The sequence below is a fragment of the Nitrosospira multiformis ATCC 25196 genome (assembly GCF_000196355.1).
GTDB lineage: Bacteria > Pseudomonadota > Gammaproteobacteria > Burkholderiales > Nitrosomonadaceae > Nitrosospira > Nitrosospira multiformis.
Genome location: NC_007614.1, coordinates 2,074,598 through 2,997,343, shown reverse-complemented (window position 1 = coordinate 2,997,343; position 922,746 = coordinate 2,074,598). Strand labels below are relative to the sequence as shown.

Genomic DNA, 922,746 nt, shown 5'->3' with positions numbered 1-922,746 from the left:
GCCATGGTGGACAAGGTGGACGATCTCCGGATCGGCATCAAGACTTCCGCCATCACGTTCGGACGTTTCGACGTCGTCGGTGTGGTGTTGTGCCATATGGCTTTCCTCGCGGGCATGGTTGCCATCGGCCTGCTGCAGAATCTCGGTGTCATTTATTACATTGGCCTGGCCACAGCGCTGGGACTCATCCTGTATCAATACCGCCTGATCCACGACCGCGACCGCGCGCGCTGCTTCAAGGCTTTTCTCCACAACAACTGGGTGGGTGCGACGATATTTGCCGGTATCGTGCTGGATTACTTGGTAAGAGCGGCTTCTTAAGGTTTCCGGACGTAAAGGGCGTAAATGAAGTACAAGGACCTGCGCGATTTTCTTGCGCAACTCGAAAGACAGGGCGAGCTGAAACGCGTGGCAGTCGAGATCGATCCTCATCTGGAAATGACGGAAATCTGCGACCGCCTGCTGAAAGCGGGCGGTCCTGCCGTCCTGTTCGAAAAATCCAGGGGGCATGACATTCCCGTGCTGGGAAACCTGTTCGGCACGCCGAAGCGCGTGGCGATGGGCATGGGGCAGGATTCGGTCGAGGCGCTGCGCGAGGTGGGCAAGCTCCTTGCCTATCTGAAAGAACCCGATCCTCCCAAAGGCTTGAAAGACGCGTGGGAGAAATTGCCCGTGCTGAAACAGGTGCTCAACATGGCGCCAAAGGAGCTCTCAAGGGCATCCTGCCAGGAAATCGTCTGGGAAGGCAAGGATGTGGACCTCGGCAAACTGCCGATCCAGACGTGCTGGCCGGGCGACGCGGGCCCGTTGATCACATGGGGACTGACCGTTACCAAAGGTCCCCACAAGACCCGGCAGAATCTCGGCATTTACCGCCAGCAGGTGATCGCCCCCAATAAAGTCATCATGCGCTGGCTGGCTCACCGAGGCGGCGCCCTCGATTTTCGCGACTTCACTCTTGCCAATCCGGGACAGCCCTATCCCATTGCAGTAGCCCTGGGGGCGGACCCGGCAACCATACTCGGTGCTGTCACTCCGGTGCCGGATAGTTTGAGCGAGTACCAGTTCGCCGGACTGCTGCGAGGCGCGAAAACCGAAATCGTCAAATGCCTGACGCACGATTTGCAGGTTCCCGCCAGCGCCGAAATCGTGCTGGAAGGATACATCCATCCCGATGAGACAGCGGTGGAAGGCCCCTTCGGCGACCACACCGGCTATTACAACGAGCAGGAAACCTTCCCGGTATTTACCATCGAGCGCATCACCATGCGCCGCGATCCGATCTACCATTCCACCTACACTGGCAAGCCGCCGGATGAGCCCGCCATACTGGGTGTAGCGCTGAACGAAGTATTCGTGCCCCTGCTGCAAAAGCAGTTCACCGAAATCGTCGATTTCTACCTGCCGCCGGAAGGCTGTTCCTACCGCATGGCCGTGGTGAGCATGAAGAAGCAATATGCTGGCCACGCCAAGCGCATCATGTTCGGCGTGTGGAGCTTCCTGCGGCAATTCATGTACACCAAATTCATTATCGTCACCGATGATGACGTCAACATCCGTGACTGGAAGGAAGTCATCTGGGCCATCACCACGCGAGTCGATCCTGCGCGCGATACATTGATCGTGGAAAACACGCCTATCGATTATCTCGACTTCGCAAGCCCCGTTTCAGGGCTGGGTGGAAAAATGGGGCTGGATGCTACCAACAAATGGCCAGGGGAAACCAGCCGGGAATGGGGCAAGCCGATTACGATGGATGAGGTGGTGAAGGCAAGGGTGGATGGGATGTGGACGGATTTGGACTTGTGAAGCTCCCTGTAAAGCAATAGCACTTCCTTATGAGTGAGAATCCGATCGATGCTTTTATCCCCGAGGACATCCGGGATCTTTACGAAATTCATAATTACCGTAACGCGGCGCAGGTCTTGGCAACCGGTTGTCCCAACGAATTTCAGGAGATCATCGAGGCACTCCGCGTATTTCGCCTGACGCTGGCGGATATCCGTAAACCTGGGGGCAACGAATCCGATATTCCCAAACGGATCTCTGGGCTTCTAAGAGCAAAAGGCTGGATGGAAACGCGCATCAAGGGAGACTTGCTGATTACCAAAGTATCCGGAACAATTGACAAAAACTTGGGGGAGAAAGATCTCGAGGGCATGGAAGAAAACGAGTCGGATACGCTGGAAAAGATTGAGGAGCTCAAGAACAAGGGCCAGGTTGAGCGCATTGTCCGGGAGAATTTTCTTGATGGGCATAAGGTGGACTACGTCAAGAAACGTGTTGCATTTGACCTGGAGTGGAACAGCAAGGACCAGACGTTTGACCGGGATCTTTATGCCTTCCGCGCTTTTCATGAATGTGACCTGATCGACGCCGCTATTCTCCTCACGAGAAGCGCCTCACTCAATGCCGTTTTCGAAAAGCTGGGCCCTGAGCTAAACAGCGATGGTACGCCCAAGACCAGCAAGAACGGCAAGCCGAAGCTTATTAAAACAAAATATGGAGCGAGCACAACATGGATGGGCAAGCTGTTGTACCGCCTGAATGCTGGCAGACATGGAGGCTGTCCAGTATTAGCGCTAGGTATTACACCAAATCTCATTACGGATTGGGCAGAATATGAATCAAAAAACACCTAACCCAGCCGCAGAGTTGCTGGAACATCTTGCTGACAAGCGTTTCAGCACGATCCTCGCCGATCCCCCCTGGCAGTTCCAGAACCGCACCGGCAAGATGGCGCCGGAGCACAAACGGCTGAATCGTTACGACACTATGGAGCTTGATGAAATCCTGAGCTTACCCGTGCGTGCGCTCGCCGAAGATACCGCACATCTTTACCTGTGGGTGCCGAATGCTCTTCTACCGGAAGGGCTAAAGGTCATGGAAGCCTGGGGTTTCAAATACAAGAGCAATCTAGTCTGGCACAAGATCCGCAAGGATGGCGGACCAGACGGCCGCGGCGTTGGTTTCTACTTTCGCAATGTTACCGAACTCGTGCTATTCGGAGTGCGGGGTAAGAGTGCTCGTACTTTGGCGCCGGGACGTCGCCAGGTTAATTTTCTGGCTACCCAGAAACGTGAACATTCGCGCAAGCCAGACGAGATGTATGAAATTATCGAGTCCTGTAGTCCTGGTCCTTACCTGGAATTGTTTGCTCGTGGCACACGACCGAATTGGCTGGCGTGGGGTAATGAAGCGGATAACGACTACTACCCGAAATGGCGAACTTACGGAAATCATTCACAAGCCGAATTGATTTTCTTTGAGCAAGCCAGGCAGCGATACCTGAACCGGAAGTGATTTTCGCTCGCTAGTTGAATCTGAGCAGAATTATCGGCTTTTTACCGAGCCGAATGCTCCGCCTGGAGTTCTGCTGCCAGAGTTGACTAATCCAGAATAAACATCTGTACAACAAATATGAATCGCGCCCCCAACCTTCAAGACCTGAGTTTAATTAGGTTCAGGACCTATTAATTTCATGATTCACGAATAGGATCAAATGTGATTCACTTATGGCGGAGGTGCTGCCATGAGAGATTTGTTTTACCTGTCGGAAACACAGTTCAACCGTATAAAACCTTATTTTCCCTTGTCCCACGGAGTTCCCCGTGTTGATGATCTGCGGGTGATCAGCGGGATCATCTACGTCATTCGGAATGGCCTGCAATGGAAGGATGCCCCCAGGGAATACGGGCCGCACAAGACACTGTATAACCGTTTCGTGCGCTGGAGCCGACTGGGCGTGTTCAACCGCATCTTTGTGGAACTGACCGGTAAAGAGGAAACGCCCGAGAGGCTGATGATCGACGCCACGCATCTGAAGGCCCACCGCACGGCAGCCAGCCTGCTAAAAAAGGGGATGTTCCCCGCCGTATCGGTCGCACAAAGGGCGGCCTGAACTCGAAGCTTCATGTGGTCTGCGACGGTCAGGGCAAGCCTGTGGCCATGCTCCTGTCCGAAGGGCAGATGAGCGATTACAAGGGAGCACGTGTGCTGCTGCCGTCATTGCCCAAAGCCAAAACCCTGATTGCAGACCGCGGCTATGACGCTGCCTGGTTCCGGGCAGCGTTGCGTGCCAAAGGCATGACGCCCTGCATACCGACAAAAAGGAATCGCAAAATCCAGATCAAATACGACAAGACCCTCTACAGGCAAAGGCACAGGATCGAGAACATGTTCGCTCGGCTCAAGGACTGGCGCAGGATCGCCATGCGTTACGACCGCTGTGCCCATACCTTCTTCTCTGCCATCTGTATCGCCGCAACTGTCATCTTCTATCTCAATTAATGAGTCCTGAGCCTAGAAACCAAATCAAAAAAGTGGGAGAAGACAAGCTGGATTTTTCCCACAAATTTATGATTTTTAGCCTAATGCAGATCCTTGACGTTACCGAAGATGATGCTATCGATGCAATTACGGATACCTCATTTTTGTCGGCAATGAAGGGAAGTACCGGTCATGATCGTGGCATAGATGCTGTTTTTATCGATGAAGACAATGGTCCAACAGTCCATTTATTTAACTTCAAATATACTGACAAACTTGAAAAGCTTAATTCTAACTTTCCTTCCGATGAAACCGACAAAGTCGTTTCTTTTCTAGCTAAAGTTTTGAGCAAAGAAAACGCCCTTAAGCAAGAGATAAATCAAGCCCTTTTCGCTAAAATTGAGGATATATGGTCTCTATTTGACTCGACTTCGCCGACTTTTGTAATCCATCTCTGCACAAACCAGTTTAAGGGCCTAACAGACGAAGAGGGGCGTCGCTTCAGTTCTGATCTTTCAAGATTCTCTGATGTTTCTCATCATCAGGTTCTCGGACATCACATTATTGAGCGAATTACGAAACGCGGGAAGAGGCATTTGTCCGCTAAAACAAAATTAATAGACAAAAGTTACTTCGAAAAATCCGATGGAGATGTGAGGGCCTTAATTGCCAATATCGACGCTCGAGATGTTATTAGGATCGTTTTAGATGATGAAGTAACACGCCAAAGGGCCGACTGGGAGACATTAGACTTCGGTTCGTATGACATATTGGAGGACGCGTTTGATGAAAATGTGCGCGTTTATCTTAAAAAATCATCGAAGATAAACAAGGCGATCAAAGAGACTGCCACTTCGGAAGAAGGATTTCGATTTTTTTACTATAACAATGGCATCACAGTTACTTGTTCAGAATTTAAATATCCGAAAGCCGTTCGCAGCCCCATTCTCGAACTGAAGGATTTTCAGATAGTGAACGGATGCCAGACAATTCACGCGTTGCATGAAGCACTAAAGGAAAATCCAGAATGCCTAAACGAGACAGATTTACTCGTTCGGATTTACGAAACCAAGAATGAACAATTAATTGGAAGTATTTCCGAGTTTACAAATAGTCAAAATCCGGTCGCAAGCAGAGACCTTCGGTCAAATGATTTTACTCAGAGAAAGTACGAAGCAGACCTTAAAAATACTTTTAAATTCTTTTATGAAAGAAAAAAAGGTATGTTTTCGGATCTCCCGAAACAACAGGTAATAGATGCAGAGAAAGCAGCCCAAGCAATAATGGCTTTCATACTCGGAAAACCGGCTGAAGCTAAAGACGAAAAGAGGCGTATTTTTAGCGATAAATATGATGAAATATTTTCAGACCATCTGACAGCAGAACACTTGCTCGTGTCTTATTTGATTTACAAAGATATCGAGAGTAAGAAACTAGCGGTCCGCCGGGAAATCAACGATCAACCAGATCAATATATGGACAGGGTATTTGTTTTGCATGCTACCTATTTTATTTTATATGCCATCGGAAGCATTGCGGAACGAATGAAAATTGACATTACTTACGGCAATATCGACAAATTAAAAGCCTTATACGGAGAGGCGTTAGACGTAGTTAGTAAAGCAGCAGAACAAGAAAAGAAGGAAGAAGGTGTCAAATATCAGCACAGGATGTTTTTTAAAAGTGGAAAAGCAAAGTCAAAAGTCGATTATTTTCTCTCTGCGAGAGAATTACAAATGGATGACCAAGACCTAGCATCGCTTCTAGTGTAGTGCGCCATTCTGTTTGTACTTAAGCGGCGATTGGATTTGCTGATGAAAACGGTAATATCGAGAATACAACCGATGGGTGGCACTCAACTCAACTTCATTCGATATTGATACATTCCTGCCAGATAACTCTGACCCACGTTTCTCACGTGTTCGCGATGCAAATCTTTCTACAAATTCCAGGGCAGTGTTCGACTGCCACGGTATATACCGATAGATTCGCTGTAGCACTTGCCTCTGTCCCAGAACCTCCCAGTGCACTGTTAATGTTGGTGGGTCTTGGGTACCTGGCTTTCCTGAAAAGGTATTCAAGTCGGCAAAAGCGTGTTACATGACCACAGTAAAGGAATAATCGACAAATCGAGGTTATCATGGGACTGCTACAGCACATGGATTGTTACGATGAACAACGAAAAAACCTACAAAGGCAGTTGTTTTTGTGGCGCGGTTCAGTTTACCGTCAGCGGCAAGCCGGAAGCGATGGGTTATTGTCACTGCGAATCGTGTCGCCACTGGTCGGCTTCGCCTGTCAACGCCTTCATCTTATGGAAACCGGAAGCGGTGCAGGTCATATCAGGGGAGGAAAACATCGGCACCTACAACAAAACGCCGCGCAGCTATCGCAAATGGTGCAAAACCTGTGGCGGTCATCTCTTCACCGAGCATCCGGACATGGGACTTACGGATGTATACGCAGCAGCCATTCCTGATTTTCCATATCGACCCGGCATTCATGTCAACTATCAGGAAACGGTATTGCGCATCAAGGACGGATTGCCCAAGATGAAGGATCTCCCAAAGGAAATGGGTGGCTCCGGTATCAGCGTAGAGGAATAGCATACAAAGCTTCTGGCTTCATCTCGGCCAAGCTGCTCAAATAGAACACAGTTTCCCTTCCCTCAGTCGCCGCGTTCGCTATTACAGCACTGGCGGCATCATCCCCCGATGGAATATCCATGCAACACCGTAAGCAATCGGGGCGATGATCCCGAACAGGGCAATCGCATAAAGCAGCGCCAGCCTGCCCATTCCCTTGAGCTTGCTGAAATCGGTAATGGTGCCGATGCTGAGGAAGGTCAGCATGAACATCATGGTGCGCATGGAGCCTTCCACTGGTTCCGCGGCTTTGTGCAAGGTCCTGGCAATTTCCGGCCCGCTTGAGGCAAGTGTGATATAGGAAAACCAGACGATCAGATAGCCCAGTACGAATTTGGGAAAGCGGTGCCAGATCTCCGAGAGCCCGATTCTGGATTGCCCCGGCTTGCGCTCCACCTTGTATACCCATACCAGTGCCAGCAGAAATGCCCAGACGCCGATGAACACGTCGATCCAGATTTTGGTGGTCAGTGAGGCCATCAGGATCCAGCCTTCTTTCCACACTATGCCATTAGCCTGGGCATTCGCCCGCATCAGTTCATCGAGTATCGCCCCGGCGGCTGCATCGGCGCCATCGGTTTTTACCGTCAGCCCCAAGGCAGACCCGTTGACGATAGGCTGGCCGGGAGCTACGGCAGCATAAAACCCTGGGAGGATGATGAGCTCGAACATGGCGAAGATCACCACCAGTATCGAGACGACGACTGGAATGACGGGGCGGGCACGGATCGCGCCGGCGGTGGCGATCGCGGCCGAGACGCCGCAGATGGAAATACCGGAAGAGAGTACGGCCGAAGCCTCGCGCGACAGCTTGAACCCTCTGCGGGCGAGCGCATAGACGATTGGCCAGAACAGCATGTAGGCAACAAAGGTGGCCGCGATGCCCGTCAGGACCAGTTCACGAATGAAGCTCGCCGCCTCCATGGACATGACGCCGATCTTGATGCCGAGAAACACGATGGCAGTCTTGATGAACCATTCCGGTTTCGCGGCTTCACTCAGAAACGCAGCTGTTCCCTTGAAGAAATTTCCGATAATCAGCCCGATCACGAGGGCGAGCAGGTAGGAGAAGCCGCCGCCAAGGGACAATCCCCAGGACAGGTCATGCTTGGCGAACTCGTGCACCGGCACCTTGAAATGGGCTTCCTGCCCGATGATCCAGGCAATCCAGGTCAGCACAAAAAGCACGGTCCATGCGGCAAAGAATCGCTTTACATCGAGCTTCATCGCCCATGCGGCAATGCAGGTCAGCGTGGTGAATACCAGATAGGTGACCAGCAACGACATGGCGGGATGCAGCGCCACCTTGCCGCTGGGTTTCAATGCCGTTTCAATCGAGAATTTTCCCCAAACCCAGGTGCTGGTTTTTGCCATCCAGCCAGTGAGATCCCATCCCCAGAGGGAACTCACGCTTGCAAGAAACATGATCAGCCCCAGCCACACAGCCCACCAATCCTCGGTGCTTGCCATGCCCGAATACCATTTTCTGTTCATTTCGCTTATCCCCCTTGTTTGCCCTTGTTATTGCACTTTTTGCACGGGTGATTTCAGATCCAACCGGATGTAGCGATTGAAATAGTGGTAGGCATATTGCCGAATCCAGGTTGGAATGCAGGTGTAGTCAAAAGCCATGAAGACCATGACCTGATTATTCTGCTGGAATAATTGCCGATCCAGCAGGCATCTCGTCACGTCTTCGTCCAGTTCGAGCAAAGTCTTTCCGCACGCCTCAAAGCTGGAGTGGTGCGCTATCCATCGATGACCGTCGTGTGTCAACCGAACTTCGAGATCGGCTTGCATCCGTCTTATTTGGGTAGCAGGAACAAGTCGACCAGTACACCCAGGATGACAAGTCCGGCGATACCGATCCCTATGCTCCACAAACACAGTTGGGTTTCCCAGCTTTCCCAGGGTTCGGGTTCGCCGAGAATGGATTCGCTGGATAAAAGCGTACCGACATTTTCAAGAGACTGTTCTTCATTCCTTATATGATCCATTGCCATTCCTCAAATAAAAATGGGTCGCCGCTGATCGATGCGAATGAGATAGCGGTAGCAGCGTGCTGAGTTATTGCAACTCATTGACGTTGTCTTCGTGCGCTCCTGGGAGGTTGCCATCGGACTATAGTTTTTCTGAAAATTTCTTACAAGTTGTTTGCCAATGATTTTATGTCATAAGTTGGGGGCGAGCTAGAACTGCCTTGAAGGTCAGGAGCCGAACCGGTAAGCGGAAGCACTTTGTCTTACCCGGTCTGAGGTTTGCTACTAGCGACCGAGAAGTAGTGCAGATTCTGTTGGCACAGGCAAGCACAGGAGCAGGAGCATGACCAAGAGAATGAGGCGAGATCTCTCAGGGAGAGGGGAGTTCAGGTACCCAAGTTGTCTGCAAGCAAGGGATGAGCGATAGCAGTTTTGTTGTCCATCATCTGGCGTTTTCCACCGTCCTTGCAGCCTGCCTGGGGCAACTTCCCCCGGCATGCGCTGCTGGACACTAGAGAGTGAAGCGGCGAAAGCCTTTATGGGAGGCTGAAACCCTCTGGATCAGATTTTCAAAGCATGGACTTGCCCTGCTCAAGTATCTTCTCGCATACTTTTTTCACTGCGGAAGCCTTCATGCCCGCCATGCTCAAATCCACGTTCTGACCCGCACTGCCGCTCACGATACCCTGCGCACCGTTGATATAGTCGGGATTATTTTGGGCTGGTTGATCTCCGCCGCCGGTAATCTTTCCCATCAACTGATCCCTGACCGAAGAAGCGTTGTCGCCACTCAGATAATTGTTTTTCATGCAGTACTCAATAATTCCTGCGGCATTACCCGTGCTCCCGGACGTTATCGATGACAGTCCCAATGACGAGGCTGCGCCCCCGAGACCGCTTCCGGTGATATCTTTCAACTGATCGAAACCCTGAGCTGCAAGGGCGCCCGAAAATATGGCGAAGCCGATGCCGCAACTCAATAACAAAGGATGACGTCTGAAAATATTCATGAGGCTTCCCTCCCGGATTATTTGAACAGATACCCAACTACAATGTAGCACATGATTTATAGCAAATCCTGGCAACATGTTCTTGCAGATATTTCCATCCTTGATGCTCGCAAGCTTCACAAGATTCAGGCCTAATGAAAATCCCTGCTTTCCACCACAAGGCTGCCCAGCAGGTGGCTATGATCCACCAGCCGTTTGGCGATAAGGTGTTTGACGCCGCTTTCGGATTGCCATACGCCGTATACTGTCAGAAGCTTCGAGTTCAAGGTTTCGCGGCGGTACTTCAGGATGACCTGGTTCCACAGCACGACGTTCGTTATCCCGGTTTCGTCTTCGAGCGTGACGAACATGACGCCGCTGGCGGTGCCGGGGCGTTGTCGGCAGGTCACGATGCCGGTGGTGCGGACCAACCGCCCGGTAGGGTAATCAGATAACTCCATTGCCGAGCGCAGGTTCATGCTTGCCAGCGTCGGGCGCAGCAGTGCCAGGGGGTGTCTGCGCAGGGTAAGTCTGGTACTGGCGTAATCGGCGATGATTTCCTCTCCCTCCGGCGCGGCCGGAATGACTGGCAACGTTTCCTTCGCCGGAGCATGCCGCATCAGGTCCCGCTGTGTGATATGCGATGCAACTGACCACAACGTCTGGCGCCGATGTCCCGACAAGGTTCGCAAGGCATCTGCACGGGCAAGCGCATGAACTTCAGCGGTATTCAAGGAAGCGCGGTTTGCCAGGTCGTCGGGGTTTTCAAAAGATGCGATTTCTCTTGCTTCAACAATGCGGGTGGCGGCTTCCAGTCCCATCCCTTTCACCCTGTTCAGGCCCAGCCGGACAATCGGCTGAAGCGCTTTATCCTCCTGTTCCTCAAGGATGCACTCCCAATTGCTGATGGTGACGTCCACCGGCTTGATTTGAACCCCGTGCCGCCCGGCATCCTGAATCAGTTGCGAGGCGCTATAGAAACCCATAGGCAGGCTGTTCAGCAGGGCGCAAAGGAAAGCGGCAGGCTCGTGGCATTTGAGCCAGGCGGAGACATATACCAGCAATGCAAAGCTTGCGGCGTGGGATTCCGGAAACCCGTATTCGCCAAAGCCCTCGATCTGCCGGAAGATACGCTCGGCGAATTCCCGTGTGTAGCCTCGGTTTGTCATCCCATCGATCAGCTTCTCATGGAAGGCACCCAAGCCTCCTTTTCTCTTCCAGGCAGCCATGGAGCGCCTCAACTGGTCTGCTTCCCCTGAAGTGAAGCCGGCGGCGAGCATGGCCACCTGCATTACCTGTTCCTGGAAGATTGGGACGCCATAGGTTCGCGCTAGGGCGGTTTCCACTCCTTCTGGATAATCGGGCTTTTCCTTATCCTGCCTGCGGCGCAGATAAGGATGCACCATGTCGCCCTGAATCGGGCCGGGCCGGACGATCGCGACTTCTACTACCAGATCGTAGAAAGTCCGTGGCCTCAAACGCGGCAGCATGGACATTTGCGCACGGGATTCGATCTGAAAGACGCCGATCGTGTCCGCCTTGCAGATCATGTCGTAAGTCTTTTCGTCTTCCGGGGGTATATCCTGCATCTGGAAGGGCACACCGCGCCGGCTCGAAATCAGATCAAGCGCGCGGTGTATTGCCGATAGCATTCCGAGCGCAAGCACGTCGACTTTCATCAACCCCACCTCCGCCAGGTCGTCCTTATCCCATTGGATGATGCGGCGATTCGGCATGGCGGCATTTTCGATGGGGACAATGCGGCAGAGTTTGTCCCGGGTCAGCACAAACCCGCCCACGTGCTGGGACAAATGGCGCGGATAGCCATACAGGAGAGTGGTCAGCAGAATCAGTTGGCGGATTACCGGACTGCCGGGATCGAAGCCGTTCTCGCCCAGGCGCTTATTGATATCCGAGCTTTTATCCCATCGGGCAAGGGAGGTGGATAGGCGTCTGATACGTTCGATATCGAGTCCCAGCGCTTTACCCACATCCTGAACTGCCGAGCGGGTGCGATAGGTGATGACAGTTGCAGCAATGGCGGCCCGATCACGGCCGTATCTCCGGTAGATGTACTGAATGACTTCCCCGCGACGCTGGTGCTCGAAATCGACGTCGATGTCGGGAGGTTCGTTGCGTTCCCTGGAAATAAAGCGTTCGAACAGCAGATTGCTACGCTCCGGATCGATCTCGGTAATACCCAGGCAATAGCAGACTGCGGAATTCGCTGCCGATCCGCGTCCCTGGCACAAAATCCCTTGTGACCGGGCGAAGCTTACGATATCGAATACTGTCAGGAAATAAGGTTCATACTTGAGATCAGCAATCAGCTTCAATTCATGCTCGATCTGTTTCCTAACCTTGATTGAGGCACCTTTGGGAAAACGCCACCTCATGCCGTTTTCGACCATGCGCCGCAGATAGTCGGTATAAGTCTCGTCAGTTCCCGTTAATTCATCAGGATATTCATAGCGCAGCTCATCTAATGAAAAGGTACAGCGCGCGGCAATGGAAAGGGTTTCCTGCAGGAGTTCCGGCGGATAGAGTTGCGCCAGCTCCAATCGGGTGCGCAGATGCTGTTCTGCATTAGGCTGCAACGCATAACCGCATGCCGCTAGCGGTTGGCTCAGCCGAATTGCGGTCATCGTATCCTGCAAGGGCTTGTGGGCACGATCGTGCATATGCACATCGCCTGCCGCCACCAGCGGCATGCCAATGGTTTCCGCCGCGTGGCGTATTCTTTCGAACCACACCTCTTCCCCGGCATGAAGCAGCCGTTCGACAGAGATCCAGCCGCGGCCGGGAAACAGCGACCGCACCCAGCGCATATCCTCGACCCAGGAACCGTCTGCTTGATTCCGGCGAGGAATCAGCAGGATCAGGCAATCGGGCAAGCGGGCAAGATGAGGTGCATCCGTACAGCTTTCAAAGTCCGCGCGAGTGATGCGATAAGTCCCTTTCGCGCTACGCTGCCTTGCCAGCGTGATCAGTTCGCACAGATTGCCATAGCCTTCCCGGTTCATGGCGAGACCCACCAGCCGCAGCCCATCCTCCAGCACGAATTCGCTGCCGATCAGAAGATGCAATCCCGTTTTTTTGGCTTCCGCATGCGCTCTCACCACTCCCGCCATAGAGCACTCATCCGTGATAGCGAGGGCGCTGTAACCCAAGGTGGCGGCACGTTCCACCAGCTCTTCCGGCATGGAAGCGCCTTTGAGGAAGTTGAAGGTGGAACAGCAATGAAGTTCAGCGTAATCCGGAGCAGAAGAGGGCATGGAAGCTATCCAAACAATCCTTGCAAATACCAGTTTCCGTCTTTGTTTCCCTTATCTTTTTCTACCGGATTGTGTTCGCGGTAAATCCATAACAATTGGCCCTGGTCGTTCTCCGCAATGAAGTAATCCCGCGCGATGGCGTCATCATTCCACCAGCCGGCCTCGATTCGCTCCGGCCCTGCAAGCAGTTTCAGTGGCGACTCATACACCGGCCGGCCACGTTGCACCTTCAGTTCCAGCGGGATTTCCATCAGCCAGGCTGGACGGGGCGATTCCGGCGGAATGATTTGCGAGTTTCTCCCTCGCTTCGAAAAGCGATTCAAGGCACCCCTCCCTGAGAGTTCCAACCTTTGGCTGTATTCAGGGCGATGATCGGAAACCACCTTTAAACCGGTGATGGCTTCCGGTCCCAGGCGGGAAGAAAATTTCTCGATGAAGCGATTGAGTGAAGTAGTCTCGGATTGCATGGTGGGAAACAATTCCAGATTGCCGTCTGCTCCCGCCGCTATTTCATCTGCCGTCAGTTCCAGTTCACATACTGGGGCCACTATTTTTGTACGTTCCAGATGCTCGCGCAGCAACAGCATTAAATGCGCCGGATCGCTGCTTTGCTCGGAAAGGTGTATGTTTATGGATGTAAATTTGTGGGGTTGCCGCAGGGAATATTCGTGATGCAGCACGAATGAAAAGGCGGATACCGCCGCATGACGCAAAGCCAGCCAGCCGCACATCTGCTCGACCATTCGTTGCGCAGGAACCAGCAGCAATCCGGCATTTTCAATCAGCCCCATCATTTTCATTTTTTGCTGGAAATCTTCCGGCGCCTCGAACCACTTTTGTGGATCGGGCGCGTCACCGTAGGCGCGATCGAGCTCTGCCGGCAGGTTCTGACCAAAGCGACGCGCTACTCCGCTGCGAGGCAATCGCTGCAAATCGGCCAGTGTTTTACAGCCGATCCCGCGAATGACTTCAAGATGAGGCTGAGCCGATTCCAGAAAACCGACAGGCAAGGCGTCGAGCAATATCCGGAACTCCTCACCCTTCCCATTGATGACAGTGCCCGACGAGGCGGAACGGGCCAGCAGCCATGCTCCCGTTGCGGTGGGCGCAATCCCTGCGCTGAGCTGCAAACCTTGCGCAGTCACTACCCGATTGAGCGACTGGCAGAGCTTTTTCAGGCCGCCAAACAATTTCAGGCTTCCGGAGACCTCGGCAATCAGGCCGCTGTTCTGGATCGCTATATTGGGTGTAAAGCGTAATGCGGCATACACGGCTTGCTGCAGGGCTTTTCCTTCTTCATGCGAGTCCTGTTCCATGATCACCAGATCCGGGAAAACAGCCAAAGCACTGGCGAGAGGCTGACCCTCCATTACTCCCCGCGCCTGCGCCGGCTTATTGGCTTGTTGAATACAGATCTGGTTCCCTTTGCGGACAGTTACTCCGATTGCGGGAATGAGCGCTTCCGGAAACCGGCGTTCAACCCAGTCAAGCGATAAAGCGGGAAAGTAAAGGGCAATCCACAGCATGGATTCAACTTCAACAGTAAGAGGGGATGAGAGCGGGTTTCAATTCAGCGGAGCGGGAAAAGACGGCGGCTTGAGGCAGGGGGATGCGAATAGGCAGGACGAATGGAGCGCCCCGGCGTTTCAACAGATACAAGGAAAGCGCGTGGGAATGCCCTCGCACGGGACTGAGCAGTATCCTCAGCGGGGCTGCGGAGGGTTCGAATCGTGCTCTCGCCGGTCTGAAGAGAAAAACGAGGCTTGCCGCACTCCGGGAAAGAATTTGCAGCTTTCGCATTGCCTGCTGACTTGCTTCCGGTAGCCAACCGATAATGGTCCCAAAGGCGGCACTCCTGATGCCCTGTTCAAGGGCCCATAATCGCTCGGCAGGCTTGTAAACTCTTACCATCACGATATGGCGTCCATCGATTCCCAGATGCTCCCAGGCATGCATATAGGGAATATAAGGGGGCGCAACCAGCAGAATGTTTCTTTCGCTTCGGGTCATCTCCTCCAGGGCGTAGCTCAACAGCCTTATTTCCCCCAGCCCCTCTGTCGGTAACAGCAGTTCCGTCAGGTTGCGGGTAGACCAGCCCCCTCCGGGCAACTCCTTATCCAGTCCCTGAAAACCGCTGGAAATGACCGGATCCGCGGCGGCACCCCATGCATCCCCTCGCCATATCCTGTTCCTGAAGCGGGCTTCGATTTGCGAAAGCGATAAGGGCACCGGGGACCCTGGAGATGGAGAAACGGGCATGGAAAGGTGCGCCCCATTGATTCAGCGGTCCAAACCAGAGCGATGGAGGCGGGGTCCTGGAACCTGGATTTTCCGGAACAGGCCTACATAAAATCCGTAGATTTCCAGTTTCTGCTGAGGCCGGATAGGCGGATATTCCTTGCCTCGTGCTTCATTGCGTGCTTCCAGGTAGTAGCCCTCCTTATCCCTGGCGAGGACCTTGAGCGTGAATTCGCTATCCACAATCGCCAGTACCACTTCGCCAGGCGACGCCGAACTGCTGCGTTCAATGATCACGATGTCGCCCTCAAGTATTCCCAGATCAATCATGGAATCGCCTTTGACCGGAAACAGAATGGTCTGAGAAGGTTTTTCGATCAGGTAATCGTCTATGCGCAACAGTTCAGGCTGAACATCGGCAGTCTGCTGGGGTCTTCCTGCCCGAACCCCGGGCCCCACCGTCCGTTCGAAAAAGCGGAATCCGGGGCGAAGACGGCTGCCGGGTGCATTTTCAAGAAAATTTTCTTCTTTTAAACGCTGAACGATCTGATGCGTCCAGGAGCGCGCTTTCACATTCCATAGCGTGGATAACTGTGTGGTGGAGGGAATGATTTTTTCCCTGGCATAGTAATCCTGAAGCCTGCCAAGGTAAGAGGAAATGTCGAGCGGTTGCATGACCAAGGGTAAAACTGAGAACAGTTGCTCTTATTATAGAGAACAAATGTTCTTTATTCAAGCCGATTCATACTCGTACGCTTTCCAGCGGTAGCGTTCGGGAATATTGATGCAGGCCAGCCAGTTTTCAAAAAAAAACCAACCCGCTGAAGCGGGTTGGTTTGGGCCATACAAAAAAACGGGAAGTTACTTTTTACGTTTACGCATCCAGGCAAGAGAGGCCATCCCCAGGCCCAGCAATGCAAGTGTCGCCGGTTCCGGGACTGTCCCAGGGTCCTCCTGCGGGGGAGTGTTGGCTTCGCTGCCAACGTATTTCAGAGCCCCCGATCCTCCCGGCCCGGCGCCTACCTGCTGGATATGCACCATTGCAAGCGAAGCGGGTTTATCGCCCCCGCCACTCGCGTTAACCAGAACAGCAAAATCGCTAACCAGAACAGTTGACACACCGTCTGCCGCACTGACCGTCCACGTGCTGTATTCGCCATCGGTAAACCGGAGTGCGAGGTTGCTGCCGCTCGTGGGATAGTCCAGATCCAGGTAAAAATCGTAACCTGCATCTTTCCCTGGGGGGTTTATTCCGAAATCAGCGGCGCCCACCAGTTGCGTGCCGCCAAAATTCCAAAACGAATCACTATCAAGTGCAGGTGAGCCATCGTAGGAGAACAACAGGCCGGAAATAAACGCGTCATCCCCGATTGCACCGAGATTGCTCACGAAGTTCTCGAATTTGAAATCCACGCTGTTCCCGTTCTGGGTAAGTGTCAGCGTGGCAACGGTGACATCGCTGCCAGCGGGATTGCCGGTGAGATACGTATTGATGTCGATGACGAGTGCGGAAGCCGCTAACGGTATTGTCATCAGTGCAGCACCCGTCAGCGCCCCTGCGATAAGTTTATTCATGTTTCCCTCTTGTATTGATTGATATTTTTTACGTCAAACCACAGGAAGTGTGGTTGTGCCAATAAAAAGCATGAAACGTGCCAGGGCTTAAAGGATTGATTGGAAGAGGGAAAAACGATTTGCTTTCATTTCATGTAAGTATCATCGACAGGCCCGAATCGGGAGCGACCAGGGGCCCGGTACGCGCAGTAATGCATGACAGCGCGGGACAGTTGTTTTATGGCACTGGGAGCATGGCAACGAGGACAGGGCAATTTTTCACGCGCATCCTATCCCGTCTCTGGCATGTGGGGAAGTGAACAGTTGCTTCTTTAACTCAACAGGTAACTTAGAAAGGGGTCCAGGGGGGGCACTTACATAATCGGGGGCATAATGAATACTAAGTTGCCCCTATCAGGGGCCAGGGTGCTGCTCGTAGATGACGAGGAAGATACGCTGACTATTAGCAGGCTCCTGCCCTGTCTGACATAAGCCATGCCAGCCGCCCATTACTTGGGGGTGCACATCGCCTGTCACGGATTCTGCGCAGCACTGGCCAGCCCTGGCGATCGAGCCATCGGGATTGCAGATGGAGACACGAGTCGCCTGTTTGTGCCGCTTTACGGGCGGTTTACTGCAACCGCTGATCAGAGGTCCAAATGGCTTCTTGATCAGTAGACCAGAGGCCTGGGCAAATAAGTAAATTAGCTCGCCTAGTGGATGTCAATCAGGAATTTCATCTTGCACCTGCAGCGCTTAACATACCGTCATTTTCCTGCTATCGCCATATTGGCGGCACTCGGCATCGTAGCCGTCCTGTTTGTCGGGGGACGCCAATCTATAGCGGTCGGCTTGATACCCTCGCCCTGGGATAAACTGGTCCATGCAGGTGTTTTTGCCTTGCTTGCTTGCACGATCGGTTGGGCGAGCAACCTGCGTGGATGGCACAAACTCGCCATTGCATTTTTTAGCGCCCTGCTCGTTGGCGCGCTCGATGAATTGCATCAGATGTATCTCCCGGGTCGCGAGGCAGGGGTGGACGACTTCATTGCCGACATTATTGGGAGTATTTTCGGTACCGCATTTTTGGGAATGAGAGGCTCGCGTCCCTTGCATACCCCATCCAGATACAGGGGAGTTTCGAGTTTCACGCTGATGAGGAGCCGGGATCAGGGAAATGGGGATCGATCCCGCTCCTGCCGTCATACACCTCATAGCATACTCGCGCCTGTGAAGCGGTACTGCCGGGGAAATGCTGCGCGTGATCCAGACGTTGCCATCGATCGTGGCGCCAAGCCCAAATGGTGATACGGGCCCAGTATGGGGGCGCCCGCATAAATAACAACATCGTCCTCCACTAGGGGGATGACGCAACTTGCCTTTTAACAGTACGCCCTGCCCATCCACCGGAAAACGTTTCGCCCCCGGGTGACAGCCTGATACAAACGCACGTGCCGGCCAATGATGGCGGTTTCACCGATGACCATCCGGTGGTGTGATCTATGAGAAAATGGCGGCCAATTGGGTTCGGGGTGAATCTCGCTACCGGTGACGGAATGAGGGATTTCCGAAATCATACGCGCTATGAGAGAGGTACCCGGGCAATGTAGTTCATGAGCGAGCCGAGGCGCAACGTGGTTATGCCGGGATAGCAGACAAGTACTTCGTCGATGCTCGGGGCGGCAGGCTCCTCCTCGAAAGCCGCCTGAATGTCGCTATCCAGCAACTCGCGAATGTGGGCAATTGGCGAGTGAAGCTATGCACAATTGTTGCCGCGTGTTCCATTTCTACCTCCCCAGAGGCTTCCCGTTCCGAAGCAACTCCCAACTCCCGTTTCACTTGCGCCAGCAACTTCCGCAGGGTGACATCCAGCACGTGGCCGATGTAATAATCAATTCCCTCATCATCGAGTTGGGGCACCCACGGTTGGGGAACAATGTCGGGCATAATCCTTCCACAATCCCAGCAAGCGCCTTGCGCGACGGAAGCTTGCGGACGGATCACGGCCGTTGCCGATATTCGAAGGAGGCGATACGCTGCGTCCGCAGCTTCGCGACAGTATTTTCAATACTGCCGTACGTATCCCTCCTGGACGGCGGGGTGCCGTGAGGTGAACGAGCCAACTCATCTGCGCCATGTTGTGTCGGTTGCGTAAAACGCCCGGCCTCTCGAATCCATCTTGTCCGGAACTCCAACGGATTTTTCAGTGGGTCTAGCCTGACTGTATCTTATCGGTTCACCCTGAGTGTCCTTGCTGCGTTAAAAAATGTTACGTCCGCTACACATGCGATGCCGTCACCAGGGCGTCGACATCTGCAAACTTGCGTACATCGCCAGTGCTGCAATGCTAGGCTTCCTACCGGAAAGACAAGGGGTCAAGGCGCTTATCCAATGAATATTCTTCCTCTTGATGAGCTATCGCTATGGTCGGTTATTGAGGACGAGTCTCACAATTGTAAAAAAAGAGGATTAATGTCTCATGCTGCAAATATCTCTAACAGGTGGGGGATTAAGAAAATGGAAATACTTTACGATGCGGGCGAGTACCCAAGTCCAGTTTTGAGAATGATCCGGGAAACGGGAGACATCGGGATAGCCATTGCCAATTGGTGGAAACTGGGGTGGCCGGAGAGGGTCGCGAAGCTGCTGGCTCGGAGAATTTATGAGGCTGAGTTTCGGCATCAGTTCTCGCAAGTACAGAATATCCTGGCGAGAACGGAGGACATGGCTCACTTTTCTCCCGTTCAGGTAGTGGTGATGTCCGGCTTCAGATTAGAGCCGCCGAAACTGTAGGGATATCTCGCCTTCCTTTGACCCGAGAGGGCCGCGGGCATAGGCAGCAGAGCCGAATAGAGGCTTCACAGTCGGCCAAAAAAGATTTCTCCAGGATGAGGAGATACCGGGGCGTCGTTTTTGTCCAGCGGTAAGTGGGATCGGGAGCGAGATTTGACTCGCACCTCGTGAAGCCGGTGGATAGGGGAGCTGTTATGGAAGTGTTGAAAGAATATCAATCAATCGTGTTGAGGTGTCAGAAGCAGTCCATGCCTCCCGTTATCCTTGATTATCGCGGTTGACGTCCTGCATGCAGCAGCTGGCTGCAAATTCTGCCGGGTCAGGTGCTTTGAACTGCTTTAAGCTCTTATGTGGCCGTGCGAACAGAACAGGCTAAGAAAGTATTAATAAAATTTTGACCGATAGCAACTCTGTCTCCATTGGATGAATAATCTAAACCCGTCCCTTTCCGGCCATAAGATATTAGTCGTAGACTATGAGAGGGAGATATTGATTGTCACCAAGCTAATGCTCGAGTTACACGGCGCCGAAGTAATTACCTCTCTTACTGCTGCCGAATCGGGACGCAGGATAGTATAATTTTTCCTGTGACGAAGCAGGGTTATCGCGCCCAGTACCCCGTTTCTTCTCGCTTTCAGTTACCTGAATGTATTCGAGAATAGCATGGCATGGAAGTGGGGAAGCACTTGAAGTCAGCCGGGTTCCGCCGGCGGAAGTATCATCGGCTCGGGGAGCACGGATGCCCTCTACTGTACCAAAATGGAAAGCCCTTGAAAACACTTCATGCGAGCGCTGGCTGCGATGCTGTTTTCCCTTATTACTTGCGAAATCACAGGAAAGTTAATTACAGGGAAGTTAATATGATTCGCGCGGTTTTTATCTGCCCGTCAATCAGACTTTTTTAGCTACCCTTGCTTGTTTTTAGTAATAGTTTTGTCACGTAATACACTTACACTGGGTTGTGGAAGTCCATGAGCAGATATCAAAATCAGAATACTGAAATGAGGGAGTCAAGCGCGCTGCGCTGGGGTAAAACGACTGGCGGATTCACGTTACTTGAATTGCTCGTCGTGATGGTCATCATCGGCTTGCTGGCGGGTTATGTGGCGCCCAAGTATTTTTCCCAGGTAGGAAAATCCGAGGTGAAAGTGGCTCAGGCCCAGATCGATTCCCTGGAAAAAGCACTGGACCAGTATCGGCTGGATACCGGACACTACCCGACTCCCGAGCAGGGCCTTGCGGCATTGACGATACGTCCATCCAGCGAGCCGAAATGGCAGGGGCCTTATCTGAAAAAAACATCGCCGCCGGATCCCTGGGGACGGGCATACGTTTATAGATATCCCGGTGAACATGGGGAGTACGACCTGTTTTCCTACGGCAAGGACGGTCAACCCGGGGGTACAGGTGAAGCAGCCGACATTACGAACTGGTAGGCTGCAATGCGTTATGAGGTAAAAGCTGTGCTCGCCGGACGAGGCGCAGTACTTCTGGAACTCGAAGCCGATAGCGAGGAGGATGCCCGTCTCCAGATCGCCGCGCAGGGGGGAATGGTCCTGCATGTCAGGCGCAGATTTACAGGCTGGATGCCCAAGCCGAAATCGCGCTTTCCGCTGGCGCATTTCAGTCAGGAGTTGCTTTCCCTGCTGGTCGCCGGGCTCAGTCTGGTGGAAAGTATCGAGACACTGGCTGACAAAGAGCAGGATAATGGCACGCGCAAGATTATTGAAGGGCTTCTTGCGCGGCTCTACGAAGGCGTAACCCTTTCACGGGCACTCGAATCTTTTCCCCAGGCTTTCCCACCGCTCTATATCGCTACTGCGCGCGCGAGCGAACGTACGGGTGATCTGCCCGAAGCGTTGACGCGTTTCATCGCTTATCAGACGCAGATGGATCTGGTTCGAAAGAAGCTGATCGGTGCATCCATCTACCCCGTTCTCCTCCTGATAATCGGATTGCTGGTTGCTATCTTCCTGCTGATTTTTGTAGTACCGAAATTCAGCGCCATTTACGAAGATACCGGAGCGGACCTGCCCTTTCTTTCCGTGCTACTGATTCGATGGGGGCATTTCGTGCATGAGCAAGGGGGGCAGCTGGCAGTTCTTGTGGCGGCGGTCTCCAGCATCATCCTGTACGGGGTCACACGTCCTTCTTTCAAGATGCATGCGGCACAGCAGTTATGGCGCATTCCGGCCATCGGGGAACGCATGCGCGTTTACCAGCTTGCGCGTTTTTACCGGACACTGGGCATGTTGTTGCGCGGGGGCATTCCGATTGCAAAAGCCCTGGAAATGGTTACCGGCCTGCTTCAGCCGCACTTTCGGCCAAAGGTCGAGGCAGCGGCGGTTCTTATCCGTGAAGGAAAACCCATTTCCAGCGCGATGGAAGCGCAAGGGTTGACCACCGCAGTGGGAAACCGGATGCTGAGAGTCGGCGAGAGAACCGGCCTCATGGGTGAAATGATGGAGCGGATCGGCAACTTTCATGATGAAGAAATTGCGCGGTGGGTCGAATGGCTGACGAAGCTGATCGAACCGGTGTTGATGGCCGTGATCGGCGCAGTCATCGGCGGGATCATCATCCTCATGTATATGCCCATCTTTCAGCTGGCGGGAAGCGTGGGTTGAGCCTATTGCCGTCCCCCGGTTACCCGTGAAGATGCGTTGCTTCTGCTGAGGAGAAAGCATCCTTAAGTCATGGGATTTCCCTGTTTTGCTGCGCAATCGAGATGAGGGCGGCACTGTGCTGCAGGTGCGGACAGGTCAGATTGCTCAAACGGCGGCTACAAAGATTGCTCCCGGTCTTCCATGAATCGTTAAGCCTGGGGTCGTGCGTGGTGCTGGTGCTGTTGGGTCGCCTGCAGAGCAGAATTTGCAGGACGGATTCCGGTTTTTCTTTCGTTGATCCATTGCCGAATCGTTCGATAAGGGCGATGGGATATACATTATGAATGCACCTTCCGTACTCATCAGCGAGCGCAGGGAGAATCCCGAGCAAACGGGGCACCCATCTCTTGCGCTTCAGGAAGAATATTCCCGGAATGAGCTTCCGGTAGACGCGCGGGCATCACAGCCGCCGTCTCAGATATTGCTGCTGGATGCGCAGCGGTTGGGCGTGGCGCGCAGCGAGGCCGCCAACCGGGGTGTTCCGGTGGTCAGCATCCTGGAGGAAACACTGGGATGCGCGCCGGAGCAGTTGATCGCAGAACTCGGGCGGCTGCTCAGGATGCCGGTATTGACGATGGAGAAGTTACGGGCATCAACTCCGGCGTTTGAAATATTGCCTTTCAGTGAAGCCACTAAAAAGGAGTGCGTATTGCTTCGCCAGCAGGGGAAGCACATCCTTGCCGTCAGCAATCCCTTTTCCTCCAGCTTGAGGGCCTGGGCGGAAGAATATATCGATGTTCCCGCGATATGGCACCTGGTTCATCCCGCCGATCTGACAGCCTTTTTCAGCCAGCAGGAGCAGACCATGCGCGCCATGGACAGCGTGCTGCCTGCGGCAGAGCGGGGCGCCAGGCAGCCGGGCGAGGAAGACCTCTCGCTGAAGACAATCAACGAAGGCACCAGCCAGGTAGTCCGTTTGGTGCATTCGACGCTGTATGATGCCCATAAGTCGCACGCGAGCGATATTCACCTGGAAGTCGTTCCCGGAGCCCTGTCGATCAAATATCGTATTGACGGTGTACTGACCATGATTGGAGTGGTGCAGGGGGCGGATCTGGCGGAACAGGTCATTTCCCGTATCAAGGTAATGTCCGATCTGGATATAGCTGAGCGGCGAGTTCCCCAGGATGGCCGTTTCAAGATTTCCATTCAGGGGCGGGAGATCGACTTTCGTGTTTCGATCATGCCCAGTGCTTTCGGAGAAGATGCGGTACTGCGCATTCTCGACCGCCAGGCGCTGGCTGATCATGTCAAGGGCTTGACCCTCGATCATCTTGGATTCGATCGGGTCGCCATATCCACCCTGCGACGCTTGAGCTCGGAGCCCTATGGAATGCTGCTGGTGACAGGCCCCACCGGCAGCGGGAAGACTACCACGCTTTATGCGGCGATTTCGGAAGTCAACCAGGGTCACGATAAGATCATTACCATCGAAGACCCGATCGAGTATCAATTGCCTGGCGTATTGCAGATACCTGTCAACGAGAAAAAAGGATTGACTTTCGTGCGCGGCCTTCGCTCCATCCTGCGCCACGACCCCGACAAGATCATGGTAGGCGAAATCCGCGATCCGGAAACGGCGCAGATTGCCATTCAGGCTGCTTTGACCGGCCATCTCGTATTCACCACCGTACATGCCAATAGCGTTTTTGATGTCATTGGCCGTTTTACCCACATGGGAGTGGATCCCTACAGTTTCGTTTCTGCCTTGAATGGGGTTGCCGCGCAAAGGCTGGTGCGCCTGCTTTGCGTGCATTGCGCAGTGGAAGAACAGCCCGACGAGCAGCTGATTGCGGAATCCGGAATCGATCCTGAGCAGATCGCCGCGTTCAGATTCCGCAGCGGCAAAGGATGCGGCCATTGCCGGGGAAGCGGCTATCGGGGGCGAAACGCAATCGCGGAAATCCTGGTGCTGAACGATGAAATCCGCGAACTCATCGTAGCGAAAGAACCCGTACGCCGTATAAAGGAAGCCGCGCGGCGGGGAGGCACCCTGTTCCTGCGGGATGCTGCTTTGGCCATGGTCAGGAGCGGGCAGACGAGTCTACAGGAGGCAAACCGTGTCACTATTGCGGCGTAACCGAATCAGCGCTTTTTTGTCTCCGCACCGGGTCGAGCTCGTCCGCCTGCAGCGCCACGTAAAACCAGGTCAGGCCGAGAGACAGGTGGCAGCATGTGAACGCGCTGGCGAGGGAATCGCCTGGGGAGCGGCGCTTGCCCAGTTGAAACGGATGCTTCCGGCCGGAACCGGCGCCGAGATCCATGTTCTTCTATCCAATCACTTTGTCCGCTACGCCGTGATACCGCCCCAATCAGGGATCGAGACTCCGGCGGAGTTGCAGGCTTATGCAGCTTTCCAGATGCGGGAAATATACGGGGAGCGAACCGGCGAATGGGAACTCACCATAAGTTCCTGGGATCCGGCAACCGGGGCCGTTTGTGCAGCGGTAGAGCGCGGTTTTTTGCAAGGACTGGAAGAACTCGCTGGCAGTCAGCGGATGAAGCTCAAATACGTGGAGCCTTATTTCACGAGCGTATTCGACCACTGGCACGACCGTTTCGGCAAGGGGCGCGCGTGGTTCGCGCTGATCGAAACCGGGCGGCTTTGTCTGGCGCTGCTGGAAAGGGGCGCATGGCTGCGCATCCTGAATCAGAGAATACTGGATGATGTGGAAGAGGAGCTTCTTGTCGCGCTCGAGCGTGAAGCGCTGCTTTTTTCCGCGCCTGCCGGAACCTCGGAACAGGTGTGTCTTTTCGCGCCGGAGCATCCCGGCTTGGCCTTGCCGGAAGGTAGCGGCTGGCAAATTGTTCCACTGGAGGATAAAACGCGCCCTGCTCCCGGCCCATTACCCTTTCAATCACATGACCGAGACCGCAACACCTGATGCGTAGGTTGAAGCTGAGATTCCCCCCCGAGGGAGAGGCGCGGAGTGCGGGTTACTTCCTCGTCTTGCTGGGCGCTGTCGCCCTGGCAGGAGTATTGCATCAGTTCAGATCGGCCATGGACGAGGTGGCTTATTGGGATCTGCGCATCGCCAGCATGGATCGGCGAGCGCAACGCAAGATTGCGCCCCGCGTCTGGTCGGCACAGGGCGGGGGTGAAATAAAAAAAGAGCTAAAAAAAGCCAATGCGGTGATGAGCGAGATCGATTTGCCATGGGAGTCACTTTTTGATTCAGTCGAGCATGCGGCGAGCCAGGAGGTGGCCTTGCTGTCGTTTCAACCGGATGTTTTTGGCCGCACGGTCCGTATCGGCGGGGAAGCAAAGAATATATCGGCCATGCTTGATTTTGTCAGTGAACTGGAGCGGCAATCCGCTGTCAAGGATGCTTATCTGCTCAAGTATGAAATCAAACGGGATGATCCCCAGCGGCCGGTGGTTTTTTTCCTGACGGCGTCATGGACTTGAATTCCCTTAAAACGGTATGGCTGCGGGTGCGCTGGCAAATGGAGCGGCTTGGTCCTGCGGGAAAAATCGGTTTCGGGCTGCTTGTATTCTCCGCCGTATTTTTTCTGGTAGCCGTGTTGCCGCGGCAGGAGGAATCGAAAGCACTCAGGGCTGAAGCCGAGGTGCTGGAAGCAAGGATAAGAATGGAGCCTTCCGCCGAGAGCGGAAGCCACCGCCGAAGGCTGCGTGGCGATCAGGCATTGCCGGCGTTCTACGCATTTTTTCCGAAGCTGGATTCATCCCCGTTGTGGATTGGAGAACTGGTACGGATTGCAGGAGAACGGGGCGTGGAAATCAGCGGCACTGAATATCGCATGATACGAGAGAAGGATCTGAAACTGGCGCGCTACGAAATGATGGTGCCGGTCCGCGGAAATTATTCCCAATTGCGGGGTTTCATTGCCGATGCCTTGCACGCGGTACCGGCAATGGCGCTGGTTGACGTTGCCATCCGGCGCGAGGGGGTACACGCGGAGCTGCTGGAAGCGAATATCAAATTCAATCTCTATCTGAGCGAAGGCAAGCATTGAAACCGACAGAGAAGGCGCGCAGGTTATGGCTGGCTGGAGCGCTGCTGGCCACGCTTCTCGTGGCCCAATGGGTGAGCGGAGAAGAAGGCGAAGCAGGTCCGGAAACGCTTCCAGATTCTGCTGAAGCACCCCATTTCCAAAAGGAAGCGCCTGCAGGCAGGAACGCCCCCGAAAATGAAGCCGCTGAGCTGGATCTCGGGCGGTTGGAGCGCAGAAAATTCAGTGCCCAGGCAGGTGACATTTTCGGACAGAGATCATGGGTTCCGCCTCCTCGTCCGGAGCCGCCAAGGCGGCCCTCTCCGCCACCGATGCAATTCAGGTATCTGGGCAAGGTTGTCGAAGGGAATGAAACACGCGTGTTTCTCGCCCTGGGAGAACGCAATTATATCGTCAGACCTGGTGAGAGCATCAATAACCAGTATCGATTGGATGAGGTGAGCGATCGCGGCATCACGTTCACCTATCTTCCTCTTAACGCCAGGCAGATGCTTGCTACTGCGGGAACGGCAAACATTCCATGAAAACTGGCAAACACGTTCTGCTTGCCCTGGTTCTTGCCGGAATTGCAGGATGCGCGACAAACAATGCGTTCGTGGAGGGCAAGCGGCTCATAGCCGAGGGCAAGCTCGACACTGGGCTTGCCAGTCTCGAACAGGCGGCGCGCGAAAATCCGGATAATCTTGAAATTCGCGCGGTGCTCGCGCGCCAGCGCGAAGCGATAGCCGCGCGTTTCGTATTCGAGGCGGAAGCCGCAAGGTCGACAGGTGATCTGGAAGCGGCTGAACGGAGTTTTCGCCGGGCGCTTGAAATAAATCCACGTCATGAACGCGCACTCGCCGGGTTGGAGGCGATCAATATGGATCGCCGCCATACAGCGGCAATAAAACGAGCGGAAGAATTGCTGGAGCGGGGGGAGTATGCAGCTGCTTCAAGCGAGGTCCGCTCCGTGCTGCAGGAAAATCCGATGCAGCGGGATGCACGCAGGCTCATTCAGCGCATCACCGAAATGGAAGTGCAAGCCGCGCAAGCGGGCCCTATCCTGAAAACCGCGTTTAAAAAACCTATCACGCTCGAGTTTCGAGATACGGGCCTGAAATCGGTATTCGAAATCCTGGCGCGCACCGGCGGCATCAACGTGGTCTTTGACAAGGACGTCAAGCAGGACAGCAAGACGACGATTTTCGTGCGCGAGACCAATATCGAGGATGTATTCAAGCTCCTTCTGGTGACGAACCAGCTCGCACACAAGGTCCTCAACGAAAATTCGGTGCTGATCTATCCGAATACTCCGGCCAAGCAGAAGGAATACCAGGAATTGATGGTGCGCAGTTTCTTTGTCACGAATACCGATGTGAAGCAGATGGTCGCGATGGTCAAGGGGTTGATCAAAACCAAGGACATGCACGTCGACGAAAAGCTGAACCTGTTCGTCATGAAAGACACGCCGGAGGCGATCCGGCTGGCCGAGCGGCTGGTTACGCTGAATGATCTGGCCGATCCCGAAGTCATGCTGGAAGTGGAGGTGCTGGAAATCGGGCGCAACAAACTGCTCAACCTCGGATTGCAGTATCCTGAGAAGATCAATGTAAATTATCTTACCGCAGCCAGTGCTGCCGGCGCGGCTCCTTTTCCGCCCTTTCAGATCAGCCGTGCAGGGGTTAACGGCAATGGTTCCAATCTCGACAACCTGATTGGATTCGTTGCCAATCCCGCCCTGATCGTCAACCTCAAGCAGCAGGACGGGCTGATCAATGTGCTTGCCAATCCGCGCATTCGCGTCAAGAACCGGGAGAAAGCGAAGGTCCTGATCGGCGACAAGGTTCCAGTCGTCACGACGACCGCAGCCGCCAACGTGGGTGTGGCATCATCGGTCAGCTACCTCGATGTGGGACTCAAGCTGGACGTCGAATCCACCATCTCGCTGCAGGATGAGGTTTCCATGAAGGTCAGCCTGGAAGTGAGCAATATCGTCAAGGAAGTGCCGGTAACGGGAGGGGGCCTTGCCTATCAGGTAGGGACGCGCACGGCAGCGACCACGCTGGCGTTGAAGGATGGCGAAACCCAGGTTCTGGCAGGATTGATCAGCGATGACGAGCGCACCACGCTTTCCAAGGTTCCCGGGCTGGCAGAGTTGCCGTGGATCGGAAAGCTTTTCATCAATAAGAACGTTGTCCGAAACAAGACTGAAATCGCGCTGCTGATTACGCCGCGTATCGTGCGCAATATTGCCCGTCCGGCGAAAGCGGTCAGCGAAGTGCCCTTCGGTACGGAGAATGCGATAGCGGTTTCGCCGCTGATGATCGGCAAAGTGGCGCCGCGGGCGCTGGCGATGGCTTCTTCCTCTCCAACCTCCGATGCTAACGCCAGCCGGCAGTGGCCATCCGCGCCTTCCAGGGAGGAAACCCGTCCGCCGGCGCCGCCCGAGGGGGCACCGGTTGCGACACTGGCTGCGCCGGAACAGGTGTCCGCAGGACAGGAATTTGTGGTGAGCGTGACCCTCGCCGGTGCAGATGCACTCCCGCCCGCGGAACTGGATCTGAATTATGACCCTGTGGCGCTTGAACCGGTGGACGAGGGTGATAAATCCGGAACACGCGTATTGAAACTGAGCAAGGGGGGCGGCGCCGCGGATGTGCGATTCAGGATTTTGGCGCAAAAGCCTGTCACGACTCAGATCAGTATCGGGAATATCAGTTTCAAGGACGAAAGCGGGCCGCTTCCCGTTCCGGTGCCTTTGCCACCGGCTGTCAATGTGGATATTCGTTGAGATGGCATGAAGCGTATTTTTGCTGCGTCGGTGGCGGTAGTAAAAAAAACAGGCGGACAGGGATTTACCCTGGTGGAACTGACCGTCGTCGTAGCCATCACAGCAGTGCTCGCTTCTGCCGCGATACCGTTATATGAACTCACGGTAAAGCGTGAAAAAGAACAGGAACTGCGGGTGGGATTACGCCAGATCCGCGAAGCGCTGGACGCATACAAGGGCGCGGTGAACGAAGGGAGGATTGTTCGGCAAGCCGATGAATCGGAGTATCCGCGCAAGCTGGAAGATCTGGTGAATGGCGTGCCGGATATCAAGCATCCCACCAAGCGTAAAATATATTTCCTGCGGCGACTGCCGAGAGACCCGATGTCGGATGACCCTGCATTGCCTGCTGCGGACACCTGGGGCAAGCGTTCCTATGAGAGCTCACCGGATAACCCGCAGGAGGGGAATGATGTTTTCGATGTATATTCCCGTTCACCGCGGATCGGCTTGAACGGCATTGCCTACGATAAATGGTGATCAGGATGTGCGAAACTGAATCCGGATTTACTTCCGGGAGTATGCAACATGGCTCGTACCCCTCCGGCTTTACCCTGGTCGAGTTGCTGGTTGTCATGGCCATCATTGCCGTTCTTCTTACCATTGCCGCCCCGCGGTACTTCAACTCCGTGGAAAGATCGAAGGAAGCAGTATTGCGCCAGGACCTGAATGTCATGCGGGATGCCATCGACAAGTTTTACGGCGATACCGGGAGTTATCCCCGCGATCTGGCAGAACTGGTCGAGAAGCGGTACTTGCGCGCCATTCCGGTTGATCCCTTGACCGAAAGTTCCGAAACCTGGGTCACCCTCCCTCCCCCTGATTCAGCCGAAGGTCTCTACGATGTGCGCAGCGGCGCGGAGGAAGAGTCAAAGGATGGAACCTCTTACGCGGCCTGGTAGCGGTGTGATTGGGCGGCAAGAAATACCGCGCCATATAGGTGTAGGAGGCGTGGGAGACGTAGGAGGCGCAGGACAAAAGGGTTTTACCTATATCTGGATCCTGTTTGTGGTGGCGCTGACCAGCGTTGCGTTGGCAGGCGTCGTGCAGGTATGGCGTACCGAGGTACGGCGGGAAAAAGAAAAAGAACTGATGTTTGTCGGAGAACAGTTCAGGCAGGCGATCGGCTCTTATTACGAAAATTCACCCGGCATGCCGAAGCGTTATCCCGATTCATTGGAAAAATTGCTCCTGGATAAGCGTTTTTCCACCATCAAACGGCATCTCCGGAAAATATTTTTCGACCCCATGACTGCCTCAAGCGAGTGGGGTCTGGTCACACAGCCGAATGCCGGAATAATCGGCGTGTACAGCCTTTCAAAAGAGCCTCCGCTCAAGCGCGCCAATTTTCCGGAACGCTATGCGGATTTTGCGGAAGCGAAGGATTATCGCGACTGGAAGTTCGTCTACTTCCCCGGAGACTCCGCCAGTCTGCCCCAAGCGCAAGCTGTGCCGGCCGATTCGCCCGCTACTCCACCACAATCTTCCTCTGAATGGCGACCAGGAGATCTTCGGCTGCAGCCGGAAGCTTCCGGTTCCCAGCCAAAAGCGGAATCGGAAAACGGTATCCCGCCACCATCCTCGCCTTTCTCGCTCTCCCCCAGCCCTTCCGATCAAGAGGATGGGAGGTCCTCGCAACCCGATTCATCCCCACAATCCGGCTCCTTCCCGCAGAGCGTTCAATATTAGAACTTCAGAAGTTCGGAACTGGAAGTTTCCGGGGAGCCCGTCTCCATCTGTCTCTTCACAGTTGCATATTTCATGGAACCAGGGGAAGGCATCCCTGCATTTCCTCCTGTTGTCTGCGTGGTCCTTTCTACCTATATCGGATTCATGAATCTGACATCTGATCTTAATGATTCAGTCATATCCTGCCACGAAAATACGCACTCGCGCAAATCGAATAATATCGGGAAGACCGTTGCAGTCCGAGAACGATATGAATAATCAGGGCATAAGGAATGATGGGGGGAGAGTTTACGCTGACGGAGCGGGAGGCGGAATACCTGTTCCGGATTATCGATTCATCAATCAATATATTTCGGCGTCATCAGTTTTTCTTGTGGGCGCAGGGGGAACTGCAGGGCCTTCTGCCGCATGGCATGCTCATATGCCTGTTCGATGAAGGCAATGGGCAGGCTGTGAATATCGAAAGATTCAGTCGCACAGATATGGACGAAATCCGGTTTTCAGAACTTTGCCGTCCCGATGGGGGAATTGTATTTCGCGCCATGTCCGCATGGAGCGCGGGCAAAAACCAGCCGCTTCTGGTTTGTCCAAATAATTCGCATACGCCCACCTACAAGCGTTTTTCTAACGACCTCAAGCGTGAAAATCTCCAGCGTATCGCGGCGCACGGAATGTTCGACACCAATGGCCGAACCACCTGCTTCTTTACCTTTACCCAGATTTCCGCCGCATTGAGCGAGCGTCATGCTTATTTCCTCGAGCTGCTGATGCCGCACATGCATATGGCGCTGGTACGTATGCTGTTTCATGAACGCCATCATAAGCAGGGTGCCGTGGGGGAAAGAAGCAGAAAACTCATCACGGACCGCGAGACGGAAATTTTGCGCCATGTTCAGGCGGGAAAGAGCAATCATGAAATAGCCCAGTTACTTTACATCAGTCCGCTTACTGTCAAAAACCACATTCAGAAAATCCTGAAAAAGCTGGATGTCAATAATCGGGCTCACGCCGTGGCCAAGGCGATGGCGTTGAAGATCACGCTTTGAGTTTCCGGGGCAGATCCCCTCGACCCTGAGGCCGCGCCTTGGATTCTTCCCTCTATCCGCAGTGACTCCTACGAGGCGTCCTTGTACCCATGAAAAGCGTACGCGCCGCGAAGGGCGAATTTCCGCCCTGCAGACCAAAAGAATAGGCAGAAAGTACCACGAAAATACCGATTGTGTTTCACAGACGGTTCACGGCTGTCACATATAGTGACCCACGTCCGGTAACAGGTACAGTCGTTATAGCCGGTCAGGAACAAAGCCAAACCCGTTGCGAAGCGGGGACGGAAAGCTGCGGGTCTCCAAGCAAGCGGAGGTAGCCGGGTTGCTCCAGGACGGTTGATCAGATGAAGCCAGGCTTCAAGGATCAGTCAGCCGGATTTTTTTGGTGCAACCATTAATTACCTACGGAGTATCTCGCATGAAAATAAATTTCAGACTCAAGGCATTCGCTGTTGCTGCCATCGCGACTCTTTCCGGTCCGGCGCTTGCCGCCATGGATGGGGCGATGAGTGGAAACGGTGAGCTTCTGCTCAATATGCGTTATTACGGTGGCAGTTCCGCCACTTCCGGTGATGACGATATCTCTGGACTGTTCGATCTCGGCTTCAAAATGAACGATATGGTCGCTGCGAACGGACAGGCGGGCTTCAGCAAAAGCTGGGACCTGACGAGTGGGGCCTATGGCGCTTCATGGAATCAGCTGATGAATTTCGTCGGTCCTGCCAACGCACATCTTATCCGGTTCAATGTCATCGCGCTGGATACCACCGATCTGAATGATGCCGGTGGCCCGCGTTACCTGACGACGGCAAATGTGGACACATATCCCAAGCTGGGGAACACCAACCTCAAAGGCTTTGTGAATATGGATAAGTATATTGAAGCCAACAACAGCCGCGGTACGCACGCGACTGATGATAACGGCGCCAGCGTTGCCATGCCGACGGACCCTTCGAATACTTTCTTTGGCGCAATTAACGGGTTTGGCCAAGGTGATACCTGGTTGCAGAAGACGACCGCCGATACCACCCAGCCGTTGGGTACGGAACAGAATTTCTGGTTTCTCACCACGTCTTCCACTTCCGCCCTTGCCCAGGCCACCAAGACTCCTTTCGGAGTCGATCTGAATCACGATGGCAACATTGGCGAAGGCGAGTTCAGCAAATTCAAGTTGACCGAGAATGGTGTTCTTACCTTCACGAACCCATCCGTCTCTCCTATTCCCGAAGCGGATACCTGGGCCATGCTGCTGGCGGGGCTGAGCATGCTGGGCATGATCGTCCGCCGCCGCGCAGGCGTCTGAGATCCGCAATGAGCTGCTTACCCCCGGCCAGGGAGGCCGGGAAAGGCAGGCTTCAGCCTGAAATATCAATCTGAAAATAAAGGATACAAAGATGAAAATGAAGCTGAGCAAAATTGCACTGGCTATAGCGGCACTCGGCACGGCCCCGGCGGCTTTCGCCCTGACCCCCGCTCAGGTCGCTGCCGGCCCCACCACCTACGTCTGGCTATCAGGTGCATCCGCACCCACCAACGCCGTATTTCGCAGCGTCATGTCGCTGTGCAACGGCCTAGCGGGGAATGGCGGCGCCAATGACGCCCATATGTACCTGGAAAGCAGCGGTACCGAACCCGGCAAGAGCAGCGGTGACCGGGTCGCCTATGCCTGCACCATGAGCTCCGCCGCCGGTGCACTGGCTGGCAAGAAAGTAGTGGTCTATCACACGGTTGAGGGTGGCTCTTTCAACGCCTACGCGCCTCATCTCAGCATGGCGGGTGAGCCGAATCCCAACGGGTATCTGCCCGGCAACCTCAAGCGCATCAATGACGTCGCTTTGCTCGGCGGCGGAGGTAAGTGCGCGGCAGGCGCGGCTGGGTCGACCAATGTCACCCTGAATGGTGTGTCCTACCCCATTGCCCGCTACAACAACTGCAGCGATACCGTTACCAAGACCTTTACCGCTTCGCTGAAGGGCGATGCTGCCGGACGTCCGGGCCAAAGCTATCCCGATGGCGGTTTTTCGGATACGGAATACCTGATCAACAAGCAGAATCTGGATATTGCATTGAACCTGAGCTCCCTTGGCGAGGAAGTGGCGACCAATGTCGGCCAAGCCTTTGGCGTAGCCGTGAGCTACCCGCTCTATCTCCAGTTGCAGAAGAACGACGTTGCCGCCGGCATCCTGGCCGCGACCTGCGATGACGGTTCGCCCACCGCCCCCAATCTCACGCCTGCCTGCCAGCCCAGCTTGCCGGCACAACGTTACACCGCAATTGCAAACAGGGATTCTGTGGGTGGTGTGGATGGCAGCCTGTTCGGCGGTCCGGCCGGGTCGATCGTCAACCTGGTGCGCCGCGTGCCCACCTCCGGCACCCAGTCTGCCTCCAACATGCGCTTCCTCAGCAAGCCCTGTTCAACCGGGCTATCGCAAGGCGCGCTGGAGCCCGCACGCGCCACCGACAGCACGGCAACCGCCATTGTGAGCGAGCAGTCCAGCACCGGGGGCGTGAAGAGCGCCTTGAATACCGCCACCGGCGCGAGCCAGTTCGCCCTGGGCGTGGTATCCATGGAAAACACGCCAGCACCGACCGCCACGACCGACCGGTGGGCATTCGTCAAGCTGGATCGTGTGTCTCCCAATACCGATGCCCAGCAGCGTGCCGAGGCGATGGAGGGTTCCTATAACTTCTGGTACGAGCTGGCGGCATTCACTGCCGGTGGCTCCATCAGTCCCGCCAGCTCAAGTGCTGCAGCCTTGATCACCGCGGTTGCTGCCACCCTGGGTGAAAGCGACCTGAAGGGTATCTTCGCCACGCCAGTGGCCGGTTCCAGCGGCCCTACCTCGAAAGGCGCACGTCTCGGCAATTCCTGCCAGCCTGCGGTCCAGTAGGCATTGCGCTAACGGACGGTGCAATGCCGTCCATATATGCTGCTCGGGACAGCTCCTTCGGTGCTGTCCCATTCGCACGTACAGGAACTGGTTCGGCTTGGTTTGATGTTGCAACTACTAAATAAGATGCTGCGGGTGGGAGGACTGCTTGGCCTCGCGGGCTGGATCCACTTGTCTCACGCGCAGGAAGCCCGTTTCGATGTATTCGAATATCGGCTGGAAGGTGCCACATTGCTGCCCGTCACAGTGGTGGAGCAGGCGGTTTATCCCCATCTCGGTGAAAGCAAGAGCCTGGAGGACGTGGAGCGGGCACGCGATGCACTTGAGCGCGCCTATCATGAGGCGGGCTATCTGACCGTACTCGTGAGCATTCCTCAGCAGAAAGTCGATGAGGCGGTGGTCAGGCTGCAGGTGACCGAAGCCCCGGTAAAGCGTCTGCGCGTGGTGGAATCCCGCTATTTCAGTCCGGCGGATATCAAGGCGGCAATACCGGAACTGGCAGAAGGCAAAGTGCCTAACTTTCCCGAAATGCAGAAGCAGCTGGAAAGCCTGAACCGTTCAGCCGATCGCAGGATTACCCCGGTTTTAAGGGCAGGAAAGACACCCGGCACGGTCGAGGTGGATCTGAAAGTGAAGGATCAGTTGCCCCTTCATGGAAGCGTGGAGCTGAACAGCCGTCAGATTCCCAATACGACCTTGACCCGGCTGAGCGCGAACCTGAGCTGGGACAATCTGTGGCACCGCCAGCACAGCCTGGGCGTGACAGGATTGGTTGCCCCCGAAAACCCGGATGAGAGCAAGGTCATTTCCGCCAATTACACTCTGCCGGTACCGTTCGGCGGTTTTCTCGCCTTATATAGCGTCTATTCCGCTTCGAACGTGGCTTCACTGGGCACGCTCAATGTGCTCGGCAATGGCCTGATCGTGGGAGGGCGCTACATTCTGCCGCTGCCCGGAAGCGAAAAATTCTTCCACACAGCAACGCTGGGACTGGATTACAAGGATTTTACCCAAACGGTAAACCTCATCGATGGCGGCAATTTCAATACGCCAATCTCCTACCTTCCTTTCACTGTAGGCTGGGATGGAAGCTGGCTGGGAGAAGGAAGAACGACCAAGCTGGGATTGTCGGTGAATTTCCACGTGCGCGGACTGGTTGGGGATGAAGAGGAATTCGCGAATAAGCGCTTTAAAGGCAGCGCTAATTACCTCTATCTGCGCGGCAATCTTTCACATACCGAAACATGGAGCCAGGGTTGGGGCGTGGCCGGCCGGGGCAGTTGGCAGATTGCAGCACAGCCGCTTATCGCGAATGAGCAGTCGATCGTGGGCGGCGTCAATACCGTGCGCGGCTATCTGGAAGTCGCTGCCCTGGGCGACGACAGCGTTACGGGAGGGCTCGAGGTCTTTACGCCCAATTACGCCACATACCTGCTCCAGGGACTGGACGAATTCCGTCTTCTGGCCTTTATTGATGCAGGAATCGTGCGAGTGCAGCAGCCCTTGCCCGGGCAGAAAGACCGCTTTGATCTTGCAGGTACCGGGATGGGTTTTCGTCTCAAGGGTTGGAAGGGCTTCTCGGCCGACGTGGCCTGGGCCGTGGCACTCGAAGAAGTTGGAAGAACAAAGGCGGGAGACAAGCGCGTGCACTTTCTTTTTCGGCACGCGTGGTGATCATGCCTGCTGTCGTAACGATCCGCATAACCGTATAGCGAATGATTTTTCTGAAGCAAGGTTGAGGAATAACCTATTGCCGCCATGCTCGGCAGTATGAGTGCTCCCTCCTGTCTCCTCGAGGAATTGGAAAGATGAATCGGAATATCTACCGGCTTATTTTCAACAAGGCTCTGGGCATGTTGATTCCCGTTGCGGAAACCACACCGTGCCAGAGTGGCAAGGCTAAAAGCGGTACAGTTCTGCTCATGACCGGGCTGCTGGCGACAGCCGCACACGCGGAACTGCCCGTGCCCTGCGCAGGAGGAAGCTGTGGCGGGACCGTTCCTGATTTCGTCACCGCCGGCCAGGCGAATTATCACGTTCATGGCCCCGATGCGGTGGTCAACCAGGTGGGCGATAAAGCCATCCTCAATTGGGAAAGCTTCAATGTCAGTCCTGGTCATTCAGTTCAGTTCCAGCAGGTGGAAAGCCTTGCTACACAGAACCTGGTGCAGGGCGCGAATTTCACGACACTGAACCGCGTCTGGGACAACGATCCGAGCGTGATTGCAGGCATCCTGAGCCAGGCCGTCGGACAGAATGCAAATGTCATTCTGGTCAATACCAATGGTATTGCCTTCATGGGTTCCTCTCAAGTAAATCTCAACAGCTTTACCGCCAGCAGTTTGGATATCCACGACAACTTCATTCTCAATGCTTTTCTCACTACCGAGAAGACGGTTCCACAATTCGAAGGTTCAGGGGGGTTCATCAAGGTTTTCGAGGGTGCGCGGATCACGGCTGGCAGTCAGGGGCGGGTCATGTTGATCGCGCCGACAGTGATCAATAAAGGTACCGTGGAAGCGCCCGATGGACAAGTGATCGCAGCTGCGGGCACCAAGGTGTTCTTGCGTTCCGCCTCGGCCGAGCCAGTGGATGCCAATGTGCGCGGGCTTCTGGTCGAAGTCGACAGTCCGGCGGGATTGAGTGATTTCGAGACTCCCCACACGAACATCAGAGACGGCAAGCTCGATGGCCAGGCAGTTGCGCTGAAGGATACGGCACTGGACAAGCTCGGCCATGTGACCAATCTGGGTGAGCTGAGCACGCCGCGCGGCAATATCACCATGGTGGGTTATGCCGTCAATCAGGAAGGGATCGCCCGGGCCACCACCTCGGTGATCGCCAATGGCTCCGTATATCTGCTGGCGAAAGATTCCGCCACGGCTCAGGACAGTTCGATGCGTGGCGGCCGGGTAACCCTCGGCGCCGGGAGCCTGACGGAGGTATTACCGGATGTATCCGATCGAACGGGTGTGCTGGATGGATTGACGGGCACTGGGCTGGTGCTGCCCTCTCAGGTGAGAGTGCTGGGACAGGACGTGCGCATGGAAAGGGGGGCTGTGATCAACGCGCCAGCAGGCAAAGTGGATTTTTTCGCGCTGGATAACCCAAGTTTGCTTTTTCAGCCCGGCGATCCGTTCAGGCAGGCATTCGATGCTCCTGCTTCCAATACTGCCCGCATTCACATTGACAACGGTGCCCTTATCAATGTCGCCGGACTGGAAAATGTAAAAGTTTCCACGGCACGAAACGCGGTGGAAGTGGAATTGCGGGGAGATGAACTGAAAGATTCTCCCGTCAACCGGGACGGGCCGCTGCGCAGCCAGAAAGTTTATGTGGACATCAACCGCGCACTGGCCAACGCCGACTCCGGCGCTCCCACGCTGATCGCGAAAGACAGCCTGCAAGCTTACCAGGCGCGTCTCGAGCGTACGGTGGCGGAAAGATCCACGGAGGGCGGCGTGGTGCGCGTGAACTCGCAGGGAGAAGCCATCATTGCTCCCGGCGCGGTGATCGATATATCCGGTGGTAGCTTGAGCTACACGCCTTCCAGCGTGAAAACGACCTTGCTCATGTCCCGGGGAGTATTGACCGACATTGCGAATGCCCGGGCCGATGTGCGTTATGACGGCATCGCCACCCGCTACGTGCAGGATTTCGGACGCTGGAACGTGAAAGAAGTAATCGACCTCGGTCAGACCTTCAACTATGACCCCGGTTATACCGAAGGCAAGGATGCCGGCGCTCTGGAAGTCATGGGCCTGCGCGCGGTGGTCATGCAGGGGGCCGTGCAGGGGCGCACGGTCGTGGGAGAGGTACAGCGCGACAAGGGCATCATGCCGGAGGGGGCGCGCTTGACTCTTGGCAGTAATCCGGTAGCGAACAATATCAACGGTCTCGATTACAAGCATAACCAGCAGATCGAGCTGAGCAGCGAGGGACCCTTGCTGCCGGGAAGTTTCAAATTCGGCGACACGCTGTCATCCGATCTCGTCAATAAACTGCGCCTCAACCCCGCGCTGCTAGGCAGGGACAAGGTCGCCAACCTGGAAATTTTCAGTAATCAGGCAGCGGAAGTGCGTGAGGCTTTGCGGGTGCCGCAAGGCGGCAGCGTGCATATCACGGGGCAGGGAGTGAAGGTCGAAGCGGACATCGCCGCCCCAGCCGGCTCAATTATGCTTCATGCAAACAGAAACGATCTTCCAGGACGTTCATCCGGTCCGCTGAATCTCGTTGTAACCGAAGGAGTCACACTATCCGCGCGCGGTGCGTGGGTAAATGAATTGCGTGGAGTGCCTGCAGGCTCCGACGAAGTGGGTCTGGTAAACGGCGGCAGGATAGCTCTCTCGGCTATTGACGATCTTGCTCTCGGGAAAAATACGCTGCTGGATGTCACTGGCGGCGGCAGGCTCAAGGTGGATAGTCGAGGCAGCGTGATTGCCGGCAACGGGGGTGACATCAGTCTGTCCGGCAATGCCGTTTCCGGTCTGGCTGATAATGTGCGCGGTTACGGGGTTGGCAAAGGCGGCACTTTCTCGGTTGCGAGCAATAGAATCCAGATTGGCGGCATGCCGGATGGTACGGCCGGTACGGTCAATCTCGATCCCGGGTTTTTCGAGCGGGGCGGGTTTGGCGATATCAATCTGACAGGGAATGAGAGCGTCGCGTTATCCGAGGGTGTGAAGATCAAACCCGCCGTCCTCAGCCTCGAATTGCAACCTGACTACAGCCTGAGACCAAGCGGCAGCAGAATGGAAGATTTTACGCGCCCAGTCAAACTCGATGATCTCGTGCGCGAGCCGGTCAGCTTGAGCCTTACGGCAGAAAATCCCGACGAGCGAGGCGCAGCCGATGTGGCAATCGGAGTGGGCGCGCATATCGAGGCGGATCCCGGAGCAAAAATCACGCTGGCAGCAGCGCGTTCGATGAACATACAAGGGCGTATCACCGCGCCCGGTGGCAGCATCACGGCAACGCTCGATCATAGCCACAGCTTCAACTTCAATGCAAGCAACAGTCTCTGGCTGGGCAAGCAGGCGTTACTCGATGTATCCGGCAAGGCTCTTACGTACCTCGACAGTCAGCGCCTCACCCAGGGCGAGGTGCTGAACGGCGGGTCAGTGACGCTGAACGCGCAGTTCGGACATATCGTGGCCGAGCCCGGGTCTCATATCAATCTGGCGGGGGCTGCGCCCGTCCACCTGGATATCCAGAACCAGGCCGGGGGCCTGGGGCAATGGGTAGGCAGCGATGCAGGAAGACTGAGCGTCATTGCGCGTGAAGGCATGCTGCTCGAGGGCAGCATTACGGCGCAGCCGGGTGGCGCGTCAAATCGTGCGGGGGCACTTGATGTCGTTCTGGGACTTCTGGATGTGGACGATGCCCAGAATAAAGGTTTTCCGCTCGGAGAGCGCGTATTGAGTCTGGGGCCGACAGGAACGTCGCAGACGGCAGGCCTCGCTCCCGGATCCATTATTCCGGCTGGACTTAACGGGAAAGCCACGATAGGCGCCGTGGCACTCGAAGCAGCAGGGTTTGACCGTATCGCCCTGAAAAGCCGGGATGCCATCCGGCTGGAAGATGACCTGAGTCTCGGCGCCAATCGCCTGTTGCCGTTGAAAGAAATGGTGCTGGACACACCACGCATTGAAATGGCAGGAGGCGAAGCTGCACTGAAAGCAGAAGCCTTGCGGCTTGGCAATTTCGATGCCAATCGCGTGGATGTGGCCAATACGCCGATTGCCGGCACCGGTGGGTTCAAGGCGGAGGCCCAGTTGCTGGAACTGGCGGGCAACCTGACGCTCAGCGGAATGTCACGTGCGGAATTCACCGGTGCTCAGGAGATAAGGTTTTCGGGTATAAGCAGTGGCGGCTCGCCGCGTCCGGCAGGCACGCTTTCAAGTGCAGCAGACCTGGCTTTCAGTGGCGCCGTCATCGCCCCCTCAACTTATAGCCAGATCAGTATCCTGGCGCCGGATCGAACGGTGGCATTCGGCAGCAATGCAACGCACCCGATACAGCCCCTTTCCGCGCTCGGCAGCCTGACGGTAACAGCCGCAAATATCGTACAGGGAGGCAATATATGGGCCCCGTTCGGCCAGTTGACCTTCAGCGCGACCGATACGCTTACATTCAAGGATGGCAGCCTGACTTCGGTTGCTGCCGGATCCGGCACCCTCACCCCGTTTGGCGTGCTCGCGAATGGCCGAAGCTGGCTTTATAAGCCGGAGGCCTTCGAGATTCCGCAGCTTGCGTTACCAGAAAAATCAGTTCGGGTGCAGGCAGCGAATATCGATATGCGGGCAGGAGCGGTAGTCGATCTGGCAGGTGGAGGAGCCTTGCAGGCTTACGAGTTCAGCGTGGGGCCCGGGGGATCGCGTGATATTCTCGGGGATGACGGCATCTATGCCATTCTGCCCGGCTATACGAGCGGATTTGCGCCGGGCGACAGACAGGAGAATACCGGTTTCGACCGCGGGATGGGAGATGCGGTTTATCTCTCCGGTGTATCGGGGCTGCCGGCAGGAGTTTACACACTGCTTCCAGCGCACTATGCCTTGCTGCCGGGGGCCTATGCCATAAGACTCGACACCGGCGTGCATAATCTGCTGCCGGGGCAAGCGTACAGCAAGCAGGATGGGACACAGGTCGTGCCGGGCTACGTCACCGACAGCCGGGCTCGCGATTGGGCGGGAACCCCGCGTGATGCAGTCTGGAGTGGTTTTGAAATACTCAGCCGCGAACAGGTCATGCAACGATCGGAAATCACGCTTACGCGCGCCTCGGATTTTTTTACGACCAGTAACAGTCGGCCTCAGGATGCCGGCCTCCTTTCCATGAATACTACCGGCAATCTCAAGCTGGATGCCGTTTTCAAACTGGCTGCAGGCACTGGAGGGCGAGGCGCCGCAGTAGACATCAGTGCTCCCCGAATTGCAATCACCAGCGATACGTCTTCGGGACCAGGCGGAGTCGATCCGCTGGCTACACGAATTTCCGCGAGTGCGCTCAATGCTCTGGGTGCATCAAGTCTGCTCATCGGCGGCACACGCAGCCGCGGCGACACCGCAAGCGATGGCACTACGCTGCTCGTGGGCGCTGAAGAGGTAACACTGGCCAATGACGTCAATCACGCGCTGAAGGGGGATGAAGTCATTCTGGCGGCAAAGGATTCACTTATCCTGAAATCGGGCAGTGTCATCGAGACTCAAGGCGGTGAGGCCGCCAGCGGGGACGGTGGCTACAATACAGCCGGTAACGGAGCGCTGGTACGATCAGCCTCCACTTTTGCACCATTTTCTCGCAGCGGCGGACCTGATCGGAGTCAGGGAACGCTGATCGGTGAAGCAGGCAGTGTTATCCGATCTGGAAATTCAATCACGCTCGATGCCACCAGGCAGAACACTTTCGCAGGTACGCCCGTTTTTGCTGACCGTCAGAATAATCCGATCGCCGGAAACCTGACGATCGGCGCCGCGCGTGTCAACTTCGGCAATGCTCCCTCAGGTTCCGAAGGCCTGACTCTCAGCCAGAGTGAACTTGATGGCCTGAACAACCTTAATTCGCTGACGCTGACGAGTTATTCCACTTTTGATCTTTATGGCGACGTGAGCGTGGGTGGCGTGAACGCCGAGGGCAAGCCTACGCAGCAGGCCTTGAATCTGCTGGGCGCGGGATTGGCCGGGCTGAATAACAGCGGTAAAACCGCTACCCTGCGCGCGACCAATATACTCATCGCCAATCCTGCGGCTGCAGCGTTTACGATGGGCGGAACATCCGGCAATGGGTCGCTGGCAATACAGGCCAACACCTTGATACTGGGTGAAGGCGCCAAATCTGTCGAAGGATTCTCCCAGGTCGCTATCAGAGCGAATGAAATGGTTGGACGCGGTTCCGGCAGGGCCGATATTGCCGCCGTTGATACAAGACTGGATGTGGCAAGAATCCGTGGCGAGCAAGGCGCCAGCCAGACTCTGGCTGCAGCGGGCAAACTCGATGCTTTCAGAAAGGAAGCAGATCGTGCGCTCGCGGACGAAAATACGCTGGGAGCGAAGTGGATGCTCTCGGGCACCGAGGTGATGTTCGATACGGAGGCTGATCTGCCTTCGGGACAGCTTAAACTCGCAGCAACTACGGGCAATCTTGAACTGGGTGCAAATGCAGTGGCGAATGCGGCGGGTCGCTTGGTGGCGTTCTTCGATGTAGAGCGCGCCTCGCCCGGCGGCGTCGTTGAACTGGCAAGTGAAGAGGGCAACGTGGTGGTGCAGCCTGGGGCGCAGGTGAACGTTTCTGCCGCATCCGGTGGAGACGCAGGCAAGGTGATCGTGCGCGCAGGCAATGGCACCGCGGCGATTGCTGCAGGCAGCCTGCAGGGCTCCGCTATGGCAGATACAAGTGGCAAAAGAGGCAATGGTGCGGGTTTTGATCTGGATGTGGCAGCGCTGGCGGATTTCTCCACGCTTAACACGGCTCTCAATCAGGGGGTATTCGACGGAGCGAGAACATTCCGTGTTCGTACGGGCGATGTCAGCCTCTCCGCATCCGATACGGTTAGGGCAAGAGAAGTCCAGATTGCCGTGGACGATGGCAAGCTCGACCTGGCTGGGCATATCGACGTATCGGGTAATGATGCGGGCCGCATCAATCTTTATGCAAGGAATGACGTCAACGTGCTGGCGGGCACGAAGCTCGACGCCTATTCCACCGGCAATGGAAAAAACGGCGGTGAAGTCGGTATCGGCACCGCCGAAGGCGGGTTGAACCTGGCTGAGGGCAGCATGATCGACGTGCATGGCCACAATAGCGGGCATGGTGGAGAGGGTGGCAGAATCCTCCTGCGCGCGCCCCGTCTGGGGAGTGGCGCGGGTAACGAAGTCGCCGTGGACAATATAAACAGCAGTATCAACGGCGCTAAATCGGTAGTAATCGAGGCAGTCAAAATCTATGATGGCATCGATGCGCTTACCGCCAGCGATGAGAGTGGAGAAAGCGGCGGCAGCGGTCCCACATTGAGCCTGGCTACTGTCAACGCCGACAATACCAGCTTTGCGTCCCATGCCGGAACAATTATGGCGCGTCTGGGCAAAACGGGCGAGAGCAGCTTTCATTTGCGTCCCGGCGTAGAGATACGTTCGACAGGCGATCTCACGCTTGCCAATGACTGGAATCTTGGAACCAGCCGCGCTGAGGGCGAACCCGGCATGCTCACCTTGCGGGCAGGGGGGGATCTTAAGCTGAACAGCAATCTCTCCGATGGTTTCAACGCAGCGACACCATTCAGCAGCGGAACCACCCCTGCCACGCTGCTGGTCGGAGATTCCTGGAGTTACCGGCTGGTTGGGGGGGCGGATACCGGCGCAGCCGATCCCATGGCAGTCAAGGCCGAGGGAGGTGATGTTACCCTGGCGGCGGGCAAGCTTGTGCGCACGGGCACGGGGGATATCTGCATTGCGGCGGGAGGGGATATCAAACTCGCCGACGGCAAATCGGTCATCTATACGAGCGGACGCACAGCCGATCCGGCTGATGACTTTGTCACGCCTGCAAATGCTCAGTTCAGCCAGGATGGCGGTAATGTCAGCCTGGTAGCCTTGGGTAATATAGTCGGGACACCCTCGGCGCAGCTCTACTCCAATTGGTTGTTCCGGCAGGGCCGGTTGAATGATTCAACCGGCGCATATACGCTCCAGCCTGCCTGGTGGGTGCGTTTCGACCAGTTCCAGCAAGGCGTTGGCGCCCTGGGAGGCGGTAACGTCACGCTGACTGCCGGTGGCAATATCGAGAATGTTTCGGCCAGTGCGCCCACGCAGGCGCGTATGACAGCCATGAGCCCGGATGCAGCCAAATTATTCAAGACCGGTGGCGGCGATGTGCAAGTGGAGGCCGGAGCGAACTTACTGGGTGGACAGTATTATGCAGACCGGGGGGCTCTGGAGCTGAAGGCCGACGGCAAGGTGGACAGCGGACAGAACGTGAATGGCAGTCCGCTCTACACCATCGTGGCTGTGGGTGACGCGCAGGCGAGGGTTCAGGCACGGGAGGATGTCAACATCCAGACCGTATTGAATCCGCACCTGGTGGTCCAGTCATCCGGCAACAGTACGGCATTCAACATCAGAAATGTAACCAGCCCGACCTGGAGCCTGTTTTCCACCTATAGCCCGCGCAGCGGCGCGAGCCTGCAGAGCCTGTATGGCAACGTGGCGCTCCAGAACGGCGGAGGAGCAGGCGCAAATATACAGAGTGCATATAGGGCGCCGCTCAACTTCAACATCAGTTCGGGAAGCTACAAACCGGCTCTGCTTTCCCTCCTGCCACCCAGCCTTTCCATTACCGCGTTTCGCAGCAATATCGCGCTGGGCGCCGTGGATGACTTCGTCCTGAGTCCGGCCGCCGATGGTCAGCTCACGTTGCTGGCTGCAAATTCAATCAGCATTCCGACTGTCGTATCCATGAGTGACAGGGACCCCGCGCTGATTCCCGGCGCAATCCGCCCAGGCAGGGAATCCAGCCAGTTTCCGAATACGGCGGTGAGCGCTGCTGACCTCGATCTTGTTCATGCTGCTGTTCCCGTTCACACGGGTGATACCCAACCAGCGCGCGTTTACGCGGTAGCCGGGGATGTCAAGGGCAATCCTTTCGAACTTTCCCTGGACCTGTCCAAGGCATTCTGGCTGCGCGCCGGGCAGGACGTGCGCGATGTTGGCATTCTGGCGCAGCATGCCAACCCTTCGGACGTCAGCCGTGTGACAGCGGGCCGGGATATCGCTTTTACCGCAGGTAACGACCGCGCCGGCCTGGCAAAAATCTGGGTCGGGGGTCTGGGGCGGCTGGAGGTGGCAGCCGGACGCAATATTGATCTTGCCACCTCCGCGGGGATCGTCAGCCGGGGAGACCTCGACAATGCTGAATTACCGGCAGGAGGGGTCGATATTGATGTTGCGGCAGGAGTGGGTGCGAAGGGAATCGATTACACCGGTACCATCGACCGCTTGATCGCCGATCTGGAAAAAACGGACGGGAGTCCGGACGATATCCTTCTGTGGCAGGCGCGCTGGCTGGTAGGCAACAACGAGCTGGATGGCGCCGGTGCGCTCCAGGCAGTCAGGGATGTGCGCGCTCTGGATGCGGATACCCAGCGCATCCTGGTGCGCGAGATGGTCTATTCCGCACTGCGTACCACCGGCCGCGACTTCAATAATCCGAATAGCGCCTATGCTGGAAACTATGAGCGCGGCTATGCGGCGCTGGAGCGGGTGTTTCCCGGTGTGCGCGAGAAAAATGAGGATGGAAGCTTCAAGAATTATCAGGGAGAAATCAACCTGTTTGCCAGCCGCATCAAGACCGAGCGCGGGGGAAATATCGAGTTCATGGTTCCGGGTGGAGGAGTGGTCGTCGGCCTCGGCAATACGCCGGAAGTACTGGTCAATACGGGCAATGATGTCCTGGGCATGCTGACGGTGGCAAAAGGCAATGTGCGCGGATTTGCCCGCGACCACATTCTCGTCAATCAGTCACGCATCCTGACGGTAGGAGGTGGCGATGTCCTGCTGTGGTCGAGTGAAGGGGATATCGATGCCGGCAAGGGCAAGAAGACGGCGACTGCCGTGCCGCCGCCGGTCATCAAGGTGGATGCCCAGGGTAACGTAACCCAGGAACTGCAAGGCGCCGCTTCCGGTAGCGGAATTGGCGCGCTCTCAAGCGGAGGAGTCAAGGCAGGCGACATCGATCTGATCGCCCCCAGGGGGACGGTGAACGCGGGGGATGCCGGCATTCGCGCCAATAACCTCAATATTGCAGCACAGGTCGTGCTGGGCGCGGATAATATCGCTGTGGCGGGCACCTCCACCGGCACGCCGGTAGCCGATGCGAGCGCAGTCACAGCCACTACCTCCGGCGCTACCCAGCAGGGGGACGACGTTTCCAAGGCCACGGCTGCCGTGTCGCAAAATCTGTCGGAAGCGGCACGGACATCCGATGAGATGAGGAAACTCAAGCCCACCTTTATCTCGACCGAGGTGATCGGGCATGGGGAATGATGGATTGCTCTCGACGGCTTGTCTGATCCGAACATGGGAAGATTAGCAGTTATTGCCCGATACCCGGCAGAAATTGTCTTTTATTCTTTCAGCATGAGCTTGCAACTGTAATTGCTCGGGGCCTATAAAGAATCCAGGATCGCCTCAATAGGCTGCGCAAAAGCGCATTTTGAATATCCTGGCTTTAGGGTAACCGGGGAGCCGATGATGGAAGAAGATTTCATGGCCACTACTGATCGCGTGCCTTGGCATCCGAGGATCTTTACGCTATCGACCAACTGGCGCAGAAAACAAGGCATCCTGCGGAAAAGGTAAAAAGAATTTATGCTGGTGTGATCTCAAGCCTGCGTTCGGAGGCTCGAATCCAGAGCTTCCTCACCTTGCTGGCAAGCAAGAAAGTGCGTGACATATTGCGCAAGGTCGGGAAACCCCCGGCGTGAAATTACTTCTGCGGACGAGTCGTGTAGTTGTGTTTTTGGAGCGAAGCCGAGGGCTGGATGATGGATATGAAGAGAGCCAGAGCGCCCGGCGCCCTGGCCTCGCAGGGTTAAACCCGCCTGTTGTTGTCTGGAACATACTCTGACGGCCGGGGACGGCCGGGGGGAGGAGTATATTCCGGAGGCACGCGGTCTTCCGGCGGAATGCGGTCTTCCGTGCGATAAGGAGTGCGCGGCACTGCCGCACCCGCCACGTCCTTTATGCCCTCCACGACGCTGACAAGAATGTCACGCACGCTCGTGACAGCGGTCGTGCCGATTTCGGCTATTCCCTGGGCTGCCGCGTTTACCGTTGTCCTTGTGACATCGACGGCTTCCGTACCAACCGCGCCCGTCGCCCGCAATGTATTGGAGATCGTATTGCGGACCAGATTGACGACGTCCGATTCAATTTCATCGATGCCTCTTAAGCTGCCGCCAATGCCGGTCTTTACGGTATTGCCTATGTCTTCCGCTGCACGGCCAGCATCAGAACGATAAGGAGGCGTCGTATCGACATACCTATCCTCTCCGCGGACATACCTTTCAGAGGGGCGATAGGTTTCATCTCTGGGCGGCGTGCCCGCCTCGGTATATCTTTCTTCCTCCTTCGTGCTGTGCGGGGGTTCTTCATCTCTGGGTATTTCCATATGCGTCCGCTTTTTTTCATCGGGGCGCGGTTTATCCCCAGGGTGCTTATCTGATTTCGACGTATTCATTTCAAATTCCTCCTAGGCAGGGTTACAAATTGCATGCATGACGATCATAAATGCTTCCTTCTGCTTCTCCCGTTCTGCTGCTTTTTATGCTTGCCCGCAAGTCTCTTGCCTGGACTCTCGCTACCTCTTGTCTCTCCCCAGTCCCGCAACAGATTTTTATTTGGCGAGCGTTTCGGAAACGCTATTCATCATTTCCGAATCTGGGGGGACTTGATCCTTCCTTGCGCATCGGGGGTCTCCGTTCCCGAACCCGCCGCCGCGCTTCCCTCCCCGCCGGTTTCCATCTCTGCTCTGACCTCGGCCATCAGGTCATCCACTGTTTCGCCCAACTCCGCGAATGATTCCCGCCCCTTTTCGTAAAGACGGATGCTGCCCTTGATGGTTGCTTTGGTAAGCGACCGGGAGGCATCGGTCAGGAGCGGACGCAGCACCGGCGCGAGCAGGCTGGCGCCAACGCCAGCAATCAAGCCGACGATCAGGTTGCTCTTGAAATTTTCCGAGGCCATGCTCTCTCCTGTTTCACAGTTCATAGTTATTTCTAGACAGGTTTTGCATTTTTACAAGTCCTGTCATAACACCTTAATATTCGAAACACCTGCTCCCGAAGTAGCGGTCGAGATGAATGACATCCCATCTTTGCATGTTCTACTTGCTCGGAGCCTGCTTTGGTCAAATGCTTCAGACCCGAAACGTTCTTTCCGGGAAAGGAGATTTCCCAGGAATCAGGGATAGAGCGTGGAAATTTGTTGATAAGGAAAGAATCCGGAATAGATTCTGATGAACCGGAGCGCGCCGGATTCTTGTTGCTGGCAGGGTAGTGCAGGTCCAGGTAAAAATCGTAACCTGCATCTTTTCCAGGCGGATTTATTCCTGTTTTCCCAATAGCACAATGCTTGGACTAAGGCTTATATTTTGATGATGCCCAGTCCCGGTGGAGTAGACCTTTGCCCTAACGTGAAAAGTGGCGCGGTCTTCGCGCCACGAGTATTGACTCTGAATGTCTTGAAAGTCGTCCAGAAACTCCACCGGATTAACGGAGATCCGGGCAGCCGGGGATCAGGTGGCAGTGCGCATTTCGCGGAGCCTGCGGCGGGGAAGTTTGCGAGTCTCGTCGTGATAAGCTGCAAAGACAGTGTCCATGTCTAATTCAGACCTGGATTTTCCGGTAGAACGAAGCTTTTTGTTAATACCTTTTTCCAGCCAGTGATCAAACTCATCCTGGGTGTAACCGTACAGATCGATGTATCTTCGTTTCTTCATGTTTAATATTTCTCTCAAGATGGAAACATGTCAACCAAGGAGGATGGGTGATTTCAGAAAAGTAATCTTCGATAAAGCCTGGGGATCGCTCGTACGTCGAGACGCATTTTGACAATCCTTAGATAAAAGATATGTTCGGTACCGCACCTTCGCCAAGCGGGCAAGCAAACGTTTTTTCCTGGACGAAGGCGGCGGCGATCAGCTTACCAGCCCGCTCCGCGAAGCCGCAGATGCGGCTGGGTGCGGAGGTGCGGCGGAAGCATCCGGAGCAGACTTGCGTGTCCTTCTTCATGAGTTGTTCGGATAAGCGCCCAGGTTCTGCAGGGAAAGGCTTCTCATGAAGGCAAATCAAAGATTCTTGAGCTGCTGCCCCAGCCAACGTTACGTCAGGTGCCAATCACGCCGCCATCATCTTTAGTGATGACCACCACGGCGGAGCGGGGCTTGGATGGGGAACCGCCCGCCGTAGTGGGGCCATTTTGACCGCTGTCGGGCCAGGTCGAGTTCTGGGTAAAATGCGTTTCCCAATCCTCCCCCGGGTGCTGGATGCCGACGAACAGGGCCTTGCCGTCCGGAGAACTTGTAACTCCGGTGACCTCGCAGTACTTCGGCGCAGTGAGGAATCTGCGCGTCTCGCCCGTGGAAGGATTCGCGCACAGCATGACATTTCCCCCGATATTGGCCCAGTCGCCAGTGGCATCACCTGCCTGATCGGTCTGTATCCACAGGCGGCCATCCTGATCGAACCAGAGGCCATCGGGGGCGCCGTAATCGTCGCCGTTAATATTGCCGCGATGATGCGGCTGCGGGTCCAGCTTGTCACCGCATTCAACGAAAATGTCCCATTCGAAATCCAGGGCGTCGGCCTTGCCCATGTTTTCGCGCCACCGGATGATGTGACCGTAACGGTTGTCCAGCCTGGGATTCGCGGCATCGACGGGAGGACGCGCACTGCCGGCAGGGGTACTTCCGTCGATGCTGTTGCCGGACGGCGGATTGCTTCCACGGCGGTTGTTGTTGGTAAGCGTCATATAGACTTCACGCGAGGCGGGGTGCGCTGCTATCCATTCCGGACGATCCATCATCGTGGCGCCTGCGCGATCCGCTGCTTGGCGCGCCTTGATCAATACTTCGGCTTGATCGGCAAAGCCATTTGCCGGCGTCAGTCCATTCTGGTTCCAGACCAGTGGCAGCCACTTCCCGCCGCCATCCGCATTGAACCTTGCCACGAAAAGCGTGCCGGAATCCAGCAGATCGCGGTTGGCCGCGCGGTTGCGGGGGTTATATTTATTGGCGCAGACAAACTTGTAAAGGTACTCGTTGCGCTCATCATCACCCATATATATGACGACCGTATTATCTGGGTCCACGACGCAACTGGCATTTTCGTGCTTGAAACGTCCCAGCGCAGTGCGCTTCACCGGCGTGCTCTTTGGATCCCATGGATCGATTTCCACTACCCAGCCGAAGCGATGCGACTCATTCGGATTAAGGTCGGCACGGAAACGCGCATCCATTTCGTGCCAGCGGTAACCGAACCCGCCCTTGCCGATACCATAGCGCGCTTGCCCGTTTAGAATCCGGCGCTTCTGTTCCGGATCGTTTGCGCCTGCCACATCTCCGGTCTCATTGGAGAAATAGCCGTTCCAGTTTTCCTCGCAGGTGAGATAAGTGCCCCAAGGGGTATGGCCGTTGGAGCAGTTGTTGAGTGTGCCGAGAACATTCATGCCGCCGGGGTCGGCGGCCGTTTTCATCAGATCATGCCCGGCGGCGGGTCCGCTCAGCTTGCAGAGGGAGTTGCCGGTAATGCGGCGGTTGAAGGCGGAAGTACGCTGGACCTCCCACATGCCGTTCTTTTTCCACACCTCGACCACGCTGATGCCATGCGCGGCCTGCTGTGCGCGCACCATATCGAGAGTGATGGGGGTGGTCGCATAGCTGGATGCGGGAGTGATGTTATTGACCAGAGGAGGATCGACGTACTCATGGTTCGTCACCAGCAGACCGCGGATATTGGCGACGCCGGGTGATCCGGACGATCCCATGGGAGGGAAGGGAAACAGATGCATCCCGTCCACATGGGCGCCGAAGGCGTGCAACTGTACCGTCTCGGTCATTGCGCTCCCCGGATTCCAGTGCGGCGCCTGGGTAAGAGAGTCTCCCCAGGCGACCAGTACGCGCGCGGTATAGCCGGCGGGAACGGTAACGGCGTCATCCCCGGGTGAGAGATATAGGTTGGCAGGCACTGAATCGAAACCGATGCCGTTCACAGGCGCCGGCGCTGCGTAAGCAAACTGCATCAGGCCATCGAGCAGGGAGCCGCCGAATGCCATAGCCGTAAGGCCTAGCGAACGTTGGAGGAAGGCGCGGCGGGAAAGCCTGCCGGCTTCGATCAGATCATGCAGGGATGCATTGCCGGATTCGTTGCTGCTGGTGCGATCGGGATTGTTCTTTCTATCAGCGTGGAGGGTGCTGCTCATCATGTCTCCTTGGTTCAGTATGGGGTTGTAACAGGTGGTTTTGTTTAGAGGTATGTATATGCAGGCTGCCGGGACGCGCTGCGCGGAGCGAATCTATTTTCATGAGTTCGTGCTACAGGATTTGCATGAGCACACCAGCCAGGAGTGGGCCGAACGGATCAGAGCGCCTTCGCTGCGGGCGACTGTGGAAGCCGGCCAGGGAAACCGCATGTCGTCCAAGGGAGAGAGGCGTGGTATGAAGGAGACAATGGTTATTCGGCACTTGCGGGAGAACTCCGCCCGCGAAAAACAGGATGGCAAAGCAGAAGTTCGGGCCGAACGGCCGCGTACCGGCCCGTCCGCCTGTTCTCGATTGCGATGGTTCAGGGCACGTAGATTCTGTTTTTTCTGCTTGCATGATCCTTGAGGTCTCCCGGATCGGCAGGTGTGTGATAAAAGGTATGAGGGAGGTCCGGGGCAAGGGCCTGCTATTTCAGCTTCATGCAATTAGCGTAATAGCTTACGGTGGCCGGCCAATCGCTGAAGATACCGAGGACGCCCACTTCCCTGTTCAAAACATCCAGCACTTTCATCACATCGCCTTCGCGCCTTATCGCCGAATCGAAAGTCTGGTAATAAAAGCCGTTATCGCCGTCAGCTAGTATTCCGGAGCGCTCCAGCGTCCAGGTGATGAGGCCTAGTCCTGCGGCCCTGGCCTGCAGGGCGTAGCTGGACGGGATGATATTGCCGCCCCCATCGACATCCAGCAGCGCGAATATGGGAGGGGCGACAATATTGATGCCCTCGGCTTTGTAAGCGGTCAACTGACTGGCATTGGGAAGATCAGCGACCGTATTGGCGTCGTCGAGATAAACCGCCTGCCTCCCGAACTCGGGCTCCCTGGCGATCCAGTAACGGATATCGCGGATATCGAAGGACTGCGGAAAGACATCGCGAGGTTTGACATCGGCAGCCTTGTACTCGTCGATCATCTGTTGAGCATAATGTTCCTGCGTGTAGTCGCCGACTCCGTCGCCATCGCTGTCATAAGGCATTGCCACCTCCGCGCTCTTGAGTTCGGGTGTCATTTTTGCCCCCAGCTTGCTGAAGAGTTCGATACTCTCCCGGTGGCTGAGCAGGGTTCCACTGGTAGGGCCGGCATACAAGTCAGTGCGCCATGCAGGTGTGCCGCCCACGTATTCCGCCACATTCCTCGCCCCGGGGTTGAAGGCGTCCATCTTGCCTTTCAGGCTCTTGAATTCATCCAGAGTGATGTCGCTCGTGCAGCAACGGGCGGAAGCCTCCTGGATCAGGTTTCCCGAAGCATCGAACTGGGCGGGTGTAAAAGGGCGCGTGCATTTTTCGGCAAGCGGTGTTTCCAGAATATTCGTGGTGGTGTGCAAATCACACTGAGAATGGCGGCATACCAGTTCCTTGTCCCGGGTGAATGTTACGTCGCACTCGAGAATGCCGGCCCCCATGCGGGCGGCCGCCCGGTAGGACTCCGCCGTGTGCTCGGGAAACTGCAGTGGCGCGCCGCGATGACCGATGGAGAAGTATGTTTTCCTGAAGGGGCCGGCACCGCAACGTGCGAGCTTGCTCTTGAGTTCACCGCCCTCCATGTCCTCCACAAGGAAAAAAGGACGAGGGCCGAGTTGAACATTGCCGCTGGAATTGTCAGGAGAAGCATCATGGAAGGAAGTTCCTTCCATGCCGTCGTTTCTTCCGCTGGCCAGGGCGGGCGCAATAACCAGTAAGACAAGGAAGAAAAATAAGATTATCAGTACGGGATGGAAGGATGTTTGGCGGATCATGTTGTCATTTCTCCTTTGTTCCAGGGTGGATTCAGCCGCGAGGTGAGTTGCGCAAACGTTAGCCGACTTCTTTTTCATTTTGATGAGAGATTTGTTAAACCTGGATCATGACCTCTCATTCTTTTTCCACAGATTAGTCCCAGGGCAGTCGCATGATCCGTTCGGATCATGATTCATTACCAATGGCTGTAATCAGAGGCAGGGATAATGCCCCCGTGTTTATTGGGGTTAATTTGCATGCGTTTCCTGCCGTTTCTGCTCGCTTTTGTATTGTCGACGTGGTCTTTTTCCAGTCATGCGTGGTGGAATGAGGACTGGACAAGCCGCAAAAAAATAACGCTGGCCGCCCCATCAGGCGAGGTAGCGGATGTGCCCGTATTAATCCGCCTGCATACAGGCAACTTCGATTTTTTCTCGGCAAGCGATAATGGCGGTGATGTGCGGCTGGTCGCAGGAGATGACAAGACCGAACTCAAGTTCCATTTTGAAAAATGGGATGTCGCAAACGAGCTGGCGCTCATCTGGGTGAAAGTACCCAGACTCTCGGCCCAAACCGAAATTTTCCTTTACTACGGTAATGAAAATGCGACATCGGCAGCCGACCCCAAAGGGACGTACGATGCCGGCAGTGCGATCTATCATTTTGCCGAACCCCAGGGAAACCCTCAGGATAGCGGCTCCAACAATCTGCATGCACAGTCCCCTGCGCAACATGTGGCAGCCTCATTTTCGAATGGCGGCGCAGGATTCGATGGCACCCAAAGCGTGATTCTCCCCACGATACAGGCGTCAGGGGGTTACAGCTTCAGCATATGGGTCAAGCCCGCCTCCCTTAGCGGCACCATTTATCAGTCCGATAACGTGAGCGTCTCCCTTGATGGCGGTCTGATCCGGGCACAGGCAGGCGGAGCGGGCGTGATTTCCGACAAACCTCTCAGCGCGGGACAGTGGCATCACATCGGTTTCACGATTTCGGATGCACTGCGTATATATATAGCCGGCAAGGCGGCTGGCGAAGCGCGGAATGCGGTATTGCCTGCGGGCAGCGTGACGCTGGGAGGGAAATTCAAGGGCGAGATGGACGAAGCGCAGGTGTCGGGGCTGGTGCGGGGGGCCGAATGGATTGCGGTTCAGGCTGCTCTGGGGCCGGACGGCAAGCTGGTTGTGATGGGTGAAGAAGAGACCATCGAAGGCGGCTCCGAGGCCTCGCACATGGGCATCATCCTGAAATCGCTGACCGTGGATGGATGGGTTGCGATTGGTCTCCTGACGGTGATGCTGCTGATTGCGATATGGGTAATGTACAGCAAGGCGGTCTACATCAATCGCGTGGATAAGTCCAACAACCGCTTCATGGACAAATTCCGCGAGCTGTCAACCGATCTGGCCATGATAGACAAAGCCCAGGGGTTGGGAAAAGACTTCGAGCATTCCTCTCTTTATCGAATCTATCACATTGGCGCGGTTGAACTGGCGCATCGTTTCCAGGATACGGATGCCGCGCATACCGACAAGTCTTTGACACCCCAATCACTCGATGCCATCCGTGCAAGCCTGGATGCCGGGCTGGTGGAAGAAATCCAGCGTATGAACAGATTCATGGTGCTGCTGACCATTGCCATTTCCGGCGGCCCTTTCATTGGCCTCTTGGGAACCGTGATGGGGGTAATGATCACCTTTGCGGCCATTGCCGCCGCCGGGGACGTCAATGTCAACGCCATTGCGCCTGGCATCGCCGCCGCCCTTGCGGCAACCGTCGCAGGCATGGGTGTGGCGATTCCATCCCTCTTTGGCTACAACTATCTCGCCTCGCGCATCAAGGCCATAGTATCCAGGATGCATATTTTCGTGGACGAGTTCATCACCAAGCTTGCCGAAAACTACAGCCGCTGACGGATTGACATGAAAGTTCAGGAAGAAAACGAGCTTTACGACGAAATCAATGTCGTTCCCATGCTGGATCTCGCCTATGTCTTGCTGGTGATTTTCATCATCATGACAACAGCATCTGTCCAGGGGATAAAGGTCAATCTGCCCAAGGCCAGTAATTCTCCCAGTCTGGCCAAGCCGCAAACCAAGGCGATCACGATCAACGAGAGCGGACAGATTTTTCTGGATGCCTACCCGGTAACACTGGATGAATTGAAAACCCGTTTGAGCCAGTTGAAAGCAGCCAATCCGGAGCTGCCGGTCGTAGTCAAGGGGGATACAGTGGTGCAGTACGGCAAGGTGATGGAAGTCCTCGAATTACTCGGGCAACTGGATATAACGCAACTGGGCCTCGTCACCCAGCGCCTGGTGAAGTAATGGCATGACGGCTGATGGAGGCGTCTAGCCCGGATTCGCCCAATTGGCCTGGCTGGGCACGATGGGGAGTTGTTGTACTTTGCCTGGCGGGGGCGATCATGCTGGGATTATGGCTGAAGGGGCTTCTGGGAAGCGATGAGCCGCCCCCGAAGCGTTCGCTACAGCAAATCACGTTGATCAAGCCTCCGCCTCCTCCCCCTCCGCCCCCGGAGCAGAAGCCGCCCGAACCTGTAGTAAAGGAAGAAGTGAAGCTGCCGGATCCTGCCCCCGAACCCATGGAGAAAGCGGATGAGCCGCCTCCCGGCCCGGATCTGGGGGTCGATGCCGAAGGGACGGGGGATGGCGATGGATTCGGCCTTGTCGGGAAAAAAGGCGGCGCCGATCTAATAGGTGGCGCCAGGGGGAATCCTTGGGCCTGGTATGACGCAATAGTAAACGAGGCGGTGAATTCCGCCTTTCAGGATGCGCTATCGCGGGAACAGGGGCTCAAGGACAAGACGTACCGGGTAGTAGTGAAAGTGTGGATCGATGCCGGTGGGAAAGTGGCACGGGTTGCGCTGGTCGACAAGACCGGCAACCCGCGGGTTGATGAATTGCTGGAAGATGTACTGCAGAGCTTGAAGGCGTTGCGCGAAGGTCCGCCGGCAGACATGCCGCAGCCGTTAAAAATACGCGTGACCTCGCGCGCCTGATGTCCGGAGAACGAAATGAGAATCCCTGCGATGCTCGCAGGCGCGGTCATGGCCTTGGCGGCCATGGGCAGCGTCGACGCAAAAACTGAAGAGCACGAAAAGATAGAAGTCCTGTATGAGACTACCCTGAACCTGATTCATCTCCTGGTGGAGCAGGGCGTCATCAAGCAGGAGGTTGCTGATGAAATGATCAGGAAGGCGGAGCAGAAAGCGAAAGCCTCCCAGCAGCAAGCACGGGAACAGGGTGGGCAGCCCCCCGCCGGGGAGCCGAAAAAGGGCGAGGTACGGGTGACTTACGTTCCCGAGCACATCAAGAAAGAGATTCGTGATCAGTTGCGCGAGGAAGTGGTGGGCCAGGCCAAGCAGGAACGCTGGGGCAATGTAAATGCCACTCCTGAATGGCTGGATCGCTTTACCCTGGAAGGGGATATAAGGTTGCGCGAGCAGGCGGATTTCTTCGGTGACCGCAATGCGCCGGCAGCCAATTTCCAGGCGATCGGTCAGCAAATCGACAACACGACCAAAGACAGTCATCACCGCGAGCGCATCCGCATGCGTCTCGGGATTAATGCCAATGTCACGCGGGGAGTAGATCTGGGGCTTCGCTTGACCACCGGTAATGTCAACGGGCCGGCCGTCACGGGGGACTTGATGGGCGGATCCCCCACCTCTACCTTGCAGACGCTGGGCACTTACAACAGTAAATTCAGTTTCGTGCTGGATCAGGCTTATCTCAAGCTTTCCCCCTGGGACTGGCTGACTGTCAGCGGAGGGCGTTTTCCCAATCCTTTCTTCGTGGGCACGGTTGGCAACATATATACCGGCACAATCGGGAAAGCGCCCCACACCATCCCCACCGCTGGCGTGGTGCATACGGACCTGCTGTGGGACGCGGACGTGAACTTCGAGGGACTCGCGGTCAATCTTCATCCCTGGAAGAAGCAGGAGCGAACGATCAAGCCGTTTCTCAATGCGGGCATATTTCCATTGCAAAAAATAAATCAAAGCGAGACGGTCAAAGCCAAGGATAAGTGGTTTTATGGCGCCCAGGCCGGAATAGAGTGGGTTCCGGAAGGTGCCGACACCAAAATCCGGCTGGGGGCAGCTTATTATGATTTTGAAAATATCAGTGGTGTTCGCAATCCCAACTTCGGCGATACCCTTTTCAACCAGACTGCCCCGTTATTCCGCCAAAAAGGCAACAGTCTTTTCAACATCGACAACGATGGCGACCCGACCACGAACTTATGGGCCCTGGCTTCTGATTACAAGATCGCAAACGCGACCCTGGTGGCCGACTACTCCAGATTCAAGCCTATCCATGTAATCGGAACGCTGGATTATGCGCGCAATGTGGGGTATGACCAGGACAGGATTCTTGCCCGCACCGGCCAGGATATCAAGCCGGAAATCAATGCATACCAGGCTCGCCTCACGGTGGGTTATCCGGTCATTTCCGAGCGGCATCAGTGGCAGGTTCTCGGGTTTTACCGCCGGTCGGAGCGGGATTCGATGCTGGACGCCTTTACCGATTCCAATTACCTGCTGGGCGGCACCAATCACAAGGGCTACACCATTCAGGGTTTGTATGGCGTAGCCCATAATACCTGGGTGGGACTTCGCTATATGTCATACGACAATATCAGCGGATTGCCGCTGTCGATCGATTCCGTCAATCTGGATCTGAACGCCAGATTCTGAAGAAAAGAATATCATGAGCCGCCGGAAAAAAAAGCTTCTGCCGCTCCTGGTCCGGGGGATGATCGTTGCTCTGTTGGCAGCCTCCTGGCCCTCCGCCGGCACAGCGGGCACCGCCGCCGACAGGAATGCCAAGAAAGAGCGACAGATGCTGCGGCGCATGCAACAGCAGCTGAACGAAATGCAGCAGCAGAAATCGGCACTCGATCAGGAGAAAACGGCGCTGGAAGAAACGCTGAAGAATGCCGGCAGGGAAACGGAGTCTCATAAAAAGTCTGCGGCCAGTGCCGCAGCCAAGGCGTCTCGCCTCCAAAAGGATATTGAAGCGGCAAGCCGGGAAAAAGCGGAATTGAGCGCCCAACTCAAGGAAGCGCAGAAACAGAACCAGGAACTCGATCTCCAGCGCAAACAGCTGGAACAGGATCTGAAGATCACGGCAGCGGCGCTGGCAAAGGAGGGAGAACACAGAAACCTGTGTGAAACGAATAACGGGGAGCTCTATCGCATCGGGCGCGAGCTGGTGGATTGGTATACCAGCAAGGGGCCTCTGAACGCGATCCTGGAGGCCGAACCGTTCACCGGGATGAAGAGCGTCGAAATGGAAAATCTGCTCGAAGGTTATCGCGAAAAGCTTGAAACCCGGCATCTGGAACCTTCCACCAGCCGCGAAATCCACGGGCATCTGCTACCATAGGGAAGCGAGCGGATGAGTCTTATGTTTCCCGATGTTCCGGGGTATCCGTCTGCCAGTCCAGTTTGACTGGTAACTATTGCATCAAGGGAAGCACTATCGTTTGTTTATGGCTTCAGGATGTATATCCCCTTGACCCTTTTCAGGAGAAATCATGACGTCAGCAGCAGGCAGGCAGAATTCAAGAAAACAGAATTCAAGAAAACCTGGCCGGACAGCAAAGGAAGCGGCAATATCACAAAATGACCCCCTGGCTTCCGCCCCGACGGAGACGCCAGCGGAAGTTGTCAGACCTCGCAGGCCGAGGGCATCGGACAAGAGCGGTGAGTACAGCCCGAAAGAAGACAAACCGCGGAAGCGCGTAGCGGAGGCAAGATCAGGGAAGGAAATGGACGCGAACGCAGGGGAGTTTTCCAATACCCCCACGCCGAAGAAAAATAAACGGATACGCGACAGTTATTCTATCCCTGAGAACGAGCACAAGCAGATTTCCGTGCTTAAGAAACGGTGTCTGGATCAGGGACGGCGGGCGAAGAAGAGCCAGATTTTGCGGGCTGGCATCCTCGTGCTGGCGCAAATGGACGACACCGAACTTCTCGCTGTCATGGAACGGATCGGGTGACCGCGTAGGGATTTTTCATCAGCGATCCAGCGATCCTCATCGCTGACCGCATCGCTCCTGACAGCACAGAATTTCTTTCCGTTTCTTTTCGCCTCTTTTCGTCTCCGGACGTTCGGCTCTTTGCTTGAAGGAGCCGGCGTATCAAACCTTTCCGTTGGTCTTGCCCGTCGGATTTGGAGAAGAGATAATACCGGTCTCTTTGCTATCCTGGTTGCATCCTTCAGGGGTAGACTTCATCGGGTGGATTTCTTACTATGCTGTTGATGATCGATAATTACGATTCCTTTACTTATAACCTGGTCCAGTATTTTGGTGAACTGGGCGAGGAAGTGAAAGTGTTTCGCAATGATGAAATCACCCCTCAAGAAGTTGCACAGTTAAAGCCTGAGCGCATCGTGATCTCCCCAGGCCCGTGCACGCCGAGCAAGGCTGGAATCTCCATATCCCTGATCGAGCGCTACAATGAGCAGATCCCCCTGCTGGGTGTCTGTCTCGGTCATCAGAGCATAGGGCAGGCCTTCGGCGGAAAAATAATTCATTCGGCACGACCGATGCACGGCAAGACCTCGCTTATCTTTCATGATGGGGCGGGAGTGTTTCGTGGTTTGCCCAACCCGTTCACCGCAATCCGTTACCACTCTCTTGTCATTGAACGGGAAACTCTGCCCGACTGCCTGGAAATGACCGCCTGGACCGAAGATGGAGAAATCATGGGTGTGCGTCACAAGACCCTGCCCATCGAAGGTGTGCAGTTTCATCCGGAATCCATCCTGACCGAGCATGGGCACACATTGCTCGGGAATTTTCTGAACAGTGAAAACTGAGGGAAGTGGCATGAATCCCAGCCAAAGGGTTGAAAGGATTGATGGGGCGGCATCATTCAGTAGCAGGCCACTGTGAGTCCGCAGGAAGCATTGACGCGCCTCATCGAGCACCGTGAAATCTTTCATGATGAAATGCTGTCGCTCATGCGACAGATCATGCGCGGAGAACTCTCCCCCACGCTGATTTCAGCGATTATTACCGGGTTGCGTGTAAAGAAGGAAACCGTGGGCGAGATCGCTGCTGCGGCACAGGTAATGCGCGAATTTGCCGCCCCCGTGCAAGTGGAGGATGACCGCCTCGTCGATACATGTGGAACAGGAGGGGATAGTGCCCATACTTTCAACATTTCCACCACCGCTGCGTTCGTCGCTGCGGCTGCCGGCGCACGCGTGGCGAAACATGGCGGACGCTCTGTTTCCAGCAAATCGGGAAGTGCCGATGTGCTCGAAGCACTGGGTGTCAATCTCGACCAGACACCCGCGCAAATAGCGGAGAACATAAGGGAAATCGGGCTCGGTTTCATGTTCGCGCCCAATTTCCACAGCGCCATGAAACATGCCGCCTCGGTACGGCGGGAACTGGGGGTGCGCACCCTGTTTAATATCCTCGGGCCGCTGACCAATCCCGCCGGAGCAAAAAATCAACTGCTGGGCGTGTTCCATCCCGATCTCGTGGGCATCGTCACACGCGTTTTGCATCGCCTGGGCAGCCGTCATGTCATGGTGGTTCATGGCTGCACCGGCAACCAAGGCGGACTGGATGAGATTACGATTGCTGGCGAGACGCTGGTGGGTGAACTCAGGCACGGCCAGATCCTCGAATATACCATCAGGCCGGAAGATTTCGGCATGAAAGCGGCTCGCATTGAAACCATACAAGCGCATGACACCGCTCAGTCTGCGGAGATGCTGAGAGCGATATTGAATAATCAGCCGGGGCCGCCGCGGGATATCGTATTGCTGAATGCGGGCGCCACGATTTATGTGGCAGGTATCGCAGAGTCGCTCGCGCAAGGTGTAAAAAAAGCGCATGCCGCCATAGAAAGCGGCGCCGCGAGGAAAAAATTGCAGGAGCTGGTGGAATTCTCGAACCGGCAGAACCGCGGTGAGGTTTCTCTTGTTTGATCATGGCTAATATTCTTCAGGAGATTGTGGCGACAAAGCGACAGGAGATTGCGGCATTGAAAGCGCAGGGTTCTCTCGCCGTGCTTCGCCGCCAGGCGGAAGCGTTACCGCCGCCAAGGGATTTCATTGGGGCGCTTCGCAAGAAGCTCGCCCTGGGATTACCGGCCGTCATTGCGGAAATAAAGAAGGCCAGTCCCAGCAAGGGCGTGTTGCGTGAGCAGTTCGACCCTGCCGCCATCGCCGTGAGCTATGGCCAGCATGGCGCGGCCTGTCTGTCGGTTCTGACGGACCAGCAGTATTTCGGTGGCAGCGCGGAATATCTGAAGCAGGCCAGAAGCGCCTGCGACCTGCCGGTCCTGCGCAAGGATTTCATGCTGGACGAATATCAGGTCGCCGAGGCAAGGCTCATGGGTGCGGATTGCATCCTCATCATTGTCGCCGCCTTCCGCGATCCTTTCATTTCGGCCGGGAGCCACCGGCAGCAGGAAGAAGCGGTAGTGGAAATGCGCAAGCTGGAGTCGTTGGCTCATGCGCTCGGGATGGCCGTTCTGGTGGAGGTTCATGATGGGGCGGAACTCGAGCTGGCGCTGGAGTTGGCGTCTCCCCTGATCGGCATCAATAACCGCAACCTGCATACGTTTGAAACCCGCCTGGATACGACCCTGCATCTGCTAGACCGCATTCCCCCAGACCGTATGGCCATCACCGAAAGCGGGGTACTCACACCTGACGATGTTGCGCTGATGCGCGGGCACGGGGTAGGCATCTTCCTCGTGGGCGAAGCCTTCATGCGGGCTCCCGATCCCGGGACCGAGCTGGCGAGGTTGTTCGGGTAATTCATCAATCCGTCCGGGTTGCATTCAACTCAAAGGCTTCCGAAGGTTCCCCTGCTTTGTTGCAAAAAAGCAACACATATCCCTGCCCACCTCCTAAACTCTCTTTATTTCCTTGCTAGGCTTTGTTACGTTAGGCACAATCTCTCAACCCTCTCATTTTCGGGAGGTCCAGGCAGCGGGAATAAACTCCCACCGAAATAGGGTCGGTGCGAGGCCCCACCGTTTCAACTTTAAAGGAGATTTTCCACATGAAAAAGAAACTGATTGCGCTGGCCGTCGCCGGTGCACTCGCGGCCCCGGTGGTTGCATCCGCTCAGGGGACAAACGTTACGCTTTTTGGTCGGGCACAAGCTGAATACAGTCTCGTTGATTTCGCTGGTCAGCCCAGCCAGGGAGCGCTCCAGGACAATTCCCGCTCTTCCCGCTGGGGTCTGCAGGTTACAGAAGATCTGGGCAATGGCCTGAAAGCAAATGCCCGTCTCGAATTCGGGCTTAACACCGGCTCCGGTTCCGCCACCACGCCTCGCGAGCAGTGGGTCGGCCTCTCCCACAGCCACTGGGGCGATATCAGGTTCGGTCGTCTCCAGTCCCCCTTCAAGGATTTTGCCGGGGGCATGACAATCGATCCGTTCGCCTACACGACCCTGCAAGCGAATGGCGCCGGCGGTACCATGTCCGGTGCGGCGAATGGCATGGGTTCCGGTGCGAATACTTTCGTCAACAGCGCCATTCGTTATGACTCCGCAAGCATCGAAGGGTTCACCTTCTCGGGTATCCTGATGCCGGGCGATGCCAATTCTCTCAATCCTCTTCAGGACGGCAGCCTCCTTTCCGGCTTCCTTCCTGGCGGCCTGGGCAGCAATGGCAATACCGGCGGGCGCAACGGTGAATTCGATGGACAGGCGGCAGCCAAGTACCATGCTGATTTCATGGGCATGGGCCTCGATATCTTCGGCGGCTATTCGCGGGATAATGCCAATGGCATCCAGAAAAGCATCGGCCTCAGAACAGAAGAAATATGGCGCGTGGGCGCTTCATGGGCCTGGGAAAATTTCAAGCTGAGCGGGCAGTATGAAGATGTCAACAACGCGCTCGGGGCGGCCACATGTAGCACTGCCGCTTCCCTGACCGCGAATCCGCTCGATTCCGGACTGGTTTCCGGCCAGTGCAACTCCGCCATGAACTGGGGGGGAGACGGCAATCTCTGGTTTGCCAGCGCCCAATACAGATTGGGCAGCACCACGCTGGTGGCGCAGGGCGGTATGACCAAGGCCCATGCTGGTGGCGTGAATGCCGCGGGCTCACGCAAGGCCGACAGCTTTACCGTGGGTGCGATTCACAACCTGAGCAAGCGCACCAGTCTGTTCGGCGGCTATCAGCACGTGTACGTAACCGACAACAATCCGGCAGGGTCAGGGGTTAATGATCTGGCGCCCGCTCCCGGCGCAACGGTGGGCTACACGGCACCCAACTATGTGGCTCCCGGCAGCAACCGGAGTACCTTCACTATCGGTCTTCGCCACAATTTCTGATTGTTGTTCAACAGCAAGAAAGGGGCGCCTCGGCGCCCCTTTTTTTCCGTCTTCGATTAAATGTCAATTGCATTGAACCGCGACTCCGGACGAACCCGTTTGGCCCCCGCTGGGCAGCCTTGTCGGGCCAGATCATGTTCTCTGCGCGGTTTAACCCTGGATGAGTTGTGAGTTTAGTTTGGAAAATATACGTGTTAACATGCTTACAGGACAAAACGTTACAGCAATCCTGGCAAGAAGAATGACAAGTAACTGTCGGATCGAAAGTGCAGGTGGTTTTCGCAGGGCTTATCGCCTGATTGCCCTATTCTAAGGGCGAACCCAGCTTATTTTTTCCGGGGTTTCGCAAAAACGAACCAGCATTGAAGTGTCCCGGTGCAACTTCAGACAACTTCAGCACCTGCATAACAACAGGAAGAAATCAGGTGACCCCAACCTGACATTAATAAAGTTTACGGAAGTTTTTTGGAGGATTTATACATGGGAGTTCCTTTACGTCAACAGATAGCTGTCGGCACTTATCTGCTCAAGCAAAAGTTGGGAGGAGTAAAAAAATATCCTATGGTCTTGATGCTGGAGCCCCTGTTCCGGTGCAATCTGGCCTGTGCCGGCTGCGGCAAGATCGATTATCCCGACCACATTCTGGACAAGCGGATGTCGTATGAGGAATGCATGCAGGCGGTCGATGAGTGTGGAGCCCCCATGGTTTCCATCCCCGGTGGGGAGCCACTGATACATAAGGAAATGCCGGAGATTGTCAGAGGCATCATTGCGCGCAGGAAATATGTTTATCTGTGTACCAATGCGCTTTTGTTAAAGAAGAAGATTGACGACTATACCCCTTCGCCTTATTTGACCTTTTCCATTCATCTGGATGGTCTGAAGGAAAGGCATGACGCCTCTGTCTGTCAGGACGGAGTGTTCGATCGTGCGGTTGAGGCTATAAAACTGGCGGTTGCCAAGGGATTCAGGGTTACCGTCAATTGCACCTTGTTCCAGGGCGAAACACCGGAAGATGTTGCGGAGTTCCTCGACTATGCGATGGAGCTGGGAGTGGAGGGTGCGACGATCGCGCCCGGGTTCAGTTATGAGCGCGCTCCCAGGCAGGATATCTTCATTAAGGGGAAGGATACCAAGAATCTCTTCAGGGGCATTTTCAAGATAGGCAAGACCCGTAAATGGAAGCTCAATCACTCGTCGCTTTATCTCGATTTTCTCGCGGGTAACCAGAACTATCAGTGCACGCCCTGGGGTAATCCGACGCGCAACATTTTCGGTTGGCAAAAGCCCTGCTATCTGCTTCCGGATGAAGGGTATGCATCCAGTTTCCAGGAGCTGCTGGATGATACTCCCTGGGATAAATATGGCAACAGCAGCAACCCGAAGTGTGCCCAATGCATGGCGCATTGCGGCTATGAAGCCACAGCCGTGGAAGATATGCTGCAGCATCCGCTGAAAGCCCTGCTCACCTCCATCAGGGGACCAAAAACAACCGGACCGATGGTGGCGGAGCCCACGCCGAAATGGGCGCGAGAGGAACTGCAAACCCCGGCCACGCTTGCGGGAATTCCGGTCAAGGTAGAGCGATAGCATTGGCCGTTGCCGAAACAGCGACACTGCGTGTAGCCGGCAGCCCTAAAAATCGATGCATGCTGGTTTGCCCGAGACAACTTTACCGGAGGGGGTCCGATGAATGGCAGGACCTGGCGTCCTGCCGGGTGCGCAGGCGTGAGCGGCAAAAGGCTAAAGGGGTGGGGGATGTAATCGTGGAAGCGTCACGCGGGGGGTATCTGATTTCCGGGGTATAGAAACTATCGGCCACTCGATGCAAAACCCAGCTGGCCGAATATCGCAAGGAATATTGCCGGATGAGATGCCTCATCAAGTCATGTGCATGGACAAACTGCTATAAGATTATCAACATGAAGATCCTGAGTGCACTGAAGTCACTGCTGCAACTTCAAATAATTGTCCTGATGCTTCTGGCGGCGTCTCCCTCCTGGAGCGAAACCCAGGAGTCGGGAACGCCGGAACAAGTCGTCAAACAGTTGCAGGAAGCACTCATCAAGGCGATGCGCGAGGGCGCAAAGCTCGGCTATGAGGGACGCTATGAATTGCTGGCTCCTGTCATCAATCAGACGCATGATCTTGATTTTATCGCGCGCACGTCGCTGGGAGCGAACTGGACCCAATTGAGCGCTGAGCAGCAGCGTACCTTTACAGATACTTTTCGCAAGCTGAGCATAGCTACTTACGCAAGTCAGTTCAAGGAATATGACGGCGAGCGGTTTGAGTCTCTCGAGCGTCAATCCATGCCCCGGGAGCAGGTAATGATACGTAGCAAGTTGATTCAATCCGGCGGCGAGCCAGTACGCTTTGACTACATGCTGCGGCAAGGAAAGGATGGGTGGCGTATCGTGAATATTCTGGCCGACGGTGTCAGCGATCTGGCACTGAAACGGGTCGAGTACAGGGCCATTCTTCAGCGCGACGGTTTCCCAAAGCTCCTCGACATGCTCCAGCAGAAGATCGAGCAGGCAGGAAAAGACTGAACACTGCTCTCACGACAATCTTGAAACAACTTTTCCCACCAGCCCTTGTCGCGCCGGACTTCGAGCCCGTGCCCGCTTCACCCGGAATAAAATCGGTGACATCCAGAGAACCGCATGGGCAAAAGGGGCGGGGCTTGTAATAAGAGGCAGAAACCTTCCGGCCAAACCTTGATCGTCATTTCCGTGAAAGCGGAAATCCACCGGATTTATAATATTATTTCGTTGAAAAAACCGGATAACCGCTTTCGCGGGTATGACGGCAGCTTGATGGACCCAAGGAAAAGCCCGACTTCAGGTTTCCCTTTTTGCATTCTGTTTCGCCAACGACCGGGATTCTTTTTTACCTCGTTCGCTGCTAACCCCCGAAACCATCCTCTAAGCACGGATCGATTCCCCGACATTGCTTCCCCAGCATGACCACAACAGACAACGGCTCGGAAAGCCGCATCTACCGTATTTTTGCAGCTTGGGCCACTGTTTGCTATCGTCATAGCGCCTGGGTTCTTTTCACAGCACTGCTGATTTCCGCAGGATGCAGCATCTACGTCTCGCGCAATCTCGGCATGAATACCGACACAACCGACATGCTCTCCAGGGATCTGCCGTTTCGTGTCAACATCACCCACTACAACAAGACATTTCCGCAGGATGTCGACACGCTTCTGGTAGTGCTGGAAGCGCCGACGCCTGAGCAGGTCCATCAGGCCACCGAACGCCTTGCCGCGCAGCTGAAAAAAGACACTCTCAATTTCGAGGATATCTATCCCCCGACAGCAGGCGACTTCTTCACGCGCAATGGCCTGCTCTATGAAAGCGTTGCGGAACTGCAGCACATAACCGACCGTGTGGCTGCCGCGCAGCCGTTGATGGCCCATATTGCCGGAAATCCTACGCTCGCGGCTTTCGCCGATGTGCTGACGGGCGCGATAGAGGAATTGCAGAAGGGCCGCGACATGGAACTCAGTCCGGTGCTGGGGGCAGTGAGTGACACGATGAAAGCAAGACTGGAAGGAGCGCCGCGTGCGTTGTCGTGGCAAGCCCTCTTCAGCGGCGAATCGCAAAAAAGCAAATACCAGGAATTGATCATAGCCAAGCCGAAGCTCAATTATGATCAGATGTTTCCCGGGGAGCAGGCCATCAACGCGCTATTCGCCGCGGCGGGCGATGCAGGAATTACGGAGGATGGAGCAGTCCGCCTGCGTATTACCGGGGAAGTGGCGTTATCGCATGACGAACTGAGCAGTTCGCTGCTCGGCATGCAATACGCAGGAATCATCACCTTCATCCTGGTTGTCGTGGTTCTTTATTTTGCGATGCGAGCGCCCGGACTGATCATCAACGTACTGGTGTGTCTCGCCATGGGCCTGATTCTTACGGCGGCATTTGCCACCGCCGCAGTAGGTCATGTCAACCTGATCTCCATTGCGTTTGCCGTGCTGTACATCGGTCTGGGGGCCGACTTCGCCATTCACTTTCTGCTGCGTTATCGCGAAGTTCTGGAAAGCGGCAACTCGTCTACCGAGGCGCTGCATGTTTCAGGCGGGGATGCAGGCGCGGCGCTTACTGCCTGTACAATCACAAACGCGATCGGTTTCTACGCGTTCATTCCTACAGATTACAGCGGCGTGGCGGAATTGGGCATCATCTCCGGCACAGGCATGATTATCAGTCTTCTGGTAACTCTTACGGTTGCGCCTGCCCTGCTGCGTTACCTCCCGAAACGACAGCAAGCCAAGGCAAGTGCCCCCCCGAAAGCGTCGGTTGGCAGAGTGCTGGAATTATCCCTGAAGTGGCACAGACTCACCTACGCCGCCACGCTTGCCGCGTCGATTGGCGCGCTTCTTCTGCTGCCTCAGGTGCGGTTCGACTACAATCTCCTGAATTTGCAGGATCAGAAGGGAAAAGCGATACAGGCCTTTCGTGAACTCCTTGCGCAGCCCGATCTCTCGCCGTGGCATTCCGTGGCGCTGGCAGAAGACAAGAAGGAACTGGCCCGTCTGACGCAGGCATTGAGCAAGCTTCCCGAAGTGGAGAAGGTAGTCAGTCTCCCCGACTTCGTGCCGGCCAATCAGGAAGAAAAGCTGCAACTCATCGAGGAAATGGCGTTGACCGTGGGACCGATCGCGGAGGTGGGACAGGATCGCCGCGTGGAGAGTTCCCTCCGGCAACAGCGCGAGGCGCTCGACGCACTGACCGTCGCACTGGACAATTTTATTGCCGCACGCCCGGAGCATGCGGCAGTTCCGGCCGCACGCAAGCTCAGGTCATCCCTGAGCTCCCTGTTTGAACAGCTTGATACAGCCAGTCCTGCCGGCCAGGTCGCCTTGTTGCGGTCCCTGGAGGGAGATCTGCTGGTTACGTTGCCTGCGGCGCTGGAGAGCCTGCGTACGGCGACGGAAGCCAACCTGTTTGGCGAGCAGGATCTGCCGCCATCGTTGAGCAACCGCTGGCAGGCCCAGTCAGGCGAATATCGCTTGGCAATTTATCCATCAGAAGACCTGAACGACAACAATGCATTGCGGCGCTTCGTGCGAAGCGTGCAGAAAGTGGCGCCCGAAGTGACGGGAGCGCCAGTGGTGACCCTTGAAGCGGGCGAGGCGGTAGTGCACGCCTTCATGCAGGCGTTTTTGCTTGCGCTCGTTGGAATTATCGTTGCCCTGCTGGTGTTGTTGCGCAGTGTAAAGTACATGCTGCTGGTCCTGCTCCCGCTGTTGCTGTCCAGCCTGTTTACCGCTGCGTTCACAGTCCTGCTGGATGTTCCGTTCAATTTTGCCAATATCATTGCTCTCCCGCTTTTGCTTGGCCTGGGGATCGATAGCAGCCTGCATATGGTGCATCGCAGTCTGAATAATGAACTGGTAAGCGAGATCCTGATCCATACCAGCACTGCGCGGGCGATTTTTTACAGCGCCCTGACCGCGCTGGTGGATTTCGCAAGTCTGATGTTCTCGTCTCACAGAGGCACTGCGAGTATGGGAATAATGCTTACCGTGGGGCTGGCTTTTACGCTTATCTGTACACTGGTGATACTGCCTGCATTGCTGCGCGCGCCGGCCGCAGGGGCAAAGGCTCGATTTGTGCGTTAGTCCGGCAATAATTGTATACTTCGCACCTGTGGCGGTTTGTGGACATCCCCTTCCATGCGGATTCTGATTCTGAGGGACAGATTAACAGGGACATAGCCTTCCCTTTACGGATGGTGGCAAATATGCGAACTTCCTTCCTGTTGTTGGCATGCATATCACTGTTTACCGGTTGCGCGGCGCTGCATAAGAACGATGCGAGTATCGATACGATCGATCCGAATGAAAGAGCCAATCGACAGTTTTACAATTTTACCGACAAGGTGGATCGCGCCGTTCTGGCGCCGGTTGCGGATGCTTATATAAAGCATGTGCCCGACCCCCTGCAGCGTTCGATTGGCAATTTCTACGACAACCTTGCATATCCCAATGTTATTCTTAATGCTTTCCTGCAAGGTAAAGTACGGCAGGGATTCCAGGACACCCTTCGCTTTGCGGTCAATTCGACCATCGGCCTGGGCGGGCTCTTCGACATGGCAGGGCCCATGGGGTTGCCACAGCATGATGAAGATTTCGGGCAGACCCTCGGCGTCTGGGGCGTTGATACCGGCTCCTACCTTTTTGTCCCTCTGATCGGCCCCAGCAGCTATCGGGATGCGCCCGGCATTCCTGTGAGCGTTTTCAGCAACCTTTTGTTTTATGCGGGTACTGTTGCCAGCAGCGCGGTGGTAGCTCCAATCACGGTTTTAAGTATCATCGACAGGCGGGCGCGATTGTCCGGCCCCATGCGTATTCGGGACCAGGCCGCTCTGGACCCCTATCTTTTCGTTCGCGAAGGTTTTTTACAGCAGCGCAAGCACTTGATCTATGATGGCGACCCGCCGCCCGAAAGCCTGGACGAATTCGCAGATGAGGATTCCGTACAGAACGAGGCCGCGGCCGAGCCATTGCGATGAGATTTTAATCAAATCTCAACTGCTGCTTTCACTTGTCCAGCGGGCGCTGCATCTGCCATAAACATCCTTGCATGAATCTCGACGATGTACCGATTTCGAGGCAGAATCGAGTAAAATCATGCTTTTAATAGTTTTTATGGCTGCACTCACACCCCTGCGATATGGTCTTCCCTGAAACTTTAAAGAGGCGCTAGGTAAAAATACATGAAAAAATTCGGAGGTATGGCGAGAACTTCATTGCAAGCTCAATCCCCGGGCTCAAACAATACTCCCTCAATGGACGAAAAAATGCTGAAAGCGGGACTGGAAGCGGCACGCGGTGCGCTGCTGGCTCAGCAGAGGGAGGATGGCCACTGGTGCTTTCCATTGGAGGCCGATTGCACGATTCCCGCCGAGTATATACTGATGATGCACTTCATGGATGAAGTGGACCTGGATCTGGAGGTCAGGATTGCCCGTTTTATTCGTGAAAAACAGGATGTAGCGCACGGAGGCTGGCCGCTCTACTACGGCGGTGAATTCGATCTGAGTTGTTCGGTCAAGGCCTATTATGCTCTGAAAATTGTGGGGGACTCCCCGGACGCGCCCCACATGGTGCGTGCGCGTGCAGCAATTCTGAAACATGGCGGCGCAGCGAGAGCAAATGTATTTACACGCCTGCTGCTTGCCATGTATGACCAGCTTCCCTGGCGAGGCGTGCCATTTGTGCCGGTGGAAATCATACTGTTCCCCAAGTGGTTTCCATTCCATACCAGCAAGGTCGCATACTGGTCGCGGACCGTAATGGTTCCGCTATCTATCCTGTGCAGCCTGAAGGCGCGCGCGGCGAATCCGCGCAAAGTCGCCATTCGTGAATTGTTTACGGTACCTCCGGGGGAGGAGCGGAATTATTTTCCGGTACGTACTGCGCTCAATCGCGTGTTTCTGCTGATCGAGCGCACTCTCTCCCTGCTCGAACCCTTCATACCCCAAGGGGTGCGCAGATTGGCGCTGCGGCGGGCGGAAAGCTGGATCGTGGAAAGGCTGAACGGCGACTCAGGCCTGGGGGCGATCTTTCCTGCCATGGTGAATGCCGGCGAAGCTCTGGCATTGCTTGGATACCCATATGATCATCCCGCGCGGGAGCAATGCCGCAAGGCGCTGCGCCTGCTGCTGGTGGAGGAAGGCGAGCGTACCTGGTGCCAGCCCTGTGTTTCCCCAGTATGGGATACCGTCCTGACCTGTCTCGCCTTTCAGGAGGATACGGAGGTCGATCAGAAGCCCATCCGGAAAGCGCTCGACTGGCTGGTTCCCTGTCAGGTGCTCGATGCGCCGGCGGACTGGCAAGAAGATCATCCCGGATTACCGGGCGGGGGCTGGGCTTTTCAGTATGCAAATCCCCACTATCCCGATCTCGACGACACGGCTGCGGTGGCGTGGGCACTGTACCAGGCCGACCCTAAGGCTTATCAGGAAAGCATCAGCCGGGCCGCCGACTGGCTGGCGGGGATGCAGTCCAGCAATGGGGGGTTTGCGGCTTTCGACAGCGACAATACGTATTACTATCTCAACGAGATCCCGTTTGCCGATCATGGGGCGCTCCTTGATCCTCCCACCAGTGATGTTTCCGCCCGCTGTGCAGGTTTTCTCGCCTTGTACGGCCAGTCCAGGCATAAACAGGCGCTGGAACGGAGTCTGGCATACCTCTTCAATGAACAGGAGGCCAGTGGCGCCTGGTTCGGCCGCTGGGGCAGCAATTACATCTATGGAACGTGGTCTGTGCTGGAGGCCTTCCGTCTGGCCGGGATAGATGCCGGTCATCCTGCCATCCGACGCGCGGTGCACTGGCTCAAATCCGTGCAGCGGGAGGATGGCGGATGGGGAGAAAGTAACGACAGCTATCTTTCCCCCCAGCAGGCAGGCCAGTTTCATACCAGTACTTCTTTTCATACCGCATGGGCACTGCTTGCACTGATGGGAGCCGGCGAATGGCGAAGTCATGAGGTTCACCGGGGAATTGCCTACCTCTTGCGGGAACAGGACAGCGACGGGCTCTGGCATGAGCCCTGGTTTACCGCTCCCGGCTTCCCGCGGGTTTTCTACCTCAAGTACTACGGGTATACGAAATATTTCCCGGTATGGGCATTGACCCGATTTCATGCATTGAACCGGAAGTTCCCCGGGTGACGGCGGTCGGCATCATTGTCGCCATGCGGATGGAGGCGGGTTGCATAACGCCATTGCGCCTCTCCTTCAATCAAAGGACAGATCTCGGGAATGGCGCTGCCGTCTGGCTGTGTGGAGTGGGGGCAGAGGCGGCCGGTGCAGCCGCAACCGGACTGAAGAATGCAGGAGCTGCTGCACTGATGAGTTTCGGCTTTGCGGGCGCATTGCATGCAGGCCTGAACTCGGGAGCGTTGGTGCTGCCAGAGTCGATCCATACGGGCGGTTGTCTCCTGCCGGTTGATTTGAATTGGCGCGCCCGTCTGCTGGGATGCCTGCCCGATCAGCTGAATGTGGCAGGTGGAATCCTGGCTGCCAGCAGCAAGGTGCTTACCTCCACTTCTGCAAAACGCGAGCTGGCCGAAGCCACCGGCGCGAACGCAGTAGATATGGAAAGCGGCGCAGTCGCCGAAGTTGCCACGAATGCCGGATTGCCATTCATGGTAGTACGCGCTATTTCAGATCCCCTCGACTTCTCACCCCCGCGTGTTCTGCTTGAGGCAGTACGACCGGACGGAAGTCCTCACCTGAGACGCTTGCTGGGGCTGTTGCTGAAGCGCGCGCTGACTCTCGGCACGCTCCTGCGGCTGGCATCGGACGCGCGAGCCGCGCGCTCTACCCTGTCGACCGTAGTACGATACGCCGATGCGGAAATGCGCGCCGTTCATTCACCCGCGCCCTCGCTTGGTGGATATGTCGCCAGGCGGCAAGCCATCGGCTCTGATCGTTCTTGAGGTGGGTGATCAGCGTATGAACTTCCCGCAGTGGATGTGTAACGCCTGCCGGCGCACTGGAAGTCCAATAATGTCTTGAGAATTCACCCTGTTAAAGAGTAAAATGTCGCCCTTTCGCATCAGGCGTAATGGAGAGTAGCATGGCAGTCACAACCGATCAAAAAGCACAGGTGGTGCGCGATTATCAACGGGCCGCAGGAGACACGGGTTCTCCCGAAGTGCAGGTAGCGTTACTGACCGCGCGTATCAACGATCTGGCCGATCATTTCAAAACGCATGTCAAGGATCATCACTCCCGCCGCGGTTTGCTGCGGATGGTAAGCCGTCGGCGCAAGCTGCTCGATTATTTGAAGCAGAACAGTGTGGAGAGCTACCGGACGCTGATAGAACGGCTTGGCCTGCGCAAGTAAAAGTAAATCCCCGATTGAGATAGCAGCGGAATAACCTCTTGCTTCCTTGAACATCGGAATGGCTTCCGCTTGTATCGGTTGCGCGACCGCGGCTATGGTGCTTGGAGCGCAACCGGAATGATTTAATCAAAAAGGGCAGTTAATTGAAAATCAAGAAAAGCGTTACGTACGGGTCTCATCAACTAACATTCGAAACCGGAGAAATAGCAAGACAAGCCCATGCCGCCATTATGGTCAGCATGGGCGATACCGTCGTCCTGGTTACCGTGGTAGGTGCAAAAAGCGCCAAGCAGGGGCAGGATTTCTTTCCCCTGACGGTGGACTATCAGGAAAGGAGCTACGCGGCTGGCCGGATACCCGGTAGTTTTTTCAAACGTGAAGGCCGTCCCTCCGAAAAGGAAATTCTTACCTCCCGTCTGATCGATCGCCCGATCCGTCCCCTTTTTCCTGAAAATTTCTACAACGAAGTGCAGGTGGTAGCCACCGTCCTGTCTTCCGATAACGAAGTAGATGCCGATATTCCCGCCATGCTGGGCGCATCTGCCGCGCTGGTGCTCTCGGGCATTCCGTTCAATGGGCCTATCGGCGCCGCGCGGATTGGCTACATCAATGGCGAATATGTATTGAATCCCGATACCAGCGCGCTGAAGCAGACACAGCTGAATCTGGTCGTGGCCGGCACGCGGCAGGCTGTGCTGATGGTGGAATCCGATGCGATGGAGCTGTCGGAGGATGTCATGCTGGGGGCCATCGTTTATGGTCATCAGCAAATGCAGGTTGCCATCGATGCGATCAATGAACTGGCGGATGAGGCGGGTGTGACCGCATGGGATTGGGAGCCGCCTGCAAGAGACCCTGCGCTGGCCGTTAAAATTGCCGAACTGGCGGAGAATGATTTGCGTGCCGCTTTCCGCCAGAAGCAGAAGCAGGTCAGGTCCGAGACCATAGACAACATCTGGACAAGAGTCTTTACCGAACTCGGCGTCGAGGACGGGGAGGGTCCTGACGCCCAGGCGGTGAAGGAGGCCTGTTTTGCGCTGGAATCGAGAATCGTGCGCTCGCAGATTCTGGACGGCGAACCGCGCATCGATGGACGCGATACCCGCACCGTCCGGCCAATAACGATCCGGACCGGGCTCCTGCCGCGGACCCACGGTTCAGCATTATTTACCCGCGGGGAAACTCAGGCGCTGGTAGTTGCAACGCTGGGAACCGGTCGCGATGAGCAGAAAATCGATGCTCTCCAGGGAGATTACTCCGAGCGTTTCATGCTTCACTACAACATGCCTCCCTATGCGACGGGAGAGACGGGACGAGTTGGAACCCCCAAGCGTCGTGAAATCGGCCACGGACGGCTGGCAAAGCGAGCCCTGGTTGCAGTTCTGCCTTCTCCGGAAGAGTTTGGTTATTCGCTTCGCGTGGTTTCTGAAATTACCGAGTCCAATGGCTCCAGTTCCATGGCGTCCGTTTGCGGCGGCTGCCTGGCATTGATGGATGCCGGTGTACCCCTGAAGGGGCACGTGGCGGGTATTGCCATGGGGCTCATCAAGGAAGGCAACCGGTTTGCCGTGCTCACCGATATTCTGGGCGACGAAGATCACCTGGGCGACATGGATTTCAAGGTGGCGGGTACCGAAAATGGCATTACCGCCCTGCAGATGGATATCAAGATTCAAGGGATCACCAAGGAGATCCTGCATGCTGCCCTGGTACAGGCAAGGGAAGGACGTATGCATATTCTCGCCATCATGAGGCAGGTGTTGCCGGCCCGGCGCGAGGATATCTCGGAACATGCCCCCCGTATCATCAAGATCAGAATCAATCCCGAGAAAATACGTGACGTCATAGGGAAAGGGGGCGCAGTGATCCGTGCGCTTACCGAAGAGACAGGCACCACCATTGATATTACGGACGATGGCACTGTCATGATTGCATGTGTCAACGCGGAGGGCGGTGAGCTGGCGAAAAAACGTATCGAGGACATCACGGCTGAAGTTGAAGTGGGACGGGTATATGACGGAACGGTACTGAAGCTTCTGGATTTTGGCGCCATCGTCAGCGTTCTGCCCGGCAAGGACGGCCTGTTGCATATCTCGCAAATCGCCAATGAGCGCGTCAACAATGTCGGCGATCACCTCAAGGAAGGGCAGGTAGTTCGGGTGAAGGTCCTGGAAGCTGATGACAAGGGAAGGTTGCGTCTCAGCATGAAAGCGGTTGCCACCGACGTGGCGGACAACGCCGCCACCTGATGGCGGAACAGAGAGAAGTATTTTCCACAAAGAGCAGTGCCGCCATTTTTTTCTGTGCGGTTCCTCGCCCTCTTATCCCGGCCTTTTCTCCTGTATCTTCCGGTTTTTTTGAAGCGAGCCCAGTTAGCTGCTTAGCTGTCTCCCCGGAATAAAAGACTCCTCTCGATAGGGCTTTTATTCCGGGACGGCAATGAAGAACTTCGTTATCTGTAGAACTGGTGAAAAGCAGGCAGGTGTTTATTTCGCGACTTGCTTTTCCCTTATTTCATCCAAGGTCTTGCAGTCGATGCAGAGTGTAGCGGTGGGACGGGCTTCAAGGCGCTTTAAACCGATTTCCACCCCGCAGCTTTCGCAATAGCCGTAATCTCCAGTATCTATTTTTGCAATCGTTTCCTCTATCTTTTTGATCAGCTTACGTTCGCGGTCACGATTTCTTAATTCAAGAGCCATATCCGACTCCTGGCTGGCGCGGTCGTTAGGATCAGCAAATATGGTGGCTTCATCCTGCATAGTGTGAACCGTGCGATCGATATCCTGTCCCAATTCAAACTTGATGCCTTCCAGAATATTGCGGAAATGCATAAGCTGCTTGGCACTCATGTAACTTTCTCCCTTCGAGGGTATGTAGGGAGTGGCTTGTTTATACATTTCTTGCGGCATAGTCAGTATTTCCTTTCCATTGCTGGGTGACGTGTAACAATGCAACTGCTATTAAAAACAACCCATTATACAGATAACTCATCTCCGGTTCAGTTGATGCGCTCCGAGAGCAAGACGGTTGGCAGAAGCCTCAAGGTTCTGGCCAGGAATGGAAATCCCACAATTTAGCTTAGGAATGAGGTTCTCATCCTCCTGTGCATGACAAAACCGCAGCCTCTTCACATTCAACTCCCTGTGGACATATAGGGGGCATATGGGGCACACGAATTCTTGCAGAATTTTTAGTCCTTGAATACCCCCGCAAGAAATAAATACATTATTTTGCTGCAAGTCTCTCCGGGGGAGTTCTTTGTTCCCGATGCGCGGCAGGATCAGAGGAATCGGCTCCCGTTCCTGCCAAACTGTGACATAATATTTTTTCCAGATTCAAGGAGAACCAACTGTGCAAGACAAAAAATCCAAGATTTCCATCGTCATAGGGTCGGTCCTTGCTACCGGCCTCGGCGCCTCTCCCATTGTTTTCGCGGGCGACAGTGAGGCGGACAGCAAGGCAAGCAATCCTTTCGTCATGGAGTCGTTAAACGAGCGTTATATAGTGGCTTATGCCGACCGGGTGGACCCCAGTAAATATGGGGCAGGCGCAAAAGCGGCGGAAGGAAATTGCGGCATGTCGCTGGCGGACAAGAACAAAGACAATAAAGTGACCAAGGAAGAATTTATCAAGCATCACGAAGGCATCTTCGACAAGATTGACGCGAACAAGGATGGAGCCGTCGATCCGGCGGAAGCGGACAGCTTTGCAAAAAGCAAGTCCGGTGGCGGAACGGCAGCGCCCCATGGGCAGATGAAGAAATAACTGGACATGCAACAGTTCCCACGCCTCGCCCGCGTGGGGCTGGGCTTCCGGCGGGAGCTCATTCCTGCGCTGAAAAGCGGTGTCCCCGCCACCATCGATTTTTTCGAGATCGCCCCCGAGAACTGGATCGACCTTGGAGGGGGGGCGGCACGGGATCTGCTTTTTTTTACCGAGCGCTATCCTTTTGTCTGTCATGGCCTTTCCCTTTCAATCGGTGGTCCTGCTCCCCTGGATGAAATTCTGCTGCAAAAGATTCGCCAGTTCCTCGATCAGCACCGGGTACTTCTTTATACGGAACATCTTTCCTACTGCTCCGATGACGGTCACCTGTACGATCTGCTTCCGATCCCTTTTACGGAGGAAGCGGTAAAATATGTCGCTGAACGCGTTCGCCGTACCCAGGATATTCTCGAGCGGCGTATCGCATTGGAAAATGCATCGTTTTATGTTGCTTCGCCTATCAGCGATATGAGTGAATTGGACTTTATCCGGGCTGTTTTGCTGGAGGCGGATTGCGATCTTCATCTCGATGTCAATAACGTCTACGTCAACAGCATTAACCACGACTATGATCCCGTGGACTTCATCCGGGCGTTGCCTTCCGATCGCATCGTGTATATGCACATGGCCGGGCATCATAAGGAGGCGGAGAATCTTATCATCGATACTCACGGAGCCGATGTAATCGATCCGGTATGGTCGCTGCTGGATCAAACCTACGGAATGCACGGGGTTGCGCCGACTTTGCTCGAGCGTGACTTCAATATTCCTCCGCTCGAGCAGTTGATGCGGGAAGTGCTACATATCGCGCTGATCCAGGCACAGCATGCGGATTCAGGCGATGCCTCAGCCACCTGAATTTCAGCGCTTCCAGTACGCCTTCACTGCGCACCTTCGCGATCCCCGGGCAAAGCCTGTTCCATCTGGACTCGATGCGCGGCGGATGGGCATATACAGCAGACTGGTTTACGAGAATCTCGACAGTTTTCTTCTCAGATGCTTTCCGGTGACTCGAGATGTGCTGGGGCCGCGGCGATGGTCAAGGCTGGTGCGCGCTTTTCTCATTGCGCATCGTAGCCGTTCTCCCCTTTTCCATCAGATAGCCGGTGAGTTTATAGAATTTCTAGGGAGTAAAGGCGTCATCCCTGAAAACTATCCGGGATTCCTCCTGGAGCTGGCGCACTACGAATGGGTGGAACTGGCATTGTCCACCTCAACGGACATGCCCGATTGGAAGACGATCGATAGCGCCGGTAATCTGCTCGAGGGGCGGCCTCTTTTGAATCCGGTGCTTGCCAATCTTTGCTATCATTGGCCAGTTCATCATATCCGCCCACGCGCCCGCATCACTCCGGCAACAACTTACTTGCTGCTGTTTCGTGACGCGGATGATGAGATTCAATTTTCAGAAATCAACGCCTTTACCGCGCGTCTGATAGATCTGCTTGCGCTGGAAGAGCATACCGGGCATGCCGCTCTTGAAATCATCACGGCCGAAAGCAGGCATCCGTCCCCCGAAGTCGTGATGCAGGGCGGCGAGAAGATCATGATTGATCTTCAGGCTCGGGGCGCATTGCTGGGTATTGCCAGAGAGTAAGTGCTTTTCGTTCGACTCACACGAGACAGGCAGAATGTCCGCCTGATTTTTATCCTATTTGTGTAAGTTGCCGTGAAAACCGATTCAGCGGATCTCAGAAAACTCTCCCATCTTGTCCTGAACAGTTACAACGAAAGAGCCGAAGCGTTCTGGGAGGCTACCAAAGACCACGATGTCAGCCAAAATATTGCTGCATTGCTGCGCCACATCGAAAGTCCTCCACCCTTCAAGATACTGGATCTGGGTTGCGGCCCCGGACGCGACCTGAAATCTTTTACCGATCTCGGTCATGTGGCGATCGGGCTGGAAGGTGCAACGCGGCTTGCCGAAATGGCGGCTAACCATAGCGGCTGCGAGATATGGCAGCAGGACTTTCTCCGGCTCGATCTGCCTGAGGAACACTTTGATGGCATATTTGCGAATGCCTCCCTGTTTCATGTTCCGAGTGTTGAACTTCCGCGCGTGCTAAAAGAACTGTGGGCAACGCTGAAACCGGGTGGAGTGCTGTTCAGCTCCAACCCCCGCGGGAATAACGAGGAGGGCTGGAACCAGGGGCGTTATTGCGTCTATCACGATATCGATGGCTGGAGGCGCTATATGTCCGGCGCGGGTTTCGTCGAGCTTGCTCATTACTATCGCCCCACAGGCCTTCCACGCGAGCAGCAACCCTGGCTGGCCAGTGTATGGCGCAAGCCTGCAACAGAACGCGGGTAAGTCCGCAAGGCCCATTTTCCCCCAAGCACCGCAATTGAAGAAAGATGTCGTCGTAATAGGCGCTGGCGCAGCCGGCATGATGTGCGCAATGGAAGCGGGAAAGCGTGGACGAAGTGTGTTGCTGGTGGATCATGCCAGCAAACTGGCGGAAAAAATCCGTATCTCGGGAGGGGGGCGGTGTAATTTCACGAATCGCCACACTGTTCCGGAAAATTTTCTGTCGCAGAATCCGCATTTCTGCCGATCCGCACTTGCACGTTTCACTCCTCGCCACTTCATAGAGCTGGTGGAAAAGCACCGCATCCGTTATCACGAAAAAAAGCTGGGACAGCTATTTTGCGATGAGGCCTCGCAGCAAATCATCGACATGCTGCGCAGTGAATGCGAGGCAGCCGGAGTCATCTTTCAAATGCCCTGCGAGGTAAGCCGCATAGACCGGGACTCCGGCAATACTGGATTCGTATTGGAAACCAGCTGTAGCAAAGTGATGGCAGACGCGCTGGTAATCGCGACCGGAGGTCTTTCCATTCCGCAAATCGGCGCCAGTCCTTTTGGCTATCGCATCGCAGAACAGTTCGGCATAAACGTTACGGCGCTACGTCCCGCCCTGGTACCGCTGACTTTTGCGCCGGAACAGTTATCCGCTTTTTCAGGGCTCACGGGAATTGCGCTCGATACAATAGTGAGCTGTAACGGCGCGCATTTTAGAGAAAATCTGCTGATCACGCATCGGGGTCTGAGCGGGCCTGCAATCCTCCAGATTTCCTCATACTGGCGGCCGGGAGATCCGATCCATATCAACCTGTTACCTGAACTGGATGCAGACGATTGGTTGCGCGATCGCAGACACAGCGGGGTCCTGCTATCCAATCTGTTAGCGCAGCATCTGCCCCGGCGGTTTGCAGAGGCCTGGCTGGGTGCAATGATGGGTGGGCTCCCGGAAACACCTGTAAACCAGTATGGCAACAAGAGCTTGAGGCAACTGGCTCCTCAATTGCATGCCTGGCAGGTTATTCCGAGCGGCACCGCCGGCTATAAAAAGGCGGAAGTAACCCTTGGAGGCATCGATACTGCCGAGCTTTCTTCCAAAACGATGGAATCGAAAAAAGTACCCGGCCTTTATTTCGTGGGAGAAGTCGTCGATGTCACGGGCCAACTGGGGGGCTTCAATTTCCAGTGGGCCTGGTCATCGGGTTATGCGGCAGGGCAATCAGTGTAACCGCAGCTTTATCGGTAGTGCGTATCTGTATCGTGCCGAGATAGTCTTCTTCTTATGGGGATGAAGATTGTCTGAAGATGGAAGCCTTCAGCGACTTCTTAAGGAATCTCTGAACAGGTTCCCGGAGGCGCGACGCACTTTGCAGGATGGGATGCGCGAAAGGCGACGACGCGAATGGTGATCCCCTTCGCTAGGAGCCTGACAAAGCAGACCGCCTGCAAAGTCCCGTCCCATAAGGGTTGCTACAAAATTGGGCGCTCACTTCTTTGAACTTCTTAGTATTGTAGTTTGGATTACGACCTTCGAACTGTGCCTTGTGATCATCCCAATTTTAACAGCAACGCGCTCTGCGGAGACTTGTTCCGAGATTCCTTAAAGCACGTAGCGGGCGAGATCCTCGCTTTGCGCCAGGTCGCCGAGCCGTTTATCCACATAGGCGGCATCAATGACAACCGCATCTCCATGGTGTTTCTCCGCATCGAACGAAACATCCTCCAGCAGTTTTTCCATGGCGGTATAAAGACGCCGTGCTCCAATATTCTCTGTTTTTTCGTTGACTGCAAAGGCGATCTCCGCCAGACGCTTGACCGCATCAGGGGTAAATTCCAGCCTCACCCCTTCGGTTTCCAGCAGCGCTTCATATTGACGTTTCAAACAGGCATCGGTATTGGTGAGGATTTGTACAAAATCGCCAGCGCTGAGACTGGTGAGTTCGACCCGGATTGGAAAACGGCCCTGCAACTCGGGAATCAGATCGGAAGGCTTGGCGAGGTGAAAGGCTCCGCTGGCGATAAACAGAATATGATCTGTCTTGATCATGCCATATTTGGTGGAAATCGTGGTACCTTCGACCAGAGGCAGCAGGTCCCGTTGAACGCCCTGGCGCGATACGTCTGCCCCCGAAGTCTCGGAACGGCTCGTGATCTTGTCGATTTCATCCAGAAACACGATGCCGTTCTGCTCGACATTCTGCACCGCGCGCAGTTTCAATTCCTCATCATTAACCAGCTTCGAGGCTTCCTCATCAATAAGGAGCTTCATCGCTTCGCGGATTTTAAGCTTTCGCATCCTTTTTCTTTCCGCACCCAGATTCTGGAACATGCCTTGAATCTGCGTTGTCAGCTCTTCCATTCCGGGGGGGGCAAAGATTTCCATGTGGGTATGCGGGGTTGCCAACTCGATTTCGATCTCCTTATCGTTGAGCTCTCCCTCGCGCAGCTTCTTTCGAAATTTCTGGCGGGTAGCACTTTCCGCTTCGATGGAGTCCATCTGCAGCCCCGTTTCCCTGGCCACAGGCAATAGCACATCGAGAATGCGCTCCTCGGCATGGTCTTCCGCGCGCGCCCGCATCTTTTGCGTTTCACGCTCCCGGGATTGCTTGACCGCCGCTTCCACAAGATCACGGATGATCGAATCCACATCACGCCCAACATACCCTACTTCGGTAAATTTGGTTGCCTCCACCTTGATGAACGGCGCATCCGCAAGTTTCGCGAGCCGGCGCGCTATTTCCGTCTTGCCGACACCCGTGGGACCGATCATCAAAATATTCTTGGGTGTGATCTCCTGGCGCAGTGGATCCTGTACCTGCTGCCGGCGCCAGCGATTCCTGAGCGCGATGGCAACCGAACGTTTGGCGGCATCCTGACCTATGATGTGCTTGTCAAGCTCGTGGACGATTTCACGGGGAGTCAGTTGAGACATGATCAGGTCAGCGATAAAGGCAAGGGGTGAGAGAAATCAAAGCAATAGTACAAACGATACAAGGCATAAGGTTATACCGGAATAGAGGTGCCAGTCCTATATTTCCGGATTCATTTTCTTCGGCTGCTATTCCAGAACCTCGATTACGTGGTTCTGATTGGTGTAGATACACAGATCCCCGGCTATGGTAAGCGCCTTCTTGACGATTTCCGGCGGTGTAAGGTCGGTATTTTCCAGAAGCGCGCGTGCCGCTGAATGCGCGTAGGAACCGCCGCTGCCGATTGCCGCCAGCCCGAACTCTGGCTCTATTACATCTCCCGCCCCGGTAATAATGAGGGTGGCAGCCGGATCGGCGACGACGAGCATGGCTTCGAGTCTGCGCAGAATCCGGTCGGTGCGCCAGTCTTTTGCCAATTCCACCGCCGAGCGCATGAGGTGGCCCTGATGTTTTTCCAGCTTGCCTTCAAAACGTTCGAACAAAGTAAAGGCATCCGCCGTTCCTCCGGCAAATCCGGCCAGGATTCTGTCATGATACAGCCGCCGGACCTTGCGCGCGCTGGCTTTGGCTACCACCGCTCCCAGCGTCACTTGGCCATCGCCGCCCAGCGCGACGTGGTTCCCGCGCCGGGCGGAAAGTATGGTTGTGCCGTGGTATTCTGCCATGTCTAGCCCGGTAATTGGAGAGCGAAGATTATAACGCCGATTCGCGCGAAGCATGCAAACAGTGTTTGTACCAATCCGTAGTCCGGTTCATCTTTGCGACTCAAGACTCTTTCTTCTTTCGTGCGCGGGGGTGGGTCGCATCATAGACCTTCGATAGATGCTGGAAGTCGAGATGGGTATATACCTGCGTGGTGCTGATGCTGGCATGCCCCAGCATCTCCTGCACCGCTCTCAGGTTGCCGCTGGATTGCAGTACATGTGATGCAAATGAATGCCGCAGCACGTGCGGGTGGATGCGTCCGCTGATTCCTTGCTTTACTGCCTGGATTTTCAGACGCTGATCGATCGACCGGCGACTGATATTCCTCCCGTGGCGGGACAGGAATAGACCTGTTTCCCCTGGCTTGGCGAGCGTGGCGCGTTGTTTTATCCATTCCCTCACTACTTGCATGGCTTTGCTTCCTACCGGCACATCCCGCGTTTTATTCCCTTTGCCGGTAACGCGCACGATCCCCTCCGCCAGACTTAAATCCTCCGGCTTCAGGTTCGCGAGTTCCGCCAGCCGCAATCCCGAAGAATAGCAGAGTTCGAACATGGCTTTATCGCGTAAGGCAACCAGATCGGGAGTATCAAACTCCAGCAGCTTCAAGGCCTCATCAGGGGACAGGGTGCGAGGCAGGCTCCTGGGGGACTTCGGCGCCCGCACCCCGGCGCAGGGGTTACACGCGTAACCATGATGTCGCGCCAGGTAATTGTAGAGCCCTCGCCATGCAGACAGCATTCTCGCCAGGCTCCTGCCGGAAAATCCGTTTGCATGCAACTGAGCAAGAAAACGCCGGATATGATGGATTTGCAAATGCTCCAGCGCGATTCCCCGCGAGAGATTCATCAGTACATCGAGATCGCGGCCATAACTTTCGCAGGTAAGCGGCGACAGTCGCCGCGTGACGGAAAGATAAGCGAGATAGGCGGAGGCAAGTTCGGCCTGCCCCTTTTCGGGCATCTTGCCGGGATCGCTCAGACCGGTTAGGGATTCCGGGTGTTGCTCCTTTCCCATTCTCAGGCCGTGCGAAAACGTTTCAATGACGCACTGGCAAGTTCACCGAGTCGCCCAAGGTAAACTGTTCCCATCTCCGGATAGAACCTCTGCGATTCTTCACTGCCCATTACCAGTAATCCGATGGTTTGATCTCCATGCAATGCTGTCATCGCAAATGAACGCAGATGCTCGGCCTGTTCACCGAACCAGCTTCTGATCTCATCCGGAACATGGGGTCCGCAATAAGGGTGCAGCAAATTTTCCGCCATCGCGTGAACCTCGCTGCTGACGGGTAGAAATTCCGGTGGCAGGGGCCCGTCAATACCGATATTCCAGATGCGAAGCACGCTGTGAGGCACCAAGAAGCTTTCACGCAGCGCAAAAGTGAGTCCATCCAGAAGATCGGGCAAACGTCTGAAGGCGAGGAGCGAGACTGCCAATTTGTGCATTTTTTCCGCGATGGCGTCATTCTCCTTGCCGAACAGGATCAGTTCCTCCAGTTTATCCTGCAAAATCTGGTTTTTTTCCCGCAACGCCAGGATTTGACGCTCACTTAAGGAAATCGCCCTCCCGTCATGGGGATTGGGCACCTGAATATCTGCCAGCATGCTCGCATGGGCTTCAAAGAACTCGGGATTCGCACGCAGATACTCTGCTATCTCTTCGAAACTTGATTTCATATCTTTTCTGTTTTTAAAACTGCAACTCGATTTCTCCATCAAAAACGGCGACGGCAGGACCGGTCATCCACACCGGCTGATTTTCCCCTTCCCATCGTATGAACAGGTCTCCAGTGGAAAAGCTCACCCTGACGGGCGATTCGAGCAGCCCTCGCTGAATTCCCGCAACCGCCGCCGCACAGGCACCGGTGCCGCAAGCCAGGGTTTCACCCGCGCCCCGCTCGTAGACTCTCAGCCGGATATGATGAGGATCGACGACTTGCATATATCCGGCATTTACTCGCTGAGGAAAACGAGAATGCTTTTCGATAACTGGCCCCTCCGTCAAAACCGGCGCGTTATCCAGATCCGATACTACCTGGACCGCGTGGGGATTGCCCATCGATACACTGCTGATTTCCACCTGCCTGTCATCCAGGGAGAGGGAGTAAGTAGGCGCTCGCTGTTCGGCGATAAAAGGAATTTCGACGGGATCGAATTTCGGCACACCCATGTTGACCGTTACTTCCCCGTCCGCTTCAAGCTCCGGAATAACCACCCCGCTTAGCGTTTCAATCCTTACCTGCTGCTTGTCCGTCATACCATGATCATGGACGTAGCGAACGAAGCAGCGCGCCCCATTGCCGCATTGTTCCACTTCTCCTCCGTCGGCATTAAAAATGCGATAACGGAAATCAGCATCCCCTTCCGCCTTTTCGATCAGCAGAATCTGGTCGCAGCCTACTCCCAGGTGGCGGTCGGCAAGGCGCCGCAATTGTTCGGGTGAGAGGGAAATCTGCTGATTCACGGCATCAATGACAATGAAATCGTTGCCGAGGCCATGCATTTTGGTGAACTTGAGCTTCATTCATCAAGCGTTGCAAGAATAAGAATCACAGCACGAGGTATGGAAACATCGGCATGTCAAGCCGTATTGTATTATCCGTCTTCTTAATAAGCGTAGAATTTGGTATTCTACAGACCTTTTACGATTAAGCGGGCTGGACAAAATGAGCGAATATCTTTTTACCTCCGAATCCGTGTCTGAAGGTCATCCCGATAAGGTGGCCGATCAAATTTCCGATTCCATCCTCGACGCCATCCTGGCTCAGGATCCCAATGCACGGGTAGCTTGCGAAACGTTATGCAGTACCGGTCTGATCGTCATGTCGGGCGAAATCACCACTCAGGCCAATGTGGACTACATGCAGGTCGCGCGCGCCGCGGTCAAGCGCATCGGTTACAACAGTTCCGATATCGGCTTTGACTATAATACCTGTGCAGTGCTGACTGCTTTCAATAAGCAATCCCCTGATATCGCGCGCGGGGTCAACCGCACCAAGGAAGAGGAAATGGATCAGGGGGCGGGTGACCAGGGTCTCATGTTCGGCTACGCCTGCGATGAGACGCCGCAATTGATGCCCATGCCGATCTACTATGCCCACCGGTTGATGGAGCGCCAGGCGGAACTGCGGAAAGACGGACGCCTCCCGTGGCTGCGTCCGGATGCAAAATCGCAGGTTTCAGTACGTTACCTGGACGGCAAGCCGCAGCGAATCGAGACCGTTGTCATTTCCACACAACATCACCCGGACATCAGTCACACCGATTTGAGCGAGGCCATTATTGAGGAAGTCATCAAACCCGTGCTTCCGAAAAAAATGCTGAGTGGCGAAACGCGGTATCTGATCAACCCCACAGGACGTTTCGTAGTGGGCGGCCCCATGGGAGATTGCGGACTGACCGGACGGAAGATTATCGTCGACAGCTATGGAGGTACCGCGCACCATGGCGGGGGCGCCTTCTCCGGCAAGGATCCGTCCAAAGTAGATCGTTCCGCTGCTTATGCCGGACGATATGTGGCAAAGAATCTTGTTGCGGCCGGTATCGCCAGTAGATGCGAGGTACAGATGGCTTATGCGATCGGAGTTGCCCGCCCCGTTTCGCTGATGGTGGACACTTTTGGAACCGGAAAAATTCCGGACGATAAAATCGTCAAACTGATTGAGCGGCACTTCGATCTGCGTCCGCGCGGCATCATCCACGGCCTTGATCTGCTGCGTCCCATCTACGAGAAGACAGCTGCCTATGGCCATTTTGGCCGGGACGAACCGGAATTCAGCTGGGAATCGACGGATAAGGCTGCACAGTTGCGCGAGGAAGCGGGAATTGAACCCGCGGAAACCGAACCGCTCAGTCTTCAGGCTTAAGATCACATCACCCACCCTTCCAGACCGAGGAGCGCTGCAACGGGCATTGTCCCGCGAGGCTCGGCAAGGAAGGATCGCTACAACGGCGCTCGTTCATTTTCAGGAGAAAATATTATGAACGCTGTGCTCAGTCCTGCTTCCGCGGGTTTCACCGACTATAAAGTTGCCGATATGTCCCTGGCGGAATGGGGGCGCAAGGAAATTGCCATTGCCGAGACGGAGATGCCGGGTCTGATGGCGCTACGGGAAGAGCATGCCGGTGCCAAGCCTCTTGCAGGGGCACGCATTGCCGGTTCCCTCCACATGACCATTCAGACCGCGGTACTGATCGAAACGCTCACCAAGCTAGGAGCTCAAGTACGATGGGCTTCGTGCAACATTTTCTCGACCCAGGACCATGCCGCCGCGGCCATTGCTGCAGAAGGCATTCCCGTATTTGCCCATAAGGGCGAATCTCTGGATGAATATTGGGAATATACCCACCGTATCTTTGAATGGCGAGGGGATACCCCGGAGGGGAATGACAGTCCCAATATGATTCTGGATGATGGCGGCGACGCCACCTTGCTCATTCTCCTCGGCAGCAGGGCGGAAGAAGATCCGTCTGTCATCGCCAGTCCTGCCAACGAAGAAGAGCAGGCCTTGTTTGCTGCCATTCGCAAGCGCTTGAGCGTCAGCCCGAACTGGTACTCCACCCGGCGCGCCAGTATCAGGGGGGTGACGGAGGAAACAACTACCGGCGTCCATCGTCTGTATGAAATGCAAAAGAAAGGCGAGTTGCCGTTTCCGGCATTCAACGTGAATGATTCCGTCACCAAATCCAAATTCGACAATCTATACGGTTGCCGCGAGTCTCTGGTTGACGGGATCAAGCGGGCGACCGATGTCATGATTGCCGGAAAGATCGCCATAGTGTGTGGTTACGGGGATGTCGGCAAAGGCTGCGCTCAATCCCTGCGCGGCCTTGGAGCCACCGTATGGATAACGGAAATTGATCCCATTTGCGCACTGCAAGCGGCAATGGAAGGTTATCGTGTCGTTACCCTAGATGAAGCCTGCGATCAGGCCGACATTTTCGTGACTGCCACCGGTAATCTGCGAGTCATCACCCATGATCACATGGTGCGAATGAAAGACCAGGCAATCGTCTGTAATATTGGCCACTTCGATTCCGAAATCGATATTGCTTCGGTTCAGAAGTACCAATGGGAGAATATCAAGCCGCAGGTCGATCACGTCATTTTTCCTACCGGCCGCCGTATCATTGTGCTGGCAAAGGGACGACTGGTGAATCTTGGCTGTGCAACAGGACACCCTTCCTTTGTCATGTCGACTTCATTCACCAATCAGGTTCTGGCACAAATTGAGCTTTGGCAGAATGGCGCCAGCTACCAGAAAAACGTCTACGTGCTGCCCAAGCATCTGGATGAAAAAGTAGCGCGATTACATCTCAAAAAGCTTGGCGCCAAACTTACGCGACTGACGGAGGAACAGGCGAGCTACCTGAATCTGGACATTGACGGGCCGTATAAGCCGACAATGTACCGTTATTGATTTTTTTCAGGTCTGGATTAGCGCGGTGAAGGAAAGAGGGGATTAGAACACCATCTTTTTACCCTCTCCGCGCTTTTCCGCTTTGCCATGGAATCTCAAAAAAAATTTGTTCCCACATTCAGCTTCGAGTTTTTTCCGCCGCAGACTGCGGAAGGAATAGAGAAGCTGCGCGCTACGCGCAGTCAACTTGCGCAACTTAAGCCGAAATTCTTCTCGGTAACCTTCGGCGCGGGAGGATCGACACGCGATCGTACCCTGGAGACTGTGCTCGAGATTCAGGCAGAGGGCCTCATCGCTGCTCCCCATCTTTCCTGTATTGGCGCAACCCGCGAAAACATCCGCGCCATGCTGGAACAGTACCGCAGCAGCGGCATTCGCCATCTGATTGCGCTACGGGGGGACCTGCCTTCGGGAATGGCGCAAGGAGGAGAGTTCCGCTATGCCAACGAACTGGTAGCCTTTATTCGCCGCGAGTACGGCAACGCCTTCCATATCGATGTGGCGTCCTATCCCGAGTACCATCCACAAGCCAGAACTGCTCAGGAAGACTTGAGGAATTTCAAGCGTAAAATCGAAGCCGGAGCGGACTCGGCCATTACCCAGTATTTTTACAACGCGGATGCCTATTTTGACTTCGTCGATTCATGTGAGGCGATGGGCATCAATATTCCGGTGGTTCCCGGCATCATGCCAATCAATAGATTTTCCCAGCTTGCCCGATTCTCGGATACCTGCGGGGCGGAAATACCGCGCTGGATCAGGAAGCGGCTGGAAGGTTATGGAGATGACACTGCTTCCATACGCGCCTTCGGCCTGGATGTCGTTACCGATCTGTGCGCTCGACTACTGAATGCCGGTGCACCCGGATTGCATTTCTATACGTTGAACTCGGCAGGACTAACGACAACTGTTTGGCAAAGATTGGGGCTGTAGTTCACCCCATTTTCAGATCGAATGCTCACGAGAAGCGGGTGAGCGGGCAACGAAGACCGGGCGGCCAGCACGGTGATGGGGGAGCGAAGACGGCGAACAAATGGGAACTGATCCGGAAATGGGATAAATTGGGTAGGAGCACTGATGAAAACCTGGCGCGGGCCTCTCCATCCGGGAGGAACCCGCGCTTCTCTTCACTTATCCTGCAATCACGCTGCCTTGGCGGTCTTTTTACTTTCCACCGGCAACGGATGAGCGGCGTAGGCCTGATGTGCTGCTGCTTCCGCTGTGCCCTGTTCGATTTTCATACCCATATCGGATAATACCGCTTCCAAAGCACCCAGGCACAGCATGACATTTTCCATCCGGCTTGAGTAACCCATGAGGCCGAAACGCCAGATCTTGCCCGCAAAATCCCCGAGGCCCGCGCCGATTTCGAGACTGTAGTCAACGAGCAATCTGCGGCGCACCTCTTTCTCATCGATTCCCTGCGGCACGTGGACCGAATTAAGCTGCGGCAGGCGAGAGTTCTCCTCCACGAGATACTCCATCCCGAGTGTTTCAAATCCAGCCTTGAGTGCTTCATGGTTACGCTGATGACGGGCCCAGGAATGCTCCAATCCTTCCTCATACAACATCAGCAGTGATTCGTGCAAGGCATAGAGCGCATTGGTAGGAGCGGTATGGTGGTAAGTACGCGTGCTTCCCCAGTAGCCGAACAGAAGGTTCAGGTCCATGAACCAGCTTTGCACCTTGGTTTTGCGGCTTTTGACGAGATCAACCACTCGTTCCGAGAAACTGATGGGCGACAGGCCGGGGGGACATGACAGGCATTTCTGGCTGCCGGAGTAGATGGCATCGATCTTCCACTCGTCCACCTTTAGCGGAGAGCCGCCGAGGGAGGTGACCGTGTCGACGATAGTGAGGCAGTTATGGCGATGGGCGATTTCGCAAAGCGTTCTGGCATCCGACAGAGCCCCGGTGGAAGTCTCCGCGTGAACGAAAGCGACAATCTTTGCGTCGGGATTCTGCTTCAGGGCATCTTCCACCTTTTGCGGATCGACCGGGGCGCCCCACTTGTCTTCCACCACCACGGCGGTGCCTCCGCAACGCTGAACGTTCTCGATCATGCGTCCCCCAAATACCCCATTGCGGCACACGATTACCTTGTCGCCAGGGTTCACCATATTGACGAAGCACATTTCCATGCCTACCGAGCCCGGGCCTGAAACCGGGAAGGTCAGGAGATTGGAAGTCTGAAAGGCATACCGCAGCAAGCTTTTCAATTCTTCCATCATGTCCGTGAATACCGGGTCGAGATGACCCAGCGTGGGACGAGCCATTGCCGCGAGAACCCGGGGATGCGTGTCGGAAGGTCCCGGACCCATCAGGACGCGCTGGGGTGGATAGAAGGTGCCAATGTTTTTAGTTGGGCCAAAATGTCTTGTCATGGTTGTTCCTGAGTTTGATGATGATCTGTGGATTATGCGTGGGAAGAATCCGATTTTATCAAGGGAGCAGGGGTTTGGCTATCCGCGAATTCTTCCTGTAGGAGCGCGCTCCCCAGACCGCCAGAGCCTCCCCAAAGGAAGGCAGCGGTAGGCAAGGGCGGATATCTATTATTCAGCCGGTAGAATCGAATCTGACAAACTCTATTTTTTTTTGGATTCGTTGGCAGCCAGTTCCCGCAATTCCCGGAGACGTGCTTCCACGCTCGACATCTGGTAGAAGTCGCCCTCATCTGTTTTAAGCGCGATCTGCAACTGCTCGATTGCTGCAGGGTAATTACCCTGGCGGGAATACACTTCGGCCAGCGCCTGATGTTGCAACAGAGCGTTTCCCAGGGCTTCATGGCTTTGCGCCTGCAATCTATAGAGGCGCACGTCATTCGGGTCGAACTGTAATTGCCGGTTGATGAAGTCGAGCGCATCCTGCGCACTGACTTTGCTCAGAAGCGCCTCGATGTAATCGTAGATTAACGCGCGGTGCTGCGGGAATATCGCTAGCGCGGCTTGATAGATATCCAAGGCTTCGGCGGTCTGCCCGGCGGCGAGTTTGACACGGGCCGCCAGGGTTTCCACCATGGGACTGGAGGGGGGCATGCTGCGCTGAATCCGAATGGAAGCTCCGAGTCGATGATTCTGGAGGGTCCCTGCGCCCTCGGGCTGCAGGCTGTCATACAGGCGCAGCAGTTCCTTGTCTGCGCGTTGGTACTCTCTGCTCCGCAGCAGGGCTGTTACGAGTCCATACCGTTCCACCGTCTCATTGGTGTATCGTTTTTCACGCAGAATCGATTCGAAATAGTTAACGGCATCGGCGGGTTTCTCTATGGAGGCCCGTAATTTGGCCCTCACCAACTGGAAATCCAGACTGTCCGGTACCTGTCGGTAGGGCAAGCTCTGCGTGCGGCCTTCGATATCAGCGATGCGTTCGAATGTAACGGGATGAGTGCGCAGATATGAAGGGGCGCCGTTTTCAAGAAAGCGGGTTGCTCTCTGCATGCGCTCGAAAAAATCGGCCATACCCCGTGGATCAAGTCCCGCCCCGGTCAATATACCGAGGCCGATTCTATCCGCCTCTTTTTCATGCTCTCGGGTGAAGTTCAATTGTTTCTGAATCTGCCCTGCCTGCGAGGCCACGAGAATAGCCTGCCCCGCCTGGGGATTGGCGCGAGAAGCCAGGATAGCTACCGCCATCGAGGCGAGGGAAGTCAGCATGCTGTACTTTTGCCCGGCGATCATGCGCGCGAGATGCTTCTGCGTGACATGCGCGATTTCGTGTGCCATCACTCCTGCCAATTCGGATTCCGACTGCGCCGCGAGAATCAGGCCGCTATTGAATCCCATGAAACCTCCCGGTAATGCAAATGCATTGAGAGCCGGGTCCTGGAGGGCAAAAAACTCGAACTCCTGTTCGGGGCGCGCCTCAGTGGAACCTGAAATCAGACGACTGCCGAGACGGGTGAGGTAGGCGTCAATTTCCGCGTCGTTCAGGTAGCTGGGGTCCGAACGGATCTCGGACATTATTTTCAGCCCAAGCTCCCGCTCTTCTCTTGGAGATATGGTTGCTTGAGATACATCGCCCAGGTCCGGCAGGCCTTCGGCATGGGCATTCGCCGTGAATAGTGCCGGCAAAAAAAGCAATATGTGGCGCAATTTCATGGTCGATAAGATACCGCTTCCCGCGTGAAGTTCCACGTGACAAGGGCGAGGTATACCGGAAGGCAATGGAAGGAGCGGGATTAGGCGGGCAGGAATCAGGGAGAGTGCAAGGGTGGATTCAATCCTCTGGATGAATGGAACGGGCTTATTCTGGTTCAGTCATGTGTGGCCACCGATTTCCCCCTTACTGAATGAATATGGCCGTTTATCATCCCGGTTCGCTGACCATCGGGCCACTCTCGATCCTCAAGCGAACCATCATGAGCAGAGATTGGTCTAGACGGCGGTCTCGTCCGTTTCGCCCGTGCGTATTCTTACGACCTGTTCGATATCGGTGACAAAAATCTTGCCATCTCCGATTTTGCCGGTGCGCGCGCTACTGATAATGGTTTCGATAACGCTGTCCACCTGTTTCGCGAGCACTACGATTTCGATCTTTATTTTGGGCAGAAAATCCACCACGTATTCCGCACCTCGGTATAGCTCGGTATGGCCTTTTTGCCTTCCAAATCCCTTCACTTCGGTGACTGTCAGTCCGCTTATCCCGATTTCATTGAGCGCTTCGCATACCTCGTCCAGTTTGAAAGGTTTGATGATAGCCTCGATTTTTTTCATGAAGCATTCCTTTTACTCATCATGTTGATCACAAAGCCATAAGAGGCCTTTTCCTCGCGGCTTCCGGTATTCGCAGCATACCGCCATTTTAATCCGCTGACATGGCTTTTGCGCACTTCTTCCAGATCGCTCCTAAAACTGGTCCTGATACCGCGCTGTTATAGGATAACGCCAGTCCTTGCCGAATGCGCGGGAGGTCACGCGAATGCCGGGTGGAGACTGCCGCCGCTTGTATTCATTCTGCCGGATCAGTTGCACGACGCGGCGCGCATCCCTTTCGTCGTAGCCCATGCGCAGAATTTCCTCAAGCGACATATCATGTTCCACATATTCTTCCAGAATAGCATCCAGAACTGCATACGGCGGAAGACTATCCTGGTCAGTCTGATCGGGACGCAATTCCGCTGAAGGGGCGCGACTGAGAACACGGTCCGGAATAACTTTTCCTACCCCGTTACGGTACTGGCATAACTTGTACACCATGGTTTTGGTGACATCTTTCAAGACGGCAAAGCCCCCTGCCGTATCCCCATATAGAGTGGAGTAGCCTACGGCTGTTTCGGATTTATTGCCCGTGATGAGGACGATGGCGCCGGATTTATTGGATAACGCCATCAGCAAAGTTCCGCGTATCCGGGCTTGCAGATTTTCCTCGGTAAGATCCGGGACGTCAGAAGGGGGCAACGCGGCAAATTCTTTGGCAAGCGTATCCTTGAATTCTCCAAATACCGGTTCAATTGGGAATTCGGTATAGCGCACCCCCAATGTTTGCGCCATAGTGCGGGCATCCAGCAAGCTCATGTCGGCAGTGAACCGTGAGGGCATCATCACTGCTTTTACTTTGTCTGCACCCAGGGCATCCGCCGCAATCGTCATGGTGAGCGCCGAATCCACGCCCCCTGATAGCCCCAGCAATACGCCAGGAATGCGGTTTTTTCCTATATAGTCCTTTACTCCGAGACAGAGCGCTTTATAAACGTTCGCTTCCAGACTTTCAAGCGGTGCGATTTCTGTCGTTACGGGCGCAGCCCCCTCCAATTCGACCATGCCGAGTGCTTCCACGAGCGCATCGAACTGATGAGTCACGTCGCCTCTGGCGTTCATGGCGAAAGATGCACCATCGAATATTAGTTCATCCTGGCCTCCAATAAGATTGGCATATACGATCGACAGCCCCGTTTCATCGATACGCTTCCGAGCCAGATCGTAGCGCAACGCCTGTTTGTTCATGTGATAAGGGGAAGCATTCAGCACCAGCAGCACCTCCGCCCCGCCTTCTTTTGCACGTGTGGCGGAACCTTCCTGCCAGATGTCCTGACAAATGTTGATAGCGAATCTGATTCCATCCAGTTCGAACACGCAGGGTCGGAAGCCCGGTTCGAAGTAACGTCGTTCATCGAATACGCTATCGTTAGGCAAAAGATTTTTCAGATACGTAGCGATGATTTTACCGTTGCGTATTACCGATGCAGCGTTGTACAGTTTATCCGCGGCAAGATGAGGATGTCCGACTACAACGGTGATATCGCCTGTCTTGCCAGCCAACTCTGTAAGCGCATTCTGGCATGCATGCCGGAATCCGTGGCGCAATAACAGGTCTTCGGGGGGGTATCCGGACAAGGCGAGTTCGGGGGTTACGACCAGTCTGGCTCCCGCATTTTTTGCCTGATTGGCGTAATCGAGGATCTTTCGGGTATTGCCTCCGAGGTCGCCGACTGTACAATTGATCTGAGCAATGGCGAGCTTCATCTGGACGGTCAATTGGGCTGGTCTGTTTTTATGCTTACATGATACCAGAACGAACTCCGGGGACGAGTCCCAGGCGGAAAAAGCGCTGGAATTGCCAAATTGGAAATAAAAGTAACGGAGTCTCCCGAGCATATATCTGCTCCTGCATGGAACGCGCTGGCAGGTGACGACCCGTTCCTGCGGCATGAATTTTTTTCCGCGCTGCACGAAGCTGGATGCGCCTCGAAAAGAACGGGATGGTTGCCCCGGTTCGTTACTCTCTGGGAGGGAGGCATTTTGCAGGGTGCGATGCCGTTGTATCTCAAAAACCATTCCTATGGAGAGTATGTGTTCGACTGGGCGTGGGCAAATGCTTATGAACGTGCCGGTCATGACTACTACCCCAAGCTCCTGAGTGCCATACCATTCAGTCCTGTCACTGGAAAGCGGCTGCTTGCCCAAACTTCCGAACAGCGCGCATTGCTCGTTTCAACCGCTCTTGCGATAGTGCGAAAGGGAAATGCCGGAGCAGGCATGTCGTCGTTACATTGCCTGTTTCCCCTGGAGCATGAGGCGCGGGAAATGGAGAGGGCGGGGATGATGTTGCGATGCGGCGTCCAGTTTCACTGGAAGAACCGGCCGGGAAGAGGTTATGAGAATTTCGAGGATTTTCTGGGAGGAATGAGTTACAGCAAACGCAAGAAGATCCGGCAGGAACGGCGCAAGGTACAGGACCTGGGTATCCACTTCGAATGGCTCTCAGGAAATGATATGGACGAGGACCGCTGGAACTTCTTTATCGATTGCTACAACAATACATACCGCGAGCACCACTCCAGGCCCTACCTGAATCTGGAATTCTTCCTCCGGCTCGGCAAAAGCATGCCGGAAAACATTCTGTTGATTCTGGCGCTGCAGAACAAGAAGCCGATCGGCGTTGCTTTCAATATCCATAACTCGCACACATTGTACGGACGTTACTGGGGCGCGCGGGAATTCGTGCCGGGGCTGCATTTCGAAACCTGCTATTATCAAGCCATCCAATACTGCATCGCAAATGGTCTCTCTTTGTTTGAGGGCGGTGCCCAGGGCGAACATAAACTTGCCCGTGGATTTCTGCCGGTGAGAACCTGGTCGGCCCATTGGCTGGTTCATTCTGAATTTGCTGCTGCAATAGAAGGCTACCTAGAGCGGGAAACGCGGGACATCGATCGCTACATCCACGCACTGGAGGAGAGCGCCCCATTCAGAAAAGATGCGAGGGAATCGGAGTAAGATGCGAGATGTGAAAGGAAGCAGGTAAGACGGATAAGCTCATCTCTGGATTACATGCATATGCGGTTTAGCCAAAGAATTTTCCTTTTAAAATAACGTTTTCCTAACGGGTTATCTAAAATCAGCGCTGATGAAATACTGCAGTAACTGTGGCATGCCTGTGCAATTGCGTATCCCTGAAGGCGATACGCTGCCGCGTCATGTTTGTTCCACTTGCAGCATTATTCATTACGAGAACCCGAAGATTGTGGTGGGTTGTATCCCGGAATGGGAGGATAAGATATTGCTCTGTCGGCGCGCCATCGAACCGCGCCACGGCTTATGGACGTTGCCCGCCGGTTTCATGGAAAATGCCGAGTCGCTGGCTCAGGGAGCCGAACGTGAGACCTGGGAAGAGGCAAATGCGCGGGTGGAAATGGGCGAACTCTATTCGATTTATAGCTTGCCGCATATCAACCAGGTGCACGTGTTGTTTCGGGCGCGACTCCTGGATCTTGATTTCAAACCGGGAATCGAGAGCCTCGACGTCAAACTTTTTCAGGAGTCGGAAATTCCCTGGGACACACTTGCGTTCCGCGTTATACACGAACCGCTGAACCGTTATTTCGAGGAACGGCGTCGCGGCCAGCTCGGATTTCATTTGGGAACCATAGAAGACGTTTGCAAATGATCTGCCGCTTTTGAAGTTGTCGTTTTATTTTCCTTTATTCCAGTCATTCAGCTTTAACATCCTGGCAGAATAACCCGCACTCGCGGAACGCCGCATTATCTGACCTGCATTCCGGACAATCAAATGCTGGTGAGCCAGAAGCACAAAACGGTGCGGGCAGCAGCGGGAGAGACTGCGAGAAACCCCGGAAAGAAAAGGCGGAGGCTAATTCGCTAATCGAGGGAAACCATTCTCGAACGCGAGAGGGGAGGGTTGTCAGCGAAGTAATGTTTGATACCCGCAAGTATTGCGGAGGCCAGCTTGTCCTGATAACCGTGGTCTCTCAGTTTCCTTTCCTCATCCGGATTGCTGATGAATGCCGTCTCGACCAGGATCGATGGAATGTCGGGAGACTTGAGGACGGCAAAGCCTGCCTGCTCGACTTCGGCCTTGTGCAGATGATTGATATTGCCTATCTTGGAGAGGACTGCCTTGCCGAGTTTGAGGCTGTCGTTGATCGTTGCCGTCTGGGACAAATCCAGCAAAGTCCGCTTGAGAAAAGGGTCCGGGATATCGAGGTTGACGCCCCCGACAAGGTCCGCCTCGTTTTCTTTTCTTGCCAGCCATCCCGCAGCCGCCGAAGTGGCGCCCCGTTCTGAAAGGGCAAACACCGAGGAGCCGCGGGCATGGGGCTTGTTGAAGGCGTCCGCGTGCACCGATACGAACAGATCCGCATTCAGCTGACGTGCTTTTACCAGCCGCTGCGACAGTGAAATATAATAATCTCCGTCACGGGTGAGAGCCGCGCGCATATTCGGCTCCCTATCTATCTTTTCCTTCAGCTTCCTGGCGATGGCCAGAGTGATGTTCTTCTCCCTGGTACCGCGCCGGCTTATCGCGCCCGGGTCCTCCCCACCATGTCCGGGATCAATGGCGACAGTGATGAGACGAATCATTTCCGGCCTGTTTTTTCTTGCCGCTTCATTGCTCCGGACAGTCTCGATTTCAGTCCTTGAACTGACATGAGTCCCATTGTGGGGTTCATCCCGCAGCATGTATCCTGCTTTGTCCTTGTTATTCAGAAAGGCCATGAGCGGATCGGGTGGAATAGCAGGGTAGATGTCCAGAACAAGTCGATGTCCGTACGTTCCAACGGGTTGAATGACAAATGCCTGGGGTTCGACTTCGGTTTTCAGGTCAAGCACCAGCCGCAGTATGTCTGGTTTGAAATGACCGAAACGCACGGCGTGAATGTGCGGATCTGCAGGATCTATCCTGTCTGCCAGCCTTTTCAGCTCCGGTGTCAGTGAGACATCCTCAAGGTCAACGACGACGCGGTCCGGATCTTTTACCGTAGTGAGGGTGTAGCGAATGGCGGAAGCGGATTCAAGCGTAAGACGGGTGTATTCCTCGGATGGCCAGATACGGGCGGAACTGATGCGTATCTTTTCTTGAGCACAGACAGAGCTGGCGGATGACGATAACAGGAGTGCCGTGATCGAGAGGCATGCGCCAGCTGCCAGGCGGTTCCGGATGGAGGAGAAACGGGTTGAGCGCAAGGATTGTGAGACTGAAGGAACAGACTGTGAGCGCTCCCTCTTCAACCCAGCATATTGTTCCTCGATGAGATTTGCCATCGTTTCACGCACAGTTTGCCGGCCTCCGTATCCGCCTGAATTTCAACATCACGCCCTTCTGCGACCTTGAATATAAATTTCAAATCGGCTGGGGGCAATAGTCCGTTCGCCTTTTCCGGCCATTCCACGAGACAGATCGAGTCTGCGTTGAAATAATCCCGGAAGCCTGCTTCTTCCCATTCGTGGGGATTATTGAAACGATAGAAATCAAAATGATACAAGTATAACCTAGAAATTTTATAAAGTTCAATCAAATTATAGGTGGGACTTTTCACTTTTCCCTGATAACCCAGCCCGCGTAATATGCCGCGCGTAAATGTGGTTTTGCCTGCTCCCAGTTCGCCCTGCAGGAATACAACAAGGCCTGGGCGCAACGCCGGAGCCATTGCAGTTCCAAGTGCCAGGGTAGCGGTTTCATCAGCGAGATGGCAGGTCTGGTGAAGAGCTATCAAGGTGATGAAGGGCGGCAGACCCGGTATGATGTGAATATGCGCAAAGACGATCCCTCCACCGAACTATCTCCGGAACCTTTGAAAGATCTTTCTGACTCTACTGTCGATCTTCCGCAACTTGCCAGGTCCATCAAGGAATGGGGGGAGAAGCTCGGTTTTCAGAAGGTTTCCATTGTCGATGCAGGCGCGGACATGAGGCGGGCGGAGACAGGCCTGTTCGAATGGCTGGACCAGGGTTGTCACGGGGAGATGGATTATATGGCAAGACACGGCACCCGGCGTACTCGTCCTGCCGAACTCGTTCCCGGGACGCTGCGGGTGATCTCTGTGCGCATGAATTATATGCCGATCGCACGGGACAGCTGGCAGGTGATCCAGGACGGGACCCGTGCGTTCATCTCGCGCTATGCTCTGGGTCGGGATTACCACAAGGTGCTGCGCGGGCGCTTGCAAAAACTTGCGGAAAAAATCGAAGCGGAAACAGGATGCCTGAATTACCGTGTATTCAGCGACAGCGCGCCGGTAATGGAAGTTGAATGGGCGCAAAAATCGGGCCTGGGCTGGCGCGGAAAGCATACGCTGCTGCTTTCCCGTGACGCGGGATCCCTGTTCTTTCTGGGCGAGTTGTTTACGGATCTGCCACTGCCCGTGGACCAACCCGCAGCCAATTACTGCGGGAGTTGCACGAGGTGCATCGACATCTGCCCGACCCGAGCGATCATAGCGCCCTATCGGCTGGATGCGCGACGTTGTATTTCTTATCTTACTATTGAACATAAAGGCAGTATTCCCGAACCATTACGGCCTTTGATCGGTAATCGGGTATATGGCTGCGATGATTGTCAGCTCGTCTGCCCCTGGAACAAATTTGCGGTAATTACCAATGAAGATGATTTTTCCGTGCGGAACGGCCTGGATAGCGCGTCTCTGATCGAACTGTTCGGATGGAGCAGTGAGGAGTTCGAGGCACGGCTTGCCGGAAGTCCGATTCGGCGAATCGGACATGAGCAATGGCTGCGCAACCTGGCCGTCGGCTTGGGGAATGCGCCGTTCTCCCAATCTGTCGTTCAGGCGCTGCGAGCGCGACTCGATGATGCTTCCCCTCTGATACGCGAACACGTACGCTGGGCGTTGCATCAGCAGGAGCGTCCTTTATCGTTTTTTATCGAAGATGCGGCGATCCCGAAAAAATAATTTGAGTTTTGTACGGAATTTAACATACTGTGCCATAAGGGTGTACTAAAGTCCAATTCGCTCCCGCTCCTCAAGTTGATAGGATGCGAGGCATGTTCCAGCGTATGGATGAACCGGAGGGACGTTGCACGGCCGAGTCGGGAGGCTTGGATTGTCGGCCATTGAGGTTGCAGGCATTCTTCCAGGTGGCGTTGCTGAAATGCGGTACGGTACACAGTTATATTGCTGTTTGCGGGCACATGAATACTGTCTTGACAGGTGTATTGACTTATAGCATCTTTATTTTACATTAAAGGTCAATAACCCTCTTCGACTCAGGCATTTTCTAATCAACAAAAAAGGAAATTCGGTGAACCCCCTTCGTATCCGTACCGCAACATGGTTCTCTTGTTTTGCTGTTGTACTTCCCCTTCTTTCCCTTGGGGGTTGCAAAACCTACCCCTCCTTGAATCCAGATGAAAAACCCGTTGCACACGATTACCTGATCGGCCCGGGAGATAATGTCGATATCATTGTCTGGCGCAATCCCGAAGTTTCCATGGCGGTGCCCGTTCGGCCTGATGGCAAGATTACCACCCCTCTGGTAGAGGATCTGTCGGCAAGTGGAAAGACCTCGACGCAGCTTGCGCGAGATATCGAGGAGGCATTGTCGAAGTACATCCAGCAACCGGTCGTGACGGTTGTGGTGACAGAATTTGTAGGTCCATATTCCGAGCAGATCCGGGTGATAGGGGAAGCAGCCGAACCTCAGGCATTGCCTTATCGGGAGGAGATGACGCTGATGGACGTCCTGATTGCGGTAGGTGGTATGACTGATTTTGCCGCGGGTAATCGCGCTAGGATAGTACGTAACGTGGATGGGAAACAACATCAGTTCAGCGTGCGGTTGGACGACCTGATCCGGGATGGGGATGTGACGGCCAACGTACCCATGAAGCAGGGAGATGTACTTGTCATACCGGAAAGTTATTTCTGATCGAGCGAATTCCACTGCGGCGGCTTAATCTTCCTGTAATGGCATTTCGATAAGGTTTTCATTGCCCGGTAAGTTGAAATGAAGAAGAAGAAAATCATTCTAGGAATAGGGATAGAAACAGCGGCTTGTTCCATTCCGGTTTCTATTCCTCCAGCGGTTACAATGAGACAAGACATTCATCCTATTCGATAAGCGCAATATATTATTTTTCAGCTCAATGAAGCAGCAGGTACTAATGCCAGGGATAATGAAAATCCTGGCCGAAAACTATTCCAAGACAACGGGAGTGTGTTTATTCTCCCCATCATTGACCGCATCTCTGAGGACCGTTTGACAATATGGAGGAGCTGACAACCCAACTGCTGGTTTACCTGAAAGGGATATGGAAATATCGTTGGGCTGCTGTGGCGGCAGCCTGGGTCGTCGCGGTGATCGGCTGGGTCATCGTTTATAAACTCCCTGATGATTACCAGGCGTCCGCCAGGATTTATGTCGATACGCAAAATGTGTTGAAGCCGTTGTTGCAGGGCATGACGGTTTCCCCAGATACGCAGCAACAGATTTCGATCATGAGCCGTACCCTGATCAGCCGTCCCAATGTGGAGAGAGTCATTCGCATGGTGGATCTGGATATCAAGGCAAAAGACACCAAGGATCAGGAAAGGCTCGTGAAGGAGCTCATGGATAAAATCAAACTGGGGACCACGGGACGGGATAACCTCTTCACTATTTCCTATAACAACCAGAATCCAAGGCTCGCCAAAGAGATTGTCCAATCTTTATTGACCCTTTTTGTTGAAGGGGGACTTGGGAACAAGAGCCAGGATTCTTCATCGGCCATACGCTTCATTGATGAGCAAATCAAATCCTATGAGGAGAAGCTGATCGCAGGGGAAAATAATCTCAAGGCATTCAAACAGAAAAACATCGGAATAATGCCGCAACAAGGCAATGATTACTATTCACAGTTGTCGCAGGCGATGGACGATCTCAATAAAACCAAGCTGGAACTGCGCGAGGCCCAGCAGGCGAGAGATGCGATCAAACGCCAGATCACCGGTGATGAACCTGTTCTCCTCGTGGATCAGGGTGAAAGCGGATCGGCTTCATCGATAGTCAATGTGGAACTTGATTCTCGAATCCAGGCTTTGAACAAGAATCTCGACGCACTCAGGCTAAACTACACGGAGTTGCACCCGGATATCATTGCAGCGAAACGGCTCATTGCCCAGCTTGAGGAACGCAAGATCGAAGAGGCCAAACTGACCAGGAACGGCTCGGATCCGGGCAAAAACTATAGTCCGATGTTGCAGCAACTCAATGTGGCACTGGCGGATGCGGAAGCTGACGTGGCATCCATGAATGCCCGGGTGGAAGAATATAGCGCTCGTTACGAGCGCCTCAAGTCCTTGAGCAATGCAGTGCCGCAGGTTGAAGCTGAACTGGCCCAGCTCAACCGGGATTATCAGGTAAACAAGGCAAACTACGAAAAACTTCTCGAGCGGCGCGAATCAGCCAAAATATCGGGAGATCTGGGTTCCACCACAGACCTGGTTTCGTTCCGTGTCATTGATCCCCCGACAGTTTCTGACAGGCCCGTTGGCCCGGACCGGGGAAAATTCTTCTCCATCATTTTCCTGGGTTCTTTGCTGGCGGGGATCGGTATAGCCTTCGTTATCAGCCAGGTTAGGCCTACCTTCCACAGCCAGACCAGTCTGCGGGAAATTTCGGGTAAGCCGATACTGGGGTCAATTCCGATGATCTGGACAGATAAGGAAAAGGTAAAGCGCAGAAAGCGCCTCTATGCATTCGGATTATCCTTGCTGTCCTTGTTAGGCCTGTATGGCATCCTTATGCTGAAGATAGCGTGATTCATACTCTGAAAGATCATCGAGTCGATGCTGGAAATTTGATGACGGAAACCTGTTCCGGCGCATGGTCTACATCTCTCTGATCGTTGCCTTGAAATCTGTTTTGATGAAGTTTGTATTGCTTCAGCCCAATTTTTTTCATTAATACTTCAGGCCGGCGACTGAATCAATTCAGAGTTCAGCAGTGTGGCAGAATCATTTAATTAATATCTCTTTAACCACCATTCCTGTCACAATTCCCCGTTAGGTGCAGTAATTCTATAAAACCGGACGCAGGGGACCTCGGAACAGAACGGGAGAGCACGTGAGCATAATTGAAAAGGCTGTAGGCAAATTGGAAAAAGGGGTACTGTCGAGCGCACAAGTACCTCCATCGGTTTCGGTAAATCCTGATCAGAAGCTCGATAGCGATATACCCGAGGCAAAAGGGGGCGAAAAAAAAGTCCCGCCAAATACGGCTCTCACATCCAATCGGGTGAACCTTGATCTGGTCAAGATGCGCCAGTACGGTATCGTCACCCCCGATCAGGGGAGAACGCAAATAGCGGAGCAGTTTCGCGTGATCAAGCGACCGTTACTGACCAATGCCTTCAATAAAGGCCCGGGCATGATCAAGAACGGCAATCTCATCATGGTTACCAGCGCGCTCGCCGGCGAAGGAAAGAGTTTTTGTACTGTCAACCTTGCAATGAGTATCGCGATGGAGATGGATCGCACGGTTTTACTGGTTGATGCGGATGTTGCGCGGCCCTCGATCCCAAAAATCCTGGGTGTAGGAACAGAAAGGGGTTTGCTGGATCTTCTTGTAGAGGAAGATCTGCGCCTGCCGGATGTACTAATCAAGACTGATGTCGAGAAACTCACGCTCCTTACCGCAGGAAGGCGGCATTCACACTCCACCGAACTTCTTGCTAGCCGGAATATGGGAGAATTGTTGAAGGAACTTGCAGAACGTTATGCTGACCGTGTCGTTATTTTTGATTCTCCCCCCTTGTTGCTGACAAGCGAGGCACGGGTACTGGCAAGCCAGATGGGGCAGATTGTTCTGGTGGTTGAGGCGGAAACGACGTCGCAGCAGGCCGTCAAGGAAACGCTGCGGTAAATTGAGTCGTGTGACGTGGTAAACCTGATCTACAACAAGACCAAGACATTTTCTGGCGGAGAATATTACGGCTACTATTACCATGAGAGCGCCTGAGAACAAGTGTCGGCATGACATCTTGTCTTCTCCAGCTTGCGCTGTAGCCGGAATCATTCTATTGCTTTTGTCTTATTCTCCTTGCTCCAGAGCGGAGGAGTGGAAAATTCTTCCGCGGCTGAGTTTGATAGAGACGTATTCCGACAATTTGAGGCTAAGTTCGGGAGGATCTGGGAGGGGAGATTTCGTTACTCAAATCAATCCGGGTATTTTGCTGAACGGCACTGGCCGGCGCTTCAACCTAACCGCCGACTATACGATGAATAACCTCATCTATGCGCAGAACTCCGACCTGACGAGAATAAGACAGCAACTAAGCGCGAAGGGAACTGCCGAGCTGATGGAAGATTTTTTTTTCGTGGATGGAACCGCCATCATTGCTCAGCAGAACATCTCGTTGCTTGGACCCCAAGCGCTAAATAATGTGAATGTCACAGGCAACAGGGCCGATGTTAGGACATTTAATGTCAGTCCCTATATCCGCCACCGTTTCAAGGATTTTGCTTCAGCCGAATTACGCTATGGCCATAACATAGTAACCTCAAACGCAAACTTGCTTCAGAATAGCCAGGCCGACAACTTTTCTGCGCTTGTGAATAGCGGCACCGATTTCGGGAAGCTGCATTGGGGTTTGAGCTACAGTCACAGTAGGATTCATTTCGACAGGACGGATCGAACCGTCGAATTGGAGCGCTCCGTTGGCAATTTGCGCTACATGTTTACACCCCGGTTCGGTTTGACCGGAATGGGAGGTTATGAGAGGAACAGCTTTCTGTCGATCAGGGGAAACCCTTCGAGTCCGACATGGACAGCAGGTTTCGTATGGACGCCGAACGAAAGGACAAACATCGTAGCGAATGCCGGGCAAAGGTTTTATGGCGCTACTTATTTTGCGCAAGCCATACATCGTACCCGCTTGACTATTTGGAATTTTAACTACATCGAGGAAATTACGACGTTCAATCAGCAGTCGCAGCTCGGCAGCGCAGGCAGTGCATTTGGCGTCGCGAATTCCCTGAATCAGTTGCTTGGGGCACAGTTTCCCAATTTCTCTCCCGAGATCATTCAACAAAATGTCGGCCTCTTGCTAGGTCCCAATTTCTCCGGTTCTTTTCTTGTTCCCAGTAATTTTTTTACAAACCGGCTCTTTCTACAGAAGCGACTGGAGGCTTCTGTTGCCCTCAATGGTGTCAGGAATACTCTGGTATTGAGAGGATTCAATATGTCACGCAAAGCCTACTCACCTGAAGATGTGGATCTCGACCTCCTCGGCGCGGCAAATGCGGCGCTTCTCAACCATACAATACAAACGGGCGGCAATGCGCTGTGGAGTTACCGGGTTTCGCAGTTCACAACGGCCAATCTCACCTTTGGGTACACGCGCTTCACTTTTCCCAATTCGGAAAGGAAAGATGATGTCAGGCTTATCAGTACCAGTCTGACCCGGCAATTCCCGCAGATATTGCCTAACTTGAGCGCCACCATTCAATACCGGCGCAATGAGAGAGATTCCAATCAAGGGGGAGATTACCGTGAGAACGCCGCAATAGCCTTTGTGAACATGACTTTTTAGCAGAACAGAAGAAGTGTATACATCATTTTATGGGTTCAAGGCCAAGCCATTTCAACTGAGCCCGGATCCCAGTTTCTTTTTCGGCAGCAAAGGACATAACCGTGCAATGGCCTACCTTGAATATGGGCTGGCGCAAGCGGAGGGATTCATTGTCGTTACGGGAGAAGTGGGCGCGGGGAAAACCACGTTGGTCCGTAATCTGTTTCGACAACTGGAGCCGGAAAAGATCGTTGCTGCTCAAATCGTCAATACCAGTCTGGATTCTGATGACACATTGAGGATGGTCGCGGCGGCGTTTGGGTTACCCCTGGCACAGGGGAATCCGGGGAAGACACCTGTGCTCGTCGCACTCGAAAAATTCTTCCGACAATGCGAGCAACAGGGTAAGCGCGCGCTTTTAGTGGTGGACGAGGCGCAAAATCTCTCCCCCCAAACTGTGGAAGAACTGAGGATGCTTTCCAATTTTCAGGGAGATAACAAGTCTTTGCTGCAAACATTTCTTCTCGGGCAGCCGGAGTTCAGGAAAACCCTCCTTGGTAATGATATGCAGCAGTTGCGGCAAAGAATCACTGCAACCTATCACCTCGGTCCCATGGATCGGGCGGAAACGAAATCCTATATTGAGCACAGATTAAAGACTGTGGGCTGGGGGGGGAATCCCGGATTTGATGAGGAGGCTTTTGACGCCATACATCAGTATACAGGAGGTATTCCGAGAAGGATCAATGCGTTGTGCGATCGCCTCCTGCTGATGGGCTATCTCGAAAAGCTGCAGCATTTCGGAGTATCTGAAGTGAACGAGGTCATCCGGGATATCCAGCAGGAGTTTGACGCGGTTGAAGTCGAGGCTGGACTATTGTCGGGAGATAAAACTTCCCCCTTGAAGGAAGAGCAGTTCGCTATCGGCCTGGAGGAGATGAGCAACCGGATTGCGAAGCTGGAGGAAACCGTTGTTTCCCTGATGGGTCTGCTCAAGCAGATACTCTCTCTGGCTGACGTGAACAAGCGGCTCCGCTAGAAGTACGTCTGCCATGCGCAGTCCAACAAGGTCGGTCAAGAAATACCGATGAGCATGAGGGCGAGATTACGAGGAAGCCGCGTCCGGCGCAGGTATTGCTATTCGAGTTATACGAGATTTTTAAAATGAGTCCTGACCCTATTCGAAATGCAATGACGATCGACGTCGAGGATTATTTCCAGGTTTCCGCCTTTGCGGCTCATATTCCGAGAGACTCATGGAACTCCATCTCCTGCCGTGTAGAAAATAATATCGATCGGATTCTTTCATTGCTGGACGAGAGGGAGGTAAAAGCAACCTTCTTTACTTTGGGGTGGATTGCAGAGCGTTATCCCGCAATGGTGAGGCGGCTGGTTGCAGAGGGCCATGAGCTGGCAAGTCACGGGTGGGGCCATCATCGGGTTTGGGAACTGGATGCTGACGAATTCAGGGAGGACATTGTTCGCAGCAAGGCGCTCCTAGAAGATATTTCCGGGCAACCCGTACTCGGGTATCGGGCGCCGAGTTTCTCCATAGGACACCAGAATGAATGGGCGCTGGATCTGCTCGGGGATGCGGGCTACCGTTATAGTTCCAGTATCTACCCAATCCGGCATGATCACTATGGAGTTCCCGATGCTCCGCGGTTCGCTTATTACCCCCGCAACAACACCCTGCTGGAAGTCCCGATTACAACGGTACGACTGTTCCAGAGAAATTTCCCTGCAGGTGGTGGGGGTTATTTCCGGTTATGGCCCTATCCTGTCTCCCGCTGGTTTCTGCAGAGGCTGAATCATTTCGAGGAGCGTCCTGCAATCTTCTATTTCCACCCATGGGAAATAGATCACCAGCAACCGCGCCAGAAGGGGATCAGCATGAAAACACGTTTTCGCCATTATCACAACCTCCATCGAATGGAAAACCGACTCCGGGCGTTGGTTCGCGACTTCAGGTGGGATCGGATGGATAGAATTTTTCTGGAAGGTGCATGAGTCCACTGGCGTATTCGGTTGCAAATGTGAATTTGGAGTCTTCGCATCCAACTGGCGCGTTGTCGGTAAACCTGCTTTCCGGGAGGGATGTTAGGCGATGGGATGATTTCGTATCGTGCTGCCGGGAAGCGACCTTCTTTCATCGGGCAGGTTGGCAAACCGTCATTGAACGTGCCTTTGGTCATAAAACCTGGTTCCTTTACGCGGAATGCGAAGGGGAAATTCAGGGGGTGCTTCCCCTGGCGGAGATCAATAGCCGTTTGTTTGGTCATTCACTGAGTTCCCTGCCTTTCTGCGTGTATGGAGGAATTGCTGCGGATTCGCAAACTGTCCGGGATGCACTGGACAGATCCGCCCAAAAGCTGGCCCAAGAGTTGCAAGTAGACTATCTCGAATACAGGAATCTGAAACCCCATCACGCCGACTGGCACGGAAAGGACCTTTATGTCACCTTTCGCAAGGAGATAGCGTCCGAGATCGAACAAAACATGAGCGCCATTCCACGCAAGCAACGGGCAATGGTGCGAAAAGGTATCAAGGCAGGACTGGAAAGTGTCGTTGATCAGGATATAGAACGTTTTTTTTCAGCTTATTCTGCCAGCGTGCATCGCCTTGGCACCCCGGTTTTTTCGAGGAAGTATTTCCGCCTGCTCAAAGAAGTGTTTGCGGAAGATTGCGAGCTGATGATAATCGTGAAGGATAACCGCACCATCTCCGCCGTGATGAGCTTTTATTTTCGGGACGAAGTCTTGCCCTACTATGGAGGTGGGACCGGGGAAGCGCGCGAGGTAGCGGGAAATGATTTCATGTATTGGGAACTGATGCGGCGGGCATGCGAAAAGGGGTGCAAGGTTTTTGATTTCGGACGCAGCAAACGCGGGTCGGGTTCTTTCGATTTCAAGAAGAACTGGGGATTTGAACCGCAGCCTTTGCACTATGAGTACCAACTCCATCAGGCAAAGGAAGTGCCGGACCATAATCCCCTCAATCCCAGGTATCAGATCTTCATCAAGGCTTGGCAAAAGCTGCCGCTGGGTCTGGCAAACCTCGTCGGTCCGCACATCGTAAGAAATCTGGGCTAGATTCATGCGCGAATTGCTTTATCTGGTCCATCGAATTCCTTATCCCCCGAATAAGGGGGACAAGATCCGGTCCTATCATCTGCTGGAACATCTGGCACAACACCACCGCGTCCATCTTGGCACCTTTATCGACGACGAGGGGGACTGGAAATATATCGAGAAGGTAAGAAGCCTCTGCGGGGAAACCTGTTTCATCAACCTCCATCCAGGGATGGCCAGGGGGCGCAGCCTTTCGGGATTGCTTTGCGGGAAGCCCCTTACCCTTCCCTACTACTGGAACCCGCGCCTGCAAGCATGGGTAAATCATGTACTTGGCACAAGACCTGTTGAGAATATCCTGATCTTTTCCTCAGGAATGGCGCAATATGTAAGTCGGGTGCAGCATATCCGCCGGATTATCGATTTTGTCGACATTGATTCGGACAAGTGGATGCAATATTCGACATCAGCAGGCTGGCCGATGAACTGGATATACCGAAGAGAATCGAGATTGCTGCTGGGCTATGAAAAGGAGATCGCGCGCGCATTCGACAGCGCCACTTTCGTCTCCGAGACAGAAGCCGACCTGTTTCACAGATTGCTACCCGAAGCTGCTGCAAAAGTGACTCACTTCAATAACGGCGTCGATGCCAATTATTTTTCACCGCAAAATAGCTATCCCAATCCGTATCCGGAGGGGAAGCGCATTCTTGTGTTCACTGGCGCGATGGATTATCGGGCCAATGTTGACGCAGTTGCCTGGTTTGCAAGGGCTGTTTTTCCGGCGATCCGCGCGAAGCTACCGGAAGTCGAATTCTATATTGTCGGAGCACGCCCATCCGATACCGTAGCAGCTCTCTCGGCATTTCCGGGCATCAGGGTAACGGGGTTCGTGTCCGACATCCGGCCCTATCTGGCGCATGCCTCGCTGGTGGTTGCGCCGCTACGCATTGCGCGTGGAATACAGAACAAAGTCCTGGAGGCAATGGCCATGGAGAAAATCGTCATAGCTTCTCCGTCGGCTGCGGAAGGCATTCGCGCGCGAAGGGAGGAGGAACTGGTGGTTGCCCTTGATGAACAGGACTTCGCCCATCGGGTTATCTCCTTTCTCCAGAACGGCGAGCATCCTGGAATCTGTCGAGCTGCAAGAGTGCGCGTGCTGGAAGATTACAGCTGGAAAAATGGTTTGGGACGTATCGACAGACTCCTGTCACAACCCCAGGCAGTTTAGGCAGAATTCCTTGTACTACCATTGGCGGAGACAATTTCGAGTGGAGCGAGGCATATGAATGCAGGAGTCCGCCAGGGCATCGCCCCGGACCCCTCACTGGCACTGGAGCATGAGGGGTTGAAAGCAGGCGCTCTGCTTGCGCTCGGGGTCATTGCGGGAATTCTCCTTGCTTATCATGAGACAACCTGGTCCATGATTTCCACCTGGGCCAGATCGGATACGTTTGCTCATGGCTTTCTGATCTTTCCGTTCAGCGGCTATCTGATCTGGGGAGAGCGCAAGCATCTCGCCACTCTTTTTGCGCGTCCCAATCCCAAAGTTCTGTTCGTGCTTGCGATTCTCGGTTTCAGCTGGCTTCTGGGAACCTTGGCAAGTGTGCAGGTATTTGCGCAATTCATGGTGATAGCGATGATTTCCGCCGCCGTCTGGGCAATCCTGGGAAATCAGATAGCATGGGCACTGGCCTTTCCATTAGCCTACCTCCTGCTCGCCGTACCTTTTGGCGATGCATTCATACCGCCGCTGATAAACTTTACCGCGGACTTTACCGTGACAGCACTTCAGCTGACCGGAATTCCTGTCTATCGCGAAGGCAATTTTTTTACCATTCCCAGCGGCAATTGGTCGGTGGTTGAAGCCTGCAGCGGGCTGCGCTACCTGATTGCATCCTTTACGCTCGGAACCCTTTATGCATACCTGACCTATCGGAGCCTCAGCCGTCGGCTGATATTTATTGCCCTGTCTCTGATCGTGCCGATCCTTGCCAACGGTATCCGCGCCTATCTGATTGTAATGACCGGCCACCTGAGCGATATGCAGCTCGCGGTGGGCATCGACCACCTGATTTACGGATGGGTATTCTTTGGCTTTGTAATGCTGGTGCTATTCTGGATCGGATCCTTCTGGCGCGAAGATGAGAACAGGTTTGAGGCCGGCTTTACAGCGCAGAGCTCGACAGGAAATAACCGCGCTCCTGGAGGTGATTCCACCTTGATAAGGACAATTTTCACTGCTGTCGCGGCTTTAAGCATAGCCGTCATCTGGCCGATATACGCGGAGTGGCTGGAAAGGAAGATTTCCTACGGTACGGAAGAAGTGGAAATCCATATCTTAGATACATCCGGCAAGTGGCAAGGTAGCCCGGAACCCCTTTCCGATTGGAAACCCATATACACGGGTTCGACTGCTCAGTTTCTGAGAAATTACCGGAATAACGGACAGTCGGTAGATCTTTACATCAGTTATTACCGCGACCAGAAGCAGGGTGCTGAATTGATCAATTCCGAAAATGTGCTTGTAGCGGGAAAGGGATCAAAATGGCATGAGGCTGGCGAAGATATGCGCAGAATCCTCCTGGGTTCGCAGGAAGAAATCGTCAAACAGAACCGGTTGCACTCCTCTTCGGCATCGCTGCTTGTGTGGCGATGGTATTGGATAGGAGGTGAGGAGACCGCAAATCCGTATTGGGCAAAGTTCCTGCTGGCCAGGAATAAGCTCCTGGGAAGAGGCGACGATGCGGCTGAGCTCATTGTGGCAACACGATACGAGGACAGCCTCGATGAAGCAGCTTCAGTGCTTCAGGATTTTATTATGGATAGGGCGCCTGCAATAACGGGCGCACTTCGAAATGCAGCCAACCGTTAGTGACAGGCTGCGGTTGAGTCCCGCGGAACACGTCAAGCAGCCGCCTCTCATTGCTCATGTGATTTATCATCTGGGGGTGGGGGGACTGGAAAATGGCGTAGTCAATCTCATCAATCATATTCCACCCGATCGCTACCGGCATGCCATAGTTTGCCTGAAGGGGTATTCGGACTTCAGGAGCAGGATTGTCAGCGAAGACGTGGAGGTTATCGCGTTGAACAAGCGCGATGGACATGATTTCAAGCTATATATCGATCTTTTCAGAGCGCTCAGGCGCTTGAAGCCCGACATCGTGCATACCCGTAATCTGGCTGCCATGGAAGGTCAGGTGATTGCAGCTCTTGCGGGGGCGCGGGCAAGAGTCCATGGCGAGCATGGGCGGGATATGTTCGACCTGCATGGTAAAAACCGTAAATATAATTTATTGAGAAAAGCGATTCGTCCGTTTATAAACCATTTCATCACCGTCAGCAGGGATCTCGAAAGCTGGCTTGTCGATACGGTACGGGCAGCGCCGCATCGCATCAATCAAATCTACAATGGCGTAGACAGCCGACGCTTTTATCCGCGTAAAAGCACATCCTTGAAGAACAATAGGGTTCAGGGAGCGATTCCGGGATTTTTCAGGGAAGATGCCTTTGTCATTGGCAGTGTCGGCCGCATGGCAGATGTGAAGAATTACCTCGGCCTGATAGAAGCATTTTTACTTTTGCTGAAGGAAATGCCTGCGGCTCACGAAAGACTTCGGTTATTGATTGTCGGGGCGGGGAGTACCCGGCAGCGCTGCATTGAAAAGGTGCGTGAAGCGGGAATCGAAGGACTTGTCTGGTTTCCCGGTGAACGGGACGACATTCCTGAACTCATGCGCAGCATGGATCTGTTTGTGCTTCCTTCGCTTGGAGAGGGCATTTCCAACACCATTCTCGAGGCTATGTCTACCGGCTTGCCCGTCGTCGCCACCCGGGTGGGAGGAAATGCGGAACTGGTTGAGGAAGGCATGACAGGAATGCTGGTTCCGCCGGGATCGGCAACTGCGCTGGCAGGAGCCATACAGGAGTATTACAGAAATCCGGAGCTGTTGATAGAACACGGCCGCGCTGCCCGAAAGCAGGTCGAGGCAAGGTTCAGTATGGAAGCCATGATGTCCGGATATCTTGAAGTCTATGACCGAGTGTTACGTAGGGTATAACGGGCGGAAGGAAAAATAACATGTGCGGAATTGTGGGCCTGTTCGATACTCGCGGCAAAAGATCAATCGACCGGCAATTGCTTCTGGGAATAAATCAGGTTCAGGTACACCGCGGTCCGGATGAAGGAGAAGTTTACACCGAGCCAGGACTGGGTTTCGGTCATCGTCGTCTCTCGATTATGGATGTTTCCAGTGGACAGCAACCGCTTTTCAATGAAGATGGTAGTGTGGTGGTGGTTTTCAATGGCGAGATCTATAACTTCGAGACGCTTGCCAAAGAACTTTCCAGCCGGGGTCACACCTTCCGGACACATTGTGATACCGAAGTCATTGTTCATGCCTGGGAAGAGTGGGGTGAACGCTGTGTAAACCGCTTCCGCGGCATGTTCGCATTCGCCTTGTGGGATCGCAACCAGGAGGTCCTGTTTCTCGCGCGAGACCGGCTGGGCATCAAGCCACTCTACTACAGCCTGCTGGATGATGGGACTTTCGTTTTTGCATCAGAGCTCAAGGGAATCCTTGCCCATCCCGGTTTTATCCGGGATATGGACGTTCATGCCATAGAAGATTATTTTGCTTATGGATATGTGCCGGAGCCAAAAACCATCTTCAAGCAGGCATATAAGCTTCCCCCGGCGCATACTCTGAAGCTCAGCCGGGGACGAACCGTACTTCAACCTCAATCCTACTGGGATGTTCCGTTTACGGCGCATTCTCCCCTGAGCCTGGAGGAAGCCCGGAAAGAGTTGATTGCCCGACTGCGTGAGTCGGTGAAGGTACATTTGATGACCGAAGTGCCCTTGGGCGCTTTTCTGTCCGGAGGCGTGGATTCGAGCGCGGTGGTGGCAATGATGGCGGGCCTCATGAACGAACCCGTCAATACCTGCTCCATTTCTTTTGGGGATCCTGCTTTCAACGAATCTCAATATGCGCAAAAGGTGGCGGACCGCTATCATACGCATCATCAGGTAGGCCAGGTTGACCAGGACGATTTCGACCTCATAGACCAGTTGGCTTCACTGTACGACGAGCCCTTCGCGGATAGTTCGGCCATGCCTACCTACCGGGTTTGTCAACTGGCCAGGAAACGGGTCACTGTTGTCTTATCAGGGGATGGGGGGGACGAAAACCTTGGGGGCTATCGTCGTTACCGATGGCACCTCTATGAAGAGAGAATGCGATCCATTTTGCCGTTGGGACTTCGCAAACCCTTGTTCGGCCTGCTCGGGAATCTGTATCCCAAGGCGGATTGGGCGCCGAAAGTATTGCGTGCGAAATCTACCCTTGAAGCTCTCGCGAGAGATTCTGTGGAAGGCTATTTTCACAGTGTTTCGATCATGAAAGACGGCATGAGGCGCCGGTTGTTCAGCGAGTCCTTCAGGCGTGAGCTTCAGGGGTATGGGGCAGTAGAGATCCTGCGCAGGCATGCGGATAAATGTCCGGTGACAGATCCTCTTTCTCGTGTTCAATATCTGGATATGAAAACATACCTGGTGGGTGATATTCTTACCAAGGTAGACCGCGCAAGCATGGCGCATTCCCTGGAAGTACGCGTGCCTCTCCTGGATCACGAGCTGGTCGAATGGATATCGGGGCTTCCCGCATCCATCAAACTGCGCGGGCATGAAGGCAAATATGTATTCAAGAAAGCCCTGGAACCCTACCTGTCAGACGACATTCTTTATCGCGACAAGATGGGATTCTCGGTTCCGCTCGCAAGCTGGTTTCGCGGCCCCCTGCGTCAGCGGATAAATGATGCACTGCTGGGACCCGTTCTGGTGGATACGGGATTCTTCAATGGCGCATTTCTGAGGGAAATGCTGGACCAACACCAATCGGGGCGGCGCGACTATAGCGCTTCCCTGTGGTCGTTGTTGATGTTTGAATCGTTTTTGCGCCACGTGCTTAATGCCGAGCAAGTGCACGCTTCCGGGGAAGGGCTGAGGCTGGTTCATTTTGCGTGAGCAGATTGTGGCGGAATCGAGATTCGTCGGCAGATCGGGGCGGAGGGCGAAATCCTGGGGCCCAAGCGTTCCAGGTCTTTTCACCCGCCGGCTCATCCTGATCCGGTAGTCGATAGCCGTTAAATTCCGCGAGTGGTCCGATGCTGGATGTATTCCTTACTGTTGATGTCGAGGTATGGTGCAATGGCTGGGAGGACCTCGACGCCAAATTCCCGGCAGCGTTCCGGAGATATATCTATGGTCCTACCCGTAAAGGAGATTATGGCCTGCCGTACCAGTTGCGCCAGTTGCGGGACTATGGATTGACCGGAGTATTTTTTGTTGAACCCCTGTTCTCGACGCGGTTTGGCCCTGATCCGCTGGTGGAAATTCTCGGCCTCATTCGGGAAGAAGGTCATGAAATACAGCTTCATCTCCATACCGAATGGGTAGACGAATCAAACCAGCCATTGCTCGACAATGTGAGCCGCAAAAGACAGTATCTGCGCTATTTTTCACTGGAAGAACAAACAATCCTGATACAGACAGGAGTGCTGTTGATCGAATCAGCGGGAGCGCCGCGCGTAAATGCATTTCGTGCGGGAGGTTTTGGCTTCAACCGGGATACGTTGCGCGCCCTGAATGTAAACCAGATCGCTTTCGATAGCAGTTACAACGCGAGCATGCTCGGACAGGATAGCGGTGTCAGTCCTGAAATGCCCTTGGTGGAGCCCGTCGAATGCGAAGGTGTGTACGAATATCCGATGACGGTCTTCGACGGGGGCGTGGGCGGATTGCGGCATGCCCAGTTGACTGCATGTTCTTATCAGGAGATGGAGGGTCTTCTCTGGCAGTCGCTGGAGTCCGGACGTAAAGCTTTTGTTATCCTGTCGCACAATTTCGAATTGCTCAACCCGTCGATGGATCGTCCGGACGAAATTGTAATAGAGCGTTTTCATAAACTCTGTTCTTTCCTTGATCGGCATCGGGATTGTTTTCGCGTACGGGGTTTTCATGGCCTGATGCCTGTGTCTGTTCCCCTGCAACCCGCTCCACTCACCTCACCGGTCTGGAAAACGGGATTCAGGATCCTCGAGCAGGGTTTGCTCAGGAGGCTTCGTTGAATCAGGCATGGCATTGTCAACAGGTGCCGATAAAGATACAACTGGGTGACAAGACCTTGCTAGCCCCCAGGTTGTGGTTACAGGTGCGGGAAGCGGGACTTGACGATGAAACACCCCCCGTGGCCGAGCCAATGGCGCCCGCTGATCCCCTCCATGAAGGAAGCCAGGGCTTCCTGCTCAGATCGCTGCGCATCGCCGGACCACAGCCCGTGCTACGGAGGCAGGGCGCTTATCTGTGTTATGTGCCCGCGCAGTATCCCCGCTATTACATTGATATGCAGCAGTCGTTTGCGGAATACAAGAGCAAGTTTTCCTCCAAGACACGCTCGACTATCAGTCGCAAAATACGGAAGTACACAGAGCATTGCGGTGGCAGTATCTCTTGGAGAGTCTACAAGTCTCCTGGCGAAATGGCCGAATTCTTTCGGCTGGCCCGCACTGTGTCCAGTACAACTTACCAGGAAAGATTGCTCGACGCGGGGCTGCCTGATTCCGCAGAATTCTGCGAGCAGATGGAGCGGCTGGCTCAACAGGGTCGCGTTCGCGCGTTCCTTCTTTTCCATCGAGATAGGCCCGTCTCATATCTTTACTGTCCGATATCAAATGGAATCGTCCTCTACGCATATCTCGGATACCATCCGGACTATATGAATTTTTCAGTAGGCACGATTCTGCAATGGCTGGCTTTGGAGTACCTGTTCGACGAAAAAATTTTCCGCTTGTTTGATTTCACCGAGGGCCAATCAGAGCATAAAAAACTGTTTGCCACTGACAGTGTTCAGTGCGCCAACGTTTTTTTTGTTCTAGCTAATATGCGCAATATATGTCTGCTCCAGTCGCAAAGGGCAGTTGATCATTTCAGTAAATTCACGGGTGACAAATTGGAACAGCTAGGTGTCAAGGCGTCCCTGAAACGGCTGATGCGATCAGGAAGGTAGTTTTACAGGGGACGGAAATGTGCTCTTTATATGCTTCGACGCTTAATGATCTCATAACTGCCGACGCTCATTGGCGCAGCATGCAAATGCGGGTGGTATGCATGTTCTCCGGAAAAATAAGTGAGATACCATCCAATTCCGCCGTTCTATTGAATTTAAAGTTCACGCTATAAATCGACGTTGTTCAGATCATGATAAAAAATGCTGTAAAAAAAATTATAGACATGGAGTGGTTCGCGCGCATGATGGAGGTGCTGGATCACCGGTCCGATAATCGTATGACTGAGCTTGGAATGTTGAGCCAGGCTTTTGAGTTCATCAAGATCAATGAAGTCTGCGGAGATTACCTCGAATTCGGATTATGGAGAGGAAAAACCTTTGGCTATGCGCACAGGATGAAGCATCGCTATCGCAGGCAGGATATGAAATTATGGGGGTTTGACTCCTTTCAGGGATTACCTGATACCGGAGCCCATCCAGATAACATCTGGTACAAAGGACAGTTTGCCTGCAGTCGCCCCGAATTCGAGTCGATTCTGAAATCGCGAGGCATTCGTTCTTGCGAGTACGAGCTGGTCGAAGGTTTTTACAGAGAGAGTCTGAATGACGCAACGCGCCGGCGGCTCGCGGGACGCAAAGCGGCGATCGTCTATATCGATTGCGACCTCTATGATTCCACGGTCGAGGTACTCGATTTTATCCAGCCGTACCTTGTAAATGGCTCCATCGTCTGCTTTGACGATTTCTATAACTACAAGGCTGATCCGGAGCAGGGCGAGCAGAAAGCCCTTTCAGATTTTTTGCGGAAGGAGAGCGGCATATGCTTCATTCCTTATATGGCATACGCGCCCTTGGGAAAGTCATTCATTTGCCGCCGGACATGATTTCGCATTCTCAGCGACGTAACGGATGATTGGGGTAAATCGGCGTCATGTTCGAGTTCGATAAATACGAAAAGCAGTTGCACGAGGATCGCGAGCTGGCTCCTCGATCGTCTTACGAAGCGGTTCGCGATATCGAGCAAATGTCCTTGCTCATGTGGGGTGAGCACTGCGTGGAATGTGCAGCCCCGAGCTGCTTTGCAAGTTGCGATCTATATCAGAGCCGGCCCGATACGCGATGCCGTCGCCTGACGTATGGGATGTATCGCAATCCCCGTTTTCCATCGGCGCGGGGCTACGGCGCAGAGGTTTCATTCAAGAAATGGGGCAAGATCGAGGCCCGGGGTAATACACTGCTACTGCCCTCCGGCGTGGCCCTGTGGACCGAACGCATGGTCGATTTATCCGCACCGCTGATTAATATTGTCGGGGCCTTCGTCCAGCGCGTTACGCGGGACAGCCGCTGGTCATATCTGGAGCATACGCTCCTCGAACGGCTCGGGCGCTGGCTGCATCGAAGGAATGATTCCAATTCCAGACAGCAGCCGAATCTTTTCCTGCTGGAAGTATACAATCCGATGAATGTTCCCGTTCGCATGCAGCTGGGCATGTCAGTCGCCAGCCCAGGGGGCAAATTTTCCTCGGCTCAGCTTCCACTCCCATTCCGGGCATCGGTCACATTGCCTCCCGGTTATTCCCGTCACGAGTTCCAGCGGGAACAATTCTCGAGGATCACGGAATGCGGCCTTCCGTTTGACATCGCCATTATCCCGGATGGGGAGGGTACTGCACGCCTGGTATTTCTGACTGCCGATTTCGTAGTTCGAGCCGAGGCCGCAAGGATAGACATTTCCAGTCAGCCGAAAATCAAGTGCGTGGTGTGGGACCTCGACAATACCTTATGGGACGGGATATTGCTCGAGAATGAAGGGGTTGGTTTGCGGCCAAAGGTACTCGAGTTGCTGCGCTTCTTCGACGAACGGGGAATCCTGCTCAGTATCGCAAGCAAGAACGATGAATCCAGCGCCTGGCGCCGGCTGGAAGAATTGGGTATGGCGGATTATTTTCTATATCCTCAGATCAACTGGCTTCCCAAGAGCGAAAATATCAAGGCAATAGCGGAGCAACTCAATATAGGACTCGATACCTTTGCTTTCATCGACGACAATCCATTCGAACTGGAAGAAGTATCACGGGCCTTGAAGGGGGTCACCTGCGTGAATGCAGAGAAGATCGCCGATCTTTTCTCGAATCCGCGCTATCAGGGGTCCACCAATGAGGATGCGAGAAAACGCAGCCAGTTTTATCGCGAAGAATTCGTGCGCAGGAAAAGTGCGACCCAGTTTGGGTCAGATTATCTCGGATTCCTGGCAGCATGCGAAATAAAGCTCTTTGTCGATCTTTATACGGATGATGATCTGGAACGTGTGTCCGAACTTGTCCAGCGCACGAACCAATTGAATTTCTCAGGGCGCAAGTACCAGAGGAGCGAGATTCTGCCTATTCTGGCGAATCAGGAAGTAGAGAAATACGTGCTGCGTTGTTCGGATAACTACGGTTCTTATGGTGCTGTTGGATTCTGTATTGTTCGAATCGAAGAGAAGGAGATACGCATTGAAGATTTCATGCTCTCCTGCCGGGTGCAGGGGAGATTCATTGAGCAGGCTTTCTTCAATTATCTGGTGAACAGACCGCGTGAGCAAAAGCCCCAGAGTTTGTGGGTTAATTTCAGACCCACAGGGCGCAATATTCCGGCCCAGCAGGTGCTTGAAAGCCTGAATTTCGTCTCGTGCTCACCTGATAACGGACTGAGGGTTGATCTCAACACCCAGTCGTTCAAGTGCGACTTTATTTCGGTGAGTTCCGCAGCGGTCATGAGAGATCAGATTTGATGATCCTTGGTGTTCAGTGACAATCCCTGCTCGATTCGAGTGAACTGGACGCGCCGAATATAAATGCGGCGACGATATCATGGGTTGTTCCGCATCATGGCAGAGTGCTGCCTTGTCTGAACAAAAGGCGCCTCGGCGATCAATCCCGCGATCAGTAACAGGTAAAACAGGAAACTGAGGCGGGGTTCGTCTGACCAGCTGTTCAAGACGCCAACGGCGAGGAAGGCCGTGAACGATGCGCATAGTACCAGGCTCAGCGGATCATCTCTCCAGGCGCGCGGCAACCATCGTACGATTGCATAGCCAATGAGCGCAAGGAAACAGAGCAGTCCGAACCAGCCCTGTTCAAAGAAAACGCTCAGGTAAAGATTTTCCACGTGCCATGGCCAGTAGTTATCTGTCGAAAAAAACCAGTGATGCATGCCATCCGAAAAATCGCCATTACGTACCAGATTTTTTCCGGAGATATCCAGCAGCCTTACGTTGTCCACATCCACTACCGTGCCAGGTTCACCATTGTAGAGGGATAATATTACGGGCCTTGGGAGTCGGCTTCCCGGTGGTCCGAAATTCTTGGCATGAATTTGCACCTCCAAATGAAACCAGTTCCTATCGGGTGCATTAATTCGTAGCGGCGGGTTCGCGCAAGTATAAGAATAAAGCATTGCTTTTTCGCAGACCACCGGAATCAGGATGGGATTTCCAGTCTTCGTGCGCAAATCCATTGCAAGCGTATACGATTGTTCTGCCACAACTGCCACGGTTTGCTCAAAATAGAGAGGATCGCCACTACCGAGTCGTAACAGGCTGTTCCCGTTTTCGTTGACGAACCCATAAGTGGCCGGGCGGGAGGGTGCGTTTGAGTTCCAGAAATAGGCTGCTGGAAACGAGCCCAGGCCCATGCCAAAAAGCGACGCATTTTGCCTCTGAATAATGCTCACGACATCATCCCAATGGGCAGCGCGCACGTCCATGTCCCGCTCGGCTATTGCCCAGCGTGTCTGGCTATACTGCCCACTGAAGATGGGCCATGTAATGACTGTCGCAACGCCGGCAATCAGAATCACTGCAACCATGTTGGAAAAGCGGTGCGAATTCCCGCGGGCTGCAAGCTTCAAGAAGCCGAGCAGCAGAACCAGGCTCCCCAAGGCAAAAGCCGCCTGGCCACCCCGGGAGAACGTCACCATCACACTATATCCTCCCAAGCCATACAGACCCACCGCCAATAACGTAACCCAGGCACGGCGTTGCTCCCATGCAAGAAGTGCCACGAATGGCAATGTGGCGGTCAGAAAGGCTTCGATATAAGCTCCACCGACATGCATGCCCGGGAAAGGTCCGGTGATGCGGTAGTCGTCCTCAAAATTGAAAAGTCCCGGAAATGTAGCGCGTTCCCATAATACATAAGCCACCGTTCCTGCCAGTCCCAATGTCATTCCCAGAGCGAGACGGTTCGTGGCGCGCAGCGGCTCTTCCCATTGAAGTGCAAGCAGAGGCATAAAAGCCAGAACAAATAGCAAACCTTTGCCCGCCCGTAACGCATTATAAGAACTGATGTAGCTCGAGAAGGCGTTATGGTCGAGTATCGCCAGTGGGAATAAGCCGATGACGAAGCTGATCGCTGCGGATAGTACAAAAAGGAAGAACAGCAGGCGCCCGAATCTCCTCAACGAACGTTGCGGAGGCAATCTGGAGCCGAGCCTTAGATATCCTACCCCCAGGGTGACCAGGAGCACTGTATCAAACTCGGTCCAGAACAATCGGCCGGTCCAATGCGTTAGATCAAGTAGCGGTAACAAGGCGGGCACGCAGACGAGCCATAGACCGGGCTGCCGCCAGAGCAATGTTGCATATATGATAAGAGATAAAAAAACCCACCCTGTGCTGAGCGGAGTCGTCACCACAGCCCAGGTCGCGAAAACGATAGCAAGGACACCGGCGGCCACTGTCCAGCGAGGACGTTCCTTCGAGAGAAGCTGCTCAGCCCGAGGGATTTCCGCAAACTTCTCCAGAATCGGGGTCAAATAATGGCGGGACGCAATTTCCTCAGGCTTGAATCGCGCAGATGATGCCGGCGTGTCAGTCTGAGGGATAGAGAGTGCATGGAGCACCCGATAGGCTCCCATCGCTGCCGCCACCGCTATCAGGATATTGGTCGGGTCTGGATGCTTCGCCGTAATGAAGAGCTTACCGGCTTCAATAATACATGCAACTATTCCTGCAACCAGTCCAGCAACGACTGTTCTCCGTTGACGGTCTTGTTGCCACTCGCTCCGGAAACTGCTCCAGTGCCAGAGCCATAAGCCTGCCCCGATAGGTAGATAGAGCGCAGCTTGAAATAACAGGCTTGCAAGCGCGACTGTTTCAGTACTGAAATAGTGATAGTAAAACGGTGCGAAGTGTATGTCTCCAAGCTTCTCCAAACCCTCGGATACTCCCAGTCGATCGCCCGAAAACCAGCCGTTCAACCACGCAAGCGCCCCCAGGTAGGGGAGGATACACAGGGCCAGTACAGGGTTGATGTACCGGCGCAGCGCGGGCCAATCCACCCCCGTGGCAACCGGTATCAGTCCGGCTCCAAGCGCCAGGCCTGCTGCACGTGAGATGACTGAAGCTCCCTGACTGATGCCGGACGCAATCGTCAATTGCAGGCTTTCGATCAAAACTCCCAGTATTGCGCCCGTAATTGTTGCGGAAAGAAGTAGGGAAGGCAGGGGGGGTTGCCTGGGCTGTCGAAAGATCAGCGCGGCCAGCGGCGCGACCAGAAGTGCCTCCGGGATGAGTCGTAAAAAGCACTTTTCACCGCAGTTCGGCGCAAATACCCACCCGGCGGCACCGGAGGCCAATTTGTCCCGCCACTCGTCGAAGGACAGTAGAAAATCATAAGGAAATAAGCTGAGTACTGCATACAACAGGGCGTACGCGACCAGTATGCCCTCTCGTGCCTGTGTTCCTCCATTGCCAATGGTTTGGGGCAGACGCGTCAGGTGTTTCCCAATAACAGGCCAGAGCGCAATCCCTAATATCGAGCCGGCAATCTCCGCAAAAATATCGTTCAGCGAGACGGTGCGAGGAGCAAAGAATTGCTGGATAAATTCCACGCCTAGCGCAACTGTCAATGAAAGCAGCAGCGACAACAGCATGCCGGTCGACATCAACCGGGGTTGCCGATTTTCTCCCACCAGCCAACCGCAGAGCAGCAGCCCGAAAGGGATATATAAAAGCAGGTTGGCTACCAGGTCTGCACGGCTGGCTACTCCCAGTTTCAACAGCGGGATATGCTGGAAATTCGACCATGCGGCGGAAAGCGAGAGGCCATTCCAGTGGAATGGAAGCAAGCTTCCATATACGATAATCGCCAGATAGATCAGGACAGGGCCAACAAGCGATGACGTGTTGAGCTGATATTGCGCTGTCGAGTTCGTGGCGTTAGTCAATGATGTGGCTCAGAGAGAGGTATTTTTGTTCGACGTGTTCGATGCTGTAGGGCTAAAGTCTACCTCTGCATAAGTTTTTTGGCACTGTAAAATTCAGGCTTTATTTCCAGCTTCGGCATCCAGCGTTCCGGCTTATTTTTTATATTAGCGTAAGCACCAAAACGAACATCTTCCACCGCGCCGTCGAAATCTTTTTCCGAGTCCGGGTATAGACGTAACCGACCGGAATCAATGGAAGGAAAGCGCCATTTGCCGGGTAGCAGGGCAAGATTCATTTGTCCCAGGGGCGCGAATGGCTTGATAAGAGATTCGCTCGCAGCCTGATATCTGCCAACAAGATTTCGCCTGGTCGGGTAGCCCGCTAAAGGTATCCGGGCAAAAATGGCATTACCTTCCATCCAGTGCTGATCAGTTAAGTCTTCTTTTCCAGTCGACAAAGTGATACCGGTATGTCGCGCAATCACTGTATTGTAAAACACGCTGATTACGCGAGGAGTACCATTGTGAGGCTGGATGCGCACTGCATCGCCAGAGTGATTTACAAACACGTTATTGTACAAAGCAATGTTTCCCTCGCCTTGGAACAATGATTCGTGCGGATTCTGATAAAAGAAATTGCCATAGATGAGATAAAGATCATTTGATCCCGGGCCGGTAAGAGGCCAGTGGCCGACCAGTACATTCGGTCGGGTCCACTCTCTCGCTCCCCCATTTACCTTGCTGAAAACATTATGGCGAATAATCGTTGTGCCAGGTTCGTGCGGCATTCCCGGCAGCGCGGGACGAGGTGCCTGATGCTTGATCTGCAAGTTGTAGCCTATCGTGTCAACGATCAGATTGTGCTCGATCAAACCGGCCACAAACGGCGCGCGGCCGTCCGAGTTGCCGAGATAGAGCCCAGTGCCTGCGCCTTCGATGATATTTTTGCGTATTATCCAGTTCCAGGCGGGACATTTGGTGGAGATGGCCACGGTCTGCTGGTTGTTGCCATGACCGCGCACGCGTAACCCCTCAAGGGTAATGTGATGTGCCCAGTCGGCATGTCCCTCGCATTTTACCCCGTCCACCGGTAAGTTGTTGCCCTCGATGTCCAGATCACGAAGGACGATGTAACCGGAATTGAGGATGCTGATGGTGTTGTGACCCGGTCGCGCCCGGAAGGCTGGGGGATTTTTTTCACTGGCTCCGCTAATCGTGATGGGTGCATCCGGGGTTCCATGAAGATGGTGGACTGGCAATCCCTCCTTATAATCTCCTGGCGCGAGTTGCAGGTGGTCGCCCGGCTTGAGTTCCTTCAGTAGTCCTCGATAATTGGAGGGCGTTCCCTTATGCGTTGGCGCTGCGGAAGCGGGCGAGCATCCAGAAATGATATAGGCGAGCATGCCCGCAAGCAGTAAAAAAAGGACGCGTCCTGGTTTCATCGTTACCTGTTACAACTGTCCTGCCACCAATGCACTGCAAAGGCAATGCCATGCATGCGGATCTCGACGCACGCGATTGCAAATGCTTGCCTTTTCAGTTATAGTAAATGCAACTCTGTTGCAAACTACACCACAAATGCATTTTTTGATTGATCTTCAGAAAAAAGCCGAAGAGATGATCCGTCACCGCGGGGAGCGTATCACTCCCGGACGGATTCATATCCTTGCCATGCTACTGTCGGAGCGGCGAGCTGTCACGCATCACGAAATTGAAGAGCGATTGAAGGGCGAACATCGGTTTGATCGGGTTACGCTCTATCGGGTGCTGGAGTGGCTGAATGAGAAAGGCTTTGTGCATCGGGTGGTGAGTGCGGATAGAGTCTGGCGTTTTCGTGCCAACCTTCACGAACATTCGCAGCAACATGCCCACTTTGAATGCTTGCGTTGCACAAAGGTGGTTTGTCTCAATGAGGTCGAGACTACGCACGAATTTGTCCTGCCGGCGGGTTATCGTTCCCGGGAAGTTGAGTTGACTGTTAAAGGCTTGTGTGCCGAATGTGTCTGATTGATGAATCGTTGCTGATGCAGTAAAGACACCGGAATGAATAGCGGTTGGTCGATAATGTTGCGTAAGCAATCATTTCTGGTTCTGCTGGCGCTCGCGCTGGCATGGGTGCCCGTCCTTCAGGCGGCGCATGCGCTGACTCACGTCGGGGAAACCACCGCAGGCGACATCGTTTCCGAGGTGGAAACGATGGAGGACGCTGCAGTCAAAGATGTAATCCCTCCTGTGGCTGACGAGGCGGAGGGTGAAGCCGACAACGACCGGCTTTGTCTCGACTGCCTTGCGCTGACAGGTTTCAGCGTTATTTTCTCTATCCTTGTAATTGTATTTTCGAGTCAGACAAGGCGGCAGGCGCGTCTTTATCGAAAATCACAGCCTCTTTTCTTCAATTCTTATACCTCCTACTCCACGCGCGGCCCTCCCGTGCAAGCTTGGCGCGCATAGGCCATGCACGGCCACTGAGCGTTATTTAGCGAGGAGATTCTGATCGAGATCGTCAGGTGTTTACGGTCGATCGGACAGATATTCCGTAATCCAGTAAATCGAAATTTATCCAGGGTGACCGGCATCCGACCATATCTGCCGCCCCCTTGCGGCAGTAAAGTTGTGTCGCTTCGATTACCCGTTTTCCTGCCGGATTTATGCAATCAACATGAGTTGTACAAATTGTGATTTTGCGTGCGGACCTGTTCTCCGTGCGCATGAAGGGTCGAGTTCATACGCTGCATTGGCGATGGCAACGCTGCTCGCGCTCAATGCATCCTCCGTCCAGGCTCAAAAAGCGGAAAAAATTGAGCTACTCAATCCCGTAGTTGTCACCGCAACCCCTTTTGAGGACCGCACTGAGCTGGATATAGCCCAGCCCGTCTCCGTATTGAAGGGAGATGATTTGCGGAGGAAACGCGAAGCCAGCCTGGGGGATACCCTTTCCCATGAACTGGGCGTGACATCAAGTTTTTTCGGACCGGGCGCCGGTCGTCCCATTATTCGCGGTCTCGATGGGCCACGCGTCAGGGTGTTGGAGAACGGCATCGGTACGCTCGATATCTCTTCAATCAGTCCAGACCATGCCGTTACTGCCGAATCTCTCAATGCGTCGCAAATCGAAATCCTCCGGGGTCCATCAACTCTTCTCTACGGCAGCGGCGCGTCGGGTGGCGTGGTCAACGTCGTGAACGGCCGTATTCCAAAACAACTGTTCAAGTCGATAAAAGGCAATATCGAAGCGCGTGGGAATACCGCGACCGAGGAGCGTGCCGGCGCCTTCAATGCAAGCGGAAGTATCGGGCAAGCATCCTGGAGCGTCGGGGGGTTCAAGCGCAAAACCGACGATTACCATATCCCGGGACGGGCGAATGAGAGTGATCCCGGCAGCCGGAAAGGAATTGTCGGGAACAGCGCCATCAATTCCGGCGGCTTGTCCGGGGGGGGCTCGTATGTCGGGGAAAGAGGTTTTGTAGGCGGCTCGATCTCCCGAATGGACAACGAATATGGCATTCCCGGACCGGAAGGTTCGAAGATCGATCTCAAGCAGACGCGCTATGATCTGGCGGGTGAACTGGACAAACCCATGGCCGGTCTCGAGAAGCTCAAGGTGCGCATGGGTTACAACGATTACAAGCACAACGAGATCGAAAGCACGGGTGAAGTTGCGACCCGTTTCAAGAACCAGGGACTGGAGAGCCGCGCCGAACTCACGCATGCTACTGTGGCAAACTGGAACGGCGTATTCGGTGTGCAGTTTCGTAACCGACATTTTTCCGCCTTGGGCGAAGAGACCGTGGTACCCGTCACCAATTCCCATTCGGTAGGTGTGTTCCTGGTGGAAGAACGCAATTGGAATCGATGGCGCCTGGAACTGGGCGGTCGCGGCGAGTACGCCGCCCAGAATCCCAAAGACGGTCATCCCTCACGTTCCTTTGGTCTCTACAATGTCTCCGCCGGGATTTTATGGAAATTCCTGGATGGCTACGGATTGTCATTGACTGGCATTCGCGGTCAGCGCGCGCCCTCGACAGAGGAACTGTATATCCATGGCGCACACCGTGGAACCGCCACCTTCCAGAGCGGAAATAATGGATTGAGAAGCGAGACCACAAACAATCTCGATCTGGCACTGCGCAAGACCAGTGGTATGGTGACGTGGAAGATCAATATATTCCATAACTGGATCGACAATTATATTTTCGTCCAAAGTGCGGACACGAATGGAGACGGTGTGGCCGATCGCGTGAATCAGGAAGGGATGCTGGAGCCCACGGGTGAGTTTCTGGTACAGAACTTTGCACAAGGCGGAGCCAGATTTTACGGTGCCGAAGCAGAAACCGTTCTCACGTTGAAGCCGGACGAAATCGACCTGCGCCTGTTCGCGGATTACGTAAGGGGAAAACTTGATAACGGAGGGAATGTGCCGCGCATCACGCCGTTACGCTTCGGCCTGGAATTCAATCACAGAACCGGCCCCTGGACGTCGAATATAAGTGCCACTCGGGTGATGCGCCAGAACGATCTGGCGGAACTGGAGACAAGCACGCCCGGGTATACGATGGTGAACATGGAGGTAAGTTACCGCATCAAGAAGACGCGCTCCAACGGCATTCGAATCTTCCTCCAGGGCAGAAACCTGCTCGATGAAGAAATGCGTGTTCATACCTCTTTCCTGAAGAATTTCGCACCGCTACCGGGCAGGGCGCTCGTCGCTGGGCTGAGAGGGGAGTTTTAGCAGGCAGAGCAGTTTCGGAGGAGGTCAGATCCGGCGCAGGACGGTGCGACGTCATGCAGGGGAGCGCGCGTGGGGTCTTTGACCGCAATGCTCAAGCTCTCCTGTTAACCCTGAGCAGAATGTGGCAAACTTCGCAGTTACGTCCTAATCAGGCTATATCGATCCGTGTCCTCGTACGAACTCTTCATCGGTTTGCGTTACACCCGCGCCAAGCGCCGCAATCACTTCATCTCGTTCATTTCCCTCATTTCCTTGCTCGGTATTACGCTTGGGATGACAGCGCTCATTACCGTTATGTCGGTTATGAACGGATTTCAGAAGGAAGTCCGCTCGCGCATCCTCGGTGTCGCGTCCCATATCCAGGTGAGCGGCGTGGAGGGTACGCTGACGGATTGGCGAAAAGTTGCCGAAGAAGCGCGCAGGCATCCCGAGGTGGAGGCCGCTGCACCCTACATCAGCGCACAGGGGATGGTGTCGTTCGATCAGGCCGTGAGCGGTGTGGCCGTGCGAGGCATCCTGCCTGGCATGGAGGATCACGTGGCAGATCTCGGACGGATGATGATAGACGGCAGACTGGAAAATCTGGCGCCGGGAGAGTTCGGTATAGTCATCGGCCGCGAGCTGGCACGCTCGCTGGGGGTTTTTACGGGTGACAGGATCGTATTGATCTCGCCACAGGGACAGGTGACGCCTGCAGGGATCATTCCGCGCCTCAAGCAGTTCACGATTATCGGGATATTCGAAGCGGGCCATTTCGAATACGACTCCGGGCTCGTGCTCATCCATCTGGCAGATGCACAAAAGCTGTATCGCATGGAAAACCAGGTATCAGGCGTGCGCCTCAAGTTGCATGATCTTTTCAAGGCGCCGCAAGTCGCGCGTGAGCTCGTGCCGCTGATTTCCAGCGATGTCTATATCAGCGACTGGACTCGCCAACACGCCAATTATTTTCGGGCCATACAGATCGAGAAACGCATGCTGTCTCTCATTCTTGCACTGATCATCGCAGTGGCGGCGTTCAATATTGTCTCCACATTGGTGATGGCCGTGACGGACAAGCAATCGGATATTGCGATATTGCGCACCCTGGGTGCGAGTCCGCGCAGCATCATGAAAATCTTTATCGTGCAGGGAACCTGGATCGGGGTGGTCGGTACCGCATTGGGGGTCATCGGCGGCGTGTTGCTTGCCTACAATGTGGAGGCGGTCATTGCGATGATAGAGCGGTTGTTCAGCGTGCAGTTCCTGTCCAGCGAAGTCTACGTCATCAGCGAAATTCCCTCCGACCTCCAGTTCGATGACGTGATTGCCGTCGCCATCGTTTCCTTCGTGTTGACACTGCTGGCAACACTCTACCCGAGCTATCGCGCTTCAAAGATCAATCCGGCCGAGGCGCTGCGGTATGAGTGACAATATCATTTCCTGCCGCAACCTGCGGAAGAGCTATTATCAAGGCCAGATCGAGGTGCCGGTCCTGATGGGAATAGACCTGAAGGTGGGAAAGGGAGATACCGTCGCCATCGTCGGCGCGTCCGGCTCGGGAAAGAGCACGCTACTGCACCTGCTCGGAGGTCTCGATGTTCCTACCGGCGGGGAAATTCGCATCCTGAGCCATGAAATTGCTGGCATGGGTGAAGCAGAGAGATGCGAGTTGCGTAACAGGTCACTCGGTTTCGTTTATCAGTTCCATCATCTGCTGCCCGAGTTTACCGCGTTGGAAAACGTGGCCATGCCGCTTCTGATCCGTCGTATGGCCAAGGCCAAGGCCTACGAAAGCGCCCGCGAAGTCCTGCAGCAGGTGGGTCTGGGACATCGGCTGACGCACACTCCTGGCGAGCTTTCGGGAGGCGAGCGGCAGCGGGCTGCCGTGGCGCGTGCATTGGTGACCCGTCCAGCCTGCGTGCTTGCGGACGAACCTACGGGCAATCTCGACCGGCGCACCGCGGGAGAAGTGTTCGATCTGATGCTCGAGCTCAATCATGATGCTGGCGCGAGCCTTGTCATTGTCACACATGATCCCGATCTCGCCAGAAAGGCCGGCCGAACCCTGCATCTGGAGGATGGCCTCCTGACCGTGTGAGGCCAGGCACCGGGGTTGGGTTGATTGCTCCTGTCCGGCAGCTTCCAGGAGGGTCCACAGCTCTATCAGGCTTCATTCCGGTATCGGTCGATAGCGGTAAAGACTTGTTCTATCCGCTATCTCCATCCATTTCATCCATATTCTGCTCATTCTTTTGTCTGCGTCGCTTTGCGCGCTTGCGCCATTCATAAATCGCGAACAAACGCCACCCCGCGCGCACCGCAAAATAGCCTGTTGAAGAAAGTAATAAAGCCAGCAGAAACATTCCGACCAGCAAAGGCTTGCCGAGTGATACCACCCACTCGATCAGGGCAGGCCCCCACTCGCCGATACTTTTATCCATTAGATGCAATCCCACTTCGGGCATGCCGTTCGACGTGCCTCCCGTTACAAAAGTGCCGATTTCGTAGGCAGCCACATAGATCGGCAGGATGGTAAAGGGATTGGAATAAAGCGTCGTTATGACTGCTACGGGAAGGTTGACCTTGAAGGCAACGGCGAATAACGCGGCAAAAAAGAATTGCACGGGATTGCTGCCGGGGATGAGCCCGGTGAACAATCCGACGGCAAAGCCGCCAGCGACCGACCTCCGATGCAGATGCCAGAGATTGTGGTGTTGCAGTCGCTCGCCGAAAAGGGCAACAAACCGGTTGCGCCGGATGGTTTCGTGGGAAGGCAGGTATTTTTTGAAAAATTTTCGAAACACAGGGGTGGCATGAAATATATACAGGGACAGGAGCTAGGGAACTCCAATAAATCCTCCAGTTTACCCAGCGACAGGGTCCTTGATACAAACATACACCACTTGCTCAGCTGAAGCTATGGGCATATGAAATTCTGCGTGCAATGAAAAAGGCATTTGTGGACGCGCCTCTGTCAGCCGCCTTGTCTGTTTTCTCTGGCTTCTCCGACGATTTTTATCCCGGCTACCATGGCCGCCGGTATGCTCTGCTGATGGCAGGAAATCGCTGATGCGACTTTGTATTCTGGCATTTGTTGCCGGGGTGGTGCTGCTGCAACAGCAGCCAGTGCTGCCAGCGCTTGCAGGTGCGTGGGCTCTCTTCCCCGGCATGGCGTGTGGAATTCTGCTGCTTTCCTGCCGTGCCCCTGTTTTTGCTCGGATCGGCAAAATGCTTTGGGTTTGCCTTTTCCTGGGAGCAGGTTTTTACTGGGCGACTGCTTTTGCGCAATGGCGCTTGAACGATGCGCTCCTGCCCGAGTGGGAAGGGAGAGATATCCAGGTAATTGGCGTGGTTGCGGAGTTGCCGCAAACCGGCAGGACCAGTGTGCGCTTTACTTTCGATGTTGAGCAGGTGTTGACGGAAGGTGCAATCGTGCCTGCCCGTCTTTCTCTTTCCTGGTATAAGGAGCGCGGAAGCGGCTTTATGCCAGGACCTTCAACACCTCCCCTCAATGCCGGGGAACGCTGGCGGCTTACTGCACGGCTCAAGCGCCCCCATGGAACCGCCAATCCGCATGCTTCCGATTTCGAGCAGTGGGCGCTGGAGCGCAACATTGGGGCCACAGGCTATGTGCGCAAGGATGACGAAAATATACGCCTGGAGAAAGTGGTGGGACGTCCCGCTTATCAGGTCGAGCGTCTGCGCCAGGATATCCGCGATAATTTCCTTGCCGCGCTGCCCTATCAGGCTTATGCCGGTACCCTCGTTGCGCTGGCGGTGGGGGATCAACGGGCGATTCCACACGAGCAGTGGCAGGTATTCACGCGGACGGGGATAAACCATCTCGTCAGCATATCCGGCCTTCATATCACCATGCTGTCGGGGCTTGTGTTTACGATGGCATACTGGCTATGGCGCAGAAGCTATCATTTGACGCTGCGGTTGCCAGCCAGGAAAGCCGCAGTCATAGCCGGGCTGGTGGCCGCGCTCGGTTATACGCTGCTGGCCGGTTTTGCGATTCCGGCACAACGCACGCTCTATATGCTCACCGCGGTCGCCGTTACCCTATGGCTTGATCGTTCCATTGCCATGACCACAGTCCTGGCCTGGGCATTGCTTGCAGTGGTGGCTCTCGATCCATGGGCAGTGCTTTCACCCGGCTTCTGGTTATCCTTTGGCGCCATCGCGGTCATCATGCTGGTATCTGTCGGCCGCGTTGGCAGGCCGCATTGGCTGAGTAGTTGGACAACGGTGCAGTGGGCCATAACCCTGGGCCTGATACCTCTTTTATTGGCGATGTTTCAGCAAATATCGCTGGTTTCCCCAATCGCCAATGCGGTGGCGATTCCACTGGTGAGTCTTGTCGTGGTGCCGCTGGCCCTGCTCGCAACCCTGCCGCCCCTCGATTTTCTGTTGGTACCGGCACATGCAGCGCTGGATGGTTGCATGACCGTAATGGAATGGCTGAGCAATGCGCCTCAGGCCGTCTGGAGCCAGCAGGCGCCGCCTTTCTGGGCAGTAGCCGTGGGGACGGCGGGCATTTTCTGGACGCTGTTGCCTGGGAAATGGGGTTGGCAGCTCGGCCTTGGTACCGGTTTCCCTGCTCGTTGGCTTGGTCTCGTCGCGTTGCTGCCGCTGTTTCTGCTGCCTCTCCCAAAACCGGAGCAGGGAGAGTTGTGGCTGACCGTGCTGGATGTTGGGCAGGGACTGGCGGTCCTGGCGCGTACGGAAAATCACACGCTGCTCTACGATACGGGCCCTGCCTTTACGTCCGAAGCCGATAGCGGCAGCCGCACCATCGTTCCATTTCTCCGCGGGGAAGGGATAAGGCATCTCGATGCAATGATCGTCACACACGCCGATTCGGATCATAGCGGCGGAGGGTTGTCCGTGCTGCAAGCAGTACCCGTCGAATGGCTCGTCTCGTCGTTGGGCGAGGATCATCCCATACAACAGGCTGCTCTCAACAAGCGCCGGTGCAAGGCGGGGCAGTCGTGGGAATGGGATGGCGTTCGCTTCGACATGCTTCATCCCCTGGAAGAGAGCTACAATGATCTTCGCCTCAAGAGTAACGCCTTGAGTTGCGTGTTGAAAATTACCACATGGCACGGAAGCGTGCTTCTGCCGGGGGATATCGAGAAAAAATCCGAATATCAATTGCTCAAGCGTTATGGGGAGGCGCTTTCCTCAACGGTATTGATCGCTCCTCATCATGGCAGCAAAACTTCTTCCACCGAGGAGTTCGTGCGGAAGGTGAATCCGCGGTGGGTAGTATTTACCGTAGGTTATCGCAACCGTTTTGGCCATCCAAAAGAGGAAGTTGCGGAGCGGTATCGAGCGGTGGGAAGCAGATTGTTGCGCAGCGATATCGATGGTGCCATATTGCTGCGCTTTGGCGGTAACGACCTTGCCGTGGAGCGGTGGCGCGTTCGGCGGATGCGTTATTGGCACGATTCAGCAACGCTTTAACCGGAAATAAAGCAATTATGAAAGGACATGAGTAACATGGGGGCTCAATTGAAAAAGGCCGTTCCAATACTCACTACACCCGTTCCATGAGCGCTCCCTCCCTCATTTCCGGAAAAGGGGACGGACCTTTCCGGCTCCATTCCCCGGGTTCGATCTTCTCCCCGACAGAAATCGATCTGCTCCGGGAGGCACAGGTTTTTTGTGAACCCCTGTATATGGATAAAAGCCTGCCTAACGGTGAATTGCTCTCTTCGCATGTAGATGGACTCGCGGCGATTCTCGCGGGACTGCGCGTGGACAGCGATACACTGGCAGCAGGAGTGCTTCATGCAGTTCCGGAGTATCTGGAGGGGTATGAAGAAGAATTGGCAACCGCTTTTGGTCCAATAGTCGCTCATCTCGTGGAAGGTGTGAGGCGCGTCGGCCGAATCCAGGTGCTGCGATCTGCAAACAGCACAGACAATATCGGGAATGGCAGTGCTCAGATTGAAGCATTGAGGAAGATGCTGCTCGCAATGGCGGAAGACATCCGCGTGGTGATCATCGCCCTGGCCGACCGGTTGCAGACGATGCGCTACGTTGCTGCCCGCAACGTTGCCGGAAGATGGGAGGCCGCTGAGGTCACTTTGAATATTTTCGCGCCTCTCGCCAATCGCCTGGGGTTATGGCAAGTGAAGTGGGAACTGGAGGATCTATCGTTTCGGATCACCGAGCCCGAACGTTATAAAAAAATCGCCACGTTGCTGGAGGAGACTCGCCGCAGCAGGGAACAATATATCGCGTTGGTGGTTGACAGGTTACAAAACGAACTGGGTCACGCGGGGATCAAGGCTCAAATTACAGGACGCCCCAAGCACATTTACAGCATTTACAGAAAAATGAAACGCAAGGGTGTGGATTTCAAGGAAATCCAGGATACCCGGGCCGTTCGCATTCTCGTGGACGAAGTCAAGGATTGCTACGCGGCATTGGGATTGGTGCACAACCTCTGGATGCCGATTCCCAAGGAGTTCGACGACTATATTGCCAAGCCGAAAGGCAATGACTACCGGTCGTTGCATACTGCAGTAATCGGTCCGGAAGACAAAGTGGTCGAAGTACAGATCCGGACCCATGAGATGCACCGTCATTCAGAGATGGGTGTCGCCGCGCATTGGCGCTACAAGGAAGGTGCAAAGCGGGACGCGCGGTATGAGGAAAAGATCGCCTGGTTAAGGCAGATACTGGAGTGGAAGAATGATGTCGAGGATGCGGGAGAACTGGCTGAGCATTTCAAGGTGGCACTGTTCGAAGATTCGGTCTATGTACTGACGCCGCAAGGAAAGGTGATCGCGCTGCCCAAGGGAGCCACTCCCGTGGATTTTGCATACCATGTGCATAGCGACCTGGGGCACCGTTGCCGCGGTGCCAAGGTGGATGGCGTCATGGTGCCCCTCGATTACCCGCTGCAAAATGCGCAAAGAGTGGAGATCATTTCGACCAAGCAGGGGGGACCCAGCCGCGACTGGCTCAACCCTGCATTGGGTTATATCAGGAGCCAGCGCGCCCGGGCGAAAGTGAGGCAATGGTTCAGCAGTGAAATGCGTACTGTTTCCCTCACCCAAGCCCGGGCTTTGGTGGAAAAGGAACTGCAGCGCCATGGCATGACTGCGATGAGCCTGGATAAGCTGGCAGTGGAGTTCAAATTTGCCAGACTTGATTCCTTTCTTGCAGCCGTTGCAAGGGGTGATATCAATGCGCGCCAGCTATCGGCATTCTTGAGCGGGGAGACAGAATCGGGTCTACCCGGCCCCGAAACGCCAGTCATCAAAAAGCAGACTCTCACTTCGAAACCGCAGGGAGACATACTCGTCGTCGGGGTCGACAAGTTGCTCACCGTACTGGCAAAGTGCTGCAAGCCTGTACCCCCTGATCCCATCATTGGTTTTGTCACCCGTGGGCGGGGAATCACCATCCACAGGGCGAATTGCGCCAATGTGGCCCGGTTGTCAGGAGAAGGCAGGGCGCGCCTCGTCAGTACCCAATGGGATTTATCCAAAAATGCCAGTTACGCCGTAGAGGTGGAGATTCGGGCGCAGGATCGTCAAGGATTGCTGAGCGATATTTCGGGTGTTCTGTCGCGCGAAAAAATTGATGTAGTCGCTACCCGCGCCCATAGCGGCGACCTGAATGCGACCATGCAGTTCGTGATCAAGATTGGCAATGTCGATCAATTGCAGCGTGTTCTCGGGCTGATAGCCGGCGTCCCCGGCGTCATATCGGCCACGCGCAGATAAACGTAATTCAAGTTCCGGCAATGTCCTGTCAGCCCTCCGATACTCCGCACAGCAATTGATCGCAACCCGACCAATGGCAGCAGGTGCGTTCGCAACTCCCCCAGCAGATGGAGTCAAGCGGCCAGGGAAGGCAGGTGCGATCATCACGTACAGTGCAACCCTCTCCCGGTGGAGTGCACGGCCGCGGGGAGCAAGCTGTGCCATCAGGGCGACAGCAACGCTGCGACCACCCGCTGGATGGGTTGCACTCGCGATTTCCGTACCCCGGCGGCTGTGAGAGGCAGCCATATTTCATCCGGCAGAGCCGGATGCATTGAGCATGCTCTCTGCCCGTAAGGCTCTCGCAACCCTGCTGGCATTCATCGATACAGTCAAGATCGCAGGCTTGCAGTCTTACAGCATCTATTTTATGCGGGCGCCTGATCCCGGGACCCGTTGTTGTCCGATAATTCGCTCTTGTCCTGTAAACCGAACGTTCGGCGGTAAAGCCTGGTATCTTTGGTGCGCTCATCATTCCTCCAGGCAGGTATGGACGCGGGACAGAGAATAGGTTTATAGACGGCCACGCAACAAAAGCAAGTATGTATAAAAGTTGTTGCGGAGGCGTTACCGACCCGAATGCCGACTTCTCCCTTCTCCCACCGGCCGTTGTAACCGGCACATTTATCTTTTCCTACAGTCGAGACCGGAAATTTCCATACTTCCCTACCTTTTATAATCCCTCATTCTCTTCCTTGACTTTGGCTTTTTTTTTAACTACAGTGGGTAAAAGTGGGTAGAAGTGGGAGATGATTTTCTGCGGTTTTCCTCCGTAGAGTAAATAAGGGGAGCAATGTTTCGCGGTGGGACACCTGTCAGTCTGGATAACAAGGGTAGACTCGCCGTGCCTGCAAGATACCGGGAGACGCTCATATCCCTTTGCGCCGGTCATTTGATTGTCACTGCCGACCCATCCAAGTGTTTGTTGATTTATCCTCAGCCCGTATGGGAGCCCATAGAGCAAAAGCTCAACAGTCTTTCCAGCTTTAATCCCCAAACCCGCAGCTTGCAGCGACTTCTCGTTGGCAATGCCTGCGATGTGGAGATGGATGGCGTCGGTCGCATTCTTGTGCCCCCCTCTCTGCGGGCATTTGCAGGTTTGAACAAAGAGGTGGTTCTGGTGGGACAAGGTGCGAAATTCGAGCTATGGGACAGCGAGAAATGGAATTTGCAGATGGAGAGCGCGCTCGCGTTCAGAGACGGCATTCCCCAGGAACTCGAAGGTTTTTCACTGTAATTTGTGGCTGAGGCAGGAAAGCACACTACTGTTCTGCTACAGGAGGCGGTGGAAGCGCTGGCACTCAAGCCGGATGGGATATATGTGGATGGAACATTTGGGCGGGGCGGGCACAGCCGGCTGATACTGGAGCGCCTCGGAAAGAACGGAAGATTGATCGCGTTCGATAGGGATCCGGTCGCTTGTGCGGTTGGACGGAGTTTTGGAGACGAACGCTTCTGCATGGTTCACAGCAGTTATTCCAGGTTGCAGGAGGTGCTGCGGCAGTTGAACATCGGCCAGATCGACGGAGTATTACTGGATCTGGGCGTGTCGTCACCCCAACTCGAGGAAGCCACACGCGGTTTCAGTTTCAGCATGGAGGGACCGCTCGATATGCGCATGGATACAACAGAAGGGCAGACAGCAGCTCAGTGGTTGGCTTCGGCGTCGGAAGTCCAGTTGGAAGAGGTGATAAAAGAATATGGCGAAGAGCGGTTTGCTAAGCAGATTGCAAGAGCGATTGTCAAGGCTAGAGCGCGACAGCCTCTCGTCACTACCAGTCAACTTGCCGCGATCGTGGCAGCGGCCATACCCGCGCGCGCGCGTGAGCCAAAACAGAATCCGGCGACGCGTACCTTTCAGGCCATCCGGATTTACCTCAATCAGGAGCTTGAGAGGCTGTCGCTTGCCTTACCGCAGTGTGTCGAGATGCTGAAGACGGGTGGCCGGTTGGTCGTCATCAGTTTTCACTCGCTGGAAGATAGAATAGTGAAGCGTTTCATACGTGAAGGAGCGAATACCGACAAACTGCCTAAGCACTTGCCGCTGCGCGCCGACGAGGTACGACGTTTCAGCAGGGCAAGTCTGCAGATGGTTGGGAAGGCGGTACGCCCCGGCGTGGCGGAGGTCGAATGCAATCCTCGCGCGCGCAGCGCAGTGATGCGCGTGGCGGAGCGGATAAACACCACTTAGCCGAATTCCGTTGCGCGTTTTTGGTTGATGAGAGGTTGGTGTGATCAGAATAAATATTTTGTTGACCTTAATTCTCATCGCTTGCGCGCTGAGTGTTGTGACTTCACAGCACAAGGCGCGCAAGCTGTTTGTGGAACTGGAAAAGGAGCAGCAACTGGCGGGGCAGCTGGCGGAGGAATGGGGGCAGTTGCAGCTTGAGCAAAGCACCTGGGCAACGCATGCCCGTATTGAAAAAATTGCCACGGGGCAGCTGCAGATGCGCTTGCCGGACCCCAAGCGTATCCAGACCATACCCTTGAGTCAGCCCCTGGGGGAACCTGTCGATTCGACCGACTCCAAGGAAGCATCGAAATCATGAAAGCCAATCAAAAGCCGCCTGTTATCCTGCCCGCCCAGCGCTCACGCCTCCTGGTGGGTTTATTGTTGCTTGGATTCGCCGGGCTGGGGGGACGCGCTGCTTATCTGCAGGGAATGAACAACGGGTTTTTGCAGCAGAAGGGCGAATCGCGTTATGGCCGAGTGCTCGAGATGAACGCAAACAGGGGAATGATCACCGATCGGTACGGCAAGCCCCTGGCAATAAGCACTCCCGTGGAATCCGTATGGCTGAGTCCTCAGGATGTGGTTGCCACCCCCGAGCAGTTAAGCAGGCTCGCGGATCTGATCGATATGGATGCGGACGAGCTTCACAAGCGCCTGGGCGGACTGGCAGGAGCCTCCCAAGGTTCCCGGGCGGCGTCCCGACGCGATTTCGTATACCTGAAGCGGCATCTGTCCCCAGCCGTGGCAGCCGGCGTCGTTCAACTGAAAATCCCCGGCATATTTCTCAAGCGCGAGTATCGGCGCTACTACCCTGCGGGAGACCTGACTTCGCACGTCCTCGGGTTCACCGATCTGGACGACAGGGGGCAGGAGGGTATCGAGCTGGCCTGGCAGGATGAGCTTGCTGGCAAGCCGGGAAGCCGCCGAGTCATCAAGGATCGCAAAGGCCATATCATCGAGGACGTCGAAAGCATCCGGGCACCGAAGCCGGGCCAGAACATGGCGCTGTCGATAGATAGCAAAATACAGTACCTCGCCTACCGTGAATTGAAGCAGGCGGTGGAAACCCACAAGGCCAAGGCCGGCGGCCTGGTGGCACTCGATGTGAAGACAGGCGAAGTCCTGGCTCTGGTGAATCTCCCGACCTACAACCCGAACAACCGGTCCAACAGGAATAGTGCGCAGTCGCGTAACAGGGCCGTCACCGATATGTTCGAGCCGGGTTCCACGCTCAAGCCGTTCACCGTAGCGGCAGCGCTGGAAGCAGGGAGAATCACCCCGGACACTGTATTTCAAACCGCGCCGGGCTCATTCACCATAGGTAAGGCGACCATACGCGATGCGCACAGGACAGAGGCCTTGACCGTCACGCAGGTGATCCAGAAATCCAGCAACGTCGGTTCAGCGAAGATCGCGCTGTCGCTTCCACCACAAACACTGTGGGAAATGCTGAATGGAGCAGGATTCGGAGAGCTGCCGGGCTCCGGTTTCCCGGGCGAGGTGAGCGGCAAGCTGCGGCCTTATAAAACCTGGCGTCCCATCGAGCAGGCGACCATGTCGTATGGTCACGGTATTGCAGTGAGCCTGATGCAGCTCGCTCGCGCTTATATGATTTTTGCCGCGGAAGGTGAAATAAAACCGGTATCGCTGCTGAAGCTCGACTCGGCTCCCGTCAGCAAGCGCGCGATTTCACGCGATACAGCGCTGGCCGTGAGCCGCATGCTCGAGATGGTGGCGCAGCCAGGGGGTACCGCTCCACAGGCGCAGGTCAGCGGATATCGGGTGGCGGGGAAGACTGGTACCGCGCACAAGCTGGAAGGCAGAGGCTATGCAAAAAACCGCTATCTTTCGACCTTTGTCGGTTATGCGCCCGTTTCGAATCCAAGATATGTCATTGCAGTGATGCTGGACGAGCCATCAGCCGGACAATATTACGGAGGTACGGTGGCCGCGCCGGTTTTCAGCCGGGTGATGCACGGCATCCTGCATATGCAGAACGTGCCACACGATGCGCCGGGGGGCAATATGACCTCCCTGACAGCTGCCCCGCCCAAGGACAACAAGGGTGATGTATGAGTTCCAGGTCGGACAGGAAGATATCGGAATGTCCCGGCCGCCCGGGAGCCGGTTTTGATTTCCATGCGCTTGACCGGCTCGGTGTCAGGATGGAGCATCTTGCGGTTGACAGCCGCACCGTGAAACCGGGGGATACTTTTCTGGCCTATCGCGGAGAAAAAACGGATGGACGTAAATTCATTCCGCACGCGATAGAGCGGGGTGCCCGCGCAGTAGTGTGGGAACGCGATGGCTTTGCATGGGACCCGGAATGGAAAACACCTAACCTGCCAGTCCCGGATTTGAAATCCGAGGCGGGATTCATCGCAGACTATTTGTATGATCATCCCTCACAAAAGCTATGGCTGATCGGAGTGACGGGAACGAATGGCAAAACATCCTGCAGCCACTGGATTGTCCAGGCGATGGCGGCACTCGATCGTAAAGCCGCAGTCATCGGCACGCTGGGCGCCGGTTTTCCCGGAGAAATGGAATTTTCTGCAAATACCACCCCCGATTCAGTGTTATTGCAAGCTAAAATAGCTAATTTTTTGCGGCGGGGCGCGGAATGCGTGGCAATGGAAGTCTCGTCGCATGGGATTGTGCAAGGACGGATAAACGGAGCAACGTTTGCAGTTGCCATGCTCACCAATCTTTCGCGCGATCACCTCGATTATCACGGTACCATGGAAGTGTATGCAGCTGCCAAAGCGCGGCTGTTTCACTGGAGGGGGCTCAAGTATGCCGTGCTGAACCTCGACGACGTATTTGGCATGCAGCTTTTGCACGATCTGGAAGGAACTGGAACCGGCATGATCGGCTATGGGTTTACCGATCCGGTAAGCGCGCACCCCAATCCTGGCTCCTTCAGGAGGGTATGGGGTCGCAATCTCAGGGCAAGCATGGCGGGGCTGGAATTCGACATTGAATTTGAAGGGGAATGTCTGAAATTCAAAGCGGAAGTGCTGGGCAGCTTCAACGCTTCCAACTTGTTAGGAGTGCTCGCTACCCTGCTTGCAAGCGGTATCGCTTTCCCGGAAGCGGTCCGAGCCTTGCAGAAAGTCCAGCCTGTAGCAGGTCGCATGCAGCAGATAGGTGGGGAAGGAGATGAACCCCTCATCGTTGTGGATTACGCTCATACTCCGGACGCGCTGGAAAAGGTATTGACCACGCTGCGGGAAGCGGTGGACGCCGGTTTCCCTGGCGGGAAGCCGGAGACGGGATCAGGAAGGCTCGTCTGCGTATTCGGTTGCGGGGGCGAGCGCGATCAAGGCAAGCGTCCATTGATGGGGGAAGTGGCGACCCGATTGGCTGATGAAGCCATCATCACCAGTGACAATCCACGAAGCGAGGATCCGGATTCCATTATTCGTGGCATCGCCGTTGGAGCTGCCGCCAATCATCGCATCGAGAAGGATCGGGCAGCTGCGATTCATCGCGCCATACGGGGCACGCATAAGGGTGATGTCGTATTGATCGCGGGTAAGGGGCACGAAACCTGGCAGGAGGCAGGTGGTAAAAAGTTTCCTTTCAGCGATGCAGAGGTGGCGAGAAAAGCATTGATCACGGAGAAAGCGCAGGCGCAGATATGATGAGTTTGCAGGAGGCGGCCCAGGTTCTGTCCGCAACCTTGGCGGGGGGGCGCCATGATCGGATGGTTGCGGGCAAGATCGATTTCACGGGGGTGAGCACGGATAGCCGCGCACTTGCACGAGGGGAGCTGTTTGTTGCTTTGGTCGGTCCCAACTTCGATGGTCATGATTTTATCGTCCAGGCACGGGACAGGGGCGCTATGGGGGCCCTGGTGCAGCAGGACAGGCTGACCGGGGATCAGGAATACGGGATTCCGCTGATACGGGTGCAGAATACACGGCTGGCATTAGGGCAACTGGCGGCATACTGGCGCGCGCGCTTCACCATACCCCTAGTTGCAGTAACGGGAAGTAATGGCAAGACGACTGTAAAGGAGATGATTGCCTCCATTTTAAGGCGCGCCGCGGAGCAGGCGCCGGAGGAGATGCGAACGGATGCTCCGGATGCAGTGCTGGCAACCCAGGGCAATCTCAACAACGATATAGGGATGCCCCTCACACTTTTGCGATTACGTGAGCGGCATCACTATGCGGTCATAGAGATGGGCATGAACCATCCAGGCGAAATCTCATACCTTTCCCGCCTTGCAAAGCCTTCGGTAGCGCTCATCACCAATGCCGGCGATGCGCACATTCAGGGACTTGGGTCAGTTGAAGCAGTCGCTCGCGCAAAGGGCGAGATCTTTGAAGGACTCGACCAGCAGGGAATAGCGGTTATCAATGCAGATGATCCACACAATAGACTGTGGCGTGAACTTGCGGGTAACAGGCAAATAATCGATTTTGGTCTGAAGAGTAAGGCAAAAGTAAGTGCAGACTACAAACTGACTTTTTCCGGCGCGCAAATAACACTGATTTTACCTCAAGGGGTCGAGGAGACGACTCTGCAGGTACCGGGCGAACATAACGTGCGAAATGCGCTGGCTGCCGCGGCCGTGGCCGTAGCCGTCGGTGTGTCCTTGAAGACGATCGCATCGGGATTGAGCACATTTGGCGGAGTGAAAGGAAGAATGCAAAGGAAATGCGGTGTGCGCGGCGCGACGTTGATCGATGATTGTTACAACGCCAACCCCGATTCGGTACGGGCGGCCCTGGCGGTGCTTGCAAGGGCGGAAGGTAAAAAAGTCCTGGTGCTGGGGGACATGGGAGAACTGGGCGACAAAGGAAGAGAGTTTCATGAACAGATCGGTGACGAAGCGAGAATTGCGGGGATAGACGAACTCATGGCTTTGGGAGATTTGAGTGCATACGCGGCGGAAAAGTTCGGCATCGGAGCTCGCCATTTCAGAAAAATGGAGGATCTGCTGGCAAATATAGAAACGTTGCCAGGCCCGGATGTCACCCTACTGATCAAAGGGTCGCGTTTCATGCAGATGGAGCGAGTCGTAAAGCGTCTGGAAGCCGGGTTATGAGTTTACAGGCCGCGAATCCAGTTATCGACGTCATAGTCCTCTTCGGTGAGTCTGGTAAATCCCGGGGCATTTCACACGGATGGCTGCCATGCTGCTAGAGCTTGCTCAATGGTTTGCCGGAGACATCCGCCTGCTCAACGTGTTCAGTTACATTACATTGCGTACGGTTCTGGCTGCGCTCACCGCGCTGATAATCTCGTTTATCGTGGGTCCGGCGATGATACGGAAGCTCACCGCCTACAAAATCGGCCAGGCGGTTCGCGACGACGGACCCCAGACACATCTGGTCAAGGCGGGCACACCCACCATGGGTGGAGCGCTGATACTCGTCTCTATCGCCATTACCACCTTGCTCTGGGCGGATCTCAGCAATCGCTACGTGTGGATTGTCCTGATCACAACCCTCGGTTTCGGCATGATCGGTTGGGTGGATGATTACCGCAAGGTGGTATATCGCAATCCGAAAGGACTTTCCGCCCGGGCGAAACTTTTCTGGCAATCGGCCATTGCGATCCTGGTGGCGCTCTACCTGGTGCTGACGGCCGAACTGCCCGCGCAGACAACCCTGATAGTTCCCTTCTTCAAACAGGTGGCCGTCCCGCTTGGCGTGACAGGATTCGTGGCGCTCACCTATTTCGTCATCGTCGGTACCAGCAATGCGGTAAACCTGACCGACGGGTTGGATGGTCTCGCTATCATGCCTACCGTGATGATCAGCAGCGCTCTGGCGATTTTTTCCTATGTGGCCGGCCATGCGGTATTCGCAAAATATCTCGGTATGCCTCATATCCCCCAGGCCGGTGAACTCGCGGTTTTCTGCGGTGCTCTGGCGGGGGCGGGACTTGCTTTCCTGTGGTTTAACGCTTATCCGGCGGAAGTCTTCATGGGAGATGTCGGAGCGCTTGCCTTGGGTGCGGCACTTGGAATCGTGACAGTGATAGTGCGACAGGAAATCGTTATGCTCATCATGGGAGGCGTGTTTGTAGTGGAAACCCTGTCGGTCATGCTGCAGGTGGCTTCATTCAAGCTGATCGGCAAGCGCATTTTTCGTATGGCGCCGTTACATCATCATTACGAATTGAAAGGCTGGAAGGAAAACCAGGTAGTGGTCCGGTTCTGGATCATTACCATGATGCTAGTGCTGTTCGGTTTGTCTTCCCTGAAGCTGAGATAAAGTTGAAATCATGAACCTGCAAGGCAGAACTGTTCTGGTACTGGGCCTCGGAGAGACCGGCCTTTCCATGGCAAAATGGTTGTTTCGGCGCGGAGCGCTGGTGCGAGCAGCTGATACCCGGAACGAGCCACCGGCCATGAGGGCGTTTAACAGCCTGCTGCCGCAGGCGGAGGTTTTTACAGGTTCCCTGGCCGGCAGAGCCTTTTACGGCGTGGATTTAATCGCAATCAGTCCCGGTCTGCCCCTGTCGGAGCCTCTTGTGCAGCAGGCGCTGAAAGAAGGCATCCCGGTGGTCGGGGATATGGAGCTTTTTGCCTGCGCAGTCGGAGGCACGGGGGGGGGCATGCCAAAACTCGTCGGGATTACCGGCTCCAATGGCAAGACCACGGTGACCGCCATGACAGGGGCAATGTTAAAAAAAGCGGGGTGGGACGTCGAAGTAGCGGGAAATATCGGTCCTGCGGTACTGGATGCACTGATGCGCCGGGAGGATACTGGAAAAATGCCCCAGGCGTGGGTGCTGGAGCTTTCCAGCTTCCAGCTGGAAACCACGAAGAGTCTGGGACTGGATGCAGCCGCAGTGCTGAATGTAAGCGAAGATCATCTTGACCGCTACGCAGGCATGCAGGAATACGCTGCTGCTAAGGCCCGGATATTTCTTGGTGACAGCGAGGGTGTGCAAATCCTGAATGGCGATGATCCTGTCGTCCGGCAAATGACGTTAGCGGGTAGACCTCACGTCACTTTCAGTCTTGCTACGCCACAAAGCGCCGACGATTTCGGCTTGCTTCGCGAAGGCGGAGACACCTGGCTGATGCAGGGAGACACGCGTCTCATGGACGCGCGTGAACTCGCCATTACTGGCCGGCACAATTGCGCAAATGCACTGGCGGCACTGGCGCTATGCCGCGCCCTGGCCGTCCCGTTCGAGCCTTTGTTACAGGCGCTCCGCGAATTCAGGGGCTTGCCCCATCGAGTTGAAAAAGTGGCGGCTTTCAGTGGTATTACCTTCTACGACGATTCAAAAGGTACTAATGTGGGTGCAACGGTGGCTGCTTTGAAAGGTCTGGGGCAACCCGTGGTTTTGATTGCCGGCGGAGATGGGAAGGCGCAGAATTTTTCACCCCTGGCTGCCCCGATAGGCGAGCATGGGCGCGCGGTTGTTCTCATCGGGCGGGATGCAGAAAAAATCGCAGTGGCGATAAATGAGTGCGGAGTGCCTCTGCATCGTGCTCAAACGATGGAAGAGGCCGTGCGGAAAAGTTTTCAGCTGGCGCGGGAGGGCGATGCAGTCCTGATGTCGCCCGCGTGCGCAAGCTTCGATATGTTCGACAACTATGTGCATCGGGCGGAGGCGTTCGTTGCGGCGGTAAGAAGCATGCAGGCCGCACGTGCAGGCGGTAATTCAGCTGGGGTTGCAGGACGACATTGATCAGATGATTTATCAGTACGGTACCGGAAAGCAGAAAGTTCTGCCTGCGGATTTCGACCAGGCCCTGATCTGGACAGCAATACTCCTGCTGAGCCTTGGGCTGGTGATGGTTTATTCCGCCTCGATTTCGATTGCCGAGGGCGAGGGCAGCGGTTACCCGACCTATTTTCTCATCCGGCACGCCGCCTATGTCGCGGCAGGTTTGCTGGTGGCCGTTGTTGCGTTCCAGGTCCCCATGGAGTCGTGGCAGAAATATTCCTTCCAACTGTTTCTGCTGGGGGGATGCCTGCTGGCCCTGGTGCTGGTTCCCGGCGTGGGCCGCGAAATCAATGGTAGCCGCCGCTGGATATCCTTGCTGGTGGTGAATCTTCAACCGTCGGAATTCATGAAATTGTTCATGGTCATCTACGTGGCCAATTACACGGTGCGCAAATCCGCCTTTCTGGGAAGTTTCCGCAAGGGTTTTCTTCCCATGCTGATCATCACGCTCATCGTAGGGGCTCTCCTGCTGCTCGAGCCGGATTTTGGCGCCTTCGTTGTCATTACCACTGTCATGATGGCCATATTGTTTCTGGGAGGAATGGACCTGAAACTATTCGCCGGGCTGATTGGTTTCCTGATTGCTGGCCTTCTTGCCCTGGTCTGGAACGCCCCTTATCGCATGCAGCGTTTCTTCGGGTTTCTGGATCCATGGGATGACCCCTACGGAAAAGGATACCAGTTGAGCCATGCGCTGATTGCATTCGGACGGGGTGAATGGCTGGGTGTGGGCCTGGGCGGAAGTGTTGAAAAGCTTTTCTATCTGCCGGAGGCGCATACCGACTTTCTTCTGGCTGTGATTGCAGAGGAACTCGGTTTCGTCGGTGTCCTGATCGTGCTGGCGTTGTTTGCCTGGATAATAGCGCGCGCATTCATCATTGGCCGCCAGTCGGCAGTCAGGGGACGTTATTTTCCCGCACTCGTGGCGCAGGGTATCGGTGTATGGCTGGGAGTGCAGACATTCATCAACGTGGGCGTGAATATGGGAGTCCTCCCGCCGAAGGGACTCACGCTGCCGTTGATGAGTTTCGGTGGCAGCAGCATCGTTGCAAGCTGTCTCTCGCTGGCGGTGCTGCTGCGCGCGGATTGGGAAAACCGGCAGTTGGCGAGAGGTTATCGGATATGAAAAATTCAGGAATGGCGTCTTGAGCCATACGATTCTCATTATGGCGGGGGGAACCGGCGGGCATGTATTTCCCGGTCTTGCCGTGGCGGAGTATTTGAAGGCGGCCGGGTGGCGTATAGTCTGGCTTGGAACAGAAGGGGGAATGGAAACAACGCTGGCGCGGCAGCAGGGGCATGCCCTGGAGACGATTCGTTTCTCCGGATTGCGGGGGAAAAACGTTCGCACCTGGTTGTTGCTGCCCGCGCGTCTGTTGCTGGCATTCTGGCAAAGTGCAAGAGTAATACGGAAGGTTCGGCCGGACGTGGTGTTGGGTATGGGCGGGTATCCCGCCTTTCCGGGGGGAATGATGGCCTCGCTGCTTGCGCGGCCGTTGCTGATACACGAACAAAACTCCATTCCGGGACTTGCCAACAGAATCCTCTCGAGACTCGCCGACAGGGTATTGCTGGGATTTCCCGACGCGATCAAAAGTGAAAAAAAAGCGGTGTTTTGCGGTAATCCCGTACGTGACGAAATCACCAGGCTCGCGCCGCCTGCACAGAGGTATGCGGGTCGCAGCGGAAGCATCAAGCTGCTGGTGGTAGGGGGAAGTCTGGGCGCTCAGGCCCTGAATACCATCGTACCCCGGGCATTGAAGCGGATACCTGAAGGAATGCGCCCGCAGGTGACGCATCAGGCGGGGGCCCGGCATCTGGAGGCGCTGAAGCAGAATTATTCCGAAGCGGGAGTGGAGGGTGAACTGGTTACGTTTATCGACAATATGGCATCCCGCTATGGAGAGAGTGATCTCGTGATCTGCCGCGCGGGCGCACTTACCGTCTCGGAGTTGGCCGCAGCGGGTGTAGCCAGCATTCTGGTGCCTTTTCCCTATGCCGTGGACGATCATCAGAGCACGAACGCAAAATTTTTGAGCGGGAAAGGGGCTGCGATATTGCTACCCCAGAGCCAACTGACTCCGGAAGGACTGGCAGAGCTGCTGGTGGGTATGAGCAGGGGCCAACTTATGGAAATGGCATGCCGGGCGAGAGAACTGGCGCAACCCGACGCTACCCGGTGCGTGGCCGAGACGTGCATGCAAATGGTTGCAGTTTAAGGTGGTCATGTTGCCTTTGTCTTACAGCAACTGCACGTACTTTATGTGTAAACAATGAAAGTATGAAACACAAAGTTAAGCATATTCATTTTGTGGGCATAGGCGGCTCCGGCATGAGCGGAATCGCCGAAGTAATGCTCAATCTGGGATACAAGATCAGCGGCTCGGATATACATGATAGTGTGACCACCCGGCGCCTGAAAAAACTGGGCGCGACGGTTTACATCGGTCACGCCCGCACTCATGTGGAATCGGCGGATGCAGTCGTCACCTCGACCGCGATTCTGCCCGATAATCCGGAGGTTCTCGCGGCACGGGAGAGTAAAGTGCCGGTGGTTCCACGCGCTATCATGCTGGCCGAGCTCCTGAGGTTGCGGCAGGGGATTGCCATCGCGGGTACGCATGGCAAAACCACCACTACCAGCCTGATCACCAGTGTTCTCGCGGAAGCGGGCATGGATCCCACATTCGTTATCGGGGGTCGGCTTGAGGCTGCCGGTTCTCACGCGAAGCTGGGTCGTGGCGAGTTCATCGTGGTGGAGGCGGATGAATCCGACGCTTCATTCCTTCACCTGCAGCCCGTCCTGGCGGTGGTCACCAATATCGATGCCGACCACATGGATACCTACGAGCATGATTTCGGCAAGCTCAAGCAGGCGTTCGTGGATTTTGTACAGCATCTGCCCTTCTACGGTATGGCGGTGCTTTGCGTGGATGATGCCCACGTACTTGAGATCATGCCGGCTATTACCAAGCCTGTGACCACGTACGGGTTATCGGAAACGGCGCAGGTGCGCGCCGCGGATATTCGTCACAGTGAAGGTCAGATGCATTTTACCGCCCTGATAGGGGTTAACGGCAAAACTCGAAAACTCAAAATCGTGCTGAATCTGCCCGGCTTGCATAATGTGCAAAATGCGCTGGCAGCAATAGCCGTGTGCAATGAGGTTGGACTGCCGGACGTTTCCATTGTCCGCGCTCTGGCGGATTTCAAGGGGGTTGACCGGAGATTCCAGCGTTACGGCGAAATTCCCCTCACTGATCCCGAAACCGGTAGAAACGGAAGTTTTACCTTGATCGATGACTACGGCCACCATCCCGTGGAGATGGCAGCCACAATCGCCGCAGCGCGCGGCGCATTTCCGGGACGCCGCCTGGTACTGGCGTTTCAGCCGCACCGTTATACGCGTACGCGCGACCTGTTCGAAGATTTCGTCAAAGTTCTATCCACTGCCGATGTACTGCTCCTGACGGAAGTTTATTCCGCTGGCGAAGCGCCTATAATTGCCGCAGACAGTAAATCGCTCGCGCGGTCGCTGCGCGTGCTCGGCAAGGTGGAACCCATCTTTGTCGAGCGGGTGGACGAACTGGAGGAGGCGATTCACAGTATCGCCAGGGATAAGGATGTGGTGCTGGTAATGGGAGCAGGATCGGTGGGAGGAGTGGCCCCCACCCTTTCCCGGGATTCGCAGGTTGAAGCGCGTCTGCTCGTCAGCCCGAAAGAAAACAGGGAACCCGCAGTGCTTTTGTTACAGGGTTCCTGAATGGATATGTCGGAAATCAACTTCTCTCTTGATTATGCCGGCGTTCGCGGCGAACTGCGCCATGATCAGCCGATGAAGAACTATACTTCCTGGCGTGCGGGCGGGAGTGCAGAGCGCATCTATCTGCCGGGGGATTTGCCTGATCTCGCGGCGTTTCTGCGCGGCCTGCCCTGGAATGAACCGGTATATGTGATGGGACTCGGCAGCAATCTTCTGGTACGCGATGGCGGGGTGCGGGGCAGCGTCGTTGTACTGCACGCACGCCTGAATGGTTTACAGCTGGAATCCGACATGGGCCAGATGCTGATCTATGCCGGTGCAGGTGTAGCATGTGCCAAAGTTGCCCGGTTTGCTGCGCTGCAGGGACTGGGGGGCGCGGAATTCCTGGCAGGTATTCCCGGGACCGTGGGCGGCGCATTGGCAATGAATGCCGGATGCTATGGAACCGAAACCTGGGACATCGTCTCGAGTGTGCAAACCATAGACCGCTTGGGGATATTGCGCCGACGGCCGCCTGGGAATTACGAAATTGGCTATCGGCACGTGGCATTGAAGGCAGAGAAGAGCAGTGGGAGCCAAAAGATGGGCGCCAGAGAAAATGCCCCTGACGATTCTCTGACGGACGAATGGTTTTCGGGCGCATGGTTCGCGCTGCCGCGGGACCATGCAGCGGCAGTTCGGCAGAAGATCAAGGAGTTGCTTGCCCGCCGTATCCATACTCAGCCTTTAAACCTGCCGAATGCGGGGTCCGTGTTCCGCAATCCGGAGAATGACAAAGCGGCGCGACTCATCGAGTCGTGCGGACTTAAGGAGTTTCGTATCGGCGGCGCCATGGTTTCGCCGCGCCACGCAAATTTCATTGTGAACACCGGGGGTGCTACCGCTTCCGACATAGAAGCGGTGATTGCTGCGGTCCGTGAAACCGTAAAAAAGCAGACCGGCGTCGAACTGAAACAGGAGGTGCGCATTATCGGGACCCCCGCCAGACCCGAGTTGCATGTCTCCCGGACTGCTTACAGAAAGGATGGTGGATATGGCGGGTAGTCATGACTTCGGGAAGGTCGCGGTTCTCCTCGGAGGACGATCAGCGGAGCGCGAGATTTCCCTTGAAAGCGGTAAAGCCGTACTCGATGCTCTGCGCAGCTCCGGGGTGGACGCTCATCCATTCGACCCCTCCGAACAGCACATGGACGCGCTTTTGCAGCAAGGGTATACGCGCGCTCATATCGCCCTCCATGGCCGTTATGGTGAGGACGGAACAGTCCAGGGCGCGCTGGAACTGCTGGGGATTCCCTATACCGGGAGCGGCGTGCTGGCCAGCGCCTTGGCGATGGACAAATGGCGTACCAAATTGCTCTGGCAGTCCGCGGGCATCAACACGCCGCGCCATATCCTGCTCGATGAGCAGAGCGATTTTGATGCAGTGGCAAAAGAGTTGGGCCTGCCGCTGATTGTAAAACCTTCGCGAGAGGGTTCCACCATTGGTCTGAGCAAGGTCAGGGAAGCAGGGGAAGTCGCTGCCGCATGGCATCTTGCTGCCCGCCATGATGCCATGGTGCTGGCGGAGCAGTTTATCGAAGGAACCGAACTCACGGCTTCTATTCTCGGAGATGTAGCGTTACCGCTGGTGCGAATTCAGGTCGAGGGTGATCTGTACGACTACCAAGCCAAATACCTGTCGGACAAGACGCAGTATTTCTGCCCGAGCGGCGTGTCCGAGGAGCAGGAGTGCCTCATTCGGAAACAGGCATTGCAGGCGCACAGACTGTTGGGCTGCGAAGGTTGGGGAAGGGTGGATTTGATACTGGATAAATCGGGCACTCCCTATTTTCTCGAAGCGAACACCTCCCCTGGGATGACCACCCATAGTCTCGTTCCCATGGCGGCAAAAGCGGCAGGAATATCCTTCGAGGAGCTGGTGCTGAAGATACTGGGACTGGCCCATGTGGGATAACCATCAGGCATTGAACCAGGTGGCGGACTGGCTGTTTACGCTGGCGGGACTGACAACGATCTACCTTATGGTCCAGTGGACGATCCATCTGCCGCTGCTGCCCCTGAAGGAAGTCCATATCAGGAGCAACAGCGGCAGCGGCGAGCTGAGGCACGTGACGCGAGAACAGGTTTCTGACGTGGTTCATCGCGAAGTGGGAGGAAATTTTTTAACCATTGATCTTGAGGCTGCGCGGCACACGTTCGAAAAACTGGCCTGGGTAAGGGTAGCAAGTGTTCGGCGAATCTGGCCGAATGGGCTGGACGTGGTGGTCGAGGAGCATGTGCCGCTGGCACACTGGGGGGACAGTGCTCTGGTCAATAGGCAGGGAGAGATATTCAATGCTACCTCCGATGAGCCAATGCCGATATTTGAAGGACCAAGAGAGAGTGTTCGTGAAATGGTGCATCAGCATGCGGTTTTTACCAAATTGCTACAGCCGTTGAAGCAGGACGTCGAGCAGGTGGAACTTTCACCCCGGCGGGCATGGCGGGTTCGTCTCGGGAACGGAACGATACTGGAGCTCGGGCGAGAGCACTTGGAGAAGCGGTTGGAGCGCTATGTACAGACGCACGATCTGGTCGTGGCGCGATTGAATCAACGTTTGAGTTATGTAGATTTACGTTATGTCAGTGGTTTCGCAGCGCGTGGAACGCGATAGCAGTGAAGCTCCCCAGGAACAGACAGGCAGGATTTCCGGGAATCCCGTGAAACGGGAGGAAGCAGGGATTGCAAGGCAAATGAATAGAGGCAGTGAAGGTAAAAATCTGGTTGTCGGCATTGATATCGGCACTTCGAAGATTGTGACCGTTGTCGCTGAAATGAAGCCCGAGGGCGGATATACCGTGATCGGCATGGGAAGCCATCCGTCACGGGGTCTGAAGAAAGGGGTGGTCGTCAATATCGATGCAACCGTGAACGCGATTCAACGCGCGCTGGAGGAGGCGGAGTTGATGGCGGACTGCAAGATCCGCGAGGTTTATACCGGTATTGCAGGGAGTCACATCAAGAGTTTCAATTCGCACGGGATGGTGCCTATCAAGAACAAGGAGGTATCCCGGCAGGATGTGGAGCGGGTGATGGAGACGGCAAAGGCCGTGAATATACTGAACGACCAGCAGGTGCTCCATGTGCTCAACCAGGAATTCATCATAGACGAGCAAGAGGATGTTCTGGAACCGATTGGCATGAGCGGCGTACGCCTCGAAGTCAAGGTTCATATCGTTACGGGTTCGGTATCGGCTGTTCAGAACATCCTGAAGTGCGTGCGCCGCTGCGGGTTGGAAGTGCGCGACCTGGTGTTGCAGCCTCTTGCTTCCGCAATGGCCGTTCTATCCGAAGATGAAAAAGACCTGGGAGTTTGCCTCCTGGATATCGGCGGAGGTACGACCGATATCGCGATATTTACCCGGGGTGCCATTCGCCACACCGCAGTGATTCCGATCGCCGGCGATCAGATTACCAACGATATTGCGTTGGCGCTGCGCACCTCTCCCAGTGATGCCGAAGACATCAAGTGCCGCTACGGATGCGCGTTGCGCAGCATGGCCGATCCGCACGAAATGGTGGAAGTGGCGGGGGTGGGCAACCGGAGTGTCCGGCATCTGTCGAGACAGACATTGGCCGAAGTCATCGAGCCGCGCGTGGAGGAGCTATACTCGCTCGTGCAGGCCGAGCTGCGGCGCAGCGGTTTCGAAGAATTGCTGTCATCAGGGATCGTGATCACGGGCGGCAGCAGTTCTCTGGAAGGAATGGTGGAGCTCGGTGAAGAGATATTTCACATGCCGGTGCGACTGGGATTGCCCAAATACCACGGTAGTCTCGAGGAAGTGGTGGTCACACCCAGATGCTCCACTGGAATAGGCCTGATCCTCGCAGGAGTGGACCAACTGCAACAGCACGAGCAAACCAGGCTGGAGGGCAATTCATTCTCGCGAATCCTGGACAGGATGAAAAGCTGGTTTCAGGTCAATTTCTGAGTGGGCGGCTGCGTGCCGCCATGGAGAGTTTGAAAGCAACACTTTGCCCCTGGCGAGTGCGAGAGTGAATTGCATACCGACAGGGTTCGACGAGTAACGTTTATTGTTTGAACATAAAAGGGAGGTACGTGATGTTCGAAATCATGGATACACAAACACAGGAAGCTGTTATCAAGGTCATCGGCGTGGGTGGGTGCGGGGGTAATGCCGTAGATCATATGATGGAAAACGGTGTGCAAGGCGTCGACTTCATTTGCGCCAATACCGATTCACAGGCGCTGAAGCGCAATCAGGCGCGTACCCTCGTGCAGTTGGGATCGACGATCACCAAGGGATTGGGGGCCGGCGCCGATCCAGAGATTGGACGGCATGCCGCACTCGAGGACCGCGACCGCATTGCCGAGCTGATTGAAGGGGCGGACATGCTGTTCATTACCGCAGGCATGGGCGGCGGAACGGGAACAGGCGCTGCGCCGGTAGTGGCTCAGGTTGCAAGGGAAATGGGAATTCTGACCGTCGCCGTAGTCACGAAACCTTTTGTATTCGAAGGCAGGCGCGTGAGAGCGGCCCAAGCGGGACTGGAAGCGCTTGCGCAATACGTTGACTCCCTGATCGTGATTCCCAATGACAAGCTTATGGCAGTGCTGGGAGAAGAAGTCAGCATGCTGGATGCATTCAAGGCGGCCAACAATGTATTGTATAGCGCCGTCGCCGGTATTGCCGAAGTGATCAATTGTCCGGGACTTGTCAATGTCGATTTCGCCGATGTGAAAACGGTGATGTCCGAAATGGGCATGGCCATGATGGGTTCAGCGATTGCCTGTGGTCCCGATCGCGCTCGGGCCGCAGCCGAGCAGGCAGTTGCAAGTCCCTTGCTGGAGGATATCAATCTTGCCGGTGCGCGTGGGGTACTGGTAAATATCACTGCCAACGCCGCAATGAAGATGCGCGAAGTACATGATGTAATGAACACGATCAAGGATTTCACCGCCGAGGACGCTACCGTGATCGTCGGAACCGTCATTGACGACGACATGCATGATGATCTGCGTGTAACCGTGGTGGCGACCGGTCTGGGCGGAGTCGGCCTGGGAGGCGCCACGCGCGTTCCGCCCAAGCCCTTGAGCGTTGTCCACCCGCGGGCCGCCATGGATAATATCGACCCCATGAACTGGAAAGACTCGGAAGGTCCTGCTTCGATCCGAACCAACAGGCAGCGGGATGCAGCCGTCGAAGCGATGAGGCAGTCAGGGGTGGATATACTGGATATTCCAGCATTCCTGAGAAAACAGGCCGATTGAGCAACGGCTACCGGTTACACCCGGTCTGGAGCGGGATTCTCCAGCAGCATTGGCTGCACTGAATATTTTTGCCTTTTGATCTGCCTGGACGCACGTTCAGAAGCGCAGATGGACAGAACAGATTGTAATCATCGGGAGTTTTTCTTGCAGGTCGTCTCGGCAAACTGAGCGACCCGCTATTTCCTGGGATGGATATTTTCCTTCGCCTGGGTAGCGTTCAGCCCAGCGCTCGTTCATGGGCGGCAATTTGCTCATTTCAACGTGATCGCGGAATATCCCTCCTTCTGTCCTTGTTCTCTTCCGATTTTGCTCCCCTTTGGTTGGCTCGCGGTTTTTTTCGGATTCCAGGGATAGAACAAGGCCTTGCCTTTTCTTTCAGAGCCTCCGTCCCTGTTTTTCCAGAAGCGACTCCAACGCGGTTTTCAATGGCGAATCTTCCAGACCCGCAGCCAGGACATTGAGGCTCCTGATGCCCCCTTTATCTATTTGGCGTTTTTTGTCGGGGAAATCATTTCCTCGAATGTCGCTGTAATTTGCTTGCACAGCAATCCGAATTGCAGTAACCTCGTACCCGGCTGCCTGAAGCTTTAATAATAATGATGGCAGCATGTGCCTGAGTTTTGCAGCAATCGCACCGTTATCCGCGCAAATTGTCAGGCTTCCTTCAGAGAAGCCACCTAAAGCGCAGTGCTTGCCCAGGTTAAGGGGCATAATTTTCTTAAATGCCCGTTGCATCTCGGTTAACTTTTCCACGTGATTGAATAACCGCTGATGCTCGGGCGTCAGCCTCAGGGTCCCAAGGTAGAAATCGATCTTGCGGGCAGTCATGGCTGAATCACGATTAGGGGAGAAGATGAATATTATTCTAATTTCCAATAATTCGGCAAAAGCAAAAACCCTGACTCTAACCGCTAAACATCTTACGCTCGTGGTTTTAGGGTTCCTTTTTGCTTCCATGCTGATGGCGATGGTACTCAACTATATATCCCTGCGCTATGCAGACAAGATCGACAGTCCTACATTGCGATCACTAGTTTTAAGTGCACAGCAGGAGGAGCAACAGAAAACGCAGTCCTATCTGCGGGACAGCCTCAATGCCATGGCGATCAAGATGGGCCAGATGCAGGCCCAGCTGCTGCGACTCGATTCCGTTGGCGTGCGACTGGCAGAGCTGGCCGGCATGAAGCCGCAGGAATACCTGTTCAACCAGAATCCCGGGCAGGGAGGAACCTTGTCTACACAGCAATTACAGGATATCTCATTTACCGAATTCAACAGCCAGATACAGGAGCTGGCACGGACGCTGGATGATCGCACCGACAAGCTCGATGCCCTGGATTCATTGCTGATGCAGGACAGGCTCAGGAAGAAGTTTCTTCCATCGGCAATGCCGGTAGAGGGAAAGGCATACTCCTCCGGTTTCGGCCTGCGTATCGATCCTTTTTCCGGAAAGCGTCATTTTCATGAAGGTATCGATTTCATCATGCCTGCCGGATCGCCCATTCTCTCAGCGGCGGGGGGCGTGGTAGTGTATTCCGATTATCATCCTGAGTATGGTAATATGATTGATGTTGACCACGGCAATGACTTTGTCAGCCGCTATGCTCATGCCTCCAAGCGCTTGGTGAAGGTGGGCCAAGTGGTGGTTCGTGGACAGAAGATTGCGGAAGTGGGCAGCACAGGCCGCTCTACCGGTCCGCATCTTCACTTTGAAGTCAGGCATAGGGGCTCGCCCCAAAATCCGTCACGGTTCCTGAAGATGCCGGGTTGAGCCGGGATAAATACTTTGCAGTGGGGGGTGAGGCCGAAAAAACCTCACCCCCTATTTTTTTGACGATCGCTTAATAGAAATAGAATTTTCATGCTCAACAATCTGCTCAAAAAAGTGTTCGGGAGCCGTAACGACAGGCTCATCAAGCAGTATTCACAGAACGTGACGGCGATCAATGCGCTGGAAGCGAAGATCGGGGCGCTGAGCGATGCGGAATTGCGTGGAAAGACCGAAGAGTTCAGGCAGCGCATCGGGGAAGGAGCCGATCTGGATATGCTGCTGCCCGAGGCATTTGCAGTCGTGCGAGAAGCAGGCAAGCGCGTGCTCGGAATGCGTCATTTCGATGTGCAGTTGATCGGCGGCATGGTGCTTCACGACGGCAAGATTGCCGAAATGCGGACAGGTGAAGGCAAGACCCTGATGGCCACCTTGCCTGCTTATCTCAATGCGCTGGCGGGCAAGGGTGTGCACCTCGTCACCGTGAACGATTACCTGGCAAAGCGCGATGCTGAATGGATGGGCCGCATCTATCGATTCCTGGGGATCAGCGTAGGCGTGATTCTGTCCCAGATGGATCATGGCGACAAGCAGGCGGCCTATGCAGCCGATATAACTTATGGCACCAACAACGAATACGGATTCGATTACCTGCGCGATAACATGGTGACTCATCCGCTCGAGCGGGTGCAGCGTGTGCTCAATTTTGCCATTGTCGACGAGGTCGACTCCATCCTGATCGACGAGGCACGTACTCCTTTGATCATTTCGGGGCAAGCGGAAGGCAACACGGACGTTTATGTGCGCATGAACGCGCTGATTCCAAAACTGGTCCGGCAGGAAAATGAGGACAGTCCCGGGGATTTTAGCGTGGATGAGAAAGCCCAGCAGGTATTGTTGAGCGAGGCGGGGTTCGAGCATGCGGAAAAACTGCTGGTCCAGAGCGGACTGCTTCCTTCCGGAACAAGCCTGTATGATCCCGCCAATATCAATCTCGTTCACCACCTTTACGCCGGTCTGCGCGCGCACGCCTTGTTTCATCGGGACCAGCACTACGTAATTCAGAATGGCGAAGTCGTTATCGTCGATGAGTTTACCGGACGGCTCATGGCAGGCCGGCGCTGGTCCGAAGGCTTGCATCAGGCAGTGGAGGCAAAGGAAGGCGTTACCATCCAGAAGGAGAATCAGACGCTCGCCTCGATCACTTTCCAGAATTATTTCCGGATGTACGAGAAACTGGCGGGCATGACCGGCACCGCCGATACCGAAGCTTACGAATTCCAGCAGATTTACGGACTGGAAACCGTGATTATTCCGACCCACCGTCCCATGATACGTGTCGATCGGATGGACCAGGTATTCCGCACGATGGACGAAAAGTACCAGGCGATTATCGCGGACATCAAGGACTGTCAGGAGAGAGGGCAACCTGTTCTGGTGGGTACCACCTCGATTGAAAACAACGAACTGCTTTCCTCCCTGTTGACTCGCGAGAAATTGCCGCATCAGGTGCTGAACGCGAAGCAGCACGCACGGGAGGCGGAAATCGTTGCCCAGGCGGGGCGCCCGAAAATGATCACCATTGCTACGAACATGGCCGGCCGGGGCACGGACATCGTGCTGGGCGGCAATCCCGAACCTGAATTCGAGCGCATTCGCTCCGATGAAAGCCTGAGCGAATCAGAGAAAACAGAACGGATTGCGGAACTGCAACAGCAGTGGCAGACCCTTCATGATGAAGTGCTGGAAAAAGGAGGGTTGCATATCATCGGTACCGAACGCCATGAATCGCGTCGCGTAGATAATCAGTTGCGTGGCCGATCCGGCCGCCAGGGAGACCCCGGTTCCAGCCGGTTTTATCTATCGCTGGAGGACGCGTTGTTGCGCATTTTTGCCTCCGACCGGGTAGCGAGCATCATGCAGCGGCTCAACATGCCTCAGGGAGAAGCCATTGAACACCCTTGGGTGACGCGCGCAATCGAGAACGCGCAACGCAAGGTGGAAGCGCGCAACTTCGACATACGCAAGCAACTGCTGGAGTACGATGATGTTGCCAATGACCAGCGCAAAGTCATCTATCAGCAGCGCAATGAACTGCTTGAGTCGGAAGATATAACCGAAACGACAACCGCGATGCGGGCAGACATGCTGCGCAATCTCATCGCACTCCATGTGCCGCCGCAAAGTGTCGAGGAGGAATGGGACATTTCCGGGCTGGAGAAGGCGCTGGCCGCCGAGTATCACCTGACCCTGCCTTTGCGGGAATGGCTGGAAAAGGAACCGGATTTACATGAGGATAGCCTTCATCAGCGCATCATAGAGGCGGCGAATGCGCTCTACTCCGGCAAAGTGGAGCAAGTGGGAGCGCCTATCATGCATCAGTACGAGCGTGCGGTCATGCTGCAAAGCCTTGACATGCACTGGCGCGAGCATCTCGCCTCACTGGATCACCTGCGCCAGGGAATTCATCTGCGTGGATATGCGCAGAAAAATCCCAAGCAGGAATATAAGCGCGAAGCTTTTGAACTCTTCACGTCCATGCTCGAAGAAATCAAGGCGGAAGTCAGCAAGACGCTCATGGCAGTCCAGATCAGAAGTGAGCAACAGGTGGAAGCCGTGGCGGAAACCCACCACGCCCCAGTCAATGTGCAGTACCATCACGCTGCTTTTGAAGAAGCGCTGGGTGAAGAAAAAAGTCCCGAGAGTATTGGAGAAGATATCGAAGGCCGCGAGCATCCGCAGAAACATCAGCCGTTCGTCCGCCAGGGAGAAAAGATCGGGCGTAATGATCCATGTCCCTGTGGCTCAGGAAAGAAATATAAACAGTGTCATGGCAAGCTGAATTAATCTCTCCCGTTTATCTGCGCAGCTCAGTCTATTTTGATATGCAATACGGCACGGCGCAAAGAACATTCCAGTTCCGGTAACGGCTATGCGCCCCGACATAAAGCCGAGAGGGAGCGATACTGGTACCGGTCCCCCACTTAACAGGATAACCGAAAGAAAAGGGACTGACAGAAACGAGGGCCGGCAGGATAGCAGGATGTAATCGGACTGCCTTAAATGAACTTGCTCGTTGTTTTGCCGCCGAGGGGGCCCGGCGGCGGAATGCAGAGGTTGCTTCCTGAAACAGTTTCAATACCCAATTTTAATGGGTGGTTCAATACGTCGATGCCGATCAGCTTGCCCGCTTCTGGAAATACTCGTCGTAGCGGAAAATATAATCTTTGTCTTTCAAAGGCAGGTGGCACCCGCGGCAGGTATTGAGATCATCGGACGCTTTAGTTTTACCGTCCGCCATATACATTGAATATACCCAGTCTCCATTCCTGAGTTCTGGCGGTACGCTTTCACCCCACCCGGCTCCTTTCGCCATGACGCCGATCTTCTGCAATTCCCCTTTGACGAGCTTGCCGTCCGGTCCCTTGAGCGGCGTTCCGTCAGCCGCCTCGCCTGCCTTATAGATTTCCATCACCGTAATGGTTCCATTAGGGAAAGCCTCTCCCATCTTGGTCTCGTAACCGGTGGGATTGATATAGATTTCACGGACTTGCTTATTGTCCGGACGCTGTACTTCGGATAGAAATTTGGGCCAGCTTTTATAGTTATCCGGCAGCGGCAGTTCACCGTCACTGTATTTCTGGGCCTGCTCCTCCACTTTCGGGGCGGGCGGCTTTTGCGCACAACCCCCCAATGCTATTGTCAGCATCATTGCCGTAATGACTTCCCGTGTCACACCTTTCATCTGATTTTCTCCTATAGTCGATGCTGCTGAGTTACTTATGGTTTTTCACATTCCTGGATTCAAATAATCGAATTGCGGGAATCTTCTCGCGATTGCAGGTTGTAACCGGTATAGGGGAAAGCATGAGCCTCGTATTCTGGATTCCCAAATTCAGTTGCAGGATGAAGTTGATTTAAGCTTCATTACCTTTTTTCTCGGCGGGTTATGCAGGTGCTGGAGCCATGCCGTTATGCCGCAGAAGCGCATTTATTTCTGGCCCGCGTCCCCGGAACGCAATAAAAGATTCCAGTGTCGGCCGGCTTCCCCCTACCGCGAGGATTTCTTTCCAGAAGCGTAGTCCGGTTTCGGAATCGACTACGGTACCCGCAGGGTTTTCCTCGAACATGCTGTATGCATCCGCAGACAACACTTCCGCCCATTTGTAACTGTAATATCCGGCGGCATAGCCTCCGCCGAAGATATGCGAGAAACTGTTGGGAAAGCGGTTGAAGGCGGGAGGAATGATGACGGCAACCTGCTCGCGGACTTCATCGAGCAGTTGCTGCGCGGTTTTCTGGCCATACGGATCGAAATCGAAATGCAAATGCATGTCGAACAGTGCAAACTCGAGCTGCCTGAGCATCTGCAGGCCGCTCTGGAAATTCTTCCCCGCCAGCATCTTGTCGAACAGTTCACGCGGCATGGATGCATCCGTATCCACATGTCTTGCCATCCTGCTGATTACCTCCCATTCCCAGCAGAAGTTTTCCATGAACTGGCTGGGCAACTCAACCGCATCCCATTCTACGCCATGGATGCCGGATACGCCGAGATCGTCCACCTGGGTTAACAGGTGATGGAGGCCATGTCCGAATTCATGAAACAGAGTAATGACTTCATCATGAGTGAACAGGGCAGGGCGAACTTTCTCTCCATGAGGGACAGGTCCGGAAAAGTTACAGTTGAGGTATGCGACGGGCGCTTGCACCGCGTATTCCCGGTTGTCCGCACCTCCAACATAGCGGCGTCGGCTGATCGCATCATCCATCCACCCTCCTCCCCGTTTGCCGGGTCGGGCGTAGAGATCGAGATAGAACCGGCCGAGAAGCTTGCCCTCACTGTCGCCTATATTGAACAGCTTGGCATCCGCATGCCAGAGTTGAACCGTGGTTGCTTCCACCGGAGTGATGTTGATGCCGTAAAGATTCTCTACCAGACCAAACATACCCGGCAGCACGCTCGTTTCCGGGAAATACTGCTTTACTTCCTGTTCTGAGAAGGCATAACGCTCCAGGCGCAGCTTTTCGCTGACGTACGCCAGATCCCACGCTTCGAGGGTATCCAGTTGCAGCTTCTCGGCCGCAAACTGGCTCAACTCCTTCAGGTCGCGTTCGGCATACGGCCTGGCCTTGTCGGCGAGTTCGCCAAGAAAGTCCAGCACCTGGACCGGAGTCGAAGCCATCTTCGTCGCCAGTGATACTTCGGCATAGCATTCGAATCCAAGTAGCTGCGATTCTTCCTTGCGCAGTTCAAGTATTCGGGCAATGAGGGGGGTATTATCCAGATTGCCTGTATCCCCGGATGGAAGGGCGGCTGCGTTCAGTTCGCTGGCACGGGTTGAATAAGCGCGGTACATTTTTTCACGCAGCTTCCTGTTGTCCGCGTATTGCATAAGAGGCAGATACGAAGGCGCGTGCAAGGTGAACTTCCAGCCACTTGCATTATCTCTTGCCGCAACTTCTCTCGCTGTTTGCAATACGTCATCGGGAATACCGGAAAGCTCACCGGCGTCCTCCACGTGCAATACAAACGCGTTGGTGGCGTCCAGAAGATTGTCGTTGAAGCGTGAGCCCAGCGCTGACAGCTCTTCCTGAATCTGGAGGAAACGCGCTTTCTTCTCGGCGGGCAGTTCTGCCCCGCCCAGCCGGAAGTCCCGCAACTCATTCTCGATGACCTTTTTCCGCGCAGAACTCAATCCTTCGAATTCCCTGCTGCCGCGCAATTCCTTGAATTTTTCGAATAGCACCTGATCCTGGGCCAGTTCCGCATAATACTGCGTGACAAGAGGCAGGTTGGCATTATAAGCCTCCCGCAGTTCCGGCGTGTTTACCACCGCATTCAAATGGGATACCTGTCCCCATGCACGGGAGAGCCGCTCGTTGGCATCCGCCATGGGCTGAACGAAGTTGTCCCAGGTCGGCACATCCGTATCCTCCCGTACGCGTCCAATGAGGGCGCGATTGTCACCCAGCAATTGACTTACAGCCGGTGTGATATGTTCGGGACGAATCTCGGCAAAGCGCGGCAATCCGGAAAAATCGAGCAAAGGGTTCATTGATGGAAATTCAGTCAGTTTGAAAGAAGAGAACTCGAAAATGCATGCCGTGTTGCGACCCTAGTCCACGTAAACAACGTTTCCGTTGATCAGCGTATATTTTACCTTGCCTTGCAGTTCCCAGCCCAGGAATGGCGTGTTCTTGCCCTGGCTTTTGAGTGTCGGCGCTTCAATCGTCCAGTAATGATCAGGGTCGAAAATGCACAGATCGGCATTGCCCCCGGGCGTGAGATGGCCGGCTTCCACCCCAAGGATGCGGGCAGGTTCCCTCGTGATCTTCGATAGTGCGACTACCAGGGGCAGCTTCGTTTCCGCCGCCCATTTCAGTGTAAGCGGCAGGAGTAATTCGAGGCCGGTTGCGCCGGCCTCGGCCTCGGCAAAGGGCAGCAGCTTTGCATCCTCGTCCACGGGAGCGTGGTCGGAGCATATGGCATCTATAGTGCCATCCAGCAGTCCTGCGCGCAAGGCGTCGCGGTCTCCCAGACTTCTCAACGGTGGCACCAGATGACAATTGGAATCGAAGAAACCGATATCCATTTCAGACAGGTGGACGTGATTGGCCGCAACGTCGCAGGTAATAGATAATCCCTGCTTGCGGGCGGCGCGTGTCATGGTCACACCTTCCGCGCTGGAGATACGGCACAAGTGCACCCGGGCGCCCGTTTCTTTTGCCATCAGGATGATGTGGGACAGGGCGACAGTTTCGGCGCACACGGGAATGGGGGCCAACCCAAGGCGCGTTGCCACTTCCCCATCGTGGGCAACTCCGCCGTCAGCGAGATTTACATCCTGGGGACGCAGCCACAGGCAAAACCCGAAGGTGGAGGCATACTGCATTGCCTGCATGAGCACCCGGTTGTTGGGAAGCGGCCTGTCCGACTGGCCGAATGCAACGCATCCCGCGCTGTGCAGCTCAGCCATCTCCGTCAGCCATTCCCCTCTCAATCCACGGGTAAGCGCTCCAATGGGATACACACGCGTCTGATTGCGGCTCCTTGCGCGATACTTCAGCATTTCCACCAGCCCGGGTTCGTCCAGCACAGGATCGGTATCGGGGGGACATGCCAGGCTTGTAACACCCCCCGCCACCGCGGCTCCCATTTCCGATTCAAGCGTCGCCTTGTATTCCAGGCCGGGTTCCCGTAGCCGGGCCGACAGATCCACAAGCCCGGGACACACGATCAATCCCTGCGCGTTTATTTCCCGGCGTGCCTCAAAGCCTGGCGGGACGGCTCCGAGAGAGGCGATTTTGCCTGACTGGATGTAAATGTCCGTTACGCGATCGAAGCTGTTTTTCGGGTCGATGACGCGACCATTGCGGATGGCGATGTTCATGACTTTCAGCTTCCGGCCAGAATGGACATTACCGCCATGCGCACTGCGATGCCGAATGTTACCTGGGGCAAAATTACAGATTGCTTCCCATCGGCTACGACCGAATCGATCTCAACCCCACGGTTCATGGGTCCGGGATGCAGAACGATTGCATCCGGCTTCGCCAGCGCCAGTTTTTCGGGAGTGAGCCCGTAATATTTGAAATATTCTTCGGTGCTCGGAAGGCGCGCGCTGAGCATGCGTTCGTTTTGCAGACGAAGCATCATGAGCACATCGACGTCCTTCAGTCCTTTCGCCATATCATGGTAAACATGCACGCCCAGACGTTCGACCTTGGCGGGCAGCAATGTCTTGGGTGCGATGACACGTACTTCCGGTACCCCGAGCGTCGTCAACGCATGGATCTGCGAGCGGGCCACCCGGGAATGAAGGATGTCGCCCACTATGGCGACGCGCAGGTTATGAAAGTCGCGCTTGCAGCGACGAATGGTAAACATGTCGAGCAGGGCCTGCGTGGGATGCGCGTGCCGGCCATCCCCTGCATTGATGACGTGAATGTCAGAGCGGACATGCTGCGCAATGAGATGTGCAGCGCCGCTCTGAGCATGCCTCACCACGAACATATCGGCATGCATGGCGGAAAGATTGTTCACTGTGTCCAGCAGTGTCTCTCCTTTGGATTGGGACGAGGCTGCAATGTTGAGATTGATGACATCGGCAGACAACCGTTTTGCGGCAATTTCAAATGTCGTGCGTGTCCGCGTACTAGGTTCGAAGAACAGGTTGAATATGGATTTTCCGCGCAACAGCGGCACTTTCTTGACGTCACGTTCCGTGACCCCGACGAACGGTTCGGCAGTATCGAGAATATTCAGGAGAATCGAGGCGGGCAGTCCCTCGGTAGTCAAGAGATGCTGCAGTTGACCGCTTTTGTTCAGCTGGGGATTATTACTCATTGCCCGGGCGCTTGTCGTACAGGCTCAGGCCCAGCTTTCCATCTGCTTTCTTTTCCAGCGCGAGCATTTTTGCAGGGGGTACATCCAGCGCTGCACCAATGTACTGTGCAGCAATGGGAAGCTCTCTTCCGCCCCTGTCTATCAGGGCAGCCAGGCGAATGCTGGCCGGCCGCCCGTAATCGAATAATTCGTTGATGGCAGCGCGGATCGTTCGTCCCGTATAAAGCACATCATCGACGAGAATGATGTGGCTTCCTTCCACTTTGAACGGGATATCCGAAGGTCTGATCTGAGGATGCAGACCAATCTGTCCAAAGTCGTCGCGATAGAAGGAGACATCCAGCGCTCCCAGGGGAAGCGCCAGTTGCAGAGCCCTGTGCAGCCTTTCCGCAAGCCATACTCCGCCGGTATGAATTCCTACGACTGCGGTATCAGCGGAAATGCCTTGCCGTATCCGGGCAGTCAGCACAGCCAGCAGGTCTTCCGCTTCAGGTAGTTGCATTTCGTTGGTCAAAATAAGATTGCAATATCAGCTGAGCCGCGATCTGATCCAGCACCTGTTTCTGCCTCCTGCCCCTGACACTCGCTTCGTCCAGTGCTGAACTGGCGCTGATCGAAGTATAACGCTCATCCTCCAGGACAGTGCGAATACCAAACCGGGCCTGAAGACGATGCGCGAAGCGGCGACTTCGACGGGTAAGCTCGTGCTCTGTACCATCCGCATGAACCGGCAGTCCAACCACCAGTAAAACTGGTTTCCATTCATCCATTAGCCGAGCGATGCTTTTCAAGCATTCCTCCTTATTCTTGTTGGATAGGGTAACAAGAGGATGGGCCAATCCCAATTCCAGGTTCCCGATCGCGACCCCGATTCGTTTTTCGCCGAAATCGAAGGCCAATGCCGTGCCGGCGTGTGGCTGACTCGCTTTTTCAGCCTCCTCCATATCGGTATTGCCAATCCGTCAGCTCTGCCTGTAATGGACTGAGTATTGCTCCCTCGTCGAATGAGCGATACCTTCAGGCATGACCCACTTCATCCGACAGGCTCGAAAAGTCCACTCCAAGCAATCGCATCGCGGCCGTCAAACGTTCTTCTGCCGGTAACTCAAAAATGATGGCCGGGGAGGCAGGCACCGTCAGCCAGGCGTTTCGCGATAATTCGTGCTCTATCTGGCCCGGTGCCCATCCGGAATAGCCTAGCGCGACCAGGAGTTGCCGGGGACTCTCGCCGTTTGCTATCGCCCGTAAAATGTCGAGGGAGGTGGTAAGTCCTACATCGTCATTCACTGCCATAGTCGATTGCCATTCACCCACGGGTTGATGGAGGACGAAGCCACGGTCGAGTTGTATCGGACCGCCGAACATGATTGGAAATCTTCGTGTCAATTGATCATCGGAAGAAATATCAAGCTGATCCAGCAGGTCTTTCAAAGTGAGATCGATCGGCCGGTTCACCACCAGGCCCAATGCCCCTTGGTCACTATGCTCGCAGATATAGGTCAGCGTCTTCGCAAAGAAGGGATCTGTCATGGCGGGCATGGCAATAAGGAAATGATGGGTCAGGTCGACACTTTGCATGAGGTGAATGATTATGCGGTTATCATCTCGTGAGGTTATATTCCGGAGTGGGCTGGCGGCTGCTTGTCCGTTTCATGTTCACCCATAAAAGGACTGTCCGGCCCCGAACCTTCAAGGTCAAGTCTCCGGAAAGTTTACTATTATTGTAGAACGAATACGTTTCAGCGGTGAAGCTGTAAAGAACCTTTTCTCACTACCGTAAATGTCCATCAATCCTGGCGCGGCAGTTGCTGCGGGAATCATCGCTGGTGTCGTTGCCACCGGTGCTCAGCTTGTTCTCTGGTGGGTATTCACTGACGCACTCCCCTCCATTTTTTACCGGGATGCCCGGCTGACTGCGGCAATGCTGATGGGGTCCTCTGTCCTCCCGCCACCTGCCACATTCGAGTGGAAAGTCATGATCGTCGCAACCTTTATTCATTTCATGCTCTCCATTGCCTATGGCCTGATTCTGGCGCCCCTCATTTCCCGGCCTGGCATGTTGGTTTCCATGCTGGCAGGCGTTATCTTCGGGTTGATCATCTATGTAACGAATATGTACGGAATGACCCTCATTTTTCCCTGGTTCTCGGTAGCACGGGACTGGATCACCTTGGCTACCCATATCGTATTCGGAATCTCGCTGGCCGTTCCTTACAAATTATTGTCCAGACCTCAGTCCGCATGACGCAAAAGGTTTGAGACAAGCTGGTGAAAAGTTTTTTTCGGATCTGATTCCCTGCCCGGGTTCGTTTCCGCAGCAATACATTTGTCATCGGTAATCTCATTGCGGCAGAACTCCTGGTAATTATCCCAATCCCTGTTATACGCCGGGATATCCTGCTGCCGCACATTCGACCTGAAGTCCTCGATAATTTCATGCATCACCGGGAGGCGTGCCCGCAGATAAGTATCGATACTTCTCGGCCAGTTGGTAGGTTCGGGATACAGACCCGAGAGGGTGGATAAAATGGCCGAGCGGAATTCTTCAGCGGCCTCTGTCCGCCGTTTACGGGTGAAAATCTCATAAATACCGGCCACTACGATTCCCGCTCCCAGCAAAACCAGGGGCCGCATGGGTACGTGAGAAAAGTATGCAGATATTTGATCGCTAAATTCGTTCATGTATTTTTCCGGTTATCTTGTTGCTATAGAAACGTGCCAAAACGTGGGTGTATCACTTTTTTCTTTTTCTTGCAGGTTCCGGAGTGAGCTTGGCCGGTTATGCCAGTGCTCAGAGAAGTGGGAGTGTAGTGAGCCCGAAAAGTATGGCTCTGCCCTAAAATGGAGCACGACTATTCGACGATTATATGCATTGGAAAGTTGGGGTCAATGCTCCATGACATGATTTTCCAGCAGCAGCTTTGACTGCTCTTCACGATAACCGCCAATCGGGCTGAATGTCAAAAGTGTAGGCCCCGCGATCCCTAATTCGAAAAGACTAACGGGGGTGAATCTGACAGGAAAGCAATGCTCAGCTTCTGGCGATCGAAGCATCCTTACCGCGCCCTCACAGCGTAATTGCAGGAGGTAAACCGGGACTGTAAATGGGAGCGAATCGACCTTACAGGAATTATTGAACCAGGTTTGTAACCCCTGATGAGTGCCGAAGCGCCCACAGTGGTCGAGGCGGACGAAGTGGACCGCAAATCCTCTTTTTCGCGCTTCCTCCTATTTGCAGGATGACGGCCGGTGCTGGGGCAGGACATTACCCGGGACAAGGTCGGGAATCCCGGAGACAGGATCGGTATTATCATTGCAGAACCATTCCTTGCCGTTTGCTGTCGCCAGAACCAGTGTTCTGCCGGATCCCTCCGTCACCAGGGCCGGACTCACCCCGGTATTCCTGAATTTTGCTATTACCTCAAAACCTTTTTCGCGGGATTCCGGCGTGAGGCTCGCGACATACTTGCCGGTCCGTGCGGGCACCAGATTGTCGAACTCTTCGGAGGTAGGCCATCTTCCCTTATCCGAATAAAACGCGGCAACAGGAGATTTAACGCGGCCGAGAAGATCGAGCGCTTCGGTTACCTGGGCGCGGGCCTGGGAGTCCTCATAGAGCCGAAATGCAGGTGGAATAGCGATCGTCGCCAGGATGCCAATGAGGGCAACTACCATCATTGACTCGATCAAGGTTAGGCCCTTCTGATCCTGCTTCATGCTAAAAAACTCCTTCTTGGTTAAACGCATCACTATTCCCTGATATCCGCCATCCTATTTGATCAGGAGCACCGGTATTGTCGAAAGCTGTATGACCTTGCTGGCAACCGAACCCAGCAATATTCCTTTCACCGTTCCAAGTCCACGCGGGCCAAGCACGATCTGATCGAAATTCATTTCTTCCGCATAACGCAGAATGATGTTGGGCGGATGTCCTGAAGAGACATGGAACCGGTAGCCGATCCCGGCCTGATCGAGCAATGCTCGCGCCGATGACAGTTCTTTCGTACCTTCTTCCTGGTAATACAGATCTATGCTCTTCTTGTCTATGAACATCGGCACGTTGCCGCGCAAGGGGAATTGCACGTTCAGCAAATGTATTTCGGGTGCTTCCCTGTATGAAGGAACCAGTTTGATGAACTTTCCGACTGCGTTGTCCGATGCCGCTGAACCATCTACCGGCAACAGGAGTTTCAGCATGTTTTCTCCCTCATAACAGTTAATTTGCGCCTACGAACGCGGTTTATCGTTTATATCGTCCATCAGGTCGACGATCGCGGCTCTTCTTGCCCCGGCCTTGTCGGCAAGCCATTTCCCGATGGTCACGATCAGCAGAGCGCCTGCCGCGGGTGCAACCCAGTGCAGAAAGGCCGCGTTGTTATTTACCCATTCCCTGCTGACCGCGTCGGTAATGCTCATGTGTCCCGCGATCCAGCCAAGCAGGCCCGCACCGATGAAGATAGTGACGGGAAATTTTTCCATGAGTCTCATTACCAGCTTGCTGCCCCAAACGATGATGGGCACACTCACCACCAGGCCAAAGACCACCAGGATGACACTGTCCCGGGCGGCGCCGGCAATGGCAATCACATTATCCAGGCTCATCATGGCATCGGCGACAATGATGGTTTTAATCGCGCCCAGCAAGGTTGCGCTTGCGCTGATCTCATGTCCGTTCCCTTCCGGTTCGGGTTGAAGCAACTTGATGCCGATCCATAATAGCAGCAGAGCCGCCACGATTTTCAGGAATGGAATTGCCATCAAGGTGAAGGCGAAGTAGATCAGCACGACCCGCAGCGCAATGGCGCCGAACACTCCCCAGAAAATGCCGAGATTTCGCTGCTTTTCGGGAAGCCGCCGGCATGCAAGCGCGATAACCACCGCGTTATCGCCTCCCAGAACGATATCAATGGTAATAATCTGGAGTACGGCTATCCAGAATTGCGGACTGGCAAGGTCCATAAGAAGTCTCTGAAAAATAGGGAATCGGGTGAGGCGACCAGGCTGTTCAGCCTATCCCCGGAACTGGATTGCGGATTATACCAGCGTCGGATAAATCTGCTTGCGTCGGCCCATTGATTGGCGCTGCATTGAGAAACCGCAAGAGTTCGGCTTTGCGCGGCAGCGTATCCTGATAGCCGAGATCGATGAGTGCGCGGCAGAAGGGTTCTTCAAACAGAACATAGCTCAGGAGAGACGAGCCGTCGCGTCTCATTGCCCCGATGGCCCGGTAAAAAAGCCGGATAGTATGCGGCAGGGTTGCAGCGTGCTGCTGCGCGATTTCAGTGAATTCAACGCTGGGGGAAATGACCATATGTTGAATCTGGCGCAGCGGCATGTCGTGATTTCTCATTTTTTCTTCGGGAATCATGCGTAGGGTCCGATTGATGCGCTGCAACCGTTCCAAGTCGACATAAAGGTTATCGAGAAAAATACTGCTCATGATATGACCGCCGATCTGCGCGAGCGTGGGATAGGTGTCTACCTTGACACGCTCGGGCTGTGTTTCCTCTATCTTGCGCACGCCAATCACCAGCACACGGTCTGCCCCGAGATGCAGCGCGGGACTCAACGGCGCAAGCTGGCGCATTGAACCGTCTCCGAAGTACTCGCGGTTCAGCCGCACGGCTGGAAAAAGAAGCGGAATGGCGGAAGAGGCCAGCAGATGCTCAATTTCGATAGGAACGGCGACACCGATGCGGCGTTCCCGCTTCCACGACCGTATGCTGTCCGCACCCTGATAGAACGTCACCGATTGTCCGCTGGTATAGCCCCAGGCGGTAATGCCGAGAGCATGCAAGGCGCCGGTATCGATACTCTTCTGAATGCTTTGAAGCGGCAGGCTGTTTTCCAGCAGTTGCGCAAGTGGCGAGTTGTCGAGCAGGGAGGTCGCGCCCTGGTTTTTCACGCTTCCAAACAGGAGAGATGCGAGCCAGCGTATTGCATTTGCGTATACGCCTAGAGGGTCTGTCCGGTAGGCCTGGTTGACGTGCGCGTTTTCCCATACCCCCGACAGGCGTCGCACACCCTCCTGAAAGTTCCGGGCCGAGATGGCGAGAACCGCGGCATTGAATGCGCCGGCGGATGTACCGCAAATTACGGGAAAGGGGGTGCGCGTTCTCTTGGGCAGCATCGCCGCGATAGCCTGCAGAACACCCACCTGATAGGCGGCACGGGCCCCTCCTCCAGTCAGGACGAGGCCCACTTTCGGTACCCGTGAGGATGACGGGAGCAAGCTCATTCACCCTGGCGGCAGAAGCCGCAGGAGCAGCAACATTTATTCAACCCAAGCATCATTGCGGGTGAATCATGTCTTCCGGTCTTACCCAATCCTGAAATTGATCGACGGTAATATAGCCGGTTGCAACGGCTGCCTGTTCCAGTGTAGTGCCTTCGCGATGCGCTTTCTTCGCGATTTCAGACGCCTTGTCGTAGCCGATGTGGGGCGCGAGTGCAGTCACCAGCATCAGCGATTTGCGCAGCAATTCATCTATGCGATCGATGTTTGCGGTGATTCCGATCGCGCAATGCTCGTTGAAGCTTATCATACCATCCGCGAGCAGGCGCACGCTTTGCAGGAAATTGTGAATGATAAGCGGTTTCATGACGTTGAGCTCAAAATTCCCCATTGCGCCACCCATATTGATGGCGACATCATTGCCCATTACCTGGCAGCACAGCATGGTAAGCGCCTCTGACTGTGTCGGATTGACTTTGCCGGGCATGATGGAACTGCCCGGCTCGTTTTCAGGAATTTTCAGTTCGCCGATTCCGCAGCGCGGGCCCGACGCAAGCCAGCGGATATCATTGGCGATCTTCATGAGCGAGGCTGCCAGGGTCTTGAGCGCACCGTGCGCATGGACGAGCGCATCGTTGGCAGCGAGGGCTTCAAACTTGTTGGGAGCTGTCACAAAAGGCAGGCCCGTCAATCTTGCCAATTCCGCTGCGATCCGCACCGCAAACTCAGGGTGGGCATTCAATCCGGTACCCACCGCCGTCCCTCCCAGAGCCAGTTCATATACATGCGGAAGCGCGGCGTCGACATGCCCCAACCCGTGGTCCAGTTGGGAAACATACCCCGAGAATTCCTGCCCCAAGGTGAGGGGAGTAGCATCCTGCAAATGGGTGCGGCCGATTTTGACAATGCCTGAAAATGCCTCCGCTTTGGCGGCCAGCGTATGCCGCAACGCGGCAATGCCAGGCTTCAACTGATGATTGAGGGAGCAGGCGGCCGCCACATGCATGGCAGAGGGAAACACGTCATTGGATGACTGCCCCTTGTTTACATCGTCGTTGGGATGGATCCTGCAATCCCCTCCTCTTCCGCCTCCCAGCAGTTCAGAAGCGCGATTTGCCAGCACTTCGTTCATATTCATGTTGGTCTGGGTGCCCGAGCCGGTCTGCCACACGACCAGCGGAAACTCTGCATCATGATCGCCTGCGATCACCTCATCCGCAGCCTGGATGATGGCGGTAGCGCGCCCGTCATCCAGAACCCCCAGATCACGGTTTATGGCAGCTGCCGCCCGCTTCACGAGTGCCAGCGCGTGAAGCAGCGCAGGCGGCATGCGTTCGCCTGAAATTCTGAAATTCTGCAAGGAGCGCTGGGTCTGCGCGCCCCACAGCGCGTGCGCGGGCACCTGTATTGAGCCCATGGTATCCCGTTCATCACGGTAATTCATATCAGCCTTGGATCAAGGAAAGACAGGCGGCCATATAAGAAATATCCAAGAAGAGATACCCGGGCACGCACATTCGCCGGTGAAGGCAGGAAATAAAAGCAGCCGGAAGGGGAGACTGCGGAAAGACCGCATGCTTGCCCTGCACGCACGGAAATCCGGGTGCAGAGATTGAAAACCGACCTGGAGAAGATTTATTCGTACTTATTCTGAAGAAGAGCACGTCCAATCGCCGGAACATGGTGCGATGAAACGTGCCGGATCAGGGGGATACTGATCAGTTTTCGAGCCGGAAGGATTCTTCGCCGGGTTGGCCGGTTTCAGGATCGATCCAGTCGGATATGCCGAGCTCGTCCTCGGCCTGCTCCAGAGTCTCCCCCGGTTCATAGTCCGAGTCGGCGTTGTACTCCATATCCTGGATGGCTTCAAGTAAGGTGGGGAAGGGACCGAATACCCTGTCACCCTCTTTTTCGTCATGCCAATAAAAACCATCGGGTCGTTCAACAACGCGCGTGGTGTCGTAGTCGCGGGACCCTTGTGGAATTGTACGAGCCATTACCACCTCCATCAGGTAGAGATTCGAATGAAGGCCAATGTTAACCTCGTCCTTAAAATTTTACCAGCGTAAATGATTATAATCGACGCAGGGAAAATGTATTGATGGCAGAGCCCGCGGAATCGAGGCGGGCTGCCAGACGATGCAAAAATCCGAAATGCGAAGAGTTGCTTAAAGCGGGGAGTGAGGCAGGCAGACCCTTCGTGACGCGCCTGCTGTCCCTCATTATTATTCTAGTATTCTAGTTGTTTAGTCCCAGTTCAGCACACCGCCAGTCTGATACTCGGTAACGCGTGTTTCAAAAAAGTTCTTTTCCTTTTTCAGATCGATCATTTCAGACATCCAGGGGAAGGGGTTGCTCGCTCCCGGATAGAGAATATCCAGACCTATCTGCTGGCAGCGGCGGTTGGCGATATAGCGCAGGTATTCCTTGAACATGGGCGCGTTCAATCCCAGAACGCCTCGCGGCATGGTGTCCTCGGCATAACGGTATTCCAGTTCCACCGCTTTTTGCATCAGCGCACTGATTTCGCTGCGAAATTCTTTCGTCCACAAATGCGGGTTTTCCATTTTGATCTGATTCACGACATCGATGCCGAAATTGCAGTGCATGGATTCATCCCGCAGAATGTATTGATACTGCTCGGCCGAGCCCGTCATCTTGTTCTGCCTTCCGAGCGCCAGGATCTGTATGAAACCTACATAAAAGAACAGGCCTTCCATGATGCAGGCGAATACGATCAGGCTTTTAAGCAACTTCTGATCCGCTTCGAGCGTGCCCGTCCTGAATGATGGATCAGTGAGCGTATCGATAAAGGGAATCAGGAATTCATCCTTCTCGCGGATGGATCTCACTTCGTGATAGGCGTTGAAAATCTCGCCTTCGTCCAGCCCCAGCGATTCGACGATGTACTGATAGGCATGCGTATGAATCGCCTCTTCAAAGGCTTGCCGTAACAGGTACTGGCGGCATTCCGGATTGGTGACGTGCCGGTAAGTGCCGAGCACGATGTTGTTGGCCGCGAGCGAATCCGCGGTAACGAAGAAGCCCAGGTTGCGCTTGACTATCCGCCGCTCATCCTCGGTCAGTCCGTTCGGATCTTTCCAGAGAGCGATATCGCGGCTCATGTTGATTTCCTGAGGCATCCAATGGTTGGCGCAGGCCGCCAGATACTTCTCCCACGCCCATTTGTACTTGAAAGGCACCAGTTGGTTGACATCCGCCTTGCAATTGATGATGCGCTTGTCTTCCACCGACACGCGCCGATGGATGTCCTCTGCGGAATAGTCCTTTTCTCCCATGCCATTCCCTCCATGCGACCCAGTCACATCGCTCACGCCACCTTCTGCCTCCGTCCCGTTCGTGCCGTCAAGGCGGCTCGCTGCTTCAGGGCCCGCGCGGGTTCCGTCAAGCAATCCCGGCTCGCCGTTTCTCCGCGGCGCCGATGGCATGATTTCATCCTCGAATATCAACATATCTTTCTCCTAACATTACATTTTAATTGTTATTGGCATGATTCACATTCCGGATCATCGACGGAACAGAACGATACGTCTGTCGCCGGCACTGCCGCCGCACCCATGGCTGGCAGACTTCCTTCTGCGGGCACCGCATTCAAAGAGCCAGCCTGGACTGTAGATTTTTCTGCTGACGTTGCTCCGAGCGAGCGCAGATAATAGGTCGTCTTCAAGCCACGCACCCAGGCCAGTTTGTAGGTTTCATCCAGCTTTTTGCCGGAGACGCTCGCAATATAGATATTCAGGGACTGGGACTGATCTATCCATTTCTGCCGGCGCGCTGCCGCCTCGATCAACCACTGGGGTTCCACCTCGAAGGCAGTGGCATAAAGCTTGCGAAGTTCGGTCGGTACGCGGTCTATCTTGCCCAGGGCGCCATCGAAATACTTGATATCAGAAATCATGACCTCGTCCCATAGCCCAAGCTTTTTCAGGTCGCTTACCAAGTACTGGTTGGCAATGGTGAATTCTCCCGACAAATTGGATTTGACGTAAAGATTCTTGAAGGTTGGCTCGATGCTGGCTGAAACGCCGACAATGTTCGAAATGGTCGCGGTGGGCGCTATTGCGAGGCAGTTGGAGTTACGCATGCCATGGTTTCTGATGCGTTCGCGCAGCGCTTCCCAGTCCAGCGTCGATGATCTGTCCGCCTCGATGTATCCGCCGCGTTCTTCCTGCAGCAGGTCGAGCGTATCCTGGGGCAGAATGCCGCGGTCCCACAGACTGCCGCGATAGGAAGCATAACGTCCCCGCTCTTCGGCCAGTTCGGTCGAGGCCCAGTAGGCATGGTAGGCCATCGCTTCCATGGTACGGTCCGCAAATTCCACTGCTTCGTCCGAAGCGTAGGGAATGCGCATCCTGTGCAGGCAATCCTGGAAACCCATGATACCCAGCCCGACCGGCCGGTGCCTGAGATTGGAGTTGCGCGCCTTGGCCACGGCATAGAAATTGATATCGATCACATTGTCGAGCATGCGCATGGCGAGGCTGACAGTACGCTTGAGCTTGTCGGCATCCAGCTTCCCGCCATCATCGATGTGGGCTGCCAGATTGATCGAACCAAGGTTGCATACCGCGATTTCCTGATCATTGGTATTCAGCGTTATCTCGGTGCAGAGATTGGAACTGTGCACCACCCCTATATGGTTTTGCGGCGAGCGGATATTGCAGGCATCCTTGAAGGTGATCCATGGGTGCCCGGTTTCAAACAGCATGCTCAGCATTTTGCGCCATAACTGCACCGCGGGTATCGTCTTGTACAGGTCGAGTTCGCCGCGCGCGACTTTATCCTCGTAGGCGAGATAAGCCTGCTCAAATGCCTTGCCATACTTTTCGTGCAGATCGGGCACGTCGGAAGGCGAAAAGAGCGTCCATTCGCCCCCTTCCATTACCCGTTTCATGAACAGGTCGGGAACCCATGTGGCCGTGTTCATGTCATGCGTGCGCCGGCGATCGTCCCCGGTATTCTTGCGCAGTTCCAGAAACTCCTCGATATCCAAATGCCAGGATTCGAGGTAGGCACAAACGGCGCCTTTGCGTTTGCCGCCCTGGTTTACCGCCACGGCCGTGTCGGATACTACCTTGAGAAAGGGGACTACGCCCTGGGACTTGCCGTTGGTGCCCTTGATATGCGATCCCATCGCCCGCACACGCGTCCAATCATTACCCAGTCCTCCGGCATACTTGGCAAGCAGCGCGTTTTCCTTGATTCCCTCGTAAATCCCATCCAGGTCGTCCGGCACTGTCGTGAGATAGCATGAAGACAGCTGCGAGCGGCGTGTGCCGGAATTAAACAGGGTGGGTGTGGAACTCATGAAATCAAAGTTGGACAGCACATGGTAGAACTCTATCGCCCGTGCTTCACGATCGATTTCGTTCAATGCAAGCCCCATCGCCACCCGCATGAAAAATGCCTGCGGCAACTCGATGCGGCGCTCCTGTATATGCAGAAAATAACGGTCATACAAGGTTTGCAAACCGAGATAGCCAAATTTGAGATCGCGCTCCGCATGGAGGGCTTGTGCCAGCCTGGGCAAGTCAAACTGCGCCAGCCGCTCATCCAGCAGTTCGGCTTCGATTCCGCGCTTTATGAAGGCCGGGAAATATTCCATATAGCGCCCGGCCATTTCCCTTTGTACGATTTCCTCGCCCAGCACCTCGAAGCGGAGCGAGTGCAGCAGCAGTCGCGCCGTGACGTAGCTGTAGGCCGGCTCTTTTTCCAGCAACGCCCGTGCTGACAGGATTACCGATTTCCTTACTTCCTCCATCGGCACTCCATCATATAAATCCTTGAGCGTGGCTTTAAGTATCAGCGCAGGATCGACCCCCTCACCCAGACCTTCGCAGCAGGAGCCGATCAGCGCCAACAGTCTCGCGGTATCGAGCGGAACCCTGCGCCCGTCCTCGAGCACGTTCAGGACGCTGCCGGCCGCCTCCGCTGCACCCGCTTCCTTTTGCTGCGCCCGCTTGCGCGCGCGATCCTCGCGGTACAGCACATAGGCCCGCGCCACATCATGCTCGCCCGAGCGCATCAATGCCAGTTCCACCTGATCCTGGATATCCTCGATATGAAAGGTTCCACCCGAGGGCTGGCGGCGCATCAAGGCGTTCACCACATCTTCGGTCAGGCGCGCCACCACTTCGCGTACCCTGGCCGAAGCAGCCCCCTGGCTGCCCTCGACTGCGAGAAACGCTTTCGTCATGGCAATGGAGATTTTGTTCGGTTCGAATCCGGCCACTGAGCCATTGCGGCGAATGATCTTGTATTGGGAATAGCGCGGATCGTGGCCGGAAGGGTTCGAAGAAAACTCGTAGCCTGCCATTGCCGGCCGGGGTGTTTGATCTGTGGAAAGCTGCATGACTGGATGCTCCTCATTTGTAAGGGAAATGTACCGAATCCCTGGGCAAAGCCTGATATTTTAGGTGTTGTGGAAATGCTGTGGAAAACCTGTGGACTACTATATATAGTAGTGCATGAGAGTGTGTTCAACTATCTCTAGTGTCCAAGGCGCAATAGTCCTATATTTTCCGACAGGTGTCAAAAGGTATTTTTGGAGTTTTTGAGGCTGTCATTTTCAGGACTTTGGCGCCTATATGCGGAAGATGATGTTCACGGAAACTGAGGCAATCCGGGGTAAAAAGCCGGGCATGACGGCGAGAGGTGTAGAGGTGATTTCCCTGGAGGAGGACTGGAAGAGAAGCGCCAGAGACTTTCCGGTGATGCTGTTTTTGCCAAAAACCCCATCCCTGTGAAAGCGGATGGGGTGTACCACGCTGTTACGATCTGGACTTGAAGGCTGGTTCTTTAGACAACGTTATCCAGGATTACCCGGCTTTGCCTGTTCCACTGCACGTCCATGAGGTTGGAGAACCGTGCGATCACCTGGACGGCAATGCCGCCGGAGAACAGGGCTGCCCAGGCCAGCACCACGAAGCCCCAGTGCAGCGGTGCGCTGAAGAGTTCCTCCATGAACCAGAAGGCGTGCCCCCACTCATTGAGGCCCACGTTCGGAAGGCTCATCAGCGGACCTGCGATGGCCATCAGCAGCGGAAACGAAGTTCCCTTGTTGTAGAGCGGCAAGCGCGTACTTGCATACAGGAAAGTCGACACGCCCATGATGATGTACATCGGGAACGCCCCATAGAACAGCGGTATATGGCTGGGTGTAAAGCTCGTGTCACGGATGATCACCTGATGCCAGGAAGCATCCTGTTCGGTGAAGAAGCTCGATCCCCAGTAGACGGCGAACATGTACACACCAAGCCACATGAGGAAATAGAAGTACCGCTTGATTTCCTTTTTCACCGCAAGGCTTGCGAGTTGCTCCTGGGTATCGCGCGTCTTCCATATCCAGCCCCAGACGATCAGGGCGAGGGTTGGCCAGAGCATCATCTGGAAACGCCACAGCCCCATCCAGATTTGCTCGAACTCCGGCTCCATGGAGTCCATCCCGTGGGAATAGGCATAGGTGCGTTGAAACCAGACCCAGAAAACCGCCATTCCCAGTATCGGCAGCAGACCCAGCTTGTAGAACCTGGAGTCATACCATTCCGACATGTCGTACGCTGCACTGCTCGCACTGCTCTCCCTCTTATGACCAACTGCAATGGTCTCAGGTGTAATTGCAGACATCGCTAACTCCTTTTGCAAATAATCAAGAACCCCAATGGGGTATCCAAATTAAGAACAAAAACTACCAGCTCAAGGATTCAGTCAAATTTGGCTGGTAGAAAAAGATAATCAGATTGAATACGAACCTTGTCCGATTATCTTGCGATAAGTCTCCAATGTCATATCCTCCTATTTAAATGAATTAGTCATACCTGTTTTTTTACAGGTACTTGTTAGAGTATCATTCATAAAATAAAGTTCATTCTAAATGATATATAAATATACAAGGATGATTCTTATGCATTTTTGTATATGCATGGCATAAATCTGCCAAGGAATCGGGGAAAGTGAAGGAGGCCAATCCGGCTTGCGCCGAGTTGGCATGGACGAAGATTCGGAAAACAAGAGGCCTTGCTCAAGAAGTGGCCGAAAGGCTTACCTGAAGGGTATAAGCCGAGTCAGAAAAAGAGCTGGTGATGCCATGAAAAAGCGGATTTCATTAGAAACTGCGCCTTGAGGCACGTTTGTCACTCTAAGGGTTTCCCTTAGTATAAAACCAGAGTTTCCCCAATATACGCAGCGTGTTGACTGAGATAGGATAAGCTCACTTTCATCCTGTTTGGGTTCATTACTATCATGAAGACAAGATCAGGAAATATCTTCGCAGTGTTATCGATAGCAGTCCTGCTGAGTTCGACGAACTCGTTGACGATTGCAGCTGAGCCCATTGACACCCCTGAGATTCGTGCAGCTATCCAGAAAGCCACGACTCCGGGCGATCATGAGGCTGTAGCGAAATATTATGAAAATGCCGCTATGCAAATGCAGGCAAAAGTGAAGGAAGAAAAGGAGTTGCTGGAGCAATATAAGAATAAAAGCTATCTTTATGGCAGGCAGGCTCAGGACCTGCAATCGCATACTGCAGCATTAATACGTCGTCACGAGCAGACCGTCGCAGCCGACATGAAAGAAGCCGCTTTGCATCGTCAAATGGCATCGAAACTTGATGAAAACCATGCCGCATCCGACCGCCAAAGCCCGGCAATGTGAACTACAACCAAGGATACAGGATAAGGCTGGTTTTCAGTAACTCACCCTGAATGTCAGGCTATCCTCTGCTCGAGTCTTGCGGTGATCGTAAATCCGGGTCGTGGAAAATATTGGCATGCCAGCCCCTCCTGGCCCGGGATGTACGCGCTGTTATCCAGAGCATTGGTTGGGGCTGTTGCGCGTTGAATCTCATATTTCCCTGAAATCACTCGCCCCACCTGTTACCAAAGCCTCTTCTGCACAAAGTATCAAATTATTGATGTCTTGTATTTCCAAAGGCGTGCATGCATTCTGGATGGCAGTGGCCTGCTGAGTCCAACAGGGGATGCCCCCCACCCCAGCAAAGATAGCGCAGCGATAGTTTTTGTTGTTTCATAAATAGAGGTTCGTCCGGTTTACGGCAGCGAACCCTGCCACCTGGTTTAGCCCAACTGCTTTCTGCTGCCGGTCCTGTCCGTCCTTACCTTTATTGCTCAAAGAGAATTTCCCGTTCGAGTCCAATTCGGGTGGGCAGAGGGGAGGCTCATGTTCCTCGACACGCCGCTTGAAGTCCTCGGGGTCTTTCGCCCAGCCGCATGGCGCCGTGCGCTAGCGGATTGCCGAGTGTCAAGAAATCGCTGAGGTTTTGGCATGCTCAATAGCAGTCGCCTTGCAGTCGGGTATCTCTCTTTTAGCCATTTCGCGCTGATCCCGGCGCGAATCTCCTTATTATGACGCTGCCCAGCGAAATTTAGAATATCGTATCCGATCATGCTCCCGAGGCTATGGGCAATGATAATGATCCGGTCGTAGCGTTTCGTTGCCACGATGCGATGTTCAGGCTCTTCTAGCGAATTTTCTGGCGCGCCTCGATATTTCGGGGACTCGGACTCAGATAAATGGCGGCATCATCAACATAACTTTGCACGACTGTCGAAAGGGGCGTGCCAAAGAGGATAAGATAAAACCATTTCGGGAACACGGAAGGATTCAGGGATAATACGTTCTGGATTATTACGGAAGCGGGTCACGGCGTGATGGCATTCCTTTTGCCGAAGCTCATTAATGCCGAGCCAGTGCTTGATAACACTGATACCACCGGCTTTTCTTTTCCGTTTTATTAAGCATTCCTAGGAGAACCATGATGGAAACCATCGAAACCGGTCTTGTCCGCATTCCGATAAAAAAACTTGTCATCTCCCCCCTGAATGTTCGCAAGAAGCAGGGAACCGGCATCGAAGAATTGGCCGCTCTGATCGCTTCGCAGGGATTGATCCACAACCTGGTCGTTACCGTGCAGCAGAAAAAGGGCAGGAAAAGCGGCAAGTATGAAGTGATTGCCGGCGGCCGCAGGCTGGCCGCCTTGAACCTGCTGGTAGCCGATAGGCGCCTGTCGAAAGACCATGAGGTGGATTGCCGGGTGGTCGAGCACAAAGAGGCGCTGGAAATAAGCCTGTCCGAGAACAGTGGGCGGGAGCACATGCATCCTGCCGATCTCGTTATGGCCTATCGCAGCCTGATAGATGCGGGATTTGCGCTGGATGAGATTGCCCCGCGCTTTGGCGTCTCTCCGCTGACCGTCAGGCGTTACCTCAAGCTGACCAAGGTCTCCCCCAGGATTTTCGCGCTGTATGCCGAAGACAGGATGAGCTTCGAGCAGATAACAGCCTTGGCGCTCACCGACGACCACGAATTGCAGGAGCGGCTCTGGGACAACACGCCGGAATACCAGCGCAACGGCGCAACCTTCCGGCGGCTCATCACCGAAACCGAGATCAACATAAGGACGAGCCCGCTTGCCAGATTCGTCGGAGTAGAGGAATACGAGGCCGCAGGAGGCGTGATACGTCGTGATCTTTTCGGGGAGGAGGACGACGGTTATATGCAGGATGCTGAATTGCTCGAGTCGCTTGCCCTGGAGAAACTCAATCAGGCGGTCGAGCCGCTGAAGGAGAAAGGATATGCGTGGGTACAGGTTCGCACCACCTTCGACTATTCAGACAGGGCCGAATTCTCGCAGATGCGGATAGTCAGACGCGAGCCGACTTCGGCGGAGCAGGCCAGGATGGATGCGCTGGAAGCGGAACTGGAAGCCATCGAGGCCGGATATGATGGATCCGATGAGGAGCGGGGCAGCACAGGAGAACTCTACAAATCAATAGAGAAAAAGAAAAAAGCGGAGCGCATTCGGGACGAACTGACGAAGCTTGCCGAATCGCTGGAGGAAATTTATCCGGACGATCTTGCAATTGCAGGAGCCATTGCCACCGTCGACCACGAAGGCAAGCTCCGTATCGAGCGGGGCCTCATCCGCAAGGAGGACATGAGGAAGCAACCGAAGGAATCAAAGGAATCAAAAGAACCAAGGGAATCGAGGGAACAAAATGAACCGGGAGAGTCAGGGGAGCGGGAAGCGGCAGCGATTGAAGGAGCCGGTGGCGAGAAGCCGGTCCATTCGGAGAAGCTGACCCGCATGCTGACCGTGCATCGCACGGCCGCCGTGCAGGCAGCCATGACGAACCGGCCGGAAGTTGCGCTCGCCGCCCTCGTGCACCGGATGGCGGTACAGATTTTCTCAAATGATTCCGCGTCAAATCCTGTCCTGCAGATCAGCATCGAGGAAACCCGTGTCAAGCCGGATGCGGAGGGTATTGAGCAGAGCAAGGCAGCGACCGCACTTGCAAAAAAGCGCCGGCAATGGCAGAAGCGTATCGATGCGGCAGGGCGGGGCGGCATGACCCTGTTTGGGTGGCTACTGGAGCAGTCGCAGCAAGACCTTCTGGATCTGCTGGCTTTCTGCACGGCGGTTTCGGTCAATACGGTGTCGGAACGGGAAAGCACACCGCCACAGGATGTAACTGCACTCATGACCGCCTTGAATCTGGACATGGCCGACTGGTGGGAAGCGACAGGGGAGAGCTATTTGTCCCACGTCAGCAAAGACCGGCTCCTTGCGATTGTGGCGCAAGCGGTTTCGCCCGAACATGCACGGAGCATGAATGGACTCAAGAAAGGCGACCTGGTGCGGCAGGCGGAGCAGGTACTATCCGGCATAAAGTGGTTGCCGGATCATTTCAAAGTCACTAAAACCCGCACGGGCAAACAAAGTGACGCGTAGATTGCCTTTTGCCGGTTATTTGTGATGCGCCTGTGCATCCAGGGCTTTCCTGATGGTTTTTGCCAGATCGGCTGCATTGCCTTTGCCCCAGTAGTGCATGAATAAGTGATGGGGCTGCTCATGCGTCATGTGTTGATGAATTGCTACAATATTTATGTCGCCTTCTCGCATTGTTCTCAAGACAGTCTGCATTTCATCGGGGAGCATGACGAAATCCCCATCCACCACTGCCTCGCTATCGCTGCCCGCAAAGGCCGCCCATGTGTTTATACCCATTTCTTTTCCCACTGATACCCCATGAATGGTGGCGGGGCGGCCGATGACAACTTTAAACATGCCATCTTTCGAAGTTCCTTTCATGTCCAGGATTTGTTCCAGAGGCTGAGGGGAAATCTTGTTCTCCTGCGGGATTGTCTTGGGAAACCGTGAAGAGGGAACAGGCTGGACAGCGCGGATTTCAGCGACCTTGTCATAAATCTTCTTTACCCCGGCCGAAAGTTCAGCAGCGCTTCCCCTGCCACCGATGTGCATGAAATACACCTTGGGTTCATCAAAGAAAAAATGATTGTGCAAGCCAGTTACTTCCAGCCCCGCCTCGAAAGCCGCGCTTATCGCAGGATTGACCTCATCCTCGAACAGCACGGTATCGCCCATCATTACGACCTGGTCATCCTGTGCAGGAGCAAAGCCAGCCCATGAGCCCAAGCCCATGAAAGGCGGCATTGGCCATTTATCTACCTGTATCTTTACGTCAGTGCGTGGCTTGGACACTTTGAAAACGTTTTCCTCCTTGGAGTACGTTCCCTTGAGCCCTGTCAACCGCTCGATCTCGGCCGTATTCAGGATGGCTCGGGTGTCCGCGGCGTGAGTGATTGCGACGACGAGCGTCAATGAAGCAGCAATAAGACAATGCCTAAGAAGCCCTGGATAAGACATCGTGATTCCTCCTCCTTGAATGGGTGGCTTGTGAAGTCCGCTGAAAGATAGCTCTGTTAATTATTCCTCTTGGACTCCAGTTGGAAAAGGCGGGACAGTTCATCAGAAGTACCTCAACACCTCAGTTCTCCTGGAAATCGGCTTGAACCGGATTGGGGAATTTTTCTGCCCTTGATCTCCGGAAGGAATCGGTTGTGATTTCCTCCCGTGTTGATTCTGCCAGTCAAGACCATTGGAGCCTTGCACAATGCTTTCAAGGTGTCTTGATGCGTATATGTCGCCAGGCGAGGGTACTGCCTGGATATACCTGTATCCCGATGAAGCCTGGGGCCCCACCACGCTCTCCATCGGTATTGGCAAATGAGGTGGTCTGCTGTCGTACGCCGGTCTGGATATTGGTTAGAAAAACCGTATAGTTATTGCCATGTACCTCGATCTCGTATTCGAACCAGACACCCGGAACAAGCGCGGGCCCGGGGGTGTAATTCTGTACGGCAGGCTCGTTGAAGTTCAGGTGCCAGACGCGATCGCCGGCTTGAATCTTGTATATGGCACCCGTCCGGTTTTTGAACAGGCCATCAGGCTCAGGCTTGATTCCATGGAAATCCTTACCCGAGTCGCCGCGCGCGTTGTCATCGATCTGAACCTCAAAGCCCGCTACGACTGGCCTCCAGGCCGCATTGCCTGCATCGAAGAACGGTTCATTCGGGATACGGGTTTTGAGCGCATCCGCAAGTTCAAGTGTCGGACGCGGGAAGCGAATGAAGACGCTACTGTTATGGTTCGCGGTGTCGAAGATACGGAACTGGAGGCGCAATGTAAAATCGCTGAAGACTTCCTTGGCGTAATAAAAAAGCCTCAGTCCGCCCCTCCCGTAACTTACCATTTCACCATTCAAATGAAGCATGCCTCCACCTCCCGGGCCGGCAAGGTACCATTCCTTGAAGGTTTTATCCGTACCCTCGAACAATGGGCGAAAACCGGCTTCGGACTGCGGGCTGATGACCGCCTCCGAGCTGGGCAGCACGCTGCTGTTGTTAATTTATTCCCGGCCCTTGAGGATGTTTCCTTCTTTACGAGACTGAATGGGATAACTGCTGACTTTGAATTTTGTTTATTCTTTTAACCTTAGTCTATAAGCTGCGCATGTCAAGAAAGGACGTGCCAGACGAGTTGCATGACAAATGGCCGGGAGGATAACCAGAGAAGATATCTCCGCGAAATGCGGGATCGGGCGGCGTCAGCGGGGTAGGGCGGACGGGGTTGGCGGGGAGAGCTTGGGCAGCTGGAGCGGCTCCCTCGCCATTTCCAGCGCGTGGCGGATTTGCGCGGGATTGTGAGTGCGCAGACCTTCCGCAAGGGCGCGGGACGCATCCCTCCGGCGTTCGGCGTAGTCTCGCAGCATTTCTACCGTAGCGGCAGAAGGCAATGCGGGATCAGGGGGAAGTTCCGAAAGCTGCTCGAAGCTTTCTTCATAGGGATTACCCACCGCAGTATCGATTTGCCCCGCCAGTTCGTCAAAGGAGATTCCTCCTCGCCTGGCCTCATCGAGTATATGCTGCCAAGCCTGGGTGATCGCCCGGTCATCGCGCAGAAAATTGCCGATTTCCTTGCGCGCCAATACTTCCTCGCTCCACTTATAGGCGGGAGGGGGAATCCGAACGATCAGCATGAAGACGGCCAGTGCAAGAATGCTTATAGCGGAAAGGCGGCTGCTGAATACATGAGAAGGCTTTTCGTTCATCCTTGGGTTTGCAAATACTATTCCGCCGAGCAGACCGGTCACGAAACCGCCGATATGAGCAGCGTTATCGATACCGGTAATTGCGAGGCCCAGCCCAAGGCTGACAATTGCAAAAGCCGTGGCGCCCCAGAAAAACCATCGGAACTCGTGGGGATGCAGCCTGCCGCGCTCGCGCCAGAGAAATACCAGCAGGGCGCCATATAGGCCGAAAATGGCGCCCGAAGCGCCGCCGGAAATGGCCAAGCCTTTATGGGCAACCAGCGAGAGCAGATTGCCGGCAAGACCGCTGGCAAAGTAGAGGGCGGTAAAGCGCGCGTGCCCGTACATGCGCTCAACCAGTTGGCCTGCATCCCAGAGCGCCCAGAGGTTCAAGGTGAGATGGACCAGGCCAAAATGAAGGAACATGGCGGTCCCGAGGCGCCACCACTCCCCATCCTGGGTAGCGGGACCGAAGTTGGCGCCCCAGGCGAGTTGTACGCCATTGGATGAGTGCCACAAGCCTGCTCCGCTGGCAAGCATGGCTACAAAGATCAGCAGGTTGGTCGACACCAGCAGCTTCGTTACCGGAACTCGAGGAACCTGCCGGTGAAGAAGATCATGGAGTGAAAGCATGGAAGGTAGACCTGTTCTTCTCGAATCATTATGATGCATAAGGATGAAACGTATGGATGCAATAAGGAATAATAATCCCTCTCTGATCCCCTTTTCGGGACATTGGTTTCCTGGGATGCTTTTCCGCCTGCCGGTGCCGCGGATAGTGCGCCTGACCCAGAGAGATGCAGCGCGCCGCCGGTAGCAAATCCAGCTTTCTTCTGACAATGCGGATTGCGCTCCTTGTCGTCACTTCACTTGTCATGCTGTTATTGCTTCCATCGGCAGGCAAGGCCGAAACGCACGTCCAGTTGCCGCAAACCAGCCTTACCCCTGGCGACGTCGCCGTCATCATCAATGACAGCGACCCTCTTTCAGTGCAGATTGGACAGTACTACCGCGAGGCACGCGGCATTCCGGCGTCCAATATGATCCATTTACAGTTTCCTCCCGGTCGAGCTGCACTGTCGCGGGAGGAGTTTCAGGAACTGAAAGCCGAGATAGACCAGAAGGTGCCGGCGCACGTCCAGGCCTACGCAGTGGCCTGGACTCTTCCCTACCGGGTGGATTGCATGTCGCTGACTTCCGCGCTGGCTTTCGGGTTCGACGAAAAGTATTGTTCCTTTAATTGCGGCGCAACTGCCGCCAGTCCCTATTTCAATTCGCCGAGTCATCATCCTGCCAGTGACCACCAGTTGAGGCCGGCGATGATGTTGGCGGGGCTCGATTTCGAACAGGTCAAATCGCTGATCGATCGTGGCGTGGCGGCTGATCACACTTTCCCCGCGGGACACGCCTATCTTGTCATTACTTCTGACAAGGCGCGAAGCGTGCGCGCGAATTATTTCGAAATGACGGCGCAGCAACTGAACGGTGTTTTTCCCATCGAGATTCTTGAAACGGATGCTATTACCGACCGGCACGACGTTCTATTTTACTTCACGGGACTGGTCCGGGTACCGCAGCTCGACACGCTGGATTTTTTGCCGGGTGCATTGGCGGATCATTTGACCTCGGCGGGAGGGCAGCTTACAGGCTCAAGCCAGATGAGCAGCCTGCAATGGCTTGAAGCGGGAGCCACGGCCAGTTACGGCACAGTGGTGGAACCTTGCAGCCATATGCAGAAATTTCCTTTTCCCGCTATTGCCATGTTTCATTACGCGCTTGGTGCAAGCGCCCTCGAAGCCTACTGGAAGAGCGTGGCATGGCCGGGAGAAGGCGTCTTCATAGGAGAGCCGCTCGCACGGCCATTTGCGCCGGAGTTACGGGAAATCCGCACCGGGCAGTTCGAATTACGCATTTTCTCGCCACGCGAAACACGGCTTCGAATCGAGCAGTCCCGTTCAGCCGCCGGACCGTTCAAGCCGTCGCCCAGGCAGTTCCCGATCCGGCGTGGGATGAATCGACTACGCTTCAATTTTAATCAAACAGAAGGCTACCTGCGGTTGAGATGGTAAATGTTGTCCGAAGAGCGGATGGCTGGGTTTGCAGCTATGCTGAACAAGCAGATCACTGAATAAACCGTGGAGAAGAATATGCCGCTCAATAATTATGGTGTTCTGAAAGGCAGGGCAATAGGTCGCCGTTTAGGTTCGGGATCATCCCCCCACTATCAGATTCATATTGTCGAGGAGGCCGGGACCCACTACCGCATTGCGATCAACGTGCGATCGCAGTTGGCTCCCTCCGAGCTGATGTATTACATCAAGCCTTATTTTGTCCATCCGCTCACCTCGACGGTAGAGGCGCTCCCCAGCGGCTTTAGGTTCAGGACCTATTAATTTCATGATTCACGAATAGGATCAAATGTGATTCACTTATGGCGGAGGTGCTGCCATGAGAGATTTGTTTTACCTGTCGGAAACACAGTTCAACCGTATAAAACCTTATTTTCCCTTGTCCCACGGAGTTCCCCGTGTTGATGATCTGCGGGTGATCAGCGGGATCATCTACGTCATTCGGAATGGCCTGCAATGGAAGGATGCCCCCAGGGAATACGGGCCGCACAAGACACTGTATAACCGTTTCGTGCGCTGGAGCCGACTGGGCGTGTTCAACCGCATCTTTGTGGAACTGACCGGTAAAGAGGAAACGCCCGAGAGGCTGATGATCGACGCCACGCATCTGAAGGCCCACCGCACGGCAGCCAGCCTGCTAAAAAAGGGGATGTTCCCCGCCGTATCGGTCGCACAAAGGGCGGCCTGAACTCGAAGCTTCATGTGGTCTGCGACGGTCAGGGCAAGCCTGTGGCCATGCTCCTGTCCGAAGGGCAGATGAGCGATTACAAGGGAGCACGTGTGCTGCTGCCGTCATTGCCCAAAGCCAAAACCCTGATTGCAGACCGCGGCTATGACGCTGCCTGGTTCCGGGCAGCGTTGCGTGCCAAAGGCATGACGCCCTGCATACCGACAAAAAGGAATCGCAAAATCCAGATCAAATACGACAAGACCCTCTACAGGCAAAGGCACAGGATCGAGAACATGTTCGCTCGGCTCAAGGACTGGCGCAGGATCGCCATGCGTTACGACCGCTGTGCCCATACCTTCTTCTCTGCCATCTGTATCGCCGCAACTGTCATCTTCTATCTCAATTAATGAGTCCTGAGCCTAGCCGGCTTGCATCCCACCCCGGCTCGGGCGCGCTTGATCTGATCCGCGGCAACCTCCTGCAACCCGGGATGATGACGCCGCTTCCACACGATCTTCCCGGCCCCGATAATGACCTGAACGAGAAGCTCGACCAGATCGTGCAGCGCGCGATGGCAGACGAAGAGGCCTTGGTTTACGCCTTTGGTGAAAGGTGGGGACCGGAGAGCAACAAGGCGGATAAGTACTTCGGTTTTCTACCCGGTAACGGCATACACGATATTCACATGAACCAGGGAAATGTCGGAAGCTTTATCAAGGATGATGGAGTGTGGCAGGATGGCGGCGTGCTGTTCCATTTTCCTCTTCAGCAGCAGTGGACAGCCGTTTTCTTGAAATTTCAGTCGCAAAGCTGGCATACCGACGACCGGACCGGCCGTACGTGGGCCGAAGGTGAAGAGGGGGAACCGAGGAATCCGGATCCGGTCGTGCCGCAGCCAACCCAAGCTCTCCCGGATGGCCTGGTGCGCATTGTTTCGGCAATGGTTAATTCGATCGAATCTCCCGAAAAGGAGTGGGTCAATATATTGAACGCAAGTGATCGCGCCATTTCCCTCGCGGGCTGGCAACTGGCTGACAAGCACAAAGCAAAAATGCCGTTGAGCGGGGCCATAGAGCCGGGTGCGATGCTCCGGATCGATATTCAACCTCCGGTCGCCCTGTCCAACAAGGGAGGCATCATCACTTTGCTGAACCAGGACGGTCTGAAGGTGCATGGCGTGTCCTATACCAGGCAGCAGGCAAATCAGCCGGGGTGGACGATCGTTTTTTAGCAAGGCGCGATTTATCCATTTGATCACGACAAACTGGCGCGTAACTTGGCCGGAGCCCGTTATAATAGCGGCTGTGTAACAGCCGAGAAGGTTGTCGTGATTCCCCCTGTTCAGCCTGACTTCAAATCCCACTTTACCGATATCCTGCGCAATGCCCTGAATGAGAGGGGATTGGCGGACCTGAATCTGGATATAGAATTTGCCCGGCCGCGGCAGTCAAGTCACGGCGATTATTCCTGCAACCTGGCGATGCAACTGGCCAAGCCATTGCGTCAAAAGCCGCGCGACATTGCGCAATCTCTTGCCACCGCATTCTCCGCATCCCCTTATCTGGAAAAAGTGGAAATTGCAGGCGCGGGTTTTATCAACCTGTTTCTCACCACCTCGGCCAAGCAGCAGTTTTCGCGATATGTGCTGGAGAGCGGTGAGAAGTTCGGTCACAGCAGCATGGGGGCAGGGGAAAAAATCCAGGTTGAATTCGTTTCAGCCAATCCCACGGGCCCGTTGCATGTGGGACACGGCAGAGGCGCGGCATTTGGCGCAAGCCTTGCCAACGTGCTCGCCGCCGCAGGCTATTCGGTGACGCGCGAGTATTACATTAACGACGCCGGCCGCCAGATGGATATTCTGGCGCTTTCCACTTGGCTGCGCTACCTGGAACTGAACGGCGTCGCCTCAGCTTTTCCGCCCAATGCCTATCAGGGGGAGTATGTGCGCGACATGGCAAGGCTGATTCATAAAGCCCATGCCGGACGCTATGTGCATGAGCCGGAACTGCTGTTTGATCGCGTTGCCGGAGCGGAAGCGGACACGGAGGCTGCCCTTGATGGATTGATTGCCAACGCGAAAAAGCTGCTGGGGCAGGATTATGCCTACATCCATAACTTCGTTCTGAATGAGCAATTGGGGGATTGCCGCAACGATCTGATGGAATTCGGCGTCACCTTCGACATCTGGTTTTCCGAGCAATCCTTATTCGACAGCGGAGGGGTGGCCCAGGCTGTTCACCTGCTCGAAGAAGGCAATTACCTGTATCAGCAGGATGGCGCCAAATGGTTCCGCTCCAGTCATTTCGGTGACGAAAAGGATAGGGTGGTGCAGCGCGAAAACGGGCAGTTCACCTATTTTGCCTCTGATATTGCCTATCACCTCAACAAATTCTCACGCGGATTCGACCGCGTGATCGATATCTGGGGCGCGGACCATCACGGCTACATTTCCCGGGTGAAAGGCGCCATGCAGGCATTGGCGCTCGATCCCGAGAAACTTGAAATTGCTCTGGTGCAGTTTGCCGTGCTTTACCGTGATGGCAAGAAGGTGCCGATGTCCACCCGGGCGGGAGAATTTGTCACCTTGCGGGAGTTGCGTCAGGAAGTGGGAACCGATGCGGCGCGCTTTTTTTACGTATTACGCAAGAGCGATCAGCATCTCGATTTCGACCTGGACTTGGCAAAGTCGCAAAGCACCGATAACCCGGTGTATTACGTGCAATATGCGCATGCAAGGGTTTGCAGCGTGCTGGAACAGTGGGGGGAAGACCCAGGCATGCTGGTTACAGCCGACACTTCTGCATTAACCGGCGCTGCGGAACTCTCCCTGTTGCAGAAGCTGATCGACTATCCCGAAACGGTCGAAGCCGCAGCGAGGGAATTCTCTCCCCACCTGATTGCCTTTTACTTGAAGGAACTGGCAGGGGAGTTCCACAGTTACTATAATTCTACTCGTTTCCTGGTGCCGGAGATGACGGTCCGCCTTGCAAGATTGGCGCTTGTGGCGGCGGTCAGACAGGTATTGAATAACGGTCTTAAACTATTGGGCGTGAGCGCGCCAGCTAAAATGTGATGACGCATCCTTACTTGAATCGAGATTACAAAACGCCTCTCTACTCGGGAAAGAAAACAGGCACCCTCTTTTTCGGGATGTTTATCGGCTATGTCCTGGGTCTTCTCACCGCCATGGGCACCTGGATGTACATGAGCCAGGCGCCCAGTCCCTTTATCTCTCAGGATAAGGTGGCCGAGGCTTCTGCAAACGGGAATGCTGCGGATAAGCCTGAAAAAGAAGAGGAAGCGGCTGGCATTGAAGACAAAACCGCGAAAGCGTCCGATAGCAAACCGCGCTTTGAATTTTATAATATTCTTCCCTCCACAGAGGAACCCGTCACGGAGCAGCAGCTGAAACAGGCTGCAAAGCAGCCGCCGACTTCTCAGGATAAGTACTTTCTTCAAGCGGGAGCATTCCAGAATCCGAATGACGCCGAAAATATGAAAGCGAAGCTGGCGATGCTGGGAGTGGAAGCGGCGGTCCAGACTGCCGAAGTTCCGCAAAAAGGGCTATGGCACCGCGTACGCGTGGGACCTTTTTCCAATGTCGATGACATGAACCGGATTCGTGCATCGCTTCAGCAGAATGGCGTTCAGACCAGCCCCATCAGGGTGCATGAGGGAGCGTAGGGGAACATAAGGGAGCACAGCGGCAAGACGTGGACCGGTAAACGATCCACCAATTTCGGGGCATCCAACTGAAGGAGAAAAATATGAATTTACTGCGGCTGCTTACGGCATTCCTGTTGCTGGCCGGTATAGGTTTTCCGTCAATTTCCCCTGCTCGCGCGGATATCGTCGAAGGAAAGGATTACACGGTCCTGCCCCGTCCTTTTCCCGCTGAAGGGGGAAAGAATATAGAAGTCATGGAATTTTTCTGGTACGGCTGCCCGCACTGCTACGAGTTGCATCCCCGCATCAAGGCCTGGCTCAAGCACAAGCCCGCGGATGTCAGCTTCCGCTATGTTCCCGCAGTTTTTCGTCCCACCTGGGCGCCGGCTGCAAAAACATTTTATGCACTGGAAGCGCTCGGAGAAAAAGATCGGCTGCATGACAAGGTCTACGATGCCATTCACAGAGACGGGATAGACCTGGGCAAGGAGGACGTGCTGTTCGACTGGATTGCAAAACAGGGAATAGACCGTCAGAAATTTATAGATGTCTACAATTCGTTCTCGGTACAGAATCAACTATCCAGATCCGTGCATTTCTCGAAGGATTATGGTCTTACCGGCGTGCCTGCGATAGCGGTGGATGGCAGATATCTCACGAGTGGCAGAATGGGCAGTACGCCGGACGATACCATTCGGACAATGGAAGAGTTGATACAGAAAGTGCGCAAGGAACGGACTGGAAAATAGCTTCTTCCGTTGACCCTGAAAGTCATCATCAGTGGCGCCTCCACCGGCCTCGGGAGGGCGTTGGCGCGCCGTTATGCCGACAGCGGCGCAACGCTTGGCCTGATTGCTCGCCGGGTGGATTTGCTGGAGAGCCTCGTGGCGGAGAGGGCGGAAGCGAAGGTATCTCTCTACGTCGCGGATGTGCGTGATGCTGCTGCCCTGCGGACTGCGGCAGAAGATTTTATCGTCCGCCATGGTTGTCCCGATATCGTCATCGCCAACGCGGGCATCAGTCACGGCACCCTTACCGAATGTGCCGAAGACAAGGAGGTTTTTGAGGATATTCTCACCACGAATGTTATCGGTATGGTGAACCTCTTCCAGCCCTTTGTTTCAGTCATGCGCACAGTCGGACAGGGTAGTCTGGTAGGAATTGCAAGTGTCGCCGGCTATCGCGGCCTGCCCGGCAGCGGCGCCTATTCGGCTTCCAAGGCAGCTGCAATCAGCTACCTGGAGAGCCTCCGGGTGGAATTGCACGGAAGCGGCCTATCCGTCATAACCATTTGCCCCGGCTATGTCGTAACGCCCATGACAGTCGATAATCCCTTCCCCATGCCCTTCATCCTGACCGCTGAAGCCGCCGCCCGGAAGATCGTCGGCATTATCGAGCGCAAGAAATCGTTTGCCGTAATACCTTGGCAAATGGCAATTGTCGCCCGGGTCTTGCGGTTGCTTCCCAATTTCCTGTACGACCGGCTATTCGCCAATGCACCGCATAAGCCTCGCATAAGCTATAAAGACCACAAAGAAAATTAGTAGATTCCCGATTGATTTGCGCGGGGGAAACCCCATTTAACCGATTAAGTGATTGACCGGTGTAGTCAGTCCGTCGAACCGGGTTTATATAACGTAGAGGCACAGCAATGACAGAAAAAGCGATTTTTGGAGCAGGCTGCTTTTGGGGCGTGGAGGCCGCTTTTCGTGCTGTCAAAGGCGTAAAGGAGGTTACCAGCGGCTACTCCGGCGGCCATATGAAAAATCCTTCCTATCGCGACGTATGCACTGATAAAACCGGCCACGCCGAGGTAGTGCAGGTGGAATACGATCCGTCGCAGGTCAGCTATGATGAGTTGCTCGACGTCTTCTGGAACTGCCATAATCCCACTACGCTCAACCGGCAGGGACCGGACGTGGGTAAACAGTACCGCTCTGCCATATTCTTTTACACCCCTGAACAGGAGAGTGCGGCGCGCGCGTCGAAGGAAAAACTGGAGCAAAGCGGCCGCTGGCGCGCCCCGGTCGTGACTGAAATTACACCCGCCTCAGATTTTTATCCTGCTGAGGAATATCATCAGCGCTACCTCGAAAAGCGCGGTATCTCCGGACACTGCCATATGTAAGCGCTGACTAGCCATCAGAAAGCCTCTGCCGGCTTTGCCAAGGCGCAAATTCTAGTCCTCAGGCCGTCGAAGGGGAAAGCGGCATTCAGGCGAGGCTTCCAAGACGGTTTCTGATTTCAGCGATACGGGTTTCGCTTACCCGAGTGTTAATGGCGACGGGCAGGCGGCTGGGATCGGAAACGTTTCTTGCCATCTCTTTGGCGATCGCTCCCGCATCCACGCTTCTTGCCGCCTGAAACGCTTCGCGGAGTCGATCCGCCTGCGGGTAAGGCCGTGTTGCGTAGCCCGGCCGTCCATGAAAATCACACGCGCAGGCTTGCAGAAATTCTTCGAAGCGCTCGGGTTTGCGATAGGCATCCACTCCCTGAAGCAGATTGGCGATGGTGACAGGTCGCAGTTCGGCCGCGCGGTGCACGTCTCCGTGATAGCGGGCCACCAGCAATGCCAGGTTCCGCATTTCGTTGGGAGGGTTGATACGTTCGCATAAGCCCTGCACCAGTCTGACGCTGCGCGCTTCGTGTCCAATATGGCGCGGCCATTCTTCCGGAGGAGTCGTCCCTTTACCGAGATCGTGGGTGAGCGCGGCAAACCGGACCTGCAGGGAATAATTCCTCGAAGCGGCATAATCGATCACCATCATCACGTGTACCCCGGTATCGATTTCGGGGTGATGCTGCGGAGGTTGCGGCACGCCGAACAAGGCATCCACTTCAGGCATGATACGGGTGAGGGCACCACAGTCGCGCAGCGCGTAAAACATGCGTGAAGGGTGGCGCTCCATCAAACCGCGTGCAATCTCCTGCCATACCCGCTCCGACACCAGGGCGTCCACCTCCCCGTTATGGACCATTTCGTTCATCAGCGCTAGTGTTTCGGGCGCGATATGGAAACCGAAACGTGCGGCAAAGCGAGCGGTACGCAGGACACGCACCGGGTCTTCAGTGAATGCCGGGCCGATATGGCGGAGCACGCCGGCTTCCAGATCAGCGATCCCGCCGAAAGGGTCGATGATGTTGCCGTACTCATCCTTGGCGATTGCGTTTATCGTCAGATCACGGCGCGCCAGGTCCTCCTGTAGCGTAACTTCGGGGGAAGCATAAACCTCAAACCCTTTGTAGCCGCGCGAAACCTTGCGCTCCGTGCGGGCCAGGGCGTATTGTTCCTGGCTTTGAGGGTGAAGAAAAACGGGAAAATCTTTTCCTACCGGGCGGAAGCCCAGATGTACCATTTCTTCCGGCGAGACGCCGACAACCACATAATCGTGATCCGTTACGGGCAGCCCCAGTATCTCGTCACGCACGGAGCCGCCCACCAGGTAGGTTTTCATTCCGGAATTATCTGTATGAATCTATCTCAACGCCCGGACCAATGCCGCAGATAGTTGTAACGTTCACGGGGCAACTGATGTTTCAGATATATCGGTGCTGCTTCTTCAAGTGCCGTAGGAGGGATTCCCCAGACTTCCAGTAGTGCCTCGGGACTATCGCAGTCGCACACGCTGTCGATCTTCATCGAATAGTAATTATCGACGCTCATCAGTTTGCCTGGCAGTATCTCCATCACTGCTGCTTCGAGGTGGGAAAGGGCATCTCCCAGCCCGATGATGGCAGGGTCATGTCCCGTCACATGTGCCGCATACTCCACCAGTTCGCGCAGGCTGTAGCACTTCGGTCCGCACAGGTCGTAGCTTCGTCCGAAAGTACGCGGCTCATCCAGGCTGAGCGCAAACGCCTGCACGACATCCATGACGAAGATCGGCTGGAATTTCGCATGAGGTGAGGCCAGCGGTAAAACCGGCAGACGTCCCAGTCTGGCAAAAAGATTGATCGAGGAGTCGCCCGGACCAAATATAACTGACGGCCTGAAAACGGTTGCATCCATCCCGGATGTCCTTACGATCTGTTCTCCCTCTCCCTTCGAGCGCAAATACTCGCTCGGTTGACCGGGCCCGGCCTTCAGAGCGCTCATATGCAGTATCCGGGTAATGCCATTGCGTTTACAGGCTGCGATGATCTTTTGCGGAAGCTCCACATGGACAGCATGAAAGTCACCCTGCAACACGCCTACCAGGTTGATCACGGCATCGATGCCGAGGAGCAGCCGGTCGAGGTCCCTATCGTCGTAGATGTCGGCCTCGATCAGGTCGGTAGTGGGTATCTCCAGCAACTCCTTTGCACGCTCGTAGTTTCGTGTGGGAATACGCAGGTAGATTTCCCGGTTGGTCAGGAGATTTGCGAGATGTTTCCCGACAAAGCCACTGCCGCCGAAAATGCAGATATTCTTGAATGTCATGTCAGACCCCTCACTCCGACACTTTTTCACTCCCGAATCGGGACGAGACAATACCCAGGCGCTGCTTCAGCGCCTTGACCTGATGCCCGAAGTTGCGGGCGTAATACATGGAGTTGCTCATCACCTTTTTGACATAATCGCGCGTTTCATTGAAGGGGATCGTTTCCGCATAAATCGCGCCCTCCAGCGGCTTCTCATCACGCCACTGCCACACGCGGCTCGGACCGGCGTTGTATGCGGCCGAAGCCAGCGACTGGTTGTCGAACAGGGACAGCACGTGTTTCATATAATAGGTGCCCAGCGTCAGGTTGGTATTTACCTCCGTCACCCGGCTTGGGCGATACTTTCTCAGTCCCATCTGTTTGGAGGCCCACTTTGCCGTACCGGGCATCAGTTGCATCAGACCCATAGCGCCGGCGCTGGACTTGGCATCGCTGACGAAGCGGCTCTCCTGGCGAATGAGGCCGTAGACCCATGCTTCGTCGAGTTCCTGCTGCTTCAGGATGTCGCGCATCGCATCTCTATGCGGTGCAAGGAACCTCAGGTGGAAATCGTGGCGCTGCACGGTTCTGTCGGCGGTATTGATGGCGCGGTCGTAGTGCCCATGACGGCGGGCGACTTCCGCTGCCGCCAGCAGCTCATGGTCATCAAATTTTCGCACGGCCCAAATCCATTCCTGGGCCGCCTCCGAACGCAAATCCAGGTTGTAGAAGGCCAGCGCGCGCGCGATTCCAGGCGTCCGCTCCATTGCGGAAATTTCTTTTGCCGTCGGCTTGAAGGATTCCGCAGGAGCGCCGATGGTAACGCCCAACTCCTCTTCGGCCAATTGCCCGTAAAAATGATGCTCGCTGCTCAACGGCGCAAGAATGGCGTTTGCTTCCTTTAATTTTCCTTTAGCTTTCAACGCCCGCGCTTTCCAGTAACGCCAGACCCCCTCTTTCTGTTCCGCCGCCGACATGGTTTCGATTGTATCCAGGACGAGATTCCAGTCCCCGGCACGCAAGGCGGTGCGGGTTTTCCAACCAAGCTGGGCATCGGTGAGGGGAACAGACTTGTGCGTATTGGCGGCTTCTCCAAACCACTGCAACGCGCGCGGGTCCAGCCGCCGGGCCCCCTGGTCCGCAAGTTGCACCAGAAAATACGCCTGGTCTGGCGCACCGAAGCGGTCGCGTATCCGCGGCCAATAAGCATGCGCCTGATCGAGCCCGCTGCGGAGCAAGCGCACCATGGCGAAAAGTGCGATTTCCCGATCGGAGCGGGTTTTGATCTCACGCCGATGCCTTTCCAGATAGCGGAGAGGATTTTCTGTGGCGGCATTCAGGTTGCGTTCGTTCAGACGCTGATTTTTGGGCAGGTATTCATTGATGCGTTTTGCCGCGCTGACATTGCCGGACTCGAGCGCAAGACGCAGCCGTGCCCAGATATCGTCGTCTGTCAGCGTCCCGGCGGTAATCAGTACATCGAATATCTGATTACAGCTGTGCGGCATCTCACGCGCGTTGAACCATAACGGAAATGCCTCCTTATAGACGGTGGGATCACCTCCCGCCAGGCGCTGTTGAAGAGAGTAACAGACCAGTTCGACATCCTTGTTGACCATGCGCGGATAGTTTTCTGCGAAAAGATCCCATCGCTCGGTCCAGCCCAGGACCTTCAGCCATTCTCCCAGCAGGCGGTCGCTGAGAGGGCTATCGTGATATTTCTCGATAAACTGCTTGACAGTGTCCGGACTCAGCTTCGGATTCCAGAGTTGCGGTCGCAGTTGATAATAAGCTCCATAAGGTTCAAGCACGTGCCCTCGCAGCCGCTGCGCATACATATTCACGCGCGCAGTGTTGCCCGCCTGATATGCGTGCTTCAGGGCCAGGAAGTCCTGGTTTCTTGCGGCTGCATACGTTGCAGTGGAGGTTGTTGCCAAAAACAGCCCGATCAACAGTTTCTTCATAACCTGCTATACATTAGTAATCGAGGGAAAAAATTGAAGAGCGTATCTGCTCCAGGTTCACTTGAAAGCCGTTTTTCTTTACTTCCTTTTACCAGCTTCCGCCCCCATTCGGGTTCTGCTTCAAGAATAGCACATCATGCCATACATCAGTTTGAATCCGGCGACCAATGAGACACTGAAAACCTATATGAGCTGGGATCGCCGCCACTTGGCCGAAGCCCTGGAGCAAACATATCATGCCCAGCCCGCCTGGGCACGACTGGGTTTTCCCCGACGCGCGGAGCTTATGCACAGAGCCGCCAGCCTCTTGCATGAACGGGCGGCTGAATATGCCATTCTTATAGCTGCGGAAATGGGCAAGCCTGTGCGCGAAGGTCGCGCGGAGGTGGAAAAGTGCGCGCTTGCCTGCGATTATTATGCCGTGCACGCCGAGCATTTCATGCAGGTCGAGAGGGTTCAGACCGGGGCCTGCAAAAGTTACGTGTCCTATGAGCCTCTTGGAGTCGTCCTGGGGGTGATGCCCTGGAATTTCCCTTTTTTCCAGGTGATCCGCTTCGCCGCTCCCACACTCATGGCGGGAAATGGCTGCGTGCTGAAACATGCGTCGAATGTTCCGCAGTGCGCTTTGGCGCTCGAACGGCTGTTCCAGGATGCTGGTTTTCCTCCGCACCTTTTCAGCACGCTCATGATAGAGCCGTCTGAGGTGGGGGAGGCTATCGCCAGCCAGCATGTCCATGCTGTGACACTCACGGGCTCGGAGCGGGCCGGCCGGGAAATAGCTTCCCACGCGGGACAGCATTTGAAGAAGTGTGTGATGGAACTCGGCGGGTCGGATGCGTTTATCGTTCTGAAAGATGCGGACCTGGAACTCGCCGCCACCTTTGCGGTTAGGTCGCGCTTTCAGAATTGCGGACAGTCATGCATTGCCGCAAAGCGCATTATTCCTGTGGCCGACATTGCCGATGAGTTTGGTTCGTTGTTCATAAAGAAAACAAAAGAATTGAAAATGGGCGATCCTCTGGACGAGGCGACGCAGATCGGCCCGATGGCAAGGCTCGATCTGCGCGAAAACCTGCATCAGCAAGTGACCGATTCGATTGCACAGGGCGCGCATGCGGTTCTCGGGTGTGAACCGGGGGAGGGGGCATTCTATCCCCCGTCCATTCTGGATGACGTAACACCCGGGATGAGAGCCTATCATGAGGAATTATTCGGGCCGGTTGCGGCGGTGATACGCGCGGCGGACGAGGAGGACGCCATTCGCATTGCCAACGATACCCGCTTCGGGCTCGGCTCCAGCATCTGGAGCCGCGATGCCGACCATGCCGAGGAACTGGCCCATCGAATTCAGGCGGGTTGCAGCTTTATCAATGGCATGGTCCGGTCAGATCCACGCCTTCCCTTCGGAGGAACCAAGGATTCCGGATTCGGCAGGGAACTGTCCTATCATGGCATCCGGGAATTCGTTAATGTAAAAACGGTATGGGTGCGATAACTCCCCAAAAAACCCGTTGCAGCGCGGGCTCATCCTGTTTTCTCTTCCCCCCTCCTTGAAACAGGAAGGGGTGGAACCGGGACCGGAGACTGCTGGATCAGGCTCTAGATTACACCCTGGCCTATCATCGCATCCGCCACCTTTACGAAACCTGCGACATTCGCTCCGTTGACGTAGCTGATAGTGCCGTCTTCCCGCCGCCCGTGCTCGGTGCAGGAGCGGTGGATAGCCTGCATGATCTGGAGCAATCGCGCGTCCACTTCTTCCCGCTGCCAGGAAAGACGCATGGCGTTCTGGCTCATTTCCAGACCGGAAGTGGCTACGCCGCCGGCATTGCTGGCCTTGCCCGGCGCAAAAAGAACCCCGCTGCGCTCGAATTGCTTTACCGCCTCGGCGGTGGAAGGCATGTTGGCGCCTTCTGCCACGCATACCACGCCGTTCCTGATAAGCAGGGCAGCATCCTCTTCATTCAGCTCGTTCTGCGTGGCGCAGGGCAGCGCGACTTCTACGGGAACATGCCACGGTCTTTTACCGGGAATAAAATTGGCTTTCACACGCTCTGCGTAGGCATTGATACGGCCATACTGCTTATTTTTCACATCCATCAGTTCAGCGAGCTTTTCGGGAGTAAAACCTTCTTCATCGACTACAGTGCCGTCTGAATCGGAAACCGTTATCACTTTGGCACCCAAGGCCATCGCTTTCTCCACCGCATATTGCGCCACGTTTCCCGAACCTGAAACCGCAACACGCATGCCTTCCAGCGAGCGTCCGGATTGCTTGAGCATCTCCTCGGCAAAGTAGACAGTACCGTAGCCGGTAGCTTCCGGACGAATGAGGGATCCACCGAAACTCAACCCCTTCCCGGTGAAGACGCAGTCAGCACGATTGGAAAGTTTTTTCATCATCCCTGCCATGAAACCTACTTCCCGCCCCCCCACGCCGATATCGCCTGCCGGCACATCGACATCCGAGCCGATATGACGGAACAGCTCAGTCATATAAGCCTGACAGAAGCGCATGATCTCCCCCGGACTACGGTCCCTGGGGTTGAAATCGGCGCCACCCTTGCCACCCCCCATGGGAAGTGTCGTAAGCGCGTTCTTGAACGTTTGCTCGAACGCCAGGAATTTGAGGATGGAAAGGTTTACCGAGGGATGAAAGCGGGTGCCACCCTTATATGGGCCAATGGAAGAGCTGTGCTGTATGCGGTAGCCCCGGTTGACTTTCACCTCTCCTCGATCATCCACCCAGGACACACGAAAAACGATTATTCGCTCCGGCTCCACGAGACGGTCGAGAATGCCGTGTTCCGCATAACGAGGGTTTTTCGTGATAAAGGGCCAGAGGCTCTCCATGACTTCCGTCACTGCCTGGAGATATTCGGGCTGTCCCGGATTATGCTCCGCCACGTACGCGCAGAATTCCTCGAAACTGCGATATTTCATTGGTTATTCCCCTTATGTCCTCTTGTGCTAAACCATTTTCCCAAGACAGGTATTCTGCCAAATAACTTGCGGAATCGCACTGAATTTATGTTCGGAATTGCGCGATGGAAAGCTGGATGCGCGGGACGTGTGGAAGAGGTGAAACATCGAAGCATCGAGCGTCTTGTTTTCCGGCAACAGGCTTTCAAAAATCATTTCAATGAGATGTCTACAGGAAAGCGAATGGGCAAGTCAAAGCGTGCCGGACCAGAGATGTTCTTGTTCTTCGTTATCATATTCCTGTTCTCCTCTCGTCCGTCTTTCAACTGTCAGCCCGGGATGCTGAAGTCTTTACTCTTTATTATTGTCTTCATTCTCATCCTTCTTTCGGGGTCTTGTCGTCCACCAGACGACGAGAATCAGTAGCGACAGCGCTACGCCGGCTTCAAGCAGTAATATCCACATAGGATCAACCATGATGTATATTAAGGGGAAGCCTCTGATGCCGCCACGAGCGGGATTGCTCGTTCAGAGATTTCCAAGATGAAACTTTAACCCAAAACTTCATGAAAGACCAATTACGCACACTTACTGTTGTCGCGCTACTGTTGCTCGGCGCCTGCAATATCATTCCTACTCCCCGTGTCACGGAGAAACCGGCCGAACCTCAGCCCAAGCCGGTGCTCAAACCCGCCGGCTGGGATACAGTAGAGGGGTGGAGGGATGACGAGATTGTGCCGGCACTGGATGCGTTCCTTCAGAGCTGCACCGTTTTGAAAAAAAAGGCGCTATGGCAGGAAGCCTGCATTCAGGCCGATTCCGTGAGAGGACAAGATAGCGATACGGTGCGCCAGTTTTTTGAAAGCTATTTTGTTCCCTATCAGGTATTGAATCCTGATGGTACCGAGAACGGCCTCATCACCGGTTATTACGAGCCTCTGCTCAAGGGGAGCCGCACACCTTCCGCCCGTTACCGCTATCCGCTTTACACAACCCCTGAAGAATTGCTGATAGTGGATTTGAGTTCCGTCTACCCCCAGCTCAAAAACATGCGGTTGCGGGGACGACTCGAAGGGCGCAAGGTGGTCCCCTTCTACAGCCGGGCTGAAATATCCAGCAATCCCCCAGCACTACAGGGAAAAGAACTGCTCTGGGTGGATGACGAGGTAGATCTGTTTTTTCTGCAGATTCAGGGGTCCGGGCGGGTGGAGCTTGAAAATGGCGAGATCGTGAGGGTGGGGTACGCGGATCAAAACGGCCACCCTTACAGATCCATCGGGAAACTGCTGGTGGATCGCGGCGAATTACCCCTGGAAAGGGCCTCTATGCAGGGAATCAAGGCTTGGGGGCAGAAGAATCCCCGAAAGCTGCCGAATATTTTGCATCAGAATTCAAGCTTCGTCTTTTTCCGCGAACTGCCGGATACGATATCGGGGCCGCTCGGCTCCATGGGGGTGCCTCTTACGGCTGGAAGAAGCCTTGCGGTGGATCCGCGGGTGATCCCGCAGGGCGCCCCGGTCTTTCTTTCCACTACCTGGCCAAATACCGACGAGCAGCTTCAACGGTTGATGGTGGCCCAGGACACCGGCGGAGCAATCAAAGGGAATGTGCGGGCAGATTTTTTCTGGGGATTTGGCCCCGACGCAGCAGAAAAGGCAGGGAAGATGAGGCAGACGGGGAGGATGTGGGTACTCATGCCAGTGGAATATATGCCCCAAGACTTTCCACCCGCCGCGCGAATACTGGGAAGCTCCAAATAAACCCGCGAATAGGAGGATGCAGGCGCTTCCCAGCGCCTGTCACCGAGTTATCTATTTCGCAGGAGCCGCGTTTAATTTCTTTTCTATCGTCTCCGCAGGAATCAATCCGGGCGTTACCGAGCCATTGGCAAAAATCAGGGTAGGGGTACCGCTTATATCGTTTTCTTTCCCTGCCTTGAGAATCACATCTATGGGCGTGGCGCAATCCTTGCTGGCGGGCATGATATTCCTGAGCATGAAATCTTCCCAGGCCTTGAGCCTGTCCTCCGAGCACCATATCGCCGTTGCGGTCGGGGTCGAACCGTTCAGCACTGGATAAAGCAGGGTATATATCGTTACATCCGTTACGTTAACCAGTTCCTTTTCCAGACGTTTGCAAAAAGGGCAGTTCGGATCGGAGAAAACGACAAGTTTGCGTTTCCCATTCCCCTTGACCGCCTTGATCGCATGCTGCAGGGGAAGAGAGCCTACATCTATGCGCCGAGCCTCCTTGATTTGTTGCAAGCGTTCGGAAGTCAGGCTTTCCTTCGTTTTCGGATCAATTACATGACCGAAAAAAAGGTACGAAGCCTTGTCGTCCGTATAGAACAATTCGCCTCCCACCACCACTTCGTATAGACCGAGATAGGGGGTTTTTTTTATGCTTTCGACCTTCTCTCCGGGAAAATTTGCCTGAAGCGCTTTTTTCAGGGATGCCTCGTCAGCGGAAGCGCTGGAAAGAAAGCATAGCAATAGAGAAGGCAAAGCGAGGGAAACGAGTTTTGAACGCATGGTCTTTACTCCGTTTTGGGATGGGATGCAGCCGGACGGCCCCGTAGTTGTGTAGGTGGTGTTCTGATGGGATGGAAAGGAAAAAGAATCAGCCGGGCTCAACTTAATGCCTGCTGCATCAAGCGGTCTTTTATCAGAGGCAACCGGTTGGTGATTTCCAGACCCAGATTGCGCAGGCGAATGAGCGTCGGGTGAGTGTGGTTGAACAGCTTCTGCAAGCCGTCGGTAACCAGCTCCATGGCCAGGATGTCTTCCTTGCGGGCGCGCTCATAGCGGCGCAGCAACAGGTAATCCCCGCAATCCGATTGCAGGCCGCGCGAGCGGATGACAGAGGCGAGTTCCTGCGCGTCGCGTAAACCGAGATTCACGCCCTGTCCCGCAAGAGGATGGATGCCATGCGCTGCGTCGCCGATGAGCGCAAGATGCGGCTGCGCCAGCTTTTTCACATGTACAAAATTCAGGGGAAAAGCGGCAGGGCGCGTAACGAGCCGCATCTCGCCCAGGGAATGTTGCGAGGCCCGGACGACGCGCTCGCATAGTTCCTTTTCAGGTAGCGCGAGCATCGTTTGCGCGAGTTCTTCCCTTGCAGACCATACCATGGACACCAGCCTCCCGGGCATCGGCAGCAGCGCCAGCACGCCATCGCGCCGAAACCACTGGTGGGCGACGTTATTATGAGGGCGCGTTGCCTCGAAGTTTGCCACCAAGCCCATTTGCTGGTAGGAATGCCGCGATACTTCAATACCTGCCTGTTCGCGTACCCAGGAATTCCCTCCGTCCGCCCCAACGATCAACCCCGCCTGCACGACAGTTCCATCATCGAGATGCAGCTCGGCGTTAGACTCGGCCCGGAGCATCATGGAACATTGCGCGGGACAAAAAACCTTGATCGAATTTCCCGGGCATTTGAGCTCTCTCCAGGCGGCATGCTGGAGCTGGCGGTTCTCCACTATGAAAGCCAGTTCGGGGACACCGATATTGTAGGCGCTGAAATCCAGCCGCGCGGCGTTGTCGTCACCGAAGACTGACATATTGTAAACAGGAGTCACACGCTCCTGATCGAGAGCGTCCCACACTCCCAGGTTTTGCAGGAATGCAGCGCTGCCCGGACTGATGGCGTAGACTCTGCTGTCCCAGCTCTCATCGGCGGGAAGTGGCGGTACGGGGCGGAATTCAACCAGCGCTATTTCCAGGCCGCTATCCTTGAGGGCAAGCGCCAGGCTTGCCCCAACCAATCCGCCCCCCACGATAACGACATCGAATTTCATGGAACCATTATACAGCCGCTTTCCCTTGCGCGGGGGTGCATGGATAAGGCGGAACGTCCGTTTTCCGCCTCGTTGGATTTATGAACAACAGCTACGCTTCCCCTGTTTTTATAATTGAATCAATCAATTGGATGGATTGGTGACGCCATTTCGAATCTTGACAGGAATGTGGCGCGAAGGCATAATGCCAGACCTTCCATATAACACGTGGCGAATTAGCTCAGTGGTTAGAGCAGCGGAATCATAATCCGTTGGTCCCCAGTTCGAATCTGGGATTCGCTACCACCCTGAATGGGTTGGTATTCTCGCCAGTCCATTTTTTGTTTGTATCTCCCCTCCTGCTTGTTCCATTCCGCAAACCGAGCGGACATCTGCGAATCAGTGCTCGCAGCGTCCCCCGGCATGCCTGCTATATTGAATTTGTATCCTGGTTTCACCCGAAACCGGATGCCATTATTTCAACCCAGGTTCAGGAGAAGCGTCATGCCATACGATACATTGAAAGATCTTCCGGACAACGTTACCAATGTCCTGCCAAAGCATGCGCAGGAAATATACAGAGCCGCTTTCAATAGCGCGTGGGATGAGTATAAGGACCCGGATGAGCGCAGGGGCCATGCTTCACGCGAAGAAACGGCGCACAGGGTAGCCTGGGCGGCCGTAAAAAAGGAATATGAGAAAGAGGGCGACGAATGGCGCAAGAAGAAATCCTAAATCCTGGGGCAGTGATTCTCTAATATAAAGCGGTGGCATACTCACCAACAGCGACTCAAACTGATACGGTTTTTCCGGGAACACGGTTTATTCAGTCATAGTTTGCCCATTTCAGTCCGTCTCTGAACAGGGACGAATTCGCATTCGCCCCTGCCAGGAAAACGCCTTTTCCGCGATCACTTCAAATCATTGTTTTACACAGAGGCCACTGCAATCCGCTCCGCCACGTGCCGGATCGCAATTGTCTGAAGGATCATCCACACACTTTTTGCCCTCGGGGCAGGGGAAGCCAGCTATGCCACCGCACATCTGCTTCGGTTCCTTCTCCCCATACGCCGAGCTTCCTTTCGGCGGATAATCGACCCGCTTGCCTGTTCCCCGCTTCCCGGATTCCGCTGCGCCTATGCTCACTGTCTCACGAACCTTGTGGGGTGCAACCGCATCCACGTCGATGGATTCGACTTCTCCATCAGTATGGCGAGCGGTATAAACGCCTACAACATCCAGAGGCACCGGGCTTTTCACGACCAGGAATCCTTCAAGAAAGGCGAAATCCACGCAGACGCCATCGATCGGGCAAAAGTAATTGGCGATATCAAAGCAATTCACCCCTACCGCCCCGTCCGGCTGAATGACCGCCTCCTTGAAAGGTGTTACATCAAACGGTCCCGGCTCGGAGCCAAACTGTGCGGCAAGCGCCACCTTGGCGGCAATGCTGATTTTCTTGTCGCTCGGGTTATGAATGTTGACCGTGGTGCGATAAGTGCCGCGCGCCAATGTTCCGTCCTGATGTGGCAGCAGCAATGAACACGCCACCTTCGCCGCATACTGATACTCCGTCTTGATTGTCTTGGAAGGCTTCATTGGTTCTGCCTGTGAAACGGGAATAACAAGCAGACCGCACAGTCCCATCAATGCGGACAGAAACCCCATCATTCGCAACTGTTTCATGACCACCTCCTTATTTTTGGAATTCGCACAAAGCCCGCATGCCTTCGAATATGAAAGTCATGAGCGGGCATGAAGCGTTTCTGGGCCGTCATTACTCCAGTGACAGGAGGGCATTCGGATTTCCAGATTTATTCATAGCAGTATTTGCTTTACAGTCAAGCTTGCTTCAAAAATCGGGCAGAAGCCTCGCTTTGCAGATTAATGCGGACTTTTGCCGTTTGACGTGGGGGTCAATTTTTTGAGGAGCGCCTTACACGATTTTTGCACCGACTCAAGCATGGTGTAGAGGTCAAGAAGATTGATGACGATATATTTGCCGCAATCCGGACAGGAAAGTCTCGGTTCGTACTTCAGCCGCAAGATTGTCTCTTCGTATTTGACGGAGCAGTAAGAACAAGTGATTGTGATTAACTCTGAATCCATATCGGGGGACATCGCACCTCCAGTTATCAGATCATGAACGTAGCCTCTTCCCATCATTGGCAATCCCTGTGAGCAACCTCGAAAAGTCCTCTGCGCGCTTGTGCTTGGAAGTATGAGCACTTCGGGCGGGTAATCTTTTTTGAGCCGTACCCATGAATATTCCGCAGTTTTCTTTTTTTTACTCCGACTGTAAAAATGCCATTGTGTGATCTATCGCACCGACGCGATGGGGTGCGCATATCAACCTTGTTTCAATCGAACGAATCGGATGGGATGGGCAGTGAGAAAGTTAATCTGGCAAAGTCATTGCATTGAGCAACAATAGAACCGTGACTGTCCACTTAGCGCTGGATTTCCAACTCCGGCTCGCCCAAGTGACGGCAGCGGTTCTTGAGCAGCCAATAACAATAATATGGCAAGTTAAAACACTTTTCATGTAGCAGGAGACGTTCTGTCTAAGGAACCCGATCATGAATTTGTTTGGTAGTTTGAAAAAAACAATATCGCTGTTCATTTTGGGGCTGACCGTTATTTTTGCTCTTTTGTTTTATAAAGAGGATCAGTTAAAAGAATTATTAACACAGAAGCCGGACTATCTTTCAGTACAGTATTTAAGGCTTCTGTTAAATATAAACCCTGATGATAGAAGCTTGCGCATCGAGCTCGCACGGCACTATATGAACCTCGGCCAACTGGATGAAGCTCGTATTGTGTTGGAGCCGTTGCTAAAAGAACCGGCAGAGTTAGGTGTCAGGCTATTGGTATTGGAAATTGGCTTCAAGGATTATTTATCCACAGCGGAAAACGATCCAGGTCGGAAAGCAAAATTAGCCAGCCTGCGGAACAGTATTGTTGAGATCAGTAAGGAGCGGCTTCCAGTTACTTTGTTGCCTAAAGTTATTAAACTTAGCCTGGAACTTGAGCAACCTGCTGTCGTTGCAGGCCTGTATTATCGCTGGTCAGCCGTGGTCCGTGATTCTTCTGAACGCCTGGAGAAATTAAAAGAATCGGCGAGGTGGTATATCGCATCAGAAATGCCCCGCAAGGCGGCGGAAATATATAACAAATGCCATGAGATGTCGAAGGACGCATCCCAGGCCCGGCAGTTTGCAATTCTAACCCTTCAAGCATTGCGGGAGACGGGCGATAGTAAGCTCGCTCTCGAATATTTCCGTAACTATCAGCAGAAATTTCCACAAGATCCTGAACTGGTAGATGAGGTTATCAGTATTAATCTGGCTGACAACGAGCCGAGGCGTGCATATGAAATGGGCATACTGCGGCTAGCGCTGGAGGCTAACGATCCTGTGCAAATTAAAAAGCAGCTCGATCGTGCTCTTGCGGTTGGGGAAATCCGGCCGGCTTTGGTTTTAGCTCAGCGGGTGGTTGAGATTGTTCCAGCCGATGAAAGCGCTCATGAAAGGGTGGGACGTATTGCAGAATGGGCTTTGATGCCAGAGATCGCATTGAAGGAATGGTTATGGCTGGCAAGAAATAGGAAAGATGATGCGGCCATCATGAATGCGGTTCGGCTTTCGGTAGGGCTAAAAGCTTACGATGCTGCTTTGGAACTGCTGACACAGTTATCAAACACACGGAAATTAACAAGCGAGGAAATGAACACCTTGTTATCTGCCTACAAGGAGGCGGGAAGCTTAGCTGATCACGTCAATTTTCTGAAATCCTATTTAAAGCGGTATCCTGAGGATTCACAGGGATGGGAAGCGTTGGCTAAAACACAGGAAAGTGCAGAACAATTAACTGATGCCGTGACGACGTGGCAACTTATCGGGGCACGTTTCAATCGCATGCCAGAGGCGGTGGCTCATCAAGCCAGATTAACGCGGAAAAACGGCAAACCCGAGAAGGCTCTTTCTATACTGTTATCAAATAAAAATAATGTGACCTCAAATGAGACGTATTTCTGGGAGATTTTAGGGGAGCTTTCGTGGGACCTGAAACGATTGGAGCATGGGGTGACGGCTTATGGCATTCTGTGGAAATCAGAAAATGCCAATGCGCTTGTTGCGGAACGGTTGATTCAGTTGATGCGAGATATGGGCAGGGCAGAAGAATCCATCGCGATCGGTGAAGAAGCTTATGATCGTCTCAAACAGCCTCGTTGGTTGCTGCTTGCTATGGATGTTGCTAATCAGGCAGGTTTGTCAGATGAACTAAGGCGGCTTTTTAAAGTGGCAATGAGTAAGGAGTCGCAGTTTCTGGACTCAGAGATGTACTGGCTCCTGCGCGCGGAGTTGAATACCCGGGAGAGCAAACCTGAAATAGCTTTAAAGCAGTATCAGCAAGCTTTAAAAGTCAGTCCGGCATCGACTACCGCAAAGGAAGGAATTTTATGGAATCTCATTGGCCGAGGTGATAAGCGGTTACTCCGGTCCTATATTAAAACCTGGCAAGCCGATGCCTCAAAAAACCGGTCTTTATGGGGCGTTTATGGAACCGCATTGGTCAAGGTTGGCCAGAACCAGGAAGCTCTGCCCTGGTTTGAGCGCAAGGCGCGGATCAATCCTGATGATTATCTCTGGCTGCTCAGCTATGCTGATGTCATGAACAGGGCTGGGTATAGGGATGGAGCGTGGCGTCTGCGTAAATACGTCCTGTTTAACTTAAGATCACGTCTCAAGGAAATTGGTAATGCGGTTTCAGCCAGGAAGATTAAGGAGTGGTTACGTCCGGAATATCTGGCTTTGATGCGCGACATGGAAGGCGTGAATGCTGATGTATCTATATTAAAAAAATTTCTGGCCAAAGGATACGACAATGCTGGAGTTCAAGAATTGCTGGTCGCTGCATACCTATCTCAGGAGAATTATCCGGCTGCTCGTTACTGGTTATTGCAAGAGCATGTTGCAAGACAGGAAACACCAGCGTGGCAGCGCCTTGCTTTAGCTCTGGGGGAAAATGATCTCGCTGCTGCCGAGCATATTCTTGAAAGCGAAAATGACAGGCTTTCGAACTTCAACAGAATGGAGACGCTCAGGCGTCTGGAGAGAAACGAGGAGGCGTTGTCATTTACCTATAAACTTCTTGATTCACATAAAGGAGACCCTGCACTGCAATCTTACCTCTTCAGTGTCAGGGATGATCTGATAGTAAAATCAAGCAAGCAAGTAACAGGAGGCGTTGACTTCAAGACGCTTGGACGTATAAATTTTATCGAAAGCCGAGCGCGTTTTAATATGCCTGGTTCAGGTGGGGTGCTGGCAGCGGAAGTAAGGCACACCTATCTGGATTCTTCAAATCCGGAGATTGTTCTGCCTGCACATAATGAAGTAGACATAATGGCGGAATTTAAGCATCCTCTGGGGCAAGGGGCATACCAGGTGAATGTCGGTGGCAACTTGAGAGAAGTGGATTCCATTGCTTACGGGGCAGTCAGGGTTAACCAGGATGTAACAAGCAGATTAAAAACCAGCTTGCGTATAGGAGTGAATGAACTAAGCCACGAAACAGGGGCGTTACGAGCGCTAGGGAAAAAAGATATGCTTTTACTGGGGGTGACTACTCAATTAACACCGCAAACATTCCTCCATGTAGATATCGATGGTCATCGCTATTCCACCAGGGAAGGAAATAACCTGGGTAAAGGCTATAAGGTGCAAACGATTCTGGGCCACTCTTTGCTTAGAGGCATTCAGGATTGGCAAATCAGACTTCAGGGATCATTGGAAAGAAACGACCTTACACAGACGACTCCTTCTGACTTAACTGGGGTATTGAGCCCTTCCTTGCCGGGTGTGGAGACGCTGATCCCACGGAGATTTGCTCTCATGGGCATGGGGACGAGTTTTCGCTATGGGCCGTTTGATCAGGGAGTGCTGCGACGCCCCTTCGTTCTTGGGGATGCGTGGACAGGATGGGTGTGGCCTGCTAATGATCTAGGGTATAACGCGCGTGTATTGATGGGGATATCGTTAATGGGATCGGATATTCTTAGCGCCAGCGTTTTTTATAGCAATGTCCAAGGCGGCAGGACTAATCAGGCTTATGCGGGGGCCGGCCTCCAATACTCCATTCGCTTCTGAATCCCCGGGGAAGCTGGGATAGATGAATAATTGCCCCCGCTTTTGGCGGGGACAATTCGGAACCTCCGAAACTGGGCGAAAACGACGCTCAACCAGTCAAACTGGAGCGTACTGCCCGGAGTGATTGCCGCTCACGAGCACCCGATTGTTCTGGCTCCTCTCGGGAAGCGCCAGAAGATTGATCTCCCATAGGTTAATAAAAACCCCCGCTTCACCGGGGGCACTCCACGTTCTCATTTAGCGGAGCTGTGATTGTGCTTCACAGAAGCACTATCATTTGGCAGAAAGCGATCCAGCGGCCCAACCCTCGAAATAAGTTGTGATTCGCCCTCGAAATAAGCAGCTGCGGCAAGAAGCGCCTGGGTGTCGCCGCCTTGACGTGCAACTAACTCGGCGGTCTCTCTGTATTGCTGTGCCAGGGATGCGGCCTGCTCGGAGTAATGCGGTTCTCGCGCCTTTAACTTATAGTCATTCCTCTTCAGTATCTCAATTCTAGTCGCTTTATTGATCTGGTTAAGTGCCTTTCCAATTTTCCCTATAGCCTCGTCTGGAACTGCATGTGCTGACCCTGTAGTTCCCAAGCCAATCGAAACGATAATGGCAAAAATCAGCAAGGTAAGGACAGTTCTAACCGAATGTATATAGTTCACCATTTTGAAAATCCTCTTAATTTAATCTTTACCGAAAAAATTTCTCGGAGTAGTGGATACTCATTGAGTAAGTCCCCGATTGACCCCATACGATGCGGGCGTTGTGGTTATGTTAATGCGACGGATAAACTGACCGCCGTATAGTTCCCCGCCGGAGATACCCGTGACAAAAAGAAGGGGTACGGCTACGTTTGCTGACAGGGTGACCTGATTGGTCGCGCGATTCCACACTGCTTGAATCGCCGCAGCTTTGGCTTTGAGACCTTCTTCAGTATTGTCCCCAATAAGATAAAAGGGATAATTTCTGACCGGTAGCTTGAAAAGCCGCTCGTACTGGGCGAAAACGGCGCTCAACCAGTCAAACTGGAGCGTACTGCCGCTTGCATCGTATTTGGCCACGTTCGTCTGATGGAAAAAATGAGGCCATTTGTTGAACATCAGCATGTGGCGTGATGCAGTATCTGCCTCTGCCAGTAGAATTTCCGCGTAATTACGGGGAGTGCAGATGGCTCCCGGTATTTCGCATGGATTCTGCCCGGCCTTTACAAACCTATCATGAAATATATAGTTGTACTCATCCACCAGCAGAGCTGGGTTCGTTACATTATAGAAAACGCTGGTGGGCCAGCGCGGCAGCATGACCCGGTCCGTATTGCTGCCATCGTCGTACTGAGTGATATATTGCTCGAGGTTCTGGCCCTTTTGCGATGAGTCCGAGGCAAGATAGTCCACGCCCAGGTCAGCGACGGCTTGGAGGAATAGTGGATTGGCGCCACCCTCGTCAAATGCCACGTCATCCGATTGAACGTCGAACATCTCCGGATGCAAGGCAGGATCCGCAGTGCATTTGCGGTCTTTCAAGCCGGAGTGATTGCCGCTCACGAGCACCCGATTGTTCTGGCTCCTCTCGGGAAGCGTCAGAAGATCCCAGACCTTCCGGTTCTTGGTAATTTCCGCCTTGATTGCCGCGATGGTAGTAAAGGTTTCATAATCACAGGGAGCATTAGCCGGAACCGGCGCCTTATCCATGTCGGCATGTGTAAAGGTGTGGTTGATGAAGCGGAATTGTGCTTTATTAGCCACCACTGCCGCTACCAGGTCTTCCGTCAGATTTGGAGCCAATGTCATTGCTTCCGGATCTACCACTGCCCCGGAACCGTTGAAGGCAAAATCCAGCTTGAAGGCCCCGGCTGTCGGATGAGCGGCACGAAAGGCGTTCTGCTGGCTCACTGCATTGGCAATATCGCCGCTGTTTAACCTATAGGTATTGGTAGGATGATCATTCTTGAGTTCGGAATCCCACAGGCTGTTGCTCAGAAACAAATCGTCCACGTGGGCTGCCATATGGACATAGCGCTTCCCAACGAAGACCCCTTGCGTCGCCCAGTTGACGAACTCATAGGCCAGAACTTTTGAGTGGATGAGAAATGAAGCATTCGTAATGGTCGAGATCATGACTTCGCGTGCGGGTGTAGCCTGGTTCGGCATCATGTACCGCACGACCGATACCAGCGCTTCGCCATTCTGGGTTTTGAGGAGGGGCTCAACAGTGGCTACGGTCCCATCCCGCATAGCGGTACCATCATTTCGAGGATTGGCGGCGAAGGCAAAGTCCGTAATTGGAAGTGGATTAGCCTGGTTCACATACTCAAAAATTTCCTTGCTGGCTGTGGTGGGCACGCTCCACGTACCCTCGTAGTTGTTTCCACTGGATGAATAGACAAGCCCGTAATCCAGGTAGATGCCAGAAGGAGGTCCCGGGTCCGAATAAGTAGCCGGCCACCCCGATAGCACTGCCTCGCGGACCCCGAAGTTTTTCTGGTAGTCATGAAGGATATCCCATTCGGAAGGCGTGAAGGCTGGGACCAAGTCAGAGTCGGTCAAGATAATGCCATTGTAACTACCTATGCACCCGGCATCCTGAGCTTTGCAGACGGCTCCGGTTGAAGAAGAGGCGAGCATTGCTGCCGTTAAATCCTGCGTGTTGGCATTGAATACATCGTATTGCACGCCCATTTCGTCAAGGACGGGCTTGATATAAGCAAATACAGGGTCTGTCGTTATATCGCCTGTCGTAATGAGCAATATCCTCAATTTGACAGCATTATCGGCAAATGCCGGCGATGCCCCAATTAAAGCCAGCCCCATTATCACCGAGACAAGTAACGAGCGTTTCAGACTCAAGTTCTCTTTCATGAATGAAATCTCCTTTTCGTAAACGAAGACAAAAAAATGGGGGATTCCCTAGTCCAGCATAGACCGGGGTATACAAAATCGCTGGGATATTGGGATAAGGTAAAAAAATTTTTTTAAATGGCTAAAACGGCAAAAAAGATGGCTTAATTGGCTTAAAGGGCTATATGACACGCGTTCACCCACTTTTTCCATCGAGCGCCTGAATCTCGTTGCTAATTGCTTACTTCCTCCTTCAGCTTCCGGAGTAGTTCTCACCCGAAAACGAATCTCATCGGTGCGGAAGGGATAACGTAAAATCCGTAGAATCGCCAAGGAGGGGGATAGTGCAACGACAGCGAACCGCGAGCTAGTCACAGTAGTGAAAGACAGCGGCACGATTTCTCTCGGTATAAGAACCGCATGCGTTTGCAAGGCGCTGTCAACGAGATATTTCCATCAGGAATGGACCTCGGATCTGGAGGCGGCGTTTATGGCTCCGGCTTCGAACTCCGAGTCACCTTACCGTTACTCCCGGACCAAATTATTAACTCTATTTGGCTTTATAAATTCCAATAGCTTCATAAATTCCAATTGAGGAAAACAATACAATGTCGGAAACCGCAACAAATACAATTTCTAATATTTCTTTGATCAAGTCCCTCAGACAAGTAAAAAGCGTAATTAAGCTGCTTGTTGGCATTACTCTTCTAAGTGCGAATATTTCTTTGATCAAGTCCCTCAGACAAGTAAAAAGCGTAATTAAGCTGCTTGTTGGCATTACTCTTCTAAGTGCGAATGTGAGCTTCGCCGAGTTCATTTTTCCATCTAGCTTATTAAATAAAAGAGGTTCATCGACGCCCCAGCCCCTGGAAGTTCTCGCTGTAAAAGATCAGCAGAGCTCGGACGATAATTCGGACAGCTATATAGAATTTGCTACCGATCAACTGGGATATGTGGGAATTTTTCGGTTCAATCTGCCAGCTAAACCTGATAAAACGATTCAGCAATTAATATTCCATGCAAATTACCGTGGGCGAGAAAAGTCTCTTCAAAAGTGGGAATTTCAATTACTTAATGTTAAAACTGGCAAGTGGGCCCATATTGCAGACAATGGCAATGTAAAAGATGGATTCTGGAGTGATATCCTCACAACGATAATAGAACCATCCCAATTTATTAACAGCCGGAATCAGATAACGTTACGCTACGTGACAAGGAATGGAGGAAACAATAGCCAACTTGATTTCATTGGGTTGGAAGTAAAAAGTGCGGTATCCGATCCATCTACAGATACCCTAGGGTCAAGCAATGATGCAGCTAGCAGCCAGCCGCCCACCGTTGTAAACGATGGAAACCGCTGGCAACCTGCCCCTGGATCAAAGTGGCAAATTCAGTACACTGGTACGATTAATACATCGCTCGGTGTCGACGTTTATAATCTCGATTTGTTTGATACAAGTGCAGCGGTTATCTCGGCACTGAGATCAACAGGCAAGCGAGTTATTTGTTATTTTAGTGCGGGGAGCCATGAAAACTGGCGTCCTGATGCTGCCTCATTTCCAATCGTGGTTCTCGGCCGGAATCTTGACGGCTGGGCAGGTGAGAAATGGCTGGACATAAGAAAATTGGATATTCTCATTCCCATCATGCGGGCGCGGATGGAACAGGCCGCGCAGAAAGGCTGCGATGGCGTCGATCCAGACAACGTTGACGGCTACAGCAACAATACGGGATTTGTCCTCAGCTACAACGATCAGTTGACTTATAACGTAGCCCTTGCTGAAGCGGCACATGAACTTGGGCTTGCTATAGGTTTGAAAAATAATCTCGACCAAATCAAGGATCTTGTGAATTATTTCGACTTTGCCGTGAATGAAGAATGCTTCCAGTACAGCGAATGCGATACACTCAAACCATTTGTTGATGCCGGAAAAGCTGTATTCGGTATCGAATACAATCTCGCGAATTCAAGCTTTTGCCCGCAAGCAAATACATTGAATTTCGATTTTCTAAAGAAAAACCTGTCTCTGGATGCCTGGAGGGAATCCTGCAGATAGTCACACCAACGTAGCTGCCGCCCCTCGAAAAGGACAGCAGCTCCCACCTTCATCACATCGGTTTAGAAGCAGGTGGGTTTCCGGAACGCCGTCTGTGGTTGCCAGCGGCGTTTGATTTCATTCCATCCCACCTACCTGGCTTGAGCGGCAACCCCTTCGCATGCGGATATTCCCGCCCGGAACTCGCGCCGAACCAGCCCTGCCTCGCGTCTCGCGCCCTTCCCCGAACAGGCCGCCAATCGCGAAATGCGGGGCGCATCTTGTTCCTGCTCCCCTCAGTTCCGATTCAATCTACCTATCCCCCTACATCAGTGCATCCTCAGGTTCGATCGAGCCGGTCCACTAATTCCTAATGCGGAAGCAAGGTTTAACGTTCGTATGATTTGTAGTTCAGGACCTTAACGGCAGCTCCACCTTTGCTTTCTTCAATTCCCACAGCAGAAAGCGAGGACGGCCATCATTCAATTGATGGTACTAAAGGATATTCAAGATACAGAAAATCACGCTCCAATCCCGCCCGTTATTCGTAAACATGCGGGAATAGCTATACACCTTTCTGGTGGGAGCGTGCATTGCTGTAGGAAATAAGATTTCGCTATGTGAAATAGCGCACATAGCGAGCTCCAGAAGTCTTTGTAATATGGATCTACTCAAAGCGGTACCCATTGTCAGGGCTGGAAAACTGGCGGTAACCCGTTCCGGAACGGTTGAGAGAGCAGGCGCTCTCTCTAATAGGCTAGACAAGTTAGCGGTCGCAATACGTCGCTTTGCATCGCTTGTATAGGACCAAATCTATAAGAAAGTGACCATTAATTAATTAGAAAAAGAGGTCTCGTTTATGTTTATCAGTAACAAAAAAATCATGGGCTTTGTTAATACAAAACTTAGATTTTTCGTTTTTATTATTTTGTTCAATTCTTTGACTGCCTGTTCAGTAATTGACATACAGAAAGGTCCCTCACTTTCTCCTTCCGAGCGTTGGATGATTTTGCCTTTTCAAAATTATTCACAGACTCCGCGGGTAGGCGAGCAAGTGGAAGAAATGCTGGCCACATTCCTCAGAATCAGAGGGATTACAAATATAGAAATGTACCAACAGTCGGATGCAGACAAGAGGGGGTGGCTTGAATTCGATGACCGGACACGCCAGGAAAAAGCATTGGTGTCCGCTATTAAGGATGATGTTTCTTATGTGGTTGCCGGAAGCGTTGATGAATGGCAATACAAACTGGGGGTTGGCAGCGAGCCGGTTGTGGGCCTGACGATACGGGTTATAGAGATTCCTTCTGGCAAAGTCGTTTGGTCTGCAAGTGGAGCGCGATCAGGTTGGAGTACAGGATCGCTCAGTGGCACCGCACAAAAATTGCTTAGAGAGTTGACTTCAAGGATCGAAATCACGGGAACGTGATTTCCATGACGAATGGAAAAGTCGATGATGCCGGGTAACGTTTTACAAAACAAATGGCTGGAATCAATCGCGGTCTCATTGTCGCTCCCAATAATTGGTTATGCTGTTGATCCGTCTGATCCTTTTTTCGTCGACTATCGGTTTCCCTGGCTGATTCTTGCTCCTTTGTTGATTGGTCTTCAATACGGGTTCGCATGCGGAATTGCTTCCGCGGCATTGCTCATAAGTGTCATTTCCATTGGGTTCTTTCTAAGATTGCCGCAAGTTCCTTTTTTTCCTAAGGAAATGGTTACGGGGTTGTTGCTGCTCACTGTGATTACGGCTGAGTTTCGTGAATCATGGGTCCGTAAGATACGGCTTTTAGAACATCAATACAATTATCTCAAGGTAAGGATGGACAAGTTTGCCCGCTCATACCATTTGATTAAAGGCTCTCATTATCAATTGGAACAGCATTTGGCAAGCCAGGCCAAAAGCTTGCGTTTATCCTTACTTGATCTGAAGAAGAAAATTTTGTCTCTGGAAGAAAATAGGGGCGAGCCACTAGCCGGTATTTCGGAGGATATTCTTAAAATTCTTGCCAGCTATGCCAATGTTCAGACAGCGGGGATTTATGCAGTAGACGAACAACGAAACATCAATGTTAACCCTGTTGCGCGTTTAGGACAGCCTCGCACGTTATCGAGCTCAGATTCTGTAATAAGAGAAGCGCTCAGTACTGGCCATGTTGCAAGTATTGAAGTGGAAAGAAACGATTCAGCGCCTGCCACTGGAGCCCTTGTGGCCATCCCGTTAGTGGACGTATATCAGAAAATCTGGGGGATGGTCGTTGTGAGTGAAATGCCGTTGTTTGCATTTCAGGAAGCTACTATGGATTTTCTCGCCGTTTTGGGAGGAAAAATAGGGGATCTTATCAAACGGCGAGCGGAATCTTATTCTCAGGACAATGATGGTAGAAAAGCGTTTGAAGCGCGGCTGCGCCGAATTCTCGGGGAACTGAAATACTTAAAGACAACTGCTGTCGCAATTGCCGTCACTATCAACACTGAAGAACTGCAGAGGGAATTTCTCGTTAAGTTTCAGAGCGAATTACGGGGCGTAGATGAAATTCTTATTGCCAAAGATAGAGATGACCGCTCCCTGTTTTTAATATTATTACCTTCTACGGACGTAACTGGCGCTAATGAATTCTTAAATCGGATTGAGCTGTCAAGGCCATCAGCGGACGCGATTTGTGAGGGCCCCGATAGAACAGCCTTCAGCTTTCGCGATGACAATATCAGAGTTTGTATGTGGATTTTACACAACAAAACCTCGTCGGAAGAGGTTTTACTGGAGATAGAGCGGTTTTGTAAGAACGAATTTATTTACAAAGAATTCAGGGAGTCAGAATGCCTATATTCATAATTCTGTCTAAGTTAATTCTACTCGGTATGGCCGTAGGGCTTGAAATATATGGTCTTCAACTGTTTTTCAGTCCCTCCATAGCCGAGCAGAATCTGATCACAGCCTTGTTTTGTCATTTTATTGCAAGCGCTGTTGCCGCCTATATTTTTCCCACGGTTGTTGTTCCTGGCCAAGCAGACACTTCGCTCAGAGCAACTCTTTTTTTCTTCGTGATAGTTTTTTATTTGCCTGTCCTCGGATTGATAGGACTGATTCTGGCTCTATCATTTGTAGGTTTTTCGTCCAAAAAACCAAAAAGCGCAAATTTGTGTATAAACATAAACAAGATTCGGGATCTTCCTTCTGACGCTGGCGTGACAGGGGGTCAGCCCGTCAACTCCCATAGCCTGTACGATCTATACAGATCCAGAAATCCTGAAATACGGCTGCAAGCTGTGTACGCAACATTGAAACTTAAGGATAGGGACGCAATACCATTGTTGCGTTTAGCGCTGGCCGACTCGATTGACGATATCAGATTGCTTGCTTATGCCTTATTAGATCGTAAAGAGTACAGATTGAGCAAGCACATCGAGAAATCCAAGCAGGATCTTGAAAATATAGAAAACCCCAGAAAGAAAAAACAATTGTGCCGGCAGATTGCAAACGACTATTGGGAATTGGCGCATCTCGGACTGGTCCAAGGTGAAGCTAAAAACCATGTTCTCCGAATGGCCTACAAATACATTGAAATGGGTCTCGGATACTCTCCCCAGGATTCCGGGCTCATTTTCCAGTATGCTCAAATTTTGCTGAAGTTGGGAAAATACCAGCAGGCCCTGGAACAATTTAAAAAGGCCGAGATTTTCGGAATTGAGTGTGTCGGCTTACTGACCTATTACGCAGAGATAGCCTTTTATACCCGCCATTATCATGAAGTGAAACAATTAATGACGGGGATAGAACTTCCCGCAGCTTATCCCCTTTTGACTACCGCAGCACGGTTCTGGCAGAAAGAGGGTTGATGCAGAAGCAACAGAAAGATGCTGATATCACGCTCTTGCTGGAAGGCACCTATCCTTTTATCAGGGGTGGGGTTTCGGGCTGGGTGCACCAGATTATCGCAGAGTTGCCGCAGTACACATTTTCTTTAGTTTTTCTGGGATCCAGGAAGAGTGATTATGGCGAACTGAAATATGTTCTGCCCGATAATGTCGTTCATCTGGAATGCCACTATCTGTGGGAGCGTCTTTCTTTATCTAAAGCCAAGGGCTGCAAAGGTAATAATGACTACATTCTGCGTTCAGGAAAGCTCCATGAGTGGTTCCGGAATCCATGCTCGGGTTTCGATGAGGTTGTCCTAAAGAACCTTTTGGTTTCTTTGGGGCAGCCGTCCGGCTTCACTGCAGAGGAGTTTTTCCATAGTGATGCGTCCTGGCAGCACATTTGTGAGTATTACGACAAATATAACGCAGGGAATTCATTCATTCATTACCTGTGGGCAATCAAAGCGACTCACGCTCCACTGTTTATGCTTGCCTCGGTGGCTAATCAGTTTTCTGTTGAGACGAAAGCATTTCATACCGTTTCGACCGGCTTTGCAGGTTTTCTTGGCATATTACTGCATTACAGAACGGGGCGGCCGCTTATTTTGACGGAGCATGGCATCTATACGAAGGAAAGAAAGGTGGACTTGCAGTCCCTTTTCATTAAAGAACATCGTGATTCGTTAAGCGATGCTCTTTATATGGGAATGCAATATCAGGAATTATTATGGATAAGATATTTTGAATCACTTGGGCGCCTTATTTATCAAGCCTCAAATCCGATCATTAGCCTTTATGAAAATAATAGGAGGCGCCAAATTGCCGATGGTGCGGATGGTGACCGCACTCAGGTTATCCCTAACGGAATGGAAATGCAGCGTTTTCTTCCTATACGTGCGGAACGGCCAGAAAAGATTCCACTCGTGGTCGGATTGCTTGGAAGGATAGTGCCGATAAAGGATATTAAAACCTTTATTAGAGCCATGAGTACGGTTGTGCTTCAACTTCCTGAAGCTCAAGGCTGGCTGATCGGACCTGAAGAGGAAGATCAGGAATATGTGGCGGAATGCAGAAGTCTGATTCAGGAGCTGGGACTGGAAGGAAAAGTACGTTTTCTGGGGTTCCAGCAAATCAGCAACGTGCTCCCTCGTCTAGGGTTGCTTGTACTGACGTCGATCAGCGAAGCCTTTCCTTTGGTGCTGCTCGAAGCTTTTGGCAGCGGTTTGCCGGTCGTGACGACCGATGTGGGTGCGTGTCGGGAAATCATCGAGGGGGCCAGCGACGAGGACCGTGCTTTGGGATGCGCAGGTATTGTAACGCCCATCGCGGATCCGGAAGCCACCGCTGCTGCTGTGATTACATTGCTGACAGACGGGGAACGTTGGCATGCAGCACAGAAAGCGGGTATTCAGCGATTTGAAAAATATTATACGCAATCCAGAATGCTCGACAGCTATAAGAAGATTTATGACCAAGCGATAGCACAATAAGTTATCCCAGCTGTGTAAGGTCGTGACCGGGCCCCTTTGTTTGTTTTTCCCTCCCTTTTTTAAACTTGAGGTCCGGTTAATTCCGACAAATGTTGCGCTCCTACCAATTTCCCAAACCAGTTTTCGGCGCTTCGGCAGGCATGAAGATGATAGCAAGTGGGCTATGCAGCATGTGCCCTCTGGAGTTTTTGCAATTCCTGACACCAAAAGTCTCCGAGTTCTGGGCGGGCTCCGATAATGGCTGGTATTGGGTTTAGACTACGTGAACTGACAGGCACTGATACTCTATCAGGGCTTACGCTCGCTTATGGTTTTGCGGGGATTATAGGTTCTGGCCCATGGGTATTGTCGATTGTTGGCATCCTCTTAATCGGCATCATCAACACGGAAAACTCAACCGCTCCTTATTATGTTGAGCAGTTTCAGATATCCATAACTTATTTGATGGCGATTTCTTTGATTCTGACCAGTCCCTTGCAACTGATGATCACACGCTTTATTGCTGACAAGTTGTATGAAAAACAGGACGAAAAGGTTTTACCGAACCTAACAGGGGCCATTTTTATTGTAGTGATTGTCAGCGGAACGATTGCGGCTCTATCCCTGATTTACCTGTTTAGCGGATCGGTGCTATATCGTTTATTGATGCTGGCCGGGCTGGTTATCCTTTCTACCATTTGGATTGTAGTGATCGTTTTATCGGGGCTGAAGGCTTACCGTGCAGTTTTGTTAGCCTTTCTGGTAGGTTATGGCGTAACAGTATTGGCTTCTATGGAAATGAAGGCATTTGGGCTGGAAGGACTGCTTTCCGGTTTTGTTTTGGGGCATGCCATTTTATTGTTTATGCTCCTGGTTGTGGTTTTTCGCTCGTATTCAAGGGATAAGTTGATGGCCTTTGATTTTTTACAGCGAAGTCAGATATTCCCGAGCCTAGCGATTACCGGCTTTCTTTATAACCTCGCTATTTGGGTTGACAAATTTATTTTCTGGTTTAATCCTCAAACCGGCGTTGCGGTCATTTCGCCCCTCCGGGGCTCGCAAATTTATGACCTTCCAATATTTCTTGCATATTTATCGATCATACCGGGAATGGCGGTATTTTTGCTGCGCATGGAGACTGATTTTGTAGAACAGTACACAAAGTTTTATGCAGCTATTAATGGCGGCGCTCCCTTAAAGCCTATCTTACAAATCTATGAAGAAATGGTCCTGACAATTCAGAGAGGATTTATTGAAATCTTTAAGGTACAAGGAATGACCATCATTATATTGCTGGCAGTAGGGGAAAAATTGCTTGAATGGGTAGGAATATCGCCTTTCTATAGCATGCTGTTAAATATTGACCTTGTTGCGGTGGGTGTTCAAGTATTATTGCTGGCTGTTCTAAACATATTATTTTATTTCGATTATCGTAAAGATGCCTTGTATCTCTGTTTGCTATGTGTCACCTCGAACATTGTATTCACCCTTTTGAGTCAATACCTTGGGCCCGCATTTTATGGCTACGGTTTTGCCTTGTCGGTTGTAACAACGACCCTGGTGGGGATGATCATCGTTTCAAAAAGACTTAATGGGCTGGTTTACGAAACATTCATGCTGCGTTAAATCAACTATGCTTACGTATATAAATAATCACTGACAGACCCCGGGAATGAGTGATTTTCATCGACGTTCCATCGATTGATGAAAGGCAGTCCGATATTTGAGATCCGGAGACGAAAGGGTGATCGTATTTATATTTATTGGGATAGCGATGTAATGGCGGTAAGCAGAAACGGTGTTAACCATAATTATGAATTGAAGACAAGTTCGCTCATGCTCTGGTAATTTGGCGAGTCGGCAGAGGTATGTTTGATTAACTGTCACTGGCCGTAGCCGAATATGAGATGGGGATTCTGGAAATGGGTTTCAGGAAATGCCCATGACGGTCATCAATGGGATAACGCCAATGATGAAGTACCAGTCGACTTTCGGGAATCATTATGCTTTTTTAAGGCTCATCTCTAGCATGCTTTTATCCTCTATCTGCTTGCCCGCATACGCGAGTACCGCGATTTTCTACGGCCGACCTGCCCCGGTGGATCTACTTTCACATTTTACGCAGGTCATAGTAGAACCCGAGAACATGGATAATGTGGATTATCTTTTTGACAAGGGAACTAAGGTATTTGCCTACGTCAGCGTCGGAGAAGTCCATGCGACACGAAGCTGGTATTCAGAGATCCCGCAAAGCTGGTTTATTGGCAGTAATAAAGAATGGGGAAGCAGTATCCTCGACCTGACTCAGCAAGGATGGCATGACTATCTTCTTGACAAGTATTTGTCCCGGTTATGGGAACAAGGTTATCGTGGATTTTTTTTGGATGGACTGGAGACATACCAGAGGGTTGCGGTTGAACCTGCTGCCCGGTTAAACCAGGAAAAAGCATTATCCAATCTGATTAAAAGTATACATGAGCGTTTCCCGGGAGTTGAACTTATACTTAACCGGGGTTTCGATATCTTGCCGCATGTAGGCCAGTATGCGGTTGCATTAGCCGCCGAATCGCTATTCCAACGCTGGGATCCGATCGATTTGGAATATACGGAAGTTGCTGAGCCGGATCGTAACTGGCTCTTACAGAAGTTATGGCAGGCACGAGATCGGTATGAACTGCAAATAATCGTTATTGATTACGTTGATCCAAAGCAGAAGGATTTAGCGCGAGCTACCGCAAAAAAAATATCTGATCTGGGCTTTACGCCCTGGGTGGCAAACCCCGCATTGGATATTTTCGGCATTGGCAAGGTGGAGATATTCCCTAGACGCATCTTGGCGCTCTATGACGGGCACGAATATCCGGAAGGGCTGCAGCAGACGGATATCCATAAATTGCTAGCCATGCCACTGGAACATCTGGGTTATACACTCGATTATCTGGACGTGAATGCTGGATTACCCGGCAATTTATTGACAGGGCAATATGCCGGAATCGTGAGCTGGTTCAACAACGATGCTTTATTGCACCCGGCGGTTTATAGAGACTGGCTGTTGCGGCAGATGGAGGCTGGGGTAAAAGTTGTTATTCTCGGAAATTTAGGTTTTAAAGCTGATAATGCTTTTTTAAAGCATCTAGGGGTGGAACTAAGTCAGTCGGAATCCCTGGAGGGCTCACTTATGGTCAGGGGGAGCGATAAAATTATTGGTTATGAGGCGAAACCTCAACCAGTGACACGGGGGTTCACTGCCTGGCAAGTATTGGAAGATGGTGTTCAAAAGCATCTAAGTTTTACAGGTCAATCGGAAGAGCCGGTGGTTGCAGTATTTTCCGGGAATTGGGGCGGGACCGCCTTGCATCCTTATGTGATAGAAGCTGGTTACCAGGGGCTGAAACGATGGATCATCAATCCATTTGAGTTTTTAAGCACTGCTCTTGATGTAAAAGGAATACCCGTACCCGATGTCACGACCGAGAATGGCCGGCGTTTATTGCTGGTACAGATTGATGGTGATGGGGCTGGGAATAAAGCAGAAATACCTGGAACGCCGTTGGCGATAAAAGTCATCCAGGATCAATTCTTGCAAAAATATAACCTGCCTTCTACGGTTTCCATAATTGAAGGAGAAACGGCGAACCGCGGCTCCTCAGACAAGGTAACTGAGGCCGAGAAAATAGCACAAGATATTTTCAAGTTGAACCATGTTGAAATAGCAAGTCATTCCTATAGTCATCCTTCCGCATGGTTTCCAAAGAACACTATTGATGCTGATGGAGATGAGTATCAGCTTTCTGTCGATGGATATGGATTTGACTTGCATCGGGAAATCGCCGGATCCGTGGAATATATTAATAACACCTTGGCGCCTGAGAACAAGCGGGCGCGTGTTTTCTTATGGACCGGGGACGGGCTGGCAAGCAGAGAGGCTCTAGCTTTAGCGCGTTCACTTGGGTTGGAGAACATGAATGGCGGCGGCGCGACGATTTCCAATGATGAAAAAACCGTGACACGTGTGCCCCCCCTGGGTTATGTAATGGATGACCAGCTCCAGTTATATGCCCCCATGGCGAGCGAGCATGTTTATACAAACAGATGGCAAGGTCCCTTTCACGCATTTAGTCGCGTCGTCGAAACCATGCAACTCACTGACCGCCCCCTTCGTTTGAAACCATTGCATATTCATTATCACTTTTATTCAGGAAGTAAAACGGATTCCATCAATGCGCTGAAATCCGTGTATGAGTGGACTGTTAAACAGGAACATCGACCTGTCTGGGTCAGCGAGTACGGTCAGAAGGTAAATGAATTCCGCAATCTTACAATGTCTCGCCGTGTCGATGGTGCCTGGGATATTAGAGGGCTGAATACACTACGCACGTTACGTCTGCCAGTGTCGACAGGGTGGCCCGATTTGGAAAGATCGGAGGGGATTGTAGGGGTCCGTGATGCGAGTCAAGGGCGATATGTGCATCTTTTGCCTAATCATGGTCAAGTGCTGCTGTATATGACACCCGAGCTTCCCTTATCTCCTTATTTATCCCACAGCAACGGGGAGATTGACGAATGGCAGAAAATGTCAGGGGGCGTTAATTTTCGAATGCGTGCGCATACGCCATTAGAAATGACGGTCGCATCTGAAGGAGAGTGCCATATCAATTGGTCCGGTGGCACTCTGGAAGGGCAGCGCGAGGGTCAAGGCTGGAAATTTGTTTTTCCAGTGGCCGATTCCGGGGATGCGACCCTCGTGTGTTCTTGATTGACAAAAAGTTTTATTGTCTGTGCGGCTGCGTAAGCAGAGTTTGCGGTCGTACTGACCTCGTCCCTCAGGATTTAGCAAAATCGTTAGTAGAATTTCGGTGTGTGGCGTTCGCCTCGAAATCAGCACCGATCAGAAGTATAGGAATTCGAACTCCTTCAACTGGCGTGGCAACCTCACCCTCCTTTAGGGCAAAAGAATCTCCTGCTCGGTAAATTTGCTCTTCTCTTCTTTGCGTCATGACTCAAATGCAGCCACTGCCATCTCGATTGCTTCTTCAACTCGATTCCGGGGATTGGACTTCCTCCGGTTAGCGTCAATAAGGACATCAATACCTGGCAGATTAAGCCTGAACTGCTACAGATTTTTTCAGGTCGATCAGCTATCTTCGCTTGGAGCACTTGATAGTGAGATTATTCCCCCTTATACCCCTATTTTTTATCGTGTCGCCCTCCAACGCCACGGGAATTTCGTCCGACCCTAACGCTACAGGTATCGTATCCTCCCCCAACGTCAAGGGGATCTCGTCCAATCCCGGCGCCCAGGGGATTTCATCCGACCCTAACGCCACAGGAACCTCGTCTGACCCGAATGCGAAGGGGATCTCGTCCAATCCCAATGCCACAGGAATCGTGTCCTACCCTAACGCGCCAAGGACTATATTCCACGACGTCTCGGGGCTCTTGAACGAAAAAATCGAGTGGTCCGATGTTCCGGCAGAGGTGCAAAAAACGATAACTGAAAATGGAGGTAGCGGAAATATCGAAGAGATCAAGAAAAAAACCGAAGCGGTCGGTGGCGGATTGAAATCGATTTATGCAGCCGAAGTAAGAAAAACCGATGGTTCGAAGATTGAGATAAAGGTTGATGAAGACGGCAACCTTATTGAAAGCGACAGAGATTAACCACTCCCCCGGCTATTGCAATCTTTAATTCCTGCCCGGCTACGAATGAAATCCCACCCCAACTCCTGTAATTCTACTGTTCCAGCACCTTGCACAGAAACATCATGCGAGTACGCATGCAATAATGCGAGGGCAGTCACAGTTAGTTTCTCAAGAGCTTGATCCGTCAAAAAATCTGACCAGGGGAAGCCGCGGACTATCTGTGGCGGCATTTTCGGATAACGAGCAGATATGGCTCTTTCCCGTGAGTTGGTTTGTAGGGCTTCCCAGAAGGTTTTCCGACAGCAGTGCGAGTAAATGGCCCATTAGGGTATCTAGGCTGGCGGTATATTGAAGTACCGCCAAAAATACCGATGAGATTAACGGTATGTCGAGATACCTATGATTTCGTGAGAGGACTAGCCAAAAAGCAAAATAAAGGGCTTAAGAGAGAAGGTAATAGGTTGAGAGGTAAACTAGTGGTGCCGGGAGGGGGAATCGAACCCCCATGACCTCGCGGTCGCGGGATTTTGAGTCCCGTGCGTCTACCAATTCCGCCATCCCGGCAAAGCTTTTCCTGTTCTTTACAGGAGGGGCATTATCACTGAAAACCCCATTTGCGGCAACCCGTAGCGCGATTCCTGCTGCCGTATAATACGTCCAATGAAAATTCAGGATTTCGACTTCGACCTTCCTCCTGAACTCATTGCGCAGTTTCCGGCCGAGAAGCGGGGCAATAGCCGCATGCTGCATCTCGACGCCACAAGCGGCGCACTGCAGGACAGGATGTTTGCCGACCTTCCATCGTATTTGCGTCCCGGCGACGTGATTGTCTTTAACGATACCCGCGTCATCAAAGCGCGCCTGTATGGCGTGAGAGATACCGGCGGCAGGGTCGAGGTCCTGGTGGAGCGTGTGCTGGACAGCCATTGCGCGCTGGCTGCTATTCGCGCCAGTCATTCACCGAAACCGGGATCGAAGCTTTTCCTTGCTGGTGCGATAGAGGTCACCGTCCTGTCCCGTGAGCACGGTTTTTATATCCTGCAATTCGAGCACGAGAGTGGGGTCATGGAGTTGCTGGAACGTTACGGCAATCTGCCTTTGCCTCCCTATATATCGCGCCCCGTGGAAAAATCCGACGAGCTGCGGTATCAGACCGTTTATGCGGCTCGACCGGGTGCAGTGGCGGCTCCAACGGCGGGACTGCATTTCGATGAGCACATGCTGGGGTTGTTGCGCAAAATGGGTGTGGTGATGGCGCATGTGACGCTGCATGTGGGCTCCGGCACTTTCCAGCCGGTGCGGGTGGAAAATATTGCCGATCACAGGATGCACAGCGAAGTTTTTTATGTCTCTGCGGAAACCGTGGAATGCATTAGGCATGCGAAAGCCGAGGGCGGCCGGGTACTGGCAGTGGGCACCACCTCGCTCAGGGCACTGGAGGCCGCGGCAGCATTCGCGGGCGAGCGGGCGGAAGCGGATAATGGGGATGGCGTTCGGATAAAATGCGGAGCCGGCGAGACCGATATTTTCATTACGCCGGGTTATCAGTTCCGGGTAGTGGATTGCCTGCTGACCAACTTTCATTTGCCCCGCTCGACCTTGTTAATGCTCGTGTCCGCATTCGGTGGCGTCGAAAATATCCGGTGTGCGTATCGGCATGCGATCAAAGAACGCTATCGCTTTTTCAGTTTTGGCGATGCGATGCTGATCGGAAGGGCAGAGGGGATATAGATTAAAGCCTGGAATAACACTCCGCGGACAGAATCGTTTGCCTTCAGTCATAGCGCTATCTTCTAAAAAACTGCTTGGTCTTCTTTCTATAAAACTGCCATATTCAGTAGCTTGACCCATGAAATTTCAATTGCATCGAACTGATGGCCTGGCCCGTCGCGGTACCTTGTCGCTCACGCACGGCGTTGTGGAAACGCCCGCTTTCATGCCGGTGGGTACCTATGGCGCGGTGAAAACAATGTCACCGGCAGATTTGCAAGTCATCAACGCACATATCGTGCTTGGCAACACCTTCCACTTGTGGCTGCGCCCCGGTCTCCAGGTCATTGAAGCGCATGGTGGATTGCACCGGTTCATGGGGTGGGACGGGCCCATACTGACCGATTCCGGTGGGTTCCAGGTATTCAGCCTCGGCGTTTTGAGAAAAATCACGGAGCAGGGGGTGAAGTTCAAGTCTCCCGTCAACGGTGACACGTGCTTTCTTACGCCCGAGGAATCAATGCGCATCCAGTATGTGCTCAATTCTGACATCGTCATGATATTCGATGAGTGTACGCCTTATCCTGCGGATGAGCGGGCGGTGGGGGAATCCATGGAGTTGAGCCTGCGCTGGGCGGAGCGGTCAAGGCAGGCGCATGATGAAGGTGGAAACCGCAATGGGCTGTTCGGTATCGTGCAGGGAGGGATGTACGAAAAACTGCGCGATGAATCCCTGGCAGGGTTGCTGGACATCGGTTTCGATGGCTATGCAATCGGGGGACTGTCAGTGGGAGAGCCGAAGGCCGACATGCGGCGTATCCTGAGACATACCGCTCCAGGGCTGCCAGCAGGGAAGCCCCGATACCTCATGGGGGTAGGTACTCCAGCTGATATCGTGGATGCGGTGGCGCAGGGTATGGACATGTTCGATTGCGTGCTGCCGACGCGCAATGCGCGCAATGGATGGCTGTATACGCGAACCGGAGTCATCAAGCTGCGCAACAGTCAGTATCGCCTCGATACCCGTCCGGCGGATGAACAATGTACCTGCTATACTTGCCGGCATTTCAGCCGCGCTTATCTGCATCATTTGCAGCGAACCGGCGAAATTCTGGGTGCGCGCCTCAATACACTGCATAACCTGTATTATTATCAGCAGTTGATGGGCGAAATCCGCACTGCAATCGAAAACGGGCAGTTCCAGGAATATGCGCAAGCATTTCAAGCACAAACGGCATCGTGATAAAATCACGTTCTTTTTATCCCATTACCGGAGAATGTCATGTTGATTAGTGCAGCCTACGCTCAGGCCACCGCACCTGCCGCACCGCCCGGAGCCGATTTCATGAGTCTGCTCCCGCTGATCGCCATATTCGTCGTGTTTTACCTGTTGCTGATTCGTCCGTAGACGAAGCGTGTCAAGGAACAGAAGCTGATGATCGAGGCGTTGCAAAAAGGGGATGAAGTGGCGACTGCGGCGGGCGTGCTGGGTCGGGTAGCCAGGATCAGTGGAAATTACATCGTCTTGCAGGTTGCCGAGAATGTGCAGATTGTCATACAGAAATCCTCTGTTCAAACCCTGCTCCCCAAGGGAACATTGAATACCATCGAAAAAGAATAATTGAAACTATTGTAAACGCCGTATGGCGCGGTCGCTGCACTCTCCTCCTCCTCTGGCTACTCCGAAAACATGAACCGCTATCCTGCCTGGAAATACCTCTTTATCGCGGTTTCGATACTGCTTGGTCTGCTCTATACCCTCCCGAATTTCTATGGAGAGTCGCCGGCGGTGCAGATTTCGCCCCTGAGGAATGCGGCCAAGGCTGATACCGGGTTGTTGAATCGCGTCGAAGAGGCACTTAAAAAAGCCGATCTCCCTACTACCGGCATGTTTCTGGAGGGGGGCAGCATCAAGGTACGCTTTGCCGATACCGATACGCAGATCAGGGCAAGGGACGCACTGCAGTCGCTGCTGGGCAATGGCTACATGGTGGCACTGAATCTCCTGCCCAATTCTCCCCAGTGGCTGACCAGTATAGGCGCACTGCCGATGTATCTCGGGCTCGATCTCCGCGGTGGCGTCCATTTTCTGCTGGAAGTGGATATGAAAGGCGCCCTCTCCAAAGCCCTTGACCGCTTCAGTTCCGATATCCGCGGCAGCTTGCGGGAGAAAAAAATTCCCTATGCAGGCCTCGACAAGCGCGGCTCGCTGATCATCGTCAAATTCCGCAATGCAGAATCGCGCGCGCAGGCAGAGGCGGAAATCAAAAAGAACTATCCTGACCTGGATTTACGGGAAGAGAATGTCAGCACCGAGTTCCATCTGGCGGCCACGTTGAGGCCGGAGGCACAGAAGCGCATTCAGGACGCCGCCGTACAGCAGAACATCACGACCCTGCGCAATCGTGTCAACGAGCTCGGTGTGGCTGAGCCTATCATTCAGCAGGCCGGAGCAGACCGGGTGGTAGTGCAACTGCCCGGTGTGCAGGATACCGCCAAAGCCAAGGATATTCTGGGGCGCACCGCGACACTCGAAGTCCGCATGGTTGACGAGGAACACGACCTCAGCGCGGCACTGAGAGGGCAGATTCCCTTTGGCTCCGAGCTGTACAGCGAACGCGGAGGCGGGCCATTACTGGTAAAGAAACAGGTAGTGCTGACAGGTGACCGGATCAACGATGCGCAGCCGGGCTTCGACAATAATAACCAGCCCGCGGTGCACCTCAACCTGGACAACAGCGGAGCCCGCATTTTCCAGCAGCTTACCCGCGATAACGTCGGCAAGCGCATGGCCATTCTGCTGATCGAGAAAAACCAGGCCGAAGTGATCACCGCGCCGGTGATCCGGGAAGAAATCGGCGGTGGAAGGGTGCAGATCAGCGGCCGCATGACTTCCGAGGAAGCGCGGGATGTGGCATTGCTGCTACGCGCGGGCGCGCTGGCTGCTCCCATGGATATCGTCGAGGAGCGAACCGTAGGCCCGAGCCTGGGTGCGGAAAACATCGAGAGCGGATTTAACTCCACGCTCTATGGCTTTGCCGCCATCGCCGTCTTCATGACCATCTATTATCTGGTATTCGGCTTCATCTCGGTATTGGCACTCGGGGTCAACCTGCTGCTGCTGGTCGGCCTGCTTTCGATTCTGCAGGCAACGCTCACGCTGCCCGGCATGGCTGCTATTGCGCTTACCCTGGGGATGGCCATTGACGCCAATGTGCTCATCAACGAACGCATACGCGATGAACTGAGAGAGGGCATGGCGCCGCAGGCGGCGATAAACGCTGGCTACGAGCGTGCCTGGGCGACCATTCTCGATTCCAACATCACTACCCTGATTGCGGGTATCGCTTTGTTTGCATTCGGCTCGGGCCCGATAAAGGGATTTGCAGTGGTGCTGTGCCTGGGTATCCTGACTTCTATGTTCAGCGCGGTGATGGTCTCGCGCGGATTCGTCAATCTGGTATACGGCAGCCGCCGCAAACTGGAGCGGGTTTCCATTGGGCAGGTGTGGAAGCCTGTGACCAACAAGCGCTGACAGCGAAAAAAAAGCGTACCTTTGGAGAAAATAAGGGTCATCAATGGAATTTTTCAGGTTCAAGCGCGATATCCCTTTCATGAGCTGGGGGAAATATACGACGGCCATTTCCCTGGTTACTTTTATTGCGGCGGTATTTTTCCTTGTTACCAAGGGGTTGAATCTGGGGGTTGATTTTACCGGCGGAACGGTCATGGAAGTCAGCTACACCCAGCCGGCGGATCTCAACCGCATCCGGGGCACCTTGATCAAGCTCGGAATGGCTGACGCCAGCGTGCAGAATTTCGGCACTTCGCGGGATGTGCTGATACGCTTGCCAGCCAAGGCCGACATGTCGAGCGCAAAGCTTTCCGAGACAGTGATCGCCGCGTTGCATGCGGATGATGAGACGGCGGAGTTGCGCCGGGTAGAGTTTGTAGGCCCTCAAGTGGGCAAGGAATTGGTGGAAAACGGCGCACTGGCCTTGCTGATTGTGTCGCTGGGGATCGTCGCTTATTTGGCAATGCGGTTCGAGTGGAAATTCGGTGTTTCCGGCATCATCGCCAATTTGCATGACGTCGTGATTATCCTGGGATTTTTCGCATTCTTCCAGTGGGAATTTTCACTCACGGTTCTTGCCGCCATACTGGCGATTCTGGGGTATTCGGTAAACGAATCGGTGGTGGTATTCGACCGGATACGCGAGAACTTCCGTAAAATGCGCCGGGCATCGGTGGCGCAAGTCATCGACAATGCCATAACCCGAACCATGTCGCGTACCATCATCACGCATGGCAGCACCCAGATGGTCGTTGTATCGATGCTGCTTTTCGGCGGCGAATCCCTGCATTACTTCGCTCTGGCCCTCACCATCGGCATTCTGTTCGGCATTTATTCCTCTGTGCTGGTCGCAAGCCCCCTTCTCATGCTATTGGGTGTTTCGCGCAAGGATATTGTCAAACCCGAAAAGAAGCCTGAACCGGAAGCGGTACCTTGAACCGGAATCCATAAATCAAACTCAGGCTTTTCCCTCTGGGGGGCCTTTCATATCCATTCAGTCCATTTTGGAAATTATTGCCACCTTTATCGACATCATCCTCCACCTGGATAAACACCTGATCTGGCTGGTGGAGAATTATGGCAGCTGGGTTTATCTCATACTGTTCCTGATAATTTTTTGTGAAACAGGCTTGGTGGTGACTCCATTCCTGCCAGGGGATTCGCTGCTGTTTGTCGCGGGCGCCATCGCAGCTACAGGGGCGATGGAGGTAACCGGACTGGCAGCGCTCCTCATGTTGGCCGCATTCTGCGGAGATAATACGAATTATTGGATCGGGCGCTATTTCGGCCCGAGAATATTCACGCGGACTGATTCGCGCCTATTGAATCGCGCTCATCTGGAAAAAACCGAGGCCTTTTACGCCAGGCATGGTGGAAAGACAATCATCTTTGCGCGTTTTCTGCCTATCATCCGTACCTTTGCGCCCTTTGTCGCAGGCATCGGACAAATGATTTATCCCCGTTTCATGGCTTACAGCGCCTTCGGCAGCATTTTCTGGATCAGTTTCTTCGTGTTCGGGGGGTTCTTCTTTGGCAATGTGCCGATAGTAAAAAATAATCTGACTTTCTTCATTTTCGGCATCATTATCATTTCCGTCCTTCCCGGGGTGATCCAGTTCATGCGGGGGTGGCTCGAAAACCGCGCTGCAGCCCGTTCGCGCTAGAGAGACCGCAAGCGGACAAATCGGAACCCGATTTGCGGATGCTTCAGAAAGGCAGAAGGAATGGAAAGGGTTGTCACATCAATCGGTATTTTTATCGGTCGGGGATGCCTCCCCTTGCGATAAGCCGATAACCTCCCCATCCTTGTCGGACCCTTTCTCCTCAAAACCCGGGCCCATCCATCCCTGCAGATTGGCAAGGGTAATGTCACCTAGGGCGTGTATCCAGTCATCGCGTTCATTCAGGCAGGGAATGTAATGGAACTCGTGTCCCCCGGCCTGGATAAAAATGTTTTTGCCCTCCATGGCGATTTCTTCAAGTGTTTCAAGGCAGTCGGAGACAAAACCGGGGCAGACGACATCGATGCGCCGTGTTCCTTGCCTGCCTAGCTGCTCCAAGGTGTCCGCTGTGTAAGGCCTCAGCCATTCCGCTCTGCCAAAGCGGGACTGAAAGCAGAGTTGATACTGATTTGCGTCCAGTTCCAGCGCCTCCGCCAGTAAGAGGCCCGTTTTCCGGCATTCATCCTGGTACGGGTCTCCTTTGTCCACCGACGCTCGGGGTATGCCATGAAAGCTCATCACGAGTTTATCCGGCCTGCCCGCTCTCGCCCAGTGGTCGCGCACGTTATTCGCGAGCGCGGCGATGTATCCTGGATGATCGTGATAGTGTTTCACTGTGCGCACAGCGGGAATATTTCGCAGCTTCGCCAGTTGCGCGAATATCTCATCGAAGGCTGAAGCAGTACTGCTGGCAGCGTATTGGGGATAGAGCGGCAGTACGAGCAGTCGGTCGCAACCCTGTTCCCGGAAGCGCTCCAGCATTTCAGCTACCGAAGGATTGCCTATGTTCATTGCATATTGCACCACCGGCGCGGAATGAAGGCGTTTTCCCAGGAAATCCTGGAGTAGCCGGGTCTGGCGGGCAGTGTGCACCTTGAGCGGTGAGCCTTCCGGCATCCACACCTGCGCATACTTTTCCGCCGATTTTTTCGGTCGGGTGTTGAGTATGATGCCGTTGAGTATCGGCCACCACAGCCACTGTGGCAATTCTATAACGCGGGGATTACTGAGGAACTGCTTGAGATAAGGCCGTAGCGCCTCTGGAGTGGGCGCATCCGGCGTGCCGAGATTGATCAGCAGGACTCCAGTCCGGCTGGATATGTCCTGATGGAGAGCAGACCCAGGGGAAATCACGGCGGGAGGATTCCGAAGATTCTTAATTAATGCAGGGACAATGCGCTCGACAGCAGCCTTGCCGTCATATCCACGACAGGAATGACACGCTCGTAAGCCATCCGGGTAGGGCCGATGACGGCAACCGTACCGACCATTTTCCCATCCACCCTGTAAGGTGCCGTAACAACGCTGAATTCATCCATGGTGACGACTCCGCATTCTTCCCCGATAAAGATTTGCACACCTTCCGCCTTGCGGCTGAATTCCAGCAACTGCAGCAACGCGGTCTTGCGTTCGAACAAGTCGAACAGCTTTTTCAGGCTTGCCATATTGCTGGATAAATCCTGCACATCCAGAAGCTTGCGCTCACCAGCCACTATTACAGCCTCGCTGTTTTCTCTGATTGCCGCATCGCCCGCATCGATGGCGGCGGTCATCAACGAGGTCATGTCCTGGCGCAACTGCTTGAGTTCACTTTGCAGGCGGGTGCGGATCTCATCAATGGCGCAACCGGCATAATTGTGGTTGATGAAATTCGCCGCTTCCGTCAGTTCAGACTGACTGTAATTCCTGTCGGTGAAAAGCACGCGATTTTGAACGTCTCCTTCCGGGGTGACAATGATGAGCAGAACGCGTTTTTCCGACAGCGACATGAATTCTATATAACGGAATATGGCGCTATTGCGCTTGGGGCTGACTACTACTCCGGCAAAGCGGGTGAGTTCGGCGAGCAATTGCGAGGCGGAGTTGATCAACCGTGAAGGATTATCCGGATGGAGTTGATCCTGCAATTGATGAATCTCGATGACATCCAGAGGTTTGACCACCAGCAGCGTATCCACAAAAAAGCGATAGCCCTGATGAGTAGGTATGCGGCCGGCAGAGGCATGGGGGCTGGCAACCAGGCCCATGTCCTCGAGATCCGCCATTACATTTCGAATCGTGGCCGCGCTGAGGTCCAGCCCGGAAAATTTTGAGAGCGAGCGCGACCCCACCGGCTGGCCTTCGCTTATATAGCGTTCCACCAGGGTCTTAAGCAAAATCTGTGCGCGTTTGTTCAGCATTCGGATATTCTACACCAGGATTTCATTTTAAGCCTTCTGTTCCCGCGAAAAGGAACAGCACCTCATCTTTTGAGCTTCAATCGAGTGAAAAGATTCCATAAGGATTTGCGGCATGAGCAGGATAGAGTCGGCGGGAAGGCCGATCCTTCCATGGGAACCCTTTGTCACCTTCCTGCCGATATGGTTTAATCTCGGCAGGAGAAGAGCCATTTCGCGGCTCGGAGATAGCAGAAGCAGCTAAGGTATTCAATAGAATGAGTTCTTCCTTCCAGACAATAGCACTGATAGGCAAGCACAAGAACCCCGGCATCGTAACACCGTTGTCGAGTTTGGCGCGCTATCTGCAAAGCCGGAACCTGACCGTGCTGCTCGACAACCTCACCGCTGCAAGCATGGATGAGGACAGCTATCCAGCTGTAGCCATGGAGGAGATTGGCAGCCGCGCCGACCTCGCAATCGTCCTGGGCGGGGACGGTACCATGCTCAATATCGCGCGGAAGCTTGCGCCCTTCAATGTGCCGCTGGTCGGCATCAATCAGGGACGCCTCGGCTTTCTTACAGACCTGTCCATTGTTACCATGCAGCAAACGCTTGGTGCCATACTCGAAGGTCGATATATTACGGAACAGCGCATGCTGCTCTACGCGGAGGTGGCGCGCAGCAATGTCACCACCTTCGGTGGTCTGGCGCTGAACGACGTGGCTGTCAACCGGGGAATCGGCGGCAACATGATCGAATTTGAAGTGCGCATCAATGATGAATATGTTTGTTTGCTGCGTTCCGACGGCCTGATTGTTGCCACGCCAACGGGCTCGACGGCGTATGCGTTGTCGGCAGGCGGTCCCATACTCCATCCGAGCCTCGATCTGGTTGCGCTGGTGCCGGTCAGTCCGCATACATTGAGTAATCGTCCGATCGTTGTCGGGCCGGATGCGGCGGTGGAAATCCTGATGCAGCGTACAGCGGTTGCACGTGTTCATTTCGACAGCCATTCTCATTTCGACCTGGAGGAAAACGACAAGGTAATGGTTCGGCGCTCGCCTCATAGGGTAACGTTGCTGCATCCTTCCGACCATAGTTACTACCGCATGTTGCGGGAGAAACTGGGTTGGAGCGGTCTCCCCAGAAATCCGACCTGAACGCTGTGGAGTTTCTATGTTGAAGTTTCTTGGTATTCGCGATTTTGTCATCGTTGATAGGATAGACCTGGAATTTGCTCCCGGTTTTACCGTCCTTACCGGGGAAACCGGCGCCGGCAAATCCATTCTGATTGATGCACTCTCACTCGTGCTGGGGGAGAGGAGCGATGCGAGTGCGGTTCGTAACGGCTGCGAGCGGGCGGAAATCAGCGCGGGATTCGAGGTAGCGGACTTGCCCGAGGTGATTGCCTGGTTGCATGAAAACGGATTCGAAAACACGGAAGAAGAGGGTGTCTGCCTGCTGCGCAGGTTGGTGGACGCAGGTGGGCGCTCGCGCAGTTTCATCAATGGAAACTCCGCTACTTTGCAACAATTGCGGGCGATCGGGGAAAATCTCGTAGACATTCAGGGGCAGCACGTTCATCAGTCCATGTTGCGCAGTGAAGTGCAGCGTGAGTTGCTCGATTCCTATGCCGGAAGCAAGCCGTTGGCGAGGCAAGTGGCGGAAGCGTACCGTCGGTGGCAGACAGCGCGGCAGCAGCGCGAGGCATGGGAGCAGAATGCAGCTGCTTTCGTGCGTGAGCGTGAAGAACTGGAGTGGCAGGTCAATGAGCTTTCGACCCTGAATTTCTCGAATGATGAATGGGAAAGCCTGCAGGCCGAACACAGCCGCTTGTCCAATGCCGCCAGTCTGCTGGCGACGGCGCAGGCAGGGCTCGAAGCGCTGTCCGAGGGTGAATTTGCAGTCCTCTCGCAGATCAACTCGGTGATTTCCCGGTTGCATCAAATGGTGGATTACGACCAGACCCTGAAAGCGGTTCTCGATTTGCTTGAACCGGGTCAGATCCAGTTGCAGGAAGCGGTGTATGAGCTGGGCCGCTACCAGCAGCGGCTGGAACTGGATCCGCAGCGCTTGTCGGAGGTCGAGGAACGGTTGGCGGAGATTCATACCGCAGCACGGAAATATCGGGTGACGCCGGAAGAACTGCCTGAACTGTTGAAAGGCTTTACCGAACGGCTGCAAGCATTGGGGCATAAGGGAGATGGGGAATCCCTGGCAAGGGAAGAAGCCGTTGCGAGCAGTGAATATAGTGAACTTGCAAAAAAATTGACTATCGAGAGGTCAGGCGCTGCCAGTACCTTGAGTCAACAGGTTACGGCCGCAATGCAAACGCTGGCGATGGCCGGGGGTGAATTTTCCGCGGCATTGCTGCCTCTCGAGCAGGGAACGTTACACGGCCTGGAACAGATCGAGTTTCAGGTTGCGGCCCACAAGACCCTGCCATTGCGTCCCCTCGCAAAGGTCGCATCAGGGGGGGAATTATCGCGTATCGGTCTGGCGATCAGCGTGATTACTGCCAAGCTCGGTACGGTTCCCACCTTGATCTTTGACGAGGTGGATGTAGGGATCGGCGGGCGGGTGGCAGAAATCGTCGGCACCCTGCTGAAAAGGCTGGGCCGGGAGCGGCAGGTGTTGTGCATCACCCACTTGGCGCAAGTGGCATCCGCCGGAGATCAGCAATGGCGGGTGAGCAAATCAGCTGATTCTGCAAGTGGAGGAAAAGTGACAAGCCGTATCGTTGCGCTCGACAGACAGGAGCGGGTCGAGGAAATTGCGCGCATGCTCGGGGGGACGAAAATTACAGATACGACTCGTAGCCATGCTGCGGAGATGCTGCTTTCGGCCGGGGAAGCAGACGGTCACTGATCAATCACCGCTGCATCCAACTACATAACAGAACGCCCTTTTTCATTTTGTCCCGTGCCTGAGTAATGTGAGAGTTTGCGGTAGCGATGTGTGGGGGGCGGATAGTGCTGGGACAGGATACCGGCTCATCCTGCCACTACTGTTTTCAGGTTTTGCAGTATGAGGGAACCCAGCTGCGCTGGATTATATGGGCGGGCAATTGATTAAAATCAAAGGTAATACCATCCTTGATCATCCGGTTCACATTGAGCAATTGCCTGATTTCAGGGATATCATTAAAAAACAATATATAAAACGGCTTGAGCAGTGCTTTCGATATTTTCATGCCTATCGGTCCGATAAAATTTCTGCGCTGCCCTACATGCGCTACCTCATCAATGGTAATTTCATCCAGCAGTTCTTTTAGCCGCTGACAAACTTCGGGTTCCTCGACCAATACCTCATCGAACAGTCGGTACAAATGACAATAAAAAGTTACTCCCATCAATTCAGTCACAAAAGCGGGAGGAGCCATCAAAAGTTCCGGGAATTTAGGAAACTGCTCGTAAATCTTTTCCTTGATCGGGTCTAAAGGTACCCATTCCACCCTATCAAGGCCACAGGTGCGCAACATTTCATCAAAAAGCCGTATATGGCAGAACTCTTCCGCCAAATGCACCCGGCTGATTTTATCTTCCACCGTGCATGAAGAGGCCATGGCGGGAACGGCATCCCAGGCAGCCTTTATTCCTACCCATTCATGTCTTGCGAATTTGTAGATACATGTCAACATTAGCGTCGTGCGATCCAGGGATGAAGGATCATCCTGCATCTCGACATAATTACGATAAAACGCCTCAGGATTGGCAAGCGGCTGGCGCAAGGTGACTGGATGATCGCGAAAATGCTTGAGTCTGGCGCGCTTTTTTTCCAGGTCTTTGTCATCCTCGAAGAATTGTCCGCCATGTTGCTGGGTAAATTCCCAATAGTTATCAAAGTTTTCCCGTCTTTGCTGCTTCGTTGCGGGAGAAAAAATGGAGAGGTATTTTGCTGATGCCATAGGCTTCGGGACTCCGGTTAAGGGGCATGAGGATCATGCAGACTGCTTATAACAAAATAAAATGAAGGGAATGTGACTGCGTCGGAATATCCGACAGGGTATTGGAGCGGCGCTCCCTGGGAATCCCAGTATGCCAATCAACACCTGGGAAGCGGAGTGTTTTTTTCGGAAAAAGTGTTCAGCGACTCCTTGGATTACTCGTGCGACTCGGCCAATGCCAGGAACTCGGCACGCTGCGCTGCATTCGTTTTCAGGTCGCCCAGCATGGCCGACGTTACCGTTTCTTCCCCGGCAACGGCAATTCCCCTCGATTCCATGCACATGTGGCGGCAGCGGAGAATGACGCCGACCGCCTTCGGTTGCAGGTGCTCCAGCAGGGATTGTGCCACCTGCTGAGTCAGGCGTTCCTGTACCTGCAGGCGAGCTGCAAAACAGTTAACCAGTCGCGTCAGTTTGGACAACCCGACGATATGACCCGTGGGGAGATACCCGATGGTTGCGTGGCCAAAAAAGGGAGCCAGGTGGTGTTCGCAGTGCGAGTAAACGGGTATCTGTCTCACTACGATCAATTCGTCGTAGCTTTCGCCGCCGTCCGCGAACGTCTTGAGGATCGCTGCCGGATCCTGCTTGTACCCGCGCGTCCAGTGAGCCCACGCGCGTGTCACGCGCTCCGGCGTTTCGCGCAGGCCCTGGCGGCTGGGGTCTTCGCCGAGAGAGCGCAACAGTCGCTGCCAATCGCCGATTCCGAATTCTGAATCATTTGAATCCATGTTCACCACGCCTTTATTCTATCGAGAGGGATATGTATAAGCCACATATCGGTCCCATCTCACTGTCAGCGAACCCCAGCTGAAGTGCGCTGCGAGTGCCGGAAAATCCGGATACAGGGTCGGAATTCACGTCAGAAATCGATACCGAAACGTTGAACCCGCGTTGCAATACGTTTTCATGATATCACAAGGCGAATTGATAACTGTTCAGTATTTTGAATAATGGATATACTTCAGCCCAAGCGGCAGCAGAGCAAAAAACATGAAGATAGCCACCTGGAACGTAAATTCTCTTAAAGTTCGCCTTCCGCAGGTTCTGGAATGGCTGACATTGAATCAGCCGGACGTGTTGTGTCTCCAGGAGACCAAGCTGCAAGATGAGCATTTCCCCGTAAGCGAGATTGCGGCTGCGGGTTATCAGACGATCTATTCCGGCCAGAAAACATACAATGGCGTCGCGCTGCTCAGCAGGCAGCCGGTGAGCGAAGTCTTTACCGGCATGCCGGGCTTCGAGGATCCGCAAAAACGTCTTCTCGGGGGAGTTCATGACGACGTTTGCGTCGTTTGCATTTATGTTCCCAATGGGGAGCATGTTACATCCGAGAAGTATCAGTACAAGTTGAGGTGGCTTGCAGCGTTGCGGGAATGGCTGCGCGAGATGTTGAGCAGGCACCGGAAGCTGGTGGTGCTGGGAGACTTCAATATCGCCCCGGAAGACTGCGATGTGCACGACAGCAAGTTATGGGAAGGAAAAGTCCTGTTCAGCGAGCTGGAGCGCGCGGCCTTTCGTGAAGTGCTCGATCTTGGCTTTATTGACAGCTTTCGTCTGTTCGATCAGCCTGAGAAATCGTTTACCTGGTGGGATTATCGAATGATGGCTTTTCGCCGCAACATGGGCTTGCGGATAGACCACATTCTGCTGAGCCGTGAGCTTGCGGGCATGTGCACGGCTTGTGTCATAGATAAGGCTACCCGCAGACTGGAGAGGCCGTCCGACCATGCGCCCGTGATAGTGGAGCTTGGCGGGAGCGTACAGGAAAAGGAAAGAAGCGCAGGGTCGGAAGCTTCCATTCGCGTCTCGGCAAACGAGCCATGAGAAGCGCCTATTACAGCTCTCCGCGGATCATTCATCTTCGAATGAGAAGGGGAAGGCTGACTGGTAAGGCAGTGTCAGGCAGCTACGCGCGCTAGCGAATCGTACGGGGCTCGATCAGGCCCATGGAAAGGGCACGCGATATGGCTTGCTGGCGATTGACCACCCCCAGTTTCTGGATGGCATTCTGCAGGTGAAAAGTTACTGTCCGCTCCGAAATCTTGACGATGTTGGCGATTTCCCACCCGGTCTTGCCCTCGGCGGCCCATAGCAGACATTCTTGTTCCCTTTCCGTCAGGTTGGCCTTCTTCACAGGTAGCGGGCCTTTACTGAGAACAATGCGCTGCACCGCCTCATGCAGATAGCAGGTTAATAACTGGGCTTTAGCCATTGTCGCGAGAATGTCATTCTGCGCCTCACGCGACTCCCTTGAAGTAGCCAGACTCAACATGGCGGCTTCGCCGCGTCCGCCATGAACCGAAAAACTCGCTCCGCTGACCAGCCCACAATCCTTGGCCTCGTTTCTTACGCGCGTCTCCCTGCGTCCCTTGAAAATCTCTTTCTTCCATATGATCGGAATGGACGTTCTGGCGCAATGCGAAACCGTAGGATCGAAATTGGCATAACCTTCCTTGTCGTAATGTTTACGCCATTCCTCCGGATAACAACTGAGGATGAAGCGATAAGGACGGGTGAGAGAAGTGTTCACCTGAACACCATACAGAAAATGCTCGAATCCCATTGCGCGGGCAATGGTTGTGGTAGCGCTGTGCAATTCCTCCACCGAATCGCAATTCAGCAATGATTCGAATAAGGTCAAGTTATCCATGATTTCCCTCTCATAATACGCCGCATTATGGACCGAGATATTGTATGTGAACCCTTTACCAATCGTTCCCGCTGATTCCCGCTCCTGGCATTCCCGCTACCGGAAATGTCAACGCTTCCATCCGCCATTATTCCCGCTCTTTCTCGCTTGATGGCAAATGGAACCGGGGCCGGAGGAAATGCTTCCCCATAGCGTAAATCATCTTAACGTATCCTGACTCGACAATAATAGTAATAGTATAAGGTGAGTCTCGTTTCCGAACTATGACAACTATCTATGCTGAACGCTTGCGCGTTGAATCCCCGCCAGCAGGGCGAGAATTCTTTCAGGAACTTTCAGGAGTATTGTGGCAGAAAATCGGTATTTTATTTTACAGGCAGGTGGAGACATTATGTGTAATATCGGCTTTTTCGAAAGGAGGAAAAGACGGCAAAAAGAGGCGCATTTCGGAGCATTCCCCTGTCACTTTCCATAAATCAGGATAGGCTTGGGCCTGCGCCAGAATTTCCGCGAATCGCTTCGTGTCGCAGTGAAGCTTTTGCTGCTGCTTTCATCTGGCGCCGTGAACGTTATTTCATCGAAGTGTCCGCGCCTGAACATCCTCCATAGGGGGTCAAACCAGCGTCGCTCCATTTCTTTGATGCTTTCGCGCCAGCCGTACGCGTCCCGATATTGGGCTCTTCCCTGTAATTCATCCAGCACCACCAGATGCCTGCCGGTCCTGGCAGAGGTCTCCCACATCGTTGCGTCGACGGGAAGCGGAGCGTGATCGATATTACATGCCGAGGCCAGCGAAACTGCCAGAACGTCGTTGCTCCAGACATTCGTATAGGGCGAAACAAGGGATTCAGGCAGCGTCCCCCCTCCCCAGAACCAGACGCTGTTGATCGCAAGCTCTCCACGCGCCTCGCGCATCTGATTCAGAGGATGTTCGTGCAGCAACATCTGAATTTCATTGGTCAGACTGCGCCAGAAGGTGTTGTTCGCACCGAAGGGCAGCTTGTTCCGGATATCCCGGTTTACAACTTCACTAAGTAAATGGGTATGGGGCAAGGGCGGTTCCAGCAGGCGGAGATACCAGCGGTCCGGTCTTAGGGGGGAGAAGCTTATCCCCTGATTTCCGGCAAAATGGCGGTTCAGCAGGTCGGTGAACTGCTTGGCTTCTTCCGATGAAATGCGAAAAACATGGCTGTCGGCCAAAAGGATATGGTCGCGCTCAAGGCGTAAATGTACCGGGTCGGCACGGAGCCAGCGATTGTTTTCCGTTGTTGCCGCCTCTCCGTCCTCTGCGCGATCGGTTTGCAGGGTAATGGGCGCAACCGGCCAATCCTGCTGCTTCGCGGCGCCGAAAGCGCGGCAAAGCCACGCCTCTATCCCCTCCGATTTATCTTTCGTGACGGAACATTTTGCCAGCAGATTCTCCAGGCCGGGCAGGGGTAGATCACGGTAGATTTCAGGAAGCGCCGGGTCTGGCCAGAAGAGCGCCGGTACCAGCAAGTGCAGATTCATTATTCAGGCATTCAGGGCAACTTAGGCGGATAATATCAAACGTGTGGAAAGCGTGGCAGAAATAGAACCGAAACAGCCCAGAAACGGCAAATGGAAAGGCGAGAAAAAGACGCGGCGGTATCCGACCGAGATAGGGAGGAAAGGCGAAATCAAGGAGTTCCACGTTCGACCGGAACGCCTAGCCGCCCGCAATCATCATTCGATCAATGAGCAATGAACCGCATTGCTTGGAACCACGCACGATGACATCATTCCCCGCAGCGGAAATGCCAGGCAACATGTCTTTCAGATTTCCGGCAATCGTTATTTCTTCAACCGGATAACGGATTTCTCCGTCTTCGACCCAGTATCCCGCCGCCCCCCTGGAGTAATCACCGGTGACATTGTTTACGCCGTGGCCGAGCAACTCGGTCACGAGCACGCCTTTACCCATTTTCCTGAGCAGTTCGGCAAAAGTCAGGCCGGCGCCATTGTCCAGGACCAGGTTATGATTGCCACCGGCATTTCCGGTTGTGACAAGCCCTAGTTTGCGGGCGGAGTAACTGCCGAGAAAGTAGCCTTGTACCACCCCATTTTCCACGATGTTACGGTCCCGGGTCGCTACCCCTTCATTATCGAAAGGCCCGCTGCCCAGGCCTTTTTTCAGATGCGGCCGTTCGCGTATCTGGATGCCCGGCGCAAATATCTGCTTGCCGATACTGTCGAGGAGAAATGAGGATTTGCGGTAAAGACTGCCTCCGCTCACTGCCCCGACGAAATGCCCGATCAGGCTGGAGGCAATGGGCGCCTCGAACAGAACGGGAACTTCGCAGGTAGCGATTTTTCTCGCACCCAGACGCCCGACACTCCGTGTTCCGGCTTTCTTCCCCACCGCAGCGGCATGCTCCAGGTCGGAAGCATCGCGCGCCACGCTGTACCAGTAGTCACGCTGCATGCTGTCCTCGTGGCTAGCAATCATCGCACAGCTGATACTGTGGCGGGAGGAAGGATAGCCTCCCATGAATCCCAGACTGTTTGCATAGACAAACTGCGATTCGCCCAGCGAGACACTGGCTCCTTCGGAATTGGTAATGCGCTTATCGACTGCAAATGCGGCTGCTTCGCAGGCTTGCGCCAATTCTATTGCCTGCTCCACCGGCAAGTCCCAGGGAAAATATAATTCGAGATCGGGAAATTCGCGTGCCAGCAAGTCGGGATCCGCCAGACCTGCGCAGTCATCGGCGGCGGTATGGCGGGCAATCGAAAGCGCCGCCGTAACCGTATCGCTTATCGCCTGTGGCGAAAAATCCGAAGTGCTGGCATGCCCGCGCTTTTGCCCCACATAAACTGTTACTGACAATCCCTTGTCGCGGTTGTACTCTATCGTTTCCACCTGCCCCCGCCGCACCGTGACATTCTGGCCAAAACCATCTGAAACATCGGTTTCGCAGGCGCTTGCGCCCCCTTTGCGCGCGTGATTCAGGACATCCTGCGCGATTTGCTGAAGCACTGAAAACGAATAGGAAAAACGTTGTGAAGGCAGGGCGTTATCATTCATAGGCGTGACTTCAGGGAATTCAGGGATTGTAGGATTATATTGAGTAGCTGTCCGGCACTGCAACTTGCCCACAGGACCGGGGAGCAGCCCGCGAGGAGTCAGAGGGTGTGTCAGTGACGTATGATAGCAGTTTATTAAGTTTATTAATTTGGGAAGCGTCTTGGAAGAGAATCTGGCAGATAATTCCGAACGGGAAGCGCGGCCGAGCAAGACCAAACGCAAGAAAGAAATGCACGCGCTCCAGAATATAGGAGAGTCGCTCGTTCGACTGGATTCAAGGCGTCTGATCGAACTCGGCCTCCCGGACACCTTGATGGAGGCGGTACTGGAAGCAAAGCGCATGAGCAAGCATGGCGCTTTGCGCCGGCAAATGCAGCTTATCGGCAAACTGATGCGTGATGTCGATGCAGAACCTATTCGAAAGAAACTCGATCTATGGGGAAATTCAAGCGCTGAAAGTACAGCGCGCCTGCATCAGTTGGAACGCTGGCGCGAGCGCTTGATGGCGGATCAGCAGATGCAAGCCCTCAGCGAACTGGGGCAGAAATACCCCGATGCAGATCTGCAGCGGTTGCGCGCACTCGCGCGCAATGCTGTTAAGGAGAAGCTCGCGAATAAGCCCCCAAAAAGCTTTCGCGCATTATTTCAGGAATTGCAGAAGATCATTCCTGCTGCTACAGGCGAAAGACCTGGCGAGGGAATCGACTGACCGCAGGTACACCTTTCGAGGAGGTGCGACAGATATTTTGGAACCAGAGCCTAAAACTTGATCCCCGTACCCACCAGCCGGGCTGAGGTTATCTTGTAAGCAAACTCCGCCGGTTCAAGGCTGTCCCGCTCGTGTCCCGCTACTTCGGCCTGAGGGTACATGAAAAATGGCAGTTCACCCAGGACGCTGTCTCGCGCCAGCCTGATATCCCTGCCGTGGTTGAATGCCACCCAGTTCATTTCCCATGAACCAAAAAGTTTTTCACGTAGCTCGATCACTCGTGGGTGCTCAATGGGAAGTTCTTCATCCAGTGCCAGTTGCCGCACATCCGCGGGATCAACAGGGACCCAGCCAAGGCCGGTCAGGTAAAATTCAGGGCGGCAGTGCTGGGCAGTGGTGATATCGTCGGCTTGGCCAAGCGTTTTATGCGCCGCAGACTCGTCAATGCGGATTCCATAGTTGTCCCTGGCCGGAATGCCCGCCGCGCGCGCCAGTCCTACAAACAATGCGTTCAGATCGGCGCATTTACCGCCAAGATGACCGGTTTCCAGCATGGCTTTGATATTACCCCGTCCACAGCCGCGCGTGGACGGGTCGCGATAGGAATTTTCGACTACCCAATCATATATCGCGCGCGCTTTCTGCAGCTGCGATTGGGCTTTGGCCTCCTTGGTAATGGATAGCGCAGTTTTGCGGACGATGCCATCCAACGGGATAAATTTGGTGGGCTGCAGATAACGTTTCACATCCGCGGGAAGGGTGCTCGAATTACCCTCCCTGTAGCGCTCCAGGTTGACAGCGCGGTCCGATGTTTTGATCACGCTGCTCACCGTTACGCTGCGGGGGCCGCTACGGTTCCATTCAGCGTAAAACATGGGTGAGGTTGTTCCAGGAACGTTCTCGAATCTGGCCGTGCTTGCGGTCCCGCTCCAGACACTTCCCTGGGAAAACTGGTGGGGAGAATCCTCCGTATCCGGCAGCGGTAGCCACAAACGTGCTTTTTTTCCATCCCCCGGAAGATCGATGTTATAAGTTACACGATAAGTGTAGCGTCGCGGCGGAATAACCGGTTGACCAGACTGCTGGCCGAATACTGAGGGCGCCACGGGAAATAATGCGGCGCTTACCCCCGCCAGTTTGATAAAATCCCTGCGTTTCATAGTACTCTCCCTCCCATGACCTTACACATCAGAATCGAAAAGTACGAATCTAATCCCGTGTTTCATTCAAGTCAACGGGTCGATCTTCATTTTCTCTTATGATCTCCGGTTCCCCCGATCTGCTTCCTTCCATCGAGCTGGAAACGGCCGCTCATCCCACCCGTACGATCATCTGGATGCATGGCCTGGGGGCCGATGGCAGTGATTTCGTACCTGTTGTGGATGAGCTTGCGCTTCCTTCCATCCCGGCCGTCCGCTTCGTGTTTCCCCATGCCCCCACGAGACCCGTCAGCATCAACCGGGGAATGGTCATGCGCGCCTGGTATGACTACGATATTGTCGATGGCGCGAAACTTCAGGAAAATATGGCAACTCTGCGAGAATCGGAGCGGGCCGTCGAAGCCTTGGTGAACCATGAAACGCAGCGAGGGGTCAAGCCGGAGAATATCGTTCTGGCAGGCTTCTCTCAGGGGGGTGCCCTGGCGCTGTTCGCCGGTTTGCGTTATCCGGAAAAACTGGCGGGAATCATGGCGCTTTCATGTTATCTGCCAGCGCCGCAGACCCTTGCGGAAGAGGCACACTCTGCCAATTTCGGCATACCAATCTTCATGGCGCACGGGGTGGGCGACAACGTCATCCCTATAACCCTGGCTGCTGCATCGCGCCAACAATTGCTCGGAACGGGCTATCCGGTGGAATGGCGCGAGTACGGAATGGCACATACCGTCTGCAGGGAAGAGATACACGATATCCGCAACTGGCTGCAGCGCGTGCTGGCCTGAGTGGATTGCTTTTCATGATCCATCCAGTACAGCAAGTGCAATTGCAGGCCACGTCTTCTGGCTTTATCCTCCGGATGCTTCGACGACCAGGTACCACGCCCTCACAAAATTTCAACACATCCCTGAAACATTCTTCACACAGTCTTACTCTATACTGAGTAGTGTGGGGCATCTGCAAGTATTTTAATCGTGATTGGAGGAAGTGCCATGCATGCGTCTATCCAACAACAGGACGCCGAAAAGCTCCCGGGCCAAATGCCGGGATCGGCAAATCAAGAAAGCACAGTGGCGCAACGGATTGCACATATCGATGATGATCCGGATATTCGGGATACCGTCAGGCGTATTCTGGAAGCAAGCGGGTATGCAGTCGAAAGTTATCAGACCATGAATGATTTCATGGTGTCGTTATGGAATTCACCCAATCCGCCCGCTCTGGCAATTCTCGACGTGATGGTTGAAACAATGGATATAGGTCTGGAAGCCTATGTGGAAATACGCAAACGTTTCCCCGGGCTTCACCTGATATTCATGACTTCGCTCGGTGAGGAAATTCGACCTTATTTCACTGGTCTCTCTGATGAATGGATTCTGATCATGGAAAAACCGGTCGAGCCCGTCAGTTTCTTATCGATCATTCATAACCGGCTGGAGAATAAGGAACCCTGAAGCAGAATTTCCGGAGACTTTAACCATGGCGGTTGTCGAGTTTTCCTGGAATCTGTCCGACAGAAATCGCTTCGCGCTTCCCGGAGTGGGGACAAACGGCGCGAAGCTCAGCGATGAAGTATTAATCAATAATGCCCGATGGTTTATTATCTTTCGATGGGGTGTTATCGGGGTTCTTCTGCTTTTTCAGGTATTCGCGCTCATTGCCTCGGATGAGCTTACGAAAATCGGCATTACTCACCAGCAAGGATGGCCGCTTGCGGTAACGTTGGTATTATTCATTGCAAACGTCATTTACATTCAAGCTCTGGATTTTCAGCGGCAAACAAAATATAACTCGCCCGCTATAAATATCTGGGCCCAGATCATTGTCGATCTTCTGTGTCTGTCGGTAGTAGTGCATTTTATCGGCAGCATCGCGACGCCCGCTCCCTTCTTTTATGTGCTGCATATTGCGCTGGCGTGCATCTTTTTCTCGACCCTGGAAAGCCTGGTGGTGACTGTCGTGGTATGCGTCATGTACGCCACTGTTCTGCTGGATGAGCATCCGCTTCTTTTTATGGCACCGCAAGCGCTGGCAATCGATCCTGGCATATCTGTTCTGAGTCCGCTCAAGATCAATATTTTCCTGTGGATGTTTACGCTCGATGTGCTCTTTATCACTGTCTGGTATGTCGTCTCAAGGCTGGCGATTGTAGTGCGCATTCATGAGCACAACCTTGTCGATGCCTACGAGGAAATCAGGCGGGCGCAAGTGGAGAAAGATCGGTACGCCGTGCTGATGACTCATCAACTCAAAGCCCCGCTCGATGCTATCCGCAGCAAGATAAGCCTCATAAAAGGAGAATATTGCGGGGAGGTATCGCCCGAAATAAGAGAAGTGATATCGAAGATCGATTATCGCGCTTCCGGCATGGCGAGCCTCATTCTGGATGTCCTCAAGCTGGAACGGTTGAAAGCCGCCGCACGTGACAACAACGCAAGAGAGCAGATCAGCATTGGAATAGTAATCCGCAAATGCATCGATAAGTTAAAACCGATCGCCAGTTCCCGCCATATCGACGTAAAAGTATCGCTCCAGGACTTCGCCGTTGAAGGTATTCCCAATCAGCTTGAAATACTGCTTGAAAATGTCATTTCAAACGCCATCGCTTATTCGTATGACAACTCAACGGTAGAAATTGTAGCTGCCGTTGAAGGCGCAGGTTCCTACGGTACCGTAACCGTTATCGATCATGGGATAGGGATCGGCGAAAAAGATCTGCCGCATATTTTCGATGAATACTTTTACACTCCGCGAGCGGCACTGCATAACAGGACTTCAAGCGGGATAGGCTTATCGATCGTCAAGACAGTGGCCGAAAACAACAAACTACAGATCAGGATTTCCAGCGAACAGAATGTCGGGACAACTTTTTCCGTTATTTTCCCCACGATAACATCGGTATCCATTCCTAAAACGGAGGCACGCTCGGAAGCCTCAAGTTCGCATCTTGCAAACTCACAAAGCCGCCCACTCGACTCCCAGAAAGACGGAAACGAACTCGCTTCCACTCATTGAAACATGTCCTCTCCCATTTGGCGGAGAGAGGACAGGGAGAGGGAAGGCAAAGGAAAAGATTGGGTGCATCACGACATCGGTTCCGATACCCATTTCTTTCTCAAGATCTTGATCTGGCCCTTGTGTGTCTTGCTATCAAGCCGCTTTTTCTGGGAGCTCGCCGTCGGCCGGGTCGGCTTGCGTTTTCGCGGCAACTCAACGATGCTGTCTACAAGTTCGTGCAGGCGTCTTAAGGCTTCCTCGCGGTTTTTCTCCTGGCTGCGATACTGCTGAGCCTTGATAATGATCACGCCCTCGCGGGTTATACGCTGATCGTGGAGCTTCAGCAAACGCTCCTTGTGGATATCGGATAGCGACGAAGCGTTGATATCGAAGCGCAGATGAACGGCGCTCGATACCTTGTTTACATTCTGCCCTCCGGCGCCTTGCGCGCGAATTGCCTTTATTTCGACCTCATGATCGGGAATATCTATTTTTTCGAAGGCTGCCATCACTTTTCCTGTCCGCCATCCCATTCAGGTGAGAACGCCCTGGGCGCGAAACCGAAATCGCCGGTCGCTTCCGTATGGTCAAAACACAGATCGACATTCATGCGTGTTGCCATTTCGGTTGTGATTTCTTGCTTGCCGGGGAGCAGCATGGCTGCGCGTATCGCTAGTCGGTAGAGCCACAGGGGGGCAATCAGGAAATGTGCAGGCTTGCCGAGCGAACTGAAGATTTTCTCCACCATCTGGCGGTAGCTTAAAGTCTCGCCGCCGCTCAGGTTGTAGGCCTTATTGAAAGTCAGAGGCTGGAAGAGCGCGGTCATGCATGTTTGCGCGAGATCGGCCGCATGGATCGGTTGCCGCAGCCCGGCGGCTCGTCCGATCAGTGGAAAAAAGCCGTAACGACGGATAAAGCTTGCAATTCTCGTAATATTCTTGTCGCGAACGCAATCATAAACCAGTGTTGGACGAAATATCGTCCAATCCATTGCGGATGCGCTGCAAAAGCGGCGAACAGCTTCTTCCGCTTCCGCCAGCCGGGCTGCCACCTTTCTTTCCGCCGCATGGGCGGAATGCGATTTGCTAAACACGCTGGTGGACCCGAAGCCGATCACGCGTTTCAGTTGGAGCGTATTCAGTACCGGCAGCAGCGGCGGGAGGAGCCAGAGGGGGGCGAGATGAATGAGAATTTGCACGTCGACGTCAGGTATCTGTGCCGGCTCGCTCACGTCTGCCTGATGCCAGATCAATTTTCCATTGGAAGGCAACGCTTCCGCCGGCCGCCGGCTGATTGCATGAACCTCATAACCGGCATCCAGCAGGTTTGGCAGCAGGAATTCTCCGATAATACTGGTAGCGCCTGTGACCATGATTTTATGGTGGGGGCCCGGATCAGCCATTTGATTTGTTAGCGCGGGAGCAGTGCCGGGGATTCCACAGGATCGGACCGGGATCGGAACCGGAGATCGGAAAAGGTCCCGAGGCAGACTGGGGTTTCACCTCGATTGCGCCAGTCTCCCAATATACTGCATGCAATAAATAGTGGCTATTGCCCCGAAACGCAACCATATTCCCGCTGCCACCAGCCACATCAAAGCGCCGGGATATTCCTGCCGGAAGAACTTGCGATAGAAACGCATCATTCCCCTGTGCTTGTGCCATTCCACGAATATCGGCCGGGATCTGCTGCATGTTCCCTTACGGTGCACTACCGGCGCATCAGGCACGAAAAGTATCTTCCAGCCTTTTTCCCGGAAGCGCATGCACCAATCGAGGTCCTCGCAGTGAAGAAAATAACCCTCATCCCATGGCCCCACATCCCGGATTGCCTCCTGCCGCACCAGCATGAGTGCGCCGGAAATAGCCTCCACTTCGAGCGGCCCCGGGGGTAAAGACTGCTTGTGCAGGTGAAAATCAAAAAACAGGCGGGGCCAGTAACGCTCAAGGCGGTACAAGCCAAAAGCGCGCACGAGGGAGCGCCAGGGTGTCGGTACGGCACGGCGTCCTCCTGCCTGCTCGGTCCCATCCTGATTGGTTAAAAGTCCACCCGCCATGCCGGCCTGGGGGATCATTTCCAATACATGGAGCAGACGCGGCAACGAATTTTTACTCAGGATGCAATCGGGGTTGAGAAACAGAACATGAGGCTCGCAAGCAGCCTTGGCGCCGATGTTGCAGGCCGCGGCAAAACCGAGATTGGCTGTATTGCGGATAATCCTGAGTTTCGGTTCCGCAGGAAATCGCCCCGTGCAGAGTTCGAGGCTTCGATCCGAAGAGGCGTTATCCACTATCAGCACTTCGGTCACCTGTGGCAGTGCCGATTCAACACAATCCACCAGGGTTTGCCCGGCATTGTAATTGACGATTACGGCCGAGATGCAAAGGGGATTCGAATCATCATCCATCTTGTAGTAGCCCCCAATTGAACCGGACACAGATGCACTGATGATAGGAGATAGGCATATGCCTGGTGCTATGCATAGTGCTTCAGGTTTGGATCGTATTGAAGTAGTAACCGGGGTTGAGCGCCGCAGGCGCTGGACCCTGGGTGAGAAATTAAAAGCTGTTGAGGAATCGCGCTTGCCGGGCATGAGTGTCTCGTATGTGGCGCGAAAATATGGTATTGCTCCGAGCTTGTTATTTCGCTGGAGGAAGCTTATGACCGAGGGCGGACAAGAAGCAGTGCGTAGTGGTGATGCGGTAGTGTCTGCGGCCGAGGTGAAAGAGTTGAAGAAGCGGATCCGGGAGTTGGAGCGGGTGCTGGGCAAGAAAACCCTGGAGAATGAGATTCTCACGGAAGCGGTGAAGCTTGCGCATGAAAAAAAACTGATCTCGCGCATGCCCTTGCTGCCACAGGACGATTTGCTGTGAAGGCCATTGCAGACACCATGGGTGTGGCGCGCTCCCGTCTTGTGGAACGGATGAAGCCGCAGGAAAAGTCTTTTCGTTGCCGCTACAACAAGGCTGATGATGCCTGGCTGTTGCCCTTGATCCGCGAAATTGTGGATTGCCGCGCGACCTACGGATACAGAAGGATTTGCGCTCTCCTTAACCGCAAACTGGAGAGAATGGGAAAGCCTGCTGTCAATCACAAGCGGGTCTATCGCATCATGCGCCAGAATGGCCTGCTGGCCCGATATACGGGCAAACAGCGCGTGCTGTCTCATGAAGGCAAGGTCATTACCTTGCGTTCCAATTTGCGCTGGTGTTCGGATGGTTTTGAGATTCCCTGCTGGAATGGGCAAGTAGTGCGTGTTGCCTTCGCCCTGGATTGCTGTGATCGTGAAGTCATCAGCCATGTTGCCACCACTGGCGGCATTACTGGGGAAATGGTGCGCGATCTGATGACTGAATCCGTTGAGCGGCGCTTCGGCACCGTTGACCTGCTCCCACACAGGGTGGAGTGGCTCAGCGACAATGGCAGTTGTTACACCGCCAGCGAGACAACTGCTTTTGCAAAGGATATGGGCTTCATCAGCTGTTTTACTCCCGTCAGAAGCCCCGAATCCAACGGCATGGCCGAGGCCTTCGTCAAAACCTTCAAGCGGGATTACGTCTATGTCCATGATCGTCCCGACGCAAAAACCGTAATAGCGCAGCTTGCCCAATGGTTCGAGGATTACAATGAATACCATCCTCACAAGGGGCTGAAGATGAAGTCACCACGACAATTCATCCGCAGCCAGTTACTAACCGCATCTTGTCCGGTTTAATAGGGGCAACTCCACATCTCGCGTGGCTGCTTCACAAGCATTCTCGCTATCACTTTCCTCGGGTTTTAATCATCCATTTGACAACATTTTCAATTCCCTCTCGTAAAGGAACCTTTGGCATCCAACCCATTTCCTGTTGTGCGAGGGTGTTACTTAAGATACTGACTTGCACATCAAAACTACGCCCAGACAGATAGCGGCACTCAATCGTATGACCGAGAATTTCTTCAAGCAGGGAAACAAGTTCATTAAGGCTGGTTCCCGCTCCGGAGCTAATATTGAAAACGCTTTGTGGGCCTTCATAAGTTACGGTACGTGCAAACGCGTCAGCTACATCGCTAATGTAAATATAATCTCGGGTAGCGGTTCCATCTCCCCATATTTCGATTGGCTGTCCGCTTAAGGCCCTGTGAAGGAAAGCACTAACGGCCCCTTGAGCGGTTTCGATGCGCTGACGTTCGCCGAAAGGGTTAGCCACTCGAAGAATGGTAGTCTTGATGCCATGCATTTGTTCGAAGAGTAAAAGATATTTCTCAATTGCAAGCTTGGTAATGCCGTAGGAAACTTGGGGCGCTGTGGGGTGACGCTCATCAATGGGTAAATACTCTGGCCTCCCGTATACGGTTCCACCTGACGAAATGAAGATAATCTTCCTTATTTTTTTGGCGACCATAACGTTCAGCATTTGCAACGATCCTACTAGGTTGCTCTGAACATCGTAAATGGGATCATCATTCGAGCTCTTGGGCAGGGTGGAGGAGACGAGATGTATCACGATATCCATCCCGTCTATTGCATCGCCAACGTCGTGTGTGCTTAATAAATCGCCGGTTAACCATTTCACAGGCTCAGTATCCAGAAATTTGCGATAGGGTTCCACTCTCGGCCGCTCGAAGATCGTCAATTCATGGCCATCGAGAAGCAGTCTGTCAACGATTGCAGAGCCGATGAAACCGCCGCCGCCAAAGATCACTATTTTCACGTTATCTCGTTACGCCTGTTACGTTAGTTAATACAGAACGAGTTGATTGCTTTGCTGCTATCAATGGAAGCAATCTTTCAAGAGCGTGCAAGATTGTTCCGTCGTATGGGAGCGGTTCGGCAGGGTAATCTTGCCAGCTCAGGTCCAGGGTAAAAAGTGGACGAAGTGCCTCGGTCCGGGCCCAAAACATTGTCCCCATAGGGAAGACAAAGTTTTCCTGCAGCTTTCCCAAGCCCAGCTTGCTGGCAAGGCTGTCTGCGTGAGCCTTGTTGTTTCCCCAATCAAAAACATGTGGATCATCCGGGAAAACTATGCCGATAGCAGGATCAGCAGTCATGCGTCCTAGTATGATATCGGCCATGTTTCTTTTGCCGCCCAGTAAGTTCTCCAGAAGGAAGGTATACCACCTCTTGCCGATCATTTCATCACTTAAATCGGCTGTTTTTTTGGTATGTAAATGTCCGATGGCATCATAATCATCAAGAAATACGCTGCCGAAGGCGGTCAGTAAAGGACCGATATCGCGTCCGCGGTTGGGGACTATCTGAATGTCGACGACCTTTCCCGGATAATCGTTCAATAAACCAGTCACCTCATTGCGCGTGCATTCTGTCGGCACGCTGATAAAGAGATCAGGACGAACATTATTTACTTTTAGTCGGGCCATTATTTCCGGAAATAGCTCCGAATAATAGACATGTAAATGGAGGGCTACGCGGATGGAGGAAGATAGGGGGCGAGCGGCTTCTTCAGACGTTATAAGACCATACCGCCAAGGACCGTCCGGTTGGCCGGCGCGCAAATAATTTGCTAACGGATCTCCTTCAGATTTTCCTGCATTATGCTCAAGAAAAACTCCCGGGTGAAAGCCGGGAAATAGCTTCCTCCGCAAAACCCCGCTCCGCCATGCCCGTACGTAAAATCTTACTGCTTCATCCAACTGTTGACCTTCAAGCCATGGAGGAACATAGAAGTCAAGGCGGGAAATCCCCGACTTGATGATTTCCAGGATGTCAGCCTGTTCGTTGACAACCCGTTTACCTGCATTAAAGCCAATCCCTTCCAATTGGCTTACATAATGCTCGATGTTGAATTTATTAAGTACTAATTGCTGTAGTTTCCTGCCAATCTCCTGTCTCATGGGCCTGGACTTTATCAATGCCAGAATCTTGGATGCCAGTTGAGATATTTCAAAATAGCGTGCAACACATATTTTTTCAAAACCATTTTCAATTAGGATGTCCGCAATGCCAGTGGCGCGCGCAAAACAAACGACGGGCAATCCATGCCACATGGCATCAATCGCTACATTAGGCAAGGGATCCAGACGGGGGCTCAGTAAAAAAATATCTGCTGCTTGATAAGCTGTTTCAATACTGGAAGTTGCTGGCAGGAAAAAAACGCGCTCCTGAAGTCCCGACCGGCGGATCTGGTCCGCCAGATAGACAGAGTACGCACCGTCATGCTCTGGATCATAACCACTACCGATCCAGACAAATCGGCAAAGCGCATCCGGACACGCCTTGAATATCTCCGCAGCGCATGCAATAAACAGATCCACACCTTTTCTAATCTCTACAGTCCCCGCACCTAGAATAATGACTGTATCTTTCGGCAAGTCTACCGGCCGAAGCATGGCGAGAACCTTGGCTTCTTCCTCCAGCCGAAGAGCCGCTTCGTTCTCTGGAGAAGGAAGGGCGCAGCGTCCTTGGGGAACTACAGGAAATTTGCAATTCCGGAGATCTGGATATTCAGAAATGGCATTTTCATATGTCAAGGAAGCAGAAAATATGGTTTCCGAAGACCAGAAAACAACTTCACGAAAACTCCCTACGGGTCTTACGTAGGAGGCAAATTCGTGGATAAGGGAGACTGTTGGAATAAACCGTCTTGCTAACCCGGGAAGCACCGCTCGGGATTCGATGCTATTGACAATTGCAAACGTTACGGGAGTCAAGGCTAGTAACTGATCAATTCCAGAAGCGACCAAATCCGGGTTACGTCCATCACTGAATGGTCCTATTACGATGTCGGAGGCGCGAAGGAAATCATCGGCAATCACTCCGCCGTTCAGTAGCAACAGGGTTATAACGTTGTACTTTTTTTTGAGTTCGCGAACGATGTTCAGACTTAATATAGGGGCGCCCGTGCGCGAAGCCTCATGGCTGACAACCAGTATGGTATCGCGGTCATGATTAATAGCTTCCAAGTTACCCCGGTACTCCAGTTTCGGAAGATACGCGGGTACACCGATGCGACCCTCCTTTCTACCGTAAAGGATAAAATGTTCATATGGATCAATGCCAGCCTGGGCCACGTCCGAGTACTGCGCCAGGTAGAAATCTCCATCAAACAGGTCTTCGCGTGGAGGGGAATCACTTACGAGAGCAATTAGATTTTGCCGGGCGAGGTGAAATTTAAAACTTAAACGGCGAGCTAAGCGCAATAGATTACCTTTTTGTACGCTATTGGACGGTAATTCCTTCATGGCACCTCGTATGAAATGAGCAACCTTATTGCCTTAGATCTTCTTTTTAAAAAGTAAACGCTTGTCTAAAAGTCTCCAGATTTCAAGAGGAGTGGCAATTCGTCGGGTCTGGATCTGTGTGCGTTTCTTCCACATTCTCGGCAATCCCCTGATGGCATCCCACTTGGCCCGCCAAATAACCCTGCCTTGTCCATTTCCGGTGAACAATACTAAGGTACCCAGGTTCAGCAGCACATGAAGAGGGAGCAACAGCCAAAACAGTAATCCAGGCATATTCTTGACAAACGTCCAAACTAAATTGCGGTGACCGTGATACACCGAAAAATCGCTGTGTTTCCCGCCAGAGCTTGCCGATCCGATGTGATGCACTACGGCATCCGGGACATATAAACATGAATATCCAGCGAGTTGTAGACGAAATCCCAAGTCTATATCTTCGATATAGCAAAAATAGTCTTCATCAAATCCACCTACTTCTGCTAAAGCCTCCCGGCGATAGAGAGCTGCTCCAGCACAGGGAGAGAAGATTTTGTCAGCAATATGAGCAGCGGCAAACTGCATGAGACCGTGGCCTTTACGCCAGACTCGACCGGAAATGTGATAGACGTCGCCAATACCGTCCAGAGTAGATGCGAAGCCATGCATCATTTGCCGTGAGCCAAAGGCGGCGATATCAGGATGAGCCGCTGCTGCAGCGACCAGTCGTAATAGCCAGTCAGGTTCAGGGAAGGCGTCCGGATTGAGCAAGGCGACAAGATCGGTATCGCATTCATCCAGGGCCTGATTATTCGCCGCTGCAAAACCTAGATTGCGGCCGAGCATTCGTAAGGTAACTCCAGGTGCTGTCTGGGCGCATAAGGCCGAGCCGTCTGTACTTCCATTATCCATGACCAGTATTCGCGCCGGTAAAAGCGTCTGCCGGTTCAACCGTGACAGACATTCATTTAGCAGATTGCCGCTGTTCCAGTTGACGACGATGACTGTGACGGCGGCTACCGCCATTACGGCTCAGACTGTGCGATTGATGCGTCAAAAGGCTGGGACGCGAGGGGGTTCACGAAGTGCAAGTCTTCATTCAATCCTATGATCGGCGGGAGAGGAACACCACTAATTTATGCTCAAGGCAGGAACGGGAGTTCATTTTTTCGGCGAAAGGACAACAATATCCTGAAACTGGTGAATTGCGCCATGACGGTAATCCAAAATATCGAACCATTTGCTCCAGTGTTCCCGAATATATGATTCCGGATGAAACGCAATTCCATATTCGAAGGGCATATTTATCGTTTTTCGTGAAAAGGAGTCGCGTATCCGTCTGAAAATGGCGCGGGGTGTGTAAAATGCTTTTTCAGGCTTGGTCGTAAGGTGTCCAAATTGAAGGACGAAACCGTGCTTGTTTTGGTTGAACGCTTGCTGGGCTTTTCTAAATCGTCCTTCATCCATATCGAGCATGTGCCGAATGGGTTGCTCGTGACATGCTCTTTTAAGAGCCTGCGCACCATGTACGGTCAGAAATAATGTTCCGCCGGGGCGTGTTACGCGAAATAACTCAGCAAGAAAGTCATCCTGACTGTTTTCCGTCAGGTGGGTGAAAATCGAGACTGAAATGACAGCGTCCATCTCGTCATCAGCAAAGGGAATCGGCGGTCTGACGGATGAAAGCTTCACATTCATGAAATCCAGGCTTTGGCCGATCCACTTCACGTGGCGAAGATCGATGTCGCAGCCCGAAATCTTGTGGGGGTGGCCTTTAAGCATGCGAGCAAGCCGCCCGCAACCGCAGCCAAAATCCAGGATATGGCGATATTCGGTAATTGGTATGGTCGAGGCGAGTGCCAGTGCAGCGTAAATGTCCGCCCCGTGGGCAGCAAAACCTGTTTCGGACTGCAAACCAGAAGTGATACCCATTAATTCAGGTGGGGGAAAAGGACTGACGTAGCGGCGTAAAGACGGATTTTCAAATATCCCGATGCGATTTAACACCAACCACTCATCAATTGGCATTCTGCAACCTTCTTCGTAATTCATGCAATCTTCTCTTTTAGGATCGAAGAATAAACTTCCAGAACCTCTTCTGTCATGCTCATGCTGGTCTTTGGATAATTGGTGGAATGGATGAGCCTGTGCATATTTTCTTTGCTGGTGATGACCTGGAGCATCACTCGCTCCAGGTCATCCACATCGCCCCGAGCAAACTTGTAGCCGTTTACATCCGGTTGCAAAAACTCCGTCAGGCCTTCGACGTCGGATACGATCACTGGGGTATGGCTGGCAAGCGCGTTGAGCAGTACGAGCGGGCTATTTTCATACCACGTGGAAGGAATGACCAAAAAATCCATTTCATCCAGAACAGGTCTTATTTGGCCAGTTGGAAAAGTGCCATGAAAGTAGACCGCGAAACCGGCGCAATGCTGCTTCAGAGCCTGGAAATAGGCAGGATGCTGGCTCTCTGATCCATAAATATGTAGTTCGCCTTGACCTGCCGGTAACCGGCAGAAGGCTTCCACCAGCAAAGCTGTTCCCTTGTGCGGCGCAATCTGTCCAATAAAACCAAAACGGGTAGGCGCTGACCCCGACCGCCCCGGCTTTGGTTTCCGGTCCAGATCAACGCCAAAGTGAATTTTGTGGATAGGAACCGAGGTAAACCCGTTGGCCTCATAAGCAGATTGCAGGAATCGCGTGGGGGCAATGACGGCCCGATAGAGACTGTAACGTTCTGACAAGAGCTCAGGGCGCACCTTTATCACCTCTAGCTGGCTGGATAATTGACTGCGCCTTAGTACCGGCAGCCTATGTACAGCATTAAATGAAATGCAGCCTAGCCGGAGCAGGGAAGCCAATTTATTGAAGCGTTGTTCACTCATTGCGGGATATGCCCGTTTGATGCCGGCCTTGGCGCAACAGGTGAAGCAGTTCGTTCGTTCTGAGTTAGGGCCTTTGCACAAGTCGCCATTCGCCCCTTCCAATTTCACGTTCATGCAAAAACCAAAGAAATCGGTAAAAGTTGCGACAGCGGGTATCTCCAAATCCTTGATCACATCCAGCAGGATCGCCGTATGGTTAAGCAGATGAGTGACATGAACGATATCAGGCTGCAATTCGTGAAGCAGATTTGCGTGGATGTGCCGCAGCTCGGGTTGATAATACGTATCCCTCAAACTCATTTGAGGGATATGATTCTTGTCTATGCAATAGACAGGGATGCCGTTGTAGTCGTAACGTGTGATAAGGCTTTTGGCTTTTTTTTCTCCCTCGAATATGGCGCTCACTACCACGGGTTCATGGCCAAGCTTTTTCAGGTTTTCCGCAAGAGCCAACGTATAAGTTTCCGTCCCATGATAATGTCCCGGAAAGAAACAGTGAACATACAATGCTACCTTCATTGGGTGTTGCCTATTAGCTCCTGGTACAGCTTGAGGTAGTCATTTACCATGTTTTCGACGGAAAATAATTTGTGAGCCCGATCCCGATTACGGGAGCCTATTTGTTCACGGCGCTCCTTATCATCCAGCAGGCCGATAATGATTTCGGCTAGCGCTTCGCTGTTGCCTCGTGGGGCAAGAAGACCGCAGTCGCCCACGATCTCCGCCAAGGCGCCGACATTGTAGCCCACCACTGGCAAGCCCATGCTCATAGCAAAGGGACCGACCTGCCCAAAGCTTTCTTTCCAGACGGGAGCCACAAAAAGGCTCATCCGGGCATAGAACCCGATCAGGCTTTCATAAGGAACAAAACCCGTAAAAGTAAAAGCATGTTCAACTTTCCCCGCCTTGACCGCCGCTTTATAAGGCTCCAGGTAGGGCCCCCCGCCAACAATAATTACTTTTGTCTGCGGCCTTTTCTGGACAACCTTTATGAAAACATCAATCGATTTCCTATGGAGTTTATCGATATCCAGCCTATAAACCATGCCGATGCAATCGTCAGGTACTGGTCGAGATTTATCTCTCGAAAATAATTTGAAGTTGCTGCCCGGGTAGATCGTAATGCTCGGCTGATCCCTCTTTCCAAACCGGGTTTTTACGTAGTCACTGACATATATGTAGCGGCTGATACAACTGTCCATATAAGGAGCAGTTGGAGTGTTGACGTTTTGTATTATCTTGCAGCCGAATTCACGGGCCGCCTTTATCATCGTTCCGTACCAGTGTGGATCCTCCCAATAGTGCACGTGAACAAGATCAGGCCGGTACAATCGCAAGTAGGTTATAAATTTATCCCAAGCGTCTCCACCGGAAAATTCGTGGATCGGAATCCCCGTATAGTTAGGGGGATCAGGGTTATATTGAGTGACGACCTCCTGTTCATAGAGGTGACCGAGACGCTCAAATAAATCGACCACCAGTCTGGACGAACCGCCAGTAAGAAAGTTGCCAATTACGTGTACGATGCGTTGCCTCGACACTTGTGGATCAGCTAGCAACTTTGTCTGATAGCATTCCGTTCCGTGTTTCAGAGTAGCACGGGCTAGACTTAAAGGACTCGGTCTGTCTGCGAATCGGGTAATAAGTCGCCGCATACCCCGAAGAGGCGCGGTAATCCTCCAAGAAGTTGAGCGATATAACGCATCGAGTTCTTCGTGCAGCATTTCGATTTTCGCCCTTGCCACATCGATTTCATCACGCATCATATCAATCTCACGCCACGCCACGCCAACTTCGCTCTGCAAGGCGCCAATTTCTCCGCCATGCTTAACCGGAGAATAGGTCGGCAATGGGTGTTCTGGCCGCCAGTTTACGAATTCATGCGAAGGACGCCCTGTTACCTCCTGCTGTACATCGGCCTCCAATTCAATAAATCGCTGGAAATCTTCATTGGTGAGTGCGAATCCTGCTGCATCGAGGGCTGATATGATAAATTCCCTTCGTGAAAATTTTTGTTCTGCTAAATTTCTGCCAAAACACATGATCGAATCAATCGTCAACAGCAAAGAGCGAAATAGAAGCCAGCCAGCCTCAATACCATTTTTCAATACCCATTCTGTATCTATGGAAACAGGTTCTCCATTTTTATCGATAATGATATTTTGTGGGACCATGTCGAAAAATTCGCCGGGCAACCTATGTGGTAAAGGTTTGTCCCACGCGTGCCCTTTTTGATTCGCAATGAATTCGAGCAAACCAATATAGCGGTGAATAAGGAGTCCAACCCCGCTCATTGACCAGCCGTCGCTCGTAAGCAGTCGTGTAAACTCTAGAGACAAGGGAAATCCTTCTGCATAGATTGCTCTGTCCGGACATGCGAATTTAATGACTTGGTCTGTCCGATTATCCAAAAGACTACTACCTAACATCCGATAATTGACCGTGGTGCTATTTTCAATACGCTGAAAAATCGTTTCTTTGCAATATTGAGGGATCCTATCAGTACTGTAGTGGTACCCTAGAATGCCCGCTTTAACGATCTTTTGTTGAAGCGGCGATGCTGCAAGCAAGAAAGAATTAGCCATATCCAAAGCCAATCCGTTCTTGAATACCTCGAGCCAAACCATTTCTATGGAAAAGTTCGTGCTTAAGGGGAGTTGGTGATCTCGCCTTACGCTTTGCCAAGCCAATGCCGCACCATCAAACTCCTTACTAGAAAGGCCTTCTTCAGTCAAAATCGAAACGGGCAGCTTGTAATCCGGAAATGGAGCCAAAAACTCGATGGTGGTGAAACCGGCTTCTTTCATCAGATTCGACAGAACCATTCGACCAAATGTTTGGGGTTGATTCCGGGTGTATCGCCCCTCGATCCCGTACATGGGCTGGCCGATATGATCTTCCAATGCGCCAGCAAAATATTTCAAGCCCAACTGGTTTTCGATGGCGAGTATCAGTGTGCCTTCCGGCTTGAGTAAAGACCGGACGCGCTGGAGCATGGCAAGGGCTGGATTCTCGCCAGTCGTGAAGAGATTGGCGTACTCAAGTACGCCAATGAGAGTGATTAAATCAAATTGATGGTCACATTCAAACTGGTCGAATTTTTCCGCCAGTACCGTTACGTTTTCGAGATCCCGGGTTCTGGAACGAGCAATAGCGGCCCGTCTTGGGCTTCCCTCTAAGGCCAGGATATTTGCACCAGCCTCACCGAGATAGCGTGTGATTGCGCCACAACCCGCGCCAATTTCCAGAATGTCGCCGGTTAGAGTGGTTGCAAATGGGCGCAAGATATTCGCACGGCTCGCGGACAAATGGTAGAGAAAAGGCCAATCAGTGCAATGTTGTCGCAGTTCCCTTGAAAGGACAGTAATATCTGCCGCCTCCGCGATCACTTTCGCTATCTGCAACTCGATGTCATCCCCATCGCTGTAGTTAATACCGCCATACCCTGGACGAGACCAGAGTTGTTCCTGGATGTCGAATACATAAGTTGGCGAGAGGTTTTTCATAAAAACCAAGTATGAACAGTCGCTTGCAAAGTTTGGGATAACGTCAGATCTGATTTGATTCGACTATATGGGAAATCGAGAGGTCAAGAGCGAGGTCAGCCAAGCCATGGAATTTATTGTGTGGCTCAACTATAAAATGTATCGAATCGTAACGCCGATCGTGCGGAATGATTTCGTCATTTTCTCGTGTAGCAAGGCCGAGCGAAACAAAATAATCACCCGGACCGAGTCTGCATTGGAAACTGCATTTGCCAACCAGAATTGCTCCTTTCTTTACGAGCGCCTGCAAGTCTAGCAGGTCGGCCATCTCCGAGTTGGTACCGGATATGGTCACGCCATCCTTGGTCTTGATGGTGATACCCAATATGGGCCGCCACATATCGCTGTGGAATTTGATGGATACTGCAAGGGTGACAGTCTGTCCCACGGTAATTGCTGAGGGATAGGGTTCTCCATTCGCAGCAAGGTAGAAATCCAGAATGGAGGCGGTGCCGTCACCCCACCGATACTCATGCGTGTTATACCCATTGCGGGTTTGAAAGACGTCGCTGTCAGTGCTTAGCTGATATGCAGACTCAGCATATCCTTTGTCTTCCTGAAATATATCTCCTGGTTGGGCTTGGGGGGAGTCGGGGTTGCGTCTTTCCTTGCCAAACAGCAGGTCGAGGTAGCGGTTTACAACGTGCCGGGGTTCGCCAATTTCAAACTGCATGCCATCATTCAACAGGAGCGCACTGGAGCAGTGAGTGACGATTTGTTCGCTCGAATGAGTGACCAGCAACACGCTGGTGCCGTTATCTTTCAGTTGCTGCAGGCGTGCAAAACACTTGGCCTGGAACCTTACATCTCCCACGGAGAGTGCTTCGTCCACGATCAGGATATCCGGATCAACCTGAGCCTGCACCGCAAAAGCAAGGCGCACGGACATGCCGCTCGAATAGGTCTTGACTGGCTGGTCGATGAACTGCCCAATGTCTGCAAACGATACGATCGAGTCAAAGCGGTCGTCGATTTCCTCGCGAGTCAATCCAAGTACTGCGCCATTCATGTAGATGTTTTCACGTCCCGTAAATTCGGGATTGAAGCCGGAGCCTAACTCCAGCAAGGCGGCAATGCGCCCCCTCGTTTCTACGCTTCCCGCCGTCGGCGTCAGGGTGCCGCAGATTATCTGCAATAGCGTAGATTTGCCTGATCCATTACGGCCAATGATGCCTACCGTTTCACCTTTCCTTACTTCAAAGGAGATACCCTTGAGCGCCCAGAACTCGCGGAAATACTGGCGAGACTGTTGTCTCGCCAGGCGAAGACGCGGGATGATGAATTGCTTTAGCCGATCGCGAGGTGCGTCATAGATTTGGTAGCATTTTGAAATGCCACGAACACTGATGGCGGTATCACTGGAACTTCTCCTTGCCTTTTCATTTTCGTTGCTCGTTTCGAGATTCTTCTCCGCTGATTCAAGAGCGAGCGGGATTGTCGCTTTGGCGACGTTTTCTCCTTCAGAGAACATCGGCAAATCCCTTGCGGGTTTTCTGAAACCAGGCGAATCCTGCCCATGCCATCAGCAAGGAGGCAATCATCATGGTGCTCCAGTGACCGAAGTCCGGCAGTTGTCCGAAGACGAGCACCTTTCTTCCTTCCTCGATGATGAACGCAAGCGGGTTAAGCTGTAATAAACCCTGGTATTTTTCAGGCAGGATGCTCAAGGGGTAAAACACGGGGGAAAGAAACAATAGCACGGTGGTGAACATTCCCGTGAGCTGTCCGATATCGCGCACGAATACGCCAAAGGCTGCCAGGAACCAGGCAAAGCCCATCGAAATAAAAATGAGCGGAAGCAGGACCAAGGGAAAAAGGATCACAGTCCAGGGCAGTTGATGGCTGATAAGGAGCTGTGCCAGCAACAGCACGCCAACGCTGATAACCGTGTGAAACAGCGCGGAGCCGAATGCTACCCAAGGGAGTATTTCCAGCGGGAAAATGACTTTTTTCACGTAATTGACGTTCGACAGGATCAAGGCGGGTGCGCGGTTGATGCACTCGGCGAACAGGCCATGCACGATCATGCCGACAAAAAGAATAATCGCGAAATCTGCTTTGCTTTCTTCTCCACCCACTCCCCAGCGCGCCTTGAACACCACTGAAAATACGAACGTATAAATCACGAGCATGAGCAATGGGTTGAAGAAGGACCACGCCATGCCCATGACAGAGCCGCGGTAGCGCCCGATGACTTCACGTTTGGTAAGCGCGACAATCAAATCTCTGTTGCGCCAGAGACTTGCGGCCATTTCATGTGGAAGAATGGAAAAATTTTGCATTTAGCGCACAGGACAGCTTTGCGCGGGTGTTCTACAGATGACGGGAAGTATCCATGCGAGCCTGCAGGATGCGAATAATGGTGATGTTGCAGGGTGTGATGCGAAAATAAATCATATGCTGACCGAGGATATTATACCGACGATAACCCTACCGGATAGGAGTATCTGATTCTACACCTGGGGTCAACGCAAATCACTTGCGATCCTTCGACCGATCTGTTGAAAAATATCAAGAAAATTTTTTATTCACTTCTTGCATTTCACCCAAAGTCGCCTATAATACGAATCATTCTCATTAATAACTGCGGAAGCGGCGCCATGGATAAGTTACTCACAGTTCCTGAAACCAACGCGGATAAACAAAAGTTCGTCATGCTGGATCGGACTCGATGCATCTATAGCGATGCGCTGTTTTCCCACGGTGATGAGGTGTTTATCCAGCATCAGGGCGAACAATATCGCTTGCGGCGTACCCGTAACGGTAAGCTCATTTTAACCAAATAGCAGAAATACTGGACGAATAGCAGGAATAGTAGACTTAGGGCGCTCATCATGTATATTTGTGTCTGCAAAGGTGTAACCGATACCGCCATCCGGGAGGCCGTCATTCATCGAGGGGCCGACCGGATGCGGGACTTAAAGACTTGCCTGGGTGTGAGCGAGCAGTGCGGAATATGCGCGTGCCACGCGAAGGAGGTCCTGGAAAAGGCACTGATGCAGAAAAACCTGGTTCAACACCATTCCACATAAACCCACTCGTTCATTCGAGATCTCGCCTGAGGAGGCATACATGAAGAGCAACGCAGACATTATCCAGTGGCTTAACCGCCAATTGCAGCATGAATTGACGGCCATCAATCAGTATTTCCTTCATGCCCGCATGTACGAAAACTGGGGCTTCGACAAGCTTGGCAAGCTGGAATATGAGGAATCCATAGAAGAGATGAAGCATGCCGATATGCTCATCAAGCGTATCCTGTTTCTGGAAGGGTTGCCCAACCTGCAGGAACTGGGCAAGCTTCTGATTGGTGAGAAAGCGGAGGAATGCGTTGACTGCGACCTCAGGCTTGAAATGATTTCACGCGAAACGCTGCTTGGCGGCATCGCTGCGTGTGAAGCGGCGAAGGATTATGTTTCGCGGGAGCTTCTGAAAGAAATCCTGGAAGATACCGAAGGCCATATCGACTGGCTGGAAACGCAGCTGGATGTGATGCAGAAAGTGGGTATCCAGAACTGGCTGCAGAGCCAGATGTAGACTTGTTTATGTGCCGCTGGATTTCTTTTTCCAGCGGCCCTTGTTCGAGTTTGTTCACCTTTTTACTTTTTTGGTTTTCAGCCAGCCAGCCCCTACAGGGCAAGCCAGCTTTCTGACCTGTCCGGAGTGGGCTGTGCAACAGCTTAAGGCAACATCGCTGGCTAATCTCTGTGTTCCCGCATCTGCCCTGCTCGAACCGGAGCACCGCGATTCCGCAACCTCCAGACAGGGTAAATTCTCTCCTTCCCCGAATTTATTCATCCACCCTAGGCAGATGCCGCAGATATTGCTAGCGCTGCTCGGAAAAAATCTGGTTGAGATTGCCAGGCAATTTTTCAGCGCGCGGGACAGCAATCCTTTTTTTACCCCTGCAGGATTGACGCGGATAGCGCGACTGGGTCGATCAGCGGTTCTGATCGGGAAATCGAAACCTGTACCTGCCGGCAAGCGGCCGACTGGTAGCAAGCCTGTTCATTCACTCCCACCCGATCGGGTCGACCCCGAAAATCATGCCAGGCTGGAAGTCGCCGAAACGGATAGATTTCCACTGGTCAAGGAGTCCGCTCCGCCTGCGTCGTTTTTTGTCGAACAATCACCTTCCCCCGCTTTTGGTGAAGAAGGAAACGGCGCATGCAAGGGATCCGGTATCGGGGGGCGCTGCGTTCTGTGCGTGGGGGGGCGCGCCGTGCTGTACCCGGAATATCGCCGTGTAGTGGAGGCTTCCGGGGGTAAGCTGGTCATCTACAGAAACCTGCCTCAGGAACCGGGACATCACTTGCCCGTATTGTTGGACCAGGCAGACATGGTCGTCTGCCCCCTGGATTGCGTAAACCATACCGCTTTTTTCACCGTCAAGCGTTACTGCCGACGTTCCGGCAAGCCCTGCGTCTTGTTGGATCGCTCAAACCTTTCAACCTTTTGTAAAGGTATCGCTACTCTGGCGGGATTGTATACCTCACCCGCACCGGCTAGATCCGATCAATCAAAGAGGCGTTGCCCAGCTTCTCCCGAAGAGGGGCAGTTCAAGGATTATTAAGGACATTCAGATCTAACGGTGTAGAAATCGGTGGAGGTGGGGTCAGGATTTTATGATATCTTGCAGTGATTATCATTCGTATTATAAAAACATGAATATTTGCAATGCTGGCCGGATTATGGTGCTGCTTGGTCTTCTTGCGCTTTTTGGTATGGGGCAGGCAATGGCCGCGGAAAGGGAGTACTGGGTTGCGGCGGAAAAAGTTACCTGGAACTATGCGCCGTCCGGCAAGAATCTGATCAAGCCAGATGATGGATTGGGAGTGTGGGGCAAAACGCTGACATACCCTAAGTACCGCTATTTTGGCTACAAGGATGGGCGCTACAAGGAGCGATTGGTGCAGCCGGAGTGGGCAGGAATTCTGGGCCCCCAGCTTCGGGCAGAAGTGGGCGACACCCTCAAGGTTCATTTTCTGAACAAGACCGACCGGGCGCTTTCCATGCACCCGCACGGCGTATTTTATGATAAGAAAAGCGAGGGCGCGGATGCCGCCAGCACGGGAGCAGGTATCGGGGCCGCAGTGCCGCCGGGGAAGTCCTTCACTTATACCTGGGTTGTGGATGAGGCTTCCGGTCCCGGACCAACTGATCCTTCCTCGATCGTCTGGCTGTATCACTCGCATGTAATGGAAGAGGAAGAAGCGAATCTCGGCCTGGTCGGTGCCATCATTGTGACCCGGCAGGGCGTGGCAAGATCGACTCGCGATCCATCGCCGAATGATGTGGATCAGGAATTCATCACCTTGTTCATGATCTTCAATGAGGAGAACGGGGAAGAAAGCGGAATGAAGCACACCATCAACGGTCGCATTTTCGGTAACCTCAAGGGTTACGATACAGGTATTGGAAAGCGCGTGCGCTGGCACGTCGTGGCACTCGGTAACGAGACGGATAACCATACCGTGCACTGGCATGCCCAGACAGTACTCGATCATGGACGCCGCACGGATGTGGTGGAAGTGCTTCCCGCAAGTATGACCTCGGTCGACATGGTTCCGCGTTCACCCGGTAACTGGCTATTGCACTGCCACGTCGACGATCACATGATGGCCGGGATGTCTACCCGATGGAACGTAGCGCCGGCAAAGTAATGGAAAACAAATACTTATAACAGCCCAATCATTTCCACTCCCTGATAAATAATAGAAAAGGAAAAGCTCGATGAAACTCCCGCAATTTATCCATGCAACAGGTATGGGTATTATCGGCTGTGTGCTCAGCCTGGATGTTGCAGCTCATGCGCTGTGGCTTGAGAAAGAAGCCGGAGCAATCCGGCTTTATTTCGGTGAATACGCGGAAAATCTGCGTGAGCCTTCGCCGGGCAGGCTCGATAGCATTATCGAACCGAAGGTGACGATGGTAAACGCCAAAGGCGTTGAAAAGCCTGTCGAAGCCAGGCGCGAGAATAATTATTTCGCGATACCGGCAGGTAATGATCAGGACGGCGCTGTACTGGTGCAGGCGCTTAAGCAATCCATACGCGAGCCGCAAGGGCAAATTCCGTCTCCTACCTACAGAAGATTTCTCTATACGCGCCTCGGTAGCGGAGGCAGCCTGCCGCTCGATATCCAGGAATCCGGTAATACGTTGCGCCTGACCTATTTGGGAAAGCCTGTCCCCAAGGTCGAAATCGTGGTCATCGCACCCAATGGCTGGGAGAAACATCTGCAGACGGATGAGAAAGGGGAGGTGACCTACTCGTTGCTTGAGCCGGGCCTGTATGTGATCGAAGCGAAATACGAGATGCACAAACCCGGCGAGTTCGAAGGCAAGGCATACGCGGTCGAGAGCCACAAGATCACACGCAGCCTGTACAAATGAGCACTGTTCAATCCGGCGCGCAAGCAGCACCCAAATCTTCTGTAACTTCAGCAACTGCACAGAGCATGGGACAGCCTCACGTTGCAGGCCAGGGGGCGCGTCCCGTGGTGACGGAGCCACGCGGTTACCTCTTTTTATCACAGGGGATGAAGCGCGGCCGCTTTCTGGTCTGGCTGCGTCGCACTCATGCCTGGATGGGATTGTGGGGCGCGGCGCTTGGCCTGCTGTTCGGGGTATCCGGGATTCTGCTGAATCACCGCAGCGAAATGAAAATTCCCCTCGCGGCGCAGCATGAAACCCGCGAAATACTCACTCCGCCTGCCAACAGCGTTGAGTCACCGGAGGCGCTGGAATCCTGGCTGCGCGAAAAATTCAAAATGCCCGATGCAAAATCGCGCACGCAGAAAAAACCGGCGGGACCGGTGCCATGGGGAGGGGGGCAGGTCATACAGCCGGAAAACTGGCGTATTACGCTCCTTGCGCCCAATCATAGCGTGACCGCGGAATACTGGAAAGGAGATGCCGAGACGCATATCGAGCGGAAAGAGGCCAATGTCTGGGCGACTCTGGCAAACTTTCACAAGGGAAGCGGGATGTCCAATGTCTGGATATTGCTCACAGATACGCTGGCAGGCGGCCTGCTGGTGCTGGCCATCACAGGCACGCTGTTGTGGAGCCGCTTGCATGGTCCCCGCTTGATGGCAGCCGGGTTGATTGGGACGACCCTGACAACTGCTGCGATTCTCATGTTGACGACGCTATCGCTGGGATGATCGTTATTTTTGAAAAAGTTCCCCTGAACTTCGATAAAAGAATGTCCAATTGATTATAATTTCCCGCCCAGTTTCGGTGGGAAAAAGAATCCACAGCCAGCCAACGCCTTCGTGCTTGTAGCCAGCCAGTAGTAAAAAAATTAAAAGAGGCTATAAGTGAAACAGTTATCCAGATTCAAGCCCATATCCCGTTTTTTGGTCCCTATAACCCTGTTTTGTTCATGGTCATTGATACCGGTGCCTGCAGCCGCTCAAGATGCAGCGACATCTCCAGATACAGTGATATCCCAAGGTGGGACGTCTCCAGACGCAGCCACGGCTCAAGATGCAGTGGCGACTCAAGATGCAGGGAAAGAGAAGGAAAAAAATGCGACCCTGCCGGAGATCAAGGTGACTACCGGGCGGGTCCGTCCAGGAACGATCGAGGACGTTGCCCGCACCGGCAGCAAGACAGATACTCCCTTGCGTGACATCCCTGCGACAGTCAATGTCGTGCCGGCGTCCACTCTTAAGGAGCAGGGTGTCATCGAGATGAATGACGCCATGCGCAATGTCAGCAGCGTGCAGCCACTCATGGGGGGTGGTTACGGATTTGCCAACAGCTTTACATCGCGCGGCCTGGCGCTCAGTTTTTTCCGTGACTATATTCCGGATGGGAACCTCCAGAACAACTATTTCCGCACGATGTACGACATCGAGCGTATTGAAGTGCTGAAGGGCCCCGGCTCCGCGCTATTCGGAGTTGCCGGTCCCGGGGGCAGCCTCAACCTGGTGACGAAGCAGCCGCGGTATAGTTTCGGACTGTCCGCAGGCACCATGCTGGGCAGTTTCGGTACACGCAACGGCTATGTGGACGTGACAGGTGCCATCCCTTATCTGCCGAATGTAGCGGGACGTCTCATCGCGGATATGGAGCACACGGACGGGTTTCGTGGCCTGGAGCGCAATATTGTGGAGGCTTCCCCCAGCTTCACCTGGAGACTGGCGGACGATAAGACGCTCCATGTCGATTACGATCACCGCGAGCTCAAAATCAAGCCCGATAATTACGGAATACTCTTTGATGCTAACTCTAATATCGCCAACGTATCCCGCGACACGCGCTATTACAGCCGGTTCAACAAGACAGACCATACCATCAACCGCCTTGGCCTGACGCACCACTGGACCCTATCGGACACTTTGAGCATGCGCACCGCGTTCGTCTACGATGCGCGAACGCTCGAGCTATTGCGCAATGCCGGCGGCAATCAGGGTAATGCGGCCGGGTTTAGCACGGGACGCACCGCGTACCAGCAGTTCGATAATGCCGGTTACACCACCCTGCAAAATGAGTTCGTTTGGAAAACGAGCACGGGGCCTGTCAAGCATACTTTTCTGGGAGGTTTCGAATACAAGAATGTAGACATCAACGCGGCCCGCTCGACTTACACTCTGGACCGCATAAACATCTTTAACCCGGTAGTGGAAACTTCACTGAACGACCCTAAAGTTAATGGCGGTTCCCTGACTTTTGACCGCCATATTGGCAGTGACCAAGTCTCGTTTTATGCCCAGGACCAGATCGACTTGACCGAGCAGTTCAAGCTTCGCCTTGGAATCCGCAACGACCTGGTGAAATACAGCGATAAAGGCTTGCAAAGAGCAAACCCGACAGCGCACGGATCACCCATCCGATATCGTGAAATAGTGCAAACGAAGTCCATGACCACCTACTCCACGGGCGGTGTGTATCAGCCCACCCAGAATCTGGCATTTTACGCAGGTTACAGCACCGGCGCCTTCATCAATCTGTCCACCGAGCCGCAGGCGCTCTCCACAGCACCCGAGACGTCGGATCAGGTTGAAGTGGGGGCAAAAATGATGCTTTTCGACGGAAAGGCCGATCTCAATGTGGCGCTGTTTCAATCCAGCCGCAATAATTATTTCGTCACCTTGCCCGGTTCCGGCAACATCCCGACTCCGGATGGGAAGGATCGCACGCGCGGAGTGGAGGTATCGCTTGGCTTTCGTCCAGTTGCCGGATGGAGCATCATCGGTAATGGTGTGGTGATGGACCCGGAAACACGAGCAGGCAATGTTGCCACCAACTCTGTGCTTGGCATTACGAGAAGTGTCTTTGGAACTCGGCCCGTCGGGGTCGCGACCACCATGGGCAATCTGTGGATGACGTACGAGATACAGAGCGGCCTGGCCCGTGGATTGATGTTCGGGTTCGGGGTCACCTATAAGGGAGATTCCTATGCCGACTCGCTGAATCTTCTCAAGGTGCCATCTTATGTCGTGTTTGACGCAGCCGCATCTTATCGCATCAAAAAAGTTGATCTCGCAGTCAACATAAAGAACCTCACGGATAAAACCTACTATACCAATCCGACATTCGCGGGCGCATTGCCTGGAAACCCTCTCAGCGCCTTCGGTTCCATCCGATTCAATTTCAACTGATTTCAACTGATGGTAGAAGAGGTTCAGCTCCCCTGCAGGGAATCATCCTTGCTGGGGAAAAAACATCTTTTCGCTTGAACATGCTTCTATAACAACTCCTTCAGCCAGTCCTTGCTTCCGGTGAGGGCTCCCCAGCACAGCCGTATTCTCACTCCAGAACCTGAGATCACCCCGTCTCATCCTGCTTACCACAACGTCCCGAGGATGTGAGCGGACATGCGGTCCGAGGTTCTGAGAGACCTCGCTGTACCCATCGGCCCAAGCGTTGGCGAGTGCCATCGGCATGGGTCTCCAAGTACTCTATAACAGCTAATCCAGTCTTCGGACCGATGGAAAGATGGGAGATCCATCCTCTGTCACCCTCCGTATACCCGTTTCTCTTGCTTCCCTGCTGAGGAACAGTCTTCGCGACCGCGCAAAGTTTCGTTTTATGATTTGTCATTGCAGCCCAGCCATTGAGGGGGGGTGGACTCGCACGGCCACCGCGACAGAATGCTGCATTTTCTGCTCGTTTTTCCGTAAAAAACCTGCTCTGCACGCATTCTCTCCTACCCGCCGAAACCCGCGTCAGGAAAGGATTGCAGCCAGTATACCCCGTCTGGTCCTGTAAGATTTTACAGCTATTCGGAGATCCGGTTCCGTTGTTTCATAACGTCGTCATCAACCAACGACGAGTGAAAAAATGGGACAGATTATGCTTGCACAACATGGCAATGGTTCTCTCGATAAACGGGCCGCAATGGGAATGTATCGGCTGAGGCACGAAGTTTTTCACGACAGGCTCGGCTGGGAAGTAACCACGGATAACGGGATGGAGCATGACGAGTTCGATCTGGCAGATCCCGTATATGTTCTGGCAAAAGGGGATGAGGGGGATGAAGACGAGGTGCTCGGTTGCTGGCGACTGCTTCCCACCCAGGGACCCTACATGTTGAAGGATACTTTTCCGCAACTTCTGCACGGACAGCCCGCGCCGCAGCAATCGGATGTCTGGGAATTGAGCCGTTTTGCCGTCATGGTCCCCAAATATGAGAGTGCCGGTTTCGGTTTTAGCGAGATTCCGGTAAAAATGATGCAAACCCTTTTTCTCTTCGCGCGCCACAACAAGATAAAGCGCTATGTAACCGTTACCACCGTCGCAGTGGAGAGACTGATACGCAAGCTTGGCGTGAACGTTTCCAGGTTGGGGGCACCGGTCAAAATCGGGCGGGTTTTGACGGTCGCATGCTATATCGAAATCGATGCAATCACCGAATTCGCCCTTTTTGGGATACTCCCGGAAAACGCGCAAAGGAAGGCCGCATGAATATTCTACTGGTTGGAGAGAGACAAGATACCCGCCAGCTCCTGCAACTGCTGCTTGAAAAATCCAAGCACAGGCTGGAGCGAAAAACACTGGACAGCTTCCCGGAGCCGGACCTCGAGGCCTATGACATGGTCCTGGTCGACGGCGCAGTAGACGATTGCACCCAGCAGGTGAACCTGGTGCAATGGGTGCGGGAAGCCAGACGGCGCTATCCTCATTTGCCGGTAGCGGTCATGAATAACGTCGGACCAGACGCGGCTTCAGAGAACGAATCGGCTTGCAGCACGATGCATACCTGCGGTGTATTCGAGTCGGGTAATGGTGTTCTGACCATGCGGTGCAGACTGCGTGAAATCGCCTTGGGAGAAACTGCCGCATTGATGCAGGACGATTGCCAGCGACTTCCATTCGAGCCGGTTACGTTTGAGTATTCGGGAAGGGGATGAAATACGGATGGACTGCCGATAGAACAGGGGAAGGGGGCAAAGGCTTTCGAGGAATTTAATACTTCATAAAACTTTCATCGTACTGCCATCTGTCGCAGGTAGCCTGTACAAGCTGACAAAGGTTTCAAATGATATTGACTGGATTGCTCAAAGGAGGCAAATCATGAAATTCCGGCTACCTGCATTAGTGATCGCAATCTCACCCTCAAGCGCGGTCATCATGAATCGTGTTTGGAAGGGAATCTCCCCGCTGATCGGTGAAGGTTCTGCTGCTTATATAGCTCCCACCGGAGAGACAGAGTATGTTGCTACCGGTGTCCCGGCTACCTTGCCCAGCTTTGAAGCTCTCTTGCTCCCCGTGTTTACACGTCTATCCGGATCCAGGAGGAGCGTATGAGCCTGGCGGATGTAATGTTGCAACCATTCCTTTCCCTGAGATCCGCCGATGTCGCGGAGCACGATCCACTTTCTTCGTTGACCGAATTCTACGAATTCGATCAAGGCGATCAGGACCTGGATGAGGACGAAAGTGAAATTGACCTGATGATTCAGTTAAGCGGAATGGTTTACAGCCCTAAGACAGGCGAGGACTAAGGCAATCTGCATCGCTTTCAACCGGCAATGATTCCAGGAGGGATCAATTCCTGCATACCTAACTCTTCGACGTTTCGTACACGCCTGTTTTTCCCGTTCTCCGCAACATCTTGTTGACTTCGTCCGCATGCATTTCCTCTTCGACGACAAGGCCACGCGCATAATCCTCCAGCAGCACTGACTTGCCCTGGGTCAGCTCCAGCAGCTCGTAGTAGGCAGTAAGCGACTTGTTCTCATGCTCCAGCGATTCCCGCAGAATATCGCCGATGTCATGCACGTGCGTTTCCAGCAGAGATCCGATCCCAAGCGAAGGATAGCCTCCCAGTAACGTGACGAGTTCTCCGGCTCTATGCGCGTGGAGCAATCCTTCTTCAGCCTGCTTCTTGAGCCATTCCACCACTGGAATCCGGTTGTAGCCGAAGACCATCAATGAATAATGCGTGTATCGCACTACTCCGGCAAGCTCGAGTTCCATGATTCGGTTCAGCAGCGCGATCGCCTTGTCTTTATCGAAATCCATGTGTTTCACCCTTATGGTTACAGGAGAGGAGTTCAAGGAGGTGCAGGTTCGTTGCGTCAGAGCGCTTCGCCATGACTTTCCAGATATTCCGCCACACCCTCGGGACTGGCTTTCATTCCGGGTTCACCTGCTTTCCACCCGGCCGGGCACACCTCTCCATGGCTTTCGTGAAATTGCAGGGCATCGACCATGCGCAGCATTTCGTCTACATCCCGCCCCAGGGGCAGGTCGTTAACGACTTCGTGGCGCACGATGGTGTTTTTATCTATCAGGAAAGAGGCGCGCAGGGCAACGTGGTCCGGGTGGGCAATGCCGTAAGCGTGCATGATGTCTCCCCCTACGTCGGATACCAGCGTGATTCCCACCGGACCAATGCCGCCTTTGTCGACAGGGGTGTTGCGCCACGCGTAGTGGGTGAACTGGGAATCCACCGAGACTCCAATCACTTCCACGTTGCGCTTGCGAAACTCCTCTATGCGATGCGAGTGCGCAATGATTTCGGAGGGACAGACAAAGGTGAAATCCAGAGGATAAAAGAACAATACGGCATATTTACCAGCAATTTGCGCATGAAAGTTGAAGTTGTCATTGAAGGTGCCATCTGCCAGAACAGCAGGTTTTGTGAAATCGGGTGCAGGGTGTGTAACAAGCACTGCCATCTTGAATCTCCTTATTCATCATGAACCATGAAAACTGCCACATCTTCCGCCACATTTCGTTGCATCCTGGATATGCCACCTTCCTGCTGTTGCTTCTGCTTTTGAAGAGGGAAGCAGAACAGCAGTAGTAGATAGGAGTAACGATAAGGCGCTGCGGCAAAAAAGAAAGACCCGAGATTGGGGGACAGAGTGCCAATTCGGCTAATGGGACAGTGTTGCCATAAATTCCATTTCTATCCAGGCGATCGACCTGAGATCGATCTGAGCGCCTCTATCCCCTTCCCCTTATCAATCGGGATCAACGCACCCTTTATAGCTCTGTTTCAATTTTCTTTCTGTGCGGCAGCCCGCATACACCAAATTCTCCATGACAGTAAGGAAGAAAAAGCCGCACGTTCATGGGTGAAACAAGCCACCTGATATATCGACTTGGTCGCCGCTTGGGACTGCGTGGAGGTGAGGAGATGAGAAGGCCCTCCCATGGAACTGCCTGTGGAAACTTACAGAGCGGGGCGAGCGAAATACGGATAGGGATACTACAGGAGTGGCAGTGTCTTGGATGACTGATCGCCTTGATGTAACGTGGGCTTCCGGACGTCATCAAGCGCGTCGTCAAATTCCTTCTTTATCGTTTCATAGCATTCGCACGCTCCTGTTTCCAGCCCGGTACGGTTAAGTACCGTAATATGGCCGCGCTGGTAGCGAATGATTCCCCTTCCTTGTAATTTTCCCGCAACTCCTGCAACGCTTTCCCGGCTTACCCCAAGGGCATTGGCGATCAATTCCTGGGTCATGCTCAGTTCACTGGAGTCAAGGCGATCCAACGTTAACAGGAACCAACGGCATAACTGCTGCTCGATTGTATGATATCGGTTACACACCCCGATCTGGGCGATCTGTGTAATAAGCGCCTGGCTGTAACGCAGCAATATCCATTGTAGCTGTCCGCCCCTCTTGAGTTCCTGTGACAGAAATGCGGCCTTCAGGCGGTAGGCGAAGCCCGGGATTTGAACTGTTGCCCAGTTGCTGCTAGTCTCGCCCCCCATGAACAACGAGACTCCAAGCATACCTTCCCTTCCTACGTTTGCGATTTCCGACGAGGCGCCATTTTCCAGAATGTAATGGAGGGAAATAATGGCAGAAGCGGGAAAGTAGGCATAAGGAAGCTGATCCCCTGCTTCGCAGAGAATATCTCCAGCCCGCATATGAATCAGCTCCAGATGCGGTATTAAATCGCCCAGTTCCATTGCCGGCAAAGCGGCAAGGAGATGGTTCTGGCTTGGGTGGGGTAGGGGAGAATTGAACATGCGGCATATTATTTCTTTTTCCTCACTTTTCTCCATTGGACTGAAGTACACCTCGAGCCCCCTCGATACGCAAGGGCGAGGCCCCGATTCCTGGGACTCAGTTCATTAATTGTGCAAGCGTCCGAAAAGTGCGGGGAAAAGCCGGGGGGCGATAGGAAGTGAAGGCTTGTGGTTTTTGTTTATTACCTCAGCCTTTAACTTTCATTCTTACCCTGCTTTGACTGTTTCAGGCGGGCTATGTGGGAAAACGAACAGAATGGAGCGGGATAAGTAATAAATCATACCCAAGTGCCTCAGTTTGCATTAGCTGAGAGAACATCTCCTGGATAAAACCAGAGGATAAAACCAGGAAAACTGTGATGAAGGTAACCAACAGGCCAATTCTTCTGGTCGAAGATGACCAGGTGGACATGATGTCCGTGACCCGCGCTCTCAAGCAGATTCACGTTAGCAATAAGATCGTGCACCGGGAGAACGGCGAAGACGGATTGAACTACCTTCAGGATGAAACCAATGATAAACCCTGCATCATTCTGCTGGATTTGAACATGCCCATCATGAACGGCATCGAATTCCTGGAAGCGGTAAAGAGCGATGACAGGTTTAGGCGTATCCCGGTAGTGGTTCTGACGACATCGGATGAACAGCAGGACAAGGTAAACAGTTTCGATTTCGGCGTGGCTGGATATATGTCGAAGCCGGTTGACTACTGGCAATTCGTCGAGGTCATAAGGTCAATCGATGCATATTGGACCATCAGCGAAATGCCATAATACATTCGCGCCACGTACTACCTCTGAAACCGTGGCGAATAGCAATGAGCAATGACAACTGAAGAGGCGGCAGGCTGAGGTAATCCCGGCATTTCGCAATGCAGGCGGAAAGGCGCCTTGAATCACGGCCTTTGGGATTTCTCGGATCTTTTGGTGACCCTTTTGGACTCTTCAGCCTTCTTGCTGGTGAGGGGCCGGGGCAGAATTAACGGCAATCCATTGGTTCAACAGGTTACGGGCGACGTTGGGAATTTCGGAGGCGGTCATTCCAATGCCGCCGCCATACTGCTTCTGCAATACGTCGGCAGCCGCTCCGTGCAGGTATACAGCAGCGAGCAGCGCGTTTTCCGGGCTCGATCGCTGTGCCAGAAAGGCGCCAATCATCCCGGAGAGGATATCGCCCGTTCCTGCGCTGCTTAAGCCGGGATTTCCACTTGTGTTGATGAAGCGTCTGCCCTCCGGCATCGCGCACACGCTGCCTGCGCCTTTCAACACAATCCAGCAGTTAAAACGCTGGGCCAGCTCCGCAGCGGCTGCCATCCGGTCCTGTTGTACGGAAGTCGTGGTGCTTTTCAGGAGGCGGGCGGCTTCGGCCGGATGAGGAGTGAGAATGGAAGGCGCATGGCGTTCGCGCAACCGTTCCCGCAGCAATCCCGCTATTTCGGAATGCGAGGCAACGAGATTCAAGCCATCTGCATCGAGAACCAGTGGTAGAGTGGTTTGCAGCGCGCACTTGAGCCAGAAGTATGCGGCGGTTTCCGTTCCCAAACCCGGACCAACCACCAGACAGTTCAGCTGCTCCAGCTTGAACAGATCCTGGATAGGGCGCAGCATCAGTTCCGGCTGGAAGGTGTCGACCGCTGGCGCGTCCGGCGCCATCAATCCCAGGTAAACGCGTCCGGCACCCAGTTTCAGCGCCGCTGTACCCGCCAGAAGCGCAGCCCCGACCATGCCGGCTGTTCCTCCGATTACCCCGATACTGCCGAACATGCCCTTGTGACTGTTAGCCCGCCGGGGAGGGGGCAGGAGCCGCCGGATGTGCATCTGGTCCATCAGCCACGCATCGGGTTTCTTCAGGGATGAGACATCGAGATCAAGGTCGTGCAAAAAAACTTTCCCGCAATAATCGGGGCCCTCATTCGTGAAGAGGCCGGGTTTCAGGCCAATGAATGTCGCCGTCATGGTCGCGATGATAGCCGCGCCGCACACAGCGCCGGTATCGCTGCCCAGACCGCTGGGAATATCGATGGACAGCACCGGCAGCATCATGGCGTTAACGGTATTCACCATAGCCAGATATTTGCCGCCCAGTTCTCGTCCGCCTTGCTGGTCCAGACCAATACCGAACAAGCCGTCGATCACGGCATCCCATGTTTCATTTTCCGGAATTTCGGAGACCATCCCAGCGCCGGTGGCAACCCAGGCATTCAGCGCCCGCAGCGCATCCGCCGATAACTTTGCCTGCTCGCCGGTAAACACCAGCGTTACCTTGAACCCCCACTCCCGCAGGTGGCGCGCCGCGACAAAGGCATCGCCCCCGTTGTTCCCGGGCCCCGCCAGTACCAGCAAGCGGGGTTTATGGGGGGAGAGCAGCCGGTCACGGGCAATTTCAGCGGCGGCGAGCCCGGCTGCTTCCATCAATTGAGGCCGGCCCGGCAGGCCGGCCGCCAGGTGTTCGATTTCTCTGATCTCAGCCGTGGAGTAAATGGCAGTGGATAGATTGTTCTTGAGCGCGTTCATCCGATCCGCCTCTACGTCTTGCCGGACTGGGGGCAGCCGGGCTTCTCGTGTAAAATCACGTTCTTTCCCATCATCTTTATCTTCCGGATGTTCAGACTTCGTGGCGGCAATGCGCTTTCCTCTTTCCGGCAGAAAAAACTGACCGCCGCTCTCAAGGTTTCGGTTCCCCAAGTTTCCCATATTTGCGCCGAGTATTGGTATTTTTGCTCAGGGGTGCGTGCATTGCAGGAAAACGAAATCTCCATTCTGGCCAGGCTGCTCAAGGCCGTACCTGAAGATATCTCATTAAGCGGTACAAGTATCGGTTCGAGCCGGAGGCCGCGGGCGTCATCGCAAGGCGAATTGTTTCTGGTCGTGCCAAGACCGGGCACCATCTCCCCATGGTCCACAAAGGCGACCGATATCGCCCACAACTGCGGACTGGCTGCCGTGGCGCGACTGGAACGAGGAGTGGTTTATTACGTCGAAGTCAGGGAAAAGGTTTCCGGCGAACTTTCCGCTACCCTCAGGCAGTCATTGCTTGGACTGATACACGACCGTATGACCGAGGCAGTATTCAATTCATTCGACGACGCGGAGCGGTTGTTCAGGCATTTCGAACCCCTGCCATTCAAAGCAGTGGATGTGCTGGAAGGGGGGCGGGACGCGTTGCTGAAAGTAAACAGCAAAATGGGACTGGCGTTGTCGCCGGATGAAATCGACTATTTTGCGGACTACTTCCTGCAGATCGGGCGTAATCCGACAGATGTCGAACTGATGATGTTCGCGCAGGCAAATTCTGAGCATTGCCGTCACAAGATTTTCAACGCGGACTGGGTCATCGACGGTGTGCCGCGGGAAGCTTCCCTGTTTTCGATGATACGCAATACCCACCGGCAGCATCCGGGCGGAACCGTGGTTGCTTACGCTGATAATTCCGCCATCATCGAGGGCGCTGAAATTGCCCGTTTCTATCCCGGTAAAGACAATTGCTATGATTACGCGCAGGAGCAGACCCATATCCTGATGAAAGTGGAAACCCATAACCATCCGACTGCGATCTCACCCTATCCGGGCGCAGCGACCGGCGTGGGGGGCGAAATTCGGGATGAGGGGGCTACTGGGCGGGGGGCCAAGCCGAGAGCGGGTCTTAGCGGTTTCTCCGTTTCCAATCTGAATATCCCTGAATTTATTCAACCTTGGGAATTGCAAGGGGCTGCACCGGAGGAACAAACCTACGGTAAACCGGAGCGCATCGCCTCCGCCCTGCAGATCATGCTGGAAGGACCCATCGGCGGCGCGGCATTCAATAATGAATTCGGGCGTCCAAACCTGGCCGGCTATTTCCGCACCTTTGAAGAACGTGTGGCAGGCGCAATGCGCGGTTACCATAAACCCATCATGCTGGCGGGCGGGATAGGCCACATCAGCGGCAGGCATGCACTCAAGCAGGAATTTGCATCGGGCGCTCTGCTGGTTCAACTGGGCGGACCGGGAATGCTGATCGGGCTTGGGGGAGGCGCCGCTTCCAGCATGGATACGGGAATAAACGCGGAGGCCCTTGATTTTGATTCCGTCCAGCGTGGCAACCCCGAAATGGAGCGGCGCGCGCAGGAGGTCGTCGATCGTTGCTGGCAGATGGAAAGGCGCGGCGAACCGAACCCGATCCTGTCGATTCACGACGTCGGCGCGGGGGGGCTGTCGAACGCCCTGCCCGAACTGTTGCATGGTTCCGGCCGCGGTGGGTGTATTGATCTGCGGGCGATTCCGTCGGAGGAGCCGGGCATGTCGCCCATGCAGATCTGGAGCAATGAGGCTCAGGAGCGTTATGTGCTTGCCATCAGGCCGGATGCGCTGGAATTGTTCCGGGCCATTTGCGAGCGTGAGCGCTGCCCCTTCGCCGTAGTCGGCACCGCGACCCTGGAAGACCAGCTTGTTGTCGCCGATCCGTTGTTCGGCAATCGGCCGGTCGACATGGATCTTTCGGTACTGCTGGGCAAGCCGCCGAAGATGACGCGCGATGTTACGCACATCAGGAAAGCGTTGCCGTCGTTCGATGCGGCGGAAATGAATCTCCGGGAAGCGGCATACCGCGTGCTGCGACTGCCTGCGGTGGCGGACAAGACTTTTCTGATCAGTATCGGGGACCGTACCGTCGGCGGCATGACTGCGCGTGATCAGATGGTGGGACCCTGGCAGGTGCCGGTAGCGGATGTGGCGGTTACCGTGATGGGTTACAACACCTATCTGGGCGAAGCTTTCGCGGTGGGTGAACGTACACCCTTGGCATTGATCGACTCGGCTGCTTCGGCACGCATGGCAGTGGGAGAAGCCATAACCAACATTGCCGCGGCGCAGATCGAGCACATTGGAGAAATCAAGCTTTCCGCCAACTGGATGGCAGCAGCAGGACATCCTGGGGAGGATGCTGCCCTGTATGATGCAGTGCAGGCCGTGGGAATGGAATTCTGCCCTCACTTGGGAATCAGCATCCCCGTGGGGAAGGATTCGATGTCGATGAAGACTGTCTGGGAGACTGAGGCCGGTTTCGGCCAATCGGTACGAAAAGAAGTGATTGCGCCCCTCTCCTTGATTGTTTCCGCGTTTGCGAGAGTAACGGATGTGCGCAGGACACTGACGCCTCAGTTGCGCACGGACTGCGGGGAGACAGAACTCATCCTGATCGATCTGGGAGAGGGACGCAATCGTCTGGGGGGATCTGCCCTTGCCCAGGTTTACAAGCAGGTAGGGGATGTCGCCCCCGATATAGCAGGCGTTGAGGGTTCAGTGCGGCTCAAAGGTTTCTTTGCCGCTATACAGCGCCTGAACCGTGAGGGCAGGATCATTGCCTACCACGATCGCTCCGACGGAGGCATGCTTGCCACGCTGTGCGAAATGGCCTTTGCCGGGCATGCCGGCATGGTCATCAACCTGGATCAGTTGTGCTTTGATTCGATCGCCAACGATATCGATGGCAGCGAGATGCAGCCTGAGGCGCTGGGTGGAAGATTCACGGCCAGCCTCATGGCAGTCCTGTTCAATGAAGAGCTGGGGGCTGTCATTCAGACAAGAACAGAGCACCGCCGGGAAGTGCTGAATGTTTTGGCGGAAGCGGGCCTGGGCGAGGCGAGTTTTGTTATCGGCAGTGTCAATGAGGGGGATGAGATCCGGTTTCTGCGCAATAATAAGGCGGTCTTCTCGGAGAAGCGCATTGACCTGCATCGCGCCTGGTCGGAGACCACTTATCACATGCAGAAGCTTCGCGACAATCCGGAATGCGCGCAGCAGGAGTATGACCGCATTCTCGATCTGCATGACCCCGGGCTGCATGCGGAACTCACCTTTGATGTGGATGAGGACATCTGCGCAGCTTACATTCAGGCAGGGGCGAAACCAAAAATAGCGGTGCTGCGCGAACAGGGTGTGAACGGTCACGTGGAAATGGCAGCTGCTTTCGATCGCGCAGGATTTGCCGTAATCGACGTGCATATGAGCGATATCATCGATGGGCGTGTCACCCTCAGGGATTACAAGGGCTTCACCGCGTGCGGGGGGTTTTCTTATGGGGATGTGCTCGGAGCAGGGGAAGGCTGGGCTAATTCGATCCTGTTCAACGCGCGCGCCCGTGATGAGTTTGAGGCTTTTTTCGGGCGTGCTGACACCTTTGCCCTTGGTGTATGCAATGGCTGCCAGATGATGAGCAATCTGCGTCAGATTATTCCGGGCGCAGAGCATTGGCCCAGATTTGTAAGAAACAGATCGGAGCAATTCGAGGCACGGTTTGTCATGGTCGAAGCGCAGCACGGTCCATCCCTGTTTTTCGATGCCATGGCGGGCAGCCGCATGCCCATCGCTGTTGCGCATGGAGAAGGCTATGCGGAATTTGCGGATGAGAATGCTGCCTCAGCAGTTTCATCCCTGGTGGCATTGCGTTATGTGGATCATCGGGGTAAGCCGACCGAGGTCTATCCCTTGAATCCCAACGGCTCTCCACAAGGTATCGCCGGCATGACAACCGCCGATGGAAGATTCAGCGTTTTCATGCCGCATCCGGAGCGCGGCTTTCGGGCAGTGCAGCAGTCATGGCATCCCGGCTGGCGCGAGGATACGCCGTGGATGAGAATGTTCCGCAATGCGCGCAAGTGGGTAGGTTAACCCGCAGGAATCCCGGTTCTTAATCCGGGATTCCTTTGCCCGGATGCAGCGCCTGTAGCGCGGCCACGGCGGCACATGTGGGGCTGCGGGATCGATATCTGATAAGGAGTATCTGTTGAAAATTTTTAAGGCTGTACCGGTTGCGCCTCTTTTCGTGTTTCTCGTTTCCACGTTATTCGTGGGGATTTTCCCGGATACTGCCTTCGCGCAGACCAAACCGTCTACGGAAAAGTACAAGGAGGATGGAGGAGTCAACAAAGAGACGAGCAAGGAAGCCAACAAGGAAGCGAAAGGCGGTGAATGCGCCCCTGTCGGAGTATGGACTGTTCCCGGTTCTGTTTCCGGTTCAGGGAAAATATCCATTACCGATGTTGTCGGGCGAGCTGCCCGGCAGGCGGTGGTGTTGCTGGGAGAAGCGCACGATAATCCCGAGCACCATCGCTGGCAGTTGCAGACGCTGGCCGCGTTGCATGCGGAGCGGCCGGACATGGTGATCGGCTTCGAGATGTTTCCGCGCAGGGTGCAAAAGGCGCTCGACCAGTGGGTGGCAGGCGAGCTTACCGAAGCCCAGTTTCTCGCTGCTTCCGAGTGGAATACGGTCTGGAGCACCGATGCAGCCATGTATATGCCCCTGTTCCACTTCGCACGCATGAATCGCGTGCCGATGGTGGCATTGAACATCGATACGCGCCTGAGGCGATCGGTTGCGACAAAGGGATTCGCGGGAGTGCCGGAGAATGAACGAGAAGGCGTAACGGCGCCCGCTGAACCGAGCAATGCATACCTTGACTATCTGCTCCCGATCTACGGCGAGCATGATCGCGCAGGCAAGAAAAAGGCGGGCGCCAGTGCGGGTCGTGACGATCCGGATTTTCGCCGCTTCGTGGAAGGCCAGCAACTGTGGGACCGGGCGATGGCGCAAGGCATTCATTCCGCATTGGACCGGCCTCAGCGTCCCCTGGTGGTGGGGATCATGGGGTCAGGGCATATCAAATATGGCTACGGTGTTCCGCACCAGTTGAAGCACCTGGGGGTGACGGATGCGGGAATGCTGCTCCCCTGGAACAGCGGTACTTCATGTGATCTGCTTACAGCGGACATAGCAGATGCGATATTCGGGACGGCGTTGCCGCCACTGGCGGCGGATGAGCGTCCCCGGCAGCGCCTGGGGATCCGCTTCGAGATGGCACAGGACGGTGGGGGTGCGCGCGTGCTGCAAGTGGAGAAGGGCAGTATCGCCGAGAAAGCGGATATACGTGAAAGTGATTTGATCATCGAGGCCGCGGGGCTGCCTGTCAAGCAGCTCAACGATATCGTGGAAATCGTCAAACGGCAGGCGCCAGGGACATGGCTCCCGCTGAAACTCAAGCGGGGCAGTGATACGATGGAGTCTGTCGCAAAGTTTTCTCCGATGTCCAAACGATGAACATGATGCAAGTAATAATGTCTGCAACGAGGCTGATAATGAAAGGGATGCGAAATAGTTGCATTCCCGATTCCGGAAAGGCTGCCAGGATTGTTTCGCATGCGCCTCTCCTGATTGCTGGCATAACGGCAATTTTGTTTTTCCCTGCTGCATTTGCCGCGGAAGCGGCGAAATCGAGTTCCGCTCAGGAGGTCTCTCGCGTCGATTCCCCGGTCCATTATGACATCCGCGTTCACATCGATCCGCTGGAGCGCACTCTCAAGGGGCGCAGCGTGATCACCGCGAATACTCGGGAGGAACTGACACTTGTGATAGGCCGCCGTTTCGAAGTGCTGAAGGGGCGGGTGGATGGCGAGTCGATCGGCCCCTCTGCGACCGTGGGAGCGATGCGGGCGTGGCGTATTCCGCCGGAAGAGAAGCTTCCCCGTCGCATAGAAATAGAGTGGCGGGGGGAACTGTCTCCGCTGGATACCTCGCTCGATCACCGCCAGACGCTGGGGCAGAACGAGCCAGTCAGTGGCGAATCGGGTACGTTCCTGCCGGATTCGAGCGGCTGGTATCCCTATCTTGCAGGCGAGCTCGCCAGCTATGACTTGAGCATGGAACTCCCGGTCGGGCAGCGGGGGGTGGTCGCCGGACGGCTTGCGGAGGAATCGGAATCGCCGCAGGGATTTCGGGCACGTTTTGAATTTCCCGCTCCCACCGGCGGAATCGATCTCATGGCCGGCCCCTACATTGTCGAAACCCGGACGATCCGCAGCGCGGGGGGCAAGCCGATCGTGCTGAGAACCTATTTCCACCGGGAAGTCGCGGACCTTGCAGGAGAGTACCTCGATTCGGTCAAGGGATATATCGATCTTTATGAATCCTGGATCGGCGCTTATCCATTCACAGAGTTCAGCATCGTCTCAAGCCCGACACCGACAGGTTTTGGCATGCCCACGCTCACCTATCTCGGTTTGGAGGTGCTGCGACTGCCTTTCATTCGCGCAACCTCCCTGGGTCACGAGGTACTGCACAACTGGTGGGGAAACGGCGTGTATCCCGATTATGCAAAAGGCAACTGGTCGGAAGGATTGACCACCTTTATGGCCGATTATGCCTATAAAGAGCGGGAGAGCGATTCAGCGGCGCGGGAAATGCGGCAGGGCTGGCTGCGCGATTTTGCCGCCTTATCACCCAGCCAGTATGCGCCGCTGACAAGCTTTACCTCGCGCACGCACGGAGCTTCGCAAATCGTCGGCTACAACAAGGCTGCCATGGTGTTTTTGATGCTGCGCGACCTGCTCGGGCGGGAAACTTTCGATCGGGCACTCCAGACATTCTGGCGCGAACAGCGCTTCCGCGTTGCCTCGTGGGAGGATCTACAGCGCGCCTTTGAGACTGCTTCCGGCAGGAAGCTGCACATATTCTTCGATCAATGGCTCACTCGCCCCGGTGCGCCCGTCGTGCGATTGACGAAAGCGGTGCGAACGAAGGGAGTGGGGGGAAGCCATCATGTTTCGGTCACGCTCGAACAACCGGAACCCGCGTATCGGCTGCGGGTACCGATTGCTGTCCGTACCCAGCAAGGCGAAGAAATTCATACTGTCGATCTCGAGAACACGCAGCAAGTGTTTTCCATCGAAACTGGCGTCCCTCCGCTGGAAGTGATACTCGATCCCGATCTCCGCCTGTTCCGGCATTTAATGCCACAGGAGGCGACGCCGATCCTGCGTCAGGTGATGGTGAACAAGACAACGGTAACCGTTTTGCTGCCGGAAAGCGGACCTGCCCGCGACGCCGCGGAGATTCTGGCGACCAAGCTTCAACATCGTGCGCCAAAACTGATCCCGGGTACGGACAACATGCCGGCCACGCCGACTCTGGTGATAGGCCTGCAAGACCAGGTGGATGCGTGGCTTGCGCGGCACGAGCTGCACAGGCCGGAGGATATGAAGGGTAAAGGCTCGGCCCAAGCCTGGACTACACGCCTTTCCGACGGTACCACGCTTGCGGTCGTTTCCGCACGCGACATCGAATCCCTGGCTGCGTTGACCCGGCCACTGCCACACTATGGCCGCCAGAGCTACGTCGTGTTCGAGGGTGCGAAAGCGGTCCACCGCGGCACATGGCCTACCCGTCCACAGGCGGTGAAACTCGATTGAGAGAGTGGGAGGATTTCCTCTTTGGCAGGTTTTTTTTCGTTTTACCTTGGCATCCCAAATGAACAGGAGCGCGTCCTCCACCGCCAGCATATCGGTCCAATTTAGGGACTTTAAAGCTGGTTCTTGTTAGAATAATAAAGATTTACATAATTACTTGGAGTATTTGATGGCTGTCGAACGAACCCTGTCTATCATCAAGCCGGATGCAGTGGCAAAAAATATAATAGGAGAAATTTACTCCCGCTTTGAACGGAACGGACTGAAAATAGTCGCATCACGGATGGTGCGTCTATCCCAGGCTGATGCTGAGGGTTTTTATGCAGTCCACCGGGAACGGCCGTTCTTCAATGATCTGGTGAAATTCATGATTTCCGGTCCCGTCATGGTACAGGTACTGGAAGGTGAGGATGCCATCAGAAAAAACCGGGATCTGATGGGGGCGACCGATCCGAGGAAGGCCGAAAAGGGGACGATTCGGGCAGATTTTGCCGAGAGTATCGATGCAAACGCTGTGCATGGCTCGGATGCACCTGAAACAGCGGCGGTTGAGATCGCCTATTTTTTTCCGGAACTCAACATTTATACGCGATAAGGGGGATCACGGCTCAGGTATGAGCATCAATCTTCTGGATTTTGATGCGAAAGGGCTTACCGGTTTCTGTGCGGAAATCGGTGAGAAGCCGTTCCGCGCCCGTCAACTGCTGCGCTGGATACACCGGACCGGTGAAGCCGATTTCGATGCCATGAGCGACCTCGCGAAAGGATTGCGGGAAAAGCTGGCGGCTGCCGCCGTGATAGAACCGCCGAAAGTCATCAGCGATCATACCGCTTCCGATGGTACTCGCAAATGGCTGCTGTCGGTCGGCGCGGGTAATGGAATCGAAACAGTCTACATACCGGAAACGAGCCGGGGGACGCTGTGTATTTCCAGCCAGGTAGGGTGTGCGCTCGCATGCGCATTTTGTTCCACCGGGAGGCAAGGGTTCAACCGTAATCTGACGGTGGCGGAAATCATCGGCCAATTGTGGTGGGCGAATAAAGCGCTGACGGAAACGTTCACGAGCGAGGCGGGACGCGAGCGTCCCATCACCAATATAGTCATGATGGGGATGGGAGAGCCGCTGACGAATTTCGAAAATGTAGTGACCTCGCTCGACCTGATGCTGGACGACAATGCTTATGGCTTATCACGGCGCCGGGTGACCGTGAGCACGTCGGGAATAATCCCGGCCATGGACCGTCTCCGCGAGCGTTGCCCCGTCGCGCTGGCGGTATCCCTGCATGCTCCCAACGACGCGTTGCGCGATCAATTGGTGCCGATCAACAGGAAATACCCGATCAGGGAACTGCTGGGCGCATGCGAGCGCTATCTTCAATCCGCACCCCGAGATTTCATCACTTTTGAATATGTCATGCTGGATGGCGTGAATGACAGCGTGGCGCAAGCGCGTGAATTGGTGCAACTGGTAAGGGACATTCCCTGCAAGTTAAACCTGATTCCGTTCAATCCTTTTCCTGATTCAGGTTTCAGGCGTTCTTCCGCAAACGCCGTATCCCGCTTTCGCGATGTGTTGATGGAGGCAGGATTGGTGACTACGGTACGCAAGACGCGGGGAGATGATATTGCCGCGGCCTGCGGCCAGCTCGCGGGAAAAGTCCTCGACAAGACACGCCGCGTCCCCCGCAACATTGCGGAAGCAGCTGGATGAGCAGGTTGGGGCGTATTTTCCCGGTCGGCAACTGCACCTGAAGGCGTGAAGGCGTAAAAGCGATTGCGGATATGAAGCGTCAGGTAACATGAGATGGGGTGAGGGAATGGAAGCTCCTGAAAGTAGCGACATCGAGCAGCATGAGGAACCAAAAAAAACCGGAGAGCAGGTCGGCCAGGTGCTGCGCGCTGCGCGGCTGGAACGCGGCCTGGATATTGAGGACGTTGCGCGCCAGTTACGCTTTGCAGCCCGGCAGGTGACGGCACTCGAAGAGGATGAATACGATAAGCTTGCGGGCGGCCCCTTCCTGCGCGGATTCGTGCGCAACTATGCCAAATTGCTGCAACTGGATGAAGCGCCGTTATTGAAGTTGCTTGAACAGTCGGTTCCTCCTCCGACGACGCACGTGGGGCGGCCTCCAAGTGAGGAGATTCCCTTTCCCTCCGGGCAGGAGTATCTGAAACGCAACGTGGTCCTCGGCGGAGGAATTGTCCTGGCCATCACTCTGCTGGGGTACGCGATCTATAGTGGTGACAAGGCTTCCGTTGCCAATCAGCCCGACATGGCAATGGAATCGGAGAAAGACACCGGGCAACCGACTCTTTCATTCCCGTTTCCATCGCAGGCGCCCCCAGCGGAAGTGCCGGAATCTCAGGCTCCCGCACCTTCCGCGCTTGTTCCCGATATGGCTTCCCAGCGAGAGCCGGGTATTGCCGCCCTCGAGGAGACAGCACCTTCCGCGGATACAGGCAGAGAGCAGGACACCGTGGCGTCCGCTCCTAAAGACGCGGCCGCTGGGAGCGGTGCCGAAGCTTCCGCTGGAGAGCCTCTCACCCTGCCTCTTGCGCCGCCACCGGCGGTCCAGACCGCTCCCACAGCACCGGCAGTTCCAGGGGGGGAGCCCGCCAATGTCCCAGTGGCTCCGAAGCCGCCCCAGGTTACAGTTGCTCCAAAGCCATCTGAGGGCCCAGTTACTTCGAAGCCATCTGGGAGCGCAGTTACCCCGAAGCCGCCTCAGGTCGCAGTTGCTCCGAAGCCACTTGAGGGCCCAGTTACTTCGCAGCCATCTGAGAGCGCAGTTACTTCGAAGCCGCCTCAGGTCGCAGTTGCTCCGAAGCCATCTGAGGGCGCAGCTACTTCGAAGCCATCTGAGAGCGCAGTTACCCCGAAGCCGCCCCAGGTCGCCGCTACTCCGAAGCCACCTCCTGCAAAAGCTGGAATTCGTCTGACGTTTGCCGGCGAGTCATGGGTGCAAGTCAAGGATGGCAACGGGAAATTGCTTCTCTCAAGAGTCAATCCTCCTGGCAGCGAGCAGGTGCTGCGTGGTAAGCCGCCCTATTCTCTCATGATCGGAAACCCGGGGCAGGTCAAGCTTGTCTACAATAGCAAACCAGTCGATCTCTCGATTTTCGCCAAACTTCCCGGTGGAATGGCACATCTCGTGCTCCAATAGATTTCAATTTCAACACGACATCTCATATTCATCATGTCTATGGTTCAAAGTGCTTTTCCCCCACGCCGGAACAGCGTGGGCGTTCAGGTAGGTTCGATCCGGATCGGCGGGGGCGCGCCCATCGTAGTGCAGTCCATGACCAATACCGATACGGAAGATGAAATCGCTACCACCGTGCAAGTGGCCCAGCTTGCGCGTGCCGGATCCGAACTCGTGCGCATCACCGTCAATACGGCCGAAGCAGCCAGGGCGGTGCCGGGTATCAGGGCGCGACTCGACGATATGGGTTGCCAAGTTCCCCTGATAGGCGATTTTCACTTCAATGGCCATAAACTCGTGACTGAGTATCCCGGTTGCGCCCGTGCGCTGGCGAAATACCGTATCAATCCCGGTAATGTCGGGCACGGAAAGAAACGTGACGAACAGTTTTCCATTCTGATCGAAGCGGCCTGCAAGTATGAAAAACCGGTGCGCATCGGGGTCAACTGGGGAAGCCTCGATCCAGAGCTGCTGGCGCGCATGATGGACGAGAATGCCCGCTCCGGGGACCCGAGGGATGCCTCCGCGGTAATGTACGAAGCCTTGATTACCTCTGCGCTTCAAAGCGCTGAGCGTGCGGAGGAGATCGGGCTGGGGCGTGACAGAATCATATTGTCATGCAAGATGAGCGGCGTGAGAGACCTCATTACCGTTTATCGCGCCCTTGCGGCCCGCTGCGATTATGCGCTGCACCTGGGGCTCACCGAGGCGGGCATGGGTTCGAAGGGGATTGTTGCTTCCACGGCGGCATTGTCGGTACTGCTTCTCGAAGGTATCGGCGATACGATACGGATATCGTTGACGCCCGAACCAGGCGGAGACCGCGCGCGCGAAGTGGTCGTGGCCCAGGAGATACTGCAAACCACCGGTTTGCGCGCTTTTGTGCCTCTGGTTGCCGCCTGTCCCGGCTGCGGCCGTACCACCAGCACCTATTTTCAGGAGCTGGCGGAAAGCATCCAGGGCTACGTGCGCGAGCAGATGCTGGTATGGCGCGAGGAATACGAAGGTGTGGAAAATATGACCCTCGCTGTGATGGGGTGCGTGGTCAATGGTCCCGGCGAAAGCAAGCATGCCAATATCGGCATCAGCCTGCCGGGCTCGGGGGAACGGCCTGTGGCGCCGGTATTTGTGGATGGCCAGAAGGCTGTAACGCTGAAGGGCGATAATATTGCAGGAGAGTTTCGCCAGATAGTCGATGAATATGTGCAGATGAAATACCCCAAGAAAGCAGTCGATGCCCACTAGGGGGATTCAGGCTGTACGCGGGATGAACGACATCCTGCCCGATCAGATTGACCGGTGGGAGTTCTTCGAGCAAAGTGTCCGCGACTGGATGGCGGCTTATGGCTACCGCAATATCCGTATGCCGATAGTCGAGCAGACCGACCTGTTTGTGCGTTCCATCGGTGCGGTCACAGATATCGTCGAGAAAGAGATGTACACCTTCGTGGATCATCTCAACGGCGAGAGCCTGACACTGCGGCCGGAAGGAACCGCGTCCTGCGTGCGTGCGGTGCTTGAGCATAATCTGCTCTATTCCGGCCCGCAACGGCTATATTATTCGGGTGCGATGTTCCGCCACGAGCGTCCGCAAAAAGGACGTTACCGGCAATTCCATCAGGTCGGCGCCGAAGCTCTGGGGTATGGCGGACCCGACATCGATGCCGAGCTCATCATCATGGGCGCCGACTTGTGGAAGCGGCTCGGCGTTTCCGGGGTGCGGCTCGAAATCGGGACGCTTGGCAGTGCGGAGTCGCGCTCGGTGCACCGTACCCGCCTGATCGATTACCTGCAGCGGCATCTATGCAAGCTGGATGAAGATGCATCCAGGCGCCTGCACAGCAATCCCCTACGCATACTCGACAGCAAGAATGCGGGGATGAGAGAGATTATCGAGGGCGCTCCGCGGTTACTGGATGACCTGGACGAGGACTCTCTCATTCATTTTGAACGCTTGCAGCAAATCCTGCGCGAGCAGGGGGTCGACTTCGAGATCAACCCGCGGCTGGTACGGGGGCTGGATTATTATAATCGCACCGTATTCGAGTGGGTTACCGACAAGCTGGGGGCGCAGGGAACCGTCTGCGCAGGTGGACGTTATGACGGACTGGTAGAACAGGTTGGCGGCAAGGCTACCCCCGCATGCGGATTTGCCCTGGGCGTGGAACGAGTGCTGGCACTGGTGATGGACAGTATCATCCCTCAGGCTCCTCCTGATGTCTATGTGGTTCACAAGGGCGATGCCGCGGCCGGGTTTGCCTGGAAAACGGCAAGACACTTGCGGGATCGTGGGTTCCAGGCAATTCTGCATTGCGGAGAGGGCAGCTTCAAGGCGCAGATGAGAAAAGCCGACGCCAGCGGAGCGCGTTTTGCGATCATCATCGGAGATGATGAAGCGCAAGCCGGCGAAATAAGCATCAAGCCGCTGCGGGAAGCGGCGGAGCAGGTCCGGGTAGGCCTTGCGGAAGCTGCCGACCTGCTGAAAAGGGCCTGAATCAGAAGAATTCAATTCAACTCGGGAAGATAAATGGCAGCATATAATCCGGAAGAACAGGAAAATATAGACCAGTTGAAATCGTGGTGGAACACGTACGGCACGCTGGTGATTGTGATCGTCGCAGTTTTCATCGCGGGTATCGCCGGCGCACAGGCATGGAATTACTACAAGAAGCAGAAAACCGAGCAGGCCCTGGAATTGTATGATTCCGTGCTACAGGTTCAGGGGAGCGGCGATGCAAAAAAAATCAGCGACGCTGCCGGTTTGGTGATGGAAAGCTTTCCGAGCAGCGGTTACGCGTCCCGTGCCGCCTTGATATCGGCTCAAGCCAGCTTCAACGCCGGAGATTTGCAGAACACGAAAAACCGTCTGCAATGGGTACTCGACAATTCCGGAGAAGAAGAGCTGAAAGACATGGCCCGGTTACGTTTGACGGGCGTATTGCTGGATGAGGAAAAATACGACGAGGCGCTGCGCTTGCTTGAGGTCAAGCACGGGGAATCCTTCGACGGACTTTATGCCGATCGCCGGGGCGATGTGCTGACGGCCACCGGGAAATTTGGGGAAGCCCGGGCAGCTTATCAAATGGCGCTTGCCAGGATAAGTCCCGGCAGCACTTACTATGATATCGTGCAGATGAAGCTGGATGCGCTGCCAAGCGCCAAATAGTTACAGTTTCGATATAAACCGGATAAACTCCAGCGCGAGCCGCCACTCCTGGCGGCTGTGCAGCCGGTCCACTCTGGAAGCCGCTCCCTTAACCTGATATGCCTTGATCGGCTCGTTGATTTTTTCGCAACTACTCCTTCTCATAAACAGGAAAATGCGCGCAAGCAAAGCTTCAGCCGATGAGTCGCTGAATGTGTTTCCCGTGCCTGCGGATTCGCCTGGAAGCCCTATTGCCGGGGCCAATGGCGTGCCCAAGGAAATATCACTCCCGGGAGAAGCGCGTCCGTTTCACTTGGCGAATAGTGCATTCTGGCCCTATGTTCTGCTGTTCGTATCGTCCTTGACGCTTTCCGGATGTGCAGGCATGGTAGATATGGTGCGCGATGTGACCCGCAGTCTTGCTGATATCGATGTATCCGGTATTACGGATCTTTTCGGATCAGGTGAGGTTCAAATGAGCCCGGAGCAGATCGCACAGCTGGAGGTGATCCCCAGCACGCGCCCCGGTTGGGAGGCGAGTGTCGAGGAAAGTCCGGCGGCTGTATTTCTGCCGGTTTTCGGCGATGGCGCTGTCTACGCAGGGGGACCGGATGGTCGTCTTGTGCGTTTCGACCCGGCTTCTGGCAAGGCTTCGGGCGTCATCGACACCAAGCATCCTCTCGCGGGTGGAATTGGCACGGGAGATGGTATGCTGCTGGTGGGCACTTTCAAGGGCGAGGTGCTGGCTTTTGACGAGAAAAGCGGCAAACCGAAGTGGACTGCGAATCTTTCAACGGAAGTGTTGAGTCCCCCGCATGCCGGAATGGGCGTGGTAGTCGTTCGCACGGGAGACGGCCGTATATACGGGCTGGATAGCGAGAGCGGCAAGCGCAAGTGGGTTTATCAGGGCGCTACCCCATCGCTGACGGTACGGAGTTTCGCTGGCGCGCTGATTGCCGATGATAGGGTATATGCCGGTTTTGCCGGGGGCAGGCTCGTGGCCCTGAATCTTTCGAATGGCAGTCTGGTTTGGGAAGCAATGGTATCACGGCCGAGAGGCGCCACCGAACTTGAGCGAATTTCGGATGTCACCAGTTTGCCCGTTCTGGATGAGCAGCAGGTGTGCGCCGTTGCCTACCAGGGGCGTATCGCCTGCTTCGATATCACAGCCGGTAACCAGATCTGGACCCGTGATGTATCCAGCAATGCCGGTCTGGCCATGGATGACAATTACGTTTATGTGAGCGAGAACAGGGGCGGAATAGTGGCTTACGACAAAAGGGATGGCACCAGCATATGGGCCCAGGATCTGCTCAACGGACTCAAGTTATCCGCTCCGCTGGTGCACGGCGCTCGTATCGTGGTAGGAGATTCCCAAGGTTATGTAAATTTCATCAGGAAGGACAATGGCGCCATTATTGCGCGGTCCGGAACCGACGAAAGTGCTATTACCGCCCGTCCCATATCCTTGCCCAATGGTATTGCGGTACAAACCCGGAAAGGCGGAGTTTTTGCCTTTGGTGCCTAGTCGTGCGGGCGCGCGTTTTTCGTTTTTGAAAATTCACCTTCTGGGGAATACCTCGGTAATCCGGGAATTCGCTGTCCAGCGCTTCAATTCCGTACCTTATGCCGCAGCCCAGCCCTGTTTTAGACGAAAGCTGAAATCATGAAACCCACCCTCGTACTGGTAGGGCGATCCAACGTCGGCAAGTCCACGCTCTTTAACCGTTTGACACGCAGCCGCGACGCGCTGGTGGCCGACCTGCCGGGGTTGACGCGCGACCGTCATTACGGACACGGCAAACTGGGTGACAGGCCGTATCTCGTGGTCGATACAGGAGGCTTCGAGCCGATGGCAACGGAAGGCATCCTGCACGAAATGGCGAAGCAGACACTGCAAGCAATTGACGAGGCTGATGTCGTGCTCTTTATCGTGGACGGTCGAAGCGGTTTGACGGCGCAGGACAAAATTGTCGCCGAGCAACTGCGCAGATCGGGTCGCCGAACCTTGCTGGCGGTAAACAAGACCGAAGGCATGGCTGTTTCCGTCGTTACTGCGGAGTTTCACGAACTGGGATTGGGCGAGCCTTGCGCGATTTCCGCCGCCCATGGCGACAACGTGAATGAACTGGTGACACTGGCGCTTCAGGATTTTCCCGACGAACCTGAGCAGGAAAGAAAAGACGACCATCCGAAAATCGCCATCGTGGGTCGTCCCAATGTAGGAAAATCAACGCTCGTGAACACCCTGCTGGGAGAGGAGCGTGTCATCGCCTTTGATCAGCCGGGAACTACGCGTGACAGCATTTATATCGATTTTGAGCGGAATGGGCGCACTTATACCCTGATCGATACAGCGGGCCTGCGTCGACGCGGCAAGGTGCAGGAGACCGTGGAGAAGTTTTCCGTGGTGAAAACACTGCAAGCGATAGAAGATGCCAACGTGGTGATACTGGTGCTGGATGCAGCCAGTGAAATTTCAGATCAGGATGCGCATATTGGCGGATTCATCCTGGAAGCAGGACGGGCACTGGTGCTGGCCGTGAACAAGTGGGACAGCCTGGATGAGTACCAGCGTGACATGATCAAGCGCGATATCAACCGTAAATTGCCGTTTCTGCAGAATTTCGCCCGGTTTCACTATATTTCGGCGCTACATGGCACTGGCACGAAAGGGTTGCTGCCCTCTGTCGATGCCGCCTATGGGGCGGCGATGGCTCATCTGCCTACTCCCAGGCTTACGCGCACATTATTGGCCGCGGTGGAGAAGCAGCCTCCCCCGCGTGCCGGCATGTCGCGTCCCAAGCTGCGCTACGCCCATCAGGGCGGTTCGAATCCGCCCCTGATTATAATCCATGGCAGCGCTCTCAATGCCGTGCCCCAGACCTATCAGCGCTATCTGGAAAATACATTTCGCGATACCTTCGGGCTGGAGGGAACGCCGCTCCGGATAGAATTCAGGACAGGCCGCAATCCCTACGCAGGGAAAAGCCCCGCTCCGCTCACCGAAGCCGAGGCAAAACGGGCTCATCGTCGTCGACGATACGGGCGGAAGAAGTATGGGTAACGCCGAGGGGAAGATACTTCTTAATGGAGGATTCGCGGCACGCTCAGAATGAACTCGGGAATGGGGGCGTCGAAGCGCAGACCATCCTCGGCCACCATCTGGTAGCTGCCTTTCATTGAACCTACCGGTGTCGAAATGGCTGTGCCGCTCGTATATTCGTAGGTGTCTCCCGGCTTCAGCAGGGGTTGTTCCCCCACCACTCCCAGACCTCTTACCTCCTGTACGCCGCCGCTGCCATCGGCAATGACCCAGTGCCGACTGATGAGCTGGGCGGTGACGGTACCGGTGTTGGAAAGAACGATCGTATAGGCGAATACATAGCGATCCAGCGCCTCGTCCGATTGTTCCGGAAGATAGGTGGTATGAACCTTTACCGCGATCTCGTATTTTTTTCCTTCGGCCATACTGGCATTGCACACTATTTTCGGGCTCAGGGCAAGGGCAGCACGCCGCAAAGTCATTGGAACGATTTTTCAAGACTGCAGGAGATCGCAATCAGGGACAGCAGCTTTAAAGACCGATGCCACTAACGCCGAAAGACAATTTACGGTTAAAATTGCGCTTTTTTGATCATCACAAGGACGCCCTTCATGGCCAATTACCGCATTGCTCCAAGCATTTTATCTGCAAACTTTGCCAAGCTGGGCGAGGAAGTTTCTGCAGTTATCGATTCCGGTGCGGATTTTATCCATTTCGATGTGATGGATAATCATTATGTACCCAACCTCACTATCGGACCCCTTGTGTGCGAAGCCATTCGACCAGTGACCGACGCGATTATCGACGTGCATCTGATGGTCGAACCGGTTGACCGTATCGTTCCGGATTTCGCGAAAGCAGGAGCCAATATCATTTCCTTTCATCCGGAGGCAACGCGTCATATCGATCGCACCATCGGGCTCATCAAGGAACAGGGATGCATGGCCGGACTTGTTTTCAATCCCGCCACACCGTTGAATTATCTTGACCACGTTCTCGACAAACTGGACCTGGTACTGATCATGTCAGTCAATCCCGGATTCGGGGGACAGAAATTCATTCCGGAAGCGTTGCCGAAGCTGAGGGAAGTGCGAAGGCGTATCGATGAGAGCGGCAGGAGCATACTGCTGGAAATCGATGGCGGCGTGAAAGTGGACAACATCGCGGAAATTGCGCGTGCTGGAGCGGATACTTTCGTTGCCGGTTCCGCAATTTACAGCGCAGGGAAGGACAGCGATCCCCACCGTTATGACACCATCTTATCAGCCCTGCGGGCAGAACTGAAGAAGGTGTGAGCGCGCTCGTGCGTAAACTCCCGAGTTTGGAGCGATCCATTTGGAAAGCTCCCGTCGCTTCGTCGCCTATACGAACAAGCCTTATTATTTTTTAATGAATATGGATAATACGACGTGAACAAAGGCCTCTCTCCGCTTGCACGTACTTCTGCTCCTGATATGCATTTTCCCCTGCCGATCAAAGCAGTCATGATCGATCTCGACGGCACCTTGCTGGATACCGCGCCTGATCTTGCCACCGCTGCCAACATGATGCTGAAGGAACTGGGAAAAGCCGAGCTTCCGCTGGAAACAATCCAATCCTACATCGGCAAAGGGATAGAAAAGCTGGTGAAACGTTCGCTCACGGGCGACCTCGATGGCGAGCCCGACTCAGACCTATTGCGGCGCGCAATGCCGCTGTATGAGCGCAGCTACGAAAAAACATTGTATGTCGATACGCGCGCTTACCCTGGCGTGCGCGAGGGATTGAACGCTTTGCGTGCAGGCGGCTTCCGGCTCGCCTGCGTGACGAACAAGGCAGAGGCTTTTACCTTGCCGCTGCTTCGTGCGGCGGAACTGCTGGACTACTTCGATATCGTGGTTTCCGGGGATAGCTTGCCGAAAAAGAAGCCGGATCCGATGCCTTTGCTGCACGCTTGTGAACGTTTCGAAATCCAGCCGCATGACATGCTGCTGGTCGGGGATTCGCTAAATGATGCCCAGGCTGCGCGCGCGGCGGGTTCTCACGTATTTTGTGTTCCCTATGGATACAATGAAGGACGCGACGTGTACGAACTTGATTGCGACGCGATCGTCCCATCGTTATATGAGGCAACAAAGCTGATCCAGAAATCCTCATGAGTAACGGAAAAACGGAAAAGGAAAGATATGCAACCCAGGGATGGTGCTACTGGCACTGCTGGGGTTGGCGTTGGCGGCTCGATAAATATTGATCCGTTCTGCGGTATTTTTTCATTTTCTGTTTTTTTGGAGTCTGAATCATGACGGAAGCAGAATTCCATGCTCTGGCGACAAAGGGCTACACCCATATTCCTGTCGTCCTGGAAACCTTTGCCGATCTTGACACCCCGTTGTCGGTTTATCTGAAGCTGGCAAATGAGCCTTATTCCTATCTGCTGGAATCCGTTCAGGGAGGCGAGCGTTTTGGACGTTATTCAGTTATCGGCTTACCCGCCCGCAACCGAATCGAAGTGCGCGGCAACGATGTCAGCGTAATCGACGGCAGCACCAGCCAGGTATTCCAGTCGGAAGATCCTCTTGCTTTCGTTCAATCCTATCTGGCGCGCTTCAAGGCGGCACCTTATCCCGGCTTGCCGCGGTTTTGCGGCGGTCTCGCGGGCTACTTCGCGTACGATACGGTACGTTATATCGAGCGCAGGCTCGCGGGTGGGTGCGCGTACAGGCTGCCTGACACACTGGATACGCCCGACATCCTGCTGCTGGTTTCGGAAGAACTGGCCGTGGTGGATAACCTTTCCAGCAAGCTCTACCTCATCGTATATGGGGACGCCGCTCTTGAGGGCGCGTACTCCAGCGCCCGGAAACGGTTGAAAGAACTGTTGGGATCTCTCCGGGAACCGTTACGGATTCCATTGGAAATGCCGTGTGAATCGGGTGCGCCGGTTTCGCAGTTCGCGGAGGCGGATTTCATCTCGGCAGTAGAACGGGCCAAGCGCTATATTTTTGATGGCGATATCATGCAGGTGGTGCTATCGCAGCGCACCAGCAAACCGTACGGCGCATCACCGCTCGCGCTGTACCGCGCGTTGCGCAGCCTCAATCCTTCTCCCTACATGTTTTATTACCACCTCGGCAGCTTTTACGTGGTGGGAGCCTCGCCCGAAATCCTGGTGCGACTCGAAGGTGAAACGGTAACGGTACGCCCGATCGCAGGAACCCGTCCCCGGGGCAAGACCTTGGGGGAAGACGCTGCGCTGGCCACCGATCTGCTCGCCGACCCGAAAGAGCGGGCGGAGCATGTAATGCTGATGGACCTGGGGCGTAATGATGTAGGACGCGTGGCGCAGATCGGAACGGTAAAGGTGACAGAGAACATGCGTATCGAGCACTACTCGCACGTCATGCATATTGTTTCCAATGTCGAAGGCCGGCTCAAGCCCGGCCTCAATGCGATGGATGTGCTGCGCGCCACCTTTCCGGCGGGGACCGTAAGTGGCGCGCCCAAGGTGCGGGCAATGGAAATCATCGATGAACTGGAAGTCTCGAAGCGTGGAATCTATGCAGGTGCAGTCGGATATCTTGGATTCAACGGGGATATGGATCTGGCTATCGCCATCCGCACTGGAGTGATCAAGGACGGCAAACTGCATGTCCAGGCGGGTGCGGGCATCGTTGCCGATTCCGTTCCGCAAAGCGAATGGGTGGAGACGCAAAACAAGGCCAGGGCCCTGCTGCGCGCGGCGGAGATTGCGGAGAACGGGTTGGACAGCAGGATCGAATGAAAACCGGAAATAGCGCTAGCATGAATGCTTGACGTGAGGATGTTACGCGAGCACTTCGCTCCGTGGCGTGGCGAAGAGCGCGAGGTAATGCTTGCAATCGCAGGAAGCATCAGGGCGCAAGTTGATATTCAACCTTATTTTCACTGATTGTGATCCGACCGCTGGACTGAAGTTCATCGAGGATTGAGCTGATATCTTCCGCAGTCAGTTTCTTTTGAAAAACGGCATCGATTGTGTTGCGAAGTGCGTTAACCGTTCGGGGAAGGGCCGGGTGGCGATTCTTGAGGTCTGCCGATATCCGGGAAAGTCTTTCAAGTCGAAGACCATTGCTCTCGGTGCTGTAAGGTGTTTCCTTACTGCTGTAGCACGCTGGGCATTTAAATTGCCCTCTCTGGTTCAGTACGATGCGCAATTTCTCCTTCAGGGACTTGTTCGCGAGCAGTGCATTTAGCGACTTGCAGCAGGCAACACAGTTATCCTCGCTGTTAGCCCCGCCATTTGCTCGCGCTATCAAGTGCTCCACGCTCGCTTCCGTCGCAGGAATGCGTTGGTCGCAGAAGAAGCACCGGCCACCCTGTACAAACATAAGTTTTTCGAGTTGTTTCGTCATATGTGTTAATTGCGGAACAGGGGTCTGCTCCTGCTGGACCACTCAAACGGCGATGAAGGATGCTGTCAATAACGGCTGCCGGGAGGAAGTGCTTTAATTTGGTGGAGGACGTAGAAAATCTCTACGGAACGTCTACCCCAGTCAACAGGAGAGGCAAAAAGGCAGTGCGCCGATGCGGAGCATTGAGATCCGCATGAGGCATCAGAAAGCGTTGGGCGGGGCTAATCCGGCTTCCCGGAGCACAACTTTCGTTGATAGCGTTATCGCCCCTCGTAGACCCAATCGAGCAGCGCATCCATCGCAGCCTGTCCGTTCTCCGCGCGCGGGTGGTTGATGAAGAAAACCACGACCGAGCGCCTGCCGGACTTGTCGCGCACATAACCCGCTATGGTTTTTACCCCCTCCAGCAGCCCTGTCTTGATATGGGCCTGGCCGGCGATTGCACTGCGGTTGAGTCTTTTCTTCATGGTGCCGTCCACTGCGACGATGGGCAGGGAGGAGACAAACTCGGGCATGACATGACTCTGGAATGCGGCGAGCAGCAGTTTGCCCATATGGCCGGCACTGATGCGTTCATTCCGCGACAAGCCAGACCCGTTTTCCAGGATCAGCTCGGGAAAGACCAGTTGGCGGGAAGCGAGCCATTGCCGGATGGCGGTTTCCGATTTGGCGAGGGTTGCGCGTGACGGGTCAGGATCTTCTCCGATTCCATCCAGGGAAAGTATTGTTCCGCTTTTGGCGGTTCGATCATTTCCGTAGCCGATGTTGAAGGAAGCCGGCATTACTTGCGGTTCCCTGAATGGTCCACTGCCCAGCCCCAGGGTGAGATAGAGCTGCCGCGCCGCGGTATTGTTGCTGAACTTGTTGATATCGCGCACGATATCCGTCAAGGGAGGAGACTGGTGGGTTTCCAGCGGCACAATTCCTTCCGGAGCGGCACTCCTGCGCACGCTCCCGCGAAGAACACCGCCTTGCTGTTCCCACAACTGCCTGAACAGATCGAAGGTATAGCGGGCAGTGTCGTGAACACTGAGGAACAGGGTTTTTTCGCCGCACGCCAGGGCATAGCTGCCCTTGAATGTCACGGACACGCGGCTGTCGAGGCCCGTGGCGAACTGAATATCCGTGCCAAGATCATCCTTCCAGTCATTGCATGCACCATTGGTGAGCGTCAGGCTGTTTTTGAGGTCGAGAGAGGGCAACAGGGGGTCCACCACAATGCGCACGCTCCTGCTTTCCGGCTGCGGCAGCAGCCGCAGCGCGAGCGTCCGGTAATTCACCATCAGCGCCTCGGGGAGGACGTTGTATGCGCGATAGGGCCTGCCGTCGAATGCGGCGGAGTCGCTTCCGGGGAGATCGAAATGGCTGCTGTCGAGCACCAGGTCGCCGGTGATTTCGCGCAATCCGGTCTGGCGCAGCCGTCGGGTGAGCAACCAGAAGTTCTCCAGATTCAGCCTCGGATCGCCGTAGCCCTTGATGACCAGATTGCCGTGAAGGGCATCCCCCCGGACAATCCCGTCAGCATACAGCTCCGTCTTCCAGGCATATCCCGGCCCCAGTAGTTCCAGTCCGGCAAATGTGGTCAGAAGCTTCATCACCGAAGCCGGGCTCATGCCGACGCCAGCATTGACAGCCAGCAGCGGCTGTCCTGCACCGGTTTCATGCACGTAAATGCCGACGGCAGACCGGGGGATACCCGCCCGTGCGAGCGCGTATTTTACCGAGTCAGGCAGGTCGAGCGCCAAAGCCGGCGGCGGCAGGAAGACAAGCAGACTGCATAATGCCCACTTTATTGCGCGTAATAGCGGTACGAGATGCGAGTTTCTCAATGGATTTCCGGGCAGGTTTTTCTGCGGGTTTTCCAGCGGGTTTTCCAGGGAACGTTGCAAACGTGTGAACAGGGACATGCTATATCTCAACGGATGAGGGTTGGACAGGGTACTTGCATTCCAGTTTGGTTTCTGCCGGATGGTGTCGGCCAGAATGGGCAAGCTGAAGGCTGCGTGAACGAGGAAAGTCTGACCGGAAAGTCAGACTGGGAGGCGGCAAGGAAGTAGTCCAGCATGACGAGCAGGTCCGCGTGAGCGGAAAGTCCGCCGATGGGCATATCCAGCCGCACGGGTGCATTTCCATCGAAAAATCTTCACTGATTCACCCCTCCACCGAGCTGCATTCAGCGTACCGACCGCCTGGAAGCCGATAATGAGTATGCTTCATTCGGCCTGTCGAGATTGTACTTTAGATGATACTTGATCCTGCCCCCATCGCACATCCTGGTTGCAGAGATGATAACGGCTCCTTCCGTATATTATTGAAGCGCATCGACTCCACGACGCTCTGAACGAAATGAATGCGAGGCTTGCCGGCATTCGGCGCAGCCACTTCATCGCCTCCGTCGTTTCCTCACCGGGGGGTTTTCACCATGCGTCCAGCGCCGCCAGCGTACCCGCCACCAGCAGGTCCATTTCCTGTTCGTTGATGACATACGGCGGCATGAAGTAGACGGTGTTTCCCAAGGGCCGCAGGGACAGTTCCTGCCTGAGCGCAGCCTGGAAAAATTTTCCCGGAAACGACGGATCGGAAGTCTCGACTTCGAACGCCCAGATCATTCCGCAATTGCGGAAGTTCCGCACCTGCGGATGCGTTGCGAGGGGTGTGGAGGCCTGATTGAGATAGCGGGCCTTGCCACGGTTCGCCTCGATGATACCGTCCTGCTCGAAAATATCCAGCGTCGCGAGCGCGGCCCGGCAGGCCAGCGCATTGCCGGAATGGGTATGGGAATGCAGGAAGGCGCGCGCCGGGTTGTCGCCGTAGAAGGCAGCGTAGATTTCCTCGGTAGTCATCACGACCGAGAGAGGAAGATAACCTGCCGTCAAACCCTTACCGATGCAGAGGAAATCCGGCAGGATGCCTGCCTGCTCACAGGCAAACAGGGTCCCAGTCCTGCCGAATCCGACTGCGATTTCATCCGCGATGAGATGCACCTGATACCGGTCGCAGAGTTCGCGCGCGCGCCGGAGATAATCAGGATGATACATGCCCATGCCGGCCGCTCCCTGAATCAGCGGTTCCAGAATGAGTGCAGCAGTTTCCGCATGATGCGCTGCAAGGTGCGCCTCGAGCGCCGCAGCGGCGCGCAGGGCATGCTCCTGAGGCGACTCGCCCTCGGAGGCATAGCGCCAGTCCGGAGTGGGAACATGGCTGCCTGGCCGCAGGAGCGGTGCATAGGTTTCCTTGAAAAGTGCTACATCCGTGACCGAAAGCGCTCCCAGCGTTTCGCCATGGTAGTCGTTCTGCAGGCTGACGAAATGATTCTTTTCAGGGCGGCCGAGGTTGTGCCAGTAATGAAAACTCATTTTCAGCGCAATTTCCGTGGCGGAAGCACCATCGCTCGCATAAAAGCAATGCCCCAGCTGGTTCGATACCAGCTTGCTGAGGCGCTCGGACAATTCCACCACCGGTTCATGCGTGAATCCGGCCAGCATGACATGCTCCAGACGGTCGAGCTGCTCGCGAATGGCTGCGTTGATGCGCGGGTTGGCATGACCGAACAGATTGACCCACCAGGAACCGATGGCATCGAGGTACCGCCTGCCCTCACCATCGTATAGCCACACGCCTTCGGCGCGCGCGATGGTGACGAGCGCCAGCGATTCATGCCGCTTCATCTGGGTGCAGGGATGCCAGACCGACTTCAGGCTGCGTTGCCGCAAGGCTTCATGGGGACTCTTGGGACTCATTGGGACTCATTGGGACTCATCGTTCATCTGCGGGTGGCAATCATGGGGGAAGCAAGCGGGAAACTGGTAGCGGAAAGCAATGGAATGGAAAACAGTGGAACCAATGGGATACAAGGGAACACGAAGGCGACATCATACCTTGCCGCACTATACGCGTGAACAGGCAGTACAAACGTCATGCTGCCTCCTGCCAACGGTCAGTGGCACGATGCGTATTCACCTCCTGCGGGATGGCCCGCGTGTTGCTCGATGCTCGCCCGACAATGCGCGTCCTGTTATCGAATTTCGGAGATGGCGCGTCTTTCTCCCCCTGTTTCCCTCAATGCCAGGAGGCTGCCGCCCCGATAATTTCATCAGCATAAAGGAGAGGGAGGGCACGGGCGGATGCGGCGCACAGGTTCCAGATGGAGCGGGTAGAAGCTCTCCGGAAGAAAAGCCGGAGGAAAGCGGAAGAAGAGCATCCGCACCGGGCCGCGGCCCTGGCTCCCTGCTATGTTTACGTCATAATAATACTGGTTATCACGCGACCTGTACCTTGGTACAAGGTGTACTTCAGTACGATGGACTGGGCACCTGACGACTTGCAAAATGGCACCCGCAGTACAGAGAAAAACCTCCGCCACGTTCCGGCGGATTTTATTGATGACCTAAACAAGAGGAAACATTATGAACAAAATCGCGCAAGGCATGAAACAGTTCCTGAACGACGAAGAAGGCGTGACCGCTATTGAATATGCTTTGATCGCCGCCCTGATCGCAGTAGCGATCATTACTGCGGTCCGACAAGTTGGTACGGATTTGAACCTGGTATTCGGGGCTATTAGCACTGCGCTTTCAGGCGCGATCTAAAAGAAAACTTCAATAAGAATGCCGAGTAGCCGCTATCTTGGCAACTTCGCGCAGTTGCAATTGAAGTTCAAGTACTGCCCGGCACAGTGCCGGGCGGTCAATAGTTGAAAGCAGTTAAACAAACGTGAATCAACACATGCATTCATTAAGTATCGGATTTTTGCTGCTGCTGTTGCTGGCAGCAGCCTGGAGTGATATCCGCAGCCGTCGCATACCGAACTCCCTGGTTTTTCCGGGTGCGATCATCGGCGTGCTGCTGCATGCCCTGCTGCCGCAGGAAGCAGGCGGGCTGGGTGTCCTTGGCTCCCTGGCGGGACTGGGTACGGGTCTGGCGCTGCTGCTGCCGCTCTACCTGTTGCGAGCCATGGGCGCAGGCGACGTGAAGCTCATGGCCATGGTTGGCGCCTTTCTCGGAGCGCAGGAAACTGTCGGCGCGCTGGTGTGCGTCCTGCTGGCAGGCGGAGTACTGGCGCTGGCGGCTGCTTTGCTTGAAGGCAAGCTGCACCTGCTGTGGCGCAATCTAAACGTCATGCTGCTGGGAGCACTCGCCGGCGCGACAATGATGGGCCTGCCCGCGAGCGGAAAACCCGGTGAAGCTGTCGGGGGCGCCGCCGCGGAATCTGACACAAAATCCGCCGCGGAATCCACAGGCACATTGCCCTATGGCGTGGCCATCGCCGCCGGCACGATGGCGTACCTCGCCATTGTCCGCTGGAACTGAAAAACTGAACTGACAAACGTATGCCAGATGAGCATGCGGGAATACAGGTACAAGGTACAAAAGCGAAAGTACCAAATCGAAGTACAGGGCGAAAGTATAAGAGCGCTCTGATGGGTTTGCGGGCTATCGGAGCGTCGGTATCTGCATATATGAGAATCAATGAATCGAGCGACTGGATCACGAGAAGGCAGCTTGGGTGATCCCGGAAATGATTATCAGCGAAAGTCAGCTAAAAGGAAATGACTGAATGAAGAACGTGAGGGCGATATGGATGATCGTGATCTCGCTGCTGCTGGGATTGGCCGCGGTAGTGGTCGCCGGCAGGTGGATCATCGACCGCGCGAGCGTGGATGCCGCCACCGTGATCGTTGCTTCGCGCGATATCGACGTCGGCACCCGGCTGACGCCGGATATGCTGCAGCCGTCAGACTGGCCGCGCGCAACGGTGCCGGAGGGGTCCTTTCAGGACGCAAAGCTGCTGGATACACGCGTGGTCAAGGTCAACCTGGTCCGCGGCGAGCCCCTGCTGGAAGCCAAGCTGGCGCCGCAGGGGGCTGCGGGAGGATTGTCGGGCGTGATTGCCGAAGGCAAGCGCGCCATCACGGTGAAAGTCAACGAGATCGTCGGCCTCGCCGGATTCGCGCTGCCCGGCAACAACGTGGATATCCTGGTCAACGCCAAGGATGAAAACGACAAGCCCATTTCCAAGATCGTGCTGGAGCGCATTCTTGTGCTGGCAGTGGGACAGGACCTGGGCCGGGATGAAACCAAGCCTAAGGCGGTCACCGCCGTGACGCTGGAAGTGACGCCGCAGGAAGCGGAAAAACTCGACCTCGCGCGCAGCATCGGCACCCTGTCGCTGGTGCTGCGCAACCAGATCGACAAGAGCCCCGGCACCACTGCGGGAGTGCGCACCCGGGATCTGCTGAAACTGCATTCCGAGCCCGCTCCAGCCCCTGTCCGGCGTACTCCGGTGGCCACCCCCAGGGCCGGCGTGGAAATCATCCGTGGCATTGAAAGAACTGAAGCAAAACCCGTGGAAAAGGAAACCCGATGAAGTCGCAGCTCTCCCTGAACAGATTTTCTGTCATCCCGATGCCCATGACTACGTCAGATGTCGTCGCTTTCCGTCGAACCCCCGCTTTTGCCCGCCCACCCGTGCGGGCGGCGCTGATCACGGTGCTGCTGGGGATAACGCTGGGACTGAGTGGCGAGCTTTCCGCGGCGAATCAGACCGCGGCGGGTCAAGCGATGGGCCGGCCGATGGTTGCCGCGGCGAAGCCGGCAGGGCCAGTGGAAGGGTTGCTCGCAGCCTCCGACATGGATGTGACCTATGGCAAATCGGCCCTGCTCAGGCTGCCGGCCCCGGTCACGCGGATATCGGTAGGCAATCCGGACGTGGCCGATGTGACGCTGATCAGTCCGGGCGAAATCTACGTGCTGGGCAAGTCGATCGGGACGACCAACGTCATTCTGTGGACCCGCGGCGGACTAGCGGGAAGTAGCCAGACTGCCGTCATCAATGTCACTGTCATCCTGGATGCAGCGGCCCTGCAAGCCAAGCTGCGGGAACTCATGCCGGGTGAAACCGACATCAAGGTGACTGCGGCGGGGGATTCGCTGGTCCTCTCCGGCACGGTATCCGATACGCTGAAAGCGGATCGGGCAGTGGCGCTGGCGGATGCTTATGTGCGCGCCGCGGCAGGGGGCCAAGGCGGGCAGCGTGGCGGAAAGCAGGGCGGGGACGCGTCCGGCGGGCAGGGCGGAGGAGACGAACCCAAGGGCGCCGGCCAGGGGCTGGGCAGCGTCCAGGTGGTCAATCTGTTGCAGGTGGGCAGCAACCAGCAGGTGATGCTCGAAGTGAAGGTGGCGGAGATCAACCGCAAGGTCGCGGAAAGGCTCGGTTTCGATTTCCAGAGAGCGGCCAGAAAAGCCGGGAGCGCCTGGACGCAGATCATGACCGGTATCATTGGCGGCGCGCCCGGCATGCTGTTCCAGTCAAGGGGCACCCCCGAGATCGGCGACGCTTTCCTGATCGATGCCGAGAAAAAGGACGAACTCTTCCACATCCTGGCCGAACCCAACATCGTGGCGATCAGCGGCCAGGAAGCGAGCTTCCTGGTGGGTGGGGAAGTCATGATCCCCATTCCCCAATACGCGGGTGTGATCACCCTTCAGTCCCGGCAGTTCGGCGTGGGCCTGCGGTTCACCCCCACCGTGCTGGAGGAGGGCCGCATCAATCTGGTGGTGTCGCCGGAAGTGACGGAACTGGTCAAGTTCGACACCATCGCCACTACCGGGCTTGGGGGAGTGCTGGCTGTACCCACCTTCACGACGCGGCGCGTATCCACCACGGTGCAGCTGCGCGACGGCCAGTCACTGGCCATCGGCGGCCTGCTGCAGGACAACATCAAGGAAACGATCAAGCGCTTCCCGGTGCTGGGAGAGATTCCGATACTCGGCGCCCTGTTCCGCAGCAGCGATTTCCAGAAAGACAAGACCGAGCTCATGGTGGTGGTGACGCCGCGCCTGATCAAACCGCTGCAACCCGATTACGCTCTGCCGACCGATGCTTTCGTCCAGCCTGACCGACCGGACTTCCTGTTCGACGGGAGGATGGAAGGCTCGCCGACGGGCCTGCTGCCCAAGGGCATGCCGGCATCGGAATACCCTCCGCAGTATCCACCCTCGGGGCAACTATCGGGCCAACCACAGGGCCAACCACAGGGCCAACCACAGCCCCAGCCCGGGCGTGATGCCGGGTTCGAGATGAAATGAGGATGAAATGAGAAACGATGAGGACGCACCCAGCATGCACACAAACCTGATAACCGCCACTCCAGCCAGCTTGCGCCCCGGCAGGGCAATCGTTCTGGCAGCCGTTGTGATCGCCACTCTCACGCTGGCGGGATGTATACCTGCCACCCCCCGGCTGGACGCGCAGTCCGGCATTGCCGTGAACATCGCCCGGACCCAGCAGATCGCCAATCCCAATGCCTCCCACGATAACGCTCCAGTCAGGGGAATCGACGGGCAGGCCGGCGACGCTGCGGTGGACAGCTACCGTGAATCGTACGTGAATCCGCGGCCGGCCTTGTCAGGCGGCGTGGTAAACGTTGGCAGCGGCAGGGCCGGAAGCGGCGGCGGGGGTGGCGGCGGAATGTACGGCAGGTAATGTCATTCGCCGGGGCGAGCGCGTTTGAAGTCAGGACAGTGCGACAGTAGATAATGGACAAGGCCATGAAACGGGTTTCAGACAGGTTACGGAGAAACCGGAACCATCCGGGCTGCCGCCAGGAAAAGGGCGTGGTCGCCATCATCGTGGCCCTGTCGCTGGTCGTCCTGGTGGGTTTTGCCGGCCTGGCACTGGATCTGGGCAAGCTCTACGTAGCCAAGTCGGAGCTGCAGAACAGCGCCGATGCCTGCGCATTGGCGGCAGCACGGGAGCTCAACGGGGCGAATACCAATCAACTCGTCCTGGCCGAAGCGGCGGGAATGACCGCAGGCATGCGCCACGATGTCCTCTTCCAGGATGAGATGATTGCCTTGGGCGTTGACGACAGCGTGACATTCAGCCAGACACTCAACGGTGTCTACCAGGCCAAGGCCGCAATCGGTCCGGCGGAAGCCGTGCTCATGCAGTACGCGCGCTGCACGGTGCAACGAACCGGAATTGCCAACTGGTTCATTCAGGTGCTCAACCTTCTGCCGGGAGTGACGATCGGCAACCAGGCAGTGGCGGCCACCGCAGTGGCCACCCGCACACCCTCTCAGGTTACCTCTTGCGCCATTCCGGTAGGCATCTGCAGCAGCGCGATCACGCCCGCGACACCGAGGGGTACCTGGCTGCAGAGCGTGATAGGTCCCGGTAAATCAGGCGGCGGAAATGGCAATCTGACGGGAAATTTCATGTGGGTGGATTACACGCCGCCCGGCGGCGGGGCGTCCGAACTGGGGGGCATCCTGACGGGTCCGGGTGTGTGCAATCTCCCCGCCCTGGGGACCGAGGTCGGCGAAGCGGGCGTCATGTCTTCGCTCGGAGCCCACTGGAACAGCCGTTTTGGCATCTACCAGGGGAGCGTCAAGCAGGGGGAATCGGTGCCGGACTACACCGGTCGCGCCTATACCGATGCCGCGGGAAGCTGGCCTTCCAAATTCAATGCGTTTGCCGATTTCAGGAGCAAACGGGCGGTGTATGCGCCCTACCAGGGGGACACCACTACCGGGTTGCGCACGAATGGAACGGTCATCAACTCGGCCACCCTCCAAGCACGCGGCGGAGACCGCCGGCTCGCGACTGCCGCTGTGCTCGACTGCAGCGGTTTTACTGGCGGTTCCACAGTGGCGCCCGTGCAGTCATGGGCCTGCATCCTGATGCTGCATCCGATCAATACCAACGCGGGAGGTACCGGAACCGGCGCAACTCGCATGTATCTCGAATACCTCGGGCGGTCGGACGACGAGGGCAGCCCCTGCGCGAGTTCCGGCGTACCCGGCGGGCCCGCCGCCGGCGGACCCCTCGTCCCGGTGCTGGTGCGATGAGGATTACTGTGATGACCACTCTGGATAAGCAGGAATACGACAGAAGCATATACAACGGGCGGGCATTTCCGCGCCCCGGCAGGGGAACGAAGCAAGGAACGAAACTGAGGGAGATGCGCGGCGCTGTTGCAGTGGAGTTCGCCCTGCTGCTGGTTCCCCTGCTGCTGCTGGCGTTCGGCATCGCCGAATACGGCCGCGCGCTGTACCAGTACAACACGCTCGTCAAGACGGTGCGCGATGCGGCGCGCCTGCTGTCGCACCACAATCCTGCAGACCCGGCTTCTTACGGGCCAGTGCTGGAAGAGGCCCGATGCCTGGCGGTGCATGGCAACATCAGTTGCAGCGGGCCGGCTCTGGCGCCCGGTCTGACGACCGGGATGGTGACGATTGCGTCCAGCGCCACCACTACCGCCGCAGGCACGTCGGTTACATTGGTCGAGGTCAGGATCACGGGGTATGTCTTCAATTTTGTCTTCAATCCGGCCCGATTGTTTGGCGCCGCCGCGGACACCATTCCGTTCAGCGATATCCACGCCACGATGAGGCAGCTGTGATGAATGCGCGACGCTCTTGCCGATTGTCGCACGCGAACCGGTTCCGGCAACGGGGCGCCGCCGCGGTCGAATTTGCGCTCATTGCTTCGCTTCTGTTTATCCTGCTGTTCGGGATCATCGAAATGGGCCGCGTGTTGTTCTACTGGAATACCGCGACCGAGGCCACGCGGCTCGGGGCGAGGCTGGCGGTAGTGTGCGCCAAGGATGCGGCCATCATCAAGACCCGCATGGGCAACATGCTCAGCATCCTGACACCGGGCACCATCGAGATTTCATACGACCCATCCGGCTGCGACGCCAGTTCATGCCGGTCGGTTACCGTCAGCATCACCGGCCTGAATGTTTCAACATTCATCCCGTTTGTGCCGCTGAATCTCAGCATGCCTCCCTTCGCCACGACCCTCCCGCGCGAAAGCATGGGCATGGATGCCGGGGGCGAGGCCAATCCGGATTGCAGCTGACCGGGAGAATGATGAAAACTCAGCAGGAAAGACAGCCAGGAAAGATAGCCACGAAATTCAACCAGGAAAAAACAAGGGAAGGCAAAAAATTGAAGATCGCCGTCGTCGCGCAAGACTCGCAATATCCCAGCACGATCCAGAGATTTCTGGCCGAAGCAGACAAGTCCTATCCGCTGATCAGCCTGATCGGGGGGGTGCAGCAGGTTGCGGCCGTGGCGGAGCAGGAACAGCCTGATTTGCTGATGCTGGAGGGGCAATACTTCAGTTCCATGGAACTGGAGACACTCAATCGCGTCACCTCCCGTTTTCCCGATGTGGGCGTGGTGATGCTGTGCCCGGCCCAGCCTCCCGAACTGCTCATCGAAGTCATGCGCGCCGGCGTTCGCGAAGTGTTGCCGACGCCGTTGACCCGCCACGGGGTGATCGACGCCGTCGAGCGCTTCCAGCAGAGAATTGCGCTGTCGCGGATGCCGATGCACGAGTGCAAGGTACTGGCATTCATTCCCTGCAAAGGCGGCAGCGGCGCCACGTTTCTTGCGACCAACATTGCCTATGCCTTGGCCGCGCAGGAAAACAAGCGGGTCGCCTTGTTCGATTTCAACCTGCAGTTTGGCGATGCCTCGCTGTTCGTGCAGGATGGCCCGCCCGCTACTTCGATTGCCGATGTGGCTCGCCAGATCCAGCGGCTGGACGGCTCATTCCTCAACTCGAGCATGATCCAGGTATTGCCGAATTTCGGCATGCTGGCTGCGCCGGAAAGTCCGGAAAAGGCCGCGGAGATAAGGTCGGAGCACATCAATCCGCTCTTCCAGGTCGCCATGAAACATTATGACTTCGTGATCCTGGATGTGGGGCGCGAACTGGATGCGATTTCGATCCAGGCGCTGGATCGCGCCGATCTGATTTTCCCGGTACTGCAGCAGACCCTCCCCTCCATCCGGGACGCCAGACGCATGTCGGCCGCATTTGCCGCATTGAACTATCCGGATGAAAAGATACGGCTGATCGTGAACCGCTACAAGAAAAATGCCGATATCACTCTCGATGACATCGAGAGTACTTTGAACCTGAAGATATTCAAGGTGGTGCCGAACGATTACGCCGTTGTTACTGGTTCGGTCAATCAGGGCATCCCCGCGACCAAGCTCGCTCCCCGCAGTCCGGTGGCGAAATCGCTGCAGGAGATTGCGCATGAACTATGCCGGGGCGCCGGCCAGGGAAACCTGCTCAGGAAATTGTTTGCATTCTAGATAACCCCGATTTTATGGACTGACAGTCATGTCGATACGAGAACGTCTCCAGAGCGTGAAGGAAACCGGGTTGGCTGAGCATCATCCCGCGCCGGTCACGGCCCTGCACGATATCCCCGCCTATGAGGAATTGAAGGCCCGCGTCCACCAGAAGCTGCTCGATCGGGTGGATCTGGCAGTCATGGAAAGCCTGCCGGCTGAACGCCTGCTGATGGAGATCAGGAACCTGGTGGAGCGGTTGCTGGTCGAGGAATCCGTCCCCATCAACGAGGCGGAGCGGCAGGGCATCGTCCGCGACATCCAGAACGAAGTGCTCGGCCTGGGTCCGCTCGAGCCCTTGCTGGCAGACCCGACCATTTCCGACATCCTGGTGAATACCCATCGGCAGGTCTATGTCGAGCGGCGGGGACGTCTGGAACTGACCGACACCCACTTTGCCAACGAAAAGCACTTGCGAAAGATCATTGACAGGATCGTGTCGCGTGTCGGGCGGCGCGTGGATGAGTCCAGTCCCATGGTCGATGCGCGTCTGCCCGACGGTTCACGCGTCAATGCCATCATTCCGCCCCTGGCGATCGATGGCTCGCTGCTTTCGATCCGGCGTTTTTCCGTCAAGCCGCTCAAGATGAACGATCTCATGGCGTACAAGTCGCTGACCCCGGAAATGGGCGAGATCATCAGCGGACTGGTCAAGGGCAAGTGCAGCATACTCATTTCCGGCGGCACCGGCAGCGGCAAGACCACGCTGCTCAATATCATGTCCGGTTTCATTCCGTCCTCCGAACGGATCGTGACCATCGAGGACGCGGCCGAGCTGCAGCTGCAGCAGCCCCACGTGGTGCGGCTGGAGACGCGCCCGCCCAACGTCGAGGGCAAGGGGGAAATCTCGCAACGGGCGCTGGTGAAGAACAGCCTGCGCATGCGCCCCGACCGGGTGATCATAGGGGAAGTGCGCGGAGCCGAGGCGCTGGATATGCTGCAGGCCATGAACACCGGTCACGAAGGTTCCATGGCCACGATCCATGCGAATACGCCGAGGGATGCCCTGGGCAGGGTTGAAAACATGGTGAACATGGCCGGGTTGAACCTGCCCATCAAGGCGGTCCGCCACCAGATCAGTTCGGCCATCTGGGTGGTGATCCAGGTCTTGCGCCTGACTGACGGCAAACGCAAGGTGACGAGCATCCAGGAAATCACCGGCATGGAGGGGGACATTATCACGATGCAGGAAATCTATGCTTTCGAGCAGACGGGTATCGCGGCGGACGGAACCGTGCAGGGCCATTTCCGCGCCACCGGCATCCGCCCCAAGTTCGCCGAGCGACTGCGTGTGCATGGGATACCGCTGCGCGAGGAGCTGTTCGATCCCTCGCGCCGGTATACATAGGGGGCGAGGAGACGGGAATGGACATTCTTTACTATCTGTTTCTCATATTCTGCTTCCTTGCGGTCGTGCTGCTGCTGGAAGGAGGCTACCTGGCCTGGCACGCGCACCGCGGGCCGGAAGCAAAGCGCATCCAGGAGCGTTTGCAGGCGGTTTCCGCGGGATGGGGGGACGCCGAAACCGGGCTGATGAAGCAGCGGCTGCTGAGCAATTCGCCGGCGCTGGAGCGCTTCCTGCTGCAGATTCCACGCATTCACAGCCTCGACCGCCTGTTGCAGCAATCCGGCATGTCCCTGATGGTGACCCATTTCCTGGGCTACACGGCGATGACCGCCCTCGGGGGAATGGCGTGCGCCGCGTTGCTGGGCCTGCCGTTTGCGGTCACGCTGTTGTGCGGGGCGACGGGAAGCGTGCTGCCCCTGTTTTTCACGCTCAGCGCCAAACGCAAGCGCCTGGAGAAAATCGAGCGGCAGTTGCCGGAAGTGATCGACCTGATGGCGCGCGCGCTGAAGGCGGGCCACGCCTTTTCCGGGGCGCTGCAGATGGCTTCCACCGACGGACCCGAGCCGGCTGCCGACGAATTTCGCCTGACATTCGACGAGATCAATTTCGGTGTCTCGGTGCAGGACGCGCTCATGAACCTTGCTACGCGGGTGCCCATCACCGACCTGCGCTATTTTGTCATCGCCGTGCTGATCCAGCGCGAAAGCGGCGGCAATCTGGCGGAGCTGCTCGACAAGATCAGCGGATTGATCCGCGCGCGTCTGACGTTACTGGGAAAAATCCGCGTGCTTTCGGCCGAAGGGCGATTGTCGGCCTGGATTCTTTCCTGCCTGCCGTTTGCTACTGCCTTGATGATCAATCTCGTCAACCCGGGATTCCTGACGGTATTGTGGACCGACCCCATAGGAGTGATGATGGTGGGAACGGCACTGGGGATGATGGTGATCGGTATCTTCGTCATGTCGCGCATCATCAAGATTCGGGTATGAAGCAGCTTCACTCACAATGCCAAAAATGAGGATAATCGAGACATGACACCTGTGCAAATCGCCTACCTGGCGGTGATTTTCATCGCGGTGGCCGGAGCCGCGTTCGGGGTGATGCGGGCGCTGGCGCCGCGTCCCACCAAAACCCGCCTCGAGCAGGTGGCCGCGGGGAACTCCCCCTCGCAGCAGAAGGCCGGGGACGGCTGGGAACGGACCATGGTCAATCTGGCGGGTCCGCTGGCCAAGCTGGCCCTCCCCAGCGAGGGCTGGGAAACCTCGGTGCTGCGCACGCGCTTCATGCACGCGGGCTACCATGCGCGCTCCGTGCCCATGGTGTATTTCGCGGCCAAGACAGGGCTGGCGCTGGCGTTACCGGCGATTTTCCTGCTTTACGTCGGCATCGGCCGCCTGGAGCTGGATGTCAATGCCGCCCTGTTCGCCCTGCTGAGTCTGGCGGCATTCGGCTATTACCTGCCCAACCTGGTGCTGGGGCGCCTGGTTTTACAGCGCAAACGGGAGCTGTTCGAGAGTTTTCCGGATGCCATCGATCTCATGACAGTATGCGTTGAAGCGGGACTGGGATTGGATGCCGCCATGGTGCGGGTGGCGGAAGAAATGCGCCTTCGGAGCAAGGCCCTCGCCAGCGAGCTTCACCTGGTAAGCCTGGAGCTGCGCGCCGGCAGGACGCGGGAGCAGGCGCTGCGCAACCTTGCCATGCGCACCGGCGTCGAAGAAATCGAGGCCCTGGTTTCCATGCTGGTCCAGGCCGACCGCTTCGGCACCAGTGTCGCCGCTTCCCTGCGCGTCCATTCAGATACGCTGCGCACCACCCGTCGGCTACGGGCGGAAGAAGCTGCGGCCAAAATCGCGCTCAAGCTGCTCTTTCCGCTGATTTTCTTTATCTTCCCGTCACTCCTGCTGGTGCTGATGGGGCCGGCTTTCATCAACATCTATCGGGTGCTGCTCCCCACTCTCGGGGGTCAGTAACGAGCGGAGAACTGATCATGTTCAGAATCAAGCAGCTTGCATGGGCGATGGGTTGCGTATCGCTCATGAGCGGGTGCACGTTGTATCCGTGGTATCAGAACAAGGCCGGGCAGGCTGTTAACGTCAAGCCGGTGATGGAAGTCCGCCACGCGATTCGCAGTGCGGACGCGCTGTATCAGCTTGGACGATATTACCAGGCCAAGGTCGACTATGCGGAAGCCATTGCAGCCTACGAGAAGGCGCTGGAGGCAGACCCTCGTCATGTCGAGGCGCACAATGGCCTGGGCGTGGCCCATTGCCTTCTGGACCGGCATGAACTGGCGCTGCAGTATTTCCGGAAAGCGATCGGGATGGCCCCCCTGGCCGCCCATCTGCACAATAATCTAGGCTATGCCCACCTGGTGCACGGACAGGAAGCTGAAGCCGTGTCAGCGTTCGAGCGGGCGCTGTTGCTCGAGCCTCACAACCAGCGGGCGCGACGCCACCTCGCCGCCGTCTACAAAAAGGCGGGACTGCACGACAAGGCTGCTGCGCTGACCGTGGCACCCTCTGGAGCCCCTGTGGGAGCCACCAAGGCACCCCCCACGGCACCCATACCAACGCCTGCTCCCGGCACTCCTGCCGGTACTCCCGCTGGTATTCCTTCTGCTGCCATATCGGCCATATCGCCTCCCATGGCAGCCGCACCGGGCGAGAAACAGAAGTTGTCATGCAGCGCCGCAGCGCGACTGCTGCAGGTTACACCCGGTGTGTTCGAGTTCCGGATGGCCGAAACGGAGGCGATGACAGCCATGCCTTCGGGTAAAATCATCGGCAGGACCGCTCCCCCGCAGGATTCGGGCAAGTTTTCCGGCCAGGACATCCGCATCGAGGTCTCGAATGGCAATGGCTTACCCGGCATGGCCAGGCAGGTATCCGATTTTCTGCAGCAGAACGGGTTCGCCAGGGCACGCCTCACCGACCGGCAGCCGTATCAGCAGGCCCTGACGGAAATACACTATCGGCCGGGCCATTCCGGAGTGGCCGAGGAGATCAGCCGGTTGATGCCAGGGGGGAGCGGGGTCCCCACAGTGGAGAGTTATAATCTCCGCAGGGACATTCATGTGCGGGTGATGCTGGGCAAGGACGCTGTGCGCCAGGTAGCTCACCTGGAGAGTCCGCAAAAAGTGCAGATTGCGCAAGGAACTGCCGGAGCCGTCGAGTAAAGCAAGGCGCAGCAGGCGCTCCAGAGAGCACAGGGTATCGCGGAGTCCGAGCCATGGGCAGATGTGAGGGGCGTGCAGATGCGGCGGCTGCCCTCTGCGCGCCGAGTGCTCCGCCAAGGACCTTCGTTACATCTCCAACCCTTCGTCACATCTCCACGAAGTAGCTGGCTGCGGCCAGGTCCACAGTCTCGGGTGTCAATTCCGGATGCCGCCGCATGAAACGCGCGCGATCCACGATATGTTCCACCAGATCCCGCGGATGGCTGCCCGTTAGCGGCCGCCCGGCCTTGCGGTAATGATTATCCAGCAGATATTCGGCCGCTTCCGCGTCGTAAGCGATTCCCTGGCCCTCGCACACGCGCCGCAGGATTTCCCTGAACTCGTCTTCGGTCTGGTACTGCACCTGTATCTTGTGGCGAATACGGCGCAAAAACGCCTCATCGACCAGATCCCCCGGGCGCAGATTGGTACAGAAAACCGTGATCTGGTCGAAGGGTATCTCGAATTTCAGGCCGGTATGGAGCGTGGGGAAATCGGTACCGCGCTCAAGGGGGATGATCCAGCGATTGAGCAGCTGGCGCGGTTCCACCTGCTGGCGGCCAAAGTCATCAAGGATGAATACGCCGTTTCCGGCTTTCATCTGGATCGGAGCTTCATAGAATTTGCTGCTGGCGTCATAACGCAGGTCGAGCATGTCGAGCGTCAGCTCTCCGCCTACCATCACCACAGGGCGCCGGCATTTTTTCCAGCGGAGGTCATGCTTCACGCTCCGGCTCAGGTCAAGCCCGGGGTCTTCCGGGGATTCATCTTCCACGCTGAAGTGAATTGAGGGATCGAACAGGCGAATCACCTGGCCGCTGATCTCTATCGCCTGCGGGATATAGATGTGTCCCGGCAACGCACGGCCCAGTATTTCGGTAATGCTCGTTTTTCCCGTTCCGGGGGGGCCATAGAAGAAGATGGACCGCCCCGAACCAAACGCCGGGCCCAGCTGGTTGAGCATTCTCTCGCCGATGACCATGTGCTTGAGGGAGTCGCGTATCCATTGATCGTCCACTTCCACCTGACGGACGCATTGCCGTGCCACGGCGCGGCTGTAGTCCCGCAAAGGGACGGGCGCCGCGCCCACATAACGGCTGGTGTCGAGGGCGGCTTCCGCTCTTTCCCGCCCGCGCTTGGTCAGTTCGAGAACATGGGAGGCCCGGCTGTAGCCGGTGGCTGAACGGATGGCGACCAGTTGATCCGCCTTCATCAGTTCCGCCAGTTCATCGACGACACTGAACGGGAGAGAGAGCGTATCGGAGATCTGCTGCAAGGAGAATGTGCCGGCCTCGAGATAGGCGGCCTTGAGCAGCAGGTCGGTGAGAAAAGCTTCACTCAGCCCCGTGTCCGCCACCTTCACCGGGACCTGCGGAACAGGTTGGAAGAACTGGCGAAACTGGTTTGCCGTGAGAAAGCCAAGCGAGGCGAGGATATCCCCCAGCCGGCCGTTGTCCTGCCTCTGGCGGGCAACCGCCTGCGCCAGTTGGGCAGACGAGATCAGGCCTTCGCGAACCAGCAGTTCACCGATAGGGTTTGCCATATAGAGTCTTAAGAGCCTTAAAAATCGTGATAATCCTGATTCGAAATTCCGTTATTTGTGGGCTTGAACCGTACCCCGGGGAGGATAGGGAGCCCCCTTTCATGATCGGGCAGTCATCCACTGTTTGGCCGGGAATATAAGCGGCAGGATGAAAACATGGAGCGATCCATTCGTATTTTCACCAATGTATTTTCACCAATTATGTCCGCTGGCGGCTAAAACACGAACGGCACGAGCCGGTAAGGTACCCGGAGCATGTAAGTGCGGTAGGCCGGGTCCAATGCAAGATGTCTTTCCTCGCGTTGGATCCGCACCCAGAGAAATCCCATGGTCGCCGCAAAGATAAGCACATTTGTAAGTGTCGTATGCACCAGCACGTAGCCGCCAAACACGAGAAAATAACAGGCATAGAGCGGATGGCGCACGATTCCGTACATCCAGGCCGTCTTGATTTCACGCTTGGCCGCGACGAGCGCAAAACTGCGATTGAGGGACAGCAGGCTGACGATCTGTAGCAGGGTGCCGAGCGCAATGAGGCTGCTCGCGGCAGGAAACACCCCCCAGGTTGCAGGGCGGAGCAACAGCGGCGCGAAGGAACCGGCGATAGCGACCAGCCAGTCGGACAGCGCCACGGAAACAGTTCGCGGAGTGCTGCGGAAGATAAAGAATCCCGTCGTCAGGGTTTCGGAAAGGATGACCAGCAACAGTGTCCATTCCCCAGTTTCCAGGTACTTGTTGAAGTGCGCCCAGGCAAAGAATCCAAATAACGTTGCCAGCAGCACGCCGCTGTATATATGGAACCGTTGGGAGTGCAGTATTTTTGACAATGGGGTCATGCCCGCTTTACCCCTTTGGCGACCGTCGATTCGAGCTGACATGGCAAATCCTTGTGTTTGATGAGTTGGAATGTGTTCGATATATTCGTGTATTCAAGGGAGGAAACGCCATGGCTCCGCCAGCAAGCAGCAGCCCCGCAAGCTGCATCCGGCAACGGCGGACAGCGCAGGAATCACCGCATTCCTCCTGAATATGAGTTCTCATTCTAGAAATGTCCCCGGCGCCCTGTCCATCGTACTGAAGTACAGGAATTCGCCAGGGAAGTGGCGCTGACAAGCTCCGCAAGGTTGAGTAATCGCCTTGTCAAGCAGATGGAGTTGGGGGGATGTTGAAAGGAGAGTGGGAATTTCTAATGGGTTTGCGTAAGCGCTCAGCTTATATGAATGTTTTGTCCCGCTATATGGCAATACTTCATACCGTCATGCAGCGGGACAAAAACGTAGCAGAAACGTAGAAAACATCTAGGTTCAGGACCTATTAATTTCATGATTCACGAATAGGATCAAATGTGATTCACTTATGGCGGAGGTGCTGCCATGAGAGATTTGTTTTACCTGTCGGAAACACAGTTCAACCGTATAAAACCTTATTTTCCCTTGTCCCACGGAGTTCCCCGTGTTGATGATCTGCGGGTGATCAGCGGGATCATCTACGTCATTCGGAATGGCCTGCAATGGAAGGATGCCCCCAGGGAATACGGGCCGCACAAGACACTGTATAACCGTTTCGTGCGCTGGAGCCGACTGGGCGTGTTCAACCGCATCTTTGTGGAACTGACCGGTAAAGAGGAAACGCCCGAGAGGCTGATGATCGACGCCACGCATCTGAAGGCCCACCGCACGGCAGCCAGCCTGCTAAAAAAGGGGATGTTCCCCGCCGTATCGGTCGCACAAAGGGCGGCCTGAACTCGAAGCTTCATGTGGTCTGCGACGGTCAGGGCAAGCCTGTGGCCATGCTCCTGTCCGAAGGGCAGATGAGCGATTACAAGGGAGCACGTGTGCTGCTGCCGTCATTGCCCAAAGCCAAAACCCTGATTGCAGACCGCGGCTATGACGCTGCCTGGTTCCGGGCAGCGTTGCGTGCCAAAGGCATGACGCCCTGCATACCGACAAAAAGGAATCGCAAAATCCAGATCAAATACGACAAGACCCTCTACAGGCAAAGGCACAGGATCGAGAACATGTTCGCTCGGCTCAAGGACTGGCGCAGGATCGCCATGCGTTACGACCGCTGTGCCCATACCTTCTTCTCTGCCATCTGTATCGCCGCAACTGTCATCTTCTATCTCAATTAATGAGTCCTGAGCCTAGAAGAACACCCGTCCCGCCGACCCGTGAAGACGGGTTACGGTGTAGAAATCGCGCTGTCCGCTTATCGGAAGGACAGAGAATCGATGGAGAGTAGTGATACCGATGGTTTGTACAGGAACCGTTTGCTCTCCGGGTATATGTATGCGAGGCAGCAAAAGGCTGAAAGTAGTTCCTCCTGTATCCACCGTCATTCGGATTGTAACGCTGACAAGCGTGCCGATTTCAGTTTCCACACTTCGGATTTCATCGCCGGTAAAGTCGAGCGTTTGTTGCAAATCCTGATAGCTGAAATGCGGCTTGCCATCTATGCCGCTGGTCGAATAGGTGATGTTGAGGTTTTTGCCGCTCAGCTGATATAGGTTTGGTGTCTGGGTGGACTGAGTCGTAGGCTGTGTAGCTTGCATGTTTGCCTCCTTTTACTGAAGATGAACTGAGAGAATCAGTGGTTTTCGCTCTAGGAAAGGAATTCAAGGGACAGGCTGAGGTCATTCCCATTCAATAATAGGCGAAGTCATCGGAGGGTGCAGAGAATGGAAAAAAGTTGTACGCGGAGCTCGTCATCCACTTGAAATTCGGCTTCGCAAGCCCTATTATTAGCACTCATTGGCATTGAGTGCTAATAATTTCGGTAAATGGCTCGGGAAACCCCATGCCAGCGGCAATCCCGAAGGATTTCATTCGTTTTAATTTTTTAAAACACAGGAGAAGAAAACATGCAGATTCGTCCCTTACACGACCGCGTCATCGTCAAGCGGCTGGAAGAAGAGCGCAAGACCGCATCCGGTATTGTCATACCTGACAGCGCTGCGGAGAAGCCGGATCAGGGCGAAATTATCGCGGTAGGTAAAGGCAAGGTCGGCGACGACGGCAATGTCCGTCCGCTGGAAGTGAAAGTCGGCGATAAGGTATTGTTCGGCAAATATTCCGGACAGACCGTGAAGATATCGGGAGAAGAACTTCTGGTGATGCGCGAAGAAGACATCATGGGCGTTGTTGAAGGTTAATTTTCGCAAGACGTCTTGCACAATATTTTCTGGAAATTAGGAGAAACGGATTATGGCAGCGAAAGAGGTTAAATTCAGCGATTCAGCTCGCCACAAGATGGTGAATGGAGTCAACATCCTGGCCGATGCGGTAAAAGTCACTCTCGGACCCAAGGGGCGTAATGTCGTCCTGGAGCGTTCCTACGGCTCGCCCACCATCACCAAGGATGGAGTTTCAGTAGCGAAGGAAATCGAACTGAAAGACAAGTTCGAGAACATGGGTGCGCAGATGGTAAAGGAAGTCGCCAGCAAGACTTCCGATGTTGCCGGTGACGGCACGACCACGGCTACCGTTCTGGCGCAATCCATTGTCAAGGAAGGCATGAAGTACGTCGCCGCCGGGATGAATCCCATGGATCTCAAGCGGGGAATCGACAAGGCGGTCGTCGCCACGGTTGAGGAACTGAAGAAACTTTCCAAACCCTGCACCACCGGCAAGGAAATCGCGCAGGTCGGCAGCATTTCCGCCAATTCCGATCCCGAAATCGGCAAGATCATTGCTGATGCAATGGAAAAAGTTGGCAAGGAAGGTGTCATCACCGTGGAGGACGGTTCCGGGCTGCAAAACGAACTGGAAGTAGTCGAAGGCATGCAGTTCGATCGTGGCTACCTGTCGCCCTACTTCATTAACAATGCGGACAGGCAGATCGCACTGCTGGAAAGCCCGTTCATCCTCTTGCACGACAAGAAAATCTCCAACATCCGTGACTTGCTGCCAGTACTGGAACAGGTGGCGAAGGCCGGCAAGCCGTTGCTGATCATCGCTGAAGATGTCGATGGTGAAGCGCTCGCCACGCTGGTGGTCAACAACATCCGCGGCATTCTCAAGACCTGCGCAGTGAAAGCGCCCGGCTTTGGTGACCGCCGCAAAGCCATGCTCGAGGATATCGCCATTCTCACCGGCGGTACGGTGATTGCCGAAGAAGTGGGCCTCTCGCTGGAAAAGGCGACCCTGGCGGAACTGGGGCAAGCCAAGCGGGTGGAAGTCGGCAAGGAGGAAACTACCATCATCGACGGCGCCGGGGATACCCAGAACATCGAAGGCCGTGTGAAGCAGATCCGCGCCCAGATCGAAGAAGCGACCAGCGACTACGATAAGGAGAAACTGCAGGAGCGCGTGGCGAAGCTGGCCGGCGGCGTGGCGTTGATCAAAGTGGGCGCTGCGACAGAAGTGGAGATGAAGGAGAAAAAAGCGCGGGTGGAAGATGCGTTGCATGCTACCCGGGCTGCGGTGGAAGAAGGTATCGTTCCCGGCGGCGGTGTCGCGCTCCTGCGCACCCGTAGCGCGGTGTCGAACCTGAAAGGCGACAACCATGACCAGGATGCCGGAATCAAGATCGTTCTGCGTGCCCTGGAAGAGCCCTTGCGTCAGATCGTTGCCAACTGCGGTGATGAGCCTTCCGTGGTCATCAACAAGGTTCTGGAAGGAACGGAGAACTTCGGCTATAACGCGGCCAGCAGTGAATATGGTGACATGGTTCAAATGGGTGTGCTCGACCCCACCAAAGTGACGCGTTATGCCTTGCAGCATGCTGCTTCTATCGCAGGTCTGATGCTCACCACGGATGCGCTGGTAGCGGAAGTGCCCAAGGAAGAGGGTGCCGGCGGCGGTATGGGCGGAGGCATGGGCGGTATGGGTGGCATGGGTGGCATGGGCGGCATGGACATGTAAGGTTTGCCGACCGCTGCACCAATCGTGCAATAAGCTGTGCAATAAAAAACCCCGCGGCTGCGGGGTTTTTTATTATCGGAGGCGGTGCGTCAGCCAGCATTCCCATGGTATTCCTGCAGAAATCCATCTGGACACTCTACAACGGGCTGATTGTCGACTGGTTGAACGGGTTTTGTCCGGGGAACGCAGCGACAAGTGTGATTGATGAGATAATGTGCTTTTTTTGCTTCAGCGAGGGCTCAGCGATGACAAATTATCGCCTTTTTAATAATTTATCATGACACCTGACCAGTATTGCCAGGAAAAAGCTGTTCAAAGCGGTTCGAGCTTCTACTACAGCTTTCTCTATCTGCCCCCTGAGAGGCGTCGTGCCATTACTGCACTCTACGCTTTTTGTCGAGAGGTGGACGATGTCGTGGACGAGTGTACGGAAGCATCAGTAGCGCGAGTAAAGCTTGCATGGTGGCGACAGGAAGTTGCTGCGATCTTCGATGCAGGGGGAAACAAGCCCAGCCACCCCGTGGCACAGGCATTGGCAGGCGTGGCAAGCACGTTCAATCTGACCGCAGACCGTCTGAACGAGATCATAGACGGTATGGAAATGGATCTCGATTATAACCGCTACGCAGATTTCGATACCCTTCGGCACTACTGTTACCATGTGGCAAGCGTAGTGGGATTATGCTCCGCTGAGATATTCGGCTACCGCAATCCGAAAACGCTCGAATATGCCCAGGATCTCGGGCTGGCATTCCAGCTTACCAATATCATACGCGACGTCGGCGAGGATGCCCGGCGCGACCGTATTTATCTGCCTCAGGACGAGCTCGCGCGCTTCGGGGTGAGCAATGAAGATATACTCCAGTCGCGTGAAACAGACAATTTCCGGCGTTTAATCGAATTTCAGATCGACCGGGCGGAAAGTTATTATGCAAACGCTTTTGCGGCGCTGCCGGAGGAGGATCGCAAAAGCCAGCGTTCCGGGATCATCATGGCGGCGATCTATCAGGCCTTGCTGAAGGAGATCAAGGCTGATGGATGTCATGTGATGCGGCAGCGTATAAGCCTCACGCCGCTGCGTAAGCTCTGGATAGCATGGAAAACCTGGATGAAAGGATGAAGCGTTATTCCCGCGCTACCCAAAGGCACTTTCCATGGAGCCTTCATCGCTGTAAACCGGGAGCAACCTCTTAACGGAATTTGTTTCCAGCCGTAAGTATCTAGCCGTAAGTATCTTCTATGAACGATTTGAAAAACTACATTGCACCGAACGACCTGCTCAAGGATCGTGTGATCCTGGTTACCGGCGCGGGTCAGGGTATCGGTCGAACGGCCGCGTTGACATATGCTGCCCATGGCGCCACGGTTATCTTGCACGGTCGGAACGTGAAGAAACTGGAAAGCGTCTATGACGAAATCGAGGCAGGAGGCGGGGCTCAGCCGTCAATTTTTCCGCTGGATCTGGAAAAAGCGGGGGACAAGGATTTTGCCGCTATTGCCCATGCCATTAAATTGCAGTTAGGCAGGCTGGATGGCATTCTGCATAATGCGGCGTTATTATTCAACCTGACACCGCTGGAGACGCAGACGCTGGAAGAATGGCTCGCCTTGCTGCGCGTCAACCTCATTGCGCCGTTTGCCTTGACCCGCGCCTGCCTTCCGCTGCTGAAAGCTTCCCCCGATGCAAGCGTCATTATGACATCCGATGCGCACGGACATGTTCCCGCCGCCTACTGGGGTGGTTTCGCGGTAGCCAAGGCAGGAGTGGAGGCGCTGGTCAAGATCCAGGCGCAGGAGTGGGAAATCCTTCCCACTCTGCGTATCAATACCTTGATTCCAGGGCCTGTGCATACGCCCCAGCGAACCAGAACGCACCCGGGTGAAGTCAAGCAGAGTTTGAGCCAGCCGCAGGAGCTGATGTCCTGCTATTTGTATCTCATGGGTCCTGACAGCAAAGCGGTCAGTGGCCAAACGATATTCTGCTAGGGTGTTACTGCCCGTCGCGACGCTGTCCTCCATGCCGCCAAACTTGCCCGAGGCGCATGGCTGCTGTCGGAGGGAGAAACGGGTATAATTGTGTCCAGTTCGGAATGAAAAGCCTGCGAAAGTGGCGGAATTGGTAGACGCACCAGATTTAGGTTCTGGCGCCGAAAGGTGTGGGGGTTCGAGTCCCCCCTTTCGCACCAGGGATGTGAACAGGTCTGAGCAATGCGTGATGAACGCTAGCGGGTTTCCCTGGCCCCTTCATGATAAATAATATTGTCAATCCTCAGGAAATTTAATGCAGACAAATGTTGAAAACCTTGGTGCGCTCGAGCGCCGCCTTAACGTTTCAGTTCCCCAGGAGAAAATCGAAACGGAAGTCGAGAGCCGCTTGAAGCGACTGGCGCGAACAGCAAAATTTCACGGATTTCGGCCGGGCAAGGTACCCTTGAAAATTGTCGCACAGCAATATGGTCCGCAGGTTCGCCAGGAAGTCATGGAAGACGTGCTGAAAAAGAATTTCAGCGAGGCCGTGCGCGAGAATAACCTGCGGGTAGCGGGCTATCCGCGCTTCGAACCCAAGCTGGCAGAAAGCGATACTGCTCAGGTTGAATTCAGTGCGACCTTCGAAGTCTATCCGGATATCACGCTTGGGGATCTTGGCGGCGCGCATATTGAACGTCCGGTAGTCGAGGTTACTCCTGCCGATGTGGATAAAACCCTCGAGGTGTTGCGCAAGCAGCGGGTTGAGTTTGAACCTGTGGACCGTCCGGCACAGGCGGGCGACCGAATCAATATCGACTATCGTGGCTTGATTGACGGTGCCGAGTTTGCGGGTGGCAAAGCTGAAAATTTCAGTCTGGTGCTGGGCGAAGGAAGGCTTCTCAAGGATTTCGAAGAACCGCTGCTCGGCATGAGTCCGGGTCAGAGCAAAACATTTGAAGTTGCCTTTCCATCAGACTATCATGGAAAGGAGGTCGCAGGGAAAACGGCCGTATTTGAAGTGAAGCTCAGCGGCGTGGAATCTTCGAAACTGCCGGAAGTGAATGCTGATTTTGCCACTTCCCTCGGGATTGCCGAGGGCGATGTTGAAAAGATGCGCAGCGAAATCCGGGCGAATCTTGAACGCGAGGCGGCCAAACGCGTAAACGCGAGGCTCAAGGAGCAGGTAATGCAAGTCCTTATCGATACGACCAGTAACATTGATCCTCCCAAAGCGCTGGTGGAAATGGAACTGGACCGCCTGATGGAGGATGCGCGCAATGATTTTGCTTCACGCGGCCTGGATACAAAGAATTTCTCCCTGCCGCACGATATGCTCCAGGAGCGGGCGCAACATCGGGTGAAGCTGGGCCTGATTCTGGGGGAACTGGTAAAAATGCACAACTTGCACCCCAAACCGGAGCAGGTGCGTGCAGTGGTGGAAGATCTCGCGCAAGCCTACGAGAATCCGGCCGAAGTAGTCAGTTGGCACTATGCGGCGCCTGAGCGGCTGAGGGAGGCTGAGTCGGCAGCGCTGGAGGATAACGTGGTGACATGGGTGCTGGAGAAGGCTGTCGTTACTGGCAAGCCGATGCCGCTGGATGAATTGATGGGAAGATCATAAACATGCAACGATTCGAGTGGAAGCAGCGTAATCACGAACCGCAGGATTTGGGTTTGATCCCGATGGTGATTGAAACCAGCGGGCGGGGCGAGCGCGCATACGATATTTATTCGCGGTTGCTGCGGGAGCGGGTCATATTTCTTGTGGGACCTGTTACCGAAGCGTCTGCCAACCTGATTGTCGCGCAACTCCTGTTTCTCGAATCGGAAAATGCGGACAAGGATATTCATTTTTACATAAATTCGCCCGGGGGCCTGGTTTCCGCGGGAATGGCGGTCTACGATACCATGCAATTCATCAAGCCCGACGTCAGCACGCTTTGCATAGGGCAGGCGGCCAGCATGGGATCGCTGCTTCTGGCAGCCGGAGCGAAAGGGAAGCGGTTTTGCCTGCCCAACTCCCGTGTGATGATTCACCAGCCGCTGGGAGGATTCCAGGGGCAGGCATCCGATATCGAGATTCACGCCCGGGAAATCCTGTATCTGAAGAACCGATTGAATGAGCTACTGTCAAAACACACCGGTCAGAGTATGGAAACCATTGAAAGAGATACCGACCGGGATAACTTTCTGGGGGCGGAGGACTCGGTGAAATACGGCCTGGTGGACGCTGTACTGACCTCGAGGGGAGAGGGCGCCGGTTGAAGTTTGACTTCGGGAGAGCTTGTAATCAGTCACGAGCCATTCAGCTCGGATAATGCGGGATAAAACTATGTCAGAGAAAACTGGCGGAGAAAAACTGCTTTATTGTTCCTTTTGTGGTAAGAGCCAGCATGAGGTAAAGAAGCTGATCGCCGGTCCTTCGGTATTCATATGCGACGAATGTATCGAGTTGTGCAACGATATCATTCGTGAGGAAATACAGGGTGTGGAGGCGGCCAAGCTCGCAAAGTCGGACCTGCCTGTCCCCCATGAAATTCGACAGATCCTGGATCAATACGTGATCGGCCAGGAGCAGGCGAAGAAAATTCTGTCGGTAGCGGTCTATAATCACTACAAGCGTCTGAGAACGCTTGCAAAATCCGCTGATCCGGATGAGATCGAGCTGGCGAAGAGCAACATCCTGCTGATTGGCCCCACGGGTTCAGGCAAGACGCTGCTTGCCCAGACGCTGGCACGTTTGCTGGATGTGCCTTTTGTCATGGCGGATGCGACCACCCTGACCGAGGCGGGTTATGTCGGCGAGGATGTTGAAAACATCATCCAGAAATTGCTGCAGAAATGTAACTACGACGCGGAAAAGGCGCAGCAAGGCATTGTCTACATAGACGAAATCGACAAGATTTCGCGCAAGTCAGATAATCCATCCATCACGCGCGATGTCTCGGGTGAGGGCGTACAGCAGGCACTGCTCAAGCTGATCGAGGGCACGGTTGCGTCCGTGCCGCCGCAGGGGGGGAGAAAGCATCCCAACCAGGAGTTCGTGCAAGTCGATACCACCAATATTCTTTTCATTTGCGGGGGCGCTTTTGATGGCCTGGAGAAAATCATACGCGCCCGCTCTGAGAAGGGCGGGATAGGCTTCAGCGCCAGTGTAAGAAGCCAGGATAACCGCAAGGATTTTGGCGCTGTACTGCGCGGGGTCGAGCCCGAGGATCTGGTGAAGTATGGCCTGATTCCGGAATTCGTCGGCCGATTACCTGTTGTTGCAACCCTTGAGGAACTTGACGAGGCCGCGTTGATTCAAATCCTGACCGAACCCAGGAATGCGCTCATCAAGCAGTATCAGAAAATGTTTCACATGGAAGGGGGCATCGATCTCGAATTCCGGGAGCAGGCGCTTAAAGCGATTGCCCGCAAGGCGCTGGTGCGAAAGACCGGTGCGCGAGGTTTACGTTCCATTCTTGAAGCTGCGCTGCTCGATACGATGTTTGATCTGCCATCACTGGAGAATGTTGCCAAAGTGGTAATTGACCACACTTCTGTCAATGGGGATATCAAACCCATTCTGATCTATTCGGACAAACCGAAAGTGGCGAAGAGCTGCTAGTCCGGGTTTCATGTTTCGACATTGCCGTCGTTGCCTTGAATTTCTTTACGGCGCCCCCATAACTATTGTTTGTTTCTTTATAGGTGAGCCGATATGTCCTCTCCCATGAACGATCAAAATCAGATTTCATTACCTTTGTTGCCATTGCGCGATGTGGTGGTTTTTCCGCACATGGTGATTCCCCTGTTTGTCGGCCGGCCCAAGTCCATCAAGGCACTGGAAATAGCGATGGAGTCCGGCAAGAGCATTTTGCTTGTGGCGCAGAAATTTGCTGCCAAGGACGAGCCGGCTCCCGAAGATTTGTACGGGGTATGCAGCGTTGCAAACCTGCTGCAAATGCTCAAGCTGCCAGACGGTACCGTGAAAGTATTGGTGGAAGGCGGTCGCCGCGCTCGCATCGTGAAAGTGGTTGACGACGGTACGTACTTCGCCGGCGACGCAGCATTGCTGCCGCCCGATGCCGTGGACAACCATGAGGTGGAGGCGATGCGCCGCGCCATGCTGGCCCAGTTCGACCAGTACGTGAAGCTGAACAAGAAGATTCCCCCGGAGATCCTGACTTCGCTCAGCGGCATAGACGAAGCAGGTCGTCTGGCTGATACCATCGCCGCACACCTGCCCTTGAAGCTTGAGCAGAAGCAGGAAGTGCTGGAAATTTTCGACGTGCCGAAGCGCCTGGAACACCTGCTTGGTCTGCTGGAAACCGAGCTTGACATACTTCAGGTGGAAAAGCGTATTCGTGGTCGTGTAAAGCGGCAGATGGAAAAAAGCCAGCGGGATTACTATCTCAATGAGCAGGTGAAGGCCATCCAGAAGGAATTGGGTGAAGGCGAGGAAGGCGCTGATCTGGAAGAGATGGACAAGAAGATCAAAAACGCCCAGATGTCCAAGGAGGCGCGTGCCAAGGCGGAATCGGAGTTGAAAAAACTGCGGTTGATGTCGCCCATGTCGGCAGAAGCCACTGTCGTGCGTAATTATATTGATGCGCTGGTGGCCCTGCCATGGAAGAAGAAAAGCAAGATAAGCAAAGACCTCAGCGTTGCGGAAGCCGTGCTCGAGCAGGATCACTACGGCCTGGAAAAAGTCAAGGAACGGATTGTCGAGTATCTGGCGGTACAGCAGCGCGTGGATAAGTTGAAAGCGCCCATCCTCTGCCTGGTGGGGCCGCCCGGGGTAGGGAAGACTTCATTGGGGCAATCGATCGCCCGGGCTACCAACCGGAAGTTCGTCCGCATGTCGCTCGGCGGCGTCAGGGATGAAGCAGAGGTACGTGGTCATCGCCGCACCTATATCGGTTCCATGCCTGGCAAGATTCTGCAGAACATGGCGAAAGTGGGTGTGAAGAACCCCTTGTTCCTGCTGGACGAGGTGGACAAGATGGGCATGGATTTTCGGGGTGATCCGTCCTCTGCGCTCCTGGAAGTGCTGGATCCCGAGCAGAATAATTCGTTCGTCGATCACTATGTCGAGGTTGAGTACGATCTGTCGGACGTCATGTTCGTCGCGACTGCGAATACGTTGAACATCCCTGCGCCGCTGCTGGATCGCATGGAAGTGATCCGGCTGTCCGGCTATACCGAGGATGAAAAACTCAACATCGCGACACGCTATCTGTTGCCGAAACAGATGAAAAATCACGGTTTGAAGGAAAATGAACTGACCGTCTCGGAGTCAGCCCTGCGGGATATCACGCGCTATTACACCCGTGAAGCGGGCGTGCGGGCGATGGAGCGGGAAATTTCCAAAATATGCCGTAAAGTGGTCAAGGCGTTGCTGCTGAAAGGCGGGCAGAAACGGATTACCGTCACCGGGAGGAACCTGGACAAATATCTCGGTGTAAGGCGCTATACCTACGGTGTCGCGGAGGAAAAGAACCAGATCGGCCAAGTGACGGGCCTCGCCTGGACCGAGGTCGGGGGGGAATTGCTGACGATCGAGGCCGTCGTATTGCCGGGTAAGGGTAAATCCATCACGACCGGCAAACTGGGCGAGGTCATGCAGGAATCTGTCCAGGCTGCCCTGTCGGTGGTTCGCAGCCGCTCAAGGGCTCTGGGTATCGCGGATGATTTTTACCAGAAGAACGACATCCATATCCATCTGCCGGAGGGTGCGACCCCGAAAGACGGTCCCAGTGCCGGTATAGGTATCTGCGTGGCGATGGTGTCGGCGTTGACCAACATTCCGGCCCGCGCAACTGTCGCGATGACCGGTGAGATCACACTTCGCGGTGAGGTGCTGGCGATTGGCGGACTCAAGGAAAAACTGCTCGCCGCGCATCGCGGCGGCATAAAGACTGTGCTGATTCCCGAGGATAACGTTAAGGATCTGAACGAAATCCCGGAGAATATCAAAAACAAGCTGGATATTCATCCGGTCAAATGGATAGATCAGGTGCTGGATCTGGCCCTGGAATCCAAACCGGAACCGCTTCCGGCCGCTCCTTCATCCGTTCCCTCTCCTGTTGCGGTGGAAGGCGATGTGACGCCGGCGGTCATCAAGCACTAGGTTCGTCAAAGACTCCGTACAGAGTGATGGGGAGTAATGGCTTGCAAGGGTCTTATAAAGCGAAGTGGAAATATTTTGACAATGGCTTGACCAGGCACAAGCCGCTTGATATAAAACGTTTGCAGGGTTTTTACTCTCTTAACAATAATGAAAGGGGAATCACGTGAATAAAGCTGAACTCATCGATGCCATCGCGAAATCATCGGACATTTCCAAAGCTTCGGCGGGAAATGCGCTGGACGGTGCGCTGGAAGCGATCAAAGCCGCTCTCAAGAAAGGGCAAAGTGTAACACTGGTGGGATTTGGAACGTTCAAGGTAGGCACACGTGCCGCCCGCACCGGCCGCAACCCCCGTACAGGCGCTGCTATCACCATCGAATCTACCAAGGTTCCTAAATTCATTGCTGGCAAGGCGCTCAAGGATGCAGTAAACTAGCGGCTTATCGGCGGGGGTGCTTAGCTCAGTTGGTAGAGCGTCGCCCTTACAAGGCGAATGTCGGCGGTTCGACCCCGTCAGCACCCACCAGTTAGATTTATTGGAGTGGTAGTTCAGTTGGTTAGAATACCGGCCTGTCACGCCGGGGGTCGCGGGTTCGAGTCCCGTCCACTCCGCCATATCTGTTTCCATCAGGGCGAACGCGAGTTCGCCTTTTTTATTCGTTTTCCGTCATTCCATGTTTGATTTCGTCAACAAGAAAAGACGCATCGTTCAGATCATCCTGGGACTTGCCACGTTACCGTTCGTTTTCTGGGGTGTGGAATCCTATCGCAATGCGGATGCAGGTGACCATGTTGCGCTTGCCGCAGGAGAAAAAATTTCCCGCCAGGAATTTGAGCAGGCGCTGCGCAACCAGCAGGAGAATATGCGCGCCACCCTGGGAGAGAATTTCAGCCCGGCGCTGCTGGAAAAGCCCGAAGTGAGAGCGGCCATCCTGGAAGGACTGATCCAGCAGCGCTTGCTGCGGCAGGAGGCATCTCGCGTTGGACTAGGGGTAGCCGACGCCCAGCTGATCGAGATGATCCAGAACATCGATTTATTTCAGGAAGACGGAAATTTTTCGAAGCAGCGCTATGAAGAATGGCTGCGGAACCAGGGAATGAACGCGCGTGCTTTTGAAGCACGCCTGCGTCAGGATTTAATGCGACAGCAACTGGTTGATCCTTTCTCCAAAAATGCGTTTATTTCCCATTCAGTGGCGGAAAGAATCCTGCGCCTGGGTGACGAAAAGCGTGAAGTGAGGGTTGTTCAAATCCAACCGGAGCAGTTTCTGGCGAATGTCAAACCGGGTAATGACGCCATCAGAGCCTACTATGAGGCGCATAAGGCTGAATTCCAGGTGCCGGAGCAGGCGCGGGTCGAGTATGTAGTGTTATCGATGGATGCGCTGGCCGAGAAGGCGCAGGTAACTGCGGATGAAGCGCTGGCCTATTACGAGGAGCACAAGCACGAATTCGGACAACCCGAAGAACGCCGCGCGAGTCATATCCTCATAAGCGCCCCTGCCTCCGCTTCCGATCGCGCGACAGCGCGCGCCAAAGCTGAGGAACTGCTGGCCGAAGTCAGAAAATCCCCGCAGCGTTTTACGGAATTGGCGAAACAGCATTCCCAGGATCCGGGCTCGGCGCCGACCGGGGGAGATCTCGGTTTCTTCGCGCGCAACATGATGACGAAGTCATTTGAAGACGCGGTTTTCCGGATGAAGCCGGGTGAAATCAGCGATATCGTGGAGACTGAGCATGGATTTCATATCATCCTGCTCGCGGAGGCAAGAGGCGGAAAGCAGGCGAGTCTCGAGGAAGTGAAGAAGCAGGTTGAACAGGAAGTCAGGAAACAGAAAGCTGCAAAGACGTTTGGTGAAATGGCGGACAGCTTCAGTAACATGGTGTATGAGCAGAGCGATAGCCTGAAACCGGTCGCGGAAAGTCTTGGCTTGACCATACAGGAGAGCGGCTGGATTCGGATGAACTCGGATGAGCCACCTTATCTCAACAATGCACGGTTGCTTCAGGCAATATTTTCGGAAGACGCGATCAAGGATAAACGCAACACGGAGGCGATCGAAGTTTCTTCCAACACGCTTGTTTCGGCCAGAGTGGTGGACTACAAACCGGCCGCTACTCCTTCTGTGGATGAATTGAGGGATAAAATCGCGGCGTTGGTCGCCCGGGAGGAGGCTTCCAGAGCGGCGATAAATGAAGGGAAGGAGCAGCTTGCGCAACTGCAGCAGGGAAAGACTGCCCCAATCAAATGGACTCCCGGCCAGCAGGTTTCCAGAAGGGAGCGCCAGGGTTTTGACAATGAGACGGTGCAGGCGATTTTCAGGGCTGAAACAAATCATCTCCCGGCCTATTCAGGCCTGCCGAATGCCCAAGGTGGTTTTACCCTGATTCGCGTTGACCGGGTCATCGAGTCACGGCCGCCCAGCGCAGAGGAGCGAAAAACTTTTGCAGGTCAACTGAGCCAGTTGTTCGCCCAGGAAGAGTTTTCATCCTATCTGGATGGAATCAAGAAAAGGTATGATGTATCGGTCAGGAGTGAAAGCCTCGAGAAATAGGCATGCTCCGGGATTAGAGGGTATCGAAGGCAATCGTGTTGAATCCGGCATCGACATGGGTAATTTCGCCTGTTATGCCGCTTGCCAGATCACTGCATAGAAAGGCGGCCACATTGCCCACATCCATGATCGATACATTACGCCGCAGCGGCGCGACCTTCTCCGTGTAGCTCAGCAGTTTTCCAAAGTTGCCGATTCCCGCGGCAGCCAAGGTTTTGATCGGCCCTGCCGAAATCGCATTGACCCGTATTCCCTTGGGACCCAGGCTGGAAGCCATGAAGCGGACGTTGGCTTCGAGACTTGCCTTGGCCAGTCCCATGACGTTGTAATTCGGCATCACCCTTGCTGCACCCAGATAGGAGAGTGTCAGAAGCGCGCCATTTCGTCCCTGCATGAGCGGAAGGGCAGCTTTTGCCAGCGCAGCGAAACTGTAGGAACTGACATCGTGGGCAATACGAAAAGCCTCCCGGTTTACGGTTTCAAGATAATCTCCGCTGAGCGCCTCGCGTGGAGCAAAGGCAATGGAGTGAACGATGCCATCGAGGCCATCCCAGCGTTTTGAGAGATCATCGAAACATCGATCGATTTCCTCATCCTTTGAAACATCACAGGGAAACAGCAAATCGCTGTCAAATTCCTTAATGACTTTTTCGACCCGTTCACGCACACCTTCCCCTTGATAAGTAAAGGCAAGCTGGGCGCCCTCGCGATGCATCGCCTTTGCGATGCCATATGCAATCGAACGGTTGGTCAGAAGGCCCGTGACGAGAATGCGCTTGTTGGCGAGAAATGTCATGTCATATCCTTGCGGCGTTGGAGTAATGATGTGAAATATAGAAATACTGCATCCCTGTTTTATCCGGATGTCTCGCAGTCGCACGCACGGCTTGAACTCTTGAAGAAACTGAGGGTCAAGGTACACGGCAAATAACGTGACGCATGGCATCGAACTGAAATACACGCTGAGCCCGGCCAACTCCGGCATTATAGCTTCAACTGCTGCATGCTTGTAGAATCACACGGTTTGCCGAAAATCCGCCCATGAGGAATCAAGAATTGCCGCTGTATCATCAAGCCTGTGTTTACCCAATTTCTGAATAAGGCCCCAACCTTGCCAGCCACGCACCTCCTTCCCGCATTCCTTGCTGTTCTGGTGTGCGCCTGCAGCGGCAACCCGTGGAACAGTCCATATCCTGCCGCGGATGCGGAAAAAAATATACTTTATGCAGCTTTTGCCGAACGCCCCAAGCATCTGGACCCCGTGCAGTCCTACAGTTCCAATGAGATTCTTTTTACGGCGCAGATATATGAACCGCCGCTGCAATACCATTACCTGAAACGCCCCTACGAATTGATTCCCGCTACCGCGACGAAAATGCCGGAGGTGCATTATTTCGATGAAAAAGGCGCGCGCCTGGGCGACAATGTGGACGCCGCTCAGATCGCCTTTACCGTTTATGAAATTTCAATCAAGTCCGGTATACGTTATCAACCTCATCCGGCCTTTGCCAGGGACTCACAGGGAAAGTTCCTTTATCACCGGCTTGGCGAGGAGGACGTACGTGGCATTTACAAGTTGAGCGATTTTCCACAAACCGGCTCCCGGGAACTCACGGCTGCGGATTACGTTTTCCAGGTCAAGCGGCTGGCTCATCCCCGGCTGCACTCTCCCATTTTTGGCCTGATGTCCGATTACATCGTGGGCCTCAAGGAATATGCGGCGATGCTCGAGATGGCGGCCAAAGAGCAGTCCAGGGAGCAGGGGGAGCAGAGCGGAGGCGAGCAGGACGGCGAGGATTACCTGGATCTTGCGCGTTACCCCCTGGAGGGGGCCGAAGTGGTGGACCGGTATACCTATCGCATCAAGATCAAGGGCAAATATCCCCAGTTCAGGTACTGGCTCACCATGCCTTTTTTCGCTCCTATTCCTTGGGAGGCTGAGCGCTTCTACAGTCAGAAAGGATTGGCAGAAAAAAATATCAACCTCGACTGGTATCCCGTCGGGACCGGCCCTTATATGCTGTCGGAAAATAACCCCAATCGGACAATGGTCCTGGAAAGGAATCCCAATTTTCATGGCGAAACCTATCCTGCCGATGGAATGCCAGGAGATGTGGAAGCGGGGTTGCTGAAAGATGCGGGCAAGCCCCTGCCTTTTATAGAAAAGATCGTATATAGCCGGGAGAAGGAAAGCATTCCGCGCTGGAACAAGTTTCTGCAGGGTTACTACGATTCATCGAATATCGGTTCCGACAGTTTCGACCAGGCCGTGCAGTTGACAGGACAGGGAGAAGCCACCGTAACCGAAGCCATGAAGGAGCAGGGCATTCGGCTGGAAACGGCTGTTGCGGCTTCCACAAACTATGTCGGTTTCAACATGCTCGACCCGGTCGTCGGCGGGGTGGGGAAGCATGGCCGCGAATCGGCCAGGAAGTTGCGCCAGGCGATTTCCATTGCGGTGGATTATGAGGAGTATGTCTCCATATTTGCCAACGGGCGTGGGATTCCCGCGCAAGGTCCGATTGCTCCCGGCATTGCCGGTCACCGGGAGGGTAAGGAAGGCATCAACCCGGTTGTCTATGAGTGGGTAAACGGACGGTCCCGCCGCAAATCCGTCGAAGTGGCCAAGGCATTACTGGCAGAGGCAGGCTATCCCAACGGTATCAGCGCGAAAACCGGCGCGCCCCTCGTACTTTATTTCGATGTCACGGCTCGCGGCGCGGAGGATAAATCCAGTCTCGACTGGATGCGCAAGCAATTTCAGAAACTCAACATCCAGTTGGTGGTGCGCAGCACGGACTACAACCGCTTTCAGGACAAGATCCGCAAGGGTAATGCCCAGATTTTCGAGTGGGGCTGGAACGCCGACTATCCCGATCCGGAGAATTTCCTGTTCCTGTTACATGGCCCGCAGCAGAAGGTAGACCATGAAGGCGAGAACGCTTCCAATTACTCCAATTCCGAATATAACCGGTTGTTCGAGCAAATGAAGAATATGGAGAACGGTCCCGCTCGCCAGAAAATCATCGATAGAATGGTCAATATCCTGCGTCATGACGCACCCTGGCTATGGGGCTATCATCCCAAGGATTATGGCCTGTATCACTCATGGTATGGCAACGTAAAGCCGAACAGGATGTCAAACAACAATGCCAAATATCTGCGCATTGATGGCGTTTTGCGTGAGCAGAAGCGGCGTGAATGGAATGAACCAGTAGTCTGGCCGATGGTTGTAGGACTGGCCGTGCTTGCCGGAAGTCTGCTTCCCGCCGTGCTTGTTTACCGGCGTAGGGAACGAGGGAGAGGAATATCGGATGTTGCGCTGAAAATGGAAGCGCAGGGGTAGGGATGACTGATGCTTAATTACATCATCCGGCGCATCCTGTATGCGATTCCCATCCTGGTTGGCGTAAACCTGATTACTTTCACCTTGTTTTTCGTCGTAAATACGCCCGATGACATGGCGCGCATGCAGCTTGGCATCAAGCGTGTTACACCGGACGCCATCGCCAAGTGGAAACAGGAACGCGGCTATGATCAGCCGCTGATGTTCAACAACGCCCGGGAGGGCCTGGAGAAAATCACCCGTACCATATTTTTCGAGAAATCCGTCGCCATGTTCGCGTTCCGCTTCGGCCGCGCGGATGACGGGCGCGATATCGCCTACGAAATCAGGACGCGCATGCTCCCCAGTCTCGCTATTGCACTTCCGGTATTCGTGCTGGGACTCATCGTTTATATCGCCTTCGCATTGACGATGGTATTTTTTCGGGCCACCTACGTGGATTTTTGGGGTGTGGTACTATGCGTCGCGCTAATGTCCATATCAAGCCTGTTCTATATTATCGGAGGGCAATTTCTGATCAGCAAATTGTGGCATCTCGTGCCCATATCGGGTTACAGCCAGGGGCTGGATTCGGCCAAGTTCCTGGTGCTGCCGGTGATTATCGGCGTCATCAGCGCCGCCGGCGCGAATACGCGCTGGTACCGGACACTTTTTCTGGAGGAAATGGGCAAGGACTACGTGCGTACTGCCCGTGCCAAGGGTCTGCCGGAAAGCGCCGTGCTGTTCCGGCATGTGCTGCAGAACGCCCTGATTCCAATTCTTACCGGTGCCGTTGTGGTAATTCCCCTGCTGTTTCTGGGAAGCCTGATCGTGGAATCATTTTTCGGCATTCCGGGGTTGGGCAGCTATACCATCGATGCGATCAACTCTCAGGATTTTGCCGTGGTGCGCGTGATGGTTTTCCTGGGATCGTTGCTCTATATCGTCGGACTGATATTGACCGACATTTCCTATACGCTTGTAGATCCGAGGATAAGGCTGGAATGACAATATTCCGGCAAGGTTGACATGTCTTTCAAACCTGTAATCCTGTGGACTGATGCGCTCGTTTACGTTCTGATTGCCGTAATCGTTATCTTTGCCTGGCAGGTGCGGCGCCATGAACATCTTCTCGCCCCCTGGCGGCGCGTCGGACATAGTGCAAGCGGCATGGCGGCTCTCACCATACTGATGTTCTTTATCGTTATCGGGTTGCTCGACACGATACATTTGCGTCCCGCCATCCAAAACGGTAATGGCGGCAGTGAAGCCGCTTACGGAGTCGAAGTGCTGAGCCTGCTCGACCTGCTTGGCACGCCTCTGCGCACGCAGGTGGAGACAACCTATTCGGCGCCTTTCGCCACGCATCTCTACGCTCGCGAAACCGTGGAGTTGCCGGATGGAGGGCAGGTACGCGAATTCCCCCGCCTGAAATTCGGCGGAGCGCACCTGCAGGATCCGGAAGCTCAGCTCGCCGGCGATATTGCCACCAGAGCTGCAGCAGGCACGGGGTTGGCCCTGCTGCTCTGGTTCTTGATCGCGACATCGGTGATAGCGCTCGTGGCGCACCGCAGGAATGAAAGGTTTTTATCCACGTTCTCCGCAATCTGGCGGGGTATTACTCCGGTGCCGTGGAGAGCGGTATTTGTGACGCTTGCCCTGATATTGCTGCTTGGCGGCGCGGCTCTTGCATTGTGCAGCGATTACCACATTCTTGGCACTGACAAGGTGGGGCAGGACGTATTTTACCAGTCCCTCAAGAGTATCCGTACCGGACTGCTCATAGGAACGCTCACGACACTGATGATGCTTCCTTTTGCACTGCTTCTCGGAGTCGCCGCAGGTTATTTCCGGGGTTGGGTAGATGACTTGATTCAATACCTGTACACCACGCTCAGTTCGATTCCCGGTGTTCTGCTGATTGCTGCCACGGTGCTGATGATGCAGGTTTACATGGAGACTCATCCTGAGCTCTTCGATACAATCGCTGCGCGTGCTGATCTCCGCTTGCTGTTTCTCTGCATCATATTGGGGGTTACAAGCTGGACCGGCCTGTGCCGGCTTCTGCGGGGCGAAACCCTGAAGCTGCGCGAAATGGAATATATCCAGGCAGCCACCGCATTCGGTGTTTCCCACTGGCGCATCATCAGCCGCCACATTATCCCCAACGTGATGCACATCGTGCTGATCACCACCGTGATGGATTTCAGCGGTCTGGTGCTGGCAGAGGCTGTACTGTCCTATGTGGGAGTGGGTGTTGATCCCTCAACCATCAGTTTTGGCACCATGATCAACGCCGCGCGCCTGGAAATGGCGCGGGAACCCATGGTGTGGTGGGCGCTGTTTGCCGCCTTCAGCTTCATGTTTGCGCTGGTCCTGAGCGCAAATCTCTTTGCCGATGCGGTACAGAATGCGTTCGATCCAAGGATGAAGACTCTAGCCGCACTGGCGCGAACATGGCGCCGTAAAAAGCATCGGGAAGAACCGGTGACCAAATCCTCTTCTCCCTCGGAGGATTCTCTCCCGTCATGAGTTCTGTCCTGCAAATCAAAAATCTAGAGACGGTTTTGCACACCGAGCCGCGACCGGTTTGGGCGGTCGATGGGCTTACGCTGCAGATCATGAAGGGTGAAACATTCGCACTTCTTGGAGAATCGGGGTGTGGCAAATCCATCACGGCGCTTTCGATAATGCGGCTGTTGCCGGAAGCCGGCGAAATCGTGGGCGGTTCTGTCTGTCTGGGGGGGGAGGATCTTCTGCTGCTTCCCGAAGCAGCCATGCGCAATGTGCGCGGGAAGCGCATTGGCATGATTTTTCAGGAGCCCATGCTAAGCCTCAATCCGGTGATGACCGTGGCGCAGCAGATTGGCGAGGTATTGCAGCGCCATTTCGATTTGCGGGGACCAGCGGCAGAAAAACGCATCGTGGAAATTCTAGATCAGGTAGGAATACCAGATGCAGCAAGACGCATGAACGAATATCCTTTCCAGTTTTCCGGTGGAATGAAGCAACGGATGATGATTGCCATGGCCCTGGCCGGGGAGCCAGAGCTTCTGATTGCCGACGAGCCCACCACCGCGCTCGATGTGACCATTCAGGCACAAGTGCTGGAACTCATGCGTAGTTTACAGCAGCAGAAAGGTATGGCAATTTTGCTGATTACGCACGATCTCGGTGTGGCTTCGGAAATGGCGCATCGGGTGGGAGTAATGTATGCAGGGGAAATCGTGGAGACGGCGAGCCGTGAGGCATTTTTTCGCGGCCCGGCGCATCCCTATTCCCGTAAGCTCCTTGCTGCCTTGCCCGGCAGGGACAGACGCAAACAGGGTCATCGGCTGGATGCGATCAGGGGCAACGTTCCCTCCCTGTCACGGGAATTCGTGGGCTGCCGTTTTGCGGACCGGTGCGATCAGGCTTGGGAATTGTGTCATCAGGTTGCGCCGGGATGGACCGCGCTGACCGGAGAGCAGCAGGTAAGATGTCACCTCTTTAATCAGAATTTTGGATCGAAGATCGTCAAACCAGCGGTTTCGGCGCAAGCAGGCGCGCCGGCAACGCGGGATGCGGAAAGCAGAGAATTTGAATCATTCCCTGGCGCTGCAGTGGAGCACTCAACGCCTGATGGTTCCCTTTTATCCGTTACTGATCTGAAGGTTTATTTCCCTATCCACAAGGGCTTGATGAGGCGTGTAGGGGGGTACGTCAAGGCAGTCGACGGAATATCCCTCAAGATTGATCGGGGCAGAACGTTGGCGCTGGTGGGAGAATCCGGCTGCGGAAAGACGACGGCAGGAAAAGCCATGCTGCAACTCATCCCTCCCACAGCGGGCAGCGTGCGCTACAACGGGATGGAACTGGTAGGCCTGGAGCGCACCCGGTTAAGGAGACTGCGGGGCGAATTCCAGCTTATATTCCAGGATCCGTATTCCTCACTCAATCCCAGAATGCGCATTGTCGATATTATCGAAGAGGGGATGAACGCCCTCAGGGTCGAAGATGACGGAAAAGAACGCAAGGAAAAAAGAGTGGACGGGCTACTCGAAAGTGTCGGCCTGCCAGCAGAGACCAAATGGCGTTACCCGCATGAATTCTCCGGCGGGCAGCGCCAGCGGATAGCCATTGCCCGCGCATTGGCCGTCAAGCCGAAGCTGATCGTATGTGATGAGCCCACCAGTGCCCTGGATGTGTCGGTACAGGCTCAGATTTTAAATCTGTTGAGGGAATTGCAGCGCAATCTGGGCCTGGCCTATCTGTTCATCACCCATAATATTTCAGTGGTCGAATACATTGCGGATGAGATCGCGGTCATGTATCTGGGAAGGATAGTGGAACGCGGGACAGTGGACGAAGTTCTGGGCAGTCCCCGCCATCCCTATACGCAGGCATTGTTATCCGCTGTTCCCGTTATCGAACTGGAGTCGAAGCGGAAGGTTATTCGCCTGCACGGCGACCTTCCGTCCCCCGCCAATCCGCCGCAGGGCTGCCATTTTCATCCCCGTTGCTCCCATGTCATGCCGGTCTGCCATAAAAACTACCCGGCAGCAAGCACATTCAGTTCAACGCATACGGCACACTGCTATCTTTATCCTCAAGACGAGGAGCAGTCAGACCGTAAAACACAGGCATAAGAGAAGGAATACCCCGAATGGTTGGTCAGGAAGTGGCGCGCAGGCGCACGTTTGCCATAATTTCTCACCCGGATGCCGGTAAAACGACACTCACGGAAAAATTACTGTTATTTGCCGGCGCCATCCATATCGCCGGCAGCGTCAAGGCGCGGAAGGCGAGCCGCCACGCGACCTCCGACTGGATGGAGATCGAGAAGCAACGGGGCATTTCGGTTGCCAGCTCGGTCATGCAGATGGAGTATGGGGATTGTGTCATCAATCTGCTCGATACGCCGGGTCATCAGGATTTCTCGGAGGATACTTACCGGGTGCTGACCGCAGTGGATGCCGCCCTCATGGTGATCGATGCCGGCAACGGCGTGGAAGCCCAGACGTTGCGCTTGCTGGAAGTGTGCCGCGCGCGTAACACCCCCATTATCACTTTTGTAAACAAGATGGACCGGGAAGTGCGCGAGCCACTCGATCTCATCGATGAGATCGAGCGAACACTGCGCATGGCAGCGGTACCGTTTACGTGGCCCATGGGGATGGGGCGCGGTTTTCAAGGCGTCTTCGATCTGCGGCACAATCACATGCGTGTTTTTCATCCCGGTTCTGACAGGCTGGACGATGAAGATGAGATCATCCAAGGCCTGGATAACCCCCTGTTGGCAGAACGTTTTGGAGACCAGGCCGCGAATCTGCAGCAGGAAATCGAGCTGATAAGAGGCGCCTCACCGGAATTCGACCAGGAAGCGTTTCTCGCAGGCCGCCAGACTCCGGTTTTTTTCGGTTCGGCCATTAATAACTTCGGCATCCGTGAAGTGCTGGATGCCCTGGTAGGTCTTGCCCCCCCCCCTGGTTCACGCAGCGCATTGCAGCGTCATGTCCAGCCGCATGAACTCCGGTTTACGGGGGTAGTGTTCAAGATTCAGGCCAACATGAATCCAGCCCATCGGGATCGTATCGCCTTCGTTCGCATCTGTTCCGGCCGGTTCGAACGCGGCATGAACCTGAGAATTGCGCGTAACGACAAGGATATTCGTACCAACGGGGTCGTATCTTTTCTCTCCCAACGGCGCGACCTGCTCGACGTTGCCTATCCCGGAGATATCATTGGCATTCCCAATCATGGGACACTGCAACTCGGGGATACGTTGACAGAAGGAGAGCGTTTGCAGTTTACCGGTCTGCCATTTTTCGCGCCGGAAATCTTTCAGACCGTGGAAATCGCCGATCCCATGCGCAGCAAGCAGCTCAAACTGGGGCTGGCGCAATTGGGCGAAGAGGGTGCAATCCAGGTTTTCAGGCCTCACCTGGGCAGCGCGCTGCTGCTCGGCGCCGTTGGAGCTTTACAATTCGACGTTGTCGCACATCGCCTCAAGTATGAATACAGCGTGGATGCACGTCTTGCTCCCGCGAAATACCAGCTGGCGCGATGGATTACCGCTGAGGATGCACGCGAACTCAAACGTTTCATCGACACCAACGCCCACCGCGTCGCTTATGATGCCGTGGGCGCACCGACATTCCTGGCCTCCTTTGGCGCGGAACTCAGCGTGGCCGAAGAAAACTGGAAACACATTCGTTTCCACAAAATGCGCGAGCACGCCGGGCTTGTGTTTCAGGAGTCTGTCGATGTTTGACAGCCCCGAAGCGGACCTCAGCGGATTTCCGCCAGCAGTCTACCCATCATCTGCTCCGCTTGGCTGAGGTATCCCCCGCCGAACAGGTTGAGATGGTTCAGTATGTGATACAGGTTGTAGAGGGTTTTGCGGGTTGCATAACCCGGATCCAGCGGGTAGGCGGACCGGTAAGCCGCATAAAAACTGGCGGGAAAGCCGCCAAACAGTTCAGTCATCGCAATATCGGTTTCGCGGTCTCCGTAGTAGACGGCAGGATCAAATATGACGGGTTGTCCCGTTTCATCGAAATTGTAGTTGCCGCTCCAGAGGTCGCCGTGCAGGAGCGACACGACAGGGTGTCCGTCAGGAAAGAAGCGGTCCAATTCCCCCATCAATCGCTCCCCCTGCGTCTGCAGCCGTCCCGAGTAGCCATTGGCCTTCGCCAATTGCAGTTGATACCCTAAACGGTGCTTGCGCCAGAAATCGGTCCAGCTGGACGAAGGTGCGTTGATTTGGGGGGTCGCTCCAATGGTGTTATTGCATGTCCACCCGAATTCCCCGGAAGAGACACGGTGCATTGTAGCCAATCCTTCTCCCAGCGCATGGGCACCTTCTTTGGAACCTGCATGCATCTCCACATATTCCAGCACCAGCCATGCAATGGAAGTATTTCCGCTCCAGCATACTGGCGCAGGTGCACGTAGGCTGCGGGAATTACGAATTTCCTGAAGCCCCGCGGCCTCCGCCTCAAACATCGAAAGACATTCCGGGTTGTTCAGCTTGACGAAGAATCGTTGGCCGTTCCCTTCGATTCGATATGCCTGGCTGATGCAACCGCCACCCATGGGAGAAGCTGTTTGTATGGTAAAAGGGGTACCGGTGGAATGGGAGATTTGCACCGCGATTTCTGTCCAGGATTGCATAATTGCTTCAGACTATTGCGCGGCTGGGGTTGCGGATAGCCATTCTCTCGCCCGCCGTATAGCGGCGGCAACCTGTACCGGGGCAGTACCGCCAATGTGATTGCGGCTATTTAACGACCCTTCCAGCGTCAGCACAGTGAAGATATCGTCCTCGATCAACGGAGAGAATTGCTGTAGCTCTGGCAGGGTGAGCGCGCTTAAGTCCCGGTTGTTCTTTTCGGCGAAGCGCACTGCTTGTGCCACTGCTTCATGCGCTTCACGGAAAGGCAATCCTTTTTTTGTCAGATAATCGGCAAGATCGGTAGCAGTAGCGTACCCGCGCTTCGCCGCTTCCCGCATCGCAGTCTCCTTGACGCGTATACCTGCCATCATATCGGCATAAATGCGCAGCGTGTCAGTCAATGTATCTACCGTATCGAACAAAGGCTCCTTGTCTTCCTGGTTATCCTTGTTGTACGCGAGCGGCTGGGCCTTCATCAGAGTCAGCAACGCGACCAGATGTCCGTTCACACGCCCGGTTTTGCCGCGCACCAGCTCGGGCACATCCGGGTTTTTCTTTTGTGGCATGATGGATGACCCCGTACAGAAGCGGTCAGCCAGGTCGATAAATCCGAAAGGTGGACTCATCCACAAGATGAGTTCCTCGGACAGGCGCGACAGATGCGTCATGATCAGCGCTGCTGCTGCACAGAATTCAATGGCAAAATCCCGATCGGAAACGGCATCCAGCGAATTTTCGCAGACACCCTCGAAACCCAGTTCCTGCGCTACCATCGCGCGATCGACGGAATAGCTTGTTCCTGCCAGCGCGGCTGCTCCCAGTGGAAGTTTGTTCACGCGCTTTCTGCAGTCGGCCAGACGCTCCACGTCGCGTTTCAGCATTTCGAAATAGGCAATGAGATGGTGTCCGAAGACGATGGGTTGCGCGACCTGCAGGTGCGTGAAGCCGGGCATCACCGTATCGACATGCTGCTCCGCCAGATGCAGCAACGCCTTCTGCATTGCATGGATCAGGGCGGTAATCCGGTCGATGGAGGCGCGCAAATAGAGCCGTATGTCCGTCGCTACTTGATCATTACGGGAACGTGCCGTGTGCAGCCGTTTCCCGGCGTCACCAATCAGCGCAGTCAGACGCTTCTCGATATTGAGATGAACGTCCTCCAGAGCCAACTGCCAGACAAATCCGCCACCCTGGATTTCCTGCCGGATCTGGCTCAGGCCCCGTTCGATTGCGTCGAGGTCGTGAGGGCCGATAATGCCACCCGCAGCGAGCATGCGCGCATGTGCGAGAGATCCCTGGATATCGTACTCTGCCAGTCGCTTGTCGAAACCGACCGACGCTGTGTACCGCTGAACCAGTTCTGAAACCGGTTCATCAAAGCGTCCTGACCATGTGTTTGTGTTATCGCCGGGCAGGGTTTCCGTGCTTTTTGAGGCCGTCATAATGTTCCCGATGGAATGGCTTGCAAAGACCGGGGTCCTTAAAAACCACTTTCTATCGTTGCTTCAGAAAAAAGTGACGAGTATAAATCAAATCATCCGTCCCCATGACGCCGCCCTGCCTCGGGAATGTTCCAGAGGAACCCTATGCAGATATTCCTAGAATTCCAGCGGGTCGATGTCCAGCGTCCAGCGCACTTTATGGCTGGGAAGGCTGTCGAGCTTCGTGCGCCAGTTCCCGAGGAATTCCTGCAGCTTCTTTCTGGACCTTGACTGCACCAGCAGATAAGCGCGCTCCATTCCCTTCAGCCGCGCCATTTGGGCCGGAACCGGATCAAATACCTTAATCTGGTGTGGCGCTTTTGCCAAGGTTGCCGCCTTGGCAAGAAAGGCGAGTGTGGTAGCGATTGCCGGCGCCTCCGCCCGTAATAGAGCCTGATAGACGAATGGCGGGAAATGCGCGGTTTTCCTCTCTTCCAGCAGAATCCGGGCAAGCGCGTCGTAATCGTGCTGGTACAGGGCGCGGTAGAGCGGGTGATCGGGGAACCGGGTTTGAATCAAAACTTCCCCCGGGGTACCTGAACGGCCCGCGCGTCCGGCTACCTGCATCAATTGGGCAAACAATCGCTCCGATGCGCGGAAATCGGTGCTGAACAGGGAGGCGTCGGAATTCAGAATACTGACCAGCGATAGATTTGGAAAATCGTGTCCTTTCGCGAGAATCTGCGTGCCTACGAGTATGTCCACGCGTTGCTCACGAATATCTTTCAATATCCGCTGCCAGGAATCTTTCCGCCTCGTGCTGTCGCGATCTATCCGGGCGATGCGGGCATCGGGAAAAAGCCGGGTCAATGCAGCTTCGATTCGTTGTGTGCCGTGACCAAAAGGAGCAATATCCTGATTCCCGCATTCCGGACAGAGGCTGGGAAATTCCGCTTGATGGCCGCAATGGTGACAGCGCAGTTTTTTTTCGCGCAAGTGGACAACCAGACGGCTAGAGCAGCGATGGCAGAGCGCTGTCCACCCGCATGCCCTGCATAGCAGAATTGGCGCGTAACCACGACGGTTTATAAAAACCAGGCTTTGCTGGTTTGATGCCAGACCTTTTTCCAGCGCGGCGATGACCGGAGGGGAAAAGCCCTCCTGGGTTTTTATTTTACCGATATCGATATACTGCACCGTGGGCAGGGAGGCATTGTCGGGAGCGCGCGAGGGCAGGCGCAACAGGAGATAGCGTCCTGTAATGGCGTTGTAATAGGTTTCGAGTGACGGAGTGGCCGAACCCAATACTATGGGTATTCCGGCGCGCTTTGCACGAAAGACAGCGACATCCCGCGCCGAGTAGCGCAAACCCTCCTGCTGTTTGAATGAGAGATCGTGCTCCTCATCCACGATGATCATTCCCAGCCTTGGGAGCGGAGTAAATACAGCGAGCCGGGTACCCAGTATTATTTCGGCTTCTCCATGCTGCGCCTGGACCCATCCTTCGGCGCGTTCAGTGGGATTTAATCCGCTATGGAGGCTGACCAGCCTTACTCCGGGAAAGCGAGCGCGGAAGATGAGCTCCAATTGTGGCGTCAGGTTGATCTCCGGGACGAGGACGAGCGTCTGTCGTGCCTGGCGCAGCAGCAGTGAAATCAATTGCAGGTATATCTCCGTTTTTCCGCTGCCCGTCACTCCATGCAATAGCCATGTATGGAATTCCCCCATTTTCGGGACTATTGCATCGATCGCATTTTTCTGCGCGGGGGTCAGGACGGGGAGCGGGGATGTTTCTTGAGACGGAGACGTCGAAACCACAGGGGGCGCAAGAGGTATTTCTTCCACCCATTGCAAACCGACGAACTCCTTCATGGCCTCGGAGGTTCGGCTGGAAAATTGCTTTGCCTCTCCATCTTCGATCATCCCGGACTCCTTCAGCTTTACCAGAAGTCTACGTTTGGCGATGCTGCGACCCGGAATGGCCGATATATCGACAGCGCGACCCTTCGTCGTGAGGCGATATTGAAAAACGATGGGAGCCGTGCGAATGAAAAAAGGTTGACTGCCGCGCAATCTGATTGGTAGGCCATTCATTACCACTTCTCCCAGGGGGTGGTGGTAATACTCGCTGCAAAAACGGAATAAATCGAGCAACTCCGGGGGGAGGGGTGGAACATCGCGGAATACCTGACCGGCTTGCTTGATCTTGTCCGGGGAAATGTCGGAGTAAGAGGCTACCTCCATGATAACCCCCGTCATGCGACTTTTTCCAAAGGGAACGAATACGCGACAACCGATATCCTGCTCTGTTACTCCTGCCGGGCCGAGATAATCGAAAAGTGTATTCAAAGGCTTATCAAGCGCAACGCGAATGATGGACATGCCAGATCAGCGGTGATCGGGGTGGAAAGGGGTATGATAAACGCGGTCAGGATGAAATACGAATCCTGCGGGATGTACAAATTATGGATACAGACTGGCCAGTAAAGAATGACAGGCTTTTCGTGCTGATACCTCTCCTATCCGGGTTCTGCGAGCCTCAGGGGATGTCGGGTTTTCTTACATATGAGCAAGAAAAAGTATAGGGATAACAATACAACTTATTGAATATTATATGAATAATTTTTCTGGCACGAGATATGCTGCAGCCCTTGTAATGCCTAGTATAGCTAAGGATCAATAGATTATCGCGCATTTTACCCTGTTTGCCTTCTGACAAACTGCTTGACTTAAGGGTATGGCGGGGAGTAGTCTTTGCGGGCTTATGGGTATGTAAAGTACTGGTAGCGGCAATAAAGGTGGTACCAGGGAAGGATTTGGGTGTTCTGGTGCGGCTGTTTGGTGCTGCCGGTATTGGGAAGTAAGCGACAATTTGTTCTTGCGCGCCGGGTTTTGTGCAGTAGAGAAGCGGCAGCAAGCGGATGTTGGAAGTTGGAAGCATGAAGGGCAAGCGCTTCTGCCGGAGTTGACAAGGGAGGAAGCGGCTGCCGGAAGCAAGGCAGTACTTGATTAACAAGATAGCAGGAGGAAGCAAAATGGCAACAACGATGGGAACGTCGAGCCCGGCCAAGACGAGCGGCCGGGACTACGACATGTCGCTGTGGTATGACTCGAAGTGGTACAAGTTTGGCCTGATCACGATGCTGGCGGTAGCGATATTCTGGATCTGGTACCAGCGCACGTTTGCCTACTCGCACGGGATGGACTCGATGGAGCCTGAGTTCGAGAAAGTGTGGATGGGATTGTGGCGAGTGCACATGATCGTGATGCCGCTGTTTGCGCTGATCACCTGGGGCTGGATCTGGAAGACGCGGGACACGAAAGAGCAGCTGGACAATCTTGATCCGAAGCTTGAAGTCAAGCGCTACTTCTACTGGATGATGTGGCTGGGTGTATATCTGTTCGGCGTGTACTGGGGCGGCAGCTTCTTTACCGAACAGGACGCCTCCTGGCACCAGGTCATCATCCGTGACACGAGCTTCACGCCAAGTCACGTAGTGGTGTTCTACGGCTCCTTCCCGATGTACATCGTCTGCGGGATAGCAAGCTACCTGTATGCGATGACGCGTCTGCCGCTGTATTCGCGCGGCACCTCGTTCCCGCTGGTCATGGCGATTGCAGGTCCGCTCATGATTCTGCCGAACGTAGGGTTGAACGAATGGGGTCACGCCTTCTGGTTCATGGAAGAACTGTTCAGCGCACCGCTGCACTGGGGCTTCGTGATTCTGGGCTGGTCGGGGCTGTTTGCAGGCGGGATTGCAGCGCAGATCATCACGCGCTACTCCAACCTGACGGACGTCGTCTGGAACGGCCAGAGCAAAGTCATCCTCAACAACCGCATCGTACCGTACGACAAGGCGTTTTAAGGACTGACTCGCTGACACACGCATAAGCAGCAATAGCCGCATCGCCTCCGAACAGGAGAGCGATGCGGCCAGCGGTAACACAGCCGGGCAGACTCAAGCAATGCGAAGCGGCGGCACCTGGAGCAAAAGGGGAAGGGAGTCGCCGGATCCGGGAGCAACAAGGAAGCGACAAGGGATTTATACAGTCATGTAGACCCTTGTTGAATCACGAGGTTCCCGGGAATTCGCGGCAACGTCATCAGGGACTGCGAGGATGGCAAGCAGTAGAGCAGCACGGCAACGATTGATATGTTTTAGTCGCGTAACATTTGAGGGAGGGTGCGATGAGCAGAACAGATGAAATACTGAAGGCGGCGAAGATGCCGCCCGAAGCGGTAAAGATGTCCAGGATGATAGACGTGATTTACTTCCCGATTCTATGCATCCTGCTGGTTGGAACCTACCACATGCACTTCATGCTGCTGGCGGGTGACTGGGACTTCTGGCTTGACTGGAAGGACCGGCAATGGTGGCCTGTGGTAACCCCGATTGTAGGGATCACCTACTGTGCCGCGATCATGTACTACCTGTGGGTGAACTACCGCCTGCCGTTTGGAGCCACACTGTGCATCGTGTGCCTTCTGGTGGGTGAATGGCTGACCCGTTTCTGGGGTTTCTACTGGTGGTCGCACTACCCCATGAACTTTGTATTCCCCTCCACCATGATTCCCGGCGCGCTGGTGATGGACACCGTCCTGCTTCTGACGCGCAACTGGATGATCACGGCACTGGTTGGCGGCGGCGCCTTTGGTTTGTTGTTCTATCCTGGCAACTGGACCATCTTCGGGCCGACCCACCTGCCGCTGGTGGCAGAAGGCGTGCTGCTCTCGGTAGCCGACTACACGGGCTTTCTGTATGTCCGTACCGGCACCCCTGAGTACGTGCGACTGATCGAACAAGGGTCACTGCGCACCTTTGGCGGTCACACCACCGTTATCGCCTCCTTCTTCTCCGCGTTCGTCTCCATGCTCATGTTCACCGTCTGGTGGTACTTTGGCAAGGTCTACTGCACCGCCTTCTACTATGTCAAGGGCGCGCGCGGCCGTGTCAGCATGAAGAACGACGTGACAGCATTTGGCGAAGAAGGCTTTGCCGAGGGGATCAAATAAATGAAGAACCTGTTCAAGAAGAGTATAGCCGGGGTATGCAGCCTTGCCGCCCTGGGACTGGCGCTGACGCTCGACATCCAGCCGGCGGCGGCCCACGGGGAACGCTCGCAGGAACCGTTCCTGCGCATGCGTACCATCCAGTGGTATGACATGAAATGGGGCCCCGAGACCACCAAGGTCAACGACATAGCCACCATGACCGGCAAATTCCACCTGGCCGAAGACTGGCCGCGCGCGGTGGGCAAGCCTGGACGCGCCTTCTTCAACGTAGGCAGCCCAAGCCCCGTGTTCGTGCGTCTTAGCACCAAGCTCAACGGCGAGCCGACCTACATCTCCGGACCGATGGAGATTGGGCGCGACTACGCCTTTGAAGTGAGGTTGAAGGCGCGCATCCCCGGACGCCACCACATGCACGCCATGGTCAACATCAAGGACGCAGGCCCGATTGCAGGTCCTGCCGCCTGGATGAACATCTCCGGCAGCTGGGACGACTTCACCAACCCGGTGAAGCTCTTGACGGGCGAGACCATCGACACCGAGACCTTCAACTTCAGCAACGGCATCTTCTGGCACATCCTGTGGCTGTCCCTTGGCATTTTCTGGATCGGCTACTATGTGGCGCGGCCCATGTTCCTGCCAAGAAGCCGGGTGCTGCTGGCCTACGGGGACGAACTCCTGCTCGACCCCATGGACCGGAAAGTTGCCTGGGTGGTGCTGATACTCACCTTTGGCATCGTCTGGGGCGGCTATCGCTACACCGAGACCAAGCACCCGTACACGGTGCCGATCCAGGCTGGCGAATCCAAGGTTGAACCGCTGCCGGTGAAACCCAACCCGATCGCAATCAAGGTCACGCACGCCAACTACGACGTGCCGGGACGCGCCTTGCGGGTAACGATGTCTGTTACCAACAGCGGCGACAAGCCCTACCGCATCGGGGAATTCACCACTGCGGGCGTGCGCTTCATCAACAAGGTTGGCTTGAAGCACCTGGACCGCGGCTATCCGAAGGAACTGGTGGCCACCGGTCTGTCGTTTGACAACGAGACGCCGATCCAGCCTGGCGAGACGCGCGAAGTCAAGATGGAAGCGAAAGACGCGCTGTGGGAAGTGCAACGGCTGATGGCGCTCCTGGGTGACCCGGAAAGCCGCTTTGGCGGACTTCTCATGACCTGGAGCGAGGATGGCGATCGCAACATCAACAGCATCGCAGGTGCGGTCATCCCGGTCTTCACCAAGCTGTAAGGACAAACCCCGGGGGCAAGCCCTACAGGACTAATCCCGGGTCAATCCTAAAAAGCCGCCCGGCTCCTGCCCGACCAGGGCAGAAACCGGGCCAAGACTGGAACAGGCAGCATGCAAACACCGGTCCGCCACCGTTACAGACGGCAAGGTGGATCGGTGTTTTTTTAACGAATCTAGAGAAATGCAAGCGAAAGGCACTTCGAGCAGACAAGGCAGCCGGGCAGGTGCCCTGGCGCTGCTGCTGATTACCACCCTCTACAGCGGGTTTGTTAGCGCGCACGGCAAGGAATCGCTGGAAGAAGACAGCTGCGTGCGCCGTATCGGCGAGAACATGGTGCATCTGAGCGCCTACCAGCCGCAATTCGAACCTACTGCCCAATACTGCACCGAGATTCCCAAGGGAGGCGATACCTTCCTCGTGATCGACCTCATCGACCCTGCCATGCGCGACATGCCCATTGGCATGAAGGTGGTACGGGGCACGAGCGAAGAGGACGAGATGGTCACGCAACTGCGTCCTGTGCACCATCCGGATGGTGTCATCCAGGGCCAGACCACCCTCGAGCAGGGACTCTACACCGTATTCATCACCGCAGAAGGCGTGCCGCCCCTGCGCTACCAGTATCCCCTGCGGGTACAGATGATCAACTATTCCGAAATATTCCGCGCCGCGGTAGGCCCCCTGATCGCCCTGCTGCTGCTTGCCGTGCTGGGATACAAGCTCGTGAAATCCCCGCGCGTGCAACGCTGGCGCTCCTCGCGCAACCCGTAATGCAGGAAAGGTCACCGGATAAACCGGCTCCTGCCGTTGCAGAGGAGCGCCGGACACAAGCCTGGCAAAACAGCGGCGGATAAATGCAACCGCGACCCTGCAGGATCACTGATTCACTGACTCACCATACTTATATAGGCGAATTGATAATGTTCTCATCCTCACTCAAACCTGCCTTGATCGGACTGGTATTTGCCCTGGCCCTGCCCTTCTCCTCCCAGGTGGAAGCGCACGGCGGCCTGTCGCTTGCCGATGATATATGCAAGCTCACCATCGGCCCCTACACCATGCACTTTACCGGCTACCAGCCGGATGCCACGCAGGAGAAGGAATTCTGCGAAGACATTCCCAATACCGGCCGCACCGTAGTTGCCCTGGACTACATTGAAGAAGCGCTGCGCCCCCTGCCCACCGAAGTGCGCATCATCCGCGACACCGGTTCAGGCGGACAGCCCGCTCCCGACGAACAGCAGAAGCTCGATGAAATCACCATCCTGCACATACCGCCCAAGGTCTATCCCAATGGCTCCATCAATTTTGAATACAACTTCACCCAGCCTGGCAAGTTCGTGGGGCTCGTGACCGTCACCGACAAGGAACCGCTGGTCTCGCGCTTCCCCTTCTCCGTGGGTGAACCCAAGGGCATGTCGCCCTACCTCATCATCGCCATTGCGGCGGTGATCATAGGAGCGGCCGTCTTCTTCCTGCGCGGACGCAAATCCGCCGGTGCAAGCGCCTAGCAAAGGGAAGGAAGAGAGTAAGCGCTGACTTCAGGTTGACTTGAGCTTGGGCTCGCCGCAGTCCCTTTGTGCAGGGGGCACCCCGGGCATGGGCCGCGGCCTGGCTCCCCCTCTGAACCATAAGCGCGGGAAAGAGTCCAAGATGCAATAAGGCAGGAACAAAAAAGTCAACCGGGTGCAGATCGAACAAGAACAACCGGGGACAAATAAAAAAGACAAGGACCACAGTGGCTGCCCGAAGCCCGATCTTCGGGTGCAGAGCCCATATAAGAGGAGCAAAAATGCAACCATCGATGATATCTGCCGACAGGAGAGCAAGTGTTCACTTACTGGCAGGCAGCCTTTTGTCGTTCCTGCTGCTGGTAGCGGGGCTGCACAGCAGCCCGGCGCTGGCGCACGCCATGCTGGTCAAGGCAGAACCTGCGCGCCGCGCGCAACTGACCCAGGCCCCCACCCAGGTGCGGCTGTTCTTCAACGAAGAAGTCGAAAAGGACTATGCCGCACTCTCCGTACTCGACGCCTCCAAGACCCCTGTCACCGAAACCAAACCGCATATCGATGCCAACGACCCCAAAGCCATCGTTCTGCCCCTGCCGGAATTGAGCCCGGGCAAGTACACGGTCAAGTTCCGGGTGCTGTCGGTGGACGGGCATGTGGTTGACTCGTCCCACGACTTCACGATAAAGAACAAAGCCGCCGCGAAATGATCGAGGTCATCGCGACGCTCCTGCGCTGGGCGCAGCTGGCGTCCAACATGATCCTGGTGGGGGGCTGCGTGTTTCTGGCCATTGCCGGCTCCGTCCACTCGCCCTGGGTCACGCGGGTGGAGCGTGCGCTGCCGTGGCTTGCCCTCATCCTGCTCACCGGCCTGTTCGGCATCCTGGCGACCACCACGGCGCAAGCCACCGGGATTGACGAGAACGCCTGGCATCCGGCCGCCTGGCTCTCCCTCATGGAGAATACGCGCATGGGGCATATCTGGCTCGCGCGCGCCGCCTGCGCGCTCGTCGTCTTTGCCATTGCCCTCTACATCCGCTTCTCCCCGCCCGCACGCTGGCAATACATCCTGTGCGCAAGTGTGGCGGCCTTGACCCTAGGGGTCGGCTCGCTTGCCAGCCACGCCGCAGCCGAGGACCTCTCGGTCGTCTCGCTTCTGCCCTACGCCCTGCACATCATCCTGGGCAGCGTCTGGTTTGGCGCCCTGCCGGCTTTCCTGGTGGTCTGCTTTGCCTGCAAGCCCCAGAGCGAATTGAAGCAGGCGCAAGCCGGAAGCGCCGGAACGCAGCCTGCCCTGCAGACGCAGGCGCTCCAGCGCATCCACGCCGTATTCCAGTCGCGCGAGGAAGCTTTCCGGCATGATGCCCAGGCCCTGCGGCGCTTCTCCACCCTGGCGCTGCCCGTCATGCTGGCGGTGATTGCAACCGGCATCCTCATCACCTACCGCATGGTCGATACCAACTACAGCGGCCTGGTTGCCACCAAATATGGCTGGCTGCTCAATGGCAAGATCGCCCTGCTCATGATGGTGCTCATCATCGCCTCGCGCGCGCGCTCGAGCTGGCTGCCGCTGTTCTACGAGGACGCAGGCGCAAAAGGAGCGGATAACGGCGGGCGCAAACTCAGGAAATGGGTGAGCCTGGAATTCGGGCTGGCCTTAGGGATAGTGCTGCTTGCCACCATCGTGGCCAACACGGTTCCTGCCAAGCACGCCCTGATCCAGGACTGGCCCTATTCCTTCCGTTTCTCCCTTGCGGCCACCTGGGGGGAGCCTGTCATCATGCCGCGCGTCTACGGCGGCATCGCCCTGCTCGTTCTGGCCGCAGCCGCAGTCTTCTATGGGCGCAGGAAGCACTGGGACAAAAAGCTGCGCTTCGGGTTGCCTGTCCTCCTGGCGGTCATCGGATTGGGCGTGGGCCTGCCGCCCTTGACGGTGGATGCCTATCCCGAGACCTACCGCAAGACGCCGGTGCCGTTTGACACCATCTCCATTTCCAATGGCGCCGTCCACTTTGCCGAGAACTGCGTGGCCTGTCACGGGCTGCAGGGCAAGGGCGACGGCGTGATGGCCAAGAGCTTTGCCAAGCCGCCGGTGGACCTCTTGACCGAACCGCACACGGCCCGCCATACCGCAGGCGACTTCTTCCACTGGCTCTCCTTCGGCATCCCCGATACCGGCATGCCCTCCTTTGGCGACAAGCTCGATGAGGAAGACCGCTGGGACGTGGTGAACTTCCTGCACGCCATGTCGCGCGGCTACCAGGCGCGCCTGATGAGTCCCGCTGTCAAGCCCGAGCAGCCGCAGCCCAACATGGGCCCGCCCAATTTCTCGTATGTGGCGCAGGATGGCTCAAGCGGCACCCTGAAGGACTTCCGCAACCAGAAGAACGTGCTGCTGGTATTATTCTCCTGGCCGCAATCCCGCGAGCGCCTGGCGCAACTGGAAGCGCTCCATGCAAAGCTGCAGGCCGGCAACACGGTGCTTCTGGCAGTGCCCGAGCATGACCTGAGTGCTGCCGCGCTGGGCCAGCTCAAGGCGGGCGTTCACTTCCCCATCGTGACCGAAGGGGCGGAGGAGATCGTGCGCAGCTATGCCCTGTTCCGGCGCACGCTCTCCCATCCGGACCTCCTGGGCGCAGGCACGCTGCCTGACCACATGGAGTTCCTGGTGGACCGCTTCGGCTACCTGCGGGCGCGCTGGATACCCGAACTCGATGGCGCAGGCTGGTCCGCCTCCGACATGCTGATGCAGCAGATAGCGCAGCTCAACCGCGAAGAGGAGATCCTGCCCCCACCAGGCGAGCATGTGCACTAGCCAAGCGGTAGTGGAAAGGATGCCAGGATCGGGGCGAAGGGAGCGCCATCCCCCTTGAGCGCCCTTGGAGCAGTCCGGGCAGGTTCAGCTGCCCGCTGACGCCCCGACCTGCCTGCCTTGACAGCATGCGTTCCTTTACAGGGCATCCCCGCGCCGCTCCCTTCGACAGGCAGATACCGCCCTCCAGGTCAGGGCGCAGGGAAAACCAGGCAATACAGCCGGAAGCAAAAATACGGCGGGGAGTTCATGATCAGAAGAGGGGAAGGGAGAAAGGCGAAATGCAGTCTTTCCGGAAGGAAGGCTGCCTTGAATTACAATTGAGCCATAACTCCTCCTGGCCCCCTCATGTTCAATCGGGATTGCCTGGTTGGGGCATGTTCTCTGGATCAGGCAGTTGTTCCACGCTTTCCTTCGGTTCAATCAGTGAGCCCAGTTCTTCCAATGGCGGCAATTCTTCCAGGGAGCGAAGTCCAAGATCATTAAGAAATTCAACGGTCGTAGCATACAAGATGGGTCGACCCGGTACCTCACGGTGACCGACGGCAGATATCCAGCCTCTTGATTCCAGTGCCTTTAGCACTGAACTTGCGACCGCAACGCCCCGTATCTCCTCGATATCCCCGCGCGTCGCCGGCTGGCGATACGCAATGATGGCGAGCGTTTCCAATACCGCCCGCGAATAGCGGGGTGGCTTTTGCGGATTGAGGCGGTCGAGAAATTCCTGCATTTCCGCTCGAGCCTGAAAGCGCCACCCGCCTGCGACCTGCACGAGTTCCACCCCTCTTCCTTCCCAGTCTCTGTTCAACTCGTCCAGCAGGCGCCGCAGGATTTCCGAGCCCAGTTCACCCGCGAACAGTTTTTTCAGTTCCGCCAGAGGGAGGGGTTCCGGGCTGGTAAGTAATGCAGCTTCCAGAACCTTTTTAACCTGAGCAGGGGATGAAACGGAGAAATTAGACGGTGGTAAGGACGCTGATCGGTCGGACATAAATCATTCCAAAAGCGGACGGCTGACTGACCTCCACCTGGCGTTCCTTCACAAGCTCCAATAACGCCAGAAACGTCACCACAAGCTCCGCTGCTCCGGCAGCGGCATTAAATAAATCGCTGAATTCCACAAAATGGTGTCCCTGCACATGCCGCAGGATACGGGTCATATGTTCGCGGACTGAAAGTTCTTCCCGCGTGATATTGTGCCTGCGATTTACGTTCAGGCGCGCCATCAGGATAAGCCACGCATTGCGAAGATCATCGGCATTGACTTCCGGCAGGCGTTCAATCACCTTTTGCTCGATCCATACGTTTGTCAGCGCAAAATCGCGTTCTGCCTGGGGCAACTTGTTGAGCTTCTGCCCGGCGACCTTCATCTGCTCGTATTCCAGCAGACGCCGCACCAGTTCTGCTCGCGGGTCGACCTCATCCTCATTCCCCTTGGCAACGGGCTTAGGCAGTAACATCCGCGACTTGATTTCGATCAGCACAGCCGCCATCAAAAGGTATTCCGCAGCCAGTTCCAGTTTATTCGCACGCATCATTTCGATATAAGCCAAATATTGACGCGTGAGTTCCGCCATCGCTATATCGAGTACATCCAGATTGTGCTTGCGAATAAGATAAAGCAGCAGGTCCAGTGGCCCCTGAAACGTATCGAGAAATACTTCCAGCGCATCCGGTGGAATATATAAATCCGATGGGATCTCCGTCACCGGCTCGCCATGTATCCGGGCAATGGGATTTACCGCAGGATTTGTCCCTGCCGGGGCAGGAGATTCCTCTGTGGAAAGGCTTTGAAAGTCGTTCATTCTTGGGTAAGTCGAGCAACGTCTATGACAGATAGCACGCGTCGATGCGGCTGCATTGCCCATGTGCCCGCGCAAAGCAAAAATCAGGAATAATCCAGTCCCATTGCCTCTCTCACCTCACGCATGGTTTCCTGTGCCAGCTTATCGGCCCTCTCGCAACCGTCAGCAATGATATTTCGCACCAGTGAAGGCTCTTCTTCGTACATGCGCGCGCGTTGATGCATTGGCCGCTGCTCGGTCAGTATTGCATCGATGACAGGCTGCTTGCAGTCCAGACAGCCGATACCAGCAGTGATACAGCCCTCATAAGCCCACCTCTTCGTATCTTCGTCCGAGTATACGAGATGGAATTGCCATACCGGGCACTTCTCCGGGGTTCCGGGGTCGGTACGCCGCACCCGGGCGGGGTCGGTCGGCATCGTACGAATCTTTCTCGTGACGCTCTCCGGATCTTCACGCAGGGTAATGGTGTTGTTATAAGACTTGGACATCTTCTGCCCGTCCAGCCCTGGCATTTTCGACGCTTTCGTCAGCATCGCTTCCGGCTCGGAAAGAATCATCTTTCCACCGCCTTCCAGATACCCGAACAAGCGTTCCTGGTCACCCATGCTCAAATTTTGCTGCTCATCCAGCAATGACTTCGCCGCCGCAAGCGCTTCGTCGTCTCCCTGTTCCTGATAGCGATTCCTCAAGTCCCGATAGAGGCGGGCTTTTCGGGACCCCAGTTTCTTGATCGCCGCTTCCGCCTTTTCCTGGAATCCAGGCTCCTTGCCGTAGACATGATTAAAGCGTCGCGCAATTTCCCGGGTGAACTCGATATGCGGCGTTTGATCCTCTCCCACCGGCACTCGTGTAGCCCGGTAAATAAGGATGTCCGCGCTTTGCAGCAAGGGGTATCCAAGGAAGCCATATGTGTTCAATTCTTTTTCAACCAGCTTTTCCTGCTGATCCTTGTAGGACGGGACACGTTCCAGCCAGCCGAGCGGGGTGATCATGGAAAGCAGCACGTGCAACTCTGCGTGTGCGGGAACACGCGACTGTATGAACAACGTCGCCTGGGCCGGGTCGACACCGGCTGCAAGCCAGTCGATCACCATGTCCCAGACATGCTCTTCGATGATTTCCGGCGTATCGTAATGGGTTGTGAGGGCATGCCAGTCGGCGACAAAGAACAGGCACTCAAACTGGTGTTGCAGTTCTATCCAGTTTTTGAGCACCCCATGATAATGCCCCAGATGCAGGCCTCCCGTCGGCCGCATTCCCGACAAAACACGATCAGCGAACATAGATCATTGCCTCGGTAACTCCAATCAGAATCCTTATGTAGAGAAGCAGTTCAATAAGTAGCGAAACCAAAAAACAACGCCATCAAATGGATCGTGATTGCAATCAGCGGTCCCATAACAGCCCCGAGTACGCCCGTCGCCAGCAGAAACAAAAGGATCATGAAGCCGTAAGGCTCGATCTTCGAAAAATTATAGGCCAGGCGGGGCGGCAGCAGGCTTACCGCAACCCGGCCTCCATCGAGCGGTGGCAGAGGCAAGAGATTCAGCACCATCAGCACGACGTTGATTTTGATTCCTGCCTCACCCATCAATATCAGGGGTTCGGCCAGTCCGTCCTGTGGCAACCCGAGAGCAAACTTGATGACGAATCCCCAAAGTATTGCCATGAAGAGATTGGCGCCCGGCCCGGCGAGTGCCACCCACATCATGTCCTGCTTGGGATTGCGCAACGCGGAGAAGTTGACTGGCACCGGCTTGGCCCAGCCGAACAGGATTCCCCCGAGCAGCATCGTCACGATCGGCAGAACGATGGTCCCCAGCGGGTCGATATGGCGTATGGGATTAAGGCTGACGCGCCCCTGCGTATAGGCGGTGAGATCGCCGAAATGCTTGGCCACATAACCGTGTGCAGCTTCATGCAGCGTGATGGCAAAAATGACCGGAAGCGCATAAATGGCTATGCTCTGGATAATGCTATCCATTCGGCATTCCAAAGGGTGCGAGGCTACCTTTGCCTTGCCGGACTACCACAGGCGTATCCCCGGTCAGATCAACCACCGTGCTCATCTCCAGGCCGCAGGCGCCGCTATCCAGTATCAGCTCCACCTGATGCTCGAGACGTGCACGGATTTCCAGAGGATCGTTAAGTGGAAGCGCCTCCCCCGGCAGTATCAGGGTAGAGCTCAGCAGGGGTTCATTCAGTTCCGCCAGCAGTGCCTGGACGACAGCCTGGTCCGGAATTCTCATACCGATCGTATTGCGCCTGGGATGCAGCAGGCGCCGCGGCACCTCCCGGGTAGCCTGAAAGATAAATGTGTAGCAACCCGGGGTGCAGGCCCTGAGCAACCGGTATTCGGTGTTATCGAATTTGGCGTAGCGCGAGATTTCCGTAAAGTCCCGGCACATGAGGGTGAAATGGTGATCCTCATCCACTCCGCGCAGTGCGCGAATACGGCTCATGACGTTCTTGTCGCCCAGCTGCCCCCCCAGCGCGTAACAGGAATCAGTCGGACATACGATCACGCCCCCCGCCCGCACGATGGCCGCAGTCTGCCGTATCAGCCGCGGCTGGGGATTATCGGGGTGAATGGAAAAGAATTGGGCCACGTAGCAACAGAAATTTGAATTTTTGGAATGCCGCTCTCATAAAAAGTGGACGCGATTTTCGCCTTACATCAGCCCGGACCAGTCATGCCAGACAGGGGCACAGTTGGCAGGTAAAGGAGGCATTCCACCGAGGTCGAAATAACTCTCGCCCGGCCCATGAAAATCGGACCCGCGCGAGGCCAGTAATCCCAGGCGTCGGCTATGGTTGGCGAAAAGCAGGGATTGTTCGAATGTATGGCTACCGGTGACCACTTCTATAGCTTCCCCGCCCAGGGTCTGAAACTCCAGCAGCAGTTCTTCCAGTGCATCCTTGCCTAATTTATAACGTCCCGGATGGGCGATCACAGCTCTGCCGCCACTGCTGCGGATCCAGTTTACTGCCTCACTCAGCGAGACCCATTGATGGGGAGCATAGCCTGGTTTACCTTTTACAAGATATTTCTTGAATACCGTTCGCACATCCTTCGCATAACCCTGCTCAACCAGAAAACGCGCAAAGTGCATGCGGCCGATCAGTCCATTGCCCGCATTCCTGCGGGCACCCTCGAAACTGCCGTGAATACCGAATTTGTCTAGTTGGGCTGCAATATTGCGTGCGCGCATCGTCCTGCCCTGGCGGATGGTACTCAGGCCTTCGACCAGTTGGGGGTCAGCGGGATCGATTCCCAGCCCCACGATATGCACAGTCTGTCCACGCCAACTGACGGAGATTTCCACGCCATCGATAAACAGAACGCCGTTTTTATCCGCAGCCTTGCGCGCCTCCTCCAGGCCGCCGATATCATCGTGATCGGTCAGCGCCAGCACCTCCACCCCGCGCGCAGCCGCATGCTCCACCAACTGGGTAGGAGTCAGTAAACCATCGGAAACCGTGGAATGGCAGTGCAGATCGATATTGAGCATGAAGAGGCGGTTCGCACGAAGCGAGAGAATGCATCATAGCAAATAAGGCGCGGTATGAAAAATTTACCTGGAAAAGAAGCCAAATTCATAACCTCGACTGATACAACCGGCCATGCTGCAGCCAGGTTCACGGCGCCCTAACCCGGAAGAGTATTTTCGGGTAAAGTATGGAAAAGACTTCTTCCTCATTCAAGCCAAAAAAGTGAATTTCCTGCCGATTTTTCTCGATATCCATGATCGCAACTGTGTGGTGGCAGGCGGAGGAGAAGTCGCCGCGCGCAAGGTCGCAATGCTGCTACGCGCAGGAGCGCACGTTACCGTAGTCGCTCCGCGGCTTTGTTCCGAACTGCTGGAACAACTGAATGAACAATCACGGGAAGGAAAGCTGGCTTACCGTGCCGAAACTTTCCAGGACGAGCATCTGGCAGACGCTGTTCTCGTCATCGCGGCCACGGATGATTTCGCCGTCAATCAAAGAATCTCGGAAGCAGCCAAGCGGCTGCGCATTCCTGTCAATGTCGTCGATAATCCTGGCCTATGCTCCTTCATCATGCCGTCGATCGTGGATCGGACGCCGGTTGTTGTCGCGGTTTCGAGCGGGGGTGCATCCCCTGTTCTGACAAGGCTGCTGCGAGCGCGTCTGGAAACCATGATCCCTATGGCTTACGGACGCCTGGCTGCATACGCTGGCGAGTTCCGCGACAGGGTAAAACATCGTTTTTCGCAGCCGGCCCAGCGCCGCCGGTTCTGGGAGCGGGTATTGCAGGGACCGTTTGCGGAAATGGTGTTCGCAGGCAAGGATCAGGCAGCAAAGGCCTGGCTCGAGCGTGAGCTCGAAAATGAAACCGAAGAACCGGTCAAGGGAGAGGTGTATCTGGTAGGGGCCGGGCCCGGCGACCCTGAACTGCTGACTTTTAGGGCCATGCGACTCATGCAGCAGGCAGACGTGGTCGTGTACGATAGGCTCGTGTCACCGGAAATCCTGGATATGCTGCGGCGCGATACTCCCCGGATTTATGCCGGCAAGGAACGTAACCGCCACACGATGCCGCAGGAGTCGATCAATGATTTGCTGGTGCGCCTGGCTAAGGAAGGCAAGCGCGTGTTGCGCCTGAAAGGTGGAGACCCGTTTATTTTTGGTCGCGGTGGCGAGGAAATCGAAACGCTTGCGGGACACGGAATTCCCTTCGAAGTGGTGCCCGGCATTACTGCTGCTAATGGGGCTGCATCCTATGCAGGCATTCCGCTCACACATCGGGATTACGCCCAGTCCTGTATATTCGTTACCGGACACCTGAAGGATGGCAGTGTGGATCTGGACTGGCCAATGCTGGCGCGACCGAAGCAGACCATCGTGGTTTACATGGGATTGCTTGGATTGACCGTGCTATGCAAACAACTGATCGCACACGGTCTGCCCAATAACACTCCCGCTGCAATCGTGCAGCAGGGCACCACCCGCAAGCAGCGGGTGCTTGCCGCTACCCTCGAAACGCTTCCCGAGTTGACCGCTGCCGCCCATCTCGTTCCCCCCACTCTCGTTATCGTGGGGGAGGTTGTGAATCTGCACCGAAAACTCGCCTGGTTCCAGCCGGAGGGGAATCTACCCGGCGCAGAGTGAAGTTATTACGGGCGGGTATTCTGCAAGAAGCATTCAATATCAGACTGGACTTTACCCAGGGTCGACCCCGGGCAGAGGCGGACTCCTGAGCTGCATACCGTAAGCCGGGCTCCACCTGATAAGGGTAACGGTGTTTGGCGGCCAGCCAATGCTACTATTCGGGCCCGGGTTTATTTATTCGGCTGGGGCGTGATGCGCAGATAGGGACGTGGAGCGGTATAGCCTTTCGGAAACTTCTGCTTGATCACTGCCTCATCCTGGATAGTCAGCGGGATAATCACATCACCGCCGTCATTCCAGTTGGCCGGGGTGGCGACCGTATAGTTATCGGTCAATTGCAGCGCATCGATCACCCGCAGCACCTCATCGAAATTGCGTCCGGTGCTCATGGGGTAGGTGAGGATAAGCCGCACTTTCTTCTTCGGGTCGATCACAAAAAGCGAGCGCACTGTCATGGTTTCCGACTGATTCGGGTGAATCATGTCATATAGTGCCGCGACCTTTCTGTCTTCGTCCGCAATAATGGGAAAAGCGACGGTACAACCTTGCGTTTCCTCGATATCCTTGATCCATCCGGTATGTTTTGCCGCAGGATCCACCGACAACCCGATCGCCTTCACATTACGTTTGTCGAATTCAGACTTGAGCTTGGCTGTCATTCCCAGCTCGGTTGTGCACACTGGCGTGTAATCCGCGGGATGAGAAAACAATACTGCCCAGGAATCATCTATCCATTCGTGAAATTTGATCCTGCCAATGGAGGATTCCTGTTCGAAATCGGGGGCGGTATCGCCTAAGCGTAAGGTCATGGCATTCTCCGTGAGTTAAAACATCGATGGGAATTTCGTAGGAAACCGGTTCAATATAGCCTGCCTGCTGCAATCGCTCAACAACTATTGTTTGCTGTCCATTATTGCCTTGAGACGGATTGTTGCCCGTGAAAGAAGGCATCAGAACTCCTGCCAGGAATCATCCTCCTTTCTGGCAACGATGGGAAAACCCCAAGAATATGGAGGTTCGTATTTCTGCAAAATCTCATAATAGATCCGTACTGATTCCGCCAGTACAACTGCTTGACCTCCGCGCGCAAAACCATGCCTGAGAGTACGGAAGTGTTCGCTTTGGCTCAGCAACGGCAGCGTTTTTTTCAGGTCGACCCAAGCATCAGGGCTCAACCCCATCTTTTGCGCCAGTATCCGGGCATCTTCCAGGTGACTCGGCCCCTGATTATAGGCAGCCAGTGCCATCCAGGTGCGATCCGGCTCCTTGATGCGTGTGGGCAGTTTATCCTTGAGTAATGCGAAGTAGCGCGCTCCCGCAAGTATGCTTTGCCGTGCATCCAGTCTATCCGTCACTTTCATCCGGTCTGCCGTGATTTCCGTCAACATCATGATGCCGCGCACGTTGGAGGGAGAAGTCGCCAGGGCGTCCCAGTGCGATTCCTGATAGGCGAGTGCCGCAATCAATCTCCAGTCGATCCCGCTCAACTCTTCGGCTTCATAAAAATGTTCGCGCAATTCAGGCAAAATGGTGCGGCGTTTCGCAAGAATGCCGTTTACATCCGTATGATGAAGACGTTCTATGTGTCCGTAGTATCGGTCGAGCAGGCGCGTCAACGTCCCATCCTGCTGGATGCGCGTGAAGAATTTTTGTGTCGCCTCCAGTAACGCCTGTTCGGCAAAGGGTGAAAATGCCCATGCTCGTCCTACCGAATCGCCCAAATTGAATGCTGCATTCAGATTAGGATAAAAATTCTTCGCGAGATTGATCTGGGTTGAATCCGCTACCACATAATCGACCTTGCCTTCCGCCAGTCTCGCCAGCAGTTCGTCGGGCGTGAGGTCCATCTCTTTCCATTTCAGCTCGGGCACCTCGTGCTTTGCCTTGTTCAGCTGTTCAGCATGGGTTACGCCTTTCGCAATGCGAATGGTTCTTCCACCGAGCTGATGAAGGTTTTTCGGCTTGTTGTAGTCCGTGTTATAGGCGAGCTGGGGTTGTACGAGCTGGTAAATCGGACCGAACGCGACATGCCGCGAGTGCTTTGCGCTGATATTCATGCCGGCGGCAAAGTGTCCTTTATGCTTTTCAAGGAGAGACCATGCCTTATCCAGTCTGGGCACTGTCTTGAATCTCACTTTCATTCCCAGCTCTTTCGCAAACTCAGTGGCGAGGTCGTAATCCAGCCCGGCATAACTGCCTTCTGCATTCTCGTAATACGTATCCGGGCTATTGACGGTGATCACCACCAGCTCATCCGTTTTGTCGAACGGCAATACCGATCTTTCAAACGAATCACAGGAAGCGAGCAGAGCGCCGCAACCGAAAATAGCAATTAAAAAACGAGAAAGAGATCGCATTGAGAAGAGATAACTAGAATCGGGAAACATTCTGCCATCGAGTCTTGTCCAAGCGCGAGAAAAACATAGGATAAGCTGATAAAATAGTTCATCAACGGAGAGGTACCGAAGTGGCCATAACGGCGCTGACTCGAAATCAGATGGTCAGGGTAACCTGGCACGTGGGTTCGAATCCCACCCTCTCCGCCAACCTTCCTAAGTTACTGTTAATTCAATAACTTTCTGATTGTCTGTAGGTTTTTATGTTTTGCTACATAAAAGTGCTACAAAGCACTCCCGCAGATCAATGTCCAGAAAAATCCCTTACCTGCAAAGACGCGGAGATACGTTCTCGTTCCGCATTGCCATCCCTGACGAGCTTCAGGAAGTGATTGGCAAGCGAGAGTTTACCAAAACTCTTGAAACAGGGGATAAAAGTGTTGCTATTCCAGGGATATTCATGCTTGCGGTTGAGCTATGGCAACCGTTTGGCAGTTGAAACCAGCCGTTCAAAAACAAAAGCGAGATAAAAGCGGGTGAGAGCTTCTGCGCTATAGTCTTGGCTTATCGATGTTTGCCGGCAGACTTGCTTTTCTCTGCACCGTGTTTCGATGCGTCGAAAAAGTCCTGTGACGGAACTTCGAAAGGGAGTTTAGTCTATCGATCGTTCGCGGTGCTGCTCGCCCGCGGTTCCGGTCCAGGAGGTGTGAGTGGCATGAGGCGACGCGCTGCGATCAGCGCGCTGCTGGGCGGGGCCGTTGATGCGGCGAAGGTTGTATGCCGTATTGATCAAACCCACGTGGGAAAACGCTTGGGGGAAGTTTCCCAGTTGCCGCCGGTGGCGGGGGTGGTATTCCTCGGCAAGAAGCCCGAGGTCGTTGCGTAGAGACAGGAGGCGCTCGAAAAGAACTGCCGCATCGTGACCGCGGTCGATCATTGTATAGGCATCAGCAAGCCAGAAGCTGCAAACGAGAAAAGTTCCTTCCTCGCCGGCGAGCCCGTCTTTGGTTTCGCCAACGCGGTAACGCAGCACAAGTCCATCTTCCATCAGGTCGCGTTCAATGGCTTCTACCGTTCCCCGAAAGCGGGGATCGTCCGGTGGGAGAAATCCTACCTCGGCCATCAGCAGCAGGGAGGCATCCAGTCCCACGCCGTCGTAATGCTGCACGAATGTGTTCCGTTCCTTATCATAGCCGCGCGCCAGCACTTCCCGATGAATTTCATCGCGGAGCGTGCGCCATTTCCCGACAGGACCAGGGAAGCCGAATTGCTCCACAGCTTTTATGGCCCGATCAAACGCGACCCAAGCCATCATTTTCGAATAGACGAAGTGCTTGGGGCTACCGCGCACCTCCCAGATGCCTTGGTCTGGCCCACGCCACAGACTCTCCAGTCGGGAAAGAATCGCTTGCTGAAACCGCCAGGCTTCCTGATGCGGCCCGAGTTGCGACTTGCGGGCGGTATAAAGTGTGTCCATCAGTTCGCCAAACACGTCTACCTGAATCTGCTCATGCGCACCGTTGCCGATGCGCACGGGGAGGCTGTTCTCGTAACCCGGCAGCCAAGGCAGTTCGATTTCAGTCAGGCGGCGTTCACCCTCGATCCCATACATGATTTGCATCTGATCAGGGGCGCCCGCAGCCGCTCGAAGCATCCATTCCCTGAATGCCCCGGCCTCGTCGAAGCATCCTGCATTCATGAATGCATATAACGTGAGTGTGGCGTCGCGGATCCAGCAGTAGCGGTAATCCCAGTTTCGGACTCCGCCGAGCTCTTCGGGGAGGGAGGTCGTAAGCGCCGCGACGATGCCCCCGCTTGGTTGGTAGGAGAGTGCCTTGAGCGTAATGAGCGAACGCTCGACTGCATCGTTCCATCCGGGTTCCTCCAGTTCCGAGAGCTGGCAGATACGGGTCCATTCCCGCCACCAGGCAAGTGTGTGCTCGAGCCTCTTCCTGCCGTCGTCAATGAAGTGAGGCTCTCGATGTAGGGGATGATAGGCGAGCGTGAAGGGGATAACGTCGCCTTCTCCCACCTCGAACTCGGCAACGGTGCGCATGTCCTCGCCGCGCAGGGTGACAGGAGTTGCCAGTTCCACCGCATCCGGGCCGGCAACGGCGTGGATGCCGTAGTCGCGGCGGCGTACCCAGGGAATGGTCTTGCCGTAGCCGAAGCGCAGGGCCAACTCCATCCGCATCCGCACCTTGCCCGACACCCCCTGTACAAGGCGAACGACATCGACTCTCTCGGGGTCATTTGAAAGCGGCATGAAATCCACGAGCGTCACGATGCCACCCTCTGTCTCGAAGGTGGTTTCGAGGACCGGTGCATGGGGCAGATAACGCCGACTAGAGCGGTTACTCTCGCCAGCCGGGGAAATCTGCCAATAACCATGCTTGGATGCCCCCAGCAGTGCGGCGAAGCATGCATCGGAATCGAACCGTGGAAGGCAAAGCCAATCCATCGAGCCATCACGGGCGACGAGCGCTCCGCTCAGCATGTTACCGATGAATCCGTATTCTTCGATAGGTTTGCTCATCCCGCGCGACGGAACGCGGGATAGGTCGACATTGCGCCATCGGCGAACATTATTCCGGCGTTGTTCACCAGAATATGGAGAGTGCCGAAGCGTGCCACCGTTTCCGTGAACATAGCCGCGAGCTGAGTTTCGTTACTCACATCGGCGGCATAGGCAAAAGCGTCCACGCCGACGGCTTCTATTTCTCGGCACACCTCGGCTGCCTCGTCGCTGGCCTCAGGAAGGGGATTGACTACCACCTTCACGCCCACGCGCCCCAAGGCAAGGGCGCAAGCGCGGCCTATGCCTGAAGACACTCCGGTCAGCACGGCAATCTGCCCGGAAAGACCGAACGTATCCTTGCTGATCGCGCGCCGTTTTGTGTTCATTGGATTCTTTTCCCTGATCCTCAATAGCTACCCTGCTGATCGAAGAATTGAACGGGTACAAAACGTCTGCCTTGACATGCTTCCGTCGCTTCCCGCTTGAGACGGGTCGACAGGTTGAAGCGCCGGGAGCACCTCATGAACCCCCGAACAACTTATCCCGGACTCTCGAAGCAGCTTCGATTCCTAAAGCTTTCCAGGCGTCCCAGACGACGATTACAGACAGAGGTCCTGTGAATCTTGTAATTCGCGGAGCATTGATTTCAACGTAGCACGCCTTCACAAGCGCGTCAAACTGGAACCCAGGCAGAAAAAAGAAATTGAGCTGGGTTTGTTTCTTTGAAGGGGAGTGGGTTCACTCAGCAAAACTCGGTGATTCGACCCGTGCATCTTCTTTCGGGTTGATTTCATGGCAAATCCGGACAACATAGGTATGATATATCCAGCCGCAATTCCCGTTTCCTGTTTACGGACCAACAGTCACCGAAACAGGCGTAACGCGCGTTGCGGAGGAAACCCGCGCGTACATGAAATACTCCGTTTTTTAGCAATTCTCCTTTACTCAGGAAAACAAATGACAAACCAGCTTACCCCGGAGAATATTCTTAAAACCGGCATGGCTTTCTGGCCGGCAAAGACTCTGCTTTCTGCGGTCGAGTTGGGTGTGTTCACTCGATTGGCGCAAGGTTCACTGAGTTTGGATGCCCTTGCCGAACAGGCAGGGCTGCACCCACGCGGTGCGCGCGATTTCCTGGATGCCCTTGTAGCGTTGGGCTTTCTGGACCGTGAAGGTGACCGCTACAGCAATACGTCCGAAACCGATCTGTTTCTCGACCGCAACAAGCCATCATACATTGGCGGCATTCTGGAGATGGCGAATCGGCGGCTCTATCCGATCTGGAGCGATCTTACCCAGGCGCTCCTGACTGGCAAACCGCAGAACGAAATCAGAACGGGTGAGGCCGATCTCTTCGAGAAGCTTTATGCCGATCCTGCCGGATTGAAAGAATTTCTTGCCGCCATGACTGGAGTGAGCCGCGCGGCGAACATGACCATTGCGCGCGCTTTTCCATGGCACGGCTATCATACGTTCGTTGATGTCGGCACGGCACAGGGGGACCTCGCTGTGCAGATCGCCCTTGCCAATTCTCATTTGCGCGGGATGGGTTACGACCGCCCGGAGGTAGGTCCGATTTTCGAGCAGTACGCTCAAACTGCGAACGTGGCTGATCGCGTTTCTTTCGTGCCTGGCAATTTCTTCGAGGAAGATCTGCCTCAGGCAGATGTGGTGCTGATGGGCCATATCCTGCATGACTGGGACCTCTCTACGAAAAAAATGCTCACTCGCAAGGCGTTCGATGCGCTCCCGGCAGGGGGCGCCTTCGTTGTGTATGAGTCTCTCATAGACGATGACCGGTCACAGAATGCATTCGGCCTGATGATGAGTCTGAACATGCTGATAGAAACGCCGGGAGGCTTCGATTTCACCGGCGCGGATTGCATGGCATGGATGAAAGAGGCGGGGTTTTCCAATACTCGCGTGGAACCTCTTGTGGGCACTGATTCCATGGTGATTGGCATCAAATAAAATCCTTTTCTCATTCCGCCAGGCTCGCCCTCTCCTGTATCATCAGCCTCCCTCATATTCGGAAGATCATGAAAATCCGGGTTCTTACACTGCTGGCCGTTCCGTTACTGCATGCCTGTGCAGGCACGCCTGAATACACGCAAAGTTCGATGAAATTGAGGGATGGAACTACCCATTATTTCATTAAAACCCGCATGGGACCTTGTGCCAACAGCCGGGATTGGGCAACTCGAACGTTGACGAAGGGCGCCAATGAAATTTGCAAGAATGGTTATGTGCTCATTGACCAGCAAACACCCATCATCCTCGATCCCATGCGCGCCCTGGATAAGGATGGGGAGCTTTTGTGGCAAATCAGATGCAACGATACGGAAAAGTCTCAATCCTGACTACTCGGGATTCTCGTCGTCGCCCGTCCAGGCTTTCGTGGGCACAAGCTTCCCGTGGTTCGCGCGCAGCCCGCGTAAGAACTCCTCTACAAAGGGGATAATCTCGAACAGCAGCGCAACCGTCATGATGGAAATTATGTAAATTACCGGCAGCTGCTCTTCCTTCCAGGAGAGGTCGAACCGCGGCGTTTCGGGTCCGAACCCGAAAAGCGCCTGGAATTGCCCCCAGTGACGGGAGATCAAGAGCAGGATTGCCATGAGTGGAATCATCTCCTGGAAGCTGTGCACGTGCTGCTCGATGGGTGAGACCCTGCGTACCTTTACCGCATAGCTCACATCCCAAAGCGCGGTGATCTCATGGAGGAAAAAGGCGGCAATCATGAAGGCGATAATCCCGGCGTTTACCTGAAGGAAAATGGCGGCAAGCAAGGGCAGGCCCATCTCGGCGAGCATGATGAGATGGAAGACAGACTCCTTTGCCCCGCTGGTCGTTTCGATATGAGACACACGATGGCACAGCCAATCCGCGAATCCGGCCGCCAGCCAAAGTGGCAGAATAAAGTACATCAGGATGAGAACAACAGGATCGTTCAGCATGTACCCTCCCCAGGAACTACTTGCCCTTATTCTCCGCTGCTTGCTGGAGCGGCCTTACGTAGTTTTTCATAAAAATGCGTTTTTGACTGTCAGGGAAAAGGACTGTCACCATGTCGTAGCGGATGTTCACGACCTTGCCTTTGCCCACTTTCTCGACCTCAACCTCCGCCCCCACAATCAACTCCTTCTCGGTGGGGGATGGATCGGTATCAGGAGTCGTTTGCCCCGTTTTATCCTGTCTTTGGACAGGGCGCGCTGAAAGCTCGTTTTCGGGCGGATTGATGCAGTTATCGCAGTGGCCGCAATGGTTCCACTCGACTTTCTCGTCAAAGTACTCCAGCAGCACCTTCCAGCGGCAAAAACCGCTCTGGGCATAAAATACCATGCGCTCCAGAGCCTCCCGCTCATGCTCCGCTTTCCTGTGCGCATTTTCCGCGAGTCTGAGCAGGTCTTCCGCTTTCACATCCTTTTTGTGCAGGCGATAGCCCAGCGTCTTGTCCCGCTTGAGGATGCGGTGTTCTTCCAACAGTCTAAGCATCACCTGCAACCTGCGAACCGAAAATTTGCCGATTTTCTCTTGCAGTTGATCGATTCTGATTGCCGGCGAACCGGGTGATAAGTCTTGCACTGCTTTGTACACTTCGCGCAAGTCCTCCTGGTCGGGATGATGCCGCGCCAGAAAAAATTGCTGAATGCGCTTATCCTGCGCGTCGTAAAGCAGCGTGCATTCGGCCGTTTTGCCGTCCCGGCCGGCACGGCCCGACTCCTGGTAGTATGCTTCGAGTGTGCCGGGCATCTGGAAGTGCACCACGAAGCGGATATCAGGTTTGTCGATTCCCATGCCAAAAGCATTCGTCGCCACCATGATCCTGCTTTTGCCTTCCATGAAGGTTTCCTGGTTTTCTGTGCGCGTTTTGCGCGGCAGGCGTCCGTGGTAGAGCGCGATGTCGGCAATCGTTCCGGCGAGTGCTGCAGCGAGCTCTTCCACTGCTTTCACCGTGGCTGTATAAATGATTCCGCTTCCCTGGCTTTTCTGAATCAAATCTTGCAGCTTCTCCAGCTTTTCTTCCGGATTCGTAACCTGTAAGACAGAATAATTCAGGTTGGGCCGGTAGATGCCGGTGTTGACCACATGCATGGAACTACGCCCGAGTTGTTGCGCAATATCCTCGATGACTTCAGGTGTAGCAGTGGCTGTCAGCGCGAGTACCGTTGGCTTTCCCAGTGCCTTGATCGCGTCTCCCAGTCCCAGGTAAGCCGGACGGAAGTCGTGCCCCCATTGGGAAATACAGTGGGCCTCATCAATGACGAACAGATTTATCGGGATGGCCTGCAGCTCGGCGATGAAATCCGGATGGGACACCCGTTCAGGCGTCACAAATACGACATCGCTATCTGCATTGCGAATATTCTCCAGCGCCTCCGACTCCTGCTCCGCATTCAGCATGCTGTTGACTTGCGCCGCGTCAACTCCGATCTCTTCGAGCTTCTCGGCCTGGTCTTTCATCAGCGAAATCAGAGGGGAAACGACAATCGCCGTGCCCGGCAGATTGAGTGCAGGCAACTGGTAACACAGGGACTTACCGCCCCCGGTGGGCATTACGGCAAGCGTGTCCCGCCCGTTCAAGACACTTTCGATGACCTCTCTCTGGCCGGGACGCAGGTGTGCCAGGCCAAATATCTGATGCAGGCTTTCCTCCAGATCATCCTGCTCCGGTTCCTCCCTATCAGCATCAGGACTCTCCATATCGTAAGTTTTGGTTGTCATCGCTCTGTTCGCATTTTCTTCCGGTTGAACTCGGTTGCTGCGCTTTATGCATTTCATGTATCTGGCAGTAAAGCCGTATCGCTTGATGATGAAGAAAAATGGTGAGTGGTTCCGTGCGGCGCCTAATATATAATCTCAACCATGGGCTTTTAATATGTATGCCTGCTTTACTTATTTACTGGACGCTGGCAGACAATTGTTTGATCCCCGGCTCCTTCCAGCTCTATTCAGGTTTATCGCGAGCCAAAATCCAAATCCAGCATCGCGGGGACGCTCGATATGAAACGCTACACCATTGAACAATTCATGGCGACGACCTCCATAATGGGGGCGTCGTTCAGCGCGGATGAGGAGCGCATCCTGTTCAGCAGTAATGAATCGGGTATTTTCAATGCCTACACGCTGCCAGTGACAGGTGGTACGGCAGAGGCGTTGACCTGCTCCGCCAGCGATACCACGTTTTCGGTCAGCTTCTTTCCGCATGATGATCGGGTACTGATTACCCGGGATTATCATGGCGATGAAAATTATCATTTGTTCCTGCTCGCCCCCGACGGCGAGGAGGAAGATCTGACACCGGGAGAAAAGCTCAAGGCGCAATTCATGGGCTGGAGCCCCGATGGACAGGCTTTTTACGTCGCTACCAATGAGCTTGATGCCAGATTCTTCGATGTATACCGTTATGACGCCGAGACTTTTGCGCGAACCTTGCTGTACCGGAATCACCAGGGGTTCGATCTTGGGCCCATCAGTCGCGATGAGCGCTGGATTGCACTGAACCGCTCGCATACCGCATCGGACAGTGACATTTACCTGTTCGATGTCGAAAAACGGGAAGTAAGGCACCTCACGCCGCATGAGGGCTCCATCAGTTTCCATGCTGAGACCTTCGATTCCACTTCGCGCAAGCTCTTCTTTCTTACCACGGAGGGAAGCGAATTCAAGCATTTGTGCACCTATGATCTCACTTCAGGGGTCGTCTGCGACCACGAGAGTGCCGAGTGGGACGTGATGTACACCTATTTCTCATACGATGGCCGATTCCGCGTAACTGGCATCAACGCAGATGGAAGCATTGTCGTTCGTGTTGTCGAAATTGAAGATGGAGAGAGGGAGAAACCTGTAAAACTGCCAGCACTACCCCAGGGAGAAATCCGGGGTGTGGTCTTTTCGCAAAACAGCACGCGCATGGCCTTCTACGTAAATGGCGACCGCTCTCCCGATAATCTGTTCGTGCACGATTTCAGCACCGGGCAGTTTCGTCAACTCACGCAAAGCCTGAACAAGGAGATCGATCCATCAGATCTGGTGGAGGCGGAAGTGGTGCGGTTCCGATCCTTCGATGGAATGATGATTCCCTCCATCTATTACAAGCCGCATGAAGCATCAGGCACCAACAAGGTGCCTGCCATCGTGTACGTTCATGGAGGACCCGGCGGGCAGACCATGCGGGGTTATAACGCCCAGATTCAGTACCTCGTGAATCATGGATATGCCGTGCTGGGCATCAATAACCGGGGAAGCTCCGGCTATGGTAAAACCTTCTTTACCGCGGCCAACCGCAAGCACGGACGAGAGCCCTTGTGGGATTGTGTGGAAGCGAAGACCTTTCTGGCCAGTCTCGGTTACATCGACCATGAGCGCATCGGCATCATGGGCGCGAGTTATGGCGGTTACATGACACTTGCAGCCCTCGCGTTCCGGCCTGAAGCTTTCAAGGTAGGGGTGGACATTTTCGGCGTCAGCAACTGGCTGCGTACCCTGGAGAGCATTCCTGTTTACTGGGAGTCCGTCCGCAAAGCCATTTATGATGAAATTGGCGATCCCGTGGCGGACATCGATTTTCTTGTTGCGACTTCCCCCCTGTTCCATGCCAGGGAAATACGAAAGCCTTTATTGGTCATCCAGGGAGTCAATGACCCTCGTGTGGTCAAGGCCGAGAGCGATGAAATGGTGGAGGCGGTCAGGAAGCATGGCATTCCGGTGGAGTACATTGTTTTCCCTGATGAAGGCCATAGTTTTACCAAGAAAAAAAACCAGATCGAGGCGAATCGGCGAATACTGGAGTTTCTGGACAAGTATCTGAAAGGTGATGTGAACAAGACTGCAAGCCAAGTGGAAAAATAGGACAACGTCCTTCCCCCCACCTTCCGATATCACCGGTGTAGGGCAGGCTTGCCCCGCCCCTTGCTTCCACGTAATGTAGTACATGAGAGAGCGAATAGCTTCGCCAGGCGATCTTCATCGCCGTAGCGGCGCAGCCTCCTCTCCAAAAAACTCGCGTATCAGGAAATCCTCGAGGCCCTTGCTGTCTTCCGGCCGGGCGGAGAGGACGACCACACGGTCGAGGCGGTAAGATTCCCAGTTGAAATCCCCTTTGTGGTATTGCCGGATCAGGTCGATCATTTTTCGAACGACGGCCCGTTGGATATCGCCACCCGGTCCGGCATCGACTTCCACCAACTCCCGGCGGGGAACGCTGCTATCCTTCTTCCAGGCACGGAACAGAAACTGTGCCGTGCGCGGTCCCATCCTGATGATCTGGAATATCCCGCTTGCGCCAGGCTCCTTGAGGTTGCGCATCACGTTGGCCATGCGCAGTTCTTCTTCAGAAGGCTCGCGCTCGACCGCCTCCGGTTCAGCAGGTTCATCCTCGAAAATTCCGCCTGCGCGGCGCCGCTCCCGTGTCTCATTCATATACGCCAGCAGGTCTTTAGGGCGTTCAGCCTCTGGAGAAGGCTGTGGAACAGTTTTCTGAACCGGCGGGCGTTCCTTGCTGCCCTCACGGTTTTCCATTGCTTTTTCCTGTTTGGGTTTCGGCTGCTTGGTTCCTCCTTCTCCCAGCCGCGATTGAGGCCGAGGCTTAGGGGGAGGTTTGGGTGCAGGGGGTGCCTTCGGACTGGGTGGCGCAGCCGGTGCCACCTTCTGTTCCGGTGTTTCTTCAGCCAATTCCACGAAGCTGGCCTGGATTGCGGGTGGCCCCTTGACCTCCACCTCGGGCGCGGTGAGAAAGAACCCGAACGCCCAGATGATGAGCATCCAGAGGACGGATGCCAGCGGCAGGGGCCACCAGATGCGGATTTCCCTCGATCCGGACTTGAGCATGTGTTCGGGATTACTCGTGTTTGACGGCGATCAGAAAGTGCTGCGCGCCCGCACTACGAGCACGCAGCATCGCCTGCACGACAATCCCTTGCGGTGCGTCGCTGTCTGCCGATACCACCACTTTCTGTTCGGAAGCGCGCAGCAGTGGTTTGAGAGTGTCTCCCAGCGTCTCCAGGGTCACGGGCGTGCGGTTGACAAAGATTTTGCTGTCGCTCGTCAAGGTCAGGGTAACCGGTGTTTTGGCGCTGAGTTTCTCGGCCTCGCCTTGCGGCAGATTCACCTGCAGGGAATCGAGATTCTGCATCGATAATGACGATAGCATGAATGTGGCAAGCAGGAAAAACATCACGTCGATCATCGGGATGATTTCGATGCGCCCCCTGCGGTATTCCCTGGGTTTACGCCGCTTCATGACCGCTCTCCTCCTGATCCAGGCGAATATGATCGATGAGGCGCGTGCCCAGTCGTTCCATCTCATCCATCGTTTGGGATTGAAGGCGGGAGAAGTAATTGAAGCCGAAGAGCGCAATCAGCGCAATCAGGAGGCCAACGACGGTGGCGATAAGCGCTTCGGCTACTCCTCCGGTCACGGCCGTCGGGTTAACCACCCCTTCGCCGCCAATGACCTGGAAAGCGCGCATCATGCCGATAACGGTCCCGACAAGCCCGAGCAGGGGCGCCGCGGTGACGATTGTTTCCAATACCCACAACCGGCGTCCCAGCGATGTCTCGATTAACTGGGCTTCGTCTGCCGCGCGCGATTCCGTCCACCAGGACGGATGGTGCCTGTTACTGATCACAACCTCGAAGAAGCGCTTGTAGTAGTGGCGATCATCCAATCCGGAGAGTATTTTTTCCAGATCGGCCCATGCAAAGCCGTAAGTCTCAACCAGATTCAGCAGGTCGTGAGACAGGCGGGCAAACTTCCAATAGATGAACGCTTTTTCAAGCATGATCGCCAATGCGATCACCGCCAGCAATGACAGCGGCAAAACGGTAAAGCCGCCGAGTTTCAGCGCGGTCCAGGTTGCATTCAGTTCCTGCATGTTTATCTCCGAGCGGGGACGACAAGTCCCATGTTGATTAAATTATCGACAACTGTTTCTCCAGGCCTTGCAATTTCCTGCAGCTGGGGAGACGCGCTCCATCCACCAGGTACATGTTTATGATGCGGTGAGCGCGGTGGGGCAGGGTTCAAAAAGATGCGCTTCCCTTTTTCACGAATAGGGGAAATTTACAGATCAGGGCTGTTTACCCTCCTGTCCTTTTCAGTCTGCGGAAAGTTTCGATCAAACACTGAAGCCTAATTTTCATCCTGCCACCTGTAAAATCTTACAGCTATTCACCCGGCCCGTTTTAGGGTTTCATAGCTCTGTTTTTTCCAAGTTTTTTCCGAGTCGAATCGTTCTTGCAAAAGAGCATCAGGTTTTTCCGTAATGATATCCCTAAACCAAAACTACACAGGGAGTGTTGCGTGCGCTTCTGAGAACGCTCGCGATATGACCCGTCTTACCACTGTGGAGAATGTTCGTACCCCGATTGCAGAAATTCTCGATCAGAGTCTGAACGAAATTTATCTGCTGAATGCTCAGACACTGCATTTCGAGTACGCCAGCCGGGGAGCCCGGCGCAATCTTGGCTACAGCATGGATTCGCTGCAAAAGATGACGCTGCTGGAAGTCGAACGCGAGTTCGACGAGACATCGTTCCGGGCTTTGATTGATCCACTCATGAAGGGTGGGAAAGAAATCCTGGTGTTCGAGGCGACCCATCTGCGCGCGGACGGTACGCATTATCCGGTCGAGGTTCACCTGGAGCTGTCCACCCGCCCCGAGCAAGTGCAATTTCTTGTAATGGCGTTCGATCTCACCGCCCGCCGCCGCGCAGAGGCGAAGTTGCGTGCAAATGAGGCGCGCTTCCGGACAATGGTCAATACTATCCCGCAGCTTGCATGGATAGGGGAGACGGACGGCTCCAGATCCTGGTACAACCAGCGCTGGTACGACTATACCGGCACCACTCCCGAAGAGATGATGGGCTGGGGCTGGCAAAAGGTTCATGATCCCCAGCTGCTGCCGGAGGTAATAAAACGTTGGAGCGAAGCTACTGCTGCTGAGCAGCCGCTCGATATGGAAATTCCACTGCGGGGTGCAGACGGGGAACTCCGGGTATTTCTGACCCGCGCCGAGCCGTTAAGAAACGAGGACGGTCAGGTTGTGCAGTGGTTCGGGACCAATACCGACGTCCACGATCAGAGACTCCGGGAAGAGGCGCAGCGTGAGACAGAAAAGCGGCTTCAGGTGGTGATGGAGCATATGAGCGAGGGGCTTATCATCTCCGATTTCAATCGTAATCTTCTCCGCTGGAATCCTGCCGCTTTGCGAATGCATGAGATCGAGAATGCGGAAGAAGTTTTTGGCAGTCTTCATAATTTTGCCCGGATCTATGAGTTATCGACAACCGAGGGCAACGTCGTGCCTATAGATCAATGGCCTTTGACGCGTATTCTCCGGGGCGAACACCTGCATGATCTGGAACTGCGCATCAGGCGGCTGGATAAAGAGTGGTTGAGAATCTTCAGTTATTCCGGAACGGTTTTGCGCTACGAGAACAGTAAAGGGCTGGCTTTTCTTACCATTAAGGATATCACCGAGCGCAAACAGGCGGAGGAAGCCTTGCGTGACGCCAAGGTTAATCTTGAATACAAGGTGAATGAGCGTACTGCCCAGCTTCTTGCCAAGAGCAAGGAACTGGAAAATTTCTGTTATTCGGTATCGCATGATCTGAGGGCGCCCCTGCGTGGGATAGCCGGGTACAGCCGGCTGTTGCTGGAAAACTACTACGAACGCCTCGACGAGGAAGGTCGCAGTTTTCTGACAAATGTCCGTTCAGCCACCAAGCATATGACGGATTTAATCGAAGATCTGCTCTCCTACTCGAAACTTGAGCGGCGAAAACTGTCTTCGATGGTCATCAGGCTTCCCGCTTTCGTATCAAAGGTGTTGGCCCAGTTTGGGGATAATCTGCAGAACGTGCGCCTCACTGTCAGTATGGATGATTTCCACGTTCGCGCTGATCCCGATGGTCTTGCGATCGCTCTACGCAACCTGGTCGATAACGCTGTCAAGTTCTCCATCCATGCTCCAGAGCCCACCATCGAAATCCGTGCCTGGACTTCGGATAGCAATTGCATTCTTTGCGTGCGCGACAACGGTATTGGATTCGATATGCGTTTTTACGACAAAATTTTTGAGATATTCCAGCGCTTGCAACGGGCCGAGGAATATCCGGGGACGGGCATCGGGCTTGCAATGGTGCAAAAAGCGATGGAGCGTATGGGAGGACGGGTGTGGGCGGAAAGCCAGGTAGGTGCCGGTGCTGTCTTTTACCTGCAACTGCCACTGTCTGGCCTTATGCCATTCGAGCAGTTGCAGGAACAGGCCTTATAGGGGTGTGTTTTCATGAACACTGCGTTGCCGATTCTGCTTATTGAAGACAACCCGATGGATGTCGATCTCACGCGGCGTGCTTTTGTGCGGCACAACCTGACCAATCCACTCGAAGTGTTGCGGGATGGTCAGGAAGCGCTCGATTTTCTTTCCAGCTGGAGAACGGGCGATCTCCCGCCTTCGGTTGTACTGCTAGACCTCAAACTACCCAAGGTAAACGGACTGGAAGTCCTGCGAACCATACGGGAGCATTCCTTGCTTGGAACCGTTCCGGTGGTGGTGCTTACGTCTTCTTCCGAAGATGCCGACGTTCATGAAGCCTATCTGCTCGGGGCGAACTCCTACATCGTAAAGCCGGTGGACTTCGAAAAATTCATCGATGTGGCCCGGCAGATCGAGCTCTACTGGACTGTTCTTAATACCCATTGTTCTGCAAGGATTAGAGGTTTCTGAATGAGTTTCATGCAGGATGCGAGGTCGCGCAGGGCTCGGGCAATACCCCGAAGGGTGCGAGGATACGATAGGAAACCGAAGTCCTCGAGAGCCTTTTCCGGCCTTCGGGGAGATCATTTAAAGGTTTCCCGATGAGAGTGCTGTACCTTGAGGATAATGCGCTGGATGCCGATCTGGTGCGATTGGAGCTGAAAAAACGCGCGCCCGACATTCAGCTCGATATCGTCAGTTCGCTGGCGGAAGCTTTGCATCGCGTGGAAAGATTCCAGGATCTCTATGGAACCAGCCTCGGTATTCCAATCGCCAAACCGGCAGTCTCTACTCGCTACGATATCGTCCTGACGGACCTCAACCTTCCGGACGGAAGTGGGGAAACGTTGCTGGCTCAGATTCGCAGACGACATCTGCCGCTTCCAGTCGTGGTTCTTACCGGTTCCAGCAGAGAAGAAGCCATCCTCTCGTTACTTCGAGCAGGAGCTGACGATTACGTCATAAAGCACGGGCGCTTTCTCGAAACTCTTGGACTCGTGCTTCGGGCGACGCTCGACAAGTTCCAGACAGAAACTTACCGCCGCGCCACGGTACTCCAGGTTTTATACGTCGAGCCTAATCCGCATGACGCCGAAACGATGAAACAGGCACTGGCTTCCACTGCGCCACACCTTCGAATCGAATCTGTTCAGTCAGCTGAGGAGGTTTTTTCCTATCTTGCTGAACAGGATAGAAAGACCGACGTTGACGTGTTGCTGCTCGATTACCGCTTGCCCGGCGCCTCGGCGACGGACGTTCTGAAGGAGCTTTGCCAGGTACGAGGGCTTGATCTGCCCATCATTCTCTTTATCGGGAGCGAGGATGAGGAGATCGCCCGGCAGTCGCTGAAACTGGGTGCTGCCGATTACGTGGTGAAGACCGCAGGCTACCTCCAGCGATTGCCGACTGTCATAGAAAATGTCTGGCTGCGGGCAGAATCGAACAGAAGGGAGCGCGTCTTGCTGGAAGAGAGGACACGACTTGCTCTTGCCACGGAAGCAGCCGCCATCGGTATCTGGGAGTGGAATACTGCGACCAATGAAATGATCTGGAATGACCGGATGTACGAGATCTACGGGATTGCTCCAGGGAGTCGCATCACATATGACATATGGAAATCCTATACCCATCCGGACGATTTGCCCCAGCAGGAGATGCATCTGGAACGGGTCAGCGCCGAGAATGGGCGCGTTCAACTCGATTTCCGGATTTTGCGCGAACACAAGACGGTGCGCCATCTGCATATCGCCAAGGCGTTGAAATGGAGCACCAATCCAGATGAGCTGAGAATAGTGGGGACGGCTATCGACATTACCAAACGGAAGCAAACTGACTTTGCAATCCAGGAGCATGCCATGCAGCAGGGACTCATTGCCGCATTCGGGCAACAGGCGCTCGCCAGCGGAAATCTTGCTCTGTTGTGGGGCCAGGCAGCGGTGATTGCTTCTCAAGGTCTCAATGTCGAGTTCTGCAAGGCGCTCCAGCTTGCGCCGGATTTCCGTTCTTTTGTTCTTAAATCCGGGGTCGGCTGGCAGAAAGACTGGATTGGAAGGCAAATATCGTTTACATACGAGAACAGTCAAAATCGCTTTGTACTCGCGAGCCATCAATCCGTCATTGTGGAGGACTTCCAGACGGAAACCCGTTTCAAGCCTTCCAGCATCCTGAAGAGCCATAATATACGCAGTTGCGCAGATGTGCTTATTTCGGGGGCGGGGGGACCTTATGGGATCCTTGGAGCCTATTCGCCCGAGCCACAGCGCTTCACGTCCAGCAGTATCAATTTTCTTCAGAGTCTCGCGAATATTCTCGCAACCGCAATTGACCGCAAGACAACGGAGGAGCGCCTCACCTACCTGGCCCAGTTTGATCCCCTGACGGAACTGCCTAATCGAAGTCTTTTTCTTGATCGTCTCCGCCAGGCGATGGAACATGCCCATCGCAATCGTCGCCGGGTCGGCGTGGTATTTGCGGATCTGGACCGCTTCAAGATCGTCAACGACACAATGGGCCATTCTACCGGTGACGAGCTGCTGATCCATGTCGCAAAGAGACTGCAGCAGTGTGTGCGTTCATGCGACACGGTTGCCCGCCTTGGAGGGGATGAATTTGCCCTGATTCTGTCTGATCTCGTACAGCCTGAAGATGCAACCTTAATTGCAGAAAAGGTTATTTCGGCGCTCCAGGTACCCTTCGAGCTGGAAACACAGGAGATCTATGTTTCTGCAAGCCTTGGAATCAGCATCTATCCCGGCGATGGTACCGATGCAGACAGCCTGCTCAGAAATGCGGATACAGCGATGTTCCAGGCAAAAGAGCAGGGACCGGCGATTTATCAGTTTTATCTTCCGCAGATGAATGAGCGCGCGGTGGCTCGCCTGAAAATCGAGACGCAACTTCGCGGCGCTCTGGCACGGCGCGAGTTCGTGCTTCACTACCAACCCAAAGCAAGCCTGATCAACGGAGAGATTACCGGTTTCGAGGCGCTCCTGCGCTGGCAGCACCCCGCGCATGGACTGGTGCCTCCACTGCAGTTCATTTCCGTCCTCGAGGATACGGGATTGATCGTAGCGGTAGGCGAGTGGGTGGTGAAAACGGTTTGTGAGCAGATCAGGGAATGGCAGGGCCAGGGGCTGGTGTTGCATCCCATCGCCATCAATCTGTCAGCCCGGCAGTTTCAGCAACAGGATCTGGATAGCATTATCGGGGAAACGCTGAGGGCTACGAACATCGATCCGCGTCTGCTGGAATTCGAGCTTACGGAGTCAGTATTGATGAAGGAGGCCGAGATGGCCGCCAACGCCTTGCAGAATCTGAAAGCCTTCGGTGTCCAGATATCGATGGACGATTTTGGTACCGGCTATTCCAGTCTTGCCTATCTCAAGCGCTTTCCTCTGGATGTACTCAAGATCGACCGTGCTTTCATCCGCGATGTCACGACGGATCCCGACGATGCAACCATTACCGTAGCCATGATCAAGCTCGCGCACAGCCTCGGGTTGAAAGTAGTGGCTGAAGGCGTCGAAACAAGGGCGCAACTGGAGTTTCTGATAAGGCACGGATGCGACGAAATGCAGGGCTACTATTTTTCCCAGCCTTTGCCGCTCGAGGGCGCATCCAAAGTGCTCATGGGTGGCTACCGTCTGTCAATGAGCAACGGCATTTGCGCCGAGCAGTAAGTCCCCGTCCCTCACCGAGTCTCCATTCTCATTTGCTTTCCTCCTAGAAAAATTCTCTCCGTGTGCGCCCCCCTGAACATAGCTCTTTCCCTAGCTCGTGATATTTGGTACTTTATCGGCGGTAGGCCCAGTCCGCAGGGAGGGCGGACAACTCCATTGGATAATGACAAATGAAGAACGCCATATTGGTAGTTTGTGCCACGCTTGCGTTTATGGGAGGCGCTTTTGCAAAACCGGCCGACTTGTCTCTCCGGTCCAACTCGGCGCTGGTTGTGGATCCACAGCGGGGACAGGTTCTTTTCCACAAGAACGCAGACAGTGTCATGCCGATTGCTTCGATTACCAAACTCATGACCGCAATGGTTGTGCTCGATGCAAAACTGCCGCTGAACCAGGAAATAGTCATCGACTCGGCTGATGTCGATGTCATCAAGTATACCCGTTCCCGCCTGAGGGTAGGAACGAAGTTCACCCGCGGAGAATTGTTGCGGCTGGCCTTGATGTCTTCGGAGAATCGCGCTGCTGCAGCGCTGGGACGTACCTATCCCGGCGGCCTGAATGCGTTTGTTGCAGCCATGAACCGCAAGGCATTCCAGTTGGGAATGGGCAGCACCTATTTCGTTGACTCGACCGGCTTGAACAGCGGTAATGTCTCCACCGCCCGCGATCTGGCAAAGATGGTCAAGGCGGCACACGGGTACCGCCTCATCCGCGTATTTTCCACGACCGCTGCCCACGAGGTGGCATCCATGGGGAAGGTACGCAGCCGCAACCTGAATTACGTCAATTCCAACAGGTTGGTAAGGAGCAGCAGTTGGGATATCGGGATATCCAAAACAGGGTTTCTCAGCGAGGCGGGGCGCTGTCTGGTGATGCATGCAAATATCACAGGCAAGCCGACCATAATCGTGCTGCTCGATTCCTGGGGAAAGAATTCCCGGATTGGCGATGCCAATCGTATCAAGAAATGGCTGGAAACCGGGTTCACCCGTAAAATACGCGGTTAGCGAGTGAAGTGGCCTGCTTGCCGTGAGGATAGCGCCACTTTTGTTCAATCATCCTTTTGCTGATTCAAGTGTACGGAATCGCGTTCGGACCAGTCTTCGGACGCTCTCTTTCCATCACCTTTTACAACCGGAACCAGCAGGTATCGCCCGCCAGGTCTTCCACGTTCGTATTTGATATATCGTGCTTCTTGCGGGGGCGAAGGAGTTTTCCCCGATTCGGGTACGGGTGTCCGGAAAGGAGTTGTTATGCAATTGCAATTGATTGCAGCACTCGTCATCGTTTTCCTCATTGTCACGTTTGCGGTTCAGAACGCTGTTGAGGTAAGCGTCATATTCTTGCTTTGGCGTGCAGATGCATCGCTTGCCGTTGTGATCGCAGTCTGCTTCGGTCTGGGGGCGCTCATAGGAGCGCTCGTTACGCTGCCGACCATGTTGCGCGAACATATGGCGATAGGAAGACTGCATAAGGAGGTCGAAGCGTTACGTGTCGAAAATGACGGCTTGCGCGCCTTGAAGCAGAACGAAGCATCTGTCCCGGAAGGTTATTGAAGATACGGTTCGAAATCGGCCAGGCTCGATTTTGCTGCAACCCCACGGGACGGGGCTTGCAAGGGATTTGTTCAGCGGTTCCCTAGGGTCTGTTGACGTTTTACATTGGTAGCCAGCGGATCATGCAGGGTCAGATCAGCCACCACCCGTTTCAACCTTGCATTCTCTTCCTCAAGCTGGCGCAATCGCCTGACCTCGCTTGCGCCCAGATCGCCTCTGCCTGCCGCAACGCATACGCTACTTGAACCTCGGTGAATCGGGATTTCTTCATCGCTTCATACTCCTTCAATAAGGGAGCCAGAAGGCGACTTTACTCTAATTTAGAACTGCTACAGTTTTTGGGGATGACGTCAGCTCAGTTTCACTTCCAGCAGGCCGCAAGGTCCATCGCACGCCGCCGAAGCAATCTTGCCGGATTCATGGAGTCTGCCAGTCAATTCCGCCAATGATGAGTTTTCTGGGAAGCCGACCATGACACCATGCCGTTTTCCCCTGTTACCGGGGATAGACCCGGGATAGGTTGTGGATAAGTCTCTTAAACCTCTGTTTCAGCTCAATCTAATGAAATTGATCAGATTTGTTGCAGCGTTGTTTCAGATAGCTTGAGCAGTAGTTGGAAGAACAGTTATCCATTTCACACGTGCAAAAATCCTGGATGACAGGCCCGGTATAACTTGGCGCAGGATTAAAGTGGGGGTGAAGGCTCGAAATATTGGTGCCTTGAGAAGTTAGAGATCAGGCGGCAGAGGTTTGCAGTAAAGCCGTACACGTCGTATTGCGTCCTTCAGCCCATCTTGAAGCTGAAGTATCGAATCGTAGTAATTTTCATCAGGGCCCTTGGTTCCACCCGATAAGTACTGAGGAATGCGTTTATTCACCAACTTTTGATAACGTCTTTGAGCATCGCTCTTTGCCTTATTGCACCGATCATTATCATCATCACATTGTTGAGTAACTTTATGCGCAGCATACGCCGCTGCCGCTGCACTTCCAACGTAAGAAATTGCTTCGATAACCGCTGGAGTGGCGGGTATCGCAATCGCAAACTCACCTGTCGAGTCAACCTTGCTGACCGGATTGCCTTCAACATATGCGTAGGTATTAATCCCGCCCACCAACCCAATCGGATCACTCTGGATATAGCGCCCCGTCTTCGGATCGTAATCCCGGAAGTAGTTGTAGTACAGGCCAGTTTCGGCATCATGATACTGGCCGGGGTATCTCAGATTGTAGCTGAACGTTCCCAGTCCTGAGGGGTTCTGGTTCGGCGGATTGGCGCCGAAAGGTCCCATGTCCTATACCCACACTGCTTGCCCGATGGCATCATGAATCTGCCGGGGGGGTGTTGAGGTGATCGGTATGGATGTAGTAGGTGGTGCCGTACCTGAGGACAGCCAGGGGAACGTCGTCCAGCCAGACGGTTTCCTGGATGGGATTGCCTGCTGCGCCGTATTCTCCGATCAACTGTCCGCCCTCGTCAAAGACAAACATGATAACCGTACCGGCATTTTTCTTGACCCGCTGGCCCAGTCCGTTGAAACTGTAGCTTGCGAGGCCGACCGCCTCACTCAGGCGTCCACTGGCATCGTAGCCAAAGCTCCTCTGGCCGTCATTGACCAAGCTGCCGTTGGCATCATAGCTGTAGTGCAGGGAACTTCCCGGACCGGCCATCGCATCCAGGCGGTTGCTGGCATAACTCACGGAGTAGGTGTAGGCCATGCCGTTGATGGTCTGGCCAGTCCGATTGCCGGACGCATCATAAGCATAGGTCTCGGCCGAGGTTCCATCGCTAAAGGAAATCAGCCGATCCGTGGCATCATAGCCGTAAGTCTTGCTGTTGCCGAGGATACTGATGCCGCCCCGGGATATGCCGGTGATGCGGGAGGCCGCATCGTAGGCAAGCGATCCAAGGCTGTAGCTTGTGATGCGCCCATCGAGGTCGAAGTTGCGGACGATGTTCTGCCCGTTATCGAGCGTCCAGGATTTGACCGGCCCGAACGGGTGACAGGTGATTCCAGAAGCAATTAGGGAGGTTCCCCGGAAAATGCCCGTCAGCTGGCCATTGGACCAGCTGTAATTAATGACTTCCCCCGAAGGGTAGGTGAGGCTGGCGAGCCGGCCATCGCCATCGTAAACGTAACTGGTAACCAGGCTGGCACCATCCACAACCTGGGTTTTTCCAATAATCCGGCCCTGGGTATCGTAGCTCCAGACCGTTGTTCCGGAAGGATCCATCATCCCGTGAGGCGGCCGAGCTATGCTGGTGTGCCTTGGCATAACTGCCATCGATAAAAGCCCACTCCAGGTCAGGTTCGACCACAAGCGCCTTGAAAATCTCGATCCACTTGCCCGCGGTAGACCAGGCATTGAAGCGCTTGTAAATTCTGTTCCAGCAGCCAAACGCCTGCGGCAGATCTCGCCAGGGACAGCCTGTGCGTATCCGGTAGAGCATGGCCTCGACGGTCATGCGCAGATCAGGCTTGTCGTAGATGGTCTTCTGCAGCAGAATCTTATGCAGCTTCGACCAATGCTCGTCACTGAGCATCGGGGCATCGAAAACTCGTGTTGTTACTGTATGAGAGCTTTAACAATACGAGTTTTCTTCCTAATGACAAACCTTAGATCAAAACGTCAACAGACCCTAGAGCAAGCGGAATGCCAAGAGAGCCACGATAGTCGGGGGTATTGCGGCTGTCAGCAGACCTAACGGGTGAATGGTCCCGTCCTCGAAATTATCACGCAGAATGGCGACTCCCGCAGGATTGGGCGCATTCGCGATGATCGTGAGTCCCCCCCCTGTAACCGCGCCTGCAACCAGCGCATATTTGAAGGAATCTGAGAGCCCCTCTACAAGCGAGCCAAGATAGGTAAGGGCCGCATTATCCGTTATTGCGGTCAGCAGCGTAGCGCCATAGAATACTGCCTCGCTGCTCATTCCCAGCAACAGCGGCTGCAACCACCACTGCTGCTGTCCGCCCAGCACTACCAGACCGGCCAGGAAAAATGCCACCAGCAAACCCTCCCGCAGGATAAACCGGTTCTGATATTTTTGATATGCATGGGCGATGCCAAGAAAAAACAGGAAAAGTCCCATAAAGACGGCAGGATGGTGAGCAAACGTCACTATTCCGATCAGGAAGATGAGGTGCACAGCTACAAGAAGACCTGGCGCTTTCTCTCCACGATCAGATAAATTCTGCCCGAGCCCGCCTTGGGACAATTCGCGGCGAAATAGCAACGTGGCGCTCGCCGCATTCACTATCACGACGATAGCTGCTTTCCAACCGAACGTGGATATCATGAACCAGATGTCCCATCCCCATTTCCCCGCCACCATGAGCACGGGAGGGGCAGCGAAGGAGGTCAAGGTGCCCCCGATGGAGACATTGACGAACAGAACCCCGAGCGTAGTATATTTAAGCTTGGGCGAAATTCCGCGCGAGAAGTAATTGTCCCGAAGAATCAGGGCAGCCAGCGTCATGGCCGCCGGTTCGGTGATGAAGGAACCGAGCAGTGGAACGAGGGAAAGCGTCGTAAAGTAGAAAACGATCGCGCGTGACAGCGGAATGAATTGCGCCACGGCGCGTACCGAGAGCATGGCAAGCTGGAGGATCGGCTTTGTTCCAGCGACGACCATGATCGCAAAGACGAACATGGGTTCCGTAAAGTTACGCGAATCCAGGTAATGGATTGCGCTGTCACGACCTTCCACCGCAAACATGAACAGTATGAGAATCATGGCCCAGAAGCCGAACACGACTTCTACTTCACCCAATAAATGCCATATCCCCGCGTGGGCGGGACGTGCGTTTGCCAATCGCTCAAAAAATCTGGTGGAAAACGTATGCAGGAGTGCAACCACGAATAGCGCTGCGCTGATTATCTGAATTGTTGAAGGTGTCACCAACTCCCTTTATATGGTAAGGATTTGAGGGTGAGAGGATGGAATACAGCAACCTAGCCGGACAGGAATCTGCTTATGTCCTTGTGGAGTGAAACTCTCAGAGCTATCGAAGGTTGACCGAATATGCCGATATAATGACGAATAACCACCCTCTGTGGTAACACACCGTAATACGGCCCTTGCATTACGGAGATGCCCGATTTTCAAAACAAACAGCCAAGCTCTTATTTCATTACATCCAGGTTTGCCTGGGCATCGGCATTACCCTGGGCCGCGGCTTTCTTGAACCATTCTTTCGCCTTGGCTTCGTCTCTAGGCACGCCTTCACCCGAATAATACATCACCCCCACGTTATTTTGCGCGTCAACATTGCCCTGTTCAGCCGCTTTTTGAAACAGCCCGAACGCCTTGACGGAATCTTTAGGAACCCCCTCGCCGTTCGCATACAGCAACCCCAGGTTGAATTGCGCATCCGCATAGCCCTGCTCAGCTGCGCGATGAAACCAGGCGGCGGCGGTAGCGGGGTCATTACTCAGGATTTTGCCCGAAGCATCCTTGGATATCGCTTCACCCGTATAGTACATAACGCCGAGGCCGGTCTGGGCTTTGGGATCGCCAGCCTCCGCGTCTTTTTTCAACTGCAGGAATTTTTCCTCGGGTGTGGAATCGCTCTCAGACCCGGCCGGCATGATTTCTTTCAATATTGCAGACTTCTCTTCCGGGCTGAGGCTTTCTTCCAGCACTGATGGCATTTGCTTCTCGGAAGTAAACTCATCCGGCAGTTGCGCCTGCTGCCCACCCGGTTTCTCCGCGTCCTTCGCTGTTTTCTGACCACACCCGGCAAGCATGAGCATTGGCAGCGCGAGCAATGTAACAAAAAGAATTTTCATCGGATATTATGTCCTGATCAATGAAACAGCATGAGCGGTCCGAGCGTGAGAAACAGTGCTCACAAGCTGTAGTACATATCGAATTCGACCGGGTGCGTCGTCATCCGGAAGCGCGTAACTTCTTCCATCTTGAGTTCGATGTAGGCATCTATCATATCATTCGAAAACACCCCGCCGCGAGTGAGGAAATTACGATCCTTATCCAGGCTGTCCAGTGCTTCATCCAGGGAAGCGCAAGGATTGGGAATTCTGGCAGCCTCCTCGGGTGGAAGGTCGTAGAGATTCTTGTCCATCGGATCGCCCGGGTGACTCTTGTTCTGGATTCCATCCAGCCCCGCCATCAGCATGGCAGTAAATGCAAGGTAAGGGTTCGCGGTAGGGTCGGGGAAGCGCACCTCGATCCGGCGGCCTTTGGGGTTGTTGGCATAAGGAATGCGGATAGCGGCCGAACGGTTACTTACGGAATATGCAAGATTGATGGGTGCTTCAAAGCCTGGAACGAGGCGCTTGTACGAGTTGGTCCCCGGGTTGGTAATGGCATTCAATGCCTTGGCATGGTTGATGATTCCGCCAATATAATACATTGCCATTTCCGAAAGCCCGGCATACCCGTTTCCGGAAAACAGGTTTCGTCCGCCTTTCCAGATCGACTGGTGCACATGCATCCCGGAGCCATTGTCACCTACAATGGGTTTTGGCATGAAGGTGGCGGTTTTTCCATACGAGCGGGCAATGTTGTGCACCACGTATTTGAATACCTGCGTCCAGTCGGCACGCTTCACCAGGCTGCTGTACTTGGTGCCTATTTCACACTGGCCGGCAGTCGCCGTTTCGTGGTGGTGCACTTCAACTTCGATACCCATTTCCTCAAGTGCAAGACACATCGCCGACCGGATGTCGTGCAAGGAATCGATCGGGGGAACCGGGGAATAGCCCCCTTTGATACCAGGACGATGCCCGATATTGCCACCCTCATATTTTACTCCCGAACTCCAGGCTGCTTCTTCCGACTCGATTTTTACGGAACAGCCGGACATGTCGGCGTGCCAGGTTACGGAATCAAAAATGAAGAATTCAGGCTCCGGACCAAAAAACGCGGTATCGCCGATCCCGGTCGACTTGAGGTAGGCTTCGCCGCGTTTTGCCAGGGAACGGGGATCCCGGTCGTAACCCTTCCCATCCGCAGGCTCCACCACATCGCAGGTGATGAACAAGGTGGCCTCGTCCATGAACGGATCCATCCGGGCAGTACCGGTATCCGGTATCAGGAGCATATCCGACGCCTGCACGCCCTTCCAGCCGGCGATGGAAGAGCCATCGAATGTATGACCGTCCTCCAGTTTGTCCGCATCGACGGCGTGAGCGGGCAGGGTTACATGCTGTTCTTTACCGCGGGTATCGGTAAATCGTAGATCAACGAATCTGACTTCGTTGTCCTGAATCATTTTCAGAACATCGGCTACCGCCATTTCAGTCTCCAAACCATATCAATATGCAAGCGTGCGAAAGCGCCTTCCTTTTAAAAAGCGGAGTGTCCCCATATAAAGGGAATTTGCAGAATTGATATTATATCCCAGGAGGGGAGTGGCCATTCCCTCAGCAATAAAATACCGCAAGTTGGAGGAGACAGGGTTTGTTGCATCCTGTCCCTCGATTGAAGTTTTCCAGGCATCCAGATGGCTGAAAATCGATTACCATTACATATTATTTCATTCGTGTCATGGTAAACATATGGAAACCGAAACAATTACTGCAATACTCGAAAGGGCGCATAAGCGCGCCGAGGAAATGGACCTGCCCTACCAAGGGGCACTGTTACCAGCCGAGGCGCTTACCCTGCTCCAGGAAGCGCCGGCTGCGAAACTGGTGGATGTGCGTTCACGCGCGGAATGGGATTGGGTAGGAAGAATTCCCGGTGCAGTGGAAATCGAATGGCAGTCTTATCCGGGAATGCGTTCCAACCCTGATTTCATCAACTATCTTTCCAGCCAGGTAGATCAGGAATCGCTGGTCATGTTCATCTGCCGTACGGGAGGGCGCTCGCATCAGGCCGCAGCTACTGCTTCCGAACTGGGGTATACGAATTGCTACAACGTTCTCGAAGGATTCGAAGGTGAGAAAGATGCAACCGGCCATCGCGGTACCAAGGGCGGTTGGAAGGCGGCGGGACTACCTTGGGTGCAGAGTTGAGGGCCTTTCGTTTCCATCGCTCTGAGTTAGAACCTCCTGTTCATCCTGACCCTAGAGAAGTTCAGAACGTGCTTATCGCGGTGACAATAACCTGGAAAATAATGGAGAGCGTCAGTGCATGAGCAAAACTCATTGGAAAGGAATGCTTCTTACCCCGACCACTGAACCATCCCGGAGTAGGCCGTAATCAGGACGATAATCCCGAACCCGATGCGATACCAGGCAAAAACGGAGAAATCATGCTGGCTGACAAAGCGGAGTAAACCTCGTACCGCCAGGAGAGCGCTGATAAAGGATGCCACGAACCCGATCGCGAACACGCTCGCATCATCCAGATGAAGGATATCGCGATTCTTGTAAAGATCATAAAAAGTCGCCGCGAACATAACCGGAATCGCGAGGAAAAATGAAAATTCAGTAGCGGCTTTGCGCGACAGGCCGAAGAAGAGGCCGCCAATGATGGTGGCGCCCGAGCGCGAAGTGCCGGGTATGAGCGCCAGGCACTGAGCCAATCCCACCTTCAAGGCATGCTTCCAGTCCATGTCTTCGACCCGTTCCACGTCCACCACATGTGGCCGGCGCTCGGCCCAAAGAATTAGAAGGCCGCCGACTATGAATGCCAGCGCGACCGGTACCGGATGAAACAGGTATTGCTTGATGGTTTTGATGAACAGCAAACCCAGAATTGCGGCGGGCAGAAACGCGATCAAGAGATTCAACACAAAGCGGTTTGCGTCCTGGCGGGATCCGATGTCCGTCACTACATGGCGCAGCTTGACGCGATATTCCCAGCATACCGCCAGAATCGCGCCAAGCTGAATGACGATGGTAAATACCTTGCCCTTTTCGTCATTGAAGTTGAGCAGGTCGCTGACCAGAATCAGGTGGCCCGTGGACGAAATCGGGAGAAATTCCGTCAGACCTTCGACTATGCCAAGGATGAGCCCCTTGAGGAGAAGAAACCAGTCCATTCCAGATTATCCGGCAGAAGCCGGGAGACCGCGGGGAACCGGGAACGAACGGGGATGAACCATGGTGTTACCAAGGAATACAGGCAATGGATATCCAGTAGAGAAGTAACGCCGAGCCGCGGCTGTTTATTTTTTCGATATTATCGCATCAAACCGCTTCGGTTTGAGAATACTTGCGACGCTTTTGGGGGAAACGTGCAGGAGAAGGTCCTGGCAATGGAATCTCGCCCGCATTCTCCTGCCGCCTTCCTCTTTTGCTTTTTCAACGGCAAGCCGGCACAAGCCGGCTGTCATGTCGCTTACACCTTGCTGTAAATCTCGGTTCCCCTTGCTACAAATTCACTCGCTTTTTCTTCCATGCCTTTTTCCAGGGCCTCTTGGTCGCTGACACCTTTGCTTGCCGCAAAGTCGCGTACATCCTGTGTGATTTTCATTGAGCAGAAATGCGGACCGCACATCGAACAGAAATGGGCGAGCTTCGCGCCTTCCTGCGGCAGAGTTTCATCATGGAATTGCCTTGCCTTGTCGGGATCGAGGCCAAGGTTGAACTGATCTTCCCAGCGAAACTCGAAGCGCGCTTTGGATAGAGCATTGTCGCGTAATTGGGCGCCGGGGTGTCCTTTTGCCAGGTCTGCGGCATGGGCAGCGATTTTATAGGTGATGATGCCATCCTTGACGTCATCCTTGTCCGGCAGGCCGAGATGCTCCTTGGGGGTCACATAACATAACATCGCGGTACCGTACCAGCCGATCATGGCAGCGCCGATGGCAGAGGTAATATGATCGTACCCGGGAGCGATGTCGGTAGTGAGCGGCCCCAACGTATAGAACGGGGCTTCGGCGCAGTATTTCAGCTGCATATCCATGTTCTCCTTGATGAGATGCATGGGAACATGGCCGGGGCCTTCGATCATCACCTGCACATCATGCTTCCAGGCAATCTGCGTCAGTTCACCGAGGGTTTTCAGCTCCGCAAACTGCGCTTCATCATTCGCATCGTATATTGAACCGGGCCGCAATCCGTCGCCGAGGGAGAAGCTCACATCGTAAGCCTTCATGATTTCGCAGATTTCCTCGAATTGCGTATACAGGAAACTCTCTTTGTGGTGGGCAAGGCACCACTTCGCCATGATCGATCCGCCGCGGGAAACGATACCGGTGAGCCGTTTTGCGGTCATCGGAACATAGGCGAGCCGTACGCCGGCATGAATGGTGAAATAGTCCACCCCCTGTTCAGCCTGCTCTATCAGGGTATCGCGAAAAATTTCCCAGGTCAGATCTTCGGCCTTGCCATTTACTTTTTCCAGGGCCTGGTAGATCGGCACCGTGCCGATGGGAACGGGACTGTTGCGTATGATCCATTCGCGCGTTTCATGAATGTTTTTTCCCGTGGAGAGATCCATTACGGTATCCCCTCCCCAGCGTATCGCCCATGTCATCTTTTCCACTTCTTCCTGGATACTTGAGCTTAGTGCCGAATTACCGATATTTGCGTTGATTTTCACCAGAAAGTTGCGCCCGATGATCATGGGTTCGGATTCGGGATGATTGATGTTGGCGGGAATGATTGCGCGTCCCCTGGCGACCTCGTCGCGTACGAACTCCGGCGTGATGTGGCGCGGCAGAAACGCGCCGAAATCCTGGCCCGGGTGTTGGCGCGCAAGCATTTCCCGCTGTTGATCGGCCAAATGCTCGCACCGCTGATTCTCCCGTATGGCAATGAATTCCATTTCCGGGGTGACGATGCCGCCTCGGGCATAATGCATTTGTGTCACGTTTGCTCCAGCTCTGGCGCGGCGGGGACTGCGTTTCAAGTCAAAGCGCAGTTCGGCGAGACGCGGATCGTTCAGACGTTGCCTGCCATAGATGGAGGCAGGACCCGAGAGGATCTCCGTATCTCCGCGCTCATCTATCCACTTTTCGCGCAGCGGCGCCAAGCCGGCGCGAATGTCAATTTTGATTGCCGGGTCGGTATAAGGACCGGAAGTATCATAGACATAAATGGGCGGATTTTTTTCCGCTCCCATGCTGGCGGGCGTATCGGACTGGCTGATTTCACGCATGGGAACCCGGATATCCGGGCGGGAACCGCTCAGGTAGGTTTTTTGTGACCGGGGCAGAGGTTTGACCGTGCCTTCGTCAACTTGCGCAGTCTTGCCCGAAAAAGGCAGCGAACTTTGGACCGCGCTTGAAACTGTTGCATTCATATTACGCTCCTTGAGTGCCATAAAGGAGCGGGACGACCGGACAACCCGATTCCCAGCTTCCCTACGGCGGCATTATCCGTGTCAGGTAGAGGAACCATCGAATAAGCATGATATGCAATGTACTTATCCGCGGGTTCCATGAGGGACTCTCTCACCAGTTTCCGAGTGCTCGCGGAAACGGACCCCTAGCTGCTGCTGTGAAGCTAACGGAAATGTGGAATAATTGCAAGTTTGTTATGACATTTCATATAGGAGCAGATGGTTGGATATGGATCTCGAACAAAGCCGGTATAACATGGTGGAGCAGCAAATTCGCACGTGGGAAGTGCTGGATCAGGAGGTTCTCCAACTATTGTTCGAGCTGCGGCGCGAGGAATTTGTCCCGGCAGCTTACCGTTCACTTGCATTCGTCGATATGGAAATTCCGCTGGGATACGGCGAGGTAATGCTTGCCCCCAAGGTTGAGGCGCGGATTCTGCAGGAGTTGAGAATCAATAATACTGACAGAATTCTGGAGGTAGGGAGCGGCAGTGGCTACCTGACTGCGCTGCTTGCTAAAAAGGGGAAGTTTGTCCATAGCGTGGAGATTGTGCCGGAACTGGCAGCCATGGCCGAAAAAAACCTGCGGAACCACCAGATTGCCAACGTTCTGATAGAAAATGGCGATGCTGCCCGCGGCTGGGGCCAGCACGGTCCCTATGACGTTATCGTCCTGACCGGATCCACTCCGGTGCTGCCGGAGGGATTTCAGAAAAGCCTTAAAACCGGCGGGCGTCTCTTTGCTGTAGTGGGCGATCCACCGGTAATGCAGGCTCTTCTGGTTACTTGCGTGGCCCAGGAGGAAAACGGGCGCGGGGGCGCGTATAGCACGGTCGGCCTGTTCGAAACCTGTATTGCGCCACTCAGAAATGCGAAGCAGCCGGCAAGATTTACATTCTGATCTTTCGGCCCGCACTTCAGGATTGCCGTCCACGCGACGTATCCAGGGGTACTCTCCTATAGCTATCCGTCTATCTTTAACTGTAGTCAACGAAGATGTTCCTTTCACGCAGCGCAAGGCAATCCGGAACTAAATCCAAGATTGCGCCGTACGTCCATGCGCTCCTGTTTATCGGAGCGCTGAGCACTCCGCTGCGAGCTGCGGACATGATGGACATCTATCATGAAGCGTTGGAAAATGACGCGCAGTTTCGCGCAGCCCGCTTCACGCACCAGGCTGCCCAGGAAAAGCTGCCCCAGGGCCGGGCGGGTCTGCTGCCCACGGTAACGCTGGCGGGTGTGCGCCGCCGGCAGTGGATCGATATAGAAAGAATCGGCGGAACTGGAACCGCGACTGGAACGGGGGTGGCCGTCAGGCCTTCCGAAGTTGTCATCGATAACCAGAGCCTGACCATTACCGCCACTCAGCCGATCTATCGCAAGGAGAATTTCGCGATCTACGAACAATCGAAGCTTCAGGTTGCACAGGCCGATTCGGAGTTCATCATGGCGGCGCAGGATCTGATCCTGCGGGTAGCGCAGGCATATCTGGATATTCTGTTGGCGGAAGTAAACGTGGAGGTTGCAGAGGCGCAGAAAAAAGCCATCAGCGAGCAACTTGCACAGGCAAAGCGCAACTTCGAAGTCGGGACTGCTACCATCGTCGATACTCATGAAGCTCAGGCGCGTTTCGATCTGACGGCTGCGCTGGAAATAGGCGCACTGAATGAACTTGAAGTGCGTAAAAGAACGCTCGAACAGATCATCGGGCGGATACCGGAAGATCTGGCCCATCCCACGGAGACACCCTCCGACCTGCTTACGCTGAAGTACCCCAGGATGCAGGATTGGATCAGCGTGGCCGAACAGAACAATCTCGCGCTGAAGGTCCAGGAGGCGGTGTACGAGATTGCAAAGAAGGACGTTGAACGGGCTCAGGCGGGGCATTATCCGACGCTCGATCTCGTTGCGATATACAGCGACCAGAAAGGGGTGGGGGGTACGATCACAGGGCGTCCCATTGATCTGACCTCAAAAGAAATCGGGGTACAGCTCAGCTTTCCGCTGTTTCAGGGTTTTGCCGTGCAGTCGCGCGTGCGCGAAGCAGTGGCTATCCAGGAAAAGGTGTTGCAGGACCTGAACAATACCCGCCGCAACAGCGTACTGCAGGTAAGCCAGCAGTATCTCAATGTCACCAACGGCATTGCACAGGTAACGGCGCTGAAGCAGGCGCTGGTATCCAGTCAGAGCCAGGTCGATTCCACCAAACTTGGCCAGGAAGTAGGCGTCAGAACCGAGGTGGACGTGCTGAATGCCCAGCAATTGTATTATTCCGCGCGGCGGGATCTCGCGCAGGCGCGCTACAATTTTCTCATGTCACGTTTGCGGTTGAAGGCAGAGGCGGGAGAACTGGACGAGGAGGATTTGAAGGAGGTGAACGATGCGCTGTTTCGACCCCAATCCCCGGGTCCCCTCCAGTCACCGCTCGCCGCGCATTGACGGGCGGCTGCCCCGGTGGTAGATTTTCAGTGGAAGATATCGCCTTTTCTCACTGAAACGTCAAAGGTGGCCATGCACAGCGATGGGCACGCAGTCGAAGCAGCCCTTCCACCAAAGGGATGCTACACTGCCGTAAACTGCTTTTCAGGCCCCTGCCTTCTCCTCCGGGCATCCCTCATTTCAGAAAGGCTGCCAATCTTATCCCGGAAATTGATCACTCCAACATAACCTGATCATGAATTCGCCCTCTGCTCCCAATTCATACTGGAATCAAAAACCTGTTCTCTCCAGTGGACAGAAGCCCAGCGGTATTCGAGACAGCCGGCCGAAGGAAGACGACTACAGTGTACTGGATGCGAAAACGTTCGATGCAATCGAAGCCGATGAGTTATTCGATTCGGTCAATCACGCTATTACTCATGCGGGGCAATCCGTGCTCTATCGCTCGCTTGCGCGACCAGAGACAGATGCGGCGCTGATTCAGAAGAAACAGGAAGCAGTAAGGGAACTTGCGTCAAATTCAATGCTTCGTGAAGCGCTTCAGCACTTCGTCGATACGATGAAAGGGGGAGAACGGTCTCTTTATCATTTACTCTACGGTACTTTTACCGGGGGAATTGCCATAGACAATTCCAGGGGCGGTAAAGATGAAATGGAATTCAGCGGTTACGGCTACCACCAGTTCATCGATGGCACGGGATTTGCAATCGACATGGTCGAGACGATGGAAAATCTACCTCAGCCGCAAAGTGCTTATCTCCGGGAGCTATTTCAGGCTGTTCGCGACTTTGGCAAATCGAGGATTTATTCTCTGATGCGCGGCCCGGTCTATGTCTCGGAAGGAAAATTCAAGACCCGGGAAGAAAAACCGCACTATCTGCCGCTTTCGCGCTTCACGCCCTCCATGTTCAAGCCGATTCCGGTATTTTTCGCTGTGGCTGCGCTCGGTGCGGCGCTTTATTTTTTTCAGGGGTTAATGGCGAGTTTCGGCATCGCTTATCTCGGCTATGGGATACTTGTGCTGGCAGTGCCGATTTTACCCGTTGTTCTGATCGCAATTGCCGCCTCCGATCGCGATACTGTCATCTATCCACTGCGCAAGCTGTTCAAGCACAGCCCTGAACTGGCACGATTGGTGGATGTGCTGGGAATGCTCGACGAACTGCTATCCTTCCATCGCTATTCGGCAGCCTTCGGCGGCAAGATGACTTTGCCGGAAATATCGGAAAGCGAGCGGCACACCCTGGAAGTCAGGGAAGCGCGGAATCCCGTACTCGCGAGGACCAACTCCAATTATGTGCCGAATGATGTTTCGCTCGATGATGCCGGCCGCTTGCTGGTCATTACCGGACCCAACAGCGGCGGCAAAACTGCGTATTGCAAGACAGTCGTCCAGATTCAACTGCTGGGACAGATAGGTTGCTATATTCCCGCCGCTGCCGGGTGGCTGGTGCTGGCTGAGCATGTTTTCTACCAGGTACCGGACCCCGGCCATCTGGATGAGGGCATGGGGCGCTTTGGCCACGAGTTGAAACGCACGCGCGAAATTTTCTTCAATTCCACGCCGCGCAGTCTCGTCGTGCTGGATGAGCTTTCGGAGGGAACGACATTCGAAGAGAAGATGGATCTCTCGGAGTACGTTCTCGCTGGTTTTTACAAGCTTGGCGCAAGCACCTTGCTGGTTACCCATAACCACGAGCTATGCGAGCGCTTGCAGGACAAGGGGATAGGCCGCTATCTCCAGGGTGAATTTTCGCTGCAGGGCCCGACCTATCGACTGATTCCGGGTGTTTCCCGGGTGAGTCATGCGGATCGGGTTGCGGCTGCCCTGGGTTTCAGTAAGGAAGATGTGGAAAAGCACCTGGCCAGCCGCAGCTAGTTGAAGGGGATTGGCAGGTGGAGCGAAGAGAGATTTTATACTGTTGATCGCATTTTGTTCTTTGTAACGCTTCGTTTGTTCTGGTTCAGACATAATGATCTATTGCTGAATTATCCAGAATTCCCGTATAAAGAACTTTACTTCTTCCTCAAATGGAAGGCTGTGTAAGTGCGCAACATCCCGAGGCAACGCCTCTGCGGATTCGAGTCCGCCGCCATCTGATCCTCGATCATTGCGAACTGTGGTGGGCTCTGACAGGAGCAGCATTCATCGCTGAACGACAACGAAGCGAGTGATTGCTCGCAGGTTCCCCCCGAATCCAGACGTCGAAAGGGTCAGATATGACTAAGTCTTTAATAACCGGAGCCAATGGATTTGTCGGCTCCGCAGTAACGCGCTGTTTACTGGAAGCGGGCCATGAGGTGCGCTGTCTTGTCCGCCCGGGAAGCGACCGGCGAAATCTTGATAAGTTGCCCGTTGAAATTTCGGAGGGTGATTTGCGTTCCGCTTCCTCGCTGAAACGGGCGGTCGCCGGGTGCGATAACTTGTTTCATGTGGCGGCAGACTACCGCCTGTGGGTACCCAATCCGGATACCATGTACGAAATCAATGTAAAGGGAACCCGGGCACTGGTTCTTGCAGCCGCCGAAGCTGGAATGAAACGCATGGTCTATACCAGCAGTGTGGCGACCCTGGGGACGGCTGAAAATGGCGTTCCTGCCGACGAAGATACGCCTTCCAGCCTGGGATCGATGTGCGGACACTACAAGCGATCGAAATTCATGGCTGAAGAAATTGTTCAGCAGATGACACGGGAACATGACCTACCCATGGTCATAGTCAATCCTTCCACGCCGATAGGACCGCGTGATATCAAGCCAACCCCCACCGGCCGCCTCGTGGTGGATACATTGCGCAATCGAATGCCGGCATACGTGAATACCGGCTTGAATATCGTGCACGCTGACGATATCGCTGAAGGCCATCTGCTGGCATACAAGCATGGAAAACCCGGCGAACGTTACATCCTCGGGGGGGAAAACATGACCTTGCTGCAGATTCTGCAGAAAATCGATGAGATAAGAGGCAGGCGGATCAGGCGGCTTGGCCTTCCCGTCAAGCTGATGGTGCCCGCTGCCTGGTTGATGGAAAAAATGTCCACCGTTACCAAGGTTGAACCGCGCGCTACCGTGGACAGCGTCTCCATGGCAAAGAAAAAGATGTTCTACTCCAGCGACAAGGCGGTAAGAGAACTGGGTTATCGCTATCGCCCGGCTGCGGCTGCGCTCGAGGATGCAATGAACTGGTTCCAGGCCAACGGTTACTGTGGCTAGGCCGGATATTTCATCGACTCACTGATAATGCCGAGGTGGACTCGCCGACGCGTTCTACTGTGCGCCTTTTCGGCTTCGGTCCACCTGTTCCGGGGTAACGAGGCTTCCCCGGTTGCCCCATGAGTTACGGATATACGATAGCACCAGTGCAATCTCCTTGTCGGGTAGCACTTGCGCAAATGGCGGCATTCCGTAGGGACGCCGCTGGACCTCGGTGACAGGAGCATATCCGCCATTGAGAACGCTGCGGATCGCGTTGGTCGGGGATGCCATTGTCACCCCACGGTTGCCGGCAAGCGCCGGATAGCTTCCCGGGGCACCTTCCCCCAGATTTCCATGACAGTCCTGGCAATAGGTTTCGTAAATCTGTCCCCCTTTTTTAAGCTGCTTGTCGACTTCTTCGGTAAGAGGAGGGGCGGTTCCACGGGAGCGAGGCTCGGTTTCGGGCAAAGACTTCAAATATTTCGCCACCGCCCGTGCGTCGTCTTCTGTCAGGAACTGGAGACTCTGGCTGACGACATTCGCCATCGGTCCGGTAGTTACAGCCCGCGAAGCGGATCCGGTTTTCAGCAATCGCGTAATGTCTTCGATCGGCCAATCCGCGGTACTGGCTTCCTGCAGGGAAGTCAGTGATGGCGCATACCAGTTTGAACCCATCAGCTGACCTCCTCCCAGGATATCTCCTTTGCTTATTCCCAACAAGTTGCGCCGGGTATGACATGCGTTGCAATGCCCGAGCCCCTGCACGAGGTAGGCCCCCCGGTTCCATTCGTCATCCTGCAGCGTATCGGGAAGATATATGCCGGGAGAAAAATAAATAAGCTGCCAGACCTGCAGCAGTGGACGCCAGTTGAAGGGGAAATTGATGCGGTTGGGCGCATTGCGCTGCCTCACGGGTGGAAGTGATTGAAGGTAGGCAAAGATGGCATCGGAATCTTCGCGCGATACCTTGGTATATTCCGAATACGGAAATGCCGGGTACAGGAGATTTCCATCGCGCCCCCTCCCATTATGGAGAGCCCGCCAGAAATCTTCCTCGCTCCAGAGGCCGATACCCGTTTCTTTATCAGATGTGATATTAGGCGTGATGAATACGCCGATCGAAGTATCGAGGAGGTGTCCTCCAGCGTATGGGAGTCCGCTATAGGCCGTGTGACAACCTAGACAGTTCCCAATGCGGGCCAGATAAGCACCGCGTGCTCGTTGCGCCTCGATTTCGGCAGTATCGCGTATCCCCGCTACCTCCGGCTTTTCAGCTGCGGGTGACAGCGTAACGGGGGGGACCAGCAAAATGCTCAGGCCGGTAAACCCGGCGATCAGGATTGTGACGAAGCCGTATCTCATTTGGGAGAGTTCGCTTGTGGAATGATGCTGGCGCAGCGTCTTGCCAGCCTTTTGGGTAGTTCTACTCCCGCGCCTGCATGCCTCTCTTCCGAATCCGGAACAGGTTGCGCGGCCAGCCACATGGCGACAGCGCTTACCTCTTCGGTGGTAAGCTTCTTTGCTATTTCCGACATGCAGTCGGGCGTTCGTCCGCGCATCAGCGCTCCATGCTGCCAGTTGCCGAACTGGGCCATGATATATACGCGCGGTAGGCCAAGAAGGCCGGGAATAAACGGTGCTATTCCCATCAAATCCTTGCCGTGGCAACCGACGCAGGCCGGTATATTCCGGCCTGCGTCACCATGATCGATCAGTTTGCGCGCTATTTTGACTTTGGGCGATGAAGCCCGCATTGGTTCCGGTGGGGGAAAGGCTTGTTTTAGCGAGGAGAAATATTCGGCCATCTCCCACAGATAGCCATCGGGCAGCCCTTCGAGCAGCAGGGCCATGGGCCGGTAGTGACGGCGGCCATCCCGAAAATTCCGTAACTGATTGAAGAGATAGCCTTCCGGTTTGCCGGCGATGCGAGGGTAATATTCATCTCTACCCTTTTTATCTTCCGGGCCATGACAAATGATGCATGCCTTCACACGTTCTTCCGTTGTGTCCGGAATCTCGCGGGCTATAGCAGGCAACCCAATGAACAGCAGGACGATCAGGGCTGATTTAACGAGGATAGGAGGACTCATTGTGAGAAGTTCTTCTTGTAAGGGATTGCGACCGTTGCAATAAAAAATTATCCTCGATCGGAAATACGCTAGCGGGCGAATCTGCGCACCACCGTCATCAGCTCATCGATTGCTGCGTCTCCGTCTCCCGACTTGATCGCGCTCTGCATGCAGCCATGCGTATGATTTTCAAGGAGACGCATCGCCACAGCGTCGAGCGCGGACTGAAGCGCGGATACCTGGTTCAGAATGTCGACGCAATAACGGTCTTCAGTGATCATTTTCGCCACGCCGCGTACCTGACCCTCGATGCGGTTGAGGCGTTTTATCAACGCTTCCTTATCCGGCTGTACCACCGCAGTGGGCATGTGGCAAGGTTTCTTCTCAGTTTTCGACTTCAAAGCCCGCATCCTTGATCGCCTCTCTGAATTGATCGGTATGAGCCCTGGAAGCATCATACTCGATGGTCACCTGCTGCTGTTCCAGAGAGACATTTGCATTGCTCACGCCAGGTATCTTTTCCAGCACATTCTTCACGCTATTGACACAGCCCATGCAGGTCATTCCTTTGATTTTTACGACTTCTGCTTGCATTTCCTGCCTCCTTTGGTTGGCTGAGGTTATTAGCCTCTCATCAGGTGCTGAAGCTCAGGCACTGGCACGCCAGCGCTTCAACAACAGCGAATTGCTTACCACCGACACCGAGCTCATTGCCATCGCCGCACCTGCAATGACAGGGTTGAGCAGACCCATTGCTGCAAGCGGGATGCCCAGGACATTGTAGAAAAAGGCAAAGAAAAGGTTCTGCCGGATTTTTCCCAATGTCCTGCGCGAAAGCGAGATGGCGTCGACCACACTCATCAAATCATCGCGCATGAGGGTGATGTCGGCTGCCTCGATCGCAACATCCGAACCCGCGCCGATGGCAAAACTTACGTCAGCCATTGCCAGTGCGGGCGCGTCATTGATTCCATCGCCCACCATGCCCGTAACTTTGCCACTTTCCTTCAACTTGCCCACCTCTGCAGCCTTGTCCTGCGGCAGCACTTCGGCCCGATACGCGGTTATCCCCGCCTGCCCTGCGATTGCAGCCGCGGTTGGCGCATTGTCGCCGGTGAGCATCACAACCTCGATACCCATCGCTTTTAATCGCGCCACCGCCCGTGCTGAAGTTATCCGGAGCTGGTCGGCGATGGCGAGATAGCCCAGCACCTCGGCGGATTCCTTGTCAGAAGGCGTCTTCACGGCGGCAAGACCTATAACCGTCTTGCCTTCGGACTGGAGAGCGGATACCGCGTTCTCATCAATCCGCGCCCCGTGTTCCCGCAGGAATCCAGGTGAGCCGAGAATATACCCGGTATCGCCAATATTGCCAGTGATGCCGCTGCCGGTGACAGCCTGAAAATTCGTTACAGATTCCGGTTGAATACCCGTTTTGCTGGCATGTTCCATGACTGCTTTTGCCAGAGGGTGTTCCGAACCCTGTTCAAGGGCCGTCGCAACACGCATCAGTTCTCGTTCTGTAAAGGATCCGGCAGTAACGACATCTGTAAGCGCTGGTTTCCCTTCGGTGAGCGTCCCTGTCTTGTCCAGGATGAGCGTCTCGATTTTTCCGGCATGCTCGAGCGCTGCGGCATTCTTGACCAGTACGCCGCTCTGCGCGCCGCGGCCCACGCCTACCATGATGGCGGTCGGGGTCGCCAGTCCAAGGGCGCAGGGACAGGCGATCACCAGTACCGCCACGGCGCTGACCAGGGCCGGGACAAAGTTGCCCGCCAGCCACCATGTCAGGATAAAAGTCAGGGCGCTGATGGCAGTCACGATTGGCACGAAGATACCGGATATGGTGTCCGCGAGGCGCTGGATAGGCGCTTTCGAGCCTTGGGCTTCCTCAACCAGGCGAATAATGGCGGCGAGCTGGGTATGTGCGCCGACGCCCGTAGCGCGGCATTTCAGCATGCCCTGCTGGTTTACAGTGGCGGCGTATACCGTGGCGCCGGCCTGCTTCGCCACGGGGAGGCTTTCCCCCGTCAGCATCGCTTCGTTTATGCTGGATGCGCCTTCGAGGACGACGCCGTCTACCGGCAGGCTCTCGCCCGGGCGCACCAGAAAAATATCCCCCACCTCGAGCGTACTCACGTCCACCTCGATGATCTCGCCGTTGCGCTCCACACGCGCGGTCCTGGGTTGCAGCTTGACAAGTTCCTCGATGGCGGCGGAAGTCCTGCTTTTGGCACGCGCTTCCATCAATTTTCCGAGCAGCACCAGAGTGATGATGGCCGTGCTCGCTTCGAAATAGACATGCTGATCCAACCCCAGCAAAGTGACCATCGCGCTGAAAAGATAAGCCATGCTGGTGCCCAGCGCGACGAGTACATCCATATTCGCGCCACCACCCCGCAATGCGTGCCAGGCACCCACATAGAAGCGCTTGCCTATCCAGAACTGTACCGGCGTGGCCAGCAGCAACTGGAGCCAGCGCGGCAGCAGTTCCATCTCACCGCCCCAGAACATCGGCCCCATCTGCACCAGCAGCGGCGCGCTGAGTGCCACGGAAATCCAGAACATGCGAAGCTCCGCCTGATAGGCAGCCAGCTTGCGGGCTTTCTCTTCGGCACGACTGGTATCGCTGAGTTCCCGGGCGCCATAGCCGGTTTTGACGACAGCGTTGATGATATCTTCCACCGTTTCCATGGCGGGGTTGTAACTGACATGCGCTGTTTCAGTTGCCAGATTGACGGAGGCGGCAACACCGGGAAGCTTGCTCAATGCCTTCTCGATCCGCCCACTGCATGCCGCGCAGGTCATGCCAGTGATTTGCAATTGCACCGACTGAGGGGCGACATGAAAACCTGCTTTTTCAATGGAGTGGACCAGGTCTTGCGGCTGAGTGGCCGAAGTGTCAAATTCGATCCGGGCTTTTTCGTTGGCGAAGTTTACTGCTGCCTGGACACCGGGGAGCTTGTTGAGGTTTTTTTCGATCCGGGTCGCGCATGCTGCACAAGTCATGCCTTCGATGGGCAGTTCGATATGCCTGAGAGTAAGAGAACTCATGATGGCGTCTCCAAAACGGTCAGCCAAACTTTATACCCTATAGGGGTATATGTCAAATCCCTTCGGTTGTCAAATTCCCTTAATTGTTACACCCCCTTAGCTGTCATATTCCTCGGAATGGCCTGCCTTTCGTCACTTGCTCGCGCCCGCGCCCCACCTGCAAGGGTTTGTAATGTGTTCCGAATTTTCTCAATGCGAATTCGATGAACCTTCATTTTGCTCCACAGATTGCGAATACCCGGGCATGGTATCTAAACTTTGGCAGGGAATGGAGTAAAAGGTTCAGGCAGATGGTTTCATCGTTCACCCTGAAAAAGATGGCGAAGGATGAAATGCGTTTCCCGATGCGGACAAGCTTGGGGAAAGCAAGCCCGGGAATGCTGCATCCAGCGCTGTTGAGGCAAAACTCAAGCTCCGCCAGATGAGGTCAGGAGCAGTTCAGCTGCCTGAAGAGTAGATTGAAGAGTGTATTTGTTACGCAGCCTTTCAAAAAACAGGCCCTGGACAGCCGAAAACGATCGAGATTCAATCCTCCCGCCGCAATTGGGGGAACAGAATGACATCGCGGATACTCGGGCTATTGGTCAGGAGCATGACCAGCCGATCGATGCCGATGCCTTCCCCGGCGGTGGGAGGCAGGCCATATTCGAGGGCGCGGATATAATCGGCATCGTAGTGCATGGCTTCCGCATCGCCTGCTTCCTTGGCTCTTGCCTGCTCCAGGAAGCGCACCGCCTGATCCTCCGGATCATTCAGCTCTGAGAATCCGTTTGCAATCTCACGCCCGGCTATATAGAGCTCAAACCGGTCGGTTATTGCCGGATTCCTGTCGTTGCGACGCGCAAGCGGCGAGACTTCCGCCGGATAATCGACAATGAAGGTAGGGTCGAACAGCAGATGCTCGGTAGTTTCATCAAACAGGGTAAGCTGTAATCCGCCTACGCCGTCCCCGGGTTTATAAGGAATTCCGAGTTCCTGCAACTTGTCGATCAGGAATGCACGATCGTCGAGCTGCGCCTCCGTATATTCGGGATGAAATTTCCGGATAGCCTCGGTGATGGTCAGGCGCGCGAAGGGCTGGGCCAGATCCAGCTCGCGCTCCTGATACGTGAAGCTGGCAGCGCCCAGCACCTTTAGCGTTACTTCCCGCAACAGAGCTTCGGTAAGATCCATCAGATACGCATAGTCCCGGTAGGCCTCGTAAAACTCCAGCATCGTGAATTCGGGGTTATGCCGAGTGGAAATCCCCTCATTCCTGAAGCTGCGGTTTATTTCGAATACTTTTTCCAATCCGCCTATTACCAGACGCTTGAGATAAAGCTCGGGTGCGATACGCAGATACAACTGCATGTCCAGCGCGTTGTGATGCGTGATGAAAGGGCGTGCAGCCGCCCCCCCCGGGATAGGATGCATCATGGGCGTTTCGACTTCCAGATAGCCATGCCCGACCAGAAATTCGCGGATGGCCTGGATGATCCTGGAGCGCGCGATAAACACCTTGCGACTGCTTTCATTCGTGATGAGGTCGAGATAGCGCTGGCGGTACTTCTGCTCCTGGTCGCTCAGACCATGAAATTTTTCCGGCAGTGGGCGCAGCGATTTCGTGAGCAATCTCAGGTTTGTCACCCGTACCGACAACTCCCCGGTGCGGGTCCGAAACAGTGTACCCTCCGCACCCAATATGTCCCCAAGATCATAATGCCTGAATGCGCCATAAGCGCTGTCGCCCGCTACATCCTTTGCAATGTAAAGCTGGATGCGACCGCGCATATCCTGCAGGGTGGCAAAGCTTGCCTTGCCCATGACCCGCTTGAGGACCATCCGGCCAGCCACGCGCACGGGTACCGGTTCTGCCTCCAGTGTTTCGGTGGAGTGTTCGCTATACGTGTTATGAAGGTCCGCCGAAAAATGTTCGCGGGGAAAGTCATTGGGAAAGGCATTGCCCGTTGCACGCAGCGCATCCAGTTTTGCTCGCCGCTCCTCGACGAGCCTGATCTCTGCCTGAAACCGATTCGTTTCCTCCGAATCTTTCTCTAAAGCCTCATCCATCTCCGATCGGTCCTTTTATACGCCTTGTTTCAAGCTTGCTTCGATAAAATCATCCAGATCCCCGTCGAGGATAGCCTGGGTGTTGCCGCTTTCCACCCCCGTTCGCAGGTCCTTGATGCGCGCCTGGTCCAACACATAGGAGCGGATCTGATGTCCCCAGCCGATATCGGTTTTCGTATCTTCTATCGCCTGCTTTTCCTCATTGCGTTTGCGCAGTTCCGCTTCATAAAGGCGCGATTTCAGCATCGCCATCGCATCCGCGCGATTACGATGCTGGGAACGACCGCTTTGGCATTGAACGACGATACCGGTAGGGTTATGTGTAATCCGGACTGCCGAGTCAGTCTTGTTGATGTGCTGTCCACCCGCCCCGGAAGCACGAAAGGTATCAACCCGCAGGTCCGCCGGGTTAATGTCGATTTCGATGGTTTCATCCACCTCCGGATAGACGAATACGCTTGCAAACGAGGTGTGACGGCGATTGCCGGAATCGAATGGGGATTTGCGGACAAGGCGGTGAACGCCGGTTTCGGTCCGAAGGTAGCCATAGGCATACTCCCCCGATATTTTGAGGCTCGCGCTCTTGATTCCCGCCACTTCTCCCGGCGATTCTTCCATTACTTCCACCTGGTAACCGCGGCGCTCGCAATAACGCAAGTACATGCGCTCCAACATGGCAGCCCAGTCCTGCGCTTCAGTGCCGCCCGAGCCCGACTGGATATCCACGAAGCAGTTATTCGTATCCATGGGATTGGAAAACATGCGTCGGAATTCCATGTCCGACACTGCTTTTTCCAAATGACTGATGTCGCGCGCCACGCTTTGAAGAGTGGCATCGTCATCCTCTTCTTCCGCCATCTCGAACAGCTCCCGCGCATCCTGTAGCTGGCGGGAAATTGTTTCCAGGTTGATGACCACGCTTTCCAGGATTTTTTTTTCGCGCCCCAATTCCTGGGCACGCTTGTTGTCATCCCAGACAGCGGGATCTTCCGTCAGCCGGTTAAGCTCGGTCAGGCGTGTTTTCTGGGTATCGAAGTCAAAGATACCTCCGCAGTTCTGCTGCCCGGCTATCCAGATCGCCGAGCTGGTGGGTGAGAGCGTTGACGTGTTCTGCTTCCATGAAAAAATGCTTTCAAAGTATGAAGGGAATAAAAAGGATTATACAGGAAGCAGCGCGCTGCCTCAGGCTGGGAGGCGTATGATCCGACTCTTTCGGACAGGGGGAATTCTCATTGACAGGGTGGATTCAGTGGGTTCGGGTAGAGAACAGTCGCTCTCTAGGGCATTATCAGAAAAAGAAAAGGGCTCGTGACACGTGGGGTGATGTGTGACGAGCCCAAATGTAGAAGGAAAATAATGCGTAAAACAAACACGGTACTACTACTGGCAACTTCAAGGAGAAGTCACAGGCAGAATAATGGATTTTCACCCCTCTGGGAATGTGGCAAATTGTCGCACCCTTATCGTAGGGGATGGGGACGGGAATATTCCGTTTACAGGTTCAGGAAATCTATTCAAGGATTCTTGAGGGCGCGTGCGTGAAAACGCAAGTGCTCTCCGATAAACGTGCTGATAAAGAAATAGCTATGATCGTAGCCTTCGCGCATGTTGATTTGCACAGGGTAATTCGCTGTATTACATGCTGCGATAAAGCGTTCGATTTTCAGTTGCTCGGCCAGAAACTCATCAGCAGACCCCTGGTCGATCAGCATGGGGAGATACTCCCGTGGACGTGCAGATTCTATAAGCAAAGAGGCGTCATAGTTCCACCAGTTCTTGACGTCATCTCCCAGATAGTGACTGAAAGCCTTTATGCCCCACGGACTGGTGGTGGGATTCACAATAGGTGAAAAGGCGGATACTGACCGATAGCGCTGCGGATTGCGCAAGGCGATCATCAAAGCGCCATGCCCCCCCATCGAATGACCGCTGATCGATCGCCGGTCATCGAGTGGAAAGTGTTTCTCCATCAGGGCCGGCAACTCATCGACGATATAGTCATACATCCGGTAATGCCGGCTCCATGGCTCCTGCGTGGCATTCACGTAGAAACCCGCGCCCAGGCCCAAGTCGTAGGCATGATCGATTGCTCGCGCCACTTTTTCTCCCCGCGGACTGGTATCTGGCATGATCAGCGCGATGCCATATTCTGCCGCCCCTCGCTGCGCCCCGGCCTTAATCGTGAAGTTCTCGTCCGTGCAGGTCAAGCCGGACAGCCAGTAGACAGCGGGCACCTTTTCGCCCTGGTCTGTCGCCGGTGGAAGATAGATGGAAAAATTCATTTCGCAGTTCAGCGATGGCGAAAAGTGTCTGTAGCGTTTTTGCCATCCGTCGAACGAACGATGCGATGAGAGAAATTGCAACTCCTCTGGATTCTGATTCATGGATACAAACCTTTGCGGTTAACGGAAACCGTACAGATCATTTGTCGAAATGTATCACCGTTCGGATGGACTTGCCCTCATGCATGAGGTCGAATGCCTTATTGATATCCTCCAATCCCATCGTGTGGGTAATGAAGGTATCCAGTTCGAATTCTCCATCAAGATAGCGCTGTACATAGCCGGGCAGTTCGCTGCGGCCCTTCACTCCCCCAAAAGCGGAGCCGCGCCAGACGCGGCCGGTAACGAGCTGAAAGGGGCGCGTGCAGATTTCTTCTCCCGCCCCGGCAACGCCGATAATCACCGACTCCCCCCAACCCTTATGACAGCATTCCAGGGCCGATCGCATGACCTTTACGTTGCCGATGCATTCGAAGGAAAAATCCACGCCTCCCCCGGTCATCCCGATGATCACCTCCTGGATCGGCTTGTCGTGATCTTGGGGATTCACCACGTCGGTAGCGCCCAGTTGGCGCGCAATTTCAAATTTGTCCGGATTGATGTCGATAGCGATGATGCGTCCAGCTTTGGCCATCACGGCCCCGATTATCACGGCAAGGCCTATGCCGCCCAGCCCGAATACCGCTACCGTATCGCCTGCCTTTACCTTTGCAGTATGGGTCACCGCGCCCAAGCCGGTGGTAACGCCGCAGCCGAGCAGGCAGACCTTTTCCAGCGGCGCTTCCTTGCTGATCCTGGCCAATGCAATCTCAGGGATTACCGTATATTCGGAAAAAGTCGAGGTGCCCATGTAATGATAAATGGGTTTTCCATCCTTCGAAAAACGGGTAGTGCCGTCCGGCATCAGCCCCTGTCCCTGGGTTGTCCTTATCGCCTGGCACAGGTTGGTTTTCCCCGATCTGCAGAACTTGCACTCGCGGCATTCGGGGGTATACAACGGGATGACATGATCGCCTACCGCCACGCTGGTTACCCCGTCGCCGACCGCCTCGACGATGCCGCCGCCTTCATGCCCCAGAATAGCTGGAAATTTGCCTTCGGGGTCTTTTCCGGACAAAGTATATGCGTCTGTATGACAGACTCCCGTGGCGACTATGCGCACCAGCACCTCACCTTTCCTTGGCGGCATCAAGTCCACTTCCTCGATCTTCAAAGGCTGGCCTGGTCCCCAAGCTACTGCCGCGCGGGTTTTTATCGTATCCATGTAACGCATGCTCCTTATTTTTGCATGATCTCGCTAGTATGCAGGAGGAAGCGGGCGACTTACAAATGAGGTACGAAAACGAGGTATGAATAATCGGTATCCCTCATTTTCTTATCCCCGCTCGGAGTGCCGGTTTGCTTTTTCGGTTGGCCTGTCCTATGCTGAAATCAGCCGGTTTTGAATATTTTGAATATTCTGCACGCTGGTGATTTGCCTTGTTAACTACTATCAGGAGATCATGATGCGAAGAATATACTTTCTGGTTCCCGACATTCCGACGACCAAGCGCATTGTCGATGAGTTGCTTCTATCCCGAATAGAGGAAAAACACATTCATGTGGTCGCCAGGCGCGGTACCGAGCTCGAGGATCTGCCGGAGGCCAACCTGTTGCAGAAGACCGATTTCATTCCCGCGGTGGAAAGGGGACTGGCGGTAGGCGGTACCGCGGGCGCCCTGGCCGGACTGGTTGCGGTCGTTCTGCCGCCGGCATCCACGGTAATCGCCGGGGGTATCGTGCTGGGAAGCGCGCTTGCAGGAGCAGGTGTCGGCGCCTGGGCGGGAAGCCTGATTGGTGTGAGTACGGCAAGCTCTAGAATTAAGCAGTTTGAACAGGCGATCGAGGCAGGTCAGCTGCTTGTGCTGGCTGATGTGCCAAAAGGTCGTGTCGAGGAGATCGAGGCGCGCATAAAAAATCATTTGCCTACTATAGAGATTGAAGGAACCGAACCGAAACAGCCCGCCTTTCCGTGAGCGGCCCTGCGCCACCGGCGCTTTAAAATTGCTGCGAGGTGAATGGGAAAGGTAGCCTCGCACAACGACGAGGAACAGTGAAAGTCGCATACGCTGCACAGGATCTTGTCGGCAGATAATTTGCATTGATCCTCAGCGCGCCAATGGCAAAGGTGAGGGCGGACAGGCGGTTCTTTTAACTGTCGGAGATCGCTGGAATCCTGCCGGTCTATTTCCGAATACTTCCCTTTTGCCCCTGGTTTTTCTGCTGAAAATCACATCCAATTTGCCGTCAAGGTTTTAGTTTGGCTCCTACTGGTTTATCATTCGCCATTCCTCACCGGGATCAAACTGGAGAAAGGCAATGGCCGGCTTGAGTAAAAACACGCCTGTTCCCGTTGAAATCAAACTGCACCGAAAATCACGGCTGCTGGAAATCACTTTCAGCGATGGGAAGACTTTCCGGTACACCAGCGAGTTCCTGCGGGTGTATTCGCCTTCGGCAGAAGTGCGAGGTCATGGTCCCGGCCAGGAAGTGCTGCAGACCGGCAAGAAAGAGGTGAATATCAATCGTATCGATCCGGTAGGCAACTATGCGATCCAACTGACGTTTTCTGATGGCCATAATACCGGGCTTTATTCCTGGGATCTGCTCTACGAGTATGGGCTGCACCAGGATGAAATGTGGCAGCGCTACCTGCGCCGAATGGAAGAAGCGGGAGCCAGTCGGGAACGGCCCGGGTATTTATCGGACTGGAACGGGAAACCAGCGGTAAAAAGCTGAGCTATCCGGAACAAGGCTTCTTCTCCCTTTACCCTTTATTTAAGTTTGAATATCGATGACGAGAACTACCCATTTCGGCTTTAAGACCGTGTCGGAAACGGAGAAAGCACGCGAGGTAGCAGGTGTGTTTGATTCTGTCGCGGAACGTTACAACCTGATGAATGACCTCATGTCGGGGGGCATGCATCGTCTGTGGAAACGATTTGCGATTGAGGTGAGCGGAGTTCGGACAGGGGAGCGTGTACTGGATATTGCCGGGGGAACGGCGGATCTGAGCTCGCTCTTCCTTGAGCAGGTGGGGAGCAGGGGAGAGGTGTGGCTGACCGACATCAACAATTCCATGCTGACCATTGGTCGCGATCGCCTGCTGGATGAAGGTACTGCGGTGCCGGTTGCCCAATGCGACGCGGAAAAACTGCCATTCCCTACCAATTACTTCGACTGCGTAAGCGTTGCTTTTGGTCTGAGGAACATGACGCACAAGGATGTCGCGCTGAAAGAGATGCTGCGCGTATTACGTCCCGGGGGCTGCGTTATCGTGCTCGAATTCTCCAGGATATGGAAACCCCTGCAACGGCTCTACGACCTTTACTCGTTCAAGGTGCTTCCCGCGATGGGGGGTCTCGTTGCAAAGGACCGGGATAGCTACCGGTATCTTGCCGAATCCATTCGCGTACATCCAAGCCAGGAGGAGTTGAAGCAAATGATGCAGAAAGCCGGATTCGAGCGCGTGCAATATTTCAATCTTGCTGCAAACGCCGTAGCATTGCACCGCGGATACAAGTTTTAGGACCCGTTAGCATTGGTTGCGCGCTCGCGACGTATGTCTGCTATTGCACAGAAATCTTTCCGGAGCTGATAATATTGTTGGTCACTCCGTTTCACAGGGGATGGAAAAGAGGCAAAAGAAGCGGTAATCATTACAAATAAGAGCGCAGCGCTCTTCATTTTTTCCCTGAATTTTCTCCTGATGCTTCCTTCTTCCTTTATTCACAGCGAGGAAAGGAAGGTAATAAGCTTCTGAATCGGTGCCATTGCACCCGCTTTAAATAAGCTTCGGACAGGCGTTGCTGGAGGGGCTGGTATAGCAGGCAATATCCCTCTTTTCCCATGGCTTCACACGGAAGTATAAGGAAGGCCCGCTCATGTGCGTCGGCGAACCCGGAGTAGATTCGCGACGATTTTTTTCGAGCTATCATGATGATCGAGGTTCGTCACTCAGTGCTTCTTTTTGGCGAAATACTGATAGACCGGTTCCCCGGCGGGGACGTGCTCGGTGGCGCACCTCTTAATGTAGCCTGCCATTTGCGCGCTTTTGGCTGTGCGCCTGTTCTTGTAAGTCGGATAGGCCAGGATGCGGAGGGGGCGCGTCTGTTGCAGACGATGGAGAGTGCCGGATTGAGTACGCATGGCATACAGCTTGACTCGGTTTATCCTACAGGCGTGGTAGCGGTTCATCTGGGGGCGGAAGGGCATCGATTCGATATTGTCCCTAACCAGGCTTACGATCATATTCATCCACGTCTGGCACGAATGGCTGCGCTCGCGGCAAACCCGGAAATGGTCTATTTCGGAACGCTGGCTCAGCGCGCCGACTCGCATCGCGCTCTGCGTCATATGCTGCGTGCAACCAGCGGCCAACGTTTTTTTGATGTCAATCTGCGCGATCCCTGGATTTATGGCGAACGACTGGACTGGTCGCTGCGGCATGCCGATATCGTTAAGGCGAACAACGATGAACTGGATCGCATCGCTCAACTGATGAATATGGATGAGCCGGATGCCGAGACTCAGGCCAGAGCGCTGATTGAGCGATATCAGTTATGCGGGATGCTCATCACTTGCGGCGGAGCCGGTGCCTGGTGGCTGGAGCGTGGGGGAGAAAAAATATCGATCGTGCCGGACAAGGCAGTGGATGTTGTCGATACGGTCGGAGCGGGGGACGCGTTCTCCGCGGTCTTCATGTTCGGCCGGCTGCGGGAGTGGGATATGCCCCTCACCTTGATGCGGGCACAACAATTTGCCAGTGCGGTTTGCGGAATACGGGGAGCCATCCCCGAACACAGCGATTTTTACGAACCGTTCATCAGACAGTGGTCGGTGGACGGTTAGGAGACGGATGAAAGAGTTATACGTACTGATGCTGAGCCTGCACGGCCTGATTCGGGGAAACGACATGGAGTTGGGGTGCGATGCGGATACGGGGGGCCAGGTGCTGTATGTAGTGGAGTTGGCGCGAGCCCTGGCGCGTCAGCCGCAGGTGGGCAAAGTGGATCTGCTCACGCGAAGGATAGAAGATCCTTCGGTTTCCCCGGATTATGCCCGTCCTGAGGAAACGCTGGGCAACAATGCGCGCATTATCCGCCTTCAGTGCGGTCCCCGGCGCTATCTGCGCAAGGAAAGCCTTTGGCCCTACCTGGATCAACTGGTGGATCGCGCGCTGCTTTTTCTCCGCGGGCAGAAGCGCTTGCCGGATGTTATCCACAGTCATTATGCCGACGCCGGTTATGTCGGCATGCAGCTTTCCCAACTATTGGGCATCCCTCAGATTCATACCGGACACTCATTGGGACGCAGCAAGCAACAACGCCTGCTGGCACAAGGCCGGAAGCCACAGGCACTGGAGCGCCAGTTCAGCTTTTACAGGCGAATAGCTACCGAGGAAGCAGTATTGCAACATGCTAGCCTGATCATAACCAGCACGCCTCAGGAAAGCGTCGAGCAATACGGGTTATACACCAATTATCACCCCGAACGCGCGGTTGTCATTCCGCCGGGGACCGATATATCGCGTTTCTCTCCTCCCAATCGTCAAAAACCAGTGGAAGTGGAGACTGCGGGTCTCATCGATCGCTTTCTCGCGCACCCGCGCAAGCCCCTGATATTGACCATTTGCCGTCCTGAAATTCGAAAAAATCTGGGGGCGCTGGTCGCTGCCTTCGGCAGTTCGCCTAAACTCCATGAACAGGCCAATCTCGCCATCGTGGCAGGCAACCGGGATGACATCCGTCAACTGGATGCTGCCCAGAACGAAGTGATGACCGGCCTGCTGCTGGATATCGACCGCTACGATTTATGGGGCAAGGTGGCCCTGCCCAAACACCACAAGCCTTCCGACATCGCCGGTTTCTACCGGCTCGCAGCTCAGCGCCGTGGCGTGTTTATCAATCCGGCGCTTACCGAACCCTTCGGCCTTACACTGATCGAAGCTGCCGCCAGCGGGCTTCCCATTGTCGCGACAGAAGATGGAGGGCCTCGCGATATCGTGGCGAACTGCAAAAATGGGCTACTGGTAAATCCATCGGACATCGGCGCGATTGCCGGAGCGATCGAGTATGCGCTTGCTGATCCCGTGCGCTGGCGACGCTGGGCGCGAAATGGCGTTTCAGGGGTAAAAAACCACTACACGTGGGACGCGCATGTCAGGAAATATCTGCATGTTCTGTCGCGTCTGCTGCATCACGAGCGTAAGCGCATCCGCCGGAACCTGGCGATATATCAAAGGCAACCGCGCCCGTTGCCCTTGATATCGCATATGCTCATCACGGATATAGACAATACGTTGCTTGGCGACCGTGCTGCCCTGCGTCGCCTTCTTGCTATTTTGCGCGCGACCCCCCCCAACCTGGGCTTTGGTGTCGCTACTGGCCGCACGCTGGAAAGCGCCGTGAAAATATTGAAGGAATGGGGCGTACCCTTGCCCGATGTGCTGATCACCGCAGTGGGCAGCGAAATCTATTATGGTCCCGAGCTTCGTCCGGATACCGGGTGGCAGAACCTGATCAAGTATCTATGGCGCCGCGATGCCATTGAAAACGTATTGCGGGGGGTGCCGGGACTGACGCTGCAGGCAGCCGAAAACCAGCGCGAATTCAAGCTCAGCTACAACGTGGATCCGGAAAAAATGCCGCCAATAGCCAAAATCCGCACATTGTTGCGCGAGCAGAACCTGTCGGCACACCTGATTTACTCGCGCCGGACTTATCTCGACGTGTTGCCACTGAGAGCGTCCAAAGGGCGGGCAATACGTTATCTTGCCTACAAGTGGGGGCTGCCGCTACGTGCGTTTCTGGTCGCAGGAGATTCCGGCAACGATCATGAAATGCTGATCGGTGATACCCTCGGCGTCATAGTCGCCAACCATAGTCCCGAACTCGCAAGCCTGAAAGGAAATGAGCAAATCTATTTTGCCCGGTCCGCATATGCCGATGGCATTGCAGAGGGCATGGCACATTATGAATTTGGTACTTCCATCATGGAGACTGCAAATGCTGCACAAATTTGAAGCCTGGGCTGCCGATCATCGCGGTGATATGTATACGCTTCTGCGCAGATGGTTCGAACTGGAAAGGCCGCTTTTGCTTCATTCCGATCTGGGAGCGGTTTTTAATGCGTTGAGCGCGGAGCAGGCGTCTTTGCTTGCTGATTCGCAGGTACGAGAAATCGTAAACACTCTGCAGGAAGCGGTATGCCGGCCGCCAATAGTCTACATGGCGGCGCGCGAGGAGGCGGGGTGCTGGTGGTACGCACGCTTGCATCTGGATAGGCTAATCCCCGAGGCTGTCACCGTGTCGGAATATCTCGCTTTCAAGGAGCTGCTGGTAAATCCGGAGGGGGCGAATGAGCCCGTGCTGGAAATTGATTTTGCGCCTTTTAATCGCGGTTCTCCAAAGCTCAAGGAAATCCGGTCCATAGGGCAGGGTGTGATTTTCCTCAACAAGCAACTTGCCGGAGGACTGTTTGGGCAACTGGGGTTGGGGTCGGACAAGCTGCTGCATTTCCTGACAGTCCATTCCATGGACGGGAAGCAGTTGATGCTGGGCGGCAATTTTGCCGATGTGCCGGCGCTGCGTTCCGGATTGCGCAGGGCTCTGAGCATGCTTGAGAAGTATCCCGACGATACCGAGTGGAAGGATGTTGCCGAACCCCTTGGAGGTATCGGTTTTGCACCCGGCTGGGGAAATTGCGTGGGCCGTGTGAGCGAGACGATGAGTTTGCTGGTGGATATTCTGGAAGCCCCTTCTCCCCAGATCCTGGAGAGCTTCCTCGCCCGTATTCCGATGATCTCGAAACTGCTAATCCTGTCTCCCCATGGCTACTTCGGTCAGGATAACGTGTTGGGATTGCCGGACACGGGCGGTCAGGTGGTATACATCCTCGATCAGGTGCGGGCTCTGGAACGGGAAATGAGCGAGCGCCTGATATTGCAGGGAATAGATGCGGCGCCAAAAATCCTGATTGGCACGCGCCTCATTCCTGACGCGGGCGATACACTTTGCCACCAGCCCCTGGAAAAAATCCACGGTACCCAGAATTCATGGATCGTGCGAGTGCCATTCCGAAAAGGGAGTGGTGAAATCGTTCGCCATTGGATTTCCCGGTTCGAGATATGGCCATACCTGGAAAATTTTGCGCATGACATTGAACGCGAAGCTCTGGCCCAGCTCAGCGGTAGGCCCGACCTGATCATAGGCAACTATTCCGATGGAAATCTTGTCGCCTCGCTGATTTCCAAACGGATTGGTGTAACCCAGTGCAATATTGCGCATGCACTTGAGCAGAGCAAGTACCTGCACTCGGCGTTGTATTGGCGGGAGAACGAAGCCCAGTATCACTTCAACTGCCAATATACCGCCGATCTTATTGCGATGAACAGCGCTGATTTCATCATCACCAGCACCTTTCAGGAAATTGCCGGTACCGAGCAGACGGTAGGCCAATATGAAACATACCAGAACTATACGATGCCCGGCTTATACCGGGTGGTGAACGGCATTGACCTTTTCGATCCCAAGTTCAATATCGTTTCGCCGGGTGCGGATGCAGAAGTTTATTTTTCTTATCTCGATCACGAGCGGCGTCTGGACGCCCTGATTCCGGACATCGAGCGTCTCTTGTACGGGGATGATCCGGGCGTGCCCTGCCGGGGCTACTTCGCGGATCCTGCGAAACCTTTGATTTTTACAATGGCTCGCCTGGACACGGTGAAGAATCTTACCGGCCTCGCCGCGTGGTTCGGGCAGTGTGAGGCCTTATCGACTGCCGCCAACCTTCTGGTAATCGGCGGGCATATCGATCCAGCAGCCTCCTGTGATGGGGAGGAGCGTGCCGAGATCGAGCACATGCATGCCCTCATGAACGAGTACAAACTGGAGGGGCGCATGCGCTGGCTTGGCACCCGGCTGGAAAAGAATCTTGCCGGTGAGCTGTACCGGCACGTGGCGGACCGTCGCGGCATTTTTGTTCAGCCGGCGCGATTCGAGGCATTCGGGTTGACCATTATCGAGGCCATGGCCTCCGGTCTGCCTGTATTCGCCACCTGCTATGGCGGCCCGCGCGAAATCATTCAACATGGGGTTTCGGGCTATCATTTCGATCCCAACGATGGATTGGCGGGAGCTTCCGCCATGGCGGATTTTTTTGAGCGGGTGGCGGCCGATCCAGGTTTTTGGGACAGGATTTCGCAGAAAGCCTTGCAAAGGGTCGAAGCGCGCTATACCTGGCGACTCTATGCCGAGAGAATGATGACGCTATCACGTATTTACGGTTTCTGGAAGTTCGTCAGTAAACTGGAGCATGAAGAAACCGCGCGTTACCTCAACATGTTCTATCACTTGCAGTTTCGGCCGATGGCACAGGCGCTTCCCCAATAAAGGGAGTCATGCTGTCGTTTTCAAGGAATAAGACCGGTTCCAATGTATACTGTGTCAATGCGAAAACCTTATTTGTTGTTCGGCGGTGCTTTCTCCGCTGTCGGCAGCATGCAGTTTCTGGAATAGATCCAGCAGGCAATTTTTTACCGTAAAAGTGCTGACTTCCAGTATCGCAGCCGTTTCAGGAATCGTTTTACCCCTCCGGATCCACTCCATTATCGCGATTTCGCGAGGGCTGAATCCAACCTCCTCCGGATTTAACGGAACCGGCGTGTGTCGATAGTTCCGTGGTGGTGGATCGATGCGGCCGAATGCCGCGTCGATGTATGGAAGCAGTATTTCTACCCACCGCGGCGCTGGAATACGGCTTAATACGGCTTTTCCGCAACCGGTATTTCCTTGTTGACCCCTTTCTTTGTTGATAAAATAAATTGGATTTAGTCCTTGAGAGTTCTTGAACAGCAGTTGTTTGTTCCAGAGCCAGGGAACAGGACAGGTTGAGAACAGAGCGAGGCCCGGTTCCTCCCTGAGGTGAGGCGAGTTCTTTTTTATTGCCGATTTTGACCAGTGCGGAGAAATTCCGTAAAGGAGTATCATGAACAAGAGAGTAAAGGACAAGAGAATAATAGCGACTGCATTCGCTATTATTCTGTCATGGCCCGTCTCTGTCTTCCCGTTGCAGCAACCAGAATCACAGTCACAATCTCAATCGGCTTCATCCCGGGAATTGCCTCATGGAGACGGTTGGCGCCTCGTGCGCTCAATTCAGCTTGGCAACTCAAAAAACTATATCCATATGGTCCTGATCGATGGCAAGCGGGATATGGATAAGGCGGTTTATGGCGCGGCGCTCAGCAAGATATGCCGATCGGAACCCGATTTCTGCAGAGTCAGATTCTGGAATGAAGAACGTCACGTAGCTAACTCGATTTCGTTTACGGATGCTCAATTCAAAGCCCTGCGGGCCGAATACATATTCAATCGCGCTGGCCACGTGCAGCAAATGAAATATGCATGCACGGTGGTATCCGACAAGAATCAGTGTTTCTCTCACTGAGGAAGACGACCAGCTGTATCCGGAAAAGCGGTGGAGGTTTGTCCGCCTGCCGACCATAAAAACAGGAAGCTCAGATGACACGCAGATTGATCAGTTCAGGCTCCACCTTCGAACAGGAGATCGGTTACTCCAGGGCTGTGGTTGAGGGTGACTGGGTCTTCGTCTCAGGCACGACAGGCTTTGACTACAGCAAAATGACAATTTCGGACGATCTTCTCGAGCAGACTGAACAATGTTTCAGAAATATCGGTGCTGCTCTGGATGAGGCCGGGGCAAGCATGAGAGATATTGTGCGGGTCACCTATATATTGCCTGAGGCTGCCAACTTCCCCAAGTGCTGGCCCGTATTCCGGAAATATCTCGGGGATGTAAGGCCAGCGGCAATGATGCTGGCCGCCGGACTGTCCGATCCGCGTATGCGCATCGAGATACAGGTAACCGCAAGGCGCGGCTCAGGAGCGTGAGATATTTGAACGATCAAGGGAGAGCCTGCCGCTGCTGGCGGAGAGGATGATTGGGACTTGGAATTCTGCGCTAATAATAAATGAGGGGGTAATTGATGGCTGAAAAAACAAACAAGGTCTTTATCAGTTTTGCACTCAAGGACAGGAGTGCTCACGATCAGCTGCTGGAGCAATTGAACAAGGAGCAAACAACATTTTCCTTTGTGGAGATGCCTGTCAAACAATCCTGGGAGCCTTCCTGGAAAGACGAGTGCCGGGAGACGGTGAGGGGATGTGATGGCGTGATTGGCCTGATTACCAAAAACTATGTCAGAGCCGACGGCCAGCAGTGGGAACTGCGTTGCGCCTACGATGCGAGGATGCCTGTACTGCTTATTCACGGAGATTCTGACAAGCTCCCCTCCAAACTGCCTGAACCCGTTGGAGACCGCGAGATCGATGCGTGGACGTGGCCGACGATTTCATCGTTCCTCAACAGACTATAAGCATTTTTTCCTGAATACTCCGGGCGGCAGAAAATCGGATATCGCCGGCCGGAGCCTGTCAGTTTTCACATACCCCCTTCCATAATCCTGGAAAAACCTATCGGCGCTCGCAGCCTGCGCGAGTTCGACCGCTGCCTTCGTGGGAAGTGAAAGTGGAGCCGCCCGTTAAGAGTATTGCCGAAGAAGAGTATCGATGCTCCCGCCGGAACCGCTCGGCGCTCGGTTGAGTCGAGAAAAACTCTTATTGCAACACGTCCAGATCCGCTACCCGTTGCTCGATAATTCGCATCATTTCTTCATAGGCTGGCGTTCCGGTTCCTCCGAAGCGTCTTTTGAATTCGGCTTCCCGCATGAATTCCGGCAGATCGGACCAGAAGGGCATCAAATCCGTGTCCTCAATGCCGGAGAGGACGCGATACTGAAGTTGCTGGGCTGATGTCTCGCTTGCTACTGCTTTTTCTCCAAATTTTGTGCCTGCGTGATCTGCAGCAAGATCGTTAAAGGAGAAGCCGCTGCCATGGCGGGAGTCCTCGAATTCCTTGTATAACCCGATTGCATCCGCGAGCGCGGTGTCGGCATAGGCGGCAATCGCGGCGGATACCATGAAGTGCTTGGCAAAATCGTCACGGCCATCCAGGGTTACCACCTGGGGCTCGGCTCGGGGCCAGTTTGTTTTTCCTGGAAGAATCCGTTTCAGGGAGATGCCCAGCACATGTGCCGTGGCCACCAGAATAAGGGCGCGGTTTTCAGCACGCGGGCCGGCTTCCGTCGATTGCGCAGCAGCTGCACGCATGAGCGGTGAAAGCACGGCCGACAGCGGTAATTCCTTCTCGCCTATTCTGCTGCTTTCCACCAGCAGACGTTGATAACGAAGCAAACGTTCGCGCTCCTCTTCGCCGATGATCGAGGCCTTCATTCCGTGGGAGAGGCCACCTCGCCAACGATAAACAATGGTCAATTCATCCGGGGAAACCTTTACCATCCGAAGCGAATCCAAACTGGCCTTGTATTCCGGGCTCTCTCTTAACCATTCCAGTATCCGGGGCATGAGCATGTCTGTAAGCGCGTCGGGCAACGAAAGTTTGCCGACCTGGATCGAGCGGGGGTGTGGCAGGCGATCGGTCTCGACTAAAGATGCCTGAATGTTGAGATACCTATCCGAGTAGCGGCTGAGTGGAGTCTCGGAAAGGGGAATGCTGAGGCGGATCACTGCGCTTCGATGGGCAAGGGTGAGGTGAGCGCTGCCTTTCAGGAGCCTGCGCGCCAGATAATTTACGGCCAGATCCGCATCCGCCGGCATTATCCTTGCAGCGGCGAACATTCCCGGACGTACCCAGTAGCGATGCTTATCCACAATGCGCTTTGCGCGTTCTATGTGATCGGGTGTCAGGACGACCTGACGGTTGATGCGGGGGCGATCTTCAATGGCGAGCGAGATTAGGACGACCAGGATCAGGGAAAAACTCAATAGCAATCCAGCCGAGACAATCAAAAGTTTGCGCATGAAATTTTATTGAAGTGCCGCTCAGGACAGAGGGCGCACAATGCCCTATTCCGCACATGGCATCTGCGTCCTTGGGGATTTGCCGGGAGAAGATAAAGAAAAACGACGTTTTGACCGATACTCAAATCGCTTTCTCAAAAAGGGCGGAACAGATCACAACAATCCCAAGGCATGCAAACCGCGCCATGAAGGCGATGCATTCCATCGGGGTGATGATTATCCCGACTTTACCGAGAATGCTCAAGGAGGACTTGTCAAACGGTTGCTAATACCACCAGTAGGGGCGGTAGAATCCTCCCCAATAGGGGCCGCCATAATAATATCCATATCCGAAGTATGGACTGAAGCCGTAGCCGGGCCCGCCATAAGCGTAAGGCTGATATTGGTACACCGGCCATAGATAAATGCCTTTGGAAGAAAGCAGAGGCAGACGCACGTGTTTTTTTCCTATCGTACGCTCGATATCACCTTCGATTGTTCCCGCAACTGTGAGTTCTCTATCCTTTGCATAAACGGCAGGATCCAGAAATTCGGAGCTCTTGATCACGAAACGTCCCTCGCTCTGTTTGTTCAGTTGCGGCCGTCCGGAATAATTGAGGGGATAGGACAGCACCTGCACCAGGGTGAAGTTTTCTTCATTTTCAACATCAATCACCACGCCCCCCCAACGGACGGATGTAGCCTTATAGCTGTTGGGGTCCTGACTTACTTCGCCATAGCCGACTTTTGCCACCGGTACGTCTCGCACTGCTGCCGGCAGTCCGACGCACGCGCTCAAGAAGATACAGACGAATAACAAGTATGGTCTCATTTTTTTTCCTTTCATGAAAACACGCCCATGGATTGTTTATTTGCCATCTTCGCCTAGAATTGGAATTTCTTATATAGCCACTACAAGCATAGTTTAATCTGGATTAAAAACACCACGTTATTAATAGACAGGCGCCTTTGAATCTCTCTCACGATGGGGCAAGGTGCCGGGGGATTCCTTTAAGTGTTATGCCGTCCGTGTCATGAGAAGGAAGATGCTTTCCTGAAGCCGGCTTATGCCTCGTTGTTGAAAGCGCGGATTCTCCGTCAGCACGTCGAATTTTGCGAGCAGACGAATATCCGTGCGCTTTCCGTAAAGTGCCTCTACCTCGGCTGTGGAAACCGCAAAAGGCGGACCGGACATTTCAGCTTGGGGATAATCGAAAGTAATGAGCAGTATCCGGATTGCAGGCGGCAAAATGCACAGCAAGTGGTCCGTGTATGCATGGCGGGTTTCCGGGGGCAAGGCGACGAGGGAGGCGCGGTCGTACACTGCGTCCACCTGCGCCAGATGGTCTTTTTTCAGGTCGAAAAAATCTCCGCACAGAAGATGGATGCCGTCAGCATCCCACTGATCGAATTTCTCGCCGATGATGTGGCGGGGGGAATAGCCGTTTTCCTTGAAGAACGCCTCTACTGCCAGAGGACTTAATTCCACCCCCAGTACAGAAAGGTTCTGCTCGCGAAGCCATATCATGTCACGGCTTTTACCGCAGAGGGGAACGAATACCCGTTTCCCGGGCGCAACCTGTAATTCCGGCCAATATCGGCTTAAATATGGATTGATCTCGCGCTGGTGAAAACCGATTTCTTCCTGTCTCCAGCGTTCCAGCCAGTACTCTTTCTTCATTTTCCTGTGTTCTCCCAGCATTATTTAAGATAAATTTATCCTGTCGCCATTCACTTGAGCTGGTAAAAGATTAGGCTGACAATGATTCGCCGATATAAAAATCCGCCACAATCATCTCGCTGACAACCACGAAATGCTTCAAAAACTTGCTGCCCTTTTCAAGGAATTCGGATTTTTTGCTGGTCTGCTGTATCTGTCAGACCGTTTTCTTGCCAGCATTTCTCCCAGCCTGCGACTGTATTTCTACGACATTATGGTCCAGCCAATTCACAAAGAGCCGCTTATTCCGGAGCGGTTAAGCAGGAACCTTGAAATTCGTGAGATCAAGCGAGGTGATCCGGAAGTGGAGCTTATGCCAGCGCGACCGGACATAAAGGAGGCCCGTTTCGAGCAGAGTGCGGTTTGTCTTGGTGCTTTTCAAAAGGGGAAATTTATCGGGTATATGTGGTTTTGTCCCAATACCTATATAGAGGACGAGGTTCGCTGCGTCTTCCTGGTGTCGCCTGCAGGCGAAGCGGTTTTCGATTTCGATTTCTACCTTTTTCCCGAATACCGCATGGGTCGAGGATTTATCGGCATGTGGAGCGGAGCCAATCGATATCTCCAGGAGCGAGGGATAAAATATACCTTCAGCCGTGTCACCCGGACGAATATCGCCTCGCGCCGGGCGCACAGCCATCTGGGATGGAAATGTGTAGGACGCACCCTATTCCTGCAGGCTGGACAGTTGCAGTTCATGGTCGCCACTATTTTTCCCTTCCTCCACTTGTCGTTTGGGAACTCCGGACGTGTTCAGCTAAAATTACGTCCCGATGCTCTGCGGGTCCAATAAACCCTCCTGAAATAAATGTGGAACTCACGCTCGCCAGGACAATCGAAGGCACCAGAATAAACGAGAATAATCAAGTGTCCAAAGTTGCGAAGGGTTGAAGGACGTAATCTCGGGTCTTTTTAACAGCACCGCGGTATGAAGCATCAGGCGGGAGAGCGTCAGCAATTTGGGTGGAACTCCTCTTTACTGTGCTGTCAAGTTTTTCAGTGCAGGATTCTCTGATCCATGTTCTTGGCAATAGTGAGGCAATGTATCCGGGTGTACACTTCGTTTATTTTATATTGAGAGGCTATCCATAACCGAGGGTGAACATGAATTTGAATGCAAAGAAAACAACCACAGCTGTTCAATCTGCTTCCGAAAACCCCAAGTTGCGTGTAATGCCCAAACAACTCTTTTCCCGAACTCCTGTTCTTGCCGGAGGTAATGCTGCGGCAAAGCGTGAGGAAATACGCGAATACTTTCATTCCACGCTGGACCGTTACGAGCAACTCTTCGAAACGTTGCGAGGAGACGCGGCCTACTTCAAAAAGCCCATTTCATTGCGTCACCCGCTCATATTCTATCTCGGCCATACCGCAACCTTCTTTACCAATAAACTCCTGCTCGCGGGTCTGATCACTGACCGCATCAACCCAAAAATGGAATCGATGTTCGCAGTGGGTGTCGATGAAATGAGTTGGGACGATCTGGATACGACGCATTACGATTGGCCTTCTGTCGAAGAGGTGCGAGCCTATCGCAGAAGGATGCGGGAAACTGTCGATCGACTCATCCGTGAAACGCCTCTGACCTTGCCCATTGAATGGGACAGCCCCTGGTGGACGATCATGATGGGTATCGAACACGAGCGCATTCATCTCGAAACTTCGTCCGTCCTTATCCGGCAGCATGCGCTGGAACATGTTGCTCCCCATCCTGCATGGGAACCCTGCCGTAAATCCGGACCGGCGCCCGACAATCAGCTGGTGAAAGTACCGGAAGGCACGGTGCAGCTTGGCAAGAAAAAAGACGATCCTTTCTATGGATGGGATAACGAATACGGTACTCACATTGCGGACGTTGCAGCCTTCGAAGCCGGCAAATACCTGGTGAGTAATCAGGAATTCCTGGAGTTTGTTCAGGCAGACGGCTATGAAACCGAAAGTTACTGGGAAGAGGAGGGACGCGCCTGGCTGAAGCATGCTGGCGCGAAGCATCCCACCTTCTGGATCCGGCGAGGCGGGGAGTGGGAGTTGCGCCTGATGACCAAGGAAATTTCCATGCCTTGGGATTGGCCTGTGGAGGTGAATTATCACGAAGCCAAGGCTTTCTGTAACTGGAAGGCGGCCGTAAGTGGCCAGCCCTACCGCCTCCCGACCGAAGACGAATGGTACCGGCTCTATGAAGTAGCGGGATTATCCGAGGTTCCGGCTGCTGCACCGGCCATGGCCAATATTCATCTCGACCATGGGGCCTCCAGCCACCCTGTCAACGAATTTGCCCAGGGTGATTTTTATGATGTGGTGGGAAACGTGTGGCAATGGACTGAAACGCCCATCTATCCTTTCGATGGCTTTGATGTTCATCCCCACTATGATGATTTCACAACACCCACCTTCGATGGCAGGCACAACCTCATCAAGGGAGGCTCCTGGATTTCCTGTGGCAATGAATCCTTGAAGAACTCACGTTACGCCTTTCGCCGCCATTTCTTTCAGCACGCGGGTTTTCGCTACGTCGTCGGAACTGCCCCGGCGATTCAGCATGGCTCGCACTACGAAACCGACAAGCTGCTCTCCGAATATGCTGAATTCCATTATGGAGACACTTATTTCGATGTGCCAAATTTCCCGAAAGCGCTGGCGGAACTCGCTATTGCCGCCATGGGAGACAAGCCTGCACACAAGGCGCTCGACCTGGGTTGCGCGTCGGGGCGAGCTGCTTTTGAACTGGCGCGGCATTTCGATGAGGTGACAGGAGTGGATTTCTCCGCCCGTTTCATCGGACAGGGAGTGCAGCTGGCGTCGCAAGGGGTGTTACGCTATACCCTGGCCGATGAAGGCGATCTGGTCCTTTACCGGGAGCGGACGCTGGCTGGACTGGGCCTGGACGGGGTCAGGCATAAGGTGGCGTTTTATCAAGGGGACGCCTGTAACCTCAAACCTATATATACGGGTTACGACCTGATCCTCGCGGCGAATCTCATAGACCGTCTTTATGATCCGGCCAAACTGCTTACATCCATACATACCCGCATCAATTCCGGCGGTATTTTGCTGATTGCTTCTCCCTATACCTGGCTGGAGGAACATACCAAGCGGGAAGCCTGGATCGGCGGATTCAAGCGGGATGGTGAAAGTTTCGGAACGCTCGATGGCCTGAAAGAAATTCTGGGTGCCCATTTCAGGCTCATTCAAGGGCCTACGGAGGTTCCATTTGTCATTCGCGAAACACGCCGTAAATTCCAGCACACGCTCTCGGAAGTAACAATCTGGGAGAAAACTGCTTGAACAGAAGTGCTCCCATTGCGGACCAGGATTTTGATAAGGAAATCGACCGGACCGGGACAGCCAGCCTGAAATACGATGGGCGCCAAAGCATGTTCGGCGCAGCGGGAGTGATTCCCCTATGGGTCGCGGATATGGATTTTGCCGCTCCAGTCGCGGTCACCCAGGCGCTTTCCCGACGTGCCGCTCATCCGGTGTACGGGTACACTGTCTTTCCCGACAGTTTGTATGAGTCGCTGATGGATTGGCTGCGGCGCCGTCATGGCTGGGAGATCGAGCGGGACTGGATTATGATGTGTCCCGGCGTTGTTCCGTCGTTGCATGCCGTCATCATGACCTTTGCCCCCCCCGGAGCATCGGTTATCGTACAGCCGCCGGTATATTTCCCCTTTTTTTCTGCTGTCACCGCTACAGGCAGGCAACTCGTACAGAATCCCTTGCGGTTGCGGAATGGTCATTATGAGATCGATTACGATCATCTCGAGCAATGCGCGCAAGGCGCACGTCTTCTGCTTCTATGCTCGCCGCATAATCCCGTCGGCAGGGTGTGGAGCAGGGGAGAGCTCGAGCGCATCCTGCGGATAGCGGATAAACACGATCTCGTGGTATTTTCCGACGAAATCCACGCTGATCTGGTTTATTCCGAAGCCAGGCATCATATACTCTCCCGGCTGGCGAAAACATGGGCTGGAAGCAAGGCGAATGTCATAACAGCTGTCGCTCCCAGCAAGACATTCAATATTCCCGGATTGAATCTTTCCGCACTTGTCGTGCCGGATTCCAGGCATCGGGAGGAGCTTGCGCGGACGTTCGATATCCTGCATGTCAGCGCATCCAATCCTTTCAGCATTGCTGCTTTCGAGGCAGCCTATCGGGAAGGGGAGGTCTGGCTGGATGAATTGCTGGTTTATCTACAGGAAACCCGTGATTTTGTCTCAGAATATCTGGCGACTCGCCTTCCGGAAATCCACCTCATCGAGCCCGAAGGCACGTATCTGCTCTGGTTTGATTGCCACGAATTGATGAACGCACTGGGAATGACGGATATCCAGCTCAGGCATTTTTTTGTGCACGAAGCGGGTATCGGCATGAGTCCCGGCACTTTGTTTGGCGCAGAAGGCAGCGGTTTCATGCGTATGAACATCGGTGCGCCCCGCAGCACCATCGAAGCAGCCCTTGAAAGCATCAGAAAAGCTGTGCACAAAAAAGCAAAGCAGGGGAGCGCCTGAGCGTATGGAAGCTCCGGCAGGCCTGTTTTCCCGGAAAGGGAAGCTCTGCTCGTACCCATGAAACAGCTGCAACAAAGAACAACCAGACAATAAGCTGTTTCAATACAAATCATGAGCGAAGCACTCAAATCCTGGAGCGGCTGGATAGCGGTCTTCTTTTCCATATGCATCTGGACCGGTTTCATTCTCGTCAGCCGATATGGGGGAATGGGGACGTTGACAAGCTGGGACATTGCCCTACTGCGATTCGGGGTAGGCGCTTCGATCGCCGTCTTTTTCTTGCCGCGCATCCTGTTGCCTCCACTCAAGGTGATAGCCCTGTTCTCGCTGTTCGGCGGTATCGGTTACGCTGCGGTGGTATACGCTGCTTTCCGCTGGGCGCCGGCAGCTCATGCTTCCGTGCTGTTGCCTGGCACGCTGCCTTTTCTGACCGCGATCATTGCGTGGCTGTGGTTCGGCGAAAAATTTACCGGCGCACGGCGGCTGGCGCTGCTTATTGTTTTTGCCGGTATCCTGCTGACCGCCGCTGACTCGCTCTCACTCGGAACACATATATCTCCCACGCAAATTCTCGGTGATGTGCTATTTCTTTGCGGCTCCTCATTGTGGGCGATATTCACGCTGCTGCTCGCACGCTATCCGATGCCGCCGCTTGCTGCCACTGTAACGACCACCCTGGGCAGCGCTGCAGTTTACCTGCCTGTCTGGCTGTTATTTCTGCCCAGCAATCTCGCACTGGCACCGCTCCGCGAAATCATCCTCCAGGCAGCGTATCAGGGCGTGCTGGTCGTCTTTATCGCGATGCTGCTCTATACGTTCGCTGTGCGTCGCCTCGGGTCGCAGACGGTCGCCTTGCTGATGGCATTCGTGCCCGTCATATCTGCATTGGCGGCTGTGCCTGTTCTGGGGGAACCTCTGCCTCTGCTCACTTTGGCGGGATTGGGGGCGGTTACCGTGGGTGCTGTGCTCGGAGCACGGCGGAGGTGAATATTCGGGGGAAGCAAATGCGGAGACACAGTATCCCCGATAAGGGCATAATGAGCATTATCTGATACTCTAGCCGACTATACTCGGGTTTCGGGTGGAGATAGGCATCGTGCTCGTGGGCATGTGAATCTCGCTCTCCGAATTGCTCTTGCACGATGAAGCCTTGAGGTGAGGCGAAGATGCCTGCCGCGAACTGGGGCGGACGAAGAAACAGAGGACTCCTATTCGCTATTTTTGAATATCTGATATTGATTTTCCCCTATTAGAGTAATGCCGGAATCCGGGCTTTCGCCGATTTTTCCCAATGACATGCTGTCAGGAGCGCCTGCTCTGCCGGCTACCTGGATTGCGGCTGTTGAATCCCGGCTTTCCAGGGAAGAAAAGGTGGCGGCATGGCTCGAAACTGACCTCAATGGCCGACTGCATTTTGATCCCGGACTAGTAGTCGTCACCAATAAGCGTCTGCTCGTCCAGGCGGAGGCAGGGGCGGGGGCGGAGGCAACGTTACAGGAGTGGAGTTACCGGCCTGGACTGACGCTTGTGCGCAGTGATCACGCAGGCGTCGGCAGCCTTGAACTCTTCGATGAGAACGCGCTGCTCGCACGCTGGCGCTACACGTTGGGGAAGGATGCTGCGGCCACCCGGCTCATCGATAATTTCCGGGAGCAGCTTCATAATCACTTGACAGGGGAGTTCCGTCCTTTACCTGTACAGGTTCTCTGTCCCAAGTGCCACAGGGTACTGGATGTCCCGCTGGCTCCGGGGCAGGAGGAGTGCGAAGCGTGCCGCAAGCAAGTGCACGCGCCTCCGTCCACCTGGACTCTGTTACGTTTGTGGCGTTTCGCAAGGCCCTACAAGTGGAGGCTTTTTGCCGGTTTTCTTTTGACGCTCGGCAGCACGGGAGCGGCGATGATACCTCCGTACTTGACCATGCCCCTGATGGACAACGTACTGATTCCCTACCAGAACGGTAAACCGATTGACGTTGAACTGGTTGAGTTTTATCTGACCGGACTGCTCGGAGCCGCGATTGTGGCCTGGGGATTGGGATGGGCGCGCACTTACGTGCTCGCCCTGGTTTCCGAGCGTATCGGCGCTGATTTGCGCACAGCCACTTTTGAGCATCTGCTTAAACTCTCGCACGCCTATTTTGGCGGCAAGCGTACCGGCGATCTCATGGCGCGCATCGGGTCGGAAACAGATCGCCTCAACATTTTCCTGTCGCTTCATCTGCTCGATTTCGCGACCGACGTGCTGATGATCGGCATGACGACCATTATCCTGGTTTCGATCGAGCCGTGGCTTGCGCTGGTGACCCTGACGCCCTTACCGATCATTGCGTGGTTGATCCATATCGTTCGCGACAAGTTGCGGACCGGGTTCGAAAAGGTCGATCGCGTTTGGGCTGAGTTGACCAGCGTGCTTGCCGATACCATCCCCGGGGTGAGGGTGGTAAAGGCGTTTGCCCAAGAGAAGCGTGAAGCAATCCGCTTTCGCGCCGCCAATGAACGCAACCGGGAAGTCAATGACCGGGTCAACAAAGTCTGGTCGATGTTCACGCCAACGGTCGTTCTGCTGACCGAGGTCGGTTTGCTGGTGGTTTGGGTTTTCGGTATCTGGCAGGTATCAAAAGATGAGATTACGGTAGGAGTGCTGACGGCTTTTCTCACCTACATCAGCCGTTTCTATGTACGACTGGATTCGATGAGCCGCATCGTCTCGTTTACACAAAAGGCCGCTGCCGGCACCAAACGCATCTTCGAAATTCTCGACCACGTTTCCAGCGTTCCAGAGCCTGCCCACCCCGTGCACCTGCCCGTCGTAGATGGGCGAATCGAGTTGCGAAACGTCGAGTTCCGCTACGGTACCCGCACAGTCACGCATGGCATCAATATAACTATCGAACCAGGTGAAATGGTGGGTCTGGTAGGGCATAGCGGCTCAGGCAAGAGTACGCTCGTCAATCTGATCTGCCGTTTCTACGACGTGACGGAAGGCGCAATCCTGCTGGATGGCGTGGATATACGCGCGCTTCCGGTCGCGGAATACCGCAAGCATATCGGACTTGTTCTTCAGGAACCTTTTCTGTTTTTCGGCACCATTGCGGAGAATATTGCCTACGGCAAACCGAACGCGACGCAGGAGGAAATCGTTGCCGCCGCGCGAGCCGCGCATGCGCATGAGTTTATTCTCCGCCTGCCGCACGGCTATGACTCTCTGGTTGGTGAACGGGGCCAGGCGCTCTCGGGCGGGGAGCGGCAGCGCATATCGATAGCAAGGGCACTGCTCATCGATCCGCGTATTCTGATCCTGGATGAAGCGACATCCTCGGTGGATACGACCACCGAGAAAGAGATCCAGAAAGCGCTCGAAAACCTGGTGCGGGGCCGGACTACCATCGCGATTGCACATAGGCTCTCCACCTTGCGCGACGCCAGTCGGCTTATCGTGCTTGACCGTGGGAGCGTTATCGAGATAGGCAATCATGATGAACTCATGGCCCGGGAAGGGCATTACTACCGGCTTTACCTGGCGCAAGTGCGTAATGTGGACACGGAGGACGATCTGCGCAGGCTGAGCCCGGAGCCGGAGCCAAGGGCTGAAGGTGGCCGGGAATGACGGAAAAAACGCCCTTATACTACTCCCTGCACCGCAATGCCTTTGGGCGACTGGTATTTACCGGGGCGAACGGGGAAGTGCGAGAGGGCGTGGTTCCGGTGCGGGCTTTTCCCATTACCGCTCCCGGCCGCGGTATCTCGCTGGTCGATGCGGATGGCCATGAGCTGGCATGGATCGAGGCATTGAGCGACCTCCCCGAGGAGACGCGCAAGCATGTTGAAACGGATCTTGCCAACCGGGAGTTCATGCCGGAAATCAAACGCATCGAGGCAGTTTCAAGTTTTGCTACCCCCTGCACCTGGCGGGTTGAAACCGACCGCGGTAGTACATCATTCGTTCTCAAGGGCGAAGAATACATTCGCCGCCTGACTCCAGTCGCTTTGCTGATCACCGACAGCCAGAACATCAACTTCCTGATACGCGACCGTACGGCGCTCGATCATCACAGCCGGAAGCTTCTCGACCGCTTCCTGTGATTCAAAGTCCCGGCGGCGAGGTACTGCTTCCGCCGCTGCCAGTGGGGGGAGCAGCGTTCGTATTCCCTGCTTCCCGTATTCCTCTGCGCAGCCTGTCGCTGACAGGAGACATATAACATCCCCGTGATATCAACGGCATAATTTCGCCGGGAAACCGATTGTCGGCAAATGGCGACAGAATTGCCTGCTTTTCTGCTCCAAACAACTGTTTTGCAAAGATTATTTTAGCTGGCATAATCCATGCTTGATTTCTTGCGGATGGGGACTTCGTACTGAAAGTGAAATTCTCGTGAGAAAAGCATTTACTTTTCATATTAATTTATCTGGTTGTAAACCCATTGTAGTCAGCCGCGTTAGTTCAACTTAACTTATTTCTTGTGAGACTCTCACTTTATGCTGGCTTACGCAGATATCAAACCTGACTACATAGCGGTAAATCGAGATATCAAGTTTATTGAAATACGCCACCTCAACGGACCCAATATCTGGAGTGTTCGTCCCGTACTTGAAGCCATAGTCGATATCGGGGAACTTGAAGATTTTCCCTCCGACACAATTCCCGGTTTCTATGAATGCCTGTCTTCCTGGCTTCCTTCGCTCATCGAGCACCGCTGCAGTTATGGAGAACGGGGCGGATTTCTGCGCCGTTTAAAGGAAGGTACCTGGACCGGTCATATCCTCGAGCACGTTACGCTTGAACTGCAAAATCTGGCCGGAATGCCCGGCGGCTTCGGCCGGGCGCGCGAAACATCCCTGCGCGGTGTATACAAGGTGGCTGTGAGCGCCTGGCATGAGGATGTCGCGCGCAATGCTCTCGCAGCGGCAAGGGAATTGCTGCTTGCGGCAATGGATTATTCGCCGGGGGATGAGCCTTACGATGTGAGAGGCGCTGTTGCGCGTCTGCGCGGCATGGTTGATTCGCTGTGGCTCGGGCCATCCACTGCCTGCATTGTTGAAGCCGCCGCCAGGCGCAACATTCCGGCAATTCGCCTTCTTGCCAAAGGCAATCTGGTACAGCTGGGTTATGGCATCCGAAGCCAGCGCATCTGGACAGCGGAAACGGACCGCACCCCCGCGATTGCAGAAAGCATCTCGCGCGACAAGGATCTGACCAAGGCGTTGCTGCAATCGTGCGGTGTCGCCATCCCTGAGGGACGCATCGTTCACAGTGCTGAGGATGCATGGGAAGCGGCGCAGGAAATCGGTCTGCCGGTGGTGATCAAACCGTGTGATGGAAATCATGGACGCGGCGTTTTTATCGAGTTGAGCAAGCGTGAAGAAATCGAGTCCGCTTACAGGGTAGCTCTGGAGGAGGGCAGCGGTGTCCTGGTCGAGGGTTATATTCCCGGTACGGAACACCGCCTGCTGGTGGTCGGGGGCCGCCTCGTCGCCGCCAGCCGGGGGGATTCCGTTTCGGTTACTGGCGATGGGATTTCCACCGTAAACGAACTGATCCAGCTGCAGATCAACTCTGATCCCCGGCGGGGAGAAAGTGAAGAGCATCCGCTGAATCCGGTTCGTGTGGATGGGGTAACGATAATGGAACTCCAGCGGCAAGGCTTCACCACGGATTCAATACCGCTTGCGGGACAGGAAGTCATCATTCAGCGTAACGGTAACCATGCTTTCGATGTTACCGACGAGGTGCATCCCAGTACGGCGGCGGCAGCATCGCTGGCGGCGCGTGTTGTCGGATTGGATATTGCCGGCATCGATCTTGTCGCCACAGATATTGCGCGACCGCTTGCAGAACAGGGTGGTGCTATTGTCGAAGTCAATGCGGGACCCGGTTTGCTAATGCACATCAAGCCCGCAATTGGTACTCCCCGGCCGGTCGGCGAAGCGATCGTCGAGCACCTTTTTCCGAGTCACGAGGACGGCCGCATTCCGATTGTAGGTATTACCGGCAGTTATGGTACGACTGAGCTGGCTCATCTTATTGCCCAACTGCTCGCGCTCTCCGGAAAGCAGGCGGGTCTGGCATGCAGCGACGGCTTCTATCTTGACCGCAGACAAGTGAAAAAAGGCGACCAGGCCAACTGGAAGACAGCGCGCAACATCCTCATGAACCGGTCAATCGAGGCGGCGGTTTTTGAAAACGGCAGCGACAGCATGCTCCGCGAGGGATTGGCCTACGACGGCTGCCATGTCGGCATCATTACCAATGTGGAGTTGACCCGTCATTATGGAAAATATATCGAAACCCCTAAACAGGTCTTCGACGTGTTGCGTACCCAAGTGGATGTAGTCGTGCCCGCAGGGGCGGCAGTGCTCAATGCCAGGGAACCGATGCTGGTGGAAATGGCTGCACTGTGCAATGGGGAAATTATTTACTTCAGTCTGGATTCCGATCTTCCGGTAATAAAAGAGCATTGTTTACACGGTACCGCCGGTATAAACGGCGTTCAAGGCAAACGGGCGGTAACAGTTCGAAACGGAGAAATTTTACTTGTTAACGGGCCCGGTGAACTGCCATTGAGTAAATTGAACGATGTTCCGGTTACATGTAACGGGCAGGCGGCTTTGGAGGTGGAAAACATACTTGCGGCAGTAGCCGCGGCATGGTCGCTCGGCATCGAACCGGCCGTCATACGGGCGGGAATTGAAAGCTTCCATGCATTTAGCAGAGTGTAAAAACATATCACTAAGGCGCATGAATAAGAAACGCTAGGAGAACTTTCGATGCATGTATCATGTCTCCGCGCTTTGCGCGGGCCCAATTTGTGGAGCCGTCAGACAGCCATAGAGGCAGTCGTTTCCTGCGACACTCCTGAATCCCTGCCGGGTGGCGTGTCGGGTTTTCTGGATCGCCTGTACGCACGATTTCCGGAAATCGATTTGCTTCGGGCCGCCTCTTGCCCTGAAGCGGAAATGCTTGCACATGTGCTCGAGCGCGCTGCACTCGGACTGGAAATACAGGCGGGTTGTCCGGTGGCTTTCGGCAAGATCGCCCCGACCCTTGAAGCCGGCGTCTACCGGGTCGTCGTGGAATACAGCGAAGAGGCGGTTGGCAGACTCGCCTTTGATCTTGCACAAGCCCTGTGCAGCGCGGCTATAGAAGATACTCCTTTCAATCTGGCGGATGCCCTGCAGCGTCTGCGTGAGCTCTCCGAAGACATACGCCTGGGGCCGAGCACCGGTTCAGTAGTGCGGGCAGCGATTGCCCGCGGCATTCCCTTCCACCGGCTGACTGATGGCAGCATGGTGCAATTCGGCTGGGGTAGCAGACAGCGGCGTATTCAGGCTGCAGAAACCTGTCTCACCAGCCTCGTAGCCGAGTCGGTGGCGCAGGACAAAGAGCTTACCCGATTCTTGCTGGACGCGGCGGGCGTACCTGTCACACCCGGAAGGCCGGTCACAAGTGCGGAAGATGCATGGGTGGCGACCTGTGAAATCGGCAGCCCTGTCGTCGTCAAGCCACAGGACGGCAATCAGGGAAGGGGAGTCCGCGTGAACCTCGTGAGCCGCGAACAGGTGGAAGCAGCGTATGCCGTTGCAGTTGAAGTCACCGGAAAAGTAATGGTCGAGCGCTACATTCCCGGCCACGACTATCGCATGCTGGTAGTCGGCAACAAGCTGATCGCCGCAGCACGGCGTGAGCCCCCCCAGGTTGCAGGGGACGGGATTCACACGGTTGAAGAATTGGTGGAGCAGATCAACCGTGACCCGCGACGCGGTGAGGGACATGCCAACGCGCTTACAAAGATTCATTTGGATGAAATCGCTCTTGCCCACCTTGCAACTCAGGGCTTGACGTCCGACTCCGTCCCGCCCTCGGGTACGCGGGTAGTTCTCAGAAATAATGCGAATCTTTCGACCGGGGGAACGGCGACAGATGTTACCGACGAAGTTCATTCGGAGTTCGCGGCGCGAATGGTCGAAGCTGCGCAGATGATTGGCCTGGATATCTGTGGAGTAGATGTTGTCTGCCAAAGCGTAGCCAGACCTTTGGAGGGACAAGGCGCTATTATCGAAATCAATGCAGCACCAGGTTTGCGCATGCATTTGCAACCTTCTTTCGGCAAAGGGCGTGCGGTGGGAGAGGCGATCATTGCGAATATGTTCAAGAAGGGCGATGATGCCCGTATCCCGGTAGTGGCGGTAACAGGCACCAACGGCAAAACGACTACTGTCAGGATGATTGCCAATATTCTTGATTGCCAGGGTTTGCGTGTCGGCATGACGAGCACGGATGGTGTCTATATTGAGGGGCAGCGTATCGACACTGGCGATTGCAGCGGTCCCAAGAGTGCAAGAAAAGTGCTTCTTCATCCGGATGTGGACGCGGCAGTGCTTGAAACTGCCAGAGGGGGCCTGTTGCGTGAAGGATTGGCTTTCGATCGTTGCGATGTCGCAGTGGTTACCAACATCGGGGTCGGTGATCACCTCGGTCTTTCCTACATCAATACCGTAGAAGACCTCACCGCCGTCAAGCGCATCATCGTGCAGAACGTGAAGCCGGGTACGGGTGTGGCGGTGCTGAACGCAGCGGATCCATTTGTCGCAGGCATGGCCGCTCATTGCCCCGGCAAGGTCACTTTTTTTGCGCGTGATCCGGATAATCCCGTGATCGCAAAGCATCGCGCCCAACGTAAACGTGTCGTTTATGTCGAGGACGATGCGATCGTTGCTGCGGAAGGCAATTTCGAATATCGCCTTCCGTTTGCAGGGATTCCCGTGACACAGAATGGTGCCATCGCATTCCAGATTGAAAATGCGATGGCGGCCATAGCGGCGGGCTGGGCAGTGGGTCTTGACTGGCAGATCATTCGCGGCGGTCTCGCGAATTTTGTCAGCGACATGCAAACTGCCCCCGGCCGTTTCAATTTCTTCACTCATCGGGGCGCTACACTTATTGCTGACTATGGGCATAATGTCGATGCGATTCGCGCACTTGTAAGTGCGATCGACAAGATTCCGGCGAAACGTCGCTCCGTGGTTATCAGCGGCGCTGGCGATCGACGCGACGAGGATATTCGGCGGCAGACGGAAATATTGGGCGATGCTTTTGATGAAGTGGTGCTTTATCAGGATCAGTGCCAGCGGGGCCGTGCGGATGGGGAAGTACTGAGCCTGCTGCGGCAGGGCCTGGAAAAGGCGAAACGCACCCGGAACGTCAAGGAAATCTACGGAGAGTTCGGAGCCATTGATGCCGCGTTTGACAATCTGAAAGAGGGAGAATTGTGCCTTATTCTCATCGATCAGGTGGATGAAGCGCTCGGATACATTACCAAGCGGGTGGTGGCGGGCTGATAGAGGCGTTCTGGGTTACGCGGGACTCGCGGAACACCTTTTGCCCGAGCGTTTCAAGGATTTCTTGCTTCGGTTTTACACCATGAGCCCTTCTTCTCCACTCCCTGATTCTGAATTGAAGAAGGATCGAAAGCGTGATCACAGCGCAGTTCACGGCAGGCTTGCCCAGGGTCGAACGGGCGCAGGCTTGTCGAAGAATTGAGGATTGAATTAGAGGCCATGCCATTTCCCCTCCATCGTTCTCGAAATCCGCATTCTTCCCAAGAACCGGGGAGGATGCGCAACTTAAACGCTCGGCAGCTTGCAATCAGCAAAAATTGACCTAAACTGAAATCACATCAGTAGAGGTGCGGGCTGCCAGTGCCCCGTTTTCGTTGCTCACCGTTCGAGGAGAAATGTCATGGCAGGAGATAGTGTTTACAAAATAACGGAGATAATCGGAACCAGCACGACTTCCTGGGAAGACGCCGCCAAGAATGCCGTGGAAACAGCATCAAAGACATTGCGAGACTTACGCGTCGCTGAAATAGTGAAGCTGGATCTGGTGGTTGAAGACGGCAAGGTGGTGGCTTATCGTGCGAGGGTAAACCTGTCTTTCAAATACGAGTCCGGCAAATAACCGCTTTACTCACGAGGTATTAGGAGTTCGTAGGGAGTCCATAGAGGCTAGAGTGGACGCCCGGCAGCGGTAATCCGGCGAGATCAGCGTGCGGGGAATAATCGGAACAGCATCCGAGGCAAAGTAAAAAAGACAAAAACAAAAAAGGCGCGGAAATTCGCGCCTTCCTTGTTTTCTACCCTGAAAGCCGAGTTATATCGCTGTCGCCGCCTCTTCCTCAAACTGAAGCTTCACCTTGTTATCGGTATCGATATCCACTGTCACTCTGCCGCCATTGGCCAGACGTCCGAACAGTAATTCATCCGCCAGAGCGCTGCGTATGGTGTCCTGAATGAGACGCGCCATCGGTCGTGCGCCCATGAGAGGATCCACACCATTATTGGCAAGATACTCTCTCAGTGCGTCGGTGAATATCGCATCCACTTTCTTTTCCTGCAACTGGGCTTCAAGCTGCATCAGGAATTTATCCACTACGCGCAGAATCACTTCTCTCTCTAGCGGCGCAAAGGAAATGATCGCATCCAGCCGATTGCGGAACTCAGGCGTGAACATCCGCTTGATATCGGCCATCTCATCCCCTGCCTGCGCGGCCTTGGTGAAGCCCATGGTAGCCTTGCTCAACGCTTCCGCTCCGGCATTGGTCGTCATGATGATGACGACATTACGGAAATCCGCCTTGCGGCCGTTATTGTCCGTCAATGTGCCGTGATCCATCACTTGCAGCAGGATATTGAAAATATCGGGATGCGCCTTTTCAATTTCGTCCAGCAGCAGCACGGAATAGGGTTGCTTGATAATGGCTTCGGTGAGCAAACCACCCTGATCAAATCCGACATACCCGGGCGGCGCGCCGATCAAACGCGAAACAGCGTGCCGTTCCATATATTCAGACATGTCGAAACGGTGCAGGTGAATACCAAGCGCATAGGCCAGCTGCCGTGCAACCTCGGTTTTGCCGACTCCGGTCGGGCCGGAAAAAAGGAAAGAGCCAACCGGCTTTTGTGGATTCCCGAGACCACTTCTCGCCATCTTGATCGAGGCTGTCAGCGCGTTGATGGCCTTGTCCTGACCGAACACAACCGCTTTCAGGTCACGATCAAGCGTCTTCAACGTGTTGCGATCGTCACTGGAAATATTCTGCGCCGGAATACGCGCAATCTTGGCAATGATGACCTCTATCTCATGCCTGCTGATTACCTTGCGCTGCTTCGATTTGGGTAAAACACGCTGTGCTGCGCCGGCTTCATCGATCACATCGATTGCCTTGTCAGGCAAGTGCCGGTCGTTGATAAAGCGTGCCGACAACTCGGCGGCGGTCGTAAGCGCGGTAGCGGTATATTTGACACCATGATGGGCCTCATAACGCGCTTTCAAGCCACGCAGTATGGAAACCGTTTCATCCACGCTCGGTTCGAGCACATCGATCTTCTGGAAGCGCCGTGAAAGCGCATGATCCTTTTCGAAGATTCCGCGATATTCGCTGTAAGTCGTGGCGCCAATGCATTTCAGCTGTCCGGTATTCAGTATCGGTTTCAATAGATTGGAGGCATCCAGCGTGCCTCCGGAAGCTGCGCCAGCCCCGATCAGGGTGTGAATTTCGTCGATGAATAGTATGGCATTCGAGCTCTCGAGCAACTGTTTGAGTACGGCCTTCAGGCGTTGCTCGAAATCACCCCGGTATTTGGTACCCGCCAGCAGCGCTCCCATATCCAGGGCATAAACCTGATGATGTGCAAGGATCTCGGGGACGTCGTTCTCGATGATTCGCCGTGCCAGACCTTCAGCAATAGCTGTTTTGCCTACTCCTGCTTCCCCCACCAATAACGGGTTGTTCTTGCGCCGGCGACACAGCGTCTGTATCAGGCGCTCCAGCTCGCGCTCCCGTCCGATCAACGGATCGATCTTGCCTGCCAGTGCTTGGGCGTTGAGATTGACCGCATAACTTTCCAGCGCGCCCCCTGCATTCATTTCCTGCTCGGTATCCCCTTCGCTTTCGGTTTTGGCGTTGGTTCCCTGCGGAACTTTGCTGATGCCGTGAGAAATATAGTTCACGACATCGAGCCGGGTTACCCCCTTTTGATGAAGAAAATAAACTGCGTGCGAATCCTTTTCGCCAAATATTGCTACCAGTACGTTTGCACCCGTAACCTCTTTTTTCCCGGAGGACTGCACATGCAGAATCGCACGCTGGATAACGCGCTGAAAACCAAGAGTAGGCTGCGTATCTACCTCTCCACTTCCTCCCACAGTCGGCGTGTTTTCGGTGACATGCTCAGTCAGCAGCCGGCGTAGATCGTCCATATCAACCGAGCAGGCGCGCAATACCTCTGCGGCAGTCGGATTATCGAGCAGGGCCAGTAACAGATGCTCGACCGTAATGAACTCGTGGCGCTTCTGACGCGATTCCACGAATGCCATATGCAGACTTACCTCTAATTCTTGAGCAATCATTTCAGTTCTCCTCCATCACGCACTGTAGCGGATGCTGATGCTGCCTTGCAAATGCAACCACCTGTTCGACTTTTGTGGAAGCCACATCATTGGGATAAACTCCACATACTCCAGCTCCGTCCATATGGACTTTGAGCATGATTTGTGTCGCCTGTTCTCGGTTCATGGAAAAAAAAGTCTGTAATACAGTCACCACGAAATCCATCGGAGTGAAGTCATCATTCAGCAAAATAACCTTGAACATTGGCGGCGGCTTGAGTTTACTCTTTTTAGCCTCAAGTACAACCTCACCATGATTTCTTGCAGCCATGATCCTGTATTCTTGCCTTTAATTAAAACCGAAATATAACCACTTCCAATCTTTATATTTGATGATTGCGCTGAAATATTCAAGTACCTTTTAGAAAATTTTCTGCTGCATTTCTGTCAAATAACGGGCTGGACTACTTGACTTGAACAATGGATTTGCGTAAAACAGCTCTTGGCGTTTGGCTTCAAGTTCTCTGCAGCACCGGTTACAGCCGTTTTGCGGTCTTGAAACTCAAACAGTGTTCGGGTTTCCGGCCCGGTTTTATTTATAGGAAGCAATAATGGCAACTGGTACAGTAAAATGGTTCAATGATTCAAAGGGTTTTGGCTTCATTACACCCGATGATGGAAGCGAGGATTTATTCGCGCACTTCTCCGCAATCAATATGTCCGGATTTAAAACTCTCAAAGAAGGTCAAAAAGTAACGTTTGAGGTTACCCAGGGTCCGAAGGGCAAGCAAGCATCAAATATTCAGTCTGCTTAAAGATTTCATGTCGGGGCGTGCGAGCGCGCTGAACAGCATGTGATCCATCACAGAATTATACAAAGCCCCTTGCTGTAAATCAGCAAGGGGCTTTTTCTTGTCGAGGATAAGCAGCAAACCCATCAATACTTTTACCGCTTGCTTACCCTTCCGCCCCCAAGGCAGCAGATTTTCGATGTGCCATCTTTTCAACGGGCCATGTTTTCGATCAAGGCCTGCCCAAATGCTGAACAGGAGACTTTTTGCGCACCGGCCATCAGGCGGGCGAAGTCATAAGTTACGGTTTTATCCTGAATGGTTTTTTCCATCGACTGCGTGATGAGATCAGCAGCTTCTGCCCAGCCCATATGCCTCAGCATCATCTCCGCGGACAGAATGATGGAGCCTGGATTGACCTGGTCCTTGCCGGCATACTTGGGAGCGGTTCCATGGGTTGCCTCGAAAATGGCTATCGAGTCGCTCATGTTTGCGCCGGGGGCGATCCCGATGCCGCCTACCTGCGCAGCCAAAGCATCGGAAACATAATCGCCGTTCAGATTCAACGTGGCGATGACATCGTATTCCTCCGGCCGCAGCAGAATCTGCTGAAGAAAAGCGTCCGCGATCACATCCTTGATCACTATACCGCCTTTATCCTCAGGCAGCTTCATCCATGGTCCGCCGTCGAGCAGGCTTGCTCCAAACTCTTTTGCTGCAAGCTGATAGCCCCAGTTCTTGAACGCACCTTCGGTAAATTTCATGATGTTGCCTTTATGCACCAGGGTTACCGAGCGCCGTCCGTTATCTATCGCATATTGAATTGCCTTGCGTACCAGCCTCTCGGTACCTTCGCGGGATACCGGCTTTACGCCGATCCCTGCGGTTTGGGGAAAGCGTATCTTGGTGACGCTCATGTCGTTCATCAGAAAATCGATAACTTTTTTAGCGCCTTCCGACCCGGCTTCCCATTCAATACCGGCGTAGATGTCCTCCGAATTCTCGCGAAAAATGACCATGTCGGTTTTCTCCGGATTTTTCAAGGGGCTAGGTACCCCCTGAAAATAGCGAACAGGACGAAGGCATACATACAAATCCAGCTCCTGGCGCAAAGCCACATTGATGGAGCGGATGCCGCCTCCCACCGGTGTGGTCAACGGACCCTTGATCGAAACCACATACTCTTTCGCCGCCTGCAGGGTTTCCTCGGGTAACCAGACATTTTCGCCGTAAATACGCGTCGATTTCTCTCCGGCATAGATTTCCATCCAGGAAATCCTGCGTTTGCCTTCATAAGCCTTTTCTACGGCGGAATCCACCACTTTCCTCATTACCGGAGTAATATCCACCCCGATTCCGTCGCCTTCTATATAGGGTATGACCGGGTTGTCCGGCACATTCAGGGAATAATCCGCATTTACGCTGATCTTCGAGCCTTCCGCTGGTATGCTGATGTGCTGATACATGCTATCTCCATTTGTTGAGCAGGGCTTGGTTCCATAATCCGGAACAAGCCGGAACCGGATCGGCAAAAAATTCATATATTTTAACCGCGTTTCGGATAGAAGCGCTTGCTTTTGCCCCCCGGGTTTCCCGATATCTCGTGAAAGCGTTACAGACCGCAGCGGCGGGACGGCTTCCCTTATAATAGGAGTATGACATTTCGGGCCCCGTGTCCGGTTGTATCCACGTTCCGCTATTTAATAATTAAAACGGTTGAAATAATGAAATCATGATCTGGAAACCCAATGTAACGGTGGCAGCAGTGGTGGAGAAAGACGGGCAATATCTTCTGGTGGAAGAGCAAACCAGCAGCGGCTTGTTATTTAATCAGCCGGCGGGTCATCTGGAGCCGGGGGAGTCAATCATCCATGGCGCGATACGGGAAACTCTGGAAGAGACGGGCTACATGTTCGTCCCCCAATCCGTACTCGGCATTTATCACTGGCATTCCCCGGCGGAAGATACAACATTCATACGCTTTGCTTTTTCCGGTTCAGTGAGCGGCCATGATCCCGGCCGCGACCTGGACGCAGGCATCGTACGCGCTGACTGGTTCGACATCGATGAAATCCGCAGCATGACCTATTGCCACCGTAGCCCCCTCGTCATGAAATGCATCGAAGACCATCTGGCAGGGAAAGGGTGTCCGCTCGACATCCTTACTCATCTGGCTTGAAATGAGCAAGGCGCGCGTAGTTGTCGGAATGTCCGGCGGCGTGGATTCCTCTGTCGCCGCCTTGTTGTTGAAACAGCAGGGGTATGAAGTGATCGGCCTCTTCATGAAGAACTGGGAAGATGACGACACGGATGAATACTGCTCATCCCGGCAGGATTTGATAGATGCGGCATCAGTGGCGGATGTCATTGGAATTCCCCTTGAAGCTGTGAATTTCTCCGCCGAATATAAGGAGCGGGTATTCAGCCATTTTCTTGCCGAATACAAGGCAGGCCGGACCCCCAATCCGGATGTGCTATGCAACGCGGAGATAAAGTTCAAGGCGTTTCTGGACCATGCGGCGGGGCTGGGCGCGGATTATATTGCGACAGGACATTATGCCCAGGTGCGCAATACGGATGGTGTATTCCAGTTGCTCAAGGGTGAGGATGGAACGAAGGACCAGAGTTATTTTCTCTACCGGCTCAACCAGGCGCAGTTGTCCAGGGCACTGTTTCCCATCGGGCATCTTTATAAGCGCGATGTGCGAAGCATCGCGAAAGACCACGGGCTGCCCAATTTCTCCAAGAAGGACAGCACCGGCATCTGTTTTATCGGTGAACGGCCTTTTCGGGAATTTCTCAACCGCTATTTGCCGAACGACCCAGGCGAAATCCGCACGCCTTCCGGAGACGTCATGGGCAGGCATGCCGGCCTTATGTATTACACTATCGGGCAACGACAGGGATTGGGCATTGGAGGAACGAGGGGGGGCGACGGCGAACCCTGGTTTGTGTCGGAAAAGGACGTGAAGCGGAACGTCCTGACGGTAGTACAGGGGCACGATCATCCCGACCTGCTCAGGCCCGCGCTTGCTGCAACCGACTTGACATGGGTGAGCGGCAAGATGCCTCGCTGCAACTGGGTGTACGCGGCCAAAATCCGTTATCGCCAATCGGACGCTCCCTGTTCGATCACTTACCTTGATTGCAATAAATGCAAAATCGAGTTCGCCCAACCGCAGTGGGCCGTGGCGCCCGGGCAGTCAGTGGTGGTGTACGAAAGCAAGGTGTGCCTGGGGGGAGGGGTAATTGCCGCTACCCAGGATGATTGAGAGGGAAAGCAGATAAAACGGCCAGTGGAGGGAGACACATGCTGACTTGGGGAATCTGCCTGCATAAAGGCAGGATAATGGAGCAGAGGTGGTAGGGGTAGGATGAGTGGAGCAGCAATCCATCGAATTCTGTAATGGATTGTGGTTTCCGCTTCCCCCTTCAGACTACCGCCTATATCTATATAGCTGTGGAATCTGCAGTGCAAAACAAGTGTTAGCAGGCCCTATATCCATTTTTCCACCGATATGGGCCATCAGGGCAATACTGCTGTCAATCCTGTGGCGCGGTTTCCATGAACGCGGGCCGTTTTTCCAGACGGTCGGAAAGCTCCGCCAGATTGGGAAAATTCTCCCGCCACTTGATCTCCGGAAACCGGAAGGCGAGATAGCCCAGCGCGCAGCCCAGTGCGATGTCAGCCAGCGAATAAGCATTTCCATCGCACCATTTTCTGTCACCCAGTTCCCTTGCCGCCGCTTCCAGGCCTCCCTCAACCTTTTTCTGCTGGCGGGAAATCCACTGTCCGCTTTGCTGCGTCTTGCTGCGCTTGCGCTCCAGGAAAATGGCGGCAGCGGCGTCACAGATACCGTCCGCTAGCGCTTCCCAGCGTTTTACCGCGATGCGCCGCCGATTGCCGTCCGGGATCAGGCGCGATACGGGATTGACACTGTCGAGATACTCGACGATCACGCGTGAATCGAACACGCTCGTCCCGTCATCCATGATCAGCACCGGCACCTTGCCGAGCGGATTGTAGTCGGGTACCTGGCTATCATCGTTCCAGGGGACATCCAGTTCGAAGGTATAACCAACGTGCTTTTCGGCGAGAACAATGCGTGCCTTGCGTACGTAGGGGCTGGTAAGAGATCCAATGAGCTTCATGGCGAATCTTGAAGAGAGTGGTCAGCGCGCATTATATCGGCTTTCCGCACTGCATGGCATAACGGGGCCGAAGCCTACCTGTGTTAAAATTTCGCCGGAAACCAAGCTATGAATTCATCCTTTCTCACCGCACTCTCTCCTCTTGATGGCCGCTATCACGGCAAAGTCGATGCACTGAGACCCTATTTCAGCGAACTCGGGCTGATCCGTTACCGCGTCCAGCTTGAGATCGAATGGCTCAAGGCATTGAGCCGGGCTTCCGCCATTGCTGAAGCACTGCCGTTATCTCCGGATACGCTTGCACAGCTTGATGCTCTGATAACGGATTTTTCCGAAAGGGATGGCGAAGCGGTCAAACTCATCGAGGCGCGCACCAATCATGACGTGAAAGCCGTGGAATACTGGCTTCGCAAGCAGTTAACGGAAAATGCCGAGATCGGCAGAATCGAACAATTCATTCATTTTGCCTGCACTTCAGAGGACATCAACAATCTTTCCCATGGATTGATGCTGATGCACAGCCGCGACGACATCATGTTGCCGGCGCTGGATAACATCATTGGCAGGCTCGTCCGGCTTGCGCACGAGCTGGCCGCAGTGCCCATGCTTGCACGCACGCACGGGCAGGCTGCCACGCCGACCACGGTGGGCAAGGAGCTCGCCAATTTCGCTTATCGTCTGCAACGGGGACGCCGGCGCTTGGCGCAGGTGGCTATTCTCGGAAAAATCAATGGAGCTGTGGGTAATTACAACGCCCACCTGGCGGCCTATCCCGACTTCGGATGGGAGAAATTCGCGCAGGATTTTGTGGAAAAGCTCGGCCTGCAATTCAATCCTTATACTACCCAGATTGAACCGCACGACACCGTAGCTGAACTGTTCGATGCCTATGCCAGGATCAATACGATTCTGCTGGATTTCAACCGGGATATATGGGGATACATCTCGCTAGCCTACTTCAAGCAAAAAACCCGAAAAGATGAAGTCGGTTCCTCAACCATGCCCCACAAGGTCAATCCGATAGATTTTGAAAATTCCGAAGGTAATCTGGGGATTGCCAACACGCTCCTGCGGCACTTGAGCGAGAAGCTGCCGATATCGCGCTGGCAGCGAGACCTTACCGACTCCACTGCACTGCGTAACATGGGTGTCGCATTAGGCCATACTTTATTGGCATATGACTCCTGCAGCAGGGGCCTGGACAAACTGGAAATCAACCCCGGCCGTCTGGAGGAGGATTTGAGAAATGCCTGGGAAGTGCTGGCCGAGCCCATTCAGACGGTGATGCGTCGCCACGGCATGCCGGATTCATACGAGCGGTTGAAAGAACTGACCCGGGGCAAGGGCGGTATCACCCAAGACGCGCTCCATCAGTTTATTGACAGTCTCGCCCTTCCTGATGTGGAAAAAAAACGATTGCGTGAAATGAGGCCGGAAACATACCTGGGGAATGCTGCTGCATTAGCGAGAAAAATCAGTACGGAATACTGATTCTCGCGTCCTTTCCTTTTCTATCAAGCTGTCCCCTCACATTATGGAGCCCTGAAAATTTTGGGCTTGAAATTCGAGAAACCATCCCGATATGTTTAGGGATAGAAAATCAGGAGAAAGCCATGACAGAAGAAAACCGACCTCAACCAGACCAGCCCGAGCTGACCGTAACAAGCGAAAGCAGTGTACAGGAAACCGGGGAAAACAAGGCCAGGACGCCCGAGCAGGAGGGCGAAGCCATGCCCAGCCTGGAGCAGTTATTGAAAAAAGCCGAACTCGATGCAGCGGAACATTATGATGCATGGCTTCGCGCCAAGGCTGAAGGCGAGAACATAAGAAAGCGCGCCCAGATGGACGTCACCAACGCGCACAAATACGCTATTGAAAATTTTTCCACTGAACTGCTCTCGGTCATGGACAGCCTGGAAGCTGCGTTGGCGGTGGAGAATGCAACAGTCGAGAATTTCAAAAGCGGCATGGAATTGACGCTCAAGCAGCTCACTGCGACTTTCGCCAAGTTCAATATCAAGCAGCTCAGTCCCCAGGGTGAAAAATTCGATCCGCATTTGCACCAGGCCATGTGCATGGTGGAGTCCGAGCTTCCGCACAACACAGTCGTGCAGGTTATGCAGAAAGGCTATGTGCTGAATGATCGGGTTATCCGGCCGGCGCTGGTTTCGGTTTCGAAGGGAAAAGAGTCTTGAAATCGCGATCTTTATCCCCACTTCAGCGGTAACAAGCGAATTATTCAACGGATATCGAGAATTAACTAATACAAGGATCAATTATGGGAAAAATTATCGGAATCGACCTGGGGACCACTAACTCATGTGTTGCCGTCATGGAAAGCGGCAAGCCCAAGGTGATAGAAAACTCCGAGGGGGCGCGCACCACGCCTTCCATCGTCGCCTATACGGAAGATGGCGAGATTCTGGTGGGCGCCTCTGCCAAGCGACAGGCCGTCACCAATCCGAAAAATACCTTGTTCGCGGTGAAACGTCTGATCGGGCGGCGCTTTAACGAGGAGATGGTGCAAAGGGACATCAAGATGGTGCCTTACACCATCATCAAAGCCGACAACAACGATGCATGGATTGAGGTGCGCGGCAAGAAAGTCGCGCCCCCCGAAGTGTCGGCACAAGTGCTCATGAAGATGAAAAAGACGGCGGAGGATTATCTGGGTGAGCCCGTGACCGAAGCCGTCATTACCGTACCGGCTTATTTCAACGATTCCCAGCGGCAGGCCACAAAAGACGCAGGCCGCATCGCCGGACTCGAAGTCAAGCGTATCATCAACGAGCCGACCGCAGCCGCGCTTGCTTTCGGAATGGATAAAAAGGAAGGGGACCGCAAGATCGCCGTGTACGATCTGGGCGGCGGAACATTCGATATTTCCATTATCGAAATTGCAGAAGTCGAAGGCGAGCATCAGTTTGAAGTGCTGGCGACCAATGGCGACACCTTCCTGGGCGGCGAGGATTTCGACGCCCGCATCATCGAGTATCTGGTGGATGAGTTCAAAAAGGAAAACGGTATCGATCTCAAGAAGGATATGCTTGCTTTGCAGCGGTTAAAGGATTCCGCGGAAAAAGCCAAGATCGAACTCTCTTCCAGCCAGCAAACCGAGGTCAATCTGCCGTACATCACGGCGGATGCCAGCGGCCCGAAGCATCTCGCGGTAAGAATCACCCGCGCCAAGCTGGAAAGCCTGGTGGAAGATTTGATCACGCGCACGGTGGAGCCTTGCCGTATCGCCATCAAGGATGCGGGTATAAAGATTTCCGATATCGACGACGTTATCCTGGTGGGGGGGCAGACCCGCATGCCCAAGGTACAGGAAAAGGTCAAGGAAATTTTCGCCAAGGAGCCCCGCAAGGATGTGAACCCTGACGAGGCAGTGGCCGTGGGCGCGGCGATCCAGGGCGGCGTGCTGCAGGGCGCGGTGAAGGATGTGCTGCTGCTGGATGTGACGCCGTTGTCGCTCGGTATCGAAACGCTGGGCGGCGTGATGACCAAGCTGATCCAGAAGAACACGACTATTCCGACAAAGGCGAATCAGGTATTTTCCACCGCGGATGACAATCAGACTGCCGTAACCATTCACGTGCTGCAAGGCGAACGCGAGATGGCATCCGGCAACAAGAGCCTGGGCCAGTTCAACCTGGCCGATATCCCGCCGGCTCCGCGCGGCATGCCGCAAATCGAGGTGACATTCGATATCGACTCGAATGGCATACTGCATGTGTCGGCCAAAGACAAGGCGACAGGCAAGGAAAGCAAGATCAAGATTCAGGCAAGTTCCGGTCTGTCGGAAGAGGAAGTGCAGCGCATGGTCAAGGATGCCGAAGCCCATGCCGAGGAAGACCATAAGGCGATGGAACTGGTCACGGCGCGCAACCAGTGCGATGCGATGATCCACTCTGTGCAGAAAACCATGAAGGAGCATGGGGATAAACTGGCCGATGAGGAAAAATCGAAGATAGAGTCGGCACTGAAAGAGGCGGAAGATGCGTTGAAGTCCGGCGACAAGGAAACCATCGAGGCCAAAACCCAGGCATTGGCCGAGGCTTCGCATAAATTGGCGGAAAAGATGTATTCACAGGGGCAGGGTCCACAGGCCGGTCCCGGTGAGGAACCTTCCGGCCAGAGCGGCGGGACTGAAAAACCTGTCGAAGGAGAAGTTGTCGATGCGGAGTTCGAGGAAGTAAAAAACAAGAAGTAAATCTGCAAGCAGCAAAAGCAGCAGTCAAAAAAGCATCAAGACATTCTAAGCGCAGCGGTGCGGAAAAGGCGCCTCATTCCTTTCCGCATCCTGCGTTTTGGCGTCCCGGAGAGGAGGCTGGCTCAAGCTGGTGCGCTACTCTCCGTGCGGCCGAATTTTCAAGAAAACTATATGAGCAAACGCGACTACTACGAAGTGCTGGGCATTAATCGCGACAGCAGCGAGGATGAAATAAAAAAGGCATATCGCAGGCTGGCGATGAAATATCATCCGGATCGCAATCCGGATAGCCCGAAAGCAGAGGAACACTTCAAGGAGGCAAAAGAGGCCTACGAGGTCCTTTCGGACCCCCGGAAGCGGGCAGCGTATGACCAGCATGGCCATGCCGGAGTGGATGCCAGCATGGGCGGCGGTGGCGCCCAGGGATTCGCTGACGCATTCGGCGATATATTCGGTGATCTTTTCGGAGGACGTAGCGCCCAAGCCAATGTCTACCGCGGAGCGGATTTGCGCTATAACCTGGAAATTTCACTGGAACAGGCGGCGCGCGGAACCGAAACGAAGATTCGCATTCCTACCATGGATGCCTGTGGCACCTGCCATGGCAGCGGCGCAAAACCTGGCACCTCACCCACCACTTGTCCTACCTGCAATGGCCATGGACAGGTGAGGATGCAACAGGGATTCTTCTCGATCCAGCAGACGTGCCCCAAGTGTCATGGCAGCGGCAAATTCATTTCCAGCCCCTGCAATACTTGTGGCGGTTCCGGTCGTGTCAAACACCATAAAACGTTATCCGTAAAAATTCCCGCGGGTGTGGATGAAGGCGATCGCATCCGCTTGTCGGGAGAAGGCGAAGCGGGTGTCAACAGCGGCCCTCCGGGAGATTTGTATGTTGTCATTCACCTGACGCCTCATTCGGTCTTCCAACGCGACCACAACGATCTGCACTGCGAAATGCCCGTCAGTTTCACGACCGCAGCGCTGGGGGGTGAGATCGAAATTCCCACGCTGGAAGGGCATGCAAAAATCCGGATACCGGCGGAAACACAAAGCGGAAAAATCTTCCGGTTGCGCGGCAAAGGTATCAAGGGTGTGCGCAGCAATAATCCGGGCGACCTCTTGTGTCATGTCGTGGTGGAGACGCCAGTCAAGCTTACCCCTCGACAGAAAGAACTGTTGCAGGAGCTGGAAGCCATCAATCAGGAAGACGGTTCTCGCCACAGCCCGCGCGCAAAATCCTGGATGGACAAGGTCCGGGAATTTTTTGCGGAATGAGTGCATGTTCGAGCGCATATAAGCCACAGAGTCAGTGTGGCTTCCCGCATTGACTGATATCCTTTCCCCTGTGCTGCAATAGACAGCGTTCCTGTCCGGTTTCCCAAATCGGGCAGTTCTCATAAAACCATTTGCATATGCGGGAACACCGGCGTGATGAATTCTGCACCGGATTCATCAAGGTGTCGTCATCCCCGCAAAAGTGTGTCTTCAGATCTTTTTAATGTAATGACAAACCAATGGATTTCCGCTTTTGCGGAAATGACGATCAAGGTTTTTCCCAGAAGATTCTGTCCTCGCAAAACGGGCTGTCTTTTGCCCATGAAGTTCTCGAGATTGCTCCTCATTTTATTCCGGACAGCAATACACCTCTTCATCGCTTCATACAAGCTCATACCCAGCAATTAGCGGGATCTTCCCCTTCTTATTCCCCGGTTTGAATCCAGCGCGGCGGTGCTAACCTTTCGGACCGTAGTTGTATCGAAGTCGCTTCCTGGTGACGAGGGACTCGGGCACTGCGCTTTCATAATCCAAGAAAAAGAAGCTTGGTGGAAATACCTCATTCTGTCAGTGATCGGTATCAAACCGAAAGAAGCTGTTTTTGGCATCCCGGCTCCCTGATGGAAATTTCTTCCAGTGCGTTGGATTTATTCATTCAAAGCATACAAGGGGAATCTGAAATGACTTTAATCAAGAAGAATTCCCGTCTGTTCTTACAGGCGGGCTTATACATGCTGACACTATCTGCAAGTGCAATTCATGCCGCAGATAATCCCTCCTTCTTAAAAGAAAACACTTCATCAAGCACCGCTGCTCCGACGGCAAACGCCGGCAAGATACGCACGAGAATCGACAGCCTGCGTGACGCGGATGGCAAGGTGTATGCGGGCGATGATAATTACGCGAACAAGGGGCAAGTACCTCCTCAGTCCCTTCCACTCGACCAATATCCGAATGTTTATAACGAGCATATCCAGCCCATCGCGACGGCGATCGACTACCACAACGGGATGGTCTATCTCTTCAACTATGAAAACGACAAGTTGATCATCCTGGATCCCACCACGCTTCCTGGCTGGCCTGGAAATGTTCCCCTGCAGCACACGGTGGTAATGCCCGAGGGGAAAAAGATTTATATCACCTCCGACAATACGCCGGATCACCCTTCCTACATCATCGCCCTGGGTGTGAACGAAATCAACTGGGATACCCGCTACGCCTCACTGACGGTCGAGGCAGTACTTGCAGCAGACTCTCCCAACAGGCCTTCGGAATTACCGTTTGTCAAGCCGGTCAACCAGGTCCAGGCCGTTCCCAACTGGCTCATAGGCAGGGGAACGCAGATTCACGGTCCGACCCTGTTGCCGTACTCCGATTTTCTCTACTTTACGGAATTTACATCGGACAGGGTGCGGGTCATCAACCACAAAACCAACCAGTTTGTGAGTTTTGATCCGATTGTCATCCCTGGTTACACTGAGCAAACCCATGGGGTTAACTTCAATAAATCGGGCACCATTGGTCTTGGCACAGGTTACTTTTTCGATAACAGTGTAATCGATGTATACAAGCCGAACAGGGAAACAGGCGAATTGCAGGCTGTCGGCCAGATCATGCTGGGCAACGAGACGATGCATGCGGCTTTTACCCATTTCGTATACTGGCTGGACGAGCGGTATGCCGTTACCGCAACGATGCAATTCGACAAAACCTCCCTGACGCCCTCGACCACGAGTTACATCATTCCACCCAGCGTATGGCTGCTTGATACCCACGAAGGAACCGCGAAACAGATACTCTGGCCTACCAATCAAGTCGGTAAGCGAGGGGTTCTCCGTTCTGCATCCGACATTGCCGTGGTGAATGGCAAACTCTACATCGCGGAGGAAGATACTCTCGATTTTACATTCGGCAATGACGGCTACATCTCGGTATTCGACCTGACCGATCGTAAAAACCCCCAGTTCATCAAGAGGCTGCGGCCCGGTTACGAACTCCCGAGTGGATACTCCGTGGCGCATACCATCAGTCCAACCCCGGATAATCGCTATTTGCTGGTGGCAAGCTGGGTTTCCGGATATGTGCTGAAGATCGATACGGAAACGGATACCGTCACCAAGGTATGGGGGCCACGTGACGGTCTTGTCAAGCCGCACGGCATATTTGCCGCAGGCGGGCTGCGCTGATCCCGGCAATTCCGCCTTTCCTTTATACCTTCGCATTCCGGCCCATCTTCTCCTTCGGGATTCTTTCCGGAGATTGAACAGGGTGGGCCGCTTCCGGAAATCACCCAGAAGAATTCATTGACTCGACTATGAAATACATCAGCAAAATCCGCTCGGGGATATACCGGAAATACTTCAGCACTATGCTGGCATTAAGTTTTCTGTTTTTGCTGCCCGAGGCATTCGCGATGAATGGTCATATTGCGGATGGTCCCAAGTGGGTTATCGATGACACCAAGTGGTTTACTCTCGGCATCGGTTTCCGTGGTTCGGGCGTATGGGTCGAAAACAGGGATACCGGTAATTTCCAGAGCGGTTTCAGCATCGACAATGCCCGTGTCTATCTCAACGGACAGATCCACAAGTATGTCAAATTCGAAAGCTACACCGAATGTACTTTCTGCAATAACACCCATCCCGAGGATACCCCCAGGATGTCCTACAACGTTCTGGCCGCAATCGGAAAGGTCGAGATCAACCGCTTTGTCAATTTCTGGGGTGGGCGCATGCTGGTGCCCACGGAGCGGGGCGAATTGAGTGCCCCTTTTTATCACGCGACACACGATGCCATCAAAACGCCGTTCTTCCCCCAAGGATTCAGTACTAAATTCGGCAGCCTCGGCGCAGGCCGGTATGGACATGATGACGGTGGGACCTTCTGGGGGAGCGTCGAGCCCGGCTTCATCAAAGGCACCTTGGGCTACGCGCTCGGCGTGTACAGGGGCTTGCAGTCATCCACGGCAGCGCGCATGGGACCCAATCAGGGGGATAGTGTGGCATGGGCCGGGCGTCTTACCTACAATTTCCTGAACCCCGAGCCGAATCCGGGTTATTACACCCGTAATACCTACTTCGGCCAGGCTGGCGACATTCTGGCGCTCGCGGCCGGTACTTCATATCAAAAGGATGGTGCCGGATCGTTTGCGCATCCCAGCGATTTCCTGGGTCTCGTCGGCGATGTCCTGTTTGAAAAGGTCCTGCCAAAAAATATGGGTGTAGTTACCGTCAACGGTGATTACAAGCAATTCTATGCCAATTACTCGCCGCTGGCCTTTGCCGATCCGGACTGCTTCTGCATATTCGACGGAAAATCATGGGGTGTCACCGGGCTCTACCTGCTTCCCGTCAAGGTAGGGATCGGGCAATTTCAGCCTTATGGGAGATTTACCAGAGTTCAGCCTGACAACAGCAGCAAACGGGAAGAAATCGAGGCTGGGGTGAATTATGTCATCAGCGGCTTCAACGCCCGTATTTCAGCGTACTACCAGCACGGTGATCTTCGCACCAAAGGCATCAACTATGCGCCGGATGTAACAGGTGACAAGGTCGATGTTTTTAAACTGGCATTCCAGCTGCAAATGTGAATTCAACTTCACCGTCATGCATGTCCGCTAATGGGCTGAATAACGACATTTACCGCAGTCCTTTATTTCGTATTCCGGCCCATCTTCTCCTTCGGGGATCTTCCCGGAAATTGAACAGGGTGGACCCTGTTCGGAAGCCAACCAAGAATCCATTGACTTGACTATGAAAAACATCAGCAAAATCCGCTCGGGAATATACCGGAAATACTTCAGCGCCATGCTGGCAATCTTGCTTCTGGCAGCGAGTGCCGGAAGCGAGGCGACTACAGTTCTCCTGCGCCGCCCGATACCCTTGCTTCCCGAGGCTGCCGTCCGGTTGAATCAGGTCCATGCGGGCAAAGATCCCGGGAGGTGGCAATTGATCGTTTTCGGGTTTGCCCACTGCAAGGATGTCTGTCCGGCGTCGCTCGCCAATCTCTCCATGCTGGTCAAAGCTGGCGCCGCCGAACGGATCAGGCTCAGTGGACTCTTTGTAACAATAGATCCGGACCGGGACACCGACGCAACGCTGTCACAGTACATCAAGGCCTTCGGAACCGACCTTGGTTATTTGCGGCTCGAGGGTGGGGAACTGGAGCGCTTCAAGGCCGCTTTCAGTGTGGAAACCGCCTTCTATACGAAAAATGCCGGGAACATGCAGAATTATCAGGTGGATCATAGCACTACTGCGTTTCTGATCGATCCCGCCGGAAATATCAGGGTGATATTCGATGCATTGACGGACGCCACCGATATAGAAGATTTATTTCGCAAGAACAGGACATTGTTTGAATCATGAGTCGCTCAAATGTACTGCTCCCACTGCTGATGGTCTTCTCTCTCACTGCATCCGCCATGCAGATCGATGCCGATCCCCGTACGATCGTATCTTTCATGGACAAAGGGTTGTCTCCCGAGCTCGATATTCTATCTGTGACCACCGATATTTCTCCGGATGATCATCTGGTATTTCAGGCGAAGACCAGGGGAGAAAGAGGGCAGGGGGAAGTTGCGGATCACTTGCTGCTGCGTATACTGCATGGAAAAGTCTATGTTTTCCTCATTCCGATAAATAAAGAAAATGGCGATAAGGTTCTGGTGTATGAAACGGAGCTTCAGTCCGATAAGACTGTCCTGCCCCAGGTATTGAAAGCGCCACAAGAGAGTAATCTGCCTGCTGGTTTGAATGCCAGGCGTATAGTCAACGGAGCGGAGTTTATTCTACCCATCGACTGGATCGACTTCGGTAAAGATTTCGGTTTCGATGCCTACACTGTAAGTGCGCAGGTACAGGGAGATACTCTGGAAATAAGCAGAGTGCATGACCAGGCAGGAAAAGGCCGCGGTGGGAGCAACACGTTCTCTGCCATTACCCTGCTCAATAAACTTTGTACGCCCCAGCGACTGCGATCACGCGCAGATCAATAGGGACAGGCGAAGTTTTTTAGGCCAAAAGCTTTGGGCAGCCGAACCACCTGATTTGTACAATCTCTGCTACTTTTCTCTTCTATTCCTTTACTGCCCACTCGCCTCTCAATATCTTCTCCGCCCAGAACAAACCTGACACCGATTTATTGTCGGTAATTTTTCCTTCCTTTATCCATTCCAGTGCTTCTGCCGGCGGCAGGGTAAATATCTCCAGGTATTCTCCATCATCGAGGTTTGCCCCCTCAAAGGTGAGTTCCTGTGCGAGATAGTAGATCAGTTTTTCATTCGAGTAACCGATGCAGGGATGCAGGGTAGTGATATAACGCCAGCTTTTCGCTGTATAACCGGTTTCTTCCAGCAGTTCCCGTTGCGCGCATGCAAGTGGATCCTCCCCGGAGTCGATTTTTCCAGCGGGCAATTCGTAAAAATCCCGATGCAGCGGGTAGCGGAACTGACGTTCCAGCACCAGTTCGCCATTGTCGAGCAATGGGATAATGACCACCGCGCCAGGGTGGGCGATGTACTCGCGTATTTTCACTTTGCCGTCTGGGAGGCGTGCATGGTCCTGATAGACATGCAGGAGGTCGCCTTCAAAAACCTTCTGACTGCTGACGGTGGTCTCGGTAAGGTCGGGATGTTCAGGCCGGGTTCTGGACATAGGAACGGTACGTCTCTTCATGCGATGGATAGGGATATATTGTCCGCGGCGGGATCTGTTTGTTCCACTGCTCGTTGCATCCGTTATCCGCTTTCCGGGGAAATGGTATTCAGCCGATTATACCGCGCGCAGCAGGCTACTATTTACTCACCTTGCTGTATCAGAAGCCGGGTAGCCGGAAACACTGCGCTGAAGCGACTGCCTTTGCCCGGTTCGCTGGTAATTTCCAGCTTCGCCTGGTGACCGCTGAGCACGTGCTTGACAATGGCAAGACCGAGGCCGGTGCCTCCGGTTTCACGCGATCGGCCACGGTCGACGCGATAAAAACGCTCCGTCAGGCGCGAGATATGTTCGGGTTCAATCCCTATCCCCGTGTCCTGCACCGAAAATACACCTTTCCCGTCCTGAATTGCCCAGCGCAGCGTTATATTCCCTCCATCAGGAGTATAGCGTATGGCATTGCTGATCAGATTGATGAAGGCGCTGCGCAGGTCAAACAGGTTGCCCAGGAGTTTTGTGGTTGTATCGAGCTCGAGCGTGATGCGATGGTGTCCTCCACTCAGGGATTTCGCTTCCTCATACAGCGTTCGCAACATTTCCGGTATGTTGACGTGCTCCTCGCGCACCTGGTTTTCCGTATTCTCGAGCCTCGACAGAGTCAACAGATCCTCCACCAGGCTTTGCATGCGTCGCGTCTGCTCGCTCATCAATTCCAATGCCCATTTGCGGGTATCGGGATCGGGTTGATTATCGTCCGACAGCGTTTCGAGAAACCCACCGATGACGGTCAAAGGCGTGCGCAGTTCATGCGAGACGTTGGCGACAAAATCGCGGCGCATGGTCTGGATTCTTTCAAGCTTGGTTATATCACGGCTGAGGAGCAGTTTCTGCTTGTCGCCATAAGGAACGAACTGCAGCGAGAGCGTCAACTCGTGCTGCCGCGGTTGTTTGATCACCAGGGGTTCCTTGTAATTCCGCGCGGCAAGATATTCCGCGAACTGGGTTTGACGCATCAGATGCGTGATATGCTGCCCGGTATCGAGACTGGCATTGATGCCCAGATGTTTTTCGGCCACTGGATTGCACCATTCGATGCGGTCCATTTCATCGAGGATGACCACTCCCTCGGGCATGGCTGAGGTGGCGCTCCGCAGGCGCTCCAGAGCGGAACTGAGGTTTTGGTGGGTTTGTTTTTGATCGCGCATGAGCCGGGCCAGGCGCGCGAATACATCTCCCCATCTGCCGGAGCTGTCGGGTAGCACAGCTTCTTCACTACGAAGCCAGCGGTCCAGGCGCTTCAGATTGTGCGAGTGGCGCAGGACCAGCAGGAACAGAACAACGACATAAAATGTCAGCGCCGCGGCTGCGCCGGACACAGTCATCAGTACTCCGCTTACAACGGCAATCAGTACGAGATTGGCAAAATGCCCCCAGAAACCGGACACGAACGTCAGTTGGAACGATTACAACAGATCATTCCCGCTTTCATCCCGCGTTCACTGCTTGACCTGCCGAAAGGCGATAGCCGGAGCCCCGCACTGTCTGCACCAGTCCATCCTTGTCGACGTTTTCGAGGGCCTTGCGCAGGCGGCGGATATGCACATCCACGGTACGGTCCTCGACAAATACATGATCGCCCCATACCTGATCGAGCAATTGGGAACGGCTATGTACCCGTTCGGAATGAGTCATGAGATAGTGCAGCAAGCGGAATTCGGTGGGCCCGAGCACGACTTCAATCTCATTCGCAGTGACGCGATGGGTGGCCGAATCCAGGCGCAGTCCACCGATCTCCACAACATCGTCGGCGGCTTCGGGAGCGCGCCGCCGTAGCACGGCCTTGATTCTCGCCAGCAGTTCCCGGGGCGAAAAAGGCTTGGTAATGTAATCGTCGGCGCCGCTTTCCAGGCCGGTCACCTTGTCGCTCTCGTCCGCACGGGCGGTGAGCATAATAATGGGAATATCCTTTGTGCGGGCAGCGCGCCGCAGCATGCGGGCAAAATCGGCGCCACTCATCCCGGGCAGCATCCAATCCAGGAGCACCAGGTCGGGTAGCGTATGATTGATGATTTTCATGGCTTCCTCTGCGTTTTTTGTCGAGGAAACCGTATGCTTGGCCTGCCGAAGACTATATGAGATCAGCTCCTGGATCGCGGGTTCATCTTCCACCACCAGTATCGTTGCTGCCATTAGATCATTCCTTCTGTCGTCAGAATCTTCTCCGTTTTTGATTTTTTCTTATATTTCGATGATATGTAAACAGTATTGCGATTTTGTGACATTTGCAAGCAGCGAAAGATTCCGCAATAGGTATCATCAAGCCGAAAGGAGGTTCCGGCGCCATCTAGGGATGCGGACCTCCTGCCGAAGATTTACAAAATCAGTATGACGCGGTAGTCGTTGACGTTGGTTCGGGTCGGGCCGGTCGTGACCAGATCGCCCAGTGCTTCAAAGAAGGCATAGGCATTATTACAGGTCAGCAAGGATGAAGGGTTCATGCGCTGATCGGTGGCACGCCTGAGGGAGTCCGGGGTGATGAGCGCGCCTGCATTGTTTTCAGTACCGTCTATGCCATCGGTATCGCATGCGAGCGCATAGATGTTTGCGGCACCGTTCAGCTCGATAGCGAGCGACAGCAGGAACGTGGTATTGCGGCCCCCCCGTCCCTCCTTCTTATATCCTTGTTCATTTTCCCGCAATGTGACTGTCGTTTCGCCTCCTGAGATCAGGGCTACCGGCCGCTTCCACGGCCGCCCATATTGCCGCACTTCCTTCGCCATCGCGGCGAAGACCTTCGCCACCTCGCGTGCTTCCCCGGTAACGGAATCTCCCAGCACTACAGCTGGAATTCCTTGGGCACAAAAATATTCTGCAGCTGCCACGAGTGAAGCATGCGCTGTTGCAATCACCCGGTTTTCCACTTGATCGAAAACGGCCTCCCCTGGTTTGGGCGTCTCCCTGAGCCTGCCTTCCACTCCTGCACGCAACGTTTCCGTCACGGCTGCCGAGGCATTGATTTTATAGTGTTCGAGTATGGCGAGCGCATCGGAGAACGTCGTGGGATCAGGTGCGCAGGGGCCGGAAGCAATATGGGTCGGATCGTCTCCTGTCACATCGGAAATGATCAGCGCCAATACCGGCGCACGGCTCAAAGCCGCCAATCGCCCGCCCGCTGTCGCAGAGAGATGCTTTCGTACAGTATTGATTTCCTGGATGGCTGCACCGCTGCGCAGCAGTTGGGTAGTGACATCGCGGAGATCATTGAGCGATATGCCGGTTACCGGTACCGACAGAAGACTGGAGCCGCCCCCACTCAGCAAGCACAGCAGGAAATCGCCAGCTCCCAGTTTTTCTATTTCCGCCAGAATGGCACGAGCCCCTTGCTCCCCGCTTTCGTCGGGCAGCGGATGGCCTGCTTCTATCAACCGGATTCGCTCGAGGGGCAGGCCGTGACCATAGCGGGTGAGTACGATTCCGCTCAAAGGCATCTCTTGAGGCCAATGGGTTTCCACAGCCTGCGCCATTGCCGCCGCAGCCTTGCCTGCACCTACCACCAGGGCTCGTCCCTCGACATGGCCCCTGATATGGTCCCTAATGCAGCCTTCATGCTGTTTGACTGCAAGCGCGCACGATGATACGGAAGCAAGATGCGGGGATACGACACGCAACGGATCGGCTGCGGCGAGCGCGGCCTCGAAGCTGTTGAGCAGGAGTGCCCGAGCATTCATCACGCGCCTCGATCTCTCAATGCATTCAGGCGGTCGCGTGAAGATTCTCCAGCATGCCCCTGAGGTGATGCCCGGTAAAGCTTCTTTCATTCGCTGCTATTTCCTCCGGCGGACCCTGTGCGATGATTTCACCGCCCCCTTCGCCGCCTTCGGGGCCGAGATCGATAATCCAGTCCGCAGTCTTGATCACATCCAGGTTGTGTTCGATCACGACCACTGTATTGCCATGGTCGCGCAATCGATGCAACACTTTGAGCAGGAGGTCGATATCCTGGAAATGAAGCCCGGTGGTGGGTTCATCCAGAATGTAGAGCGTACGTCCGGTATCCCGTTTGGAGAGCTCCAGCGACAGTTTCACCCGTTGCGCTTCGCCGCCTGAAAGCGTCGTTGCCGATTGGCCCAGGCTGATGTAACCCAGGCCGACATCCAGCAAGGTCTGGAGCTTGCGCGCCACCACGGGTACGGGACTGAAAAATTCATGCGCCTGCTCTACCGTCATCTGCAGGATTTCATGAATGTTTTTTCCCTTGTATTGAATCTCCAGCGTTTCGCGGTTGTAGCGCTTGCCGTGGCAGACATCGCACGATACATAGATATCGGGGAGAAAGTGCATTTCCACCTTGATCATGCCGTCACCCTGGCAGGCTTCGCAACGCCCCCCCTTCACATTGAACGAAAACCGCCCCGGTCCATAGCCGCGTTCCCGCGCCTGCGGCACACCCGCAAATAACTCCCGGATCGGAGTGAACAAGCCGGTATAAGTGGCTGGATTCGAGCGTGGCGTGCGTCCGATGGGGCTTTGGTCCACGCTGATCACTTTGTCGAAAAACGCCAGTCCTTCCAGATTCTGATAGGGAGCGGGTTCTGTTGCGCTGCCATAAAGATGCCGGGCAGCGGCTTGATAGAGCGTTTCGTTGATGAGAGTGGATTTACCCGAGCCGGATACACCGGTAACGCAAACGAACAATCCCACGGGCAGGTTCAGGGTGACGTTTTTCAGGTTGTTTCCGGATGCGCCTTCAATCCGCAGCCAGCGGTCATTTTTCGGTTCGGTGCGTTTTTCGGGCGTGCTTATGGTCAATTCGCCCGAAAGGTATTTTCCGGTAAGGGAACCGGCGTCGCGCTGGATAGCTTCCGGCGTACCCTGAGCGATAATGGCTCCACCATGCTCACCGGCTCCCGGACCCATGTCTATCACGTGATCGGCGGTCAGTATTGCATCCTGATCGTGTTCCACCACGATCACGCTGTTGCCGAGATCGCGCAGATTCTTGAGGGTTTTCAGCAGGCGGCTGTTGTCCCGCTGGTGCAGGCCGATGGAAGGCTCATCGAGCACATACATCACACCGGTGAGACCTGATCCGATCTGGCTGGCAAGCCGGATGCGCTGGGATTCCCCTCCGGACAAGGTATCGGCGGAGCGATCCAGCGACAGGTAGTCCAGTCCGACATTGTTGAGAAATGATATACGGCTTGAGATTTCCTTGATGATCTTCTCTGCAATGGCAAGCTTATGCCCGGTCAGCGTCACCTGGTCGAAAAAAACCTTTGCTTCTTTCAGCGGCAAAGCGTTGATTTCATATATTGCCATGCCGCCTACATGCACATGGCGAGCTTCCCGCCGCAAGCGGGTTCCGGCACATTCAGGGCAGAGCTGGGAATTCAGGTATTTCGCCAGTTCCTCGCGTACGGTAACTGAATCGGTTTCCTTGTAGCGCCGTTCCAGGTTGGGAAGGATTCCCTCGAACGTATGCTTGCGATAATTTCTCGATCCGTTTTCGTTCAGATACGAAAACGTGATTTTTTCATTGCCGGATCCATTCAGGATGAGATCCTGAATATGGCTGTTCAATTGCTCGAAAGGTATTTCCAGATCAAAATCGTAATGACTGGCCAGGCTCGCCAGTAATTGATGATAAAACTGGTTGCGCCTGTCCCATCCCTTGATGGCGCCGGCCGCCAGTGACAGATGCGGAAACGCGACGATCCGTTTGGGATCGAAGAAGGTGATTCTGCCCAGGCCATCGCATTTGGGGCAGGCGCCCATGGGGTTGTTGAACGAAAACAGACGGGGTTCGAGTTCGGGCAGCGAATAGCTGCATATCGGGCAACTGAACCTGGCTGAAAAAAGATGCTCTGCCCCGGAATCCATCTCTACCGCCAGTGCGCGCCCCTCGGCGTGGCGCAGGGCGGTTTCGAATGATTCCGCCAACCGCTGCTTCGAATCCGGTGAAACCTTGAGCCTGTCGATTACCACCTCGATCGTATGCTTCTGGTTTTTTTGCAGCTTGGGCAGGGCGTCGATTTCGTATACTTTCCCGTCGATCCGCAGCCGGATGAAGCCCTGCGCGCGCAGTTCATCGATCAACTCCACCTGCTCGCCCTTGCGCCCCACTACCAGTGGAGCAAGTATCATCAGCCGGGTATCCGGCGGCAGTCGCAGCACATGATCGACCATCTGGGAAACGCTCTGCACAGTCAGCGTGATGCCATGATCGGGGCACTGCGGATCTCCTACCCGTGCGAAAAGCAGGCGCAGGTAATCATGTATTTCAGTGACAGTGCCGACAGTCGAACGCGGGTTATGGGAAGTCGCCTTCTGCTCTATGGCTATGGCGGGCGATAATCCTTCAATCAGATCGACATCCGGTTTTTCCATCAATTGCAGGAACTGGCGGGCGTACGCTGAGAGCGATTCCACATAACGCCGTTGGCCTTCCGCATAGAGCGTGTCGAACGCCAGCGAAGACTTGCCCGAGCCGGACAGGCCCGTAATGACGACAAGCTTGTTGCGCGGCAAGTCGAGGTTGATGTTTTTGAGGTTGTGCGTGCGCGCACCGCGGATCTTGATGAGTTCCATTGACTCCTTTCGCTGACGGTCCGGCGCCTGCTCGTCCACCGAGGCAAGGCTACCTGAGAACCGGCCAAACCTGTTAATATACTCAAGTTTCCGCGTTTTCCCAATCTGATTCATGTCCCCCTCATCGTCTTCCGAGAAACTGTCACCCCCAGAGATACGCGCGATCGCGGGCCTGGCGAGTATTTACGGCCTCCGCATGCTGGGAATGTTCATCATTCTCCCGGTATTCGCGTTTTACGCCGAACATCTGCCGGGAGGCGACAATTACACGCTGGTCGGGATTGCACTGGGCGCGTACGGGTTGACGCAGGCGATATTGCAGGTTCCGTTCGGCTGGCTGTCTGATCGCTTCGGCCGCAAACCGGTGATTTATGGCGGCCTGCTCCTGTTCGCCCTGGGCAGTTTTGTCGCAGCCGCAGCAACGGATATTTACTGGGTAATCGCTGGCCGTGTCATCCAGGGAGCAGGGGCGATTTCGGCGGCTGTGATGGCGCTTGCCGCGGATCTCACACGCGAAGAACACCGCACCAAGGCAATGGCGGCGATCGGCATGACGATAGGAACTACCTTCGCGCTGTCTCTGGTCATTGCGCCGTCGCTCAACCGCATGATTGGCGTGCCCGGAATTTTCTTCATGACAGGGGTGCTGGTGCTGCTGGCGATGATCGTAGTTTCGCGGGTGGTTCCCAACCCGACAGACAGGCGGTTCCATTCGGATACGGAAGCGTCCGCAGGGGGAATTTTTAATGTCCTCCGAAATCCGGAACTGTTGCGCCTCGATTTTGGTGTCTTCGCATTGCACGCCGTACTGATGGCCCTATGGCTGGTGGTACCGCTATCGCTGCGGCAGGCAGGGCTGGCAGCGGATCATCACTGGCAAATCTATTTTCCCGCGCTGGTCATTTCCATGCTGCTGATCATTCCAGTGATCATCTATAGCGAAAAGAAGGCAAAGCTAAAGCAAGTGTTTGTCATATCCGTCGCTGTGCTGCTGGTAAGCCAGATCCTGCTGGCCTATACATTCGATTCGATATGGGGCACTGCGGGTGCGCTGCTGGTATTCTTCACCGCCTTCAATCTGCTGGAAGCGACGCTGCCTTCGCTCATTTCCAAGATCGCTCCCGTAGGGGCAAAAGGCACCGCCATCGGGGTCTATAGCAGTGTCCAGTTCCTGGGTACGTTTATTGGTGCCAGCGCCGGGGGCTATCTCTATCAGCATTACGGAAGTACCGCACTGTTTGCATTCTGCGGGGCGCTTCTCATGTTGTGGCTGATATTTGCCGTTACCATGAAGGCGCCCGCAGCTGTTCGTACCAGGATGTACCACGTGCAGGTAATGGATACCGGCACCGCCCACGGGCTTTCGCGGCAACTGGCGGCGCTGCCCGGTGTGCATGAGGCGCTGGTGCTTGCGAGCGAAGGGGTGGCTTACCTGAAAGTAGATATGCGTGGTTTTGATGAGCAGGGCGTTGCTCAATTACTTGGAGGGGAAGCATAAATGGCATCAGTCAACAAAGTCATACTCATCGGCAACCTCGGCAAGGATCCCGAGACGCGCTATATGCCGAACGGTGACGCGGTGACGAACATCACCGTGGCAACCACCGAGACCTGGAAAGACAAGAACGGCGAAAAGCAGGAAAAAACCGAGTGGCATCGCGTCACCTTCTACCGCAAGCTGGCTGAGATCGCAGGCGAATACCTCAAGAAAGGACGCTCCGTCTATGTCGAAGGACGACTCGAAACGCGCAAATGGACCGACAAGTCGGGTGTCGAACGCTATACCACCGATGTCATCGCCACCGATATGAAAATGCTTGGCAGCAAACCCGGCGGAGCCAGCTATGAAGCTCCGGAGAGGGAAGAGGGCGGATTCGCGCCGAGTTCATCCGGCGGCAGGGCGCCTGCCAGAAGCAGCACCGGGTTTGATGATATGGATGATGATATTCCGTTCTGAACAGCTTAATTAAATCGATCATAAAACGGCGTAGGCCCAAGTCCTACGCCGTTTTAATTTTTACTTGCTGTCTTGGTTTAGAAAGGTATTTATACGTCTAAAAACATTATTTGTGCAGCGAGTTTGGATCGGAACACAAGCATTGAACTTTTTGCATAGCTTAACCAGTTTTGATGGATGAAAATCTAACAATCTGGGGCAAAAGTTGATGAAAACACAATGCATCTTTCTCCTAGTCGTGGTCTTTGAAAAAGCTATTCCGGCCTAAACGAGTGAAAGAACTGAAAAATTCAAGACCTAATAAATACATCCGTCTCCCATCCGGGAAGTTCAATTCCAATACTATCAATGCCCTGCTTTCTGGTACATCCATTAAGAAGTTTTAAGAAGAGAAGCTTATTGATGCCAGTCGTTAATGAGATCTTCTCTTGGTGGCTTTATTGTTGGATTTGATGGGCAGATAGATTTGTGAATCTATCTGGATTAGAAGAAGTGTATTCTCAAAGGATGCCAGAAAAGATAGACACTTCGGAAATGCTAAATCTGCTCAAAACGGCATATATTACTACCGGCGAGCCGGTTGAAGTTGATTTTCGCTCGCTTGTCGATTGGGTAAAGATTGGAGACCAATACTCTCACCTACTTCATCCGTACCCAGCGAAACTTTTACCACACATAGCCAACTTTTTTTTACGTTGTAGTTCATTGGTTGGAAAGGAGGCGATGGTTTTGGATCCATTTTGCGGATCGGGAACAGTCGCTCTTGAAGCGTTTCTTGCTGGCCATACACCGCTAATAGCAGATGCAAATCCCTTGGCACTGTTGATCGCTAAAGTTAAGACAACTACATTTAATGAGACGGTCTTGGTACAACTTGCTAAGAGCATATGTTGTAGGGCAAAGTCTTTTCGAACCGCCCCAACGATACATGTTATAAACGATCATCTCTGGTATTCGCCGAGAATTAAAATTGCCCTCGAAAAGCTTGTGAGGGCAATTAGGGAATTGCCGAGAAATATCGAGCGGGAATTTTTTGAGCTTTGCTTATCAGTGACCGCACGCCGTCTCAGTTTTGCTGATCCACGCATTTCAGTGCCAGTGCGACTACGGATAAAACCTAGTCTTGGAAACGTAGCTTCTAAAATAATTTCCGAACGCTTGGAATGGCTTCAAGACGTTAACGTGATTGCAGAGTTCCAAAAAACTGTAGACACAAATATCCAACGAATCCAGCAGACTAATCGAGCTGCTAACGGTTGCCGGGCACGAACCAAAATCGTCGGTAGTGATGCTCGTGATCTCAGAGAGTCTGTCTCAGGCACAAAGCTTCAAGACAATTGCGTGGATTTGGTGATTACGTCGCCGCCTTATGGAAGTGCGCAAAAATATGTTCGTGCCAGCAGTCTTTCATTGAACTGGTTGGGCTATGCATCTCCAGACACACTAAAACATCTCGAACGTATCTCTATTGGGAGAGAGCATGTGCCGGCATCTTGGCAAATATCGAATGGAAGTCTTTCAAGTTCTTTCGAGAATCTTTTAGATCGGGTTGGGCAAAAAAATAGAACAAGGGAACGAATAACCAGGACGTACTTGATAGAGTTGCGGCAAGCAATGGTGGAAGTCGCGCGCGTAACCAAAGACGGAGGAACAATCATTGTAGTAGTAGGAAATAATCAGGTCTGTGGTGAAACCTTGAGGAATGATGAATACTTGAAGGAAGTGTTAACTGATCTTCGATTTGAGATAACCCTGCATTTGATTGATCACATAAAATCCCGTGGCTTGATGACAAAGAGAAACAAGACTGCTTCTATTATTTCACGGGAAAGTGTTCTCGTTTTCACGAAGAGTTTGTATAGAGGGAGCTAAACGTGCTTGACGAGATGTCACTGCTAGAGGACAAAATTCGAGTCCTTGTTCAGGAAGCCTGGGAAAGAGAAGTTCATTGGGCTGATATTGAGATGTGGCTCAGTAACTTTAAAGGCTCTTTCGAGAGCGGAGACGAAGAGAAGCGGTATGTACTTTTTTTATTGAGCAGGTACATGTATTTTAACAAGAGGCTAATTCGCGAAATGCTCCGCTCAATTTATCGAGATCACTTTGAATCGCCAATGTTGCAGCGGATACGCCGTAATCTCAATGGAACAAAGGATTTTTTGCTTGTACGCCAGCAGTATCACTCCGAGCTCCGGGCCACTCGTTTTGTTGGCATAGGTAACCCAGCCGAGAGTGGAGCACATTTATTGTATTACTTCCGGCAGGTGAATAATCTACAGAAAGATCTCTTCGCAGATTTCACTAGCGCCTTTGAGCCATGCAGAGATAACAATCAGCAGGGTTATCGGCAAAAGGATCCTACTGTCACGAGATTTGTTTTTTTTGATGATCTCGTTGGCTCCGGTACGCAGGTGGCCGAGTATTTGGAACCTTATCTCAACCTAATTCGAAAGGGAAGTCCTAATGTAGAAATGCGATTCATTTCCCTGTTTGGAACAACAACGGGATTGACCAAATTGGCTTCGCCTGCTTTATTCGGCTCACATGTGAGTTGTCTATTCGAACTAGATAACTCATATAAGGCTTTTTCCTCAGATTCACGTTATTTCCGAAGCGCTCCAGCATGGTTTAAGTTAGAACAACTAAAAAAAATCGCGGTAGGGTATGGAAAGGAACTGAACCGCAAATGGCCTACAGGCTACAGGCATGGGCAATTGCTGTTGGCATTCAGCCATAATACTCCTGACAATGCGCCGCCTATTTTTTGGTATAACGGCGAGAACATTCCTTGGCATCCGGTATTTGTCCGGTATGAGAAGTTCTATGACTAATTTAGGGCGAGGATGAAACAGGGAAATCCATTTGCATTGCTAAAGGCGTCCGACTACACAGACGATCAGATCAATACGCTCTGGGTTGAAATAGGTTCTGCGGCGATGAATCAAATCATCGAGCCTAAATCTCAACTATCAAAACTGATTCTAGGGGGCAAGGGTTCTGGTAAGACACATATATTGCGTTATTACTCCTATAAAGCAACTCGACTCCGCAATCCACAGCAAAATGGAATCGAGATTTTGAATAGGGAAAAGTTTCTTGCCATTTTTCTTCGTGCAAACGGCCTTGACGCCTCCCGCTTCGAGTTGATCAGCGATACGCCAGCAAAGTGGCGGCAAGCTTTCGCTACATACTTAGAGTTACGAATAGTCGAAAGTGTTTTAGATGCAATACTTGATGTTAGGCAATCTGCAAAAAACGAATCTTTCGACGACAAAGCTTTTATGCAGGAAATTTGCCGTGTGGTTTCAGATCCAGAGGTTCTGGCATTACAAACGGTTGATAAGTTTCAGTCATGGGTGCAACGAATCCGAGTTGACATTGATGAAAGAGTAAACAATGCTGCATTTATTGGAACACTGGAGCTACGGATTCCCTTTTCGGTTGGTGCTCTATGTTTAAATTTGCGGAAATGTATCGAGGTTTGGCATCCGCGTCTCCGCGGACTTTCATTAATCTATCTTCTTGATGAGATAGAGAATTTCTCTAAGCAGCAGCAGCAAGTCGTAAATAGCTTCATTCGGTACGCGGAGGGACGTGTTACTTTTAGAGTGGGTGGCAGACTCTATGCCATGAAGACCCATGCGACTATGGCAGACGGTGAAGAGAATCGAGAAGGTTCTGAGTTCAAAACTGTACATCTTGACGACATACTGAGAGCGTTCAAAGGTTATCCTGAGTTTGCAAGAAAGTTTGTCTACAAAAGATTAACGTCTGTCGGCTTGTCCGAGAACGATCTCGGTAGCTCAATGGGAGATTTTGATCCCAGTCGTCACTTCGCTGAAGTCGAATCGGGGAATGCCTATCAATCCTTCTTAAAGTCCTTCATTACAGAAGGTCAAGAAACTCATCTGCAAGCCTTTGAAACCGTTTTGTCCTTATGGCGTCAAAACGACGACAGAGGCAATCTTAATGTATCAGCCGTACTCACAGCTTTGGTGGAAGGATTTCCACTATTAATCCAGAAGCTGAATATACTTTGCTTCTGTAAGAAAGCTTCTAGGCCTTCAGATGCACGCGACGTTGCCAATGAGATCCGCGAGTCAGCAGTTAGGTTTCTTGACGGAGTCGCCGGCAAAAAGGATTCGTATACGATAGCGTACGGTCATTACGCTCAAGATCTAGTAGCACAACTGTGTAGAGACTACAAACGTTCACGCGGTGTTCCGTACGCTGGTTTTGACACTTTTGTGAGAATGTCTTGCGGAAATCCTCGGAATCTCCTGATCATTCTAGAACGCGCATATGCAATTGCGGCATTCAGGAATGAAGATTTCATCAAAGGTAGCCCGTTATCTGTCAATCGGCAAACGGAGGCAGCTTTAGAAGCGGCCCGGTTTGTGTTTGAGCAGGATGTAATACTCGGCACCGAAACGGAAGTGGTTCGTGAGTCCATAGCTAGGCTGGCTCAGTTACTTCGTACAGCACGATATTCCCTGAATGTTCCCGAAGTGTCACCGGCCGTAGTGAGTTTTGCTGATTCATATCTTACTGAGCCCGCTCGAACTATCCTTCGCGCAGCATTAAACTCATCATTTCTATTTGAACTGAGTGAAGGTCGTCCTGCTAGAAATAGCCAAGCCCTCAATCGCAAGATACAGATTAATCCTATACTTGCCCCAAGATGGGGCCTGCCGATTGCGCGTCGAGGAGATGTTTCGCTGTCACGAGAATTAGTAAATGCAATCTTTAAACCAGATGGTCGCAGGGAGTTTGATATGCTATTAGGCGCGCTTGAGTACCGCTGGAACAACCCGTTCTCCAAGTCACGAGCTCTAGTTGGGCAAACGGAATTGTTTTGAACAGGATGGATTATGCTTGTTTTTATCGACGTTCAGTTTCCGCTACCCGGATCGTAAACGAAATACCATTCTTTGACATCTTCGTTTCTGCATTTAACTCAAGTGATCGTGTCCGAGTTGTTTTTGACCAAATTCGGGCGAATAAGAAAATTTGGCTTATTCATCCTGAGTATGGGTATTTGCCACTGGAGGAGCCATCCGGTGGGGAGGTTGTACGTCCCCTCAATTTAGATGAGGTTGGGCAAGTAAATTCATTGATTTCAGCAATGGGGGACCTTACAAACAAGACTCTATGCATTGATGTTACCGGCTTTATGCGGCACGTTCTAGCATTTTTAATAGTTAAGTTGGCTTATTTGGGTCTTCGAGAATTTCAAGCAGTGTATTCAGAACCACAATATTACATGAAGCATGAGGATACCCATTTCACCACGACTACAAGCGGAACAGTCCGTCCCGTACGTGGAATGGCAGGTAGCAACTCGTCAACAAGCCGAGATTATCTCCTGCTCGGGGTAGGATTTGACAATAGACTAGTCAACGAAGTAGCAAGCACGCATGACAACGCTGTTGTGTTCCCAATATTTGCATTTCCCTCGCTCAGTCCTGATATGTATCAACAAAGCGTGATACGCGCCGCTGAAAGCGGTGAGGTGGCGTTATCCAATGATTGGAGGACAAATAGACGATTTGCTCCGGCAAATGATCCTTTTGCAACTGCAGCGGTGATCCAAGAGATTGTACGAGATATTGATCGTAAGGAAGTAGGAGCAAATATATATCTGTCACCGCTTGCAACAAAGGTGCAAGTTTTGGGATTTACGATTTTCTGGATCCTCGAAGGACGTGCGCGTAGTCGTGTCAGCTTAATCCTTCCCGAATGTGTAACTTATGCTCGAGAGACGAGTTCGGGCATCAATCGGCTATGGGTATACACTGTTGAGATGTTTTAAGGACAGTACCGACCTTCCTCGCCATGTTCTCAGGGAACGTTTGCCTTACCACTTAGCGAGCAGTTACGTTATATTTACGAAGCTATATCGCTCTTTCTTTCATCGGCGCATTTATCAATGACCCCGCTTTAGCCTTAACTCATACCTTAATGGATGATTATGAAAAAGTTGTTTCTACTTCTTGTCACGCTGTTCGTATTTAGCGGAGCGACATTCGCGGCTGTCAATATCAATACCGCTAGCCAGGCCGAACTGGAAAGTCTTCAGGGAATCGGCCCGGCCAAAGCCAAGGCGATCATCGACTATCGCAAGAAGAAGGGGTCTTTCAAGTCCGTGGACGATTTGCAGAACGTAAGCGGCATTGGTCCTGCCACGGTTCAGAAGCTACGCAAGGATATCACTGTCGGCGGCGGCACGGCGGGCAGGAAGGAGCACAAGCCTGCTGCCAGGGAATAATCCTCGCATACCGGTTGGTGCCGCAGAATGCGGAATGGGTAAAGGCTTGACCGCACCCATCTACTATCGCTAAGTTACGCTTTCATCTCATCTCCTACGATCACTACGCGCCACTCCGGCTACTGCGGGAATTCGTTGTGACGTTTCACAAGTCGGACAGGTCATGTTCAAAACCATAGAAGATTTTGTCGGCAATACGCCTCTGGTCAAGCTCAAACGCCTGCCAGGAAATACTACCAACACTGTCCTCCTGAAACTGGAAGGCAACAATCCGGCGGGTTCGGTAAAAGACCGTCCCGCTTTGTCGATGATTACGCGTGCGCAGGAGCGCGGGGAAATCAAGCCAGGCGATACGTTGATAGAGGCCACCAGCGGCAACACCGGCATCGCGCTCGCCATGGCGGCGGCAATCATGGGTTACCGCATGGTGCTGGTGATGCCCGAACATCTCAGCGTGGAGCGCCGGCAATCGATGAAGGCGTACGGAGCGGAAATCATACTGACTTCCAGAGAGGGCAGCATGGAAGAAGCGCGCGACGTGGCCGAGCGCATGCGCGACGAGGGGCGGGGAATCATCCTCGACCAGTTTTCCAGTCCCGATAACCCACGCGCCCATTACGAAGGTACTGCTCCCGAAATCTGGCGGGATACCGAAGGAAAAATTACTCATCTGGTGAGCAGCATGGGCACGACCGGAACGATCATGGGTTGCTCCCGCTACTTCAAGGAGAAGAAACCCGAGGTCCGGATCATTGGTGTACAGCCGGAAGAAGGCGCCCAGATTCCCGGTATCCGCAAATGGCCTGAAGCCTATTTGCCAAAAATCTATGACTCGAGCCGGGTAGACCGCATCATGCTGGTTTCCCAGAAGGAAGCCGAAGAAATGACGCGGCGACTTGCGTCCGAAGAGGGGATCTTTGCCGGAATTTCGTCGGGCGGCGCGCTCGCCGCGGCGCTCAAGGTTTCTGCGGAAACAGAAAATGCAACGATCGTCTCGATCGTTTGCGACCGAGGGGATCGTTACCTTTCCACCGGTGTTTTCCCTGCGTGATTACTGGTTTCAGGGGATAGACGGGTCGGAGACTATAGCAGGAGAGCAGCAATAGACTGGGGTTAGGCACGAATCCCAACATGGCCAATGGCAGGGGGACATATCGGGCTTCCCTCGTCATCTCCCTATAATAGAAGGAATAGAAGGGTGCAGGCTAAAGCCGCAGCCCATCACCGGAATTAGATGGGCTACGCTTCACTCCATTCATCCTGCAATCCCAACCAGCACAGCTTGTGCCTGGTCTGCAAATGACAAAATTCCTCATCAGGATACTGACAGCGTTCTTCCCCGCAGTGGTATCCGCGCAGGCTGCGTCTCTTACCTTTTCTGCAGAGGATATCCGCGGCCCCTTTTCCAATATCAAGGGGATCCGGATCACCCTCGCTGGCGCTCCTCCGGCGTCCTCGCTGAGGATGAAGCTGTCCGAGGTGGCGATACAGGGAAAGACCTGGCATAACCTGCATTTTTCTTGTGATCGATTTCGCACCAGCAGAGAGGAGATCAACTGTGATAGCGGTGCGCTGAGGTTGTCGGAGTCCGCGCCACTGCCCGTGTCATTTCGTTTGTCTGTTCCAGGCAGAACTCCCGACGTAAAAATCCTGGATGTGAGAATCAGAAACAGCGCAGGCAAGACAGGCGGGGGGTGGAAGCTGTCGCTTCGCACGGGAAGAGCAGGTTGGGAAGGTACGCTTGCCGCGGCTAACGGGGAGGTCGCGCAGTTCGTACAGTTGCTGCCGGTCAGTGAGAATGCCGTCCTGCCTTCATCCACGAAAGGGAAAATCAATGGTAAAGCGAAGCTGCGGGCTGACCTTGAGGGACTTGCTGACATCGATGCCCATCTGGCGGTGGAGGGCGTGGCCTTCAGTGATGTCAGCGGTTTGCATGCGGGTGAGAATATCAGTGTTATCCTCGATGCAAAGGCCAGGCGCACGCCAGGACAGATTCCCTCGCAGAACCCCCGGTTATGGGAGTGGCAGGCGGATGCGCAGTGGCCGCAAGGAGAAGTGTTCTGGCAGCCGCTCTATTTCGCTGCCCAGGGTCATCGTTTCAGCGGGCGTGGCGAACTCGATGATGGCATCCTTCGTCTCAGTGCGGGAAAACTTTCCCTGGCGGAGATCGGAGAGATCGATCTGTCCGGCAGCATGGGCTGGGGCACCAGCAGGCTGCACGATTTCGCCCTCGACGCGCCTGATCTCGAAATGGCGGGGTTGTACAGCCAGATCGTAAAACCTTTTCTGGTCAATACTTCTTTTTCCGCCTTGAAGACCGTCGGGCAGGCGGGAGTAAAGTGGCGATTCCGGAATGGTGTGAGCGAAATGCTCGATGTCGATCTGCGTGACGTGTCGCTGGAGGACGAGGGCGGGCGTTTTGCGCTGCGCGATATCAATACCCGCATCCCCCTGCGCGCGGATGCGCCGACGCAGGCCGCCATTACGATAGGGGGCGGTCACGTAAGCCGGCTGCCCGTGGGCCCAGTTCATATCCCCCTGGAAATAACCGGATTAAATGAACCGGGTTTTCGCATACCCCGAATGGAAGCCCCCTTGCTTGACGGCAAACTGACTCTGGAGAACTTCAGCGCCATCAGGCAAGCGCAGGGATCGCTTCCAGGCTGGCGTTGGCAGTTCAGCGGCGACCTCTCGTCCATATCCATGGAGCAGCTCACCCGCGCGCTCGGGATTCAGCCGATGCGCGGCACCCTTTCCGGAAAAATCCCCGGGGTGACATTCGACGGCTCCGCTGTTGAAGTGCAGGGCGCTCTGCTTCTCAACGTGTTTGATGGCACGGTACTGGTATGGAATCTGAAAGCGCTGGAGCCCTTCGGTTCCGCGCCCTCCCTCATGGCGGATGTGGACATGCGCAATCTCGATCTCGACCTGCTCACCGGCGCATTCTCATTCGGCAATATGGAAGGCCGCATAGATGTGGCCGTGCGTGATCTCGAGCTTTTTGACTGGAAGCCAGTGAAATTCGATGCCCGCCTGATGAGCAGCCCGGGCGATTACAGCCGCCGCATCAGCCAGCGGGCGGTGCAAAGCATTTCATCACTGGGTGGACTCGGCGCTGCCGCCGCAATCCAGCGCAGTTTCCTGCACGTCTTCGATGAATTCGGCTATTCGCAAATCGCGTGGAGCTGTACATTGCGCAATGGCGTCTGCAATATGGGGGGGATAGAATCGGAACCCTTGCCGCACGGATATCTTATCGTCAAGGGGGGCGGAATCCCGGCGATCACCGTGATAGGTTATAATCGCAGGGTGGACTGGCGGGAATTGGTAAGTCGTCTTCAACGGATTACGGACGCCAATGCCAAGCCTGTCCTTCAACAGGATAAACAATGAAGAACCTTTTGTTCCAGGCCGCTTCGCTGACCCTGGTCGGCGCGGTATCAACCGCCTGCGTCACCATCAATATTTATTTCCCTGCCGCCGCAGCCGAAAAAGCAGCAGACAAGATAATAGAAGAAGTGTGGCAACTCAAGAAACCGGAAGGGGGTGAGAAGACGGGGCCCGTTTCGCCTCCTCCTCCTTCTTCCCAACCTGCGGTAGAGCAGCAGCCATAACAGTAAAGGCAGATATCATGGTCAGTTCGATTTTCCGGGCAGCACTGTTGATGTTGCTGTCATTGATGCCGCTTGCCGGGCATGCACAGGCCAATATCGAAATCGATACCCCCGCAATAGCAAGCATCAAGCGGAGCATGCAGCAACGCCATAGCCAACTGGAGCCGTATTATTCAAGCGGAGCAATAGGCCTCACGCGTGATGGCCTCATTGTCATGCGGGACGCCAACGCGGTGCCGCTGGCCGCGCGGCAGTCGGTGAACGGATTGATCGCAGCGGAAAATCAGGACAGAAACGCCCTTTATCGCGAGATTGCCCGCGCCAATAGTCACCCGGAATGGGAATCGGATATTCGTTCCACGTTCGGCCAACGCTGGATCGAACTGGCGCGGAGCGGTTGGTGGTATCAGGGTGCAGACGGCGGATGGGTCAGGAAGTAAAGTCGGATTGCCGGGCACACTCAAAAACAGATGCGCAGGATCTACTTGAACGTCTAGCGTGACTCCCGTACTGGTTTTCGACATCGAGACTGTTCCCGATACAGAGGGATTGCGCAGGCTCTACAATCTTCCCCACGGGCTTCCAGCCGTCGACCTCGCCGAGATGGCCTTCCAGTCGCGTCGCCAGGCGATCGGAAGCGATTTTCTTCCCCTGCACCTGCAAAGAGTAGCAGCGATTTCCTGCGCGCTGCGTGACAAGGATGAATTCCGCGTATGGTCTTTGGGGAGCCCGGCGGATTCCGAAGCCGAACTCATACAGCGCTTCTTCGACGGCATAGAGAAATATAGTCCGCAACTGGTCTCCTGGAACGGAGGCGGGTTCGACTTGCCGGTACTGCACTACCGTAGCCTCATTCACGGGCTGAAGGCCCGGCGCTACTGGGACATGGGCGATGACGACCGCGATTTCAAATGGAACAACTATCTCAGCCGCTACCATACGCGCCATCTCGATCTGATGGATATCCTGGCGCTGTATCAGCCGCGCGCGAATGTTCCGCTGGATGAGCTGGCGAAGCTGATGGGTTTCCCGGGGAAGTCGGGGATGGATGGCTCCCAGGTCTGGAGCGCTTTCCAGAAAGGCGAAATTGCCGCCATTCGCAACTATTGCGAAACGGACGTGGTGAATACCTACCTTGTGTTCCTGCGCTTTCAGCTTATGCGCGGCACCTTCAACAACGAACAGTATCAACGTGAATGCGAGCTGGTTCGCTTCACCCTGAGCAAGTCTTCCGAGCCGCATTGGCAGGAATTTCTCGAACAGTGGTTCTGTTTGAGTGAAGCGTCTTCATTTCTGGATTGATCGACAGTTGCTGCGGCTGCTCATTCTCCTGCATGGAGGTTCGGCAGATTCCGGAAAGCATCCGAGGGTAGAATATCCAATCCTTCTGAACCCGTTCCCGATTTCGAACCTGCCAGTGTGAATATGACTGCTCCCGTTCTTATCGAATCCCTGGATCAGGAAGGCCGGGGCGTTGCGCATGCCGAAGGCAAGGTCATTTTCATCGAGGGCGCCCTGCCGGGAGAAGTCGTCACCTATAACGCCTATCGCAGAAAACCGAGCTTCGAACTTGCCCAGGTCGGTCAGATTCTCAAGCCTGCGTTTTCGCGGGTAACGCCGGAATGCCACCATTTCGGCATCTGCGGCGGTTGCAGCATGCAGCATATGGACGTTCGCACCCAGGTGGCGGCAAAACAGCGCGTGCTCGAAGATAACCTCAAGCACATCGGCAAGGTTGCACCCGAACTGGTATTGCCGGCGGTTTATGGATCACCCTGGGGCTACCGCTACCGGGCACGGTTATCAGTCCGGTATGTGGCAAAAAAAGGCGGCGTACTGGTCGGTTTTCATGAAAAGCGCAGCAGCTTCATTGCCGACATGCAGGCCTGCAGGATCATGCCGCCGCGTATTTCCGCCCTCATCATGCCATTACGAAAGCTGGTGGAAAGCCTGTCCATCCGCGAACGTCTGCCGCAGATTGAAGTTTCACTGGGCGAGGACGTGGATGTACTGGTCCTGCGCATTCTCGAACCCCTGACCGCGCAGGATGAAACCTTGCTCAAGGCTTTTGCCGACCAGCATCACGTTCAGCTTTTCCTGCAAACCGGCGGTCCTCAAACAGCTTATCCTTTCTATCCCGAAGACGCCCCGGAACTGAGTTATACGCTGCCGGAATTCGATGTAACCATTCCGTTTCATCCGACTGAGTTCACCCAGGTGAATCCGATGGTCAATCGCATACTGGTGCGGCGAGCGCTCAACCTGCTCGATCCCCGGCGGGGAGAACGCATCGCGGACCTGTTTTGCGGGCTGGGTAATTTCACTCTTCCCGTTGCGCGGCGCGGCGCGCAGGTAGTGGGCTATGAAGGCAGCGCGGCGCTTGTCTCCCGCGCCCGTCAAAATTCACAACGCAACGGCCTCGCGGGGAGTACGCGATTCATGGAAGCCAACCTGTTTGAAATCGATGAAAGTTGGATGCGTGAGCAGGGGGATTTCGACAAGATGCTGATCGATCCGCCGCGGGAGGGTGCTGTTGCCGTGGTGACCGCCCTCGAAGAGAAACAGCTCAAGCCCTGGCGCATCGTTTACGTCTCCTGCAATCCCGCCACACTGGCTCGCGACGCGAGCGTTCTGGTGCACAGGAATGGGTATGCGTTGAAAGCGGCGGGTGTCATCAACATGTTTCCGCATACCGCGCATGTGGAGTCCATCGCGCTGTTCGAGAAAGCCCGCAGGCAAGCTTGAGAGGCATGAAAAAAGGCGGCTGTTTCCAGCCGCCCCGGAGGTATTTCCGGATTCCCCTGGCTTGCTCCTGGGGCTTATCCTATAGTTTTTCCTATGGCGCTTTTCGCGTCAGTCTCTCTCGCCCGACAACGCCAGCAGCAGGTGCAGCAGGCTGGTGAAGAGGTTGTACAGGCTGAGGTAGATGCCCATGGTCGCCATCACGTAGTTGGTTTCCCCGCCGTTCACGATACGGCTTACATCAAACAGAATGAAACCGGAGAACAGCAGTACCGCAACTGCCGAAATGGCGAGCGAGGCTGCCGGTACGGCAAAGAACAGATTGGCGATCGACGCGATCATCAGGAGTATCAGCCCCACGAACAGGAAGTTCTGCATAAAGCCGAAATCCTTCTTCGTCACCGTGGCGATGGTGGCCAGCGTGAAGAAGATTGCTCCTGTTCCCGCGGCGGCGGTTGTGATGATCTGTGCGCCATTCTTGAAATGAAGCGCATACTGGAGCATCGGGCCCAGCCACCACCCGGCCACAAAAGTAAACAGGAACAGCAATCCGATTCCCACCACGCTGTTGCGGGTGGCGCTTACGCCAAACAGCAATCCCATCATGATGGCCAGCATCACCAGCGGTCCCATGATAGGCGCTTGCGCGAGGAACGCAAAGTTGGTGCTCATTCCGATCATCGCGCCGATCACCGTTGGGATCATGGTCAGGCCAAGCATCCAATAGGTATTGCGCAGTACCTTGTTGCGCTCGACTGCAAGTCCGGTTTGCACAGTCGGGCTGGAATATCGAAGTTCAGGTTGCATGACGTCTCCTTGGTTGACGAAACTTTACACGCATAAGACTACTCATCTTTATGGAAAGTTGCAATCCTGTCGTTATTGCAGGCGCATTGCTGGAAAAACAGGCCCCAAACGAGTATGATTCGCAGGCAGTTTCGGAGGCGTGGCCGAGCGGTTGAAGGCAGCCGTCCGAGAGTCAATGGAAGAGTGGCCGAGCGGTTGAAGGCACCGGTCTTGAAAACCGGCAATGGGCAACCATTCGTGGGTTCGAATCCCACCTCTTCCGCCATCCATCGCGTAAATACGCGGTTTCAAGTAAGTTGGAATTTATACCCACCATTAAAACCACCAAATTTTAGCCGGTTAATCAACGCGTTTTGATTTTAACTCAGGCCATTTCTCACTTTCTCATGCGGTTTTCGTAGTTTCCCGGTTTTTTCGAAGCTAACTGCTCCACACCTAGCTAATTTACCGGTGAGAACACAATGTCCATGAATGCGGGTTTATTCTCATCGGAGAGGACGGGGTTAATCAAAGAGGAGTGATTTACAAGGTAGATGTTATCTGTTGAGCCGAACGGAAAGAATGAGAAGAAAGAAGGCAGGCTCTTGTTGATGGATTTATGGATTAACAGTATTCAATTCATATAATCTGATTACATCTATATTGTTGCTAAAACATTGAATTTTTAATATTTTAACTGTTAAGTGAAACGAGGGCGGACAGTTGATCGGAGAATACGGCGTGGCAGGCAATCCCATCCAGGAGACCGTCTGGCTGGGCGACCTTCCCCTGGCTATCCTCAGATACGGCACCATCTACTACATCCATACCGATCACCTCAATACCTCGGCAGATTCATGATGCGATAGGCCAGGCAGTGTGGGTGTGGGATATGGACCCTTCGGCGCCAATCCACCGAACCAGAACCCCTCAGGACTGGGAACGTTCAGCTACAATCTGAGATACCCGGGTCAGTATCATGATGCCGAAACAGGCCTGCACTACAACTACTTCCGGGATTACGATCCTAAGACAGGGCGCTATATCCAGAGTGATCCGATTGGGTTGGCAGGAGGAATTAATACCTACGTATATGTTGAAGGAAATCCCCTTTCCAAGATCGATCCTACAGGGGAAATTGCATTTGTTCCGATCCTGATCGGCATCGGGGTTGGCTACGCGTTCGACTATGCACTTGAGCGCTACAAGAAGGAGCATTGCACGTGCCAAACCACGCCGGTCGGTGCCGCCGGCAATGCAGCAGCCGGCGGTGCAGTTGGTGGGGCTGGTAGGTTTGCGAGCAAACCGCGAGGAGGTATTGCTGGTGGAGGCCTTGCGGGTACGGGGACCTCAAGTTTTAGCCAGATGAATCATATGGCGGCAAAGAGCGGCATGTACTCGGTTGCGACGCGGAACGGGATCACCGAGGTTCTGCGGAAGGTCCCGTATGCCGGTGCTGCCTTGGCGGCCTATGAAGTCTATGACGCTCTCTCTTGCGATTGATGTCTATGGCAAATGAACTCTCGATCGAATTGCGCGAATACCTTAAGCGCTGCGGCCTGTCTGAACGCATGATCGCCCGGTGTAATGGCAACACGCGGATGTATCACGATCTTGGCCTTTACGGCGATATCGCTGAGGCCTACATGGAAGAGTTGGCAGATCACTATCACGTAGACCTGAGTGGCTTCGAGTTTGATAAGTTCTTCCCACCCGAGTTTGCGGGGAAGAATGCGCTTCTTGGTGCACTGTTCTCAATCCTGCCTTTTGCTGGTTATTTGGCCAGGCAACACAATGAGTACTTGCCGCTTACATTGAAGATGATGGAAAACGTGATGCGTACCAAGCAGTGGCGAGCGGGGGCGCACGAATAACAACCATGTTTACTGGAGGCATCCGCTGTAAAGTCTTCAGCGGGCATGCGGTCGGTAGTGGCAAACTTATACGAAAGGGGCAGTAAGGCAAGAGTGGCCGCGTCTTCATCAGAGATGTCGGTTCAAAAAACTACATCCAAAGGCTGGCACTATCGACGACTTCATGGATTAACGGTCAATCTCAGTTGATTCTGGTCTGCGCCGATGGACCCGAACGACTCCTCACGAAACTCCTGTGCACCCCCGATCCGATATCTGTTCTGTCTGATTTCCTCAAGCAGCTCCGGGTGCCGGTCGAGCAGCGTCAAAAGCTGCATGACCGCGACTGGCGTCCTTACTTTTCCGCTTTCGTAACGAGAAAAGGCGTTAATGCCGCCGAAAATCCCATCCGCTTCGTTCTGTTCAAGCCCCAGTTTTTGTCTGGTCTTGGCCACGAATAGACCCTGCTCTTGCAGCACGCTGTCCACATGCTTCCTGAATTCAACCATTCCTGCCACCAGTTCGTCACCGGCATGTTCAGGTCCGTAATAGCCCATGCCGCAATGTGTGCAATACTCGCCGTCGATATCTTTAATGAAGGTCTTTTGACACTTGTAGGTAAAAGACACATCACGCGTATCGCGTACAAGTTCGCCCTTCCAACATATGACGCACTCCATGTTTTTCTCGCTCAATCCGTCAGTTCCTTCTGCGCGGATACTTCCTCACGAAGCTCCTGTGTACCCCTGGTCCGATATCTATTCTGCCTGATTTCCTCAAGTAGCTCAGGGTGCCGGTCGAGTAGCGTGAACAGCTGCATGACAGAGACCGGTGTTCTGACTTTTCCAGTCTCATAACGCGAAAAGGCATTCACTCCGCCGCCAAAAATCTCCCCTGCTTCACGCTGGTCGAGCCCCAGTTTCTTCCGCACCTGCTCCACGAATGTGGCCTGCTCGGCCAGCACAGTATCGACTTTTTCTCTGAACTCGCGGTATCCGGCCATGAGAATATCGCCATCGTGCTCCGGGCCATAGTAACCCTCGCCGCAGCGGTTGCAGTACTCCCCCCGAATATTTTTAATAAAGGTTTTTTGGCCCTTATAGGTAAAGGGCACATCGCGGGTACCCGCTACCACCTCGCCCTTCCCGCACAGTGAACATCTCATCTCATTTCTCCTTAAAGGAAAGTATCAATACGTCGTTCGTGACAATGAATTTCAGGTAAACCACTTTTTTCGTTGGCCCGTCGCCGTGATACACGTCTTGCCATTCCTTGTGGTTCATGTTGCTTGTCATGCTTTTATAGAAATCGGTGCGTTTCAGCGTTAGCACGAATTCCGCGATCTCTTGGGTGTTTTTAAAACCTAGCTTGTCGCCGCCTTCGCTTGCGACTCTTGTTATCCGATACTGACCAGCGCGTATTAAGCTTTTGACCTTGTCCAGTTCGTAATGTGGTTTGCTCTTGTCCATGAACAGTATGTCAACCTAATAGGTTAATATTGTCAACTCTTTTATAGACCTGAACCAGAATGAGTGTGAGTAAGAGCGGCGTACGAAACCGATCCGTTGATTGGTCATGACTCCTCCGTATTTGTCAGGATAGAGTCTATAGCTTTGGCTGATCTTGTCAGTTTAAGAGCAGAGGAAACCTAAAATGACAGAAAAGAGGTGAAAAAGAGAGGAAAAGTGTCGGGTAGAAAGTGTACGTATAGGGTGTACCACAAATTGACACAATCGATACTTAAGGGGTTACAGAAATGGGGAGATTAGAAGTGGCTGATAAAATACGTTATCGAGGTCATAACGGCCTTTTAACGACTCGCAAGTAGCTTCTCCTGATGGTTCTGGACGGTAAGATAAATATAAAATTGCATGCATAGCCGCAGTACTGCTATATCTAAAGACGCAGTTAAAACGCTCATAACGGCAGTTGTCTTAATGCCGCAGGGCTGATCAGAAGCATCCAGAAGGGCCCTTTCTATGTCCCTGCTGAGGAGATGCTTAAAGAAACTCAGGCGCGAACCACTGATGAGTAATCCCTCTATATGCCGGCAGGTGTACCAGGAGGCACAACTCGATGGATGTAGCTGAGAACGATAATGATGCATTACGCCGCTTGCGGCGAACAATGCGGGATTTAGTAGCTCTCTCGACCCTGTCGGAGGCGTGGGCTGGTTTAGAACCGGAGGATATTGCCAAGAGACTCGCTAAAGTGTAGTAGTCGCGATCCCATCAGACAGTTTCCCGATTTGACTGGTGCAGTTGTCAGATCAGATTCAACTGTTCAGTAATGTGATTTTATCGTTCCACACCTCCTTTCCGTCAATTAATGTTTGCATGGGTGTTCGCCCGCAGCACATCTTGCCCTGATGAGTGCGGTCGTGATTGTAGTAGTGCAGCCAGTCATCCAGGTCAATTTGCAACTCCTCGATTGATCGGTATATCTTGCGCCGGAACGCGACCTGGTAGAACTCTTGCAGGATCGTCTTGTGAAAGCGCTCACAGATGCCGTTGGTCTGCGGATGATTGGCTTTGGTGCGAGTATGTTCAATATCATTGAGCGCCAGATAGAGCTGATAATCGTGAGTCTCTGGCTTGCCGCAATATTCAGTGCCTCGGTCGGTCAGAATTCGGATCAGGCCCATGTCCTGTTCTGCAAAGAAGGGTAGTACCCGATCGTTGAGCAAATCCGCGCCTGTAATCGGCGTTTTGGTCGTATAGAGCTTGGCTGTGGCCCACTTGGAGTAGGTGTCGACGAAGGTCTGCTGATAAATACGACCCACGCCCTTGATCGTGCCCACATAGAAGGTATCCTGACTGCCAAGGTAGCCTGAATGGGCGGTTTCCACCTCCCCATGGGCGACATCGTCGTCCTGCTTCTTCTCCAGGGCACTAACCTGCGCTTCGGTCAGCACTTCTCCAGTCTGCGCGATATGACATTCCAGTGCCGCCAACCGCTTCTTGAATGATTCCAGGTCCCTGCGCAGCCAGACAGAGCGAACGCCTGAAGGAGAAATGAAGATGCCGCGTTTGCGTAACTCGTTGGAAACGCGCACTTGCCCGAATGCAGGCTGCTCAAGGGCAAATGCAGCTACCGCCATCTCGACTGCTTCTTCAACTCTATTCTTGGGATTGGGCTTCCTTCGATTGGCATCAATCAGGGCATCGATACCACCATTTTCCATCGCTGACTGATACCGATAGAAGGTATCCCGGGAAAAGCCCATCACCTTGCAGGCACGCGATACATTGCCAAGCTCGGCTGCCAGATTAAGCAGCCCTACCTTGTGCTTAATAACATTTTGTTGAACACTACTCATGGGGTTACTCCTTTGCGCTTTCAGCGCTCAATTTGATAAAGATTCGCACCTCTATCAAACCGGGTAACCCCGCTTTTCGCAAGGCCCTACTGTCAGATTAAATCTGAACTACTACAGCTAAAGTTCTCTCGAGTACTCTTGATCTTGACTTGGTCTACATCCGCCTTGCCCAGCCCAACAGCTCTGGCTTCACGGAGGCTATATGCAGCAAGCATCGTCCTGATGCGGGCCGCTGCATTTACGAAGTGCGGGACTGGCTCACTTCCCTCTTGAGCAATGCTGCTTCAATCCCGGTTGCTATAGTGCCTGATCCGTTTGGCACGGGTACTCTGCGAATGACTCTCACTCGGTTCGGCTTGGAAGAGCGTGATGTGTTAGTCACTGGTTCGCAGCGCGCAGGCTTTCCAACTGAGGATGATCGGCTGCTGCTGGAGCTCGCTGCCAACCAAGTGACTGTCATTGCCCAGCAGCAGCGGTCCGAGCAGGCCCTCCAGCAAAGCGAAGAGTTGTTTCGTGGCTTTGCCAACGCCGCTCCGGCCATGCTCTGGGTGACCGAGCCGGACGGTTTCTGCTCTTTCCTCTCTCAAGGGTGGTACGAGTTCACTGGCCAAGACGAGGAAGAAGGGCTGGGCTTCGGGTGGCTCAATGCCGTGCATCCGGAAGATCGGGAGGAAGCAAGCAAAAATTTTCTTTTCGCAAACGAGCGGAAAGAAGAATTCTTCCTCGAGTATCGGCTGCGGCGGGCCGATGGTGTGTACCGGTGGATCATCGACGCAGGCCGCCCTCGCTTCTCCCTCGAAGGCCAATTTCTCGGATATGCCGGAAACCTGCTCGATATCACGGACCGCAAGCAGGTCGAGAAGGATCTTCAGGAAAGCCGAGAGTACTTGCGGGCTATCTTTGAATCCGTCGGTGATGGTCTTTACGTAATGGGGCCAGATTTCCGCTGCACCTACCTGAATCCAGCTGGGGCAGCGATGCTTGGCTACCAGGCTCGAGAGCTCCTTGGTCGGCACCTGCACGACATCATTCACCACACACACCCGGGCGGCGGTCATCGCGCTGTCAGTGAGTCCCCTGTCGCCTTAGCTGTGCGCGAGGGTGTGCCAGCGCGTGTGGACGACGATGTCTTTTGGCGAAAGGATGGCAGGCCAGTACCAGTTACCTACTCTGTTTCTCCGATAATGGTCGATGGGCGACCCGCCGGAGCAGTCGTCGCATACCGGGATGTCACGGAGCAGAAGCAATCCGAAGAAAAGATGGCCGCTCTCTTGGGAACAGAGAAGGGCCGTGCCGTACTTCTGGCACGGGTAGCCAATGCAAGCAAGTCGATGAACGTGGAGTGGTCGGTGGACAGCATTGCCCGGATTTTGACTGAAGAAGCCCGGTCTATGCTTGGGGCTCACCAAGCGGTCACTTCCGTGACTATTTCAGAAAACTGGGCACAGGCGATTAGAGCGGTATCACTGTCGGACAAGTATGCCCATTACCATGCCTATTCCGAGAAGCCGGACGGGTCTGGCATTTACATGGAAGTATGCCGTACCAATTGTCCGATGCGGATGACTCAACAAGAGATGGAAGCCCATCCAGCATGGAAAGGGTTTGGAAAACATGCCAAAGATCATCCGCCCATGAGAGGCTGGCTTGCCGTACCGCTGATCGGCCACGGGGGGAAAAACCTCGGCTTGGTCCAGCTCACGGACAAGACTCAAGGCGAATTCACCGAAGAGGACGAGGCGATTCTGGTGCAGCTTGCTGCGATTGCTTCTGCTGGGATCGAAAACGCCTATCTTTATGAGCAAGTGCGGGAGCAGGATCGACGCAAGGATGAATTCCTCGCCACGCTGGCTCATGAACTTAGAAATCCTCTTGCCCCCGTTCGTAACGGACTTGCCGTGCTCAAGCTGGCCCCTTCAATGGAGGCCACGGTGAGGACGCGAGAGATCATGGAGCGACAGGTGGAACATATGGTCCATCTAATCGACGATCTGCTTGACGTTTCCCGCATTACCAGCGGAAAGGTCCAACTCAAGAAGGAGTGGGTAGATGTTCGCGCGGTACTGGATGCAGCTCTCGAACTGAGCCGGCCCCTTATTAAGGAAAACCAGCACAGGCTGTTCATTTCGAATCCTAAAGAGTCGCTCCTGCTTGACGCCGATCCCACGCGTATGACCCAGGTAGTGAGTAACCTCCTGAATAATGCCGCGAAGTACACTTCCAAAGGAGGACAAATCGAGTTGTCTGCCGAGAGAGATGGCAGCGAAGTAATCATCAGGGTGCGGGATAACGGAGTCGGCCTTACGTCAGAGGCTCTGCTAGAGGTATTTGAATTATTTAGTCAGGTCGGGAAAACCCTGGATCGCTCACAGGGAGGATTAGGCATCGGGTTAGCCCTCGTCAAGCGACTTGTAGAAATGCACAACGGATCCATTACAGCGGAAAGCCAAGGCCTCGGGCAAGGCAGCACGTTCGTTGTCCGTCTTCCCCTCCCCCCAACGCAAATAATCAAGAGGCAAGTTGCTGGGGCAGGGGACTCCTGTACCCTATCTGTTCCCCGCCATATCCTTGTGGTGGACGACAATGTGGATGGGGCTGAAACACTCGCCATGCTCCTCATGATGTCCGGACATACGGTAGAGACGGTTCACACTGGCCCGGATGCTCTTAAGGCCGCTCAGACCTTTCAACCTGACGTAATGTTCCTCGACATTGGCCTTCCTGGTCTGAGCGGGTATGAAGTTGCACAACAACTCCGTTCTGATTCGAACATAAAGGGCTTGATCCTGGTAGCTTTGACCGGATGGGGATCCGAAGAGGACCGTCGAAGAGCGCGAACTGCTGGATTCGATTATCACCTTACCAAGCCAGTCGAGATAGAAAAGCTGCAGGGGTTACTTAGCGAAATAGATCAGGAATTAACCACCAAGAGTTGAGGAATCCGTTCTAGTGCAGGTAATTGTTTGGGACCTACTGATCATCTCAAATCAGGAAGGATGAAGCCCTTCTATCCTTGCTTAAACCCTCCTACGTCCGAACTTTTTTCACGCTGGAGAATTTATCGATAACTCGCACCGGTTGACGATCGCTTTTGATGCAGAAAAGGGTGAGGATGCACCCCAGGAGAGGATAAAAGGAGATAAAGTAGAGGTTGAGATATTTTTTCCGAGAGAATATATGCAGAACCTGAATTTGAAGTTATTGGCGGTTGTTTTTTTCCTGCTTCCGCTTTCATTTCTCTCCGGTTGCGCCGCGGTGGCGGTAACGGGGGCGGCTGCGGGCAGTGGATATGCGGTAGCTGAGGACAGACGTACAAGCGGCACCATGATGCAGGATGAGAGCATCGAGTTCAAGAGCAACGGGAGAATCAAGGAAAAATTTGGCCGCAAGGTTCACGTAGAGGTCACGAGCTTCAATGGTAAGGTACTGCTGACTGGCCAGGCGGCATCTGCGAAGGTTAAAGATGAGATTGGAGACATAGTGAAGGCCGTGGAAGGCGTGCGTGACGTCACCAATGAAATTGCCGTAGGAGAGATCAAGCCGCTTACCGCGCGCAGTTATGATGCCTGGATTACATCCAAGGTCAAGGCGAGGTTCGTGAATGAGGGGCTATTCCAGGCCAACCACGTCAAAGTCGTGACGGAGGATGGGGTGGTTTATCTGATGGGAATGGTGGACCGGGAGGAAGCGCAAAGCGCGGTGAAGATTGCGAAATCCACGGATGGCGTCCGCAAGGTTGTCGAAGTGTTCGAGTATCAGGATTGACATTGAATTCCTTAATCTACCTGGAATACTGTCCGGCACGATCCGATCCCTTTGAGGGCGCGCATTGCATCATGGCGATGAGCGATTGATTCGTAGCTTCATACGGGGAAGCGAAAAGACTAACCAGGCTTCTTGTCGATCTTGTCTGTCCCGGCTTCCGGTTTGCGCGGAGGGCGTGTGGCTGGCTTTTTCCTTCCCTTGGTTCCTGGTTTTTCCGGCACTGTTTGATCTGCCGGATTGCCGGCAGTCTGTGCAGTTTCTGCCCCGGGCACAGGAGTTGCTGGCAGCAAATCTGCTTTCTTTTCCCCGGCCTTACGACTCTTTCTCCGCTGATGTGTTTCATCCAGGGAGATGAGCCCGTCGAGCGGCGCTGAGGGGGCCGCAATCTCCAGCGAAGCAGGAGCAGGCGCCGACGCTTCCACCGCTGTACCGCTATCGGCCGCGCTGCTGCTGCGATAAACATACGTGCCCGATTTCTCGTCACGGCCCAGTTCAAGCAGGCCTCGGGCTTGCGCCTCCTCAAGCAAATTACCGAAGGCACGAAAGCCATAATAAGACTCGTTAAAACCAGGTTTGCGGCGCTTGATCGCTTGCTTGAGTGTCGATGCCCAGATTTTTCCGCTGTCGCCCCGCTCGGATACCAGGGCGTCGAAAGTCTCTACCGCCATGTTGATTGCCTGGCCCTTGCGTGCTTCGAGTTCCTCTCCTGGGCGTTTTTCCTCTGCAGGCGCCTGTTTTACCACAGGCGGTGCTTCTGCCGTATCGTGTTTCGCGGCAGTACGCTGGATTTCCCGCACGAGATCGTCATAAAAAATGAATTCATCGCAGTTGGCTATCAGCAGATCTGAAGTTGATTTCTTGACTCCAACACCGATTACTTGTTTAGCGTTCTCGCGCAACTTGGAGACGAGGGGCGAGAAATCGGAATCGCCACTGATAATGACGAACGTGTTCACATGCGATTTCGTGTAACAAAGATCGAGCGCATCCACGACCAGGCGGATGTCGGCTGAGTTTTTACCGGACTGACGAATGTGCGGAATCTCGATCAGCTCGAAATTTGCTTCGTGTAGCGCAGTTTTAAAGGTCTTGTAACGATCCCAGTCGCAATAAGCCTTTTTTATGACAATGCTGCCTTTGAGCAACAATCGCTCCAGCACCGGTTTGATATCGAACTTCTCGTATTTCGCATCACGCACGCCAAGAGCGACATTTTCGAAGTCACAAAATACCGCCATGCTGACATTTTCCTGAAGTGTGGCCATAAGGTTTGTTCCCTATCAATAATGGAGGTCAGGGTGATTTCCCCTTCCCGTGTTCGACGTGTTCAAAATCCTGTATCAGTTCCCCGATATGCCTTACCGCTTCGGGAGGCAGGGCGGGGTAGATAGGCAGGGCCAGCACTTGATCGGCAAGACGTTCGGCCAGCGGCAGCGAGACACCGGCGTGCGATTCCGAGAAGGCCGGCTGCAGATGGCAGGGAATGGGATAGAAAACGGCAGTTGAAATATTGTGTTCTGCCAGAAACAGTTGCAGCGCGTCGCGCTGCGGATGGGTAATTACGAACTGATGGTGGACGGGAACAATGCCTTCAGGGACTGTCGGCCAGTTGCATTCCGTATTTTGCAGAGCTTGCTGGTAGAGCGTGGCGAGCTGGCGGCGTTGCGCATTCCAGTCATCCAGATAGGCAAGCTTGACCTTCAATATTGCTGCCTGGAGTTCGTCGAGACGGCTGTTGAAGCCGATTTCCGTGTGCTGGTAGCGGTCCTGCCGTCCGTGATTTCGAAGGCGTCGCAATCGCGACGCAAGCTCGGGATCGCTACAGGCAATCGCTCCACCGTCGCCATAAGTGCCTAGGTTTTTTGTGGGGTAGAAGCTGAAGGCGCCGGTGATACCGAAGGATCCGATACCCTGGTCGTGATAGCGCGCGCCGATTGCTTGGGCCGCATCCTCGATCAACCACAAGTTGTGGCTTGCGCAGAATTCCTGTAACGGCTTTAAATCGACCGGCTGCCCGAAAAGATGGACGGCGATGACGGCTCTTGTCCGCGGCGTCAACGCCTGCCCCACGCTGCTCGCATCAATATTGTATTGGCCGGGTGCACAGTCGGCAAAACAGGGGCGCGCTCCCGCGAGGCTTACCGCCTCTGCCGTTGCAAAGAAGGTGAAGGCGGGCACGATTACGTCATCGCCCGCTCCTATTCCCAATGCCTTGAGGGAGAGCAGCAGCGCGTCGGTGCCAGAATTGACGCAGATGACTTCAGCAGCGCCGATGTATTCCGCAAGCTCGTGTTCCAGTACCGCGTTTTCTGCGCTGTCGATAAATGCGCCTTTCAAAAACACCCGCTGCACAGCAGCGTCGATTTCCGCACGCAGCTGCTGATACTCCTGCGCGAGATCGAGTTGCGGGACGATCACGGGCAGGGCCTGAGTATCTGCTGCCGGATGCAGTGCGCCAGCTCCAGGGCAGCATTGCCTTCCGCCGGCGTAACCCGGGGTAGTGAACGGTTGCGGCAGGCATCGAGGAAGGCCGCGAGTTGCAGGCTCAACGTATCTTCCTGTATCCGTTGCATGGGAAACGGAAGCGTGTGGCCGTCCGCAGGCAAAGGACCCGTCGAGCTGCCGGGTTCCTTGCGATAGGTCATCCGGCGCCTGAAATCGATGACCCAGGTTTCATCGTTTTCCAGTTCCGCAACCATGCAGCGCGCGTCCTGCTCCGTATCTCGCCCCCAGTGTGCATCCAGGTATACCCGGCACCCATTGGAGAAAGTCAGTTCAACTTCTGCTTCATCTATGGCTGTTAAACCGCAGCTTCTACCGGAGGCGCGCAGTTCCACCACGGAGGAATCCAGGCTATGCAGAATCAGGTCAAGATCATGGATCATCAGGTCGATGACCACGTCCAGTGCGCTGGATCGCGGAGGATGTCGTGTGGTCCGCACCGAGCGGACGGTCCGGGCGAACGGGAGGAGCGTTCCGCCAGCGGTATAGGCCGGATTGAAGCGTTCGATATGTCCGATCTGCAGGATGCATTGGTTTGCCTCCGCTACCATTCGCAGTTCCGTCGCCTGTGCCGCGGTTTCCGCAATCGGCTTTTCCAGCAGCACGTCCAGCCCTTGCTGGAGCAGCGATCTGGTCAGCCCGAAATGCATGGCAACCGGTGTGGCAACCGATACCGCGCGGATTGTGGACGGAAGTTCTGCAACACCTGGAAACCAGGGGACGCCTAGATGCTCAGCCAGGAATTGCGTAATCGGATCGGGGTCGATCAATGCCTGGAGGCGGCTTCCGGGCAGGCGGGAGTAGCATAATGCATGCAAGCTGCCGAAATATCCGACGCCGACGACAGCAGTATCAACAGGCAACGCTAATTCGAGGGCAGGGGATAGCGGCACGGGTGCATTCATCAGATTCATCATCAGGAGAGCGGTATCTCTGCCAGCAGCCATATGCCCAGTATCTTTCCGGTTTGCGGATTTTCGACGATACGCTCCAATGGAGGGGGAAGGTTGAAAGGCGCCAGCGTCAAGTTCACGGAACGCCACCCGCCCGTGGCGATGTCTGTGTTGGCGCTGGTCGTTTCATGGCTGGTTGCCAGCAGGTACTTTGCCCCGGAGCGGCGGATATTGGAAAGCGCCCGCAGAATATCCGTCAGCGACAAATGGATCAGGGCATCGCGGCAGAGCACTGCATCACCGCGCGGCAAGTCATCTTCTACCAGGTCGGCAACCTCGAATCTCCAGTTGGAATGGGGAAAGCGCTGCCGGTTTTCCTCTATCAGCGCAGGAACGATATCGACACCGATGTATGCATCGAGATCGATTACAGTATGCTGCCGCCAGTTGCAATCCCCGCAAGGTGCATCCACCAGTGTGCGAACCCCGAGGCGGGCCAGCAGAGGAGGAAGTTCGCACCGCAGTATCTCGGTTCGTTCCAGCGTGGAGCCCGGCCCTGACCGGGATTCAGGACTCTGCCAGGCATTGCGGACATAGATTTGCTCGAATACGCTGACGCGATCGGCCGAATGGTTGTTTTCTCCAGCCTTGCTCCCGTCTTGGTCATTTCGATTCTCCCGGAATCGATTTTCTCGACGTGCCCGAAGAACGGCAATGGGACGATTCCATAACCTATACTTGAGCCGATAGAGCAACATGACGAGTGGCCAGAGACGCGAATTGTGGATTTTCCCCAACTCGAACTCGGCCTGCTCAGCGCGTGTACGCTGCGCTGCGGCTTCAGCCACAGCAAGATGTTTCTCCTGCTCCACCTGATGGCGCTTTTTGGTGAAATCGGCAATCTCGCGGAGATATCTGCTTGCCGACTGAAGGCGGGAGTCGGAGGGGCTTTCCCGTTTCGGTTTCCTCTCCCTGGATTCGCGGACGTGCGCTTCCATTGCCTCCTGGTAAACTTGGAGAATCCGTTCGATCGCCGGATCGATACCTGCTTCTGATCGTACGCGCCGGGTAACCTCGCGTGCCCCGGGCGCATCGTACCGGTCGAGTTCCCGCGTGATGGTATCCAGGGTAATGGGATTACGCAGACTCCGTATACCGAAATTGAGCGCGCGAAAGGTTTCATAGTTGTCCGGCATGACCATGCCCCCGAGACCGGCGGCGTCGCAGGCTATTACAGCCGTTCCGCTGGCAAGGGCTTCAAGCGCGCAACGTGCTTTCGCAAAGACAATGTCATAGCAGCCGAGAATCCGTTCAGGCCGGGCTTCACTGTGCCCGACAGAAAGGCCGATGGCATCGAGTTCGATGCCGCGCGCGGCACAGGCTTGGCGCAGAATTCCCAGGCAGCCGTCCTCACCGATGTAATTACTGAAAACCAGGGCCTTGCGTGGTATGGCAGGTAAATCCGCGTGCAGGCCGAATCGCTGCAGGTCGACAAAATTGCGTATTACACGAATGCGCTCGGGGGGGATGCCATGGAGGCATTGCAGTCGCTCCTGGCAGAGATCGTCCACAGCAACATAATGCCGGATCGTGGGGAAGCGTGGCGCCATTTCTTCCCACGGCAGCCAGCCATGGCAGAAGTAGACCGCGGGCGTATCGGGAAAATATAACATGGCCGTCATTGCATCGAGATGATGCTGGCCATGAATAATGTCGGGTGGAACCGTCAGCAGATTGAGATCGTCAATGACGGGAATGGTCGCCGAGCGCAGCTCCTCGGCAACCGCTCCAAGTCGGGTACTATAGGCCACTGGATTATGGCCGCGCCGCAGCAGCGCCAAGGCCAGGTCGCGGACATATAGTTCGGAGCCGCCGCGGGTGTCGAGCGTGTTATTGGTTATGAGTACCCTCATGGCGCTTTCTCTGTCTTTTCCCACTTTAGCCGCACAGCCGATATCTTTGTATTCAGCCGATTCATGATGGGCAGAACATGCTCATGAAACCGGATGACGTCCCGGTAACGACCGTCCGCCACGCGCTGTTCTCCGCGGATTTCATAAAAAGGTTTCTGTTGCAGGAAATTTCGTTCCGGCTCTTTCCCCCGTGCGGCGGACGCATACAGGTATTCACGGCCAAAAGCCTCTTCGCCATACGAGCGGAACGCATCCTCCACCTCCTGCTGAAGGATTCCACCCGCTCGACTGCCATACTCGCGCAGGGTTTCCAGCTTGTGCGCCCGCTCACGCTCGTTCAGTTCGATAATGCACTGCTCGCTCTCCTGCTGGATGACAGGATTCGCGCCTTCTGCGCGACATGCAGTGGGCTGCGCAGCGGGTCGCGGATCCCCCATGAGGGGGATAGTGTAATGCCGGACAGGGCATTCTTTTCCATCCGCAGCCCTGGGGACGTGGGTGACATTGTTGGTAATAGCCACCGCAGTCCGGACAAGTACCTCACATAAATCATGTGTCGGGTTGTAGCCCTCGATGCCGTCGCTTACCACCGTGCGAATATCCCGTGCGGCGATAAGTGCAATCAACCGCTCGCAGAGATCATCGAATATATCGTATTCGCTACGCAGTATCTTCCGGTAGATTTGCCGGTCGGTGAGTTCACCGCATACCGGGCCGATTTCAGCCCCCAGCCCCTGCAGAATGTTCAAGGTAGCTGCCAGCCGGGGCTGATCATCGCTTCCCGAACCGTCGGTGAGAATGCATACCAGTGGTTTCGTCTGCGCGATCCAGCCGTAGAGGCGCAATTCATGCCCCGGATGGGCGATGACCAGCAAATTGCCCGTCCCGTAAAGATTGCCGGGAAGATTGTCGGAAAGATTGTTCCGCCGGGCCTCGCTCATTCCAGAACCCTTACATCGAGCGTATTCGGCAGATAAACCTGTGTCCAGAACTTTGCAGTCGGATTGGGCAGCACCTCGAATACATGGGCGATCTCCACGATATCGAAGAACAGTGCCTGTTGATGGGCGTTGACGGGGTGTGTGAGTGAAATTCTCAAGCTGTATCTGCCGTCGGTCAGCGGGAGCGATGTCCGGTAAAGCGCCTCGGCCTGCTGCGACGGCTCCAGGGTCAGCAGCGCCTGCCTTTGCATGAGGAAGTCCGCTCCTATCACCGGCGTCCGATTCTTATCGCAAATTTTGTAGTTGACTGAAAAAGTACAGGTGCGGGCGGCTTCAACGATGATCCGTATGAGGACTGATTGTCCGAATTCTGCCGAGCGTACCGGCAGTCCTTCATCATCTGTCATTTCCGCGTAAATTACACGCACATCGCCGGTTCCCGAGCGGCAGTGATTTGCATTTTCAGCAAAGCGTGCAAGATGTTTCTTCTCCACGCTCCGGAACGGGCTTGCTGCCGTCAAGAATCCAGAAGCGGCTCCAGATGCGGCCTCAGCGCTGGTGAGGGAAGCAGTACGGTGGGAGGGAGCGATCCCGGTCTCAGAAGCGTCGGATGGGCTCGTGGTTCTCGAATCGTTGTTTTCAGAAACGGTTACATTTATTTTCCGGTTGTTTGCTTCCTGTACTTCACGAATATAGCGTGCAACGACGTCAGGAGTAGGACCGATTTCCAGTGCCCGGCCATGCTTGAGATAAAGGGTCCGCTTACATAAGGCGCTCACCGCTCCCACATCATGGCTGACAAACAGAATGGTGGTGCCGCGTTCCTGCATCTGCTTCAATGTCACCATGCACTTCGCCTGAAATTCCATGTCCCCCACCGCCAGTGCTTCATCTATGATCAGTACCTCCGGCTCGACCGAGATGGCGACGGCGAATGCAAGGCGTACATACATGCCGCTTGAGTACGTCTTTACCGGTTGATCGAGGAAATCGCCAATGTCGGCATAAGCGGCGATGCACTCGTGGCGTTGTCCGATCTCGCCAGGATTCAATCCCGCAATCGATGCCGCCATACGGATATTCTCGCGGCCAGTAAATTCCCCGTTGAAGCCGGCTCCCAGCTCAAGTAAAGCCGAGACTTTGCCTTTGATATATATTTCACCCTGAGTGGGTGTCAGCGTTCCCGCGATCAGTTGCAGCAGCGTGCTTTTCCCGGATCCGTTCGGACCGATGATGCCGAAAGTTTCCCCGCGACGAATCTCGAAGGAAATGCTGTCCAGCGCCCGGAATTCCCGATACAGTTGCTTCCGGTTACCCCACAAGCCTTGCAGCAGCCGGTCCTGCGAACGGCCATAAATGCGATAGGTCTTTGACAGGGCCGATACGCGAAGCGCAATATCTGCGCTATTGATATCATCGGTTGCCGTTGGGGGAGAGGAGTCCATGGAGGAGCCGCATCTTGTTTCGGCTGTGAGTTCTCTCGGGGCTGTCATTACAAAGTCCCGTCGAGGTTTCGTTCTGGCACGATCAAACGCTTTGGATGGAATGGGGAAGTATGGCATGTATGGAATGTATGCCGAGAATTATCTTAGTCGAGAACCGGGGTTCCTGCTACTGGTGCTTGAAGTACCCGGAGTATCAGGGATTACGCAGGCTCAAGTTTGTCAGTGCAGGACAGACTCATGAAGGAAGCCAGTATCCATCCGACAGCCGTTGTTCATCCCGGTGCACAGCTTGGCTCGGGTGTCACCATCGGGGCTTATTCCATTGTGGAAGAACATGTCGCGGTTGGCGACGATACCTGGATCGGGCCGCACGTTGTCATTAAGGGGCATACGCGCGTCGGGGACAATAACCGGATTTTCCAGTTCTGCTCGCTAGGGGATGAGCCCCAGGACAAGAAATACAAGGGTGAACCTACCCGATTGGAAATAGGCGATCGAAACACGATTCGGGAGTTTTGTACTTTCAATCGGGGTACCGCCCAAGGGGCGGGTGTTACTCGCCTCGGAAATGACAATTTCGTGATGGCTTACGTCCATCTGGCGCATGATTGCCAGGTGGGTAACTTCACGACCTTTACCAATAACGCTTCCCTGGCCGGCCATGTCCAGGTGGGTGATTACGCGGGACTCGGGGGATTCACCTCCGTTCATCAGTTCGTTCGCGTGGGCGCCTACAGCTTTACCGGTTTAGGCACCGTGCTGACTCAGGACCTGCCACCTTATCTCCTGGCGGCGGGAAATCCCGCCATGCCTTACGGTCTCAACTGGAGAGAGCTCAAGCGCCGCGGGTTTTCCGAATCCACCCTTCGCGCACTGAAAAGTGCTTACAAGCTGGTATACCGGTCCGGCCTTGCATTGAAAGAAGCGGAAGCGCAGCTCATGCAGCTTGCTGGCGATACACCGTCTGTCCAACGCTTTCTTGATTTTATTTCCGTGCGAGGACGTGGAATTATCCGGTGATTGGTTAGCAGGACTGATCTTTTCGGGGCGGCAAGCATGTGGAAAGTTGCAATCAAGACTTCACTTGGTAAAATAAGCCTTCAGTGCTCAGCGGAAAGGATCGCACCAGCAGCTTTGGAATCGGGTTTCATCGAATTACCTGTTACTTCAAAGCATGCAATCCGGGTTATAACCTGCCTTTACACCACCCCCATCCTTTCGGTGGACTGCTGATTGCGCAGATGCTTGCGCGGCTTATAAGCGCGACTCCGCGTTGATGCCCGTTGCGTTTTCGTTTTTATTGCCGAGGTAGGACGTGGGTTTACTGAATCACAATCTGAGCGGGAGAATCGTCATATGAAGAATCAAAAACAGAAAGCGATTGCACAGGCAACGCGCGCGGTAGTTAACGGAGGATTGTTTGCGGGTTGCCTGTCGTTCAGTCTCATCGCAAACGCGGGCATCAATTTCCAGTTCGTATACAAGGATGCGCCTGGTACGGGATTTCTCGATCCCGTAAACGGCGCCAGTCGGCAAGCTGCGCTCAACACTGCTGCCACGGAATTCTCCAGAATGTTTGGCACCCACTTCGCCAACTCGGGGACCATTGTGCTGGAAGCAACGGCCACCAATGATCCCCAGAGCAGTACCCTGGCAGGGGCGGGCAGTGAATATGTCGTTCCCCCGGTACCGGGATTCAACCTCAACGAGGTCGTGCGCGAGAAACTCCAGACAGGGATTGATTCCAACGGAAGCAGACCCGATGGCTCGCTCGATATCAACTTTGGGAGCAAATGGGAGCTTGGCTTCAACACGCCCGTGTCGAGTGAGCGCTACGACTTCTATTCCACGATGTTTCATGAATTTACGCATACGCTTGGTTTTTCTTCATCCATAGGGCAATTCGGTGATCCGATCGGGGGTACGAAGGATGCGGGAAGCTGGAGCAGCTTCGACAGCTACCTGGTAAACAAGAGTGGAACTCCGGTCATTGATCCTGCAACTTTCGCACTCGATCAGACTGTCTGGGATGCAGGCAGCGTGGGAGGCACCAGTCCCTCGGGAGGCCTGTTCTTCGATGGAGCTCACGCCATGGCGGCAAACGGAGGCAATCCGGTGGGTCTGTACACACCGTTTCCGTGGGAGGAGGGGAGCAGCGTTTCCCACCTGGATGATAATAATAGCGCTTATGCGGGAATGATGATGCTGGCCGCCTCTGAGACGGGACCTTATGCCCGGGACTACAGTGCGGTCGAGATTGGCATGCTCCAGGATCTTGGATATACGGTAACGGCTGTGCCAGAGCCGGAGGTCTACGCGATGATGCTGGCCGGCTTGGGGTTGCTGGGCTGGGGAACGCGGCGCAAAAAGCGCCATGACCAGTAATGCTGAGGAGATAATCTTTCTTGCCGCCGCTTTATCCCTATGGCGGCGGCGCAGTCTGGTCTGTTGGACCCTGGTACCGCGATATCGGATTTATCGAACTTTTCTTGCCAGGCCGTTCCCTGTTTTCATCTTGCTCCTTGTCGGGTCAGCGTCCATGGCGGCCGAAAGTACCTTGGGGCCCGAGGGTCCTCCACTCACTTATCCCATTCAGGAAGTCGGTCTCCATCTGATCCGGCAGGGAGGCAATGCGGCCTTTCCTGTACAGCGGATCAGCCTGTCAGGCAAGGGAAGCGCTACTTTCGAACGGAGTAATGAACTTCTGCAGGTTTTCTACCCAACGAGCGCACTGCTTGCTCTTCTGAACGACCTTTACAGAATTCGTTTCTTCGAACTTCCTTCGCAATACACCCCACGCTATTCTGTCTTTCTCAAGGATGATGGGATGATTGCGACTTCTGCATTACGCTTGATGGATACAGCGAGCACGCGCATCTGTTTTGCGGTGACCGGTTATGAAAAATGTGTTACGTATGGACGCGATGGTCCGCATGACCTGGAGAATATCGTCAATCGCGTTTTTGACGATATTGAGAAGCAGGTGAAGCGGAAATAGTGCCGAAAGCATTCGTTGTCTGTCCCTGTATCAGGGAAGCCGGCGCTTGTGGAACTCACTCATGAGGTGGGTTCGTTGCTCGTATCTATTTTATGGATTCGTTGCGAGAAGAAGAGCACTCTGTATCCTTTCAGAGTCGTGCTCAATCGTCTTGCACAGTTCTTTGCTTGTAAACAATAAGAAGTCGATCCTGACATTCTCTTGAAAGAGGAGGTAGTATGGCCAATGAAGGTTACCACGAACCCCTTGAGGAACTCTCCGACGAAACACGGGATATGCATAAGGCGATCGTTTCGCTGATGGAAGAACTGGAAGCGATAGACTGGTATAACCAGCGTGTGGATTCCTGCAAGGATGAGGAACTCAAGGCAATCCTCGTGCATAACCGCGATGAGGAAAAGGAGCATGCGGCAATGGTGCTCGAATGGATCCGCCGTAAGGACCCGGTCTTTTCCACGGAACTGAGAGACTATCTGTTCACTGACAAGCCCATCGCCCACGAATCATAATTCACAATCAATGGGGTGACCCATCGATTTATCCGGGCAAGCTTTTCAGCCAGTGCTCCCTTGCGTTGCGCGCCCTTGCGAAAAGCCTTTCGAGAGCATCCCCATCGCCATCCGACAGCATTTCGCGCATGACAGTCAATTCCTTCTGGTACGCATCGATCTGGTTTAGCAACGCCTTCCGATTGCCAAGACATATGTCGCGCCACATTTCGGGAGAGCTGCCGGCGATACGCGTGGAATCCCGAAAGCCGCTCCCGGCAAAACGCAGCAGATCGTTGTCGTGCGCGTCGTTGCTTCCATCGGCTCCGGCAGAGACGACATGATTCATCAGCGCAAAGGCAAGAACATGAGGGAGATGACTGACAGCAGCCAGTATTTCGTCGTGCCGGTTCGCGCTCATCCGGGAAATCCGGGCTCCGCAAGCCTCCCATAATTCCGTTACTTTTTGCGTTGCCTCCCGGCTGGTTTCCTCAAGGGGAGTCAGTACAACATTTTTGCCGCGAAACAGATCTGCATTGGCGGCGCCTGCTCCACTCCTTTCCGCCCCGGCAACGGGGTGCCCGGGAACAAAATTTTTCAGATGGGGAGCAAGATGGGAGCGTGCCGCCGCTACCACCTCCTGCTTGGTGCTGCCCGCGTCTGTCACGATGGTGGAGGGCGCAAGATATGCGGATATCTGCGCCATGATTTCGCCGGTTTGTCCGACAGGTACGGCAAGGAACACCAATTCCGCATCCTTCAAGGCGGACTCAATGTTGTCGGCAATCTCATCTATCTCACCCAGCGCCAGGGCGCGCCGCATGTTTTCCCTGCTGCGACCAATGCCGGTGATATGCTGCACCCTCCCAGCCTCGCGCAACGCAAGCGCGAACGAACCGCCGATCAAGCCTACCCCGATAACCACCAGTTTGTGGATCACAGTAGTAGTCATTGTCGGCATCGGTTTATATGAGGGGTTTATATGAGCGGTTGATATCAAGCCTCGCATGGCTATCAGGTGGAGCGGCTATTCATCACAGACTCCGTCCGATTACTGCCGCTATTCCTTGCAGCGATCCCATCAGATCGCGGAATTCCTCGGGATTCAACGCCTGGTCTGCGTCGCACCAGGCTTCGCATGGATTGGGATGCGTCTCTACCAGCAGGCCATCCGCTCCCGCTGCAACTGCCGCGCGCGCCAGGGCGGGCACCATCCATGCCTTTCCCCCCGCATGGGAGGGATCGACGATTACCGGCAAGTGCGTTTCTTTTTTTAGCACGGGGATGCAGGTTACATCCATTACGTTGCGATAAGCGGTTTCAAAGGTGCGTATGCCGCGTTCGCAGAAAATGATGTTATGGTTGCCGCCCGCGGCGATGTATTCCGCGGCCATGAGCCACTCGGAAACGGTCGCGGACATCCCGCGCTTCAGTATCACGGGCTTGTTGATGCGCCCCACTTCTTTCAAAAGTTCGAAGTTCTGCATGCTGCGTGTACCGATCTGGATCACATCCACGTCATACTCGAGGAAAGTGTCCAGCATGCGCGCATCCATCAATTCCGTGACGATCCGGAGGTTGTGCTTATCCGCAGCCTTGCGGAACATTTTCAATCCTTCTTCGCCATTGCCCTGGAAGGTATAGGGACTGGTACGGGGCTTGAAGGCGCCGCCCCGCATCAGCCGGCATCCGGCATCCGAGACATGTTGGGCCGCCGAATCCATTTGCTCTTGCGTCTCCACTGAACAGGGACCTCCGATCACCTGCACCTGGTCCCCGCCAATCGCCACATCTCCCACATTGATTATCGAATTATCCCTGTGCCATTCGCGCGACACGATCTTGTACTGCTTGACGATATGCATGGAATATTCGACACCGCTCAGGGTATCGAACATTTCGGGACTGAGCTTGCGCTCATTGCCAATTGCGCCGATTACGGTACGCTCGGTGCCACGCGAAACGTTCGCGTCCAGGTCGAAGCTTCGAATTTTTGCAACCACCGTTTCGATCTGCTCTTCGGTGGCGCCGTTATTCATGACTATGATCACGCTGTTCCCCCCGATGCAACTTTGGGAAAGCTTACCGCCATCTCAGGTATTGTGTCTGCTGCTGCCCCTTCCGTCGTCTCCAGGGCTATCGCCAGCGATTTCAGGAATTTCTCATTTTCAGATTCGAGCCCGACAGTTACCCGGAGATGTTCCGGCATTTCATAAATGCTGATGGGGCGGACAATCACACCCTGCTTCAGCAGACTCTCGTTTATTGCCTTGACATTGCCTGGCACCCGAAAGCTCAGGAAATTCCCGTAGGACGGAATGTACTCGATTCCCATCTGCCGCAATCCGGTGACAATCTGCAGCATGCCTGCCTGGTTGAGCGCATAAGAACGCTTTACGAACTCCTCATCCTGCAGCGCAGCCACCGCGCCGGCAAGACCGATATTGTTGACGTTGAATGGCTGGCGCACGCGGTTCATCAGACCGGCGACGTCAGGATGCCCGAGGCCGAAACCGACGCGCACGCCTGCCATACCGTAAGCTTTGGAGAAAGTGCGGGTAATGAGGAGATTGGGAAACTGCTTCAGCCAGGCAATGCTATCTCCCTTGAGGGCGGGCGGCAGATACTCGTTGTATGCTTCATCCAGTACGACCAGCACATCCGGGGACACTCGCTCGAGAAAGCGCAGCACATCGTCGGCAGGCAGCAGGGTGCCGGTGGGATTGTTGGGATTGGCAATAAATACAACCCGTGTTTCAGGCGCGACAGCATCCAGCATGGCGTCAAGATCATGGCCATAGTTCCGGGCGGGAACGGAAATGCCGATTCCACCCACCGCTTTCGTCACCAGGGGATAAACCGCAAACGCATGCTGCGAGTAAACGGTCGAGGCCCCCGGCTTCAGGAATACGCGCGCGGCCAACTCCAGAACGTCATTGGAACCGTTGCCCAGCACAATCTGATCGCTGGTCACGCCATAGCGCTCGGACAGCGCTGCTTTCAGCTCAAATCCGCTTCCGTCCGGATACAACGAAACCTCGTCGAGCGCCTTGCTCATTGCGTTCAGGGCCATTGGACTGGTTCCCAGGGGGTTTTCATTGGACGCAAGCTTGATGATGGACTGTTCATCCATCCCCATCTCCCGGGCCAGTTCAGAAATAGGCTTGCCGGGCTGATAGGGACTGATGGCACGGATATATGCAGGAGCGAGATCGCAAATATTCATAAGATGGTAGGGAAGAAAAAGCAGAAAATAATAACCGTCAACAGGACAGGCAATCGCACAAAAAGCATGGATTCATGCTTGCAATAACCCGTTTCCCGGCCGTAGGCAAAATCTTCGTCATGGCCCCCCATCGGAGATTCCGGGGTGCGGAGCCGCAATGATATGACGCCGAATTTTTCGCAGGGTAACTGGATCATCGCACGGGATTCACTTTACGGCATTTCGCGGCAGCGCATGGAGGTTTATGAGAAAACAGAGGAGGAGGGTCAGGCTGCGGGATATGAGCCGAGCACTTTGAGAAACGCCGCTTTTTCCACCAGTTCGCGCAGCGCCTGGGAGACTTTCGGCTCCTGCTGGTGGCCTTCGACATCCACAAAAAACACGTATTCCCATAAACCCGCACGGGACGGGCGCGATTCAAGCCGGGTCATGCTGACTCCATGATGGGCGAACGGGGCCAGTAACTCATGTATGGCGCCCGGCCGATTCCTGACCGACGTTACCAGCGACGTTTTATCCCTGCCGGAAGGGGCGACTTCCTGCTCACCTATTACCAGGAAGCGGGTCGTATTGCTGGGATCATCCTCGATGTTCTCGGCACAGACAGTGAGACCATATACTTCTCCCGCCTTTTTTCCCGCCACTGCCGCGGCGCTTTCATCTTCCGCCGCCAGTCTGGCAGCATCCGCATTGCTCGCGGCGTTGATTCTTGCCGACGCGGGTAAATGGGGCAAATGGACATTGAGCCACTCGTGACATTGAGCAAACGATTGAGGATGAGAGTAAATCCTGCGAATGCGTGCAAGGTCGGTATGATGCGCCAGCAGAAGCTGATGTATGGCCAGCGCCACTTCGCCGCACACCTTCAAGCGGGTTTGCAGCAACAGATCGAGCGACCTACCCACTGCGCCCTCGGTCGAATTCTCTACCGGTACAACCCCATAATTTGCCTTGCCGGCTTCCACCTTGCTAAATACGTCATCTATCGAATTGCACGGCAGCGAAGTCACAACGCTACCGAAGCGCTTGAGCGCAGCTTCTTCGGAAAACGTGCCCCTCGGTCCCAGGTATGCGACTGTCAGAGGTTCTTCCATGGATCGACAGAGAGACATGATCTCCGTAAATAACCGCGCAACCTGTTCATTCTCCAAGGGCCCCGGGTTCAGTTCGCGCATCCGCGCCAGCACCTGAGCTTCACGTTCGGGCCGATACGCAGTGCCATTCTTGATTTCTCCGATTTCGCGGGCGAGATCTGCCCGCGCGCTCACCAGCTTCAGGAGTTCGCTGTCGATTGCATCTATCTTGTCGCGCAGCTGTTTGAGTTGAGCGGTCATCGCGGGATAATTTCTGTTTTGAACCGTACCTGCCAAAGCTATGACATGAAATGGCAGCTATTTGGCCGGTACCGGCAGGTAGCGTACATTCAACACACCCTTTATCGCCGCAATCTCGTCGATCGTTTCCTGGGGTACCGGACTGTCGACATCCACCAGGGTGTAGGCCATTTCGCCGCGAGACTTGTTACCCATGGTGTGGATATTGAGACCGGCTTTCGCCATGGCGGTGGAAATTTGCCCCACCATGTTCGGTACGTTGGCATTCGCAACGGCGAGTCGATAAGGGGATTCCCGCTCCATTGTTATATTGGGGAAGTTGACTGCATTGGTAATGCCGCCGTTCTCCAGATAATCGATTACCTGCTTCGTCACCATTACCGCGCAATTCTCTTCCGCTTCCTGAGTGGATGCGCCCAGATGCGGCAGGGTGATAACCCTTGCATGATGTTGAAGCTTTTCGCTGGGGAAATCGCTTACGTAATATTTTATCTTCCCCATCTCGATTCCTTCGAGCACGGCATTTTCATCCACGATGCCGTCACGCGAAAAGTTGAGCAGAATCGTACTGTTTCTCATGCTTTGCACAACCTGCCGGTTGACGAGGTGCCGGGTCGAATCTAGCAGGGGTACGTGCAATGTTACAAACTCGCTGTTGCGCAACAAATCTTCGATGCTTTCCGCGCGCTTGACCTCCGAGGACAGGTTCCAGGCTGCATCCACGGTGATATTGGGATCATATCCCATCACCTTCATGCCAAGCCGAAGCGCTGCATCAGCCACCAGGCGTCCTATTGCGCCCAGGCCAATGATGCCCAGCGTACGTCTGGGCAGTTCGATGCCAGCAAACTGCTTTTTGCCGTTCTCAGACAGCCTGTTCAGGGTCTCGTTATCGCCTTCCAGTTTTTCGGTGAAATGAATCGCCGGAATCAGGTTACGGGAAGCGATCAGCAGGCCTGCCAGCACCAGTTCCTTGACTGCGTTGGCATTGGCTCCCGGCGCATTGAAAACGGGCACCCCGCGCAGGTTCATGGCGCTGACCGGTACGTTGTTCGTGCCTGCCCCGGCCCGGCCTATTGCTTTCACGCTGGGAGGAATATCCATGTCCAGCATATTGTGGGAGCGCACCAGAATCGCATCGGGCTCGGTTGTGTCGCTGCCCACTTTATAATGGCTGGAACTGAAAAGCTTGAGGCCCAGCGGCGAAATCTGGTTGAGGGTCAGTATCCGGAAGATTTTATGTGCACGTTCAGGCATGATTGCTCGCAAATTCCTTCATGAATTCCACCAAGACCTTTACGCCTTCAAGCGGCATCGCATTGTATATCGAAGCGCGCATGCCGCCGACAGAACGATGGCCTTTCAACTGGATGAGGCCGTGCGTTCGGGCCTGTTTCAGAAACTCTTCATCGAGCCCCGGATCTTTTAAAGTGAACGGCACATTCATGCGCGACCGGTCGGGTTTCGCCACGGGGCAATGATAAAAATCAGTAGTGTCCAGAAAGTCGTACAGCAGACGCGCCTTGGCAATGTTGATTTTCTCCATTGCCTGAAGCCCGCCTTTCTGTTTCAGCCATTCCACCACCAGCCCCGTGATATACATCGCATAAGTCGGCGGCGTGTTGTACATGGAGTCGTTGTCGGCGTGAATCTTGTAATCGAACATGGTCGGTGTGCCCGGCACGGTTGTTCCTATCAGGTCCTCGCGCACGATGACGATACAGAGGCCTGCGGGACCCACGTTTTTCTGAGTGCCGGCATAAATCAGCCCAAACCGGCTTACATCCAGGGGGCGTGACATAAAGGCGGAAGAAATGTCCGCCACCAGGGGTATATCGGTACCCGACAAGTCCGGAATCCAGTTGAACTCCACTCCGCCAATCGTCTCATTGGGCGTGTAGTGCAGATAAGCTCCCTCCGGATCGATGTTCCATTTATCCTGGGTGGGAGCATACGTAAAATTTGCATCTTCCGAGGAAGCTGCAACATGAACGGCGCAATATTTTTTCGCTTCCTTGAGCGCTTTCGTGGACCACTGGCCAGTATTGATATAGTTGGCGCTTTTCTTTCCGCGCACCAGGTTCATCGGCACCATCGCGAACTGGCTGGAAGCGCCGCCGGACAAAAAGAGTACCTTGTAGTTGGGCGGGATGCTCGCCAATTCCCGCAAATCCGTCTCGAGCCTGGCCGCAATGGACATGAATTCCTTGCCGCGGTGACTCATTTCCATCACCGACATACCGCTGCCGTGCCAATCAAGCATTTCGTCACGCGCCTGCTGCAAAACTTCCTTTGGTAATACCGCCGGACCTGCGCTGAAGTTATAGATGGGTTCCATCGGAGTTCCTTATGAATTCCTCATGAGTTCTTACTCTGGCTGTTCACGGCAAATCCGTGGCTAAGCCTTCCCCTAATCCTGGCGCTTCGTCAGTTTCCACGACCCTTTCCAGCCCGGCAAGCTTCTCACCCTCATCCAGGTTGATCAGTATCACGCCCTGTGTTGCCCGGCTCATCTCGCGCACCTCTTTCACGCGTGTGCGGATCAGCACGCCACCGGTCGTGATGAGCATGATTTCGTCGTCCTCGCGCACCAGGCGCGCCCCCACGACCTTGCCGTTGCGCTGGGTGGTCTTGATCGCAATCATGCCCTGCGAACCCCGGCCGTGACGAGTGTATTCGCTGATGGGAGTACGTTTGCCATAGCCATTCTCGGTTGCGGTCAGCACCGCCTGCTCCTCGCTCTCGGCCACCAGCAGCGAAATCACCTTTTGCCCCTTGCCCAGCGTCATCCCGCGCACACCCCGCGCGCCCCGTCCCATCGGGCGTACGTCGTTCTCATCGAAACGCACGGCTTTCCCTCCATCGGAGAAGAGCATCACATCATGCTTGCCCTCGGTCAGCGCTACGCCGATCAGGAAATCATCCTCGTCGAGACCTACCGCTATGATGCCACTCGCGCGCGGCCGCGAAAACTCCGACAGGGGTGTTTTTTTCACCGTGCCCAGAGAAGTTGCCATGAATACATAACGGTTGTCATCGAATGTCTTTATCGGAAGAACGGCATTGATCTTCTCGCCGTATTCCAGTTGCATCAGGTTGACGATAGGCCTGCCGCGGGAAGCGCGTCCTCCCTGCGGCACGGAATACACCTTGATCCAGTAGACCCTCCCCCGGCTGGAAAAGCAGAGAATATAGTCGTGCGTATTGGCGATAAACAGGTTATCGATGAAATCATCATCTTTGGTGCCTGTTGCCTGCTTCCCCCGGCCGCCCCGTTTCTGCGCGCGATAGTCGTCGAGCGGCTGGGATTTGATGTATCCATTGTGCGATAGCGTCACGACCACATCCTCGGATGCGATCAGGTCCTCCATGCTCAAATCCTGAGTATTGATGACGATCTCGCTGCGGCGTTTATCACCAAACTGTTGCTTCATCGCAACAAGCTCCTCGGTGATGATGGCCGTGATACGCTCCGGGCGGGCAAGAATGTCGAGAAGGTCGGCTATTCTCTCCATCACATCCCTATACTCGCTGACAATCTTGTCCTGCTCGAGCCCCGTCAGGCGTTGCAGGCGCAATTCCAGTATAGCTTGTGCCTGTCCATCGGAAAGATGATAGCCGTCATCAAATAACCCGTATTCGGGCGCCAGGCCCTCGGGTCGGAATTGCTTCGCATCCACTGCAGCGCGTGCCAGCATCTGCTCCACCAGTCGCGAGCGCCACACCCGCGACATCAATGCTTCCTTGGCTGCTGCAGGCGTCTGCGCTGCCTTGATCAGGGCAATCACTTCATCCACGTTGGATAAGGCGACAGCGAGTCCCTCCAGCACATGGCCGCGTTCACGGGCCTTTTTCAACTCGAATACGCTGCGCCGCGTAACGACCTCGCGCCGGTGGCGCAAGAACGCCTCCAGCATCTGCTTCAAATTCAGTAGCCGCGGCTGCCCGTCAAGCAGGGCCACCATGTTCATGCCGAAGGTGTCCTGCATTTGCGTTTCTTTATAGAGATTGTTCAGCACCACCTCGGGTACTTCGTTGCGGCGCAGTTCGATAACCACGCGCATCCCCGATTTATCCGATTCATCGCGCAAATCGGAAATGCCTTCGATTTTCTTATCCCGCACCAACTCGCCGATACGGATAAGCAGATTGGCCTTGTTTACCTGGTAGGGCAGCTCGTCGATAACGATGCTCTGGCGTCCGCCCCCTTTTTCCATATCCTCGAAGTGAGTGCGCGCGCGCATGATTACGCGCCCGCGGCCCGTGCGGTAGCCTTCTTTTACGCCGGTCACGCCATAGATCAGCGCGGCGGTGGGAAAATCCGGGCCCGGTATCAGTTCGATCAGATCCTCGATGGCGATTTCGGGGTTCTTCAGCAGGGCGAGGCAGGCATCCGTCACTTCATTCAGGTTATGTGGCGGAATATTGGTTGCCATGCCCACCGCAATCCCGGACGAACCATTGATAAGCAGGTTCGGGATTTTGGTCGGCAGGATCAGCGGTTCTTTCTCGGTGCCGTCATAGTTAGGGCCGAAATCAACCGTTTCCTTATCCAGATCGGCCAGCATTTCATGCGCGATGCGAGACATGCGGATTTCGGTATAACGCATTGCCGCCGGGTTGTCGCCATCCACGGAGCCGAAGTTGCCCTGTCCATCCACGAGCATGTAGCGCAGCGAGAAATTCTGCGCCATCCGTACTATAGTGTCATATACGGCAGTATCGCCGTGCGGGTGATATTTACCGATGACATCACCGACGACGCGCGCCGATTTTTTGTAGGGACGGTTCCAGTCGTTGGAGAGTTCATGCATAGCGAATAGAACCCGGCGATGCACCGGTTTCAGGCCGTCGCGCACGTCGGGTAATGCGCGTCCCACGATGACGCTCATGGCGTAGTCGAGATAGGAGCGGCGCATTTCCTCTTCGAGACTGATCTGCAGGGTTTCTTTCGCGAATTGATCCATTACTTTTGAAGGGGGACAAGAACTTGCGGGAACGGGAACATATCGAGGATATATTTCTTTCCTGATATCGGCATATAAAGCCCCCCATTTTAGCATGCCGCCCGTAGGGGAGTCACCCGGAAAGCCCGGTTTTCATGCCGATTGCAACACCCCTATTTGACAAGGACAAATATATGAATACATAATCAAAGCGCGATTATGCAATGATGCGCGATGCCGCAATGAGGCGGCTTAGTCTTTTCATTTGCATGACTTACAGGGATGATCTGATCTTGAATCTTAGTTTTTCTAAAAAGGGGCATAGCATGAAAAATACAGTAACGAAAAAACTCTTGCTTGGAGCAGCTGTTTTGCCAGTGCTGTTTTCAGGCGTCGCTATGGCTCAGGAGATACCTGAGGCCTACGCGGTCGATAGCGTTGGCGAAGTAGTCAGAGATTCTTCCGGAGACTGCTGGCGCACCGGTTATTGGACACCTGCAATGGCAACCTATGAGTGCGACCCTGATCTGCTGCCAAAACCCGAGAAAAAAGTCGAAGCCCCCGCTCCAGAACCCACCCCTGCCCCTGCTCCTGCTCCTGTTTATACCGAGCCTGAGAAAATCTCGCTCTCCGCCGATCAACTGTTCGATTTCGACAAGGCCAACCTGAGGCCAGAAGGCAAACAGACCCTGGATGATCTTGTGGCCAAGCTTGGTGGCGTCAAATACGACACCATCGTTGCCATCGGTTATGCCGACCGTCTCGGCAGCGATGCCTATAACAAGAAACTTTCCATGCGCCGCGCCGAATCCGTCAAGGCTTACCTGGTCAACGAAAAAGGCATCCCGGCTGATCGCATCTTCATCGACGGCAAAGGCGAAGCTAATCCTGTAACGGGCGATACCTGCAAGGGTAACAAGAAGACGAAGGCTCTGATCGCCTGTCTGCAACCCGACCGTCGCGTCGAAGTTGAAGTCGCCGGTACGAAGGAAACAGTACAATAATTCGATCCATATATAAAAAACGCAAAAAAATCAAACCCTGCCATCGCGGCAGGGTTTTTTTTTGCTAAGCTTCCGCGATGATGGATCCGGTAAAAATCGATACGCTGCTGGAGGCACGCTGGATAATCCCGGTTGAGCCCGCGGGCGCGGTGCTTCATGGTCATGCCATTGCAATTGACCAGGGCATGATTCGCGCAATCCTGCCCCGCGCCGAGGCACACGTGCAATTCGAGCCGCGCGAACGCGTCGTGATGAACAGCCACGCGCTCATTCCCGGCCTGATAAATCTCCACACGCATGCGGCCATGTCGCTGATGCGAGGAATGGCAGATGACCTGCCTTTGATGGAGTGGCTAACCCATCATATCTGGCCGGCGGAAGCGAAGCACGTGGACCAGGGTTTTGTTTTCGATGGTACGCGTCTGGCATGCGCCGAGATGCTGCAGGGTGGAGTTACCTGTTTCAATGACATGTACCTGTTTCCGGAAGCCGCTGCGCGCGCCGCATTGGCCGCGGGCATGCGTGCCAGCATCGGCATGATCGCAATCGACTTTCCCACTGCCTACGCCAGCGATCCTGACGACTATCTGACCAAGGGTCTGGCGCTGCGGGACGATTACAATCCGCATTCCCTCCTGTCATTCTGTTTTGCCCCACATGCGCCTTACACCGTAGGTGACAAGAATTTGTCCCGGGTTCTCACCTATGCAGAGCAGTTGGATGTACCCATTCACATTCATCTGCACGAAACCGGGGATGAAATCGACAACAGCCTGAAAAGCTATGGAATGCGTCCCCTTGAGCGCATTCACAAGCTCGGACTGCTCGGACCCAATCTGATTGCGGTACACATGGTGCATCTTACCGGGGGAGAAATCGAACTGCTGGCGCAGCAAGGCTGTTCCGTAGCCCATTGCCCTTCTTCCAACCTTAAACATGCGAGTGGGCTGGCACCCGTTGCCGCTCTTATAGAAGCAGGCGTCAACGTAGGATTGGGAACGGATAGCGCTGCAAGTAACAGTCGGCTCAAGATGTTCGAGGAAATGCGGCTTGCGGCACTCCTAGCAAAAGGACAAAGCGGGAGGGCAGAAGTGCTGCCTGCATGGCAGGTGCTGCAAATGGCCACGCTCAACGGGGCCAGGGCTTTAGGGTTGGGAGACCGTATCGGTTCCCTTGTTCCAGGCAAAGCTGCGGATATTGCCGCCGTGGATTTCTCCAGTCTTGATATGGCGCCCTGCTATGACCCTGTTTCCCATCTTGTCTATGCTGCCGGACGTGAACATGTGAGTCATGTGTGGGTAAATGGTAAAATGCTGCTGCGTGACTCGGAATTGACTACGCTGGACCGGGAAGAATTGGTGCACAGGGCTGAATTCTGGCGGGAACAAATGACAACGGGCGTGATAGCAGTTCACGAAAAATGATGGATAAAGAAATCGAAAATGGCAGTGTCAACGTTGATCTGCTGGAACTGGAAAAATTCAACCAGCTCGCGCATCGCTGGTGGGATCCCAACAGTGAATTCAAGCCGCTGCATGAGATCAATCCGCTGCGGCTGGGTTACATAGACCGCCACGCCCGCCTGGCGGGTAAAGACGTCCTGGATGTCGGCTGTGGCGGAGGTATCCTGTCTGAAAGCATGGCTGAGAGCGGCGCGCAGGTAACCGGCATCGATCTGGGCGACAAGGCGCTGAAGGTGGCAAAGCTGCACCTGCTGGAAAGCGGGAATAAAGTCAATTACCGCAAGAGCTCAGTGGAAGCGCTCGCGGCGGAGCAGCCCCATCATTACGATGTGGTCACCTGCATGGAAATGCTGGAGCACGTGCCGGATCCAGTCAGCACGGTGAGAGCTTGCGCGGAGCTCGCCAAGCCCGGTGGCTGGGTATTCTTCTCGACCATCAATCGCAACCCCAAATCGTACCTGTTTGCCGTGATCGGGGCGGAATACGTGTTGAACCTGCTGCCGCGCGGGACGCACGACTATGCCAAATTCATCAAACCGTCTGAACTTGGACGCATGGCGCGCGAAGCAGGGTTGGATGTGCAGGAAGTAATCGGCATGAGCTACAATCCCATCACCAAAGTTTACTCCCTGGGACAGGATACCGATGTGAACTACATCATGGCATTCCGTGCCTGAAACCCCTCGCGCTCCAAGGCCAGACTCCAAGCGATCATTTCAGTTGAGCCCGGTCATCGGTGACATCATCAATCTGGATTGGCGCCCATCTTTATTCCTCCGGTTCGTATCCATGCTTCTTTCATGATTAACGCCGTTCTCTTCGATCTCGACGGAACGCTTGCCGATACCGCCCCCGATCTCGGGTATGCCCTGAATCGGCAGCGCATCGCCCGCGGGCTGCTGCCCCTGCCGTTGGAGCTCATCCGTACCGAGGCTTCCGCGGGGGCGCGCGGCCTGTTGGGCCTGGGATTCAACATCAAGCCCGGGGACGCCGGATATGACGCCATGCGCACCGAATTCCTCGACTTCTACGCGGAACACCTCTGCCGCGAGACATTCTTGTTCGCAGGGGTCGCGGATCTCCTCGATCAGCTCGATGACCGGGGCCTGATCTGGGGCATCGTCACCAACAAACCCGCTCGTTTTTCCGTACCGCTCCTCGAGGCGCTGGGTTTGGGCAATCGTGCTTCCTGCCTTATCAGCGGGGGCGATACCACGCACTCCAAACCCCATCCCGAGCCTCTGCTTACAGCGAGCGGAGCAATAGCCGTCCCGCCGGAAGAATGCATCTATCTGGGCGACGACCTGCGCGACGTCCAGGCCAGCCTCGCCGCCGGCATGGAACCCATCATCGCCAGATACGGCTATCTCGGCAATGTAGGTGCCCCCGAAACCTGGGGTGCAAGATACCTCATAGACCGGCCCGAAGAACTGCTCGGCTATTTGTAAAAACCGTTCGCACTCTCTTTTCTTATTTGCTCGTCTGGAAAAGCCCCTTCCCTGGCAGGGAGAGGGGGGGGAAGGCAGCGACGGATTTTCGCCTCGCCCGACGTTTGTTTCAAAAAGACACCCTCTCCCTGCCAGGGAGAGGGTATTCAATCTCTCGACCGTTGTTCGCCCTGAACTGTCGAAGGGAAACAGTGCCAGGACCTGGGACAGGTTTCTTCCTCGAAGACATGACTATTCGGTAACATCAAAATCTGGGAATGGGTTTGAGTTCTCTCCCCCGACAATAATGGGTATAATCCGACCGTGATATTATTGCTAATCGAGGGGAATCCTGCTGGCGGTAGGTTTGTTGCGGGAATAATATGCAGCACCCCCATTGAACTCTTTCGGTTCGCAGTCATCTAACTAGCCGTAATACAGAATGCCGGGGGCGACTTGGCTTCGACGTGGGTTGCAAAACAGAGCAGGGCATACCGAGGACCAGTTACCTCGTAAATACATCTGGAAACCAATAGTCGCAAACGACGAAAACTACGCTCTAGCCGCTTAAATCCGGCTGGACTCCGCACCGGTGGGCCTCAACGCCGGGTCTGGCAACAGACAGCGGAGCCATTAACGAGGATCGCGCCCGGTAGGGTTACTTTACAGGGCGTTAAACAATAGGTGACTCGCCTGCCATCAGTCCGCCGGTTGACGGATGCCAGGTTAAATTAAAAAACATGGCTAAGTATGTAGAACTGCCTGTAGAGGGCTTGCGGACGCGGGTTCAATTCCCGCCGCCTCCACCAATTGAAAGTCCAAAATAATCCAAAGAAATCCAGAAAACCCGCATGAATAAAGGCTTGCGGGTTTTTTGTTGTCCAAACAAATCCAAACTCATCTATTGAAATCCGACGGTAACTGACGGTAAACTTGACGGTAATAGAGTTACCGCCAACTGGAGTTACCGTCATGGCACTTACCGACACCGCTATTCGCAATACCAAGTCTGCTGACAAACCTCTCAAGCTAACAGATGAGCGCGGGCTATACCTGCTGCTCAAACCCAATGGCTCCCGCTGGTGGCGATTTGATTACCGCTATGGCGGCAAACGCAAAACCCTCTCCATGGGTGTTTATCCCGACGTGAGCTTGAAAGACGCCCGTAATCGCCGTGACGAAGCTCGCAAGTTGCTTGCTTCCGATGTCGATCCCGGCGAAAACCGTAAAGCGGTCAAAGCTGCTAAGCTGGAAAAGACTACAAACAGTTTCGAAGTGATCACCAGGGAATGGTATGCGAAGTTTTCCCCGACCTGGAATGAAAGCCATGGTGAGCGAATTATTCGCCGGTTCGAGCGCGATATCTTTCCCTGGATTGGTAGCAAGCCCATTTCCGAGATAGCAGCACCTGAACTGCTGGCAACAGTGCGGCGCATCGAAAGCAGGGGCGCAGTGGAAACCGCGCATAGGGCATTGGGTAACTGTGGACAAGTTTTTCGCTATGCCATCGCAACCGCACGTGCTACCCGAGATATTTCCGCTGATTTGAGAGGCGCCCTTCCCCCGGTGAAGGGAGAACATTTTGCCGCCATTACCGAACCTAAACAGGTAGGCGCATTGCTGCGGGCAATCGATGGCTATACAGGTTCTCACGTTGTACGTTGTGCATTGCGCCTTGCTCCACTGGTATTTGTGCGCCCAGGCGAGCTGCGCAAAGCCGAATGGAAGGATATAGACCTGGATGGCGGGGAATGGCGCTATACCGTCACCAAGACCAATACCCCGCACATTGTTCCCCTCTCAACACAAGCCGTGGAAATCCTCAAGGAACTGCAAGCTTTAACAGGCAGAAGCCGCTTTGTTTTCCCCGGTGCGCGTACCAATGGCCGGCCCATGAGTGATAATGCAATCCTTGCTGCCCTGCGACGCATGGGCATAGACAAGGAAGAAATGAGTGGCCATGGTTTTCGCGCCATGGCGCGAACCATTCTTGATGAAGTGCTAGGCGTTCGTCCTGACTTTATCGAACACCAGTTAGCTCATTCGGTAAGAGACCCTAATGGCCGCGCCTATAATCGAACCGCTCATCTACCCGAGCGTCGCAAGATGATGCAGCAATGGGCGGATTACCTGGACAAACTCAAAGCTGGTGCCGAAATCATCCCCTTGCATGGCGTGGCCTAGAGAAGTAATGGGCTCTCGGGAAAACCATGAGTGAAGATAACGCTTGGCCTTGGGGACTTCGCAAGCCAAATTGGGATAACTGGAAATCGGTTAAACAGGCAAGACTCTGGCAGTCAGTCGCGCTGGCTTGCGATCTTGATCCAGCGAGCTTCCAACTGTTCGAGCAACCTCAACTCGCAAGGTCGTTCAAGGAACCGCCCCGGCAATTCGAGGATTTGCTTGGCCTAGCCAAGGCCAGTATTGGCGCGAACAGTTTCTTGAAACTGCTTTCACGCAGTGAGGAAGGACTGGAAGAAAGCGAAGTCAAGCTTACAAATTTCGCTACCTGGCTCAAAAGCATACAGTATCCCATCCCCGCACAATTCCCCTGGCAACCTGAACCTATCACACTCAGTAATCTCGATTGGCCATGGGGCAGACACGAAACCCATTTACTGCGAAAGCTTGGAGGTGCTGCCCAGCGTTTCTGGAGCAACTACGACCCGTCAGACCCAACCACCGCGCCTACCAATCAGCAAGTCATTGATTGGCTAAAGGGGGAAGGCGTGTCTGAACGCACCGCCGAAATCATGGCTACTATCCTTCGCGCTGACGGTCTTCCCACCGGCCCGCGCAAATAGTTCACCGCACCCTCCAAAAGCCGCTATTGGCGCTAGTTTCCACGTAACTCGCATTGAATACCCGCGACCCTCCGCGCGTATTATCGTATCCGCTTGTGCTATTTAATTGCCAACCATGTTCAACAACACCTAAAGAGGTACAAACATGGTTCAAGCAATCCTAAGACTTCCTGCTGTTAAAGCTGAGTCCGGCGCATCCCGTTCAACCATTTATCTTCGCATTCAGCAAGGACTTTGGCCCAAGCCAGTTAGACTTGGCCCGCGTTCTGTAGGCTGGCCTGCCAGCGAAGTAGCCGCCATTAATGCTGCCCGCATTGCTGGGAAGACAGATGATGAGATACGGGAATTGGTAGCCAAACTGGAAGCCGCCCGTAAAACGGCTGGCAAGGCGCTGTAAGGGGATGGCGATGCGAAATATCAGCACAGCACAAATCGCACCCCTACCGTCAACCCAAAACTCAACGACTGCTCTTATAACTTCATGCTCATACGGGAGCGGTCGCTTCGAACTTGCAGAAACAGGCGTCTATTTCCATGGTAGAGACAAAGACGGAAACGAGCAATTGCCGCAATGGATTTGCGTCCCTCTATCTGTAATTGCCAAAACAAGGGATGGGAAGAGCGGCGAATGGGGGCGATTATTGGAATGGCGGGATGATGATGGACATATCCACCAATGGGCAATGCCGCTCGAACTCCTGGAGAGTGACGGCGCGGATGTGAGGCGTGAGCTTGCCCGCCTTGGGTTGCATATCTCGCCTAATCAATTCGCACGTGGCTTGTTGGCTGCATATGTCAAGGTATGGCCGGTAGAAGCAAGAGCACGTTGCGTAGATCGTCTTGGCTGGCACGGCAATACTTTTGTTACACCCACTGGTGCAATTGGGGAAACTGAAGAACTTGTCGTATTTCAAAACTCGCACGCGATTGAACCGGCTTATACGGAAGTCGGCACGGTAGAGGAATGGCGTGATTCTGTGGCAGCACTGGCGGCAGGCAATACGCGCCTTGTATTTGCGCTATCCGTGGCCTTTGCAGGCGCATTGGCTGAAATTGCAGGGGAAGACTCCGGTGGCTTTCATCTTCGCGGCGCCTCATCTTCCGGCAAATCCAGTGCATTAAAGCTTGCCGCTTCAGTATGGGGCAATCCTTCAGCTTATGTGCGGCTCTGGCGTGGCACGGTCAATGGCTTGGAAGGATTGGCAACACTGCACAATGACGGCTTGCTGATTCTGGATGAAATTGGATAGATTGAACCAAAGGATGCGGGAGAAGCCGCTTATCTTTTGGCGAATGGTCAAGGCAAAGTCAGAGCGTCACGCAATGGCTTTGCCCGCTCAAGCCAACGCTGGCGGCTGCTGTTCTTAAGCGCAGGTGAAACCTCTCTTTCCGCAATCATGGCACAAGCAGGCAAACAAACAACTGCCGGGCAGGAAATCCGTCTAGCCGACATAGAAGCTGATGCAGGCTCAGGCATGGGCATATTCGAGACATTGAATGGATATCCCAATGCTGCTTCCCTGGCGGTAGCGATAAAGGAAGCATCTAGCAAATATCATGGCGCTGTTGGTAAGGAATGGTTGCGCTATCTCGTCGCGAACAGGATTTCCCTCAAAGACTTTGTCCCTGAGCAAATCAAGCAATTTGTAACGGGAGTAATACCGGCAAGGGCGGCAGGGCAAGTTGAGCGGGTAGCGCGTCGCTTTGCATTGGTTGCCGTGGCGGGCGAACTGGCAACACACTCAAAATTAACAGGATGGTCTCAAGGTGAAGCGATTCATGCTGCTCACACCTGCTTTGCCGTTTGGCTGGAAGCCTTTGGCGGGAGTGGCAACCGCGAAGAACGGGCGATATTGGCTCAGGTACGGGCTTTCTTTGAAACCCATGGTGCAAGCAGGTTTGAAGATATCAACGCAACAATTGACCAGCGCATTCCAAAAAGGGCAGGTTTCTACCGGAACGGAATAAAAGAAGGCCGGGAGTTCCTGGTATTGCCGCAAGTCTTCCGCAAGGAAGTCTGCGAGGGCTTTGATGAGAAGACGGTTAAGAAAGTCTTGCTGAATGCTGGCCTATTGCTTCCAGGCAATGATGGCAAACCGTCGCAAGTTGTGCGACTTCAAGGATTGGGTTCATCGAGGGTCTACGTTATTCGATATCGGGATGAGGAAGAGTAAACGCAATTGCCGCTGTTACAGCGGTAACGCGGTAACAGCCAATAGGAGCGAAATTTTCGACGTAACCCTGGTGTTACCGCGCCAAGTCAGGCCGGTAACACTTGCACTGTTACCGGAAATCTCGCTATAGGAATTCCTGTTACAGAAATCTTTGCTTCTCATGTTCCTGTTACCGTTACAGGATTTATTGATATATTCGATTCTCTGTTACCGTAACTGTAACCGTTACTGATATTGTTACGGTTACCGTACTGTACAGCTTCGTGCGTGCAGTCCTATAGTAGATACGGTACAGTTACAGTTAACATCTAAGATAACTCCTTCTGTTACAGTAGAGCGTTTTTTAACATCTTCCCTTTGTTGCTGATACATGCCACGGTTAAGCAAGCGCCTCTTCTCAGTCTGTTCTGACTTAAGCTGACACCTGTTACCGCCGTTACCCCATATATTCGAATGGGTGACATTTTGCGGTAACACGGAAAGCCTCATGAATTGGATGTTTCTAGCACCTTATCCCAATTGTTACCGGTGTTACCGATTAAAAATGCTAGCCTGATGAAGGCCTGTAATAGTCGTTATATAGAACGCCAAGAGGTGCAGGCGCTGAAAACGAAGCTGAAAAATTTAACATGACACCTGAACAACGACAACGCATCATCGAAATCCTACTTTCCGGTGGAGAAGTAGCGCCGGAATGGTCGCGCATCCTGTTCCCGCCTGAGAAGCGTGAATACGAGCTGGTCTATCAAGGCAAGGAGCGCGAGGAAGACATCATCGCCAACACGCTGGCAGTACCCTTACAGCCAGTACGAACCTTCAATAAAAACGGGGTGACGTGGCACAACAAATTGATCTTTGGGGACAACCTGCAAGCCATGAAGACGTTGCTGGAAATGAAGCGGCGTGGGGAACTATGCAACGCCGACGGAACGTCTGGTATCCGCTTGGTATATATCGACCCGCCATTTGCAACTCGACAAGAATTTCAGGGCGCGCAAGACCAAAAAGCGTATCAGGATAAGATTTATGGCGCTACATTTATTGAGTTTTTGCGAAAAAGGCTAATCCTCATTCGTGACCTTCTTTCTGATAATGGCCTTCTATACGTTCACCTGGATTACCGTAAGTCTCATTACATAAAAGTTATCCTTGATGAGATTTTTGGCGAGCAAAACTTTATGAACGAAGTTGCTTGGTGCTACGGAGAACGTGAGTTAGCAACACGTCATTGGAACAGGAAGCATGACAATATCTTGGTGTATGCAAAAAACTTCAAATCAGATCAACATGTATTTAACTGGAAAGAGGCGGCTGGTCAGTATTCACAAGGTACTTTGGCAAAATATGAGCACATCGATGAAGATGGAAGGAAATTTCAATTAAGGGGAAGAAACGTCAAGGGAAGTCCATGGCGCGGTAAGCATGGTATTCCTTTGGATGTAGAGGCAGCAAATCCGGAATGGGTCTATAGGGATTACTTCGACACAAAAGAGGGTATTAGACCTCGTGATTGGTGGAGCGACATTCCATTTCTTAACAGAGCATCAAGTGACAGATACGACTATCCAAGCGCGAAAAATCCTGCACTTTTAAATAGAATCATCAAGGTCTCCTCCAATATTGGAGATCTTGTTATGGATGCATTTGCCGGATCAGGAACCACCTGTGCGGTTGCAGAAAAACTTAATCGTCGCTGGATCGGCATTGACTGCGGGAAACTTGCGATCTACACCATCCAGAAGCGGATGCTGAATCTCAGCGAAAAGGGCAAGGCGCTCAAAGCCAAGCCCTTCACCCTTTACAACGCCGGCCTCTACGACTTCGCCCGTCTTAAGGAATTGCCTTGGAGTGACTGGCGGCGGTTTGCCCTCACCCTCTTTAGTTGCCAGAGTGCCCCCCAACGAATCGGTGGCATCCAATTTGATGGCACACTGAAAGCCAGCCCCGTCATTATTTTCGATCACCGCAAGGGGAATGGCGCGACAGTCAGCGAGGAGACGTTACGCTCTATCCATGAAGCGGCGGGCTCCAAGGTTGGCACACGTATATTCATTATCGCGCCGGCAATGGCCTTCGACTTCCAACAGGATTACATCCAGATCGGGGAGGTACGCTATTACGCTCTGCGGGTGCCGTATTCCATCATTCACGAGCTGCATCAACGCGACTTTCTTGCCTTAAAACAGCCGACTGACGAGATGGCGGTGAACGACACGGTAGATGCCGTAGGCTTCGATTTCATTAAGACCCCTGAGTTGGAGTACGCCGTGGGTCGAGGCAACCCGGAGGGTGAATTGCTTGAGCAAGCATTCATTCGCATCGACACTTTTTTCAGCGAGGCCGCCGTGCGGGAGCCGATGCGAAAACGTGGCAACCGGGAAACATTGTCCATGGTAATGTTGGATTATGACTACGATGCCGAGAATGATGTGTTCGATCTGGACGAGGTGTTTTATGCCGAAGCTATCGAGGGGGCGGCTTGGGAGGTGCGTTTTCCTGCCAACCGCCCCGGCGAGAAGGTCATGGCGGTTTTCCTAGACATCTATGGCAATGAGGCGCGTGTGGTGATACCTGCGGCTCATTTTGCGCTAGAGAAACTTGAAAAGCGCAACGGCTCTCCCATTGCAAAGACAGAGGCAAAAAGAGCATGAGGACTACCGCACGCCATTTCGGTGACCGCCGCGCCTTCCGCAATGAAGACCTGGTTCTGGCAATCAAGCCCCATGATCCTTGTAAATGGGATGAGAGCCGTTATGAGGCATTTCTTGACGCCTTGTGTGGGCACCGTGAATACCAGAAGACGGCAATCCGAGCCGTACTGAGTTATTGGTTGGGTGGGCGGTATGCCGACTTGTGCCAATTGGCCAAAGAGAATTTCGAGGCCAACGAGGATTTGCGACATCGCTGGGGGCGATGGGATTCGATGCAGTCGCATTTGCAATTACCCGCTCAGCTTGCCTGTTCACTGGATCTTGCAACCGGCACGGGCAAAAGTTTCGTGCTCTATGGCATCGCGGCGATCCTGCTAGCTGAGGGGGTAGTGGACCGGGTGCTGGTACTCTGCCCATCCAACACAATTGAGGCAGGCCTCCTGGCCAAGTTCAAGGAATTAGCGAGCAATGCCGATTTACGCGATACCCTACCGGCCTATGCGCGCTTTTCCACACCTCGCGTCATCAACGCCTCGGAAACCATTGTAGATGGTGCCCTGTGTGTGGAGAACTACCACGCTATTCTGGACCATGTGAATTCATCTATCCGTGACAGTCTCAAGGGTAAGGGCGCTCGGGTAGCGGTACTGAACGACGAGGCCCACCACGTGGCTAACGAAACCGGCACAGAGGCGGGTAAGTGGAAAACCTTCCTGCAATCGGCCGACTATGGTTTCCGCTATGTGCTAGCCGTTTCTGGTACCTGCTATGTTGGCAACGATTACTTCTCAGACGTGGTGTATCGCTACTCGTTGCGGCAGGCCATCGAGGAGCGTTTCGTTAAAAAGGTGGAGTACGTTTCTGATATGCCAGCTACCCATGGCCAAGAAGACTACTGGCAACTGATCTGGCAGCGACATGAGGATTGGAAGAGGAAGCTGAAGAGCCGGATTATTCGGCCCTTGACCATAGTGATTACGCAAAAGATCGCGGCGTGCAAACAGGTGGCGGAAGACCTGACTGATTGGCTGACTACATGGGAGAAGATCAAACCGGAAGAGGCTCGTGCAAAGGTGCTGGTGGTAACTTCAGCCAAGGAGCATCAGGCCAATGTGGCGATGCTACGAACAGTGGATAGCCTTGCCAGCAAGGTGGAATGGATCATCTCGGTATCCATGCTGTCCGAGGGCTGGGATGTGAAAAACGTGTTCCAGATTGTCCCGCACGAGGAACGCGCATTCAACAGTAAATTGCTAATAGCTCAGGTGCTAGGCCGGGGCTTGCGTAGGCCCGTTGGCTGGACAGGGGAAGATCCGATAGTGACGGTATTCAATCACGATGCATGGTCAAGGCGCATCAAGCATCTAGTTGACGAGATTTTAGAAATCGAGCGCCGATTGTCGTCGCGACCACTAGTGGAATCACCGTATCACTTCGAGCTGCACAACCTGGATTACACGCGTAAGGAAGAAATCACCGATCATCCGCAAAGCGGTGAGTACCAGATTTTCGCGAAGGGCTACGTGGTGCTGCCTTCACAGGTAGTGGACCAATCCGTTACGGTAGAATTCGAGGAGGCGCTGACCGGCAAGCATTCAAAGTTTGGCGCAATCCTCCGCCAGAAAACTTATTCCGCTGAGGATGTGGCTGAGCAGCTTTACTTGCGGCTCAAGAGCATCGACCAAGAAACCGCCGATGCACAAGACCCGGAAGATCGGACCAACTATGCAAAACGTTTTCCCCGCGACAAATGCATGGCGATTGTCAGTGAATCATTGAAACAGGCGGGCATCACTGATGGTCGCATCACCGACGACAATCGCCAGAAGTTCCTACAAGCAATCGGCCCTTTGAAGCGCAAAGCGACGAAACGGGTAGTGTATGTGTTGTCGCCCCAGGCGCTGGTGACGTTTAACACCGCGACACGGCAGGCCGACAGTTGCAGTGCCGCAGAACTGCGGCGTGGGACAAAAACAGTCTTCTTCACCGAGGGCTGTCGCGAAACCTTGGTGGACGAGCAGCAGGAATTCTTTGACGAGGTAGTTGATGCCGATGGGGATTTCGTTAGCGGTCGGGTGGAGGTTGGGAACCCCGCCGATTTCAAATCGCCCGTCAATCTCGCCATTGCCGACGCTACCCCCGAACGCAAGTTCATGCGGGAATTGACCAAAAGGGAAAACACAAAATGTCTGGACACCTGGCTGAAGAACGCTGCCATGAACTTCTATTCGCTCGAATACGCGTGGAAGAAGGGTGAACATCCAAAACGCGGTGAATTCAGCCCGGATTTTTTCATCAAACAAGGTGACTGGCTGTTTGTGGCCGAGATCAAGGACGATGGCGAAATCAGCGATCTATCTCCAGAAAACGTGAAAAAGCACGAATACGCTAGTGCGCATTTCACCCAACTGAATGCTTGGTTAGAAAAAGAAGGATTGTCGGTGCGCTACCAGTTCAACATGGTGGCCCCGCGTGACTTTAACGCATTCTTCCAAAAGCTGCGCGAGTATTCACTGACAGGATACCGCTCGGTTCTGGATGCTGCCATCATTAACGCGGGTGCGAAGGCCAGTGATACAACCTCGGCTTCCCAACCTAATTCCTTGCACAGTAACTGATAGATTCTTGATCTATGATTTGATGTTTGAAATAGTCGCTGATCGCTTGGGAAGCACAGCATTTTAAGAAAACGGAAATGACTGCTCTAGCCAAGGAACCGCCAGCCACTCTGGCATCAAAGAATGCACACTTTTATCATATTTCAGTGCTCCCACATCGGTAATGTGGCGGTAACTTTGACGGTAACTCAGAATTCTTTAACTAGCATAACCCTTTATACATGGGCATCACAGGGCATTATTCAGTTGACGCCGCCCAATTGAAAGTCCAAAATAATCCAAAGAAATCCAGAAAACCCGCATGAATAAAGGCTTGCGGGTTTTTTGTTGTCCAAACAAATCCAAACTCATCTATTGAAATCGGACGGTAACTGACCCAAGTAATGAATATGACAAAGATGGGCGAAGCCCCCCTGACAGCATGATTGAGCCATGTAATGGGTAGCTGGCGAAGCAACATGACATAATAATGAGCAGGACATTAACCAGGGGGCAGGGAATGAAGACAGCAGAACAAGTGCGAATCCTCTCGAAAATTACTACCCACGACAAGGCGGGAAAGCATTTTACGGAGATCTACAACCTTGATGATTTGGCGGAATTGGAGGCAGAAGGGCTAATAGCAATTAGCCGTCCTACACCTGAAGCTACCGGAATTCCATACTCAGAAGAGCATTGGACGGTGAAAGCTACCCAAGACGGACTTGCCCTGGTTGAGGCCTATCCTGAATACCGGGAGTGGGCAACTGGAGGCCGTTTGCCGGTCAGGTTCGCGATTGTTCAATCGGGCTACTACGTTTTCGGCACGGGATTTACCCGCAACGAGGCATTCATGAATGCCACAAGATGGATGGTGGATGAGCGTGGAAACATCGGCGGACTCTCGCCAGAAGCAGTAAAAAATCTGATCGTCCAAACCGAAGGCCATGTGAAAGGCGATTTGATCCTGCTGTCTGCCGACCATCCGGATTTCGACTCGTACCTGAAGGAGCAAGGCGGATTTGAGCAAATTGATGGGGTCTGGTATGCAAGCCGCAGCTAACGATGTAAACCCCAGTTCGGGAAAATACGCTCGGGGAAATTGATGACAGCGCAGCCGGAGGCCCTTGCCCTAATCAGTATATTTTTACATCAAAACCAAGGGCCCTAAGAGCTTTACTGGTTCGACCATTCCGTGGGATAGCGATATCAGGTCTTGCCCATCCTATTAATTCCGCAATGGAATTCAAACCGTAATGGGGGAATGCATATAATTGCCGCCGCCACCTTAAGCCGCTAATTCGCTGATTTTCTAGGCGGCTTAATCGTTTCTAAACGTTCGATCTGGCTTGGAACTCCACCCAAGCACTCCAAATAGATCGAAATGTCATGGAACAAAAGACGATTTTTTCGCATTTTACCTCGACCACTCGAACGGCAAAGACCAAGCCTGGCTAAGGCGCGCTGAGGTGTCTAGCCTAAAGGAAAGGATTAAGATGTACCAAGCTCCATTAACCTGGAAACCTGGAGCATCGGAAACGCCGAATATCAATCCCGGTTCATGTAAAGGAGTAAGCCGTGGAAATCGATGAACAACATAATCCCGCCCTGGCTAAAGTGGCGGAAATGGTTGGCGATGCCAAATTTGCGATGTTGACGACCAAGGAAAAAGACGGGACCTTGCGTAGCCGTCCCATGGCTACGATGCAACTGGACAGCGAAGGCAACCTCTGGTTTTTTACTTCCCTGTCATCCCCAAAAATCGAGGAAGCGCAACCGGACCAGCAAGTCAATCTCTCCTACGCTCGTACCGATAAGTACGACTATCTTTCCATATCCGGGGCAGCGGAGCTGGTGCACGACAAGGAGAAGATGCAGACTTTATGGTCCCCCTGGCTCAAGCCCTGGTTCCCAAAGGGCTTGGACGATCCGGATCTCGCTTTGCTCAAAGTCAGCATCATAGCAGTCGAATATTGGGATGCGCCTGACAGCGCTACTGCGCGGGCATACGGACTTGTGAAAGCGCTGGTGACAGGTGATACCGATGCATTGGGGGAACATCGCAAACTGGATGTGAACGAGGAATAATCGGGGCAGCTGTTGAAAACTCATAGCCTCCTGTGAAATCAAACGCTACAGGATTCAGCGCTCCTTTTTCAACTCTTCGGCTGTCCCCGTAGCACGCGAATTCATAGCTGGCACGGCAGCAGAATCCAGGTACGCCAAGAGCTGGATCGGAAACAAACTGATATGCTCCTGTAGTAGTGCCAAGGGTGTTTTAGCAAAGCTACAGTTAAAAATCAGTTTCTGCCTCTTTCATAGCTGCTTCTTTCTTTATGCAGACGGCAGTCGGCGGCGAATTCTGCCGGGATAACCGAAACGGCGCGTTCAGAGACCAACTCAGCCATTCGGCCTTGCAATTGCTCATTCTCCAGCCGCACCTTGGGTGTGTAGTGCAATACCGTACGGGATTGGAGTTGCCCCTATTAAACCGGACAGGATGCGGTTAGTAACTGGCTGCGGATGAATTGTCTTGGCGACTTCATCTTCAGCCCCTTGTGAGGATGGAATTCATTGTAATCCTCGAACCATTGGTCAAGCTGCGCCATTACGGTTTTTGCGTCGGGACGATCATGGACATAGACGTAATCCCGCTTGAAGGTTTTGACGAAGGCCTCGGCCATACCGTTGGATTCGGGACTTCTGACGGGAGTAAAACAGCTGATGAAGCCCATATCCTTTGCAAAAGCAGTTGTCTCGCTGGCGGTGTAACAGCTGCCATTGTCGCTGAGCCACTCCACCCTGTGTGGGAGCAGGTCAACGGTGCCGAAGCGCCGCTCAACGGATTCAGTCATCAGATCGCGCACCATTTCCCCAGTAATGCCGCCAGTGGTGGCAACATGGCTGATGACTTCACGATCACAGCAATCCAGGGCGAAGGCAACACGCACTACTTGCCCATTCCAGCAGGGAATCTCAAAACCATCCGAACACCAGCGCAAATTGGAACGCAAGGTAATGACCTTGCCTTCATGAGACAGCACGCGCTGTTTGCCCGTATATCGGGCCAGCAGCAGGCCATTCTGGCGCATGATGCGATAGACCCGCTTGTGATTGACAGCAGGCTTGCCCATTCTCTCCAGTTTGCGGTTAAGGAGAGCGCAAATCCTTCTGTATCCGTAGGTCGCGCGGCAATCCACAATTTCGCGGATCAAGGGCAACAGCCAGGCATCATCAGCCTTGTTGTAGCGGCAACGAAAAGACTTTTCCTGCGGCTTCATCCGTTCCACAAGACGGGAGCGCGCCACACCCATGGTGTCTGCAATGGCCTTCATGGCAAATCGTCCGGTGGCAGCAAGGGCATGCGCGAGATCAGTTTTTTTTCATGCGCAAGCTTCACCGCTTCCGTGAGAATCTCGTTCTCCAGGGTTTTCTTGCCCAGAACCCGCTCCAACTCCCGGATCCGCTTCTTCAACTCTTTCACCTCGGCCGCAGACACTACCGCATCATCGCTACGAACAGCTTCCTTGCCTCCTTCAGTCATGAGCTTCCTCCAGCGAAATAACAAGCTCGGAGCAATACCATATTTTCGCGCCACATACGAGACACTCATGCCCGGCAAGCGGGATTCCTCAACAGCTTTTAATTTCTCACCCAGGCTCCAGCGCCTGCGGCGCTCGATCCCGGTGACGATTTCAATACGATCCAAACCTGAAGCACTATGCATAGCACCAGGCATATGCCTATCTCCTATCATCAGTGCATCTGTGTCCGGTTCAATTGGGGGCTACTACAGGGATATCTCCCCAAGCAGGCAGGCGCAACACTCGGAAATCTCTGGCTGCTCCAACATCTCCTCAACATTCCCTCAACATCCCCATCACCGCCTCTCGCTTGGCTGGTGGAAGTTAATGCTTTCTACCCAAGGCAACCTTCAAGGCTTCAGCATCCAGAAGCGACTCGGCTAAAAGCTTCTTGAGCTGGGCGTTCTCTGCTTCAAGATCTTGCAACCGTTTTGCGTCAGATACCGGCATCCCGGCAAATCTGCCGCGGTCGGTGTAGAAGAGGCATTCGAAAAACCGTGTTGACGTCACAATTCCCGGACCGGAATGCCTCCATCTGCCTCCAATAATTCGCTCATTCGTAAAACGCTTCTTCACGTCCGCTCTCTTCTCGAAGAACGAACTTTACTGGATCCCAAATGGCCCGTTTTAACGGAGCACATCAGGGTTTCTAAAAGCGTTAAAGTTTTGCCGAATAAATCATTATTTAATTTAGTGCGGCGAAGCTTTATCCTTATGCCATCGGCCCATTAGGTATCTGCATGGACAGGGCGATATCGCAGGACGTAATAGTCATTTGAACAAAGTGCATTTTATCTATGGGAGAGGGAGGAAATATGGCGGATAACAAGCAAAGACACGAACTTGTTCCAGTACAACCACGAGAAACCAAACCGCGAGAAACCATGAGGCGGGTTTATGAAATAGGCGGCGTCAGATACGTGGAGACTCAAGAATTCGGTTGCCAGCTGGTTAGTCGGGAGAAGAAGAGGCCCCAAGTCACTATTGATAACGGAAGGCAAATCCTTGGGGAGAAGTTTGTTCCTTTGCACTCCCAAAGGTCGGGGTTATTTGAATACAAGGTCTTCTGGTGCCTCCAATCCGTTAAAGATGATCAGGGGCGAAGGATCAGCAAAACACAACTATTCAGAAATTTATTCCTAAGCTAAGGAATTCACGAATGTCTTAAAGTTTGGCTGGCAGTTATAAAGCGTGAATTTTAGGAATCCGGTTCGATTCCAGAAACAGAATCGAATAAACTGGGCGCTGATCTCATTCCGATAACATCTTCTCATTATCTTCGGATATCTGCTCGCCGCCCTGCGAAATCGATGAAATTCAGCTTGGCCGGCTTATTTGTATCTGCTGTGGGGTTTGTTGCTCTGCGCTTTTATTTTGATGACCATTGATCTTGCAGGGGCGGCGACATGGGTTGGGTATCGGGAGCGTCAGTCCGTCGAGCTGCTTCGATGGCAGCTATGTCGATCTTTCCCATTCCCATCATGGCTTCGAATGCGCGCCTGGCCGCTGCTCGATCAGGATCTGTGATCGCAGCCGTCAGGGCACGTGGCGTGATCTGCCATGACACTCCCCACTTGTCCTTGCACCAGCCGCATACGCTTTCCTGGCCCCCGTTTCCGACAATCGCGTTCCACAAACGGTCTGTTTCGGCCTGATCGTCGGTCGCGACCTGGAACGAGAATGCTTCGTTGTGCTTGAACGCTGAGCCCCCGTTCAGGCCGAGACAAGGGATACCCATTACCGTGAACTCCACCGTCAAGACATCGCCCTGCTTGCCCGCAGGAAAGTCGCCAGGCGCGCGGTGGACTGCCTCCACCGCGCTGTCCGGGAACGTCTCGGCGTAGAACTTCGCAGCATCCAGGGCGGTGCCGTCGTACCAGAGGCAAATCGTGTTTTTGCTGACCATCTTGATTCTCCTGAGTTGGAACAGATACGTACATTCAAGCTGCGCGGGCAGGGCGATTGCTTCATCAACCATGCCCGCCGCCTGTTCAAGTCATAGCGGCCCGGTGGCCAGGCGTTCGTGTCGGGCGGAAGTGTCTACAGGTATTTCCGCTTCAGGTACGCAACGAAGGGTTTCGACGATAAGTCGTGACCGGTCACGCGGTGGATCAGTTCTTGGGGAAAAAGACCCGAGCCGTACTGATAAATGTTTTCCTTCAGCCACGAATGAAGGGTGCTGAAATTTCCCTGTATCATCGCCTCCGGAATTTCCGGATGGGCCTCAAGAGCGGCCTCGAAGCACTGGGCGCTAAAGAGATTTCCAATCGTATAGCCTTGGAACATTCCGCCGACGCCTCCGTAATACCAATGCACATCCTGAAGGCAGCCTTGAGCATCGGACGACGGACGTACGCCAAGGTCAGCTTCATACCGGTCGTTCCAAGCCCCTGGCAGATCCTTCACTTGGAGTGAGCCATCCAGAAGCTGCGATTCGATGTCGAAGCGGATCATGACATGGAGGTTGTAGGTCACTTCATCGGCCTCGGTTCGAATCAACGATGGTTCCACGCGATTGATGCCGCAATAGAATTCTTCCAGCGAAACATCCCCAAGAGCCTCTGAAAAGTGGGCCTGCAGGTGGGGATAAAAATATGTCCAGAATTCCCGGGAGCGGCCAACCTGGTTTTCCCACAGCCGGCTTTGGCTTTCGTGAATTCCGGCGGAAGTGCCGTGACCCAGGATAGTTCCATCCTGGCTTGGGGAAAGCCCCAGTTCGTAAAAGGCATGCCCGCACTCATGAATGGTGCTGAAAATACCATCACAGAGGTTCGTCTCATTGATTCGGGTGGTGATGCGAACATCCCCCGCGCCCAGCTTTGTCATGAACGGGTGGTGAGTGAGGTCCTGCCGCCCCCGATTGAAGTCATAACCGATATTCCTGGCAAGCCAGTTCAAAAACTCCACTTGGCGGGACTTGGGGCAGGCCCGTGACAAAAAATCGGTTCGTGGCTTGCTTCGAGACGACAGCTCCCGGACCAATGGTACGAGATCACGTCGAAGGTCGGCAAAAAGCGTCTTGAGATCTGTCGTGGTCATGCCAGGGTCAGCGTCTTCGATGTGCGGATCCATCGGGTGCGTCCACGCGGTTTCCCCGGCATTGAAGAAATCCGACAGGGCTCGTGAGTATGCGACGGTTTTTTCCAGAAAGGGCGCCACGACCTTGAAATCGTTCAATTTTCGTGCCTGAACCCAAACTTCGTAGGTCTCGGCCATGTGCTGGAAAAATTCGGCCTTGAAACCGGAAGGGATTTTTGACGCGCGGACAAACTGCCGGCGGGCCAGGCGCAGGAACGCTCGCTCGTCTGCAGACAGCATTGCATCGGGCAATGCCCCTGTTTCCTCCAGAAGCCCGGCCAGAGCGGGGTCGATGAGTTTTTCGTGAGCCGCCTTTTCGACGGTGGCTATCATGCGGCCCCGGGAGGCTGTTCCGTCCTGAGGCATGTAAGTGGACATATCCCAATGGAGCACGGAAACGGCCCGCCTGAGGTCATCGATTTCTGCAAACCGGGCCTTCAAAGACTGGAGGGCTGGATACATGGCAGCATTGTCCTTTCTAAGTGAGAAGCGCTCAGGAAAAATAAAAGCTTTTTTTCATGGAAATGAAATTACATGGAAATGGTTAAAGGCGCAATCGGTGAAACAGGATAAGCAAAATAACCGGAAGGTGATTCGATCCGCATTTCGATTGCGGGGCTACGGATCGAATTTATTCAGGGCTGGTAGCCTTGGAAGAAAAAAGAAAATCACTTCCTTGATGCCCAGGACCAGAAAATTTTTGCCCTCCTGAAAAGTTACTCTCTTATACTCTTGCATGGAGAAGGGCGATACCGCAGGACGTAACAAGCCGTTTGAACAAAGTTTATTTTTATCTAAGGGAGAGGAAAGAGATATATGGCTGATAAAGAACAGAAACATGAAGTTGTTCCAGCGCAACCGCAAGAAGACAAACCGCAGGAAACCGTAACACGAGTTTATGAGATAGGTGATGTCAGATACGTTGAGACTCAAGAATTCGGGTGCCAGCTGGCTAGTTGGGAGAGGAAGAGGCCCCAGGTCACTATTAATAACGGAAGAGAAATCCTGGGAGAGAAGTTTGTTCCTTTGCACTCCGAAAAGGCCGGGTTATTTGAATACAAAGTCTTCTGGTGCCTCGAATCCATTAGAAATGATCAGGGGACAAAGGAACAGCAAAACAAGGCCGTTCAGAAGTTTATTCATAAGCTAAGGAATTCATAGATGTCTTAAAGTTTGGCTGGCAGTTATAAAACGTAGACATTGCAGGAATTCGCACCGGAGTTTCAACGCAGAAATCGAACAGACTGAATGAGTTTGCTTGAGCCCGCTCCTCATCATCTTATACTGCCCAACCTGGAACCCCAAGTGAATTCCGAAACCCGAACTGATCGGATTTAAACTCTGAAAATCAGAAGGAAACAACATTGAATGGGGGCAGTTGTAGCTTTCCCATCACCTCCACCCCCACCCGTTAAAAGACCACCCTTGAGGTGGTCTTTTAATTTCAGAATATCCAATTGCCGACCGATCCGTTCGAACTGCTACCACCCGCTCCAAGCCGCGAATTTCAATCTCTGCCGGTAGAAAGCAGTTTAGACGAACCCATCCTCTTCCCTCCCTTGAGGAATTTATCTAAAACATTTTTCATAACTTGACAACAGTTATCCGCTAACATATTCTTCACAAAAAAATAACAAAAAGATCACAAAGCTGAGGGGGCAGCGGAATCGATCCGTTACGTTATATGGCTAGGTTGCTTCGCTACAAAGCGAGTTTTGTCGTTTCCAGGACGGAATAACTGAATACCTTCTTTGAGGAAAAAATGATTGAGTTGATTGAATTTTTGAAGCCGGCTCTTTTTGGAGCTCCGTTGATGACCGTGCTTTACGGAATCATGCAGATATGGGAGGAAGCTCCGGATCAGTCTACCGAGTAGATATTCGAGAAGAATTACACGTACCTCACGGGGCATATTCCTGGTGATGCCAGTTGAGTATGCCTGTCCGCATGCATCTATCGCTTATACTGTCCCCGAACTGCTGCGCCGAGCGGGGAGTCAAGCCTCCGCCAAATCCAAACTCCTCTGAGTTTCAATCCCTGAGCAGGAAAAAGGATACTGGATAGAAATCCACCCAATTTTCCTCCGATTTTGTAACAGTCGATGGGCAGCCATTGGAATACCGGATCTGCCCCGCCGATTACCTGTGATTGAAGGGAAGGGCTTCAACAGAAGCCCTTCAAGCTGAAAACCCCGAATTCAGACTGCTGCCCCGGCTGGGGGAGTGCCGGGTGCGATTTTCTCGGTGGGCTCTGTCATATCGGCAATGACGGCGGTGGGGGCGTTTTTCTTGACTGATTCTATTCCGCCATCCCGGGCTTTTTCCGTCTCGTAGGATTCGCTGGTGCCAATCACCTGATTATTGCCCGATTTGAGATTGAACCTGTATTTGCCGCTTTCAGTGGTTTTCCGTTCATATCGGGCGTCATCAGGCGCATTTTTTCGGACAGACTCCACTCCATTCATGCATCCCGCCCTGGCCTTGTAGCCTTCACTGGCAAGAATGGTTTGTCCATTGGTGGCTTTCAATCTGAACCGAAACTCCCCTGCCTTATCCTTGTAGATTTCGAATTTTGCGGCCATCAAATTTCCTTTCGTATTATGTTGAGTCGTATCAGCCTCTTGGTCCTTTTGATTCTTTCACGAGCGGCAGCGTCCATAGAGCTTGCAGGCTGCCGCCTCATTTAACGCAGAGAAGGAGCTCGCGTTGACCTGGTATCATCCAGGAGCAACCTGGCATTCAAGAGAGATTGAAAAGAACATCCATGCAGCAGTCAGGATGGTAATCAGGGACAAAGCAATTTAGGATGCGGCCTATCGGTTGTTGTTGCTTGAATGGAGGCGGTCTGTTTTGTTTGGCTTATTGCATTGAGGTATGCATGGCTGAATCGAGGCGGGCGAACCCCTCATTAACTTTCCAACTGCGGAGACGATGGCGCATAACAAGACAGTTCCCCAGGTCAAGGGCGAGTTTCTGCTGGGGAATTTAAGGCAGATGATTGCGAGCCCCCTTCAAGCCTTTTATGACTGGCAGCAGAATTATGGGGATTTGGTCAGCTTCAGGCTGGCGGCTCGCCAATTTTATTTATTCAGCCATCCAAAACTGGTTGAACAAGCCTTGATCAGGCAAAGCGATGTTTTTGTAAAAATCTACAATCCTGAGAAGCCAACCGGTCTGGCATTGATTTTAGGCCAGGGATTAGTAACAAGTCAGGGCGATTTATGGCAAAGACAACGGCGCTTGATGCAGCCCGTTTTTCAGAGAAGTAATGTAACCACGTTGCTGCCGCAAATGGTTACCGCAGGTAATAACATGCTGGGTCGATGGCGGCAGATGGGTGAAGGGGCGCAAATCAACCTGTCGGGTGAAATGATGCGGCTCACATTGGAGGTCATCACCCAAACCATGTTCAGCACCAGTGTCCTCGACAAAATAGAACGGATCGCGCCGTCCTTGGAGATTTTATTGAGATATGCCGCTAGAACCATCGCAAATCCTTTGACTCTTCCGGTATATGTACCCACTCCGGCCAACCGAAAATTCAAGCAGGCATTGGGAATAATCGATGATGTCATTTACGGGATCATCGATCAACGCCGCGCTGCACCCTCGGATCAGAATGACCTGTTGGATATGCTGTTAAAAGTGCGTGATGACGACAGCGGTGAGAAGATGACCGATAGGCAGGTTCGTGATGAAGTTATTACCATTTTTAGCGCGGGCCATGAAACAACTGCGAATTTACTAAGCTGGACTTTATATTTACTCGTTCGCCATCCAGGCGTGCTCACTCGGCTGCGTGAGGAACTTGATCGGGTGTTACAAGGAAAAATACCGAATGCCGAAGATTTGCAGCAGCTTGTTTATACCAGGGCCGTACTCAGTGAATCGATGCGCCTCCGTCCGCCTGCCAGCTTTTTGCTGCGTAAAGTTAGTAAAGACACCGAGGTTGACGGTTATTTTTTAAAAGCTGGCAAGCTTGCGATATTCAGTATTTTCAATCTTCATCATCATGCCGACTTTTGGCCCCAACCGGAGCAGTTTGACCCCGAACGATTTCTGCTATCCCAAAACCGGAGATATTCGTTCATACCTTTCGGGACAGGTGAACGCATCTGTATCGGCAGTCATTTTGCATTGATGGAGAGCCAGCTTTTGCTATGCATGATAATTCAGCACTGTGATTTACAGCTGCTTGATTCAAAGGAAGTCGAGATGGAGATGGCAATAACCCTGCGACCCAAAGGTGGAATTCCGGTCCGTATAAACTGGCGATAGAACCAATCTTCGATTCTGTGGCTGCGTTATCTACAAAAGCTGTTGCGAGAACTGCTCTGACAGTAAGGCGAGGCACTACCATCAAGGGCGACCCCGCAAAGTCCTGGGATCAGAGCTCTTGATAAGGTATTCTTCGGGGTTTTGGTGAGCTGCGCGTGGCAACCATCAGTGTTGCATCTCAAACTTGAATCTGCCCCACGTTGAGGATTTTTAAAGAGGGAGAATTTAATGAAGCCTGAATATATTGTATTTATTATTGCGCTGAGTGGGGCTTTGGCTAGTTGTGGCGGGGGCGGGACTCCCGAAGCAAATTCAACAAATTGTTCTGGCATAGGAATGCAGGCGGTGCTTCCAACTTTCGACAGCGAAGCCGAGCGGCAGGCATTTATTGATAAATGCCACTCTATGGCAGAAAAATAAAGCCGGGACAAGCTGTGGGTTCGAGTACAGTTGTTATTGCCGGACAAGAATTGATCAAACCTCAGCTGTTTGCGGGTCGATGACCGATATGGGCGTTTCTGTGTATGACGAGATAACACGCTTATGTGACCATCGTCCGACTCCGTTCAGCGTTATTTCCCTCTCTATCCTCTGCTTCGCTCTGGAGTCTTCAAGAGCTTGACGCCGGCATCGGCCAGGGTTTACAGACGGGGGGCATTAATGATTGGCGGATGGCAGTTGCGTCCGATCCCGTTCTCTACACTCTTCATGCAGGCACTGGCCGCATGACCGGTAATGTCGATGCTCTGTAGATCTGTTTAGATGACGATACACATGCGCGGAAGCGCGGGGAATGATTCGCCGATCCGGCTCGTGATTCACGGAGGGGCCGGGAGCGTGAAATCCGGGCAGGGGCCAGAACGCGAGCAGGCTTACAGGGAGGCACTCGCGCAATCGCTGATCGCTGGCCATGCGGTGCTTGCAGCAGGCGGCAACAGCATCGATGCAGTGATTGCGGCCATTACAGTGATGGAGGATTGCCCCTTGTTCAATGCCGGCAAGGGCGCCGTGCTGACCCATGATGGCCGCAACGAACTGGAAGCTTCAATCATGGAAGGGGCCACTCGCGCGGCAGGCGCCGTTGCGGGAGTGACGACGATTCGCAATCCGATTCGCGCCGCACATGCGGTAATGACGAAAAGCGCCCACGTGATGCTCATCGGGCAAGGTGCGGAAATTTTCGCTGCAAAGCAGGATCTGGAAATCGTGGATTCGTCCTATTTCTATACCCGGCACCGTTGGAATCAGCTGCAGAAAGCCATCGCTAAAGAAAGTATCCTGCTCGACCATGATGCGGGTCTGGATACATTGCCGGGTGAGGATGAAAAACGTGGAACCGTTGGCGCAGTGGCGCTCGACTGCCAGGGCAATCTGGCGGCCGGCACGTCGACCGGTGGGCTCACGAACAAGCACCCTGGCCGGGTAGGAGACTCGTCCATTATCGGGGCGGGAACCTACGCGGACAATCGCTCGGTTGCGGTATCCACGACTGGTACAGGCGAAATGTTCATTCGTACCGCTGCCGCTTTCAACACAGCAGCGCAGGTGCGATTTCTGCATGCTCCGATTACTGCGGCAGCCGATAACACGCTGGAGGAAATCGCGGCGATAGGTGGAGATGGGGGCCTGATCGTCCTGGATGCGGACGGCAACTATGCGATACGGTTCAACACCGGCGCCATGTTTCGCGGCACAATTGGAGAGGATGGCATAGCACGGACAGGTATTTTTCCCGGGCCTGAAACACCAGCTCTGTCATGTTGACAAGCTGCCGCCTTCTGCGAGCCAAATATCGCTGCCGCGTATGAGGATGAACCGGTTACAGCAAAGAGGAGAAAGATAGCCTATACTTCGAGAGACAGACTTCGGCTTGTTGCAGGCTAAAAGTGCCGGCAGGTGCCAGCAAAGCGTGCTGTCAATAAAAACTATCCAATGGACTTGTGGAGGCTCTCATGAGATACATATCAGCAGGTTTTGCCATCGGTGTTTTGGGCGTTCTTCTGGCGCCCCCGGCGATTGCCGATCATCACGCCGCCCAGGCGATCGAACATGCCGCAATGGCAAAGGCACATGGCGAGGACGGTCACGCAAAAGTGCTGCTCAAGCACGCGGAAGAGAGCCTGACCCATGCTCAGGCGGCGGAGAAACAGCACGCCGAACAACATAAGCATATGACGGACTCCATCAAGGAACTGAAGCAGGCAATCGAGCATGCCAAAGCAGGACATGCGGATGTTGCCACCAAGCACGTTGACGAAGCCCTGATGCACATGCGTAAGTCAACAGGCGACTAGGCCAGGCCAGACTTGATTGATTCTATCCCTGGCAGAAGGATCTCAATCTGGGGGGATCGGAGTCAGTCGAGTCTGACATGATGCAGGACCGTGGTTTTTTGGATACTATGGGGGCACCGAATGAGTAGGAGCGGTTTTTACACGCCGATATTCCCTTGTTCCCACTCCCGATCAGAACGCCCCGGACTGTTTCTCAAAATAAGCAGCAGTATCGAGAACCCGCTTTGGGGTCATCGCCTTGCTCCACGATCATCTTTGCAGTCTCCCTGTAGCCCTTTGCCAGTGATTTTGCCTGTTCCGGAAATAACGGGTCGCACTCCCTCTGTTTGAGATCGTTCATTTGCTGCATCTTTTTTCGATTCTCATCTTCCGCCTGCTCTGTTGTTTTGGCTGTCTCGTCAGTCTTTTCCGCAGCTGCATTTGCCAAATCCGCGGCGTCACCCACACCTGGAAAGGAAAACACAAGCAACAGGGAGAGGAGAATATCGCTCAAGCGAATGCCGCTTATTCCCGGAATTCCTTCTGGTTCCTCCTGACTGCCTACAAAAACCTGGCGGTCGCCAACGTTCATCGAGTCAACCCTCTGTCGACCTCGTACATGGTGGCCTTCGTATCCACGCTGATGTTTCCGATAAGCTGGCCGCCATAAATCTCCCCCCCGGAAAGACCAGTGACACGAAGGTGAGGCACCGCTTTGTTTGCCGACAGAGTAACCCGATTGGTTGTCCGATTCCATATTGCATCGATCTTTGCAGACCTGGCGTTGAGGCTTTCCGCAGTGTGGTCGCCGATTTTATAGTAAGGAAGATTTTTGACCGGCAGGGTGAACAATCCCTCATATTTCGTGAAGACTGCATCGAGCCAATCAAACTGGAGTGTTCTGCCGTTTTCATCATACCGCGCAAGATTCGACTGATGAAAAAAATGCGGCCACCGGCTAAAGCTCAGCATGTGCCGCACTGCGGTATCCGCTTCGATGGCGAGGATTTCGCGGTAGCTCCGGGGAGAGCAAGCCCTTGCCCGCGCCTCGCATGGATTTTGTCCGGCATTGATAAAACGGTAATAATATAAGTAGTTATACTCGTCCTCCAGCTGGGAAGGATTTGTCACGTTATAAAAAATATCGGTTGGCCAGCGTGGCAGCATGAGTCGATCCGTTTTGCTGCCATCCTCATACTGGGTGATATACTGCTCAACGTTTTGAGCTTTTTGTGAGGTATCGGCAGCAAGATATTCCACGCCTGCGGTGGCGGCCGCCTGAAGCAATAGCGGATTGGCGCCGCCTGCATCAAAGGCTATGTCGTCAGCCTGAAGATTGAACATACCCGGGTGTAAGGCAGGGTCATCCGTGCATTTCTGATCTTTCAGGCCGGAATGGGCCCCGGTGATGAGCACGCGATTGTTCTCGCTTCTCTCGGGAAGACCCAGTAGCGCCCACACGTTCTGGTTGGCAGTGATTTCAGCCCTGATTGCCTCTGCACTCGTAAAAGTGCGGTAATCGCAGGGCGCATCAGCCGGAACCGGTGACTTGTCCATATCTGCATGCGTGAAGGTGTGGTTGATGAAGCGAAAATGCGTTTTATTGCCCACTATTGCTGCTACCAGATCATCTTTCCAGTTTGCAGCGAGCGGCATCGCCTGTGGATTCACCACCGCTCCCGCACCATTGAATGCGAAGTCCAGCTTGAAATTCCCCGCTGTCGGATGCGCGACCCGGAGGGCAGCCTGTTTGCCCACTGCATTGGTTATGTCAGCGCCGGTGAGGCGATAAATGCCGTTCTCCTTATCGAGAGCAGGATTCCATTGATTGTTGGTACGAAACAGGTCATCCACATGCGCCGCCAGATGGATGAAGCGCGCACCGATGAAAACGCCTTGGGTCGCCCAGTTGACGAACTCATAAGCCAGAACTTTCGAATGCATAAGGAACGACGCATTCGTAATCGTCGAAATCAGCACTTCGCGCATTGGGCTCTTACGGGCAGGCTTCATGTACCGTATGATGGACAGCAGTGTTTCGCCCTGTCCGGTTCGTAATAGCGGTTCGACATAGGGTATCGAGCCGTCTTTCATCCGGTTCATATCGTTTCGGGGATGGGTCGCAAAGGCAAGGGATGTAATTGGAAGCGGATTATTCCTGTTTACGTATTCAAAGACTTCCTTGCTGTACCTCCCCGGTATTGTCCAGCGCCCATCATAATTGTGTCCGCTTGAGGAGTAGACGAGACCATAATCCAGATAGATGTCGTGCGGCGGCTTCGGATTCGCGTATGTGGCCGGCCACCCTGACAATACCGCTTCCCGGACCCGGAAATTCTTCTCGTAATTGTGCAATATGTCCCATTCGGCCGAGGTGAAGCCTGGGATCAGGTCCGCGTCGGTGAGGATGACTCCATTGTAGTTGCCAACACACCCTGCCTCCTCGGCCTTGCAGGCCGTTCCTTGCGAAGAAGCAGCCAGAAACGCAGGCGTCAGATTCTGCACCCTGGTATTCAGCACGACATATGGAACGCCCATTTCATCGAGGACAGGCTTGATATAGGCCAATCCCAGGTCTTCTGCCACCTCTCCTGTGGAAACGACCAATATTCTCAACTTGACGGCATTATCAGCGCGCACCGGGGCCACGGCAATTATGGTAAGCAGCATGGTTATTGCTGCAAGAAGAAGCTTGCGCTTCATGCCATGATTGCACTTCATGAATGAGGTCTCCTTATCGCAAAACAAGAATGTAACGATTTGACAAATCCTCCTGTTGTTTAAGTTCTCTTCGCAAGTCATCTTCATACACTATCACTGCGCTAAACAACCCTAAGATAGGGCCTGCTGCATGCGGATATATTGAGTTGGGCATTTACAAGCAAGTCTTGAGAAAATGCAAGGCGTGCAGCTCCGAATGGAGCTATTAATTCAGAATTGGTTGAAACAGGAGAACGGGCGTCTATTGGGCATCGCCTGCATTGACTGACTGACGGATCTCCAGATATGGAAATATGAAGGAAAGGTAACCGGAAGATCAAGGTCAGCGCTATTGGCTGAAACCATATTGATGAACTTCATCCAGAACTTCATGAACGAATCGTTCAATACCCGGTGCGCCTGAATTACGGGGGCCGGCAACATTCAATACTCGAATCGGATTCGATTCCAGAAATGCATAGGCTCGCTTGCGCCATTCCTTGCATGGATAAACGTGCAGGCAAGGCCGATTGATTTTATTGGCATATTCTTGCGTAAATAGTGATCCACCTGTCAATTCTTTCGTTGCGGTAATGATAAGCGTGCCATCGCTATCACGTACGTTCCGTTTCGTGCGCTCCTGATAGTTCTGTTCGGGCGTCTCCTGCAAGACGTAACAGCCTGGAATTACCCCATCTTCGGCGCGCCGCCCGGCGGGGCACCATCCCCCGTGCGGGATACGATGAGCAAGGGCCCAGTCCAACGCCGTGCGATCCACGCCTGTTTGTCCCCCTGAAACGATTTTTTGAATCACTGGCTTCAGCCTGTTTTGAGCTTGACCGAAAAATCCGCTATGCCGATTTTGAAGAGCAATTTGGCCGCGGCGTCGAGTGTCTTGAACCCGCGGGTTTCGCGTTTGGAGGTCTCAAGGGGCTGGCCATCGATCACGACCATGTAGCCTGCCGACATCACCGCGTAATGCACCTGTACACGCTTTATTGCATTAGCATTAAGCAGAAGCTTTACTTCGCGCTCTATCATGCTTTCTTTCCTTTTGCCAAAGCACCGGTAAAACCCGACGCAGCGTGTGCTTCAAACAGGTCCGGCTGATCGATCATCACAAGCAAATCGCCCGGTTTCACCTGCAGGAATTTGCAAAGTTTTTCCAATACGACACGATCGAAACTGTTCACGCGGTCGTAGTAGTAGCGATCCAATGTGGCGCGAGCAATACCGGTTCCACGGCACACATCCGCGACCTTGATGCGCTTCGCGCCGAGGATGACAGAAAGTCGACAACTGATCATTTAGTAGTATTATTTGCTCTAGATCGAGCAAATAATACCATTATAGAAGTAAGAGGCGCTAATGACTTAATCAAGCATCACAATGCTACAGTCCCCATCATGCCGGAGAAGAACCATGATGCATGCAAGCCCAAGGCAAGCGGGATGATTCGATCAGGAACGATTGTCCTCTTCATCATTGATCGTCCGTCTATGCCAGATCAATTCGCCGTTCCTGTACACTTCCCTGATCCGGTGAAGGGGGACTTCGCGAGTACGTCCCTCTTGATCGGTAAAGTGGAAAAAGAAATGATCATGGGGCGTGAGTTGCATCTGCTGTAGCGGAACCTGGATAATTTCTCCAGTCTTGCGATCGTAGTATCCGATCACGAAATTACCTTTTCCGAATGACTCATCCCAGCGAATCTGGCTGAGCAAGTCTTGTATGGGAGTCATGAAGCTTCCTTTTCAGGCAGATGCCCAGCCGCGCGGTCATGGGATTCTTGATGCTACATGAATTGTAGGTCGAAAAATCTATTGTTCCCGGCTATATCAACCAAAGAGGTCAGAATGCAGGAAATCGATGGTTCTTATGGAGAAGGTGGCGGCCAGTTGCTCCGCACGTCGGTTGCGCTTGCGGCGATAACGGGACAATCGGTTCGTGTGTACAACATTCGTGCAAAACGTTCCAATCCTGGTCTTGCGCCTCAACATCTGACTGCCGTAAAGGCGGTGGCAGCGCTTTGCAGGGCCCGGACGGAAGGAATGGAAGTCAAATCGCAGGAAATCATTTTTCGCCCTGGCCCGTTACGCGGGGGCGAATATGATTTTCCGATAGGCACGGCAGGCAGTGTTACCTTGGTGCTCCAGGCAGCGCTTCCAGTTGCCTTGGCATGCGGAGAAAAGGTGCGGATGAACATTTCGGGTGGGACCGATGTTCGCGCTGCGCCGCCCCTGGATTACTTCCGCTACGTATTGCTGCCGCTGGTTTATAGCATGGGCGCCAGGGCGAAGATCGAAGTGTTGCTCCGGGGGTATTATCCTCGCGGCGGAGGAAAGGTGGTTGTGGACGTAGAACCTTGCCTGCCTTTGCGTCCGGTGCTCCTGAACGCATCGGAAGGGCTGGAGGGTATAACCGGTTTCGTACACATTTCAAACCTGCCCAAGCACATCATCCACCGCATGGCGAACGGAGCACTGGCGGAACTTTCGACTTTTCCCACCCCAGCTGTTGGCCTGGAAGTATTCGGGAAGGATGACGCGATAGGTGAGGGCGGAGCGGTGCTTTTGACCGCGCACAAGGAGCATAGCCGTCTGGGGGCATCTGCCGTCGCAGAAAGAGGCGTGCCAGCCGAACGCCTCGGTGCTGAGGCGGGGCGGTGCTTGCGCGAGGAAATCCTGTCCGGCGCAACGCTGGATATTCATGCGGCAGACCAAGTATTGATCTACCTCGCGCTGGCGAGCGGCGTATCTTGCTTTCTCACAAGGGAACTCTCCTCCCACGCCGCGACAACCATTTGGCTGCTGGAACAGTTTCTGCCAGTCCGCTTCCAGGTCACACAGGAGGCGCATTTGATTCGCGTCCGCGCAAAGCCGGAATTTAATGGTATGTCAAGCTTTTTGTGGCGATAAGAGGATTTGACGGGGGAAACGTCCTACTACTGTTATTCGAACCGTCCCTGCCTTCCCTTGCCCTGGGCTCCCAAGCCACATGGACCCGGCTTCAACGGGGGCTCCGGTAGAAGTTTGGCGACAGAACCGAGGGTCCAATGCATGCGACATTCTACATCCGGCTTGTTGACGTTCATGCTTTATGTGTTGGCTGCGTCCGCGTTTGGCTCTTCTGGCATTTTTGATGAAAACACCTATATTGAAAACATCAGCTTATCGAGGGGCGAGCATTCAGCTTGGAACAATACCTGTGCGGGGGAGAAAATGGCGGAACAGCGTGAAACTTATAAAGGCCGGGAGATTGTTGTTCGAACGGGGAAAGATGCGCCAGCAGAAGGCGCTGCGGGATTGGAGTCCGGGGGAGCGGGAAGGGCTGCAGGTGGAGAGGCAGTAGACGTGAGGATTGATGGAAAGAACGTTTTCGTCATAAAGAATTCATCCGGCTCGTATATCGCCTCCGGCTTCGCTTTCGATCCGCAACCTTCGCCTATGGACTTGGCGCGGAAAATTATCGATTACCGTGAGGCGGGGAGATAAAAATGGGAACCCGAAAGAATCAATCCACGTTGACAGCCGCGGAGAAGGCGGCCTTTGTTGGGGCGGTAAAAGCACTCAAGGCAAATGGCTCCTATGATGTATTCGTGGCCCAGCACCGTACCGCCTTTCTTGCCGGCGTGAACGATCCGGCACATGGCGGTCCTGCCTTTCTGCCTTGGCACAGGGAGTATCTCCGCCGGTTCGAGCGTGCCCTTCAGCAGATCGATCCCAGTGTTTCCATCCCCTATTGGGACTGGACAGTTGATCGCACGACGAATGCTTCCATCTGGAATGCGAATTTCATGGGTGGAAATGGAACGGGCCCCGGCGGACGCGTGATGACGGGGCCGTTCGCCTTTTCCACGGGAGAGTGGACGCTTACTGTTCTGGACCCCGGTGACACGGATAATTTTCTCACCCGTGCCTTCGGCGCCATGGGAGCGTTGCCCACCCAACAGGGAGTGAATGCCGCCATCAATATCGTGCCCTATGATTCAGCGCCCTGGAATCGTAACAGCAGCATGAATACGAGTTTTCGAAACCATCTCGAGGGGATTATCCACAATCCCGGCCACATGTGGGTAGGCGGCTCGATGATGGCTATGTCCTCCCCCAACGATCCGGTGTTCTGGCTGCATCATTGCAATATCGATCGGTTATGGGCAGTATGGCAGCGGGAAAATCCGGGGCAGAATTATCGTCCGCCGAGCGGCACGGCGGGCGTGGTGAACGGCCATGGACTGGATGACCCGATGCCGCCCTGGAACAACGAAGCTTCGCCGCCTACGCCCCGGGATGTTCTCGATCACCATGCGCTTGGCTACACGTACGATGACGAGGAAGAAGAACCTCCGCAGATCGTACCCCTGACCCTTGATGCGGCTCCGTTTGCCGCTTCCATAGGCCAGGCGGGAGAAGTGGACACATATAGCTTCGTTGCCTCAAGCCAGGGGAATTATATTATCGAAACCGAGGGTTCCACCGATGTAGTGGCCGCCCTGTATGGTCCGGATGATGCCAATGCGCTCGTTGCCGAGGATGACGACAGCGGCGTCGGCCGGAATCCGCGCATTGCACGAGACCTGGCGCCGGGAACATACTATGTTCGCATAAGGCACTATAGCGGCTCATCCACTGGAAGCTACCGTATTTCAGTACGAGGGTCAGGAGGCCCGCAGCCGGGTATCCAGACCATTCAGATAAATGGTCCGGCAGTGCAGGGCACACTCTCCGCCAATGAGAGGGATCTGTACACCTTTACTGTCAGCACGTCCGGCTCCCATACGATAGAAACCGCTGGTAGCACTGATTGCTTCCTCACGTTATTCGGCCCCGACAGCCAGACTGCCGTCATTGCCCAGGATGACGACAGTGGCCCGGGAACCAATTCGCGCATCGTGCAAAACCTCGGGGCCGGTGTCTATTATGTTCAGGTCAGGCATTACAGCCCGACCGGTACAGGGGCGTATAGTGTTTCCGTCAGAACATGAAAGGAAATGCGGGCGGGATTCTCTTGATTTCCTGACGGTTGGCCTCGGTGAAAAGCGTTCTGGCACTCGTCGTTCTTCTTGCCGGCTGCGGCTCGATAATCGCCCCCAAATCCGGCGGAAACGGTGACAGTCCCGGCGTTTATACCATCACAAATTTATATGACGGCAGTCAGGCCTCAAAAGAGCGACTTGCGGAATGGATGGATATCGAGGCGCAAAAGGTATGCCATTCCCCCTATTCACTGATTTCGGAAGAGTCGGTTCCGACCATCAACCGCCTGGGCGAAGCGATATTTTCACGCCTTGTCTGGAAAATCAGGTGCCGGGGGCAGGCGAGCGAATGAGGCGGCAATTGTTGTCAGGAGTTGCCTTCTCGTGCCTGACCTGAAGCAGTCCGATTTACACGATATTCAAAGCGCCTGCCAGCAACCTTCATTTGCTTTCTGAGCCGTTCACAAAATTGCTTCCCGCCCCGTCAGGTCATTCCGCCTGCCCCTATGCTGTCTGATGTATGATGCCATGCTTCGCCTCAACCATACAGCGATGCCAGGCAAACTCCAGAAAACCCTCCCGATAAAAAATCTCCCGCTGATACATCAAATATTGCCCGTATTCGTGCTGGCTGCTTTCGCAGTGCTTGCGTCCTTTCTGTGGCAGGGGCACAAGGGATTCAATCTGTGGGATGAAGGTTACCTATGGTACGGGGCCCAGCGGGTATTGCTGGGGGAGGTACCTCTGCGCGATTTCATGTCCTACGATCCTGGCCGTTATTATTGGTCGGCAGCTCTGATGAGCTTATGGGGCGACAATGGCATCATGGCTTTGCGTGGCGCGGTGGCGGTATTCCAGGCCATAGGCTTGTTCACGGGTCTCCTGCTGATTGCACAAAAAAGCCTCCTGCGCTTCAAGTTCCCGGGTTTTCTCTATCTGCTGCTTTCGGCAATCACTCTCATGGTGTGGATGTATCCGCGCCATAAGCTGTTCGATATTTCCCTGTCCATTCTTCTCGTTGGCGTCTCGAGTTTTCTGGTTCAGCATCCCGCGAGGCTACGCTACTTCGTGTGTGGTCTGGGCATCGGTCTGGTGGCTGTTTTTGGCCGCAATCACGGCCTGTATGGAGCGATGGGCAGCGCCGGAGTGATGGTTTGGTTAGCGATCAATCCCGACAGTAGAAAGGATCAGCCCGGGTTCGTGGAGGGATTATTGCTCTGGGCAGCAGGAGTGGCGGCTGGCTTCACGCCGCTGCTTGCGATGGCGCTGCTTGTGCCTGGTTTTGCTGGCGCATTCTGGGAAAGCATCCGCTTTCTGTCTGAAGTGAAGGCGACCAATCTTTCTCTGCCCGTTCCGTGGCCATGGAAAGTATCCCTGGATTCGATACCGAGCGAGGAAGCAATTCGCGGCGTACTGATCGGCGTGCTCTTCATCGGAATACTGATCTTCAGCCTGGTCGGAGTTGCATGGAGCCTTTTCCAGAAATTTCATAACAAAGCTGTTTCGCCCGTGCTGGTCGCGTCGGTGTTCCTCGGGTTGCCCTATGCGCATTATGCATATTCCCGCGCCGATGTGGGGCACCTTGCCCAGAGCATCTTTCCGTTATTGATCGGCTGCCTCGTACTGTTGGCCGCGCAGCCCCCGAAAATCAAATGGTCTTTCGCAGCGGCGTTATGCATTATGAGTTTGTGGGTGATGCATGCTTTTCATCCGGGCTGGCAATGTCACACCAGTGGCCCATGCAAGGCCATTGAAATTTCGGGTAACCGGCTCATGGTTTTGCCGGAGGTGGAAAGCGACGTTCGTCTGCTCAGGAAACTAGCCAAGGAATATGCGCCAGATGGCGGAAGCTTCGTCGCGACTCCATTCTGGCCTGGCGCCTATCCACTGCTGAATACCAAATCTCCGATGTGGGAGATATATGCTCTTTTTCCCCGAAATGGGGATTTTCAGCAAGAGGAAATCAGGCGCATTGCGGCGGCCAGCCCGGGCTTTGTTCTGATATACGATCTGCCCCTCGATGGGCGGGAGGAATTACGCTTTCGTAACACCCATCCCCTTATTTACCGCTACATCGTCGAATACTTCGATCGGCTGCCTGATCCACCCAACCTTCCCTATCAGATCTATACGAGCAGAAAACCAGCCGGGTAGCGGCTGGCCAAGCGCAAGCCTGTCCGCTCGATCTGTGCATTAGCGTACATACCAATCGAATCGTTTCACCTATTGTAATTCATGATGTTATTTCGGTTCTATGGATGAATTCCAGCTTCCGGCTCGCATTTCTGCCTTAACGCCCCATTTGAACAGAAGCGCAGAGGACAGAAAGGGAAGGAAGGGGAAAAAGAGGAGGACAGAATGAATATCAGGGAGATATGGACTCTCGTCAAAGCTTCTTTTTCGTCGTGGGTGGATGACTATGCGCCGAGCATGGGCGCGGCGTTGGCCTACTATACTCTGTTTTCGATCGCCCCACTTTTGCTGATCGTTATTTCAACTGCAGGACTTATTTTCGGCGAAGAAGCAGTGCGTGGGGAAATCTTTGGACAATTACGCGACTTGATGGGTGATCAAGGGGCGGCCGCGGTGGAAGGCTTGCTGGCAAGCGTCAGCAAACCGGAAGAGGGGGCGGCAGGCGCAGTGGTCGGAACAGTTTTGCTCCTGGTCGGTGCGACGACGGTATTTGGCGAGTTGCAGAACGCGTTCGACCGTATTTGGCGCGCCCCCGTCAAAGACAAGAACGACAAGAACGGCGGGATATGGGAACTCATCAGGACCAGATTGCTATCGTTTGGAATAATCCTGGGAATAGGCTTCCTGATGATGGTATCCCTTGTTTTCAATGCCGCCGTGTCCGCGTTGGGAAAGTGGTGGGGCGGATTTTTCTCCGGGCTTGAAGTTCTGGTAACGAGCCTGAATTTCATATTCAGCTTTGTTTTTACCACCGCTGTTTTCGCGATGCTTTATAAATTTATGCCCAAAGTGAAAATCCAGTGGAGGGATGTGGGGGCCGGGGCGGTTGTTACGGCGCTGCTCTTTACCATCGGTAAGATTCTGATCGGTCTTTACATTGGAAAAAGCGCCATCAGTTCCGGATTCGGCGCAGCAGGGTCGCTGGTTGTCGTGTTGGTATGGGTTTACTACTCGGCTCAGATTTTTTTACTCGGTGCTGAGTTTACCTGGGTATATTCTCATGCTCGAGGATCGCGAAAAAACCAGGAGATTCCGTCCAAAACCCCCTCTACTATCCCGTCAGCGGCAGGGAAGGTTGGAGCAATGGACGCCTCTCTCCCGGAGAACCATCAGGAACGCGCTTTTCGATAGCCTTTTGTCGTATCCGCATCGCTTCCTTTGATACCCCCTTGGGTAAGAGATCGCAATAATTGTGCAGTTTGAGCGACGATATCACTTAGGTCGAATTTTTCTTCGGCCCGTTTTCGGGCTGCTGCTCCCATCTGGATACGGGTCGAATTGTCGGTCATCAAAGTGATGACATCGTTTGCCAGTCCTTCCGTATCTCCCGGACCTTTCAGCAATCCGGTTCCGCCTACCTCGACAATATCGACCACCCCCCCGACATTCGTGGCCACCACCGGGAGGCCTGACGCCATCGCTTCTACTATTACAAGTGGCATCGCTTCGGAATATGAAGTCGACACGACGAGATCGAGGCAGGGATAGATTTTTGTGATGTCTCTCTGCAGTCCGACTATATGGATGTGGTCCTTCAGGCCATACTCGTCGATTTCCTTCTGGAGCTCCCGCCGCATCGGCCCTTCGCCCACCAGTACGAAGTGGCAATTCTTCAATTTCCTTTGTGCTATCCGCGCCACCTGAACAAATACTCCCGGTCCCTTTTCGGGCGAGAGGCGTCCAATGAAGCCTACGAGAGGCGTTTCTGGCGGGATCTTGATCAAGGAATGAAGGTAATTCGACTTGGGGGCCGGTTGAAAGATCTTTGTATCGATTCCATTCGGAATAAAACGTAGTTTTGTGCTCGGTACGCCGAGGGTCAAAGCATGGAAGTAGGCGGTTTTTGCAACCACGTTGATATGGGTATTCATGAGCTTGTGCACTTCAAAATCGCGCATGCTCAGGTAGCGTCCGTGAATAGTGGACACAGCTGGCGTGTCGGTCAACCTGCTCAGAATACCTGCAAGTGAGTGTGCATTGGGAAGGTGTGCATGAATGACGTCGATCGCATCAGTCCGGATCAGGCTGGAGCCCAGCAGGACAGCCTGCCAGTCGGGCTCATCCGTGATGGGCGTGATGTGAACGCTGCAACCGATGCTGCGTAATTGGGATGCGAGTTTGCCTTCCGCCACACAGAGGCAGGTGACCCGAAAAGAGTCCTGGGGAAGCCGCTCGAGCAACCTCAAGACGTAAGTTTCCATTCCACCGACAATGGAAGCCCCTATGATCTCAAGAAGATTGACAGGCCGTTCGGCGGTTGAAATGATTTTCACGTCAGTTTATCCCCAACCAGGCTGCGGCTGTCCCTCCCATGATCCGGTCGCGACTGGATTTGTCCACTTCGAGACGTTCCAGCAGCATCAACACCTCGTCAATTCGGCTTTTTATCAAATCCGCGCTACAGGGCAAGAACACATCGCTGCCGAATTGCAATAAATCGGGCGTGAGGACGTCGATTGCTTTTCTGAGAACTTCAAGGCGGTAAACGGGGGGGGCGCCAAAGGAAATGTCGAAGCGAAACTGGCTGTTATCGGGCGGCACTCCGTTGATGAGGTCTATGAGACCTACCGCATTCGCCTCATCTGACCAGGGCCACCCTAGGTGAGCGAGGGTAACGCGCAAGTCAGGATAATCGCGTATCGCTTCGTAAAAGCTGGGGCGGCAGAAACGCCCCGATTTTCCATCGATGAAAATCCCGCTGTGGAACAGGATTGGAATTTTGAGGCGGGCTGCTGTTTCATAAACATCCCGTGCACAGTCGTCATAAGGATACCATCCGGCTGGCACCATTTTGAGTCCATGGAGCCCCAGTTCATGGGCGCTCACAAGATCCTGGCATGCTCCTTCTAACGAAGGGTTGATTACCGCAAAGCCGATCAGCCGGTCGGTGTGATGGCCTATCAGCCGGGAAAGGTACTGGTTGGCCGATCTCAACGACGCACTGTCGTGCATGGAATACGGGCCGCTCAAAAATGGCGCAAGCACAACGGCCTTGTCCACTTGCGCCTGATCCAATGCCTGTAGAACGTCATCTACTTTTTCGTCTCCTGAACAATGAATATGAGCGTCTATTATCATGCCTGATCACACTGCGGTTTTGTCGGCAATATGTTCTTCGCCGTCAATGAGTTCATCGATAACTTCTGCTGCCTTTTTTCCTGCCAGGAAAGCATGATCGGAGTTGTAATATTCCCACTCACTGTAGCGTCCGGCCAGGATAATATCGCGCTCCGAAAGCCATTGCCGGATGGTTTCAACGCTCTGCTTTCTCGCGTGGTCATATACTACATACGCGTACGGCATATCTACCAGATTGGCCGTAATCAATTTATCGTCCCGCGTAAATAAACCCACCTTGATGCAGTCTTCCACGCATCGGTCGATCAACTCCTGGCCGTCGAGTGGGAGAGGTTTGACCGGCGAGTAGGATATCTCGCAGGTGAGCCCGAATCCGCCCGGGGGATTGCAGGCAGGACTGGCATTCCCCTGGAGAAAAACCCGATGGAAGATGGTGTCTTCCGGATAATAGATCCAGTGCTTGTCTGAAATGTTTTCCCTGCCGATACCCAGGTTGACGCAGCGTACTGAAACGTGGCGCAATGCGGCTGCCGCTTTTTTGATGGGGGGAGGCGCTTCATCCCCCATGCTGCGGATCAGCTCGGGTAGGGGTATCGTGCTGAGCAGATACTGATAGCGGTAGCGCCTTCCATCCGCCAATGTAATCAAGTGTTGATCCGGTGAAATGCGGGCGACCTCTGTATTCAGCTCAATGGCGCCTTTGATGTGGGGAACAAAGCCAGACATCATGGCCTGAAATCCCCCTCGGAGAGGGTAACCGAAGCGCGCATTGGGGCCCATCGGTTTGGCGACAGGCCGTAATGCGCCTTCTATGATTTCCTCCAGATCAGGCAGGGGTACGCGGCCCCCAAGCCAGGAAGTTTCCATTTCGGTCAGTGGAACTGTCCAGAGTTTTCTGTTGTAAGGTATCGCAAAATGTTTCGCGATACCTGCTCCCCACACCCGATAGATGAACTCTTCGAAGTTCTCGGCTTTGCTTCTGTCAACCATGCCTTCGGCCCCTCGTACTTCGCCGGACCCGGGGACTATACTCCCGGTCCCATCGGCGCAGCAGTCCGATACAACGGTAGCGGCCCCGTCCATACCCTGGCAGGTTCCTTCCATTGATTTTGCTTGAGGAGTCTTTAATGTGCCGTAGCGCGCTTCCATCGCTCCCACAATGCATTCCTTGATGACATCGGCGGGCAGACCATAGAGGGCGCCCTGAAACGGATAGCGGGTATGAATGCCTTTGCTGTAAACCCAGGCTTCACGGTCCTGCCAATGAACGTTATTGCCGAGCAGAATCTTGTAGAGCTGATGCACATAGGGGTCGTTTGAAAACATGATGTGACCGGCGTGATCAAAGGTGAAACCTTTGTCTTCAATCGAGCGGCACCATCCGCCGACAACCGAATTCTTGTCCAGCAGCAGCGTCTCTTCGTCAAGGTGATAAGCAGCACTCAATCCGGTCGGCCCCGCTCCGATAATGACAACCTTTCTGTTTTCGGCAGGAGTAGATTCCAGGTTCCCAGGAATGAGGGACTCGGGTTCCATGAACCGGCGTACACCCCTCGTTGATCCTTCGTTCTGCAGCACGGCAACCTGCATGAGTTCATGCATTTTTTCCGCAGTTGTATTCCAGGAGGTTGCCGATACCATTTCCCGCATTCTCATAATCGTTTGCGTATTGTCTTCGGGGGTGGTCAGCAACGCGTTCTCGCAGGCCCGGATGAAAGCCTGCGGGGTATCTGCAATCGATACGGCTTCCCCATACAGTTCCACTACATCCGCAACGGGTGTACTGATTACAGGCAATTCGGCAGCCATATACTCCAGCGTCTTGGTCGGGCTGATGAAGCGTGTGGATTCATTCAAGGCAAAAGGCAGCAAACATACGTTCCAGCCAGCCAGAAAATGCGGAAGGGCCTTATAGGGCTGCTGGCCCAGGTAGTGAATGTTATGCCGTCGGGGCAACGCGCTCCGGCTGATCTTCGCGACGGGCCCGACCAGCACGATCTGCCATTGCGGGTGCGCCTCCGCCAGACGATCGATGAGTTCCAGATCAATTCGCTCGTCTATCACGCCATAGTAGCCGAGCCGGGGGCCGGGTATGTCCTCCTGGGCCGGGTGGTGATTGCTCCGGTCCCTTGCTTGTTCAAAATGTACGATATCTACACTGCTGGGAAAGCAATGCACGTTCGGATGGCGTGCCCGCTTTGCGCGGTAGAGGCTTGGCCCGCCGGTAAAAACGAGGTCCGCAATTCTCAGCAACGCATTTTCCCGTTGAAGCATTTGCTTGGGTGAATTCTTGAAAGAGGCGAGTTCGTCCATGCAATCATAAATAACCAGGGAGGGTTGCAGCTCCTGCAGCAGCGGCAGCGCCATGGGCGTATAAAACCAGGCGATGTGCTCTTCTTCCAGAACGACAAATTGCTGCATCAATCTGATCAGATGCGGCAGTTGTTCATCATGGAAACCTGCTGCGGCGACCGGTGTGCGAGGCTTCACCACGGTAATGTTCGGCACCGGCTGGGAGTATTCGAGGAAGCTGTCGTGCTGGTGCAGAATCGGCTCTTCAATGAAAACAATCTTGTAGTTTTCAGCAAGCCGGGAGAGAAGATGTTGGGGGCGTTGATATACAAAGTCCCAGCGCAGATGGGAAAAAACAATAATTGTCGTCATTGGGATTCCTAGAGTGTTGGATGGGGTTTGAATTGAAAGGCAATGTGAAAAAAGATTATGAGTCAGTCGTTGAGCATCTCTTAAACCAGCGGCATATGTCTGCGATAAAACCCGCTGGTACCGTGTTTCTTCTTTTTCCCCCTCGATATTTACTTCCCATAGACCGCTTTTATGCCAATGTTCCGGGTTATCCCAATCTGGTCGATCAACGATGGGATACAGACAGATTCCGTGCAGGTCCACCCCAGACTGTTGAGCTATTACCGCGTGCTGCGCCACTTCCTTGATCCACGCACCCCTGCCACTTCCGACATGGCTGGTTTCCGAAATTAAAACAGGCCGGTGATAACGGCGATAAACCTCGTTTAGAAGGTCATAGAATGGAACACGGCGGGGATGATCGAGGTGCCAGAAGAGAGGAAGGCCTGCCTCCCATTTGTCGCTGCTAGATTCCCATTGGTTGCTGTGATAGTAGTTCACTCCGATCAGGTCCAGAAAATGCGGCGCGCCCCCCAACTCAGGCTCCAGGCGTCCGCAGAGCATGTCCCAGGCTTCGAACTGGGATTGCCTGTACATCTCTGCGTGATCCTCAAGGTCAGGCCGGTCATCAGGAGCAACGACGTGTATCAGCGGCTCGCAATGAAGAATGCGGGCGGAAGGATTGATTTTCCAGATTTCCTCGCAGCCTTTCATCGTTGCTCGCACCAGCTGCCGCTTTAACTCCGCTCCGTCGTCGTCATGTGGATTGGCGCACATGAAGCGATTTCTCACAGATACCCAGCTGGTGAAGGAGATTTCGTTAATCGGGGTGTAGATGGAAACAACGTCGTTGTTCGAAAATGATTCAAGATATTCCACCGTTCGAGAACAAAACAGCGAAAACCGGTCAATGAAATCAGCCGAATAGGGATCGATCTCATCTGGCCAACCGTAATGACATAACGTCCATATGACCTGTAGGCCACAGTCTCGAGCCGCGTGGGCACGTAGTTCGACAGACGAAAAATCGAAGCCCCCCTCTTTTTCCACTGACCGCCAACCCACGCTTTCGCGGACCGTTCCGATCCCAAAATCCTGCAGTAGCGAATAATCGTGATATGCCAGATCAGCATGCTGCGTGGCGTGATTCATGGATAAAGGCAAGCCCTCACCATTGATGTGGTCCGCCCCTTCATAGCCTGCCTGCCAAAAAGAAAGGAATATTTTGTTATTGATTGCGTTCATCGACCACTGGCCTGGAGCAAACTGTCGGGAGGCGCGCGAACCGATAAGGATGCTTTTCGCATTCTTGTTACTCGGCCAGCGCAGATGGTTGCCGCTATGATCGGGGTTTTTAGAGGAAGCTACTGTGCGATAACGAACAGTCCACTCACTACTCGTACAACATCTTCAGTTCTATTGTGAGCTCATCTCCACCTTGCGACTACCCGGGACAAACGGTCAGGTAAGGCTGGACGAAAGCTCAGGACGAGAACTTGGGGCTCTTCGATGTATGGGGGTCAGGGGGTCAGGACAACCTTGCGGCAGTCGTCTTCTTTTTTTTCGAAGATTTTATATGCGCTAGCTGCTTCAGCAAGCGGCATCCGGTGACTGATAATGACATCCGGTTGTAGCTTTCCGGATTCGACATGCTCCAGCAGTTCGGGGAGGAAGCGCTGGACATGAGTTTGCCCCATTCTGAAGGTCACGCCTTTCTCGAAAGCATCACCGAAAAGGAAGGCATGGATAAAACCGGCATATACTCCCGGCACGCTGATTGTGCCGCCCCGCCTTACTGCTGCGATGCATTGGCGCAAGGCCACGCCGCTGCTGCCTTCCAGTTTCAGGTTGGTCATGACGGTTTCCAGCGCGCTGCCTTTGGCCTCAAATCCTATTGCATCGATGGCCGCATCGACACCTCTATAAGAAGTTTTCTCGACAATGACCTCGGCAGGGTCGACCTCATCGAAATTGAGGGGGATAACGTCATATGTTTGGCGGGCAAATTCGAGTCGATACGGATGATGGTCGACCATGAAAATCGTTTCCGCTCCCAGAAGCCGCGCGCAAGCCGCCGACATCAGTCCCACCGGACCGGCGCCAAAAATCACAACGCTGGAACCGGGGCCTATCTCTGCATTCAGTACAGCCTGGTAACCGGTAGGCAGAATATCACTCAGGAACAGGACTTTCTCATCCGGAAGCGTTTCAGGGATCTTGATGGGGCCTACATTCGCCTTCGGCACTCTTACATATTCAGCCTGGCCGCCCGGCACTCCCCCATACAGGTGCGTATAGCCAAAGAACGCTGCGCCTGAACGCACGTTTTTTTTGTTCATGATTGCGCCACGATCCGGGTTGGTCGTTTCACAAGCGGCGTACAATTGCCTCTCGCAGAAGAAGCATTGTCCGCAGGCGATGACGAAGGGGACCACCACCCGGTCGCCCTTTCGCAACGCTGTAACCTCCGGGCCCGCGTCGACGACTGTTCCCATAAACTCATGGCCGAGTATGTCGCCATTCTTGAGTTCCGGCATTTTGCCCCGGTACAGATGCAAGTCGGAGCCACAGATCGCAGTAGCAGTTATTTTTAGAACAATATCGTCCGGTTCCTGAAGTATCGGGTCGGGTACGGTATCCACGCGAACGTCGTAACTTCCATGATAAGTGAGTGCGCGCATTGGTTTCTCCTCTGAAGGGCGAGTGGCGGTTTAACAGACAGGCGGGACAATATTGGCTCGAGGATGCTGATCCTCGAGCCAGATTTACCTCGCTATCTCAGCTAAGGGGAACTTTGCGGTATCGTGGTAGCTTCTTCCGGACTTATTATTCCGTTTCGATCCACGTCCGCCCCTTCCCGATTTGCACGATTGAGTCTTTCCTTCATCGGGTCGCGTCCGTTCATCAAGCCGCTGGGTGGAGGGCCGGACTGCACCGGACCGATCTGGTTGGGCGCAAGCGGTGGCGGCGAATCGTTTTGCCTCATCGAGGGTTTCGGCGGCATGGGAGGGGAGGGGGGTGGCTGCCCGATGATGTAACCGCCCCCGGGCGACATTCCCTGCCCGGGGGGTTGACCGACGATGGAACCGCCCGGACCCGGCGTAGTCTGCGCCTGGATTGCCACTGGTGCCAGGAAAACCGTGCCCGCCAGGAGCAAGGATTGAGTCGCAAATTTTGAAGGTTTCATGGTTGCTCCCATAATGGTTGCAGGAAACAAACGACCGATCGGAAACGGGATTCTAAAACGGGATTCTATTTTGGGAAGATAGGATTCTCGGTGCGGAATCGCACTAACAGCATGAGTGAACTACCGGGTGATTGAATCTGCCGAGAGCGAACTGCGTAGCACCTCTATTGCCGCGTTCAACAGGGATTCAGTGGAAGCGGCAATGACCCGGCCATCCGAATTCAAGGTAAGGGGTTTTCCTGTCCAGTCTGTAATCTGCCCGCCCGCACCGTTAATTATCGGTATGAGCGGCAGGTAATCGCAAGGCTCCAGGTTGTCCTCGATTACCAGGTCGCAATAGCCGGAGGCGAGCAAGCCGTATGCATAGCAGTCGCAGACAGGACGAGTGATGGCAGCGACGCGGTACAATGTCTCGATCCCTGCATATTTCTCATCGGAATCGGCTCCCGACGAGGCTGCGATATAAAGCCGGGCTGCGTCAATGGAGCGGCAGCCGCTGACATTCGCCTGGCCGTTGCTGATCCCGTCCGTGAATGTTGTCCTTCTGCCCGTCCCACCCCATCGCTCTCCCATTGCAGGAAGATCGACCAGTCCGGCGATAGGCTGGCCGTCATCCAGTAGTCCAATGAGGGTGCCGAACAGGGGATTCCCCATTGTAAAGCTCTTCGTCCCGTCAATCGGGTCCAGGATCCAGCTATAGCGCCCCCCGGGAATGCAGTCATATTCTTCCCCGATAATGCCATGGTCCGGATATCGACTGCGTATGACGCTACGGAGCGTACTTTCGATCTTGCAATCTGCAATCGTCACGGGACTCGTGTCTTTCTTCCAGCAGATATCCATGGAAGTACGGAAATATCGTAGCGCGATGGACCGGGACACATCAGCCAGGTGTTGGGCGAATTCTAACGCTTCCTCTTGATCCATCAGGCTTTCCTAAATAGTCTTTTTACTTTTAGGCTTGCCCGGCGGGTTTTCCGGTTCCTTGCCGTCATTTCGCAATATGCTAATTTCGCCGTCTTCCTCAAGATACGCAATTTTTACCTCCCTGAAATCCTCGATACCCTGTTCCCGTAATTTGGATTCCAGTTCTTCGACAGTGATCAACTCCCGGCGCATGGCTTTACGCTGGATTTTGCCATTTTGAACGAGAGCCAGTGGAGGCTGCTGAACAATGCGCCGGATGGCCGGAAAATGAAAGCTCAGCGAGTCCAGGAGATAATTCCAGCCTGCAAGGGTGGCAATAAGAAGACAACCGTCGGTGATGGAGTCATAATTCCCGGACATGCCGTTACTGGCTGCATCCGCGATCAGGACAAGCAGCATGACATCGGCAATGGCAATGGCGCCTACATCGCGGTGAAGTATCAGCCTGAACAGCAAAAAGATGAACCAATAGATAACTGTTCCTCGCAGAATGATTTCGGCGGGATTTACGGAAAAACCAAAAAGACGGGACCAATCAACCATGCCTTTGCTCAGATCGGGGGAACTTTGGGTGGGAGTCAGAAGCGAATGTGGCAGCACGATGAGTTCACTGCGCATTCCGACGGTGACAGATAGGAAACTTGCAACGAATATAGGGGGTTGCTTTGATCACATCAGTGCGATAACGCACATTCCGAGCCTCTGCCATTGAGGTAGAGTGGCAGCAGGCGGGCATGAAATACTGCTAGTCTGCTGCCGGGGACCGGGAAAACCGGCTTATTGTTTCCTGAAGGCAGCGACGTCTGATTTTATGCGGGGTGCATTTATAGGCGATGAGGCCCTGCTTGTGGTACACCTCCGCAAGGGAGGCTTCCGGGAGAGCAGCACGGTCACGGCTAATCCGAGGGCGAAGGTTCCATAGACGATGAGCAGGGAACGCTGGGAAAGCCGGTGTTCAAATCCCGGCGTCAGCCGTTGCGGTGTGAAGTGAAAATCGACGGCATAGGCCGCGGCGGTTGTTGCGACCGCCGGAGCAAGAACGGTGGCGGCGCTTTCGGCAGGCGGGAGTTGCTGGCGAAGCTTTTCATACCAGATTGCCCAGAATACCGATGCGGCGTGATGGATCGCATAGCCGATAAGCGTGTATCGGAGGCTGAACTGGTCCTGATAGGGGGCATGTCTTCCCCATATCCATTGACTGGGTCCATTGACAGGGGCGGCAAACTTGCCCAATTCAGCCTTGCCGAGGATCGAAAGCGCAATGGTCGACACAATGCTCGCCACAGTGCCGGAAACGAGGCCGCTAAGAATTGCGCTGCTCCAGGTTTTTTCAGGACGCATCATGGCTGAAACTATACTTTATTTCAATCTTAAAGAGATTTAAAGAGATGTATTCCGCGCGAAAAATCCGTTTGATCCGTCCGTGCGGGTTTTGGTTTAAATTCCAGTGTATATGATATGTCCACCATTTTGATTACCGGCGCCTCTGGTTTCATCGGCAGCCATCTGGTTATGGCATTGGCTGCTGCGGGACACAGAATCGTATGCGCCACCCGGCGCGGCCAGCCGGAGGATATAAGGGGTATAAAGGATTTGAAGGGAACCGGGCCCACTTATATCGCGGCAGATTTTACGCGCGATTTCGATATGGAGGTCTGGAAAAAACGCCTTGCCGGCATCGATGTGGTGATAAATGCGGTTGGAATATTGCGGGAGCACGGAAGGCAAACCTTCCAGGCACTGCACGATCGTGCCCCAAGAGCGCTATTTGCGGCGTGCGAAGCAGCAAATGTGAAGGTCGTGCAGATATCCGCGCTCGGTGCGGACGAAAATGCGCGCAGCCGGTATCACCTCAGCAAGAAAGCCGCAGATGATGCATTGCTTGCTTCTCCAAACAATAGGAGCAAGAGCATGGTCGTGCAGCCATCGCTCGTATACGGACCAGGTGGGACAAGCGCGCAATTGTTCAACCTTATTGCGAGCCTCCCGGTTATCCCGCTGCCCGGGGCTGGAAATCAACGTATACAGCCGATTCATATTGACGACCTGACGCAGGCCGTGGTTGAACTCCTCCAAACCGATCGATATCTTGGACAGCGTATCCCTCTGGTAGGGCCGGAACCCATCACTTTTCGAGACTATCTCGGCGAGTTGCGGCATTTGATGGGATTGGGCACTCCCACGTTTTTGCCGGTCCCTGTCGGATTTGTCGAGTTCAGCGCACGCCGCTTGGGCCAGTTAAGCCAGCGGTTCGGGAAGGGTTTGCTGGACCTGGAAACGTGGCAGATGCTCCAGCGGGGGAACATTGCCGATCCTGCCATGACGCGCGCGCTGCTCGGGCGCAATCCCCGCCCTGTACGGGAATTTGCCTCAAAGTGGGAGGTGCAGGCCCTTCGCTTGTCGGCGCTCCTCGGCTGGTTGCCGGTCGTGCTGCGTGTTTCATTGGCTGCAGTGTGGTTTGTGGCAGGTGCGGTTTCGATGGGGATTTATCCGGTAGAAGAAAGCTATGTTTTGCTTGCCCGCGTGGGAATTACTGGCGGCCTTGCCCCCATAGCGCTTTACGGCGCCGCAGCCATGGATATTGCTTTTGGATTCGGAACCCTTTTTCTCCGCGACCGGCGACTACTCTGGATAGCCCAGGTTACCCTGATTGGCGTCTATATGGTTGCCATCACTCTTTTTCTTCCTGAGTTCTGGCTGCATCCCTTCGGTCCGTTGATAAAAAATCTGCCCATCCTTGCAGTCATCCTGTTGTTGTACGAGTTGGAGAAACGGTGATCGACTACCTAGTGGTAAAGTGGCTGCATATCCTTTCATCGACATTGCTGTTCGGTACGGGCATAGGAACGGCTTTTTATATGTTTTCGGCGAGCCTGACGCGTGACTCCACCGTTGCTGCTGCGGTTACCAGAAATGTCGTTACCGCTGACTGGATATTCACGGCGACGACCATCGTCATCCAGCCGCTTACAGGTTTTTATCTCGTCTACCTGGCGGAAATTCCCGTGACCAGCAAGTGGGTAATGTGGTCGACAGTTTTATACCTGATCGCCGGAGCTTGCTGGCTTCCCGTGGTGTGGCTCCAGATACGGATGCACCAGCTCGCCGCCGATGCGTGCAACAGAAGGGACGAGCTGCCGCCCTTGTACTGGCAGTACTTCCGGTTCTGGATCGGATTGGGTATTCCCGCGTTTATTGCACTGGTTATTGTGTTTTATCTGATGGTGGCCAAGCCGGTATGACGGCGGTTTGAGCGATGAACGATACCTGCGTGCTTCATGAATGTTCCGTTGCGCTTCTTTTAATCGATGTCATCAATGATCTGGAGTTCGAGAGTGGACGACAACTCGTTGAACATGCGATACCAATGGCGCGAAACATTTCATCCCTTAAAGCAGAAGCCAAGAAGCTCGGCATTCCCTGTTTGTACGTGAACGACAACTTCGGACAATGGCAGTCCGACTTCAAACATCTCGTGTCGCGTTGTGTAAAAGACGGTGTCTGCGGCGCGCCGCTAGCCCGAGAGCTCGTGCCCCAGCAGGATGATTATTTTGTTCTCAAGCCAAGGCATTCCGGCTTTTTCCAGACGCCCCTGGATCTTCTGCTCCAGAGCCTGCATGCGAAAAAGCTCATCCTTTGCGGCCTCACCACGGATTCCTGCGTGCTGTTTACCGCCAACGATGCATATTTGCGTGGGTTTGAGATCCACATTCCTTCCGACTGTTGTGCCGCGATAAACAAAAGCAGACATACTGACGCCCTGGGCCAGATGCGACGAACGTTAAAGGCTAGCACGGCGGAATCAGTCTGCATCGATCTGGAACAATTATTGAGCGATAAATAAGCCGGTACTGGCTCCGGGAAGAATCCCATTTCTTGCCGTCCACGTTCTCCCGCGTCGCTGCCGTCCGACGCTTTCCGTCCGCGTTTTTTCGGGTTCTTTCGAGCTTCCGGAGGGTACATAATTTCTTGACTAACCGTTCGTTTAGCTATAAATTTCCGTATCCCTTCTTTCCGGCAATTACGCTTCTCCCGTACTTACTCTAAAGGTCGCAAACAATGACTCTCGGTCTTATCGACTTGCCATGGTGGGGTTATATCGCCGTTACCCTCGGCCTTACCCACATAACCATAGCCAGTATCACAATCTTTCTGCATCGTCATCAAGCTCATCGCTCGCTGGATCTTCATCCCTTGCCGAGTCATTTTTTCCGCTTCTGGCTGTGGCTCACGACCGGGATGGTCACCAAGGAGTGGACCGCCATACACCGGAAGCATCATGCCAAGTGTGAAACGGTCGATGATCCCCATAGTCCGCAAATAGTGGGGATCGCCAAAGTGCTGCGGGAGGGATCGGAGCTCTACCGCGCAGAAGCCAAAAACATGGAAACCATGGAAAGATACGGCCATGGTACGCCGGATGACTGGCTGGAGCGGAATGTCTATGACAAGCACAGCCGCAAGGGGGTGGCCCTCATGCTGATCATCGACGTCATTCTGTTCGGACCCATCGGCCTGACCATCTGGGCCATCCAGATGGCATGGGCGCCCATCATGGCTGCGGGCGTGATCAATGGGATAGGACATTACTGGGGCTACCGTAATTTCCAGGCCGAAGACGCCAGCACCAATATCGTTCCCTGGGGAATTCTCATTGGCGGAGAGGAGTTGCACAACAACCACCACGCTTATGCCACTTCCGCGCGCTTATCCAACAAGTGGTATGAATTCGACATCGGCTGGATGTATATTTGCATTCTCCAGTGGATGGGGTTGGCGCAAGTGAAGAAGGTGGCGCCGAAACTGCGCCTCGATGCCGCAAAGACAGAATGCGACGCAGATACGCTGCAAGCTGTCATTTCCCATCGCTACGAAGTACTGGCAAAGTATGCCCAGTCTCTCAAGCAGACGCTGGCAAAGGAAGTTGATCATCTGAAAGAAGCGGCGACAAATCTTGGCGTCGATCGTTCCACACTCAAGCGTTGGGTACTTGCGGACTCCAAGACCCTGCAGGAAGACGAGCGGGCAAAGCTCAATCTAGTGCTGAGCAAGACGAGTACGCTGGATAAAGTTTACAAAATGCGCGAGGAATTGATAACGGTATGGCAACGCTCCACTTCATCCAAGGATGAGCTGGTCAAGCAGCTGGAAGACTGGTGTCACCGCGCCGAGGAAAGCGGCATCGAGGTATTGCAGAATTTCTCCCGCAGGCTGCGCTGCTACGCTTAGGGATTTCTAAACATAGGGCTCAAAAACAGAAAACCCGCCATTTGGCGGGTTTTCTGTTTTTGAGCCCATATTTTCTTGAGTTTTATTTTTACAATACTTACTCTCAGGCTTCCTGATTCCGGAGCGAGGAAATCTATTTGAGCTTGGTTTCCTTGTATTTGACGTGCTTGCGTGCCACCGGATCGAATTTGGTAATTTCGATTTTTTCCGGAGTAGTCCGCTTGTTCTTTGTTGTGGTGTAGAAATGGCCCGTTCCTGCCGAGGATTCGAGCTTTATTTTTTCTCTCATGGTAATGTCCTTATCCTTACTTAGATTACCTTATCGATACAGGCCGAGTTGCCGACTGAATGCACTTTAAATTCCTAGATGCTGTCGCGGCGTGCGCGCATTTCAGCCAGTACTGCATCAATGCCATTCTTGTCAATTGTACGAAGCGCTTCATTGGACAAGCGCAGACTGATCCAGCGACGCTCACTCTCCACCCAGAAGCGGCGGCGTTGCAGATTGGGCAAAAAACGCCGCTTTGTTTTATTGTTAGCGTGGGAAACGTGGTGGCCGGTCATGGGCTTCTTCCCGGTAACTTCACATACTCGTGCCATGATTGATCCTGTCCGAAAGCGGAAAAACGAATATTATATCCCGATTTTCGGGATTTCCTCAAATCAAATCAATCCCTGTTCGGCAAACGATAGGGTCGCGCCCCTTCCAACAATAAAATGATCCAGTACTCTCACATCGACGAGCAGAAGCGCCTGCTTCAGGGATTGCGTGAGAACCGCATCTGCGTGGCTTGGCTCAGCCGCACCCGAAGGATGATTATGTGCAAAGATCACAGCCGCGGCATTATGATGAAGTGCCCGTTTTACCACTTCACGCGGGTAAACGCTGGTTTGCGTAAGGGTGCCCTGGAACAGTTCTTCGGTTGCAATGACCCGATTCCGTGCATCAAGAAAGATGCTTACGAAGACCTCGTGCTCCTTCCCTTCGAGGCTCAGGCGCAAAAAGGCCCGGACAGGTCCCGGCGAATCCATCGCATCGCTGCTTTTCAATTCTTCTTCAAGCGCGCGCCGCGCCATTTCCAGCACTGCCTGTAACTGCGCGAACTTCGCCGGCCCCATTCCCGGCACCTGGCAGAATGCGCCTTGATCTGCGGCAAAGAGCCCCGTCAAACCCCTGAAACGTTTGAGCAGTTCTCTTGCCAGATCGACCGCGCTCTTGCCGGCGATGCCCGTACGCAGGAATATCGCCAGCAATTCCGCATCGGAAAGGTATGCGGGCCCGTTCTTCAGGAGTTTTTCCCGTGGGCGCTCGGCTTCGGGCCAGTCTGAAATCGACATAGTAAATGTAGCAGTGTAGCGGGGAATTGTTCAGGGATTCCCTCGCTTAAACGTCAGTTTGTGAAAAAACTGTAGCTGAAGAATATATCGCCCGTAAAGCGGTGCGGGTTTTGGGAGTATTGAGTTAGACTCCTCTTTTTTAGGGAGTGATTCGGTTGAAGACGACTGGCAGGACGCCCGAGGCAAGACGCGTGCTTTTGGGACTCACGGGGGGAGTTGCGGCATACAAGGCGGCAGAACTGGTGCGCCTTTTGATAAGCGGGGGCATGGAGGTGCAGGCAGTCATGACGGCGTCAGCCTGCCGTTTTGTCGGTACGGCCACGCTACAGGCCTTGACCGGCAAGCCCGTATTTACCGAGCTGTGGGATGCCAGCGTAGCCAACAACATGGCTCATATCGACCTTTCGCGCAACGTCGATGCTATTGTCATTTCCCCCGCCAGCGCCGACTTTATTGCCAAGGTTGCCCACGGCCTCGCGGATGACCTGCTCTCCACATTATGCCTTGCGCGCGCATGCCCCTTGCTGATTGCTCCCGCAATGAATCGGCAGATGTGGGAAAATTCCGCCACCCGTCGCAATCTCGACACGTTGCGCGGGGATGGCGTGACAGTGCTGGGTCCTGCCAGCGGCGTGCAGGCGTGTGGCGAAACCGGCATGGGACGCATGCTCGAAGCGCATGAACTCGCGGAAGCGGTACACGCTTTTTTTCAACCCAAACTGCTGCATACCAAGCGCGTACTCATCACTGCCGGACCTACCTTCGAAGCAATCGATGCGGTTCGCGGGATAACCAATTCAAGTTCCGGCAAAATGGGGTATGCAGTGGCGCGTGCCGCAGCCGAGGCAGGAGCGGAAGTAATCCTCGTATCCGGGCCGGTTTGCCTGGAAGCGCCACCGCGCGCTCGCCTCATCAAGGTGACAAGCGCGCAGGATATGCTGATAGCCGTAAAAAGCGAAGTTCAACAGGTTCAACAAGTCGATTTTTTTATAAGCGTCGCTGCCGTGGCTGACTATCGTCCCAAAAATGCCAGCGAACACAAAACGAAAAAGAATGACAGCAATATCATCCTGGAGCTTGTTCCCAATCCTGATATTCTTGAATACGTGGCAAATCTGCCGGATCCGCCGTTTTGCATCGGTTTTGCTGCGGAGACCCAAAATCTGGAAGAGAATGCCGAAGCCAAGCGCCGTCGGAAAAAGCTTCCACTTCTTGCTGCCAATCTCGCCCAGGAGGCGATAGGTGCGGAGGAAGTTGCGTTGACGCTCTTCGATGATTCCGGCAGGCATTCCTTGCCAAAATCGTCGAAAATCGAACAGGCGCGGCACCTCATCGCTCATGCAGCATCGCTTTATGAAAAATGGCGGAATTTTAATTCATGAAAAAAATAGATATAAAAATTCTCGATTCGCGCCTGAAAGATCAGTTGCCCGCCTATGCGACCTCCGGCTCCGCCGGCCTCGACTTGCGCGCGTGCATCGAGCATGTGATGACGATTCAGCCTGGAGAAGCCCATCTTATCCCCACCGGAATTGCAATCCATCTGTCCGACCCCGGGCTCGCCGCACTGGTGCTCCCCCGCTCCGGCCTCGGCCACAAGCACGGGATCGTGATGGGAAATCTGGTGGGGTTGATCGACTCGGATTACCAGGGGCAGATATTCGTATCGTGCTGGAATCGGGGGCAAGCACCTTTCCTGTTGAACCCGCTGGAGCGCATTGCGCAACTCGTAGTGGTACCCGTCGTACAGGTTGGTTTTAAAGTGGTGGATGACTTCGAGCAAAGCGAGCGGGGCGCGAATGGGTTTGGCAGTACCGGGAAGCACTGATGCGCATCTTCGCCTTTATTCTCGTTTTTCTTTTATCGGCGCCAGGCAGGGCAGAAATGCCGGTACGTCAGCTCAGCATATCCCGTCACACTTTTTCGGTTGAAGTGGCGCATACGGAACCCGCCCGGATCCAGGGATTGATGTTTCGACAATCCCTGGGTGAAAACGACGGAATGCTGTTCGTGTTTTCTCACCCTGAACACTACAGCATGTGGATGATGAACACGGATATTCCCTTGAGTATTGCTTTCCTGGATGAAAAAGGGGTTATTCTTAACATCGCCGACATGATGCCTCGCACGACCACAGCGCATAGCTCAGCCGGCGCGGCAAAATATGCGCTCGAAATGAATCTTGGCTGGTTTGCGGCAAGAAATATCAAGCCGGGCCAGCGAATCAATGGTCTCGAAAAAGTGCCGGCGGCGGAATGATCTAAGGCGACGCCAGTATCTCTCGCAGCCCTCGCGCTTGTTAAGGAGGAGTTCCTTCAGCGCATGCCGGGCAGCATTCCCTTCATGCTTCGCAGCATTTTCGTCATGCCTCCCTTGTTCATCATTTTCATCATTTTTTGCGCCTGCTCGAACTGCGCCAGCAGTCGATTCACTTCCTGTACCGTGACACCTGCGCCTGCAGCAATACGACGCTTGCGCGAGGCTTTGAGGATTTCCGGTTTGAGACGTTCCTGCGGCGTCATGGAATTGATGATGCCTTCGGTGCGGCCGATAACCTTATCATCGACTTTCACATTCTGGGCAGCCTGGCTCAACTGAGCAGGCAATTTATCCATCAGCGCGCCCATGCCCCCCATGTTCCTCATCTGTTCAAACTGCATCTTGAAATCGTTCAGGTCAAAGCTTTTGCCCGATTTCATCTTTTTGGCAAGTTTCTCGGCCTCCTGCTGATCCACGCCGCGCTGGGCTTCCTCGATCAGTCCCAGTACATCGCCCATTCCCAGAATCCGTGAGGCCATACGGTCAGGATGAAACGGTTCCAACCCGGTCAGTTTTTCGGCGACACCGGCGAATTTGATGGGTTTCCCCGTTACGTGAAGCACGGAAAGGGCTGCCCCGCCTCGCGCATCTCCATCCAGCTTTGTCAGTACTACGCCGGTCAGGGGCAGCGCTTCGGAAAATGCCTTGGCGGTGTTGACGGCATCCTGCCCCTGCATGGCATCCACCACGAACAAGGTTTCGATGGGTTTCAGCAAGGCTTCCAGCTCGCTGATTTCCGCCATCATTGCTTCGTCGATGGCGAGGCGTCCGGCCGTATCCACGATCATCACATCATGAAAGTGCCGACGTGCGAAGTTGAGGGCAGCCGCTGCAATTTCTTTCGGCTGCTGTCCGGCTTGAACCGGAAAGAACTCGGCGCCCGTTTGTCGCGCCAGGAGTTCCAGTTGCTGAATTGCGGCTGGCCGATAGATATCGCAGGAGACAAGCAATACTTTTTTCTTTTTTTGTTCCATCAGCCACTTCGCCAGCTTTCCGCTGCTCGTGGTTTTTCCGGCGCCCTGCAACCCCGCCATGAGAATCACCGCAGGGGGGACAGTGGCAAGGTTGATATCTGCTTTCTGGCCTCCCATGAGGGCGATCAGTTCCTGGTGGACTACGCCCACCAATGCCTGTCCTGGCGTAAGGCTGCCGATTACTTCCTGGCCAACTGCTTTTTCCTTCACCCGCGCAATGAATTCCTTGATTACCGGCAGCGCGACATCCGCTTCCAGCAGCGCCATGCGCACTTCCCGCAGCGCTTCCTGTATATTGGTTTCAGTCAGCCGTGCTTCACCCCGCAAAGTCTTGATGACGCCTGAAAGCCGGTTGGTAAGATTGTCAAACATGCAAAATGCCTCTCCGGAAAAATTGGTGTAGACTAAATGAAGGTTTCATTTAGTTTCATTTAATCTGCAATATCAATGTCCGATATTTTAGCCTATCTCGCTGCCTTCCTGCTCTATGCACTGATCGGCTGGCACTTCTGGCGCACCCGGTGGAATGTTCCTGCGAGGTCAGGAGGAGGCGAGGCTGCCGGTGCGGGATGGGAACGGTATGCCATTGTCGCGCCCCTGGTATTGCATGGCTATACGCTGTATGAAGCGGTGTTTGCAGGGGTAGGATTGAATTTCGGCGTGGGCAGCGCGGTTTCTTCCATTGTATGGCTCACGGCCATGATTTACTGGTTATCCGGATTTTTTTATCGGCTGGAGGGGCTGCAAACACTGGTCGCGCCAGTTGCAGCCGTGGCCGTACTGCTGCCGCTGGCATTTCCCTCCCTGCGCCCCCTGGCCAATACCGAATTTCCCGCTTTTAAGGCGCATATCTCGATTGCCATGCTGGCTTACAGCCTGTTGACCATTGCCGCACTGCATGCGTTGCTCATGGCAGTGGTGGAGCGGCGGTTGCATCACCCGACCTTGCCCTCGGTACTGACCAATATGCCGCCGCTGCTGACCATGGAAAACCTGCTGTTTCGCGTCATCTGGGTGGGGTTCATACTACTCACGCTCACACTCATCAGCGGTATCGTCTTTTCAGAAGAGGTCTTCGGGCAACCTCTCAAATTCACGCATAAAACCCTGTTCGGTATCATTTCATGGTGCGTGTTCGCAGCACTGCTGGCGGGCAGGCAGTTTTACGGCTGGCGCGGGCGCATCGCCATTCGCTGGACGCTGAGCGGATTCACCATCCTCCTGCTGGCTTATCTCGGCAGCAAGTTTGTACTGGAAGTGATCCTGCATCGCTAGCAGTATCTATGTGTCAGAAAACAGTTGGGGTGGAAAAAGTGCAAGGAAATCCGGGGATGGAATCTCCAGTTATTCTGCCTTCTTTCCGCCCTGAATTTTTGTCTACTTGCAGAAAGGCCTTCTCTTGGAAGACATGCCGTGGTATGTGCTGCTCGCAGCACTGGCTGTTCTGTTGATTTTATCCGCTTTTTTTTCCCTTTCCGAAACCAGCATGATGGCAATCAACCGTTACCGGTTGAAGCATCTTGCAAAAGAAGGCCATCGCGGCGCCCGCCTCACCAGTCAGTTGCTGCTGAATACCGACCGTCTTCTAGGGGTGATTCTCCTTGGCAACAACTTGCTGAATGCGGCCGCAGCCACACTGGTTGCAGTGATTGTGTCCATTTTCTTCGGGCACAGCGATGCGGCTCTTTTTATTGGAACGGTAGGGGTGACCTTCGCTATCCTGGTATTCAGTGAAATCACTCCGAAAGTTGTCGCCGCGGCCTATCCCGAGCGTATCGCCCTGGCGTCAAGCTATGTGTTGACGCCACTACTGAAAGTCTTCTCGCCTGTGGTATGGTTCATCAACCTGTTTGTGAAGGCGCTGCTTATCCTTCTGCGCCTGAAACCGCAGAACGAGGATCTGACTCAGAAAATCAGCCTTGAGGAACTCAAAACACTCGTGCTGGAAGCAGGCCACTTCATCCGGCAAAAACACCAGAGCATGCTGCTCAACCTGTTCGATCTCGAGAATGTCACGGTCGACGACGTCATGGTGCCGCGCGGCCAGATCGAGGCAATAGACCTAGAAGACGACGATGAGAGCATCCGGGATCAACTGCTGACTTGTTATCACACGCGCCTGCCGGTATACCGTGGTGCGATGGATAACGTTACCGGAATAATTCATGTGCGCAAGGTGCTCAACCAGATGAGAAGCGAGAACATCACGGCTGTAACGCTGGAGAAAATCATGCGCGAGCCTTACTTCATTCCCTCCGGAACACCCCTGTTTTCGCAACTGCAATTATTCCAGGAAAACCGCGAGCGCGTCGGCCTGATCGTGGACGAGTATGGAGAATGGATGGGTCTGGTGACACTGGAGGATATTGTCGAAGAAATCATCGGAGAATTCACCACTCATGCGCCTTCGCAGGCCGGTAATTTCCTGAAGCAGGAAGACGGGAGTGTAATCGTGGAAGGCAGCAATCTGTTGCGCGATCTCAACCGCAAGCTTGGCTGGAATCTGCCTCTGGGCGGACCCAAGACATTGAATGGGCTCATTCTCGAATACTTCCAGGACATTCCTGAGGCCGGGACCAGCGTGAAGATTGCAGGTTATCCCATGGAAATCATCCAGACCCAGGACCGTGTGGTAAAAGTGGTGCGGATCTTTCCTCCGTTAGCGCCAATCGAGGAGAAACTCCCAGACTCCTATGCGGAATCCTGATCCCCGGGGATGTCTTTTAAATGTCTTTTATCTCCGTGCTGCAATACTCTCCGGTGTTCTTTGCCTCGTTCTGCGCGCTCATTGGTCTGGTCGCCGGCAGTTTTTTGAATGTGGTTATCTACCGCCTGCCGAGAATGCTGGAGCGGGAATGGCGACAACAGTGCGCCGAACTGCAGGCAGAACTGTCTTCCGGAACAAACGGGATAGCGCCAGCACACGAACCGCATGAAGCCCTTGCAGCGGAGCCGGCTTTCAATCTCATTACGCCGTCTTCCACTTGTCCCCATTGCGGGCACAGGATTACGGCGCTCGAAAATATTCCGCTCATCAGCTACATCGCATTGAGGGGACGCTGCTCGCAGTGCCGCACCGCGATTTCCATGCGCTATCCCGTTGTGGAAGGGTTAACCGCAGCGCTGAGCGGCCTTGTCGCGTGGCATTTTGGTTATGGGGTTATCGCTTTTGCGGCGCTTGCGCTTGTATGGGCCATGGTTGCGCTTGCTTTCATCGACCTGGATACTCAGTTGCTGCCCAATGACATTACCATCCCCCTGTTATGGGGAGGGTTATTGATTAACCTGAGCGGTGGTTTTGCGGATATCCATTCTGCCGTGATTGGCGCCGTAGTGGGATATCTTGCCCTGTGGTCGGTGTATTGGGGTTATAAACTCCTGACCGGCCGGGAGGGAATGGGTTATGGGGACTTCAAGTTGCTGGCCGCCATTGGCGCCTGGCTGGGGTGGCAAATGCTGCCCCTGGTGATTCTGTCTTCATCCCTCGTGGGAAGCATGGCAGGGCTTGGCCTGATGCTGGCAGCAAAGCACGGGCGTCATGTCCCTATTCCGTTCGGGCCTTATCTGGTGTGTGGGGGAATCGTGGCTCTGTTTTGGGGAAACGAGATCAATAGAGCTTACCTGGGGTCATTTTAGCCCCATGCTGGTAATCGGCCTGACTGGGGGCATCGGCAGCGGTAAAACCAGCGCCGCCAATATTTTTTCCGCGCTCGGCGCCGGCGTGGTCGATACCGATGAGATTGCGCATGAACTTACCCAGTCGGGAGGGCGCAGCCTGCCTGCCATCCGGCGCGCCTTCGGGGAGAAATACATCACGCCCGAGGGGGCCCTGAACCGCAAGGAAATGCGTAACCTCGTGTTTAACGATACGGATGCGCGTCGCAAACTGGAGGCTATTCTTCACCCGCTCATCCGGGACGAAGTGTCGCGGAGAGTAGGGCTTGCTCAGGGGCCTTACCTGATAATCGTGGTTCCGCTGCTGCTTGAGACCGGCCACTACCGGGGAATAGTCCAGCGCGTTCTGGTGGTGGATTGCAGCGAAGGGGCGCAGATTAGCCGCGCCACTGCGCGCAGTGGAATGAATGAACAGGCAGTGCGGGCCATCATGGTTGCCCAGGTTTCGCGTGACGAACGGTTGGGGCAGGCGGATGACGTGATTGTCAACAATGCCGACCTTCCCAACCTCGAGCGGCAGGTACGGGCATTGCACAAGAAATATATGACGCTGGCCCAGGGAAGTTGATTTCAACGCACCAGGCGGGTTTCCTGCAGGAGCTTCACATTTGTTGCCTGCGGATTTGGCTGCTAAAATAAGAATTTGAAACAATGCCCATCCGCAGTCGCCGTTCTTTGCTGTGGGCCTCTATCGTGATCCGTTACGAACATCCTCTCAACGAACGCGTCCGCACGCTTCTGCGCCTTGAGGACTTGTTTGACAAGGTAGCGTTCTTTTCTGCGCAGGAAGAGCCCTATGATCACCACGCTGCGCTTGTCACCCTGTTCGAGATTCTCGACGTGACAGGCCGCGCCGACATGAAGTCGGAACTGCTGCAGGAATTGGATCGGCAGAAGCAGGCGCTGGAATTGTTGCGTAAAAGCCCGGAGAACCCGGAAGGCGGACTGGACGAGATGCTGAATGACATTCAGATCTCCTCCCAGGATTTGCGGACCGTTGCCGGAAAAATCGGAGAACCCATGCGCGACAACGAGTGGCTGATGGGCATCAAGCAGCGCGTCGGCATACCCGGAGGGGCATGCGAATTCGATCTGCCTTCATATCGCTACTGGCTGCATCTCGACCCCGAAGTGCGGCGAAGCGACCTCGATGAATGGATCGCGACGCTGCTCCCAATCGAGAAAAGTTTCCGTATCCTTTTGCGTCTGCTGCGGGACAGCGGAAAAACCGACAACTACACCGCTAACAAGGGCATGTTCCAGCAGATGGGAGCGGGGAGGATGGCGCACCTGCTATCCCTCAAGCTGGATGAAAGCATGGCCTGCGTTCCCGAGATCAGTGCGCACAAATTTGCTCTGACCATTCGCTTCGTTGTTTCCAGTTCCACACAGAAAACCCGGCTATACGAAGAAGACGTGGAGTTCGAACTGACTTCCTGCACTTTTTAGGAGAAATGGACTCCCTATCCGTTTCTTCATTTTGCAGGCGGGTTATTGTTCGCGCCGCTTTCCTGTCAGGGGACGCGTCCTTCTAGGCGAGTCTTCCGGTGTTCGTGCCCGGGCTGGCAATCAATACAGCGTTTGGCAATCGGATAAACCGAACACCGCTCGTACCAAATATCCTCCGGCAGTTTGTGAGACCCCCGTATGTTCCTGCCTTTTCGATCCCGCCGCGACAATATCGCGAACGCCCTGCAGGTTCTGTCGAATACGTGCCTCGTCGACGGCAGACAGGGAATCGAGTGCCGGCGCGAAAATTTGGAGAGGAAACCTGAAGAGGGAAGAATCAGTGTTCCAGAAAGAGCTTGTTCTTGCTCATACTATGCTTTTTCAGCAATTTCCCGAACGCGCGTCGATCTTTTCCGACAAGGCTCGCAGCTCTTGTCACGTTACCCTGCGCTCTGACCATGGCCTCGGCAAGGTAATATTGTTCGAAAGCTGCTATGGCGCGGTTTTTGGCCTCGGCGAAGCTCAAGCCGTTCAGCTCGGGGAGGCGGCGGTCAAACCCGGAGCGCCGTTCGGCCACTGTGGGCGCGAGCGATGCGATATTTATGACATCTTCGTCGGCGAGAAGATACTCGCGATAGATCAGATTTTCCAGTTCCCGTATATTTCCGGGCCAATTGTATTTGTCGAACCATGCGACAGTGTTCGGATGTAAGGTTTTGTTGCCGCGGTTAAAACGCGCGGAGCATTCGCGCAGGAAGTAATCTGCTAACAGAGCCGCGTCGCCTTGGCGCTCACGGAGTGGCGGCAGGGTGAGATACATGATTTTAAGGCGAAACAGAAGATCAAGGCGGAATTCGCCTTTCTCGGCCAAGTGCCCTAAGTTTCTGTTACTGGCAATAATTATTCTTCTGTTTGCAGAGCGCGCTATGCGGCGTCCCAGCGGAAGGTATTCCTGATCCTGGAAGAATCGCAGCAGAGTAACCTGCGCCTTGGGAGATAACGCATCTGCTTCATCCAGGAAGAGTGTGCCGGACTGCGCGGGGGCACTCGGATTCGGGTGTTCCGGCGAGCCTCCGATACAGGAATCCCGTTCGTGTCCGAACAGTTCGTTTTCAATCAGGGTATCCGGGATGGCGCGGCAATTTATCGGCACAAACGCCCCGTTTCGCCTCGCGCCGCTGTCGTGGATTGCCCGTGCGGCCAGTTCTTTTCCTGTGCCTGTTTCACCTTCGATAAGAACAGGTGCGTCGCAGCCTGCAATTTTCTCAATGAACTGGGTAACCTTTGCGAAGGCAGGGGATTGTCCAATCATGTTCTCTGCACCTGGAAGCGGGAAGATCGATTCTTACGTAAGGGATTCAAAAAAGCCTGTGGAACTCATCTTTCTGCATGGCCCCGTGGTATAACTATTAAAGGACAAGATTAAATACGCCGGTAGCTGTAAAATCTTACAGGTTAAGGGCATCCGGTCAGCCCGGTGTTTCCTCGCAGTGTTTTTACCGTATTTCCATTGCCCATTTTCGCGGTCTAACACATATTCACGTGCCGGTCCTCGTTTGACGCACCAATTCAGCTACTTCCTGTAATATCCATGCAAAATTTCTTCGCACTCATTCCGGCGGCAGGTTCAGGCTCGCGCATGGGCGACCGGATGCCCAAGCAATACTTGACCCTCGCAGGAAAACCCATGATTCATCATGCGCTGGCAACGTTATGCAACTCGCCGCGGCTTTCCCGAGTCTTTGTTGTGCTGTCCCCGGGAGATGTAGAGTGGGCGCGGCATGACTGGTCAGAATTCTCCAGCAAGCTATCGATGCTTGAATGCGGCGGAGCTACCCGCGCCGAGACCGTGCTGAATGGTTTAAAAGCAGCGCAGGAAGGGACGGCGATCGAAGATGATGACTGGGTGCTGGTCCATGATGCTGCACGGCCCTGCTTGGGAGGGAAGCTTCTGGATAAGCTGATGGATGAACTGGAAGAGGACGAAGTGGGCGGATTGCTCGCGGTTCCGGTTGCGGACACCTTGAAGCGAAGCGATCCCACTTGCCGGGCTGAACGTACAGAACCGAGAGAAGGTCTTTGGCAGGCCCAGACACCGCAGATGTTCCGGTACCGAACCCTGGTGAACGCCCTGAGCGGGGCTGGAGGTGTAACCATGACGGACGATGCAGGCGCTATCGAAGCACTCGGTCTGCGCCCGAAACTGGTTGTGAGCGATGCGCGCAACCTGAAAGTTACTTATCCTCAGGATCTCGCGTTGGCGGAGTTGATACTGAAAAACTGTAAGTAGTGTAATGAGGGTGGGCGGCTTATTAGCCCGCTGAAAGCAGTTGTAGATCCAGGCGTCAGGTGAAAGATGTCGGGCAAAGCCCGAGAGTCGCGCAAAGCACCGATTACTGGAGGCTACTGTTTTCTCATGTTTTTCGCGGAAATTAAACAAGAAGAGGTGATAGTGGGCGGATTCAGAATCGGGCAGGGTTTTGATGTGCACCAGTTGGTCGAGGGGCGCAAGCTTGTTATCGGCGGAGTGACTATTCCCTACGAGAAAGGTTTGCTGGGGCATTCCGATGCGGATGTGCTGCTGCATGCCATATGCGACGCGGTGCTGGGAGCCGCGGCACTGGGGGATATCGGCCGGCATTTTTCTGACACTGATCCGCGTTACAGGAATATCGACAGCCGCGTGCTACTGCAGAATGTAGGTAACCTCCTTGCGGAGCGTGGCTATAGGGTAGTGAATGTTGATGCCACTATCATTGCGCAGGCACCCAGGATGGCCTCCCATATTCCCGCAATGGTCGCAAATATTGCGCAGGACCTGCGCATGCAGCCCGGAGATGTCAACGTCAAGGCCAAGACGGCCGAACGTCTTGGGCCGGTGGGGCGGGGTGAGGGAATAGAGGCGGAAGCGGTATGCCTGATTACCCACATGAATCAAACGACAGACTGAGGATGGAAACGGAGCGGAAAGCAAGCGGCGAAGGGACGGTAGATGACTGGGGGATGAGCGGAAACCCGGATGGCTGAAGAGACCCGGCAAAAAGCAGTACGCCTGTTTTTTGCGATATGGCCCGACAAGGAAACCTGCATGCAGCTGGATCGGCTGACCGGGCGATTGGCATCGGTTTGCGAGGGACGGAAAACAAAAGCGGAGAACATTCATCTTACATTGGTGTTTGTAGGAGAGGTGAATGCAAGCCAGGTGGAGGCCCTGTGCCGGGCGGCGGATGAAATTGAAGGTCATGGCGTGAGAGCCTTCGACCTCGTTATCGAAAGAATCTGCGTGTGGAAACGCAAGAATATCGTTTATGCGGAAATCAACGAGGTTCCCCGGCCACTCATGGATCTGGTCGAGGCTTTGCAGAGCAGCCTTTCATTGGTAGGGTTTTCATTGGAGGAGCGGTCTTATAAGCCCCATATCACGCTCATGAGGAATGCATCCTGTAAAACGCTGCCCGAGCGGGCGGAACCAATGGTGTGGCGGGCGCGGGAATGGGTACTGGTTAAATCGGACCAGACCAGCGACGGTCCGGTTTATACACCGATTGGCCGCTGGTTCCTGAAAGGTGATCAAAGGATGATCAACTCTTTAAATCATCAAAGATAAATGCAGCTCTCCAGTTGCTTTACCAGGTTTCTTTCATTGGCCCTGGTGTAATCCTTTTCAAAAGTATCGCTTACGAGGTTGCGCACCTGGCTTCCCAGATTGCTGTTGATGAGACCGATGAAGGGGGCCGATACAACCAGGATCAGGCGTTGATAGCTGTTGGTTTTGCGCCCGTTCTCCAGTTCCCGGGCTAGCTGCGAGGCGAAAGTCCATGCCTCATGCTGTTTTGGATCGGTGGCAGGTATGTAGGAGCCACGGCCATTCCCGTTACTTCTGTTATGTCCCGGGCGATCGGTAACCAGGTCCACCCGTTTTCCCCTGCTGGCGTCATGCCGGAATTCCCTGAGCTTCTGTAATCCTTTTCTCGGTCCGTAGTTTGCGTAAAGATATGCTGCGCTTGCATTTGCAACCAGAATCCACGTGATGCTCATGACTCCTCCGTGCGATTAGTGATAAAGTTAAACGAACTGGAGTGTTGCTCAACAATAGACAATGATTTTCCTGCCGAAGTTTCCGTACGGCAGTTGTCATTGTACTGACATTATGTTCGGTATTTATTCCGCTTTGCCTTGAAAATTCTTGCTTTCGATACATCCAGCGAATACTGTTCCATTGCACTGCTGCTGGAGCGTGACATCCGCAGTGAGGAGGTTCTTGCGGGGCAGCGCCACTCCGAGCTGGTTTTGCCGATGGTGAGCCGGATGCTGGATGAAGCCGGGCTGACGCTGGCGCAACTGGATGGCATCGCTTTCGGCGCGGGTCCTGGATCCTTCACCGGCTTGCGTATCGCATGCGGAATAGCGCAGGGACTGGCTTTTGGGGCGGGGCTACCAGTGATCGGAATAAGTACATTGGAAGCATTGGCACAGCAAGCCGGCGGAACACAAGTCGTTGCAGCGCTGGATGCCCGCATGCATGAGATCTATCATGCCGCGTACAGGAAAGTGCTGGACGAATGGCAGGTCGTGAGCGAGCCTGCACTCTGCCTGCCGCAAAATGCGCCTCTGGTGCCGGAGCAGGACTGGACAGGGTGTGGGAGCGGGTTCGATATATATTCCGAAGTGTTGCGCACACGTTACGAAGGCTACCTCAATCACATCATCAGCGGTGTTCGGCCGGACGCGCGCGCAATGGCGCAACTGGCTGCTCCCAGATTCGCGAGAGGACAGGGTGTCGATCCTGCGGATGCCGCTCCGCTCTATATTCGGAACAAGGTGGCCCTGAAGGAAAAGGAGCGATGAGCGCCCAATTGCAGGAATCCCCCCGAATAAGGCGAATGGTCCCGTCAGACCTCGACGCGGTGGTGACGATTGAAAGGGAAGTTTTTCTTTTTCCATGGACTCCGGGCAATTTCAGCGATTCGCTCGACGCAGGCTATCATTGTCTGGTATTGGAGCAGGATGGATATATCTTTGGATATGGCGTAATGACAATCGGGGCAGAAGAAGCCCATCTGTTGACGCTCAGTATTGCGCCGGAATCGCAAGGGAAGGGCTGGGGTGAAAAATTGCTGCGCCACTTCATCGAAATTGCAAGGGAGCAGCTGGCGCTCACCATGTTTCTGGATGTGCGCGTATCCAATCATGTTGCCGCCCGACTGTATGAACGGCTTGGATTCAGGCAGATCGGGAAACGCAAGGATTATTATCCCGCGATGGGCGGGCGTGAAGACTCGTTGGTAATGGAATTGGTGCTGTGATCAGCAACAACGATAGAAGACGGGTCAGGCGAGGCGAGATACTCAAAGAGCTGGGATTGACGCCGGTATGGCGCGTCAGGGAGTGTACCGAAGACGGAAACCCGTCCAGGACGCCGGAATCGGCCCAGGTGATGGTAGCGCCGGTGGTTGCGCCTTCCGAGTTCGAAGAACAGGTAGAACAGGTTTGCGTGCCTTCTGCTAACGCGACGGAGGACGTAGCAGAGAAGCGCCGGGCGATGATTCTGCGGATGGAGTGGGATCAGCTTAAAGAGAGTGTGGAAGGCTGCGTGGCGTGCCGACTGTGCAGCTCGCGTACGCGCACCGTGTTTGGCGTGGGTGACCCGAATGCGGACTGGCTTTACGTGGGCGAAGGACCGGGCGCTCAGGAGGATGCCCTGGGTGAACCCTTCGTGGGGCAGGCAGGCAAGCTGCTGGATAACATGCTGATGGCCATTGGGTTGAAGCGCGGGCGCGATGTTTTTATAGCCAACATCGTAAAATGCCGCCCGCCTGGAAATCGCGAACCTTCCGATGATGAAGCGCAATGTTGCGAACCGTACCTCGCGCGGCAAATCGAGCTGATCAAGCCAAGGCTGATTGTCGCGCTCGGAAAAACCGCCGCCAGGAATCTGCTCAATACTGATGCAAGCATAGGCAGCCTTCGGGGCAAACTCCACCAGCACGAAGGTATTCCCGTGATTGTCACCTATCACCCGGCTTATCTGTTACGCACGCTGGTTGCCAAAGCGAAGGCATGGGAGGACCTGTGTTTCGCCCAACGCACCATGCAGGCTCTGAAGGCTCCGGAATAAATCGCAGAATCGGCGCGCACCACCCGTCCGTATTTCTGTCCTTATGGAGTGATCAAGTAATTTCGGACACCGGGATAATCGGGATGACAATTTTTTAGAATTCCGCATGGACTCTAAGCCCATAGATATTCACAGGACCGCGATCGGCATTGAAACCAGGGTTGGTAATATGCTGATAGTCGGCGGTCACCCAAAGGGAACTTAGCACATTGACGCTATAGAAAATGTCCACTACATCCTCCGCGCGCGCCTTGATCCGGCCATCCCCGATAAATCCGTCGACGCCCCCCATATTCAAGTATTTGGCATGCTGGCCCGAAATCCAGCCCGCAGCAAATCCGATGCCAAGCAAATCTCCGTCCCGCCCCCAACGGAAGCCGTTAACCAGAGCGCCAAGTGAAATCGATCTGTCGGTAGAGGTATAGGAATACACTTCAGTTTTGCCGTCGCTGTACATTCCGCGAAAAAATAAGCCGACGCCATCCAGCACTTGCTGCTCAATATTGATCCCTATGCCCATCTTGTCGTTCGGGTTGCGCGCCCAGCATAAATCCGGCGCTCCTGCATTACCCGAGCCGTAATTGAAGCCCGTACAGGTGGTGGCATTCTTATTGGGATCGAACCGGAAAGCAGCAATGGCATCGCTGAATTTACCCATGTTTTCATGATTACGGTAAGCCAGTATCCTGACAGCACCAGGATAGCCGTTCAACAAATGGCGGCGTTCAACTTCAACCTGCTGTCCGTAATATTTGAATACCCTCATATCGAGAGGGATCTGGTTGGGGTCGATGGCGGTGGCTACATGGCCGAAGCGGAACGTCCAGTCATCATGAAAATATTCGGCTACCCCGCCCCAGGTATATCCTCTCGCATCCGCGGCGAAATCGAAGGCTGCGTAGGTCATGAAGGCCATATTTAAGAATTGCCTGCGCAGGTCGCCGGAGTATGAATTCTTATCGAAAAAATCAATCACGCTGAAATTGCCAAACCTGACAACGAGGCGCCTGCTATCCACCGTTGTTCCGAGCTGCATCGGATCGGAAGTGAGTTGTATGCGCTCTCCGCCAAATCCAAAAGTCTGTTTGAAAAACAAACGCGACTGGTAAAAGATCGGAGTTTCCGTACCGCCTTTTTGCAGTTCGAAGTTTTGTATGGCGCCACCCAGCCCTTTCAAGTCCGATAAGGGCCGCATGGATATCATTTCCGGCACATAATAAATCTCGCCGCCATGCCATGTCTTGAGCCCCAGGTACAGCGTCGCCGTTCCGGTAAAGCTTCTTTCGCTTCCCGGCAACAATGAGTTGATACTTCCGTTCAGGTTGGTATACGAAGCCGGAAATCCACTTTTCCAGCTCGAAATGTAGGTGAACTGGCCATAAGCATTCCAGCGCTCTTCCTTCAGGTCGTGGAGCCCCTTTTTCGCCAACACATTCATGAAGTCGAAAGCGTCCTCCAGGCGCGGGTTTGGTTCCGTCACCCCGGCCCGTACCAGCATGACCGAGAACAGCAGGTAACAGACAAGAAGTATCTTGAATAAAAGTACTGTTGTTCCAGGATTTATCATTGCCCCTATCGCTCCACAGCAACTTATAATTTTAATTATGCTGGCTAATGTAGCTATCAGATGAGCATCGATTAATTGCAGCACTGGCCGGGGGTTCTGGAACCCTTCGTCGTTGGTAAGCAGTTGGCTGGCACGGTGACTGCTGCGAGCGTTGCTTCCCCACCTGTGGCGGGCAGATCCGCGTGGGTATATCAGACTCCTGTGCAAATTAAACCACTATATTATTCATGAGTTCGCCTATACTTATCCATATATCTGCAATTTTTTCCAGGAAGATTTTCATGAACAACCTGCTGCGTTCTCTGATATTGCTTCTAGCAATGAGTTTGGGTGGCTGTGGATACAATACCTTGCAGTCTACGGATGAGCAGATCAAGGCAAGCTGGGGTGAAGTGCTGAACCAGTATCAACGCCGCGCTGATCTCATCCCCAATCTGGTAAACGTTGTAAAAGGTTTTGCTGCCCAGGAAAAAGAGGTACTGCTGGGGGTAACCAATGCGCGTTCCAGGGTGGGCAGCATCCAGGCTACACCGGAGCTTTTCAATGACCCGGAGGCATTTGCAAAGTTTCAAAGTGCCCAGGGGGAACTGTCGAACGCTCTGTCACGTTTGCTGGTCGTGGTGGAGAAGTATCCGGAACTGAAATCAAATGCCAATTTCCGGGAATTGCAGGCGCAACTGGAAGGCACCGAGAACCGTATTGCCGTTGCCCGCAACCGTTACATCAAGGCGGTTCAGGAATACAACCTCGTAGTACGTTCCTTTCCCACCAATCTTACCGCGATGTTATTTGGCTACAAGGTGAAGCCCAGCCTCACGGTGGATGACGAGAAAGCGATTTCGACCGCGCCCAAGGTGGATTTCGGCAAGCCGTAGCCGGAAGAGAACTTTGGAAGATGCCTCTCGATTCTGGAAACTTGAGATTGACCTCCACCTTATTCTTTATCCTTGAGTAGGATGAATGGAGACAGCAAGCCGTACCCTCTCATTGTTCAACAGGTCATGCTGTTTACCACTCATCCTGCCCATGGCGTCAAGGCAGGAATGGCAAAGGCTTTACATATGATTCATGCCGGGAGAAAGGTTCTCGTATTCATCGCTCTGCTTGTTTCCGCCTCCCTGGCGATGGCGGATGTCGCGATTCCACCCCTCAAAGCGCGCGTTACCGATCTCACCGGGACACTTTCTGCAAACGAAGCTACTCAGCTGGAGCAGAAGCTCGCCGCATTTGAAGCCAGGAAAGGCAGTCAGATTGCGGTACTGATTGTCTCCACCACCCAGCCTGAAACCATCGAGCAGTATTCAATTCGGGTAGTGGACGCCTGGAAGCTGGGACGCAAGGGTATCGATGACGGCGTTCTGCTGCTGGTTGCAAAGCAGGATAGAACCGTGCGTGTGGAAGTGGGATATGGTCTGGAGGGCGTGCTTCCGGACGCCGTGGCGAAGCGTATAACCGACGAGATCATCGTGCCGGAATTCAGACAGGGACGATTTGCGGCAGGCATAAATGCCGGTGTCGACCGAATAATAGGGGTAATCGAAGGAGAGCCCTTGCCGCCCCCTCCCGCTCGTTCCGCACGTGGCGGCGATTCTTCCGCTGCCGCCGATATCCTGGTGAATAATATTATTTTTGTCTTTATCCTGCTCTTCATTGCCGCCAAGGTATTTCAGTCCATTTTCGGTCGCTTTCTCGGTGCGACCCTGTTGAGCACAGCTGCAGCCATTATCGTCTGGCTGGTATTCGCTTCGATATTCCTGGCCCTGATCGCTGCTGCCTTTGCGTTTTTCATCAGCCTGTTCGGTCACGCCGGTAGTGGAATTTACAGAGGGGGGCGCGGCTGGCCGGGTGGCTTCGGTGGTTATGGAGGATGGGGTGGCAGGGGCGGTCCCGGCGGCTTCGGTGGCGGTGGGGGTTTCGGTGGAGGCGGGGGTGGCTTCGGTGGCGGCGGTGCCTCAGGGAGATGGTAGATGGATTTCACGCGAATACTGCGGCATCTTTTTACGGGGCCCCTGGCGGTGCGCAAGGCATTTCCCGCTACGGCCCTTACCGCTATCGAATATGCGATCGCGCAGTCGGAATTCAGTCACCGGGGAGAAATCCGCTTTGCAGTGGAGGCAGCACTGGATATGCTGCCTCTGGTGAGAGCAACATCGGCACGCGAGCGGGCTGTCGAAGTATTTTCGCAACTGCGCGTGTGGGATACCGAGCATAACAACGGCGTCCTGATTTACCTGCTTCTGGCCGATCACAATGTCGAGATCGTTGCTGACCGGGGGATCGACGCGAAAGTCGGTCATGAAAAATGGGAAACCATCTGCCGCGAAATGGAAACCCATTTCAGTCAGGGGCAGTTTGAATCCGGGGTCATCAGTGGAATCCGGTCAGTAGGGGGTCATTTGCAGACACATTTCCCAGCCGGTCGGGAAGGTGGGAAAAATGAATTGCCGGACTGGCCGGTTATCATATGATTACGATCGGCAATCCATAATAATCCTCGATGCCCCTAAACCCTCCCCAATTTCCTCAGTGCCCCTTATGCGCTCCAATGAGATGAAGAGAATCCTCGATGCTCTGGTTGTGCAGATGCCACTGGCGTATCACCGCCATGATCACGGCTACGAACAGGCCGAAGAGAATAATTACCGTATACACGTGCACGTCAAAGCTCACCAGTAACGCATACAGCCCCAGCATGGTGAGAATACTCAGATTCTCGTTGAAATTCTGTACAGCAATAGAGTGGCCGGCACCCATCAGGATGTGGCCCCGGTGTTGCAGCAGGGCATTCATCGGCACGACAAAAAATCCGGCAAGCCCGCCAATCAGCATGAGAAGCGGAATCGCAATCCACAACTCGCGGGCAAAAATCATTGCCATTACCACAATGCCCATGGCAATGCCCAGCGGAATCACCTTCACCGATTGCCGGAGTGACACTATTCGTGCTGCAGTGACTGCCCCTAAGGCAATACCGACGGCGACTACCCCCTGGAGTTGCGCGGCCTTGCTCAAGGGATAGCCGAGGGCGGCATCTGCCCACTTCAGCACGATGAATTGCAGCGTTGCCCCCGCGCCCCAGAAAAGGGTCGTCACTGCCAGTGAAATCTGCCCCAGCTTGTCTGCCCACAGCAGCCTCATGCAATGGCTGAACTCATGCACGAGAAACATTGGATTTTTCCTGAGAATGCGATGATCGACCCCGGTGTTGGGGATGTAAAGATTGAAGATGGCAGCAGCAGTATAAAATATCGCGATGAGCAGTATGCTTGCCTCCGGTACAGTGTCCACCCCGGTATTGATCAGGGGGAAATCGAACGACAGCAGGGCGGCGGAGATGGCCGGTGAGATCAGCAAGCCTCCCAGCACCGTGCCTAGTATGATGGAGGCCACAGTCAAGCCTTCGATCCAGCCATTGGCGATGACGAGTTTTTCGGGTGGCAGCAGCTCAGTCAGTATCCCGTATTTTGCTGGGGAATAGGCAGCTGCGCCAAGCCCCACTACCGCGTAGGCAGCGAGTGCGAAGTACTGGTGCGTTGCCAGGAAAAGCAGGCTGCAGCCCAAAATCTTGATCGCATTGCTGATGAACATGACCCGGCCCTTGGCCATGGAATCCGCGAAGGCTCCGACGAAAGGCGCGAGGATCACGTAAAAGAGAACAAACACAAACTTGAGCATCGGCGTGAGATAAGCGGGCGCGTGCAACTCCACCAAAAGGGCAATGGCAACGACCAATAGCGCATTGTCGGCCAGCGAAGAAAAAAACTGGGCCGCCATAATGGTATAAAATCCGCGTTTCAAGCGTTTTCTCCTAGAACTTGACCTTCTTTTTTAACAATGAGGCGTGGCATTATACAACGGTCGTCGACACCTCTCCCGATGGAAAATTTCAGGCCTTTGAGGCTGCCCGCAAAACGGCTTGATCCGGAGCATTCATAAGAATTCCCGGTTCCCGCAAAATCCCTTCAAAGAAAATCTTCAAAAACTTTCGGATATCCTGAATTACCATGTCGCGTCCCATCCAGGCGTTGATTGATCCCGCCGCGCTCGAGCGCAACCTCGCTATCGTTCGTCGCCATGCGCCACGTTCACGCGTGATGGCCGTCATCAAGGCGGATGCATACGGTCATGGATTGCTGTGTGCTGCCGAGGCCCTGGCGGAGGCAGAGGGATTTGCCCTGCTCGAACTAGATGCTGCCGTGCGTTTAAGAGAAGCGGGCTATCGCCAGACGATCCTGTTGCTTGAAGGTTTTTTCGACATAGACGAACTGAGCTGGATCGAGCAATACCGTTTAAGTACCGTGGTGCATCACCCTGAGCAGCTTGCCATGCTGGAGGCGGTTCGAAGGCGGGCAACGCTGGATGTATTTCTGAAGCTCAATAGCGGCATGAACCGGCTCGGATTTACGCCCACGGAATTTCCCGCTGCGCTGGAGCACCTCAAAGCGAATCCGGCAGTGCGGCAGATAACCCTTATGACTCATTTTGCATGTGCCGACGAACCGGACAGAAACGACAGTATTGCGGCGCAACTGCAATGTTTCAATCTGGCAGCGGGAGGGAGATATATGCCCCGTTCGCTCGCGAATTCTGCCGCCATTCTTCGTTTTCCCGAAGCACATGCTGACTGGGTGCGCCCCGGCATCATGCTTTATGGCTCCTCGCCGCTTGCGCACACGACCGCAGAGCAATTGGGTTTGCAACCTGCCATGACTGTATCGAGCAGGATTATCTCCGTGCAAACGCTCAGGCCAAACGACGGAGTGGGTTACGGGCACGCTTTTCGGGCTGGTAGCTCGATGCGAGTGGGCATTGTTGCAGGCGGCTATGCGGATGGCTATCCCCGCCATGCCCCTACTGGTACCCCGGTGCTTGTAAAGGGAAGACGAACGCGGATCGTGGGACGCATCTCCATGGACATGTTGCATGTGGACCTGAGCGAGATCGAGGATGCAGGTGTAGGCAGTCCGGTAACGCTATGGGGAAGGGGTATGCCGGTTGATGAGGTTGCGCGGGCCGCTGGCACACTGGGTTATGAACTGTTGTGCGCGATTGCGCCGAGAATGCAAAGGGTAACGTAAAATTCTTCTCTTTTACTGTAGGACAGAACAAAAAAGGCAGCCTGGGCTGCCTTTTTGTCTCGGAATTGCGCTTCCTGGTAGAAGGAATAAGGAAATAAAGCTTAGGAGGAAAATTTACTCGACTTTCGCTTTCGAGCGGAGATCGTTGATCGAGGCCGCAAATTGACGTTGCAACACGCGCTGGGCCAGGTTTTGTTTTATTTCCTCGAACGGGGGAATTTTCAGGGGTCGCACATCATCCAGGCGGATCACATGCCAGCCGAAGGGGGTTTTTACCGGCTGGTCGGTGAGCTGGCCCTTGTGCAGCTTGGTCAAGGCCTCGGCAAAAGGTTGAACATAGCTTGCGGCCGGGCTCCAGTCCAGTTCGCCCCCCTTGCTCTTGCTGCCCGTGTCCAGGGATTTTTCCCCGGCAAGTTTGTCAAACTTTGCGCCTTTTTTTAACTTGGCGATAATGTCTTTGGCTTCCTCTTCTGTAGCCACCAGAATATGGTGAGCCTTGTATTCCTTATCCCCCATCTGCGTCTTTACCGTTTCATATTCCTTATGCAGCTCTTCGTCGCTTACCGGGTGGTTCTTTATGTAATCGATCTGGTATGCCCTGACCATCGCTGTCTGGCGCGCCATGTCGAGCTGGGTGATAAAGTCCGGATCCCTGTCCAGCCCCTTCTTCTTCGCTTCCTGGGCGATTACCTCTTCAGTGATGAGATCCTCGCGCAAGGCTTTCCTCGCCTCCGGCGTATCCGGCTGGCCCTGGCTGGCACGCGCCTTCATTATGAATTCGAGGCGCGATTGGGGAATCGGCGTACCATTCACTTTTGCCATAGTTGAGCCGGTTTGGGCCTGAACGGTCGTCGCGGCGATCAGCCCGGAGATACCCAGTGCCGCAAGTCGAGTAAATTTCATAAAATGCATGAAGTTTCCTTCTCAGTGGATCGAATCAAATTCCTCGGGAGTATACGCTTTTACACCCAAGGCGTGAATATTCTTGTGCATCATCTCGCGCAGGGTATCGTAAACCAGCCGGTGCCGCGCCAGCGCCGACTTACAGGTGAATTGATGTGAGACGATGGTAAGTAAATAGTGGCCACCCCCTGCCTTGGCGCCTTCATGTCCCGCATGACGCGCGCTTTCGTCCACAATCCGGATTACGACAGGCTCCAGCGCAGCGAGCTTTTCCTTCATCAATTCTATAGTGTTCATCCGGCCTCCGGTCAGGTTATGCCGGTAAAACCTTTTTGAACGGCTTCACCGTCACTTTCGCATAGACACCCGAAGTGGCGTAGGGATCCGCTTCCGCCCAGGCCTGGGCTGCTTCAAGCGACTCGAACTCGGCTACGATCAGACTTCCGGAAAATCCCGCCGGTCCGGGATCTGGACTGTCAATCGCGGGATAGGGACCGGCTAAAACAAGGCGGCCGTCTTCCTGCAACGCTTTGATGCGTTCCAGGTGTGCAGGACGTACCGCCATTCTTTTGTCAAGACTGTCAGGCACATCCTCGCCACTTATAGCATATAGCATCATGCTTCTTTATCCTCGTCGGTTGCCATGTATTTGCTCAGCATCAATCCCTGTAATACGACAAAAACCAGCATCAAGCCCATAAAGCCGAACAGCTTGAAGTTAACCCAGGTTTCAGTAGAGTAATTGAAGGCTACATAGAGGTTGGCGGCGCCCATAAACGCAAAAAAAGCTGCCCAGCTCGCGTTCACCCGGGCCCAAACCGGTTCCGGCAGGGTGAGCTGTTCTTTCATCATCGTCCGGATAAAATTTTTCTTGAAAATCGCCTGGGCTATCAGCAGCGCGGCTGCGAACAGCCAGTAGAGGACCGAGGGCTTCCATTTGATGAATGTTTCATCCTGCAGAATGAGTGTTGCGCTGCCGAAGACGACTATGAGAACCAGGCTGACCCACAGCATGGTGTCGACTTTGCCATGGCGGAACCATACCCAGCCGATCTGCGCAAAAGTGGCGCCAATCGCTACAGCAGTGGCGGCATAGATGCCATAAATCTTGAAAGTTATGAAAAACAGGATTACTGGAAAGAGATCAAAAAGAAATTTCATCTGTGCAGTATATTGCCAGTTGCTGGAGTTGAGGGACTAATCATCGCGTCTGCCCCGAAAAAATTTGATGAATTTCCAGGAGCTTGAGCGGGCCCAGCTATTTAGGAGTGCAAGGCACAATTGGCAAAGCGCATTGCGTCCCATTCAACTTCCCTTGCTGCCCGTTTATTCAGTCTTCGAAGAATCTCGATCGAGCTTGAGGGAAGCAGAATTGATGCAGTAGCGCAGCCCCGTCGGAGCAGGACCGTCCTCGAATACGTGACCGAGGTGCGCGTCGCAGCGGGCGCACAACACTTCTACCCGGCGCATGAAATGACTGTTATCTTCCTGATTGACGACATTTTCCGATCGTGTAGGCTGCCAGAAAGAAGGCCATCCCGTACCGGAATCGAATTTGGTATCCGAGTCAAACAAGGCGGCGCCGCAGCAAGCGCAACGATACACCCCCTGATCGTGGCAGTTCCAGTATTCCCCTGTGAATGCCCGCTCCGTCCCTTTTTCGCGGCATACATGATACTGCTGCGGGGTCAGCTGGTTTTTCCATTCCTGGTCGGATTTAACAAGCTTGTCGTTCATAATTCCTCTTCCGGAAAAAATTGATGCTCCTGAATAAGATGATGAACACTCTCAATGCAGGTGTATGGGGGCCACTTCACCTTCTTCCGGGAATTCTGCATGCACGATTTCACCATTCACGTTGGGAAACAGGGGTCCCCCGCATTCTTCGCAGTACTCCAAAAGAAAATGCTCCTGCAGTAGTATGGTTTGTGTCACTCCGCATTCCCGCAGCGCTGCCTCGATCTGAGCGACACTATCCGTATTTTCATCCTCATCCCCTACCAGTCCCCAGATGATGCCGTAGAGCACGCTGTCCCGATCCTTGAGGGTGAATCCAATGCGGTATTCCTCCAGCCACTGATCATAGAAAGGCGCGATCACTGCACGCAATCTGTCGGGGGAAATACCCAAAGTGGTTTCCAGAAAATCAACCGTGGCGCGCACCGAATAGGGGCGCGCCAGACGATCCGCGGCGCGCCATGCTGAAAAAAAGCCATCCGGCATCAGCAGCTCAAACGCACAGCCCTGGAATAGCGGCAGCAGCACCGCAGTACCGTGAGTTTGCCATGCATGCAGTATCTGCTCTTTGGAGAACTGGAGAGCGGAAACGTTGCTGCCCTTGTGTTCGCCCGCAGTGCCTTGCTGCCAGCGGAACATGGGTTTTCCCTGAGGTACCGCGATCCCGCCGAGGAGATAACGGGTATCAGAAAGAAATCGTCCCGTTTCAGGGAGCTGCCGTGGGTTCATATGCAAGTCGCGTTGTCCGGTCACCGCCGTCGACCAGAGTTTGCGAGCCAGTTCATGTGTAAGATGATAGCCTCTTGGCAATTGATCGGGGCTGAAAAGACAATCTGCAAGCGCAAGCTGGGCATCGTCCGCCAACACCTGCACCTGCAACTGCCCCCGAAGTTCAGAAAGCACGGATTCTGCTATTAGTCCCGAGGGAATCGAAAAACGCGACCAGGTGAGCATCGGTACAGCAAGCATCAAAACGTCGTAAGTGTGATTCCCTCGCGTGAATATACTGCATTCTATTGCGGCTTCGATGGCATACATGAATTCACTGTAGCCTCCAGGATCAGTGTCATAAAGCTGATCCAGTGCAGATTCGAGATTCTGATCGTCTCCCGTTCGCAATTGGGCATGTATTTTTGCGGTAAGGCAATTCTCCCAGAAGGCGTCTTCTACGCGGCTGCCAGAGGCGGCAAGTCCCGCAGCCAGGCGGACCAGCTCCTGAACCACGCGCGCAGACTTGGTGCGATGAGGGACGCGAAGTTTTTTCATCAAATTGGCGTCCTGGATGGTTAAAGGATTATTTTAACCTAAATCCTGAATTCCCTGATATTTTGAAGCACTTAGGATGAAAACATTTCATCCGTTATGGCATGGTGGGGAAGAAATTCTCTCAGCCCAAGCAATCGGGTGGCCGGCAGGCAGCAAGGCAGGGCAGGCAGCAGACTGTGGGACATAGCTGGAGGCAGGGGGCTTCTGCAGGTCCTCCGCAATCAACTCCGTCCAATTCAAAATTGAAAGACCAGCAAAACCTCGCCCAAACCCCGCTTGACCCCACCTGATTTTCAGTTTTCTCATCCCCCTGACAAGGGTGATATCGACTCGTGCGTCGCCGGAGATAACAGGGTGCGCCCACGCCGGGCGGCGGACAGCCGAATGACTGACCACGTACGCATGACTGCAACGAAAAAAGTCGAGAGACAGAAGTTGCCCGCTGCCGTAGGGATATTGCCTGTCGGTTTGCATTCCCCATCGGGGTTTGTAATCGAAGTTATTGCACGGTAGTTCGGGGGAGCGAATCCGCCGCAGTAAATCCTGGCATACTCATTTTCACACCTCCTTCTTTAAGAAATTAACGGATGGCGACAGGTCCGTCGATGAGCCCGATCCTGATATCGGGATTGCCGGGGTACGCTCCATCAATCTGGTGAGCTTGACGGGTTCGGTAGGGCGCAACACTTTCTCCTGAATCCAAAGTTATAACCTTCCATGCAGCGGAGCAGCTTGAGCCAGGGAAGAGGCACCCAACTCTCGCCTGTTTGTTTTATGTTTAGCGCACCCCATGCCGCAAGCAAGCTCAACCAAATCCTTTACGGGCAGGTTGGGCGGGAACAGGGAGTAGGGAAATTTTTATCCGGAAATGGAAGCGGGAAGGAGGCTGTCACCCAAAAAAATAGCGGCAGCCCGACAACCCCGGCAGGTGACAGGTAGGTGGATGCTACGGGCAGCGGATACAATTTGACCCATGCCAAAATAGGTAAGGGAATTGAAGGGGAAGAAAGGAGCGAGTGTAGAGCCAGTGATCCTCGCCGTTAACCCGGATATTTCACCAGATCACCGGATAATGCGAAGTATTTTGGGAGTAGGTTTGCTGCAAGATACCCCTGGCCCCCATGAAAGCCGACGGTGAACTGGACTCCGCCTTGGTTGATCAAATGCTCATGTTCATGCGGCTTTCTGCAATTCTCAGATCGGTTTGGCGAAATATCCGGGTCGACGCTCACTCCCATGATTGAATCGGTTTGAAATCCCGAAACGCGTGGTAGATCATTGTCAGGAATGGAGTCGCAGCAGTCGGACCAAAAATAGGGAAATGGACGTCATTTCAACTTGTCCCGATGGGAGAGCGCATCTCTTCCATGGACGAGATGGTACAGCACCGGTAGTACCAGCAGTGTCAGCGCGGTGGATGAGAGAATTCCTCCAATGACTACCGTTGCCAGCGGCCGCTGCACTTCCGCCCCGATACTTGTAGCCAGGGCCATGGGAACGAACCCGAGGGCAGCCACCAGGGCTGTCATCAATACCGGCCGCAATCTCGCGAGCGCTCCTTCCTTGATGGCATTTTCCAGCGACCGGCCTTGCGCACGCAAGTCCCGTATGAACGACAGCATCACGAGACCGTTCAGCACGGCGACACCAGACAGAGCAATGAACCCGACCGCAGCGGAAATGGACAAGGGAATGTCCCGCAACCACAAGGCCACTATACCGCCACTGAGGGCAAAGGGAACGCCGGTGAACATCAACAGCCCGTCCCGAAAATTGCCGAACATGGTATAAAGCAGCATCAGGATCAGTCCAAGCGCCAGGGGAATTGCTATTTGCAACCGCTTCGCCGCAGAAACCAGTTGCTCGAACTGTCCCCCCCACGTGAGCCAATATCCCGAAGGAACTGACACTTGCTTTACCACCAGTGCTTCCGCTTCTTCGACAAAGGAACCAATATCCCTGCCTCGTACATTTGCTGTAACGACAGCCCGGCGCTTGCCGTTTTCCCGGCTCACCTGATTGGGTCCCTGGAGGACTTCGATGACGGCGACTTCGCCGAGGGTAACGTAGGTCATGCCGAGGGGTGACTGGCTTTGCGGATTTCGCGTTGACGGTCCTTGTATGAGAATACCGATGGGCAATCGCCGGAGTGCATCCGGATCGGCCCGCAACTGTTCCGGGAGCCGCACCTGCAACTCGAAGCGGCGGTCGCCCTCGAAAATGGTTCCGGCATTTTTTCCACCAATGGCAACCGCTACTGCATCCTGTATATCCGCAATATTCAATCCGTAACGCGCAAGCTTTACACGGTCAGGCTGAACGGTCAGCACCGGCAGCCCGGTAAGTTGTTCGGTTTTTACATCCGCCGCGCCTGGAACAGTCTTGAGCAGATGCTCGACCTGGTCTGCTACCCTGAACAGCGTGTCCATGTCGTCACCGAATACCTTTACCGCCACGTCCGCTCGCACACCGGACAGCAACTCGTTGAACCGCATCTGGATGGGCTGAGTAAATTCATAATTGTTGCCCGGTACCTGGCCTACCGCCTGTTCCAGCGCGGCAATAAGATCCGCTTTCGTGGAATATTGTTTCCGCCATTGCGACTGGGGTTTTAGCATGACGAAGATGTCCGCCACGTTCGGCGGCATGGGGTCGGTTGCAATCTCGGCAGTCCCGATCTTGGTGAAAACACGCTCCACCTCGGGAAATGTCTTGATCGTCCCCTCCACCTCATGCTGCATCTCGATGGCTGTGGTCAGGCTGGTGCCGGGAATGCGGATCGCGTGCAGCGCGATATCTCCCTCATTGAGACTGGGCACGAACTCCGTCCCCATTTTTGTGACTAGCAGGCCACTCAACACAACAATTACAACCACGATGGCGACGGTGAGGCCCTGGTTCCCCATTGCGGCGTCGAGAGCCGGCAGGTAGGCTTTCTTTGCCCACGCAACCACCGCACTTTCCTTTTCTGTCACTTTTCCCGTCAGGAAGAGTGCAATCGCCGCCGGGATAAACGTTATGGAAAGAATCATTGCCCCTAGCAGGGCGGTTAATACCGTGTAGGCCATTGGGTGGAACATCTTTCCTTCCACCCCTGAAAGCGTGAAGACGGGAAGATAAACCACCATGATGATGAGCTCGCCATAAATGAGCACACGCCGCGCTTCCCTGGTCGCGTCGAATACCGCTGCGAGACGCTCGTTCAACGAGAGTTGCCGCCCCAGTCGAGCCTGCTCATGAGCCAGCCGCCGCATGCTGTTTTCCACGATGACGATCGCGCCGTCCACAATGAGGCCGAAATCGAGTGCCCCCAGGCTCATCAGATTGGCGCTGACCTCATTGGTTACCATTCCGGTAAAGGTGAACAGCATCGAGAGGGGAATCACGAGCGAAGTGATGACGGCCGCCCGCAGATTGCCAAGGAAAAGGAGCAGCACGACGATGACCAGTATCGCGCCTTCGAGCAGGTTGGTGGCAACAGTCCTGATCGTCTTGTCCACGAGCGTCGTCCGATCATAGACAGCGATTGCTTCGACACCTCTCGGCAGATTCCGGTTGATTTCGGCAAGTTTTTTTGCGACCGCCTGCGAAACGACACGACTGTTTTCCCCGATCAGCATGTGGGCGGTGCCGATCACGGTCTCCTGCCCATTCTGGGTCGCGGCACCGGTGCGCAATTCCCGTCCTATCAGCACATCGGCCACATCCTTGATACGTATGGGTATCCCCAGCCGGGATCCCAGGGTGATGTTCCCAATCTCTTCCAGGTTTGCCACCTGTCCCGGCACTCGCACCAGGTACTGCTCGCCGCTTTTCTCGATGTATCCAGCGCCGACATTAAGGTTGTTGAGGCGCAATGCGATGATGACGTCATCCAGTGTCAATCCGAAAGAGATCAGCTTTTCGGGGTAGGGCGCGACATGGAATTGCTTGACGAAACCTCCGAGAGCATTTATTTCCGTGACGCCAGGTACCATGCGCAACTGCGGCCGGATGACCCAATCCTGGATTTCCCGCAGGTCGGTGATGCTGTAAGGCGACCCATCAGGCTTTCGCGCCCCCTCTTTTGCGTTGACAGACCACATGAAAATCTCGCCCAGACCGGTGGAGATCGGCCCCATAGTCGTTTCCACATCGACCGGTAAACGCTCTTTGGCTTCCTGCAGCCTCTGGTCGATCAACTGACGGGCGAGGTAGATATCCGTGCCGTCCTCAAAAATAACCGTAACCTGCGAGAGGCCGTAGCGGGAAAGCGAGCGGGTGTACGCGAGATTGGGGAGCCCCGCCATGATCATCTCGATCGGGAAAGTTACGCGTTGTTCTACCTCGATCGGGGTATACCCGGTTGCCCGCGTATTGATCTGTACCTGAACGTTAGTAATGTCGGGCACGGCGTCGATGGGGAGCTTCAGGTAGCTATGGATTCCCACGCCGCCCATTGTCAGCACCGCCATCAGAACCAGCACGCGCCGCTGAATGGAGAGTTCGAGGATGCGCTCAATCATGATGTCGGTGGAGCTGATCTATTTGATCGCGATGGTTAGAGCCATTGCCTGACCCGGATCTAGTGTTCATGAGTGGCGCCCGATTTACCCAGTTCGGCTTTGATCGCAAAGCTGTTGCCTGCCGCGTATTGTTCTCCTGCCTGCAAGCCGTCGAGAACCTCGATCATCTTGCCATCGCTACGCCCCAGCTCCAGCGGCCGCGCTTCGAAATATTCACCATAACGCCCGAATACTACAGTCGAGCCATGGAGTGTCTGGAGCGCGTCGGCAGATACGGCAACAGGTACGTGAATTTCTTCGGCCACCATTTCGGCAGTTACAAACATCCCGGGACGCCATTTTCCCTCCTTGTTTTGCAGGGCGAGCCGCGCCGTGGCGGTACGGGTCTGGCCGCCGATCAGAGTGGTGATGTAGATAACAACGCCTTCCCCCTCTATATCCGACGCTGTTGCCTTGACGATTGCTTTTTGTCCAACCTTGACTACATCCAGATCTTTTGGATAAACCGTGATGCCGGCCCATACTGTCGAGACATCGGCAATAACAAAAATATGTTCATCTTCCTTCAGCGTTTGACCGAGGGCGACAGTCTTGTCGATGATCAGGCCGGATATCGGGGCCTGGACTTCGTAGCGAGCCAGATTGCCGGAAGAAGCTGCCGCTTCCGGCTCCACCCCGAGCGATTGCAGCTTGACCGCAGCCAGATCCACTGCAATCTCCGCTTCATTCAGCAACTCCTGGGCGACGAGATAGTCCTGCTTGGCGGAGATTTTTTCTTCCCAGAGCTGCCGTTCGCGCTTGTAGGTGGTCTCCGCCAGCGCCAGCCGTTTCTTGGCTACGCGGTACTGACTGCGCAGCTCTGCCAGCATCTGGCTCTCTATCACCACAAGAATCTCTCCTTTCTGCACCTGCTGGCCGTGGTGACGCTTCACGGCCGTGACTATTCCCGGCAGGCGGGGTACCACCTGGACGATCGTATGCTCGTTAAAGATGATCTCGCCAGGCAGCTTGAGCAAGGGTTTGATGATTGCCGGGCCGGCCGTGCGTATTTCAATGCCGGCACCTTTCAGCATTTCGTCCGGCATTTCCACCCTGGCCTCGACCTGGCTGTATTCCCAACGGATTGTCTTGCCTTTCCATTGAGCGGTAATCACGGCATCAAACGAATGCGGCTCCTCTACTATCTGATCGCTTACCAGATAATCGGCCTCAGGCCTGAATTCGAATACCTGGGCGGGTGCCCCAAGGCGTGACAGCGTCATGATGACCCTGGCGGCAGCGGGCGGCAGGGGCTTGCTCTTTTCATACAGGTAGAGCCTGAAGCGTGGCGGCACGTTGGCCTCGAAAATAGTGACCTCCAGGCCAAAGCCGTCTGTTCCACCTTCGGTAAAAAGCTTTCCGCCTTTGGGCCCCTCCTGATAGTTCGATGATGCCTTGCCTTCGACCGCCGGTGCTTCATGAGCGGGATGGGCTGCGGAATCCCCGGAGACGGATTGCGAAGTCTTATCGGATCTGAGTATCAACCCGCCGAGTGCAATTCCTGCGGCGATTACGGAAAGGATTGAAATCAGTTTCTTCCTGTTATTCACTTCTACTCCTTATCATCCGTAAAATCGGTATAGGCCGGTTCATCGGTGTCCTGTCTCGCCCTCCCATCGAGGGGGGCTGCAATCAAACGTTCGATTTCATTGACAAGGCGGTGGTAATTGGCGAGCGCACGCACATATAAAACCTGGTTCTGAAACAAGGTGCGCTGTGCGTCGAGCACTTCAAGAAAGCCGAATTTGCCGAGCTCATAACCCTTGTTCGTCACATCGAAAGCACTTCGGGCCGCAGGCAATATCTCCCCGCGCAATATCGATATCTCGTTCTCGGCTGCGGTCAACGATTCGTAGGCCTGTACCAGTTCCGCCTTGAGGCGCAGGTCGGTCGCGGCTTGCTCATCCTGTGCCTTATCCAGGCGTTGATAGGCTTCCCGCAGGTTTCCCTGGTTCCGGTCGAAGAATTGCAGCGGCATGGAGACGCCTACGATCGCAGTCGTTCCCCCTGATTCCCAATGCTTGATCATGCCGCCCGCAAGGGTGATATCGGGAATGCGGCGGGATTGCTCCACTTCGAGCAGCGCCTGGCGATGTTCTATGCCTTTTCTGGCGCGATCCGCCATGGGACTCGACAAGACTCGCTCGGTCAATGCGGCCAAATCGGGCAGGACGATCCTCGATTCCAGAGCTCCTAGCGCTTCCCCAAACTGGGGCGAATTGTCACCCCATAGCAGCGCAAGGCGTTTGCGCGCGGCGGCCAGCTCGCGTTGCGCCTGGCCCAGGGCAATTCGCGTCGTGGAAAATGCTACTCCCACTTTAGTCTCTTCTATGGGCGGCACTTTTCCCGCCTGCACCCGGCGCTTGACAGTATCCACCACGCGCTGAGCCAGCTGCTGACTCTCCTCGGCCAGCCGCAACTGCTCCTGCCCCGCCAGCACCTCTGTAAATACGTTCGCTACCCGTGCCACGAGTTCGAGCCGTTTGGTTTCGAAGTCCTTGCCCGCCAGTGCCTGCCCGAGCGACGCAGCATTTACCCGCGCTGCACGTTTTCCTCCCAACTCGACCAATTGGCTGATGCGAATGATCAAATCCTGCTGCTCGACATTTTGCTTGATGGCTCCTTGTCCACTTACGCCTCCCATGTTTCCGGCATTGTCGACGTCCACCGACAACTGAGGGTTGCGCAACAACCCGGCCTGCAACGTAACACCCTCCAGAGCGCGCATCTCCTTATCGAAGGAGGACAGTTCGGGGTTGTGCTGAAGCGTAAGCCGCACCGCATCCCGCAGGGTGAGATTGCTCTTGACCTCAGGGCCGGCAGCACTGGGAGAGTGCGCGTCCTCAAGCGTGCGGATGCCCGTAAAGGAACTGTCAGCACCTGCTGAGGGCAAGCAAGTCATCGCAAGGACAAGCATGGCTCCCACACGCACACACCGGCTGATGATGAACAACGCATGAAAGTTCATGGAAATTTCTTCACGAGTAATCAAGGGAAACGCATAACCTATGGTTAATTACATAAAATAGCAGTTTCGCCTCAAGTCCTTAGCCTCCTGTTCACCCTGAACCCTTCGACAGGTTCAGGACCTCACTGGCCAGGATCGAAGGATCGAAGCTGTTCGCTCCGCGCTTCCAGAGTCGAGCAGGGACTGAACAGAGGCCAAACGGATGCAACGGATGCTCAAGACAACCTTATCGGGGGAATCGACATTCTCGGGATAAACGAATACCCGGAACAGTCTTGCCCCAGGGTTCAGGAGTGCAACATGGAAACCATTACCCTGCGAAAAGCCCGACGGATAAACCGGAAGGCGCCCGGTGTTGATTCAGGCTGACAGGTTTCGAATTTGGACCCGATCACGCTCAGCTGTCCGGGGACGTGGCTTAAGAGACTCTGCGGGGAGGATGAAGAGGTGAATCGGGGATGGATTCGGGGATAGTGACAATGACGAATCCTGTTATGACTTCCTCAGCAGTGGAAGCTGCCACCATGAGGGGTGCTGTCAGGAAAAAGGGCTGATATTGCCCGGCTGCGTGCAGGCACAGATGAGTCGCTGCATCGAGGTGACCTTTGTCGTCACGCAGAGCATGCTGATGGGCTTCGAGGTGAGCCGTCGGATCCAGGGACAGAACGTGATGCGCGTGATCAAGCTCATGCGCAAAGACCTCCCCGTTAAATGCCCAGCTCAAGGCATTTGTCATCATGCTGACGAACAGCATGAGCATGACGAAATGGATATGGCGCCTGGGCATGATTTTGTTCATGGCATAAGAAAAACGGGAAAAGGAATTCTATACCCTTGAAGCCGGTGGTGCCAATGTTTGTTTTCTACTCCCAGAGTTCGGCGCCAGTAGACAAAAACCGTTGTGCAATAACACTTGAACTTCTACCTCAAGAACTGCTAATCCTCCTTCTCGTTGTGCTCATACCTTTCCTTGACATTCGCCGCTCATGAACTAGGTTTAATAACAGAAATAAAATGATGGTGTCGAACACAGCTATGTATCGGAGGATAAAAACAGGGAGCGTCAGGGTATCGTTGAGCGGAGATCAGAACTAGAACTGTAACTGTATGGCGTCCTGTTCGATAGAACCAGAAAAATTCTACGAATATTCAAAATCCTCGGATATTAAATATAGGAGCAAACCGCCATGCCACTTATCGCCCCCGACTACAACACCGCCTTTACCCGCGATGTTCTCGGACGTTACGACTGCAATACCTTTGACGAAGCGCTCGTTACCATAGATCCAAACGCCCGTGCCGCTGCCGGATTGCCTGGCCGAGGCGATCTTCGGCCGTTTGATTTCATCATAATTGGCGGGGGCACATTTGGTGCGGCTATTGCTGAACATCTGTGGTTCCGAAGCACTCAGCGCAGTGAGCGTATTCTCGTGCTTGAGGCTGGTCCCTTCCTCCTACCGGAACACGTGCAGAATCTACCAATGCTCGGCCTCGATACCGCTGGCGCCCGCAAGGATCATTCGCTGCAAGGCGAAGTCTGGGGCCTTGCCTGGAATTCAAGTGATCCTTTCGGTTTTCCTGGGCTTGCTTACTGCCTGGGCGGACGCTCGATTTACTGGGGTGGGTGGTTGCCCCGATTGCTTGACGCAGAAATGCCAAAAGACGTTTGGCCAAAAGGGGTGCTCGACGATTTAACGGCAAAGGTTCTGCCAGATGGTCGAAAGGGTTATTTCCGGCAATCAAGCGATCAGATCGGGGTCACAGAGACGAATGATTTCATTTTTGGCGATTTACACCGGGCGATGCGGCAACAGCTGTTCGGAGCCCTCTCCTCGATCCCTGATGTATATGATCTTGCGTTGCTGCCCGATCATCCCGCAGTCTATTATGGCAACACTCCAGTAACAATCAACGATTTGGCCAAGCTGCTTGGCATCGATAAATTGCCGAGTCCGCCGCCTTCTATCCAGAAGCTCCGCGATGAAGCAAAACTTGAAGCACCATTGGCCGTGCAGGGACAAGTGGGGCACGCCGGGTTTTTTCCGTTTAACAAATTCAGCGCGGTTCCGTTACTCATGAAGGCAGCCCGCGAGGCGTCAACCCAAACCCCGTTCGATGGAGTAATAAATCGGCTTGATGACGTAAAAAAACGGCTAATGGTCGTGGAACGCTGCCACGTCACGCAACTCAACACTGTCAATACCGAAGGGGGGCGACGCGTGAGCGAGATCGTTACCGAGCGGGGAGTGCTGCCTGTTTCCCCGGACAGCAAAGTCATCATTGCTCTCGGCACGATCGAGAGCGCTCGTCTGGCGCTAACTTCCTTTGGGACGGATGGAAAAATTGGCAGGAACCTGATAGCCCATTTACGCTCGAATGTCGATTTTCGAGTTCCCCGCGCGGCACTGGCAGCGCTGCCGCCGGCAGTCAAAGCCCTCGAAGCGTCGGCGCTTTTTGTAAAAGGCCGACATGAGTTCAAGAAGGCCGATGGTTCCGCAGATGGTTTTGCCCACTTCCATTTCCAGATTACTGCGTCAGGTCTGGGCACCAACGGGACCAATTCTGAAGCTGAGCTCTTCAAGAAAATCCCGGACATTGACCTGTTCGATGCACACAAGAATGCGACTGACACACACGTCGTCATTACGATTCGCGGCATCGGTGAGATGGAGCCCAAGAACGACAGTGACTTCGGTAGCTCGGTTACGCTCGATCTTGATCCGCAACAAAAAGACGAATTCCAGGCACGGCGAGCATTTGTGAACCTCCAGCCCAGTTCTCGCGACTACGAACTGTGGGATGCGATGGATAAGGCGTCGGATGAGGTCGCGAAAGTCTTTGCCAACGGTCAGAAAATCGATGTCATCAAGAACGGAAATGTGATTGTGACGAATATTGATCCGAGTTCACTTGCAACGGTTCTGCCATATAAATTCTCTGATCAGGCCGGTCGGGGTCGCCGCGATGGTCTGGGCACGACACATCATGAAGCCGGAACGTTGCGAATGGGAGAGGATCCGAACAAATCGGTGACCGATCCCGATTGCCGTTTCCATAATGTGACAAATACTTATGTCGCTGGACCCGCACTCTTTCCTACCATGGGTTCACCAAACCCGATGCTCACAGGCATTGCCCTGGTCCGCCGACTAGGAGATCACCTGATGCCGGAGCCGCCACTCTTGGTATCGGAACCAGGTTTCACGTACCTATTTGACGGAAGCGATGCGCAGTTCGCGAATTGGGAGATGGCTGGAGGAGGCTCGTTCTCCCGGTTTGGCCGCACGATAATTGCCCAGCAGAATGAAAAAGGCATGGGCTTGCTCTTCTACAAGCCAAAACCCTTTGAGGATTTCACACTACGCCTCGATTTTCTTCTTCCTCACCCGCGAGGCAATGGCAACGATAACTCGGGTGTCTTCGTTCGGTTCCGTGATTCGCGCCTGCCTGATCCCGCTCCCGATCCGGTCGATCCCGCAGACAATGCGGCCTTCGTTGCGGTTCATACTGGGTTTGAAATCCAGATCGATGAAGAAGCACGGGGTGATACGCGTTTCGGCGAGCCGGATGGTTCATTTTTTGCGAGAACCGGGGCAATTTATAAAATCAAGTCATTGGGGACCGGCGAAGGGCAGCAGAATTACCAAAACAACATCTCTCTTGCGGCACGACAATGGCATCACTACGAAATCGAGGTAAAAAAGCAGGATTACGTTGTTCGGCTCAACGGTCAGGAGGTAACCCGGTTTAAGCGTAGCCCCTCCGATACTGCTAGAGGGAATCCACCCAGCGTTGATCCCAATTCAGGTTATATTGGGCTGCAAACGCATACAGGGAACGTAGCTTTCGCGAATGTTCGGATCAATGCATAGAGTGGAGAACTCTATCATTTCGAAGGTTTAAAAGTTCTGTCGGTTAGTTCGGTTGCTGTGGGGGAAAGCCGAAAAAGCAGTTTTCAATGTTCCATCAGTAAAGCTACGGCTGAATCCCTTTGATTCGGGTATTGGGTCTCCTTCGCCGTTTTTTATACCTTCATGCGCAACCTGTTGGGATAACAGCTTTACCTCTATTGTTCCTTTTGGGAAACTCGAACAGAAATTGTGATTGCAAAACTGAACCAGAAGCGGGCGGCTGCCGAAGGCCGCCCGTTGACAAGGAGAGTTCAGCTACAACGACTATTCCCTCGAAATGGGGAGTAAAGGTAGCAGCACCTGAAACAGGTATCCTAATCCAGCGGAACATTCACGCGGCTGAAGGACACCAGCAACGCCAAGTCATATGCAATCTTTAAAGCTCCACAAGCAATTAAGGGAGCGCTAAGAAGCCCGCTGGCCAGCAAGGCGCCGGCCAAGCTTGGACTCAGGACTGAGGCAAGGCTGCGAGGTACGGTAGTGAAGCTTGCCGCGGCAGCACGCTCGGGTGGCGTAACTGCAGCCATCACATAGGCAGTTCGTGTGGGCACATCCATCTGCGATAATGCACTTCGCACGAACAATAGCGTCAGCGCGATTTCTACGTTTGGAGCAATTGCGGCAAAAATGAGACACACGTTTGCAGGAATGTGAGTGAAGACCATCGTGTTAAGCAGTCCGATCTTGCGGGCAATTACAGGTGCAGCGAGCTGCGATCCGGCCGATAGAAGCCCTGCGCAGAAGAAAAAGGTTCCTGCCTCTCCCGGTGAGAGTCCAAATCGCTCAAAAAGCCAGAGTGTGAGTAGCGAATTCACCACCAATCCCCCGGCAAATGCATCAAGGCTGAACAACATCGCAAGCTTGAAAACGATACTGCGTGACGGACCTAGCGGCGCTGGTAACTGCTTGGTAGAGATGTCGCCCGCTGGCAGAGCCCGATAGAGCAGCCAAACCAATCCGCCGAGCAGGCCGTACAGCACAAACATTGTGCGCAAACCATCAATCAAGGGTAGCCCTGCCCATTGCATCAGCCAGGAGGGGATGCCAGCGGCCAAGGCACCTACAGCCGCGCTTAACGAACCAGTAAGCGTGTAACGGGCAAACAGAGTGGTGCGTAGGTTACCAGTTGCTCCCTGTGCCAGACGAGCATGCTCCAGGGGTAAAAACATGCTCACATCGCCCGAACTCGGATTAAGGGTTCCAACAAATGCGACAATGAGGAGCGGCAAAAACGAAGAAACGCTCGCGAAAGCAAGGCCGGTAGCTGTCATTAACAGGGCAGCGAACAGCAACAGCCGACGGCTTGACCAGCGGTAGCCCATTGCTCCGATCGCCAATGTCGCCAGGGCGGATCCCGCAAGGGTAGCCGTACTTAAATAGCCTACATATAGCTGGTCAAACCCCAGCGCCAGCAGGTACGCAGGCAAAAGCACAACGACATAACCGTCTGCAAAGCCACGCAGTGCGCGAGCGATCAGTAAGGGGGAAGCAACCTCGGCTACTCCTACCGGCATGAGCAGGCGGGTAAGTGTTCTGCCGATCCGGCCTGTTTCCACCGACTTAACCTTCTTTACCTGATTCATTGACGGGCACAGACGGGTACAGGCTATCCTGAGATTGCGTCACACAGGACTATTCTGAAGGGCCAGTTTGTGCATTCAATGCATTCTTGATGGTTTTAGCCAGGTTCTTCGCATTCCTTTGCCCCAGTAGTGCATGAATAAATAGTGCGGCTTCTCATGTGTCATGTGTTGATGAATCGCAACAATATTGATGCCACCTTCTCGCATTGTTCTCAAGACAGGCTGCATTTCATCGGCGAGCATGACGAAATCTCCATCCACCACTGCCTCGCTATCGCTGCCCGCAAAGGCCGCCCATGTGTTTATACCCATTTCTTTTCCCACCGACGCCCATAGTGGCGGGGCGCCCGATGACAACTTTAAACATGCCATCTTTTGAGCTTCCTTTCATTCCAAGGATTTGTTCCAAAGGCTGAGGGGAAATCTTGTTCTCCTGCGGGATTGTCTTGGGAAACCGTGAAGAGGGAACAGGCTGGACAGCGCGGATTTCAGCGACCTTGTCATAAATCTTCTTTACCCCGGCCGAAAGTTCAGCAGCGCTTCCCCTGCCACCGATGTGCATGAAATACACCTTGGGTTCATCAAAGAAAAAATGATTGTGCAAGCCAGTTACTTCCAGCCCCGCCTCGAAAGCCGCGCTTATCGCAGGATTGACCTCATCCTCGAACAGCACGGTATCGCCCATCATTACGACCTGGTCATCCTGTGCAGGAGCAAAGCCAGCCCATGATCCCAAGCCCATGAAAGGCGGCATTGGCCATTTATCTACCTTTATTTTTACATCAGTGTGCGGTTTGGATACTTTGAAAACATTTTCTTCCTTGGAATACGTTCCTTTAAGTTCCGTCAATCGCTCGATTTCGGCTGTATTAGTCGATCAAACGTTGGCGAGACGTTCGGCCAGGAGGATTCTTCAGCTGAGATCCATACCTTTTTCTCCTCCTTTGGGTCCCCAGAATACCACCCAGGTTCCAAAATCGCTCGAGAAATTCTCGAACCGGTGCTCAACGTTGGCGGGTACAAAAAGGCAGTCGCCCTCTTTGAATGGATAACGCTCCCCTTCAACCACCAGCTCACCCGTTCCCCGATGGACGAAATAGACTTCATCCTGCTCGTGCGGCGTTTGCGGATCATGTCCGACGGGAGCGTAATACTCGACCGACATGGTGCCATGCGCCAGGGCAACGGCAAAACGTTCTCCCATTGGCCATTCCACGGTTACGGGACCGGGAATGCGGGATAATACTTCTTCAACGGTGGCTTTGATTTTCAATGAAGACTCCTATCGGAAAAGATCATATGGGCAGGGTTCATCCCCTGTCGCTGTGAAAGGCAGAACGCATGCGAGGAATGTCGTAAACGCTATTTGTCAGGAAGAGATTCCTCCGGGGTTTCGTCCGATATTTCCTGAAATCTGCCTGATAAAGCAGCCAGAAACTCGCTATGGGAGGTCAGAAACCGGTAAAGCGGATATGCAAGAATACCAAAGACTGCACCCAGAAGCAGGCCGGCGAATGGAGCTAAAAAGAGAGCGAGCAGCGCTCTACCGATTCCGCTGCTTTCAAAAGTGAAAAGGGCGTTGAAAGGGGAAAACAGCGTATTGGCGCAACAGAACGACAACGAGTTGAATTTTATAAAGGAGATGAAGTCGAGCTGGACTAAGTATCTGTTCATTTGTAGTAGTTCAGATTTAATCTGACAGTAGGCCTTGCCAAAGGTGGGGTTACCCGGTTTGATAGAGGTGCGAATCTTTATCAAATTGAGCGCTGAAAGCGCAAAGGAGTAACCCCATGAGTAGTGTTCAACAAAATGTTATTAAGCACAAGGTAGGGCTGCTTAATCTGGCAGCCGAGCTTGGCAATGTATCGCGTGCCTGCAAGGTGATGGGCTTTTCCCGGGATACCTTCTATCGGTATCAGTCAGCGATGGAAAATGGTGGTATCGATGCCCTGATTGATGCCAATCGAAGGAAGCCCAATCCCAAGAATAGAGTTGAAGAAGCAGTCGAGATGGCGGTAGCTGCATTTGCCCTTGAGCAGCCTGCATTCGGGCAAGTGCGCGTTTCCAACGAGTTACGCAAACGCGGCATCTTCATTTCTCCTTCAGGCGTTCGCTCTGTCTGGCTGCGCAGGGACCTGGAATCATTCAAGAAGCGGTTGGCGGCACTGGAATGTCATATCGCGCAGACTGGAGAAGTGCTGACCGAAGCGCAGGTTAGTGCCCTGGAGAAGAAGCAGGACGACGATGTCGCCCATGGGGAGGTGGAAACCGCCCATTCAGGCTACCTTGGCAGTCAGGATACCTTCTATGTGGGCACGATCAAGGGCGTGGGTCGTATTTATCAGCAGACCTTCGTCGACACCTACTCCAAGTGGGCCACAGCCAAGCTCTATACGACCAAAACGCCGATTACAGGCGCGGATTTGCTCAACGATCGGGTACTACCCTTCTTTGCAGAACAGGACATGGGCCTGATCCGAATTCTGACCGACCGAGGCACTGAATATTGCGGCAAGCCAGAGACTCACGATTATCAGCTCTATCTGGCGCTCAATGATATTGAACATACTCGCACCAAAGCCAATCATCCGCAGACCAACGGCATCTGTGAGCGCTTTCACAAGACGATCCTGCAAGAGTTCTACCAGGTCGCGTTCCGGCGCAAGATATACCGATCAATCGAGGAGTTGCAAATTGACCTGGATGACTGGCTGCACTACTACAATCACGACCGCACTCATCAGGGCAAGATGTGCTGCGGGCGAACACCCATGCAAACATTAATTGACGGAAAGGAGGTGTGGAACGATAAAATCACATTACTGAACAGTTGAATCTGATCTGACAACTGCACCAGTCAAATCGGGAAACTGTCTGATGGGATCGCGACTACTACAGTTCATTTGATTGTCCCAGCAGCAATGTGGGCTATCGGTTGAGAAAAGGTAATACATCGGAACATCTCCCGATGCTCCTGCCGTGATTCTATCTTGCCAGGCGTTCTTCCCGTCAATGTTTGAATGATCTGTTCCAGCATATTTGCCTCTTGAAGCCACTTACAATTCCCTCCGCTTTTTCCCTCACTTGACAGGAAACACGGAGATGAAGATACCGATGCCAACCCCTCAACGGGTATAAGAAGTTGACCCGCAGCCGTCCGGTGCTAGACTAAAGAGAATGAGTGTCCTTGTTGCTGCGGTATTGCAGCCGGATCGCTAAAGCTATTGAGCGCATCCGAGTCGGAACTACACGGATTGCTCAGCCGATTCCTCGAATGTTTCTACAGAGAGACCGCCATGGGAGAGCTTATCGTAGCCAAGCCGGAATTACCTCAGGACGTGATTGCCCTCATACCCATGCGCAATATAGTGCTATTCCCGCATGTTCTGACTGCAATCACCGTGGGTCGTGCCAAATCCATTGCTGCGCTGGAACATGCGCTCGATCCTAAAAGGCCCCTAGGCATCATTCTGCAGAAAGATCCTGCTGTGGATGAGCCGGGGCAGGATGCGCTGTTTAATGTAGGTACCGTGGTGAACGTTGTGCGGCATCTTGCCTCATCCGACGGGCTGCGGCATGCCGTGTGTCAGGGGTTGGGGCGCTTTTCCATCGAGGAAATGATCGAGGATCGTCCTTTTCTCGCTGCCCGTGTGCGACTTATTGCGGAGCCTGATGAGGTATCGACGGAAGCTGAAGCCCTGGCGATGCAATTGCGGGAGCGCACGGTGGAGATTCTTTCCCTGCTGCCCGGCGTACCGGCAGAACTGGCGCATGCGCTACAAGCGACCCGCGCCCCTTCGCACCTGGCTGATATCGCGGCAAGCCTGCTCGATACCGAAGTTGCGGAGAAGCAGATGCTGCTTGAAACGGTCAGTACCGAGGAGCGGCTGCGAAAGGTGCTGCAGATTTTGTCGCGTCGTATCGAGGTACTGAGATTATCCCAGGAGATTGGTGAGCGTACGAAGGAGCATCTGGAAGACCGTGAACGCAAGTTTCTGTTGCGGGAGCAATTGAAGACGATCCAGAAAGAACTCGGCGAGACGGAGGGGGACGACCAGGAAATAGAGAAGCTGGATGAAGCGGTGGCCAAGGCTGGCATGCCGGAAGAGATCGAGGCGCAGGCCAGAAAGGAATTGCAGCGCTTAAAGCGCATGCCTCCGGCTTCAAGCGAGTATTCGATGCTGCATACCTACCTCGAATGGATGACAGAGTTGCCCTGGAAGCTCCCGGAAGATGCACCTATTGACCTCGATGCCGCACGCCGAATTCTCGAACACGATCATTTCGGGCTGGAGCGCGTCAAACAGCGCATTATTGAATTCCTGGCCGTTCAGAAGTTGAAGCCCCAAGGGCGTGCTCCTATCCTGTGTTTTGTCGGACCACCGGGGGTAGGCAAGACTTCGCTGGGCCAGAGCATAGCACGGGCATTGCAGCGGCCCTTCGTGCGCGTATCATTGGGTGGCGTGCATGACGAGGCGGAAATGCGAGGCCATCGTCGCACCTACATTGGCGCCATGCCGGGTAACATTGTGCAGAGCCTGCGCAAGGCTGGCGCTCGAAACTGCGTGATGATGCTCGATGAGGTGGATAAGATGTCAGCCAGCCTCCACGGCGACCCATCGGCAGCTCTGCTAGAGGTGCTGGATCCCGAGCAGAATTCTACGTTCCGGGACAATTACCTGGGGGTGCCCTTCGATTTGAGCCGTGTTGTTTTCATCGCCACCGCGAATGTTATTGACAACGTGCCGCCTCCAGTGCGCGACCGGATGGAGATTATTGATCTCCCGGGCTACACCCGGGAGGAAAAGCTTCAGATCGCCCAGCGTTACCTCGTGGGGCGTCAACGCGAGGTAAACGGCCTCAGCGAGGATCAGTGCGAAATATCGGTGGAAGCGCTCGATGGCATCATCGCCAATTACACCCGTGAGGCGGGAGTGCGGCAACTCGAACGGGAGATCGGGCGCGTCATGCGGCATGCAGCCATGCGTGTTGCGTCGGATGCAGAGGCTAAGGTACGCGTGGATGCCGCAGATCTGGATACTATCCTCGGCCCTGCCAAATTCGAGCACGAGACCGGGCTGCTCACCAGTTTGCCAGGTGTTGCAACGGGACTTGCCTGGACACCCGTAGGCGGTGACATTCTTTTTATCGAGGCAACACGGGTGAGCGGACGTGGGCAGCTTATCCTAACCGGGCAGCTTGGCGGCGTGATGAAGGAAAGTGCGCAGGCGGCGCTTACGTTGTTGAAAGGCCGGGCAGACAGTCTTCACATCCCCGCATCCGTATTTGAAGGCATCGACGTGCACGTGCATGTACCAGCAGGGGCTATTCCTAAAGATGGTCCCAGTGCAGGGGTGGCGATGTTCATAGCGCTTTCTTCGCTCTTTACCAACCGCCCGGTACACCGGGATGTGGCGATGACGGGAGAGATCAGCCTGCGAGGGATGGTGCTGCCGGTGGGAGGTATCAAGGAGAAGGTGCTTGCAGCCCAGCGGGCGGGCTTACGCGTGGTGCTGCTGCCCGCGCGCAACGAGAAAGACCTGCGCGAGGTGCCGGAAACAACGCGTTCCACCTTGGAGTTCGTTTTTCTGGAAACAGTGGACGATGCGATTCAGGCATCGCTGGGTCAGCGGGCGCGACGTCAGGAGTCGGAGTTCAAGCTTGTCTGAGCTGTAGTAGTTCAGATTTAATCTGACAGTAGGGCCTTGCGAAAAGCGGGGTTACCCGGTTTGATAGAGGTGCGAATCTTTATCAAATTGAGCGCTGAAAGCGCAAAGGAGTAACCCCATGAGTAGTGTTCAACAAAATGTTATTAAGCACAAGGTAGGGCTGCTTAATCTGGCAGCCGAGCTTGGCAATGTATCGCGTGCCTGCAAGGTGATGGGCTTTTCCCGGGATACCTTCTATCGGTATCAGTCAGCGATGGAAAATGGTGGTATCGATGCCCTGATTGATGCCAATCGAAGGAAGCCCAATCCCAAGAATAGAGTTGAAGAAGCAGTCGAGATGGCGGTAGCTGCATTTGCCCTTGAGCAGCCTGCATTCGGGCAAGTGCGCGTTTCCAACGAGTTACGCAAACGCGGCATCTTCATTTCTCCTTCAGGCGTTCGCTCTGTCTGGCTGCGCAGGGACCTGGAATCATTCAAGAAGCGGTTGGCGGCACTGGAATGTCATATCGCGCAGACTGGAGAAGTGCTGACCGAAGCGCAGGTTAGTGCCCTGGAGAAGAAGCAGGACGACGATGTCGCCCATGGGGAGGTGGAAACCGCCCATTCAGGCTACCTTGGCAGTCAGGATACCTTCTATGTGGGCACGATCAAGGGCGTGGGTCGTATTTATCAGCAGACCTTCGTCGACACCTACTCCAAGTGGGCCACAGCCAAGCTCTATACGACCAAAACGCCGATTACAGGCGCGGATTTGCTCAACGATCGGGTACTACCCTTCTTTGCAGAACAGGACATGGGCCTGATCCGAATTCTGACCGACCGAGGCACTGAATATTGCGGCAAGCCAGAGACTCACGATTATCAGCTCTATCTGGCGCTCAATGATATTGAACATACTCGCACCAAAGCCAATCATCCGCAGACCAACGGCATCTGTGAGCGCTTTCACAAGACGATCCTGCAAGAGTTCTACCAGGTCGCGTTCCGGCGCAAGATATACCGATCAATCGAGGAGTTGCAAATTGACCTGGATGACTGGCTGCACTACTACAATCACGACCGCACTCATCAGGGCAAGATGTGCTGCGGGCGAACACCCATGCAAACATTAATTGACGGAAAGGAGGTGTGGAACGATAAAATCACATTACTGAACAGTTGAATCTGATCTGACAACTGCACCAGTCAAATCGGGAAACTGTCTGATGGGATCGCGACTACTACATCTGAGCGTAGGCTCCCCTTTCCAACAAGGGTATAGGATCCTGACCCATCCGACCTTCAATCTCTTTTTTCCGCTTCCAGCCCCACGTCGAATGCAGTCGCATAGCCTGTCTCTGCTCCGGCAAGCTTGAGCATCAGTTGCCTTCCACCCTTGAGATAAATGCTGTCATCTTCATTCCTGGTTCTCTGCTGATATGAACCCTTGCTGGCGTGTTCGGCATAAGGGGGTTGTGCGTGCACCTTATCGGTAATCGCATCATCGAAGTAGAGTTGCGATGTAAATTCGCGGCCGCGCGCATAACCGGGATCGGTCCGTATCTTGAAATGAATATGAACGGTTCTGCCAGGATACCACCCTGGATAAATGGTGATAAAACGCACGCTGCCGTTCCTGTCCGTTAACTGGTAGCCGCGCAGGAATTTCTTTCCCATTGTATTGAAATTCCTGTCCTCGACATCGGAATAGATTCCCTGCGCATCGCAGTGCCAGATGTCGACTATGGCATTGGCAAGCGGCAGGCACCCTTCCATGCCCTCGTTGCCCACCGTGAAAATGCGCAGTTCGAGTGCAAGCGGAAGGCCAGCCTTTACCGAGCCATCGGAAGGATCGGATCGAATATCTGAACGGTGCAGGCGTTCATCGACGAAATAAGGACCTTCCGTTTGCTGGGGAGTTACCACGCATGAAATCATTTTACGGGCTACCTCCTCATTCCCGGAATGGAGGGATGAATGCCGTCCTGCCATGCCGATTCCGGCTATCCCGAGCAATCCCAGCAGTTTTCGTCGATTCATGCCCGCTCCCCATTTTGTATTCCTCGATGTGACGGCGACTATATGCGATTGGGTCACCCTGAGCCTTGGAGGGCTTGACCGCTTTTGAAGTTCCTGTGGAAGGAGCGGAGCCTGCGATATATCTAATGATAATGCAATATATTATTCGGGCGCCGGCTCCCCCCGGTTAGACGAGAGTCTGTTTAGCAGATTGTTCTTCACTGAGGGCCATTCATGCTGGAGGATCGAATAAATGACGGTATCGCGGATGGAGCCGTCGCGCATGATCTGGTGGTTGCGCAATATTCCATCCTGTTTCGCACCCAGGCGTTCAATTGCGCTCCTCGAAACCTGGTTGAAAAAATGTGTTCTGAACTCTACCGCTAGCGCTTTCTTTTTCTCGAAGACATGCTGAAGCAATAACAGCTTGCTTTCCGTGTTCACCCCTGTTTTACAGGCGGATTTTGCATACCAGGTGTAGCCGAGCATCGGGCGCCTGTTCGCTTCATCCACGTTATAGAAACGGGTCGTGCCCACTATTCCATCTGTCGCATTCAGTCTTACCGCAAATGCGATGTTTCCTTTTTCAGCGTTTTCGATGGCGGTGATTACATAGTTTTCCATCTGCTCGGGCGGGGGCACGTTTGCAAACCACAGCTTCCAGAATTCTCCATCCCTGACCGCCCATCGCAAAGGCTCGATGTGATCAGGCGCAAGCGGTTCCAGGGTGACAACCTCGCCCTTCAATACGATGCGTTCGAGCCAACTCATTTTTTCATGCTGCCCGTTGTTTGGCGGTGTTCTGCCAAGCTCTGAAACCTTGACATTGCTTTTAAAACATTGGTTTTTTCGCGGCCGCGTTATAGCGATTCACTCCGCTTGTAATTTCCACTTCGGCTTCCGTCACCCCTGCCCATCCGGTTATCTTCACCCATTTGCCGGGTTCCAGGTCCTTGTAGTGTTCAAAAAAATGGGCAATCTGTGAGCGTGTCAGTTCAGACAAGTCGGCGTGAGATTTCACCCCGCGATAGAGAGCGCACAGTTTGTCGATTGGCACCGCCAGGACCTTCGCATCTCCGCCCGCCTCATCGGTCATTTGAAGCATACCCAGTGGCCGGCACCTTACCACCACTCCTGAGATGAGTGGAACCGGTGAAATTACCAGAACATCCACCGGATCTCCATCTTCCGAGAGGGTGTGCGGGATATAACCGTAGTTACAGGGATAGTGCATGCATGTCGACATGAAGCGATCAACGAACATTGCACCCGTTTCCTTATTCACCTCGTATTTGATGGGGTCAGCGTTCATGGGTATTTCTATGATGACATTGAAATCGTTCGGCACGTCACGGCCGGAGCTGACTCTGTCAAGATTCATTCTTGTTCCTGTTACTGTTCACTGAAAAATCGCTATTATAGCTGTCGGCTTCGGTGTTTAACTGCGGATTAAACGATCCATGCGCATGCTGCTCAGCTTGGCCATCATGGCTGCACTTATCTATGTCGTTTTCGCGGCAGTGATATTCTTCGCCCAGCCCAGTCTCGTTTATTATCCCGAAATCGGGCGTGGCATCACCGGGACTCCGGGTGAGTCGGGTCTCGCGTATGAGTCTGTGGAACTGGAGACTGCGGATGGCGAAAGGCTGCATGGCTGGTTTGTCCCGGCATCTCATGCGAAAGCGACTGTCCTGTTTTTTCACGGGAATGCGGGGAACATTTCCCAACGGATCGATTATTTGTCGATGTTTTACCGCCTGGGATATAACACCTTCATTTTCGATTATCGCGGCTACGGCGAAAGTAGCGGTAAACCGACCGAGCAGGGGACATACCGGGATGCTGTTGCTGCATGGCGCTACATAACCGAAAAGAAGGCAATTCCGCCTGCCGATGTTGTGTTGTTCGGGGAATCTTTAGGGGGTGCAATCGCTTCCTGGCTGGCCGCCCGCGAAATACCCGGTGTCCTGGTTCTGACTTCCGCGTTTACCTCGGTTCCTGACATGGGAGCGCAACTGTATCCCTATCTTCCCATTCGGCGGCTTTCCCGTTTCAAATACAACACTCTCGAGCATTTGAAGGATGTGAGCTGTCCCGTATTCATCGCGCACAGTCCTCAGGATGAAATTGTGCCGTTCAAGCAAGGGCAAGCCCTGTACGAGGCAGCACGCAATCCGAAGCGATTCATTGAGCTGCAGGGCGGTCACAATGAGGGCTTCATTTACACCAGGGAAGACTGGGCGAAGGCTTTGGGTAAATTCATAGATGCGAGCCTGGGAAGACATTGAATATGCTGGTATTGGCGCATCGTGGTTATCACGTGACAGCTCCGGAAAATACGCTCGAAGCTTTTGACGCAGCGATAATGGCAGGGGTAAACGGTATCGAGACGGATGTGCGCATGAGCCGGGATGGTGTACCGGTACTGGTTCATGATCGGGTAATGGCAACCGGACAGGCAGTATCTGATCTTGCCCATTGCGAAATCGAAGATGTGCTGGGGCATAAAATACCTACCCTGGATGAGGCGCTCGCGCATTTTCCCGACATACTCTGGAATATCGAACTCAAAACCCCGCATCGCTTGTCGACCGTATTCGGTGTTCTGGAAAAGTATCAAGCCTGCCATCGTATTATCGTTAGCTCCTTCCGGCATGATCTGATTGCAATCTGCGCATCCTCATTAAAGCTCGATTGCGGCCTGCTGGTCGCGCACCGACCGCAAACCCTCGATTCCCTGTGGGCTGGTTTCGATTGTGAGGGCAACGCCAGGATCAACCATCTGGTTTGGGATTACAATGTGTTGGATCAGGCCATGTTGGCACAGGCGGCCGCCAGGGGTTTTCGCAACTTCGTTTACGGTCCGGTAACCCGGGCCGAGCATGAGGAGTGCCGGCAACTGGGCGTGGATGGGGTGATTACGGATTATCCATTGCTTGCGCAGGGTGTATAAACACCGGTGCAGCCGACGCCCAGCCGTTCTCTTGTCACATGAAAATAGAGTGATGCGCCGATGTTTTCTGCAAGCCCTTATGGCCGGACCCATGGCTGTGGCATTAAGTAGAACGATTTCAGCGAAGAACAAGGTATTCACCGTCTTCACATTTGGGGATTCGATTCTCGATTGCGGGCGCTACAACGAATATGGAGTCCATCCAGGACAGTTGATCGTTCGCAACAATGATTTCCTGTTTCCAGAGCTCAAGGGGCGCGACCTCCTGTCTCAGGCAGCCTCGATGACTGCACTGCTGGACCACCGGGCGCGTGATGGCGGCGTGGTTGACAATCTCTCCTGGCAGGCGCGAGGTATCAAGGCAACCGGTCCTGCTGTCGCCCTGGTTACAGTAGGAGGCAACGATCTTCTCGCTGGTCTTGCTGCAGACCGAGGGGAGGGCATCGCCTGCTTTCAACAGCGGTTGGATGCTTTTCTGCAAGCGCTTCCGGTACGGCCAGTTCTGCTGGGCACAGTTTACGACCCGACTTTCGGCGATGACTCTCGCAATTTTCTTGCCACCGATGCGCGCATTGCCCGGCCCAAGTTCAATCGCATCAATGCCGTTATTCGGCGGATCGCTCCACGCTATGGAGAGCTCGTCGATGTGCACCTCCATTTCCTCGCGGGTGACCCGTCCTGGTTTACAGTTACTATCGAGCCAAGCTTGCGCGGGGCATCAGAGGTGCGTACTGTGTTTTTGCCCGCAGTGCTAAGAGCATTCCATGCCGCGCAAAATGCTTAGGCTGGAAGGGGATATCAAAAACGATGCAATGTGGCATGAAAAGCAAAAAGAAAATGGCAGACCTAAAATAGGCAAGACAAGTAACGATTCCTGGAGCAGAACGCCTATCCATCAGGAGGAAACAGATGAGCGAGAAGACAAAACCGCACATGGTCGGCATCAATCATATAGCGCTGGAGGTCGGTGACATCGAAGAAGCGTTGGCTTTTTATGGCCGCATCTTCACCTTTAAATTACGAGGACGAAGCCAGGGCGCTGCCTTTATCGATATGGGAGACCAGTTCATTGCACTGATGGAAGGGCGATCGCAAAGCCCCGACGATGACAGGCATTTCGGCCTTGTGGTCGATGACCGCTCAAATGTACGCGAACTCGCTGAAGCGGCGGGAGCGACAGTGCTCGAAGGAGGCTTCCTCGACTTCCTCGATCCTTGGGGTAATCGCGTTCAGGTAGTCGAGTATGGGGATATACAGTTTACGAAAATCCCCGGAGTGTTGAAGTACATGGAACTGGAGTTGGAGAAGACCGAGAATGCAAAGGCGGAGCTGCAAAAAAAGGGAATTGGAACGTAAACTTCGATAGCATAGGAGTTCATAGGTGAGGTGCAGATTCAGCTTATTCCACAGTTCCTCATGAAGATCCTCGAAAAGGCCTGGAAAAAAGCGCGAGCTAGAGGATGAAGACGATAAGCTGCCAGCGGGGCGGTCCAAGTTCGAAACCGTGGATATGTTCTTCGTATCCCGGCAGTAACTGTCCTTTCGTTACAACAATTTCCTGGCCGCAGCCTATGCACCGGTAGATACCACTTACCGATGCGTTGGTACCAGGTGCACGCTTAACATTGAAATCAAAATGGTCGCAGCGGATAAGATAGCTGCTGTCCTGGTAAACGGCCATAGTGAAACCCGTTAAAAGAGTAATAATATCCGGTACATAGTGACTGAACTTTTAGCTCTACATTAATTTTATTACTTGTCGCTCACCTAATTCTGTTCGCTTTAGCACAAATACGCTTAACACAGCATAAAGTATCAAAAGTTCGAGTTTCGGTGGAGTGTCTCCCACCAAACAAAACCTGCCGAAGCGGGACAACAGTTCACGGGAGGGAATAGAGGAAGGCGGGGCTTGAAAGCATATTGCCCATTAAAAATGGGCGACGATCGACGTAGTGAAAAAAGTGGCGCTATCTCTGGAAGTACCATTTTTACCAGCAAAAATATCGTCTTTACTGAGCAGCGTTCTGGCCTCAAGCCTCCACAGCAGATTGTCAGTGATGTTGTAATCGAAATTGGCTGAAAAACCCCATGTCCGGAAACCATGAGGCTTTGCGGATGCAATCATTACGCCTTGTTTGTCATTGTAGTATTCTGCCCTTACAGCAACCGCTGTTCTGGGCGTTTGCACATATCTCAGAATGACTGTAGGGTTGAACCACGTGTTAAGGCTGCCCGAATGCTTGCTTTTTTGTTCGACGCCGATATCGAATCCAACAGTCGCTGCAAGCTCCTCATTCAGTTTGAAAATTCCGTAGAAATTATGGAAGTAACGCATTTGCCGGTGACTGTCGGGCTTGTCGCTGCCCGCAAAGGTGCTGCTATTGAACGTTATTTCAGGAGAAGGTCGGTAGGTAATCTGTGTGCCGAAGGCGGGAAGCGTGTTTCCGTCCACCGGTTTTATATGTTGCCAGCCGTTCAGCACCAATCCGCTTAAAAACCATTTATCATCAGCCGAAGTGAAGTCGATCCTGACGCCTGACTCGAAATAGGGTGTGTTCTCCGCCGCCATGCTTCTCGTCAGGGTCCAATTGTTTTTCCCTGTTGCGCTTTCAAAGCCGATATGCGAAGGGAAAACGCCAGCTTCCAGCCAGAGTTTATTTTCGCCGGATAGTCTCAAGGCGATGTTGCCTTCGTATAAATGGCCCAGAATGCCAGGTTCTGCAGCATAGTTCGTGTTCATGTAGGTGCCTGCTGCGAGCGCAAAGTTTGCCCTGATATTGGGTGTTGCGTACGATGCCTTTATGAAGGCGAGATTTACTGCGGGTTGATTGCTTTTGCTGAAGCTGGTGAGAAAGGGAGGTTTAGCGTTATTTACCGGTTCGTTGAAATCGTGACTGTAGTAACCTTCAACATAGGCAGCGAGTGTCAGTGGCGAGCGCAGTCTATCGTCAAGGTCACCCCCTGCTCCTGCGGAGGGGCTTGCATTTAGAAGAAAAAAGGCTGCCAATACCATCCTTTTCATTTTTCCTGCAAGTTGCCCCTCGTAGAATCCGGCCCGTACAAACGAATAAATCAAGAGACGGAAAATAAAAAGAACTATTGCGGGCGCTATCCGCGCCATGAACAGGGAAGTGTTCCATCTCAATCCCGCCGCAGCAAAAGGCGATTCCAGATTCAAAATTCCTTAAGCCAGTCAAGCGACTTCTGCGCATGAATGTGGATTTCACCAGGAAAATTCAGACCAGTAACGGGCGAATGCGGCGCGCGAGCCGGGTTGCCGACCAAAGGTAAGCTTGGCAGGGTGATAAGTCCCCCCAGGATAGGGTTATCCTGTCGCAAGCAGGTATATGCAGTCGAGCACGGCAGCGAATTTAAAAATGAGCCTCACAAAGCTCATTTAATTCACTGGAAATTAAAAAGGCAGCCCAGGGGCTGCCTTTTTCAAAGTTCAGTAACCGCCTATCCAGCCGCCGGTTGTTTTTCCACTTTCTTGCCGTATTTCTGACGGAATTTCTCGACACGGCCAGCAGTATCGACGATTTTTTGTTTACCTGTATAAAATGGATGACAAACTGAGCAAACCTCGATATGCAGGGGTTTGCCCATGGTGGAACGGGTTTGAAAAGTGCTGCCGCAACTGCAGGTCACGGTTATTTCCTGGTAATCTGGATGAATGTCTGGTTTCATGAAATGATCCTCAGCTTGCAAAGGCTCCCCTTACGATATGTGCCTGATTTCGGGGAAAGCGGCGTATTATCCTCTACTCGCAAACGGGATGCAATAAGGCATTCCGGGAGAGGGGGGGTATTCAATGTTTAGGTTAGTATATTAGACCCGCCGCATTGAATCGAAGAAATCCGCGTTGTTCTTCGTTGCCTTGATCTTGTCGAGCAGAAATTCCATTGCCTCCATGTCATCCATCGGGTAGAGCAGCTTGCGCAGTACCCAGATTTTCTGCAATACATCGGGCTTGATCAGGAGTTCTTCCCGGCGGGTGCCGGAACGGTTGACGTTGATGGCGGGATAAATGCGTTTTTCTGCCATGCGCCGGTCAAGATGGATTTCCATGTTGCCGGTACCCTTGAATTCCTCATAAATCACATCGTCCATGCGCGAGCCGGTGTCGACCAGCGCGGTGGCAATAATGGTGAGAGAGCCACCCTCCTCGATATTGCGAGCAGCCCCAAAAAACCGCTTCGGCCGTTGCAGCGCGTTGGCATCCACACCCCCCGTCAGCACCTTGCCGGAAGCAGGTACCACTGTGTTATAGGCGCGCGCGAGCCGGGTGATCGAATCCAGCAGGATTACCACGTCCTTCTTGTGTTCCACCAACCGTTTGGCTTTTTCGATGACCATATCCGCCACTTGCACGTGACGTACAGCCGGCTCATCGAAAGTGGAAGAAATCACTTCACCTCTTACCGACCGGATCATCTCGGTCACTTCTTCGGGACGCTCGTCTATCAGCAGCACCATCAGCATCACATCCGGGTAATTGGCGGCAATGGCGTGGGCGATGTGCTGAAGCATGACCGTCTTGCCTGATTTGGGACTGGCTACCAGGAGGCCCCGCTGTCCTTTGCCGATGGGGGCGATCAGATCGATGATGCGACTGGTAACGTTTTCCTCGGCCTTGATCTCGCGTTCGAGCTGCAGCCGCTCGGTGGGAAAGAGGGGGGTGAGATTTTCAAACAGTATCTTGTGTTTGGAGTTTTCAGGAGGTTCTCCGTTGACCTTATCGACCTTGACCAGCGCGAAATAACGCTCCCCGTCCTTGGGCGTCCTTATTTCGCCCTCTATCGAATCCCCCGTATGAAGGTTGAAGCGCCGTATCTGGCTGGGTGAGACATAAATGTCATCCGGACCGGCGAGATATGAGGTGTCGGGAGAACGCAAGAAGCCAAAACCATCCTGCAGCACTTCCAAGGTGCCTTCGCCGAAAATGCTTTCGCCTTTCCGTGCCTGATTCTTCAATAATGCGAAAATCAGATCCTGTTTCCGTAACCGGTTAGCACCGTCAATTTCATTGGCAATTGCCATTTCCACCAGTTCGGTGACGTGGAAGTTTTTGAGGTCGGATAGATGCATGAACGGAATCCGTGGGTGAAGAAGAGGGACGTAAAGAAAGCGTCAGGAAGCGTTGGGAAAACCGATGGAGCCGAACGAGAATTCGAAGCGGCGAACGTAATCGAACCGGAAACTACCGGAGAGCTTGCGGAATGCGTTAATTATAACTTAGCAGTTTTAGATGTGACTGTCAATAAAAGCAGTGAGCTGGGATTTCGATAACGCCCCTACTTTGGTGGCTTCGATATTTCCGTTTTTGAAGAGCATGAGAGTAGGGATACCGCGAATACCATATTTGGGGGGCGTAGCCTGGTTTTCGTCGATATTGAGCTTGGCAACCTTGAGGCGGTCGCCATATTCCTTGGCTACCTCGTCCAGGATGGGCGCTATCATCTTGCATGGTCCACACCATTCTGCCCAATAGTCAACCAGTACAGGGACTGTCGACTGCAATACTTCAGTCTCAAAATTTCCGTCAGAAATATGGTGGGTATGACTCATGTGCTTTTCCAAATCGCTTAAATGAAATGTGTACGACTGACATTCAGTTAATTCTGCAAGGGCAGGTCTCTATTAATGACACCTGCCATTGATACCAGAAGGGGCAGTGATAGATACAAGAATATCAGGAATTATATTTTTTTGCTTCTCAGGCCAGCAATTTTTGGCCGGTCCGTCATTTTTCAGTATCCTAGCGAAAAAAAACGAGAAAGGGAAGTATCATTTTAATGATATCTCGATACAAGCAGTCCATTCAACCGGCGGCGGGAGCAAAGCACACAAATTGGCGCTATCCTGCTTGCAGCGGAGCCAGCATACTTGTCCGAAATCAACCCGGTTTTCCCCACGAGTCACGCAGGGTGACCGCGCGATTGAATACAGGTTTTCCCGATTTTGTTTCCTTCAGATCTGCGACGAAATAGCCATGACGCTCGAATTGAAAACGTTCCTCAGGTTGTGCTGTCATGAGTACGGGCTCGACATAGGCTGCAAGGACCTTCTTTGAATCCGGATTCAGAAATGCTTTATAGTCCCGCCCGCCTGTATCAGGGTGAGCCTGAGTGAACAAGCGATCATAAAGCCGTACTTCCGCTTGTTGCGCGTGGACGGCTGAGAGCCAGTGAATATTCCCCTTGACCTTGCGTTTATCGGCTCCGGGCGTGCCGCTCTTGCTGTCCGGATCATAGGTGCAATGGATTTCCAGGATTTCGCCATTGACCCCTTTCACAACATCTACGCATTTTACGATGTAGGCGTACCGCAACCTTACTTCGCCTCCAGGTGACAGGCGGAAATACCCCTTGGGAGGATTCTCCATAAAATCACTGCGTTCTATGTAGATCGTTTTCGTCAGGTGTACGATACGGCTTCCCCATTCCGGCTTTTGGGGATGATTGGGGGCAAGGCACTCTTCCTCGGCATTTTCAGGATAGTTATCGATAACGACCTTGAGGGGGGCGAGGATAGCCAGCCGCCGCTGCGCACGCTCATTCATGTCTTCGCGCAGGCATTCTTCCAGAATGCCCATGTCTATCCATGAATCGGCTTTGCTGACGCCGATGCGTTCCGCAAACAGGCGGATGGATTCCGGTGTATAACCGCGGCGTCTCACTCCGGCAAGGGTATTCATGCGCGGATCATCCCATCCATCCACAAAACTCCCGCTGACCAATTCGATCAGCTTGCGCTTGCTCATGACGGTGTAGGTGAGATTCAAACGCGCGAATTCGATCTGTTGCGGATGACAGGGAACAACATCTGTCAATCGATCCAGTATCCAGTCATAGAGGGGACGGTGATCCTCGAATTCCAGCGTGCACAGCGAGTGCGTGATCCTTTCCAGCGCATCCGATATGCAGTGGGTGTAGTCATACATCGGATAAATACACCATTTGTCACCCGTCCGGTGATGGCGGACATGGCGAATCCGGTAAATTACGGGATCGCGCAGATTGATATTAGGGGAAGCCATATCGATTCTGGCGCGCAGAACGTGAGCGCCGTCAGGAAACTCACCCGCCTTCATGCGGCGAAACAGGTCAAGATTTTCCTCGATGGAGCGGTCGCGGTAGGGGCTGTTTTCGCCCGCCTCGGTAAGCGTGCCCCGCAACGCGCGGATTTCCTCGGCAGTAAGGCTGTCTACGTATGCTTTACCCTGCTTGATGAGATATTCGGCAAACTCGTATAGTTTGTCAAAATAGTCCGACGCATAGTGCAGATACTCGCCCCATTCGAAGCCGAGCCATCTTACCGCATCCATTATTGAATCGACATACTCCTGCTCTTCTTTTTCGGGGTTGGTGTCATCGAAGCGCAGATGACATATTCCTTTATAGTCCCGCGCCAGGCCGAAATTTAGGCAAATGCTTTTGGCATGACCGATATGCAGGTAGCCGTTGGGTTCGGGGGGGAAGCGCGTTTCAACCCGCCCGTTCCACTTGCCGGTGCGATTGTCTTCTTCGATGATATTGCGTATGAAATTGGACGCGCACAGCGTTACGTCGCCAGGTGTAGCTTTTTCGTTCAAACTGGACCTCTCGAAAGGGAATTCCTGCTCGTCTTTTCCGGGAATTCGTGGCAAGCGGGAACGCGGTTCTGCTCTCTCCTGTTCGTTTGTGCTTGCCCGGCTGCTCATTATAGTTGAATAACGTATCGAGCCAAATTCGACCAGGTACCCCTGCTGACTTTCTTCCTGCATTTCTTTTACTGTGAGCGAGAATGCGCGTGGCAAAGTTCCATTTCCGTTTATTTACACTACACTGATTACATGAATCCATTCACTTTTTCCATTCTCCGGGTGCTGAGCGATAACGAATTTCATTCAGGGCAGGCTATCGCCGAAGCTCTGGGAGTTTCCCGCGCCAGTGTATCGAATGCTCTTCGCGACGCGGATGAAGCTGGATTGACCATTCATAAAATCAAGGGACGCGGCTATCGCCTGCTCGACCAGGTGCAATGGCTGGAACGAAATGCAATTCTTGAGCACCTCGGTCATCAGGCGGACAAATTCAATCTGGAAATACTCGATACGATCGATTCCACCAACAGCCTTTTACTGCATGAGGCGGATAACCGGTTGAGCCTGCGTGATGGGCTCATTCATGTGGTAGCGGCCGAGCTGCAAACGAAGGGGCGTGGACGACGAGGACGGCAATGGCACTCGGGCCTGGGAGTCGGTCTCGCGTTTTCCGTGCTATGGCGGTTTCAGCAAAGTGCAAGCTTTCTTTCGGGTTTGAGTCTCGCCACAGGCGTTGCAATAGTACGTGCGCTCGAATCTTCAGGGATACAAGGGGCCGTACTCAAATGGCCAAACGATGTGATGTTCAATTTCTGTAAACTGGCAGGTATATTGATAGAACTGCATGGCGATATGCTCGGTCCCACCGTTGCTGTAATCGGTGTAGGCATGAACCTGAAATTGTCCGACAGCGTTCAGGCGCGGATAGACCAGGGGGCAACGGATATTTTTTCCATCAGTGGAGAAACACCGGATCGCAATAAATTGCTGGCTGAATTGTTGCTGAATATTGCTCGAGTATTGAGAGAATTTGAGCAGTCGGGTTTTACGCCATTCAAGGAGGAATGGGTGGATCGCCATGTATGTGAAGGCAAAGCCGTCACCCTCAAGCTACCTGACGGGTCGGGCCAGGAAGGACTGGTGCACGGGGTATCGGATAGCGGGTCGCTGTTGCTGCAAACGTCACTGGGTCTTCGCAGTTTCAGCGGCGGCGAGATATCGCTGCGCAGGACAGCATAAATGAACCCTCTTCTGCTGGCGGTGGATTCCGGCAACACGCGCGTGAAGTGGGGGCTGCATGATGGCCGCAACTGGCTCATGCAAGGGGTCGCGGCGCAGGGCGACAGAGTGCAGCTCGAGCGGGAATGGAGGGATTTGCGTGAACCTTCACGCGTAGTGATATCCAATGTCGCCAATGCCGGGGTCAAGGGCAGTCTGTCGGAGCTACTGGCGCAGTGGAAAGCGGAGCCACAATGGATTACTGCCGTTCCCTATCAATGCGGGGTTCGCAACTATTACTCCAATCCTGCCCAGCTTGGCAGCGACCGCTGGGCGGCGCTCGTGGCAGCGTGGGTGCTGGAGCGACAGGGGTGCCTGGTAGTCGATGCGGGAACCGCCATGACGGTGGATGCGCTTTCCGACACAGGTGAATTTCTCGGAGGACTCATAACCCCCGGGCTCGATCTGATGCAGAAGATACTGGTGGAGGACCTTGGATCACTGGAATCGGAGGGCGGAAAATTTTGCGATTATCCTGACAGTACCGCAGATGCGCTCTATAGCGGCGCGGTGCACGCGATGGCGGGCGCCATCGAACGCATGGCGGCCTTGCTTGCCGGTACCCTCGGCCACATGCCCGAGTGCATTCTCAGCGGGGGTGCAGCGCAGCAGTTGCAGCCCCAGCTTAACGTGAATGTGAAAGTGATGGATAATCTCGTTTTGCAAGGCTTGCTGGCCATTGCCCGGGAGACTTCAGAAACAGCTTCGGGAGGGGTCGTAGCTTCCCCGGAAGATTCCATCGAAAATTGATCTGCTTTTGCGTCCTGCGGACGTAGACTGGATATGTCCGTTTTTCAGAACGCAACCTTTTACACTACCGTCAACGAGCTGCGCGACCTGCCCCCCCCGGTTGGAGTCGAGATAGCCTTTGCCGGCCGCTCGAACGCCGGCAAGTCGAGCGCGATCAACACCCTGGCAAACCGTAACCGCCTCGCTTTCGTCAGTAAAACACCGGGACGCACCCAGCATCTGAATTTTTTCCGGTTGGGGAACGACAGATTTCTGGTGGATCTCCCTGGTTATGGTTATGCCAAGGTGCCGGCGGAAGTCCGTCAGCATTGGGAACGTCTCCTCGGCACTTACCTTCAGACGAGGCAATCGCTTCACGGCATGGTTCTTATCATGGATGCACGGCATCCTTTAACCCCTCTGGATCGACAAATGCTCGCCTGGTTTGCGCCAACGAAGAAAGCGGTGCACGTGCTGCTTACCAAATCGGACAAACTCACGCGGCAGCAGGGGCAGAAAGTTCTCAAAACCGTGCTGGGTTTTTTGCGTGAATCTTATCCACAATGCAGCGTACAATTGTTTTCCAGCACAAGCAGAGAAGGCGTCAAGGAGGCGGCGGCCTTGCTTGATGCATGGTTCGGGTCAGGAATCGAGCCGGATAGCGGTATGATCAGAGAAGCAGGTGCGCCGGAGAGCGGTAAGGGAAATGCGCCGGAACCACCGAACGCCAGAAATAAAAAACCCCCGGTTAAAGGGGAATAAAACCGGGGGCAAACTACCTTAATAGGGATTAAGGTACCCGCTCAGGGAGGAAAAGCGGGAGACAAATAAACAACGTCTGTCAGTAAGATATAAAATCCAGCCACAAGTTCCCGGATTTTTGATTTTTTATCAGATTTTTTCTTTTTTTGCAGGGCCATCATGCCAGCCATTAGTCAATTTCCCCAAAAAAGAATGCGGCGCATGCGCCGCAATGAATTTTCCCGCCGCCTGATGCGCGAGAATCAGTTACATGCGGATGACCTGATCTATCCGGTATTCGTGCTGGATGGTGAAAAACGTGAGGAAAAAGTCCCGTCCATGCCCGGCGTTGTGCGGCAAAGCCTGGACGTTCTGCTATTCCGTGCCGAAAGATGCCTCGAACTGGGAATCCCGGCGCTGGCTATTTTTCCGGTCATCGACGCCGGGCTGAAAAATGAAACCGCCTCCGAAGCGCTCAACCCTGCGGGGCTGGTACCGCGTGTAGTAAGTGCGTTGAAAGCACGTTTTCCCGAACTGGGTATCATTACCGACATCGCCCTCGATCCTTACACGAGCCATGGGCAGGATGGATTGATCGATCCGAGCGGTTATGTGATGAACGAGGAAACGGTGGCCGTTTTGACCCAGCAGGCCCTGGTGCATGCGCAGGCAGGCGCTGACGTGGTGGCACCATCGGATATGATGGATGGCCGTATAGGCGCAATTCGCTCTGAATTGGAGAACCGGGGCCTCATCCATACCCGTATCCTTGCTTATTCCGCAAAATACGCTTCCAGTTTTTATGGTCCGTTTCGCGATGCGGTGGGATCGGCGGCCAATCTGGGTACCGGAAACAAATACACTTACCAGATGGATCCTGCCAACTCGGATGAAGCATTATGGGAAGTGGCCCTGGATCTGGAGGAGGGGGCCGATATGGTCATGATCAAGCCGGGGCTGCCTTATCTCGACATTGTGCGACGGATCAAGGAGCGCTTCGGAGCGCCCACCTTCGTTTATCAGGTGAGTGGCGAGTATGCGATGCTGAAAGCGGCCGGGCAAAATGGCTGGCTGGATGAAAGGGCCTGTGTGCTTGAAGCGCTGCTCGCCTGCAAGCGCGCGGGCGCCGATGGCATTCTGACATACTATGCCACCGAAGTCGCTGAATGGCTGAGACAGCGCTGAGCCGAAATAAGACTGGTGGAGGACGACTGAAACAGGGCGAACAGGCAGGAAACGGGAATCGCCCCCTTTCTAGTTCGACAGAAAATCGTTTATGATGTCCTCCACCGATCTGATCGTGATATCTATCGGATCCTCTTCTTCAGGAGGAAGCTGCTCTTCCATGAAGTATTCCTCCAGCGTCGCGCCGCTCCCTCGCAGGCCGGTTTCCGGATTAATCCTGGCAGTTGTGATCCCGCTTGGAGCGGAATAGGAGGCGACTGGTACGCCTTTCAACGCCTTGTCCATATAATTCATCCAGATGGGGAGTGCCGCCCGACCGCCGGTTTCATTGTCTCCCAACGATCTCGGATTGTCGAAACCGATCCAGGCGATGGCGACCAGATCGGGCTGATATCCGCAGAACCAGGCGTCCACATAATTACTGGTAGTGCCGGTTTTACCCGCCAGATCGTTACGGCCCAACTGTTTCGCTCTGGTTGCGGTTCCGCGTTGCACCACATCCCGCATCATGCTGGACATGAGAAAGGCATTGCGTGGATCGATAATCTGCTTGGCGTTTTCACCCGCCAGCGCGGGCTTCGATTGCTCCACGACATTGCCGTTGACATCCTCTACGCGTTGTATGAGATAGGGGGATATCAGAAATCCGCCATTGGCGAATGCAGCGTAACCTACCGCCATCTGCATCGGAGTGACTGAACCGGCGCCAAGCGCCATCGCGAGGTAGGCGGGGTGCTGTTTGGGATCAAAACCGAAGCGTCTCACGTAATCCTGCGCGTACTGCACATCGATTGCCTGGAGAATGCGGATGGAAACCAGATTCTTTGATCTTGCCAGCGCTTCACGCATGCGCAACGGCCCATCATAACTGTCCCCGAAGTTTCGGGGATCCCATTGATCGCTCCCGGTCTCTTCGGCCGTAAACGAAAGCGGGGCATCATTGATGACAGTCGCCGGGGTGAAGCCTTTTTCCAGAGAAGCGGAATAAATGAATGGCTTGAAGCTGGAGCCAGGCTGGCGCCATGCCTGGGTAACGTGGTTGAACTGGTTGCGGTTGAAATCAAAGCCTCCCACCATGGCGCGGATCGCCCCGTCGTGGGGATTAATGGCAACCAGCGAGGCTTCCACCTGCGGCAGTTGCGTAATCTCCCAGGTGCCCTTTTCGTTTTTGTGGACACGAATCAGAGAGCCGGGTCGAATGACCTGCTGATTGGCAGCAGGTTTGGCAGTCAGGAATTTCTCCGCGAATTTGAGTCCGTCGCCCTTGATTTCGATGATTTCGCCGCCTTTGCGGTACGCCTTGACCCGCTTCGGGCTTGCCTCCAGCGCGACTGCGGCAAGAATGCCATCGCTGTCAGTCACTTCCTGCAACGCTTCATCGAGTATTTCTTCCCGCTTCAAGTCCCCTGCCGACAGCTTTATGACTGCTTCTGGACCACGATAACCGTGCCGATAGTCATAGTCCAGCACGCCCTGGCGTACTGCATTATAGGCGGCTTCCTGGTCGAGAAAACGGATAGTGGTATAGACCTTGTAACCTCTCGTGTATGCATCCTCTTGGTAGCGCTGATACATGGCCTGGCGCGCCATTTCCGCGACGTAATCCGCCCGCAGAGCGTATTCCTGTGATTCCCGCCTGATGATTTGCAGCGGTTGTTTTTCGGCTTGTTCGAACTCCTCGTTCGGGATATAGCCCAAGTCGCGCATACGCCGGAGCACATATACTTGCCGCGCCCTCGCGCGTTGCGGATTGACGACCGGATTGAAGCGCGAAGGCGCTTTGGGGAGTCCCGCAAGCATTGCGGCTTCCGCCAGATTGATCCTGTTCAGGCTTTTACCGAAGTAAACCTGGGCGGCAGCGGCAAAACCGTACGAACGCTGACCGAGATAAATCTGGTTGAAGTAGAGTTCGAGAATCTGGTCCTTGCTTAAACTGTGTTCGATCTTGAATGCAAGCAAGGCTTCGCTGAATTTACGGTTCAGTGTTTTTTCCTTCGTCAGGAAAAAATTTCTTGCCACCTGCATCGTAATGGTGCTGGCCCCCTGGCGCAGCCCGCCGGAGGTGAAATTGGAATAAGCAGCACGCAGTATGCCAGTGTAGTCTACTCCCCCATGCTGATAAAACCGGTCATCCTCGGCAGCCAGGATTGCCTGTTTCAGACGGAGCGGAACGGAATCGATTTTGACCACTTGCCGCCGTTCTTCTCCAAACTCGCCGATCAGGATGCCCTCTGCGCTATATACGCGTAACGGTACCTTGGGGCGATAGTCTGTCAAAGACTCGAGCGAGGGTAAGGCACGGATGGTCACCAATGCTGCGAAACCGAAAACCAGAGCCCCGATGACACCCAATGCAAAAAGCGCGGCCAAAGGGTAAGCCCACCAACGCCAACGCGCTAGCATGTGAGTAGGTTCTTGCAGAGGAAGATTAAGACAAGCATGGACGTTCTATAAAAATAATACTACGTTTCATATAAGACACAGCAATCGCTCGGGGAGCATTGGCAGGGCATTTTGAAAGATTTTCCGGAAAATGCAAGGTCCGCGATCCAGTTTCTTACGAGATGGGGGAAAAAACTGCAGGATTTTTTGTCAGGGCAACCAGTACGATATAAATAAATACGAATTGGGCTGCGACACATGCAGATATTTTTGCTTTGCGCGTTTTTCCAAATCTTAGCGCTGTCATTCCCAGGCCGATATACAGCAGCAATCCGACAACCTTGGCGCTGAGCCAGGAGTCATGTACCGGATCCTGGTGAATGCGGACAGCCAGCGCAACAGCACTCGCAAGCAGTACGGTATCCACCACATGCGGCGTAATTTTTACCCAGCGCCGTTTCAAGTCAGCAGATCCTTGGATCATCCAGATGCTGCGCAATGAAAACAAAAGATAGCTTATTATAACGCTACCGACATGAATCATTTTTATTACTGCATAACTCATGTCTATCCTCCCCGCAGCATCCAGCCATGGCTGCCGGCCACTGCTCCTGCAATGGTAACGAGGCTCAAACTCAACAATATCCTGTGCATCCGCTGCGCCAATGCGAAAGTCCTTGCGGGATCACGTTGAGACATTTTTGCCTTCTGCCTCCGGAATACCAGGGGCTCCCCTATAAACAGCATCAAGGTAAAGATCAGCCACACTGCAACCATGGCATGCATCCACCAGAAGCGGGGGTCAGTAAAACGGTTCCAGGCGTCGAGAACATATACCATATAAAAGCCACTCAGACCGACGATCAGTGTTGTCCAGCGCGCCTGGGGAGCAAAGCGGTTTTCGATGTGGCCGAAAAATTCCGTCCGCTCGGTTGCGGATTTCATTTTCGCCATAATGGGAAACAGAACGACTGTCACCATGGCGACACCCCCGATCCACAGCACAACTCCCAGCACATGCAGCACTCTGGCAAATGCGAATTCATTCATCAGGCTTTCTCTTCTGCTATTCCCGAGCTAAGACTTCCTTTGTAAATATTAAGTTCTGGCACTGACTGCATTTATGCGCTTTTGGTATCCTCGAACTTTATGCCCGAGTTCCGGCAATGTGCCAATGTGCTGATGAAATATCGAGATCTGCGGCACGACGTCTGTGTTGCATCAATCCAGTGCCTGCGCACCGAACGCCTCGCAGCCTGCAAGATCGGATTCGCGACAGTGGGGAAGTTGTTTCGAGAGCTCACGTAATGCAGTCCGCAGACCTTCTTCCAGGACGGGATGATAAAAGGGCATGCGCAGCATGTCATGCACGGTGAGTGAGCGGTCGATCGCCAGGGCCAGCAGGTGTGCCATATGCTCCGCATCGGGACTGCACATTTCAGCTCCAAGCAGCTTGCCGCTGCCCGGTTCGGCGTAAATGCGCAGAATGCCGTCGTTACGTTGCGCCATGCGGGCCCGGCTCTGGGGCTCGAAACGAACCTCTCCGGTCAATGTTCCGCGGGGAAGTGAGGTATGTTTTTTACCGACGATGGCTATGCCGGGATCGGTAAACACGATCGCAAGCGGCGTACGACGATCAAAGCGAATAGGAGTGGGATGGGTGGCATTGATTCCTGCAATGTGCCCCTCGTCCGCTGCCTCGTGCAACAGAGGTCTCATGCCGCTCGCATCGCCTGCCATGAAAACCGGCAGGTCTGCTATCTGCATGGTATGGGGATCGACAGGAGGCAGCCCTCTTTCATTCAACGGGATGCCTAGCGTTTCCAGCCCCAGATTCTCGATATTGGGCCTGCGGCCCAGACTGGCAAGAACTGCATCGACTGCGGTTTCCTGCGTCCCGGTAGTTACCCGCATACCTCCATCGGCTACCCGGAGATCTGCCCGCTTGCCCAGATGTACCCTGAACTCGTCTGCAAAAAGCTCTGCCGCAACCGCATTGACTTTCGGATCGCTCAGACCGGCGATAGTATCGCTTTCACTGAATGCCGTTACCTCGATTCCCAGCCGGCCGAGTGCTTGAGCCATTTCCACGCCCACTGCTCCCAGGCCTATGATGGCTACCCGGTCGGGAAGGGTTTTTTGTTCGAATAATGTATCCGTCGTCAGGATCTGCGTGTCGAGTGCAAGCCAGGGAGAAGGTACAACCGGTCGGGAGCCAGTAGCAATGATAATGTTTCGAGCGCGCAATTCCCGCCCGTTTACCTCGAGCCTTCCTGCTTCAAGAAGGCGCGCACGACCGGAAATAGCTCGTTCTCCCAGCACTTCCGTCGCCTTCAGCGTGCTGGCGACAAAATCGTCCCGCAGCCGGCGCACACGTCGCAGGACAGCTGCAATATCCGGTGTGAGGCAATGCGCGCCCTGGATGCCGAATTCCTCAAAGGAGGTGCGGCGATGGAATGCCTTTGCGGCCTCGATCAGTGCCTTGGAGGGCATGCACCCGACACGGGCACAGACTGTCCCCCAGGGACCATCGTTGATAATGGCGAAATTGTCAGTGCGCTTCTTTACTTCCCTGAGAGCGGCCAATCCTGCGGTGCCGGCGCCGATGATGATAACGTCGAAAGTTTCACTCACGAGGATTTCCTCTTCATCAGAAATGTTGCACGAATTGGTATGGAATGCAGTGCTTCCGCCTTGAGCTGCCAATTGAACTGCGAGAATCATTTATCGCAGGATAGCTCCCCTGGCAGCCAGTTGTTCTGATGAAGGGAAGGACGTGTTATTCAGCAGTGCGTTGTTTGGCAGTTATTATTTACGTCGAGGGTGTGCGGATTCAACCCGGTCAGCCTCTTTTCCGCTTTCCGGTCCGGTTCGTGCCGCCAGCCACTCGCGGGAAATCTTCTGTGCCTGCGCCAGTTGCTTGCTGCTTAGCGCGCGCATGACTTCATCCCTGGCTCCCATGGCCTGCTGGACGCCGGCGGCGGCCGCAAGATTCAACCATACGTAGCTTTGCACATGGTCCGTAGGGAGGCCGTATCCATTGCGATAGATGAGGCCCAGCTCATATTGAGCGGGTCCGTAGCCTTGCTCTGCGGCCAATTGGAGCCATTTTGCAGCTTCGGCAAAGTCCTGGAGGGCGCCGTTCCCCGTCAGATACAGCAGCCCGAGTTTATACTGCGAATCGGCATCACCGTTATTCGCTGCCTCCTGATAGAGTCGAACGGTAAAACGATGATCCTCAAGGGGATTGCGCGCGGGAGCGGAAGAAGGAATACTTCCGGGCGACTGTGTGACGTCATGAGTTCCGCGTGTCCCCGGTGCCGGGGCGGAAAGCGCTTCCTGGCCGTTCTGCGATTTGCTGGTCCCGCGGGCGACAGAGTCAGCAGGGTCTTCAGTTCCAATTTCCGGGGCGGATCCCGCATAAGGGTCGGCCATGTTGTGCTCTATGATCAGCCAGACCGTTGTAATCAGCAAGGCGCCGATGAACAGCACTCCCCCCAATGCAAGAAAGGCATTCGAATTTTTCACCCAGAAGCGCTCCTTGCATTGCCGGCAACGTATGGGTCGAAGGAACAGCATACTCAATGTTCGCTCGCTAGGGCGCACGCGAGAATGGTGCGTTCTTTCGCTCCCGCACTTGATGCATTTTGGGCACATGATATCGGGTAGGGTGACTGTCCTGCTTGGGGAACTCATTGCGGTGTTTGTTTCTGTTTTTTTCCACAAGTCTAAATATTGCCTGTGCAAGCGTCAACCACCGAGACTGTGTTATTCCGTTGCTTTCCGCAACGAAGCCTGGAGCCGGATATTTCACGCCTCCCGGGATAATGACGAGGTGTTTTGGGAGCAGATATGCGTAGCCCAGGGGCGGGACTAGATGCCGGCGCCCCCATCAAACACTTCGTTGCGTGTCTGCGCCTGCGAAATGACGCTGCCGGGAGGCACGCTGCGGGTGAGCCATACATTCCCGCCAATGGTTGAGCCTCGGCCAATGGTGATGCGCCCCAGGATCGTCGCGCCAGCGTAGATGACGACATCATCCTCGACGATGGGATGACGCAAATTGCCTTTTACCAAGGCCCCATGCTCATCCACGGGAAAGCGCTTGGCCCCAAGGGTGACCGCCTGGTATAGGCGCACATGTTCCCCGATGACGGCGGTCTCGCCGATGACCACACCCGTACCATGGTCTATAAAGAAGAATCCGCCGATTTGCGCACCGGGATGGATTTCGATGCCGGTGGAAGAATGAGCAATTTCAGAAATCATTCTGGCGATCAATGGCGCGCCCAGCCGGTGCAAATCATGCGCCAGCCTGTAATAGGTAATGGCGGTAATTCCGGGATAGCATACCAGAACCTCATCCACGCTTCGGGCAGCCGGGTCTCCTTCATAGGCTGCCTGAATGTCGCTTTCAAGCAAACTGCGTATACGCGGCAGCCTTTGGGCAAACGCTTGCGTAATTCCCGCTGCCCGTTCCCTTTCAGAGTTGCCTGTTGCGTCCGCATCGCCAGCAAAGCGCAGCTCACGACGCACCTGCACCATCAATTCCCGCAGCGTTACATCGAGCGTGTGGCCCACATAATAATCGACGCTTTCGTTGGTGAGATCGGGCATTCCCAGACGGTTGGGAAACAGTACGGCTCTCAGTCCATCCGCAATGCTGACCAGCACCTTGCGGGAGGGAAGCTTGGGTGGCCTGTCGCGTCTCTGCCGGTTTTCCAGGGATTTGAGGCGCAGTGCGCGCAGTTCGGACACCACATCGCCAAGTTTCAGCGCTGTTCGTTTCAATGAAAAATACTCCTCCATTTATTATTATCAAGCCCGCCTATTCCTGAGCCTTTTACATCTCCTCAAAAAGGTTGGAGCTCAGATAGCGTTCTCCCGAATCCGGCAGAACGACAACAATGGTTTTTCCGGCATTCTCCGTTCGCTTCGCATGATTTAACGCGGCTGCAACCGCTGCTCCGCATGAAATCCCCGAGATAATGCCTTCTTCGCGTGCAAGACGGCGTGCATAGTGAATTGCGTCTTCATTGCTGATTTGCTGTACCTCATCCACGAGGGAGAGATCCAGGTTGGCAGGAATGAATCCTGCGCCAATTCCCGGAATCCGATGAGGTCCGGGTGCCAGGGGTTCGCCAGCCCGGTGTTGCGTGATCACTGGGCTGGCAGCAGGCTCAACGGCGACCGAGAGAATGGATTTTTTCTTCGTCCCCTTTATATACCGCGAAACACCGGTAATGGTGCCTCCCGTACCCACGCCGGCAACAAAAATATCAACTGCCCCGTCGGTATCGTTCCAGATCTCTGGCCCTGTGGTGCGCTCGTGAATAGCAGGGTTGGCCGGGTTGGAGAATTGCTGGAGCAGGAGGTATCGGCCCGGATTGGAAGCAACGATTTCCTCTGCCTTTGCTACCGCACCTTTCATGCCCCGCGCGCCCTCGGTCAGAACCAGTTTTGCCCCGTAGGCGAGAAGCAGCTTGCGGCGTTCCAGCCCCATGGTTTCGGGCATGGTCAATGTCAGGGGTATGCCGCGCGCGGCAGCAACAGAGGCGAGGGCGATACCGGTATTGCCGCTGGTAGGTTCCACCAGCTCTATTCCGGCATAAAGCAGCCCGCGATGTTCCGCATCTTCGATCATGGCGGCGCCGATACGGCATTTTACGGAATAAGCGGGATTACGCCCTTCGATCTTGGCCAGTACCATTGCCGGAGCGCCATCCGTAATGCGGTTAAGCCGGACCAGCGGGGTGGCCCCGCTGGTCTGGGAATTATCTTTGAACCAGTGCGGCATTTTCGATGCATCCTTCCATTCGATTTGTCCGGGAAATATGGATTCGGACGCGATCTGCTTCCCGGAGGCAATTGTGCTTATTATTTATTCGGAATTGGAGGTCGATTATAATAGCCGGTTTTATCGTCGAACTGGCTGTTTATCGATGAAGGCAATCTTGTTTATCGATGAAGGCAATCTCCAAGGCAGCGCGTGAAATTTATTGACTTGCCGGTAGTCGAGCGTGCTCGGGGTAGCGTTCGCTTGCCTGGCTCAAAGAGCATTTCCAATCGAATTTTGTTACTTGCCGCGTTGTCGGAGGGGGTAACCGATGTTTGCGACCTCCTGGCTTCCGATGATACTGCCCGTATGCTCGATGCCCTCTCCACTCTAGGTGTATCCATCCTTCAGATCGGTAGAGACCATTATCGCTTGCAGGGAGTGGGGGACCAGTTTCCTCTTCGTTTACCTACAACGGAAGCGGATCTGTTTTTAGGGAACGCGGGTACCGTTTTCCGTCCATTGACGGCCATGCTGGCACTTGCTCAAGGGCACTACCGGCTGTCGGGTGTGCCGCGAATGCATGAACGCCCCATTGGCGACCTGGTCGATGCCCTGCGTCAAGTAGGCGCGGATATCACCTATCTCGGGAAGGAAGGTTTCCCGCCGCTCCAGATCAAACCCGGGCGGATCCATCCGGGGGAAATAACGGTAAGGGGCGAGGTATCGAGTCAGTTCCTCACTGCCCTGTTGATGGTGCTGCCTTTCCTGCGCGCGGAAATGGATGAGTTACCGGTCATCACCGTGGCAGGGGAACTGATTTCGCGACCCTACATCGATCTTACCATCGCCTTGATGGCGCGTTTTGGGGTACAGGTGGAGCGGGAGGAGTGGCGGCGCTTTACTGTACCCGCAGACCAGCGCTATCGGAGTCCGGGTCAGGTATTCGTCGAGGGCGATGCGTCCTCAGCCTCCTATTTTCTTGCGGCCGGTGCAATCGGGAGAGGGCCCGTACGCGTCGAAGGCTTAGGGCGTGACAGTGTCCAGGGAGACATTCGCTTTGCCGAGGCGCTCGAGCGAATGGGAGCGGATATCAGATTTGGCGATAACTGGATCGAAGCAAGCGGTCCCGGACCGGGTGGCTTGCGAGCAATCGATCTGGACTGCAACCATATTCCGGATGCGGCGATGACGCTTGCAGTGACAGCCTTGTTCGCGCGGGGAAACACCGTTCTCAGGAATATCGCGAGCTGGCGGGTAAAGGAAACCGATCGTATTGCAGCCATGGCGCAGGAATTGCGCAAACTCGGCGCAGAAGTGGAGGCAGGGTCCGATTTTCTGCAAATCAGCCCGCCTCGCGGGGAACTGGTGGCGAATGCGGCTATTGATACCTATGATGATCATCGCATGGCAATGTGCTTTTCCCTGGTGTCTTTTGGCGCGCCGGTTCGAATCAATGATCCCCGGTGTGTCTCAAAGACGTTTCCCGATTATTTTGAAAAATTTGCGGCTATCGCCTATGCCGATCCAGGGCAGGGTAAATTCGCTGCCCGGATCGATTCTTCTGATATTTCATGAACGATAAGACTATTCAGGATATTCCCGTCATCGCGATTGACGGTCCTTCTGCTTCCGGCAAGGGCACCGTAGCGCAACGGGTCGCCGCAAAACTCGGCTTTCACTATCTGGACAGCGGCGCGCTGTACCGGCTGGCGGCGCTGGCGGCAATGCGATCGGGAATCGAGCTCAAGGATGAGCATGCGCTGAGCGAAGTCGCTGCACATCTGAATGTCGTTTTTGCGGATGCGGAGATTCGCCTGGACAATGAAAACGTCACGGATGTAATACGCTCGGAAGAATGCGGCAATGCGGCTTCCAGAGTAGCCGCTTATCCTCTCGTCCGCGCGGCGCTGCTGGAACGTCAGCGTGCATTCTGCCAGATTCCGGGCTTGGTAGCCGACGGTCGCGACATGGGATCGGTTGTGTTTCCCGCTGCCATCCTCAAAGTATTTCTCACGGCGACTGCTGAAACACGTGCTCAGCGGCGTTATAAGCAGTTGATGGAAAAAGGAATGGATGCTAATATTGCCACCCTTTTGCAGGACATACGGGAGCGCGATGCGCGGGATAGCAATCGCAGCATTGCGCCATTGCAACTGGGCGCAGGTACACATTTGCTGGATACCACTTCACTCGACATCAACCAGGCGGTAGATCGCGTATTGTGTCTGTACGCTGAAATTTCTGCAAAAGGATCCATTTGAGTATGTTGTGTAGAGAGGTTTTATCCATCAATAGGTTCCATCCGTCAAATCCTATAAGCTCACCCTCGCTTGGCTTCAAGCGCTCCTGAGTGACAGGAACACGTAAAAAATCCATTCCCCGGATCATTTTTTTTTTCGCATTCAATCACGTCGGATGCCGGGCAACCGGATTCAGGATGAACCAGAGCAGGAAGTGTAGTTGAAGCTGGATATTTCGAATGTCCGGGCAGTCGAAACATCGGTAATACGAGCGCTGCCATATCGTTATGGCTCTCAGAAAAAAGAGAACCATCAGGGCAGTTATTATTAACCCTAACCCCATGAAAACCTGTTGGTTTTGATGGGACCACATCAGGTGTTCTTACAATGGCTACTGTTTCCCCCGCTGTCGACTCTTCTGAAAGTTTCGCAGCGTTATTTGAAGAAAGCCTTTCCCGTCAGGAAATGCGTATCGGTGAAGTCATCACCGCGCAGGTCGTCCGGGTCGATTACAACATCGTAGTCGTAAACGCCGGGCTCAAATCAGAGAGTTTCATCCCCGTCGACGAGTTCAAGAACGACAAGGGCGAAGTTGAAGCCAAGCCCGGCGATTTTGTCAGCGTCGCCATCGAGGCGCTGGAAGATGGCTATGGCGAAACCCGCCTGTCACGGGACAAAGCAAAGCGCCTTACCGCCTGGCATGACCTGGAGGCTGCAATGGAAAGCGGCGCCATCGTATCGGGTGTCGTGAGCGGCAAGGTCAAAGGTGGATTGACTGCCATGATCAATGGTATTCGCGCCTTTCTGCCCGGCTCGCTGGTGGATATCAGGCCGGTCAAGGATACGACTCCTTACGAAAACAAGGAGATGGAATTCAAGGTTATCAAACTTGACCGGAAGCGAAACAACGTGGTGGTATCTCGCCGTGCAGTGCTGGAAGAAACCCAGGGGGCTGACCGCCAGACGTTGCTCGCCAATCTGACCGAAGGCGCGATCGTCAAGGGTATTGTCAAGAATATTACCGATTACGGCGCATTCGTGGATCTGGGGGGCATAGACGGCTTGCTGCACATTACCGATCTTGCGTGGCGGCGGGTAAAGCACCCCTCCGAGGTCATCAGTGTCGGTGATGAAGTAACCGCGAAAGTCCTCAAATTCGATCAGGAAAAAAACCGCGTTTCACTGGGTATGAAGCAATTGACGGAAGATCCATGGGTAGGATTGTCGCGGCGGTATCCGCCCCATACCCGCTTGTTCGGCAAGGTCAGCAACCTTACCGATTACGGCGCGTTTGTTGAAATCGAGCAAGGCATTGAAGGCCTCGTGCATGTCTCCGAAATGGATTGGACCAACAAGAACGTGTACCCGTCCAAAGTTGTGCAATTGGGCGATGAAGTAGAAGTGATGATTCTTGAGATCGATGAAGAGCGGCGTCGCATTTCGCTCGGCATGAAGCAGTGCAAAGTGAATCCCTGGGAAGATTTCGCCATGAATCATCAAAAAGGCGACAAGGTGCGAGGTCAGATCAAATCCATTACGGATTTCGGCGTCTTTATCGGGCTGCAAGGCGGGATAGACGGACTGGTGCATCTTTCCGATCTTTCCTGGAATCAGCCGGGGGAAGAAGCCGTGCGCAATTACAAGAAGGGTGACGAGGTCGAGGCGGTCGTGCTGTCCATCGATGTGGAGCGCGAGCGCATCTCGCTTGGCATCAAGCAATTGGAAGGCGATCCCTTCAACAGCTTTGTCTCGGTGCATGACAAGAACAGTATTGTCAAAGGGACGGTAAAGTCGATTGATGCGAAGGGCGCCGTGATTTCACTCGAGAATGATGTCGAAGGCTACCTGCGCGCGTCAGAAGTGTCGCGCGACCGGGTTGAGGACATTCGTTCCCACTTGAAGGAAGGTGATGTGGTTGAGGCGATGATCATTAACGTCGATCGCAAAAATCGCGGCATTAACCTTTCGATCAAGGCGAAGGATATGGCGGAGGAATCCGACGCGATGCAGAAGGTGGCAGGCGACGCATCCGCCAGCGCGGGAACCACCAGTCTGGGTGCTTTGCTCAAGGCCAAGATGGATGTTAAGAATACGGAACAATAAAGGGCATCATGACAAAGTCTGAACTGATCGCGAGGCTTGCAGCTCGCCATCCTCAACTGGGAACAAAAGATGCCGAGCTGGCAGTCAAGGTTATACTTGACGCGATGGCGAAGAGTTTGTCACAAGGGCAGCGTATTGAAATTCGCGGATTTGGCAGTTTCGATCTAAACTATCGTCCCCCGCGTGTCGGACGCAACCCAAAATCGGGAGAAAAAGTTCGGGTACCGGAAAAATATGTCCCTCATTTCAAGGCAGGAAAGGAAATGAGGGAACGGGTGGATCAGAAAAACTGAAAAACGCGAATTGAACGGATGGATATAATGGCGGCGTGATTGAAAGATCATGCCGCTTTTTTATGCACGTGGGCACTTTTGCACGTGGACACGTTCCAGGTCGATTACCTGCGCCATGTTGTCCTGGTTTGAGCAATGTTCCCGCTGCCAACGCGGGTTCTTTTCCGGAAAAACTGATGATGCGTTATCTGATATGGTTCCTGCGGATTGTACTGTTTCTCCTCCTGCTGGGTTTTGCCGTGAGAAATGTCGAACCGGTAACGCTTTATTATTACTTCGGTTATGAATGGACGGCCCCGCTGGTACTGGTAATATTGTTTTTCTTTGCCCTGGGGGTGATGGTGGGCGCTGCGTCCTGTCTCGCCATCGTATTCAGGCAAAGACGGCAACTCGCCTCATACCGGAAAAAATATGACGTCCCGGACGTTCATTTGTAAATCAACCGTACCTTCCTGTGATTTTCGTTCCCGATAAATTACATATGAATGATCCTCGTATTATCGTCGCCCTGGATTTTCCGGATTCCACATCCGCACTCGATCTTGTAGCCCGTCTGGATCCCTCGCTATGCCGGCTTAAAGTCGGCAAAGAACTTTTTACCGCTGCCGGACCGCAGTTGGTGGAAAAGATGATGGGTAAAGGTTTCGAAATCTTCCTCGATCTGAAATTCCACGATATTCCCACTACAGTGGCAAATGCATGCAGGACAGCCGCAGCTTTGGGAGTGTGGATGATGAACGTGCATGCGCTGGGCGGAAGACGAATGCTGGCAGCAGCTCGTGAAGCTGTACCGCCGGGCTCGGTCAGGCTCATCGCAGTGACGCTGCTGACCAGCATGGACCAGAGCGATCTCGATGAAGTGGGTCTGAAGGGTGAACCACAGGACGTGGTGCAGCGCCTTGCAGCGCTCACCCGGGATTGCGGGCTGGATGGGGTCGTATGTTCCCCGCTCGAAACTTCCAGGCTGAGGAATGCGATAGGCGCTGACTTCTGTCTGGTCACGCCCGGAATACGGCCAGCCGATAGTTCCCCGGATGAACAGCGGAGGATATCGACCCCTCGCCAGGCGATTGAGAACGGAGCGGATTATCTTGTTATTGGCAGACCTATTACCCAGGCGACTGAACCGGCAGTGATGCTGAGCCGGCTGAACAAGGATATCGAAGATATCAGGGATGTCAGTCGCTTCGACAATTTCTGAGGGAGATGAAGCTGCACCCAGAAATCTGTCGAAGGGCTTGTTGATTTAAGAGAAAAATCGCTCTCTATTTCGCCCACAAGTCGGATCGGGCATCGCGCTTTTTCTTTCGGTTTATCCGGCTACCTTCGAAGTCACCCCAGAGCTTGTTTTTATTTGATTTGGCATGCTTTGCCATCCGGGTAGTGGCAGGTTCAAACCAATTATCAAATTCGGCAGTATTGAGATCGAAGCCCCTGTACGCGTTTTTCATATATCGTTCTCCACGAAAGAAACTGTCAGATAGAATAGCAATTACTGAATGTTCTAATCGAGCCTGCCGCAAACCGCAAACAGGACAGATCAATCGGCGTCATCTCTGCGATAAGCGTGAGAGCAATCTTCTACAGTTTGGCTACGCGCCTCTGTTCGTTTTCCCACATAAAGTCGGATCAAGCAAAAGCTGACGTTTTGCGTCCGCAACAGTTTTTTTCTGCCAGAAAGTATAGATAGCCCTGTACTTCAAATGCATGAATGAAAGGATGGCGGGCCAAGCAGCGTACCTATGAGAGGCTCTTTTTGCGGTTCGGGTTTACTGTATTCCGACATTACAAAAAGTCGCATTGACCCTTTGTGAAGGTGGGCGTAGAGTTAGATTTGGGGGAATGCTTGAATTCGATTTTACTGACTTCGAGCGTATTCCCTCCCTAACGTGGAGGATATCGCTATGTCCGACTATCATCTCCTCCCGGCGCAGCGTCTCACGGGCGCTGTACGGGTCGCGACGCCAGCCCAGCCTGAACCGGTAACTCTGACATCACCCGCCCTCGCTGTAATGACCGACTTACGGCATATTCCGGCCGCCGTAATCCAGCCGGATGTGACCATGGAGTCGGCTAATGCCTATATGATGCTGCGCGGAATACGATCTCTGCTTGTGTTGAATCGGGACAAGCTTCTCGCAGGCATTATTACGGCGACCGATATTCTGGGGGAAAAACCGCTGCGTTTCATTCAGGAAAGGTGCGTCAAGCACAATGAAATTCTCGTTTCCGACATCATGACTCCCTTGGATCGTCTGGAGGCGATTCACATGTCGGAAATCCGGCATGCAAGAGTCGGGAATATCATCGCCAGCCTGTGTGACACCGGCCGGCAGCATACACTGGTAATAGAGAATGGCGGGGATGGCCAGCCCATCGTTTGCGGAATCTTTTCCTTGACGCAAATCGAGAAGCAGCTTGGAACTACCATTCCTTCAGTGGAAATTGCCAGGACCTTTACTGAAATAGAGGCGGCACTCGCAGCGGGCTAGCCTGGATATTTCACCGCATCACGGACGCACCTCAGGCAGCCCTCGTTCACGTTCGGAAGCCTCGCCTTGGACGCGTTGGAGAAAGGGATGCGGGCCAGCCCCTGGAACCAATATCGACGATCGATGGCGAAATAGTATCGTAATAGAAGTGCTCCCCTGCGTGAGGCAGGCACTTACCGGGATGCTTCCAGCGCCCCTTAATGGCCGCATGATGTGCGTTCGATGCGCACACCTACTTTTTTTACACCGCGAATTGCGCTCAGTTTCGCCACACTTACCTTGACCCACGGTGATTTGAATTCGAGCAGGATGGTTTGCGCGATGTGCTCGGCCAAGGCTTCAAGCAGGGAAAAATGTCTTTCGGAAAGGACCTGCTGAATGCGCTGCACAATGAGGGCATAATCCAGCGCGTCCTCGAAATTGTCGGTCTGACAGGCCTGGCTCGTCGGCAATGCGATTTCTAGATCGAGCTGGATGGTCTGCGCAACTTTGAGTTCCCACGGGTAAATTCCAATCAGCGTTTTAACTTTGAGTTCGTGCAGGAAGATAATATCCATTGTTAAGCATTAAAGCATCGGCGGGCAGCATTACCAAGCTGTTTTTCAAGTAGAATCAGCAGGGGATTTTATTCTATTTACGAGGGGTTTGTTCAGCGGTTCCTAAGAGGGCGCTAACGACATGACGCTGATAGCTTTGATTCTACCAGCATATTTGCTGGGTTCGATTTCCTTTGGCGTGCTGGCGAGCCGGTTCTTTCAGCTGCCTGATCCGCGCACATACGGCTCAGGCAATCCCGGTGCCACGAACGTCCTTCGCTCCGGAAAAAAATCCGCAGCGATATTTACATTGTTGGGGGACGGAGGCAAAGGCTGGCTTGCGGTCGCGTTGGCGGAGTATTCTGCACCTCTTCTGGAGTTGGGTAACGAGGCGGTTGCGGCAGCCGCCCTGGGGGTTTTTCTAGGTCACCTGTTTCCCGTGTTTCTGCATTTCAAAGGTGGAAAGGGAGTGGCAACCGCGCTGGGGATACTGTTGGGATTCAATCCTTGGATGGGGTTGCTTGCGGCCACAATCTGGCTCGCAGTAGCGTTGATGTGGCGTTTTTCATCGCTGGCGGCAATAGTGGCAGCAAGCCTGGCGCCATTCTATGCCTTATTTTTTCTCGGCTTCGAAGCGCGCACCCTTGTAGTTTTCATCATGTCCCTGCTGCTCATCTGGCGGCATAAGTCGAATATTGCCGGCCTGATCGCTGGCAGCGAATCGCGCATTGGCAAGCGCAGTACCTCTTGAGGGCTGGGCACTCCGCCTTCCCGGTATATTGTCGGGGGAGCAGAACAAGTGCGGAAACAGATGGCATCTTATGCTTCTCGCCCGATTTCCTGCATTTCCAGATCCCAGCGGGCGTTTATCGTGAACTTGCCAAGCCTTGAACTTTCAGACTCTCCAGATTCCAGACGCATTGCTCCCGCAAATGCGATCATTGCCCCGTTGTCAGTGCAGAATTCGAGTTTCGGATAATATACTGTCGCGCCAATCGTTCCTGCCCTGCGGTCGAGATTACTCCTCAATTGACGATTGGCTCCTACCCCGCCAGCCACTACCAGTTGGGTAAGTCCCGTTTTTGCAAGTGCCGCAAGCGATTTCTCGGTCAGCACTTCGACTGCCGCCTCCTGGAAAGCTTGTGCGATCGCACCGCGAATCTGGGGTGTCATCTCGTGTTTGTTCACCAGCGTCAGGACGGCGGTTTTGAGGCCACTGAAGCTGAAATTGAAATCGCCGCTATGGAGCATGGGTCGTGGAAGCTCGAAGCGCGCGGATTGGCCTGATCGGGTAAATTCATCCGCCAGACGGGAAAGCGCGGGCCCTCCTGGATAACCCAGACCGAGCAGCTTGGCCGTCTTGTCGAAGGCTTCTCCTGCCGCATCGTCCACAGTTTCGCCAAGCAATCGGTACTGCCCCAGACCGGTCACTTCCATCAGTTGCGTATGACCCCCCGATACAAGCAGGGCTACGAATGGAAAAGCAGGAGCGGGGTCGGAGAGCAGAGGAGATAAAAGATGGCCTTCGAGGTGGTGAATCCCCAGCACGGGAACTTTGAGCGCAAAACCAAGCGCGGCTGCCACGCTTGCACCCACGAGCAAGGCCCCGGCAAGTCCGGGACCCTGGGTGTATGCAATGGCATCCAGATCTCGCAGTGAGACGCCGGCTTCCGCAAATATCTGCCGGATGAGGGGCAGCAACCGCCTGATGTGGTCGCGGGAGGCGAGTTCGGGAACTACTCCGCCATATTCCCCATGCATTTCGATTTGCGAATATAGCGCATGGCTGAGTAAGCCCTGCTGGGTGTGATAAAGTGCGACACCCGTTTCATCGCAGGAGGTTTCAATTCCGAGTACGAGCAATTGAGGCAGGGAGAATCAGATTCTTTACAGGAGTTTTTTAGGAATTGTTACTTGTTATATAATAGTGGGCTGTCTATATTTAGACGAAGACCGATCGTCACTTTTTTATTGATCAACATTTTCAGGAAAGGAACCCCATCTTCATGACTACTATTAAAGTCAAGGAAAACGAGCCTTTTGAAGTCGCAATGCGCCGCTTTAAGCGCACGATAGAGAAAACAGGCCTGCTTACCGAATTGCGTGCCAGGGAATTTTACGAAAAACCGACCGCCGAGCGCAAGCGCAAACTGGCGGCAGCAGTAAAACGGACCTACAAGCGCCTGCGCAGCCAGTTGCTTCCACCGAAACTTTACTAGTTCAAGTCAGTCTTAAAAAATAAGCAGTTCTCCATAAATCTCTGTAAATTTCTGTTCGGCCACCGTGAGTCTGAAACAGCAAATAACCGAAGATATGAAAGCCGCGATGCGAGCGGGTGATGCGCGGCTGCGTGATGCCATCCGCCTGTTGCAGGCTGCAATAAAACAGCGCGAGGTGGATGAGCGCAGAGAGCTGGACGATGCGGCTGTCGTTGCCGCTATCGAAAAAATGCTCAAGCAGCGCAGGGACTCCATTGTCCAATATGAAGCAGCCCACCGGCAGGATCTCGCGGATGCAGAGAAGTATGAAATGGAGGTGCTGCAGTCCTACATGCCTCAGGCATTGAGCGATAATGAGGTGGAATGTGCTGTCGCGGAAGCGATTTCGGCCGTTGGCGCCAAGGGACAACAGGATATGGGGCGGGTAATGGCGTTGCTCAAGCCCAGGCTTTCCGGGCGGGCGGATATGAGCAAAGTATCTGCCCTGGTCAAGATCAGACTCGCCCTCTGACGCATCGCTTGTGGCCTCATCGAGGTAGCCGACTTCAATTGCAAGTACTGCATGTATCAAAAAAGTGGAGTGCTCTTTTCTCGCACAAGTGAATTTTCTGCCCGCGCTCCACTCTCCCCATACTTGCCTGATCTGTCATAAATGATTTCACAATCATTCATTCAGGAACTGCTCGACCGGACAGATATTGTCGATGTCATCGAGCGCGATGTGCCCCTCAGGAGAGCAGGCGCGAACTATAGCGCCTGCTGCCCATTTCATAGTGAAAAAACTCCCTCCTTCACGGTAAGTCCCATCAAGCAGTTTTATCATTGTTTCGGTTGCGGGGCCCACGGTAATGCCATTGGTTTCGTGATGGAGTACGATGGCATGCACTTCGTGGAGGCTGTGAGTGAACTTGCGGCCCGAATCGGGCTCCAGGTGCCTGCGCAACAAGCTGAAACCGGATCAGGGTCTCAATCAGATTCTGCACGGGTAAAGCCGAACGGAACAGAATACTCCCCGGGTGCGTTGCTGGAGGCAATGAAGATTGCCGCGCGTTTTTACCGGGAGCAACTCAAGCTTTCGAAAAATGCGATCGACTACTTGAAGCAGCGGGGCTTGACGGGTGCAACCGCTGCGCGCTTTGGCATCGGATATGCTCCCGCAGGTTGGCAGAACCTGCACACTTCATTCCCCGGGCAGCCGGATAATGCCCAAAAACGCCTGCTGGTACAGGCCGGATTGATGGTCGAGGGTGACGGAGGCAAGTGTTATGACCGGTTTCGTGATCGCATCATGTTTCCCATCGTCAACCTCAAAGGGATGATTGTCGGATTTGGTGGCAGAGTGCTGGAGAAAGGAGAGCCCAAGTATCTCAATTCCCCGGAAACACCCCTATTCCAGAAAGGCCGCGAGCTCTATAATCTTTTTGGCGCCCGGCGGGCGATCCGGGAAGCGGGAAAGGTTATCGTGGTGGAGGGCTACATGGATGTAGTGGCTCTTTCCCAGCATGGAATCGAATACGCGGTGGCTACCCTGGGCACTGCCACCACCCCCTACCATATCCAGAAGCTGCTGCGCCAGACCGATAATATCGTCTTTTGCTTTGATGCAGACAGCGCTGGAAAAAAAGCGGCTTGGCGCGCGCTGGAGGACAGCCTCGCCCAGCTTGCCGACGGCAAGAGCATCGGTTTTCTTTTTCTGCCGGAGGGGGAGGATCCTGACAGTTACATCCGCAATCATGGCAGAAGCGCCTTCGAAAAGCTGCTTGAGCAAACATTGCCTCTGTCTGTTTTTCTTTTCAGGGAACTGTCGGCGCGAACCGATCTCAAAAGTAGCGAGGGGCGTGCCAAGCTGGTGCAGGATGCCAAACCCTTGCTGGCGCGAGTCGCCGCACCCGGACTTGCACTGATGCTGGTGAAGCGATTGGCGGAGATCAGTGGTCTGAGCGAGCGGGAGTTGGAAGGTATTTTGAAGATCAGACGCGTTACCGCTTTTCCGGTTCGCGAAAAGCCTTCCCGTCCGAAGCCTGTTTCTCCCTACGAGTGGCTGCTCCAGATATTGTTGTACCACCCTGCTTATATCCAGAAGCTTGACAGGGAACTGCTTGCATATGACCAGGAATATGAGAAAGAAGTAGCAGCGCTAGCGGCGCTCGTTGAATTTATCGACGTCCACCCCCATATGGGAGAAGGGACGTTGATACCTTTGATGACTGTTCATTTCCGTGCTAGTCCCTACCGCGCAATCCTTGAACAGGCGGCAAGCAAAACACTTGGCTGGGACGGCGAACTCGACCTGGAAGCGGAATTTGCCGGAGCGATGGCGCGATTACATGAGATGAAACGCAAGCAACGCATGGCAGTGCTGCACAATAAATCCCTGAGTGCCCTTACCCCCGAGGAAAGGGAGGAGCTTCAGCGGATGGCAATGCCATAAAGCAGAATTGTCAGCTGTGGTATGAATGCAAGCATGTTCTGATATAATAGAAAAATTTTTCCTTTCAACGGAAAGAACTCAGAAAAGAATGTGGTCAAACCCGGACACAAGTCCAAACAGCGGTAAAAGCAAAGATGGCTGTGTTTGCCGGAGTTTCGGGTCAACCTGAGGGCGAGGTTCGGATGGCAATCAAGGAATCTGAAGATATGAAGAAGCTGTTGAGAGCGCAGGCGAAAGAAGCGGCAGCAAAAGAACTGACGAAGGTGGATGAAGAAATGTTCGATAATGACAGTGAAACGGAAACGGATTCAATGGCTAAAGCTCCGGAGCAGGTGACCGAGATTGCGAAGGCAGTGATGGCGGCGAAAGAGCCCACCCTCGCCAATGGCAAGATCGCAAGATCAAGAGCGGCCCGGGAAGGAAAAAACTCGCACGCCAAGGATCCGGAAAAAGCTGCCGCCTCCCAGGAGCTCGAGGCGCGCCGCATGCGTCTCAAGAATCTGATCGTGCAGGGCAAGGAACGCGGCTATCTCACTTACGCCGAAATCAATGATCATCTCCCCGACGATATGCTCGACGCGGAGCAGATCGAGAACATCATCAGCATGATCAATGACGTCGGGATTTCCGTTTATGACGAGGCGCCCGACGCGGAAACGCTGCTCATGTCTGAAACTGCCCCTACCGTGGCCGATGAGGATGTGGTGGAGGAAGCGGAAGCCGCGCTTTCCACTGTGGATTCGGAGTTCGGGCGCACAACCGACCCTGTCCGGATGTATATGCGCGAAATGGGTTCCGTGGAACTGCTGACGCGTGAGAGCGAAATCGAAATCGCAAAACGTATCGAGGACGGCTTGAAGCACATGATACAGGCGATTTCCGCCTGTCCGACAACCATAGCCGGAATTCTCGAATTCGCCGACAGAGTGTCGAAAGACGAGATGCGTGTGGATGAGCTGGTGGATGGGTTGCTCGATCCCAGCACAGAGGAAATTATCAGCGAAGAGATTTCCGATGAATCCCTGGAACAGGAATTGAACTCGGATGCGGAAGATGAGGATGTCACCGCAGTCGCAAATGCCAACCTCCTCAAGCTGAAAAATGACGCGCTGGAGCGTTTTGCAGTGGTTCAAAAGGCTTATGACGAGATGCAGAAGGTGCTCGAAAAGAAAGGATCGGGCAACAAGGCCTATAAAGACATCCAGGAGCAGATTTCGTCCGAGCTGATGGCTATCCGTTTCTCTGCCAAAATGGTTGAACGGTTGTGCGATACGCAGCGGGCACTGGTGGATGAAATGCGCGGTTACGAGCGAAAAATAATGGAGCTTTGCGTAAGCAAGGTGGGAATGTCGCGTAACCACTTCATCAAGACCTTCCCCGGTAACGAGAGTAACCTGAACTGGGTGGATGAGGAGATTGCACTCGGCAAACCCTACAGCGCAGCCCTGGAACGTTATCGTCCCGAGATTGTGGAACAGCAACAGAATCTGCTGGCACTGCAAAAGCAGGTAGGCATTCCCTTGAAGGAACTCAAGGAAATCAACCGCCGCATGTCCACGGGTGAGGCGAAGGCGCGCCGGGCCAAACGTGAAATGACCGAAGCAAATTTGCGACTGGTGATTTCCATCGCTAAAAAATATACCAATCGGGGATTGCAGTTCCTCGATCTCATTCAGGAAGGCAACATCGGCCTGATGAAGGCAGTCGATAAATTCGAATACCGGCGGGGATACAAGTTTTCCACCTACGCAACCTGGTGGATTCGTCAGGCCATCACACGTTCCATTGCGGATCAGGCGCGTACCATCCGTATCCCGGTGCACATGATCGAAACGATTAACAAGATGAACCGCATTTCCCGCCAGATCCTGCAGGAAACCGGGCAGGAGCCGGAGCCCGCCGTCCTCGCACAGAAAATGGAAATGCCGGAAGAGAAGATTCGTAAAATCCTCAAGATTTCCAAGGAACCAATTTCCATGGAGACCCCGATCGGAGACGACGAAGATTCTCATCTCGGGGATTTCATCGAGGATTCAGCTACCATGGCTCCTGCGGATGCGGCAGTTTATGCCAGCCTGCGCGATGTTACGAAAGATATACTGGATTCGCTGACTCCGCGCGAAGCAAAAGTACTGCGCATGCGCTTCGGCATCGAAATGAATACCGACCACACGCTGGAGGAAGTCGGCAAGCAGTTCGACGTAACGCGCGAGCGCATCCGCCAGATCGAGGCCAAGGCACTGCGCAAGCTGCGCCATCCGTCCCGTTCCGAGCGCCTGCGCAGCTTCCTGGATACTGAAGGCTGACTAGCCTTCAGTATCCAGTTCAATACAGCTCCAAGTTAAGAGTTTTAAAGTTGTAAAGGGTCTGTAGCTCAGTCGGTTAGAGCAGGGGACTCATAATCCCTTGGTCGTTGGTTCGAGTCCAACCAGACCCACCAGTAAACAAGGAGTTACAAGTAGAATCTACTGTAACTCCTTTTTTTTTTCTAAAATGTAACCATTTTGTAACCCTCTAATTCAAATTACACAACAAGACACGGGCGCATTCAACCGGTCAGTGCAACACCTATTGATTCTTGATTTGTAGAGGTGTGCAATGGCTAGTGTATATGGTGGCATGACTGATGAACGCAAAGCGTGTATTTGGCGGTTATGGCAGCAAGGGGTTGCTATGAGTGTAATTGCTAGAGATATTGCAAAGCCGCCTGCGACGGTATATTCGTATCTTCTCTACCATGGAGGCATAAAGCCGAGGCAACGATCTCTGATCTGCTTTAGGAATTCAGGACCAGACAGAAAGTGAGTTTTTCGGCAAACTTGACCTTGAAAGGAGGGGTGTTTGCCATGAAGAAGAAGCGGTTTTCAATAGAACAGATCGTAGCGGTATTAAAGCAGGCGGAGCTTGGGATGCCGGTGGCGGATCTGATCCGGCAGGTGGGAATCTCGGAACAGACGTTCTACCGCTGGAAGAAGCAGTACGCGGGGATGCAGTCGGACCAGGTGCGGGAGCTCAAGCAGTTGCAGGAAGAGAATGGGCGGCTCAAGAAGCTGGTAGCCGACTTGAGCCTGGACCGGGCGATCCTGCAGGACGTTGCATCAAAAAAGTGGCCCGGCCCGCGCTGAAACGCGAAGTGGTGGACTACATCGTGAGCCACCATGACCTGAACATGCGGCGGGCCTGCAGGTTGATGAAGCAATCGCGCAGCGTCCAGTACTATCGGAGCATCAAGGATCCGAAGCAGGCGTTGCGAGGGCGTATGCGGGAGATTGCAAAGACACGGGTGCGTTATGGTTACCGGCGCATCCACGTGCTTCTCAAGCGTGAAGGCTGGCAGCTGGGTAAAAACCAGATGTATCGGCTTTATAGCGAAGAGCAGCTACAGCTTCGCTCAAAGCTGCCCAGGCGCCGCAAGATGGTCGTGAGACGCCAGGCGAAGATCAAGCCGACCAAACCCAATGAAGCATGGAGCATGGACTTTGTGGCGGACCAACTGGCCAACGGGATGAAGTTCCGTACGCTGACGATTGTGGATGTCTTCAGCAAGGAAGCATTGGCAATCGAAGTGGGTCAGCGTCTGCGAAGCGACCATGTGGTCGCTACGTTAAATCGACTGGCCGCGGCGGGGTCCTCCTCAATATCTTTTTGTCGATAATGGCAGCGAATTCTCGGGGCAGTTGCTCGATCTCTGGGCGTACCATCACCAGGCACGGATCGACTTCAGCCGGCCAGGAAAGCCGACGGACAATTGCCACATCGAGACGTTTAACGGATCATTCCGGGACGAGTGTCTTAACTTGCACTGGTTTGAAACGCTGGAAGAGGCCAAAACGATCATCGAAGACTGGCGACGGGACTACAACGAGAGTCGACCTCACTCGACTCTCAATGACCTGTCGCCAGCCGAATTTGCACACCGGGCGGGGCTTTCAAGCCTTGCCCGGGTTTAACCAGCGCCGAAAACTAACTCTCGGAATGGTCCTGGAAACCCAAGCAGATCAATGGAACCTCGGAATAATCCAGGAGATGCATGAACGAATCGTAGGACTTGGCGTGAAGAGTGGTGGAGTTTTGAGTACGTGCGGTATTGCACAGACTTGACCTGTTATGTTGATAGCCCAGCTAAGAAATACAAATGATGCTTTTTTGCCACTTTCTTAATAACATGGGGATAAAAATGAAAAGGAACATGCTGGCAGCCGCTGCCATTCCGATTGTAATCTTCTTTGCAAAGTCCGCTTTTGCCGATAAAAAGATTCCTTGGGCTGATGTGCCGCCAGCGGTGCAGAAAACAATAACCGAAAACGCCGAGGGCGGAAAAATCGAGGAAATCGAGAAAGAAACCGAAAAGATCGGCGGCAAAAGAATCTCGCTTTATGAAGCCGACGTGAGGAAAGCCGACGGTTCGAAGATCGAGATCAAGGTTGGCGAGGACGGCAAGCTCCTCGAACTCGATAGAGATTAATCACTCCTGCAGCTCAACACTGCTGACACGGGTCGACATCCACTTACTGGCCGAGCAGGGTAAGGCCGAGCGCGCTTCCCGCGGCATGCAGCTCCTGATCCAGTATTGCCAAAGGAAGTTCGAATCGCTGGGCGTCGCGGATCCCGTGGAGCCTGCGCAGCATCAGGAAATGCTCGGCCGGGTCCGAGATCTTGTTGGGGCGCTTCAGACTCTACAAGAATTCAGTCTTACGCACTCCTCAACTTTCGGTACCTCGACGACACGAACCATCGGCCCCACGACAGCACGAGGCAATCTGATATTTCACATCATGAGTGCATTGGCAGAATTTGAGCGCTCATAGATATCCGAACGCTCGCAGGCAAGCCGCCGGGATACGAGTGCAGACCTCCCAATGTTCGTAGGGAGTCATGTGGCGTACTTCTTTGCACCTGCGACGCAACCCACGGCCGCCAGCGTCACCACTAACATCACCCAGCTCACCTTTTCGTGCAGCAGTAGGGCAGCCAGGCCAAGCCCCATGAAAGGCTGGAACAACTGAAGCTGTCCGACTGCCGCGATACCACCTTGCACCAAGCCGCGATACCAGAACACAAAGCCAATCAGCATGCTGAACAGCGAGACGTAGCCGAGGCCGATCCACGCCGGCATCCCAACATGACTGAACGACGAGGGCATCGTCAGTAACGTGATGGGTAACATGACCGGCAACGACAGCACCAATGCCCAACAAATGACTTGCCAGCCTCCTAACGTGCGGGACAGGCGGGCGCCTTCCGCATATCCTAGGCCACACACGATGACGGCTGCCAGCATCAGCAAATCGACTTGCAGCGATGCCTTGATGCCTCCCATCGCCGCATAGCCGACAACGAAGGCTGCACCGACTACCGAAAACAACCAGAACGCCGGGCGGGGACGCTCACCCGCACGGAGCACGGCAAAGATGGCCGTGCACAAGGGCAGCATGCCAAGGAAGACGATGGAATGCGCAGAGGTAATGTGTTGCAGCGCCAATGCGGTCAGCAACGGAAACCCAACCACGACACCCAGGGCGGTCACAATCAAAGCGGGAACATCCGTGAGTTTTGGCCGTGGCTGCTGAAGCGCGAGCAAGAGCGCCAAACCCAGTAGCGCGGCAATGGTTGCTCGTGCGCATGTTAGAAACGAGGGAGAGAAATCGGCGACTGCGACGCGGGTTGCGGGCAGCGACCCTGCAAAGATTGTCACTCCGATAAATCCGTTGATCCAGCCACTTGTTGTTTTTTCTATCACGTATGTTGATCCAGTAAGCTCGACTATGGTTCACTATAGTTCCAAAACACGTTCGACCTTTGAGATATAGAGCCTCGATACCCTTACGTTGAATCGACAGCCTTGCACTGCAGCACCGGCGGCACTCAGCGGCGCGAACGACCATCGTGGCGTGTGCGTCCTATAGAGTTCGCTCGCGTTGAAGCTGGACAAGATGATCCGACATAGCCCGATTGGATTGATTCTAGGTAGGCGACGACATCGTCGGTCCGCCCTTCAGCGATGAGTTGTAAGGCTGTCTTGTGATTGAACGATGGGATCGGCACATTTTTAAACCAAAAAAGTACACGATTGAAATCGGATTGCGAGGCACTCGCTGCCGACATCACCCGCAGCATTTCTCGCAGGTAGTGCTGTAGTTTCGGTGACTCTGGATGTGAACACACGGTGTTGCGATGAACGCCTGCAGTTTGCCGCGAGCTGCTGCAACGGGAGCGACAGGGCATCAGCGACGCGCATCGGCGAGATCGATAGCGTATCGTCATGGCGAAGCGTCTCAACGAAGGTTTCAAAAGCTATAGTAGCCATCGGGACCTCGCATCAGAAAATACCTCGTGTATATGGAAATTCGACTATGTCATATGCACAGTAACGCACATTACCAGAAGCGGTGAAGCTCAGGCGGAGCTTTGTGCAACAGAACAATTAAATTCAGGTCGGGATCGACATCGACCTAATGTCATCCGGACTGGGGTAGTACAAGCTGGGAATAACGCATCAGCAGAGGGGAGTGTAAATGGTTTGAAAGAACTGCTATCGAAACGACAACATTAAAGGAGACGTATCAATTTTCCTGCAGAACGCAGTCCTGCTGACCCCAGTCGAGTGCAGTATCCTTGTGAAAAACCCTCTGTTCCTCAAAAATTCATATTCAAATCACTGATCCCCCAACATAACTATTTCCTATTGCGGATTAACCTATTATATAAATGAAATGTCTGGGAAATTGCCGGACACTATTGATCCTAATCCTATAATCGGGGGTTGCGACCATGATAGAGCTTACGCGTTTTCAGCTATTGCGGCCGGTGCAAACCATCGCCGCGGAGGAAGCCCAGCAGATCGGATTACCCCTGTACCCTGATGCCACGTTGTCGAAGCTAGCCAACAGCCTCAAGGATGCGGACAGCGACAGCGCTTATACGGCGCTCCTGAACCGCTATCGGGAGGCGAACAAGACCAACGAGATCACCGACTCGAAATCGCTCAACCCCGTCGTGCTTGCCCTCTACAATTGGCTGAATTTCAAGGCGCGACCGCTTAAACTGGAGGACTTCAAGAACTTCGTCGCTACTTGAAATCCAGCGATCTGCCAAAGCCGGAGGATGAGTGGCGCCATTATGCGGACAACCTCATTCTCGCCATCGAGCGCGGATTCCTGCATACGCACTACTGCGTCGACTTTCAGCTGCTTATTCGGATAGGAAACCTCATTCGGCTGTGCCTGAAAGCCACCGATCAAGGGTATCAAGTCGCCGCCGACGTCACGGCGGCGCGGCTTAATGCCATCCTGACCCAGCCGATTCTACTACCGCCACGGCTCCTGAGGGGACGCTGCAGCGAGAATTGCAAGACGCCGAACAAGATGCAGCTGCCCACGGTCAAGCCCGATGCTGTCGCCGCCAGCCGCAATCCCTGTGAATGTGCTTGCGACGAGTCTTGCCAGAAGCCTAGCAACTTCTGCATATGCGTGAAGCCCTACATCGGCGATCTGTTCCTCATCAAGGAGGAGCTTGCGCGCTTCGAGGCCGGCGATATCGCCGACATCGAGAATATTCTCGCAGGTGAGAAGAAGCTGCGCCGGCATCGCACGCTGACCCGCTCGGAGTCGACCACGGAATCCGAAACCGACACCACCACATCGGAAGAGCGCGATCACGAGGTCAACGAGAAGTTCAGCCTGCAATCCGAGGTCAAAAGCACAGTCGACGAGAAAGTGGGCATCGATGCGGGCGTGACCGCCACGGTCAAATACGGTGATGCGGTGACTATCACACCGCACGCCAACGTGACGGCGAACTTCGCCAAATCGGAGTCGCAGAGCACGGCACGTTCCTATTCCAAGGATCTCGTCGATCGCTCGGTTTCGAAGGTTGAGGAGAAAGTGCGCAAGCTGCAGATCAGCAAGGTATTGAGTGAAGTCGAGGAGAAGAACGAGCATTCCATCGACAATACCCAGGCGGGCGCCGATCACCGCGCCGGGATCTATTACTGGGTCAATAAGGTGAGCCACGCCCAGGTCTACAACTACGGCAAGCATATGATGTTCGACGTCATCGTGCCGGAGCCGGCCGCAATCTTCAAGAAGCTCTACGAGCTCAAGCTCGCCAGCGACAAGAATGCGAAGGCGCCGCCGAAACCCGAGGCCACGCCGCAGGCGATCCTGCGCAATACTTATGGCGCCCTGCTCAACCAGTACGGCATCGCCACGACGGATGAGGTCCAGCCGCCGGATCCGACGGTGTGCGTGCAGGTCGCTTTCAGCCAGAATGTGCCACAACCGGACAACGAGAAGACTGTGGCGTTCTCGTCCAACGAGTTCAAATCGCCGGACATCCCCAAGGGTTACAAGGCCACCGCGATGGACTACGACATCCGCTGCTCCATCGGGCACCCGTTAAGCACCCCCCAGGACGACCAGGCCGCGATATCGGTGAACGTGGGGAATATCTGCCTGATGTTCGACGAGCTCAACGAGTTCGCTTCGGGCGGCGGCCAGTCGAACAAGAACTGGGTCAGCACCGGCAATATGCCCATGAAGGGCGAGGAGGGCGCGGTCACCGTGGCGCTAGCGGGATTTTCGAGCCTGCCGTTGTCCTTGAGCGGCTCCATCAGCATCACCTGCACGCTCACCGACGAAGCCTTCGAGAAATGGCAGGCGCAGATCTACAACTTGATTATGACCGACTACAACCGCAAGCTCGATGCCTACAACGCCACCATCAACAAGGATGACCAGCTGTTCCAGATCAAGGGCAGGAATCCCTTCCTCAATCGCGAGATCGAACGCAACGAATTCAAGCGCAATATCATCGCCATTTTGATGTGCAACTACTTCAATGGCGTCGGTTCCATGATGGAACGCGTAGCGCCCTGCGGCTACCCGGAAATCAACTTCGAGCAGCTCGAAAAGGACACTCCGGTGATCCAGTTCTTCGAACAGGTGTTCGAGTGGGAATATGTGACCTATCTCTTCTACCACAGTATGTGGGCGCGCAAGTGCAAATGGGCGGACCTGATCGATGAGGACTCCGGGGATCTCCTGTTCGACAAGTTTCTGATGTCCGGCGCCGCGCGCGTGCAGGTTCCAGTGCGGCCCGGACTCGAGTCGGTGTTCAGCTGGTTCCTGAAGACCGGCCAGATCTGGGGCGCCACCGGCGAGCCGCCGGCCCCAGGCGATGATGACTACGTGGCCATGATCCAGGAGCTGAAAGAAGCCGATCAATGCGACTACAACGACCGGCCGGGGCTGATCGCGGCGGTGCAGGGCAGCGACACCCTGACGCTGACGGACAGCAACTTCTATTGGGATCTCATCAATGACCAACCGGCGACGTTGACGCTCGACAATGACGTCGACCGCGAGATTCTGGTGAACTTCAAGGTCTACCGGATCGTCAAGGTGGAGCAGACCACTGTCGGAGACAATTCGACTTGGACGATCATTATCGACAAACCCTACCCCGATGCCAGCGGGAACAATATGAAGCATGCCGTGGGTGCGGTGTTCGTGGGGGCTCCCTGGGAGATCGTGGTGCCCACCGAACTCGTGTATCTGCGCAACCGGCAGGATTTGTTGCCCACCTATCCGCTCCCCTGACCCCCATGGCCGGCGGCGATGACTACAGCAGCCTGCAGCAACCGTCTGGCGGCTATGCCGCCGCTGGCGACGGTATGGCAAGCTACGCCGGATCTCAAAGTCCGTCCTCGCCGTATACTGCAGGCGGTCGGGTTGCCTCGGCGATCACAGCGGGACTCGGCAACGGCGTCAATCTGCAACCGTCCTATTACTACGACGGTGACGTCGACCTGGGATGGAACCTGATGGCGAAATACCCCAAGATCAAGTCGGTGCGGATCGAGATCGAGATGGGCCGGGAGGCGGTTGCCGAGCGCTGGATCCGCGAGGCCGTAAGCCGCAAGTACGCGGTCATTGCGACCTTTCACAGCGCAGCGATCCTCACCAACGACCAGCTGCTCATGGACGACCCGAATGAACTCTTCAAGGCCGCAGCCTGGTGGGTCACCAACTACTCCTCTTTAAGCAAGGCTGGTGCATTCACCATTAACCTGATGAACGAATGGGGTGGCCACGCCATCACCCCCAACGACTATGCGGCGAGCTACAACCAGGCCATCGCCACCGTGCGCAGCGTCTACGACGGCCCCATCATCGTAGACCTCCCGGGCTTCGGGCAGGAGGCGCACACCGCGGCTCTTGCCGTCGTCGGCAAGTCCGGCCAGACCCTTAAGGATCCCAAGATCATTCTCTCGGCGCATGTCTATCCGCAAGCCTTCTCGCTGTCAAGGCAGCGGGCGATGACCACGGCCGACCTCGACGAACTGGCGGCGACGGGCCGGGGTTGCATGCTGGGGGAATTCGGTGACGACGGCTCGGGCGGCAAGACCCCATGGGCCGATCTCGTCAAGTACGCAAAATCCAGGGACTGGCCGGTGTTCGGCTGGGCCTGGAACGGCGACGGGGGCCGCATGAACATGATCCAGCCGGTGCCATTCCAGAAGGTATCGTCTACGCCGTATCCCTATACCGTCGGCCCTTACTTTCAGCCCATCTACGATCTGCTGTGATTTGCCCGATTTCATATATACGACGCGGCCGCACCGCACGGGTAATCTGTTCATGAACGATCCCAATTACTCAGGTTTTCAGAATCCCCTCTCCATCTACGCGGACAAGTATCTGCTGCCGCTGGCTGCGGCGGCCTCGGTGGGTTCGCTGGTGTATGGGCTTGCGTCGAAAGGGAGCTCACCTCCCGCCCGTCTCGACCGGCCTTTAGCCGTGGCCAAGGCCAAGACGATGATCAATCGTTTCCGGGGGCAGGTGGGCCGGGGCAAGTGGCCGGGCCTCGATCGCACGAGCGTGGCGGATCGCCTCGAGCTTCTGCTTGATAGCCCGTACCTCGTCAACCAGGGGGGCAATGGCCTGTGCGGCGAGGCCGCGTTCCTTTATGTCTGGTTGTCGGAGGACCCTTGGTCCGTAGCCCGGTATTGTGTGCAACTATACAACGGCGGCGCTGCTTCGGTCGGTACCGACGTCTGGGTCCGGCCGAGGGAGAGCCTCAGATCGCAGGACTTCACCAAGGTGGCGAAAATGATGGTGGACAGGAACAGTGCCGACAAGGACGCAATTAAATGGAGCGCAGAGTGGATGATGATGAGCGCGCTGCGTGACGCGAACAATTTTATTATCAGCTACGACGGCACGCCAAGCGACGATTGGGGAAGCGGTTCCTCCAATGGCGAGGTCGCCGACTGGTTGCGCGCGACAGGAGTGTTCAAGGATGTGTCCCTGGCGGACGGCCGCGGTTCGAAGAACAATTTTGCCGCCGCGGCGAAGCTCGATCCGCAGACCAGCGTCGTCATTCTGTCGATCGATTCGCGAATGTTCAAGGAAACCATAACCGGGCCCGGCAATGACACCCACAACGCTGTCTTGAAATCTCCGATTGTCGTGACAGAGTATGGCACAGTCGATTTCGACGTCTGGACCTGGGGCAACCCGGTGGGTCCGGTCAGCGCGTTGCGTGCCACCTACCATCAGTCGGAGCTGAGCCCGGCACAGTTCACCGCTGAGTACTTTGGCGCCATAATCGCGACTCGATGAATGTTTTTTGTCCCTGTAGAAACTTATGATGCCGACGAACTTACCTTTTTTCTCAAGGTATTGATGTGTTCCACGCTGCTACTCCAGTGTTTATCCCGTCTAGGGAGCAGCTCTTGGTGGCAACAACGGCAACAATCTGCTATATGCCCGATTGAATGCATGGGGAATTGCCGTCAATGGTAAGGTTTTGCCGGCAAGCGCGCCGCGCGAAGAGGACAGCCCAGGCAGGTTCTGCCCCGCTATCCGTTTTCTGATTACACTTTGAAGGAGTCTGAATTGCTGCTCATATCGGATGTGAGCTGGCATCCTTCGATAGCCGTTACTTCGGGCCAGTGAAGCTTTCCCAGGTGAAGGGCGGGATAATGAGGTTTTCCCCTGTTACCGGGGATAGACCGGGGATAGGGTTGTGGATAAGCTTCTTAAGCTGCTGTTTCAGTTATATCTAATGGAATTGGTCAGATTTGTTGCAACGTGTTTCTCTCGAAAATAATTCTTGAAAATCTATTCTTGCTATCATCTCAACGCGTTTCGATAAGGAAGAATGCTATGCGACCGTCCGTTGCGCTTGACATGAAGCGAAGCGCAGTGCGTGAAGCGGTAGGCCGCTTCCGCACCGCGAACCCGCGCGTCTTCGGTTCGGTGCTGCATGGCACCGACCGGGACGGCAGCGACCTCGATCTGCTGGTCGATGCGCTTCCCGGGGCCACGTTGTTGGACTTGGGCGAATATGCGAGGCCCGATACCAGCACATTGGTGTCGAGCACGACGCGCAACACCGACATCAGCGCTTCTTCCGTTCCTCTTCCACCAGAGCATCGATCTCGGTCAAACCTTCTTCCTCGGGCACATCCCTGTATCTTTCAGCCAGACGGTTGCTGAGCTCATCGAAGCGGTCATACATGCGGCGGATGCGGGCGAACAGTTCCGCATCCACCAGAGCGGCCACCGGTTTGCCATCCTTGCTGATGAGTCGCGAACTTGCAGATTGGATGCTAGGCCCGTTCCCATTTGACGAGTGTTGGTTGTCATAGTTGACAAAAGAGACAAAGGCGACTAGATTTGTCTCCATCTGTTAACGGGAGCTATCCATGCCCAAGACCTTGGAATTCATTGCCAACCACCTGCCAAGGGTGACCTTGGATGAAGTACGCCGTTTCTCCAATACTGTCGAGATTCGGAATGCTCAGGCCTTTGCAGCCGAACTGGAAGCGTTCATGCAGGAACGCCTTGAATCGATCGAACTCCCATCGTCCATGGAAATCGAAGTGGAGCCGGTGGAGCAGACCTTGGCCAGGAAGGCTGCAGCGTTGCGTGCCGACATCAGCTGGGTACCGAGCCAGACTGACATCCAGCGCGGTCGTGCCCTGTTGTTGGAGGCTTTCGAGCAGTCGCATAACCTGCCGCTACCAGACTTTGCCCGGCTGGCGAACAAGTCGCGCCAGCAGATCTACAAGGACATCGAAGCGCGCCGGCTGTTGGCGCTGAACGTGGGGCCGCGGGGCCAGAGGTTGCCCGACTGGCAGCTCGATCCGGTGAAACAGCAACTGACCCAGATCGTGCTACAGGCTGCGCTCGATGTTGATGCCTGGACGCTGTACCGCGCCCTGTCCGAACCGCTCGAAGGATTGGCCGGGCGTTCGCCGGTGGAGGTGGTGACTGCCGATTCGGTCAATGCAGTGGCAAAAGCGGTCTTCAATGTGCTTGGCGTGCATTGACGGAAGGCTGGCATGGGCATCGAGCTTCCCACGCTGCGCATCGACTCACGTGAGTTACTTCAGCATGTGAGCCGAGTTGCCTACCGCGGTACGCCGCTGTACTACGGCCACGATGGCACGAACCGCTATGACGATCCGGCCAGGAACTATGGTGTGCTCTACCTTGGCCCCGATCTACCCACGGCATTAATGGAGTCGGTGTTTCACAAACACCAGTGGGGCCAGGACACCAAACGCTCGATTACGTTGACTGAAGTCCAGAGCCGGCTGGTACGCGCGGTCGGTGTAGTGGACGCTCTGCAATTGGCGGACCTCACAGCCGCAGGCGTCATGGCAGGCTACTTTGGTTTGACCTTGGAGCAATTGGCCAGCCGTGACTACACGCACACGCAGCAGGTTTCCGCTCGGGTGCATGCGATGTTGGATGCCGATCACGTGCCGCTGTTCGACGGGGTACTCTATCCGTCGCGCAACAACTTTCCCTCTACCAGCATCGCATTGTTCGAGCGGGCACAGGGCAAGGTCAAGGTGGTCGACGACATCGATCTGCCCGAGCATGTGGAGTGGCCAGGCTTCGTCGAGAAATACCGGATCGGCGTGGAATTCGATCCTGGTCCACGTGTCAGAAAGAGGTAAAGACACGATTCGCACTTTAAAGCACGTTAAGGATATCAGCGTCAATTACGCGCGTTGACCGTTGGCTAAGGCTCAAGAGGCGATTCTGGAGCGAAAGATGGGCCTGCTGGATTCTTTGAGCCTGTTAAAACGCTTAAAAAAGATTTATCTAAAATGAGTGCCACATTAGTCGCACTTATTCCCGGTTCGAGACTTTTTTGCAAGAGTTCCTGGGTAGATTTCTGTTATTCTTCGTCGTCCGTTGGGATTTTCGCACGTGCGAAACTTTCCCATTTCTCGTTTGCCGCTTGTCACAGGCCCTGCCAGCCGCTTTGCTTTTCTGTCACGGCCTGTGATCCGCAAAGCCTTGCGGTCGCGGCGCACTTGAATTCCAGCCTCGCCGGCACGCCCAATGCTTCCCGCACCAATCCCCCCACAACGCCCCCCAACATTCTGTGAGGGGGACTTGTGGGGGGATAAACGAATACGCGGGAAGCTTTAGTCCCGCTATTTGCCTGGCTTTTACCCCACCCATTCCCAACCCTTGCCCGTGAGGGCAAGGGCTGTCTCCCCACTCCCGTCGCCCCCAGGGGCGAGGCGAGGAGAGTCCGAATGAGAGGATGTGATTTTCACAACTTCTCCTTCATCAACCATCTCTTCAAGGAGGCAATCATGACACTCGCTAGCACTTTCCATACCCCTGCAGTTTTCCGTTCCGAACGTCCGCTGTCCGATGAACAGATAGCGTGGGTTGCACCCTCAATCTTTGCCCAGGGCAAGCATCACAGCCGTTCTCACCGGTACGCCTACATTCCTACCAGGGAAATCCTGCGAGGCCTGCGCCATGAAGGATTCGAGCCTTTCATGGTTTGCCAGGCGCGCGTGCGGGACGAAGGGAAGCGGGAATACACCAGGCATATGCTTCGTTTGCGCCATGCAAGCCAGATCAATGGCGAGGAAGCAAACGAGATCATCCTGCTCAACAGCCATGACGGCAGCAGTTCCTGCCAGATGATGGCCGGAATGTTCCGGTTCGTGTGCGCCAATGGAATGGTCTGTGGAGACACCTTGCATGATGTGCGGGTGCGGCATAACGGCGATGCCGTGAACACCATCATTGATGGCGCATATAGTGTGCTGGAGAGCTTTGAGACAGTCGATGAGCAGCTCGAAGAGATGAAATCGCTCACCTTGAATAAAGGCGAACAAGCGGCTTTCGCACGAGCCGCCTTGACCCTCAAATATGAAGATTCGGAAAAACCAGTGCCAATTACGGAGCGGGATTTACTGACGCCAAGGCGTTTCTCCGATCGCGCAAGCGACATGTGGACGACCTTCAGCCGTGTTCAGGAAAATATGATCAAGGGCGGTCTACGAGGGAGGAACAAATCTGGGCGCTCCATGACCACCCGCGCTGTGACCGGCATCGATCAAAATGTGAAGCTTAACCGCGCCTTATGGGTACTGGCTGAGGAAATGAGAAAGTTGAAATAACTGTATTACAGGGGGTCAGTATCTTCGGCTGGCCCCCGTCCTGTTTCACATCCACGAAAACAAGACTGTCAGCGTGCGTGCGCTACTGGCACATCACTCCAGCGCGTGGTATAGCAGGGCGACATCGCTTCCCGGCCCATGGCCCAGGACTTGGGAGATGCAGGAGTAAAAACGGAAACGGTATTGCGTCCATAGCGTAAATTGAGAGCATCCATGGCCTTCATCAAACGTTGCGATCGCTCGCCCGCACCATGCTCGTGCAGTAACGATTCTTGAATGATTTGCGCATCATTTATGCCCATCAGCATCACGCCGGCTTTCTTGTAGGCAAAACCCTCGATAGATTTTCACAGGGCGGCGCGCACCAGCAGGCGCGTATCCGCGCTCGCATTGGGCAGGGGGATGACGATGCTGCTATCGTACTGAGGGGCTTGGCTGCGGAAAGGGATTGGGCTGAATGAAAACATTCTTTGAGGTGTCAGGACCTGAGGCGCGACTGTTTTACCAATTTCGTCGAATCGTCTATTCAGTCGGCCAGGTCCTTGTTCAATCACTGGCGCTACGGACCATGATAGCGGTTCCTACCCTGTCCTTTGGCAGAGTACATCGCTTCATCGGCACTGCGCAACAAGCTGCTGGTATCCTTGCCGCTGTCCGGATAAATGCTGATCCCGATGCTCGCGCCCAGCCCCAACTCATGCTGTTCAAGGTGGTAGGGCTGGGATAGTGCTGCAATAATTTTCTCGGCGACGCAAGCGGCATCGGATGCTGCATTAATCCGGCTCAGCAGGATAATAAATTCGTCACCTCCCAGCCGGCTGACGGTATCGGTTTGACGCAGCCTGGATCGCATGCGCTCGGCTACGATCTTGAGCAGCTTGTCACCGATTTCATGACCAAGCGAATCATTGATTAGCTTGAAGTGGTCAAGGTCCACAAACAGGACTGCCAACTGGAAGGAATAACGCTTGGCATTCTCGATGGCAGTTTTCATTCTGTCTGCGAGCAACGCGCGATTGGGCAGCCCGGTTAGCGGATCGTAATGGGCAAGATACTCGATGCGTTTCTGTGATTCCTTGCGCTTGGTGATATCCCGCGCAATCTGTGATATGCCCACAATATTGCCGTCACTATCCTTCACTGCCGATGTCGTGACCGAGACATCAATCGGTTTCTTGCCCTTTCCCCACCACATGGTTTCAAAATGGTCCACGCGGTTCCCGCTCTTGACGAGGCTCATGATCCCCTTCTCTTCTTCATGACGCTCCGGGGGAATTAAGGCCAGTATGGAAGAGCCTGTTATTTCGCTTGCCTGGTACCCGAAAATCCGTTCCGCCCCGGCATTCCAGCTTGTGATAATGGCGTTCAGGTCCTTGACAATGATTGCATCGTCCGAGGACTCGACCATTGCGGCCAACTGCGCTTTATAGGCCTCCGCCTGCCTGCGTTCAGTGATGTCCTTGAAGCTCCAAACACGCACCATGTTTGGCCCTTCCAAGGTCGTGGCTTTTGTATGGCGTTCGAATGCCCGCCCATCGAGGAATTCGAGGATGTCGAAACTTTCGGGCAACCACGTGCCATAAATTACCTCGGTTGAGTGAAGGAATTGTTGTGGATCTCTTAATTGACTGGAGTAATGCCCGAAAATTATCTGGTGTCTCGCATTGACCATGACCTCAGGGGGAATGCGCCACATATCCATATAGGGCTGGTTATAGCAAAGCAAGTGCCCGTGCTTGTTGGTCACCAGAAGCCCATAGGGCGTCGATTCTACGATGGCTTGCAGCATGGAGAACGAATGGTTCAATTCGGTCTTTCCTTTATTGCAGAGTAATAAATTGCGTGAGGGCGCTATCATCGGGAAAAGTTGCCTGCAACTATTCTGTTCAGTAACCACGGCATTGCATTACACATTGGAGATTAGGGTAATACCAAGCGGTGGCTCATGCTGTTCGGTATTTCACACTCATACTTAAAGAGACTGTGAGCGCTTCAGGCTTTAGGAATGTCGGTAATTCTTACATTAAATAGCCTGAGATGAAATTTATCCCTTTAAATTAAATAGATGTACATTGGGTACGATTCGTGCTTATATCTTTCGAATGTGGGATCCATGATGAATGGAAACAAATATCAAAAACAAGGGGGAAACATGAACAAACTTATTGCAGGAGCGCTCACTGGCACTTTATTGGTGACAGCACCACTATCAGCTTCCGCCCTCATCATCGACATAAGTACACACCTCACCGGTAACCCCATTGGCAGCAGCGTAACAGTCGCTACGCTGACTCTGACCCAGAACGGAAATAGTGTGGATTTCAACTTCCAGAATTCGGTGGGTGATCTCGGCGCTATTGGAGATGAGGCATTTATTTCCAAGCTTTTATTTTCCTACGATGGAGTCCCTCTGCTTAACAGCAGCTCATTCGGGAACTTCGGGGGAACGCAACTGGTAAGCAGCGCTGATTTCGGAATAAACCCGCCGGGGAAAGACGCAGGCTACGATTTTTACTTTGAACTGAAATATCCTACGAGCAATAGGAATCCTTCGCTTCGGTTTGTCGACGGTGAATACAGTACGTGGACAGTCAGTGCTGCAGATGGTGTGTCAGTTGTTCGGGTTAGCGATTTTGCTGTTCTGGTTAATGCTAATGGTGGGGGCGATAAACCCGCTTCGCTCGCAATGGTGCATATCCAGGGATCGGGAGGAGGTGCCTTGAAGTACATTGGCGGCGAAGGCAGCACTCCTCCGCAGGAGGATCCGAATCAAGTGGCCAATGTTCCGGAACCAGCGACCCTGGCATTGCTGGGTTTGGGACTAACTGGTATCGGCTTGACGCGCAGACGTAAAGAATAGCTTTTTATTTCTGCATGCAGCCGTGAACCGATACTTCCTGAGCGGATTGCTTTTGCGCTCCGCTGTGTCTGGAGTGCGACCCTTCCTTTTTTTCAAATCCTTTGCCCGGACCAGTATCACCAAGGCATTCGAACATTACTGGTACGCATGCCGTTCCACTCCCGACTAATGATCCACTCTACTCTACCCCATGTTGGGAAGATTCGTGAGAAGGCTAAAAGAAGCCCTTATACAGGATCGAAATTCCCCATACGACAATCCCGGTAACCAATATGGAAACAATAGTAAGGACAATAGCCTGCTTCATTAACTAAATTTTCCTTTGGGGTGAAGTGGGGCGTGAGGCAACGAGTCGATGGCCTTCAAACAGGCATCAACAGGCTACCCTTACAGAATGCTTATTACGATTGCACTAACGGATGATATGGCGGAAAGGCGGGAAACTTCCTTGATCTCTTGCAGAATTGTGCTTTGTCACCGATGGCTCATTTAGGTCGGGGCTTTGCGGCGTGGATTTTCGCAAATGCGAAAAATTTAATCAAGCTCATGCGGTGAAAGTCTCTGCTTTCCTCAAGCTCCCGGGGGTATTGGAACTTGGACCGTGCTACACCAGCACAGTAAGTTGGCTTACGCCAGTCTTACTAAATGGAGCTTTTCAATAAATTGCTTTCCCTCAGCCTCTCCTTCTACCCAGCATCAAAGCATACGTTTCAGGGAGAATCTAGCGCATCAGCGCCCGGAAAATAAACGGACGGTGGTAACGGCTCTACTCGGGAGTTAGTACTCTCCCCAGTCTAATATAAAACGCATTAAAGTAGAAAAATCAGGGCAAGCTACCGAATCGGGCTTGAGAAGGAGAGGAAATGGGTCTTCCCCAGTGAGCTGAGTGAGTGGGCAGATTTGTAACGCGCGTCACAGTCTCAATTAATACTTGAAGTGAGACGGGTTTGGAAAGATGCGCCTGGAAACCGGCATTGAGAGCTCTTTCCCGATCCTGGGATCGGCTGAAAGCGGTAAGGGCCAGGGCCGGAGTGTTTTTCCCTTTACGGGCGGGGAGGTTCCGCACGGCCTGAATGAACTGGTAGCCGTCCATGTGAGGCATGCTGATGTCGCTTATGATGAGATCGAGCCTTTGTATCTGCACCTGTTCCAACCCTTTAGCAGCAGTAAGAGAAGTAATCACTTCAGCGCCGTGTAACTCCAGCATCAGCCTGGTGATAACCAGTATCTCTTCCTCATCGTCTACAACCAATACCTTGTGCCCGGAAAGGGACGGATTCATGTTACCCATCGCAATGGAGACAGAGCTGCTATTAGTCAAAATTTTATTAATACTTCCTTAACTGTTCTGTTCGCTCGTTCACATAAACAGCTTAAAGCGGTTGAAAGTAGAGGAAGGGTCAGGCCTTAAAGACTGGGTCAATAAACAAAAAAAACCTGAAGCGGGTTTGAGAACGGGAATGCCGGAAAACTGATTTAAAGCGCATTTGCCGCATTTATGCTGTTTTGCCTTGCCTTCTCACATACCCTCACATCATCAAACACCCCGTCAAATTCCTTCTTGATGATGTCATAACACTCGCAAGACTCCCTTTGGAGAGCGGCCTGGTCATTAACCATGATGCGGCCACGGCGGTAGCAAATCGTTCCAGCTTCCTGCAGCCTTCTTGCAATTGCTGTAACGCTCTCGCGTCGAATGCCCAGAATGCTGGCGATTGATTCCTGGGTCAGGACAAGCTCCTGGGAGCCAAGTCTATCCCATGTGGACATCAACCAGCGGCATAGCCGCTGCTGTGCTGTATGATATCTGCTGCATATCACATTCTGGGCAGCTTCCGTGACAAGCGCATGGCTGTAGCGCAACAACAGGCGTTGTAGCATTCCCCCCTCATTGAATTCCTGCAGCAAAAATGCGGCGTTCAGCCGGTAGCCGTAGCCAGCGCTTTGCACTGTGGCCGAGCTCTGGGTATCTTCGCCTCCCATGAACAGCGAGACGCCGAGCATGCCTTCTCTCCCTACGCTTGTAAGCTCCGACAATGTCCCATTTTCCAGGAGGCAATGGATGGAAATGACGGAAGAAGTGGGAAAGTAGGCATAGGAAAGCTGCTTCCCCGCTTTGCAGAGAACATCACCGGGCAGCAGATGAACCAATTCAAGATGCGGTGCCAGATCGTCAAGCTCAATTGGCGGCAGAGCGGCCAGGAGGCGGTTTTGGGTGGGAGGGTGCGGGTGGAAAGTAGACATTTGTATGGTAAAACAGGCGTGCGGCTTGAGCAAAGAAGATAGCAGGTGCTTTTAAAGTGCCATTTCACTCACACCTACCCTACGACTTCCTTGCCTACTTCATATAGAAACCCCTGCAGCCATCGTGTAGGCAGAGTTATCTCTATTGAATACCGTTAAGTATCGAGCCTTCTCCTTCCGGAATTTATGTTTTGAAAAGGGAGTTGACCTCTATCTGTTTCATAGGCGACCGATGGTCTTCTCCTTGTTCTAGCCGATCTATTCATTGGATCTTCTGAAAGATAGGCCAGGGATAACTTTACTCAGGCGCATTCTAAGCATTGGGCAGGAAGGAATTAACTGTACTTTGGTACACGTTTTTCCAGTGGCACTGATGCCCGCAGGCTTGCCAATCCGTGCTGTAGCAGCGTAGTAGAGGGAAATACGGATATACCGTCAGGCGCAACGACGATCAGTTGCAGCAGCGAATTAGGGAATTCGTGCTATTGGCCTTTTCTCATTATAAGGAAGGCAAGGAGCCAGGAATGAGGCGGTAGATTTTTCATCGATCGTGATTTAGTGATCCAACTATCCCCTGGTTGGGGTTGATGTGCTCCGAGACCTTATCCTGATGCTCGCTGGTCTGAGCCCTGATCGAGTTTCAGTTTTAAATTCCTGGGAGCTTAACAGTCAATCGGTCGAGTAAGGAATAAATGAAGCGGGGGATAAAAGAGTGGCCTTAATACTTGGGAGCTATTCCTGATCAAAACTGGAGAGTTATCCACGCCCGAAGCCCCGGCCGAGTGAGTAAGGCAAGAGGGGCGAAAGGGGGTGGGTAACTCTCAAAACTGAAAACGAGAAGCCGCGGAAGGATGCTGGTGCCCTAAACTTGCCTTACCCGCTAAATGCCAAGTTCGCTATGTGAGCCGAGGCGTACGAGTTCGAGAACGTCATTGCCTTGCTTGCGATAAATCAACACCACATCTGGTTTAATGTGGCAATCCCGATACCCTTTCAATTTTCCCTTCAAGGCGTGGTCAACGCAGCTTGCTGGCAAAGGCATATCAGTTACCAACAAGTCCATTGTAGTTTTCAGCAGAGAGTCAATGTCCCGATGTGGTGACTGAGACTTCACGCGCCGGAAATCGCGCTTGAAGGTGTGCGAAAACTTAATCCGGCGCATTCAATTGTTCCATTAATTCTTCGACTGTTTCACACGCCGTTATATTTTCCTCGCGTTCTACTTCTTCCATGGCGGCAATGGTTTCGGCATTCGGTTCGAAGAAATCCATGGGGTGAAACGGCAACTCTTTTTTCTTGGCCACACTTGTTAAAAACATGCGTATGCCGTCTGAGGGTGTCAGGCCCATTTCTCCCAATACTCGGCTTGCTTCTTCTTTCACTTGTGCGTCAATTCGGGCGCGCACGATGTCGGTTTTGGACATGGTTATTTCTCCATGTGTAAAAATAATTATTGTAGCTCACTTGAGCTACAATAAAAGGAAATTAATGTCAGATTCGGGTACACCCAATCCTGACAAATCTGCCTGACACTTTTTCTCCTGTTTTTTGTCAAGATAGACTCAAAATTATTATTGATTGACAGTCCTTGGTAAGAGCTATGGACTCTATCCGGACATTATGTGACGGGAGAGTCATGGCCAGTCAAAGAATCGGATACGTGCGCTCGGCCTGCTGGTGCTGGGGCTCATCTTCCATGCTACAGGCCTGCGCGCCAATGTCACCAGAAGCATTCCCATTAGTCTGTATCACGTAACTGACGCTCCGGTGGAAAAGGGCGAGTACGTCATCTTTTGCCCCCCCAGAGTCGACACTGTTCGATGAAGCGCGAGAGCACGGATACATCGGTGCGGGTTTCTGCCAGGGAGGCTATGGCTTGTGGCTGAGGCGGTAGCGTCGCAACACGGGCAAAGGATGAACGGACTCAAGAAAGTCGATCTGGTGCGGCAAGCGGAACAGGCTTTATCCGGCTCGCGGTGGTGCCGGATAATTTAAAGGTGGAGTCTACTCCTGCCGCAGAATAGGTACTGAGCCCGATAGCTACAGGCCCTGCAAAGGGCCTGTAGTGGTTGGATGGGAATTTTTGTACAAGGGAAAGTCCAGGATGGCTTTGTCAGCCAGCTTCCCGTTTTTCCTTGTCATTTGCTGTTCAGCCTTTAGCATTGCCGGCTTGAATATGGTCCCTATCGATAGCGCCCCTCACGGCGACAGAATTCGGAACATCACCGGTGATCTGGTCAAAAACACCGCCCCTGGCAAAATGTATTTTCTGGGCTTTCTGCCAGCCACTGGAAACCTCGTCAACTGTAAACAACTCAAGGCGCGGAAACCTGTCCACGTACTTCGTGGTAATGGCCGGATCGCGGGGACGGTAATAGTGCTTGGCGGCGATATGCTGCGCCTGGGGTGTATATAAGTATTCGATGTATGAAGCCGCTACACGGCGTGTGCTTTTCCCACGTGCAGCTGCGTCCACCACACTTATAGCGGGTTCAGCCACTATTGATATGGACGGGGTGATGACTTCAAACTTATCGGCTCCACTGTTCTGAACGATCAGGTACGCTTCATTTTCCCAGGTGAGGAGTACATCGCCGATGTTGCGAAAGACAAAGGCGGCACCCAAGTTTCCCGGCTTTTTACCCTCGTAATCCACTGTCTGGACATTGGCAAACAACTGACTGACAAATTCACGCGCAGCTTGTTCGCTGCCGCCTGATCGCCTCACGGCGTATCCCCACGCCGCAAGATAATTCCAGCGGCCGCTTTCAGAATGCCTTGGATTGGGTGTAACTACTTTTATATCCGAGCGTACCAGATCGCCCCAGTCCTTGAGTTTCTTTGGATTGCCTTTCCTTACCAGGAATACGATGGTCGAGGTATAGGGGGAAGGATAAGAGCCAGTCCGAAAATCCTGCGCTAAAAGCTGACGGAAGTCAGGTGCAATAAATCTTTCCTTATCATGCAGCTTGTCCACATCGTAGGACAGCGCAAGGGCGGGAATATCAAGCCCATCGAGCGTAATATGTACGGGCTTCCCCGACCTGCTCCGGGCCTGATCGACCTTGATGTTCACGCCCGTCCGAGCTCTCCAGTGAGAGGCAAAACCGACGTTCAATTCCTCGTGTAACCGCTCAGCGGAGCCGGCAGGACGATCGGAAAAATTATTCAGAGTAGCGTAGGCGCCGCCGAGACTCACCAACACTATAAATATACCTACAGCAAAACGGGAACTATCGGGTGTCATTTTTAATTTCCTCCAAGTAACACAAAATGGATCGAGCATAAATTGGTGCTTGTTCACCGCTTCCTCCATCAGAACAGACACAGGAATTGGTGTTACCTGGCTTTAAGTCAAGCCAGTTGCGCAGGCAATTTTGGCTCTAACACACCGATAAGGCGGGGGGAAGGATACTACCAGCAGGGGGAGAATGAGGATTAATGGGGGCTATGCCCACGCTTGGTCCTGTACTGTTTTCCCAAAGCACTACGGATTCAGGAAAGCCAACGAGTTCTTCTTCGTGCACGTAAGGGGCCAAAGAACCGTAGGTTTCCCAAGGATCGTAAGCCAGGTTGGAAATAACGTTATCCATGCGCGTGATGTAGCCCTCTCTGGTTCGTATATACACGGCGTATTCAAACATGGATCACTCCTGTCTAATAAGACTTGCTCTGCATAGGGTACTGAGAATTTGTTACAACCTTTTATAAAGGCGGCCACCGTTTCTGATCAGGGTTACGGGTATATCCTGCCCTGACCTGTGAGTAGCAAGACGGGAAATTATCGAACGTCATTTTCATTTCCTTCAAAAATAATAATCAAGGAAGGAAATTTAGCACCATCATCTGCTTATCAGAACCAATAAAAAAAGAATTGCTTATCAAAATAAGAGCGTTCCCAAGTAGGTTGTCCATCTGGCAAAGGGGAATGGGTCTATCTTGAGAAAGAGGCGCTTCATGAGGCGTTACCACCAAAGTTTCCCAACGTGCGTGCAACCATTCGTTAACCCTTTTTTGGCGTATGCAATGGCTCCCATGTTTAGTTGACCAGCAAGAGCGGTCTTCGTCATCCACTCTTCTGCAAGACGGACTACCTCCTGCCGGACAGGGGTGTTTCGTCCCTTGTATTTTCCCCCCATGCGTGGGTCGTGGGCTACGGAGATGTTGGCTCACCCGGCAAGGTCAGAGAGACTGGAGGGTGAATATTCAGTGTAAGTGTACCTATGTCCAATTGTAGAAAAGTGGTCTAAGTAAGACACTTGAGAATTTGGATCGGAATTTCCTGGTGGTTTGAAATGTATACCCTCGAAAATCATGAAAAGGCGAAAGCCGAACGGGCCGACTGGATTAAGCGGTGGGATAACTATATCGATAAATACCAAGCTGATAGTAGGGTTCTAGCCAGAGCGCTGCTAAGGATAGAGCAATACTTAAGGACGTGGGCCTTCTTGAATAAACCGAAAAGGAGAGATTGGAGAAGGAGCTTGGCCGCATGCTTCCTAATGCCCAGAGAGTAATTAGGACCGATCCGGCTGGTTTTAACCTGGTGAATTTGCCACGTAATGGGGGTAGTGGTGGAAATAGGAAGTACGATACAGCCAATGAAATAATCTCTGGTCATATGCCAGAGGTATGGGAAGCAGTGTGGGAATGTCAGTAACTTTTACATTTCCCCTCTGTTTTTACAAATTCACATCATAAATAATTGTTTTAAAATATTAATAATAAATGGCACAAAAATTGCTTGCCCTTCCTTCGGCTAAGCAATTACTGCTTAGCTAAATTTATGACTTATTCTAAAAATAATTAAAGGTAAAGATATGGTCAGTTCCTTTTTTAAGAAAATCGTTTTTGTCTTGATGTTGATCGGGACAGCTAGCGCCAATGCTACGGTAACCGATTTAGGTAATGTGAACCCCGCAATACCTACAACCTTCACCGGCAGTGTTTTATCCCCTGGACCTTTTAATGACATTTTCAGCTTCATTCTGCCGCCCAATAGTGGATCGGGCTATAGCATTCTCAATTTTCCGCTTAGTATTCCGGGAGAAGAGAACTTCAATACCATTATCTCTTCCATATCACTTTACTCGAACGCTGATGGGATTCTTTTCAACAGCGATGATACGAATGTTGCGTCATTTCTGGTTCCAGGTGGCAACACCATCGGCTTTACAGGGGAACCAAGTTTGGGGGGAAATATGTATATAAGTATCTCCGGGATTGCAAACGGTTCACTTGGTGGCTTATACAGTGGCGCGATCAGTGTTTCAGCAATTCCTGAGCCTGAGACCTACGCCATGCTGCTAGTGGGGCTAGGTATTATAGGTGCGATAGTTCGTCGCAGGTCTCTTGCTTAATCAATAAGCCCAAGTCAACAAAACGGGAGCCTTGGCTCCCGTTCGCATTTTGGTATTTCGTCCCACATTTGCTCTCAAGAATTCATTAGTAAGGTTCACCATCCCCATTTCTCGTTGCTGCTTGTTACAGATCATTCCAGCCGCTTCAGGCTTTCCTATCATGGCGTGCGATCCTGCCAAATCACTTGAAATCTCTTTTTAGTTGATGCAGTAAAGGGGAGGCCTTTTGCTACACTCAAACGGAAAATGCAAGGCATCGTTTTTTTGCTTCGTGATGTTGCGTAAGGGTTGTGCGAAAGGGAGAAGAAATTCATGAAAATCGGCTATGTGCGGGTTTCCACCGATAATCAGAATCTTGACCTGCAGCTGGATGCTTTAACCGGGGATGCGAGCAGCTATTTACAGATCACGGTGTCAGCGGGGTCACTGATCGGCCCAGCTTTTGTAGCCAACTCCAGGGTTAGTCGTCGGCCGTATTTTCTCATCTGAAATCCTGTTTCAACCAGTGCTGGTGGGGGAATTCAGCCGTGCGGTTTCTCCAAGTGCCCTGTGAGGATGACTCTCATTGTATTCCTGGCCTGCTAAACTCGATTTTGACTTTGTTGTGATACGCCCACAAGTCAAGAATCTGGCTTGTGAATTCACTTCCGTTATCACAGAACAGGGTTCCAGGCAGGCGCCCGCTCTGGCGTATCCTGTTGAGCGCTGTCACCACGTCTGTACCTGACAACCGCTGACCAATTTCAATTGCCAGGCATTCCCGCGTAAAGACATCAATGATCATCAGGCAACGGAACCAATTTCCATTGGAGAGTTGATCAACCACAAAATCCAGGCTCCACGCCTGATCAGGTCGGAGGCAGGCTTGCATTGTGGCCGCGTTACCTGCGCTCTGGAGCGACGTTCCGGTCGATAGCGCAGAGACAAGCCTTTCCCATGGTACACACGGTACAGCATGCCCCGCCGTTTGCCTGGCTTTTATCCTACCCATTCCCATCCCTTGTCGGTGAAGATAAGGCCGTTTTTCCATTCCCCATTTTCCTGTACCAAAGTACAGGGTGTACTTAAGTCCAATAGGAATCTGGTGTGATGTAGATAAGATGGCATCAGGTTCTATTTTTTCACTATCCATGGGGGGTAAGGTGAATAGATTTTTTCGCGACGCAATTGCATCTGGAGTATTGCTCTCTGCAATATCGGCTGTTCAGGCAACACCTATTTATATGACTGCCGATTTCTCCGGGGGGATTCTCACCACTGGTGGGCTGGCTAACAGCCTGGGCTTGCAGCGGACCAATACATGCAGCGGTTGCGCTGCCGGCAGCGTTAGCGGAAATGTATTATTCGATCAAAGCCTCATCCCTGGGAGCGGTACCGGTACTGTGAACATTGCGCTCTCAGCAGTTACCGGCGCCTCAAACAGCACCATCTTCGACATTGACTTTGGAAGTCAACCATTAGGTTTCCATTTTGGAGATGACGGTGTGTTGGGCGGGCCATCCATACAATTCAAGAATGGCGTGTTCAACGGGTTTTTCTTCGTGAAAGATTTTGTGCTCAGCGGAAAAACCTACGAACTCAGCATGCAGGGTGCGAACTGGACCATGAATTGGTTAAAGAGCAATTCCTCTTCTGATCTTGTTGCATCGGGATACCTGAACGTGGGTAATCAGGGACTCACGCATCAGGCTTATTTTGAACTGCCACCTGCCGAGCTGCCGAATAACAGAATTCCGGAGCCCACAGTTCTTGCGCTTGTCATGGTTGGCATGTTAGGTTCAGGACCTATTAATTTCATGATTCACGAATAGGATCAAATGTGATTCACTTATGGCGGAGGTGCTGCCATGAGAGATTTGTTTTACCTGTCGGAAACACAGTTCAACCGTATAAAACCTTATTTTCCCTTGTCCCACGGAGTTCCCCGTGTTGATGATCTGCGGGTGATCAGCGGGATCATCTACGTCATTCGGAATGGCCTGCAATGGAAGGATGCCCCCAGGGAATACGGGCCGCACAAGACACTGTATAACCGTTTCGTGCGCTGGAGCCGACTGGGCGTGTTCAACCGCATCTTTGTGGAACTGACCGGTAAAGAGGAAACGCCCGAGAGGCTGATGATCGACGCCACGCATCTGAAGGCCCACCGCACGGCAGCCAGCCTGCTAAAAAAGGGGATGTTCCCCGCCGTATCGGTCGCACAAAGGGCGGCCTGAACTCGAAGCTTCATGTGGTCTGCGACGGTCAGGGCAAGCCTGTGGCCATGCTCCTGTCCGAAGGGCAGATGAGCGATTACAAGGGAGCACGTGTGCTGCTGCCGTCATTGCCCAAAGCCAAAACCCTGATTGCAGACCGCGGCTATGACGCTGCCTGGTTCCGGGCAGCGTTGCGTGCCAAAGGCATGACGCCCTGCATACCGACAAAAAGGAATCGCAAAATCCAGATCAAATACGACAAGACCCTCTACAGGCAAAGGCACAGGATCGAGAACATGTTCGCTCGGCTCAAGGACTGGCGCAGGATCGCCATGCGTTACGACCGCTGTGCCCATACCTTCTTCTCTGCCATCTGTATCGCCGCAACTGTCATCTTCTATCTCAATTAATGAGTCCTGAGCCTAGGTATTTTTATGACTCGCCGGCATAAGCAGACGTACCAACTGCATAACTAAAGCATCATTACTAACAATAGTGTTGTTCAGTCGTGGATAACGTCCTCAGTAAGGAAATAAAAACCCGCTTGAAGCGGGTTTTTATTGGGAAAGGAAATGGAGGGTTATTTTTTACGTCTGCGTGTCAGACCCATGCCTGCCAGCCCCAAGCCCAGCAATGCAAGTGTCGCTGGTTCCGGAACTGTTCCCGGATCCTCCTGCGGAGGAGTGGCTTCGCTCCCAACGTATTTCAAAGAACCCGACCCCCCTGGTCCGGCACCTACCTGCTGGATATGCACCATTGCAAGCGAAGCAGGTTTGCCATTAGCAGTGACCAGAGTAGTGAAATCACTTACCAGAACAGCAGATCCGTTTGCCGCGCTGACCGTCCATGTACTGTATTCGCCATCGGTAAACCGGAGCGCTGGATTCTTGTTGCTCGTAGGATAGTCCAGGTCCAGGTAAAAATCGTAACCTGCATCTTTTCCCGGGGGATTTATTCCGAAATCAGCGGCAGCTACCAGTTGCGTGCCCCCGAAATTTCCAAACGAGCTGCTCGTAAGCTGAGGCGAGCCATCGTAGGAGAACAACAGGCCGGAAATAAACGCGTCATCTCCGATTGCACCGAGATTGCTCACGAAATTCTCGAATTTGAAATCCACGCTGTTCCCGTTCTGGGTGAGTGTCAGTGTGGCAACCGTGACATTGTTGCCGGCGGGATTGCCGGTGAGATACGTATTGATGTCGATGACGAGTGCAGAAGCTCCCAACGGTGTTGTCATCAGTGCAGCACCCGTGAGCGCTCCTGCGATAAGTTTATTCATGTTTCCCTCTTGTATTGATATTTTTCTTGAATGGTCAACCACACAGGAAGTGTGGTTGTATCAATACAAGCATGAAACGTGCCAAAATTTAAAAGATTGATTAAGGAGGGAAAAAACGGGCTGCTTCCATTCTATGTAAGGATCTTCGACATCTCGAAGATCTGAAGGACTGCTTTTTACAAAATAATGGGGAAAAGGATGGGGCGGGATGGAAGTCTTCCTGTTGTGGATGGGCAATTTGAGGCTGAGTAATTTTCTAGCCGAAACAGGAGTATTCAAAGATTGTTACTATGGGACGATGTCGCAATTTACTTTTTGTAGTAGCCCCCAATTGAACCGGACACAGATGCACTGATGACAGGAGATAGGCATATGCCTGGTGCTATGCATAGTGCTTCAGGTTTGGATCGTATTGAAGTAGTAACCGGGGTTGAGCGCCGCAGGCGCTGGACCCTGGGTGAGAAATTAAAAGCTGTTGAGGAATCCCGCTTGCCGGGCATGAGTGTCTCGTATGTGGCGCGAAAATATGGTATTGCTCCGAGCTTGTTATTTCGCTGGAGGAAGCTTATGGCTGAGGGCGGACAAGAAGCAGTGCGTAGTGGTGATGCGGTAGTGTCTGCGGCCGAGGTGAAAGAGTTGAAGAAGCGGATCCGGGAGTTGGAGCGGGTTCTGGGCAAGAAAACCCTGGAGAACGAGATTCTCACGGAAGCGGTGAAGCTTGCGCATGAAAAAAAACTGATCTCGCGCATGCCCTTGCTGCCACCGGACGATTTGCCATGAAGGCCATTGCAGACACCATGGGTGTGGCGCGCTCCCGTCTTGTGGAACGGATGAAGCCGCAGGAAAAGTCTTTTCGTTGCCGCTACAACAAGGCTGATGATGCCTGGCTGTTGCCCTTGATCCGCGAAATTGTGGATTGCCGCGCGACCTACGGATACAGAAGGATTTGCGCTCTCCTTAACCGCAAACTGGAGAGAATGGGCAAGCCTGCTGTCAATCACAAGCGGGTCTATCGCATCATGCGCCAGAATGGCCTGCTGCTGGCCCGATATACGGGCAAACAGCGCGTGCTGTCTCATGAAGGCAAGGTCATTACCTTGCGTTCCAATTTGCGCTGGTGTTCGGATGGTTTTGAGATTCCCTGCTGGAATGGGCAAGTAGTGCGTGTTGCCTTCGCCCTGGATTGCTGTGATCGTGAAGTCATCAGCCATGTTGCCACCACTGGCGGCATTACTGGGGAAATGGTGCGCGATCTGATGACTGAATCCGTTGAGCGGCGCTTCGGCACCGTTGACCTGCTCCCACACAGGGTGGAGTGGCTCAGCGACAATGGCAGCTGTTACACCGCCAGCGAGACAACTGCTTTTGCAAAGGATATGGGCTTCATCAGCTGTTTTACTCCCGTCAGAAGTCCCGAATCCAACGGTATGGCCGAGGCCTTCGTCAAAACCTTCAAGCGGGATTACGTCTATGTCCATGATCGTCCCGACGCAAAAACCGTAATGGCGCAGCTTGCCCAATGGTTCGAGGATTACAATGAATTCCATCCTCACAAGGGGCTGAAGATGAAGTCGCCAAGACAATTCATCCGCAGCCAGTTACTAACCGCATCCTGTCCGGTTTAATAGGGGCAACTCCACTTTTGGAGGAAGGATCTCGGGCAGGGGAACCCGGGTAATGCCCCATAGCGACACTTATTCATCAGTCCGGGTAGAAGGGCGCAATCCGACTCAGCATTGACACCAGGCGTATTGGATGGTGAAGTGAGAATATTCATTTGCGCAGGCGGCGGGCGCACTCTCGGTCAAAAGGAAACGGTCAGGATTTTAGGCTTTCGCCCTGGACATATCCTGTCTCTACCCCGCCATAAACCGGATACATTGGCGAGCTCCATAAGCAAGGCGTCCAGTTCAAGAGCCTCACCGACGCTATCGATACCGGTACCCCATAAGGCCGTTTCTTCTTCCATGTCATGGCCAGCCTCGCCGAGATGGAGCGGGAACTGACGATAGAGCGCACGCATACCGGCCTGGAAGTCGCTCGCCAGCTAGGGCGCAAGGGCGGCCGAAAACGCCAGATGACCGACAGCAAGATCGCTTCTGCAAAAAAACTGTTAACTAATGGCGTACCGCCACGGGATGTGGCCAGGAACCTCGGCGTATCCATTCCAACGCTTTATCGCTGGATTCCGGCTTCCGAACAGCCTTAATGTACTTTGCGATCCGTTTTCTGAGACGACCCCTAAGTATGATTCCATACGACCATTTTAGGGTTGGAATTTGCTGCGGGAGAGCTTGCCGCAATGGAACTCTCGCCCGTTGGAAGAGATGATTAGGTTGGAGAGTTATCCACGCCCGAAGCCCCAGCCGAGTGAGTAAGGCAAGAGGGGTGAAGGGGGTGGGTTGATCTGCTAAGAATTTTGTGACCACCCTCTAAGTGAGTCTTCATGTTAATTTTGACATGGAGGCGAAAATGAAGAAGCGATTCAGTGAAGAGCAGATTATTGGGATACTGAGGGAAGGTGAAGCGGATGGGGTGGTTATCCGAGATGTATGCCGCAAGCACAACATTACGGAGCAGACATTTTTCCGGTGGCGCACGAAGTTTGGAGGTATGACGGTATCGGATGCGCGCCGGTTAAAGGATCTGGAGTCGGAGAATGCGAAGCTGAAGAAGATTGTTGCTGAGCAGATGCTGGCTATCGAGGGTTTGAAGGAGATTGCCACAAAAAAATGGTAACCCCGGCAGCCAGACGCGAAGCGCTTGGAATTTTGACGGGCAAGGGGTTATCGCAGCGATCAGCGTGTCGAATTGTCGGGGTAAGCCGTCGTATTGGCAGTTATGAGGTCAAGCAGCCCGTTAAGGATCGTGCTGTTGCCACACGGATAATTGAAGCATCAAGCCGCTATCCCCGTTTTGGGTATCGGCGCATTGCTGTCATGACTGATCAGAGTATGGGGCGTGTGTGGCGCTTGTGGGGTAAGCTGGGACTAAGCTTGCCCAGGCGCAGGCCCAGGAAACGCCGCTGCGGGACGGATATACGCCTTCCTGGAGCAACAAAACCAAACAGTGTCTGGACTTATGATTTCGTCCATGACCGGCTGGCCAATGGGCAGACGCTAAAGCTGCTTTGCGTGCTGGATGAGCATACGCGTGAGTGCCTTGCAATCGAAGTCGGCAAATCGCTGCGTAACCAGGATGTCATCCTGACCCTGTCACGGCTGATGCGTATCTATGGAAAGCCTGCCTTTATTCGCTCGGACAATGGCGCTGAATTTACTGCAACCGCAGTAATGACATGGCTGCGAGACAATAACGTGGGGCCAGCCTTTATCAAGCCTGGCAGCCCTTGGCAGAATGGATTCGTGGAAAGCTTCAACGGTAAATTGCGTGATGAATGCCTCAACCGCGAATGGTTCATCACACGGCAGGAAGCGAAAGTATTGATCGAGAAATGGCGGCAGTTTTATAACAACGAGCGCCCGCATTCTGCGCTCGCCAACCGAACTCCAGCCCAGGCAGGCTTGCAAAGGTTGCAAATCCAGAATGTTTGAACCGGAAGACCCACTTCGAAACTGGCTACAAAAATCAATAGCAGGTCAGGGTAACTCTCAAAGCTGAAAACGAGAAGCTGCTCGTTTACCTGGGCATTCCCAAGTGAACTAGGATTGCATCCTCCACCGCCAGCATATATAAGTAGCTTACGCTAAGTTATATTATTTACATAACTCATATTAACTTAACTATACATGGATCCTCGAACTAATCCTTATGCTCGGGGGGCAAAAATCGTTACTTCGAGGATCATAGGGCTTTCCTCCGTTCTCATCTTGATGTGGGAGAGTAGGGAGTCTTCCATTGATCCTGGTATTGAAAGTAACTGACGCTCCCCTTCAGGGTGACCCAGCTTCTCCGCAAGACCTATTGCTACTTAAAGTGCCGCTGCTTTAAACAACTTCCCTGCATCGAATCACTATCCCGACGAGAGCCAGGCCCGCGAGCATCAGGGCGTAGGATGAGGGTTCCGGGACTGTGCCGATCGCTATAACCTGACCGACATTATTGATCCCGGTTGCGGTGGTGAGGATAACGCCTTCAGGCAGATGCACCAGCGCGTTCAAATCCATCATGCCGGTTCCATGCGGACCAGTGATAAAAGCATGCTCGGAACCTGCTGCGGTTTCAGAACTTCCCACTACCTGTTCGGCCTCATTGATATCCGCCGCGCTGCTGAAGCTCCCGCCGAGCGTACCCAGGTCGATCATGTCCTGGCCATCCGGACCGGTGATAAAAGCATGCCTGGAACCTGCGGCAGTCTCAGAATGTCCCACTACCTGCCCGCTGTCATTGATTCCGGAAACAAAGCTGCTGGCTCCACCAAGAGTGCCGAGGTCAGTCATGCCCACGCCATTCGGACCGGTGATGAAAGCGCGCGTCGAATAATCGGCCATCTCTGCCTCGACCGCTACCTGGGCAGTATTATTAATGCCGATGGCCCTACTGTGATTTCCGCCGAAAAGATCTAGATCTATCGTGCCCACACCATTTGGGCCAGTTATGAAAGCATGATTCGAACCGCCTTCGCCCGTCCATGATCCCCCTGCTACCTGTCCGGCATCATTGATACCGTAAGCTACAGTGAAGTCAGATTCATTTTTAGCTAAAGACTTTATCGGAGTCCTTCCCTCCCCATTCGGTCCAGTGATATACGAGTGGAAAAAAAGGGGCACGTCTTGAGGGACCTGAAGACCTCCCACTACCTGTCCAGAATTGTTGAGATCGCGGGGATTAAAACCCACCTCGGTAATGCCGACTCCATTTGGGCCAGTAATAAAACCAATAGAACTAGAGCGTGTTCACAGTAGCCAGATGTAGGCGCAAGCCAGATGCAAGAAAGCATTGAAGCGGTTGGCGAGTTTGTCGTAGCGGGTCGCGAGGCGACGAAATTGTTTGAGCCGATTGAAGAATCGCTCCACCAGGTTACGCGCTTTGTACCGCTCCCGATCGAACTCGCGCGAGGCGCATCGGTTGCTCCGAGACGGGATGACGGCCTCAGCCCCCGTCTCGGTGATCACTGCGACGAACACGTGGCTGTCGTATCCCTTGTCGGCGACAACTGCATCAGTCTTGATGGAATTGATCAGTGCGGGCCCTTGTGTAATGTCGGCTACTTGGCCACCGGTGAGGATCAGGCGCAATGGATTGCCCAAGGCATCCACGCATGCATGGATCTTGGTAGTCAGCCCACCACGCGAGCGGCCGATCGCCTGATCGCTACCGTTTTTTTTGACGCGCCAGCCGAGTGCTGGTGCGCACGCACGACGGTTGAGTCGATGAATAGCTCTTCCAGATCGGCCTCGCCCTGGAGCGCTTCGGCAACACGCGACCACACGCCGTTGGCTTCCCAGCGCGCGAAGCGCACATACACCGAATGCCAGTTCCCAAACTTCGGCGGCAGGTCGCGCCAGGGGTTTCCAACCCGCGCCGTGTATAGCACCGCCTCAACGAACAACCGGTTATCCGCCGCTCGCCCTCCCTTGTCGGTTGGCTTGCCCGGCAATAGTCCCGAAATACGAGCCCACTGCGCATCGCTCAACATGTCCCGATCCATGACCCACATCCAAATTCCGGATGTAAACACAAATCAACTACTGTGAACAGGCCCTAGGAATATAAAATAATTGATCATTAGGATCAGAAGGAGGAATTGTGCTAGCCGTACCGACCACCCGTCCGGAATCATTGATGGCGTATGCGGAAGTGGAACCGAAATAAATGGAACCGTAACTCCCCAAAGTTCCCAATCTGGTCCATTCTTTCGTGTTCAGGTCGATAAGGTATGAGGTATCGAAAGACTGGCCGAAGGCAGGGGAAAGGAAGCCGACACTCCCGCACAGGGAGGCGGCAAGGATCAAGCTTCGCATTACTTTAGAACTAAAGGCTGTTTTCATGACGAGTCACTCCTTCTTTGAATAATTGTCGCGGGCTCCTTCATTTGAAAACTAGATCATGATGAATACGGATTGTCAAGGTAAGTGACTCACTCCTCTGGCCGTCATTGACCAGGCTGCCGTTGGCGTCATAGCTGTAGTGCAGGGAACTGCCCGGTCCGGCCATCGCGTCCAGACGGTTGCTGGCATAACTCACGGAGTAGGTGTAGGCCATGCCGTTGATGGTCTGGCCAGTGCGATTGCCAGCTGCGTCATAAGCATAGGTCTCAGCCGACGTTCCGTCGCTGAAGGAAATCAGCCGATCCGTGGCATCATAGCCGTAAGTCTTGCTGCTGCCTACGATACTGACGCCGCCCAGGGATATGCCGGTGATGCGCGAAGCCGCATCGTAGGCAAGCGATCCAAGGCTATGGCTTGTGATGCGCCCATCGAGGTCGAAGTTGCGGACGATGTTCTGCCCGTTGCCGAGTGTCCAGGATTTGACAGGAAAGATTTTTACTTCCCTTCTAGCCTTTCTCACATAAACCTCTAAACCTTATGGAAAAAGAACACTGGCGTATTTCTTGCTTCTCTAGCTTGCCATTTGGCATAAATCTCAATTAAAAAGAAGAAAGGAGAAAATAAGGTGTTAAAAAATGCTTTTCTGGGAGGGGATACCCGTAGCAATTGGTGCCCTCGATTCCTGTGCCTCTAAAGCAAGGTCCAATACTCGCTGGGTTGATAATCGCTGCCTTGTTCGACTTGATAGCTCTTATCCATTTATTTTCCCTCCTGAGGAGGTCCTGATTAAAATATAACACCTCATCAGTATATATCCGAGAACTGAGGTTCCCAGGTACCCTCCATTTCGGAAACACGCATGATGAGTAAGCTTTCCTTAGGCAAATAATCATTAGCTTGCTTTATATGAAGGTAAAAATGACACTGTCCTCCCTTTCTATCGAGTCATATGCTGAATCAGAACGCTTTCAGCTATTCGTTGCCAGCGTAACTGACTACGCGCTTTACATGCTCAACCCTGAAGGCCGCGTCTGCAGTTGGAATGCTGGTGCGCAGAGGTTTAAAGGCTATACGGCTGAAGAAATCATAGGTCAGCACTTCTCCCGGTTTTATACAGAGGAAGACAGGGCGGCCAATATTCCATTCAAGGCCTTGCAAACGGCAGCCAAAGAGGGAAGATTCGAAGATGAAGGCTGGCGCGTGCGCAAGGATGGCAATCGGTTCTGGGCCAGCATCGTCATTGATCCAATTCGGGATCCCGAGGGCATGCTGATTGGTTTCGCTAAAATCACCCGTGATATTACCGCGCGCAAGAAGGCAACCGAGGCTCTGCACGCCAGTGAGGAGCAATTCCGGTTACTGGTCGAGGGCGTGACGGACTACGCGCTCTACATGCTGTCGGTAGATGGCACCATTACCAATTGGAATCCAGGGGCACGTCGGATTACTGGCTTCGATCAAACTGAAGCCGTTGGCACTCATTTCTCCCGCTTTTATATACAGGAAGACAAGGCCAAGGACTTGCCATTGGTGGCATTACAGACTGCGGAAGCGGATGGTCGCTTTGAAGGCGAAGGCTGGCGGGTACGGAAAGACGGCTCCAGGTTTTGGGCAAATGTAGTGATAGACCCAATTAGAAACGCTCTTGGCGAATTGATTGGTTTTGCAAAAATCACGCGCGATATCACGGGAAAGCGAGAGGCCGAGCAGGCGCTGGAGCGTGCCAAAGAAGCCTTGTTCCAGTCCCAGAAGCTGGAAGCGATCGGCAAATTGACGGGCGGGATTGCTCACGACTTCAATAACCTGCTTAACGTCATTGTCAACGGGATTGAAATCATTGCAAAGCAAGCACAGACGCCAACTTCCACCCGGATGCTCGAAAGCATGCAGCGCGCAGCCGCTCAGGGGACGATGTTAACGCAACAATTGTTGACGTTTGCTCGCAAGCAACCCTTAAAGCAAGATAAGTACAATTTGAATCACGTCATACGTTCTTTTGAACCGGTACTTCGCAGAGCCAATAAAGGTTCTGTTGAGTTTGATGTGAAACTTGATCCGCTTTTACCACCGGTAATCATCGATGCGCCGCACTTCGAGGCGGCATTATTAAACCTGGTTATCAATGCGCGTGACGCTACGCCCGATGGGGGCGCTATTACGTTGAGTACTGAACAGCTCGAACTGGATGAAAAGGAAATCAATGAGCTGCCAGCAGGACGCTATGTGAAAGTTACTGTGAAAGATACCGGTACAGGGATGCTGCCGGAAGTAGCGGCCCAAGCCGTGGAGCCGTTCTTTACCACTAAGGAGGTTGGCAAAGGGTCAGGGCTGGGGCTGAGTCAGGTGTACGGGACGATCAAGCAATTCGGCGGGGATATGGTAATTGAAACGGCGGTGGGCAAAGGCACTGCTATTTCCCTATTCGTGCCAGCGCTGGAAGGGGATACGAATGAAGGTTCCGGGGGCCTGGCAAGCGGAAATGAGAAGGCATTGGTGGTGGATGATCAGGCGGATCTTCTGGAGATCACCACGTAACCTTCTTCCCGATATCAAAGTAATCTTGGCTTCGGGTTGTACCTTTCCTGCATCAAGAGCTGAAAATCCTCCCATAGAAAACTTTAGATTTATAAGGAAGCCTTATCGTATTTCAGAAATAGCCAAAATGCTCCGAATGACGGATTAACGAGCATCTCGCGAGCCATAGAGAATTTATCTTAATTATGAATCTCTGACGCGACATAAGAGAGTGAGAAGCAATAGCGTGTTCAAGTGTGTATCAGGAATAACAAAGGAATTTATATTGAACCAAACAGTTATACCGCAACTGCGGATAATCAGCGCCACTGTTAGCCTGCCGTTTTATGTCGAAGGCTTGGGCTTCAGCGTTGATTGGAAGCATCAGTTCGAGCCAAGCTTTCCTCTCTTTATACAATTGACCAGGAAAGATCAGGTTATTTTTCTGACGGAGCATACTGGAGATTGTCAAGTTGGTGGCGCGGTCTACTTCATAGTTCCGGATGTTGACAACTGCTATAGTGAATTTACTAATCGAGGCATTACCACTATTGAGGCACCCCAAGACACCCCATGGGGAACTCGAGAAATGGTGGTAACAGACCCGGACGGTAACCGTTTAAGATTCGCAACGCATTAGCCTCTATCGCACCCTTGCGGAAATTGCAAACCTACCAAATAAAGAATGTGCGGACGCGTTGAGCAATCGCCGCATGAGGCTTCTTACTTTTGAGCTGGCTAATTGTTTCCTGATTGCCAAGAAAATTGCCTCTCCTCTCTTATTATTTTACCCATGATAACATATTTTATCATGGGTAAAATCTTGCTCTAGATTGAATCCCAGAGTATGATAAAGTATGATCATGAAGAACTTGTTATTGGCACTTAAATGACCGAACTCGAGCGCCTGACCATCACGCTCACCCCTGAACTTAGCCAAACGATCAAGACCGCCGTTCTTGATGGCGACTACGCCTCGGCGAGCGAAGTGATTCGCGAGGCGCTGCGCGACTGGAAGGTTCGGCGCGAGCTTCGACAGGAGGAACTTGCCGCGCTCAAGACGGACATCGAGCAGGCTTTAAGTGAGGTTGCGGCTGGACAATTGAGCGAGTTCAATCGTGAGCGGATCGTCGAGCGCGCGAGAAAATTGTTGGCGGCGCGCAAGCGTGCCGGTTGACCAGCTGTAACCGGTCTGACCCAAATAGGCGGCTATATGACAATGGTGTGCATATATATATATGGGAAAAAATTTGGGGAGATGCAGGTTGGAGTTTTTCCCAGCCCTCGCCCTGTATCTCGGTCACTGCCACAGATATGTTGGTGAAGGCGGAGGGAGAAGATCCGGGAGCGGGAGGATTCGCCTCCGTCCCCATGATCGTCGCCTGGTATTGGTTATTTGTGTTGAAAAAGGGTTATCCACATGATCAACATAGATATAGCCGTACTTCCCCCCAGGATAAATTGGCATGAGTGAAGAACTGATGATTTCCCCCGCCGCCCCGGCTGCGCCTGCCGCCGGCAGTGCCCTGACCTCCGCCCAATTTCGCAAACTTGCGGAAGTTCCACCCGAGATCGAATGGTTCGCCAACATCGACAGCCTGCAGACCCGACGCGCGTACCAGAACGATTTGCGCGGCTTCATGGCTTTTGCCGGCATCGTCAGCCCGGAGGATTTTCGGCTCATTACCCGCAGCCATGTGCTCGCCTGGAGGAAGCGCCTGGAAGAAGAGCAGCTGGGCGGTGCCACCATCCGCAGGAAACTGGCGGCCCTCTCCTCCCTGTTCGAGTACCTATGCGAAGCCAATGCGGTCACGCACAATCCGGTCAAAGGCGTGAAGCGCCCCCCGGTAGAATCCTGGCAGGGCAAGACGCCGGCATTGGGGGACGTCCAGGCGCGCGCCCTGCTCGAGGCTCCCAATGCCAAGACACTCAAGGGCAAGCGCGACCGGGCGATTCTCTCCGCCCTGCTCTATCACGGCATCCGCCGCGAAGAATTGGCCCGCCTCAAGGTGAAAGACTACAACCAGTCGCGCCGCGGAGTGCCGCATCTGCGCATCAAGGGCAAGGGCGGCAAGATGCGCTTCATTCCCACCCACCCCGGCACACTGACCCTGATCGAAGAGTATCTGGAGGCCGCGGGCCATGGACACGATCCCGATGCGCCCTTGTTTAGGCCAGTCAAAAACAATGTGCACGGTCATACCCTGACGGCCCTCACGCCCGATTCCATCTATTTCGAGGTGGTACTGAAGTATTTAAGGAAATTGGGGATTTTTGGGGAAAACATGGGGCCACATGTCATGCGCGCCACGGCCGCAACCAATGCACTGGACAACGGGGCAGACATCGCCAAGGTGCAGGAGTGGCTCGGGCATGCGAATATCGCCACGACCCGGATCTATGATCATCGCAAGACCCGGCCCGAGGATAGCCCCACGTTTAAGGTTAGTTATTAGAAACGCCCGTATACCCAAGTGGTTCTCACGTAAAACCAACCACCTTGGAAATATCTCTTTGCGCTTGTAATTCACGAATGACTTCTTGAAAACAGTCTGAATTTTTCAAAACTGTCACGAAGTCGTCGTATTCATACATTATATTATGGCGCCTTTCCTGCATCTGCGGGAGCATGTAGTACTTCGTTACGTTGTTTTAGCGCATCAAGGTAGGCTTTCTGCTTTTGGAGTTCTGCTGTTCGTTGATCAAACCTTCCAGTTATAATGATATCCCATTAAGAAGTTCAAGAGGTAAGGATAGGAAACCTAATATTTCGCTCGGGTACGTAGTCTCATCTTGAGTCAAAACTCCATTTATGAAAGTTAGATTAACTTTTCTGTCTACAAAATATCCTCTATCAATCCAGAACTCTTCAACCCCTCCCCTTTCTCCTGTCCTGTCGGGAATACCCACATATAACGTTTGCTTTGAAGTTCCATCCTTTGATGTAATCGTTATAGGAAAGGGTTTTATTGTTCTATATAGAATTGCGTTAGCAGTATCAGGGTGATCTGCTTTAGGAATTCAGGACCAGACAGAAAGTGAGTTTTTCGGCAAACTTGACCTTGAAAGGAGGGGTGTTTGCCATGAAGAAGAAGCGGTTTTCAATAGAACAGATCGTAGCGGTATTAAAGCAGGCGGAGCTTGGGATGCCGGTGGCGGATCTGATCCGGCAGGTGGGAATCTCGGAACAGACGTTCTACCGCTGGAAGAAGCAGTACGCGGGGATGCAGTCGGATCAGGTGCGGGAGCTCAAGCAACTGCAGGAAGAGAACGGGCGGCTCAAGAAGCTGGTTGCCGAGTTGAGCCTGGACCGGGCGATCCTGCAGGACGTTGCATCAAAAAAGTGGCCCGGCCCGCGCTGAAACGCGAAGTGGTGGACTACATCGTGAGCCACCATGACCTGAACATGCGGCGGGCCTGCAGGTTGATGAAGCAATCGCGCAGCGTCCAGTACTATCGGAGCATCAAGGATCCGAAGCAGGCGTTGCGAGGGCGTATGCGGGAGATTGCAAAGACACGAGTGCGTTATGGTTACCGGCGCATCCACGTGCTTCTCAAGCGTGAAGGCTGGCAGCTGGGTAAAAACCAGATGTATCGGCTTTATAGCGAAGAGCAGCTGCAGCTTCGCTCAAAGCTGCCCAGGCGGCGCAAGATGGTCGTGAGACGCCAGGCAAAGATCAAGCCGGTCAAACCCAATGAAGCATGGAGCATGGACTTTGTGGCGGACCAACTGGCCAATGGCATGAGATTTCGTACGCTGACGATTAAGGATGTCTTCAGCAAGGAAGCATTGGCAATCGAAGTGGGCCAGCGCTTGCGAAGCGACCATGTGGTCGCTACGTTAAATCGACTGGCCGCGGCGGGGTCCTCCTCAATATCTTTTTGTCGATAATGGCAGCGAATTCTCGGGGCAGTTGCTCGATCTCTGGGCCTACCATCCCCAGGCACGGATCGACTTCAGCCGGCCAGGAAAGCCGACGGACAATTGCCACATCGAGACGTTTAACGGATCATTCCGGGACGAGTGTCTTAACTTGCACTGGTTTGAAACGCTGGAAGAGGCCAAAGCGATCATCGAGGACTGGGGGCGGGACTACAACGAGAGTCGGCCTCACTCGACTCTCAATGACCTGTCGCCAGCCGAATTTGCACACCGGGCGGGGCTTTCAAGCCTTGCCCGGGTTTAACCAGCGCCGAAAACTAACTCTCGGAATGGTCCTGGAAACCCAAGCAGATCAGAATGCCAAGCTCAAGATATATTTCTTACAAGCAACTTGAACAGAACGATGCATTGATCTGTCAGTTCATGACATCACTAACGATACCCGGGTGGCTATCTCCGCTGCAATTGTTAATCAAGGAAACCAGTGGCAGCGAGACAATGATATCCTTGCTTGCCTTGTCTGATCGCAACGCTTGGATTCAGTGTTGCTCTATGCGGCAGATTTTCATGCTGAGCTGACTGCATGAGCTTCAAGTTCTACTTTTGCTCTGGCACCTGAGCAGGGCAGTCGATTACCGCAACGCATTATGGAGGGCGGTGAAAATCGCCGACGACTTTGATTATTGATAGAATAACCCGGGATTTGAGCGGGGCAGCGTGGATCTTCGCCCGGCTGCCGGAGGACGGTTCGCCGGCTATGTATATCCACCGCTGCATTCAGCGCGAGGTCTGGAGCAAGGAGGCCCTTGGCGATCGGATCATCATGCGCGTCGCGTTGCCGTTCGTACCGTTCATACTTGCTGTTCTGGTAGCGGTTTTCACAGCGATCAATGGTCGCGCTATCAAGAAGCGGACGGGGAAAGGTTTAATCCGCCAGATCCAGGAGCAGATTGAGCTTGCGATACGCTTTGCGATTCTACCCCCATGGTATTACATCTTCGAACTGCATGACGATGACAAGAAACTGCATGCAGGGGAGTATCTGAACCGGCTTGAGACGAAAGGGGGACTCTATCGCTTCCTGCGCGATAACAACGGTGGTCTCCCTATTCCCGCGGAACGCAGCACCGGCTCCATAAAGGATAAGGGACGCTTCCGGGCTCGCTGTCGTGCGCATGGGATCACAACTGCTCCCGTTTTTTTTAATGTGGCGCAGGAAAAGATTACGGCGGTGGATTGGGGTTTGCCGGAACTACCGGCACTGCCCGAATTACCCGAGCGCGATCTCTTCATAAAACCCGTTCACGGACAGGGCGGGAAAAAGGCCACGCGCTGGGATTATCTCGGTTCCGGGCAATTCCGCCGCAATGACGGCGAAGTTGCTACTGGAAGTCAAGTGTTGGAGCGGCTGCGGCACGCATCGCGGCACGCGGCTTTCCTGGTGCAGCCGCGGCTTGTGAGTCACTGTGAGATTGCCGATCTGGCCAATGGAACACTTTCCACCGTTCGCGTGATGACATGCCGTAACGAAAAGGGGGAGTTCGAAGTGACCAATGCGGCTTTTCGCATGGCGCGAAACAAGCTGGTCGTCGTCGATAACTTTCACGCTGGGGGTATTGCAGCCAATGTCGACATTTCCACCGGTACGCTCGGAAGGGGTACGCGCGGGGCTTGGGGAGCCACGGGCGACGGATGGTATGAACAACATTCCGAAACCGGGGCGCAGATCCAAGGTCGCAAGCTGCCGTGCTGGTTTGAGTTGGTCGAGCTGGTGCAATATGCGCATGGCGCCGCGTTTTCTGACCAGGTTGTCATTGGATGGGATGTTGCTCTGCTCGACAGTGGTCCATGCATCATGGAAGCCAACAAGGCGCCCGATCTGGACATTATCCAGCGGGTGGAAGGCGTGCCCCTGGGCAATCAGCGCCTGGGAAAACTTCTGGCATTCAATCTGATGCGTACCGTCGAGGCGCAGCATGCACCTGCAGCGGGCGCCCGAAAGAGCGCCGATAGTTCGCTGGGAACGCAAACGGAAAAACCGTGACAGATCCGACCTGCAGCTAAAACGTCACGATTGCAGTTCTCACATCGTACCGGCCTTACTCGACTCTCAATGACCTGTCGCCAGCCGAATTTGCACACCGGGCGGGGCTTTCAAGCCTTGCCCGGGTTTAACCAGCGCCGAAAACTAACTCTCGGAATGGTCCTGGAAACCCAAGCAGATCACCGTCACAGTGCCCCGCCACGCCAATCGCAAGGGCTATCAGTTCCTTATGCACCTCGGACAAGGCACCCGGTTTGAGGGCGCTCTGTGCCATCGCGTTGAACCCTGCCATTGCGTCCGGGACGCTTTGCCGCAGCATTTAAAATGCCACGATTGATTTCGGAAGTGATATCAGAATAAGACTTGTTAGTCATGAGCTTCCAGAGGCAAGTAAATGGAATAGGCGGCCCGTCTCCCAGGATGGTCGCTTGAGGGCAGGCGGGGAATCTTTGGCTTCTACGTCATTGCACGGCAGTATTTTGATCGGTACCACATACCCATGATGCACACGGAAACGAATCTTCCGGATGCGGAGCGAGCATCCGTTTGGCCTCCACCCTGAGCTCCGACACCAGATTTGGTGCAGCAGAGTACCATGGCCTCCTTAAAAGCGCGGCAGGAAGAGTTTGGAGGTTTTTTACAATGCGGAGGAGCGGCGAGAGAGATATTCGACGGCGCTATCCAGTGTGACGAGTTGCGCATAATCCTTCTCTGGTATGTCAAAGCCGAGTGCTTCGCTCAGACAAAATGCTTCAAACCCAGTAAGCCGATGGACGATTTTAAGTCCAGCGAGAGATCAAAAGGGAGTCAACTTGGTCAGTAGCGTACATATTGCCGTGACTTTAAGCAGAAAGCGCAGCAGGGGCTACAATTGAACCAACCACTTGCTAGGGGGGAATATGAGTATAAAAGTTCAAACTGGAAAAAATGAGGCAAAAAACTGCAATACAATTTGGGGGCACGACAGTTTTCTGGGGTGCCACCAGCGCTGCCTGTGCGCATACCGGTCTTGATATTTCAGGTTTGACAGCTGGCCTCAGGCAGTCACCACGCGGACTTGACCATTTGCGTATGCTGGCAAGGGGTTTGTGGGCAGCGTAAACTGGTGGAGCCAAAATCTGGCTGCTGCCGGCCGCTTTCGTGCTGTCGCTGGCTCTTGGCGCAGGTTTCACGGCGAGCTATCCTCTTGTCGATCTGCTGGGAATCTCAGATTGTAGCTGGGTGTAGCTCAGGAACGGTTTTAAGGGGTGGAAAATGACTGAAGGCCCAAATCATTCCTCGCATCAAACACGCGCTCGTAATCATAGAGTTTCTGCTCATCCAACAAGTGCTCATGAGTACGGGAAGTGGAGCGATTCGATCCCTTCCAGCCCTGGGGTGACAGCAGCAGGCGGCCAATGGACCTGCCCCATGCACCCGGAGATCATCCAAGATGAACCCGGCGACTGCCCCATCTGCGGAATGGTATTGGTACCCCTTGTCGGCACAGGCACAGGTACTGGCGAAGGCGAAGCCGGCGACTCAGAGTTGCGAGATCTCGCGCAGCGGCTGAAGGTGGGGGTCGTGCTATCGATTCCCCTTGTAATGGCGGCGATGACTCCCATGATTGGAGCCCATGACTTGTTCGGGCTACAGCCGCGCTTGCGCGGATGGGTTGAATTCTTCCTGGCTACACCGGTTGTGTTGTGGGTGGGATGGCCAATTCTGCGCAAATTCTGGTTCTCGCTCGTGCATCGCGCGCTCAACATGTATACGCTGATCGGATTGGGAGTCGCATTTGCCTATCTGTTCAGTCTGGCAGCCGTATTCTTGCCCGGCTTGTTCCCACCGGAGTTTAGGGAACACGATGGCGCCGTGGGAACATATTTTGAGGCCGCTGCCATCATTACGACCCTGGTAATACTGGGTGAATATCTCCAGACACGAGCCATGGGGCAAACCAGCCGAGCCATTCAGCAGTTGTTGAAGTTGGCACCTAACCAGGCATGGCGTGTGCGTGATGATGGAACGGAAGAGCAGGTTTCACTGGATTTGATTGGGGTGGGCGACCGATTGCGTGTAAAGCCCGGAGAAAAAATTCCAGTCGACGGCACGGTGCTTGAGGGGATAAGCCGAGTGGACGAATCGATGATTACCGGCGAGCCCATGCCGGTAGCTAAAGCAGCGGGCGATAAGGTAACCGGGGCCACCATCAACAGCAATGGCTCATTGGTAATACGCGCCGAACGGGTGGGTGCAGACACGCTGCTGGCACGCATCGTTCATATGGTCGGAGAAGCGCAGCGCACACGCGCGCCGATCCAAAAACTCGCCGATGTGATCGCGGCGTATTTTGTCCAGATCGTTATCGCTATCGCCGTTATCACCGCGCTTGCCTGGGGGGTTGCGGGCCCTGAGCCCCGGTTTACCTATGCGTTTCTCAACGCCATTGCGGTCCTCATCATTGCATGTCCTTGCGCAGTAGGCCTTGCCACGCCTATCTCCATGACGGTCGCGATGGGGCAGGGTGCGCATGCGGGTATCCTGTTCCGCAACGCTGAAGCGATCGAGCGGATGCGTGAAATCGACACCGTAGTGGTTGACAAGACGGGAACCCTCACCTTGGGGCGTCCCACACTGACTGATTTTGCCGTAGAAGGCATGGAACAAGACGAGGCGGTAGCACTCGTGGCAGGGGTGGAGCAGCGTTCCGAGCATCCCATTGCCCATGCAATCGCTGAGGCTGCCAAGGCCCGCGGTTTAAATCTCCCGACCCCGGAAAATTTCGAGGCGATCAACGGGCTTGGCGTCAAGGCCGACGTCGGCGGCAAGCGCGTGCTCGTGGGCAGTCGCGATTTTCTCATGCTGCACGGAGTGGATACGCAATCCTGGCACCATCGAGTAGAAGATTGGCGTGCCCAGGCCAAAACGGTAGTATTCTTCGCTGTGAATGAAATTGCCGCTGGAATCGCAGCAGTCGCCGATCCCGTCAAGGAAGGCACATCCGAAGCCATCGCGGTACTTAAGCACTTGGACGTGCGCGTCGTGATGCTCACGGGGGACTCAAGGCGCACAGCCGATGTGATCGCTCGATATCTTGGCATTGATGAAGTGCTGGCCGAGGTACTCCCGGCAGACAAGGCCGATCATGTTAAACGGTTACAGGCTGAAGGGCATAAGGTAGCCATGGCGGGTGATGGCATCAATGACGCGCCTGCGCTAGCGCAAGCTGATGTCGGTATCGCAATGGGTACTGGCACTGACGTGGCAATGGAGAGCGCTGGGGTGACCCTTGTCAAAGGAGACCTGCGTGGTATTGAACGAGCCGTCGCCCTGTCGCGCGCCACCATGCGCAACATCCGGCAAAACCTCGTCTTCGCATTCGGCTACAATGCGCTGGGCATACCGCTCGCTGCGGGCGTGCTTTACCCCGTCTTCGGGCTGCTGCTCTCGCCCATGTTCGCTGGCGCTGCCATGGCAATGAGCTCCGTATCGGTCGTGACCAATGCCTTGCGGCTAAATCGCATCAAATTATGACGTCTCAACCGGACGGGCAGTCGATGGAGAACGATTGCAGGCAGTGCTCGCCCCTATATTAGGATAAATGGAGATCATGAGGACATACAAAGAGCATTCTCAAGGTACCGATAATGTGCTGACCAACCCCGGTTTTGACGGTGGGGAGGAACCATCGGCGAAGACGCTCCTCGGGATCAAGCTAAACGAACTGATAGGCAGGCGAGGTTTAAGTCAGACAGCAACCATTCGCCTCACCGGCATGGCGCTGCCGAAAGCGTCCCAGATTGGGTGCTACAAGCTGCAGGACATCTCGTCCGAGCGCTTCATACAGGCAGTGGCTAGCATCAAGGTAACGTGTAATGTCACGGGATAGATTAGCTGAGTTGAGCCGGTTAATAGCCGGCCTAGCTGTCTATATCTCATGCACCTGCCTCGCTCAAGCAGAAATGTTGAGCGGTCGCGTGGTCAAGATCGCCGATGGCGATACCCTGACAGTCCTCGACAAGTCAAACCGGCAGCACAAGATCAGACTTTTGGGAATCGATGCGCCTGAACATGCACAGCCGTTTGGCACCGTATCCCGGCAAAACCTGGCTGATCTGGTGTTTGGCAAAACAGTTGCCGTGGAGTGGTACAAGCAAGATCGCTATCAGCGTATTTTGGGAAAAGTGCTGCTGAATGGGCAGGACGTAAACTTGAAGCAGATCAAGGCCGGGCTGGCATGGCATTACAAACAGTATGACAAAGATCTGCGGCGGGCTGATAAGCAGCTTTATGCCGAGGCTCAGAAGGCAGCCAGTCTCAAGGGCATTGGACTGTGGAATGATGTGGCGCCTGTCGCACCGTGGGATTTCCGGCACAATAAGTCTGCCCCATCAGTTGCAGACGATGGATGCGAGATCAGGCTTGGTGAATTCCGGTACAAGATCGACCCCGTCATTTGTGGAATTTTTCGGAATGCCCTCAAGTCTGCCTCCACCCTGCCCGGACTCATGGAGCTTGTGCATCTTGCAACTCGTCCTGGCTCACGAGAAGCCAATTGAATCGATGGCAGCTTATGCAATGCTCTGCGCTAATCAGGATTGCGGCAGAATTTTCGCAATGAGAAAAACCATCCCCTGATAAGGCAGGAAAAAACAGGATTTTTTCACCCATAAGAAAAATGCTATTTGCTCTAAATTGGCCGTACGAACGATGCGCAACGGCCAGGAGGAGCGGATAGCATGGATAGGGATGACGAGGCATGGCGTTCACTTTGGACGCTTGAAATGATTTCCCGAACGGCAGTGCATCAATCCGGCGTCACGGCCAGAGTGACGCGCTCACCAGATAATCCAAAGATAGATCGCATCTCGCTTGAAAACAAGGACAGCCTGGATCCCTCACGCTGGGATCTGCGCGACATTTCCAAGCAGCTCATGGCGCTGTGGCTGGAGGGAAGTTTTGAGCGCGCATGAAGGCTGCATACGAGAGCCATTTTCGCACCAGAAACAGTCTATCCAAACGTAATCACCTCTGTTTGCTTTCCCAGGGTCTTTAGGAGCAGCTTGTAGGTATCGAGATCAAACTTCATGGATGAGCGCGTCCCCAGCACATCGTCCAGGCCGGCTTCGTTGTCCACCGTTCCCAGATGGCACCAGTAGTGGAAGACATGCACTTCCGATCGGCCGGACGACGCATTGTATTCCCGTATGCCGATCCTGCCGGGATAGGGCCATGATTTGAGCTTAAGGGGGAGCAGCGCCTGTTTCAGGCGCAGGTAATGCAGTTGCGGCACTTCCTTGCCCGCGCAGACGCCGTTACAGCGTTTCAACTGGTGTGCGAAACACGCGCCCTTCCCATTCTCAAGGCCTACCACCCGGGGACACAACCTGTTCTCCCGGACAACCTCGCGCAGTGCATCAACCGCTTTTGTTTTCGAGCGGAAGAGCCCGTACAGATCGCCGAACACCTCAGGGTGGATATCCTCTTCCGTCACGATATTCACCAGGGGAGCCTCGTACGAGTCGTCGCCCAGCTTCAGGGAAAAGAGCGTGCGGGAGCGGCGCAATCGCTTGTTGTGGATGGGATGATGCTCCTTGATTAACCTCGACTCCAGCAGCAGTGCGCCCAGTTCCCCGGCTGTTTCCATCCATTCGACCCGCTCGACCTCCTGGGCAATGCGCATGTCGCTGAACGAAGCATGGTCGCCGCTGAAATGGGACATGACCCGGGAGCGCAGCGTCACGCTCTTGCCGATATAGAGGGGAAGGCCGTTTTTGCCGTAGAAGAAATAGACACCCGGCCTGTCCGGAATCTGGTCCAGAATCGAAGCATCCAGGCCTGCGGGCAGGCTTGGGTCTTTCAGCAGGATGGCTGCCGCTTCTTGTACCTCCCGGGCACCCAGCTCGCGCCTTGCCATCTCAAGATAGGCTGCGACGAGCTCCACGTCCCCCATCGCCCGGTGGCGCATCTCGGTCTTTAGCCCATGACGCTGCATGATGGCATCGAGTCCATGACCCTTGTGCTGAGGATAGAGCTTGCGCGAAAGCCGGGCCGTGCACAATACCCTGTGCTGGAGCAGCGCGCCCATGCGCCGGTACTCGTTCTTCAGGAATCCGTAGTCGAAGCGGACGTTATGCGCTGCCAGCACCGCTCCATCAAGAAAACCGTAGAGCCGGTGGGCGATATCCCCGAAGGAAGGCGCATCCTTTACCATCCCGTTGCTGATACCGGTCAGATGCGTGATGAAAGGCGGAATGGATATGCCTGGATTAACGAGCGTTTCCCAACGCTCGCTTTCCATTCCTTCCTCGAAACGAATGAGCGCAATCTCGATGATGCGGTCATGCAGGGGCGTGCCGCCCGTGGTTTCCAGGTCCAGGATGACGTAGGGAAAAGGAAGCAAGGTTGGGACAGGAGTGAGGATAGGTTTCTAAATTCCCGGATCAATCGCCCAGCAAAGAGGGCACAATGTCAGGGTAGTCATGGTAATCCTGGGATGCTGCTGCAAGGATGTCAGTTTGGAACAAAGTTTCAATTTTCTCGTTTGATAGGTATCTGGCCTTCCCCTTGCGTTAACAAGGGGTGTGCAATCATTCATTCCTGCTGCTCTGTTGATCCGATCGAGGCCTGATAATCATTCTCAAGGATTGATCCTTGGTGAAAAAAGCAACTGCCCAGTTTGCTAATGTCATAAACCGGTTACGATAAGTGACAAGAGAAAAAAGGTGTACAAATAGCCAGATTCCCCATGCCATGAATCCTTCGAGATGCAAGGCGGGTTTGGGAAAGTCGGCCACGGCCTTGTTTCTACCGATAATGGCCAGAGATCCTTTGTCATTGTATGCAAACGGTGTCAAAGGTTGGTTACGGATGACGGCAACAAGATTGGCGGCCAGGTTTCTGCCTTGCTGAAGCGCCACTTGTGCAAGCTGGGGATGTCCCTGCGGAAAATTTCTATCCGAGGTCAGCAGACAAGTATCGCCTATGGCGTAGATGTCCCTTGTTCCGCTGACTTTGTTATATTCATTTACCAGCAGGCGGTTACCTCGTCCATAACATTCGTGGGGCAGGCCTTCGAATATCTTCCCTGTCACGCCGGCAGTCCACAGCAGGATTTGCGTCTCAAGGGTTTTTCCGTCGGAGAAAATCACTGTATCGTTTATGTAATCCTTCACCTGGGTATTTAGATGTATTTCAACGCCCATCTTCAGCAGCACTTCGTAGGTGTATTTTTGCGAATGAACGCTCATCGCGCCCAATAGAGCGGACGCACTGTCAACAAGGTGAATCCGTGGCTGGAGACCGGTCAATTCAGGGTAATCCCTGTGGAGGATTCTCTTGCGCATCTCTGCCAACATGCCCGCAATTTCCACTCCCGTGGGACCACCACCGGCAATCACGACCGAAAACAGTTTTTTCCTCCTCATTTCGTCAACCTCAATAGTTACTTCTTCCATTTTTTGAAGCATGTAATTTCGTATTTCTATGGCATCATCGGCCGTCTTCATCGGCAGTGCTGCCCGGCGAATATTTTCGATGCCAAAATAATTGGGCTCGGTGCCCGTGGCGAGAACAAGACAATCGTAGGCCAACTCGCCCGTGGACAGGAGTACCTTGTTTCCTTCAGGCATCACCTTTTGCAGCTTGCCCAGCCGGAAATGGACGTTCACCTTGTCATGGAAAAATTTTCGGAAGGGGTACGCAATATTGGACACGTCCAGGAAGCCGGTCGCAGCCTGGTACAGAAGCGGAGGAAAAAGATGATAGTTATTCATGTCAACCAGCGTCACATCAAATTCCTCTTTTCCAGCCAAATGCTTGACCAAGTTCAGTCCAGCAAAGCCCCCACCAATAATGGCGATTTTGGTTTTCATCATGAGGTAATTGACAAAGATGAATAGGAAGGCAACTGCAGTTCTCTCAATGCCGCAATGTGGAGCAGTTCGAGCATGATGCGTAATTTTTCGATCTTCATCCACCAGAAAGTGAGCGGGCCTGTTTGAAGCGAACGTGTGCGGTACCGTACGGAATAAGTCAAAAAACAGCTGTAGGTTTAATTCAGCTGTAGGTTTAATTCCCGATTCGGCTAAACAGAGTGAGGTAGATTATGAGATATGATTTCGTTTTTAGAAATTTGATACGGTCAATTTTGATCGCGACTATGGCGTTTGGAGCCGCTACGTTAGTTCAAGCTGAAAAGAATTCTTCCGCTGACAGCGGCAGTTCGTCATCCGGTTCGTCTAAAAAGGAACAGAAATCTGCAGGTCAATCAAAGACTGCGCAATCCAAAAAGCAAGACAACTCTGCACAAGCACAGGACAACTACATTTACGGCAAAGACCAGACAGCTGACTACTGGAAGGCGCAAGGCATCAGCGCTCATGTATACGGCAAGGACGCTGCCAGCGACTACTGGATATCCCAAGGGAAGACGCAAACCGGATCAACTCAAAGGAGTTCTGCTGGAGGGGGATCAAGTTCTTCCCAAAGTGATTACGATTGAGACCGGAGGAAATTTTGCGTTTATCGGACTTCCTGGTGGCAGCAGTGCAATATTACGTGTAAATCTGTGCATCTGGAAGTCCGGGTTCTTCAACGGATAAGAATGATGCGAGGGGCATATCTATTTGAATGTTGCGCGAATTTCTGGCAACAATTAAAAAAGTATATCCTGGATATATGGTTATACAGATAACCATTGAGGGGATTGGGGAGGTTGGGCAAACCCAAGCCCTATAGGACAAAGGGCTTGGGGTGGGTCAGATAATGGCGTCACGTTATCGTCCCACATGCCAATACTATCCTTTTGCTGATTATCTTATCTGTGAATAAAAGTCGTTTCAGTGGTGTTATTCCAGGGATTGATTCTCTTTTAAAACTGCAAAAAAAGCCCGGCGTGAACCGGGCTAGGGGAGTTGCATTGGATTCGTTTCCCTGTTTTTGGGAGGAGGGAAACGAGTAGGAAGTATAACCAGGCGAATAAAATATTACCGTTAGATAATTAACACAATCTGAAAAAAACCGGTGAAAGAATGCGGGAGCAATAAAAAACCCGCCGAAGCAGGTTACGGTTATTTATCATTTTCAAGTACTGCCACTCTTCTACAGTTGCCCCCTGCCTGTTTGGTGAGGGTATTTCATTTCAATATTGACGTTTTTTCGCGACGCTTTTCCGTGAGCTGACAGCCTTGTTCTGGCTAATTAATATTAGCCACCTCGGGTTTGAGATTGGCGCTCTCGATGATGACTGAACAATGCGATGTGATGGGCGTTGCGCGCGGAGTTTGTGACTGGGAGACAGGTGCTGTCAAAATACGCTTCCTGAATTGGAGCGCGTCAGCTTGGGTGTGAAATTTTCGGAATGGAGGGATTTTTCTTCACAGCCTTCTCTCCTCGCTGCAATTCCTTCTCTCTTTTCCAAAACAGCTTCTCATTTTACTGTGAAACCTCGTTACAAGAAGCCGATGCTCTCGCTTCTTGAGCATCGGCCGATTGATTTGAGCGAACTTTGAGTTCTAGTATTGTGGATCAGTATTATTTTTCTCTCCGTCCTTCCTTGGACATGAAATACCAGGCAGCAACAGCACCTATACCTACTACGAGAATTGCCATTTCCATGATAACCCCCTTTCAGAATCAAGATGATATGCTAAAAATACGATCAACTTGATGACCCGCAAATAATGCCAGGGCACCAGTATCTACCCGTGCGGACATAAAAAAACAACTGTCCGCATGATATTTGATGCGGGTTCAGAGTAAAGGTTCCTATATTCCCAAAAATTTTCGTAAAAAATGTAGATTCCAATTCAGACAAAGATCAGCGGGATTGATAACGATTTTTGCCGCCAAAACCGGGTGAGGAGTTTTGTGTAATTGAAGCCTCAAGAAGATAAAGCAGTGGATTTATAGTCGATGTTTCCCTAAGCTTAAATCCTACTCTATGAGAGTCCACATATTGAGGATATCGATTACCTGGCTTTCTGCCAGGTTATTTTTTCCCGACAACGCAGAAACCCGGTCGTATTCCCATTTCAATGCCCAGGGGTGATCCAGGGAAATGGCATTTTTCACGAGCGCTGGGTCAATACTGCCCTCCACCTTAAGTTTTTGGAAGACCTCACTCAGCATTAATAGGATCAGTTTTTCACTATCGCTCAGCTTCATTTTTTCCTCCTGCTCTGTTAACACGCTTTCATCTTACAGAGTTCAAGACCCGTTACCATTGGCCTGAAGTACATCGTACGGAAGTACAACATCTTCCCGTTGAAGGCTACGGGGTATGCCGAGGAGAGATGGGTACACTCCCCGCAGTTTTCGTTATGAGTGTTGTTGGGTGCTGTTGCCGATTGACCGTTCTCGCTCCCGGTCTTTTGAGCGAGCCTGTAACCGAGGGTGCGTTAGCGCACTGAGGATTTCAGAGAAAAGAGTATATCTATTGTTCCTGCAAGCGTATTGCAGGCCTGTCAACATTCGCCCGCCTCCCGCTTGGAGGATCCAATGTTAGAAAGCATTACCTGTATTCGTCACCCGAAACTTGATTATTTCTGCCACCCATTTACTTATAGGAGTTCGACATGAATAAACTCACATCGATAGTTGTTCTGGCGTCCTTCACGGCGGTTTGCAGCTTCAGCGTGCTCGCTGGATCGCATGATTCGGATAAGGGAGCAATGGACAAATCTTATCAAGACATGAGCAAGAAGAATGTCGACAAGAACGCGCCCAGCTCAACCTCTGAGATCATGAAGGAGAAGATGCCCAAGGATTTACCGGAGGGAGTGAAGCAGGAATACAGAGATCAGGAGGTAATGAACAAGAAACCGTATAAGCAGCCACACCAATGATATAAAGGATCAGAGGCGATCGTTTGCGGGGAAATCGCCTCTGATTTTTTTCAATTCTTTACGGCTTGAATATTTCCGCGTTTGCCTTCCCACGCACCGTGAGATAACCTGCTAATCCTTTCTCCATACGCGACAGCGCGTGATCAACCAGAATATAGCGGCCGGGATAATCGACCTTGAATTCCACAATGGTGGCACCGCCTGGCGGAACGAGCGTCGTTTGCACATCTGTCAATGGCGGACTGGTCAATGAAGCCTGGTCGTACACCTTATCGAAGACTTCCCCGATGATGTGGAAGCTGGAGGTGAGGTTGGGACCGCCCACACCAAAATAGATGCGCACGTTATCGCCCGTGTTCGCTTCCATGGTGTACATTTTCGTAAGCGCATCCACGGTGCCATTGAACACTAGGTGCTGGGGATTCTCCGCGAGCAGATTTTCCAGCGAAAATTCCTGCAGACCTCGCACATTGTGGGAGTGGGTGGTGTAGAGCTCACCCTGCATTACATAGAATTCCCTGTCAGCCATGGGCAGACCTCCCTCGGGCTCGACCAGAACCATGCCATACATGCCGTTCGCAATATGATGCGCAACCATGGGAGTTGCACAATGGTAAACGAACAGTCCAGGATGAAGCGACTTGAAGGTGAAGCTCTTTGTCTCGCCCGGTGCCGCCTGCGTGACCGCGGCACCTCCACCCGGTCCTGTTACGGCATGGAAATCTATCGAATGGATGTTGGTACTGCTTGCGCTATTATGCAGATTGATAGTGATGGTATCCCCTACCTTCACGCGCAGGAGGGGTCCCGGCACCCTGTTATTGAAGGTCCAGTATTTATAGAGCTTCTTGTCCGAAAGTTGCCCTTCGATTTCGGTTGCTTCGAGATTGAGTGTCAAATGCCTTGAAGCCCGCGTTCCGACCGGCTCTCCCACGGCGCGCGGGTCCTGGGCCACGTTGGTTACATATCCTTTCGCTTCCTCCGGCGGCTTGCCGACAATGAGACGGCCGAACATGCCGGCGGCCTTGTGCCCGGGCAGTGTGCAGAGGTACTCAAAGGTGCCGGTACGGACTGCACGAAATACCATCGAAGTGGCAGCGCCTTTCGCTGTGATATTATCCGATTTGGCGCCCAGCTCAGGAATGGCGATGTCATGCATGGCACCATCGCCGTTGACCAGATTGATCTGAACCACTGCGCCCGGGTTTACCTCCAGGTCAGGGTTGATTTTGCCCGCGATCGTACCTGATTCACCGACAAATACCAGTTTACCCTCGCCGATATCCGTACGAAGGGTAAAGGTAACGTCGGGTCGGTAGGTGACACCGCTGTTGCTGCCTTGTTCGGCAGCGACCGGGGATAAATAACCGAACGTTGCGCAAACGGCTGTAAGCAGTAAAAAGGTCCTTCCCATGCTTTTCTCCCAGATAAACGGATACAAAGATTGCGGATACAAATACCGCTAAGCTCGTATGGGCAGCAGGATGTTTTTCCTGCAATGCTCCCCGATATTTGGAGCCACATGCTGCTGCAGGCCGAGAGTCGTGGCCAAGACGGGGGAACACATCGAGCGACCAAGCCAAAGGAGCTAACTTGATCAGCTTACACTCGGCTGGTGCAACCAACGTGGGCCTGTGGCGGGATAACAATGAGGATAGTTATCTGATCATACCACAGGCCCGCGTCCTGGCACTCGCAGATGGCATGGGTGGCGCGGCGGCCGGCGAGGTCGCCAGTCAACATTTTGTCGACATGGTGCGAATCGCATTTTCCGAACTGGCTTCGCCTCGGAAAGAGAGCGTTTCTGAGCGCATTCAGCATGTATTCGAGCGGGCAAATGCGCGCATCCTCGAACACATCATCCAGCACCCGGCCGATACAGGAATGGGATGCACAGCAGATCTTCTCGTGTTCGACGGCGAGCGGTATATTATCGGCCACGTGGGGGATAGCAGAGTTTATCTGCTGCGCGACGGAAGACTGCAGCAGTTGACTAAAGATCATTCGCTGGTACAGTCACAGGTGGATAGAGGCATGCTCACGCCCCAGGAGGCAAAGCATCACTTCCGAAAAAACATTCTCCTGCGCGCCGTGGGAACCGATTCGGCAATAGCATGCGATATCGTGCAAGGGGCGGTGCTCGGCAGCGATATTTTTTTATTGTGTTCGGATGGATTGACCGACATGGTGGGGAACGCGGATATCGAAATTGTGCTCGCTTCCGCGGAACCTCTTGAGCAAAAAGTGGAGAGACTGATCTCGGCAGCTTTGGAAGCTGGGGGAAAAGACAATGTCACCGTGATTCTCTGTGAAGTAGAGGATGCGTAGATTGCGGTTGAAGGCGGCAGTTATCGGGAATTGCTGGCATTAGCAATTGTCAGTTGTATCAGTAATCCAGAGGGGCAGCTGCCGCTCGACGGGGAGGAAGCAGGATGTTCGACCTCTCTTCCTCTCCCCGTAACGCCAATACAACTATTGAGCTATACTCCCTATTCACGTCGTTGGAGGTATCATGAAAATCCATGAATACCAGGCCAAACATATCCTGCATCAGTTTGGTATACCCATACCTCGAGGGCATTCCTGCTTCAACGTGGATGAAGCGGTGGCAACCGCTAAAAAACTGGGTGGAAGCACATGGGTGGTCAAGGCCCAAATCCATGCAGGGGGACGCGGGAAGGGTGGCGGGGTGAAGATCGCCAGATCGCTTGACGAGGTGAAACAATTTGCCGAAAAAATACTCGGCATGACGCTCGTCACGCCACAGACGGGTTCGCAGGGTCAGATCGTACGACGGCTGCTGGTCGAACAGGGTCTCGATATCAGGAAGGAGTTCTACATTGGACTGGTGGTGGATCGGGGCCGCCGCCGTGTCTGCCTGATGGCGAGTGCCGAAGGGGGGATGGATATCGAGCGGGTCGCTGCCGATTATCCGGAAAAGATCCACAAAGTGTATATCGATCCGGGGGCGGGACTGACCGCTACGGAAGCGGAAGATATCACGAGCAGGATCGGCTTTTCCGGTGCGGCAGTGGCGGAAACGGCTGCACTGTTGCAGAATCTATACCGCGCTTACGACAGCACGGACGCATCGCTCGTCGAAATCAATCCGCTGATACTCACCGGCGAAAATCGCATTGTCGCGCTCGATGCGAAGATGAATTTTGACGATAACGCGCTTTTCCGGCACCCCGATATCGCCGACTTGCGTGATCTTGACGAAGAAGATGCGGCAGAGATCGAGGCGTCCAGATACGGTCTTTCCTACATCTCGCTCGATGGCAACATAGGTTGCCTGGTAAATGGAGCCGGTCTTGCAATGGCTACCATGGATATCATCAAGTTCTACGGAGGAAATCCGGCCAATTTTCTCGACGTGGGAGGAGGCGCAACCACTGAAAAAGTCATGGAAGCCTTCAAACTGATGCTGCGCAATCCAAGACTGCAAGCCATACTGATCAATATATTCGGGGGCATCATGAAATGTGATGTCATTGCAGAGGGAGTAGTGGCAGCAGCGCGTGAAGTAAGGTTGAATGTTCCCCTGGTGGTTCGTCTCGAAGGCACGAATGCGGAGATCGGGAAAAAGATCCTGACCGAATCAGGTCTTGCCATCATTTCAGCCGCGAATATGGCGGATGCCGCGGAAAAGGCCGTTACCGCAGCCGCATCAGCCACCTCGGCCGCCATGCCGGCCACAGGGTCGTGAACAGAATCGGCAAACGAGGGAAATCAGTATGGCGATCCTGATCGACCGTAACACTCGTATCATGACGCAGGGGATTACCGGCAAGACCGGGCAATTCCACACGCGGATGTGTCGGGATTATGCTTATGGAAAAGAATGCTTTGTTGCCGGAGTCAATCCGAAGAAAGGGGGCGAGGATTTTGATGGCATCCCGATTTTCGGCACCGTAGAGGAAGCAAAGCAGGCAACAGGAGCCGCCGTTTCTGTAATCTATGTGCCGCCACCGTTTGCCGCTGCCGCAATCGATGAAGCGGTGGATGCGGAACTGGATCTGGTAATCTGTATTACCGAAGGTATCCCTGTGCGCGATATGATACGTACCTGCCACAGGATGGAAGGAAAAAAAACGCGGCTGGTAGGACCGAATTGTCCCGGCATCATTACGCCCGACGAGATCAAGATTGGCATCATGCCCGGTTACATTCATCGAAAGGGACGCATCGGGGTGGTTTCCCGTTCCGGGACACTCACTTACGAAGCGGTGGCGCAATTGATGGAGCAGGAATTGGGTCAATCCACCTGCATCGGTATCGGCGGCGACCCGGTGAATGGCTTGAGGCATCGGGATGTGATGAAGCTGTTCAACGAAGATGATGAAACCGACGCTGTTTTAATGGTGGGGGAAATCGGCGGTACCGACGAGGAGGATTGCGCTCGCTGGGTCAAGGAGAATATGCGTAAACCAGTGGTAGGATATATCGCAGGCTTGACAGCCCCTCCGGGCAGGCGCATGGGCCACGCCGGCGCCGTTATTTCGGGCGGTCGCGGAACCGCTCAGGAAAAGCTTGCGGTCCTGGAAGAATGCGGAATCAAAGTCGCGCGAAATCCCGCTGAGATGGGCAAGGTTCTCAAGTCCGCATTGGGTTGAATAATGCTTATCCCTGAAACTGCTTTGAAGGAAAGCAGCATGATTTTCTCGCAATGAATTTTCTTTCGTTGATTTTCGCTCTTCTGCTGGATCAGTGGCGCTCCGGCAGTGCGCGCAAACATATTGTCTCCTCTTTCCTCTCCTATGCCGATTCGCTGGAGGGTCATTTCAACACCGGCATCCATCGGCACGGCATCATTGCCTGGGTGGCCGCGGCAGGACCTTTCCTTATACTCTCCCTCCTGGTTTATTATTTATTATATGGAGCCAGTCCGCTGCTGGCGTGGGCGTGGAATGTGGCAATACTTTATCTCACCACGAGTTTTCGCCAGTTCAGCTATTCCCTGACTGAAATAAAGGAGGCGCTCAGGAACGAAGATTTGCCGCTTGCACGCGATCTCTTGAAGGAATACTACGGGATGGAGGCGGAGAGTGCCAGCAGTGAGGATATTTCGCGGATTGCCATCGAGTTGGGGTTGATCCATGCTCATCGTAACATGCTTGGCGTCATCGTTTGGTTCACCTTGCTGCCGGGGCCGCTCGGGCCCATGCTCTACCGTCTTGCGGAATTGTTGAATGACGCCTGGGGGGAGCGCCCGGATGGTTTTGGTGTTTTTGCGGTAAAGGCGTTTTACGTCATCGATTGGCTACCCGCGAGGATAACAGCGCTGAGCTTTGCCATTGCAGGCAACTTCGAGGATGCGGTTTATTGCTGGCGCGCGCAGGCGGCATCATGGGGGGATCAGAACCAGGGAACCATTCTTGCCAGTGGCGCAGGTGCGCTTGGCGTGCGCCTGGGAGATCCGTTGCGGGAAGAGACCGGCGCATATCACCGCCCCGAGGTAGGCGTGGGTGAAGAAGCCGACATGGATTTTCTGCAGGGCACCGTCGGCCTCATCTGGCGTACCCTGGTGCTATGGCTCGTCCTGCTGCTGTTGCTCGAGATCGCTGGCTGGACAGGGTGAGCAAGTAAGAAAAAACTGATACAGTTCGCATAAAGCCGATATACAGAGCTTGTAAGCTGCATTTATGAGGGCACTATGGCACCACCGCTGCTGATCGCGCAATCCCACCATCCCCTTGGTTTATTGCCCGGCTTCGCCAACCGGCACGGCCTGATCACGGGTGCGACCGGCACAGGCAAGACCGTTACGCTTCAGGTGCTGGCAGAACGCTTCTCGTCGATCGGCGTGCCCGTATTCATGGCGGACATAAAGGGCGATCTGGCAGGTCTCTCCTTTCCTGGCGCCGATTCAGCCAAAATGAAGGAGCGGCTTGCGCAACTCCACCTTCCGGAACCTGAATGGACTGCATATCCGGTTACGTTTTGGGATATTTACGGAAAAGCCGGACATCCGGTGCGCACCACCATATCCGACATGGGCCCGCTGCTGTTGGGCCGGTTATTCAATCTGAACGAAACGCAGCAGGGTGTGCTGACACTGGTATTCAAAATTGCGGATGATAACGGACTTCTGCTGCTTGACGTCAAGGATCTGCGCGCGCTGCTGCAGTTTGTCGGCGACAAGGCGAAGGACTTCACGGTGCAGTATGGTAACATTTCCGCCGCCTCGATCGGTGCCATTCAGCGTTCGCTTCTGCAGATCGAGCAGCAGGGGGGGGATATCCTGTTCGGCGAACCGATGCTCGATATTCATGACCTGATGCAGGTGGACAGCAGAGGGCGGGGGATGATAAACATTCTCGCAGCCGACAAACTGCTGAACGCTCCCAAGTTGTATTCCACCTTTTTGCTGTGGATACTGTCAGAGCTGTTCGAACATCTTCCTGAAATAGGCGATCCCGAGAAACCGAAATTGATATTTTTCTTTGATGAAGCCCATCTTTTATTCAATGATGCGCCCCGTCCTCTTCTGGAAAAAATAGAGCAGGTCGTGAGGTTGATACGATCCAAGGGAGTGGGCGTGTATTTTGTAACACAAAATCCCCTCGATGTTCCTGAAACTGTTCTGGGACAGCTCGGCAATCGCGTGCAGCATGCCCTGCGCGCGTTTACGCCGCGCGATCAGAAGGCGGTGCGGTCGGCTGCGCAAACCATGCGGGCGAATCCCGGTCTGGATACCGAAAAGGTGATCAGTGAGCTTTCGGTGGGTGAAGCGCTCGTTTCGTTGCTGGACGAGAAAGGCCGTCCCGCCATGGTTGAGCGGGCGTTTATTTTGCCGCCTCAATCGAGGATAGGACCGGTCACCGATGCGGAACGCGCAGGTATCATCAAATCCTCGATGGTTTTCGGCCATTACGAGCAACAGGTGGACCGTGAGTCCGCATACGAAATACTCGGAAGTCGGGCTCCGATGACGCAGAATACCGGGAATGAGGAAGCTCCCGTCCGTGCCAGGGTAAAAAAGACCGAATCCGAAGAGGGTATGATGGAGGTACTGGGTGATATGCTGCTCGGCAAAACCGGCCCGCGCGGTGGATATAAACCTGGCATTCTCGATACCGCTGCACGCAGCGCGGCGCGCTCCATCGGTTCGCGTGCCGGCCGTGAAATCTTCCGCGGGATTCTGGGAGGTATGTTCGGCGGCAGTAACCGCAGACGTTGAAAAAACAGAATGCGCAACGAAGTCAGATACCTGCAAAATATCTCATTCTGAACGAGGAAAGTACAATGCGAGCAATCGCGGCAATTCCAATTCTTTTGGTAACCACAATTCTGGGTTGCGCCCCTACCACTACAGGTCAGAAGGAATCGCAGTCTCCATCTCCGCCTCCGCCGTCACCCCCGACTTCGACGGCGCCTCCGACTTCGACGGCGCCTTCATCCCCGCCTCAGCCTACCCGGCCGGTTTACAACCTTACTGGTTATTCTCCGAGCTTCAAGGATGGCTATATCGACGGTTGTGAGACTGCGAAGAAGACTCCAAATGGCGCAAAGGATGAGCGGAGGTTTGCAGACGACAAGCAGTACCGGCTGGGATGGAGCGACGGGTTCAGTTTGTGCGGGCGTAACCGCGCCGAAAAATAGGATCGGAAAGTCCATTCGCATCGGAGCATTTCTAATTCGTCTGTCTTGCTGAAGAGACATGGCGGCCTGCAGCCGCGGGATAACCTTTGACTGATTCAGAAGCCCGGCGGATAACGTCTTCGATATGGCTGGGATATAATAACGCTTTTTTGCAGATCGCCATGAGACGCTTGCTTCCTATATCGCTGTGTCTGCTTGCCCTGCCACTGGCTGCTCAACAACCCCAGTTTCACGCGCCGCCGCAAACTCTCTCCGTCGCCGCCAAGTCTTATATACTTGCCGATCTTCAGAGCGGACAGGTGCTTGTGAGCAAGAATGCCCATGAACGCGTCGATCCGGCATCGCTGACAAAGCTGATGACGGCTTATGTGGTTTTTGCAGCTCTGTATCAGAAACGTGTCACCTTGACGCAGGCTGTGCCAGTCTCGACACGTGCCTGGCGGGCGCAAGGCTCCCGCATGTTCATCGAGCCGAAGAAGCCCGTGACGGTCGATGAATTGATGCGCGGCATGATCGTGCAGTCAGGAAACGACGCCTCCATTGCACTGGCGGAGGCCGTTTCAGGATCAGAGGAGGCATTCGCTCAAGCGATGAACAAGGAGGCGGCGCGCATGGGCATGAAGAACACCCGTTTTGCCAATTCAACCGGACTTCCGGACCCGGACCATTACACCACCGCGTACGATCTCGCCTTGCTCGCAACCGCCATCATTCGCGATTTTCCGGAATATTATCCACTCTATTCCCTCAAGGAATATACCTATAACAAAATTACTCAGGCGAACCGGAACCGCCTGCTCTGGCTCGACCCGAATGTCGACGGGATGAAGACGGGACACACTGACGCAGCCGGTTACTGCCTCATTACTTCAGCCAGGCGGGGACAGCGTCGGTTGGTTGCGGTAGTGATGGGAACCGCCTCGGAGAGCGCGCGCGCGATGGAAAGCCAGCGCCTGCTGAATTATGGTTTTCAGTTCTACGATACGGTTCGTCTCTATCCGGGAGAGCAGGAGGTGGTTGCCATTCCATTATGGAAAGGCAACCAGGACAAACTCAGGACGGGATTCGGAAATGATGTTTATTTTTCGCTTCCCCGCCATCAGACTGACAAACTCAAGGCCAGGATGGAATATAAGCAGCCGCTTCTCGCTCCTGTCGCTGCGGGCCAAAAAGTTGGTACAGTGAAGTTTATGCTCGAAGGGAAGCAGGTGGTTGAACATCCGCTGGTAGCGCTCGAAACCGTCAGCGCTGCGAATATTTTTGGCCGGGCATGGGATAGCATGCGGCTTCTATTTAACTAGAAGCAAAAACCCGAGCTATCCAGGCTGATCATGATCTATCTAAACGGCGATTTCCTGAGAATCGAAGAAGCGCGCATCTCTGTGCTGGATAGAGGTTTTATTTTTGGTGACGGGGTATATGAGGTTATTCCTGTCTATTCCCGCAAACCTTTTCGTCTGGCGGAGCATCTGCGCCGGCTCCAGCACAGCCTCGATGGCATTCGCCTGCAAAATCCGCATTCGGACAGCGAATGGACTTATTTGCTCGAACAAATCGTCGCCTTGAATGAAGGTGAGGATCAGTATATCTACCTGCATATTACCCGCGGTGTCGCCCGGCGCGATCATGCCTTTCCACAAGGTGTCGCGCCCACTGTCTTCATTATGAGCAATCCGTTGCTGACACCGCCTCCAGGATTGCTGCATACGGGCGTGGTAGCGATTTCAGCCGCGGATAATCGATGGTTGCGCTGTGATATCAAGGCTATCTCGCTCCTGCCCAACGTATTGCTGCGGCAGATGGCGATCGATGAAGGCGCCTTGGAAACGGTGCTGTTTCGCGACGGTTTCATGACTGAGGGGGCGGCAAGCAATATCTTTGTCGTAAGAAATGGAATTCTGCTGGCTCCCCCCAAAAATCACCTGATGCTGCCGGGCATCACCTATGACGTAGTGCTGGAGCTGGCACAGGCGAGTGGCATTCCCCATGAAGTTCGCGCAATTACGGAGCATGAGGTGCGCACCGCTGAGGAACTTTTGCTGACATCCTCGACCAAAGAAATCATGCCGATTACCCGTCTCGATAACCAACCGGTGGGTGAGGGAAAGCCGGGCAAAATGTTTGCATTGTTTTACCAGCTCTACCAGAGTTATAAACAAACCACCATGCGAGGCAAATCTTCGATATCCTGAAGGTCGTGAAACCCGTGACTTCGTCTGACGATAGCACCCTGATCGAATATCCCTGCGATTTTCCGATTAAAATCATGGGGCGTGTCGGGTCGCCCTCCGGCATTCCACCCAGTGCCGCAACGCTGGAATACCGGCGGCAGGATTTTTCACAGAACGTACTGGCGATTGTGAAGCGCCACGCTCCGGATTTTGACGAGGCGACCATGGAGGTAAGAATCAGCAGAAAAAGCAATTATCTCAGCCTTACGTGCACGATTCGCGCTGTTTCTCGTGAACAACTGGATGCGTTATATCAGGAACTGTGCGATCATCCCACAGTGGTAATGGTACTTTAGCGAATTTCTGATTCCTTCCGCGATTCATATTCCGGAAGCTTCTCCGTGATACAGCCCGTTAGCCTGGAGTTTGTGCCCGGTCCTTCAGGACTTGAAGTCAAATATGCTGCAGTGATGGATTATCTTTCCATCTGGCAGGCGATGAAGGCTTTCACGGCGAGTCGCACGCAAAATACCCCTGATGAAATCTGGTTGCTGCAGCATTGGCCGGTCTATACCCAGGGTGTTGCCGGCAAACCCGAGCATTTGCTTTGCAATCCAGGCATTCCCGTAGTACGCACGGATCGGGGTGGTCAAATCACCTATCACGGCCCGGGACAGATTATTGCGTACCTGTTGCTGGATATGCGGCGCCTCAAGTTAGGCGTGCGCGACCTGGTCAGAAAAATGGAGGGCGCCGTGGTAGACTTGCTGGATGAGTATCGCGTCAACGCCTGCGGCGATGAGGATGCGCCCGGTGTATACGTTGGCGGAGCAAAAATCGCGGCACTGGGGCTGAAGATAAAAAATGGATGCTGCTACCATGGCCTGGCTCTGAATGTCAGCATGGACCTTGCCCCGTTTATGGCTATCAACCCTTGCGGCTATACGGGACTAAGGGTTACGCAAACCAGCGATCTCGGTATAACCGACGAGCTGGAAACGCTGCAAGGAAAGCTTGCCGAAAAACTGAAGGCCAGGCTGAAGCAATGATTTCAAGAATATTTAAAGATGGATATCAATCGATCCGGGTATTCCGGATTGATATGGATCAATATCAAGAAGACGTTTCTTCCTTATCATGACAATTGAAAGTCGCCAGAAAGGCGTTGCAAAAACCGCGCGCAATCCCGTCAAAATCGCGCCGCAATCTACCGATCAGTTGCTGCGTAAACCTTCCTGGATCAGGGTGCGATCCTCCAATAGCCAGGAGTTTTATGAGGTCAAGCGGATTTTGCGGGAGCAGAAGCTGCACACGGTATGTGAGGAAGCTTCCTGTCCCAACATCGGCGAATGCTTCGGCAAAGGCACTGCAACTTTCATGATACTGGGCGATCTCTGTACCCGGCGCTGTCCCTTCTGCGACGTGGCGCATGGCCGGCCGCGTCCTCCGGACCCCGAAGAACCTCTGCACCTCGCGCAATCCATTGCCGCCATGAAGTTGAAATATGTGGTTATCACGAGCGTTGACCGCGATGATCTCAGGGATGGAGGAGCTCAGCATTTCGTGGATTGCATCCGTGAGGTTCGAGCCCATTCGCCGCAGACAAAGATAGAGATCCTGGTGCCGGATTTTCGCGGGAGACTGGATATTGCGCTGGAAAAATTATTCGCCTGCCCGCCCGATGTGATGAACCACAATCTCGAAACGGTACCCCGCCTCTACCGGCAATGCCGTCCAGGCGCGGACTACACGCATTCGCTCCGGTTATTGAAGGAGTTCAAGGCACGTTTTCCGGGCATCCCCACCAAATCCGGATTGATGCTGGGACTGGGAGAAACTGACGAGGAGATCCTCGACGTGATGCGCGACTTGCGCAAGCATGATGTCGAGATGCTTACCATTGGCCAGTATCTGCAGCCAAGCATCGGACATCTTCCTGTCATGCGTTATGTCACCCCGGGGGCATTTAAGGAATTTGAACGCGCCGCGATCGAAATGGGTTTCAGCAACGCCGCGTGCGGGCCCATGGTCCGGTCCAGCTACCATGCGGATCAGCAGGCGCATGAGGCAGGCATCATACAGAGGTAGCGGTTTTAGCGAAGAGAATCAGCGAGGAGAGGAATTTCAAGGCCGGTTATGCAAACCCGACAGGAGTTACTCCAATGCGCATCATTCCTGCTATTGTTGTCTGCTTTTTCGTTTCCATCCCTGTTTCCGTTGCAGCAAGTGATACCCTTGCAGATGAAGACGCGGCCGATGGTCTGAAGCAAGCACTTACACTGAGTGTAAATGCGGCAATAGATACACTTGGGGTTCCAAATGGTTTTCTCCATAACCCCCAGGCAAAAATCCCGTTACCCGCCTCTCTGCAGAAAGCAGAGGGTTTGATGCGCTCCGTGGGTATGAACAAACATGCTGATGGGTTGATCGCAGCCATGAACCACGCCGCTGAAACGGCGGCGGCGGAAGGGCGGGCGTTGCTGATAGATGCGGTGCAGGATATGCCTGTGAAAGATACGAAAGCGATACTTGCAGGCGGAGACGACGGAGCGACGCAGTACTTCCGTAACACCTCATCCGACTTGCTTTCCGATCGATTTTTGCCGATTGTAAAAAAAGCCACCGAGCAGGCGGGCGTGCTGAAAAAATACAATGACTTTGCCGGGAAGGGCGCGAAGCTCGGATTGATTTCGGAAAAGCACGCAAATATAGAAAACCATGTCACGGAAAAAACCCTGGATGGAATTTATCTGTTGATGGCAGAGAAGGAACAGGCCATACGCAATAACCCTGCGGATCAGGATAGTGAACTGGTCCGCAGGGTGTTTGGCACGCTCAAGTAGATGATCTGGAACTGCCTGCTTATCTGAGGCTGGTTTGTGTCTTCCTGACGTTGACGTATTTGCTGAAGATATCTTCGAGCTTTTTCTGGTAGATGTCGGCCTGCGGGTTTTTCCTGTACGCATCGGCGAGATCGAGGACTGCCATGTTAAAGGATTCATCACCAGCGACAACCGATAGGGTGATCGCGCCGTGAGTGGCGAACTCGTTTTCCCATCGCTTGCGCACCTCTGCCCAGAAGGCGGAAGTATCGTGCCAGTAGCTTACCGCAGGTTGAAAGTCATAACCTTTGATCCGACGGTATTCATTGAAGCCGAACTCGCGTACCAATACCGCATCCTTATCATCTTTCGTCCGGATGACCTTGGTATTGTCCTGCTCATGAGTCCACCCCTGAGGTGCAATAGTATGGCGGTTCTCCGTATTGATGATCTGGTAGTCGCTGCGCTTGGTGTACTCGCGGCGTGGTAATGGCCGCCAGTTGCGCTCCGAAGTCCAGGTCGATACATCGTATCGATGGTTCCATTTGCCATTGCCCGAGTAGCGGGGGGCATCGTTTACTTCATAAACCAGTTGTGTCCATGTTCCCGGTATTTCAGCAGGATCACGCTTTTGTTGTTCGAACCGCTGGTTGCCCGTGTAGACCCAGCGCGTCGGTGCTTCATAGACCCAGTCCTGGCGCCAGTGCTTGGTGACTGCGCCACCCCCCATCACCAGGATGTGTTGCAATGAAATCTTGCGACCCGTATCTTCCACCAGGAGCACGAACTCGAATCCCATGCTGCGCTTCGGTTCCGAACGCTTGTAGCCCGGTTGCAGTATGACAGTTTCGTCGAATTTAAACTGGACTTCATATCCACCTAACATGGCGAGTATAGCGCGCCGGTCGCAATCAAAAGCCTTTTCACCCTCTGCGCATCCCGGGACCGGCCGCTCTATGGTCGGATATGCGGATTCAGCGGATTTTGCGGATGAACTGCTTTTCAGCAGCGGAACCTTGCCTGCGCAGGCGTTGAGCAGTGACAGCGCAAGCAAGCTCGCGGCCAGAGTAAGCGGATGTTTCATAAATATTTCCTCATACAAATGCAAATGTGGTACCTGAAAGATGACGTTTGAGGCTTAAAGGTGTTCAGTCTGCCAGGCCGACAGGTTATCAGTTTAAACCTGGTTTTTGTCTGATTCCCGTATTCGCGCTGTCATACCAGCTGCTCGTTGTGATAAGGACAGGGGGAATTTTGCAGCGAGGGAAGCGGTTGGCTGGAGTTCTGTATTTGGGCAATCGAACAGGGAAGCAGCAGATGCCGGAGCAGGGGCCATTTGGCATGAGTTCCAGGTTCTGAAAACATCATCCTCCCGAAAAATCTTTCTTTCCTTTATCTCGAAGTTCCTGCTCAAGCCATCCGACCAGGCTTTCAATCAATTGGTCGCTCGCCTCCGTAAGGGCTTTTACGGCACCTGCAGCATTGGCCGTCGGCGCGGGCACCTCTACACCAAAGCTGCGCTGGGAAACTGGGTAACGGGTGGTGCGATCGATAAGGCTGGCACGAAGTTGCACAATGGCGCTGCTCCGCGAAGGCGTATCGAACACCTGGGCAAATTCTTCGAGGTCGACCCGCAATATGTAATCCGCGTGCGCACCTTCACCAGTGTTCATCACTCCCCCTTCATTAAGGGCGGCAATGCGTGTTCTAACGCGTTGCGTGAGCAACTTTGCAGGTGTGGAGGCCCAGCGGCTGCTGCGATAAGCAAGAAACCGCGTAGGATCATCGTAGGCCAGCCGGTAATGGATCGCTGTGCTATCGAGCCAGGCGGGTGCAATGGTATCAGTGACCAGCAGACTTGTCCGCAATTGCCTGTTTCCCCCCGTCTCAGCCGCACTGGGCTCGACAGGGAGGGGCTGTAATCCAAAATCATATACCGCTACCGGTGCTGGATTACGAATAGCGGCGCACGCCGTCAGCGCTGCGATTGCCACTGCAAGAACAAGGTATTTTTTCATCTCATCTACTTCCTGGCGGTACAAAACCTGTCTCACCGGGACCCGGCGGCGGGGGAGGACGGCCAAACAGCAGACTTGTCGGTTGATCTTCCAGTTGGAGTAGCACTCGGTCGACACTGCGGGTGGTATTTTTGATCCCTTCCGTTGCTTCCCGCAATGACCGCATGGTTTCGCCCAGCTCTACGGTGGCTACGGAAAGGCCGTCGATGGCTCCTCCCTGCCGGTTCAGCCTCGATGTGATCTGGTTGAGGTCGACCACAAGCTGGTCAGCATTTTTCATCACCGAACTTGCATCGGCAGCCAGCCCCGGGATTGCTTTGAGCCCCGGCTCCAGCTGGTTGAGAACCCTGGAGAGGCGTCCCGTCGCCTTTTCCGTATTTTCCAGTATATGCATGAATCGGGTCCGATTCTCATCTTCGAGGAGGAGATTCATTCTCTCGATCAATACGCTGGCAGTACCGAGCAGGTGCTGGCCCGAACTGGTGATGCTGTCGAATAATGAGGGGCGCAGGGGAATTTGAGGGGGTTCATCCGAATCAGTTTCCAGTTGTTCGGTTTCCCCGTCCTCATCATTCAACTGCACGTATGCCAGGCCCGTCAAACCCTGATAGCCCAGTTGGGCAAATGCATTCCGGGTTAAAGGCACGTTCTTGTCCACTGCGATCTGAATCAGAATCTTATGCGGATCCTCTTTATCCAGCTTGATGTTCTCGACTTTTCCGACCGTTACGCCCCGGTAACGTACTATTGCCTGAGAATTCAGGCCTGAGACCGGCATCTCCGACACGAGCATGTATTTATTGCGCATCATGGTGTCCCCGCCGAACCACAGGACGGCAGCCACCAGCGCTGTACCCAGAATAATTACGAATAAACCAGCCGCAAGGGCGTGGGCCCGGTTTTCCATAATCGCCCCCTATAAGATACTGCTGTTTTCCAAAGTTTTCCTGCCGCGCACGCCACAGAAAAAATTGGAAATGAAAGCGTGCTTAGTGTGTATTACCTCTCGCACGGTTCCCAACGCCACCAGATGTTTGTCCGCCAGCACCGCGACACGATCGGAAAGCGCAACCAGCGTGTCGAGGTCGTGAGTCGCCATGATGATCGTAAATGTCAGTTCGGATTGCATCGTCTTGATAAGGCGGACAAATCCCTCACTGAGCTCTGGATCGAGCCCGGCCGTTGGCTCGTCCAGAAACAGGAGTTCCGGATTAAGCGCCATCGCCCGCGCCAACGCGATGCGTTTGATCATGCCCCCGGAAAGCTCGGCAGGCATCTTGTTTGCATGGACAGGCGCGATTTCCACCATTTCAAGCTTGAGCATCACGAGATCGCGAATCATCTCTTCGTCCAGGGTGCGCAGCTCACGCATCGGCAAGGCAATATTGTCATAGACCGACAACGCGCTGAACAGAGCGCCTTTCTGGAACAATACCCCGCAGCGGTTTCGCATGTTCTGTATCTGCTGGCGATTCCGGCCGTGCAATGGTTCTCCGAAAACCTTCACCGTGCCTTGCGCGGGGGTTTCAAGCCCGAGCATCTGCCGCATGAGCGCGGTCTTTCCGCTACCGGAGCCTCCGACCAGCGTCAATACTTCTCCACGCTGTACGCAAAGTCCGATATTCTCATGCACGACGTGATTGCCGAACCGGGTATACAACCCTTCCACCTCGATAATGCAGTTATTTTTCGGCATGCGACTCCCGCTTTATCTTAATCCCACATCCGAAAAGATCACGGCAAAAATTGCATCGATAATAATTACCACGGTAATGGATGTGACGACCGAGTTCGTTGTACCTTCGCCCAGGCTTTCCGTATTTGATTTGATTCTCAAACCGAAGTGGCAAGAAATCAAGGCAATTGCCATTCCGCATACAATCCCTTTGCCTAGTCCCAGCCATAAGTTGGAAACAGCCACGGCATCCGGAAGCCTGCTCAAAAAAAACTTGTAGCCCAACCCAAGCTGTAGCTCGGCAACGGTCATTCCTCCTATCAGTGCAACAGCGCTGGTCCACAGCACAACGAGTGGCATCGCAAGACCCAGGGCGATCACTTTCGGCAGGATTAGCCTAAGACTGTGGGGAATACCCATGACTGTCAGGGCATCCAGTTCCTCGGTTACCCGCATCACCCCCAGTTGCGCGGTCATCGATGAACCGGAACGGCCGGCAACCAGGATAGCGGCAAGCATGGGTCCAAGCTCCCGGATAACGCTGATGCCCAGGATGTTGACGATGAAGACATGCGCTCCAAATATTTGCAATTGCCGGGAAGACAGATAGCTCAATACTACACCGATGAGAAATCCCACCAGGGCCGTGATACCCAGTGCCTGCGCCCCGGTCCGATACAAATTCGCCGAAATTTCTCGCCATGGTATGCGCGAGGGACGGCCGGCCAGATACTTTATTTCCAGCACCAATTGGCCCATCAGAATCACCAGGCCGACCAGATGCTCCCACAAGAGGAAAACTGCCTTTCCCAGTACCATAATCGGCCACAGCCGATCCGGTGCTGCTTCAGAAGGAGGGGTCCACGTTTCTTCCAGGCGATCGAAAAGCCTTTCATGCTCGGGTCTTACAAGCAGATACCGGGGTCGCTGATTACCCCAGCCGCGCCACAGGAGAACAGCTCCTGCGTCATCCATCCGGGCTATCTGTGTAAGATCCCACCTTATTTCCGGCGCGGTAGCGTACTCGGAAAGCTCCGCAGCAATCGGTCGAATCCGCTCACCTAAAGCAGTGAGAGTGCAGTTCCCTTCAACAATCACGCGCGGAATTCCATCAGCGCCGGTAACGCGGCGCAATACCACGGGTGAATTGCTGCCTTGAATCTCCGACATCACAATTATCCTCAGGAAACGCTTGTCGGGATAAGCTTTTCCGCTCTTCTTGGTGTCAGCTTATCCCGGTATTGGTTGCTTTATTCCTCGTGGGACAGCTTGTCCCTATAGAGTATAGCTGAACAGTTCGACTGCAATCCCACCCATTCTCCTAGTAAAACGCATTCAGGCTTCTCGGGCAAGCGAGAGGCGAACAGAAGCAGAAAGAGAAATGGCGAAGTTCATGGAAGGGAAAATGAATGAAATGTCTCCAGCGAAAGCTTGAAGGGAAGCTGCGGTTTTTTTTCGATTTTGCCAGACGGCATGGCCAGATGGACCCACTATTTGACGGAATTTCTTACACTTGTACGCCTTTAAATAGGGGAGTTACGGATAAACAATTGTTTTTAAAATGTTAAAATAACTGGCACGGCATTTGCTTATTATACTGTTAGCTCCCTTTTAATAACAGGCGTACTGAACCTGCTCCATAGCTTCAAGTGCCTGATCAACTTCAGGCGACGAGAGACAAGAAGCGAAGTGGGCAGTATACGCCTCGTCCTCGGCAGATTTCTCGAAGCTGAGTGATAGATAAATACAGAGGAGGGGAGGCAGTAATAACAATAACTACGACAATAATAATAAATAGCAAATCAGGATCGGAGCAGTATCTTCTGAAGCTGGAATACGGCTCTGATTCTGATTATTTTTTCCTTATTACCCCCGATTCCTTATTACCCCCGATCGGATGGATTCGGAGGCGACCGCTTTCCTGCTGTCGGACGGTAGGTTTATCCTGTTCATGAAGGATAGGGTGAAGCAAAACGCGGATCATCATTCGATATTTCGTTACTTCCGCTTCTTCACCGAATTTTCCTGTCGCCTGTTCCAATTCTACGTAGCTCGCTTGGTTTGCTATGCTAGTTCGAGGCGCTGGTTGCGTTGATGGGAGGGGGTCAAATTGAACGCTTCGTTTGTATCGAAGCGTGAGGACTATCCGGCAAAGCTGGACTCCCCGAAAAATCCTGCTACGTCGATATCATGCCATCCGCAGTAATCCTCTCGAAGATATTGCCATTCTCGAAGATGCCTCCTCATTATGAAGAGCGGGTGTACTGCAGCGCAGGATATCGCAAAGTAACTTGGGACTGCTGAATAATCCTCCGGGGTGCCTACGAAGGTTTTGTTCACCGCGCTTCTCAGGGCTAATGGTGGTCGTGAAAATGTTCTGCCGCTGGACCGCCTGACGGAATATTTGACTCCTCTCTGACGCGAATCTGGTAAGTGACATGGCAAGTGGAACACTTCATCATCGATTCGCTCAATTGCCGCAAGGTATGCCGGGGGTCTTTCCGGGACTCGGCATCAGCGGCGATTTCGTCGAACGCCTTGTGCACAGACATGCCGAGCTGCATGAATTCCTTGGGCAGCACCGATTGGAGATGATTTTCACCCTTATGCGCCATACCCATACCCAGCGCACGAGCATGCTCTGCTACCGCCACCATGTCTTCCTTGGACAGAGCCTCGAGAATGCGCTGAGTTCCTGATAGCAGGGCGCGCATTTCCTTTAATATGTGATCGCGCTGAGGCTCATTCAGCGTGAGGACTTGACGTTTATCGATTTCACTGGCGATGGCAGTAGCGGCTATAAAAGCCAGCAGAGCAGTAAAAACAGCCAAAATCTTTTTCAACTTGATCTCCCGTCCGTTCGGTTTCTACTCACTCACTTATTAGCGCGTCATGACTCCTGCAATCAGCTTTTACCGGGATTATCGCCCTAATACTGAGCATGTCAACCGATAGCTCCGATAGCTACTCAGGATCCCTTACGTTCGGTTGTCGCTGACCTGTCGAGCGTGCAGATCGTGGGGGTCGGAGCGGATAATTTCAACTTCAATAAATTCACCCGGTTTTACGTTTTTTGCCTTGCCGATATAAACCAGGCCATCGATTTCCGGAGCGTCGGCAGTACTACGGGCGACAGCCTTGTTTTTGCTTACGTCGTCTATCAGGACAATCATGCGTTTGCCGATTTTGCGGGCCAGGCGTTCAGCACTGATTTTTTCCTGTATTGCCATGAAACACGCCCGTCGCTCTTCTTTCACCTCTTCCGGCACGGGATCGGGAAGAGCGTTCGCCGCCGCACCCTCGACAGGTGAATAGGCAAAGCAGCCAACACGATCGAGTTGCGCTTCCTCGAGAAACTCCAGGAGTTGTTCGAATTCCGCCTCTGTTTCTCCGGGAAAGCCGACAATGAAGGTACTGCGCAGGGTGATATCCGGACAGACTTCACGCCATCGCCGAATGCGGGAAAGATTGTTTTCGGAGTTGGCCGGACGTTTCATTGCCTTCAAGATACGGGGACTAGCGTGCTGAAACGGTACATCGAGATATGGAAGAATTTTCCCCTCGGCCATGAGCGGAATCACTTCATCGACATGCGGGTAAGGGTAAACATAATGGAGGCGAACCCATACTCCCAATTCGCCGAGCGAGCGCGCCAAGTCGGTCATCCGCGTTTTCAGCGGCCTGCCTTGCCAGAAACCGGTGCGGTATTTGACGTCTACCCCATAAGCGCTCGTATCCTGCGAAATGACGAGCAATTCCCTGACCCCTGCGTTCACCAGGTTTTCCGCTTCCTCCATCACCTGATGGATGGGGCGACTGACGAGGTCGCCGCGCATCGAAGGGATGATGCAGAAGGTACAGCGGTGATTGCAACCTTCGGAGATCTTGAGATAAGCGTAATGCCGGGGCGTCAGCTTTATGCCTTGTGGAGGAATGAGACTGGTATAGGGATCGTGCGGCTGGGGCAGATGCATGTGGACCGCAGCCATTACTTCGGGCAGGGCGTGGGGTCCTGTCACCGCCAGTACTTGTGGATGGGCTTGCTTGACCACGTCCCCGCCTTCTTTTGCTCCAAGGCAACCGGTGACGATCACCTTGCCGTTTTCCGCCAGCGCCTCGCCGATAGCGTCGAGTGACTCTTCCACTGCGCTATCGATAAAACCGCAGGTATTGACGACTACAAGGTCCGCATCCTCATAGGTAGAGGAAGTTTCATAACCTTCGGCACGAAGCTGGGTAAGGATCTGCTCGGAATCTACCAAGGCCTTCGGGCAACCGAGGGAGACAAAGCCGATACGGGGAGTCTGCTGTTTCAGAGATGCCATTTGATTTGTAATATCGCTTTCCTCGAAGGAAAGTCAGAGTGAGAAGAATGATGTGTTTTTGCAGAGACAAAATATCCGGCTGAGGATTCCCCGGAAGGCGGGAAAACGCTTCAGGATTTTTGAGGGTGAGAACGGCTTGAGCAAATGAAGCTCACGCATGATGAGCAAACAGGTTTCCAGCTAGCCAGATTGAGCTGATCCCGAGCGTGATGAGGGCAACCTGCTTGATGGTCGCGTCGATTTCGGGGCGCCTGTGCAAGCCCGGTATGAGATCCGACATTGCCACGTAAATCATGGCCGCCGCTGCGAGGCCCAGCAGCGATGGGATCAGGTGCCGCATGTCCTGCAACATGAAGTAGGCCGCCATGCTCCCAAGCAGGGTGGCCGCGCTGGACAGCAGATTGAAAAGCAGTGCTTGTTTTCGGGTATACCCGGAATTGAGCAGTATCAGAAAATCGCTGGCTTCCTGGGGAATTTCATGGGCAATGATGGCAATGGCGGTGACAATACCCAACTGTATGTCGGCCATGAAGGCGGCAGCAATCAGTATGCCGTCGACGAAATTGTGAAACGTGTCACCCAGCATGATCATCATGCCGCTGCGGCCATAGTCATGCTGATGTGTTCCGGTGGCGATTACGCTGCGGGTGGGATCATGAACTTCACATTCTTGGGAATGGCAGTGACGCCACAATACTAGTTTTTCCAGAATGAAGAATAGCAGGATGCCGAACAGCACCGTAGCCGTCATTTGCCCCGGGTTTTTAGAAAGTTCGAGCGCTTCCGGTAGGGCGTTGAGGAAAGCGGCTCCCAATAGCGCCCCGATGGCATACGAGATCAATATCTGAACCCAGGAGGTGCGTGTGTTGAGCGTCAGCACGGCAGCGAACAGTACGCTCAGGATACCCCCGAACAGGCTGGTGACGATGATCCAGGCAAAGGTCGACATGGATGCTATTGAGATACTGGCGGGAAAAGGCGCGATTATACGCTGTTGCGCCCAAATTACGGTGACGGCGGAGTGGATCCGGTCGCAAGACCCTTCCAACCGGAATATTTATCGCCGTTATCGCTGCTGTACCGGGCGATTTATGTTAGCCAGATCAAGGCGGCCATACGTCCTGTGCTGCCATCGCGCCGATAAGAAAAAAACCTCGCGGGATCGCTGAAAGTACATTCCCCTCCGCCATATACCGCGGGAATGCCGGCATTCTTCAACTGCTGCCGCGCCAGCAGGAAAAGGTCGGCATACCATTTCCCCTTATGGGGACCCGGGCGGAAGGCGAGGGCGGCTTCTTCATCGCGCTGGATAAAAGCCTGTCGTACTTCCTCCCCGACCTCGAAATATCCCGGACCGATTGCCGGGCCGAGCCAGGCCATAAGAGAAGCCGGATCTGTTCCCATCGCAGATATGGCCTGTTCCACGATTCCTCCGGCCAATCCGCGCCATCCGCCATGAAGCGCGCCTACTGTGGTTCCTCCGCGGTCGCACAACAATATGGGCAGACAGTCGGCTACAAGAATCGCGCAGATATGGGCGGCGCGCTGACTGAATGCGGCATCCCCGCAGGATGTGGACGTGCAGTCGTTGCGGTCGATACCGATCGTGCTTGTGCCATGCACCTGGTTCAGCCACCGGGGGTCGGCGGGTAAACACCGCCGCAGCAGAGCGCGGTTTTGTTCGACCGCTCCCGTGTCGTCGCCTACATGGCCGCCCAGGTTAAGGCTGGCATAGGGGCTCTGACTCACTCCACCGTTGCGTGTAGTGAACAATGCCTTGACATTGGGCGGGGCCGGCCAGTCGGGAGTGATCCAGTCGTTCATTTGATCATGGCTGGAATTGCATGGGATTCTTTATCACGCGCTTTCTGAAGCATCAGCAGCAGGTTGCTCATGTCTTCCGGCAATGGCGCTTCCCATCCCATTCTCTGGCCGTTCTGCGGATGCGTCAATTCCAGCTTGTGGGCATGCAACGCCTGCCGGGGAAAAGCAGCCAACTGCATCGTCGCACTGCTGCCTTTTTTTGCTTTGCCGCCATACAACGGATCTCCCACCAGGGGATGGCCGAGAGACTGCATGTGCACGCGTATCTGATGGGTGCGCCCTGTCTCCAGTCCGCACCGGAGCAAGGTGCAATCGGTGAATTGCTCCAATACCTCGTAACGTGTGCGCGCTTCCTTGCCACTCGCGACTACTGCCATTCTGGTCCGCTGTACCGGATGGCGGCCGACCGGAGCGTCAACCCTTCCGTGGGAGGAAACGCTGCCCCAGACCAGCGCCAGATACTCCCGTTTGACCGTGCGCTTTTGCAACTGGCGCACCAGGCTGGTTTGGGCTTCCAGGGTTTTTGCCACTACCAGGAGACCGCTGGTTTCCTTGTCCAGACGGTGAACGATACCGGAGCGCGGTATGCCGCTTAATTGAGGGGAATGGTGCAGCAATGCATTGAGCAGGGTGCCCTGCCAGTTTCCGCTGCCGGGATGGACGACGAGCCCCGCGGGCTTATCGATGATAATGATGGCGTGATCTTCATGGACAATATCCAGCGCAATGGCTTCCGGCTCATGCGCAGTTTCAGCAGGATCGCGTGCGGGAGAGAGTACGATCTTTTCCCCACCCCACACTTTCTGCCGGGGAAGGCTGCATGCGCCATCTACGCTTACCCTCTTTTCCAGAATCCAAGATTGCAGCCGGCTGCGAGACCATTCGGCCAATAGTTGCGCCAGGGCCTGATCCAGCCGGAGGCCGGCGCAATGGTCGGGAATGATCAGTTCCACAACCCTCCCCGGCGGCTCGGGCGCCGGATGCGCTGGTTCGGGCACTATAGGCTTTGGGCTATAATGGTTATTCCTTTTTCCTGGCACTGAATTCATCATGTTACGTAGTGTAGCTTTATTTCTCGCATTGCTGCTATCGGCATGCGGCCTGTTTCCCAAGGAAATGGAGGACACCAAGGCGTGGTCGGCGAGTAAATACTATACCGAGGCAAAATCGGAATTGAACGATGGCAATTATGCTGCCGCCATCAAACTTTTTGAAGCGCTGGAAGCGCGCTACCCTTACGGGCGCTATGCGCAGCAGGCGCAGCTGGAAATCGGCTATGCGCATTACAAGGATGGCGAGCAGGCGCTGGCGATTGCGGCTGCCGATCGTTTCATCAAGCTTCATCCAAACCATCCCAATGTGGATTATGCGTATTACCTGAAGGGTCTGGCGAATTTCAACGATGACCTGGGGTTGATGGGCATCGTCACGGAAAAGATTCTCAACCAGGACATGAGCGAGCGCGATCCCAAGGCATCGCACGAATCATTTGAAAATTTCAAGGAGCTGGTGAACCGTTTTCCCAAGAGCAAGTACGCGCCCGATGCAGTGCAACGCATGAAGCATCTGGTCAACGTCGTAGCGCTGAATGAAATACAGGTGGCGCGCTACTATATGAAACGGGGAGGGTATGTTGCCGCAGCCAACCGCGCCCAATATGCCTTGAAGGAATATCCGCAAACCCCGGCGACGGAAGAGGCCTTGTTCATCATGGTGAAGGCCTACGACGCCTTGGGCATGACTGATTTGCGCGATGATGCCGATCGTGTCATGAGAAAAAACTTTCCAAACAGCCGTTTTCTATCCGACTCGACGGGGACCAACGGCGAGCCCTGGTGGAAATTCTGGTGATGCCAGCAATGCTCCGGCTGAAGCTGTGGAGCGACTGGATTGCAAAACGGAGGCCAGACTAGGACGCCAAGGGATCGAGCGCTGATCTCTCCAGTATCGATTCGTCGCTCGTTACCTCATCCTGCAGGCGAATGGCGATAACATCGCATTTCGCATGATGGAGAACGCTGTTTGCTGTCGATCCCAGCAGTAGTGCAAGGCCGTGGCGCCCATGCGAGCCGACAACGATGAGGTCGACCTGTTCCTGCTCTGCTACGCGAACTATTTCCTGTGCGGGCACGCCCCATACCAGCCAGCGCTGCCGGACGTCCACTCCCAAACGGTCAGCCACTTGTTCCAGCTTCTTTTTTTCCGCTTCCAGCAACTCGTAAGCTGAATATTCCTCGAGGGGGACAATGGTTCCATATGCCATATCAGGCATGGGAATGTTATCAAGCACATGAATGATGCTGAGCTTTGCCTGAAATGTTTCCGCCAGATACCTTGCTTTTCGGATAACGTGATTTCCGTGCTCCGAAAAGTCCACTGCCAGCAGAATATGCCTGTAGCTACCGATCATTTTCTTTATTCATATCCGCAGCGCGAACTCACCAAATATTGCTCTCCGGGTTCTCTCCCATCATGCTATTTCTCATAAGGCCGAGATTACATTACCTCAATTTCTGGATAGTGACAAATCCCGCAGGCAAGCTCATTCCAGCCTGTATGGCTTCACCGCGTCTCCGGAGAGTCGTAAGCAAGCGGTGGTGAAGATTTCTGGGGAGCCTCGAGCATCGTTCTCAACACTTTCCAGACGTTTTCCACGATTTTTTCCTGGGCCCGAGCGGTGGGATGTATTCCATCTGCCTGAAAAAATTCGCGTTTGTTACCGAAGCCATCCAGGAGAAACGGCACGAGTTTGATGTCGTGGCGTTTGGCGAGTTGAGGGTAAATATCCTGAAACTTTTGAGTATATGTTATGCCATAATTTGGCGGCAATTGCATTCCGGCCAACAGTACAGTGGCATTGTTCCGCTTGCAGGCTTCAATGATGGCTTCGAGATTGTCCCGGATGGATCCGATGGACGCTCCTCTCAGTCCGTCATTACCTCCCAACTCGACAATGACGATGTCAGGACGATGGGTCTTGAGCGCTTTCTCGATCCGGTTGCGTCCTCCCCATGCGGTCTCGCCACTGATGCTGTTATTGATCAGATATGTCTGTGATTGTGCTTGCAGCCGGTTCTTGAGCAGGTTGACCCAGCCTGCATCCGGAGGCAAGCCATAACCGGCAGATAAACTGTCGCCGAATACCATAACGGTCGTGGCTCCGGAGGCGGGCGCGGGCGCCGGCCCCACGGTTGCGCCCAAAGTGGGGGTAAAGAATGCCGATATCAGATAGAGAATAACCAGGAAATTTTTCATGACAGATAATGTTGTAGTACGGCCCATCGTGCAGGCGATTGGATTGACCAAGCAAGTGAATACCGGCGACGAACAACTCACCATTCTGGAGAACATCAATTTAAGCATCAATGCTGGCGATTCCGTCGCCGTAGTAGGAGCGTCGGGTTCAGGAAAGTCGACATTGCTGGGGTTGTTAGCAGGATTAGATACGCCTTCGAGCGGTAAGGTTCATCTTGATGGCGAGGATATTTTTCTGTTGGACGAGGATGCGCGGGCGGCACTTCGCGGACGTATGCTGGGATTTGTCTTCCAGTCATTTCAACTGTTGCCGGCGCTCACTGCGATGGAAAACGTGATGTTGCCCCTGGAACTTGCGAATATGTCGGATGCCGGCAGCGCCTCGCGCGAATTGCTTGAACGAGTGGGGCTTGGACAGCGTCTAAGGCATTATCCGCGCCAGCTCTCAGGAGGAGAGCAGCAACGCGTCGCTATTGCGCGCGCCTTTGTTACCCAACCTCGACTGGTATTGGCGGATGAACCGACAGGCAACCTTGATTCTGCGACGGGCGCCCAAATCATAGAGCTCATGTTTGAACTGAACCGCGAGCGTGGGACAACGCTCATTCTGGTAACACACGATGAAGCCATCTCCAGCCGTTGTGCAGGGAGAATACGGCTTGCCGGAGGAAAAATCGTGGATTGAAGAAGTCGAGAAGTATCTTCACGGTGCGGCCAACTGATAAGACGGTGCTTCCCGCTGTACTTCTTGGTATGCTCCTCTCCCTTTCCGGACCCATAATTCGATCGCATTCGGCTAAGTCTCCCTGATGGAAGCTATTTCTGAAATAAAAAGGACTACACCTGTCCGACGCCTGAGAGTCACAATCCTTGGTTTTATACTGGCTGCCCTGATAGCGGGGACCTGGATGTGGCGTAACCCGAGTGGCGCGATCGATGCGAAGAAGAAGACTTCGGAACCTACGCCGGTAATAACAGCGGTCATCAACCAGCAGAACGTACCGGTACAACTCGCTGCCAACGGTACCGTGTCGGCGCAGCAGATGGTGGCCGTGCGTCCCCAGCTGAGCGCAATGATCAGCGCCGTGCATATCAGGGAAGGTCAATTCGTTCGAAAGGGCGAGCCGCTTTTCACGCTCGACGCGCGCACTGAGGATGCCAATGTGCGCAGAACAGAGGGGCAACTGGCGAAGTCACGTGCCGATTTGAGAAATGCGGAACGTAATCTTGAACGCCAGCGGGAACTGTTCAGGCAGGATTTTATTTCGCAGGCGGCCCTGGATGTGGCGGAGAATCAGGTGGATGCGCTACGCGCCCAGCTTACAGTCGATGAGGCTACAGCTCAGGCGAATAGAATCGCCCGCGGCTTCAGCGAAATCACTGCCCCGATCTCTGGTCGTTCGGGCGCCATTTCGGTATATCAGGGCAGCTTGGTGCAGCCCAATGATGCTTTGGTGAGCATTACCCAGATCGATCCGATCAACGTCAGCTTCACCTTGCCGGAACGCGACTTCATACCTTTGCAGCAGGCTTTTGCGAAAGGCGAAGTGCCGGTAACCGTCGAGCTGAATGGGCCGCAAAAACAGACAAGAACGGGCCGCCTGATATTTATCGATAATGCCGTCGATACGGCAAGCGGTACAATTCGTCTCAAGGCAGAGTTTCCCAATGCCGACAGGCACCTGTGGCCAGGCATGTTTGTCATGGTGTCGCTCGCGCCGCAAACTTTGATCCATGCTCTGACGGTGCCGGTGCAGGCCGTGCAGAATGGACCGGAAGGAAAATTCCTGTATGTACTGGACGAAACCGGAAAGGTAAAGCCTTTTTCGGTCGAGGTGCGCCTGGTACAGGAAGGGGTTGCGGTAGTAGAGGGAAAGGCCATTACTTCCGGGATGCATGTGGTAGCGGAGGGGGCGCAGAATCTCCGTCCGGGCAGCGCCGTAACGGAGGCGAGTTCCATCAAGACTGGTGCCGGGGCAGCGGGTAGAAACTCCTGATGAGCAAATTGTTTTGGCAGGGCCGATCTGCAACAGCATGAAGTCAGCGCGATGAATCTCTCGGAACTGTGCATTCGCCGTCCCATCATGACGGTGCTGTTGTCAGCCTCGGCTATTCTCGCCGGCATTATGGCTTACGGTAATTTGCCTATTGCCGCCCTTCCCAGTTATGACTCGCCCACTATTTCGGTGGCAGCGGTATTGCCGGGCGCCAGTCCCGAGACAATGGCTTCCTCTGTGGCAACCCCACTGGAGCGGCAATTCTCGACGATCTCTGGTCTTTCGGTAATCAGTTCCACCAGCACGCTTGGCAATACTGCGATTACCCTGGAATTTGACCAGAAACGGGATATCGACAGCGCGGCAATTGACGTACAGGCGGCCTTGCTGCGAGCCGAGCGCGCTCTCCCGATCGAGATGACGTCACCCCCTTCGTATCGCAAGATCAATCCTGCCGACTCGCCCATCCTCTTTCTTACGCTGACATCGCCTTCGATGTCGTTGTCGGAACTGAACAGCCTTGCCGAAGACCTGATTGCTCCCACTTTATCAACGCTCTCGGGCGTTGCGCAGGTCCAGATCAACGGCCAGAAAAAATACGCCGTACGTATCCATGTCAATGCGGAAGCGCTTGCTGTCCGTAATTTGACGCTGGACGATATCGCCACTGCGCTGGGAACTGCCAACGCCAATACGCCGATAGGCACTCTCGAGGGACCGCGTCAGACGCTTACCATTCAGGCCAACCGCCAGCTCGGAAACGCGGCAGCCTTCGCGGATCTGATCGTAGCGACCTCTGATGCAGGGAACCCCGTGCGCCTCTCGGAAGTAGCGGAAGTTGAAGACAGCGTTCAGTCGGTCAAGACCGCAAGCTGGGCCAATGGGGAGCGGGCAATAACCTTGTCGGTGCAGCGCCAGCCGGGCGCCAATACAGTGGCGACCGTGGATGCCATAAAAGCCGCCCTGCCGGCGCTGGTCGCCCAAATGCCTTCGTCGGTGCAACTCAAGCTGACCAGCGACCGCTCGGTTTCGATTCGCGACTCGATTCATGATGTGCAGGTGACGCTGGCGGTAACGATCGTACTCGTTCTACTTGTGATTTTCCTGTTCCTGCGGAAGGCTTCCGCCACGCTGATTCCGGCGCTGTCGCTGCCGATCTCCCTGCTTGGAACCGTAGCGATGATGTATCTGCTCGATTACAGCCTGGACAATATTTCCCTGCTGGCAATCACGCTCGCGGTCGGCCTGGTCGTGGATGATGCCATCGTAATGCTGGAAAATATCGTTCGTCATATCGAGGAGGGGATGCCGCCCTTGCAGGCGGCTCTGGTGGGGTCGAAAGAGGTGAGTTTTACCATCATGTCGATTTCCCTCTCGCTGGTGGCCGTCTTCATCCCGATTTTTTTCATGCCCGGAGTAATCGGCCTGCTTTTTCATGAATTTGCAGGGGTAGTGGGCATCGCCATCATGATGTCGGCACTTGTCTCGCTCACGTTGGTGCCCGTGATGACAAGCCGGTATATCGTCCAGCACGAGTCCGAGGGCAGAAGCCTGAAGTGGACCGCCTGGTTCGAGCGGGGATTCATCCGTACCCTGGGAGTCTATGAACGCTTCCTCGATCTCGCGTTGCTTCATCGCCGTACCGTGCTCGGCATTGCCATGGGCACCTTCATTGCCACGGCAGGCTTGTTCGTGGTCTTGCCCAAAGGTTTTTTCCCTACGGAGGATATCGGACAGGCGCTGATCACCGTGGACGCGGTTGAAGACATTTCCTTTCCAGCCATGACAGAATTGTTGCAGCAAACGGGGGAAATCATGCGCGCCAATCCGGCTGTTGACACACTCATCGTCAATGCGACCGAAAGCAATAGCGCCCGGTTGTTCATGACCTTGAAGCCGCGGAGCGAACGGCCCCCTCTCAACAAGGTAATGGAAGATTTGCGGCGCGAGGTCAGCGCTATTCCTGGCGTCAACGTTTTCATCAATCCCATTCAGAATCTCAGGCTGGGAGGACGCACCAGCAAGAGCCGTTATCAATATGTCATGCGCAGTGTGCGCGCGGAGGAATTGCGCGGTGCGGCAGAGGGTTTGATGGCGCGCATGCGTGCCGATCCGATATTCCGCGATGTCACCAGTGATTCCCAGTTGAAGGGGCTGCAGGCGCAACTCAATATCAATCGTGACAAAGTCAATCTGCTGGGCGTGCAGATGTCCGATATACGTTCTCTGCTGTACAGCGCGTTTGGTGAGCGCCAGGTGTCGACGATCTATACCTCCAGCGACAGTTATCCGGTTATCCTGCAGGTAGCATCGGAGGACCGCGCCGACGAGAGTGCGTTCGATAAAATCTATCTGCGTGGCAAGAACGGCATGCTGGTGCCACTCTCCAGCGTTGCATCGGTTGAACGCCAGGTGGGACCCCTTGCGATCAACCACTCCGGCCAGCTCGAGTCGTTGACCATCTCGTTCAATCTCGCGCCCGGGGCCGCGCTGGGAGAAGCCTCTGTCCGAATAGAGAAGTTCAAGCGCGAACTGAATGTCCCCGCCAGCATTCTCACGAGCTATGCGGGGGATGCGGCAGCATTCCAGTCTTCACAGGCAAGCCAGGTGATACTCATCATCGGCGCATTGCTGGTCATCTATGTTTTGCTTGGTGTGCTGTATGAAAGCTATATCCATCCCGTTACGATCCTTTCAGGACTGCCATCGGCTGCAGTTGGAGCTTTGGGAATGTTATGGCTGTTCAATATGGAACTCTCGATCATCGCCATGATCGGCATCCTTATGCTGATCGGCATAGTTAAAAAGAACGCGATCATGATGATCGATTTCGCGCTCGATGCCCAACGCAACGAAGGGATGACACCTCAGGAAGCGATCAGGACCGCTTGCCTGCTGCGATTCCGGCCAATCATGATGACTACTCTGGCGGCCCTGATGGGTGCGCTTCCTATCGCCCTGGGATTGGGAGCAGGCGCGGAACTGCGCCAGCCGCTGGGTCTTGCCGTGGTGGGTGGACTACTGTTTTCTCAGGTGATCACCTTGTTCATCACACCGGTGATCTATCTATACCTGGACCGATACTCCGGCAAAGGACCATTGAAGCTCGAGACGGGGGACCTGGCGGGACAGCGGGCGTAGATCGTATTGGACGCCCACCCAAGTCGAACTGACAGGGAGCCGAAGAATCCGCCTATCCTCTGCAGGATTTCGATGATCATGAGAGTGTAATGCGAGTGCCCTTGATCCACGCCCCAGATCCAGCCCCAATAGTCACTGCCCAAGCATCAAAGGGGCGAGAACAATCAGAAAGAAAAAAATCGAGGAGGTTGAGTGCGGCGCTCCCCGATAAGTTCCGCGGCCTCGTCCTCCGAAATTGGAAGAAATACCCAGTTTGGGACTCGGGAGCGAGAACTAAATTTTCTCCGTATCATCGGACGGCGGTTATCAGGGTTTTCGCTATCGCCCCATGCGTGACGCCGTCAGCTTTACGTCAGCCTGCTCCCATGCCCTTTTGAAGCGCGCCTCAATAACTTCGGCTTCGGCTTCCTTTTTCTGGGCGCGCAGGGCCTGCAGCAGCCCGAAAAGAGTCCAACCACTGTCGCGATTGCGTTGCAGGTCGCTCCAGTAGACCGTCTCTGCTTCATCGGGATATCCGGCTTCAAGTAGGATCGCGCCCAGCGCGAGCCGCGGCGGATAGTGCCACTCAGCGGGTTCCGTGTAAACCAGAGCATCCTCGTAGCGGATCGCGCGTTCAAGATGCGCTATGGCCGAATCGAATTTACCGCGAGCGGCGTCAATTTCACCGGCCAGTACTTCCGGAGCAATCCTCAGCACGGTGCGCGGCGTATTCTTGGAGAAAAGCGCACCGTCCAGGCTCGGGTCTTTCATGATCTCGCGCAAGGTTCCCAGTTCCTGCTCGGCTTGGGAAAGACGCCCGGTTGCGACAAATGCGAGACCCCGGACATAATGCCAGCTCCCCTTGAGGAAGGCGTTCGTGACGGGAGGAGAGGGCTCATCGAGTATCTCCTGCCAGTGTCCGAACCTCGCGAGAGCCCAGTAGGGTGTCATGCGGAACACGGCAGTCAGGGGCATTTCCTTCAGCGTGGCATCGTCTATCCTGCTGGCGGTCTTGCGGGCGGATTCGATCGCCATTCTGCTTTGACCGTTTGCAGTGGCAGAAAACGAAAGAAAGTGGATGTTATGCGGGTAGTAGGCCATCGGGTACAGTCCCTGTGCCTGGCATTGAGCGATGTAGTCCTCGTCGGCCGCTATTGCCAATCGGTTGCTTTTTATCGCATCCCCATACCGTCCCACCCGCTGATAAATGTGCGACGGCATGTGTATCATGTGACCCGCTGCAGGCATCAGCGGGAGCAGGACATCCGCGGCTTTCTCCGCTCGCTCGGGCGTGTTCGTGGGCTCCATTAGATGAATTTGCATGTGCAATGCGGCGGGATGCGCGGGATGGCGGCGCAATACTTCCTCGGTCAGCGCCACGATTTCAGCCGTTCCCGCATGAGGATGGCCGTCCCGCATCCAGTATCCCCAGGGGCGGAGATCCATCACTGATTCCACATAGAGCATTGCGATATCAGGGTCAGCGGGAAAACGCCGATGGACCGTCCGCATTGCTTCAGCATAAGACTTGTCATTTGCCGCGCGATCCCCTGAATCGCCTGAATAACGTTTCTCCAGCGCTCTGATCAGTGCCTGTTCCCTTTCCGAGATCGACTCCATCAGCGATTTCGCCTTTTGCACCAGCTTCAAGGCATCGGGCTCATCGTTGGGATCCATGGGGGCATTGATGTTGGGGCCCAGTACCAGCGCCTGACCCCAGTATGCCATTGCCAGCGCGGGATCGAGTCGCGCGGCTTCGCGGAATGCGCGTCGCGCTTCGGCATGGTTGAAGCCGTAAGCCAGATTGATGCCCTGATTGATAAAGAGCTGTGCTCTTTTATTTGGCGTGCTGACTGGAAACGCATGATTGCCGAGGTTCTGCAACCTGGGGGCCAGTTGCCCATCCGGTCCTGGATGATTCGCCATGGGTGAAGCTTCATAATGCTTGTGGTTTGATCCCTGCGCCGCAGGGGTTCGGCTTTGCTCGCCCACAGCCGAGTCACGCGCTTCTGAGGACGGGCAAAAGACGCTTGTCCCAGCCAATACCAGTCCCATCATAAGGGAATTAAAAGCACGGGATTCCATGTACATCTCCTTAAAAGTATTTTTACAGTTGGGCGGATTGCTTACTCTATTGCTCGAATTCCGCGTTCTAGCAACGCTCTGCCGCGGTGGGATCGATTACAGACAGGATGCGGGAAACACGATTTGCAGGAAAATCGCCTTGTTCGGCGTGGGCTCGTATGGCCATCTCATCGGGTGCAATATAGATGCAGTAAACCTTGTTATCGGTCACATAACTTTCCACCCACTGAATCGGAGATCTCATGTTGGCTAGTACGTTGCATGATTTCTCAGAAATGGCTTGCAGATCCTGAGCGGTAAACGAACCTGCTTCGGGAATCTCACGTTCAATGATGAATTTGGGCATTTATACCTCTTGTTTCGATTAATAAATATATGACTGGTCGTCTTAATAAAAGAGAAAAAAATATTAGCCAGATGCAGGAGGCCTGAAAAAATCTCCGAGCAGATCCTGACAGCATTGCTTGACAGGTGCGGGCGATTTTTCGATCTTCGCTCTCAGCAAAGCTCCCTGCCAGGCATTTATTAATAAATCGGCCATCTCCACCGCTGATTTGTCTGTTCTGACCGTGCCTTGTTGCTGAGCCTTGACCAAGCCAGATTGCAGCAAATCCCGATACCGGGTAACAGCCGTCTGGAGGGATTGCTGGCAAAGAGGACTGGTATCACCTATCTCGCCCATTAGATTCCCAAGGAGGCAGCCACCCTTGAAATCGTTTTTCTCCAGCTCCGCGACAAGCTCATCAAAATAACACTGTATTGCACCCAGTGCGTCGGGCTCGGAGCGTTGTAAATGAGTGGTCAGCTGGGTGATAAAAGGATCGACGTAATGTTGGATAACCTTGGCGCCAAAATCCTCCTTGCTGTCGAAGTAATTATAAAAAGAGCCTTTGGGAATATTTACCGCATCCAGAATTTCCTGGAGACCAGTACCGTGGTAGCCCTGACGCATGAGCATGCTTACACCCTGATTCAACAGATTATCCCTGCTCGCTTCTTTTTTTGCAGATCGCGTCATGTATTAATAATACGACCGGTTGTCTTTTTTCGTCAACTGTTCTTTGCTATGTTCATGCTGAAGCAGATTAACGAACCTCATTCAGTCATACAGAAAAAAGAGACATCCTTTCTCATCCATTGAGTCAATGCTGTGCCCATAACATTCTCGTACGGAGTTCGGAGGCGGTGCGCACTGGCTTAGATCGACATGCTTCGGGCTGGGACGCGCAAGCCGCCAGGATCGCGGCGCAGAAAGCGAATGCGCCCGGCAAAATCACCGGAGGGCGTACAGCCGGCTCATCAGGAGAGCGAAGTGCTCGTCATGCGTACACCAAAGCAGTCGAGTGGGGATACGTCAACCTTCATCCGGTTAAAGCTGAGGTTCGAGTTGAGGATAAAAAGCCAGAACGCGCTACATTGAAGATTGGGAAATTGTTGAATACTGGCGTGGGAATCCAGGCAAAAGAAAGGCAGCGCGCGAGCAACGCGGGTTCTGGAGCATGAAGAACTGCTCTCACATGCGGGGGCGCGTACAATCGAGATAATTTATCGCCGCACACCAGACCGGGTTAAGCCATTGAATAGTAAACGAAGGAGTGAATAGCAAGAAAGGGGCTAGCAACCTTCGCTAGCCCCTTGATTTTGGCGCGCCCGGCAGGATTCGAACCCACGACCCCTTGGTTCGTAGCCAAGTACTCTATCCAACTGAGCTACGGGCGCTATGACTGGTAACTACTCTGGCATATCCAGTGCCGTGCGTGATTATATCAGACTGATGCACTTCCGAGTCAAAGCATTCCATCTGATCTTATCTTTGAAACACTGACTGGTCATATTCTGATGCATTTATCACCCGTTCATCGTACCACGAGTTTTCCCCCTGGCCTTCTTCCATGCACGAAGAGAGGAGCAAGCACCGGCTGGCCGTTCTCGTCCTCGAAGGATTCGCGAACCCTTGATATTTGTTAATATTCGGGTCATCAGTAGCCCCAAGTCAAAGGAGTTCAAAAAATGGCTATTACAGAACAGCAAATACAGGTCGCACTCAGGGAAATTACCGATCTCACCACGGGCAAGGATTACATAAGCACCAACGAGGCGCGCAATATCGTCATCGAGGGCAATAATGTATCGCTGGATATTGTGCTCGGTTATCCCGCAAAAAGTGTAATGGAGGATATTCGCGCTCAGGTGATTGGAAAGCTCAAAGCCATTCCGGGAATCGGGAGTGTAAATGCCAATGTTTCAAGCAAGATCGTTTCCCACGCAGTTCAGCGGGGAGTGAAGCTCATCCCGGGAGTCAAGAATATCATTGCCGTGGCCTCGGGGAAGGGCGGGGTGGGCAAATCCGCCACGGCAGTCAACCTTGCGCTGGCGTTGGCAGCCGAAGGCGCTTCTGTCGGGATACTGGACGCCGATATTTATGGTCCCTCACAACCGCAAATGCTGGGCATTACCGGCAGGCCGGAGTCTCCCGATGGCAAGACCATCGAACCGATGAGAGCGCATGGTATTCAGGCCATGTCCATCGGGCTTCTGATCGATGCGGAAACACCGATGGTGTGGCGCGGGCCCATGGTTACCCAGGCTCTGCAGCAGTTGCTGACTGATACCCGGTGGGAGGAAATAGATTATCTCATTGTGGACATGCCGCCGGGAACGGGCGATATCCAGTTGACACTTGCGCAGAAAGTGCCGGTGACAGGGGCCGTCATTGTTACGACGCCTCAAGATATTGCGTTGCTCGATGCCCGCAAGGGATTGAAGATGTTCCAGAAAGTAGGCATTCCCATAATTGGCATCATCGAAAATATGAGCACGCACATTTGCTCGAACTGCGGGCATGAAGAGCATATTTTTGGCACAGGTGGCGCGGAAAAAATGTGCAGGGATTACGATGTGGAATTGTTGGGAGCGTTGCCCCTCGATATAAAAATTCGCGAACATACCGATTCCGGAAATCCGACAGTCGTTGCAGAGCCTGACGGACGAATATCGGAAATTTATCGCAGTATCGCTCGCCGCCTCGCCATGAAAATCGACGAGTTGTCGTTGGACCATTCCGCGCTGTTCGCCAGGATTGTGGTTGAGGATACCTGATTCCGGAAATGGAAAGATGATCTCTGGAAGGAGGCGGGGAGGTTTGGCTGCTTTCCGTCTTCCCCCGCTTGTACATTCTGTTCACCTCGCATTCTTTTTTTCAACATGACAATCAAGTCGGATAAGTGGATTCGCCGGATGGCGATGGAGCACGGCATGATCGAGCCGTTCGAGCCGAACCAGGTCAAGCATGCCCCTGACGGACACAAGATCGTTTCATACGGCACTTCGAGTTATGGGTACGACATTCGCTGCTCGGATGAATTCAAGCTGTTCACCAATATCAACTCCGCCATCGTGGATCCTAAAAACTTCGATTCCAACTCCTTTGTCGACGTGAAAAGCAACATCTGTCTTATTCCGCCCAATTCCTTTGCGCTTGCCCGCACAGTTGAATACTTTCGCATTCCGAGAAATGTATTGACCATTTGCCTCGGAAAATCCACTTATGCCCGTTGCGGCATCATTGTCAACGTCACCCCCTTCGAGCCGGAGTGGGAAGGTTTCGTTACACTGGAGTTTTCCAATACCACACCTCTTCCCGCAAAGATTTACGCGAATGAAGGGGTAGCGCAGGTAATCTTTTTCGAATCTGACGAGATCTGCGAGACCTCTTACAAGGACAGGGGGGGGAAATACCAGGGGCAGCATGGGGTGACACTGCCAAAAATCTGAACACATCCGATCCTTCCCTCACAAGCCTGTCCCAAGCTTCTGAGGGGGTCTAAGGGCTTGTCCTGAACACCGTTCGATCCTCGATCCATCAACAGCCTCGAAGATCAGGGCGAGCGGCGATGAAAGATTCAGGGCAAACGATGGCCCTTTATCCATCCCGACTCAGGTAGAGAGATATTGATCGTTATGCAAGCTTCGGGCAACAGACAAAGCGGCACTTAACTTCGCCCGTCTACTTCACCCCTAGTATTTTCCTTATTTTGCAAAATCCCCAACTGCGGGAATACGATACGTCCAAGGGGAACTTCGGCGCCCACACAGGGTCTTTTCCACATTCAAAAAAACGCTTGATTCCGCCGGAATCAAGTCTATAATCCGCATTTTTTTAAGTTATCAAATCGAAGGACAGGAGGTCATCATGACAGGCAAAGCAAACTACTTCATCACGGCCGATCTGGTAAATATTCATACCCCCGTAACGTAGCGTCTTCAAAAGGAAGGGCGATCTCATGCAAATGCGTAATACCGCTCTACGGCAACCCGTAGAAGTAGAAGAAATATTCGACACTCACCCCGAAGTCAGCCTGGATTTTGAACACGTTCAGGCAGCCCTCAAACAGGGCTACAGCAAGCCATTCCTGCTGGTTGACAGTAATATCATCCGCAACAAGGCCCGAAGATTCAAAGCGGCCATGCCGCGCGTGCAGCCGCACTACGCGGTCAAGGCCAATCCTGATCCGCGCGTATTGAAAACGCTGATCGAGGAAGGCGTTGGGTTTGAAATTGCCTCCATTTCAGAGCTTGACCTCCTGCTCAGCCTGAATGTGCCTGCCGCGGATATTTATTACAGTAATCCGATGAAATCCCGGGCGTACCTGGAATATGCCGCAGCCAAAGGCGTGGAGTGGTATGTACTGGATAGTGTCGAGGAGCTACGCAAGATCGTCAGCGTGAAGCCGGATGCGAAACTGTATTTGCGGATCGATACGCCCAACATCGGGAGCGACTGGCCGCTTGCCGGCAAGTTCGGCACGCATGTGGCCGAGATCAAGGAGATTATTGACGAAGCCGCGAACCTTCAGGCTGATCTCGCCGGCGTGACCTTCCACGTCGGATCGCAATGCCGTAATCCGCAGAACTGGCGGGTGGGCATCGAGCGGGCAATCAAGGTATTCGCCGACATGCGCCAGGCAGGATTGTCACCGCGTTTGCTCAATATCGGCGGCGGCTATCCGGTGCGGCATGTCAAGCCCATTCCATCGATAGAAGTTATCGGTGAGGTCGTGAACGAAGCGATTGCGAACCTGCCGGAGAACATTCGCATCATGGCTGAGCCCGGGCGCTACCTCGTCTCGGATGCGGCCTATTTTGTCTGCCGCGTAGTAGGAACGGCCACCCGCAACGGCAAACGCTGGATGTATTGGGATGCAGGCGTCTTTGGGGGCGTGATCGAGGTCACGGAGGGTTTACGGTATGAAATTCTTTCTGATCGCACGGGACCGAGCATTCCCTGGTCTGTAGCAGGGCCAACCTGTGATTCGGTCGATATTTTGATGCGCGATGAACTCCTGCCGGAGGATATCGAGGAAGGCGATTTCATCTATATACCCAATGCCGGCGCTTATACGACAGCCTACGCCAGTAACTTCAACGGCTTTCCTTTGCCAGAGGTCGTCGTCCTGTAAGTCAATAAAATCAGGATTCCCGCTTGCCAGCCCGCTTCTCGACAAGCTGTTTCCGGGACGGTCAGGCAGCGCAATCGGACAATAATAATAAAAAAGGCGGGTCACAGTTATCTGTGGCCCGCCACTTTTTTTGCAGGAACGCTTGTCGGGAATCAGAGCCCGGAACTCAGAGTCGCTGAGCGCCTTGTTCCTGCTGACTCGCCATGCGATCGAGTGTGACAAAATGGTACTCCAGCCCACTGTCATCCACATGCTCTTCGCGCGAGACCTCCCACCAATCATTCCTGTCAAATTCCGGAAAATACGTATCACCCTCGAAATCCCTGTGGATCTCGGTCATATACAGGCGATCACATAGCGGCAGCATTTGCTGGAATATATCTGCACCCCCAATGACGAAACATTCGTTCCCTTGATCGGGATGCCCCTCTTCTCCGCTTCTTATCTGCTTGCAGGCGCTGAGCGCTTCTCCTATGGAGCTGACCACCAGTGCGCCCGGAACTTCATAATCAGGTTGTCTTGTGATAATGATGCTGGTGCGGCCGGGAAGAAGCCGGCCGATGGATTCATACGTCTTGCGTCCCATGATCATGGGATGCCCCATCGTAAGCTCCTTGAAATGCTTGAGGTCGTGCGGCAAGTGCCAGGGGATCGCGTTCTTATGACCGATGGCGCGATTTCGCGCCATCGCCACCAAAACGGAGAGTCGAGGTGTCATACTGCAATGGGTGCCTTGATTGACGGATGAGGGTCGTACCCTTCCAGGTTGAAATCCTCATACCGGAAGTCGAAAACGTTCCGGATTGCCGGGTTCAATTTCATGATAGGCAGTTTTTTCGGCCCCCGCTCCAATTGCTCGCGTGCCTGTTCCAGATGGTTGAGATAAAGATGCGCATCGCCAAAAGTATGGACGAATTCACCCGCGCGTAAATCACAGCTTTGCGCCAGCATGAGCGTAAGCAGAGCATAGGAGGCAATATTGAACGGAACGCCCAGGAAGATGTCAGCGCTGCGCTGGTAAAGCTGGCAGGAAAGCTTGTCCTCCGCCACATAGAACTGAAACAGCGCGTGGCACGGCGCCAGCTTCATTTCCTGCAGTTCCCCCACATTCCAGGACGATACCAGCATGCGCCGGGAATCGGGCGTGTTCCTGATCTGCTCGACTACCTGTTCGATCTGATCGATATGGCCTCCCTTCCCGTTCGGCCAGGAGCGCCACTGGCGGCCATATATCGGTCCCAGATCGCCATTCTCATCCGCCCATTCATCCCAGATGGAAACGTCATTTTCGTTGAGATACCTTATATTGGTATCCCCTTTCAAAAACCAGAGCAGTTCGTAAATGATGGATTTCAGATGCAGTTTCTTTGTCGTCAGCAGGGGAAAACCTTCAGACAGGTCGAAGCGCATCTGGTAGCCGAAAACGGAGAGAGTGCCTGTGCCGGTGCGATCGGATTTTTTTTGTCCGTGCTCCAGAACATGCTGCATGAGATCGAGGTACTGGCGCATCGAAGTCGGTATTGTCGGGCTGCGGAATTTAGTAAAAGGAAACGCCCCGAGTATAATGGACATTCTAACAGAATAAAGGTGATTCCATGCTTGCAGCGCTCACGCAGAAAAATGCTCCCCTCGCCTCCCTTGACGACGCAGGCAAAGTCACTCATATCCTGGTGGTATTGCCCGCCCGGCCCGAACCATCGGGTGAGCTCGATTTTTTCGGAAAAGATTTGCTGAGCGTCCTGTTGTCGCGGCGCAAAATGAAGGCGGAAGAAATCAGCGGAACGCCGGTTTCAGCCAATCTCCCGAGTGGCGAATTATGCGCGTGGGTGAGGGTCGATCCGATCAAGTCCGTGTTCGAGCAGCAAGTATCGATGCGTAAAGCCTTGCAGTTGTTACTGGAAGAAAGCCCTTCCGAAATAAGCGTTACCGTTTATGGCGACTCCGCCGAAAAGCGGATGGCGGCGCAACTGGCCCTCTACGCAGCATGGATCAATGGTTCGTTACTGCCATCGCGCAAAACGGGCAAAAAGGAGGAGAACTGCCGCGGGCTCGAACGAATCGTGCTGCACGGGCATGAGGAAGCGGATAATTTTGCCCTGTTGAAGGCCATGGCGGAAGGAAATCTGCTTACGCGGGAGCTTACGGTGTTGCCACCCAATGAGTTGACGCCGGGGCTCTACCGCAAGCGTATCCAGGAACTGGCAACAAGGGAAGGCTGGGACTATCAGGATTTCGATGTCAAAGCGCTGCGCGAGATGGGCGCCGGCGCTTTTGTCGCGGTTGCCCAGGGAAGCGATCCCGAAGACGCAGCCATAGTGCATGTGCGGCGGCGAATGAAAAAAGTGGACAAGACAGCCGCCCTGGTGGGCAAGGGTATCTGCTTCGATACCGGAGGGCATAACCTGAAGCCGGCACGTTACATGCATGGTATGCACGAGGACATGAATGGCTCCGCTGTTGCCCTGGGCATACTGTTGGCTGCAACCCGCGCCAACCTCCCCGTGAATATCGATTGCTGGCTTGCCATCGCACAGAACCATATCAGCCCGCATGCCTACAAGCAGAATGATGTCATCAGGACGCTCAATGGGACTACTGTAGAGATCGTCCATACGGATGCCGAAGGACGAATGGTGCTCGCGGACACCCTGACGATGGCAGCGAGAGAGAAGCCCGATATTATGATGGATTTCGCAACGCTGACAGGAAGCATGCACGTGGCGCTGGGATCGCGCTACAGCGGCATTTTCAGCAATCGCGAAGAGTTGATGCAGAAGGCGTTGACAGCAGGGAGGGTAACAGGCGAACGGGTCTGGGGATTTCCCCTCGATGCGGATTATGATGTTGAACTGGAAAGCAAGATTGCCGATGTGAGGCAGTGCACCCTGGAGGGCGACGCCGATCATATTCTCGCCGCCAGATTTCTCAATCGCTTCGTGGATGACGTTCCCTGGCTGCATATGGACCTTTCCGCGAGCAATCACAAGGAAGGACTGGGTGCGGTGGCAAGCCCGGTGACCGGGTTTGGTGTGGCGTGGGGCGTGGAGATGCTCAGGGTCATGTTTTCAGGCTCCCTTTGACCTTTAACAGGAATAGTGGATATAGATCCTATCTTGTTCCCGCTTATCGAAATTGTTCGGATACATGCCCCTTTCTGATTGAGCGGGTTTTGCAGGCCCACATGCGACCAATATAAAAAAATGGTTCTTCCGCCTGCTGTTACGCTTCACGACCAGAAGCTGAAACTTTTGTATTTCCTGCGAAAAGGAGGATCAGAACATGTCCGACCCTACCATACAGAATCGCGCTGCCGGCGCCGTCATGGGCGCTTTTATCGGGGATGCCCTGGGCCTCGGTCCTCACTGGTACTACGATCTGGCAGTGCTCCGGCGTGACTACGGCGACTGGATCACGACTTATACCGATCCCAAGCCCGGCCGCTACCACAGTGACCTCAAGGCAGGCCAACTGTCACAGACGGGTATCATTCTCCGGCTCATGCTGCGCTCGCTCGTCGAGCGCGGCGGCTATGACGAAGCGGATTTCTGCCAGCGGATGGATGAGGAAATATTCCCATTTCTTAACGGCATGCCCGTGAACGGCCCTGGCGGCTATACCCAGCAGTCGATTCGAGACACCTGGCGCAAGCGTGTTCAGGAGAATCAGCCATGGGGCCAAACGGGAGGTCAGGCCGATACCACTGAAGCAATAGGTCGCACGCTGGCCCTGGCGGTCCGTTACGCCTTTCAGCCACAAGAGATGGCGGCCGTTGTCTCCAGCAATACCCGGCTTACCCAGATCGACGGTACTGTGGTTACCCTGACTGTCGCGTACGGATCGGTACTGAGTCTCCTGGTACAGGGACACCAGCTCAACAGGAGTCTTTCCGGCAAGCTCATGCGATTGGCAAGGGCGGGAAAATTGCCTTTTCATACGATGGCACATACCGACTTGCAGCCGCCCCAAGAAGACCTTCCCTGCGAAAGTGGATATTCCGTCTCTCCGGACGCTCTGCTCACACCCTCATATATAGCGGCAGCTGCGCTAGACCCGGATATCCGGATAGAACCGGCATGGAAAGTCTCCATCGTTTATGGCATGACCTGTGCCATTTATCATCAGCTTCCCGCAGCCTATCATCTCACTGCCCGTTTTCCGAATGATTTCGAATCGGCTGTGCTCCACGCAGTGAATGGCGGTGGCGAAAACCAGGCGCGTGCCGCTTTGACCGGTGCGCTCGTTGGAGCCCAGGTCGGTCTGTCGGGAATACCCCGGCGCTTTCTCGATGGCCTGTATGAAGGCGAGGCACTCCAGAGCCTTGCGATGGATCTGGGATCGAAAGTGGGGACTTCAATCGGCGAGGGAAAAAGCTGAAAACGGGAGGAACGCTGGAAATCCACGATTCTTCTTGAAAGCCCAACCTCACGCAGCCGGCGGAATACCTTGAAGAATGAAACCGCTACACAATCTTCAGCACTATCTTGCCCAGAGTATGCCCCGCTTCGATCAAACGATGCGCTTCGGCGGCTTCCGTCAGAGGCAGCGTGCGGCTGACGTGAATCTTGAGAATACCTTGTTCGAGCAGTCTTGCACCTTGTTCAAGTATGCCGGTTTGGACTACACGCGCCGAATGTAAACCGAAATAAAGGGGAGCAGTCATTTGCACATAGCCGATGCTCAGGTTGCGCAGTCGGGCAGTATTGAGCTGCTTTGCATCACAGACCGTTGAAAGCAGCGATACCACCCTGCCATACAGCCGGATGGCGGAGAAGGATTTGCAGAACGTCTCTCCACCGACAGTATCCAGAGCGAGGTTCACACCCAGTCCCTCCGTCCATTCGAGCGCAGTGTCCACAAAGTCATTTTCGCGATAATCGATTGCAAGCTCGGCTCCCAGGGATTGCACGAAGGCAGCCTTTTCCTCGCTCGAAATTGTCGTTGCAACCCGGGCCTTCAGGTATCGGGCAAGCTGGATGGCAATATGACCCACGCCACCCGCGCCGGCATGAATCAGCGCAATCTGGCTCCCCTTGAGATTGCCACGCTTTATCAGTGCTTCCCAGGCGGTAATCAGAGCCAACGGAACAGCGGCTGCTTCCACCATTGACAGATTCCCAGGTTTCAATGCCAGATAATCTTCATGCACTACCGCATATTCCGCATAGTTTCCGGGCGCTCCGCCCAAACCGTTATTGAAAAAGAAGACTTCATCGCCTGCGCGTACCCGGGTCACTGAACTGCCAACGGCTTCAACCACACCCGCCCCATCACATCCGAGAATGGACGGAAGCCTGTCCGGGTAATACATATTGGCCTTGCGCACCTTGGTATCGATCGGGTTTACGCCCGCCGCGTGCAACTTTACCCGCACATCAAATGCGCCGGCAAGATCGGGCATGGGAACGTCGGCAGGTGTCAACACCTCTGGTGCACCCGGAGCATTCATCAGTATCGCTTTCATGATTTCCCTTTATTCTTCTTTCTGGATGGCTGATCAACAATACGCGTGCGATCCTCGGCTACGAGTGGAACAGGAATGAAAGGCGTAGCGGAGGACGGTAAGGCTATGGGGATATGTTAAACTTCGAGCCTCGATTTGGCTAGAAAAGTGAAATGTCCGGCAATACCTTTGGCAAACTGTTTTGCGTGACGTCTTTCGGGGAATCCCATGGCCCTGCCTTAGGATGCGTAGTGGATGGTTGTCCCCCGGGAATGGAACTGTCCGCTGAGGATATCCAGCAGGATCTTGATCGGCGCAAGCCCGGCACCTCCCGGCACGTAACCCAGCGGCGCGAGCCCGATACGGTGGAAATTCTTTCGGGCGTGTTCGAGGGCAAGACTACGGGAACACCGATCGCGTTGTTGATTCGCAACGAAGATCAACGCAGCAAGGACTACAGCAAAATCATGGATACTTTCCGCCCCGGGCACGCGGACTATGTTTATTGGCAAAAATACGGCATACGCGATTACCGGGGAGGAGGACGTTCATCCGCGCGCGAAACCGCCGTGCGGGTGGCGGCAGCAGCCATAGCAAAAAAATGGCTGCGTGCAAGATATGGAGTGGTAATAAGAGGTCATATGGCGCAACTGGGACCTGTCGAGATTCCATTCAAACAATGGGAAGCAGTGGGTGAGAATCCCTTTTTTTCGGCTGACCCGGACATCGTGCCCAGCCTGGAAGAATTCATGGACAAACTGCGGAAATCGGGCGACTCGGTGGGCGCCAGGATTCGTGTGGTTGCCGAAGGTGTGCCCGTGGGGTGGGGCGAACCTGTATATGATCGCCTCGATGCCGAAATCGCCTATGGCATGATGAGCATCAACGCCGTTAAAGGCGTCGAAATCGGAGCTGGATTTGCTTCTGTAAGTCAGAAGGGAACGGAGCACTCCGATGAAATCAGTCCCGGGGGTTTTCTCAGCAATAATGCGGGAGGCATATTGGGCGGGATTTCCACCGGTCAGGATATCGTGGTGAATATCGCCGTCAAGCCCACTTCAAGCATACGTCTGCCGCGCCGCTCAGTAGACAAGATGGGCAATCCGGCAATAGTGGAAACTCATGGAAGACATGACCCCTGTGTCGGTATCCGGGCTACGCCCATTGCGGAAGCAATGCTGGCGCTGGTATTGATGGACCATGCGCTGCGCAATAGGGCACAAAACGCGGATGTTGCGTGCACAACTCCAAAAATTCCCGGCCACACTGGCCCTAGGGAAGGTCAGGAAGAGGGCCCGTCAGATAGCGAGCCAAAAGTGGAGTTTGCGGATGATCCCGAGCCGGATGAAGCGTGAAAGATGAGTGTGCTGCAAAAGATGGCGAGGGCGGGTGCGAGACCAAAAGCTTGTTTTCTTCATGCATTCCCGGCATGCCAGAGCACGGCTTCCGTCACATCTTCGCGAAATCGCTGAACGATGTGTCATAAGCGGGAGAAGGCGTTCCAATCAAAAATCCCTGGGCATAGTCGATCTGCATTTTCTCAAGGATTGAAAAGGTCGCTGCATTTTCCACGAACTCCGCCGTTGTCTTCTTTCCGAATCCCCTTGCCACATCGCACAAAGCCTGCACCAGTATTTGGTCATCGGGGCTGTCTGCCAGATTTCGTATGAAGGAGCCATCGATCTTTACAACATCGATCGGCAGTTGCCGGATGTAATAGAAGGAGGAGAAACCGACACCGAAATCATCCAGCGTGAAACTGCAGCCCAGCTTTTTAATCATCTCCATGAGTTCCCGCGCCGCGGGCAAATCCTCAAGCGCTGCTGTCTCGGTTATTTCAAACATGAAATTCGATGGATCCGCGCCATACTCGGCAAATGCATCTTTCAGTATCGGCAGCAGTTCCGGATCGTGAAATGCATGCGCCGACAAGTTTATGGAAAAACGGATGCACTGACCGGCGCGTTGTATTTCAGCTGATTGCGCAATGGATTTACGTAAAACCATATGGTCGATGGCATGAATAAGACCTGTCTGTTCCGCGGCGGGGATGAAAAACTGGGGTGCAAGAACAGTTCCATCATTGTCGATCATGCGAAGCAGCACCTCGTAATGATCGATGGTCCTGCGTCGAACATGCATGATGGGCTGGAAATAGAACAGGAAACGTTCGTGTGAAAGAGCATACTCAATCTTCTCCTTCCAATAGACAAGAGTATGCATGCGTTCACGTGTTTTCTCTTCGTCAGAAAACAAATGCCATCCTCCTCGTCCGGCTTCCTTTGCCTGATACATGGCGAGATCGGCTGCGGCCAGGAGATCATGGACATTGCTGCCGTGCTCCGGAAAAAGTGCGATACCGACGCTGGCTGACGCTTTATGAGTGCGACCATTTATCGTAATCTTTCCCTGATTCAGGCTCGCAAGCGTATTTTTTGCCACTTCTATCGCCCCTTCGGCTGTCGTTTGGGGCAAAATCACTGCGAATTCATCGCCTCCCAGGCGGCCAAGTATGTCGACGCTGCGAATATTGCCAAGCAGCAGACGCGCGACCATTTTAAGCAAGGCATCCCCCGCCTGATGCCCGCTGGTATCGTTGATGTATTTGAACTGATCAAGGTCAAAAAAGAGCAAGGCTCCCGAGTACCCGTAACGCGCGGCAAGATTCAGCATCTGTTCCAGTTCTTCCTGGAAGCGGCGGCGATTGAAAAGATCCGTGAGCGGATCATGATCCGCCAGCCAGGCAAGACGCCCTTCAGCACGCTTGTGTTCCGTCATGTCGAGACCCACCGATAACATTGCGGGGTCATCCTCGCTGTGCCGGGTGAGGCGTGAATGCAGCCACAGAATATTACGAATGGAAGCATCCTTGCATACGACATTCGCTTCGTGCCGAAGCTGGTCTCTTCGTTGGCACCGCACCTCTTCCAGGTGAACGGGAAGGTCGTGCAGATTTCCATCGAGTGCCAGAAGATGGAGAAAGGGCGTTCCCTGCAGTTCTTTTTCCGTATACTGAATAAGCGTTTCACCATAGGCATTGAGTGTGAGAATCTCGCCATCCGCCTTTTGCGTGATTACGATTACTTGCGCAATGTCCAGCAGATTGTTAATGAAATCCCTCTCCTTGCTTAGCTCGTCCATCTTGCTGGCCAGTATACGGGTCCTGTCCGCCACCTGATCCTCGAGCTTCTCCAGTTGATGTGACAGGGCCACCGCTGTTTCATCCAGCAGGTCAATTTCATCTTTCATCCATCGTTTCTGGCCGGCAGAGCGAAGCTCCAGGCGAAAATTCTTGAAACTGCTGCGGGCCAGAAGAGGGAGAGTAAAAACGATGTGCTTGAGCCTCGACAGTGGCTTGGTGAGAATGATGAACAGCAGTATTTCAGAGAATATGAGCCCGACCACGCCGATTATCATGTTTTGCTGGGTCGAGCTGTGAATGGTGCGGATCGTGGAGGTGATGTCAGTTACAACCATGAAGCGAGCACCATCTTCCGACACGGCCATTCTCTCCAGAAACAGCGGCTTTATCTGGAGGTGTCTATCGTGCCACGAAACCAGGATGCCCTCCTCCAGACTCTCCAGGTCCGGATAATTCGCTGCAACTTCATCCAGAACAGTAATGTTCATTTCCCTGCTGTGTGCCGCAAGCGTGACATCCCAGTTTGCAATTTTCACCTTGTTGCTTTCGGGCAAATCGCCTTTTTCCCTCACCAGCAATGCGATATCGGCACCCGAGATATCCTTGAAACCCAGAATCACATCGACCAGGGGCGTTCCGATGACGATCACGCCGACGTTGTTACCTTCCACGAGCAAGGGTGCCACGGCAAACTGCATGCAGCTGGTGGGGCAGCTGAGATGGCTCATCGGCTTTTCCTGGGCATTCACCTCGTGCACCCAGGCTGACATCAATGCGTCGTAAGTATTAGGCTGGGAAGTTCCCCATCCTGCCAATTGCTGGTTTGAGCTATCGTAAAAACGCAGCAATTCGATACCTTTATTGAGTTGCAAAGGCGACCAATATGGATCAAATGCTTGGGTGACGTATTCCTTGTTACCTGAGAGCAGACTTTTATCCATTCCTTCCAGGAAAGGAATCAATCCGGCGAGTTGATGCAAATTTATCGAAACCTGGTCGATCAGTCCTTCAACTTCCTTGGCATAGCGCTGGTGCTGGGCATTTCTCTGGCTCTCGAAGTCATCCATCAGGCTCAGATAGGTAATCCCAGTGAATGAGACTACGATGGCAATCAGTATAAGGCTGCTCAGCAACAAAACTTTCCATTTCAGTCCCAGAAATTTTTGGGGCTTTTCAGGTGCTATCGCTCCATTTCTCTGCATAGCCTGATTATGAAAATACTTATCCTGCAGCATGTCTAGAACCGGTAGGAGCCGAGAATGGAAAACAGATTCCAATGCGGTGAAAGGTCTCCCGAATTGGGATTGTCAAGAGTCGAAAGCCAGCCTGTTCCGTTCACGCGGTGATACTCGGCGCGCAACATGAACTCAGGCGTGACGTTCCAGCGCAACCCTACGGTAATGTCTTTAGCAAACCGCCGATGCGGATCGCCGCCTGTAGCCGCTGCCCATTTTTTTCCGCTGCGGTCATTACTGTCCGTATACAGTACGTCGTAGCGAGCGATCGCTTCCAATTCCGGCGTGATTCGATAAGCTCCCTGAAGGTAATAGCTTTCGCCAAAGAAATCCAGATTGAGGGCCGCCCTGCCAAAATTTTTATATTCGAAATGGCGTATCGCGTATTCCGAAGTGAAACTCCAGCGTTCTGCGTTATATTGCGCGGAGAAAATGAGAGGTGTAAAGCGAATTGAGCCCGCGCCAAGCCGGTCCCCGCTTGCGGGGTCATAATCTATGTTCAAATTCGTTCCGCTGACTGCAAAACGAAGCCGGCCCTCGTCGAGTTCGTAGCTTATACGGCCAATATAGGAGATGTCTGGAGCAAGATGGCCTGGCATCCCCTGGCCCAACAGCGCTACTTCTGCTTCAGCACCTCTGACTAGTGGACGTACCGGTCCACCCTGAAAAGACAGGACGCCGTGCTCGAAACGGTATTCACCGTATAAATGTACCCCATCTGCTGCAATCCCCAATTTGCGCGTGCGATCGAAGTAGATGGATTGAGGTAAAAGTATGCTGGGCCGCGTGAAGGGAACGTCGCGTGTGTCGTTGTAAAAGCCGAGCGGATTCTTCATCCTGCCCAGGCGTATTCCTATCTTGCTGTTTTCTTCCGATAGAAACGCATAATCGATGAATCCGTAATCGAACCGGATATTGCCCGGACTTCCTTTTCCCGCAGTGCGGGAAATCATCTGAGCCGAAAACTGGAGGTTGGGCTTGGGCCTCATGGAAGCATTCAGTCCCAATTCCCTGAAGTCAAAACTTCCACTATCGGAACTGCTTTTCCCGAAAACGTTATTGTTGTCCGTGCTCTTGAGCCAACTCTGGCTAACAAAACCATGTATTTGCAGGTTGTTCGGCAGGTTCTGGGGAATCGGCAGTTTTTGCGCGTAAGCAATACAATTCGAAAGGGCAGCACCCACCACGACGAGCCGGATAATCGCTCGCGTCAAACAGCGGGGAATGGGGTTACTTGACGTGTAGAACATTTACACTGCCATCCATTCTGGATCGGGTTAAATAGCCAATTGCTCCGGGTGTGCTACCGACTTTTGCAAGCATCTCCTCTGGAGAAGCGACTGTTTCCGGTGCCTGTCCTGTACCCGAGAACACCAGCCGGTCCCATGCTGCGCGGAGTTGATAGGGAAAAACATTCAGTTTTTCCTTGGAGAACGCGATGTGCAGGGGGGCTTCATCCGGAAGTACGAACACATGAATGGGACTGCCGTCCGGCCATGTATGCAGGCGCATGCCGAATATGGCGCGCAAGGCGTTCTTGGAAAGGGTTTTTTCGTGGACGCCCGAGTTCGTGATGATCTCGTAGGGCTCGACTGCGCACGTTTTACCCGCCATGAATAAAAGGCCGAGTAGCAGGCATATAGACGAAATCAGATGACCGATTTTTATTTTAATTGTCACAATTTTTACTCACCCGACAGGAATATGCGTGCTTGAATGGTTTGAGCAGTCTTATCCTTGCGGGGATCGAGTGTTTGGACTTTCGGAATGAGAACTAGCGATAGACGATAACTCGCGAAGGCGGGCTAGATGAAGGGCCGCGAATATGCGATTATTATTTTTCAATATCAGCAAGAACGGTGGAGATAGGTACTGGAGCCGACCCTGGAGGTGCTGGCAGGCTCCTGCCGAAATCAGTAACAAGTTCCCAAATCAGAGGATGACTTTCATGCATTCTGTTCAACATGGCGGACAAGTCGACGTGATAAGGTCGACGCTGACCGTGATGCTCAATCAATGGGCCCACGGGATCGTGCTGGAGCCCATAGAGGGTTAACAGCCTGTTCAGGGCAGGGTCCATGATCGATAGCCAATGAGTTATGTGATGAGCAGCGGACATGCGGATCAGGCCAACAGCAAGCGCGAGGACCGGGTGAGGGAAGCGGCGTGGTTTTTCTATAGCTCTGTCTTCAACAACTATTTCATTTTCTGGCCCGCCGCTATCCCCTTTACGCCGCCTGAATCGGCGTACGACGAGCAGGCGAGATACTTCGGCTGCATGTTGCCGAGGTAACCGGTTGATATTGAAAAATGGATCCAGTTGCGCATGCTGTTCGATAGGAAAGGGTTTTTCGGGAGTCAGCGGATCCGGGAGTATCAGGCGAGCGGTTCCGACAAAATCGCCGGATGGACGGTGACGAAGAAGCATATGAGAGGAATGAGCATCGTAACTGTCACATTCGCACCCATCAGGATAGCGTGAAGCTTCAAATCCAGGCAGACGCTGCTCGATACAGAGCACTTGGTAACGAAGGCGAAATACATCCTGCAATCGCTCCGGAGTGTCGGCGTCGACAACTTCGAAATATTCGTTAAAGGCGGTCACAATATCGTTCATCTGGATGAGCTCAAGCAACTGTAATTCAAGTCGAAAGAATTTAAAATCGCCCCCGGAGGGGATAATTCGAGCGGCGTGCCAGCAGGGATTTTCGTCAGAATATCCTTGCTTTCCCGGTAGAATCTCGTTGTTTTCGCCTTATTGGATCCCTTGCCAGAGTTCGTAACCAAAGATAACAGCCCAGCTGGAATATATTTACGGATCATGATAGAAACGCAAGCTGGACTTCTTGAACACAAGTCTTTAACGGCGAGAATCGGATTCACTTTACCAGCCAGTTATCCCAATCAGCTTATCGAGCATGCCTACCTGCGCCTTCTGGTGTCGGATGAAACACATTGCCTTCCGGATTCGCCAAAGCGTCATTCATGTGCAGCAAGACAACCTGTTGCGGTAGTCAGAGTCTCATTTCTTTTGGCACAGGAGCATGTTATGAGACAACAGATCGCAGGGCGTGGATAGCTGTAAAATTTTACAGCTATCTATTCCTTGGCATCTTCTGGCTAAAATCGCACCGCAGAGCCTGAGCGTAACTAAGGGGAAAAGGGATAGCAGGGGTAATTCCGGAATGCGATGCGCTGTCCTGCTATACTGAGAAAAGCAGCACTCCTTGTGCCTTTTGGGCCGGTACAGTCAGTACAGGTGGAATCTGCGGAAATGTTTTGATTGGTGCCCAGAAGAGGACTCGAACCTCCACAGTGTTGCCACCGCTAGGACCTGAACCTAGTGCGTCTACCAATTCCGCCATCTGGGCAATGAGCGAATCTGTCCAACGATGGGACAGAGGCGCAATTCTATAGGAAATCAGCTTTGACAATCAAGAAGAAACAAAAGCTCCGCAAGCTTGACCCTTATCTTGAACGGGAAAAAGAGCATTATGGGCATGCGCTGCCTAGCCGGGAATTCATACTCCAGATACTCGAAGAGCAAGGCGTTCCCGTACCCGAGGAAGCATTGCAGAACCTGCTCGGAATCACCGAAGAAGAAGGCGAGATCTTCAGCCGCCGTCTTTCTGCCATGTTGCGCGAAGGCCAGATCATGCGCAACCGGAAGGGCGATATCTGCATGGTGGAGAAGCTCGCTCTTATCAAAGGCAAGGTTCAGGGTCACCCGGATGAATTTGGTTTTCTGATACCTGACGATGGCAGTCCCGATTTGTTTTTGAGTGCCAAAGAAATGCGCAAGGCGCTGCATGGCGACCGCGTGATGGTGCGTGAAATCGGGGTTGACCGGCGAGGCCGCCGGGAGGGAGCCATCGTAGAGGTGCTGGAGCGCGCAGTAACGCAGTTGGTGGGACGATTACATGCGGATCACGGAATTCTTTACGTGGAGGCGGAGAATAGACGTATCAGCCAGGACATTCTGATTCCCCGAGAAGAATCGATGAATGCAAGGGCAGGCCAGGTGGTCATCGTGGAAATCCTCCAGCAGCCGAGTAAACATGCCCAGCCTATTGGGCGCATCATCGAGATTTTGGGCGACTACACGGCCCCCGGAATGGAGATCGAAATCGCGCTTCGCAAGCACGACTTGCCTTACCAGTTTCCACAGGAAGTGGAAAAACTTTCGGCACGTCTTCCATCCAAGGTGTTAAAAAAAGACCTGATCAAGAGAGAAGACCTTCGTCACCTTCCGCTGGTGACGATAGACGGCGAAACTGCCCGGGATTTCGACGACGCCGTATATTGCGAGCGTGACGGAAAGGATTACAAGCTTTATGTCGCCATCGCCGACGTCAGCCATTATGTAAAGCCGGGCGACGCTCTCGATCAGGAGGCATACAATCGTGGAAATTCCGTCTATTTTCCGCGGCGGGTTATCCCCATGCTGCCGGAAGCGCTATCGAACGGGCTCTGTTCTCTCAACCCGGAGGTAGATCGCTTATCCATGGTGTGCGAAATAAGCCTGGATTTTGCAGGTGACTTCAAGGGCTATCGTTTTTATCCCGCAGTCATGTTTTCTCACGCCCGGCTTACCTATACAAAAGTGGCGGCCATGCTGGAGAATTCTAAGGGAGAGGAAGCGAAACAATATAAGGATCTCTTGCCGCACATCCAGTTGCTCTACAAATTATTCAAGGTATTGCTGAAAGCGCGAAATCTGCGGGGGGCAATTGATTTTGAAACGATCGAAACGCGCATGATCTTCAACGATGAGGGCAAAATCGAGCGCATCCTGCCGATACAACGTAACGACGCGCATCGCATCATCGAAGAATGCATGCTCGCCGCCAATGTATGTGCCTCCGATTTTCTGCAGAAACACAAGCAGGCGACTCTCTATCGGGTCCATGAAGGTCCGACGCCGGAAAAACTGGCCGCTCTGCGTGATTTTCTCAAGGAATTCGGTGTTCAGTTAGGTGGGGGGGATAACCCCAGGGCGAAAGATTACGCTCGTACGTTATCTACAATAAAGGATCGGCCCGATGCGCAGCTGTTGCAGACCGTGATGCTTCGATCCTTGCGCCAGGCAGTGTACAGTCCCGACAACGTTGGCCATTTCGGCCTGGCCTATGAATCCTATACACACTTTACATCCCCCATCAGGCGTTATCCCGATCTCCTCGTCCATCGAGCCATCAAGGCTGTCCTGAACAAGGCAGCATACTCTCCCGGCAACTGGCACGAACTGGGCGAGCATTGTTCGCAGACGGAGCGCCGCGCGGACGAGGCCACGCGCGATGTCGAAGCGTGGCTCAAGTGCTATTACATGCAGGACAGAATCGGAGAATGCTTTGAGGGAGTCGTCAGTGGGGTCGCCGGTTTTGGTCTTTTTGTGGCGCTGGACGGAATTTATGTCGAGGGACTCGTGCATGTTTCAGAACTGCCCAGCGATTATTTCCATTTTGACGCGGTCAGGCATATGTTGCTGGGGGAGCGCACGGGGAAGCGCTACCGCCTGGGTGACCGGCTCAGAGTCAGGCTGGTTCGAGTCGATCTGGAATCCAGCAAGATAGATTTCGTGCTCGCTGAAAATGCCCAGGATGCGGGGAAAATAAAAACCGAGGCAGTGAGTTGATTTCCGCGATGAATGTCCAGTCCCCGCTTATCATTTTCTGCAATTACTCGTTACTATAGATGTCCGGCTCACGTTTTATATTCGGTTTTCATGCAATTACCAGTCGGTTGCGGCAGAATGCGGCCAGCGTCAGGGAGGTTTTCCTCGATGCGGAGCGAAGAGATCAACGCGCCCGCGATCTGGCGGCGTTGGCGGAAGCCCAGGACATACGCTTGATTGCATGCGACAATGCGAGGCTCATGGCTTTGGCGGGCAATGCCCGGCACCAGGGGGTAGTCGCGCGTATCGACTCCGCCCGGGCGTATGTGGATATCGACGATGTGCTCGACACCCTCGCTGAGCCCGCGCTGCTTCTGGTGCTGGATGGTATCCAGGATCCTCATAATCTCGGTGCCTGCCTGCGTGTTGCAGATGCTTTCGGTGTTCATGCTGTGATTGCGCCGAAAGACCGCGCGGTGGGTCTCACCGCTGCCGTGCACAAGGTGGCAAGCGGCGCGGCCGATAACGTTCCCTATATTTCCGTGACGAATCTCGCCCGTACCCTGCGCGGATTGAAGCAGCGGGGAGTAACGGTCCTGGGAACGGCTGCCGATGCCGATACCCAGCTTGGCGTCCTCCAGCTTGCTGGACCCATCGCATGGGTACTGGGTTCGGAAGAAAAAGGAATGCGGCGGCTGACGCGGGAAAACTGCGATCAGCTTGTTTCGATTCCCATGCTGGGTAGCGTGGAAAGTCTCAACGTTTCCGTGAGCGCGGGTATTTGCCTGTTTGAAACGCACCGCCAGAGATATGCCCCCAAGGCCGGCTGACCCCTAGTTCGCGCCCTGCCTCACTTTTTCGCCGCAGCACGCACCGGGAAACAAATATTAACTCTTCTCCTATGACCCCGATCAAAATTGATATTTTCCAGCGGGTTGAGTATAGTACCGGCCTCTTGAAACACTCGACCTTGCCTCACCGTGTTCGCATCATGGGAGGCTTTACCCATAAGGAGACTGCATGCGACATTACGAAATTGTATTCATTGTTCATCCCGATCAAAGCGAGCAGGTATCCGCAATGATCGAACGGTATCGCAACATCGTGACCGCCAGAAACGGGCAAGTGCATCGCCTGGAAGATTGGGGACGGCGCCAGCTCGCGTACCTGATCCAGAAGGTTCACAAGGCACATTATGTGCTCATGAACATTGAATGTGATCAGGAAACACTGGACGAGCTGGAGCACGCATTCAAATTCAATGACGCCATATTGCGCCACCTTACCCTCAAAATGGATGAGCCGGTTACTGCACCCTCACCCATGATGCGCGAAGAGAAGGCCAAATCCGCTCCGCAGCCCGCAGAGGAAGCCAAGGAAACCACGCTTGCAACCTAGGCTGCCAAGTCGTTGGATTGCAATCGGACTGAAATTTGCGGAACGGTTACAGAAATCGGCAGCTTGCGTTATAGCCCGGCCGGAGTGGCAGTAGTCGAACTCAAGATCAGACACGTTTCGCGCCAAGTCGAGGCGGGGAAGCCAAGGTGGGTGGAGTGTGAAGTTTCTGCCGTAGCCTTGGCGCAGATCGCCGAGATTGCTGCAGGCCTGACTCCAGGGGCGACAGTAAGGCTCGCCGGGTTTCTTGCAAGAAAAAGCCGCATGAGTTTGCAGTTGGCGCTGCATGTAAACCGGATCGATCCCATCTAAATGGATCTTTATTTACAGACAGGAAAAAATTATGGCTCGTTTTATTTCTAAACGTAAGGACGGTAAGGACAAGGATAAGGACAAGAAGGCCAACCGCCCTTTATTCAAACGCAGGAAATTCTGCCGTTTTACTGCGGAAGGCATCAAAACAGTCGATTACAAGGACATTGAGTTATTGAAGGATTTCATCAACGAGAACGGCAAGATCATTCCGGCGCGCATAACGGGGACGAAGTCCAGGTACCAGCGTCAACTGAGTACTGCCGTGGAGCGCGCCCGCTTTCTGGCATTGCTTCCTTATACCGATTTGCACTGAGGAGAGTCGATATGCAGATCATACTGATGGAGAAAGTTGTCAACCTGGGCCAACTGGGCGATGTTGTAAAGGTTAAAAACGGTTACGCACGGAATTTCCTTATCCCGCAGGGCAAGGCAAAGCGCGCTACCCAGGCGGCCGTTGCCGAGTTCGAGTCAAAGCGCGCGGAACTGGAGAAAACCCAGGCGGATATCCTGGCTGCGGCCCAGGCCCGTGCTGCCAAGCTGGAAGGATTGATGCTGCAGGTTACTCAAAAGGCAGGGGTGGACGGTAAGCTGTTCGGTTCAGTGACCAATGCAGATATCGAGGATGCGCTGAAGGCCCAAGGTTTTGAAGTTGAAAGATCCATGATACGCATGCCTCAGGGTTCATTGAAGCAGGTGGGCGATCATCCGGTAACCATCGTGCTGCATACCGATGTGGCTGCGCATATCATCGTATCTGTTCTGGGTGAATCGGTCTCCTGAAAAGGGGTCTGTCTTTTGATTTTCAAAAGGGGCTGGCAACAGCCCTTTTTGATTTCTGGCTCATTGCAACAGTGTTAAAATCCAGACATGCCTGTAACGTCACGTAACTCCATGCCTCAATTTGTAACGGCAGCTTCAAACGAGCAATTACTCGAATCATACAAATTGCCCCCGCATTCGGTTGAAGCAGAGCAATCGGTATTGGGCGGATTGATGCTGGACAATCACGCATGGGATAAGGTAGCGGACGTGATCACGGAAGATGACTTCTACCGGCAGGATCACAAGCTCATCTACCGCCATATCTGCAAACTGGTCGAGCACAGCAAACCGGCCGATGTCATCACGGTAGCGGAATCACTTGAAATATCCGCGGAATTGCAGGGGGCTGGGGGGCTCGCTTACGTGGGGATCCTCGTACAGAATACGCCTTCGGCTGCAAATATCCGCCGCTATGCGGAAATCGTGCGCGAGCGCGCAATCATGCGCAAGCTTGCCCAGGTGGGGACCGACATCACGGATTCGGCATACAACCCTGCTGGGCGTTCAGCCGCCACGCTGCTGGATGAAGCCGAGGCCAGGGTTTTTGAAATTGCCGAGGCAGGTGCGCGAGGCAAGCAGGGTTTTATCGACATTCAGCCGCTGCTGAAGGAGGTCGTGGAGCGTATAGAGACGCTCTACAACCAGGATAATCAAAGCGATGTTACCGGAATCGCAACCGGCTTCCATGATCTGGATGAAAAGACTTCGGGCTTTCAGCCGGGGGATCTTGTCATTGTTGCGGGTCGGCCATCGATGGGCAAAACCGCCTTTTCGCTCAATATTGCCGAACATGTTGCACTCACGCTCCAAAAACCGGTAGCGGTATTCAGCATGGAAATGGGAGGCGCGCAACTGGCGATGCGTATGCTGGGCTCCGTCGGAAAGCTGGATCAGCACAAGGTGCGTACCGGCCGCCTGCTGGACGAGGATTGGTCCCGCCTGACGCATGCGCTTGGCAAGCTGAACGACGCTCCGCTTTTTATTGACGAAAGTGCCGCTTTGAATGCCCTGGAATTAAGGGCGCGCGCGCGCCGGCTGCATCGCCAGCATGGGGAACTGGGCTTGATCGTGGTGGATTATCTCCAGTTGATGTCCGCCGCCGGCCAGGGCGAGAACCGCGCAACGGAGATTTCCGAAATATCCCGCTCCCTCAAGGCACTGGCAAAAGAACTGCATGTGCCCGTTGTCGCGTTATCCCAGTTGAATCGAAGTCTTGAGCAGCGTCCGAACAAGCGTCCCGTTATGTCCGATCTGCGCGAGTCCGGTGCGATCGAACAGGATGCCGATCTGATTCTTTTCATCTATCGGGACGAAGTTTATAACCCGGAGACACCGGACAAGGGAATCGCCGAAATCATTATAGGAAAGCAGAGGAATGGACCGATCGGCAAGGTCGATCTGACTTTTCTGGGCGAATATACCCGATTCGAAAGCTACGCCAGAGCAGGTCATTATTGAGACTACGGTTCAACTATCTTTCGCTATTGTCAGGCTAAACTTTCGGGAGTGCAGGTCAGGGCCGCCTGACGACCACGACTTATCCTGCTCGCTTGACCCACTGCCAGGAGCGGAAAAGGTGTCCGGGCTCTTGTCAGCGATAGTGCTTATAGTATCTCTGCAGCATAATCCGCCAGTCTGGAACGCTCACCACGTTGCAGCGTGACGTGCCCGCTGTGATTCCATCCCTTGAACCGGTCCACCACGTAGGTCAACCCTGAGCTTCCCTCCGACAAGTAGGGCGTATCTATCTGCGCGATGTTACCCAGGCACACGACCTTTGTGGCAGGGCCGGCACGGGTAATAAGCGTTTTCATCTGCTTGGGTGTCAGGTTCTGCGCTTCGTCGATTATCAGGAACTTATTGATGAAAGTGCGCCCGCGCATGAAGTTGAGCGATTTTATCTTGATGCGGGAGCGAATCAGATCGAGCGTCGCTGCTCGTCCCCATTCTCCGGCGCTGCTATCCGTCTTGTTGAGCACGTCCAGGTTGTCTTCCAGTGCCCCCATCCAGGGAGTCATCTTTTCTTCCTCGGTTCCGGGCAGAAATCCGATATCCTCCCCCACTGGCACCGTCACGCGCGTCATGATGATTTCGGAGTATACCTTGTGCTCCAGTGTCTGCATCAGACCTGCTGCCAGTGTAAGCAACGTCTTGCCGGTACCTGCCTGCCCCAGCAGGGTGACGAAATCCACTTCCGGGTTCATCAGCAGGTTGAACGCGAAATTCTGCTCGCGATTCCGCGCCGTGATGCCCCACACATTGTTCTTTTGATGAGTATAATCTTTCAGCGTCTGCAGAACGGCAGTTCTTCCGCTAGTCTCCTTGACCTGCGCGTAAAACGGTTTGTCATGCTCCAGATAGACGAATTGATTGATTACAAAACCCCCGGCAAGGGGGCCGGTCACACGATAAAATGTCTGCCCCGACTGCTGCCAGGACTCCATGTCCTTGCCGTGTTCATCCCAGAAATCCTCTGGCAGTTCCTGGATGCCTGAGAAGAGGACATCAGTGTCTTCCAGAACCTTGTCATTGAAATAGTCCTCCGCTGCCAGCCCCAAGGCTCGCGCCTTGATCCGCATGTTGATGTCTTTGGAAACCAGTGTGACCACGCGGTTCTGGTGGGTATCGTGCAAAAACTTGACTGCTCCGATAATCTGGTTGTCCGCGCTGCCGCTTGCCAGATATACCGGCAAGACGTTCGTGATCGCCTGCGTCTGGAGGAACAGCCTGCCGGTTGCATTCTTGGTGCCATGCAACTGTAAAGAAATGCCTTCGTCAATATCGGTTATCGCGCTGCTGACGATTTCATCCAGAAAACGGCTTGTTTGACGTGCATTGCGGGCAACCTCCGACATCCCTTTCTTGTTGTTGTCGAGTTCCTCCAGCGTTGTCATCGTGATATAGATGTCATGTTCCTGAAAGCGGAACAGGCTGGTGGGGTCGTGCATGAGCACGTTGCTGTCGAGCACAAACAGCTTGGGCATCAGACGGGGGATCGGAGCGATGGAAGCAGATGAATTGGGAGCCGTGGGAGATCTCGGCTTTCTAGGACTCATGATTCTCGTTGGGCAGGGTTTTCACAAACTCCAGGACTTCCTGGACATGCCCCGTCACTTTGACACTTCGCCATTCGCGCCGGAGTATCCCTTTGGTGTCGACCACGAATGTGCTCCGATCGATGCCACGAACCTGCTTACCGTACATGTTTTTCATCTTCATCACCCCGAACAGGTTGCAAACCGTCTCGTCCGTGTCGCTCAGCAATTCGAACGGAAAATTCATTTTTGCCTTGAATTTCTCATGAGACTTGATGTTGTCACGCGAAATACCCACTATGTCGCAATCGGCATCGGTAAATTCGGTGTAAGCATCCCGGAATTCCTGGCCTTCGGTGGTGCATCCCGGCGTATCATCCTTTGGATAGAAATAGATGACCAGGTTCTTTTCACGGGTTGCGGATAAACGAAATGTCTTATTACTGGTCGAAGGAAGTTCAAAATCGGGAACGGGTTGATTCAGCATTTCAATCCTCAGTGGTTACTCGCCATGTCATGTTAGCAAAAAAAGCATGTGCGGTTGCAACGAAGAGAAGATTCCCCGCCTTCAAAACCGGTAGTCTCAATCCTCTTGATTTCATAAATGCCTGTTCCGGTTATTGCCATGTTGTGATCATCATCAAACAGGTGACATGGGATAGGGGAACAATCAGGGTTGTCCTCGCACCGCATCCGCCCAGCAGTTGGGGGTTTCGAACAGGCGCACTTGCTCCAGCCTTAGATGATTGCCATAGCGATCCTGATATGCTTCATCGAGTATGTAGAAAGCGGTCAGAGCCAGGTTTTCCGCCGTGGGGGGCGTATCCAGCACCACGGTTTTGTGGTCTTCGAGGGATTGGAGGAATTCCAGCAACTTGTGGTCTTCCGCATAGGCAAGGAACGCATGGTCCCATTTATCCACCAGCACTTCTTTCGCAATGCGTTTGACCTCCGAATAATCCATGACCATGCCTTGCTCGGAGATGCCAGGCTCAGTGATAATTTCGCCTGACAGGGTAATTTCTATGGCGTAACGATGGCCGTGCAGATGCCGGCACTGGCTCTTGTGGGAAGGTATACGATGGCCGGCGTCGAATTCCAGCCTGCGTGTAATCAACATTATCGGGATTGTAGCATTGCAGCAAATTTCCAAACGATTGGATGTAGCAGATCATAGCCGCGATATAACCGGGATGACCTATGTTTATCCCGTTATTTCGCGTCGTGCCGGCGGTGTGTCGATCGGAATCAATCTTAATCCGAACAATGCATGTAACTGGCGTTGCATCTACTGTCAGGTGCCGAATCTCTCGCGAGGCACTGCCCCCGCGATTGACCTGGCAAAACTTGAAGCCGAGTTGCGGGCTTTGTTGCACGAAATCGTATATGGCGATTTCATGCAAAGACAGGTACCTGCTGAGGCAAGACATCTCCATGATATCGCTTTATCCGGCAATGGCGAGTCGACCAGCGCCAGGGAATTCGAGCAGGTCATCGAACTGCTCGGACGGGTAAAAGCCGATTTCGAGCTGCCCGAAGCGCTTAAGCTGGTATTGATCACAAATGGCAGTCTGATAGATCGCGACAGTGTCCAGCGCGGGTTGAGCCGGATGGCAACCCTCAATGGCGAAGTATGGTTCAAGCTGGACAGCGTTACCCGTGAAGGAAGGCAGCTGATCAATAACACGCGCATGAGTTTGAAAAAGATGCGCAGGAATCTGCAACTGTCCGCATCCCTGTGCCCTACATGGTTGCAGACCTGTGTATTTCAGATCGACGGAATGCCACCTTCCAGAAATGAATCTGAAGCGTATTTGAGATTTATCGAGGAATTTCTGAGCGAGGGGGGAGCACTCGAAGGGGTGCTTCTGTACGGTCTTGCGCGTCCATCCTTGCAGCCGGAAGCCTCTCGGCTGACGAAGATCAGGCAGGAGTGGATGGAGGCATTTTCGGAACAAATAAGACGCCGGGGACTCGCTGTAAAGCTGAATCCATAGCTGATTTCTCCTTCCTGATTCTCCGATGAAGCTTGAGCAGTGATCTGGACAGGTCTCCGGTATTGTCCCTACTGCTTGGCCTTGGAGGCTTTCTTCAGACTCTTGTACAGCTCGGGATCCTTGCTTTTCAGCAAGGCCGCAACCGCGAGATCGTCTTTCTTGATCTTGGAAAGATCGATATGCTCGATATGCACCAGCCGTACCAGTTCCCTTACCGGCCTAGGCATATTTCGTCCACTCTCATAACGGGAGCCGCCGCTTTGGGTGACGCCGACCTTGCTCCAGAAATCATGCTGATTGAGACCCAGCTTGCGCCGAATTTCACGAGGATTGGATATTTCTTCGAAGAGTTTCATGGGGCATCCCGACAGGTTATGGAGTTAGAATAGACGCGCTTTTATGTTATAGGAGTATTGCACATACATAAATTTAATTTGTTTTTTTATTCTATGCAAGTATTAAGAAACCCCTGAATCAATCAGGTTTTCCCTGAATGGAACGACTCCAGGCCCTGCATTTGACCTACGTCAATATCCTGGGATATTCCCTTTTATCATTTTGCATATCATGGAACCTGGAAAAAGCTTCTGTAAAGGTTCTCGGGTTTTCTTTCCGGTAATAAGGTAAAATTCGAACACAATATCCATGCCAGGACTTTAATCCCCTGAATTGATCCGACATATGGCATTTTGTCCACGGCTTTGCCATTCCCAGTTAAGCAGGTTATCGTGACATTTATCGTTCAAAAATACGGCGGCACATCGGTGGGCAGCACGGAGCGCATCAAGAATGTTGCGCGCCGGGTGGCGAGATTCCAGGCCCGGGGCGATCGGGTGGTGGTCGTGGTATCCGCCATGAGCGGAGAGACAAATCGTCTTATTGCGCTGGCCCGGGAATTCCAGGCCCATCCGGATCCCCGGGAGCTGGATGTCATGGTTTCCACCGGGGAGCAGGTTTCTGTCGCTCTGCTGTCAATGGCGCTGATGGATCTGGGCATCAAGGCGAAGAGCTACACCGGTGCCCAGGTGCGCATTCACACCGATAGTGCCTATACCAAGGCGCGCATACTCAAAATCGATGAAGACAGGATACGCGCCGATCTCGATGCGGGATACGTGGTGGCAGTAGCGGGCTTTCAGGGAGTGGACGAGGCGGGGAGTATCACAACATTGGGCCGGGGAGGTTCCGACACCACGGCTGTGGCCCTCGCGGCAGCGCTCAAGGCGGATGAATGCCAGATCTATACGGATGTAGACGGAGTTTACACGACCGATCCCCGAATTGTGCCCGAAGCGCGCAAACTCAAGACTGTTACCTTTGAAGAAATGCTTGAAATGGCAAGCCTCGGTTCCAAGGTGCTGCAAATCCGCGCGGTGGAGTTCGCGGGTAAATACAAGGTTAAATTGCGGGTGCTCTCCAGTTTCGAGGAAGAAGGAGAAGGTACCCTCATCACTTTCGAGGAAGAGAAAAACATGGAACGGGCGATTATTTCAGGCATCGCATTCAATCGTGACGAAGCCAAGATTACGGTGCTGGGTGTGCCGGACCGTCCCGGTATCGCCTATCAGATTCTCGGTCCCGTGGCGGAGGCAAATATCGATGTAGACATGATCATCCAGAATGTCGGCCACGATGGCATGACCGATTTTTCATTTACCGTGAATCGCAATGAATTTGCGAGAACGATGGATATCCTGAAAAATCAGGTGCAGCCTCATATCGGTGCCCGGGGTGTGATCGGAGGCGACAGAATCGCGAAAGTCTCGGTAGTGGGCGTCGGCATGCGTTCGCATGTGGGCATTGCCAGCAGAATGTTCCGTACGCTGGCCGAAGAGGGCATCAATATCCAGATGATCTCCACCTCTGAAATCAAGATTTCAGTAGTCGTGGATGAAAAATACATGGAGTTGGCGGTACGTGTCTTGCACAAGGTATTCGAACTCGATCAGATATCATGAATATTCCGCTTACCGGTCCCTTTCATAACCTTTGTTTGACCCAGGAGTTCTAAACCGCTATCCTAGTGCGGCTTTGTTGGAGAGATGGCCGAGTGGTCGAAGGCGCTCCCCTGCTAAGGGAGTATAGGCTCAAAAAGCTTATCGAGGGTTCGAATCCCTCTCTCTCCGCCACCCCACCCAAAGCAGTCGACAGTGATTCATCGAGGCTAAGAGTTAACCAAGCCAATTGTCGATGAGACTGTCGCTATCTACTATACTTATCCTGTAGTCCTCTATCCCATCAGATATCAGATCAGTCATACCTGAGTAGCCGCTCGTCTCCAATGACGAGCAAGCATGCAGCGCTTTAGGAGGAGAATGCATTGAAGTTCGCGCACCCTCGACCGCAGATGCAGCGCTCCAATTGGACCTCGCTCAACGGAGTCTGGCGCTTTCGCTACGACGAGGCGCGTACTTTTACTCACCCCTCTCAGATAGAATCCTGGCCGATGGAAATCATCGTGCCGTTTCCACCCGAATCCGAGGCAAGCGGAATCGGTGACCGCAGTTTTCATTCACTCTGCTGGTATGAGCGCGATTTTGATTTCGAGCCCTCCTCGGAGCGGGTAATCCTGCATTTCGGTGCCGTGGACTACTCCGCAAAGGTATGGGTCAACGGTCGTTTTGCCGCCAGCCACGAAGGGGGGCATACTCCATTCTGGGGGGACATCACCCCTCTGCTCGATCCATCCGGAAAACAGAAGGTGACGGTACAGGTGGAGGACGATCCGCACGAGCTGGCCAAACCGCGTGGAAAGCAGGATTGGCAGCTCGAGCCTCATGCCATCTGGTATCCCCGTACCACTGGCATCTGGCAGATGGTCTGGATCGAGCGGGTATCCGAAAATTACATTGAAAAGATTCGGTGGACGCCCCAGGTCGAGATATATGCGATAGGCTTCGAAGCGCGCGTAATAGGAGAAGAGGCCGACGAACTGGCAGTAGACGTATGCTTGCGCCACGGGGAGCAGTTGCTCGCGCATGACCGCTATCGGGTAGTCGAACGGGAAGTAGACCGCGTCATCATATTGTCTGACCCTGGAATTGATGATTTTCGTAATGAGTTGCTATGGAGCCCGGAACGTCCCACCTTGATCGATGCTGTTGTACGACTGATGCGGGGCGAGGAGGTGGTCGACGAGTTCATCTCCTACACTGCAATGCGTTCCGTCAACATCCTGCGCGACCGCTTCATGCTGAACGGTCGTCCCTACACGCTGAGGCTCGTGCTTGACCAGGGCTACTGGCCGGAGACGCTGCTGGCTGCGCCAAGCGACGACGCCCTGCGAGGCGATGTGGAACTTGCAAAGGCAATGGGCTTCAACGGGGTGCGCAAGCATCAAAAGATAGAGGACCCGCGCTATCTTTATTGGGCGGACAGGCTCGGGCTGATGGTATGGGAAGAAATGCCTTCCGCATATCGCTTCACCCGCAGCGCCATCAAGAGGATGGTGCGGGAATGGACGGAGGCCATCGAGCGGGATTACAGCCATCCCTGCGTCATTGTATGGGTACCTTTCAATGAATCCTGGGGAGTACCGGAACTTACCGCGGTCCGTAAACAGCGGCACGCTGTCGAGGCACTATATCACTTGACCAAAACCCTGGATGCGACGCGCCCGGTAATCGGCAACGATGGATGGGAAAGCAGTGCTACGGATATCATCGGTATTCACGATTATGACGCAAACATTGAACATCTGCGCCAGCGTTATGGCGCCGAAATAAAACCTGAACAGTTGTTCGACCGTCGGCGCCCGGGGGGGCGGATTCTCACCCTTGATGGCTACCCGCATCGAGGCCAGCCGATCATGTTAAGCGAATTCGGGGGGATTGCTTTCGCCAAGTGCCCGCAACCCGGCGTCGAGCATACTTGGGGCTATACTGTTGCCCACGCCGAAGAGGAATTTGCGCGTATGTATGCCGAGTTGATGCATACAGTGATTCATACGGCTCTCTTCAGCGGCTTTTGCTATACCCAGTTTGCCGATACCTTTCAGGAAGCGAACGGACTGCTGTGCGCGGATCGTACTCCCAAGATTCCCATTGAGCAAATCGCCCGCGTCACGCGCATCTCGCCCACCTATATACCCGGGGGTGTTTAGGTGTATTCGCTTGAGCTCACCAAGCCGGATGGCCGTCGGCTGATTCTGTATTCCCGGGAGGCTATTAATCCTGATATCGTTGCGCCCAGCCCTTTCACGGAGCCGCTGAACGCGTATCCTCACCTCAGATGGCACCCGTTACGCGGAGAGTGGGTGACGTATGCAGCGTATCGGCAGGGGCGGACGTTCCTGCCACCCCCTGAATATAACCCGCTCGGCATAACAACTGATCCGTCTCACCCTACCGAAGTGCCTGCCGGAAACTGGGATGTGGCTGTCTTCGACAACCGTTTCCCGTCCCTGGGGCCAATAGGAGACCCTCCCTCGCTTATCGTGCCAAGCGCGCCGGCTGTAGGGCATTGTGAGGTAGTAGTTTTTACGAAAGACGCCAAAGCTTCGCTGGGTGCCTTGTCGCTCGCTCACATCGAATTATTGATGGAAGTATGGGCAGAGCGTACCGCTGTGATGGCGCGGCGAGAGGATATTGCATATGTACTGCCATTCGAGAACCGGGGTGCGGAGGTTGGTGTAACGCTGCATCATCCCCATGGTCAAATCTACGCCTACCCCCTGGTGCCGCCTGTCCCCAGCCGCATGCAGCAGGAGGCACAACACTACTATGAAGCGAGGGGAAGTGGGGTGCTGCAGGACTTCATTATCGCGGAGCGGGAGGCGGGTGTACGCATGCTTTATGAGGGTGAACACGCTGTTGCCTTCGTCCCGGTATGCGCGCGTTATCCGTACGAAGTCTGGCTTGCCCCGACGGAACCGGTTGAAAGCTTTGTCCACCTCACGCCAGATCAACGGTTAGACCTGGCGCGGGCATTGAAAACGGTTCTGCTCAAGTATGATGGCCTCTGGCAGAGGCCTTTTCCCTACCTGATGGCGTGGTACCAGGCCCCGGTTGATGGAAAAGCCCATCCCGAAGCGCACCTGCACGCAGAATTCTACCCCCCCTATCGCACCCGTGAGCGGCTCAAATATCTTGCAGGAACTGAAATTGCAGCAGGCTTCTTTGCGATGGACGCGTTGCCTGAGGAAAAAGCGCGCGAGCTTCAGCAGGTAGAGGTTACTGTCGAATGAATATATTCCGCCGTTCTTCCGGCAATCGATCCGGAATTTGCTTTGAGGCTCGAAATCGGAGAGACAGGCAACGCAACCCGGATTTTATGGAGGCGGGGTGAGCAGTTTCGAGTCTGTATTTGGAGATTCGCCTGAGTTTGTGGCACGCGCCCCAGGCCGCGTTAACCTGCTGGGAGAGCATACTGACTACAACGGAGGTTATGTACTGCCGATTGCAATCGAGCAGCAGACGAGTGTCAGCATGAGCCATAGCAACAGCAAGCAATACGCATTGTATTCGGAAATGCTCGATGACATCGTTTACTTTACTCTCGGCAAATCTCCAACTGAGCACTTCGCCACCTACGTATATGGATGTTTGATGGAAGCTCGCGCGGTTGGGATGAAGGTGCCGGTGCTGGATATCTACATTCAATCAGATGTGCCGATGGGAGCAGGGCTATCCTCCAGTGCAGCGCTTGAGGTAGCGACGTTGCGAGTCCTGCGTGCGCTGACCGGTTTCCCCCTGGATGATGTGCAAATCGCACAACTTGCTCAGCGCGCAGAAATCCAGTACGCAGGAGTGCGCTGTGGCATCATGGATCAGATGGCATCGAGCCTTGCGGGAACCAGAGAGGCCTTGCTGCTGGATACCCTTACGCTTGAGCGGCGCCTGGTTCCCTTACCGCCTGCTTCGGCTGTGCTGGTACTTGATTCAGGCGTTGTCCGCACGCTTGCGACAAGCGGTTACAATCAGCGCCGGACAGAGTGTGAAGAGGCGGCACATCAACTTGGAGTGCAATCACTTCGCGAAGTCCATGACATTTCACTGGCGGACGCTTTGCCTGAGCCGCTGGGCCGCCGGGTACGCCATATCGTAAGCGAGAACGCGCGCGTGCTGCGGGCGGCGGAATGCAACAACGCCGCGGAGTTCGGGATGCTGATGAACGCATCCCATACCAGTTTGCGCGACGATTATGAGGTCTCGGTTCCCCAACTTGATCAATTGGTGACCCTGCTTCAGGCTCATCCTGATGTTTATGGAGCGCGCTTGACAGGAGCAGGCTTTGGAGGCGCGTGCGTCGCCTTATGCAAGCCGGAGTCCTTGCATCAGATTTCCGAAGCGGTGCTGCAAGATTATTCAAGCATGGGCTTGAAGGGACGCATCCTTGTGCCACCACATTGGGTCGATAGAACTGCTACTGTAGGGGGAGGTTCAGCATCTTGAGCTTTCTGTTTTTTTGAGAATGGCCATGCAAAACCAAGATGGCTTGATGCAGGCAATGGTGCTGGATGCGCCCCGAGAAAAGGTTCAAGTGCGCCGTATCCCGCGCCCCCGGCCGGGTCCTGATCAGTTATTGATCGAGATTGCAGCGTGTGCAGTCTGCCGCACCGACCTGCACGTAGTGGACGGTGAACTGCCTCATCCGAAACTGCCTATTATCCCGGGGCATGAAATCGTTGGACGCGTAATTGCACGCGGAGCGGATGTTCGGGATTTCGCAGTGGGAGACAGGATCGGTATTCCCTGGCTGGGCTGGACATGCGGTCATTGCCGCTATTGTCTCGAGGGACGGGAAAACCTGTGCCCGAATGCCAGATTCACCGGTTATCAGATCGACGGCGGTTACGCGGAATATACGGTCGCAGACGCCCGCTATTGTTTTCGCATTCCGGACCGTTATAGCGACCTGGAAGCTGCCCCGCTGCTGTGCGCCGGATTGATCGGCTACCGCGCGCTCAAGATGACCGGCAATGCCGAACGGGTAGGTATCTACGGCTTTGGCGCCGCCGCCCACATTGTCGCTCAAATTCTGCATTATCAAGGGTGCAGACTTTTTGCATTTACACGCCCCGGTGATGCGGCCGCCCAGGAATTCGCCCACAAGATGGGCGCAGACTGGGTGGGCAGTTCGGATACGATGCCCCCGGAAGAACTCGATGCGGCGATCATCTTCGCTCCGGCAGGAGCTCTTGTGCCTATCGCTCTGCGCGCTGTTTGTCCCGGTGGAATCGTCGTCTGCGGAGGAATTCACATGAGTGACATTCCCGCTTTTCCTTATGACATCCTGTGGCGGGAAAAACGTCTGGTTTCCGTTGCCAATCTTACCCGTCAGGATGGTGAGGAATTTTTAAAGCTGGCAGCGCAAGTGCCAATCCACGTGACTACGGAATCCTTTCCGCTCGGCGAAGCGAATACGGCTTTGACAAGATTGCGGGAAGGAAAGCTGACAGGCGCGGCAGTGCTCATTCCGAAAAAAGGGAACGTTTCCCTCCCCTGAGGCGGAATGGATTTCTGGCGTTATGCTGGGTGGATACCGCTGCGAGTAGCGGGTATTGCTGCCCATACCGTCAGACGACCTTTTGCCCCGTCCTCCCTAAACCTTCTCCCTCTCGACTTCACGCTTTCCTCCCCTATGCGCCAGGAGCCCTTCATCCCTGTTCGCCCTGAGTCTCGATCATCGAGAGATCGAGCCTCGACTCGTGCTCGGGGTCAGATTTGTCGAAGACACGAACGCCATCAGGATAAATCCGTCAAAGACCGCAGGAAGGTAAACAGAAATGAGTCAGAGGGCTGGAAATCCGGGGTCTGGAAATCCTTTTCGTCAGCCCCAAAGACCGCAAGCCCCACAGTTTGTTACAATCATCGTTTTGCGTCATTCCGAACCCCTTTCTCAATCGCTTGATGAACAAACGAAAAATCCTCGTCACCTCGGCCCTCCCTTATGCCAACGGCAGCATCCATCTCGGCCATCTGGTGGAGTACATCCAGACTGACATCTGGGTTCGTTTCCAGAAAATGCAAGAGCACGAGGTCCATTATGTTTGCGCCGACGACGCACATGGCACGCCGATCATGCTTCGCGCAGAACAGGAAGGCATCACTCCGCGACAGCTGATAGACCGCGTATGGCATGAGCATAAGACGGATTTCGATGGTTTCCATATTGGCTTCGATCACTATTACACTACCGATTCGCCCGAGAATCAGGCGTTTTGCGAAGATATCTACCGTCAGCTCAGGGCAGGGGAGCTGATTGCCAAACGTTCGGTGGAACAGTTTTATGATCCGGTCAAGCAGATGTTTCTGCCGGATCGGTACATCAAGGGCGAATGCCCCAGATGTCATGCCGGAGACCAGTATGGAGATTCCTGTGAGGCTTGCGGAGCCACCTATCTGCCAACCGACCTGATCAGTCCCTACTCTGCCGTCTCCGGCGCCCGACCGGAGCGCCGCACTTCGAATCACTATTTCTTCAAACTTTCGGATGTGCGTTGCGAGGCTTTCCTCAAAAACTGGATTTTTGAATCCATCCCGGCTCAGCCCGGCGTCGCCTTGGAAACGAGACCGCGACTTCAACCTGAAGCTGCCAATAAAATGAACGAGTGGCTTTCAGCGGGTCTCGTGGACTGGGATATCTCGCGGGATGCGCCCTATTTCGGCTTCCCTATTCCACGTACCGGCGGAAAGAAATTTTTCTATGTCTGGCTGGATGCGCCGGTCGGTTATTTCGGCAGTTTCAAGAATTACTTCAAGCAGAACCAGCGAACCCAGGCCGAGATCGATGAATTCCTCCGTCCTGGTGGCAATACGGAAATGGTGCATTTCATAGGGAAGGATATTCTCTACTTTCACGCCCTGTTCTGGCCGGCGATGCTGGAATTCTCGGGATATCGCACCCCTACTCAGATTTATGCTCACGGGTTTCTAACCGTCAACGGCCAGAAAATGTCCAAATCCAGGGGGACTTTCATCACTGCTGAGAGCTATCTGAAGCAAGGACTGAATCCGGAATGGTTGCGTTATTACTACGCTGCCAAACTCAACGACAGCATGGAGGATATCGATCTCAGCTTCGAGGATTTTGTCGCGCGCGTGAACAGCGATCTGGTAGGGAAATATGTCAATATCGCCAGCAGATGCGCAGGGTTCATCACCAAAAAATTCGGGGGCGAGCTTACACACAATGTTTCGGAAGCGAGCCGGAAATGGTTCAATCAGTTTCTTTTTTGCGAACTGGGAGAGGGAGATACTTTTCTCGGCCGTCATATGTCCATCGCAAATTTCTATGAACGCAGGGAGTACAGTAAAGCGATCAAGGAAATCATGTCGGCGGCCGATGTGGCCAACCAATATGTGGATCGGATGAAACCCTGGGTACTGGCGAAAGACAGCAGGAACGACAGGGAATTGCATGAAGTATGCAGCGTCGCGTTGAATATGTTCCGGATGCTGACGGTGTATCTGAAACCTGTGCTGCCGAAGCTTGCAATGGAAGCGGAGCAGTTCCTGGGACTAGATCCTCTTACATGGAAGGATGCAAACTCGCAGCACAGGTTATTGCCGGACGGACATCGGATCAATGATTACCAGCACTTGATGACCCGGATCGATCCGAAGCAGATCGAAATGCTTACCCATGCAAACAAGGAAAGCCTGGCACCCGCAAAGTCACAGCAGGTTGCACAAGCTGTAGAAACCATGGAAAAAAACTCTTCCACCACACCCGCCCCGGCAAAAGAAGGAGAAGCAGGCCAAGCCAGCGCGTCGACCATCTCCATCGAGGATTTCGGCAAGATTGATCTCAGGGTCGCGAAAATCCTCGATGCGGAGCACGTGCCGGGCGCCGACAAGCTGCTCAAGCTAACCCTGGATGTCGCTTCGGAACAGCGAACAGTATTTGCAGGCATAAAATCAGCTTATGATCCCGGACAGCTCAAGGGACGCCTCACGGTCATGGTTGCCAACCTCGCACCGCGCAAGATGAAATTCGGTATATCCGAAGGAATGGTACTGGCTGCGGGAGACGGTGAAGGCCCTTATCTGCTTTCTCCCGATGAAGGTGCGCGCCCCGGAATGAAGGTGAAATAACGAGAATGAATTCCTGAACCTGACGAACCTGGCGAAGTGTGACCGGAATTGCAGCTCAAGGCTTTTCCGCCTCGAACAGTATGGCCTGCATTGGATAACGCGTAGGGCGTGAGCCATACTCTCTTTTCAGTGCTTCCGCCAATGCCGCGATTATATCCTCCGGCTCCACTCCGCCCCGCTCTCTGATTTCCTCGATGACGGGACTGAACACCAACCCTCGCGCGAAGGTCCGCACATCCAGAATATCGTGTTCCCGTCCCTGAACCGAGATGACAATCCGCTCGAAACCTGATTGGATAAGCGCCTCCTTGATGGGATCGATCTCGAATGAGGAAACGGGAGCCTCAAGGAATCTGGGCGGGTTTAGTGGAAAGAACTGCTTCAGCACTTCGAAAGCCAGACTGGCAAAGGGATTATAGCGCCGCGAATCCCAGACGCTGAACAAGTAGCGCCCTCCACGCCCCAATGTCCGGTATGCCTCGCGAAATGCCGTATCTTTATCGAAGAACATCACACCGAACTGGCAGACCACCGCATCGAACGCCTCATTTTCGAAAGGCAATGTCGTAGCATCCGCAACCTGGAACGTGACCTGCTCGTGGGGAAGAAACTTTGCGCGCGCGACGTCCATCATGGAATCGCTGATGTCGACTGCCGTAAGCAGCGCATCCTTGGGGAGTACGTTACGCAATTGGCCGGGTGACTATTCCCGTCCCTGCCGCGATTTCAAGCATGTGGCGGACTGATCCTTCGGTTGCGCGCCTTGCGATGTCAATAGCATAGTGCTCGAAAAGCACGGGCCCGAGATCGCGATCATACGCAATGGCGACATCGCCAACATAACCTGCCATTCCGGGAATCCTCCGGTTGTATTTATTTAAGTAGTCGGAGTTTTCTGAAAGCCTGATAAAGAATTGCCGCCACCATCAGAACGAACATGGGCCAGAATTGAGCAACACCCTCGTACCATGGCGTTCCCACGGTGATGGGGATTTCCAGCGTGAAATCAGTCTGATTCCGATCCTTGCCGGATAGATAAAGCCTGTATTCCCCCAATTCGGCGATACGCAATACCTGGGTAATGGTGCCGGACTCGTACGTTCTCGAAGGAATCGCCAGCAGTGTGTTCGATGGCATGCCGCCTTCCATTTTTGTAAGCGCCATGGTCAGCAGCCATTCGCGCGCCGATTCCGGATAAAGAAGATCAATCGTGACATCCAGAACTCCGGGGCTGGGTATTTTTCCGCACAGGACAGGGACAGACATCGCGCCTGTTGCGTCTTCAGGGATTTCATAGTCTCCTGGGATGAAATAACCCGAATAGCCGATGACCAGGGAGTCGGACTCTATGGTGCATGTGCCTCCGCGAAAACCCTTCGGATAGGTGTTTGACTGATCCCCCTGAGAGCTCACGTGAAACTGCAAACCGACTGCCACGATAACCGCGAGAGATCCGATCAGAGCCAGAAAACGCCGCATCCCTGTCGATAAATTTGCCCAAATGCTATCCATTGACTTCTCCCGTAATTCGACTAAACCGGTTCCATGGAGGCAGGCGCAGCGGATGATGCAGAATTCTCCGCTGGAGAGAGGGTATACTCCATACAGCGTAGAATGTCCTCAGCGGCAAGCCGTGCGATATAGGCGGGCTGGCTATTTTGAGTGACCATAGCGGTTACGATCGCACCTTCGATGATCAGGCCCAGTTTCTGAGTGAGCATATCGGGATCCTTGGCTCCGCTTTCCACAACCAGTGACCTCAGCCGGTCAATTATTTGATCCCGGTACGCACTGGCTATATCCTTTACCCAGCGGCTATCCTTTTCGTGTTCCGCTACGGCATTGATGAATACGCAGCCAAAGAAGTCTTCTTTTGCGAACCATTTCTCCAGCAGATCGAACAGGGCCAGGATGCGCTCCCGGGGGGAACACTTGAGATGTGGCAGGTCCAGGTCGAACCAGTGAAACCACATGTTCGCTTCCGTATCGAACACCGCCTTGAGCAGATTTTCCTTTGAGCCGTAGTGGGTATAGAGGCTGGCGCGTGCCACACCCGCTTCCTCGAGAATCCGCGTAACGCCTGTCGCATGGATCCCGGCACGGCAGAACAGGCGGCGCGCGGCCAAAAGCAGTTTTTCCTCGATCGATTTGCGAGCTTCCTTCATCGGCCTATTCCTCCAGGATCTGCATGGATTGATGGGGTTTTGCTCGGCCCGGGACGCTCCCCTCTGCTAATTGTTTCCTGATTTTTCTCGCGATCCTGCCAGCATCCAGGCGAATTTCCCGTGTTGCCCGCAACCGGTCGACATCAATTCCATTCACGCATTTCACTCTCATTATTCACCTCCATCCAGAGTGCCATCAAAAACAGACCGATCAGTCTGATTTTATTCTATGCCCTCAATAAAGACATTACAAGAGGAATGGATATGAATTTTCCAAAGATAGGATTTAGCTGATTCTGGGAGAGGAAGAAGTCCCCAAATGGAAGGAAAAGCTGAGAAACTTGTGGGCAACCTTGCAGCACAAATAGTGCCGGCGCCGATCCTAAAAGGAAGACGAACTGGTTGGCTACGGCTTCCAGGCCTCGCTGAAAGCGATCTTTACGACTATGCCCTTAAAGCCAATCCCAGCCGGCCCAGACGGGACGAGTGCAGGGAGTAGGCGTTAGGCGTTCAGGCGATGCGGGAGGAGAAAGAACAGATTAGTGACGATGAGGGGGCGTAGCGTAAACAGGAAGAAGCGATGCTCAAAAAGCAGTTGAAAAGAAAAGGAGAAAAGGGAACAGGGATTAGATCGGATTGGTAGCGTAGTTATTGCCTTAAGCAACTTGTTTATAATTATCTGAGAAGGTGAATCCCTTAATCCTTTAATTCCTCCTTTTCTCTAGTGGCATGGCGGCAGAAATCAGGAAGCAGGGAGTTGGTACAAACACGAGTCAGTCGGCTGCAGGTCTGCGCCAAGGCAATAAGGAAGAAAAGGCCCGGCGGTGAGCCGGGCAAAGGAGAGTCCACTACATCATAAACCCAGGTCTCAAAAGAAGGAGAAAGAGCCCGGAAGCGGCAGTGATGGTAGCTACTAACCGCATGGCTATCATAGCTCAGCAGTAAAGCTTCCATCGGCCGATTAGAACCGGATTTTTGGTGCTTATTTTTGGTGCTTATTGTCGGAAGAGTGGAGGGCAACAAAAAACCACCAGAACGGGTTGCCAGATAATAAGATACAGGATTCCCGGCCCCTCAAATTGATGTAAATCAGTTATGAGGCATTCGCAAGTTCGGGTGCGGAAACCCCCAGATGGTTATTAGCCGTTTTGGGCGACAACCAGGGAGTGAAAGGGTAGAGAAACAGCCAGTACAGTACAATAAAAAAACTACTCATCGGACAAGGGGACGTTCAGTGTCCTGGCTTTTGCTTCGACTGCCGTGGAAGTCCTGCCGAGCTTCAATGCGATCCGTCTATGCGGAATCCCTTGTTTTGCCATGATCTCCAGTATCTGGATGTCCTCTGACGTCCATGGAGTTCCAGCGTTGCATAACCGTTTTCCCTGATCACTTTGACGTCGATCGCTACGTCGCCTATCGGAGATTCTGCGTTCCGGATGGTATGGAAGAGGCCGCGATGAATGATCGTCTCTACATACCGTGGCCACTATTTTTTCAGCTAGCGGCCTAACCGAGGATTGCTGTTTTTGGGAAGTGCCATCTTCCGCGAGAATTTGTAGCAACCCAAAAAGTTCCCTTTGTCTCTTGGGGGGCAGTGTGGCAAGAACCTTGGTGAGTATCTGGCAGGACTGATGAAACTCTTCATCTGACAGATTTGAAACGTTCGAATCTTGTTCCTTCTCGAAGCTGATTTTCTTCTTTAAATTTGCATCATTTTCCATGATTCGTCTTTGTTTATCCTACCCCTAAAATTCGGGACGATGCGAACTTACCGTGTCCAGCTCTGATATGACACAAACCGGATCAGCAAGCCTCGGTATAGGGCAGTCTCAGTGAGGAGAATTGATTGCAGCGTAAGCAAGAATGTGGGCCCGACAGTAAGTCGGGGTGAATCCCACATTGAAGTCAATCATATTTCACTTATGTGAAATAGAAAGGGAGAATATAGGGGTAATCCCATTGCTGTTATGAGGACGGGGGAAATGGCGTTCTTCTTTCCTGGCTAAAGCTGGATTGGACGCAGTAATGCATATCTCTCTAACCTGCCAGAGGGAAGCAGCAGCGTCATCCGCGCCGTCACCCGAATCACGGCGATTTAAACCGTTGCTCGTCTGCAATTCAAAGACAGGAAAAGAAGACCAGTAATTCAAGGCTGGATGGGTTCAATAAAAAGGCCCGGACGAACGCCGGGCCAGGGGTGAGTTTACCGCAATCGCTTCCCTGTTTGGAGGAGAGAAACGAGTAGGTAGAATAACAATACAAGAGAGGTTTTACCGTTAAATACTTAACGTATGGAAACAAAAAATACCGGTTCAGCAAATCGGCTACGAACTGGAGCCGTGGGTTCCAATCCTGCCGGACGCGCCAGTTCAAGTAGTATAGTCAGTCGCCTATGTGCTATTGCGCTAGGCGATTTTCTTTTCAGGGTGCGAAGTGCAGGAATTCTGCATGAATCGGTTCCGCACCCTCTGTAGCCGCATCCAACAGTGAGTCGGTTTCGGGAGCAGTGCGTTGTAATATCCCCTTTCCCGTACTCCAGAGACTCTGCAGCTGAGGGCACTCCTGTTGCCAGAACCACAGGACCGCTTGCATAGGATGCGGCATGCCCTCCCACTGAAAGCCGGAGGTCGATGAATGAGACTGTTTTGCAAGGAAAAACAAAGTACTCGAATGGAAGCAGCAAGTCCGAGGTACGTGTTGGCCTTTATCCCACCATCCTTTCCTGAGAACTGATCGCATACCCTCGGCACCTTGATCACTTTCGGCCCTGCTTGATAAAGCCGAGAACCCGCGTCTTGTTTCCCTTGTACCAGAGTCCAGGATGTACTGAAGTCCAATAGCGATATGGCGTGCTTTAAGTAAGATGACGTCCGGTTCTACTGTTGTCTTTTCAATATGCAGGGGGGAGTATGAATAAGTTTCTTCACAACACAATTGTATCGGGAATTTTTGCGGCGGCTGTATCGGCTACTCAGGCTGCACCGGTTTATATAACTGCCGATTTCTCCGGGGGGATTCTCGCCACGGGTGGGCTGGCTAACAGCCTGGGCTTGCAGGGAACCAATACATGCAGCGGCTGTGCCGCCGGCAGCGTCAGCGGCAGTGTATTATTCGATCAAAGTCTCATACCCGGGAGTGGTACTGGCACGCTGAACATTCCACTCGCAGAAGTTACCGGCGCATCAAGCAGTACTATCTTCAGTATAGAATTCGGGAGTTCTCCCCTGGAGTTCGAATTTGGAGATGCGAATATTTTAGGAGGTCCGTCCATACGGTTCGAGAATGGCGTATTCAACGGGTTTTTCTTCGTAAAGGATTTTGTGGTCAACGGAAAAACTTATGAACTCAACATGCAGGGTGCGAATTGGACCATGAGTTGGTTAAAAAGCAATTCCTCTTCGGATCTTGTTGCATCCGGGTATCTGAACGTAGGTAACCAGGGGTTGGCGAACCAGACTTATTTTGATCGTATACCGGCTCAATTGCCCGATGGCACAGTCCCGGAGCCTACTGTCCTCGCGCTTGTCATGATCGGCATTTTGAGTATTTTTACGGTACGCGTGAACAGACGCACAGGGAGCCCGGTTTAGTACGCTTTATCATTACACAGTTTGTTGCGGCACATATGCAGAACCTGATGCCGTATAAAGTTGTGAACGGACGGAATGCAACAGGTTCTCTCATGAACGGTGGTCTGGATCTTACGGAGAACGGGTAAATGAAACACAGTTCTGGCTGCCGCATTGGTGCTGTTCGCTGCCGCTGGCTGCAAACCTTCCACCCCGGAAGCACCTTATCCGTCGGCCTACGGGAAAGTCATTACTCCCGACCATGAGGTCCCGAAAGAGCATCAGGATCCTCAGGAAAAAACATGAGAAAATTTTGGTGAGGGATTTCGAAGGGATTGGAGCATGCGTACTTTCCGCGCATAAAAAAGGTTGGGCAGTTTTGCCCAACCTTTTTTGTATCGGGGAGAGTCTTCGAATGAATGAGGGGCCTCGATATCAGGCCGACTCTCTTTTAACCAGGGAAAGGTTTGCATCGGCTGTCAAGCCGCCGAGGAAACGCTGAAATTGACCATCTGCTTTCAATACAGCACGAACGTCGATTATGAGACGTAACTGGCCGCTTTTCAGCCTCAGGAGCTTCAGATAGTTAGGGAAGTCGGGATGAGCAGGCACGGCCACACCGTGCCCCGGGTCCGCGGGATAACCGAGCCAATCAGGTACCAGCCCGGACTGACGCAGGGCTTCCTCCGATTCTTCGAATATGTAGGTGGTAATACCGATTGCAGCGCTCGTCCAGCAGCTGATCGGTACGGGTGACTGCGTCGTCTGAGGATTGGACTTCGCGCCTTTTAGCGGCTCGCGCTTGGGTTCTGCGTTCATAAGACTCCTCTGTGAGAGCGTTCCTGTCAGCGTTCAAAACTTGCTCTCTCTGCCAACGGGTAGAACAGCCCGGGATCGGTCCCTTACAGAGCGGCCTGGCATCCAAGATGTAAAGGGTGAATTATCCGAGAGAGATGGGTGCGTATTCTACTGGTTTTCAACCACGTTGCCCATTGGACTCTAGTACACCCTATCCCTTGATTGAAACCGGAATAGCGGGAGAAGCTCTTCGGACAGGCGAGAGCGCATTGACAACGGACAATGGCAACGGCAGCAGTTGCCCGCAGGCGGTTGCCGCGACCAATTCGGCTGAAATTCCCGCGGTAATCAGTCCACGCGTTCCATGGCCGAGGCTGGTATACAGTCCGGGCAAAAGTTCGCCGACGAGCGGCATGGCGCCTGGAACAGACCCCCTGATAGATGTGCGTCCATCCAATTGCTCAAGCTGCCTGATATCTTGACTTACCTCGTCACTCAACCTGCGGAGGACAGGAGAAATTTCTCGCAGTCTGGATAAGTTTTCCGCATGCTCCGATACATTCAGGTTAATCGATGTATCGTTAAAACGATGGGTTGCTCCCACCATATGTCGTCCTGCAACAGCAGGGGAGAAATAGCCACTCCCGCATACGATGGTGCGGAGATTCTGGCTTGCGGTTGTTGCAGGGATCAAGGTAAGCTGTCCCCGTACCGGGGTTAGCGGCAGATTTGCCAATGCTGGAAGCGATTTCACCTGATATCCGGTGCAAACCACAACTATCTCGGCCTCCAGAGACCACGCTTGCTTCCTCTGATCTTCCGCTTGCACACGCCACCCGTGACTCGTTGGGGTAAGTGATTTTACCGTGCGACCGGTATACAGGGTGATAGCCTGACTGCCAAGCAAGGCTACACAAAGTTGAGGCGGAGCAAGCCAACCGCTACCGGGAAACCAAAGGCCACCATATGAAAGCTCAATTCCCGCAAGGGCCGATGCTTCAGCCGCATCTACTGGTCGGAAAACATGCGCGGGCCAGTCGAGGGTCGCAAGCTTCCCGATTCGTCTTGCTTCTTCGGCGGAGAATGACAGCTGCAGTTCTCCGCATTCACTCCGCATGACGCCATCGACGGGTATTTTTTCGTCAAGCAAGGCGAGCGCATGTCCGTAGGATGCCAGCACAAAGCGGTGCAGGGCGTTCATTCCTGCACTCAGGCGGGCGTGCAGTATACCAATCGGGTTGCCTGACGCACCCGCGCCAAGGGTGTGTGATTCCAGAAGTTCAACTATAAGTCCACGACTGGCCAGCGCCGAAGCAGCGGCGCACCCTGCTATTCCCCCTCCGATAACGATCGCGGTGGTGGGAGCCAGTCGAACGGGAGGGGGGCCAGGAAGGTCACCTTGCAGCATTTCACGCTTATGGCCAAAGCCGGATATTTTTTTGACCTGAAACCCTGCTTGTTCCAAACCGCGACGAACAACGCCGGCACTGGTATAGGTCGCAAAGGTTGCGCCTGCTCGCGACGCCCGCGCAATCCAGTGAAAAATCTGGAGTGTCCACATTTCCGGGTTTCGCGCCGGTGAAAAGCCGTCAAGAAACCATGCATCGATACCGTGCGTTTCAGGCAGCGCCCGGGTCACGTCCTCTATTGCCAGCGTGAGACGCACTCTTCCTCCGGCGAAGCTCCACCGATTCCATCCGGGTACACGCCGCTGCCAGCGCAGCATAAGTTCATCGGCGTATGGGCCCAGTTCGGGCCAAAGCGCGAGCGCTGCGCTCAGTTCTTTTTCATCAAGCGGATATTTTTCAACACTGAAAAAATCAAGACTGGTCCGAAGGGGTGCAATCTGGATGAATAGCCGCCAAGTGCATAAAAAGCTCAATCCTGTGCCGAATCCCGTTTCTCCAATGGAAAACGCGGTATCAGGCTGCAAGGACTCAAAACGGTCCGCAAGCCGGTTGCCCTGCAGGAAGACGTACTGTTTTTCTTCCAGTCCCGAGTCTCTTGAGAAGTAGACGTCACCGAAGCGAGTGGAATACAGTTGTCCGTTTTGCCAGTCAAGCATGCGGGAAGATTCAGCCGGTATGCTGGCGAAAAGCCGGATTCATCATCAATCGACGTTGTCTATGTGCCGGTGCAACCTGACTGGTTCCACTGTTTTCTTGCGTAATCGAAGGTTGAGAAATTCCACAGTGACCGAGAATGCCATGGCGAAGTAGATGTAGCCTTTCGGAACATGAACGTCGAAGCCTTCGACGATGAGGGTAACGCCGACCAGTATCAGGAAGGAAAGGGCAAGGATCTTGATTGTCGGATGCTTCTCTACAAAATCTCCTATTGGTTTGGCCGCCAGTAGCATGACTAGAACCGCGAGAATAATGGCAATAGCCATCAATGTAATGTGGTCGACCAGGCCTACAGCCGTTATGACGGAATCCAGCGAGAATACAATATCTAGGATGGCAATCTGTAGCAGGACCATGCCTACGCTCGTGGCGGAGATGTTCCTGCTGCTGTTATCCGTGCCTTCCAGACTGTTATGTATTTCATGAGTTGCCTTGAACAGGAGAAAGAGCCCTCCCCCGATCAATACGATATCGCGCCCTGAAATGGAATTGCCCAAAATTGCAAACCAGGGTTTGGTCAAGCTCATTACCCAGGAGATCGAGAACAATAGAGCAAGCCGACTCAGCATCGCGAGACTAAGCCCCATCCTTCTGGCAAAATTTCGCTGGGCTTCAGGAAGGCGTCCTACCAGTATTGAGATGAAGATAATATTGTCGATACCTAAAACAATTTCCAACGTAGTCAGCGTCAGCAGTGCAACCCATGCTTCCGGGCTCGTCAGCCACTCAAACATCCCTACTCCTCATTCTCAATTCCCCGTCGCAGACTTTATTGAATGTACTACCGTGATCTTGCTATTTATATCTAGCAAGTATTGATACTGATACAGCGAATGGCCGGATGCCGTAGGTGCCGGAAAGCGGAAATCGTACAATCGGATCAGAAACCTGAGCAGTTCTTCATGTTATCACGCCCAGGCTGACCGCAAACCAGGAATCAGGATCTGTCCAGGTATGCTCGACCTGGAAACCACCAGAGCGGAGCAGGTTTTCGAGATGCTCGACAGTGTATTTGTAACTGTTTTCCGTATGAATCCGTTCACCCCGGTCAAAGTGGAATGTCATATCAAGCGTATCTATCCTGACCGCTTGGCGGCAAGCGCTTTCGAGATGCAGTTCAATGCGCGATTCTGCCTCATTCCAGAATGAGATATGGCAAAACGATTCGGGATCGAAGTGCCCGCTCAGTTCCCGGTTGATCCTGACAAGAAGATTTTTATTGAACAAAGCAGTCACTCCTGCCTCGTCGTTATAAGCAGCATGCATGACATTGATGTCTTTCACGAGATCTGCCCCGAGCAGCAGCTTATCTCCGGTTGACAGGTTTCGTGCAATGTTCTGCAGCAAGGCGATCGCAGCGTCGTTTTCCAGATTGCCGATACTGGAACCGATATAAAGAACGAGGCGCGGCGGAGACTGATGTTCAAGAAATGTCAGGTTGTCGAAATCCCCAAGTTGGGGGTGAACTTTCACCCTGCTCAATTCGCTTTCCACTTCATCCTTGGCCAACTGCAAGGCAGCATCGGAGACATCGAGCGGAAAGTAGTTCACGCCGAATTGCTGCCGCACAAGAGAACGCAGCAGAATTCGAGTCTTGGTCGCGGTTCCGGCCCCAAGCTCGCTGACCGAGACATTGCGGCGCAGATGGCTGCATATTTCCTCCGCATGGACCGTCAGTATGCCCGCTTCCGTTCGAGTAGGATAATATTCCGGCAGACAGGTGATCTGTTCAAACAAGTCGGAGCCGGTAGCATCATAAAGCAATTTTGGCGGTAGACTCTTGGGTGTGCGAGAGAGGCCTTCCAGTACATCTTCGGCGATGGAAGGGAGCGGAGCGGGAATGGATTTCCGGTTGAGGGATTTGGATGTAATCATCATGCAGTCCTGTCATTACTGTCGTTAGCCAAACGTATCCCGGAGAATTGCCAACGCTTCTGGGGCAGAAAGAAATTGCGGTATGACTCCCGTATATGAGAGCGCGGTGTAACGCAGGATCCCCCGCGCAGGACCAGCTGGTTACACATGAATTTCCCGTTGTATTCCCCTTCTGCCCCTGCTGGCGGACGGTAACCAGGATAGGCGGAATAAGGGCTTGAGGTCCATTCCCATACATCGCCCAACATCTGTTGCATGCTCTGTTGTTGCGATTTGGAATGAACGGCTGGCGTGGGATGATAATTTTCGTTTTCAAACAGGTTTGCAAAAATGGTCGAGCATCTGCTGGATCTCGCAGCAGCTTCCCATTCGGATTCCGTTGGCAGCCGGGCGCCCGCCCAACGCGCGAATGCATCCGCTTCGTAAAAGCTTACGTGGCATACCGGTTCGCTCGGATCGAGCGGCACAGTGCCGCCACAGGTATATTGGCTCCAGCCATCGTCCATCTGTTCCCAGTAGAGCGGCGCTGTCCATTGATGCTCGCATACATGGTCCCAGCCATCCGACAGCCATAGTTCCGGTCGCGCATAACCATCATCGGCCATAAACTCCAGGTACTCTTCGTTTGTTACAAGGCGGGAGGCAATGCGGAAGGGACTGAGATAAGTGGGATGCCGCGGTAATTCGTTGTCGAATGCAAAATGGGAGGTATCGTCATCCCCTATCTGGTAGATGCCTTCGTCAAAACAATACCATTTTAACGGTGGAGCAGCCGTTGCGGATGCCACAACGCGTATTCGTTCCGGCTGATAACTGGGCCGCAGGGGATTGCTCCAGAACGCATGTTTGATATCCGTAACGATCAATTCCTGATGTTGCTGCTCATGATTCAACCCCAGTTCGACCAATCGTAAAATTTCGGCTGAAGCTTCACGCAGGAGTAACTCCTCCATGGCATCGTCTACGTAGACACGATAAAGACGAACCTGATCGAGGGTGGGACGGGAAAACGTACCCCGAATAGAGCGATGCGGATGCTTTCCCAGCCGTTTGTAGTACGAGTTGAAGAGGAAGCTGAATCGCTCATCGAAACGGGCATAACCGTGAAAATGCTGTGCGAGGATGAATTCCTCGAAGAACCATGTGGTATGGGCAAGATGCCACTTGGAGGGGCTTGCGTCAGGCATGGACTGGACCATCTGATCATCTGGCCCAAGTGTTTCAACGAGTTTCAGCGTCTGCCTGCGAATTTCACGATATCGTTGAAGCCATGTCGGGAATGGCGATAATTCGACAGGTCGGTTGAGTGTTTTCCGCATGATCATTTATTTATCTAGGTGACATTTATCTATCGTGACGATATTCATTTCAGTTGGAAGGAATATCTTTCCTTTCCTGTAAACAGGCCGATTCCTGCCTTCTTCATTTCTTTATCCCTTAGCGCGGACGAGTTCTAGTTGCAATTCTCCTCAAAGAGAAAGGATGTACTCTGTACGCTTTCAGACATATAAGTTCTGATGATCCTGAATTGCGTGCGATTTGGTGGAAAAGTCAATTTTTGTTCGATACCGCACTGATCCTCTTTCCAGGTTGAAGCATTCTGTATACATCTAAGGCGCTTCGAGGAAGAGAAGGACCGGCACATCGGCAGGAAGCAGCAAGCCGGATCGAAGCGGTGAGGGTGAAATGCAGAAAAGTTCTTACAGGAAGTTCAAGCAGTAACCTTTAAGAATTTACTAATTTCATACTTTCATAGGAGATAGTTATGGCTTATACAGATCGCGATACCTACGGGATGTACAAGAAGTATGGCAAGGAGGAAGGGAAGGGCCCGGGGCCCCGTCTGATGGGTGCGGACACTCTTATTGGCGAGGATGTATACAACACCAAGGACGAAGATCTTGGCGACATCAAGGAAATCATGCTCGATATGAACAACGGCAAAATCGCTTATGCCGTGCTGTCTTTCGGCGGATTTCTGGGAATGGGGGATAAACTCTTCGCCGTGCCCTGGAGCGCGCTGACGCTCGATACAGAGAACAAGCGCTTCATCCTCAACGTGGATAAGGAACGCCTCGACTCCGCACCGGGATTCGATAAGGATGACTGGCCGGATATGGCGGATCCCTCCTGGCAGAACACGATCAATTCCTACTATGGAACGAAGTCTTACATGGATGCAGACTACGAAACCACCTCCAGGAAAGACTATAAGACCTCTGCCCATCGAAACAATGAAAGGATCATTCCGGTTGCACCGGTCGGCGCTGACCACGTGCAAGACAAAACCGACGATACCTTTCACACGCACAAATAAAAACTGTTAGGTAGTATCAAGTAAAGAAGGGGTGCAGGGTATCCTGCACCCCTTGTTTTATGAGGTTGCATACAGCTTGACCTCCTCATGCGGCGAAGGCGGTCATCATGCTTTAAACCGCATATCCGTTACAGGCTGATTAAATGATCTGTCAAATAGCCTGTAAACTCGCATAAATGCAATCCATCCCCTATTGGCGTCTTTCCGGCTTCTATTTCTTCCATTTTGCCTTTATTGGCGCCTTTGCTCCTTACTGGACCCTTTACCTCAAATCCCTTTCTTTCGCTTCCTTTCAGATCGGGGTGCTCATGTCCCTGCTGCATGTCACTCGCATCTTTGCCCCGGCTGCATGGGGCTGGCTTGCAGATCACGTCGGCAAGCGAATGTTCATTGTACGCTCGGCTGCAATTGCAGGCTTGGTCAGCTACTGTGGCGTTTTTCTCGGCGAGTCCTATAGCTGGCTGTTTGTGGTCATGGCGCTGATGAGTTTTTTCTGGAGCGCTTCCCTGCCGTTGATCGAGGCAACCACACTTTCATACCTGGGAGAAAACATCACAAAATACGGACTCATCCGGGTGTGGGGTTCAGTAGGATTCATTCTGGCGGTAACCGGGGTTGGTTATCTGCTGGATGCGACCAGCATCAGCTCGCTGCTATGGGCTGTCCTTGGCTTCAAGCTCGGTATTGTCTTTTTTTCACGACTGATTCCTGAAGTCGGGACAGCAACGCATCCTGCCACCGAGCATTCCATTCCACAAATATTCCGGCGGCCAGAAGTACTGGCCTTTTTTGCAGCGTGCCTGTTGATGGTGTTTGCGCACGGCCCCTACTACACCTTTTATTCGATCTATCTTGTCGAGTACGGATACAGCAAAAGTCTCGTAGGCTGGCTGTGGGCCACAGGGGTTATCTGTGAGATCGGCATATTTTTCCTGATGCCGCAGTTGATGCGCCGATTCCGCATGAAACAGATCATGGTGTTCAGTTTCAGCTGTGCCGTAGCACGCTTCCTGATGATAGGCTGGGGCGTGGAATGGCCGTTTGTCATATTTTCTGCACAGGTGCTGCATGCCGCAACCTACGGGGCGCATCACGCCACCGCCATGATGGTGGTGCATCGGCTCTTCGGTGGGCGCCACCAGGCGAAGGGGCAAGCCCTCTACACCAGTCTCACATTCGGGCTCGGCGGCACTATTGGGGGCATATTCAGCGGTTATTCGTGGGATTGGCTGGGGGCAGGACTCACTTTTACGATCAGTGCGATGGCCGTGTCGCTGGGCTTGGGGCTGGTAGTCTGGAAGATGGACATCGACGGGTCCGCGTGACAATTGCGTACTCTTGCTGTTCCTTGATATTTCATTATGGGATAATGAAACATTGAGATTTGAAGCCGTTATTCCCATTTTCCACAAAAATGCAAACGTTATACGACAAACTCTGGCAAAGCCATGTGGTGCATGAAGAATCCGATGATGCGGAAGGCATGGCGCTGCTATATATCGATCGTCACCTCGTGCACGAGGTGACCAGCCCCCAAGCGTTCGAAGGGTTGAAGCTGGCCGGACGCAAGCCGTGGCGCCTCAATTCCATTCTGGCGGTAGCAGACCACAACGTGCCGACCACCGGGCGAGATCATGGCATCAGTGATCCGGTATCTCGCCTGCAAGTGGAAACGCTCGATCAGAATTGTGAGGAATTGGGCATCACCGAATTCAGAATGAACGATCAGCGCCAAGGCATCGTGCATGTCATCGGACCGGAACAGGGTGCCACCCTGCCAGGAATGACAGTGGTTTGCGGCGACTCGCATACAAGCACGCATGGCGCTTTTGGCTGCCTTGCCTTTGGCATAGGTACTTCCGAGGTGGAGCATGTGCTGGCGACGCAGTGCTTGCTGGCGAAGAAATCCAGAACGATGCAGATCGTGGTAGATGGCAACCTGGGCAATGGCATTACCGCCAAGGATGTGGCGCTTGCCGTGGTCGGCAGGATCGGTACTGCCGGAGGTACAGGCTATGCGATCGAGTTTGCCGGCAGCGCGATTCGTGGGCTGTCGATGGAAGGGCGCATGACGCTCTGCAATATGGCGATCGAGGCGGGTGCGCGTGCGGGAATGGTGGCAGTGGATGATGTCACCATTGAATATCTCCGGGGCCGTCCCTTTGCGCCTAAAGGCGATCTCTGGGAAAAAGCGGTGGCCTACTGGCGTACCCTGAAGAGTGACGAGGGTGCGAGCTTTGACAAGGGGGTTCAACTGGACGCCGCCTCGATCAAGCCGCAGGTAACCTGGGGAACTTCCCCCGAAATGGTTGCGACAGTGGATGGAAAGGTGCCTGATCCGACAGAAATCGCGGATGCGGTGAAGCGTCACGACATGGAGCGGGCGCTCAAATACATGGCGCTGGCTCCCAACACCCCGATCAGTGAAATTCGCCCCGATAAAATATTCATCGGTTCCTGCACGAATGCGCGCATAGAGGATTTGCGCGCCGCCGCCGAGGTGGTGAGGGGCCGTCGCATTGCGAAGAGCATCAAGCTTGCAATGGTCGTACCAGGATCGGGCCTGGTCAAGCATCAGGCAGAGCAGGAGGGGCTGGACAGGATATTCCGCGATGCGGGCTTTGAATGGCGCGAACCGGGTTGCTCGATGTGCCTGGCGATGAATGACGACAGGCTGGAGCCCGGCGAACGGTGCGCTTCCACTTCCAATCGCAACTTTGAGGGCAGGCAGGGTCCCGCGGGGCGTACTCACCTGGTGAGCCCTGCGATGGCCGCCGCTGCCGCAGTCGCGGGACATTTTGTGGATGTAAGGGAAATATATTAGAATTCCAGTACAACAATAACGGTTTTTTATACTACTACAGGGAGTTGTGATGCGAACGCTGACGATGATGCTTGCCTTGATCGCTGCCTTTGGCCTGTCTGCCTGCCACACCATTCAGGGAGTAGGCAAAGACGTTCAAAGCGGCGGAGAAGCACTGGAAAAATCTGCAAAATAATTGCAAAACGGTAATCAGCAGTGAAAAAGTTTCATTCATGCGAGGGAGTGGTGGTCCCACTGGATCGGGCGAACGTCGACACCGACGCCATCATTCCCAAACAGTTTCTGAAATCCATCAAGAGGTCCGGCTTCGGGCAAAACCTCTTCGATGAATGGCGATACCTGGATCATGGCGAGCCAGGCATCGACCCTGCCACTCGTAAACTCAACCCTGAATTTGTGCTTAACCTGCCGCGTTACCGCGATGCCCGGCTACTCCTCGCCCGCGCCAATTTCGGTTGCGGATCCAGCCGGGAACATGCTCCCTGGGCATTGCAGGATTACGGCTTTGAGGTAATCATTGCCCCCAGTTTTGCCGATATTTTTTTCAACAACTGCTTCAAAATAGGTTTGCTTCCCATCGTGCTCGACACCTCACAGGTGGATCAGTTGTTCCGCGAGGTCGAGGCCATCGAAGGGTACCGATTGCTCGTCAATCTGGAGCAGCAATCGGTGACCACTCCTGCCGGAGAATCTTTCTCCTTCGATATCGATCCTTTCCGCAAGCATAGTCTGCTGAATGGTCTGGACGAAATCGGCCTCACGTTGCAGCACGCGGACAAAATCCGCGCGTTCGAAGAAAAACGCCGCGCAGAACAGCCGTGGCTGTTCGCCTGACAGACTTTCCCCTTTAAAAGGACCTTATGAAAATAGCAATTCTGGCCGGAGATGGTATCGGCCCGGAAATTGTCGCGCAAGCGGTGCGCGTGCTGGAAACGCTGAGAAGCGATGGATTGAAGCTGGAACTGGAACAGGGATTGCTGGGCGGATGTGCTGTAGATGCAGCGGGCGAGCCTTTTCCCGCGGCAACGCGCACATTGGTGGCTCAGGCGGACGCCGTGATCCTGGGGGCAGTGGGCGGCCCGCGATATGACGGGCTGCCCCGGCAGCTCAGGCCGGAGCAAGGCCTTCTTGGCATACGGAAGGCCTTGAACCTGTTTGCCAATCTCCGGCCTGCGGTACTTTATCCTGAACTTGCCGATGCCTCCACGCTGAAGCCCGAGGTGGTGTCCGGACTCGATATCCTGATCGTGCGCGAGTTGACCGGGGATATTTACTTTGGTGAGCCACGCGGGATTGAATTACGGAATGGTCAGCGCATCGGCTACAATACCATGATTTACAGCGAAGCCGAGATCCGGAGAATAGCGCGGGTGGCTTTCCAGGCAGCGCGCAAGCGCAGTCGCAGGCTGTGCTCTGTCGACAAGATGAACGTACTGGAATCAACCCAGCTGTGGCGCGACGTGGTGACCGAAACGGCAGGTGAATATCCGGACGTGGAGCTTTCGCACATGCTGGTGGACAATGCGGCCATGCAGCTTGTACGCAATCCCCGGCAGTTCGATGTGGTTGTGACAGGCAATATGTTCGGGGACATCCTGTCGGATGAAGCATCCATGTTGACCGGTTCGATCGGCATGCTGCCTTCGGCATCGCTCGATGAGCGGAACAAGGGGCTTTATGAACCCATACACGGTTCTGCTCCCGATATCGCCGGCAAGGACGTGGCGAATCCTCTGGCCACCGTCCTTTCAGTTGCGATGATGCTGCGCTATACCTTCGATCGGGAGGAGGAGGCATCCCGAATCGAACGGGCAGTGAAAAAGGTGCTGGCTGATGGATACCGGACGGCGGATATTTACGAGCCAGGAAAGATGAAAATCGGAACCGCAGCAATGGGTGATGCGGTTCTGGCAAGTTTGTAGCAACGACACTTCATATCCTGTGGTTGATCAACCACGATTTCTTCCAAAAGAGAGATATCAATGAAACGAGTGGGTTTTATCGGTTGGCGTGGCATGGTAGGGTCGGTTCTCATGCAACGTATGCGGGAAGAAAATGATTTTGCATTGGTCGAGCCAACTTTCTTTTCCACTTCGCAGAAGGGCGGCAAAGCACCGGACATCGGCCAGGAGGCTCCGCCGCTGAAGGACGCGAATGATATAGGCGAGCTCAAGTCCATGGACATTCTGATTTCCTGTCAGGGAGGGGATTATACCGGCGCGATTTTTCCCCGGCTGCGGGAAGCAGGCTGGCAGGGTTACTGGATCGATGCAGCCTCCACGCTGCGGATGAAAGATGATGCTGTCATCATACTGGACCCGGTCAACATGCCCGTTATCGAACAGGCTCTGCACGATGGGATAAAGAATTATATCGGAGGCAATTGCACCGTCAGCCTGATGCTGATGGCCATGAACGGGCTCTTCAAAGAAGAACTGGTGGAATGGATGAGCGCCATGACTTATCAGGCAGCTTCCGGCGCCGGGGCGCAGAACATGCGGGAATTGCTTCTGCAAATGGGCGAAGCCCATCGCGTGGCGAAAAATCTGCTGGATGACCCTGCGGCCGGAATACTCGACATCGACCGTGAAGTGGCGGGAACACTTCGTGATGAAAATTTTCCAACCGAGAATTTCGGTGTGCCGCTTGCAGGCAGTCTCATCCCCTGGATAGACAGGGATTTGGGCAACGGGCAGACACGGGAAGAGTGGAAGGGGCAATCCGAGACAAACAAAATACTGGGGCGTGGTGAACGAACGGTTCCCGTGGACGGTATCTGTGTGCGTGTAGGGGCCATGCGTTGCCACAGCCAGGCGCTGACCGTGAAGCTGAAGAAGGATGTTCCGCTGGATGAGGTGGAAGACGTGCTTGCCGCTTCGAACAGTTGGGTAAGGGTCGTTCCCAATGAGCGGGAGCATACCTTGAAAGAGTTGACTCCCGCTGCGGTTACCGGCAAGCTGACAATACCGGTTGGCCGGTTGCGCAAGCTTGCCATGGGCGGCGAGTATCTTTCTGCATTCACTGTGGGAGACCAGTTGCTTTGGGGGGCCGCAGAGCCGCTGCGCAGAATGCTCAGAATTCTGGTGGCGGCCTGAGAATCGCTAGAAGCGGCAAAGGCGCGCGGTGAATCAAGACATCGTGCCGCCTGATTTCCATCTTCCGGAGCTTCCCCTGCGCCTTTTCGAGAGTCATTTTCCCGCAGTCGTCCGATTGAAGATTGCCTATCGTTCGATGGCAACCCGCTTTCTTCGTAAACGAAACCCGCCGGATGCGCGTCTTGCATGCACGCAGCCGATGTCTGACCACGTTTCCGATCTTCGTCAAGGGATAGGGCATTATTCCTCCCTGAGAGTATACTGCCGTGCAGAAGTCGAGGTTTAAGTGCAGTCTGTTTTTTTCATTTCTGGCCGCCGTGATGTCGGTGGAAGCCAGTCACGCAGCAGGCCTGGGAAGGCTGACTGTCAATTCCGTGCAAGGACAGCCGTTCAGAGCAGAAATCGATCTTGTGGGGGTAACAACAGAAGAGAAATTTTTCCTGAATGCCCACCTTGCATCACATGATGTCTTCCGCAAGGTAAATGTCGATTATTCTCCGCTTTTATCCACGTTTAAAACCACTATTGAAACCCATCCAGATGGTCAGCCTTATATCAGGATTGTTTCTCGGCAACCCGTTGACGAACCGTTCCTGAATATCCTGATTGAGCTGAACTGGGCGTCGGGACGTTTGTTGCGTGAATATACAGCCTTGCTCCCCCTTGCCGAAACGAGTGCATCCTCCCGGGAAAATGAGTCAGCTCAGCCGACACCGCATTGCTATCCGCGTATTGACTCTGCAGAGGGTAAAACAGATCCGGCTATAGCCCACGATGGCTTCTCATCAAGACAAACCGGACTCCCTTCAGGACTCTCCGCGTCAAACTCGTCCTATCGGATCTACGGTCCCGTAAAACCGGGCGATACCTTATCAGGAATCGCAAAAAATATTGCGCTTCCTCCTGAAGCAAGCTTCAATCAGGTGTTGGTGGCCCTGTTTCGCGCAAACCGCGAGGCGTTCTTTGGCGACAACATGCATCAGCTCAAGATGGGATTCGTCCTGAGAATACCCGACAGCAGCGAAATCAGTACGATAACAGCAGGAGAAGCCGATCAGGAAGTGAGGATGCATACAGCCGAGTGGCACAAAAAACAGTCTTCTGGAACAGATGAACGGGAAAAAGAAGAGGAACCGCTGCCGTGGGCACTCGTTCTGTAGCGGGAAAGCATAAGAGTCGTACAGGATGGCTTGTGCGAAAGCGGTGGGCAATGACGGACTACCCAATCAGCGCCCAATGTCACGCTGGAGAGCGTCTGCTTATACGTCATTACTTCCGTTTCCCGAAAAGTGTTTAAAAATTCCCTGGACGTGCCGGTACAAGTATCACCAGAATCACGATGGTAGCTTTACCGTGAGAATCGCAATGGTGCTGGAGTATGACGGCAGCAATTTCTGCGGCTGGCAAAGCCAGCCAGGGGGAAATACCGTGCAGGATGCCGTGGAAGCGGCCTTGTCTGAAATTGCAGGCGAGGCTATCCGAGTAGTGACGGCAGGGAGAACCGACGCAGGGGTTCATGCGATCTACCAGGTGCTGCATTTCGATACTCGGGCGGAGCGACCTATGAATGCATGGGTGCGGGGTGCAAACGCCCTGCTGCCCAGCGGCATTGCCCTGCTATGGGCATCCCCTACTGCAGACGATTTTCATGCCCGCTACTGTGCGCTTGAGCGTTGTTACCTCTACCTGTTACTGAACCACCCAGTGCGGCCGGGCCTTCATCAGCACCGAGTCGGCTGGTATCACCATCCGCTCCGTCTCGAATCCATGCAGATGGGGGCACAAATGCTGGTGGGCGAACACGATTTCAGCGCCTTTCGGGCTGCTGCATGCCAGGCCAAATCCCCTGTACGCACCCTGACAAAACTGGAAGTTACGCGAGTGGGAAACATGGTTGCGTTTGAGCTGCGCGCTAATGCATTTTTGCACCACATGGTACGGAATATCGTCGGTTGTCTGGTCTATGTAGGTAAAGGTAAATTTCGTCCTGACTGGATAGGGAAACTGCTTGAAAACGGGAAGCGCAGCGAAGCTGCACCGACTTTTTCCGCTTCCGGGTTATACTTGGCAGGGGTTGCCTATGATGCGAGGTGGAAGCTGCCACCCTTTGTCGAGCCCCCTCTGACCGCAATAGTGCCGGGCACAAACAGGCCGGCTATCCTCACATCATGGGCGACAAGTGGCGGAAACCCAGTTGCGGGCGCAACACCGGAAGTCAGGGATATATGTCGATTCGAGTAAAAGTTTGCGGTATAACCCGAGTGGAAGATGCGCTTGCGGCAGTGCATCTCGGAGCGAATGCCGTGGGCTTTGTCTTCTGGGAGCAGAGCGCGCGCTATATTTCACCGGCTGAAGCGCGCGGAATCGTGTCCACGCTGCCGCCATTCGTTACTTCAGTGGGTGTCTATGTCGACCCTGAGGCGGGGTGGGTAGACGAAAGCATTTCGGTTGCCGGCCTGAACCTGTTGCAATTTCACGGTAGCGAAAGCCCCGAGTTCTGCCAGCAATTTTCGCTTCCCTATATAAAGGCGGTAAGAGTCAGGCCGGGGCTGGATTTGCTACAATACGCATCCCTTTATACGGGAGCCACCGGTTTGCTGCTGGATACGTATGTGGAAGGGGAACCGGGGGGAACCGGAGAGGCGTTTGACTGGAACCTGATTCCGCGCAATTTGCCGCTGCCGCTGATTCTTTCGGGGGGACTACACGCAGGCAACGTTACGAGCGCAATCCAGCAGGCCCATCCTTGGGCGGTGGATGTGTCCAGTGGCGTGGAAGCCGCGAAGGGCATTAAAGATTCGGGGAAAATTGCAGCATTCATGCGAGGAGTTGGAATCAGTGAAAGTCTATGATCTTCCGGACAGTCATGGGCACTTTGGTCCGTATGGCGGCATCTTTGTCGCTGAAACGCTGATCTCGGCACTGGAGGATTTACGCATACAGTACGAGCGCTATCGCAGCGACGCCGACTTTCAGGCAGAATTCGCCCATGAACTCAAGCATTATGTGGGACGCCCGACTCCCATCTATCATGCAAAACGATGGTCTGCGCAGCTGGGGGGCGCCCAGATCCTGCTCAAGCGCGAGGACCTGAACCATACGGGCGCCCACAAAATCAATAATGCGATGGGACAGGCGCTGCTGGCAAGGCGCATGGGCAAATCGCGGGTAATAGCCGAGACCGGCGCAGGCCAGCATGGTGTTGCCACGGCCACGGTCGCAGCGCGGTATGGGATGGAGTGTGTCATCTACATGGGATCGGTCGATGTGGAGCGCCAGGCTGCCAATGTTTACCGGATGAAGCTTCTGGGTGCGGAGGTCATACCGGTCGAATCCGGCTCACGCACGCTGAAGGATGCTTTGAACGAGGCCATGCGCGACTGGGTGACCAATGTTGCGGATACCTTTTACATCATCGGTACTGTGGCCGGACCTCATCCCTATCCCATGATGGTACGGGATTTCCAGGCGATCATCGGGCGCGAGGCCATAACCCAGATGCAGGAGGATTACGGACGGCAGCCCGATGCCCTGATCGCCTGCGTGGGGGGGGGGTCAAATGCCATCGGGCTTTTTTATCCCTACCTCGACAGCAGCATCCGGATGATCGGAGTGGAAGCGGCCGGACACGGCGTGGAGACGGATCAGCATGCCGCTACCCTGACGAAGGGACGCCCTGGCGTGTTGCACGGCAATCGCACTTACCTCATCCAGGATGAGAATGGGCAGATCGTCGAAACACATTCCATTTCGGCAGGCCTGGATTATCCCGGCGTAGGGCCGGAGCATGCCTGGCTCAAGGACAGCGGACGGGCCGAATATTTCGGAATAACCGACGAGCAGGCTCTGGAAGCCTTCCACGCACTGTGCCATTACGAAGGGATCATTCCCGCGCTCGAATCCAGTCATGCGCTGGCTTATGCAGCCCGGCTCGCGCCTGCCCTCACTTCCGACAAGTTGCTGCTGGTGAACCTCTCGGGGCGTGGGGACAAGGATATGCCCACCGTGGCGCGCGCTTCGCATATCACCTTCTAACCTGCAAAGTCCATTCATGTCCCGTATTTCCACCCTGTTTGGCAAACTGCTCCAGAATCGGAGAAAGGCGCTCATTCCTTTTATTACTGCTGGCGATCCCGAACCCGGAATGATGGTTCCACTGATGCATGAACTGGTGCAGGCTGGCGCCGATGTCATCGAACTGGGTGTTCCATTTTCTGATCCGATGGCGGATGGACCAACGATTCAGCGCTCTTCCGAGCGTGCGCTGAAACATCGCGTTTCGTTGCAGGACGTATTGGCAATGGTGGGAGAATTCAGGGAAAGTGATTCCAGCACGCCGGTTGTGCTGATGGGCTACGCCAATCCGGTCGAAGCGATGGGCTACGATGCTTTCACGGCAAGATCAAAGGCGTGCGGAGTGGATGGCGTGCTGATTGTGGATTATCCTCCGGAAGAATCGGTGAAATGGGTGGAATACCTGAAACGTCAGAATATCGCTCCCATTTTCCTGCTTTCTCCCACTACGCCGCAGCAGCGCGTCGAGCGGGTGGCCTCCCTGGCGGAAGGATACGTGTACTACGTTTCGCTGAAAGGCGTTACCGGTTCGCTTCACCTCGATTTGCATGACGTGGCCGAGAAACTCGACGGACTGCGTTCCCGCATTTCCATTCCTATCGGAGTGGGCTTTGGCATACGTGACGGCGCAACCGCCCGGGCAGTGGCGGAGCTTGCCGATGCAGTGGTGGTGGGAAGCCGCATCATCGAAGAAATTGAAAGGTCGCCCAAGGCGGAGGTGTTAACAAATGTCCATCGTCTGGTAAAAAGTCTGCGAATTGCAATAGACGCAGCAAGTCCTGCACCATCAGCCGCCGTTAAACTTACACACTTATGAGCTGGTTTCAGAAACTTCTTCCGCCCAAGATCAAGCGCAAGGAAAGCGGTGAAAAGAAAGCGGTGCCTGAGGGACTGTGGAGCAAATGCGCCTCCTGCGAGGCAGTGCTTTACTATTCCGATCTGGGGAACAATCTCAATGTCTGCCCCAAGTGCGGTCATCACAACCGGATCTCCGCGCGCGTGCGGCTCGACCTGTTTCTGGATCCAGAGAATCGGCGCGAAATCGGGGCGGAAGTTCACCCGCTCGATCCCCTTAAATTCAAGGATAGCAAGCGTTACTCCGACAGGCTGGCGGAGGCGAAAAGAGAGACTAACGAAGATGACTCCCTGGTGGTGATGCAGGGCAGCGTCAAGACAGTTCCCGTCGTTGTCGCCGCATTCGAATTCGGTTTCATGGGGGGTTCGATGGGATCAGTCGTCGGCGAACGCTTCATACGGGGTGTGCAAACGTGTGTCGACCGGCGTCTGGCCTTTGTATGCTTCGCGGCGAGTGGCGGGGCGCGCATGCAGGAAGGCCTGCTGTCGCTCATGCAGATGGCCAAAACCACCGCTGTACTGACCCGGCTGAGCCGCGAAGGACTTCCGTTCATTTCGGTCCTGACGGACCCTACCATGGGCGGTGTGTCTGCAAGTTTTGCTTTCATTGGTGATGTAGTGATTGCTGAACCAGGCGCTCTGATCGGTTTTGCGGGACCGAGAGTGATCGAGCAGACAGTGCGGCAGACCCTGCCGGAAGGATTTCAGCGTTCCGAGTTCCTGCTGGAACACGGAGCAATAGATATGATCGTCGATCGCCGGCGCATGCGCGACAAGATCGCCAATTTGTGCACGTTGCTGATGCACGCTTCCCCTCCCGCGCTCTGAGCATTTTCACTCGACGCATAATCATACTTACCGTGCCATCGCGGGCATGAGCACTTTCTCCTTTGCTTCCGCAACGCTGCCAGAGTGGCTGGACTACCTGGAACGCCTGCATCCCGCAGCTATCGAAATGGGACTGGAGCGGATACGGCGCGTCCAGGCGGAACTGGAGCTCGAACCTTCATTTCCCATCATTTCCGTTGCGGGCACCAACGGGAAGGGATCGACATGCATGATGCTGGAAGCCATTCTGAGCCATGCCGGATATCGGGTCGGATGCTATACCTCCCCTCATTTGCTGCGATATAACGAACGCGTGCGAATCGACCGGAAGGAGGCAAGCGATGATGAGCTGTGCGAGGCTTTCCGCGCTGTCGAATCGGCGCGGATGAATAGCGCCGTATCCCTGACCTATTTCGAGTTTGGCACACTGGCCGCCATGTACTTGTTCAGTCAGGCCGAAGTGGAAGTTGCAATTCTGGAGGTGGGATTGGGCGGGCGGCTGGATGCGGTCAATGTGTTCGAGGCCGATTGCGCGGTCCTTACCAGCGTGGATTTCGATCATATGGATTATCTGGGCAATACGCGTGAACAGATCGGATTCGAAAAGGCCGGAATTTTCAGGTCAGGGAAGGCCGCAATCTGTTCCGAACCGGACCTGCCCATAAGCGTGCGTCGTCATGCGGAATCGATCGGCGCCGACCTCATGCATATCGGAGAGCACTTCGGTTATTCAACCGCTCCACAGTCCTGGAGCTATTGGCGGAACGGCGAGAGCAGGCATGCACTCCCTTATCCGGCCTTGCGCGGCGCCTATCAGTTGAAAAATGCCAGTGCGTGCCTCGCCGCCCTGGATTCCCTGAAAGATACATTGCCGGTTACCTTGAGCGACATTCGTCATGGTTTGCTGGAAGTGGTTTGGCCAGCCCGGTTTCAGGTGTTGCCTGGACAGCCGGTCAGGGTGCTCGATGTTGCCCATAATCCAGGCGCGGCACGCGCATTGGCCGCCAGCCTCGATAGCATGGGGCGTTATCCCAGAACGTACGCGGTATTTGCAATGCTCGGGGATAAAGATATCGCAGGCGTGGTACGGGAGTTGAGGTCCAGCGTGGATGTCTGGCTGGTATCGGGTATTGACGCTCCAAGAGGCGCTACGGCGGACGAAGCCGCCACGCAGGTTGCCCAGGCGCTGCAAATCGCCGAGCCGCTCCCGGGGAATGCAGGAGAAGGCGCCGCCCATACCATCCGCAAGTTCCGCAATCCATCCGAGGCATATGCTTACGCCTGTGAGCAGGCAGCCAGAAATGATAGAATTTGTGTTTTCGGCTCATTCCATACCGTGGCTGAAGTGTTAAGGAACAGAATTGAGCGCGGGTAGATTTCCTGATATCTAATGGCAAAAACCATCACAGAAGAAGAGATTCAGCTAAGAAAGCGCGCCAGACGACGCCTGGTGGGGGCAATCGTCCTGGCAACCGCGGCAGTGGTGGTATTGCCGATGATCCTTGACAGCAAGCCCGACCGGCGCGGTCATGAAATCGACATACACATTCCGTCTGAGGATTCAGTGGAAGAGCTTGCCGCCGAATCTGCTTCCCCCGTAAATACACCTCCCACAGCCGCTCCATCCATATCTCAGCCTGAGGGTGGGCCGGAGCAGGCAGGCGGGATATCCGGCAAGAATATAACCGCTGTACCTCCCAGTGAAACGCCTGCCTCCATTAACGAAAAGGCCCGTGCAAACCCTGCGCCTGCTGCTCCGCGTAGCGTAGCGGCGGCTACAAACACGGCTCCCGCCGTTTCCCGAGTGGAAACGGCCAGTAAAAACGCCACCCCGCCTGCTTCGCGGGAAACATCATTTGTGGTGCAGTTAGGGGCTTTTTCTACGCCGGCAAAAGCGGCCCGACAATCGGAAAGGATCGCTTCACAGAATTTCTCCGCCTATACTGAAATCGTGAAGGCCGGCAAGGAGGAAGTAACCCGCGTGCGCGTCGGTCCTTTCGCGACGCGCGAGGAGGCTGAGAAAACACGGGAAAAACTGAAGAACCTGGGATTCGAAGGTGTGGTTACAGAAAAGTAGGTGAGGATCATGAGACCCTTTACATACGACATCGTGTTTCTGCCATGTTTACCGGTGATCTGACCGGCTTCGATTACGCTGTACTGGCGATACTGGTTGTGTCAATCCTGCTCAGCGTATCGCGAGGGGTCGTGCGCGAAATATTGTCCCTGGTCAGCTGGATAGTCGCATTCATGGTGGCGAATTCCTTTGCCGCAGGATTCGCGCCCATGGTGCCTTCATCCATCGGCGGAGAATCGCTGCGCATCCTGCTGGCTTTCATTGCATTATTCCTGATAACCCTGGTGGCGATGGGTCTCGTGACCATGCTGACTTCAGCCTTGGTCCAGACGGTAGGATTGGGTTTCACCGATAGGTTTTTCGGCTCCCTGTTCGGTTTTATCCGCGGGTTGGTAGTGGTGCTGGTGATCGTGCTGGCAGCAGGTCTTACCGCAGTGCCGCAGGAGCCCTTCTGGCGAAAAGCAGTACTGAGCAAGCACCTGGAGGCTGTAGCAATGGTCGTGCTGCCCTGGTTGCCGCAGGATTTGTCCAGGCGCATCCACTATGCGGAACTGAAGCGCAAGCAATAGGGCAGTAAACCGAATGCGCAGGATTCCACTCACTGAACTCGTGCAACTTTTCGTATAGCGTCGATCTAAGTCATTTTTGCGGAGTGCATTCATGTGTGGAATTCTGGGTTTAGTTTCGCATGCTCCCGTCAACCAGTTACTCTACGATGGGTTGCTGGTGCTGCAGCATCGTGGTCAGGATGCGGCCGGGATTGTTACCGCCCAGGGGAATACTTTCCACATGCACAAGAACAGCGGCCTCGTGCGCGACGTGTTCCGCACGCGGAATATGCGCGCCTTGCTGGGGAATATGGGGATCGGCCAAGTGCGCTATCCTACCGCAGGTTCCGCCGAGTCCCCTGCAGAAGCGCAGCCGTTTTATGTCAACTCACCCTTCGGAATCGTACTCGGGCATAACGGCAATCTGACCAATTCCGCACAGCTCAACGACGAGTTGTTCCGCGAGGATTTACGGCACGTCAACACCAATTCGGATTCGGAAGTGCTCCTTAATGTGCTGGCCCACGAGTTGCAGAGGAGCACGAAAAACCACCAGCTTGATCCCGCCGCTATTTTTGCCGCCGTATCCGGCGTGCACGAGCGTTGCAAAGGCGCCTACGCCGTCATAGCAATGATTGCGGGTTACGGATTGCTCGCGTTCCGCGACCCTTATGGTATTCGCCCCCTTGTGTTCGGGTGCGCGGAAACGGAGCATGGGACGGAATATCTGGTAGCGTCCGAGAGTGTGGCGCTCGATACTCTGGGATTCAAGCTGGTGAGGGATGTTGCGCCGGGCGAGGCAATTTTTATTGATGACACCGGCAATTTTTACAGTAAGCAGTGCGCGTCCAACCCCTCGCACAATCCCTGCATCTTCGAGTATGTCTATCTCGCACGCCCGGATTCAGTCATAGACGGAATTTCAGTCTATGAAACGCGGCTCAACATGGGAGAGAGTCTGGCCGATAAAGTCAAAGCCACGATGGGTCATCTCGATATCGATGTAGTCATTCCGATTCCCGATTCCAGCCGTCCCAGCGCCTTGCAGCTTGCCAACCGCCTGGGCATAAGTTTTCGTGAAGGTTTCGTAAAAAACCGCTACATCGGGCGAACCTTTATCATGCCGGGCCAGCAGTTGCGCCGTAAATCGGTCCGCCAGAAGCTCAATGCCATGGGGGTGGAGTTTCGCGGAAAAAATGTGTTGCTGGTGGATGATTCGATCGTACGCGGCACTACCAGCCGCGAAATCGTCCAGATGGCGAAGGAAGCCGGTGCGAACAAGGTATTCTTTGCTTCTGCTGCCCCCCCCGTGCGGTTTCCCAACGTTTATGGCATCGATATGCCTACGCGCCACGAACTCATTGCCACGGGGCGGGACGACGAGGAAATATGCCGGGAAATTGGCGCCGATTATCTGGTGTATCAGGAACTCGATTCTCTCATTAAAGATGTGGGCCGTGTCAATCCGTCGATCTCGCAGTATGAGACCTCATGTTTCGACGGACGCTACATTACCGGGGATGTAACGCCGGAATACCTGGCCGTCCTGGAGGCGCAACGCAGTGGCGGCGCTCCTCTTACCGAGAGACGTTCCAGCACGCAACTCGACCTGAATCTCGTGACAGCGAATTAATGAAGATTTGACAAAAGCAGGTACCGAGCGTACCTTCAGGGCAGGCGCCGATTTGATCTTCAGCTTGCGGGCGCAGTATAAATTCAGCTAAAGCGGGAAAACCCGTTTTTTAGCGAAAGCTGAACGGGTTTTTTATTGGGAATTTGAGGGAGATGTCGGGCATGTCTGACGATTTTGAGCTGGAAACACTGGCGCTGCATACGGGCATACATCGCAGCCAATTCAATGAACACTCGGAGGCCTTATTCCTGACTTCGAGTTTCGTCTTCGACAGTGCCGCTCAGGCGGCAGCACGTTTTTCCGATGCGGAACCGGGTAACATCTATTCGCGTTTTACCAACCCCACGGTTACCGCTTTTCAGGAAAGACTGGCCGCCCTGGAGGGGGCGGAAGCCTGTGTCGCCACCTCCTCAGGCATGTCGGCCATTCTTGCCTGCACGATGGGTCTCCTCCGTGCTGGAGACCATATCGTGGCTTCGCGCAGCCTGTTCGGTGCGACCGTCAGCCTGTTCAACAATATCCTCAAGCGCTTCAACATCGAAACGACGTTTGTTTCCGCTACGGATGTTTCCGCCTGGGAAGCAGCGGTGAGACCAGCCACCCGGTTGCTGTTCATGGAAACGCCCTCCAATCCGCTGACAGAGATTTCCGACATTGCCGCGCTTGCAGCCGTAGCCAGGAAGGCGGGCGCGTGGCTCGCCGTGGACAATTGTTTCTGCTCTCCCGCGCTGCAACGTCCATTGGAATGGGGCGCAGACCTCGTGATTCACTCTGCAACCAAATATCTTGAGGGCCAGGGCCGGGTATTGGGTGGGGCGGTGCTGGGCAAGCGCGATCTGGTGATGGACGGGGGAATATTCGGTTTTCTGCGCACTGCCGGACCGACCCTGAGCCCGTTCAATGCCTGGGTGATCCTGAAGGGCATGGAAACCCTGAACCTTCGGATGGAAAGGCATTCCGAAAATGCGCTGGAAATTGCGCGCTGGCTGGAAGCCCAGCCCGGCGTAGCCAAAGTCCACTATCCCGGCTTGCCATCGCATCCGCAGTACGAGCTTGCCAGCCGCCAGCAGAAAACCGGGGGGGGAATCGTTTCATTCGAATTGAAGAATGGAAGAGAAGCGGCATGGAGGGTGGTGGATTCTGTTCGCATGATTTCCATCACCGCCAACCTGGGAGATGCCAAGAGCACCCTTACCCATCCTGCCACCACCACGCATGGGCGGATCAGCCAGGAAAACCGGGATGCGGCTGGCATTACCGAGGGCTTGCTGCGCATTGCAGTGGGACTTGAAGCGGTAAAAGACATAAAGGCCGATCTCGCAAGGGGCTTGACCCGGTAGAGGGGAGTAAGGGAATACGTGCCTTCAAGGGCGCTATCGCCCTGGACGCCCTGGATTAGGTTAGCCGGAGGGGTTTCCTTTCAGTTCCGCATTATCGGCCTCTTTTCTACACCTCCTGCCGAATAAAGGTGCTGTTTTTCACGCCGTCTCATTGCTAATGCACCAGCTGGTTGATTTCCATGATGGGGAGCAGTATGGCAAGCACGATCATCAGCACCACGCCCCCCATTACCAGGATCATTACTGGTTCCAGCAGCGTTAAAAAGACGCCCAGTCGCCGTTCCAGCGCCTGGGCTTCGAGCTGGGCGGCGCGTTCGAGCATTTCTTTCAGCTTGCCGCTCATTTCCCCGCTTGCCACCAGATGCACAAGCAGGGGCGGAAACACGCGGGTTTCCCGCAGCGCTCTGGAGAGGCTCGCGCCTTCGCGGACCTGTTCGATGGTATTTTCGATCGCTTTACGCATGACCATGCTGCTCATCACGCGGGCACCGGAGCTGAGAGCTTTAAGAAGCGGCACACCTCCTCCGACCAGAATGGAAAGCGTGCTGGCGAAACGGGATGTGTTGCTGCTGCGAATCAACGATCCCAGCCATGCGGTGCGCAGCAGCAGAGCGTGCCATCGGTATCTGATGTTCTCATGCCGTAGCGCGACGCGTGCGGAAAGTGCCCCGCCGACAATGGCAATAATCAGATAAGGCCATGACATGAGAAGGAAATCACTCAACCCGATCAGTGCGCGAGTCAGGAGGGGCAGGCTCTGGCGAGAATGCTGGAATACCTGCACTACCTGGGGAACCACATACATGAGCAGGCCGGCAACAATGATAATGGCAATGATGGTCACCAGTGCCGGGTAAAGGAGCGCAAGACTGGTTTTCTGTTTTAGTGTCTGACGTGCATCGAGATACTCGGCAAGATGACGCAGTACCAGCGGCAATGTGCCCGATTCTTCCCCACCATGCACCAGCGCCCGATAGAAATCGGGAAAACTCCTGCTGTAGCTGCCCAGCGCGGCGGAGAGGGAAAGCCCCGCGATCACCTCTGTTTTGACACCGCCGAGCACTTCGCGTGTCATCGGCTCCTCGGCGGATTCGATCAGTGCAGCAAGCGACTGCTCGACTGTCAGACCGGCGGTCAGCAAAGTAGCCATCTGCCGTGTCAGCAAATTCAGCTCCTCCGGACGCAGGCCTCGGACCCAGGGTGCCTGACCGCCCTCGCGAGCGCGGACCTGATCGACGGTCGAAGGCAGCAAGCCTTGCGCGCGCAACTGTGCCCGCGCCTGGCGCGCGGTATCAGCCTGCAGCACACCCGTTACCTTGCGGCCTTCGGGATCAAGCGCTTCGTAGCGGTACGCTTCCATATGGAACTGCTATTCGCGTGTTACACGCACGACTTCCTCCAGGCTGGTGATGCCCTGGGTAGCGAGGCGCATGCCGTCGTCACGTAACGAGCGCATTCCGGCGGAAATCACATATTCTCGCAGGTCTTGTTCGGAAGCGCGATCATGAACTCTCCGGCGCAGGTCGTTGTCAACCGCGAGCAACTCATAAATCCCGGTGCGTCCCTGATAGCCGGAGTGATTGCATGCCGCACAGCCCTGCGCCTTGTATAAAATTCCGGAAGCCGAAAAAGAGCTCGGGGATTTTCCCATGGCCTCGTCCCAGGGCTGGCGGCATTCCAGACAGAGCCGCCGCACCAGACGCTGCGCACCTACGCCGATGAGACTCGATGCCAGCAGAAACGGCTCGACTCCCATGTCGACAAGCCGGGTCACGGCGCTTATCGCATCATTGGTATGCAGAGTCGCAAATACCAGATGGCCCGTAAGGCTGGCCTGCACCGCGATCTGTGCGGTTTCGAGGTCGCGAATCTCTCCAATCATGATGACATCCGGGTCTTGCCGCAGGATTGTCCGCAAGGCGCGCGCAAACGTCATTTCGATTCGCGGATTGACCTGAGTCTGACTGATGCCGTCAAGATCGTACTCGATGGGGTCCTCAACCGTCATGATGTTGAGCGACGCGGAATCCAGCCTCGACAGGGCGGCGTAAAGCGTGGTTGTTTTACCCGATCCGGTGGGGCCGGTTACGAGAATAATGCCATGGGGCTCGCGAATAAGCCTGTCCATGCGAGTCAAGGTGATTTCATCCATGCCAAGCCGAGGGAGGTCCAGGCGGCCAGCCTGCTTGTCCAGCAAACGCAATACGGCGCGTTCGCCGTGTGCGGTGGGGATGGTGGATACGCGCACGTCGACTGGCCTGCCTGCCATCCTCAATGTAATCCGGCCGTCCTGCGGAAGGCGTTTTTCCGCAATGTCGAGCTGCGCCATGATCTTGATGCGTGAGATGAGGGCGGCATGTAATGCGCGCGCCGGTTCGATCAGGTCGCGCAATGTGCCGTCCACTCGCAACCGTACAACCGAGCGTGTTTCATATGGCTCAATGTGGATATCGGAAGCCGCGGTGCGTAACGCCTGTGTAAAGAGCGCGTTGATCAGCCGGATGACAGGAGCATCATCCTGGCTTTCGAGCAGGTCCTCGACCTTCGGCAGTTCCTGCAGTAATCTCGAGAGGTCTATATCCTGTGCGAGATCATCTGCGAGTGCGGCGGCGCCTTCGTTTGCGCCGTTATACAGCACCGCAACGATCTCGTTGAACTCGTCGGTAGCGAGGCGTCGCGCCCGCAGAGGCACGCCCAGAACGCGACGCAACTCCGCCAGTGCCCCGGCCTGGACTTCGCCGCGCACCACCACCTCTGCGTGATCGCTCGTGACGCTCGTCACGGCCACTCCATTTGTCTTGACAAAGACATAAGGAATCCTGTCAGACGCCATGATTGCGGCCCGGTTTCAGGGTGTATTATCCATCACTCCCCCGGTATCCCAGTTGCCTTGAACATTGGAAATTCCGGGATCATCGGGAGTGATGCTGTCATCAAGGATGACAGGAGGTGGTTGACGCGGCGGCAAAGTAGGCGATTCCATATCCGGAAGCACAAGATTAAACTTGGGTCTCACTTTTTTCTGTTCGCCCAGCACCCGATCGTACTGTGCGTCAGAAAGCGGATCGGCGGCGTCGCCCGCGCGCATCAGCGTCGGCCGCAGGAATACCATCAGATTGGTTTTGTTGCGTGAGCGCTTGTTGTAACTGAACAATTGTCCGAACAGCGGAATCGCCCCGACCAGTGGAATTCTTTCAACCGAGTCATTTACCGAATCCTGCATCAGACCGCCGAGCACGAGAATCTGCCCGTCGTCAACCAGCACTGTCGATTCTATCGAGCGTTTGTTGGTAATCAACCCGTTGGTGGCGTTGACCGTGCCAGGAACGACGCTCGAGACTTCCTGAAAAATCTGCACACGGACAGTATTGCCTTCCGAGATAAGGGGCTTGATCTTCAATGATAGTCCCACGTCCTGGCGTGAAACGGTTTGAAACGGGGAGGTAACGGCGCCTCCTACTGGCGGAATGAATTGGCCGGTGGGAATCGGAACGTTCTGCCCGATGATGATCCTGGCTTCTTCGTTATTCAGTGTCAGCAGGGTGGGGGTGGAAAGAATGTTGGCATTGGCATCCGTTTCCAGCGCGCGGATGAGCGTATGAATGTTGAGAACAGGGCCGATGCCGGGAATAGCCGTGACAAGGCCATTCATGATGCCGATAGTCAGACCGGAGGCTGCATTCGCTATCGGATTCTGGGCGGTGGAGATGATACTGCCGCCTCCGGCAGTGCCGGCATTGAAGTTGGTGCCACCGAAAACCTGGGTGCCACCTTGCGCGGCATTGCTCAGATTCTGCCACTGGATGCCGAATTCCGCGGCTCTGTCGGCAGTGATTTCGGCAATCAGCGCTTCAATATAAACCTGCACGCGGCGCACGTCGAGCTTCTCCACCACCGCGCGCAAATTATTATAAATAGCATCCGGGGCAGTAATAATGATCGAGTTGGTGGCTGCATCCGCCTGAATGATGCCGGGGGTGGCGGAAGTTGCGCCAGTTTGCATCGGAGCCGGGGTGACGGTGGAAGCAGCGGGAACAGTCCCCGCACCAAGGCTGGAACCGGGCATGGAAGTGCCCATCGACCCCCCTGTTGAGGTGCCTGACGAGGCACCCATCCCCCCGCCGGTGGATGTACCCAGGGAAGATGTTCCAAAAGCTGTGCCGGTGCCCTGGCTCAGTCCCGAAGATGAGGAAACCGGGGACGCCATGTTGTGATAGATCGCCCTGAGGGTTTCGGCAAGCCTGACTGCATCGGCATTCTTGAGAAAGACGACGTGCATGTTGCCGGCAGCGCTGGTGGGAGAATCGAGCACTGTTACCAGCTGGCGCAGACGCGCAAGCGCTGCCCGGTTTCCGGAGCGTGCAAGGAGGGTATTCGAGCGGGCGTCGGCGACGACTGTGAAACGCTGCTGGGTGGGGTCCGCGGCGCCCTCGGCCTGGGACTGCGTCGATTCTGAAAACAGCCGGTTCACGGTTTGCGCGACATCGATCGCCGAGGCGTGCTGAAGGGGTATCGAGACAGGCTCGGTTCCACTTGGCTGATCCACCGAATCAATTATTTTCGCCAGGCGTTGGAGATTGCTCGCGTAGTCTGTAATAACCAGGGTGTTACTGTTGGGATTTGCAGTGATACTGTTGTTTGGAGCGATCAGCGGACGCAGGATCGGCACCATCTGCACCGCGGATTCGTACTGCAGCGTGAATACCTGTGTCTGGATACGGTCGCCCGCGAGCTGCCGCTTGTTCGTGGGACCAAGTGTCGGGCCCTGGTATAGCTTGGCATCACTTTCCGGAACGATCCTGATGATGCCGTAATCCTCAACGACTGCATATCCATGCAATCGCAGTGCCGACAGGAATACTTCGTAGACCGACGACCTCGGCACTGGCTTGGCTGAAACGATGTTGATCGTACCCTTGACGCGGGGGTCGAGCATGAAATTTTTTCGGGTAATTTCGCTGACTGCTTTCACTACCCCTTCAATATCGGCATTGACGAAATTGAGTGTAACGAGATCCTGACCGGCAGAAGACCTGGATTTACTGGCGCGCAGGGAATCCGCTTCCGGCAGGACGCTCGGCGGGACGCCAATTTCCTCGACGGGCAGGGTGGCAGAGGGATTTACGGCCCAAGCCTCGGTAACCCAGCCTGCCACTGCCATCCATAAAAAAACTGCACATAGCGAGCGATGCCGCACGATTTTACCTCTGTAGCCCATGAGATGACGACATCACTCAGTTATGACCGGCGCGTGAAGCTCGACAGGCAGGTCTGTCTCCACCGGACGAGCAGGGTCTGCAGGCGGATTCTGACGCTGCAATACAAGTGTTTCCCGCATTCCGTCACGTTCCAGGACAATATGTTCGGCGTGAACCTCAGCCAGCTGGAGGCCGGGAGCGATGTTTTCACCTTCGCGCACCGCAAGCGTCTCTCTTCCATCCACTTGCAGGATCGCATAGCCCCGCCCGTGCCGGGAAGCGGCGACAACCCCGAACAGCCTGACCTCAGGTCCGACAGGAACAGCAATAGAGGATTGTTCTCGTTGTGCAATACCGAACAGGTCACTCACACCCGATACATCTTCGGCCGCTTCCACGTCCGCACGCGTGCCTGACTCGAAGTTGGGCTGAGGGTGGGGGATGAACCAAAGGCGTGTCCAGTACAACAGTACCCCTCCAAGCAGCGCGAGTGCAGCGAGGATGATTAAATATACAAGGGCTGTTTGCGCACGATTCGACCGGTCGATCGAGATTTCCGGCATTCTTTAATGCTTAACTTTTCAATACGGCTGAGTAAAAATCGGAGAGTTTCGATCAGGAATGGATTCCTATAACCGGTTCCTGAAAAAAACGATAGTTCATGGTGGAGATTGATGCATATTCAGTAAGATTTGGTGATGTCACTTTTTATCGCTCAGATTTTGCTGAATTGCTCATGATTGCAATTGTACCTTGTTCAAGCGTATTGAGGCCTGGCGAAGTTGCGCCTGTGTATTCCACATTGCCTGTGGCAGCGTATGAGCTGAATAGCTGCTAACATAAACATGTTTATACTCCTTTATGAACTCTGTCCGGGACGGAATTAAACCCTGTTTTCATCTTCTTTTCGCTTGAAAGCATTTTGGCGCCAATGACATTACTCGAACAAAACAGGTGATCGGTCCTGTTCAGCCCGATCCTTCTCTTTAGAGGGAGATAATGGATACCGGAGATTGTGCCAATAAATCCTTCCCGCGGCTTTTTGCACACCTTGCCCTGGCCTCTGCGGTGGTCTTCATGACCTTCGGGGTTCTGGCAGAGCCCAAGCCCAAAGGCTACGAATATTACCTTACGGGCAACGCGGTTGATGCTGTCCTGCCGCAAAGGCCACCATCGCCATCAACTCTCCTGATGGGCGGAGGTCCCGATGTGGACGCTGCATTCAAGTGGATGATCCAGAAGGCGGGAGGCGGCGACTTTGTGGTGATCCGTGTACGGGGAGCCGACGGCTACAACCAGTATGTCTACGACATGGGCGGTATAGATTCCATCGAGACACTGGTCATAAAGACGCGTGAGGCCGCCAGCGATCCGTTCGTGCTCGATCGGATCAAAAAAGCGGAAATTTTGTTTATCGCGGGCGGCGACCAGAGTGATTACATTAATCTCTGGAAAGGAACTGCGCTCGAAACGGCGATTAATGAACTGATTGGTCGCAATGCACCTATCGGGGGCACCAGCGCGGGACTTGCAGTTCTGGGTCAGTTTGACTTCGTAGCGTTGAACGGCACGGTGTACTCTGACGATGCGCTGGCCGATCCTTATAACCGTCGCATGACTCTCGATCGAGAATTTCTGACTGCGCCTGGCTTGAATGGGGTAATTGCCGATGCGCATCTCGACACGCGCGACCGGATGGGACGCCTTCTCACCTTTCTCGCCCGTACCATCCAGGACCAATGGGTGAGCGTTGAATCCGCCCGAGGCATTGGTCTGGATGTCGAAACCGCGTTGGCGATTGACAATGGCATTGCAATCCGCCTGGGTGTCGGCTCGGCATATTTTCTAAGGCCCACAATTGCCCCAACCGTCTGTCAAAGCGGCCAGCCTCTGACTTTCCGCAATGTCATGGTAGACAGACTCTCGGGATCGGGATCATTCCATCTCGGCCAGTGGACGAGTCCGGGAAATGGCACAACCCGGTATGACCTTTCAGCTGAAACCGGGGTGTTGGTCTCGTCTCAGCTGGGGGGTGGAATCTATTGAACGATGTGCCTGCAGCTGCCTCGAAGATAACAGGATGTCGCCTGCGTGGCGCATGGGTGATGTGACGATGGCTGTCGCAGTGGCATCTAGGTAGTTCTGTCGAGGTGCTGCGGCCAATCTTGCCTGAGTGCATCCCAGTTTTTAGTATGTGAACAGGAGGAAATACAGAGAGCCGGTGAGACAGTCGAGCCATCTCACCGCTTTCCATTGCCTGGAGTTTTCTACCCCAGGTAATAATCTTACAAGCTGCTACTGGGCCGGGTTCTGTTGAGCAGCTGTCAACTGGCTTTTCCATGCGGCAGGTAAATTCTGAACCCACCCATTGTAGATGACGGGGACCGGGAGGACGCCTTGACCTCCCATCCCCGGATTCCCGGTAATGGTGGCATCACGCTGAGTTCCGGCAGACGCGAAAAGTCCTACTTTTCCTGCAATTACAGCATCCGACGGATTCCCATCTCCATTTGGATCGGGATCGACGACGAGTAATCTATTCGAAAATTTGCTCGCAACATAGGCATAGTATCCCCCTCCCTGCTTGGCGCCATATTGCACGCCATGGCAGCCGGGATCACATGGAAGCATGGCAACAACCGCATCTGAAGTTGGTACGCCGGGACGAGTATCGATCACGGTAATGGTCCCGCTGAGCATATTGGCGGTCACCATGTTTTTGCCGTCCGGAGAGACAGGAGTTTGAATCGGCAGAGCGCCTACAGGACCGGTAATCGCGCCGGTAACCGGGTTATAGTTGGCAATCAGATTGATGGTCTTGATAACGGCATGAGTATTCATGTTGACCACCGTCATCGTGTTGTCCAGCATGTTGGCCACATAATACTTGCTGGCATCCGGCATCATTCCCGTGGCCAGCGGGTGCCCAAAGGGGGTGCTCGCGGGCAGAATGGACTCGACACTGTTCGAGCCGAAGCTATACTCTGTGGTATCCCCCGTGAGGACATTCGGGGTAACCATTTTTTTTCCATCATGGCTCATCCAGTGGGCATGAGCATTTCCCCGCCCGATATCTATACGCCGCTCCACTCCGGTGGCAAGTGGCGCAAGTTCCATGACCGAGTCTGTCCGCGTATCACCATTGTTTGTGATATGAAGCTCGTCGGTGTCCGTCCGCGTCATCACATGAGCCGGCGCTTCTCCTACCGACACATTGCGAATCAATGCTCCTGTCTGTCGGTCATAGACAGCCAATTTACTGTCGAACCATTGGGTCGCGTAAATGACATTCTGATTTCTATCGGTCCACATGTTGTGCGCGTTATTCATGTTGATCGACGGCAATGCGACCTTTCGAGTTACCTGCCACGTTGCGCCGCTTACGGCGGTGACCGTGCCTGGCTTGGATTTGCCGGAAGCGGTTTCGAACTGCGTTGCCACCCATACTTCGCCCACTGCCGGCATGACCGGATTCTGGAGAGGCTCCAGGGCGCGATCATTCCCATAGCGGGCATTGAGCACGGTAGGTAGATTGACTACGCCTATGTCCACCCGCACATCCACATTTGGATAGGTGATGTGCCAGGGCGTATTGGAGGCGTAATTCTGCCAGTTTGCCGGATTGGTCGCGACAAAGAAGGTGTGCAGCAAACGGGTGGCGAGATCACTGCTGCTTGGAACCGTGATGCCGTTGATCAAGCTGATAGAATTCCCCAAATCCAGCCCGCTCGTATTCGGGTCATCGACAATGACGGCCCCTAGCATGTAGGGATGGATACTGCAGGTAAAGACATACAAACCGGGGGTTTTCAAGGTAACGCTGTCTCCGCTTTTTCTTGGCGGGGTGTTAAACGGCATACCCGCTGCGCCTGTTGGATAAATTACGCTGGTTCGGGTGTGAACCGTGTTTGAATTCCCTGAAAAATTTACCCGCACCCCCGGTTTTGCCACGGCCAGCGAGCGCGTGCCGGCAATTGTTGTGCCGGTATCAAACCAGCGGGCAGGGTTATCGGTGAGCGAGAAGTTGACTTCGTTTCCACCAGCAAGACTGACTCCCGGGTGGAACAGGGCCGCCATGGCGACGATAGAAACATATCTGTAGATGCAGGTGCCCTTTAATGATGATATTGGCATGATAAGTGTATTCCCCTTTAGAAGTTTGATAATGAAAATTGCTACGTATGAAAAATTCCGTGCTTGATGCAACTGCAGGCGTTGTTCCCGTCTGTCATTTGTTTTCCGGCTTCCCTGATTCTAAACATGCAAAATGAGCGTTAATTTATTCCTGTTTGGCGAATAAGGGATATGTTTTTTTTGAGATTATTGTTGACGTCACTTCCTGAGGCAGCTGAAAATTTTTATCGGCGAGGCCAATGTTGCGCTGCATCGAGACGTGGATTAGGAGGACAGATCGGGAGGCGCGTGCCATGGTGCAAAACCGGAATCGACAATGAACAATTTCTTGGGTAATCTTCGTTCCATTTTGTCCGTTTTTTGATGGGTATTTACGTAAAAATGATGGAGAAATCTGGTTCCAATCTACTCTCTGAAAGACAACAAGCTCCAGGCCATTTGATCGCCTCAGAGTATGGACGGCCCGGAAGGCAGAGCGGCTTTACTTTGCTCGAGGTCATGGTGGTGGTCGTGATTCTAGGAATTCTCGCTGTAATGGTGGTGCCGAAAATCATCAGCCGCCCTGACGAAGCGCGTATCATCGCAGCAAAACAGGATGTCGCAAGCTTGATGCAGATGCTCAAGCTGTACCGCCTCGACAACCATCGCTACCCCAAGACTGAACAGGGATTGCAGGCGCTGGTAACGAAGCCGACCGATCCACCGATTCCACCCAATTGGAAAGCCGGAGGATATGTCGAGCGCCTTCCGAAGGATCCCTGGGGCAACCCTTATCAATACCTGAACCCCGGGGTTCACGGCGAAATCGATGTTTTCAGTTTCGGGGCAGATGGCGCCCGCGGGGGAGACGGTAACGATGCGGATATCGGCTCCTGGAACCTGTAAGGCCAACAGGATTCGTGACTGAGATAAAAGCCGGAGGCGGATTCACGCTCCTCGAAGTGCTTGTCGCACTGGTGATCATCGGGCTTTTTGCCGGACTGATCAGCAGCACCGTGCGACCGGACGAACGAGCTCTTCTTCGCGTCGAAGCGGAACGGCTGGCGCAACTCCTTGACCTGGCGGGAACCGAGGCGCGTATGTCAGGAAGATCTCTCGCCTGGACAACAGACGGCGCAAGCTATCGGTTCTGGGGGAATCAATGGGGTGCCGGTTGGTCGGAAATTCGTAACAATGATCTCTTCGGGGAACGAACATTTCCGCAGGGTATGAAGATCGCGGGCATGTTGATCGAGATGTCGCCAGCAGATTTTATGCGACTGGAGTTCAATCCTCACGGTTTCATGCCGGCTTATGCCATAAAGATATCTTTTGGGACGGAGCGCTATACAGTCACAGGATCTCCGGTCGGCGATGTGCAGGCATTGCCGGGAGAGGGAAGGCCGAATGATGAAATCATATCCGGGCAGCTGCGGTAGAGGCCGTGGATTCACGCTGGTTGAGGTTCTGGTCGCACTGGCAATCATTGCGGTTGCTCTCATGGCCGCATTGCGTGTTGCAGGGCAGGGCACGCTCACTGTCGGCGAATTGCGCTCGCGACTGCTGGCGGGATGGGTTGCGGAAAATTTCCTGGCAGAGCAGCGTACCCGCGGCGCCTGGCCGTCGCCGGGCACATATCGTGGAACAGCAAAACAAGGAAACATGGATTTCACGTGGCGGGCGGATATTACCGAAACCGCAAATCCCTCATTCCGGCGAGCCAATATTTCGGTATTTGCGCCTGCTGGGGAATCGCACCTGCTTGCGCATCTGACAGGATATCTGGCGCAACCGGCAGTCCCGGGGAATCCGTGAGCAAGCTGCCGGAACAGGACGATGGCAGCTTATATGGGATGGAAGATGCTGCTCAACGCTCCTATGACTTAGTGCCTTCGTGTCCCCGGCGAGGAAGGTATTCGTAATCCATTTCCATGAAATCCATGCGTGAAACCGGATTCCGGGGATTTACCCTGATTGAGCTGCTGGTTGCGCTGACTGTTCTGTCTTTGCTGGCAGTGATGTCTTATCGTGGACTTGGAGCGATACTCGACGCGCAAGAGTATGTCAGGCGGGAAACTGAAAAATGGCGCCGCATAGATTTATTCCTCACAAGGTTTGAGCATGATGTGCAACTTGCGATACCGCGTCCGGTTCGAACCGGCTCAGGCGTCCTGCCGGCCTGGCGCGGAGTGATTAAAGCGGCGCCGGATGGAGGCTTGTTGCCTTACATGGAATTCAGTCGTCTGGGTTCCATCGAAGAAACGGATGCCGCACGGCGGATTGCTTACCAGTTGAATGATAAACGGGAAATCGAGCTTTGGTTGTGGCCTGGTCTCGACATCGGTCCCCGGACAGTTGCCATGCGTTATCCGGTATTGAGCGGGGTGGCAAAAATGGAGTTGCAGTATCTTACCGCAAATCGTGCCTGGGTGAATGCATGGCCAAGTGGAGCGCCTGACGCGCCGGTGTCTACGATTTCTTCCATTCCCCAAGCCGTGCGCCTGCGCATTGCCCTTGCTTCGGGGGAGGAAATAGAACGTATTTTCCAATGACATCATGAGAACAGGACAACGTGGGGTAGCAGTCGTGCTTGCCATGGGTGTCGTGGCGCTCGCGTCGATAACCGCAACAGCGATCATTACCGCACAGGGTATCTGGTCACGGCAAAGCGAGCTTGCGCAGGATTACGTTCAGGCGCAGGCGATGGTCAAGGCGGGGGTGGACTGGGTCCGCGCTGTGCTGAGCGATGATGGCCGGATGGGCAGCGTCGATCACCTGGGCGAACCCTGGGCATTGCAGATTCCGGCGATGCCCATTGAAAACGGTGAACTCACGGGCCACATCCACGATCAGCAGGGCTTGTTCAATCTGAACAACCTGGCTCCCGATGGAAAAATCAGTGCGACACAGCTTGCTTACTTCAAGCGCTTGCTGGCCTTGCTCGATTTGCCGGATGCGCTTGCCGATGCATTGGCTGACTGGATAGACGTGGACAGCGAACCTCGTCCCCAGCACGGCGCCGAGGATGAATATTACAGTGTGCTGAACCCTTCTTACCTTACTGCCAACAGGCCCTTGACCGATGTAGCGGAACTGGCCCGCATTCGCGGTTTCAACAGGGATATCCGCGCGCGTTTGCGTCCGTTCGTGACGGCCCTGCCGAGCTTTACCACTGTCAATGTCAATACGGCGCCCCCCGAAGTGCTTGCTGCCATTGTTGAGGGTCTGGGAATTGGAAATGCCCGCATATTGACTTTCCAGCGCGCGCGCGCCCATTTTCGTGATCATGCCGATTTTCTCAATCGTCTTCCTCAGGGCGCTGCGGTGGAGGAAAACGATATTGGCACCAGTAGCAATTATTTTCTTGCGGCACTCAGTGTAGTTATCGGCGAAGCCCATGCCGGGGGAGTGGTCCTCCTTAACCGTGAGGAGGGCGGGTGGCCCGTTATTGTCTGGCGTAAATATTCATGAGCCTGCTAAGAATCCGGTGTCCTCTTCTGGAGGAATCATTGAGTTGCCAGTGGATATGGACGGGCGATGATGGATTGCCCTTGACAGGGGAGGGGCAGATAGCTGATCTGCCGAAAAACGCGAGTTCTGTCCAGTTGATCATTCCAGCTGCCCAGGTTTTGCTCACACGGGCTCGCTTACCTGACGCTGCGAGGCGGCAGCCTGGGTCAGTACTGGCGTTTGCGGTCGAAGAAGAAATGCTGCGTGAGCCTGAGGCTAATCAAGTGAGCTGGATCGGTTCCGCTGGAGGCGAGGACATACTCGCGGCAGTGGATAAGAAAAGGTTGACGCAGTGTCTCGATGCGCTGCAGGCAGCTGCTATCCAAGTGGATGAAATTTACTGCGAAACACTGTTATTGCCATGGACGCCGGGAGAATGGAGTTTCGCCTGGGAGGGCCGGGAAGGTTTTGTGCGCACCGGCGAGTTTGAAGGGGGAGCAACAGATTGCGGAGGCGATGCGTCTCCTCCGTTGTCATTGCATCTCATGCTCGAAGATGCGGAAAGGCATGGAGCGAGACCGGCATCCATCGCGCTCTATACAATTGAGCCTGAAGGCGCAATGACATTTGAGGAGAGTGCCGGTGAGATCATGAAGAATCCTGCGGCAGCGCCAGATATCGAAGCGTGGCAACGGGTGCTCGGCATTCCTGTATACATTGCGGGGACCTGGGATTGGCGCGGGGCTCAGCAATCCAGTATCAGCTTGCTGCAGAAACACAGACGCTGGCCTCCTTTCAGGGGACTTCTTTCACGTCTGCGCCCGGCAGTCTGGATCGGCGCGGCAGCGTTGGTGCTCCATTCCCTGGCCGTTGCCGCTGACTGGGCATTGCTTGCCAATGAAGAGCGTGCCTTGCATCAGCAAATGGAAACCCGGTTTCGCGCCCTATTTCCGGCTGCGGTCGCGGTAGTGGACCCTGCGCTACAGATGCGGCGAAAGCTCATCGAAGCGCGGCATGCGGCAGGCGTTCCCGATACGGCCGATTTCTTGCCCATGATCAAAACAGTGGGACCGGCATTGAGCGAACTGGCTTCTGGCAGTCTGCATGCGATTTCCTATGATAGCGGGAGAATAGCGCTTGAGCTGGCCGCGGAGGAAGGACTCGCGAACCGTATTGCCGCCCGGTTGCGGGAAAACGATCTGAGTGTCGATATCAACCCGGCACCGACAGACGGGGGTGCCGGAATCGTTGTGCTCGTGGTGACGACTCCGTGAGGAAACAGCTGCGGAAAGCATGGGAATCACGCTCTCCCCGGGAGCGGCGGGTCATCACAATATTGGGAATGATTTTGAGCGCGGGACTTTATCTGGGGCTGGTCAGCTCGGCGGACAGGGCGCGTACCCGATTGCGCTCGAACCTTCCGCAACTGCGCGTCCAGGCGGAAGAGTTCGAGCAACAGGCGGCCGAGTACGAGCGTATAAAGGTTACTCCATCTCCGCCCCCCTTATCCGGCGATTTGCATGCGCTCGCGCAAACCCAGGCAGACATCCTCGGACTTTCTCATGCTTTGAATGGCATTGATGCACTGGGGGATGATCAGGTCCAGGTCACGTTTAAGGCTGTGCCCTTCGCGGACTGGCTGAAGTGGACTGTAGCAATGCAGTTACAGCGCGTGCGTTTCGAAAAGGGCCGGATTGAAGCCTTGCCCGAACCGGGAATAGTGACCGTGACGGGAACATTCGTCCGTGCCACTACAGAGTAGCGCCCGATAACGACCGGACCCGTTATGGAGTTTTTTGGCGAGCTGTGAATGGATAAGCGGTACGGTTAGGCCAGAAGATAATCCTTATCCCCAGAGATATTCCTTACCCCCGGACTTCATCCGTCATAGTCTCGTCGTTCTTCAACGACACTCACATCCCCTTATTCTCAAGAATTTATCCTCTACCGCTCATTTCTGCGTCGCCGGAAGGCGACGGTCAAAGGGAACCCGCTTCCCCTCAAGTGTCTGTTTTAGCTAAAAAAGCAGGACTGGCATAAAAAATGCTTCAAACGGGCTCAAGCTGATCATTTATTGGAAAAGATAGGGACTGGAAACAACAAAAGAAATATTTGAGAGAGCACTGTTCTGCAGGAACCCATTCAGTTTGTCAGTTTGTTTTGTGGCAGCTCGATTTGCCCATGAGGTCACAGAAAATTTCTTCAGCTAATTCCCTGGACCATTCCATTGCAGGCTACGGCGCGAGCCGCTAGCTCGATTGATATTCCGGCAGGAGTCTCGGAACTCCAGCTTCGGGCCAGAGTGGTGCATCTCAATCAGCAACCCCGGATTGGATAAGTATTGGCTTGCTTATTTCCAGATTTCTATGGAAAGGCGCAGTGACGTGTCATGAACGTAACGACCGGCAGATTTATTGCTGTTTTTTTGGAACTTGATTTTTCACAATTAGAAAGGAGTCGAACATGAACGCCGACAAGAGGGAAGAGCAGGCCGGTGTAGCGGCCCGGCTTGCCGAGAGGTTCATATCAAACATACGCGCAAAGGTTGCCTCATCCAGCTGCCGTTTTGCAGGGGCGATACTGGCAGTTTTGCTGGGATTGGGTCCGGTCATTTCCAGTGCAGAGCCTCCGGAGGGCAGGGGGCCTGGAATGAACAAGCCGGTTGGCTGGGCGAAGGGTCGCATCCTGGTCATGCCGCGTGCCGGCTTGCCGGAAAAGGAACTGGCCAAGGTTCTGGGCGAACATGGCGGCAAGGGCAGGAAGATCGGGCAGAGCGATCTGTATATCGTCGACTTGCCGGGTAATGCCTCCGAGAAGGCGGTGGCGGCAAGGCTTGCGCATCATCCGGCGCTCAAGTTTGCCGAGATCGACCAGGAAGTCGAACCCGCGCTCATTCCGAACGATCCCTACTATGGCAGCGCCTGGCATTTGCCCAAGATTGGCGCTCCGTCCGCCTGGGACAGTTCCCTGGGCAGCGGCGTGACCATCGCCATCCTGGATTCAGGAGTCGATAGCACTCACCCTGATCTGGCTACGGAACTGGTGCCAGGCTGGAATTTCTACGAGAACAATTCCAATACATCGGATGTTTACGGGCATGGCACCAAGGTTGCGGGTGCGGCGGGAGCGGCAGGCAATAACGCGCTGGGGGTGGCCTCGGTGGCGGCACGGGCGAAGATCATGCCGATCCGGGTAAGTGGCTCTGATGGGTATGCCACCTGGAGTGCGATTTCCCAAGGGCTTATCTATGCGGCAGACCGCGGGGTTCGCGTCGCCAATGCCAGCTTTCTCGGACTGACCGACAGTGCGAGTACTCGCAGTGCGGCGCAATACCTGAAGAACAAAGGCGGCCTTGTCATTGTCAGCGGGGGCAACACTGGCGTACAGCAAAATTATGCCGCAACCACCAGCATGATTCCTGTCTCTGCCACTGACGGAAATGACGTACGGACGAGCTGGTCTAGTTATGGTAATTACATTGCTCTCGCGGCTCCCGGTGCAGGAATCTGGAGCACTACCAAGGGTGGCGGCTATGGCGCGGTTTCCGGCACGTCGTTCTCAAGCCCGGTAACGGCTGGGGTGGTGGCGCTCATGATGGCGGCAAAGCCGACATTATCCAATACCCAGATCGAGAGTCTGCTGTATTCCACGGCGGTGGATCTTGGAACGCCAGGGCGCGATCCTTACTACGGCTATGGGCGAGTGAATGCGGCGCGTGCCGTACAGGCCGCCGCCGGCACCACGCTGACAGCAGATACGCAGGCTCCGGCGGTTTCCATCACTTCCCCTGCTGGCGGATCAAGCGTAACAGGCCTGGTCGGCGTAAACGTGGCTGCGAGCGATAACGTCGGCGTGACTCGTGTCGAGTTGCGGGTCAACAATACCACAGTCGCAGTCGACACCACGGCGCCGTTCGCCTTCACCTGGGATTCGGCAGGCGTAGCCAACGGTATGGCGAACCTGACCGCTTATGCATTCGATGCGGCCGGCAACTCCAAGGCTTCGACCACCGTCTCGGTGAATGTGGCAAACGGAACGACAACGGTGGCCAGGGATACTACCGCGCCACAGGTGAAGATCGTAAATCCGGTCACAGGCAATGTTTCGGGCAGCAATGTGGCCATCAGCGTGAATGCAAGCGATGATAGCGGCGCTTCCGGAATCACCTGTACGCTCTACATCGACGGCGTGCTCAAGGCTACCGGAAAAGGAAGTACGTTAGGATATAGCTGGAATACCCGCCCAAGCAATGTGCGCGCGGGAGCACACACTATCTGGACGGTCGCCAGAGATGCGGCGGGCAATACAGCATCTGCTTCGGTGAATGTGACAGTGATCAAGTAACCGATAGAAGCAGTAGCAAGGAGCATGTTATTACCCGTTCACATGTCGTAAATTTTTACACCCCTTCCGGGAAGATGGAAGAAACTCGAGGTTTTTCATAGACTTTCTCATTGGCATCCAACTTGCTTCAGATCAAGCGAGGGAGATAACTTCTTACTTGGGAGGGGCATAACATGAACGGCATGAGAAAACTTAAGATCTGCGCCGGAGTTGCTTTGCTCGGCGTGCTTTTATCAGGAAATACATTCGCGACTCTTCAGTTAAGCCCAGGACTGGTAGGGGGCTCGGGAGATGTGGATAATGTACTTTTTAATCAACCTGATCCAACTCTTGATCATGAAGTTATCGGACAGCTCAATCCGCCGACTACCGGTGAGCTTGTCAGATTCACAAGTAACGAAGACATTTTTGCTCCGGCGGGAGGGCAGGCGCGTATTGAAGCAGCTGATGGTTCATTTAACTTTATCGATTTCGGCTTGGTCGATCCAAATCTTGGATTCTCGAAAGTCCAGTTCAATATTGATGCTGCCGCGGATGGTTCTGCCAACATCTTTCTGTTGGATCAGTTCGGCACAACCTTCAGCTTCTTGAATCAGCCACTTAGTGGTTCCGGGCAGAACTTTTTCACCGGTTTTTCCCTGGATAACCAGGTAATGGTGAAAGTAACGATCGACAGTACTGTTCAAATGACGGGGATTTCTGATTTACAGCAAGTTCGCCTGGGGCCTACCGAACTCGGAGGTCCGCCGCCGCAAGAGCTTCCGGAGCCGACGACGCTTGCCCTTCTCGGGCTGGGGCTGCTGGGATGGGGTGTATCGCGCAGGCAGAGAAATAGGCTTGCTTAAACAGATTCGCTATTCCAGTTAAAAAGCTCGCTTCGGCGAGCTTTTTTTTGGGTAACGACAGAGATGAACCGGAAGCTGGGATATTTCGGTGTTATTACCACCCATCCCTGTCGATTTTTTTTACATCTAGCTGTTCCGCTTGAGCATGTGTCAAATCAAACGCTGCTGAGATAGTAATAGGAATAATATATGGCATGAAAATATTTTCGATATGAATGAAGGCTGGGGCGCGAGAGGCCTGGGTGCATGAGGGAGTTGATATCGATTATTGGGAAGAGCATCGCCGGAATATTTATCCTCGGGGTTTCGCTCTACGGGCACTACCGTGGCTTGACGGGCAAGGAGGTGTAAATATTATCGATAACAAAAACCCCGCGAGAGCGGGGTTTTTGATCATGCAAGTTGTCTTGTTTGCAGGCTCTAGCGTTTCTGGCGCCTGGTTGCCGCGATTCCCAAAAGGCCAAGCCCGAGTAGTGCAAGCGTTGCCGGTTCTGGTATTTCATTGGAAGGTGGCCCGCCGTCAGTGCCGATCCAGACACTGTTGCCATAGCCCTGGACGTGGAGCGCGCTGACATATCCGCCATTACCCGCGTTGGGCGGTGCGGATACCGATACCGCGTTAAAAGAATCGGCAGTAATGCCCCCTCCCGTCAAGGTATATACGGACGTATGACCTTGCCCCAACTCTCCGGGATTGCGGGTGGGAAAATGAAATGCGAAATCAAAGTTGCCGCCGGTGCCATCGGCCTTGAACGCATCTGTTCCGTTCTGGATGGTCTGCGCGGCCACTCCGCTCACAAAGGTGATACCGCTCAATGGCGCCGAATCGACGTTGAAGTACCAGTCATTGACGTAAGCGCCAGCGGACAAATTATTAAAGACATTCATTGTCAGCGTCACCGACCCGGAGCTGTTGTGATCGTCGAAAGTCGCTGTCGCAAAAATTGCATTCGGATCTGTTGGCTGGGACGGCGCGGTGCCGGAAAACGCGCCGGCAGTAGTGAAATCGATTTGGAAAATTGCTGCCTGGGCACCTCCTGCCACAGACAGCAGTCCCAGTGCAGCAAACGCTCCCTTCAAATGACTCTTCATTATTTGTTCTCCTGATAAGTTTTTGTTGGATAGGTTCGAAACTTCGTTTTCGGCCTATCGGAGCTTCTTTAGCAATTTTCGTGCCTAAATTAAAACTCCAATAAAATCAGCCTTGTTTGCTTCGAGCTCTTCCATTCTGCAGTGATATGTAAAATTCTTCGACCAGGAGGAGTACTGTTTGACCCGGAGTGGCAGGAAGTTTGGTTTGCAAGAATTGCAAATTTCGAAATCTCCTCGGGGTTCGGGAGCGGCAGCATTTTTCACCTTTAAATAAAGCAACGAACAGAATGATTTTTGTGCAGTTGCTTCACCCATACCCCCTGGGGAGTTCAGATACGATAACGCTGCAATTTTTAATCTGTAAAAGGCAAATCTCGCGAAAGCGGGGGACGCAAAGTCATCGGTCTACCGGGCTCAAGGCCCCAGGACGGCAGGACTGCCAGATAATGCCATTTTCTTTCTTGTCGATTCTTTGGATGACGAGAAGCTATTAGAACGTGTTGAGTGGATCTCGATGCTCCGGCTCAGTACGTTTTTCGGCACCCGGCCTATCTAGGCGGTTCCGCCTCCCCAAGAGGAGGAACTACGTGAATATCAATCATAAAGCGCCTGCAACTGGCTCAAGAGAACCCGCTTCAGGCATTATTCAATCAAGCACTCGCAACTCGCAGCACATCTCCAAACCTTGGTATCCCCTTTGGAGCGGCATACTGGCAGTTTTGCTGGGATTGGGTCCGGTCATTTCCAGTGCAGAGCCTCCGGAGGGCAGGGGGCCTGGAATGAACAAGCCGCTTGGCTGGGCGAAGGGTCGCATCCTGGTCATGCCGCGTGCCGGCTTGCCGGAAAAGGAACTGGCCAAGGTTCTGGGCGAACATGGCGGCAAGGGCAGGAAGATCGGGCAGAGCGATCTGTACATCGTCGACTTGCCGGGTAATGCCTCTGAGAAGGCGGTGGCGGCAAGGCTTGCGCATCATCCGGCGCTCAAGTTTGCCGAGATCGACCAGGAAGTCGAACCCGCGCTCATACCGAACGATCCCTACTATGGCAGCGCCTGGCATTTGCCCAAGATTGGCGCTCCGTCCGCCTGGGACAGTTCCCTGGGCAGCGGCGTGACCATCGCCATCCTGGATTCAGGAGTTGACCCGAATCACCCTGATCTCTCACCCCAGCTTGTTCCAGGCTGGAATTTCTACGAAAACAATTCCAACACGTCGGATGTTTACGGGCATGGAACCAAGGTTGCAGGGTCAGCGGCAGCCATGGCAAACAATGCCCAAGGCGTTGCCGGCGTGGCGGCGTTGGCTAAAATAATGCCTGTCCGCGTGAGCGGGAGTACTGGATATGCCACCTGGAGTGCGATTTCCCAAGGGCTTATCTATGCGGCAGACCGCGGCGTTCGCGTCGCCAATGCCAGCTTCCTCGGACTGACCGACAGTGCGAGCACCCGGAGCGCGGCGCAATACATGAAGGATAAAGGTGGCCTGGTGATCGTGAGTGGCGGAAATACGGGAGTGCTCCAGAATTATGCAGTAACGACATCGATGGTAGCTGTAGCCGCTACAGATGCGAACGACTTCAGAGCCAGTTGGTCGAGCTACGGAAACTACATCTCCCTTGCCGCGCCTGGAGCCGGAATTTGGACGACGACTATGGGGGGCGGCTATGGCGCGGCTTCCGGCACATCATTCTCAAGTCCGGTAACGGCCGGCGTGGTGGCGCTCATGATGGCGGCAAAGCCGACATTATCCAATACCCAGATCGAGAGTCTGCTGTTTTCAACTGCCGTGGATCTGGGCACAGCGGGGCGCGATCCCTATTATGGCTATGGACGGGTTGATGCTGCACGCGCGGTGCAGGCGGCGGCCTCGGCAGTGGTCGCCGGAGACACGCAGGCCCCGGCGGTTTCCATCACTTCCCCTGCTGGCGGATCAAGCGTAACAGGTCTGGTCGGCGTAAACGTGGCTGCGAGCGATAACGTCGGCGTGACCCGTGTCGAGTTGCGGGTCAACAATACCACAGTCGCAGTCGACACCACGGCGCCGTTCGCCTTCACCTGGGATTCGGCAGGCGTAGCCAACGGTATGGCGAACCTGACCGCTTATGCATTCGATGCGGCCGGCAACTCCAAGGCTTCGACCACCGTCTCGGTGAATGTGGCAAACGGAACGACAACGGTGGCCAGGGATACTACCGCGCCACAGGTGAAGATCGTAAATCCGGTCACAGGCAATGTTTCGGGAAGCAACGTGCCCATCAGCGTAAATGCAAGCGATGATAGCGGCGCTTCCGGAATTACCTATGCGCTCTACATCGACGGCGTGCTCAAGGCTACCGGAAAGGGAAGTACGCTGGGTTACAACTGGAATATACGTAATGTTGCCGCGGGTGCACATACTGTTCAGGTAGTCGCCAAGGATGCGGCGGGAAATAGCGCATCCTCATCCGTCAGCGTGACGGTAGTCAAGTAGCGGGAGGTGGAAGGTCGTTTTTTCGGGTTGGCAAAGCCGGGCCAAAAGGAAGGAAGCCCGGCTTTGTTTTGCTTCACGAGTGATGCTGTTGGCTTATCGACGCAAGCAGCTTATATCGAGGAGGGCTAACCTGACTTTGGGCGTCATCGGCGGGCTGCTTCATAAAGTGGCATGACGACCGGCAGCAGCGACTCGATCTGCTGCACACGGGTGGAATCAGCAGGGTGACTGCTCAGAAACTCGGGCAGTTGTCCTCCCGCATTGGCATTGATCATTTTTTGCCACAGTGTGACCCCGGCCCGGGGATTATAACCAGCACGAGCCGACAATTCGAGCCCGATGCGATCCGCTTCGGCTTCGTCCGTGCGACTGAAGTGGGTGGCGATGAACGCCTGATATCCGATGCCGGCGATCTGAGCGGTAGTCTGGCTGAGACCGAACACTGCGGTTCCCACTCCCAGTGCCGTTTGCGCCGCAATAGCCTGCGACACCTGCTCGCGCGAGTGCTCGCGCAGGGCGTGGGCAATTTCATGCCCCATCACCACAGCGATTTCTTCATCTGTCAATTTGAGCTGATTGATCAGCCCGGAATAAAACATGATTTTTCCGCCAGGCATGCAAAAAGCATTAAGCTCATCGCTGTCGATTACATTGACTTCCCAGTTCCACGCGGGAGCGTCCTTTCGAAATATGCCCGTTTGCGGCTCGATGCGGCGAGCGATAGCACGCACTCGTTGCAGCAGTTTTTCATTCGTGTTCAGGGCGCCTTTTTGGGTCGCTTCCGTTTTCAGCTGACTATAGCCTTGTGCCGCCGTTTGCTCCAGCTGTTCCGAGGATATGAGCAAAAGCTGGGAACGGTTTGCGCCGACCGCACCGCCTGCCGTGGTAGTGGCGCAACCGGAAAGCATTGCCAGCCAGGCACTGATCGATAGCGCAATGAGGAGCCTGAAGGTGGACAGGGTGAACATGATTTCTCCCGATAAAAGATAAGCAAGATAAGACAATCAGCCGTGGTCGTTCCCGGAGCGGGTTCGAGCGCAATTCGATCTGCAATTCAATCTTTACGCCGGCGAGCAAAAGCCAGACCGACGGCAGCAAGCCCCAGCAATGCAAGTGTTCCGGGCTCGGGAACCGTGCTGGAACGATAGTGGAGCGCCTCCACGGCATCCAGTGTATAGGCTTCTGGAAAGCCTTGAGCAATGTTACCCGCGGCAGTGATCCGGAGGTAGCTGAACGCATCCAGCTGGAGGGCTGCAATGTCTACATCGTCAGTGCAAGGTTGCTGAAGAGAACATTCAAAATACGACAAATCCCCGGCGGAGAAAAACGCGTTCATGAAGTGTGTCCCATCCGCGCTTATTTCCAGGTTGAACCCGTCCCGGAAGCTGAACGTGTCGTACAACCGCAGATCCGCGCCGGGCCCATCCACTACTTCACCGCGGCTGAAGTGCAGAGTGATGGATCCGGGGGTTCCGGCTGAGCCGCCCAGTCCGAGCACCGCTCCATCCAGGGCCGTTACCGCCCGGGCATCAAAAACGCCTTCTCCCGAGAGGCCCGTGTAAATGCCACCGCTATCATCCTCCACCCCATAGATGCTGCCAGGGAAGCTACTGTCTCCGGGAGTAAAGCTGACTACCGTATCTGCAAAAGGGAGAGCGTGCAAAGCCGGGGCCGGCAGCCACAGCGCGATCGCAAATCCAAGCGAGAAAAAAGCTTTAGGTGCTGACATGCTCATGATGTTGACAAACGTTATTGAATTACCTCTGCCTTTTCCAGTATCGCATTTTCTACAGGTACATCCTGATGGCCGCTGCGGGTACCCGTTTTAACCTTTTTGATCTTGTCCACTACGTCCATGCCTTCCACCACCTTGCCGAACACACAGTAGCCATAGCCTTGCGCTGTGGGGGATTTGTAATTCAGAAAATCGTTATCCTTGACATTGATAAAGAATTGACCGGTTGCTGAATGAGGATCAGAGGTGCGCGCCATGGCGATGGTATATTTATCGTTCTTGAGACCGTTGCCTGCTTCATTTGCAATCGGGGCACGGGTTTTTTTCTGGATCATGCCCGGTTCGAAACCGCCTCCCTGAATCATGAATCCGTCAATCACGCGGTGAAATATCGTGTTGTCGTAATATCCGCTATTTACATAGTCTATAAAATTCTGGACAGTTACCGGTGCTTTTTCGTGATCGAGTTCGAGCATGATGTCGCCGTAGTTCGTTTGCAGTCTGATCATATCAATCCCTGTTTTGTGGATGGGTGGGAGAGGCGAGAGACGGGTTTGCAATAAGTCTCATTTCCTCGATTACTATGGTTTCCTTCGGCACATCGGTGGAGAATGGTCCGCCGGAACCGGTGGGAACAGCTGCGATCCTGTTGACCACGTCCATTCCCTCGATGACCTTGCCGAATACGGTATAGCCATAACCGCGCGGAGTAGGCGAGGTTTGATTGAGAAATGTGTTATTGGCCACATTGATAAAAAACTGTGCGGTGGCTGAGTGAGGGTCTGTGGTACGCGCCATTGCAACTGTTCCAATCTCATTCTTGAGGCCGTTTCCGGCCTCGTTCTCAACAGGTGGTCTCGTAGATTTCTGCTTGAAAGTCTTGTCGAATCCGCCACCCTGGATCATGAATCCCGGGATAACACGATGGAATATGGTGCCGGTGTAGTGCCCGTCGTTCACATAGTGCAAAAAATTTTCGACGGTTTTTGGCGCCTTGTCGGGATAGAGTTCCAGTACCACTTTACCGAGATTGGTTTTTATTTCAACTTGCGGATGGCTTGTCGGTGAATTCGCGGCAAGAGCGGTGAAGCTGAAAGAGAGCGCAAGGACTGAGAAAACTTTGAAAATATGCATTAGCTTGACCGTAATAATAAGAGTGATAAGAGTGGAAGAATTATCCGTTCCTGTACCTGCCGGTTCCTGCCCGGACTATCCTGGAACGGCATGGGGTGAAGAAAGGACAGGCAGCGATAATTTCCAGATTATGCCGCACTTTCGTAAATGATCTTCCAGGATCCGCTTTTATCTTCCTTCATCCAGTACTGGCGTTTTTTCATTTTATTGGAAAGATCATTGCTGGAATATTCTTCATCGAAGTTGATTACCGCGAGATCATCTCTTCCAGGATAAAGAAAAATGCCTACATTGCTGATACCGACCTTGTGCGGGTTTTTTTCCCCACCCGCCTGCTGTTTGTCTCGCATCCATTCCGTCAGCTTCTGCTCCCCACTGGAAAAATCGTTTCCGTAAATGGCGACGTAATCATCCATATTTCCGCTTTCCCAGCTTCGCCGCCATCTCTCCAGGTGCTGGGCCAGTTTTCTACGCAGCGCGGCGGCATCGTGGGGTTTGACCCATTCCATCTGATCGCTGATGATGACGGATGTAATGCCGACCTGAAGTGTTGAGGCCAGTGCATTCAGGTCGTCATTTGCAAGTACTACGCAGCCATCGCTCGCTCGGGGCGGGCGGCTGTAAGTATCCGGAGGGGTGCCGTGCAGCCAGATGCCATAACCGCTGCGCCCGTGCCTTTTGTCCCATTCGTTGGGATAGTTGATGGGGAACGCCATGCCTCCATAAAAATCCGATAGCCTTTGACGCGGCAGGTTGTCAGTAACGAAGTAGACGCCTATGGGTGTCTTTTTATCCCCCTCCTTCAGCTTTTGAGAACCGTTCTTGCCCGTACTGATGTAATAGTCCGCCAGATAACGCGGGCTTCCATCGACATTCTTATAGAGATATAACCGCGATCTGCCTGTGTCGGCAATGATTGCGTATTTCTGCTCAGGCGGCATTTGCAGCAGATACTTGGGGGTCATGTCGAGCGGTATCGGTGCCAAGTGGCGCTGAAGCCGTGCTCTTGCCTCCTCGCGTAAATCGTCGATAGGCTGCTGTATTGCCGTCCCAGTTTCGCCAATGGTGTGAATGGGACGGGCGCGGGCCAGCAGCAGGTCACCCTTGATCAGATGAGCAAGCCGGAAATTCGGATTAGTCTTGAGTAGTTGCTCGATTCCGTTCAATGCGGAATCCATGCGGCTCTCGGAGATCTCCTGGAGACTCTTGACGAGTATCGATTCCGGTCCGGTCGTGGAGGCAGTGGATAGGGCCAAGGCTTCCTCGGCCAGCGCGGCGGTAATCCAGAGCGAAAGCGCTGCCCCGGTTATCCCGGCAAGCATGATTATCAGCCGCCGTGTGCATCCGGCAGATGGAGTTTGCACATTCATTTCGCGGAGCGCTCCTGTCGGATCTGCCACTTCCCGTCCGTTTTAACCATCTCAAGTGTTTTGGACGAATCGTGTTTGAATGCGTCGGAGTGATAGAGTTGCCTGAAGCTTACCCTCGCGCGTGCTGGATTGATTAAAGTTACCTTGGGGTGAGTGATCTCCACCTGGATGGCTTTTGGCTTGATGATGCGGTCGCGTCGCGTTTTTTCCCATGTTGTGCGCTTGACGCCACGAGGAGTTTGAAAGTCAGCCGCGTAGAATGCGAAGTATGCCGTCACGTTCTTGTCGGACCATGCCCTGGCCCACGCATTGACAGTTTTGATGATTTCGTCGGATTCGTCCGGAACATCGGTTTTCTTTTCTGGTGAATGTGTTTCAACCGCGGCTATCTTTCCCGGTGCTGATTTTTCCGCCTTTTCAGTTTTTTTTTCCGCTGATTTTTGCGGGGCTTTACCGGGCGCGGGGTGGACGGAAGCAGGCGGGGTTGCGGGAGCAGCGGATCGGGGAGGAGATGGCGTAGTGGCCGCAGGGGAGCGGGGGGCGGCTGAAGCAGGCGGTGCCGGCGCAGTGGCAGCGGATGCAGTTTTTATCGCGCCGGATTTGCCGATGAATAAATCCTTGATCATTGCAAGCTTGGTCTGGGCCGCGGCGTTGCCCTGGTCCAGTTGCAAGGCCTTGCCGTAAGCCTCGCTGGCCAGTTTTGCATAGATATCACCCAGGTTCTCATGCGCAATGGAGTAGCTGGGGTGAGTGCGTATAGCGGCCTCCAGCGCTCCCCTCGCCTTTTCATACAGGCCCTGGCTGGCATAGAGTACCGCCAGGTTATTATACGGCTCGGGCAGGTTGGGGTAATCTTCCGACAGTGAAGAAAAGACCTTGATCGCATCAGGGATTTTCTGCTGCTCGGTCAGTATCAACCCCTTGTGAAACCGCATCTGCGGATCCTTTGGCTTGAGCGCGAGGTACGCATTTGCCTGTTCCAGTGCCTTGTCCAGATTGCCCTGCTGGTAGAGTTTGGCAACTTCATCGTTTTCATCAGCAAACGCAACCGGACAAACAGCGAACAGCACGACCAAGGCAATGTGCGCACCCGCCCGGCGAAAATCCAGCGTTTTCATTGTGCTATACTTCTCCGTCCTGTAAGTAGTGCCCTCAGCGTCCGCAAGATTCTACCAAGAAGCCTGTTCAATTCAAAATCTTCCCCAGATGCTTAAAATTCATAATTCTCTTGCCAGAGAAAAACAGGAGTTTATCCCGCTAACGCCGGGCAAGGTCAAAGTATATGTATGCGGAATGACCGTCTACGATTACTGCCATCTCGGCCATGCGCGCGTGATGGTGGTATTCGATATGGTGCAGCGCTGGTTTCGCGCCAACCGTTTTGATGTGACATATGTACGTAATATTACCGATATTGATGACAAAATTATCAGGCGGGCGCAGGAAAATAAGGAATCCATTGAAGCGCTGACGGCGCGTTTTATCCAGGCGATGGAAGAGGATGCCGCAGCGCTTGGGGTGGAGCCGCCTTCATGGGAACCGCGTGCCACGCGCCATGTGGAAGACATGATTGCCATGATCCAGGTTCTGGTGGATAAAAAGCTGGCTTATCCCGCTTCCAACGGCGACGTATATTATGCGGTTCACCGGTTTCCCGGTTATGGAAAGCTTTCCGGGAAATCCCTTGACGAGTTGCGGGCAGGGGAACGGGTAATTGTCGATCCGCATAAAAACGATCCGCTGGATTTTGTGCTGTGGAAAGCGGCAAAGCCCGGCGAGCCCCAGTGGGATTCCCCGTGGGGACCGGGGCGGCCCGGCTGGCATATCGAGTGCTCGGCCATGGGCGAGCACTATCTGGGGGAGCACTTCGACATCCATGGCGGTGGGCAGGACTTACAGTTTCCCCATCATGAAAATGAAATTGCACAAAGCGAGGGGGCGCACGGGCATCCTTTTGTCAACTACTGGATGCACAATGGTTTCGTGCGAGTCAATGACGAGAAGATGTCCAAGTCGCTCGGCAATTTTTTTACCGTCCGCGAAATCCTTGCCCACTTTCAGCCGGAGGTGGTACGTTTTTTTATCCTGCGCGCGCATTACCGCAGCCCGCTTAACTATGCAGACATGCAACTGGAAGACGCCGGGCGAGCTCTCGATCGACTGTATACCGCGCTCAAGGGAATCGAAGTCCACGACGAAGTCGAGATAGACTGGGATGACCCCTATGCATCGCGTTTCCGGGAAGCGATGAACGATGACTTCAACACCCCGGAGGCTCTTGCCGTGCTTTTCGACCTCGCTACCGAAGTCAATAAAACCCGACTACCCAGGGATATTGCCTTGATGAAAGCGCTGGGCGGGGTGCTGGGATTGCTCCAGCAGGACCCCTGGAAATATTTCCAGCAGGCGGATTCCGAAGATCCGGCATTTGCGCCCGAAAAGGTGGAGCAATTGATTCAACAGCGGCTGGTTGCACGCGCCAACAAGGATTATCGCGAGGCCGATCGCATTCGCAAGGAATTGATGGAGGCCAACATCATTCTGGAAGACGGACCTCATGGCACTACCTGGCGGAGGGCAACGGGTCTATCCACTCTCTGAGTGCGTCATGGACTGACGGGATGGGAGTCATGGCTCGCCTTATTTGCCGGGCCAAGTCCTCCACATCGGCTATCCTTTCGATATAAGTATAAATATGAAGGAGAAGCGAAATGGATCTGCGTGTAAAAAGACTGGAATTTTCCGATGACAGCACGATAGGCGAATTGTCAGTCGATGGGGAGTTCGAGTGCTACACGCTGGAAGACAAGGTGAGGCCGGTGAAGATCAAGGGCAAGACCGCGATTTTCGCGGGGCAATACGAGGTTGTCATCAATTTTTCCCAAAGGTTTCAAAAAACCCTTCCGCTCCTTTTGAACGTGCCAAGTTTTGAAGGCGTCAGGATACATCCCGGCAATATCTCGGCGAATACAGAAGGGTGCATATTGGTGGGCGATACCAAAGGTGTCAATTTCATCGGACAAAGCAGAGTTGCTTTCGATCGCCTGTTCCAGAAAATGAAAGCAGCAGCCGAGACCCAGAAAATATTCATTGAAATCGAGTAAGCAGGGGGAGGACCGTGGCAGGCGGCAGTAATGCTCCATGCATCAATCCGACGATGTTGAACCCCTTGAAACGAAGCGGCTTGCGCTTTACCCTCTTCTCCGTTGCGTTGATCGGTCTATCCTTTTTTACATCCGACACGGTGCTTGCGCAAAAGGAAGCGCTGCCCTTTCAGCACGAAAAAAACCATGCGCTTCCCTCTGGCAAAAAGGTAGGGGTGATTTTCCATGAGCGCAAGTGTAAAAGCGGTGAGTGCCGTGAAACCGACGGTGGCATGTGGGGAATGGATAGCGGTGTGCCCCGGTTCGTAACTGAAACTTTTCTTGTTTTCATCGATGGGCAGCGATTCCACATCCCGGAGAAATTCTATAGGGATCTCACCAACACCCGTTCGCTGCATGTCTCCGAGCAGAATGGCCGGGTGGTTATCGAACTGAAGGGGGGCGACGCGGCAGGTGCTTATACGGCACATTTCCGGCTGGGAGGCATGTGCGGATTCGAACGAAAAATCTGCGGCGAGATATGTGGTGAAATTTGGGAACATGGCACGTGGTATAACGCGTTTGCGTATGAGTGGGATCCTCGATGCGAGGGCGGAATCGAATAGTCGAAGCAGCAGAAAGCTTTTAGTCTCCCTTCCTTCCGCTGCTTCTGCTGCGTATTGTTCCGGCTATCATGCTACATGGCGTCATTCCAGCCATAGTTGAACTTTTCAACTATAAATCAATTAGAGTGTGTGCCCGGCGGGATGGGGCAAGCATGTAATCACTCGGCGCTTGCCATGAGATCGTCATTATTTTTGATCTGAGGTGAGAAGTGCGGGAGAAGTTGCGTCACAGCCAATTCGGCAGGTTGCATAATGCCAATTCTCTCGTTCATGGCCGAATTCCGGCATTTGGAAGGGGGGATTGTGGAGGCGATATTTCAGGCGTTATCGCGGGCGTTTCGCGATTTGTTTCAGTTTCAGGTGCTGTGGATCATCGTCTGGCCCATTCTCGCAGCAAGTCTGCTGTGGGTGGTGCTCGGCGTGGCTTTCTGGGGGACTTTCTCCGGCTGGATAGCCGAGGTGTTGACGGCGATCGGTATCCAGACTTGGCTTGAAGGCGTTGAACCGAGGTGGATCGCCTATGGAATCCAGGGGATGGCACATCTGATTCTGTTTGTGCCGCTGGTTTTTGTGACTGCACTCGTGATTACCGCCTTGTTCGCGATGCCTGCCCTGATCGGTCTGGTTGCACGTCGCGACTATCCGCTACTCAAACGCGAAAAAGGCGGGACGGTCGCGGGCAGTGTGCTCAATGCGCTGATTGCTCTTGCCATTTTCATTGCCATCTGGCTGATCACCCTCCCATTATGGCTGGCGGGGGCAGGCGTGGTTATCCCGTTTGTTGCTGCCGCCTATCTGAATCAGCGCCTGTTTCGCTACGATGCGCTGGCGGAACATGCCACGCAGGAAGAAATGCGAGCTATATTTTCCAGGGACCGCTCTCTGTTGTGGGGCTTGGGGCTGCTCGCGGGTCTGGTGCAATTCGTGCCGATTTTAAACCTGTTCGCCGCTGTGCTGACAGGGCTGGCCTTCATTCATTTTTGCCTGGCTCGCCTGGCGGAACTGCGCCACGAGTTGCCCCACGAGTTGCCGCTATGAGTCATGTTGCAAATCCGTAGGGCTGCGGAAGGTCCTTGCTGGGGGCAGCAAAATTGGCGTCAATGTCGTTGATATTCGTTTGCAATGCTTTTTGAGTTTGGGGTTGTTTGTTGTCCCGTTATTGCTGCATATCAAAACAAAATACCAATATACGGTTTCCGGGGTTCGATCAGACGCAGCCGGACCTGCGATAACCGGCTAACAAGGAGAGATCAATGCAAGCCTACGTTCTTCATTTCATTGCCCTGGTAATAATGTCCTTAACCGGGACAACCTCCGGCGCTTTTGCCCAGAATGGGCAAAGCACCGAGGTCAGCGGCCCTATCGAAGACCGCGTCCCTCATCGTCATCAGGAACGACCCGGTGAGCGAATGCCTGCCGATTATGGAACTCCCCGGCTGCTGAATCTCGGCGCGCATACGTTTCCCGTCAGCACCAGCAACCAGTTGGCGCAGCAGTATATGAACCAGGGCTTGAATCTCTCCTATGCATTCAATCATGCGGAGGCGGGGCGTGCATTCAGGGAGGCGGCGCGGCTGGACCCCGCTCTCGCGATGGCTTACTGGGGACAGGCGCTCGTGCTCGGCCCCAATATCAACGCGCCCATGGAGGCAAAAAACGAAGTATCAGCGCTGGAACTGGTCAGAAAGGCTGCTTCTCTCGCGGCAGGCGTGTCTGACAGGGAGCGCGCGCTGATCGGGGCTCTGGAAAAGCGGTACACCGGCAATTCCGAAGATCGGAAGGCCAACGACAAGGCATATGCAAATGCTATGAGAGAGGTACATCGGCGTTTTTCCGGTGATCAGGATATCGCGATGCTTTTTGTCGAATCCGTAATGGATACCAGTCCGTGGGGTTACTGGATGCGCGATGACTATCCGATGGAAGGAACAAGGGAAATCGTCGCAGTTACCGAAGGCGTGCTGCAAGGCAATCCCCGGCATCCGGGCGCGACGCACATGTATATCCATCTCATGGAACCGACCAACATGCCGGAGCGGGCTGCGCAGGCAGCAGATACGCTGCTTACACTGATGCCCGATGCCGGGCACCTGATACATATGCCATCGCACATCTACCTGCGCGTGGGCCGCTATGAAGATGCAATAATTGCCAATCAGCGTGCAATCGCCGCCGATGTGAGGTACCTCGTCCGGCAGCATGAACATGGCTTTTATGCGATGGCCTATTTTCCTCACAATATTCACTTCCTCGGGGCCGCTGCAACCGCCGATGGCCAAAGCGAATTGGCGATCGACTCAGCAAGAAAGGTCGCGAGCACCATCGACGACGCGGTTTTGAAAGAAATGCCCATGACCGGAGTATTCCGCGTGGTACCTTATTGGGCACTTACAAGGTTTGGAAAATGGGACGAAATGCTTCAGGAACCGGAGCCTCCCTCAAGCAATGCGTTTCTGAAAGGTGGATGGCACTATGCCCGAGGCCTCGCCTTTGTCGCCAAGCGGCAGTTGTCCGAGGCTGAGCAAGAGCTGGCTGCTTTACGGGAGATCATGAAGGATGACTCGCTCGATGGTCCCCTTCTTTCCGTCAACACCGCGCGCTCGGTTTTACGCATCGGTCCTGCGGTCCTCGCCGGTGAGATTGCTGCTGCGCGCGGACAATTCAATTCCGCCATCGCACATCTTGAACAGGCAGTTCGTCTTGAGGATTCGCTGGCTTACACCGAACCGCCCGAATGGCAGGCGCCCCCGCGGTTGACGCTCGGCGCCATATTGCTTGAAGCGGGTCATCCCGCCGAAGCGGAGACAGTCTACTGGGAAGACCTGCGGCGCAACCGCAATAATGGATGGGCACTTTATGGCTTGTTGCAGGCTCTGCGCGCCCAGGGCAAAAACGAGCGGGCGGCGCTGGTTGAAGAGCGTTTCAATAAGGCGTGGGCACGGGCGGATGTGAAACTCGGCGCCTCCCGCTTCGGGTGTGTTTTTTCGCCCATGACGATGGCAGGGCAATCGCGATAGCAAGCAGTATCGGCTAATTCACCCACAACAGACCCTAACCAGCCGGATTTAATCCAGACCGTACCTTCCCGGTGGGGTCTACTATAGAGGGGGATTTTTAGCGCCCTATGGAAGCCACCACGAACAACATGAAAGATGTCACCGGTGCAGAGCTCCTTATATGCACCATCGGACATTCGACTCATCCCCTTGAAGAATTCATCAATCTGTTGAAAAAAAACGAAGTTACGCACCTGCTCGATGTACGGACGGTACCGCGTTCGCGGCATAATCCTCAATTCAATAAGGAAACCCTGCCGGACGCTCTGGGGGCAATTGGCATCAAGTACACTCATTTATCTGGCCTGGGCGGGCTTCGGCATGCCCGCAAGGACTCGATCAATGAGGGCTGGCGCAATGCGTCCTTCCGTGGCTATGCGGACTATATGCAAACTCAGGAATTTGTGGAAAATGTGAACCGGGTTATCGAGCTTGCTGCCCATGACCGCTGCGCATTGATGTGCGCCGAGGCCGTTCCCTGGCGATGCCATCGTTCGTTGATTGCGGACGCGCTTGTCGTCCGGGGGGTGCGGGTGGAAGACATCATCGATAACCACGGCCGAAAACCGCATTCACTGACTCCATGGGCACAGGCGGAGGGCGTGAGAATTTTTTATCCTGCGCAACAGGGGCGGCTGATATAAACGATGATTGGATTGTTACCTTGTGAAAGGAGGTAATGGAATATGAACATGCATTTTACCCGGTTGATGGCACCGCTCGGTTTTGCGATGTTGATCGTACAGCCCGTTGCGGCATCTGACGATAATCCGTGGGGAAAGCCCGGGACTCAGAAAACCCAGGCACAGCGCGGGAAGGAAGGCAGCGAGCCAAAGCCTTGGGAAGTGCGTCCATGGGCCGCCAACCCGTTGGAGACGAAACCCTTGCAGCCGAATCCGAGAGAATCGCGCCCTTGGGAAGAGGCTTCGGAGGAGGTGAGACCGAAAGATGCCTTGGGACAGGAAAGATCCGTCGAGACCAGGCGTCGGGCGGGCAGGAAGGCGCGTAAGGAGCGGGCCGAGAAAAGCCATGAAAGCAAGCAGCGATTGAGCAGCTACGAGGAGCGCTCCAAGCAGCGCCAGGAGAGATGGCGGAAGCTCCAGATGCAAAGTGAATTGTATCAAGCCGGCCGGGCAAGATAACTTCCGGAGTAATTTCCCGATTCCAGATTTCGCTCTGCTGTTTGATGGAACGCTTTTCCGAGGCAACCGACGGGTTTTCTCCTAATCAGGAAAAGCAGGCAGGTAAAGACATTCTCTGGACAATTCTCCGGTATACTTCAAAAAATAATGCCAGACTACCTGCTGATCATTACTGCTGCCGCGATTTTGCTTGTCACCATGGCCTATCTGGTGATCCGGCTCGGTATGCTTTCGACCATGGTGCGCGAACTGCTGGGGCAGCAGGCAAGGCTGATGGAAGACAAGCATCGCGACATGCTCAAGGATTTGCATGAAGGGCTGTCGAACCAGGGCAACCGGCTTTCCGAGGTCCTGGGCAGGAATTCCGATCAACTGCGGGGAACGGTGGAAGCGCGGCTGGACCAGATCAGCGGGAGGGTGGCTGAACGTCTCGACGAAGGGTTCAGGAAAACCAATGAGACTTTCACCAGCGTCATGACGCGGCTTGCGACGATCGATGAAGCCCAGAAGAAGATCGACAGCCTGACCACCAATATGGTGAGCCTGCAGGAACTTCTGGGCGACAAACGCTCGCGCGGCGCGTTTGGCGAAGTGCAACTGGAAGCGCTGGTTCGCAATATCCTGCCGCCCTCTGCATATGAAATGCAGCATACGCTTTCCAACAGCAGCCGCGCCGATTGTGTGCTGAAGCTACCGCCTCCAACGGGCATGGTCGCGGTCGATTCAAAATTTCCGCTGGAAAATTTTCATCGCATGTTCGATCGTCATACGGATGACACGAGCCGTGCCCTGGCGCAGAAGCAGTTCAAGGCGGACGTGAAAAAACATGTGGACGACATTGCCGGTAAATATATCCTGCCGCCGGAAACCTGCGATGGAGCGGTGATGTTCGTACCGGCGGAGGCCGTTTTCGCCGAAATCCATGCCTATCATTCGGACATAGTCGATTACGCCATGCAGAAGCAGGTCTGGATAGTTTCGCCTACCACCCTGATGGCGGTACTGAATACCGCGCGTGCGGTGCTCAAGGATATCGAAACGCGCGAGCAGGTACACATCATCAAGAACGAACTGTCCAGGCTGGGCAAGGATTTTGCACGCTTTGACGAGCGCATGAAAAAACTTGCAGACCATATCCGCCAGGCCAATCAGGATGTGGAAGAGGTACATGTTTCAAGCCGGAAGATAAGTCAACGCTTTGCCCGCATAGAGGCCGTGGATCTCGAGCTGCCTCAACTGGAAATGGAAACGCCAGTGATGCAACCGGCGGACGAAGAAAACTCCAGATAAATTCCGCCGGCATCACATGCAGGAGGATATATCCAGAAAATCCCCCATGCTCTCGAACATCAAATCCTGGTATCGCCGCCGTATCATCGAGAATCACTCCGTCCCCGATGATATCTGGCAGAACGCGATAGCCCGCCTGCGGTTCCTGCAGGCGCTCGAAGCGGTTGAGCTCGAGCGCTTGCGGGAATGCGTCGTACTGTTTCTCCATGTCAAGCAAATCAGCGGTGCCCACGGACTGGTAATCACCGACGAAATGCGCGTACTGATCGCTGCACAGGCGTGCATTCTGATCCTGAATCTCGATCTCGATTATTACGATGGCTGGGTAGAAATCATCGTCTATCCAGGTGAATTTATTCGCGATTATGAATATGTGGATGAGGACGGCATAGTGCACCACGCAGTGGAGCCTGCGTCCGGCGAGTCCTGGCTCGGTGGACCGGTGATTCTCTCCTGGGAAGACGCGGTGGCCGCTGTGTCAGGGACCGAGATCAGCCAGGGATACAATGTTGTCATACACGAATTCGCCCACAAGCTGGATATGCTGAATGGAGAGGCTAACGGTTTTCCTCCCATACATCCGGATATGAGCCGGCAGGCATGGAGTGAAGCGTTCAGTAAAGCTTATGCGGATTTTTGCAGGAGTATCGATGCCGGGGAGATGATGGAAATCGACCTTTATGCGGCCGAGAGTCCGGCAGAATTCTTCGCGGTGATCAGCGAAGCTTTTTTCGAAATGCCTATCTCTGTCAGAATACACTTCCCGGCAGTATATGAGCAACTCGCGCTGTTTTATCGTCAGGACCCCGCGCAGCGACGGAGTGAACCGTGAACGAATATTTCATTAGTGGCGACATCGGCGGAACCAAGACATTGCTGCAAGCAGCGGAACTGAAAGAAGGCAATGTCCGGGTATGGGGCGAACGGCGCTACGAGAGTCCGGCCTATTCGAGTTTTTCGGACATGCTCCGAGACTTTATTAATGAAGTCTCCGCGCTCGATAGCGATGGCAATCCCATGAGCGCCTGTTTCGCGGTAGCGGGGCCAATTGCCAGGCAGGAAGCGGCACTCACAAATTTGCCGTGGGTGATGAACTCTGCAGTGCTTTCCTCGGAATTTTCCATTCCAAAGGTCAAGCTCATCAACGACTTCGCGGCCGTGGCATCGGGTGTGGGCATCCTGCCGGAACACGACCTGATGACATTGCAGGCCGGCCAGCCTCATGTCGGCAAGATGCGAGTCGTGTTGGGGGCGGGTACCGGCATGGGAGTGGCATGGCTCGTCTGGCAAAATGGAGACTACTCATCGCTGCCGAGCGAAGCCGGGCATATTGATTTTGCGCCAGCGAATGAATTGCAGGACCGATTGTTGCATCATCTGCGAAAACGCTTGGGCCATGTATCGGTCGAGCGGGTGCTCTCCGGTCCGGGACTGACAAATATTTTTCGTTTTCTTCAGGATGAGTCAGGCGATAAACGCGAATGGACATCGACGCAGTCGAAAGAAGATGATGCCGCTCGTATATCCGATCTCGCCTTCAACCAGAAGCATCCGTTAGCAGCGAAAGCAATGGATTTATTTGTGGAGATTTACGGAGCCTACGCCGGCAACCTGGCTTTGGCCGGTCTGTGCCGCGGTGGGGTATATGTGGCGGGAGGGATTGCACCAAAAATTATCGATAAATTGAGAGAAGGCGGTTTCATGAAAGCATTTCGCGACAAGGGACGCTTTTCCGGGCTAATGGAGGAAATTCCGGTACATGTAGTGATGAATCCAAAAGTCGGACTACTTGGGGCTGCGGAAGAAGCCAGGAGAATGCTGGATGAGGTGTAAAACACCACGAAAACAGTTGGAAGTCTGGATCTGGCCTGGACCTGCTCAAACAGGAGGCATTGTGCCTGCCTGTCAAGATCGGATTCCGATTGCTGACCGATTGAATGAGATTGAATGAGCAAGCATGAGCAAGGCATTTACCAGGGAAAGCGAGTCTGACGACCTGGACGAAGAAGGCAACGGGAATGGCCTGCCATCATTACCTTCCGGCTCCAAAAATTACATTACTCCGGAGGGGCATAAGCGGCTGATGGACGAGTTTTTGTGGTTGATGAACAGGGAACGTCCCCAGGTAACCGCAACGGTTTCCTGGGCTGCCGCGAATGGCGATCGTTCGGAGAACGCGGATTATATCTACGGCAAGAAGCGCCTGCGCGAAATCGATCGGCGCATTCGTTTTCTCACCCGACGACTGGATATGGCGGAAATCATCGATCCCTCCATGCCCCGGGAAGATGAATCGCGGATTTTTTTTGGCGCTACCGTTACCTACATTAACGAGAAAGGCGAGGAGAAGATCGTTTCCATCGTGGGTGTGAATGAGATCGATACCACCAGGGGCTACATAAGCTGGGTTTCACCACTGGCGCGGACATTGCTCAAAGCGCGTGAAGGGGATGTGGTGACATTACATGCGCCCGGAGGAACGGAAGAACTGGAAATTCTGGAAGTCAGGTATCAGGCAATTCCCATGGAACCGTTCAGGATGGGCTCGGGAATGGAGAAGACGATGGCGAACCCTGGCGAGAACCCCAATCCTCAATGAAGTTTATTACCTCTCGCGACAATCCCACCTTCAAAGAACTGGTTAAACTGCGGGAATCATCCCGGCAACGGCGAATTGCGGGACTGACGCTTCTTGACGGCATTCATCTGGTCGAAGCTTATTTTGCGCTGGGGAAGCCAGAAAAACTCGTCGCGAGCGAGAGCGGGCGTGAAAACCCGGAAATCCGATTTTTGCTGGAAAAAGTAACAAAAGTGACGCAGGTGACAAAAGGCGGCGGCTCCCATCGGGAAGCGGCAGCGATCGTCCTGCCGGACTTGTTGTTCCGCGAAGTTTCCACAGTAAAGACTGCAACAGGTCTTATGGCTATAGTGCCGATTCCTTCTCCCGAAGCCATTCCCCTGAAAAAGAGAGGGCAGGCAGAAAGCTTCTGTGTATTGCTTGAAGCCATACAAGACCCTGGCAACGTCGGCTCCATACTGCGTTCCGCCGCTGCGGCGGGTGCAAGCGATGTGTATCTTTCCAACGATTGTGCCGATGCTTGGTCGCCGAAGACGCTTCGTGCCGCCATGGGCGCGCATTTTCTTGTGCGAATACACGAACGTGCCAACCTGGCAGAAGTTGCGCGGACATTCGGAGGCAAAGTAATTGCAAGCATACTGGATGCGAAAAAAAGTCTTTACCAGATGCGATTGAGCGGCCCGGTAGCCTTCGTTTTCGGGAACGAGGGTGCGGGTTTGAGCGATGAGTTGCTTCAGGTCGCCCATGAACGGATTACTATCCCCATGCCGGGGGATGCAGAATCACTGAATGCGGCGGCTGCGGCAGCAGTTTGTTTTTTTGAGAGGGTGAGGCAAATGGAAGCGGGAATCGCATAAGTATCCGCTTTTTATTATCTTCTCCTCACGTCGTTAATATAGCTGCTATGGCAGCTTCCGACAGTTGCCTGACTGGCGCGGCTCAACCTTTCCCCTCGGAATGATCCAGCCAGTTCTCAAGGCCCTGCGCATTGAGCTCGACATCGAGCTTCAGCAGGCTGCGAATCCTTTCCTCGGTTAATTTACAGCCGTGCGCGATTATCCTGCGCAACAACAACTCGCCCAGTTCATCTACCAGAGCTGCATGGTTGTCAGGCACGTCGCGTAGCTTCCTGGCAATCGATACGTGGGCGTCAATCAGTCCATGCAGCTCGTTCGCATGGCGTGGGAGATGCGCGATGCGACCATAATGCGTGAGAAAGGCATAAGAGGGGTTGTAGCTCATGAGACGATCCAGTGAGGCATGCGCCGCGACGGGGTCGAACTGCACGGGAGTGGTCGTCGGAAACACGAATTCCATGCCATTGACATCGAATTCCCGATAGGAAAGGCCGAATGTGTCACCGGTGAAAAAGGAATTGCTTCGCTCGTCGAAAATGCAGTAGTGATGACGCGCATGTCCCGGCGTATCGAGAAACAGCAGCGGTCTGCCGTTGAAATCCAGCCTGAATTCGTCTGGTGCCTCGATGATTCTGCTGGCATCTATGGGATGGATATCCCCGTACATGCGTTTGAATTCCGCTTCACCATAGACGCTCATGGCGCTTGCGACAAGACGCGCCGGATCTGCCACATGGCGAGCGCCACGCGGATGCACCACCAGTCTGGCGTTAGGGAGATGGCGCATGAATTCTCCCGCACCTCCCGCATGATCGAGATGGATATGCGTAACAAGCACGTATACTACATCTGCGGGAGCCAGATTCTTCTTCTGCAGCACTTCCAGTACACCGGGAACGGAAGATGAAGTTCCGGTATCCACCAGCGCGGCTTTACCGTTTTCCACAATCAGATGAATTGCAGCCAGGCCGGGGCGCAAATAATCGGCATCAATGGCGCTGATGCCATCTTCATAATCAGTGAGGGCGGGGAAACGGGAAATGTGCGGAGGCAAAATAGAAAGCGATGAGGTCATTCCAGGCTCGACGTCCGATGAAGATCGCGCGTCATCATGCAACCGGCCGAGACGCAGATTCCCCAACTACGCTACCGCCTGTTTCAATTGTTCAAGTATCGCCGGGTTTTCCAGGGTGGATACATCCTGAGTTATTTCTTCATCCCTTGCCAGCGTGCGCAACAACCGGCGCATGATTTTGCCGGACCTGGTTTTCGGCAGGTTATCCCCAAAACGGATTTCATCAGGCCGGGCGATGGGGCCGATCTCCTGCGATACCCAATTGCGCAATTCCTGCACAATGCGATGAGCGTCCTCTGCTTTCGGGCGAGCCCCTTTCAATACCACGAAAGCCACGATGGCCTCGGTTTTGATTTCATCCGGCTTGCCTACCACCGCGGCTTCAGCAACCAAGGGGCTCGCTACCAGCGCCGATTCGATTTCCATTGTCCCTAAACGGTGGCCGGAAACAGTCAGTACATCGTCGATGCGCCCCATGATCCAGAAATAGCCGTCCGCATCGCGATGAGCCGAATCTCCCGCGAGATAGTATTTACCGCCAAGCTCTTCGGGAAAATAGGTATTTCTGAAGCGTTCCGGATCTCCCCACAAGGTGCGGGCCAGGGAAGGAAACGGACGCTTGATCACGAGAAACCCCCCTTTGCCTACCGGCACATCATGCCCGGCTTCATCCACGATACCGGCTTTGATACCGGGGAGCGGCAAAGTGCAGGAACCGGGCTTGAGCATTACTGCTCCAGGCGTGGGGGCGATCATGTGAGCGCCTGTTTCGGTTTGCCACCAGGTGTCCACCAACGGACAGCGGGATTGGCCAACGGTCGTGTAATACCACATCCACGCTTCCGGGTTGATCGGTTCGCCCACTGAACCGAGCAGGCGCAATGAGGAAAGGTCATATTGTTTCGGCAGGTCGGGTCCGAGTTTTATAAGCGAGCGGATGGCAGTGGGGGCGGTATAAAACGTGGTCACCTTATGATCCTGGATCATTTTCCAGAAGCGACCCGCGTCAGGATAAGTAGGAACGCGCCTTCGAATATGATCTGGGTCGCCCCGACGGCGAGCGGACCATAAGTCACATAAGTGTGCCCCGTGACCCAGCCTACGTCGGCCGTGCACCAGAAGATATCGGAAGACTTGTAGTCGAAAATCCATTGCATGCTCGTGATGGCGCCCAGCAGAAAGCCCGCGGAAGAGTGTTGCACGCCTTTTGGCTTGCCGGTGGAACCGGAGGTGTAGAGCGTAAATAGCGGATGCTCGGCGTTCACCCATTCGGGCTCACAGGTCTCGCTCTGATCCCGGATGAGATCATGCCACCAGATGTCGCGATTGGCGTCCAGTTGCAGGTCACCGCTGCCTCGCTGGTAGACCACCACGGATTTCACCGAGTCCGTTTCACCTCTACCGAGCGCATCTTCGACAACGGCTTTCAGGTAGTTGATTTTGCCGCCGCGCCATTGCTCGTCCGCGGTAATCACGGCTACCGCGCCTGCGTCGATAATTCGCTCATGCAGGCTTTTGGCGGAAAAGCCACCGAACACGACTGAATGGGTCGCACCGATGCGCGCGCAGGCCAGCATTGCCACTACCGCCTCGATACTCATCGGCATGTAGATAACGACGCGATCACCTTTCCTGATATTCAGCGACTTGAGACCATTTGCAAACCTGCATACGCGGCGGTAGAGATCCTGGTAGGTGCAGCGCGTGACGGTGCCGTCATCCGCCTCGAAAATAAGCGCAACCTTGTCCGACTGGGTGGCCTGGTGCCGATCGAGACAATTGTATGAAACATTCAGTTCTCCGTCATCGAACCAGGTAAAGAACGGATGGTTGGTTTCATCCAGTACGCGGGTAAATGGTTTGTGCCAGGAAATATGATCCCGCGCCAGTCTGGACCAGAATGCTGCCTCATCCTTTTCTGCCTCTGCGCAAAGGGCATCATATTCTTCCATTCCGGATACGTTTGCTTGTTCCACGAACGAAGCGGAGGGTGTAAAGGTGCGTGTTTCATTGAGGATAGATTGAATCGTCGCCACAGCTACCTCCCTGAATATTTTTGTTTGGGCTGATAAATTGTATCATTCGACGCTTTTTGTAATAAGTTTTTTCATGCCGATCCGCCGTTTACGCATGCCGATGGCAAATCCGCGTATTGTCGCCCGCTCTTGCAGAGTTATCGTTTTTTTCTATAACGCGTTGGCAGAAAAAACTTTTTGGCAGGTTTTTTGTCAGTTGATCATGAAAGCGGAACTCAGTTCCTATTTCCCCTATCATAAATGTTTGTTAAAATAGAATAATAACGATGGGCTTCTTTCAGCCCATTTTTTGTTTGTATCGGCACTATGGATCTGTACGAATTGCTCGAACCGACCCTTGCAGGACTGGGTTATGAACTGGTTGACCTGGAGCGGTCGCCGGGGGGAAAGCTGTTGCGGATATTCATCGACAAGCCCGGTGGTGTGAATGTGGATGATTGCGTGACTGTCAGTAATCATCTGAGCCGGTTTCTCGCCGTCGAGAACGTGGACTATGACAGACTGGAAGTATCTTCGCCGGGTCTAGATCGGCCGCTGAAAAAGACAGCGGATTTTATCCGCTTTGCGGGAGAGTCCGTTAAACTCAGGCTGCGGGTGGCGTTACAGGGGCAAAGAAATTTTGTCGGCATTTTGCGCGAAGTGAAGGACGGAATTTTAAAACTGGAAGTAGATGGAAAAATGCTGGACCTTGAACTCACTAACCTTGAGAAGGTTCGCCTCGTTCCGAAATTGTAATCTATGAGTAACTGGCTGGAGGTAACATGAGCCGCGAGGTTTTGCTATTGGTGGATGCACTGGCGCGCGAAAAGAATGTGGAAAAGAACATTGTTTTTGCCGCACTTGAGCTTGCATTGGCGTCCGCCACGAAAAAGCGTTTTAACGAGGACGCTGACGTGCGCGTGTCGATCGACCACCAGACAGGGGACTATCAATCCTTGCGCCGCTGGCAGGTGGTGGCCGACGATGCAGTGGAGGATCCCGCTCGTCAGATATCGCTGAGCGAGGCCTTTCGGCAAAATCCTGAAATCCAGCTCGACGAATATATCGAAGAAATCCTGGAGCCGGTGGAATTCGGGCGCATCGGCGCCCAAGCGGCGAAACAGGTGATATTCCAGAAAATCCGTGATGCCGAACGCGAGCAGATCCTGAACGATTTTCTCGAGCGCAAGGAATATATGGTTACCGGAACCATCAAGCGCATGGAACGCGGAAACGCGATCATCGAATCCGGCAGGGTAGAGGCCGTATTGCCGCGTGACCAGATGATTCCCAAGGAGAATCTGCGTGTCGGGGACAGAGTGCGCGCTTACTTGCACAGGATCGACCGTACTACGAGAGGTCCGCAGTTAATCCTGTCGAGAATTGTGCCGGAATTTCTGATAAAGCTGTTTGAGCTGGAAGTGCCTGAGATCGAGGAGGGCTTGCTGGAGATCAAGGTGGCAGCGCGTGATCCTGGTTCGCGTGCGAAGATCGCAGTGAAGTCGAATGATCAGCGAGTGGATCCGATCGGTACCTGCGTAGGCATGCGGGGTTCCAGAGTCCAGGCCGTGACCGGCGAACTGGCGGGTGAAAGGGTAGACATCATCCTTTGGTCTGACGACCCCGCCACATTCGTAATCAATGCGCTGGCTCCTGCCGAGATCAGCAGCATTCTGGTGGATGAAGAGAAACACAGCATGGACATTGTCGTGGATGAAGGCAATCTGGCCCAGGCGATCGGACGTGGAGGCCAGAATGTCCGGCTCGCCTCGGAATTGACAGGCTGGGAGCTCAACATCATGACGATGGAAGAGTCACAGGCAAAAAATGAAGAGGAGTTTTCGGTTTTGCGCCATCTCTTCATGGAAAAACTGGATGTGGATGAGGAAGTGGCGGACATTCTGGCGCAGGAAGGCTTTACTACTCTGGAAGAAGTGGCTTACGTGCCGCTCAGCGAAATGATGGAGATCGAAGCATTTGACGAACAGACCGTCAACGAGCTTCGCAATCGGGCTCGCAACGCATTGTTGACCGAGGCCATCGTGAGCGAGGAAAAGGTGGAGCACATCGCCGAAGACCTGCTCGCGCTGGAAGGCATGGACAGCCAGACCGCGCGCGAACTCGCGGCTAAAGGAGTAAGCACCCAGGAAGACCTGGCCGACCTGGCTGTGGATGATCTGGTGGAAATGGTCGAGATGGATACTGAACGGGCCAGGCAGTTGATCATGGCGGCACGTGCCCCGTGGTTTGCCCCGGCCGATAGAGCATAGCCGACTGAAGGTAATTAATGTCTCAAATGAACGTAGAGCAATTTGCTAGTGAACTTGGCGTGCTTCCCACCGTGCTGCTGGAGCAGTTGCAGGCGGCCGGTGTTCGCAAGCACATGACCGAGGATAGCCTGACGGAGAAGGACAAAACGCAGCTTCTCGAATATCTGCGCAAGATTCATGGCGCCAAGGAAGAGAAGGGGCGGATTTCCCTGCCGCGTCGACAGACTTCGGAAATCAAGAAGGCGGATAGCACCGGTAAGCCACGCAGCATCCAGGTGGAAGTGCGCAAGAAGCGCGTATTTGTAAAAGGCGTCGATTTGCCAGTCGAACGGAAAACGGCTGAAATTCCTGCGCCCGCCGCTCCTTCTGTGCCTCCGGTGCGAACCCCTGTCATCGATGCGGCGCAGCAGGCATTGCGGCAGGAAGAGGCAAGGCGGCAGGCTGAATTGATTGCACGTCAGGCTGCCGAGTTGCGGGAAAAAAGGCTGCGTGAAAGGCCTCCGGTTGTGGAAATCAAAGAGCCCGAAGAACCCGCCCCGCCTTTCGTGCCGGCGGCTCCTGTAGCCGGGCCTGAGGCGGTGCCGGTTGCCCCTGAAACTCCTTCGGCAGCCCCCGGGGAAACGGTAGCGGCTGTGGAGGCGGAAGCAGCTCCGTCGCAGCCCGCCTCTACCGAAGGTACCTTGCACAAGCCGGCAGTGAAACCGGAAGAGAAGGCGGATAAGAAAAAGAAACCCGCAAAACAGGTCGTCTGGAAGGAAGAGAAGGTCGAGAAACGTGGACTCAAGACCAGGGGTGATCTGAGCGGGGCAAAGGGGGGCTGGCGGGCGCGCAAGGATAAACATGGAAGAACCGAGGAACCCGCTCCTCATGCTTTTTCGGCGCCGACCGAGCCGGTGGTCCACGAGGTGCTGGTGCCTGAAACCATTTCCGTCGGGGCGCTCGCGCAGAAAATGTCCATCAAGGCGGCTGAGGTCATCAAGGCTCTCATGAAGATGGGTAATATGGTAACCATCAACCAGATGCTGGACCAGGAAACTGCAATGATCGTGGTGGAGGAGTTGGGCCATGTTGCCAAATACGCCGCGCTCGATAGTCCTGAATCCTTCCTGGCTGATACCGAGATCGCACCTTCCGAATTGAAAATGGAAGCGCGTGCACCGGTCGTTACGGTGATGGGCCATGTCGATCATGGCAAGACCTCGCTTCTGGATTACATTCGCCGCACGCGAGTGGCAAGCGGCGAAGCAGGGGGCATTACCCAGCATATCGGGGCCTATCACGTCGAGACGGAAAGGGGCATGGTGACGTTCCTGGATACACCGGGACATGAGGCGTTTACGGCCATGCGCGCACGGGGAGCCAAGGTTACCGACCTGGTCATATTGGTTGTAGCGGCGGATGACGGAGTAATGCCGCAGACGGTTGAAGCAATACATCATGCCAAGGCGGGCAAGGTGCCGATCGTAGTGGCGATGACGAAAATCGACAAACCGGAAGCCAATCCCGAGCGGATTCGCCAGGAACTCGTGACTCAGGAAGTGGTGCCGGAAGATTGGGGCGGTGAAACCATGTTTGTCGAAGTTTCGGCAAAGACCGGCCAAGGTATCGATGATTTGCTGGAAAGCGTGCTGCTCCAGGCTGAAGTTCTGGAACTCAAGGCACCGAAGGATGCGCCGGCAAAGGGAATTGTAATCGAATCACGGCTGGATAAAGGGCGAGGCCCGGTTGCAACCATGCTTGTCCAATCCGGTACCTTGAAGCGCGGCGATATATTGCTGGCGGGGGCGGCTTATGGCCGGGTGCGGGCCATGCTGGATGAGAGCGGCAAACAGGTGGAGCAGGCAGGACCTTCCATTCCGGTTGAAATCCAGGGTTTATCGGAGGTTCCCGTAGCGGGCGAATCGGTAGTGGCTCTGACGGATGAGCGCAAGGCGCGTGAAATTGCCCTCTTCCGCCAAGGCAAGTTCCGCGATGTAAAACTGGCGAAGCAGCAGGCAGCCAAACTGGAGAACGTGTTCGAGCAGAGGGGAGAAGTAAAAGTCCTTTCACTTATTATCAAGGCCGACGTACAAGGTTCTTACGAGGCCCTGACGCACGCGCTGCAACAGCTTTCCACTGACGAGGTGAAGGTCAACATCATTCACAGTGGAGTGGGCGCGATTACAGAATCGGACATCAATCTCGCATTGGCTTCCAAAGCAGTTGTCATTGGCTTCAACAGCCGGGCGGATGCAGTTGCACGCAAGCTCATCAACTCTGCCGGGGTGGATGTGCGCTATTACAGCATCATTTACGAAGCTGTGGATGAGATCAAGGCTGCACTTTCCGGCATGATGGCGCCCGAGCGCAAGGAGAATATCACGGGACTGCTGGAGATCCGGGAAGTATTCCGCATTTCCAAAGTGGGCGCGGTGGCCGGTTGCCTTGTGCAGGAAGGGTTTGTCAGGCGTGGTTCGCTGGTGAGAGTGATACGCAATGGACAGGTAATCCATACCGGAGAACTGGATTCGTTGAAGCGCTTCAAGGATGATGTGAAAGAGGTGAGGGCGGGTTTCGAGTGCGGTCTGTCTCTTAAGAACTTTAACGATATCCAGGTGGGCGATCAGTTGGAAACCTACGAAATCCAGGTAATCGCGCGGACTCTGTAGCGGGGCGAAAGTCCTGCATTGAAGTTTTATGCCCAAAGATTATTCCCGCACGTTGCGGATTGCCGATCAGATTCAGCGTGAATTGGCCGATCTGATCCGCAACGAACTCAAGGACCCGCGCATAGGCATGATTACCTTGACTGGTGTTGAGGTGAGTCAGGATTATGCGCACGCTAAAGTTTTCTATACCACGCTGCATAATGAAAGCGACAACTTTCTCGTCCAGAACGGGCTGGAAAATGCCGCGGGCTTTTTGCGCACCCAGCTGCTGCATCGGTTGAAGCTACGCGTCATCCCACAACTGCATTTCATTTATGATGAATCCATCGAACGTGGAGTCCGGTTGTCGCAACTGATAGATGAAGCCGTGGCTTCCGACCGTTCTGAAAAAGAAACCGACAGCACCTGAATTGTTTATCACGCTTATATCTGCTCGAGTTCGTGCAGCTATTTCTGCAAGTTGCGTGACCGAAGTCGGATGTCACCCGGCCCATAGTGAACCCTCCCAATTCCCCGCACTATCCGCAGATTCCGCTCTACCTTTGATAGTAACTGCCGGGATTCGGACTGGCTCCAAGACCTCCTAGCTTAAATGTCTCCAGGTAGCAAACGACATATCAGCGGCGTGCTGCTGCTCGATAAAGCCTCCGGTCTTTCTTCCAACCAAGCCCTGCAGACCGCCAAACGCATTTTTTCTGCTCATAAGGCTGGCCATACCGGTACGCTTGATCCGATGGCGACCGGTTTGCTGCCCATCTGCTTCGGAGAGGCCACCAAATTTTCATCGGCGCTCCTCGGTGCAGACAAGACATACGAAGCCGTGCTGAGACTTGGCTATATGAGTACGACCGGTGATGCAGAGGGGGAAATTTCAATTGCTGCCGGTATGGAATCTCAATACGTGGATCTGACCAGGGAGAAAATTGAGGCAGTACGCAAAAGCTTTATCGGCGTAATTACGCAAGTGCCGCCCATGTACAGCGCAATCAAGCATCGTGGGAAACCCATGTACACCTTTGCCAGGGCAGGAGTGGAAATCGAACGGCAGCCTCGAGCGATAACGATCCACGACCTGAGTATCGAGGCGTATCAAGGCAATGAAATGCGCATCCGGGTGACGTGCGGGAGCGGTACCTACATTCGCACGCTGGCAGAGGACCTGGGACACGCGCTGGGATGCGGCGGCGCTTATCTTACTGCATTGCGCCGGAGCGCACTGGGCGGTTTTGATTTGCCGCAGGCATACACACTGACTGGACTCGAAGCTATGCCGCCATCTCAACGGGACTCTTGCCTGCTGCCAGCCGATAGTCTCCTGAGGTCTCTTCCCCCGGTTGTGGTAGATTCCGCTGCGGCTTTATCTCTGCTCCAGGGACGCGCAATCCCCGGTACGCACCCGGCAGGGGAAAGCCTTTTACCGGGAAGACAGGTACGGTTGTATGACAAGGCGCAGCGGTTTCTGGGGTTGGGGGAAATTTCAACGGAAGGTTACATCTCGCCGAAAAGACTCATAAGGTTTGAGCAGTCATTGTGAAGCTTGATTTGCGTGCATGCTATCGGTGACGTCCTTGCCAATACCCCGGTAGCCGGTAAAGCGACCGGAAGAATCGAACATCGGCTCACCACTGACCATTAGATATTGCGTCGACCCATCCGGCTTGGTCCGTCTGTAGATAAAATCGATAAAAGGCCGTCTTGCCGCGATATTTGCCTTGAAAACTGAATACTCCGCTTCATTCCAGTGCGCTCCATTATATCCCTTGGATTCTCCCAGCAAGTGGTCGACCTTAATCCCCAGCATATCCAGGACAGGACCGTAAACTTTGGTGAAATTTCCCTTTTCATCCTGTTCCCAGTACCAGTCGGAAGCCAGTTCCGTGAGACGGCGAAATCTGGCTTCACTCTCGCGCAATTCTGCGGTTCGCTCCGCTACCGTTTGTTCCAGCCTTTTATTGTAATCCTCCAACTGCTTATACAGCAGGCGCACTTCCAGCATATTTTGAATACGGGTTTGAACTTCAACGAGGTCGAAGGGCTTGCTGACGAAATCCTTTGCGCCTGCTTGCAGTGCCCGCAACTTATGACCTGGTTGCGCAGTGATTACGAGTACCGGAAGATAACCTTCCCGTTCAATTTTCTTTAGCGCTTCCAATACCTGAAAACCGTCCATTCCAGGCATATACAGATCAAGAAGAATGAGATCGTAACGATTCTGCCGATAGAGATTGCTGACTTCGCGCGGATCCATCGTCGAGGTAATGTTTTTATAACCCCCATCGCTCAGCATCTGTTCAAGCAGCCGGACGTTGGCTTCCTGATCATCCACGATCAGAATTTTAGCGTTCAGAGTGTCAGGTTTATTGATCATTATTTTTATCCTGTTTGTTCCCGTTAACCGATTTCATCATTTTCCCCTGCTCGTAACCTCTCTAGATGGATGAATAGGGCACGAAAAAACTGATTCTTCTTTTTCTTGAGCCAATCATTATTATATTTTCTTGGCGCTCAGAAAAAGAACGTTGTTTTCCGATAAATATCCTGATTTCAGCAAAATATGGGAAATTTGCAGCGACACGGCAATAATGGCGAAACGGAGCTGAACGCTAGGCGCTTACTCGTTCTGAAATTCGATAAGTATTTTTGTTCGCCTGCTTTGCCTCCAGCAGGGCAGCATCCGCATTCTTCAAAAGGGTTTTCGCATCTTTGCCATTATCAGGAAAAATCCCGACACCCGCGCTTGCAGTGAGGGTGATGGCATTTCCCTGAATGCTGTAAGGTTGCGACAGTGCTTTTATTACTTTTTCCGCTGTACGGCTTATGCCATCGAGATTGCTTACATGCGGCATCGAAATCACAAACTCATCGCCGCCGAGCCGAGCCACGGTATCTTCCTGGCGAACTGCGGCAATCAGGCGCGCCGCGACCAGCTTCAAAAGCAGATCGCCTATATCGTGACCCAATGTGTTGTTGATTTGCCTGAACCCATCCAGATCCAGATACAAGACTCCCATAACGCTATTGTTGCGCTTTGCATGGATGATAGCCTGAGATACTCTTTCCACCAGAAGCCGTCTGTTGGCCAGTCCCGTCAGCGGATCATGCAGTGCCATGAATTCTTGCGACTTTGCGTAATGGCGCGCTTGCTGATGTAGCAGTCGCACTTCGAGCAGATTATGCACGCGCGCGAGTACTTCACTCATGTCAAAAGGCTTGCTGACAAAATCCTTGGCGCCGGACTGAAGCGCCCGTAGCTTGGAATCGGGGTTGGCGGTGACGACCAGTACAGGTAGATATCCATCTGCCTCGATTTCTTTCAAGGCTTCGAGTACCTGAAACCCATCCATGCCGGCCATTTTCAAATCGAGCAAAATCAGATCGTAGTGGTTTTGCCGATGCAACTCATACACCTTGAACGGATCGGTCGTCGAAGTGACAGACGTGTAGCTTGCAGCGGCTAGCATGCTTTCCAGCAACTGGACATTTGTTTCCTGATCATCAACAATCAGAATCCTTGCCGCATGAATATCAGCTTCGGTAATCATGTTGCCCACATCTTCATAAGGACTTATCGCCTTTCTAAACCCTTTAACCTTCGGGCGGCCTGTCCCCTTTCTGCTTATCCGAGCATAAACGGCTGAGGGCAGCGAGTAAGCGGAATTTAACGTGCACAGGATCGCAAAATCAAATATTGCGCCTATTTTACCCTCGTCTCTGTGCGCTAACTCTCATAAGAAAATGGGAATTAATGATAGGATATAAAAGAAGGAGTTGCTTCTCGTTTTTCCTTTCCTCTTCCCGCAATGCATTCATTAAGACGAATATAAACTCCATAATTGTAATAAAAGAGATTTGACCTTTATGACCCCAGCTTGTTATAATCTCAATTCTCTGGCGCGGGGTGGAGCAGTCTGGCAGCTCGTCGGGCTCATAACCCGAAGGTCGTAGGTTCAAATCCTGCCCCCGCAACCAAGCGTGAATCTGCCGGATCCTTCACCCGGCAGACTGCCTCATATGCTGAGTTTACCACATGCTTGACTTCCCGGCAGAGAGCATTACGGATGTATAAGAGTGCCCGTCTGATAAGCCATCGTTATCTCGGTCCGGTAGCTTTCCCGCATCGCCTTATCTCCCTTCCGGCGCTTTAGCATGCCTGGATTCTGGAATACCTCATTACCGATCAGGAAGTATGCTGCTCCTGTGCAGGAAGGATCCGGTACGCCGGTTCCAGTATCTTCACCTCTCTCAAGGAAGAAATTGTTTTTGGTTTTTTGACGCTCTTGGCTTTTTGGTCTTGGCCTTGCGAACGTGGATTACCCAATGAACTCCCTTGATGTCATCCCAATCGGACGCATCCGTTCGGATGTCCATGGTCCCAGAGCAAAATGTAAATTAATGGGTTCTTAGTCATCCTGCTGGTTTTCTATCCCAAGGTTTAAACCATCGGCTTTAGGCCATCAGCTTTAGCAGCGAGAATATGCTGCACTAAGAGAGAGCTGATCTGTCGGCCATCTTCAATCCGGCACTCGTCGTCAGTATTATCACCGGTTGCCAAGCCTGTCCCGGGATTACTATTGCCTTCCGCTGGGAGCATCCAGTGCAAGCCTTGAATATCAGAGACTACTCGCTCAGCACGATCAGCTGCAGCATGAGCCATAAGGGTAGCCGCGGGGATAAGGCATCATGGAGCGTTTCTTCTGAACTTGAAATGGAACGCGCGCGGCAACGTGCCATGTCACTCACGGCGAGGCTCATCATGATATTACTGATTACATCATGAGCTTCTATAACGGGAGCAGATTAAATTCCAAACGGACTATTTGTCACCGCGGGAAGCAGTTTACTCCAATCGCTTCGTCATTTAGGGAGGAAAAAGCGAGTAGGCTGGTTAGCAATACAAGAAATACAAGAAAGCTTTTACCGTTAAATACTTAACGTATGGAAATAAAAACCGGCTCCGGGCGAGTCCGGGGAAAGAGAAAAAACCTGGGCTCATAATGGTTAATTAAGGTTGACTTTGGTGCGTTTTGTATAAACAATATGCCAATTTAATTGCCAATCCAGCCAATCCAGAAAGAGTTGAAGTTGACAATTAAATCGGCATACGATCCTGGGTACTGAAGAGTTGCGTATATACAGAAAGTATCGTAACCCGTTGATTAACTGGAAAGGAGAGGGCCATGAGTGATCGAGAGACAATCGAGAGCAGGAAAGAGGAGCGGAATTCAAGGGAGTCGGGAGCAACAGAGGAGTTTGCCGCAATCGCTTCAGATGATGTGCAGGCATTGACAGACAAGCATCTTTTGCAACCTGTATCAATACGACTTGAGAAGTCTTTGATTGAGGATTTTAAGCTTATCGCCTCGATGTATGGAATTGGCTACCAGCCTCTGATGCGCCAGATTTTGAAGCGATTTGCAGATTCGGAGAAGAAACAAATTTTGAGAGAGGCGGCTTCAAAGATGAAGTTAATGAGGAAAGAAGCATTAAAAGAGGCCGCCTCAAAGATGAAGTCAATGGGGAAAGAAGCGGCAAAAAATCTGCGCCACTTGGCTGCAAAACAAAGAAAAGTAGCTTGACCTAAACCCGCTTCGGCGGGTTTTTCTTATCAGCTCTTTCCCTTGCAAAATTCGCAGGATGGATCAGATCATAATCCGCATCTCATTATCATTTCTACAGGCCCAGAAGAGGGAGATTTTGATCCTTGCGTAGTTTCGGTACACTATGCCATTCCGCGATTAACCTGTTCCGGGTTCGCACCGATGTCATCGCATTTTACCTGACAACGACACTTCGACAGTGATCCTTCACTTGGGGCATGGCCTCGGTCTTCTTGCAATAGCAGAGATCAGGCAGCCATTGTTTTGAGCATGCCCCCCAAGGCTGATCTTCTCCGGCACTGAATGTTTGGTAGCGGCTCCCGAAATGATTGCCTGCCCGCTTCATCCAGCGGCCTGTTAACCCTTGTTTCACGCTCGCGGTCTCAATTGATGCTGATACTGATCGTTTGGAAAGAACGATAGTAGACGTAGGCTTCGAGTCCGGGCAAAATATCACAATTACGAATACGCACAATTTCTCAGTTTACGGAGATTGTGCTTTTTTAATTTTTTCTTTTAGCTTTACGGCGGGCCTCCCCGCATTGCATGGTAGTGAACCTGGTCAGGTCCGGAAGGAAGCAGCCACAGCTATTTTTTGCAAGTGCCGGGGGTCGGGCTCGCCACCCTTTTTTGTGCACGTTGGGTGGATCGGACGAGTGCCATCTTCCCAACTGCACGCTTCAATGATTCATACCATCAGTTACAGCCTCCGCTGAAAATCTGAAATAACCGTTTCGCCGATTCGATTCTCGACATAGCGTGTCCTCCCCGACTCAAGTCCTTGCCCGCAAATGGCGTCCCCGGCGCTTTTCCGAACTGACCGGACAGGATCATGTTGTTCGTGCACTTACCAATGCTCTCGAACAGAAGCGTTTACATCATGCTTATCTGTTTACGGGCACGCGCGGGATCGGCAAGACGACCATAGCGCGCATTCTGGCAAAGGCGCTCAACTGCCAGGCCGGAGTTACATCGGAGCCTTGCGGGGTCTGTTCTGCTTGTATCGAAATTGACGGCGGGCGTTTTGTTGACCTGATCGAAGTTGATGCCGCCTCCAATACGCAGGTGGAAAAAATGCGTGAACTGCTGGAGAACGCGCTGTATGCTCCCACGGTTGCACGCTATAAGGTGTACATCATTGATGAAGTACATATGCTTTCCAAATCAGCTTTCAACGCCATGCTGAAAACGCTGGAAGAGCCGCCGGAACATGTCAAATTCATACTTGCGACCACTGATCCGCAGAAGATTCCGGTAACGGTTTTGTCTCGCTGCCTGCAATTCAACCTCAAGCAGATTCCGTTTCCGCTGATCGTCTCGCACCTCAGGCATGTGCTCGAACAGGAGCATATAAACTGTGATGCCACTTCCCTGCAGTTATTGGCGCGCGCGGCGCAGGGCAGTATGCGTGATGCCTTGAGCATTCTGGATCAGGCCATCGCTTTTGGCGAGGGAAAGATCGAAGAAGCAGGAGTGCGCGATATGCTTGGTGCGGTCGATCAGGGGTATCTGTTTGATCTGCTGGAGGCACTGGCGCAACGAGATGGCGCCCGAATGCTTGCGATCGCGGATGCGATGGAAACCCGCAGTCTCTCGTTTGACGCCGCTTTGCAGGATCTGGCGACCCTGCTGCATCGTCTGACCCTGGCGCAAATCGTTCCCGCAGCGATTGGTGATGATGAACCTGAGCGGGATCGGATTTTCCGGCTGGCGAAAACATTCACGCCAGAAGATATTCAATTGTTCTATCAGATTGCCATACACGGGCGCGAGGACCTCGGGCGGGCACCGGATGAGTATGCGGGTTTCACCATGACGTTGCTGCGTATGCTGGCTTTCATTCCGGAAGATTTCCTGTCAGGAGGAGGGAAGGCAGGCAGGGACGGAGGAACGCCAGGTTTTTTGCCTACAAAACCAGGAAGTGGCAAATATCCTTCGACCCCTCGACAGGCTCAGCAGTCAGACCGAACAGAGATGGCAGAGATAGAAAAGGAAGGAAACTCCCAGGAAGAGAGGGCGGCCAGGAATGCTGCCAACGGGGATTCAAGGGAGCCGACAGGACCCGTGCCGGCTTCGCTGGAGCGCGATCCCACGCCGGTAAAGCCGAGCTTCGTACAGTCTTTCAGTCATAGCTGGATTACCATAGTCGGCCAATTGAAGGTAAGCGGATTGACCAGAATGCTGGCTCAATATTGCGAGGTGAAGAGTTCTTCCGAGGATGAAATAGAATTTTGCGTACCGGAACTCCATAAGCATTTGCTGGACAAGACCTATCAGGACAGACTGCAAGCCGCCGTGAGGGAGTATCTTGATAAGCCGGTGCGGCTGAAGTTTGCAGTGGGAATCGTTAACGGCATGAGCCCGGCTGAGCAGGAAAATCGTGAAAAGCAGGAGAAGCAATCGCAGGCCATCGCGGCTATCGAGTCCGATCCGTTCGTGCGTGAACTCGTTGAAAATTTTGATGCAAAATTGATCGTTTCTTCGATCAAACCTATTCAATAGTGGAGGTAAAAATGATGAAAGGTGGCTTGGGCAACCTGATGAAGCAGGCTCAGCAGATGCAGGAGAACATGAAAGCCATGCAGGAGAAATTGGCTTCGATAGAAGTTGAGGGCCAATCCGGCGCAGGTATGGTGAAAGTCGTGATGACATGCCGTTATGATGTCAGGCGCGTGAGCATTGACAGCAGTCTCATGGGAGACGATAAGGAGATGCTGGAAGATTTGATCGCAGCAGCGGTGAATGACGCGGTGCGGCGGGTGGAATCAACGACTCAGGAAAAAATGGCGGGATTTACCTCCGGTTTGGGCCTGCCCCCGGGAATGAAACTGCCGTTCTAACGTGAATTCCAGATTGGCGCAATCCCGCAGTTCCTGATTCTATTGAATAATTTTACGTTTGAGTGAACGCCCCGCGGAGTCTCGATGAATTGATCAATGCGTTACGCTGCTTGCCCGGTGTCGGTCCCCGGTCAGCACAACGCATGGCATATCATTTGTTGCAGCGCGACCAGGAGGGGGCGCGTCGCCTCGCAGATTCACTCGACTATGCACTGGAACATGTCAGGCATTGCGAAAAATGCAATAACTTTACCGAAGAGGTCGTATGCGAGTTATGCAGTTCTCAACGGCGGGATCCTGCTCTGCTGTGCGTGGTGGAGATGCCTGCCGATTTGCTAATGATGGAGCAGGCACATTGCTACAAAGGCATGTATTTCGTGTTGATGGGGCGACTCTCACCTCTGGATGGCATCGGCCCTCGGGAAATCAATCTTGATCGGCTGTTGAAGCGCGCTCGGGATAATATGGTGAAGGAAGTCATTCTTGCTACCAATTTTACCGTGGAAGGTGAAGCTACGGCGCATTATATCGGGGAGATGCTGCAGAACGAGGGCCTGAAAATCACGCGTATCGCGCGGGGATTGCCAGTGGGGGGGGAGTTGGAGCACGTGGATAGCGGTACCCTCGCGCAGGCAGTGCTCGAGCGCAGGGAAGTCAAGTAGCAAGCATTTATTTCGCAAATATTCACTCTGCCCCTTGTTTCTTATGCCGTCTTTTTATCTGCTCGCTCCCCGAAAAATTCGCTCTAAGCCTGTCGGAGGATATATCCTGAGCCTGTTCGACCTTGGACAAGTTCAGGGCGAACGGGAAGACGAAGGTTCAGTACAAACAGCCCACCGTTTTTCTCATCCCATCCGAGCACTCGCTAGCATGGGAAACTGGAAATTGGAAGGCTTGAAATTGGAGCTGCGATGAAAACCAGGTCATCGCCGTCCCCCGAGGCGGTCAGACGACGCCGTTCCATGAAAATCACAAAGTCTCCCGCTTCGTCAACTCCGGCAGACTCACCCAAATCACTCCAATCGCCTGTACGAAGCCGGCTGAGAGGAGCGGGGCTAAAGGGATCGATAAAACCCGCGGCAACACCTCAATCTGGCGTGGGTTCCACCTCCCCTCAACCCGTTACGCAGAAATTGCACAAGGTGCTGGCCCAGGCGGGATTGGGTTCGAGACGCGAAATGGAAGAGCTGATCGCCAGTGGACAGGTGACGATCAACGGAAAGACCGCACAAGTGGGGGACCGTATCGCCGCTCGAGATGTCGTGAGAGTAGGGAAGCGCGTCGTTCACTTCAGATCCGCCCGCCGTCTGCCCCGCGTCATGCTCTATCACAAGCCGGAGGGGGAAATCGTCAGCCAGGATGATCCCCAAGGCCGTACGTCGGTCTTCGACAAACTGCCGCAGTTGAGGTCGTCCAAATGGATTGCTATTGGCAGGTTGGATTACAACACCAGCGGTTTGCTGGTTTTCACCACGGATGGGGAATTGGCCAACCGGCTGATGCATCCGCGCTTCGAAGTCGAGCGCGAATACGCAGTGCGGATCATCGGAAGGCTGACGCCGGAGCAGGCAACGTTGCTGACCTCGGGTGTTGAGCTGGAGGACGGCGCGGCCAAGTTCGATTACCTGTCGGATGAAGGGGGTGAGGGCTCCAACCACTGGTATCGCGTGATATTGAAGGAAGGCAGGAATCGCGAAGTACGGCGGATGTTCGAAGCGGTGGGAATGACGGTGAGCCGCCTGATGCGGGTTCGTTTTGGCCCTATCAACTTGCCCTCCCGTTTGAAACGGGGAAAGTCGATGGAATTGAACGAGGCAGAGATAGGACGCCTGCTGGAACTGGTCGGTTACAAAGCCTGATGCCTGGGAAGCTGGTCCCGTTTCAGCAGGAAAACAAACTCATCGCCTGCACTGGTGTCCAGCCAGGTAAAAGGTGTATCGGGAAAGGCACGCTCCAGGGCTTCCCTGTTATGACCGATTTCGACAATGAGTAACCCATCAGCGGTCAAATGGTTTGCTGCGTCCCGTAGTATTACCTTTGTCGCCTTCAGTCCATCCTCGCCGCTGGCAAGCGCACTCTGCGGCTCATGGCGATATTCCTCCGGCAACGCTGCCATTGCTTCCGCGTTGACATAGGGCGGATTGCTGACAATAAGATCGTAGCGGCGGTCTGCCAATGCCGCGAATAGATCCGACTGGATAAGATCGATCCGGTCCTCCAGGCCATACTCCTCCACATTTTTTTCAGCAACCTGCAAGGCATTCGCTGAAATATCTGTCGCATCGATGGCTGCATTGGGAAACGCATGTGCGAGCAGTATCGCCAGACATCCGGAGCCGGTGCAAAGATCCAATGCGGAATAAACTTCTGCCGGCTCTTCCATCCAGGGCGCAAGTTGTTCTCGCAGCAATTCCGCAATGAAGGAGCGCGGTACGATCACGCGTTCATCCACATAAAAATGGAAATCCCCCAGCCAGGCTTCTCTCGTCAGATAGGCAGCCGGAATCTTTTCTGTTGCACGGCGCTCGATTATTTTCAGGACCAGTTCCAGCTCGCCCGGAAGGATGCGGGCATCCAGAAACGGTTCCAGCCGGTCAAGTGGAAGATGCAGCGTGTGGAGAATGAGATAAGCTGCTTCGTCATACGCCGAGGCAGAGCCATGACCAAAATGAAGCCCTGCATCGTTAAAGCGGCTTATGGCGAAACGCAGTACGTCGCGGATGGTCTGGAGCTGGTTTTTGGCTTCAATGAACATTCATTCTTGTCCGTGAGAAAAAGTAGTCTTGAGGATCTGTATGTCGACCATCCGCCCGCCGTCGGACGAAAGACTCCTGATTTAACGTCTATCTTTTAATCGCTTGAAAATATTCGAAAACGGAATTGTGAGCCGTACTATAGAGTTAACCGTTGGCAACGGAAGGAGGCAAGAAATGAACTCCGCGAATATGCCAGGATTAACGCAGGGACGTCCGTGTATGGCAAGCAATACTTATCGTGCTGCTCATGCAGCTTTTGGGGACGCCTCATCGGCCAGGATCATATCCAGCAATGGAGACTGCTTTGCCAGGCGGTGTACCGCCACCGCAACAGTGCTGCTCCACCGGCTGGAGGTGCTGCGGGAGTTGCGAGAGCGGGCAGTGGGTGATGTGCGTGTACGTCCGGGTCAGTCCCGCCCGTAGAAATGGTCCATCTCCATTTTTATTCTTATTTTCTCAGCAACAGGCTTTCCATCGTGAGCTGGTAAATCCGGGGCAACTGATCCAGATCCGAAACTTCAACGTATTCGTTGATCTTGTGGATGGTTGCATTCCGTGGTCCCAATTCCACCACTTGCGGGCAGATGTCGGCGATGAACCGGCCGTCCGAGGTTCCCCCCGAGGTGGAAAGCTCAGGCTCGATTCCTGTCACGGTGTGAATGGCGGCATTCACTGCATCGACCAGGTCGCCCCTTGGGGTGAGATAAGGCTTGCCTGAATTTTCCCATTGCAAGTCATATTCGAGGTTATGCCGGTCGAGAATTCCGTGCACTCGGGCTTTAAGCGATTCTATCGTGCTTGCAGTGGAGAAACGAAAGTTGAACAATACCGTTACTTCACCGGGAATCACGTTGGTAGCACCCGTACCTCCATTGATATTTGAAATCTGCCAGGTGGTAGGGGGGAAATATTCGTTGCCTTCATCCCACTCCGTATTGGCCAGTTCGGCGATGGCGGGAGCCGCCAGGTGGATTGGGTTTTTTGCCAAGTGAGGATAGGCAATATGGCCCTGTATTCCTTTCACGGTTAACGTTCCGGACAGGGAGCCGCGTCGGCCGTTCTTGATCATATCGCCAAGCTTGTCGACAGAGGTCGGTTCCCCGACGATGCAATAATCGATCAGTTCATTGCGTGCCTTGAGGACTTCCACCACCCGTACAGTACCGTCTACCGCAATACCTTCCTCATCCGACGTGATCAGGAGCGCAATCGAGCCATTGTGATCGGGATGTTCCGCCACGAAAGCCTCGATCGAGGTGATGAATGCTGCTATCGATCCCTTCATGTCTGCGGCCCCGCGCCCATAAAGCCTGCCATTTCGAGTGACGGGATCGAACGGGCTGCTTTCCCATTTTTCCAGGGGCCCGGTGGGCACGACATCGGTGTGGCCGGCAAAGCAAATCAGCGGCGCTTCCGTTCCGCGCCTGGCCCAAAGATTATCCACCTCTCCACATCGTATTCTTTCAATGTCGAAGCCCATTTTTTCCAGGCGATCGATCAGGATTTCCTGGCAACCATTGTCGAAAGGTGTCGGAGAGCGGCGGGCGATCAACATTTGCGCGAGCGCCAGTGTGTCATTGAGCATGAGCAATTCCTGAAAAGAAGCCTGTTGTGGATGAAAGTCGGTGTTAAATTCCGGATGTTAAATTCCCCTTAACAGCTCATTGATACCGGTTTTAGCTCGGGTCTTGGCGTCCACCTGTTTCACGATGACTGCGCAATAGAGGCTGTATTTGCCATCTGCGGAAGGCAGGCTGCCGGAAACGACGACGGAACCGGGAGGGATACGGCCATAGCTGATTTCACCTGTTTCGCGGTTATAAATCCGGGTGCTCTGACCGATGTATACCCCCATGGAAATCACGGAGTTTTCACCGACAATCACGCCTTCCACGACTTCCGAACGCGCGCCGATGAAGCAGTTGTCCTCGATGATGGTAGGATTGGCCTGCACGGGCTCGAGCACCCCGCCGATTCCGACCCCACCGGATAGATGCACGTTTTTTCCGATCTGGGCGCAGGAACCCACTGTAGCCCAGGTGTCGACCATGGTCCCTTCATCTACGTATGCGCCGATATTGACGTAGGAGGGCATCAGTACGACATTGCTGGCAATGAAAGCGCCTTTGCGTACGGTTGCGGGAGGCACGACGCGGAAACCGCCATTACGAAAATCGCGGGAGCTGTAATCTGCGAACTTGGAAGGTACTTTGTCGAAATAATTGGAAAATCCACCCTTGATGAAGCTGTTGTCCTCGATGCGGAACGACAACAGCACCGCTTTTTTTATCCATTGATGGGTTTTCCATTCGCCGTCTGTTTTTTCCGCCACCCGCAGTTTGCCGCTGTCGAGCATTTCCAGTACCTGGGTAATGGATTCCTTGAGCTTCGCTTCGACGTTACGCGGGGTCATCTCGGCGCGGCGTTCAAACGCTTCTTCAATCGTACTTTGGAGCTGATCCATGATCTTCCTTTGATTTCTTGTTGATATATCGCTGCTCCAGGCTACCCGCTACAATCTGGATACCAGCTTCTTTATCCGTTCGGTAGCGGCGGCGCATTCCATTACGGATGCCACCAGGGCAATGCGGACAAAATTTTCGCCGGGGTTAATCCCGTGCGCATGCCGTGCGAGGTAGCTGCCGGGCAAAACCGTGACATTATAATCGCGATAGAGCTGCCGGGCGAACTCGACGTCATTCACCGGGACCTTCAACCACAGGTAGAAAGCCGCGTCCGGCAGCGAAACCGACAGCGCGCCCTGTAGTAATTTGATGACTGCCTTGAATTTCTCCCGGTAGAGGCGGCGGTTTTCGACAACATGAACCTCATCATTCCAGGCCTCTTCGCTGGCCGCCTGTACCGCCGGGTTCATCGCGCTGCCATGATAGGTGCGGTAGAGCAGGAATTTTTTCAGGATCGCCGCATCTCCGGCAACGAATCCGGAACGCATGCCGGGAACATTCGATCTTTTGGAAAGGCTGCTGAATACCACCAGCCGGGAGAAGCCCTCCCGGCCCAAGCGGTGGGCGGCCTGGAGCGCGCCCAATGGAGGAGAAGCTTCATCAAAATAGATTTCAGAGTAACATTCGTCCGATGCAATGACAAATCCATAACGGTCCGAAAGTTCGAACAGATGGCGCCATTCGTCCATCGACATTACGCGGCCGGTGGGATTCCCGGGCGAACAGACATACACAAGCTGCGTGCGCGACCATACTTCATCCGGTAATTGAGCATAGTCGAGCGAAAAATCATTCTCTGGCAGGGTATTGAGGAAACTGGGCGTTGCGCCCGCAAGCAATGCAGCGCCTTCGTATATCTGATAAAACGGGTTCGGACAAATTACAATTGCACCGGGCTTGGAAGAATCGATCACTGCCTGCGCAAAAGAAAACAAGGCTTCGCGGCTGCCATTGACCGGCAGGATTTCCGTATCGGGGTCGATTGCCGGCAGGCCGTAGCGCTGCATCAGCCATTTGCCGATGCTGGCGCGCAGGGAGCGTGCGCCGAGGGTTGCCGGATAGTGCGCCATCTTCACCAGATTTTCCATCAAGGCCTGGCGAATGAAATCCGGAGTCGAATGCTTGGGCTCTCCGATGTGGAGACTGATAGGCGTAAAAGCCGATGCAGGCTCGATTCCTTCAAATAGCTTGGTGAGTTTCTCAAAAGGGTATGGTTGCAGGCGGTTCAGATTGGGATTCAATTTAAGGCGATGGGAAGAAAGCTCTATTCCCCGTTGAGTTATTGATCGAAGCAGGATTATAAGAGGGCACTCTCTTGCTCACAAAGCAAAATAAACAATATACCCGAGGTGGACATGGGGCTTTCCCCATTGCTGCCCTGCTTGTGGGGGCTACAATCTGGGGTTTGCTGTGGTATCCCTATCGATTATTGGAGCAGGCCGGGGTAAGCGGTGCGGCTGCAACCGTTATTACCTATCTTGTGGCCCTGTTGCTCGGCCTGGCTGTATTTCGTCATGAATTGCGCACCATACGCATACTTGACATGGAAACCTGGCTGCTGGTCGGAATAGGATTGTCCGCAGGGTGGGCGAATCTCGCTTACGTCCTCGGTGTGCTCCATGGCGAAATCATGCGGGTCATGCTGTTATTTTACCTCTCGCCGTTATGGACCATCGTGTTCGCGCGCTTCCTGCTGGGTGAGATGTTAAGCATGCACGGTTATCTAGTTATCGTTTTTTCCCTGGGGGGTGCGATAATCATGTTATGGCAACCGGAAGGCAGCCTGCTGCCTTCCTCCTATGCCGACTGGATGGGAATATCCGCTGGTTTCATGTTCGCTTTGGCCAACGTGCTGAGCAGAAAAGACCAGTATCATGATGTTCAATTAAAATCGGTTGCAGTATGGTTGGGAGTTGCGCTGGTGGCGTTAGGCTACAGTCTGTTCCTGGCTGGTCTGCCTGCCTCGGTCGATGTTTCCACCTATACGTTTCTGCTCCTGCTGCTGGTGGGGTTGACGGTATTTGCCCTGAGTCTGGTGGTGCAATACGGGCTTACCCATACCCCTGCCAACCAGGCTATCGTGATTATGCTGTTCGAGTTGGTAGTGGCGGCGGTGGCGGCTTACTTCCTGACGGATGAAGCCATGACACTGAGGGAATGGGCGGGTGGAGCAATGATCGTTTCGGCCAGTCTCTTTTCAGCGAGGATGAACCGGGAGTAATACCGTCCACACCGGTTCTGCCGGTACTGGTACCGGAATTCCGGTTTCCTGTACAAATTTCACACAAGAGGGAAATGAACATGAATCATCACGTCGTTTTTCTGGAAAGGGATTCCCTGAAGGTGGAAGTGCGCCGGCCTAATTTCGAGCACACGTATGAGGAGTACGCCAAAACGAAGCCTGACCAGGTGGTGTCGCATTTACAGCATGCAACCATCGCAATCATCAACAAGGTGGGGTTGAGCGAGGAAACTCTGGCACAATTGCCAAAGCTGAAAATGGTCGCCATTGCGGCCACCGGATATGACGCTGTCGATATCGGTGCTTGTCGCCGACACGGCATTGCAGTGGCGAATATCCGCAATTATGCAATTCATACCGTGCCTGAGCATGTATTCGCCCTGGTGCTCGCGCTACGCAGAAATCTTTTAGCCTATCGACAGGAGGTCGAGCAGGGAAGGTGGCAGAAATCGGAGCAGTTCTGCCTGTTTACTCATGAGATCCGTGAGTTGTTTGGCGCCACCATCGGTATTGTCGGGGAGGGCACGATCGGGCGCGGTACCGCCGCCATTGCACAGGGATTCGGCATGCGCGTGCTGTTTGCCCATCATGAATCGCGAAAGAAGAAGGACATGGTTCTTACCCCCTTCGATCAGGTACTTGCGGAATCCGACATCCTCTCGCTGCATTGCCCGCTGACCCCCGCTACCCGAAACCTGATTGGCGTGAACGAATTGCGCAAGATGAAGCGCAGCGCATTGCTCATCAACACGGCGCGGGGAGGATTGGTGGATGAGGCGGCATTGGTACAGGCTCTGGACGATGGCACTATCGCCGGCGCCGGTTTCGATGTGCTGACGACGGAACCTCCCAGAAACGGCAATCCCCTGCTTGGCTTGCGCCGTCCCAACTTTATCCTGACACCTCATATTGCTTGGGCCTCTACCGAGGCCATGCGTTTTCTTGCCGATCAGCTGGTCGACAATATCGAAGCCTGGGTGGCAGGCAAGCCGCAAAACCTGCTTACCTGAATTTTCAGTCCGGTTCGCATCGGCGGAAAGGCGGAATATAAAGAACGCATATAGGCGGTTGACAACTCAAGTAGCCTTCGATAGTCTCATAGAGCTAGAGTGAGCTGATGCGTACGGATCCAGGTTCATTCGGAGCGCATATCCGGCCGCATCGGTGTAAAGCTCTATTTATGGCAATTTGATTACAGGAGGGGAATGATGGAACTCAAAGGAACCAAAACCGAGGAAAACTTGAAAGCGGCTTTTGCCGGGGAATCGCAGGCGAACCGGCGTTATCTCTACTTCGCAAACAAAGCGGATGTGGAAGGGCAAAACGATGTGGCAGTGGTTTTCCGCTCGACTGCTGAAGGCGAAACCGGACATGCGCACGGTCACCTCGAATACCTGGAGGCGAGTGGAGATCCAGCTACCGGCTTGCCATTTGGTTCGACGCGCGCCAACCTTGAAACAGCCATTGCGGGAGAGACGCATGAATATACCGATATGTATCCCGGAATGGCTAAAACTGCACGTGATGAAGGTTTCGATGAAATCGCCGAATGGTTTGAGACATTGGGCAAGGCCGAGCGCTCCCACGCCAATCGCTTCCAAAAGGCCTTGGACAGTCTCGGCGACTGACGATTCGACAAGTAATGCGACAGTCGATCCGATAGGCGACTATAGACAGCAAGCGGAAGGGATCGGATCCTGCATCCCGTTCCTTCCGCTTGTATTGTTATTGTTCGGGAATTTTCAACCGAATTTCCATCTGTTTTATTTCCCCATCCATTTTCACGCATGACCACTCGCGAAGGCAGCCTGGAGGCGCCGAAGCGCCTTCCCATCGACTGGGAAAATCCGGAATATTATGACGAACCCAAGCTGTTCGCGGAGATGGAGCGTGTCTTCGACATATGTCACGGTTGCCGCCGCTGTGTGAATCTGTGCACCGCATTTCCGCGCTTGTTCGATCTCATAGATGAGGGGTCGACCGGCGAACTGGACGCGGTGGAGAAATCGAGATATTGGGAGGTAGTGGATCGCTGCTATCTCTGCGATATGTGCTCCATGACGAAATGCCCGTATGTGCCCCCTCATCCATGGAATGTCGATTTTCCACACCTGATGCTGCGCGCCAAGGCAGTCAAGCACGAAAAAGGCGGTACGAGTTTCCGTGACAAGCTATTATCCAGCACCGACGCGGTGGGCAAGCTTGCCAGCATTCCCGTCGTGGTCCAGGCAGTCAATGCGATCAACAAGGCGCCCGCTACCCGCAAACTGATGGACAGCATGCTTGGCATTCATGCAGAGCGCAGATTGCCGGAGTACGACAGTCACAGATTTCGCAAGACCGCCCAGCCGAACGCGGACCACGCGGTGCGCAACGGCGAGCGAACGCCCGGGAAAGTGGCAATTTATTCCACCTGTTACATCAACTATAACGAGCCCGGAATAGGGCACGATTTATTGAAGATACTGGACCATAACGAGATTCCAGTATGCCTGGTGGAGAAAGAAGCCTGTTGTGGAATGCCGAAGCTGGAGCTGGGTGACTTGCAAGCCGTGAAAGAACTCAAGGATAAAAATATCCCTCCCTTGGCGAAACTGGCCAGGGAAGGTTATGCAATACTTACAGCGGTGCCGTCCTGCACGCTCATGTACAAACAGGAATTGCCACTCATGTTTCCGGACAACGAGGATGTGAAGGCGGTAGCCAAAGCCATGCTCGATCCCTTCGAATATTTGACGATGCGAAATCGTGATGGGCTGTTGAAAACGGATTTCAGGAAATCGCTAGGCAAGGTTTCATATCATATTCCTTGCCATTTGCGCGTGCAGAATATCGGGCAGAAGACGAAAGATCTGTTGCAGATGGTGCCCGACACAAAGGTGACCGTAGTGGAGCGCTGCTCCGGGCACGACGGCACCTGGGGCGTAAAAAGCGAATACTTTGCCGACTCCATGAAGATCGGCAGGCCCGTGTTCAGGCAGATGGCCCAGCATGATCCTGACTATATCAGTTCCGATTGCGCGATCGCTGGTCGCCATATCGAGCAAGGCATGGGCGAAACAAGCGCGCAGAAGGCGCATCCCTTGACCCTCATCCGCATCGCATACGGGCTGCCCTGAACGATGGCCGATGTTCGGTTGGCGTTGCCTCTATTCATTATCATGATCAAATAATAATTATGCCTCAGATCACCCGCAGCAGCCTGATGACCCTGGAAGATTACGCAAAGTCACGGCAGGAATTCCGTGCGCGTGTAATGGCGCACAAACGTAACCGCAAGATACATCTCGGCACGAACGTGACTCTCATTTTCGAGGATGAGTTGACGATGCGGTATCAGATCCAGGAGATGCTGCGGGTAGAAAAGATTTTTGAGGAAGCGGGCATCCAGGAGGAACTGGAAGCCTACAATCCGCTGGTGCCGGATGGGACCAACTGGAAGGCAACGATGATGATCGAGTACCCGGATCCTGTTGAGCGCGTAGCCAGATTGGCCGAATTGATAGGCATAGAGGACAAGGTATGGATAAAAGTGAATGGCTTCGACCCGATCTATGCCATTGCCGATGAAGACCTGGACCGGGAGAATGAAAAAAAGACTGCTTCCGTCCATTTTCTGCGATTCGAGTTGGAGCTGGAAATGATAAAGGCATTGCGTGAAGGCGCCTCTTTGAGCATGGGCATTGATCATTCTGCCTATAAAGTGCCGGGACAGGAAGTGGATGCGGCAGTGCGGAATGCTTTGATGGATGATCTGACCGCAGATCTCGCGGGGTGATGAGAACTTACCTGCTCATATTCTGGTTGCTGCTTTCGAGTACATCGATTTCAGCTTTTGCCCAGCAACAAAAATTCGAATATGAGTTCGATCATGAACGACCGTGGGTCGAGTTGCAGACGGAATTACCCCCGTATCCCGAACAGGAGAATCTGCTGCAATTCGATGCTGGTCCTGCAAGTTCGAATACGCATTACGTCGATGGTGCGTCTATTACAGTGGGAGAAGATGGTGTGGTGCGTTACACCCTCGTCATCAAGTCTCCCACCGGTGCGATGAATGTGAGCTACGAGGGAATACGCTGCCAGACCAACGAGAAGAGAACCTATGCCTATGGGCGCAACGATAAAACCTGGGCACGGGCAGGGCTGTCGAAATGGGTCGATCTCGAAAGTATTGCGCAGAACTATCCTCAGCGCGCGCTGTTCCGGTATTTTTTCTGTCCTCTCGGACTTCAGACAGTGAAGGATACGGATGAAGCGATCCAGGCATTGAAAGCCGGCATTCATCCGCGAGCGGTAAGGTATTAGCCGAGAAGATGCGTGCTCTCCTTCTCCCCAAGGAAGGCGAAACGAAGTAACGGTTGGATGGGGAACTGGACTGACCGCCATGAATAGATTTCCGCATCGCTCCATTATGTGCCATACCCGCGAAAAGGGGGTATCCAGATTTCAAGAAGTTATCTGGACTCATGGTTCCGCTTTCCCATAGAGGTGTTAAAGCAGAACCAGGTTATCCCTGTGGATGAGCTCCGGTTCACCAATATAGCCGAGAAGGCTTTCGATTTCGTCGCTTGCCCGGCGGAGAATACGCCGGGTTTCCGCAGCATTGTAATTGACCAGTCCGCGAGCGATTTCCCTTCCGTGCGGATCGAGGCAGCCTACGACTTCACCCCGTTCGAAGTTGCCGCGCACATCGGTCACGCCGACCGGCAGAAGACTTTTGCCGCCAACGGCCAGTGCTTCCACCGCTCCTTCGTCCAGCGTGACATTTCCCCGGATTTGCAGATGGTCCGCCAGCCACTGCTTGCGAGCGGCAAGCGTCATGGTTTCCGCCAGCAACTGGGTGCCGATTGCTTCCCCTCGGGCGAGGCGAATCAAGACATCCGCTTCGCGTCCCGACGCAATCACCGTGTGCGCGCCGCTTCTCGCTGCGCGTTTGGCCGCCAGCACCTTGGTCAACATGCCGCCCCGTCCTATTTCGCTGCCTGCCCCCCCCGCCATCCGTTCGATGTCCGCGTCTCCGGCTTTTGCTTGCTCCACCAGTTTCGCCTGGGTATCTTTTCGCGGATCGGCTGTGAATAACCCTCGCTGATCGGTTAGAATTACCAGAACATCCGCCTCGATCAGGTTGGTTACCAGTGCGGCTAGCGTATCGTTATCGCCGAAGCGGATTTCATCGGTTGCTACCGTATCATTTTCATTGATGATTGGAATGACATTCAGATCCAACAGCGTGGCCAGCGTGGAGCGTGCGTTCAGATAGCGCTTGCGGTCGGACAAGTCTTCGTGGGTGAGCAAAATCTGGGCCGAGTGCAATTCATGCTTGCGGAAGCAGGTTTCATAGGCCTGCACCAGGCCCATTTGTCCCACCGCCGCTGCCGCCTGCAATTCATGGACCGCGTGGGGGCGCTTTTTCCATTTCAGGCGTTGCATTCCCTCCGCTATGGCCCCGGAAGAAACGAGTACCACTTCCTTGCCGGTCTTCTTGAGTTTAACGATTTGTCCAGCCCAGTGCGCGAGCGCCGAATGGTCAAGGCCTTGTCCCTGGTTCGTTACCAGGCTGCTGCCGACCTTGACGACAATGCGCCGCGACTGCTTTAAAACGGATTCCATATTTGACGCTTTACAATGAATGTGCGGTTGCCCGTATCCAGGTTTTCAATACCGGATATCTATTCCAGATATCGAAAAAATCAAATCAAGGGTAGTTTGAAGAGGTGGCTAAAGATCAGAACAATCCGTGCGGCTATCATGGAGGATTGTGGCACGGTTTTTATTATAAACTGCCGCCATCCTTATAAATAGCGAAGTTTCAAACCCTCAGCGAGCCATTTCCGCCAGCATCGGCTGTTTGCCGAAAGGCTCGGTGACAGCATAGCACACGGGTGTCAGTATGAGGCTTGCGGCCATGCCCACCAGCAGCCCCACGGTCAGGGAGAGCGTCATGGGGACCAGGAACTGTGCCTGTTCACTCCTTTCGAGCAGGATGGGAAGAAATCCGACAAAATTGGTGAGAAAGGCGAGCAGAATTGGCCTGAAGCGAGCGCTGCATGCCTCGAGGATAAGCGCCGAGACGGGCCGGCCGCTGTCTCCCCGTTTTTGCACGTAATCCAGCAGTACCAGGCTATCGTTTATTACCACCCCGCTCGCGGCGATCATGCCCACCAGCGACTCCATGGATAGCGGAAGACCGATCAGCCAGTGCGCCCACACCGCGCCGCTCCAGGCAACCGGAGCCGCCAGAAGAAAGATCAGCGGCTTGGTATACGAACGAAAGGGGACGGCAATCAAGGCGTAGATAACGGCCAGGGCAGCTCCGGTAAAAAGCACCAGCTTCTGGATCGTCTGTTCCTGTTCCTGGCGCTCTTCGCCAATGTCGATATCCAGTCCTGGAAACTGACGTTTTATTTCAGGTATTTCATGCGCTGCAAAACCGGCATAAATGTGGTTCACATCAGCAAGTTTGGGGTCGGTCTGGGCCTGTACCTTGAGGATGCGCTGCCGGTCCTGGCGAAGCAGTTTTGCCTGGCCGGGCATCAATTCGACTTCCGCAAGGACCCCGAGGGGAGCCTGGGCTCCACTGGGCAAACGAACCGGGAGATTCTGCAGATCGTCGAGTGACTGCCTCTCGCTACGCGGCAGCCGCACCATGACCTTGACTTCATTGCGCCCCCGTTGCAGCCGATGCACCTCGTCGCCATAGTAGGCGTGGCGCATTTGCTCGGCAATATCTTCCAGCCGTATACCAAGGCGTTCCGCCTCGGGCTTGAGACGCAGGCGGACTTCGGGTTTACCGGCCTCGGCGGAATCCACCACATCGTATACCCCGATATAATCCGCCAGTTTCTGTTTGAATACCCCCACGGCTGCCGTCAGGATTTCCGGATCGGGGTGACCGAGATCGAATTCGATATCGTAGGGGAGATCCCCTTCCTTATACAGGAAGTCAATCTTGGCCCGTCCGATGTCACCGATACGCTTGCGCCACTCGCGGATGAAATCCTCTACCACGATGTGCTGGCGGCCAGCGGGAGAGAGTTCGGTCCAGAAACCCGCGCTATGTTCCGCGATGATCGTTTCCATGCCGACGATGACGCTCCCGCCGATATCCGCGTCACTCTTGGCTGCCTCTCTATCCAGTTCTTCCCGCAATTGCAGCAACGCCTGCTCCACTTTTTCCGCTATCCTGCGCGTTTCGCTATAGGGGGCATCTTCGGGCAATTTCAGATAGACCCAGAAGCTCTCTTTTGTCACGTCCGCCTGCAAGGCCATCCGCACATGGCCTCCCGCCACCAACGCCCCAGCCAGCATCAGCAGGACAGCGAAAATGGCGATCGTGAGATAACGCCAGGCAAGCGCTTTCTGTAGCAATGGTTCGTAAACACGGCGGACGAACTGCTGCAATCCATGATTGAGCGCAGCGCGCAGATGCAGTAAGGGCGGGTACGCCCATGTGCTCCCGGACGGTGTCGCCAGATGAGAGGGCAGTATCAGCAGCGCCTCAACCAGCGAAAATACCAGCGTGAGAACCATTACCAGACAGATGGGTTTCATCATCTGGCCTGCCCATCCCGGCAGGAATAAGCCGGGTAGAAACGCGACAAGTGCGATCATGACGGCGAGAGTAACCGGCAGCGCGACTTCACGGGCGCCAAGAATGGCTGCCTGCAGGTTTCTTTGCATCCAGCGGAATTCCGCAGCCAATGAGCCGTTCCCTTCACCTGTTGCGGCAGCGGCTCCTGCTTTCGCCTCTTCCTGGCGGGCATAGATGGCTTCTCCTATGATAATTGCATCATCCACGAGAATTCCCATTGCCAGCAGGAAACCGAACAGCGACAGCATGTTGAGGGAAATATCCAGAGCCGGCATGAGCCAGAACGCGCCGAATATCGACGTCAGGATTCCCGCTCCGGCCCACACGGCCACCTTGAACTGAAGGAACAGGGTCAGGATGAGGCAGACCAGTGCGAATCCGGTGAGCCCATCCTCCAGCAGGGTGCCAATGCGCTCTTCGTAAGCCTGCGAATCGTCCCACCAGGTGATCAGGCCCACTCCTTGGGGAAGCTCCGCTTTTTTTTCCGCCACATAAGCCTTGACACGACGTGCCACTGCCACCGAATCTTTTTCGGCATGAATTTCCCAGCCTTGAGCGGTTTCCCCATTGTGATGCCACTCCGACAACCGCTCTTCCAGGCCGTCCTTCACCACCGCTACATCGCGAAGCAGCACCCGGCTCCCGTCCGGCCGGGTACTCACCACCAGATTTCCAACCGATACATCATCCTGGGCTTTGCCCTTGACCCTGAGCAGCAGCTCGCCTGCCGGGTTCTTCATTACCCCTCCGGGCAGGTCCACCGAAGCGCGTCGAATGGTTTCCGTCACCTCCTTGAGCGAGACGCCATACTGACGCAGTTTCTCCGTGGATACCTCGATTGCAATCTCGTATGGCAGCTCGTAATAGTTGTGCGCCTGCGTTACCCCAGGTATGCGGGAGAGCTCGGCATGGATGTCATCGCCCAGCCGCCTGAGGGTAAGCGGATCGGTGGGGGCATATAACGCCACCCAGATAACGCCATCATCTCCGATACGGTTTGCCGGCTGCACGTCAATCTTCTCCAGCCCTTTCGGCAGGCGCTGAATCGCTTGCACCCTTCCACGCGCCGCATTCATCACCTGATCCCTGTCGTAAGTGGGCAGGGCGGTCAGCCTGACCCTGCATTCCCCCTCGACGATTTCCGAGTTCAACCTTTTAATGCCGGGCAGATTGTAGACAGCCTCTTCGATCCGGATGCAAACGGATTCTTCGATCTCCAACGGACCCGCACCGGGATAGGTCGCCCTGATCTCGATCTGATGGGGCAGGAATCGCGGAAACACTTCCTTGTCCATCAGCAGCAGGCTGCCCGCACCCCCCAGCAGAATGAGCAACATGAGGAGGTTGGCAGCGATCGGATTGGCCGCGAACCACGCAATCGGCCCGGAGGAGGGAAGGGAAGGAGGAAAGATGCCCTTCATTAAAAAAAACTCACGGATAGACTCTTCTCTTGGCAAAGTGGCGGGCATAGCAAATGGAACGAAGAACAGCTGGGCATATAAGCTTCGCTCATAGCGCACCATCCTGTGTTGGCGCCTCCAGACCGGTCTTTTTGAGCTTCGGCCCCGGATCCACAATCTCGGCGCTTACCTTCATTCCCTCCACGGGGACCTCGATCCTCGAGATGACGAGCCTATCTCCCGCGTTCAACCCCCTTTTGGCGAGAATGCGATCGGGCTCACGCCGCAAAATTTCTACACCGCGGATATGCAGGCGGTTTTCCGCATCGACGAGTAGCACCTCCCGGGAAGCATTGACGGCTCCGGGCGGCAATACAAAGACATCGGCCTGCTCCCGCCCTTCGATCTCCGCTTTTACAAACAAGCCGGGTATGAGCGGAGGCTGGCCGGACTTGACCTTATAAGGATTCCGCACTTCGGCAACGGCGTGGAGGAGCCCGGTTTCCTCATCCAGCGCACCCTCCGTCCGGATAACGTGCCCCTCCCATCGGTGAGTTGCGCCCGCAAATTCCCCGCTCAAGACAACCCTGGGTCCCCTTTCTGCCTTGTTGTCCCTATGGTCGAGGAGAAGATCGAGGTATGCGAATTGGTCGGTCGCCAAAGGCAGGCGTATCTGGGCAACATCGGTCGCATAAAGGCGGGCCAGCTTTTCTCCAGGTTGAACGTACTGACCAAGACCGATATGCATGTTGCGCACACGCCCGGCAAATGGCGAGCGCCACTCGCACCGGCCTCGCTGCAGGCGGGCTTTTACCATGTCGGCCTGCGCTGCCTTCAGTTTTGCGCGTGCCTCCGCCAGTTGCGGCTCCCGCATGGTCAAAGGCGAGGGTGTTCCTTCCCCCAGAACCTGCCATTCCTGGCGTGCCTGTTCCGCCTGCGCCTCTTCCATCGCAACCTGGCGCTCCGCCTCGGCGATGCGCGCGTATGCCTCCGCGATCGCATGATCATAGTCGCGGGGATCGATCATCATCAGTATATCGCCCGCCTCAAAAAAACCTCCGGCCGCCAGGCTGGGATGAAGTCGAACGATCTGACCCGCTACCTCGGGGACGAGATCAATCTCGGTACGGGGCACGACTACACCTTGGGAACTAATATTCAGCTTGATCGTTTGGGGAGTTGTCTCGATCACCTGTACCGCTGGTATTCCGCTATCCGGCAATTCGGATTTCAGTGACGGGCGGTGAACAGCAATCGCCCACGAAATACTGATGCCGGCCAGCACAACAAGAACGGGGATGATGATTTTGAGCATGCCCTTGCTTGCCAGTTGTTTCAGCACGCCTCGCAAATGCTGCCTCCTAATGCCAGGTAAAGATTGATTCGATTGCTCAGAAGCTGGCGCCTGACGGAAAGATGCGCACTCTGGGCAGTGAGGGTGCTGCGGTAGCTATCCAGCAGGGTAAGAATTTCGATATACCCATGTTGATAGGAATAGACTGCCAGTTTTCGGCTTGCTTCGGTTTGCTCAACCGCACTTCTCAAGGCTTTTTCTTCCTTCCGTAGCCATTCGTCGGCTGCCAGCGCCTGCTCCACTTCCCGGAAAGCATTGAGTGCCGTGTCCTTGTACAGATTAAGGGCCTGCTCGGTCTGTGCCTTGTCAAGTTCGATCTGGCCGCGGATGCGCCCGCCCGTGAATACCGGTTGCGCCAACCCGATGAGCACGTTCCATGCGAGAGCCCTGGGATCCACCAATTCGGTCAGTGCCTGGCTGCGCATTCCTCCCGCTGCAGTCAGGGCAACTCGCGGCAGCAGTAATTTTCTCGTGCTTTGCAGACGGGAGTCGGCAGCCAGTAAACGATCATAGGCAGAGACGAGATCCGGCCGTCTTTCCAGCAATTCCGAGGGCAACCCCGCTGGCATATCGGGTGGAAGTTCAGGCAGTTCCGCAGTCGCCCTCAGCACAGCTTCCGGATAGCGCCCAAGCAGCACTTGCAGTCGGCGTGCCACGATCTGAACTTGGTTGCGCGCCTGGGTAAGCTCGGCCTCCGCGTTGGCAAGGTCGGTGAGGGCCAGGCGCACATCCAGCGCTTTCGTCAAACCCCGGGCGAAGCGCCCCCGCACCAGGTCGACAATAACGCTGCGATCCTTTACCGATCGCTCCGCCACTGCTGCTTGCAGTCTGGCTTCGGCAAGCTCAAAATAACTCTGCGCCACCCGTGCGGCCAGAGACAGGCGCGCCCCTTGAAAATCGGTTGCGGTCGCATTCGCTTCTCTTATTGCTGCCTGCTGGAAGTCGCTTATCCGTCCCCACACATCCAGCTCCCAGCTCAGGCTGAACAATGTTTCAAACACACTGAAGCGAGCTGAGCCGAATCCCTCCTCGCGGATTTGCGCATATTGGTAATCCGGGGCAAAGAGCAGTTGCGGCCATCGGCTTGCACCGTCTATGCGCGCCTGGGCCACCGCAGCTTTTACCCGCGCCGCCGCAGCCTTCAGTTGATAATTATCCGCCAGGGCGCTGTTAACCACGGCGCTCAGATTAGGGTCGCCAAAAGTTTCTACCCAGTTTTCCGGGGTGGGTTGTGGAGTCCCTTTATCCGCTGTCCATCTGGCTGGGATTGCTGCGCCTGCATCTCCAGGATTTCTCAGTGGAGATGTTTTGCAACCGCCAATTCCGGCGAGGGAAATCGAAACAATTATTATCGCAAATATTCTGGCCATTTCGGTTCAAGCCGATCCGGAAAGTGAGGATATCCACTCTATCCTTCAGAACCGGAAGTTGATCCATATTGTAAAATAGAAATTGCTATATGATAATAAGAATACTTCTCGTTATTGTTATTATATGCTTTTTGTGGAGATGCGGTAATGATTGTCGAAGAGCAGGTTGAACTGAGCGAAGTCTTCATGGCTCATCGGTCCCAGTTGCGCTGGGCGGCGCTCAAGATTCTCGGTAATCCCGAGCGGGCGGAGGATGTGGTGCAGGATGCATATCTCAAAGTATCGGAAGCAGCGGCAGTATTCCACGTCAAGCAGCCCGTCGCATACCTGTTCCAGATGGTTCGCAATCTTGCCATCGATCATCATCGGCGCATTTCATTCGAATTGAATCTTTTCGAGGGCGAAGACAACGGGCTGCATGTGCCCTCCCATATTGGCATGCCCGAAGCCACGGTCATCAGCCGCGAGCATCTGAAACTGGTTGCAAAAGCAATATCGGAACTTCCGGAGCGGACGAGGCGCGCTTTTGAACTTCATCGTCTGGAAGGGCAGACGCACCGTGCCATCGCTGCCGAACTGGCTATTTCGACTTCCCTAGTGAATATCCTGATCCACGAGGCACTAGACCACTGCCGCGCCGCTCTCCAATCCACCTAGTCTCCCACTTGATCACTGCCAGCCTGGATCACTCCTGTAGCCTGGAAGCATTTGCACAACGGTATCCGCTATACTTGTTTCGGGTAAGTTTAAAGAATCGATGGATCCGAAGATTCATCGAGGGAACATCAAGGTGAGAGCGTGGCGAATTCAGAGGACCAGGATTCGGATCAGGTGTGGCATACAGCAGTCGAGTGGGTGATACGTGAGCACGAGTCACTCAGCCCCATTGAACGGGAAGAGCTGATCGGTTGGCTAAGCATGAACCTTGCCCATAGAAAGGCCTACGATGAGGCTTCCCGCCTCTGGCTCATCACCGGTCTTGTTCCACCCTTTGAACCCCCTGCCGAGGATTGATGACGAAGAGATAATACTGTGATGGGGGGCTCCATAATGTTCTTTGCTACGTCACATCAATCCGCTGGAGTTGAATTGATATACCCCTACTACAGCCCGGAATAGACTTTAAGGCGTGGATGTGGCAAAACGAGTGCCAATATGCGGTATCTCCGAATGATTCATGCGTCTTATCAGAGGGGAGCGGGATTCATTACATCCGGCGTACAATTCGCTTTGACAATCGTAGAGGGATTTCCCGATACAATTGAATAGGGAGGGACGTTCTCTGTAACAAATGCGCCTCCTGCGATTCTGCTTCCGCGACCTATGGTTACTCCTCCGACGATGATCGCGTGAGGCCCGATCCAGACTTCATCCTCAATCACTGGGTGTTCAGTTTGACTATTTCCGTCAGGGGAAATGCGATCACCCAAGGGTAACCCCGTGAAAAAGGGTTACGTTATTCCCAATCTTTGCCCCTGGATTCACAACCAGCCCCAACCGTGTGTGATGGCTATACCGGCACCCACCTTGTTCCGCCAGGAAAAGTCTGCAGCCGCCAAATGCGTCGACAAACGATGCATAAATTTCAAGGGGATGAGCGCAAGACGTAGGAGGCCCGGTTCTGCTGCTGCCCCCTGGCACAGTCTCATCGTTACGACTACCCGAAACGTTCTGTGACCCTACCCCAATAAACTGTACCGGCGCATTCAACCGGTCAGTGCAACGCTTCATTCAGTACTTGGGCGGGTGTTCTAAAATCCAAGGTTTTCCTCGGGCGAGAGTTTGGTTTTTCGGCGACCTCATTCAGTTGACACTGTGTGTATGGCGCCAAACTCGTTCCTTTTGGAAAGTATTGTCTTAGCAGGCCATTGGTATTCTCATTGGTTCCCCTTTGCCATGGGCTGCTCGGATCGCAGAAATAGACGGCCATATTGGTGGCCATGGTAAATCGCTTGTGTGCGGCAAGTTCCTGGCCTCTATCCCATGTCAGGCTCTTACGCAGTTGCTCAGGAAGCATGCGCATCTGGGTTATCAAGGACTGAACAACACTTTCAGCGCGCTTGTCCTGCACTTTGCAAAGCACGGTGAATCTGGAGTATCTCTCGACCATCGTAGCAATGCCACTATTACTCGAGCCTATAAGCAGGTCTCCTTCCCAATGCCCCGGCAGGGCCCTGTCTTCCACCTGTGCAGGGCGCTCTCGAATAGAAATCGCATCGGTAATGTGTCCTCTGCCTGCAACCCGGTGGGACTTGGCGTGACGAAACATTCTTTTGGTGCGCAAGTGCTTCTTCAGTTCCTGGCGTAGTACGCCACGAGTTTGAATGAACAGGGATTTGTAGATCGTCTCATGCGATACACACATCGCTTTTCCGTCAGAAGAGTGTCGCTTGAGCCATCCGGTTATCTGTTCTGGCGACCAATCAGCCTCCAGCAGTGCTGTTACCACGCCTCTTAGCTCCTCATCCTGGGAAAGCAATGTGGGCTTGGGGCGTCGACTGCGCTTGAGAAAAGCTTTCTCGGCATGGCATGCCCGATATTTTTCAGGTCCGCCATTGCGGGCAATTTCTCTTGATATCGTAGAGGCAGCCCGACCAAGTTCCTGGCTAATCCTGCGCAGGCTTTTGCAACTAGCCAATCCACGAGAAATCATTTCACGTTCCTTCAGCGACAGGCAACCAGATCGACGAGATCGTTGCCTCGGCTTTATGCCTCCATGGTAGAGAAGATACGAATATACCGTCGCAGGCGGCTTTGCAATATCTCTAGCAATTACACTCATAGCAACCCCTTGCTGCCATAACCGCCAAATACACGCTTTGCGTTCATCAGTCATGCCACCATATACGCTAGCCATTGCACACCTCTACAAATCAAGAATCAATAGGTGTTGCACTGACCGGTTGAATGCGCCGGTACTGATTCTGGGGTAGGGTCATTAAGAATCGGACTCTACTACGTCATGAAGCTAATAGGAGGGGCAGGTCATGCGATACTAATCCTTATTCGCGTTTCTTTTCAACTATTCTGTAACCAGGATGCGGCAAAGCAGGAGAAATGTATCGAGAGTTCGACACGGAGAAAATCAGATATCAAACAGAACTCTAGAGGCTCGCGAAGGGGATCTAACGCTCATTAGAGCAAGGCATCGCGATCCATCATAATAGAAATGGGTATAAAACTCATTATTATCGAAGATATAGCTTAATGCCTGAGCTATCCGGGATTAAAAAGTCACAAAAAATTTTCGCTATCAAGCTATCTCTTCGATCTCTCTGATCAAAAACCGGTCAGCTATCAGTCGTTTTCCTAAATTCTTCGAATCCTTATTCGTCTAGCTAATCAAGGTTCCAAATAAGATTAAGACGCATTTCCAATCTGTGGAATTCGTCCATGGAATCTGGAACGCATCTGTTTACAGACATAAGGGGAACAAGCATGACAAGTTGCTTCGACCGCGAAGACGGGACATTTCGCGTGCTGGTCAATCATGAAGAGCAGTACTCCATCTGGCCGGAGTGGAAAGCCATTCCGGGAGGATGGCGGGACACCGGAGTGCTGGGAGACAAGAAAACCTGCCTGGAACATGTAGAGAAAGTCTGGACGGATATGCGCCCCCTCAGCCTGCGGCGCTTCATGGACGAACAATGTCCCGCTGAAGCCAGGTGATGTCCCCGATCCTGACACTTTTCGCGCTGCCATGCGCAGGCGCGAGCTCGGTCATGTATCTGCGCTGGCGGCGCAGATTGCCTTCCTGGGTGCAAGTGGAACCGGTCGAGCTGCCGGGTCGTGGAGGCCGCCTGGATGAAATGTTCGCGAAAAGCTTCCCTTCACTGGTCGAGCGCCTAACGGATGAGATCGAGGCGTGCCCGCCCCGTCGATACGCATTCTTCGGGCACAGCATGGGAGCGCTGCTCGCTTTCGGAATTGCCCATTCCTTGCGCAAGAGAGAAAGACCCTTGCCTCTTGCCCTGTTTGTGTCGGGCTGTGCCGCACCCTCCCGGCAGGACTGGCGGCGTTATGCGGACAAGAATGCCGACGCGTCGCTCATTGCTGATCTGCGCAAGCAGAAAGGGACACCGGAAGAGGTGTTCGAGAGCCCGGAGTTGTTGTCCCTGACGCTCAGCCTGCTGCGTGCGGACTACCGCATCTGCGCGAGCTTTCGCCACACGCAATCCTTGCCTTTGCCGCTGCCGATTCATGTTTTTGGGGGCCGGGGCGATGAAATTCATGAGTCGAAACTGGAAGCATGGCAATCCGAAACTACAGAAGAGTTGTCACTGGATCTGTTTGAAGGAGGGCATTTCTTTCTCCGTCAGCACGAAGAGGCCTTTCTTCCCGTGCTCGTCCAGAGAATGGCTCTATACCGTCCAGAGGTATATCAGGAAGCACATCGAGAACCTGCTGATATGTCCCTATGTATTCCATAAGGTATCCACTAAGGTCTCCCATAAGGCGCTTGCCGCTGTCCGAGCGCATTCCGGATGGCATGGAAGTGTGGTTGCTCGAGCTTGATGTTGGGCTCTCGGTGCCGGATGCCGAACTGGCGTTGTTATCTGCAGAAGAGCGTGCGCATGCGCAACGGTTTCGGCGGCAAGAAGACCGTGTGCGGTCCGTCGCAACCCGTGCCGCGCTGCGGCGACTTGTCGGAGCGCGGTTGATGTTGCCGCCCGACCAGCTGCGCTTCGTGGTCAATCCATATGGCAAGCCGCGGCTGGAAGGTGAGCCAGAGATCGAGTTCAATGTTTCTCATGCCGGTTGTTGCGCCCTGATTGCTCTTTCGACCAGCGGACCGGTCGGCGTCGATATCGAATGCGAAGAGCGCGTCCTCAATGCTAAAAACCTCGAGGAGCTCGCGGCCTACGTCTTTTCTCCATTGGAGCGCCACCTTGCGTTGCAGACCTCCAAAGATTTCATCCAGCACTGGGTAGCGAAGGAATCCGTGCTGAAAGCCTTGGGATTGGGCATCTCCGAACACCTGCAATCCGTGTCCATTCTGCCCCGGGACGACGAGGCTTACCAGATTGCGCATGATTCCCCGGAGTGGCCGGAAATACAAGCCTGGCGCCTTCCGGTATCCGATGGCTATGCAGCGGCTCTCGCATTCCAGACTCATGACCGGGCTTCAACCCAAGGGAAAAGCCGGGAAGTGTCTCGACAGACATCCTGGCTTCCCCTGTCAAGCCTGGAGCCCTGCCAAGATCGGGGTGCATCTCCGCAGGCTTGCGATCATTCCGTTCGCCAGATAGATCACGCCTGAAAAGGTTTCAAAGTCAGTCCACTGAAAGGTTTCACTATGACGCCAAGGTCAATTTTTCACCGCATTTACCCCCAAAACCTGGTGACGCATCTCCGTAATCTCGCGTTGGCACGTCCCACAGACCTCGCCTTGACGGTAATGGGCCAGGAAGGCGAGGGAGCCGTGGAAAAAGCATTCGACTATAGAACATTGGATCAACATGTTCGTGCACTCGCAGCCATTTTGCAGGACCGTTTTTCGGCAGGCGAACGCGCCCTGTTGCTCATGGAAAATGATGAGCATTACGTAATCGGCTTCTTCGCCTGTCTTTATGCAGGCCTCATCGCTGTGCCCGTTTTTCCGCCGGAGATGGTGCGAGAACGGCATCTGGCACGCCTGCTCGCCATTGCAGCCGATGCTGAGGCACGCTGCATATTGACCACGAGCGAAATTATGCCCTTGATTGCTCGTGCCGCGGTGGAACAGTTTTCTTATGCGATCGTGCTGACTGTGGACACGGTGAAATGCGATAACGCCTCCGCATGGCGTGAATGTTCTCCCGCAGAGGGAGATATCGCGTTTTTGCAATATACCTCGGGGTCTACATCTACGCCCAAAGGGGTGATGGTGAGCCACGGCAGCCTGATGACAAATACGAGAGTGTTCGAGGAGGGCATGTCGATCAATGCAAACGACATATTCGTGAGCTGGTTGCCGCTGTATCACGATATGGGTCTGATCGGCGGCTTGCTGCAACCCATCCATCGGGGCATTCCTGTCGTGCTGATGACGCCCCGATTTTTTATCGAACGACCGGTACGATGGTTGAAAGCCATTTCGCACTACCGTGCGACGGTGAGTGGCGCGCCCAATTTTGCGTTTCAACTCTGTGCGGACCGGGTAAGCGATGCTCAGCTACAAGAGCTCGATTTGTCGAGCTGGCGTGTCGCCTTTTCGGGTGCCGAACCGGTACGCCGGGAAACGATGAAAGCATTTATCGAACGCTTCGCACCGGCAGGATTTCCACCTGGCACAATTTATCCCTGTTACGGCCTGGCCGAAGCAACGCTTTTTGTCACCGGTGGGACGCGTGGAGACGGCATGGAGGCACATTGCTTCTCTACCCAGCTGCTCGCGCAAGGCAAGGTCGAAGTGGCGGAGCAGGGAACCTCTCTGGTAGCTTGCGGTGTGCCGGCTTCCGGTCATACGGTGAGGGTTGTAGATCCGGAAACAGGTGTCCAATTGCCCGATGGTACGATCGGAGAGATCTGGACGGATGGTGCCAGTCTGGCTTGCGGCTACTGGCGAAAACCAGAGGAGACAGCCGAAACTTTTGTTTCCCGCGAGGGGGGACGTTGGCTCCGCACCGGAGACCTTGGCTTCATACATGATGGACAGTTATACATTGCAGGAAGGCGCAAGGATCTCATCATCATAAGGGGGCAGAACGTCTACCCGCAGGACCTCGAGCAAGTGATCGAGGATGAAGTGGAGGCCGCCCGGAAGGGAAGGGTGGCCGCGTTTTCGGTAGAAACCGAAAACGGGGAAGGAATCGGCATGGCCGTGGAGATATCCCGCGGCATGCAGAAGCTTATCGCCGTTGAAACTCTGGTGCAGGCGTTGAGTGAGGCCGTGAGCGGAAGCTGCCATGAGCCGCTCTCGGTGGTGGTACTACTGAATCCGGGAGGATTGCCCAAGACTTCCAGCGGAAAATTGCAGCGCGCAGCCTGCCGCCAAGGCTGGCGCGAGCGCACCCTGGACGCATATGCCGTCTATGAGTTTGGCAATTTCGTGCTGGGCGGCAGCGTTCGGCCCGTACTCACGCTGACGGATGACGTCGAAATTTCGCTCGCGGGCCTCTGGGAAACCGTGTTGAATCGCCGTGGGTTGGGGCGCGAGGATCATTTTTTTGCCAGCGGCGGAAGCTCACTCTCGGCAGTTCAGGCTGTGGCGCGTATTGCTGAGCATTGGCAGATCGATTTCACGCTCCGCAGCCTGTTCGAGAATCCAAAGTTGCGCGAGTGCGCAGAGGAAATCAAGCGCGTACTGTCGGTTGGCACTCCCAGACGCACTGCCAGCATCCGCATTCTTTCCACCGCAAGGAGGATTGGAGCAGCCGATGCGGCACCGCTCTCCTTTGGTCAACAGCGTCTCTGGTTCCTTTGGCAACTGGACCGGACATCCACCGCCTATCACATCAAGCAGGCGTTGCGATTGTCAGGCTCCCTGGATGCCCAGGCGTTGCAGGCCAGCCTTGATGGGCTGGCCGCGCGCCACGAATCCTTGCGTACCGTTTTCCGGACAGGAGCGGAAGGTTCCGCGGAGCAGGTGATCCAACCGGCAGTGCGGTTGCATATTCCACACATCCATCTGGACGACACTCCCGCCTTTGTGCGTGAAGCGTATGCGAAAGAGGAGGCCGACCGGATCATTTCGGATCCCTTCGATCTGACACAGGGCCCGTTGCTGCGAGTAGTCCTGATCCGGCTGACGCAGGATGAGCACATCCTGGTTATGGCCATGCATCACATCATCTCCGATGGTGCCTCGATGCAGGTGTTGCTTGACGAGCTCGCCATCGGGTATATGGCTCATGCCCAAGGGCAGTTGCCGCAGTTCGACCCGTTACCCATCCGCTACGCGGACTATGCCGAGTGGCAGCGCAACTGGCTGGAAGCAGGCGAGAAAGACAGGCAACTGGCCTACTGGCGTGATTGCCTGGGCACCGAACATCCGGTATTGGAATTGCCGGCCGATCATCCGCGGCGGCCTGTGGCAAATTATCAGGCGGCACATCATTCTTTCGACCTGCCGCCGGATGTGCTGAGCAGGCTGCGAAGCCTTGCCCAACGCCCGGATAACCGCAGTGCGACCCTTTTCATGGCGCTGATGGCGGGTTTTCAAGCTTTGCTCTATCGCCTCACGGGACAAAAGGATATTCGTGTCGGCGTGCCGGTCGCCAATCGCAACCGGACTGAAACCAGAGGCATCGTCGGTTTTTTCGTGAATACCCAGGTACTGCGCGGGAAGATCGACAGCCGCATGGCTTTGTCAACCCTGCTCGCGCAGGTCAGGGAGGCGGCAATCGACGCCCAGGCACACCAGGATTTGCCCTTCGAGCAGTTGGTTGAGGCATTGCAGCCGGAGAGAAGCCTGAGCCGGACGCCGCTGTTCCAGGTGACCCTTAATCATCTGGTAAGCGACCGACGCAAGCTCGATCAAATCAAGGAGCTGAAGATCGTTGACTATCCGTTGGGCGAGCAGGCTGCACAGTTCGAGCTGACGCTGGAAACGATCGAATCACCCGATGGAAACGTGCGTGCAAGCTTCATCTATGCGTCAGAGCTCTTCGATATCCGCACGATCGAGCGCCTCGGACGCCAGTATGTGGCTCTGTTGCGGGCACTGGCCGGGCAGCCGGAAATAACCATCGGCGATGTGCCTCTGTTGAGCGAGAGCGATATGGCGCAGCTCGGAGCATGGGGAGCATGGGGGGCGAATGCTGGAGCGCACCTTTCAGGTAGCGCGGTGTTCGATCGATCTGCTCATCCAGCCGCCCATGAAGCTGCCCGTCATGCGGCCCATGAACCTGTACATCGGCGCATAGAGCGCCAGGCGGAAGAACGCCCGAACGTCTGCGCCCTGATTTTCAACGATACCGAAATAACCTACCAGGAGCTGAACTGTCGCTCAAACCGGCTCGCACACCATTTAATCGCTCTGGGAGTCAAAGCGGAAGTAAAGGTTGGCATTACGGTAGAACGTTCCATCGAGATGATCGTCGGCCTGCTGGGCATTCTCAAGGCAGGAGGAGCATATGTACCGCTCGATCCCGACTATCCGCGCGAACGCCTCGACTATCTGGTTGAGGATAGCGGCATCCGGTTGCTGTTGACGCAATCCCCTCTCAGGAACCGTATCCCCGATTCGGAAAAGCTTTCGGTGCTGGAACTGGATAGCGTCGACGTGAAGGGGGTAGCAGAGACCAACCCGGAGATTGCGTTACATCCCGACAATCTCGCTTATGTCATCTATACATCCGGATCGACCGGCAGACCGAAAGGAGTAGGAGTAAGCCATGGTCCCCTGGCAATGCATCTGGCAGCGATCAGGGAAATCTACGACGTACGTCCTGGCGATCGCGAACTCATGTTTTTCTCGATGAATTTCGATGCGGCTGCGGAACAGTGGATCACGCCCTTGTGCGAAGGTGGGACGCTTGTCCTTTCATCGACACGGGATCTTGCTGGCGACGGTTTCGTCGATCAGATCGGAAAGCACAGCATCACCACGCTGCACTTGCCGCCCGCTTATCTACGGATGCTGCTTCCCTTGATGCAGGACGGTGCCCCGTCGGTACGCACTTGCATAGCCGGCGGCGAAGCATGGTTTGCAGCCGACCTGGCCGCAACGCAGGCGGCTCTTCCGCAAGCCCGGCTGGTCAACGCGTACGGGCCTACCGAAACGGTCATCACTCCAGCCGCCTGGGTAGCCCATGCGTCTGAAACCGCTGAGGTTCGTATTCTCCACGAGTTCGCGCCCATCGGCCGTGCCGTTGGAGATCGCAAGTTGTACGTACTCGATGAGGACTTGAATATCATGCCTCCCGGCTGTGCCGGAGAACTCTATATCGGTGGGACAGGACTTGCCCGCGGATACCTTGATCGTCCCGGTCTCACCGCAGACCGCTTCGTTGCCGATCCTTTCGCACCGGATGGGAGCCGCCTTTACCGCACGGGGGATCGCGTGCGCTGGCGCAATGAGGACAATGGCGGCCAACTCGAATACTTGGGCCGACTCGATCACCAGGTCAAGCTTCGCGGCTTTCGGGTTGAACTGGGCGAAATCGAGGGGCAGTTGCTGGCCCAGCCCGGAGTTCGCGAGGCGGCGGTAGTGGCAAAGGAAAGCCGCAATGGAACGCGTCTCATCGCCTACGTCGCCGCGCATCACGGCGTAACACTCAATGCATCCATGCTCAAGACTGCCCTGGCTGCTGTGCTTCCGGATTACATGCTGCCTGGTTCGTTTGTGCTGCTCGATAGTCTGCCGCTCAACCCCAATGGCAAGGTCGATCGCCAGGCGTTGCCCTTGCCCCTGGCGGAGCAGATCGATGAGGCGGCCTATCAGACGCCCGTCAATGCCGTGGAAACGATGATTTCGGAGATCTGGGCGGAAGTCCTGGAGCTACCCCGAGTGGGGCTGCACAACAATTTTTTCGATCTGGGCGGGCATTCGCTGCTGCTCATCAAGGTGCAATGCAAACTGGAAGAGCGGTTGAAAACACGCATCGCCATCATCGATCTTTTCAGATATACCACCGTCGCGAGCCTGGCCAAATTTCTCGGCCAGGAGGACAGGCAGGCGGATAAGGGGCGTCTGCCCTTGCAGCGCCATCAGGAACGGGCGCAGCGGCAGAGAGCGACGTTCATACAACGCAGGCAGAGAGCAGGGAGGACGCATTAATGGATCATACGGAAGAGTTTTCGGAAAGAGACGATATCGATATCGCGATTATCGGTATGGCGGGCCGGTTTCCAGGCGCGGATAACGTGGATACTTTCTGGCGCAATCTGCAGGATGGAGTCGAGTCCGTTACTTTCTTTACCGACGAGGAACTCCTGGCGCGAGGGATTTCGCGCAAGACTCTGGAAGATCCGCACTATATCAAGGCGGGCGCCGAACTGCCCGGCGTCGATCTTTTCGATGCCTCTTTCTTTGGTTATACCCCGCGCGAGGCAGCGGAAACGGACCCGCAGCACCGGCTGTTCCTGGAGGTGGCCTGGCAGGCGCTGGAAGATGCCGGCTATGACGCCTCGAACTGCAGGGTCCCGGTCGGGGTTTATGCCGGCTGCGGGGTTAACACCTACCTGCTGCTGAATCTGTTTTCCAGCGGTCGATTTTCGGATATGCACGACATTTCTTCGCTGCAAGGGTTGATGAATGGAAACAACAAGGACTCCATGACGACGACCGTCTCCTACAAGCTCAATCTGCGCGGACCGGGGATTACCGTGCAGACAGCCTGTTCCACTTCACTCGCGGCCGTGCATGTCGCTTGCCGTGGCCTGCTCAATCACGAGGCGGACATGGCAATGGCTGGGGGTGTCTGGGTCAATCTGTTGCACGAAGGCGGTTATCGCTACCAGCCTGGAGCGATTCTGTCGCCGGATGGCCACTGCCGCGCGTTTGATACAAATGCGGCGGGCACGGTGATCGGGAGCGGGGTGGGGATCGTCGTGCTCAAGCGGCTGGCGGACGCCCTCGCCGATGGCGATACGATTCATGCCGTAATCAAAGGGTCCGCAATCAACAACGATGGTTCGGCCAAGGTGGGCTACACTGCACCGAGCGTGGAAGGCCAGGCGGAAGTGATTCTGGCTGCCCAAGCCATCGCCGGCGTGGATGCCGACACGATCAGCTACGTGGAGACGCATGGCACGGGAACAACGATCGGCGATCCGATCGAGATCGCGGCGCTCACGCAAGCCTTCCGCGAAAGCACGGACAAGCGCGGATTCTGCGCCATCGGATCGGTCAAGACGAATGTAGGTCACCTGGATGCAGCAGCAGGCGTCGCCGGCCTGATCAAAACCGTCCTGGCAATGAAGCACCGAACCCTTCCGCCCAGCCTGAATTTCGAGCAGCCCAATCCACAAATCGATTTTTCCTCGAGTCCTTTTTACGTCAACACGGAGAGCAGGCATTGGTCGAATGAATCGGCCCCACGGCGCGCCGGAGTGAGTTCCTTCGGCATCGGGGGGACCAATGTGCACGTCGTGCTCGAGGAAGCTCCGCCCGTAGAGCCCGTGAGTTCCTCACGCGCCTGTCAGTTGCTCACACTCTCGGCGCGCACGCGCACGGCGCTGGATGCGATGATTGCCGGATTGCACGAGCATCTGCGCGCACATCCCGGTTTACCCCTTGCCGATGCCGCTTATACCCTTCAAACGGGAAGAAAAGGTTTTGCCTGCCGCGCAGTAGTGCTGTGCCATGACAGGAATGAAGCGCTCGGCGTTTTGGAAAGGAAGCCTGCGGACCGCTTTGTTACCGGACAAGTGGCATCGGAAAATCGCCCCATAGTCTTTCTTTTCCCCGGTCAGGGTGCCCAGCATATCGATATGGCGTGGGAGCTTTACCACGGAGAGGCGGTTTTTCGGCGGGAATTCGATCGCTGCGTCGAATTGCTGCAACCCCACCTGAATTTCGACTTGCGCACCGCCTTATATCCTAACCTTGACCCTAACCTTGAAGGTGGGGATGAGGCGCGGAAGAAGGAGTTGTCCGCGCGCCTCGAACAGACGGAAGTTACCCAGCCCGCACTCTTTGCCGTCGAATATGCTCTTGCACAGCTATGGATGTCCTGGGGCATCCAACCGGCGGCAATGATCGGTCACAGTGTAGGCGAATACGTCGCGGCATGTCTTGCGGGCATATTTTCGCTCAAAGACGCGCTACGCCTGGTTGCCTTGCGCGGACGCTTGCTTCAGCAGACGGAGACGGGCGCCATGCTCGCGGTCATGCTGCCCGAGGCGGAAATCACGCCTTACCTGTCGGAAAGCTGCGATCTCGCCGCTGTCAACGGGCCTGAATTGTGCGTTCTTTCAGGCCCGGTCGCCGCCATTGAAGCGTTGGAAACCGATCTGCGTAATAAAGGTGTCGAGGCGCGACGCCTTCATGTTTCCCATGCATTTCACTCCGCACAGGTCGAGCCGATGTTGCCGGCTTTCATGGAGCTGATTTCGGCCATGGAGTTGCACCCCCCGCAGATTCCCTTTCTTTCCAATCTCAGCGGCGACTGGATTACTTCGCAGGAAGCCACTGATCCCGGGTATTGGAGACAGCACGTGCGCGGGACGGTACGCTTCGATGATGGACTGCGCGAGCTGTTGGGCAATCCCAATCGAATCCTGCTGGAGGTGGGACCGGGCGAAACATTGACTACCCTTGCGCGGCGTCACTCCGAAGCAAAACCGGAACACCTCATCCTTTCATCCTTGCCCCATCCTGGCAGAGCAAACCAATCTCAAGCACATTTTTATCTTTGCCTGGGACGATTGTGGCTTGCCGGGGTCGATATCGATTGGAGGAGTTTTTACGCTGACGAGCGCCGCCGCCGCGTCTCCTTGCCGACTTACCCATTCGAACGCCAGTCATACTGGATCAAGCCCGGAAACCAAAAGACTGCGAAGACTGCAAAGGCAGTGGGGGAAGAAGACAGGCCCAGGCTCATGGCTGGCCTTGAGCCAGGTGCACGCCGGCAGGTGAGGGATAATGCCGGGCCGGTAGTTCGACCGCTCGATGAATGGTTTTACACCCCTTCGTGGCGCCGCTCGGACAGCATTGAACAAGAGAGCATCCTCCTGGATCAGGGAAGATCATTCATCCTCTTCGCAGATGATCATCCCTTCGGGGTGGCCCTGACAGGGCATTTGCTTACGCTGGGAATAAAGCCAATCGTTGTCTCCGCGGGCCCGGCCTTTTACCGTCAGGACAAGGACCACTATGTTGTCCGTCCGGGCGAACGTCAGGATTACGATCTTCTGTTGCGCAACATCGACGAGGATGGCAGGACCCTCGGCCATATCTTTCACTTGTGGAGCCTGACCGGAAATGGCGGCGGGCGCATTTATAGGGAAAGCCAGGTCGAAAATCAAGTGGAAATCGAGGCCAGGAATTTCTTCAGTCTGTTTTATCTCGCCCAGGCGCTGGAGAGTGCCAAACAGGTGATCCCGAGCGAGGCGAAGGTCGAAATCATGGTCATCACCGACCAGTTCGAGGATGTCACCGGCAGCGAATCCCTTCGCCCGGAAAAAGCACTGCTGCTTGGACCCTGCAAGGTCATTCCCCAGGAATACGCCTACCTGAGCTGCCGGCTGGTTGATATCGAGTTGCCTGCAGGCGACGGTACTGCAAAAAACCGGCTTGTGCATCAGATAGTGGCCGAGTCTCAGGCTGAGCCGGTTTCCTCAATGGTCGCCTACCGGGGACCCCACCGCTGGATTCAGACTTTCGAACCCATTCAATGTGGGAAACCGGGGAAAGCGCACCTGCGCCTTCGAAATGGCGGCGTCTATCTGATTACCGGTGGCCTCGGCGGCATCGGCCTGACGCTGGCCGAGCATCTGACGCGCAACTATCGCGCAAAGCTGGTGCTGATGGGACGCTCCCTGCTTCCAGCCCGCGAGCAGTGGTCCAATGTCATTTCAGCAGCGGAAAAAGCAGACCGCACGCGCAGCAAGATCGAGAAAGTCATGCACCTGGAGGCGTTGGGCGCGGAAGTGCTGGTATTGCAGGCCGACGTTGCGATCCAGGCGGAGTTGAAGACGGCGGTGACACAGGCCTATGAGCACTTCGGTGCTATTCACGGCGTGATTCATTCCGCGGGAGAGGTCGGTACCGATCTCATTTCGGTGAAAAACGGGGGGGAGGTGGCGAAAGTGTTTGCCCCCAAGGTACAGGGAACGCAGGCATTGCAGGCTGTATTCAGGGATGCCTCCCTGGATTTCATGCTGCTGTGCTCATCGCTGGCAGCCATTGCGGGTGGCCTCAGCAAGGTCGATTACTGTGCCGCCAATGCCTACCTCGATGCTGTCGCCCGCGGGGCTACCCGTTCCGCCCATAGCGGCTTCACATTTCCCGTCATATCCGTTAACTGGGATGGCTGGCGGGACGTGGGGATGGCGGCCAACATGGCAATGCCCGAGGGGATGGGAATTTCACCCAGGGAAGGCGCTGAGGCTTTCGAGCACATCGTCAATAACGTGGTCAGGCCCCAGGTGATCGTCTCCACCCTTGACTTGCACGCCCGCCTCAATCAGACGCAGGAGGATCTGGTAACCCTCGTCGGAGAGCCTTTCGCGCTGGCGGAGAACGGGCAGCATGAGCAGGGGGGCCAGCCGCACTATCCGCGACCTGCCCTGGACACGGCCTTTGTCGCTCCAGAGAGCGATCTGGAGAAGAGCATTGCAGAGATCTGGCAGAGCTTGCTTGGAATGGATGCCGTCGGTATTCATGACAATCTGTTTGAATTGGGGGGGGATTCGTTGCTGGGTATTCAACTGCTTTCGAGAGTGCGGGCAGTTTTCGGAATCGACATGCGTCCTGCAGATTTTTTCCGGTCCCCCACCGTTGCAGGTCTCGCCGAGCTGGTAGAAACGAAATTACTGGACGAGATCGAGTGCCTATGATTTCCCGCCCCTTTGATGTGAAGCCATTCCATCTCCCGATGTTCCATCATTTTTATCCGCACCATCATGCATAGCAGCAGTCTAGTTCAAAGACGCGCCCGCCTGACCCCCGAGCAACGGGAGAGGCTGGCGCAGCGGCTGGCCGGAGCTCATGCTCCAGCACTTCAATCGAATATCCCTTGCCGCAATGCTTCCGCGCGGGTGCCGCTCTCATACGCACAGGAGCGTCACTGGTTTTTATGGCAATTGGAGCCGTTGAGCACGGCTTATCATTTGAGCGGGGGATTGCGGCTGACGGGCAGGGTGGATATTGAAGCGCTGCGTTGGAGCTTTGCGGCGCTGGGCAGGCGGCATGAGTCGTTGCGTACGATATTCAGGGTCAATTCGGAAGGGTTGCCGGAGCAGATCATCGAAGACGAGCCGCGGCTTGAAATTCCGCTGACCGACTTTTCCGGACTGCCGCTGGAACAAGCCAGAGCGCAAGCCGGTGAAGAAGCGGGCCGGATAGCCGGCACGCCCTTTGATCTGACGCAAGGCCCGCTGCTTCGGGTTGCCCTCATCCGCATTGCAGCGGAAGAACATCTTCTCGTGGTGGTGATGCACCACATCATCTCGGACGCCTGGTCCAACCGCATTGTCATTGACGAATTTGCCGCCCACTATCGGGCACGGGTGCAGCAGGAGCAGGAGGGGGAGAAACAGGGGCAGGAACCCTCCCTGCCGGCCCTGCCGATCCAGTATGCCGATTACGCGATATGGCAGCGCAACTGGCTGGAAGCGGGAGAAAAAGAGCGCCAGCTGGCCTACTGGCGCAGCCAGTTGGGGGAAGAGCACCCGGTATTGCAATTGCCCACCGATCACCCCCGATCTTCCAGGGCCAGTTACCGTGCGGCGCGCCACACCTTCACATTACCTGCGGGTCTGGTTACACGCTTGCAGCGTCAGGCGCAAAGCCAGGGAGCGACCCTGTTCATGGCGCTGCTCTCGGGCTTTCAAGGCCTGCTCTATCGCTATACCGGCCAGCGGGATATCCGCGTGGGCGTGCCGATTGCCAACCGGCATCGGGCTGAAATAGAAAACATCGTCGGCTTCTTCGTCAATACCCAGGTATTGCGCACCCTCATGGATGGGCGCATGTCCCTGCATACGTTGCTCGATCAGACGCGGGAAGCAGCGCTGGGTGCCCAGACCCACCAGGATTTGCCGTTCGAGCGACTGGTTGAAGCCCTGCAACCCGAACGCAACCTGAATCAGAATCCTCTGTTTCAGGTCATGTACAACCACCTGCGCGAAGACTACCGGGCACTCGAGCAATTGCCCGGGCTCAAGGTGGAAAATCACGAGCTGAGCGAGCAGGCGGCGCAGTTCGAACTGACCCTGGATACGGTCGAGCAGCCCGATGGCAGGCTGGAAGCCACCTTCACCTATGCCGCCGAGCTGTTTGAACCTGCCACCATTGGGCGGCTTGGCAACCATTATCTGCTTCTTCTGGAGCAACTGGCCGAGCATCCGCAGCAGAACCTTGGCGACATCGACATCCTCAGTGAAGCCGAGCGGGCGCAGCTCAAGGCCTGGGGGATCAACGAGCAGCGCTACGCCAATACCGAGCCCGTGCACAGGCTGATCGAGCGGCAGGTTGAAGTCCAGCCGGAAGCGATTGCCCTGATCTTTGGCGATGTCGAATTGAGCTACGGCGAGCTGAACCGAAGGGCGAACCGCCTGGCGCACCGTTTGATCAGGCTTGGGGTTGGGCCGGAGGTCAAGGTGGGCATTGCGGTGGAGCGCTCGATCGACATGGTGGTGGGGTTGCTTGCCACCCTGAAGGCGGGCGGAGCATATGTGCCGCTTGATCCGGAATATCCGCAGGAGCGGCTGGCCTACATGGTGGCAGACAGTGGCATCGGGCTGTTGCTGACGCAAAGCCGGGTTCGATCCGCCATTCCCCATTCCGACCAATGCGTGGTACTGGAGCTGGACAGGCTCGATCTCGAGGAGGAATCCGGCAGCAACCCGCAAGTCGCCCTGCATGGATACAACCTTGCCTACATCATCTATACCTCAGGCTCCACAGGTAAACCAAAGGGCGTAAGTGTAGCGCATCATGCGCTGGTTGAGCATGCACAGGTAGCGGTAGGCTTCTTCGGTCTTGGTTCCACAGACCGGATGTTGCAATTTTCCACCATCAACTTCGATGGGTTTATCGAACAGCTTTTCCCCCCCTTGTGCGCGGGAGCCGCCGTTGTCTTGCGCGGCCCGGCGCTGTGGGACAGCGAGACTTTCTATCGCGAGCTGATCGAAAAGCGCATCACGGTTGCCGATCTTACCACCGCCTACTGGTTCATGCTGGTGCAGGATTTTGCCAGAGGGGGTCCACGCGACTACGGGTTGTTACGCCAGGTTCATGCGGGCGGTGAGGCCATGTCGCCTGAAGGACTCAAAGCCTGGAGCGAGGCGGGATTCGACGGTGTGACCCTGCTGAATACCTACGGTCCGACCGAAGCCGCTGTGACCGCGACCGTATGGAATTGCAGCGATTATTCGCAGGGTAACGAAATATCCTCCCAAGTGTCCATTGTCCCTATTGTGTCGATTGGCAGTCCGCTTGCCGCCCGTCATATCTATCTGCTGGACGCCAACCTGACTCCTGTTTCCCCTGGAATTCCCGGTGAGCTGTGCATAGGAGGGGAATTGCTCGCTCGCGGCTATCTCAACCGTGGAGGATTGACGGCGGAGCGTTTCATAGCCGATCCCTTCGATGGAGGAGGCGGACGACTCTACCGCACGGGAGATCTGGCAAGATGGCGCTCGGACGGGCAGATCGAATATCTGGGGCGGCTGGATCATCAGGTCAAGATACGGGGATTCCGCATCGAGCTGGGCGAAATCGAAATGCAACTGCTGGCGCAACCGGAAGTCAGGGAAGCGGTGGTGGTTGCCAGGGAAAGTGCCCGCGGCTCCAATCCTGCGGGAGGAGCAAGACTCGTTGCCTATGTTTCCTTGCATGCGGAAGCGGAGATGGAAGTTGGGCGACTGCGTGAAGCGTTGGGCAAGGTTTTGCCAGACTACATGCTGCCCTCAATGATTGTGGTGCTGGAGAGTCTGCCGCTCAATCCGAGCGGCAAGGTAGACCGCAAGGCCTTGCCCGAGCCGGAGTTTACCCATACGGAGCATTATGAGGCGCCGCGGGGGGAAGCGGAAGAGGTGCTGGCAGGTATCTGGGCGCAGGTGCTGGGTGTGGCGCAGGTGGGACGGCATGACAACTTCTTTGAACTGGGGGGACATTCGCTCGCTATCCTCCAGGTTCAGCAGAAACTGCAACAAGCCCTATCCATTTCGTTGCCTTTGCGGCTGCATTTCGAGAATCCCCTGCTGAAGGATATTGCTTCTGCCATCCAGGAAAAACGGTCCCGGGCATCCGAAAAAGACGCGGAGCAGGAGGACCTGTTGGGAATGGCGGAATTGCTTGATTTACTGGAGAGTTGAATGGAATTGAACAAGCAGGATATTGCCGAGCGGTTCGCAGCCCTTGCTCCCGAGAAACAGAAAGAATTCCTGAATGCCCTGAAAAAACGGGGATTCGATTTTTCTCTTCTTCCCATTGTTCCGCAAAAAACGGGAAACCGTAGCGCACTCTCATACGCACAGGAGCGTCACTGGTTTTTATGGCAATTGGAGCCGTTGAGCACGGCTTATCATTTGAGCGGGGGATTGCGGCTGACGGGCAGGGTGGATATTGAAGCGCTGCGTTGGAGCTTTGCGGCGCTGGGCAGGCGGCATGAGTCGTTGCGTACGATATTCAGGGTCAATTCGGAAGGGTTGCCGGAGCAGATCATCGAAGACGAGCCGCGGCTTGAAATTCCGCTGACCGACTTTTCCGGACTGCCGCTGGAACAAGCCAGAGCGCAAGCCGGTGAAGAAGCGGGCCGGATAGCCGGCACGCCCTTTGATCTGACGCAAGGCCCGCTGCTTCGGGTTGCCCTCATCCGCATTGCAGCGGAAGAACATCTTCTCGTGGTGGTGATGCACCACATCATCTCGGACGCCTGGTCCAACCGCATTGTCATTGACGAATTTGCCGCCCACTATCGGGCACGGGTGCAGCAGGAGCAGGAGGGGGAGAAACAGGGGCAGGAACCCTCCCTGCCGGCCCTGCCGATCCAGTATGCCGATTACGCGATATGGCAGCGCAACTGGCTGGAAGCGGGAGAAAAAGAGCGCCAGCTGGCCTACTGGCGCAGCCAGTTGGGGGAAGAGCACCCGGTATTGCAATTGCCCACCGATCACCCCCGATCTTCCAGGGCCAGTTACCGTGCGGCGCGCCACACCTTCACATTACCTGCGGGTCTGGTTACACGCTTGCAGCGTCAGGCGCAAAGCCAGGGAGCGACCCTGTTCATGGCGCTGCTCTCGGGCTTTCAAGGCCTGCTCTATCGCTATACCGGCCAGCGGGATATCCGCGTGGGCGTGCCGATTGCCAACCGGCATCGGGCTGAAATAGAAAACATCGTCGGCTTCTTCGTCAATACCCAGGTATTGCGCACCCTCATGGATGGGCGCATGTCCCTGCATACGTTGCTCGATCAGACGCGGGAAGCAGCGCTGGGTGCCCAGACCCACCAGGATTTGCCGTTCGAGCGACTGGTTGAAGCCCTGCAACCCGAACGCAACCTGAATCAGAATCCTCTGTTTCAGGTCATGTACAACCACCTGCGCGAAGACTACCGGGCACTCGAGCAATTGCCCGGGCTCAAGGTGGAAAATCACGAGCTGAGCGAGCAGGCGGCGCAGTTCGAACTGACCCTGGATACGGTCGAGCAGCCCGATGGCAGGCTGGAAGCCACCTTCACCTATGCCGCCGAGCTGTTTGAACCTGCCACCATTGGGCGGCTTGGCAACCATTATCTGCTTCTTCTGGAGCAACTGGCCGAGCATCCGCAGCAGAACCTTGGCGACATCGACATCCTCAGTGAAGCCGAGCGGGCGCAGCTCAAGGCCTGGGGGATCAACGAGCAGCGCTACGCCAATACCGAGCCCGTGCACAGGCTGATCGAGCGGCAGGTTGAAGTCCAGCCGGAAGCGATTGCCCTGATCTTTGGCGATGTCGAATTGAGCTACGGCGAGCTGAACCGAAGGGCGAACCGCCTGGCGCACCGTTTGATCAGGCTTGGGGTTGGGCCGGAGGTCAAGGTGGGCATTGCGGTGGAGCGCTCGATCGACATGGTGGTGGGGTTGCTTGCCACCCTGAAGGCGGGCGGAGCATATGTGCCGCTTGATCCGGAATATCCGCAGGAGCGGCTGGCCTACATGGTGGCAGACAGTGGCATCGGGCTGTTGCTGACGCAAAGCCGGGTTCGATCGCGCATTCCCCACTCCGGCCAATATCCGGTGCTGGAGCTGGACAGGCTCGACCTCGAGGATGAATCCGACAGCAATCCGCAAGCCGTCCTGCATGGACACAACCTTGCCTATGTCATCTATACCTCAGGCTCCACAGGTAAACCAAAGGGCGTGAGCGTCACCCACGAGCCTCTGTCGATGCATGTTCAGTCCATAGGCAAGGCTTATGGCATGACGACCATGGATAGGGAACTTCAGTTCGCCTCGATCAACTTCGACGGCGCGCATGAACGCTGGCTTGTGCCCCTTGCCTTCGGATCGGCGCTGATGCCGCGTGATAATGATTTCTGGTCCGTCGAACGAACTGTGGCGGAGATTGTAAAGCATCGGATAACCATAGCCTGTTTTACCCCGAACTATCTGCACCAGATGGCAGAGCTGCTGGGTACTGCGGGACGCGCTTTGCCGATCCGTTCGTATACGGTTGGTGGCGAAGCCATGAGTCGCGCCAGCTTTGATTTTGTACAGACAACGCTTCAGCCGCCTCGCATCATCAACGGCTATGGCCCGACCGAAACAGTCATTACACCCCTCATTTCGAAAGCCTATCCCGGAACAGGATTCGAGTCCGCCTACATGCCCATCGGTTGTCCTGTCGGTGACCGGATCGCCTATATTCTCGACTCCGATCTGAACCCGGTTCCGGCGGGCGTAGCGGGAGAGCTGTATCTGGGTGGCATCGGGTTGGCCCGCGGCTATCTCAACCGTGGAGGATTGACGGCGGACCGTTTCATAGCCGATCCCTTCGATGAGACAGGGGGGCGGCTCTACCGCACGGGGGATCTGGCAAGATGGCGCTCGGACGGGCAGATCGAATACCTGGGGCGGCTGGATCATCAGGTCAAGATACGGGGATTCCGCATTGAACTGGGTGAAATCGAAACGCAATTGCTGGCGCAGCCGGAAGTCAGGGAAGCGGTGGTGGTTGCGAGGGAAGGATCCAGTGCATCCAATCCAACAGGGGGAGCGCGGCTGATAGCCTATGTTTCTGCCCATGCAACGACCGATTTGGACGCAGCACGACTGCGCGAAGCGCTTGCCAGAACCTTACCCGACTACATGCTGCCCTCGATGATTGTGGTGCTGGAGAGTCTGCCGCTCAATCCGAGCGGCAAGGTAGACCGCAAGGCCTTGCCTGAGCCGGAGTTTACGCATACGGAGCATTATGAGGCGCCGCAGGGAGAGGCGGAAGAGGTGCTGGCGGGCATCTGGGGGCAGGTGCTGGGTGTGGCAGAGGTGGGACGGCATGACAACTTCTTTGAGCTAGGGGGTGATTCCATACTGAGTCTCCAGATCGTCACCCGGGCGCGCCGCGCCGGCTGGAAGATCACGCCACGCCAATTGTTCGAGCGGCAGACCATCGCTTCGTTGGCGGCGGTGGCAATGGCACTCGAGGTTCAGGATGCAACCATCGCTACCCTAGCCCCAATCGCAAGCGCGCAATCGAAAGAAGGATTGAGCGGCGGAGGCTCGGGAAGACTTCTATCGCTGCTGCCTATTCAGGCTGAATTTTTCGAACGGGAAATTCCCGCGCGACATCACTGGAACCAGGCAGCGCTCCTGAGAAGCCGCGAGTATTTGAATCCTGCACATCTTGGAGAGGCACTGGAAGCCGTGGTGCGCCACCACGATGCGCTTCGTTTCCGCTTCATCAGAAATGAAAGGAGCCAGTGGCAGCAGTCTTGTGGGGAATCGATCGCTGCTGATTTATTATGGGTGCGCAAAGCTTCTGCCGACGCCGATCTGGAAGCACTGTGCAACGAGGCGCAGCGCAGCCTGAATCTCGTGGAAGGCCCGGTGCTGCGTGCCGTGCTTTTCGATATGGACGATCGCAGCCAGCGGTTGCTGCTGGTCATTCATCATCTTGTGATCGACGGTGTTTCCTGGCGTATCCTGCTCGAGGATTTGCAGAGCGCCTATAGTCAGGCCCGGAATGCCCAAATCATCGCATTACCCGAAAAATCGGGGAGCTATGAGGTATGGAGCGCGCGGCTGCAGCGTTATGTACATGAAAACAGGGAAGAGCTGATTTACTGGCGAAGCTTGAAGGGAGTGCCGGTCATACTGCCCTGCGATAACCCCGAGGGCGCGAGCTTCGTCTGTCACCAGCGCGATGCTGTGCTCAAGCTGGGCAAGGCCCAGACCCGCGCCTTGCTCAAGGAGGCGCCCGCAGCCTATCGTACTCACGTAAACGATCTGTTGCTTACCGCCCTGGGAAGCGCCCTCTGCCGGTGGAGCGGCCATAAGAAAATCCTGATCGATCTTGAAGGCCATGGCCGGGAAGATTTATACGATATCGACCTTTCACAAACGGTCGGCTGGTTTACCACCCTCTATCCCGTGTTGCTCGACCCAGCCGGAGACCTGGCTCAGAGAATCAAGCGCATCAAGGAAGATCTGCGGAGGGTACCGAACAAGGGAGTGGGTTACGGCCTGTTCAAGTATCACGGCACGTCCGAACAGCGTGAAGTCCTGGCATCCCTGCCCAGGCCTGAAGTCGTATTCAATTACCTGGGGCAACTGGATGCGAGTTTCGACGAAAGCGCGCTCTGGACGTTGGCGACCGAATCGACAGGGGATCTGATCGATGAAAATGCGCCTCTCAGTCATGATATTTCCATAAATGGTCATGTTTACGAGGGCGAACTGTGTCTTACGGTGAGCTATAGCGACGCGCGTTACCACAGGACGACAATTGAGGCATTCATGAACGTTTACCAGGCTGAGCTTGAAACGCTGATTGCCCATTGCACCCGTGGCATACAAGGCCTTACCCCTTCTGATTTCCCGTTGGTCGAAATCACCCAGCGCGAGCTGGACAGTCTGCCCGTAGCCGCCGCACAGCTTGAAGACCTTTATCCGCTTTCTCCATTGCAGGAGGGCATACTTTTCCACAGCGTATTCGACAGGGACGACCACAGTGTTTACCTCAATCAGTTGAGGGCCGATATCGAGGGACTGGAGGCAACTCGTTTCAAGGCTGCGTGGCAGGATGCGATGGCTTGCCACCCAGTGTTACGGACAGGTTTCGTGACTCAGGACAGCAAACCCCTGCAATGGGTAGCCAAGTCTGTCGAGCTGCCATTTGTGGAACACGACTGGCGGGCCAGGGAGGATAAGGAGCATAGAGAGGATAGGGAGCGCGATCTTGAGGCATTGGCCCAGGCGGAATATGCCTCGGGTTTTGATCTCGCCAAACCTCCACTCATGCGCTTTGCACTGGTGCGGCTGGCGGACGACCGGTATCACTTCATCTGGACGATCCATCACTTGCTGCTTGACGGATGGAGCACTTCCCAACTGGCCGGGGAAGTATTGCGGCGATATGCCGGAAGATTTTCCCCGGCTCAGGAAGCGTTACGGGGCAGAGGCGAATACCGCAGGTTTATCGAATGGCTGCAGCGCCGTGATGTGGAAGTTTCCGAAGCATACTGGAGGGAGCGACTGAAGGGCATCCGGGAGCCAACGCGGCTGGCGGTGACATTGCCTGCACACCGGGGAAATTCCGATCATGAAGAGCATTTCGGGGAGCATATCACTGAACTGCCGCTCTCTCTTTCCGAGGGGTTGATTCAATTCGCCCGGCGCGAACGTGTCACCCTCAACACGCTGATACAGGCCGCTTGGGCGATCTTGCTGAGCCGGTACACCGGGAAGCAAACTGTTCTTTTTGGCGCCACGGTGGCGGGAAGGCCGGCCGACCTGCCAGGAGCGGAGCACTTGCTGGGATTGTTCATCAATACGCTTCCCGTGTCCGTAACGCTCCAGCCCGAGCACCAGGTCGGCGCATGGCTGCGCGACCTGCAAGCGCAGAACCTTGCCTCGCGCGAACACGAGCAAACACCTTTGTATGAAATCCAGCGCTGGCTGGGACAAAGCGGGCAGGGATTATTCGACAGCATTCTCGTGTTCGAGAACTATCCCATGGATGAGGCGTTGCGGGAATCCACTCCGGGCGGCCCTGCCTTTTCCAATATCCGTAATCGCGAGAGCAGCAATTATCCGATGATGGTATCGGTTATGCAGAATACCATGCTGTCGCTGGGCTACAGTTACGATTGCAGATATTTTTCGCGAACGACGGTGGAATCCATTGCAGCGCAGCTCCACAGACTCCTCGACAGGATTGCCGCTACTCCCACCAACTCGCCCCAGAGCCTTGGCGACATCGACATCCTTGGTGCAGCCGAGCGGGCGCAGCTCAAGGCCTGGGGGATCAACGAGCAGCGCTACGCCAATACCGAGCCCGTGCACAGGCTGATCGAACGGCAGGTTGAAGTCCAGCCGGGGGCGGTTGCCCTGATCTTTGGCGATGCCGAATTGAGCTATGGCGAGCTGAACCGAAGGGCGAACCTTCTGGCGCACCGCTTGATCAGGCTCGGGGTTGGGCCGGAGGTCAAGGTAGGCATTGCGGTGGAGCGCTCGATCGACATGGTGGTGGGGTTGCTTGCCACCCTGAAGGCGGGCGGGGCGTATGTGCCGCTCGACCCGGAATATCCGCAGGAGCGGCTGGCCTACATGGTGGCAGACAGTGGCATCGGGCTGCTGCTGACGCAAAGCGGGGTTCGATCGCGCATTCCCCACTCCGGCCAATATCCGGTGCTGGAGCTGGACAGGCTCGACCTCGAGGATGAATCCGACAGCAATCCGCAAGCCGTCCTGCATGGACACAACCTTGCCTATGTCATCTATACCTCAGGCTCCACAGGTAAACCAAAGGGAGCTGGCAACCGTCACCTTGCTCTGTATAACCGCCTGGCCTGGATGCAGGAAGCATACGAACTGGGTAACGACGATACCGTTCTTCAAAAGACGCCTTTCAGCTTTGACGTTTCGGTCTGGGAATTTTTCTGGCCATTGATGTACGGAGCACGTCTTGCCATCGCAGCGCCTGGTGATCACCGTGATCCAGCCCGTCTGCTCTCTCTAATCCTGCGCCAGAACGTGACTACCCTGCATTTTGTTCCATCCATGCTACAGGCATTTCTTGCGCATGAGGGAATAGAGGCATGCGTTGCTACTCTACGACGCATCATTTGCAGTGGGGAAGCACTGCAGGCGGAAGTGCAGAAACAGGTTTTCAGAAAACTCCCTGGCGTGGGGCTCTTCAACCTTTACGGGCCGACCGAAGCGGCAATCGATGTCACGCAATGGGAATGTGTTGACGATAGGGACAATAGCGTGCCTATCGGAAAACCGATCTCTGGTCTCCAAGCATACATTCTCGATGTTCATCTTAACCAAGTACCGCAAGGAGTGGCAGGAGAGCTGTATCTGGGTGGCATTGGCTTGGCCCGCGGCTATCTCAACCGTGGAGGATTGACGGCGGACCGTTTCATAGCCGATCCCTTCGATGAGACAGGGGGGCGGCTCTACCGCACGGGGGATCTGGCAAGATGGCGCTCGGACGGGCAGATCGAATACCTGGGGCGGCTGGATCATCAGGTCAAGATACGGGGATTCCGCATTGAACTGGGTGAAATCGAAACGCAATTGCTGGCGCAGCCGGAAGTCAGGGAAGCGGTGGTGGTTGCGAGGGAAGGATCCAATGCATCCAATCCAACAGGGGGAGCGCGGCTGATAGCCTATGTTTCTGCCCATGCAACGACCGATTTGGACGCAGCACGACTGCGCGAAGCGCTTGCCAGAACCTTACCCGACTACATGCTGCCCTCAATGATTGTGGTGTTGGAGAGTCTGCCGCTCAATCCGAGCGGCAAGGTAGACCGCAAGGCCTTGCCTGAGCCGGAGTTTACGCATACGGAGCATTATGAGGCGCCGCAGGGAGAGGCGGAAGAGGTGCTGGCGGGTATCTGGGGGCAGGTGCTGGGTGTGGCGCAGGTGGGGCGGCATGACAACTTCTTCGAGCTGGGAGGCGATTCCATACTCAGTCTCCAGATTGTCACCAGGGCACGCCGTGTCGGCTGGAAGATCACGCCACGCCAATTGTTCGAGCGCCAGACCATCGCGTCACTGGCAGAAGTGGCTGAGACGATACAGGAAACGGTGGCAGCTCTGCTCAAGCCGCAGCGAGGTCATCTGCATGACTATTTGAATGCCGGCACGATTGCTGGTCTTGCGTTGGATGAGGATGAAATTGAAGACGTTTATCCTTTGTCACCCACCCAGGAAGGGATGCTGTTCCATACCCTGGAAACGGCAGGGGACGGAATGGGGCTTTATGTAAACCAGCTCAGCGTTGAAGTGCAAGGTCTGGACCCGGAGCGCTTCACGCGGGCTTGGCGGGAAATGGTGGCTCGTCATCCGATATTGCGCACCGGTTTCCTGTGGCAAGCGGGTCTCGGGCGCCCGCTGCAAATTGTATTCAGAAAGGTCGAGGTACCGGTGATTCATCTCGACTGGCGTGGTCTGGATAAGACGGCTTCCCGTGTTACCCCTTATGCGGAAGAAGAGTTGAAACGGGAATTCGATTTTCTTGCGCCACCCTTGGCGCGATTTGCTCTCATACGCCTGGCTGAAAACCGTTATCAGCTGATATGGACCCGCCATCACATACTGCTCGATGGCTGGGCTGATTCCCTGCTTATCAGCGAATGGCTGCGCTGCTACGACGGAAAGGTGCTTCGCGACGTAGGGCCGGACTACGGTCATTACATACGGTGGCTCGCGCAACAGGACGCCGAAGCGACTCGACACTTCTGGCAGGGTGAGCTTCAGGCGGTCGATGGCCCCACTTTGCTGCGGAAAACAGTTGGCAAGACAGAGGGACCGGAGGGGCAGGAAAGCTGTGCAGGATTTGCCCAGATTTATACCCTCCTGGGTCAGAACGAAACGCGTCGATTGAAGGCTTTCGCGCAACGGCAGCAGATAACGCTCAACACCTTCGTGCAGGCCGCGTGGGCCTTGCTTTTGCAGCGCCACACCGGCAAGGACACCGTTGTGTTCGGTGCGACGGTAGCAGGACGTCCCCATAGTCTCCTCAAATCGGACGAAATCATGGGAATGTTCATCAATACCATTCCGGTTCCGGTCGAGCACCGAAGTGAGCTGACAGTCGCAGAATATCTCGACCTGCTGCAGAAAACGAATGCCAGGCTGCGTGAGCATGAGCACGCATCGCTCGCCGAAATTCAGCGGTGGGCCGGTTCACCCGGACAGCCTTTATTCGACAGCATTGTCGTATTCGAGAATTACCCGATAGACGAGGCGCTGCGCGGCAACGAACTTTATGGTCTTCGTTTCGGCGAAATAGAGGGCAAAGGGTTGACCGGATACGCGATGGACTTACAGGTCGTGGTGGGCGACAGGTTGGAAATCGAGTACTGCTACGGGTGTGGAGACTTTACGGAAGCATTCGTGCTCGGTCTTCGCAGCCAAATGGAATTCCTGATGAGGGAAATGATGGCTCATCCGGAGTGGCGTGTGGGAGAGCTGGGGTGGATGGAAAAAAGAGAGATTGGGCACCTCCTTTCTCTCGGATCCAATGCGCATTTGGAAACCTTGCCCTCGCGGCTTTCGCGTCAGTTTGTGCACAACCTGATAGAGCAGAACGCGGAACACCACCCTGAAGCGATTGCGCTGCTCATGGGTGAGCAGGAATTATCCTACGCGGAGTTGAATGAGCGGGCAAACCGGCTGGCGCACCATCTCGCCCGTATGGGTGTGGGACCGGAAGTGAGAGTAGGAGTGGCGATGGAACGCTCGCTCGAGGTCATTGTCACGCTGCTGGCCGTGCTCAAGGCTGGCGGGGCCTATGTACCACTCGATCCCGAATATCCGGTAGAGCGCCTGTCCTTCATGGTGAACGACAGTGGCATGTCACTCCTTTTGACGGAAGAGAAGTTGCTCGCCAAGCTCGGCAGCGGCTTTGGAGTGCAGGTGTGGTTGCTGGATTCGCTGGATCTGACGGCGGAATCAGGCTCTAACCCCGACATTCCCCTCCATGAGCATAATCTGGCTTACATTATCTACACATCGGGCTCGACCGGGCTTCCCAAGGGAGTGGCAGTCGCGCACGGTCCCCTGAGCATGCACTGCCAAGCGACGGCGGGAATTTACGGTATGACGCCGCACTCATGCGAGCTGCTCTTCATGTCATTCTCATTCGATGGCGCACATGAGCGCTGGCTGACCGCACTGACAGTCGGTGCCGGCCTGGCAGTGCGCGACCAGGAACTGTGGACCGCGGAGCAGACATACGACGCTTTGCACAGCTATGGCATTACCAATGCAGCATTTCCACCCGCTTACCTAGGCCAGGTTGCCGAATGGGCTGCGCCCCGCAGCGATCCGCCCCCGGTAGAGCTTTATGTCTTCGGAGGCGAAGCCATGCCCAAGGCTTCCTACGACCTGGTGCGAAAGACTTTGCGGCCTCGCATTCTGATCAATGGTTACGGACCCACCGAGACGGTAGTTACCCCATTGATCTGGAAGACGGAGGCAAGCAACAGTTTCGATTGCGCCTACGCACCCATCGGCAGACCCGTGGGAGAACGGACGGCGTATGTTCTCGACCTCGATATGCAGCCGGTACCCATAGGCAGGGTTGGAGAATTGTACATCGGCGGCTATGGCCTTGCTCGCGGGTACCTGGGACGAGCGGGACTGACAGCGGAGCGCTTTGTAGCCGACCCATTCGACGGGAATGGCGGGCGGCTCTACCGCACGGGTGATCTGGTGCGTTGGCTGGATGATGGCAATATCGAATATATCGGCCGTGCTGACCATCAAGTGAAGATTCGGGGGTTCCGGATCGAGCTGGGCGAAATCGAGGCATGCATACGTGAGCTTACCGGACTGACCGATGTTGCAGTCGTTGTTCGGGAAGGGGCGGGAGGACCGCAACTCGCCGCTTATGTCGCGCCGAAGGAGACGACGGGGATGGTTGCACCAGTCCGGAAGGGGAGTGCGGGGCTGGGAAGCACGCTGAAGCAGCAACTTGTCAGGCGGCTGCCCGAATACATGGTGCCCGCGCATATCGTCATCCTGGACAAGCTGCCCCGACTGCCCAGTGGCAAGCTTGACCGCAGTGCATTACCGGAGCCGGATGCGGTTGCTGCCGACACTTATCGAGCACCCTCTACTTCGGAAGCGAGGCTTCTGGCGCAGATCTGGCAGGAGGTGCTGGGCGTGGAACGGGTAGGCGAGACGGACAACTTCTTCGCCCTCGGCGGAGATTCGCTCTCCAGCCTGAAAGTCATGGCCCGAATGCGCAACCTGCCCGGCTTGAAATTCGATTTCAAGTTGCGGGATCTGATGCAGCGCCCGACCATTGCCGGTTTGCTCGGCCTGGACGTTGAAGCCCCCGGCAAAACACAGCCACTGCTGCTGTTAAACCAGCGCGACGAAAAAGCGAAAGTCGAACCGTTATTCTGCATCCATGCCGGTTTGGGCACTGTGTTCGACTACCAGCCGCTTGCACGGCATCTACAGGGTACGCGCACGGTCTATGGAATACCTTGCCGCATGCTCTCTGATCCTGGACACCGCGATACTTCTCTCGCCCAGATGGCGGCAGATTATGTCCAGATCATTCGCCGGGCGCAGCCGGAGGGGCCCTACCATCTGTCAGGGTGGTCCCTCGGCGGCACTCTTGCAGCCATGATGGCTGTGTTACTGGAGGCGGAGGGGCAGGAGGTGGCGTTTCTGGGTCTCATCGATTCCTTCATTCCCGCCATAGACGAACCCGAGCCCGATGACTGGCGACAGGATTTTTCCGATTTTGTTTCCGTGGTGCTGCCCGGAGCGAAAATCGATGGCGCGGATGGAGTTTTTCCTGATGGAAATCAAAAGAGTTGTCTGCAATCCTTGAAGCAGCCATCGGAAGAAACTTTGGCCGGTTTACTGGATGAATTGATTTCCGCCATGCAGGCTTCGGAAGATGCTGTTTCGCCGGAAGGTGCACCTTCGTCTACGAAAAAGAAGCGTGGCGGGTATGCGGATCTGGGAGCAAGCGAACTGGCTCGTATCTTTGGCATCGCGCGGCACTTGAAAGCGCTTGCTGCCCAGGCTTCGGAATTAGGCTGCTTGAACATCCAACCCACCTGCTGGTGGATTGCGACCCGCCCCTTGTCCGATCGGCTGGCTCTTTCAAGGCAAACAGGCCAGCCTGAATTGTCCGAAAACGAAATCGATACCGATCACTTTTCGATCATACGGGCAGAAGCGTTGTTTATCGGGATGGAAAGTACGCTTCGATTTGAGAGTGCCAGGACAGCAATTCCCTCGAAGGTTCTATAACCTTTGCGCCTTGTCTTTCAGTCTTTAGCGGCTATAAAGAAATATTGGGTTTGATATGAAAAGTGCTCGAAGTTAGATCGATAATCCAAAAGGAAAGAACAATGAACGTATCTGAATATGTTCGCGTTACCAGTCTTCCTTACAGCTCCCTCTCGCACGAACTCAGCATTTGGGGCAGGCTTTTCTTATCGAAGCAGCTTGCATCCAACATGCAGATGCAGACCCAATCCAACTGCTGCTGGGCGGCAACTGCAACGAACGTACGAAGTCCTGGAGGCGGTGGGAGAAGCGGAGGAGGAGGCTGAACTTCGCGTGTTTCGCGTGCCCGCGCTGAATTTCGAAGCGCTGTGGATCAGCTATGGGGACGAAGGCAGGGACTTGCTTGTTCCATTGCACGCGGTAGGCCGCCTGGTGCAAAACGAGCCGGTGCCCATGCGTGATGCCCTGGAGGCGTTACGAGAGGCGGCATGGCCATTGGCAAACATGGATGACACGATGGGAGCGTGAAGGGTGCCATCCTGGCTAGGTTCGAGGCGCAGCAAAAGCCCTCTGTAATTGCTGCGCCACTTCTTCACGCACCTTGCTTGCGTCGTTGAGGATATTCGTCAGGCGCGCAAAGTCGTGCGTCATGCCCTCGTAGATTTTGAGCTGAGTGGGAACGCCGGCATCTTTGAGTCTGTTGGCGTATTCAATTCCTTCATCCACGAGCGGATCGTATTCCGCCACGGCGATGAATGCCGGAGCGAGGCTGCTCAAATCCTTTGCCTCGAGGGGAGCAAAACGCCAGTCTGTCCGGTCCCTTTCGCTGGTGAGGTAATTGCTGAACATCCATTGCAGTGTCGCAGCTTCGAGCAGGTATCCCTTTGCGAAGCGGCGGTGCGAATCGGTATTCTGCCACGCGCTTGTGCACGGGTAGAGCAACGCCTGGAATACCGGTTGTGGCCAATCCATTTCCCTGGCGGCGATAGTCAATCCGATGGCCAGCGTGCCCCCTGCGCTATCGCCTCCCACGGCTATCCGTTGAGGATCGATACCATGAGCGAGTCCGTTGGAAAGAAGCCATCGGTAGGCATCCTGCGCATCATGTACCGCCGTGGGGAATGGATGCTCAGGCGCCAACCGGTAGCTGGCGTTCAGCACGCAGCAGGGGGTCAGCGCAGCCAGTGTCCGGCATAGCGAGTCGTGGGAATCCAGGCTGCCCACGCAATATCCGCCTCCATGAAAATACAGCAGCGCGGGCGCCGCCAGGCCGTTCAACGGCTCATCCAGCAGAGGCGCATAGAGTCTTGCCGTTATCTCATTTCCATCCCGGGAAGGGATGCCGATTTCCTTGACGCTCGCGACCTCCATACCTGGGCTATCCAGAGCCAGGGTGGATATATCGTATTGTTCGCGCGCTTTCGCGGGCGGCAGCTCGTGCAAGCGAGGGACACCATTGCTGATGCCCGCTTCCACAAGTTCGAGAAATGCTGCAAGATCGGGATCAAGTGCCATCCGAGCGTCTCAGTTATCGTCGGGCAAGTTTCTCTGGAATGTAAATACGGACATTTAAAACCTGAGTTTCAACGTCCCGATCACAGTACGTCGCGTCCCCAGGAAGAACTGTCCGCCGGAACCCGGGACGACATTATTGGCGGTATAGTATTTCTCATCGAATATGTTGTTGGCATTGATGAGAAATTGCCAGGGGCCGTGATCATATCGCAGGACCGCATCGAACAGGGTAAAGGAAGGTGTGGTGCTGGTATTCGCCTCATCATTGAACACTCTGCCCACATAGCGCACGCCGCCCCCGATGAAGAACCCCTTCAACCAGTCGACATTCAATGTGCCGAGGTTATAGTCGAGCCAGCCTGAGGTCGTCAGGTTGGGTACCCGCACAGGCATGTTACCTGTAAAACCACTGGCGCTTTCGGTTACCTTGACGTCGACATAGCTGAAAGCGCCAATCGCATTCAATCCTCGAAAAACCTCTGTCCTTGCTTCCAATTCCGCTCCCCGGGAGCGTATCTCGCCTGCTTGCGACACGCCAAGCGGTGTACGGGGATCAGGAATTAAAACGTTGGTTTTGGTCAATTCGAACAATGCTGCCGTAAACAAATTCCTGGTGCCCGGGGGTTGATACTTGATGCCCACTTCATACTGGGAAGCGCGCGCAGGTTTGAAGGGGCTGTTATTACCAAAATCGATTCCGTATTGAGGCAGAAACGACTGCGAATAACTGAAATAAGGCGCGATGCCGTTGGAAAAAAGGTAGGTCAGCCCCGCCCTGCCGGTATATGCTGAATCCTTGCTAGCGGTATGCTGCGGATCGAAAACATTAACATTGGTAACGTTCGACACCCTGTCGTGGCGGCCGCTCAGAGTCAAAAGCCATTGGTTGAGCTTGATTTGATCCTGTACGTAAAATCCAACCTGGTCTATCTTTTGGTTGCCATCAATGAACGGGGAATCCGGGGTGGGCACCGGTTGGAAATATACGGGATTGAAAATATCGATGGAGGGAGCGCTGCCCGTAAAAGATTTAAGGGTGGACTCGACGCGATTCCAGTCGATTCCGGCCAGTACGGTATGATTGAGGGGGCCTGTCCGGGTACGAGCTTCCACATGTGTATCCAGCACCGTTTGATTCACCCGCTCCCGCGTACTCAATGCACTGCGAAACAAGGTCCGTCCATCCGCGTCAAATCCTGCGGGGTTAAGGTCTCGGAACCTGCCATCGAGTCCCATGAAACGGAAGTTTTGCCGTACCGTGAAGGTGTCGTTGAAATGGTGCTCGAGTTTGTAGCTGAAGGAAGCCTGGTCGGTCGAATACCGCGTGAAGGTGGGTTCGCCCAGCAACGTATTAGTGGGGCTGCCCCCTTGCGTTGCTACGTAAAAGGCAGACGCTTCGCTGCGGTTGTTCAGGATATCGCCGAAAAGTGTGACGGATGTCCGGTCGGTGGGGCGCCAAGTCAGCGACGGCGAGATGTAAAAGCGCCTGATCTGGGCCCGATCTCCGCCCGTATTCGGAAAGCGCACCTGCGTGTCCGTATCGAGCGCGGTCGTGACCAGCCGGAACATCAGTGTTCCATCTTCATTGGCCAGTCCAAAATCCCCGGCGATCCGCTTGCGGTCGAAACTGCCGTACTGGAGCTCGACCTCGCGGATGGGAGTGGAGGTGGGCAGCTTCGTAACACGGTTTATGATACCTCCCGCATCGCCTCGCCCGAAAATGACCGAGGTGGGACCGCGCAATACCTCTACCCGCTCGAGAGAATAGGGGTCAGTGATGAAGTCGGCAAAATAAAGCCCTCTCCCCTGCTGGCTTAAATTATCCCGGAAGTTGGCAGTACTCAGGGAGTTGAAGCCTCGCATGCTTACATACTCGAAACCCGTTCCGTTGAAACCAAACTGGTCCGGTACCACACCCGGTATATATCGTAGTGCTTCAGTGAAATTGAGGTTTACGGCACGCATATCCAATTCATTTCGGCTGATAACGGACATGGATTGCGGTATCTCTGTAATTGGAGTCCTAGTCTTGGTTCCCACTATACTGCTTTTAGTGCCGTATCCCTCTTGGACTCCTTTTTCCCGGATAACCAGGGTTGGCAGAACCGTTTCGGAAGGTTTGACTGATTCTGGATTTTTCCCCTGCTGCGCATTCTCCTGAGTCGATGGGGCGTTCCCCTTTGAAGCTTTGTCTCCGGATCCGGAAGAGTCTGTGGCAGAGGTTTCGGCATTACCTCCTGCCGGAAGAACATTCATTTGGGATTTTCTGGCTGATTCCGGGGAGGCGTCCTGTGCATGCACGTGGCCAGCGACGGCCAGGCTGAGGAGTGCGTACTGTATTGCGATTACAAGTTTGGTGGGTCGTGTAAGTGGACAGAGCCCTTTAATAGTTTTTGTATAGGCTTTCATTTTTTGTGGTTGCTGGTAGTTAAAAAATTGTGAGTGGGGTAGGTGTTATCAACTCTTACTCATGAGATTGAAGGAGATTTTCGTTTTCAAGATTCAACGGACGGCCACTGCGCGCACCGGGTTTTCTGCCTGCTTAGCAACCGGGTCATTGATCATGCCTACGAGCGCCTGTCCAATTTCGTGCGTGCGAACCGCTGTAACTGAAAGCAGCGTATCGCTCAAACCGTGAGTTGATTCGCAGGCCCCCTGAAGGAAGATGGCAGGCCGAAAATTTGGCGTACTTTTCAATCGGTAGTTGCGGTCTACGCTGAAGTTACTCAGGTAGGGTGAAAGGGATTTCAGCAAGGATTTGTGATAATCCCGTCCGTAGCCCGTTGCAAGCACTACTGCATCGTAGATCGCACTGTATTCCCGCCCCCCATTCAAATCGCGCAGAAGCAATTGAATGCCGCCTTCCGGCAAAGCACTGACGCTCGTGACTTCATGACGCCGCAGGAAGCGGTGGCGGGTATTGCCGGTCACTCTCTGTTGATAGAACACATTGAAGATCTGTTCGATCAAAACCAGATCGGGTGCAGCGTAATTGGTATGCCAGAACTCCTCCAGGAGAGAAACCCGGTCATGCTCCGAACGACTGAAAACGAAGTCGGTGAAATCGGTATTGAAGATTTCGTTTACAAAAGGGCTGTCGTCCGACGGCTTGATTGCGCGGCCACGCATGATCAGATCAACCTGCGGGGCATTCGGGCGGTTGTGCAGATCCATGAAAATTTCCGATGCGCTTTGACCTGCACCCACGACTGCTATTTTCTTTGCTTCCTTGTGCCGCTCGATCTCGCGGAGATAACTGTTCGAATGAAATATGCGTTTGTCGCCTTTCAGCGGTTGGAAGCATTCGGGGACACTGGGAACACCGCCGACGCTCACGATGAGATTGCGGGCCAGGCGTTCCCGCGCCGTGCCCGTGGAATCCAGCGAACGCACGCGCAGCAGCATCACTTCATCATTACGCTTCTCCGCCAACACTTCCAGAACTTCTTCGCCGTAAGCACAGCGATCGTCGAAATGGGAGGCAGCCCAGGCGAGGTAATCGTTGAATTCGTGGCGGCTCGGAAAAAAGGTTTTAAGGTTGATAAAGTCCTGCAGCCGCTGTTTTTGATGGAGATAGTTGATGAATGTAAAGTAACTGGAAGGGTTCCGCAGGGTGGCCAGATCCTTCAGGAAGGAAATCTGCATATGCGCATTGTCCAGCATCATGTTTGGATGCCAGGCAAAACCCGGCTGTTTCTCGATAAAAAACGCGTCTACGTCGTATCCTTCCTGTTTCTTTTCCTCCAGGGTAATGGCAAGCGCAATGTTGGAGGGACCAAAGCCGATACCGATCAGGTCATGTATTTGCATAGCGATATCCTCAGGATAAAGAAGATGTGGAACAGGATGTTGCGATGACATCGCGTGGAACCCACAGTCGTTCTGCAAAGAAGCGTTCCCGCAACAACATGCCGAGCATGGCGCGTTTGTGGGGGAAATCGAATTCCTTGAGATTCGCATAACCGCACCTGGCGAGATTGCGAATCATTTTGTAATTGTCCGTACGAGGTTCTATGACGACGCGTTGGGTCCTGCAATCGTCGAGAAACAGGTAATGGGAGATCGATGGCAGCCAAGCCGTGACGAAGGGCTTGCCGCGAAAGCGGGCTTCGCCGATCAGCACGTGCCAGCCCCGATCGAAGTCATCCACATCATAGAAAGGGGCAATACGGTCTTCTTTTGCCCAGTAAACTTCGAAATAACCGAAAGCCTCGTCATCGAGACTCGCGATAAGGGCTATGACATGAGGGTCTGCAGAAATGGCTTGCAGATAAGCCTGATGTTTTGCCAGATCGCCTTCTTCCCGCCAGGATGCTGCTACTACGGGATCGTTCATCCAGCGGTTGAAGCGTTCCAGGTCCCGGTGAAGATCCACCGTGCGAAATGACAGGGTACGGCCGAGCCAATCGATATGGCGCTGGTATACGATGCCGGCCGGTTTCGGGGGCCGCAAGGGATGGCGCCGCCCTTCGCTGAGCACATAAGTTACGGGGAAGGCATAGGCCTGAGGCGGCACCAGCCATATTCTCGGCTGCTGCCAGAAAAGCCCGATATTCACCGTGGTCTGACCGCTCCCGTTGTGAAGGAGGAGACCTGATCGAAGCAGTTCTTCAGCCTGATCGAAAGGAGCCAGGAGGTTCAGTTTGTCTGCGACAGGAAAACTGACGAACGCAGCTTCAATTGCCGCCAATACTTCCACGAGCTTGGGTTTTTCAGCATCGGACCCCATCCATTCCAGAGTCAGTCCGTCAGCCTGCTGGCCCAGTTGCCACCGCGAATTTTCGACACCATTCACCGGTTGTAAAAGCAAGGTGTTGCCGTCGAGCGCAGCCGAATATGCAGTCCGATCGGGACAGCAAGTAATCGACGCGGCGCGAGCCGAGAGATGCCGGCCTTGCCCGTGTAAATGTCCCATCTCGTTTTCCGGATAAGTATTGTGAGAACGTGCTGTCAGGCTACGCTGTCGCTGTTATTCGTGTTCGCTGTATTTCGCGTTGTTATTCTGGTTAAAGACGAATGAGAAACATTATTTTTTACAATTACTGCTGGATTAATTGATCATGTGAAAGCGATGGCCGTGGGAGAAGTACGGGGAAAATTCTGTTCTGGAGGAAATGGGGGCTTGGAAGGGCCAAGGGGGTAGCTGCGTAAGGGGATAACTGCCCAAGCGGATAACTGCAAGGGATAACTGCCGAAGCGGGATAACCGCCGAGGCGGATAACGCCATACTCTGGCGGCAATTGTCTTTCCAGGCCGTGCAAGGGGAAAGTGTCGTAAGGAGCGAAATTGCTCCAAGGGATGAAATGCCGGGGCCTGCTTTATGATTAATGGGAGATGACGTGAACCGAGAGGGGATATGAACGTTCAGGCGTAAATAATTGTAATTCTCATTCGTCTTCCCTCATATCCATTTCATTGCGGGACAGCCATGCTCAAGTATCTCATCAACCAATCCCGGGTATTATTGGCAGGCGCTTCATTGGTCACAGTATTCCATGGTACTTGCAGCGTGTTGCTCATCGCGCAGATCAGTTCCGCGCTCACCGCGACCGAGAGCGAACGCGGAACCCTGGCACTCGTTTTTATTGCCACTGCCGTGGCCGTGATGCTGAGTTATGTAAGCGCAGCGATCCTTTTCGAGCGCCTGGGACAACGGGCGCACGCGGAATTGCGCAGCTTTGTCGCCAGAAAGGTGCTTGCTGCCGACTACCGTAATCTTGAAACGGTGGGGGCTGCCCGCATACAGTCGGCCCTTGCCGAGCATTGCACGCACGTTGCCGAATTCTTTGTGAGCTTTCCCATCATCCTGATGAATGCCGTCATCGTCGCAGGATGTCTGCTTTATATGGCGTGGCTTTCATGGCAAGTATTCCTGCTCGCTATCCTTGTGGTTGGCCTGGGGTGCGTGGGATATCATCTTGCGCACCTGCGCGCAATACGTCATTTGAATATTGCGTCCGAAGAGCAGGATAAACTGTTTTCCTATTTTCGATCCCTGACCGACGGGGCCAAGGAGCTTCGCCTCAATAACCGGAAGCGGAAGGCATTCTATGAGGATGTACTGTCAGGCTCGATCGAGACTGTGCGCCGCGAAAGGACTTTTGGAATGTCCGTCTTCGTCGCATCCGGTGGATGGGCCCAATTCCTGCTCTATGTGTTTATCGGGATGGTATTATTTGCGCTGGTGAGTGATGGTCCTGACCGGGCTCTGGTCATGACGGGCTACGCGCTGGTGTTCGTTTACATGGTGGGACCGCTCGAAGCGCTTCTGTTGAATATTCCCCGTGCCAATCTGGCCAAGGTTTCTGCGGAGCGGATCGAGGAAATAACGCGGGCGATGACGACCCAGGAGATCGAGACCGATAACTCTTCTCTCCCCGGCTTGCAGTCCCTTGCACTCCGGGGCGTGCTGCACCGGTATTATCATGAGCAGAGCGATGAATTGTTTACGCTCGGCCCCATAGATCTGGATTTCCGTCCCGGAGAGATTACTTTTCTGGTGGGAGGCAACGGCAGCGGCAAGACCACTCTGGCCAAATTGCTGGTTGGACTCTATCCGCCGGAGGAAGGCCAGATAATTTTCAATGGGAAAGCGGTCGATGAAACAAACCGCGATTGCTACAGGCAGCTTTTTTCGACGGTTTTTTCGGATTTTCATCTTTTCGACCGCTTGCTTGAAACGGACAGGGTCGACCTGGATAATGAAGGCAACCGGCTTTTAGCCAAACTGCACCTGCAAAACAAGGTTAAGGTACAGGATGGGGCTTTCACTACGCTTGCGCTTTCGCAAGGACAGCGCAAACGTCTCGCTTTGGTGGTTGCCTATCTGGAGAACCGCCCGTTTTTTATATTCGACGAATGGGCGGCGGATCAGGACCCGGTATTCAAGGAGGTCTTTTACCGCGAGCTCCTTCCGGAATTGCGCGCCATGGGCAAGGCCGTATTGGTGATATCGCACGATGACCGTTACTTTCATCTTGCAGACCGGTTGATACGCATGGAGAGCGGATGCCTGACGTTCAACGCTTGCCCATCGCTGAAAGATGCCCTGCACGCAACCCCGGCCCCGCCGCTGGTACTTAACGGTGTGACATGAAGCAATGAAACGAGTGATCACGGTGCCGCCGGGCGTAGCCAGGGCACAGGATACCCGGCGCGTGGAGAAACTTTCGGTCGGGCGCAACTTTCTAGTACTGGCGCACCGCTGGGCAGGTCTTCTATTGGCCGCGTTTCTTTTCGTATCCGGCCTTACCGGCGCGGTCATCTCCTGGGATCATGAGCTGGATGAGTGGCTGAACCCCCGGCTCTTCCAGGCCAGGAATACTGGCGGCATGCCGCAGCCTCCACTGCTGCTGGCCGACCGGCTGGAAGCGGCGGACCCCCGGTTAATGGTGACCTGGCTTCCACTCTCCGTCGAGCCGGGCCATAACCTTGGGCTGGCGGTGAAGTCCCGTCTCGACCCGGCAACAGGCATGGCCTTCAATCTGGATTTCAACCAGATAGCCCTCGATCCGGTTGACGGGGAAGTGCGTGGCAAGCGCATGTGGGGTGAAATTTCGCTCAGCCGTGAGAACCTGTTGCCGTTTCTGTATAAGCTGCATTACAGCATGCATATTCCGGATGGGTTTGGAATCGAGCTGGGAATCCTGTTCATGGGGACTCTCGCGATTATCTGGGCACTCGATTGCTTCATTGCTCTGTGGATTTCATTTCCCAAGGCGAGTGCATGGACCAAATCCTTTGTATTCCGCTGGCGGCAGGGAGGAGCAAGGCTGAACTTCGATCTGCATCGATCCGGTGGGGTGTGGGTATGGGGATTCCTGCTGGTTCTGGCGGTGACCGCCGTGTCGATGAATCTCAACCAGCAGGTCATGCGGCCGCTGGTGTCGCTGTTTTCGACGCTGTCGCCCAGCCCCTTTACACGTACTCCCAATCCTCCCGACCAGCCTATCGAGCCGATGGTGGATCGCCACACCATCCTGCAGTATGCGATAACCGAAGCGGAAAAGCGTGAATGGAGCACGCCTCCCGGCGGCATATTTTATGATCCCGAGGTAGGTGTTTATGGTGTCATCTTCTTCGAACCGGGGAACGACCATGGCGATGCGGGGCTGGGGAACCCCTCGCTTTTCTTTGACGGCAAGGATGGAACATCCGTCGGAGCGAATGTGCCGGGTGAGGGCAGTGCGGGTGATATTTTCATGCAGGCGCAGTTTCCGCTGCATTCCGGACGTATCGTCGGGCTTCCCGGGCGCATTTTCGTATCCCTCATGGGCCTGCTGGTGGCGATGCTGTCAGTTACGGGAGTGATCATCTGGCAGAAGAAGCGCTGGGCGCGAAAGAAAACTTATGAAGGGAGCAGGAGAGATATAGCTGTATTGTCCTGATTTGCGTCATGTCCGCCCCTTTCTGATTTTTTCGGAAAAATCGGTCTTGACCGTCATTGGTGTGGAATCATTTTTCTGCCCAGTAACGATAGGGCCACTCTGCGGCCGGTCGCGAGCACAGGATAAATCACCTCAGCGGCATTTCTGTTGCGGAACAGGAATTTGTTCAACCTCCCAAGAAGTCCCCTGTCAGCACCGAGTATGGAAAGAAGGTGCATTGCATTGGCCCCGTGGTAATAATGCCTCTGCCATATCACGGCCATGCCTTCATTGATTTCCATGCCTTGGGCCCGCAACGCCCTGACCAAATCAGGTCTTGTCCGGGCGTCGATGAGTTCTATCCCGCCTATATTCTTCCGTAAAGCGTAAAGCTTCACAAACGCCGCACAAAAAGGGCATTCCCTGTCATAAATGATGGAGAGGCGATTTGAATCACTCGCAGTCGCTGTCATATCCAGCCCATCCAGTCTCGGGCCGCCGAATTGGCTAGCATGACAGCCGGATAAGTCGCGAGAAAAGGCCAGACGAACGCGTTCAGTCCCATGAAGTAGGCATTGGAAAAATGAAAAAGGGCGAAGCAGCAAAGACTTGCAACCGCCACGCCGGGTGGCGCCAATAGAACGAGTGGAAATAGCATTTCCGTCCCGATAGTCAACCAGCATACGAACTTGCAGAAGGCGGGCCGCTCTGCGGCAAAACTCGCGGCAAGGAAGTGTCCGTATGTTCGGGTTTTCATCACACCGGGCAACGCATTTCCGCCTCGCCAGGCCGGTGAAACCACCTTGGCGGCGCCCGCAACAAAATAGGCGAGGACCGCTTGACCGCTGATTGCAAAAACACCGGAGGCCGCCAGGTTCATGTCATCCAGCGCAAGGCCGGCGGAAATGATGGCAACACCTGCGGCAATGACCATTCCCATCTGATCCGACCCATCGCCACCGAACCACGTGCGGCGTGACATGTAGAAGCATGAAAGCAGGATGAGCAGGCTGCACGGCAAATCAGCGGGATTGGGGTAGGGGATCAGCAGCAGAAGTGCCGCGGCAATACGGCATGCCAGGACAGCAATTACGGCGGATTCCGCGTGCACACGATGGCGAACGGATACGGGGATTAAAAGACGTGGGCGCAGGCGCAGGATATTCCATGTGAGCAAGCCATCGGACCGGAACAGGTGAAGGTTGGCAAACCATTCCGCTGCGGAAAGCAAGGCCCAAGCGGCCAATAGAGTCTTGGTGATGACAAGGCATAAGGCGATGTCTGCCATGCCCTCAGTTACCATCGGCTATGAAAACTGGAAAGGAATGAGCATTCCAGTTCCCGCTCGAGGTGCCCTGTAGACTCGATAATCGCGAATTGAAATTCGGCAGCGTCCGGCTCGGCCGGCACAGCATGGGCTGCATAATGCAAAAGAAGGAGATAGGGGACAGTGAAAGGAAGTCCCGAGGGTCCCACATCGTCGCGTTTCAACAACAGCTTTATTGCCTGGATGGCATCAGTCAGAATCTTCGATGCCCGCTTCTGTGGATTCCACAAGTAAGCCAATTTCGGGCGCGGCGGATAAACAGTCACGCTTTTCCAGTCTGTCAATCGCCCGTCGCAGTAACGCTCCCTTATAACCAGGTGATAATCCCTGACGCCGGGATTAGGTGCAAAGAATGTCCAGCGCGGAATGATATGAAGTCCGTTAAACCGGTTGATGACGGACTGGAAGCGTGGGTGTTGCGCCAATAATGTGATTACCAGCCAAAGAGTCACTACCGAATAAAGCAGGATAGAGACTAATGACATGGCGAGTTCATATCAGCTCAGCGCGTTCTCGCGAAGCTTCATGAGTACTCCCAGCGACAGGCCCTCTCCCCCTGATAAGCCCGCGTTATCACCCGCCACAGCTGTGCCGGCATTACCAATGGGTATCACGATCTGCTCATATTTGTCGGACGTATCGGATGTCATTCTTCTTGCTTCTATAACGGCATCCAGTCCCGCAAGTTCCGCCTCGGCAAGTTTTGTCATCATTCCTCCACAGTCAAAAGATATTCTAAATTTAATGTCGGTCCGGGAAAGCGCAGTAGGGCTTTCTCTGGAAATCTGGTTAAGTGTAGTACAACTAAAGGAATGAAAGGGGGCAATGGAGGGTTCCTGTTAATGGAGCCTGTGGGAAATCAATCGGATGTATCCGGTTCCGCAAATGTTGCCCGCTCCTGATTTTCGTCCATCGATTCCCGCTCCAGAAATTCCATGATCGCGTAGGTCAGTTCCTTGCAGCCATCCCCGGTCATGGCTGAGATGGCAAAGTTCTTGTCTTTCCAGCGAAGGCTGCGGATGAATTTCTTGCATATTTTTTCGCGCTCATTTTCCGGCAGCAGATCCACCTTGTTGAGCACCAGCCAGCGCGGCTTGCGGTAGAGTGCTTCGTCATACTTCCTCAGTTCTTCGAGAATAGCCTTGGCCTCATACACGGGATCAATCGCTTCATCGAGCGGCGCAATGTCGACCACATGCAGCAACAGGCGGGTACGTGCCAGATGCTTCAGGAAGCGGTGTCCAAGTCCCGCGCCTTCCGCTGCGCCTTCGATCAGCCCCGGAATATCAGCCATTACGAAACTGCGGTTCTGATCCACGCGCACCACACCCAGAGCAGGGTGCATGGTGGTGAAAGGATAATCAGCTACTTTTGGGCGTGCCGCTGAAATTGCGCGAATCAGGGTCGACTTGCCCGCGTTTGGCATGCCGAGCAGTCCCACGTCCGCAAGAACCTTGAGTTCCAGCTTGAGGTCGGCTTCTTCTCCCGGTTCACCCAGCGTGAATTGCCGAGGCGTGCGATTTGTGCTGGATTTGAAGTGCAGATTGCCCAGTCCCCCCGTGCCACCTTTCGCGAGCAGGATTTTCTGATCATGCTGGACCAGGTCGGCCACCCGTTCTCCTGTCGCCTCGTTGGTGATAACGGTGCCAACGGGCATACGCAACACGATATCGTGGGCGCTTTTTCCGTAGCGATCCGAACCTTGTCCGTTTTCGCCGTTTTTTGCCCGGTGGATGCGGGCAAACCGGTAATCCACCAAGGTATTGATGTTGCGGTCGGCCATCGCATAAATGCTGCCTCCGCGTCCGCCATCACCACCGGATGGGCCGCCTTTGGGAATGTATTTCTCCCTGCGGAAGGCTGCGACGCCATCTCCACCTTTTCCAGCGATTACATGGATAATCGCTTCGTCAATGTATTTCATGGAATCAGCTTACCGGGATGCAAACAAAAAAGCCCTATCGGGCTGATAGGGCTTTCCTGGGAAATAAAATAAATTAAGCCGGGATAATGCTTACTGTCTTGCGCTGTGGCAACCCTTTGACCGTGAAGTTTACCCTGCCGTCCACCTTCGCGAACAGTGTGTGATCCTTGCCCATTCCAACATTCTCGCCCGGATGGACTCTTGTGCCCCGCTGGCGGATGATGATACTGCCTGCCGGAATCAGCTCGCCGCCAAAGCGCTTCACGCCAAGGCGCTTGGAATTGGAGTCTCGCCCGTTACGGGAACTGCCGCCTGCTTTTTTATGTGCCATGCCAAACTCTCCTTATACCGAAATACCGGTAATCTGAATTTCGGTGTAGTTCTGCCGATGCCCCTGCTGCTTCCGATAGTGTTTGCGCCGGCGCATCTTGAAAATACGGACTTTGTCATGCCTGCCTTGTTCCAGCACTGTTGCTTTGACAGAAGCGCCGCTTACCAAGGGTTTCCCCAGCGAGATATTGTCGCCGTCAGCAACCATCAATACCTGGTCGATCAGAAGTTCACTTCCGATTTCTACTGGTACCTGTTCTATTTTGAGTTTTAACCCGTTTTCGACCCGGTACTGCTTCCCGCCGGTTTTTATGACTGCGTACATGATGAAATCCTGTTTATTGCGCCCGCCAAGGAGCCATGAAAAGAAGTAGACGCGGATTATACAGAGTCACCCACTTAAGGTAAAGGTCTGTTGCGGATGAGTTTTGTGTCCCGATCCGAGTTTTGCCTGTTTTCGAACTTGACACGTTGGCGGCGACATTTCTACCATGGCATCTTTTTTGCAGGAACCTCCGTGTCAATTGAACGTATCAGAAGCCTGATTGCCCCCGATATGGGCAGGGTGGATACCGTAATTCGTGAAAAACTCCATTCGGAGGTCGTCCTCATCCGGCAGGTAAGCGAATATATCATCAACAGCGGCGGGAAGCGTCTGCGGCCCGCTTTGGTAATCCTGTCCGCTGGCGCATTCGGCTATACCGGACAATACCATTACAATCTTGCTGCCATCGTGGAATTCATCCATACGGCAACCCTTCTGCATGACGACGTTGTGGACGCTTCCGAACTGAGGCGAAGCAAGGCGACTGCAAATGCCCTGTTTGGAAACGCCGCCAGCGTATTGGTCGGGGATTTTCTATATTCCCGGGCATTCCAGATGATGGTCGAAGTGGACAATATGCGGGTCATGCGGGTGTTGGCCGATGCGACCAACACGATTGCCGAAGGCGAAGTGTTGCAACTGCTCAATGTCCGTGATCCGGACGTCGATGAGGAAAATTACCTGCGTGTGATCCGCTATAAGACCGCGAAGCTGTTCGAAGCCGCAACGCGGCTCGGCGCGATCCTCGGTAATGCCTCCCCAGCGGAGGAAGAAGCGATGGCCGTGTATGGCATGCATCTCGGCACCGCCTTCCAACTTACCGATGACATGCTGGATTATTCCGGGGATTATCAGGAAACCGGCAAGAATCTGGGCGACGATCTGGCAGAAGGCAAACCCACTCTGCCGTTGATCTATGCCATGAAAACAGGATCGGGCGCCCAGGCGCAGATCATCCGCAGCGCCATCGAGCGGGGAGGCGAGGGGGGATTTCAGCCCGTGCTGGAAGTTATCCAGCAGACCGGCGCATTGGATTATGCCAGACAACGCGCGCAGGCCGAATCCGAGACCGCGTCCAACATGATTTCCTCACTGCCGGATTCAGACTATAAGCAATGCCTGCTGGATCTGAGCACCTTTGCGGTGGCGAGAAATCATTAATGGTTTTATCTGGACCTGATTCACCTGCTTTAGCGCAGGGGCGCGGTGACGCAGTCACCGCGCTAATTTGGATTGCTCCAAAACCCCTTCCTGCGTACAATTGCAGCCCACGTGCCTGACATGAATTGCTCCAGGCACCGCAAGTCTCAAAATCGGTTTTTCGGGGTGTAGCTCAGCCTGGTAGAGTACTGCGTTCGGGACGCAGGAGTCGGAGGTTCGAATCCTCTCACCCCGACCATTCGGTTTGTTCACATTGGTGTTTTCGACTGTTTCTATCCGGAAACGCTGTCATATGCAGAATATCTGCGTCATTCATTCCTGACCGTATGCAAGCGAGTCAGATTTGGCCCCCTCCCACACGTCTGCAAGTGCAGAGAGAGAATCAAGAGAGAAGAA

786 protein-coding genes, 13 tRNA genes, 2 other RNA genes, 13 pseudogenes and 3 riboswitches (1 of these 817 running past the window's edge) are annotated in these 922,746 nt (G+C 54.2%); of the genes and pseudogenes, 488 read left to right on the top strand and 326 right to left on the bottom strand.

From position 1 onward, the window contains the following. The 8 genes from ubiA to NMUL_RS13570 form a co-directional block, all read left to right on the top strand. Positions 1-321, top strand: partial view of a 4-hydroxybenzoate octaprenyltransferase gene (gene ubiA, locus NMUL_RS13605; protein WP_011381895.1) — the 3' end only. 552 nt of this gene lie to the left of the window's left edge; the window shows 321 of its 873 coding nt (coding positions 553-873); its start codon lies off the left edge, out of view; its stop codon occupies positions 319-321. Between the two features lie 24 nt (positions 322-345). Continuing rightward, positions 346-1,809 (top strand): 4-hydroxy-3-polyprenylbenzoate decarboxylase, encoded by a 1,464-nt coding sequence (gene ubiD / locus NMUL_RS13600; RefSeq protein ID WP_011381894.1) that lies wholly within the window; start codon positions 346-348, stop codon positions 1,807-1,809. Positions 1,810-1,838: 29 nt separating this feature from the next. After that, the gene (locus NMUL_RS13595) at positions 1,839-2,642 is read left to right on the top strand and encodes a BglII/BstYI family type II restriction endonuclease (protein WP_011381893.1); all 804 of its coding nucleotides are present in this window, start codon (positions 1,839-1,841) and stop codon (positions 2,640-2,642) included. Continuing rightward, entirely contained in the window at positions 2,623-3,303 is a 681-nt protein-coding gene (locus NMUL_RS13590; RefSeq protein ID WP_011381892.1) for an MT-A70 family methyltransferase, read from the top strand. Before NMUL_RS13595 ends, NMUL_RS13590 begins: the two co-directional genes overlap by 20 nt. Positions 3,304-3,532: 229 nt before the next feature. Beyond that, positions 3,533-4,290, top strand: a protein-coding gene (locus tag NMUL_RS15495; RefSeq protein ID WP_148235532.1) for an IS5 family transposase whose coding sequence is annotated in 2 segments (ribosomal slippage) — positions 3,533-3,866 and positions 3,866-4,290 — 759 coding nt in all. Because the reading frame shifts where the segments join, the coding sequence is not laid out codon by codon here. Then, a complete protein-coding gene (locus NMUL_RS13575; protein WP_011381891.1) occupies positions 4,290-6,041 on the top strand; it encodes an AIPR family protein in 1,752 nt (583 codons plus the stop codon). Before NMUL_RS15495 ends, NMUL_RS13575 begins: the two co-directional genes overlap by 1 nt. A 155-nt stretch (positions 6,042-6,196) precedes the next feature. Then, positions 6,197-6,373, top strand: coding sequence for a PEP-CTERM sorting domain-containing protein (locus NMUL_RS16645; protein WP_146063191.1), 177 nt, complete (start codon positions 6,197-6,199; stop codon positions 6,371-6,373). Positions 6,374-6,440: 67 nt separating this feature from the next. Beyond that, complete coding sequence (locus NMUL_RS13570; RefSeq protein WP_011381890.1) at positions 6,441-6,875, top strand: GFA family protein; 435 nt, start codon at positions 6,441-6,443, stop codon at positions 6,873-6,875. A gap of 81 nt (positions 6,876-6,956) precedes the next feature. Here NMUL_RS13570 and NMUL_RS13565 read toward each other — a convergent pair whose 3' ends face one another. The 9 genes from NMUL_RS13565 to NMUL_RS13525 form a co-directional block, all read right to left on the bottom strand. After that, positions 6,957-8,408 (bottom strand): putative sulfate exporter family transporter, encoded by a 1,452-nt coding sequence (locus NMUL_RS13565; RefSeq protein WP_011381889.1) that lies wholly within the window; start codon positions 8,406-8,408, stop codon positions 6,957-6,959. Between the two features lie 27 nt (positions 8,409-8,435). After that, positions 8,436-8,714: a DUF5395 domain-containing protein gene (locus tag NMUL_RS13560; protein ID WP_011381888.1), complete on the bottom strand. Its 279-nt coding sequence runs from the start codon at positions 8,712-8,714 to the stop codon at positions 8,436-8,438. Between the two features lie 5 nt (positions 8,715-8,719). Then, complete coding sequence (locus tag NMUL_RS13555; RefSeq protein WP_011381887.1) at positions 8,720-8,911, bottom strand: hypothetical protein; 192 nt, start codon at positions 8,909-8,911, stop codon at positions 8,720-8,722. A gap of 551 nt (positions 8,912-9,462) precedes the next feature. Next, a complete protein-coding gene (locus NMUL_RS15490) occupies positions 9,463-9,981 on the bottom strand; it encodes a YjjA family protein (protein WP_080557724.1) in 519 nt (172 codons plus the stop codon). 53 nt (positions 9,982-10,034) lie between these two features. Further along, positions 10,035-13,157 carry an error-prone DNA polymerase gene (locus NMUL_RS13545; protein WP_011381885.1) on the bottom strand — a complete coding sequence of 1,041 codons (3,123 nt, stop codon included), beginning with the start codon at positions 13,155-13,157 and terminating at the stop codon, positions 10,035-10,037. A gap of 5 nt (positions 13,158-13,162) precedes the next feature. Then, positions 13,163-14,683, bottom strand: a complete 1,521-nt coding sequence (locus NMUL_RS13540; protein ID WP_011381884.1) for a Y-family DNA polymerase — start codon at positions 14,681-14,683, stop codon at positions 13,163-13,165. A 10-nt stretch (positions 14,684-14,693) separates the two neighbouring features. Then, positions 14,694-15,386, bottom strand: a complete 693-nt coding sequence (imuA, locus tag NMUL_RS13535) for a translesion DNA synthesis-associated protein ImuA (RefSeq protein WP_238529828.1) — start codon at positions 15,384-15,386, stop codon at positions 14,694-14,696. 51 nt (positions 15,387-15,437) lie between these two features. After that, positions 15,438-16,070: a LexA family protein gene (locus NMUL_RS13530; RefSeq protein WP_011381882.1), complete on the bottom strand. Its 633-nt coding sequence runs from the start codon at positions 16,068-16,070 to the stop codon at positions 15,438-15,440. A gap of 186 nt (positions 16,071-16,256) precedes the next feature. After that, positions 16,257-16,970: a PEP-CTERM sorting domain-containing protein gene (locus NMUL_RS13525; RefSeq protein ID WP_011381881.1), complete on the bottom strand. Its 714-nt coding sequence runs from the start codon at positions 16,968-16,970 to the stop codon at positions 16,257-16,259. A gap of 720 nt (positions 16,971-17,690) precedes the next feature. Between NMUL_RS13525 and NMUL_RS16425 the strand changes: the two genes are divergently transcribed. Further along, positions 17,691-18,257 (top strand): VanZ family protein, encoded by a 567-nt coding sequence (locus tag NMUL_RS16425; protein ID WP_238529827.1) that lies wholly within the window; start codon positions 17,691-17,693, stop codon positions 18,255-18,257. A gap of 330 nt (positions 18,258-18,587) precedes the next feature. Here NMUL_RS16425 and NMUL_RS16420 read toward each other — a convergent pair whose 3' ends face one another. Beyond that, entirely contained in the window at positions 18,588-18,896 is a 309-nt protein-coding gene (locus NMUL_RS16420; protein ID WP_238529826.1) for a hypothetical protein, read from the bottom strand. A 570-nt stretch (positions 18,897-19,466) separates the two neighbouring features. Between NMUL_RS16420 and NMUL_RS13510 the strand changes: the two genes are divergently transcribed. The 14 genes from NMUL_RS13510 to NMUL_RS13445 all read left to right on the top strand — a co-directional run bounded on the left by NMUL_RS13510 (position 19,467) and on the right by NMUL_RS13445 (position 33,230). Continuing rightward, positions 19,467-19,742 (top strand): hypothetical protein, encoded by a 276-nt coding sequence (locus NMUL_RS13510; RefSeq protein ID WP_146063192.1) that lies wholly within the window; start codon positions 19,467-19,469, stop codon positions 19,740-19,742. A 1,001-nt stretch (positions 19,743-20,743) separates the two neighbouring features. Continuing rightward, complete coding sequence (gene gspG, locus NMUL_RS13505) at positions 20,744-21,178, top strand: type II secretion system major pseudopilin GspG (protein WP_049783188.1); 435 nt, start codon at positions 20,744-20,746, stop codon at positions 21,176-21,178. Positions 21,179-21,184: 6 nt separating this feature from the next. Next, positions 21,185-22,369, top strand: coding sequence for a type II secretion system F family protein (locus NMUL_RS13500; RefSeq protein WP_011381877.1), 1,185 nt, complete (start codon positions 21,185-21,187; stop codon positions 22,367-22,369). 319 nt (positions 22,370-22,688) lie between these two features. Further along, the gene (locus tag NMUL_RS13495) at positions 22,689-24,488 is read left to right on the top strand and encodes a GspE/PulE family protein (protein ID WP_011381876.1); all 1,800 of its coding nucleotides are present in this window, start codon (positions 22,689-22,691) and stop codon (positions 24,486-24,488) included. After that, positions 24,469-25,293, top strand: coding sequence for a hypothetical protein (locus tag NMUL_RS13490; protein ID WP_011381875.1), 825 nt, complete (start codon positions 24,469-24,471; stop codon positions 25,291-25,293). The genes NMUL_RS13495 and NMUL_RS13490 overlap by 20 nt, the downstream gene beginning before the upstream one ends. After that, positions 25,293-25,817: a hypothetical protein gene (locus NMUL_RS13485; protein ID WP_011381874.1), complete on the top strand. Its 525-nt coding sequence runs from the start codon at positions 25,293-25,295 to the stop codon at positions 25,815-25,817. The genes NMUL_RS13490 and NMUL_RS13485 overlap by 1 nt, the downstream gene beginning before the upstream one ends. Further along, a complete protein-coding gene (locus tag NMUL_RS13480) occupies positions 25,808-26,386 on the top strand; it encodes a hypothetical protein (RefSeq protein WP_041352642.1) in 579 nt (192 codons plus the stop codon). Before NMUL_RS13485 ends, NMUL_RS13480 begins: the two co-directional genes overlap by 10 nt. Then, positions 26,383-26,907 carry a hypothetical protein gene (locus NMUL_RS13475; protein WP_011381872.1) on the top strand — a complete coding sequence of 175 codons (525 nt, stop codon included), beginning with the start codon at positions 26,383-26,385 and terminating at the stop codon, positions 26,905-26,907. Before NMUL_RS13480 ends, NMUL_RS13475 begins: the two co-directional genes overlap by 4 nt. Continuing rightward, entirely contained in the window at positions 26,904-29,153 is a 2,250-nt protein-coding gene (locus NMUL_RS13470; RefSeq protein WP_011381871.1) for a FecR domain-containing protein, read from the top strand. The genes NMUL_RS13475 and NMUL_RS13470 overlap by 4 nt, the downstream gene beginning before the upstream one ends. Before the next feature lie 6 nt (positions 29,154-29,159). Then, positions 29,160-29,672, top strand: coding sequence for a type II secretion system protein (locus NMUL_RS13465; RefSeq protein WP_011381870.1), 513 nt, complete (start codon positions 29,160-29,162; stop codon positions 29,670-29,672). A gap of 41 nt (positions 29,673-29,713) precedes the next feature. Next, entirely contained in the window at positions 29,714-30,094 is a 381-nt protein-coding gene (locus NMUL_RS13460) for a type II secretion system protein (protein ID WP_041353307.1), read from the top strand. After that, positions 30,069-30,881 (top strand): type II secretion system protein, encoded by an 813-nt coding sequence (locus tag NMUL_RS16095; RefSeq protein ID WP_011381868.1) that lies wholly within the window; start codon positions 30,069-30,071, stop codon positions 30,879-30,881. Before NMUL_RS13460 ends, NMUL_RS16095 begins: the two co-directional genes overlap by 26 nt. Positions 30,882-31,153: 272 nt before the next feature. Next, positions 31,154-31,927: an XrtB/PEP-CTERM-associated transcriptional regulator EpsA gene (gene epsA / locus NMUL_RS13450; protein ID WP_011381867.1), complete on the top strand. Its 774-nt coding sequence runs from the start codon at positions 31,154-31,156 to the stop codon at positions 31,925-31,927. A 248-nt stretch (positions 31,928-32,175) separates the two neighbouring features. Next, positions 32,176-32,257, top strand: a riboswitch (cyclic di-GMP riboswitch). A gap of 88 nt (positions 32,258-32,345) precedes the next feature. Further along, a complete protein-coding gene (locus tag NMUL_RS13445) occupies positions 32,346-33,230 on the top strand; it encodes a PEP-CTERM sorting domain-containing protein (RefSeq protein WP_011381866.1) in 885 nt (294 codons plus the stop codon). Between the two features lie 268 nt (positions 33,231-33,498). Here the strand turns inward: NMUL_RS13445 and NMUL_RS16415 are convergent, their stop codons facing one another. Continuing rightward, positions 33,499-33,690 carry a hypothetical protein gene (locus tag NMUL_RS16415; protein ID WP_238529825.1) on the bottom strand — a complete coding sequence of 64 codons (192 nt, stop codon included), beginning with the start codon at positions 33,688-33,690 and terminating at the stop codon, positions 33,499-33,501. Between the two features lie 138 nt (positions 33,691-33,828). Here NMUL_RS16415 and NMUL_RS13440 point away from each other — a divergent pair, with 138 nt between their 5' ends. The 4 genes from NMUL_RS13440 to NMUL_RS13425 all read left to right on the top strand — a co-directional run bounded on the left by NMUL_RS13440 (position 33,829) and on the right by NMUL_RS13425 (position 47,296). After that, positions 33,829-34,818 (top strand): hypothetical protein, encoded by a 990-nt coding sequence (locus NMUL_RS13440; protein WP_238529824.1) that lies wholly within the window; start codon positions 33,829-33,831, stop codon positions 34,816-34,818. A gap of 105 nt (positions 34,819-34,923) precedes the next feature. Next, entirely contained in the window at positions 34,924-36,492 is a 1,569-nt protein-coding gene (locus NMUL_RS13435) for a ShlB/FhaC/HecB family hemolysin secretion/activation protein (protein ID WP_049783187.1), read from the top strand. Between the two features lie 134 nt (positions 36,493-36,626). Beyond that, positions 36,627-46,856, top strand: coding sequence for a filamentous haemagglutinin family protein (locus tag NMUL_RS13430; protein ID WP_011381863.1), 10,230 nt, complete (start codon positions 36,627-36,629; stop codon positions 46,854-46,856). A gap of 245 nt (positions 46,857-47,101) precedes the next feature. Beyond that, positions 47,102-47,296 (top strand): DUF3562 domain-containing protein, encoded by a 195-nt coding sequence (locus NMUL_RS13425; protein ID WP_041352641.1) that lies wholly within the window; start codon positions 47,102-47,104, stop codon positions 47,294-47,296. Positions 47,297-47,403: 107 nt separating this feature from the next. On the opposite strand, the gene NMUL_RS15045 is transcribed toward NMUL_RS13425, so the two are convergent. The 6 genes from NMUL_RS15045 to NMUL_RS13395 form a co-directional block, all read right to left on the bottom strand. Beyond that, on the bottom strand, positions 47,404-47,982 hold the full coding sequence (locus tag NMUL_RS15045) for a hypothetical protein (RefSeq protein WP_146063193.1): 579 nt from the start codon (positions 47,980-47,982) through the stop codon (positions 47,404-47,406). A gap of 257 nt (positions 47,983-48,239) precedes the next feature. Continuing rightward, positions 48,240-48,557: a DUF5132 domain-containing protein gene (locus NMUL_RS13415; protein ID WP_011381861.1), complete on the bottom strand. Its 318-nt coding sequence runs from the start codon at positions 48,555-48,557 to the stop codon at positions 48,240-48,242. Between the two features lie 550 nt (positions 48,558-49,107). Further along, entirely contained in the window at positions 49,108-49,311 is a 204-nt protein-coding gene (locus NMUL_RS13410; protein ID WP_041352640.1) for a hypothetical protein, read from the bottom strand. Between the two features lie 118 nt (positions 49,312-49,429). After that, positions 49,430-49,603, bottom strand: a complete 174-nt coding sequence (locus NMUL_RS16040; protein ID WP_167535591.1) for a hypothetical protein — start codon at positions 49,601-49,603, stop codon at positions 49,430-49,432. A 94-nt stretch (positions 49,604-49,697) separates the two neighbouring features. Continuing rightward, positions 49,698-51,791 carry a PhoX family protein gene (locus NMUL_RS13405; RefSeq protein ID WP_011381860.1) on the bottom strand — a complete coding sequence of 698 codons (2,094 nt, stop codon included), beginning with the start codon at positions 51,789-51,791 and terminating at the stop codon, positions 49,698-49,700. A 467-nt stretch (positions 51,792-52,258) separates the two neighbouring features. After that, positions 52,259-53,584, bottom strand: a complete 1,326-nt coding sequence (locus NMUL_RS13395; protein ID WP_011381859.1) for a glycerophosphodiester phosphodiesterase family protein — start codon at positions 53,582-53,584, stop codon at positions 52,259-52,261. Positions 53,585-53,821: 237 nt separating this feature from the next. Here NMUL_RS13395 and NMUL_RS13390 point away from each other — a divergent pair, with 237 nt between their 5' ends. The 18 genes from NMUL_RS13390 to pnp all read left to right on the top strand — a co-directional run bounded on the left by NMUL_RS13390 (position 53,822) and on the right by pnp (position 76,037). Further along, positions 53,822-55,477 (top strand): DUF2341 domain-containing protein, encoded by a 1,656-nt coding sequence (locus NMUL_RS13390; protein WP_011381858.1) that lies wholly within the window; start codon positions 53,822-53,824, stop codon positions 55,475-55,477. Positions 55,478-55,486: 9 nt separating this feature from the next. Then, the gene (locus tag NMUL_RS13385; protein ID WP_011381857.1) at positions 55,487-55,891 is read left to right on the top strand and encodes an ExbD/TolR family protein; all 405 of its coding nucleotides are present in this window, start codon (positions 55,487-55,489) and stop codon (positions 55,889-55,891) included. 14 nt (positions 55,892-55,905) lie between these two features. Next, the gene (locus tag NMUL_RS13380; RefSeq protein ID WP_049783125.1) at positions 55,906-56,583 is read left to right on the top strand and encodes a TonB C-terminal domain-containing protein; all 678 of its coding nucleotides are present in this window, start codon (positions 55,906-55,908) and stop codon (positions 56,581-56,583) included. 15 nt (positions 56,584-56,598) lie between these two features. Continuing rightward, a complete protein-coding gene (locus tag NMUL_RS13375; protein ID WP_011381855.1) occupies positions 56,599-58,284 on the top strand; it encodes a putative porin in 1,686 nt (561 codons plus the stop codon). A gap of 13 nt (positions 58,285-58,297) precedes the next feature. After that, positions 58,298-58,975, top strand: coding sequence for a hypothetical protein (locus tag NMUL_RS13370; protein ID WP_011381854.1), 678 nt, complete (start codon positions 58,298-58,300; stop codon positions 58,973-58,975). A 151-nt stretch (positions 58,976-59,126) separates the two neighbouring features. Beyond that, positions 59,127-59,594: a hypothetical protein gene (locus NMUL_RS15800; RefSeq protein WP_011381853.1), complete on the top strand. Its 468-nt coding sequence runs from the start codon at positions 59,127-59,129 to the stop codon at positions 59,592-59,594. Positions 59,595-59,848: 254 nt separating this feature from the next. Then, positions 59,849-60,418 (top strand): anthranilate synthase component II, encoded by a 570-nt coding sequence (locus tag NMUL_RS13360; RefSeq protein WP_011381852.1) that lies wholly within the window; start codon positions 59,849-59,851, stop codon positions 60,416-60,418. A gap of 72 nt (positions 60,419-60,490) precedes the next feature. After that, entirely contained in the window at positions 60,491-61,543 is a 1,053-nt protein-coding gene (gene trpD, locus NMUL_RS13355) for an anthranilate phosphoribosyltransferase (RefSeq protein WP_011381851.1), read from the top strand. 2 nt (positions 61,544-61,545) lie between these two features. Further along, a complete protein-coding gene (trpC, locus tag NMUL_RS13350) occupies positions 61,546-62,379 on the top strand; it encodes an indole-3-glycerol phosphate synthase TrpC (RefSeq protein ID WP_041352637.1) in 834 nt (277 codons plus the stop codon). Positions 62,380-62,627: 248 nt separating this feature from the next. Continuing rightward, positions 62,628-63,911 (top strand): porin, encoded by a 1,284-nt coding sequence (locus NMUL_RS13345; RefSeq protein WP_011381849.1) that lies wholly within the window; start codon positions 62,628-62,630, stop codon positions 63,909-63,911. 480 nt (positions 63,912-64,391) lie between these two features. After that, positions 64,392-65,501, top strand: coding sequence for an adenosyl-hopene transferase HpnH (hpnH, locus tag NMUL_RS13340; protein ID WP_011381848.1), 1,110 nt, complete (start codon positions 64,392-64,394; stop codon positions 65,499-65,501). A gap of 332 nt (positions 65,502-65,833) precedes the next feature. Next, the gene (locus tag NMUL_RS13335) at positions 65,834-66,463 is read left to right on the top strand and encodes an HpnM family protein (RefSeq protein WP_049783186.1); all 630 of its coding nucleotides are present in this window, start codon (positions 65,834-65,836) and stop codon (positions 66,461-66,463) included. 413 nt (positions 66,464-66,876) lie between these two features. Beyond that, positions 66,877-69,549 carry an MMPL family transporter gene (locus NMUL_RS13325; RefSeq protein WP_011381846.1) on the top strand — a complete coding sequence of 891 codons (2,673 nt, stop codon included), beginning with the start codon at positions 66,877-66,879 and terminating at the stop codon, positions 69,547-69,549. 122 nt (positions 69,550-69,671) lie between these two features. Continuing rightward, a complete protein-coding gene (locus NMUL_RS13320) occupies positions 69,672-70,442 on the top strand; it encodes an MlaA family lipoprotein (RefSeq protein ID WP_104009650.1) in 771 nt (256 codons plus the stop codon). Between the two features lie 204 nt (positions 70,443-70,646). Then, positions 70,647-72,608 carry a squalene--hopene cyclase gene (gene shc / locus NMUL_RS13315; protein ID WP_011381844.1) on the top strand — a complete coding sequence of 654 codons (1,962 nt, stop codon included), beginning with the start codon at positions 70,647-70,649 and terminating at the stop codon, positions 72,606-72,608. Beyond that, on the top strand, positions 72,560-73,378 hold the full coding sequence (locus tag NMUL_RS13310) for a phosphorylase family protein (protein WP_238529823.1): 819 nt from the start codon (positions 72,560-72,562) through the stop codon (positions 73,376-73,378). The genes shc and NMUL_RS13310 overlap by 49 nt, the downstream gene beginning before the upstream one ends. A 140-nt stretch (positions 73,379-73,518) precedes the next feature. Next, on the top strand, positions 73,519-73,788 hold the full coding sequence (gene rpsO, locus NMUL_RS13305; protein ID WP_011381842.1) for a 30S ribosomal protein S15: 270 nt from the start codon (positions 73,519-73,521) through the stop codon (positions 73,786-73,788). 143 nt (positions 73,789-73,931) lie between these two features. Beyond that, entirely contained in the window at positions 73,932-76,037 is a 2,106-nt protein-coding gene (gene pnp, locus NMUL_RS13300; RefSeq protein WP_011381841.1) for a polyribonucleotide nucleotidyltransferase, read from the top strand. A gap of 237 nt (positions 76,038-76,274) precedes the next feature. Here the strand turns inward: pnp and dksA are convergent, their stop codons facing one another. After that, on the bottom strand, positions 76,275-76,697 hold the full coding sequence (dksA, locus tag NMUL_RS13295; RefSeq protein ID WP_011381840.1) for an RNA polymerase-binding protein DksA: 423 nt from the start codon (positions 76,695-76,697) through the stop codon (positions 76,275-76,277). A 442-nt stretch (positions 76,698-77,139) separates the two neighbouring features. On the opposite strand from dksA, the gene NMUL_RS13290 reads away from it, so the two are divergent. The 5 genes from NMUL_RS13290 to NMUL_RS13270 all read left to right on the top strand — a co-directional run bounded on the left by NMUL_RS13290 (position 77,140) and on the right by NMUL_RS13270 (position 81,083). Beyond that, positions 77,140-77,553, top strand: a complete 414-nt coding sequence (locus NMUL_RS13290; RefSeq protein ID WP_011381839.1) for an EF-hand domain-containing protein — start codon at positions 77,140-77,142, stop codon at positions 77,551-77,553. Positions 77,554-77,559: 6 nt separating this feature from the next. Next, on the top strand, positions 77,560-78,411 hold the full coding sequence (locus NMUL_RS13285) for an HvfB family MNIO-type RiPP peptide maturase (RefSeq protein ID WP_011381838.1): 852 nt from the start codon (positions 77,560-77,562) through the stop codon (positions 78,409-78,411). After that, positions 78,395-79,150 (top strand): HvfC family RiPP maturation protein, encoded by a 756-nt coding sequence (locus tag NMUL_RS13280; RefSeq protein WP_011381837.1) that lies wholly within the window; start codon positions 78,395-78,397, stop codon positions 79,148-79,150. Before NMUL_RS13285 ends, NMUL_RS13280 begins: the two co-directional genes overlap by 17 nt. Before the next feature lie 72 nt (positions 79,151-79,222). Beyond that, positions 79,223-79,864 (top strand): class I SAM-dependent methyltransferase, encoded by a 642-nt coding sequence (locus tag NMUL_RS13275; protein WP_011381836.1) that lies wholly within the window; start codon positions 79,223-79,225, stop codon positions 79,862-79,864. Positions 79,865-79,898: 34 nt separating this feature from the next. Beyond that, on the top strand, positions 79,899-81,083 hold the full coding sequence (locus tag NMUL_RS13270; RefSeq protein ID WP_011381835.1) for a BaiN/RdsA family NAD(P)/FAD-dependent oxidoreductase: 1,185 nt from the start codon (positions 79,899-79,901) through the stop codon (positions 81,081-81,083). 372 nt (positions 81,084-81,455) lie between these two features. Here the strand turns inward: NMUL_RS13270 and hslU are convergent, their stop codons facing one another. The 5 genes from hslU to dapF all read right to left on the bottom strand — a co-directional run bounded on the left by hslU (position 81,456) and on the right by dapF (position 86,016). Then, complete coding sequence (gene hslU, locus NMUL_RS13265) at positions 81,456-82,787, bottom strand: ATP-dependent protease ATPase subunit HslU (RefSeq protein ID WP_011381834.1); 1,332 nt, start codon at positions 82,785-82,787, stop codon at positions 81,456-81,458. Between the two features lie 126 nt (positions 82,788-82,913). Continuing rightward, entirely contained in the window at positions 82,914-83,450 is a 537-nt protein-coding gene (hslV, locus tag NMUL_RS13260; protein ID WP_041352635.1) for an ATP-dependent protease subunit HslV, read from the bottom strand. A gap of 100 nt (positions 83,451-83,550) precedes the next feature. Beyond that, positions 83,551-84,507 carry a tyrosine recombinase XerC gene (gene xerC / locus NMUL_RS13255; RefSeq protein ID WP_011381832.1) on the bottom strand — a complete coding sequence of 319 codons (957 nt, stop codon included), beginning with the start codon at positions 84,505-84,507 and terminating at the stop codon, positions 83,551-83,553. Between the two features lie 2 nt (positions 84,508-84,509). Then, a complete protein-coding gene (locus NMUL_RS13250) occupies positions 84,510-85,169 on the bottom strand; it encodes a DUF484 family protein (protein WP_041352634.1) in 660 nt (219 codons plus the stop codon). 13 nt (positions 85,170-85,182) lie between these two features. Continuing rightward, positions 85,183-86,016 (bottom strand): diaminopimelate epimerase, encoded by an 834-nt coding sequence (gene dapF, locus NMUL_RS13245; RefSeq protein WP_011381830.1) that lies wholly within the window; start codon positions 86,014-86,016, stop codon positions 85,183-85,185. A 142-nt stretch (positions 86,017-86,158) separates the two neighbouring features. Here dapF and metK point away from each other — a divergent pair, with 142 nt between their 5' ends. From metK to metF, 3 genes are all read left to right on the top strand, one after another. After that, positions 86,159-87,358 carry a methionine adenosyltransferase gene (metK, locus tag NMUL_RS13240; protein WP_011381829.1) on the top strand — a complete coding sequence of 400 codons (1,200 nt, stop codon included), beginning with the start codon at positions 86,159-86,161 and terminating at the stop codon, positions 87,356-87,358. Between the two features lie 20 nt (positions 87,359-87,378). Further along, positions 87,379-87,456: riboswitch (S-adenosyl-L-homocysteine riboswitch) on the top strand. 16 nt (positions 87,457-87,472) lie between these two features. Next, on the top strand, positions 87,473-88,912 hold the full coding sequence (ahcY, locus tag NMUL_RS13235) for an adenosylhomocysteinase (protein WP_011381828.1): 1,440 nt from the start codon (positions 87,473-87,475) through the stop codon (positions 88,910-88,912). Between the two features lie 87 nt (positions 88,913-88,999). Further along, on the top strand, positions 89,000-89,845 hold the full coding sequence (gene metF, locus NMUL_RS13230) for a methylenetetrahydrofolate reductase [NAD(P)H] (protein WP_011381827.1): 846 nt from the start codon (positions 89,000-89,002) through the stop codon (positions 89,843-89,845). Between the two features lie 209 nt (positions 89,846-90,054). On the opposite strand, the gene NMUL_RS13225 is transcribed toward metF, so the two are convergent. The 4 genes from NMUL_RS13225 to NMUL_RS13210 all read right to left on the bottom strand — a co-directional run bounded on the left by NMUL_RS13225 (position 90,055) and on the right by NMUL_RS13210 (position 95,370). Further along, on the bottom strand, positions 90,055-91,296 hold the full coding sequence (locus tag NMUL_RS13225; protein ID WP_011381826.1) for a pyridoxal-phosphate-dependent aminotransferase family protein: 1,242 nt from the start codon (positions 91,294-91,296) through the stop codon (positions 90,055-90,057). Between the two features lie 201 nt (positions 91,297-91,497). Beyond that, the gene (locus tag NMUL_RS13220; RefSeq protein ID WP_011381825.1) at positions 91,498-93,006 is read right to left on the bottom strand and encodes a M48 family metalloprotease; all 1,509 of its coding nucleotides are present in this window, start codon (positions 93,004-93,006) and stop codon (positions 91,498-91,500) included. A 276-nt stretch (positions 93,007-93,282) separates the two neighbouring features. Further along, positions 93,283-93,621, bottom strand: coding sequence for a P-II family nitrogen regulator (locus NMUL_RS13215; RefSeq protein WP_011381824.1), 339 nt, complete (start codon positions 93,619-93,621; stop codon positions 93,283-93,285). 132 nt (positions 93,622-93,753) lie between these two features. After that, positions 93,754-95,370, bottom strand: coding sequence for an NAD+ synthase (locus tag NMUL_RS13210; RefSeq protein WP_011381823.1), 1,617 nt, complete (start codon positions 95,368-95,370; stop codon positions 93,754-93,756). A 99-nt stretch (positions 95,371-95,469) separates the two neighbouring features. On the opposite strand from NMUL_RS13210, the gene NMUL_RS13205 reads away from it, so the two are divergent. Beyond that, positions 95,470-96,624, top strand: a complete 1,155-nt coding sequence (locus NMUL_RS13205) for a GNAT family N-acetyltransferase (RefSeq protein ID WP_011381822.1) — start codon at positions 95,470-95,472, stop codon at positions 96,622-96,624. Between the two features lie 130 nt (positions 96,625-96,754). Beyond that, entirely contained in the window at positions 96,755-97,294 is a 540-nt protein-coding gene (locus tag NMUL_RS13200; RefSeq protein ID WP_011381821.1) for an NUDIX hydrolase, read from the top strand. A gap of 212 nt (positions 97,295-97,506) precedes the next feature. Here the strand turns inward: NMUL_RS13200 and NMUL_RS13195 are convergent, their stop codons facing one another. Beyond that, positions 97,507-98,910 carry an N-acetylmuramoyl-L-alanine amidase gene (locus NMUL_RS13195; protein ID WP_104009644.1) on the bottom strand — a complete coding sequence of 468 codons (1,404 nt, stop codon included), beginning with the start codon at positions 98,908-98,910 and terminating at the stop codon, positions 97,507-97,509. Continuing rightward, positions 98,874-99,296: a tRNA (adenosine(37)-N6)-threonylcarbamoyltransferase complex ATPase subunit type 1 TsaE gene (gene tsaE / locus NMUL_RS13190; RefSeq protein WP_104009645.1), complete on the bottom strand. Its 423-nt coding sequence runs from the start codon at positions 99,294-99,296 to the stop codon at positions 98,874-98,876. The genes NMUL_RS13195 and tsaE overlap by 37 nt, the downstream gene beginning before the upstream one ends. Before the next feature lie 102 nt (positions 99,297-99,398). Between tsaE and queG the strand changes: the two genes are divergently transcribed. The 16 genes from queG (at position 99,399) to NMUL_RS13110 (ending at position 120,066) form a co-directional block, all read left to right on the top strand. Next, positions 99,399-100,556 carry a tRNA epoxyqueuosine(34) reductase QueG gene (queG, locus tag NMUL_RS13185; protein ID WP_011381818.1) on the top strand — a complete coding sequence of 386 codons (1,158 nt, stop codon included), beginning with the start codon at positions 99,399-99,401 and terminating at the stop codon, positions 100,554-100,556. Between the two features lie 364 nt (positions 100,557-100,920). After that, complete coding sequence (locus NMUL_RS13180; RefSeq protein ID WP_373365293.1) at positions 100,921-101,532, top strand: XrtA/PEP-CTERM system exopolysaccharide export protein; 612 nt, start codon at positions 100,921-100,923, stop codon at positions 101,530-101,532. Positions 101,533-101,870: 338 nt separating this feature from the next. Continuing rightward, on the top strand, positions 101,871-103,403 hold the full coding sequence (locus tag NMUL_RS13175) for an XrtA system polysaccharide chain length determinant (protein WP_011381816.1): 1,533 nt from the start codon (positions 101,871-101,873) through the stop codon (positions 103,401-103,403). Positions 103,404-103,707: 304 nt separating this feature from the next. Then, entirely contained in the window at positions 103,708-104,505 is a 798-nt protein-coding gene (locus tag NMUL_RS13170; RefSeq protein ID WP_011381815.1) for an XrtA-associated tyrosine autokinase, read from the top strand. A gap of 82 nt (positions 104,506-104,587) precedes the next feature. Further along, positions 104,588-106,174 (top strand): TIGR03016 family PEP-CTERM system-associated outer membrane protein, encoded by a 1,587-nt coding sequence (locus NMUL_RS13165; RefSeq protein ID WP_011381814.1) that lies wholly within the window; start codon positions 104,588-104,590, stop codon positions 106,172-106,174. A gap of 13 nt (positions 106,175-106,187) precedes the next feature. After that, positions 106,188-107,192, top strand: coding sequence for an XrtA/PEP-CTERM system-associated ATPase (locus tag NMUL_RS13160; RefSeq protein WP_011381813.1), 1,005 nt, complete (start codon positions 106,188-106,190; stop codon positions 107,190-107,192). A gap of 125 nt (positions 107,193-107,317) precedes the next feature. Then, positions 107,318-108,163, top strand: a complete 846-nt coding sequence (locus tag NMUL_RS13155; RefSeq protein WP_011381812.1) for an XrtA system polysaccharide deacetylase — start codon at positions 107,318-107,320, stop codon at positions 108,161-108,163. Further along, a complete protein-coding gene (locus NMUL_RS13150) occupies positions 108,160-109,245 on the top strand; it encodes a FemAB family XrtA/PEP-CTERM system-associated protein (protein ID WP_011381811.1) in 1,086 nt (361 codons plus the stop codon). Before NMUL_RS13155 ends, NMUL_RS13150 begins: the two co-directional genes overlap by 4 nt. Positions 109,246-109,249: 4 nt before the next feature. Beyond that, positions 109,250-110,455, top strand: coding sequence for a TIGR03087 family PEP-CTERM/XrtA system glycosyltransferase (locus NMUL_RS13145; protein WP_011381810.1), 1,206 nt, complete (start codon positions 109,250-109,252; stop codon positions 110,453-110,455). A 54-nt stretch (positions 110,456-110,509) separates the two neighbouring features. Beyond that, complete coding sequence (gene xrtA / locus NMUL_RS13140) at positions 110,510-112,099, top strand: exosortase A (protein WP_011381809.1); 1,590 nt, start codon at positions 110,510-110,512, stop codon at positions 112,097-112,099. Further along, the gene (locus tag NMUL_RS13135) at positions 112,083-113,288 is read left to right on the top strand and encodes a TIGR03088 family PEP-CTERM/XrtA system glycosyltransferase (protein ID WP_011381808.1); all 1,206 of its coding nucleotides are present in this window, start codon (positions 112,083-112,085) and stop codon (positions 113,286-113,288) included. Before xrtA ends, NMUL_RS13135 begins: the two co-directional genes overlap by 17 nt. 20 nt (positions 113,289-113,308) lie before the next feature. Next, positions 113,309-115,252 (top strand): XrtA/PEP-CTERM system amidotransferase, encoded by a 1,944-nt coding sequence (locus NMUL_RS13130; protein WP_011381807.1) that lies wholly within the window; start codon positions 113,309-113,311, stop codon positions 115,250-115,252. A gap of 140 nt (positions 115,253-115,392) precedes the next feature. Beyond that, a complete protein-coding gene (locus NMUL_RS13125; RefSeq protein ID WP_011381806.1) occupies positions 115,393-116,355 on the top strand; it encodes a polysaccharide deacetylase family protein in 963 nt (320 codons plus the stop codon). After that, positions 116,352-117,293, top strand: a complete 942-nt coding sequence (locus tag NMUL_RS13120) for a GNAT family N-acetyltransferase (protein WP_011381805.1) — start codon at positions 116,352-116,354, stop codon at positions 117,291-117,293. The genes NMUL_RS13125 and NMUL_RS13120 overlap by 4 nt, the downstream gene beginning before the upstream one ends. Before the next feature lie 191 nt (positions 117,294-117,484). Beyond that, positions 117,485-118,177, top strand: a complete 693-nt coding sequence (locus NMUL_RS13115) for a TylF/MycF/NovP-related O-methyltransferase (protein WP_011381804.1) — start codon at positions 117,485-117,487, stop codon at positions 118,175-118,177. Between the two features lie 47 nt (positions 118,178-118,224). Then, positions 118,225-120,066, top strand: coding sequence for an HAD-IIIC family phosphatase (locus NMUL_RS13110; RefSeq protein ID WP_011381803.1), 1,842 nt, complete (start codon positions 118,225-118,227; stop codon positions 120,064-120,066). 77 nt (positions 120,067-120,143) lie between these two features. Here the strand turns inward: NMUL_RS13110 and NMUL_RS13105 are convergent, their stop codons facing one another. Together NMUL_RS13105 and NMUL_RS13100 are read right to left on the bottom strand one after the other, a co-directional pair. Further along, positions 120,144-123,503: a VanZ family protein gene (locus NMUL_RS13105; protein ID WP_011381802.1), complete on the bottom strand. Its 3,360-nt coding sequence runs from the start codon at positions 123,501-123,503 to the stop codon at positions 120,144-120,146. Positions 123,504-123,562: 59 nt separating this feature from the next. After that, entirely contained in the window at positions 123,563-124,924 is a 1,362-nt protein-coding gene (locus tag NMUL_RS13100; RefSeq protein ID WP_049783124.1) for a right-handed parallel beta-helix repeat-containing protein, read from the bottom strand. Between the two features lie 136 nt (positions 124,925-125,060). Here NMUL_RS13100 and NMUL_RS13095 point away from each other — a divergent pair, with 136 nt between their 5' ends. From NMUL_RS13095 to lolD, 5 genes are all read left to right on the top strand, one after another. Further along, entirely contained in the window at positions 125,061-125,489 is a 429-nt protein-coding gene (locus NMUL_RS13095) for a Fur family transcriptional regulator (protein ID WP_041352631.1), read from the top strand. 57 nt (positions 125,490-125,546) lie between these two features. Then, on the top strand, positions 125,547-125,933 hold the full coding sequence (locus NMUL_RS13090) for a hypothetical protein (RefSeq protein WP_041352629.1): 387 nt from the start codon (positions 125,547-125,549) through the stop codon (positions 125,931-125,933). Between the two features lie 289 nt (positions 125,934-126,222). After that, on the top strand, positions 126,223-128,211 hold the full coding sequence (locus NMUL_RS13085; protein WP_041352628.1) for a TonB-dependent receptor: 1,989 nt from the start codon (positions 126,223-126,225) through the stop codon (positions 128,209-128,211). Between the two features lie 165 nt (positions 128,212-128,376). Further along, positions 128,377-129,621, top strand: a complete 1,245-nt coding sequence (locus NMUL_RS13080) for a lipoprotein-releasing ABC transporter permease subunit (protein WP_011381797.1) — start codon at positions 128,377-128,379, stop codon at positions 129,619-129,621. Beyond that, positions 129,614-130,291, top strand: a complete 678-nt coding sequence (lolD, locus tag NMUL_RS13075; protein WP_011381796.1) for a lipoprotein-releasing ABC transporter ATP-binding protein LolD — start codon at positions 129,614-129,616, stop codon at positions 130,289-130,291. The genes NMUL_RS13080 and lolD overlap by 8 nt, the downstream gene beginning before the upstream one ends. Before the next feature lie 109 nt (positions 130,292-130,400). Here lolD and NMUL_RS13070 read toward each other — a convergent pair whose 3' ends face one another. After that, on the bottom strand, positions 130,401-130,997 hold the full coding sequence (locus tag NMUL_RS13070; RefSeq protein ID WP_011381795.1) for a DUF2062 domain-containing protein: 597 nt from the start codon (positions 130,995-130,997) through the stop codon (positions 130,401-130,403). 140 nt (positions 130,998-131,137) lie between these two features. On the opposite strand from NMUL_RS13070, the gene NMUL_RS16545 reads away from it, so the two are divergent. The 19 genes from NMUL_RS16545 (at position 131,138) to ftsZ (ending at position 154,950) form a co-directional block, all read left to right on the top strand. Then, positions 131,138-131,263 (top strand): hypothetical protein, encoded by a 126-nt coding sequence (locus NMUL_RS16545; protein ID WP_256326881.1) that lies wholly within the window; start codon positions 131,138-131,140, stop codon positions 131,261-131,263. Further along, on the top strand, positions 131,263-133,662 hold the full coding sequence (locus NMUL_RS13065) for a ComEC/Rec2 family competence protein (RefSeq protein WP_041352627.1): 2,400 nt from the start codon (positions 131,263-131,265) through the stop codon (positions 133,660-133,662). The genes NMUL_RS16545 and NMUL_RS13065 overlap by 1 nt, the downstream gene beginning before the upstream one ends. 86 nt (positions 133,663-133,748) lie before the next feature. Further along, a complete protein-coding gene (locus tag NMUL_RS13060) occupies positions 133,749-135,938 on the top strand; it encodes a RelA/SpoT family protein (RefSeq protein WP_011381793.1) in 2,190 nt (729 codons plus the stop codon). Between the two features lie 832 nt (positions 135,939-136,770). Continuing rightward, positions 136,771-137,214, top strand: a complete 444-nt coding sequence (gene mraZ / locus NMUL_RS13055) for a division/cell wall cluster transcriptional repressor MraZ (RefSeq protein WP_011381791.1) — start codon at positions 136,771-136,773, stop codon at positions 137,212-137,214. Positions 137,215-137,217: 3 nt separating this feature from the next. Continuing rightward, entirely contained in the window at positions 137,218-138,168 is a 951-nt protein-coding gene (gene rsmH, locus NMUL_RS13050) for a 16S rRNA (cytosine(1402)-N(4))-methyltransferase RsmH (RefSeq protein ID WP_011381790.1), read from the top strand. 40 nt (positions 138,169-138,208) lie between these two features. After that, the gene (gene ftsL, locus NMUL_RS13045) at positions 138,209-138,526 is read left to right on the top strand and encodes a cell division protein FtsL (protein WP_011381789.1); all 318 of its coding nucleotides are present in this window, start codon (positions 138,209-138,211) and stop codon (positions 138,524-138,526) included. Beyond that, a complete protein-coding gene (locus NMUL_RS13040) occupies positions 138,523-140,286 on the top strand; it encodes a peptidoglycan D,D-transpeptidase FtsI family protein (protein ID WP_011381788.1) in 1,764 nt (587 codons plus the stop codon). Before ftsL ends, NMUL_RS13040 begins: the two co-directional genes overlap by 4 nt. Continuing rightward, positions 140,283-141,857, top strand: a complete 1,575-nt coding sequence (locus NMUL_RS13035; RefSeq protein ID WP_011381787.1) for a UDP-N-acetylmuramoyl-L-alanyl-D-glutamate--2,6-diaminopimelate ligase — start codon at positions 140,283-140,285, stop codon at positions 141,855-141,857. The genes NMUL_RS13040 and NMUL_RS13035 overlap by 4 nt, the downstream gene beginning before the upstream one ends. Then, on the top strand, positions 141,854-143,269 hold the full coding sequence (locus NMUL_RS13030) for a UDP-N-acetylmuramoyl-tripeptide--D-alanyl-D-alanine ligase (protein WP_041352625.1): 1,416 nt from the start codon (positions 141,854-141,856) through the stop codon (positions 143,267-143,269). The genes NMUL_RS13035 and NMUL_RS13030 overlap by 4 nt, the downstream gene beginning before the upstream one ends. Positions 143,270-143,357: 88 nt before the next feature. Further along, positions 143,358-144,443: a phospho-N-acetylmuramoyl-pentapeptide-transferase gene (mraY, locus tag NMUL_RS13025; RefSeq protein ID WP_041352624.1), complete on the top strand. Its 1,086-nt coding sequence runs from the start codon at positions 143,358-143,360 to the stop codon at positions 144,441-144,443. Positions 144,444-144,453: 10 nt separating this feature from the next. Further along, positions 144,454-145,875, top strand: coding sequence for a UDP-N-acetylmuramoyl-L-alanine--D-glutamate ligase (gene murD, locus NMUL_RS13020; protein WP_011381784.1), 1,422 nt, complete (start codon positions 144,454-144,456; stop codon positions 145,873-145,875). Positions 145,876-145,879: 4 nt separating this feature from the next. Further along, positions 145,880-147,040, top strand: coding sequence for a putative lipid II flippase FtsW (gene ftsW / locus NMUL_RS13015; protein ID WP_011381783.1), 1,161 nt, complete (start codon positions 145,880-145,882; stop codon positions 147,038-147,040). Positions 147,041-147,059: 19 nt separating this feature from the next. Further along, positions 147,060-148,133, top strand: coding sequence for an undecaprenyldiphospho-muramoylpentapeptide beta-N-acetylglucosaminyltransferase (gene murG / locus NMUL_RS13010; RefSeq protein WP_011381782.1), 1,074 nt, complete (start codon positions 147,060-147,062; stop codon positions 148,131-148,133). Between the two features lie 62 nt (positions 148,134-148,195). Then, positions 148,196-149,677 carry a UDP-N-acetylmuramate--L-alanine ligase gene (murC, locus tag NMUL_RS13005; RefSeq protein ID WP_041352622.1) on the top strand — a complete coding sequence of 494 codons (1,482 nt, stop codon included), beginning with the start codon at positions 148,196-148,198 and terminating at the stop codon, positions 149,675-149,677. Further along, complete coding sequence (gene murB / locus NMUL_RS13000; protein WP_011381780.1) at positions 149,678-150,721, top strand: UDP-N-acetylmuramate dehydrogenase; 1,044 nt, start codon at positions 149,678-149,680, stop codon at positions 150,719-150,721. After that, on the top strand, positions 150,711-151,631 hold the full coding sequence (locus NMUL_RS12995) for a D-alanine--D-alanine ligase (RefSeq protein ID WP_011381779.1): 921 nt from the start codon (positions 150,711-150,713) through the stop codon (positions 151,629-151,631). Before murB ends, NMUL_RS12995 begins: the two co-directional genes overlap by 11 nt. Then, on the top strand, positions 151,621-152,331 hold the full coding sequence (locus NMUL_RS12990; protein ID WP_011381778.1) for a cell division protein FtsQ/DivIB: 711 nt from the start codon (positions 151,621-151,623) through the stop codon (positions 152,329-152,331). The genes NMUL_RS12995 and NMUL_RS12990 overlap by 11 nt, the downstream gene beginning before the upstream one ends. Positions 152,332-152,410: 79 nt before the next feature. After that, positions 152,411-153,649: a cell division protein FtsA gene (ftsA, locus tag NMUL_RS12985; protein WP_011381777.1), complete on the top strand. Its 1,239-nt coding sequence runs from the start codon at positions 152,411-152,413 to the stop codon at positions 153,647-153,649. 131 nt (positions 153,650-153,780) lie between these two features. Next, a complete protein-coding gene (gene ftsZ / locus NMUL_RS12980; RefSeq protein WP_011381776.1) occupies positions 153,781-154,950 on the top strand; it encodes a cell division protein FtsZ in 1,170 nt (389 codons plus the stop codon). 375 nt (positions 154,951-155,325) lie between these two features. Here the strand turns inward: ftsZ and NMUL_RS12975 are convergent, their stop codons facing one another. Further along, entirely contained in the window at positions 155,326-155,928 is a 603-nt protein-coding gene (locus NMUL_RS12975; protein ID WP_308457443.1) for a DciA family protein, read from the bottom strand. Between NMUL_RS12975 and NMUL_RS12970 the strand changes: the two genes are divergently transcribed. Together NMUL_RS12970 and secA are read left to right on the top strand one after the other, a co-directional pair. After that, complete coding sequence (locus NMUL_RS12970) at positions 155,918-156,721, top strand: M23 family metallopeptidase (protein ID WP_308457444.1); 804 nt, start codon at positions 155,918-155,920, stop codon at positions 156,719-156,721. The genes NMUL_RS12975 and NMUL_RS12970 overlap by 11 nt on opposite strands. 90 nt (positions 156,722-156,811) lie before the next feature. Continuing rightward, positions 156,812-159,565 (top strand): preprotein translocase subunit SecA, encoded by a 2,754-nt coding sequence (gene secA / locus NMUL_RS12965; protein ID WP_011381773.1) that lies wholly within the window; start codon positions 156,812-156,814, stop codon positions 159,563-159,565. A gap of 331 nt (positions 159,566-159,896) precedes the next feature. Here secA and NMUL_RS12960 read toward each other — a convergent pair whose 3' ends face one another. The 7 genes from NMUL_RS12960 to NMUL_RS12930 all read right to left on the bottom strand — a co-directional run bounded on the left by NMUL_RS12960 (position 159,897) and on the right by NMUL_RS12930 (position 166,646). Beyond that, positions 159,897-160,463, bottom strand: a complete 567-nt coding sequence (locus NMUL_RS12960; RefSeq protein ID WP_011381772.1) for a cytochrome P460 family protein — start codon at positions 160,461-160,463, stop codon at positions 159,897-159,899. A gap of 202 nt (positions 160,464-160,665) precedes the next feature. Then, complete coding sequence (locus NMUL_RS12955; protein ID WP_011381771.1) at positions 160,666-162,777, bottom strand: M3 family metallopeptidase; 2,112 nt, start codon at positions 162,775-162,777, stop codon at positions 160,666-160,668. Positions 162,778-162,837: 60 nt separating this feature from the next. Beyond that, positions 162,838-164,112 (bottom strand): dihydroorotase, encoded by a 1,275-nt coding sequence (locus NMUL_RS12950; protein ID WP_011381770.1) that lies wholly within the window; start codon positions 164,110-164,112, stop codon positions 162,838-162,840. A 5-nt stretch (positions 164,113-164,117) separates the two neighbouring features. Continuing rightward, positions 164,118-165,068: an aspartate carbamoyltransferase catalytic subunit gene (locus NMUL_RS12945; protein ID WP_011381769.1), complete on the bottom strand. Its 951-nt coding sequence runs from the start codon at positions 165,066-165,068 to the stop codon at positions 164,118-164,120. Then, entirely contained in the window at positions 165,061-165,570 is a 510-nt protein-coding gene (pyrR, locus tag NMUL_RS12940; RefSeq protein WP_011381768.1) for a bifunctional pyr operon transcriptional regulator/uracil phosphoribosyltransferase PyrR, read from the bottom strand. The genes NMUL_RS12945 and pyrR overlap by 8 nt, the downstream gene beginning before the upstream one ends. After that, complete coding sequence (gene ruvX, locus NMUL_RS12935; RefSeq protein WP_011381767.1) at positions 165,557-166,012, bottom strand: Holliday junction resolvase RuvX; 456 nt, start codon at positions 166,010-166,012, stop codon at positions 165,557-165,559. The genes pyrR and ruvX overlap by 14 nt, the downstream gene beginning before the upstream one ends. Positions 166,013-166,085: 73 nt before the next feature. Continuing rightward, on the bottom strand, positions 166,086-166,646 hold the full coding sequence (locus NMUL_RS12930; protein WP_011381766.1) for a YqgE/AlgH family protein: 561 nt from the start codon (positions 166,644-166,646) through the stop codon (positions 166,086-166,088). Between the two features lie 202 nt (positions 166,647-166,848). Here NMUL_RS12930 and NMUL_RS12925 point away from each other — a divergent pair, with 202 nt between their 5' ends. Beyond that, positions 166,849-167,313, top strand: a complete 465-nt coding sequence (locus NMUL_RS12925; RefSeq protein WP_011381765.1) for a hypothetical protein — start codon at positions 166,849-166,851, stop codon at positions 167,311-167,313. Here NMUL_RS12925 and NMUL_RS12920 read toward each other — a convergent pair. The 10 genes from NMUL_RS12920 to NMUL_RS12875 all read right to left on the bottom strand — a co-directional run bounded on the left by NMUL_RS12920 (position 167,301) and on the right by NMUL_RS12875 (position 178,950). Further along, on the bottom strand, positions 167,301-167,750 hold the full coding sequence (locus tag NMUL_RS12920) for a hypothetical protein (protein ID WP_011381764.1): 450 nt from the start codon (positions 167,748-167,750) through the stop codon (positions 167,301-167,303). The genes NMUL_RS12925 and NMUL_RS12920 overlap by 13 nt on opposite strands. A gap of 546 nt (positions 167,751-168,296) precedes the next feature. Further along, complete coding sequence (locus tag NMUL_RS12915) at positions 168,297-168,785, bottom strand: pilin (protein ID WP_041353294.1); 489 nt, start codon at positions 168,783-168,785, stop codon at positions 168,297-168,299. 54 nt (positions 168,786-168,839) lie between these two features. Then, positions 168,840-169,265 carry a universal stress protein gene (locus NMUL_RS12910; protein ID WP_011381762.1) on the bottom strand — a complete coding sequence of 142 codons (426 nt, stop codon included), beginning with the start codon at positions 169,263-169,265 and terminating at the stop codon, positions 168,840-168,842. A 30-nt stretch (positions 169,266-169,295) separates the two neighbouring features. Continuing rightward, positions 169,296-170,027 (bottom strand): TerC family protein, encoded by a 732-nt coding sequence (locus tag NMUL_RS12905; protein WP_011381761.1) that lies wholly within the window; start codon positions 170,025-170,027, stop codon positions 169,296-169,298. A 46-nt stretch (positions 170,028-170,073) separates the two neighbouring features. After that, on the bottom strand, positions 170,074-171,306 hold the full coding sequence (locus tag NMUL_RS12900; RefSeq protein WP_041352621.1) for a patatin-like phospholipase family protein: 1,233 nt from the start codon (positions 171,304-171,306) through the stop codon (positions 170,074-170,076). A gap of 52 nt (positions 171,307-171,358) precedes the next feature. Then, on the bottom strand, positions 171,359-172,747 hold the full coding sequence (gene fumC / locus NMUL_RS12895; RefSeq protein ID WP_011381759.1) for a class II fumarate hydratase: 1,389 nt from the start codon (positions 172,745-172,747) through the stop codon (positions 171,359-171,361). A gap of 274 nt (positions 172,748-173,021) precedes the next feature. Continuing rightward, positions 173,022-173,300 carry a hypothetical protein gene (locus NMUL_RS12890; RefSeq protein WP_041352620.1) on the bottom strand — a complete coding sequence of 93 codons (279 nt, stop codon included), beginning with the start codon at positions 173,298-173,300 and terminating at the stop codon, positions 173,022-173,024. Between the two features lie 249 nt (positions 173,301-173,549). Further along, complete coding sequence (locus NMUL_RS12885; protein ID WP_011381757.1) at positions 173,550-174,776, bottom strand: ribonucleotide-diphosphate reductase subunit beta; 1,227 nt, start codon at positions 174,774-174,776, stop codon at positions 173,550-173,552. Positions 174,777-174,805: 29 nt separating this feature from the next. Further along, positions 174,806-177,676 carry a ribonucleoside-diphosphate reductase subunit alpha gene (locus NMUL_RS12880; protein ID WP_011381756.1) on the bottom strand — a complete coding sequence of 957 codons (2,871 nt, stop codon included), beginning with the start codon at positions 177,674-177,676 and terminating at the stop codon, positions 174,806-174,808. Between the two features lie 446 nt (positions 177,677-178,122). After that, entirely contained in the window at positions 178,123-178,950 is an 828-nt protein-coding gene (locus NMUL_RS12875) for a methane monooxygenase/ammonia monooxygenase subunit C (RefSeq protein ID WP_011381755.1), read from the bottom strand. A 615-nt stretch (positions 178,951-179,565) separates the two neighbouring features. Here NMUL_RS12875 and NMUL_RS12870 point away from each other — a divergent pair. Together NMUL_RS12870 and NMUL_RS12865 are read left to right on the top strand one after the other, a co-directional pair. Further along, positions 179,566-179,979: a hypothetical protein gene (locus tag NMUL_RS12870; protein WP_011381754.1), complete on the top strand. Its 414-nt coding sequence runs from the start codon at positions 179,566-179,568 to the stop codon at positions 179,977-179,979. A gap of 1,120 nt (positions 179,980-181,099) precedes the next feature. Continuing rightward, entirely contained in the window at positions 181,100-183,076 is a 1,977-nt protein-coding gene (locus NMUL_RS12865) for a ParB/RepB/Spo0J family partition protein (RefSeq protein ID WP_011381753.1), read from the top strand. 15 nt (positions 183,077-183,091) lie between these two features. Here NMUL_RS12865 and NMUL_RS12860 read toward each other — a convergent pair whose 3' ends face one another. The 3 genes from NMUL_RS12860 to NMUL_RS12850 all read right to left on the bottom strand — a co-directional run bounded on the left by NMUL_RS12860 (position 183,092) and on the right by NMUL_RS12850 (position 186,368). Beyond that, positions 183,092-184,012, bottom strand: coding sequence for a DUF1259 domain-containing protein (locus NMUL_RS12860; protein WP_011381752.1), 921 nt, complete (start codon positions 184,010-184,012; stop codon positions 183,092-183,094). 253 nt (positions 184,013-184,265) lie between these two features. Then, complete coding sequence (locus tag NMUL_RS12855; protein WP_011381751.1) at positions 184,266-185,039, bottom strand: 3-keto-disaccharide hydrolase; 774 nt, start codon at positions 185,037-185,039, stop codon at positions 184,266-184,268. A 213-nt stretch (positions 185,040-185,252) separates the two neighbouring features. Continuing rightward, positions 185,253-186,368: a rhomboid family intramembrane serine protease gene (locus tag NMUL_RS12850; RefSeq protein ID WP_011381750.1), complete on the bottom strand. Its 1,116-nt coding sequence runs from the start codon at positions 186,366-186,368 to the stop codon at positions 185,253-185,255. 206 nt (positions 186,369-186,574) lie between these two features. Here NMUL_RS12850 and NMUL_RS12845 point away from each other — a divergent pair, with 206 nt between their 5' ends. From NMUL_RS12845 to msrA, 9 genes are all read left to right on the top strand, one after another. Further along, complete coding sequence (locus NMUL_RS12845; protein WP_011381749.1) at positions 186,575-187,804, top strand: TIGR03790 family protein; 1,230 nt, start codon at positions 186,575-186,577, stop codon at positions 187,802-187,804. A gap of 78 nt (positions 187,805-187,882) precedes the next feature. Continuing rightward, entirely contained in the window at positions 187,883-188,128 is a 246-nt protein-coding gene (locus tag NMUL_RS12840) for a DUF2278 family protein (RefSeq protein WP_011381748.1), read from the top strand. Between the two features lie 55 nt (positions 188,129-188,183). Then, positions 188,184-188,941 (top strand): IS5 family transposase gene (locus NMUL_RS15480; protein WP_148235532.1). Its coding sequence is split into 2 segments (ribosomal slippage): positions 188,184-188,517 and positions 188,517-188,941, totalling 759 coding nucleotides; the frame shifts between segments, so codons are not numbered across the junction. After that, a complete protein-coding gene (locus tag NMUL_RS12825; protein ID WP_011381747.1) occupies positions 188,941-189,765 on the top strand; it encodes a DUF2278 family protein in 825 nt (274 codons plus the stop codon). The genes NMUL_RS15480 and NMUL_RS12825 overlap by 1 nt, the downstream gene beginning before the upstream one ends. 96 nt (positions 189,766-189,861) lie before the next feature. Continuing rightward, a complete protein-coding gene (gene argS, locus NMUL_RS12820; RefSeq protein ID WP_049783179.1) occupies positions 189,862-191,607 on the top strand; it encodes an arginine--tRNA ligase in 1,746 nt (581 codons plus the stop codon). Beyond that, complete coding sequence (locus NMUL_RS12815; RefSeq protein ID WP_104009722.1) at positions 191,607-192,218, top strand: SPOR domain-containing protein; 612 nt, start codon at positions 191,607-191,609, stop codon at positions 192,216-192,218. The genes argS and NMUL_RS12815 overlap by 1 nt, the downstream gene beginning before the upstream one ends. Before the next feature lie 83 nt (positions 192,219-192,301). Then, the gene (locus NMUL_RS12810; RefSeq protein ID WP_011381744.1) at positions 192,302-192,949 is read left to right on the top strand and encodes a thiol:disulfide interchange protein DsbA/DsbL; all 648 of its coding nucleotides are present in this window, start codon (positions 192,302-192,304) and stop codon (positions 192,947-192,949) included. A 9-nt stretch (positions 192,950-192,958) separates the two neighbouring features. After that, positions 192,959-193,744: an SDR family oxidoreductase gene (locus NMUL_RS12805; protein ID WP_011381743.1), complete on the top strand. Its 786-nt coding sequence runs from the start codon at positions 192,959-192,961 to the stop codon at positions 193,742-193,744. A gap of 107 nt (positions 193,745-193,851) precedes the next feature. Continuing rightward, a complete protein-coding gene (gene msrA / locus NMUL_RS12800) occupies positions 193,852-194,328 on the top strand; it encodes a peptide-methionine (S)-S-oxide reductase MsrA (RefSeq protein WP_011381742.1) in 477 nt (158 codons plus the stop codon). An 85-nt stretch (positions 194,329-194,413) separates the two neighbouring features. Here msrA and NMUL_RS12795 read toward each other — a convergent pair whose 3' ends face one another. The 3 genes from NMUL_RS12795 to NMUL_RS12785 are packed head-to-tail and all read right to left on the bottom strand — an operon-like array spanning position 194,414 to position 198,565. Next, on the bottom strand, positions 194,414-195,655 hold the full coding sequence (locus NMUL_RS12795) for a multifunctional CCA addition/repair protein (protein ID WP_011381741.1): 1,242 nt from the start codon (positions 195,653-195,655) through the stop codon (positions 194,414-194,416). 26 nt (positions 195,656-195,681) lie between these two features. After that, positions 195,682-196,620: a complex I NDUFA9 subunit family protein gene (locus tag NMUL_RS12790; RefSeq protein WP_011381740.1), complete on the bottom strand. Its 939-nt coding sequence runs from the start codon at positions 196,618-196,620 to the stop codon at positions 195,682-195,684. A 10-nt stretch (positions 196,621-196,630) separates the two neighbouring features. Further along, the gene (locus tag NMUL_RS12785; RefSeq protein WP_011381739.1) at positions 196,631-198,565 is read right to left on the bottom strand and encodes a transglycosylase SLT domain-containing protein; all 1,935 of its coding nucleotides are present in this window, start codon (positions 198,563-198,565) and stop codon (positions 196,631-196,633) included. A gap of 136 nt (positions 198,566-198,701) precedes the next feature. On the opposite strand from NMUL_RS12785, the gene NMUL_RS12780 reads away from it, so the two are divergent. Beyond that, complete coding sequence (locus NMUL_RS12780) at positions 198,702-200,060, top strand: NAD-dependent succinate-semialdehyde dehydrogenase (RefSeq protein WP_011381738.1); 1,359 nt, start codon at positions 198,702-198,704, stop codon at positions 200,058-200,060. Positions 200,061-200,164: 104 nt separating this feature from the next. On the opposite strand, the gene gdhA is transcribed toward NMUL_RS12780, so the two are convergent. Then, complete coding sequence (gene gdhA, locus NMUL_RS12775) at positions 200,165-201,508, bottom strand: NADP-specific glutamate dehydrogenase (protein ID WP_011381737.1); 1,344 nt, start codon at positions 201,506-201,508, stop codon at positions 200,165-200,167. Positions 201,509-201,838: 330 nt separating this feature from the next. Next, on the bottom strand, positions 201,839-201,964 hold the full coding sequence (locus NMUL_RS16540; protein WP_258039198.1) for a hypothetical protein: 126 nt from the start codon (positions 201,962-201,964) through the stop codon (positions 201,839-201,841). A gap of 89 nt (positions 201,965-202,053) precedes the next feature. Here NMUL_RS16540 and mltA point away from each other — a divergent pair, with 89 nt between their 5' ends. Further along, on the top strand, positions 202,054-203,247 hold the full coding sequence (gene mltA, locus NMUL_RS12765; protein ID WP_011381736.1) for a murein transglycosylase A: 1,194 nt from the start codon (positions 202,054-202,056) through the stop codon (positions 203,245-203,247). Positions 203,248-203,298: 51 nt separating this feature from the next. Here mltA and NMUL_RS12760 read toward each other — a convergent pair whose 3' ends face one another. Then, complete coding sequence (locus tag NMUL_RS12760) at positions 203,299-204,018, bottom strand: DsbC family protein (RefSeq protein WP_011381735.1); 720 nt, start codon at positions 204,016-204,018, stop codon at positions 203,299-203,301. 98 nt (positions 204,019-204,116) lie between these two features. Further along, complete coding sequence (locus NMUL_RS12755) at positions 204,117-205,286, bottom strand: UbiH/UbiF family hydroxylase (RefSeq protein WP_011381734.1); 1,170 nt, start codon at positions 205,284-205,286, stop codon at positions 204,117-204,119. Between the two features lie 209 nt (positions 205,287-205,495). Between NMUL_RS12755 and NMUL_RS12750 the strand changes: the two genes are divergently transcribed. Both NMUL_RS12750 and chaB read left to right on the top strand, forming a co-directional pair. After that, positions 205,496-205,571 (top strand) — tRNA-Met (locus NMUL_RS12750). A 198-nt stretch (positions 205,572-205,769) separates the two neighbouring features. Continuing rightward, a complete protein-coding gene (gene chaB, locus NMUL_RS12745) occupies positions 205,770-206,000 on the top strand; it encodes a putative cation transport regulator ChaB (protein WP_011381733.1) in 231 nt (76 codons plus the stop codon). Positions 206,001-206,186: 186 nt separating this feature from the next. Here chaB and NMUL_RS12740 read toward each other — a convergent pair whose 3' ends face one another. After that, positions 206,187-206,951, bottom strand: coding sequence for a hypothetical protein (locus NMUL_RS12740; protein ID WP_041352616.1), 765 nt, complete (start codon positions 206,949-206,951; stop codon positions 206,187-206,189). An 893-nt stretch (positions 206,952-207,844) separates the two neighbouring features. Between NMUL_RS12740 and NMUL_RS12730 the strand changes: the two genes are divergently transcribed. Then, positions 207,845-211,417, top strand: coding sequence for a tetratricopeptide repeat protein (locus NMUL_RS12730; protein ID WP_011381731.1), 3,573 nt, complete (start codon positions 207,845-207,847; stop codon positions 211,415-211,417). A gap of 233 nt (positions 211,418-211,650) precedes the next feature. On the opposite strand, the gene NMUL_RS12725 is transcribed toward NMUL_RS12730, so the two are convergent. Both NMUL_RS12725 and NMUL_RS12720 read right to left on the bottom strand, forming a co-directional pair. Then, on the bottom strand, positions 211,651-212,070 hold the full coding sequence (locus NMUL_RS12725; protein WP_011381730.1) for a hypothetical protein: 420 nt from the start codon (positions 212,068-212,070) through the stop codon (positions 211,651-211,653). 57 nt (positions 212,071-212,127) lie between these two features. Continuing rightward, a complete protein-coding gene (locus NMUL_RS12720) occupies positions 212,128-214,263 on the bottom strand; it encodes an Agd3-related carbohydrate deacetylase (protein WP_011381729.1) in 2,136 nt (711 codons plus the stop codon). Positions 214,264-214,850: 587 nt separating this feature from the next. Between NMUL_RS12720 and NMUL_RS16220 the strand changes: the two genes are divergently transcribed. The 8 genes from NMUL_RS16220 to NMUL_RS15790 all read left to right on the top strand — a co-directional run bounded on the left by NMUL_RS16220 (position 214,851) and on the right by NMUL_RS15790 (position 227,269). Then, on the top strand, positions 214,851-216,299 hold the full coding sequence (locus tag NMUL_RS16220) for an endo alpha-1,4 polygalactosaminidase (RefSeq protein ID WP_011381728.1): 1,449 nt from the start codon (positions 214,851-214,853) through the stop codon (positions 216,297-216,299). Between the two features lie 838 nt (positions 216,300-217,137). Beyond that, entirely contained in the window at positions 217,138-217,707 is a 570-nt protein-coding gene (locus NMUL_RS12710) for a putative lipoprotein (protein WP_011381727.1), read from the top strand. 24 nt (positions 217,708-217,731) lie between these two features. Then, positions 217,732-219,114, top strand: coding sequence for a GAF domain-containing protein (locus tag NMUL_RS12705; RefSeq protein ID WP_167535590.1), 1,383 nt, complete (start codon positions 217,732-217,734; stop codon positions 219,112-219,114). Then, on the top strand, positions 219,099-220,118 hold the full coding sequence (locus NMUL_RS12700; protein WP_011381725.1) for a tetratricopeptide repeat protein: 1,020 nt from the start codon (positions 219,099-219,101) through the stop codon (positions 220,116-220,118). The genes NMUL_RS12705 and NMUL_RS12700 overlap by 16 nt, the downstream gene beginning before the upstream one ends. Continuing rightward, entirely contained in the window at positions 220,118-221,629 is a 1,512-nt protein-coding gene (gene pelF, locus NMUL_RS12695) for a GT4 family glycosyltransferase PelF (RefSeq protein WP_011381724.1), read from the top strand. The genes NMUL_RS12700 and pelF overlap by 1 nt, the downstream gene beginning before the upstream one ends. A gap of 237 nt (positions 221,630-221,866) precedes the next feature. Then, on the top strand, positions 221,867-223,234 hold the full coding sequence (gene pelG, locus NMUL_RS12690; protein ID WP_011381723.1) for an exopolysaccharide Pel transporter PelG: 1,368 nt from the start codon (positions 221,867-221,869) through the stop codon (positions 223,232-223,234). A 316-nt stretch (positions 223,235-223,550) separates the two neighbouring features. After that, on the top strand, positions 223,551-226,364 hold the full coding sequence (locus NMUL_RS12685; protein WP_049783122.1) for a bifunctional glycoside hydrolase/polysaccharide deacetylase family protein: 2,814 nt from the start codon (positions 223,551-223,553) through the stop codon (positions 226,362-226,364). Between the two features lie 407 nt (positions 226,365-226,771). Continuing rightward, positions 226,772-227,269 (top strand): hypothetical protein, encoded by a 498-nt coding sequence (locus NMUL_RS15790; protein WP_011381721.1) that lies wholly within the window; start codon positions 226,772-226,774, stop codon positions 227,267-227,269. 459 nt (positions 227,270-227,728) lie between these two features. Here NMUL_RS15790 and NMUL_RS12675 read toward each other — a convergent pair. Then, positions 227,729-227,815 (bottom strand) — tRNA-Leu (locus NMUL_RS12675). Positions 227,816-227,911: 96 nt separating this feature from the next. On the opposite strand from NMUL_RS12675, the gene queA reads away from it, so the two are divergent. From queA to NMUL_RS12645, 7 genes and pseudogenes are all read left to right on the top strand, one after another. Further along, positions 227,912-228,982: a tRNA preQ1(34) S-adenosylmethionine ribosyltransferase-isomerase QueA gene (gene queA, locus NMUL_RS12670; protein WP_011381720.1), complete on the top strand. Its 1,071-nt coding sequence runs from the start codon at positions 227,912-227,914 to the stop codon at positions 228,980-228,982. A gap of 118 nt (positions 228,983-229,100) precedes the next feature. Beyond that, a complete protein-coding gene (gene tgt, locus NMUL_RS12665) occupies positions 229,101-230,204 on the top strand; it encodes a tRNA guanosine(34) transglycosylase Tgt (protein WP_011381719.1) in 1,104 nt (367 codons plus the stop codon). A 39-nt stretch (positions 230,205-230,243) separates the two neighbouring features. Next, positions 230,244-230,369 carry a preprotein translocase subunit YajC gene (locus NMUL_RS16640; protein ID WP_373365296.1) on the top strand — a complete coding sequence of 42 codons (126 nt, stop codon included), beginning with the start codon at positions 230,244-230,246 and terminating at the stop codon, positions 230,367-230,369. Positions 230,370-230,384: 15 nt separating this feature from the next. Then, positions 230,385-230,582: pseudogene (gene yajC, locus NMUL_RS16635) on the top strand (preprotein translocase subunit YajC); the annotation flags it as partial. Positions 230,583-230,651: 69 nt separating this feature from the next. Then, complete coding sequence (gene secD, locus NMUL_RS12655) at positions 230,652-232,496, top strand: protein translocase subunit SecD (protein ID WP_011381717.1); 1,845 nt, start codon at positions 230,652-230,654, stop codon at positions 232,494-232,496. A gap of 43 nt (positions 232,497-232,539) precedes the next feature. Continuing rightward, entirely contained in the window at positions 232,540-233,472 is a 933-nt protein-coding gene (gene secF, locus NMUL_RS12650) for a protein translocase subunit SecF (protein WP_011381716.1), read from the top strand. Positions 233,473-233,539: 67 nt separating this feature from the next. Then, complete coding sequence (locus NMUL_RS12645; RefSeq protein ID WP_041353282.1) at positions 233,540-234,199, top strand: DedA family protein; 660 nt, start codon at positions 233,540-233,542, stop codon at positions 234,197-234,199. A gap of 78 nt (positions 234,200-234,277) precedes the next feature. Here the strand turns inward: NMUL_RS12645 and hemH are convergent, their stop codons facing one another. Further along, positions 234,278-235,390, bottom strand: coding sequence for a ferrochelatase (hemH, locus tag NMUL_RS12640; RefSeq protein WP_011381714.1), 1,113 nt, complete (start codon positions 235,388-235,390; stop codon positions 234,278-234,280). Positions 235,391-235,416: 26 nt separating this feature from the next. Beyond that, complete coding sequence (gene hrcA, locus NMUL_RS12635) at positions 235,417-236,436, bottom strand: heat-inducible transcriptional repressor HrcA (protein ID WP_011381713.1); 1,020 nt, start codon at positions 236,434-236,436, stop codon at positions 235,417-235,419. 254 nt (positions 236,437-236,690) lie between these two features. Between hrcA and NMUL_RS12630 the strand changes: the two genes are divergently transcribed. Next, positions 236,691-237,575 (top strand): NAD kinase, encoded by an 885-nt coding sequence (locus NMUL_RS12630; protein WP_011381712.1) that lies wholly within the window; start codon positions 236,691-236,693, stop codon positions 237,573-237,575. Between the two features lie 16 nt (positions 237,576-237,591). After that, positions 237,592-239,283, top strand: a complete 1,692-nt coding sequence (recN, locus tag NMUL_RS12625; RefSeq protein ID WP_011381711.1) for a DNA repair protein RecN — start codon at positions 237,592-237,594, stop codon at positions 239,281-239,283. A gap of 145 nt (positions 239,284-239,428) precedes the next feature. Here recN and NMUL_RS12620 read toward each other — a convergent pair whose 3' ends face one another. Both NMUL_RS12620 and folE read right to left on the bottom strand, forming a co-directional pair. Then, entirely contained in the window at positions 239,429-240,322 is an 894-nt protein-coding gene (locus NMUL_RS12620) for a hypothetical protein (protein ID WP_011381710.1), read from the bottom strand. A gap of 194 nt (positions 240,323-240,516) precedes the next feature. Beyond that, complete coding sequence (gene folE, locus NMUL_RS12615) at positions 240,517-241,092, bottom strand: GTP cyclohydrolase I FolE (protein WP_011381709.1); 576 nt, start codon at positions 241,090-241,092, stop codon at positions 240,517-240,519. 262 nt (positions 241,093-241,354) lie between these two features. Here folE and xth point away from each other — a divergent pair, with 262 nt between their 5' ends. Then, complete coding sequence (gene xth / locus NMUL_RS12610) at positions 241,355-242,188, top strand: exodeoxyribonuclease III (protein WP_011381708.1); 834 nt, start codon at positions 241,355-241,357, stop codon at positions 242,186-242,188. A 91-nt stretch (positions 242,189-242,279) separates the two neighbouring features. Here xth and NMUL_RS12605 read toward each other — a convergent pair whose 3' ends face one another. The 3 genes from NMUL_RS12605 to pmbA form a co-directional block, all read right to left on the bottom strand. After that, positions 242,280-243,014, bottom strand: a complete 735-nt coding sequence (locus NMUL_RS12605) for a LuxR family transcriptional regulator (protein WP_011381707.1) — start codon at positions 243,012-243,014, stop codon at positions 242,280-242,282. Positions 243,015-243,476: 462 nt separating this feature from the next. Next, positions 243,477-244,523, bottom strand: a complete 1,047-nt coding sequence (locus NMUL_RS12600) for a phosphoglycerate mutase (RefSeq protein ID WP_011381706.1) — start codon at positions 244,521-244,523, stop codon at positions 243,477-243,479. A gap of 178 nt (positions 244,524-244,701) precedes the next feature. Beyond that, on the bottom strand, positions 244,702-246,060 hold the full coding sequence (gene pmbA / locus NMUL_RS12595) for a metalloprotease PmbA (protein ID WP_011381705.1): 1,359 nt from the start codon (positions 246,058-246,060) through the stop codon (positions 244,702-244,704). Between the two features lie 160 nt (positions 246,061-246,220). Here pmbA and yjgA point away from each other — a divergent pair, with 160 nt between their 5' ends. Beyond that, complete coding sequence (gene yjgA / locus NMUL_RS12590; RefSeq protein WP_011381704.1) at positions 246,221-246,769, top strand: ribosome biogenesis factor YjgA; 549 nt, start codon at positions 246,221-246,223, stop codon at positions 246,767-246,769. A 50-nt stretch (positions 246,770-246,819) separates the two neighbouring features. Here the strand turns inward: yjgA and NMUL_RS12585 are convergent, their stop codons facing one another. After that, positions 246,820-247,929: a transglutaminase-like domain-containing protein gene (locus NMUL_RS12585; protein WP_011381703.1), complete on the bottom strand. Its 1,110-nt coding sequence runs from the start codon at positions 247,927-247,929 to the stop codon at positions 246,820-246,822. 98 nt (positions 247,930-248,027) lie between these two features. Between NMUL_RS12585 and NMUL_RS12580 the strand changes: the two genes are divergently transcribed. From NMUL_RS12580 to NMUL_RS12570, 3 genes are all read left to right on the top strand, one after another. Beyond that, positions 248,028-248,711 carry an alpha/beta hydrolase gene (locus tag NMUL_RS12580; protein ID WP_011381702.1) on the top strand — a complete coding sequence of 228 codons (684 nt, stop codon included), beginning with the start codon at positions 248,028-248,030 and terminating at the stop codon, positions 248,709-248,711. Between the two features lie 207 nt (positions 248,712-248,918). Then, positions 248,919-249,380: a response regulator transcription factor gene (locus tag NMUL_RS12575; RefSeq protein ID WP_011381701.1), complete on the top strand. Its 462-nt coding sequence runs from the start codon at positions 248,919-248,921 to the stop codon at positions 249,378-249,380. 25 nt (positions 249,381-249,405) lie between these two features. After that, positions 249,406-250,941 carry a sensor histidine kinase gene (locus tag NMUL_RS12570; protein ID WP_011381700.1) on the top strand — a complete coding sequence of 512 codons (1,536 nt, stop codon included), beginning with the start codon at positions 249,406-249,408 and terminating at the stop codon, positions 250,939-250,941. A gap of 68 nt (positions 250,942-251,009) precedes the next feature. On the opposite strand, the gene arfB is transcribed toward NMUL_RS12570, so the two are convergent. The 3 genes from arfB to NMUL_RS12555 all read right to left on the bottom strand — a co-directional run bounded on the left by arfB (position 251,010) and on the right by NMUL_RS12555 (position 253,360). Then, positions 251,010-251,432 carry an alternative ribosome rescue aminoacyl-tRNA hydrolase ArfB gene (gene arfB, locus NMUL_RS12565; protein ID WP_011381699.1) on the bottom strand — a complete coding sequence of 141 codons (423 nt, stop codon included), beginning with the start codon at positions 251,430-251,432 and terminating at the stop codon, positions 251,010-251,012. After that, positions 251,432-252,325 (bottom strand): SDR family oxidoreductase, encoded by an 894-nt coding sequence (locus tag NMUL_RS12560; protein WP_011381698.1) that lies wholly within the window; start codon positions 252,323-252,325, stop codon positions 251,432-251,434. The genes arfB and NMUL_RS12560 overlap by 1 nt, the downstream gene beginning before the upstream one ends. A gap of 96 nt (positions 252,326-252,421) precedes the next feature. Further along, the gene (locus NMUL_RS12555; RefSeq protein WP_011381697.1) at positions 252,422-253,360 is read right to left on the bottom strand and encodes a glycosyltransferase family 2 protein; all 939 of its coding nucleotides are present in this window, start codon (positions 253,358-253,360) and stop codon (positions 252,422-252,424) included. A 28-nt stretch (positions 253,361-253,388) separates the two neighbouring features. Here NMUL_RS12555 and NMUL_RS12545 point away from each other — a divergent pair. Beyond that, positions 253,389-254,638 (top strand): IS3-like element ISNmu3 family transposase gene (locus tag NMUL_RS12545; RefSeq protein WP_148235542.1). Its coding sequence is split into 2 segments (ribosomal slippage): positions 253,389-253,743 and positions 253,743-254,638, totalling 1,251 coding nucleotides; the frame shifts between segments, so codons are not numbered across the junction. A gap of 49 nt (positions 254,639-254,687) precedes the next feature. On the opposite strand, the gene NMUL_RS12540 is transcribed toward NMUL_RS12545, so the two are convergent. From NMUL_RS12540 to NMUL_RS12505, 8 genes are all read right to left on the bottom strand, one after another. Further along, positions 254,688-255,620 (bottom strand): NAD-dependent epimerase/dehydratase family protein, encoded by a 933-nt coding sequence (locus tag NMUL_RS12540; protein WP_041352613.1) that lies wholly within the window; start codon positions 255,618-255,620, stop codon positions 254,688-254,690. A 1-nt stretch (position 255,621) separates the two neighbouring features. Continuing rightward, positions 255,622-258,108 (bottom strand): rhamnan synthesis F family protein, encoded by a 2,487-nt coding sequence (locus NMUL_RS12535; protein WP_011381693.1) that lies wholly within the window; start codon positions 258,106-258,108, stop codon positions 255,622-255,624. 33 nt (positions 258,109-258,141) lie between these two features. Next, entirely contained in the window at positions 258,142-259,110 is a 969-nt protein-coding gene (locus tag NMUL_RS12530; protein WP_041352611.1) for a glycosyltransferase family 2 protein, read from the bottom strand. A gap of 135 nt (positions 259,111-259,245) precedes the next feature. Beyond that, complete coding sequence (locus NMUL_RS12525) at positions 259,246-260,136, bottom strand: class I SAM-dependent methyltransferase (RefSeq protein ID WP_041353276.1); 891 nt, start codon at positions 260,134-260,136, stop codon at positions 259,246-259,248. Then, the gene (locus NMUL_RS12520; RefSeq protein WP_011381690.1) at positions 260,133-261,491 is read right to left on the bottom strand and encodes a glycosyltransferase family 4 protein; all 1,359 of its coding nucleotides are present in this window, start codon (positions 261,489-261,491) and stop codon (positions 260,133-260,135) included. Before NMUL_RS12520 ends, NMUL_RS12525 begins: the two co-directional genes overlap by 4 nt. Next, a complete protein-coding gene (locus tag NMUL_RS15040) occupies positions 261,488-264,478 on the bottom strand; it encodes a glycosyltransferase (RefSeq protein WP_011381689.1) in 2,991 nt (996 codons plus the stop codon). Before NMUL_RS15040 ends, NMUL_RS12520 begins: the two co-directional genes overlap by 4 nt. Before the next feature lie 43 nt (positions 264,479-264,521). After that, positions 264,522-265,988, bottom strand: a complete 1,467-nt coding sequence (locus tag NMUL_RS12510) for an ABC transporter ATP-binding protein (protein WP_011381688.1) — start codon at positions 265,986-265,988, stop codon at positions 264,522-264,524. Then, on the bottom strand, positions 265,978-266,799 hold the full coding sequence (locus NMUL_RS12505) for an ABC transporter permease (RefSeq protein WP_011381687.1): 822 nt from the start codon (positions 266,797-266,799) through the stop codon (positions 265,978-265,980). Before NMUL_RS12505 ends, NMUL_RS12510 begins: the two co-directional genes overlap by 11 nt. 318 nt (positions 266,800-267,117) lie before the next feature. Between NMUL_RS12505 and hemP the strand changes: the two genes are divergently transcribed. From hemP to NMUL_RS12445, 11 genes are all read left to right on the top strand, one after another. Continuing rightward, positions 267,118-267,303, top strand: coding sequence for a hemin uptake protein HemP (gene hemP / locus NMUL_RS12500; RefSeq protein WP_041353271.1), 186 nt, complete (start codon positions 267,118-267,120; stop codon positions 267,301-267,303). A gap of 48 nt (positions 267,304-267,351) precedes the next feature. Then, complete coding sequence (locus NMUL_RS12495) at positions 267,352-267,549, top strand: (2Fe-2S)-binding protein (protein WP_041352610.1); 198 nt, start codon at positions 267,352-267,354, stop codon at positions 267,547-267,549. Between the two features lie 40 nt (positions 267,550-267,589). Then, positions 267,590-268,054 (top strand): bacterioferritin, encoded by a 465-nt coding sequence (gene bfr, locus NMUL_RS12490; protein WP_011381686.1) that lies wholly within the window; start codon positions 267,590-267,592, stop codon positions 268,052-268,054. A 133-nt stretch (positions 268,055-268,187) separates the two neighbouring features. Continuing rightward, complete coding sequence (locus NMUL_RS12485) at positions 268,188-269,090, top strand: DUF2325 domain-containing protein (protein WP_011381685.1); 903 nt, start codon at positions 268,188-268,190, stop codon at positions 269,088-269,090. 91 nt (positions 269,091-269,181) lie between these two features. Beyond that, the gene (locus NMUL_RS12480; protein ID WP_041353270.1) at positions 269,182-270,180 is read left to right on the top strand and encodes a multicopper oxidase domain-containing protein; all 999 of its coding nucleotides are present in this window, start codon (positions 269,182-269,184) and stop codon (positions 270,178-270,180) included. Positions 270,181-270,250: 70 nt separating this feature from the next. After that, positions 270,251-270,910 carry a hypothetical protein gene (locus tag NMUL_RS12475; protein WP_011381683.1) on the top strand — a complete coding sequence of 220 codons (660 nt, stop codon included), beginning with the start codon at positions 270,251-270,253 and terminating at the stop codon, positions 270,908-270,910. Further along, positions 270,907-271,683, top strand: coding sequence for a PepSY-associated TM helix domain-containing protein (locus tag NMUL_RS12470; RefSeq protein ID WP_011381682.1), 777 nt, complete (start codon positions 270,907-270,909; stop codon positions 271,681-271,683). The genes NMUL_RS12475 and NMUL_RS12470 overlap by 4 nt, the downstream gene beginning before the upstream one ends. Before the next feature lie 330 nt (positions 271,684-272,013). Next, complete coding sequence (locus NMUL_RS12465) at positions 272,014-274,128, top strand: TonB-dependent receptor (RefSeq protein ID WP_238529820.1); 2,115 nt, start codon at positions 272,014-272,016, stop codon at positions 274,126-274,128. Between the two features lie 682 nt (positions 274,129-274,810). Next, complete coding sequence (locus NMUL_RS12460) at positions 274,811-275,434, top strand: acyl-homoserine-lactone synthase (RefSeq protein ID WP_041352608.1); 624 nt, start codon at positions 274,811-274,813, stop codon at positions 275,432-275,434. Continuing rightward, complete coding sequence (locus tag NMUL_RS12455) at positions 275,431-275,880, top strand: hypothetical protein (protein WP_011381679.1); 450 nt, start codon at positions 275,431-275,433, stop codon at positions 275,878-275,880. The genes NMUL_RS12460 and NMUL_RS12455 overlap by 4 nt, the downstream gene beginning before the upstream one ends. 393 nt (positions 275,881-276,273) lie before the next feature. Next, positions 276,274-276,474, top strand: coding sequence for a hypothetical protein (locus NMUL_RS12445; protein WP_041352606.1), 201 nt, complete (start codon positions 276,274-276,276; stop codon positions 276,472-276,474). Positions 276,475-276,532: 58 nt separating this feature from the next. Here the strand turns inward: NMUL_RS12445 and NMUL_RS12440 are convergent, their stop codons facing one another. The 3 genes from NMUL_RS12440 to NMUL_RS12430 form a co-directional block, all read right to left on the bottom strand. Continuing rightward, the gene (locus NMUL_RS12440) at positions 276,533-276,994 is read right to left on the bottom strand and encodes a ferritin-like domain-containing protein (protein WP_011381678.1); all 462 of its coding nucleotides are present in this window, start codon (positions 276,992-276,994) and stop codon (positions 276,533-276,535) included. A 56-nt stretch (positions 276,995-277,050) separates the two neighbouring features. Continuing rightward, complete coding sequence (locus tag NMUL_RS12435; protein WP_011381677.1) at positions 277,051-277,653, bottom strand: peroxiredoxin; 603 nt, start codon at positions 277,651-277,653, stop codon at positions 277,051-277,053. A gap of 536 nt (positions 277,654-278,189) precedes the next feature. Further along, on the bottom strand, positions 278,190-278,996 hold the full coding sequence (locus NMUL_RS12430) for a Crp/Fnr family transcriptional regulator (RefSeq protein ID WP_011381676.1): 807 nt from the start codon (positions 278,994-278,996) through the stop codon (positions 278,190-278,192). A 323-nt stretch (positions 278,997-279,319) separates the two neighbouring features. Between NMUL_RS12430 and NMUL_RS12425 the strand changes: the two genes are divergently transcribed. Next, complete coding sequence (locus tag NMUL_RS12425; protein WP_011381675.1) at positions 279,320-279,733, top strand: response regulator; 414 nt, start codon at positions 279,320-279,322, stop codon at positions 279,731-279,733. Between the two features lie 171 nt (positions 279,734-279,904). Here the strand turns inward: NMUL_RS12425 and NMUL_RS12420 are convergent, their stop codons facing one another. Further along, positions 279,905-281,473 carry a bifunctional ADP-dependent NAD(P)H-hydrate dehydratase/NAD(P)H-hydrate epimerase gene (locus NMUL_RS12420; RefSeq protein WP_011381674.1) on the bottom strand — a complete coding sequence of 523 codons (1,569 nt, stop codon included), beginning with the start codon at positions 281,471-281,473 and terminating at the stop codon, positions 279,905-279,907. Positions 281,474-281,560: 87 nt separating this feature from the next. On the opposite strand from NMUL_RS12420, the gene purL reads away from it, so the two are divergent. The 11 genes from purL to der all read left to right on the top strand — a co-directional run bounded on the left by purL (position 281,561) and on the right by der (position 298,593). Then, on the top strand, positions 281,561-285,607 hold the full coding sequence (gene purL, locus NMUL_RS12415) for a phosphoribosylformylglycinamidine synthase (RefSeq protein WP_041352605.1): 4,047 nt from the start codon (positions 281,561-281,563) through the stop codon (positions 285,605-285,607). A 115-nt stretch (positions 285,608-285,722) separates the two neighbouring features. After that, on the top strand, positions 285,723-287,033 hold the full coding sequence (locus NMUL_RS12410; protein WP_011381672.1) for a ChaN family lipoprotein: 1,311 nt from the start codon (positions 285,723-285,725) through the stop codon (positions 287,031-287,033). A 38-nt stretch (positions 287,034-287,071) separates the two neighbouring features. Next, positions 287,072-289,180, top strand: coding sequence for a M1 family metallopeptidase (locus NMUL_RS12405; protein WP_011381671.1), 2,109 nt, complete (start codon positions 287,072-287,074; stop codon positions 289,178-289,180). 166 nt (positions 289,181-289,346) lie between these two features. Then, on the top strand, positions 289,347-289,772 hold the full coding sequence (gene ndk, locus NMUL_RS12400) for a nucleoside-diphosphate kinase (RefSeq protein ID WP_011381670.1): 426 nt from the start codon (positions 289,347-289,349) through the stop codon (positions 289,770-289,772). 19 nt (positions 289,773-289,791) lie between these two features. After that, complete coding sequence (rlmN, locus tag NMUL_RS12395; RefSeq protein ID WP_011381669.1) at positions 289,792-290,889, top strand: dual-specificity RNA methyltransferase RlmN; 1,098 nt, start codon at positions 289,792-289,794, stop codon at positions 290,887-290,889. A 106-nt stretch (positions 290,890-290,995) separates the two neighbouring features. Further along, positions 290,996-292,342 carry a helix-turn-helix domain-containing protein gene (locus tag NMUL_RS12390; protein ID WP_011381668.1) on the top strand — a complete coding sequence of 449 codons (1,347 nt, stop codon included), beginning with the start codon at positions 290,996-290,998 and terminating at the stop codon, positions 292,340-292,342. A gap of 33 nt (positions 292,343-292,375) precedes the next feature. Continuing rightward, complete coding sequence (ispG, locus tag NMUL_RS12385) at positions 292,376-293,626, top strand: flavodoxin-dependent (E)-4-hydroxy-3-methylbut-2-enyl-diphosphate synthase (RefSeq protein WP_011381667.1); 1,251 nt, start codon at positions 292,376-292,378, stop codon at positions 293,624-293,626. Beyond that, complete coding sequence (hisS, locus tag NMUL_RS12380) at positions 293,616-294,875, top strand: histidine--tRNA ligase (protein ID WP_011381666.1); 1,260 nt, start codon at positions 293,616-293,618, stop codon at positions 294,873-294,875. The genes ispG and hisS overlap by 11 nt, the downstream gene beginning before the upstream one ends. A 33-nt stretch (positions 294,876-294,908) precedes the next feature. After that, entirely contained in the window at positions 294,909-295,547 is a 639-nt protein-coding gene (locus NMUL_RS12375; RefSeq protein WP_011381665.1) for a tetratricopeptide repeat protein, read from the top strand. Between the two features lie 154 nt (positions 295,548-295,701). Beyond that, entirely contained in the window at positions 295,702-297,054 is a 1,353-nt protein-coding gene (bamB, locus tag NMUL_RS12370) for an outer membrane protein assembly factor BamB (RefSeq protein WP_011381664.1), read from the top strand. Positions 297,055-297,192: 138 nt separating this feature from the next. Further along, the gene (gene der, locus NMUL_RS12365; RefSeq protein ID WP_011381663.1) at positions 297,193-298,593 is read left to right on the top strand and encodes a ribosome biogenesis GTPase Der; all 1,401 of its coding nucleotides are present in this window, start codon (positions 297,193-297,195) and stop codon (positions 298,591-298,593) included. Between the two features lie 20 nt (positions 298,594-298,613). On the opposite strand, the gene apaG is transcribed toward der, so the two are convergent. After that, positions 298,614-298,997, bottom strand: a complete 384-nt coding sequence (gene apaG / locus NMUL_RS12360; RefSeq protein WP_011381662.1) for a Co2+/Mg2+ efflux protein ApaG — start codon at positions 298,995-298,997, stop codon at positions 298,614-298,616. Positions 298,998-299,183: 186 nt separating this feature from the next. On the opposite strand from apaG, the gene rpe reads away from it, so the two are divergent. The 3 genes from rpe (at position 299,184) to trpE (ending at position 302,332) form a co-directional block, all read left to right on the top strand. Beyond that, on the top strand, positions 299,184-299,867 hold the full coding sequence (rpe, locus tag NMUL_RS12355; RefSeq protein ID WP_011381661.1) for a ribulose-phosphate 3-epimerase: 684 nt from the start codon (positions 299,184-299,186) through the stop codon (positions 299,865-299,867). 159 nt (positions 299,868-300,026) lie between these two features. After that, positions 300,027-300,710 carry a phosphoglycolate phosphatase gene (locus NMUL_RS12350; RefSeq protein WP_011381660.1) on the top strand — a complete coding sequence of 228 codons (684 nt, stop codon included), beginning with the start codon at positions 300,027-300,029 and terminating at the stop codon, positions 300,708-300,710. 140 nt (positions 300,711-300,850) lie between these two features. Beyond that, positions 300,851-302,332, top strand: a complete 1,482-nt coding sequence (gene trpE / locus NMUL_RS12345; RefSeq protein ID WP_011381659.1) for an anthranilate synthase component I — start codon at positions 300,851-300,853, stop codon at positions 302,330-302,332. 109 nt (positions 302,333-302,441) lie between these two features. Here the strand turns inward: trpE and NMUL_RS12340 are convergent, their stop codons facing one another. The 4 genes from NMUL_RS12340 to bioA all read right to left on the bottom strand — a co-directional run bounded on the left by NMUL_RS12340 (position 302,442) and on the right by bioA (position 306,682). Then, positions 302,442-302,942: an HNH endonuclease gene (locus NMUL_RS12340; RefSeq protein ID WP_011381658.1), complete on the bottom strand. Its 501-nt coding sequence runs from the start codon at positions 302,940-302,942 to the stop codon at positions 302,442-302,444. Positions 302,943-303,202: 260 nt separating this feature from the next. Further along, positions 303,203-304,849 (bottom strand): D-alanyl-D-alanine carboxypeptidase/D-alanyl-D-alanine endopeptidase, encoded by a 1,647-nt coding sequence (dacB, locus tag NMUL_RS12335; protein WP_011381657.1) that lies wholly within the window; start codon positions 304,847-304,849, stop codon positions 303,203-303,205. A 266-nt stretch (positions 304,850-305,115) separates the two neighbouring features. Further along, the gene (locus NMUL_RS16630; protein ID WP_104009729.1) at positions 305,116-305,232 is read right to left on the bottom strand and encodes a hypothetical protein; all 117 of its coding nucleotides are present in this window, start codon (positions 305,230-305,232) and stop codon (positions 305,116-305,118) included. A 127-nt stretch (positions 305,233-305,359) separates the two neighbouring features. After that, the gene (gene bioA / locus NMUL_RS12330) at positions 305,360-306,682 is read right to left on the bottom strand and encodes an adenosylmethionine--8-amino-7-oxononanoate transaminase (protein ID WP_011381656.1); all 1,323 of its coding nucleotides are present in this window, start codon (positions 306,680-306,682) and stop codon (positions 305,360-305,362) included. A gap of 9 nt (positions 306,683-306,691) precedes the next feature. Here bioA and NMUL_RS16035 point away from each other — a divergent pair, with 9 nt between their 5' ends. The 14 genes from NMUL_RS16035 to NMUL_RS12265 all read left to right on the top strand — a co-directional run bounded on the left by NMUL_RS16035 (position 306,692) and on the right by NMUL_RS12265 (position 319,624). Next, the gene (locus NMUL_RS16035; protein ID WP_167535589.1) at positions 306,692-306,841 is read left to right on the top strand and encodes a hypothetical protein; all 150 of its coding nucleotides are present in this window, start codon (positions 306,692-306,694) and stop codon (positions 306,839-306,841) included. Between the two features lie 507 nt (positions 306,842-307,348). Beyond that, a complete protein-coding gene (locus tag NMUL_RS12325) occupies positions 307,349-307,531 on the top strand; it encodes a Flp family type IVb pilin (RefSeq protein ID WP_011381655.1) in 183 nt (60 codons plus the stop codon). A gap of 136 nt (positions 307,532-307,667) precedes the next feature. After that, complete coding sequence (locus NMUL_RS12320) at positions 307,668-308,252, top strand: A24 family peptidase (protein WP_011381654.1); 585 nt, start codon at positions 307,668-307,670, stop codon at positions 308,250-308,252. Between the two features lie 247 nt (positions 308,253-308,499). Next, positions 308,500-309,309: a Flp pilus assembly protein CpaB gene (gene cpaB / locus NMUL_RS12315; RefSeq protein WP_041352604.1), complete on the top strand. Its 810-nt coding sequence runs from the start codon at positions 308,500-308,502 to the stop codon at positions 309,307-309,309. Then, the gene (locus NMUL_RS12310) at positions 309,306-311,030 is read left to right on the top strand and encodes a type II and III secretion system protein family protein (RefSeq protein ID WP_011381652.1); all 1,725 of its coding nucleotides are present in this window, start codon (positions 309,306-309,308) and stop codon (positions 311,028-311,030) included. Before cpaB ends, NMUL_RS12310 begins: the two co-directional genes overlap by 4 nt. Positions 311,031-311,037: 7 nt before the next feature. Beyond that, the gene (locus NMUL_RS12305) at positions 311,038-311,427 is read left to right on the top strand and encodes a hypothetical protein (RefSeq protein ID WP_011381651.1); all 390 of its coding nucleotides are present in this window, start codon (positions 311,038-311,040) and stop codon (positions 311,425-311,427) included. A 65-nt stretch (positions 311,428-311,492) separates the two neighbouring features. Then, positions 311,493-312,794, top strand: coding sequence for a pilus assembly protein TadG-related protein (locus NMUL_RS12300; protein ID WP_041353263.1), 1,302 nt, complete (start codon positions 311,493-311,495; stop codon positions 312,792-312,794). Positions 312,795-312,805: 11 nt separating this feature from the next. Continuing rightward, positions 312,806-313,348 (top strand): TadE/TadG family type IV pilus assembly protein, encoded by a 543-nt coding sequence (locus NMUL_RS12295; RefSeq protein ID WP_238529819.1) that lies wholly within the window; start codon positions 312,806-312,808, stop codon positions 313,346-313,348. Beyond that, on the top strand, positions 313,348-313,809 hold the full coding sequence (locus NMUL_RS12290; RefSeq protein ID WP_041352603.1) for a TadE/TadG family type IV pilus assembly protein: 462 nt from the start codon (positions 313,348-313,350) through the stop codon (positions 313,807-313,809). The genes NMUL_RS12295 and NMUL_RS12290 overlap by 1 nt, the downstream gene beginning before the upstream one ends. Positions 313,810-313,817: 8 nt before the next feature. Continuing rightward, a complete protein-coding gene (locus NMUL_RS12285; protein WP_238529818.1) occupies positions 313,818-315,059 on the top strand; it encodes a CpaE/TadZ family protein in 1,242 nt (413 codons plus the stop codon). 28 nt (positions 315,060-315,087) lie between these two features. Further along, positions 315,088-316,446 carry a TadA family conjugal transfer-associated ATPase gene (locus NMUL_RS12280; protein ID WP_011381646.1) on the top strand — a complete coding sequence of 453 codons (1,359 nt, stop codon included), beginning with the start codon at positions 315,088-315,090 and terminating at the stop codon, positions 316,444-316,446. A gap of 17 nt (positions 316,447-316,463) precedes the next feature. Beyond that, positions 316,464-317,435, top strand: coding sequence for a type II secretion system F family protein (locus NMUL_RS12275; protein WP_011381645.1), 972 nt, complete (start codon positions 316,464-316,466; stop codon positions 317,433-317,435). Positions 317,436-317,477: 42 nt separating this feature from the next. Then, entirely contained in the window at positions 317,478-318,419 is a 942-nt protein-coding gene (locus NMUL_RS12270; protein ID WP_011381644.1) for a type II secretion system F family protein, read from the top strand. Positions 318,420-318,436: 17 nt separating this feature from the next. Further along, the gene (locus NMUL_RS12265) at positions 318,437-319,624 is read left to right on the top strand and encodes a LytR C-terminal domain-containing protein (protein ID WP_011381643.1); all 1,188 of its coding nucleotides are present in this window, start codon (positions 318,437-318,439) and stop codon (positions 319,622-319,624) included. 145 nt (positions 319,625-319,769) lie between these two features. Here NMUL_RS12265 and NMUL_RS12260 read toward each other — a convergent pair whose 3' ends face one another. Together NMUL_RS12260 and NMUL_RS12255 are read right to left on the bottom strand one after the other, a co-directional pair. After that, on the bottom strand, positions 319,770-321,206 hold the full coding sequence (locus tag NMUL_RS12260) for a cyclic di-GMP-binding domain-containing protein, MshE-related (protein WP_011381642.1): 1,437 nt from the start codon (positions 321,204-321,206) through the stop codon (positions 319,770-319,772). Positions 321,207-321,421: 215 nt separating this feature from the next. Continuing rightward, entirely contained in the window at positions 321,422-322,084 is a 663-nt protein-coding gene (locus NMUL_RS12255; protein ID WP_238529817.1) for a methyltransferase family protein, read from the bottom strand. A gap of 495 nt (positions 322,085-322,579) precedes the next feature. Here NMUL_RS12255 and NMUL_RS15470 point away from each other — a divergent pair. Next, a protein-coding gene (locus tag NMUL_RS15470) for an IS5 family transposase (protein ID WP_148235532.1) occupies positions 322,580-323,337 on the top strand; the annotation gives its coding sequence in 2 pieces (ribosomal slippage) (positions 322,580-322,913 and positions 322,913-323,337; 759 coding nt in all). 12 nt (positions 323,338-323,349) lie between these two features. On the opposite strand, the gene NMUL_RS12240 is transcribed toward NMUL_RS15470, so the two are convergent. Continuing rightward, positions 323,350-323,757: a hypothetical protein gene (locus tag NMUL_RS12240; protein ID WP_011381640.1), complete on the bottom strand. Its 408-nt coding sequence runs from the start codon at positions 323,755-323,757 to the stop codon at positions 323,350-323,352. A gap of 309 nt (positions 323,758-324,066) precedes the next feature. Here NMUL_RS12240 and groES point away from each other — a divergent pair, with 309 nt between their 5' ends. The 13 genes from groES to NMUL_RS12175 all read left to right on the top strand — a co-directional run bounded on the left by groES (position 324,067) and on the right by NMUL_RS12175 (position 336,706). Then, a complete protein-coding gene (gene groES, locus NMUL_RS12235) occupies positions 324,067-324,357 on the top strand; it encodes a co-chaperone GroES (RefSeq protein ID WP_011381639.1) in 291 nt (96 codons plus the stop codon). A gap of 52 nt (positions 324,358-324,409) precedes the next feature. Next, a complete protein-coding gene (groL, locus tag NMUL_RS12230; protein ID WP_011381638.1) occupies positions 324,410-326,068 on the top strand; it encodes a chaperonin GroEL in 1,659 nt (552 codons plus the stop codon). 277 nt (positions 326,069-326,345) lie between these two features. Next, entirely contained in the window at positions 326,346-327,188 is an 843-nt protein-coding gene (gene hpnD, locus NMUL_RS12225) for a presqualene diphosphate synthase HpnD (RefSeq protein ID WP_011381637.1), read from the top strand. Between the two features lie 119 nt (positions 327,189-327,307). Continuing rightward, positions 327,308-328,054, top strand: a complete 747-nt coding sequence (locus NMUL_RS12220; protein WP_011381636.1) for a YciK family oxidoreductase — start codon at positions 327,308-327,310, stop codon at positions 328,052-328,054. Between the two features lie 115 nt (positions 328,055-328,169). Next, positions 328,170-328,254: transfer RNA gene (locus tag NMUL_RS12215), tRNA-Leu, on the top strand. Positions 328,255-328,349: 95 nt separating this feature from the next. Next, positions 328,350-329,657, top strand: coding sequence for a trigger factor (tig, locus tag NMUL_RS12210; RefSeq protein WP_011381635.1), 1,308 nt, complete (start codon positions 328,350-328,352; stop codon positions 329,655-329,657). Between the two features lie 2 nt (positions 329,658-329,659). Beyond that, positions 329,660-330,301, top strand: coding sequence for an ATP-dependent Clp endopeptidase proteolytic subunit ClpP (gene clpP, locus NMUL_RS12205; protein ID WP_011381634.1), 642 nt, complete (start codon positions 329,660-329,662; stop codon positions 330,299-330,301). 67 nt (positions 330,302-330,368) lie between these two features. Then, positions 330,369-331,646: an ATP-dependent Clp protease ATP-binding subunit ClpX gene (clpX, locus tag NMUL_RS12200; protein ID WP_011381633.1), complete on the top strand. Its 1,278-nt coding sequence runs from the start codon at positions 330,369-330,371 to the stop codon at positions 331,644-331,646. 93 nt (positions 331,647-331,739) lie between these two features. Then, the gene (lon, locus tag NMUL_RS12195) at positions 331,740-334,151 is read left to right on the top strand and encodes an endopeptidase La (protein ID WP_011381632.1); all 2,412 of its coding nucleotides are present in this window, start codon (positions 331,740-331,742) and stop codon (positions 334,149-334,151) included. Between the two features lie 163 nt (positions 334,152-334,314). Further along, positions 334,315-334,587: an HU family DNA-binding protein gene (locus NMUL_RS12190; RefSeq protein WP_011381631.1), complete on the top strand. Its 273-nt coding sequence runs from the start codon at positions 334,315-334,317 to the stop codon at positions 334,585-334,587. A gap of 14 nt (positions 334,588-334,601) precedes the next feature. Beyond that, positions 334,602-334,677 (top strand) — tRNA-Val (locus tag NMUL_RS12185). 12 nt (positions 334,678-334,689) lie between these two features. Beyond that, a tRNA-Asp gene (locus tag NMUL_RS12180) sits at positions 334,690-334,766 on the top strand. A 59-nt stretch (positions 334,767-334,825) separates the two neighbouring features. After that, positions 334,826-336,706: a SurA N-terminal domain-containing protein gene (locus NMUL_RS12175; protein WP_011381630.1), complete on the top strand. Its 1,881-nt coding sequence runs from the start codon at positions 334,826-334,828 to the stop codon at positions 336,704-336,706. A gap of 13 nt (positions 336,707-336,719) precedes the next feature. On the opposite strand, the gene NMUL_RS12170 is transcribed toward NMUL_RS12175, so the two are convergent. After that, the gene (locus NMUL_RS12170; RefSeq protein ID WP_011381629.1) at positions 336,720-337,502 is read right to left on the bottom strand and encodes an enoyl-ACP reductase FabI; all 783 of its coding nucleotides are present in this window, start codon (positions 337,500-337,502) and stop codon (positions 336,720-336,722) included. Between the two features lie 315 nt (positions 337,503-337,817). On the opposite strand from NMUL_RS12170, the gene NMUL_RS12165 reads away from it, so the two are divergent. The 5 genes from NMUL_RS12165 to NMUL_RS12145 are packed head-to-tail and all read left to right on the top strand — an operon-like array spanning position 337,818 to position 346,284. Beyond that, a complete protein-coding gene (locus NMUL_RS12165; RefSeq protein WP_041353259.1) occupies positions 337,818-340,052 on the top strand; it encodes an ABC transporter substrate-binding protein in 2,235 nt (744 codons plus the stop codon). A gap of 9 nt (positions 340,053-340,061) precedes the next feature. Next, positions 340,062-341,039, top strand: coding sequence for an ABC transporter permease (locus NMUL_RS12160; protein WP_011381627.1), 978 nt, complete (start codon positions 340,062-340,064; stop codon positions 341,037-341,039). Between the two features lie 21 nt (positions 341,040-341,060). Beyond that, complete coding sequence (locus tag NMUL_RS12155; protein WP_011381626.1) at positions 341,061-342,563, top strand: ABC transporter permease; 1,503 nt, start codon at positions 341,061-341,063, stop codon at positions 342,561-342,563. Next, on the top strand, positions 342,560-344,659 hold the full coding sequence (locus NMUL_RS12150) for an ABC transporter ATP-binding protein (protein ID WP_011381625.1): 2,100 nt from the start codon (positions 342,560-342,562) through the stop codon (positions 344,657-344,659). The genes NMUL_RS12155 and NMUL_RS12150 overlap by 4 nt, the downstream gene beginning before the upstream one ends. Before the next feature lie 17 nt (positions 344,660-344,676). Continuing rightward, positions 344,677-346,284, top strand: a complete 1,608-nt coding sequence (locus NMUL_RS12145; protein ID WP_011381624.1) for a peptide chain release factor 3 — start codon at positions 344,677-344,679, stop codon at positions 346,282-346,284. Positions 346,285-346,301: 17 nt separating this feature from the next. Here NMUL_RS12145 and NMUL_RS12140 read toward each other — a convergent pair whose 3' ends face one another. The 3 genes from NMUL_RS12140 to NMUL_RS12130 form a co-directional block, all read right to left on the bottom strand. Further along, on the bottom strand, positions 346,302-347,186 hold the full coding sequence (locus NMUL_RS12140; RefSeq protein WP_011381623.1) for a fructosamine kinase family protein: 885 nt from the start codon (positions 347,184-347,186) through the stop codon (positions 346,302-346,304). 12 nt (positions 347,187-347,198) lie between these two features. Continuing rightward, positions 347,199-348,629, bottom strand: coding sequence for an argininosuccinate lyase (argH, locus tag NMUL_RS12135; RefSeq protein WP_011381622.1), 1,431 nt, complete (start codon positions 348,627-348,629; stop codon positions 347,199-347,201). Between the two features lie 156 nt (positions 348,630-348,785). Beyond that, complete coding sequence (locus tag NMUL_RS12130; RefSeq protein WP_011381621.1) at positions 348,786-350,990, bottom strand: primosomal protein N'; 2,205 nt, start codon at positions 350,988-350,990, stop codon at positions 348,786-348,788. Between the two features lie 653 nt (positions 350,991-351,643). On the opposite strand from NMUL_RS12130, the gene NMUL_RS12125 reads away from it, so the two are divergent. The 7 genes from NMUL_RS12125 to NMUL_RS12095 all read left to right on the top strand — a co-directional run bounded on the left by NMUL_RS12125 (position 351,644) and on the right by NMUL_RS12095 (position 359,191). Continuing rightward, complete coding sequence (locus tag NMUL_RS12125) at positions 351,644-352,474, top strand: methane monooxygenase/ammonia monooxygenase subunit C (RefSeq protein WP_011379539.1); 831 nt, start codon at positions 351,644-351,646, stop codon at positions 352,472-352,474. A 323-nt stretch (positions 352,475-352,797) separates the two neighbouring features. Continuing rightward, positions 352,798-353,622 carry a methane monooxygenase/ammonia monooxygenase subunit A gene (locus tag NMUL_RS12120; protein WP_011380154.1) on the top strand — a complete coding sequence of 275 codons (825 nt, stop codon included), beginning with the start codon at positions 352,798-352,800 and terminating at the stop codon, positions 353,620-353,622. Further along, positions 353,623-354,867, top strand: coding sequence for a methane monooxygenase/ammonia monooxygenase subunit B (locus tag NMUL_RS12115; protein ID WP_011380155.1), 1,245 nt, complete (start codon positions 353,623-353,625; stop codon positions 354,865-354,867). It begins immediately after the preceding gene. Positions 354,868-355,048: 181 nt separating this feature from the next. Then, positions 355,049-355,639 carry a hypothetical protein gene (locus tag NMUL_RS12110; protein ID WP_011381620.1) on the top strand — a complete coding sequence of 197 codons (591 nt, stop codon included), beginning with the start codon at positions 355,049-355,051 and terminating at the stop codon, positions 355,637-355,639. Between the two features lie 149 nt (positions 355,640-355,788). Beyond that, the gene (locus NMUL_RS12105; RefSeq protein WP_041352601.1) at positions 355,789-356,379 is read left to right on the top strand and encodes a hypothetical protein; all 591 of its coding nucleotides are present in this window, start codon (positions 355,789-355,791) and stop codon (positions 356,377-356,379) included. 281 nt (positions 356,380-356,660) lie between these two features. Next, a complete protein-coding gene (locus NMUL_RS12100) occupies positions 356,661-357,086 on the top strand; it encodes a copper resistance CopC family protein (RefSeq protein WP_011381618.1) in 426 nt (141 codons plus the stop codon). Then, positions 357,083-359,191 carry a CopD family protein gene (locus tag NMUL_RS12095; RefSeq protein ID WP_011381617.1) on the top strand — a complete coding sequence of 703 codons (2,109 nt, stop codon included), beginning with the start codon at positions 357,083-357,085 and terminating at the stop codon, positions 359,189-359,191. Before NMUL_RS12100 ends, NMUL_RS12095 begins: the two co-directional genes overlap by 4 nt. 349 nt (positions 359,192-359,540) lie before the next feature. Here the strand turns inward: NMUL_RS12095 and scpB are convergent, their stop codons facing one another. From scpB to NMUL_RS12065, 6 genes are all read right to left on the bottom strand, one after another. Further along, positions 359,541-360,176 (bottom strand): SMC-Scp complex subunit ScpB, encoded by a 636-nt coding sequence (gene scpB / locus NMUL_RS12090; protein ID WP_011381616.1) that lies wholly within the window; start codon positions 360,174-360,176, stop codon positions 359,541-359,543. Further along, on the bottom strand, positions 360,142-360,990 hold the full coding sequence (locus NMUL_RS12085; RefSeq protein ID WP_104009654.1) for a segregation and condensation protein A: 849 nt from the start codon (positions 360,988-360,990) through the stop codon (positions 360,142-360,144). Before NMUL_RS12085 ends, scpB begins: the two co-directional genes overlap by 35 nt. An 83-nt stretch (positions 360,991-361,073) precedes the next feature. After that, positions 361,074-362,276 (bottom strand): tryptophan--tRNA ligase, encoded by a 1,203-nt coding sequence (locus NMUL_RS12080; RefSeq protein WP_011381614.1) that lies wholly within the window; start codon positions 362,274-362,276, stop codon positions 361,074-361,076. Positions 362,277-362,326: 50 nt separating this feature from the next. After that, positions 362,327-362,977 carry a site-2 protease family protein gene (locus NMUL_RS12075; protein ID WP_011381613.1) on the bottom strand — a complete coding sequence of 217 codons (651 nt, stop codon included), beginning with the start codon at positions 362,975-362,977 and terminating at the stop codon, positions 362,327-362,329. After that, positions 362,970-363,602 (bottom strand): L-threonylcarbamoyladenylate synthase, encoded by a 633-nt coding sequence (locus NMUL_RS12070; protein ID WP_011381612.1) that lies wholly within the window; start codon positions 363,600-363,602, stop codon positions 362,970-362,972. Before NMUL_RS12070 ends, NMUL_RS12075 begins: the two co-directional genes overlap by 8 nt. A gap of 63 nt (positions 363,603-363,665) precedes the next feature. Next, positions 363,666-364,505: a 3',5'-nucleoside bisphosphate phosphatase gene (locus NMUL_RS12065; protein WP_011381611.1), complete on the bottom strand. Its 840-nt coding sequence runs from the start codon at positions 364,503-364,505 to the stop codon at positions 363,666-363,668. Between the two features lie 202 nt (positions 364,506-364,707). On the opposite strand from NMUL_RS12065, the gene cysG reads away from it, so the two are divergent. Further along, positions 364,708-366,126: a siroheme synthase CysG gene (gene cysG, locus NMUL_RS12060; protein ID WP_041353255.1), complete on the top strand. Its 1,419-nt coding sequence runs from the start codon at positions 364,708-364,710 to the stop codon at positions 366,124-366,126. Between the two features lie 170 nt (positions 366,127-366,296). Here the strand turns inward: cysG and NMUL_RS12055 are convergent, their stop codons facing one another. Together NMUL_RS12055 and mltF are read right to left on the bottom strand one after the other, a co-directional pair. Continuing rightward, entirely contained in the window at positions 366,297-366,935 is a 639-nt protein-coding gene (locus NMUL_RS12055; protein WP_011381609.1) for a peroxiredoxin, read from the bottom strand. Between the two features lie 141 nt (positions 366,936-367,076). Then, positions 367,077-368,483 carry a membrane-bound lytic murein transglycosylase MltF gene (gene mltF, locus NMUL_RS12050; RefSeq protein WP_041352599.1) on the bottom strand — a complete coding sequence of 469 codons (1,407 nt, stop codon included), beginning with the start codon at positions 368,481-368,483 and terminating at the stop codon, positions 367,077-367,079. A 96-nt stretch (positions 368,484-368,579) separates the two neighbouring features. Here mltF and NMUL_RS12045 point away from each other — a divergent pair. Both NMUL_RS12045 and NMUL_RS12040 read left to right on the top strand, forming a co-directional pair. Next, positions 368,580-368,672 (top strand) — tRNA-Ser (locus NMUL_RS12045). Between the two features lie 97 nt (positions 368,673-368,769). Continuing rightward, positions 368,770-368,961 carry a DUF6538 domain-containing protein gene (locus tag NMUL_RS12040; protein ID WP_041352598.1) on the top strand — a complete coding sequence of 64 codons (192 nt, stop codon included), beginning with the start codon at positions 368,770-368,772 and terminating at the stop codon, positions 368,959-368,961. Positions 368,962-369,114: 153 nt separating this feature from the next. Here NMUL_RS12040 and NMUL_RS12035 read toward each other — a convergent pair whose 3' ends face one another. Together NMUL_RS12035 and NMUL_RS12030 are read right to left on the bottom strand one after the other, a co-directional pair. Beyond that, positions 369,115-370,998 (bottom strand): glycoside hydrolase family 15 protein, encoded by a 1,884-nt coding sequence (locus NMUL_RS12035; RefSeq protein ID WP_011381606.1) that lies wholly within the window; start codon positions 370,996-370,998, stop codon positions 369,115-369,117. Next, entirely contained in the window at positions 370,995-371,366 is a 372-nt protein-coding gene (locus NMUL_RS12030) for an SDR family NAD(P)-dependent oxidoreductase (protein WP_011381605.1), read from the bottom strand. The genes NMUL_RS12035 and NMUL_RS12030 overlap by 4 nt, the downstream gene beginning before the upstream one ends. Positions 371,367-371,937: 571 nt before the next feature. Here NMUL_RS12030 and NMUL_RS12025 point away from each other — a divergent pair. Both NMUL_RS12025 and NMUL_RS12020 read left to right on the top strand, forming a co-directional pair. Continuing rightward, positions 371,938-372,951 carry a methyltransferase gene (locus NMUL_RS12025; RefSeq protein ID WP_041352597.1) on the top strand — a complete coding sequence of 338 codons (1,014 nt, stop codon included), beginning with the start codon at positions 371,938-371,940 and terminating at the stop codon, positions 372,949-372,951. Between the two features lie 68 nt (positions 372,952-373,019). Further along, a complete protein-coding gene (locus NMUL_RS12020; protein ID WP_011381603.1) occupies positions 373,020-373,340 on the top strand; it encodes a hypothetical protein in 321 nt (106 codons plus the stop codon). Here the strand turns inward: NMUL_RS12020 and NMUL_RS12015 are convergent, their stop codons facing one another. Both NMUL_RS12015 and NMUL_RS12010 read right to left on the bottom strand, forming a co-directional pair. Beyond that, complete coding sequence (locus NMUL_RS12015; protein WP_011381602.1) at positions 373,341-373,937, bottom strand: hypothetical protein; 597 nt, start codon at positions 373,935-373,937, stop codon at positions 373,341-373,343. Positions 373,938-373,953: 16 nt separating this feature from the next. Further along, positions 373,954-375,705: a RecQ family ATP-dependent DNA helicase gene (locus NMUL_RS12010; protein WP_041353252.1), complete on the bottom strand. Its 1,752-nt coding sequence runs from the start codon at positions 375,703-375,705 to the stop codon at positions 373,954-373,956. A gap of 279 nt (positions 375,706-375,984) precedes the next feature. On the opposite strand from NMUL_RS12010, the gene NMUL_RS12005 reads away from it, so the two are divergent. Then, entirely contained in the window at positions 375,985-377,832 is a 1,848-nt protein-coding gene (locus tag NMUL_RS12005) for an alpha/beta hydrolase family protein (RefSeq protein WP_011381600.1), read from the top strand. A gap of 114 nt (positions 377,833-377,946) precedes the next feature. On the opposite strand, the gene NMUL_RS12000 is transcribed toward NMUL_RS12005, so the two are convergent. From NMUL_RS12000 to NMUL_RS11990, 3 genes are read right to left on the bottom strand one after another with little or no spacing between them, the layout of a single operon-like run. Beyond that, positions 377,947-378,810, bottom strand: a complete 864-nt coding sequence (locus NMUL_RS12000) for a hypothetical protein (protein WP_011381599.1) — start codon at positions 378,808-378,810, stop codon at positions 377,947-377,949. Positions 378,811-378,820: 10 nt separating this feature from the next. Continuing rightward, on the bottom strand, positions 378,821-379,222 hold the full coding sequence (locus NMUL_RS11995; RefSeq protein ID WP_011381598.1) for an ExbD/TolR family protein: 402 nt from the start codon (positions 379,220-379,222) through the stop codon (positions 378,821-378,823). Beyond that, positions 379,209-379,856: a MotA/TolQ/ExbB proton channel family protein gene (locus tag NMUL_RS11990; RefSeq protein WP_011381597.1), complete on the bottom strand. Its 648-nt coding sequence runs from the start codon at positions 379,854-379,856 to the stop codon at positions 379,209-379,211. The genes NMUL_RS11995 and NMUL_RS11990 overlap by 14 nt, the downstream gene beginning before the upstream one ends. Positions 379,857-380,309: 453 nt before the next feature. Here NMUL_RS11990 and NMUL_RS15035 point away from each other — a divergent pair, with 453 nt between their 5' ends. The 5 genes from NMUL_RS15035 to NMUL_RS11965 all read left to right on the top strand — a co-directional run bounded on the left by NMUL_RS15035 (position 380,310) and on the right by NMUL_RS11965 (position 387,477). Continuing rightward, positions 380,310-382,259, top strand: a complete 1,950-nt coding sequence (locus NMUL_RS15035) for a PAS domain-containing sensor histidine kinase (RefSeq protein ID WP_238529816.1) — start codon at positions 380,310-380,312, stop codon at positions 382,257-382,259. A 12-nt stretch (positions 382,260-382,271) separates the two neighbouring features. Next, complete coding sequence (locus NMUL_RS11980; RefSeq protein WP_011381595.1) at positions 382,272-382,712, top strand: response regulator; 441 nt, start codon at positions 382,272-382,274, stop codon at positions 382,710-382,712. Positions 382,713-382,843: 131 nt separating this feature from the next. Next, positions 382,844-385,921, top strand: coding sequence for an EAL domain-containing protein (locus NMUL_RS15030; protein ID WP_011381594.1), 3,078 nt, complete (start codon positions 382,844-382,846; stop codon positions 385,919-385,921). Between the two features lie 170 nt (positions 385,922-386,091). Continuing rightward, on the top strand, positions 386,092-386,928 hold the full coding sequence (gene pbpG, locus NMUL_RS11970) for a D-alanyl-D-alanine endopeptidase (protein WP_011381593.1): 837 nt from the start codon (positions 386,092-386,094) through the stop codon (positions 386,926-386,928). 246 nt (positions 386,929-387,174) lie between these two features. Continuing rightward, a complete protein-coding gene (locus NMUL_RS11965; protein ID WP_011381592.1) occupies positions 387,175-387,477 on the top strand; it encodes a LapA family protein in 303 nt (100 codons plus the stop codon). Positions 387,478-387,560: 83 nt separating this feature from the next. On the opposite strand, the pseudogene NMUL_RS15465 reads toward NMUL_RS11965, so the two are convergent. From NMUL_RS15465 to glnA, 8 genes and pseudogenes are all read right to left on the bottom strand, one after another. Next, positions 387,561-387,748 (bottom strand): annotated as a pseudogene (locus NMUL_RS15465) (IS3 family transposase); the annotation flags it as partial. 79 nt (positions 387,749-387,827) lie between these two features. Continuing rightward, positions 387,828-387,950: a hypothetical protein gene (locus NMUL_RS16535; protein ID WP_258039188.1), complete on the bottom strand. Its 123-nt coding sequence runs from the start codon at positions 387,948-387,950 to the stop codon at positions 387,828-387,830. Positions 387,951-388,205: 255 nt separating this feature from the next. Beyond that, complete coding sequence (locus tag NMUL_RS15025) at positions 388,206-388,769, bottom strand: RHS repeat-associated core domain-containing protein (RefSeq protein ID WP_011381591.1); 564 nt, start codon at positions 388,767-388,769, stop codon at positions 388,206-388,208. A gap of 31 nt (positions 388,770-388,800) precedes the next feature. Next, positions 388,801-389,643, bottom strand: coding sequence for an RHS repeat protein (locus tag NMUL_RS11960; protein WP_167535588.1), 843 nt, complete (start codon positions 389,641-389,643; stop codon positions 388,801-388,803). Between the two features lie 76 nt (positions 389,644-389,719). Then, positions 389,720-390,022 (bottom strand): annotated as a pseudogene (locus NMUL_RS15455) (transposase); the annotation flags it as partial. Positions 390,023-390,118: 96 nt separating this feature from the next. After that, positions 390,119-391,381: a putative Na+/H+ antiporter gene (locus NMUL_RS11955; protein WP_011381588.1), complete on the bottom strand. Its 1,263-nt coding sequence runs from the start codon at positions 391,379-391,381 to the stop codon at positions 390,119-390,121. A 224-nt stretch (positions 391,382-391,605) separates the two neighbouring features. Next, positions 391,606-392,271: a tetratricopeptide repeat protein gene (locus NMUL_RS11950; protein WP_011381587.1), complete on the bottom strand. Its 666-nt coding sequence runs from the start codon at positions 392,269-392,271 to the stop codon at positions 391,606-391,608. A gap of 59 nt (positions 392,272-392,330) precedes the next feature. After that, the gene (gene glnA, locus NMUL_RS11945; protein ID WP_011381586.1) at positions 392,331-393,740 is read right to left on the bottom strand and encodes a type I glutamate--ammonia ligase; all 1,410 of its coding nucleotides are present in this window, start codon (positions 393,738-393,740) and stop codon (positions 392,331-392,333) included. Between the two features lie 262 nt (positions 393,741-394,002). On the opposite strand from glnA, the gene NMUL_RS11940 reads away from it, so the two are divergent. Continuing rightward, positions 394,003-394,461 carry a rhodanese-like domain-containing protein gene (locus NMUL_RS11940; RefSeq protein WP_041353247.1) on the top strand — a complete coding sequence of 153 codons (459 nt, stop codon included), beginning with the start codon at positions 394,003-394,005 and terminating at the stop codon, positions 394,459-394,461. 149 nt (positions 394,462-394,610) lie between these two features. Here the strand turns inward: NMUL_RS11940 and NMUL_RS11935 are convergent, their stop codons facing one another. Both NMUL_RS11935 and thiC read right to left on the bottom strand, forming a co-directional pair. Beyond that, positions 394,611-395,432, bottom strand: a complete 822-nt coding sequence (locus NMUL_RS11935) for an undecaprenyl-diphosphate phosphatase (protein WP_011381584.1) — start codon at positions 395,430-395,432, stop codon at positions 394,611-394,613. A 299-nt stretch (positions 395,433-395,731) separates the two neighbouring features. Then, a complete protein-coding gene (gene thiC / locus NMUL_RS11930; RefSeq protein WP_011381583.1) occupies positions 395,732-397,639 on the bottom strand; it encodes a phosphomethylpyrimidine synthase ThiC in 1,908 nt (635 codons plus the stop codon). A 268-nt stretch (positions 397,640-397,907) separates the two neighbouring features. Here thiC and NMUL_RS11925 point away from each other — a divergent pair, with 268 nt between their 5' ends. The 4 genes from NMUL_RS11925 to hpnA all read left to right on the top strand — a co-directional run bounded on the left by NMUL_RS11925 (position 397,908) and on the right by hpnA (position 403,330). Further along, entirely contained in the window at positions 397,908-398,579 is a 672-nt protein-coding gene (locus tag NMUL_RS11925; RefSeq protein ID WP_041352595.1) for a protein-L-isoaspartate O-methyltransferase family protein, read from the top strand. A 206-nt stretch (positions 398,580-398,785) separates the two neighbouring features. Continuing rightward, entirely contained in the window at positions 398,786-400,117 is a 1,332-nt protein-coding gene (locus tag NMUL_RS11920; protein WP_238529815.1) for a TolC family outer membrane protein, read from the top strand. Positions 400,118-400,352: 235 nt separating this feature from the next. Continuing rightward, positions 400,353-401,996 carry a MutS-related protein gene (locus NMUL_RS11915; protein ID WP_011381580.1) on the top strand — a complete coding sequence of 548 codons (1,644 nt, stop codon included), beginning with the start codon at positions 400,353-400,355 and terminating at the stop codon, positions 401,994-401,996. A gap of 341 nt (positions 401,997-402,337) precedes the next feature. After that, on the top strand, positions 402,338-403,330 hold the full coding sequence (gene hpnA, locus NMUL_RS11910; RefSeq protein ID WP_011381579.1) for a hopanoid-associated sugar epimerase: 993 nt from the start codon (positions 402,338-402,340) through the stop codon (positions 403,328-403,330). Positions 403,331-403,384: 54 nt separating this feature from the next. On the opposite strand, the gene NMUL_RS11905 is transcribed toward hpnA, so the two are convergent. From NMUL_RS11905 to NMUL_RS11860, 9 genes are all read right to left on the bottom strand, one after another. Beyond that, on the bottom strand, positions 403,385-404,674 hold the full coding sequence (locus NMUL_RS11905; protein WP_011381578.1) for a c-type cytochrome: 1,290 nt from the start codon (positions 404,672-404,674) through the stop codon (positions 403,385-403,387). After that, positions 404,671-405,402 (bottom strand): c-type cytochrome, encoded by a 732-nt coding sequence (locus NMUL_RS11900; protein ID WP_011381577.1) that lies wholly within the window; start codon positions 405,400-405,402, stop codon positions 404,671-404,673. Before NMUL_RS11900 ends, NMUL_RS11905 begins: the two co-directional genes overlap by 4 nt. Positions 405,403-405,470: 68 nt before the next feature. Continuing rightward, entirely contained in the window at positions 405,471-405,782 is a 312-nt protein-coding gene (locus tag NMUL_RS11895; RefSeq protein WP_272867645.1) for a metal-sensitive transcriptional regulator, read from the bottom strand. After that, positions 405,766-405,975, bottom strand: coding sequence for a heavy-metal-associated domain-containing protein (locus NMUL_RS11890; protein WP_041352593.1), 210 nt, complete (start codon positions 405,973-405,975; stop codon positions 405,766-405,768). The genes NMUL_RS11895 and NMUL_RS11890 overlap by 17 nt, the downstream gene beginning before the upstream one ends. Positions 405,976-406,029: 54 nt before the next feature. Next, positions 406,030-408,435 (bottom strand): heavy metal translocating P-type ATPase, encoded by a 2,406-nt coding sequence (locus tag NMUL_RS11885; protein ID WP_011381574.1) that lies wholly within the window; start codon positions 408,433-408,435, stop codon positions 406,030-406,032. A 525-nt stretch (positions 408,436-408,960) separates the two neighbouring features. Next, on the bottom strand, positions 408,961-410,484 hold the full coding sequence (gene lysS, locus NMUL_RS11875) for a lysine--tRNA ligase (RefSeq protein WP_011381573.1): 1,524 nt from the start codon (positions 410,482-410,484) through the stop codon (positions 408,961-408,963). A gap of 15 nt (positions 410,485-410,499) precedes the next feature. Further along, positions 410,500-411,604 (bottom strand): peptide chain release factor 2 gene (gene prfB, locus NMUL_RS11870; protein ID WP_146063194.1). Its coding sequence is split into 2 segments (ribosomal slippage): positions 410,500-411,522 and positions 411,524-411,604, totalling 1,104 coding nucleotides; the frame shifts between segments, so codons are not numbered across the junction. 394 nt (positions 411,605-411,998) lie between these two features. Further along, the gene (fghA, locus tag NMUL_RS11865; RefSeq protein WP_011381571.1) at positions 411,999-412,868 is read right to left on the bottom strand and encodes an S-formylglutathione hydrolase; all 870 of its coding nucleotides are present in this window, start codon (positions 412,866-412,868) and stop codon (positions 411,999-412,001) included. A gap of 37 nt (positions 412,869-412,905) precedes the next feature. Continuing rightward, a complete protein-coding gene (locus tag NMUL_RS11860) occupies positions 412,906-414,030 on the bottom strand; it encodes an S-(hydroxymethyl)glutathione dehydrogenase/class III alcohol dehydrogenase (protein WP_011381570.1) in 1,125 nt (374 codons plus the stop codon). Positions 414,031-414,271: 241 nt separating this feature from the next. Here NMUL_RS11860 and NMUL_RS11855 point away from each other — a divergent pair, with 241 nt between their 5' ends. From NMUL_RS11855 to NMUL_RS11830, 6 genes are all read left to right on the top strand, one after another. Then, complete coding sequence (locus NMUL_RS11855; protein WP_011381569.1) at positions 414,272-414,781, top strand: hypothetical protein; 510 nt, start codon at positions 414,272-414,274, stop codon at positions 414,779-414,781. A 343-nt stretch (positions 414,782-415,124) separates the two neighbouring features. Further along, complete coding sequence (locus NMUL_RS11850) at positions 415,125-415,544, top strand: gamma-butyrobetaine hydroxylase family protein (RefSeq protein WP_011381568.1); 420 nt, start codon at positions 415,125-415,127, stop codon at positions 415,542-415,544. 55 nt (positions 415,545-415,599) lie between these two features. After that, entirely contained in the window at positions 415,600-416,334 is a 735-nt protein-coding gene (gene ubiE, locus NMUL_RS11845; protein ID WP_011381567.1) for a bifunctional demethylmenaquinone methyltransferase/2-methoxy-6-polyprenyl-1,4-benzoquinol methylase UbiE, read from the top strand. 407 nt (positions 416,335-416,741) lie between these two features. Next, a complete protein-coding gene (locus tag NMUL_RS11840; protein ID WP_238529814.1) occupies positions 416,742-417,656 on the top strand; it encodes a carbohydrate kinase family protein in 915 nt (304 codons plus the stop codon). A gap of 7 nt (positions 417,657-417,663) precedes the next feature. Continuing rightward, positions 417,664-419,829 (top strand): HAD-IIB family hydrolase, encoded by a 2,166-nt coding sequence (locus tag NMUL_RS11835; RefSeq protein WP_011381565.1) that lies wholly within the window; start codon positions 417,664-417,666, stop codon positions 419,827-419,829. Beyond that, positions 419,813-422,197: a sucrose synthase gene (locus tag NMUL_RS11830; RefSeq protein WP_011381564.1), complete on the top strand. Its 2,385-nt coding sequence runs from the start codon at positions 419,813-419,815 to the stop codon at positions 422,195-422,197. The genes NMUL_RS11835 and NMUL_RS11830 overlap by 17 nt, the downstream gene beginning before the upstream one ends. Before the next feature lie 54 nt (positions 422,198-422,251). Here NMUL_RS11830 and NMUL_RS16625 read toward each other — a convergent pair whose 3' ends face one another. Then, a complete protein-coding gene (locus tag NMUL_RS16625; RefSeq protein ID WP_369596410.1) occupies positions 422,252-422,500 on the bottom strand; it encodes a LuxR C-terminal-related transcriptional regulator in 249 nt (82 codons plus the stop codon). A 292-nt stretch (positions 422,501-422,792) separates the two neighbouring features. Between NMUL_RS16625 and NMUL_RS11820 the strand changes: the two genes are divergently transcribed. The 3 genes from NMUL_RS11820 (at position 422,793) to NMUL_RS11810 (ending at position 424,203) form a co-directional block, all read left to right on the top strand. Further along, positions 422,793-423,254: a hypothetical protein gene (locus NMUL_RS11820; protein WP_011381562.1), complete on the top strand. Its 462-nt coding sequence runs from the start codon at positions 422,793-422,795 to the stop codon at positions 423,252-423,254. 74 nt (positions 423,255-423,328) lie between these two features. Then, on the top strand, positions 423,329-423,718 hold the full coding sequence (locus tag NMUL_RS11815; RefSeq protein ID WP_011381561.1) for a RidA family protein: 390 nt from the start codon (positions 423,329-423,331) through the stop codon (positions 423,716-423,718). Positions 423,719-423,813: 95 nt separating this feature from the next. Continuing rightward, on the top strand, positions 423,814-424,203 hold the full coding sequence (locus tag NMUL_RS11810) for a TIR domain-containing protein (protein WP_011381560.1): 390 nt from the start codon (positions 423,814-423,816) through the stop codon (positions 424,201-424,203). 241 nt (positions 424,204-424,444) lie between these two features. Here NMUL_RS11810 and NMUL_RS11805 read toward each other — a convergent pair whose 3' ends face one another. The 3 genes from NMUL_RS11805 to NMUL_RS11790 form a co-directional block, all read right to left on the bottom strand. Continuing rightward, a complete protein-coding gene (locus NMUL_RS11805; RefSeq protein ID WP_011381559.1) occupies positions 424,445-425,707 on the bottom strand; it encodes a hypothetical protein in 1,263 nt (420 codons plus the stop codon). Positions 425,708-425,972: 265 nt separating this feature from the next. Next, positions 425,973-426,518 carry a Slp family lipoprotein gene (locus NMUL_RS11795; RefSeq protein WP_011381558.1) on the bottom strand — a complete coding sequence of 182 codons (546 nt, stop codon included), beginning with the start codon at positions 426,516-426,518 and terminating at the stop codon, positions 425,973-425,975. Positions 426,519-426,704: 186 nt separating this feature from the next. Further along, a complete protein-coding gene (locus NMUL_RS11790) occupies positions 426,705-427,367 on the bottom strand; it encodes a thiopurine S-methyltransferase (protein WP_011381557.1) in 663 nt (220 codons plus the stop codon). Between the two features lie 133 nt (positions 427,368-427,500). Here NMUL_RS11790 and NMUL_RS11785 point away from each other — a divergent pair, with 133 nt between their 5' ends. The 9 genes from NMUL_RS11785 to NMUL_RS11740 all read left to right on the top strand — a co-directional run bounded on the left by NMUL_RS11785 (position 427,501) and on the right by NMUL_RS11740 (position 441,871). After that, positions 427,501-428,199 carry a GNAT family N-acetyltransferase gene (locus tag NMUL_RS11785; protein WP_011381556.1) on the top strand — a complete coding sequence of 233 codons (699 nt, stop codon included), beginning with the start codon at positions 427,501-427,503 and terminating at the stop codon, positions 428,197-428,199. A gap of 380 nt (positions 428,200-428,579) precedes the next feature. Then, on the top strand, positions 428,580-430,691 hold the full coding sequence (gene ovoA / locus NMUL_RS11780) for a 5-histidylcysteine sulfoxide synthase (protein ID WP_041353242.1): 2,112 nt from the start codon (positions 428,580-428,582) through the stop codon (positions 430,689-430,691). After that, positions 430,688-431,917, top strand: a complete 1,230-nt coding sequence (locus NMUL_RS11775; RefSeq protein WP_011381554.1) for a MalY/PatB family protein — start codon at positions 430,688-430,690, stop codon at positions 431,915-431,917. The genes ovoA and NMUL_RS11775 overlap by 4 nt, the downstream gene beginning before the upstream one ends. Positions 431,918-432,028: 111 nt before the next feature. Beyond that, positions 432,029-432,904 (top strand): DMT family transporter, encoded by an 876-nt coding sequence (locus tag NMUL_RS11770; RefSeq protein WP_011381553.1) that lies wholly within the window; start codon positions 432,029-432,031, stop codon positions 432,902-432,904. 270 nt (positions 432,905-433,174) lie between these two features. Next, a complete protein-coding gene (locus NMUL_RS11765; RefSeq protein ID WP_011381552.1) occupies positions 433,175-435,523 on the top strand; it encodes a cyanophycin metabolism-associated ABC transporter in 2,349 nt (782 codons plus the stop codon). Continuing rightward, positions 435,520-435,999 carry a cyanophycin metabolism-associated DUF1854 family protein gene (locus NMUL_RS11760; RefSeq protein WP_011381551.1) on the top strand — a complete coding sequence of 160 codons (480 nt, stop codon included), beginning with the start codon at positions 435,520-435,522 and terminating at the stop codon, positions 435,997-435,999. Before NMUL_RS11765 ends, NMUL_RS11760 begins: the two co-directional genes overlap by 4 nt. Positions 436,000-436,392: 393 nt before the next feature. Continuing rightward, positions 436,393-438,633 carry a cyanophycin synthetase gene (locus NMUL_RS11750; protein WP_011381549.1) on the top strand — a complete coding sequence of 747 codons (2,241 nt, stop codon included), beginning with the start codon at positions 436,393-436,395 and terminating at the stop codon, positions 438,631-438,633. Positions 438,634-438,681: 48 nt separating this feature from the next. After that, positions 438,682-441,252, top strand: a complete 2,571-nt coding sequence (gene cphA / locus NMUL_RS11745; protein ID WP_011381548.1) for a cyanophycin synthetase — start codon at positions 438,682-438,684, stop codon at positions 441,250-441,252. Between the two features lie 400 nt (positions 441,253-441,652). Next, a complete protein-coding gene (locus NMUL_RS11740; protein WP_011381547.1) occupies positions 441,653-441,871 on the top strand; it encodes a dodecin family protein in 219 nt (72 codons plus the stop codon). Between the two features lie 192 nt (positions 441,872-442,063). On the opposite strand, the gene clpA is transcribed toward NMUL_RS11740, so the two are convergent. Both clpA and clpS read right to left on the bottom strand, forming a co-directional pair. Beyond that, positions 442,064-444,322 (bottom strand): ATP-dependent Clp protease ATP-binding subunit ClpA, encoded by a 2,259-nt coding sequence (gene clpA / locus NMUL_RS11735; RefSeq protein WP_011381546.1) that lies wholly within the window; start codon positions 444,320-444,322, stop codon positions 442,064-442,066. Position 444,323: 1 nt separating this feature from the next. Beyond that, on the bottom strand, positions 444,324-444,632 hold the full coding sequence (gene clpS, locus NMUL_RS11730) for an ATP-dependent Clp protease adapter ClpS (protein ID WP_011381545.1): 309 nt from the start codon (positions 444,630-444,632) through the stop codon (positions 444,324-444,326). 280 nt (positions 444,633-444,912) lie between these two features. Here clpS and NMUL_RS11725 point away from each other — a divergent pair, with 280 nt between their 5' ends. Continuing rightward, positions 444,913-445,116 carry a cold-shock protein gene (locus NMUL_RS11725; protein ID WP_011381544.1) on the top strand — a complete coding sequence of 68 codons (204 nt, stop codon included), beginning with the start codon at positions 444,913-444,915 and terminating at the stop codon, positions 445,114-445,116. 188 nt (positions 445,117-445,304) lie between these two features. Here the strand turns inward: NMUL_RS11725 and icd are convergent, their stop codons facing one another. Then, entirely contained in the window at positions 445,305-446,558 is a 1,254-nt protein-coding gene (gene icd, locus NMUL_RS11715; protein WP_011381543.1) for an NADP-dependent isocitrate dehydrogenase, read from the bottom strand. Between the two features lie 266 nt (positions 446,559-446,824). Here icd and NMUL_RS11710 point away from each other — a divergent pair, with 266 nt between their 5' ends. Beyond that, on the top strand, positions 446,825-447,271 hold the full coding sequence (locus NMUL_RS11710; protein ID WP_011381542.1) for an NUDIX hydrolase: 447 nt from the start codon (positions 446,825-446,827) through the stop codon (positions 447,269-447,271). A 1-nt stretch (position 447,272) separates the two neighbouring features. Next, positions 447,273-448,364 carry a tRNA 2-thiouridine(34) synthase MnmA gene (mnmA, locus tag NMUL_RS11705; RefSeq protein ID WP_011381541.1) on the top strand — a complete coding sequence of 364 codons (1,092 nt, stop codon included), beginning with the start codon at positions 447,273-447,275 and terminating at the stop codon, positions 448,362-448,364. A 271-nt stretch (positions 448,365-448,635) separates the two neighbouring features. Here mnmA and NMUL_RS11700 read toward each other — a convergent pair whose 3' ends face one another. Further along, positions 448,636-449,244: a glutathione S-transferase gene (locus NMUL_RS11700; RefSeq protein ID WP_011381540.1), complete on the bottom strand. Its 609-nt coding sequence runs from the start codon at positions 449,242-449,244 to the stop codon at positions 448,636-448,638. Positions 449,245-449,352: 108 nt separating this feature from the next. Between NMUL_RS11700 and purB the strand changes: the two genes are divergently transcribed. The 8 genes from purB to NMUL_RS11655 all read left to right on the top strand — a co-directional run bounded on the left by purB (position 449,353) and on the right by NMUL_RS11655 (position 459,731). Next, entirely contained in the window at positions 449,353-450,735 is a 1,383-nt protein-coding gene (gene purB, locus NMUL_RS11695; protein ID WP_011381539.1) for an adenylosuccinate lyase, read from the top strand. A gap of 122 nt (positions 450,736-450,857) precedes the next feature. After that, on the top strand, positions 450,858-451,439 hold the full coding sequence (gene grpE, locus NMUL_RS11690) for a nucleotide exchange factor GrpE (protein WP_011381538.1): 582 nt from the start codon (positions 450,858-450,860) through the stop codon (positions 451,437-451,439). A gap of 83 nt (positions 451,440-451,522) precedes the next feature. Further along, the gene (gene dnaK, locus NMUL_RS11685; RefSeq protein WP_011381537.1) at positions 451,523-453,457 is read left to right on the top strand and encodes a molecular chaperone DnaK; all 1,935 of its coding nucleotides are present in this window, start codon (positions 451,523-451,525) and stop codon (positions 453,455-453,457) included. Between the two features lie 171 nt (positions 453,458-453,628). Further along, a complete protein-coding gene (dnaJ, locus tag NMUL_RS11680) occupies positions 453,629-454,735 on the top strand; it encodes a molecular chaperone DnaJ (protein WP_041353240.1) in 1,107 nt (368 codons plus the stop codon). A 680-nt stretch (positions 454,736-455,415) separates the two neighbouring features. Next, positions 455,416-456,921 carry a YncE family protein gene (locus tag NMUL_RS11675; protein ID WP_011381535.1) on the top strand — a complete coding sequence of 502 codons (1,506 nt, stop codon included), beginning with the start codon at positions 455,416-455,418 and terminating at the stop codon, positions 456,919-456,921. Between the two features lie 128 nt (positions 456,922-457,049). Next, positions 457,050-458,324, top strand: coding sequence for a hypothetical protein (locus NMUL_RS11670; RefSeq protein WP_011381534.1), 1,275 nt, complete (start codon positions 457,050-457,052; stop codon positions 458,322-458,324). A 163-nt stretch (positions 458,325-458,487) separates the two neighbouring features. Continuing rightward, complete coding sequence (locus NMUL_RS11660; RefSeq protein ID WP_011381533.1) at positions 458,488-459,102, top strand: SCO family protein; 615 nt, start codon at positions 458,488-458,490, stop codon at positions 459,100-459,102. Continuing rightward, positions 459,099-459,731, top strand: coding sequence for a hypothetical protein (locus NMUL_RS11655; protein ID WP_011381532.1), 633 nt, complete (start codon positions 459,099-459,101; stop codon positions 459,729-459,731). The genes NMUL_RS11660 and NMUL_RS11655 overlap by 4 nt, the downstream gene beginning before the upstream one ends. Before the next feature lie 79 nt (positions 459,732-459,810). Here the strand turns inward: NMUL_RS11655 and NMUL_RS11650 are convergent, their stop codons facing one another. From NMUL_RS11650 to uvrA, 5 genes are all read right to left on the bottom strand, one after another. After that, positions 459,811-460,389, bottom strand: a complete 579-nt coding sequence (locus NMUL_RS11650; RefSeq protein ID WP_041352584.1) for an NUDIX domain-containing protein — start codon at positions 460,387-460,389, stop codon at positions 459,811-459,813. A gap of 143 nt (positions 460,390-460,532) precedes the next feature. Continuing rightward, positions 460,533-461,834, bottom strand: coding sequence for a phosphate regulon sensor histidine kinase PhoR (phoR, locus tag NMUL_RS11645; RefSeq protein ID WP_011381530.1), 1,302 nt, complete (start codon positions 461,832-461,834; stop codon positions 460,533-460,535). 40 nt (positions 461,835-461,874) lie between these two features. After that, the gene (gene phoB, locus NMUL_RS11640; protein ID WP_011381529.1) at positions 461,875-462,579 is read right to left on the bottom strand and encodes a phosphate regulon transcriptional regulator PhoB; all 705 of its coding nucleotides are present in this window, start codon (positions 462,577-462,579) and stop codon (positions 461,875-461,877) included. A 182-nt stretch (positions 462,580-462,761) separates the two neighbouring features. Beyond that, positions 462,762-464,117, bottom strand: coding sequence for a glycerate kinase type-2 family protein (locus NMUL_RS11635; RefSeq protein WP_011381528.1), 1,356 nt, complete (start codon positions 464,115-464,117; stop codon positions 462,762-462,764). Positions 464,118-464,142: 25 nt separating this feature from the next. After that, a complete protein-coding gene (gene uvrA, locus NMUL_RS11630) occupies positions 464,143-466,977 on the bottom strand; it encodes an excinuclease ABC subunit UvrA (protein ID WP_011381527.1) in 2,835 nt (944 codons plus the stop codon). Between the two features lie 112 nt (positions 466,978-467,089). Here uvrA and NMUL_RS11625 point away from each other — a divergent pair, with 112 nt between their 5' ends. From NMUL_RS11625 to rlmD, 13 genes are all read left to right on the top strand, one after another. Next, the gene (locus NMUL_RS11625; protein ID WP_011381526.1) at positions 467,090-468,475 is read left to right on the top strand and encodes an MFS transporter; all 1,386 of its coding nucleotides are present in this window, start codon (positions 467,090-467,092) and stop codon (positions 468,473-468,475) included. After that, on the top strand, positions 468,476-468,934 hold the full coding sequence (gene ssb, locus NMUL_RS11620) for a single-stranded DNA-binding protein (RefSeq protein WP_011381525.1): 459 nt from the start codon (positions 468,476-468,478) through the stop codon (positions 468,932-468,934). 468 nt (positions 468,935-469,402) lie between these two features. Continuing rightward, positions 469,403-470,806, top strand: coding sequence for a hypothetical protein (locus NMUL_RS11615; protein ID WP_011381524.1), 1,404 nt, complete (start codon positions 469,403-469,405; stop codon positions 470,804-470,806). Positions 470,807-470,808: 2 nt separating this feature from the next. Beyond that, positions 470,809-471,765: a phosphoribosyltransferase-like protein gene (locus tag NMUL_RS11610; protein ID WP_011381523.1), complete on the top strand. Its 957-nt coding sequence runs from the start codon at positions 470,809-470,811 to the stop codon at positions 471,763-471,765. 12 nt (positions 471,766-471,777) lie between these two features. Further along, positions 471,778-473,793, top strand: coding sequence for an ORC-CDC6 family AAA ATPase (locus tag NMUL_RS11605; RefSeq protein WP_011381522.1), 2,016 nt, complete (start codon positions 471,778-471,780; stop codon positions 473,791-473,793). 5 nt (positions 473,794-473,798) lie between these two features. After that, positions 473,799-474,746 carry a hypothetical protein gene (locus tag NMUL_RS11600; protein ID WP_041353237.1) on the top strand — a complete coding sequence of 316 codons (948 nt, stop codon included), beginning with the start codon at positions 473,799-473,801 and terminating at the stop codon, positions 474,744-474,746. 159 nt (positions 474,747-474,905) lie between these two features. Next, positions 474,906-475,202, top strand: coding sequence for a ComEA family DNA-binding protein (locus NMUL_RS11595; RefSeq protein WP_041352583.1), 297 nt, complete (start codon positions 474,906-474,908; stop codon positions 475,200-475,202). Between the two features lie 163 nt (positions 475,203-475,365). Further along, positions 475,366-476,253, top strand: coding sequence for a cysteine synthase CysM (gene cysM / locus NMUL_RS11590; protein ID WP_011381519.1), 888 nt, complete (start codon positions 475,366-475,368; stop codon positions 476,251-476,253). Between the two features lie 248 nt (positions 476,254-476,501). Further along, positions 476,502-478,595: an AsmA family protein gene (locus NMUL_RS11585; RefSeq protein ID WP_011381518.1), complete on the top strand. Its 2,094-nt coding sequence runs from the start codon at positions 476,502-476,504 to the stop codon at positions 478,593-478,595. Beyond that, positions 478,592-478,816, top strand: a complete 225-nt coding sequence (locus NMUL_RS11580) for a hypothetical protein (RefSeq protein ID WP_011381517.1) — start codon at positions 478,592-478,594, stop codon at positions 478,814-478,816. The genes NMUL_RS11585 and NMUL_RS11580 overlap by 4 nt, the downstream gene beginning before the upstream one ends. A 17-nt stretch (positions 478,817-478,833) precedes the next feature. Beyond that, positions 478,834-479,256, top strand: a complete 423-nt coding sequence (locus NMUL_RS11575) for a YdbL family probable chaperone protein (RefSeq protein ID WP_011381516.1) — start codon at positions 478,834-478,836, stop codon at positions 479,254-479,256. A gap of 58 nt (positions 479,257-479,314) precedes the next feature. Beyond that, positions 479,315-480,118 (top strand): 3'-5' exonuclease, encoded by an 804-nt coding sequence (locus NMUL_RS11570; RefSeq protein ID WP_011381515.1) that lies wholly within the window; start codon positions 479,315-479,317, stop codon positions 480,116-480,118. Between the two features lie 123 nt (positions 480,119-480,241). Further along, positions 480,242-481,561, top strand: coding sequence for a 23S rRNA (uracil(1939)-C(5))-methyltransferase RlmD (rlmD, locus tag NMUL_RS11565; protein ID WP_011381514.1), 1,320 nt, complete (start codon positions 480,242-480,244; stop codon positions 481,559-481,561). Between the two features lie 108 nt (positions 481,562-481,669). Here rlmD and NMUL_RS11560 read toward each other — a convergent pair whose 3' ends face one another. After that, entirely contained in the window at positions 481,670-482,365 is a 696-nt protein-coding gene (locus NMUL_RS11560) for a Bax inhibitor-1/YccA family protein (protein ID WP_011381513.1), read from the bottom strand. A 177-nt stretch (positions 482,366-482,542) separates the two neighbouring features. On the opposite strand from NMUL_RS11560, the gene NMUL_RS11555 reads away from it, so the two are divergent. The 4 genes from NMUL_RS11555 to NMUL_RS11545 all read left to right on the top strand — a co-directional run bounded on the left by NMUL_RS11555 (position 482,543) and on the right by NMUL_RS11545 (position 484,218). Continuing rightward, positions 482,543-482,630, top strand: a tRNA-Ser gene (locus tag NMUL_RS11555). Between the two features lie 437 nt (positions 482,631-483,067). Continuing rightward, the gene (locus NMUL_RS16215; RefSeq protein WP_011381512.1) at positions 483,068-483,205 is read left to right on the top strand and encodes a hypothetical protein; all 138 of its coding nucleotides are present in this window, start codon (positions 483,068-483,070) and stop codon (positions 483,203-483,205) included. Between the two features lie 24 nt (positions 483,206-483,229). Further along, a complete protein-coding gene (locus NMUL_RS11550; protein ID WP_041352582.1) occupies positions 483,230-483,847 on the top strand; it encodes an RHS repeat-associated core domain-containing protein in 618 nt (205 codons plus the stop codon). 5 nt (positions 483,848-483,852) lie between these two features. After that, entirely contained in the window at positions 483,853-484,218 is a 366-nt protein-coding gene (locus tag NMUL_RS11545) for a DUF1493 family protein (RefSeq protein ID WP_167535587.1), read from the top strand. A 161-nt stretch (positions 484,219-484,379) separates the two neighbouring features. Here the strand turns inward: NMUL_RS11545 and NMUL_RS11540 are convergent, their stop codons facing one another. The 4 genes from NMUL_RS11540 to NMUL_RS11525 form a co-directional block, all read right to left on the bottom strand. Further along, a complete protein-coding gene (locus tag NMUL_RS11540; protein WP_049783119.1) occupies positions 484,380-484,892 on the bottom strand; it encodes a type II toxin-antitoxin system MqsA family antitoxin in 513 nt (170 codons plus the stop codon). Beyond that, positions 484,889-485,362: a type II toxin-antitoxin system MqsA family antitoxin gene (locus NMUL_RS11535; protein ID WP_011381508.1), complete on the bottom strand. Its 474-nt coding sequence runs from the start codon at positions 485,360-485,362 to the stop codon at positions 484,889-484,891. Before NMUL_RS11535 ends, NMUL_RS11540 begins: the two co-directional genes overlap by 4 nt. A gap of 1 nt (position 485,363) precedes the next feature. After that, complete coding sequence (locus NMUL_RS11530; protein WP_011381507.1) at positions 485,364-485,666, bottom strand: type II toxin-antitoxin system MqsR family toxin; 303 nt, start codon at positions 485,664-485,666, stop codon at positions 485,364-485,366. 806 nt (positions 485,667-486,472) lie between these two features. Next, positions 486,473-487,516: an IS481 family transposase gene (locus NMUL_RS11525; protein ID WP_011380592.1), complete on the bottom strand. Its 1,044-nt coding sequence runs from the start codon at positions 487,514-487,516 to the stop codon at positions 486,473-486,475. Positions 487,517-487,665: 149 nt separating this feature from the next. Between NMUL_RS11525 and NMUL_RS15020 the strand changes: the two genes are divergently transcribed. Both NMUL_RS15020 and NMUL_RS11515 read left to right on the top strand, forming a co-directional pair. After that, complete coding sequence (locus NMUL_RS15020) at positions 487,666-490,452, top strand: PAS domain S-box protein (RefSeq protein WP_049783118.1); 2,787 nt, start codon at positions 487,666-487,668, stop codon at positions 490,450-490,452. Between the two features lie 241 nt (positions 490,453-490,693). After that, positions 490,694-491,281 (top strand): BON domain-containing protein, encoded by a 588-nt coding sequence (locus NMUL_RS11515; protein WP_011381505.1) that lies wholly within the window; start codon positions 490,694-490,696, stop codon positions 491,279-491,281. 119 nt (positions 491,282-491,400) lie between these two features. Here NMUL_RS11515 and NMUL_RS11510 read toward each other — a convergent pair whose 3' ends face one another. Genes NMUL_RS11510 through NMUL_RS11480 form a run of 6 tightly spaced genes read right to left on the bottom strand, consistent with a single transcriptional unit; the run spans position 491,401 to position 498,975 of the window. Next, entirely contained in the window at positions 491,401-492,546 is a 1,146-nt protein-coding gene (locus NMUL_RS11510) for an NYN domain-containing protein (RefSeq protein WP_011381504.1), read from the bottom strand. A 28-nt stretch (positions 492,547-492,574) separates the two neighbouring features. After that, complete coding sequence (locus NMUL_RS11505; RefSeq protein WP_011381503.1) at positions 492,575-493,699, bottom strand: DegT/DnrJ/EryC1/StrS family aminotransferase; 1,125 nt, start codon at positions 493,697-493,699, stop codon at positions 492,575-492,577. Then, complete coding sequence (locus NMUL_RS15015; RefSeq protein WP_049783117.1) at positions 493,696-494,730, bottom strand: Gfo/Idh/MocA family protein; 1,035 nt, start codon at positions 494,728-494,730, stop codon at positions 493,696-493,698. Before NMUL_RS15015 ends, NMUL_RS11505 begins: the two co-directional genes overlap by 4 nt. Continuing rightward, positions 494,700-496,589, bottom strand: coding sequence for a glycosyltransferase (locus tag NMUL_RS15010; protein ID WP_011381501.1), 1,890 nt, complete (start codon positions 496,587-496,589; stop codon positions 494,700-494,702). The genes NMUL_RS15015 and NMUL_RS15010 overlap by 31 nt, the downstream gene beginning before the upstream one ends. After that, positions 496,586-497,530 carry a hypothetical protein gene (locus tag NMUL_RS11485; RefSeq protein ID WP_011381500.1) on the bottom strand — a complete coding sequence of 315 codons (945 nt, stop codon included), beginning with the start codon at positions 497,528-497,530 and terminating at the stop codon, positions 496,586-496,588. Before NMUL_RS11485 ends, NMUL_RS15010 begins: the two co-directional genes overlap by 4 nt. After that, the gene (locus tag NMUL_RS11480) at positions 497,527-498,975 is read right to left on the bottom strand and encodes an ABC transporter ATP-binding protein (RefSeq protein WP_049783116.1); all 1,449 of its coding nucleotides are present in this window, start codon (positions 498,973-498,975) and stop codon (positions 497,527-497,529) included. The genes NMUL_RS11485 and NMUL_RS11480 overlap by 4 nt, the downstream gene beginning before the upstream one ends. Positions 498,976-499,212: 237 nt before the next feature. On the opposite strand from NMUL_RS11480, the gene lpxA reads away from it, so the two are divergent. The 4 genes from lpxA to NMUL_RS11455 all read left to right on the top strand — a co-directional run bounded on the left by lpxA (position 499,213) and on the right by NMUL_RS11455 (position 502,482). After that, complete coding sequence (gene lpxA, locus NMUL_RS11470; protein ID WP_011381498.1) at positions 499,213-499,995, top strand: acyl-ACP--UDP-N-acetylglucosamine O-acyltransferase; 783 nt, start codon at positions 499,213-499,215, stop codon at positions 499,993-499,995. A 336-nt stretch (positions 499,996-500,331) separates the two neighbouring features. Further along, on the top strand, positions 500,332-501,360 hold the full coding sequence (locus NMUL_RS11465; RefSeq protein ID WP_011381497.1) for a PEP-CTERM sorting domain-containing protein: 1,029 nt from the start codon (positions 500,332-500,334) through the stop codon (positions 501,358-501,360). Positions 501,361-501,514: 154 nt separating this feature from the next. Further along, positions 501,515-501,973, top strand: a complete 459-nt coding sequence (locus NMUL_RS11460) for a hypothetical protein (RefSeq protein ID WP_011381496.1) — start codon at positions 501,515-501,517, stop codon at positions 501,971-501,973. Positions 501,974-502,191: 218 nt separating this feature from the next. Beyond that, positions 502,192-502,482: an encapsulin-associated ferritin-like protein gene (locus NMUL_RS11455; protein ID WP_011381495.1), complete on the top strand. Its 291-nt coding sequence runs from the start codon at positions 502,192-502,194 to the stop codon at positions 502,480-502,482. Between the two features lie 28 nt (positions 502,483-502,510). Here NMUL_RS11455 and NMUL_RS11450 read toward each other — a convergent pair whose 3' ends face one another. The 7 genes from NMUL_RS11450 to gyrA all read right to left on the bottom strand — a co-directional run bounded on the left by NMUL_RS11450 (position 502,511) and on the right by gyrA (position 511,988). Continuing rightward, a complete protein-coding gene (locus NMUL_RS11450) occupies positions 502,511-503,413 on the bottom strand; it encodes a prephenate dehydrogenase (RefSeq protein WP_041353223.1) in 903 nt (300 codons plus the stop codon). An 82-nt stretch (positions 503,414-503,495) separates the two neighbouring features. Then, a complete protein-coding gene (gene aroF, locus NMUL_RS11445; RefSeq protein ID WP_011381493.1) occupies positions 503,496-504,512 on the bottom strand; it encodes a 3-deoxy-7-phosphoheptulonate synthase in 1,017 nt (338 codons plus the stop codon). Then, positions 504,509-505,687 (bottom strand): histidinol-phosphate transaminase, encoded by a 1,179-nt coding sequence (gene hisC, locus NMUL_RS11440; protein ID WP_011381492.1) that lies wholly within the window; start codon positions 505,685-505,687, stop codon positions 504,509-504,511. The genes aroF and hisC overlap by 4 nt, the downstream gene beginning before the upstream one ends. Positions 505,688-505,953: 266 nt before the next feature. Continuing rightward, on the bottom strand, positions 505,954-507,021 hold the full coding sequence (gene pheA / locus NMUL_RS11430; RefSeq protein ID WP_011381491.1) for a prephenate dehydratase: 1,068 nt from the start codon (positions 507,019-507,021) through the stop codon (positions 505,954-505,956). 57 nt (positions 507,022-507,078) lie between these two features. After that, positions 507,079-508,278 (bottom strand): phosphoglycerate dehydrogenase, encoded by a 1,200-nt coding sequence (locus tag NMUL_RS11425; RefSeq protein WP_011381490.1) that lies wholly within the window; start codon positions 508,276-508,278, stop codon positions 507,079-507,081. Next, the gene (serC, locus tag NMUL_RS11420; protein WP_011381489.1) at positions 508,271-509,359 is read right to left on the bottom strand and encodes a 3-phosphoserine/phosphohydroxythreonine transaminase; all 1,089 of its coding nucleotides are present in this window, start codon (positions 509,357-509,359) and stop codon (positions 508,271-508,273) included. The genes NMUL_RS11425 and serC overlap by 8 nt, the downstream gene beginning before the upstream one ends. Positions 509,360-509,402: 43 nt before the next feature. Continuing rightward, positions 509,403-511,988 carry a DNA gyrase subunit A gene (gene gyrA, locus NMUL_RS11415; RefSeq protein WP_041352579.1) on the bottom strand — a complete coding sequence of 862 codons (2,586 nt, stop codon included), beginning with the start codon at positions 511,986-511,988 and terminating at the stop codon, positions 509,403-509,405. A 305-nt stretch (positions 511,989-512,293) separates the two neighbouring features. Here gyrA and NMUL_RS11410 point away from each other — a divergent pair, with 305 nt between their 5' ends. From NMUL_RS11410 to NMUL_RS11355, 13 genes and pseudogenes are all read left to right on the top strand, one after another. Continuing rightward, positions 512,294-512,971 (top strand): OmpA family protein, encoded by a 678-nt coding sequence (locus NMUL_RS11410; RefSeq protein ID WP_011381487.1) that lies wholly within the window; start codon positions 512,294-512,296, stop codon positions 512,969-512,971. A 77-nt stretch (positions 512,972-513,048) separates the two neighbouring features. Then, on the top strand, positions 513,049-514,395 hold the full coding sequence (locus NMUL_RS11405; RefSeq protein WP_011381486.1) for a TRZ/ATZ family hydrolase: 1,347 nt from the start codon (positions 513,049-513,051) through the stop codon (positions 514,393-514,395). Then, on the top strand, positions 514,392-515,111 hold the full coding sequence (gene ubiG / locus NMUL_RS11400; RefSeq protein ID WP_011381485.1) for a bifunctional 2-polyprenyl-6-hydroxyphenol methylase/3-demethylubiquinol 3-O-methyltransferase UbiG: 720 nt from the start codon (positions 514,392-514,394) through the stop codon (positions 515,109-515,111). The genes NMUL_RS11405 and ubiG overlap by 4 nt, the downstream gene beginning before the upstream one ends. 123 nt (positions 515,112-515,234) lie before the next feature. Continuing rightward, positions 515,235-515,882, top strand: coding sequence for an HAD-IA family hydrolase (locus NMUL_RS11395; protein ID WP_011381484.1), 648 nt, complete (start codon positions 515,235-515,237; stop codon positions 515,880-515,882). Positions 515,883-516,308: 426 nt separating this feature from the next. Then, positions 516,309-516,670, top strand: a transfer-messenger RNA (tmRNA) gene (ssrA, locus tag NMUL_RS15450). 163 nt (positions 516,671-516,833) lie between these two features. After that, complete coding sequence (locus NMUL_RS11390; protein WP_011381483.1) at positions 516,834-518,045, top strand: tyrosine-type recombinase/integrase; 1,212 nt, start codon at positions 516,834-516,836, stop codon at positions 518,043-518,045. Positions 518,046-518,071: 26 nt separating this feature from the next. Further along, complete coding sequence (locus NMUL_RS11385; RefSeq protein WP_011381482.1) at positions 518,072-518,665, top strand: hypothetical protein; 594 nt, start codon at positions 518,072-518,074, stop codon at positions 518,663-518,665. Between the two features lie 145 nt (positions 518,666-518,810). Then, positions 518,811-519,062 carry a helix-turn-helix transcriptional regulator gene (locus NMUL_RS11380; RefSeq protein WP_011381481.1) on the top strand — a complete coding sequence of 84 codons (252 nt, stop codon included), beginning with the start codon at positions 518,811-518,813 and terminating at the stop codon, positions 519,060-519,062. Between the two features lie 4 nt (positions 519,063-519,066). Next, positions 519,067-520,839, top strand: a pseudogene (locus NMUL_RS16530) (DUF927 domain-containing protein). Positions 520,840-521,468: 629 nt separating this feature from the next. Further along, the gene (locus tag NMUL_RS11370; RefSeq protein ID WP_011381478.1) at positions 521,469-523,490 is read left to right on the top strand and encodes a site-specific DNA-methyltransferase; all 2,022 of its coding nucleotides are present in this window, start codon (positions 521,469-521,471) and stop codon (positions 523,488-523,490) included. Then, complete coding sequence (locus NMUL_RS11365; RefSeq protein WP_011381477.1) at positions 523,487-526,108, top strand: DEAD/DEAH box helicase; 2,622 nt, start codon at positions 523,487-523,489, stop codon at positions 526,106-526,108. Before NMUL_RS11370 ends, NMUL_RS11365 begins: the two co-directional genes overlap by 4 nt. Positions 526,109-526,607: 499 nt before the next feature. Continuing rightward, positions 526,608-527,150 carry a hypothetical protein gene (locus NMUL_RS11360; RefSeq protein WP_011381476.1) on the top strand — a complete coding sequence of 181 codons (543 nt, stop codon included), beginning with the start codon at positions 526,608-526,610 and terminating at the stop codon, positions 527,148-527,150. Positions 527,151-527,665: 515 nt separating this feature from the next. After that, a complete protein-coding gene (locus tag NMUL_RS11355; protein ID WP_011381475.1) occupies positions 527,666-528,175 on the top strand; it encodes a pyridoxamine 5'-phosphate oxidase family protein in 510 nt (169 codons plus the stop codon). 398 nt (positions 528,176-528,573) lie between these two features. Here the strand turns inward: NMUL_RS11355 and NMUL_RS11350 are convergent. The 4 genes and pseudogenes from NMUL_RS11350 to NMUL_RS11325 all read right to left on the bottom strand — a co-directional run bounded on the left by NMUL_RS11350 (position 528,574) and on the right by NMUL_RS11325 (position 533,211). After that, positions 528,574-529,826 (bottom strand): IS3-like element ISNmu3 family transposase gene (locus NMUL_RS11350; RefSeq protein WP_148235530.1). Its coding sequence is split into 2 segments (ribosomal slippage): positions 528,574-529,472 and positions 529,472-529,826, totalling 1,254 coding nucleotides; the frame shifts between segments, so codons are not numbered across the junction. A 172-nt stretch (positions 529,827-529,998) separates the two neighbouring features. After that, positions 529,999-530,247: pseudogene (locus tag NMUL_RS11340) on the bottom strand (transposase); the annotation flags it as partial. A 793-nt stretch (positions 530,248-531,040) separates the two neighbouring features. Continuing rightward, the gene (locus tag NMUL_RS11330) at positions 531,041-531,577 is read right to left on the bottom strand and encodes a VOC family protein (protein ID WP_011381473.1); all 537 of its coding nucleotides are present in this window, start codon (positions 531,575-531,577) and stop codon (positions 531,041-531,043) included. 134 nt (positions 531,578-531,711) lie between these two features. Continuing rightward, positions 531,712-533,211, bottom strand: a complete 1,500-nt coding sequence (locus NMUL_RS11325) for a carboxypeptidase M32 (protein WP_011381472.1) — start codon at positions 533,209-533,211, stop codon at positions 531,712-531,714. A gap of 354 nt (positions 533,212-533,565) precedes the next feature. On the opposite strand from NMUL_RS11325, the gene NMUL_RS11315 reads away from it, so the two are divergent. Continuing rightward, the gene (locus NMUL_RS11315; RefSeq protein WP_041352576.1) at positions 533,566-533,910 is read left to right on the top strand and encodes a hypothetical protein; all 345 of its coding nucleotides are present in this window, start codon (positions 533,566-533,568) and stop codon (positions 533,908-533,910) included. Positions 533,911-534,946: 1,036 nt separating this feature from the next. Here NMUL_RS11315 and NMUL_RS11310 read toward each other — a convergent pair. Next, positions 534,947-535,330 (bottom strand): YegP family protein, encoded by a 384-nt coding sequence (locus tag NMUL_RS11310; RefSeq protein WP_011381470.1) that lies wholly within the window; start codon positions 535,328-535,330, stop codon positions 534,947-534,949. Between the two features lie 349 nt (positions 535,331-535,679). Between NMUL_RS11310 and NMUL_RS11305 the strand changes: the two genes are divergently transcribed. From NMUL_RS11305 to smbP, 4 genes are all read left to right on the top strand, one after another. Beyond that, positions 535,680-537,026 (top strand): cytochrome P450, encoded by a 1,347-nt coding sequence (locus tag NMUL_RS11305; protein ID WP_011381469.1) that lies wholly within the window; start codon positions 535,680-535,682, stop codon positions 537,024-537,026. A gap of 228 nt (positions 537,027-537,254) precedes the next feature. Continuing rightward, positions 537,255-537,446 (top strand): hypothetical protein, encoded by a 192-nt coding sequence (locus NMUL_RS11300; RefSeq protein ID WP_041352575.1) that lies wholly within the window; start codon positions 537,255-537,257, stop codon positions 537,444-537,446. A gap of 342 nt (positions 537,447-537,788) precedes the next feature. After that, positions 537,789-538,790 carry an isoaspartyl peptidase/L-asparaginase family protein gene (locus NMUL_RS11295; protein WP_011381468.1) on the top strand — a complete coding sequence of 334 codons (1,002 nt, stop codon included), beginning with the start codon at positions 537,789-537,791 and terminating at the stop codon, positions 538,788-538,790. Between the two features lie 188 nt (positions 538,791-538,978). Next, positions 538,979-539,320: a small metal-binding protein SmbP gene (gene smbP / locus NMUL_RS11290; protein WP_011381467.1), complete on the top strand. Its 342-nt coding sequence runs from the start codon at positions 538,979-538,981 to the stop codon at positions 539,318-539,320. 193 nt (positions 539,321-539,513) lie between these two features. On the opposite strand, the gene NMUL_RS11285 is transcribed toward smbP, so the two are convergent. The 6 genes from NMUL_RS11285 to NMUL_RS11260 form a co-directional block, all read right to left on the bottom strand. Next, positions 539,514-539,891, bottom strand: coding sequence for a hypothetical protein (locus tag NMUL_RS11285; RefSeq protein WP_011381466.1), 378 nt, complete (start codon positions 539,889-539,891; stop codon positions 539,514-539,516). Continuing rightward, the gene (locus NMUL_RS11280) at positions 539,888-542,020 is read right to left on the bottom strand and encodes an Agd3-related carbohydrate deacetylase (RefSeq protein WP_011381465.1); all 2,133 of its coding nucleotides are present in this window, start codon (positions 542,018-542,020) and stop codon (positions 539,888-539,890) included. Before NMUL_RS11280 ends, NMUL_RS11285 begins: the two co-directional genes overlap by 4 nt. Before the next feature lie 328 nt (positions 542,021-542,348). Next, the gene (locus NMUL_RS11275; protein WP_011381464.1) at positions 542,349-542,813 is read right to left on the bottom strand and encodes a putative molybdenum carrier protein; all 465 of its coding nucleotides are present in this window, start codon (positions 542,811-542,813) and stop codon (positions 542,349-542,351) included. 5 nt (positions 542,814-542,818) lie between these two features. Beyond that, the gene (locus NMUL_RS11270; protein WP_011381463.1) at positions 542,819-543,040 is read right to left on the bottom strand and encodes a hypothetical protein; all 222 of its coding nucleotides are present in this window, start codon (positions 543,038-543,040) and stop codon (positions 542,819-542,821) included. After that, positions 543,037-543,306 (bottom strand): helix-turn-helix domain-containing protein, encoded by a 270-nt coding sequence (locus NMUL_RS11265; RefSeq protein WP_011381462.1) that lies wholly within the window; start codon positions 543,304-543,306, stop codon positions 543,037-543,039. Before NMUL_RS11265 ends, NMUL_RS11270 begins: the two co-directional genes overlap by 4 nt. 153 nt (positions 543,307-543,459) lie before the next feature. Continuing rightward, positions 543,460-543,741 carry a DUF504 domain-containing protein gene (locus NMUL_RS11260; protein WP_011381461.1) on the bottom strand — a complete coding sequence of 94 codons (282 nt, stop codon included), beginning with the start codon at positions 543,739-543,741 and terminating at the stop codon, positions 543,460-543,462. A 114-nt stretch (positions 543,742-543,855) separates the two neighbouring features. On the opposite strand from NMUL_RS11260, the gene rtcA reads away from it, so the two are divergent. From rtcA to NMUL_RS11230, 6 genes are all read left to right on the top strand, one after another. After that, positions 543,856-544,917 carry an RNA 3'-terminal phosphate cyclase gene (rtcA, locus tag NMUL_RS11255; protein ID WP_011381460.1) on the top strand — a complete coding sequence of 354 codons (1,062 nt, stop codon included), beginning with the start codon at positions 543,856-543,858 and terminating at the stop codon, positions 544,915-544,917. Between the two features lie 141 nt (positions 544,918-545,058). Next, positions 545,059-545,493 carry a tyrosinase family oxidase copper chaperone gene (locus NMUL_RS11250; RefSeq protein WP_011381459.1) on the top strand — a complete coding sequence of 145 codons (435 nt, stop codon included), beginning with the start codon at positions 545,059-545,061 and terminating at the stop codon, positions 545,491-545,493. Between the two features lie 2 nt (positions 545,494-545,495). Continuing rightward, positions 545,496-546,983, top strand: coding sequence for a DVUA0089 family protein (locus tag NMUL_RS11245; protein ID WP_011381458.1), 1,488 nt, complete (start codon positions 545,496-545,498; stop codon positions 546,981-546,983). Between the two features lie 47 nt (positions 546,984-547,030). Continuing rightward, positions 547,031-547,327, top strand: a complete 297-nt coding sequence (locus NMUL_RS11240; RefSeq protein ID WP_011381457.1) for a hypothetical protein — start codon at positions 547,031-547,033, stop codon at positions 547,325-547,327. Positions 547,328-547,526: 199 nt separating this feature from the next. After that, positions 547,527-549,128 carry a hypothetical protein gene (locus NMUL_RS11235; protein WP_104009708.1) on the top strand — a complete coding sequence of 534 codons (1,602 nt, stop codon included), beginning with the start codon at positions 547,527-547,529 and terminating at the stop codon, positions 549,126-549,128. A 204-nt stretch (positions 549,129-549,332) separates the two neighbouring features. Further along, positions 549,333-550,298 (top strand): YihY/virulence factor BrkB family protein, encoded by a 966-nt coding sequence (locus tag NMUL_RS11230; RefSeq protein WP_011381455.1) that lies wholly within the window; start codon positions 549,333-549,335, stop codon positions 550,296-550,298. Here the strand turns inward: NMUL_RS11230 and NMUL_RS15005 are convergent. From NMUL_RS15005 to NMUL_RS11190, 8 genes are all read right to left on the bottom strand, one after another. After that, on the bottom strand, positions 550,277-551,440 hold the full coding sequence (locus tag NMUL_RS15005; RefSeq protein ID WP_011381454.1) for a glycosyltransferase family 4 protein: 1,164 nt from the start codon (positions 551,438-551,440) through the stop codon (positions 550,277-550,279). The two genes, NMUL_RS11230 and NMUL_RS15005, sit on opposite strands and share 22 nt — an antisense overlap. Before the next feature lies 1 nt (position 551,441). After that, positions 551,442-552,245, bottom strand: a complete 804-nt coding sequence (locus NMUL_RS11220) for an amidohydrolase family protein (protein ID WP_011381453.1) — start codon at positions 552,243-552,245, stop codon at positions 551,442-551,444. 6 nt (positions 552,246-552,251) lie between these two features. After that, on the bottom strand, positions 552,252-556,133 hold the full coding sequence (locus NMUL_RS11215) for an NAD(P)-binding protein (RefSeq protein ID WP_011381452.1): 3,882 nt from the start codon (positions 556,131-556,133) through the stop codon (positions 552,252-552,254). Positions 556,134-556,408: 275 nt separating this feature from the next. Next, positions 556,409-557,569, bottom strand: coding sequence for a zinc-dependent alcohol dehydrogenase (locus NMUL_RS11210; protein WP_011381451.1), 1,161 nt, complete (start codon positions 557,567-557,569; stop codon positions 556,409-556,411). Between the two features lie 101 nt (positions 557,570-557,670). Beyond that, positions 557,671-558,075, bottom strand: coding sequence for a hypothetical protein (locus NMUL_RS11205; RefSeq protein WP_104009706.1), 405 nt, complete (start codon positions 558,073-558,075; stop codon positions 557,671-557,673). Positions 558,076-558,195: 120 nt separating this feature from the next. Beyond that, complete coding sequence (locus NMUL_RS11200; RefSeq protein ID WP_011381449.1) at positions 558,196-559,002, bottom strand: inositol monophosphatase family protein; 807 nt, start codon at positions 559,000-559,002, stop codon at positions 558,196-558,198. A 9-nt stretch (positions 559,003-559,011) separates the two neighbouring features. Beyond that, positions 559,012-559,545: a DUF421 domain-containing protein gene (locus NMUL_RS11195; protein WP_041353211.1), complete on the bottom strand. Its 534-nt coding sequence runs from the start codon at positions 559,543-559,545 to the stop codon at positions 559,012-559,014. 234 nt (positions 559,546-559,779) lie between these two features. Beyond that, positions 559,780-560,346: a hypothetical protein gene (locus tag NMUL_RS11190; protein ID WP_011381447.1), complete on the bottom strand. Its 567-nt coding sequence runs from the start codon at positions 560,344-560,346 to the stop codon at positions 559,780-559,782. Between the two features lie 114 nt (positions 560,347-560,460). Between NMUL_RS11190 and NMUL_RS11185 the strand changes: the two genes are divergently transcribed. The 4 genes from NMUL_RS11185 to NMUL_RS11170 all read left to right on the top strand — a co-directional run bounded on the left by NMUL_RS11185 (position 560,461) and on the right by NMUL_RS11170 (position 564,231). Continuing rightward, positions 560,461-561,780, top strand: coding sequence for an NAD(P)H-binding protein (locus NMUL_RS11185; RefSeq protein WP_011381446.1), 1,320 nt, complete (start codon positions 560,461-560,463; stop codon positions 561,778-561,780). Further along, positions 561,777-562,244: a DUF2269 family protein gene (locus tag NMUL_RS11180; protein ID WP_011381445.1), complete on the top strand. Its 468-nt coding sequence runs from the start codon at positions 561,777-561,779 to the stop codon at positions 562,242-562,244. Before NMUL_RS11185 ends, NMUL_RS11180 begins: the two co-directional genes overlap by 4 nt. Before the next feature lie 14 nt (positions 562,245-562,258). Next, the gene (locus NMUL_RS11175) at positions 562,259-562,846 is read left to right on the top strand and encodes a cysteine hydrolase family protein (RefSeq protein WP_011381444.1); all 588 of its coding nucleotides are present in this window, start codon (positions 562,259-562,261) and stop codon (positions 562,844-562,846) included. A 215-nt stretch (positions 562,847-563,061) separates the two neighbouring features. After that, positions 563,062-564,231: a DesA family fatty acid desaturase gene (locus tag NMUL_RS11170; protein ID WP_011381443.1), complete on the top strand. Its 1,170-nt coding sequence runs from the start codon at positions 563,062-563,064 to the stop codon at positions 564,229-564,231. Between the two features lie 133 nt (positions 564,232-564,364). On the opposite strand, the gene rpmG is transcribed toward NMUL_RS11170, so the two are convergent. From rpmG to radC, 3 genes are all read right to left on the bottom strand, one after another. Further along, positions 564,365-564,520, bottom strand: coding sequence for a 50S ribosomal protein L33 (gene rpmG, locus NMUL_RS11165; protein WP_011381442.1), 156 nt, complete (start codon positions 564,518-564,520; stop codon positions 564,365-564,367). 74 nt (positions 564,521-564,594) lie between these two features. Beyond that, entirely contained in the window at positions 564,595-564,831 is a 237-nt protein-coding gene (rpmB, locus tag NMUL_RS11160) for a 50S ribosomal protein L28 (protein ID WP_011381441.1), read from the bottom strand. Between the two features lie 63 nt (positions 564,832-564,894). Continuing rightward, positions 564,895-565,569 carry a RadC family protein gene (radC, locus tag NMUL_RS11155; protein WP_011381440.1) on the bottom strand — a complete coding sequence of 225 codons (675 nt, stop codon included), beginning with the start codon at positions 565,567-565,569 and terminating at the stop codon, positions 564,895-564,897. A 146-nt stretch (positions 565,570-565,715) separates the two neighbouring features. Between radC and coaBC the strand changes: the two genes are divergently transcribed. The 3 genes from coaBC to NMUL_RS11140 are packed head-to-tail and all read left to right on the top strand — an operon-like array spanning position 565,716 to position 567,828. Beyond that, positions 565,716-566,951, top strand: a complete 1,236-nt coding sequence (coaBC, locus tag NMUL_RS11150) for a bifunctional phosphopantothenoylcysteine decarboxylase/phosphopantothenate--cysteine ligase CoaBC (protein ID WP_011381439.1) — start codon at positions 565,716-565,718, stop codon at positions 566,949-566,951. Then, the gene (gene dut / locus NMUL_RS11145; RefSeq protein ID WP_011381438.1) at positions 566,948-567,397 is read left to right on the top strand and encodes a dUTP diphosphatase; all 450 of its coding nucleotides are present in this window, start codon (positions 566,948-566,950) and stop codon (positions 567,395-567,397) included. Before coaBC ends, dut begins: the two co-directional genes overlap by 4 nt. Next, positions 567,397-567,828 carry a DUF192 domain-containing protein gene (locus NMUL_RS11140; protein WP_011381437.1) on the top strand — a complete coding sequence of 144 codons (432 nt, stop codon included), beginning with the start codon at positions 567,397-567,399 and terminating at the stop codon, positions 567,826-567,828. The genes dut and NMUL_RS11140 overlap by 1 nt, the downstream gene beginning before the upstream one ends. 56 nt (positions 567,829-567,884) lie before the next feature. On the opposite strand, the gene ffh is transcribed toward NMUL_RS11140, so the two are convergent. Continuing rightward, the gene (gene ffh, locus NMUL_RS11135; RefSeq protein ID WP_011381436.1) at positions 567,885-569,234 is read right to left on the bottom strand and encodes a signal recognition particle protein; all 1,350 of its coding nucleotides are present in this window, start codon (positions 569,232-569,234) and stop codon (positions 567,885-567,887) included. 75 nt (positions 569,235-569,309) lie between these two features. Here ffh and NMUL_RS11130 point away from each other — a divergent pair, with 75 nt between their 5' ends. From NMUL_RS11130 to zapD, 5 genes are all read left to right on the top strand, one after another. Next, positions 569,310-570,137, top strand: coding sequence for a cytochrome C assembly family protein (locus NMUL_RS11130; RefSeq protein WP_011381435.1), 828 nt, complete (start codon positions 569,310-569,312; stop codon positions 570,135-570,137). Positions 570,138-570,270: 133 nt separating this feature from the next. Further along, positions 570,271-571,569 (top strand): HlyC/CorC family transporter, encoded by a 1,299-nt coding sequence (locus NMUL_RS11125; protein WP_011381434.1) that lies wholly within the window; start codon positions 570,271-570,273, stop codon positions 571,567-571,569. A gap of 20 nt (positions 571,570-571,589) precedes the next feature. Next, on the top strand, positions 571,590-572,498 hold the full coding sequence (locus tag NMUL_RS11120; RefSeq protein WP_011381433.1) for a prepilin peptidase: 909 nt from the start codon (positions 571,590-571,592) through the stop codon (positions 572,496-572,498). Between the two features lie 4 nt (positions 572,499-572,502). Then, positions 572,503-573,105 carry a dephospho-CoA kinase gene (coaE, locus tag NMUL_RS11115; RefSeq protein ID WP_011381432.1) on the top strand — a complete coding sequence of 201 codons (603 nt, stop codon included), beginning with the start codon at positions 572,503-572,505 and terminating at the stop codon, positions 573,103-573,105. A gap of 125 nt (positions 573,106-573,230) precedes the next feature. After that, positions 573,231-573,986 carry a cell division protein ZapD gene (gene zapD / locus NMUL_RS11110; protein WP_041353205.1) on the top strand — a complete coding sequence of 252 codons (756 nt, stop codon included), beginning with the start codon at positions 573,231-573,233 and terminating at the stop codon, positions 573,984-573,986. Between the two features lie 337 nt (positions 573,987-574,323). Here the strand turns inward: zapD and NMUL_RS11105 are convergent, their stop codons facing one another. Beyond that, positions 574,324-575,298: a sigma 54-interacting transcriptional regulator gene (locus tag NMUL_RS11105; protein ID WP_011381430.1), complete on the bottom strand. Its 975-nt coding sequence runs from the start codon at positions 575,296-575,298 to the stop codon at positions 574,324-574,326. 279 nt (positions 575,299-575,577) lie between these two features. On the opposite strand from NMUL_RS11105, the gene ispD reads away from it, so the two are divergent. The 3 genes from ispD (at position 575,578) to thpR (ending at position 577,593) form a co-directional block, all read left to right on the top strand. After that, positions 575,578-576,276, top strand: coding sequence for a 2-C-methyl-D-erythritol 4-phosphate cytidylyltransferase (gene ispD / locus NMUL_RS11100; protein ID WP_011381429.1), 699 nt, complete (start codon positions 575,578-575,580; stop codon positions 576,274-576,276). A 126-nt stretch (positions 576,277-576,402) separates the two neighbouring features. After that, a complete protein-coding gene (ispF, locus tag NMUL_RS11095) occupies positions 576,403-576,936 on the top strand; it encodes a 2-C-methyl-D-erythritol 2,4-cyclodiphosphate synthase (protein ID WP_011381428.1) in 534 nt (177 codons plus the stop codon). A 69-nt stretch (positions 576,937-577,005) separates the two neighbouring features. Further along, on the top strand, positions 577,006-577,593 hold the full coding sequence (gene thpR / locus NMUL_RS11090; protein WP_011381427.1) for an RNA 2',3'-cyclic phosphodiesterase: 588 nt from the start codon (positions 577,006-577,008) through the stop codon (positions 577,591-577,593). Here thpR and NMUL_RS11085 read toward each other — a convergent pair. Beyond that, positions 577,584-578,024, bottom strand: a complete 441-nt coding sequence (locus NMUL_RS11085; RefSeq protein ID WP_011381426.1) for a host attachment protein — start codon at positions 578,022-578,024, stop codon at positions 577,584-577,586. The two genes, thpR and NMUL_RS11085, sit on opposite strands and share 10 nt — an antisense overlap. A 138-nt stretch (positions 578,025-578,162) precedes the next feature. On the opposite strand from NMUL_RS11085, the gene tsaB reads away from it, so the two are divergent. Genes tsaB through NMUL_RS11070 form a run of 3 tightly spaced genes read left to right on the top strand, consistent with a single transcriptional unit; the run spans position 578,163 to position 580,104 of the window. After that, on the top strand, positions 578,163-578,834 hold the full coding sequence (tsaB, locus tag NMUL_RS11080; protein ID WP_011381425.1) for a tRNA (adenosine(37)-N6)-threonylcarbamoyltransferase complex dimerization subunit type 1 TsaB: 672 nt from the start codon (positions 578,163-578,165) through the stop codon (positions 578,832-578,834). Further along, complete coding sequence (gene rimI / locus NMUL_RS11075) at positions 578,831-579,292, top strand: ribosomal protein S18-alanine N-acetyltransferase (RefSeq protein ID WP_011381424.1); 462 nt, start codon at positions 578,831-578,833, stop codon at positions 579,290-579,292. Before tsaB ends, rimI begins: the two co-directional genes overlap by 4 nt. Continuing rightward, positions 579,289-580,104 (top strand): uracil-DNA glycosylase, encoded by an 816-nt coding sequence (locus NMUL_RS11070; RefSeq protein ID WP_011381423.1) that lies wholly within the window; start codon positions 579,289-579,291, stop codon positions 580,102-580,104. Before rimI ends, NMUL_RS11070 begins: the two co-directional genes overlap by 4 nt. A 94-nt stretch (positions 580,105-580,198) precedes the next feature. On the opposite strand, the gene NMUL_RS11065 is transcribed toward NMUL_RS11070, so the two are convergent. After that, a complete protein-coding gene (locus tag NMUL_RS11065; protein ID WP_011381422.1) occupies positions 580,199-581,671 on the bottom strand; it encodes a carbohydrate porin in 1,473 nt (490 codons plus the stop codon). A gap of 281 nt (positions 581,672-581,952) precedes the next feature. Between NMUL_RS11065 and NMUL_RS11060 the strand changes: the two genes are divergently transcribed. The 3 genes from NMUL_RS11060 to NMUL_RS11050 all read left to right on the top strand — a co-directional run bounded on the left by NMUL_RS11060 (position 581,953) and on the right by NMUL_RS11050 (position 584,139). After that, positions 581,953-582,546 carry a LemA family protein gene (locus tag NMUL_RS11060; RefSeq protein WP_011381421.1) on the top strand — a complete coding sequence of 198 codons (594 nt, stop codon included), beginning with the start codon at positions 581,953-581,955 and terminating at the stop codon, positions 582,544-582,546. A gap of 81 nt (positions 582,547-582,627) precedes the next feature. Further along, positions 582,628-583,638: a TPM domain-containing protein gene (locus tag NMUL_RS11055; protein ID WP_011381420.1), complete on the top strand. Its 1,011-nt coding sequence runs from the start codon at positions 582,628-582,630 to the stop codon at positions 583,636-583,638. Then, on the top strand, positions 583,639-584,139 hold the full coding sequence (locus NMUL_RS11050) for a TPM domain-containing protein (protein ID WP_011381419.1): 501 nt from the start codon (positions 583,639-583,641) through the stop codon (positions 584,137-584,139). A 55-nt stretch (positions 584,140-584,194) separates the two neighbouring features. On the opposite strand, the gene lplT is transcribed toward NMUL_RS11050, so the two are convergent. Beyond that, positions 584,195-585,469, bottom strand: coding sequence for a lysophospholipid transporter LplT (gene lplT, locus NMUL_RS11045; protein ID WP_011381418.1), 1,275 nt, complete (start codon positions 585,467-585,469; stop codon positions 584,195-584,197). A 206-nt stretch (positions 585,470-585,675) separates the two neighbouring features. On the opposite strand from lplT, the gene alr reads away from it, so the two are divergent. Beyond that, positions 585,676-586,749: an alanine racemase gene (gene alr / locus NMUL_RS11040; RefSeq protein ID WP_011381417.1), complete on the top strand. Its 1,074-nt coding sequence runs from the start codon at positions 585,676-585,678 to the stop codon at positions 586,747-586,749. Positions 586,750-586,863: 114 nt separating this feature from the next. On the opposite strand, the gene NMUL_RS11035 is transcribed toward alr, so the two are convergent. From NMUL_RS11035 to NMUL_RS10990, 10 genes are all read right to left on the bottom strand, one after another. Further along, the gene (locus NMUL_RS11035; RefSeq protein WP_011381416.1) at positions 586,864-587,661 is read right to left on the bottom strand and encodes a peptidyl-prolyl cis-trans isomerase; all 798 of its coding nucleotides are present in this window, start codon (positions 587,659-587,661) and stop codon (positions 586,864-586,866) included. 12 nt (positions 587,662-587,673) lie between these two features. After that, positions 587,674-587,949 (bottom strand): BolA family protein, encoded by a 276-nt coding sequence (locus NMUL_RS11030; RefSeq protein ID WP_011381415.1) that lies wholly within the window; start codon positions 587,947-587,949, stop codon positions 587,674-587,676. Positions 587,950-587,965: 16 nt separating this feature from the next. Further along, a complete protein-coding gene (locus tag NMUL_RS11025; protein ID WP_041353202.1) occupies positions 587,966-588,268 on the bottom strand; it encodes a YciI family protein in 303 nt (100 codons plus the stop codon). Next, entirely contained in the window at positions 588,268-588,813 is a 546-nt protein-coding gene (locus tag NMUL_RS11020; protein ID WP_011381413.1) for a septation protein A, read from the bottom strand. The genes NMUL_RS11025 and NMUL_RS11020 overlap by 1 nt, the downstream gene beginning before the upstream one ends. Positions 588,814-588,978: 165 nt before the next feature. Then, positions 588,979-589,389: a peptide-methionine (R)-S-oxide reductase MsrB gene (gene msrB / locus NMUL_RS11015; protein WP_011381412.1), complete on the bottom strand. Its 411-nt coding sequence runs from the start codon at positions 589,387-589,389 to the stop codon at positions 588,979-588,981. A 51-nt stretch (positions 589,390-589,440) separates the two neighbouring features. Next, the gene (locus tag NMUL_RS11010; protein ID WP_011381411.1) at positions 589,441-590,655 is read right to left on the bottom strand and encodes a DUF2863 family protein; all 1,215 of its coding nucleotides are present in this window, start codon (positions 590,653-590,655) and stop codon (positions 589,441-589,443) included. A gap of 1,328 nt (positions 590,656-591,983) precedes the next feature. After that, positions 591,984-595,160, bottom strand: coding sequence for an efflux RND transporter permease subunit (locus tag NMUL_RS11005; protein WP_011381410.1), 3,177 nt, complete (start codon positions 595,158-595,160; stop codon positions 591,984-591,986). Between the two features lie 59 nt (positions 595,161-595,219). Beyond that, positions 595,220-596,749, bottom strand: coding sequence for an efflux RND transporter periplasmic adaptor subunit (locus NMUL_RS11000; protein WP_011381409.1), 1,530 nt, complete (start codon positions 596,747-596,749; stop codon positions 595,220-595,222). Between the two features lie 2 nt (positions 596,750-596,751). Next, positions 596,752-598,167 (bottom strand): TolC family protein, encoded by a 1,416-nt coding sequence (locus tag NMUL_RS10995; protein WP_011381408.1) that lies wholly within the window; start codon positions 598,165-598,167, stop codon positions 596,752-596,754. A 418-nt stretch (positions 598,168-598,585) separates the two neighbouring features. Continuing rightward, positions 598,586-598,954 carry a hypothetical protein gene (locus NMUL_RS10990; RefSeq protein WP_049783114.1) on the bottom strand — a complete coding sequence of 123 codons (369 nt, stop codon included), beginning with the start codon at positions 598,952-598,954 and terminating at the stop codon, positions 598,586-598,588. A 400-nt stretch (positions 598,955-599,354) separates the two neighbouring features. Here NMUL_RS10990 and NMUL_RS10985 point away from each other — a divergent pair, with 400 nt between their 5' ends. Beyond that, positions 599,355-602,039 carry a 3-keto-alpha-glucoside-1,2-lyase-like domain-containing protein gene (locus NMUL_RS10985; RefSeq protein ID WP_011381406.1) on the top strand — a complete coding sequence of 895 codons (2,685 nt, stop codon included), beginning with the start codon at positions 599,355-599,357 and terminating at the stop codon, positions 602,037-602,039. Positions 602,040-602,392: 353 nt separating this feature from the next. On the opposite strand, the gene NMUL_RS10980 is transcribed toward NMUL_RS10985, so the two are convergent. The 6 genes and pseudogenes from NMUL_RS10980 to NMUL_RS10965 form a co-directional block, all read right to left on the bottom strand. After that, complete coding sequence (locus tag NMUL_RS10980) at positions 602,393-603,661, bottom strand: MFS transporter (RefSeq protein WP_011381405.1); 1,269 nt, start codon at positions 603,659-603,661, stop codon at positions 602,393-602,395. Positions 603,662-603,736: 75 nt separating this feature from the next. Further along, positions 603,737-603,973 carry a DUF1259 domain-containing protein gene (locus NMUL_RS16410; RefSeq protein WP_238529813.1) on the bottom strand — a complete coding sequence of 79 codons (237 nt, stop codon included), beginning with the start codon at positions 603,971-603,973 and terminating at the stop codon, positions 603,737-603,739. After that, on the bottom strand, positions 603,933-604,415 hold the full coding sequence (locus NMUL_RS16405; protein WP_238529922.1) for an LppY/LpqO family protein: 483 nt from the start codon (positions 604,413-604,415) through the stop codon (positions 603,933-603,935). The genes NMUL_RS16410 and NMUL_RS16405 overlap by 41 nt, the downstream gene beginning before the upstream one ends. A 12-nt stretch (positions 604,416-604,427) precedes the next feature. Continuing rightward, positions 604,428-604,511, bottom strand: a pseudogene (locus tag NMUL_RS16525) (hypothetical protein); the annotation flags it as partial. Between the two features lie 63 nt (positions 604,512-604,574). Continuing rightward, positions 604,575-604,934 carry a cupin domain-containing protein gene (locus tag NMUL_RS10970; protein ID WP_011381402.1) on the bottom strand — a complete coding sequence of 120 codons (360 nt, stop codon included), beginning with the start codon at positions 604,932-604,934 and terminating at the stop codon, positions 604,575-604,577. Between the two features lie 89 nt (positions 604,935-605,023). Next, a complete protein-coding gene (locus NMUL_RS10965; protein WP_011381401.1) occupies positions 605,024-605,419 on the bottom strand; it encodes a hypothetical protein in 396 nt (131 codons plus the stop codon). A 32-nt stretch (positions 605,420-605,451) separates the two neighbouring features. Between NMUL_RS10965 and NMUL_RS10960 the strand changes: the two genes are divergently transcribed. From NMUL_RS10960 to NMUL_RS10950, 3 genes are all read left to right on the top strand, one after another. Beyond that, a complete protein-coding gene (locus tag NMUL_RS10960) occupies positions 605,452-606,495 on the top strand; it encodes an IS481 family transposase (RefSeq protein WP_011380592.1) in 1,044 nt (347 codons plus the stop codon). A gap of 462 nt (positions 606,496-606,957) precedes the next feature. Then, positions 606,958-609,330: an endopeptidase La gene (gene lon / locus NMUL_RS10955; RefSeq protein WP_011381400.1), complete on the top strand. Its 2,373-nt coding sequence runs from the start codon at positions 606,958-606,960 to the stop codon at positions 609,328-609,330. 118 nt (positions 609,331-609,448) lie between these two features. Next, positions 609,449-610,492: an IS481 family transposase gene (locus NMUL_RS10950; protein WP_011380592.1), complete on the top strand. Its 1,044-nt coding sequence runs from the start codon at positions 609,449-609,451 to the stop codon at positions 610,490-610,492. Positions 610,493-610,611: 119 nt separating this feature from the next. On the opposite strand, the gene NMUL_RS10945 is transcribed toward NMUL_RS10950, so the two are convergent. From NMUL_RS10945 to ppa, 3 genes are all read right to left on the bottom strand, one after another. Further along, positions 610,612-611,349, bottom strand: coding sequence for an intradiol ring-cleavage dioxygenase (locus NMUL_RS10945; RefSeq protein ID WP_011381399.1), 738 nt, complete (start codon positions 611,347-611,349; stop codon positions 610,612-610,614). Positions 611,350-611,490: 141 nt separating this feature from the next. Beyond that, complete coding sequence (locus NMUL_RS10940) at positions 611,491-612,099, bottom strand: GNAT family N-acetyltransferase (protein ID WP_011381398.1); 609 nt, start codon at positions 612,097-612,099, stop codon at positions 611,491-611,493. Between the two features lie 61 nt (positions 612,100-612,160). Continuing rightward, positions 612,161-612,709 (bottom strand): inorganic diphosphatase, encoded by a 549-nt coding sequence (gene ppa / locus NMUL_RS10935; protein WP_011381397.1) that lies wholly within the window; start codon positions 612,707-612,709, stop codon positions 612,161-612,163. Positions 612,710-612,794: 85 nt separating this feature from the next. Here ppa and NMUL_RS10930 point away from each other — a divergent pair, with 85 nt between their 5' ends. The 4 genes from NMUL_RS10930 (at position 612,795) to NMUL_RS10915 (ending at position 615,637) form a co-directional block, all read left to right on the top strand. Then, the gene (locus NMUL_RS10930; RefSeq protein ID WP_104009760.1) at positions 612,795-613,616 is read left to right on the top strand and encodes an alpha/beta hydrolase; all 822 of its coding nucleotides are present in this window, start codon (positions 612,795-612,797) and stop codon (positions 613,614-613,616) included. 2 nt (positions 613,617-613,618) lie between these two features. Then, positions 613,619-614,281 carry a glycerophosphodiester phosphodiesterase gene (locus tag NMUL_RS10925; protein WP_011381395.1) on the top strand — a complete coding sequence of 221 codons (663 nt, stop codon included), beginning with the start codon at positions 613,619-613,621 and terminating at the stop codon, positions 614,279-614,281. Between the two features lie 79 nt (positions 614,282-614,360). After that, complete coding sequence (locus NMUL_RS10920) at positions 614,361-615,065, top strand: SGNH/GDSL hydrolase family protein (protein ID WP_104009761.1); 705 nt, start codon at positions 614,361-614,363, stop codon at positions 615,063-615,065. Between the two features lie 125 nt (positions 615,066-615,190). Then, a complete protein-coding gene (locus tag NMUL_RS10915; protein WP_011381393.1) occupies positions 615,191-615,637 on the top strand; it encodes a VOC family protein in 447 nt (148 codons plus the stop codon). Between the two features lie 571 nt (positions 615,638-616,208). Here the strand turns inward: NMUL_RS10915 and NMUL_RS10905 are convergent. The 5 genes from NMUL_RS10905 to NMUL_RS10885 form a co-directional block, all read right to left on the bottom strand. Next, on the bottom strand, positions 616,209-617,303 hold the full coding sequence (locus NMUL_RS10905; RefSeq protein WP_041353198.1) for a porin: 1,095 nt from the start codon (positions 617,301-617,303) through the stop codon (positions 616,209-616,211). A gap of 437 nt (positions 617,304-617,740) precedes the next feature. Beyond that, the gene (gene rpmE / locus NMUL_RS10900; RefSeq protein WP_011381391.1) at positions 617,741-617,968 is read right to left on the bottom strand and encodes a 50S ribosomal protein L31; all 228 of its coding nucleotides are present in this window, start codon (positions 617,966-617,968) and stop codon (positions 617,741-617,743) included. A gap of 141 nt (positions 617,969-618,109) precedes the next feature. Continuing rightward, complete coding sequence (rho, locus tag NMUL_RS10895; protein ID WP_011381390.1) at positions 618,110-619,369, bottom strand: transcription termination factor Rho; 1,260 nt, start codon at positions 619,367-619,369, stop codon at positions 618,110-618,112. Between the two features lie 156 nt (positions 619,370-619,525). Beyond that, positions 619,526-619,849, bottom strand: a complete 324-nt coding sequence (gene trxA / locus NMUL_RS10890) for a thioredoxin TrxA (RefSeq protein WP_011381389.1) — start codon at positions 619,847-619,849, stop codon at positions 619,526-619,528. Positions 619,850-620,177: 328 nt separating this feature from the next. Further along, positions 620,178-621,875: a glutamine--tRNA ligase/YqeY domain fusion protein gene (locus tag NMUL_RS10885; protein WP_011381388.1), complete on the bottom strand. Its 1,698-nt coding sequence runs from the start codon at positions 621,873-621,875 to the stop codon at positions 620,178-620,180. A gap of 240 nt (positions 621,876-622,115) precedes the next feature. Between NMUL_RS10885 and NMUL_RS10880 the strand changes: the two genes are divergently transcribed. The 3 genes from NMUL_RS10880 to yihA are packed head-to-tail and all read left to right on the top strand — an operon-like array spanning position 622,116 to position 624,635. Beyond that, a complete protein-coding gene (locus NMUL_RS10880; RefSeq protein WP_011381387.1) occupies positions 622,116-623,105 on the top strand; it encodes a biotin--[acetyl-CoA-carboxylase] ligase in 990 nt (329 codons plus the stop codon). Beyond that, the gene (locus tag NMUL_RS10875; RefSeq protein ID WP_011381386.1) at positions 623,106-623,894 is read left to right on the top strand and encodes a type III pantothenate kinase; all 789 of its coding nucleotides are present in this window, start codon (positions 623,106-623,108) and stop codon (positions 623,892-623,894) included. Positions 623,895-623,927: 33 nt separating this feature from the next. Then, positions 623,928-624,635, top strand: a complete 708-nt coding sequence (gene yihA, locus NMUL_RS10870) for a ribosome biogenesis GTP-binding protein YihA/YsxC (protein ID WP_011381385.1) — start codon at positions 623,928-623,930, stop codon at positions 624,633-624,635. 41 nt (positions 624,636-624,676) lie between these two features. Here the strand turns inward: yihA and NMUL_RS16520 are convergent, their stop codons facing one another. Further along, positions 624,677-624,805, bottom strand: a complete 129-nt coding sequence (locus tag NMUL_RS16520) for a hypothetical protein (protein ID WP_256326969.1) — start codon at positions 624,803-624,805, stop codon at positions 624,677-624,679. Between NMUL_RS16520 and hemB the strand changes: the two genes are divergently transcribed. Next, complete coding sequence (hemB, locus tag NMUL_RS10865; protein WP_011381384.1) at positions 624,795-625,799, top strand: porphobilinogen synthase; 1,005 nt, start codon at positions 624,795-624,797, stop codon at positions 625,797-625,799. The two genes, NMUL_RS16520 and hemB, sit on opposite strands and share 11 nt — an antisense overlap. Before the next feature lie 69 nt (positions 625,800-625,868). Here the strand turns inward: hemB and NMUL_RS10860 are convergent, their stop codons facing one another. The 7 genes from NMUL_RS10860 to cysK form a co-directional block, all read right to left on the bottom strand. Beyond that, the gene (locus NMUL_RS10860; RefSeq protein WP_011381383.1) at positions 625,869-628,202 is read right to left on the bottom strand and encodes a penicillin-binding protein 1A; all 2,334 of its coding nucleotides are present in this window, start codon (positions 628,200-628,202) and stop codon (positions 625,869-625,871) included. A 154-nt stretch (positions 628,203-628,356) separates the two neighbouring features. Beyond that, positions 628,357-628,746, bottom strand: coding sequence for a SirB2 family protein (locus tag NMUL_RS10855; RefSeq protein WP_011381382.1), 390 nt, complete (start codon positions 628,744-628,746; stop codon positions 628,357-628,359). Positions 628,747-628,748: 2 nt separating this feature from the next. Further along, positions 628,749-629,231 (bottom strand): membrane protein, encoded by a 483-nt coding sequence (locus NMUL_RS10850; RefSeq protein WP_011381381.1) that lies wholly within the window; start codon positions 629,229-629,231, stop codon positions 628,749-628,751. Between the two features lie 171 nt (positions 629,232-629,402). After that, positions 629,403-630,815, bottom strand: a complete 1,413-nt coding sequence (locus NMUL_RS10845) for a dihydrolipoyl dehydrogenase (protein WP_041353196.1) — start codon at positions 630,813-630,815, stop codon at positions 629,403-629,405. 174 nt (positions 630,816-630,989) lie between these two features. Continuing rightward, positions 630,990-631,709 (bottom strand): tetratricopeptide repeat protein, encoded by a 720-nt coding sequence (locus NMUL_RS10840; RefSeq protein ID WP_167535586.1) that lies wholly within the window; start codon positions 631,707-631,709, stop codon positions 630,990-630,992. A 345-nt stretch (positions 631,710-632,054) separates the two neighbouring features. Beyond that, entirely contained in the window at positions 632,055-632,990 is a 936-nt protein-coding gene (gene epsC, locus NMUL_RS10830) for a serine O-acetyltransferase EpsC (RefSeq protein ID WP_041352567.1), read from the bottom strand. A gap of 34 nt (positions 632,991-633,024) precedes the next feature. Continuing rightward, positions 633,025-633,978: a cysteine synthase A gene (cysK, locus tag NMUL_RS10825; RefSeq protein ID WP_011381377.1), complete on the bottom strand. Its 954-nt coding sequence runs from the start codon at positions 633,976-633,978 to the stop codon at positions 633,025-633,027. 192 nt (positions 633,979-634,170) lie between these two features. Between cysK and aroA the strand changes: the two genes are divergently transcribed. The 6 genes from aroA to pyrF all read left to right on the top strand — a co-directional run bounded on the left by aroA (position 634,171) and on the right by pyrF (position 639,797). After that, positions 634,171-635,535 carry a 3-phosphoshikimate 1-carboxyvinyltransferase gene (gene aroA / locus NMUL_RS10820; RefSeq protein WP_011381376.1) on the top strand — a complete coding sequence of 455 codons (1,365 nt, stop codon included), beginning with the start codon at positions 634,171-634,173 and terminating at the stop codon, positions 635,533-635,535. Then, positions 635,532-636,221, top strand: a complete 690-nt coding sequence (gene cmk / locus NMUL_RS10815; RefSeq protein WP_011381375.1) for a (d)CMP kinase — start codon at positions 635,532-635,534, stop codon at positions 636,219-636,221. Before aroA ends, cmk begins: the two co-directional genes overlap by 4 nt. Before the next feature lie 366 nt (positions 636,222-636,587). Further along, positions 636,588-638,303 (top strand): 30S ribosomal protein S1, encoded by a 1,716-nt coding sequence (gene rpsA / locus NMUL_RS10810; RefSeq protein WP_011381374.1) that lies wholly within the window; start codon positions 636,588-636,590, stop codon positions 638,301-638,303. An 8-nt stretch (positions 638,304-638,311) separates the two neighbouring features. Further along, the gene (locus NMUL_RS10805) at positions 638,312-638,596 is read left to right on the top strand and encodes an integration host factor subunit beta (protein WP_011381373.1); all 285 of its coding nucleotides are present in this window, start codon (positions 638,312-638,314) and stop codon (positions 638,594-638,596) included. A 176-nt stretch (positions 638,597-638,772) separates the two neighbouring features. Beyond that, entirely contained in the window at positions 638,773-639,033 is a 261-nt protein-coding gene (locus tag NMUL_RS10800; protein WP_238529811.1) for a LapA family protein, read from the top strand. Positions 639,034-639,077: 44 nt separating this feature from the next. Continuing rightward, positions 639,078-639,797: an orotidine-5'-phosphate decarboxylase gene (pyrF, locus tag NMUL_RS10795; RefSeq protein ID WP_011381371.1), complete on the top strand. Its 720-nt coding sequence runs from the start codon at positions 639,078-639,080 to the stop codon at positions 639,795-639,797. A 64-nt stretch (positions 639,798-639,861) separates the two neighbouring features. On the opposite strand, the gene NMUL_RS10790 is transcribed toward pyrF, so the two are convergent. After that, positions 639,862-640,047 carry a hypothetical protein gene (locus NMUL_RS10790; RefSeq protein ID WP_041352566.1) on the bottom strand — a complete coding sequence of 62 codons (186 nt, stop codon included), beginning with the start codon at positions 640,045-640,047 and terminating at the stop codon, positions 639,862-639,864. A 453-nt stretch (positions 640,048-640,500) separates the two neighbouring features. Here NMUL_RS10790 and NMUL_RS10785 point away from each other — a divergent pair, with 453 nt between their 5' ends. Continuing rightward, positions 640,501-641,088 carry a CBS domain-containing protein gene (locus NMUL_RS10785; RefSeq protein ID WP_011381369.1) on the top strand — a complete coding sequence of 196 codons (588 nt, stop codon included), beginning with the start codon at positions 640,501-640,503 and terminating at the stop codon, positions 641,086-641,088. 197 nt (positions 641,089-641,285) lie between these two features. On the opposite strand, the gene folB is transcribed toward NMUL_RS10785, so the two are convergent. Then, positions 641,286-641,645, bottom strand: a complete 360-nt coding sequence (gene folB / locus NMUL_RS10780) for a dihydroneopterin aldolase (RefSeq protein WP_011381368.1) — start codon at positions 641,643-641,645, stop codon at positions 641,286-641,288. A 121-nt stretch (positions 641,646-641,766) separates the two neighbouring features. Between folB and plsY the strand changes: the two genes are divergently transcribed. Next, positions 641,767-642,375 (top strand): glycerol-3-phosphate 1-O-acyltransferase PlsY, encoded by a 609-nt coding sequence (gene plsY / locus NMUL_RS10775; RefSeq protein WP_011381367.1) that lies wholly within the window; start codon positions 641,767-641,769, stop codon positions 642,373-642,375. Positions 642,376-642,443: 68 nt separating this feature from the next. Here the strand turns inward: plsY and tsaD are convergent, their stop codons facing one another. Further along, the gene (tsaD, locus tag NMUL_RS10770; protein WP_011381366.1) at positions 642,444-643,487 is read right to left on the bottom strand and encodes a tRNA (adenosine(37)-N6)-threonylcarbamoyltransferase complex transferase subunit TsaD; all 1,044 of its coding nucleotides are present in this window, start codon (positions 643,485-643,487) and stop codon (positions 642,444-642,446) included. A gap of 143 nt (positions 643,488-643,630) precedes the next feature. On the opposite strand from tsaD, the gene rpsU reads away from it, so the two are divergent. The 8 genes and pseudogenes from rpsU (at position 643,631) to NMUL_RS10730 (ending at position 650,739) form a co-directional block, all read left to right on the top strand. Then, a complete protein-coding gene (gene rpsU, locus NMUL_RS10765; RefSeq protein ID WP_004179462.1) occupies positions 643,631-643,843 on the top strand; it encodes a 30S ribosomal protein S21 in 213 nt (70 codons plus the stop codon). Between the two features lie 64 nt (positions 643,844-643,907). Further along, the gene (locus NMUL_RS10760) at positions 643,908-644,354 is read left to right on the top strand and encodes a GatB/YqeY domain-containing protein (RefSeq protein ID WP_011381365.1); all 447 of its coding nucleotides are present in this window, start codon (positions 643,908-643,910) and stop codon (positions 644,352-644,354) included. A 141-nt stretch (positions 644,355-644,495) separates the two neighbouring features. After that, positions 644,496-646,274 (top strand): DNA primase, encoded by a 1,779-nt coding sequence (dnaG, locus tag NMUL_RS10755; RefSeq protein ID WP_011381364.1) that lies wholly within the window; start codon positions 644,496-644,498, stop codon positions 646,272-646,274. A gap of 275 nt (positions 646,275-646,549) precedes the next feature. Continuing rightward, a complete protein-coding gene (rpoD, locus tag NMUL_RS10750) occupies positions 646,550-648,580 on the top strand; it encodes an RNA polymerase sigma factor RpoD (protein WP_373365299.1) in 2,031 nt (676 codons plus the stop codon). Positions 648,581-648,637: 57 nt separating this feature from the next. Beyond that, positions 648,638-648,714, top strand: a tRNA-Ile gene (locus NMUL_RS10745). Positions 648,715-648,872: 158 nt separating this feature from the next. Continuing rightward, positions 648,873-649,040 (top strand): annotated as a pseudogene (locus NMUL_RS16675) (IS30 family transposase); the annotation flags it as partial. 80 nt (positions 649,041-649,120) lie between these two features. Beyond that, positions 649,121-650,224: pseudogene (locus NMUL_RS10735) on the top strand (IS3 family transposase). A 227-nt stretch (positions 650,225-650,451) separates the two neighbouring features. Continuing rightward, complete coding sequence (locus tag NMUL_RS10730) at positions 650,452-650,739, top strand: hypothetical protein (protein WP_011381362.1); 288 nt, start codon at positions 650,452-650,454, stop codon at positions 650,737-650,739. A 408-nt stretch (positions 650,740-651,147) separates the two neighbouring features. On the opposite strand, the gene NMUL_RS10725 is transcribed toward NMUL_RS10730, so the two are convergent. Next, positions 651,148-652,014, bottom strand: coding sequence for a DMT family transporter (locus tag NMUL_RS10725; RefSeq protein WP_011381361.1), 867 nt, complete (start codon positions 652,012-652,014; stop codon positions 651,148-651,150). Positions 652,015-653,045: 1,031 nt separating this feature from the next. On the opposite strand from NMUL_RS10725, the gene NMUL_RS10720 reads away from it, so the two are divergent. The 4 genes from NMUL_RS10720 to NMUL_RS10705 are packed head-to-tail and all read left to right on the top strand — an operon-like array spanning position 653,046 to position 657,898. Continuing rightward, on the top strand, positions 653,046-653,351 hold the full coding sequence (locus NMUL_RS10720) for a hypothetical protein (protein WP_011381359.1): 306 nt from the start codon (positions 653,046-653,048) through the stop codon (positions 653,349-653,351). Continuing rightward, positions 653,348-655,873 (top strand): hypothetical protein, encoded by a 2,526-nt coding sequence (locus tag NMUL_RS15000; protein WP_011381358.1) that lies wholly within the window; start codon positions 653,348-653,350, stop codon positions 655,871-655,873. The genes NMUL_RS10720 and NMUL_RS15000 overlap by 4 nt, the downstream gene beginning before the upstream one ends. A gap of 5 nt (positions 655,874-655,878) precedes the next feature. Beyond that, positions 655,879-656,862 carry a cellulase family glycosylhydrolase gene (locus NMUL_RS10710; RefSeq protein WP_011381357.1) on the top strand — a complete coding sequence of 328 codons (984 nt, stop codon included), beginning with the start codon at positions 655,879-655,881 and terminating at the stop codon, positions 656,860-656,862. Positions 656,863-656,914: 52 nt separating this feature from the next. Beyond that, positions 656,915-657,898 carry a hypothetical protein gene (locus NMUL_RS10705; protein WP_011381356.1) on the top strand — a complete coding sequence of 328 codons (984 nt, stop codon included), beginning with the start codon at positions 656,915-656,917 and terminating at the stop codon, positions 657,896-657,898. A gap of 518 nt (positions 657,899-658,416) precedes the next feature. Here NMUL_RS10705 and NMUL_RS16670 read toward each other — a convergent pair. Together NMUL_RS16670 and NMUL_RS10695 are read right to left on the bottom strand one after the other, a co-directional pair. Continuing rightward, positions 658,417-658,680, bottom strand: coding sequence for a hypothetical protein (locus NMUL_RS16670; protein WP_041352564.1), 264 nt, complete (start codon positions 658,678-658,680; stop codon positions 658,417-658,419). Next, positions 658,680-658,967 carry a hypothetical protein gene (locus NMUL_RS10695; RefSeq protein WP_011381354.1) on the bottom strand — a complete coding sequence of 96 codons (288 nt, stop codon included), beginning with the start codon at positions 658,965-658,967 and terminating at the stop codon, positions 658,680-658,682. Before NMUL_RS10695 ends, NMUL_RS16670 begins: the two co-directional genes overlap by 1 nt. A gap of 19 nt (positions 658,968-658,986) precedes the next feature. Here NMUL_RS10695 and NMUL_RS10690 point away from each other — a divergent pair, with 19 nt between their 5' ends. From NMUL_RS10690 to NMUL_RS10680, 3 genes are all read left to right on the top strand, one after another. Continuing rightward, the gene (locus NMUL_RS10690; protein WP_011381353.1) at positions 658,987-659,613 is read left to right on the top strand and encodes a hypothetical protein; all 627 of its coding nucleotides are present in this window, start codon (positions 658,987-658,989) and stop codon (positions 659,611-659,613) included. Between the two features lie 12 nt (positions 659,614-659,625). Then, a complete protein-coding gene (locus NMUL_RS10685; RefSeq protein WP_011381352.1) occupies positions 659,626-660,249 on the top strand; it encodes an RES family NAD+ phosphorylase in 624 nt (207 codons plus the stop codon). 651 nt (positions 660,250-660,900) lie between these two features. Then, entirely contained in the window at positions 660,901-661,722 is an 822-nt protein-coding gene (locus tag NMUL_RS10680; protein WP_011381350.1) for a DUF932 domain-containing protein, read from the top strand. Positions 661,723-661,790: 68 nt separating this feature from the next. On the opposite strand, the gene NMUL_RS16025 is transcribed toward NMUL_RS10680, so the two are convergent. Beyond that, a complete protein-coding gene (locus NMUL_RS16025) occupies positions 661,791-661,946 on the bottom strand; it encodes a DUF4113 domain-containing protein (RefSeq protein ID WP_238529809.1) in 156 nt (51 codons plus the stop codon). Between the two features lie 48 nt (positions 661,947-661,994). On the opposite strand from NMUL_RS16025, the gene NMUL_RS16020 reads away from it, so the two are divergent. Continuing rightward, positions 661,995-662,183, top strand: a complete 189-nt coding sequence (locus tag NMUL_RS16020; protein ID WP_167535583.1) for a hypothetical protein — start codon at positions 661,995-661,997, stop codon at positions 662,181-662,183. A gap of 98 nt (positions 662,184-662,281) precedes the next feature. Here NMUL_RS16020 and NMUL_RS10665 read toward each other — a convergent pair whose 3' ends face one another. After that, a complete protein-coding gene (locus NMUL_RS10665) occupies positions 662,282-663,529 on the bottom strand; it encodes a diguanylate cyclase domain-containing protein (protein WP_238529808.1) in 1,248 nt (415 codons plus the stop codon). Between the two features lie 345 nt (positions 663,530-663,874). Between NMUL_RS10665 and NMUL_RS10660 the strand changes: the two genes are divergently transcribed. Next, positions 663,875-664,582, top strand: coding sequence for a PEP-CTERM sorting domain-containing protein (locus NMUL_RS10660; RefSeq protein WP_104009778.1), 708 nt, complete (start codon positions 663,875-663,877; stop codon positions 664,580-664,582). Between the two features lie 823 nt (positions 664,583-665,405). On the opposite strand, the gene NMUL_RS10655 is transcribed toward NMUL_RS10660, so the two are convergent. The 6 genes from NMUL_RS10655 to NMUL_RS10630 all read right to left on the bottom strand — a co-directional run bounded on the left by NMUL_RS10655 (position 665,406) and on the right by NMUL_RS10630 (position 670,470). After that, complete coding sequence (locus tag NMUL_RS10655; RefSeq protein WP_238529807.1) at positions 665,406-665,903, bottom strand: response regulator; 498 nt, start codon at positions 665,901-665,903, stop codon at positions 665,406-665,408. Between the two features lie 155 nt (positions 665,904-666,058). Beyond that, on the bottom strand, positions 666,059-666,826 hold the full coding sequence (locus tag NMUL_RS10650; RefSeq protein ID WP_011381345.1) for a Crp/Fnr family transcriptional regulator: 768 nt from the start codon (positions 666,824-666,826) through the stop codon (positions 666,059-666,061). An 880-nt stretch (positions 666,827-667,706) separates the two neighbouring features. Then, entirely contained in the window at positions 667,707-667,988 is a 282-nt protein-coding gene (locus NMUL_RS10645; protein WP_011381344.1) for a type II toxin-antitoxin system YafQ family toxin, read from the bottom strand. Then, the gene (locus NMUL_RS10640) at positions 667,975-668,250 is read right to left on the bottom strand and encodes a type II toxin-antitoxin system RelB/DinJ family antitoxin (RefSeq protein ID WP_011381343.1); all 276 of its coding nucleotides are present in this window, start codon (positions 668,248-668,250) and stop codon (positions 667,975-667,977) included. Before NMUL_RS10640 ends, NMUL_RS10645 begins: the two co-directional genes overlap by 14 nt. A 725-nt stretch (positions 668,251-668,975) precedes the next feature. After that, positions 668,976-670,073, bottom strand: a complete 1,098-nt coding sequence (locus NMUL_RS10635; RefSeq protein ID WP_011381342.1) for a sulfate ABC transporter substrate-binding protein — start codon at positions 670,071-670,073, stop codon at positions 668,976-668,978. 136 nt (positions 670,074-670,209) lie between these two features. After that, complete coding sequence (locus NMUL_RS10630; RefSeq protein WP_041352558.1) at positions 670,210-670,470, bottom strand: hypothetical protein; 261 nt, start codon at positions 670,468-670,470, stop codon at positions 670,210-670,212. Between the two features lie 1,176 nt (positions 670,471-671,646). Here NMUL_RS10630 and NMUL_RS10620 point away from each other — a divergent pair. Both NMUL_RS10620 and NMUL_RS16195 read left to right on the top strand, forming a co-directional pair. After that, positions 671,647-672,186: an FxDxF family PEP-CTERM protein gene (locus tag NMUL_RS10620; RefSeq protein ID WP_011381341.1), complete on the top strand. Its 540-nt coding sequence runs from the start codon at positions 671,647-671,649 to the stop codon at positions 672,184-672,186. A gap of 312 nt (positions 672,187-672,498) precedes the next feature. Next, positions 672,499-672,675: a hypothetical protein gene (locus tag NMUL_RS16195; protein ID WP_202944824.1), complete on the top strand. Its 177-nt coding sequence runs from the start codon at positions 672,499-672,501 to the stop codon at positions 672,673-672,675. 82 nt (positions 672,676-672,757) lie between these two features. On the opposite strand, the pseudogene NMUL_RS10615 reads toward NMUL_RS16195, so the two are convergent. Beyond that, positions 672,758-673,149: pseudogene (locus NMUL_RS10615) on the bottom strand (DDE-type integrase/transposase/recombinase); the annotation flags it as partial. Positions 673,150-673,328: 179 nt separating this feature from the next. Between NMUL_RS10615 and NMUL_RS10610 the strand changes: the two are divergent. Both NMUL_RS10610 and NMUL_RS15430 read left to right on the top strand, forming a co-directional pair. Next, positions 673,329-673,997, top strand: coding sequence for a hypothetical protein (locus NMUL_RS10610; RefSeq protein ID WP_041353182.1), 669 nt, complete (start codon positions 673,329-673,331; stop codon positions 673,995-673,997). Positions 673,998-674,033: 36 nt separating this feature from the next. Beyond that, positions 674,034-674,791, top strand: a protein-coding gene (locus tag NMUL_RS15430; RefSeq protein WP_148235532.1) for an IS5 family transposase whose coding sequence is annotated in 2 segments (ribosomal slippage) — positions 674,034-674,367 and positions 674,367-674,791 — 759 coding nt in all. Because the reading frame shifts where the segments join, the coding sequence is not laid out codon by codon here. A gap of 170 nt (positions 674,792-674,961) precedes the next feature. Here NMUL_RS15430 and NMUL_RS10595 read toward each other — a convergent pair. Continuing rightward, entirely contained in the window at positions 674,962-675,660 is a 699-nt protein-coding gene (locus NMUL_RS10595) for a PEP-CTERM sorting domain-containing protein (RefSeq protein WP_011381338.1), read from the bottom strand. Between the two features lie 372 nt (positions 675,661-676,032). Between NMUL_RS10595 and NMUL_RS10585 the strand changes: the two genes are divergently transcribed. Further along, a protein-coding gene (locus tag NMUL_RS10585) for an IS3-like element ISNmu3 family transposase (protein ID WP_148235541.1) occupies positions 676,033-677,285 on the top strand; the annotation gives its coding sequence in 2 pieces (ribosomal slippage) (positions 676,033-676,387 and positions 676,387-677,285; 1,254 coding nt in all). 179 nt (positions 677,286-677,464) lie between these two features. Here the strand turns inward: NMUL_RS10585 and NMUL_RS16665 are convergent. Beyond that, the gene (locus tag NMUL_RS16665) at positions 677,465-677,629 is read right to left on the bottom strand and encodes a hypothetical protein (RefSeq protein WP_167535582.1); all 165 of its coding nucleotides are present in this window, start codon (positions 677,627-677,629) and stop codon (positions 677,465-677,467) included. 3 nt (positions 677,630-677,632) lie between these two features. Here NMUL_RS16665 and NMUL_RS10580 point away from each other — a divergent pair, with 3 nt between their 5' ends. Together NMUL_RS10580 and NMUL_RS10570 are read left to right on the top strand one after the other, a co-directional pair. Beyond that, complete coding sequence (locus tag NMUL_RS10580) at positions 677,633-677,869, top strand: recombinase family protein (RefSeq protein WP_011381335.1); 237 nt, start codon at positions 677,633-677,635, stop codon at positions 677,867-677,869. A 263-nt stretch (positions 677,870-678,132) separates the two neighbouring features. Beyond that, positions 678,133-679,214 (top strand): IS3 family transposase gene (locus NMUL_RS10570; RefSeq protein ID WP_104009798.1). Its coding sequence is split into 2 segments (ribosomal slippage): positions 678,133-678,385 and positions 678,385-679,214, totalling 1,083 coding nucleotides; the frame shifts between segments, so codons are not numbered across the junction. Between the two features lie 393 nt (positions 679,215-679,607). On the opposite strand, the gene NMUL_RS16515 is transcribed toward NMUL_RS10570, so the two are convergent. From NMUL_RS16515 to NMUL_RS10545, 4 genes and pseudogenes are all read right to left on the bottom strand, one after another. Then, positions 679,608-680,390: an HAF repeat-containing PEP-CTERM protein gene (locus NMUL_RS16515; protein WP_011381334.1), complete on the bottom strand. Its 783-nt coding sequence runs from the start codon at positions 680,388-680,390 to the stop codon at positions 679,608-679,610. Positions 680,391-680,516: 126 nt separating this feature from the next. Beyond that, a pseudogene (locus NMUL_RS15425) lies at positions 680,517-681,259 on the bottom strand (IS5 family transposase). Positions 681,260-681,308: 49 nt separating this feature from the next. After that, positions 681,309-681,611, bottom strand: a complete 303-nt coding sequence (locus tag NMUL_RS10550) for a hypothetical protein (RefSeq protein ID WP_011381332.1) — start codon at positions 681,609-681,611, stop codon at positions 681,309-681,311. A 40-nt stretch (positions 681,612-681,651) separates the two neighbouring features. Continuing rightward, the gene (locus tag NMUL_RS10545) at positions 681,652-682,131 is read right to left on the bottom strand and encodes an RHS repeat protein (RefSeq protein WP_011381331.1); all 480 of its coding nucleotides are present in this window, start codon (positions 682,129-682,131) and stop codon (positions 681,652-681,654) included. 398 nt (positions 682,132-682,529) lie between these two features. Between NMUL_RS10545 and NMUL_RS10540 the strand changes: the two genes are divergently transcribed. The 6 genes and pseudogenes from NMUL_RS10540 to NMUL_RS10510 all read left to right on the top strand — a co-directional run bounded on the left by NMUL_RS10540 (position 682,530) and on the right by NMUL_RS10510 (position 690,052). Further along, positions 682,530-684,146, top strand: a complete 1,617-nt coding sequence (locus NMUL_RS10540) for a hybrid sensor histidine kinase/response regulator (RefSeq protein ID WP_011381330.1) — start codon at positions 682,530-682,532, stop codon at positions 684,144-684,146. 265 nt (positions 684,147-684,411) lie between these two features. Continuing rightward, the gene (locus NMUL_RS10535) at positions 684,412-684,765 is read left to right on the top strand and encodes a bleomycin resistance protein (RefSeq protein WP_041352554.1); all 354 of its coding nucleotides are present in this window, start codon (positions 684,412-684,414) and stop codon (positions 684,763-684,765) included. A gap of 249 nt (positions 684,766-685,014) precedes the next feature. Continuing rightward, entirely contained in the window at positions 685,015-685,302 is a 288-nt protein-coding gene (locus NMUL_RS10530) for a ribbon-helix-helix domain-containing protein (protein ID WP_011381328.1), read from the top strand. Between the two features lie 289 nt (positions 685,303-685,591). Beyond that, positions 685,592-686,581 carry a tyrosine-type recombinase/integrase gene (locus tag NMUL_RS10525; RefSeq protein WP_011381327.1) on the top strand — a complete coding sequence of 330 codons (990 nt, stop codon included), beginning with the start codon at positions 685,592-685,594 and terminating at the stop codon, positions 686,579-686,581. Between the two features lie 627 nt (positions 686,582-687,208). Further along, positions 687,209-688,312, top strand: a pseudogene (locus tag NMUL_RS10515) (IS3 family transposase). 372 nt (positions 688,313-688,684) lie between these two features. After that, positions 688,685-690,052, top strand: a complete 1,368-nt coding sequence (locus NMUL_RS10510) for a sugar-transfer associated ATP-grasp domain-containing protein (protein WP_049783110.1) — start codon at positions 688,685-688,687, stop codon at positions 690,050-690,052. Positions 690,053-690,179: 127 nt separating this feature from the next. Here NMUL_RS10510 and NMUL_RS16620 read toward each other — a convergent pair whose 3' ends face one another. Then, positions 690,180-690,344: a carboxymuconolactone decarboxylase family protein gene (locus NMUL_RS16620; protein WP_419185221.1), complete on the bottom strand. Its 165-nt coding sequence runs from the start codon at positions 690,342-690,344 to the stop codon at positions 690,180-690,182. Between the two features lie 1,085 nt (positions 690,345-691,429). Between NMUL_RS16620 and NMUL_RS10495 the strand changes: the two genes are divergently transcribed. The 4 genes from NMUL_RS10495 to NMUL_RS10480 all read left to right on the top strand — a co-directional run bounded on the left by NMUL_RS10495 (position 691,430) and on the right by NMUL_RS10480 (position 695,007). After that, positions 691,430-693,568, top strand: coding sequence for a copper-transporting P-type ATPase (locus NMUL_RS10495; RefSeq protein WP_238529806.1), 2,139 nt, complete (start codon positions 691,430-691,432; stop codon positions 693,566-693,568). 76 nt (positions 693,569-693,644) lie between these two features. Beyond that, positions 693,645-693,923, top strand: coding sequence for a helix-turn-helix domain-containing protein (locus NMUL_RS10490; RefSeq protein ID WP_080557719.1), 279 nt, complete (start codon positions 693,645-693,647; stop codon positions 693,921-693,923). A gap of 73 nt (positions 693,924-693,996) precedes the next feature. Further along, positions 693,997-694,593 carry a thermonuclease family protein gene (locus tag NMUL_RS10485; RefSeq protein ID WP_074772776.1) on the top strand — a complete coding sequence of 199 codons (597 nt, stop codon included), beginning with the start codon at positions 693,997-693,999 and terminating at the stop codon, positions 694,591-694,593. 180 nt (positions 694,594-694,773) lie between these two features. Beyond that, on the top strand, positions 694,774-695,007 hold the full coding sequence (locus NMUL_RS10480; RefSeq protein WP_041352552.1) for a hypothetical protein: 234 nt from the start codon (positions 694,774-694,776) through the stop codon (positions 695,005-695,007). 38 nt (positions 695,008-695,045) lie between these two features. Here the strand turns inward: NMUL_RS10480 and NMUL_RS10475 are convergent, their stop codons facing one another. After that, a complete protein-coding gene (locus tag NMUL_RS10475; protein ID WP_011381317.1) occupies positions 695,046-696,437 on the bottom strand; it encodes an exonuclease domain-containing protein in 1,392 nt (463 codons plus the stop codon). A 187-nt stretch (positions 696,438-696,624) separates the two neighbouring features. Next, the gene (locus tag NMUL_RS10470; protein WP_202944821.1) at positions 696,625-697,911 is read right to left on the bottom strand and encodes an NAD(P)/FAD-dependent oxidoreductase; all 1,287 of its coding nucleotides are present in this window, start codon (positions 697,909-697,911) and stop codon (positions 696,625-696,627) included. 230 nt (positions 697,912-698,141) lie between these two features. Here NMUL_RS10470 and NMUL_RS15755 point away from each other — a divergent pair, with 230 nt between their 5' ends. Further along, entirely contained in the window at positions 698,142-698,537 is a 396-nt protein-coding gene (locus tag NMUL_RS15755) for a hypothetical protein (RefSeq protein WP_146063189.1), read from the top strand. A 1,433-nt stretch (positions 698,538-699,970) separates the two neighbouring features. On the opposite strand, the gene NMUL_RS10460 is transcribed toward NMUL_RS15755, so the two are convergent. Next, a complete protein-coding gene (locus NMUL_RS10460; protein WP_041353166.1) occupies positions 699,971-700,201 on the bottom strand; it encodes a YfbU family protein in 231 nt (76 codons plus the stop codon). A 410-nt stretch (positions 700,202-700,611) separates the two neighbouring features. Here NMUL_RS10460 and NMUL_RS10455 point away from each other — a divergent pair, with 410 nt between their 5' ends. After that, complete coding sequence (locus NMUL_RS10455; protein ID WP_011381314.1) at positions 700,612-700,881, top strand: hypothetical protein; 270 nt, start codon at positions 700,612-700,614, stop codon at positions 700,879-700,881. A 58-nt stretch (positions 700,882-700,939) separates the two neighbouring features. On the opposite strand, the gene nirK is transcribed toward NMUL_RS10455, so the two are convergent. Further along, positions 700,940-702,295, bottom strand: a complete 1,356-nt coding sequence (nirK, locus tag NMUL_RS10450) for a copper-containing nitrite reductase (RefSeq protein ID WP_011381313.1) — start codon at positions 702,293-702,295, stop codon at positions 700,940-700,942. 179 nt (positions 702,296-702,474) lie between these two features. On the opposite strand from nirK, the gene NMUL_RS10445 reads away from it, so the two are divergent. The 12 genes from NMUL_RS10445 to NMUL_RS10395 all read left to right on the top strand — a co-directional run bounded on the left by NMUL_RS10445 (position 702,475) and on the right by NMUL_RS10395 (position 713,500). Continuing rightward, entirely contained in the window at positions 702,475-703,209 is a 735-nt protein-coding gene (locus NMUL_RS10445) for a Stp1/IreP family PP2C-type Ser/Thr phosphatase (RefSeq protein WP_011381312.1), read from the top strand. A 184-nt stretch (positions 703,210-703,393) separates the two neighbouring features. After that, positions 703,394-704,590 carry an ADP-forming succinate--CoA ligase subunit beta gene (gene sucC, locus NMUL_RS10440; protein ID WP_011381311.1) on the top strand — a complete coding sequence of 399 codons (1,197 nt, stop codon included), beginning with the start codon at positions 703,394-703,396 and terminating at the stop codon, positions 704,588-704,590. 28 nt (positions 704,591-704,618) lie between these two features. Continuing rightward, positions 704,619-705,497: a succinate--CoA ligase subunit alpha gene (gene sucD, locus NMUL_RS10435; protein ID WP_011381310.1), complete on the top strand. Its 879-nt coding sequence runs from the start codon at positions 704,619-704,621 to the stop codon at positions 705,495-705,497. 53 nt (positions 705,498-705,550) lie between these two features. Beyond that, complete coding sequence (locus tag NMUL_RS10430) at positions 705,551-706,462, top strand: CobD/CbiB family protein (RefSeq protein WP_011381309.1); 912 nt, start codon at positions 705,551-705,553, stop codon at positions 706,460-706,462. A 75-nt stretch (positions 706,463-706,537) separates the two neighbouring features. Next, the gene (locus NMUL_RS10425) at positions 706,538-708,064 is read left to right on the top strand and encodes a helicase HerA-like C-terminal domain-containing protein (protein WP_011381308.1); all 1,527 of its coding nucleotides are present in this window, start codon (positions 706,538-706,540) and stop codon (positions 708,062-708,064) included. Positions 708,065-708,129: 65 nt separating this feature from the next. Next, entirely contained in the window at positions 708,130-708,486 is a 357-nt protein-coding gene (locus NMUL_RS15750; RefSeq protein ID WP_143034410.1) for a hypothetical protein, read from the top strand. A gap of 161 nt (positions 708,487-708,647) precedes the next feature. Continuing rightward, the gene (locus tag NMUL_RS10420; RefSeq protein ID WP_041353162.1) at positions 708,648-709,787 is read left to right on the top strand and encodes a D-alanyl-D-alanine carboxypeptidase family protein; all 1,140 of its coding nucleotides are present in this window, start codon (positions 708,648-708,650) and stop codon (positions 709,785-709,787) included. 30 nt (positions 709,788-709,817) lie between these two features. Then, positions 709,818-710,678 carry a D-amino acid aminotransferase gene (locus NMUL_RS10415; RefSeq protein WP_011381305.1) on the top strand — a complete coding sequence of 287 codons (861 nt, stop codon included), beginning with the start codon at positions 709,818-709,820 and terminating at the stop codon, positions 710,676-710,678. 5 nt (positions 710,679-710,683) lie between these two features. Next, entirely contained in the window at positions 710,684-711,013 is a 330-nt protein-coding gene (locus tag NMUL_RS10410) for a YbeD family protein (RefSeq protein ID WP_011381304.1), read from the top strand. Between the two features lie 45 nt (positions 711,014-711,058). After that, complete coding sequence (gene lipB, locus NMUL_RS10405; protein ID WP_011381303.1) at positions 711,059-711,706, top strand: lipoyl(octanoyl) transferase LipB; 648 nt, start codon at positions 711,059-711,061, stop codon at positions 711,704-711,706. 88 nt (positions 711,707-711,794) lie between these two features. Further along, positions 711,795-712,745 (top strand): lipoyl synthase, encoded by a 951-nt coding sequence (lipA, locus tag NMUL_RS10400; protein WP_011381302.1) that lies wholly within the window; start codon positions 711,795-711,797, stop codon positions 712,743-712,745. A gap of 74 nt (positions 712,746-712,819) precedes the next feature. Beyond that, a complete protein-coding gene (locus NMUL_RS10395; protein WP_011381301.1) occupies positions 712,820-713,500 on the top strand; it encodes a DUF4197 domain-containing protein in 681 nt (226 codons plus the stop codon). A gap of 19 nt (positions 713,501-713,519) precedes the next feature. Here the strand turns inward: NMUL_RS10395 and NMUL_RS10390 are convergent, their stop codons facing one another. From NMUL_RS10390 to rluD, 10 genes are all read right to left on the bottom strand, one after another. Further along, complete coding sequence (locus NMUL_RS10390) at positions 713,520-714,563, bottom strand: DUF6607 family protein (protein WP_011381300.1); 1,044 nt, start codon at positions 714,561-714,563, stop codon at positions 713,520-713,522. A 280-nt stretch (positions 714,564-714,843) separates the two neighbouring features. Beyond that, a complete protein-coding gene (locus tag NMUL_RS10385) occupies positions 714,844-715,497 on the bottom strand; it encodes an ABC-type transport auxiliary lipoprotein family protein (protein WP_011381299.1) in 654 nt (217 codons plus the stop codon). Position 715,498: 1 nt separating this feature from the next. Continuing rightward, positions 715,499-716,404 (bottom strand): MlaD family protein, encoded by a 906-nt coding sequence (locus NMUL_RS10380; protein ID WP_011381298.1) that lies wholly within the window; start codon positions 716,402-716,404, stop codon positions 715,499-715,501. Between the two features lie 9 nt (positions 716,405-716,413). Further along, a complete protein-coding gene (locus tag NMUL_RS10375) occupies positions 716,414-717,193 on the bottom strand; it encodes an ABC transporter ATP-binding protein (RefSeq protein ID WP_011381297.1) in 780 nt (259 codons plus the stop codon). 12 nt (positions 717,194-717,205) lie between these two features. Continuing rightward, positions 717,206-718,342, bottom strand: a complete 1,137-nt coding sequence (locus tag NMUL_RS10370; protein ID WP_011381296.1) for an MlaE family ABC transporter permease — start codon at positions 718,340-718,342, stop codon at positions 717,206-717,208. Between the two features lie 1,184 nt (positions 718,343-719,526). Continuing rightward, positions 719,527-720,015 carry a hypothetical protein gene (locus NMUL_RS10365; RefSeq protein WP_011381295.1) on the bottom strand — a complete coding sequence of 163 codons (489 nt, stop codon included), beginning with the start codon at positions 720,013-720,015 and terminating at the stop codon, positions 719,527-719,529. Positions 720,016-720,150: 135 nt separating this feature from the next. Next, positions 720,151-721,497 carry a 30S ribosomal protein S12 methylthiotransferase RimO gene (gene rimO / locus NMUL_RS10360; protein ID WP_011381294.1) on the bottom strand — a complete coding sequence of 449 codons (1,347 nt, stop codon included), beginning with the start codon at positions 721,495-721,497 and terminating at the stop codon, positions 720,151-720,153. A gap of 151 nt (positions 721,498-721,648) precedes the next feature. Beyond that, entirely contained in the window at positions 721,649-722,446 is a 798-nt protein-coding gene (locus tag NMUL_RS10355; protein WP_011381293.1) for a ZIP family metal transporter, read from the bottom strand. Positions 722,447-722,586: 140 nt separating this feature from the next. Continuing rightward, positions 722,587-723,321, bottom strand: a complete 735-nt coding sequence (gene pgeF, locus NMUL_RS10350) for a peptidoglycan editing factor PgeF (RefSeq protein ID WP_011381292.1) — start codon at positions 723,319-723,321, stop codon at positions 722,587-722,589. Further along, positions 723,318-724,373, bottom strand: coding sequence for a 23S rRNA pseudouridine(1911/1915/1917) synthase RluD (gene rluD / locus NMUL_RS10345; protein ID WP_049783108.1), 1,056 nt, complete (start codon positions 724,371-724,373; stop codon positions 723,318-723,320). Before rluD ends, pgeF begins: the two co-directional genes overlap by 4 nt. Between rluD and NMUL_RS10340 the strand changes: the two genes are divergently transcribed. Then, positions 724,372-725,172, top strand: coding sequence for an outer membrane protein assembly factor BamD (locus NMUL_RS10340; protein WP_011381290.1), 801 nt, complete (start codon positions 724,372-724,374; stop codon positions 725,170-725,172). The two genes, rluD and NMUL_RS10340, sit on opposite strands and share 2 nt — an antisense overlap. 58 nt (positions 725,173-725,230) lie before the next feature. Here the strand turns inward: NMUL_RS10340 and NMUL_RS10335 are convergent, their stop codons facing one another. Beyond that, the gene (locus tag NMUL_RS10335) at positions 725,231-725,731 is read right to left on the bottom strand and encodes a universal stress protein (protein WP_011381289.1); all 501 of its coding nucleotides are present in this window, start codon (positions 725,729-725,731) and stop codon (positions 725,231-725,233) included. 152 nt (positions 725,732-725,883) lie between these two features. Next, a complete protein-coding gene (locus NMUL_RS10330; RefSeq protein WP_104009631.1) occupies positions 725,884-726,468 on the bottom strand; it encodes an arylesterase in 585 nt (194 codons plus the stop codon). A gap of 106 nt (positions 726,469-726,574) precedes the next feature. Between NMUL_RS10330 and NMUL_RS10325 the strand changes: the two genes are divergently transcribed. The 3 genes from NMUL_RS10325 to NMUL_RS10315 all read left to right on the top strand — a co-directional run bounded on the left by NMUL_RS10325 (position 726,575) and on the right by NMUL_RS10315 (position 731,714). Further along, positions 726,575-727,261: an ABC transporter ATP-binding protein gene (locus tag NMUL_RS10325; protein ID WP_011381287.1), complete on the top strand. Its 687-nt coding sequence runs from the start codon at positions 726,575-726,577 to the stop codon at positions 727,259-727,261. 124 nt (positions 727,262-727,385) lie between these two features. Next, entirely contained in the window at positions 727,386-728,573 is a 1,188-nt protein-coding gene (locus tag NMUL_RS10320; protein WP_041352549.1) for an efflux RND transporter periplasmic adaptor subunit, read from the top strand. 51 nt (positions 728,574-728,624) lie between these two features. After that, a complete protein-coding gene (locus NMUL_RS10315) occupies positions 728,625-731,714 on the top strand; it encodes an efflux RND transporter permease subunit (protein WP_011381285.1) in 3,090 nt (1,029 codons plus the stop codon). Between the two features lie 318 nt (positions 731,715-732,032). Here the strand turns inward: NMUL_RS10315 and NMUL_RS10310 are convergent, their stop codons facing one another. The 3 genes from NMUL_RS10310 to NMUL_RS10300 form a co-directional block, all read right to left on the bottom strand. Then, positions 732,033-733,778 (bottom strand): tetratricopeptide repeat protein, encoded by a 1,746-nt coding sequence (locus NMUL_RS10310; protein WP_011381284.1) that lies wholly within the window; start codon positions 733,776-733,778, stop codon positions 732,033-732,035. Between the two features lie 67 nt (positions 733,779-733,845). Then, positions 733,846-734,124: a DUF4242 domain-containing protein gene (locus NMUL_RS10305; protein ID WP_011381283.1), complete on the bottom strand. Its 279-nt coding sequence runs from the start codon at positions 734,122-734,124 to the stop codon at positions 733,846-733,848. Positions 734,125-734,187: 63 nt separating this feature from the next. After that, positions 734,188-734,754 carry a TetR/AcrR family transcriptional regulator gene (locus NMUL_RS10300; RefSeq protein WP_238529804.1) on the bottom strand — a complete coding sequence of 189 codons (567 nt, stop codon included), beginning with the start codon at positions 734,752-734,754 and terminating at the stop codon, positions 734,188-734,190. A 209-nt stretch (positions 734,755-734,963) separates the two neighbouring features. Between NMUL_RS10300 and NMUL_RS16090 the strand changes: the two genes are divergently transcribed. Then, positions 734,964-735,281, top strand: coding sequence for a hypothetical protein (locus NMUL_RS16090; protein ID WP_041352548.1), 318 nt, complete (start codon positions 734,964-734,966; stop codon positions 735,279-735,281). A 139-nt stretch (positions 735,282-735,420) separates the two neighbouring features. Here the strand turns inward: NMUL_RS16090 and NMUL_RS10290 are convergent. Then, positions 735,421-735,497 (bottom strand) — tRNA-Arg (locus tag NMUL_RS10290). Positions 735,498-735,788: 291 nt separating this feature from the next. Between NMUL_RS10290 and apbC the strand changes: the two genes are divergently transcribed. From apbC to NMUL_RS10275, 3 genes are all read left to right on the top strand, one after another. Next, complete coding sequence (gene apbC / locus NMUL_RS10285) at positions 735,789-736,877, top strand: iron-sulfur cluster carrier protein ApbC (protein WP_011381281.1); 1,089 nt, start codon at positions 735,789-735,791, stop codon at positions 736,875-736,877. Positions 736,878-736,982: 105 nt separating this feature from the next. Next, complete coding sequence (gene dcd / locus NMUL_RS10280; protein WP_011381280.1) at positions 736,983-737,552, top strand: dCTP deaminase; 570 nt, start codon at positions 736,983-736,985, stop codon at positions 737,550-737,552. 509 nt (positions 737,553-738,061) lie between these two features. Beyond that, positions 738,062-739,237, top strand: coding sequence for a type III PLP-dependent enzyme (locus NMUL_RS10275; RefSeq protein ID WP_011381279.1), 1,176 nt, complete (start codon positions 738,062-738,064; stop codon positions 739,235-739,237). A gap of 166 nt (positions 739,238-739,403) precedes the next feature. Here the strand turns inward: NMUL_RS10275 and NMUL_RS10270 are convergent, their stop codons facing one another. Beyond that, positions 739,404-739,955 carry a dihydrofolate reductase gene (locus NMUL_RS10270; RefSeq protein ID WP_011381278.1) on the bottom strand — a complete coding sequence of 184 codons (552 nt, stop codon included), beginning with the start codon at positions 739,953-739,955 and terminating at the stop codon, positions 739,404-739,406. Beyond that, on the bottom strand, positions 739,952-740,746 hold the full coding sequence (locus NMUL_RS10265) for a thymidylate synthase (protein WP_011381277.1): 795 nt from the start codon (positions 740,744-740,746) through the stop codon (positions 739,952-739,954). Before NMUL_RS10265 ends, NMUL_RS10270 begins: the two co-directional genes overlap by 4 nt. A gap of 86 nt (positions 740,747-740,832) precedes the next feature. Between NMUL_RS10265 and NMUL_RS10260 the strand changes: the two genes are divergently transcribed. Beyond that, complete coding sequence (locus tag NMUL_RS10260; RefSeq protein ID WP_011381276.1) at positions 740,833-742,317, top strand: M17 family metallopeptidase; 1,485 nt, start codon at positions 740,833-740,835, stop codon at positions 742,315-742,317. Positions 742,318-742,516: 199 nt separating this feature from the next. Continuing rightward, the gene (locus tag NMUL_RS10255) at positions 742,517-743,611 is read left to right on the top strand and encodes an ADP-ribosylglycohydrolase family protein (protein ID WP_011381275.1); all 1,095 of its coding nucleotides are present in this window, start codon (positions 742,517-742,519) and stop codon (positions 743,609-743,611) included. Between the two features lie 85 nt (positions 743,612-743,696). Here NMUL_RS10255 and NMUL_RS10250 read toward each other — a convergent pair whose 3' ends face one another. Beyond that, complete coding sequence (locus tag NMUL_RS10250; RefSeq protein ID WP_011381274.1) at positions 743,697-744,698, bottom strand: zinc-dependent alcohol dehydrogenase family protein; 1,002 nt, start codon at positions 744,696-744,698, stop codon at positions 743,697-743,699. Between the two features lie 152 nt (positions 744,699-744,850). Here NMUL_RS10250 and aroC point away from each other — a divergent pair, with 152 nt between their 5' ends. Beyond that, entirely contained in the window at positions 744,851-746,032 is a 1,182-nt protein-coding gene (aroC, locus tag NMUL_RS10245) for a chorismate synthase (protein WP_011381273.1), read from the top strand. A gap of 94 nt (positions 746,033-746,126) precedes the next feature. Here aroC and NMUL_RS10240 read toward each other — a convergent pair whose 3' ends face one another. The 5 genes from NMUL_RS10240 to NMUL_RS10220 all read right to left on the bottom strand — a co-directional run bounded on the left by NMUL_RS10240 (position 746,127) and on the right by NMUL_RS10220 (position 752,425). Then, on the bottom strand, positions 746,127-748,952 hold the full coding sequence (locus tag NMUL_RS10240; RefSeq protein WP_238529803.1) for a bifunctional diguanylate cyclase/phosphodiesterase: 2,826 nt from the start codon (positions 748,950-748,952) through the stop codon (positions 746,127-746,129). A gap of 104 nt (positions 748,953-749,056) precedes the next feature. Then, positions 749,057-750,304 carry a porin family protein gene (locus NMUL_RS10235; protein WP_011381271.1) on the bottom strand — a complete coding sequence of 416 codons (1,248 nt, stop codon included), beginning with the start codon at positions 750,302-750,304 and terminating at the stop codon, positions 749,057-749,059. Beyond that, positions 750,285-750,734: a type 2 periplasmic-binding domain-containing protein gene (locus NMUL_RS10230; protein ID WP_011381270.1), complete on the bottom strand. Its 450-nt coding sequence runs from the start codon at positions 750,732-750,734 to the stop codon at positions 750,285-750,287. Before NMUL_RS10230 ends, NMUL_RS10235 begins: the two co-directional genes overlap by 20 nt. A gap of 154 nt (positions 750,735-750,888) precedes the next feature. Further along, positions 750,889-751,689, bottom strand: coding sequence for a PEP-CTERM/exosortase system-associated acyltransferase (locus NMUL_RS10225; RefSeq protein WP_238529802.1), 801 nt, complete (start codon positions 751,687-751,689; stop codon positions 750,889-750,891). 649 nt (positions 751,690-752,338) lie between these two features. Further along, positions 752,339-752,425, bottom strand: a tRNA-Leu gene (locus NMUL_RS10220). A gap of 56 nt (positions 752,426-752,481) precedes the next feature. Here NMUL_RS10220 and rnr point away from each other — a divergent pair. From rnr to dnaB, 7 genes are all read left to right on the top strand, one after another. Beyond that, on the top strand, positions 752,482-754,689 hold the full coding sequence (gene rnr / locus NMUL_RS10215; RefSeq protein WP_011381268.1) for a ribonuclease R: 2,208 nt from the start codon (positions 752,482-752,484) through the stop codon (positions 754,687-754,689). 59 nt (positions 754,690-754,748) lie between these two features. Then, complete coding sequence (gene rlmB / locus NMUL_RS10210) at positions 754,749-755,498, top strand: 23S rRNA (guanosine(2251)-2'-O)-methyltransferase RlmB (RefSeq protein WP_011381267.1); 750 nt, start codon at positions 754,749-754,751, stop codon at positions 755,496-755,498. 190 nt (positions 755,499-755,688) lie between these two features. Next, positions 755,689-756,066, top strand: a complete 378-nt coding sequence (rpsF, locus tag NMUL_RS10205; protein ID WP_011381266.1) for a 30S ribosomal protein S6 — start codon at positions 755,689-755,691, stop codon at positions 756,064-756,066. A gap of 12 nt (positions 756,067-756,078) precedes the next feature. After that, positions 756,079-756,375, top strand: a complete 297-nt coding sequence (gene priB / locus NMUL_RS10200) for a primosomal replication protein N (RefSeq protein ID WP_011381265.1) — start codon at positions 756,079-756,081, stop codon at positions 756,373-756,375. Positions 756,376-756,406: 31 nt separating this feature from the next. Beyond that, positions 756,407-756,691 (top strand): 30S ribosomal protein S18, encoded by a 285-nt coding sequence (gene rpsR, locus NMUL_RS10195; protein ID WP_011381264.1) that lies wholly within the window; start codon positions 756,407-756,409, stop codon positions 756,689-756,691. An 11-nt stretch (positions 756,692-756,702) separates the two neighbouring features. Further along, complete coding sequence (rplI, locus tag NMUL_RS10190) at positions 756,703-757,158, top strand: 50S ribosomal protein L9 (RefSeq protein ID WP_011381263.1); 456 nt, start codon at positions 756,703-756,705, stop codon at positions 757,156-757,158. A 111-nt stretch (positions 757,159-757,269) separates the two neighbouring features. Further along, entirely contained in the window at positions 757,270-758,658 is a 1,389-nt protein-coding gene (dnaB, locus tag NMUL_RS10185) for a replicative DNA helicase (RefSeq protein ID WP_041352547.1), read from the top strand. Between the two features lie 146 nt (positions 758,659-758,804). On the opposite strand, the gene NMUL_RS10180 is transcribed toward dnaB, so the two are convergent. The 3 genes from NMUL_RS10180 to queD all read right to left on the bottom strand — a co-directional run bounded on the left by NMUL_RS10180 (position 758,805) and on the right by queD (position 761,355). Then, a complete protein-coding gene (locus NMUL_RS10180) occupies positions 758,805-760,256 on the bottom strand; it encodes a PhoH family protein (RefSeq protein WP_011381261.1) in 1,452 nt (483 codons plus the stop codon). Beyond that, positions 760,246-760,722 (bottom strand): peroxiredoxin, encoded by a 477-nt coding sequence (locus tag NMUL_RS10175; protein ID WP_011381260.1) that lies wholly within the window; start codon positions 760,720-760,722, stop codon positions 760,246-760,248. The genes NMUL_RS10180 and NMUL_RS10175 overlap by 11 nt, the downstream gene beginning before the upstream one ends. Before the next feature lie 183 nt (positions 760,723-760,905). Next, on the bottom strand, positions 760,906-761,355 hold the full coding sequence (gene queD, locus NMUL_RS10170) for a 6-carboxytetrahydropterin synthase QueD (protein WP_011381259.1): 450 nt from the start codon (positions 761,353-761,355) through the stop codon (positions 760,906-760,908). 73 nt (positions 761,356-761,428) lie between these two features. On the opposite strand from queD, the gene NMUL_RS10165 reads away from it, so the two are divergent. Further along, positions 761,429-762,232 carry a radical SAM protein gene (locus NMUL_RS10165; protein WP_011381258.1) on the top strand — a complete coding sequence of 268 codons (804 nt, stop codon included), beginning with the start codon at positions 761,429-761,431 and terminating at the stop codon, positions 762,230-762,232. 68 nt (positions 762,233-762,300) lie between these two features. Here the strand turns inward: NMUL_RS10165 and NMUL_RS10160 are convergent, their stop codons facing one another. Continuing rightward, positions 762,301-762,588, bottom strand: coding sequence for a helix-turn-helix domain-containing protein (locus tag NMUL_RS10160; RefSeq protein WP_011381257.1), 288 nt, complete (start codon positions 762,586-762,588; stop codon positions 762,301-762,303). Positions 762,589-762,960: 372 nt separating this feature from the next. On the opposite strand from NMUL_RS10160, the gene NMUL_RS10155 reads away from it, so the two are divergent. The 7 genes from NMUL_RS10155 (at position 762,961) to metG (ending at position 772,269) form a co-directional block, all read left to right on the top strand. Next, on the top strand, positions 762,961-764,190 hold the full coding sequence (locus NMUL_RS10155) for an aspartate kinase (protein WP_011381256.1): 1,230 nt from the start codon (positions 762,961-762,963) through the stop codon (positions 764,188-764,190). Positions 764,191-764,268: 78 nt separating this feature from the next. Continuing rightward, positions 764,269-764,361, top strand: a tRNA-Ser gene (locus NMUL_RS10150). Positions 764,362-764,552: 191 nt separating this feature from the next. Then, on the top strand, positions 764,553-766,334 hold the full coding sequence (locus NMUL_RS10145; RefSeq protein WP_011381255.1) for a glycoside hydrolase family 2 protein: 1,782 nt from the start codon (positions 764,553-764,555) through the stop codon (positions 766,332-766,334). Then, positions 766,335-767,417, top strand: a complete 1,083-nt coding sequence (gene galT / locus NMUL_RS10140) for a galactose-1-phosphate uridylyltransferase (RefSeq protein ID WP_011381254.1) — start codon at positions 766,335-766,337, stop codon at positions 767,415-767,417. A gap of 97 nt (positions 767,418-767,514) precedes the next feature. Then, positions 767,515-768,624 carry a galactokinase gene (galK, locus tag NMUL_RS10135; RefSeq protein WP_011381253.1) on the top strand — a complete coding sequence of 370 codons (1,110 nt, stop codon included), beginning with the start codon at positions 767,515-767,517 and terminating at the stop codon, positions 768,622-768,624. A gap of 25 nt (positions 768,625-768,649) precedes the next feature. Then, positions 768,650-769,678, top strand: coding sequence for a zinc-dependent alcohol dehydrogenase family protein (locus NMUL_RS10130; RefSeq protein ID WP_202944820.1), 1,029 nt, complete (start codon positions 768,650-768,652; stop codon positions 769,676-769,678). A 404-nt stretch (positions 769,679-770,082) separates the two neighbouring features. Further along, positions 770,083-772,269, top strand: coding sequence for a methionine--tRNA ligase (metG, locus tag NMUL_RS10125; RefSeq protein ID WP_011381251.1), 2,187 nt, complete (start codon positions 770,083-770,085; stop codon positions 772,267-772,269). 55 nt (positions 772,270-772,324) lie between these two features. Here the strand turns inward: metG and NMUL_RS10120 are convergent, their stop codons facing one another. From NMUL_RS10120 to NMUL_RS10110, 4 genes are read right to left on the bottom strand one after another with little or no spacing between them, the layout of a single operon-like run. Beyond that, the gene (locus NMUL_RS10120; RefSeq protein WP_202944819.1) at positions 772,325-772,960 is read right to left on the bottom strand and encodes a class I SAM-dependent methyltransferase; all 636 of its coding nucleotides are present in this window, start codon (positions 772,958-772,960) and stop codon (positions 772,325-772,327) included. Beyond that, the gene (locus NMUL_RS16190) at positions 772,953-773,120 is read right to left on the bottom strand and encodes a ubiquinone/menaquinone biosynthesis methyltransferase (RefSeq protein WP_011381249.1); all 168 of its coding nucleotides are present in this window, start codon (positions 773,118-773,120) and stop codon (positions 772,953-772,955) included. Before NMUL_RS16190 ends, NMUL_RS10120 begins: the two co-directional genes overlap by 8 nt. Before the next feature lie 22 nt (positions 773,121-773,142). Further along, positions 773,143-773,781, bottom strand: a complete 639-nt coding sequence (locus NMUL_RS10115) for a hypothetical protein (protein ID WP_011381248.1) — start codon at positions 773,779-773,781, stop codon at positions 773,143-773,145. Positions 773,782-773,801: 20 nt separating this feature from the next. Beyond that, complete coding sequence (locus NMUL_RS10110; RefSeq protein WP_011381247.1) at positions 773,802-774,434, bottom strand: TetR/AcrR family transcriptional regulator; 633 nt, start codon at positions 774,432-774,434, stop codon at positions 773,802-773,804. Positions 774,435-777,343: 2,909 nt separating this feature from the next. On the opposite strand from NMUL_RS10110, the gene NMUL_RS10095 reads away from it, so the two are divergent. After that, entirely contained in the window at positions 777,344-778,024 is a 681-nt protein-coding gene (locus NMUL_RS10095; protein WP_011381244.1) for a PEP-CTERM sorting domain-containing protein, read from the top strand. 414 nt (positions 778,025-778,438) lie between these two features. Here NMUL_RS10095 and NMUL_RS10090 read toward each other — a convergent pair whose 3' ends face one another. The 5 genes from NMUL_RS10090 to egtB all read right to left on the bottom strand — a co-directional run bounded on the left by NMUL_RS10090 (position 778,439) and on the right by egtB (position 784,127). Then, positions 778,439-778,822: a hypothetical protein gene (locus tag NMUL_RS10090; protein ID WP_011381243.1), complete on the bottom strand. Its 384-nt coding sequence runs from the start codon at positions 778,820-778,822 to the stop codon at positions 778,439-778,441. Between the two features lie 190 nt (positions 778,823-779,012). Further along, positions 779,013-780,866: a bifunctional tRNA (5-methylaminomethyl-2-thiouridine)(34)-methyltransferase MnmC2/FAD-dependent 5-carboxymethylaminomethyl-2-thiouridine(34) oxidoreductase MnmC1 gene (gene mnmC, locus NMUL_RS10085; RefSeq protein ID WP_011381242.1), complete on the bottom strand. Its 1,854-nt coding sequence runs from the start codon at positions 780,864-780,866 to the stop codon at positions 779,013-779,015. A 45-nt stretch (positions 780,867-780,911) separates the two neighbouring features. Next, complete coding sequence (locus tag NMUL_RS10080) at positions 780,912-781,661, bottom strand: TerC family protein (RefSeq protein ID WP_011381241.1); 750 nt, start codon at positions 781,659-781,661, stop codon at positions 780,912-780,914. A gap of 166 nt (positions 781,662-781,827) precedes the next feature. Further along, the gene (gene egtD, locus NMUL_RS10075; protein WP_011381240.1) at positions 781,828-782,805 is read right to left on the bottom strand and encodes an L-histidine N(alpha)-methyltransferase; all 978 of its coding nucleotides are present in this window, start codon (positions 782,803-782,805) and stop codon (positions 781,828-781,830) included. Further along, positions 782,802-784,127 carry an ergothioneine biosynthesis protein EgtB gene (egtB, locus tag NMUL_RS10070; protein ID WP_011381239.1) on the bottom strand — a complete coding sequence of 442 codons (1,326 nt, stop codon included), beginning with the start codon at positions 784,125-784,127 and terminating at the stop codon, positions 782,802-782,804. The genes egtD and egtB overlap by 4 nt, the downstream gene beginning before the upstream one ends. A gap of 440 nt (positions 784,128-784,567) precedes the next feature. On the opposite strand from egtB, the gene NMUL_RS10065 reads away from it, so the two are divergent. The 7 genes from NMUL_RS10065 to asd all read left to right on the top strand — a co-directional run bounded on the left by NMUL_RS10065 (position 784,568) and on the right by asd (position 791,038). Continuing rightward, a complete protein-coding gene (locus NMUL_RS10065) occupies positions 784,568-785,119 on the top strand; it encodes a PRC-barrel domain-containing protein (RefSeq protein WP_011381238.1) in 552 nt (183 codons plus the stop codon). Positions 785,120-785,295: 176 nt separating this feature from the next. After that, positions 785,296-786,444: an MFS transporter gene (locus NMUL_RS10060; protein ID WP_011381237.1), complete on the top strand. Its 1,149-nt coding sequence runs from the start codon at positions 785,296-785,298 to the stop codon at positions 786,442-786,444. An 89-nt stretch (positions 786,445-786,533) separates the two neighbouring features. Continuing rightward, positions 786,534-787,943 (top strand): 3-isopropylmalate dehydratase large subunit, encoded by a 1,410-nt coding sequence (gene leuC, locus NMUL_RS10055; RefSeq protein WP_011381236.1) that lies wholly within the window; start codon positions 786,534-786,536, stop codon positions 787,941-787,943. A 49-nt stretch (positions 787,944-787,992) separates the two neighbouring features. Further along, positions 787,993-788,118 carry an entericidin A/B family lipoprotein gene (locus NMUL_RS10050; RefSeq protein WP_011381235.1) on the top strand — a complete coding sequence of 42 codons (126 nt, stop codon included), beginning with the start codon at positions 787,993-787,995 and terminating at the stop codon, positions 788,116-788,118. Positions 788,119-788,138: 20 nt separating this feature from the next. Then, positions 788,139-788,777, top strand: a complete 639-nt coding sequence (gene leuD, locus NMUL_RS10045; protein WP_011381234.1) for a 3-isopropylmalate dehydratase small subunit — start codon at positions 788,139-788,141, stop codon at positions 788,775-788,777. 26 nt (positions 788,778-788,803) lie between these two features. Further along, positions 788,804-789,865 (top strand): 3-isopropylmalate dehydrogenase, encoded by a 1,062-nt coding sequence (leuB, locus tag NMUL_RS10040; RefSeq protein WP_011381233.1) that lies wholly within the window; start codon positions 788,804-788,806, stop codon positions 789,863-789,865. Between the two features lie 60 nt (positions 789,866-789,925). Further along, the gene (gene asd / locus NMUL_RS10035) at positions 789,926-791,038 is read left to right on the top strand and encodes an aspartate-semialdehyde dehydrogenase (RefSeq protein ID WP_011381232.1); all 1,113 of its coding nucleotides are present in this window, start codon (positions 789,926-789,928) and stop codon (positions 791,036-791,038) included. On the opposite strand, the gene NMUL_RS10030 is transcribed toward asd, so the two are convergent. Further along, a complete protein-coding gene (locus tag NMUL_RS10030) occupies positions 791,016-791,279 on the bottom strand; it encodes a hypothetical protein (protein ID WP_011381231.1) in 264 nt (87 codons plus the stop codon). The genes asd and NMUL_RS10030 overlap by 23 nt on opposite strands. Before the next feature lie 79 nt (positions 791,280-791,358). Between NMUL_RS10030 and NMUL_RS10025 the strand changes: the two genes are divergently transcribed. The 11 genes from NMUL_RS10025 (at position 791,359) to NMUL_RS09975 (ending at position 802,393) form a co-directional block, all read left to right on the top strand. After that, entirely contained in the window at positions 791,359-792,198 is an 840-nt protein-coding gene (locus tag NMUL_RS10025) for a type IV pilus assembly protein FimV (protein ID WP_011381230.1), read from the top strand. Between the two features lie 193 nt (positions 792,199-792,391). Then, on the top strand, positions 792,392-793,279 hold the full coding sequence (gene truA, locus NMUL_RS10020) for a tRNA pseudouridine(38-40) synthase TruA (RefSeq protein WP_080557694.1): 888 nt from the start codon (positions 792,392-792,394) through the stop codon (positions 793,277-793,279). Then, positions 793,264-793,890, top strand: a complete 627-nt coding sequence (locus tag NMUL_RS10015) for a phosphoribosylanthranilate isomerase (RefSeq protein ID WP_011381228.1) — start codon at positions 793,264-793,266, stop codon at positions 793,888-793,890. Before truA ends, NMUL_RS10015 begins: the two co-directional genes overlap by 16 nt. Further along, on the top strand, positions 793,877-795,073 hold the full coding sequence (gene trpB, locus NMUL_RS10010) for a tryptophan synthase subunit beta (protein ID WP_011381227.1): 1,197 nt from the start codon (positions 793,877-793,879) through the stop codon (positions 795,071-795,073). Before NMUL_RS10015 ends, trpB begins: the two co-directional genes overlap by 14 nt. A 16-nt stretch (positions 795,074-795,089) precedes the next feature. Next, entirely contained in the window at positions 795,090-795,929 is an 840-nt protein-coding gene (trpA, locus tag NMUL_RS10005; RefSeq protein WP_011381226.1) for a tryptophan synthase subunit alpha, read from the top strand. Next, the gene (accD, locus tag NMUL_RS10000; protein ID WP_011381225.1) at positions 795,926-796,795 is read left to right on the top strand and encodes an acetyl-CoA carboxylase, carboxyltransferase subunit beta; all 870 of its coding nucleotides are present in this window, start codon (positions 795,926-795,928) and stop codon (positions 796,793-796,795) included. The genes trpA and accD overlap by 4 nt, the downstream gene beginning before the upstream one ends. Before the next feature lie 46 nt (positions 796,796-796,841). Beyond that, positions 796,842-798,170 carry a bifunctional tetrahydrofolate synthase/dihydrofolate synthase gene (folC, locus tag NMUL_RS09995; protein ID WP_011381224.1) on the top strand — a complete coding sequence of 443 codons (1,329 nt, stop codon included), beginning with the start codon at positions 796,842-796,844 and terminating at the stop codon, positions 798,168-798,170. A 15-nt stretch (positions 798,171-798,185) separates the two neighbouring features. Beyond that, positions 798,186-798,872, top strand: coding sequence for an SPOR domain-containing protein (locus NMUL_RS09990; RefSeq protein ID WP_011381223.1), 687 nt, complete (start codon positions 798,186-798,188; stop codon positions 798,870-798,872). A 44-nt stretch (positions 798,873-798,916) separates the two neighbouring features. Continuing rightward, positions 798,917-799,441 carry a CvpA family protein gene (locus NMUL_RS09985; protein ID WP_011381222.1) on the top strand — a complete coding sequence of 175 codons (525 nt, stop codon included), beginning with the start codon at positions 798,917-798,919 and terminating at the stop codon, positions 799,439-799,441. A gap of 91 nt (positions 799,442-799,532) precedes the next feature. Beyond that, entirely contained in the window at positions 799,533-801,053 is a 1,521-nt protein-coding gene (gene purF, locus NMUL_RS09980; RefSeq protein ID WP_011381221.1) for an amidophosphoribosyltransferase, read from the top strand. Between the two features lie 161 nt (positions 801,054-801,214). After that, positions 801,215-802,393, top strand: coding sequence for an O-succinylhomoserine sulfhydrylase (locus tag NMUL_RS09975; RefSeq protein WP_041352542.1), 1,179 nt, complete (start codon positions 801,215-801,217; stop codon positions 802,391-802,393). Positions 802,394-802,547: 154 nt separating this feature from the next. On the opposite strand, the gene gspF is transcribed toward NMUL_RS09975, so the two are convergent. From gspF to NMUL_RS09955, 4 genes are all read right to left on the bottom strand, one after another. Then, positions 802,548-803,753 carry a type II secretion system inner membrane protein GspF gene (gene gspF / locus NMUL_RS09970; RefSeq protein ID WP_011381219.1) on the bottom strand — a complete coding sequence of 402 codons (1,206 nt, stop codon included), beginning with the start codon at positions 803,751-803,753 and terminating at the stop codon, positions 802,548-802,550. A gap of 9 nt (positions 803,754-803,762) precedes the next feature. After that, a complete protein-coding gene (gene gspE / locus NMUL_RS09965; protein ID WP_011381218.1) occupies positions 803,763-805,226 on the bottom strand; it encodes a type II secretion system ATPase GspE in 1,464 nt (487 codons plus the stop codon). 15 nt (positions 805,227-805,241) lie between these two features. Continuing rightward, entirely contained in the window at positions 805,242-807,554 is a 2,313-nt protein-coding gene (gene gspD / locus NMUL_RS09960; RefSeq protein WP_238529800.1) for a type II secretion system secretin GspD, read from the bottom strand. A gap of 69 nt (positions 807,555-807,623) precedes the next feature. Then, a complete protein-coding gene (locus NMUL_RS09955; protein WP_011381216.1) occupies positions 807,624-808,154 on the bottom strand; it encodes a type II secretion system protein N in 531 nt (176 codons plus the stop codon). A 436-nt stretch (positions 808,155-808,590) separates the two neighbouring features. Between NMUL_RS09955 and NMUL_RS09950 the strand changes: the two genes are divergently transcribed. Next, positions 808,591-809,637: a cyanophycinase gene (locus tag NMUL_RS09950; RefSeq protein ID WP_011381215.1), complete on the top strand. Its 1,047-nt coding sequence runs from the start codon at positions 808,591-808,593 to the stop codon at positions 809,635-809,637. A gap of 249 nt (positions 809,638-809,886) precedes the next feature. Here the strand turns inward: NMUL_RS09950 and NMUL_RS09945 are convergent, their stop codons facing one another. After that, complete coding sequence (locus tag NMUL_RS09945) at positions 809,887-811,725, bottom strand: multicopper oxidase (RefSeq protein ID WP_011381214.1); 1,839 nt, start codon at positions 811,723-811,725, stop codon at positions 809,887-809,889. A 438-nt stretch (positions 811,726-812,163) separates the two neighbouring features. Here NMUL_RS09945 and gspG (NMUL_RS09940) point away from each other — a divergent pair, with 438 nt between their 5' ends. The 9 genes from gspG (NMUL_RS09940) to NMUL_RS09900 all read left to right on the top strand — a co-directional run bounded on the left by gspG (NMUL_RS09940) (position 812,164) and on the right by NMUL_RS09900 (position 820,343). Continuing rightward, positions 812,164-812,610, top strand: coding sequence for a type II secretion system major pseudopilin GspG (gspG, locus tag NMUL_RS09940; protein ID WP_167535580.1), 447 nt, complete (start codon positions 812,164-812,166; stop codon positions 812,608-812,610). 14 nt (positions 812,611-812,624) lie between these two features. Next, entirely contained in the window at positions 812,625-813,143 is a 519-nt protein-coding gene (locus tag NMUL_RS09935) for a GspH/FimT family pseudopilin (RefSeq protein ID WP_011381212.1), read from the top strand. Continuing rightward, on the top strand, positions 813,112-813,519 hold the full coding sequence (gspI, locus tag NMUL_RS09930) for a type II secretion system minor pseudopilin GspI (protein ID WP_011381211.1): 408 nt from the start codon (positions 813,112-813,114) through the stop codon (positions 813,517-813,519). The genes NMUL_RS09935 and gspI overlap by 32 nt, the downstream gene beginning before the upstream one ends. A gap of 116 nt (positions 813,520-813,635) precedes the next feature. Next, on the top strand, positions 813,636-814,256 hold the full coding sequence (gene gspJ / locus NMUL_RS09925; RefSeq protein WP_011381210.1) for a type II secretion system minor pseudopilin GspJ: 621 nt from the start codon (positions 813,636-813,638) through the stop codon (positions 814,254-814,256). Between the two features lie 4 nt (positions 814,257-814,260). Next, complete coding sequence (gene gspK / locus NMUL_RS09920) at positions 814,261-815,175, top strand: type II secretion system minor pseudopilin GspK (protein ID WP_011381209.1); 915 nt, start codon at positions 814,261-814,263, stop codon at positions 815,173-815,175. Then, the gene (gene gspL, locus NMUL_RS09915; RefSeq protein WP_104009629.1) at positions 815,172-816,428 is read left to right on the top strand and encodes a type II secretion system protein GspL; all 1,257 of its coding nucleotides are present in this window, start codon (positions 815,172-815,174) and stop codon (positions 816,426-816,428) included. Before gspK ends, gspL begins: the two co-directional genes overlap by 4 nt. Beyond that, positions 816,425-816,916 (top strand): type II secretion system protein M, encoded by a 492-nt coding sequence (locus tag NMUL_RS09910; protein WP_011381207.1) that lies wholly within the window; start codon positions 816,425-816,427, stop codon positions 816,914-816,916. Before gspL ends, NMUL_RS09910 begins: the two co-directional genes overlap by 4 nt. 701 nt (positions 816,917-817,617) lie before the next feature. Next, positions 817,618-819,498 (top strand): S8 family serine peptidase, encoded by a 1,881-nt coding sequence (locus NMUL_RS09905; protein WP_011381206.1) that lies wholly within the window; start codon positions 817,618-817,620, stop codon positions 819,496-819,498. Positions 819,499-819,671: 173 nt separating this feature from the next. Next, complete coding sequence (locus NMUL_RS09900; protein ID WP_011381205.1) at positions 819,672-820,343, top strand: PEP-CTERM sorting domain-containing protein; 672 nt, start codon at positions 819,672-819,674, stop codon at positions 820,341-820,343. Positions 820,344-820,763: 420 nt separating this feature from the next. Here the strand turns inward: NMUL_RS09900 and NMUL_RS16385 are convergent, their stop codons facing one another. Further along, positions 820,764-821,435 (bottom strand): PEP-CTERM sorting domain-containing protein, encoded by a 672-nt coding sequence (locus NMUL_RS16385; RefSeq protein ID WP_011381204.1) that lies wholly within the window; start codon positions 821,433-821,435, stop codon positions 820,764-820,766. Positions 821,436-821,791: 356 nt separating this feature from the next. Next, a riboswitch (cyclic di-GMP riboswitch) is annotated at positions 821,792-821,879 on the top strand. Positions 821,880-822,214: 335 nt separating this feature from the next. Here NMUL_RS16385 and NMUL_RS09890 point away from each other — a divergent pair. After that, positions 822,215-823,903 (top strand): S8 family serine peptidase, encoded by a 1,689-nt coding sequence (locus tag NMUL_RS09890; protein WP_238529799.1) that lies wholly within the window; start codon positions 822,215-822,217, stop codon positions 823,901-823,903. Positions 823,904-824,046: 143 nt separating this feature from the next. Here the strand turns inward: NMUL_RS09890 and NMUL_RS09885 are convergent, their stop codons facing one another. The 6 genes from NMUL_RS09885 to NMUL_RS09860 all read right to left on the bottom strand — a co-directional run bounded on the left by NMUL_RS09885 (position 824,047) and on the right by NMUL_RS09860 (position 829,260). Next, positions 824,047-824,871 (bottom strand): M48 family metallopeptidase, encoded by an 825-nt coding sequence (locus NMUL_RS09885; RefSeq protein WP_011381202.1) that lies wholly within the window; start codon positions 824,869-824,871, stop codon positions 824,047-824,049. Positions 824,872-824,957: 86 nt separating this feature from the next. Further along, entirely contained in the window at positions 824,958-825,632 is a 675-nt protein-coding gene (locus NMUL_RS09880; protein WP_041352541.1) for a PEP-CTERM sorting domain-containing protein, read from the bottom strand. A 20-nt stretch (positions 825,633-825,652) separates the two neighbouring features. Then, positions 825,653-826,147: a peptidylprolyl isomerase gene (locus tag NMUL_RS09875; RefSeq protein ID WP_011381200.1), complete on the bottom strand. Its 495-nt coding sequence runs from the start codon at positions 826,145-826,147 to the stop codon at positions 825,653-825,655. A gap of 1 nt (position 826,148) precedes the next feature. After that, complete coding sequence (locus NMUL_RS09870; RefSeq protein WP_011381199.1) at positions 826,149-826,772, bottom strand: peptidylprolyl isomerase; 624 nt, start codon at positions 826,770-826,772, stop codon at positions 826,149-826,151. 128 nt (positions 826,773-826,900) lie between these two features. Further along, positions 826,901-828,142, bottom strand: a complete 1,242-nt coding sequence (locus tag NMUL_RS09865; protein WP_011381198.1) for a L,D-transpeptidase family protein — start codon at positions 828,140-828,142, stop codon at positions 826,901-826,903. Further along, complete coding sequence (locus NMUL_RS09860) at positions 828,139-829,260, bottom strand: nuclear transport factor 2 family protein (protein ID WP_011381197.1); 1,122 nt, start codon at positions 829,258-829,260, stop codon at positions 828,139-828,141. Before NMUL_RS09860 ends, NMUL_RS09865 begins: the two co-directional genes overlap by 4 nt. 88 nt (positions 829,261-829,348) lie before the next feature. Here NMUL_RS09860 and cysS point away from each other — a divergent pair, with 88 nt between their 5' ends. The 12 genes from cysS to NMUL_RS09800 all read left to right on the top strand — a co-directional run bounded on the left by cysS (position 829,349) and on the right by NMUL_RS09800 (position 840,774). Further along, positions 829,349-830,743: a cysteine--tRNA ligase gene (cysS, locus tag NMUL_RS09855; RefSeq protein ID WP_011381196.1), complete on the top strand. Its 1,395-nt coding sequence runs from the start codon at positions 829,349-829,351 to the stop codon at positions 830,741-830,743. A 110-nt stretch (positions 830,744-830,853) separates the two neighbouring features. After that, positions 830,854-831,246: a DUF5675 family protein gene (locus NMUL_RS09850; RefSeq protein ID WP_011381195.1), complete on the top strand. Its 393-nt coding sequence runs from the start codon at positions 830,854-830,856 to the stop codon at positions 831,244-831,246. Between the two features lie 14 nt (positions 831,247-831,260). After that, positions 831,261-831,851 carry a hypothetical protein gene (locus NMUL_RS09845; protein ID WP_011381194.1) on the top strand — a complete coding sequence of 197 codons (591 nt, stop codon included), beginning with the start codon at positions 831,261-831,263 and terminating at the stop codon, positions 831,849-831,851. Between the two features lie 252 nt (positions 831,852-832,103). After that, positions 832,104-832,889 carry an EI24 domain-containing protein gene (locus NMUL_RS09840; protein ID WP_011381193.1) on the top strand — a complete coding sequence of 262 codons (786 nt, stop codon included), beginning with the start codon at positions 832,104-832,106 and terminating at the stop codon, positions 832,887-832,889. A gap of 215 nt (positions 832,890-833,104) precedes the next feature. After that, positions 833,105-834,868, top strand: coding sequence for a tetratricopeptide repeat protein (locus NMUL_RS09835; protein ID WP_011381192.1), 1,764 nt, complete (start codon positions 833,105-833,107; stop codon positions 834,866-834,868). Positions 834,869-834,975: 107 nt separating this feature from the next. Then, positions 834,976-835,551 carry a DUF488 domain-containing protein gene (locus NMUL_RS09830; RefSeq protein WP_011381191.1) on the top strand — a complete coding sequence of 192 codons (576 nt, stop codon included), beginning with the start codon at positions 834,976-834,978 and terminating at the stop codon, positions 835,549-835,551. Positions 835,552-835,593: 42 nt separating this feature from the next. Further along, positions 835,594-836,049 (top strand): hypothetical protein, encoded by a 456-nt coding sequence (locus tag NMUL_RS09825; RefSeq protein ID WP_011381190.1) that lies wholly within the window; start codon positions 835,594-835,596, stop codon positions 836,047-836,049. Between the two features lie 147 nt (positions 836,050-836,196). Next, positions 836,197-837,339 carry a DNA recombination protein RmuC gene (locus NMUL_RS09820; RefSeq protein ID WP_011381189.1) on the top strand — a complete coding sequence of 381 codons (1,143 nt, stop codon included), beginning with the start codon at positions 836,197-836,199 and terminating at the stop codon, positions 837,337-837,339. A gap of 46 nt (positions 837,340-837,385) precedes the next feature. After that, the gene (locus tag NMUL_RS09815; protein WP_041353119.1) at positions 837,386-838,171 is read left to right on the top strand and encodes a M90 family metallopeptidase; all 786 of its coding nucleotides are present in this window, start codon (positions 837,386-837,388) and stop codon (positions 838,169-838,171) included. Then, complete coding sequence (locus tag NMUL_RS09810; protein ID WP_011381187.1) at positions 838,168-839,172, top strand: glucokinase; 1,005 nt, start codon at positions 838,168-838,170, stop codon at positions 839,170-839,172. Before NMUL_RS09815 ends, NMUL_RS09810 begins: the two co-directional genes overlap by 4 nt. 124 nt (positions 839,173-839,296) lie before the next feature. Further along, the gene (gene greB / locus NMUL_RS09805; protein ID WP_011381186.1) at positions 839,297-839,938 is read left to right on the top strand and encodes a transcription elongation factor GreB; all 642 of its coding nucleotides are present in this window, start codon (positions 839,297-839,299) and stop codon (positions 839,936-839,938) included. Then, a complete protein-coding gene (locus NMUL_RS09800; RefSeq protein WP_011381185.1) occupies positions 839,935-840,774 on the top strand; it encodes a TrmH family RNA methyltransferase in 840 nt (279 codons plus the stop codon). The genes greB and NMUL_RS09800 overlap by 4 nt, the downstream gene beginning before the upstream one ends. Positions 840,775-840,856: 82 nt before the next feature. Here NMUL_RS09800 and NMUL_RS09795 read toward each other — a convergent pair whose 3' ends face one another. The 3 genes from NMUL_RS09795 to NMUL_RS09790 form a co-directional block, all read right to left on the bottom strand. Next, a complete protein-coding gene (locus tag NMUL_RS09795; protein ID WP_011381184.1) occupies positions 840,857-841,849 on the bottom strand; it encodes an MBL fold metallo-hydrolase in 993 nt (330 codons plus the stop codon). Positions 841,850-841,915: 66 nt separating this feature from the next. Next, on the bottom strand, positions 841,916-842,884 hold the full coding sequence (locus NMUL_RS16510) for an AMP-binding protein (protein ID WP_272867648.1): 969 nt from the start codon (positions 842,882-842,884) through the stop codon (positions 841,916-841,918). Then, complete coding sequence (locus tag NMUL_RS09790) at positions 842,833-843,885, bottom strand: AMP-binding protein (RefSeq protein ID WP_011381182.1); 1,053 nt, start codon at positions 843,883-843,885, stop codon at positions 842,833-842,835. Before NMUL_RS09790 ends, NMUL_RS16510 begins: the two co-directional genes overlap by 52 nt. Before the next feature lie 306 nt (positions 843,886-844,191). Here NMUL_RS09790 and rimP point away from each other — a divergent pair, with 306 nt between their 5' ends. From rimP to truB, 5 genes are all read left to right on the top strand, one after another. After that, on the top strand, positions 844,192-844,620 hold the full coding sequence (gene rimP / locus NMUL_RS09780) for a ribosome maturation factor RimP (protein ID WP_011381181.1): 429 nt from the start codon (positions 844,192-844,194) through the stop codon (positions 844,618-844,620). A gap of 26 nt (positions 844,621-844,646) precedes the next feature. Further along, positions 844,647-846,134, top strand: coding sequence for a transcription termination factor NusA (gene nusA, locus NMUL_RS09775; protein WP_011381180.1), 1,488 nt, complete (start codon positions 844,647-844,649; stop codon positions 846,132-846,134). Between the two features lie 17 nt (positions 846,135-846,151). Continuing rightward, positions 846,152-848,782, top strand: coding sequence for a translation initiation factor IF-2 (gene infB / locus NMUL_RS09770; protein ID WP_011381179.1), 2,631 nt, complete (start codon positions 846,152-846,154; stop codon positions 848,780-848,782). A 28-nt stretch (positions 848,783-848,810) separates the two neighbouring features. Next, on the top strand, positions 848,811-849,191 hold the full coding sequence (gene rbfA / locus NMUL_RS09765; RefSeq protein WP_011381178.1) for a 30S ribosome-binding factor RbfA: 381 nt from the start codon (positions 848,811-848,813) through the stop codon (positions 849,189-849,191). A gap of 183 nt (positions 849,192-849,374) precedes the next feature. After that, entirely contained in the window at positions 849,375-850,316 is a 942-nt protein-coding gene (gene truB / locus NMUL_RS09760) for a tRNA pseudouridine(55) synthase TruB (protein WP_011381177.1), read from the top strand. Here the strand turns inward: truB and NMUL_RS09755 are convergent. Both NMUL_RS09755 and NMUL_RS09750 read right to left on the bottom strand, forming a co-directional pair. After that, positions 850,308-851,150 (bottom strand): response regulator, encoded by an 843-nt coding sequence (locus NMUL_RS09755; RefSeq protein ID WP_011381176.1) that lies wholly within the window; start codon positions 851,148-851,150, stop codon positions 850,308-850,310. The two genes, truB and NMUL_RS09755, sit on opposite strands and share 9 nt — an antisense overlap. Positions 851,151-851,385: 235 nt before the next feature. Beyond that, a complete protein-coding gene (locus tag NMUL_RS09750) occupies positions 851,386-852,324 on the bottom strand; it encodes a GGDEF domain-containing response regulator (RefSeq protein WP_011381175.1) in 939 nt (312 codons plus the stop codon). Between the two features lie 350 nt (positions 852,325-852,674). On the opposite strand from NMUL_RS09750, the gene NMUL_RS09740 reads away from it, so the two are divergent. Next, positions 852,675-852,751: transfer RNA gene (locus NMUL_RS09740), tRNA-Met, on the top strand. A gap of 648 nt (positions 852,752-853,399) precedes the next feature. Here the strand turns inward: NMUL_RS09740 and NMUL_RS16010 are convergent. Next, complete coding sequence (locus tag NMUL_RS16010; protein ID WP_167535579.1) at positions 853,400-853,537, bottom strand: hypothetical protein; 138 nt, start codon at positions 853,535-853,537, stop codon at positions 853,400-853,402. Between the two features lie 422 nt (positions 853,538-853,959). Here NMUL_RS16010 and NMUL_RS09730 point away from each other — a divergent pair, with 422 nt between their 5' ends. The 6 genes from NMUL_RS09730 (at position 853,960) to rluB (ending at position 859,078) form a co-directional block, all read left to right on the top strand. Further along, positions 853,960-854,358 (top strand): hypothetical protein, encoded by a 399-nt coding sequence (locus tag NMUL_RS09730; protein WP_011381174.1) that lies wholly within the window; start codon positions 853,960-853,962, stop codon positions 854,356-854,358. A gap of 547 nt (positions 854,359-854,905) precedes the next feature. After that, positions 854,906-855,004: signal recognition particle sRNA small type (gene ffs / locus NMUL_RS15080), an RNA gene on the top strand. 134 nt (positions 855,005-855,138) lie between these two features. Beyond that, the gene (gene dnaX, locus NMUL_RS09725) at positions 855,139-856,881 is read left to right on the top strand and encodes a DNA polymerase III subunit gamma/tau (protein ID WP_011381173.1); all 1,743 of its coding nucleotides are present in this window, start codon (positions 855,139-855,141) and stop codon (positions 856,879-856,881) included. A 14-nt stretch (positions 856,882-856,895) separates the two neighbouring features. Beyond that, complete coding sequence (locus tag NMUL_RS09720) at positions 856,896-857,219, top strand: YbaB/EbfC family nucleoid-associated protein (protein WP_175463226.1); 324 nt, start codon at positions 856,896-856,898, stop codon at positions 857,217-857,219. Between the two features lie 62 nt (positions 857,220-857,281). Beyond that, positions 857,282-857,881, top strand: coding sequence for a recombination mediator RecR (gene recR / locus NMUL_RS09715; protein WP_011381171.1), 600 nt, complete (start codon positions 857,282-857,284; stop codon positions 857,879-857,881). Between the two features lie 249 nt (positions 857,882-858,130). After that, positions 858,131-859,078 carry a 23S rRNA pseudouridine(2605) synthase RluB gene (rluB, locus tag NMUL_RS09710; protein WP_011381170.1) on the top strand — a complete coding sequence of 316 codons (948 nt, stop codon included), beginning with the start codon at positions 858,131-858,133 and terminating at the stop codon, positions 859,076-859,078. On the opposite strand, the gene prmB is transcribed toward rluB, so the two are convergent. Then, complete coding sequence (prmB, locus tag NMUL_RS09705) at positions 859,066-859,974, bottom strand: 50S ribosomal protein L3 N(5)-glutamine methyltransferase (RefSeq protein WP_011381169.1); 909 nt, start codon at positions 859,972-859,974, stop codon at positions 859,066-859,068. The two genes, rluB and prmB, sit on opposite strands and share 13 nt — an antisense overlap. 220 nt (positions 859,975-860,194) lie before the next feature. On the opposite strand from prmB, the gene NMUL_RS09700 reads away from it, so the two are divergent. Next, the gene (locus NMUL_RS09700) at positions 860,195-860,398 is read left to right on the top strand and encodes a hypothetical protein (protein ID WP_041352535.1); all 204 of its coding nucleotides are present in this window, start codon (positions 860,195-860,197) and stop codon (positions 860,396-860,398) included. A gap of 25 nt (positions 860,399-860,423) precedes the next feature. Here NMUL_RS09700 and dapE read toward each other — a convergent pair whose 3' ends face one another. The 3 genes from dapE to dapC are packed head-to-tail and all read right to left on the bottom strand — an operon-like array spanning position 860,424 to position 863,681. Next, positions 860,424-861,560 carry a succinyl-diaminopimelate desuccinylase gene (gene dapE, locus NMUL_RS09695; protein WP_011381167.1) on the bottom strand — a complete coding sequence of 379 codons (1,137 nt, stop codon included), beginning with the start codon at positions 861,558-861,560 and terminating at the stop codon, positions 860,424-860,426. Positions 861,561-861,617: 57 nt separating this feature from the next. Then, on the bottom strand, positions 861,618-862,439 hold the full coding sequence (gene dapD / locus NMUL_RS09690) for a 2,3,4,5-tetrahydropyridine-2,6-dicarboxylate N-succinyltransferase (RefSeq protein ID WP_011381166.1): 822 nt from the start codon (positions 862,437-862,439) through the stop codon (positions 861,618-861,620). Between the two features lie 48 nt (positions 862,440-862,487). Beyond that, positions 862,488-863,681 (bottom strand): succinyldiaminopimelate transaminase, encoded by a 1,194-nt coding sequence (gene dapC / locus NMUL_RS09685; RefSeq protein ID WP_011381165.1) that lies wholly within the window; start codon positions 863,679-863,681, stop codon positions 862,488-862,490. Between the two features lie 74 nt (positions 863,682-863,755). Between dapC and NMUL_RS09680 the strand changes: the two genes are divergently transcribed. The 6 genes from NMUL_RS09680 (at position 863,756) to NMUL_RS09655 (ending at position 868,990) form a co-directional block, all read left to right on the top strand. Next, positions 863,756-864,661, top strand: a complete 906-nt coding sequence (locus tag NMUL_RS09680) for a DMT family transporter (RefSeq protein WP_011381164.1) — start codon at positions 863,756-863,758, stop codon at positions 864,659-864,661. Positions 864,662-864,741: 80 nt separating this feature from the next. After that, a complete protein-coding gene (locus tag NMUL_RS09675; RefSeq protein ID WP_011381163.1) occupies positions 864,742-865,692 on the top strand; it encodes a D-2-hydroxyacid dehydrogenase in 951 nt (316 codons plus the stop codon). 198 nt (positions 865,693-865,890) lie between these two features. Beyond that, positions 865,891-866,310: a rubrerythrin family protein gene (locus NMUL_RS09670; RefSeq protein ID WP_011381162.1), complete on the top strand. Its 420-nt coding sequence runs from the start codon at positions 865,891-865,893 to the stop codon at positions 866,308-866,310. A gap of 159 nt (positions 866,311-866,469) precedes the next feature. Beyond that, on the top strand, positions 866,470-867,801 hold the full coding sequence (locus NMUL_RS09665; RefSeq protein ID WP_011381161.1) for a (Fe-S)-binding protein: 1,332 nt from the start codon (positions 866,470-866,472) through the stop codon (positions 867,799-867,801). A 59-nt stretch (positions 867,802-867,860) separates the two neighbouring features. Continuing rightward, positions 867,861-868,460: a DUF3501 family protein gene (locus NMUL_RS09660; protein WP_011381160.1), complete on the top strand. Its 600-nt coding sequence runs from the start codon at positions 867,861-867,863 to the stop codon at positions 868,458-868,460. Next, on the top strand, positions 868,460-868,990 hold the full coding sequence (locus NMUL_RS09655) for a CNP1-like family protein (protein ID WP_011381159.1): 531 nt from the start codon (positions 868,460-868,462) through the stop codon (positions 868,988-868,990). The genes NMUL_RS09660 and NMUL_RS09655 overlap by 1 nt, the downstream gene beginning before the upstream one ends. A 186-nt stretch (positions 868,991-869,176) precedes the next feature. Here the strand turns inward: NMUL_RS09655 and proB are convergent, their stop codons facing one another. From proB to NMUL_RS09635, 4 genes are all read right to left on the bottom strand, one after another. After that, on the bottom strand, positions 869,177-870,295 hold the full coding sequence (gene proB / locus NMUL_RS09650; RefSeq protein WP_011381158.1) for a glutamate 5-kinase: 1,119 nt from the start codon (positions 870,293-870,295) through the stop codon (positions 869,177-869,179). Between the two features lie 207 nt (positions 870,296-870,502). Then, entirely contained in the window at positions 870,503-873,697 is a 3,195-nt protein-coding gene (locus NMUL_RS09645) for an efflux RND transporter permease subunit (protein ID WP_041353110.1), read from the bottom strand. A gap of 88 nt (positions 873,698-873,785) precedes the next feature. Next, positions 873,786-875,018, bottom strand: coding sequence for an efflux RND transporter periplasmic adaptor subunit (locus tag NMUL_RS09640; protein ID WP_011381156.1), 1,233 nt, complete (start codon positions 875,016-875,018; stop codon positions 873,786-873,788). Continuing rightward, a complete protein-coding gene (locus tag NMUL_RS09635) occupies positions 875,012-876,400 on the bottom strand; it encodes an efflux transporter outer membrane subunit (RefSeq protein WP_011381155.1) in 1,389 nt (462 codons plus the stop codon). The genes NMUL_RS09640 and NMUL_RS09635 overlap by 7 nt, the downstream gene beginning before the upstream one ends. 147 nt (positions 876,401-876,547) lie before the next feature. On the opposite strand from NMUL_RS09635, the gene NMUL_RS09630 reads away from it, so the two are divergent. Both NMUL_RS09630 and NMUL_RS09625 read left to right on the top strand, forming a co-directional pair. Beyond that, positions 876,548-877,057, top strand: coding sequence for an RNA polymerase factor sigma-70 (locus NMUL_RS09630; RefSeq protein WP_011381154.1), 510 nt, complete (start codon positions 876,548-876,550; stop codon positions 877,055-877,057). A 141-nt stretch (positions 877,058-877,198) separates the two neighbouring features. Further along, a complete protein-coding gene (locus NMUL_RS09625; protein WP_041352530.1) occupies positions 877,199-877,414 on the top strand; it encodes a FecR/PupR family sigma factor regulator in 216 nt (71 codons plus the stop codon). A 173-nt stretch (positions 877,415-877,587) separates the two neighbouring features. On the opposite strand, the gene NMUL_RS16505 is transcribed toward NMUL_RS09625, so the two are convergent. Both NMUL_RS16505 and NMUL_RS09615 read right to left on the bottom strand, forming a co-directional pair. Then, on the bottom strand, positions 877,588-877,782 hold the full coding sequence (locus NMUL_RS16505) for an LbetaH domain-containing protein (RefSeq protein ID WP_049783104.1): 195 nt from the start codon (positions 877,780-877,782) through the stop codon (positions 877,588-877,590). Between the two features lie 332 nt (positions 877,783-878,114). Continuing rightward, positions 878,115-879,257, bottom strand: a complete 1,143-nt coding sequence (locus NMUL_RS09615; RefSeq protein ID WP_011381153.1) for an IS30 family transposase — start codon at positions 879,255-879,257, stop codon at positions 878,115-878,117. A 536-nt stretch (positions 879,258-879,793) separates the two neighbouring features. On the opposite strand from NMUL_RS09615, the gene NMUL_RS09610 reads away from it, so the two are divergent. From NMUL_RS09610 to NMUL_RS09575, 10 genes and pseudogenes are all read left to right on the top strand, one after another. After that, a complete protein-coding gene (locus NMUL_RS09610; RefSeq protein ID WP_272867644.1) occupies positions 879,794-880,069 on the top strand; it encodes an MbtH family protein in 276 nt (91 codons plus the stop codon). Beyond that, on the top strand, positions 880,069-880,830 hold the full coding sequence (locus NMUL_RS09605; RefSeq protein WP_011381151.1) for a thioesterase II family protein: 762 nt from the start codon (positions 880,069-880,071) through the stop codon (positions 880,828-880,830). Before NMUL_RS09610 ends, NMUL_RS09605 begins: the two co-directional genes overlap by 1 nt. Then, positions 880,818-881,660 carry a 4'-phosphopantetheinyl transferase family protein gene (locus NMUL_RS09600; RefSeq protein WP_011381150.1) on the top strand — a complete coding sequence of 281 codons (843 nt, stop codon included), beginning with the start codon at positions 880,818-880,820 and terminating at the stop codon, positions 881,658-881,660. Before NMUL_RS09605 ends, NMUL_RS09600 begins: the two co-directional genes overlap by 13 nt. 36 nt (positions 881,661-881,696) lie before the next feature. Then, complete coding sequence (locus tag NMUL_RS09595; protein ID WP_011381149.1) at positions 881,697-887,102, top strand: non-ribosomal peptide synthetase; 5,406 nt, start codon at positions 881,697-881,699, stop codon at positions 887,100-887,102. Then, the gene (locus tag NMUL_RS09590) at positions 887,102-891,826 is read left to right on the top strand and encodes a type I polyketide synthase (RefSeq protein WP_011381148.1); all 4,725 of its coding nucleotides are present in this window, start codon (positions 887,102-887,104) and stop codon (positions 891,824-891,826) included. Before NMUL_RS09595 ends, NMUL_RS09590 begins: the two co-directional genes overlap by 1 nt. A 66-nt stretch (positions 891,827-891,892) precedes the next feature. Further along, entirely contained in the window at positions 891,893-895,309 is a 3,417-nt protein-coding gene (locus tag NMUL_RS09585) for a non-ribosomal peptide synthetase (RefSeq protein ID WP_011381147.1), read from the top strand. Then, positions 895,310-900,037: pseudogene (locus tag NMUL_RS16615) on the top strand (amino acid adenylation domain-containing protein); the annotation flags it as partial. Then, a pseudogene (locus NMUL_RS16610) lies at positions 900,014-901,435 on the top strand (condensation domain-containing protein); the annotation flags it as partial. The pseudogenes NMUL_RS16615 and NMUL_RS16610, both read left to right, overlap by 24 nt. Before the next feature lie 36 nt (positions 901,436-901,471). Continuing rightward, the gene (locus tag NMUL_RS16605) at positions 901,472-907,423 is read left to right on the top strand and encodes an amino acid adenylation domain-containing protein (RefSeq protein ID WP_419185220.1); all 5,952 of its coding nucleotides are present in this window, start codon (positions 901,472-901,474) and stop codon (positions 907,421-907,423) included. Between the two features lie 198 nt (positions 907,424-907,621). Continuing rightward, positions 907,622-907,930 (top strand): hypothetical protein, encoded by a 309-nt coding sequence (locus NMUL_RS09575; RefSeq protein WP_146063208.1) that lies wholly within the window; start codon positions 907,622-907,624, stop codon positions 907,928-907,930. A 15-nt stretch (positions 907,931-907,945) separates the two neighbouring features. Here the strand turns inward: NMUL_RS09575 and NMUL_RS09570 are convergent, their stop codons facing one another. The 4 genes from NMUL_RS09570 to NMUL_RS09555 form a co-directional block, all read right to left on the bottom strand. After that, a complete protein-coding gene (locus NMUL_RS09570; RefSeq protein WP_011381144.1) occupies positions 907,946-908,917 on the bottom strand; it encodes an alpha/beta hydrolase in 972 nt (323 codons plus the stop codon). A gap of 54 nt (positions 908,918-908,971) precedes the next feature. Continuing rightward, entirely contained in the window at positions 908,972-911,326 is a 2,355-nt protein-coding gene (locus NMUL_RS09565; protein WP_011381143.1) for a TonB-dependent siderophore receptor, read from the bottom strand. 93 nt (positions 911,327-911,419) lie between these two features. Continuing rightward, on the bottom strand, positions 911,420-912,727 hold the full coding sequence (locus tag NMUL_RS09560; protein WP_011381142.1) for a lysine N(6)-hydroxylase/L-ornithine N(5)-oxygenase family protein: 1,308 nt from the start codon (positions 912,725-912,727) through the stop codon (positions 911,420-911,422). Positions 912,728-912,737: 10 nt separating this feature from the next. Beyond that, positions 912,738-913,832: a GNAT family N-acetyltransferase gene (locus NMUL_RS09555; RefSeq protein ID WP_011381141.1), complete on the bottom strand. Its 1,095-nt coding sequence runs from the start codon at positions 913,830-913,832 to the stop codon at positions 912,738-912,740. Positions 913,833-914,345: 513 nt separating this feature from the next. Here NMUL_RS09555 and NMUL_RS09550 point away from each other — a divergent pair. Both NMUL_RS09550 and NMUL_RS09545 read left to right on the top strand, forming a co-directional pair. Further along, entirely contained in the window at positions 914,346-916,013 is a 1,668-nt protein-coding gene (locus tag NMUL_RS09550) for a cyclic peptide export ABC transporter (protein WP_011381140.1), read from the top strand. 4 nt (positions 916,014-916,017) lie between these two features. Then, a complete protein-coding gene (locus NMUL_RS09545) occupies positions 916,018-917,304 on the top strand; it encodes a PepSY-associated TM helix domain-containing protein (RefSeq protein ID WP_011381139.1) in 1,287 nt (428 codons plus the stop codon). A gap of 53 nt (positions 917,305-917,357) precedes the next feature. Here NMUL_RS09545 and NMUL_RS09540 read toward each other — a convergent pair whose 3' ends face one another. From NMUL_RS09540 to rplU, 7 genes are all read right to left on the bottom strand, one after another. After that, positions 917,358-917,756, bottom strand: a complete 399-nt coding sequence (locus NMUL_RS09540) for a thiol-disulfide oxidoreductase DCC family protein (protein ID WP_011381138.1) — start codon at positions 917,754-917,756, stop codon at positions 917,358-917,360. Continuing rightward, entirely contained in the window at positions 917,753-918,571 is an 819-nt protein-coding gene (locus NMUL_RS16000) for a hypothetical protein (RefSeq protein ID WP_167535578.1), read from the bottom strand. Before NMUL_RS16000 ends, NMUL_RS09540 begins: the two co-directional genes overlap by 4 nt. Before the next feature lie 8 nt (positions 918,572-918,579). Continuing rightward, complete coding sequence (locus NMUL_RS09530) at positions 918,580-919,095, bottom strand: hypothetical protein (RefSeq protein ID WP_011381136.1); 516 nt, start codon at positions 919,093-919,095, stop codon at positions 918,580-918,582. Between the two features lie 12 nt (positions 919,096-919,107). Further along, positions 919,108-919,323, bottom strand: coding sequence for a hypothetical protein (locus tag NMUL_RS09525; protein ID WP_011381135.1), 216 nt, complete (start codon positions 919,321-919,323; stop codon positions 919,108-919,110). A 146-nt stretch (positions 919,324-919,469) separates the two neighbouring features. Further along, positions 919,470-920,534: an Obg family GTPase CgtA gene (gene cgtA, locus NMUL_RS09520; RefSeq protein ID WP_011381134.1), complete on the bottom strand. Its 1,065-nt coding sequence runs from the start codon at positions 920,532-920,534 to the stop codon at positions 919,470-919,472. Between the two features lie 73 nt (positions 920,535-920,607). Then, on the bottom strand, positions 920,608-920,865 hold the full coding sequence (gene rpmA, locus NMUL_RS09515; RefSeq protein WP_011381133.1) for a 50S ribosomal protein L27: 258 nt from the start codon (positions 920,863-920,865) through the stop codon (positions 920,608-920,610). A 12-nt stretch (positions 920,866-920,877) separates the two neighbouring features. Beyond that, positions 920,878-921,189: a 50S ribosomal protein L21 gene (rplU, locus tag NMUL_RS09510; protein WP_011381132.1), complete on the bottom strand. Its 312-nt coding sequence runs from the start codon at positions 921,187-921,189 to the stop codon at positions 920,878-920,880. Between the two features lie 192 nt (positions 921,190-921,381). Between rplU and ispB the strand changes: the two genes are divergently transcribed. After that, entirely contained in the window at positions 921,382-922,350 is a 969-nt protein-coding gene (gene ispB / locus NMUL_RS09505; protein ID WP_011381131.1) for an octaprenyl diphosphate synthase, read from the top strand. Positions 922,351-922,511: 161 nt separating this feature from the next. Continuing rightward, positions 922,512-922,588 (top strand) — tRNA-Pro (locus NMUL_RS09500). Positions 922,589-922,746: the final 158 nt, after the last annotated feature.

Excerpts from the sequence above, each read along its gene's own strand:
- NMUL_RS12605 (WP_011381707.1), bottom strand. The coding sequence starts at position 243,014 with ATGGATAACTTGACCTTATTCGAATCATTGCTGAATTGCGATTCGGTG.
- rimP (WP_011381181.1), top strand. The coding sequence starts at position 844,192 with ATGGATCTGTACGAATTGCTCGAACCGACCCTTGCAGGACTGGGTTAT.
- NMUL_RS10635 (WP_011381342.1), bottom strand. The coding sequence starts at position 670,073 with ATGACACCCGATAGTTCCCGTTTTGCTGTAGGTATATTTATAGTGTTG.
- NMUL_RS13280 (WP_011381837.1), top strand. The coding sequence starts at position 78,395 with ATGCCTCAGCCACCTGAATTTCAGCGCTTCCAGTACGCCTTCACTGCG.
- radC (WP_011381440.1), bottom strand. The coding sequence starts at position 565,569 with ATGTCGATTTCAGACTGGCCCGAAGCCGAGCGCCCACGGGAAAAACTC.
- NMUL_RS12310 (WP_011381652.1), top strand. The coding sequence starts at position 309,306 with ATGAAGTCGCAGCTCTCCCTGAACAGATTTTCTGTCATCCCGATGCCC.
- rluD (WP_049783108.1), bottom strand. The coding sequence starts at position 724,373 with ATGATGAATTCAGTGCCAGGAAAAAGGAATAACCATTATAGCCCAAAG.
- clpX (WP_011381633.1), top strand. The coding sequence starts at position 330,369 with ATGTCAGAGAAAACTGGCGGAGAAAAACTGCTTTATTGTTCCTTTTGT.
- NMUL_RS16620 (WP_419185221.1), bottom strand. The coding sequence starts at position 690,344 with ATGGCAGGGTTCAACGCGATGGCACAGAGCGCCCTCAAACCGGGTGCC.
- NMUL_RS11450 (WP_041353223.1), bottom strand. The coding sequence starts at position 503,413 with ATGACTACTACTGTGATCCACAAACTGGTGGTTATCGGGGTAGGCTTG.
- NMUL_RS10720 (WP_011381359.1), top strand. The coding sequence starts at position 653,046 with ATGATAGAGCTTACGCGTTTTCAGCTATTGCGGCCGGTGCAAACCATC.
- gspF (WP_011381219.1), bottom strand. The coding sequence starts at position 803,753 with ATGGAAGCGTACCGCTACGAAGCGCTTGATCCCGAAGGCCGCAAGGTA.
- bfr (WP_011381686.1), top strand. The coding sequence starts at position 267,590 with ATGAAGAGCAACGCAGACATTATCCAGTGGCTTAACCGCCAATTGCAG.
- NMUL_RS12860 (WP_011381752.1), bottom strand. The coding sequence starts at position 184,012 with ATGTCTTATCCAGGGCTTCTTAGGCATTGTCTTATTGCTGCTTCATTG.
- NMUL_RS11815 (WP_011381561.1), top strand. The coding sequence starts at position 423,329 with ATGACACGCAGATTGATCAGTTCAGGCTCCACCTTCGAACAGGAGATC.
- NMUL_RS10925 (WP_011381395.1), top strand. The coding sequence starts at position 613,619 with ATGCTGGTATTGGCGCATCGTGGTTATCACGTGACAGCTCCGGAAAAT.
- NMUL_RS11905 (WP_011381578.1), bottom strand. The coding sequence starts at position 404,674 with ATGAGATACGGCTTCGTCACAATCCTGATCGCCGGGTTTACCGGCCTG.
- NMUL_RS09670 (WP_011381162.1), top strand. The coding sequence starts at position 865,891 with ATGGAACTCAAAGGAACCAAAACCGAGGAAAACTTGAAAGCGGCTTTT.
- NMUL_RS11485 (WP_011381500.1), bottom strand. The coding sequence starts at position 497,530 with ATGAGCGAGGCCCGGCGGAACAATCTTTCCGACAATCTTCCCGGCAAT.
- serC (WP_011381489.1), bottom strand. The coding sequence starts at position 509,359 with ATGGAACCCATCTATAACTTCAGCGCAGGTCCGGCGGTATTACCAAAG.
- NMUL_RS11190 (WP_011381447.1), bottom strand. The coding sequence starts at position 560,346 with ATGATGCGTCCTGAAAAAACCTGGAGCAGCGCAATTCTTAGCGGCCTC.
- NMUL_RS10485 (WP_074772776.1), top strand. The coding sequence starts at position 693,997 with ATGTTGAGCGGTCGCGTGGTCAAGATCGCCGATGGCGATACCCTGACA.
- dacB (WP_011381657.1), bottom strand. The coding sequence starts at position 304,849 with ATGTCCCTGTTCACACGTTTGCAACGTTCCCTGGAAAACCCGCTGGAA.
- NMUL_RS09545 (WP_011381139.1), top strand. The coding sequence starts at position 916,018 with ATGAAACGAGTGATCACGGTGCCGCCGGGCGTAGCCAGGGCACAGGAT.
- NMUL_RS10180 (WP_011381261.1), bottom strand. The coding sequence starts at position 760,256 with ATGAGTCCTAGAAAGCCGAGATCTCCCACGGCTCCCAATTCATCTGCT.
- NMUL_RS11600 (WP_041353237.1), top strand. The coding sequence starts at position 473,799 with ATGGATTATGCTTGTTTTTATCGACGTTCAGTTTCCGCTACCCGGATC.
- NMUL_RS11035 (WP_011381416.1), bottom strand. The coding sequence starts at position 587,661 with ATGCATTTTATGAAATTTACTCGACTTGCGGCACTGGGTATCTCCGGG.
- NMUL_RS10030 (WP_011381231.1), bottom strand. The coding sequence starts at position 791,279 with ATGCCCTATCCCTTGACGAAGATCGGAAACGTGGTCAGACATCGGCTG.
- NMUL_RS16420 (WP_238529826.1), bottom strand. The coding sequence starts at position 18,896 with ATGCCCGACATTGTTCCCCAACCGTGGGTGCCCCAACTCGATGATGAG.
- lpxA (WP_011381498.1), top strand. The coding sequence starts at position 499,213 with ATGAAGGAAGCCAGTATCCATCCGACAGCCGTTGTTCATCCCGGTGCA.
- NMUL_RS12065 (WP_011381611.1), bottom strand. The coding sequence starts at position 364,505 with ATGCTCAATATCGATCTGCACTGCCATTCCACGGTTTCCGATGGTTTA.
- NMUL_RS10355 (WP_011381293.1), bottom strand. The coding sequence starts at position 722,446 with ATGTCGACCTTTGCCTGGATCATCGTCACCAGCCTGTTCGGGGGTATC.
- NMUL_RS11025 (WP_041353202.1), bottom strand. The coding sequence starts at position 588,268 with ATGCTATATGCTATAAGTGGCGAGGATGTGCCTGACAGTCTTGACAAA.
- rlmB (WP_011381267.1), top strand. The coding sequence starts at position 754,749 with ATGTCCGGCTCACGTTTTATATTCGGTTTTCATGCAATTACCAGTCGG.
- NMUL_RS10850 (WP_011381381.1), bottom strand. The coding sequence starts at position 629,231 with ATGAATGAATTCGCATTTGCCAGAGTGCTGCATGTGCTGGGAGTTGTG.
- NMUL_RS10800 (WP_238529811.1), top strand. The coding sequence starts at position 638,773 with ATGATGCGTTATCTGATATGGTTCCTGCGGATTGTACTGTTTCTCCTC.
- groL (WP_011381638.1), top strand. The coding sequence starts at position 324,410 with ATGGCAGCGAAAGAGGTTAAATTCAGCGATTCAGCTCGCCACAAGATG.
- murC (WP_041352622.1), top strand. The coding sequence starts at position 148,196 with ATGAAACACAAAGTTAAGCATATTCATTTTGTGGGCATAGGCGGCTCC.
- NMUL_RS10685 (WP_011381352.1), top strand. The coding sequence starts at position 659,626 with ATGGGCATCGAGCTTCCCACGCTGCGCATCGACTCACGTGAGTTACTT.
- NMUL_RS12040 (WP_041352598.1), top strand. The coding sequence starts at position 368,770 with ATGTCCAGAAAAATCCCTTACCTGCAAAGACGCGGAGATACGTTCTCG.
- NMUL_RS11990 (WP_011381597.1), bottom strand. The coding sequence starts at position 379,856 with ATGCAGGAACTGAATGCAACCTGGACCGCGCTGAAACTCGGCGGCTTT.
- NMUL_RS09880 (WP_041352541.1), bottom strand. The coding sequence starts at position 825,632 with ATGTCAGCACCTAAAGCTTTTTTCTCGCTTGGATTTGCGATCGCGCTG.
- NMUL_RS15045 (WP_146063193.1), bottom strand. The coding sequence starts at position 47,982 with ATGGAAATACCCAGAGATGAAGAACCCCCGCACAGCACGAAGGAGGAA.
- NMUL_RS10915 (WP_011381393.1), top strand. The coding sequence starts at position 615,191 with ATGAGCGAGAAGACAAAACCGCACATGGTCGGCATCAATCATATAGCG.
- gspI (WP_011381211.1), top strand. The coding sequence starts at position 813,112 with ATGATGAAATCATATCCGGGCAGCTGCGGTAGAGGCCGTGGATTCACG.
- NMUL_RS09635 (WP_011381155.1), bottom strand. The coding sequence starts at position 876,400 with ATGGCCAGAATATTTGCGATAATAATTGTTTCGATTTCCCTCGCCGGA.
- NMUL_RS16025 (WP_238529809.1), bottom strand. The coding sequence starts at position 661,946 with ATGAAGGCCATGGATGCTCTCAATTTACGCTATGGACGCAATACCGTT.
- hslU (WP_011381834.1), bottom strand. The coding sequence starts at position 82,787 with ATGTCTCAACTGACTCCCCGTGAAATCGTCCACGAGCTTGACAAGCAC.
- rbfA (WP_011381178.1), top strand. The coding sequence starts at position 848,811 with ATGCCCAAAGATTATTCCCGCACGTTGCGGATTGCCGATCAGATTCAG.
- rplU (WP_011381132.1), bottom strand. The coding sequence starts at position 921,189 with ATGTACGCAGTCATAAAAACCGGCGGGAAGCAGTACCGGGTCGAAAAC.
- NMUL_RS10385 (WP_011381299.1), bottom strand. The coding sequence starts at position 715,497 with ATGAAAAAATACCTTGTTCTTGCAGTGGCAATCGCAGCGCTGACGGCG.
- ispD (WP_011381429.1), top strand. The coding sequence starts at position 575,578 with ATGCAAAATTTCTTCGCACTCATTCCGGCGGCAGGTTCAGGCTCGCGC.
- NMUL_RS11920 (WP_238529815.1), top strand. The coding sequence starts at position 398,786 with ATGATGGACATCTATCATGAAGCGTTGGAAAATGACGCGCAGTTTCGC.
- lon (WP_011381400.1), top strand. The coding sequence starts at position 606,958 with ATGGGAGAGCTTATCGTAGCCAAGCCGGAATTACCTCAGGACGTGATT.
- NMUL_RS09830 (WP_011381191.1), top strand. The coding sequence starts at position 834,976 with ATGGAAGCCACCACGAACAACATGAAAGATGTCACCGGTGCAGAGCTC.
- NMUL_RS12140 (WP_011381623.1), bottom strand. The coding sequence starts at position 347,186 with ATGCAATCCTGGACAGAAATCGCGGTGCAAATCTCCCATTCCACCGGT.
- NMUL_RS09700 (WP_041352535.1), top strand. The coding sequence starts at position 860,195 with ATGGCAAGCAATACTTATCGTGCTGCTCATGCAGCTTTTGGGGACGCC.
- NMUL_RS13215 (WP_011381824.1), bottom strand. The coding sequence starts at position 93,621 with ATGAAAAAAATCGAGGCTATCATCAAACCTTTCAAACTGGACGAGGTA.
- NMUL_RS13195 (WP_104009644.1), bottom strand. The coding sequence starts at position 98,910 with ATGGCAAATCTCATCGAGGAACAATATGCTGGGTTGAAGAGGGAGCGC.
- ftsW (WP_011381783.1), top strand. The coding sequence starts at position 145,880 with ATGATTTATCAGTACGGTACCGGAAAGCAGAAAGTTCTGCCTGCGGAT.
- NMUL_RS13445 (WP_011381866.1), top strand. The coding sequence starts at position 32,346 with ATGAAAATAAATTTCAGACTCAAGGCATTCGCTGTTGCTGCCATCGCG.
- NMUL_RS11790 (WP_011381557.1), bottom strand. The coding sequence starts at position 427,367 with ATGAAGAAAGAGTACTGGCTGGAACGCTGGAGACAGGAAGAAATCGGT.
- rimI (WP_011381424.1), top strand. The coding sequence starts at position 578,831 with ATGAGCGCCCAATTGCAGGAATCCCCCCGAATAAGGCGAATGGTCCCG.
- NMUL_RS12815 (WP_104009722.1), top strand. The coding sequence starts at position 191,607 with ATGACGCATCCTTACTTGAATCGAGATTACAAAACGCCTCTCTACTCG.
- secA (WP_011381773.1), top strand. The coding sequence starts at position 156,812 with ATGCTCAACAATCTGCTCAAAAAAGTGTTCGGGAGCCGTAACGACAGG.
- NMUL_RS12100 (WP_011381618.1), top strand. The coding sequence starts at position 356,661 with ATGCAACCATCGATGATATCTGCCGACAGGAGAGCAAGTGTTCACTTA.
- NMUL_RS11765 (WP_011381552.1), top strand. The coding sequence starts at position 433,175 with ATGCCGGAATCCGGGCTTTCGCCGATTTTTCCCAATGACATGCTGTCA.
- NMUL_RS09730 (WP_011381174.1), top strand. The coding sequence starts at position 853,960 with ATGAGTGATCGAGAGACAATCGAGAGCAGGAAAGAGGAGCGGAATTCA.
- cgtA (WP_011381134.1), bottom strand. The coding sequence starts at position 920,534 with ATGAAATACATTGACGAAGCGATTATCCATGTAATCGCTGGAAAAGGT.
- NMUL_RS12520 (WP_011381690.1), bottom strand. The coding sequence starts at position 261,491 with ATGAAGGTAGCATTGTATGTTCACTGTTTCTTTCCGGGACATTATCAT.
- NMUL_RS11835 (WP_011381565.1), top strand. The coding sequence starts at position 417,664 with ATGAAAGAGTTATACGTACTGATGCTGAGCCTGCACGGCCTGATTCGG.
- NMUL_RS12875 (WP_011381755.1), bottom strand. The coding sequence starts at position 178,950 with ATGTCTGCAATTACACCTGAGACCATTGCAGTTGGTCATAAGAGGGAG.
- ubiG (WP_011381485.1), top strand. The coding sequence starts at position 514,392 with ATGATGGATAAAGAAATCGAAAATGGCAGTGTCAACGTTGATCTGCTG.
- NMUL_RS12810 (WP_011381744.1), top strand. The coding sequence starts at position 192,302 with ATGAATTTACTGCGGCTGCTTACGGCATTCCTGTTGCTGGCCGGTATA.
- NMUL_RS10025 (WP_011381230.1), top strand. The coding sequence starts at position 791,359 with ATGTCGGTGGAAGCCAGTCACGCAGCAGGCCTGGGAAGGCTGACTGTC.
- NMUL_RS09835 (WP_011381192.1), top strand. The coding sequence starts at position 833,105 with ATGCAAGCCTACGTTCTTCATTTCATTGCCCTGGTAATAATGTCCTTA.
- NMUL_RS09590 (WP_011381148.1), top strand. The coding sequence starts at position 887,102 with ATGGATCATACGGAAGAGTTTTCGGAAAGAGACGATATCGATATCGCG.
- NMUL_RS11170 (WP_011381443.1), top strand. The coding sequence starts at position 563,062 with ATGACTCTCGGTCTTATCGACTTGCCATGGTGGGGTTATATCGCCGTT.
- NMUL_RS10260 (WP_011381276.1), top strand. The coding sequence starts at position 740,833 with ATGCTTGCAGCGCTCACGCAGAAAAATGCTCCCCTCGCCTCCCTTGAC.
- NMUL_RS12295 (WP_238529819.1), top strand. The coding sequence starts at position 312,806 with ATGACCACTCTGGATAAGCAGGAATACGACAGAAGCATATACAACGGG.
- NMUL_RS12720 (WP_011381729.1), bottom strand. The coding sequence starts at position 214,263 with ATGAAAGAGAACTTGAGTCTGAAACGCTCGTTACTTGTCTCGGTGATA.
- NMUL_RS10320 (WP_041352549.1), top strand. The coding sequence starts at position 727,386 with ATGGAAGCTATTTCTGAAATAAAAAGGACTACACCTGTCCGACGCCTG.
- NMUL_RS10550 (WP_011381332.1), bottom strand. The coding sequence starts at position 681,611 with ATGAAAACAGCCTTTAGTTCTAAAGTAATGCGAAGCTTGATCCTTGCC.
- pelF (WP_011381724.1), top strand. The coding sequence starts at position 220,118 with ATGCAGAAGCAACAGAAAGATGCTGATATCACGCTCTTGCTGGAAGGC.
- NMUL_RS12480 (WP_041353270.1), top strand. The coding sequence starts at position 269,182 with ATGAATATTTGCAATGCTGGCCGGATTATGGTGCTGCTTGGTCTTCTT.
- NMUL_RS10595 (WP_011381338.1), bottom strand. The coding sequence starts at position 675,660 with ATGAATAAACTTATCGCAGGAGCGCTCACGGGTGCTGCACTGATGACA.
- NMUL_RS16665 (WP_167535582.1), bottom strand. The coding sequence starts at position 677,629 with ATGGAAGAAGAAACGGCCTTATGGGGTACCGGTATCGATAGCGTCGGT.
- NMUL_RS12930 (WP_011381766.1), bottom strand. The coding sequence starts at position 166,646 with ATGCAAAGTGTCGACCTGACCCATCATTTCCTTATTGCCATGCCCGCC.
- NMUL_RS13555 (WP_011381887.1), bottom strand. The coding sequence starts at position 8,911 with ATGGATCATATAAGGAATGAAGAACAGTCTCTTGAAAATGTCGGTACG.
- NMUL_RS10860 (WP_011381383.1), bottom strand. The coding sequence starts at position 628,202 with ATGCTAGCGCGTTGGCGTTGGTGGGCTTACCCTTTGGCCGCGCTTTTT.
- NMUL_RS09815 (WP_041353119.1), top strand. The coding sequence starts at position 837,386 with ATGCTCTCGAACATCAAATCCTGGTATCGCCGCCGTATCATCGAGAAT.
- NMUL_RS16405 (WP_238529922.1), bottom strand. The coding sequence starts at position 604,415 with ATGCCGCCTTTCATGGGCTTGGGATCATGGGCTGGCTTTGCTCCTGCA.
- NMUL_RS11700 (WP_011381540.1), bottom strand. The coding sequence starts at position 449,244 with ATGAAGCTCATTGGATCTCTTACCAGCCCCTACGTACGCAAGGCACGC.
- hpnA (WP_011381579.1), top strand. The coding sequence starts at position 402,338 with ATGACTAAGTCTTTAATAACCGGAGCCAATGGATTTGTCGGCTCCGCA.
- clpA (WP_011381546.1), bottom strand. The coding sequence starts at position 444,322 with ATGATTGCTCAAGAATTAGAGGTAAGTCTGCATATGGCATTCGTGGAA.
- ffh (WP_011381436.1), bottom strand. The coding sequence starts at position 569,234 with ATGTTTGACAATCTTACCAACCGGCTTTCAGGCGTCATCAAGACTTTG.
- glnA (WP_011381586.1), bottom strand. The coding sequence starts at position 393,740 with ATGGCGGTAGCCGATGTTCTGAAAATGATTCAGGACAACGAAGTCAGA.
- mraZ (WP_011381791.1), top strand. The coding sequence starts at position 136,771 with ATGTTTCGCGGTGGGACACCTGTCAGTCTGGATAACAAGGGTAGACTC.
- NMUL_RS12725 (WP_011381730.1), bottom strand. The coding sequence starts at position 212,070 with ATGGTGAACTATATACATTCGGTTAGAACTGTCCTTACCTTGCTGATT.
- NMUL_RS09630 (WP_011381154.1), top strand. The coding sequence starts at position 876,548 with ATGATTGTCGAAGAGCAGGTTGAACTGAGCGAAGTCTTCATGGCTCAT.
- NMUL_RS10530 (WP_011381328.1), top strand. The coding sequence starts at position 685,015 with ATGACCGAACTCGAGCGCCTGACCATCACGCTCACCCCTGAACTTAGC.
- epsA (WP_011381867.1), top strand. The coding sequence starts at position 31,154 with ATGATGGGGGGAGAGTTTACGCTGACGGAGCGGGAGGCGGAATACCTG.
- NMUL_RS16540 (WP_258039198.1), bottom strand. The coding sequence starts at position 201,964 with ATGGTTGATCCTATGTGGATATTACTGCTTGAAGCCGGCGTAGCGCTG.
- NMUL_RS10985 (WP_011381406.1), top strand. The coding sequence starts at position 599,355 with ATGCCACTTATCGCCCCCGACTACAACACCGCCTTTACCCGCGATGTT.
- NMUL_RS11410 (WP_011381487.1), top strand. The coding sequence starts at position 512,294 with ATGAAAAATACAGTAACGAAAAAACTCTTGCTTGGAGCAGCTGTTTTG.
- NMUL_RS12760 (WP_011381735.1), bottom strand. The coding sequence starts at position 204,018 with ATGCGTTCAAAACTCGTTTCCCTCGCTTTGCCTTCTCTATTGCTATGC.
- msrB (WP_011381412.1), bottom strand. The coding sequence starts at position 589,389 with ATGAACGACAAGCTTGTTAAATCCGACCAGGAATGGAAAAACCAGCTG.
- NMUL_RS11175 (WP_011381444.1), top strand. The coding sequence starts at position 562,259 with ATGAACGATACCTGCGTGCTTCATGAATGTTCCGTTGCGCTTCTTTTA.
- NMUL_RS09840 (WP_011381193.1), top strand. The coding sequence starts at position 832,104 with ATGCCAATTCTCTCGTTCATGGCCGAATTCCGGCATTTGGAAGGGGGG.
- NMUL_RS13220 (WP_011381825.1), bottom strand. The coding sequence starts at position 93,006 with ATGAAATTGCGCCACATATTGCTTTTTTTGCCGGCACTATTCACGGCG.
- NMUL_RS09565 (WP_011381143.1), bottom strand. The coding sequence starts at position 911,326 with ATGAAAGCCTATACAAAAACTATTAAAGGGCTCTGTCCACTTACACGA.
- NMUL_RS12120 (WP_011380154.1), top strand. The coding sequence starts at position 352,798 with ATGAGCAGAACAGATGAAATACTGAAGGCGGCGAAGATGCCGCCCGAA.
- NMUL_RS11245 (WP_011381458.1), top strand. The coding sequence starts at position 545,496 with ATGGGAACCCGAAAGAATCAATCCACGTTGACAGCCGCGGAGAAGGCG.
- apbC (WP_011381281.1), top strand. The coding sequence starts at position 735,789 with ATGGCTATTACAGAACAGCAAATACAGGTCGCACTCAGGGAAATTACC.
- NMUL_RS13485 (WP_011381874.1), top strand. The coding sequence starts at position 25,293 with ATGCGTAGGTTGAAGCTGAGATTCCCCCCCGAGGGAGAGGCGCGGAGT.
- NMUL_RS12970 (WP_308457444.1), top strand. The coding sequence starts at position 155,918 with ATGGTACTCAACTATATATCCCTGCGCTATGCAGACAAGATCGACAGT.
- NMUL_RS09875 (WP_011381200.1), bottom strand. The coding sequence starts at position 826,147 with ATGATCAGACTGCAAACGAACTACGGCGACATCATGCTCGAACTCGAT.
- NMUL_RS11065 (WP_011381422.1), bottom strand. The coding sequence starts at position 581,671 with ATGATAAATCCTGGAACAACAGTACTTTTATTCAAGATACTTCTTGTC.
- metG (WP_011381251.1), top strand. The coding sequence starts at position 770,083 with ATGAACAAACGAAAAATCCTCGTCACCTCGGCCCTCCCTTATGCCAAC.
- NMUL_RS12795 (WP_011381741.1), bottom strand. The coding sequence starts at position 195,655 with ATGAAAACCTACCTGGTGGGCGGCTCCGTGCGTGACGAGATACTGGGG.
- mltF (WP_041352599.1), bottom strand. The coding sequence starts at position 368,483 with ATGCGATCTCTTTCTCGTTTTTTAATTGCTATTTTCGGTTGCGGCGCT.
- NMUL_RS10310 (WP_011381284.1), bottom strand. The coding sequence starts at position 733,778 with ATGGAATCCCGTGCTTTTAATTCCCTTATGATGGGACTGGTATTGGCT.
- NMUL_RS10390 (WP_011381300.1), bottom strand. The coding sequence starts at position 714,563 with ATGAAACATCCGCTTACTCTGGCCGCGAGCTTGCTTGCGCTGTCACTG.
- NMUL_RS12445 (WP_041352606.1), top strand. The coding sequence starts at position 276,274 with ATGAGCCTGGCGGATGTAATGTTGCAACCATTCCTTTCCCTGAGATCC.
- NMUL_RS12105 (WP_041352601.1), top strand. The coding sequence starts at position 355,789 with ATGTTCTCATCCTCACTCAAACCTGCCTTGATCGGACTGGTATTTGCC.
- NMUL_RS12285 (WP_238529818.1), top strand. The coding sequence starts at position 313,818 with ATGATGAAAACTCAGCAGGAAAGACAGCCAGGAAAGATAGCCACGAAA.
- NMUL_RS12305 (WP_011381651.1), top strand. The coding sequence starts at position 311,038 with ATGAGAAACGATGAGGACGCACCCAGCATGCACACAAACCTGATAACC.
- clpP (WP_011381634.1), top strand. The coding sequence starts at position 329,660 with ATGCAACGATTCGAGTGGAAGCAGCGTAATCACGAACCGCAGGATTTG.
- NMUL_RS12915 (WP_041353294.1), bottom strand. The coding sequence starts at position 168,785 with ATGAAGCAGGATCAGAAGGGCCTAACCTTGATCGAGTCAATGATGGTA.
- NMUL_RS09990 (WP_011381223.1), top strand. The coding sequence starts at position 798,186 with ATGGCAAAAACCATCACAGAAGAAGAGATTCAGCTAAGAAAGCGCGCC.
- NMUL_RS12475 (WP_011381683.1), top strand. The coding sequence starts at position 270,251 with ATGAAACTCCCGCAATTTATCCATGCAACAGGTATGGGTATTATCGGC.
- NMUL_RS12255 (WP_238529817.1), bottom strand. The coding sequence starts at position 322,084 with ATGTCAGCTCGAATCGACGGTCGCCAAAGGGGTAAAGCGGGCATGACC.
- NMUL_RS10080 (WP_011381241.1), bottom strand. The coding sequence starts at position 781,661 with ATGTTTGAGTGGCTGACGAGCCCGGAAGCATGGGTTGCACTGCTGACG.
- NMUL_RS10375 (WP_011381297.1), bottom strand. The coding sequence starts at position 717,193 with ATGCCGAAAAATAACTGCATTATCGAGGTGGAAGGGTTGTATACCCGG.
- NMUL_RS11560 (WP_011381513.1), bottom strand. The coding sequence starts at position 482,365 with ATGCAACCTGAACTTCGATATTCCAGCCCGACTGTGCAAACCGGACTT.
- coaE (WP_011381432.1), top strand. The coding sequence starts at position 572,503 with ATGCTGGTAATCGGCCTGACTGGGGGCATCGGCAGCGGTAAAACCAGC.
- NMUL_RS13335 (WP_049783186.1), top strand. The coding sequence starts at position 65,834 with ATGAAGATCCTGAGTGCACTGAAGTCACTGCTGCAACTTCAAATAATT.
- murD (WP_011381784.1), top strand. The coding sequence starts at position 144,454 with ATGAACCTGCAAGGCAGAACTGTTCTGGTACTGGGCCTCGGAGAGACC.
- NMUL_RS10980 (WP_011381405.1), bottom strand. The coding sequence starts at position 603,661 with ATGAATCAGGTAAAGAAGGTTAAGTCGGTGGAAACAGGCCGGATCGGC.
- metK (WP_011381829.1), top strand. The coding sequence starts at position 86,159 with ATGAGCGAATATCTTTTTACCTCCGAATCCGTGTCTGAAGGTCATCCC.
- NMUL_RS11195 (WP_041353211.1), bottom strand. The coding sequence starts at position 559,545 with ATGGTTGATTGGTCCCGTCTTTTTGGTTTTTCCGTAAATCCCGCCGAA.
- NMUL_RS12790 (WP_011381740.1), bottom strand. The coding sequence starts at position 196,620 with ATGACATTCAAGAATATCTGCATTTTCGGCGGCAGTGGCTTTGTCGGG.
- ppa (WP_011381397.1), bottom strand. The coding sequence starts at position 612,709 with ATGAATCTTGACAGAGTCAGCTCCGGCCGTGACGTGCCGAACGATTTC.
- NMUL_RS13560 (WP_011381888.1), bottom strand. The coding sequence starts at position 8,714 with ATGCAAGCCGATCTCGAAGTTCGGTTGACACACGACGGTCATCGATGG.
- NMUL_RS13500 (WP_011381877.1), top strand. The coding sequence starts at position 21,185 with ATGCGTTATGAGGTAAAAGCTGTGCTCGCCGGACGAGGCGCAGTACTT.
- NMUL_RS12085 (WP_104009654.1), bottom strand. The coding sequence starts at position 360,990 with ATGAACGACTTTCAAAGCCTTTCCACAGAGGAATCTCCTGCCCCGGCA.
- NMUL_RS12010 (WP_041353252.1), bottom strand. The coding sequence starts at position 375,705 with ATGACAACCAAAACTTACGATATGGAGAGTCCTGATGCTGATAGGGAG.
- NMUL_RS13495 (WP_011381876.1), top strand. The coding sequence starts at position 22,689 with ATGAATGCACCTTCCGTACTCATCAGCGAGCGCAGGGAGAATCCCGAG.
- rpmB (WP_011381441.1), bottom strand. The coding sequence starts at position 564,831 with ATGGCACGAGTATGTGAAGTTACCGGGAAGAAGCCCATGACCGGCCAC.
- msrA (WP_011381742.1), top strand. The coding sequence starts at position 193,852 with ATGACAGAAAAAGCGATTTTTGGAGCAGGCTGCTTTTGGGGCGTGGAG.
- rimO (WP_011381294.1), bottom strand. The coding sequence starts at position 721,497 with ATGGCATCTCTGAAACAGCAGACTCCCCGTATCGGCTTTGTCTCCCTC.
- NMUL_RS15025 (WP_011381591.1), bottom strand. The coding sequence starts at position 388,769 with ATGGGACCTTTCGGCGCCAATCCGCCGAACCAGAACCCCTCAGGACTG.
- NMUL_RS10065 (WP_011381238.1), top strand. The coding sequence starts at position 784,568 with ATGGCTTATACAGATCGCGATACCTACGGGATGTACAAGAAGTATGGC.
- purF (WP_011381221.1), top strand. The coding sequence starts at position 799,533 with ATGTGTGGAATTCTGGGTTTAGTTTCGCATGCTCCCGTCAACCAGTTA.
- NMUL_RS15010 (WP_011381501.1), bottom strand. The coding sequence starts at position 496,589 with ATGAGGGTACTCATAACCAATAACACGCTCGACACCCGCGGCGGCTCC.
- NMUL_RS13470 (WP_011381871.1), top strand. The coding sequence starts at position 26,904 with ATGAAAACTGGCAAACACGTTCTGCTTGCCCTGGTTCTTGCCGGAATT.
- NMUL_RS10950 (WP_011380592.1), top strand. The coding sequence starts at position 609,449 with ATGAGTAGTGTTCAACAAAATGTTATTAAGCACAAGGTAGGGCTGCTT.
- ubiE (WP_011381567.1), top strand. The coding sequence starts at position 415,600 with ATGACGAGAACTACCCATTTCGGCTTTAAGACCGTGTCGGAAACGGAG.
- NMUL_RS12785 (WP_011381739.1), bottom strand. The coding sequence starts at position 198,565 with ATGAAGAAACTGTTGATCGGGCTGTTTTTGGCAACAACCTCCACTGCA.
- NMUL_RS10805 (WP_011381373.1), top strand. The coding sequence starts at position 638,312 with ATGACAAAGTCTGAACTGATCGCGAGGCTTGCAGCTCGCCATCCTCAA.
- uvrA (WP_011381527.1), bottom strand. The coding sequence starts at position 466,977 with ATGGAACTCATCAAGATCCGCGGTGCGCGCACGCACAACCTCAAAAAC.
- NMUL_RS09825 (WP_011381190.1), top strand. The coding sequence starts at position 835,594 with ATGAACATGCATTTTACCCGGTTGATGGCACCGCTCGGTTTTGCGATG.
- NMUL_RS11805 (WP_011381559.1), bottom strand. The coding sequence starts at position 425,707 with ATGCGCAAACTTTTGATTGTCTCGGCTGGATTGCTATTGAGTTTTTCC.
- NMUL_RS12110 (WP_011381620.1), top strand. The coding sequence starts at position 355,049 with ATGCAAGCGAAAGGCACTTCGAGCAGACAAGGCAGCCGGGCAGGTGCC.
- NMUL_RS12160 (WP_011381627.1), top strand. The coding sequence starts at position 340,062 with ATGCTTAATTACATCATCCGGCGCATCCTGTATGCGATTCCCATCCTG.
- NMUL_RS11770 (WP_011381553.1), top strand. The coding sequence starts at position 432,029 with ATGAGCGAAGCACTCAAATCCTGGAGCGGCTGGATAGCGGTCTTCTTT.
- NMUL_RS16415 (WP_238529825.1), bottom strand. The coding sequence starts at position 33,690 with ATGAGGCGCGTAGGCGTTGAAAGAGCCACCCTCAACCGTGTGATAGAC.
- NMUL_RS13510 (WP_146063192.1), top strand. The coding sequence starts at position 19,467 with ATGGAAATACTTTACGATGCGGGCGAGTACCCAAGTCCAGTTTTGAGA.
- NMUL_RS13130 (WP_011381807.1), top strand. The coding sequence starts at position 113,309 with ATGTGCGGAATTGTGGGCCTGTTCGATACTCGCGGCAAAAGATCAATC.
- NMUL_RS10455 (WP_011381314.1), top strand. The coding sequence starts at position 700,612 with ATGAATAAACTCACATCGATAGTTGTTCTGGCGTCCTTCACGGCGGTT.
- NMUL_RS11325 (WP_011381472.1), bottom strand. The coding sequence starts at position 533,211 with ATGTATCCAGCCCTCCAGTCTTTGAAGGCCCGGTTTGCAGAAATCGAT.
- NMUL_RS13125 (WP_011381806.1), top strand. The coding sequence starts at position 115,393 with ATGCTGGATGTATTCCTTACTGTTGATGTCGAGGTATGGTGCAATGGC.
- NMUL_RS12575 (WP_011381701.1), top strand. The coding sequence starts at position 248,919 with ATGCATGCGTCTATCCAACAACAGGACGCCGAAAAGCTCCCGGGCCAA.
- NMUL_RS11385 (WP_011381482.1), top strand. The coding sequence starts at position 518,072 with ATGAGTGAAGATAACGCTTGGCCTTGGGGACTTCGCAAGCCAAATTGG.
- NMUL_RS12740 (WP_041352616.1), bottom strand. The coding sequence starts at position 206,951 with ATGAAACAGTTGCGAATGATGGGGTTTCTGTCCGCATTGATGGGACTG.
- NMUL_RS12175 (WP_011381630.1), top strand. The coding sequence starts at position 334,826 with ATGTTTGATTTCGTCAACAAGAAAAGACGCATCGTTCAGATCATCCTG.
- NMUL_RS13360 (WP_011381852.1), top strand. The coding sequence starts at position 59,849 with ATGCTGTTGATGATCGATAATTACGATTCCTTTACTTATAACCTGGTC.
- NMUL_RS11670 (WP_011381534.1), top strand. The coding sequence starts at position 457,050 with ATGAAATACATCAGCAAAATCCGCTCGGGGATATACCGGAAATACTTC.
- NMUL_RS11305 (WP_011381469.1), top strand. The coding sequence starts at position 535,680 with ATGGCGCATAACAAGACAGTTCCCCAGGTCAAGGGCGAGTTTCTGCTG.
- NMUL_RS12920 (WP_011381764.1), bottom strand. The coding sequence starts at position 167,750 with ATGAACGAATTTAGCGATCAAATATCTGCATACTTTTCTCACGTACCC.
- rho (WP_011381390.1), bottom strand. The coding sequence starts at position 619,369 with ATGCATCTATCCGACCTCAAAAACTTCCACGTCACCGAACTGGTGGAA.
- chaB (WP_011381733.1), top strand. The coding sequence starts at position 205,770 with ATGCCATACGATACATTGAAAGATCTTCCGGACAACGTTACCAATGTC.
- NMUL_RS12460 (WP_041352608.1), top strand. The coding sequence starts at position 274,811 with ATGGGACAGATTATGCTTGCACAACATGGCAATGGTTCTCTCGATAAA.
- ubiD (WP_011381894.1), top strand. The coding sequence starts at position 346 with ATGAAGTACAAGGACCTGCGCGATTTTCTTGCGCAACTCGAAAGACAG.
- lysS (WP_011381573.1), bottom strand. The coding sequence starts at position 410,484 with ATGGATGAGGCTTTAGAGAAAGATTCGGAGGAAACGAATCGGTTTCAG.
- NMUL_RS12560 (WP_011381698.1), bottom strand. The coding sequence starts at position 252,325 with ATGGCTGATCCGGGCCCCCACCATAAAATCATGGTCACAGGCGCTACC.
- dnaK (WP_011381537.1), top strand. The coding sequence starts at position 451,523 with ATGGGAAAAATTATCGGAATCGACCTGGGGACCACTAACTCATGTGTT.
- NMUL_RS12240 (WP_011381640.1), bottom strand. The coding sequence starts at position 323,757 with ATGCAAGCTACACAGCCTACGACTCAGTCCACCCAGACACCAAACCTA.
- NMUL_RS12270 (WP_011381644.1), top strand. The coding sequence starts at position 317,478 with ATGACACCTGTGCAAATCGCCTACCTGGCGGTGATTTTCATCGCGGTG.
- NMUL_RS13375 (WP_011381855.1), top strand. The coding sequence starts at position 56,599 with ATGAGAATCCCTGCGATGCTCGCAGGCGCGGTCATGGCCTTGGCGGCC.
- NMUL_RS09975 (WP_041352542.1), top strand. The coding sequence starts at position 801,215 with ATGTCTGACGATTTTGAGCTGGAAACACTGGCGCTGCATACGGGCATA.
- NMUL_RS10060 (WP_011381237.1), top strand. The coding sequence starts at position 785,296 with ATGCAATCCATCCCCTATTGGCGTCTTTCCGGCTTCTATTTCTTCCAT.
- NMUL_RS12265 (WP_011381643.1), top strand. The coding sequence starts at position 318,437 with ATGTTCAGAATCAAGCAGCTTGCATGGGCGATGGGTTGCGTATCGCTC.
- NMUL_RS11820 (WP_011381562.1), top strand. The coding sequence starts at position 422,793 with ATGAACAAGAGAGTAAAGGACAAGAGAATAATAGCGACTGCATTCGCT.
- NMUL_RS12435 (WP_011381677.1), bottom strand. The coding sequence starts at position 277,653 with ATGGCAGTGCTTGTTACACACCCTGCACCCGATTTCACAAAACCTGCT.
- NMUL_RS11010 (WP_011381411.1), bottom strand. The coding sequence starts at position 590,655 with ATGAAAAAACTTCGCGTCCCTCATCGCACCAAGTCTGCGCGCGTGGTT.
- NMUL_RS10270 (WP_011381278.1), bottom strand. The coding sequence starts at position 739,955 with ATGACACCTCGACTCTCCGTTTTGGTGGCGATGGCGCGAAATCGCGCC.
- folB (WP_011381368.1), bottom strand. The coding sequence starts at position 641,645 with ATGGATATTATCTTCCTGCACGAACTCAAAGTTAAAACGCTGATTGGA.
- NMUL_RS12945 (WP_011381769.1), bottom strand. The coding sequence starts at position 165,068 with ATGAGTAATAATCCCCAGCTGAACAAAAGCGGTCAACTGCAGCATCTC.
- NMUL_RS09675 (WP_011381163.1), top strand. The coding sequence starts at position 864,742 with ATGAATCATCACGTCGTTTTTCTGGAAAGGGATTCCCTGAAGGTGGAA.
- NMUL_RS11935 (WP_011381584.1), bottom strand. The coding sequence starts at position 395,432 with ATGGACTGGTTTCTTCTCCTCAAGGGGCTCATCCTTGGCATAGTCGAA.
- rpmE (WP_011381391.1), bottom strand. The coding sequence starts at position 617,968 with ATGAAACCAGACATTCATCCAGATTACCAGGAAATAACCGTGACCTGC.
- leuC (WP_011381236.1), top strand. The coding sequence starts at position 786,534 with ATGCAAACGTTATACGACAAACTCTGGCAAAGCCATGTGGTGCATGAA.
- gspK (WP_011381209.1), top strand. The coding sequence starts at position 814,261 with ATGAGAACAGGACAACGTGGGGTAGCAGTCGTGCTTGCCATGGGTGTC.
- NMUL_RS11220 (WP_011381453.1), bottom strand. The coding sequence starts at position 552,245 with ATGATAATAGACGCTCATATTCATTGTTCAGGAGACGAAAAAGTAGAT.
- NMUL_RS13565 (WP_011381889.1), bottom strand. The coding sequence starts at position 8,408 with ATGAACAGAAAATGGTATTCGGGCATGGCAAGCACCGAGGATTGGTGG.
- NMUL_RS12905 (WP_011381761.1), bottom strand. The coding sequence starts at position 170,027 with ATGGACCTTGCCAGTCCGCAATTCTGGATAGCCGTACTCCAGATTATT.
- pyrR (WP_011381768.1), bottom strand. The coding sequence starts at position 165,570 with ATGCAACTACCTGAAGCGGAAGACCTGCTGGCTGTGCTGACTGCCCGG.
- NMUL_RS09885 (WP_011381202.1), bottom strand. The coding sequence starts at position 824,871 with ATGTTCACCCTGTCCACCTTCAGGCTCCTCATTGCGCTATCGATCAGT.
- NMUL_RS15800 (WP_011381853.1), top strand. The coding sequence starts at position 59,127 with ATGACGTCAGCAGCAGGCAGGCAGAATTCAAGAAAACAGAATTCAAGA.
- NMUL_RS10420 (WP_041353162.1), top strand. The coding sequence starts at position 708,648 with ATGAGACGCTTGCTTCCTATATCGCTGTGTCTGCTTGCCCTGCCACTG.
- NMUL_RS11465 (WP_011381497.1), top strand. The coding sequence starts at position 500,332 with ATGAAGAATCAAAAACAGAAAGCGATTGCACAGGCAACGCGCGCGGTA.
- NMUL_RS11330 (WP_011381473.1), bottom strand. The coding sequence starts at position 531,577 with ATGGTCAGCAAAAACACGATTTGCCTCTGGTACGACGGCACCGCCCTG.
- NMUL_RS10160 (WP_011381257.1), bottom strand. The coding sequence starts at position 762,588 with ATGAAACTCTTCGAAGAAATATCCAATCCTCGTGAAATTCGGCGCAAG.
- NMUL_RS12535 (WP_011381693.1), bottom strand. The coding sequence starts at position 258,108 with ATGAAGGAATTACCGTCCAATAGCGTACAAAAAGGTAATCTATTGCGC.
- NMUL_RS10525 (WP_011381327.1), top strand. The coding sequence starts at position 685,592 with ATGAGTGAAGAACTGATGATTTCCCCCGCCGCCCCGGCTGCGCCTGCC.
- NMUL_RS12865 (WP_011381753.1), top strand. The coding sequence starts at position 181,100 with ATGATGGAAACCATCGAAACCGGTCTTGTCCGCATTCCGATAAAAAAA.
- NMUL_RS12280 (WP_011381646.1), top strand. The coding sequence starts at position 315,088 with ATGTCGATACGAGAACGTCTCCAGAGCGTGAAGGAAACCGGGTTGGCT.
- gdhA (WP_011381737.1), bottom strand. The coding sequence starts at position 201,508 with ATGAAATATCGCAGTTTCGAGGAATTCTGCGCGTACGTGGCGGAGCAT.
- NMUL_RS13095 (WP_041352631.1), top strand. The coding sequence starts at position 125,061 with ATGCATTTTTTGATTGATCTTCAGAAAAAAGCCGAAGAGATGATCCGT.
- NMUL_RS11295 (WP_011381468.1), top strand. The coding sequence starts at position 537,789 with ATGACGATACACATGCGCGGAAGCGCGGGGAATGATTCGCCGATCCGG.
- dapD (WP_011381166.1), bottom strand. The coding sequence starts at position 862,439 with ATGGATCAGCTCCAAAGTACGATTGAAGAAGCGTTTGAACGCCGCGCC.
- dapF (WP_011381830.1), bottom strand. The coding sequence starts at position 86,016 with ATGAAGCTCAAGTTCACCAAAATGCATGGCCTCGGCAACGATTTCATT.
- NMUL_RS11995 (WP_011381598.1), bottom strand. The coding sequence starts at position 379,222 with ATGAAGCGGCGTAAACCCAGGGAATACCGCAGGGGGCGCATCGAAATC.
- NMUL_RS13325 (WP_011381846.1), top strand. The coding sequence starts at position 66,877 with ATGACCACAACAGACAACGGCTCGGAAAGCCGCATCTACCGTATTTTT.
- NMUL_RS11230 (WP_011381455.1), top strand. The coding sequence starts at position 549,333 with ATGAATATCAGGGAGATATGGACTCTCGTCAAAGCTTCTTTTTCGTCG.
- metF (WP_011381827.1), top strand. The coding sequence starts at position 89,000 with ATGGAATCTCAAAAAAAATTTGTTCCCACATTCAGCTTCGAGTTTTTT.
- NMUL_RS11515 (WP_011381505.1), top strand. The coding sequence starts at position 490,694 with ATGCAGAACCTGAATTTGAAGTTATTGGCGGTTGTTTTTTTCCTGCTT.
- NMUL_RS11120 (WP_011381433.1), top strand. The coding sequence starts at position 571,590 with ATGTCTTTTATCTCCGTGCTGCAATACTCTCCGGTGTTCTTTGCCTCG.
- NMUL_RS11785 (WP_011381556.1), top strand. The coding sequence starts at position 427,501 with ATGCTTCAAAAACTTGCTGCCCTTTTCAAGGAATTCGGATTTTTTGCT.
- fghA (WP_011381571.1), bottom strand. The coding sequence starts at position 412,868 with ATGAATCAGAATCCAGAGGAGTTGCAATTTCTCTCATCGCATCGTTCG.
- NMUL_RS10110 (WP_011381247.1), bottom strand. The coding sequence starts at position 774,434 with ATGAAGGAAGCTCGCAAATCGATCGAGGAAAAACTGCTTTTGGCCGCG.
- NMUL_RS12275 (WP_011381645.1), top strand. The coding sequence starts at position 316,464 with ATGGACATTCTTTACTATCTGTTTCTCATATTCTGCTTCCTTGCGGTC.
- NMUL_RS12620 (WP_011381710.1), bottom strand. The coding sequence starts at position 240,322 with ATGGCATCAGCAAAATACCTCTCCATTTTTTCTCCCGCAACGAAGCAG.
- ahcY (WP_011381828.1), top strand. The coding sequence starts at position 87,473 with ATGAACGCTGTGCTCAGTCCTGCTTCCGCGGGTTTCACCGACTATAAA.
- NMUL_RS12755 (WP_011381734.1), bottom strand. The coding sequence starts at position 205,286 with ATGAAATTCGATGTCGTTATCGTGGGGGGCGGATTGGTTGGGGCAAGC.
- NMUL_RS09540 (WP_011381138.1), bottom strand. The coding sequence starts at position 917,756 with ATGACAGCGACTGCGAGTGATTCAAATCGCCTCTCCATCATTTATGAC.
- NMUL_RS13200 (WP_011381821.1), top strand. The coding sequence starts at position 96,755 with ATGAAATACTGCAGTAACTGTGGCATGCCTGTGCAATTGCGTATCCCT.
- NMUL_RS10380 (WP_011381298.1), bottom strand. The coding sequence starts at position 716,404 with ATGGAAAACCGGGCCCACGCCCTTGCGGCTGGTTTATTCGTAATTATT.
- trpE (WP_011381659.1), top strand. The coding sequence starts at position 300,851 with ATGACGGAAGCAGAATTCCATGCTCTGGCGACAAAGGGCTACACCCAT.
- hrcA (WP_011381713.1), bottom strand. The coding sequence starts at position 236,436 with ATGCTGAACAAACGCGCACAGATTTTGCTTAAGACCCTGGTGGAACGC.
- NMUL_RS12495 (WP_041352610.1), top strand. The coding sequence starts at position 267,352 with ATGTATATTTGTGTCTGCAAAGGTGTAACCGATACCGCCATCCGGGAG.
- lipA (WP_011381302.1), top strand. The coding sequence starts at position 711,795 with ATGACAATTGAAAGTCGCCAGAAAGGCGTTGCAAAAACCGCGCGCAAT.
- NMUL_RS13135 (WP_011381808.1), top strand. The coding sequence starts at position 112,083 with ATGCAGCCAACCGTTAGTGACAGGCTGCGGTTGAGTCCCGCGGAACAC.
- rpmA (WP_011381133.1), bottom strand. The coding sequence starts at position 920,865 with ATGGCACATAAAAAAGCAGGCGGCAGTTCCCGTAACGGGCGAGACTCC.
- trpC (WP_041352637.1), top strand. The coding sequence starts at position 61,546 with ATGGCTAATATTCTTCAGGAGATTGTGGCGACAAAGCGACAGGAGATT.
- NMUL_RS10015 (WP_011381228.1), top strand. The coding sequence starts at position 793,264 with ATGTCGATTCGAGTAAAAGTTTGCGGTATAACCCGAGTGGAAGATGCG.
- queD (WP_011381259.1), bottom strand. The coding sequence starts at position 761,355 with ATGTTGATTACACGCAGGCTGGAATTCGACGCCGGCCATCGTATACCT.
- NMUL_RS11545 (WP_167535587.1), top strand. The coding sequence starts at position 483,853 with ATGGCAAATGAACTCTCGATCGAATTGCGCGAATACCTTAAGCGCTGC.
- NMUL_RS12850 (WP_011381750.1), bottom strand. The coding sequence starts at position 186,368 with ATGCTTTCACTCCATGATCTTCTTCACCGGCAGGTTCCTCGAGTTCCG.
- NMUL_RS11405 (WP_011381486.1), top strand. The coding sequence starts at position 513,049 with ATGATGGATCCGGTAAAAATCGATACGCTGCTGGAGGCACGCTGGATA.
- NMUL_RS13390 (WP_011381858.1), top strand. The coding sequence starts at position 53,822 with ATGCGTTTCCTGCCGTTTCTGCTCGCTTTTGTATTGTCGACGTGGTCT.
- NMUL_RS12570 (WP_011381700.1), top strand. The coding sequence starts at position 249,406 with ATGGCGGTTGTCGAGTTTTCCTGGAATCTGTCCGACAGAAATCGCTTC.
- NMUL_RS10330 (WP_104009631.1), bottom strand. The coding sequence starts at position 726,468 with ATGGTATTCGGCGACAGTTTATCTGCCGGTTATGGCTTGCCTCCGGAT.
- NMUL_RS15490 (WP_080557724.1), bottom strand. The coding sequence starts at position 9,981 with ATGTTGCCAGGATTTGCTATAAATCATGTGCTACATTGTAGTTGGGTA.
- NMUL_RS11210 (WP_011381451.1), bottom strand. The coding sequence starts at position 557,569 with ATGCGCGCACTCACTTATCATGGAAGTTACGACGTTCGCGTGGATACC.
- NMUL_RS16535 (WP_258039188.1), bottom strand. The coding sequence starts at position 387,950 with ATGGTCGGCTTCCCAGAAAACTCATCATTGGCGGAATTGACTGGCAGA.
- recN (WP_011381711.1), top strand. The coding sequence starts at position 237,592 with ATGTTGAAGTTTCTTGGTATTCGCGATTTTGTCATCGTTGATAGGATA.
- NMUL_RS12600 (WP_011381706.1), bottom strand. The coding sequence starts at position 244,523 with ATGAATCTGCACTTGCTGGTACCGGCGCTCTTCTGGCCAGACCCGGCG.
- NMUL_RS10395 (WP_011381301.1), top strand. The coding sequence starts at position 712,820 with ATGCGCATCATTCCTGCTATTGTTGTCTGCTTTTTCGTTTCCATCCCT.
- NMUL_RS09820 (WP_011381189.1), top strand. The coding sequence starts at position 836,197 with ATGCCAGACTACCTGCTGATCATTACTGCTGCCGCGATTTTGCTTGTC.
- hpnD (WP_011381637.1), top strand. The coding sequence starts at position 326,346 with ATGACACCTGACCAGTATTGCCAGGAAAAAGCTGTTCAAAGCGGTTCG.
- NMUL_RS09605 (WP_011381151.1), top strand. The coding sequence starts at position 880,069 with ATGTCCCCGATCCTGACACTTTTCGCGCTGCCATGCGCAGGCGCGAGC.
- NMUL_RS10880 (WP_011381387.1), top strand. The coding sequence starts at position 622,116 with ATGAATCCATTCACTTTTTCCATTCTCCGGGTGCTGAGCGATAACGAA.
- NMUL_RS12300 (WP_041353263.1), top strand. The coding sequence starts at position 311,493 with ATGAAACGGGTTTCAGACAGGTTACGGAGAAACCGGAACCATCCGGGC.
- groES (WP_011381639.1), top strand. The coding sequence starts at position 324,067 with ATGCAGATTCGTCCCTTACACGACCGCGTCATCGTCAAGCGGCTGGAA.
- NMUL_RS12325 (WP_011381655.1), top strand. The coding sequence starts at position 307,349 with ATGAACAAAATCGCGCAAGGCATGAAACAGTTCCTGAACGACGAAGAA.
- asd (WP_011381232.1), top strand. The coding sequence starts at position 789,926 with ATGAAACGAGTGGGTTTTATCGGTTGGCGTGGCATGGTAGGGTCGGTT.
- NMUL_RS11130 (WP_011381435.1), top strand. The coding sequence starts at position 569,310 with ATGTCCGATATTTTAGCCTATCTCGCTGCCTTCCTGCTCTATGCACTG.
- NMUL_RS15755 (WP_146063189.1), top strand. The coding sequence starts at position 698,142 with ATGAGATATGATTTCGTTTTTAGAAATTTGATACGGTCAATTTTGATC.
- NMUL_RS12405 (WP_011381671.1), top strand. The coding sequence starts at position 287,072 with ATGAAAGGGATGCGAAATAGTTGCATTCCCGATTCCGGAAAGGCTGCC.
- NMUL_RS13430 (WP_011381863.1), top strand. The coding sequence starts at position 36,627 with ATGAATCGGAATATCTACCGGCTTATTTTCAACAAGGCTCTGGGCATG.
- NMUL_RS12700 (WP_011381725.1), top strand. The coding sequence starts at position 219,099 with ATGCCTATATTCATAATTCTGTCTAAGTTAATTCTACTCGGTATGGCC.
- NMUL_RS10705 (WP_011381356.1), top strand. The coding sequence starts at position 656,915 with ATGAACGATCCCAATTACTCAGGTTTTCAGAATCCCCTCTCCATCTAC.
- NMUL_RS09610 (WP_272867644.1), top strand. The coding sequence starts at position 879,794 with ATGGAATCTGGAACGCATCTGTTTACAGACATAAGGGGAACAAGCATG.
- mnmA (WP_011381541.1), top strand. The coding sequence starts at position 447,273 with ATGAGCAAGGCGCGCGTAGTTGTCGGAATGTCCGGCGGCGTGGATTCC.
- purB (WP_011381539.1), top strand. The coding sequence starts at position 449,353 with ATGAATTCATCCTTTCTCACCGCACTCTCTCCTCTTGATGGCCGCTAT.
- egtD (WP_011381240.1), bottom strand. The coding sequence starts at position 782,805 with ATGATGATTACATCCAAATCCCTCAACCGGAAATCCATTCCCGCTCCG.
- NMUL_RS10660 (WP_104009778.1), top strand. The coding sequence starts at position 663,875 with ATGAACAAACTTATTGCAGGAGCGCTCACTGGCACTTTATTGGTGACA.
- NMUL_RS12710 (WP_011381727.1), top strand. The coding sequence starts at position 217,138 with ATGTTTATCAGTAACAAAAAAATCATGGGCTTTGTTAATACAAAACTT.
- NMUL_RS11480 (WP_049783116.1), bottom strand. The coding sequence starts at position 498,975 with ATGGACTCCTCTCCCCCAACGGCAACCGATGATATCAATAGCGCAGAT.
- grpE (WP_011381538.1), top strand. The coding sequence starts at position 450,858 with ATGACAGAAGAAAACCGACCTCAACCAGACCAGCCCGAGCTGACCGTA.
- hpnH (WP_011381848.1), top strand. The coding sequence starts at position 64,392 with ATGGGAGTTCCTTTACGTCAACAGATAGCTGTCGGCACTTATCTGCTC.
- NMUL_RS13210 (WP_011381823.1), bottom strand. The coding sequence starts at position 95,370 with ATGAAGCTCGCCATTGCTCAGATCAATTGTACAGTCGGCGACCTCGGA.
- NMUL_RS10460 (WP_041353166.1), bottom strand. The coding sequence starts at position 700,201 with ATGAAGCTGAGCGATAGTGAAAAACTGATCCTATTAATGCTGAGTGAG.
- NMUL_RS13385 (WP_011381857.1), top strand. The coding sequence starts at position 55,487 with ATGAAAGTTCAGGAAGAAAACGAGCTTTACGACGAAATCAATGTCGTT.
- NMUL_RS12910 (WP_011381762.1), bottom strand. The coding sequence starts at position 169,265 with ATGCTGAAACTCCTGTTGCCGGTAGATGGTTCAGCGGCATCGGACAAC.
- NMUL_RS10790 (WP_041352566.1), bottom strand. The coding sequence starts at position 640,047 with ATGAAAAACGCGTACAGGGGCTTCGATCTCAATACTGCCGAATTTGAT.
- NMUL_RS11270 (WP_011381463.1), bottom strand. The coding sequence starts at position 543,040 with ATGATAGAGCGCGAAGTAAAGCTTCTGCTTAATGCTAATGCAATAAAG.
- pmbA (WP_011381705.1), bottom strand. The coding sequence starts at position 246,060 with ATGAATGATAACGCCCTGCCTTCACAACGTTTTTCCTATTCGTTTTCA.
- NMUL_RS09890 (WP_238529799.1), top strand. The coding sequence starts at position 822,215 with ATGAACAAGCCGCTTGGCTGGGCGAAGGGTCGCATCCTGGTCATGCCG.
- lon (WP_011381632.1), top strand. The coding sequence starts at position 331,740 with ATGTCCTCTCCCATGAACGATCAAAATCAGATTTCATTACCTTTGTTG.
- NMUL_RS11915 (WP_011381580.1), top strand. The coding sequence starts at position 400,353 with ATGAATTCGCCCTCTGCTCCCAATTCATACTGGAATCAAAAACCTGTT.
- NMUL_RS11580 (WP_011381517.1), top strand. The coding sequence starts at position 478,592 with ATGAAGAACCTTTTGTTCCAGGCCGCTTCGCTGACCCTGGTCGGCGCG.
- secD (WP_011381717.1), top strand. The coding sequence starts at position 230,652 with ATGAACCGCTATCCTGCCTGGAAATACCTCTTTATCGCGGTTTCGATA.
- dnaG (WP_011381364.1), top strand. The coding sequence starts at position 644,496 with ATGATTTCACAATCATTCATTCAGGAACTGCTCGACCGGACAGATATT.
- NMUL_RS12000 (WP_011381599.1), bottom strand. The coding sequence starts at position 378,810 with ATGCTCAAGTCCGGATCGAGGGAAATCCGCATCTGGTGGCCCCTGCCG.
- NMUL_RS12375 (WP_011381665.1), top strand. The coding sequence starts at position 294,909 with ATGGCAGCATATAATCCGGAAGAACAGGAAAATATAGACCAGTTGAAA.
- NMUL_RS16385 (WP_011381204.1), bottom strand. The coding sequence starts at position 821,435 with ATGAAGAGTCATTTGAAGGGAGCGTTTGCTGCACTGGGACTGCTGTCT.
- hisC (WP_011381492.1), bottom strand. The coding sequence starts at position 505,687 with ATGAATATTTGCGATCTCGCTCCTGCATATATCCGTGCCATCAGTCCC.
- NMUL_RS10680 (WP_011381350.1), top strand. The coding sequence starts at position 660,901 with ATGACACTCGCTAGCACTTTCCATACCCCTGCAGTTTTCCGTTCCGAA.
- mltA (WP_011381736.1), top strand. The coding sequence starts at position 202,054 with ATGAAAGACCAATTACGCACACTTACTGTTGTCGCGCTACTGTTGCTC.
- NMUL_RS15035 (WP_238529816.1), top strand. The coding sequence starts at position 380,310 with ATGACCCGTCTTACCACTGTGGAGAATGTTCGTACCCCGATTGCAGAA.
- pyrF (WP_011381371.1), top strand. The coding sequence starts at position 639,078 with ATGAATGATCCTCGTATTATCGTCGCCCTGGATTTTCCGGATTCCACA.
- NMUL_RS11205 (WP_104009706.1), bottom strand. The coding sequence starts at position 558,075 with ATGAAACCTTCAAAATTTGCGACTCAATCCTTGCTCCTGGCGGGCACG.
- NMUL_RS13460 (WP_041353307.1), top strand. The coding sequence starts at position 29,714 with ATGCAACATGGCTCGTACCCCTCCGGCTTTACCCTGGTCGAGTTGCTG.
- NMUL_RS10945 (WP_011381399.1), bottom strand. The coding sequence starts at position 611,349 with ATGAATCGACGAAAACTGCTGGGATTGCTCGGGATAGCCGGAATCGGC.
- NMUL_RS12440 (WP_011381678.1), bottom strand. The coding sequence starts at position 276,994 with ATGGATTTCGATAAAGACAAGGCGATCGCGCTGCTGAACCGAATCATG.
- NMUL_RS12925 (WP_011381765.1), top strand. The coding sequence starts at position 166,849 with ATGTCCATCAATCCTGGCGCGGCAGTTGCTGCGGGAATCATCGCTGGT.
- NMUL_RS12340 (WP_011381658.1), bottom strand. The coding sequence starts at position 302,942 with ATGACGAAACAACTCGAAAAACTTATGTTTGTACAGGGTGGCCGGTGC.
- NMUL_RS11535 (WP_011381508.1), bottom strand. The coding sequence starts at position 485,362 with ATGAGATGTTCACTGTGCGGGAAGGGCGAGGTGGTAGCGGGTACCCGC.
- NMUL_RS12020 (WP_011381603.1), top strand. The coding sequence starts at position 373,020 with ATGAAAATCCGGGTTCTTACACTGCTGGCCGTTCCGTTACTGCATGCC.
- NMUL_RS15750 (WP_143034410.1), top strand. The coding sequence starts at position 708,130 with ATGCGAGCAATCGCGGCAATTCCAATTCTTTTGGTAACCACAATTCTG.
- NMUL_RS11085 (WP_011381426.1), bottom strand. The coding sequence starts at position 578,024 with ATGAGCATCACGTGGATTCTGGTTGCAAATGCAAGCGCAGCATATCTT.
- NMUL_RS13525 (WP_011381881.1), bottom strand. The coding sequence starts at position 16,970 with ATGAATAAACTTATCGCAGGGGCGCTGACGGGTGCTGCACTGATGACA.
- rtcA (WP_011381460.1), top strand. The coding sequence starts at position 543,856 with ATGCAGGAAATCGATGGTTCTTATGGAGAAGGTGGCGGCCAGTTGCTC.
- NMUL_RS13415 (WP_011381861.1), bottom strand. The coding sequence starts at position 48,557 with ATGGCCTCGGAAAATTTCAAGAGCAACCTGATCGTCGGCTTGATTGCT.
- NMUL_RS16220 (WP_011381728.1), top strand. The coding sequence starts at position 214,851 with ATGTCGGAAACCGCAACAAATACAATTTCTAATATTTCTTTGATCAAG.
- NMUL_RS10115 (WP_011381248.1), bottom strand. The coding sequence starts at position 773,781 with ATGGATAGCATTTGGGCAAATTTATCGACAGGGATGCGGCGTTTTCTG.
- NMUL_RS12955 (WP_011381771.1), bottom strand. The coding sequence starts at position 162,777 with ATGAACCCTTTGCTCGATTTTTCCGGATTGCCGCGCTTTGCCGAGATT.
- thpR (WP_011381427.1), top strand. The coding sequence starts at position 577,006 with ATGGCTGAAGAGACCCGGCAAAAAGCAGTACGCCTGTTTTTTGCGATA.
- NMUL_RS11250 (WP_011381459.1), top strand. The coding sequence starts at position 545,059 with ATGCGACATTCTACATCCGGCTTGTTGACGTTCATGCTTTATGTGTTG.
- NMUL_RS12705 (WP_167535590.1), top strand. The coding sequence starts at position 217,732 with ATGATGCCGGGTAACGTTTTACAAAACAAATGGCTGGAATCAATCGCG.
- trxA (WP_011381389.1), bottom strand. The coding sequence starts at position 619,849 with ATGAGTCATACCCACCATATTTCTGACGGAAATTTTGAGACTGAAGTA.
- NMUL_RS12260 (WP_011381642.1), bottom strand. The coding sequence starts at position 321,206 with ATGGCAAACCCTATCGGTGAACTGCTGGTTCGCGAAGGCCTGATCTCG.
- NMUL_RS11105 (WP_011381430.1), bottom strand. The coding sequence starts at position 575,298 with ATGATTGGACAATCCCCTGCCTTCGCAAAGGTTACCCAGTTCATTGAG.
- NMUL_RS10875 (WP_011381386.1), top strand. The coding sequence starts at position 623,106 with ATGAACCCTCTTCTGCTGGCGGTGGATTCCGGCAACACGCGCGTGAAG.
- xrtA (WP_011381809.1), top strand. The coding sequence starts at position 110,510 with ATGAATGCAGGAGTCCGCCAGGGCATCGCCCCGGACCCCTCACTGGCA.
- NMUL_RS12170 (WP_011381629.1), bottom strand. The coding sequence starts at position 337,502 with ATGACATTTCTCGCCAACAAGCGCATTCTCGTCACGGGCCTTCTGACC.
- NMUL_RS16040 (WP_167535591.1), bottom strand. The coding sequence starts at position 49,603 with ATGAAGAAGGACACGCAAGTCTGCTCCGGATGCTTCCGCCGCACCTCC.
- NMUL_RS11370 (WP_011381478.1), top strand. The coding sequence starts at position 521,469 with ATGACACCTGAACAACGACAACGCATCATCGAAATCCTACTTTCCGGT.
- rpsU (WP_004179462.1), top strand. The coding sequence starts at position 643,631 with ATGACTACTATTAAAGTCAAGGAAAACGAGCCTTTTGAAGTCGCAATG.
- NMUL_RS10930 (WP_104009760.1), top strand. The coding sequence starts at position 612,795 with ATGCTGCTCAGCTTGGCCATCATGGCTGCACTTATCTATGTCGTTTTC.
- rplI (WP_011381263.1), top strand. The coding sequence starts at position 756,703 with ATGCAGATCATACTGATGGAGAAAGTTGTCAACCTGGGCCAACTGGGC.
- tsaE (WP_104009645.1), bottom strand. The coding sequence starts at position 99,296 with ATGGCTCCGGCGTTGCGCCCAGGCCTTGTTGTATTCCTGCAGGGCGAA.
- sucD (WP_011381310.1), top strand. The coding sequence starts at position 704,619 with ATGGCGATCCTGATCGACCGTAACACTCGTATCATGACGCAGGGGATT.
- gspE (WP_011381218.1), bottom strand. The coding sequence starts at position 805,226 with ATGGCGTCTGACAGGATTCCTTATGTCTTTGTCAAGACAAATGGAGTG.
- ovoA (WP_041353242.1), top strand. The coding sequence starts at position 428,580 with ATGCCCAAACAACTCTTTTCCCGAACTCCTGTTCTTGCCGGAGGTAAT.
- NMUL_RS09905 (WP_011381206.1), top strand. The coding sequence starts at position 817,618 with ATGAACGCCGACAAGAGGGAAGAGCAGGCCGGTGTAGCGGCCCGGCTT.
- NMUL_RS12290 (WP_041352603.1), top strand. The coding sequence starts at position 313,348 with ATGAATGCGCGACGCTCTTGCCGATTGTCGCACGCGAACCGGTTCCGG.
- NMUL_RS11030 (WP_011381415.1), bottom strand. The coding sequence starts at position 587,949 with ATGAACACTATAGAATTGATGAAGGAAAAGCTCGCTGCGCTGGAGCCT.
- NMUL_RS12390 (WP_011381668.1), top strand. The coding sequence starts at position 290,996 with ATGGAAGCTCCTGAAAGTAGCGACATCGAGCAGCATGAGGAACCAAAA.
- NMUL_RS13225 (WP_011381826.1), bottom strand. The coding sequence starts at position 91,296 with ATGACAAGACATTTTGGCCCAACTAAAAACATTGGCACCTTCTATCCA.
- NMUL_RS13040 (WP_011381788.1), top strand. The coding sequence starts at position 138,523 with ATGAAAGCCAATCAAAAGCCGCCTGTTATCCTGCCCGCCCAGCGCTCA.
- pgeF (WP_011381292.1), bottom strand. The coding sequence starts at position 723,321 with ATGAACGACTGGATCACTCCCGACTGGCCGGCCCCGCCCAATGTCAAG.
- NMUL_RS11055 (WP_011381420.1), top strand. The coding sequence starts at position 582,628 with ATGAATGGAGACAGCAAGCCGTACCCTCTCATTGTTCAACAGGTCATG.
- NMUL_RS13060 (WP_011381793.1), top strand. The coding sequence starts at position 133,749 with ATGAGCGCTCCCTCCCTCATTTCCGGAAAAGGGGACGGACCTTTCCGG.
- NMUL_RS11830 (WP_011381564.1), top strand. The coding sequence starts at position 419,813 with ATGCTGCACAAATTTGAAGCCTGGGCTGCCGATCATCGCGGTGATATG.
- NMUL_RS11265 (WP_011381462.1), bottom strand. The coding sequence starts at position 543,306 with ATGATCAGTTGTCGACTTTCTGTCATCCTCGGCGCGAAGCGCATCAAG.
- NMUL_RS11215 (WP_011381452.1), bottom strand. The coding sequence starts at position 556,133 with ATGAACGCAATCAATAACAAAATATTCCTTTCTTTTTGGCAGGCAGGC.
- NMUL_RS16640 (WP_373365296.1), top strand. The coding sequence starts at position 230,244 with ATGTTGATTAGTGCAGCCTACGCTCAGGCCACCGCACCTGCCGCACCG.
- cysK (WP_011381377.1), bottom strand. The coding sequence starts at position 633,978 with ATGCCGCACTGGTTCAAAGATAATTCCCAGACCAGCGGGGCCACCCCG.
- NMUL_RS11980 (WP_011381595.1), top strand. The coding sequence starts at position 382,272 with ATGAACACTGCGTTGCCGATTCTGCTTATTGAAGACAACCCGATGGAT.
- NMUL_RS12030 (WP_011381605.1), bottom strand. The coding sequence starts at position 371,366 with ATGAACACAAAACGGCGCGCGATCAGCAAGGATACGTTCGGTCTTTCC.
- NMUL_RS10620 (WP_011381341.1), top strand. The coding sequence starts at position 671,647 with ATGGTCAGTTCCTTTTTTAAGAAAATCGTTTTTGTCTTGATGTTGATC.
- ispG (WP_011381667.1), top strand. The coding sequence starts at position 292,376 with ATGTCTATGGTTCAAAGTGCTTTTCCCCCACGCCGGAACAGCGTGGGC.
- NMUL_RS11315 (WP_041352576.1), top strand. The coding sequence starts at position 533,566 with ATGGCTGATAAAGAACAGAAACATGAAGTTGTTCCAGCGCAACCGCAA.
- NMUL_RS13285 (WP_011381838.1), top strand. The coding sequence starts at position 77,560 with ATGCAACAGTTCCCACGCCTCGCCCGCGTGGGGCTGGGCTTCCGGCGG.
- NMUL_RS16095 (WP_011381868.1), top strand. The coding sequence starts at position 30,069 with ATGGAACCTCTTACGCGGCCTGGTAGCGGTGTGATTGGGCGGCAAGAA.
- bamB (WP_011381664.1), top strand. The coding sequence starts at position 295,702 with ATGCGCGCAAGCAAAGCTTCAGCCGATGAGTCGCTGAATGTGTTTCCC.
- gyrA (WP_041352579.1), bottom strand. The coding sequence starts at position 511,988 with ATGGATCAATTCGCGAAAGAAACCCTGCAGATCAGTCTCGAAGAGGAA.
- NMUL_RS12990 (WP_011381778.1), top strand. The coding sequence starts at position 151,621 with ATGTGGGATAACCATCAGGCATTGAACCAGGTGGCGGACTGGCTGTTT.
- hemP (WP_041353271.1), top strand. The coding sequence starts at position 267,118 with ATGGATAAGTTACTCACAGTTCCTGAAACCAACGCGGATAAACAAAAG.
- egtB (WP_011381239.1), bottom strand. The coding sequence starts at position 784,127 with ATGATCATGCGGAAAACACTCAACCGACCTGTCGAATTATCGCCATTC.
- NMUL_RS13250 (WP_041352634.1), bottom strand. The coding sequence starts at position 85,169 with ATGAAATCAAGTTTCGAAGAGATAGCAGAGTATCTGCGTGCGAATCCC.
- NMUL_RS10540 (WP_011381330.1), top strand. The coding sequence starts at position 682,530 with ATGACACTGTCCTCCCTTTCTATCGAGTCATATGCTGAATCAGAACGC.
- mraY (WP_041352624.1), top strand. The coding sequence starts at position 143,358 with ATGCTGCTAGAGCTTGCTCAATGGTTTGCCGGAGACATCCGCCTGCTC.
- NMUL_RS09800 (WP_011381185.1), top strand. The coding sequence starts at position 839,935 with ATGAAGTTTATTACCTCTCGCGACAATCCCACCTTCAAAGAACTGGTT.
- NMUL_RS11585 (WP_011381518.1), top strand. The coding sequence starts at position 476,502 with ATGACAAAATTCCTCATCAGGATACTGACAGCGTTCTTCCCCGCAGTG.
- NMUL_RS16545 (WP_256326881.1), top strand. The coding sequence starts at position 131,138 with ATGAAAAAGGCATTTGTGGACGCGCCTCTGTCAGCCGCCTTGTCTGTT.
- NMUL_RS09615 (WP_011381153.1), bottom strand. The coding sequence starts at position 879,257 with ATGGCTAGCGTATATGGTGGCATGACTGATGAACGCAAAGCGTGTATT.
- rpoD (WP_373365299.1), top strand. The coding sequence starts at position 646,550 with ATGTTCGATAATGACAGTGAAACGGAAACGGATTCAATGGCTAAAGCT.
- NMUL_RS12055 (WP_011381609.1), bottom strand. The coding sequence starts at position 366,935 with ATGACCTTACGCTTAGGCGATACCGCCCCCGATTTCGAACAGGAATCC.
- NMUL_RS10265 (WP_011381277.1), bottom strand. The coding sequence starts at position 740,746 with ATGCGCCAGTACCTCGATCTCATGCAGCATGTTCTGGAGCACGGACAA.
- NMUL_RS13345 (WP_011381849.1), top strand. The coding sequence starts at position 62,628 with ATGAAAAAGAAACTGATTGCGCTGGCCGTCGCCGGTGCACTCGCGGCC.
- NMUL_RS09655 (WP_011381159.1), top strand. The coding sequence starts at position 868,460 with ATGAGAACTTACCTGCTCATATTCTGGTTGCTGCTTTCGAGTACATCG.
- NMUL_RS12455 (WP_011381679.1), top strand. The coding sequence starts at position 275,431 with ATGAATATTCTACTGGTTGGAGAGAGACAAGATACCCGCCAGCTCCTG.
- leuB (WP_011381233.1), top strand. The coding sequence starts at position 788,804 with ATGAAAATAGCAATTCTGGCCGGAGATGGTATCGGCCCGGAAATTGTC.
- NMUL_RS12035 (WP_011381606.1), bottom strand. The coding sequence starts at position 370,998 with ATGAGCAAACCTATCGAAGAATACGGATTCATCGGTAACATGCTGAGC.
- pelG (WP_011381723.1), top strand. The coding sequence starts at position 221,867 with ATGGCTGGTATTGGGTTTAGACTACGTGAACTGACAGGCACTGATACT.
- mnmC (WP_011381242.1), bottom strand. The coding sequence starts at position 780,866 with ATGCTTGACTGGCAAAACGGACAACTGTATTCCACTCGCTTCGGTGAC.
- NMUL_RS12150 (WP_011381625.1), top strand. The coding sequence starts at position 342,560 with ATGAGTTCTGTCCTGCAAATCAAAAATCTAGAGACGGTTTTGCACACC.
- NMUL_RS13110 (WP_011381803.1), top strand. The coding sequence starts at position 118,225 with ATGTTCGAGTTCGATAAATACGAAAAGCAGTTGCACGAGGATCGCGAG.
- infB (WP_011381179.1), top strand. The coding sequence starts at position 846,152 with ATGTCTCAAATGAACGTAGAGCAATTTGCTAGTGAACTTGGCGTGCTT.
- NMUL_RS10920 (WP_104009761.1), top strand. The coding sequence starts at position 614,361 with ATGGCCGGACCCATGGCTGTGGCATTAAGTAGAACGATTTCAGCGAAG.
- NMUL_RS09755 (WP_011381176.1), bottom strand. The coding sequence starts at position 851,150 with ATGATCAATAAACCTGACACTCTGAACGCTAAAATTCTGATCGTGGAT.
- NMUL_RS13065 (WP_041352627.1), top strand. The coding sequence starts at position 131,263 with ATGCGACTTTGTATTCTGGCATTTGTTGCCGGGGTGGTGCTGCTGCAA.
- NMUL_RS09870 (WP_011381199.1), bottom strand. The coding sequence starts at position 826,772 with ATGCATATTTTCAAAGTTTTCTCAGTCCTTGCGCTCTCTTTCAGCTTC.
- NMUL_RS13465 (WP_011381870.1), top strand. The coding sequence starts at position 29,160 with ATGAAGCGTATTTTTGCTGCGTCGGTGGCGGTAGTAAAAAAAACAGGC.
- NMUL_RS13595 (WP_011381893.1), top strand. The coding sequence starts at position 1,839 with ATGAGTGAGAATCCGATCGATGCTTTTATCCCCGAGGACATCCGGGAT.
- NMUL_RS13370 (WP_011381854.1), top strand. The coding sequence starts at position 58,298 with ATGAGCCGCCGGAAAAAAAAGCTTCTGCCGCTCCTGGTCCGGGGGATG.
- cmk (WP_011381375.1), top strand. The coding sequence starts at position 635,532 with ATGAACGATAAGACTATTCAGGATATTCCCGTCATCGCGATTGACGGT.
- NMUL_RS13405 (WP_011381860.1), bottom strand. The coding sequence starts at position 51,791 with ATGAGCAGCACCCTCCACGCTGATAGAAAGAACAATCCCGATCGCACC.
- NMUL_RS11395 (WP_011381484.1), top strand. The coding sequence starts at position 515,235 with ATGATTAACGCCGTTCTCTTCGATCTCGACGGAACGCTTGCCGATACC.
- NMUL_RS12900 (WP_041352621.1), bottom strand. The coding sequence starts at position 171,306 with ATGAGCTTGCTCCCGTCATCCTCACGGGTACCGAAAGTGGGCCTCGTC.
- NMUL_RS13545 (WP_011381885.1), bottom strand. The coding sequence starts at position 13,157 with ATGCCCTCTTCTGCTCCGGATTACGCTGAACTTCATTGCTGTTCCACC.
- NMUL_RS09595 (WP_011381149.1), top strand. The coding sequence starts at position 881,697 with ATGACGCCAAGGTCAATTTTTCACCGCATTTACCCCCAAAACCTGGTG.
- NMUL_RS11425 (WP_011381490.1), bottom strand. The coding sequence starts at position 508,278 with ATGCCTGAACGTGCACATAAAATCTTCCGGATACTGACCCTCAACCAG.
- purL (WP_041352605.1), top strand. The coding sequence starts at position 281,561 with ATGTTCAGACTTCGTGGCGGCAATGCGCTTTCCTCTTTCCGGCAGAAA.
- NMUL_RS10690 (WP_011381353.1), top strand. The coding sequence starts at position 658,987 with ATGCCCAAGACCTTGGAATTCATTGCCAACCACCTGCCAAGGGTGACC.
- NMUL_RS09665 (WP_011381161.1), top strand. The coding sequence starts at position 866,470 with ATGACCACTCGCGAAGGCAGCCTGGAGGCGCCGAAGCGCCTTCCCATC.
- NMUL_RS11235 (WP_104009708.1), top strand. The coding sequence starts at position 547,527 with ATGCCAGGCAAACTCCAGAAAACCCTCCCGATAAAAAATCTCCCGCTG.
- NMUL_RS13175 (WP_011381816.1), top strand. The coding sequence starts at position 101,871 with ATGGAGGAGCTGACAACCCAACTGCTGGTTTACCTGAAAGGGATATGG.
- NMUL_RS11140 (WP_011381437.1), top strand. The coding sequence starts at position 567,397 with ATGCGCATCTTCGCCTTTATTCTCGTTTTTCTTTTATCGGCGCCAGGC.
- NMUL_RS12095 (WP_011381617.1), top strand. The coding sequence starts at position 357,083 with ATGATCGAGGTCATCGCGACGCTCCTGCGCTGGGCGCAGCTGGCGTCC.
- alr (WP_011381417.1), top strand. The coding sequence starts at position 585,676 with ATGTCGCGTCCCATCCAGGCGTTGATTGATCCCGCCGCGCTCGAGCGC.
- lolD (WP_011381796.1), top strand. The coding sequence starts at position 129,614 with ATGAGTGACAATATCATTTCCTGCCGCAACCTGCGGAAGAGCTATTAT.
- dksA (WP_011381840.1), bottom strand. The coding sequence starts at position 76,697 with ATGCCGCAAGAAATGTATAAACAAGCCACTCCCTACATACCCTCGAAG.
- NMUL_RS10305 (WP_011381283.1), bottom strand. The coding sequence starts at position 734,124 with ATGCCCAAATTCATCATTGAACGTGAGATTCCCGAAGCAGGTTCGTTT.
- NMUL_RS11185 (WP_011381446.1), top strand. The coding sequence starts at position 560,461 with ATGTCCACCATTTTGATTACCGGCGCCTCTGGTTTCATCGGCAGCCAT.
- NMUL_RS12840 (WP_011381748.1), top strand. The coding sequence starts at position 187,883 with ATGCCGCTCAATAATTATGGTGTTCTGAAAGGCAGGGCAATAGGTCGC.
- NMUL_RS12825 (WP_011381747.1), top strand. The coding sequence starts at position 188,941 with ATGAGTCCTGAGCCTAGCCGGCTTGCATCCCACCCCGGCTCGGGCGCG.
- NMUL_RS15030 (WP_011381594.1), top strand. The coding sequence starts at position 382,844 with ATGAGAGTGCTGTACCTTGAGGATAATGCGCTGGATGCCGATCTGGTG.
- NMUL_RS13320 (WP_104009650.1), top strand. The coding sequence starts at position 69,672 with ATGCGAACTTCCTTCCTGTTGTTGGCATGCATATCACTGTTTACCGGT.
- NMUL_RS12025 (WP_041352597.1), top strand. The coding sequence starts at position 371,938 with ATGACAAACCAGCTTACCCCGGAGAATATTCTTAAAACCGGCATGGCT.
- NMUL_RS12115 (WP_011380155.1), top strand. The coding sequence starts at position 353,623 with ATGAAGAACCTGTTCAAGAAGAGTATAGCCGGGGTATGCAGCCTTGCC.
- greB (WP_011381186.1), top strand. The coding sequence starts at position 839,297 with ATGAGCAAGGCATTTACCAGGGAAAGCGAGTCTGACGACCTGGACGAA.
- tig (WP_011381635.1), top strand. The coding sequence starts at position 328,350 with ATGCAGACAAATGTTGAAAACCTTGGTGCGCTCGAGCGCCGCCTTAAC.
- NMUL_RS09950 (WP_011381215.1), top strand. The coding sequence starts at position 808,591 with ATGGATACCGGAGATTGTGCCAATAAATCCTTCCCGCGGCTTTTTGCA.
- NMUL_RS13380 (WP_049783125.1), top strand. The coding sequence starts at position 55,906 with ATGGAGGCGTCTAGCCCGGATTCGCCCAATTGGCCTGGCTGGGCACGA.
- dapE (WP_011381167.1), bottom strand. The coding sequence starts at position 861,560 with ATGCTCAATGACACACTGGCGCTCGCGCAAATGTTGATCGCCCGCCGC.
- hslV (WP_041352635.1), bottom strand. The coding sequence starts at position 83,450 with ATGGCAGAATACCACGGCACAACCATACTTTCCGCCCGGCGCGGGAAC.
- NMUL_RS11760 (WP_011381551.1), top strand. The coding sequence starts at position 435,520 with ATGACGGAAAAAACGCCCTTATACTACTCCCTGCACCGCAATGCCTTT.
- NMUL_RS09860 (WP_011381197.1), bottom strand. The coding sequence starts at position 829,260 with ATGAAAACGCTGGATTTTCGCCGGGCGGGTGCGCACATTGCCTTGGTC.
- NMUL_RS09530 (WP_011381136.1), bottom strand. The coding sequence starts at position 919,095 with ATGTCATTAGTCTCTATCCTGCTTTATTCGGTAGTGACTCTTTGGCTG.
- NMUL_RS11965 (WP_011381592.1), top strand. The coding sequence starts at position 387,175 with ATGCAATTGCAATTGATTGCAGCACTCGTCATCGTTTTCCTCATTGTC.
- NMUL_RS11950 (WP_011381587.1), bottom strand. The coding sequence starts at position 392,271 with ATGAAAATTCTTTTTGTTACATTGCTCGCGCTGCCAATGCTCATGCTT.
- bioA (WP_011381656.1), bottom strand. The coding sequence starts at position 306,682 with ATGAGTCCCAAGAGTCCCCATGAAGCCTTGCGGCAACGCAGCCTGAAG.
- NMUL_RS11900 (WP_011381577.1), bottom strand. The coding sequence starts at position 405,402 with ATGAGTCCTCCTATCCTCGTTAAATCAGCCCTGATCGTCCTGCTGTTC.
- NMUL_RS12630 (WP_011381712.1), top strand. The coding sequence starts at position 236,691 with ATGAGTTCTTCCTTCCAGACAATAGCACTGATAGGCAAGCACAAGAAC.
- NMUL_RS11855 (WP_011381569.1), top strand. The coding sequence starts at position 414,272 with ATGCGAAGAATATACTTTCTGGTTCCCGACATTCCGACGACCAAGCGC.
- NMUL_RS10630 (WP_041352558.1), bottom strand. The coding sequence starts at position 670,470 with ATGTTTGAATACGCCGTGTATATACGAACCAGAGAGGGCTACATCACG.
- smbP (WP_011381467.1), top strand. The coding sequence starts at position 538,979 with ATGAGATACATATCAGCAGGTTTTGCCATCGGTGTTTTGGGCGTTCTT.
- thiC (WP_011381583.1), bottom strand. The coding sequence starts at position 397,639 with ATGAATGCAACAGTTTCAAGCGCGGTCCAAAGTTCGCTGCCTTTTTCG.
- NMUL_RS11655 (WP_011381532.1), top strand. The coding sequence starts at position 459,099 with ATGAGTCGCTCAAATGTACTGCTCCCACTGCTGATGGTCTTCTCTCTC.
- NMUL_RS10315 (WP_011381285.1), top strand. The coding sequence starts at position 728,625 with ATGAATCTCTCGGAACTGTGCATTCGCCGTCCCATCATGACGGTGCTG.
- nirK (WP_011381313.1), bottom strand. The coding sequence starts at position 702,295 with ATGGGAAGGACCTTTTTACTGCTTACAGCCGTTTGCGCAACGTTCGGT.
- NMUL_RS11840 (WP_238529814.1), top strand. The coding sequence starts at position 416,742 with ATGATGATCGAGGTTCGTCACTCAGTGCTTCTTTTTGGCGAAATACTG.
- NMUL_RS10255 (WP_011381275.1), top strand. The coding sequence starts at position 742,517 with ATGTCCGACCCTACCATACAGAATCGCGCTGCCGGCGCCGTCATGGGC.
- NMUL_RS13590 (WP_011381892.1), top strand. The coding sequence starts at position 2,623 with ATGAATCAAAAAACACCTAACCCAGCCGCAGAGTTGCTGGAACATCTT.
- NMUL_RS09585 (WP_011381147.1), top strand. The coding sequence starts at position 891,893 with ATGCATAGCAGCAGTCTAGTTCAAAGACGCGCCCGCCTGACCCCCGAG.
- NMUL_RS12430 (WP_011381676.1), bottom strand. The coding sequence starts at position 278,996 with ATGGAGAAAAGTGAGGAAAAAGAAATAATATGCCGCATGTTCAATTCT.
- NMUL_RS12080 (WP_011381614.1), bottom strand. The coding sequence starts at position 362,276 with ATGTTCGCTGATCGTGTTTTGTCGGGAATGCGGCCGACGGGAGGCCTG.
- NMUL_RS09945 (WP_011381214.1), bottom strand. The coding sequence starts at position 811,725 with ATGCCAATATCATCATTAAAGGGCACCTGCATCTACAGATATGTTTCT.
- NMUL_RS12470 (WP_011381682.1), top strand. The coding sequence starts at position 270,907 with ATGAGCACTGTTCAATCCGGCGCGCAAGCAGCACCCAAATCTTCTGTA.
- NMUL_RS12220 (WP_011381636.1), top strand. The coding sequence starts at position 327,308 with ATGAACGATTTGAAAAACTACATTGCACCGAACGACCTGCTCAAGGAT.
- NMUL_RS11710 (WP_011381542.1), top strand. The coding sequence starts at position 446,825 with ATGATCTGGAAACCCAATGTAACGGTGGCAGCAGTGGTGGAGAAAGAC.
- NMUL_RS09660 (WP_011381160.1), top strand. The coding sequence starts at position 867,861 with ATGCCTCAGATCACCCGCAGCAGCCTGATGACCCTGGAAGATTACGCA.
- NMUL_RS12685 (WP_049783122.1), top strand. The coding sequence starts at position 223,551 with ATGACGGTCATCAATGGGATAACGCCAATGATGAAGTACCAGTCGACT.
- NMUL_RS10695 (WP_011381354.1), bottom strand. The coding sequence starts at position 658,967 with ATGGAGACAAATCTAGTCGCCTTTGTCTCTTTTGTCAACTATGACAAC.
- yihA (WP_011381385.1), top strand. The coding sequence starts at position 623,928 with ATGTCCGTTTTTCAGAACGCAACCTTTTACACTACCGTCAACGAGCTG.
- pheA (WP_011381491.1), bottom strand. The coding sequence starts at position 507,021 with ATGACCGCTCAACTCAAACAGCTGCGCGACAAGATAGATGCAATCGAC.
- NMUL_RS09985 (WP_011381222.1), top strand. The coding sequence starts at position 798,917 with ATGTTTACCGGTGATCTGACCGGCTTCGATTACGCTGTACTGGCGATA.
- NMUL_RS11890 (WP_041352593.1), bottom strand. The coding sequence starts at position 405,975 with ATGCAAGCAGAAGTCGTAAAAATCAAAGGAATGACCTGCATGGGCTGT.
- NMUL_RS10480 (WP_041352552.1), top strand. The coding sequence starts at position 694,774 with ATGGATAGGGATGACGAGGCATGGCGTTCACTTTGGACGCTTGAAATG.
- dcd (WP_011381280.1), top strand. The coding sequence starts at position 736,983 with ATGACAATCAAGTCGGATAAGTGGATTCGCCGGATGGCGATGGAGCAC.
- trpA (WP_011381226.1), top strand. The coding sequence starts at position 795,090 with ATGTCCCGTATTTCCACCCTGTTTGGCAAACTGCTCCAGAATCGGAGA.
- NMUL_RS11885 (WP_011381574.1), bottom strand. The coding sequence starts at position 408,435 with ATGAGTTCTCTTACTCTCAGGCATATCGAACTGCCCATCGAAGGCATG.
- NMUL_RS16000 (WP_167535578.1), bottom strand. The coding sequence starts at position 918,571 with ATGGCAGACATCGCCTTATGCCTTGTCATCACCAAGACTCTATTGGCC.
- NMUL_RS12505 (WP_011381687.1), bottom strand. The coding sequence starts at position 266,799 with ATGCAAAATTTTTCCATTCTTCCACATGAAATGGCCGCAAGTCTCTGG.
- queG (WP_011381818.1), top strand. The coding sequence starts at position 99,399 with ATGCGCAAAGACGATCCCTCCACCGAACTATCTCCGGAACCTTTGAAA.
- NMUL_RS11125 (WP_011381434.1), top strand. The coding sequence starts at position 570,271 with ATGCCGTGGTATGTGCTGCTCGCAGCACTGGCTGTTCTGTTGATTTTA.
- proB (WP_011381158.1), bottom strand. The coding sequence starts at position 870,295 with ATGGAATCCGTTTTAAAGCAGTCGCGGCGCATTGTCGTCAAGGTCGGC.
- NMUL_RS12125 (WP_011379539.1), top strand. The coding sequence starts at position 351,644 with ATGGCAACAACGATGGGAACGTCGAGCCCGGCCAAGACGAGCGGCCGG.
- NMUL_RS11390 (WP_011381483.1), top strand. The coding sequence starts at position 516,834 with ATGGCACTTACCGACACCGCTATTCGCAATACCAAGTCTGCTGACAAA.
- NMUL_RS13435 (WP_049783187.1), top strand. The coding sequence starts at position 34,924 with ATGTTGCAACTACTAAATAAGATGCTGCGGGTGGGAGGACTGCTTGGC.
- NMUL_RS12960 (WP_011381772.1), bottom strand. The coding sequence starts at position 160,463 with ATGAAAGGTGTGACACGGGAAGTCATTACGGCAATGATGCTGACAATA.
- NMUL_RS09955 (WP_011381216.1), bottom strand. The coding sequence starts at position 808,154 with ATGCCGGAAATCTCGATCGACCGGTCGAATCGTGCGCAAACAGCCCTT.
- NMUL_RS10235 (WP_011381271.1), bottom strand. The coding sequence starts at position 750,304 with ATGTTCTACACGTCAAGTAACCCCATTCCCCGCTGTTTGACGCGAGCG.
- xerC (WP_011381832.1), bottom strand. The coding sequence starts at position 84,507 with ATGGGAAAGGAGCAACACCCGGAATCCCTAACCGGTCTGAGCGATCCC.
- NMUL_RS16645 (WP_146063191.1), top strand. The coding sequence starts at position 6,197 with ATGCAAATCTTTCTACAAATTCCAGGGCAGTGTTCGACTGCCACGGTA.
- NMUL_RS13085 (WP_041352628.1), top strand. The coding sequence starts at position 126,223 with ATGGCAACGCTGCTCGCGCTCAATGCATCCTCCGTCCAGGCTCAAAAA.
- NMUL_RS10425 (WP_011381308.1), top strand. The coding sequence starts at position 706,538 with ATGGCACCACCGCTGCTGATCGCGCAATCCCACCATCCCCTTGGTTTA.
- clpS (WP_011381545.1), bottom strand. The coding sequence starts at position 444,632 with ATGGCTGCAAGAAATCATGGTGAGGTTGTACTTGAGGCTAAAAAGAGT.
- pbpG (WP_011381593.1), top strand. The coding sequence starts at position 386,092 with ATGAAGAACGCCATATTGGTAGTTTGTGCCACGCTTGCGTTTATGGGA.
- NMUL_RS11635 (WP_011381528.1), bottom strand. The coding sequence starts at position 464,117 with ATGAATGCTCGGGCACTCCTGCTCAACAGCTTCGAGGCCGCGCTCGCC.
- NMUL_RS10995 (WP_011381408.1), bottom strand. The coding sequence starts at position 598,167 with ATGAACTTTCATGCGTTGTTCATCATCAGCCGGTGTGTGCGTGTGGGA.
- NMUL_RS10430 (WP_011381309.1), top strand. The coding sequence starts at position 705,551 with ATGAATTTTCTTTCGTTGATTTTCGCTCTTCTGCTGGATCAGTGGCGC.
- NMUL_RS10090 (WP_011381243.1), bottom strand. The coding sequence starts at position 778,822 with ATGAACGCAGAACCCAAGCGCGAGCCGCTAAAAGGCGCGAAGTCCAAT.
- NMUL_RS13090 (WP_041352629.1), top strand. The coding sequence starts at position 125,547 with ATGTTGCGTAAGCAATCATTTCTGGTTCTGCTGGCGCTCGCGCTGGCA.
- murB (WP_011381780.1), top strand. The coding sequence starts at position 149,678 with ATGGATATGTCGGAAATCAACTTCTCTCTTGATTATGCCGGCGTTCGC.
- argH (WP_011381622.1), bottom strand. The coding sequence starts at position 348,629 with ATGACGGCCTCAAAAAGCACGGAAACCCTGCCCGGCGATAACACAAAC.
- ftsZ (WP_011381776.1), top strand. The coding sequence starts at position 153,781 with ATGTTCGAAATCATGGATACACAAACACAGGAAGCTGTTATCAAGGTC.
- NMUL_RS16520 (WP_256326969.1), bottom strand. The coding sequence starts at position 624,805 with ATGGCTGGCATGATGGCCCTGCAAAAAAAGAAAAAATCTGATAAAAAA.
- NMUL_RS16410 (WP_238529813.1), bottom strand. The coding sequence starts at position 603,973 with ATGGGTATAAACACATGGGCGGCCTTTGCGGGCAGCGATAGCGAGGCA.
- NMUL_RS10340 (WP_011381290.1), top strand. The coding sequence starts at position 724,372 with ATGTTACGTAGTGTAGCTTTATTTCTCGCATTGCTGCTATCGGCATGC.
- NMUL_RS13165 (WP_011381814.1), top strand. The coding sequence starts at position 104,588 with ATGAGAGCGCCTGAGAACAAGTGTCGGCATGACATCTTGTCTTCTCCA.
- NMUL_RS10640 (WP_011381343.1), bottom strand. The coding sequence starts at position 668,250 with ATGTCCAAAACCGACATCGTGCGCGCCCGAATTGACGCACAAGTGAAA.
- accD (WP_011381225.1), top strand. The coding sequence starts at position 795,926 with ATGAGCTGGTTTCAGAAACTTCTTCCGCCCAAGATCAAGCGCAAGGAA.
- NMUL_RS11650 (WP_041352584.1), bottom strand. The coding sequence starts at position 460,389 with ATGTCCAGAACCCGGCCTGAACATCCCGACCTTACCGAGACCACCGTC.
- NMUL_RS11850 (WP_011381568.1), top strand. The coding sequence starts at position 415,125 with ATGGCCGGCTTGAGTAAAAACACGCCTGTTCCCGTTGAAATCAAACTG.
- NMUL_RS11360 (WP_011381476.1), top strand. The coding sequence starts at position 526,608 with ATGAAGACAGCAGAACAAGTGCGAATCCTCTCGAAAATTACTACCCAC.
- queA (WP_011381720.1), top strand. The coding sequence starts at position 227,912 with ATGAAAATTCAGGATTTCGACTTCGACCTTCCTCCTGAACTCATTGCG.
- NMUL_RS10415 (WP_011381305.1), top strand. The coding sequence starts at position 709,818 with ATGATCTATCTAAACGGCGATTTCCTGAGAATCGAAGAAGCGCGCATC.
- NMUL_RS09525 (WP_011381135.1), bottom strand. The coding sequence starts at position 919,323 with ATGATGACAAAACTTGCCGAGGCGGAACTTGCGGGACTGGATGCCGTT.
- NMUL_RS16010 (WP_167535579.1), bottom strand. The coding sequence starts at position 853,537 with ATGATGAGCCTCGCCGTGAGTGACATGGCACGTTGCCGCGCGCGTTCC.
- NMUL_RS11750 (WP_011381549.1), top strand. The coding sequence starts at position 436,393 with ATGCTGGCTTACGCAGATATCAAACCTGACTACATAGCGGTAAATCGA.
- NMUL_RS12510 (WP_011381688.1), bottom strand. The coding sequence starts at position 265,988 with ATGTTCTCTGAAGGAGAAAACGTCGCCAAAGCGACAATCCCGCTCGCT.
- NMUL_RS13150 (WP_011381811.1), top strand. The coding sequence starts at position 108,160 with ATGAGTCCACTGGCGTATTCGGTTGCAAATGTGAATTTGGAGTCTTCG.
- NMUL_RS13540 (WP_011381884.1), bottom strand. The coding sequence starts at position 14,683 with ATGCTGTGGATTGCCCTTTACTTTCCCGCTTTATCGCTTGACTGGGTT.
- ssb (WP_011381525.1), top strand. The coding sequence starts at position 468,476 with ATGGCATCAGTCAACAAAGTCATACTCATCGGCAACCTCGGCAAGGAT.
- der (WP_011381663.1), top strand. The coding sequence starts at position 297,193 with ATGAAACCCACCCTCGTACTGGTAGGGCGATCCAACGTCGGCAAGTCC.
- NMUL_RS13115 (WP_011381804.1), top strand. The coding sequence starts at position 117,485 with ATGATAAAAAATGCTGTAAAAAAAATTATAGACATGGAGTGGTTCGCG.
- NMUL_RS13575 (WP_011381891.1), top strand. The coding sequence starts at position 4,290 with ATGAGTCCTGAGCCTAGAAACCAAATCAAAAAAGTGGGAGAAGACAAG.
- hemB (WP_011381384.1), top strand. The coding sequence starts at position 624,795 with ATGCCAGCCATTAGTCAATTTCCCCAAAAAAGAATGCGGCGCATGCGC.
- NMUL_RS09570 (WP_011381144.1), bottom strand. The coding sequence starts at position 908,917 with ATGGCACTTGATCCCGATCTTGCAGCATTTCTCGAACTTGTGGAAGCG.
- NMUL_RS11860 (WP_011381570.1), bottom strand. The coding sequence starts at position 414,030 with ATGGATACGATAAAAACCCGCGCGGCAGTAGCTTGGGGACCAGGCCAG.
- rpsA (WP_011381374.1), top strand. The coding sequence starts at position 636,588 with ATGGCTACTGTTTCCCCCGCTGTCGACTCTTCTGAAAGTTTCGCAGCG.
- folC (WP_011381224.1), top strand. The coding sequence starts at position 796,842 with ATGAGCACTTTCTCCTTTGCTTCCGCAACGCTGCCAGAGTGGCTGGAC.
- NMUL_RS13145 (WP_011381810.1), top strand. The coding sequence starts at position 109,250 with ATGCGCGAATTGCTTTATCTGGTCCATCGAATTCCTTATCCCCCGAAT.
- NMUL_RS11200 (WP_011381449.1), bottom strand. The coding sequence starts at position 559,002 with ATGGATCAAGAGGAAGCGTTAGAATTCGCCCAACACCTGGCTGATGTG.
- NMUL_RS10855 (WP_011381382.1), bottom strand. The coding sequence starts at position 628,746 with ATGAGTTATGCAGTAATAAAAATGATTCATGTCGGTAGCGTTATAATA.
- NMUL_RS09645 (WP_041353110.1), bottom strand. The coding sequence starts at position 873,697 with ATGAAGGGCATCTTTCCTCCTTCCCTTCCCTCCTCCGGGCCGATTGCG.
- folE (WP_011381709.1), bottom strand. The coding sequence starts at position 241,092 with ATGGATTCAAATGATTCAGAATTCGGAATCGGCGATTGGCAGCGACTG.
- NMUL_RS13155 (WP_011381812.1), top strand. The coding sequence starts at position 107,318 with ATGAGTCCTGACCCTATTCGAAATGCAATGACGATCGACGTCGAGGAT.
- NMUL_RS12525 (WP_041353276.1), bottom strand. The coding sequence starts at position 260,136 with ATGAATTACGAAGAAGGTTGCAGAATGCCAATTGATGAGTGGTTGGTG.
- NMUL_RS10960 (WP_011380592.1), top strand. The coding sequence starts at position 605,452 with ATGAGTAGTGTTCAACAAAATGTTATTAAGCACAAGGTAGGGCTGCTT.
- NMUL_RS11575 (WP_011381516.1), top strand. The coding sequence starts at position 478,834 with ATGGTCAGTTCGATTTTCCGGGCAGCACTGTTGATGTTGCTGTCATTG.
- NMUL_RS10130 (WP_202944820.1), top strand. The coding sequence starts at position 768,650 with ATGCAAAACCAAGATGGCTTGATGCAGGCAATGGTGCTGGATGCGCCC.
- NMUL_RS11310 (WP_011381470.1), bottom strand. The coding sequence starts at position 535,330 with ATGGCCGCAAAATTCGAAATCTACAAGGATAAGGCAGGGGAGTTTCGG.
- NMUL_RS10650 (WP_011381345.1), bottom strand. The coding sequence starts at position 666,826 with ATGTCTACTTTCCACCCGCACCCTCCCACCCAAAACCGCCTCCTGGCC.
- cpaB (WP_041352604.1), top strand. The coding sequence starts at position 308,500 with ATGAAGAACGTGAGGGCGATATGGATGATCGTGATCTCGCTGCTGCTG.
- NMUL_RS10275 (WP_011381279.1), top strand. The coding sequence starts at position 738,062 with ATGCAAATGCGTAATACCGCTCTACGGCAACCCGTAGAAGTAGAAGAA.
- rlmN (WP_011381669.1), top strand. The coding sequence starts at position 289,792 with ATGAGCATCAATCTTCTGGATTTTGATGCGAAAGGGCTTACCGGTTTC.
- NMUL_RS16190 (WP_011381249.1), bottom strand. The coding sequence starts at position 773,120 with ATGGCAGGTTATGTTGGCGATGTCGCCATTGCGTATGATCGCGATCTC.
- NMUL_RS12350 (WP_011381660.1), top strand. The coding sequence starts at position 300,027 with ATGCATTTTCCCCTGCCGATCAAAGCAGTCATGATCGATCTCGACGGC.
- cysM (WP_011381519.1), top strand. The coding sequence starts at position 475,366 with ATGTTCAAAACCATAGAAGATTTTGTCGGCAATACGCCTCTGGTCAAG.
- NMUL_RS13035 (WP_011381787.1), top strand. The coding sequence starts at position 140,283 with ATGAGTTCCAGGTCGGACAGGAAGATATCGGAATGTCCCGGCCGCCCG.
- ispF (WP_011381428.1), top strand. The coding sequence starts at position 576,403 with ATGTTTTTCGCGGAAATTAAACAAGAAGAGGTGATAGTGGGCGGATTC.
- NMUL_RS09750 (WP_011381175.1), bottom strand. The coding sequence starts at position 852,324 with ATGATTACCGAAGCTGATATTCATGCGGCAAGGATTCTGATTGTTGAT.
- NMUL_RS12420 (WP_011381674.1), bottom strand. The coding sequence starts at position 281,473 with ATGAACGCGCTCAAGAACAATCTATCCACTGCCATTTACTCCACGGCT.
- shc (WP_011381844.1), top strand. The coding sequence starts at position 70,647 with ATGAAAAAATTCGGAGGTATGGCGAGAACTTCATTGCAAGCTCAATCC.
- gspD (WP_238529800.1), bottom strand. The coding sequence starts at position 807,554 with ATGGCAGTGGCAGGCTGGGTTACCGAGGCTTGGGCCGTAAATCCCTCT.
- NMUL_RS11595 (WP_041352583.1), top strand. The coding sequence starts at position 474,906 with ATGAAAAAGTTGTTTCTACTTCTTGTCACGCTGTTCGTATTTAGCGGA.
- NMUL_RS10905 (WP_041353198.1), bottom strand. The coding sequence starts at position 617,303 with ATGAAAAGGATGGTATTGGCAGCCTTTTTTCTTCTAAATGCAAGCCCC.
- NMUL_RS12845 (WP_011381749.1), top strand. The coding sequence starts at position 186,575 with ATGCGGATTGCGCTCCTTGTCGTCACTTCACTTGTCATGCTGTTATTG.
- NMUL_RS11660 (WP_011381533.1), top strand. The coding sequence starts at position 458,488 with ATGAAAAACATCAGCAAAATCCGCTCGGGAATATACCGGAAATACTTC.
- NMUL_RS12130 (WP_011381621.1), bottom strand. The coding sequence starts at position 350,990 with ATGTCCATCATTCGCGTTGCGCTTGATAAGCCTTTGAATACACTTTTC.
- arfB (WP_011381699.1), bottom strand. The coding sequence starts at position 251,432 with ATGGCAGCCTTCGAAAAAATAGATATTCCCGATCATGAGGTCGAAATA.
- rpsF (WP_011381266.1), top strand. The coding sequence starts at position 755,689 with ATGCGACATTACGAAATTGTATTCATTGTTCATCCCGATCAAAGCGAG.
- NMUL_RS10325 (WP_011381287.1), top strand. The coding sequence starts at position 726,575 with ATGACAGATAATGTTGTAGTACGGCCCATCGTGCAGGCGATTGGATTG.
- dnaB (WP_041352547.1), top strand. The coding sequence starts at position 757,270 with ATGCCTCAATTTGTAACGGCAGCTTCAAACGAGCAATTACTCGAATCA.
- ndk (WP_011381670.1), top strand. The coding sequence starts at position 289,347 with ATGGCTGTCGAACGAACCCTGTCTATCATCAAGCCGGATGCAGTGGCA.
- NMUL_RS11810 (WP_011381560.1), top strand. The coding sequence starts at position 423,814 with ATGGCTGAAAAAACAAACAAGGTCTTTATCAGTTTTGCACTCAAGGAC.
- NMUL_RS10470 (WP_202944821.1), bottom strand. The coding sequence starts at position 697,911 with ATGATGAAAACCAAAATCGCCATTATTGGTGGGGGCTTTGCTGGACTG.
- NMUL_RS13310 (WP_238529823.1), top strand. The coding sequence starts at position 72,560 with ATGGGCATTGACCCGATTTCATGCATTGAACCGGAAGTTCCCCGGGTG.
- NMUL_RS10095 (WP_011381244.1), top strand. The coding sequence starts at position 777,344 with ATGAATAAGTTTCTTCACAACACAATTGTATCGGGAATTTTTGCGGCG.
- NMUL_RS12005 (WP_011381600.1), top strand. The coding sequence starts at position 375,985 with ATGAAACGCTACACCATTGAACAATTCATGGCGACGACCTCCATAATG.
- NMUL_RS10940 (WP_011381398.1), bottom strand. The coding sequence starts at position 612,099 with ATGAGTTGGCTCGAACGCATCGTATTGAAGGGCGAGGTTGTCACCCTG.
- NMUL_RS11380 (WP_011381481.1), top strand. The coding sequence starts at position 518,811 with ATGGTTCAAGCAATCCTAAGACTTCCTGCTGTTAAAGCTGAGTCCGGC.
- scpB (WP_011381616.1), bottom strand. The coding sequence starts at position 360,176 with ATGTCCGACCGATCAGCGTCCTTACCACCGTCTAATTTCTCCGTTTCA.
- NMUL_RS09550 (WP_011381140.1), top strand. The coding sequence starts at position 914,346 with ATGCTCAAGTATCTCATCAACCAATCCCGGGTATTATTGGCAGGCGCT.
- NMUL_RS10710 (WP_011381357.1), top strand. The coding sequence starts at position 655,879 with ATGGCCGGCGGCGATGACTACAGCAGCCTGCAGCAACCGTCTGGCGGC.
- fumC (WP_011381759.1), bottom strand. The coding sequence starts at position 172,747 with ATGAATTACCGTGATGAACGGGATACCATGGGCTCAATACAGGTGCCC.
- tgt (WP_011381719.1), top strand. The coding sequence starts at position 229,101 with ATGAAATTTCAATTGCATCGAACTGATGGCCTGGCCCGTCGCGGTACC.
- phoB (WP_011381529.1), bottom strand. The coding sequence starts at position 462,579 with ATGGCAGCAACGATACTGGTGGTGGAAGATGAACCCGCGATCCAGGAG.
- NMUL_RS09795 (WP_011381184.1), bottom strand. The coding sequence starts at position 841,849 with ATGACCTCATCGCTTTCTATTTTGCCTCCGCACATTTCCCGTTTCCCC.
- NMUL_RS15015 (WP_049783117.1), bottom strand. The coding sequence starts at position 494,730 with ATGGCTGCTGGCAGAGATACCGCTCTCCTGATGATGAATCTGATGAAT.
- truB (WP_011381177.1), top strand. The coding sequence starts at position 849,375 with ATGTCTCCAGGTAGCAAACGACATATCAGCGGCGTGCTGCTGCTCGAT.
- NMUL_RS10490 (WP_080557719.1), top strand. The coding sequence starts at position 693,645 with ATGAGGACATACAAAGAGCATTCTCAAGGTACCGATAATGTGCTGACC.
- dut (WP_011381438.1), top strand. The coding sequence starts at position 566,948 with ATGAAAAAAATAGATATAAAAATTCTCGATTCGCGCCTGAAAGATCAG.
- NMUL_RS10730 (WP_011381362.1), top strand. The coding sequence starts at position 650,452 with ATGAAAAGGAACATGCTGGCAGCCGCTGCCATTCCGATTGTAATCTTC.
- rpsR (WP_011381264.1), top strand. The coding sequence starts at position 756,407 with ATGGCTCGTTTTATTTCTAAACGTAAGGACGGTAAGGACAAGGATAAG.
- NMUL_RS11525 (WP_011380592.1), bottom strand. The coding sequence starts at position 487,516 with ATGAGTAGTGTTCAACAAAATGTTATTAAGCACAAGGTAGGGCTGCTT.
- NMUL_RS12950 (WP_011381770.1), bottom strand. The coding sequence starts at position 164,112 with ATGAACATCGCCATCCGCAATGGTCGCGTCATCGACCCGAAAAACAGC.
- ftsA (WP_011381777.1), top strand. The coding sequence starts at position 152,411 with ATGAATAGAGGCAGTGAAGGTAAAAATCTGGTTGTCGGCATTGATATC.
- NMUL_RS09555 (WP_011381141.1), bottom strand. The coding sequence starts at position 913,832 with ATGGGACATTTACACGGGCAAGGCCGGCATCTCTCGGCTCGCGCCGCG.
- ruvX (WP_011381767.1), bottom strand. The coding sequence starts at position 166,012 with ATGGAGGAGGCTGAAAAAGCGAGTCAGCCACACGCCGGCACGGCATTG.
- NMUL_RS11260 (WP_011381461.1), bottom strand. The coding sequence starts at position 543,741 with ATGACTCCCATACAAGACTTGCTCAGCCAGATTCGCTGGGATGAGTCA.
- NMUL_RS16670 (WP_041352564.1), bottom strand. The coding sequence starts at position 658,680 with ATGTCGGTGTTGCGCGTCGTGCTCGACACCAATGTGCTGGTATCGGGC.
- NMUL_RS12155 (WP_011381626.1), top strand. The coding sequence starts at position 341,061 with ATGTCTTTCAAACCTGTAATCCTGTGGACTGATGCGCTCGTTTACGTT.
- NMUL_RS11460 (WP_011381496.1), top strand. The coding sequence starts at position 501,515 with ATGGCGGCCGAAAGTACCTTGGGGCCCGAGGGTCCTCCACTCACTTAT.
- NMUL_RS11925 (WP_041352595.1), top strand. The coding sequence starts at position 397,908 with ATGGATCTCGAACAAAGCCGGTATAACATGGTGGAGCAGCAAATTCGC.
- NMUL_RS11455 (WP_011381495.1), top strand. The coding sequence starts at position 502,192 with ATGGCCAATGAAGGTTACCACGAACCCCTTGAGGAACTCTCCGACGAA.
- NMUL_RS11605 (WP_011381522.1), top strand. The coding sequence starts at position 471,778 with ATGAAACAGGGAAATCCATTTGCATTGCTAAAGGCGTCCGACTACACA.
- NMUL_RS11300 (WP_041352575.1), top strand. The coding sequence starts at position 537,255 with ATGAAGCCTGAATATATTGTATTTATTATTGCGCTGAGTGGGGCTTTG.
- NMUL_RS11625 (WP_011381526.1), top strand. The coding sequence starts at position 467,090 with ATGTCCCCCTCATCGTCTTCCGAGAAACTGTCACCCCCAGAGATACGC.
- xth (WP_011381708.1), top strand. The coding sequence starts at position 241,355 with ATGAAGATAGCCACCTGGAACGTAAATTCTCTTAAAGTTCGCCTTCCG.
- NMUL_RS10370 (WP_011381296.1), bottom strand. The coding sequence starts at position 718,342 with ATGTCGGAGATTCAAGGCAGCAATTCACCCGTGGTATTGCGCCGCGTT.
- apaG (WP_011381662.1), bottom strand. The coding sequence starts at position 298,997 with ATGGCCGAAGGAAAAAAATACGAGATCGCGGTAAAGGTTCATACCACC.
- NMUL_RS13030 (WP_041352625.1), top strand. The coding sequence starts at position 141,854 with ATGATGAGTTTGCAGGAGGCGGCCCAGGTTCTGTCCGCAACCTTGGCG.
- NMUL_RS12870 (WP_011381754.1), top strand. The coding sequence starts at position 179,566 with ATGAAGACAAGATCAGGAAATATCTTCGCAGTGTTATCGATAGCAGTC.
- NMUL_RS09560 (WP_011381142.1), bottom strand. The coding sequence starts at position 912,727 with ATGCAAATACATGACCTGATCGGTATCGGCTTTGGTCCCTCCAACATT.
- epsC (WP_041352567.1), bottom strand. The coding sequence starts at position 632,990 with ATGGAGGAGTATTTTTCATTGAAACGAACAGCGCTGAAACTTGGCGAT.
- NMUL_RS11675 (WP_011381535.1), top strand. The coding sequence starts at position 455,416 with ATGACTTTAATCAAGAAGAATTCCCGTCTGTTCTTACAGGCGGGCTTA.
- gspG (WP_049783188.1), top strand. The coding sequence starts at position 20,744 with ATGAGGGAGTCAAGCGCGCTGCGCTGGGGTAAAACGACTGGCGGATTC.
- NMUL_RS12145 (WP_011381624.1), top strand. The coding sequence starts at position 344,677 with ATGGTTGGTCAGGAAGTGGCGCGCAGGCGCACGTTTGCCATAATTTCT.
- NMUL_RS11725 (WP_011381544.1), top strand. The coding sequence starts at position 444,913 with ATGGCAACTGGTACAGTAAAATGGTTCAATGATTCAAAGGGTTTTGGC.
- NMUL_RS10785 (WP_011381369.1), top strand. The coding sequence starts at position 640,501 with ATGTCCGACTATCATCTCCTCCCGGCGCAGCGTCTCACGGGCGCTGTA.
- NMUL_RS12995 (WP_011381779.1), top strand. The coding sequence starts at position 150,711 with ATGGCGGGTAGTCATGACTTCGGGAAGGTCGCGGTTCTCCTCGGAGGA.
- NMUL_RS11795 (WP_011381558.1), bottom strand. The coding sequence starts at position 426,518 with ATGAGACCATACTTGTTATTCGTCTGTATCTTCTTGAGCGCGTGCGTC.
- nusA (WP_011381180.1), top strand. The coding sequence starts at position 844,647 with ATGAGCCGCGAGGTTTTGCTATTGGTGGATGCACTGGCGCGCGAAAAG.
- NMUL_RS10050 (WP_011381235.1), top strand. The coding sequence starts at position 787,993 with ATGCGAACGCTGACGATGATGCTTGCCTTGATCGCTGCCTTTGGCCTG.
- NMUL_RS10990 (WP_049783114.1), bottom strand. The coding sequence starts at position 598,954 with ATGCCCAGGCGCCATATCCATTTCGTCATGCTCATGCTGTTCGTCAGC.
- rlmD (WP_011381514.1), top strand. The coding sequence starts at position 480,242 with ATGACTGCTCCCGTTCTTATCGAATCCCTGGATCAGGAAGGCCGGGGC.
- gspJ (WP_011381210.1), top strand. The coding sequence starts at position 813,636 with ATGAAATCCATGCGTGAAACCGGATTCCGGGGATTTACCCTGATTGAG.
- NMUL_RS11940 (WP_041353247.1), top strand. The coding sequence starts at position 394,003 with ATGGAAACCGAAACAATTACTGCAATACTCGAAAGGGCGCATAAGCGC.
- NMUL_RS16195 (WP_202944824.1), top strand. The coding sequence starts at position 672,499 with ATGAAAATCGGCTATGTGCGGGTTTCCACCGATAATCAGAATCTTGAC.
- NMUL_RS09900 (WP_011381205.1), top strand. The coding sequence starts at position 819,672 with ATGAACGGCATGAGAAAACTTAAGATCTGCGCCGGAGTTGCTTTGCTC.
- cphA (WP_011381548.1), top strand. The coding sequence starts at position 438,682 with ATGCATGTATCATGTCTCCGCGCTTTGCGCGGGCCCAATTTGTGGAGC.
- rpmG (WP_011381442.1), bottom strand. The coding sequence starts at position 564,520 with ATGAGAGAAAAAATAAAGCTCGAATCCTCGGCAGGAACGGGCCATTTC.
- NMUL_RS10165 (WP_011381258.1), top strand. The coding sequence starts at position 761,429 with ATGACCTATGTTTATCCCGTTATTTCGCGTCGTGCCGGCGGTGTGTCG.
- NMUL_RS12780 (WP_011381738.1), top strand. The coding sequence starts at position 198,702 with ATGCCATACATCAGTTTGAATCCGGCGACCAATGAGACACTGAAAACC.
- NMUL_RS13530 (WP_011381882.1), bottom strand. The coding sequence starts at position 16,070 with ATGCAACCGCTCGACATTTCCTCTTACCTTGGCAGGCTTCAGGATTAC.
- NMUL_RS09850 (WP_011381195.1), top strand. The coding sequence starts at position 830,854 with ATGGATCTGCGTGTAAAAAGACTGGAATTTTCCGATGACAGCACGATA.
- dnaJ (WP_041353240.1), top strand. The coding sequence starts at position 453,629 with ATGAGCAAACGCGACTACTACGAAGTGCTGGGCATTAATCGCGACAGC.
- NMUL_RS13100 (WP_049783124.1), bottom strand. The coding sequence starts at position 124,924 with ATGAAACCAGGACGCGTCCTTTTTTTACTGCTTGCGGGCATGCTCGCC.
- NMUL_RS12885 (WP_011381757.1), bottom strand. The coding sequence starts at position 174,776 with ATGTTGATATTCGAGGATGAAATCATGCCATCGGCGCCGCGGAGAAAC.
- aroC (WP_011381273.1), top strand. The coding sequence starts at position 744,851 with ATGTCCGGCAATACCTTTGGCAAACTGTTTTGCGTGACGTCTTTCGGG.
- NMUL_RS11740 (WP_011381547.1), top strand. The coding sequence starts at position 441,653 with ATGGCAGGAGATAGTGTTTACAAAATAACGGAGATAATCGGAACCAGC.
- cysS (WP_011381196.1), top strand. The coding sequence starts at position 829,349 with ATGCTTAAAATTCATAATTCTCTTGCCAGAGAAAAACAGGAGTTTATC.
- rpe (WP_011381661.1), top strand. The coding sequence starts at position 299,184 with ATGGCCAATTACCGCATTGCTCCAAGCATTTTATCTGCAAACTTTGCC.
- NMUL_RS11365 (WP_011381477.1), top strand. The coding sequence starts at position 523,487 with ATGAGGACTACCGCACGCCATTTCGGTGACCGCCGCGCCTTCCGCAAT.
- NMUL_RS12425 (WP_011381675.1), top strand. The coding sequence starts at position 279,320 with ATGAAGGTAACCAACAGGCCAATTCTTCTGGTCGAAGATGACCAGGTG.
- NMUL_RS13570 (WP_011381890.1), top strand. The coding sequence starts at position 6,441 with ATGAACAACGAAAAAACCTACAAAGGCAGTTGTTTTTGTGGCGCGGTT.
- NMUL_RS12015 (WP_011381602.1), bottom strand. The coding sequence starts at position 373,937 with ATGCTGAACGATCCTGTTGTTCTCATCCTGATGTACTTTATTCTGCCA.
- NMUL_RS11285 (WP_011381466.1), bottom strand. The coding sequence starts at position 539,891 with ATGAACGTTGGCGACCGCCAGGTTTTTGTAGGCAGTCAGGAGGAACCA.
- NMUL_RS11280 (WP_011381465.1), bottom strand. The coding sequence starts at position 542,020 with ATGAAGTGCAATCATGGCATGAAGCGCAAGCTTCTTCTTGCAGCAATA.
- NMUL_RS13395 (WP_011381859.1), bottom strand. The coding sequence starts at position 53,584 with ATGATCCGCCAAACATCCTTCCATCCCGTACTGATAATCTTATTTTTC.
- NMUL_RS11060 (WP_011381421.1), top strand. The coding sequence starts at position 581,953 with ATGAACAACCTGCTGCGTTCTCTGATATTGCTTCTAGCAATGAGTTTG.
- NMUL_RS09720 (WP_175463226.1), top strand. The coding sequence starts at position 856,896 with ATGAAAGGTGGCTTGGGCAACCTGATGAAGCAGGCTCAGCAGATGCAG.
- NMUL_RS11050 (WP_011381419.1), top strand. The coding sequence starts at position 583,639 with ATGGATTTCACGCGAATACTGCGGCATCTTTTTACGGGGCCCCTGGCG.
- sucC (WP_011381311.1), top strand. The coding sequence starts at position 703,394 with ATGAAAATCCATGAATACCAGGCCAAACATATCCTGCATCAGTTTGGT.
- NMUL_RS12530 (WP_041352611.1), bottom strand. The coding sequence starts at position 259,110 with ATGGCGGTAGCCGCCGTCACAGTCATCGTCGTCAACTGGAACAGCGGC.
- NMUL_RS10175 (WP_011381260.1), bottom strand. The coding sequence starts at position 760,722 with ATGCTGAATCAACCCGTTCCCGATTTTGAACTTCCTTCGACCAGTAAT.
- gspL (WP_104009629.1), top strand. The coding sequence starts at position 815,172 with ATGAGCCTGCTAAGAATCCGGTGTCCTCTTCTGGAGGAATCATTGAGT.
- NMUL_RS12730 (WP_011381731.1), top strand. The coding sequence starts at position 207,845 with ATGAATTTGTTTGGTAGTTTGAAAAAAACAATATCGCTGTTCATTTTG.
- NMUL_RS13480 (WP_041352642.1), top strand. The coding sequence starts at position 25,808 with ATGGACTTGAATTCCCTTAAAACGGTATGGCTGCGGGTGCGCTGGCAA.
- NMUL_RS10580 (WP_011381335.1), top strand. The coding sequence starts at position 677,633 with ATGGCCAGCCTCGCCGAGATGGAGCGGGAACTGACGATAGAGCGCACG.
- secF (WP_011381716.1), top strand. The coding sequence starts at position 232,540 with ATGGAATTTTTCAGGTTCAAGCGCGATATCCCTTTCATGAGCTGGGGG.
- NMUL_RS10645 (WP_011381344.1), bottom strand. The coding sequence starts at position 667,988 with ATGCGCCGGATTAAGTTTTCGCACACCTTCAAGCGCGATTTCCGGCGC.
- NMUL_RS12880 (WP_011381756.1), bottom strand. The coding sequence starts at position 177,676 with ATGCAGCTTTCCACAGATCAAACACCCCGGCCGGCAATGGCAGGCTAC.
- rpsO (WP_011381842.1), top strand. The coding sequence starts at position 73,519 with ATGGCAGTCACAACCGATCAAAAAGCACAGGTGGTGCGCGATTATCAA.
- NMUL_RS15040 (WP_011381689.1), bottom strand. The coding sequence starts at position 264,478 with ATGAAAAACCTCTCGCCAACTTATGTATTCGACATCCAGGAACAACTC.
- NMUL_RS11005 (WP_011381410.1), bottom strand. The coding sequence starts at position 595,160 with ATGATTGAGCGCATCCTCGAACTCTCCATTCAGCGGCGCGTGCTGGTT.
- rluB (WP_011381170.1), top strand. The coding sequence starts at position 858,131 with ATGAAAACCAGGTCATCGCCGTCCCCCGAGGCGGTCAGACGACGCCGT.
- NMUL_RS09865 (WP_011381198.1), bottom strand. The coding sequence starts at position 828,142 with ATGAATGTGCAAACTCCATCTGCCGGATGCACACGGCGGCTGATAATC.
- NMUL_RS09600 (WP_011381150.1), top strand. The coding sequence starts at position 880,818 with ATGTATTCCATAAGGTATCCACTAAGGTCTCCCATAAGGCGCTTGCCG.
- NMUL_RS12890 (WP_041352620.1), bottom strand. The coding sequence starts at position 173,300 with ATGGCTCGTACAATTCCACAAGGGTCCCGCGACTACGACACCACGCGC.
- plsY (WP_011381367.1), top strand. The coding sequence starts at position 641,767 with ATGACGCTGATAGCTTTGATTCTACCAGCATATTTGCTGGGTTCGATT.
- NMUL_RS13410 (WP_041352640.1), bottom strand. The coding sequence starts at position 49,311 with ATGAAGAAACGAAGATACATCGATCTGTACGGTTACACCCAGGATGAG.
- hisS (WP_011381666.1), top strand. The coding sequence starts at position 293,616 with ATGCCCACTAGGGGGATTCAGGCTGTACGCGGGATGAACGACATCCTG.
- prmB (WP_011381169.1), bottom strand. The coding sequence starts at position 859,974 with ATGTTCATTGAAGCCAAAAACCAGCTCCAGACCATCCGCGACGTACTG.
- NMUL_RS12585 (WP_011381703.1), bottom strand. The coding sequence starts at position 247,929 with ATGAAACGCAGGGATTTTATCAAACTGGCGGGGGTAAGCGCCGCATTA.
- NMUL_RS10335 (WP_011381289.1), bottom strand. The coding sequence starts at position 725,731 with ATGATCGGTAGCTACAGGCATATTCTGCTGGCAGTGGACTTTTCGGAG.
- NMUL_RS11530 (WP_011381507.1), bottom strand. The coding sequence starts at position 485,666 with ATGGACAAGAGCAAACCACATTACGAACTGGACAAGGTCAAAAGCTTA.
- NMUL_RS11020 (WP_011381413.1), bottom strand. The coding sequence starts at position 588,813 with ATGAAATTTCTTTTTGATCTCTTTCCAGTAATCCTGTTTTTCATAACT.
- icd (WP_011381543.1), bottom strand. The coding sequence starts at position 446,558 with ATGTATCAGCACATCAGCATACCAGCGGAAGGCTCGAAGATCAGCGTA.
- NMUL_RS12075 (WP_011381613.1), bottom strand. The coding sequence starts at position 362,977 with ATGGATAGCATTATCCAGAGCATAGCCATTTATGCGCTTCCGGTCATT.
- NMUL_RS10250 (WP_011381274.1), bottom strand. The coding sequence starts at position 744,698 with ATGAAAGCGATACTGATGAATGCTCCGGGTGCACCAGAGGTGTTGACA.
- NMUL_RS12580 (WP_011381702.1), top strand. The coding sequence starts at position 248,028 with ATGATCTCCGGTTCCCCCGATCTGCTTCCTTCCATCGAGCTGGAAACG.
- NMUL_RS12320 (WP_011381654.1), top strand. The coding sequence starts at position 307,668 with ATGCATTCATTAAGTATCGGATTTTTGCTGCTGCTGTTGCTGGCAGCA.
- NMUL_RS11510 (WP_011381504.1), bottom strand. The coding sequence starts at position 492,546 with ATGGCCACACTTCAGGAAAATGTCAGCATGGCGGTATTTTGTGACTTC.